Source organism: Arthrobacter sp. TE12231, from assembly GCF_054062895.1.
On record NZ_JBSSFS010000001.1, the window covers coordinates 1710496 to 2630548 of the forward strand.

The 920053-nt window shown below is 66.8% G+C and carries 801 protein-coding genes, 9 tRNA genes, 13 pseudogenes and 1 riboswitch (2 of these 824 running past the window's edge); of the genes and pseudogenes, 386 read left to right on the top strand and 437 right to left on the bottom strand.

Annotated features, from left to right (window positions below):
- The 4 genes in view from ACVWYS_RS07765 to ACVWYS_RS07780 are tightly spaced (each overlapping or abutting the next) and all read left to right on the top strand, a layout consistent with a single transcriptional unit that may run on beyond the window.
- Window positions 1-1180: the 3' portion of a V-type ATP synthase subunit A gene (locus tag ACVWYS_RS07765; protein ID WP_456508925.1), read on the top strand. The gene continues 569 nt to the left of window position 1, outside the view; the window shows 1180 of its 1749 coding nt (coding positions 570-1749); its start codon lies beyond the left edge, outside the window; the stop codon is at window positions 1178-1180.
- Window positions 1177-2622 (top strand): V-type ATP synthase subunit B, encoded by a 1446-nt coding sequence (locus ACVWYS_RS07770; RefSeq protein ID WP_456508926.1) that lies wholly within the window; start codon window positions 1177-1179, stop codon window positions 2620-2622. The genes ACVWYS_RS07765 and ACVWYS_RS07770 overlap by 4 nt, the downstream gene beginning before the upstream one ends.
- Window positions 2619-3275 carry a V-type ATP synthase subunit D gene (locus ACVWYS_RS07775; RefSeq protein ID WP_456508927.1) on the top strand — a complete coding sequence of 219 codons (657 nt, stop codon included), beginning with the start codon at window positions 2619-2621 and terminating at the stop codon, window positions 3273-3275. Before ACVWYS_RS07770 ends, ACVWYS_RS07775 begins: the two co-directional genes overlap by 4 nt.
- Window positions 3272-3706, top strand: coding sequence for a universal stress protein (locus tag ACVWYS_RS07780; protein WP_456508928.1), 435 nt, complete (start codon window positions 3272-3274; stop codon window positions 3704-3706). The genes ACVWYS_RS07775 and ACVWYS_RS07780 overlap by 4 nt, the downstream gene beginning before the upstream one ends.
- Before the next feature lie 60 nt (window positions 3707-3766).
- On the opposite strand, the gene ACVWYS_RS07785 is transcribed toward ACVWYS_RS07780, so the two are convergent.
- From ACVWYS_RS07785 to ACVWYS_RS07795, 3 genes are read right to left on the bottom strand one after another with little or no spacing between them, the layout of a single operon-like run.
- Complete coding sequence (locus ACVWYS_RS07785) at window positions 3767-4867, bottom strand: ABC transporter permease (protein WP_456508929.1); 1101 nt, start codon at window positions 4865-4867, stop codon at window positions 3767-3769.
- Window positions 4868-4880: 13 nt separating this feature from the next.
- Window positions 4881-5990: an ABC transporter permease gene (locus ACVWYS_RS07790; protein WP_456508930.1), complete on the bottom strand. Its 1110-nt coding sequence runs from the start codon at window positions 5988-5990 to the stop codon at window positions 4881-4883.
- Complete coding sequence (locus ACVWYS_RS07795) at window positions 5987-6925, bottom strand: ABC transporter ATP-binding protein (protein ID WP_344367609.1); 939 nt, start codon at window positions 6923-6925, stop codon at window positions 5987-5989. Before ACVWYS_RS07795 ends, ACVWYS_RS07790 begins: the two co-directional genes overlap by 4 nt.
- Window positions 6926-7149: 224 nt before the next feature.
- On the opposite strand from ACVWYS_RS07795, the gene ACVWYS_RS07800 reads away from it, so the two are divergent.
- From ACVWYS_RS07800 to ACVWYS_RS07810, 3 genes are read left to right on the top strand one after another with little or no spacing between them, the layout of a single operon-like run.
- Window positions 7150-8214 (top strand): hypothetical protein, encoded by a 1065-nt coding sequence (locus ACVWYS_RS07800; RefSeq protein ID WP_456508931.1) that lies wholly within the window; start codon window positions 7150-7152, stop codon window positions 8212-8214.
- Between the two features lie 18 nt (window positions 8215-8232).
- Window positions 8233-8772, top strand: coding sequence for a methyltransferase family protein (locus tag ACVWYS_RS07805; RefSeq protein ID WP_456509159.1), 540 nt, complete (start codon window positions 8233-8235; stop codon window positions 8770-8772).
- Window positions 8773-8783: 11 nt separating this feature from the next.
- On the top strand, window positions 8784-9572 hold the full coding sequence (locus ACVWYS_RS07810; RefSeq protein WP_456509578.1) for a GNAT family N-acetyltransferase: 789 nt from the start codon (window positions 8784-8786) through the stop codon (window positions 9570-9572).
- A gap of 26 nt (window positions 9573-9598) precedes the next feature.
- Here the strand turns inward: ACVWYS_RS07810 and ACVWYS_RS07815 are convergent, their stop codons facing one another.
- From ACVWYS_RS07815 to ACVWYS_RS07840, 6 genes and pseudogenes are all read right to left on the bottom strand, one after another.
- Window positions 9599-10213, bottom strand: a complete 615-nt coding sequence (locus ACVWYS_RS07815; protein WP_456508933.1) for a hypothetical protein — start codon at window positions 10211-10213, stop codon at window positions 9599-9601.
- Between the two features lie 31 nt (window positions 10214-10244).
- On the bottom strand, window positions 10245-10736 hold the full coding sequence (locus tag ACVWYS_RS07820) for a hypothetical protein (RefSeq protein WP_456508934.1): 492 nt from the start codon (window positions 10734-10736) through the stop codon (window positions 10245-10247).
- Between the two features lie 438 nt (window positions 10737-11174).
- Window positions 11175-11863, bottom strand: a pseudogene (locus ACVWYS_RS07825) (pyridoxal-phosphate dependent enzyme).
- 92 nt (window positions 11864-11955) lie between these two features.
- Window positions 11956-12297: an Hpt domain-containing protein gene (locus ACVWYS_RS07830; RefSeq protein WP_456508935.1), complete on the bottom strand. Its 342-nt coding sequence runs from the start codon at window positions 12295-12297 to the stop codon at window positions 11956-11958.
- Window positions 12298-12493: 196 nt separating this feature from the next.
- A complete protein-coding gene (locus ACVWYS_RS07835) occupies window positions 12494-13135 on the bottom strand; it encodes a VC0807 family protein (RefSeq protein WP_116767961.1) in 642 nt (213 codons plus the stop codon).
- 589 nt (window positions 13136-13724) lie between these two features.
- Window positions 13725-14765: an NAD-dependent epimerase/dehydratase family protein gene (locus ACVWYS_RS07840; protein ID WP_456508936.1), complete on the bottom strand. Its 1041-nt coding sequence runs from the start codon at window positions 14763-14765 to the stop codon at window positions 13725-13727.
- A gap of 135 nt (window positions 14766-14900) precedes the next feature.
- Between ACVWYS_RS07840 and ACVWYS_RS07845 the strand changes: the two genes are divergently transcribed.
- The 3 genes from ACVWYS_RS07845 to ACVWYS_RS07855 all read left to right on the top strand — a co-directional run bounded on the left by ACVWYS_RS07845 (window position 14901) and on the right by ACVWYS_RS07855 (window position 18732).
- Complete coding sequence (locus ACVWYS_RS07845) at window positions 14901-17615, top strand: LuxR C-terminal-related transcriptional regulator (RefSeq protein WP_456509579.1); 2715 nt, start codon at window positions 14901-14903, stop codon at window positions 17613-17615.
- Between the two features lie 125 nt (window positions 17616-17740).
- Window positions 17741-18430 carry a hypothetical protein gene (locus tag ACVWYS_RS07850; RefSeq protein WP_116767964.1) on the top strand — a complete coding sequence of 230 codons (690 nt, stop codon included), beginning with the start codon at window positions 17741-17743 and terminating at the stop codon, window positions 18428-18430.
- Window positions 18431-18462: 32 nt separating this feature from the next.
- A complete protein-coding gene (locus ACVWYS_RS07855; RefSeq protein ID WP_456508938.1) occupies window positions 18463-18732 on the top strand; it encodes a hypothetical protein in 270 nt (89 codons plus the stop codon).
- On the opposite strand, the gene ACVWYS_RS07860 is transcribed toward ACVWYS_RS07855, so the two are convergent.
- From ACVWYS_RS07860 to ACVWYS_RS07875, 4 genes are all read right to left on the bottom strand, one after another.
- Window positions 18729-19229: a DinB family protein gene (locus ACVWYS_RS07860; RefSeq protein ID WP_456508939.1), complete on the bottom strand. Its 501-nt coding sequence runs from the start codon at window positions 19227-19229 to the stop codon at window positions 18729-18731. The genes ACVWYS_RS07855 and ACVWYS_RS07860 overlap by 4 nt on opposite strands.
- A gap of 76 nt (window positions 19230-19305) precedes the next feature.
- Window positions 19306-19950: an MBL fold metallo-hydrolase gene (locus ACVWYS_RS07865; protein WP_456508940.1), complete on the bottom strand. Its 645-nt coding sequence runs from the start codon at window positions 19948-19950 to the stop codon at window positions 19306-19308.
- The gene (locus tag ACVWYS_RS07870; RefSeq protein WP_456508941.1) at window positions 19947-21032 is read right to left on the bottom strand and encodes an S-(hydroxymethyl)mycothiol dehydrogenase; all 1086 of its coding nucleotides are present in this window, start codon (window positions 21030-21032) and stop codon (window positions 19947-19949) included. Before ACVWYS_RS07870 ends, ACVWYS_RS07865 begins: the two co-directional genes overlap by 4 nt.
- Window positions 21033-21179: 147 nt before the next feature.
- Window positions 21180-21437 (bottom strand): mycoredoxin, encoded by a 258-nt coding sequence (locus ACVWYS_RS07875; RefSeq protein ID WP_091252308.1) that lies wholly within the window; start codon window positions 21435-21437, stop codon window positions 21180-21182.
- Between the two features lie 135 nt (window positions 21438-21572).
- Between ACVWYS_RS07875 and ACVWYS_RS07880 the strand changes: the two genes are divergently transcribed.
- The gene (locus ACVWYS_RS07880) at window positions 21573-22322 is read left to right on the top strand and encodes an SOS response-associated peptidase (protein WP_456508942.1); all 750 of its coding nucleotides are present in this window, start codon (window positions 21573-21575) and stop codon (window positions 22320-22322) included.
- A gap of 16 nt (window positions 22323-22338) precedes the next feature.
- Here ACVWYS_RS07880 and ACVWYS_RS07885 read toward each other — a convergent pair whose 3' ends face one another.
- A complete protein-coding gene (locus tag ACVWYS_RS07885; protein WP_116767969.1) occupies window positions 22339-22761 on the bottom strand; it encodes a VOC family protein in 423 nt (140 codons plus the stop codon).
- A 14-nt stretch (window positions 22762-22775) separates the two neighbouring features.
- Between ACVWYS_RS07885 and ACVWYS_RS07890 the strand changes: the two genes are divergently transcribed.
- Complete coding sequence (locus ACVWYS_RS07890; protein ID WP_091252314.1) at window positions 22776-23102, top strand: chorismate mutase; 327 nt, start codon at window positions 22776-22778, stop codon at window positions 23100-23102.
- Window positions 23103-23131: 29 nt separating this feature from the next.
- On the opposite strand, the gene ACVWYS_RS07895 is transcribed toward ACVWYS_RS07890, so the two are convergent.
- Both ACVWYS_RS07895 and ACVWYS_RS07900 read right to left on the bottom strand, forming a co-directional pair.
- Window positions 23132-23518: a hypothetical protein gene (locus ACVWYS_RS07895; protein WP_091252316.1), complete on the bottom strand. Its 387-nt coding sequence runs from the start codon at window positions 23516-23518 to the stop codon at window positions 23132-23134.
- Window positions 23515-24789: a Vgb family protein gene (locus ACVWYS_RS07900; RefSeq protein WP_456508943.1), complete on the bottom strand. Its 1275-nt coding sequence runs from the start codon at window positions 24787-24789 to the stop codon at window positions 23515-23517. Before ACVWYS_RS07900 ends, ACVWYS_RS07895 begins: the two co-directional genes overlap by 4 nt.
- Before the next feature lie 301 nt (window positions 24790-25090).
- On the opposite strand from ACVWYS_RS07900, the gene ACVWYS_RS07905 reads away from it, so the two are divergent.
- The 6 genes from ACVWYS_RS07905 (at window position 25091) to pdxS (ending at window position 33509) form a co-directional block, all read left to right on the top strand.
- Complete coding sequence (locus tag ACVWYS_RS07905) at window positions 25091-25426, top strand: DUF6504 family protein (RefSeq protein ID WP_456508944.1); 336 nt, start codon at window positions 25091-25093, stop codon at window positions 25424-25426.
- Window positions 25423-28935 (top strand): DNA polymerase III subunit alpha, encoded by a 3513-nt coding sequence (locus ACVWYS_RS07910; protein WP_456508945.1) that lies wholly within the window; start codon window positions 25423-25425, stop codon window positions 28933-28935. The genes ACVWYS_RS07905 and ACVWYS_RS07910 overlap by 4 nt, the downstream gene beginning before the upstream one ends.
- A gap of 158 nt (window positions 28936-29093) precedes the next feature.
- Complete coding sequence (thrS, locus tag ACVWYS_RS07915; RefSeq protein ID WP_116767972.1) at window positions 29094-31103, top strand: threonine--tRNA ligase; 2010 nt, start codon at window positions 29094-29096, stop codon at window positions 31101-31103.
- Window positions 31104-31122: 19 nt separating this feature from the next.
- Window positions 31123-31743 (top strand): HIT family protein, encoded by a 621-nt coding sequence (locus ACVWYS_RS07920; RefSeq protein ID WP_091252325.1) that lies wholly within the window; start codon window positions 31123-31125, stop codon window positions 31741-31743.
- Window positions 31736-32374, top strand: a complete 639-nt coding sequence (gene pgsA, locus ACVWYS_RS07925) for a phosphatidylinositol phosphate synthase (protein WP_456508946.1) — start codon at window positions 31736-31738, stop codon at window positions 32372-32374. The genes ACVWYS_RS07920 and pgsA overlap by 8 nt, the downstream gene beginning before the upstream one ends.
- Window positions 32375-32582: 208 nt before the next feature.
- Window positions 32583-33509 carry a pyridoxal 5'-phosphate synthase lyase subunit PdxS gene (pdxS, locus tag ACVWYS_RS07930; RefSeq protein ID WP_116767974.1) on the top strand — a complete coding sequence of 309 codons (927 nt, stop codon included), beginning with the start codon at window positions 32583-32585 and terminating at the stop codon, window positions 33507-33509.
- Between the two features lie 234 nt (window positions 33510-33743).
- On the opposite strand, the gene ACVWYS_RS07935 is transcribed toward pdxS, so the two are convergent.
- A complete protein-coding gene (locus tag ACVWYS_RS07935) occupies window positions 33744-35756 on the bottom strand; it encodes a M3 family metallopeptidase (RefSeq protein WP_456508947.1) in 2013 nt (670 codons plus the stop codon).
- A 73-nt stretch (window positions 35757-35829) separates the two neighbouring features.
- On the opposite strand from ACVWYS_RS07935, the gene ACVWYS_RS07940 reads away from it, so the two are divergent.
- The 3 genes from ACVWYS_RS07940 (at window position 35830) to ACVWYS_RS07950 (ending at window position 38846) form a co-directional block, all read left to right on the top strand.
- Window positions 35830-37134: a CapA family protein gene (locus ACVWYS_RS07940; RefSeq protein WP_456508948.1), complete on the top strand. Its 1305-nt coding sequence runs from the start codon at window positions 35830-35832 to the stop codon at window positions 37132-37134.
- Window positions 37135-37145: 11 nt separating this feature from the next.
- The gene (locus ACVWYS_RS07945) at window positions 37146-37997 is read left to right on the top strand and encodes an alpha/beta fold hydrolase (RefSeq protein WP_456508949.1); all 852 of its coding nucleotides are present in this window, start codon (window positions 37146-37148) and stop codon (window positions 37995-37997) included.
- Window positions 37998-38066: 69 nt separating this feature from the next.
- Window positions 38067-38846 (top strand): alpha/beta fold hydrolase, encoded by a 780-nt coding sequence (locus tag ACVWYS_RS07950; RefSeq protein ID WP_456509580.1) that lies wholly within the window; start codon window positions 38067-38069, stop codon window positions 38844-38846.
- Window positions 38847-38901: 55 nt separating this feature from the next.
- Here the strand turns inward: ACVWYS_RS07950 and ACVWYS_RS07955 are convergent.
- From ACVWYS_RS07955 to ACVWYS_RS07965, 3 genes and pseudogenes are all read right to left on the bottom strand, one after another.
- Window positions 38902-39389: pseudogene (locus ACVWYS_RS07955) on the bottom strand (GNAT family N-acetyltransferase).
- 19 nt (window positions 39390-39408) lie between these two features.
- A complete protein-coding gene (locus ACVWYS_RS07960) occupies window positions 39409-40203 on the bottom strand; it encodes a type 1 glutamine amidotransferase (RefSeq protein ID WP_456508951.1) in 795 nt (264 codons plus the stop codon).
- A complete protein-coding gene (locus ACVWYS_RS07965; RefSeq protein ID WP_116767978.1) occupies window positions 40200-41489 on the bottom strand; it encodes a Mur ligase family protein in 1290 nt (429 codons plus the stop codon). Before ACVWYS_RS07965 ends, ACVWYS_RS07960 begins: the two co-directional genes overlap by 4 nt.
- A gap of 92 nt (window positions 41490-41581) precedes the next feature.
- Here ACVWYS_RS07965 and pdxT point away from each other — a divergent pair, with 92 nt between their 5' ends.
- From pdxT to ACVWYS_RS08010, 9 genes are all read left to right on the top strand, one after another.
- On the top strand, window positions 41582-42283 hold the full coding sequence (pdxT, locus tag ACVWYS_RS07970) for a pyridoxal 5'-phosphate synthase glutaminase subunit PdxT (protein WP_456508952.1): 702 nt from the start codon (window positions 41582-41584) through the stop codon (window positions 42281-42283).
- Between the two features lie 3 nt (window positions 42284-42286).
- Window positions 42287-43042, top strand: a complete 756-nt coding sequence (locus ACVWYS_RS07975; protein ID WP_091252341.1) for a YebC/PmpR family DNA-binding transcriptional regulator — start codon at window positions 42287-42289, stop codon at window positions 43040-43042.
- 48 nt (window positions 43043-43090) lie between these two features.
- Window positions 43091-43678, top strand: coding sequence for a crossover junction endodeoxyribonuclease RuvC (ruvC, locus tag ACVWYS_RS07980; RefSeq protein ID WP_091252422.1), 588 nt, complete (start codon window positions 43091-43093; stop codon window positions 43676-43678).
- A 99-nt stretch (window positions 43679-43777) separates the two neighbouring features.
- Entirely contained in the window at window positions 43778-44422 is a 645-nt protein-coding gene (gene ruvA / locus ACVWYS_RS07985) for a Holliday junction branch migration protein RuvA (protein ID WP_344367631.1), read from the top strand.
- The gene (gene ruvB, locus ACVWYS_RS07990; RefSeq protein ID WP_344367632.1) at window positions 44415-45539 is read left to right on the top strand and encodes a Holliday junction branch migration DNA helicase RuvB; all 1125 of its coding nucleotides are present in this window, start codon (window positions 44415-44417) and stop codon (window positions 45537-45539) included. The genes ruvA and ruvB overlap by 8 nt, the downstream gene beginning before the upstream one ends.
- Before the next feature lie 212 nt (window positions 45540-45751).
- Window positions 45752-46174, top strand: a complete 423-nt coding sequence (yajC, locus tag ACVWYS_RS07995; RefSeq protein WP_344367633.1) for a preprotein translocase subunit YajC — start codon at window positions 45752-45754, stop codon at window positions 46172-46174.
- A 105-nt stretch (window positions 46175-46279) separates the two neighbouring features.
- Window positions 46280-48055 carry a protein translocase subunit SecD gene (secD, locus tag ACVWYS_RS08000; RefSeq protein WP_116767984.1) on the top strand — a complete coding sequence of 592 codons (1776 nt, stop codon included), beginning with the start codon at window positions 46280-46282 and terminating at the stop codon, window positions 48053-48055.
- The gene (secF, locus tag ACVWYS_RS08005) at window positions 48056-49075 is read left to right on the top strand and encodes a protein translocase subunit SecF (protein WP_456508953.1); all 1020 of its coding nucleotides are present in this window, start codon (window positions 48056-48058) and stop codon (window positions 49073-49075) included.
- A gap of 245 nt (window positions 49076-49320) precedes the next feature.
- The gene (locus ACVWYS_RS08010; protein ID WP_456508954.1) at window positions 49321-51612 is read left to right on the top strand and encodes a RelA/SpoT family protein; all 2292 of its coding nucleotides are present in this window, start codon (window positions 49321-49323) and stop codon (window positions 51610-51612) included.
- 14 nt (window positions 51613-51626) lie between these two features.
- Here ACVWYS_RS08010 and ACVWYS_RS08015 read toward each other — a convergent pair whose 3' ends face one another.
- The 3 genes from ACVWYS_RS08015 to ACVWYS_RS08025 form a co-directional block, all read right to left on the bottom strand.
- Complete coding sequence (locus ACVWYS_RS08015) at window positions 51627-52286, bottom strand: hypothetical protein (RefSeq protein WP_456508955.1); 660 nt, start codon at window positions 52284-52286, stop codon at window positions 51627-51629.
- Between the two features lie 103 nt (window positions 52287-52389).
- Window positions 52390-54015 (bottom strand): DUF349 domain-containing protein, encoded by a 1626-nt coding sequence (locus ACVWYS_RS08020; protein WP_456508956.1) that lies wholly within the window; start codon window positions 54013-54015, stop codon window positions 52390-52392.
- Window positions 54016-54076: 61 nt separating this feature from the next.
- Window positions 54077-54883: a peptidylprolyl isomerase gene (locus ACVWYS_RS08025; protein WP_116767989.1), complete on the bottom strand. Its 807-nt coding sequence runs from the start codon at window positions 54881-54883 to the stop codon at window positions 54077-54079.
- A gap of 264 nt (window positions 54884-55147) precedes the next feature.
- On the opposite strand from ACVWYS_RS08025, the gene hisS reads away from it, so the two are divergent.
- Window positions 55148-56497 (top strand): histidine--tRNA ligase, encoded by a 1350-nt coding sequence (gene hisS / locus ACVWYS_RS08030; RefSeq protein WP_344367639.1) that lies wholly within the window; start codon window positions 55148-55150, stop codon window positions 56495-56497.
- A 6-nt stretch (window positions 56498-56503) separates the two neighbouring features.
- Here the strand turns inward: hisS and ACVWYS_RS08035 are convergent, their stop codons facing one another.
- A complete protein-coding gene (locus ACVWYS_RS08035; RefSeq protein ID WP_456508957.1) occupies window positions 56504-57841 on the bottom strand; it encodes an APC family permease in 1338 nt (445 codons plus the stop codon).
- Between the two features lie 121 nt (window positions 57842-57962).
- On the opposite strand from ACVWYS_RS08035, the gene aspS reads away from it, so the two are divergent.
- Together aspS and ACVWYS_RS08045 are read left to right on the top strand one after the other, a co-directional pair.
- Complete coding sequence (gene aspS / locus ACVWYS_RS08040) at window positions 57963-59747, top strand: aspartate--tRNA ligase (protein WP_344367642.1); 1785 nt, start codon at window positions 57963-57965, stop codon at window positions 59745-59747.
- A 139-nt stretch (window positions 59748-59886) separates the two neighbouring features.
- Window positions 59887-60762: a GNAT family N-acetyltransferase gene (locus tag ACVWYS_RS08045; protein ID WP_456508958.1), complete on the top strand. Its 876-nt coding sequence runs from the start codon at window positions 59887-59889 to the stop codon at window positions 60760-60762.
- A gap of 71 nt (window positions 60763-60833) precedes the next feature.
- Here the strand turns inward: ACVWYS_RS08045 and ACVWYS_RS08050 are convergent, their stop codons facing one another.
- The 6 genes from ACVWYS_RS08050 to ACVWYS_RS08075 all read right to left on the bottom strand — a co-directional run bounded on the left by ACVWYS_RS08050 (window position 60834) and on the right by ACVWYS_RS08075 (window position 66219).
- Window positions 60834-61046 (bottom strand): hypothetical protein, encoded by a 213-nt coding sequence (locus ACVWYS_RS08050; protein WP_456508959.1) that lies wholly within the window; start codon window positions 61044-61046, stop codon window positions 60834-60836.
- Window positions 61047-61085: 39 nt separating this feature from the next.
- Complete coding sequence (locus ACVWYS_RS08055) at window positions 61086-62483, bottom strand: MFS transporter (protein WP_456508960.1); 1398 nt, start codon at window positions 62481-62483, stop codon at window positions 61086-61088.
- A gap of 11 nt (window positions 62484-62494) precedes the next feature.
- Window positions 62495-62824 carry a Dabb family protein gene (locus tag ACVWYS_RS08060; RefSeq protein WP_091252371.1) on the bottom strand — a complete coding sequence of 110 codons (330 nt, stop codon included), beginning with the start codon at window positions 62822-62824 and terminating at the stop codon, window positions 62495-62497.
- Window position 62825: 1 nt separating this feature from the next.
- Entirely contained in the window at window positions 62826-64514 is a 1689-nt protein-coding gene (locus ACVWYS_RS08065) for an FAD-dependent oxidoreductase (protein WP_456508961.1), read from the bottom strand.
- Between the two features lie 37 nt (window positions 64515-64551).
- A complete protein-coding gene (locus ACVWYS_RS08070) occupies window positions 64552-65313 on the bottom strand; it encodes an SDR family NAD(P)-dependent oxidoreductase (protein ID WP_091252424.1) in 762 nt (253 codons plus the stop codon).
- 120 nt (window positions 65314-65433) lie between these two features.
- Window positions 65434-66219 carry an IclR family transcriptional regulator gene (locus ACVWYS_RS08075; RefSeq protein ID WP_344367649.1) on the bottom strand — a complete coding sequence of 262 codons (786 nt, stop codon included), beginning with the start codon at window positions 66217-66219 and terminating at the stop codon, window positions 65434-65436.
- Window positions 66220-66351: 132 nt separating this feature from the next.
- On the opposite strand from ACVWYS_RS08075, the gene ACVWYS_RS08080 reads away from it, so the two are divergent.
- The 6 genes and pseudogenes from ACVWYS_RS08080 (at window position 66352) to ACVWYS_RS08105 (ending at window position 74083) form a co-directional block, all read left to right on the top strand.
- On the top strand, window positions 66352-68079 hold the full coding sequence (locus tag ACVWYS_RS08080) for an FAD-dependent oxidoreductase (protein WP_456508962.1): 1728 nt from the start codon (window positions 66352-66354) through the stop codon (window positions 68077-68079).
- A gap of 21 nt (window positions 68080-68100) precedes the next feature.
- Complete coding sequence (locus tag ACVWYS_RS08085) at window positions 68101-68874, top strand: IclR family transcriptional regulator (protein ID WP_344367651.1); 774 nt, start codon at window positions 68101-68103, stop codon at window positions 68872-68874.
- A 359-nt stretch (window positions 68875-69233) separates the two neighbouring features.
- A pseudogene (locus ACVWYS_RS08090) lies at window positions 69234-70953 on the top strand (DUF222 domain-containing protein).
- A 263-nt stretch (window positions 70954-71216) separates the two neighbouring features.
- The gene (locus tag ACVWYS_RS08095; protein ID WP_344367468.1) at window positions 71217-72497 is read left to right on the top strand and encodes a cytochrome P450; all 1281 of its coding nucleotides are present in this window, start codon (window positions 71217-71219) and stop codon (window positions 72495-72497) included.
- A complete protein-coding gene (locus ACVWYS_RS08100; protein WP_456508964.1) occupies window positions 72490-73743 on the top strand; it encodes an NAD(P)/FAD-dependent oxidoreductase in 1254 nt (417 codons plus the stop codon). Before ACVWYS_RS08095 ends, ACVWYS_RS08100 begins: the two co-directional genes overlap by 8 nt.
- 16 nt (window positions 73744-73759) lie before the next feature.
- Window positions 73760-74083 (top strand): 2Fe-2S iron-sulfur cluster-binding protein, encoded by a 324-nt coding sequence (locus ACVWYS_RS08105; protein ID WP_456508965.1) that lies wholly within the window; start codon window positions 73760-73762, stop codon window positions 74081-74083.
- Between the two features lie 94 nt (window positions 74084-74177).
- On the opposite strand, the gene ACVWYS_RS08110 is transcribed toward ACVWYS_RS08105, so the two are convergent.
- On the bottom strand, window positions 74178-74825 hold the full coding sequence (locus ACVWYS_RS08110; protein ID WP_456508966.1) for an acVLRF1 family peptidyl-tRNA hydrolase: 648 nt from the start codon (window positions 74823-74825) through the stop codon (window positions 74178-74180).
- Window positions 74826-74906: 81 nt separating this feature from the next.
- On the opposite strand from ACVWYS_RS08110, the gene ACVWYS_RS08115 reads away from it, so the two are divergent.
- The 15 genes from ACVWYS_RS08115 (at window position 74907) to nusB (ending at window position 89403) form a co-directional block, all read left to right on the top strand.
- Window positions 74907-76436 carry a replication-associated recombination protein A gene (locus ACVWYS_RS08115; protein ID WP_456508967.1) on the top strand — a complete coding sequence of 510 codons (1530 nt, stop codon included), beginning with the start codon at window positions 74907-74909 and terminating at the stop codon, window positions 76434-76436.
- A 247-nt stretch (window positions 76437-76683) separates the two neighbouring features.
- Window positions 76684-77082, top strand: a complete 399-nt coding sequence (locus ACVWYS_RS08120; protein ID WP_456508968.1) for a cupin — start codon at window positions 76684-76686, stop codon at window positions 77080-77082.
- A gap of 200 nt (window positions 77083-77282) precedes the next feature.
- Window positions 77283-77909, top strand: a complete 627-nt coding sequence (rpsD, locus tag ACVWYS_RS08125; RefSeq protein WP_091251848.1) for a 30S ribosomal protein S4 — start codon at window positions 77283-77285, stop codon at window positions 77907-77909.
- 178 nt (window positions 77910-78087) lie between these two features.
- Window positions 78088-78462: a DUF948 domain-containing protein gene (locus tag ACVWYS_RS08130; protein WP_091251846.1), complete on the top strand. Its 375-nt coding sequence runs from the start codon at window positions 78088-78090 to the stop codon at window positions 78460-78462.
- A gap of 20 nt (window positions 78463-78482) precedes the next feature.
- A complete protein-coding gene (locus ACVWYS_RS08135; protein ID WP_237563479.1) occupies window positions 78483-78749 on the top strand; it encodes a hypothetical protein in 267 nt (88 codons plus the stop codon).
- A gap of 175 nt (window positions 78750-78924) precedes the next feature.
- Entirely contained in the window at window positions 78925-81603 is a 2679-nt protein-coding gene (alaS, locus tag ACVWYS_RS08140) for an alanine--tRNA ligase (RefSeq protein ID WP_456508969.1), read from the top strand.
- A gap of 12 nt (window positions 81604-81615) precedes the next feature.
- Window positions 81616-82200: a Holliday junction resolvase RuvX gene (gene ruvX, locus ACVWYS_RS08145; protein ID WP_116767607.1), complete on the top strand. Its 585-nt coding sequence runs from the start codon at window positions 81616-81618 to the stop codon at window positions 82198-82200.
- On the top strand, window positions 82197-83927 hold the full coding sequence (mltG, locus tag ACVWYS_RS08150) for an endolytic transglycosylase MltG (RefSeq protein WP_456508970.1): 1731 nt from the start codon (window positions 82197-82199) through the stop codon (window positions 83925-83927). The genes ruvX and mltG overlap by 4 nt, the downstream gene beginning before the upstream one ends.
- Window positions 83924-84820, top strand: a complete 897-nt coding sequence (locus ACVWYS_RS08155; protein WP_456508971.1) for a shikimate dehydrogenase — start codon at window positions 83924-83926, stop codon at window positions 84818-84820. The genes mltG and ACVWYS_RS08155 overlap by 4 nt, the downstream gene beginning before the upstream one ends.
- 26 nt (window positions 84821-84846) lie before the next feature.
- Window positions 84847-86046: a chorismate synthase gene (gene aroC, locus ACVWYS_RS08160; protein ID WP_116767611.1), complete on the top strand. Its 1200-nt coding sequence runs from the start codon at window positions 84847-84849 to the stop codon at window positions 86044-86046.
- Between the two features lie 71 nt (window positions 86047-86117).
- Window positions 86118-86666, top strand: a complete 549-nt coding sequence (locus ACVWYS_RS08165) for a shikimate kinase (protein ID WP_425547233.1) — start codon at window positions 86118-86120, stop codon at window positions 86664-86666.
- Complete coding sequence (gene aroB, locus ACVWYS_RS08170) at window positions 86666-87757, top strand: 3-dehydroquinate synthase (protein ID WP_116767613.1); 1092 nt, start codon at window positions 86666-86668, stop codon at window positions 87755-87757. The genes ACVWYS_RS08165 and aroB overlap by 1 nt, the downstream gene beginning before the upstream one ends.
- Complete coding sequence (locus ACVWYS_RS08175) at window positions 87757-88275, top strand: tetratricopeptide repeat protein (protein WP_344367459.1); 519 nt, start codon at window positions 87757-87759, stop codon at window positions 88273-88275. Before aroB ends, ACVWYS_RS08175 begins: the two co-directional genes overlap by 1 nt.
- Before the next feature lie 154 nt (window positions 88276-88429).
- Complete coding sequence (efp, locus tag ACVWYS_RS08180; protein ID WP_056739180.1) at window positions 88430-88993, top strand: elongation factor P; 564 nt, start codon at window positions 88430-88432, stop codon at window positions 88991-88993.
- Window positions 88993-89403, top strand: coding sequence for a transcription antitermination factor NusB (gene nusB, locus ACVWYS_RS08185; RefSeq protein WP_091251831.1), 411 nt, complete (start codon window positions 88993-88995; stop codon window positions 89401-89403). Before efp ends, nusB begins: the two co-directional genes overlap by 1 nt.
- Before the next feature lie 68 nt (window positions 89404-89471).
- Here the strand turns inward: nusB and ACVWYS_RS08190 are convergent, their stop codons facing one another.
- Window positions 89472-90701 carry a PrsW family intramembrane metalloprotease gene (locus ACVWYS_RS08190; RefSeq protein ID WP_456508972.1) on the bottom strand — a complete coding sequence of 410 codons (1230 nt, stop codon included), beginning with the start codon at window positions 90699-90701 and terminating at the stop codon, window positions 89472-89474.
- A 135-nt stretch (window positions 90702-90836) separates the two neighbouring features.
- Here ACVWYS_RS08190 and pyrR point away from each other — a divergent pair, with 135 nt between their 5' ends.
- The 13 genes from pyrR to ACVWYS_RS08255 all read left to right on the top strand — a co-directional run bounded on the left by pyrR (window position 90837) and on the right by ACVWYS_RS08255 (window position 106178).
- Window positions 90837-91451, top strand: coding sequence for a bifunctional pyr operon transcriptional regulator/uracil phosphoribosyltransferase PyrR (gene pyrR, locus ACVWYS_RS08195; RefSeq protein WP_116767617.1), 615 nt, complete (start codon window positions 90837-90839; stop codon window positions 91449-91451).
- Entirely contained in the window at window positions 91448-92455 is a 1008-nt protein-coding gene (locus tag ACVWYS_RS08200) for an aspartate carbamoyltransferase catalytic subunit (RefSeq protein ID WP_344367457.1), read from the top strand. Before pyrR ends, ACVWYS_RS08200 begins: the two co-directional genes overlap by 4 nt.
- Window positions 92455-93825 (top strand): dihydroorotase, encoded by a 1371-nt coding sequence (locus ACVWYS_RS08205; RefSeq protein WP_456508973.1) that lies wholly within the window; start codon window positions 92455-92457, stop codon window positions 93823-93825. Before ACVWYS_RS08200 ends, ACVWYS_RS08205 begins: the two co-directional genes overlap by 1 nt.
- Window positions 93825-94346 carry a PH-like domain-containing protein gene (locus tag ACVWYS_RS08210; RefSeq protein ID WP_456508974.1) on the top strand — a complete coding sequence of 174 codons (522 nt, stop codon included), beginning with the start codon at window positions 93825-93827 and terminating at the stop codon, window positions 94344-94346. Before ACVWYS_RS08205 ends, ACVWYS_RS08210 begins: the two co-directional genes overlap by 1 nt.
- 37 nt (window positions 94347-94383) lie before the next feature.
- Window positions 94384-95622: a glutamine-hydrolyzing carbamoyl-phosphate synthase small subunit gene (gene carA, locus ACVWYS_RS08215; RefSeq protein ID WP_456509160.1), complete on the top strand. Its 1239-nt coding sequence runs from the start codon at window positions 94384-94386 to the stop codon at window positions 95620-95622.
- Entirely contained in the window at window positions 95622-98921 is a 3300-nt protein-coding gene (gene carB, locus ACVWYS_RS08220) for a carbamoyl-phosphate synthase large subunit (RefSeq protein ID WP_344367454.1), read from the top strand. The genes carA and carB overlap by 1 nt, the downstream gene beginning before the upstream one ends.
- Window positions 98914-99780 (top strand): orotidine-5'-phosphate decarboxylase, encoded by an 867-nt coding sequence (gene pyrF, locus ACVWYS_RS08225; RefSeq protein ID WP_456508975.1) that lies wholly within the window; start codon window positions 98914-98916, stop codon window positions 99778-99780. The genes carB and pyrF overlap by 8 nt, the downstream gene beginning before the upstream one ends.
- Before the next feature lie 201 nt (window positions 99781-99981).
- Window positions 99982-100299 carry an integration host factor, actinobacterial type gene (gene mihF / locus ACVWYS_RS08230; RefSeq protein WP_091251818.1) on the top strand — a complete coding sequence of 106 codons (318 nt, stop codon included), beginning with the start codon at window positions 99982-99984 and terminating at the stop codon, window positions 100297-100299.
- Window positions 100300-100340: 41 nt separating this feature from the next.
- The gene (gene gmk, locus ACVWYS_RS08235; RefSeq protein ID WP_456508976.1) at window positions 100341-100910 is read left to right on the top strand and encodes a guanylate kinase; all 570 of its coding nucleotides are present in this window, start codon (window positions 100341-100343) and stop codon (window positions 100908-100910) included.
- A gap of 44 nt (window positions 100911-100954) precedes the next feature.
- Complete coding sequence (gene rpoZ, locus ACVWYS_RS08240; RefSeq protein WP_091251816.1) at window positions 100955-101215, top strand: DNA-directed RNA polymerase subunit omega; 261 nt, start codon at window positions 100955-100957, stop codon at window positions 101213-101215.
- A 26-nt stretch (window positions 101216-101241) separates the two neighbouring features.
- Window positions 101242-102549: a bifunctional phosphopantothenoylcysteine decarboxylase/phosphopantothenate synthase gene (locus ACVWYS_RS08245; RefSeq protein ID WP_456508977.1), complete on the top strand. Its 1308-nt coding sequence runs from the start codon at window positions 101242-101244 to the stop codon at window positions 102547-102549.
- Between the two features lie 78 nt (window positions 102550-102627).
- Window positions 102628-103863 carry a methionine adenosyltransferase gene (gene metK, locus ACVWYS_RS08250; protein WP_116767633.1) on the top strand — a complete coding sequence of 412 codons (1236 nt, stop codon included), beginning with the start codon at window positions 102628-102630 and terminating at the stop codon, window positions 103861-103863.
- Window positions 103864-104012: 149 nt separating this feature from the next.
- Window positions 104013-106178: a primosomal protein N' gene (locus ACVWYS_RS08255; protein WP_456509161.1), complete on the top strand. Its 2166-nt coding sequence runs from the start codon at window positions 104013-104015 to the stop codon at window positions 106176-106178.
- Between the two features lie 14 nt (window positions 106179-106192).
- Here ACVWYS_RS08255 and ACVWYS_RS08260 read toward each other — a convergent pair whose 3' ends face one another.
- From ACVWYS_RS08260 to ACVWYS_RS08275, 4 genes are all read right to left on the bottom strand, one after another.
- Window positions 106193-107278 carry a glycosyltransferase family 4 protein gene (locus ACVWYS_RS08260; protein WP_116767635.1) on the bottom strand — a complete coding sequence of 362 codons (1086 nt, stop codon included), beginning with the start codon at window positions 107276-107278 and terminating at the stop codon, window positions 106193-106195.
- Window positions 107275-108201: an alpha/beta fold hydrolase gene (locus tag ACVWYS_RS08265; protein ID WP_344367448.1), complete on the bottom strand. Its 927-nt coding sequence runs from the start codon at window positions 108199-108201 to the stop codon at window positions 107275-107277. Before ACVWYS_RS08265 ends, ACVWYS_RS08260 begins: the two co-directional genes overlap by 4 nt.
- Before the next feature lie 11 nt (window positions 108202-108212).
- Window positions 108213-109082, bottom strand: a complete 870-nt coding sequence (locus ACVWYS_RS08270) for an aldo/keto reductase (RefSeq protein ID WP_344367447.1) — start codon at window positions 109080-109082, stop codon at window positions 108213-108215.
- A gap of 106 nt (window positions 109083-109188) precedes the next feature.
- The gene (locus ACVWYS_RS08275) at window positions 109189-110151 is read right to left on the bottom strand and encodes a sugar-binding transcriptional regulator (RefSeq protein WP_091251872.1); all 963 of its coding nucleotides are present in this window, start codon (window positions 110149-110151) and stop codon (window positions 109189-109191) included.
- A 124-nt stretch (window positions 110152-110275) separates the two neighbouring features.
- Here ACVWYS_RS08275 and ACVWYS_RS08280 point away from each other — a divergent pair, with 124 nt between their 5' ends.
- The 3 genes from ACVWYS_RS08280 (at window position 110276) to glpK (ending at window position 114523) form a co-directional block, all read left to right on the top strand.
- Window positions 110276-112057: a glycerol-3-phosphate dehydrogenase/oxidase gene (locus ACVWYS_RS08280; RefSeq protein ID WP_425547229.1), complete on the top strand. Its 1782-nt coding sequence runs from the start codon at window positions 110276-110278 to the stop codon at window positions 112055-112057.
- A 156-nt stretch (window positions 112058-112213) separates the two neighbouring features.
- Entirely contained in the window at window positions 112214-112966 is a 753-nt protein-coding gene (locus ACVWYS_RS08285; protein WP_091251809.1) for an MIP/aquaporin family protein, read from the top strand.
- Between the two features lie 42 nt (window positions 112967-113008).
- Entirely contained in the window at window positions 113009-114523 is a 1515-nt protein-coding gene (gene glpK / locus ACVWYS_RS08290) for a glycerol kinase GlpK (protein ID WP_456509581.1), read from the top strand.
- A 99-nt stretch (window positions 114524-114622) separates the two neighbouring features.
- Here the strand turns inward: glpK and ACVWYS_RS08295 are convergent, their stop codons facing one another.
- The 4 genes from ACVWYS_RS08295 to ACVWYS_RS08310 are packed head-to-tail and all read right to left on the bottom strand — an operon-like array spanning window position 114623 to window position 122318.
- A complete protein-coding gene (locus tag ACVWYS_RS08295) occupies window positions 114623-115537 on the bottom strand; it encodes a hypothetical protein (RefSeq protein ID WP_456509582.1) in 915 nt (304 codons plus the stop codon).
- A gap of 31 nt (window positions 115538-115568) precedes the next feature.
- The gene (locus ACVWYS_RS08300; protein ID WP_456509583.1) at window positions 115569-118712 is read right to left on the bottom strand and encodes an efflux RND transporter permease subunit; all 3144 of its coding nucleotides are present in this window, start codon (window positions 118710-118712) and stop codon (window positions 115569-115571) included.
- Window position 118713: 1 nt separating this feature from the next.
- Complete coding sequence (locus ACVWYS_RS08305; protein WP_344367444.1) at window positions 118714-119172, bottom strand: hypothetical protein; 459 nt, start codon at window positions 119170-119172, stop codon at window positions 118714-118716.
- Window positions 119169-122318: an efflux RND transporter permease subunit gene (locus tag ACVWYS_RS08310; protein WP_456509584.1), complete on the bottom strand. Its 3150-nt coding sequence runs from the start codon at window positions 122316-122318 to the stop codon at window positions 119169-119171. The genes ACVWYS_RS08305 and ACVWYS_RS08310 overlap by 4 nt, the downstream gene beginning before the upstream one ends.
- An 893-nt stretch (window positions 122319-123211) precedes the next feature.
- On the opposite strand from ACVWYS_RS08310, the gene leuS reads away from it, so the two are divergent.
- The 3 genes from leuS to ACVWYS_RS08325 all read left to right on the top strand — a co-directional run bounded on the left by leuS (window position 123212) and on the right by ACVWYS_RS08325 (window position 127209).
- Window positions 123212-125743, top strand: a complete 2532-nt coding sequence (gene leuS / locus ACVWYS_RS08315; protein WP_456508981.1) for a leucine--tRNA ligase — start codon at window positions 123212-123214, stop codon at window positions 125741-125743.
- Window positions 125744-125907: 164 nt separating this feature from the next.
- Complete coding sequence (locus ACVWYS_RS08320; RefSeq protein ID WP_456508982.1) at window positions 125908-126930, top strand: DegV family protein; 1023 nt, start codon at window positions 125908-125910, stop codon at window positions 126928-126930.
- A 93-nt stretch (window positions 126931-127023) separates the two neighbouring features.
- The gene (locus ACVWYS_RS08325) at window positions 127024-127209 is read left to right on the top strand and encodes a hypothetical protein (RefSeq protein ID WP_090581036.1); all 186 of its coding nucleotides are present in this window, start codon (window positions 127024-127026) and stop codon (window positions 127207-127209) included.
- On the opposite strand, the gene ACVWYS_RS08330 is transcribed toward ACVWYS_RS08325, so the two are convergent.
- Window positions 127193-127783, bottom strand: a complete 591-nt coding sequence (locus tag ACVWYS_RS08330; RefSeq protein WP_456509585.1) for a hypothetical protein — start codon at window positions 127781-127783, stop codon at window positions 127193-127195. The two genes, ACVWYS_RS08325 and ACVWYS_RS08330, sit on opposite strands and share 17 nt — an antisense overlap.
- Before the next feature lie 581 nt (window positions 127784-128364).
- Here ACVWYS_RS08330 and ACVWYS_RS08335 point away from each other — a divergent pair.
- From ACVWYS_RS08335 to holA, 3 genes are all read left to right on the top strand, one after another.
- Window positions 128365-129303, top strand: a complete 939-nt coding sequence (locus tag ACVWYS_RS08335) for a helix-hairpin-helix domain-containing protein (RefSeq protein WP_456508984.1) — start codon at window positions 128365-128367, stop codon at window positions 129301-129303.
- A gap of 277 nt (window positions 129304-129580) precedes the next feature.
- A complete protein-coding gene (locus ACVWYS_RS08340) occupies window positions 129581-131389 on the top strand; it encodes a ComEC/Rec2 family competence protein (RefSeq protein ID WP_456509586.1) in 1809 nt (602 codons plus the stop codon).
- Entirely contained in the window at window positions 131323-132339 is a 1017-nt protein-coding gene (holA, locus tag ACVWYS_RS08345; protein WP_116767660.1) for a DNA polymerase III subunit delta, read from the top strand. Before ACVWYS_RS08340 ends, holA begins: the two co-directional genes overlap by 67 nt.
- A 142-nt stretch (window positions 132340-132481) precedes the next feature.
- On the opposite strand, the gene rpsT is transcribed toward holA, so the two are convergent.
- Both rpsT and ACVWYS_RS08355 read right to left on the bottom strand, forming a co-directional pair.
- On the bottom strand, window positions 132482-132742 hold the full coding sequence (gene rpsT / locus ACVWYS_RS08350) for a 30S ribosomal protein S20 (RefSeq protein WP_091251700.1): 261 nt from the start codon (window positions 132740-132742) through the stop codon (window positions 132482-132484).
- A gap of 203 nt (window positions 132743-132945) precedes the next feature.
- Window positions 132946-133560, bottom strand: a complete 615-nt coding sequence (locus tag ACVWYS_RS08355) for a type II toxin-antitoxin system PemK/MazF family toxin (RefSeq protein WP_456508986.1) — start codon at window positions 133558-133560, stop codon at window positions 132946-132948.
- Between the two features lie 180 nt (window positions 133561-133740).
- Between ACVWYS_RS08355 and lepA the strand changes: the two genes are divergently transcribed.
- Together lepA and hemW are read left to right on the top strand one after the other, a co-directional pair.
- The gene (lepA, locus tag ACVWYS_RS08360; protein WP_202615892.1) at window positions 133741-135594 is read left to right on the top strand and encodes a translation elongation factor 4; all 1854 of its coding nucleotides are present in this window, start codon (window positions 133741-133743) and stop codon (window positions 135592-135594) included.
- 45 nt (window positions 135595-135639) lie between these two features.
- Entirely contained in the window at window positions 135640-136878 is a 1239-nt protein-coding gene (gene hemW / locus ACVWYS_RS08365) for a radical SAM family heme chaperone HemW (protein WP_344367436.1), read from the top strand.
- A 156-nt stretch (window positions 136879-137034) separates the two neighbouring features.
- On the opposite strand, the gene ACVWYS_RS08370 is transcribed toward hemW, so the two are convergent.
- Both ACVWYS_RS08370 and ACVWYS_RS08375 read right to left on the bottom strand, forming a co-directional pair.
- Window positions 137035-137454, bottom strand: coding sequence for a DUF4870 domain-containing protein (locus ACVWYS_RS08370; protein ID WP_091251696.1), 420 nt, complete (start codon window positions 137452-137454; stop codon window positions 137035-137037).
- 144 nt (window positions 137455-137598) lie between these two features.
- Complete coding sequence (locus ACVWYS_RS08375; protein ID WP_116767668.1) at window positions 137599-138447, bottom strand: DUF3097 domain-containing protein; 849 nt, start codon at window positions 138445-138447, stop codon at window positions 137599-137601.
- 330 nt (window positions 138448-138777) lie between these two features.
- On the opposite strand from ACVWYS_RS08375, the gene hrcA reads away from it, so the two are divergent.
- The 3 genes from hrcA to ACVWYS_RS08390 all read left to right on the top strand — a co-directional run bounded on the left by hrcA (window position 138778) and on the right by ACVWYS_RS08390 (window position 141791).
- Complete coding sequence (hrcA, locus tag ACVWYS_RS08380; RefSeq protein ID WP_116767670.1) at window positions 138778-139791, top strand: heat-inducible transcriptional repressor HrcA; 1014 nt, start codon at window positions 138778-138780, stop codon at window positions 139789-139791.
- 78 nt (window positions 139792-139869) lie between these two features.
- Window positions 139870-141000, top strand: coding sequence for a molecular chaperone DnaJ (gene dnaJ / locus ACVWYS_RS08385; protein ID WP_456508987.1), 1131 nt, complete (start codon window positions 139870-139872; stop codon window positions 140998-141000).
- 2 nt (window positions 141001-141002) lie between these two features.
- Entirely contained in the window at window positions 141003-141791 is a 789-nt protein-coding gene (locus ACVWYS_RS08390; RefSeq protein ID WP_456508988.1) for a 16S rRNA (uracil(1498)-N(3))-methyltransferase, read from the top strand.
- A gap of 40 nt (window positions 141792-141831) precedes the next feature.
- Here the strand turns inward: ACVWYS_RS08390 and ACVWYS_RS08395 are convergent, their stop codons facing one another.
- The gene (locus ACVWYS_RS08395; RefSeq protein WP_116767742.1) at window positions 141832-142782 is read right to left on the bottom strand and encodes a GerMN domain-containing protein; all 951 of its coding nucleotides are present in this window, start codon (window positions 142780-142782) and stop codon (window positions 141832-141834) included.
- Window positions 142783-143352: 570 nt separating this feature from the next.
- Between ACVWYS_RS08395 and ACVWYS_RS08400 the strand changes: the two genes are divergently transcribed.
- The 8 genes from ACVWYS_RS08400 (at window position 143353) to ACVWYS_RS08435 (ending at window position 150097) form a co-directional block, all read left to right on the top strand.
- Entirely contained in the window at window positions 143353-143868 is a 516-nt protein-coding gene (locus ACVWYS_RS08400; protein WP_456508989.1) for a flavin reductase family protein, read from the top strand.
- Between the two features lie 119 nt (window positions 143869-143987).
- Window positions 143988-144149: a hypothetical protein gene (locus ACVWYS_RS08405; protein ID WP_344367432.1), complete on the top strand. Its 162-nt coding sequence runs from the start codon at window positions 143988-143990 to the stop codon at window positions 144147-144149.
- Window positions 144146-144349, top strand: coding sequence for a hypothetical protein (locus ACVWYS_RS08410; RefSeq protein WP_344367431.1), 204 nt, complete (start codon window positions 144146-144148; stop codon window positions 144347-144349). The genes ACVWYS_RS08405 and ACVWYS_RS08410 overlap by 4 nt, the downstream gene beginning before the upstream one ends.
- A 198-nt stretch (window positions 144350-144547) precedes the next feature.
- Window positions 144548-145636 carry a PhoH family protein gene (locus ACVWYS_RS08415; protein ID WP_116767679.1) on the top strand — a complete coding sequence of 363 codons (1089 nt, stop codon included), beginning with the start codon at window positions 144548-144550 and terminating at the stop codon, window positions 145634-145636.
- Window positions 145633-146106 carry an rRNA maturation RNase YbeY gene (gene ybeY, locus ACVWYS_RS08420; protein ID WP_091251681.1) on the top strand — a complete coding sequence of 158 codons (474 nt, stop codon included), beginning with the start codon at window positions 145633-145635 and terminating at the stop codon, window positions 146104-146106. The genes ACVWYS_RS08415 and ybeY overlap by 4 nt, the downstream gene beginning before the upstream one ends.
- Window positions 146103-147434 (top strand): hemolysin family protein, encoded by a 1332-nt coding sequence (locus ACVWYS_RS08425; RefSeq protein ID WP_116767681.1) that lies wholly within the window; start codon window positions 146103-146105, stop codon window positions 147432-147434. The genes ybeY and ACVWYS_RS08425 overlap by 4 nt, the downstream gene beginning before the upstream one ends.
- Complete coding sequence (gene era / locus ACVWYS_RS08430; protein ID WP_116767683.1) at window positions 147418-148377, top strand: GTPase Era; 960 nt, start codon at window positions 147418-147420, stop codon at window positions 148375-148377. Before ACVWYS_RS08425 ends, era begins: the two co-directional genes overlap by 17 nt.
- A gap of 157 nt (window positions 148378-148534) precedes the next feature.
- Window positions 148535-150097: an LCP family protein gene (locus ACVWYS_RS08435; protein WP_116767685.1), complete on the top strand. Its 1563-nt coding sequence runs from the start codon at window positions 148535-148537 to the stop codon at window positions 150095-150097.
- Window positions 150098-150180: 83 nt separating this feature from the next.
- Here ACVWYS_RS08435 and ACVWYS_RS08440 read toward each other — a convergent pair whose 3' ends face one another.
- Window positions 150181-150948 (bottom strand): SDR family NAD(P)-dependent oxidoreductase, encoded by a 768-nt coding sequence (locus tag ACVWYS_RS08440; RefSeq protein WP_456508990.1) that lies wholly within the window; start codon window positions 150946-150948, stop codon window positions 150181-150183.
- Between the two features lie 67 nt (window positions 150949-151015).
- A complete protein-coding gene (locus ACVWYS_RS08445) occupies window positions 151016-152968 on the bottom strand; it encodes a M13 family metallopeptidase (RefSeq protein ID WP_344367428.1) in 1953 nt (650 codons plus the stop codon).
- 253 nt (window positions 152969-153221) lie between these two features.
- On the opposite strand from ACVWYS_RS08445, the gene leuA reads away from it, so the two are divergent.
- The 3 genes from leuA (at window position 153222) to ACVWYS_RS08460 (ending at window position 156713) form a co-directional block, all read left to right on the top strand.
- Window positions 153222-154961, top strand: coding sequence for a 2-isopropylmalate synthase (leuA, locus tag ACVWYS_RS08450; RefSeq protein WP_344367427.1), 1740 nt, complete (start codon window positions 153222-153224; stop codon window positions 154959-154961).
- Between the two features lie 127 nt (window positions 154962-155088).
- Window positions 155089-155841, top strand: a complete 753-nt coding sequence (gene recO, locus ACVWYS_RS08455; protein ID WP_344367426.1) for a DNA repair protein RecO — start codon at window positions 155089-155091, stop codon at window positions 155839-155841.
- A gap of 20 nt (window positions 155842-155861) precedes the next feature.
- A complete protein-coding gene (locus tag ACVWYS_RS08460; RefSeq protein WP_344367425.1) occupies window positions 155862-156713 on the top strand; it encodes an isoprenyl transferase in 852 nt (283 codons plus the stop codon).
- A 3-nt stretch (window positions 156714-156716) separates the two neighbouring features.
- Here the strand turns inward: ACVWYS_RS08460 and ACVWYS_RS08465 are convergent, their stop codons facing one another.
- Together ACVWYS_RS08465 and ACVWYS_RS08470 are read right to left on the bottom strand one after the other, a co-directional pair.
- Complete coding sequence (locus ACVWYS_RS08465; protein ID WP_456508991.1) at window positions 156717-157709, bottom strand: alpha/beta hydrolase; 993 nt, start codon at window positions 157707-157709, stop codon at window positions 156717-156719.
- A 35-nt stretch (window positions 157710-157744) separates the two neighbouring features.
- Complete coding sequence (locus tag ACVWYS_RS08470; RefSeq protein WP_456508992.1) at window positions 157745-159439, bottom strand: FAD-binding dehydrogenase; 1695 nt, start codon at window positions 159437-159439, stop codon at window positions 157745-157747.
- 161 nt (window positions 159440-159600) lie between these two features.
- Here ACVWYS_RS08470 and ACVWYS_RS08475 point away from each other — a divergent pair, with 161 nt between their 5' ends.
- Window positions 159601-160674: a quinone-dependent dihydroorotate dehydrogenase gene (locus ACVWYS_RS08475; RefSeq protein WP_456508993.1), complete on the top strand. Its 1074-nt coding sequence runs from the start codon at window positions 159601-159603 to the stop codon at window positions 160672-160674.
- Window positions 160675-160770: 96 nt separating this feature from the next.
- On the opposite strand, the gene ACVWYS_RS08480 is transcribed toward ACVWYS_RS08475, so the two are convergent.
- Window positions 160771-161370, bottom strand: coding sequence for a DUF3043 domain-containing protein (locus ACVWYS_RS08480; RefSeq protein ID WP_116767703.1), 600 nt, complete (start codon window positions 161368-161370; stop codon window positions 160771-160773).
- 105 nt (window positions 161371-161475) lie between these two features.
- On the opposite strand from ACVWYS_RS08480, the gene ACVWYS_RS08485 reads away from it, so the two are divergent.
- From ACVWYS_RS08485 to ACVWYS_RS08505, 5 genes are all read left to right on the top strand, one after another.
- A complete protein-coding gene (locus tag ACVWYS_RS08485; RefSeq protein WP_202615893.1) occupies window positions 161476-162906 on the top strand; it encodes a dipeptidase in 1431 nt (476 codons plus the stop codon).
- A 159-nt stretch (window positions 162907-163065) separates the two neighbouring features.
- A complete protein-coding gene (locus tag ACVWYS_RS08490; protein WP_091251656.1) occupies window positions 163066-163455 on the top strand; it encodes a HesB/IscA family protein in 390 nt (129 codons plus the stop codon).
- 207 nt (window positions 163456-163662) lie between these two features.
- Window positions 163663-164535 carry an aa3-type cytochrome oxidase subunit II gene (ctaC, locus tag ACVWYS_RS08495; RefSeq protein ID WP_116767707.1) on the top strand — a complete coding sequence of 291 codons (873 nt, stop codon included), beginning with the start codon at window positions 163663-163665 and terminating at the stop codon, window positions 164533-164535.
- Between the two features lie 10 nt (window positions 164536-164545).
- Complete coding sequence (ctaD, locus tag ACVWYS_RS08500) at window positions 164546-166267, top strand: aa3-type cytochrome oxidase subunit I (RefSeq protein WP_116767708.1); 1722 nt, start codon at window positions 164546-164548, stop codon at window positions 166265-166267.
- Complete coding sequence (locus ACVWYS_RS08505; protein ID WP_116767710.1) at window positions 166264-166665, top strand: cytochrome c oxidase subunit 4; 402 nt, start codon at window positions 166264-166266, stop codon at window positions 166663-166665. Before ctaD ends, ACVWYS_RS08505 begins: the two co-directional genes overlap by 4 nt.
- A gap of 88 nt (window positions 166666-166753) precedes the next feature.
- Here the strand turns inward: ACVWYS_RS08505 and ACVWYS_RS08510 are convergent, their stop codons facing one another.
- Window positions 166754-167962, bottom strand: a complete 1209-nt coding sequence (locus ACVWYS_RS08510; RefSeq protein ID WP_456509162.1) for an IS30 family transposase — start codon at window positions 167960-167962, stop codon at window positions 166754-166756.
- Between the two features lie 550 nt (window positions 167963-168512).
- Window positions 168513-168806, bottom strand: a complete 294-nt coding sequence (locus ACVWYS_RS08515; RefSeq protein WP_456508994.1) for an HPr family phosphocarrier protein — start codon at window positions 168804-168806, stop codon at window positions 168513-168515.
- A 247-nt stretch (window positions 168807-169053) separates the two neighbouring features.
- Between ACVWYS_RS08515 and ACVWYS_RS08520 the strand changes: the two genes are divergently transcribed.
- Window positions 169054-169845 carry a GntR family transcriptional regulator gene (locus tag ACVWYS_RS08520; protein ID WP_116767714.1) on the top strand — a complete coding sequence of 264 codons (792 nt, stop codon included), beginning with the start codon at window positions 169054-169056 and terminating at the stop codon, window positions 169843-169845.
- A gap of 78 nt (window positions 169846-169923) precedes the next feature.
- Here ACVWYS_RS08520 and qcrB read toward each other — a convergent pair whose 3' ends face one another.
- The 4 genes from qcrB to ctaE form a co-directional block, all read right to left on the bottom strand.
- A complete protein-coding gene (qcrB, locus tag ACVWYS_RS08525) occupies window positions 169924-171603 on the bottom strand; it encodes a cytochrome bc1 complex cytochrome b subunit (protein ID WP_456508995.1) in 1680 nt (559 codons plus the stop codon).
- Window positions 171581-172654: a cytochrome bc1 complex Rieske iron-sulfur subunit gene (gene qcrA, locus ACVWYS_RS08530; protein ID WP_344367421.1), complete on the bottom strand. Its 1074-nt coding sequence runs from the start codon at window positions 172652-172654 to the stop codon at window positions 171581-171583. Before qcrA ends, qcrB begins: the two co-directional genes overlap by 23 nt.
- A 100-nt stretch (window positions 172655-172754) precedes the next feature.
- A complete protein-coding gene (qcrC, locus tag ACVWYS_RS08535) occupies window positions 172755-173543 on the bottom strand; it encodes a cytochrome bc1 complex diheme cytochrome c subunit (protein ID WP_344367420.1) in 789 nt (262 codons plus the stop codon).
- Window positions 173544-173630: 87 nt separating this feature from the next.
- Complete coding sequence (ctaE, locus tag ACVWYS_RS08540; protein ID WP_202615894.1) at window positions 173631-174269, bottom strand: aa3-type cytochrome oxidase subunit III; 639 nt, start codon at window positions 174267-174269, stop codon at window positions 173631-173633.
- Window positions 174270-174417: 148 nt separating this feature from the next.
- Between ctaE and trpD the strand changes: the two genes are divergently transcribed.
- Window positions 174418-175479 carry an anthranilate phosphoribosyltransferase gene (trpD, locus tag ACVWYS_RS08545; protein ID WP_456508996.1) on the top strand — a complete coding sequence of 354 codons (1062 nt, stop codon included), beginning with the start codon at window positions 174418-174420 and terminating at the stop codon, window positions 175477-175479.
- Window positions 175480-175552: 73 nt separating this feature from the next.
- Here the strand turns inward: trpD and ACVWYS_RS08550 are convergent, their stop codons facing one another.
- Window positions 175553-175834 carry an Lrp/AsnC family transcriptional regulator gene (locus ACVWYS_RS08550; protein WP_091251634.1) on the bottom strand — a complete coding sequence of 94 codons (282 nt, stop codon included), beginning with the start codon at window positions 175832-175834 and terminating at the stop codon, window positions 175553-175555.
- 88 nt (window positions 175835-175922) lie between these two features.
- Window positions 175923-176366, bottom strand: coding sequence for a DUF3054 domain-containing protein (locus ACVWYS_RS08555; RefSeq protein ID WP_456508997.1), 444 nt, complete (start codon window positions 176364-176366; stop codon window positions 175923-175925).
- 145 nt (window positions 176367-176511) lie between these two features.
- On the opposite strand from ACVWYS_RS08555, the gene ACVWYS_RS08560 reads away from it, so the two are divergent.
- Window positions 176512-176667 (top strand): hypothetical protein, encoded by a 156-nt coding sequence (locus tag ACVWYS_RS08560; protein WP_161958273.1) that lies wholly within the window; start codon window positions 176512-176514, stop codon window positions 176665-176667.
- Window positions 176668-176693: 26 nt separating this feature from the next.
- On the opposite strand, the gene ACVWYS_RS08565 is transcribed toward ACVWYS_RS08560, so the two are convergent.
- The gene (locus tag ACVWYS_RS08565) at window positions 176694-178223 is read right to left on the bottom strand and encodes a hypothetical protein (protein ID WP_456508998.1); all 1530 of its coding nucleotides are present in this window, start codon (window positions 178221-178223) and stop codon (window positions 176694-176696) included.
- Window positions 178224-178271: 48 nt separating this feature from the next.
- Entirely contained in the window at window positions 178272-181040 is a 2769-nt protein-coding gene (locus ACVWYS_RS08570) for an MGH1-like glycoside hydrolase domain-containing protein (protein ID WP_456509587.1), read from the bottom strand.
- A 361-nt stretch (window positions 181041-181401) separates the two neighbouring features.
- On the opposite strand from ACVWYS_RS08570, the gene ACVWYS_RS08575 reads away from it, so the two are divergent.
- From ACVWYS_RS08575 to ACVWYS_RS08585, 3 genes are all read left to right on the top strand, one after another.
- A complete protein-coding gene (locus ACVWYS_RS08575) occupies window positions 181402-181788 on the top strand; it encodes an SHOCT domain-containing protein (RefSeq protein ID WP_116768736.1) in 387 nt (128 codons plus the stop codon).
- Window positions 181789-181960: 172 nt separating this feature from the next.
- Window positions 181961-182353, top strand: coding sequence for an SHOCT domain-containing protein (locus ACVWYS_RS08580; RefSeq protein WP_116768737.1), 393 nt, complete (start codon window positions 181961-181963; stop codon window positions 182351-182353).
- 176 nt (window positions 182354-182529) lie between these two features.
- Window positions 182530-184167: an MFS transporter gene (locus ACVWYS_RS08585; protein WP_116768738.1), complete on the top strand. Its 1638-nt coding sequence runs from the start codon at window positions 182530-182532 to the stop codon at window positions 184165-184167.
- 22 nt (window positions 184168-184189) lie between these two features.
- On the opposite strand, the gene ACVWYS_RS08590 is transcribed toward ACVWYS_RS08585, so the two are convergent.
- Window positions 184190-184708, bottom strand: a complete 519-nt coding sequence (locus ACVWYS_RS08590) for a MarR family winged helix-turn-helix transcriptional regulator (protein ID WP_456509163.1) — start codon at window positions 184706-184708, stop codon at window positions 184190-184192.
- 48 nt (window positions 184709-184756) lie between these two features.
- Between ACVWYS_RS08590 and lgt (ACVWYS_RS08595) the strand changes: the two genes are divergently transcribed.
- Together lgt (ACVWYS_RS08595) and ACVWYS_RS08600 are read left to right on the top strand one after the other, a co-directional pair.
- A complete protein-coding gene (gene lgt / locus ACVWYS_RS08595) occupies window positions 184757-185719 on the top strand; it encodes a prolipoprotein diacylglyceryl transferase (protein ID WP_344367415.1) in 963 nt (320 codons plus the stop codon).
- Complete coding sequence (locus ACVWYS_RS08600) at window positions 185709-187817, top strand: transglycosylase domain-containing protein (protein WP_456509588.1); 2109 nt, start codon at window positions 185709-185711, stop codon at window positions 187815-187817. The genes lgt (ACVWYS_RS08595) and ACVWYS_RS08600 overlap by 11 nt, the downstream gene beginning before the upstream one ends.
- Before the next feature lie 74 nt (window positions 187818-187891).
- On the opposite strand, the gene ACVWYS_RS08605 is transcribed toward ACVWYS_RS08600, so the two are convergent.
- Window positions 187892-188476 carry a hypothetical protein gene (locus ACVWYS_RS08605; RefSeq protein WP_456509001.1) on the bottom strand — a complete coding sequence of 195 codons (585 nt, stop codon included), beginning with the start codon at window positions 188474-188476 and terminating at the stop codon, window positions 187892-187894.
- 28 nt (window positions 188477-188504) lie between these two features.
- Window positions 188505-188870, bottom strand: a complete 366-nt coding sequence (gene trxA / locus ACVWYS_RS08610) for a thioredoxin (protein WP_116768741.1) — start codon at window positions 188868-188870, stop codon at window positions 188505-188507.
- A gap of 162 nt (window positions 188871-189032) precedes the next feature.
- On the opposite strand from trxA, the gene ACVWYS_RS08615 reads away from it, so the two are divergent.
- The 4 genes from ACVWYS_RS08615 to ACVWYS_RS08630 all read left to right on the top strand — a co-directional run bounded on the left by ACVWYS_RS08615 (window position 189033) and on the right by ACVWYS_RS08630 (window position 191486).
- Window positions 189033-189335, top strand: coding sequence for a rhodanese-like domain-containing protein (locus tag ACVWYS_RS08615; RefSeq protein ID WP_456509002.1), 303 nt, complete (start codon window positions 189033-189035; stop codon window positions 189333-189335).
- A gap of 157 nt (window positions 189336-189492) precedes the next feature.
- On the top strand, window positions 189493-190101 hold the full coding sequence (locus ACVWYS_RS08620; protein WP_456509003.1) for a rhodanese-like domain-containing protein: 609 nt from the start codon (window positions 189493-189495) through the stop codon (window positions 190099-190101).
- The gene (locus tag ACVWYS_RS08625) at window positions 190098-190862 is read left to right on the top strand and encodes a sulfite exporter TauE/SafE family protein (RefSeq protein ID WP_344367410.1); all 765 of its coding nucleotides are present in this window, start codon (window positions 190098-190100) and stop codon (window positions 190860-190862) included. The genes ACVWYS_RS08620 and ACVWYS_RS08625 overlap by 4 nt, the downstream gene beginning before the upstream one ends.
- A gap of 177 nt (window positions 190863-191039) precedes the next feature.
- Window positions 191040-191486 (top strand): universal stress protein, encoded by a 447-nt coding sequence (locus tag ACVWYS_RS08630; protein ID WP_456509004.1) that lies wholly within the window; start codon window positions 191040-191042, stop codon window positions 191484-191486.
- 49 nt (window positions 191487-191535) lie between these two features.
- Here ACVWYS_RS08630 and ACVWYS_RS08635 read toward each other — a convergent pair.
- From ACVWYS_RS08635 to ACVWYS_RS08655, 5 genes and pseudogenes are all read right to left on the bottom strand, one after another.
- A pseudogene (locus ACVWYS_RS08635) lies at window positions 191536-191703 on the bottom strand (recombinase family protein); the annotation flags it as partial.
- A 119-nt stretch (window positions 191704-191822) separates the two neighbouring features.
- Window positions 191823-192386: a dihydrofolate reductase family protein gene (locus ACVWYS_RS08640; protein ID WP_456509005.1), complete on the bottom strand. Its 564-nt coding sequence runs from the start codon at window positions 192384-192386 to the stop codon at window positions 191823-191825.
- Between the two features lie 182 nt (window positions 192387-192568).
- The gene (locus ACVWYS_RS08645; protein ID WP_456509006.1) at window positions 192569-193006 is read right to left on the bottom strand and encodes a hypothetical protein; all 438 of its coding nucleotides are present in this window, start codon (window positions 193004-193006) and stop codon (window positions 192569-192571) included.
- 250 nt (window positions 193007-193256) lie between these two features.
- A complete protein-coding gene (locus ACVWYS_RS08650; RefSeq protein ID WP_456509007.1) occupies window positions 193257-193685 on the bottom strand; it encodes a YybH family protein in 429 nt (142 codons plus the stop codon).
- A gap of 465 nt (window positions 193686-194150) precedes the next feature.
- On the bottom strand, window positions 194151-195560 hold the full coding sequence (locus ACVWYS_RS08655) for an MBL fold metallo-hydrolase (RefSeq protein ID WP_456509008.1): 1410 nt from the start codon (window positions 195558-195560) through the stop codon (window positions 194151-194153).
- A gap of 193 nt (window positions 195561-195753) precedes the next feature.
- Here ACVWYS_RS08655 and ACVWYS_RS08660 point away from each other — a divergent pair, with 193 nt between their 5' ends.
- Window positions 195754-196011 carry a metal-sensitive transcriptional regulator gene (locus ACVWYS_RS08660; protein WP_116768751.1) on the top strand — a complete coding sequence of 86 codons (258 nt, stop codon included), beginning with the start codon at window positions 195754-195756 and terminating at the stop codon, window positions 196009-196011.
- A 29-nt stretch (window positions 196012-196040) separates the two neighbouring features.
- Window positions 196041-196454, top strand: a complete 414-nt coding sequence (locus ACVWYS_RS08665) for a DUF302 domain-containing protein (protein ID WP_456509009.1) — start codon at window positions 196041-196043, stop codon at window positions 196452-196454.
- Window positions 196455-196518: 64 nt separating this feature from the next.
- Here ACVWYS_RS08665 and ACVWYS_RS08670 read toward each other — a convergent pair whose 3' ends face one another.
- From ACVWYS_RS08670 to ACVWYS_RS08690, 5 genes are all read right to left on the bottom strand, one after another.
- Window positions 196519-196746: a hypothetical protein gene (locus ACVWYS_RS08670; protein ID WP_456509010.1), complete on the bottom strand. Its 228-nt coding sequence runs from the start codon at window positions 196744-196746 to the stop codon at window positions 196519-196521.
- 220 nt (window positions 196747-196966) lie between these two features.
- Window positions 196967-197509: a DinB family protein gene (locus ACVWYS_RS08675; RefSeq protein ID WP_456509011.1), complete on the bottom strand. Its 543-nt coding sequence runs from the start codon at window positions 197507-197509 to the stop codon at window positions 196967-196969.
- A gap of 62 nt (window positions 197510-197571) precedes the next feature.
- Window positions 197572-197742, bottom strand: a complete 171-nt coding sequence (locus ACVWYS_RS08680; RefSeq protein ID WP_344365573.1) for a hypothetical protein — start codon at window positions 197740-197742, stop codon at window positions 197572-197574.
- A gap of 27 nt (window positions 197743-197769) precedes the next feature.
- Entirely contained in the window at window positions 197770-198111 is a 342-nt protein-coding gene (locus ACVWYS_RS08685; protein ID WP_344365571.1) for a YciI family protein, read from the bottom strand.
- A 131-nt stretch (window positions 198112-198242) separates the two neighbouring features.
- The gene (locus ACVWYS_RS08690; protein WP_344365568.1) at window positions 198243-199529 is read right to left on the bottom strand and encodes an MFS transporter; all 1287 of its coding nucleotides are present in this window, start codon (window positions 199527-199529) and stop codon (window positions 198243-198245) included.
- Between the two features lie 172 nt (window positions 199530-199701).
- Between ACVWYS_RS08690 and ACVWYS_RS08695 the strand changes: the two genes are divergently transcribed.
- The gene (locus ACVWYS_RS08695; RefSeq protein ID WP_456509012.1) at window positions 199702-200388 is read left to right on the top strand and encodes an ArsR/SmtB family transcription factor; all 687 of its coding nucleotides are present in this window, start codon (window positions 199702-199704) and stop codon (window positions 200386-200388) included.
- A gap of 196 nt (window positions 200389-200584) precedes the next feature.
- On the opposite strand, the gene ACVWYS_RS08700 is transcribed toward ACVWYS_RS08695, so the two are convergent.
- From ACVWYS_RS08700 to ACVWYS_RS08720, 5 genes are all read right to left on the bottom strand, one after another.
- A complete protein-coding gene (locus ACVWYS_RS08700; RefSeq protein ID WP_456509013.1) occupies window positions 200585-201007 on the bottom strand; it encodes a YybH family protein in 423 nt (140 codons plus the stop codon).
- 102 nt (window positions 201008-201109) lie between these two features.
- On the bottom strand, window positions 201110-202834 hold the full coding sequence (locus ACVWYS_RS08705; RefSeq protein WP_456509014.1) for a DUF222 domain-containing protein: 1725 nt from the start codon (window positions 202832-202834) through the stop codon (window positions 201110-201112).
- Window positions 202835-203351: 517 nt separating this feature from the next.
- Window positions 203352-203618 carry a GlsB/YeaQ/YmgE family stress response membrane protein gene (locus ACVWYS_RS08710; protein WP_091256129.1) on the bottom strand — a complete coding sequence of 89 codons (267 nt, stop codon included), beginning with the start codon at window positions 203616-203618 and terminating at the stop codon, window positions 203352-203354.
- A 569-nt stretch (window positions 203619-204187) separates the two neighbouring features.
- Window positions 204188-204580: a hypothetical protein gene (locus ACVWYS_RS08715; RefSeq protein WP_456509015.1), complete on the bottom strand. Its 393-nt coding sequence runs from the start codon at window positions 204578-204580 to the stop codon at window positions 204188-204190.
- A gap of 188 nt (window positions 204581-204768) precedes the next feature.
- Window positions 204769-205107 carry a hypothetical protein gene (locus ACVWYS_RS08720; protein WP_091256138.1) on the bottom strand — a complete coding sequence of 113 codons (339 nt, stop codon included), beginning with the start codon at window positions 205105-205107 and terminating at the stop codon, window positions 204769-204771.
- 131 nt (window positions 205108-205238) lie between these two features.
- On the opposite strand from ACVWYS_RS08720, the gene ACVWYS_RS08725 reads away from it, so the two are divergent.
- The 4 genes from ACVWYS_RS08725 to ACVWYS_RS08740 all read left to right on the top strand — a co-directional run bounded on the left by ACVWYS_RS08725 (window position 205239) and on the right by ACVWYS_RS08740 (window position 211452).
- On the top strand, window positions 205239-206057 hold the full coding sequence (locus ACVWYS_RS08725; RefSeq protein WP_116765659.1) for a pyruvate, water dikinase regulatory protein: 819 nt from the start codon (window positions 205239-205241) through the stop codon (window positions 206055-206057).
- A gap of 151 nt (window positions 206058-206208) precedes the next feature.
- Window positions 206209-208614: a phosphoenolpyruvate synthase gene (gene ppsA / locus ACVWYS_RS08730; RefSeq protein ID WP_344367654.1), complete on the top strand. Its 2406-nt coding sequence runs from the start codon at window positions 206209-206211 to the stop codon at window positions 208612-208614.
- Between the two features lie 239 nt (window positions 208615-208853).
- Window positions 208854-209156, top strand: coding sequence for a DUF4193 domain-containing protein (locus ACVWYS_RS08735; protein ID WP_116765661.1), 303 nt, complete (start codon window positions 208854-208856; stop codon window positions 209154-209156).
- A gap of 1198 nt (window positions 209157-210354) precedes the next feature.
- On the top strand, window positions 210355-211452 hold the full coding sequence (locus ACVWYS_RS08740; RefSeq protein ID WP_456509016.1) for an ATP-binding protein: 1098 nt from the start codon (window positions 210355-210357) through the stop codon (window positions 211450-211452).
- 69 nt (window positions 211453-211521) lie between these two features.
- Here ACVWYS_RS08740 and ACVWYS_RS08745 read toward each other — a convergent pair whose 3' ends face one another.
- The 3 genes from ACVWYS_RS08745 to ACVWYS_RS08755 all read right to left on the bottom strand — a co-directional run bounded on the left by ACVWYS_RS08745 (window position 211522) and on the right by ACVWYS_RS08755 (window position 214924).
- A complete protein-coding gene (locus tag ACVWYS_RS08745) occupies window positions 211522-213915 on the bottom strand; it encodes an ATP-binding cassette domain-containing protein (protein WP_456509589.1) in 2394 nt (797 codons plus the stop codon).
- 119 nt (window positions 213916-214034) lie between these two features.
- Window positions 214035-214454, bottom strand: coding sequence for a VOC family protein (locus ACVWYS_RS08750; protein ID WP_456509018.1), 420 nt, complete (start codon window positions 214452-214454; stop codon window positions 214035-214037).
- Window positions 214451-214924 carry a helix-turn-helix transcriptional regulator gene (locus ACVWYS_RS08755; protein ID WP_456509164.1) on the bottom strand — a complete coding sequence of 158 codons (474 nt, stop codon included), beginning with the start codon at window positions 214922-214924 and terminating at the stop codon, window positions 214451-214453. The genes ACVWYS_RS08750 and ACVWYS_RS08755 overlap by 4 nt, the downstream gene beginning before the upstream one ends.
- Window positions 214925-215038: 114 nt before the next feature.
- Here ACVWYS_RS08755 and ACVWYS_RS08760 point away from each other — a divergent pair, with 114 nt between their 5' ends.
- From ACVWYS_RS08760 to ACVWYS_RS08780, 5 genes are all read left to right on the top strand, one after another.
- On the top strand, window positions 215039-216289 hold the full coding sequence (locus ACVWYS_RS08760; RefSeq protein WP_344367665.1) for a type III polyketide synthase: 1251 nt from the start codon (window positions 215039-215041) through the stop codon (window positions 216287-216289).
- 98 nt (window positions 216290-216387) lie between these two features.
- Window positions 216388-217065, top strand: coding sequence for a class I SAM-dependent methyltransferase (locus ACVWYS_RS08765; RefSeq protein WP_237563307.1), 678 nt, complete (start codon window positions 216388-216390; stop codon window positions 217063-217065).
- Window positions 217058-218236, top strand: coding sequence for an FAD-dependent oxidoreductase (locus ACVWYS_RS08770; RefSeq protein ID WP_456509019.1), 1179 nt, complete (start codon window positions 217058-217060; stop codon window positions 218234-218236). The genes ACVWYS_RS08765 and ACVWYS_RS08770 overlap by 8 nt, the downstream gene beginning before the upstream one ends.
- A gap of 55 nt (window positions 218237-218291) precedes the next feature.
- A complete protein-coding gene (locus tag ACVWYS_RS08775; protein ID WP_456509020.1) occupies window positions 218292-219314 on the top strand; it encodes a hypothetical protein in 1023 nt (340 codons plus the stop codon).
- Window positions 219315-219323: 9 nt separating this feature from the next.
- Entirely contained in the window at window positions 219324-219995 is a 672-nt protein-coding gene (locus ACVWYS_RS08780; RefSeq protein WP_456509021.1) for a peptide deformylase, read from the top strand.
- Here ACVWYS_RS08780 and ACVWYS_RS08785 read toward each other — a convergent pair.
- Entirely contained in the window at window positions 219992-222061 is a 2070-nt protein-coding gene (locus ACVWYS_RS08785) for a S9 family peptidase (RefSeq protein WP_456509022.1), read from the bottom strand. The two genes, ACVWYS_RS08780 and ACVWYS_RS08785, sit on opposite strands and share 4 nt — an antisense overlap.
- A 217-nt stretch (window positions 222062-222278) precedes the next feature.
- On the opposite strand from ACVWYS_RS08785, the gene ACVWYS_RS08790 reads away from it, so the two are divergent.
- From ACVWYS_RS08790 to ACVWYS_RS08810, 5 genes are all read left to right on the top strand, one after another.
- Window positions 222279-222719, top strand: coding sequence for a VOC family protein (locus tag ACVWYS_RS08790; RefSeq protein ID WP_456509590.1), 441 nt, complete (start codon window positions 222279-222281; stop codon window positions 222717-222719).
- Between the two features lie 137 nt (window positions 222720-222856).
- Window positions 222857-223780 (top strand): putative RNA methyltransferase, encoded by a 924-nt coding sequence (locus ACVWYS_RS08795; protein WP_456509024.1) that lies wholly within the window; start codon window positions 222857-222859, stop codon window positions 223778-223780.
- Window positions 223781-223986: 206 nt separating this feature from the next.
- On the top strand, window positions 223987-224448 hold the full coding sequence (locus ACVWYS_RS08800; RefSeq protein ID WP_456509025.1) for an NfeD family protein: 462 nt from the start codon (window positions 223987-223989) through the stop codon (window positions 224446-224448).
- A gap of 98 nt (window positions 224449-224546) precedes the next feature.
- Entirely contained in the window at window positions 224547-225518 is a 972-nt protein-coding gene (locus tag ACVWYS_RS08805; RefSeq protein ID WP_456509026.1) for an SPFH domain-containing protein, read from the top strand.
- Window positions 225519-225932: 414 nt separating this feature from the next.
- Window positions 225933-226280, top strand: coding sequence for an RNA polymerase-binding protein RbpA (locus tag ACVWYS_RS08810; protein ID WP_026266329.1), 348 nt, complete (start codon window positions 225933-225935; stop codon window positions 226278-226280).
- 111 nt (window positions 226281-226391) lie between these two features.
- Here ACVWYS_RS08810 and ACVWYS_RS08815 read toward each other — a convergent pair whose 3' ends face one another.
- From ACVWYS_RS08815 to ACVWYS_RS08900, 18 genes are all read right to left on the bottom strand, one after another.
- Entirely contained in the window at window positions 226392-227126 is a 735-nt protein-coding gene (locus ACVWYS_RS08815; RefSeq protein WP_091256196.1) for a polyprenol monophosphomannose synthase, read from the bottom strand.
- Window positions 227127-227568: 442 nt separating this feature from the next.
- Window positions 227569-229245 carry an amidohydrolase gene (locus tag ACVWYS_RS08820; protein WP_456509591.1) on the bottom strand — a complete coding sequence of 559 codons (1677 nt, stop codon included), beginning with the start codon at window positions 229243-229245 and terminating at the stop codon, window positions 227569-227571.
- A 105-nt stretch (window positions 229246-229350) separates the two neighbouring features.
- A complete protein-coding gene (locus ACVWYS_RS08825; RefSeq protein WP_456509592.1) occupies window positions 229351-232260 on the bottom strand; it encodes a DEAD/DEAH box helicase in 2910 nt (969 codons plus the stop codon).
- A 24-nt stretch (window positions 232261-232284) separates the two neighbouring features.
- Complete coding sequence (gene tatC, locus ACVWYS_RS08830) at window positions 232285-233079, bottom strand: twin-arginine translocase subunit TatC (RefSeq protein WP_344368079.1); 795 nt, start codon at window positions 233077-233079, stop codon at window positions 232285-232287.
- 48 nt (window positions 233080-233127) lie between these two features.
- Window positions 233128-233397, bottom strand: coding sequence for a Sec-independent protein translocase subunit TatA (gene tatA / locus ACVWYS_RS08835; protein WP_344367679.1), 270 nt, complete (start codon window positions 233395-233397; stop codon window positions 233128-233130).
- A 35-nt stretch (window positions 233398-233432) separates the two neighbouring features.
- Complete coding sequence (locus ACVWYS_RS08840; RefSeq protein WP_456509593.1) at window positions 233433-233789, bottom strand: hypothetical protein; 357 nt, start codon at window positions 233787-233789, stop codon at window positions 233433-233435.
- Window positions 233790-233794: 5 nt separating this feature from the next.
- Window positions 233795-235825, bottom strand: a complete 2031-nt coding sequence (locus tag ACVWYS_RS08845) for a helix-turn-helix transcriptional regulator (RefSeq protein WP_456509594.1) — start codon at window positions 235823-235825, stop codon at window positions 233795-233797.
- 159 nt (window positions 235826-235984) lie between these two features.
- Complete coding sequence (locus ACVWYS_RS08850; protein WP_091254229.1) at window positions 235985-236380, bottom strand: FKBP-type peptidyl-prolyl cis-trans isomerase; 396 nt, start codon at window positions 236378-236380, stop codon at window positions 235985-235987.
- A 40-nt stretch (window positions 236381-236420) separates the two neighbouring features.
- The gene (locus ACVWYS_RS08855) at window positions 236421-237356 is read right to left on the bottom strand and encodes an FKBP-type peptidyl-prolyl cis-trans isomerase (RefSeq protein WP_344367682.1); all 936 of its coding nucleotides are present in this window, start codon (window positions 237354-237356) and stop codon (window positions 236421-236423) included.
- A 111-nt stretch (window positions 237357-237467) separates the two neighbouring features.
- The gene (pafA, locus tag ACVWYS_RS08860) at window positions 237468-238832 is read right to left on the bottom strand and encodes a Pup--protein ligase (RefSeq protein ID WP_456509595.1); all 1365 of its coding nucleotides are present in this window, start codon (window positions 238830-238832) and stop codon (window positions 237468-237470) included.
- A gap of 1 nt (window position 238833) precedes the next feature.
- Window positions 238834-239541 carry a proteasome subunit alpha gene (gene prcA / locus ACVWYS_RS08865; protein ID WP_091254221.1) on the bottom strand — a complete coding sequence of 236 codons (708 nt, stop codon included), beginning with the start codon at window positions 239539-239541 and terminating at the stop codon, window positions 238834-238836.
- Between the two features lies 1 nt (window position 239542).
- Entirely contained in the window at window positions 239543-240376 is an 834-nt protein-coding gene (gene prcB, locus ACVWYS_RS08870) for a proteasome subunit beta (RefSeq protein ID WP_456509596.1), read from the bottom strand.
- 84 nt (window positions 240377-240460) lie between these two features.
- Window positions 240461-240664 carry a ubiquitin-like protein Pup gene (locus tag ACVWYS_RS08875; RefSeq protein ID WP_026266331.1) on the bottom strand — a complete coding sequence of 68 codons (204 nt, stop codon included), beginning with the start codon at window positions 240662-240664 and terminating at the stop codon, window positions 240461-240463.
- Between the two features lie 91 nt (window positions 240665-240755).
- Window positions 240756-242429 carry a depupylase/deamidase Dop gene (dop, locus tag ACVWYS_RS08880; protein ID WP_456509597.1) on the bottom strand — a complete coding sequence of 558 codons (1674 nt, stop codon included), beginning with the start codon at window positions 242427-242429 and terminating at the stop codon, window positions 240756-240758.
- A complete protein-coding gene (arc, locus tag ACVWYS_RS08885; RefSeq protein ID WP_344367684.1) occupies window positions 242426-244237 on the bottom strand; it encodes a proteasome ATPase in 1812 nt (603 codons plus the stop codon). The genes dop and arc overlap by 4 nt, the downstream gene beginning before the upstream one ends.
- Window positions 244238-244321: 84 nt before the next feature.
- Window positions 244322-245401, bottom strand: coding sequence for a tRNA (adenine-N1)-methyltransferase (locus ACVWYS_RS08890; protein WP_344367685.1), 1080 nt, complete (start codon window positions 245399-245401; stop codon window positions 244322-244324).
- 101 nt (window positions 245402-245502) lie between these two features.
- Window positions 245503-246690, bottom strand: coding sequence for a site-2 protease family protein (locus tag ACVWYS_RS08895; RefSeq protein WP_456509598.1), 1188 nt, complete (start codon window positions 246688-246690; stop codon window positions 245503-245505).
- The gene (locus ACVWYS_RS08900) at window positions 246683-247450 is read right to left on the bottom strand and encodes an HAD family hydrolase (RefSeq protein ID WP_456509599.1); all 768 of its coding nucleotides are present in this window, start codon (window positions 247448-247450) and stop codon (window positions 246683-246685) included. Before ACVWYS_RS08900 ends, ACVWYS_RS08895 begins: the two co-directional genes overlap by 8 nt.
- Before the next feature lie 153 nt (window positions 247451-247603).
- Between ACVWYS_RS08900 and ACVWYS_RS08905 the strand changes: the two genes are divergently transcribed.
- Complete coding sequence (locus tag ACVWYS_RS08905; RefSeq protein ID WP_116765682.1) at window positions 247604-248509, top strand: PAC2 family protein; 906 nt, start codon at window positions 247604-247606, stop codon at window positions 248507-248509.
- Between the two features lie 38 nt (window positions 248510-248547).
- Here ACVWYS_RS08905 and mshC read toward each other — a convergent pair whose 3' ends face one another.
- Window positions 248548-249828 carry a cysteine--1-D-myo-inosityl 2-amino-2-deoxy-alpha-D-glucopyranoside ligase gene (mshC, locus tag ACVWYS_RS08910; protein WP_456509600.1) on the bottom strand — a complete coding sequence of 427 codons (1281 nt, stop codon included), beginning with the start codon at window positions 249826-249828 and terminating at the stop codon, window positions 248548-248550.
- A 15-nt stretch (window positions 249829-249843) separates the two neighbouring features.
- Complete coding sequence (locus ACVWYS_RS08915) at window positions 249844-250677, bottom strand: undecaprenyl-diphosphate phosphatase (protein ID WP_456506510.1); 834 nt, start codon at window positions 250675-250677, stop codon at window positions 249844-249846.
- A 52-nt stretch (window positions 250678-250729) separates the two neighbouring features.
- On the opposite strand from ACVWYS_RS08915, the gene ACVWYS_RS08920 reads away from it, so the two are divergent.
- Window positions 250730-251665 carry an aldo/keto reductase gene (locus ACVWYS_RS08920; protein WP_344367690.1) on the top strand — a complete coding sequence of 312 codons (936 nt, stop codon included), beginning with the start codon at window positions 250730-250732 and terminating at the stop codon, window positions 251663-251665.
- A gap of 67 nt (window positions 251666-251732) precedes the next feature.
- On the opposite strand, the gene ACVWYS_RS08925 is transcribed toward ACVWYS_RS08920, so the two are convergent.
- Window positions 251733-252008 (bottom strand): hypothetical protein, encoded by a 276-nt coding sequence (locus ACVWYS_RS08925; RefSeq protein ID WP_091254200.1) that lies wholly within the window; start codon window positions 252006-252008, stop codon window positions 251733-251735.
- A 39-nt stretch (window positions 252009-252047) separates the two neighbouring features.
- On the opposite strand from ACVWYS_RS08925, the gene ACVWYS_RS08930 reads away from it, so the two are divergent.
- Window positions 252048-252281: a DUF5703 family protein gene (locus ACVWYS_RS08930; protein ID WP_018772920.1), complete on the top strand. Its 234-nt coding sequence runs from the start codon at window positions 252048-252050 to the stop codon at window positions 252279-252281.
- Between the two features lie 31 nt (window positions 252282-252312).
- On the opposite strand, the gene ACVWYS_RS08935 is transcribed toward ACVWYS_RS08930, so the two are convergent.
- Window positions 252313-253476, bottom strand: a complete 1164-nt coding sequence (locus tag ACVWYS_RS08935) for an acyl-CoA dehydrogenase family protein (protein ID WP_456509601.1) — start codon at window positions 253474-253476, stop codon at window positions 252313-252315.
- A 14-nt stretch (window positions 253477-253490) separates the two neighbouring features.
- The gene (locus tag ACVWYS_RS08940) at window positions 253491-254807 is read right to left on the bottom strand and encodes a M20/M25/M40 family metallo-hydrolase (RefSeq protein WP_344367692.1); all 1317 of its coding nucleotides are present in this window, start codon (window positions 254805-254807) and stop codon (window positions 253491-253493) included.
- A gap of 164 nt (window positions 254808-254971) precedes the next feature.
- On the opposite strand from ACVWYS_RS08940, the gene ACVWYS_RS08945 reads away from it, so the two are divergent.
- Window positions 254972-255054: transfer RNA gene (locus ACVWYS_RS08945), tRNA-Leu, on the top strand.
- Window positions 255055-255106: 52 nt separating this feature from the next.
- Here ACVWYS_RS08945 and ACVWYS_RS08950 read toward each other — a convergent pair.
- The 4 genes from ACVWYS_RS08950 to ACVWYS_RS08965 form a co-directional block, all read right to left on the bottom strand.
- Window positions 255107-255955 carry a S1 family peptidase gene (locus ACVWYS_RS08950; protein ID WP_456509602.1) on the bottom strand — a complete coding sequence of 283 codons (849 nt, stop codon included), beginning with the start codon at window positions 255953-255955 and terminating at the stop codon, window positions 255107-255109.
- 260 nt (window positions 255956-256215) lie between these two features.
- A complete protein-coding gene (locus tag ACVWYS_RS08955) occupies window positions 256216-256953 on the bottom strand; it encodes a TM2 domain-containing protein (protein WP_456509603.1) in 738 nt (245 codons plus the stop codon).
- A gap of 6 nt (window positions 256954-256959) precedes the next feature.
- A complete protein-coding gene (locus ACVWYS_RS08960; RefSeq protein ID WP_344367695.1) occupies window positions 256960-258072 on the bottom strand; it encodes an AI-2E family transporter in 1113 nt (370 codons plus the stop codon).
- 29 nt (window positions 258073-258101) lie between these two features.
- Window positions 258102-259619 (bottom strand): CYTH and CHAD domain-containing protein, encoded by a 1518-nt coding sequence (locus ACVWYS_RS08965; protein WP_344367696.1) that lies wholly within the window; start codon window positions 259617-259619, stop codon window positions 258102-258104.
- A 240-nt stretch (window positions 259620-259859) separates the two neighbouring features.
- On the opposite strand from ACVWYS_RS08965, the gene ACVWYS_RS08970 reads away from it, so the two are divergent.
- Window positions 259860-260129, top strand: a complete 270-nt coding sequence (locus tag ACVWYS_RS08970; RefSeq protein ID WP_344367698.1) for a hypothetical protein — start codon at window positions 259860-259862, stop codon at window positions 260127-260129.
- Window positions 260130-260266: 137 nt separating this feature from the next.
- On the opposite strand, the gene malQ is transcribed toward ACVWYS_RS08970, so the two are convergent.
- Window positions 260267-262468 carry a 4-alpha-glucanotransferase gene (gene malQ, locus ACVWYS_RS08975; RefSeq protein ID WP_456509604.1) on the bottom strand — a complete coding sequence of 734 codons (2202 nt, stop codon included), beginning with the start codon at window positions 262466-262468 and terminating at the stop codon, window positions 260267-260269.
- Between the two features lie 9 nt (window positions 262469-262477).
- The gene (locus tag ACVWYS_RS08980) at window positions 262478-263035 is read right to left on the bottom strand and encodes a hemerythrin domain-containing protein (protein WP_456506516.1); all 558 of its coding nucleotides are present in this window, start codon (window positions 263033-263035) and stop codon (window positions 262478-262480) included.
- A 230-nt stretch (window positions 263036-263265) separates the two neighbouring features.
- Between ACVWYS_RS08980 and ACVWYS_RS08985 the strand changes: the two genes are divergently transcribed.
- From ACVWYS_RS08985 to ACVWYS_RS08995, 3 genes are all read left to right on the top strand, one after another.
- The gene (locus ACVWYS_RS08985) at window positions 263266-264054 is read left to right on the top strand and encodes a M50 family metallopeptidase (protein WP_456509605.1); all 789 of its coding nucleotides are present in this window, start codon (window positions 263266-263268) and stop codon (window positions 264052-264054) included.
- A 9-nt stretch (window positions 264055-264063) separates the two neighbouring features.
- The gene (locus ACVWYS_RS08990; protein ID WP_456509606.1) at window positions 264064-265131 is read left to right on the top strand and encodes a glutathione S-transferase family protein; all 1068 of its coding nucleotides are present in this window, start codon (window positions 264064-264066) and stop codon (window positions 265129-265131) included.
- 187 nt (window positions 265132-265318) lie between these two features.
- Window positions 265319-266332, top strand: a complete 1014-nt coding sequence (locus tag ACVWYS_RS08995; protein ID WP_456510282.1) for an FUSC family protein — start codon at window positions 265319-265321, stop codon at window positions 266330-266332.
- Between the two features lie 95 nt (window positions 266333-266427).
- Here ACVWYS_RS08995 and ACVWYS_RS09000 read toward each other — a convergent pair whose 3' ends face one another.
- Genes ACVWYS_RS09000 through ACVWYS_RS09010 form a run of 3 tightly spaced genes read right to left on the bottom strand, consistent with a single transcriptional unit; the run spans window position 266428 to window position 270039 of the window.
- Window positions 266428-267342, bottom strand: coding sequence for a MaoC/PaaZ C-terminal domain-containing protein (locus ACVWYS_RS09000; RefSeq protein WP_456509607.1), 915 nt, complete (start codon window positions 267340-267342; stop codon window positions 266428-266430).
- On the bottom strand, window positions 267339-268679 hold the full coding sequence (locus ACVWYS_RS09005; RefSeq protein WP_344367706.1) for a 3-oxoacyl-ACP reductase: 1341 nt from the start codon (window positions 268677-268679) through the stop codon (window positions 267339-267341). Before ACVWYS_RS09005 ends, ACVWYS_RS09000 begins: the two co-directional genes overlap by 4 nt.
- A 10-nt stretch (window positions 268680-268689) precedes the next feature.
- Window positions 268690-270039, bottom strand: coding sequence for an acetyl-CoA C-acetyltransferase (locus ACVWYS_RS09010; protein ID WP_344367707.1), 1350 nt, complete (start codon window positions 270037-270039; stop codon window positions 268690-268692).
- Between the two features lie 67 nt (window positions 270040-270106).
- Between ACVWYS_RS09010 and ACVWYS_RS09015 the strand changes: the two genes are divergently transcribed.
- Window positions 270107-270937 (top strand): TetR family transcriptional regulator, encoded by an 831-nt coding sequence (locus ACVWYS_RS09015; protein WP_456509037.1) that lies wholly within the window; start codon window positions 270107-270109, stop codon window positions 270935-270937.
- An 88-nt stretch (window positions 270938-271025) separates the two neighbouring features.
- The gene (locus ACVWYS_RS09020) at window positions 271026-273149 is read left to right on the top strand and encodes an acyl-CoA dehydrogenase family protein (protein ID WP_456509608.1); all 2124 of its coding nucleotides are present in this window, start codon (window positions 271026-271028) and stop codon (window positions 273147-273149) included.
- A gap of 130 nt (window positions 273150-273279) precedes the next feature.
- Here ACVWYS_RS09020 and glgA read toward each other — a convergent pair whose 3' ends face one another.
- Complete coding sequence (glgA, locus tag ACVWYS_RS09025; protein WP_116765907.1) at window positions 273280-274488, bottom strand: glycogen synthase; 1209 nt, start codon at window positions 274486-274488, stop codon at window positions 273280-273282.
- Between the two features lie 102 nt (window positions 274489-274590).
- Here glgA and glgC point away from each other — a divergent pair, with 102 nt between their 5' ends.
- The 3 genes from glgC to ACVWYS_RS09040 all read left to right on the top strand — a co-directional run bounded on the left by glgC (window position 274591) and on the right by ACVWYS_RS09040 (window position 278175).
- The gene (glgC, locus tag ACVWYS_RS09030; protein WP_425547244.1) at window positions 274591-276009 is read left to right on the top strand and encodes a glucose-1-phosphate adenylyltransferase; all 1419 of its coding nucleotides are present in this window, start codon (window positions 274591-274593) and stop codon (window positions 276007-276009) included.
- Window positions 276010-276065: 56 nt separating this feature from the next.
- Window positions 276066-277574 (top strand): SDR family NAD(P)-dependent oxidoreductase, encoded by a 1509-nt coding sequence (locus ACVWYS_RS09035; RefSeq protein WP_456509609.1) that lies wholly within the window; start codon window positions 276066-276068, stop codon window positions 277572-277574.
- Between the two features lie 133 nt (window positions 277575-277707).
- Window positions 277708-278175 carry a pyridoxamine 5'-phosphate oxidase family protein gene (locus ACVWYS_RS09040; protein WP_116765703.1) on the top strand — a complete coding sequence of 156 codons (468 nt, stop codon included), beginning with the start codon at window positions 277708-277710 and terminating at the stop codon, window positions 278173-278175.
- An 8-nt stretch (window positions 278176-278183) separates the two neighbouring features.
- On the opposite strand, the gene ACVWYS_RS09045 is transcribed toward ACVWYS_RS09040, so the two are convergent.
- Window positions 278184-278630: a universal stress protein gene (locus tag ACVWYS_RS09045; RefSeq protein ID WP_456506522.1), complete on the bottom strand. Its 447-nt coding sequence runs from the start codon at window positions 278628-278630 to the stop codon at window positions 278184-278186.
- Between the two features lie 225 nt (window positions 278631-278855).
- Between ACVWYS_RS09045 and ACVWYS_RS09050 the strand changes: the two genes are divergently transcribed.
- Window positions 278856-279587, top strand: coding sequence for a response regulator (locus ACVWYS_RS09050; RefSeq protein WP_456509610.1), 732 nt, complete (start codon window positions 278856-278858; stop codon window positions 279585-279587).
- 37 nt (window positions 279588-279624) lie between these two features.
- On the opposite strand, the gene ACVWYS_RS09055 is transcribed toward ACVWYS_RS09050, so the two are convergent.
- Entirely contained in the window at window positions 279625-281325 is a 1701-nt protein-coding gene (locus ACVWYS_RS09055; RefSeq protein WP_456509611.1) for a GAF domain-containing protein, read from the bottom strand.
- 167 nt (window positions 281326-281492) lie between these two features.
- Here ACVWYS_RS09055 and ACVWYS_RS09060 point away from each other — a divergent pair, with 167 nt between their 5' ends.
- On the top strand, window positions 281493-281990 hold the full coding sequence (locus tag ACVWYS_RS09060) for a pyridoxamine 5'-phosphate oxidase family protein (protein WP_237563289.1): 498 nt from the start codon (window positions 281493-281495) through the stop codon (window positions 281988-281990).
- A gap of 105 nt (window positions 281991-282095) precedes the next feature.
- Here ACVWYS_RS09060 and ACVWYS_RS09065 read toward each other — a convergent pair whose 3' ends face one another.
- Genes ACVWYS_RS09065 through ACVWYS_RS09075 form a run of 3 tightly spaced genes read right to left on the bottom strand, consistent with a single transcriptional unit; the run spans window position 282096 to window position 285461 of the window.
- Window positions 282096-282947 carry a transglutaminase family protein gene (locus tag ACVWYS_RS09065; protein ID WP_344367716.1) on the bottom strand — a complete coding sequence of 284 codons (852 nt, stop codon included), beginning with the start codon at window positions 282945-282947 and terminating at the stop codon, window positions 282096-282098.
- Window positions 282944-283870, bottom strand: coding sequence for an alpha-E domain-containing protein (locus ACVWYS_RS09070; protein ID WP_091254130.1), 927 nt, complete (start codon window positions 283868-283870; stop codon window positions 282944-282946). The genes ACVWYS_RS09065 and ACVWYS_RS09070 overlap by 4 nt, the downstream gene beginning before the upstream one ends.
- Window positions 283863-285461: a circularly permuted type 2 ATP-grasp protein gene (locus tag ACVWYS_RS09075; protein WP_116765708.1), complete on the bottom strand. Its 1599-nt coding sequence runs from the start codon at window positions 285459-285461 to the stop codon at window positions 283863-283865. Before ACVWYS_RS09075 ends, ACVWYS_RS09070 begins: the two co-directional genes overlap by 8 nt.
- A 130-nt stretch (window positions 285462-285591) precedes the next feature.
- Here ACVWYS_RS09075 and ACVWYS_RS09080 point away from each other — a divergent pair, with 130 nt between their 5' ends.
- Together ACVWYS_RS09080 and pepN are read left to right on the top strand one after the other, a co-directional pair.
- Entirely contained in the window at window positions 285592-286602 is a 1011-nt protein-coding gene (locus ACVWYS_RS09080) for a YeiH family protein (RefSeq protein WP_456506523.1), read from the top strand.
- A gap of 34 nt (window positions 286603-286636) precedes the next feature.
- Entirely contained in the window at window positions 286637-289264 is a 2628-nt protein-coding gene (gene pepN / locus ACVWYS_RS09085; protein ID WP_456506524.1) for an aminopeptidase N, read from the top strand.
- Between the two features lie 58 nt (window positions 289265-289322).
- Here the strand turns inward: pepN and ACVWYS_RS09090 are convergent, their stop codons facing one another.
- From ACVWYS_RS09090 to ACVWYS_RS09110, 5 genes are all read right to left on the bottom strand, one after another.
- Window positions 289323-290423, bottom strand: coding sequence for a lipoate--protein ligase family protein (locus tag ACVWYS_RS09090; protein WP_456506525.1), 1101 nt, complete (start codon window positions 290421-290423; stop codon window positions 289323-289325).
- Between the two features lie 134 nt (window positions 290424-290557).
- On the bottom strand, window positions 290558-290815 hold the full coding sequence (locus tag ACVWYS_RS09095) for a type B 50S ribosomal protein L31 (RefSeq protein WP_090956047.1): 258 nt from the start codon (window positions 290813-290815) through the stop codon (window positions 290558-290560).
- A gap of 134 nt (window positions 290816-290949) precedes the next feature.
- A complete protein-coding gene (locus tag ACVWYS_RS09100; RefSeq protein WP_456506526.1) occupies window positions 290950-291759 on the bottom strand; it encodes a TrmH family RNA methyltransferase in 810 nt (269 codons plus the stop codon).
- 29 nt (window positions 291760-291788) lie between these two features.
- A complete protein-coding gene (locus ACVWYS_RS09105) occupies window positions 291789-292574 on the bottom strand; it encodes a sulfite exporter TauE/SafE family protein (protein WP_116765713.1) in 786 nt (261 codons plus the stop codon).
- A gap of 18 nt (window positions 292575-292592) precedes the next feature.
- Window positions 292593-293378, bottom strand: coding sequence for an ABC transporter ATP-binding protein (locus ACVWYS_RS09110; RefSeq protein WP_116765714.1), 786 nt, complete (start codon window positions 293376-293378; stop codon window positions 292593-292595).
- Between the two features lie 132 nt (window positions 293379-293510).
- Here ACVWYS_RS09110 and serB point away from each other — a divergent pair, with 132 nt between their 5' ends.
- Window positions 293511-294437 carry a phosphoserine phosphatase SerB gene (gene serB / locus ACVWYS_RS09115; RefSeq protein ID WP_456509612.1) on the top strand — a complete coding sequence of 309 codons (927 nt, stop codon included), beginning with the start codon at window positions 293511-293513 and terminating at the stop codon, window positions 294435-294437.
- 98 nt (window positions 294438-294535) lie between these two features.
- On the opposite strand, the gene ACVWYS_RS09120 is transcribed toward serB, so the two are convergent.
- Complete coding sequence (locus tag ACVWYS_RS09120) at window positions 294536-295312, bottom strand: SDR family oxidoreductase (protein WP_091254107.1); 777 nt, start codon at window positions 295310-295312, stop codon at window positions 294536-294538.
- Window positions 295313-295609: 297 nt separating this feature from the next.
- Between ACVWYS_RS09120 and ACVWYS_RS09125 the strand changes: the two genes are divergently transcribed.
- Window positions 295610-295768, top strand: a complete 159-nt coding sequence (locus ACVWYS_RS09125; RefSeq protein WP_456509613.1) for a hypothetical protein — start codon at window positions 295610-295612, stop codon at window positions 295766-295768.
- Window positions 295769-295830: 62 nt separating this feature from the next.
- Here the strand turns inward: ACVWYS_RS09125 and ACVWYS_RS09130 are convergent, their stop codons facing one another.
- Window positions 295831-296250 carry an Hsp20/alpha crystallin family protein gene (locus ACVWYS_RS09130; protein ID WP_456509614.1) on the bottom strand — a complete coding sequence of 140 codons (420 nt, stop codon included), beginning with the start codon at window positions 296248-296250 and terminating at the stop codon, window positions 295831-295833.
- Between the two features lie 239 nt (window positions 296251-296489).
- On the bottom strand, window positions 296490-297215 hold the full coding sequence (gene fabG / locus ACVWYS_RS09135) for a 3-oxoacyl-ACP reductase FabG (RefSeq protein ID WP_116765718.1): 726 nt from the start codon (window positions 297213-297215) through the stop codon (window positions 296490-296492).
- A gap of 150 nt (window positions 297216-297365) precedes the next feature.
- Between fabG and ACVWYS_RS09140 the strand changes: the two genes are divergently transcribed.
- From ACVWYS_RS09140 to ACVWYS_RS09155, 4 genes are read left to right on the top strand one after another with little or no spacing between them, the layout of a single operon-like run.
- Window positions 297366-297824: a DUF3099 domain-containing protein gene (locus ACVWYS_RS09140; protein WP_456509615.1), complete on the top strand. Its 459-nt coding sequence runs from the start codon at window positions 297366-297368 to the stop codon at window positions 297822-297824.
- On the top strand, window positions 297821-298108 hold the full coding sequence (locus ACVWYS_RS09145) for a hypothetical protein (RefSeq protein ID WP_344367728.1): 288 nt from the start codon (window positions 297821-297823) through the stop codon (window positions 298106-298108). Before ACVWYS_RS09140 ends, ACVWYS_RS09145 begins: the two co-directional genes overlap by 4 nt.
- Window positions 298109-298987 carry an SURF1 family cytochrome oxidase biogenesis protein gene (locus tag ACVWYS_RS09150; protein WP_456509616.1) on the top strand — a complete coding sequence of 293 codons (879 nt, stop codon included), beginning with the start codon at window positions 298109-298111 and terminating at the stop codon, window positions 298985-298987.
- A 3-nt stretch (window positions 298988-298990) separates the two neighbouring features.
- Window positions 298991-299467 carry a YbaK/EbsC family protein gene (locus ACVWYS_RS09155; RefSeq protein WP_456509617.1) on the top strand — a complete coding sequence of 159 codons (477 nt, stop codon included), beginning with the start codon at window positions 298991-298993 and terminating at the stop codon, window positions 299465-299467.
- A gap of 4 nt (window positions 299468-299471) precedes the next feature.
- On the opposite strand, the gene ACVWYS_RS09160 is transcribed toward ACVWYS_RS09155, so the two are convergent.
- Complete coding sequence (locus tag ACVWYS_RS09160) at window positions 299472-301070, bottom strand: ABC-F family ATP-binding cassette domain-containing protein (protein ID WP_456506532.1); 1599 nt, start codon at window positions 301068-301070, stop codon at window positions 299472-299474.
- A gap of 328 nt (window positions 301071-301398) precedes the next feature.
- Between ACVWYS_RS09160 and ACVWYS_RS09165 the strand changes: the two genes are divergently transcribed.
- The 3 genes from ACVWYS_RS09165 to ACVWYS_RS09175 are packed head-to-tail and all read left to right on the top strand — an operon-like array spanning window position 301399 to window position 303478.
- The gene (locus ACVWYS_RS09165; protein WP_456509618.1) at window positions 301399-302052 is read left to right on the top strand and encodes a biotin transporter BioY; all 654 of its coding nucleotides are present in this window, start codon (window positions 301399-301401) and stop codon (window positions 302050-302052) included.
- Window positions 302049-302849 (top strand): energy-coupling factor ABC transporter ATP-binding protein, encoded by an 801-nt coding sequence (locus tag ACVWYS_RS09170; RefSeq protein WP_456509619.1) that lies wholly within the window; start codon window positions 302049-302051, stop codon window positions 302847-302849. The genes ACVWYS_RS09165 and ACVWYS_RS09170 overlap by 4 nt, the downstream gene beginning before the upstream one ends.
- Window positions 302846-303478 carry an energy-coupling factor transporter transmembrane component T family protein gene (locus ACVWYS_RS09175; RefSeq protein WP_456509620.1) on the top strand — a complete coding sequence of 211 codons (633 nt, stop codon included), beginning with the start codon at window positions 302846-302848 and terminating at the stop codon, window positions 303476-303478. Before ACVWYS_RS09170 ends, ACVWYS_RS09175 begins: the two co-directional genes overlap by 4 nt.
- Before the next feature lie 543 nt (window positions 303479-304021).
- Here the strand turns inward: ACVWYS_RS09175 and ACVWYS_RS09180 are convergent.
- Together ACVWYS_RS09180 and ACVWYS_RS09185 are read right to left on the bottom strand one after the other, a co-directional pair.
- Window positions 304022-305176: a thiolase family protein gene (locus ACVWYS_RS09180; RefSeq protein ID WP_456509621.1), complete on the bottom strand. Its 1155-nt coding sequence runs from the start codon at window positions 305174-305176 to the stop codon at window positions 304022-304024.
- Between the two features lie 118 nt (window positions 305177-305294).
- Window positions 305295-306707 (bottom strand): class I adenylate-forming enzyme family protein, encoded by a 1413-nt coding sequence (locus ACVWYS_RS09185; RefSeq protein WP_456509622.1) that lies wholly within the window; start codon window positions 306705-306707, stop codon window positions 305295-305297.
- 59 nt (window positions 306708-306766) lie between these two features.
- On the opposite strand from ACVWYS_RS09185, the gene ypfJ reads away from it, so the two are divergent.
- Window positions 306767-307654, top strand: coding sequence for a KPN_02809 family neutral zinc metallopeptidase (ypfJ, locus tag ACVWYS_RS09190; RefSeq protein WP_344367738.1), 888 nt, complete (start codon window positions 306767-306769; stop codon window positions 307652-307654).
- Between the two features lie 31 nt (window positions 307655-307685).
- Here the strand turns inward: ypfJ and ACVWYS_RS09195 are convergent, their stop codons facing one another.
- The 7 genes from ACVWYS_RS09195 to ACVWYS_RS09225 form a co-directional block, all read right to left on the bottom strand.
- On the bottom strand, window positions 307686-308318 hold the full coding sequence (locus ACVWYS_RS09195; protein ID WP_456509623.1) for a hypothetical protein: 633 nt from the start codon (window positions 308316-308318) through the stop codon (window positions 307686-307688).
- Between the two features lie 222 nt (window positions 308319-308540).
- Window positions 308541-308873 carry a metal-sulfur cluster assembly factor gene (locus ACVWYS_RS09200; RefSeq protein WP_018772973.1) on the bottom strand — a complete coding sequence of 111 codons (333 nt, stop codon included), beginning with the start codon at window positions 308871-308873 and terminating at the stop codon, window positions 308541-308543.
- A 13-nt stretch (window positions 308874-308886) separates the two neighbouring features.
- Entirely contained in the window at window positions 308887-309684 is a 798-nt protein-coding gene (gene sufC / locus ACVWYS_RS09205; RefSeq protein WP_091254077.1) for a Fe-S cluster assembly ATPase SufC, read from the bottom strand.
- An 82-nt stretch (window positions 309685-309766) separates the two neighbouring features.
- Window positions 309767-310126, bottom strand: coding sequence for a non-heme iron oxygenase ferredoxin subunit (locus ACVWYS_RS09210; RefSeq protein WP_091254076.1), 360 nt, complete (start codon window positions 310124-310126; stop codon window positions 309767-309769).
- Between the two features lie 26 nt (window positions 310127-310152).
- Entirely contained in the window at window positions 310153-311439 is a 1287-nt protein-coding gene (gene sufD, locus ACVWYS_RS09215) for a Fe-S cluster assembly protein SufD (RefSeq protein WP_116765730.1), read from the bottom strand.
- On the bottom strand, window positions 311439-312902 hold the full coding sequence (gene sufB, locus ACVWYS_RS09220) for a Fe-S cluster assembly protein SufB (RefSeq protein ID WP_116765731.1): 1464 nt from the start codon (window positions 312900-312902) through the stop codon (window positions 311439-311441). The genes sufD and sufB overlap by 1 nt, the downstream gene beginning before the upstream one ends.
- Window positions 312902-313801, bottom strand: a complete 900-nt coding sequence (locus ACVWYS_RS09225; protein ID WP_456509624.1) for a helix-turn-helix transcriptional regulator — start codon at window positions 313799-313801, stop codon at window positions 312902-312904. Before ACVWYS_RS09225 ends, sufB begins: the two co-directional genes overlap by 1 nt.
- A gap of 107 nt (window positions 313802-313908) precedes the next feature.
- On the opposite strand from ACVWYS_RS09225, the gene ACVWYS_RS09230 reads away from it, so the two are divergent.
- From ACVWYS_RS09230 to ACVWYS_RS09250, 5 genes are all read left to right on the top strand, one after another.
- Window positions 313909-314877 (top strand): ABC transporter ATP-binding protein, encoded by a 969-nt coding sequence (locus ACVWYS_RS09230; RefSeq protein WP_344367742.1) that lies wholly within the window; start codon window positions 313909-313911, stop codon window positions 314875-314877.
- Window positions 314878-314975: 98 nt separating this feature from the next.
- On the top strand, window positions 314976-315686 hold the full coding sequence (locus ACVWYS_RS09235) for an ABC transporter permease (RefSeq protein WP_456509038.1): 711 nt from the start codon (window positions 314976-314978) through the stop codon (window positions 315684-315686).
- A 7-nt stretch (window positions 315687-315693) separates the two neighbouring features.
- On the top strand, window positions 315694-316638 hold the full coding sequence (locus ACVWYS_RS09240) for a COX15/CtaA family protein (RefSeq protein WP_456509625.1): 945 nt from the start codon (window positions 315694-315696) through the stop codon (window positions 316636-316638).
- A 223-nt stretch (window positions 316639-316861) separates the two neighbouring features.
- Entirely contained in the window at window positions 316862-317386 is a 525-nt protein-coding gene (locus ACVWYS_RS09245; protein WP_237563291.1) for a hypothetical protein, read from the top strand.
- 281 nt (window positions 317387-317667) lie between these two features.
- The gene (locus ACVWYS_RS09250; RefSeq protein WP_456509626.1) at window positions 317668-318786 is read left to right on the top strand and encodes an acyltransferase family protein; all 1119 of its coding nucleotides are present in this window, start codon (window positions 317668-317670) and stop codon (window positions 318784-318786) included.
- Window positions 318787-318888: 102 nt separating this feature from the next.
- On the opposite strand, the gene ACVWYS_RS09255 is transcribed toward ACVWYS_RS09250, so the two are convergent.
- Window positions 318889-319851: a heme o synthase gene (locus ACVWYS_RS09255; RefSeq protein ID WP_091254060.1), complete on the bottom strand. Its 963-nt coding sequence runs from the start codon at window positions 319849-319851 to the stop codon at window positions 318889-318891.
- A gap of 512 nt (window positions 319852-320363) precedes the next feature.
- Between ACVWYS_RS09255 and tkt the strand changes: the two genes are divergently transcribed.
- The 6 genes from tkt (at window position 320364) to pgl (ending at window position 328628) form a co-directional block, all read left to right on the top strand.
- Window positions 320364-322481 carry a transketolase gene (tkt, locus tag ACVWYS_RS09260; protein WP_456509627.1) on the top strand — a complete coding sequence of 706 codons (2118 nt, stop codon included), beginning with the start codon at window positions 320364-320366 and terminating at the stop codon, window positions 322479-322481.
- 63 nt (window positions 322482-322544) lie between these two features.
- Window positions 322545-323660: a transaldolase gene (gene tal, locus ACVWYS_RS09265; protein WP_091254056.1), complete on the top strand. Its 1116-nt coding sequence runs from the start codon at window positions 322545-322547 to the stop codon at window positions 323658-323660.
- Window positions 323661-323666: 6 nt separating this feature from the next.
- Window positions 323667-325304 (top strand): glucose-6-phosphate isomerase, encoded by a 1638-nt coding sequence (locus ACVWYS_RS09270; RefSeq protein ID WP_456509628.1) that lies wholly within the window; start codon window positions 323667-323669, stop codon window positions 325302-325304.
- A 15-nt stretch (window positions 325305-325319) separates the two neighbouring features.
- On the top strand, window positions 325320-326882 hold the full coding sequence (gene zwf, locus ACVWYS_RS09275) for a glucose-6-phosphate dehydrogenase (protein WP_344367748.1): 1563 nt from the start codon (window positions 325320-325322) through the stop codon (window positions 326880-326882).
- The gene (locus ACVWYS_RS09280) at window positions 326879-327820 is read left to right on the top strand and encodes a glucose-6-phosphate dehydrogenase assembly protein OpcA (protein ID WP_344367749.1); all 942 of its coding nucleotides are present in this window, start codon (window positions 326879-326881) and stop codon (window positions 327818-327820) included. Before zwf ends, ACVWYS_RS09280 begins: the two co-directional genes overlap by 4 nt.
- On the top strand, window positions 327810-328628 hold the full coding sequence (pgl, locus tag ACVWYS_RS09285; protein ID WP_456509629.1) for a 6-phosphogluconolactonase: 819 nt from the start codon (window positions 327810-327812) through the stop codon (window positions 328626-328628). Before ACVWYS_RS09280 ends, pgl begins: the two co-directional genes overlap by 11 nt.
- Here pgl and ACVWYS_RS09290 read toward each other — a convergent pair.
- The 17 genes from ACVWYS_RS09290 to ACVWYS_RS09370 form a co-directional block, all read right to left on the bottom strand.
- Window positions 328581-328976: an RNA polymerase-binding protein RbpA gene (locus ACVWYS_RS09290; protein WP_091247868.1), complete on the bottom strand. Its 396-nt coding sequence runs from the start codon at window positions 328974-328976 to the stop codon at window positions 328581-328583. The genes pgl and ACVWYS_RS09290 overlap by 48 nt on opposite strands.
- Before the next feature lie 114 nt (window positions 328977-329090).
- Complete coding sequence (gene secG / locus ACVWYS_RS09295; RefSeq protein WP_116765741.1) at window positions 329091-329348, bottom strand: preprotein translocase subunit SecG; 258 nt, start codon at window positions 329346-329348, stop codon at window positions 329091-329093.
- A 49-nt stretch (window positions 329349-329397) separates the two neighbouring features.
- Window positions 329398-330213 carry a triose-phosphate isomerase gene (tpiA, locus tag ACVWYS_RS09300; protein WP_344367752.1) on the bottom strand — a complete coding sequence of 272 codons (816 nt, stop codon included), beginning with the start codon at window positions 330211-330213 and terminating at the stop codon, window positions 329398-329400.
- Window positions 330214-330343: 130 nt separating this feature from the next.
- Window positions 330344-331570, bottom strand: a complete 1227-nt coding sequence (locus tag ACVWYS_RS09305; RefSeq protein WP_456506543.1) for a phosphoglycerate kinase — start codon at window positions 331568-331570, stop codon at window positions 330344-330346.
- A gap of 10 nt (window positions 331571-331580) precedes the next feature.
- Window positions 331581-332591: a type I glyceraldehyde-3-phosphate dehydrogenase gene (gap, locus tag ACVWYS_RS09310; protein ID WP_091247878.1), complete on the bottom strand. Its 1011-nt coding sequence runs from the start codon at window positions 332589-332591 to the stop codon at window positions 331581-331583.
- A 265-nt stretch (window positions 332592-332856) separates the two neighbouring features.
- Complete coding sequence (locus ACVWYS_RS09315; protein WP_018772998.1) at window positions 332857-333480, bottom strand: superoxide dismutase; 624 nt, start codon at window positions 333478-333480, stop codon at window positions 332857-332859.
- Between the two features lie 103 nt (window positions 333481-333583).
- The gene (gene whiA / locus ACVWYS_RS09320; RefSeq protein ID WP_091247880.1) at window positions 333584-334564 is read right to left on the bottom strand and encodes a DNA-binding protein WhiA; all 981 of its coding nucleotides are present in this window, start codon (window positions 334562-334564) and stop codon (window positions 333584-333586) included.
- Between the two features lie 10 nt (window positions 334565-334574).
- On the bottom strand, window positions 334575-335594 hold the full coding sequence (locus ACVWYS_RS09325) for a gluconeogenesis factor YvcK family protein (protein ID WP_344367755.1): 1020 nt from the start codon (window positions 335592-335594) through the stop codon (window positions 334575-334577).
- Window positions 335594-336517 (bottom strand): RNase adapter RapZ, encoded by a 924-nt coding sequence (gene rapZ, locus ACVWYS_RS09330; RefSeq protein WP_344367757.1) that lies wholly within the window; start codon window positions 336515-336517, stop codon window positions 335594-335596. Before rapZ ends, ACVWYS_RS09325 begins: the two co-directional genes overlap by 1 nt.
- Before the next feature lie 121 nt (window positions 336518-336638).
- On the bottom strand, window positions 336639-338645 hold the full coding sequence (uvrC, locus tag ACVWYS_RS09335; protein WP_091247886.1) for an excinuclease ABC subunit UvrC: 2007 nt from the start codon (window positions 338643-338645) through the stop codon (window positions 336639-336641).
- A gap of 68 nt (window positions 338646-338713) precedes the next feature.
- Window positions 338714-339382: a lysophospholipid acyltransferase family protein gene (locus ACVWYS_RS09340; protein ID WP_344367758.1), complete on the bottom strand. Its 669-nt coding sequence runs from the start codon at window positions 339380-339382 to the stop codon at window positions 338714-338716.
- On the bottom strand, window positions 339369-340112 hold the full coding sequence (locus tag ACVWYS_RS09345; RefSeq protein WP_456509630.1) for an HAD hydrolase-like protein: 744 nt from the start codon (window positions 340110-340112) through the stop codon (window positions 339369-339371). Before ACVWYS_RS09345 ends, ACVWYS_RS09340 begins: the two co-directional genes overlap by 14 nt.
- 170 nt (window positions 340113-340282) lie before the next feature.
- Window positions 340283-343231 carry an excinuclease ABC subunit UvrA gene (uvrA, locus tag ACVWYS_RS09350; RefSeq protein ID WP_116765749.1) on the bottom strand — a complete coding sequence of 983 codons (2949 nt, stop codon included), beginning with the start codon at window positions 343229-343231 and terminating at the stop codon, window positions 340283-340285.
- 68 nt (window positions 343232-343299) lie between these two features.
- Complete coding sequence (locus tag ACVWYS_RS09355; RefSeq protein WP_344367760.1) at window positions 343300-343692, bottom strand: GntR family transcriptional regulator; 393 nt, start codon at window positions 343690-343692, stop codon at window positions 343300-343302.
- Window positions 343689-345659 carry an ABC transporter ATP-binding protein gene (locus tag ACVWYS_RS09360; RefSeq protein WP_456510283.1) on the bottom strand — a complete coding sequence of 657 codons (1971 nt, stop codon included), beginning with the start codon at window positions 345657-345659 and terminating at the stop codon, window positions 343689-343691. The genes ACVWYS_RS09355 and ACVWYS_RS09360 overlap by 4 nt, the downstream gene beginning before the upstream one ends.
- Before the next feature lie 20 nt (window positions 345660-345679).
- Window positions 345680-347536, bottom strand: a complete 1857-nt coding sequence (locus ACVWYS_RS09365; RefSeq protein WP_456509041.1) for an ABC transporter ATP-binding protein — start codon at window positions 347534-347536, stop codon at window positions 345680-345682.
- Window positions 347537-347671: 135 nt separating this feature from the next.
- Window positions 347672-348451: a trans-aconitate 2-methyltransferase gene (locus ACVWYS_RS09370; RefSeq protein WP_344367762.1), complete on the bottom strand. Its 780-nt coding sequence runs from the start codon at window positions 348449-348451 to the stop codon at window positions 347672-347674.
- A 145-nt stretch (window positions 348452-348596) separates the two neighbouring features.
- Between ACVWYS_RS09370 and ACVWYS_RS09375 the strand changes: the two genes are divergently transcribed.
- From ACVWYS_RS09375 to ACVWYS_RS09385, 3 genes are all read left to right on the top strand, one after another.
- Window positions 348597-351143, top strand: coding sequence for a DEAD/DEAH box helicase (locus ACVWYS_RS09375; RefSeq protein WP_456506548.1), 2547 nt, complete (start codon window positions 348597-348599; stop codon window positions 351141-351143).
- 87 nt (window positions 351144-351230) lie between these two features.
- Window positions 351231-351764: a GNAT family N-acetyltransferase gene (locus ACVWYS_RS09380; RefSeq protein WP_344367764.1), complete on the top strand. Its 534-nt coding sequence runs from the start codon at window positions 351231-351233 to the stop codon at window positions 351762-351764.
- Between the two features lie 19 nt (window positions 351765-351783).
- Window positions 351784-353130: an alpha/beta fold hydrolase gene (locus ACVWYS_RS09385; protein ID WP_456509042.1), complete on the top strand. Its 1347-nt coding sequence runs from the start codon at window positions 351784-351786 to the stop codon at window positions 353128-353130.
- A gap of 95 nt (window positions 353131-353225) precedes the next feature.
- On the opposite strand, the gene ACVWYS_RS09390 is transcribed toward ACVWYS_RS09385, so the two are convergent.
- From ACVWYS_RS09390 to coaE, 4 genes are all read right to left on the bottom strand, one after another.
- Window positions 353226-354581 (bottom strand): MFS transporter, encoded by a 1356-nt coding sequence (locus ACVWYS_RS09390; RefSeq protein WP_456509631.1) that lies wholly within the window; start codon window positions 354579-354581, stop codon window positions 353226-353228.
- 87 nt (window positions 354582-354668) lie between these two features.
- On the bottom strand, window positions 354669-355697 hold the full coding sequence (locus ACVWYS_RS09395) for a TerC family protein (protein WP_116765757.1): 1029 nt from the start codon (window positions 355695-355697) through the stop codon (window positions 354669-354671).
- Between the two features lie 162 nt (window positions 355698-355859).
- Window positions 355860-357941, bottom strand: a complete 2082-nt coding sequence (gene uvrB, locus ACVWYS_RS09400; protein WP_116765758.1) for an excinuclease ABC subunit UvrB — start codon at window positions 357939-357941, stop codon at window positions 355860-355862.
- Between the two features lie 40 nt (window positions 357942-357981).
- Window positions 357982-359235, bottom strand: coding sequence for a dephospho-CoA kinase (coaE, locus tag ACVWYS_RS09405; RefSeq protein ID WP_456509632.1), 1254 nt, complete (start codon window positions 359233-359235; stop codon window positions 357982-357984).
- Window positions 359236-359257: 22 nt separating this feature from the next.
- Here coaE and ACVWYS_RS09410 point away from each other — a divergent pair, with 22 nt between their 5' ends.
- Complete coding sequence (locus ACVWYS_RS09410; RefSeq protein ID WP_456509633.1) at window positions 359258-359959, top strand: IMPACT family protein; 702 nt, start codon at window positions 359258-359260, stop codon at window positions 359957-359959.
- The gene (locus ACVWYS_RS09415) at window positions 359943-360623 is read left to right on the top strand and encodes a GNAT family N-acetyltransferase (RefSeq protein ID WP_456509634.1); all 681 of its coding nucleotides are present in this window, start codon (window positions 359943-359945) and stop codon (window positions 360621-360623) included. Before ACVWYS_RS09410 ends, ACVWYS_RS09415 begins: the two co-directional genes overlap by 17 nt.
- Before the next feature lie 366 nt (window positions 360624-360989).
- Here the strand turns inward: ACVWYS_RS09415 and ACVWYS_RS09420 are convergent, their stop codons facing one another.
- From ACVWYS_RS09420 to polA, 4 genes are all read right to left on the bottom strand, one after another.
- The gene (locus ACVWYS_RS09420; protein WP_456506553.1) at window positions 360990-361421 is read right to left on the bottom strand and encodes a VOC family protein; all 432 of its coding nucleotides are present in this window, start codon (window positions 361419-361421) and stop codon (window positions 360990-360992) included.
- Window positions 361422-362024: 603 nt separating this feature from the next.
- Entirely contained in the window at window positions 362025-363500 is a 1476-nt protein-coding gene (gene rpsA, locus ACVWYS_RS09425) for a 30S ribosomal protein S1 (RefSeq protein WP_091247946.1), read from the bottom strand.
- Between the two features lie 259 nt (window positions 363501-363759).
- Window positions 363760-365046: a GNAT family N-acetyltransferase gene (locus ACVWYS_RS09430; protein ID WP_456506554.1), complete on the bottom strand. Its 1287-nt coding sequence runs from the start codon at window positions 365044-365046 to the stop codon at window positions 363760-363762.
- A gap of 106 nt (window positions 365047-365152) precedes the next feature.
- On the bottom strand, window positions 365153-368059 hold the full coding sequence (polA, locus tag ACVWYS_RS09435) for a DNA polymerase I (RefSeq protein WP_456506555.1): 2907 nt from the start codon (window positions 368057-368059) through the stop codon (window positions 365153-365155).
- Here polA and ACVWYS_RS09440 point away from each other — a divergent pair.
- Window positions 368058-368522, top strand: a complete 465-nt coding sequence (locus ACVWYS_RS09440) for a hotdog fold thioesterase (RefSeq protein WP_344367773.1) — start codon at window positions 368058-368060, stop codon at window positions 368520-368522. The genes polA and ACVWYS_RS09440 overlap by 2 nt on opposite strands.
- 63 nt (window positions 368523-368585) lie before the next feature.
- Here ACVWYS_RS09440 and ACVWYS_RS09445 read toward each other — a convergent pair whose 3' ends face one another.
- From ACVWYS_RS09445 to ACVWYS_RS09475, 7 genes are all read right to left on the bottom strand, one after another.
- Window positions 368586-369134 (bottom strand): dihydrofolate reductase family protein, encoded by a 549-nt coding sequence (locus tag ACVWYS_RS09445; protein WP_456506556.1) that lies wholly within the window; start codon window positions 369132-369134, stop codon window positions 368586-368588.
- A 92-nt stretch (window positions 369135-369226) separates the two neighbouring features.
- Window positions 369227-369448, bottom strand: coding sequence for a hypothetical protein (locus ACVWYS_RS09450; protein WP_344367775.1), 222 nt, complete (start codon window positions 369446-369448; stop codon window positions 369227-369229).
- A complete protein-coding gene (locus ACVWYS_RS09455; RefSeq protein WP_456506557.1) occupies window positions 369445-370650 on the bottom strand; it encodes an anion permease in 1206 nt (401 codons plus the stop codon). Before ACVWYS_RS09455 ends, ACVWYS_RS09450 begins: the two co-directional genes overlap by 4 nt.
- Before the next feature lie 274 nt (window positions 370651-370924).
- Window positions 370925-371611: a hypothetical protein gene (locus tag ACVWYS_RS09460; protein ID WP_344367777.1), complete on the bottom strand. Its 687-nt coding sequence runs from the start codon at window positions 371609-371611 to the stop codon at window positions 370925-370927.
- Between the two features lie 97 nt (window positions 371612-371708).
- Window positions 371709-372578 carry a universal stress protein gene (locus ACVWYS_RS09465; protein ID WP_344367778.1) on the bottom strand — a complete coding sequence of 290 codons (870 nt, stop codon included), beginning with the start codon at window positions 372576-372578 and terminating at the stop codon, window positions 371709-371711.
- 294 nt (window positions 372579-372872) lie between these two features.
- Window positions 372873-374189 carry an erythromycin esterase family protein gene (locus ACVWYS_RS09470; RefSeq protein WP_456506558.1) on the bottom strand — a complete coding sequence of 439 codons (1317 nt, stop codon included), beginning with the start codon at window positions 374187-374189 and terminating at the stop codon, window positions 372873-372875.
- Window positions 374186-375568 (bottom strand): MBL fold metallo-hydrolase, encoded by a 1383-nt coding sequence (locus tag ACVWYS_RS09475; RefSeq protein ID WP_344367782.1) that lies wholly within the window; start codon window positions 375566-375568, stop codon window positions 374186-374188. Before ACVWYS_RS09475 ends, ACVWYS_RS09470 begins: the two co-directional genes overlap by 4 nt.
- 349 nt (window positions 375569-375917) lie before the next feature.
- Here ACVWYS_RS09475 and ACVWYS_RS09480 point away from each other — a divergent pair.
- A pseudogene (locus ACVWYS_RS09480) lies at window positions 375918-377656 on the top strand (long-chain-fatty-acid--CoA ligase).
- 49 nt (window positions 377657-377705) lie between these two features.
- Here ACVWYS_RS09480 and ACVWYS_RS09485 read toward each other — a convergent pair.
- From ACVWYS_RS09485 to ACVWYS_RS09495, 3 genes are all read right to left on the bottom strand, one after another.
- Window positions 377706-378557 carry a hypothetical protein gene (locus ACVWYS_RS09485; RefSeq protein WP_456506559.1) on the bottom strand — a complete coding sequence of 284 codons (852 nt, stop codon included), beginning with the start codon at window positions 378555-378557 and terminating at the stop codon, window positions 377706-377708.
- Window position 378558: 1 nt separating this feature from the next.
- Window positions 378559-380277, bottom strand: a complete 1719-nt coding sequence (locus ACVWYS_RS09490) for a multicopper oxidase family protein (RefSeq protein ID WP_456506560.1) — start codon at window positions 380275-380277, stop codon at window positions 378559-378561.
- A 158-nt stretch (window positions 380278-380435) separates the two neighbouring features.
- On the bottom strand, window positions 380436-385814 hold the full coding sequence (locus ACVWYS_RS09495; protein WP_456509635.1) for a peroxidase family protein: 5379 nt from the start codon (window positions 385812-385814) through the stop codon (window positions 380436-380438).
- A 657-nt stretch (window positions 385815-386471) separates the two neighbouring features.
- On the opposite strand from ACVWYS_RS09495, the gene ACVWYS_RS09500 reads away from it, so the two are divergent.
- Complete coding sequence (locus tag ACVWYS_RS09500; RefSeq protein ID WP_456509636.1) at window positions 386472-388820, top strand: FdhF/YdeP family oxidoreductase; 2349 nt, start codon at window positions 386472-386474, stop codon at window positions 388818-388820.
- Window positions 388821-389091: 271 nt separating this feature from the next.
- Here the strand turns inward: ACVWYS_RS09500 and ACVWYS_RS09505 are convergent, their stop codons facing one another.
- Window positions 389092-389409 (bottom strand): DUF6457 domain-containing protein, encoded by a 318-nt coding sequence (locus tag ACVWYS_RS09505; protein ID WP_116765776.1) that lies wholly within the window; start codon window positions 389407-389409, stop codon window positions 389092-389094.
- A 118-nt stretch (window positions 389410-389527) separates the two neighbouring features.
- On the bottom strand, window positions 389528-390532 hold the full coding sequence (locus ACVWYS_RS09510; RefSeq protein WP_456510284.1) for a LysR family transcriptional regulator: 1005 nt from the start codon (window positions 390530-390532) through the stop codon (window positions 389528-389530).
- A gap of 131 nt (window positions 390533-390663) precedes the next feature.
- On the opposite strand from ACVWYS_RS09510, the gene ACVWYS_RS09515 reads away from it, so the two are divergent.
- Genes ACVWYS_RS09515 through ACVWYS_RS09560 form a run of 10 tightly spaced genes read left to right on the top strand, consistent with a single transcriptional unit; the run spans window position 390664 to window position 401130 of the window.
- Window positions 390664-391542, top strand: a complete 879-nt coding sequence (locus tag ACVWYS_RS09515) for an FAD binding domain-containing protein (protein ID WP_456506563.1) — start codon at window positions 390664-390666, stop codon at window positions 391540-391542.
- 5 nt (window positions 391543-391547) lie between these two features.
- Complete coding sequence (locus ACVWYS_RS09520) at window positions 391548-392120, top strand: (2Fe-2S)-binding protein (RefSeq protein WP_456506564.1); 573 nt, start codon at window positions 391548-391550, stop codon at window positions 392118-392120.
- Complete coding sequence (locus tag ACVWYS_RS09525) at window positions 392117-394510, top strand: aerobic carbon-monoxide dehydrogenase large subunit (protein WP_456506565.1); 2394 nt, start codon at window positions 392117-392119, stop codon at window positions 394508-394510. Before ACVWYS_RS09520 ends, ACVWYS_RS09525 begins: the two co-directional genes overlap by 4 nt.
- Window positions 394510-395517 carry an XdhC family protein gene (locus tag ACVWYS_RS09530; RefSeq protein WP_456506566.1) on the top strand — a complete coding sequence of 336 codons (1008 nt, stop codon included), beginning with the start codon at window positions 394510-394512 and terminating at the stop codon, window positions 395515-395517. Before ACVWYS_RS09525 ends, ACVWYS_RS09530 begins: the two co-directional genes overlap by 1 nt.
- Before the next feature lies 1 nt (window position 395518).
- On the top strand, window positions 395519-396241 hold the full coding sequence (locus tag ACVWYS_RS09535) for a nucleotidyltransferase family protein (RefSeq protein ID WP_456506567.1): 723 nt from the start codon (window positions 395519-395521) through the stop codon (window positions 396239-396241).
- The gene (locus tag ACVWYS_RS09540; protein WP_202615770.1) at window positions 396238-397161 is read left to right on the top strand and encodes an AAA family ATPase; all 924 of its coding nucleotides are present in this window, start codon (window positions 396238-396240) and stop codon (window positions 397159-397161) included. The genes ACVWYS_RS09535 and ACVWYS_RS09540 overlap by 4 nt, the downstream gene beginning before the upstream one ends.
- A 29-nt stretch (window positions 397162-397190) precedes the next feature.
- Window positions 397191-398444, top strand: coding sequence for a vWA domain-containing protein (locus ACVWYS_RS09545; protein ID WP_456506568.1), 1254 nt, complete (start codon window positions 397191-397193; stop codon window positions 398442-398444).
- Complete coding sequence (locus tag ACVWYS_RS09550) at window positions 398435-399223, top strand: SRPBCC family protein (RefSeq protein ID WP_456509637.1); 789 nt, start codon at window positions 398435-398437, stop codon at window positions 399221-399223. The genes ACVWYS_RS09545 and ACVWYS_RS09550 overlap by 10 nt, the downstream gene beginning before the upstream one ends.
- 9 nt (window positions 399224-399232) lie before the next feature.
- Window positions 399233-400360 (top strand): XdhC family protein, encoded by a 1128-nt coding sequence (locus ACVWYS_RS09555; protein WP_456509638.1) that lies wholly within the window; start codon window positions 399233-399235, stop codon window positions 400358-400360.
- Window positions 400357-401130 (top strand): DUF5134 domain-containing protein, encoded by a 774-nt coding sequence (locus ACVWYS_RS09560; RefSeq protein WP_456509639.1) that lies wholly within the window; start codon window positions 400357-400359, stop codon window positions 401128-401130. Before ACVWYS_RS09555 ends, ACVWYS_RS09560 begins: the two co-directional genes overlap by 4 nt.
- 46 nt (window positions 401131-401176) lie before the next feature.
- Here ACVWYS_RS09560 and ACVWYS_RS09565 read toward each other — a convergent pair whose 3' ends face one another.
- The gene (locus tag ACVWYS_RS09565; protein ID WP_456506572.1) at window positions 401177-401725 is read right to left on the bottom strand and encodes an NAD(P)H-dependent oxidoreductase; all 549 of its coding nucleotides are present in this window, start codon (window positions 401723-401725) and stop codon (window positions 401177-401179) included.
- Window positions 401726-402112: 387 nt separating this feature from the next.
- Here ACVWYS_RS09565 and ACVWYS_RS09570 point away from each other — a divergent pair, with 387 nt between their 5' ends.
- Window positions 402113-402733, top strand: coding sequence for an L-threonylcarbamoyladenylate synthase (locus ACVWYS_RS09570; RefSeq protein ID WP_116765787.1), 621 nt, complete (start codon window positions 402113-402115; stop codon window positions 402731-402733).
- Window positions 402734-402793: 60 nt separating this feature from the next.
- On the opposite strand, the gene ACVWYS_RS09575 is transcribed toward ACVWYS_RS09570, so the two are convergent.
- The 3 genes from ACVWYS_RS09575 to ACVWYS_RS09585 form a co-directional block, all read right to left on the bottom strand.
- Window positions 402794-403057, bottom strand: a complete 264-nt coding sequence (locus ACVWYS_RS09575) for a hypothetical protein (protein WP_091248003.1) — start codon at window positions 403055-403057, stop codon at window positions 402794-402796.
- A 186-nt stretch (window positions 403058-403243) separates the two neighbouring features.
- Complete coding sequence (locus tag ACVWYS_RS09580) at window positions 403244-404086, bottom strand: AfsR/SARP family transcriptional regulator (protein ID WP_116765917.1); 843 nt, start codon at window positions 404084-404086, stop codon at window positions 403244-403246.
- A 465-nt stretch (window positions 404087-404551) separates the two neighbouring features.
- The gene (locus ACVWYS_RS09585; RefSeq protein WP_344368089.1) at window positions 404552-405499 is read right to left on the bottom strand and encodes a S1C family serine protease; all 948 of its coding nucleotides are present in this window, start codon (window positions 405497-405499) and stop codon (window positions 404552-404554) included.
- Window positions 405500-405650: 151 nt separating this feature from the next.
- Between ACVWYS_RS09585 and ACVWYS_RS09590 the strand changes: the two genes are divergently transcribed.
- Window positions 405651-406256, top strand: coding sequence for an HtaA domain-containing protein (locus ACVWYS_RS09590; RefSeq protein WP_456509640.1), 606 nt, complete (start codon window positions 405651-405653; stop codon window positions 406254-406256).
- A 37-nt stretch (window positions 406257-406293) separates the two neighbouring features.
- Here the strand turns inward: ACVWYS_RS09590 and ACVWYS_RS09595 are convergent, their stop codons facing one another.
- Complete coding sequence (locus ACVWYS_RS09595) at window positions 406294-407043, bottom strand: ABC transporter permease (protein WP_344367798.1); 750 nt, start codon at window positions 407041-407043, stop codon at window positions 406294-406296.
- 161 nt (window positions 407044-407204) lie between these two features.
- Here ACVWYS_RS09595 and ACVWYS_RS09600 point away from each other — a divergent pair, with 161 nt between their 5' ends.
- Window positions 407205-409118, top strand: coding sequence for an amylosucrase (locus ACVWYS_RS09600; RefSeq protein ID WP_456509641.1), 1914 nt, complete (start codon window positions 407205-407207; stop codon window positions 409116-409118).
- A 268-nt stretch (window positions 409119-409386) separates the two neighbouring features.
- Complete coding sequence (locus ACVWYS_RS09605) at window positions 409387-410880, top strand: sensor histidine kinase (RefSeq protein ID WP_456509642.1); 1494 nt, start codon at window positions 409387-409389, stop codon at window positions 410878-410880.
- On the opposite strand, the gene ACVWYS_RS09610 is transcribed toward ACVWYS_RS09605, so the two are convergent.
- Window positions 410825-411538: a response regulator transcription factor gene (locus ACVWYS_RS09610; RefSeq protein WP_456506576.1), complete on the bottom strand. Its 714-nt coding sequence runs from the start codon at window positions 411536-411538 to the stop codon at window positions 410825-410827. The genes ACVWYS_RS09605 and ACVWYS_RS09610 overlap by 56 nt on opposite strands.
- 114 nt (window positions 411539-411652) lie before the next feature.
- Window positions 411653-411898 (bottom strand): hypothetical protein, encoded by a 246-nt coding sequence (locus ACVWYS_RS09615; RefSeq protein ID WP_116765793.1) that lies wholly within the window; start codon window positions 411896-411898, stop codon window positions 411653-411655.
- 284 nt (window positions 411899-412182) lie between these two features.
- Here ACVWYS_RS09615 and ACVWYS_RS09620 point away from each other — a divergent pair, with 284 nt between their 5' ends.
- Together ACVWYS_RS09620 and ACVWYS_RS09625 are read left to right on the top strand one after the other, a co-directional pair.
- Window positions 412183-412485 carry a DUF4193 domain-containing protein gene (locus tag ACVWYS_RS09620; RefSeq protein ID WP_091248015.1) on the top strand — a complete coding sequence of 101 codons (303 nt, stop codon included), beginning with the start codon at window positions 412183-412185 and terminating at the stop codon, window positions 412483-412485.
- A gap of 169 nt (window positions 412486-412654) precedes the next feature.
- On the top strand, window positions 412655-414973 hold the full coding sequence (locus ACVWYS_RS09625) for a putative bifunctional diguanylate cyclase/phosphodiesterase (protein WP_456509643.1): 2319 nt from the start codon (window positions 412655-412657) through the stop codon (window positions 414971-414973).
- 13 nt (window positions 414974-414986) lie between these two features.
- Here the strand turns inward: ACVWYS_RS09625 and ACVWYS_RS09630 are convergent, their stop codons facing one another.
- Entirely contained in the window at window positions 414987-415934 is a 948-nt protein-coding gene (locus ACVWYS_RS09630; RefSeq protein WP_344367803.1) for a cation diffusion facilitator family transporter, read from the bottom strand.
- Between the two features lie 239 nt (window positions 415935-416173).
- Between ACVWYS_RS09630 and ACVWYS_RS09635 the strand changes: the two genes are divergently transcribed.
- The 3 genes from ACVWYS_RS09635 (at window position 416174) to ACVWYS_RS09645 (ending at window position 418070) form a co-directional block, all read left to right on the top strand.
- Window positions 416174-416572, top strand: a complete 399-nt coding sequence (locus ACVWYS_RS09635; RefSeq protein WP_456509644.1) for a cupredoxin domain-containing protein — start codon at window positions 416174-416176, stop codon at window positions 416570-416572.
- Window positions 416573-416619: 47 nt separating this feature from the next.
- Window positions 416620-417030, top strand: coding sequence for a hypothetical protein (locus ACVWYS_RS09640; protein ID WP_344367805.1), 411 nt, complete (start codon window positions 416620-416622; stop codon window positions 417028-417030).
- A 260-nt stretch (window positions 417031-417290) separates the two neighbouring features.
- On the top strand, window positions 417291-418070 hold the full coding sequence (locus ACVWYS_RS09645; RefSeq protein ID WP_456509645.1) for a CDP-alcohol phosphatidyltransferase family protein: 780 nt from the start codon (window positions 417291-417293) through the stop codon (window positions 418068-418070).
- On the opposite strand, the gene ACVWYS_RS09650 is transcribed toward ACVWYS_RS09645, so the two are convergent.
- Window positions 418035-419582: an FAD-dependent oxidoreductase gene (locus tag ACVWYS_RS09650; RefSeq protein ID WP_456509646.1), complete on the bottom strand. Its 1548-nt coding sequence runs from the start codon at window positions 419580-419582 to the stop codon at window positions 418035-418037. The genes ACVWYS_RS09645 and ACVWYS_RS09650 overlap by 36 nt on opposite strands.
- Before the next feature lie 61 nt (window positions 419583-419643).
- Window positions 419644-421074 (bottom strand): DUF2252 domain-containing protein, encoded by a 1431-nt coding sequence (locus ACVWYS_RS09655; protein ID WP_344367808.1) that lies wholly within the window; start codon window positions 421072-421074, stop codon window positions 419644-419646.
- A gap of 323 nt (window positions 421075-421397) precedes the next feature.
- On the opposite strand from ACVWYS_RS09655, the gene ACVWYS_RS09660 reads away from it, so the two are divergent.
- Complete coding sequence (locus ACVWYS_RS09660; protein ID WP_091248033.1) at window positions 421398-421739, top strand: carboxymuconolactone decarboxylase family protein; 342 nt, start codon at window positions 421398-421400, stop codon at window positions 421737-421739.
- A gap of 189 nt (window positions 421740-421928) precedes the next feature.
- Window positions 421929-422507, top strand: coding sequence for a TMEM175 family protein (locus ACVWYS_RS09665; protein WP_344367809.1), 579 nt, complete (start codon window positions 421929-421931; stop codon window positions 422505-422507).
- A 28-nt stretch (window positions 422508-422535) separates the two neighbouring features.
- Here the strand turns inward: ACVWYS_RS09665 and ACVWYS_RS09670 are convergent, their stop codons facing one another.
- From ACVWYS_RS09670 to ACVWYS_RS09680, 3 genes are all read right to left on the bottom strand, one after another.
- Window positions 422536-422883: a GNAT family N-acetyltransferase gene (locus tag ACVWYS_RS09670; RefSeq protein ID WP_116765801.1), complete on the bottom strand. Its 348-nt coding sequence runs from the start codon at window positions 422881-422883 to the stop codon at window positions 422536-422538.
- A 51-nt stretch (window positions 422884-422934) separates the two neighbouring features.
- Window positions 422935-423960, bottom strand: coding sequence for a pirin family protein (locus tag ACVWYS_RS09675; RefSeq protein WP_456509647.1), 1026 nt, complete (start codon window positions 423958-423960; stop codon window positions 422935-422937).
- Window positions 423961-424095: 135 nt separating this feature from the next.
- Window positions 424096-425379 (bottom strand): cyclopropane-fatty-acyl-phospholipid synthase family protein, encoded by a 1284-nt coding sequence (locus ACVWYS_RS09680; protein WP_344367812.1) that lies wholly within the window; start codon window positions 425377-425379, stop codon window positions 424096-424098.
- A 192-nt stretch (window positions 425380-425571) separates the two neighbouring features.
- Between ACVWYS_RS09680 and ACVWYS_RS09685 the strand changes: the two genes are divergently transcribed.
- Window positions 425572-425919: a hypothetical protein gene (locus ACVWYS_RS09685; RefSeq protein WP_116765804.1), complete on the top strand. Its 348-nt coding sequence runs from the start codon at window positions 425572-425574 to the stop codon at window positions 425917-425919.
- A gap of 146 nt (window positions 425920-426065) precedes the next feature.
- Entirely contained in the window at window positions 426066-426431 is a 366-nt protein-coding gene (locus tag ACVWYS_RS09690) for a hypothetical protein (protein ID WP_133247476.1), read from the top strand.
- On the opposite strand, the gene ACVWYS_RS09695 is transcribed toward ACVWYS_RS09690, so the two are convergent.
- Window positions 426421-426558 (bottom strand): hypothetical protein, encoded by a 138-nt coding sequence (locus ACVWYS_RS09695; protein WP_202615773.1) that lies wholly within the window; start codon window positions 426556-426558, stop codon window positions 426421-426423. The two genes, ACVWYS_RS09690 and ACVWYS_RS09695, sit on opposite strands and share 11 nt — an antisense overlap.
- Window positions 426559-426671: 113 nt before the next feature.
- Window positions 426672-427694, bottom strand: coding sequence for a non-homologous end-joining DNA ligase (gene ligD / locus ACVWYS_RS09700; protein WP_456509648.1), 1023 nt, complete (start codon window positions 427692-427694; stop codon window positions 426672-426674).
- A gap of 59 nt (window positions 427695-427753) precedes the next feature.
- Here ligD and ACVWYS_RS09705 point away from each other — a divergent pair, with 59 nt between their 5' ends.
- On the top strand, window positions 427754-428455 hold the full coding sequence (locus ACVWYS_RS09705; RefSeq protein ID WP_456509649.1) for an alpha/beta hydrolase family protein: 702 nt from the start codon (window positions 427754-427756) through the stop codon (window positions 428453-428455).
- On the opposite strand, the gene ACVWYS_RS09710 is transcribed toward ACVWYS_RS09705, so the two are convergent.
- From ACVWYS_RS09710 to ACVWYS_RS09725, 4 genes are all read right to left on the bottom strand, one after another.
- On the bottom strand, window positions 428452-429675 hold the full coding sequence (locus tag ACVWYS_RS09710; protein ID WP_456509650.1) for a macrolide family glycosyltransferase: 1224 nt from the start codon (window positions 429673-429675) through the stop codon (window positions 428452-428454). The genes ACVWYS_RS09705 and ACVWYS_RS09710 overlap by 4 nt on opposite strands.
- Window positions 429676-429875: 200 nt before the next feature.
- Window positions 429876-432551, bottom strand: coding sequence for an ATP-dependent helicase HrpB (gene hrpB / locus ACVWYS_RS09715; RefSeq protein WP_456509651.1), 2676 nt, complete (start codon window positions 432549-432551; stop codon window positions 429876-429878).
- A gap of 84 nt (window positions 432552-432635) precedes the next feature.
- The gene (locus ACVWYS_RS09720; RefSeq protein ID WP_456509652.1) at window positions 432636-433361 is read right to left on the bottom strand and encodes an anti-sigma factor family protein; all 726 of its coding nucleotides are present in this window, start codon (window positions 433359-433361) and stop codon (window positions 432636-432638) included.
- Window positions 433358-433864 (bottom strand): sigma-70 family RNA polymerase sigma factor, encoded by a 507-nt coding sequence (locus tag ACVWYS_RS09725; RefSeq protein WP_456506591.1) that lies wholly within the window; start codon window positions 433862-433864, stop codon window positions 433358-433360. Before ACVWYS_RS09725 ends, ACVWYS_RS09720 begins: the two co-directional genes overlap by 4 nt.
- Window positions 433865-434624: 760 nt before the next feature.
- On the opposite strand from ACVWYS_RS09725, the gene ACVWYS_RS09730 reads away from it, so the two are divergent.
- Both ACVWYS_RS09730 and ACVWYS_RS09735 read left to right on the top strand, forming a co-directional pair.
- Complete coding sequence (locus ACVWYS_RS09730) at window positions 434625-435062, top strand: hypothetical protein (RefSeq protein ID WP_456509653.1); 438 nt, start codon at window positions 434625-434627, stop codon at window positions 435060-435062.
- A 130-nt stretch (window positions 435063-435192) separates the two neighbouring features.
- Entirely contained in the window at window positions 435193-435459 is a 267-nt protein-coding gene (locus ACVWYS_RS09735; protein ID WP_116765813.1) for a hypothetical protein, read from the top strand.
- A gap of 59 nt (window positions 435460-435518) precedes the next feature.
- Here the strand turns inward: ACVWYS_RS09735 and ACVWYS_RS09740 are convergent, their stop codons facing one another.
- Window positions 435519-435851, bottom strand: coding sequence for a YegP family protein (locus ACVWYS_RS09740; RefSeq protein ID WP_091248071.1), 333 nt, complete (start codon window positions 435849-435851; stop codon window positions 435519-435521).
- 747 nt (window positions 435852-436598) lie between these two features.
- On the opposite strand from ACVWYS_RS09740, the gene ACVWYS_RS09745 reads away from it, so the two are divergent.
- Window positions 436599-437666 carry a quercetin 2,3-dioxygenase gene (locus ACVWYS_RS09745; RefSeq protein ID WP_456509654.1) on the top strand — a complete coding sequence of 356 codons (1068 nt, stop codon included), beginning with the start codon at window positions 436599-436601 and terminating at the stop codon, window positions 437664-437666.
- A 170-nt stretch (window positions 437667-437836) separates the two neighbouring features.
- Here the strand turns inward: ACVWYS_RS09745 and ACVWYS_RS09750 are convergent, their stop codons facing one another.
- The 13 genes from ACVWYS_RS09750 to ACVWYS_RS09810 form a co-directional block, all read right to left on the bottom strand.
- Window positions 437837-439114 carry a DUF3500 domain-containing protein gene (locus ACVWYS_RS09750; protein WP_456509655.1) on the bottom strand — a complete coding sequence of 426 codons (1278 nt, stop codon included), beginning with the start codon at window positions 439112-439114 and terminating at the stop codon, window positions 437837-437839.
- Window positions 439092-440840 (bottom strand): FAD-dependent monooxygenase, encoded by a 1749-nt coding sequence (locus tag ACVWYS_RS09755; RefSeq protein ID WP_456509656.1) that lies wholly within the window; start codon window positions 440838-440840, stop codon window positions 439092-439094. Before ACVWYS_RS09755 ends, ACVWYS_RS09750 begins: the two co-directional genes overlap by 23 nt.
- Window positions 440840-441706, bottom strand: a complete 867-nt coding sequence (locus ACVWYS_RS09760; RefSeq protein WP_116765817.1) for a fumarylacetoacetate hydrolase family protein — start codon at window positions 441704-441706, stop codon at window positions 440840-440842. The genes ACVWYS_RS09755 and ACVWYS_RS09760 overlap by 1 nt, the downstream gene beginning before the upstream one ends.
- Window positions 441707-441835: 129 nt before the next feature.
- Complete coding sequence (locus tag ACVWYS_RS09765) at window positions 441836-442702, bottom strand: alpha/beta hydrolase fold domain-containing protein (protein ID WP_456509657.1); 867 nt, start codon at window positions 442700-442702, stop codon at window positions 441836-441838.
- A 97-nt stretch (window positions 442703-442799) separates the two neighbouring features.
- Window positions 442800-445532 carry an alpha/beta hydrolase fold domain-containing protein gene (locus ACVWYS_RS09770; RefSeq protein WP_456509658.1) on the bottom strand — a complete coding sequence of 911 codons (2733 nt, stop codon included), beginning with the start codon at window positions 445530-445532 and terminating at the stop codon, window positions 442800-442802.
- Window positions 445529-446020 (bottom strand): prolyl oligopeptidase family serine peptidase, encoded by a 492-nt coding sequence (locus tag ACVWYS_RS09775; RefSeq protein WP_456509659.1) that lies wholly within the window; start codon window positions 446018-446020, stop codon window positions 445529-445531. Before ACVWYS_RS09775 ends, ACVWYS_RS09770 begins: the two co-directional genes overlap by 4 nt.
- Window positions 446005-446562, bottom strand: coding sequence for an alpha/beta hydrolase fold domain-containing protein (locus ACVWYS_RS09780; protein WP_456509660.1), 558 nt, complete (start codon window positions 446560-446562; stop codon window positions 446005-446007). The genes ACVWYS_RS09775 and ACVWYS_RS09780 overlap by 16 nt, the downstream gene beginning before the upstream one ends.
- Window positions 446563-446613: 51 nt before the next feature.
- A complete protein-coding gene (locus ACVWYS_RS09785) occupies window positions 446614-449178 on the bottom strand; it encodes a beta-glucosidase (protein ID WP_456509661.1) in 2565 nt (854 codons plus the stop codon).
- 94 nt (window positions 449179-449272) lie between these two features.
- Entirely contained in the window at window positions 449273-451570 is a 2298-nt protein-coding gene (locus ACVWYS_RS09790) for a family 78 glycoside hydrolase catalytic domain (protein ID WP_456509662.1), read from the bottom strand.
- An 85-nt stretch (window positions 451571-451655) separates the two neighbouring features.
- Window positions 451656-452663: an oligopeptide/dipeptide ABC transporter ATP-binding protein gene (locus tag ACVWYS_RS09795; RefSeq protein WP_456506604.1), complete on the bottom strand. Its 1008-nt coding sequence runs from the start codon at window positions 452661-452663 to the stop codon at window positions 451656-451658.
- On the bottom strand, window positions 452660-454786 hold the full coding sequence (locus tag ACVWYS_RS09800; protein WP_456509663.1) for a dipeptide/oligopeptide/nickel ABC transporter permease/ATP-binding protein: 2127 nt from the start codon (window positions 454784-454786) through the stop codon (window positions 452660-452662). Before ACVWYS_RS09800 ends, ACVWYS_RS09795 begins: the two co-directional genes overlap by 4 nt.
- On the bottom strand, window positions 454783-455736 hold the full coding sequence (locus tag ACVWYS_RS09805; RefSeq protein ID WP_456509664.1) for an ABC transporter permease: 954 nt from the start codon (window positions 455734-455736) through the stop codon (window positions 454783-454785). Before ACVWYS_RS09805 ends, ACVWYS_RS09800 begins: the two co-directional genes overlap by 4 nt.
- A 62-nt stretch (window positions 455737-455798) precedes the next feature.
- Window positions 455799-457352, bottom strand: a complete 1554-nt coding sequence (locus ACVWYS_RS09810) for an ABC transporter substrate-binding protein (RefSeq protein WP_456506607.1) — start codon at window positions 457350-457352, stop codon at window positions 455799-455801.
- Between the two features lie 250 nt (window positions 457353-457602).
- Between ACVWYS_RS09810 and ACVWYS_RS09815 the strand changes: the two genes are divergently transcribed.
- The 3 genes from ACVWYS_RS09815 to ACVWYS_RS09825 all read left to right on the top strand — a co-directional run bounded on the left by ACVWYS_RS09815 (window position 457603) and on the right by ACVWYS_RS09825 (window position 460485).
- On the top strand, window positions 457603-458448 hold the full coding sequence (locus ACVWYS_RS09815) for an IclR family transcriptional regulator (protein ID WP_344367842.1): 846 nt from the start codon (window positions 457603-457605) through the stop codon (window positions 458446-458448).
- 95 nt (window positions 458449-458543) lie between these two features.
- Window positions 458544-460112, top strand: coding sequence for a family 43 glycosylhydrolase (locus ACVWYS_RS09820; protein ID WP_456509665.1), 1569 nt, complete (start codon window positions 458544-458546; stop codon window positions 460110-460112).
- A gap of 76 nt (window positions 460113-460188) precedes the next feature.
- Window positions 460189-460485, top strand: a complete 297-nt coding sequence (locus ACVWYS_RS09825) for a hypothetical protein (protein WP_116765829.1) — start codon at window positions 460189-460191, stop codon at window positions 460483-460485.
- Window positions 460486-460529: 44 nt separating this feature from the next.
- Here ACVWYS_RS09825 and ACVWYS_RS09830 read toward each other — a convergent pair whose 3' ends face one another.
- Together ACVWYS_RS09830 and ACVWYS_RS09835 are read right to left on the bottom strand one after the other, a co-directional pair.
- Window positions 460530-460994 (bottom strand): universal stress protein, encoded by a 465-nt coding sequence (locus ACVWYS_RS09830; RefSeq protein WP_116765830.1) that lies wholly within the window; start codon window positions 460992-460994, stop codon window positions 460530-460532.
- Window positions 460995-461246: 252 nt separating this feature from the next.
- Complete coding sequence (locus tag ACVWYS_RS09835) at window positions 461247-463814, bottom strand: helix-turn-helix transcriptional regulator (RefSeq protein WP_133247478.1); 2568 nt, start codon at window positions 463812-463814, stop codon at window positions 461247-461249.
- Window positions 463815-464036: 222 nt separating this feature from the next.
- On the opposite strand from ACVWYS_RS09835, the gene ACVWYS_RS09840 reads away from it, so the two are divergent.
- Both ACVWYS_RS09840 and ACVWYS_RS09845 read left to right on the top strand, forming a co-directional pair.
- The gene (locus ACVWYS_RS09840; protein WP_116765832.1) at window positions 464037-464597 is read left to right on the top strand and encodes a potassium channel family protein; all 561 of its coding nucleotides are present in this window, start codon (window positions 464037-464039) and stop codon (window positions 464595-464597) included.
- Window positions 464598-464924: 327 nt separating this feature from the next.
- Entirely contained in the window at window positions 464925-466478 is a 1554-nt protein-coding gene (locus tag ACVWYS_RS09845) for a hypothetical protein (protein ID WP_116765833.1), read from the top strand.
- Between the two features lie 100 nt (window positions 466479-466578).
- On the opposite strand, the gene ACVWYS_RS09850 is transcribed toward ACVWYS_RS09845, so the two are convergent.
- Window positions 466579-467409 (bottom strand): class II glutamine amidotransferase, encoded by an 831-nt coding sequence (locus ACVWYS_RS09850; RefSeq protein WP_116765834.1) that lies wholly within the window; start codon window positions 467407-467409, stop codon window positions 466579-466581.
- 295 nt (window positions 467410-467704) lie between these two features.
- On the opposite strand from ACVWYS_RS09850, the gene ACVWYS_RS09855 reads away from it, so the two are divergent.
- The 4 genes from ACVWYS_RS09855 (at window position 467705) to ACVWYS_RS09870 (ending at window position 470583) form a co-directional block, all read left to right on the top strand.
- The gene (locus ACVWYS_RS09855; protein WP_116765835.1) at window positions 467705-468136 is read left to right on the top strand and encodes a hypothetical protein; all 432 of its coding nucleotides are present in this window, start codon (window positions 467705-467707) and stop codon (window positions 468134-468136) included.
- A 95-nt stretch (window positions 468137-468231) separates the two neighbouring features.
- A complete protein-coding gene (locus tag ACVWYS_RS09860) occupies window positions 468232-468618 on the top strand; it encodes an SHOCT domain-containing protein (protein ID WP_116765836.1) in 387 nt (128 codons plus the stop codon).
- A 105-nt stretch (window positions 468619-468723) separates the two neighbouring features.
- Window positions 468724-469878 carry an AI-2E family transporter gene (locus tag ACVWYS_RS09865; RefSeq protein ID WP_116765837.1) on the top strand — a complete coding sequence of 385 codons (1155 nt, stop codon included), beginning with the start codon at window positions 468724-468726 and terminating at the stop codon, window positions 469876-469878.
- A 39-nt stretch (window positions 469879-469917) separates the two neighbouring features.
- A complete protein-coding gene (locus tag ACVWYS_RS09870; RefSeq protein ID WP_116765838.1) occupies window positions 469918-470583 on the top strand; it encodes a GAP family protein in 666 nt (221 codons plus the stop codon).
- 21 nt (window positions 470584-470604) lie between these two features.
- On the opposite strand, the gene ACVWYS_RS09875 is transcribed toward ACVWYS_RS09870, so the two are convergent.
- Window positions 470605-472200 (bottom strand): MFS transporter, encoded by a 1596-nt coding sequence (locus ACVWYS_RS09875; protein ID WP_116765839.1) that lies wholly within the window; start codon window positions 472198-472200, stop codon window positions 470605-470607.
- 385 nt (window positions 472201-472585) lie between these two features.
- Between ACVWYS_RS09875 and ACVWYS_RS09880 the strand changes: the two genes are divergently transcribed.
- Complete coding sequence (locus ACVWYS_RS09880; protein WP_456509666.1) at window positions 472586-473239, top strand: LysE family translocator; 654 nt, start codon at window positions 472586-472588, stop codon at window positions 473237-473239.
- Window positions 473240-473419: 180 nt separating this feature from the next.
- Entirely contained in the window at window positions 473420-474160 is a 741-nt protein-coding gene (locus tag ACVWYS_RS09885) for an MBL fold metallo-hydrolase (protein WP_456509667.1), read from the top strand.
- 24 nt (window positions 474161-474184) lie between these two features.
- On the opposite strand, the gene ACVWYS_RS09890 is transcribed toward ACVWYS_RS09885, so the two are convergent.
- From ACVWYS_RS09890 to ribA (ACVWYS_RS09915), 6 genes are all read right to left on the bottom strand, one after another.
- Window positions 474185-474832, bottom strand: coding sequence for a PRC-barrel domain-containing protein (locus ACVWYS_RS09890; protein ID WP_456509668.1), 648 nt, complete (start codon window positions 474830-474832; stop codon window positions 474185-474187).
- A gap of 132 nt (window positions 474833-474964) precedes the next feature.
- Window positions 474965-476164 (bottom strand): SLC13 family permease, encoded by a 1200-nt coding sequence (locus tag ACVWYS_RS09895; protein WP_456509669.1) that lies wholly within the window; start codon window positions 476162-476164, stop codon window positions 474965-474967.
- A 136-nt stretch (window positions 476165-476300) separates the two neighbouring features.
- Window positions 476301-477443, bottom strand: a complete 1143-nt coding sequence (locus ACVWYS_RS09900; protein WP_456509670.1) for a hypothetical protein — start codon at window positions 477441-477443, stop codon at window positions 476301-476303.
- 234 nt (window positions 477444-477677) lie between these two features.
- The gene (locus ACVWYS_RS09905; RefSeq protein WP_456509671.1) at window positions 477678-478535 is read right to left on the bottom strand and encodes an SDR family oxidoreductase; all 858 of its coding nucleotides are present in this window, start codon (window positions 478533-478535) and stop codon (window positions 477678-477680) included.
- A 192-nt stretch (window positions 478536-478727) separates the two neighbouring features.
- Entirely contained in the window at window positions 478728-479525 is a 798-nt protein-coding gene (locus ACVWYS_RS09910; RefSeq protein ID WP_456509672.1) for a dioxygenase family protein, read from the bottom strand.
- Between the two features lie 86 nt (window positions 479526-479611).
- Window positions 479612-481519 carry a GTP cyclohydrolase II RibA gene (ribA, locus tag ACVWYS_RS09915; RefSeq protein WP_456509673.1) on the bottom strand — a complete coding sequence of 636 codons (1908 nt, stop codon included), beginning with the start codon at window positions 481517-481519 and terminating at the stop codon, window positions 479612-479614.
- 229 nt (window positions 481520-481748) lie between these two features.
- Here ribA (ACVWYS_RS09915) and ACVWYS_RS09920 point away from each other — a divergent pair, with 229 nt between their 5' ends.
- A complete protein-coding gene (locus tag ACVWYS_RS09920) occupies window positions 481749-482087 on the top strand; it encodes a YnfA family protein (protein ID WP_344367859.1) in 339 nt (112 codons plus the stop codon).
- A 30-nt stretch (window positions 482088-482117) separates the two neighbouring features.
- On the opposite strand, the gene ACVWYS_RS09925 is transcribed toward ACVWYS_RS09920, so the two are convergent.
- Window positions 482118-483533: an aminotransferase-like domain-containing protein gene (locus ACVWYS_RS09925; protein ID WP_456509674.1), complete on the bottom strand. Its 1416-nt coding sequence runs from the start codon at window positions 483531-483533 to the stop codon at window positions 482118-482120.
- Between ACVWYS_RS09925 and ACVWYS_RS09930 the strand changes: the two genes are divergently transcribed.
- The gene (locus ACVWYS_RS09930) at window positions 483532-484572 is read left to right on the top strand and encodes a DMT family transporter (RefSeq protein ID WP_456506624.1); all 1041 of its coding nucleotides are present in this window, start codon (window positions 483532-483534) and stop codon (window positions 484570-484572) included. The genes ACVWYS_RS09925 and ACVWYS_RS09930 overlap by 2 nt on opposite strands.
- Window positions 484573-484641: 69 nt before the next feature.
- Window positions 484642-485307, top strand: a complete 666-nt coding sequence (locus tag ACVWYS_RS09935; RefSeq protein WP_456509675.1) for an FMN-binding negative transcriptional regulator — start codon at window positions 484642-484644, stop codon at window positions 485305-485307.
- Window positions 485308-485346: 39 nt separating this feature from the next.
- On the opposite strand, the gene ACVWYS_RS09940 is transcribed toward ACVWYS_RS09935, so the two are convergent.
- Window positions 485347-485718 (bottom strand): VOC family protein, encoded by a 372-nt coding sequence (locus ACVWYS_RS09940; protein ID WP_133247480.1) that lies wholly within the window; start codon window positions 485716-485718, stop codon window positions 485347-485349.
- 572 nt (window positions 485719-486290) lie between these two features.
- Between ACVWYS_RS09940 and ACVWYS_RS09945 the strand changes: the two genes are divergently transcribed.
- Window positions 486291-486575, top strand: a complete 285-nt coding sequence (locus tag ACVWYS_RS09945) for a hypothetical protein (RefSeq protein WP_456509676.1) — start codon at window positions 486291-486293, stop codon at window positions 486573-486575.
- Between the two features lie 28 nt (window positions 486576-486603).
- Here the strand turns inward: ACVWYS_RS09945 and ACVWYS_RS09950 are convergent, their stop codons facing one another.
- The 6 genes from ACVWYS_RS09950 to ACVWYS_RS09975 form a co-directional block, all read right to left on the bottom strand.
- Window positions 486604-487269 (bottom strand): GAP family protein, encoded by a 666-nt coding sequence (locus ACVWYS_RS09950; protein ID WP_456509677.1) that lies wholly within the window; start codon window positions 487267-487269, stop codon window positions 486604-486606.
- A 49-nt stretch (window positions 487270-487318) separates the two neighbouring features.
- Entirely contained in the window at window positions 487319-488875 is a 1557-nt protein-coding gene (locus ACVWYS_RS09955; protein WP_456509678.1) for a leucyl aminopeptidase, read from the bottom strand.
- A 2-nt stretch (window positions 488876-488877) separates the two neighbouring features.
- Window positions 488878-490566, bottom strand: a complete 1689-nt coding sequence (locus tag ACVWYS_RS09960; RefSeq protein WP_344367868.1) for an MFS transporter — start codon at window positions 490564-490566, stop codon at window positions 488878-488880.
- A 121-nt stretch (window positions 490567-490687) separates the two neighbouring features.
- A complete protein-coding gene (locus tag ACVWYS_RS09965; RefSeq protein ID WP_456509679.1) occupies window positions 490688-492490 on the bottom strand; it encodes an SLC13 family permease in 1803 nt (600 codons plus the stop codon).
- 145 nt (window positions 492491-492635) lie between these two features.
- Window positions 492636-493838, bottom strand: a complete 1203-nt coding sequence (locus ACVWYS_RS09970) for an alanine racemase (RefSeq protein ID WP_456509680.1) — start codon at window positions 493836-493838, stop codon at window positions 492636-492638.
- A gap of 123 nt (window positions 493839-493961) precedes the next feature.
- Complete coding sequence (locus tag ACVWYS_RS09975; RefSeq protein ID WP_344367872.1) at window positions 493962-494828, bottom strand: MIP/aquaporin family protein; 867 nt, start codon at window positions 494826-494828, stop codon at window positions 493962-493964.
- A gap of 324 nt (window positions 494829-495152) precedes the next feature.
- Here ACVWYS_RS09975 and ACVWYS_RS09980 point away from each other — a divergent pair, with 324 nt between their 5' ends.
- Window positions 495153-495923, top strand: a complete 771-nt coding sequence (locus ACVWYS_RS09980) for a potassium channel family protein (protein ID WP_456509681.1) — start codon at window positions 495153-495155, stop codon at window positions 495921-495923.
- Between the two features lie 90 nt (window positions 495924-496013).
- Here ACVWYS_RS09980 and ACVWYS_RS09985 read toward each other — a convergent pair whose 3' ends face one another.
- Complete coding sequence (locus ACVWYS_RS09985; RefSeq protein WP_344367875.1) at window positions 496014-497543, bottom strand: PucR family transcriptional regulator; 1530 nt, start codon at window positions 497541-497543, stop codon at window positions 496014-496016.
- A 206-nt stretch (window positions 497544-497749) separates the two neighbouring features.
- On the opposite strand from ACVWYS_RS09985, the gene speB reads away from it, so the two are divergent.
- The 4 genes from speB (at window position 497750) to ACVWYS_RS10005 (ending at window position 503315) form a co-directional block, all read left to right on the top strand.
- The gene (speB, locus tag ACVWYS_RS09990) at window positions 497750-498754 is read left to right on the top strand and encodes an agmatinase (protein WP_456509682.1); all 1005 of its coding nucleotides are present in this window, start codon (window positions 497750-497752) and stop codon (window positions 498752-498754) included.
- Between the two features lie 180 nt (window positions 498755-498934).
- Window positions 498935-500407, top strand: coding sequence for a purine-cytosine permease family protein (locus tag ACVWYS_RS09995; RefSeq protein ID WP_344367877.1), 1473 nt, complete (start codon window positions 498935-498937; stop codon window positions 500405-500407).
- A gap of 81 nt (window positions 500408-500488) precedes the next feature.
- Complete coding sequence (locus ACVWYS_RS10000) at window positions 500489-501991, top strand: aldehyde dehydrogenase family protein (RefSeq protein WP_456509683.1); 1503 nt, start codon at window positions 500489-500491, stop codon at window positions 501989-501991.
- 28 nt (window positions 501992-502019) lie between these two features.
- On the top strand, window positions 502020-503315 hold the full coding sequence (locus ACVWYS_RS10005; protein WP_456509684.1) for a D-arabinono-1,4-lactone oxidase: 1296 nt from the start codon (window positions 502020-502022) through the stop codon (window positions 503313-503315).
- Window positions 503316-503402: 87 nt separating this feature from the next.
- Here the strand turns inward: ACVWYS_RS10005 and ACVWYS_RS10010 are convergent, their stop codons facing one another.
- Together ACVWYS_RS10010 and ACVWYS_RS10015 are read right to left on the bottom strand one after the other, a co-directional pair.
- Window positions 503403-504659, bottom strand: a complete 1257-nt coding sequence (locus ACVWYS_RS10010; protein ID WP_456506636.1) for an FAD-dependent oxidoreductase — start codon at window positions 504657-504659, stop codon at window positions 503403-503405.
- Window positions 504652-506004 (bottom strand): MFS transporter, encoded by a 1353-nt coding sequence (locus ACVWYS_RS10015; RefSeq protein WP_456506637.1) that lies wholly within the window; start codon window positions 506002-506004, stop codon window positions 504652-504654. The genes ACVWYS_RS10010 and ACVWYS_RS10015 overlap by 8 nt, the downstream gene beginning before the upstream one ends.
- A 48-nt stretch (window positions 506005-506052) precedes the next feature.
- Between ACVWYS_RS10015 and ACVWYS_RS10020 the strand changes: the two genes are divergently transcribed.
- The 4 genes from ACVWYS_RS10020 to ACVWYS_RS10035 all read left to right on the top strand — a co-directional run bounded on the left by ACVWYS_RS10020 (window position 506053) and on the right by ACVWYS_RS10035 (window position 509775).
- Window positions 506053-506874, top strand: coding sequence for an IclR family transcriptional regulator (locus tag ACVWYS_RS10020; RefSeq protein WP_456506638.1), 822 nt, complete (start codon window positions 506053-506055; stop codon window positions 506872-506874).
- A gap of 164 nt (window positions 506875-507038) precedes the next feature.
- The gene (locus ACVWYS_RS10025; RefSeq protein ID WP_456506639.1) at window positions 507039-508193 is read left to right on the top strand and encodes a cupin domain-containing protein; all 1155 of its coding nucleotides are present in this window, start codon (window positions 507039-507041) and stop codon (window positions 508191-508193) included.
- Window positions 508193-509017, top strand: a complete 825-nt coding sequence (locus ACVWYS_RS10030) for a fumarylacetoacetate hydrolase family protein (protein WP_456506640.1) — start codon at window positions 508193-508195, stop codon at window positions 509015-509017. Before ACVWYS_RS10025 ends, ACVWYS_RS10030 begins: the two co-directional genes overlap by 1 nt.
- Window positions 509017-509775: a maleylpyruvate isomerase family mycothiol-dependent enzyme gene (locus tag ACVWYS_RS10035; protein WP_456506641.1), complete on the top strand. Its 759-nt coding sequence runs from the start codon at window positions 509017-509019 to the stop codon at window positions 509773-509775. Before ACVWYS_RS10030 ends, ACVWYS_RS10035 begins: the two co-directional genes overlap by 1 nt.
- Window positions 509776-510123: 348 nt before the next feature.
- Here the strand turns inward: ACVWYS_RS10035 and ACVWYS_RS10040 are convergent, their stop codons facing one another.
- The 4 genes from ACVWYS_RS10040 to ACVWYS_RS10055 form a co-directional block, all read right to left on the bottom strand.
- Window positions 510124-510255 carry a hypothetical protein gene (locus tag ACVWYS_RS10040; RefSeq protein WP_456506642.1) on the bottom strand — a complete coding sequence of 44 codons (132 nt, stop codon included), beginning with the start codon at window positions 510253-510255 and terminating at the stop codon, window positions 510124-510126.
- 214 nt (window positions 510256-510469) lie between these two features.
- Window positions 510470-511084 carry a TetR/AcrR family transcriptional regulator gene (locus ACVWYS_RS10045; RefSeq protein WP_456509685.1) on the bottom strand — a complete coding sequence of 205 codons (615 nt, stop codon included), beginning with the start codon at window positions 511082-511084 and terminating at the stop codon, window positions 510470-510472.
- Window positions 511085-511247: 163 nt separating this feature from the next.
- On the bottom strand, window positions 511248-511442 hold the full coding sequence (locus ACVWYS_RS10050) for a ferredoxin (protein WP_116765869.1): 195 nt from the start codon (window positions 511440-511442) through the stop codon (window positions 511248-511250).
- Window positions 511439-512611 carry a cytochrome P450 gene (locus ACVWYS_RS10055; RefSeq protein ID WP_456506644.1) on the bottom strand — a complete coding sequence of 391 codons (1173 nt, stop codon included), beginning with the start codon at window positions 512609-512611 and terminating at the stop codon, window positions 511439-511441. Before ACVWYS_RS10055 ends, ACVWYS_RS10050 begins: the two co-directional genes overlap by 4 nt.
- 338 nt (window positions 512612-512949) lie before the next feature.
- On the opposite strand from ACVWYS_RS10055, the gene ACVWYS_RS10060 reads away from it, so the two are divergent.
- The 6 genes from ACVWYS_RS10060 to ACVWYS_RS10085 all read left to right on the top strand — a co-directional run bounded on the left by ACVWYS_RS10060 (window position 512950) and on the right by ACVWYS_RS10085 (window position 519808).
- Window positions 512950-513963, top strand: coding sequence for a phosphotriesterase family protein (locus tag ACVWYS_RS10060; RefSeq protein ID WP_456506645.1), 1014 nt, complete (start codon window positions 512950-512952; stop codon window positions 513961-513963).
- 49 nt (window positions 513964-514012) lie between these two features.
- Complete coding sequence (locus ACVWYS_RS10065; protein ID WP_456506646.1) at window positions 514013-514966, top strand: phosphotriesterase family protein; 954 nt, start codon at window positions 514013-514015, stop codon at window positions 514964-514966.
- Between the two features lie 79 nt (window positions 514967-515045).
- Window positions 515046-516182, top strand: coding sequence for an FAD-dependent monooxygenase (locus ACVWYS_RS10070; RefSeq protein WP_456509686.1), 1137 nt, complete (start codon window positions 515046-515048; stop codon window positions 516180-516182).
- Window positions 516179-517111 (top strand): alpha/beta hydrolase, encoded by a 933-nt coding sequence (locus ACVWYS_RS10075; RefSeq protein ID WP_456506648.1) that lies wholly within the window; start codon window positions 516179-516181, stop codon window positions 517109-517111. The genes ACVWYS_RS10070 and ACVWYS_RS10075 overlap by 4 nt, the downstream gene beginning before the upstream one ends.
- Window positions 517108-518076, top strand: a complete 969-nt coding sequence (locus ACVWYS_RS10080; protein WP_456506649.1) for an MBL fold metallo-hydrolase — start codon at window positions 517108-517110, stop codon at window positions 518074-518076. The genes ACVWYS_RS10075 and ACVWYS_RS10080 overlap by 4 nt, the downstream gene beginning before the upstream one ends.
- Entirely contained in the window at window positions 518069-519808 is a 1740-nt protein-coding gene (locus ACVWYS_RS10085) for a CocE/NonD family hydrolase (protein ID WP_456506650.1), read from the top strand. Before ACVWYS_RS10080 ends, ACVWYS_RS10085 begins: the two co-directional genes overlap by 8 nt.
- Before the next feature lie 27 nt (window positions 519809-519835).
- Here the strand turns inward: ACVWYS_RS10085 and ACVWYS_RS10090 are convergent, their stop codons facing one another.
- Window positions 519836-520423: a TetR/AcrR family transcriptional regulator gene (locus tag ACVWYS_RS10090; RefSeq protein WP_116765877.1), complete on the bottom strand. Its 588-nt coding sequence runs from the start codon at window positions 520421-520423 to the stop codon at window positions 519836-519838.
- 265 nt (window positions 520424-520688) lie between these two features.
- Here ACVWYS_RS10090 and ACVWYS_RS10095 point away from each other — a divergent pair, with 265 nt between their 5' ends.
- The 5 genes from ACVWYS_RS10095 to ACVWYS_RS10115 all read left to right on the top strand — a co-directional run bounded on the left by ACVWYS_RS10095 (window position 520689) and on the right by ACVWYS_RS10115 (window position 527419).
- Window positions 520689-522359: an MFS transporter gene (locus ACVWYS_RS10095; protein ID WP_456509687.1), complete on the top strand. Its 1671-nt coding sequence runs from the start codon at window positions 520689-520691 to the stop codon at window positions 522357-522359.
- 85 nt (window positions 522360-522444) lie between these two features.
- Window positions 522445-523164: a TetR/AcrR family transcriptional regulator gene (locus ACVWYS_RS10100; RefSeq protein WP_456509688.1), complete on the top strand. Its 720-nt coding sequence runs from the start codon at window positions 522445-522447 to the stop codon at window positions 523162-523164.
- A gap of 140 nt (window positions 523165-523304) precedes the next feature.
- Window positions 523305-524561, top strand: a complete 1257-nt coding sequence (locus ACVWYS_RS10105) for an acyl-CoA dehydrogenase family protein (RefSeq protein ID WP_456509689.1) — start codon at window positions 523305-523307, stop codon at window positions 524559-524561.
- A 75-nt stretch (window positions 524562-524636) separates the two neighbouring features.
- Window positions 524637-525833, top strand: a complete 1197-nt coding sequence (locus ACVWYS_RS10110; RefSeq protein WP_456509690.1) for an acetyl-CoA C-acetyltransferase — start codon at window positions 524637-524639, stop codon at window positions 525831-525833.
- Entirely contained in the window at window positions 525830-527419 is a 1590-nt protein-coding gene (locus tag ACVWYS_RS10115; protein ID WP_456509691.1) for a long-chain-fatty-acid--CoA ligase, read from the top strand. The genes ACVWYS_RS10110 and ACVWYS_RS10115 overlap by 4 nt, the downstream gene beginning before the upstream one ends.
- A gap of 156 nt (window positions 527420-527575) precedes the next feature.
- Here the strand turns inward: ACVWYS_RS10115 and ACVWYS_RS10120 are convergent, their stop codons facing one another.
- The 3 genes and pseudogenes from ACVWYS_RS10120 to ACVWYS_RS10130 all read right to left on the bottom strand — a co-directional run.
- Entirely contained in the window at window positions 527576-527878 is a 303-nt protein-coding gene (locus ACVWYS_RS10120; RefSeq protein WP_116765882.1) for a hypothetical protein, read from the bottom strand.
- Window positions 527879-527974: 96 nt separating this feature from the next.
- A complete protein-coding gene (locus ACVWYS_RS10125; protein ID WP_456510285.1) occupies window positions 527975-529249 on the bottom strand; it encodes an MFS transporter in 1275 nt (424 codons plus the stop codon).
- Window positions 529250-529502: 253 nt separating this feature from the next.
- Window positions 529503-529748 (bottom strand): annotated as a pseudogene (locus ACVWYS_RS10130) (3-oxoadipyl-CoA thiolase); the annotation flags it as partial.
- 513 nt (window positions 529749-530261) lie between these two features.
- On the opposite strand from ACVWYS_RS10130, the gene ACVWYS_RS10135 reads away from it, so the two are divergent.
- The 4 genes from ACVWYS_RS10135 to ACVWYS_RS10150 all read left to right on the top strand — a co-directional run bounded on the left by ACVWYS_RS10135 (window position 530262) and on the right by ACVWYS_RS10150 (window position 532636).
- Window positions 530262-530852 carry a TetR/AcrR family transcriptional regulator gene (locus ACVWYS_RS10135; protein WP_456509692.1) on the top strand — a complete coding sequence of 197 codons (591 nt, stop codon included), beginning with the start codon at window positions 530262-530264 and terminating at the stop codon, window positions 530850-530852.
- 210 nt (window positions 530853-531062) lie between these two features.
- Complete coding sequence (locus tag ACVWYS_RS10140) at window positions 531063-531704, top strand: NADPH-dependent F420 reductase (protein WP_456509693.1); 642 nt, start codon at window positions 531063-531065, stop codon at window positions 531702-531704.
- Between the two features lie 240 nt (window positions 531705-531944).
- On the top strand, window positions 531945-532313 hold the full coding sequence (locus ACVWYS_RS10145) for a hypothetical protein (protein WP_456509694.1): 369 nt from the start codon (window positions 531945-531947) through the stop codon (window positions 532311-532313).
- Between the two features lie 116 nt (window positions 532314-532429).
- Window positions 532430-532636, top strand: coding sequence for a hypothetical protein (locus ACVWYS_RS10150; RefSeq protein WP_456509695.1), 207 nt, complete (start codon window positions 532430-532432; stop codon window positions 532634-532636).
- 79 nt (window positions 532637-532715) lie between these two features.
- Here ACVWYS_RS10150 and ACVWYS_RS10155 read toward each other — a convergent pair whose 3' ends face one another.
- The gene (locus tag ACVWYS_RS10155) at window positions 532716-533180 is read right to left on the bottom strand and encodes a phage tail protein (RefSeq protein WP_456509696.1); all 465 of its coding nucleotides are present in this window, start codon (window positions 533178-533180) and stop codon (window positions 532716-532718) included.
- Between the two features lie 149 nt (window positions 533181-533329).
- Between ACVWYS_RS10155 and ACVWYS_RS10160 the strand changes: the two genes are divergently transcribed.
- The 4 genes from ACVWYS_RS10160 to ACVWYS_RS10175 all read left to right on the top strand — a co-directional run bounded on the left by ACVWYS_RS10160 (window position 533330) and on the right by ACVWYS_RS10175 (window position 537358).
- Window positions 533330-534115 carry an isocitrate lyase/PEP mutase family protein gene (locus ACVWYS_RS10160; RefSeq protein WP_456509697.1) on the top strand — a complete coding sequence of 262 codons (786 nt, stop codon included), beginning with the start codon at window positions 533330-533332 and terminating at the stop codon, window positions 534113-534115.
- Between the two features lie 283 nt (window positions 534116-534398).
- Complete coding sequence (locus ACVWYS_RS10165) at window positions 534399-534941, top strand: PadR family transcriptional regulator (protein ID WP_344367916.1); 543 nt, start codon at window positions 534399-534401, stop codon at window positions 534939-534941.
- Window positions 534942-534946: 5 nt separating this feature from the next.
- On the top strand, window positions 534947-536659 hold the full coding sequence (locus tag ACVWYS_RS10170) for an ABC1 kinase family protein (protein ID WP_456509698.1): 1713 nt from the start codon (window positions 534947-534949) through the stop codon (window positions 536657-536659).
- A gap of 114 nt (window positions 536660-536773) precedes the next feature.
- The gene (locus ACVWYS_RS10175; protein ID WP_344367918.1) at window positions 536774-537358 is read left to right on the top strand and encodes an HhH-GPD-type base excision DNA repair protein; all 585 of its coding nucleotides are present in this window, start codon (window positions 536774-536776) and stop codon (window positions 537356-537358) included.
- A 293-nt stretch (window positions 537359-537651) separates the two neighbouring features.
- On the opposite strand, the gene ACVWYS_RS10180 is transcribed toward ACVWYS_RS10175, so the two are convergent.
- The 6 genes and pseudogenes from ACVWYS_RS10180 to ACVWYS_RS10205 form a co-directional block, all read right to left on the bottom strand.
- Complete coding sequence (locus ACVWYS_RS10180; protein WP_116765890.1) at window positions 537652-539031, bottom strand: glutamate decarboxylase; 1380 nt, start codon at window positions 539029-539031, stop codon at window positions 537652-537654.
- A gap of 31 nt (window positions 539032-539062) precedes the next feature.
- Window positions 539063-539764, bottom strand: a complete 702-nt coding sequence (locus ACVWYS_RS10185; RefSeq protein WP_456509699.1) for a hypothetical protein — start codon at window positions 539762-539764, stop codon at window positions 539063-539065.
- Complete coding sequence (locus ACVWYS_RS10190) at window positions 539757-541133, bottom strand: chloride channel protein (RefSeq protein WP_456509700.1); 1377 nt, start codon at window positions 541131-541133, stop codon at window positions 539757-539759. The genes ACVWYS_RS10185 and ACVWYS_RS10190 overlap by 8 nt, the downstream gene beginning before the upstream one ends.
- 363 nt (window positions 541134-541496) lie before the next feature.
- The gene (locus ACVWYS_RS10195; RefSeq protein WP_456509701.1) at window positions 541497-542384 is read right to left on the bottom strand and encodes a response regulator; all 888 of its coding nucleotides are present in this window, start codon (window positions 542382-542384) and stop codon (window positions 541497-541499) included.
- Window positions 542385-542585: 201 nt separating this feature from the next.
- Window positions 542586-542732, bottom strand: a pseudogene (locus ACVWYS_RS10200) (Lsr2 dimerization domain-containing protein); the annotation flags it as partial.
- Window positions 542733-542735: 3 nt separating this feature from the next.
- A complete protein-coding gene (locus ACVWYS_RS10205) occupies window positions 542736-543659 on the bottom strand; it encodes an AraC family transcriptional regulator (protein ID WP_116765894.1) in 924 nt (307 codons plus the stop codon).
- A gap of 271 nt (window positions 543660-543930) precedes the next feature.
- On the opposite strand from ACVWYS_RS10205, the gene ACVWYS_RS10210 reads away from it, so the two are divergent.
- From ACVWYS_RS10210 to ACVWYS_RS10230, 5 genes are read left to right on the top strand one after another with little or no spacing between them, the layout of a single operon-like run.
- The gene (locus tag ACVWYS_RS10210; protein ID WP_456509702.1) at window positions 543931-545277 is read left to right on the top strand and encodes an ABC transporter substrate-binding protein; all 1347 of its coding nucleotides are present in this window, start codon (window positions 543931-543933) and stop codon (window positions 545275-545277) included.
- Window positions 545278-545303: 26 nt separating this feature from the next.
- Window positions 545304-546272: a carbohydrate ABC transporter permease gene (locus tag ACVWYS_RS10215; protein WP_456509703.1), complete on the top strand. Its 969-nt coding sequence runs from the start codon at window positions 545304-545306 to the stop codon at window positions 546270-546272.
- On the top strand, window positions 546269-547186 hold the full coding sequence (locus ACVWYS_RS10220) for a carbohydrate ABC transporter permease (RefSeq protein WP_344367927.1): 918 nt from the start codon (window positions 546269-546271) through the stop codon (window positions 547184-547186). Before ACVWYS_RS10215 ends, ACVWYS_RS10220 begins: the two co-directional genes overlap by 4 nt.
- Before the next feature lie 46 nt (window positions 547187-547232).
- Window positions 547233-548294 (top strand): NAD(P)-dependent alcohol dehydrogenase, encoded by a 1062-nt coding sequence (locus tag ACVWYS_RS10225; RefSeq protein ID WP_456509704.1) that lies wholly within the window; start codon window positions 547233-547235, stop codon window positions 548292-548294.
- Window positions 548295-548353: 59 nt separating this feature from the next.
- On the top strand, window positions 548354-549403 hold the full coding sequence (locus ACVWYS_RS10230; RefSeq protein WP_456509705.1) for a carbohydrate kinase family protein: 1050 nt from the start codon (window positions 548354-548356) through the stop codon (window positions 549401-549403).
- Here ACVWYS_RS10230 and ACVWYS_RS10235 read toward each other — a convergent pair.
- Together ACVWYS_RS10235 and ACVWYS_RS10240 are read right to left on the bottom strand one after the other, a co-directional pair.
- Window positions 549387-550175, bottom strand: coding sequence for an SDR family oxidoreductase (locus ACVWYS_RS10235; RefSeq protein ID WP_456509706.1), 789 nt, complete (start codon window positions 550173-550175; stop codon window positions 549387-549389). The genes ACVWYS_RS10230 and ACVWYS_RS10235 overlap by 17 nt on opposite strands.
- Window positions 550172-551053: a helix-turn-helix transcriptional regulator gene (locus tag ACVWYS_RS10240; protein ID WP_456506673.1), complete on the bottom strand. Its 882-nt coding sequence runs from the start codon at window positions 551051-551053 to the stop codon at window positions 550172-550174. The genes ACVWYS_RS10235 and ACVWYS_RS10240 overlap by 4 nt, the downstream gene beginning before the upstream one ends.
- Before the next feature lie 102 nt (window positions 551054-551155).
- On the opposite strand from ACVWYS_RS10240, the gene ACVWYS_RS10245 reads away from it, so the two are divergent.
- From ACVWYS_RS10245 to ACVWYS_RS10270, 6 genes are all read left to right on the top strand, one after another.
- Entirely contained in the window at window positions 551156-552607 is a 1452-nt protein-coding gene (locus tag ACVWYS_RS10245; protein ID WP_456506674.1) for an MFS transporter, read from the top strand.
- Window positions 552608-552737: 130 nt separating this feature from the next.
- Complete coding sequence (locus ACVWYS_RS10250) at window positions 552738-553619, top strand: aldo/keto reductase (protein WP_456506675.1); 882 nt, start codon at window positions 552738-552740, stop codon at window positions 553617-553619.
- A 20-nt stretch (window positions 553620-553639) separates the two neighbouring features.
- Window positions 553640-554656, top strand: a complete 1017-nt coding sequence (locus ACVWYS_RS10255; protein WP_456506676.1) for an aldo/keto reductase — start codon at window positions 553640-553642, stop codon at window positions 554654-554656.
- A complete protein-coding gene (locus ACVWYS_RS10260; RefSeq protein ID WP_456506677.1) occupies window positions 554653-555048 on the top strand; it encodes a nuclear transport factor 2 family protein in 396 nt (131 codons plus the stop codon). Before ACVWYS_RS10255 ends, ACVWYS_RS10260 begins: the two co-directional genes overlap by 4 nt.
- Window positions 555049-555083: 35 nt before the next feature.
- Entirely contained in the window at window positions 555084-555416 is a 333-nt protein-coding gene (locus ACVWYS_RS10265) for a carboxymuconolactone decarboxylase family protein (protein WP_456506678.1), read from the top strand.
- An 8-nt stretch (window positions 555417-555424) separates the two neighbouring features.
- The gene (locus ACVWYS_RS10270) at window positions 555425-555826 is read left to right on the top strand and encodes a (R)-mandelonitrile lyase (protein ID WP_456506679.1); all 402 of its coding nucleotides are present in this window, start codon (window positions 555425-555427) and stop codon (window positions 555824-555826) included.
- 60 nt (window positions 555827-555886) lie between these two features.
- Here ACVWYS_RS10270 and cls read toward each other — a convergent pair whose 3' ends face one another.
- The 3 genes from cls to ACVWYS_RS10285 form a co-directional block, all read right to left on the bottom strand.
- Window positions 555887-557353, bottom strand: coding sequence for a cardiolipin synthase (gene cls, locus ACVWYS_RS10275; protein WP_344367936.1), 1467 nt, complete (start codon window positions 557351-557353; stop codon window positions 555887-555889).
- 29 nt (window positions 557354-557382) lie between these two features.
- Window positions 557383-557529, bottom strand: a complete 147-nt coding sequence (locus tag ACVWYS_RS10280; protein ID WP_344367937.1) for a hypothetical protein — start codon at window positions 557527-557529, stop codon at window positions 557383-557385.
- A 253-nt stretch (window positions 557530-557782) separates the two neighbouring features.
- Window positions 557783-558670 (bottom strand): helix-turn-helix transcriptional regulator, encoded by an 888-nt coding sequence (locus ACVWYS_RS10285; RefSeq protein WP_456506680.1) that lies wholly within the window; start codon window positions 558668-558670, stop codon window positions 557783-557785.
- Window positions 558671-558959: 289 nt separating this feature from the next.
- On the opposite strand from ACVWYS_RS10285, the gene ACVWYS_RS10290 reads away from it, so the two are divergent.
- On the top strand, window positions 558960-560159 hold the full coding sequence (locus tag ACVWYS_RS10290) for an MFS transporter (RefSeq protein ID WP_456506681.1): 1200 nt from the start codon (window positions 558960-558962) through the stop codon (window positions 560157-560159).
- 162 nt (window positions 560160-560321) lie between these two features.
- On the opposite strand, the gene ACVWYS_RS10295 is transcribed toward ACVWYS_RS10290, so the two are convergent.
- The 4 genes from ACVWYS_RS10295 to ACVWYS_RS10310 all read right to left on the bottom strand — a co-directional run bounded on the left by ACVWYS_RS10295 (window position 560322) and on the right by ACVWYS_RS10310 (window position 562917).
- Window positions 560322-560627 carry a hypothetical protein gene (locus ACVWYS_RS10295; protein WP_456506682.1) on the bottom strand — a complete coding sequence of 102 codons (306 nt, stop codon included), beginning with the start codon at window positions 560625-560627 and terminating at the stop codon, window positions 560322-560324.
- A 219-nt stretch (window positions 560628-560846) separates the two neighbouring features.
- Entirely contained in the window at window positions 560847-561467 is a 621-nt protein-coding gene (locus tag ACVWYS_RS10300; protein WP_456509047.1) for a DUF998 domain-containing protein, read from the bottom strand.
- A 533-nt stretch (window positions 561468-562000) separates the two neighbouring features.
- A complete protein-coding gene (locus ACVWYS_RS10305) occupies window positions 562001-562342 on the bottom strand; it encodes a hypothetical protein (protein WP_456506683.1) in 342 nt (113 codons plus the stop codon).
- A gap of 56 nt (window positions 562343-562398) precedes the next feature.
- Window positions 562399-562917, bottom strand: coding sequence for a DUF1269 domain-containing protein (locus ACVWYS_RS10310; protein WP_456506684.1), 519 nt, complete (start codon window positions 562915-562917; stop codon window positions 562399-562401).
- A 718-nt stretch (window positions 562918-563635) separates the two neighbouring features.
- Between ACVWYS_RS10310 and ACVWYS_RS10315 the strand changes: the two genes are divergently transcribed.
- From ACVWYS_RS10315 to ACVWYS_RS10330, 4 genes are all read left to right on the top strand, one after another.
- Complete coding sequence (locus ACVWYS_RS10315) at window positions 563636-564319, top strand: DedA family protein (RefSeq protein WP_456506685.1); 684 nt, start codon at window positions 563636-563638, stop codon at window positions 564317-564319.
- Between the two features lie 487 nt (window positions 564320-564806).
- On the top strand, window positions 564807-565619 hold the full coding sequence (locus tag ACVWYS_RS10320) for a hydrolase (RefSeq protein ID WP_456506686.1): 813 nt from the start codon (window positions 564807-564809) through the stop codon (window positions 565617-565619).
- A gap of 308 nt (window positions 565620-565927) precedes the next feature.
- A complete protein-coding gene (locus tag ACVWYS_RS10325; protein WP_456506687.1) occupies window positions 565928-567619 on the top strand; it encodes a serine hydrolase in 1692 nt (563 codons plus the stop codon).
- Window positions 567620-567684: 65 nt separating this feature from the next.
- On the top strand, window positions 567685-567810 hold the full coding sequence (locus ACVWYS_RS10330) for a hypothetical protein (RefSeq protein WP_456506688.1): 126 nt from the start codon (window positions 567685-567687) through the stop codon (window positions 567808-567810).
- 88 nt (window positions 567811-567898) lie between these two features.
- On the opposite strand, the gene ACVWYS_RS10335 is transcribed toward ACVWYS_RS10330, so the two are convergent.
- Together ACVWYS_RS10335 and ACVWYS_RS10340 are read right to left on the bottom strand one after the other, a co-directional pair.
- On the bottom strand, window positions 567899-568222 hold the full coding sequence (locus ACVWYS_RS10335; protein ID WP_116767402.1) for a hypothetical protein: 324 nt from the start codon (window positions 568220-568222) through the stop codon (window positions 567899-567901).
- 93 nt (window positions 568223-568315) lie between these two features.
- Complete coding sequence (locus tag ACVWYS_RS10340; protein ID WP_456506689.1) at window positions 568316-569779, bottom strand: protein adenylyltransferase SelO; 1464 nt, start codon at window positions 569777-569779, stop codon at window positions 568316-568318.
- 453 nt (window positions 569780-570232) lie between these two features.
- Here ACVWYS_RS10340 and ACVWYS_RS10345 point away from each other — a divergent pair, with 453 nt between their 5' ends.
- Window positions 570233-570688, top strand: a complete 456-nt coding sequence (locus tag ACVWYS_RS10345; protein ID WP_456506690.1) for a nucleoside deaminase — start codon at window positions 570233-570235, stop codon at window positions 570686-570688.
- A 318-nt stretch (window positions 570689-571006) separates the two neighbouring features.
- On the opposite strand, the gene ACVWYS_RS10350 is transcribed toward ACVWYS_RS10345, so the two are convergent.
- Window positions 571007-571738 carry a lytic transglycosylase domain-containing protein gene (locus ACVWYS_RS10350; protein ID WP_456506691.1) on the bottom strand — a complete coding sequence of 244 codons (732 nt, stop codon included), beginning with the start codon at window positions 571736-571738 and terminating at the stop codon, window positions 571007-571009.
- Window positions 571739-571792: 54 nt separating this feature from the next.
- On the opposite strand from ACVWYS_RS10350, the gene ACVWYS_RS10355 reads away from it, so the two are divergent.
- Window positions 571793-572215, top strand: a complete 423-nt coding sequence (locus ACVWYS_RS10355; protein ID WP_456506692.1) for an FCD domain-containing protein — start codon at window positions 571793-571795, stop codon at window positions 572213-572215.
- 103 nt (window positions 572216-572318) lie between these two features.
- The gene (locus tag ACVWYS_RS10360) at window positions 572319-572678 is read left to right on the top strand and encodes a hypothetical protein (protein WP_456506693.1); all 360 of its coding nucleotides are present in this window, start codon (window positions 572319-572321) and stop codon (window positions 572676-572678) included.
- A gap of 38 nt (window positions 572679-572716) precedes the next feature.
- On the opposite strand, the gene ACVWYS_RS10365 is transcribed toward ACVWYS_RS10360, so the two are convergent.
- Window positions 572717-574045 (bottom strand): aminotransferase class III-fold pyridoxal phosphate-dependent enzyme, encoded by a 1329-nt coding sequence (locus ACVWYS_RS10365; RefSeq protein ID WP_456506694.1) that lies wholly within the window; start codon window positions 574043-574045, stop codon window positions 572717-572719.
- A 125-nt stretch (window positions 574046-574170) separates the two neighbouring features.
- Between ACVWYS_RS10365 and ACVWYS_RS10370 the strand changes: the two genes are divergently transcribed.
- Window positions 574171-575718: a PucR family transcriptional regulator gene (locus ACVWYS_RS10370; RefSeq protein ID WP_344367956.1), complete on the top strand. Its 1548-nt coding sequence runs from the start codon at window positions 574171-574173 to the stop codon at window positions 575716-575718.
- A gap of 36 nt (window positions 575719-575754) precedes the next feature.
- Here the strand turns inward: ACVWYS_RS10370 and ACVWYS_RS10375 are convergent, their stop codons facing one another.
- Both ACVWYS_RS10375 and ACVWYS_RS10380 read right to left on the bottom strand, forming a co-directional pair.
- On the bottom strand, window positions 575755-577260 hold the full coding sequence (locus ACVWYS_RS10375; protein ID WP_456506696.1) for a CoA-acylating methylmalonate-semialdehyde dehydrogenase: 1506 nt from the start codon (window positions 577258-577260) through the stop codon (window positions 575755-575757).
- A gap of 625 nt (window positions 577261-577885) precedes the next feature.
- The gene (locus tag ACVWYS_RS10380) at window positions 577886-578530 is read right to left on the bottom strand and encodes a TetR family transcriptional regulator C-terminal domain-containing protein (protein ID WP_456506697.1); all 645 of its coding nucleotides are present in this window, start codon (window positions 578528-578530) and stop codon (window positions 577886-577888) included.
- Window positions 578531-578641: 111 nt separating this feature from the next.
- Between ACVWYS_RS10380 and ACVWYS_RS10385 the strand changes: the two genes are divergently transcribed.
- The 5 genes from ACVWYS_RS10385 (at window position 578642) to ACVWYS_RS10405 (ending at window position 588027) form a co-directional block, all read left to right on the top strand.
- Complete coding sequence (locus ACVWYS_RS10385) at window positions 578642-580207, top strand: APC family permease (protein ID WP_456506698.1); 1566 nt, start codon at window positions 578642-578644, stop codon at window positions 580205-580207.
- Window positions 580208-581119, top strand: a complete 912-nt coding sequence (locus ACVWYS_RS10390; RefSeq protein ID WP_344367960.1) for a carbon-nitrogen hydrolase family protein — start codon at window positions 580208-580210, stop codon at window positions 581117-581119.
- A 198-nt stretch (window positions 581120-581317) separates the two neighbouring features.
- On the top strand, window positions 581318-582955 hold the full coding sequence (locus ACVWYS_RS10395) for an amidohydrolase (RefSeq protein WP_456506699.1): 1638 nt from the start codon (window positions 581318-581320) through the stop codon (window positions 582953-582955).
- A 323-nt stretch (window positions 582956-583278) separates the two neighbouring features.
- Window positions 583279-586545, top strand: a complete 3267-nt coding sequence (locus tag ACVWYS_RS10400; protein ID WP_456509707.1) for an ATP-binding protein — start codon at window positions 583279-583281, stop codon at window positions 586543-586545.
- Between the two features lie 75 nt (window positions 586546-586620).
- Window positions 586621-588027 carry an FAD-binding oxidoreductase gene (locus tag ACVWYS_RS10405; protein WP_456506701.1) on the top strand — a complete coding sequence of 469 codons (1407 nt, stop codon included), beginning with the start codon at window positions 586621-586623 and terminating at the stop codon, window positions 588025-588027.
- Between the two features lie 284 nt (window positions 588028-588311).
- Here ACVWYS_RS10405 and ppk2 read toward each other — a convergent pair whose 3' ends face one another.
- From ppk2 to ACVWYS_RS10435, 6 genes are all read right to left on the bottom strand, one after another.
- On the bottom strand, window positions 588312-589244 hold the full coding sequence (gene ppk2 / locus ACVWYS_RS10410) for a polyphosphate kinase 2 (protein WP_456506702.1): 933 nt from the start codon (window positions 589242-589244) through the stop codon (window positions 588312-588314).
- 780 nt (window positions 589245-590024) lie between these two features.
- A complete protein-coding gene (locus ACVWYS_RS10415; protein ID WP_456506703.1) occupies window positions 590025-590792 on the bottom strand; it encodes an SCO1664 family protein in 768 nt (255 codons plus the stop codon).
- On the bottom strand, window positions 590792-591349 hold the full coding sequence (locus ACVWYS_RS10420; protein WP_456506704.1) for a DUF3090 domain-containing protein: 558 nt from the start codon (window positions 591347-591349) through the stop codon (window positions 590792-590794). The genes ACVWYS_RS10415 and ACVWYS_RS10420 overlap by 1 nt, the downstream gene beginning before the upstream one ends.
- Before the next feature lie 24 nt (window positions 591350-591373).
- Window positions 591374-592066, bottom strand: a complete 693-nt coding sequence (locus ACVWYS_RS10425; RefSeq protein ID WP_456506705.1) for an MSMEG_4193 family putative phosphomutase — start codon at window positions 592064-592066, stop codon at window positions 591374-591376.
- Between the two features lie 689 nt (window positions 592067-592755).
- On the bottom strand, window positions 592756-592989 hold the full coding sequence (locus ACVWYS_RS10430; RefSeq protein WP_456506706.1) for a hypothetical protein: 234 nt from the start codon (window positions 592987-592989) through the stop codon (window positions 592756-592758).
- 141 nt (window positions 592990-593130) lie between these two features.
- Entirely contained in the window at window positions 593131-593610 is a 480-nt protein-coding gene (locus tag ACVWYS_RS10435) for a hypothetical protein (protein ID WP_456506707.1), read from the bottom strand.
- A gap of 999 nt (window positions 593611-594609) precedes the next feature.
- Between ACVWYS_RS10435 and ACVWYS_RS10440 the strand changes: the two genes are divergently transcribed.
- Window positions 594610-595260: a nucleotidyltransferase domain-containing protein gene (locus ACVWYS_RS10440; RefSeq protein WP_456506708.1), complete on the top strand. Its 651-nt coding sequence runs from the start codon at window positions 594610-594612 to the stop codon at window positions 595258-595260.
- Window positions 595261-595544: 284 nt separating this feature from the next.
- On the opposite strand, the gene ACVWYS_RS10445 is transcribed toward ACVWYS_RS10440, so the two are convergent.
- On the bottom strand, window positions 595545-596450 hold the full coding sequence (locus ACVWYS_RS10445; protein WP_344367976.1) for a LysR family transcriptional regulator: 906 nt from the start codon (window positions 596448-596450) through the stop codon (window positions 595545-595547).
- Window positions 596451-596596: 146 nt separating this feature from the next.
- On the opposite strand from ACVWYS_RS10445, the gene ACVWYS_RS10450 reads away from it, so the two are divergent.
- The 7 genes from ACVWYS_RS10450 to ACVWYS_RS10480 are packed head-to-tail and all read left to right on the top strand — an operon-like array spanning window position 596597 to window position 603215.
- On the top strand, window positions 596597-597625 hold the full coding sequence (locus tag ACVWYS_RS10450; protein ID WP_456506710.1) for an amidohydrolase family protein: 1029 nt from the start codon (window positions 596597-596599) through the stop codon (window positions 597623-597625).
- A gap of 11 nt (window positions 597626-597636) precedes the next feature.
- Window positions 597637-598329 (top strand): 4-carboxy-4-hydroxy-2-oxoadipate aldolase/oxaloacetate decarboxylase, encoded by a 693-nt coding sequence (ligK, locus tag ACVWYS_RS10455; RefSeq protein ID WP_456506711.1) that lies wholly within the window; start codon window positions 597637-597639, stop codon window positions 598327-598329.
- Complete coding sequence (locus tag ACVWYS_RS10460) at window positions 598329-599267, top strand: amidohydrolase family protein (RefSeq protein WP_456506712.1); 939 nt, start codon at window positions 598329-598331, stop codon at window positions 599265-599267. Before ligK ends, ACVWYS_RS10460 begins: the two co-directional genes overlap by 1 nt.
- A gap of 1 nt (window position 599268) precedes the next feature.
- A complete protein-coding gene (locus ACVWYS_RS10465; RefSeq protein ID WP_344367982.1) occupies window positions 599269-600570 on the top strand; it encodes a protocatechuate 4,5-dioxygenase subunit alpha/beta in 1302 nt (433 codons plus the stop codon).
- Between the two features lie 25 nt (window positions 600571-600595).
- A complete protein-coding gene (locus ACVWYS_RS10470) occupies window positions 600596-601549 on the top strand; it encodes a Gfo/Idh/MocA family oxidoreductase (RefSeq protein ID WP_456506713.1) in 954 nt (317 codons plus the stop codon).
- Entirely contained in the window at window positions 601546-602520 is a 975-nt protein-coding gene (locus ACVWYS_RS10475) for an aldo/keto reductase (RefSeq protein WP_344367985.1), read from the top strand. Before ACVWYS_RS10470 ends, ACVWYS_RS10475 begins: the two co-directional genes overlap by 4 nt.
- Window positions 602517-603215 (top strand): substrate-binding domain-containing protein, encoded by a 699-nt coding sequence (locus ACVWYS_RS10480; protein WP_456506714.1) that lies wholly within the window; start codon window positions 602517-602519, stop codon window positions 603213-603215. Before ACVWYS_RS10475 ends, ACVWYS_RS10480 begins: the two co-directional genes overlap by 4 nt.
- A gap of 114 nt (window positions 603216-603329) precedes the next feature.
- Here the strand turns inward: ACVWYS_RS10480 and ACVWYS_RS10485 are convergent, their stop codons facing one another.
- Both ACVWYS_RS10485 and ACVWYS_RS10490 read right to left on the bottom strand, forming a co-directional pair.
- Window positions 603330-604523, bottom strand: a complete 1194-nt coding sequence (locus tag ACVWYS_RS10485; protein WP_456506715.1) for an MFS transporter — start codon at window positions 604521-604523, stop codon at window positions 603330-603332.
- A 212-nt stretch (window positions 604524-604735) separates the two neighbouring features.
- Window positions 604736-605698, bottom strand: coding sequence for an MFS transporter (locus ACVWYS_RS10490; RefSeq protein WP_456506716.1), 963 nt, complete (start codon window positions 605696-605698; stop codon window positions 604736-604738).
- Window positions 605699-605893: 195 nt separating this feature from the next.
- Between ACVWYS_RS10490 and ACVWYS_RS10495 the strand changes: the two genes are divergently transcribed.
- Together ACVWYS_RS10495 and ACVWYS_RS10500 are read left to right on the top strand one after the other, a co-directional pair.
- A complete protein-coding gene (locus ACVWYS_RS10495) occupies window positions 605894-607252 on the top strand; it encodes an MFS transporter (protein WP_456506717.1) in 1359 nt (452 codons plus the stop codon).
- A 71-nt stretch (window positions 607253-607323) separates the two neighbouring features.
- Window positions 607324-608178, top strand: coding sequence for a helix-turn-helix transcriptional regulator (locus ACVWYS_RS10500; protein ID WP_456506718.1), 855 nt, complete (start codon window positions 607324-607326; stop codon window positions 608176-608178).
- A gap of 188 nt (window positions 608179-608366) precedes the next feature.
- Here ACVWYS_RS10500 and ACVWYS_RS10505 read toward each other — a convergent pair whose 3' ends face one another.
- Together ACVWYS_RS10505 and ACVWYS_RS10510 are read right to left on the bottom strand one after the other, a co-directional pair.
- A complete protein-coding gene (locus tag ACVWYS_RS10505) occupies window positions 608367-609164 on the bottom strand; it encodes an IclR family transcriptional regulator domain-containing protein (RefSeq protein WP_456506719.1) in 798 nt (265 codons plus the stop codon).
- Window positions 609165-609287: 123 nt separating this feature from the next.
- On the bottom strand, window positions 609288-610124 hold the full coding sequence (locus ACVWYS_RS10510) for a shikimate dehydrogenase family protein (protein ID WP_456506720.1): 837 nt from the start codon (window positions 610122-610124) through the stop codon (window positions 609288-609290).
- A 175-nt stretch (window positions 610125-610299) separates the two neighbouring features.
- Here ACVWYS_RS10510 and ACVWYS_RS10515 point away from each other — a divergent pair, with 175 nt between their 5' ends.
- The 6 genes from ACVWYS_RS10515 (at window position 610300) to ACVWYS_RS10540 (ending at window position 617328) form a co-directional block, all read left to right on the top strand.
- On the top strand, window positions 610300-611628 hold the full coding sequence (locus ACVWYS_RS10515) for an MFS transporter (RefSeq protein ID WP_456506721.1): 1329 nt from the start codon (window positions 610300-610302) through the stop codon (window positions 611626-611628).
- 42 nt (window positions 611629-611670) lie between these two features.
- On the top strand, window positions 611671-612336 hold the full coding sequence (locus tag ACVWYS_RS10520) for an alkaline phosphatase family protein (protein WP_456509048.1): 666 nt from the start codon (window positions 611671-611673) through the stop codon (window positions 612334-612336).
- 276 nt (window positions 612337-612612) lie between these two features.
- Entirely contained in the window at window positions 612613-613899 is a 1287-nt protein-coding gene (locus ACVWYS_RS10525; RefSeq protein WP_456506722.1) for an APC family permease, read from the top strand.
- 193 nt (window positions 613900-614092) lie between these two features.
- On the top strand, window positions 614093-615535 hold the full coding sequence (locus ACVWYS_RS10530; protein WP_456506723.1) for an APC family permease: 1443 nt from the start codon (window positions 614093-614095) through the stop codon (window positions 615533-615535).
- Window positions 615532-615978 carry a hypothetical protein gene (locus ACVWYS_RS10535; protein ID WP_456506724.1) on the top strand — a complete coding sequence of 149 codons (447 nt, stop codon included), beginning with the start codon at window positions 615532-615534 and terminating at the stop codon, window positions 615976-615978. Before ACVWYS_RS10530 ends, ACVWYS_RS10535 begins: the two co-directional genes overlap by 4 nt.
- 3 nt (window positions 615979-615981) lie before the next feature.
- Complete coding sequence (locus ACVWYS_RS10540; RefSeq protein ID WP_456506725.1) at window positions 615982-617328, top strand: M20/M25/M40 family metallo-hydrolase; 1347 nt, start codon at window positions 615982-615984, stop codon at window positions 617326-617328.
- Between the two features lie 278 nt (window positions 617329-617606).
- Here ACVWYS_RS10540 and ACVWYS_RS10545 read toward each other — a convergent pair whose 3' ends face one another.
- Window positions 617607-618746: an aminopeptidase P family protein gene (locus ACVWYS_RS10545; protein WP_456506726.1), complete on the bottom strand. Its 1140-nt coding sequence runs from the start codon at window positions 618744-618746 to the stop codon at window positions 617607-617609.
- A 347-nt stretch (window positions 618747-619093) separates the two neighbouring features.
- On the opposite strand from ACVWYS_RS10545, the gene ACVWYS_RS10550 reads away from it, so the two are divergent.
- Window positions 619094-620269, top strand: coding sequence for a glutamate--cysteine ligase 2 (locus ACVWYS_RS10550; protein WP_456506727.1), 1176 nt, complete (start codon window positions 619094-619096; stop codon window positions 620267-620269).
- A 104-nt stretch (window positions 620270-620373) separates the two neighbouring features.
- Here the strand turns inward: ACVWYS_RS10550 and ACVWYS_RS10555 are convergent, their stop codons facing one another.
- The 4 genes from ACVWYS_RS10555 to ACVWYS_RS10570 all read right to left on the bottom strand — a co-directional run bounded on the left by ACVWYS_RS10555 (window position 620374) and on the right by ACVWYS_RS10570 (window position 623441).
- Window positions 620374-620538: a hypothetical protein gene (locus ACVWYS_RS10555; protein WP_456509165.1), complete on the bottom strand. Its 165-nt coding sequence runs from the start codon at window positions 620536-620538 to the stop codon at window positions 620374-620376.
- Entirely contained in the window at window positions 620459-620719 is a 261-nt protein-coding gene (locus ACVWYS_RS10560; RefSeq protein ID WP_456506728.1) for a PLDc N-terminal domain-containing protein, read from the bottom strand. The genes ACVWYS_RS10555 and ACVWYS_RS10560 overlap by 80 nt, the downstream gene beginning before the upstream one ends.
- Window positions 620720-620846: 127 nt before the next feature.
- Complete coding sequence (locus ACVWYS_RS10565) at window positions 620847-621293, bottom strand: hypothetical protein (protein WP_456506729.1); 447 nt, start codon at window positions 621291-621293, stop codon at window positions 620847-620849.
- A 1092-nt stretch (window positions 621294-622385) separates the two neighbouring features.
- Window positions 622386-623441: a hypothetical protein gene (locus ACVWYS_RS10570; RefSeq protein ID WP_456506730.1), complete on the bottom strand. Its 1056-nt coding sequence runs from the start codon at window positions 623439-623441 to the stop codon at window positions 622386-622388.
- 301 nt (window positions 623442-623742) lie between these two features.
- On the opposite strand from ACVWYS_RS10570, the gene ACVWYS_RS10575 reads away from it, so the two are divergent.
- Both ACVWYS_RS10575 and ACVWYS_RS10580 read left to right on the top strand, forming a co-directional pair.
- The gene (locus tag ACVWYS_RS10575; protein WP_456506731.1) at window positions 623743-624102 is read left to right on the top strand and encodes a hypothetical protein; all 360 of its coding nucleotides are present in this window, start codon (window positions 623743-623745) and stop codon (window positions 624100-624102) included.
- Window positions 624103-624928: 826 nt separating this feature from the next.
- Complete coding sequence (locus tag ACVWYS_RS10580; protein WP_456506732.1) at window positions 624929-625384, top strand: nucleoside deaminase; 456 nt, start codon at window positions 624929-624931, stop codon at window positions 625382-625384.
- Window positions 625385-625982: 598 nt separating this feature from the next.
- On the opposite strand, the gene ACVWYS_RS10585 is transcribed toward ACVWYS_RS10580, so the two are convergent.
- The 5 genes from ACVWYS_RS10585 to ACVWYS_RS10605 all read right to left on the bottom strand — a co-directional run bounded on the left by ACVWYS_RS10585 (window position 625983) and on the right by ACVWYS_RS10605 (window position 633258).
- Entirely contained in the window at window positions 625983-627182 is a 1200-nt protein-coding gene (locus ACVWYS_RS10585; RefSeq protein ID WP_223987885.1) for an IS110 family RNA-guided transposase, read from the bottom strand.
- A gap of 372 nt (window positions 627183-627554) precedes the next feature.
- Window positions 627555-628841 carry an NAD(P)/FAD-dependent oxidoreductase gene (locus tag ACVWYS_RS10590; protein WP_456509708.1) on the bottom strand — a complete coding sequence of 429 codons (1287 nt, stop codon included), beginning with the start codon at window positions 628839-628841 and terminating at the stop codon, window positions 627555-627557.
- Complete coding sequence (locus ACVWYS_RS10595; protein ID WP_456506734.1) at window positions 628838-630292, bottom strand: FAD-dependent oxidoreductase; 1455 nt, start codon at window positions 630290-630292, stop codon at window positions 628838-628840. The genes ACVWYS_RS10590 and ACVWYS_RS10595 overlap by 4 nt, the downstream gene beginning before the upstream one ends.
- A gap of 18 nt (window positions 630293-630310) precedes the next feature.
- Complete coding sequence (locus ACVWYS_RS10600; RefSeq protein ID WP_456506735.1) at window positions 630311-631726, bottom strand: FGGY family carbohydrate kinase; 1416 nt, start codon at window positions 631724-631726, stop codon at window positions 630311-630313.
- Window positions 631723-633258 carry an amino acid permease gene (locus ACVWYS_RS10605; RefSeq protein WP_456506736.1) on the bottom strand — a complete coding sequence of 512 codons (1536 nt, stop codon included), beginning with the start codon at window positions 633256-633258 and terminating at the stop codon, window positions 631723-631725. The genes ACVWYS_RS10600 and ACVWYS_RS10605 overlap by 4 nt, the downstream gene beginning before the upstream one ends.
- Before the next feature lie 1235 nt (window positions 633259-634493).
- Here ACVWYS_RS10605 and ACVWYS_RS10610 point away from each other — a divergent pair.
- Window positions 634494-635237, top strand: coding sequence for a GntR family transcriptional regulator (locus tag ACVWYS_RS10610; protein ID WP_456506737.1), 744 nt, complete (start codon window positions 634494-634496; stop codon window positions 635235-635237).
- A 1476-nt stretch (window positions 635238-636713) separates the two neighbouring features.
- On the opposite strand, the gene ACVWYS_RS10615 is transcribed toward ACVWYS_RS10610, so the two are convergent.
- The 6 genes from ACVWYS_RS10615 to ACVWYS_RS10640 form a co-directional block, all read right to left on the bottom strand.
- Entirely contained in the window at window positions 636714-638222 is a 1509-nt protein-coding gene (locus ACVWYS_RS10615) for a CoA-acylating methylmalonate-semialdehyde dehydrogenase (RefSeq protein ID WP_456506738.1), read from the bottom strand.
- A 46-nt stretch (window positions 638223-638268) separates the two neighbouring features.
- Window positions 638269-640197: a 3D-(3,5/4)-trihydroxycyclohexane-1,2-dione acylhydrolase (decyclizing) gene (gene iolD, locus ACVWYS_RS10620; protein WP_456506739.1), complete on the bottom strand. Its 1929-nt coding sequence runs from the start codon at window positions 640195-640197 to the stop codon at window positions 638269-638271.
- 39 nt (window positions 640198-640236) lie between these two features.
- Window positions 640237-641238, bottom strand: coding sequence for a Cgl0159 family (beta/alpha)8-fold protein (locus ACVWYS_RS10625; RefSeq protein ID WP_456506740.1), 1002 nt, complete (start codon window positions 641236-641238; stop codon window positions 640237-640239).
- Window positions 641235-642251 carry a 5-dehydro-2-deoxygluconokinase gene (gene iolC / locus ACVWYS_RS10630; RefSeq protein WP_456506741.1) on the bottom strand — a complete coding sequence of 339 codons (1017 nt, stop codon included), beginning with the start codon at window positions 642249-642251 and terminating at the stop codon, window positions 641235-641237. The genes ACVWYS_RS10625 and iolC overlap by 4 nt, the downstream gene beginning before the upstream one ends.
- A gap of 617 nt (window positions 642252-642868) precedes the next feature.
- Complete coding sequence (locus tag ACVWYS_RS10635) at window positions 642869-642985, bottom strand: DUF6984 family protein (protein ID WP_456506742.1); 117 nt, start codon at window positions 642983-642985, stop codon at window positions 642869-642871.
- Window positions 642951-643796: a DeoR/GlpR family DNA-binding transcription regulator gene (locus tag ACVWYS_RS10640; RefSeq protein ID WP_456506743.1), complete on the bottom strand. Its 846-nt coding sequence runs from the start codon at window positions 643794-643796 to the stop codon at window positions 642951-642953. Before ACVWYS_RS10640 ends, ACVWYS_RS10635 begins: the two co-directional genes overlap by 35 nt.
- Before the next feature lie 581 nt (window positions 643797-644377).
- Here ACVWYS_RS10640 and ACVWYS_RS10645 point away from each other — a divergent pair.
- The 13 genes from ACVWYS_RS10645 (at window position 644378) to ACVWYS_RS10705 (ending at window position 656468) form a co-directional block, all read left to right on the top strand.
- A complete protein-coding gene (locus ACVWYS_RS10645) occupies window positions 644378-645574 on the top strand; it encodes a Gfo/Idh/MocA family protein (protein ID WP_456506744.1) in 1197 nt (398 codons plus the stop codon).
- Window positions 645567-646718 (top strand): ABC transporter ATP-binding protein, encoded by a 1152-nt coding sequence (locus tag ACVWYS_RS10650; RefSeq protein ID WP_456506745.1) that lies wholly within the window; start codon window positions 645567-645569, stop codon window positions 646716-646718. Before ACVWYS_RS10645 ends, ACVWYS_RS10650 begins: the two co-directional genes overlap by 8 nt.
- Entirely contained in the window at window positions 646702-647814 is a 1113-nt protein-coding gene (locus ACVWYS_RS10655; RefSeq protein ID WP_456506746.1) for an ABC transporter substrate-binding protein, read from the top strand. The genes ACVWYS_RS10650 and ACVWYS_RS10655 overlap by 17 nt, the downstream gene beginning before the upstream one ends.
- Before the next feature lies 1 nt (window position 647815).
- A complete protein-coding gene (locus ACVWYS_RS10660; RefSeq protein WP_456506747.1) occupies window positions 647816-648748 on the top strand; it encodes an ABC transporter permease in 933 nt (310 codons plus the stop codon).
- The gene (locus ACVWYS_RS10665; RefSeq protein WP_456506748.1) at window positions 648738-649595 is read left to right on the top strand and encodes an ABC transporter permease; all 858 of its coding nucleotides are present in this window, start codon (window positions 648738-648740) and stop codon (window positions 649593-649595) included. The genes ACVWYS_RS10660 and ACVWYS_RS10665 overlap by 11 nt, the downstream gene beginning before the upstream one ends.
- Entirely contained in the window at window positions 649592-650587 is a 996-nt protein-coding gene (locus ACVWYS_RS10670) for a sugar phosphate isomerase/epimerase family protein (RefSeq protein WP_456509709.1), read from the top strand. Before ACVWYS_RS10665 ends, ACVWYS_RS10670 begins: the two co-directional genes overlap by 4 nt.
- Window positions 650588-650614: 27 nt before the next feature.
- Window positions 650615-651736 carry a Gfo/Idh/MocA family protein gene (locus ACVWYS_RS10675; RefSeq protein WP_456506750.1) on the top strand — a complete coding sequence of 374 codons (1122 nt, stop codon included), beginning with the start codon at window positions 650615-650617 and terminating at the stop codon, window positions 651734-651736.
- Between the two features lie 15 nt (window positions 651737-651751).
- Entirely contained in the window at window positions 651752-652684 is a 933-nt protein-coding gene (locus ACVWYS_RS10680; RefSeq protein WP_456506751.1) for a sugar phosphate isomerase/epimerase family protein, read from the top strand.
- The gene (locus ACVWYS_RS10685; RefSeq protein WP_456506752.1) at window positions 652681-653619 is read left to right on the top strand and encodes a Gfo/Idh/MocA family protein; all 939 of its coding nucleotides are present in this window, start codon (window positions 652681-652683) and stop codon (window positions 653617-653619) included. The genes ACVWYS_RS10680 and ACVWYS_RS10685 overlap by 4 nt, the downstream gene beginning before the upstream one ends.
- Window positions 653620-653984: 365 nt before the next feature.
- A complete protein-coding gene (locus tag ACVWYS_RS10690) occupies window positions 653985-654887 on the top strand; it encodes a glycosyltransferase (RefSeq protein ID WP_456506753.1) in 903 nt (300 codons plus the stop codon).
- Window positions 654888-654947: 60 nt separating this feature from the next.
- Complete coding sequence (tatA, locus tag ACVWYS_RS10695) at window positions 654948-655217, top strand: Sec-independent protein translocase subunit TatA (protein ID WP_344367679.1); 270 nt, start codon at window positions 654948-654950, stop codon at window positions 655215-655217.
- A gap of 48 nt (window positions 655218-655265) precedes the next feature.
- Window positions 655266-656060, top strand: coding sequence for a twin-arginine translocase subunit TatC (tatC, locus tag ACVWYS_RS10700; protein WP_456509049.1), 795 nt, complete (start codon window positions 655266-655268; stop codon window positions 656058-656060).
- A 63-nt stretch (window positions 656061-656123) separates the two neighbouring features.
- Window positions 656124-656468, top strand: a complete 345-nt coding sequence (locus ACVWYS_RS10705; protein WP_456506754.1) for a twin-arginine translocase TatA/TatE family subunit — start codon at window positions 656124-656126, stop codon at window positions 656466-656468.
- A 502-nt stretch (window positions 656469-656970) separates the two neighbouring features.
- Here ACVWYS_RS10705 and ACVWYS_RS10710 read toward each other — a convergent pair.
- The 4 genes and pseudogenes from ACVWYS_RS10710 to ACVWYS_RS10725 all read right to left on the bottom strand — a co-directional run bounded on the left by ACVWYS_RS10710 (window position 656971) and on the right by ACVWYS_RS10725 (window position 663209).
- Window positions 656971-657278: pseudogene (locus ACVWYS_RS10710) on the bottom strand (DUF4193 family protein).
- 907 nt (window positions 657279-658185) lie between these two features.
- Window positions 658186-658920: a neutral zinc metallopeptidase gene (locus ACVWYS_RS10715; protein ID WP_456506755.1), complete on the bottom strand. Its 735-nt coding sequence runs from the start codon at window positions 658918-658920 to the stop codon at window positions 658186-658188.
- A gap of 350 nt (window positions 658921-659270) precedes the next feature.
- Window positions 659271-659852 (bottom strand): hypothetical protein, encoded by a 582-nt coding sequence (locus tag ACVWYS_RS10720; protein WP_456506756.1) that lies wholly within the window; start codon window positions 659850-659852, stop codon window positions 659271-659273.
- Window positions 659853-660302: 450 nt separating this feature from the next.
- Window positions 660303-663209, bottom strand: a complete 2907-nt coding sequence (locus tag ACVWYS_RS10725; RefSeq protein ID WP_456509710.1) for an AfsR/SARP family transcriptional regulator — start codon at window positions 663207-663209, stop codon at window positions 660303-660305.
- Between the two features lie 1299 nt (window positions 663210-664508).
- Between ACVWYS_RS10725 and ACVWYS_RS10730 the strand changes: the two genes are divergently transcribed.
- The 6 genes from ACVWYS_RS10730 (at window position 664509) to ACVWYS_RS10755 (ending at window position 668667) form a co-directional block, all read left to right on the top strand.
- Window positions 664509-665222: a DUF4397 domain-containing protein gene (locus ACVWYS_RS10730; RefSeq protein WP_456509711.1), complete on the top strand. Its 714-nt coding sequence runs from the start codon at window positions 664509-664511 to the stop codon at window positions 665220-665222.
- Window positions 665223-665401: 179 nt separating this feature from the next.
- Window positions 665402-665974, top strand: coding sequence for an RNA polymerase sigma factor (locus ACVWYS_RS10735; protein ID WP_456506759.1), 573 nt, complete (start codon window positions 665402-665404; stop codon window positions 665972-665974).
- Window positions 665961-666812 carry an anti-sigma factor gene (locus ACVWYS_RS10740; protein ID WP_456509712.1) on the top strand — a complete coding sequence of 284 codons (852 nt, stop codon included), beginning with the start codon at window positions 665961-665963 and terminating at the stop codon, window positions 666810-666812. The genes ACVWYS_RS10735 and ACVWYS_RS10740 overlap by 14 nt, the downstream gene beginning before the upstream one ends.
- A 345-nt stretch (window positions 666813-667157) precedes the next feature.
- A complete protein-coding gene (locus ACVWYS_RS10745) occupies window positions 667158-667361 on the top strand; it encodes a hypothetical protein (protein WP_456509713.1) in 204 nt (67 codons plus the stop codon).
- 140 nt (window positions 667362-667501) lie between these two features.
- Complete coding sequence (locus tag ACVWYS_RS10750) at window positions 667502-667918, top strand: VOC family protein (protein WP_456506762.1); 417 nt, start codon at window positions 667502-667504, stop codon at window positions 667916-667918.
- Window positions 667919-668160: 242 nt separating this feature from the next.
- Window positions 668161-668667, top strand: a complete 507-nt coding sequence (locus ACVWYS_RS10755; RefSeq protein ID WP_456506763.1) for a hypothetical protein — start codon at window positions 668161-668163, stop codon at window positions 668665-668667.
- Window positions 668668-668853: 186 nt separating this feature from the next.
- Here ACVWYS_RS10755 and ACVWYS_RS10760 read toward each other — a convergent pair whose 3' ends face one another.
- The 4 genes from ACVWYS_RS10760 to ACVWYS_RS10775 all read right to left on the bottom strand — a co-directional run bounded on the left by ACVWYS_RS10760 (window position 668854) and on the right by ACVWYS_RS10775 (window position 671392).
- Window positions 668854-669765 (bottom strand): NmrA family NAD(P)-binding protein, encoded by a 912-nt coding sequence (locus tag ACVWYS_RS10760; RefSeq protein ID WP_456506764.1) that lies wholly within the window; start codon window positions 669763-669765, stop codon window positions 668854-668856.
- A gap of 110 nt (window positions 669766-669875) precedes the next feature.
- Complete coding sequence (locus tag ACVWYS_RS10765) at window positions 669876-670103, bottom strand: helix-turn-helix domain-containing protein (protein ID WP_456506765.1); 228 nt, start codon at window positions 670101-670103, stop codon at window positions 669876-669878.
- 41 nt (window positions 670104-670144) lie between these two features.
- Entirely contained in the window at window positions 670145-670756 is a 612-nt protein-coding gene (locus tag ACVWYS_RS10770) for a recombinase family protein (protein WP_456506766.1), read from the bottom strand.
- A 153-nt stretch (window positions 670757-670909) separates the two neighbouring features.
- On the bottom strand, window positions 670910-671392 hold the full coding sequence (locus ACVWYS_RS10775) for a glycosyltransferase (protein WP_456506767.1): 483 nt from the start codon (window positions 671390-671392) through the stop codon (window positions 670910-670912).
- Between the two features lie 281 nt (window positions 671393-671673).
- Between ACVWYS_RS10775 and ACVWYS_RS10780 the strand changes: the two genes are divergently transcribed.
- From ACVWYS_RS10780 to ACVWYS_RS10800, 5 genes are all read left to right on the top strand, one after another.
- Window positions 671674-671823, top strand: a complete 150-nt coding sequence (locus tag ACVWYS_RS10780) for a hypothetical protein (protein ID WP_456506768.1) — start codon at window positions 671674-671676, stop codon at window positions 671821-671823.
- A 13-nt stretch (window positions 671824-671836) separates the two neighbouring features.
- Entirely contained in the window at window positions 671837-672442 is a 606-nt protein-coding gene (locus ACVWYS_RS10785; protein ID WP_456506769.1) for a DUF1214 domain-containing protein, read from the top strand.
- Window positions 672439-673101 (top strand): DUF1254 domain-containing protein, encoded by a 663-nt coding sequence (locus tag ACVWYS_RS10790; protein ID WP_456506770.1) that lies wholly within the window; start codon window positions 672439-672441, stop codon window positions 673099-673101. Before ACVWYS_RS10785 ends, ACVWYS_RS10790 begins: the two co-directional genes overlap by 4 nt.
- Before the next feature lie 174 nt (window positions 673102-673275).
- Window positions 673276-673509 (top strand): hypothetical protein, encoded by a 234-nt coding sequence (locus ACVWYS_RS10795; protein ID WP_456506771.1) that lies wholly within the window; start codon window positions 673276-673278, stop codon window positions 673507-673509.
- Between the two features lie 464 nt (window positions 673510-673973).
- A complete protein-coding gene (locus ACVWYS_RS10800) occupies window positions 673974-674177 on the top strand; it encodes a cold-shock protein (RefSeq protein WP_055802320.1) in 204 nt (67 codons plus the stop codon).
- A gap of 239 nt (window positions 674178-674416) precedes the next feature.
- Here the strand turns inward: ACVWYS_RS10800 and ACVWYS_RS10805 are convergent, their stop codons facing one another.
- Window positions 674417-674707 carry a restriction endonuclease gene (locus tag ACVWYS_RS10805; protein ID WP_456506772.1) on the bottom strand — a complete coding sequence of 97 codons (291 nt, stop codon included), beginning with the start codon at window positions 674705-674707 and terminating at the stop codon, window positions 674417-674419.
- Window positions 674708-674998: 291 nt separating this feature from the next.
- Here ACVWYS_RS10805 and ACVWYS_RS10810 point away from each other — a divergent pair, with 291 nt between their 5' ends.
- On the top strand, window positions 674999-675562 hold the full coding sequence (locus tag ACVWYS_RS10810) for a DoxX family protein (protein ID WP_456509714.1): 564 nt from the start codon (window positions 674999-675001) through the stop codon (window positions 675560-675562).
- 88 nt (window positions 675563-675650) lie between these two features.
- Here ACVWYS_RS10810 and ACVWYS_RS10815 read toward each other — a convergent pair whose 3' ends face one another.
- From ACVWYS_RS10815 to ACVWYS_RS10835, 5 genes and pseudogenes are all read right to left on the bottom strand, one after another.
- Window positions 675651-676655 carry an LLM class flavin-dependent oxidoreductase gene (locus ACVWYS_RS10815; protein WP_456510286.1) on the bottom strand — a complete coding sequence of 335 codons (1005 nt, stop codon included), beginning with the start codon at window positions 676653-676655 and terminating at the stop codon, window positions 675651-675653.
- Between the two features lie 119 nt (window positions 676656-676774).
- A pseudogene (locus ACVWYS_RS10820) lies at window positions 676775-677302 on the bottom strand (recombinase family protein); the annotation flags it as partial.
- Entirely contained in the window at window positions 677266-678495 is a 1230-nt protein-coding gene (locus tag ACVWYS_RS10825; RefSeq protein WP_456509715.1) for an ISL3 family transposase, read from the bottom strand. The gene ACVWYS_RS10825 and the pseudogene ACVWYS_RS10820, both read right to left, overlap by 37 nt.
- A 383-nt stretch (window positions 678496-678878) precedes the next feature.
- On the bottom strand, window positions 678879-679730 hold the full coding sequence (locus tag ACVWYS_RS10830) for an MBL fold metallo-hydrolase (RefSeq protein WP_091254656.1): 852 nt from the start codon (window positions 679728-679730) through the stop codon (window positions 678879-678881).
- A gap of 256 nt (window positions 679731-679986) precedes the next feature.
- Entirely contained in the window at window positions 679987-680199 is a 213-nt protein-coding gene (locus ACVWYS_RS10835; RefSeq protein ID WP_456506775.1) for a helix-turn-helix domain-containing protein, read from the bottom strand.
- On the opposite strand from ACVWYS_RS10835, the pseudogene ACVWYS_RS10840 reads away from it, so the two are divergent.
- Together ACVWYS_RS10840 and ACVWYS_RS10845 are read left to right on the top strand one after the other, a co-directional pair.
- Window positions 680138-680985 (top strand): annotated as a pseudogene (locus ACVWYS_RS10840) (IS110 family RNA-guided transposase); the annotation flags it as partial. The gene ACVWYS_RS10835 and the pseudogene ACVWYS_RS10840 sit on opposite strands and share 62 nt — an antisense overlap.
- A gap of 154 nt (window positions 680986-681139) precedes the next feature.
- Entirely contained in the window at window positions 681140-681505 is a 366-nt protein-coding gene (locus ACVWYS_RS10845; protein ID WP_456506776.1) for a hypothetical protein, read from the top strand.
- A gap of 253 nt (window positions 681506-681758) precedes the next feature.
- On the opposite strand, the pseudogene ACVWYS_RS10850 reads toward ACVWYS_RS10845, so the two are convergent.
- A pseudogene (locus ACVWYS_RS10850) lies at window positions 681759-682135 on the bottom strand (CoA ester lyase); the annotation flags it as partial.
- Window positions 682136-683015: 880 nt separating this feature from the next.
- Between ACVWYS_RS10850 and ACVWYS_RS10855 the strand changes: the two are divergent.
- From ACVWYS_RS10855 to ACVWYS_RS10865, 3 genes and pseudogenes are all read left to right on the top strand, one after another.
- Window positions 683016-683288: pseudogene (locus tag ACVWYS_RS10855) on the top strand (transposase); the annotation flags it as partial.
- Between the two features lie 244 nt (window positions 683289-683532).
- The gene (locus ACVWYS_RS10860; RefSeq protein WP_456506778.1) at window positions 683533-684498 is read left to right on the top strand and encodes an amidohydrolase family protein; all 966 of its coding nucleotides are present in this window, start codon (window positions 683533-683535) and stop codon (window positions 684496-684498) included.
- Between the two features lie 402 nt (window positions 684499-684900).
- Window positions 684901-685416 (top strand): hypothetical protein, encoded by a 516-nt coding sequence (locus tag ACVWYS_RS10865; protein ID WP_456506779.1) that lies wholly within the window; start codon window positions 684901-684903, stop codon window positions 685414-685416.
- A gap of 745 nt (window positions 685417-686161) precedes the next feature.
- Here ACVWYS_RS10865 and ACVWYS_RS10870 read toward each other — a convergent pair.
- From ACVWYS_RS10870 to ACVWYS_RS10905, 8 genes are read right to left on the bottom strand one after another with little or no spacing between them, the layout of a single operon-like run.
- On the bottom strand, window positions 686162-687778 hold the full coding sequence (locus ACVWYS_RS10870) for an amidohydrolase (protein ID WP_456506780.1): 1617 nt from the start codon (window positions 687776-687778) through the stop codon (window positions 686162-686164).
- A gap of 40 nt (window positions 687779-687818) precedes the next feature.
- Window positions 687819-689192 (bottom strand): aldehyde dehydrogenase family protein, encoded by a 1374-nt coding sequence (locus tag ACVWYS_RS10875; RefSeq protein ID WP_456506781.1) that lies wholly within the window; start codon window positions 689190-689192, stop codon window positions 687819-687821.
- Window positions 689189-690787 carry a thiamine pyrophosphate-binding protein gene (locus tag ACVWYS_RS10880; RefSeq protein WP_456506782.1) on the bottom strand — a complete coding sequence of 533 codons (1599 nt, stop codon included), beginning with the start codon at window positions 690785-690787 and terminating at the stop codon, window positions 689189-689191. Before ACVWYS_RS10880 ends, ACVWYS_RS10875 begins: the two co-directional genes overlap by 4 nt.
- 31 nt (window positions 690788-690818) lie before the next feature.
- Window positions 690819-692492, bottom strand: coding sequence for an amidohydrolase (locus tag ACVWYS_RS10885; RefSeq protein WP_456506783.1), 1674 nt, complete (start codon window positions 692490-692492; stop codon window positions 690819-690821).
- Between the two features lie 55 nt (window positions 692493-692547).
- Window positions 692548-693573, bottom strand: a complete 1026-nt coding sequence (locus tag ACVWYS_RS10890) for a C-terminal binding protein (protein ID WP_456506784.1) — start codon at window positions 693571-693573, stop codon at window positions 692548-692550.
- Window positions 693563-694369 carry an amino acid ABC transporter ATP-binding protein gene (locus tag ACVWYS_RS10895; protein WP_456506785.1) on the bottom strand — a complete coding sequence of 269 codons (807 nt, stop codon included), beginning with the start codon at window positions 694367-694369 and terminating at the stop codon, window positions 693563-693565. Before ACVWYS_RS10895 ends, ACVWYS_RS10890 begins: the two co-directional genes overlap by 11 nt.
- Window positions 694366-695100, bottom strand: a complete 735-nt coding sequence (locus ACVWYS_RS10900) for an amino acid ABC transporter permease (RefSeq protein WP_456506786.1) — start codon at window positions 695098-695100, stop codon at window positions 694366-694368. The genes ACVWYS_RS10895 and ACVWYS_RS10900 overlap by 4 nt, the downstream gene beginning before the upstream one ends.
- 56 nt (window positions 695101-695156) lie before the next feature.
- Window positions 695157-696011, bottom strand: coding sequence for a transporter substrate-binding domain-containing protein (locus ACVWYS_RS10905; RefSeq protein ID WP_456506787.1), 855 nt, complete (start codon window positions 696009-696011; stop codon window positions 695157-695159).
- Window positions 696012-696299: 288 nt separating this feature from the next.
- On the opposite strand from ACVWYS_RS10905, the gene ACVWYS_RS10910 reads away from it, so the two are divergent.
- Complete coding sequence (locus ACVWYS_RS10910) at window positions 696300-697232, top strand: Lrp/AsnC family transcriptional regulator (protein WP_456509051.1); 933 nt, start codon at window positions 696300-696302, stop codon at window positions 697230-697232.
- A 2-nt stretch (window positions 697233-697234) separates the two neighbouring features.
- Here the strand turns inward: ACVWYS_RS10910 and ACVWYS_RS10915 are convergent, their stop codons facing one another.
- The 3 genes from ACVWYS_RS10915 to ACVWYS_RS10925 form a co-directional block, all read right to left on the bottom strand.
- Window positions 697235-697906 carry a nucleoside/nucleotide kinase family protein gene (locus ACVWYS_RS10915; protein ID WP_456506789.1) on the bottom strand — a complete coding sequence of 224 codons (672 nt, stop codon included), beginning with the start codon at window positions 697904-697906 and terminating at the stop codon, window positions 697235-697237.
- A 593-nt stretch (window positions 697907-698499) separates the two neighbouring features.
- Window positions 698500-698973 carry a hypothetical protein gene (locus ACVWYS_RS10920; protein WP_456509716.1) on the bottom strand — a complete coding sequence of 158 codons (474 nt, stop codon included), beginning with the start codon at window positions 698971-698973 and terminating at the stop codon, window positions 698500-698502.
- Between the two features lie 266 nt (window positions 698974-699239).
- Window positions 699240-700013 carry an alpha/beta fold hydrolase gene (locus ACVWYS_RS10925; RefSeq protein WP_456509717.1) on the bottom strand — a complete coding sequence of 258 codons (774 nt, stop codon included), beginning with the start codon at window positions 700011-700013 and terminating at the stop codon, window positions 699240-699242.
- 376 nt (window positions 700014-700389) lie between these two features.
- Here ACVWYS_RS10925 and ACVWYS_RS10930 point away from each other — a divergent pair, with 376 nt between their 5' ends.
- Window positions 700390-700647: a hypothetical protein gene (locus tag ACVWYS_RS10930; RefSeq protein ID WP_456509718.1), complete on the top strand. Its 258-nt coding sequence runs from the start codon at window positions 700390-700392 to the stop codon at window positions 700645-700647.
- A 54-nt stretch (window positions 700648-700701) separates the two neighbouring features.
- On the opposite strand, the gene ACVWYS_RS10935 is transcribed toward ACVWYS_RS10930, so the two are convergent.
- The 3 genes from ACVWYS_RS10935 to ACVWYS_RS10945 form a co-directional block, all read right to left on the bottom strand.
- Window positions 700702-702552: a hypothetical protein gene (locus ACVWYS_RS10935; RefSeq protein ID WP_456509719.1), complete on the bottom strand. Its 1851-nt coding sequence runs from the start codon at window positions 702550-702552 to the stop codon at window positions 700702-700704.
- 98 nt (window positions 702553-702650) lie between these two features.
- On the bottom strand, window positions 702651-703637 hold the full coding sequence (locus ACVWYS_RS10940) for a hypothetical protein (protein WP_456509720.1): 987 nt from the start codon (window positions 703635-703637) through the stop codon (window positions 702651-702653).
- A gap of 89 nt (window positions 703638-703726) precedes the next feature.
- Window positions 703727-703999: a hypothetical protein gene (locus ACVWYS_RS10945; protein WP_018772504.1), complete on the bottom strand. Its 273-nt coding sequence runs from the start codon at window positions 703997-703999 to the stop codon at window positions 703727-703729.
- A gap of 205 nt (window positions 704000-704204) precedes the next feature.
- Between ACVWYS_RS10945 and ACVWYS_RS10950 the strand changes: the two genes are divergently transcribed.
- Entirely contained in the window at window positions 704205-704711 is a 507-nt protein-coding gene (locus ACVWYS_RS10950; protein ID WP_456509721.1) for a hypothetical protein, read from the top strand.
- A gap of 140 nt (window positions 704712-704851) precedes the next feature.
- Window positions 704852-705412 carry a hypothetical protein gene (locus tag ACVWYS_RS10955; protein WP_456509722.1) on the top strand — a complete coding sequence of 187 codons (561 nt, stop codon included), beginning with the start codon at window positions 704852-704854 and terminating at the stop codon, window positions 705410-705412.
- A 681-nt stretch (window positions 705413-706093) separates the two neighbouring features.
- Here the strand turns inward: ACVWYS_RS10955 and ACVWYS_RS10960 are convergent.
- The 3 genes from ACVWYS_RS10960 to ACVWYS_RS10970 form a co-directional block, all read right to left on the bottom strand.
- Entirely contained in the window at window positions 706094-706459 is a 366-nt protein-coding gene (locus ACVWYS_RS10960) for a hypothetical protein (protein WP_456509723.1), read from the bottom strand.
- Complete coding sequence (locus tag ACVWYS_RS10965) at window positions 706456-707049, bottom strand: hypothetical protein (protein ID WP_456509724.1); 594 nt, start codon at window positions 707047-707049, stop codon at window positions 706456-706458. The genes ACVWYS_RS10960 and ACVWYS_RS10965 overlap by 4 nt, the downstream gene beginning before the upstream one ends.
- Before the next feature lie 866 nt (window positions 707050-707915).
- A tRNA-Leu gene (locus ACVWYS_RS10970) sits at window positions 707916-707997 on the bottom strand.
- Between the two features lie 205 nt (window positions 707998-708202).
- Between ACVWYS_RS10970 and ACVWYS_RS10975 the strand changes: the two genes are divergently transcribed.
- Window positions 708203-708808, top strand: a complete 606-nt coding sequence (locus tag ACVWYS_RS10975; RefSeq protein WP_018772478.1) for an ANTAR domain-containing response regulator — start codon at window positions 708203-708205, stop codon at window positions 708806-708808.
- A 121-nt stretch (window positions 708809-708929) separates the two neighbouring features.
- Here the strand turns inward: ACVWYS_RS10975 and pyk are convergent, their stop codons facing one another.
- The 11 genes from pyk to hisI form a co-directional block, all read right to left on the bottom strand.
- On the bottom strand, window positions 708930-710432 hold the full coding sequence (pyk, locus tag ACVWYS_RS10980) for a pyruvate kinase (RefSeq protein ID WP_116767454.1): 1503 nt from the start codon (window positions 710430-710432) through the stop codon (window positions 708930-708932).
- Between the two features lie 83 nt (window positions 710433-710515).
- The gene (locus tag ACVWYS_RS10985) at window positions 710516-711973 is read right to left on the bottom strand and encodes a glutamate synthase subunit beta (protein ID WP_456506952.1); all 1458 of its coding nucleotides are present in this window, start codon (window positions 711971-711973) and stop codon (window positions 710516-710518) included.
- Window positions 711966-716582 (bottom strand): glutamate synthase large subunit, encoded by a 4617-nt coding sequence (gene gltB / locus ACVWYS_RS10990; RefSeq protein ID WP_456509725.1) that lies wholly within the window; start codon window positions 716580-716582, stop codon window positions 711966-711968. Before gltB ends, ACVWYS_RS10985 begins: the two co-directional genes overlap by 8 nt.
- Window positions 716583-716846: 264 nt before the next feature.
- Window positions 716847-718130, bottom strand: coding sequence for a prolipoprotein diacylglyceryl transferase (gene lgt / locus ACVWYS_RS10995; RefSeq protein WP_344368047.1), 1284 nt, complete (start codon window positions 718128-718130; stop codon window positions 716847-716849).
- A 3-nt stretch (window positions 718131-718133) separates the two neighbouring features.
- Window positions 718134-718970, bottom strand: a complete 837-nt coding sequence (gene trpA, locus ACVWYS_RS11000) for a tryptophan synthase subunit alpha (RefSeq protein ID WP_456509726.1) — start codon at window positions 718968-718970, stop codon at window positions 718134-718136.
- The gene (gene trpB / locus ACVWYS_RS11005; RefSeq protein WP_116767459.1) at window positions 718967-720325 is read right to left on the bottom strand and encodes a tryptophan synthase subunit beta; all 1359 of its coding nucleotides are present in this window, start codon (window positions 720323-720325) and stop codon (window positions 718967-718969) included. Before trpB ends, trpA begins: the two co-directional genes overlap by 4 nt.
- Before the next feature lie 124 nt (window positions 720326-720449).
- Window positions 720450-721268, bottom strand: a complete 819-nt coding sequence (gene trpC / locus ACVWYS_RS11010) for an indole-3-glycerol phosphate synthase TrpC (protein WP_456509727.1) — start codon at window positions 721266-721268, stop codon at window positions 720450-720452.
- A 2-nt stretch (window positions 721269-721270) separates the two neighbouring features.
- On the bottom strand, window positions 721271-721558 hold the full coding sequence (locus tag ACVWYS_RS11015) for an HGxxPAAW family protein (protein WP_116767461.1): 288 nt from the start codon (window positions 721556-721558) through the stop codon (window positions 721271-721273).
- A 115-nt stretch (window positions 721559-721673) separates the two neighbouring features.
- Window positions 721674-722330, bottom strand: coding sequence for a Trp biosynthesis-associated membrane protein (locus ACVWYS_RS11020; protein WP_116767462.1), 657 nt, complete (start codon window positions 722328-722330; stop codon window positions 721674-721676).
- Window positions 722330-723931: an anthranilate synthase component I gene (locus tag ACVWYS_RS11025; protein ID WP_116767463.1), complete on the bottom strand. Its 1602-nt coding sequence runs from the start codon at window positions 723929-723931 to the stop codon at window positions 722330-722332. Before ACVWYS_RS11025 ends, ACVWYS_RS11020 begins: the two co-directional genes overlap by 1 nt.
- 128 nt (window positions 723932-724059) lie before the next feature.
- On the bottom strand, window positions 724060-724545 hold the full coding sequence (hisI, locus tag ACVWYS_RS11030; protein WP_116767464.1) for a phosphoribosyl-AMP cyclohydrolase: 486 nt from the start codon (window positions 724543-724545) through the stop codon (window positions 724060-724062).
- 202 nt (window positions 724546-724747) lie between these two features.
- Here hisI and ACVWYS_RS11035 point away from each other — a divergent pair, with 202 nt between their 5' ends.
- Entirely contained in the window at window positions 724748-725392 is a 645-nt protein-coding gene (locus tag ACVWYS_RS11035) for a TIGR03085 family metal-binding protein (protein ID WP_344368053.1), read from the top strand.
- A gap of 435 nt (window positions 725393-725827) precedes the next feature.
- On the opposite strand, the gene hisF is transcribed toward ACVWYS_RS11035, so the two are convergent.
- The 13 genes and pseudogenes from hisF to def all read right to left on the bottom strand — a co-directional run bounded on the left by hisF (window position 725828) and on the right by def (window position 736451).
- Complete coding sequence (gene hisF, locus ACVWYS_RS11040; RefSeq protein WP_456509728.1) at window positions 725828-726604, bottom strand: imidazole glycerol phosphate synthase subunit HisF; 777 nt, start codon at window positions 726602-726604, stop codon at window positions 725828-725830.
- 43 nt (window positions 726605-726647) lie between these two features.
- Entirely contained in the window at window positions 726648-727490 is an 843-nt protein-coding gene (gene hisG, locus ACVWYS_RS11045; RefSeq protein WP_091252891.1) for an ATP phosphoribosyltransferase, read from the bottom strand.
- Between the two features lie 102 nt (window positions 727491-727592).
- Window positions 727593-727856, bottom strand: coding sequence for a phosphoribosyl-ATP diphosphatase (locus ACVWYS_RS11050; RefSeq protein ID WP_018772463.1), 264 nt, complete (start codon window positions 727854-727856; stop codon window positions 727593-727595).
- Window positions 727857-728058: 202 nt separating this feature from the next.
- The gene (gene ribH / locus ACVWYS_RS11055; RefSeq protein WP_090581814.1) at window positions 728059-728544 is read right to left on the bottom strand and encodes a 6,7-dimethyl-8-ribityllumazine synthase; all 486 of its coding nucleotides are present in this window, start codon (window positions 728542-728544) and stop codon (window positions 728059-728061) included.
- A 126-nt stretch (window positions 728545-728670) separates the two neighbouring features.
- Window positions 728671-729321 (bottom strand): GTP cyclohydrolase II, encoded by a 651-nt coding sequence (gene ribA, locus ACVWYS_RS11060; protein ID WP_116767467.1) that lies wholly within the window; start codon window positions 729319-729321, stop codon window positions 728671-728673.
- Between the two features lie 46 nt (window positions 729322-729367).
- The gene (gene ribB, locus ACVWYS_RS11065) at window positions 729368-730129 is read right to left on the bottom strand and encodes a 3,4-dihydroxy-2-butanone-4-phosphate synthase (RefSeq protein ID WP_456509729.1); all 762 of its coding nucleotides are present in this window, start codon (window positions 730127-730129) and stop codon (window positions 729368-729370) included.
- Entirely contained in the window at window positions 730126-730824 is a 699-nt protein-coding gene (locus ACVWYS_RS11070; protein WP_456509730.1) for a riboflavin synthase, read from the bottom strand. Before ACVWYS_RS11070 ends, ribB begins: the two co-directional genes overlap by 4 nt.
- Complete coding sequence (gene ribD, locus ACVWYS_RS11075) at window positions 730824-732014, bottom strand: bifunctional diaminohydroxyphosphoribosylaminopyrimidine deaminase/5-amino-6-(5-phosphoribosylamino)uracil reductase RibD (RefSeq protein WP_456509731.1); 1191 nt, start codon at window positions 732012-732014, stop codon at window positions 730824-730826. The genes ACVWYS_RS11070 and ribD overlap by 1 nt, the downstream gene beginning before the upstream one ends.
- Before the next feature lie 53 nt (window positions 732015-732067).
- Window positions 732068-732199 (bottom strand): annotated as a pseudogene (locus ACVWYS_RS11080) (nicotinamide riboside transporter PnuC); the annotation flags it as partial.
- A gap of 92 nt (window positions 732200-732291) precedes the next feature.
- A riboswitch (FMN riboswitch) is annotated at window positions 732292-732442 on the bottom strand.
- A gap of 130 nt (window positions 732443-732572) precedes the next feature.
- Window positions 732573-733229, bottom strand: coding sequence for a ribulose-phosphate 3-epimerase (rpe, locus tag ACVWYS_RS11085; RefSeq protein WP_116767471.1), 657 nt, complete (start codon window positions 733227-733229; stop codon window positions 732573-732575).
- Between the two features lie 140 nt (window positions 733230-733369).
- Window positions 733370-734965 carry an RsmB/NOP family class I SAM-dependent RNA methyltransferase gene (locus ACVWYS_RS11090; protein WP_456509732.1) on the bottom strand — a complete coding sequence of 532 codons (1596 nt, stop codon included), beginning with the start codon at window positions 734963-734965 and terminating at the stop codon, window positions 733370-733372.
- Complete coding sequence (fmt, locus tag ACVWYS_RS11095) at window positions 734962-735882, bottom strand: methionyl-tRNA formyltransferase (protein ID WP_456509733.1); 921 nt, start codon at window positions 735880-735882, stop codon at window positions 734962-734964. Before fmt ends, ACVWYS_RS11090 begins: the two co-directional genes overlap by 4 nt.
- Window positions 735879-736451, bottom strand: a complete 573-nt coding sequence (gene def / locus ACVWYS_RS11100; protein ID WP_456509734.1) for a peptide deformylase — start codon at window positions 736449-736451, stop codon at window positions 735879-735881. The genes fmt and def overlap by 4 nt, the downstream gene beginning before the upstream one ends.
- Window positions 736452-736981: 530 nt before the next feature.
- On the opposite strand from def, the gene ACVWYS_RS11105 reads away from it, so the two are divergent.
- Entirely contained in the window at window positions 736982-739414 is a 2433-nt protein-coding gene (locus tag ACVWYS_RS11105; RefSeq protein WP_456509735.1) for a DUF222 domain-containing protein, read from the top strand.
- 781 nt (window positions 739415-740195) lie between these two features.
- Here the strand turns inward: ACVWYS_RS11105 and ACVWYS_RS11110 are convergent.
- Together ACVWYS_RS11110 and ACVWYS_RS11115 are read right to left on the bottom strand one after the other, a co-directional pair.
- Window positions 740196-741041: a cytochrome gene (locus tag ACVWYS_RS11110; RefSeq protein ID WP_344365735.1), complete on the bottom strand. Its 846-nt coding sequence runs from the start codon at window positions 741039-741041 to the stop codon at window positions 740196-740198.
- 82 nt (window positions 741042-741123) lie between these two features.
- Window positions 741124-741198: transfer RNA gene (locus ACVWYS_RS11115), tRNA-Val, on the bottom strand.
- Between the two features lie 584 nt (window positions 741199-741782).
- On the opposite strand from ACVWYS_RS11115, the gene ACVWYS_RS11120 reads away from it, so the two are divergent.
- From ACVWYS_RS11120 to ACVWYS_RS11145, 6 genes are all read left to right on the top strand, one after another.
- Window positions 741783-741855: transfer RNA gene (locus ACVWYS_RS11120), tRNA-Gly, on the top strand.
- A gap of 46 nt (window positions 741856-741901) precedes the next feature.
- A tRNA-Cys gene (locus ACVWYS_RS11125) sits at window positions 741902-741972 on the top strand.
- Between the two features lie 39 nt (window positions 741973-742011).
- Window positions 742012-742086, top strand: a tRNA-Val gene (locus ACVWYS_RS11130).
- A 58-nt stretch (window positions 742087-742144) separates the two neighbouring features.
- Window positions 742145-742217, top strand: a tRNA-Gly gene (locus ACVWYS_RS11135).
- A gap of 49 nt (window positions 742218-742266) precedes the next feature.
- A tRNA-Val gene (locus ACVWYS_RS11140) sits at window positions 742267-742341 on the top strand.
- 225 nt (window positions 742342-742566) lie between these two features.
- Entirely contained in the window at window positions 742567-742836 is a 270-nt protein-coding gene (locus tag ACVWYS_RS11145; RefSeq protein ID WP_456509736.1) for an antitoxin, read from the top strand.
- A gap of 289 nt (window positions 742837-743125) precedes the next feature.
- Here ACVWYS_RS11145 and zapE read toward each other — a convergent pair whose 3' ends face one another.
- Window positions 743126-744163 carry a cell division protein ZapE gene (gene zapE, locus ACVWYS_RS11150; protein ID WP_116768161.1) on the bottom strand — a complete coding sequence of 346 codons (1038 nt, stop codon included), beginning with the start codon at window positions 744161-744163 and terminating at the stop codon, window positions 743126-743128.
- A 226-nt stretch (window positions 744164-744389) separates the two neighbouring features.
- On the opposite strand from zapE, the gene ACVWYS_RS11155 reads away from it, so the two are divergent.
- From ACVWYS_RS11155 to ybaK, 3 genes are read left to right on the top strand one after another with little or no spacing between them, the layout of a single operon-like run.
- On the top strand, window positions 744390-745307 hold the full coding sequence (locus tag ACVWYS_RS11155; RefSeq protein WP_456509737.1) for a sulfurtransferase: 918 nt from the start codon (window positions 744390-744392) through the stop codon (window positions 745305-745307).
- 59 nt (window positions 745308-745366) lie between these two features.
- A complete protein-coding gene (locus ACVWYS_RS11160; RefSeq protein ID WP_344365728.1) occupies window positions 745367-745840 on the top strand; it encodes a SufE family protein in 474 nt (157 codons plus the stop codon).
- Window positions 745841-745881: 41 nt separating this feature from the next.
- The gene (ybaK, locus tag ACVWYS_RS11165; protein WP_456509738.1) at window positions 745882-746379 is read left to right on the top strand and encodes a Cys-tRNA(Pro) deacylase; all 498 of its coding nucleotides are present in this window, start codon (window positions 745882-745884) and stop codon (window positions 746377-746379) included.
- 61 nt (window positions 746380-746440) lie between these two features.
- On the opposite strand, the gene ACVWYS_RS11170 is transcribed toward ybaK, so the two are convergent.
- Window positions 746441-747799 (bottom strand): alpha/beta hydrolase family protein, encoded by a 1359-nt coding sequence (locus ACVWYS_RS11170; RefSeq protein ID WP_456509739.1) that lies wholly within the window; start codon window positions 747797-747799, stop codon window positions 746441-746443.
- A gap of 226 nt (window positions 747800-748025) precedes the next feature.
- Here ACVWYS_RS11170 and ACVWYS_RS11175 point away from each other — a divergent pair, with 226 nt between their 5' ends.
- From ACVWYS_RS11175 to ACVWYS_RS11215, 9 genes are all read left to right on the top strand, one after another.
- Window positions 748026-748514, top strand: a complete 489-nt coding sequence (locus tag ACVWYS_RS11175; protein ID WP_116768165.1) for a hypothetical protein — start codon at window positions 748026-748028, stop codon at window positions 748512-748514.
- A 14-nt stretch (window positions 748515-748528) separates the two neighbouring features.
- Window positions 748529-749047 (top strand): peptide-methionine (R)-S-oxide reductase MsrB, encoded by a 519-nt coding sequence (gene msrB / locus ACVWYS_RS11180; RefSeq protein WP_344365719.1) that lies wholly within the window; start codon window positions 748529-748531, stop codon window positions 749045-749047.
- Between the two features lie 208 nt (window positions 749048-749255).
- The gene (locus ACVWYS_RS11185; RefSeq protein WP_456509740.1) at window positions 749256-750665 is read left to right on the top strand and encodes a DUF6421 family protein; all 1410 of its coding nucleotides are present in this window, start codon (window positions 749256-749258) and stop codon (window positions 750663-750665) included.
- Window positions 750662-751444 carry an SDR family NAD(P)-dependent oxidoreductase gene (locus tag ACVWYS_RS11190; protein ID WP_456509741.1) on the top strand — a complete coding sequence of 261 codons (783 nt, stop codon included), beginning with the start codon at window positions 750662-750664 and terminating at the stop codon, window positions 751442-751444. Before ACVWYS_RS11185 ends, ACVWYS_RS11190 begins: the two co-directional genes overlap by 4 nt.
- 91 nt (window positions 751445-751535) lie before the next feature.
- Entirely contained in the window at window positions 751536-752624 is a 1089-nt protein-coding gene (locus ACVWYS_RS11195) for a threonine aldolase family protein (protein ID WP_344365745.1), read from the top strand.
- A gap of 69 nt (window positions 752625-752693) precedes the next feature.
- Entirely contained in the window at window positions 752694-753341 is a 648-nt protein-coding gene (locus ACVWYS_RS11200; protein WP_344365713.1) for a DUF3000 domain-containing protein, read from the top strand.
- A gap of 61 nt (window positions 753342-753402) precedes the next feature.
- Window positions 753403-754761: an HRDC domain-containing protein gene (locus ACVWYS_RS11205; RefSeq protein WP_456509742.1), complete on the top strand. Its 1359-nt coding sequence runs from the start codon at window positions 753403-753405 to the stop codon at window positions 754759-754761.
- A gap of 255 nt (window positions 754762-755016) precedes the next feature.
- On the top strand, window positions 755017-756258 hold the full coding sequence (locus ACVWYS_RS11210; RefSeq protein WP_344365742.1) for a thiolase family protein: 1242 nt from the start codon (window positions 755017-755019) through the stop codon (window positions 756256-756258).
- Window positions 756255-758429, top strand: coding sequence for a 3-hydroxyacyl-CoA dehydrogenase NAD-binding domain-containing protein (locus ACVWYS_RS11215; protein WP_456506969.1), 2175 nt, complete (start codon window positions 756255-756257; stop codon window positions 758427-758429). Before ACVWYS_RS11210 ends, ACVWYS_RS11215 begins: the two co-directional genes overlap by 4 nt.
- A 43-nt stretch (window positions 758430-758472) precedes the next feature.
- Here the strand turns inward: ACVWYS_RS11215 and ACVWYS_RS11220 are convergent, their stop codons facing one another.
- The 12 genes from ACVWYS_RS11220 to ACVWYS_RS11275 all read right to left on the bottom strand — a co-directional run bounded on the left by ACVWYS_RS11220 (window position 758473) and on the right by ACVWYS_RS11275 (window position 774362).
- A complete protein-coding gene (locus tag ACVWYS_RS11220) occupies window positions 758473-759471 on the bottom strand; it encodes a hypothetical protein (protein ID WP_456506970.1) in 999 nt (332 codons plus the stop codon).
- A 54-nt stretch (window positions 759472-759525) separates the two neighbouring features.
- On the bottom strand, window positions 759526-761070 hold the full coding sequence (locus tag ACVWYS_RS11225) for an ABC transporter ATP-binding protein (RefSeq protein ID WP_456506971.1): 1545 nt from the start codon (window positions 761068-761070) through the stop codon (window positions 759526-759528).
- Window positions 761067-761825 (bottom strand): energy-coupling factor transporter transmembrane component T, encoded by a 759-nt coding sequence (locus ACVWYS_RS11230; protein ID WP_456506972.1) that lies wholly within the window; start codon window positions 761823-761825, stop codon window positions 761067-761069. The genes ACVWYS_RS11225 and ACVWYS_RS11230 overlap by 4 nt, the downstream gene beginning before the upstream one ends.
- A gap of 33 nt (window positions 761826-761858) precedes the next feature.
- Window positions 761859-762680 (bottom strand): ECF transporter S component, encoded by an 822-nt coding sequence (locus tag ACVWYS_RS11235; RefSeq protein WP_456506973.1) that lies wholly within the window; start codon window positions 762678-762680, stop codon window positions 761859-761861.
- A 124-nt stretch (window positions 762681-762804) separates the two neighbouring features.
- Window positions 762805-763833 carry a nucleoside hydrolase gene (locus tag ACVWYS_RS11240; protein ID WP_456506974.1) on the bottom strand — a complete coding sequence of 343 codons (1029 nt, stop codon included), beginning with the start codon at window positions 763831-763833 and terminating at the stop codon, window positions 762805-762807.
- A 47-nt stretch (window positions 763834-763880) separates the two neighbouring features.
- Entirely contained in the window at window positions 763881-764858 is a 978-nt protein-coding gene (locus tag ACVWYS_RS11245) for an aldo/keto reductase (protein ID WP_456506975.1), read from the bottom strand.
- A gap of 53 nt (window positions 764859-764911) precedes the next feature.
- Window positions 764912-765130 (bottom strand): helix-hairpin-helix domain-containing protein, encoded by a 219-nt coding sequence (locus tag ACVWYS_RS11250; RefSeq protein ID WP_116768179.1) that lies wholly within the window; start codon window positions 765128-765130, stop codon window positions 764912-764914.
- Window positions 765131-765197: 67 nt separating this feature from the next.
- The gene (locus ACVWYS_RS11255; RefSeq protein WP_116768180.1) at window positions 765198-765755 is read right to left on the bottom strand and encodes a hypothetical protein; all 558 of its coding nucleotides are present in this window, start codon (window positions 765753-765755) and stop codon (window positions 765198-765200) included.
- A gap of 76 nt (window positions 765756-765831) precedes the next feature.
- Window positions 765832-767805 carry a 1-deoxy-D-xylulose-5-phosphate synthase gene (gene dxs / locus ACVWYS_RS11260; protein WP_456506976.1) on the bottom strand — a complete coding sequence of 658 codons (1974 nt, stop codon included), beginning with the start codon at window positions 767803-767805 and terminating at the stop codon, window positions 765832-765834.
- A gap of 162 nt (window positions 767806-767967) precedes the next feature.
- Window positions 767968-770781, bottom strand: coding sequence for an aconitate hydratase (locus tag ACVWYS_RS11265; protein ID WP_116768182.1), 2814 nt, complete (start codon window positions 770779-770781; stop codon window positions 767968-767970).
- A 192-nt stretch (window positions 770782-770973) separates the two neighbouring features.
- Window positions 770974-772389, bottom strand: a complete 1416-nt coding sequence (locus tag ACVWYS_RS11270) for a class I SAM-dependent RNA methyltransferase (RefSeq protein WP_456509743.1) — start codon at window positions 772387-772389, stop codon at window positions 770974-770976.
- Window positions 772386-774362 (bottom strand): APC family permease, encoded by a 1977-nt coding sequence (locus tag ACVWYS_RS11275; protein WP_202615915.1) that lies wholly within the window; start codon window positions 774360-774362, stop codon window positions 772386-772388. Before ACVWYS_RS11275 ends, ACVWYS_RS11270 begins: the two co-directional genes overlap by 4 nt.
- Before the next feature lie 153 nt (window positions 774363-774515).
- On the opposite strand from ACVWYS_RS11275, the gene ACVWYS_RS11280 reads away from it, so the two are divergent.
- Complete coding sequence (locus tag ACVWYS_RS11280) at window positions 774516-775187, top strand: potassium channel family protein (RefSeq protein WP_344365688.1); 672 nt, start codon at window positions 774516-774518, stop codon at window positions 775185-775187.
- Window positions 775188-775931, top strand: a complete 744-nt coding sequence (locus tag ACVWYS_RS11285; RefSeq protein ID WP_456506978.1) for a potassium channel family protein — start codon at window positions 775188-775190, stop codon at window positions 775929-775931.
- Window positions 775932-776040: 109 nt separating this feature from the next.
- Here ACVWYS_RS11285 and ACVWYS_RS11290 read toward each other — a convergent pair whose 3' ends face one another.
- The 5 genes from ACVWYS_RS11290 to dut form a co-directional block, all read right to left on the bottom strand.
- Complete coding sequence (locus ACVWYS_RS11290) at window positions 776041-777030, bottom strand: DDE-type integrase/transposase/recombinase (protein WP_456509744.1); 990 nt, start codon at window positions 777028-777030, stop codon at window positions 776041-776043.
- 371 nt (window positions 777031-777401) lie between these two features.
- Entirely contained in the window at window positions 777402-778256 is an 855-nt protein-coding gene (locus ACVWYS_RS11295) for a DUF3159 domain-containing protein (RefSeq protein WP_456506979.1), read from the bottom strand.
- Window positions 778253-778705: a hypothetical protein gene (locus ACVWYS_RS11300; protein ID WP_116768187.1), complete on the bottom strand. Its 453-nt coding sequence runs from the start codon at window positions 778703-778705 to the stop codon at window positions 778253-778255. Before ACVWYS_RS11300 ends, ACVWYS_RS11295 begins: the two co-directional genes overlap by 4 nt.
- The gene (locus ACVWYS_RS11305; RefSeq protein ID WP_116768188.1) at window positions 778698-779444 is read right to left on the bottom strand and encodes a DUF3710 domain-containing protein; all 747 of its coding nucleotides are present in this window, start codon (window positions 779442-779444) and stop codon (window positions 778698-778700) included. Before ACVWYS_RS11305 ends, ACVWYS_RS11300 begins: the two co-directional genes overlap by 8 nt.
- A 184-nt stretch (window positions 779445-779628) precedes the next feature.
- Entirely contained in the window at window positions 779629-780147 is a 519-nt protein-coding gene (dut, locus tag ACVWYS_RS11310; RefSeq protein ID WP_116768189.1) for a dUTP diphosphatase, read from the bottom strand.
- Window positions 780148-780315: 168 nt separating this feature from the next.
- Between dut and ACVWYS_RS11315 the strand changes: the two genes are divergently transcribed.
- Window positions 780316-780801 (top strand): DUF3093 domain-containing protein, encoded by a 486-nt coding sequence (locus tag ACVWYS_RS11315; RefSeq protein ID WP_456506980.1) that lies wholly within the window; start codon window positions 780316-780318, stop codon window positions 780799-780801.
- 21 nt (window positions 780802-780822) lie between these two features.
- On the opposite strand, the gene ACVWYS_RS11320 is transcribed toward ACVWYS_RS11315, so the two are convergent.
- A complete protein-coding gene (locus ACVWYS_RS11320; protein ID WP_091255680.1) occupies window positions 780823-781122 on the bottom strand; it encodes a DUF4193 domain-containing protein in 300 nt (99 codons plus the stop codon).
- 358 nt (window positions 781123-781480) lie between these two features.
- On the opposite strand from ACVWYS_RS11320, the gene sepH reads away from it, so the two are divergent.
- Complete coding sequence (gene sepH, locus ACVWYS_RS11325) at window positions 781481-782917, top strand: septation protein SepH (RefSeq protein ID WP_456506981.1); 1437 nt, start codon at window positions 781481-781483, stop codon at window positions 782915-782917.
- Window positions 782918-782932: 15 nt separating this feature from the next.
- On the opposite strand, the gene ACVWYS_RS11330 is transcribed toward sepH, so the two are convergent.
- The 3 genes from ACVWYS_RS11330 to ACVWYS_RS11340 all read right to left on the bottom strand — a co-directional run bounded on the left by ACVWYS_RS11330 (window position 782933) and on the right by ACVWYS_RS11340 (window position 787699).
- Window positions 782933-784162 (bottom strand): alkaline phosphatase family protein, encoded by a 1230-nt coding sequence (locus ACVWYS_RS11330; RefSeq protein ID WP_116768192.1) that lies wholly within the window; start codon window positions 784160-784162, stop codon window positions 782933-782935.
- Between the two features lies 1 nt (window position 784163).
- Window positions 784164-784907, bottom strand: a complete 744-nt coding sequence (locus ACVWYS_RS11335) for a DUF5998 family protein (protein ID WP_091255674.1) — start codon at window positions 784905-784907, stop codon at window positions 784164-784166.
- An 80-nt stretch (window positions 784908-784987) separates the two neighbouring features.
- Window positions 784988-787699: a bifunctional acetate--CoA ligase family protein/GNAT family N-acetyltransferase gene (locus ACVWYS_RS11340; protein WP_456506982.1), complete on the bottom strand. Its 2712-nt coding sequence runs from the start codon at window positions 787697-787699 to the stop codon at window positions 784988-784990.
- A gap of 68 nt (window positions 787700-787767) precedes the next feature.
- Here ACVWYS_RS11340 and ACVWYS_RS11345 point away from each other — a divergent pair, with 68 nt between their 5' ends.
- Window positions 787768-790344 (top strand): DNA gyrase/topoisomerase IV subunit A, encoded by a 2577-nt coding sequence (locus ACVWYS_RS11345; protein ID WP_456509745.1) that lies wholly within the window; start codon window positions 787768-787770, stop codon window positions 790342-790344.
- A gap of 286 nt (window positions 790345-790630) precedes the next feature.
- Here the strand turns inward: ACVWYS_RS11345 and ACVWYS_RS11350 are convergent, their stop codons facing one another.
- A complete protein-coding gene (locus tag ACVWYS_RS11350; protein WP_456509746.1) occupies window positions 790631-791014 on the bottom strand; it encodes a VOC family protein in 384 nt (127 codons plus the stop codon).
- A gap of 362 nt (window positions 791015-791376) precedes the next feature.
- The gene (locus tag ACVWYS_RS11355) at window positions 791377-793233 is read right to left on the bottom strand and encodes a DUF222 domain-containing protein (protein ID WP_456509747.1); all 1857 of its coding nucleotides are present in this window, start codon (window positions 793231-793233) and stop codon (window positions 791377-791379) included.
- Between the two features lie 428 nt (window positions 793234-793661).
- On the opposite strand from ACVWYS_RS11355, the gene ACVWYS_RS11360 reads away from it, so the two are divergent.
- Window positions 793662-794180: a DinB family protein gene (locus ACVWYS_RS11360; RefSeq protein WP_456509748.1), complete on the top strand. Its 519-nt coding sequence runs from the start codon at window positions 793662-793664 to the stop codon at window positions 794178-794180.
- Window positions 794181-794323: 143 nt separating this feature from the next.
- Here ACVWYS_RS11360 and ACVWYS_RS11365 read toward each other — a convergent pair whose 3' ends face one another.
- The 4 genes from ACVWYS_RS11365 to ACVWYS_RS11380 form a co-directional block, all read right to left on the bottom strand.
- Window positions 794324-795346 (bottom strand): GNAT family N-acetyltransferase, encoded by a 1023-nt coding sequence (locus tag ACVWYS_RS11365; protein WP_456506986.1) that lies wholly within the window; start codon window positions 795344-795346, stop codon window positions 794324-794326.
- Window positions 795347-795367: 21 nt separating this feature from the next.
- Window positions 795368-799216 carry a thiol reductant ABC exporter subunit CydD gene (gene cydD, locus ACVWYS_RS11370; RefSeq protein ID WP_456506987.1) on the bottom strand — a complete coding sequence of 1283 codons (3849 nt, stop codon included), beginning with the start codon at window positions 799214-799216 and terminating at the stop codon, window positions 795368-795370.
- A gap of 7 nt (window positions 799217-799223) precedes the next feature.
- Complete coding sequence (gene cydB / locus ACVWYS_RS11375) at window positions 799224-800273, bottom strand: cytochrome d ubiquinol oxidase subunit II (protein WP_091256506.1); 1050 nt, start codon at window positions 800271-800273, stop codon at window positions 799224-799226.
- Window positions 800274-800336: 63 nt separating this feature from the next.
- A complete protein-coding gene (locus ACVWYS_RS11380; protein WP_344363411.1) occupies window positions 800337-801938 on the bottom strand; it encodes a cytochrome ubiquinol oxidase subunit I in 1602 nt (533 codons plus the stop codon).
- 412 nt (window positions 801939-802350) lie between these two features.
- Between ACVWYS_RS11380 and ACVWYS_RS11385 the strand changes: the two genes are divergently transcribed.
- The 3 genes from ACVWYS_RS11385 to rox all read left to right on the top strand — a co-directional run bounded on the left by ACVWYS_RS11385 (window position 802351) and on the right by rox (window position 805480).
- On the top strand, window positions 802351-802737 hold the full coding sequence (locus ACVWYS_RS11385; protein ID WP_091256503.1) for a BlaI/MecI/CopY family transcriptional regulator: 387 nt from the start codon (window positions 802351-802353) through the stop codon (window positions 802735-802737).
- Between the two features lie 6 nt (window positions 802738-802743).
- Complete coding sequence (locus tag ACVWYS_RS11390) at window positions 802744-803733, top strand: M56 family metallopeptidase (RefSeq protein WP_456506988.1); 990 nt, start codon at window positions 802744-802746, stop codon at window positions 803731-803733.
- Between the two features lie 286 nt (window positions 803734-804019).
- On the top strand, window positions 804020-805480 hold the full coding sequence (rox, locus tag ACVWYS_RS11395; RefSeq protein WP_456509749.1) for a rifampin monooxygenase: 1461 nt from the start codon (window positions 804020-804022) through the stop codon (window positions 805478-805480).
- Between the two features lie 44 nt (window positions 805481-805524).
- On the opposite strand, the gene ACVWYS_RS11400 is transcribed toward rox, so the two are convergent.
- Complete coding sequence (locus tag ACVWYS_RS11400) at window positions 805525-807633, bottom strand: DNA gyrase/topoisomerase IV subunit B (RefSeq protein WP_116768201.1); 2109 nt, start codon at window positions 807631-807633, stop codon at window positions 805525-805527.
- 251 nt (window positions 807634-807884) lie between these two features.
- Between ACVWYS_RS11400 and ACVWYS_RS11405 the strand changes: the two genes are divergently transcribed.
- A complete protein-coding gene (locus ACVWYS_RS11405) occupies window positions 807885-808106 on the top strand; it encodes a DUF7455 domain-containing protein (protein WP_026266251.1) in 222 nt (73 codons plus the stop codon).
- Between the two features lie 272 nt (window positions 808107-808378).
- Here the strand turns inward: ACVWYS_RS11405 and ACVWYS_RS11410 are convergent, their stop codons facing one another.
- The 4 genes from ACVWYS_RS11410 to ACVWYS_RS11425 all read right to left on the bottom strand — a co-directional run bounded on the left by ACVWYS_RS11410 (window position 808379) and on the right by ACVWYS_RS11425 (window position 813776).
- On the bottom strand, window positions 808379-809722 hold the full coding sequence (locus ACVWYS_RS11410) for an RNA polymerase sigma factor (protein ID WP_116768202.1): 1344 nt from the start codon (window positions 809720-809722) through the stop codon (window positions 808379-808381).
- 265 nt (window positions 809723-809987) lie between these two features.
- Complete coding sequence (locus ACVWYS_RS11415; protein ID WP_456509750.1) at window positions 809988-811367, bottom strand: DUF4192 family protein; 1380 nt, start codon at window positions 811365-811367, stop codon at window positions 809988-809990.
- Between the two features lie 103 nt (window positions 811368-811470).
- Complete coding sequence (locus ACVWYS_RS11420) at window positions 811471-812802, bottom strand: MFS transporter (protein ID WP_456509751.1); 1332 nt, start codon at window positions 812800-812802, stop codon at window positions 811471-811473.
- A 35-nt stretch (window positions 812803-812837) separates the two neighbouring features.
- Window positions 812838-813776 carry a proteasome assembly chaperone family protein gene (locus ACVWYS_RS11425; protein WP_116768205.1) on the bottom strand — a complete coding sequence of 313 codons (939 nt, stop codon included), beginning with the start codon at window positions 813774-813776 and terminating at the stop codon, window positions 812838-812840.
- A 392-nt stretch (window positions 813777-814168) separates the two neighbouring features.
- On the opposite strand from ACVWYS_RS11425, the gene ACVWYS_RS11430 reads away from it, so the two are divergent.
- The 5 genes from ACVWYS_RS11430 to ACVWYS_RS11450 all read left to right on the top strand — a co-directional run bounded on the left by ACVWYS_RS11430 (window position 814169) and on the right by ACVWYS_RS11450 (window position 820360).
- Window positions 814169-815710 carry a leucyl aminopeptidase gene (locus ACVWYS_RS11430; protein WP_456509752.1) on the top strand — a complete coding sequence of 514 codons (1542 nt, stop codon included), beginning with the start codon at window positions 814169-814171 and terminating at the stop codon, window positions 815708-815710.
- Between the two features lie 293 nt (window positions 815711-816003).
- Window positions 816004-817389 carry a dihydrolipoyl dehydrogenase gene (gene lpdA, locus ACVWYS_RS11435; protein WP_456509753.1) on the top strand — a complete coding sequence of 462 codons (1386 nt, stop codon included), beginning with the start codon at window positions 816004-816006 and terminating at the stop codon, window positions 817387-817389.
- Window positions 817390-817516: 127 nt separating this feature from the next.
- Complete coding sequence (gene sucB / locus ACVWYS_RS11440) at window positions 817517-819274, top strand: 2-oxoglutarate dehydrogenase, E2 component, dihydrolipoamide succinyltransferase (RefSeq protein WP_456509754.1); 1758 nt, start codon at window positions 817517-817519, stop codon at window positions 819272-819274.
- Window positions 819275-819373: 99 nt separating this feature from the next.
- A complete protein-coding gene (locus ACVWYS_RS11445) occupies window positions 819374-819724 on the top strand; it encodes a hypothetical protein (protein WP_456509755.1) in 351 nt (116 codons plus the stop codon).
- A 207-nt stretch (window positions 819725-819931) separates the two neighbouring features.
- Window positions 819932-820360, top strand: a complete 429-nt coding sequence (locus ACVWYS_RS11450; RefSeq protein WP_456509756.1) for an OsmC family protein — start codon at window positions 819932-819934, stop codon at window positions 820358-820360.
- Window positions 820361-820442: 82 nt separating this feature from the next.
- On the opposite strand, the gene ACVWYS_RS11455 is transcribed toward ACVWYS_RS11450, so the two are convergent.
- Complete coding sequence (locus ACVWYS_RS11455; RefSeq protein WP_456509757.1) at window positions 820443-823976, bottom strand: S41 family peptidase; 3534 nt, start codon at window positions 823974-823976, stop codon at window positions 820443-820445.
- Between the two features lie 74 nt (window positions 823977-824050).
- Here ACVWYS_RS11455 and ACVWYS_RS11460 point away from each other — a divergent pair, with 74 nt between their 5' ends.
- Window positions 824051-824944 (top strand): TIGR01777 family oxidoreductase, encoded by an 894-nt coding sequence (locus ACVWYS_RS11460; RefSeq protein ID WP_456509758.1) that lies wholly within the window; start codon window positions 824051-824053, stop codon window positions 824942-824944.
- A 67-nt stretch (window positions 824945-825011) separates the two neighbouring features.
- On the opposite strand, the gene ACVWYS_RS11465 is transcribed toward ACVWYS_RS11460, so the two are convergent.
- Entirely contained in the window at window positions 825012-826781 is a 1770-nt protein-coding gene (locus tag ACVWYS_RS11465) for a serine/threonine protein kinase (RefSeq protein WP_456509759.1), read from the bottom strand.
- Between the two features lie 107 nt (window positions 826782-826888).
- Here ACVWYS_RS11465 and lipB point away from each other — a divergent pair, with 107 nt between their 5' ends.
- The 4 genes from lipB (at window position 826889) to ACVWYS_RS11485 (ending at window position 829939) form a co-directional block, all read left to right on the top strand.
- The gene (lipB, locus tag ACVWYS_RS11470; protein WP_344363375.1) at window positions 826889-827557 is read left to right on the top strand and encodes a lipoyl(octanoyl) transferase LipB; all 669 of its coding nucleotides are present in this window, start codon (window positions 826889-826891) and stop codon (window positions 827555-827557) included.
- A complete protein-coding gene (gene lipA, locus ACVWYS_RS11475) occupies window positions 827554-828561 on the top strand; it encodes a lipoyl synthase (protein WP_456509760.1) in 1008 nt (335 codons plus the stop codon). The genes lipB and lipA overlap by 4 nt, the downstream gene beginning before the upstream one ends.
- 91 nt (window positions 828562-828652) lie before the next feature.
- Window positions 828653-829402 carry a DUF4191 domain-containing protein gene (locus tag ACVWYS_RS11480; protein ID WP_091255175.1) on the top strand — a complete coding sequence of 250 codons (750 nt, stop codon included), beginning with the start codon at window positions 828653-828655 and terminating at the stop codon, window positions 829400-829402.
- Window positions 829403-829576: 174 nt separating this feature from the next.
- Window positions 829577-829939, top strand: coding sequence for a DUF3817 domain-containing protein (locus tag ACVWYS_RS11485; RefSeq protein WP_456509761.1), 363 nt, complete (start codon window positions 829577-829579; stop codon window positions 829937-829939).
- 202 nt (window positions 829940-830141) lie between these two features.
- On the opposite strand, the gene ACVWYS_RS11490 is transcribed toward ACVWYS_RS11485, so the two are convergent.
- Window positions 830142-830579: an RDD family protein gene (locus ACVWYS_RS11490; protein ID WP_456509762.1), complete on the bottom strand. Its 438-nt coding sequence runs from the start codon at window positions 830577-830579 to the stop codon at window positions 830142-830144.
- Between the two features lie 283 nt (window positions 830580-830862).
- Here ACVWYS_RS11490 and glnA (ACVWYS_RS11495) point away from each other — a divergent pair, with 283 nt between their 5' ends.
- A complete protein-coding gene (gene glnA / locus ACVWYS_RS11495) occupies window positions 830863-832287 on the top strand; it encodes a type I glutamate--ammonia ligase (RefSeq protein WP_091255168.1) in 1425 nt (474 codons plus the stop codon).
- Window positions 832288-832632: 345 nt separating this feature from the next.
- A complete protein-coding gene (locus ACVWYS_RS11500) occupies window positions 832633-833673 on the top strand; it encodes a sialate O-acetylesterase (RefSeq protein ID WP_456509763.1) in 1041 nt (346 codons plus the stop codon).
- An 82-nt stretch (window positions 833674-833755) separates the two neighbouring features.
- Here the strand turns inward: ACVWYS_RS11500 and ACVWYS_RS11505 are convergent, their stop codons facing one another.
- The 4 genes from ACVWYS_RS11505 to glnA (ACVWYS_RS11520) all read right to left on the bottom strand — a co-directional run bounded on the left by ACVWYS_RS11505 (window position 833756) and on the right by glnA (ACVWYS_RS11520) (window position 839186).
- Complete coding sequence (locus ACVWYS_RS11505; RefSeq protein ID WP_456509764.1) at window positions 833756-834271, bottom strand: GNAT family N-acetyltransferase; 516 nt, start codon at window positions 834269-834271, stop codon at window positions 833756-833758.
- 61 nt (window positions 834272-834332) lie between these two features.
- Entirely contained in the window at window positions 834333-834749 is a 417-nt protein-coding gene (locus ACVWYS_RS11510; RefSeq protein ID WP_456509765.1) for a VOC family protein, read from the bottom strand.
- Between the two features lie 75 nt (window positions 834750-834824).
- Window positions 834825-837836, bottom strand: coding sequence for a bifunctional [glutamine synthetase] adenylyltransferase/[glutamine synthetase]-adenylyl-L-tyrosine phosphorylase (locus ACVWYS_RS11515; RefSeq protein ID WP_456509766.1), 3012 nt, complete (start codon window positions 837834-837836; stop codon window positions 834825-834827).
- A 9-nt stretch (window positions 837837-837845) separates the two neighbouring features.
- Window positions 837846-839186 (bottom strand): type I glutamate--ammonia ligase, encoded by a 1341-nt coding sequence (glnA, locus tag ACVWYS_RS11520; RefSeq protein ID WP_018772372.1) that lies wholly within the window; start codon window positions 839184-839186, stop codon window positions 837846-837848.
- A gap of 263 nt (window positions 839187-839449) precedes the next feature.
- On the opposite strand from glnA (ACVWYS_RS11520), the gene panB reads away from it, so the two are divergent.
- From panB to ACVWYS_RS11535, 3 genes are all read left to right on the top strand, one after another.
- Window positions 839450-840376, top strand: a complete 927-nt coding sequence (gene panB / locus ACVWYS_RS11525; RefSeq protein WP_456509767.1) for a 3-methyl-2-oxobutanoate hydroxymethyltransferase — start codon at window positions 839450-839452, stop codon at window positions 840374-840376.
- Window positions 840377-840546: 170 nt separating this feature from the next.
- Window positions 840547-840936, top strand: a complete 390-nt coding sequence (locus tag ACVWYS_RS11530) for an SHOCT domain-containing protein (RefSeq protein ID WP_344362145.1) — start codon at window positions 840547-840549, stop codon at window positions 840934-840936.
- Between the two features lie 53 nt (window positions 840937-840989).
- Window positions 840990-841748 (top strand): MBL fold metallo-hydrolase, encoded by a 759-nt coding sequence (locus ACVWYS_RS11535; RefSeq protein WP_344362147.1) that lies wholly within the window; start codon window positions 840990-840992, stop codon window positions 841746-841748.
- 92 nt (window positions 841749-841840) lie between these two features.
- Here ACVWYS_RS11535 and ACVWYS_RS11540 read toward each other — a convergent pair whose 3' ends face one another.
- Together ACVWYS_RS11540 and ACVWYS_RS11545 are read right to left on the bottom strand one after the other, a co-directional pair.
- Window positions 841841-843874 (bottom strand): alkaline phosphatase family protein, encoded by a 2034-nt coding sequence (locus ACVWYS_RS11540; RefSeq protein ID WP_456509768.1) that lies wholly within the window; start codon window positions 843872-843874, stop codon window positions 841841-841843.
- A 190-nt stretch (window positions 843875-844064) separates the two neighbouring features.
- Window positions 844065-844229, bottom strand: coding sequence for an SPOR domain-containing protein (locus ACVWYS_RS11545; RefSeq protein WP_116767494.1), 165 nt, complete (start codon window positions 844227-844229; stop codon window positions 844065-844067).
- Between the two features lie 180 nt (window positions 844230-844409).
- Here ACVWYS_RS11545 and map point away from each other — a divergent pair, with 180 nt between their 5' ends.
- Window positions 844410-845288: a type I methionyl aminopeptidase gene (gene map / locus ACVWYS_RS11550; protein WP_456507009.1), complete on the top strand. Its 879-nt coding sequence runs from the start codon at window positions 844410-844412 to the stop codon at window positions 845286-845288.
- Window positions 845289-845382: 94 nt separating this feature from the next.
- A complete protein-coding gene (gene ppgK / locus ACVWYS_RS11555) occupies window positions 845383-846186 on the top strand; it encodes a polyphosphate--glucose phosphotransferase (RefSeq protein WP_116767496.1) in 804 nt (267 codons plus the stop codon).
- A 199-nt stretch (window positions 846187-846385) separates the two neighbouring features.
- Here the strand turns inward: ppgK and nrdR are convergent, their stop codons facing one another.
- The 3 genes from nrdR to ACVWYS_RS11570 all read right to left on the bottom strand — a co-directional run bounded on the left by nrdR (window position 846386) and on the right by ACVWYS_RS11570 (window position 849104).
- On the bottom strand, window positions 846386-846889 hold the full coding sequence (gene nrdR / locus ACVWYS_RS11560; protein WP_091255145.1) for a transcriptional regulator NrdR: 504 nt from the start codon (window positions 846887-846889) through the stop codon (window positions 846386-846388).
- 126 nt (window positions 846890-847015) lie between these two features.
- A complete protein-coding gene (gene hisD / locus ACVWYS_RS11565; protein WP_456509769.1) occupies window positions 847016-848401 on the bottom strand; it encodes a histidinol dehydrogenase in 1386 nt (461 codons plus the stop codon).
- A 121-nt stretch (window positions 848402-848522) separates the two neighbouring features.
- The gene (locus ACVWYS_RS11570) at window positions 848523-849104 is read right to left on the bottom strand and encodes a hypothetical protein (protein WP_456509770.1); all 582 of its coding nucleotides are present in this window, start codon (window positions 849102-849104) and stop codon (window positions 848523-848525) included.
- A 196-nt stretch (window positions 849105-849300) separates the two neighbouring features.
- Between ACVWYS_RS11570 and ACVWYS_RS11575 the strand changes: the two genes are divergently transcribed.
- The 4 genes from ACVWYS_RS11575 (at window position 849301) to ACVWYS_RS11590 (ending at window position 852187) form a co-directional block, all read left to right on the top strand.
- Window positions 849301-849759 carry a flavin reductase family protein gene (locus ACVWYS_RS11575; RefSeq protein ID WP_202615888.1) on the top strand — a complete coding sequence of 153 codons (459 nt, stop codon included), beginning with the start codon at window positions 849301-849303 and terminating at the stop codon, window positions 849757-849759.
- A 126-nt stretch (window positions 849760-849885) separates the two neighbouring features.
- On the top strand, window positions 849886-850602 hold the full coding sequence (locus tag ACVWYS_RS11580; protein WP_456509771.1) for a DUF4397 domain-containing protein: 717 nt from the start codon (window positions 849886-849888) through the stop codon (window positions 850600-850602).
- Between the two features lie 183 nt (window positions 850603-850785).
- Window positions 850786-851358, top strand: coding sequence for an RNA polymerase sigma factor (locus ACVWYS_RS11585; RefSeq protein WP_344362331.1), 573 nt, complete (start codon window positions 850786-850788; stop codon window positions 851356-851358).
- Window positions 851345-852187: a hypothetical protein gene (locus ACVWYS_RS11590; RefSeq protein ID WP_344362163.1), complete on the top strand. Its 843-nt coding sequence runs from the start codon at window positions 851345-851347 to the stop codon at window positions 852185-852187. Before ACVWYS_RS11585 ends, ACVWYS_RS11590 begins: the two co-directional genes overlap by 14 nt.
- 94 nt (window positions 852188-852281) lie before the next feature.
- Here ACVWYS_RS11590 and dnaE read toward each other — a convergent pair whose 3' ends face one another.
- From dnaE to dinB, 23 genes are all read right to left on the bottom strand, one after another.
- On the bottom strand, window positions 852282-855839 hold the full coding sequence (gene dnaE / locus ACVWYS_RS11595; protein WP_116767502.1) for a DNA polymerase III subunit alpha: 3558 nt from the start codon (window positions 855837-855839) through the stop codon (window positions 852282-852284).
- Between the two features lie 54 nt (window positions 855840-855893).
- Complete coding sequence (locus tag ACVWYS_RS11600) at window positions 855894-856868, bottom strand: RluA family pseudouridine synthase (protein WP_272914151.1); 975 nt, start codon at window positions 856866-856868, stop codon at window positions 855894-855896.
- Between the two features lie 7 nt (window positions 856869-856875).
- A complete protein-coding gene (gene lspA / locus ACVWYS_RS11605; protein WP_344362168.1) occupies window positions 856876-857454 on the bottom strand; it encodes a signal peptidase II in 579 nt (192 codons plus the stop codon).
- 182 nt (window positions 857455-857636) lie between these two features.
- Entirely contained in the window at window positions 857637-858332 is a 696-nt protein-coding gene (locus ACVWYS_RS11610; protein WP_456509772.1) for a DivIVA domain-containing protein, read from the bottom strand.
- Between the two features lie 187 nt (window positions 858333-858519).
- Window positions 858520-858807: a YggT family protein gene (locus ACVWYS_RS11615; RefSeq protein ID WP_116767505.1), complete on the bottom strand. Its 288-nt coding sequence runs from the start codon at window positions 858805-858807 to the stop codon at window positions 858520-858522.
- A gap of 137 nt (window positions 858808-858944) precedes the next feature.
- The gene (locus ACVWYS_RS11620) at window positions 858945-859475 is read right to left on the bottom strand and encodes a cell division protein SepF (RefSeq protein ID WP_344362173.1); all 531 of its coding nucleotides are present in this window, start codon (window positions 859473-859475) and stop codon (window positions 858945-858947) included.
- An 87-nt stretch (window positions 859476-859562) separates the two neighbouring features.
- Entirely contained in the window at window positions 859563-860387 is an 825-nt protein-coding gene (locus tag ACVWYS_RS11625; RefSeq protein ID WP_456509773.1) for a YggS family pyridoxal phosphate-dependent enzyme, read from the bottom strand.
- Window positions 860380-861165 carry a polyphenol oxidase family protein gene (locus ACVWYS_RS11630; protein ID WP_456509774.1) on the bottom strand — a complete coding sequence of 262 codons (786 nt, stop codon included), beginning with the start codon at window positions 861163-861165 and terminating at the stop codon, window positions 860380-860382. The genes ACVWYS_RS11625 and ACVWYS_RS11630 overlap by 8 nt, the downstream gene beginning before the upstream one ends.
- A gap of 114 nt (window positions 861166-861279) precedes the next feature.
- A complete protein-coding gene (gene ftsZ, locus ACVWYS_RS11635) occupies window positions 861280-862497 on the bottom strand; it encodes a cell division protein FtsZ (protein WP_091255129.1) in 1218 nt (405 codons plus the stop codon).
- 222 nt (window positions 862498-862719) lie between these two features.
- Window positions 862720-863682, bottom strand: a complete 963-nt coding sequence (locus ACVWYS_RS11640) for a cell division protein FtsQ/DivIB (protein WP_456509775.1) — start codon at window positions 863680-863682, stop codon at window positions 862720-862722.
- Window positions 863675-865075, bottom strand: a complete 1401-nt coding sequence (murC, locus tag ACVWYS_RS11645) for a UDP-N-acetylmuramate--L-alanine ligase (RefSeq protein WP_456507021.1) — start codon at window positions 865073-865075, stop codon at window positions 863675-863677. Before murC ends, ACVWYS_RS11640 begins: the two co-directional genes overlap by 8 nt.
- 4 nt (window positions 865076-865079) lie before the next feature.
- On the bottom strand, window positions 865080-866249 hold the full coding sequence (gene murG, locus ACVWYS_RS11650) for an undecaprenyldiphospho-muramoylpentapeptide beta-N-acetylglucosaminyltransferase (RefSeq protein ID WP_456509776.1): 1170 nt from the start codon (window positions 866247-866249) through the stop codon (window positions 865080-865082).
- A gap of 9 nt (window positions 866250-866258) precedes the next feature.
- Window positions 866259-867779 (bottom strand): putative lipid II flippase FtsW, encoded by a 1521-nt coding sequence (gene ftsW, locus ACVWYS_RS11655; RefSeq protein ID WP_456509777.1) that lies wholly within the window; start codon window positions 867777-867779, stop codon window positions 866259-866261.
- A 2-nt stretch (window positions 867780-867781) separates the two neighbouring features.
- The gene (gene murD, locus ACVWYS_RS11660) at window positions 867782-869383 is read right to left on the bottom strand and encodes a UDP-N-acetylmuramoyl-L-alanine--D-glutamate ligase (protein WP_456509778.1); all 1602 of its coding nucleotides are present in this window, start codon (window positions 869381-869383) and stop codon (window positions 867782-867784) included.
- Window positions 869365-870474: a phospho-N-acetylmuramoyl-pentapeptide-transferase gene (mraY, locus tag ACVWYS_RS11665; RefSeq protein ID WP_116767513.1), complete on the bottom strand. Its 1110-nt coding sequence runs from the start codon at window positions 870472-870474 to the stop codon at window positions 869365-869367. The genes murD and mraY overlap by 19 nt, the downstream gene beginning before the upstream one ends.
- Entirely contained in the window at window positions 870471-872081 is a 1611-nt protein-coding gene (locus ACVWYS_RS11670; RefSeq protein ID WP_456509779.1) for a UDP-N-acetylmuramoyl-tripeptide--D-alanyl-D-alanine ligase, read from the bottom strand. Before ACVWYS_RS11670 ends, mraY begins: the two co-directional genes overlap by 4 nt.
- Window positions 872082-872087: 6 nt before the next feature.
- The gene (locus ACVWYS_RS11675; RefSeq protein WP_456509780.1) at window positions 872088-873773 is read right to left on the bottom strand and encodes a UDP-N-acetylmuramoyl-L-alanyl-D-glutamate--2,6-diaminopimelate ligase; all 1686 of its coding nucleotides are present in this window, start codon (window positions 873771-873773) and stop codon (window positions 872088-872090) included.
- A 132-nt stretch (window positions 873774-873905) separates the two neighbouring features.
- Window positions 873906-875708, bottom strand: coding sequence for a peptidoglycan D,D-transpeptidase FtsI family protein (locus ACVWYS_RS11680; RefSeq protein ID WP_456509781.1), 1803 nt, complete (start codon window positions 875706-875708; stop codon window positions 873906-873908).
- A gap of 41 nt (window positions 875709-875749) precedes the next feature.
- The gene (locus ACVWYS_RS11685; RefSeq protein ID WP_456509782.1) at window positions 875750-876460 is read right to left on the bottom strand and encodes a hypothetical protein; all 711 of its coding nucleotides are present in this window, start codon (window positions 876458-876460) and stop codon (window positions 875750-875752) included.
- Window positions 876457-877455: a 16S rRNA (cytosine(1402)-N(4))-methyltransferase RsmH gene (gene rsmH / locus ACVWYS_RS11690; protein WP_344362203.1), complete on the bottom strand. Its 999-nt coding sequence runs from the start codon at window positions 877453-877455 to the stop codon at window positions 876457-876459. The genes ACVWYS_RS11685 and rsmH overlap by 4 nt, the downstream gene beginning before the upstream one ends.
- A 209-nt stretch (window positions 877456-877664) precedes the next feature.
- Window positions 877665-878093 carry a division/cell wall cluster transcriptional repressor MraZ gene (gene mraZ / locus ACVWYS_RS11695; RefSeq protein ID WP_116767521.1) on the bottom strand — a complete coding sequence of 143 codons (429 nt, stop codon included), beginning with the start codon at window positions 878091-878093 and terminating at the stop codon, window positions 877665-877667.
- A gap of 402 nt (window positions 878094-878495) precedes the next feature.
- Window positions 878496-878861 (bottom strand): DUF3040 domain-containing protein, encoded by a 366-nt coding sequence (locus tag ACVWYS_RS11700; RefSeq protein ID WP_344362208.1) that lies wholly within the window; start codon window positions 878859-878861, stop codon window positions 878496-878498.
- Window positions 878862-879153: 292 nt separating this feature from the next.
- Window positions 879154-880374, bottom strand: a complete 1221-nt coding sequence (gene dinB / locus ACVWYS_RS11705) for a DNA polymerase IV (RefSeq protein ID WP_344362213.1) — start codon at window positions 880372-880374, stop codon at window positions 879154-879156.
- 139 nt (window positions 880375-880513) lie between these two features.
- Here dinB and ACVWYS_RS11710 point away from each other — a divergent pair, with 139 nt between their 5' ends.
- Together ACVWYS_RS11710 and ACVWYS_RS11715 are read left to right on the top strand one after the other, a co-directional pair.
- Window positions 880514-881047 (top strand): hypothetical protein, encoded by a 534-nt coding sequence (locus ACVWYS_RS11710; protein ID WP_344362215.1) that lies wholly within the window; start codon window positions 880514-880516, stop codon window positions 881045-881047.
- Window positions 881044-882138, top strand: coding sequence for a polyprenyl synthetase family protein (locus ACVWYS_RS11715; protein WP_344362218.1), 1095 nt, complete (start codon window positions 881044-881046; stop codon window positions 882136-882138). The genes ACVWYS_RS11710 and ACVWYS_RS11715 overlap by 4 nt, the downstream gene beginning before the upstream one ends.
- A gap of 185 nt (window positions 882139-882323) precedes the next feature.
- Here the strand turns inward: ACVWYS_RS11715 and ACVWYS_RS11720 are convergent, their stop codons facing one another.
- On the bottom strand, window positions 882324-882677 hold the full coding sequence (locus ACVWYS_RS11720; RefSeq protein ID WP_091255100.1) for an Rv2175c family DNA-binding protein: 354 nt from the start codon (window positions 882675-882677) through the stop codon (window positions 882324-882326).
- Window positions 882678-883088: 411 nt separating this feature from the next.
- Here ACVWYS_RS11720 and ACVWYS_RS11725 point away from each other — a divergent pair, with 411 nt between their 5' ends.
- Window positions 883089-884492, top strand: a complete 1404-nt coding sequence (locus ACVWYS_RS11725; protein ID WP_456507026.1) for a LysM peptidoglycan-binding domain-containing protein — start codon at window positions 883089-883091, stop codon at window positions 884490-884492.
- 105 nt (window positions 884493-884597) lie between these two features.
- The gene (locus tag ACVWYS_RS11730) at window positions 884598-886748 is read left to right on the top strand and encodes a protein kinase domain-containing protein (RefSeq protein ID WP_456509783.1); all 2151 of its coding nucleotides are present in this window, start codon (window positions 884598-884600) and stop codon (window positions 886746-886748) included.
- A 124-nt stretch (window positions 886749-886872) separates the two neighbouring features.
- Here the strand turns inward: ACVWYS_RS11730 and ACVWYS_RS11735 are convergent, their stop codons facing one another.
- Together ACVWYS_RS11735 and ACVWYS_RS11740 are read right to left on the bottom strand one after the other, a co-directional pair.
- Window positions 886873-888267 (bottom strand): class II 3-deoxy-7-phosphoheptulonate synthase, encoded by a 1395-nt coding sequence (locus ACVWYS_RS11735; RefSeq protein ID WP_344362334.1) that lies wholly within the window; start codon window positions 888265-888267, stop codon window positions 886873-886875.
- Between the two features lie 84 nt (window positions 888268-888351).
- A complete protein-coding gene (locus ACVWYS_RS11740) occupies window positions 888352-889170 on the bottom strand; it encodes a lysophospholipid acyltransferase family protein (RefSeq protein ID WP_456507028.1) in 819 nt (272 codons plus the stop codon).
- A gap of 113 nt (window positions 889171-889283) precedes the next feature.
- Here ACVWYS_RS11740 and ACVWYS_RS11745 point away from each other — a divergent pair, with 113 nt between their 5' ends.
- The 3 genes from ACVWYS_RS11745 to ACVWYS_RS11755 all read left to right on the top strand — a co-directional run bounded on the left by ACVWYS_RS11745 (window position 889284) and on the right by ACVWYS_RS11755 (window position 891683).
- The gene (locus tag ACVWYS_RS11745; protein WP_344362228.1) at window positions 889284-890084 is read left to right on the top strand and encodes an alpha/beta hydrolase; all 801 of its coding nucleotides are present in this window, start codon (window positions 889284-889286) and stop codon (window positions 890082-890084) included.
- On the top strand, window positions 890081-890884 hold the full coding sequence (locus tag ACVWYS_RS11750) for an alpha/beta hydrolase (protein ID WP_344362230.1): 804 nt from the start codon (window positions 890081-890083) through the stop codon (window positions 890882-890884). The genes ACVWYS_RS11745 and ACVWYS_RS11750 overlap by 4 nt, the downstream gene beginning before the upstream one ends.
- Before the next feature lie 196 nt (window positions 890885-891080).
- Window positions 891081-891683 carry a hypothetical protein gene (locus tag ACVWYS_RS11755; protein ID WP_456509784.1) on the top strand — a complete coding sequence of 201 codons (603 nt, stop codon included), beginning with the start codon at window positions 891081-891083 and terminating at the stop codon, window positions 891681-891683.
- 50 nt (window positions 891684-891733) lie between these two features.
- Here ACVWYS_RS11755 and ACVWYS_RS11760 read toward each other — a convergent pair whose 3' ends face one another.
- Window positions 891734-892825 carry an ROK family glucokinase gene (locus ACVWYS_RS11760; RefSeq protein ID WP_344362235.1) on the bottom strand — a complete coding sequence of 364 codons (1092 nt, stop codon included), beginning with the start codon at window positions 892823-892825 and terminating at the stop codon, window positions 891734-891736.
- 210 nt (window positions 892826-893035) lie between these two features.
- Here ACVWYS_RS11760 and ACVWYS_RS11765 point away from each other — a divergent pair, with 210 nt between their 5' ends.
- On the top strand, window positions 893036-894856 hold the full coding sequence (locus tag ACVWYS_RS11765) for an AMP-dependent synthetase/ligase (protein WP_456509785.1): 1821 nt from the start codon (window positions 893036-893038) through the stop codon (window positions 894854-894856).
- Window positions 894857-894924: 68 nt separating this feature from the next.
- Here ACVWYS_RS11765 and ACVWYS_RS11770 read toward each other — a convergent pair whose 3' ends face one another.
- Window positions 894925-898320 (bottom strand): pyruvate carboxylase, encoded by a 3396-nt coding sequence (locus ACVWYS_RS11770; RefSeq protein WP_344362240.1) that lies wholly within the window; start codon window positions 898318-898320, stop codon window positions 894925-894927.
- Between the two features lie 321 nt (window positions 898321-898641).
- Between ACVWYS_RS11770 and ACVWYS_RS11775 the strand changes: the two genes are divergently transcribed.
- Window positions 898642-899520, top strand: coding sequence for a ParA family protein (locus tag ACVWYS_RS11775; protein WP_344362242.1), 879 nt, complete (start codon window positions 898642-898644; stop codon window positions 899518-899520).
- A 99-nt stretch (window positions 899521-899619) separates the two neighbouring features.
- Here ACVWYS_RS11775 and ACVWYS_RS11780 read toward each other — a convergent pair whose 3' ends face one another.
- From ACVWYS_RS11780 to ACVWYS_RS11855, 16 genes are all read right to left on the bottom strand, one after another.
- A complete protein-coding gene (locus ACVWYS_RS11780; RefSeq protein WP_018772320.1) occupies window positions 899620-900216 on the bottom strand; it encodes a MerR family transcriptional regulator in 597 nt (198 codons plus the stop codon).
- A gap of 351 nt (window positions 900217-900567) precedes the next feature.
- Entirely contained in the window at window positions 900568-901071 is a 504-nt protein-coding gene (locus tag ACVWYS_RS11785) for a bifunctional nuclease family protein (RefSeq protein WP_091255089.1), read from the bottom strand.
- The gene (gene ftsR / locus ACVWYS_RS11790) at window positions 901071-901793 is read right to left on the bottom strand and encodes a transcriptional regulator FtsR (RefSeq protein WP_026266235.1); all 723 of its coding nucleotides are present in this window, start codon (window positions 901791-901793) and stop codon (window positions 901071-901073) included. The genes ACVWYS_RS11785 and ftsR overlap by 1 nt, the downstream gene beginning before the upstream one ends.
- A 17-nt stretch (window positions 901794-901810) precedes the next feature.
- Complete coding sequence (locus ACVWYS_RS11795; RefSeq protein WP_091255088.1) at window positions 901811-902287, bottom strand: FHA domain-containing protein; 477 nt, start codon at window positions 902285-902287, stop codon at window positions 901811-901813.
- Between the two features lie 158 nt (window positions 902288-902445).
- A complete protein-coding gene (gene gcvH / locus ACVWYS_RS11800) occupies window positions 902446-902832 on the bottom strand; it encodes a glycine cleavage system protein GcvH (protein WP_344362250.1) in 387 nt (128 codons plus the stop codon).
- A gap of 158 nt (window positions 902833-902990) precedes the next feature.
- Complete coding sequence (locus tag ACVWYS_RS11805) at window positions 902991-904850, bottom strand: hypothetical protein (RefSeq protein WP_456509786.1); 1860 nt, start codon at window positions 904848-904850, stop codon at window positions 902991-902993.
- Window positions 904851-905105: 255 nt separating this feature from the next.
- A tRNA-Pro gene (locus tag ACVWYS_RS11810) sits at window positions 905106-905182 on the bottom strand.
- Window positions 905183-905330: 148 nt separating this feature from the next.
- Window positions 905331-906881 carry a ribosome biogenesis GTPase Der gene (gene der, locus ACVWYS_RS11815; RefSeq protein ID WP_456509787.1) on the bottom strand — a complete coding sequence of 517 codons (1551 nt, stop codon included), beginning with the start codon at window positions 906879-906881 and terminating at the stop codon, window positions 905331-905333.
- Complete coding sequence (locus ACVWYS_RS11820; protein ID WP_456509060.1) at window positions 906878-907558, bottom strand: lysophospholipid acyltransferase family protein; 681 nt, start codon at window positions 907556-907558, stop codon at window positions 906878-906880. Before ACVWYS_RS11820 ends, der begins: the two co-directional genes overlap by 4 nt.
- Before the next feature lie 73 nt (window positions 907559-907631).
- A complete protein-coding gene (gene cmk, locus ACVWYS_RS11825; RefSeq protein ID WP_456509788.1) occupies window positions 907632-908405 on the bottom strand; it encodes a (d)CMP kinase in 774 nt (257 codons plus the stop codon).
- Window positions 908405-909514, bottom strand: a complete 1110-nt coding sequence (locus ACVWYS_RS11830) for a prephenate dehydrogenase (RefSeq protein ID WP_344362262.1) — start codon at window positions 909512-909514, stop codon at window positions 908405-908407. Before ACVWYS_RS11830 ends, cmk begins: the two co-directional genes overlap by 1 nt.
- Window positions 909515-909516: 2 nt before the next feature.
- Window positions 909517-910782, bottom strand: coding sequence for a pseudouridine synthase (locus tag ACVWYS_RS11835; RefSeq protein ID WP_116767547.1), 1266 nt, complete (start codon window positions 910780-910782; stop codon window positions 909517-909519).
- 117 nt (window positions 910783-910899) lie between these two features.
- Complete coding sequence (gene scpB / locus ACVWYS_RS11840) at window positions 910900-911493, bottom strand: SMC-Scp complex subunit ScpB (protein ID WP_344362267.1); 594 nt, start codon at window positions 911491-911493, stop codon at window positions 910900-910902.
- Window positions 911494-911618: 125 nt separating this feature from the next.
- On the bottom strand, window positions 911619-912533 hold the full coding sequence (locus tag ACVWYS_RS11845) for a segregation and condensation protein A (RefSeq protein WP_456509789.1): 915 nt from the start codon (window positions 912531-912533) through the stop codon (window positions 911619-911621).
- A gap of 8 nt (window positions 912534-912541) precedes the next feature.
- Window positions 912542-913441, bottom strand: coding sequence for a ParA family protein (locus ACVWYS_RS11850; protein ID WP_456509790.1), 900 nt, complete (start codon window positions 913439-913441; stop codon window positions 912542-912544).
- A 323-nt stretch (window positions 913442-913764) separates the two neighbouring features.
- Window positions 913765-915123 (bottom strand): cation:dicarboxylate symporter family transporter, encoded by a 1359-nt coding sequence (locus tag ACVWYS_RS11855; RefSeq protein WP_344362273.1) that lies wholly within the window; start codon window positions 915121-915123, stop codon window positions 913765-913767.
- A gap of 136 nt (window positions 915124-915259) precedes the next feature.
- On the opposite strand from ACVWYS_RS11855, the gene ACVWYS_RS11860 reads away from it, so the two are divergent.
- Window positions 915260-916957: a sensor histidine kinase gene (locus ACVWYS_RS11860; RefSeq protein ID WP_344362276.1), complete on the top strand. Its 1698-nt coding sequence runs from the start codon at window positions 915260-915262 to the stop codon at window positions 916955-916957.
- Complete coding sequence (locus tag ACVWYS_RS11865) at window positions 916954-917688, top strand: response regulator (RefSeq protein ID WP_344362278.1); 735 nt, start codon at window positions 916954-916956, stop codon at window positions 917686-917688. Before ACVWYS_RS11860 ends, ACVWYS_RS11865 begins: the two co-directional genes overlap by 4 nt.
- Before the next feature lie 171 nt (window positions 917689-917859).
- Here ACVWYS_RS11865 and ACVWYS_RS11870 read toward each other — a convergent pair whose 3' ends face one another.
- On the bottom strand, window positions 917860-919758 hold the full coding sequence (locus ACVWYS_RS11870; protein WP_456509791.1) for a propionyl-CoA synthetase: 1899 nt from the start codon (window positions 919756-919758) through the stop codon (window positions 917860-917862).
- Window positions 919759-919947: 189 nt separating this feature from the next.
- On the opposite strand from ACVWYS_RS11870, the gene ACVWYS_RS11875 reads away from it, so the two are divergent.
- Window positions 919948-920053, top strand: the beginning of a protein-coding gene (locus ACVWYS_RS11875; protein WP_456509792.1) for a GntR family transcriptional regulator. 536 nt of this gene lie beyond the right edge of the window; 106 of the gene's 642 nt are visible here — the first part of the coding sequence; the start codon lies at window positions 919948-919950; the stop codon falls past the right edge of the window.

A 920053-nucleotide genomic window follows, 5' to 3' on the forward strand; every position in this document is an offset into this window, starting at 1 on the left:
ACGCTGTCCCGTGCGCCGGCCGCGTCCTTTCCAGTCCAGGGACTCCGGCACGGTGCCACTGCATACCGGCCAGCGGGTCCTGGATCTGATATTTCCGGTGGCGCGCGGGGCCGCGGCAGCGGTGCCGGGCGGCTTCGGTACAGGGAAGACACTGCTGCTGCAGCAAATCGCCAAGTGGAGCGACGCCGACGTGATTGTCTATGTGGGCTGCGGGGAACGGGGAAACGAGATGGCTGATGTCCTTGACGGGCTCTCCCAGCTCGAGGACGGGCGGACCGGCGGGAAGCTGATCGAACGCACCGTCATTATCGCCAACACTTCCAACATGCCGATGATGGCGCGAGAGGCGAGCATCTTCACCGGGATCACGGTCGCCGAGTACTACCGGGACATGGGGTACGACGTCGTCGTAATCGCGGACTCGACCTCCCGGTGGGCCGAAGCTCTGCGTGAATTCGCCAACCGCAACGGCGACCTTCCTGCCGAAGAGGGCTACCCGGCGAATCTTGCATCCGAACTTGCCTCCTTCTACGAGCGGGCCGGCCGCGTGACAACGCTGGGAGGGATGACTGCCTCCGTCACTGTGATCGGGGCCGTTTCGCCGCCCGGCGGCGACATGACGGAACCCGTAACCACGGACTCCCAGCGCTTCGTCCGCTCCCTGTGGACGCTGGACAGGGACCTCGCCTATTCCCGGCATTATCCGGCGGTGAGCTGGACAGGCTCGTTCGCCCGCGACGCGGAAGCACTCGGCAGCTGGCATGCGGCCAACGGGGATCCGGGCTGGGCCGAGCGCCGGGCCCGGGCCGCCGCCCTGCTGGCGGAGTCAGACCGATTGGCCGAACTGGCGGAGATCATCGGGACGTCGTCGCTGCCGGGCCACGAACGGATGGTGCTGCTCGGCGGGCGCCTGCTGCGCGATGGCGTGCTGATGCAGAACGCGCTCAGCGTCAACGATGGTTTCTGTTCGGCGGACAAGGGCGCCGCTCTGCTGGATCTTGTGCTCGACGTCGTTGATTCCTGCCAGAGACTTGTGGAAGGGGGCGTGGCAGCCACCACGATCGAACAAGCCGATCTCGGTCGGGTGCTTCGCGCCCGTGAGGAAACGGGTCCGTCGGACGCGGCAGCTGTCCAAGCCCTCGGCGGCGAGGTGCTCAAGGCATTGGAGGCCCTGCAATGAATGACGCAACAGCCTCGGCATCCGGCGGTGCCGGGTCCGTGCCGTTGTCGGCAGGCTTCGCCGCGCAGATCTCCTACGGAGATGTGCGGGAGCTCCGCGGGCCGCTGCTCATTGCGGGCGCGGTTGACGGCGTTGGCTGGGATGAATTTGCCACCATCGACATGGACGGCGGCGAGCGGCGCCATGGCCTCGTCCTCGAAGTGGACCAGGACCTCGCGACGTTGCAGGTCCTCGAAAGCACCGACGGCATGTCGCTGGGAGGAATCCGGATCCGCTTCGAGGGCCGTCCCCTTCACGTCCAGGTGGGAACGGAGTGGCTCGGCAGAGTTTGCAATGGACGTGGGGAACCGCTCGACGGCGGACCGCCCGTGACGGGCACGGCAAGCCTGCCGGTCAGCGGTTGGCCGCTGAACCCGGTCTACCGGCGGCCCCCGCAGGAACCGGTCCTGACCGGCATCTCGGTCATCGACGCCTTGACCACGCTGGTCAGGGGACAGAAACTCCCCATCTTCTCCGTTCCGGGTCTGCCACACCTGACGCTGGCGACTCAGATCGCGGCACAGGCGACGTCAGGCGGCCACTCATTCCGGGTGGTGTTCGCCGCCATGGGGCTGACGCACGCGGATATCGCGTATGTGCGTGACCGTCTTGAAGAACGCTCCGCCGGGAAGGAGTTGGTGCTCCTGCTCAACGCTGCCGACGATCCCGTCATTGAACGGATCCTCACGCCGCGGATCGCGCTGACGATTGCCGAACAACTCGCCTACACCGAGGGCCACGACGTTCTGGTGATCATGTCGGACATGACCAGTTATGCCGAAGCGGTCCGGGAAGTGTCTGCGGCGCGGCGGGAGATCCCGGCCCGGCGGGGCTACCCCGGTTACCTCTATAGCGATCTCGCCACCCTCTACGAGCGGTGCGGGCGGGTCAAGGACCACGATGGTTCCGTCACCATCGTTCCGGTGCTGACGATGCCGGCCGGCGACATCACCCATCCGGTACCGGACCTGACCGGCTACATCACGGAGGGGCAGATTGTCCTTGCGCCCGACATTGCGGCACGCGGCATATACCCGCCGGTGGACGTCCTGTCCTCGCTGTCCCGCCTCATGCGCAGCGGCGCGGGCAAAGACCGGACCCGCGAGGACCACCTTGACGTGGCCGCCCAGGTTCTTGCTGCCATGGCGCGCGCGCGGCAGGCGGCGGAACTGGCGGAACTAGTGGGTGCGGCGGCGCTGAGCGAAACCGACCGCAGCTACATCCACTACCGGGAATTGGTGGAAACGGGCCTCTTCAACCAGGGGCGCGACGAAATCAGGTCCCTGGACGACACCCTGGGCAGGGCATGGGCGGCGCTGGGTGCGCTGCCGGAACAGGAGCTGACCATGGTTTCGACCGCGCTCCTGGAACGGTATCTTCCCCATCGGGAAGGCCGGCCATGACCAGCACGGGCCGGGCAGGCAAGGTCCGGGTGGAGCGCCGGCTGATGACAGCCCGCCACGGCGCGCGCCTGCTGGACCGGAAGCAGCACATCCTGGCGGACGAGCTGGAACGGTTCCAACTTCGCATGGAACTGAGCCGGGCGGAGTGGGAGGAGTTGGCCAAGGAAGCGGCGCTCTGGCTGCGTCGGGCTGCCGCCCTGGACGGCAGCAGGCGGGTTGAGGCAGCGGCTCCGCTGGAGCCCGCCTGGGTCAGCGTGCCGTGGGGAAGCGCCATGGGTGTGCTGTATCCGGAGGACCCCGAGTGCCGGCTCCCGGCGGCGCCACACGCGGGGGGAAGCTCGGCCTTGTCCTACGCGGCCGCCGTTCATCGCAGGGCTCTCGAGGCCGGGGTGCGCTACGCCGCGGTGCAGCGTGCGGAACTGCTGCTGGCTGCCGAACTCGCGGCGACCCGGACCCGGCAGCGGGCGGTTGAAAACCGCTGGATTCCCAGACTGGAAGACGAACTGCAGAGCATCCGGCGGCAGCTTGACGCGCAGGAACTTGAAGAGAGCCTGCGCCTGCGCTGGGCGGCTGACCGGAACTCAGGAAACACGGGAACCACAGGAAACTCAGCAATCCTGGCGCAGGATCCCGACACGAGGGGGACCCGATGAGCGATGTGATCTTGGTGGCAGTCAATGACTCCCGGGCAGCTTTCCGGGCAGCGGAAGTGGCCGTCGAGTATGCGCGCCGGTTGGGCGCGAGCCTGCGGGTCGTGACGGTCAGGGACCCGGGGGCGCTTGATAGACATCCCGGTGCCATCGACCCAGCCGTCTTGGCCAGACATGCGGATCTGGCAGCCGAGGCCGCGCTCCGCCATGTGGCCGCGCTGGGGGCGGCGGCAGGAGTGCCGGTGTCTCTTAGCCGTCGCTCTGGCCGGGTTGCGGCCGAAATCCTGGCCGAGGCCCGCGAAGCCAAGGCGGCCCTGATCGTAGTGGCGTTGGTGGATCGTCCCGGCAGTGCAACCCGCTACATCGGCAGCCACACCCTGCGTGTTCTGGAGTTCTCCGGCGTTCCTGTGATGGTGGTGCCCCTGGGGGAGTGATCTCGAGTACCGAGGTTCCTGTCCCCGACGTTCGGGACCAAGCCTTCCTCCGGTGCGGCCCTATGAGGCCTCAAGCCGCCGGCGGAGTGACATGATGCCCAAGACCAGGCCGCCTGCGGCCGTCAGCAGCAGCACCGCCATGTCCCTGCCAAGGTTGTCGGTCGACTGGTAGAAGATCGCGGCCTCCAGCGCATCCACCCCATAAAACGTGGGCGTGAAGTGCGCTATGGTCTGAATCCAGCCGGGCAGGAATGCCGCGACGCTGATTCCGCCGCTTAGGAAGAAGAGGTAGATCGCCACGTTGATCCCGGCCGCCGATACCGGGGCAAACCGGCGGAAGGTGGCTCCAAGGGCGGCCCCGACCCCGGCCGCCGCGAGTGCGATCAGCCCGATCACGGCCAGCGCCGGCAGCCAGTACCAGCCCGCCGGCCGCAGGAAGCCCGAGACCGCCGACAGGACCAGCACCAGCGCTGCCACCAGCATGGTGGTCACCCAGCACCCTAGGATCTTCCCGGCGATCAGGGCCCCACGGCCGATCGGTGCAAGCAGCAGCGCCTTGATGGTCAGGTCCTCGAATTCCCGGGCGGTGGCCAGCCCGCCGTTGACGACACCCATGAGCGTCAGCAGCAGCACGAGGATGGGCACCAGTTCGAACTGTACGAGGTCAACGTCATGCGGCCTCAGATCCGACTCGGCGACGCCGACCATGACGGGGTTGTCCGGCTCGCCCGCGTAAAAGCGCGTGATCGCCGTCGGCAGCGATCGCCGGAGGTCGTTGGTGAAGTCCAGGTTCAGATTGTTGATCCGGATCTGTACCGGGTCCGGCCGGTGCATCCGGTAGTCGTCGTCGAAGGAGGCTGGGATGGTGATCACGGCGGCCACCTGAAGGGTATCGAGCAAATGCGCCGCCTCATCCGGAGTTGCGGCTTGGACGCGGAACGCGTCGGAGTCATTGAGGATCGAGACCAGGCGCTGAGCCTGCGGGCCGGTGTCCTCGGCCACCACTGCCACCGGATTGCGGCCGGTTGCCCCCGCCACGACGAAGATGATCAGCAAGAAGGCGATCGGCGGCAGCAGGCTGACCGCGATTGCCGAGGGTGTGCGCACCCACGTCACGATGTCTTTGGCCGCGATGGCAAGGACTGCCCGCAGGGCTCCCATCAGTGCGATCCCATCAGTGCCCCACCCCCCGGCGGCCGAAAACCAATGCGGTGAGCGCCACCGTGAGAAGGGTGAACCCGGCCAGGACCATCGTGTCGACGGTCAGGTCCTGGGTGGCCGTCTGGAAACCGTGGAAGGCGTGCTGGAACGCGGCGATCGCATAGGTGAGCGGGGACACGGCCGCGATGGCTCCGGGAACTTCACCCAGCCAGTTCGCCGGTCCGAACGGACCGCTCAGAAAGAACAGCGGCAGGACGCAGGCGATGGAGAGCGGGATCGCCTGCTGGCGCCGGCGGACCAGCGTCCCGACCAGCACACCGAGGGCAAGAAAGGCTGCGATCATCAAAAGGCCAAACCCGAGTACCTCCAGGGGATGGAGGGGCTGCACCCCGATCACCAGGATGACGACGCCCAGCACCAGAATGGCCGACGCTGCAGTGAGCGCGGCTGCGCCAAGAATTTTTCCGAGCCCGATCGCAAGCCGGCTAACCGGGGCCAGTGCCAGTTCCTTGATGGTTCCCAGTTCGTAGTCCCGCGCGGCGTTGACGCTGCCCTGCAACAGCGCGGCGAGCATCAGCCCGGCCACCACGATGCTGACGGCCAGGTAGGGGATGTAGCCGGTGTCGTGCTCCTGGACGTCGGACTCGACCGCCCTCACGACGACCTGTTCAGGGAACGCGCTGGCGTAGAAGGATGTTATGGACAGCGGCACCGCCCGCCGGATGTCGTTGGTGAAGTCGACGTTGAGGTTGTTGAGCTCGACCGGGATGTCCACCCGTCGTCCAGCGTTGAGCGCGGCATCAAAGTCTTGCGGTACCGTCACGACGGCGACGACGGTTCCCGCGCGGATCTCGCGCTCCGCGTCCGCCGGGGAGGCCGTATGGATGATAAACGACTGAGAGTTGTTCATGGCCTGAACGAATTGCCCGGCCAACGGGCCTTGGGTCTTCATCACCACCGCGATCGGCGCCTGGCCCCCGCTGATGGCGAACAGCAGGAAAAGCAGCAGGAAGTTGATCGGGATGATGATGCCGGCTATCGCGAACAGCGGTTCCCGGAGGGTGAGGCGGATGTCCACCGCCGCGACGGCCCGGACCACACGCAGGTTGTGTCGGAGGCTCATTCCCTGAGCTCCTTGCCTGTCAGGCTCAGGAAGACCTCGTCCAGGCTCGGTTCGCGGCTCTGGATCTCCTCGAGGCTCGTGGATTCGACCACCGCCGTCACCACCTTGCCGGTGACGGCGGCGCCCCCTTCTACAGTGACCTTCAGCCATTCGTCGGCAGCGACAGCGGAAACCACACCGGGCAGGGCACGGACTTTCCGGACGATGTCCTCCGCCGGCACCGGCTGGGTGCGCATTTCCAGGACCGTGTCACCGAAGCTGCGGCGAAGGTTCGACGGCGAGTCCAGCGCCACGAGGCGCCCGCGGTCGATGATGCCCAGCCGGTCACAGAGGACGTTTGCCTCTTCGAGGTAGTTCGTGGTGATGAGCACGGTGGTTCCGCGCTCTTTGAGCTCGAGGATCCGGTCCCAGAGCGCGCGCCGGCTCTGCACATCGACTCCCAGGGCGGGCTCGTCGAAGTAGAGCAACTCGGGCTCGTGGAGCAGTGCCCGGACCAGGGCCAGACGTCGTTTCATGCCGCCGGAGAAGGTGGAGACGCGGCTCTTTCGCCGCTCGTCCAGCTGCGCAAGCTCGAGCAATGACGTGATCCGCTTCTCGAGGCCCTTCCGGGGCACGTCGAAGAGATCGGCGTGAAAGCGGAGGTTGGCTTCCGCCGTGAGCTCCTCGTAGAGGGCGTTCTCTTGCGGCACCGTCCCCAGCGAGCGTCGGATCCTCTGCGGATCCACGAGCATGTCCACGCCAAGGACCGTGACCCCTCCGGAGGTCGGACGGCTCAGGCCGCTGATCATGTTGATGGTGGTTGTCTTGCCGGATCCGTTGGGCCCGAGCAGGCCGAAGATTTCCCCGCGTTCGACCCGCAGACTGAGGTTGTCGATTGCGGTGAAGGAGCCGAATCGTTTGGTGACTTCTGTGAGCTCGATGGCCGTTTCGGTCATGCCCTTACCTCCTTGGGCCACAGGCGCGGTGACCGGCCGGCAGTCTCGTCGGGCGGCCCCACGGCTCCATGATGGGACGGGGCCGATCAAAACACAACCGGTCGCGGTTACGCATCTGGCGTTTGAACCCCGGGAGGTCCACGCTTTAAGGAGTCGGGCTGTAGCCCGACGTCGGGCGGTGCCGGATCGCCGAGGGTGGTCTGCGGAGTGCGAGGAGAACGACCATGGTTGACACGGCATCCCCGGCTCTCAGGACCGGCGTCGGGCGGGACCTGGTCACAGAATTGCTGGGCATCTGGCTCCTCCTGGCGGTCTTCCTGGATGGCTGGGCACACCTCCACGTTCCCGGACTGGAAACGTTCTTCACCCCGTGGCACGCCGCTCTCTATTCCGGCCTCCTTGCCATGGCAGCGTGGACGGCCACCGTGATCTGGAGGAACCGCGAGCCCGGGCAGCCGCTCGCCCGCGCGATACCTGCCGGTTACCGGGGCACGGTGGTTGGAGTTGTCCTTTTCGCCGTCGCCGGCGTTCTGGACCTGGCATGGCATGAAATCCTGGGCATCGAAGTCTCTCTCGATGCGCTGGTAAGCCCCACCCATCTGCTGCTGGGGTTTAGCCTCTTCCTCATTCTCGGTACCGGCGTCCGCAGCGCACGGGCCCGTGGCCGGTCGGGCGCCTTCGAGTGGTCGGCGCCGGCGCTGCTGGCTGTGGCCCTGATGACCGGTTTGGGCGCCTTCTTCCTCATTTACTGCTCGGCCTTTGTCCGGACCGCTCCGGCGGTCCCGTACATCCCGACGCCGATCGGCAGTCCCGGCCACACCCAAGCGGAGATGCCTGCGGCGATCGGCATGGCCAGCTACCTGGTGACCACGGCACTGATCATCGCCCCGTTTCTCTACACCTGGTCGGGAGTCCTGCGGCGACCTCGCGGCATCGCCACCATGCTGGTCGCCGTCGTGGCGTGGCTGCCCCTGGCGATGTCGGGATTCCGCCCGGCAGGTGTCGCCGGAGCGGCAGGTGCCACGCTGGCCGCAGTTGTGGTGGACGTGCTGATCGCCCGAAGGGGCGGCCAATTGACCGGCCGCCGGCTGCCGGCGGTCAGCGCGGTACTGGCGGCTCTGATCTGGACAGGCCAGATGATCGGGATCGCCGTAGTGTCAGGGATTGGATGGCCTGTGTCGATGTGGCTTGGGGCCATTGTGCTGAGTTCGGCAGTGGCTGCCGGTCTGGCCTTCGTCAGCTCCTGGAACACCGGGAGCACGCCAACCCAGGAAGCAACGCACGCTTAGGAGGTTCAAGTGATCAGCATGACGGCATACGGAGAGACGTCGCGGGAGAAGAGGCTCGCAGCCATTGGCACGGCGGTGTTCGCTGTCGCGCCAGCGACGGCGGCCGGGCTCGTTCCGTGGTTGTTGACGCGCTGGAAGGTGAAGCGGCCGGTGCCGGGCGGACTCCCCGCGCAATGCGCCGGCGTCGTGCTCATCGGTGCGGGCGCGGCAGTCATCACAAGTTCGTTTGTCCGGTTCGCCGTCGAGGGACTGGGGACCCCGGCTCCCTTTGCGCCGCCGAAGCATTTGGTGGTCGGCGGCTGGTACCGATACGTGCGCAACCCCATCTACGTCGCCCTCGCCGCCTCGATTACCGGGCAGGGCCTCCTGCTGGGGCAGCCCAAGCTTTTTGCCCTTGCCGCCGTGGATGCCGTCCCCGTGGCCGCATTTGTGGTGTTCCACGAGGAGCCCACGCTGGCACGGACGTTCGGACCTGAATATGAGATCTACCGCGCCAATGTCCCGCGCTGGCTTCCCAGGCTCACTCCCTGGCGGGACGGATCCGCTGTGGCGTTGTAGCGTGGAGGCCAATGACACTTTCGACGCAGCTTCTCATGGCCTATGACCAGCAACTCCGAACAGATGCGGAGACGCCGAGCGCGCTCGCCGTTGAACTACTGGGCCCGTTGCGTCTGGTGACCTTTGCCGGCGGCCGAGGCTTCGTGACCTATCAGGATCTCGGTGGCGCCGCCGCACCCACGATCGCGCGATGGGTGGCCGAGGCACTTGCTTTCTACCGCAGCGATCCAGCCATTGTGCGGGTCGAGTGGAAAACCCGTGGACACGATGATGCGCCCGGACTCCATGACGCGTTGCTCGCCAACGGATTTGAGCCCGATGAAACCGAGTCGATCATGATCGGGCCAGCAAAGGCGTTGACCGCGGACGTGCAACTCCCGCCCGGCGTCAGCCTCCGCCGCGTGAGCGAAGAACAGGACATCCGCGCCATGAGCGCAATGCAGGACGAAGTTTTCGGCGTTTCCGTCTCCAACGGCAACGCCGACGCAATTCTGGCCCGTGCGGCACGCGGCGACGGGATGGAACTCTGGGTGGCCGAACACGAGGGATCGATGGTGAGCGCGGGGCGCCTCGAACCGGTTCCTGGCACGGAATTTGCCGGCATCTGGGGCGGGGCGACACGCGCCGAGTGGCGCGGCCAAGGCATCTACCGGGCCGTTACCGCGGCCCGTGCCCGGGCCGCGCTGGCGAGGGGCAAGACACTCATCCACAGCGATTCAACCGAGTATTCACGCCCTATTCTGGAACGCTACGGTTTGCTCCGGGTGTCAACGACCACCCCGTATCGCTGGCGGCGCTGAAGATCTTGGGGTCCGGCACGGGGCGGTCACCAGAATTTCTGCACACCCGGGGCTGCGTCACGGAGCCGGGCACCTTCGAGGACGATGGAGCACTCCTCTAAGCCGAACTCTCTCCACTGCGCGAGCAGTCGGAGGTCTCCTGCCGGCGGCAACGGCCAGAGCCAGAGCGTGCCTGTGCCGGACAACTCGTCGTCGCCCCCGTTCCCGCCGCCGTTTCTCAGCAGGAGGACCGGGGCCGGCGGCTGCTGGGTGCCGTCGAAGACCCCGTGCGGGTGTGCGCCCGTGCTGGCCTTGGCGCCATCGGGAAAGGCTGCGCCGAACAGGAGCATGGAAGCAGCGCCGGAGCCCCTGCGTGCGCCGGGTCTGCCCCGGAAGAATGCGTCGTTGAGATCCGCCCATTCCTCTTGGGTCTGTTCGCCCCGGCGGATGGTCCAGCACACATCGAACGAACAACCCGTGGAGAAGACATCCACGCTTTTTACAGCCATCACCATCGTCGGGCTCCGGTGCAGAAACTGCCCAACATGGAGCACGGCCGGCAGTTCGGACGGCGGGGCGCCCGCCCAGGCCGGGGGCACATACCGCGTTGCCCGTCCGCGCGGCGGAAGGGGCGGCACCGGGAATTCCTGGAAGAAGGTCATGGGTGATCCTTTCGTTGGCGTGCGCCCCCAGTCACTGCGGCCGGCCCGGGAGCTGGACCGTGATGGGCGGCGTTGTTATGGGACCGCCGCATTCTTCCGAGCCGCCGGTCCTGGTCCATTCCACCGGTGATTGCTGCTGGGCGAGCACCGTGCCGTCCTTGGCGAGCACGCGCGTCGTCACTTCGTGGGGCAATGGGCCGCTGACAGTGAACAACCAGGAATTGAGCGCCGTCCTGGAGGCAACGAAAGGTGCCGGGGACGGCGAAGCGTCACCCGGGAGGCTCGGGCCCGCTGTTTTCGGCGACGCAGCCTGTGCCGGGGCTGCCTCGCGAACGGAGCAGCCCTCCGGAGTGCAGAGCTGAACATCGTTGACGGCGGTGATGTCGCCTTGGAGCCTGACAGTGATGGTGCTGACCCAGCCAACTGCCGGGCAAACGACGTCGGTCATTGCGCAGGCCGACAGTGGCAGGCCGGCAAGCATGAGCACAACGGCAGAGCGAAAGATCCCCCAATTTGACCTCATCGTGCCAGTCTAGACAGACTCCCGGCTGACCGCTCGCCTCCCGCTGCGAGAGTTTCGCCGTCGAAGTCCGCCGGAAGAATTGTCCAGGTCCGCATCGGCGAGATCGCGATGGGGACCGCTGAGACGCCGGGCCGGTTTCGCTGACCGTCCGCCCCCGGTGCTTGAGGAATGCTAAGCCGGCTTGCGTGACAACCGCGCCAACACCTAATCGCCGGAGTCGTCCTCCTGCTTCTTCTTGTCCCGGCCTGAGAAGAGTGCCTCGCACGCGGCCTCCGTCACGGCCTGGAGCAGAGCCCGGATGATCTCCCCAAGAATCCACATGCGGCCACGATAGGGCGAACGGCCTGCTTGGCTAACGAAGCAGGCCTTTCCCGGGAAATACACCGACCGGGCGACGGTCCCACTCGCGTGCATCCGCCCGGTCTTTGCCCGACGCTGTCAGGATGCCGGCGTCGGGATGCGCTCCAGCGTGCACGGATCTGTGTTGGCTCCGCACACGATCACCGCCACGCGTTCGCCGTCCTGGGGCGTGTGGGCCCCGAAGGTGAGCGCAGCGAAGGCCGCGGCCGCGCCGTACTCGGCGGGGATGCGGTACTCGCTCCGACGGCGACGACGATCGTGGCGATGCCGGGCTCATCCTCCAGGATCTCTTCGGCGAGGGTGCCCGCCCCCGCAGCGATCTCGAGCTGGTCGTAGGCATGGCAGAACAGTGCACCGCTGGCTTCCACGCACTCCATTGCAGCCGCATAGGCCTCCGCGTACTCCGCGCCGACCTGGCGGACGGCTGCCCCGTATCCAAGGAGGCGCTCGACCTTGACGCGCGGTGCCGTCTCCGGGACGAACACTGTCGCCGGAACTCCAAGCGCCGCTGCGGCATAGGCATTTGCCAGGCCCGCGTTGCCGCCGGACGCGGCCACCACACCGACGGCGGGGTCAAGTTCCCCTCGCTCCCGGGCGGCGAGAAGACGGTTGAAGGCCCCGCGGGCCTTAAAGACACCGGTGTGCTGCTGAAACTCGCACTTGAACCAGAGCGGGGCGGCGGCGGTGCCTCCGCGGAGCAGGGGCGTGCGCCGCACATAGCCGTTGATGCGCCGCTCGGCCTCGAGCACATCGCTTCGGTTGATCACGGTTTCTTCCTCAAATTGCCTCGCCGATAGGGTCGCTAGAATAACGAGTGCCGCCGGTACGGTTTCAACACTGCCGCCGAGCCGGCCCCGGGTCAGCCGTCAGTGTCCGGAGGCATGTTGGCCAGCACGTCCGTCAAAGCGGGACGGAGGTCTGCCGCGATGCGGGGGAGTGCGTCGGCGTTCGGGATCCGGCCCTCACGGAGTTCCTTCTCGAGGCCTGTGCAGTAGCGCGTCAGCTGCTCTGCTCCAACCATTGCCGAGCTTGTCTTCAGGCTCAGGACGGCATCGAGCGCATGCTCCGGGTCCGCCGTGCCCAGAGCCGTGTGCACCTGCGCCAGGCGGTCCCGGAGCAGGGCGAGGAAATTGGAGGCAAACGTTGCTGCTGCGGTGCGTCCGACGTGATCAACCAGATCCTGGAGTTTCGATTCGTCCACGACCTGTGGCGGGCGTGGATGAACGCCACTGTTTGGCTGCCCAGTCCCGGTAGGCGGTTTGCCCGCAGCGTCCCCCAACGTCATTGCGTTAGCCTAACCTGTGCAGCAGACCCGCCGCTTCACGGTCGTAGTGTGAGCCCCTTCACAATGCAGCCTTCCAATCAACTTACGATGCTTATGAGCCGAGATGGAGCCGTCAGGAAGACCGCGCTGCTTGCCGTCGTTTCAGGTCCCAGGCAGTCCAGGCGATGAGGGCGGCGAAAACGGTCACTGCCAGGGCGGCCGAAACTCCCACCATGACGTCAATAGGCAGCAGATAGACCAGGACGGCCCGCGTGCTGGCTTCAGCAATCAGTCCCGCACCCCAAACGGCGGAAATCTTCAGGTGCCAGCGGCGCACCGCAGGGTTGCGGTGGAATTCCCGGTCCATTTCCCCGGCGCGCTCCGGACTCCAGGTCTTGGCTGCGTCCAAAGTCAGGGGATGTCCCAGGGCAGCCAAAACCAGGAACGAAACACCAAGGCCGCCGGTGATAGCAGAGTCCTTGAGCAGCAGAAACCGCGGGTCACCGGTAAGGAAAGAAAGGCCCAGGCCGAGTCCGAAGACGATGACCATCAGCATCGCAAACGGGTTCAGGGAATGTCCCTTGAACGCGGTCCACAACAGCCGGCAGGCAGCTGCTCCCGTCGCCGCCAGCAGTGCTGCCCAGTCCGTGGCACCGGCCAGGTGCAGGACGTAGTAGGCAGCCAGCGGTGCCCCTACGTCCCAAGCCAGACCGCGGACCAGCGCACGCGTCACCAAACCCGGACGTTCCCGTCCCGAAGCCTGCTCAGCGTTCATCGGGGTGCTCCATCCCTTTTCCGGATGCGGGCTCTTTGAACAGCACACCGGCTACAGCAGTCTTCCGAAGAAGACCGAGGACCATGCAGTCAGCAGCACGATCAGGAGCATGCCGTCCGCTCAACGACCTCCGGCCGTGACGGCATACCAAGCCTGCCCCGAGACCGGGGACCAGGCCCTTCGTTGGCCGAATTCGGTGAAGCGCCGTCACGGGGACCCCGACGAAATCGGCGATCACCGGAGCCGCCGTCTGCAGCTCCCCTCCGCTTATGACCAAGAGCTTCACCGGCCAGCAACGCCATGCTAGGTCCGAGCAGGAAGCGTCGTCAACAGGCCCGCAACCGGGTTGAATCGCCTCGGGATGCTCCTATTTCTGTCGATTCGTGGCTTGGGGTGTCCGGCTGGCTGGACTCCGGCTGGAGGGTGATCGACTGCCGCAGCAGTGAACAGCGCATCCAGCTGCTTGGGAACACCGCCATCTTCTCGCACCGGGTCGCCACGACCGTCCAGACAAGTTCCTCAGGATCCCGCGCAGTAAGTGACGAACGGGAGACCATCGTTTCCGCCCGAAGTCAGGACGGTCGTGTCCTCAGCATGAACAAGCACTTGTTGGCCTGCCCCGGCCGGTGAGGTACGAATCCTCGAGGTCGTAGTCGGTGAAGTTGCTGAAGAACGCGTCCGCGGCGCCGGGCCGGTTGGCAGGCGAGGCAAGGAGCCAGTCAATTTCTGCCGTCACCGTCTCGGCGTAGGTGCCCACAGGCTCGTAACCCAGTGCTGTGGAAGCCTGGGTGTCGAGGACCAGCGGTGGGGTGAAGTTCCAGGGGTGGGCACCCAGTTCGGGATGGTCCCCGGCCTCGAGGAGGATCTCTTCCCACTCGTGGCCGAGGTAGGCCGCGACGGTGCGGGCGATCTCCAGGCTGGTGGGCGCATCGGGATCTGCGCTGTTGAGGATCCGTTGTCCCGGGCGGGCGGCGACTGTTTCGATGAGGGCCGCGGTGTTGACGGCGGCACTCGTATGGTCGCCTCCCGCGCCAGCCGTGGCCAGGAATACTGCGGGGCGGCGGTCGAGGATGCGCTTCACGAACATCCACTCCCGCGGCACGGCTGCGCCTTCGCCATGAACCTTGGATGGGCGGATGACAGTGACGGGATGCCCGGTGTCGAGCAGCACATTTTCGGCGGCGACTTTGTTGGCGCCGTAGCCCTCGCGGGAATCGTAGCCGCCGTTCAGCGGCTTCATGGTGGGCCGGTCTTCCCGGATGGGGTGCGGGAAGCACGGCGGGACGTCCGAGTTGACGTGGTTGCCGGCGTCGTCGGTGTACACGGCTTTGCTGGACAGCATGACCGCAGACCCGACCCCGGAAAGGTGCGGGAGGAGCAGGCGGGCTTCGGCAGCTGTGTAGCAGGCGGCATCAACTAGAAGATCCGCGCCGTTTCCCAGTGCCTGCGCCAGATCGTGTCCGCTGCGCCGGTCCGATGCGAGGAACCGGGCGCCCGCAGCACGAAGAGCGGACGGCATCTTTGACGCGTCCCGGCCCGTGATGCGGACCTGCCACCCGGCCTCCAGCAAGCGGTGCGCGATGGCCCGGCCAAGCACGCCGGTGCCCCCAAGAATGACTGCCTGTTTCATTCGCACCACACTAGTGGGCCACCAGGCGGCCGCAGCGCAGTGACTTCACCCGGATTCGCCGGCGTCTCCCCGGTACGCTGAAGCTATCTGCAGCACACTTCAGCCAGGGTTGTGAACGTTTGGAACGGGGATCCCATGGCACATCCGGTGATTGCCACGAAGCTCTACGTCCCCAGGCCGCGACGTGGACTGGTGGCACGCCCGCGGCTCAGTGAGCTTCTGCGCCGCGGAGCCGAGTCGTCACTGACGTTGGTGTCCGCCCCCGCAGGGTTCGGCAAGACGACTCTCCTTGCCGGGTGGTTGGCTGAGGTATCCGGCGAAGACCATTGCGTGGCGTGGCTCTCGCTCGATCAAGCCGACAGCGAGCCTGCGGTGTTCTGGACTTATGTGGTGACCGCGCTCCAAACGGCGGTGCCCGGCGTCGGCTCTACTGCGCTCGAACTGACGGGGACGTCCCCGTTCCCCACCGAGCGTGTGCTCACTACGGTGCTGAACGAACTGGCCGCCGCCCCGGCCGCTGTCTGGCTGGTGCTGGACGACTACCACTTGGTGGACGGCCACGATGTCGGCGAAGGTATGGCCTTCCTGCTGGAGCACCTTCCGCCCCACGTGAAGGTCGTGATCAGCACGCGCGCCGACCCCTCGCTGCCGCTGTCCCGCTGGCGGGTGCGCGGCGAGCTGGTCGAGATCCGTGCCGCGGAGCTGCGCTTCACGCCGGAGGAGGCCGCCGCCTACCTCAACGGGGCGGCGGGACTGGACCTGGCAGCCGCGGATGTGGCGGCTTTGGAGGAGCGCACGGAGGGGTGGATCGCCGCGCTGCAGCTCGCCGCGCTCTCTCTGCAGGGGCGCGACGACGTCGCCGGTTTCATCGCCCGGTTCGCCGGGAACGACCGGTATGTGGTCGACTACCTTGTCGAGGAGGTGCTGCAGCATCAGCCTGAGCCGGTTCGCGGCTTCCTGCTGCAGTCCGCGGTGCTTGACCGGCTGACGGGGCCGCTCTGTGACGCCGTCACCGGCCGCGACGACGGAAGCCAGATGCTCATGGTCCTGGAGCGGGCGAACCTCTTCCTTGTCCCGCTGGACGAGCGGCGGGAATGGTACCGGTACCACCACCTCTTTGCTGACGTGCTGCGCGCCCGCCTGCTCAGCGAACGGCCTGAGCAGGTTCCCCTGCTGCATCAGCGCGCCAGCCGGTGGTTCGAGGCCAACGATCTGCCAGCTGAGGCGATCAGGCACACAATGGCCGCCGGGGACTTCGACCACGCAGCTCACCTCATGGAACTGGCTGTGCCGACGATCCGGCGCAACCGGCAGGACGCGATGCTGCTCGGCTGGCTGAGGGAACTGCCCGTCGACGCCGTCCGGCGCAGCCCGGTGCTGAGCGTCTTCTCCGGCTTCATGCTCATGGTCTCCGGACACCTCGATCAGGTCGGCCCGCGGCTTGACGACGCGGAACGCGCGCTGGCTGCGGTACCGGCCGGGGAGGTTCCCCCTTGGGCCGATACCGAGGCGCTCCAGTCGTTGCCATCGACCATCGCCGTCTACCGCGCCTCGCTCGCGCAAGCACGGGGCGATGTGGCCGGCACGGTCGAACATGCCCGGCGCGCACTGAATCTGGCCCGCCCGGGCGACCATCTCGGGCGAGGCGCTGCCGCCGGATTCCTAGGTCTCGCCGCGTGGGCAAAGGGCGACGTAGCGGCAGCGCTGGAGACGTTCACGCAGGCCGTGGCCAGCCTCCACGCTGCCGGCAACCTGGTCGACGAGCTCAGCAGTACGGTGGTGCTGGCCGACATGTGGCTCGCGGCCGGCCGGCCGGGCAAGGCACGCCTGCTCTACCGGAGCGCGCTGCAGCGGGCCGAGGCACACGGCGAGTCCGTAGCACGGGCCACCGCCGAGCTGCACGTCGGACTGGCCGAGATCGACTGCCAGGCCGGAGACCTGGGCAGAGCCAGGCGACACCTCGACACCGCCGCAGTATTCGCCGAGCGGGCGCCGGTGACCGAAAGCCGCTATCGGTGGTTCGTGGCGATGGCGCTGATCGCCCGGGCCGAAGGAGCCCCGGAGAAGGCGGTCAATCTCCTGGACCAGGCGGAGACGCTCTACCAGCGGGGGTTCTTCCCCGATGTGCGCCCTATCGCTGCGATGAGGGCCAGGGTCTGGATCGCCCAGGGCAAGATACCGGAGGCCGACGAGTGGGCACGCGAGCGCGGCGTGTCCGCCACGGACCAGGCCAGCTATCTGCGCGAGTCCGACCACCTCACCTTGGTACGTCTGCTCATCGCGCAGCACCGTACAGACCCCGGCGGCATCGCGATCGGCCCGGCAGCCCGCCTATTGGACCGGTTGCTGGAGGCCGCTGGGGCAAGTGGCCGCGCCGGAAGCGCCATGGAGATCCGCATGCTGCAGGCCTTGGCACAGGACGCGCAGGGGCATCGGACGCAGGCCCGCGAGGCTCTCGGCCGGGCATTGGCCGAGGCACCCGAGCCAGGCGACTACGTGCGGCTCTTCCTGGACGAGGGGACCCCGATGATGGAGCTGCTGCGCGACGCCACACGCCACGGCATCGGCGGAGACCACGCCCGCCGCTTGCTCAGCTTGGGTGCGTCCGTCCAGGCGCAGTCCCCCGGCCCGGGGGAGCGCCCGCCGCCGTCGTCCGTTGTCCCTTTGAGCAAGCGGGAGCTGCAAGTGCTCAGGCTCCTCGACAGTGAGCTGAGCGGGCCGCAGATCGCCGTCGAACTGTTCATCTCGCACAACACGCTGCGCACCCACACCAAGCACATCTTCACCAAGCTCGACGTCACGGACCGCAGGGCGGCCGTCCGCCGGGCACGCGAAAGAGGCCTGCTGTAGCCGCGGCGCGCACATCTCACCCTGTCAGTCACATCGCGGGGTGACGCCCGGTCACCCCGTCCGTCCCTACATTTGAGTCATTCCGCGGCGCCCCGCCACGGAAGCCCAGAACCAGGGAGCCGGACATGTCCATCACCACCACCAAACTCACCCGCTGGGCCGGCCTTTGCGCCGTTGCGGCGGGCCTGCTGTTCATCGGCGTCCAGATCAACCACCCGCACCTGGATGCCGCCTTCGTCACCACCACCGAATGGACTGTCCGCCAAAGCCTGAAGGTCCTCATGTCCGTCCTGTCGCTCGTCGGCATCACCGGCATGTACCTGCGCCAGGTGAAGCAGACCGGAGTGCTCGGCCTGATCGGGTACACGGTGTTCGGCGTTGGTTATCTCATCATGATGAGCGTCGAAGTCATTGGTGTAGTGGTCCTTCCGGCCCTCGCCAACAGTGCACCCGGCTACGTCAACGACGTTCTCGCCGCAGCCACCGGCGGGCACCCGGCCGGCGACGTCGGCCTGATGCAGCCCCTCAGCGTGGTGTCTGGCCTCACCTACCTGGCCGGCGGACTCCTCTTCGGCATCGCACTCTTCCGCGCCAACGTCCTGGCCCGCTGGGCTGCGGCGGTCCTCGCCGGCGGCACCGTCGCAACCATCGTGATCCCACTGCTTCCGCAGATCAACGAAAGGCTGTTCGCCGTCCCCACTGGTGTCGCCCTGATCGGCCTCGGATACTCGCTGTGGCGCGATCAGCGCGCCGCAGCCGGCCGCGACCAGCTCAATTTCACCGGGGCGCCGCTCAACCCGGCTGATGTCAAGTGAGCACGCAGGGCGATGGCGGAGGCCGGGTCGCCATGACCCGGCACCCAGAACGGCCGGAGCCCACGGGCTACCGGCTCCGGGTTGACGGACACCTCGACGAGCAGTGGTCCGCCTGGTTCGGCGGCCTGGCCCTGACCCACGAAAGCGACGGCACTACAAGCCTCAGCGGTTTCGTCGCCGACCAGGCGGCCCTGTTTGGGCTGCTCATGAAGGTCCGGGACCTCGGCATCATTCTGGTCTCCGTCGAGGCCATCGGTCCGGCTAGCTCACTGCCCCGCTCCGCCGCGAACTCCCAGCGCTAGCTCCGGGCGGCGAGGATCTGCTCGCGCAGGATGTCCGCGTGACCGCAGTGCTGGGCCAGTTCCCGGAGCATGTGCAGGTAGACCCACCGCAGGGGCAGCGGACCCCGTCGGTTGCCCCGGACGAGGTCGTCAAGATCCAGCGGTGCGGCCGCCCGGCGGGAGTCCGCGCAGGCCCGGCTGTAGGCGTTCTGCAGGCTCGCGATGGTGTCGGCCGCATCGAGGATGAACGATTCGTCCGGGGTGGCCGGGATCCCGATCTCCGCCCGGGTCCGGCAGGTGATGGCCTCGTCAAACCAGACCTTCTCCACGAACGTGGCGTGCTTGACCAGCCCCAGGAGGGTGGTCCGCGAGGGAACCAGCGATGCCCGGGCCTCCTGCTCCGTGAGCCCGTCCAGGCAGTTGTGCAGCGCCGCCCGGTGCTCGTCGAGGAACGCATCGAACTGGCTCCGCAGGTCCGCGGTCAGGGTTGCCGGATCCATGCTGGGAAAAGGGCTCATGGGCCCTCATCCTAGGGCGGGACGGCCCGGTCCGGAAGTGGCGGCCCGGGCCTTTCCAAGGGGCACCGGTGCGGGGTCAGTGCCCGCGGGCGATCCATTCCTCAAGGTGCGGCGCTTCGGCGCCGATCGTCGTCGGATCTCCGTGGCCGGTGCGCACCACCGTGTCCGCCGGGAGCGGCAGGAGCCGGTGGCGGATGGAGTCGATGATGGTGGGGAAGTCGCTGAAGGACCGTCCGGTGGCCCCGGGGCCGCCCTGGAACAGCGTGTCGCCACTGAACACGGTGTGTTCAGAAACAGCGCCCTCGCCCTCGAGCAGGAAGCACACGGATCCGGGCGAATGGCCGGGCGTGTGCAGTGCCGTGAGCCTGGCCCCGGCGACGTCGAAGGTGTCGCCGTCGGCAATCGCGTGGTCCGGCCCGGTGCCGGGGAACACCTGCTCCCACAGCATCCAGTCGTCCCGGTGCAGGTACACGGGCGCGTTCACGAGCGTCCGGACGTCGCCGACGGCGCGGATGTGGTCATCGTGGCCGTGCGTGAGCAGGATCGCGGCGACCTTCCGGCCCGCGACGGCCGCGGCCACGGCAGCGGGATCGTGTGCGGGGTCGATGATGACGCATTCGGTGTCATCGCCGACGATCCACACGTTGTTATCAACGTCCCAGGTCCCGCCGTCGAGCGAGAATGTCCCGGAGGTGACCAGCCGGTCGATCCGGACGCTCACAGCTCCACCACCGAGCGCAGCACCGCGCCGGCGTGCATCTTCCCGAAGGCTTCTTCGATCTGGTCGATCGTGATCCGCTCGGTCACGAAGGCGTCCAGGTCCAGCTTGCCCTGCCGGTAGAGGCTGATGAGCATGGGGAAGTCGCGCGAGGGCAGGCAGTCGCCGTACCATGAGGACTTGAGCGAGCCGCCGCGGCCGAACACGTCCAGCAGCGGGAGCTCCAGGGTCATGTCGGGGCTCGGGACGCCCACCAGCACCACGGTACCGGCGAGGTCACGGGCGTAGAAGGCCTGCTTGTACGTTTCCGGGCGGCCGACGGCGTCAATCACCACATCGGCGCCGAAACCGCCGGTCAGTTCGCGGATTGCTTCCACGGGGTCGACGGCGGAGGAGTCCACCGTGTGGGTGGCGCCGAGTTCCCGGGCGCGCTGAAGCTTCTTGGCGTCGATGTCGACGGCGATCACGGTGGTGGCGCCGGCGAGCGCCGCACCGGCGATGGCCGCCACGCCCACGCCGCCACAGCCGATCACGGCGACCGAATCGCCGCGCTGGACGTTCCCGGTGTTGATCGCGGCGCCGATCCCTGCCATCACGCCGCAACCGAGCAGCCCGACGGCGGCGGGGTCGGCGTCGGGATCCACCTTGGTGCACTGGCCGGCCGCCACGAGGGTCTTCTCGGCGAAGGCGCCGATGCCCAGGGCCGCGCTTAGCTCCGTGCCGTCTTCCAGCGTCATCTTCTGGGTGGCGTTGTGGGTGTTGAAGCAGTACTGGGGCTCACCGCGGCGGCAGGCCCGGCACTCGCCGCACACGGCACGCCAGTTCAGGACCACGCGGTCACCGGGAGCGACCTCGGTGACGTCCGGTCCGACGGCGCTGACAACGCCCGTGGCCTCGTGGCCGAGCAGGAAGGGGAAGTCGTCGTTGATCGCGCCCTGCTTGTAGTGCAGATCGGTGTGGCAGACGCCGCACGTGAGGATGTCCACGAGGGCCTCGCCGGGACCGGGGTCCGGCACCAGGATCGTCTCCAGGGTGACATCGGCATTCTTGGAACGGACTACTGCGCCCTTGACTTTATGGACCATGGCATAAGCTCCTCTGCTCGAATCGCGGGTTACCCGCACAACTTACCCGCAAATCTACCCGCACAGCCTGCCGGGACAACGGGGGACGGCACGGCCCGTGGGGGCCGCGCCGTCGTGATTTGGTGCTGTTTTTGGATAAAGGAAAGGCTAGGCGGCGAGCCGGCTCTTGACCTCGGCCGCGGAGGGGTTGGTCGCGGCGGTGCCGTCCGGGAACAGCACGGTGGGGACGGTGCGGTTGCCTCCGTTGAGCTGCTCCACGAGATCGGCAGTGCCTTCGACTTCCTCGATGTTGATCTCGGTGTACCCGATGCCCTGCGCGTCCAGCTGCTTCTTCAGCCGGGTGCAGTAGCCGCACCACGTGGTCGAAAACATGGTGATGGTGCCGGTTTCGGGGGTGAAATCCACGAAGTTCTCCTCAAGCTAGTGGTTGGGGCCGGCGTGAAGAGCCGGGCGCCCACGGAAGTCGTACGTCACTTCCAATAACCGTACCGCGCAGCACACTATTCCCGCACGACGGTCCGCGGTGGCATGCTGGAGGGCATGTGTGGACGCTACGTGATGGCCCGGGCCGTCGGAGACCTGCTGGCCGAGTTCGACGCTGAACTCGAACACGAGATCGCGGTCCCGCCGTCGTGGAACGTCGCCCCGACCGCGGACGTGCCCATTCTGCTCGAACGGCTCATCGACGGGAACCCGGTGCGGCAGCTGCACCTTGCGCGCTGGGGGCTGGTGCCGTCCTGGGCCAAGGACCCCGGGATCGGCTCGAAGATGATCAACGCCCGCAGCGAGAGCGTGCTGGAGAAGCCCTCGTTCCGGAAGGCCGTGCGGTCCCGGCGCTGCGCCGTCCCCGCGGACGGCTACTACGAATGGAAAGCCGGTGAGGGCCGCAGCAAGCAGCCGTACTACGTGCACCCGAGCGACGGCGGCCCGATGGTGTTCGCCGGACTGTACGAATGGTGGAAGGACCCGTCCAAGGCCGACGGCGATCCGCACCGCTGGCTGCTCTCGACATCGATCCTGACTACCGACTCGCCGCCCGAAGGCTATGCCGGCGGGATGCTGGCGGAACTGACGGCCCTGCACGACCGGGTCCCGCTGCCGATGGACCGGGCGACCATGCAGGCCTGGTTGGACCCGCACGCCGGGGACGCCGCCACCCTGGTGGACCTGGTCCGCTCGGGGGCGCACGATGTCGCCGAGGGCTGGACCATCGACGCCGTCGGCACCGCGGTCGGAAACGTGAAGAATGATTCCGCCGAACTCATCAAGCCGGTGGGCAGCCTGTTCTAGTCACAGCGTCTTCGGGTCACAGTGTCACAGTGCCGCCGTCGTCGACCTCCCAGCCGGGATTGAAGGCGACCTCCCAGCGGTAGCCGTCGGGATCGGCAAAGTACCCGGTGTAGCCGCCCCAGGACTGGGTCTTCGGCGCCGCGACGATCGTGGCTCCCGCGGACTCGGCCTCCGCCATCACCCAGTCAACTTCCGCCGCGCTGCCCAGGTTGTGGCTCAGCGTGATGCAGGGAATGCCGGCTGGCGGATCGGTGGCCGCTTCGGCCTGCATCTGACCCGCGTCCCAGAGCGAGAGGATGAGGCCGTGATTGGCCTGGATAAAGAGGACCTCGCCCCGGACTTCCCGGCGGACGGGCCAGCCCAGGCCATCCACATAGAAACTGCGGGAGGCGTCAACACTGTGGACACCCAGTGAAATTAAATCGACTCGTGGCTGCATCTTTGGATACTGTCATGAACATGTCCACAAATCACGGATACGACAAAGATGCCCAGGCCGACAAGGCACAGCTCGCAGCTGTGCGGGTGGCAGTGGATGAGGTGGATGAGCAGATCGTGGCGCTGATCGGCCGCCGGGAGCGGCTGATCCGGATCGCCGGGACCCTGAAGGCGGACAGCGCGGAGGTTCGGGCGCCGGGCCGCGTGGAGCGCGTGATCGAACACGTCAAGGCCGTCGCGGAGCAGAAAGACATCGATCCCGACATCGTCGAGAAGACCTACCGCGCCATGGTGGAGGCCTTCACCGCGCTCGAACTCGAAGTTTACAAAGCCGGCAGCTGAGGCTTCTGCTTCTTGTCGCGCCAGCGCGCCTAGAGGGCCTCTTCCACGGGCACGTTGGACTGGTAGTCCCGGCCGTCGGCGTCGCTGAACGCCGTCATGAGGTGACCCTTCGGCAGCCCCAGCACCGTGGTGAGCGGGAAATGGCCGGTAATGGTGTTGCCCGAGTGCTCGACGCCCTTGAGGTCGAAATTTTCTTCGGTGCCGTCATGGCTGAAGCAGTAGAAGGATACGGCCTCGCCGTTCATGAACTCGATCCCCATTCTTCGCTGATGGGAATGGTCCGGGGTTGCCGCCACGAGCCCCACTACATAGGCGCCCTGGCCGGGGATATTGCCGTCTATATCAAAAGTCGCCACCAAGGTTGAATCCTTGGCGGCGATGCTTACGTGCTTCAGGAGTGCGTTGTGGGAGCTCATGGCTCAATCCTGCTACCTGCACCTGCGTCCGTCCACCCCTGATCTGTCGGTGGTCTGCGGAGTAGCTCGTTCGCGGCGTGGGGATCGGCGGTGCCGTCCCCGGTCCCATTGACGTGGTCGCGTACGGCTGCCTTCCTGCGGCGTCCCGCGGCCACGATGAATAGCACGATGAATAGGGCGACGGCGATAGCTGCGGCGCCGGCGATGCCAGCCGGAGTGTTCCAGGGGCTTGCCGCCCCGTCGGCGGCTCGGGTCCCGGTCGAAGCCTGCGTCTCTTGGGGCTGGGGGCTGCCGGAGGCCGGTGCGTAGCGGGACACGGAGCCGTTGTTGGCGCCGTTGCCCGGGCTCGCCACGATGATGGTCCCGTCCGGGGCTACCGCGAGGTGGCCGGGGTTGTTCTCCGTTGGGATGGAGGGGCCCGTTGCTGTGGCGCCCGGCGTTATTACGGACAGGGCGGGGCTTAGGGCGCTGGCCACGTAGAGCGTCCCGTCTTGCCCGACGGCTGCCTCCGTGGGTCCGCCCGGGACGTAGATGGTGTAGGCCACGGTGTCGGCGCCTGGTGTGATGACAGCGACGTGATTGGAACTGATGTTGGTGACATAGATTGTCCCGTCCGGTCCGGCGGCGATCCCGTGGGGGTTCTCTGTCTTTCCGGGGGTGGAGCTGACTTGGATGGTCCGTGAGACGGTGTTCGCCCCGGGCGGGATCACCGAGACCGTCCCGCCCTCTTGGTTCGTCACGAACGCGGTGCCGTCCTTCGTCACTGCCACTTCCACCGGGCCGGCGCCGACCGTGACGGTGCGGTCCACCGTCGATGCCCTGGGCGCGATGATCGATACGGTGCGTTCGGCAGGGTTCGGAACGAAGACCGTGCCGTCGGGTCCGGCGGCGATCAGGTGGTTCCCGCGCGACACCGGAATGCTCCGGGCGACAGCCGCCGCTCCGGTAGGGATGACGCCCACCACGTCCTGACCCGTGGCGCTGTCTCGTTGGGCCACGTACAGGGTGCCGTCCGGGGCCAGCGCGATCCCGGAGACATTGTTGCCCGTGCTGATGGTGCGGGCGGGTTGGGGCGCTCCCGGCGGTATCACCCGGATGCCGCCGCCCGCGCCGTAATTTCCCACGTACGCAGTGCCGTCAGGACCAACTACCACCCCGACCGGTGTTCCGCCGACGTCGAGAACCTCCGCGGGGGCCGCCGCGGCCGGTGCCGCTCCCAGAAAAAGGACTGCTCCCACCGCGGCAGCAGTCCTCAGGCTTTGATGCTTCACTTTTTCTACCCCCATAGATGTGCCGTGCACCGCGGCGCTGCAATGCCGGTTCAAGAAGCCTACTCCGCGGTACCAGTGAGCTCTGGCCGACCCAGTCCACTGTGCCATCATGCATCCGGTGCAATGCCGCAAGGAATGGGTTTTGTCGCCACTCCGACGTAGACTGGCTTTATTCGAAGATATGTTCGAATATCGTGAATGCAGTGGCGTGAATGCAGTGGCGTGAATGCAGTGGCGTGAATGCAGTGGCGTGAAAGCGGGGACTGGGCCGGCTCCAGCCCGGACTGGGTCGGGAGGCAACGTGGGCATGTTCAGCGAGTCCGTGGATGTCGCCTGCACGCCCTCCGGGCAGCCCCTGCGGCTCGACTGGGCGGGCCGGCGCTACACGGTCTGCGCGGAACCGGTCCGCTGGTATGAACGCCGCCAGTGGTGGACGGAGGAAAGCCGGGCACCCCTCGGGAGCGGTCCGGGCCTGGTGGACCACGAGATCTGGCGGGTCCAGGTGCGTGCCGACGGGGAGGACGCGGCGGAGCCCACCCTCACCCTTGACCTGAGCCGGCACGTCAGCAGCGGCCGGTGGCGGCTCGTGCGAATCCACGACGCCCTGCAGCCCCACCGGAAGCCCGAAACAGCATGAGCTTCACCCATCTGCACGTCTCCACCGCCTTCAGCGCACACTACGGCGTCTCATGGCCGGAGGAACTGGCCGCGGCCGCAGCCGCCGACGGCGCCACCGCGCTGGCCTGCACCGACCGTGACGGGCTCTACGGAACCGTCAAGCACCTGAAGGCGTGCATGGCCGCCGGGCTGGATGCGATCGTCGGGGTGGACCTCGCGGTCTTTGACGACGACGGCGACCTCCGCACCCAGCTCGGGGGACGCGTCGTCGTGCTGGCGCACGGACACAACAACGGCGCCGGTTACCGGGCGCTGTGCCGGCTGATCTCCGACGCCCATGCCCGTACCACGGGCAAGGCGCAGGGAGCGGTTCCGGTGGCCGTCACCCGGGCCGAACTGGCCTCCCGCACCCTGGACCCGGAAACCCTGCAGCCAGTCCTGACGGTGCTGATCGGTCCGGACTCCGACGTCGGCCGTGCCATGGGCGGCCGGCGGTACCTGCGGCCCCGCACCCTGTTCAAACGCTGGCTGGACGCCATGCCCCCCGGGACGCTGGCGGCGGAGGTCGTTTCCCAGCTCAGCCCGCCCGGGGAACCGCTGAGCACCGCCCACGCGGTGCGCATGCTCAAACTCGCCGCGGAACACGGGGTGCCCGCCGTGCTGAGCAACGCCGTGCGGTATGTCGCCGAGGACGGCGCGGCCACCGCCGACGTGCTGGACTCCGCCCGGACGCTCAAATCCCTGCCCGAGCTCTCCGCCGCCCCGCTGCTGCAGCCCAACGGGCAGGGCTGGCTCAAATCGGCGGCCCGGATGCTCGAACTGGCCAAGGAGATCATCCACGCCGCCGGGTACGGCACGGCGGACCTCAAACGGCTCCTCGCCCAGACCGAGGCGCTTGCGGACCGCTGCCGCATGGACCCCGTGGCCGACATGGGTTGGAAGCAGCCCGTGGTCCCGGAAGCGTCCGTGATCGGGATCGCCGGCGACGCGCTCGCAGAGCTGACCCTGCGCTGTGAGGCCGGCATCGGCCGCCGCTTCCCGGGAATCTCCGGGCAGCGGGAACAGCAGATGCGGACCCGGCTGAAACACGAGCTCCGGATCATCGACTCACTGGGCTTCGCCTCCTACTTCCTGACCGTCGCCGAAGTCTCACGGATGATCCTGGCCATGGGCGTCCGGGCGGCCGCCCGCGGTTCGGGCGCCTCCAGCCTGGTCAACTACCTGATCGACATCAGCCAGGTGAACCCGCTCCAGCACGACCTCATCTTTGAACGCTTCCTCTCCCGTGACCGCGCCACGCTGCCCGACATCGACATCGACGTCGAAAGCGCCGAACGGCACAACGTCTACCGGAAGATCTTTGAGCGCTTCGGAGCCGAACGCGTCACGCTGATGAGCATGCAAAACGGCTACCGCGCTCGCGGTGCCGTGCGGGACGCCGGCCTGGCTCTGGGCATGGACGACGGCGAGGTCGGGGAAATCGCCAAGCAGCTGTGGCGGTTCTCGGCCCGGCACTTCCGCGAAGCCCTCGTGGAGAAACCCGAACTGAAGGAATTCGCCGACCGGGTGGAGCAGCGCGGCTTCAGCGAAAACCAGCAGCTGGACCTGCTGGTGGACCTCACGGAACGGCTGGACCGGCTGCCCCGCCACATCTCCATGCACCCGTGCGGCGTCATCCTCGGCGACGCCACCCTGCTGGACCGCACCCCCGTGCAGCCCAGCGGCCTGGGCCTGCCCATGAGCCAGTTCGACAAGCACGACATGGACCCCATGGGCATGCTCAAACTCGATGTCCTGGGCGTCCGGATGCAGAGCGCCATGGCCTTCGCCGTCCGGGAGGTTATCCGGCTCCACCCCTCCAAGGCCGAGGTAGTGGCCGCCGGCGCACATCAGGCCGGTCCGGACGGGACGGGCCCGGATTACATTGCCGAGGACGGGCACATCGACCTCAACGCGGTCCCGCTCGATGACGAACCGACCTTTGAACTGATCCGCAGCACCCACACCCTGGGCTGTTTCCAGATCGAATCCCCGGGCCAGCGCGAACTGATCGGCAAGATGGCACCCCGGGAATTCAACGATCTCATCATTGACATCTCGCTGTTCCGCCCCGGCCCGATGAAATCCGACATGGTCCGGCCCTTCCTGGAGCACCGGCACGGGTTCGCCCCCGAGGTCTACCCGCACCCCGACCTCAAGCCGGTCCTCAAGGAGACCCACGGGGTCACCGTCTTCCACGAACAAATCCTCAAAACCTTCGACGTCATGACCGGATGCGGGCTGGCGCGCGCCGACGAATTCCGCCGGGCGCTGGGCAACGACGTCCTGGAGGCCAAGGTGGAGGAGTTCTTCCGGAAGGAGGCGCGGGCCCGGAACTACAGCCCGGAGGTGGTGGACAAGGTCTGGGGCACGCTGAAGGCCTTTGGCAGCTTCGGGTTCTGCAAGGCCCACGGAGCCGCCTTCGCCGTGCCCACCTACCAGTCGGCCTGGCTCAAGGCGCACCACCCGGAGGCCTTCCTGGCCGGGCTCTGGGAGCACGACCCCGGCATGTACCCCAAACGCCTGCTCGTGGCCGAGGCGCGCCGGCTGGGCATCCCCATCCTTCCCCTCGACATCAACCGGAGCCAGGCCGAGTACCGGGTGGAACGGGTGGAATCCGGGCCGGACCGGGGCAAGCTGGGCATCCGGCTGAGCCTGAACGGCATCTTCGGGCTCTCCGCCGCCGAGCTGAAGCGGATTGTGGCCGGCCAGCCCTACGATTCCCTGGCGGACCTGCGCGCCCGGTCGCGGCTGAGCAGGCCGAGTATCCAGCGCCTGGCCCAGCTGGGCGCCTTCGACACCCTGCACCGGGCGTCCGGGGGAGCGGCGAACCGCGCGGATCTGGTCCAGCACCTGCAAAAGCTCCAGGCCCGCCCGCACCGGAAGGGCGTGGAGGTCATTGAGGGCCAGCTGGCGTTGCCGCTGGGTGACGTGGAGCTGAAGAACCTCAAGGCGGTGCTGCCCGCGCCCAGCATGGTGGACAACGTGCGGGCGGAACTGGACCTCATGGCCGTGGATGTCAGCGAGCACCTCATGACCAGCCACCGTCCGCTGTTGGGCCGGCTCGGCGTCACCACCGCGGACAAGTTGCTGGGACTGCGCAACGGCACGGAGGTGCTGGTCGCCGGGGTGCGGGTGGCCACCCAGACCCCGCCCATGCGCGGCGGCCGCCGGGTGGTGTTCATCAGCGTCGACGACGGCACGGGCTGCGTGGATTCGGTCTTCTTCCACGAGGCGCAGGAACAGTCCGGGTCCTTGCTGTTCGGGACCCGTTTGCTGCTGATCCGAGGCACCACCCGCCGGACCGGGCCACGGGGGATCAGCATCAGCGCCTCCATGGCCTGGGACCTCAGCCGCCCCGAAACCCTGCCGTTTCCGGTAGCGGCGCCGGGCGCCCCCGCCTATCCCGGGCCGGAGCTGCCCGTTCCCCTGCCCGGCCCCCTGGACGGGATCAGCAGGAACCTCGCCATTACCGGGCTGGGCGGCTGACCGGCCAGCGGCGCCGCCGCAATAGCGCTGCGCCTGCGGCGCCGCCGCACCCGTGGCGCGTTGGTTGGCCTCTGGAGAAACCGATAGCATGGACGAGGCTGGCTGTGGTCCCCGTACGCCACAAGCTACGAAGCCTTAACTTTGAATAGGAGACACCCGTGTCAGATGCCCAGCAGATCACCCTTCTCGTCGACGGCGAAGAGACCAAGGTGACTACCGGGACCACCGGCGCGGAACTCTTCTTTGAGCGCCGCGATGTTGTTGTGGCCCGCGTCAACGGCGAGTTGAAGGACCTGGACCAGCCCCTTCCCGAGCACGCCACGGTCGAGGCCATCACCATTGATTCCCCGGACGGGCTCAACGTCCTGCGCCACTCCACGGCCCACGTCATGGCCCAGGCCGTGCAGCAGCTGCGCCCCGACGCGAAGCTCGGCATCGGCCCCTACATCACTGACGGCTTCTACTTCGACTTCGACGTCGCGGAACCGTTCACCCCGGAGGACCTGAAGGCCCTGGAAAAGATGATGCAGAAGATCATCAACCAGAACCAGAAGTTCGTGCGCCGCGTCGTCACCGAGGACGAGGCCCGCGAGGCGATGAAGGACGAGCCCTACAAGCTTGAGCTCCTGGGCAAGAAGAACGACGCCGCCGACGCCGGCGAGGGCGTCAACGTCGAGGTGGGCGCCGGCGACCTCACCATCTACGACAACGTGGACCGCAAGAGCGGCGACAGCATCTGGTGCGATCTGTGCCGCGGCCCGCACCTGCCGAACACCAAGCTGATCTCCAACGCCTTCGCCCTGACCCGGTCCTCGGCCGCCTACTGGCTGGGCAACCAGAACAACCAGCAGCTGCAGCGCATCTACGGCACCGCCTGGCCCACCAAGGATGCGCTCAAGGCCTACCAGGAGCGCATCGCCGAGGCCGAGCGCCGCGACCACCGCAAACTCGGCGCGGAACTGGACCTGTTCTCCTTCCCGGACGAGCTCGGCTCCGGCCTGCCGGTCTTCCACCCCAAGGGCGGCATCATCCGCAAGGCCATGGAGGACTACTCCCGGCAGCGCCACGTCGACGCCGGCTACGAGTTCGTCTACACCCCCCACATCACCAAGGGCCACCTGTACGAGGTCTCCGGCCACCTGGACTGGTACCGCGAAGGCATGTTCCCGGCCATGCACATCGACGCGGAACTGAACGAGGACGGCACGGTCCGCAAGCCGGGCCAGGACTACTACCTCAAGCCGATGAACTGCCCGATGCACAACCTGATCTTCCGGTCCCGGGGGCGCTCGTACCGCGAACTGCCGCTGCGGCTCTTCGAGTTCGGCTCGGTCTACCGTTACGAGAAGTCCGGCGTGGTCCACGGACTGACCCGCGTTCGGGGCATGACCCAGGACGACGCCCACATCTACTGCACCCGCGAGCAGATGAAGGACGAGCTCACCACCACGCTGAACTTCGTCCTCGGGCTGCTCAAGGACTACGGCCTGGATGACTTCTACCTCGAACTCTCCACCAAGAACCCGGACAAGTTTGTCGGCGACGACGCCACGTGGGAGGAAGCCACCCGCACCCTCGCCGAGGTGGCCGAAGCCTCCGGCCTGGAGCTGGTCCCGGATCCGGGCGGAGCCGCGTTCTACGGCCCCAAGATCTCGGTCCAGGCCAAGGACGCGCTCGGCCGCACCTGGCAGATGTCCACCATCCAGCTGGACTTCAACCTGCCCGAACGCTTCGAGCTCGAGTTCCAGGCCGCCGACGGCACCCGCCAGCGGCCCGTGATGATCCACCGCGCCCTGTTCGGCTCGGTGGAGCGCTTCATGGGCGTGCTGACCGAGCACTACGCCGGAGCCTTCCCGGCCTGGCTGGCTCCCGTGCAGGTGGTGGGCATCCCGGTGGCGGAGGCCTTCAACGACTACATGTTCGACGTCGTCGGTCAGCTCAAGGCAGCCGGCATCCGCGCCGAGGTGGACATTTCCTCGGACCGCTTCCCGAAGAAGATCCGCACGGCCAGCAAGGACAAGATCCCGTTCGTGCTGATCGCCGGCGGAGACGACGCCGAGGCGGGAGCGGTGTCCTTCCGCTTCCGTGACGGCAGCCAGGACAACGGCGTGCCCGTCGCCGAAGCCGTCCAGCGGATCGTCGACGCTGTCCGCAACCGGACCAGCTAGGCAGACGGAAGGGCAGCGCGTGCAGGAATCCACAGGGGCCGGGCCGGAGTATCCGGGCGACCACGCCGTGACGGACGACTTCGGCCTGGCCGGGGTCCCGGACGCTTTCCAGCGTCTGTGGACCCCGCACCGGATGGCGTACATCAAGGGGGGCCAGCACCAGTTCAAGAACGTGGACGACTGCCCGTTCTGTGTCGCGCCCGAGCGGGAGGACGAGGACTCCCTGATCGTGTACCGGGGACGGACCAGCTACGTGGTGCTGAACCTCTTCCCGTACAACCCGGGTCACCTGCTGATATGCCCGTACCGGCACATCCCCGATTACACCGATCTCACGGTCGAGGAAACGGCGGAATTCGCCGAGTTGACCCAGACGGCCATGCGGGTGTTGCGTAAGGTCGCCAACCCCACCGGCTTCAATCTGGGCATGAACCAGGGCGTCACCGGCGGGGCGGGTATCGCCGGCCACCTGCACCAGCATGTGGTGCCGCGCTGGGGCGGGGACGGGAATTTCTTCCCCATCATTGCCCAGACCAAGGCGATCACGCAGACGCTCGGCGAGGTTCGCCAGCAGGTGGCCGACGCCTGGCCGCAGGAAATGCCCGCGGAACAAGAGGCAGCCGGGGAGCAGGATGCTTAACAGGCACGCGCGCGGGTTCTTCACCGCGCTGTTTTCTCCGGTGGCCCGCTGGCTGCTGAAGATCGGCGTCTCCCCGGACGCCGTGACCGTGGTGGGCACGCTGGGTGTGGTGGTCGGCGCGCTCGTGTTCTACCCGCTCGGGCAGCTCTTCTGGGGAACCCTGTTCATCACGGCCTTCATTTTCTCCGACGTCATCGACGGCATCATGGCCCGGATGCAGCACCGCGGCGGCCGGTGGGGCAACTTCCTGGACTCCACCCTGGACCGTGTGGCCGACGGCGCCCTGTTCGCCGGCGTCGCCGTCTGGTTCTTCACGGGAGGCGCCAATCCGCCGATCGCCATTGCCGCCGTCGTCTGCCTCGTGCTGGGCATGGTGGTCTCCTACGCCCGGGCCAAGGCCGAAGCCCTGGGTTTTCACGCCAATGTCGGCATTGCCGAGCGCGCCGAGCGGCTCGTGTCCGTGCTGGTGGTCACGGGACTCACCGGCCTGGGCCTGCCCACCGCGGTGCTTTTCGTGACCCTGTGTCTCCTTGCGACGGCGAGCCTGGTCACCGTGGTCCAGCGCATCATGACCGTCCACCGCCAGTCGTTGGAGGAACCGGACGGCACTGCCTCCGAACGCGCCGCCTGAGCAGGTCATGCGGCGTCCCGGCAGACCCGCGGAATTCCCGGTCCCGCGCGCATTTGCGCTGCTGTAACCAGAATTCTGCCGCGCCCCGGCCGGGGGCTAGTATTAGCTTTACCGGCCAATGGATCCGGTAATCCGGTGTGTGCGAGGCACGTCATGAACGTGCCGTCCGCGCCCCGGCGAGGTCATCTATCTACCCATAGGGGTTTTTGTGTCTACACCTGATGTAAGCAGCGAAGCCGGCGCGTCCGCGAAGAACGTCACGGGCAGCAGCCGCGTCAAGCGCGGCATGGCGGAGATGCTCAAGGGCGGCGTCATCATGGACGTCGTCAACGCCGAGCAGGCCCGCATCGCCGAAGACGCCGGTGCCGTGGCCGTGATGGCGCTGGAACGTGTTCCGGCCGATATCCGTGCCCAGGGCGGCGTGTCCCGCATGTCCGACCCGGACATGATCGACAAGATCATTGCGGCCGTATCCGTGCCGGTCATGGCCAAGGCCCGGATCGGGCACTTCGTCGAGGCACAGGTCCTGCAGTCCCTGGGCGTGGACTACATCGACGAGTCCGAGGTCCTGACCCCGGCCGACTACACCAACCACATCGACAAGTGGAAGTTCACGGTTCCCTTCGTGTGCGGTGCGACCAACCTCGGTGAGGCGCTGCGCCGCATTAACGAGGGTGCGGCGATGATCCGCTCCAAGGGTGAAGCCGGCACCGGGGACGTCTCCAACGCCACGACGCACATGCGCCAGATCCGCGCCGAGATCCTCAAGCTCGCATCCCTGCCCGAGGACGAGCTCTACGTCGCGGCCAAGGAACTGCAGGCCCCGTACGAACTGGTCAAGGAAGTCGCCGCGACCGGCAAGCTCCCGGTGGTCCTGTTCACCGCCGGCGGCATCGCCACCCCGGCCGACGCGGCGATGATGATGCAGCTCGGCGCCGACGGCGTGTTCGTCGGCTCCGGCATCTTCAAGTCCGGCAACCCGGCCCAGCGTGCCGCCGCCGTCGTGAAGGCCACCACCTTCTACGACGACCCGGACGAGATCGCCAAGGCCTCCCGCGGCCTGGGCGAGGCCATGGTCGGCATCAACGTCGACGAGATCCCGCAGCCCCACCGCCTCGCAGAGCGCGGCTGGTAGCGTTCGACTGCTTCTCCACAGACTCGGCGCCGAGGCGCCTCGTCAATGGAGCCTCTGCAGCCTCTCTTATTAAGCCAAGAGAGTCGGGTGCGATTGTCGCCTGAGTAATAACCCCGACGCCGGCCCGTCACCTTTCCAGGTGGCGGGCCGGCGTCGTTCTTTAACCCCATCGGTTGCTCCGCAAACGCCCTTTAGCGCCTCCAAAAGGGCGCCTGTGGAGCAACCGATGAATGGTTAGTCGAGGCCGCGGCGCTTCAGCAGCGGTTCGAGGTCCGCGTCCCGGCCGCGGAAGGCACGGAATGACTCCAGCGGGTCCCGGCTGTTGCCGCGGGAGAGAAGCTCCGCCCGGAAAAAGTTGCCGTTGTCGCGGCTGAGGCCGCCATGTTCCTTGAACCACTCCACGGTGTCGGCGTCCAGGACTTCGCTCCAGATGTAGGAGTAGTAGCCGGCGGCATACCAGCCGCCGGCGAAAATGTGCTGGAAGTAGCCGGTCCGGTAGCGCGGCGGGATCAGGCTGTGCGCGATGCCCGCCGCGGCGAGGGCCTTGGCTTCGAATTCCACGGCATCCTCGGGGATGTCGGAGCCGTCCAGGACATGCCACGCCAGGTCCAGCAGGGCCGCGCCGAGGTATTCCGTGGTGCCGAAGCCCTCGCCCCAGAGCTGCGCGGCGTTGAGTTTGTCCACGGTTTCCTGCGGCAGGGCCTCGCCGGTCGCATGGTGGCGTGCATAGTTGGCCAGGACCTCGGGCCACATGATCCACATTTCGTTGACCTGCGACGGGTATTCCACGAAGTCCCGCGGCACGTTCGTACCGGAGAACCGCGGATAGGTGACGGCGGAGAACAGGCCGTGGAGGGCGTGGCCGAACTCGTGGAACGTGGTGCGGAGCTCGTCCGGCGTCAGCAGAGTGGGCTCGCCGGCCGGCGGCTTGGAGATATTGAGGTTGTTGATCACCACCGGGCGGGTGTTCAACAGTCCGGACTGCTCCACGAGGGAGTTCATCCACGCGCCTCCGCGCTTCGTGTCCCGCGTGTAGTAGTCGCCCAGGAACAGGCCCAGGTCCGTGCCGTCGGAATTCTTGACCTCCCAGACCCGCACGTCCGGGTGATAGCCGGCGAGGTCGTCGCGTTCGTGGAAGGTGACACCGTACAAGGCGTTCGCCGCGAAGAACACGCCATCATTCAGGACCCGGTCCAGTTCGAAGTACGGACGCAGGGCCTGCTCGTCCACGGCGTACCTCTCGCGCTTGACCTTGGCCGAGTAGTACGCCCAGTCCCAGGCCTCGAGCGGGTGTCCGGCGGCCTCGGCCAGCGCCTCGGCCTCCGCGTCGGCATTGCGGACGGCGGCAGGGGCCAGCCGGCTCATCATGTCCTGCACGGCCCGAAAGTCCGGTGCCGTCTGCCGGTCCACCGTCAGCTCGGCGAAGTTGGCGAACCCCAGAAGGCTCGCCTTCTCGGCGCGGAGCCGGACCATGTCCTTGACCAGGTCGAGCACATCGAAGCTGCCGCCGTCGCTGCCGCGGCCGATCGAGGCCTCGTAGAGCCGCCGGCGGACATCCCGGTTCGAAAGGGCGGCCATGGCGGGCTGGTTGCTGGGCTGGATCAGCGTCAGCAGGAACTTGCCCTCGTGCCCGGCGGTCCGCGCGGCCTCGGCGGCGCTGGCGATGTCGTCGTCGGGCAGGCCGGTGAGGTCGGCGGCGTCATCCAGCAGCAGGGCAGCAGACTTCATGCCTTCCTTGACGCGCTGCCCGAACTCGGTGCCCAGCCTGGCAAGCTCGGCGTTGACGGCCTTGAGCCGCTCCTGGCCGGCGTCGTCGAGCTGGATGCCCGAAGCGCGGAACTCCTTGAAGTATTCCTCCACGAGCCGGGCGGACTCCGCGTCCAGGGCGGTCGTGTCCAGCGCCGCGAAGCGTTCGTAGAGCCCACGGTTGAGGTACACCGCATCCTGGTGGGCGGAGAAGAGCGGGGAGAGGCGGGTCTCGAGATCGCGGATGGCATCTGAGGCGTGCGCGGAAACCAGCGTGAAGAACGAGGCGGCCGCCCGTTCCAGGAGCCGACCGGAACGTTCCATGGCCAAGGCGGTGTTCTCGAAAGACGGGGCCGCCGGGTCGGACACGATGGCCTCGATCTCGGCGAGATGCTCGGCCAGTCCGGCCTCAACGGCCTCGGCGTAGTGCGCGTCTTGGATCTGCGCGAAAGGCGGCAGGCCGTAGGGCAGGGTGCTGGGGCTCAGGAGGGGATTGGTCATGAAGCGACTCTTTCATGCAGGACGCGGGTTCTCAACGATCTTTTCAGTGTGTTGTGATTCCGCCCACCGTAGGATGGCCGGCATGGGGAACATCAGTGCCGGTCTGCGCGGCCGGATCGTTGCCGCTGCCTCAGCCGTTGTCTCAGCCGTTGGCCTGGCGGTGTTGTTGGCATCCTGCGGACTCGTCGCCGGACCGGGCGAACCAAGTCCGTCGTCGGCTACCAGCAGTACCGGGGAAGCGGCAGAGGGCGCCGGGCCGCCGTCGGGCACGCCTACGCTGGCGCCGACGCCGACGCCGACGCCTACGCCTACGCCGACGCCGGGGAGGGGTCCCGGCTGTGCGGCCGTCCGCTGCACCTCCGTCCTGGTCACCGGGGACATGCTGGTACACCCCCAGCTCTGGCAGCAGGCCCGAGAGGACGCCCGCGCGTCCGGTGCGGCGGGGCTGGACTTCGGGCCGTTGCTGGAAGGCCAGCGGCGCTACATCGAGCAGAGCGACGTGGCGATCTGCCATCTGGAGACCCCGGTGGCGGGCCCGGACGGACCATTCTCCGGGTATCCCTCCTTCAACGTACCGCCGCAGATTATCCACGCCGTGCGGGGTGTGGGCTATCAGGCGTGCACGACGGCCAGCAACCACACGGTTGACCGCGGCACCGCTGGCCTCGTCCGCACCCTGGACGCCCTCGACGCCGCCGGGCTGCGCCACACGGGCTCATACCGGACCGAGGCGGAGTCGCAGGGAGTGCTGATCCTGCAGACTCCAGCGGCCAAAATCGCCGTCGTCGATGCCACGTACGGCCTCAACGGGCTGCGTGCCGAGCAGTCCTGGCAGGTCGACCTGCTCGATCCGGCCGCAATGATATCCAAGGCGCGCAGGGCCCGGGTATTGGGCGCGGACATCGTGCTAGGGGTCATGCACGCCGGCGATGAGTACTCCAGTGAGCCGAACGCCCAGCAGCGGGAGGTCGCCCATACGCTTGTGGACAGCGGACAGTTCAGCATGATCTACGGTCACCACAGCCATTCGGTGCTGCCGATCGAGAAGTACAAAGGCACGTGGATTGTGTACGGGCTCGGCAACGGCATCACGGAACTCTCGCCGTCGTTCGTGGTTAACAACGAGGGCCTGTTGGTCCGGGTGCAGTTCAGCCAGGACGCGGCGGGGGCCTGGGCTGCCTCGGACCTGGCCTGGGCGCCGTCGGTGGTAGTCCGCGGACCCTACCGCTGGTGTTCGGTGGCTGCCGACGCGCCGCAGGGCCGTTGCGCAGGCACGGCGGCGGACGCCGCCACGCGCCGGCGCACCACGGCAGTGGTGGAGTCGATGGGCGCCGCGGCGGCGGGCGCTCACGAGCTTATTCTTTCCCGGAAGCCCTAAGCTTGGGCGGCATGGAGATGCTCAACGAACGGCGGCGTACCGTCGCGTCGGACGCGGCTGAGCTGGCCGTGTTCGAGTTTGGCCCGGAACCGGGCCCGGACGTGCCCACCCTGCTCCTGGTTCACGGCTACCCGGACGACCACCGGGTCTTCCTCCCGGCCATCCGCGAGCTGGCACCGACGCATCACGTGGTGGCCTACGACACTCGCAACGCCGGGGCCTCCGCCGTTCACGGCCCCGGCGGGGACTATTCACTGACGGCGCTCGTGGACGACGTCTTCGCCGTGCTGGCCGAGTCGGGCGCCGAGGCGGTCCATCTCGTGGGGCACGACTGGGGGTCGATCCAAGGCTGGGCAGCCGTGCAGGACCCCAGGGCGGCCGGCCGGATCAGCCGCTACACGAGCATTTCCGGCCCCGACCTGGGGCACTTCTCCCGCTGGATCCGGCGGCGCGTCCGGAACCCGCGGGCCTGGCCGGAGCTGGCAGGGCAGCTCCTGCGCAGCTGGTATGTCGGGGCGTTCCTCGTCCCGGTCCTGCCGGAGGCCGCGTGGCGGCTGTTCTTGACCCGGCGCTACGAAAGGACGGCCAAGCGCGACGTCGGCAATGATCCCGTCCGGGGCCTGGCCCTGTACCGCAGCAACTTCCGCGGCCCGCGGAAACCGGCCGCCCCGGTCCGGGTGACCGTTCCGGTGCAGGTCGTGGTGCCGCTGAAGGACCCGTTCCTGGCGCCGGGCGTCGTCGAGGGGCTCGAAGCGTGGGTGGACGATGTAACAGTCACCAGGGTGGACGGCGGGCACTGGTGGCCCGCCACCCGGCCGGCCGAGTTCGCGGCACTGTTGCGGCAGCCGGGAGCAACGCCTTAGGGCGGCATGGTGATGGCGGGGTTGGCCGGGGACGAAAGATCACCGCGGAACGGGGTGTTCCGCAACGGGATGGAATACGTGACGTGGGGCCGGGGCGCGAAGTCCCTGCTGTTCGTCCAGGGCGGGCCGGGGAGCTCCGTGCCCCGGGGGCTGTTGGGAACCCTGTTCCGGCGGGAGTTTGATGCCTACCTCAAGGCCGGCTACGCCGTCTGGATCGTCACCCGCCGGCGCAACATGCCGCCGTCGCACACGGTCGCCGACATGGCTGAGGACTACGCGCGGCTGATTGCCGTGGAGTTCGGTGGACGGGTGGACCTGGTGGTGGCCGAATCCTTCGGCGGAATGATCGGGCAGGATCTGGCCGCCTTCCACCCGGAGTCCTTCCGGCACATCGCCTTGGTGGTCACGGGGGCCGAGCTCAGCACGTGGGGCAAGGACGTGGACCACCGGATTGCTGCGGCCGTCACCGGCGGCGATACGGCCGGCGCGGGGACTGCCCTGGCGGAGTACCTCTTCCGCGGTCCGCGCACGCACTGGCTGCGGACGCTGGTAGGACCCGTCGTCGGCAGGCGCGTGATGGGCCGTTCCGGCTGCCCCGCCGCGGACGTGCTGACCGAGGCCCGGGCCGGGCTGGCCTTCGACGCGCGGTCTGTTCTGCCGCTGATCCGGCCGCCTGTCCTGCTGCTCTGCGGCGGCCGGGACGCGTTCTTCCCTCGGTCCGTCATCGAGGAGACCGCGCGTCTGATCCCGGACTGCACCCTCATCGTCTATCAGCGGTGGGGCCATGTCCGGACGGCATCCAGCAGACGGGTGCCCCGGGACGTCCTGGCTTTCGTCCGGGAGTGTTGATAGCAGACCGGGCCGGTGGAGAGCTACGCGAACCAGACCGGCACCGGCCCGAGGGCTACCCGGCGGCGGCCGGCTGTTCGGCGTCGGCGGTGAGGTCGAGGGTCATGAAGACGCTGTGGGGATCGGGCTCGTAGCCGGCGAACGGCGGGCATTCCGCGAAGCCTGCCGGGTATACAGCCGCCGCGCGGGGGCGAAAAACTCGTGGCTGCCCGTCTCCAGGAACAGCCGACGGTACCCGCTGCTCCGGGCCTCCGCCAGGAGATGGCGGAGCAGCGCCGCGGCGACGCCCTGCCCGCGCGCCGGTTCCGCGGTGCGCATCGACTTGATCTCGCCGTCGCCGGTAGCCAGGTGCTTCATTGCCGCGCAGCCAAGAAGCCGTGAGCCCTCCCGCGCCGTCCAGAAGCTGACACCCGGTCCGGCCAAGGCGGCGGGATCGAGGGCGTGGACGCTCTCCGGCGGGGAGGTCGCGTACATGTCGGCCAGGTGCCCGGCCAGAAGCTGCCGGACGTCCTCCCGCTCGGGGGTGTCCCGCTCAATCAGCATGCCGTCGCCTGCGAAGGAATCAGCGTGGCCGGCGTGCGGCGTGTTCACGCGCCAGTACCGCGTAGGAGTCGTCCGGTGTGCCCGGCGTGAAGCTGCCGTACTTGCGTTCGACGGCGGTCCGGATCAGGAAGTCGGCCAGGGCCGGGTTCTTGGGGAGCAGCGAGCCGTGCAGGTAGCTCGCCACGATGTTGCGGTAGCGGGCGCCTTCCTGGCCGTCGGTGCTGTTGTTGCCGGTGCCTTTGGCCGTGGTTCCGAGCGGCTGCACGCCCGGTCCCAGGGTGGTCTGGCCGCTGTGGTTCTCGTAGCCGAGGATGTTGCCGAACTCGGGGGAGGAGACGGTGACGTTGCCGATCAGGCGTTCGTCGGTGCCGTGGGTCTCCACGTCCAGGATGCCGATGCCGGGGATGACGGAGCCCAGCCGGGTCTTGAAGAACTTCCCGAAGAGCTGGTAGAGCCCGCAGATCACGAGCATCGGGGTGCCGTCCTCGGCCAGTTGCTTCAGCGTGGACTCGCGGGAGAGAAGGTCATCCTGGATGACGAGCTGTCCGCTGTCCTGCCCGCCGCCGCCCACAACGAGGTCCACGTCCGCGGGGAACGGGTCGCCGACGTTGTATTCGAGCAGTTCCGGGGTGTAGCCGTGCCAGCGCAGCCGCTGGGCCAGGACCAGGGCGTTGCCCCAGTCGCCGTAGATGTTCATGTCCCGCGGGTAGAGCTGCAGGACCCGGATGGTTCCCTTGCTCGGGGCGGCGGAGTCTTCGGGCGGGAGCTCGTGCCCGAAGGAGAGCTCGTGCGATTCCGGGGACTGGGGGGTCATGAGACCACCTCCACTGTGGTGATCTTGGACAGCTCGCGGCGGATGGCCAGCATGGCCGTATACGTGCAGAAAACCCGTTTCGGCTTGCCCTGGGCGCCGCGGATGAACGCGGCCAGCGCCGGCGCGATCTCCGTGTCGACGGCGCCGATGGCGACGTCGTCATACTGCAGGCGCAGCGCCATGTCGTAGGCGCGGGAGCCCGTGAGCTGGTCCACGCCGCCATCGCGGAGGGTGTCGAACTCGACGTCCCACAGCCAGGACATGTCCCGGCCGTCGGCGTAGTTGTCGTTGATGGCGATCATCGTGGCGTACCCGGCGGCCGGGAAGGATTTCAGGCCGAGCCGGAAGCCGCTGGGGTTCTTGACCAGCACCAGCTCCAGCGGCAGGCCATCGACGACAAGGCTCTCGCCGCGGCCGAACGCCGGCGCCACCTGGGACAGCGCTGTGAGCAGTCCTGCCTGGTCGGTGCCCGTGCCGCGGGCCCCTGAGATCGCCCGGGCCAGGGTCAGCGCGGCGGCGGCGTTGAAGATGTTGTAGACGCCGCGCAGCTTCATCGCCGTGGTGACCGTCCCGCCGTCGTACTCGAAATCGGCGTCATCGACGCCCACGCGGCGCAGCACGACGTCGGCGGCCGGCCGGGCGGGGGCGGCCGGGACCGGGCTCCCCGGGGCCGCACGCATGTCGTCGTCGTTGGGGAAGGTGCTCAGGAGGGAATCGTCCAGCCCGAAGTAGAGCACCTCCGGCCCGTCCAGGGTCGCCGCGATCCGGGCGACGCGGGGGTCTTCCCGGTTCAGGACAACGGTGCCGGTAGTTTTGGCGGCGATGTGCTGGAGGAGCTCGGCGGTCTTGTCGATCTCGCCGAAGCGGTCCAGCTGGTCCCGGAGGACATTGAGCAGGAGGCTGTAGCGCGGCGGGACCTTGTTCACGAAGTGCACCGCGTGCGCCTCGTCCAGTTCCAGGACCGCGACGTCGGCATCCAGCCGGCCGCGCCAGTCCACCTCGCCCAGGAGCGCCGCCGCCACGCCGCGGGTGAAATTGCTGCCGGTGCGGTTCGTGAAGACCTTCAGTCCCTGGCTCTCCAGCAGTTCCACCACCATCTTCGTGGTGGTCGTCTTCCCGTTCGTGCCACTGACGACGGCGACCCCCAGGGGCAGCGTGGACAGTGTCCGTTGCATGAAGCCGGGATCGATTTTTTCGACCACAAGCCCGGGAAGGGCCGAGCCTCCGCCCCTGAGCCGGGAGACCCGGCGGACGAGCTTGCCGAGCGGAACGCTGAAGTAAAGCATGCTCTGTAATATATCCCAGCAGAGGCATGGAACCCGGACGCCGGGGCCCGTTGCATGCGTCCCCGGCAAGCGCGGCACATTATGCTGTGGGGATGACCACCCCCTCTATTTCCCCTGAATCCCGCGCGGGAACAGGGCTCCGGATCGGCGTCCTGGCGCTTCAGGGCGATTTCCGGGAGCACCTGCATGCCGTTGAGGCCGCCGGCGCCTCGGGCGTAGGGGTCCGCCGCCCCGCCGAACTTGACGGCCTGGACGGACTCATCATCCCCGGCGGCGAGTCGACCACGATCGACAAGCTCTCCAGGATCTTCGGACTCCGCGATCCGCTGTGCGAGCGCATCCGGGCCGGCCTGCCCGTCTACGGCTCCTGCGCCGGCATGATCCTGCTCGCGGACGAGATCGCGGACCCCGCGACGGATCTCGCCGGGAACCCGCAGCAGACCTTCGGCGGGCTCGACATCACCGTCCGCCGCAACGCCTTCGGCCGGCAGCGGGAGTCCTTCGAGACGGACCTCGACTTCAAAGGGCTGAAGTTCAGCGCCGACGCCGGCGCCGTGGCTCCGGTCCACGCCGTCTTCATCCGCGGTCCCTGGGTGGAGCGCGTCGGCGAGGGCGTCGAAGTCCTGGCCCAGGTGGAACCCTCCAAAGCCGGCCACCCCGAGTCGTTGGACGGGACGGCTAGAATTGTTGCTGTGCGTTCCGGCCAGCTGCTGGCGACCTCCTTCCACCCGGAAGTGACAGGGGAAAAACGCGTGCACGAACTGTTTATTCGAATGATCAGAGGAGAAGCGTAAAGCATGTCAGGCCACTCCAAATGGGCGACGACCAAGCACAAGAAGGCCATCCTCGATAGCCGTCGGGCCAAGTCCTTCGCCAAGCTGATCAAGAACATCGAAGTCGCCGCGCGCATGGGCGGCCCGGACCTTGCCGGCAACCCGAGCCTGGAACTCGCTGTCACCAAGGCCAAGAAGACCTCGGTGCCTGCTGACAACATCGACCGCGCCATCAAGCGCGGAGCCGGCCTCACCGGCGAGGTCGTCGACTACACCGAGATCATGTACGAGTGCCGCGGCCCGCAGGGTTCCGCACTGCTGATCGAGTGCCTCACGGACAACAAGAACCGCGCCGCCTCCGAGGTCCGCCTCGCCATCTCCCGCAACGGCGGCACGATCGCCGACCCCGGTTCGGTCAGCTACCTCTTCAGCCGCAAGGGCGTCGTCTCGCTGCCGAAGAACGGCCTGAGCGAGGACGACGTCCTGATGGCGGTCCTCGACGCCGGTGCCGAGGAAGTCAAGGACAACGGCGACAGCTTCGAGATCCACTCCGAGCCCACCGACCTGCAGGCCATCCGTGACGCACTCAAGGAAGCGGGAATCGAATACGACACCGACGAGGCCGAGTTTGTGCCCTCGATGCAGGTGCCGCTGGACCTCGACGCCGCCAAGAAGTTCATGAAGCTCGTCGATGCCCTGGAGGAACTCGACGACGTCCAGAACGTCTACAGCAACGCCGACCTCAGCGACGAAGTGCAGGCCGCACTGGAAGCCGAGTGACCCTGTCACGTCGCCGTGATGTTGAGGCCCGGTCTTGACGGCCCCGGCGTGACGCTGCGCGTCTTGGGCGTTGACCCGGGCCTAACCCGCTGCGGGATCGGTGTGGTTGATGTCGAAAAGAACCGGCGCGCCACGATGGTGGCGTTCGGCGTCGTGGGAACCTCGCCCGAGGAGAGCCTGGACCAGCGGCTGCTCGTCATCGCGACCTCGATCGACGAGTGGCTGGACACGTACGAACCGCACGTCCTCGCCGTTGAGCGGGTCTTCTCCCAGCTCAACGTCAGCACCGTCATGGGGGTGGCCCAGGCCTCCGGCGTGGTCATCGCGGCCGCCGCGCGCCGCGGCATCCCGGTGGCGCTGCACACGCCGTCGGAAGTCAAGGCCGCCGTCACGGGAAGCGGTACCTCCAACAAGGACGCCGTCACCAAGCTGGTGACCAAGATCCTCCGGCTGGATGCGCCGCCGCGCCCGGCCGACGCCGCCGACGCCCTCGCCCTGGCCATCACCCACGCCTGGCGTGCCGGGAACGGCACTTCCACCAAGGATGCAGTGACCACGGGGCCGGGCAGCCAGTCCCTCACCCCGGCCCAGCGTGCATGGGCCGACGCCGAGGCAAAAGCGCGCCGTGCGCGCTGAATGTCCGCGCCGCTTGCTACGCTATTCGTAGATATGTTCGGATAACCGGGTCGCCCTTCTTTTTTTGCCCGGTTTCGCTGTAACCCCAGGAGCCCGGCTTTGATCAGTTTTCTTCGCGGAACCGTAGCGCATGTTGGCCTGTCCTCCGCCGTGATCGACCTCAACGGGGCCGGCATGAGCGTCAACGCCACGCCGCAGACCCTCAGCAGCCTCCGGGTGGGGGACGAAGGCAAGCTGTTCACGTCCCTGATCGTGCGCGAGGACTCGCTGACGCTCTTCGGCTTCGCGAGCGACGACGAGCGGGAAGTGTTCGATGTCCTACTCAGCGTCAGCGGCGTCGGACCCCGCCTCGCCTTGGCTGTGCTGGCCGTCCACGAACCCGAAGCCATCCGGGTGGCCGCCCACTCCGGCGACGGCAAGGCCTTCACGAAGGTCCCGGGCATCGGACCCAAGGTGGCCGGCCGGATTGTGCTGGAACTCGCCGGCAAGCTCGTACCGCACGGCACCGCGGGTGCGTCGGTCCCGTCGGTGTCCGCCGAGTCCGTCTGGAAGCCGCAGGTCATCGCGGCGATGACCAGCCTTGGCTGGTCCGAAAAGGATGCCGCCGCCAGCATCGACAAATCCCTCGCCGATTCCCCCGATCTGGCCGCTAACGGCAACGTGGCGGAAATCCTCCGCGCAACCCTGCGGTGGCTGGGCCAGGACGGCGCCCGCGCCGGGAACCGGGTAGGCGCGCGTGGCTGAGCCGTCGATTGTCACCGGGGGAGAGGAGCCGGAAGAGCGCGCCATCGAAGCCGCCCTGCGGCCCAAGAACCTCCACGACTTCGTCGGCCAGCACCGCGTCCGGAAGCAGTTGTCCCTCGTCCTGGAAGCCTCGCGCATGCGCGGCCGCAGCGCGGACCACGTGTTGCTCTCGGGTCCGCCCGGCCTGGGCAAGACGACGCTGTCCATGATCATCGCCGCCGAAATGAACGTACCGCTGCGGATCAGCAGCGGGCCGGCCATCCAGCACGCCGGCGACCTCGCGGCCATCCTGTCCTCGCTCTCCGAGGGCGAAGTCCTGTTCCTGGACGAAATCCACCGCATGTCCCGGCCGGCAGAGGAAATGCTGTACATGGCCATGGAGGACTTCCGCGTCGACATCGTCGTCGGCAAGGGCGCCGGCGCCACCGCGATCCCGCTGGAGCTGCCGCCTTTCACCCTGGTCGGAGCCACCACGCGGGCCGGCCTGCTTCCCGGGCCGCTGCGTGACCGCTTCGGATTCACCGGCCACCTCGAGTTCTACTCCGTTGAGGAGCTGGAACTCGTCCTGCGCCGTTCGGCCGGGCTGCTGGATTTGAAGGTCAACTCGGCAGGATTCAGCGAGATCGCCGGACGGTCCCGGGGCACGCCGCGCATCGCCAACCGGCTCCTGCGGCGGGTCCGGGACTGGGCGCTCGTGCACGGCATCGAACAAATCGATGCCCGGGCGGCGTCCGCGGCCCTGGACATGTACGAGGTGGACAAGCGTGGCCTGGACCGGTTGGACCGTGCTGTCCTGGAAGCCCTCATTACTAAGTTCGGCGGCGGGCCCGTGGGCCTGTCCACCCTCGCGATCGCCGTCGGCGAGGAAACCGAGACCGTGGAAACGGTCGCCGAGCCCTACCTCGTTCGCGAGGGGCTGCTGGGCCGGACCCCGCGGGGCCGCATTGCCCTGGCGCCGGCATGGACCCACTTGGGCTTCGCCGTTCCCGCCGGCGTCTTCGGACAGGACCCGCTGGAATTGTTCCAGACTGACGAGCCGGACGACGGCGCGCAGGGGGAGCCCGGCGCCGACATCGCTGAGGAAACAGCTCCGGAGCGGATCCGAAATAGCCGCTAACACCCTTCCTCCAGCTTTTCCCTTTAGACTGGTATGACGCTCGGCACGTTCGGGTTTTGTTTCCGTGGGCGGAGAGCAGGTAGCCGCCGGCGGTTGGGGGATGGTCTCTCTGCCAGCTTGCTGTGCAGGCCTCTGCCGCGCCGCCCGGAGCAAACGGACGTTGCTGAAAAACAGCTATGCAAGTACAGAACGGAACTTTCCCCTTGGATCCAATGACAATTCTCCTGTTCGTCATGCTCGGCGTGTTCGTCTTTATGATGTTCCGCCGCAACAAGAAGACGCAGCAGCAGCAGGCGGAGCTCCAGTCGAAGTTCGGCCCCGGTGTCGAGGTCATGACGAGCTTCGGACTGTTCGGCCGGATCGTCGACATCAATGAAGCGGAGAACAAGGTCACGCTGGAACTCTCCCCGGGCAACACCGCCACCGTGCACCGCCAGTCCGTCACCAAGATTGTGGAGCCGGTTGTTGCAGCCGAAGAGCCGACGGTTGTTCCGGACGACGCATCCTCGCTGACCCTTGACAAGCCGGACGCTGAGACGCCGGAAAACGCTGCCCCTTTCAACGAGCCGGCCGGCATCGAAACTCCCGAGGAAACCCTGCGCCGCCTCAACGACGAAGGTAAGAAAGACAGCTAGTCTGCCTACCTGAGCTATCCCGCGAAGCAACGGTTGCGGGCATCCGTCGTCGGGGGCCAAGTGCCCGCGCCGGCGGATCCGCCGTAAATAATAGAAAGATCGACAATGGCACGAACTGGCCCCAAAAACTCAGCCATCAGGATGCTGGTCTGGCTCGGCGTAATCATCGCCGCCATGACGGCCGTCCTGGCGGGCGGCACGATTGCCGGCCAGGCCAGCTGGGCTCCCAAGCTCGCCCTGGACCTTGAAGGCGGCACCCAGATGATCCTGGCGCCCAAGGTTGAGGGCGGTTCGGGCATTACCGAAGATCAGCTCAACCAGGCCGTGGCGATCATCCGTCAGCGCGTGGACGGCTCGGGCGTCGCGGAAGCGGAAATCAGCACGCAGTCCGGCCGCAACGTCGTGGTCAGCCTCCCGGGAACTCCTGCCAAGGAAACCCGCGCCCTGATCCAGGCTTCCGCCGACATGAACTTCCGCCCCGTTATCCAGGCTGGCCCCGGCGCAGCGGTCCCCGAGGCATCCCGGACCCCGGACGCGCAGCTGCCCAAGCCGACGGCCGCGCCTGCCAACAGCAGCGACGAGAACTGGGTTACCCCCGAGATCTACAAGCAGTTCGAGGCGCTCGACTGTGACAACCCCTCGCAGGACAAGCAGCAGCGCTCCGACCCGACGAAGCCGCTGGTGACCTGCCAGCCGGCCTCGGCGAAGTCGCCGGCGATCAAGTACATCCTCGGTCCGGTGGAAGTCAAGGGCTCGAACATCAAGTCCTCCTCGTTCCAGCTGCAGCGCGGCGCCCAGGGTGCCGTGACCAACGAATGGGCCGTCAACATCCAGTTCGATGATGAGGGTACCGCCAAGTTCAAGGACGTCACCCAGCGCCTGTACCAGTTCTATGCCGCCGGCGGCGGTGAGTCGGGCTCGGATCCGAAGTCCCAGTTCGCCATCGTCCTGGACGACCAGGTCATCTCCGCCCCGCGTTCCCTGGCTGTCATCACCGATGGCCGCCCGCAGATCACCGGCGGCTTCACGGAGGATTCCGCGAAGGCCCTCTCCGACCAGCTCCGTTTCGGCGCCCTGCCGATCAGCTTCGAAATCCAAAGCGAACAGCAGATCTCCGCAACCCTTGGCGGGGAGCAGCTCCGCATGGGCATGCTCGCCGGCCTTATCGGGCTCCTCCTGGTCGCCGTCTACTCGCTGTTCCAGTACCGGGCCCTGGGCTTCGTGACGCTGGCGTCCCTCGTGATCGCCGGTGTGCTCACATTCCTGGCCATCGCCATCCTGGGCTGGACCGAAAACTACCGGCTTTCGCTCGCCGGCGTCGCCGGTCTGATCGTGGCCATCGGCCAAACGGCCGACTCGTTCATCGTCTACTTCGAACGCATCCGAGATGAGCTCCGCGAAGGCCGCGGCCTGGTCTCGGCAGTGGAGAACGGCTGGAAGCGGGCCAAACGCACCATCCTCGCGTCAAAGGCCGTGAACCTCCTCGCTGCCGTGGTGCTGTTCTTCGTGGCCGTGGGCAACGTCCGCGGCTTCGCCTTCACCCTGGGTCTCACCGCGATCGCCGACCTCATCGTCGTCTTCATGTTCACGCACCCCACCCTGCAGCTTCTGGCCCGGACCAAGTTCTTCGGCGAGGGCCACAGGTTCTCGGGTCTGGATCCAAAGCGCCTGGGCGCTGTGCCGCTCTACCGCGGGGCCGGCCGGATCCGTACTCCGGAAGACAAGCCAGTGGCGGTGGTGCGCGCGAAGAACACGGGTGCAGCCGCAGAGGCCGAGCGCCGGATGACTATCGCAGAACGCCGCCTCGCCGAAAAGCAGGAACAGGCACAACAGGCACAGCTCGCCGGTACCTCCAAGAGCGCGTCCAAGGAGGGCAAGTAAATGGTCAACTTCTCAACGTTCGGCAATGAGCTCTACACGGGCAAACGCTCGTATGACTTCGTCGGCTACCGGAAGATCTGGTTCCTGATTGCCGGGGTCGCCATCGCCCTGTCCATCCTGATTCCGGTTGCCAAGGGCGGCTTCAACCTCGGCATCGAATTCCGTGGCGGCTCCGAGTTCACGGTGTCCAACGTCCAGAACACGGATGCGTCCCGCGGCGAGAAAGCCGTCAAGGACGTCGTGTCGGGGTCCGTGCCACGCGTGGCCAACGTCGCCGGCAACACCATGCGCATCCAGACGGACAAGCTGTCCGATGACGAGACGCTGCAGATCAAGGAAGGCCTGACCAAGGCCTACGGCGTGACAGACAACGAGGTGACGTCGACCTTCGTCGGCCCCACCTGGGGCGCCGACGTCACCAAGCAGGCCCTCATGGGCCTGGCGATCTTCGTCGGCCTCGCCGCCGTCCTGATGGCGCTCTACTTCCGGACCTGGAAGATGTCGCTCTCGGCACTAGCCGGCATGGCTGTCACGTTGTTCGTGACCGCCGGCGTCTACGCGCTCAGCGACTTCGAGGTGACGCCGTCGGCCATCATCGGCTTCCTGACCGTTCTCAGCTACTCGCTGTACGACACCGTGGTGGTGTTCGACAAGATTCGGGAGAACACCTCGGACATGCAGGCCTCCACCCGGAGGACCTTCGCCGAAGAGGTCAACCTGGCCATCAACCAGACCCTGGTCCGCTCCATCAACACCATGGTGGTAGCCATCCTTCCGGTCGCCGCCATCCTCTTCATCGGCGCCGGTCTGCTGGGCGCCGGGACCCTGCGGGACCTGTCCCTGGCGCTGTTCGTGGGCATCCTGGTCGGCACCGCCGCCACGATCTTCATCGCGGCGCCGCTGTACGCCGCGTTGCGGCAGGGCGAACCTGAACTGGTCAAGCAGGCCAAGCGGGTGGAACAGCGGCGCGCGGAAGCGGCCGCCAAGACCGCCACGCAGGAATCCGCCGCCACCGCCTAGGCGGAGGCTCAAGTGCACCACCGGCGGGCCGGAGAACGTCCTTGGGGACGACCTCCGGCCCGCCGCCGTATCCGGGCCGGTTATCGAAGTATCCTGCTGCGGGAATACACTTGAATAATTAACCGGTCGCGAGAGGTGTTCCATTGGAAGAACGTTCGACGCCGGTGCCGGAGGCACCTGCGGGCAAGGGCCAAGGCCAGAGTTCTCAAACTGGCCTTGTGGCTCCCGGACGTCCTGATGTTCCCGTGCCGGTCGATAATTCGGGCGCCCGGCCCACGTTCCCCGGACGGCGTGAACGCACGAGGTCACGCCTTGCCCGACTGACGGGCCGCGGAGCCCCCGCCTACTCTCCGATCCTGGAGCCGTTGCTGCGCACCGTCCGGGCCAACAACCCCAAAGAAGACTTCGACCTGATCCAGCGCGCCTTCGTGGTGGCTGAGCGCTGCCACCGTGGCCAGAAGCGCAAGAGCGGGGACCCGTACATTACGCACCCGGTGGCGGTGGCCACCATCCTCGCCGAGCTCGGCCTCAGCGGCACGACGCTGGCCGCAGCCCTGCTGCACGACACCGTTGAGGACACGTCCTACACGCTGGCCGACCTCAAGGCCGAGTTCGGCCCGGAAGTGGCCATGCTGGTGGACGGCGTGACCAAGCTGGACAAGGTCAGTTTCGGTGAGGCGGCCCAGTCCGAGACCGTCCGCAAGATGGTCGTCGCGATGGCCAAGGACATCCGCGTCCTGATGATCAAACTCGCCGACCGGCTCCACAATGCCCGTACGTGGCGCTTCGTCTCGGCCGAGTCTTCGGCACGCAAGGCCCGCGAAACCCTGGAAATCTTCGCCCCGCTGGCCCACCGGCTCGGCATGAACACCATCAAATGGGAACTGGAGGATCTCTCCTTCGCCGCCCTCTACCCCAAGGTGTACGAGGAAATCGTGCGCATGGTGGGGGACCGGACCCCGGAGCGCGAGAAGAACCTGGCCGTCATCCGCAACCAGATCACCGAGGACCTCCGCGCGGCAAAGATCAAGGCAACGATCACCGGACGGCCCAAGCACTACTACTCGATCTACCAGAAGATGATCGTCCGCGATAAGGACTTCGACGACATCAACGACCTCATGGGCGTGCGTGTGCTGGTCGATTCGGTCCGGGACTGTTACGCGGCCCTGGGCGCGATGCACTCTCGCTGGAACCCCCTCCCCGGGCGGTTCAAGGACTACATTGCGATGCCGAAGTTCAACATGTACCAGTCCCTGCACACTACGGTGATCGGTCCGGGCGGCAAGCCCGTGGAAATCCAGATCCGGACCCACGAGATGCACCGGCGGGCCGAGTACGGTGTGGCCGCCCACTGGAAGTACAAGGACCAGCCGAACCGGACGGCCGCGGGCCCCGGCAGCCCGCGCGACGGCGACATGGGCTGGCTGCGCTCCCTCGTGGACTGGCAGCAGGAAACCTCGGACCCCGGCGAGTTCCTCGACTCCCTGCGCTTTGAGATCAACGCCCGCGAGGTGTTTGTCTTCACCCCCAAGGGTGAGGTCATGGCCCTGCCTGCCGGCTCCACCCCGGTGGACTTTGCCTACGCCGTGCACACCGAAGTTGGTCACCGGACCATTGGCGCACGCGTCAACGGCAAGCTCGTCCCGCTCAACAGCGAACTGAACCATGGCGACTGGGTGGAGATCTTCACCTCCAAGGCGGAGGGCGCCGGGCCCAGCCAGGACTGGCAGCACTTCGTCAAGAGCGCCCGGGCCCGGAACAAGATCCGGCAGTGGTTCAGCAAGGAACGCCGCGAGGAAGCGATTGACCGCGGCAAGGACCTGCTGACCAAGGCGATGCGCAAGCAGAACCTTCCGCTGCAGCGGCTCATGACCCACGATGCCCTGGCGGCAATCGCGGAGGACTTCAAGTACGCGGACATCTCCGGGCTTTACGCCGGCGTGGGCGACGGCCACACGTCCGCGCAGTCCGTCATGGAGCGGCTCGTGGAGAGCCTTGGCGGGAACGAGCACCCGGACGATGACCTTGCCGAGGTCTCCATCCCCACGCAGGTCAGCAAGGCCCGTTTCTCCGACTCCGGTGTTGTTGTCCGCGGCGTGGACGACGTCTGGGTGAAGCTGGCCCGGTGCTGCACGCCGGTCCCGCCGGATCCGATCCTGGGCTTCGTCACGCGCGGCTCCGGAGTCTCGGTTCACCGGACCGACTGCACCAACGTCAGCGGCCTGATGGACCAGCCGGACAGGATCGTGGAAGTGGACTGGGCACCGACCCAATCCAGCGTGTTCCTGGTGGAGATCCAGGTCGAGGCGCTGGACCGCAAGTCGCTGCTCTCCGACGTCACCCGTGTGCTCTCGGAAAACCACGTCAACATTTTGGCGGCGAGCGTCCACACCTCCACGGACCGGGTGGCGATCTCCAAGTTTGCCTTCGAGATGGGCGACCCGAAGTACCTCAGCCACGTGCTCAGTGCCGTCCGTCGGATCGACGGTGTCTTCGACGTGTACCGCACCACCGGCAACCGCCGCCGGAACTAACTCGTTTTAGCCAGCTACTCCGGCTCCGGCACGAGGGCGGCGAGCTTCGCGAGGGCGGCGTTCTTGTGCGGGACGCGCGGGCTGGCCTCGACGGCCAGCCTGAGCAGCCGGAGCCGCACTCCCAGCTCGGGGCTGGCCAGGAGCGCCCGCAGGGCCGGCACAGCGCGCTCCGCCTCCACGTGCAGGGCCACATCCAAAGCCGTGCGCAACGGGCTGGACACCATCAAACCGCCCAGGCTCACGACGTCGAACGGCCCCAGCCGCACTTCATGGAAGGTACAGCCGCGCACGGACCTCAGGCTGGAAATGCGTCGGTTGGCATCGACCAGCAGGGCCAGGCGGTCAGGTTCGTCGGCGCAGCCATAGATCCACGCAGCGGTCATCCGCCCCGCCACCACCCGCTGTCGGATCGCCGGCGCCACGGCCAGGGACGCGGCGCGGGCGCGCAGCTGAGGACTGGCCGGGACGCCGGGCGGCAGGTACCCGCGCTGATACAGCTGCGTCAGCACGCCGTCGGCGGCCATGGCCTGCAGCTCCGGCCAGGAGAACAGGGCGCCGGGGGAGTAAAGCTCGCACTGCTCCCGACCCGGACCCGGACGCGGACCCGGACCCGGACCCGGGCCCGGCACCGGCAAACCCGGACGATCCGCAGGGGCGCGGGGCATGAGTACCATTCCGCCATCGTTCCCGGTTCCCCGGACACAGAACAGGCCCCGTTCCGGTCATGTGGATAAACCGAAACGGGGCCTGGACCTGGTTTCCCGGCGTGCCGGCTGCTTAGGAGAGTTCGCTCGCTGAGCGCTCGAGCTGCTCGAGCCAGGCCTGGCGCGCCTCGAGGGCCTCCTGGGCTGCCTTGATCTTGCGCTCGTCGCCGGCCTTCTCCGCCTTGGCGAGGTCTTCCTTGAGACCGGCAATGGCGGCTTCGAGCTGGGTCAGGGCGCTGTTGGTGCGCGCCTTCGTCTCCGGGTTGGAGCGCTTCCAGTTCTCGTCCTCGGCCTGGCGGACGGCGTCCTCCACCTTCCGCAGGCCGGCTTCGATGCGGCCCATGTCGGCGCGCGGAACCTTGCCGGCTTCTTCCCAGCGGTCACGGATGGACTGCAGCGCTTTCTTGGCAGCGTTGAGGTCCTTGATGGGCAGGAGCGCGTTGGCCTCCACCAGGAGCGCTTCCTTCACCACGAGGTTCGCACCGTATTCCTGGTCGATCTCGTCGTTGGCGGCCTGCCGGTTGGTGAAGAAGACATCCTGGGCGGCGCGGAAGCGGGCCCACAGGGCGTCGTCGTCCTTGCGGCTGGCGCGGGGCGAGGCCTTCCATTCGTCCATCAAGCGGCGGTACTCGCCGGCGGCAAAGCCCCAGTCGGTCGAGGAGGAGAGTGCCTCGGCCTCGGTGATCAGCTTCTCCTTGACGGCCTTGGCAGCCGAGTTGTTGCTGTCCAGTTGGGAGAAATAGGCGCGGCGGTGGCGGTCGAAGACTGTCCGGGCGGCACGGAACCGCTTCCACAGCGCGTCTTCGTTGCTGCGGCCGAGACGGACGCCGCTCTTCTGGGCGATCTTCCAGCTCTCGAACAATTCGTTCATCCGTGCGCTGGAGGTCTTCCACTGGATCTGCGCAGGATCGTGGCCGGCGATTTCCTCGGCCTCGGCCACGATGGCCTCGCGGGCGGCAAGTTCGGCGGCGCGGACGGCGTCGTGTTCTGCTTTCTCGGCCTTCTCGAGCTCGCCGATCTGCGTCACCAGGGCATCCAGCCGGGCCTCAGCGGAGAGGTAGTCGCCGACCATGTTCCGCTCGGCAAGCTGTTCGCGCAGGTGCGTGACGGTCTTCTGCATGTCCGTGGTGGGCGCCTTGGAGCTCACGCGCTGTTCCAGCAGAACAATCTGGGCCACGATGTCCTCGAATTTGCGGGCGAAGTAGCCCAGTGCCTCGTCGGCGCTCACTCCGGGGTACTGGCCGACGGGGTATTCCGTGCCGTCAACGGTCAGGAAGACGTGGCCGTCCCCTTCAACGCGGCCCCAGCGGGCCGCCTCGGCCAGCGAGGCTGCGGAGGAGACTGCCGCGGGTGCGGGAGCCGGTGCGGCTGCGGAGGGCTTGGCTTTGGGCCGGGCAGCGAAGGCTGCCGGGCTCGGCGCGGGCCGCGCCGCCGCCGCCGCCGCTGACGGGGCGGGAGCAGGAGCAGGAGCCTTGGCAACAGGCTCGGCTGCCGTTTCGACTGCCGGGTCCGCCGGAGCGGCCACGGCGGGATCGGCGGCCTCGGCGTTCTCGCCTGCCTCTGCGGTCGATGCCTCGGCTGCCGCTTCCGGTGCCGCGTCTACGGCAGCGCCTGCACCCTCGGCAGTGGTTGCCTCGGCTTCGGTTTCGTTGGCAGCTGCTGTTGCCACTGTTTCGTCGGATTTCTGACTGTCTGTCACCGCTAGAAGTCTTTCGCTTGGAGGGAAATACCGGGACTACGGCCTTCAGGGCCGCATCTGGTTACTTCAGTGTGAACGAGTCTATCGTGACTGGTTCCACAGGTGCGCCGTCCGTGGCGTTATCGCCCGGCTTCAGACCGGCGGCGGCAATCCCGCCGACCACGTCGAGCCCGGAGGTCACCTTGCCCACCACCGTGTAGCCGCCGGCGGCGTCCGCGGGTATGACGGTGTCCTTGTAGACGATGAAGAACTGGGTGCCGTTGCCGTTGGCGTTGCCGCTGGTCCGGGCCACGGCGATGGTTCCGGCCGGGTACTTGTTGTCAGCCGGGGTGTTCTCCAGCGGGCCCCACGTGTAGGAAGGATCGCTGCTGCCGTCGCCGGTCTTGGACCCGCACTGCAGGACACCAAAGGTCTCGCCCGTGGTCAGCCGGTGGCAGCTGAGGCCCTTGTAGAAGTTCTGGTCGGCGAGGGACTTGAAGACGGCCGCGGCCTGCGGGGCCTTCGTGCCGTCAATTTCAACGCCTAGCGTGCCGCGGTTCAGCGCGAGTTCGCCGGTAAAGGTTTTGCCCGCGGCAGTGTCCGGTTTGGGGATGTTGTCCGCATTCGTGGCGGCCGCCGTCGGCGTGGCGGACGCCGAGGGGCTCTGCAGTCCCGCCTGCGCGGCCGCGAACTCTTCCTCGGTGGGGTTCGACGAAAAGACGGTGAGCTGCAGGACCAGGGCCAGGGCGATCGCACCGGTGCCGGCGCTGATGGCCAGAACGTTGTCGCGCTTGCGGCGCTTGTCCTGGTCCCGGCGCAGGCCGCGCCTGGCCTCCATCTGCTGAACGCGCCGCTTCGCCTCGCGTGCGTTGCGTGAACTGGCCGCCAAAGGTCCTCCTGGTTGTAAGGTGCGTGACCGTGACGGGCCGTGGGCGCCGTCGCGGTCACAGCTGCAAGCTGCCGGCAGTCCCGCCGGGCCGCCTCCGTTGGAAGAAGCGGGCGCCGAACGCATAAACTGACTGCCGCACACAGTTTATGCACGACTGGCCGGTCTGCCGCCTATCTTCGTTACGTTTCGACAGAGAATGCCGCGTGACGTCCGCGCCCGGATTCTGCACCAGCACCAGCAGCAACTAGAGGAGAAAATTTCACCATGGCACGCACAGCCTCCCTGTCAGGATTCCCCGAGTGGCTTCCCGAGGAGCGGCTGGTGGAACTCCATGTGCTGGACACCCTGCGCCGGACGTTTGAGCTCCATGGCTTCTCCTCGATCGAGACCCGTGCCGTGGAAACGGTGGGGCAGCTGCTGCGCAAGGGTGAAATCGACAAAGAGGTCTACGGCCTCAGCCGGCTCCAGGACGATGAAGGCGACGCGGCGGCCAAGTCCGACCCGCACGCCCTGGCCCTCCACTTCGACCTCACTGTGCCCTTCGCCCGCTACGTCGTGGAGAACGCCGGCTACCTGGCCTTCCCGTTCCGCCGCTACCAGATCCAGAAGGTCTGGCGCGGCGAGCGTCCCCAGGAGGGTCGGGCCCGCGAGTTCACCCAGGCGGACATCGATGTGGTCGGCGACGGCGAACTGCCGTTCCGCTACGACGTCGAAATAGCGCTCGTCATCGCCGAAGCGCTCAACGCGCTGCCCATCCCCGACTTCCTGCTCCGGATCAACAACCGCAAGCTGGCCGAAGGCTTTTACACCGGAATCGGGCTCACCGACACGGCCGGCGTTCTCCGCAGCATCGACAAGCTTGAGAAGGTCGGGCCCGCGAAAGTGGCTGAGCTGCTCAAAGAGGAACTCGGGGCCACCGACGAACAGGCGCAGGCCGCCCTCAAACTCGCGGGCATCCGTACCATGGACACGTCCTTCGTGGGCCAGGTCCGGGCACTGGGCGTCACCAACGAGCTGCTCGAAGAGGGCCTGAACGAGCTGGAACAGGTTATTGCGGCCGCCGTCCAGCGCGCACCGGGCCGCGTGGTCGCGGACCTTAGCATCGCCCGCGGGCTCGACTACTACACGGGCACCGTGGTGGAAACCGTCCTGGTGGGGCACGAGCAGCTGGGCTCGATCTGCTCCGGCGGACGCTACGACGCCCTGGCCACCAAGGGCAACCGCAAGTTCCCCGGCGTCGGCCTCTCGATCGGCGTGACCCGCCTGGTGTCGCGGATCCTGAGCCAGGACCTCGCCAAGGCCACCCGCTCCGTTCCGACCGCCGTCCTGGTGACCCTCAACAACGACGACAGCTGGGGCGCGGCGCAGGACGTCGCGGCGCAGCTGCGCAGCCGGGGCATCGCCACGGAGGTCGCCGCGAAGGCCGAGAAATTCGGCAAGCAGATCAAGTTCGCGGACCGCCGCGGCATCCCGTTCGTCTGGTTCACCGACGACGACGGCAAGCACCAGGTCAAGGACATCCGCTCGGGCGAGCAGGTTGACGCCGACCCGGCCACGTGGACGCCCGCCGAAGAGGACCTGCACGTCCGCGTGACCGCCGTCGGCGGGAACTAAAGCTACCTAGCGCTGCCGGGGAGTCCTGCGCCACCGCAGGACCAGGAACCGCCCGGCCACCCCGAGGGCCAGCACCGCCGCCATGACCAGCATGGAGGCCGGCGGGAGGGTCACGGCCAGGACGAGGCAGCCGAGGAAACCCAGCACGTTGAGCCAGCGCGGCGCATGCCACGGGCGGCGGCCCAGCGTGAAGGCGGCGGCGTTGGTCACGGCGTAATAAATGAGCACCCCGAAGCTGGAAAACCCGACGACTGTCATCACGTTCGTGCTCAGCAGCAGGACGATGACGACGGCGGCGACCGCCAGTTCTGCGACGAACGGGACGGTGTGGGCGCCGCCCACCCGGGCCAGCCGCGCCGGCAGGTCACGTTCCCGGGCCATTGCCAGGGTGGTCCGGCCCACCCCGGTGATCAGGGCCAGCAACGCGCCAAGACACGCGGCCGCCGCCCCGGCTTGGACGAAGGGAACTCCGGCGCTGAGCTGTGAGACGGCCACCGCGTCAAGCAGCGGTGCCGTTGACTCCGCCAACTGCTGCGGCGGAAGGTGCCACTGCAGCAGTGCGGCCAGGCCGAGGTAGATTACGAAGGCCCCGGCCAGCGCTGCCAGGATGGCGCGCGGGATGGTGCGGGTGGGGTCCTTGACCTCTTCGCCGAGGGTGGCGATGCGGGCGTAGCCGGCGAAGGCGAAGAACATCAGCCCCGCCGCCGGAAGGACGCCCCAGTCGACGCCCGACGGCGTCGGGTAGACCGGGACCGCGGACACCGCGGGGGCGCCGTCCGGGTGCGGACCCAACAGCGACGCCACCGCGACGAAAACAATCGTGGCCAGCACGATGGCCAGCAGGATCCTGGTCAGGAAGGCGGTCCGGGTAATGCCGAGCAGGTTGATTCCGGTAAGGACCACGACGGCGGCGACCGCCAGCGGTGTGGCGTAGGCCGGTGCCACGTAGTGCCCGAACGTGAGCGCCATTGCCGCGCAGGACGCCGTCTTGCCCGTCACGAAGCCCCAGCCCGCAATGAACCCGGGCCATTCGCCAAGCTGCCGGCGACCATACACGTAGGTGCCGCCGCTGGCGGGGTATCTGGCCGCCAGTTGCGCCGAGGCGACGGCGTTGCAGTAGGCAATGACGCCGGCGACGGCCACGGCCAAAGTCAGGAGCGGGCCGGCCAGGGCGGCGGCGGGGGAGAACACCACGAACACCCCGGCCCCCAGCATGGAACCGAGGCCGATCGCCGTGGAATCGACGACGCCGAGCCGGCGCTGCAGCTGTTGCTGCCCGTGGCGCTCCACAGGCTGCTCACCGGGCCCGTCGCCGGGTTGGGTTCCGTGATGCCGGCTCGCCATGGCGGGAGGGTCCTTTCCAACGGGTAAACTCGAACGGGATCGTTCCAGTAGCGATCCTATAGAGCGTCATTCTTTAATATCGCTTTTGATTTTCCCTCTGTCTTCTTCAGAAAGGCGTGCTGTGCTGCGCACACATGACCTCGGATCGCTTCGCTCCGAGCACATTGGACAAACCGTAACCCTCGCCGGCTGGGTCGGCCGGCGTCGTGACCACGGTGGTGTCGCATTCGTTGACCTCCGCGACGCGTCCGGCGTCGCCCAGGTAGTGGTCCGCGAAGAAGAGGTCTTCCACGGCCTGCGCAACGAGTACGTGCTGCAGATCGTCGGCACCGTGTCCCAGCGTCCCGAGGGCAACGAGAACCCGGCGCTTCCGACCGGTGAGATTGAGGTCATGGCCGAGAAGGTCACCATCCTCAACACCTCCGATCCGCTGCCGTTCCAGATCGACGAGCACGTCGAGGTCGGCGAGGAAGCCCGCCTGAAGCACCGCTATCTGGACCTGCGCCGCCCCGGCCCCGCCCGCAACCTGCGCCTGCGGTCGGAGGCCAACCGCGTGGCCCGCGAGCTCCTCCACCAGGACGGCTACGTGGAGATCGAAACCCCCACGCTGACCCGCTCGACGCCGGAAGGCGCCCGCGACTTCGTGGTCCCCGCACGCCTGGCGCCGGGCTCCTGGTACGCGCTGCCGCAGTCCCCTCAGCTGTTCAAGCAGCTCCTGCAGGTGGGCGGCTTCGAAAAGTACTACCAGATCGCCCGCTGCTACCGCGATGAGGACTTCCGCGCGGACCGCCAGCCGGAATTCACCCAGCTGGACATCGAGGCCAGCTTCGTGGACCAGGACGACATCATCCAGCTCGGCGAGAACATCGTCAAAGCTCTGTGGAAGCTGATCGACGTCGAGATCCCGACGCCCATCCAGCGCATCACCTACCACGACGCCATGGCCCGCTATGGCTCGGACAAGCCGGACCTGCGCTTCGGCCAGGAGCTCACCGAGCTGACGGAATTCTTCAAGGACACCAACTTCGGCGTCTTCAAGGCGCCCTATGTGGGTGCCGTCGTCATGCCCGGCGGCGCCTCCCAGGCCCGCCGCGCCCTCGATGCCTGGCAGGAATGGGCCAAGCAGCGCGGCGCCAAGGGCCTGGCGTACGTCCTGTACAAGGAAGACGGCGAACTCGCCGGTCCCGTGGCCAAGAACCTCACTGACACCGAGCGTGCGGGCCTCGCCGACGCCGTTGGCGCCAAGCCCGGTGACTGCATCTTCTTCGCCGCCGGCGAGAAGACCCCGTCCCGTGCCCTCCTGGGCGCGGCCCGCGTGGAGATCGGTCACCGGACCGGCCTGATCAACCCCTCCGACTGGGCCTTCTGCTGGGTCGTGGACGCGCCGATGTTCGAGCCCGCCGCCGCCGCTGTCGCGTCCGGTGACGTCGCCGTCGGAGCCGGCAAATGGACCGCCGTGCACCACGCGTTCACCTCGCCCAAGCCGGAGTTCATGGACACCTTCGACCAGGATCCCGAGTCGGCACTGTCCTACGCCTACGACATCGTCTGCAACGGCAACGAAATCGGCGGCGGCTCGATCCGTATCCACGAGCGCGATGTCCAGGAACGGGTCTTCGAACTCATGGGACTGGATAAGCAGGACGCCCAGACCAAGTTCGGCTTCCTGCTCGAGGGCTTCAAGTTCGGCGCCCCTCCGCACGGCGGCATCGCCTTCGGCTGGGACCGCGTTGTGGCCCTGCTGGCCGGTGTGGAGTCCATCCGCGACGTCATCGCATTCCCGAAGTCCGGCGGCGGCTTCGACCCGCTGACCCAGGCGCCCGCTCCCATCACGGCGCAGCAGCGCAAGGAAGCCGGCGTGGACTTCAAGCCCGAGGCCACGAAGGCCCCCGAGGCGAAGAACTAGCCGTCTAGCATCAGCATCAACAGCAGGGGCTCCCCGGGAAACCGCGGAGCCCCTGCTGTCTGCACAAGTGCCTACTCTCTGCACAGGTGCCTACACTCCGCACAGCTGCCCCTTCATTCGTTCCGGACGGAGAACCTCGATGGATCAGAGCCCGAACCCCGCACCAAAGCCCGCACAGATCGCGCCGGGGAACCCCGCAGGGATTCGCGGTCTGGAGGCGCTGATGGATGCCGCGTGGCCTGCCGCCGAATGCGAGGAGTCCGGCGGGTGGGTGCTGCGGGCCGCGTCCGGCGTGACCCAGCGGGCGAACTCGGTCTGGACGCGGGATCCCGGCGAGGACCCGCACCGGTTGATCGCCAGGATCCGGGAGGCGCGGCTGTGGTACCGGGACCGGCGGCTCCCGCTGATCTTCCAGAGTTTTGACGGCCCGCGCTATGCGGCCCTGAATGCGGTGCTCGACGCCGAAGGGTTCACGCGGCAGTCCGAAACCCTGGTCCTGGTACGTCCGTCCGGGGCGGAGCCTGCCGGCGGCTCTGCGGGCCCGGACCCGGCCGTGGAAATCACCCCTGAACCCACTGCCGACTGGCTGGACCTGTGGTGGAGCGTCGACGGCCGCGGCGGGTCGGCAGAGCTCGCCGTCGCCCGCGGCATCCTCGAAGGTTGCCCGGCCGTCTACGCCCTGGTGCGGGACGACGACGGCGTACCGGCCGCCGTCGCGCGGCTCGCCATGCCCGGGACTGTGCCCGTCGTGGCCGGCCCTGCGCCCGCCGGGCCGGGCTGGGGCGGCCTGTACTGCATGGCGACGCGCCCGGACGCGCGGCGGCGCGGCTATGGCGGCCGGATTGTCCGGGCCCTGCTGCGCGAAGGCGACCCCCGCGGGCTGGAGGGCTACTGGCTGTTGGTGATGGCGTCCAACGCCGGTGCCCGGGACCTGTACGCACAAGCAGGCTTCCGCGAAGCCTGCCGGTACCTCTACCGGCAGGAGCGGCCGAAGCGTCACCTGACCGGCTGCTGAAACGGCGCCTGCGGCACCCGAACGGATCGGGGCGGCAGGCGCCGTCGGGCAGTGCGGAGCCGCAGGCTGCTCTACATGTCTTCCGTGTCATAGTGCAGGCCGAGCCACGGCGAGGCAGTCAGTTCACCGGCGGAGGTCCGAGGCGTTGCCGGTTCCCCGGTGCCTGCGGCGGGGACCAGGCACCCTGCGGATCCGTGCATGCCGGACCCCTGTGGTCCCAGGATCCGGGTCCCGGCCACGTGGATTGGCCAGTGGTGCGGGAACGCGCTGTGACGGCTGGACATGGGGTTCTCCTTCGGGCGGTGGCGCCGGGTGGCGGCGGTTCAGGGAAGCTGCAGGGCCGGCGGGGCCTGCTGTGCGGCGGGATTCTCCCCGGCAAGCATTTCCCGGCGGCGGGCGGTCCCGGCCAGGTAGGGGCCGCCCAGGTCCTCTATGGGGGTCTTGTACGTCTCGCGGGAGAAGTACACGGAGACGGCGGCGATGACCATGCAGACCGTGGCGAAGACTGCCACGGGAACCCACCCGGTGATGCCGGGGGTGAGCAGCATGCCGGCGATCATCGGGGCGAAACCGGCCAGGACCAGGCCCAGCTGGTTGCCCATCGCCATGCCCGTGTAGCGCACCGGGGCGGCGAACTGCTCGGCAAAGAACGAGGGCCAGATGCCGTTGAAGCCGGAGTACAGCACCGTCATGTTGAGGAGAGCTGCCAGGAACACCAGCAGGATATTGCCTGAGGACAGGGCCAGGAAGTACAGGAAGATCGTGATCGAGCAGCCGATCGCGGCGGTCAGCAGCAGCGGGCGTCGGCCGATCCGGTCCGAGAGCCTCGCGGCCAGCGGCATGGCGAACATCGACAAGCCGATGGCGACGGCGTTGACGGTCAGGATGGAGGCCCGGTCAAACCCGGCGGTGGAGGTAGCGTAGGCCAGCCCGAAGACGGTGAAGATGGTCTGCATGACGGACATGATGGACATGCCCATCACGCGGAGCACATCGGGGCCTTGGAACTTCAGCACGTCCTTGACCGGCATCGGGGCGACCTGCCGGTGTTCCTGGGCCTCCTCGAAGACCGGGGTCTCATCCAGGTGGGTCCGCACCCAGTACGCGATGGCCAGGACCACGATGGAGAGCCAGAACGGGATGCGCCAGCCCCAGCTCATCATGGCTTCCTGCGGCATGGACGTGACCGGGATGAAGACGAGGGTGGCGAGCACCATGCCGGAGGCGTAGCCGGTCATCACAAAGCTGGTGAAGAAGCCGCGCCTGCCCTCCGGGGAGTGTTCCAGCGTGAGCGTGGACGCGCCCGCCGATTCAGCCCCGGCGGAGAAACCCTGCGCGAGCCGCCCGGCCACCAGCAGGATCGGGGCCCAGATGCCCACCTGCTCGTAGCTTGGCAGGAAGCCGATGCCGAGCGAGGCCAGGCCCATGATGCCCAGGGTGAGCAACAGGATCTTCTTACGCCCCAGCTTGTCGCCGAAGTGGCCCATGACGAGCCCGCCCACCGGCCGCGCCACGTACGCGACGCCGAAGGTGGCGAAGGCGCCGATCAGGCCGATGGCGGGGTCGGCGGCGGGGAAGAACAGGTGCGGGAACACCAGCGCCGCGGCGGTCCCGTAGATGAAGAAGTCGTAGTACTCCAGGGTGCTGCCCAGGAAGGACGCCAGGGCTGCCTTCCTGGGTGTCTTTCGCGCGGCCAGGCGTGGAGCGGGTGCAGTGTGCATGGGGATCTCCTTTAAGACGACGGCGTCTTAGTGGCAGCCGGCTGGGTATCCCCGAGGTGGAAGTCCACCGAGAGGATTTGCTGGCTGTTGGGGAATGAATAGGCCTTGAGCGGTTCGTGCAGCGGATGCGTGTTGTACACCGCGATGTCCTCGACCTTTTCGAAGTCCGCCACGATGGCGTAGTCGAAGGAGCGCTCTGTGCTGAGCACATCCGGGCCGTGGGTCAGGCTGAGCATGCCGGGGATATTCCCGGTCATCTTGTTGAGTCCGGTGATCCAGGCCTGCTTGTCGGCGGGCGGGAAGTCCGGTTTGAACTTGAAGAGGACGGTGTGGCGGATCATCTCAGGCCTCCACCAGTTCAGAGATTGCGTCAGCGGTGGCCGTGGTGCGGGCCGTCGGGGCGAAGCCGGGGTCCTGGCCGGCAATGGTGCGGCCGGCGAGGTAGCCCATGGTCATGATCGGGCCGAGGGTGGCACCGGCGCCGGGGTAGCCGGCGGCGTAGGCGTTTTCGGTCGTGTTGCCCGCGGCGTAGAGACCCTCGATGGGGCGGTTGTCCACGTCCAGGACGCGGGCGCGGCCGTCCGTGGCGACGCCGCCGTTGGTTCCGAAGGCGCCGTTCACTACCTCCATGGCGTAGAACGGTCCGGTCTCGAGGGGACCCAGGGACGGGTTCGGGTACGGGTTGTCGCCGTCGCCCCAGTATTTGTCGTACGCGCTTTCGCCGCGGCCAAAGTCGGGATCCTCGCCCTTGACGGCGAACTCGTTGAACCGCGCCACAGTCGCCGTCAGATTTCCGGCGGGAACCTTGATCTTTGCCGCGAGCTCCGCCAGCGTCGACGCTTCGATCAGGTAGTCGGGGACTGGCTGACCGGCCCGGTGCGCCAGGATGCCGTAACGCTCCATGTAGGCGTGGTCGACGATCACGTGTGCCGGGGTGTTGAGGGTCTGGTTCCGGGGGGAGTCCCAGGACTGCAGGCTCCGGGCCAGGTCGTTGTAGTTCTGGGATTCGTTGGCGAAGCGGCGGCCGTGGCGGTTGACCATCAAGGATCCGGGGCCCTGGCGCTCGAAGCGGAGCAGGGTGCCGATTGGCTGCCCGTCCCGGGTGTCGCCGGTGACCGACATCGGGGCCCACCAGGCTTCCCTGGTGCCGCGGGTCTGGCCGCCGATCCGCTGCGCCATCCGCAAGCCGTCGCCGGTGTTCGAGGGCGGAGAGCACATCGTGTAGAGCCGCGAGGCGAGCATCGAGTCGGCCAGTGCCTTGTCCCATTCGAAGCCGCCGGTGGCCAGCACCACGCCGTCGTTCGCCTGGAAGACGTCGCCGGTTTCGAGTTCGACGCCGGTCACCCGGCCGCCGTCGGTGAGTAGGCGGTGTCCGCGGGCCTCGGTGACGAGGGCCACGCCGTCGCGGACCAGGCTCGCAAGGAGCATGGATACGAGGGCCTGCCCCTTGGCCACGAAACCGTCGGCCTGGCGCCGGTTCAGTTCGTCCCAGGGAAACTTGGTGAAGGCGCCCCAGTTTTCGTACTCCTGCATGGTGAACGGGGCGCGGCCGTCGGTGCGGACGTGCGGGGTGAGCGCGCCCAGGGCTTCCTTGCTGTTGAAGAGTTCCGGCTCCACGGTGCGGCCCCCCTCGACAGCGCCGGGCAGGTCCTGGCGGTAGTCCGGGAAGTTGTTCAGGAAAATGAAGCGGACGCCGCATTCCGCTTCCACGAAGCGGAGCATCTGGTCCCCGTAGTCCAAGGCGGCGTCCAGGAGTTCCTCCCGTCCGCGGCCGCGGGCCACGGCCCGCACATATCTGGCGGCAGCTTCCTTGGAATCGGTGATGCCGGCTTCGCGGGCGTGGTGGTTGTCGGCCACCCAGAGCATGCCGCCGGAGACGGCCGAGGTGCCGCCCAGCAGGGCGCTCTTTTCCAGCACGACGACGGACTTGCCGGCACGGGCGGCGGTGGCCGCCGCGGTAAGGGCACCGGCGCCGGAGCCGACGACGACGACGTCGTAGCGGTCTGACGCGGTTCCATGGACGAATTTCATGGGTGTTGCCTTTCAGGAAGGGAAGAGTATGCGGCCGTCAGACGGCGGTGTAGCCGCCGTCGATCACGAGCTCGGAACCGGTGGTGAACCGCGATTCGTCCGAGGCCAGGTAGAGCACGCCGTAGGCGATCTCGTCGGGTTCGCCTTGCCGCGGGAGCGGGTTTGAGCCGACGAGCTGCTTGTAATATGCCTCCGGGCCGATGTCGGACTGCTCGGCGGAGCGGCGGCTCATGCGGGTGTTCATGGACCCGGGGTGGATGGAATTGACCCGGATGCCGTGGCTTCCGTAGGCCGCCGCGTCGGATTTGCTCAGCAGCCGGACGGCGCCTTTGGTGGCGTGGTAGAGCGGCACGTTCCGGCCGCCCGTGATGCCGTGGATGGACGAGAAGTTGATGATGCTGCCGGCGCCCTTCTCGATCATGCCGGGGACCACGTGCTTGGTCATCAGCCAGACGCCCTTGACGTTGACGTTGAAGATCGTGTCGAAGTCCGTCAGTGATGCGGTGTGCGAGGCGCCGGCCGGGCCGATGATGCCGGCCGCGTTGACCAGGATGTCCGGGGCGCCAAGTTCGTCCGTCACCCGGCGGATCGCGTCAGCGACGCTGTCCTCGCTGGTGACGTCGACGTCGTACTGGCTGATGTTTTCGTGGGTGGCGGCGGACGGAATGCCCGCAACGTCCAAGCTGGCGACCTTCGCGCCGTGCTCGGCGAGCAGGGCGGCGGTGGCGCTGCCCAAATCTCCGCGGCCGCCGGTGACGACGGCGGTCTTCCCGGCCACGCGGCTCTGTGTGGGGTTCATGTGCTGCTCCTCGTACTCCTGCAGCATCTTCGCTGCGTCTAAGCCAGAGTGGCAGGGGAGTTGTGACGGCAACCACACGATTGCCGATGAACGGCAAAAGTCTGACCGGAAAACCGTGGTTCAGTGACTTTGGCGGAGGGTGCCCTTGAGCTCGCCGCGCCAGCCTAGGGCCCGTGAGATGCCCCGCGCGGCAGCCATCAGCACGGGGACGCGGGCGGCTGCGTTCTCCTCGTTGCGCGGCACCACCACGCTGAGGGCGGCGCGGATGGTGTTCTCGGGGCCGAAGACGGGGACGGCGATGCCGCTGGACTCGGGCACGATCACGCCGGGCATGGCCGCGAAGCCGCGCTGCCTGATCTCGGCCAGGTGGCGGCGCAGCAGGGCGGGATCGGTCAGGGTGGTTTCGGTGTACTTTGTCAGCGGGCGGGCCAGGATGGTGTCCTGGTAGGCGGCGGAGGAGTGGGCAAGGAGGACCAGCCCGGACGACGTCGCGTGGACGGGGAGGCGGCCGGCGATCTTGGTGATGTCCACGATTGTCTTGTCGGAGCCCAGCCGCTCGATGTACAGAACCTCATCCGAATCAAGGATTCCCAGGGTGGTGGAGTGCTGCACCACTGCCTGGACGTCCTCCATGAACGGCAGGGCGGCCTCCCGCAGCCCCAGCATCTTGGATCCGCGGGAGACGAGCTCCCACATCCGGGTCCCGATGTGGATGTCACCGCCGGGCTCGCGTTCGAGGAGCCGTTCGAGCAGCAGATCGTTGACCAGCCGGTAGGTCGTCGTCACCGGAAGCCCGGTCCGGCGCCCCAGTTCCGCGACGCTCATGGAGGTGTGGCCGTCGTCGAACGCGCTTACGATCTTCACAAAGCGTCCGATGATCGACTCGCCCGATGCGGAATTCGCCATTGAACCTCCTCAGGATTCCCGCTCAATGGTAATCGTCCTCGCGGTGATCCGCGTCACCGGCTCTACTGGGGGTCTAGCATTCCAACCCGGCTGCCGCAGCGAAGCGTGCGGCCGACTGAACGGAGCAAAACCATGAGCAAACCCGTCCTCTGTGATGTCCTCGTCATTGGCTCCGGTGTGGCCGGAATGGCCGCAGCGTTGAAAGCCGCCTCGCAAGGACTGAACGTGATCGTGGCCGAGAAGGAACAGTACTTCGGCGGCACGACGGCGATCTCCGCCGGTTGGGCGTGGGTCCCCGGCAACAAGCAGGGCGTGGAGCAGGGGGACACCCGGGAGGAAGCCGAGACCTACCTGAGGAACCTGGCCCCGGAGACGTTCAACGAGGCTGGCGTCCGTGACTTCCTGGACACCGTGCCGGAAGCCATCTCCTTCTTCGAGAACGAGACCGAGGTGAAGTTCACCTACCCGGAGAAGTCGCCGGACTACAAGATGGACCTGCCGGGCGCAAAGCTCTCGGGCCGGGCCATTCTGCCGCAGGATGTTGACGCGCGCGTGCTGGGGGACAAGCGACTCCTCATGCAGCCGTACATGAGTTCCTACACCGTGTTCGGCTACATGCCGCAGGTCGGCCCGGATATCAACGAGTTCTTCCACGTGAACCAGTCGGTCAGTTCGTTCGTGTATGTGGCTAAGAAGCTGCTGCGCACCTGGGCCGACGCCGCCCGCTACAAGCGACCCGTCCTGCGCTCCAACGGCAACGCACTGATGACCCGCATGGTCAAGAGCGCCGATGACCTGGGCGTGCGCCTGTGGAAGTCTTCGCCGGCCCTCTCCCTGACCCGCGACGACGACGGAACCATCACCGGGGCGGTCATCGGCGGTGAGCATGCCGCCACAGTGACGGCGCGGCTCGGCGTCATCCTCGCCGCCGGCGGCTTCTCCGGCAACAAGGAACTGCGGCAGCAGTACTTCCCGCACGACGCCGACGGCGAGGACCACTTCACCCCGACCGTGGGCCACGGCGGTGACGCCGCCACCCTGGCGATCAGCGCCGGCGGCCACATCGACAATTCGGTATTCAGCGTCGGGTCCTGGGCGCCGGTCACGGTATTCAAATACCTCAACGGCAAGCAGCGCCTCTTCCCGCACCTGCGCGCCATCGGACTGCCGGGGCTGATCGCCGTCGACCGCCACGGCAAGCGGTTCGGGAACGAAGCTCTGAGTTACCACGACTTCGGCGGCACCATGATCGAGCACAATAAGGGCCAGGACAAGACGTTCGGGTACGTGATCGGGGATGCGAAGACGATGCACAAATACGGCATCGGTTACGCCAAGCCCTGGCCGATGCCGCGCGGGTACTTCTACAAGACCGGGTACCTGGTCAAGGGCGCCACCTTGGAGGAACTGGCCGGCAAGCTCGGCATCGACGCCGCGGGTCTGAAGGCGACGGTGGCTGACTTCAACCCGGCGGCGGAGCGCGGCGAGGACCCGTACTTTGGCCGGGGTTCCACGCTCTACAACCACTTCCGCGGGGACATGGAGCACAAGCCGAACCCGAACCTGGCCCCGGTGGGCAAGGGACCGTACTATGCCGCCAAGATTCAGATGGGCGACCTCGGCACCTTCGCCGGGATTGGCGTCAACGAACGCTCCGAGGTGGTCACTGACGAGGGGACTGCCATTCCCGGCCTGATCGCCGTCGGTGCGGCAGCGGTCAGCGTCTTCGGCGGCGGCTACCCGGGCTACGGCTCGCACATTGGGCCGGCCCTCGTGTTTGGTTACCGGGCGGGCCGCGACATCGCGAAGTTCTCCGCGGTCCGGGGTGTGGAGCGTGCGGCCACCGTGGAAGCCGGCTAAGGCGCAGGGCCGGAGGCGTCCGTGGCAAACTCACCCACCGGTGAATCGGTCATCAGCCGCGTTGTGCGGCTCATGAGCGCGTTCGACCGCGACCTCCCCACCATGACGCTCTCCGGCCTTGCCCGCCGCGCAGACCTGCCCCTGACCACCACCCACCGGCTCGTGGACGATCTAGTGCTGCACGGCCTGATCGAGCGGCTGGCGGACGGGAACCTGCGTTCGGGGATGCGGATGTGGGAGCTGGCAGCACGGGGATCGCGTGCGCTGAATCTCCGTGAGCTGGCATGGCCCTTCATGGAGGATGTCCAGGCGGCCGTGCACCAGCACACCACGCTGGCGGTGCTGGACCACGGGACCGTGCTCTACGTGGAGCGGCTGTCCTCGCCCCAATCCAGCCTGGACGCCGCCCATATCGCCCAGAGGATGCCGATTCATGCCGCCTCGTCCGGCCTGGTGCTGCTGGCCTTCGCGCCGACTGCCGTCCAGGACGACGTGCTTTCGCGCCCGCTGCCGGCGATGACCGCGGAGACCATTACTGACCCGGCACTCATCCGGAAACACCTGGCCGACATTAGGCATCGCGGCTACGTTGCCCTGCCGGGCATCGGCGTAACGGAGTGGACGGGCATCGCCGTGCCCGTCTTCGGCCCGGGCAACACCGTCGCCGCCGCGCTCAATGCCATCGTTCCGCGGCAGGAAGCCGCCGTGCCCCTCACCGTCCCGGCGCTCCTGACCGCAGCGCACGGGATCTCCCGTGCACTGAAGGCCTCCGGCCCGGTTCCGAGACGGGGCTGAGGGCGTGTCTGTGGACGTGTCCGTGAGCGGCAGTGGGCGGCGGTGGGCGGCGGTCTGCCGGGCCCATGGCTCGTCGTCAGGCTCCGTCCGCAACTTCACGGGTTCCGATGTAGCGCAGGAGCCGTGCAGTGATTGCAGAGGCAATCAGCAGGCACCCCAGCCGGCTGCCCAGGCTTGAGCCCTGATGGACGGGAAGGGCGAGTTCCACGCTTGCCGAACAGGCCTGCAGCAGACCCGGTTGCGGGCACCACGGCGACCACGGCACCGGTCAAAAAGATGTCACGGCAGACCGGGCGTCAGTGCCGGCGTCCCGTCGGAGCAGCATCAAGATTGTCGGTGCCCCTTCATAGACTTGGGGTATGAAAAGCAGGGTGGCGTGGAGCGGGGACAGCGGGGTGGCGGTGGAGGCCGTTGCCGCGTCTGTGGCTGTGCTGGCTGCCTTGCTCGGGTCCGGTGCCGGCGGCCCGGACCGCTCTGATCCGGCCGCCGCCGATGCCCAGCGGGATGCCAATGACTTGCGGGATGCTGATGCCCTCCGGGACGCTGATCCGTTGCGGGATTTGGCGGATGGGTTGTTGGACGGGTTGGCCGAGGTGGCCCGGTTGGAGGCCCGGACGGCGGCGCTGAAGGTTCAGCTGGCCGCCGACTACGCGCGGGCGGTCAGGTTCCTGGCCCCGCCGGCGGGATCCGTGCGGGACCGTGCCGTCCAGGAGATGGCCCTGGTCGCCGAGGTGGCCTGTGTCCTGACCGTGAGCGAACGCACCGCCGGGGCGCTGTTGTCCGAGGCCCGGGCCTTGACGACCGGGCTGCCGCTGACCTGGGCGGCGTTGCGGGCCGGGACGATTTCCTGGCAGCACGCCCGGATCCTTGTCGAGGAAACCAGCGGCCTGGACGGTGCCGGGGCGGCCTCGCTGGAGGGGCACTTCCTGGACCCCGACGCCCCCGGGGCGGCCCGGGGCTGTGCGGCCGGGGAGCTCGTGCCGTCCCGGTTCCGGGCCAAGGCCCGCACTTGGCGCGAACGCCACCACCCGGAGAGCATCGAGGCACGCCACACCGTGAGCGTCGCGGACCGGCGGGTGGAGTTCGTCCCGGACCGGGACGGCATGGCCTGGCTTTCCGCCCGGCTCCCGGCCGAGACCGCGGGCCGGGATCTGGGAACGGACCACCGCCGCCGCCCGCGCCCTGCAGGGCCCGGCCGAGACCCGGACCCTGGCCCAGCTGCGCGCCGACATCGCCGCGACCTGGCTCCTCACCAACGCCACCGGCCCCACCCCAGGGACCACAGCCCGAACAGCCGGCGACGGCACCACCAACGGACTTGCCAGCGGCGGAATGGTTGACTGCGGAACCGGTGGGAGCGGGGGTCTTCCGGTGCCGCGGGCGCAGATCCTGGTCACCGTGCCGGTCCTGTCGCTGCTGGGCCTCACGGACGAACCGGCCGTCCTGGACGGGTACGGTCCGATCCCGCCGTCGATGGCCCGGCGCCTCGTCAGTGGCGGCGCGGGTTCCTTCTACCGGGTCCTGACCGATCCCCGGGACGGGGCGCCGCTGGAAATCGGGCGGAGCAGCTACCGTCTGCCGGCGGCGCAGCGGCACTGGCTCCGGCTCCGGGACGGCAGGTGTCCGTTTCCCGGCTGTAACAACCATTCCCTGGACAACGAGGCGGACCACCTCCTGGCCTGGGCCGACGGCGGCACCACCGGTATCGCCAACCTGGGCCAGCCCTGCCCGAAACACCACCGCCTCAAACACTCCTCCGCCTGGACACCCGTCGGGGCCACCACAACGAGCCCGCCGGGCTGGATTTCACCCTCAAAACGCTACTATCCGAGCGAGCATCAGGACTGGGAACCGCCCCGCTGGCCCGCCCACCTCCCGATCACGGCTACAGACACAGACCCACGGGCGGAGCGAGGCGTGCCCGCGGATCCGGAGCCGGAACTGCCCCCGGATCCCTTCCCCGACTGGCACCACTTCACGGCCGGGCACCCATTCCCCGCCGCAGACACCGACGACCCCGACTGGCCGGCACCCCTCGACGACCCCATCCCCGAATGGGGCCTATACCAATCCGCCTGAACGACCGGTTGCGGGTCAATTTAGTGCGGTAATCGAGCCCGGGGGTGACACACTTCCTGCCACTGACAATCGGCTCCGGTTTCACCGTCACGCTCGCCTGCGCACAAGAGCCGCCGGGCGACTTTCACAACCGATGAACGGAAGCCCTATGGGGCCGACGCGTGGCCGGTGGGCACTCTTGATTGAGACGTGGATCACGTCGACTCGCACGGGGAATTCACCCGCGTGAGTCACCCACGACAGTCACGCATGAAAGAAGGACAATGATGTCTGCCGCCACCACAGAACTAACGCCCGTGGACGAGTCACTCTCCGGGCCGGCCGCACTGCCGCCTTACTCCCATGAGCTCGCCTGGCCGGATGGCATGGCGCCGTTCAAGGTCGTCGACGACGGAACCCAGGGTGACCCGTACGCGCACTACGCATGGATGCGGGACAACGCTCCGGTTCTCCGCGCCGCCTCGCCGGTCTCGGACGTCTGGTTCATCTCCCGCTATGACGATGTCCGCAAGGCCATGCGCGCCCCGAAGGTCTTTTCCTCCCAAGTGGTGGACCCGGTGCCGCTGACCTTCCTGACCCTGTTCGATGCCCCGAACCACACGCGGCTGCGCCAGGTCGTTGCGCAGGCCTTCACTCCAAAGGCGATCGCCCGCTTTGAAGACCGGGTCCGCGAGAACGCCCACAAATATCTGGACCCGATGATCGCAGCCGGCGGCGGCGACGCCGTCGATGACTACGCGATCCCGCTGAGCATGTCCACCATCAGCGCCCTGCTGGATGTCCCGGCGTCGGACTTCGAGAAGATGAAGTTCTGGTCGGATGAGACCTTCAGCTACTTCGGCAGGCTGGCCCGCAATGCGCAGGGCACGGGAACCGACGAACAGAGCACCTTCGAGTTCTTCGCGTACCTGAAGGGCACCATGGAACGGCTCTACCGCGAGGAAAGCGAGTCCGTGGGCGGCCATATCGCCCGGATGTGGAAGGAAGGCCTCCTCAGCGAGAAGGAAGCCAAGGAACTCTGCGCTTTCGTCTTCGTTGCCGGCCATGACACCACCACCATCCTGCTGGCCAACGCCTTCCGGGTCTTCAGCGAGCAACCCGGGCTGCTGGACCGGATCCGGCAGAACCCCGCCGACGCGAACCTCTTCGTCGAGGAACTGGCCCGCTTCCGCGGAACGGTGCAGCGCGCCAGCCGGATCACCACCGAAGACGTCGAGGTTGCCGGCGTGCGCATCCCTGCCGGCGCCATCGTCCGGTTGCTGCCGGCAGCGGCGAACCGCGACAGCGCCAAGTACCCCGACGGCGAGACCTTCAACATCGACCGCAACACCGACGGCCACCTCGGCTTCGGCCACGGTGTGCATAGCTGTCTCGGCGCCCCGCTGGCCAGGCTGGAAACGGTCGTAACGGTGGAACTCCTCGCCGCAAAGCTCGGCTCCCTGACCCTCAACAAAGACAAGCCGATCGAATACGTCCGGGGCAACAACCTGACCAACTCAGGTCCGGAACACCTTTACGTCGAGCTGGAGAAGTTCAATGCTTAGTCAGCAGCCCACTGAGTCCGTCCTGAATCCAATCGTCATCGTCGGCGCCGGCCACTCCGGAGTCGCGGTGGCCGCAGGACTGCGATCCCGCGGCTGGGAGGGGGACATCCTGCTGCTCGAAGCGGAAAAGGAGACGCCCTACGAACGCCCTCCACTGTCCAAGGAACTCCTGAAGGCCGGCGCTCCGGATGAGTCCGCCGTGCTGCGCAAAGAAAAGTTCTACCACGAAAAGCGCATTAACCGGCGGGCAGGGCTCACCGCCGACGCCATCGACCCGGGCGGCAGGACCGTCCAGCTGTCCGACGGCAGCCGCCACGGCTACCACCGCCTCGTCATCGCCACCGGCTCCCGCGCCAGGTCCCTGACAGTCCCCGGGGCGGAACTCCCCGGGGTGCAGGCCCTGCGGACCCGGGACGACGCCCTTGAACTCAAACGCGCCCTCGTCCCCGGCGCCCGGGTCGCTATCATCGGCGCGGGATACATCGGCCTGGAAGTCGCCGCCGCCGCAGCCGCGAAAGGCTGCGACGTCACGGTGCTCGAATTCCAGGACCGCGTGATGAGCCGCGTGACCTCCGAGCCGGTATCCCGCTTCTTTGAGCGGCTCCATGAACAGAACGGTGTCCGGTTCGTCTTCGGCGCCGCGGTGACCGCCGTCGAGGGGTCTGACCGGGCCGAGCGCGTCGTCACCGCCGACGGCGCGGCCTACCCGGCCGACGTCGTCCTCGCCGGAATCGGCGTGGTGCCCAACCAGGAACTTGCCGCCGAGGCCGGCCTCCAGTGCCAGGACGGGATCCTCGTGGACGACGACGGGCGGACCTCGGTCCCCGGCATCTACGCCACGGGCGATGTCACGCGCTTCACCAGCACCATCGACGGCGCCAGCCAGCGCCTCGAATGCGTCCAGAACGCCATGGCGCAGGCCGACAGGGTGGCAGCTGACATCACGGGCCAGGCCCCCGCGGATCCGGAGATCCCTTGGTTCTGGACCGTCCAGCACGGCGTCCGGCTCCAGACGGCCGGCGTCCGGCACCCCGACGACGACGTGATCGTGCGCGGCACCCCGGCGGAGGGCAAGTTCTCGGTGGTCTACCTCCGCGACGGGCGCCTCGCCGCCGTCGACACCATCGCAGGCCTTACCGACTTCCGTCCGGCCAAGAAGCTGATCGCACAGAAAACACGGATTGATCCGCTGCTCGCCGCCGATCCCGGCACCCCACTGACCGACGCCGCGTTCGCAGCGTCCTGAAACCGAAGGAACCACCATGAGCAACAACAAACTCACCGTGATCGACCGCGAGGGCTCCACCCACGACCTGCAGTGGGAGCCGGACCAGACCCTGATGGAGGCCCTCCGGGACAACGACCTCCCGGTCCTGGCATCCTGCGGCGGCACCGCCTCCTGCGCCACCTGCCACGTCTTCCTGGAAAAGGAGGTCTTCGACACCCTTGCCGAGCGCAGCGAGGACGAACTCGAGTTGCTGGTCGATGCCGAGGGCTACCAGGAATGCGGCTCCAGGCTCTCCTGCCAGCTTGACTTCAGCCAGGACCTCAACGGAGTCACCGTCACTCTGGCGCCCGAAGAATAGCCGCGGCGTCCGGCCGCCGGATAGGGACGAGGCCGTCGTTCCATCTGCATATATTGGGGGATGGAACGGCCGCCGGTTCCTACGACGCCGGTTCCTACGACGCCGGATCCGTCACCAGGATCCGCACCGAGCACAGCTCCGCCGCAGCCTTCTTGAGGACCGCGGCACGCGGATCCGGAACGTCCAGGAACGCCAGCCGGGCCACGCCGGCGTAGCGCTTCAGCACAGGCTCGACGAGGACCTGGTCGACTAGCGTCCGGTCGCCGCCCGGCGCCAGGTACTCGATCCGGTGCTCCGCGAAGATCCTCGCGGCGTGCTCGGCCACGGCCTCCACGAGGGCATCAGCCTGGTTGGCGCGCCGCCGGGCGAAGCGCTGCTGGGACCAGCCGCCGGCAGCGGTCCGCGACTGGACGTGGCGGGTGCCGGTCTTGGACGCGACCACGGCGCCGCCGCTGACGACCGCCACCGAATAGCCGCCGCGGCGGACCAGCACGGTGCCAAGGCTGCGGGGCTGCCCGGCCAGGGACGCCAGCCGCGACACCGCGTCGCCGCCGCGCCCGGGCCGGCCATCCACGGGCCACGGCGCCTGCAGCAGCGCCACGGCGCCGTCCGCGGCTCGCACCTGCAGACCGGCGTCGAGCTCTTCCTCCACCAGGGCGCCATGGCTTGAGGCAAAGCGCTCCACCCAGCCGGGCAGCCGGGCAGCGGAAACGAAGGCCACACGGGATTCGGGGCTGGGCATTGGCGGGCTCTTCCGTTGCGGGGATAAGGGGGACGGCTTAGGGGTGGCAGGGCGGACCTGAACTAGAAGTAGCCTATCTATGTGGATGATCTCTTTGGCGCAGGGCGGGACGACGCCGACGGAAGCGACGACGACGGCGGCAACAACGGCGGCGCCGACGATTCCGGCCGCGCCCGCTCCGGTGCCCGCACGGCCGGGGCCGGCTCGCCGCGGAGTCCGCTCGCCGTCCGGATGCGGCCCCGCACCCTGGATGACGTGGTGGGCCAGCAGCACCTGCTCGGCCAGGGCTCCCCGCTGCGCCAGCTCGCCGCCGGCTCCGACGCGACCGGCCCCGCCGGGCCAAGTTCGGTGATCCTCTGGGGTCCCCCCGGCACCGGAAAGACGACGCTTGCGCACGTGATCGCCAAGGGTCCCGGCCGGAAGTTCGTCGAACTCTCCGCCATCACCGCCGGCGTCAAGGACGTCCGCCGCGTGATGGACGAGGCCCTGACCGCGCGCGATCTGTTCAAGACCACCACAGTCCTGTTCCTCGACGAGATCCACCGCTTCAACAAGGCCCAGCAGGACGCGCTGCTACCGGGCGTCGAGAATCGCTGGGTGGTGCTTGTGGCCGCCACCACCGAAAACCCCTCGTTCTCCGTGGTGTCCCCGCTGCTGTCCCGCTCGCTGCTGCTGACGCTCAAGCCGCTGACCGACGCCGACGTCGAGGGCCTCCTCCAGCGGGCCGTCACGGATGTCCGTGGCCTGAATGGCAAAGCCGAGCTCAGCGCCGACGCGCTGGCACACCTTGTCCGGCTCTCCGGCGGGGACGCCCGCCGTGCACTGACGGCGCTCGAGGCCGCCGCCGGCGTCGCCTTCGGGGACGCGGACGACGTTGACGCAACCGACGTTGACGCAACCGACATTGACGCAACCGACATTGACGCAACCGACATTGACACCGCGGACGCCGCCGGCGCTGTTGCGCCGAAGCCCGTGACCATCCAGTTGCGGCACACGGAACGGGCGCTGGATGTTGCCTCGGTTCGCTACGACCGCGCCGGCGACCAGCACTACGACGTCGCCAGCGCGTTCATCAAGTCGATCCGGGGTTCGGACGTCGACGCGTCGCTGCACTACCTCGCCCGGATGCTCGAGGCGGGGGAGGACCCGCGCTTCGTGGCCCGGCGGATCGTGATCTCCGCCGCCGAGGACGTCGGGATGGCAGACCCGACGGCGCTCCAGACCGCCGTCGCGGCGGCCCAGGCCGTCCAGCTGATCGGCATGCCGGAAGGCCGCATCATCCTGGCCGAAGCCGTGGTGCACCTGGCCACCGCGCCGAAGTCCAACGCCGCGTACATGGGCATCAACCAGGCAATCGCCGACGTCCGCGCGGGGCTCGGGAACGGGATCCCCGCCCACCTGCGCGACGCCCACTACCCGGGCTCAAAGCAGCTGGGCCACGGCAAGGGCTACAAATACTCCCACGACGCGCCGCATGGCGTGGCCACCCAGCAGTATCCGCCGGACGATCTCGTGGGCCGCAATTACTATGAACCCACCGCCAACGGGGCTGAACGGGACATCGGCACCCGGCTGGAGCGGCTCCGGAAGATCATCCGCGGCACGTGATCTGTCGCTGACCAGCGGCTGCTCTGGCGCCGCCCTTCAGCGCTGGAATCCGCCGTTGACATAGGGGCCAAGAGGTCTAACGTGGAAATACGCCAGCATTGACCTGCTGACCATCCGTGCGGCGCAGGGGACAGCGCGGCTCACACCGCCGGCAATCGATTACCCGGACCCCCGAACGACGGCCGGCTTCGCTCCATCCAAGGTCTTCCAATGCGAGCGTCCCCGCTCAGTCCCCAGGTAGTGTCCCATGAGCATTAATTTCGTTACAGCCATGGCAGTCAAATCCTTTGATGTGCCCGACCGGAAGCGGTGCCCGGACAAGGCCGAATTCGACCTCTGCACCGTGGACGACTACTCGGTGGCCAAGTTGATCCTCGGCCCGGGCTGGCGGTGGTCGGAGAGCACCAAACCCTACGAGCAGACCGACGCCTGCCAGCACCACCATCTGGGCTTTTGCATTTCCGGTGTGCTGGAGGTCGAAACGGCCGAAGGGCTGCGCTCCACGATCCACGCCAACGACACCTACGCGATCCCGCCGGGTCATGACGAGTGGGTGGTGGGCCCGGATCCGTTCGTGGCCGTGGAATTCCTGGGGGCCGCGTCATTCGGGCGGCGGGGCAGCCGGGGCGTGCACGCCAGGGTCTGACTTCGGTACTGGCTTCGGGCTATGGGCCCCTTCATGGTAGGCTGGTTCGTTGTCTGGCATGGCACGGACGCACAATCCATTGAAAACTTCGGTTTAGTGAGGGTTGCCCTGTGCCCAGTAGCAAAAGGCAGCGGTTGGCCGATGCTCTCCATCGTGGAGGCCAGTAACACTGACACACCGCAGATATTGGAAGGACACTAGTGGCTAACAACACTCGTGCTCGCCGTACCGCACGCCTTTCGCGCGCACTCGGCATCGCTCTGACCCCCAAGGCCGCCAAGTACATGGAGCGCCGCCCGTACGGCCCCGGTGAGCATGGCCGTGCCCGCAAGAAGCAGGACTCCGACTACGCCGTACGTCTGCGCGAAAAGCAGCGTCTGCGCGCCCAGTACGGCATCCGCGAAGCCCAGATGACGCGTGCCTTCGAAGAAGCACGCCGCACCAAGGGCCTGACCGGTGAAAACCTGATCGAACTGCTCGAAATGCGTCTCGACGCCCTCGTGCTGCGTGCCGGCTTCGCCCGCACCATCGCCCAGGCCCGCCAGCTGGTTGTGCACCGCCACATCCTGGTTGACGGCATCCGCGTTGACCGCCCGTCTTTCCGCGTCGGCGAGGGCCAGCTGGTCCACGTCCACAGCCGCAGCGAGACCATGCCTCCGTTCCAGGTTGCAGCAGCCGGCGCTCACCGCGACGTTCTGCCGATGGTTCCGGCCTACCTGGACGTCAAGCTTGACGCCCTGCAGGCCCGCCTGGTGCGCCGCCCCAAGCGTTCCGAGATCCCCGTGACCTGCGAAGAGCAGCTCGTCGTGGAATTCTACGCACGCTAAATAAACGCAACACCTCCAAAGAAGCCCGTGGCAAGCGCCGCGGGCTTCTTTGTATGTAAGGTACTTGGGGGAGTTCCCCGGGAGCCAGCCCTGCTTGCCGGTTCAAACCGCCGGCTGAAACCGTCGGGGCCCGACGCAACGAGCAGGTATCCACTGCAGTTCAAGGAGATGATTGTCTATGTCTGGTGGCGATATTGCCGGCCTGATCGCGGCTGGAGTGTTTTTACTGCTGGTCCTGCTGCTCGCCGTGCCGATCCTGAAACTCGGGGGAGTGTTTGACGAAGTCCGGACCTCCATCCGCTCGATCAGCGACGGAGCCACCCCGCTCATGGACGAAGTCACCGCCACGGTGTCCACCACCAACGAGCAGTTGAAGAAGGTGGACGGCATCGCCTCGAACGTCTCCGACGCTTCCGCCAACATTTCGGCGCTGTCCTCGCTCATGGCCGCCACCGTCGGCTCGCCGCTGATCAAGGTGGCGTCCTTCAGCTACGGCGTCCGCTCCGCGTTCACCGCCCGCAAAAAGCCCGCCACCGGCCGCCGTAGCCGCTAAGCCCACCTGGAGAACCTGACATGAACAGAATCATCTGGATGGGAATCGGCGTCGCGATCGGCGTCATCGCCTTCCGAAAGATCACCGAAGCCCGGTCCGCCGTCGGGCCCGAGGGACTCAACCGGGCCGTCGGGCGTCTGGCCGACGGCCTGTACGACTTCGCCGACGCCGTCCGGGAAGGCATGGGCGAGCGGGAAGCCGAACTCCGCGCCGCGCTCGGCGTGGACACGGCCCTGGCCACGGGCACCGATGGCATCGTTGCCCGCCGGGATGCAGTCCGGCGCTAGTCGGGAGAGAATTAGGAAGTACGGTGCCCGTCACGGGCACGCCGGCACCTCGGCACCTCCTCGAAAGGGTCTTGGAAGATCAGGGCCCGGACCGGGGCCGGACCCCAACTTGTCCCGCGCAGCACAGCCGCGGGCCACACACCGCAGTGAATATTGAAGGGTAAGAAATCAGCTCATGAAGTCGCAGGAGATCACCAAGCGCTGGATCGACTTTTTTGTCAGCAAGGGACACACCGCCGTGCCCTCCGCCTCCCTGGTCTCCAGCGACCCCTCCCTGCTGTTCACGGTGGCGGGCATGGTGCCGTTCATCCCGTACCTGACCGCCCGTGAAGAGGCACCCTACCAGCGGGCCACCAGCGTGCAGAAGTGCATCCGTACCGGCGACATCGAGGAAGTCGGCAAGACCGCCCGCCACGGCACGTTCTTCCAGATGTGCGGCAACTTCTCCTTCGGCGACTACTTCAAGGAAGACGCGATCAAGTTCGCGTGGGAACTGCTCACCACCAGCGTGGCCGACGGCGGCTACGGCCTGCCGCCGGAGCGGCTCTGGGTCACCGTCTACGAAGAAGACGACGAGGCCAAGGAGCTGTGGCTGAAGAACACCGGCGTGCCCGCCGAACGCATCCAGCGGATGGGCAAGGCCGACAACTACTGGTCCACCGGCCAGCCCGGCCCGGCCGGTCCCTGCTCGGAGATCTACTACGACCGGGGCCCCGCGTACGGCGTCGACGGCGGCCCGATCGCTGACGAGACGCGGTACATCGAGATCTGGAACCTCGTCTTCATGCAGTACCAGATCGACAACGTCCGCTCGAAGGTGGACTTCGACATCACCGGCGAGCTGCCCAAGAAGAACATCGACACCGGCCTCGGCATGGAGCGCCTCGCGATGATCCTGCAGGGCGTCGAGAACATGTACGAGACCGACCAGGTCCGTCCCGTGATCGACAAGGCTGCAGCGCTCTCCGGCAAGGAATACACCTCAGCCGAGACGCCGGAGGACCCGCACCACACCGATGACGTGCGCATGCGCGTCGTCGCCGACCACATCCGCTCGGCCCTCATGCTGATCGCCGACGGCGTCACCCCCTCCAACGAGGGCCGCGGCTACGTCCTGCGCCGCCTGATCCGCCGCGCCGTGCGTTCCATGCGCCTGCTCGGCGTCGAAAAGGCATGCCTGCCGGAACTGCTCCCGGCCTCCCGGGATGCCATGAAGGGCGTCTACCCGATCGTGGAGACCGACTTCGATCGCATCAGCAGGATCGCCTACGCCGAAGAGAAGGCGTTCCTGCGCACCATCGCCTCCGGCACGGCGCGGCTCGAGGACGCCGTCAAGGAGTCCAAGTCCGCCGGCCGGCCGCTCTCCGGCGCCGACGCCTTCGCCCTGCACGACACCTACGGGTTCCCGATCGACCTCACCCTCGAGATGGCCGAGGAAGCCGGGCTCAAGGTCGACGAGCCCGAGTTCCGCAAACTCATGCTCGAACAGCGCCAGCGCGCCCAGGCCGACGCGAAAGGCAAGAAGGGCGCCCACGCCGACCTCAGCGCGTTCCAGGAGCTCCTCGCCCAGGGCGAGACCGTCTTCACCGGCTACACCGAACTCCAGGGCGAATCCAAGGTCCGCGGCATCCTGGCCGGCGGCCAGAAGGTCTCGCAGGCCTCCACGGGCGATGAAATCGAACTGGTCCTGGCCGAGACGCCGTTCTACGCCGAGGCCGGCGGCCAGGCCGCCGACACCGGGCTCATCACCGGCGACGGCTTCGTCGTCGAGGTCCTGGACGTCCAGCGCCCCATCAAGGGCCTGAGCGTGCACAAGGCCATTGTCCGCGAAGGCGAAATCGGCTCGGACGCCCTCGTCCAGGCCGCCGTCGACCGGGAACGCCGCCACGCCGCCGAACAGGCCCACACGGGCACGCACATTGTCCACGCGGCCCTGCACCAGATCCTCGGCCCGGAGGCCCTGCAGCGCGGCTCCTTCAACAAGGCCGGCTACCTGCGCTTCGACTTCGCCTGGGGCGAGGGCCTCAGCGCCGCCACCCGGTCCGAGATCGAAGAAGTCTCCAACATCGCCATCCGCAACAACTTCCGGGTGGAAACCAAAGTCATGGGGCTCGCCGAGGCCAAGGCCCTCGGCGCCATGGCGCTGTTCGGCGAGAACTACGGCAACGAGGTCCGGGTCGTGGAGATCGACGGCGCCTGGTCCCGCGAGCTCTGCGGCGGAACCCACGTTGAGAACACCTCGCTGATCGGCAGCCTGTCCCTGCTCGGCGAACAGTCCGTCGGCTCGGGAAACCGCCGTGTGGAAGCCTTCGTGGGCATGGACGCCTTCCGGCACCTCGCCGCCGAGCGCGCCCTTGTCACCGAGCTCACGGAAATGCTGAAGGTCCCCTCCGGGCTCCTCGCGGACCGGATCGCCACCACCCTGACCAAGCTCAAGACCGCCGAAAAGGAACTCGAGCGCCTCCGCAAGGAGCAGCTCACGGCTGCCGCGGCCCAGCTGGTGGGCACTGCCAAAGACGCCGCCGGCATCAAGGTCATTGCGCACGACGCCGGCCAGGTCAGCGGCGCGGATGACCTGCGCGGCCTGGCCCTGGACCTGCGGACCCGCCTCGGCTCCGAGGCCGCGGCCGTCGCCGTCGCCGGCGTCAGCAACGACCGCCCGGTGATCCTCATCGCCACCAACGAAGCGGCCCGGACCGCCGGAGTGAAGGCCGGTGCCCTCGTGCGCCTGGCCGCCGGAGTCCTTGGCGGCGGCGGTGGCGGCAAGGACGACGTCGCCCAGGGCGGCGGCACGGACGCCGCCAAGGTCGGTGCTGCCCTCAGCGCCGTCGTGGATGCCATTACCCGGCGATAAGCGGATCCCTACATGACTGAAGGTGCTGTAGCCGGCGTCTATCCCCGGGGCGTAAAGCTCGGGGTCGACGTCGGCACCGTCCGCGTGGGCGTCGCGGTCTGCGACCGCGACGGAATCCTGGCGACTCCGCTGCGCACGCTGCAGCGGAACGTGAAAAAGAACACTGACGTGCGCATCCTGGCCGGCCTGGCAGAGGAGCTGGACGCGGTGGAGATTTTCGTAGGACTGCCGCGGACCATGAAGGGCGAAGAGCACGCCTCTGCCCGCATGGCCACAGAGTATGCGCGGTTGCTGGCCGGTGCCCTGCAGGACGCCGGATCCGCTATTCCGGTGCGCCTGATCGACGAGCGGCTCAGCACCGTGTCCGCCCACCGTGCCCTGCACGAAGCTGGCATGAGCAGCCGCGATCACCGTACAGTAGTTGATCAGGTTGCGGCGGCAGGTATTCTGCAACATGCGATTGATATGCAAAAGGCCAGGGGAACGGAGGTCGGAAACCGCGTGTACGCGGAGTCTGCGCCGGGGCCGACCGGAGGCGGCGCACAGACCGGCCCGGCAGTACAGACGCACTCTTCAGAACATGGAAGGCTACAGTGAGCCCGGTCAACAGTGATGACTCCTCCGGTGACGCCCTGAGTGGTGCCGGCCGACCGCTGACGCGCAAAGAGATCAGGGCCCGGGAAAAGCTCCTGGCGACGCAGGGACACAGCGTGATCCCGCCTCAGGCTTTTGAGACGGGACAGGACGACCCGACGCCGGATCCCGCGCCGCCGGCCCGGATCCGGCCCCAAGACCCAGAAGCCCCGACGCCGGCGAGCGTCCCGCCGCAGGCCGGCCCCGAACTTCCCGAAACGGCCCCGGAACTCCCCGAATCCGCCCCGACAGTGCACGAGGAAACCGTGCCTGACATCGCTGCCGACGATGTGCCGGCCCGCGAGCACCTCAGCCGCGAAGAGCCCGCCCGCGAAGACTTCACGCAGATCATCCCCATCCGCGATCTGCCCGCCCGCGAGGACGTGGGCCATGACGAGCCCGCCCACGATGACGCCGTCTATGCGGCGGCAGGCCAGCACGGCTACGCTGGCCACCACGATGCGGCTGCCCAGTATGCCGGCCCTCATGACGGCTACGCGCTGCACCCCCACGATGAGGCCCACCATGTTTACGACGACGCCCACGCCCAGGCGCACCCGGAAGCCGGAGACCACAGCGACGCCGGCCACGACCTGATGGCCGGAGCCATCCGCTATGACAAGGTTCCGTCCAAAAAGATCCGCCGCCGGCGCCGCTTCCTGGCCCTGGTGCTGACGCTGACCGTGTTCGTTATTGCCATCGCCGTCGGCGCCCAGTTCCTCAAACCGCTGCTGGGCGCCGACACCGCGGCAGACTACCCCGGACCGGGAACCGGCGACGTCACCGTCACTGTCGAACCCGGCGCCGGGCCAAAGTCCGTGGCCACCGATCTGCAATCGAAGAAGGTCGTGGCCAACGCTGACACGTTCCTCAAGGAGTTCAACGCCGCCGGCGGGTCCCTGAGCCCGGGCACCTTCACGATGCGCCAGGAAATGAAGAACTCCGATGCCGTGGCCATCCTGCTCAACAAGGGCCAGGGCAAGGTGATGTACTTTGCACTCAATGCCGGCTTGCGGATCAGCGAATCCCTCCAGGCCATATCTGAGGGCACCGGGATTTCGGTCCCCGACCTGAAGGCGCTCAGCGACGCGCCCGCGCAGTTCGGCGTCCCGGCCAAGGCCAAGAACCTTGAGGGCTTCCTGGCCCCGGGGGAGTACCGCTTCCCCCTGGGGACCTCCGCCAAGGACATCCTGCAGAAGCTCGTCGGCACCACCCTGGATGAGCTCAAGGCCCAGGGCATCACCGATCCCGCCAAACAGTACGACGTCGTGACGGTCGCCAGCATCGTCCAGGCTGAAGGCGGCCAGGCCGAATACGGCGACGTCGCCGGTGCCATCTATAACCGCCTCAAGCCCAACAACACCGAGACCAACGGACTCATCCAGTCCGATGCCACGGTCACGTACGGTCTGGGCATCCGGAGCTTCCACATCGATGAAGCCCAGAAGGCGGACAAGTCGAACCCGTACAACACCTATGCCAACCCGGGCCTGCCCGCCGGGCCCATCGGCTCTCCCGGCAAGACGGCGATCGACGCCGCCGCCAAGCCCAAGACCAATGACTACCTCTACTGGGTCACCATCAACCTGGACACCAAGGAGACCAAGTTCTCCAAGACACTGGCCGAGCACCTCGGCTACGTGGAGCAGTACAACGCGTGGTGCTCGGCCAACCCGGGACGCTGCGTATGATGCTGCGGGCGGCCGTGCTCGGGCATCCCATCAGCCATTCGAAGTCGCCTGCGCTGCACCGGGCTGCCTACGCCCACCTGGGCGTGGACTTCGCGTACTCCGCCATCGACGTGACGGAGGCCGCGCTGCCGGAATTCATGCGGCAGGTCAGGGATGAAGCGCGAGCGGACGGCGGCTGGCGGGGGCTCTCGGTCACCATGCCGCTGAAGACCGCGATGGTGGCCCAAGTGGACGAGGTCCGGGGCGTGGCACGCGCCCTCGGCGTCGTCAACACCGTCGCCTTCGAATCCGGCGGCGGTAGTGCTGACCATACCCGGCTGGTCGCGTACAACACCGACGTTGCCGGCATCGTCAACGCGCTCCGGCACGCGGGTGCGGCCACGGCGCCCACCGCTGCCGTGCTCGGCGGCGGCGGCACCTCGGCGGCGGCCATTGCCGCGCTCAAAGAACTCGGGGCTGCATCGGCCGATGTCTTCGTGCGGGACGTCAGCCGCGCCGCCGAGGCCCGGGCCGCCTCCGCGGCAGTGAAACTCCCCGTCCGGGTGCTTCCGCTCGCCGGCGCGGCCGCCGCGGTGGCCGCGGCCGACGTCGTCATCTCCACGCTGCCGCCCCGCGCGGCGGACGCGCTGGCCGGCGAACTGGCGGCCGAGCCGCCCCGGCACGCCGAGGCGGGACGCCGCGGCGTGCTCCTGGACGTCGCCTACGATCCCTGGCCCAGCAGGATTGCCGCCGTCTGGCAGGACACGGGCGGGGCCGTGGTCCCCGGCCTTGAAATGCTCATCTACCAGGCAGTGGAGCAGGTGCGGCTCTTCACCGGGCTGGGCGAGGCCATGCCGGCCGGAGTCATAGATGTGATGTGTGACGCAGTCGGGGCGCCCCGACGGGTGTTCTAAGCTCCCGACATGGCAGGATGGAATTTATGTTGCGTTGGTTGACTGCCGGAGAATCCCATGGCCCGGCACTGGTCGGAATAATTGAAGGCGTGCCCGCCGGTGTGGAACTCACCAGCGCCCAGATCAGCGAGGCGCTGGCCCGCCGCCGGCTCGGCTACGGCCGCGGCGCCCGGATGAAATTCGAACAGGACGTCGTCACTATCCTCGGCGGCGTCCGGCACGGCCTGACCCAGGGCGGTCCCGTCGCCATCCAGGTCGGCAACACCGAGTGGCCCAAGTGGGAACAGATCATGTCCTCCGATCCCGTGGCCCCGGAAGTCCTGGCCGACCAGGCCCGGAACGCCCCGCTCACCCGGCCCCGGCCCGGCCACGCCGACTTCACCGGCATGCAGAAATACGGCTTCGACGAGGCCCGCCCGGTCCTGGAGCGTGCCAGCGCCCGCGAGACCGCCACGAGGGTCGCGCTCGGCACGGTCGCCTCCGCCTTCCTTAAGCAGCTCGGGATCGAACTCGTCTCCCACACTGTGTCGATCGCCAGCGTTGCGGTGCCGGAAGGCCGGCCCCTGCCGGTCCCGGCCAACGTGCTGGCCCTTGACGCCGATCCTCTGCGCTGCTTCGACCGCGAGACCTCCGACGCCATGGTGGCCGAAGTCGACGTCGCGCACAAGGAAGGCGAAACCTTGGGCGGTGTCGTCGAGGTGCTCGCCTACGGCCTGCCGCCCGGACTCGGCAGCTACGTCCACTGGGACCGGCGCCTCGACTCGCGCCTGGCCGCGGCCCTCATGGGAATCCAGGCCATCAAGGGCGTCGAGGTCGGCGACGGCTTCCTCACGGCGGCCCGCCGCGGTTCGGCCGCCCACGACGAGATCGTCAAGGACGCGAACGGCAAGATCATCCGCACGTCCAACCGCGCCGGCGGGATCGAGGGCGGCATGAGCATCGGCGACGTCCTGCGCGTCCGCGCCGCCATGAAGCCGATCGCCACCGTGCCCCGCGCGCTCAAGACCGTGGACGTCAGCACGGGAGAAGCCGCCAAGGCCCACCACCAGCGCTCCGACGTCTGTGCCGTTCCGGCCGCCGGCGTGGTGGCCGAGGCCATGGTGGCCCTCGTGCTCGCCGAAGCGGTCGCAGAAAAATTCGGCGGCGACTCCGTTCAGGAGACCGCCCGCAACATCAAGGGTTACCTGGACAACATTCCGGCGTCCCTGGACTCGATCGGCCACTAGTGCCGGCCTGGAACACCGACGGGCGCTCCGCCGCGGCGAAGCCCGCGGCAAAACACCTCGGACCGGTCGTCCTGATCGGTCCGATGGCCGTGGGCAAATCGGCGATCGGACAGCAGCTCGCGCAGCACCTGGGATCCGCCTTCGTGGACACCGACGCCGTGGTGGTGGCCCAGCACGGGACGATCGCCGAGATCTTCGCCAGCCGGGGGGAGCATGCCTTCCGTGAGCTGGAGGCCCGGGCCGTGGCCCATGCTATCGAAGAGGCACAGGGCAGCAACGCCGTGATTTCGCTTGGCGGCGGTGCAGTCCTTGACTCCGGCACGCAGCAGCTCCTGGGCCGCTGTACCGTGGTCTACCTCGAATGCGACGCCGAGACCGTGGCGGAACGCATCGCCAGGAATTCGGGCAGGCCGCTGCTGGCAGGCGACGCCATGGGCCGGTGGCGGACCCTCTTCGCCACCCGGCAGCCGGTCTACGAACGGCTCGCCGACCTGGTCCTGGATGTCCGGAGCGGCAGCGTTCCGGAACTGGCTCACCGGCTGGAAGATGCGCTGGGGGAGTATGCCGCGGCTAAGACCGCTGCCGTGCCCGCCCCGGCGGCGACAAAGGAAGTTGAATAGTGAGTACCGAATCAACCGTCATCAAAGTCACCGGACAGACGCCCGGTGAGAACTACGACGTCGTGGTGGGCCGCGGCCTCCTGGCAAGCCTTCCGGGGCTCCTGGGCGAGCGCGTCAAGCGCGTCCTCGTCATCCACCCCCGCGCGCTCCGGCTCACCGGCGACACCGTCCGGGAAGAGCTGGCCGCCGCAGGTTTCACCGCGCTGACCGCCGAGATCCCGGACGCCGAAGAAGGCAAGCACATCGAAGTGGCGTCCTTCTGCTGGCAGGTGCTGGGGCAGAACGACTTCACCCGGTCCGACGCCGTCGTCGCGGTCGGCGGCGGCGCCGTGACCGACCTCGCCGGCTTCGTCGCCGCAACCTGGCTCCGCGGCGTCAAGGTCATACACATGCCCACGAGCCTGCTGGGCATGGTGGACGCCTCCGTCGGCGGCAAGACCGGCATCAACACCGCCGAGGGCAAGAACCTGGTGGGCGCGTTCCACCCGCCCGCCGGTGTCCTCGCGGACCTCGACACGCTCGAGACCCTGCCGAAGAACGAGATCATCTCCGGCATGGCCGAGGTCATCAAGTGCGGATTCATCGCCGATCCCGCCATCCTTGAACTGATCGAAAAGGACCCGTCCGCGGTCTCCGATCCGCGCTCGGACATCCTGCGGGAACTGATCGAACGCGCCATCACCGTCAAGGCCCGGGTGGTCTCCGCCGATCTGAAGGAAACCGGCCAGCGCGAGATCCTGAACTACGGCCACACCCTGGGCCACGCGATCGAACTCGCCGAACGCTACTCCTGGCGCCACGGCGCCGCCGTCTCCGTGGGCATGATGTTCGCCGCCGAACTCGCCCGCAGCGTCGGACGGCTCAGCGACGCCGACGCCGACAGGCACCGCAGTATCCTGGAAAGCCTCGGGCTTCCCATCACCTACCGCCGCGACCGCTGGCAGGCCCTCCTCGACGGCATGCGGCGGGACAAGAAATCCCGCGGCGACCTGCTGCGGTTCGTGGTCCTTGACGGCATCGGCCGGCCCGGCATCCTCGACGTCCCGGACACGTCGCTGCTGTTCGCCGCCTACCAGGAGATTGCCTCCTGATGATGATGGTCAAGGGCGGCACGAGCGAGTGGCCGGATGCCGGGTTTCCCGGCATCCGGATCAATCCGCAAAGCCTGATGCCCCAGATCGTCAACGAAGACGCCATGGCCGAGGCGTTGGCGGACTCGACCGACCCCGGGGACCTGGTCTTCGTCCGGATCGTTGAAGGGCATGCCGCCGAGGCCGCCGAACTCCTCGCCGAGGCCCGGTACAAGGACCCGGCCTCGCTCCGGCTGCGGATCTTCGAGGCGGATGTGCTCCGCGTTTCGAACCGGTTCGACCGGGCCGTGGAGGTGTTCCGCCAGCTCCTCGCCGAGACCAAGGGCACCCTGGAAGAGGCGGCCGTCCGCCAGCACCTGGGCCGGGCCTACTTCGCCGGCGGCAACGTCGGCGCCGCCGTCGAATCCTTCGCCAAGGCCCTCGATTTGCGGGTGGCCGGCTCGGCCGACGCGGCCCTCATCTACGCCTCCACGGTCGCGCTGCAGCGTGCCCGGGAAGTGCTGGAACAGCAGTCCTGAGCCTCCGTCGGGCAGCTGTCCACGGGAACCGGTAGAATAGAACTTGGATTTTTGACAAACACGCGCTGGCGGCCGCTTGGCATGCCGGCCCGGCATACGACGTCCGGCCGATCGCACCGGCCGACAAGAACCAGATAGAAACTAAGAGGATACAGTGGCAACCACTAACGACATCAAGAACGGAACCGTCCTTAAGCTTGAGGGCCAGCTTTGGAACATCATCGAGTTCCAGCACGTCAAGCCCGGCAAGGGTGGCGCGTTCGTACGCACCAAGATGCGCAACGTGATGTCCGGCAAGGTCGTCGACAAGACCTTCAACGCCGGGCTCAAGATCGAGACCGCCACGGTTGACCGCCGCGATTACCAGTACCTGTACCAGGACGGCGCCGACTTCGTCTTCATGGACACTTCTGACTTCGACCAGCTCACCGTCCCGGCCGCCACCGTCGGCGACGCCACCAACTTCATGCTCGAAAACCAGATGGTCAACATCGCCATCCACGAGGGCAACCCGCTCTACATCGAGCTGCCCCCGAGCGTCGTTCTCGAGATCACCTACACGGAGCCGGGCCTGCAGGGCGACCGCTCCTCGGCCGGCACCAAGCCCGCCACGCTCGAAACCGGCTACGAGATCCAGGTGCCGCTGTTCGTCGAGAACAACACCAAGGTCAAGGTCGATACCCGTGACGGCAGCTACCTCGGCCGGGTCAACGACTAGTGAGTGCCCGCGGTAAGGCCCGGAACCGGGCCCTCGATGTCCTCTTTGAGGCCGAGCAGCGCTCCGCCTCTGCGTTCGACGTACTGAAGTCGCGCCGCGAGCAGACAGACCAGATCGTCAACCCGTACACCCTCGAAATCGTCGAAGGCGTGGTCTCGCACCAGGCCGCCATCGACGAGTTCCTGGAAACCTACTCGCAGGGCTGGACCCTGGAGCGGATGCCCTCGGTGGACCGCATCATCCTGCGGATTGGCACGTGGGAACTGCTCTACAACGACGACGTCCCGGACGGCGTAGCCGTCAGCGAGGCCGTGGCCCTGGCCAAGACGCTCTCGACCGACGAATCGCCGTCGTTCATCAACGGCCTGCTCGGCCGGCTCCAGCAGCTGAAGCCTTCCCTGCTGGCCTAAGCTCCCGTCGCAGCGAAGAACCCCGTCCAGGACCGCCTGGACGGGGTTCTTTCGTTCTCCGGAAAGACTTAGCCGACGACGGCGGCCCGGAGGGCGGCGATTTCGGCCAGCTGGTGCTGCTCGTCGCGCTGGCGGGCCGGCACGTCCCGGCCGCTGAGGATCCGCTGCCGGGTGAAAGCCAGCCGGGTGGCGGCATCGAACAGCGCCTTCATCTGTGCGCCCCGGCCCACGGACTTGGCCCAGCGCAGTGCGGCACGGCGGCCGCTGCCGGTGGCCAGCATGTCCACCTCGGCCGCGGTGAACCAGCCCGCTGCCGCGTATTCCCTGAGCCGCTGCCGGGTGAGCCTGCGCTCCGCCACCCGCAGCAGCACGATGACCAGTGCCGCCAGGAGGAAGATCGGCACCTGCACGAACACGTACTGGGCCAGGAAATCCTGGCCCATGCTGTTCCAGCCGCTGTGCAGCAGCATCGCAGGGACAAGGCCGGCGATAAACGCCAGGGCGGCGAGCCCGTTGTTCCCGCGCCGCGCGGCGAATCCCATGATGATCCCGGTGGTACCCGTGAAGACGGCGTGGGCGAACGGCGACATCACCCCGCGGAGGAAGAAGACCACCGCCAGGTCCGTGCCGGGATCGCTGGATTCGGCGATGGCGCGGCCGAAGTAGAGGATGTTCTCCGTGAACGCGAAGCCTGCCGCAATGGTGAAGGCGAACACCACGCCGTCGACCGGCCCGTCGATGTCCTTCCGGGCGAACAGCAGGAGCAGCAGCAGCCCGAGGGACTTCGCGAATTCCTCGACGACCGGGGCCTGGACGGTCACGGCGAACGTCGTATAGTCCAGCCCTGAGGCGGGCCCGGCCACCAAAGAAAAATAGGGTTGGATCAGCATCGTCACAGCTATGGAGACAAGCGCTCCCCAGGCAAAGGCGAAAAGCAGCAGCGGTTTCGGCTCCGGCTCCCAACGGTCGATGAAGCGCACTGTCAGCAGCACGGTCCCCAGCGGAACCAGCGAGGCCATGAAACCGACCACGAACCCGGAGACTCCGGTGCTGGCCAGAAGGAAGGGCAGCACCAGGAAGAGGCTGGCGAAGGCGAGGAGTCCGCCGGCCAGCACGAGCCCCAGCGCGCCGGCGGTACTCCGGCGGTCCCGGACCGGCGCAGGGCCGGGCGGGAGCGCCGGCTGGAACCGGCCGCCGACGTTGGCCGGGGCTTGCCGGTAATCCTCCGGCCGGATCTGCCCCAACCACGTCGGGTTGGTCCGTTGGCCCAGCCCCGGCTGCGGCTCGTTCGTCGTCATGGCATCGAGCCTATGGCCGTGTGAGGTTAAACGCACTCCGGCGGCGGCAGGGGCAACTCCGGCTGTGGTAATTTGAAAGAGCAAATAATCCTTTTTTAATTCCGTCCCGTGAGGCGGGGAAAGGGGAGACGAGCTTTGACTTCCGTGCCATCAGCACCGGGTCCGGCGAACGTTGTGCTCACCCGGGTTGTCCTCAACCAGGCTGACATTGACCGCGCGCTTACTCGTATCGCCCATGAAATTCTTGAGGCCAACAAGGGCTCCCAGGACCTCGTCCTGCTGGGCATCCCGCGCCGGGGCTACCCCCTCGCCGTGCGCCTCGCCGCCAAGATCGCCGCCGCTGATCCCGCTGTCGACGCCGCCGCGATTGTCGGCCAGCTCGACGTCACGATGTTCCGCGACGACCTCTCGCACCAGCCGACGCGGCCCCCGTACCCCACCCAGCTCCCGCGCACCGGGATCGACAACAAAGTCGTTGTCCTCGTGGACGACGTCCTCTACTCCGGACGGACCATCCGCGCCGCCCTGGACGCCATGATCGACCTCGGCCGGCCCCGGATCGTCCGGCTCGCCGTCCTCATCGACCGAGGCCACCGGGAACTGCCGATCCGCGCCGACCACGTGGGCAAGAACCTCCCCACTTCATCCGCCGAGAAGGTTCGTGTCCGGCTCGAGGAAACCGATTCCGCCGCCGGCGGGGAAAATAGCGGCGCCCCCGTCAACGAAGTGGTCATCGAGGCCACCGCATGAGGCACCTGCTCTCCACTGAGGACCTCAGCCTGGCCAACGCCGTCCGCATCCTCGACACCGCCGAGGAAATGGCGGCCGTGGGGGAGCGCGAGGTCAAGAAGCTGCCCGCGCTGCGCGGCCGCACCGTGGTCAACCTCTTCTTCGAAGACTCCACCCGGACCCGAATTTCCTTCGAGGCCGCCGCCAAACGCCTCTCCGCGGACGTCATCAACTTCGCCGCGAAGGGTTCCTCCGTTTCCAAGGGCGAGTCGCTCAAGGACACGGCCCAGACGCTCGCCGCGATGGGTGCCGACGCCGTCGTCATCCGGCACTGGGCCTCCGGCGCCCCGCACCGGCTCGCCGCGACCGACTGGATCGACGCCGCCGTCATCAACGCCGGCGACGGCACCCACGAACACCCCACCCAGGCCCTGCTGGACGCCTTCACGATGCGCCGGCACTGGTCGCAACTGGCCGGCACGCCGTCCGCAGGGGCGGACCTCAAAGGCATGCGCGTCGCCATCGCCGGCGACGTCCTGCACTCACGGGTGGCCCGCTCCAACGTCTGGCTGCTGCGCACCTTGGGCGCCGAGGTCACGCTCGTCGCGCCGCCCACCTTGCTGCCCATCGGCGTCGAAAAATGGCCCTGCGCGGTCAGCTTCGACCTCGACGAGACCCTGGCGCAGGGCGTGGACGCGATGATGATGCTCCGCGTCCAGGGCGAGCGGATGAACGCGTCCTTCTTCCCGACCACCCGCGAGTACTCGCGCCGGTGGGGGTTCGATGACAACCGGCTGCGCGCCCTCGACACCCTTGGACTCAAGGACACCATCATCATGCACCCCGGTCCCATGAACCGGGGCCTGGAAATTTCCTCGGCCGCGGCGGACTCGCCCCGCTCCACCGTGCTGGCGCAGGTCCGCAACGGCGTCTCCATCCGGATGGCGGCACTGTACCTGCTGCTTTCCGGGGAGACCCGCGAACAAGCAACCTCCACCGCCGCCTACTCCAAGGAGAGCCACTGATGGCCGAACAGCAACAGCATGCAAGCGCCAGCGGCGCCTACCTCATCCGCGGCGCCGCGATCCTGGGCGGAGCAGCCGAGGACCTCCTGATCCGCGACGGCGTCATCGCCGAACGCGGCCAGAACCTCTCAGCCGACGGCGCCACCGTCATCGAGGCCGCCGGCCTCGTCGCACTCCCGGGCATGGTCGACATCCACACCCACCTGCGGGAACCCGGCCGCGAAGACGCCGAAACCGTGGAAACCGGCACCCGCGCCGCCGCACTGGGCGGCTACACTGCCGTGCACGCGATGGCCAACAGCACCCCGGTGGCGGACACCGCCGGCGTCGTCGAACAGGTCCTGACCCTTGGCCGGACCGCCGGCTGGGTGGACGTCCGCCCCGTGGGCGCCGTCACCGTGGGCCTGGCCGGGGAGCAGCTGGCCGAACTCGGCGCCATGGCCGACTCCCGCGCCCGGGTGCGCGTCTTCTCCGACGACGGCATCTGCGTCCACGACCCCGTGCTGATGCGCCGCGCCCTGGAATACGTCAAGGCGTTCGACGGCGTCGTCGCCCAGCACGCGCAGGAACCCCGCCTCACCGCCGGCGCCCAGATGAACGAGGGCGAGGTCTCCGCCGTCCTGGGCCTGACCGGCTGGCCCGCGGTCGCCGAAGAGAGCATCATCGCCCGCGACGTGCTGCTCGCCCAGCACGTCGGGTCCCGCCTGCATGTCTGCCACGTCTCCACGGCCGGCTCGGTGGAGATCATCCGCTGGGCCAAATCCCGCGGCGTGAACGTCACCGCCGAGGTCACCCCGCACCACCTCTGGCTCACCGACGAGCTCGCCCGCAGCTACGACCCCGTCTACAAGGTCAACCCGCCGCTGCGCACCGACGCCGACGTCCAGGCCCTCCGCGCCGCGCTGGCCGACGGCACGATCGACGTCGTCGGCACCGACCACGCCCCGCACCCGAGCGAGCACAAGGAATGCGAGTGGGCCCAGGCGGCCATGGGCATGACCGGCCTCGAAACGGCGCTCTCGGTCGTGCAGCACACCATGATCGAAACCGGGCTCATGGGCTGGGAAGACTTCGCCCGCGTCACCTCCACGGCCCCGGCCGCCATCGGCCGGCTCCAGGACCAGGGCCGACCGCTCGAAGCCGGAGAACCCGCCAACGTCATACTCGTCGACCCGGCTGCGCGCTGGACCGTGGACCCTTCTAAGATGGCAACCATGGGCCGTAACTCTCCGTTCGCGGGCCGGGAACTTCCCGGCCGTGTGGTGGCGACGTTCTTCAAGGGCCACCCCACCGTCCTGCACGGCAAACTCAACACCCCGTACCGGTGGCCGGCGGATGCTGTCGACGCCGCACCGGCGGGCCGGCCCTGATGGACCGGCTGCTCGTCCTCGGCATTGCCACCGCGGTGCTCCTCGTTGCGGCGTTTGTGCTGCTGGCGCTCGGCTGGCGGAACCGCCTGCGCCGCCAGGCCGACGTCGAGCCCCTTCCCGAGGTCCCCGCCGACCTCGGTGCCCCGCTGGCCGCCGCCGACGGCCAGTACGTCGCCTCCACCACCGCCGGGGACTGGCTGGACCGGATCGCGGTCCACCACCTGGGCATCCGCACCAACGCCGACCTCAGCGTGCACCCCGAAGGCGCGCTGTTCGAGCGCGCCGGTGCCGGCCCGGTGTTCATCCCGGCCGGACGACTCACCGGCGTGCGCCTGGAAAGCGGCATGGCCGGAAAGTTCGTGGAAAAGGACGGCCTGCTGGTGCTCAGCTGGATGCTGGGCTCCCGCGAACTGGACACCGGCTTCCGGACCCGGCATGCCGACGACAAAACGACCCTGCTCAACGCGCTGCAAGAATTGATCTCCGCAGCCCCCCAGGCCAACGCCGATAGTGGAAAGTAACGACGTGACGGACCCCAACGAAGTGATTGAGAAAACAGTGACAGAAGCTGCAGAGCCAGCAACCGCTGCCGCGGCAGCATCCACCCCCGCAGTCCTCGTGCTCGAAGACGGCCGGATATTCCGCGGCACCAGCTACGGCGCCACCGGAGCCGCCCTTGGCGAGGCGGTCTTCGCAACCGGAATGACCGGCTACCAGGAGACCATCACGGACCCCTCCTACGCGCGCCAGCTCGTGGTCCAGACCGCGCCGCACATCGGCAACACCGGCGTCAACTCCGACGACGCCGAATCCCGCCGCATCTGGGTGGCCGGTTACATCGTCCGCGACGCCGCCCGCCGGCCCTCCAACTGGCGCTCCGAGCGGTCCCTGGACGACGAGCTCGTCGAGCAGGGGATCGTCGGCATCCAGGGCGTGGACACCCGCGCCATCACCCGCCACCTGCGCGAACACAAGACCATGCGCGCCGGCATCTTCTCCGGAGACGCCGCCCGCGCCACGGACAAGGAACTCGTCGACGCCGTCCTGGCCAGCGCCCCGATGGAAGGCTCACGGCTCGCCGAGGAAGTCAGCGTTGACGCCGCGTACACGGTGGAACCCAAGGACTTCGGCTGGGACGGCGAACCCCGCTTCAGCATTGCCGCGATCGACCTCGGCATCAAGCGGATGACCCCTGTCCGGTTCGCCGAACGCGGCGTCCGGGTGCACGTGCTGCCCGCCACTGCAACCCTCGCCGACGTCCAGGCCGTCAACCCCGACGGCTTCTTCATGTCCAACGGCCCCGGCGACCCCGCCACCGCGGACAACCAGGTCAAACTGCTGCGCTCGGTGCTCGATGAGAAGATCCCGTACTTCGGCATCTGCTTCGGCAACCAGATCCTGGGCCGCGCTCTCGGCTTCGGCACCTACAAGCTGCGCTACGGCCACCGCGGCCTGAACCAGCCGGTCATGGACCGCCGCACCGGCAAGGTGGAAATCACCTCGCAGAACCACGGCTTCGCCGTCGACGCCCCGCTCGACGGCGCCACGCAGGCACCCGAGGAGCGCTACGGCCGCGTCGAGGTCAGCCACGTCAGCCTCAACGACGACGTCGTCGAGGGTCTCTCCTGCCTCGACATCCCCGCGTTCTCGGTGCAGTACCACCCCGAAGCGGCCGCCGGCCCGCACGACGCCGCCTACCTCTTCGACCGCTTCATCGATCTGATGGCGGACGCTTCTGCAAAGACAGAGACAGACACAAAGACTGCCACCGAACCCAAGACTGAGGACAAGAAGTAATGCCCAAGAGAACTGACCTCAAGAGCGTCATGGTCATCGGGTCCGGCCCGATCGTGATCGGCCAGGCGGCCGAATTCGACTACTCCGGCACCCAGGCACTGCGCGTCCTCAAGGAGGAAGGCCTGCGGGTCATCCTCGTCAATTCCAACCCGGCCACCATCATGACGGACCCCGAGTTCGCCGACGCCACCTACGTGGAGCCGATCACCCCCGAGGTGGTCGAGAAGATCATCGCCAAAGAGCGCCCCGACGCGCTCCTGCCCACCCTCGGCGGGCAGACGGCCCTCAACACGGCCATCGCGCTGGACAAGAACGGCGTCCTGGAGAAGTACAACGTCGAGCTGATCGGTGCCAACATCGCCGCGATCGAGCTTGGCGAGGACCGTGAGAAGTTCAAGGGCGTCGTGGAGCGCTGCGGCGCCGAGTCGGCGCGCAGCCACATCATCCACACCATGGACGAGGCACTCGCCGCGGCCGAGGACCTCGGCTACCCGATGGTCGTCCGGCCCTCCTTCACCATGGGCGGCCTCGGCTCCGGCCTGGCCTACGACGAGAACGACCTCCGCCGGATCGTCGGCCAGGGCCTGCAGTACAGCCCCACCAGCGAGGTGCTCCTCGAAGAGAGCATCCTCGGCTGGAAGGAATACGAGCTCGAGATGATGCGGGACAAGAACGACAACGTCGTGGTGGTCTGCTCCATCGAGAACTTCGACCCCGTCGGCGTCCACACCGGTGACTCCATCACGGTCGCTCCCGCCCTGACCCTCACCGACCGCGAATACCAGCGGCTGCGCGATATCTCCATCGCCGTCATCCGCGAAGTCGGCGTCGACACCGGCGGCTGCAACATCCAGTTCGCCGTCGAACCGCACACCGGGCGGGTCGTCGTCATTGAAATGAACCCGCGCGTCTCGCGCTCCTCGGCCCTTGCCTCGAAGGCCACCGGCTTCGCGATCGCCAAGATCGCCACCAAGCTCTCCCTCGGCTACACCCTGGACGAGATCCCCAACGACATCACCCAGAAGACCCCGGCGTCCTTCGAACCGACCCTGGACTACGTCGTCGTGAAGGTTCCGCGCTTCGCGTTCGAGAAGTTCCCGGCAGCCGACCCCACCCTGACCACCACCATGAAGTCGGTGGGCGAAGCCATGGCCATGGGCCGGAACTTCACCGAGGCCCTGCAGAAGGCCCTGCGCTCCCTGGAGCAGAAGGGCTCCCAGCTGGACTTCAGCCACGTCCCGGAATGGGAAGTCGCGGAGCTGATCGAGAAGTCCAAGCGGCCCACCACCGAACGCCTGCACCAGGTCCAGCGCGCCCTCCTCGGCGGCGCCACCGTGGAGCAGCTCTTCGAGGCCACCAAGATCGATCCCTGGTACTTGGACCAGCTCCAGCTGCTCAACGAGATCTCCCGGGAGATCCGCAAGGCCCCCGCACTGACCCACGAGATGCTCCAGCGCGCCAAGCGCCACGGGTTCTCCGACGAACAGATCGGTGCCCTGACGCACAACTCCGAGGCCGTCGTCCGCGGCGTCCGGCAGGCCCTGGGCATCCGCCCGGTCTACAAGACCGTGGACACCTGCGCCGCCGAGTTCGCCGCCTACACCCCGTACCACTACTCGTCCTATGACGAGGAGGACGAGGTGGCGCTGCACGCCAAACCGTCGATCATCATCCTCGGCTCCGGGCCGAACCGGATCGGCCAGGGCATCGAGTTCGACTACTCCTGCGTCCACGCCTCCATGGCGCTGCGCAAGGCCGGCTACGAGACCGTCATGGTCAACTGCAACCCCGAAACTGTCTCCACCGACTACGACGTCTCCACCCGCCTGTACTTCGAACCGCTCACCCTCGAGGACGTCCTCGAGGTCATCGCGGCCGAGGAACGCACCGGCGGCGTCATGGGCGTCTTCGTCCAGCTCGGCGGCCAGACCCCGCTCAAGCTCGCCCAGCAGCTGGCCGACGCCGGCGTGCCGATCCTCGGCACCTCCCCGGAGGCGATCGACCTCGCCGAGCACCGCGGCGCCTTCTCCCAGGTCCTCGACAAGGCGGGGCTCATCTCGCCTAAGAACGGCACCGCCGTGTCCTTCGAGGACGCCAAGAAGATCGCCGACGAGATCGGCTACCCCGTGCTGGTGCGCCCGTCCTACGTCCTGGGCGGCCGCGGCATGGAGATCGTCTACGACGAGCCCAACCTCTCCCGCTACATCGCGAACGCCACCGAGATCACCCCGGAGCACCCGGTGCTGATCGACCGGTTCCTGGAAGACGCCGTCGAAATCGACGTCGACGCCCTGTACGACGGCACGGAGATGTACCTCGGCGGCATCATGGAACACATCGAGGAAGCCGGCATCCACTCCGGCGACTCCGCGTGTGTCCTGCCGCCGATCACGCTCGGGAACAACGTCCTGGAGCGGGTCCGCACCGCCACCCTCGCCATCGCCGAAGGCGTCGGCGTCCGCGGCCTGATCAACATCCAGTTCGCCCTGGCCTCCGACGTCCTCTACGTCCTGGAAGCCAACCCGCGCGCCTCACGCACCGTGCCGTTCGTCTCCAAGGCCACCGGCGTCCAGATGGCGAAGGCCGCGGCCCTGATCGGCACCGGCGTCACCATCAACCAGCTCCGCAGCGCATACAAGATGCTGCCGGAGACCGGCGACGGCTCCACCCTGCCGCTGGAAGCGCCCGTCTCGGTCAAGGAAGCAGTGCTGCCCTTCAGCCGCTTCCGCACCCCCGAGGGCAAGGTGGTGGACTCCCTGCTCGGCCCCGAAATGCGGTCCACGGGCGAGGTCATGGGCATTGACAAGCACTTCGACACGGCCTTCGCCAAGAGCCAGGCCGCCGCGAACAACGCCCTGCCCACCGAGGGCAAGATCTTCGTCTCCGTGGCGAACCGGGACAAGCGCTCGGTGATCATGGGCGTCAAGCGGCTCTCCGACCTCGGCTTCGAGATCGTCTCCACCGGCGGCACGGCGGACGTCCTGCGCCGCAACGGCATCCAGGCCACCCCCGTCCGGAAGGTCGCCGAGGGCTCCAGCGCCGAGGGCGAAGGCACCATCGCGGACCTGATCGTCGCCGGCGAAATCGACATGGTCTTCAACACGCCCTCAGGCGGCGAAGCCCGCAGCGACGGCTACGAACTGCGTGCGGCGGCAACGTCGATCGGCATCCCGTGCATCACCACTGTGGCCGAATTCAACGCCGCGGTCCAGGCCATCGAGGCGCTGCGCACCTACGAATGGTCCGTCACGAGCCTGCAGGAGCACGCCGCCTACCTCAAGGCCCTCCAGGATGCCTGAGGCAGGCACCGCAGCACCGTCCGGCCGGGAGTCCTTCGGCTCCCGGCTGGGGCGGGCCATGGCGGCCCGCGGCCCGCTGTGCGTCGGCATCGATCCGCACCCGGCCCTCCTGCAGCAGTGGGGCCTGACGGACGACGCCGCCGGGCTGGAACGCTTCTCGCTGACCGTTCTGGAGGCCGTGGGCTCGCTCGCTGCCGCGGTCAAGCCGCAAGTGGCCTTATACGAACGTCACGGCTCGGCCGGGATCGCCGTGCTCGAACGCACCCTGGCCGCGGCGGCGGAAGCCTCCGTGCTGACCATCGCGGACGCCAAACGCGGCGACATCGGCTCCACGATGGCCGCCTATGCCGACGCCTGGCTGAAGGACGGCTCTGCGCTGGCCGCGGATTCGGTCACGCTGAGCCCGTACCTGGGTTTCGAGTCGCTCCGGCCCGCCCTGGACCTGGCTGCCGGGACCGGGCGGGGCGTGTTCGTGCTCGCGCTGACCTCCAACCCGGAAGGCGCGTCCGTGCAGCATGTCGGCGGGGTGGACTCCGTTGCGCGGCGGATCACGGAGGCTGCCGCGGCGGAAAACCGGCGCTACGAAGGATCCCTCGGTTCGGTGGGACTCGTGGTCGGAGCCACGGTGGGCTCGGCCCTCACCGAACTCGGTCTCGACCTCGCGGCGGTCCGCGGGCCCATCCTTGCCCCCGGACTGGGCGCGCAGGGGGCCACGGCCGCGGACCTGCGGCGCACCTTCGGTGCGGCGTATCCCCAGGTCCTGGGCACCTCCAGCCGGGACATCCTCGGCGCCGGGCCGTCGGTGACGGCCCTTCAGGACGCCGCGCGGCGTACACTCGAGGAGCTCCTCGCGGCCTGACACCGCCGCCGGGACCGTCCCGGGCCCGGCGCCGCCGGTCCCGGGACGCGGGCTTTCCCCTTCGAGAGCTGTCCCGTCCCGGGGCGGCCACAGTTTTCCATTGATTTCTGCGGTCACCAGACGGTAGGTTCAGGACAGGACTGCGGCATGGGCAACGGTGCCCGTCCGGCTATGCAGTCCGGCCATGCAGGGAGGACTTCAATGAGTTTGAAACCCCTCACTCCGCAGGAGCGTTCCGACGCCCTTCGCAAGGCCGCTGCAGCCAGGGCCACCAGGGCCGCGGCCAAGGAGCGGCTCAAGACGGGGGAGCTGAGCATTGCCGACGTCATCAGTTCCGCCGAAACCGACGACGCCATTGCCCGCATGAGGATCGTCGAGCTGCTGGAGGCCCTCCCCGGGATCGGCCGGGTCCGCGCGGCGGCCATCATGGAGCAGCTCGGCATCGCCCAGTCCAGACGGGTCCGCGGCTTGGGAATCCACCAGCGCCGGGCGCTGGTAGATTTTATTGACGACAAATAGTTCGCTCCGCCGAGCTGCCCCACCACCGCCCAAAGGAATATGTGAGCAAGAAACCGGGACTGACAGTCCTCGCCGGACCGACGGCTGTTGGCAAAGGCACCGTGTCCACCTACATCCGGGACAACTATCCCGGCGTCTGGCTCTCCGTATCGGCCACGACGCGCCCGCCGCGGCCGGGGGAGCAGGACGGCATCCACTACTTCTTCAAGTCGGCCGAGGAATTCGATTCCCTGATCGAAAACGGCGAGCTGCTCGAATGGGCCGTGGTCCACGGCCGCAACCGCTACGGTACGCTGCGCAGCACGGTGGAAGCCGCTATCGAGGAGGGCCGCTCCGTGCTGCTGGAGATCGACCTGCAGGGCGCGCGGCAGGTCAAGGAGGCCGTCCCGGACGCCCAGTTTGTCTTCCTGGCGCCTCCGAGCTGGGACGAAATGGTCCGCCGGCTGGTCGGCCGCGGCACCGAAAGCGCCGAAGAACAGCGGCAGAGGCTGGAAACCGCTAAACTAGAACTTGCCGCTGAACCGGAGTTCGACCACACCGTCATCAATGATGACGTTCGTCGGGCAGCGGACGAGCTTGTTTCACTCATGGGGCTGACCCCGAACCCGTAGCTCAGGCGCCGGGACGTACCGGCCCGTTAGAATTTGGAGAATTCGTGTCCACGAACCTTGAAGGCATCATCAACCCGCCGATCGACGAGCTGCTGAAGGCCGCCGACTCGAAGTACGGACTGGTGATTTTCGGTGCCAAGCGCGCGCGCCAGATCAACGCGTACTACGCCCAGCTGCACGAGGGCCTGTTTGAGTACGTCGGTCCGCTGGTCGACACCAAGCTCAACGAGAAGTCACTCTCGATCGCCCTGCGCGAAATCAACGAAGGCAAGCTCGTTTCCACGCCGATCCAGCCTGCAGAGTAGTTCCGCAGACGCAGACGGAGTCTTACGTGCGCATAGTCCTCGGAGTCGGGGGAGGGATTGCCGCCTATAAGGTGGCGTCGCTCCTCCGGCTTTTTACTGAAGCCGGCCATGACGTCACCGTCATCCCCACGGAGGCGGCCACCCGCTTCGTCGGCGTTGCCACCTGGGAGGCCCTTTCCGGGCACCCGGTGAGCAACAGCGTGTTCGACGCCGTCCACACCGTCAACCATGTCCGGCTCGGCCACGAGGCCGAGCTGATCGTGGTGGCTCCTGCCACGGCCGATCTCCTGGCCCGTGCGGCCACCGGCCAGGCCGATGACCTCCTCACCAACACCCTGCTCATGGCCGGCGACTGCGCCGTGCTCATGGCCCCGGCCATGCACACCGAAATGTGGCAGCACCCGGCCACCCAGGCCAATGTCGAAACCCTGCGCAGCCGCGGCGTCACCGTCCTGGAACCCGCGAGCGGCCGGCTGACCGGCGCCGACTCCGGCCCCGGCCGGCTGCCCGAGCCTGAGGCGATCTTCACCGCGGCCATGGCCCTCGCCGGTGCGGCCGCCGCTCCGGCAGCACCTCCGGCCGCCCCGGACATGGAGCCGCGCACTTCTTCGGATCCGGCCGACGCCGTGCCATCGGCCATCCGGCCCCTGGCCGGGCTCACCGTGACCATCAGTGCCGGCGGCACCCGGGAACCGCTGGACCCCGTGCGGTTCCTCGGCAACCGCTCCTCCGGCAAACAGGGCGTGGCCCTGGCCGCCGCCGCCCTCGATGCCGGCGCCCGGGTCCGCCTGCTGGCCGCCCACATGGAGGTCCCGGCGCCCGCCGGCGTCGAACTCGTCCAGGTGGAGACGGCCCTGGAACTGCGGAAGGCGGCGCTGCACGCGGCCGCGGACTCCGACGTCGTCATCATGGCCGCCGCCGTCGCGGACTTCCGCCCCGCGGACGTCTCCGGAACCAAGATCAAGAAGCGCGACGACGTCGCGGACCCCGTGATCAACCTGGTGCGCAACCCCGACATCCTGCGGGAGCTCGTCGAGGTCCGCGACGCCGCCTCCCGGAACCAGCTGATCGTCGGCTTCGCCGCCGAGACCGGCGACGCCGGCGGTGATGTGCTCGAGTACGCCCTGGCCAAGCTGCACCGGAAGGCCTGTGACCTGCTGGTGGTCAACCAGGTGGGACGGGACAAGGTCTTTGGCGAAGACACGAACTCCGTAGTCATCCTTTCCCGCGCCGGCTCCGAACCCCAAGAGGCGTCGGGTTCCAAATCCGACGTTGCGGCTGCCGTGATCGACCGGGTCAGCGCCGAGCTGAGCCGGGTTGTACCGCCGGCCTAGGCCCGGCGTAACCAAGGTCTCCTTAGCATGGAGACACACGCCGCCGGACGTCCGTTTTCCAACCAGTAAGGTAGTTGAGTGACTTTACCGCTGCACATCCCTGACTTCCACGGGTCTACGCCCGCCGCGCTCCGACTCTTCACGTCCGAGTCCGTGACAGAAGGCCACCCCGACAAAATCTGTGACCAGATCAGCGATGCGATCCTCGACGCCCTCCTCGCCAAGGACCCGGAGTCCCGGGTGGCCGTGGAGACGCTGGCCACCACCGGGCTGGTCCACGTGGCCGGCGAGGTCACCACCGACGCCTACGTCGAGATCCCGCAGATCGTCCGGGAGACCATCCTGGGCATCGGGTACGACTCCTCGGCCAACGGCTTCGACGGCGCCCGGTGCGGCGTCTCGGTCTCCATCGGCCAGCAGTCCAACGACATCGCCGGCGGCGTGTTCAACTCGCTCGAAGCCCGCGAGGGACGCCAGGAGGACGACTACGACCTCCAGGGCGCCGGCGACCAGGGACTCATGTTCGGCTACGCCAGCGACGAGACCCCGTCCTACATGCCCGTGCCGATCTGGCTCGCGCACCGGCTCTCTGAGCGGCTGACCGAGGTCCGCAAGAACGGCGAGCTCGCGTACCTGCGCCCCGACGGCAAGACCCAGGTCACCGTGGGCTACGACGGCGACCGCCCGGTCTCGGTCGAGACCGTCGTCATCTCCAGCCAGCACGCCGAGGGCGCCAGCCTGGACCAGCTCCGTGCCGACCTCGCCGAGCACGTGGTGGATCCGGTCATGGCACTGTCCAACCTGGACACCTCGCGGACGCACAACATCCTGAACCCCGCCGGCGCCTTCGTCATTGGCGGCCCGGTGGGCGACGCCGGCCTGACCGGCCGCAAGATCATCGTCGACACCTACGGCGGCATGGCCCGTCACGGCGGCGGCGCGTTCTCCGGCAAGGATCCGTCGAAGGTGGACCGCTCGGCCGCGTACGCCATGCGCTGGGTCGCCAAGAACGTGGTAGCGGCCGGCCTCGCCAAGCGCGCCGAAATCCAGATCGCGTACGCGATCGGCCAGGCCCGCCCGGTGGGAACCTACGTTGAGACGTTCGGCACCGAAACCGTCGACCCGGCCCGGATCAGCGCCGCGATCGCGGAGATCTTCGACCTCCGCCCGCGCGCCATCATCGACGCCCTGGACCTCAAGCGCCCGATCTACGCCAAGACCGCCGCCCACGGGCACTTCGGCCGCGAAGACCCGGACTTCACGTGGGAGCGGCTGGACCGGGTGGACGAGCTGAAGGCCTTCTTCAACGCCTAAGACCCGAGACCGCACTGGTGATGGAAACGTTATTGCTGCTCCCATAAATGTCAGTGCCTTGTGATCTGCTGTAGCCAGGCCGCCGTCAGGTGGCCTGGCTACCTGCCATTTAGCCGTTGTCGAAACGATCCGGAGGGGAGGTGTGGGCGCTGAGTCCTCAGCCTGCCGGCAGCGCGCCCGGCGAACCCCAGCAGCTGTCCCTGCTCCACGGCTTTCCCGCCTCGGCCGCGCAAGTAACCGGACCCGCGCTGGCCGCCGACCTGCCGGTGGCACGGGTACTGATCGAATCCTCCCTGCCGCATCTGGACCGGCCCTTTGATTACAGCGTGCCCGCCGCCCTCGACGCCGAAGCCCGCCCGGGCGTCCGGGTCAAGGTCAAGTTCAATGGCCAGGAACTGGCGGGATACTTGCTGGACCGCACGGCGACGTCCGACGCCGGGCACCCCCTCGTGCCGTTGTACAAGGTCGTCTCACCCGTCCCGGTCCTGACCCCCGCCGTCGCCGGGCTCGCCGGCCGGATCGCCGCGCGGTACGCCGGAACCGTCAGCGATGTCCTGCGCGTCGCCGTGCCCCCACGCATGGCTAAACTCGAAAAGGAATACGCCCCGGAGGGCCGGCTCGATCCTGAGCTATTCGGTCCTGACCCGTCAGGTCCTGAGCTGTCCGGGTCTGCGACCGGCGTGTCGCTGCCCTCACCCGGCGCGGGCAGCGTCTGGGCCTCCTACCGGAACGGTCCAGCGTTCCTTGCCCACCTCGGCGCAGGGGAGTCGCCCCGGGCCGTGCTGACCGCCCTGCAGGGGTATGGACCCGGCGGCTGGCCTCGGCTGGTTGCCGAAGCCGTGGCCGCGGTCCGGCTCTCCGGCCGCGGGGCCGTCGTGGTGGTTCCCGACTACCGGGACCTGGACCGGGTCGAGTCCGCCCTCCTGGAACTCCTCCCGGCCGGCGACGTCGCCCGGCTCACCGCGGATGACGGCCAGACACCGCGCTACCGCAGTTTCCTGCGCGTGCTCAGCGGTGCCGCCGGGGTAGCCGTGGGAACCCGCTCCGCGGCCTACGCACCGGTGCACAACCTCGGGCTCGTGGTCTGCTGGGACGACGGCGACGACCTCCACATCGAGCAACGCTCCCCGTACGCGCACTCCCGCGAAGTCCTCCTCCTCCGCGCAGGCCAGGAAGGCGCCGCATCCCTGCTCGCGGCCCATTCACGCAGCACCGAAGCCGAGCGGCTGGTCGAATCCGGCTGGGCGCGGCCCGTGGAAGCGGAGCGGACGGTCATCCGGCGGACGGTGCCGCGCGTGCTGAACACGGCCGACAGCTATGAACTCGAGCACGATCCGCTGGCCCGCATCGCCCGCCTGCCGGGCGCGGCCTGGCGCGCCGCCAAGGAGGGACTGGAACGCGGCCCGGTCCTGGTCCAGGTGGCCCGTGCCGGCTACGCACCGTCGCTGGTGTGCGAAACCTGCCGCGAACCGGCGCGCTGCACCGCCTGCAGCGGGCCCCTGGCGGTCGCCGGTCCGAGCGGAAGCACCGCCGTGCCGCAGTGCCGCTGGTGCTCCTCGCCGGCCCCGGCCTGGCGGTGCGGCACGTGCAACGGGGTCCGGCTCCGGCGCGGCGCCACGGGCGCCCTCCGCACGGCAGAGGAACTGGGCCGGGCATTTCCGGGCAAACCGGTCATCACCTCGTCCGGGGACCAGGTCAAGGCCACGGTCCCGGACACGAAGGCCCTCGTGGTGGCCACCGTCGGTGCCGAGCCGGTGGCCCCGGGCGGCTACGCCGCGGCGCTGCTGCTGGACGGCGACTCGCTGCTGCGCCGGGAAAACCTGAGGGCGGGAGAGGACGCTGTCCGCCGCTGGTTCAACGCCGCGGCCCTGGTCCGGCCGGCACCGGAAGGCGGCCTCGTGGTCATTACCGCCGACGACGCCGCCGGGGTCGGTGCCCTGCTGCGCTGGGATCCTGCCGGGTACGCCGGCCGGGAACTGGCGCTGCGGCAGGAACTGCAGCTGCCGCCCGCCGTGCGGGTCGCTTCGATCACCGGGGTCCGGACCGCCGTCGGACATTTCACCGAGGCCGTGCAGCAGCGCCTCGCCGCGCACGGAACCGTCCTCCGGACGGCCGGACCCGCGCCGCTCATGCTGCCGGCCGCCTCCCGCCCGACGCCACGCGATTCCGGCGAAGAGGTCCGGACATTGCTGTTCATCCCCTACGCCCAGGCCGCCGACGTCACGGCCGTGCTGCGGGCCGTCAAGGCCGCCGCCGCGGCAAAGCGCAGCGATGATCCCGTGCAGCTGCGCCTCGACGGAGTTGACGTCCTCTAGTTGCAGTTCCCGGGCTAGCCCTTGTGCCCGTTCCGGAGTGCGACGGCCTCTGCCGCGACGGCCACAAGCCGCCGCGCGGACTCGTCCCAGCTGAAGTCCGCGGCACGCTCCACGGACCGGCGTGACCGGGCCTTCCAGAGGTCAGCGTCCTCGAGCTGGCGGACCGCCTCGGCAAACTCGGCCGGCGAGTCAGGATGCACGTAGCTGACGGCGTCATCGCCGACTTCCCGGAAGATCGGGATGTCGCTGGCGATCACCGGGGTGCCGTGCGACATCGCCTCGACCAGGGGCAGTCCGTAGCCTTCGGCCCGGGAGAGGCTGATCAGGGCCGTGGTGCGCGCCAGGAGGGCCTCATATTCGGCATCGGTCACGCCGTTGTGGAAGACGATGTTTGCACCCGCCGGGGCGAGCGCCTCAAGTTCGGCCCGCCGCTCCGGGGTGATGCGGCTGAGCAGGTGGAGGGTCATCTCCGGCAGTTCCGCCATGCCGCGGATCATGGTTTCGACGTTCTTGTAGGGCATGAACGAACCCATGTAGAGCAGCGTCTTGTCGGCCCCGGCCCCGGGATCCCGCGGCGTGTGGCCGTGCTGCGGGGCGTTGCCCACAATCCTGACCGGCCGCCGGGTGAGCCGGTACTTCGCCATCAGGGCCGCGGTGGTGGAGCTGATGGTGGCCACGATATCCGCCCGGTTCAGCAGGAGCCGCTGGGGCCAGAACGCCTTGTGGTACAGCCGCCACAGGACCCGGACCGGGGCCGGCAGGAACCCCGGAGGCGTGGGGTGCTCGTAGTAGATGAGGTCGTGCAGGGTCAGCACCAGGGCATACTTGCGGCCCCAGCTGCCCATGGTCTGCATGGGGCACACCACCACGTCAGCGCCCAGCTTGTTGACCCGTGCCGCCACGAAGAGCTCGGCCGGGGACAGCGGGCTGTTGATGACGGTGTACGGAACGTCCGGCAGGAGCGCGAGCTGGCGGTGGTCGCTGATCAGCATCGAGACGTCTGCGATCTTGGCGGCCGCAGCGATCAGGCTGGCGCCGTAGCGGCTGATGCCGTCGTGGTGGTCCAGCCGGGTGAAGCGGGCATCGATGAGAATCTTCACGCGGCGTGGTCCTTCAGGAAGAGTCGGATGTAGCGGGCGGCGGGTTCGGGGGTCTCGTAGTGGATCAGGTGCCCGACGCCGGGAATGACTTCCAGCGTCACGTCCGGAAGCCGTGCGGCGAGTTTGTGCTGGTCCGGCAACATGGCGATCTCGTCCTTTTCTCCCGCGATCAGCAGCACGGGCAGCGTCAAGTGGCCGGCCACCTCCGAGACATTGCTGCCGACGGAGGCTTTGAAGGCCTGCAGCAGGCTGTCGCGGTCCGCGAAGGAGGAGAAGTAGGCGCTGTGCTGGGCGTGCACGAACCGGCGGACGTCCTTGTCCCCGGTCTTGGCCATGGTCACGCTCATCACCCGCACGATCGCCTGGCTGCGCAGGAGCGCCAGCCCCAGCCGCCGGGGAAGCCGTGCCGCGGCCTCGTAGTAGAACACCGCAAGCTTGGTCATGACGCCCTTGGGGCCTTCAAGGGCGGGCGCTGCGATGGGGTTGATCAGGATCAGCTCGGATACCGCACCGGGGTTGGCCGCCACGAAGTGGCTGGCGATGATCGACCCGAACGAATGGCCGAGCAGGACCGTGTCCGGGCCCAGTCCCAGCGCCGCCATGAAGCCGCTGAGGAACCGGCCGTAGGCGTCAACGCTGTGCTCGGTGTCCTCGAAGGCCGCCGAACCGCCGAAGCCCGGCAGGTCCGGCATGATCAGGCGCATGTCCGTCAGCTGGTCGGCGATCCGGAGCAGGCCGTGGTGGTCGCCACGGAACCCGTGCACCACCAGGATCGTGCGGGTCCCGGGCGTGACCTGGGCGGGTTCGTAGACCCAATAGGCAATGGAGGCGCCGTCAACCTCGACGGTCGCGGCACGGGTGCGCGCGGCGAGTCCGTTGCTGAGAAGGGGCGTGCGTGAGGACCCGGTGTCCACTTGTTCCATGGGGTCGAATCCTAGGTGACGTTGTCGGGGTGGGAGCCGGTCCGGAAGCCGCGTTCGAGCGCGGCGATCTCCGTCATGTCCAGCGGGGAGAGCTCAAAGTCGAAGACCTCGTGGTTTTCACGGATCCGCCCCGACGAGCTGGCCTTGGGAATGGCAATGTTGCCCAGCTGCAGGTGCCAGCGGAGGATGACCTGCGCCGGCGTGCGGTCGTGTTCGGCGGCGAGGGCCAGGATCACCGGGTCCTTCAGGACCTGGCCGCGGCCCAGCGGGCTCCACGCCTCGGTGCGGATGCCCAGGAGCTCGTGCTTTTCGCGCAGTTCATTTTGCTGCAGCCAGGGATGCAGCTCAATCTGGTTGACAGCCGGGACCACCTCCGCGGTGTCCAGGAGCCGGTCCAGATGCTGCGGCTGGAAGTTGGAGACGCCGATTGCCCGGACTTTGCCCTCCCGGTACAGCGTCTCCATGGCCCGGTACGTTTCCGGGAAGAGGCCCCGCCGGGCGCACGGCCAATGGATCAGGTACAGGTCGATGTATTCCAGGCCGAGGTTGGAAATCGAGGTGTCGAACGCCCGCATCGTCGCGTCGTAGCCGTGGTCGTCATTCCAGACCTTGGTTGTGACGAACAGGTCCTCGCGGGACACGTACGGCGCGGTTTCCCCGGGACCGCCGCCGGTGCCCTCAAATCCGGACAGGGCACCGATGCCGCGGCCCACACCGGTTTCGTTGCCGTACATCGCGGCCGTGTCGAAGTGGCGGTAACCGGCCTCGATCGCCATGGTCACCAGATTGGCGGCGTCGGCCGGAGGGACCTTATAGAGCCCGAATCCCAGCCGGTCGATCATCACGCCGTTATTCAGGGTCAGCCGGGGGGAGATTCTCATGACACTGACTTTACCCACTGGCGCTCCCGAGTGGCGGACCGAAGGTGCCGGCCGCAGCTTCGGGTCGCCGTGCCCCGCACCCGTTCCGTGCCTGCCCCGAACCCGCTCAGGCGGGCCCGTCGAACCGGACCAGCCTGCGGGCGCTGGCCTCGTCCAGGATCAGGTCGGTGGCCAGTCCTGCTGCGAGGGCGCCCCGCAGCCCGTTGATCTTGGAGGCGCCGGACACCACGCAGATGCGCCGCCGCACCTGCCGCAGCTGGGCGAGGTCCGGGCCGGTGGAGCGCTCGTTGAGCGTGATGCCGTCCGAGGACCCGTCGGCGCGGAAGAACACCGTCGCGACGTCGCCCACCACATCGGAATTCGCGAGGACGTCCAGGTCGTCCTCATCGAGGTAGCCGCCGGCATAGACGTGGCTGGGGTAGTCGGCGTCGACCGATCCCACACCAAAGATCGCGATGCTCATCCGGGACTGCAGCTCCAGGATGCGTTGCACACTGCGCTCATTCCACATGGCCGTTTTGGTCGCCGCGTGGTCGAAGAAGGCCGGGACCGGGAACTGTTCAACCCGTGCACCGTAGGCGCTGCCGAACCGGCGCATGATGTCCGAGGCATAGGTGATGCCGGTGGTCTGCATGTTTCCGGCGCCGTTGAGCTGGACGATCACGCTGTCGTGCGTGATCTTGCGGGTCAGGTGCCGGCTCACGGCGCTGAGCGTCGACCCCCAGGCGACGCCGATGATGGCGTTCGAGTCCACCAGGGGCCCGATCGTCCTGGCGGCCTGCATGGCCACACGGTCCAGTGTTTCCGCCTCATTGAGCGTGTCCACCACGGGAACAACGTGCACATCCACCTTGTATTCGGCGCGGATCATGCTCTCAAGCTCAGGTCCGGTGTCCAGCGGGCTGCGGATCTGGATCTGCACCAGTCCCGAATCGCGGGCCGCCGAGAGCAGCCGCGACACCGTGGACCGGGACGTCCGGAGCTCCCGGGCAATCGCGTCCATGGTCAGGTCCTGCAGGTAATACAGCTGGGCCGCGCGGAGGGCGTCGGACTGGCGTGGAGGTGTCATGAAATTTCCCGTCTGCACGTTTGTGCATAGTGCTTGACTCCATTTTCCATTACTCCAAAGAATAGTGTTGAACGGCGCCGCGCCATGGGGCGCGCCGCACAGAACCAAACCCAAGGGAGCAGTTTTGGGACAGAAGGACTCAGCCCGCACACCGGCCAACGATCGCGCCTCCGTGCAGAAGCTGCGGACGCGGCGGCACGCGCAAGTTCTGATCATCGGAGGCGGCATCAACGGGGTGGGCACGTTCCGGGACCTGGCCCTCCAGGGTGTCGACGTCGCGCTTGTGGAGCGCGGCGACTACTGCCAGGGCGCCAGCGGCGCTTCCTCCCACATGATCCACGGCGGCATCCGCTACCTCGAAAACGGAGAGTTCCGCCTCGTGCAGGAGTCCGTCGTCGAACGCAACAGGCTCCTGCGGATCGCACCGCACTACGTCAAGCCGCTGCAGACCACCATCCCCATCTTCAGCACCTTCTCCGGTGTCCTGGCCGCGCCGATGCGCTTCCTGACCCACAAGCAGGGCAAGCACACGGAACGCGGCGCATTCCTGATCAAGCTCGGCCTGAGCATGTATGACTTCTTCTCCCGCGACGGCGGCACGGTGCCCCGCCACCAGTTCCGCGGCCGCAAGCGCGCGCTGGCCGAACTGCCCCGCCTGCACCCGGGGATCAAATACGCGGCCACCTACTTCGACGCCTCGGTCCACAACCCCGAGCGCCTCACCCTCGACGTGCTCCAGGACGGCGAGAAAGCCGGCGGCGCGGACGGCCACCTGGCCCGGGCCAGCAACTACGTTTCGCTCGTCTCCATGGGCGGCAGCACCGGAAGCGCCGCCGGAACCGGTACCGGAACGACCGTTCAGCTGCGCGACGAGCTCAGCGGCGAGGTGTTTGACTTCACCGCCGACGTCATCGTGAACACCACGGGCGCCTGGGTCGACCTGACCAACGAGGCCATGGGGGCGGCGTCGTCCTTCATGGGCGGAACGAAGGGTTCGCACATCGTGCTGGACCACCCGGAGCTGCTGGCGGCTTGCAACGGGCGCGAAATCTTCTTCGAACACACCGACGGCCGGATCGTGCTGATCTACCCGATGGGGGACCGCGTCCTGGTCGGCACCACGGACGTCGACGCCGACATGGCAGAGGACGCCGTCTGCACCGAGGCGGAAATCGACTACTTCTTTGACCTGATCGGCCACGTCTTCCCGGACATCACGGTGGACCGGGGACAAATCGTCTACACGTTCTCCGGAGTGCGGCCGCTTCCCAAGCACGACGCCACCCAGCCGGGCTTCGTCAGCCGGGACTACCGGATCGAACGCCGTGCGGGCGCCGGCGGGGCCGTGCTGAGCCTGGTGGGCGGCAAATGGACCACGTTCCGTGCCCTCGCCGAGCACCTGAGCAACGACGTCCTGGCCGAACTCGGCATGGAACGCAAGCTCTCGACGGCGAAGCTCGCCATCGGCGGCGGCGCGGGCTTCCCGGACAGCGAGGACGGCGTCCAACGCTGGATCAAGGCCCACATGTCCGCCGGCCGCGACGCCGCCCGCGTCACCGGACTCCTGACCCGCTACGGGACCCGCGCCGAAGAGGTCATCCGGTTCCTGGATGATGCCAACGCCGGCGAGGCGGACAGGCTGCTGCACTCCACGCGCGAGCTCAGCACCCGCGAACTGGAGTTCATGGCGGCACACGAGCAGATCGGGCACCTCGTGGACGTCCTCATCCGCCGCACGTCCCTGGCCTTCCGGGGCCTCGTGACCGGCGAACTGCTGAACGAAATTGCCGACATCCTCTCCGGCCCGCTCGGCTGGGATGCGGCACGCCGGGCCACGGAAATCACCCACGCACAGGAGGTGCTTCAGCGGTTCCACGGCGTCCGGGTCCACAGCCTGGTCGCCTGATTCGACTTGCGTGCCCGGGCAGGGAAGCCCGGGTGCAAGCACTGCGCGGTCCGCCCCGGCGGCCGGCGCAGTGGCTGGCCGGCAGCACCAACATGCTGCCGGCCCCACGGCCTCCAAACTCGCGGAGGCCGACAACAGAAGATAGAGGAGTCAAAGATGTCTCTTGGAATAGTTTTCCTGTCCGAAGTATTCGGCACCGCAATGCTGACCCTGCTGGGTTGCGGCGTGGTGGCCAACGTTGCGCTCAAAGGCACCAAGGGCAACAACGGCGGGTTCCTGATGGTCACCTGGGGATGGGGCATTGCCGTCTTCTCCGGTGTCTACGTTGCCGCCCAGTCAGGGGCGCACCTGAACCCTGCGGTGACCTTCGGTCTGCTGCTCAACGGCAAGAAGTTGTACGCTCCCGGCGTTCCAGTCGACTTCGCCTCGACACTGACCTACTTCGGCGGTGAACTGCTCGGTGCCTTCCTGGGTGCCATCGTGATGTGGCTGGCCCACAAGCAGCACTTCGACGTCGAGCCCGAGCCCGCCAGCAAGCTGGCCGTCTTCTCCACCGGCCCGGCGATCCGCTCCAACCAGTGGAACCTGATTACCGAGATCATCGGCACCTTTGTCCTCGTGTTCGTCATCCTGACCTTCGGCGGAACGCCCTCCGGACTCGGCCCGCTGTCGGTGGCACTGCTCGTTGTCGGCATCGGTGTCTCGCTCGGCGGGCCCACGGGCTACGCCATCAACCCCGCACGTGACCTCGGCCCCCGCATCGCCCACGCCCTGCTCCCGATCAAGGGCAAGGGTTCCAGTGACTGGAGCTACTCCTGGATCCCCGTCGTCGGACCCCTCATCGGCGGTGGACTGGCCGGCATCGTAGCCGCAGTCGTGCCGATCATCGCCCCGGTAATCCCTCACTAATCCCCAATTCACCTGCCACGCCAAACAGACAAGGACGTCAATATGAACCAGTACGTAGTCGCCATTGACCAGGGCACCACGAGCACCCGCGCCATCGTGTTCGACCACAGCGGCAGCATTGTCTCCTCGGGCCAGATGGAGCACGAGCAGATCTTCCCGCAGGCCGGCTGGGTGGAGCACAACCCCGCCGAAATCTGGAACAACACCCGCGAGGTGATCGCCTCGGCACTGTCCAAGGCGAACCTGACCCGCCACGACATCGCCGCCGTCGGCATCACCAACCAGCGCGAAACGGCCGTTGTGTGGGACAAGACCACCGGCGAGGCGGTCTACAACGCGATCGTCTGGCAGGACACCCGCACGCAGTCGATCGTCGACGAACTCGCCAAGGACGGCGGACCGGAACGCTTCAAGCAGAAGGTCGGCCTGCCGCTGGCGACCTACTTCTCCGGCACCAAGATCAAGTGGATCCTGGACAATGTCGAAGGCGCCCGGGCCAAGGCCGAGGCCGGCGACCTCGTCTTCGGCAACACCGACTGCTGGGTGCTGTGGAACCTCACCGGCGGGACCGACGGCGGCGTCCACGTCACCGACGTGACCAACGCCTCGCGGACCATGTTCATGGACCTGGAGACGCTGTCCTGGGACCAGGAGATCCTGGACGCGTTCGGCGTCCCGGCCTCCATGATGCCGACCATCAAGTCCTCTTCCGAGGTCTACGGCACGGTGCACACGTCCCAGCTGCTGCGTGAGGTTCCCGTGGCCGGGATCCTGGGCGACCAGCAGGCGGCCACGTTCGGCCAGGCCGCCTTCGACGCCGGTGAAGCCAAGAACACGTACGGCACGGGCTGCTTCCTGATCTTCAACACCGGCGAGGAAATCGTCCACTCGAAGAACGGGCTTTTGACCACGGTTGGTTACAAGCTGGGCGACGCTGCACCGCACTACGCGCTGGAGGGCTCCATTGCCGTCACCGGTTCGCTGATCCAGTGGCTGCGGGACAACCTCGGTATGATCAGCAGCGCCCCGGAGGTCGAGACCCTGGCCGCCTCGGTGGAGGACAACGGCGGCGTCTACATTGTGCCGGCGTTCTCGGGCCTCTTCGCGCCGTACTGGCGTTCGGACGCCCGCGGCGCCATTGTGGGCCTCACCCGCTATGTGAACCGGGCCCATATTGCCCGCGCGGCACTGGAGGCCACGGCTTTCCAGACCCGTGAGGTGCTGGACGCGGTCAACGCCGACTCCGGCGTTCCGCTGACGGAGCTGAAGGTCGACGGCGGCATGGTCGCCAACGATGCCCTCATGCAGTTCCAGGCGGACATCCTCGGGGTGCCGGTCATCCGGCCCAAGGTGGTCGAGACGACGGCGCTGGGCGCAGCCTACGCGGCCGGCCTGGCCGTCGGATTCTGGAAGGACCTGGGCGAGTGCTCGGCCAACTGGGCCGAGGACAAGCGCTGGGAGCCGCAAATGGACCAGTCCGAGCGCGAACGCCAGATGCGCCTCTGGAAGAAGGCCGTCACCAAGTCCATGGACTGGGTTGACGCGGACGTGAAGTAGCACCACGTCCCAACCCGCCAGCCGGTAGTTCCGGCGGACACGGAAGAGCTCCGGCCAGGATTCCCCGGCCGGAGCTCTTTTGTGGCCGGTGACAGGACGTTAGGGCGTCGAGACGACTGCGCGCGGTGTCTTGGCGTAGACGTCCTTGCTGACCGTGTAGCCCCGGCGGTCGATCGCCAGCGCACGCGCGTTGACGCTTGCAAGCTCGGCGCTGGAGAGTTTCTTGATGTCGACCAGATCCAGGAACTCCTGGTCTTCCCCGCCGACAGCTGTCACCTTGATGAGCCCGGTCCCGGCCGAGTAGTACTTGCGCTGGTGGCCGGCGCTGGGCGGATCCAGTGGATTGAACTCATCGATCACCATCACGTCGTCGTAGCACCCTGTAGGGACACAGACGCACAGGTGCTTGTACTTGACGTCGCCGCAGTCCAGGAAGTCCACGGTGGGGGCGTAGGCCTGGACGTAGGCAGGCGTGTTCCGATGCGGCTCGGCCTGCATCGCGACGCCGGCCCGGGCTTTGTCGATGCCGCTGATGAAGGTGCTGGGCGCGCCGGCAAGCTTGCCGTTCTCGTACTCCTCCGGATACTCGCCGAAGAGCCACACCGCCCCCTTCGTCGTCTGGGCGAAGAAGGCGAGCTCGGACTCCACGAGTTCACCGTCGGAGTAGTCGCGGTCCCAAATCGCGATCGTCGTGACGCCGTCGATCACCTTGGTCAGTCCCGTGACGGTGCTGACAACCTTGCGCACGGTGGTCCCGTCCGCGGAGACGACTTTGCCGGTGGTGGTGTACTGCATGCCGGGCTTGAGCGTGAGCCACTGGTTGTTGATCAGCGGCTTTGCCGGGAAGGCGGAACGGTTGAATGACAGCGCCGAACCGGGGCCGCACAGTTCCTGGGAACTGGTGGCCGCCGGCGCGGCGGCAGCCGCAGTTGCCGCCGTCGCCGCCGTCAGCGACCCCACCACCAACAGGAACGCCGTGCCGTACGCGGTGAATCTCTTACCTCGTGGAGTCATCTGTCTGCCCTCTCAGTGTTGGCGGTTGCTGCTATGCGGCGGGTACGGGCTCCGGCTGGCGGGGCTCGCGGTCACGTGCCGGACCCTTCTTGGCGAACCGCAAGTAGAGCGATGGAACGATGAACAGGTTGACCAGTGTCGAGGTCACCAGACCGCCGAGGATCACTACGGCCATCGGGTGCTCGATCTCATGACCCGGCCTGGTACCCATCACCACCAGCGGCACGAGGGCCAGTGCGGTGGCCAGGGTGGTCATCAGGATCGGTGACAACCGCTCGGCGGCACCCCTCAGGACCAGGTCCCGGCCGAACGGCACGCCCTCGAACTGCTCCAGGTGCTGGCAATGGTTGATGAGCAGGATGCCGTTGCGCGCGGCGATGCCCATCACGGTCAGGAACCCGACCAGCGAGCCAAGGGACAGGATTCCGCCGCTCATGTGCGCGGCGATTACCCCGCCCACCAGTGCGACCGGCAGAGTCAGGATGGCGAGCGTGGCCAGCCGCCAGCTGCGGAATGCTGCCTGGAGCAGGAGGAACACCACAATGACGGCACCGATCGCGAAGAGGAGCAGCCGTTGGGAGGCGGCCTGCCGCTCTGCGTATTCGCCCAGGATGTCCGCGCTGTAGCCGGTGGGGAACTCCACCGATTTGAGTTCGGATTCCAGTTTCTCGACGACCCTCGCGAGGTCGCCTTCCTTGACGTTGGCGCTGACGTCCAGCCGCCGGGACCCTTCCGAACGCTCAATGACGTTGGGGGTGGGCTTCACCGAGATCCTGGCGACGTCGGCCACCCGGATCCGCTGTCCGCTCGGGGTGTCCAGGGGGAGGTTTTCGATGCTGGTGACGCTGGTCCGGATTTCGGGAGGACTCCAGACCTGGACGTCGTAGGCTTTGCCGTCGCGGTAGACGTCGCCGACCTCCTCCCCGGAAACCAGGGTGGCCGCGGCACGGCGGACGTCACCGGGCTTGAGCCCGTAGCGGTTGGCGGCGTCCAGGTCCACCTCGACATTGACCTGCGGCACGTTGACCTGCAGGGCAACCTTGGCCCCGAGTGCCCCGTCGATGCCGGCGAGGACCGTCTTGACCTTGTCCGCCTGCTTCTTCAGCGTGTCCAGGTCATCGCCGTAGACGCGGACGACGATCGAGTAGCCCGTGCCGGTCAGCACCTCGCGGACACGTTCCTTGAGGTACGTCTGGACGTCCCGGTGGATGCCGGGATAGCCGTCCACGATCTGCTGGATGGAGGCCAGGGTCTTGTCGTAGTCGACCGAGGGGTCGACGCTGATCCAGTTCTCACCGAAGTTGACGCCCACCACCTCGTCGGCGGCGAATGCCTGACCGATGTGGGACCCGCAGTTGTTGACGCCCGGAACGGTCATCAGCTCCTTGCAGGCCAGTTGGCTCACGCGCACTTCTTCGGCGTTGGAGGTGCCGGGCTGCGTGACCCAGTGCATGAGGAAGTCGCGTTCCTTGAATGACGGCAGCAGCGACTGGCCCAGTAGCGGGGCCGCGATGATGCCCACGACGCCGAACGCTGCCACGGCGAGGTAGCCGGGGAGCGGCCGCCGCACAATGGGCCGGAGTGCGGCGCCGTACCAGCGTTTGAGGACCCGGACCACCGGCGGATCCCGGTCTTCCAGCGTGGCATTGCGCAGGAAGATGTACGCCATGGCCGGCGTGACCGTGAGGGCCACCAGCATGGAGGCCATCACGGCCAGGGTGTAGGAGATGGCCAGGGGCCGGAAGAACGCTCCTGTCAGTCCGTCCAGGAAGAAGATCGGCACAGTGGCTGCGACGATGATCAGCGTGGCGTAGACGATGGGGCCGCGAACCTCCAGGGAGGCATTGACCACCACGCGGGCGGTGCTTTCGGTTCCGCCGCTGGCACGGTGGTGCCGCAACCGCCGGACGATGTTTTCGACGTCGATGATGGCGTCGTCCACCACCACCCCGACGGCGATCACCAGCCCGGCCAGCACCATGGTGTTGATCGTTCCTCCGGTCCAGTAGAGCACCAGGGCGGCGGCTGTCAGGGACAACGGGATGGCCATGACGCTGATCAGCGCGGTCCGCCATTGGAACAGGAAGACGCTCAGCACCAGGACCACCAGGAAACAGCCCAGCAGGAGCGCGAGGCCCAGGTTGCCGAGAGACTCCTCGATGAACGAGGCGGGCCGGAACAACGTGGTGTCGACTGCGATCCCGGTCAGGCCGGGCTGCAGTTCGTGGAGGGCCTCCTCAACCCCTCGCGTGACTTCGAGCGTGTTGCCCCACGGCAGCTTTTCGACAATCAGCATGAGGCCGGGGCCGCCGTTGATCACCGCGTCACCGATCAGCTGCTGGTGGTCTTCCACGACGTTCGCCACGTCGGCGAGCCGCAACGGCGGCAGGCCTTCACGCTCCTCCAGCGCCACCTGGGCAAGGTCCGCCGGGGACGTGATGGGCTGGACGTGCCTGATGCCCATGCTTTGGTTCGGCGTTTCGAGCGCCCCTCCGGTGCCGATCAGGGCGCCGGGGGAGTACTTGAGCAGGCCGGCGTCCAGGGCATCGGACGTGGAGTTCATGACGTTCTCCAGCGTGACGTCGTTGGCAGCCAGTTTGGCCGGATCTACCTGGACCTGCAGCATTTGAAGGCGTTCGCCCCAGATCGCCACATTCGCGACGCCCGGCACCCGGAGCAGGTGCGCCCTGATGTTCCAGTAGGAAATCATGGACATTTCGATCAGGGAGCGGGTTTCGGAGGAGAGCCCGATCTTCATGACGCGGCTGGTGGAGGACAGCGGCTGGAGCATCAGCGGCGGCGCCGCCCAGGTGGGCAGGGTCGGAATGACGGTTGCCATCCGCTCGGACACCAGTTGCCTGGCCGTGAGCAGGTCGGTTCCGGGCTTGAACTCCAGCACAATAGCGGACAGCTGCGACACCGACTTCGACCGCATCTGGTCCAAACCGTCAATGCCGTTGAAGGCCTCCTCCATCGGAACCGTTACCAGTTCCTCAACTTCGGAGGCCGTGAGCCCCAGACACGCCGTCTGGACCTCGACACGGGGCGGCGCGAACTCCGGGAAGACATCCACCGAAGCACTGCTGAGCTGCGCGCCGCCCACGATCATGAGGGCGGCGGCCATCGCAATGATGATCGACCGGAACCTCAGGCTCGCAGCGACAATCCGGCGCATGTCAATGGGCCGTATCGAACTCGGCGCCGAACAGTTCAGCCGCGCCGACGGTCACGACGGCGGTGCCCACCGCGGGCCCCGCCGAAGCGGTGACCACTCCGGACTCCACCTTGGCCACCGTGACCGGTTCCCGCTGGTAGACCCGCGGGGCCGGGTTGGTGTACACCCAGGTCTTGCCGCTGGCGTCGTAGAGCAGGGCCGCATAGGGCAGCAGGACGGCCGTCCCCGTGCCGGCCTTGACGGTATCGGTCGTCAGGTCCAGGCGCTCGATTCCCTTTTCGGTCAAGGTCAGTTTTGCGATGCCGGTCGCGGCATTCTTCTCCACCTTGGCGGGTTCGTTGGCCGAGACGGCGGCGGGCGTTGCCGCCGTCGTCTGGGCGCACGAGGGCAACGCGAAAAGAAGGGCTGCGCAGACGGCGGCCGCCAGGGGCAGGCGCCGCAGGGGCTGTTGGCTGGTCATTTTGCTTCCACCTTTTCCTGCATAACGGGCTGGACAGGAACTTCGGCTTCGTAGACTTCCGCCCACTCTTCGGGGGCGGATCGGGGCCCGAACCAGAGCGCGAGCAGGGGGAGCACGAAGATCCCGATGAGGGTTGTAGTGACGAGTCCGCCGACGATGATCAGGGCCATCGGCCCCAGGAGGGCCCCGCCCACGGCGCCGCCGAAGAGTCCCGGCGGGATGAGGATCGCCACCGTGATCAGGGCGGATTTCAGGATGGGCGACACCCGCTCCCGCGCTGCAGTCAAGACGGCTTCTTCACGGGACTCCTGCGGGGCCGCCCGCCACAGCTCATCTGTACGGGCCGAGAGCAATGCCGCGTTGCGGCCGGCGACGGCCAGCAGCCCCGCAAACGCGGTGAGCGACAGCACGGTGATTGCGTCCCCCGCGATCCACGCCGCGATGGCGGCCCCGGCCAGCGCGGCCGGCAGGGACAGGAAGACGGCGAGGGCCAGCTTCCAGCTCCGCACGGCTGTCTGTAGCAGGAGCAGGATGGCAATGAGGACCGCCGCGCCGATCCACAACACCAGGGAGTCTCCGGCCAGTCGTTCACTGTATTTGGTGGGGATTTCGGCGTGGTATTCCAGCGGGAACTGGATCTGCGAGATCGCCGCGTTGATGTCGCGCTGGATATCCGCCAGCGGCCGCCCGCTGACGTCGGCAACGACGTCGATCCTCCGCGAGGTGTCATCGTGCATGATCACGACTTCGTTTGGTACGAGCCGGACGTCGGCGATCTGGCCCAGCTGGACCTGACCGCCGCTTGGCGTGTCGAGCAACAGTTCGCGGATGCTGGTCAGGTCGTCCCTGACGTCCACCGCGCCGCGCACCACCACTTCAAAGACCTTTTGCTGTTCGAAGAGGTTGCCGACCACAATGCCCTGCATCAGGGCCGCGGCGGCGCGCCGCGCATCGCCGGGTTTGATGCCGACTTTCTGCGCCTCGGCGAGGTTGACTTCGACTTCGACGATGGGCGTCATGGCGCCGGCGTTGATGGTCGGGTTCTGCACGCCGTCAACCGTCTCAAGGGCCTTGCGGACCTCTTCGGCTTTTTCGCGCAGGACCGGCATGTCGGTGCCGTAGACGCGGACGGCGAATCCCGGATCCATGCTGCTGCGCTGTTCACCGATCTTCTGCTGGGAGTAGTTCACGACGTTGTGGGCGATGCCCGGGTAGCCTTGGACGACGTCGCGGACAGCTTTTTCCGTCTCGGTGAAATTGGCGTCCGGTGTGATGGACACCCAGAGTTCCGCGGAGCTGTTACCCACCACCTGGTCGGAGGAAATGGCGCGGCCGATATGTCCGCCGACTCCCGAAACGCCCGGCAGTGCCCGCAGCTCTTCGGACGCCTTCGACGCCACCCTGCGGACTTCGTCGTTGGACGTGCCGGCCATGGAGTCCCACTGCACCAGGAGCGTCCGGTCCGGAATGGTCGGAACGACCGCACGGGTTCCGACCAGCTGGGATGCGGCGGCGAGTCCGAGCAGGCCAACGACGGCGACAGCAACGATGCCGACCGCGGTGAGGGACCGCGCGCCCTGGAGCGCCCGGTCATAGTAGGACTTGGCCCGGACAACAACGGGCAAGTCAGGCCGCGGGGCCGTCTCGCGGGGCAGCAGGAGATACGCCAGGACAGGTGTCACGGACAAGCCCACCAGCATTGAGACGGCAAGCGTCAGCGCCATCGACCAGAACAACGGCTGGAAGAACGCGCCGCCGACTCCCGTAACGAACAGCGTCGGCGCGAGCGCCATGGCCATGACGAGGGACCCGTGGAACAACGGGGTGCGGACGCTGCGGACCAGCTGCACCATGCGGAACCTGATGGTGGCTTCAGTCTCGGTTCCGGTGGCCCGCAGGGGCCGGCGCCGCTGCGCTTGAACATCCTCCACAATGTCTCCCACGATCACGGACACGCCCAGCAGGATGCCGGCGAGGATCGAGATGTTCAGTGTGGCGTCAAGCAGGTAGAGGACCGCCCCGGCCGCCATGACGGTAGTCGTGAGGGCCACAAGGGCGATCACCGCGACGCGCCAGGAACGGAAGAGCAGCCAGAAGAGCAGGATGGCGATTAAGAGGCTCACGAGCAGTGCCACGCCAAGACCGTCCACTGCATCCTGCAGGAACGAGGCGGGCCGGAAGACGGACGTATCCATCTGGATTCCGGACAGCCCCGGCTGCATGTCGTTCAAGGCAGCCTCGATATCCCTGGTGACCTGCAGCGCGCTGGTTCCGGGGAACTTCTCCACCACCAACAGCAGGCCTGCATCCTGTCCGACGACGGCGTCGCCGATCAGCGGCTGGTGGTCCTCCTTTACCTCGGAAATCTCACCCAGGAGCATGGGAGAGCCGGCGTCTTCGACGCTGACCTTGGCGAGGTCGCCGGGCGTCCGGATGGGCAGGACGTGCTGAATGCCCAAGCGTTGGCTTGGCGACTCCACGAACCCGCCCGTGCCGGGCGTTGATGCCTCAAGGAAGCTCAGCGGAGACACCCAGACGGCGTTGCCCGTGGTTTTGATGACCTGCTCGAGTGTGATGCCCTTGTCGCGGAGTTGCGTGGGAGTGACTTCGACCTGGAGCTGCTGTTCGCGCTGACCCCAGATGGACACGTTGGCGACACCGGGAATGCCGATGAGCCGCGGCTTGATCTTCCACCGGGCCAGGACGGACATTTCGATGCCGGAGAGCTGCTGGGAGGTCATCCGGACCATGAGCACGCGGCTGGTTGACGACATCGGCTGCATAATCAGTGGTGGCGCCGAGACGTTGGGGAGCGCGTGGGCCTGGGTCATGCGCTCGGCCACGAGTTGGCGCGCGCGCAGAAGGTCGGTGCCCGGCTCGAACACGAGCTCGATCGAGGACAGGCCGGGGACTGACTTGGACCGGATTTCATCAAGCCAGGCCACCCCGTTGAGTAGGTCGGCTTCCATGGGAGAGGTGATGAGCTGCTCGACCTCGGCGGCGGACAGGCCCAGGGCCTCGGTCTGGATCTCGACGTGCGCGGGCGCGAACTCGGGCATGCTGTCGACGGCGATATGCGGGATGTTCACCACCCCGAAGGCAACGAGTCCCGCGGCCAGGGCGAGGACCAGGATGCGGAACTGCATACTGAAACGGGTAATCCAGCCGAACATGGCTAGGCCTGTTCCAGGGGGCCGCCGCGGTACGGGCGGGCACTGAGGGTTTTTGCTGGTTGCATAGAAGTAGTGCGCAAGTGACTCATGACAGGCTCCTCAACCCGAGACCATGTGCGAATCCCCCCGGCGAGATCCCAATTGCTGACCTATCTCGAATGGTGTTCCCCTTTGAAGTGTTTGGCAAGCAGAAATTGAGAGGCTGCATCGGGGGGATTCACGGGTCTTTCCCAGTTAGGCGGCATATAATGCGTTTTTTTATTGACGACCACCCGGAGGGGCCCGAAAACCGACACTTCCCACCCGGGTGATGCCGACATTTCTGCTTGTTTTTCCTTTGGTCGCTGCCTGAATTTTCGTTTCCACTACTTGCCGGCAGCCATTTTGGGCTCACCGTAGGTACCGCGGGTCCGCAGGTGAGGCATTTATAACAATTTCGGGCACAATCGCCCGCACGGCGGGGGACCGGTCCGTGCGCCCGCGACTCCCGGGCCGCATCGGACTGTCGTTTCAGCGCGAATCAGCCCGAGGGGCTAAAGTGGTCCTATGCGCGCTGTGCTCCTGCTTAGTTAGCCGCCCGGCATCCCGACGAGACCTCGATCCCGAAGAGACCTCGGATTGCCGAGCGGCGGCCCCTCCATGTCGAGGGGCTTTTGTGTGTCCGGGCTCTGTTCCGGACCGCAGGGCAGGCGGTAACGGCAGGAAGCGCCGCGCACGGACAGCAAGGAGCCAGGGCCGGGCAACCGGCTTTGGCGGTGCAGTCTTTAAGACAGTGCAGACTTGAAGGTAAACAGGCCTGGCGGCAGGCAGGCCTGACGGTAGACAGGCTTGAGTTAACAGGCCGTATAGAACAGAAGAGGCCAGCAGTGAGCGTTCAGCCGGAAACACAGACCGGATCACCAGCAGCCGCGGCGGAGGGGCCCGAGGAAGGTGCCTACAGCTTCGCGGCGATGGAAGCCAAATGGCCGCAGGTCTGGGAAGACCTGAAGGTCTTCACGCCGCTCGACGACGGTTCAAAGGAACGCCGCTACGTGCTGGACATGTTCCCGTACCCGTCCGGTGACCTTCACATGGGCCACGCCGAGGCATTCGCGATGGGCGACGTGGTAGCCCGTTACCTGCGCCAGCAGGGCTACGACGTGCTGCACCCGATCGGCTGGGACTCCTTCGGCCTGCCCGCGGAGAATGCCGCCATCAAGCGCAACGCGCACCCCAGCGAGTGGACCTACGCCAACATCGACACCCAGGCGGCGTCCTTCAAGCGTTATGCCATCTCCGCGGACTGGTCCCGCCGGCTGCACACCTCCGACCCCGAGTACTACCGCTGGACGCAGTGGCTGTTCAAACGTTTCTACGAGCGCGGCCTGGCGTACCGCAAGGATTCGCCCGTCAACTGGTGCCCCAAGGACCAGACCGTGCTGGCCAACGAGCAGGTTGTCAATGGCGCCTGTGAGCGGTGCGGCACGCCCGTTACCAAGAAGTCGCTGAACCAGTGGTACTTCAAGATCACCGACTACGCGGACCGGCTGCTCGATGACATGGACGAACTGCGCGGGCATTGGCCCGAGCGCGTCCTCGCCATGCAGAAGAACTGGATCGGCCGCTCCGAGGGCGCCCACGTCAACTTTGTGATCGAGGCCGACGGCGGCAAGGCCGCCAAGGACGTCACGGTCTTCACCACGCGCCCGGACACCCTTTACGGCGCCACGTTCTTCGTCGTCGCCGCCGACGCGCCGCTCGCCGTCGAGCTGGTCACCGACGAGCACGCCGCGGCCCTGGACGCCTACCGCGAACAGGTCAAGGCACTGTCCGAGATCGAGCGCCAGTCCACCGAACGCGAGAAGACCGGAGTGTTTACCGGCCGCTATGCGGTCAACCCGCTCAACGGCGAGAAGCTGCCCGTCTGGGCCGCGGACTACGTCCTGGCCGACTACGGCACGGGCGCCATCATGGCCGTCCCGGCCCATGACCAGCGCGACCTCGACTTCGCCAAAACCTTCGACCTGCCCGTCCGGGCGGTGCTGGACACCGGCGAGGAAGACCCTGCAGTCTCCGGCACGGCAACCGCCGGCGAAGGCACCCTCATCAACTCCGGCGCACTGGACGGGCTGGCGAAGGCCGAAGCCATCCCGGCCGCCATCGCGATCCTGGAGCAGCAGGGCACCGGCGAGAAGTTCGTGAACTTCCGCCTGCGTGACTGGCTGCTCAGCCGGCAGCGGTTCTGGGGCACCCCGATCCCCATCATCCACTGCCCGGCCTGCGGCGAGGTCCCCGTCCCGGATGACCAGCTGCCCGTGACCCTGCCGGCGGACCTGCGCGGCGAGGACCTGTCCCCGAAGGGCACGTCCCCGCTGGCCGCCGCCGAGGCCTGGGTCAACGTCGAGTGCCCCGCGTGCCACGGCCCGGCCAAGCGCGACACGGACACCATGGACACCTTCGTGGACTCGTCCTGGTACTTCCTGCGCTTCGTCTCCCCGGAGTTCACCGAGGGCCCGTTTGACCCCGCCAAGATCAACGACTGGATGCCGGTAGGCCAGTATGTGGGTGGCGTCGAACACGCCATCCTGCACCTGCTCTATGCACGGTTCTTCACCAAGGTCATCCACGACCTCGGCATGATCGACGCCGACGAGCCCTTCCGTGCGCTGCTGAACCAGGGCCAGGTGCTCAACGGCGGCAAGGCCATGAGCAAGTCCCTGGGCAACGGCGTCGACCTCGGCGAACAGCTGGACAAGTATGGCGTGGACGCCGTCCGCCTGACCATGATCTTCGCCTCCCCGCCGGAGGACGACGTCGACTGGGCAGATGTTTCGCCGTCTGGTTCCGCGAAATTCCTGGCCCGCGCCTGGCGGCTCGGCCAGGACGTGACGAGCGAACCCGGCGTCGACTTCGCCACGGGTGATCGTGCCCTGCGCACCGTCACCCACCGCACCATCGCCGACGCACAGGCCCTGCTGGATCACAACAAGTTCAACGTGGTCGTCGCCAAGCTCATGGAACTGGTCAACGCGACCCGCAAAACCATAGATTCAGCCACCGGTGCTGGCGGGGCGGACCCTGCGGTCCGCGAAGCGGTCGAAGCCGTCGCCGTCATCCTGAGCCTGTTTGCGCCGTACACCGCAGAGGACCTGTGGAACGTCCTGGGGCACCCGGCGTCGGTCGCCAACGCGGGATGGCCCACGCACGACGACGCCTTGCTCGTGGAGGACACGGTCATCGCCGTCGTCCAGGTGCAGGGCAAGGTGCGGGACCGTCTTGAGGTTTCCCCGGACATCGCGGAGGACGACCTGCGCGAACTGGCGCTGGCCTCGGAAAACGTTCAGCGGGCCCTCGACGGCCGGGCCCTCCGCACGGTGATCGTGCGGGCGCCTAAACTGGTCAACATCGTCCCGGCCTAGCCGGACGTAGAAGCCAGACGCTCTAGCCTGACACTGGCCGCCGGCAGATGCCGGCGGCCAGTGTCGCCAAGGCCCGTGGTGCCGACGCGGCGGGCACGGACCCCGTGGCCGCAGGTCCAATCCAAACGATCCAGTCCAGGCATCCCGACAGCAGGAGGTCCCCGGTGCCAGAGCGCGAATCAGGCTGGCCGTGGTTGCGCGAGCGGTTCGTCCGGCTCCGGCCGGGCCACCGGGCCGGCGTCGGCCCCGAAGCCGTACCGGGCGCCGTCGTGCAGGTTGCGGTGGTCACGGACTCTGCCGCCGCGCTGCCCGCCGACTGGGTCCGTGAGTTCAGCGCTGACGGCCGGCTCACGGTGGTGCCGATGCCCGTCATGGTGGGCGCCGAAATCTACGGCGAAGGCGAGGACGACATCGCCGAGACGATCGCCGTGGCCCTGGCCAGCGGAAAGCCCGTCAAGACCTCGCGTCCTTCACCCGGCCAGTTTGAACACGCCTACCGGGCGGCCGGCGGGCGTGGCTTCCAGTCCGTGGTTTCGATCCATATTTCCGGTGACCTGTCCGGGACCGCCGACGCAGCACGGCTGGCGGCCGAACGGGTCGGCATCCCGGTGGAGGTCATCGACTCGCGGACCGTCGGCATGGCGCAGGGGATGGGCGTGCAGGGCGCCGTTGTCGCGGCGGCCGAGGGCAGGAACGCGGCCGAAGTGAAGGCCTTCGCGCAGGACCGGCTGGACCGCACCAAAGTGTACTTCTACGTTCCGAGCCTGGAACAGCTGCGCCGCGGCGGCCGGATCGGGGCGGCCGCCTCGCTCTGGGGGACCATGCTCTCCATCAAACCCATCCTTGCCGTTGACGGCGGCCGCATCATTCCGCTGGAAAAAGTCCGGTCCGCGGCGAAGGCCATTGCGCGGCTGGAAGAAATCGTTGCCGCCGATGCCTCCGCCCGCCCGGCCGGGCAGGCACGGCTGGCCGTGCATCACTTCGGCAATCAGGCCCAGGCCGAGGAGCTTGCCAGACGCCTCGCGGCAGCGTTGCCGGCCTGCCCGCCGGCCCAGATCAGCGCCCTCCCCGCTGTCCTGGCTGCCCACGCTGGGCTCGGCGTGCTGGCAGTGATCGTGGGGGAGGGCAGTACCCCCGACACCTGGGAAGCGGGCGCGGGCAGGGCCGCCGCTGAAGCTGGCGACTAACGCCTGCCTCTGCTGCGGACAGAGGACTCTGGCCGGGAAAGTGCGCTGGCGGTAAAGTCACTGCACCGAACCCCAGCGCAACCGGAGGCCGTCATGGCAATGCAGGTGCACCACGTAGCCCAGTTCGATCGCGACGTCGCCGAAGAGGTGACGAAATGGCTGAAATACCTCAAAGGCCAAGTCACCAGTGTCCAGTTCCTCACCACCACCGTTCCGGACCCCAAGGCCGCCGACAAGTGGCGGGTGCAGTACGAGGCTTACATCACCTACCAGCAGTGATTTCCGGCTGGTAGCTGCCCCTCACGGGGTCGGCCGGGGCGTGTGCAGGGAGGTCGGCGGAGACGTCGGCCGCGTCGTCGCTCCTGAGGTTGGTTCCGGCGTCGGATCCGCTGTCGGTTGTGACGTCGGTTGTGTGGTTGGCGCCTGCGTCGGTTGTGGTGTCGGCGGTGTGCTCGGCTGGGACGTTGGTTCCGCAGTCGGTTCCGGTGTCGGTGGCATGGTCGGTACGGTCGGAGGCTGTGTGCTTGGCTGGGACGTCGGCGGGAGTGCCGGTTCCGGGGCCAGCGGCTGTGCGGGCTGTGGAGGCTGTGCGGGTTTCAGCGACGCCGGCAGCGACGCCTGTTGCGAGGCAGAGTGTGCCGGTGGCTGAGATGCCGGGTGCGAGGCCGGCGGCGGGGTGGGCTGAGACGACGGTTGAGGGGCCGGCTGCGAGGTTGGCCCCGGCGTCGGCTGGGGGGCCGGCTGTGCGGTTGGCTGTGGGGTCGGCGTCGGCGTCGGTGGTGAGGCCCGCGGAGGCGTCGGCTGATTCGGCCCGATGGTGTAGTTGGGCTGTGGGGCCGAGCCGTTGACCCAAAGGGCCGCGGTCACCCTTCGGGCGTCGCCCGGCTCCAGCCACCAGAGCACCTGGACATTGCAATGATAGACAATCGTGACGTTCGCGACGGCGCCCTGCGGCGGGACCGAGTGGATGGACGTGGCCGCTGTTTGCGTAGTCCAGATGAAATTCTGGTCGGCAGACATTCCCGCGCTGCCGTCAACCGTCACGTGCGCTATGCCGTACAGGCCGTGCTGCGGGCAGTAACTGCCGTCAACCGCGAAGTTCACGACCTGGGTCGAGGTAGCTTGCGTTGTGTCTGCCGCCGCAGGAGGTGCCAGCACTGCTGCGACGCCAAGAGCCGCAACCGACGCAGGCCCAGACAACCACTTCATTGCACACCAGCTTTCGACGTCTGGCGGACACAGCCAGACGATCAAGATTGCCCCCAGCCGGCAAGGTTTCTCGATGAGGATCCAGACGTTACCACCGGGTCCTGGCGGGCACCAGCGTAGGGAATACTTGCCTGCTGGCGCTCTAATACGTGTTTTACGCAGGTATTTCCACATACGGCCGGTCCGGGATGTCGGTGGCGCTGCGGGTTTCCTAGAGTCGTTCCCATGTCACGCCGGGACCCGGGAGCCGAATCCGCCGCAGGCGCCAGCGTTGCCCGGGAACGCCTGGCAGCGACGCTAGGAAGTTCCGGGGACGCCGGGAACCGCCGTCATGCCCACGGCTCCGAGTACCCGGGCTCAGCGTCGGATGCTGGCAGGGCGGCGGCGCCCTCCCCGGGCTTGCTGGACGTCCAGACGCCCCCGCAAGGTCTCCCCGCAGGCCACTTGGGTGGACTCGCCGGGCACCGGCGGGACGGACGGCCCCCGCTTTCCGCGCGGCTGCGGGCCAGGACAGGTGTGAGGGCTGCGGCTTTGCTGGGTGTCCTGGCCGCGGTGCTGGGCGGCTGTTTCTGGTGGCAGGCGGGCACCGGAGGCCCCCGGATGGCCCCGCTCAGCGAGTCCGCCCCCGCGACGGAGGCGCCACCGGCCCAGTCGGCCGCGGTGGCCAGTGCGCCGCCGGGAGACGATGCCGGCGCTGGGGCAGGAGCGATCACGGTCCATGTCGCCGGTGCCGTGGCCAGACCTGGGGTGGTTCAGTTGCCGGCAGGGAGTCGGCTTTACGAAGCGATCGCGGCTGCGGGCGGGGCTACGGATACCGCGGAGCCGGACCGGCTCAATCTTGCAGCCGTGCTGGAGGACGGGCAGAAGGTCCTCGTGCCGATACGCGGCGAACCCGATCAGGCCGGTGCGTCCGACGGCGGGGGCGCTTCGCCGCCGGGTTCCGGCGCGGCCGGCACGAGCCAAGGCGGCGGCGGAAAGATCAACCTCAACACTGCCGGGCTCGAGGAACTGGGAACCCTCCCGCGCGTCGGGCCGGTCCTGGCACAGCGGATCGTGGACTGGCGGACGCAGCACGGGCGGTTCAAGACCGTGCAGGAACTCGATGCGGTGGACGGCATAGGCCCGAAGTTGCTCGAGGCCCTGCTGCCGTTAGTGAGCGTATGAAATGCCCCGGAATGAAGCTGATGCGCAGCGGCGAGGCGTGGAGACGAACACTGGGCGGGGTCCTGTGCCCGGCGGACGCAACCTCTGGCAGCGGTATGCCGACGCGGCCGTCCGCTCGCCGGCACTCGGGGAAGCCGGCGGCCCGGAGGCCGGCGCCGGGGTTCGAGGGCCCCGGACATCGCTGTTACGGCATCACCGGCTGCAGCCGGATGCCGGGCGCGGGCGCCCGGCGGAACGGCGCCCAAGGGAACGGCAACGGCGGGCGGATCTGCGCCTCGTGCCGCCGGCCCTTCTGGTGTGGGGGACCGCCGTCGCCGGCAACTGGTTGAATCCGGCGGAGCTGGCACTTCTCTGCGGCGGCATGGCGGCGGCCGGGGCAATGCTGCTGGTCGTGGCGGGTTGCTCCCACGTTGGTCACTCCCACGTTGGGCGGCGCACTGTGGGGCGTGCCGGGCCCGGCCGTGAGATCTTGCGGTATGACCCGCGTCATGGGCCGGCGGCCCCGCGCAGCTTCCGCGCCACCCTGGCCGCGGCCTTGTTGTTGTCCGTCGCGGCGGGCGCGCACGCCGCCGTCGAGTCATCCCGGCGGCATGACGGCGCGATTGCTGAGGCCGTGGATGCCCGGGCAGCCGTGGTCGCGGAAGTGGAGGTTGCCGGCGCGCCGCGGCGGCTCAGGACTCCCGGAGCGAGCGGCCTGGCAGACCGCTGGGCGGTCCCCGTGACGCTAAAGGTCGTGACCTTCGACGGCCGAAGGATCGCCGGTGACGCACGGTTCGTCGTCATGGGAGGAACGGCGTGGGAACACGCAGTTCCGGGCCAGCAGCTGCGCACCACCGGAAGAGTGCGCGCCGCTGCGCCGGGGGAGCCCGACGCGGGAATCCTTTCAGCCTCGTCCGCGCCCACGGTGCTGCGCGGCCCCGGGTTCTGGCAGCAAGCTCCCGGCGGGCTGCGCCGGAGTTTCACCGCCGCCGCTGCCCGGTTCGGGGGCGACGCCAGCGGGCTGCTGCCCGGGATGGTCACCGGCGACACCAGTGCCCTGAACGCGGAACTGGAAGACGCCATGAAGACAGTCGGGATGACGCACCTGACCGCCGTCAGCGGCGCGAACTGCAGCCTGATCCTGGGGACGCTGCTGCTCACGGCCCGCACGCTGCGTCTGCCACGCGTGGCCGCCGCAGCGGCCAGCCTCGCCGGGCTCGGGCTGTTCGTCCTCATGGTCGGGCCGGACCCCAGCGTGCTGCGGGCCGCGCTCATGGGCGGCATCGGTCTCGCATCAATAGCGTCTGGCCGGGCAGGGCGTGGACTCAGCCTCCTGTGCGTTGCCGTCATATGCCTGCTGCTGGTACAGCCGGTCCTGGCGACAAGCTTCGGCTTTGTGCTCTCGGTCCTGGCCACGCTGGGAATTGTGATTGCGGGACGCCGCATCATGGACTGGATTCCGGCGCCGGTGCCGCGCTGGGCCGCGGGCGGCGTGGCCGTACCGCTGTCCGCCCAACTCTTCTGCGGTCCCGTGATCGTCTTGCTGCAGCCGCAGTTCGGCGCCTACGCGTTGGCCGCCAACGTGGCTGCCGCAGCGCTCGTGGCGCCCGTAACGCTGCTCGGGACCGCAGCCGCGGTCCTTCTTCCCGTAGTCCCTGCCGCCGCCGAGCTCTTGATGGCCCCGGCTGCCGCCTTGGCCGGCGCAGTGGCGGGGATCGCGCGCTTCTTCGCGGCCCTCCCGGGCGCCACCCTGCCGTGGCCGGAGGGAGGCTTTGGTGCGGCCACCATGGGCATCTTTTCCGCGACTGTGCTCGGCATGGTGTGGCTGGCCCTGCATCCCGCCGCGGTGGTTCGGTCGTCGCTGGCGGCACACGCGTGGACCGTCGCCGTCCTGGCGGGCTGGCCGCCGGCGATGCGGGCCCCGGGGTCCGTCCGACGGTCCGGGCAGACCGCCCGGCAGAGCGAGGGGTACGGCTTGGAGCACCGGTCCGGGCGTGGGACGCTTAGAGTCTGCAAACCAACTTCCGGGAGGAATCACGAGTGGCTGCTGCCCAGACCCCACGGCCCAGGACCTCGGCGACGAAGAGCGCCACCTGGCGCGATGTGACACCTGCGGCTGTCGTCCTGGTGGGCGGGCCGGAGGATTACTTGGGCGCGCGTGCCATGGACCGTATTCGCGGGCAGGTCCGCGAGGCGGCACCCGACGTCGAGGTCACCCGGCTTAACGCCGCGAGCTACTCGGCCGGGTCGCTGGCCATGAACGTCAGCCCGTCACTCTTCGGCGAGCAGAAGCTTATCGAGATCGACGGACTCGAGGCGATGAACGATGCGTTCCTTGCCGATGCCCTGAAGTATGTGGCACAGCCGGAGCCGGATGCCGTCCTGGTGCTCCGTCATGGCGGGGGTGTCCGCGGCAAGAAGCTACTGGATACGATCAAGGCTGGGGGCTGGCCGGTCGTTGACTGCCAGCCCCTCAAGAAAGACGCCGAGAAGATCGCGTTTGTCACGACCGAGTTCAAGGCGGCCTCCCGGCGCATCGAACCCGACGCCGTGCACGCCCTCGTCAACGCGGTTGGCGCGCAGCTCGCGGAACTCGCGGCCGCCTGCAGCCAGCTGATCGCTGACGCCACCACGGCCGTGGATGCCGCCATGGTGGACAGATACTACGGGGGCCGGGTCGAAGCAACGGCCTTCAAGGTCGCCGATGCCGCGATGGCCGGGAACGGCCCTCTCGCCCTCTCCACGCTCCGCCACGCCCTGGACACCGGCGCGGACCCGGTACCGATCGTGGCGGCCCTGGCATCCAAACTGCGCTCCCTGGCAAAGGTGGCCGGCGCGCAGGGCTCGTCCTCGCAGATTGCCAAGCAGTTGGGGATGCAGCCGTGGCTCGTTGAACAGGCACAGCGGGAGGTCCGGCGCTGGACGCCCGAGGGGCTGGTCCGCTCCATCCAGGTCACTGCCGAGGCTGACGCGCAGGTCAAGGGACTGTCCCGCGATCCCGTCTACGCCGTGGAACACGCCGTCACGGTGATTGCGACGTCGGTCCGGAGGTCCTGACGCCCGGGTGCGCGCCGCCGGCACGACTGCGTGAAGCGAAGCGCTACTTGACGCGCATCTAACAACGCCGCGGCTTAACCGGATGTGGCCGGCACCCACAGGGTGCCGGCCACAATCATCAGTTCAGGTGAACTGGAAAACCTTAGAGTGCGTTGACCTTCTTGGAGATCGCGGACTTGCGGTTTGCAGCGTTGTTCTTGTGAAGAACGCCCTTGCTGACAGCCTTGTCCAGCTTACGGCTGGCAGTTACCAGAGCAGCAGACGCGGCATCCTTGTCGGTGGACTCAACGGCGGTGTTGACGGCGCGGATGGCAGTCTTCAGCTCGGACTTGACTGCGTTGTTGCGCAGGCGAGCCTTTTCGTTGGTCAGGATGCGCTTCTTCTGGGACTTGATATTAGCCACGTGTGAACTCTCTTTTTCAATGCGGAAAATGGTCTAGAGGGCTTTCAGATTGGCCATTGACTGAGCGGCGTGGGGATACCTATGGCGACCAACCATCTGTGGCCGTCGACCTGCACGGACACACAGCTGTAAATAATAGCAGAGATGCCGCTGCAGGCACGAGTGCGGCGGCGATCCGGCGGTGCGTCCCGGCGCCAGGCGGGTCAGCTCCAGCCGTAGCGCTTCCGCAGGGCCGAGGCGATGAGGTCGAAGCGGCCCGCGTCCAGGACCGCTCCTTCGCGCCGGATATCCTTCGAGTTGATCTGCAGAACCCGGTCCAGCTTCGCTTCGCTCGGCCGCCATTGGCGGTCCCAGGGTCCCGTGCCGATGTCCACGTAGTCGTCCGCGCGGCGGGCGTCGCCGTCGTGGTCCTTGCTCGTCAGCATCAGGCCCAGCAGGTAGCGGCCGGTGGTGCCGACCAGCAGCACCGGACGGTCCTTGCCCTGGGAGTGGTCCTCTTCATAGGGCACCCAGGTCCACACGATTTCGCCGGGCTCGGGCAGGCCGTTCGGTGCGGGGGCATAGCGGACCGTCGCGCGTCCCCGGAAATCGCCGGGGTAGGTCCCGGTCAGTCCGGCGGCAGGGGCGCCGCCCGTCCGGGTCGAAGCTCCCGTCCGGGACTGCGCCGGCCGCCGCTTCGCAGTCGGCTTCCCGGCCGGTTTGCGTGTCGGCTTTGCGGCGGGTCCGCGGGTGGTGCCCGGCGCGGAGCCGCCAAGTTTGTCTAAGAAGCGCAGTGCGTCGCGGACCGCGGTGCCGATCGAGCGTAAGTTCCAAGCCATGGGGAAACCATACCGGGAGGCTCTGGGCAGAGTCCGCAACGGAATGCAGGGATGCACTGCCACGGGCCCGGACGTGGGAGACTATTGGAACGACAAATGCGCCACGTCGCAGGATGGGGAACCAGCATCCGCGCCGACCCGTGGACAAGCCACCAGAAATGCCAACAGTAAGGACCCTGCGTGTCTCCCATGGCCCGCACCGCCCCGGTGCCCGCCGCAACAGATCCGGCCATCATCCGGAACTTCTGCATCATTGCGCACATTGACCACGGCAAGTCCACACTGGCCGACCGGATGCTCCAGTACACCGGCGTTGTCCAGTCCCGTGACATGAAGGCCCAGTACCTGGACCGCATGGACATTGAGCGCGAACGCGGCATCACCATCAAGTCCCAGGCAGTCCGCATGCCCTGGGAGCTCGACGGCGTCAGCTACGCGCTGAACATGATCGACACTCCCGGCCACGTGGACTTCACCTATGAGGTCTCGCGCTCACTCGCGGCCTGCGAAGGCGCGGTGCTGCTCGTGGACGCGGCCCAGGGCATCGAGGCGCAGACCCTCGCCAACCTCTACCTGGCGATGGAAAACAACCTCACGATCATTCCGGTCCTGAACAAGATCGATCTCCCGGCGGCCCAGCCGGAGAAGTACGCGGCCGAACTCGCCAACCTGATCGGCGGCGACCCCGACGACGTCCTTCGCGTCTCCGGCAAGACCGGCGCCGGCGTGGAAGTCCTGCTGGACAAAATCATTCGCGACCTTCCCGCCCCGGTCGGCGATCCGAACGCCCCGGCACGGGCCATGATCTTCGACTCGGTCTACGACACCTACCGCGGCGTCGTCACCTACGTCCGCGTGGTCGACGGCATGCTGCACCCGCGCGAACGCATCCAGATGATGTCCACCCGCGCCACCCACGAACTCCTGGAAATCGGCGTCAGCTCCCCGGAGCCCACACCGTCCAAGGGCCTCGGCGTCGGCGAAGTGGGTTACCTCATCACCGGCGTGAAGGACGTCCGCCAGTCCAAGGTGGGCGACACCGTCACCAACCTCGCCAAGCCGGCCAGCGAATCCCTGCCCGGCTACGCCGATGCCAAACCGATGGTCTTCTCCGGCCTGTATCCGCTGGACGGCACGGACTATCCGGTGCTCCGTGACGCGCTGGAGAAGCTGATGCTCAACGACGCCGCGCTCGTGTACGAGCCTGAAACGTCCGCCGCGCTGGGCTTCGGATTCCGCGTCGGCTTCCTGGGCCTGCTGCACCTGGAAATCACCCGCGAGCGGCTCGAGCGCGAGTACAACCTGGACCTGATCTCCACCGCCCCGAACGTGGAGTACGAGGTGACGCTGGAGGACAAGAAAGTCGTCCACGTCACCAATCCCAGCGAGTACCCCACCGGCAAGGTCGCTGAAGTCCGCGAACCGATGGTGGCTGCAACGATCCTGGCACCGAACGAGTTCGTCGGCGCCATCATGGAGCTGTGCCAGAGCAGGCGCGGCGTCATGGGCGGCATGGACTACCTTTCCGAGGACCGGGTGGAAATCCGTTACCGCCTGCCGCTGGCCGAAATCGTCTTCGATTTCTTCGACATCCTCAAGTCCAAGACCCGCGGCTACGGCTCGCTGGACTGGAAGGCCGACGGCGACCAGGTCGCAGACCTCGTCAAGGTGGACATCATGCTCCAGGGCGAGCAGGTGGACGCGTTCTCCGCGATCACGCACCGTGACAAGGCATACGCGTACGGCGTGATGATGACCGGCAAGCTGCGCGAACTCATCCCGCGGCAGCAGTTCGAGGTGCCCATCCAGGCCGCCATCGGCTCACGGATCATCGCCCGCGAAAGCATCCGCGCCATCCGCAAGGATGTGCTTGCCAAGTGCTACGGCGGTGACATCACCCGAAAGCGCAAACTGCTGGAGAAGCAGAAGGAAGGCAAGAAGCGCATGAAGATGGTGGGCCGTGTCGAGGTCCCGCAGGAAGCCTTCATCGCCGCCCTCACCACGGACGAGTCCAAGGACAAGGCCAAGAAGTAGCGGTGCTTGCCATGACTGTTGCTGCCGTGCCGGCAGGCCGGGCCTGTGCCTAGCGTCCTTCCCCTCGGCGACCCGGCGCCGTCGGACGGGCTCCTGCCCGCCCAGGCGGCCGACGGCGCTGCTCAGCGCGCCTTCGGGCTCTACGTGCACATCCCGTTCTGCGCGGTGCGCTGCGGGTACTGCGACTTCAACACCTACACCGCGACCGAGCTCGGCGGCGGGGCCTCCCAAGACGCCTACGCCGCCACCGCGATCGCCGAGGTGGACTTCGCCGCCCGCGTCCTGAACAATTCCGGCGTGCCCCAACGCCCGCTCAGCACCGTCTTCTTCGGCGGCGGCACGCCCACGCTCCTGCCGGCGGAGGACCTGGCGCGCATTCTCACGGCTGCGATCGGGGCCTGGGGCCTGCAGCCCGGCGCCGAAGTGACCACGGAAGCCAATCCGGATTCCGTCACCCCGGAATCCCTGCAGCTGCTGGCCGACGCCGGGTTCACCCGCGTCTCCTTCGGCATGCAGTCGGCCGTGCCGCACGTCCTGAAGGTCCTGGACCGCACCCACACGCCCAGCCGGGTGCCCGAGGTGGTGCAGTGGGCACGGCAGGCGGGGCTCGCGGTCAGCCTTGACCTGATCTACGGAACGCCGGGGGAATCCTTGGCTGACTGGCGCTACTCGCTCGAGACCGCCCTGTCCTACGGTCCCGACCACATCAGCGCCTACGCACTGATTGTGGAAGACGGCACCAAACTTGCGGCGCAGATCCGCCGCGGCGAGGTGCCGGAAATCGACGACGACGACCACGCCGCCAAATACGAACTCGCCGACGAACTGATTTCCGCGGCCGGGCTCGCCTGGTACGAGGTCAGCAACTGGTCCCGCACCCCCGAACAGGCCTGCCGGCACAACCTCGCCTACTGGCGGGGGGACGACTGGTGGGGCATCGGCCCCGGGGCGCACTCGCACGTCGGGGGCGTCCGCTGGTGGAACGTCAAACACCCCACCGCCTACGCCAACCGTCTCGGCACCGGCGCGTCGCCGGCCGCCGGGCGGGAAACGCTGGACACCGAGACCCGCAACGTGGAGCGGGTCATGCTCGAGGCCCGCTTGAACTCCGGGCTGGACATCCCGAGCCTCGGCGGCCTGGGGGACACCGGCAGGCACGCGGTCGCCGGGCTGATCGCCGACGGCTTGGTGGACCCCGCCGCCGCCTTCAAGGGGCGGCTGGTCCTCACGCTAAAGGGCCGGCTCCTGGCCGACGCCGTGGTCCGCAGGATCCTGCCGGACTAAGGCGCTGCCCCTCTGGCCGGGGAGCCCGGCCGCGCCCGGGCCGTGGATACACAAAGAGCCGGCCGCTGCCCCTTTGGGGGCAGCGGCCGGCTCATTCTGTTCGGGACCGGAGGTTTGGGGCCGGGCCGGCTTAACGCCGGGTTGCTTGATCCCGGTCTATTTGATCCAGCGCAGGTTGAACTCGTAGCGGTGCGGCTGGCCGCGGTTGACATGGATACCCGCCGCCACCGAGAAACAGGTCACGGCGATCCAGATCACCGTGGCGAGCACGGCAAAGAGGTTGCCCACCACGGGAATGAAGACCAGCAGATTGGCGAGCACGGCCGCGATGGTCGGCGGCAGGGTGAAGTTGAGGGCTTCCTTGGACTCCTGGGCCGTGAACGGGCCACGGTCCTTGAAGATCAAGTAGATCAGCAGCGACGGCACGCAGCCCAGGATGCCGCCGAAGTGCGCCAGCGTGGCCCACTGCCGGTCCTCGCCGGCCGTCAGCGGCAGCGCATTTGCCGGAACGCCATGGTACGGGGGCTGGCCATGGCCGGCCTGGTTGCCCGTGTGTTCGCGTGCGTTATCTGCCACGGTGAAGCCCTTCGGATTGCGGTGATGCGTTGCTGCCTGGGTTGTGCCTGGAATAGCCGGGACCGCGCTGGGAGCGCGGCCGCCGTTTCAAGAATACTTGCTTGGGCGCGTAAATGGAGATCACGGAGCGGCCGCCGCGGCGCGCTACGGCACGGTCAGGAAGTCAATGACCTCTTCGACGCGGCCCAGCAGGGACGCCTCCAGGTCGGCGTAGCTGCGGACCGCGCCGAGGAGCTTCTGCCAGCCGAGGCCGATGTCCTCCTTGGTGGAGTGGGGCCACCCGAACGCCGTCAGGATGCCGGTTTTCCAGTCCACGCCGCGGGGGATCACCGGCCACCGCTCAATCCCCAGGACCGCGGGCCGGATGGCCTGCCACACGTCCACGTAGGGGTGGCCCACAATCAGGACGTTGCCCGCGGCACCCGGCGAAGCCATGACGGCGTCGGCGATCCGCGACTCCTTGGAATCGGGCACCAGGTGGTCAACCAGCACGCCCAGCCGGCGCCCCGGACCCGGGCGGAACTCCGCCACCGCGGCCGCGAGGTCGTCAATGCCGTGCAGCGGCTCGACGACGATTCCCTCCACCCGGAGGTCATCGCCCCAGACCTTCTCCACGAGCTCGGCGTCGTGCTTGCCTTCCACCCAGATCCGGCTGGCCTTGGCCACCTGTGCGCGCTGTCCCGCCACCCGGACCGAGCCCGACGCCGTGCGGCCGGGACCGGCGGCCGGCGCCGCCTTCGGCGCCGGAGGCATCAGCCGGATCGGCTGCCCCTCCAAAAGGAAGCCAAAGCCGAGGCGGAAGGACCGGGACTTGCCCCGCCGGTCCTCCAGCGCCACCACGTGCATGCCGCCGGACTTCTCCACCCGGGTCACGGCGCCCACCCAGCCGGACTGGACCTCCTCGAGGACCATCCCGCGTTCCACCGGGACTTCCGGCAACTGCGTCTTGGCGGGGGCGGACAGGTCCTGGGGCCCCCAGTTCTGGTACGACATCTCTACACGCTTACTTTGCACTCGGAATGTACGGCGGTCGGTGGAACTCTCCGGGGCCCGAAGGGGCCCGAACCGGACCACAGGGGCGCGGCGACGGTAGCGGCTGCCGCGGTTCCCGCGCCGTCGTGACGGATCCCCGTGATCCCGCAGGCAACGCCCGGAGCGAATCCAATGCTAACAACGCGGCGACTCATATTAGACTGGTTAGCACTTAGGCATGTCGAGTGCTAACCCCTGTCCGGTCACGGACCGCCCCCGCACGACGCGGGGACGCGAACCGAACGGTCCTGGGGCGGCACCGGCTGCGGGACCGTCGATTGGAGGTGGAGCGTGAGCGAACCACGCAAACTTGAAGTGCTGCGCGCCATCGTGGAGGACTACGTCCATTCCCGCGAGCCAGTCGGGTCCAAGGCGCTGGTTGAACGGCACCATCTTGGTGTCTCCAGTGCCACGATCCGCAATGACATGGCCGCACTGGAAGACGAAGGCCTCATCACGGCACCGCACACGAGTGCCGGCCGGATTCCGACGGACAAGGGCTACCGGCTCTTCGTCGACCAGATCTCGGCCGTCAAGCCGTTGTCTCCGGCCGAGCGCCGGGCCATCCAGGCGCTGCTGGAAGGATCAGAAGACCTCGACGACGTCCTCGACCGCACCGTGCGGCTCCTGTCCCAGCTGACCAACCAGGTCGCCGTCGTGCAGTACCCGCTGCTCAGCCGCGCCCGTGTGCGGCACATCGAATTCGTGCTGCTGGCGCCCCGGAAGGTCCTGGCGGTCCTGATCGCGGACACCGGAAAGGTGGAGCAGCGCGTGATCGACGTCGGCCAGGAGATTGCCGACGACGCACTGGCGGAGTTGCGCACCCGTTTCCTGGCCAGCCTCTCCGGAACCCCGCTGAGCCTGATGCCGCAACTGCTGCCCGCCGTCGTGGCGAGCGGCCCGCCGGCGCGCCGCGGCGCAGCCCAGGCCCTGGCCCGCGGCCTCGAGGCCCTGGCCACGAGCAGCCGCGAGGAGCGCATGGTCATGGCCGGCACCGCCAACCTGGCCCGCTCCAACGTGGACTTCCCGCTCAGCATCGGCCCCGTGCTGGAGGCCCTCGAGGAGCAGGTGGTCATGTTGCGCCTGCTCAGCGAAATGGCCGAAGACCCGCGCGGTGTCACGGTCAGCATCGGACGGGAGAACCCCTACGACGGCCTCGCCGAGGCCTCGGTGGTGGCCACCGCCTACGGGCCGGACGCCACGGCCAAGGTCGGAGTCCTCGGGCCCACCCGGATGGACTATCCCACCACCATGGCCGCCGTCCGCGCGGTGGCCCGCTACCTTTCGAGGATCCTTGGGCCCTGACCGGCCCGGGACCGAACGCTACTTTTTGCCCGACAGGCAGTGCCCCACAGGCAGAACAACAAGGAAGAGATACACACTTTGAGCAGCCACTATGACGTTCTTGGAGTCTCCCGCGACGCAACGGGGGAGGAAATCAAGAAGGCCTACCGGAAACTGGCCCGGACCCTTCACCCTGACGTGAACCCGGGGGAGGACGCCTCGGACCGGTTCAAGGCGGTCACCCACGCCTACGAGGTCCTTTCCGATCCGCAGAAGCGCCGGGTCTATGACACCACCGGCAATGAGAACGGCACCGACAACGGCTTCGGCGGCGGCAGCTACTCCGGCCAGGGCTTCGCCTTCCAGGACATCTTCGAGACCTTCTTCGGCGCCGGCGGCGGCCAGGGCGGCCCGGCGTCCCGGATCCGCCGCGGCCAGGACGCGCTGATCAGCGTACGGATCGACCTCCGCGACGCTGTGTTCGGCGTCAACAAGAAGCTCGAAGTGGACACGGCCGTCATCTGCCCCACCTGCGAGGGCTCCTGCTGCCGCGAGGGCAGCCACCCGGTCCGCTGCGACATCTGTGGCGGCAGCGGCCAGGTCCAGCGTGCCGTGCGGTCCATCCTCGGCCAGGTCATGACGTCGGCTCCCTGCGGCTCCTGCGAGGGCTTCGGCACCGTCATCAAGGACCCCTGCAACGAGTGCAGCGGCCAGGGCCGGATCCGCAGCCGCCGTTCCCTGACCGTCAAGGTCCCGGCCGGCGTTGCCACCGGCACCCGTATCCAGCTGTCCGGGCAGGGCGAGGCGGGCCCCGCCGGCGGCCCGGCCGGTGACCTGTACGTGGAGATCCGGGTCAACAATGACCCTACCTACGTCCGCGACGGCGACGACCTCCACGCCAGCCTCAACATCCCCATGACGGCTGCCGCGCTCGGCACCGAAATCACCCTGGAGACCTTCGACGGCGAGCAGGAGATCGACGTCAAGGCCGGCACCCAGTCGGGCGAGGTCATCACCCTGCGCGGCCTCGGTGTGACGCACCTGCGCGGCCACGGCCGCGGCGACCTGAAGGTGCACCTGCAGGTTGAAACGCCGGTCAAGCTCGATCACGCCCAGGAAGAACTCCTCCGCCAACTGGCCAAGCACCGCGGCGAACACTTCACCGCGGGAAAGCTTGCCGCCAGCGGCGGCGTCTTCGCCAAACTGCGGGATCGGCTCGGTAACCTGTAGCGGTGAGTAACCCGGTCTTCTTCACCGCCCCAGGCGCCCTGGACCAGCAGGTCCCCGGCTCGGACTTCGTCCTCGAAGGCGCCGAAGCCCGCCACGCCATCACCGTCAAGCGGCTCGCCGTCGGGGAGGCCGTGGATATCGCCGACGGCGCCGGCAAGCGCCTGACCGGCACCGTCGCCGCCGTCGCTCCGGGCGAACTGACCGTCGAGTGCCTGGACCTCCTGGCGGAGCCGCAACCCGCGATCCGGCTGGTTCTGGTCCAGGCCCTCGCCAAGGGCGACCGCGACGAACTCGCGGCCGAAACCGCCACCGAACTGGGCATCGACGCCGTCATTCCCTGGCAGGCCGAGCGGTCCATCGTGCGGTGGAAGGCCGAACGTGCCGCGAAGGCGCATGCAAAGTGGCAGTCGGTGGTGACCGCGGCCGCCAAGCAGGCCCGCCGGGCCTGGATCCCGGAAGTCCGGGCCGCCGTCGACGGTGCCGGGCTGCAGGCGGCCGTGGCAGCCGCGGACCTCGCGGTCATCCTGCACGAAGACGCCGTCCGCCCCCTGCGGCAAGTGCTTGAGGCCTGGCTGGACAGTGCTGCTGAGGGCGAGGCGGCGCCCGGCAGCGACGGGCCCCGTGAAGTACTGCTGATCGTGGGCCCGGAAGGCGGCATCAGCCCGCGGGAGGTCACCCGGCTGTGCGACGCAGGAGCGGTGACAGCCCTGCTGGGCCACCATGTGCTGCGCTCGTCCACGGCAGGACCCGCCGCCACCGTGCTGGCCAGCGACATCCTCGGACGCTGGTAGCCGGCAGCATGACTATTTGCCCGTTACTATTTGCCCGTGACTAGTTGACCGTGAAGCCGCGGGTGTCGGTGAACACTTCCCTGGAGCTGTCCGCCGGGTCCACCTGGGACACGCGGACTTCATAGCGTCCCGGGCCGAGGTTCACGGACAGGGTGAACAGCCCGGACTGCGCGGAATCGGCCGAAGCCGTCGCGTTGCCATTGAGATAGGCGGATTTGGCGTTATCGCCGTCCACCTTGAGGATCTCCCAGCGAAGCTTCCCGCCTTGAACGGTGCTCCGGCCGCTGATCTTGACGGACCCGTCAGCGACGGACATGCCTTCCTGCGGATCAATGATCCACACGGGGGCAACCATCCCGGCACTGCGCGACGTCGGAGCGCCGAGCCGGACGTGGTTGAAGGCGACATAGTCCGTATGCCCGTCGACGAGGACTACCACCTGGACCTGCTGTCCGGAATCGATAAGGCCCGCGCTGGCGGCAGCTGCCGTCGCGGTGTAGACGAGCTGCTGGATGGCGCGCTCGGCCATGGCCGCGTCCACGTTGCTGTTGAAAGCATCCGCCGAGACATCCACCGTGATCACGTTCTTGCCGGAAATCGACGTCGACAGCTTCTTCGGATTCTGCCACGGCGTGAAGAAGTCCGGGTCGAGCGGCTTCTGGGACATCATTACCCGCAGGGCGCGCGTGACCGGGTTGTCCTGATCCGGGACGTCACGGAACTCGCGGTACAGGAACGCGTTGTCGTTGCTCCGCCCGATCCAGTACACCGGGGCCTTGTTGGAGGTCTGCGCGGTCTCCAGCGGAGCGCTGGTGGTGGGGGCGCCCGACGCCGCGTCCGGAATTAGCTCCGATGGGCTGCTGGAATTGGTGATGCCGCCCTGAGGAGTCGCCACGCAGCCGGACAGAAGGAGAGCGGCGGGCAGCACGAGCACCAGCGCGACGCGACGGACACGTCCCGCTGCTGACTGTTGACCCTCACGCTGCCTGATGCTGCTGTCCCTTCGTGTGCCACGCCGCGCCGGGCGGGAATGATCCGTTTTGTCGGCGGCATGGACCGCCGGTGGCTGCCTGTCCTTGGCCTGCCGGGCGCCCGGCCCGGAGCCCTGGAGGACAGCCGAATTCCAGCATGGCACACGGGCCCGGGGCGAAAGCCCGGTTTGGGGGCGCCCGGCGGAACTGCAACGGGAACGATATGAGGCCGATGCGAAGTTGATACATAATGTCGGGAACCATGTCCCGCCGGGCAGCGGCTGCCACGAGAGGTCCGGCCTCGGTGGCGTTGCACTTCAGCAGTGAAGGGACTGCCTCAGCCTATTCCGGTGTTCCGGAATTCGGGCAGCACGTCGGCGTTTCCGGGATAGACCCACCGGGACGATTCCCGGGCGCCCTTCACGAATATTGAGCATGTGAATACCGTATGCCGGCGCTGCGACAGATTCTTTACGTCATGCTTCCGTCCGTGACGCGTTGCGTCGCAGCGCGACTGTGCGTTTCTGCCGGGGTTGGGAAGCGGCGTCCGGGGTGGTTGATTGAGGGCACAGACTTCGAAAGGACCCGCCATGACGGAACATTCTGACCTCAGCCCACGCCGGCTCCGGACCATCCTGGGCCACTTCGCCACCGGCCTGGCCGTGATCACCGCGGCAACGAAGGACGGTCCCGCCGGCTTTACGTGCCAGTCCTTTTCCTCTCTGTCGCTGGAACCTGCCCTCGTGTCCTTCAGTCCTGCGCGGACCTCAAGCACCTGGCCTCTGCTGCGCGAGGCGGGCCGGTTCACCGTGAACATCCTCCCGGCCGAACATCAGCACCTGGCGGCGCAGTTCGCCCGTTCCGGGGCGGACAAATTCGCCGGCGTTTACCACTCGCCGTCGCCGCTGGGGAACCCTGTCCTCGACCACGCGCTGGCCTGGGTGGACTGCGAACTGCGCCAGGAGTACGACGGCGGGGACCACACGATTGTTGTCGCCGCGGTCCGTGCACTGAGCGCCCGCGCCGACGCCGAGCCGCTGCTCTTCTACCGGGGCAGCTATGTTGGCGTCCGATCCCGGGCAGGGGTGCTGGAGAGCGTGGGATGACCATGCTGAGGTCGCCATCGCGCCGCGGGGGTCGCCGCGGAACCCCACTGCCGGACACTTTCGACGCGCGGGGTTTCCCTGAAGACTGGGGCTCCATAAAAGTCGGATCCAGTGTCGAAGTGGTCATCTCGGCTCACCACGCCTACGTGGGTCGCACCGATTCCAAGACGCCCGACTCAGCAGTCGTCCGGGTCGTCAGTGCAGGGTGCCACGGACGCCGGATGTACGGGCATCGCGACGGCATCCGTCTGCTGGGCATCATCCCCGGGGGCACGGCATGAGCGCCGTGTGGATCGCGCTGGCGTGCGGTCTCGGGCTGGCGGCCGGCGGCGTCTGGGCGGCCTGGTCCCTGATGACGGAGGCGCCCGCCCGGCCGGTCCAGGAGGACGCTCCGGAGCCGGATAGCGCCGACCCGTCCTTCCCGCGCACAGGGGCCCACTGGCTTGATGGTTACGTTATCTTCGGGAACACCTACAACTAACGGCGACGTCCTGGTGCGCCTCAGCGGCCCGGCACGCGGGCGGCGCCGGACCCTGACCGGCGTCGGGCGCGCCGCGCTGGCGTAAGATGGAAGGACCCGGTGACCCCGGCCGCGGGCGGTGCGAACCGCCGTCGGCAGGGATCACGGGGACCGACCATATTCATACTGGAGGGGACCAGAGGCCCGCGGGCCAACACCATGACTGAAGCAGCGAACGGCAAGGCCCGGTTCAGCGCCGGAGAGCGCACCGCAGGGGAATTCCCCCACTCCCTACCAGGGTTGCGGACGGAGGTGGTCTTGTTCGACGACTCAGAGCAGATGGTCCAGTCGCTGGGCAGCCATGACGAAGCCCTCCGGTTCATCGAAAACCAGTACCCTGCCGTTGACTTCCATGTCCGGGGGAACGAGCTCGCGATCAGCGGTCCGGCCGCCGACGTGCCGCGCATCATGCGCCTGCTCAACGAGGTGCGCGGGCTGGTGGCCCGGGGCACAGTCATCACCCCTGCCGTCCTGCAGCAGCTTGTGTCCATGCTCCGCAGCCAGTCACTGCAGAACCCCGTGGAAGTGCTGACCACCAACATCCTTTCCACCCGCGGCAAGACCATCAGGGCCAAGACGCTGAACCAGAAGAACTACGTGGACGCGATCGACGCCAACACGGTGATCTTCGGGATCGGGCCGGCCGGTACCGGCAAGACGTACCTGGCGATGGCCAAGGCGGTCCAGGCCCTGCAGCAGAAGGAAGTCAGCCGGATCATCCTGACCCGTCCTGCCGTCGAGGCGGGGGAGCGTCTGGGCTTCCTGCCGGGCACCCTGAGCGACAAGATCGACCCCTACTTGCGGCCGCTGTACGACGCCCTGCACGACATGATGGACCCCGAGTCCATTCCGCGGCTCATGGCCGCCGGCACCATCGAGGTGGCCCCGCTGGCGTACATGCGCGGCCGCACGCTCAACGACGCCTTCATCATCCTCGACGAGGCCCAGAACACCACGCCGGAGCAGATGAAGATGTTCCTGACCCGCCTGGGCTTCGGCTCCAAGATGGTAGTCACCGGCGACATCACCCAGGTGGACCTTCCCTTCGGCACCCGTTCAGGGCTGCGGATCGTCGAGGAAATCCTGCAGGGGATCGAGGACGTCAACTTCTCCGTGCTGGATGCCTCCGACGTCGTCCGGCACCGCCTGGTGGGGGACATCGTCAACGCCTACAGCATCTGGGACGAAGTCCAGAGGAACCGGGTCAAGCATTCCGTTGCCCGGGAGACGCGGGGAGAACACGCATGAGCATTGAGGTCAACAACGAATCCGGCGTGGCGGTCGACGAGTCCGAGCTCGTGGCCCTGTCGCGTTTCATCTTCGAACGCCTCTACATCCACCCGCAGGCGGAACTGTCCATCCTGCTGGTGGACGAACCGGCCATGGAAAAGCTGCACATCGAACTGATGGACGAGCCCGGCTCCACCGATGTCCTCTCGGTGCCGATGGACGAACTGACCCCGGGCACGCCGGACAAGCCGACCCCGCAGGGCATGCTCGGCGATATCGCCATCTGCCCCCAGGTGGCCGAGGTCCAGGCCCGGAACGCCGGCCACTCCACCCAGGACGAGATGCTGCTTCTCACCACGCACGGCATCCTGCACCTGTTGGGTTATGACCACGCCGAGCCGGAGGAAAAGGAAGAGATGTTCGGGCTGCAGCGCGAACTCCTGACCGCGTTCACCGGCAAAGAGGCCCCGTCAGAGACGATTCAGTGACCCCACTGATTCTTGCCGGCATGGCGCTGGTGTTCCTTAGCTTTGCCGCGGTGCTGACCGCTGCCGAGTCCGCCTTCAACTTCCTGCCCCGGCACGACGCCGAACAGGCGGTCCTGAACAGCCGGGGCACGTCGCTGAAGCGGATCCTGGCGCAGCCCGTGGGACACATGCGCGCCCTCCGGTTCTGGCGGATCTGGTTCGAGATGGCCTCCGCCGTCGCCGTGACCGTCCTCCTGCACAGCCTGCTGGACAACGTGTGGCTCGCCGGCCTGGCCGCCACCGGCATCATGGCAGTGATCGGTTTCGTGATCGTCGGCGTCTCTCCCCGGCAGCTTGGCCGGGTGCACTCCGCCGCCCTGGTCCGCTTCAGCGCGCCGCTCGTTCGATTCCTTTATGCCGTGCTCGGCCCGATTCCGGGCTGGCTGGTCAGCCTGGGCAGCGCAGTCGCCCCCGGCGCGCCGGCGGACAACGAGGCCTTCTTCAGCGAAGAGGAATTCCGCGAACTCGTGGACCGCGCCACCGAGTCCGACGTGATCGAGGACAACGAGGCCGAGCTGATCCAGTCGGTCTTCGACTTCGGGGACACCCTGGTCCGTTCCGTCATGGTGCCGCGGACCGACATCCTCACCATCGACTCCGGATCCAGCCTGCACCGCGCAATGTCGCTCTTCCTGCGCTCCGGGTACTCGCGGATCCCGATCATCGGCGAAAACACCGACCAGATCCTGGGCATTGTGTACCTCAAGGACGTCGCCGCTGCGCTGCACAACCTGGGCCCGGCCGAGGAGCCGCCGGTGGTCGACGAACTCGCCCGGGAGGTCCGCTATGTGCCGGATTCGAAGCCGGTCAGCGACCTGTTGCGGGAACTCCAGAAGGAATCGACGCACGTGGCGATCGTCATCGACGAATACGGCGGAACAGCAGGGCTGGTCACGCTCGAGGACCTCATCGAGGAGATCGTCGGTGAGATCGTGGACGAATACGACACCGAAAGCGCCGAGGCCGTGGCACTCGGTGACGGGAGCTACCGGGTTAGCGCCCGCATGAGCATCGATGACCTCGGCGAGCTCTTCGACCTGGAGCTCGACGACGACGAAGTGGACACCGTGGGCGGCCTGCTCGCCAAGGCCCTCGGGCGGGTGCCGATCGTCGGCAGCACCGTCCAGGTCCACGGGCTGTCCCTCCGCGCCGACCGGCTCGAGGGCCGGCGGAACCGCGTCAGCCACATCATTGCGGCCACCGTAGCAAAAGAAGAAACTGACCTTGAAGACCTTCTCGACGAGGCCGCACCAATTCAACAGGGAGTCTCACGTGAGCAAGCAGAATAAGTCCGACGGCGAAGCAGCCCACGGCGGCTACCGCGCCGGTTTCTCGGTGCTGGTAGGGCGCCCCAACGCGGGCAAGTCCACCCTCACCAACGCCCTTGTCGGCCAGAAAGTGGCGATCACCTCGGCCAAGCCGCAGACGACGCGCCACACCATCCGGGGCATCGTTCACCGGGACGACGCCCAGCTGATCCTCGTGGACACCCCGGGCCTGCACCGCCCGCGCACCCTGCTGGGAAAGCGGCTGAACGAACTCGTCGCGGACACCCTCGCCGAGGTCGACGCGATCGGCTTCTGCCTTCCTGCCAACGAAAAGATCGGCCCGGGCGACAAGTTCATCGCCGCCCAGCTGGCCGCCGTCGGCAACAAGCCCATCATCGCAATCGTGACGAAGGCCGATACCGTGGACCGCCAGGCCCTCACTGAGCAGCTGCTCGCCGTCGCCGCCCTGGGCCGCGAGGTCCGCGGCGAGGACGGCTGGAACGACATCGTCCCGGTCTCCGCCACCGACGGCTTCCAGGTCGACACCGTGGCCGACGTCCTGATCAGCCACATGCCGGCCTCGCCGCCGCTGTACCCGGACGGGCACCTGACGGACGAGCCCGAAGCTGTCATGATCGCCGAACTCATCCGGGAAGCTGCCCTTGAGGGCGTTCGCGATGAACTGCCGCACTCCCTGGCCGTCGTGGTCGATGAGATCGTGCCGCGGGAAGGGCGTCCCGAAGACCGGCCGTTCCTCGACGTCCGCGTCAACCTGTACGTGGAACGCCCGTCCCAGAAAGCCATCATCATCGGCAAAGGCGGCGCCCGGCTCCGCGAGGTCGGCACCAACGCGCGCAAGGCGATTGAGGCGCTGCTCGGTGCCCGAATCTATCTCGACCTGCACGTCAAGGTGGCAAAGGACTGGCAGCGCGATCCGAAGCAGCTCGTCAAACTCGGCTTCTGAGCCGTACCTTTAGTAAGGCCTCTAACGGGGCCGGTAGTTGGGCTGTGACCGGGCCGCGGGTTCGCCCCGCCGCTCCCAAGAGCGGGCCCATCGGCATTTTCTCAGTTTCGGACACTAAAATGGGCAAACTCCCCGTTCGTGAAGGAAGGCTCAACAAGTGGCTCGACCCCGTGATAACCGCGCCGACGGATCCGCCCCGCCGGTTCGGTCATCCGCTGCTGCCCGCCACACCGGCGAAACCGCCGTCGGGCCGGCCCGCCACCTCGGCGCCGTCCGGCGGACTCCCACCTGGCTGAAAGTCACCACGGGCGTCCTCGCGGTCCTCCTGGTCGGCGTGATCGCGTTTGGCGCCTACTGGGTGATCCGGCTCCAGGGCAACATCACCAAGGCCCCGCTGAGCGCCGGCAGCGTCAAGTCCGAGAACTCCGTGAACGACTCGACGGACCGGATGCAGATCCTGATCCTCGGCTCGGACACGCGCGACGGGAAGAATGCCCAGTACGGCTCCAGCGCTGATTCCACCGGCTACGGGCACTCGGACGTCATGATGCTCATGGACATCTCCGCGGACAACAAGCGCGTCAACGTCGTCAGTTTCCCGCGCGACCTCCTGGTCGATATCCCCCAGTGCACGGATCCGAAGACCAACAAGGTCTACCCGGCCCAGAAGGGCGTCATGATCAACTCGGCAATGTCCGAGGCCGGGATCGGCTGCGCCGTGGACACCGTCAACAAGCTCACCGGACTCCAGATCGACCACTTCATGATGGCGGACTTCAACGCCGTCAAGGAACTCTCCAACGCCGTCGGCGGTGTGGAGGTGTGCGTCAGTGACGCCGTCTACGACCCCGACTCCAAGCTCCGGCTGCCCAAGGGCACGTCCACCGTGCAGGGGGAGCAGGCGCTGTCCTTCGTCCGCACGCGGCACGCCTTCGGTGACGGCGGTGACCTTGGCCGCATCAAGGCCCAGCAGGGCTTCCTGTCATCCCTCACCCGGAAGATCAAGAGCGACGGCACCCTCACCAACCCGGCACGGATGCTCGGCATCGCGGACGCGATCACCAAGAACCTCACCATCGACGACGGCCTGGCGTCGGTGCCGACGCTGCTGACCGTGGGCAACCGGCTCAAGAACATCGACGTCGGCAAGGTGGCCTTCGTGGCCACGCCCACCGTTCCGGCCGAATCGGACCCCAACCGGCTGCAGCTGGCCGAACCCGCGGCGTCGCAGCTTTTTGCCGCCATGCGCAACGACGTTGACCTGACGGATCCGACCGCGACGCCGAGCGCCGCCCCGGCTGCCAGTGCCACGCCGGCCCCGAGCGCCCCGGCACCGGCCTACGACAAGACGCTGCAGCCGGTCACCGTTGCCAACGGTTCAGGGGTGCCCACGCGGGCCCAGGAGATCATCCAGGCCATCAAGGGCGCGGGCTTCACCAAGGTGGGCCAGCTGACGGCCCGGCCCGTCGCGACCACTGCCGTCTACTACGGTGCGGACTACGCTGACGTGGCCGCCGATGTCGCGGCCCTCCTCGGCGTGGCGCCGGGCCAGGTGCTCCCGGCGGCCGGTGTCGTCGGAGTCCAGGTGTACCTGGGCGCCGATTTCGCCAACGGAACACCGACGGCCGCCGCGACGCCGCAACTCCCCGCGGACATCGTCAACCAGACGGCCGGCGACACCGTCTGCCAGCAGGCGAACCCGGCCCTGATCACCCGCTGATCCTCAGGGGCCGTCCGGTTTCGCTGCGCTGGAAAAGCGTTTCTTGGGACCAGCGTGACTTAGAACAGCGCGACCAGCGTGACTTAGAACAGCGCGACGCCGGTCAGTTCGGCGAGCCTGTCGGTGAGCTTGTCCTGGAAGCCGGGATCCGTGACCTCCGGTGCGGCTGTCCGCTGCCGGCGGTGGTGCCAGTACTTGCCGGAGACCAGGGCGCCGGGGTCGTTGCTGACGGCGAGCCAGCTTTGGGTGTCCTGGCCCAAGGCAAGGTCGTCCGGCGCGCCGGGGCCGCCCATCCTGGTGGGCACCCAGCCGGGGTCCACGGAGTTGCTGAGCACTGCGGGCCAGTGCCGCGCGACAGAAGCCGAGAGCGCGGAAACGCAGAGCTTGCTCTCCGAGTAAGCGGTGCTGGCACTCCAGCGCCGCTCGGTCCAGTCGATGTCCCGGAGATTGCCGTTCGCCCCGAGGTGCATGCCGCTGCTGATGTAGACCAGGCGGCCGGGCCGCTCGATCAGCGCGGTGAGCACGTAGGGCGCGAGCACATTGACCGCCAACGTGAGGGAGTGCCCCTCCGGGGTCGCGACGCGCGTGGGTGAAACGTAGACGCCGGCATTGTGGATGACGGCGTCCATCCGCCCGTGCCCGTTGACCTGCCCGGCGAGGTCCCGGATTTCGGCGGCGCTGCTGAGGTCCCCGATCACGATGCCGGCCGCCTGTGGAGCGAGCTGAGCGAGGGAAGCCGCGCGCTCCCTGGAGCGGGCGTGGAGCAGGACCTCATGGCCTTCGTCTAACAGCGTCCGGGCGCTGGCGAGTCCGAGCCCGTCGGTCGAACCGGTGATGAAAACGCGGGCCATGGGTGGTCCCTTCCGTCGTCTGGTGCTGGTGCCGGTGCTGGTGCCGGTGCAGGGCCGGCGACCGGCATCACCAGATGCTGACGCGCTCCTGCGGCGGCATCCACATGCCGTCCTGCTCGGTGACGCCGAACGCTTCGTGGAAGGCGTCTAGGTTCTTGGCGATCGCATTGGTGCGGAATTCGTTGGGGGAGTGCGGGTCTGTCGCCAGCCGGCGGACGGCTTCCTCCGTCCGGATGACCTGCCGCCACCCCGCGGCCCAGGACGCGAAGAACCGCTGGAACCCCGTCATCCCGTCGAGCACCGGCGGCTCCTGCCCGTCGAGGCTGATCAGGTAGGCCTTGTAGGCGATGGTGAGGCCCCCGAGGTCGCCGATGTTTTCGCCCAGGGTGAGCTTGCCGTTGACGTTATGGCCGGGCGCGGCCGTGGGGGAGAGGGCGTCGAATTGCGCCACCAGCTTGGAGGTCAGGGCCTCGAAGGCGGTGCGGTCGTCCTGGGTCCACCAGTTCCGGAGCAGGCCGCTGCCGTCATACTGCGAGCCCTGGTCATCGAAGCCGTGGCCGATTTCGTGCCCGATCACCGCGCCGATGCCGCCGTAGTTGACGGCGTCGTCGGCGTCGGCGGTGAAGAAGGGAGGCTGCAGTATGGCGGCGGGAAACACGATCTCGTTGAGCAGCGGGTGGTAGTAGGCGTTGACCGTCTGCGGGGTCATGAGCCACTTCTCCCGGTCCACGGGTTTGCCGACCTCGTCAAGGTGACGGTCGACGTCGGCGCTGTGCGCGCGCTCCACGTTCCCCAGCAGATCCGCGGGATCGACCTCGACGGCGGAGTAGTCGATCCACTTGTCCGGGTAGCCGATCTTGGCGCGGAAGGAGTCCAGCTTCTTGAGCGCCTCGAGCTTGGTTTCCTCGCCCATCCACTCCAGCCCCGTGATGGACTCCCGGTACGCCTCGATCAGGTTGGCCACGAGGCCCTGCATACGTGCCTTATTGCCTTCCGGGAAGTGCCGGGCAACGTAGATCTGGCCTACGGCCTCGCCGAGGGCCGCCTCGACTACCGCGACGCCGCGCTTCCAGCGGTCCTTGATCCGCGGCGTCCCGCTCAAGGTCGTGCCGTAGAAGGCGAAGTTCGCGTCCACGAACGCGGAGGACAGGTATGGGGCAGCGGCGCTGACGACGCGCATGGCGAGCCATTCCTGCCACGTGGCCAGCGGTTCGCTGTCCAGCAAGGAGGCGGCGCCGGAGAAGAAGTCGGGAGTGCTCATCACCAGTTCGGTGCGCTTTTCCGGGGCGATGCCGGCCGCGTCGAACCAGTCGGCCAGGAGCGGGAAGAGTTCCGCTGCCTCAGCGGCGGACTTCAGGTTGTACGTCTTCTGCGGATTCCGCAGCGTCACGTTGTCCCAGTGGTGCGAGGCCAGTGCGGTTTCCAGCGCGACGACCCGCCCGCCCGCGCCATCGGGATCGGCAACGCCGGCCAGGGCAAGCATGGCCTCGACGTGCTCCTGGTAGGCCTGGACCATGGCCGCGAACTTCTCTTCGCGGTAGTACGACTCGTCCGGAAGGCCGAGGCCGCCCTGGCCGGTGTAGAGCAGGATCCGGTCCGGGTTGCCGGCGTCCGGCGCGGGGTAGATGTAGAAGAGGCCGCCCACGTCGGCGCGGAACAGCCGTCCGGCCAGCGCCACGAGTTCGGGAACCGACGTCGTGGCGAACACCTCCGCCAGCCGGGCCCGGAGCGGATCCAGGCCCTTCGCCTCGGCCGCGGCCTCGTCCATGAAGCTGTTGTAGAGGTCCCCGATTTTCCGCTCGATGCCGGTGGCCTCTGCGCCGCGGGCGGCCGCCTGCTCGATGATCTCCTTCACGGCAAGCTCCGACGCGTCCCTCAGGGCCGTAAACGTGCCCTCCAGTGGCCGGTCGTCCGGAATGACCGTGCTCGTGAGCCAGCCGCCGTTCACGTACTGGTACAGGTCATCCTGCGGACGGACGCCGGCATCGATGGTGGACAGGTCGATCCCCGAAAGTGGCACGGATGCTCCTTTGAGAGGCAGGCCGGCACCGGAGCTTGTGTCGGTGCACGGTCTGCATAGTGGACGTTGCGGTGGTCTGGCTCCTTCATCTTACGCACCCGTGTTACTGTGAAAAGGTGCGCGCAGAACTGCTTCTCCTTAGCTGCCGCGGCGAGGCCTCAGACGCGATCTAGCGCAAGGCCAACCCTCGCTGCGGAGTTTGTGTTGCCCGGCCACCCTTTCACCAGGAATCACAGAAAAGGCCCCGATAGTAATGCGAAACGCACAGAAGCCCTCAGGAATGCCGGTCCACCGTTACATCCCGTTCCAGGACCAGATCACCGTTGAACTGCCGGACCGCACCTGGCCGGACAAGCTCATCACGAAGGCCCCGCGCTGGTGCGCCGTGGACCTGCGCGACGGCAACCAGGCCCTCATCGATCCCATGAGCCCGGCCCGCAAGCTGAAGATGTTCGACCTGCTGGTCCGGATGGGCTACAAGGAGATCGAGGTCGGCTTCCCCTCGGCGTCGCAGACGGACTTCGACTTCGTCCGGCAGCTGATCGAAGGCAACCACATCCCCGACGACGTCACGATCCAGGTGCTGACCCAGGCCCGTGAACACCTGATCGAGCGGACATACGAGTCCCTGGTCGGCGCGAAGCAGGCCATCGTCCACCTCTACAACTCCACGTCCGTCCTGCAGCGCCGCGTCGTGTTCAACCAGGACGAAGACGGCATCCTGGACATCGCCCTGCAGGGCGCCCGGCTGTGCAAGAAGTACGAGGAAACCCTCGTCGACACCCACATCACCTACGAATACTCGCCCGAATCCTTCACCGGAACCGAGCTGGACTACGCCGTGCGCGTCTGCAACGCGATCGCCGACGTCTTCGAGGCATCGGCGGACCGCCAGGTCATCATCAACCTGCCCGCCACGGTCGAGATGGCCACCCCGAATGTGTACGCCGACTCCATCGAATGGATGAGCCGGAACCTGCACCCGCGCGAAGGCATCATCCTGTCCCTGCACCCGCACAACGACCGCGGCACCGGCGTCGCCGCTGCCGAGCTCGGCTACCTGGCCGGCGCAGACCGGATCGAAGGCTGCCTCTTCGGCAACGGCGAGCGGACCGGCAACGTGGACCTGGTGACCCTGGGGCTGAACATGTTCGTCCAGGGCATCGATCCCATGATCGACTTCTCCAACATCGACGAAATCCGCCGCACGGTGGAGTACTGCAACCAGCTGCCGGTCGCCGAGCGCGTGCCGTACGGCGGGGACCTCGTCTTCACCGCGTTCTCCGGCTCGCACCAGGACGCCATCAAGAAGGGCCTGGAAGCCCTCGAAAAGGACGCCGCCGCCGCCGGCAAGGACGTCGCCGACTACACCTGGCAGGTTCCGTACCTGCCGGTCGACCCGAAGGACCTCGGCCGCAGCTACGAGGCCGTCATCCGCGTCAACTCGCAGTCCGGCAAGGGTGGCGTCGCCTACCTGCTGAAAAACGAGCACAACCTGGACCTGCCTCGCCGCGCCCAGATCGAGTTCTCCGGCGTCATCCAGAAGCAGACCGACACCGTGGGCGGCGAGGTCAGCGGTGCCCAGCTCTGGCAGGTCTTCCAGGACGAATACCTGCCGTCCACGGCCGCCGACACCCAGTGGGGACGCTACGCGCTCGGGGCGATTGGCACCGAAACGGACGAGGCCGGGGCGATGACCCTGACCGCGTCGCTGAAGATCGACGGCGCCCAGGTCCGCCGCACCGGCACCGGCAACGGCCCCATCGCGGCCCTGCTGAGCATCCTGCGCGAGGACGGCGTCGACGTCCGCGTGCTGGACTACAGCGAGCACGCCCTGTCCGAGGGCGGCAGCGCCCTGGCCGCCGCGTATGTCGAATGCGCCGTGGGCGAGCGGGTTCTGTGGGGTGTCGGGATCGACGCGAACACCATTACGGCCTCGCTCAAGGCAGTCATCTCGGCCGTGAACCGGGCCATCCGGGACGCCCGCGCCTGATTCGGCCCTTGACGCAACTGAGGCACAGCGCACTGCGCCGCCGGAACCTTCCGGCGGCGCAGTCTTCTTTGCTCCAACAGGGCGTTGCCCGTGCCGTGTTTCCGCACAGAGAGTGCGAAGATTAACTGTGGTCCAACAATCCTTTGCAGCGCGCGCCTACCGTGATGACGCCGTCGTGCTGCGCACCCACAAGCTGGGCGAGGCGGACCGGATCATCACGTTGCTGACAAAGCACCACGGCCAGGTCCGTGCGGTGGCCAAGGGTGTCCGCCGCACCAGCAGCCGTTTCGGCGCCCGGCTGGAGCCGTTCATGGTGGCCGATCTCCAACTGATTTCCGGCCGCACCCTGGACGTCGTGACGCAGGCCGTGGCCAAGGGCGCCTACGGCGGCAACATCGCCGCCGACTACGGCCGCTACACGGTGGCCGCGGCCATGACCGAGACGGCGGAGAGGCTCACCGACGTCGACGGCGAGGCCGGCACCGCCCAATACAACCTGCTGGTCGGAGCGCTGGCGTCGCTGAGCAGGGGCGACCACGCCCCCGAGCTCATCCTCGACTCGTACCTGCTGCGCGCCCTCGCGACCGGCGGCTGGGCGCCCAGCTTCACCGACTGCGCCAGGTGCGGTGCACCCGGCCCGCACACCGCCTTTTCCGCACCGCTGGGCGGCATGGTCTGCCCCGAGTGCCGGCCGCCGGGTTCCCCGGCGCCGGCCGCGGAGACGGTGCTCCTGCTGGGTGCCCTGCTCACCGGGAACTGGACGACGGCGGATGCCTCGGCGTCCCTTCACCGGCGGGAAGCGGCCGGCCTGGTGGCAAGTTACCTCCAGTGGCACCTGGAGAGAGTCCTGAAATCCCTCAAACATGTGGAGCGAACGTAGAAGTGGCCTTGGGAAGAAGCTTGGGAAGGAACCTGGAGAAGAGCCAGGCAAAGCAGGGTGCGGTCCGGCGCCGGACAGCCCCGGTGGTGGCCCCCTACCCGCACCCGTCCGGGGCAGTTCCGCCCGCCATCCCCGCGGAGTTCATTCCGCGGCACGTCGCGATCGTCATGGACGGCAACGGCCGCTGGGCCAACCAGCGCGGCCTGCCAAGGATCGAGGGCCACAAGGCGGGGGAGCCTGCCCTCCTGGACGTCATGGCCGGCGCGATCGAACTGGGGATCGAGCACGTCAGCGTGTACGCCTTCTCCACCGAGAACTGGCGCCGGTCCCCGGAGGAGGTGCGCTTCCTCATGGGATTCAACAAGGACGTGCTGCGCCGGCAGCGGAACCAGCTCGATGAGTGGGGGGTCCGCATCCGCTGGTCCGGGCGGCGCCCGAAACTGTGGGGCTCGGTGATCCGGGAACTCGAAGAGGCCGAGGACTACACCCGCGGCAACAGCACCTGCACCCTGAACATGTGTGTCAACTACGGCGGACGCGCCGAGATCGCCGATGCCGTCGCCGCGATCGCGGAGGAAGTGGCGCAGGGCCGGCTCAAGCCGGGGGCCATCACCGAACGGACCATCCAGAAGTTCCTGGACGAGCCCGACCTGCCGGATGTTGACCTGTTCCTGCGCAGCTCCGGCGAGCAACGGCTCTCCAACTTCATGCTGTGGCAGTCCGCCTACGCCGAATTCGTGTTCCTGGACACCCTGTGGCCGGACGTGGACCGGCGGACGCTCTGGGACGCCGTCGAGATCTATGCCCAGCGCGACCGGCGGTACGGCGGAGCCGTCGACGCCGCTCCCGCCACAGGCAGCCAAGGCGCCTGAGCCTCAATCAAACACGTAGGCCCTCATCCAGCGGGACAGCCGGGAATAAGCGTCCGCGCGGACCCGCGGCGCCGAGAGGAAGACGTCGTGCAGCGCGCCGTCGATCCGTTCCAGCGTGACGGTGCGGCCCAGGCTCAGGGCGCGCAGGGCGATTGTGTTGACGTCCAGGACCGCGTCGGTGCGGCGCATGGACTCCTTCCAGAACATCCCGTTGGCGCTGGCCGCTGAGATGAGCACGAGGATGGGTACGTCGATGGTCAGGCCGCGGGCCACCTTGGACTGTCCGGAGAGCACGGCGCTGAGCCAGCCGGCACGGACCGGAAAGGCATGGGGCGGACGGTAGGCGTCGTCCAATGCCCATTCGCCCTCCGCCGCGCTGCTGATGCTGCGCCAGTAGAAGGCCCGCTCCGGCAGCCGGATCACCGACTCGGGCCAGAACCGGGCGAAGGGCTCCACCATGGTCCGCGCGGCGCGGCGCAACGCCGGGCTGCCATGGACTTCCAGCCACGGACTGTCCAGGACCAGCTGCGACGCCACTCCCGGATGCCGGTCCGCCCACAGCGCCGCGATCAGCCCGCCGGTGGAATGGCCCATGAGCGCCAGCTGCGGCGCCGCGCCGGCCGGCCGGAGCGAGGCGATGATGCCGATCGCCGCCGTGATCTCGGCATCGTAGTTGTCCAGGTCCGCGACGTAGCCGCCGTGGGTTCCTGGCCGGAGGCTGCGGCCGTGGTTGTGCATGTCCAGGGCGAAGAACTCAAAGCCCTTGCCGGTCCAGAACTCCGCAAGTTCCTCGTTGAAGAAGTAGTCACTCCACCCGTGCAGGAACAGGACCGCCCGCGGCGGCAGCGCGGCTCCTGTCCCGGCTGCGGCGGCGCCTTCCGGGCCGGCGGGCGTGTGACGGACCAGGGTGGCGGTGCGCAGTACGCCGTCGGGGCCGGCCGCCTCGAAGGCACACGCCTGGAAATCGTCCCCCAGGATGTCGGTCTGCCACTGCATCGACATTCCTCCCATGCTTCTGACTGTGCTGCTGACTAGACGGCCAGCGCCGCGGCGCGGCCCGCTGAGCGACCGGAGAAGAGGCATCCGCCCAGGAAGGTCCCCTCGAGCGCGCGGTAGCCGTGGATTCCGCCTCCGCCGAACCCGGCGGCCTCACCGGCCGCGAACAGTCCCGGTACGGGCTGACCGGCGGCGTCCAGCACCCGCGACTGCAGATCCGTGTGGAGGCCGCCAAGGCTCTTGCGCGTCAGGACGGAGAGCCGGACGGCAAGCAGCGGCCCGTGCCGCGGATCCGTGAGCCGGTGCGGTGGCGCCACCCGCATGATCTTGTCCGTGGCGAAGCGGCGGGCGGCCCGGATGGCGGCCAGCTGCGGATCCTTGCCCAACCCGCTCGAAAACTGCCGGTCGCGGGCACGGACCAGGCGCTCCAGTTCCGTGGCATCAATGAGCCCGGCGCCGGTGAGGTCGTTCATCTTTCCGGCCAGCCCGGCGGGAGTCTTGGCCTGCAGGAAGTCGACCCCGCGGTCCAGGAACCGCTGGAGCGGCGTGTCGCTGCCCGGCCGCAGCCGCGAGGCCAGCAGCCGGACGTCCTTGCCCGTGAGATCGGGGTTTTGCTCGGAGCCGGAAAGTGCGAACTCCTTCAGGGCAATCGTCCTGTTAAGGACGAACCACGAATGGGCATGTCCGGTGGACAGAATGTGGCGCAGCGCCCCGAGGGAGTCGAAGCCGGGAAACAGGGGAGGGGGGAGCATCCGCCCCGCCGCATCCAGCCACAGGGCCGAAGGCCCGGGCAGGATCCGGATGCCGTGCCGCGGCCAGACCGGGGAATGGTTATGGATGCCCTCCGGGTAGTGCCACATCCGGTCGCCGTTAATGAGGTTCCCGCCGGCCTGGCTCACGGCCGGCAGAAAGTCTCCGTCCACCGAGGCGGGCACACCGCTCAGCATCGTTTCCGGCGCTCCGCCTCCCGGCCACTGTCTGCGGACCGACTCGTGGTTCCCGCCGATCCCGCCGGTCGTGACCACGACAGCTGCTGCCGCTGCCTCGAAGTTGCCGGCCCGGTGCCTGGAGGATTTTTCGCCCCGCCCCGCAGCGCTGGACTCGAGCAGCTCGCCGCGGACGCCGCTGATCCGGCCCGCAGTCTTGACGAGCCCGGTGGCGCGGTGCCGGAAATGGAAGCTCACGCGTCCGGCGTCAACGCCTTCACGGAGTTTTGCCAGGAAGGGCGCCAGCAGGGCGGGTCCCGTGCCCCAGACGACGTGGAAGCGCGGGACCGTGTTGCCGTGGCCGTCCGGGCCGTAGCCGCCGCGTTCGGCCCACTGCACCAGGGGAAACAGCCCGACGCCCAGCGCGGCGAGCCAGGCGCGCTTTTCCCCGGCCGCGAAGTTCACGTACGCCGCCGCCCACTCCTTCGCCAGCGCATCCTCGGGCCGGTCGAATCCTGCGGACGCGTGCCAGTCGGCGAGGGCCAGCTCTTCACTGTCCCGCACGCCGAGCCGGCGCTGTTCGGGGGAGTTGACCAGGAAGAGGCCGCCAAAGGACCAGTGTGCCTGGCCGCCGACGGATGCCTCCGGCTCCTGATCCAGCAGCGCCACCCGCCGGCCGGCAGCATACGCCTGCGCCGCGGCCACGAGCCCGGCCAGGCCCGCGCCGACCACCACGACATCGGCCTCGATCCCGCGCCCCGGCACCCCACGGCTGCCCGTCCCGACACCATCAATGCTGGTCATGGCTTCATGCTAACGCGCCCCGGGGTTCTTGGGCGCCGCATCCACGGCACGCAGCACCGCAGTTGCAACGGCTGTCATACCGGCTGTCATACCGGCAGTCATAACGGTTGCCCGTAGCGCGCTGGTTTGGTCTGGACGGCCCGAACCGGAAAACTAGAGGCATGCGCGTATATCCCACATTCTTCCGGCTGGCCTTCTCATGGATGGACGCCGAACGCGCCCATAAGATCGGGTTCAAAGCCATCCGGCTCGCCCACAGCTGCGGCGCCGGCCGGGTGCTGCAGAAGTTCACCGCCCCGGCGGCGTCCCTGCAGACCGAGGCGTTTGGCCTGACCTTTCCGTCGCCGTTCGGCCTCGCGGCCGGCTTCGACAAGGAAGGCCACGGCATCGAGGCGCTCACCGAGCTCGGCTTCGGCCACGTGGAAGTCGGCACCATCACCGGCCAGGCCCAGCCCGGCAACCCGGCACCCCGGCTCTTCCGCCTCGTGGAGGACCGGGCCGTCATCAACCGGATGGGGTTCAACAACGACGGCGCCGCGGCGGTGGCTCCGCGTCTGAAGTCCGCCCGGGCCGCCCTGCAGCGGCATTACCCCGGCGTGCGGCCCGTGATCGGGGTCAACATCGGCAAGAGCAAGGTGGTGGGACTAGAGGATGCAGTCTCCGACTATCTGATCAGCGCACGCAGCCTCGCCCCGGCCGCCGACTACCTGGTGGTCAATGTCAGCTCGCCCAACACGCCCGGCCTGCGGCTGCTGCAGGACGTCGAGACCCTGCGCCCGTTGTTGACCGCCGTCGGCGAGGAAGCGGACAAAGCGGCGGGCCGCCACGTTCCGCTCCTGGTCAAGATCGCACCCGACCTCAGCGACGAGGACATCGACGACGTCGCGCGCCTGGCGCTGGACCTGAAGCTGGACGGCATCATCGCGACCAACACCACCATCGCCCGCACCGGACTCTCGGCCAGCCCGGAGAAGGTCGAGGTCTGCGGGGCCGGGGGACTCTCCGGGGCGCCCCTGAAGAAGCGGGCGCTGGAGGTCCTGGCCCGGCTTAAGTCCGTTACGGGCGGCGCACTGACCCTCGTCTCCGTGGGCGGCGTCGAAACCGCCCAGGATGTGCAGGCGCGGCTGGACGCCGGCGCCACCCTCGTCCAGGGCTACACGGCGTTTCTGTACGAAGGCCCGTTCTGGGCCGCCCGCATCAACCGGCTGCTGGCCACGCACCCGAGCCGGCGCTAAGCCGCCGCGGGCCGGGCCACCTGCCCCGCGCGACGAAGCCCCCGGCAGTATTGAACTGCCGGGGGCTTCGTGGTTGGAAATCCTAGGGACAAATGATCAGGCGGGGAACTCTCCGCGGCTGACCTGGGGCTTGGGCAGGCGCAGCCGGCGGAACTGCAGGGAGCGCATCGAGCCGTACCAGACGGTGCCGCGTTCCACCTCGCCGAACTTCTCGCTGAGCCGCTTCTTGAGCTTGCGGGAGAGGATGAAGACATCCACGAAGACGGCCAGGAACATAACCCAGAAGGCGCCCAGGACGTAGATCATCTGCTGGCTGGAAGCCGGCACCAGCAGCGAGATGACGACGAACAGGAGTGCCCCGAACATGAGGTACTCGCCCAGGCTGAAGCGGGCATCGACGTAGTCACGGGTGAAACGCTTCTGCGGACCTTTGTCGCGCACCGGCAGGAACTTCTCGTCACCGCTGTCCATGGCCTGCCGCATCTTGAGCCGCTGTTCCGTGACGGCGGCGCGCTCGGCCGCCTTGGAAGCCTTGCGGTCTTCCGGCACGAGCGGCCGCTTGCGGGCGGCCTCCTGGGCGCTCCGCTTGGGCGTGGGCGCGCCCTTGCCGGTCACGGTGCCCCGGGCTGCCGCCTCGGCCGCCTGCTGGTCAACTACGTTCTGCGCCGCGGGCGCTTCCTTTTTTCGTCCAAACACCCCTAAAGAATACCCCGCAGATCCCGGCGCGAGACCCAGCACACACGCGGTCAGCCACGCCCTCACGCTGTTTGCCGTGATCCAGCACACGGTAGTGTTTTCGCCATGACTTCATCAACTGCGGGGAACCCGCAAACCACCATGGACCACGCCGGCACCATCGATGCCGAGGCCCTCCGCCAGGCCGTGACGGAATCGTTCGATGAAACGATCAGCCGGCTGAAAGACCTTGTCGCCATTCCGGGCATCGCCTGGCCCAGCTTTGACCCGGCCCCGCTGAACCGCAGCGCAGACGCCGTCGCCGGCCTCGTGCGCGCCAGCGGCTTCGAGGACGTCCGGATCCTCCGCTGCGACAAGGAAGACGGAACGCCAGGCGGGCCCGCCGTCGTCGCCCGCCGCCCGGCCGCCGCCGGCAAGCCCACCGTTCTGCTCTACGCCCACCACGACGTCCAGCCCACCGGCGACCTCGCGCTGTGGGAAACCGACCCCTTTACCGCCGTCGAACGCGACGGGCGGCTCTTCGGCCGCGGCGCCGCGGATGACAAAGCGGGCATCCTCGCCCATGTCGCCGCCTACTCCGCCGTGACGCGCGTGCTCGGTGACGAGCTTGGCCTCGGCGTGACATTCTTCTTCGAAGGGGAAGAAGAGGCCGGTTCACCGACGTTCCGGACATTCCTCGAGACCCACCGCGAACTGCTGCGCGCTGACGTGATCGTCGTGGCCGACTCCAGCAACTGGAAGGTCGGCATCCCGGCCCTGACCACGAGCCTGCGCGGCCTGGTGGACGGCACCATCGAAGTCAAGGTGCTCGACCACGCGGTGCATTCGGGCATGTTCGGCGGTCCGGTGCTTGACGCGCCGACCCTGCTGTCCCGTCTGATCGCGACCCTTCACGACGCCGATGGCAGCGTCGCGATCGAGGGCCTCGTGAGCCGTGACGACGTCACCGTGGACCTGACCGAAGAGGAATACCGGGCGGACGCTTCCGTGCTCGACGGCGTCAAGCTCGCCGGGACCGGGAGCATTGCCTCACGCATGTGGACCAAGCCGGCCCTGTCGATCATCGGTTTTGACGCTCCGGCCGTCGACGTCGCCTCCAACACCCTGCTGCCCCGCGCCCGGGCCAAGTTCAGCCTGCGGCTGGCTCCCGGGCAGGATCCGGCAGCCGCCATGGAAGCCGTCCGCAAGCACGTCGAAGCCAATGCGCCGTTCGGCGCGCAGGTGGTGTTCACGCCGGGGGAGAGCGGCAACTCCTTCTTGACGGACACGGCTTCCAAGGCCGCGGGCGTGGCCATGTGGGCCCTCGGCGAAGCCTGGGGCGTACCGGCGGTGGAAATGGGGATCGGCGGGTCCATCCCGTTCATCGCGGACTTGACCGAGCTGTACCCGGACGTGCAGATCCTGGTGACCGGCGTCGAGGATCCGGATTCCCGCGCGCACAGCGCCAATGAATCCCTCCACCTGGGCGACTTCCGGAACGCGATCATCGCCGAGGCGCTGCTGCTGGCGCGCCTCAACGAGGAAGGGGCGCTCTAACCTCCGTTCCCGGGGAACATCCAGCGTGCTGGGACGGTTACGTCAGGAGTTAGAGCTACAGGGCTGATCGACGTAGCATGTAGCTATAGCCCATACCGTTTAAGTAGGGGCGGGCACCGCGCAAGCGGGGCCGCCACCACCGTTGCAAGAAGGTAGGCCATGAGCACTACAACCAATGAAAACAGCGCCGACGCCACGGCCCCCGAGGCCGGCGAGCTGGCCACGCACGAAGTCATGCTGACTGACGTCGCGGCCGGCAAGGTCCGCAGCCTCCTCGAGCAGGAAGGCCGCACTGATCTGCGCCTGCGCGTTGCCGTGCAGCCCGGCGGTTGCTCCGGCCTGATCTACCAGCTCTACTTCGACGAGCGCCTGCTCGACGGAGACGCTGTGCGCGACTACGACGGCGTGGAAGTCGTCGTCGACAAGATGAGCGTTCCCTATCTCAGCGGTGCCAGCATCGACTTCGAGGACACCATCTCGAAGCAGGGCTTCACGATCGACAATCCGAATGCCGGCGGCTCCTGCGCCTGCGGGGATTCTTTCCACTAATTCCTTCCACTAAGGCCGGGCATATTGCCCGGCCTTAGTGCCGCCCGGGCCTCAACGAGCGGGACCCGGAAAAAGGTCCCGACGCACGGCGCGGACATGTGGGCGAAAACTCCCGGGGAGCGGTAAGCTCTACACCGAGTAGTAAAACTTTTCGTTTGCCCTGCCCGTAATTCGCGGGGCAACAGCAACAAGTAGGAAGGGCCGTCTGTGAGTTCGCAGAACCGAACCGGCAGCCGACGCAAACAGATCACTACGATCACTGGCTTGGCACTAGCCGGCGCGTTGGCTTTGACTGGATGTTCACCAGAGGTACAGAGGGGCTGGTTGCCCACCGAACGTGGCACCACCAGTAATACTGACCGCATCATGGACCTCTGGGTCAACTCATGGATTGCCGCGCTGGTCGTCGGCATCATCACTTGGGGCCTGATGATTTGGTGCATCGTTGCTTACCGCCGCCGCAAAGGCACGGTGGGCTTCCCCCGTCAGAACAGCTTCAACCTTCCCCTGGAAGTGTTCTACCTGACGATCCCGCTCTTCATGGTCCTGGTGTTCTTCTACTTCACCGACCGCGACCAGCAGCAGATCGATGACCGCTCCAAGCCGGCCGACGTCGTCGTCGACGTCCGCGGCAAGCAGTGGGCATGGGACTTCAACTACAAGAAGGGCGACGTCATCACCGACGACGTCCACGAAGCCGGCGTCCAGGCCCACCTGACCGGTAACGACGTGGACAAGGAAAAGCTGCCCACCCTTTACCTGCCGGTCAACAAGTCGGTTGACCTCGAACTGAATTCCCGCGATGTCATCCACTCCTTCTGGGTGCCTGCCTTCCTGCAGAAGCGCGACATGATCCCCGGCAAGACCAACTACATCCGGTTCACTCCCACCAAGGAGGGAACCTACGACGGCAAGTGTGCCGAACTTTGTGGCGAGTACCACTCCGAAATGCTGTTCCGCGTGAAGGTTGTCTCCGACTCGGAGTTCCAGGCGCACATGAACCAGTTGCGCCAGGACGGGAACACCGGCCTGCTCGGTGACGAGTACGACCGCAACCCGGTCCCGACCGAAACCAAGTAAGGGGAGCGACGTGGCAACTTACACTCAATCCGCCGGGATCCTCGAGGCTCCCGTAGTACCCAAATCCAAGGGACGCATCGTCGTCAACTGGATCACCTCGACCGACCACAAGACGATCGGGTACATGTACCTGATCGCGTCGTTCATCTTCTTCTGCTTCGGCGGCATCATGGCGCTGCTGATCCGTGCCGAGCTCTTCGAGCCGGGCATGCAGATCCTGCAGACCAAAGAGCAGTACAACCAGCTCTTCACCATGCACGGCACAGTGATGCTCCTGATGTTCGCGACGCCGCTCTTCGCCGGCTTCACCAACGTCATCATGCCCCTGCAGATCGGTGCACCCGACGTCGCGTTCCCGCGACTGAACGCACTGGCCTTCTGGTTCTTCCTCTTCGGTTCCACCATTGCGGTGTCCGGCTTCATCACCCCGCAGGGCGCCGCGTCCTTCGGCTGGTTCGCCTACGCGCCGCTGTCTGACACGACGTTCAGCCCCGGCGTGGGCGGTGACCTCTGGGTCTTCGGCCTGGCGCTCTCCGGCTTCGGCACCATCCTCGGCGCCGTCAACTTCATCACCACGATCATCTGCATGCGTGCCCCCGGCATGACCATGTGGCGCATGCCGATCTTCACCTGGAACGCACTCGTGACGTCCATCCTGGTCCTGATGGCCTTCCCGCCGCTGGCCGCCGCACTGTTTGCGCTCGGTGCCGACCGCCGCTTTGGCGCTCACATCTTCGACCCCGCGAACGGCGGTGCCGTCCTCTGGCAGCACCTGTTCTGGTTCTTCGGCCACCCTGAGGTGTACATCATCGCCCTGCCGTTCTTCGGCATCGTCTCGGAGATCTTCCCGGTCTTCAGCCGCAAGCCGATCTTCGGCTACAAGGGCCTGGTCTACGCGACCATCTCCATCGCCGCACTGTCCGTGACCGTGTGGGCACACCACATGTACGTCACCGGCTCGGTCCTGTTGCCGTTCTTCTCCTTCATGACGATGCTGATCGCCGTTCCGACCGGTGTGAAGTTCTTCAACTGGATCGGCACCATGTGGCGGGGTTCCATCACCTTTGAAACCCCCATGCTGTGGAGCATCGGCTTCCTGGCGACCTTCCTCTTCGGTGGCCTGACCGGCATCATCCTGGCCTCGCCGCCGCTGGACTTCCACGTCTCGGACTCCTACTTCGTCGTGGCGCACTTCCACTACGTGGTCTTCGGTACGGTCGTGTTCGCCATGTTCGCGGGCTTCTACTTCTGGTGGCCCAAGTGGACCGGCAAGATGCTCAACGAGCGTCTCGGCAAGATCCACTTCTGGATGCTGTTCCTGGGCTTCCACGGCACCTTCCTGATCCAGCACTGGCTGGGTGTCGAGGGTATGCCGCGCCGCTACGCCGACTACCTGCCGCAGGACAACTTCACGTGGATGAACCAGTTCTCCACCATCTCCTCGTTCGTCCTGGGCGCCTCGCTGATCCCGTTCTTCTGGAACATCTACATCACCTGGCGCAGCAACGACCGCGTGGAAGTTGATGACCCGTGGGGCTTCGGTGCCTCGCTCGAGTGGGCCACGTCCTGCCCGCCGCCGCGCCACAACTTCACGTCCCTGCCCCGCATCCGCTCCGAACGTCCCGCGCTGGACCTGCACCACCCGGAGCTCTCCCAGAACTACACCGTCGATTCTCCTGCTCCGGCAGCAGCAGCGCTCGGTAACGCCGACCAGAAGGACTCCGGCAAGTGAAAATCGAATCAAGGATCTTTGGCCTCGGCGTCTTCTTCTTTGTCCCGGTGGCGTTCATTTACGGGTACCTGACGAACTGGACCGAATGGGTGGGAGCACTTGCCATCCTGCTGGTCGGTGGCCTTGCCGGCATGATCGGTGCCTACCTCGGCTTCACCGGCCGGCGCGTGGGTATGCGACCCGAGGACCGCAACGACGCCGAAATCCACGAAGGTGCCGGCGAACAGGGCCACTTCAGCCCCTGGAGCTGGTGGCCGCTGGTTCTCGGCATCGCCTGCGCTACCGGATTCCTCGGCATGGCCGTCGGATTCTGGATTGTCTTCATCGCGGGCGGCCTCGCGGTCGTCGCCCTGGTCGGCTGGGTCTACGAGTACAGCCGCGGTGACCACGCTCACTAGCGTCCACACGGACAAATCTCCATAACGCATACGACGGCGGGCCCCACCACAAAGGGCGGTTTCTAGGGGTCGTTGCAACACCTGTTGGTTAGGTGGTTAGTAGTAAATCACGTAGGCGCTCGGCTGGAGTTTTCCAGCCGAGCGTTTTGCGTGGGCGTCCGTTGAGTTCCTGGGCGACGTGTTCGAGGTCTTCGGGTCCGTAGACGGAGAGGTCGGTGCCTTTGGGGAAGTACTGGCGCAGCAGCCCGTTGGTGTTCTCGTTCGAGCCGCGTTGCCAGGGGCTTCCGGGGTCGCAGAAATAGACCTGCATATCGGTGGCGAGGGTGAAGGATTTATGTCCTGCCATTTCCGCGCCCTGGTCCCACGTCAGGGAGCCTCGCAGGTGCTCCGGCAGGGTGGCCATGGTCTTGATGAGTCCGTCACGGACGGTTTCGGCCGTGTGGTCATGTGGCAGGTGGACGAGCATCACGTAACGGGTGGTGCGTTCGACCAGGGTCGCGATCGCTGACTGGTTGTAGGCGCCGGTAATAAGGTCCCCCTCCCAATGGCCTGGCACGGCGCGGTCCTCGATCTCGGGCGGACGCTCGGAGATCATGACCATGGGGTCCACGAACCGGGGAGTGCGTTGTTCCCCGGTGTTGTGCGGTTTGCGACGTGTCCGGCTGCTGCGCAGGGCTGCCTGTATCTCGCGTTTGAGTCCGCCTCTGGCCTGGACGTAGAGGGCTTGGTAGATCGTCTCTGGGCTCACGCGCATCTCCGGGTTGTCGGGGAACTCCTCGACCAGCGTGTGGCTGATCTGCTCCGGTGACCAGCGTAGGAGCAGTTTGTTCTTCACATAGTCACGCAGATCCGACTCTCCCGCGAGTTTGGCGGGTTTGGGCCGCGCCCGCCGGGCAGTGGCCTTCCGGTGCGCCGCGTGGGGCAGGTAGCCCATCCGTTGATCGGTATTCCGGCCCAGCTCGCGGCTGATCGTTGAAGGCGATCGTCCCAGGGTATGGGCAATCGCCCTGATCGATGCACCGGAGGCCGTCAGGTCCCGGATCATCTCCCGCTCCTGGACGCTGAGGTATCGCGGATCGATAGGTTTCTCAAGGGCCGGGATCGATACCGGGGGCCGGGCAGGCGGTTTCCCGGCGGGACGGGCAGAAGCAGTCAAAGAGTCCACGTCTTGGTTGTAGTTCATTCCGCGTCCGGTCGGATAAATGCGTCGCCCGCCGGATTTCCTGACACCCAGATCCCATTCCCGGGCCTGGCCACGGGGAACGTCCAGAGCCTTAGCGGCCTCGCGCCGGCTCAGTCCCGTAGCACGCAGCCGCACGTATTCTTCTCGTCGGCGGTGGCTCACGGGCCGGCTGGCAATGCCCGCCTCGCGTGCCCAGCGGGACGCGGTGTCTACGTTCAGGCCGAGCTCGGTGGCAGCAACAGTGGCGCTCCCTTCCCGCTCGAGAACGGAGAAGAACTCCCTTTTCTGTTCAAGCGTGTACTTGGCTCTGACCGCGGAAGTCAGGCCGGCCTTTCGAACCCACTGATAGCAGGTGTTCCGGTTCAATCCGAGCTCTGCCGCGGCGTCCGTCACACTTCCAAGTCGATCAAAGACCCGGAAGAACTCTTCCCTCTGCTGAACAGTCGATCTCGCATACTTCCGGAACTCCGATGAAGCGTCGCTTAAATGCGGCACGGTCGTTGCAACTCCCAAAATCTATGGGTGTTGCAACGACCGTTAGAACCCAAGAAGGTGGGGCCCGCCGTCGTATGCGTGCTTAAGGCTGGGGAAGTTCAGAGAGCGGTCCGCAGGCGGGGCGGTAATCCGAGTCCGCACCGCGAACCGGGAGCGCCGCCCAGGGGCCTCAGGCGGCGGCCGCCGATTCGAGGAGGATCCTAAGCTCCTCGAGTGCGTTCTCTGCCTGCGCCAGGGTGAAACGGTCCGGGAGGGCGTCCGCCGCGACGGCAAGCTCCACTTCACAGCCACATGCGAAGTCCTCGGTCATGACCTCCAGCAGCGAGCGGGCGTCCACGCCCGGTCTGCCGTCCTTGCTGATGGTCACCGGAAGCCCGGTGGCGGTGACGGCGCGGACAAATACCGCCGCCGGGCGGGCGTGAAGGCCGATGGCGGCCGTGACGATTGCCTTGCGAACTGGCAACGGGACTCCCTTGTGCTGGTGCAGGTTCTGCTCATGATGGTCTGGCGGACGCGCGCATCCGGACGGGGAACCAGTCCGGAGCGACAGGATCAGGTCACCCGGTGCCGGTCCGTATCTTCAAGGGTAGTCGCGGGGGAGCGGACGGGACGAACTGCGACGGCCGGGTGGTCTAGACCTGCCGGGCTGCGGGTTTACCCTTGATACATGACTGTTTTTCCCACGCCGGGACCCGCTGCGAGGCTGCATCATGCCGTCTTCTAACGCGTCCGCGATGGTTGGCGACATTGATCGGCAGAGCGGCATCCCCATTTACGTCCAGCTGCGTGAAATCCTCCGTGCGCACATCGCTGCGGCCTGCCCGCCGGGTTCGGCGCTGCCGTCTGAACGTGACCTCGCCGAGCGGTTCGGACTCGCCCGGATGACCGTCCGCCAGGCCATCGATGCGCTCGTGGGTGAGGAAGTGATTGAACGCGTCGTGGGGCTGGGCACGTTCGTGCGCAAGCCCAAACTCGACCTCCAGGTCAAACTGACCTCGTACAGCGAGGAGATGCAGCGCCGCGGCATGGTCCCGGCGGCCAAGGTCCTGAGCTTCGAGCAGATCGGCGCCAGCGCCTTCCTGGCCCGCGAGCTGCAACTGGAGGAGGGCACGCCTCTGGTCCGGTTCCGGCGGCTGCTGCTGGCCGACAACGAGCCCATGAGCGTGGACGAGAACTTCATCCCGGCCCACCGGGTGCCGGGCCTGCTGGATGAGGCACCGCCCACGTCCCTCTACAACGTGCTGAGCGAACGCTACGGGCTGGTCATGGAATGGGGCGAGGACATGATCGAGGCGACGGCCGCCTCGCCGTCAACGGCCAGGCTCCTGAACGTGGAGGTCGGCACGCCGCTGCTGAAGATCCAGCGCCATGCTTTTGTGGCCCGCGCGATGGTGGACTACTCCGTGTCCTACTACCGGGCCGACCGGTACAAGCTCTGGGTGCCCCTGCAGCGCCCCGGCGTCCGGCCCACTCGTAACTACGCCTCGGGCTACCGCCCGTAGCCACAGCAGCCAGCCAGATGCAGAAAGGCCCGGTCCCAAGGGGGACCGGGCCTTTCTGCTAGTGCTGCTTGGTGCTGCCTAGTGGCTCAGCGTCTTCTGCGAAGCTGCTGCCTCGACGGCCTCGTGGCTGCCGTGGTGGCCGTGTGCGGCTTCCAACTCGGCGGGAGTGACCGGGGCAACCCGGTCCTCGAAGAACCAGCGGGAGAGCTTGGCGCGGCGGTTTTCCTTGCGGTCCACGACGCCGTGTTCGTTCGGCACCGCGGGAAGCGGGGCCGGTGACTCGAAGCCGACCAGCTTGTAGCGCTTGTACTCGTCCAGCGGGGCGTGAACCTCGATGAACTCACCGTGCGGCAGGCGCACGATGCGTCCGGTTTCACGGCCGTGCAGGGCGATCTCACGGTCCTTGCGCTGGAGCGCCAGGGCGACGCGCTTAGTCACGACGAACGCGATCACCGGGCCGACGAAGAACAGTGCGCGCAGCCAGTAGGTCACATCGTTCAGGGCAACGTTGAAGTGCGTGGCGATGAGGTCCGAGCCTGCGGCGGCCCACATCACGCAGTACCAAACGAAGCCGGCCATGCCGATAGCCGTACGGGTAGGAGCGTTGCGGGGACGGTCCAGGACGTGGTGCTCGCGGTTGTCCTTCGTGATCCAGCGTTCGATCCACGGGTAGGTGAACATCACGGTGAACAGGATGCCGGCCGGGACGAGCGCCGGCAGAAGGACGTTGAAGGTGAAGACGTAGCCGAACCACACCTGCTCGACCTTCCAGTCGCCGATCGTGCCCGGCATCAGGCGCAGGGCGCCGTCAACGAAACCGATGTACCAGTCAGGCTGCGTGCCTGCCGACACCGGTGAAGGGTCGTACGGACCGTAGTTCCAGATCGGGTTGATGGTGAAGAACGCCGCCATGAGGGCGACCACACCGAACACGATGAAGAAGAAGCCACCGGCCTTCGCCGCGTAAACCGGACCCAGGGGGTAGCCGACGACGTTGCCGTCGTTACGGCCGGGGCCGGGGTACTGCGTGTGCTTGTGCACAACCACCATGAAGAGGTGCATCACGATCATCAGCAGGATGAGCGCGGGAACCAGGAGGATGTGCAGCATGTAGAGGCGGCTGATGATCATGGTGCCGGGGAACTCGCCGCCGAAGAGGAAGAACGAGGTGTAGGTGCCGATGACCGGAATGGACTTGATGACGCCGTCGATGATGCGCAGGCCGTTGCCGGAGAGCAGGTCATCGGGGAGCGAGTAGCCGGTGAAGCCTGCAGCCATGGACAGGATGAGCAGGACGCCGCCCACCACCCAGTTCAGCTCGCGGGGCTTGCGGAAAGCGCCGGTGAAGAACACGCGGAGCATGTGCACAGACACGGAGGCGACGAACAGAAGTGCGGACCAGTGGTGTACCTGGCGCATGAACAGACCGCCGCGGACATCGAAGGAGATGTTCAGGGAGGAGCTGTACGCCACGGACATTTCAACGTTCTTCAGCGGCGTGTACGAGCCAGCGTAGTGCGTCTCCGCCATGGACGGATCGAAGAAGAACGTCAGAAACGTGCCCGAGAGGAGCAGGATGACGAAGGAGTACAGTGCCACTTCGCCAAACATGAATGACCAGTGGTCAGGGAAGACCTTCCGGCCAAATTCGCGGAGGATTCCGGAGCCGCCAACACGCTGGTCGACGAAGTCGGTGATGCGGCCGCCTGTAGTCTTGGCGACGAAGACAGGGGCATCAGGCGTTGTTGTTGAGGACATGCTGCTCACGCTCCCAGTAGCTCGGTCCGACGGGTTCATGGAAGTCGCTCGTGGCGACCAGGTAGCCCTCGGCGTCGACTGCGATAGGCAGCTGGGGGAGAGGACGGCTGGCCGGGCCAAAGATAACCTTGCACTGCTGGGTGAGGTCAAAGGTTGACTGGTGGCACGGGCACAGCAGGTGGTGGGTCTGCTGCTCGTACAGGGCAACAGGGCAACCAACATGGGTGCAGATCTTGGAGTACGCGACAATCCCGTTGTAGGCCCAGCTTTCACGGCCGGGGGAAGGGTGGAGCTCGTTCGGGTCCAGGCGCATGAGCAGAACGACGGACTTGGCCTTCTCGTTCAGCTTGCCTTCACTCAGTTCGTTCAGCCCTTCCGGGATGACGTGGAAAGCGGAGCCGATGGTGACGTCCGCGGCCTTGATGGGAGTGCCATCGGGGTCGCGGGCAAGGCGCTTCAGCTTGCCATCCGGGGCCGGAGCCCACAGCGTGTGCGCCAGCGCGAAGTCCGGCCGGGGGCCGAGGTCACCGAAGATGGCGAGGGCCGGCAGGGGCGCGAGTGCGACCGCGCCGAGCAGGGTATTGCGGATCAGCGGCCGGCGCTTGATGCCGGTTTCTTCGACAATGTCATCAACGATGCGGACGGCAGCCTGGCGGTCTTCCTCGGTGCGGATCGCGTGGCGCTCTTCCGAGACCTCGTGGTCCGGCATCAGGGCCTTGGCCCAGTGGACGATGCCGGTGCCGATGCCCAGCATCGCGAACGCGGTGCCGATGCCCAGCAAGGCATTCTGGAGTCGGATCGTGGCGATCGAGGAATCGTTCCCCAGATCGATCGCGAAGTACGACACCAGGAATATCAGGGTGCCAACGACCGAGGTGCCAAACAGAAGGGCTACCTGCCGTTCTGCTTTCTTTGCGGCCCTCGGGTCCGTGTCAGCCAGGCGCAAACGGTGCGGGGGAATTCCAGGATCCTGGAACTTCTCCACCTCATTCTGACCAGCCGTAGCTACGGTGCCCGAGTGGTTCGGACTGCCGTCACTATGGTTGCCCATAATTCGCCTCATCCTTCTCTCGTCTCGGCCTATGCCGAGTTAGGTTTCAATTCAAACTGCTGACGGGTCAGCAGAAAATTCTTACAGGTGCAAGGTCCGCTTAGGAGGTGCGGGATGTGAGCCAGATCGTGAACGCGATGATGACGCCCAACCCGGCGATCCAGACAAAGAGACCTTCGGAAACCGGTCCCAAAGCTCCAAGATCTGCGCCACCGGGCGAGCCATTGGATTCAATCTGCTTCAGGTAGGTGATGATGTCGCGCTTCCCCTCGGGGGAGATGTTCGCGTCATTGAATACCGGCATGTTCTGGGGGCCGGTGACCATGGCTTCGTAGATGTGCTGTCCGGAGACACCCGAGAGCGCCGGGGCGAACTTGCCCCGGGTCAGGGCACCGCCGGCGGCGGCGGCGTTGTGGCACATGGCGCAGTTGGTGCGGAAGAGTTCCCCGCCCTTGGCGGCGTCGCCCTTCTCATCGAGCACACCCGCTTCGGGGACGGCCGGGCCGGGGCCCAGCGAGGCAACGTAAGCAGCGAGCTGCTTGGTCTGTTCCTCGTTGAACTGGTTGGGCTTCTTCTGGGCCTGCGGGCCGTTCATCTGCATGGGCATGCGGCCGGTGCCGACCTGGAAGTCAACAGCGGCGGCGCCGACGCCCACAAGCGACGGTCCGGACTGAGAGCCGCTGGCACCCATGCCGTGGCAGGTTGCGCAGTTGGCGGCGAAGAGCTTGCCGCCTTCCTCTACGTCGCTTGCGCTATAGGTGTTGGTGTCGGCCTTGGCCTGGTTGACGGTGGTGGCAACGGCGTACAGCCCACCCGTGACCAAGAGGCCCATCAGCAGCAGCGCAATTGCTGCCAGTGGGTGACGTCGCTTCTGCGAGAGTGCCTTCACGTGGTGGTTCCTTTATTCGATCCTGCGGTGGCTCCTGGAGCCGCTTCTTGAAATTCTGCCTCTTGTAGAAAAAGAGTCAAGTCAGGGCTACTTGAGGACGTAGATGACCAGGAAGAGGCCAATCCAGACGACGTCCACGAAGTGCCAGTAGTACGAGGTGACAATCGCCGAGGTTGCTTCAAAGTGGCCGAACTTCTTCGCGGCGAAGGAGCGGCCCAAGATGAGCAGGAAGGCAATCAGGCCGCCGATGACGTGCAGGCCGTGGAAGCCTGTCGTTATATAGAAGGCGGAACCGTAGGCGTTGGAGGACAGCGAGACGTGCTCGGATACGAGCATGGAGTACTCGGTCGTCTGACCGGCAACGAAGAAGGCACCCATGAGGAACGTGAGGATGAACCATCCGTTCATCCCCCAGCGGGTGAAGCTGAAGACTCCGCCGGTCCGGCGCGGCTGGAGCCGCTCCGCAGCGAAGACGCCCATCTGGCAAGTAAAGGAACTTGCCACAAGGACGATCGTGTTAACGAGCGCAAAGGGGAAGTTGAGCTTGGCTGTCTCTTCAGCCCACATCAGTCCGGAGGTCGAACGGAGTGTGAAGTACATGGCGAAGAGACCGGCGAAGAACATCAACTCACTGGACAGCCACACAACGGTTCCAACAGAAACCATGTTCGGGCGGTTCAGCGTCGGGTGCGCCGGGGTACTGGGGGCATGGGTCGCAGATGTCACATAGACATTATGTCTATAAAAGTCCGTCCTGCCCAACGCAAACCGCCATTTCGGAGGACTTTTTCTACAAAGACGCGAATTCGCGCGGAAAAGTTCCCGGAGGGGTTCACATTGGTCTTTGCGGGGCCGACCTCGATAGCATCGGGAGGTGACTTCTCAGGCATCCGCACAGGCGGCAGGCAACACCTGGCCGCGGCTCATCAACGCACTCATCGGCGGCGCGGACCTCACCGCCGGGAGCACCGAATGGGCCATGAACTCGATCATGTCGGGCGAGGCCACGCCGGTCCAGGTGGCCGGTTTCCTCGTGGCCCTGCGGTCCAAGGGCGAGACCGTTGATGAGGTTGCCGGCCTCGTGGAAGCCATGGTGGCCAACGCCAACCCCATTGACATAGCCGGCGAGAAGCTGGACATCGTCGGCACCGGCGGCGATCAGCAGAACACTGTCAACATCTCGACGATGGCCGCGCTGATCTGTGCCGGCGCCGGCGCGAAGGTGGTCAAGCACGGCAACCGGGCGTCGTCGTCGTCGTCGGGATCTGCCGATGTCCTGGAGGCGCTCGGCGTCCGGCTGGATCTGCCGATTGCCCGCGTGGCGCTCAACGCCGAAGAAGCCGGGATCACCTTCTGCTTCGCCCAGGTGTTCCACCCCTCGATGCGGCATGCCGCCGTCGCCCGCCGGGAACTCGGCGTCCCGACCGCGTTCAACTTCCTGGGCCCGATGATCAACCCGGCACATGTCCAGGCTTCGGCCGTGGGGGTCGCCAATGAACGGATGGCCCCCCTCGTGGCCGGCGTGCTGGCCAAGCGGGGGAGCCGGGGCCTGGTGTTCCGCGGCAATGACGGCCTGGATGAACTGACCACCACCGGCCCGTCCCGGGTGTGGGAGATCCGCAACGGCGAGGTTACGGAAGAGACGTTTGACCCGCGGGAACTCGGTATCCGGCAGGCGACGCTGGAGGAGCTGCGCGGCGGCGACGCTGCGGCCAATGCCGCCGTCGTCCGTGCTGTCCTCGCCGGCGCGCCCGGGCCGGCCCGCGATGCGGCGCTGCTCAATGCCGCCGCCGGCCTCGTGGCGTTCGACCTGGACGCCGCCGGTCCTCTCGCGGAGCGCATGGCGGCTGCGCTGAAGCGGGCCGAGGAGTCCATTGAGTCGGGGGCGGCCTCCGCGGTGTTGGACAGGTGGGTCGCGTTGTCACAGGCTGCCTGAGCCGCAAACGTCAGGGGCGGGGCCGGCAGAATCTGCCGGCCCCGCCCCTGACGTTTGCGCTACTTGGTGCCGGCTACTGTTCGAACCCGAGGGCGAAAGCCGCGTCGAGGTCGTGCTGGGAGTAGGCGCGGAAGGCGATCTGTGTGGTGGTGTGCACCACGCCCGGAACCTTGGAGAGTTTGTCCGCGATGACTTCGGCCAGGTCTTCATGCTTGGCGACCCGGGCAATGGCGATCAGGTCCCATTCGCCGGTCACCGAATAGACCTCGCTGATGCCCGTGATGGCGGAGATTTCCTCAGCGGTCTCCGGAATGCGTGAAGCGTCTGTCTTGATCAGGACGAATGCGGTGACCACGTGTGAGCCTTTCCGGATCGGTTGCGCCGTTTGCGGGCCTGTCGGCGGCCCGTGTGCGGGCCCTGCCATCTTCTGCAAGCCTAGTGCATCAGGCCTGCCGGCGGCGTGAACGCAGCCGCCGCACGCCGGCTGCCACAAGGCGGTAACCCATGAGGAACACCCCGAGGCTCAGCAGGGCCACGATGATGAACGGGAGCACCACCGTCTGCCCGGTGACGGCGCGCAGAATCATGCCGACGCCGACTGTTCCGAGCCAGACGCCGACGCCGGCCGGCCACAGCCGCAGGGGGTCGCGCCACAGCCGGAGGACGAGCCATGCGAGTGCCGCGCCTGCCAGGAACGGCCACGCGGTGGCAAAGACGCCCGTGATGATTTCACCCCGCTGGTGCGCGTCGCGGCCAATCGCCGCGAAGAGCAGAATCAGGAAGGCATCGGCGCAGGCGGCCAGGGCCGCCGTCTGCCCGGGCCGGAGGCCGGGTTTGGCGGCGTCGTGGACTGACGGGCGGGGGGCTTGCGGGCTTCGAGAAGGCATACCTACAAGCGTAGCCTTGCCGCTCCGGCGTCGTGGTGTCCGGCCGGTGGCAGCCTCGCCATGCGCAATCAGGCTTACGACGGCGCATAATGCCCGGACGGCGTGGCCCCCGGGCCCCGTGCCGGTCCGCACATATGATCGTGGCATGAGTACCGACGCCGTCCCGGACGCGATCGTCCCGGTGCAGCTGGACCCACAGCTGGACGGCCAGCTGAGCATCAACGACATCCTGCTCGAACTCGGCGAGGCTCCCGTCGTGCATCCCTCGCCTGACGCCGCCAGCGAACGGCACTTCTTCTAGGGGCGCCGTTGTAGCGGAATTTGCTGTCAGCCGTGGTCAGCGCCTTCCGGCAATGGGTCGAGGCGGAGTGAATGCCATTGCCATGCGTCAAGCCTGACGAACAGCCCGTCGGCCAGATCGTCGCCGGCGCGGTCGAAACGCATGTCCCGGGTCGGGTCGGTCAACTGCCACCGGTGTCCCCGCAGGTCCGGCCACGGCGCGCTCACTCGACCTGTTGCGGGCGCATCGCTCAGATTCACGACGATCAGCCACCGGGTGGCGCCGTTCCAGCTCCAGGCGACGAGGTTTTCGAAGCTGTTGTCGCCCGGCCACCCCGCCCGTTCACACAATTGCCAGTGCCCGGCCCGAAGGGTCGGGTCGGCGACAACCGCCAGGAGCCGGCGGTAGAAGGCCGCCAGCTCGTCGTCGGCCGGCTCGGCAGGGAAACGACCGAGGAACACGGGAAGGCGTACCCGCCGCCCCAACAGCTGGCCGTGGTGAATCAGCCGAGCCCCGGTCTGGGTCAGGGCCGCCACCGCTGCCGCCTGTGTCCGGCCGCCCCCGAACGCAGCCGCGGCCCGTGGCTCGTCGTGATTCTCCACGAACCGGACGAGGGCATTCTGATACGTTGGCTCCGCCAGCAGGTGGAGCCGCACCTCCTCGGCACTGCCGCGGAGAAGACGGTCATACAGGCGCTTGTCGTAGCAGTAGTCGAAGCCCTGCTGCATCAGGGACCACTCAAGATCCCAATAGGCTTCGGCGAGGAACACGAAACCCGGGTGGGATTCGCGGACGGCGGTGATCACTGTGGGCCAGTATTCTGCGCTGGGTGCCGGCCCGACCCGGGCACCCCAAGTGCGGGCGAAAACGTCGTTCATGACCAGCATCGCCATGTCGCAACGTACCCCGTCGCACTGATCGGCGATCGATCTGAGCGTCTCCACTGCCGCCGATCGCAGGGCCGGGTCGAAGGCATTGAGCTGAACGACGTCAGGCCACGCCGGGAAGTAGGGGTCCCGTCCGTTGGCGAGCACCCGGCCGCCCACCTCGATGAAGGACGTCGGATCCCGGTCCCGATCCGCGGTAGTTCCCGATACGAAGAGCTCGGGTGTCCCGGTGGTCCACGGATGATCCGGGGCGACATGGTTGGGCACGAAGTCCAGGATCAAGCGGAGACCTCGCGCGGCGAGCGCCTCTCGGGCGGCGGCAAGCCCGGCGGGGCCACCGAGGCGGTCGTCGGCCACATAGTCCCTGATGCAGTACGGCGACCCGACGACGTCCTCGGCACGCCAATCGGGAAGAGCGGCCTGGAAATCGGACCGCAGGGCTGGATTTGCCAGTGCGATCGCGATTCCGGCGGCGCTGCGACGCCAGACTCCCATCAACCAGACCGAATCGAAGCCCAGGCCGGCAATCTCGTCCCAGTGCCGAGGCGGGACGGAGCCAAGATCGATCGGTTTGTTTTCTTCCACGCTGAGTGATTCGAGCCATGCCCATGTGTTGATCTCGTAGATAAAGGGGTGGGCCACCGGTGGCGTCAGGCCCGGTGGCCGGTCCGGCGCTGGCATCTCGTCCATCACAGCTCCCTCGCCGATCGTGACTCTCCTGAGACGGACAGCCGCCCCTCAGTCTTGTTGGACATGGTTTCGGTGGTGCGTTTCCTGCGGTCCTGTCGTGGTGGTGGGGTCCGCGGTGTCCCCGAACACCAGCCGGTGGCTATGGTGGGGCGGGTCCAGAAGGAGGTCCGCGACCAGCGCGGACCACCCGGTCTGGTGCATGGCGCCGAGTCCGGCCCCGTTGTCGCCGTGGAAGTACTCGTAGAACAGCAGGTTGTCCTTCCACGCGGGATCGTTCTGCAACAGGTCCGCGCCACCATAGACCGGTCGGCGTCCGTCCGGCCCGGGGAGCCAGATGCTCACCAGGCGATCGCTGAGGTCACCGGCAATCTCCCGCAGGGTCAGGTGGTGACCGGAACGGGTGGGGTATTCGACGGTGAAGTCGGGACCGAAGAACTGGTCGTACTGCAGCAGCGCCCGGATGATGAGGTAGTTGACCGGCAGCCACACAGGTCCCCGCCAGTTGGAATTGCCGCCGTACATGGCGGTCCGCGATTCGGCTGGTTCGTACTGGATTGCGGCGGTGGGCAGTCCCGGAACCGTGTAGGGCGTGTTGTGGCGCTTGGAGAGCGATCGCAGGCCGTGGGGAGACAGGAATGCCTCCTCGTCGAACAACGTACCGAACAGCCGGGCGAGCTTGTCCATCGGGAGGACCGACAGCAGCGTCCGCCTGGACTCCCCGGAGCCACGGACCTGCCAATCGAGGATCTCGTGCCGCTCGGTCTGTTCCAACCGTCCGGCGAACCGCTTCCGCAGCCGGCGGTTCCGGTCCGTGTCCTGGGTGGGGAGCGCCACCGCGGGCAGTGCCGGGATCAACCCGACGAGGGTCTGCACCCTGATCGGGAAGCTGTTCCCGGAAGGGTCGGTGAGCCGGTCGTAGAAGAAGCCGTCCTCGGTGTCATAGCAGCCTGAATCCTCCAGTGCGTCCATGATCAGTACGGTCTGTTCCAGGAATTTCACCACCATGTCCTCATAGACGTCGTCGTATTCGGCGAGTTTGGTGGCCAGGGTGAGCATGGCCACGGAGTAGTACGCCATCCATGCGGTGCCGTCGGCCTGGTCCAGCTTGAAGCCGGGGGGCAGGTGGGATCGGTCGATTGGGCTGATGTTGTCCAAACCCAAAAAGCCGCCGCCGAACAGGTTGTTCCCGTCGGGGTCCTGCCGGTTGAGCCACCAGGTGAAATTCAGCAGCAGCTTGTTGAACACCCGTTTCAGGAAGTGCAGGTCGGTGCCTCCGTCGATGACGAACACCCGGATGGCGGCCAGCGCATGGACGGGGGGATTCACATCGTCGAAGTTCCACTCGTAAGAGGGCAACGCACCGTTCGGATGCTGGAACCACTCCCGAAGGAGCACCAACAGCTGGTATTTGGCGAACGCGGGATCCAGGTGCGCCCAGGTGATGGAGTGAAACGCCAGATCCCAGGCCGCGAACCACGGGTACTCCCACGGGTCGGGCATGGCAAGCACGTCGAACGAGTCCAGGTGCCGCCACCCCGTGTTCCGGCCGTTACGATGCCCGGCCGGCGGCGCCGGCTGGGTGGGGTCGCCATCCAACCACCGGTTGACCCGATACGGGTACATTTGCTTGCTCCAGATCAGCCCTGCGCAGGACTGGCGCATCACCTGCATCGGTTCGGCACCGATCTCAGCGGGGGCGATCGCTGTGTAGAACTCGTCCGCGTCCTGCTCCCGGGCTGCCATGACGTCATCGAAGTAGGAGTCGGACCAGCCGGCGGGGGGAGTGGCCTGGTCGGGGAACGGCCGGTGCAGCCTCAGCCGCAGCTCGACCCGACCGCCTCCCGGCACGGTCACCTGATACCACCAGGATGCCTTGGTGCCCCGATGTTGCGGATTTACGGTGTCTGCGCCCGAGACCACGTGGTCGTTGATGCCGTCCTTCGGATAGGCGGTGACCGGAGCCGACCCGAACAGGCGGGCTGTGTTCGTCTCGTTGTCACAGAACAACGCCTGTGGCCGGACGCCGTCCTTGGTGGGAGCGGCATCGAGGCGGTAGCCGGACAGTCGCGGGTGTTCGACCGCAACCCCGTCCCCGTCCAGGAACAACGACGGCGCCTCGCCGCCCGAGACCCGCCACGTGTTGCGGAACCACATGGTGGGCAACACCGAAATCGCTGCTTCCTCGGCTGAATGGTTTTCGAGGGTGATCCGGGCAAGTACCTCGGTCGGTGAGGCCTTTGCGTATGCGACGTCCACGGACCAGTACCGGCCCCCGTCGAAGGCGCCGGTATCCAGCAACTCGAACTCGGGTTCGTCCCGGGAACGACGGGCGTTCTCCTCAACCAGCTGCTGATAGGGAAACTCTCCCTGGGGGTAGTGATACCGCCACCGCAGCCATGCATGGCTGGGCAACGCGTCCGGGTACCACCAGTATTCCTTGACGTCCTCCCCGTGGTTGCCTTGGGGACCGGTCAGCCCGAACATCCGCTCCTTCAGGATAGGATCGGCCCCGTTCCACAGCGCCAACCCCAAGCACAGGTCATGGTGAATGTCGGACAGCCCCGCCATGCCGTCCTCGTTCCATCGGAACGCACGGGACCGGGCATGATCATGCGGAAAATAATCCCACGCGTCACCACCGTCGCTGTAGTCCTCCCGAACCGTGCCCCAGGCCCGCTCCGACAGGTAAGGCCCCCACTCGTACCAGGGATTCGCCTCGAACAGGACATCCTCCGCCGCACCCGTGGCCTCGGCCAGCCGGGCATGCTCAGCGGTGGCAATTCGAGGTGCCGCTGGCGGCGTCGTGTCGTCGGTCATGAGGTCCTCCCAGGAAGTGGTGACGCCCAAATCTCTCAATACATGCCCGGACCGCGGCCCAAGACTTGGTCGCCGTCGACCCTCAATGACGCCATCCACCGCGCCGGGTGTGCCCATTTGGGCTGATGCTATCAGGTGCTATCAGGCGGCGTGCCGCCGTCGTTGCTACGGAACTATAATTCATCGTTCGTTCACCTCGTCGAGTCCGGTCCGACTGGACGAGGACCGACGTCGCCCACTGGAGAGACAATGCGATTCATTGACAATGCGGGCCCCGTGCGTAGGCTTGGGGCGAGCTGAGTCGATCGCCTGAGTCGCCCCGGCTTATGAAGGCATCAAGGTCTCTCGAAAGGCGGAGGCAATGGGTTTTTGGGATGCCATATGGCTCATGTTTTCGTTCGTTATGTTCGCCGCGTACCTGATAGTGCTGTTTCTGGTCATCAAGGACATTTTTTCGGATCGTCTGCGCCCCGGGTGGGTAAAGGCCATGTGGATTCTCGCCGTTCTCCTCTTCCCGCTCCTCGGTTGCCTTGCCTACATGTTGTTCTACGGGCAGCAAATGGCCGTACGGGAATCCGTGCGGCAGGACGCAACCCAGAGAGAGGCCAGTGATGACATGGCTGACTACGTTCGTCGGACCGCCAACAGCAACCCCGCCGAACAGATCGCGGCGGCGAAAAGGCTCCTTGATGAAGGCACGATCACCCGCGACGAATTCCAGATGCTCAAGGCCAGGGCCTTGGGATAAATGTCACTTGGGTAATGCCGGATTTCGAGGCGGTTGCGCTCTCCGTGCATAGAGATGGAGCATGGCGGCCCCACCCCGCTCAATACAGGCCTTATGGTCCTAATGGCGAGTGCCAGGGAAGGCTACTTTGGCCCTTAAGGGAATGCCAGCAGGGCTTCCTCGGAACGAAAGGATGGCTCCCGTGGAGCAATTCTGGAACGTCATCTGGCTATTCTTTTGGGGATTTGCCTTCGTCTCGTACCTGTTTGCACTTTTTGCCGTGATCTCCGATATTTTCCGGGACCGCGACCTCAACGGCTGGCTCAAGGCCGTGTGGATACTATTCCTGGTCTTCGTGCCGTTCCTCACCGTTCTTGTCTACCTGATCGCGCGCGGCCGCAGCATGGCGGAACGCCAGGCCAAGAGTGCACGACAGGCGGAAGCCGAAACGACTGAATACATCCGCTCCGTTGCCACGGCTTCCCCCACCCAGGAAATCGCCAAGGCCAAGGAACTCCTCGACGCCGGCACCCTGACCCAAGGCGAGTTCGATGCGCTCAAGGCGAAAGCGTTGAGCCGGGCCTGACCGGCCGTTTGTGTCCTGCCCTCATGGGCTTCATCGTCGCCCGTGCCGTCAGCGGGCCCGGCGGACCGTTGGTGAGTTGCGCCGCGGGGCCCGGTGCGGGCGGCATGACGTGAGCCAGGCGCACGCCGCGCCCCGCAGCGGCTGCGCACAACACCTCGAGAACTGCGTGTCACCCAATGAAAAAGTGGACCGCCGGCATCATCCTAGGCTGCGCACAATTCGTCATGGTGCTGGACAGCACCGTGATGAACGTTTCGATCTCGACAGTCGTGAATGACCTCAACACGACCGTAGCCGCGATGCAGGCTGCCATCACCTTCTATACGCTGACCATGGCCTCACTGATGCTGCTCGGCGCGAAACTCGGCGACGTCTGGGGGAGGAGGCGCGCCTTCGTCATCGGCTCCATCATCTACGCCTGCGGCTCCCTGCTCACCGCACTCAGCCCCAACATCGTGGTCCTCTTCATCGGGTGGTCCGTGATCGAAGGCGTCGGGGCCGTCCTGGTGATACCTGCCATCGCGGCCCTCATCGCCAACAATTACCAGGACCAGGACAGGGTGACAGGGTTCGCGATCATCGGGGCGACCTCGGGGGCCGCCGTCGCACTGGGCCCCCTCATCGGCGGCTACGTCACAACGTACCTGAGCTGGAGGTATGTGTTCGTTGGGGAAGTCGTGGTGATGGCGGCCGTGGTCGTCCTTTCACGCCTTGTGCCCGACACCAGCCGCCCGCAAAGCATCAAAATTGATGGTGTCAGTGTCCTGCTCTCGGCGGCGGGCCTGACCCTGATCGTTTTCGCCATGCTCCAAAGCAAGACGTGGGGCTGGATTTTGCCAAAGCACTCGCCGGAGATCGGCGGCGTTCCCATCAATCCGCTGGGCCTGTCCCTGGTGCCCTACTTGATATTGGCCGGAGGATTCCTGCTGTGGGCCTTCTTTGCCCGGCAGGAAGCACTCATCCGGCGGGGGCGCCCCCCGCTGGTTCACGTCTCGATGTTGTCAATCAAGCAGCTGCGTTCCGGCTTGTCCGTCCTCGCCGCCCAATACATGATCACGGCGGGCCTGTTCTTCATGATTCCGGTGTATTTGCAGATGACCCTTGGACTCAACGCGCTCGATACCGGCATCAAGATCTTTCCGCTCTCGGTTTCGCTGATTCTGTTCTCGGTTGTTGGCACCCGGCTGACGGCCATCTGGTCCCCGCGCCGCATTGTTCGGCTCGGGCAGCTCATCCTGGTGGCGAGCAGTTTCGTGTTGCTCGGATCGGTGTCCCTGGACCTCCGGAGCGTGCTCTTTGCGGTCGGAATGTTCTTCGCGGGAGCCGCCCTGGGGCTGCTTGCATCCCAGATCGGCAACGTGACGATGTCGAGTGTCGGGGTCGAGCGGTCCAGTGAGATCGGCGGCCTCCAGGGGATCTTCCAGAACCTCGGCTCCTCGCTGGGAACGGCCCTCATCGGATCCGTCCTGATCGCGTCGCTCTCAAGCTCGTTCCTGGGTGCTGTGGACAGCAGCGACCTTCCAAGCAACGTGAAGGATCTCGTTGCGGCCCAAACGCAGGCCGGCGTCAACATTGTGCCCGTGTCCACCGTGGACGACATTGCGACGCAGGCGGGCCTTTCACCTGGCGACGCCGCCACGCTCACTACGCTCTACGCCGACTCGCAGGTGTCCTCGCTCAGGGCATCGATGGTGGCCCTGGTATTCATTGGATCGCTTTCACTGCTGTTCTCGAAGAACATCCCCACCGCACTGGTCCGGCGGAAGCCGACGGAGGAATCGGAGACTGATTCCGCGCCATCGGGCGCTGCGTGAGGGCCGCGTTAGCCTGTAGCACTCATCTGGGCGGGGTCGGCTCTGTTCCCGGGCGGCTGTCCCGGTTCTGCTCGTCGGATTCCAGCAGGGCCGCGAGCGCGGCCAAGGCCGGCACGGCGTCTTCGATGGCTTTCTGATAGGTCGACGGCAAACGCTTTAGGGCATGGCCGAGCCGCCGGTCATTGGCTGCCTGCCACGCGCTTAGCACCTCAGTGCCCTGAGGGGTCAGGCTCAGGCTCACGGACCGGCGATCGCCGGGACGGGCCACGCGTTCAACGAGTCCGGACGCCACCATTTGCTGGACCAGGTTGCTCACCGTGTTGGTTGCCAAGCGCTGACGAGCGGCAAGCCCGCTAACGCCCAGGCCCGGTTCGTCGGCCAGCCGCTGGAGGACCTCGACCTGGGCCATGGGCAGTGATTCCCAAGGAAACTCCTGCCGCACGCTCGAGCGCAGGACGCGGCGCAGACGTGTGATGGCGCCGGTCAATGACCACGCGGCGGTGCCGGCCGTCCCCGTTTCCTGTATCGATACATCGGCCATGTCCACGACGCCAGCCTATCCCGAATATTCCCCCTATAGAATAGTTCTGTGACCGAACTAATTCTTGACAGTGATTCCTTCATTCCTTCACCCACGGTCAGTGCCATTCATCTGGGCCCGCTGACCGTTCACTTCTATGCCCTGTGCATCATGGCCGGCATCGCAGTGGCCGTCTGGTTGGGATCCCGCCGCTGGGCGGACCGCGGCGGCGACGCCGGGCAGGTTCTGGATATCTGCCTGTGGGCGGTGCCTGCAGGAATTGTCGGCGGCCGGATCTACCACGTCGTCACCGATCCGGAGCTGTACTTCGTTCCCGGAGCGAACCCCTGGAATGCGTTCGCCATCTGGGACGGCGGCCTGGGCATCTGGGGCGCGATCGCCTTGGGGTGTTTTGGGGCATGGATCGGCTGCCGCAGGTCGAATGTGTCACTCATTGCATTCCTGGATGCGGTGGCGCCGGGCGTGCTCTTTGCCCAGGCCCTGGGGCGCTGGGGGAACTGGTTCAACAATGAACTCTACGGGGACCCGACCACGCTGCCGTGGAAACTCCAGATCCACCAGATGGACTACGCCACCGGGTCCGCGCTCACCAACGCCTCCGGCGCTCCGGTCGTTCTCGGTTATTTCCAGCCCACATTCCTCTACGAGTCCCTCTGGTGCGTCGCGGTCGGCTTCCTGATCCTCTACCTGGACCGGCGATTCAGCCTCGGAGCCGGAAGCGTTTTCGCTCTCTACGTCGCGGGCTACACGGCCGGGCGGTTTGCCTTTGAGCTGATGCGCTCGGACTACGCCAACCTGATACTGGGGCTCAGGGTGAACACCTGGGTGGCGGCACTGATCTTCCTGGCAGGGGCCGCCGGATTCGTCCTGCTCTTCCGCCGCGGTCGCTCGGTCGCCTTGCCGGATGGAGCCCGCATCGACGCCGGCGTCGACGCCGATGAACAACCGCCGTCGTCCGGCCTGCGGCCGAAACAGGAGAGTGCACCGAGGGAACACGCCGATGCCGAGTAGGGACTCGCGATGGGGGAAGATCCTCTCGTTCGTTATTGCCGGCGCACTTTGCGGCGTCCTGGTCGCGGGGCTCTTCCTCCCGGCGACCGCCGTGGCGGGAACAACTGTCAGCAATTCGATCGGCATGTTTGACCGGCTGCCCGATGACCTGGATATGAGCGCCCCGCCCGCGGCCTCGACGGTGCTGGCCAACGACGGGTCCGTGATTGCCACCTTTTACGCAGAAAACCGTGCGCCCGTGACGCTGGACAAGATGTCCCCGTTCATCCGGGACGGGATCGTCGCCATCGAGGACGCGCGCTTCTACCAGCACGGGGGAATCGACACCACCGGGATCCTGAGGGCGATCGTGGCTACCGCGCAGGGCGGACGCCAGGGCGCCTCGACCATCACGCAGCAGTACGTGAACAACATGATCATCGAATCCCTTGTCCAGCAGGGCAAAGGCGATCAGGTCAAGCTGGGCTACGCCAAGACGATCGGCGACAAGCTGCGGGAGATGAAGCTTGCGATTGCCCTGGAGACGAAATACTCCAAGGGCCAGATCCTGCAGGGCTACCTGAATATCGTCTATTTCGGCAACGGCGCCTACGGCATCGACGCCGCCGCCGAAGAATACTTCAACGTCCCCGCCAGTGCCCTGACCCTGCCCGAGGCCGCGGCCCTGGCCGGCGTCGTGAACAGTCCCGTCTACTACGACCCGCTCACCGAGCCTGACCATGTGGTGGCCCGCCGGAACGAAGTCCTGGACAAGATGCTCCAACAAGGACGTATCACCGCATCGGAACACGACGCCGCCGTGGAAGCGCCGATTGGACTGAACGTCCACCCCAGCAGCCAGGGCTGCTTCGGCGCGGCGACGGCGCCGTACTTCTGCGACTACGTCCAGCGGCTGATCCTCAACGACCCCGCCTTCGGGGCCGATGAAGCGGCCCGCAAGAAGCTCCTCTACCTGGGCGGGCTCACCATCCACACGACACTGGACCCGGCGCTCCAAAAAGTAGCCCAGGAGCAAGTTGACGCCTCCTTGCCCGCCGCGGATCCCCTGCAGCGCGGTTCCTCGCTGGTCAGCGTCCAACCCGGCACCGGCAGGGTTTTGACCATGGCGCAGAACACCGTCTACAACCCTGCCACGGCGCCGGGCAACTATATGGGCAACTTCGCCCTGCCCGAGAAGGACGCCAACGGCCAGCCGCTCGACGGTGCCGGCGGGTTCCAGATCGGTTCCACCATGAAGCCGTTCATTTTCGCGGAATGGCTCAACGCCGGAAAATCGATGGCCACCCAGCTGGATGGATCGGTCCGCGTCTACAGGGCCGGATACCCCTGGAAGAACTCCTGCGGTGTCACCACCGGATCCTACGACCCGGCCCTCGGCCAGACCCCGCTGCCGAACGACGACCCCAATCATTACTACCCGATGAGTGTCCTGCAGGGCCTCTACCAGTCGATCAACACCATCACCTTCCAGTCGGCCGCCCAGCTGGATTTCTGCAACATCCAAAAAATGGCGACGGCGGCAGGAGTCACCAACGGACACACGAACCAGCCCTACGACCTGTCCAGCATCGCCAACCTGATCGGGACCCAGGACGTCGCCCCGCTGACCATGGCCAACGCCTACGCCACGTTCGCCGCCAAGGGAGTGCACTGCGACCCGATCGCCCTGGACTCGGTGACCGGCCCGCATGGACGGAACTACCCTGTGCCCGGCGCGGACTGCCGGCAAGCCATCGACCCCAATGTCGCTGCCGGCGTCACCTACGCCCTGAAGAACGGGCTGACCAGGGGCTCCGGCTACAACATCCCGGTCACCAAGAGCCATGACATTTTCGCCAAAACCGGCACCACCGACGGAAACACCATGACCTGGACCGTCGGTGCCACCTCGGGCATATCCACAGCATCATGGTTCGGAAGCTACCAGGGCATCGGCCCGCGCTGGGTCAACCAGAACATCACCATCAACGGAAAGTACTATGCCGCCGTCGACGGCGCCGATATTGCCGGAGGCCAATGGGGGCACCTCATGGATGCTGCAGCGCAGCAGTTCCCCGCCGCGCCGTTTGCCCTGCCGCCGGCGTCCATGCTGGGGTGATGAAGGCCCCGGCTGCCGGAAAACTGGGCGTCTATCCGTCTGTGATGCCCGATGCCTCAGGCATCGGGGCGGCCCTACGAGCCCGGCTTGGACGGAAAGAGCGGGCGGCAGGTAGAACACACCTCGCCCGCATCCTCGCCGGCAACGGGCGATGCGGCCGTCCGCTCAAGTCCGAGCCGCTCCCGCAAAGCCCAGCCCAACAGGGCAAATGACAGGAGCGCGAAGGCGGGCTGGATCACCCCTGCCAACACTGCAGGTGGCGCGCCGGTGAACAGATGCGCGGCCAGGCTTCCCGCCCCGGTGGACGTGGACAGCACCAGTCCTGTGAGACCGATCAAAGGCCAACGTGCGTCACAGACGGTCGCCTCGGCCCCGACGGGTGCGCTGATGTAACTGCCCACCACCAGTCCGGCCAGGAGCGAACCGGCCCCGCCGATCACAAAAGACCACCACGGGGCACCCACTGCTGTCATCATGCCATTCGTTGAGACCACAACCGCGGCGGCGGCGGCAGCGGCGATGCCCGCGGCGGCCACCCGTGACCGCTGCCAGCCGCGAAGCCGGCGCCAGTCAGCGCCCAGGGACCTGAGCCGTTCGTGGACCCTTCCCTGGGCATCGCCGCCTGCGGTTTCCGGCGCGACCGTATTGTTCGTATCCATGGCTGTGCCTAGCTGTGCTCGGGTTGTCCTACGATGCCGGGACAGCGGCCATTTTTGCCCGGACCGCGTCCATGTCCAGGTCCTTGATGGCGGTGATGAGCTGCTCCAGCCCGGCCGCGTTCATTGCCCCGGGCTGGGAGAAGACGAGGATCCCCTCCCGAAAGGCCATCAGGGTGGGGATGGAGGTGATGCGGGCGGCAGCGGAGAGGCCCGGCTCGGCCTCCGTGTCCACCTTGGCGAAGACGACGTCCTTGTGGTTCTCGGAGGCCTTGCTGAAGGTGGGGGCGAACATCCGGCAAGGTCCGCACCAGGCTGCCCAGAAATCAACCAGCACGATGCCGTTGCCGGTGATGGTGTCGTTGAAGGTCTTTTCGGAAATGTCGATGGTTGCCATGCAGGAATTCTATACCCCGGGGGGTATTACTTCAAGGGCGGCGCCGGTTTGCTTTTATACCCCTGGGGGTATCATTATTGAAGGAGGGAGATGCCCGCCGGGAACCGCAGGGTCCTTAGTTTGTGTGGCACCTCAGCCCCGTCCTACCGAAAGGTCCAGCACATGGAAATCACCCCACAGCAGCTCGCAGAACAGCTCAAGAGCGGCAGCGATGCCCAGATTGTGGATGTGCGAGAACCAGCCGAAATCGCTGAAGGCATGATCCCCGGTGCCAGGCACATTGCCCTTGGCGAACTGGCCGGCCGTCTCAGCGACCTGGACAAGGCCCGTCCCGTCATCGCCGTGTGCCGCAGCGGACGCCGGAGTGCGGCCGCCGCGGACCAGCTGTCAGCCGCGGGCTACACGGCGTACACCGTGCCCGGCGGAATGCTTGATTGGACGGCCGCGGGCTTCCCGACCGCCTGATCACACCAGACTGCCCGGGCGGCATGCCCCCACATGCAGCCCGGGCTTCCATTTGCCCGGACCGTGTCCCTGACATGGCGAACCGGGCGGTGGAGGGCGGCCACCCGCAAGCGCGGGGCCGCCACAAGAAATGCTCCAAGATATACCGAAAGAGATCATGACTTCCTTGAACACGACCAATGCCCTTGATGCAGCCCCCAAATCCATCGATGCCTCGACCCTGAAGGCCTGGGAAGACAACCACGATGATCTGATGATCATCGACGTGCGCAGCGGCGCAGAGTTCGATGCCATGCACATCAATGGCTCCTACCATGTGCCGCTGGCCATGCTCAGCGAACACACCGAAGAGTTCGCGGCCAAGATGGGCACCCGCGTGGTCCTTGTCTGCCAGTCCGGCAACCGGGCCGAGCAGGCCCGCAAGCACCTGGACTCTGTCGGCCTGGCCAGTGCCAGTGTCCTGTCCGGCGGGGTGCCCGCCTATGAAGCGGCCGGCGGTAACGTTGTCCGCGGCCGTGGCGCCTGGGCCTTGGAACGCCAGGTCCGGATGACGGCCGGCTCCCTTGTCCTTGCCGGCGTGCTCGGCAGCAAGTTCATCTCGCCCAAACTCGGCCTGATTGCCGGCGGCATCGGCGCCGGCCTGACGTTCTCCGCGGCCACCAACAGCTGTGCCATGGGTCAGATGCTCTCCAAGATGCCGTGGAACCGCTCTGCGAATGAGCCCACCGCGCACCAGGCCCTGAAGAACCTGGACGCCCGGGCATGATCATCTCCGCGGCGGCCTTCGGGCTGATCGTCGGTGGCCTGCTGGGCCTGGTCGGAGGCGGCGGATCCATCCTCGCCGTGCCCGCCCTGGTCTATGGCGTGGGGCTGCCGCTTGCGGCGGCAATCCCGACGTCGCTGGTCGTCGTCGGCGCTTCCTCCGCCGTCGCGGTGCTGCCCCGGCTGCGGGCCGGCGTCAACTGGCGCCTGGCGCTGATCATCGGCGCGGCAGGAACCGTGACGGCGTACCTTGGCGCGATGGTCAACCGGCTTCTGGACCCGAAGATCCTGTTGCTGGCTTTTGCCGCAATCATGGTCTTCGCCGGCATCCGGATGCTGATGCCGTCCAAATCCTTGGGCGGTGCCTGCGCACTGCCCGGCGGCGGCGTCAACTGGCGCAGCTGCCTGCCCAAGGCAATCGCCACCGGCGCCGTCGTCGGGTTCCTGACCGGTCTGCTGGGCGTCGGCGGCGGCTTCCTGATCGTCCCGGCGCTCACCCTGGTTCTCGGACTCCCGATGGCGTTGACCGTCGGGACCTCCCTGGTGATCATCGTGATCAACTCGGCGGCCGGCTTCGCCGCCCACCTGGGTGATCTGCAGATCGACTGGGCCGTCACGGCAGCCTTTGCCGGGGCCGCAATGGTCGCATCGCTCATGGCGGGGCGGATCGGCACCGGCATCCCGGACAAAGTCCTCAAGCGGGGCTTTGGCATCCTGGTGCTGGTGATCGCCGCCTACGTCGCTATGCAGGCGCTCCTCTCCTGAGAGTGGCTGCCCGTGGATTGAGAAGGGCGCCGGAGGACCTGTCCTCCGGCGCCCTTCTCGTTGCCCGCCACGGCCGCCTCCAACAGTGGCGCCTTGATTCCACGGTGCGACGGGAGGATCGTGGGCCGTGCGGCACGACGCCGTGTGGCGAACACGCAGTTTCCGTAGGGAGGCACGATGGCGGCAGGTACGGTTTTCCGGATTGTCGTCGGGGTCGATGGGTCGGACTCGTCGCTGGCGGCGTTGGATTGGGCCCTTGAGGAAGCCCGGCTGAGAACCGGGGAGGTTCACGTCGTCACTGCATGGCATTACCCCGTCATCGGTGATGCTGCCGGCAGGGCTGAGGACCATGATTCGTTCGGCGACAACGCCCGGCGGGCAAACGCTGGTGCGCTGCGGCGGGCATCCGGTACCGGCCTTGTGGTCCCCGGTGAAGTGACGGAGGGGCATTCCGCCGACGTACTCGCGAAGGCTGCAACCGGGGCCGATCTCCTGGTGGTCGGATCGCATGGCCACGGCGGCTTCGCCGGAGTGCTCCTGGGGTCGGTGTCGAGCCATGCAGTGCACCATGCCCATTGCCCTGTGGTGGTAGTCCGTACCGGCGCGGATACAGTTCAACGCTGAAGTCACTGCCCTTGGTGTCTGCGCCAAGGGTTATGCGATGTCGCCTGCGCTTCTGTTGGCGCGGGTATACGGTTGAGCGCGCCACGGTGAAGAGTTCGGCAGGTTCCGCCGTCGTGTGCACTCCTGCCTGGTCAACGGAGACCAGGTGGGCCTCCTGCTTCGTGGAAAGCTTCGGCTGTTTCCCATGGAGGCGGCCCTTCGCCTTGGCGACCGCCATTTATGTCGCCGATGCGCGGGGCGGGGGCGGTGCGCAGGCGCATTCCGGACTATCTGCAGCCCGTCGACGTGGGCCCGCTGGTGGTGGAGGACTTCCCCGACCGCGCGGAGGAATCGCTCTCAGCGCCTCGTCTCGTACCTGGTCAGGACCACGCCGCCGGGAAACGTCCGCGTCTCCACCAGGTTCAGGTTCACCCAGCTGTCCAGCGAGGTGAAGAACGGAGTGCCGCCGCCCACCAGGACCGGATGGGCGGCCAGCGCGTATTCGTCGATCAGCCCTGCCCTCATGGCCGCCCCGGCGAGCGTTGCGCCGCCGACGCTCATCGGTCCGCCGTCCCCGGCCTTGAGCCGGGTGATCTCGGCGATCGCGTCGCCGGTGACCAGGCGGGTGTTCCAGTCGACCTTGTCGATCGTCGAGGAGAACACCACCTTCGGCGTGTCCCGCCAGTTCCGCGCGAACTCGATCTCCGCCGGGGTCGCGTTGGGCTGTTGGTCGCCGGTCGGCCAGTAGGAGCTCATGGTCTCCCACAGCTTGCGGCCGTACAGCGACAGGCTGCTAGCCCGCTCCTGGTCGAGCCACCACTGGAACAGTTCGTCGCTCGGCCCGCCCCAGCCGATGTCGTCGCCGGCCGCGGCGATGTACCCGTCCAGGGTCAGGTTCATGCCGTAGATCAGTTTTCGCATGGCGCCAGCCTTCCGTCTTGTCGTGGTCGAGGGCGTCATGGAACTCTGTCGTCCCGCATATGATCGGCAGCATCCTGTCCCTCATGGAGCCACCGTAATGCCCAAGATCTGGATGCCATAGCCTTAGCTTGCCTGCAGGTGTTCAGCTTTCGGGCGCCTCGTTCTTGCTGAAAGCTCGAACGCTAACCGGCGGGAATAAGGTCGATCCGGAGTTCTTCCGGTGAGAGGTTGCTGACAGCGACATTGGACGCGACCGTGACGATGAGCTCGTTCCAACCTTCGTGGGCGGGATGGACTACTTCACCATCGGCGTCCCCGATTGAAATTCTGCCGCTAGCTATCATTAGCCTTCCTCGGAACACCTCGCGCCTATCCGTCGAGGGAGGCTCCGGCCGGGTCAGAAGGCGAACGAGCACTTGAGCCTCGGCCCAGTCGAATTCGCCCTCGAACGTGTCGATGTCCTGTGCATGACGGATCAGCGCGACAATGCCATGTTCGTTCGACGAAACAGCTTTCTCGGGGTCCACGTCCGGAATCTGGCTTCCAGACCTGGCATCGGCGATGATGACGATTCCCCAATGAAACGGCCGTCGGATGCAAGTCGTCACGAGTGGCTGCATAGCCAGAAGGCTACCCCCCCGTCTCGCGATGTTCAGTTCAAGGCATGCCGCGCCGCGATTGGTGTCCAAGCGGCAGTTCCGTGGTGACGTGCCCGGTAAGGGATCCCCTTCCGGGACGACGTCGGCCGGCCAGCCTACGGGCGCTTTACCGAGGAGCAGAGTTCACGAGCCCGTAGTGTTCGATCAGCGGAAACGGCTCGTGGAACCTGTGCAGTAGCTCCCGCCATTACTGATACTGCGGGCCATTTGACTACGCAGTCCCGCCCCGGAGTGGTCCGTTATGGTCTGGGCTGCTGATCGGGTCCGCGTGGCGGAGCAGGACACGCCACGTACCGTCTTCCTTTCGGAAGACCGTGGTGACCCGAAGGGTGAACGGACTTGTTTCCGCCCGCCCAGAAACCATGGCCTTCCAGTGTTCGACTTCGTGGATGATGGCTGTGTCAGCCGACACCAGACGGTACAGGCTTTCGAATGACCTGCACTCCCCGCCACGGAAGTGCGCTACTGCGAAATCCGTTCGATCTTCGACATCGGCCCAGCCCTGGACAGCAGGGCCGAACGGGTTTGCGAGCACGACGTCGTTGCCGTGGGAGTACAAACGCTTGAGGTGCTCGGCGTCGCCTCTGGCGAAGGTGTCCAACGCGTCGTGGTACTGGGCGAGGGCGGTGTCGAAGTCCATGGCATGCCTCCTGAAGGGATCCTTGGGAACGCTTAAATTCTAGGCCTGTGGAGCATGGATGAGCCGGCGGGAACTTAGCGGGGGCGAGGATCAAATTGCGGAAGAGAGTGCTGATTCATTTGTCGGTTGGCGTCCGGTAAAGATCGTTCGCAAGACACTCCAGGGCATGTTCAGCGAGCCATGGATCCGATTCGCAGCGATAGGTGGCGCTGTTATTGAAGCGCTAGATGTACGGCACCCGGGGAACCCTCCCACCCGCCTGCACGTGCTCTGGCAGCTCTCCACCGGACCGAAAACCGTCACCGAACTCGCCGAGGCGTCCGGGGCGCCCCGATAGCGCTGACAAGACAACGCCAAGTACCGCGGCGTTTCACATTCGTGGACGGTGACAAAGCGTTGGCGGCGGCCCGGTGTTCCCGGACCGCCGCCAACGCTGTCAATCAATCAGTTCAATTATTGCCTGGATCAGTTGCTGGAAACGGATTCCCGTGCCTGCTGCCAGGCAGCCCAGCCGGCGTAGCTGCCGTCGAGTTCGACGACGTCGTACCCGGCCCGGCGCAGCGCGCTGGCCGCGACGGAGTTGCGGACGCCGCTCTGGCAGTAGCTGACGATGGTGCCTTCAGCGGGGAGCTGGTCCAGGTTCCACATCACGCGGCCGCCGCTGAGCTGGTGGGAGCCGGGGATGTGTCCGGCGGCGTGCTCGGTGCGGTTGCGGACGTCCAGGACCATCGCGGCGTCGAAGCCCTCCAGCTCCTCAGGCTGGATCAGCTGCGGGGTGCTGGCGGGCAGTCCCTCGACGCTGGTGACATAGCCGGCGACCTTGTCGATGCCGACCCGGACCAAGTGGTCCCACATCTGTTGCGCGGCGGCCTGGGTGGGGGCCAGGAGCACGAGGGGGTTGGTGTCGGTTTCAGGGTTGACCACCCAGGCGCCGAAGCTGGCCGTGGACTTCCCGGCCGGGATGTTCAGGGACCGGGCGACGGTGCCTTCGTGGACCTCGGCGTTGGAGCGGGTGTCCACAAACGTCACGGTGTCACCGGCGAGGCCGGCCACGACGTCGGCGGTGGCGAGTTCGGTCAGGGGAGTACGTTCGCCCATGACGGCCGGGCCCTCACGGTTTTCCCGCTTCATCCGGCCGAAGTAGGCGTGGGCGTCGGGCTGGCCGTCGAGGAGTTCGGCGACGAAGCCTTCCTCGTCATTGGCGGCCAAGTAGGGGCCCCACCAGGAGTAGAGCCGTTCGTAGCCGACCGTGGAGGAGGGGATGGCGCCGAGGGCCTTGCCGCATGCGCTGCCGGCGCCGTGGCCGGGGTGGACCTGGACGTGGTCCGGAAGGGTCAGGAACTTATCGCGCAGGCTCGCGAAGAGCTGCCGGGCACCGGCGAAGCGGGTGTCGACGCCGCCGGCGGCCTCGTCCAGCAGGTCCGGTCGTCCGAGGTCACCGGAGAAGACGAAGTCACCGGAGAGCAGGTAGCCGGGGGTGTCGGCGAACGCGCCGTCGGTGATCAGGAAGGACAGGTGCTCCGGGGTGTGGCCCGGGGTGTGCAGAGCCTTGACGGTGATATTGCCAAGGGTGATCGAGTCGTTGTCGTTCAGCCGCTCGGCCTCGAACCCGTACTGCCAGTCGGCGCCGCCCTCGCCGGAAACGTACGCGGTGGCGCCGGTTGCGGCAGCCAGTTCACGGGTGCCGGAGAGGAAGTCTGCGTGAATGTGGGTTTCGGTGACGGCAACAATCTTCATCCCGTTGGCCGTTGCGAGGTTGCGGTAGACGTCGATATCGCGGCGGGGGTCAACGACGACCGCCTCACCCTTTGCCTGGCAGCCGATGAAGTAGCTGGCCTGGGCGAGGTCTTCGTCGTAGATGCGCTCGATAAGCATGATGCTCTCTTTCGTTGGGCGGTGGGGGAGTTTCCGGGAGGAGATCCTCCATCGGTCTACTCACAACGATAATACCCCCGGGGGTATCTTGCAAGCCGTCCGGAACGGGCCGGGCGCTTACTTTCCGTCGCTAGCCGTTATACCCTCCGGGGTATAGAATTGGCAAAGTACCCACCCATCTTTGGAGCCCGCCATGGAACTTGATTCGACAGAACTCACCCCGATCATCAACCGGCTTAAGCGAGCCCAGGGACAGCTCGCCGGCGTTACGCGCATGCTCGAGGAGGGGAAGGACTGCAAGGACATCGTCACCCAGCTCGCCGCTGTCTCGAAGGCTTTGGACCGGGCAGGATTCGCCATCATCGCGAGCGGCCTCGAGCAGTGCCTCATCCGCGGAGATTCGAGCATGGACACCAAGGACCTGGAAAAACTCTTCCTCTCTCTCGCCTGAGACCACCGACTATCCCTGCAGGAGCAGCCATGAGCTATACGCATACCGTTACGGTCCCGCTGGGTTGGGATGAAGCCCTGCAGCGCACCCGGGAAGCCCTGGCCGGACAGGGATTCGGCATACTCTCGGAGATCAACGTCCGCGCCACCTTCGAGGCCAAGCTCGGGGCCGGTGCCGCCGAGGACCTCGGCGACTACATGATCCTGGGCGCCTGCAACCCGGCCCTGGCCAGCAGGGCCCTCACGGCGGAACCGGACATGGGCGCACTGCTGCCCTGCAATGTCGTCGTCCGCCGGGGCAAGGACGCCGCCGAGACAACCATCCAGGCGATCGACCCGCAGACCATGGTCAAGCTCAGTGACAGCCCGGCCGTCCGGGACGTAGCCAACGACGCCGACACCCGGCTCCGCGCCGCCCTTGACACGCTTCGCGGCGCCGCTTAGCGCTGAAATCTTGGCTGTGTGAAATTCAGCCGCCCTGAGTTTCTACCGGCTCAGAGGCGGGATGCTAGCGCGGTGTTGATGGGAGGCGCGCCGCGCAGGCGACGCCGGCGGCGATCTGGGCCGCACTCAGTGTCCGCGTGATGCCGGGATGGTCCGCGAACCAGCGCATGTACGCGCCCCAAGGCTTGGGGCCCAGATCCCACCGCGTTGAGTGCTGGACCGGAAACAACACGCCGAGGACACCGTCGCCGATGGCAAACATGGCTACGGATTCCGCAACGACTACACGCATGAGAAACCTCCGGGAGTGGGGCAGCGGGTGACCCAACGGGCGCCCGGGGTGGCGTCAAACATAAATGCCACGCCATTGATCCTCGCCGCTTGGGTTCTTGGCGCCAAGGGCTTATGGTCCCGGCCGCGCAGGATTCCCACCGGATGCAGACGGCACACTGACGTTCGTGGGGGTTAGCCCCTGCGGGCGGGACTCCCGCTCCCGGGAACTTCGCGCGGCTTCAGGACGCTCCCGGGTCATCCGGAAGCCGAAGAGTCAATTGCCTGGCGTGGAAGTCGAAATGCCACGTGGGGTAGGCATAGACGGCGTTGAGCGTCATCCGCGGCTTGAAGAACGGGTCCCACCTGTCGGGGAACGCCATGGAGCGCATGAGTGATCTGGAACTCTCGTGTTCGAGTCGGCGGCTCAGGGCAGCGATAGTTCTGTGCAGCTTTCTGCCCATCCTTTCCCTGTTGTAGACCAGCGTGGCGGCGCGGGATCCCCAGTAGTTCACGGCGTCGAACGGGCGCGTTCCGGCGTTCAGGACGGCGGCGAATGCCTTGCCCACCGGCGGTGGGAGGCGGCTGACAACGTGCACCAGGGGAAGCAGAACGCGGACAACCATGTAGCCGAAGACCATGTGGAAGAGCAGTTCTTCATTGGTCCACCTCGTGCCGTCGCTCGCGCGGCGAAGATCCGCAGCCGTTGCACCCGCCAGCCAGGCGCGGAGCTCGCGGCGGGCGCGGCCATACCCGGCGAGGATCTCTTCCTTCGATGGCTCCATGCCGTGCCCTTCGCGGTCTCAGGTCCACTATCGGCCGCAGCCTTGTGGCCGGACTGCGTTCATTATGCCCGGGCGCCCAGAGGGTGGAGTTCCTTCGCCTCGCGCTCGGAGGCTACCTCATGGACGGTCAGGGATTCCGCGTCCCTCCCTTCTGCGGCCAGAACCCCACGGAACAGCTTCAATGCCGGGCCGCTGTTCGGGCAGCCCGGGATGGTGCGCAGTTCGAAGTCCATGGCCTAGGCGTCCCTACGGTCCGAGACCTAGCTGGCGGGGTCGTATTGGAATGCGCGCACCTCCTGCGCGCAACGGCAGGAGGCCGCGATCTTCGCGGCCCACTCCAAGGCCGCATCGTACGAGGGCAGCTCCAGCACCGAGTAGCCGCCTTCGAGCTGCGTCGTCTGCGGGTAGGTGCCCTCGCGCACGGTCCCATCGCCGTCGACCATGACGGGCGGGATCCTTTCATCGATGCCGCCGCCGAACACCCAGACCCCGGCGTCCTTCGCCTCCTGAACGACCGCGTGCGCCGCATCCGAAACGGCCTGCAGGTCTTCGTCAGGGAAGACCATGGCGGCACTCGGAAACGAGATCAGATACTTGGTCATCGCGTCCACTCCTTGTTCGCAGCACGGGGGAACGCATTCATCCTCGCCGATGCCATCATGCCGCGCAAGATCTCGGCGGTCCCGTGGATGCCGGTGCCCGCTCACGGAGGCGACTTGATGCCCAGAGCGCCCTAGGTCGTGACGACGTGGTCCGAACCGCGCATGCGCACCGCGACGAGGACCCCGGACAGTGCGGTGAGGGCGCCGACGACGGCGACTGCTGCCGGGATGCCGAAGGCGTCCGCGAGGATGCCGGCCAGGAGGGCGCCGACGGCGAAACCGCCGTCGCGCCAGAGCCGGTAGATGCCCACCGAGCGTGCCCGCCATTCCGGGTGCGCGACGTCGCCGATGGCCGCCAGCAGGGTGGGGTAGACCATGGCGGTTCCCAGGCCCAGGAAGATGGCGGCGGCGAGCCAGATCCCGAAACCGGTTCCGAAGGCGACCATGCCCAGTGCTACGGCCTGGACAAGCATGCCTCCGACGATCAGCCATTTCCGCCCGTATCGGTCCGACATCGCTCCGGTGACGAGTTGCGCGGCTCCCCAGACAGCGGGATAGACGGCGGCGAGGATGCCGATCTTTTCGATGCTCAGCCCCGCTGCGGCGAAAAGGAGCGGGAACAGGCCCCAGGCGAGGCCGTCGTTGAGGTTGTTGACCATGCCGGCCTGGCTGACCGAGGACAGTGACTTGTCCCGGAAGCTGGTGAGGGTAAAGATCTCCCGGTTGCTCAGTTCCCCGTGGGCGCCGGCGTGGGCCGCCGTGTGGCTGGCGGCCTCAAGCCTGGCGTGGCCGCGGGTTTCTTTCACTGCAAACACGGACAGGCCCAGGCCCAGCGCGATGTAGGCGGCGCCGAGCAGGAACGGTCCGGGCCGCAGCCCGTAGCTCGCGGCGATGTAGCCGGTTGCCAGCGCGGTGCCGGCGACGCCGAGGTAACCGGCAGCCTCGTTCAGGCCCATGGCCAGGCCGCGCCGGGACGGGCCGACGAGGTCCATTTTCATCACCACGGTGGTGGACCACGTCAGGCCCTGGCTGATGCCGAGGATCACGTTGGCAGCGACGATCCAGCCCCAGGAAGGTCCGAAGATCAGCAGCAGCGGCACGGGCACGGCGACGAGCCAGCCGGTCACGAGGACGGGCTTTCGGCCGTAGCGGTCCGAGAGGGTTCCTGCGAAGTAGTTGGTGCCGGCCTTGGCGAGCCCGAAGGCCAGGATGTAGGTCAGGGCGGACGTGTATAGGTCCAGGTGGAAGACCCGGTCCGCCAACAGCGGCAGGACGGTGCGTTCCTGGCCGAGGGTGCCGCCGACAAGCGCGTTGACGGCGACCAGGAGCATGAACTGGGCCAGGTTCTGGCGCAGGCCCAGAGTGAGCGGGGGCCGTGCGGCGGTGCCGGTCTCTCCGCTGGTGTCGCGGTTGCTCATTTGGCAGCCGCTAGGTCGGGCAGCCAGGTCGGGGTTGCCGGCGCCTCGTCCAAGAAGGGAATCAACGTCAAGGAGCTCACGACTCGCAGTCCTTCCACGCCGGCTGAAACGGCGGTACGGTGGTATTCCAGATAAACATGGAATAGTATTTATTCCAGTATTACATGGATTTGTGGAGGAGATTGTGGGCGACAGGGTCAAGAAGGCAGAGCTCTTTGCGGAGTTCGCCCGGGTGGGCAAGGCCCTCGGCAATGGCAAGCGGTTGGAGTTGCTGGACTTGCTCACGCAGGGGGAGCGCAGCGTGGAAACCCTGGCCGCGGCCGCCGGACTGGGGCTCAGCACGGCCTCCGCGCACTTGCAGGCCTTGCGCCAGGCCGGACTGGTCACCACCCGGCGGGACGGCAACAGAATCCACTACGACATCGCCGGTCCCGACGTACTTCAGCTCTACAGCCTGCTCCGGTCCGTCGGGCAGGAGCACGTGGCGGACGTCGAGCCCAAGCGCGTCGCCTACCTGGGACTGGAGGGTGCGAGGTCTGAAGAAGGGGAAGTCACCCGCGACGAGCTCCTATCCCGCGCCCGGGCGGGCACCGTGACGGTCCTCGATGTTCGCCCTGTCGAGGAGTATCACTCCGCGCACATCCCCGGAGCCGTGTCCATCCCGCTCGACCAGCTCCACGACAGGCTCGCTGAACTGCCCGAGGACAGGGAGATCGTCGCTTACTGCCGCGGCGCGTACTGCGTCTTGGCGTACGAAGCGGTGGACCTGCTGCGCTCTGCCGGCCGGAGCGCCCAGCGACTCAATGAAGGAATGCTTGAGTGGCGCCTCGGCGGCCTGCCCGTGGAAGCCGCCGCTTAGAAGAGTAGGTGTCCGGGGCTCCGCTAGTGACCACCGCCGGGGCATGCCGTCCAGTAGGTGACGGCGCGGGCGTGCGTCAGCCCCCTGTGTGCCGCTTGCCGCGCGAACGACGTCGTCATCTGCTGAGGTCATGTCGCTCGTGCGCCCAGATTGTTGTCGGATGCTCGGCAACCAAAGTGGAAACGAATGGCGTGAACTATTTCCGCAGGACGGCGTCCGGGGCCTGCGGTGTGGTGATCGGGTCTGCGTGTCGATGCACGAGTGCCCACGTATCGCCTTCGGGGCGATAGACGCTTGTTACCCGCAGATCAAACACCGATATTTGGTCTCCGCCTCCAACCTTCGCCTGCCAGTGTTCTATGTCCAGGAAGCAGGCGAGATTGGAAGTGACGTGTTTGGTGAGCGTTTCAATGGCGGTGACGCGTCCATCTTGGAAACGTGCTGCTGCTGAATCAAGGGCCCCTGATACTCGTTCCCAGCCCACCGCCGGAGGGCCCCAGGGATTAGCAAGGGACACGTCCATGCTGTGGGAGAAAATGTCCTTGGCGGGTTCCGGATCGCCCTTGGCAAACGCATTTACTGCTTGATGAAAGCGGGCGATGACCTCGTCAAGCTGCATTGGGTCCACCTAGCTCATAGTGGTGTCTGGACTAAGCGAAGTTTAGCGGCTCCGTGCCCGCCCGTCACCGGCTGCACGTCAAGCACGGGAGGGCCTTGTCGTTCAGGCGGATTGGTACAGGCCCCATTCCGGGATGGGGTCGTCGAGGGGTGCCGGCCAGCCGGGGTCGTCGGTGTTTGCGGCGGGGAATGGGTGCCCGGCCGTGAAGTGGTGCCAGTCGGGGAAGGGATCCGGAGGCAGTTCCGGCTCGGGATCCGCGGGCACGCCTCGCTCCGCCCGTGGGTCTGTGTCTGTTTTCGTGATCGGGAGGTGGGCGGGCCAGCGGGGCGGTTCCCAGTCCTGATGCTCGCTCGGATAGTAGCGTTTTGAGGGTGAAATCCAGCCCGGCGGGCTCGTTGTGGTGGCCCCGACGGGTGTCCAGGCGGAGGAGTGTTTGAGGCGGTGGTGTTTCGGGCAGGGCTGGCCCAGGTTGGCGATACCGGTGGTGCCCCCGTCGGCCCAGGCCAGGAGGTGGTCCGCCTCGTTGTCCAGGGAATGGTTGTTACAGCCGGGAAACGGACACCTGCCGTCACGGAGCCGGAGCCAGTGCCGCTGCGCCGCCGTCAGACGGTAGCTGCTCCGCCCGATTTCCAGCGGCGCCCCGTCCCGGGGATCGGTCAGGACCCGGTAGAAGGAACCCGCGCCGCCGGCGACGAGGCGGCGGGCCATCGACGGCGGGATCGGACCGTACCCGTCCAGGACGGCCGGTTCGTCCGTGAGGCCCAGCAGCGACAGGACCGGCACGGTGACCAGGACCTGCGCCCGCGGCACCGGAACACCCCCGCCCACACACCCGCCCGTCCCGCCGCCGGCAAGTCCGTTGGTGGTGCCCCCGCCGGCAAGTACGTTGGTGGTGCCGTCGCCTGTTCCGCCGGTGGCGTTGGTGAGGAGCCAGGTCGCGGCGATGTCGGCGCGCAGCTGGGCCAGGGTCCGGGTCTCGGCCGGGCCCTGCAGGGCCCGGGCGGCGGCGGTGGTCCGTTCCCAGATTCCGGCCGCGGTCTCGGCCGGGAGCCGGGCCGAGAGCCAGGCCATGCCGTCCCGGTCCGGGACGAACTCGACCCGCCGGTCCGCGACGCTCACGGTGTGGCGTGCCTCGATGCTCTCCGGATGGTGGCGTTCGCGCCAGGTGCGGGCCTTGGCCCGGAACCGGGACGGCACGAGCTCCCCGGCCGCACAGCCCCGGGCCGCCCCGGGCGCGGCCGGGTCCAGGAAATGCCCCTCCAGCGAGGCCGCCCCGGCAGAATCCAGGCCGCTGGTTTCCTCGACAAGGATCCGGGCGTGCTGCCAGGAAATCGTCCCGGCCCGCAACGCCGCCCAGGTCAGCGGCAGCCCGGTCGTCAACGCCCGGGCCTCGGACAACAGCGCCCCGGCGGTGCGTTCGCTCACGGTCAGGACACACGCCACCTCGGCGACCAGGGCCATCTCCTGGACGGCACGGTCCCGCACGGATCCCGCCGGCGGGGCCAGGAACCTCGCCGCCCGCGCGTAATCGGCGGCCAGCTGAACCTTCAGCGCCGCCGTCCGGGCCTCCAACCGGGCCACCTCGGCCAACCCGTCCAACAACCCATCCGCCAAATCCCGCAACGGATCAGCGTCCCGGAGGGCATCAGCATCCCGCAAGTCATTGGCATCCCGCTGGGCATCGGCGGCGGCCGGATCAGAGCGGTCCGGGCCGCCGGCACCGGACCCGAGCAAGGCAGCCAGCACAGCCACAGACGCCGCAACGGCCTCCGCCGCCGCGTTGGCGTCCGCGCCGCGATCCACACTCGAGGCTGCTCTGCTCTCCACACCCACAGCATCTCAGGACCCTCCGACAAAAATAGCGGCATGGCCTGTCCTCGACGCGGGTGCTGACCCAATAACCAAGAATCGTTTGAGAGCTGGTGTCCGGGCGCTGCGCTTCTCCAACAATCGAGCTGGGCCGGTCCATATCGAACTGCTCGCAATTTCGCCGGCAGTTCGAGGGCCACCAGGCAGGAGAAAAGGAATGTCCCGCCTGGTCGGGTTGGCCAGTGCAGCAAAGAGCAGGTCGGCTGGCGAGGCTTTCGTTCTGACAGGCACAGCACCCTTTTATTTAGGAAAAATCCTACGCGTCAACCGCTGCTGGACGGAAAATCGGATGGAGGCCATGCCGGGACCGGCGCGGCGGGTGCGATTTCCCGGCGGCGGCGCACGCTCACGCGGCATCGGTCCAATAGGAAAGCCTCCGCGCGAGTCAAGGACTCAAGCGCGGAGGCTCCCGACTCTCCAAGCTGGGGGACTGGAGGGTCAACACAATTCTAGCGCCTGGACGGCCTGGCGGCCCCTATGCCCTGCTTCTGCGACCGGCTACTGCGCCGAAGATGAGCAGCACAATGACGGCGCCCAGAATGGAGAGGAGCCAGGTCCGCAGGTCGAAGAAGTTCCCGAGGCCTCCTCCGAAAATCAACGATCCGATCCAGCCGCCGAGGATCGCGCCCACGACGCCCAGCACGAGCGTGACTACCCAGCCGCCTCCCTGCCGGCCGGGAAGCAGTGCCTTGGCGATGGCCCCTGCAATAAGCCCGAGAATGAGAAAAGCGAGAATCCCCATGACTGTACTTCCTTTCCGTGGACTGGCCGTGGAATGCGGCCGTAAGCATGATTCAATCAGCATGCTTAGTAGTTCGCAATACCGGGTGAACGGCGAATGACGAAGTTTTTCGACTCGTCAGTCCGGCTCCGCCCTTCGTGTTCGCCGTTGTTTAGGCGAAAACCTGATTGCGCCACATGGAGGGCCCGCTGGGCCACCTGCTTCATCCGGGCCTTCTACCAGCACAGTCGCGGGCGCCTGTGGTCCACGGGGGAGCGAGGGGAACCCGTGCGAGATTGGCGATTCGATCGGCCGTCGGACGCGTGGCGCAGTTGCCCTGTTCGAGAATAAATCCACTGTCTTCCTGTTTGTAACGACCGCGGCGACACGCGGTCCACAGGCGCTTGGCGTGACGCAGCGCCGCAGTGTTGAGCTTGATTGTCATGCGGGGCCTTCTGAGCCGTATCTTTCCGGGTCCGGGGGTGTACCGGGTCAATGGGTGCTCAATACAGGTGCCCCAGGCGGGAGTCAGCTCTGAACGCGGACGGCGGTGTTCGCCGACCGGGGTAGTCGATGCTCGGGCCGCTGGACTACTTCTGGGTATGTGGGCCGGAATCCTCACCGGGTTTACGGGTGGCATCTACGGTGCCGTCCGCGCCGTAGTCGCCCTCTGAATATCGGCCTATTTCAGATTCTGCCGTGCGGCCGCGAATAGTCCCGGCGTCGCCATAGTCGGCCTCCACATACCGTCCCGATTCCGTGGCTTTGTCGCCCAGGGGCTCGGGCAGGCCGCCCTCGCTGCCGGCCGCGCCGTAATCCCCTTCGGTATATTGGCCTTCCTCGTCCTCCGCGTGGCGGCCGGGTTGCGCGCCGGCTTTGCCATAGTTGCCTTCCACGTAACGGCCCCGCAGGTCTGGCTCTTCGGGCTTCTTCTTCGTTCCCGCTTCATCCGGGGTGTTCTCGAAGCCGCTGTTGTCGGTCATGATCGTGCCTTTCCCGAAGCGAACTTTGCGTCTTCTGCGGCGCAGTTTAAGTTTAGCGAGGGCCGCCTCGGAGTTATAGGGAGCGGTCACCGCGGGGGAGTGGCACTCCACGGCCCTGTGCTGCGGTAGTCGGGCTACGTCGTCAAAGTAAGAAGGCCATTTTCAGCCTGCGTACGCCGGGAAGTGTCCTAGACGGCGTCGGGCCGCTGATCACCCTTGTGGCTCCGCAGGTTCTCCTGCACCTTGCCGAACAAATCCTTGATGGTCGACTCCGTATTAGTGAGCATGTCCGGCTGGACGTAGACCTGTTGGGCGGGAGACAAGCTGTAGTGGGACGGCAGGCCACCCGTGCCGTCCACGCCTTCCAGTGCGATGGTCACGCTGCCTTCCTTGCGCGCAATGGCGCCGATCCGGCCGAAGACCACGGTAAATTCGTCCGGCTGGAAGCTCACGGTCAGCCCGACATGCGCCCGGCTCAGGTCGCTTGCCGCGACGGCCTTCTCGTTCCCGGTTCCTGCATAGCTCATGTCCATCTCCCCGACAGTTGGTGGCATTGGCGACTCGTACGCGAGCAGTCTACGTCTGGACCCAGAGGCCGGAAAGGACCCCGCCGGCTGCCCGATACCGGACCAGGTCCGCTCTGGTGGAGAATGCGTTCATGACCAAAGACGATCTTCGGCCTGTCTACTTCCTTTCGGATAGCACCGGCATCACCGCAGAAACCCTCGGCAACACCCTGCTCACCCAGTTCCCCGCGAATAACTTTGACCGCATCACGGTCCCTTTCATCACGACCGTAGAGCAGGCCAAGACCGTGGTCGGCACGATCGACAGCCTGGCCGTCTCCGGCCTCCAACCGATCGTCTTTTCCACCGCGGTCAGCAGCGACATCCGGCAGGTCCTGGCGACGTGCAACGGGATCATCGTGGACCTGATCGGTACGCATGTCGGACAGCTGGAGCGGGCCCTCGGTTCGCCGGCCAGCGGCGAACCCGGCAGGGCGCATGGCCTGGGCAATGCGGAGCGGTATCAATCCCGGATGGCCGCCGTCGAATACGCCATGGAACACGACGACGGCCAGAGCCTGCGTGCGCTCGAAAAGGCCCAGGTCATCCTGGTGGCCCCGTCACGATGCGGCAAAACGCCCACCACCATGTACCTGGCGCTGCAACACGGCATCTTCGCCGCGAACTTCCCGCTGGTGGATGAAGACTTCCAACGCGAAGGGCTCCCCAAGCCGCTGAGGCCTTTTGTGGAGAAATGTTTCGGTCTCTCCTCCAACCCCCTGCGCCTGAGCCAGATCCGCACGGAACGGCGCCGCGGCTCATCGTACGCTTCGCTGCGGCAGTGCGGGTTCGAGCTGCGCAGCGCCGAGCAGTTATACGTCTCCCATAGGATTCCGTACCTGAATTCAGCCACGGTCTCCGTGGAGGAAATGGCGGCCACCATTCTGCAGCGGATGAACCTCAAGCATTAGGGAAAAGTTTCACAAACCCTGTGTGGCGGACGTCATATGGAAAGAGAGCCTCAGACCTGTCAGTGTGGACAGGACTTGCGCCCATCAACCGGCCATCGCCGCGAGCGGGGCGGTGCACCTGCATGCCATCTTCTGCAAAGGAGCAGTAATTATGACGACAGACATCCTGTGGTTTTCAGAACTCGGACTCAAGGACCTGGACCGGGTGGGCGGAAAGAACGCTTCCCTCGGCGAAATGGTGCAGAACCTGACCTCGGCCGGGGTTCAGGTCCCCGACGGCTTCGCCACGACAGCGGATGCCTACCGCAACTTCCTGGCAGATTCCGGCCTGGACCAGAAGATTGCCGACAGGCTGGTCGGCCTGGACACTGACGATGTGACGGCCCTGGCCTCCGCCGGGCAGGAGATCCGTGCCCTGATGCGCGAGACGCCCTTCCTGCCGGACTTCGAAGCGCAGATCCGGAACGCCTACCAGCAACTGGTGGACAAGCACGGCGGCTCGGAGGACCTGTCCTGGGCAGTCCGTTCCAGCGCCACCGCGGAAGACCTTCCCGATGCCTCCTTCGCCGGGCAGCAGGAAACGTTCCTGAACGTCCGCGGGATCGAGAACATCCTGCTCGCCATCAAGGATGTGTTCGCGTCCCTCTACAACGACCGGGCGATCGCCTACCGCGTGCACCACAAATTCGAGCACGCTGAGGTGGCGCTCTCGGCCGGCATCCAGCGCATGGTGCGCTCCGACGTCGGCGCCTCCGGCGTCATGTTCACTATGGACACGGAGTCCGGGTTCCAGGACGCCGTGTTCGTCACGTCCTCCTACGGTCTCGGCGAGGCCGTCGTTCAAGGCGCGGTCAACCCCGACGAGTTCTACGTCTACAAGCCCGCGCTGCAGGCCGGACGCCCCGCCATCCTCAAACGAGGACTGGGCGAGAAGGCCCTCCAGATGACCTACACCACCAGCCGCGAAATCGGCCGCACCATCGACTTCGTGCCGGTTGAGGCGTCATTGCGGAACCGCTTCAGCCTCAGCGACGCCGACGTCGAACAGCTCGCCCGGCACGCTGTCGCCATCGAAAACCACTACGGCCGCCCGATGGACATCGAATGGGGCAAGGACGGGATCGACGGCGGCCTGTACATCCTGCAGGCCCGCCCGGAGACCGTGCAGTCCCGCCGGGCCTCCGGAAGCCTGAGCCGTTTCCGCCTCAACGGAACCAGCCGGGTGCTGGTCGAGGGCCGTGCCATCGGCCAGCGCATCGGCGCCGGCAGCGTCCGCATCCTCACCGCGATCGACCAGATGGCCGCTTTCAAGACCGGCGATGTCCTCGTCGCCGACATGACCGACCCGGACTGGGAACCGATCATGAAGCGCGCCTCTGCCATCGTGACCAACCGCGGCGGCCGCACGTGCCACGCGGCCATCATCGCCCGGGAACTGGGGATTCCCGCCGTCGTCGGCACCGGGGACGCCACAGAAGCCCTGTCCGACGGCCTCGAAGTGACCGTCTCCTGCGCCGACGGTGAGACCGGTGTTATTTACGAAGGGCTCCTGGACTTCAGCGTCGAGGAAACCGAGATCACCCAGCTGCCCGAGGCTCCCATCAAGGTCATGATGAACGTCGGCACCCCGGAACAGGCGTTCACCTTCGCGCAGCTGCCCAACCACGGAGTGGGACTGGCCCGGCTCGAATTCATCATCAACCGACAGATCGGCATCCACCCGAAGGCGCTGCTTAACCTGGCCGAGCAGCCGGCGGACGTCGCCGCGGAAATCCGCGAGCGGATCGCCGCGTACGACAGCCCGCGCGAGTACTACATCAAGCGCCTGGCCGAAGGCGTGGCCACCATCGCGGCGGCTTTCGCGCCGGAACCCGTGATCGTGCGCATGTCCGACTTCAAGTCCAACGAGTACGCCAACCTGATTGGCGGTCCCGCCTACGAGCCGCACGAAGAGAACCCGATGCTCGGCTTCCGCGGCGCCTCACGGTACCTGGAGCCGTCCTTCCGGGACTGCTTCGACCTCGAGTGCGAGGCCCTGTCCTTTGTCCGCAACGAGATGGGGCTGACCAACGTCAAGCTGATGATCCCGTTCGTGCGGACCCTGGACGAGGCCCGCGGCGTCATTGACCTGCTGGCGGAGAACGGCCTCACGCGCGGTGAGAACGGCCTCGAGGTGATCATGATGTGTGAGATTCCGTCCAACGCGTTGCTCGCCGACGAGTTCCTGGACTACTTCGACGGATTCTCCATCGGTTCCAATGACATGACCCAGCTGGCCCTGGGCCTGGACCGGGATTCCGCGATTGTCTCGGGCGGCTTCGACGAACGCGACCCTGCCGTCAAGAAGCTCCTGAGCATGGCCATCAAGGCCTGCAAGGCGCGCGGCAAATATGTGGGCATCTGCGGCCAGGGTCCCAGTGACCACATGGACTTCGCTGAGTGGCTGGTGGCGGAAGGCATCGATTCCGTCTCCTTGAACCCCGATACCGTGGTGGATACCTGGCTCAGGCTCGCCGGCGGGGCCGTCGAGGCAGGAGTCGGCGCCGAGGCGAACTGACGGCACGACGCCGAGGGAGCGGCAGGCGGCACACCCGCCGGGCAGCACGGTCTATCTATTTCAGACCGTGCTGCTGCGGCCGCACCGACCGCCTGGCGGGACACGCACGACGATGCGCCGTCGGCTCGCGACACATTTCCCGCGGCCGGCCAACCGGTCCTCTCGACTGGGGAACAACGGAGCCGTGATATACGTTGCAGTTCCGTCAGGTAAGAACGTCAGAGAAGAGAATGACCCCAGTGGCAACTGATTACGACGAAGTACGTTCCGACGTCAAGGAATCCCAGGACCGGTCCCTTGAGGCGTTGCAGTCCGCCAACGCACCGGATGCCCGCAGCGTTGCACGTGAGTTGGACGAGGCCGACGCACTGGATGAAGCGATGACTCCGGGCGGCGAGTTTGTCGCCGAGGAGCTGATCGTTCAGGTCATACCCCAGGCGCAGGATGAGTTCACCTGCTATTCCTGCTTCCTGGTCCGTCACCGGTCCCAGCTCGCTCGCGAAAAGGACGGCCACCAATACTGCATTGAGTGCGAGGGATAAGACGGATCACGTCCCGACGCCTGGAAGCAGCCGCAAGGCCGAAATTGGTTAGAGTCTCTACCTCAAGGCCTGCGGGGGACCGGGCCGCTCATGGTGGCGTCGGTAAATGCTGGAGACGGATTGACCGCACTTAGCTTGGCCTATGAATGGTTCGCAGAGGACGTACCGAACAAGACCTGGATCCGCGCCGTTGAGAAATCACAAACCCTTGAATCCCGCAGCGCAACGCACTTTGGGTTTGTCCAGGCCGGGGGAGAGGCCCAGAGCTTCGCCGTAGGGTTGAACCGCCGGTTAAAAGCGGATTCGGACACAAGTGTGTCGCGTTCGGAGGGAAAGAGATCCAGCCCGTCGTTCATGTGCTCCTGACCGCGCTCGAACCAGTCGGCGGCGATTTCTCCCGGCCCGTTGAACACGCTCAGGACACTGCAGGCTTGGGGGAGAACCCCGCGGTGTTCCAGTCAAAGCAGACCTGGACAGGATGCGTTCGGAAAAACACTTCACAGAGCCGTTCCCAGCCGCCGTCCGGGGCCGAACTTAGCCACCCAACACTCCTAGCGCAGAATCAACCGCCGTGAACCCTCCGTCACATTGCAGTTGAGGAATGATCCATGCAACTAATGCAAAATTCATGCCAACCCCCGGGTCAGGAGCACGTCTCACGCAATGCACGGACGGTCACGCTGGTTTTACGCCAACGCTCTAACCCCGATTCCAGTGGGCCCACGAACGCAGTATTCCCGCAGGCCAGAGCAGGGTATTGGGGTCGAGGTGATGCGCGCCGGAAAGGTTTGCGGAGGAGGGGCGATATTGCATCAGGTGCAATAATCACGATTCTACTTTACATAATGTTGATTATCGGCGTTGAGAAATCAGCCGGAAGTGGCTTAGCGGAGCCCGACCCTTTGCGTGTCGGTGCTATCAGAGCTGCGTCTTAGAATTCCGCGCTATAGCTGCATCGCCAAAGTATCGGCGCCTGCCGCGACAATCAGAATCGGCTGGGTTCCGGCGGCTGAGATCGACCTCGGAAACCGGCGAGCGAGCTGGACGTGACGAACAAGCCCGCCCTCGCACCTGGATCCATTCCAGCCAGGTTATGGACGCCCAAACGTCACGTCACGCGATAACTCACAAAACTCACATATGCTCATAGCGTTCAACCAAACTCACAAGACACACAGGAACTCATAGGAGCCCGCCGATGGAAAACCCGTTTCGACCCTCGGCAGGTGCCACACCGCCGGAAATCCTCGGCAGGGCCGGTGTGCTGGATGAGTTCGAGTATGGGCTGCGCCTGGGCTCCGGCGCCCCCGGCCTCCTGACGATCTTCACCGGCGCCCGGGGAATCGGCAAGACCGTGATGATCGGCGCCGCCCACGATGTCGCCCGCGAACACGGCTGGGCCGTGATTTCCGAGACCGCCACCGCAGGTTTCATGGGTCGCATTGGCGAATCCATGCGCCAGCTCGCCGAAGAGCTCGGCACTGGCCCGGTGGTCCGGCGCATCACTGCGGTGGCCGCCGCAGGTTTCAGCATCACTACGCAGCTCCCGCCCGAACGCCAGGTAGCGTGGCGGACCCTGGGCCAGAACCTCCTGACGCTTCTTGACAAGCACGGCACCGGCCTGGTCATCACGGTAGACGAGATTCATGCCGCCGACCGCGGCGAACTGGCCCAGCTGGCCGCCAGTGTCCAGCACTTCACCCAGGACCGTCTCCCCATTGGTTTGGTCTTCGCCGGACTGCCGGCCGCAGTGTCGGACCTGCTCAACGAAGGGGTCGCCACTTTCCTCCGCCGGGCCGACAAGATTGACCTTCACGCTGCCGCCGTGCGGGAAGTGGAAGAGTCGTTCGCCCACACCTTCGCCGAAGCGTCCTTCGAGGTCTCCCCCGCCCTGGTCCGCCGTGCGGCAGAAGCCACGGGAGGGTATCCGTTCCTCATCCAACTGGTCGGATACTTCCTCTGGAGGGAAGCGGAGATCAACCAGGGAACACTCACTCCCGAGTCAGTCGAACGCGGTATCGCGGCGGCACACCGACGCAACGCCCGTACCGTGATCGAAGCCGCGCTCGCCACCGTCTCCCCCAAAGACCTCGACTTCCTGCACGCCATGGCCGAGGACGACGGACCCTCCGTGGCCGGGGACATCGGACGGCGCATCGGAGCCAGGACAAATCTCGTCGCGAACTACCGCTCAAGACTGCTGGCAGCGGGCCTCATTGAAGCCGCCGGCCACGGAAAAGTCGACTTCGCCATCCCCGGCCTGCGCCAACATCTCAGGGCACAAACCAGTGACTAGGCCCTTCGGGGACAGCCCGCGGATGCGGTGCTTGCCGGCTCCGGACAAGCCGGCAAGCCGCCGCCGTGTTCAGGCGCCGACGTAAGCCGCGAGGTGCTGGCCGGTGAGTGTTGAACGTCCGGCGACGAGGTCAGCGGGTGTTCCCTCAAAGACCAGTCTCCCGCCGTCGTGGCCGGCGCCGGGGCCAAGGTCGATGATCCAGTCGGCGTGCGCCATGACCGCCTGGTGATGCTCGATGACGATGACCGATTTGCCCGAATCCACGAGGCGGTCCAAAAGACCAAGCAGCTGCTCGACGTCGGCCAGGTGCAGGCCGGTGGTCGGCTCGTCGAGGACGTAGACGTCGCCCTTTTCGGCCATCTGGGTGGCGAGCTTGAGCCGCTGCCGTTCCCCGCCGGACAGCGTGGTGAGTGGCTGGCCGAGGGTCAGGTAGCCGAGGCCGACGTCGGCGAGCCGGCCCAGGATCTTGTGCGCGGCGGGTGTTTTGGCCTCGCCGTCGTCGAAGAAGTCCAAGGCCTCGGCCACCGACATCGCGAGGACTTCGGCGATGTTCCGGCCGCCCAGCCTGTACTCCAGCACTGACGCCAGGAATCGCTTCCCGTCGCACTCCTCGCAAACGGATTCGACCGTGGCCATGACTCCCAGGTCGGTGTAGATGACGCCGGCGCCGTTGCACGCGGGGCAGGCGCCCTCGGAGTTGGAGCTGAAGAGCGCCGGTTTCACCCCGTTGACCTTCGCGAACGCCTTGCGGATCGGGTCCAGCAGCCCGGTGTACGTCGCCGGGTTGCTCCGCCTTGAGCCGCGGATCGCGCTCTGGTCGACCACCACTACGCCCTCGCGGCCGTCGATTGAGCCGTGGATCAACGAACTCTTCCCGGAGCCTGCGACGCCAGTGACGGCGCAGAGCACCCCGAGCGGAATGTCGACGTCCACATCCTTGAGGTTGTGCATGGACGCGCCGCGGATCTCCAGCGTGCCCGACGACGAACGCACCAAGTCCTTGAGGCTGGCCCGGTCGTCGATGTGACGCCCGGTGATGGTCCCGCTCCCCCGCAGGCCCTCTACCGTGCCCTCGAAGCACACGCTGCCGCCCCCGGTGCCGGCGCCGGGGCCGAGGTCGACGACGTGGTCGGCGATCGCGATCATCTCCGGCTTGTGCTCCACGACGAGCACGGTGTTGCCCTTGTCGCGAAGTTGGAGCAGCAGCCTGTTCATCCGCTCGATGTCATGGGGATGCAGGCCGATCGACGGCTCGTCAAAGACGTAGGTGACGTCGGTCAGCGAGGAGCCAAGATGGCGGATCATCTTGGTCCGCTGTGCCTCTCCCCCGGACAGGGTGCCCGCCGGCCGGTCAAGGGAGAGATAGCCCAGGCCGATCCCCGCGAACGAGTCGAGGATGTGCTGGAGTCCGGCGAGCAGCGGGGCCACGGAGGGTTCGTCAAGGCCGCGGGCCCAGTCGGCGAGGTCGCTGATCTGCATGGCGCAGGCCTCAGCGATGTTCTTCCCCTTGATCTTCGAGGACAACGCCTCCTGGCTGAGCCGGGTGCCGCCGCATGCGGGGCAGGTCGTGAACGTGATCGCCCGTTCCACGAACGCGCGCACGTGCGGCTGCAGCGCGTCGACGTCCTTGGATAGCATCGACTTCTGGATCTTCGGGATCAGCCCCTCGTACGTGAGGTTGATGCCCTCGACCTTGATCTTGGTCGGCTCCTTGTAGAGGAGGTCGTCCAGTTGCTTCTTGGTGAACTTGCTGATCGGCTTGTTCATGTCGAAGAATCCGGAACCGCTGAAAATGCGGCCGTACCAGCCGTCCATGCTGTAACCGGGGATCGTGAGCGCACCTTCACTGAGTGACTTGGTGTCGTCGTACAGCGCCGTGAGGTCGAAGTCGGTCACCGCGCCCATGCCCTCGCAGCGCGGACACATGCCGCCCTGGTACACCACGTCGCGCACCACGTTCCTCTCGACCCTGCCGCCCTTCTCGGTGCTCATCACCCCGCTCGCCTTGCGCGTCGGGACGTTGAAGGAGAACGCGGTTGGCGAACCGACGTGCGGCTGCCCGAGTCGGCTGAAGAGGATCCGGAGCATGGCGTTGGCGTCGGTGGCGGTGCCCACGGTGGAGCGCGGGTTGGCGCCCATCCGTTCCTGGTCGACGATGATCGCCGTCGTCAGGCCTTCCAGGAGGTCGACATCGGGCCGTTGCAGCGTCGGCATGAAGCCCTGCACGAAGGCACTGTAGGTCTCGTTGATCATCCGCTGCGACTCCGCGGCGATCGTGCCGAACACCAGGGAGCTCTTACCCGAGCCGGAGACGCCGGTGAACACCGTCAGGCGGCGCTTCGGGATCTCGATACTGACATCCTTGAGGTTGTTCTCGCGGGCGCCCTGCACACGGATCATGTCGTGGGTATCGGCAATCTGCTGCGCGGGCGCCTCCGTGTCCGTCCCCGTGGCCATGCTCATGGTGTCTCCATCTGTTCTACGGGACCGCCTTCGCGGTCTCTGTCGGCGTCGCTGTGCTCTATCTAACCAGCATCGGGAGGCAGCCACGGTCCTGTTTCATGGGCTGGTCCGCGGAGGGCTCAGCGCGGTTCCTGGATGCGGATCAGGTTGCCCGCGGGATCGCGGAAGGCACAGTCACGAACCCCGTAGGGTTGGTCGGTGGGCTCCTGGACGACCTCGGCGCCTCTGGCCTGCAGCCGCTCGAACGTGCCGTCGACGTCGGTCGTGGCCAGGAGGACCCGTGCGTAGGTGCCCTTGGCCATCATCTCGGCGATGGTGCCGCGCTCGTCGTCGGTGATTCCGGGGTCCGCGGCCGGCGGTTCCAGCACGATTGACGTGCCCGGTTGCCCGGCGGGGCCGACCGTGAGCCAGCGCATCCCGCCGTAGCCGACGTCGTTGCGGACCTCGAAACCGAGGGTGTCGCGGTAGAAGGCCAGCGAGGCGTCCGGATCGGTGTGTGGGAGGAAACTCGAGAGAATGGTGATGTCCATGGCGTTCATGCTAGCTGCGGCTCGTGGGCCCGCGCTTCTCGATTCCTGACCGGTCGGGTGACCTGTTTCGCCACGCAGGACGGCATGCCCGCCGTCGTGCGCGTTGCCTCCCGCCGAAAGACGCTGGGAGGCACCCCGACCAGCTCGGTGAAGCGGCTGCTGAAGGTGCCCAGCGAGGAGCAGCCGACGGCGAAGCAGACCTCAGTGACGCTGAGGTCGCCGCGGCGCAGCAGTGCCATGGCGCGCTCGATCCGGCGCGTCATCAGGTAGCTGTACGGGGACTCACCGTAGGCCAGACGGAACTCGCGGCTGAGGTGTCCGGCGGACATGTGCACGCCGCGGGCAAGGGCCTCGACGTTTAGTGGCTGCGCGTACTCCCTGTCCATCCGGTCGCGGACGCGGCGCAGCCGCGCGAGATCGCGGAGGCGTTGCTCGTCTCGTGGCTGTGGATCACTTTGCTGCGGATCCGGGGCGGGCATGCTGGTCACATCTGTGATCGTGCTACGCTCCGCCGGACTTGTCCAGCGCCGCCGGCGCCCCCGAATCTCCGTCCCATGCATTGTCTTTGACGCCGGGCTCACTGAGAATGAACCATGACGGTCTACCTGAGGTCTTTGGAAACTGCAGTCCCGCCAACCATTCTGGTCCAGCCCGAGGCCAGGGCCGTGTTCGCCGCCCAGCCGGGCCTGACGCGGCTCGGATCCCGGCTCGTCAACACCTGCTTTGACTCCGCAGCCATCGACACCCGGCATACGGCGGTCAAGGAGCTCACCACCGACAGCCGGGCGCAAGATCCGCAATTCTTCGACCCTGCCACGGGCCTGCTGCTCAGCCCGAGCACCAAGGTCCGGAACGACATCTTCGCCACGGAAGCCACCAAGCTCTTCATTGAAGCCGCCCAAAAAGCCCTGGATGCCTGTCCCGGGGTCGATGTGCTGGACGTAACCCACCTGATCACCGTTTCCTGTACCGGATTCTTCAATCCCGGGCCGGACTACAAGATCGTCCGCGCCCTGGGCCTGAACCCGGCCGTTCAGCGGTACCACCTGGGCTTCATGGGCTGCTACGCCGCTTTCCCGGCGCTGCGGGCGGCGAAGTCCTTTTGCGAGGCAGATCCCGAGGCTGTGGTCCTGGTGGTCTGCGCCGAACTGTGCTCGCTCCACGTCCGGACCTCCAACGACCCCGACACCATCATGGGGTCGGCACTGTTTGCCGACGGCGCCGCTGCGGCAGTCGTCACCGCCCGGGATATCCCCGGTGAGCCTGCCCTGCTGCAGTTGGACCACTTCGAAACCGTCCTGACGCCGGTCGGGGAGGAATCCATGGCCTGGAACATCGGCGACGAAGGCTTCGAGATGGTTCTGGGGAACTATGTCCCGCACATCATCGACGACCACATTATCGGCGCCCTCGAACCTCTCCTGTCACGGGACGGCTCGCTGCACGGACTCCGCTACGGCGACATCCAGCACTGGGCCATCCATCCCGGCGGCCGGAGCATCCTGGACAAGGTTCAGTCCCGGCTGGAGCTCAGCGATGAACAACTTGTCCCTGCCCGGGAAACATTGCGAAACTTCGGCAACATGAGCAGTGCCACCGTCCTGTTCGTCATCAAGCACATCCTTGACCTGCCGGCCGCCGGCGAGGACCGGGACGGGAAAGACGTTCCTGCAGTCAATCCGGGTGCGGAACGGATCTGCTCCATGGCCTTCGGCCCGGGCCTGACCGTGGAAACAGCGCTCTTCACCCGACTTCCGGTGCGGCGGGCCGCCGCAGCCGCGGAAACTCCCGACGCCGAGACCGCCGGCGCAGACCCGGCGCGCCCGGTCTCGGTGCGGGCCTGAAAGCGGCCACGCTGAAACCCTCCAACGTGCGGCTATTCACGACGGACCGACTCCGTTCGGTCCTTCTGCGGGACCGCGCGTCCGACGCCGTCGAGGAAATGGACCTGCCCGGCTGCGATCCCGGCCGACTGGAGCGCACCTATGCCCAGTTCGCGCTCGTCAACCGCGCGGTCGCCGGGTGGCGCGGCATCTATCGGCGCCGTGTGCGGCCGCGGCTGACCCCGGACACCCCGATGACCCTGCTGGACATCGGTTGCGGCGGGGGCGATGTTCCGGTCCTGCTGTCGCGTTGGGCCGGCCGGGACGGGCTGCGGCTGGACATCACGGCCATTGACCCGGATCCGCGGGCCAGCCTGTTCGCCACGGACCGGCACGCGTCTGCGGGTATCACCTTCCGCCAGGCGGCCGCCGCCGAGCTTGTCGCAGAAGGCCGCCGCTATGACTTCGTGGTGTCCAACCATGTACTGCACCACCTGGACGGACTGCCGGGATTCCTGGCCGAATCCGCCAGGCTGTCCCGCGGCACGGTGATCCACAACGACATCCGCCGCAGCCCCGCCGCCTACGCGCTCTTCGGTGCAGCCTCTTGGGTGTTCACCGGCTCCTACATCCGGCAGGACGGGCTGACCTCGATCCGGCGAAGCTTCACCGCAGCGGAACTGACCGCCGCCGCTCCCCCGGGCTGGACGGTTGCCCGCCACGCCCCCTTCCGCAACCTCCTTTTGCTGGACACCGCCGACGCCGGCCACCCGGAAGGACCACCCGCCGGTGGCTGATGTGCTGATCATCGGCGGCGGCCCGGTGGGACTTTTCATGGCCGCCCTGCTGCTCCAGGAGGGGGTGGAGGTGCAGGTGCTGGAGCAACGGAGCGCCCCGGAACCCCATTCGCGGGCCATCGGCATCCATCCGCCGGCCCTCGAGGCCCTCTCCCGCGCAGGAGTCGGGGAAACCCTGGTTGCCGAGGGCGTCCAGATCCGCCGCGGCGTCGCCCTGGCCCGCGGAAGGACGCTCGCCACGATGTCTTTCGCCGGAGTCTCGGACCGCTTCCCGTTCGTGCTGTCACTGCCGCAAGGCCGTACTGAGGCGCTGCTGGAACAGCGGGTCAACGAGCTCGACGGCGGCGCTGTGCACCGCACCGTCCGTGTCACCGGGTTGTCTGACGACGGCGTCCGGGTCACGGTGGAAGCCGCATCCCCGGGGGGCGCCCTCCGATACACGGCGCCGCTGGTCATCGCCGCCGACGGCGTGCGATCCACCGTGCGGTCCGTGCAGGGCATCGCCCTGCGCACCAAGGACCATCCGGACAGCTACCTCATGGGCGACTTCGCGGACGGGACCGGCTTTGGTCCCGACGCGGCTTTGTTCCTGGCCGGTGCGGGAATCGTGGAGTCGTTTCCCCTGCCCGGTCGTCTGCGCCGCTGGGTGGTCCGGCTGGGCCCCGGAGACTTCATTGGCCGTGAACTCGCTGCCCGCGACCCGGCCGCCGGCGATCGTGACGGCGATGCCCGGTGGCTGATGCAGTGTGTGCGGGACCGGACGGGATTCGAGATCGATGCCGGGACCAACAGCATGCTCAGCAGCTTTGGTGTCCGCACGCGCCTGGTGCGCCGAATGGCAGCCGGCCGGGTGGTGATGATCGGGGATGCGGCCCACGAGGTGAGCCCCATCGGCGGGCAGGGCATGAACCTGGGCTGGCTGGATGCCGCGGACCTGGCGCCGATCATGACGGCAGCGGCGCGCGGTCACAATGTGGCGGACCGTCTGCGGACTTTTGAACTCGCCCGCCTGAGGGCAGCCGCCAAGGCCGCCCGCCGGGCGGAAATCAACATGGCCCTGGGCCGGCCCCTCGCGGACGGCCTCTTGGCAGCGCGGAATCGGGCCATCGGCGGCGTGGCCGCAGTCCCGGCGGTGAATTCGTTGATCGCGCGCCGGTTCACCATGCATTGAAGCTCCCGTGGCTGCCCGGCCCATGGGTGACCGTGGCGCGGAATAGACTGTGCGCATGGACGGCCTCTCGGTGCCGCGGCGCCGCACAGTGTTCCGCACAGTGTTCCGCATACTGTGCAGCGCAGCGTCCGCCGTGGCCGTACTGGGTGCCGCAGCGTCCTGCAGCACGGGCACCGGTGGCGGGTCCGCCGGCACGCCCTCCGCTCCAACAGCCGTAGCGACAGCCACCTCCGCCGGGCCGGTGACCGTTGAACTCAACCAGTTTCGCGACAACTACAGCAATCAGATCATCGAAATCCAACTCACGAACACCACGGTCGCTCCTCTGACGGTCCTCGGTGCTGAACTGAGCACGCCGCTCTTCGCGGCCCCGATCGCCTGGCCGGCGACCGCCGGCGGTATCGTGCTGCCGCCCGGCCAGATGAAGAGTCTGCCGGCACCGTTATCCGCGCCGGAATGTAACAGCACTGGCGCATCCCGCGGGGTGCCCGGGGACGAAACCGGCGGGACCACCCGAACCACCGGATCAGCGCAGGTGACCCTCCGGCTGGCGCCGCCAGCAGCCGCTGCAACAGACCCGGCCACCGGCCCAACCACGGCTGAAGATCCCTTCGGGGTCCTGGCGCGTAACAACGCTGAGATGTGCCTGACCCGCGAAGCCGCAGCGGTGGCGGCTTTCGCACTGGCTCCGGACCTTGAGGTCGCCGCGGACGGCCGGACCGCCGTCGTGCGTCTGCTCGTTACACCGGCCGCCGCCAAGGCAGGGGGCACCGGCGGAGCGGGCGCCGGTGAGTTGGTGATAGACCGAATTGACGAAACCACCCTGCTGGCCGAGTCCCCGGCTGCTCCGTGGCCGCGGGCGTTCACGGTTCGCGCCGGCGGGGCGGCTGCGGAACTGCGGCTTGGAATCCGGCCAGCCCGCTGCGATCCCCACGCCGTGGCCGAAGACAAAGTGGGCACACTCCTGCCGCTGCGCATCACGGTGGCGGGCCGGGAGGGCGTCCTAAAGATCGCTGCCGGCGACAAACTTCGGGGACAGATCTACGATTTTGTTACAACTGCCTGCGGCCGCCAGTAGTCTGAGGGCATGTCCATTGACGCCAGGCCCACCGACTACAGCGCCGCCCGGATCCAGGAGACCGTCCAGGAGATCCTGAGCGCGGGCATCCTGCCGCCGATCGTCCAGGCCGGGCATCCAGTCCTCCGGCACGTGGCCGCGCCGTTCGAAGGCCAGGTGACCGACGCCGAACTCGGTCACCTCATCGACCTCATGCGCAGCGTGATGCACAAGGCACCGGGCGTTGGCCTGGCAGCACCCCAACTCGGGATCCCCCTGCAGATCGCCGTCCTGGAGGACCAGTTTGCCGTCGATCCCGAGGTGGCTGCCGTCCGCGGACGGGAACCGCTGCCGTTCTTTGCCATGCTGAACCCGCGCTATCAGTCCCTTGGCAGGACGTCCGTGGCGTTCTATGAGGGGTGCCTCTCCGTCGGCGGCCTGCAGGCTGCCGTGCTGCGGCCGGAGTCGGTCCAGCTCGACTTCACAACACCGGACGGCACACAGCTGCAGCGGACTTTCACTGGCTGGCAGGCCCGGATTGTCCAGCACGAAACCGACCACCTGCACGGCATCCTGTACCTCGACCGGGCCGAGCTGCGCTCCATTAGCAACAACGCTGAATACTCCGCCCGCTGGGCCCAGCCGGACATCAGCCGTGCCCGGCAGGAACTCGGTTTCCTGCCGGACCCGGCGGAGGACTAGGGCTGCGGTGCCGGATTCTTCCCGGACGGCAGGTAGCGGGCCCACCACTTGAGGATTTCGTCGAAGCGCTGCTTGCGGTGGTGTGGGGTGCCGGAGCGCGATAGCTCGTGGTTCTCGCCCGGGAAGACCAGGAATCCGGTCTCAACCCCCTGCTGCTTGAGGGCCGTGAAGTAGCGCTGGCCCTGCTCCACGGGGCAGCGGAGGTCATCCTCGCTGTGGATCACCAGCGACGGCGTCCGCACGTTGTGCACTCGCGCCATGGGACTTTGGGCGGCCATCTGCTCCGCCGTACGGCCCGTGTATTCACCGCCGAAGAACCAGCCGATGTCCGAGGACCCGGTGAAGCTCACCGGATCCAGGAAGCCGCGTTCCACGATGGCCGCCCGGAAGCGGTGGTCGTGGCTGATGGTCCAGGCCGTCAGGTAGCCGCCATAGGATCCGCCCATGATGCCGACGTTGGCAGCGTCCAGTTCGTCGAACTTCTCCACGGCCCCGTCCAGGAAAGCCAGAACGTCCTGCATGTCCACGGTGCCCATCCGCTCCTTGATGGACCGCCCGTGGGCCTGCCCGTAGCCGGCCGAGCCCCGCGGGTTGCACATGAGCACGGCGTAGCCGGCCCCGGCATAGACCTGCGCTTCGTCGAACAAGGCCACGCTGAACTGGGCAAACGGGCCGCCGTGAATGGTCAGCAGCACCGGGTGCGGGCCGGGGCCTGCAGGTTTGACGAGCCAGCCATGGACCGGGTAGCCGTCGGTCGAGGGCATCGTGAGTTCCTGCGGCTCGCCGATGTCCGCCACGCTCCGCAGCGGCGCGGAGAAGTCCGTCAGCCGCCGCAGCTGCCCGCCGTCGAGCACGGCAACGTCGCCGGCCGTGGTGGAATCGCTGAAGCTCACCGCCAGGGAGCCTCCGCCGCCGGCGGCGCCGGTGACTACCCGGTTGCCGTCCAGGAGCACGGTGTGGCCGCCGTCGACGAGGAACTCGTGCAGTTCCACGGTTCCCCGCGCGTTGTTCAGCACCAGGGCGCCCGCGGCGCCGCGCAGTTCGATCCGGCTGCCGCCGGACAGGTCAAAGGTCTCCACATCGCTGAGCGCAGTGGCGTGGCCGCCTGTGGCCGGCATGGCAAACAGGGCGGTGTTCCTGGCGACAAAGTCGTGGCCTGAGGGTCCCATGTCCTGGGCCAGGAAGAAGATCCACTGGCCATCGGCGGACTGGCGGACGGCACTGATGCTCTGCCGCCCGGCATCGGCCGGCCGGATGGCCTCCGGCTCCCCTCCGGCGGCGGGGATCGAGTAGATGCCGCTGACGAGGTCGGTGTCGCTCCCTTCGTGGAGGGCCGCGGTGAAGAAGATCGTGCCGCCGTCGGCGCTGAAGCTTGCGCCGTCGTGATCGGCCGCCCCGCTGGTGAGTTGCCGGGCGGCCGGCAGCAGGCTGGCGGCGGGCTCATGCGGATCGGCCGCGGCGCCGAGGGCCTTCAATGCGCGTCCGGCCGGGGCGACCTTCGGTTCAGCGTCAAGCGGCGGCACGTCCACGATGAACAGCTGCAGCGGCTTGTCGGCGGTATAGCCAAGGCCGTTCATCCGGTACTTGAAGTCGGTGATGAGCCGGGCGTCCTCGCTGCCGGCACCGACACCGTCGACGCTGCCGTACCGGCCCTCCTCCGGGGTCCTGGCACTGAAGACGATGCTCCCGGAATCGGGCGACCACGCAAACGAGCTGACACCCAGCGGTGCTGCGGTGAGTTGCTGGGGTTCGCCGCCGGCCGCTTCCACGACGTGGAGCTGCGGCTTCCCGCCCGCGGCCGCCCGCAGGAACGCAAGGGCCCGGCCGTCCGGGGAAAAATCCGGCGCCGTGTCACGGAAACCGCGGGTCAGGCGGCGGGGCCGCCGGTCCGGATCGAGGGGGACCTGACCAGGGTGGTCCGAGCCCAGCGGGACGGTCCACAACTGGCCCACGTAGGTGTCGGCATCGAAGTCCGGGCGGATCACGGACACCACGGCACGTGAGCCGTCCGGATGCACGGCGGGGGTGGAAACGGAATTGAGCAGCGGTAGATGTTCAGATTTCACGCTTGCGAGCCTAACGCGAGGTACGCAGACTGTGAAATACCTCACGCCGGTCCGGTGCGGCGCGGACTGGGGACATGTCGTTTGTCGATTCCCGCCGATACCGACGGCATGTCTTATCCCTTCGATCAGCTCCTATTTCGAGAGTGTTCCTCGCGCTGTGATTTCACCGTAGGCTCGGTCTTGGGCGGCTTGGAACGAACACTTGGAGGCTTTGCTCATGTCGCGCATCATGCGGTTCGACCACGTCGGCGTCACGGTCCAGGACCTCGACAAGGTGACAGCGTTCTTCGTTGGACTCGGTCTCGAGATTGAGGGCCGGACGTTCGTGGAGGGCGAGTTCATCGACACGGTCATAGCGATCCCTGATTCCCGCACAGAGATCGTTATGTTGCGAACGCCTGACGGAGGTACAGGGGTGGAGCTTTCCAGCTTCGTCCGGCCCGGCCCCGAGCCGGGATCGCCCGCCGCCATGGCCAACGAACTCGGGTTGCGCAGTGTCGCCTTCGAGGTCGATGATCTCCAGGCGCACGTCGATCGGCTGGCCGGGGAGGGGTACGGGCTGGTCGGTGGCATCGGCCAGTATGAGGACGTCTGGCGCATGGCCTACGTGCGGGGTCCGGAGGGAATCATCGTGGCCTTGGCTGAGCGGATCAGCTGACACGGCGGTCCCAGCGGCGATGCCTCCGGCCCACCCCCGATCCCCCGAGGCTGATTCCGCAGGAGTGATTCCGCAGGGTTGATTCCGCAGGGGCGATTCCGCGAAGCTCCCCCGGCATCCGCGCTTAGGATGAAGGTATGCCTCCCGCCCCCGACTTCCCCCTGCTGTGCCCGGTGTGCAGGACCAGCCTCCGGTCCAGCGACGCTGGCGCCCCGACCCTGCAGTGCGGCGCCGGCCACAGCTTCGATGCCGCCAAGCAGGGGTACTTCAACTTTCTGGTCGGCAAGGGGACGGTATTTGAGGCGGACAGCGCGGACATGGTCGCGGCCCGCTTCGACTTCCTCTCCGCAGGGCACTATCAGCCGCTGGCCGATGCCGTTGCCGAGGTGTCCTTACCGGCGCTCGCAGCTTCAGCGGGCGGGCGGCCCACGGTGTTGGATGCCGGAACGGGCACAGGCCACTACCTCAGGACACTGCTGGACAGGTTTGACCAGGACAGGGCTGAATCCGAGGGGGCGGACCCCGAGCGCCCTCCGGCGGGTAGTGTTTCGGCTGCGGCCATCGGTCTGGACATTTCCAAGTTCGCGCTGCGCCGCGCCGCCAGGATGAACCCGGAAGCCCTCAACGTGGCCGGGGACGTCTGGCAGCCTCTGCCGGTCCAGGACAACGCCGTCGACGTCGTTACGGTGGTCTTTGCGCCGCGCAACGCGCCGGAGTTCGCCCGGGTGCTCCGGCCCGGCGGCCGCCTCGTGGTGGTCACGCCCCGGCCCGGCCACCTGGCCGAGATCGCCGGACAGACCGGCATGCTGGGGATCGAGCCGGCCAAGGACGAGCGGCTCGCGGCATCCCTGGGCACGCACTTCGCTCCCGTCGGAACCCGGGATCTGGACCTGGCTCTCTCCCTGAGCCCGCGCGACGTCACCAACCTTGCCCTGATGGGTCCGGCGGGACACCATCTGGACCGGAGCGCCCTCGCGGCGCTTGAGGCCGGACTTCCGCCGCGCACCGCCGTCTCGGCCCGATTCCGGATCAGCGTCTTCGAACCGGTTCCCGCGAGCTGACCCGGCGCGGCGGTGCGGCACGCCTGCACCGCGTCCGCACCGCTGAACCCGTCCCCGGGGCGGGGAATCAGCCCGGCACGTAACGACTTGGCCACGTTGTCCACCAATTTTCGGCGCCCGGGTCCAGTCGTTGCCCTTCAGTTTAGGATGGAAAGACAGTTACTGAGGAGCTGTGCTTTCAGCTCCCGGAACTCAAGGGGGAATTGATGTCTGTATGGCTGGTCGAGAACTGGTGGGCGCTGTGGCTCACCCTGTTCCTCCTGTTTGCCGTGGTCGAGATGCTCACCCTGGACCTGTTCTTCATCATGCTCGGCGGAGGTGCCCTCGCCGGATTGGTGGCGGACTTCGCCGGCGCCGATCTGTGGCTGCAGATCATCGCCTTCTGCGTTGTGTCCCTGCTGATGATCGGCTTTGTCCGGCCGGTGGCCCTCAAGCACCTCCACAAGGGCCCGGCGGACCAGCGCAGCAACATCGAAAGACTCATCGGCGAATCCGCCCTCGTCATGGAGGCAGTGAGCGAGACCGGCGGCCTCGTCAAGATTGGCGGGGACGTCTGGAGCGCACGGTCCGAATCCGGGGTGCTCGCGCCAGGCCAGCAGGCCGTGGTCAGCGCCATCGACGGGGCCACGGCGATCGTGGCCCCGCAGCCGGAATCGGCCATCCAATAAAGAGGCGGCAGGACATCCTGCGGCACCGGCAGCGGGCCGCACCGCCGCGGATCTGCCACAGCGACACCAAAATCAAACAACTGGGGAATAGGTGATGTATGGATATCGCAATCGCAATTGTGCTGCTGGTACTGATTGCGTTCGTAATTATTGTGCTGGTCCGGTCGGTCCGGATCATTCCGCAAGCCCGGGCCGGCGTCGTTGAACGGCTGGGCAAATACCAACGCACCCTGAATCCCGGCCTCACCCTGCTCATTCCGTTTGTGGACCGCCTGCTGCCGCTGCTGGACCTCCGCGAGCAGGTGGTTTCCTTCCCGCCGCAGCCCGTCATCACCGAGGACAACCTGGTGGTCTCGATCGACACCGTGGTGTACTTCCAAGTCACCGATGCCCGCGCCGCCACCTATGAGATCGCGAACTACATCCAGGCCGTGGAGCAGCTCACCACCACAACACTGCGCAATGTGGTCGGCGGGCTCAACCTCGAGGAAGCGCTGACATCGCGCGACCAGATCAACGGCCAGCTCCGCGGAGTGCTCGACGAGGCGACGGGACGATGGGGCATCCGCGTCTCCCGGGTGGAGCTCAAAGCCATCGATCCGCCCCACTCGATCCAGGACTCGATGGAGAAGCAGATGCGGGCCGAACGCGACCGCCGCGCCGCCATCCTGACCGCGGAGGGAACCAAACAATCGGCCATCCTCACCGCCGAAGGCCAGCGCCAGTCCTCCATCCTGAAGGCCGAAGGCGACGCCAAGGCGGCGATCCTGCGGGCCGACGGCGAGGCGCAGGCCATCCAGAAGGTCTTCGACGCCATCCATAAGGGCAACCCCGACCCGAAGCTGCTGGCCTACCAGTACCTCCAGACCCTCCCGAAGATCGCCGAGGGCTCGTCGAACAAGCTGTGGATCATTCCCAGCGAGGTCGGCGACGCACTCAAGGGGATCGGGAGCGTCCTGGGTACCGGACCAGCTCCGGCTCCGGCTCCAGCTCCCCCGACGGCGACGTCGTCGGATGCCGAAACGCTGGCCGCGCCCGGCGGGGTCGACACCCCGGGAAGCCAGGCCTAGGCGCCCGGCACCTCCCGGACCGTCGGGCACCGCCCGCATCACGGTTCAAGGGAGCCCCCGCAGGCCCCATGGCCCGGTCATTGAGGCCCGGCCGTGGGGCCCGCCGTTTAAGGCCGGACCAGGCAGGCGGGTACTCCTTACGTGGTCCGCGCTGCCCGGCTACTCGCTTTACCTCGTGTGCACCACTGCCGTATACTTGGGTATTTGTCCGGCCGGTTCAGCCGTCCGGAACAAAAACGCTTCGTACAGCGTTGATTCCAATGACGTGCCAAACAGTTTTTGTCACTGGTGACTGTCATCCGGCCCGGTCAGCGGGCCACTCGCGGTACAGCACAGTGCAACCAGAAGTCCGGCGCCTGACGGTCCCCGGATAACGCAGGGCTGGACCCTGCGAACCGAATAGAGGGAGAAAAGATGAGCGATCGCAGCCTGCGGGGTATGCGCCTTGGCGCACAGAGCATGGAGACCGAATCCGGCGTCGAACCGGCTCCGCGCCAGCGGGTTGAATACCGTTGCGAGGACGGCGAGCAGGTGTTTGTGACGTTCTCCTCGGAAGCCGAAATCCCCCCGGTTTGGGTTTCGAAGACGGGCAAGGAGGCCTTGCTGGTGGACGGCGAACGCCCCGTCAACAGCAACGAAAAGGCAGTGCGCACGCACTGGGACATGCTGCTGGAACGCCGTAGCCTCCCCGAGCTTGAGCAGATCCTCGAAGACCGTCTCACGATCCTGCGCGAACGCCGCGGCGAACGCCGGTCGGCCTAGACGGCCAGCTGATACCACCGGCTAAAAAAGGACAGGGCCCGCATCACTAGTGATGCGGGCCCTGTCCTTTTTCGTGGGCGGTCTGCTTCCGGGACGGTGCCGTCCGGGCCGCTAGGCGTCCTTCTTGCCCCTGAGCTTGTTCCAGCGGGCAGTCAGGCCCCACTTCGTGACGTTGATCATGGCTTCGATGACAATGTTGCCGCTCATCTTCGAGGCCCCGAGTTCACGCTCAACAAAGGTGATGGGGCGTTCCACGATCGTCAGGCCGAGCTTGGCCACGCGCCAGGCCAGGTCCACCTGGAAGCCGTAGCCGACCGAGTCCACCGCATCCAGGTTCAGCTTCTCGAGCGTCGTCCGGCGGAAGGCACGGAAGCCGCCGGTGACGTCCTTGATCTTAACGCCCAGCATGATCCGGGCGTACGTGCTGCCGACCCGGCTGATGGCCTGCCGGTAGAGCGGCCAGTTGACGACGCTGCCGCCGGGAACCCAGCGTGAGCCCATGGCGAGGTCCGCGCCCTGCTCCACGGCCTCGATCAGCTGGGGCAGCTGCTCGGGCTGGTGCGAGCCGTCGGCGTCCATCTCCACGAGGATGTCGTAGCCGGCGTCCAGGCCCCACTTGAAGCCTGCGATGTACGCGGCGCCGAGCCCTGCCTTACCGGCCCGGTGCAGGACGTGGATCTGGCTGTCGTCGGCGGCCATTCGGTCCGCCAGCTGTCCTGTGCCGTCCGGGCTGTTGTCGTCGACAACCAGCACATCGGAGGCAGGCACGGCTGTGCGCAGGCGACCGAGCGTCTTGGGCAACGATTCCAGCTCGTTATAGGTGGGGATGATGGTGAGGACACGCACAGCGAGGCCTTTCCTTGAAGGGAGCGGTCGGTGCGCCGGCAGAGAATCGTCGAAGACTTTCAGGCGCAACTTCCCATTATAGGGAGTCGCACGCGCGTGACGGGCCGCATGGCGGCCCCGGGCAGGTCCACCCGCTTCGGGCCAGTACCGGCAGGCCTGAAAATTTCGGCGCCGGAACCGTTTTCTGCTGCGAAGTAGACCCGCCCCCTCGGGGTGCCCGTGGTCATGACCAGTAAAGCTCCCGCGGGTGCGGCAACCTGGAATGGACCGGGGACTGCGGAGCCTGCGCCGTACGCAACCCTCCGTTGACCCTCAATGCTACGGCGGTGCCCCAATCTGTCAACCGAGCCGTGACCTGCCGTTTTATCCATCGCCCCAGCTCAGGGCAGGGGTCCGCGGGTCAATGTTTCTGGGCCGCCGGCTGTATGCGTCGCCCGTACGGTCAGGCGCCGAGCGCACCGCTGGCATAGAGTTCCTGGCCGTCGCGCACCGTCTGGAGGCAGACGGGGTCCGTGCCCGTATCCAGTGCCGGCAGGAGCGGCGTGCGGGCCCGCGGGTCGGTGCTCCAGGACTGCACCCGGCCGTCGGCAACCTGGACCATGAGTTCCTCGACCTCCCAGACCGCGAAGCTGGCCGGGGCCCCGGGCACCAGCTGCCCGGCCATCGGGTTGCGGTAGCGGGCTGCCCGCCAGCCGGCCCGGGTGTGGCCAAGGAACGCTGCGCGGGCCGAGATCCGCTCCGCCGGGTTGGTGTGCTCCAGGCACGCCCGCACGCTGGACCACGCCCGTAGCGGCGTGACGGGGGTGTCGCTGCCGAAGCAGATCGGCACACCGGCCGCGTAAAGGCTGGCAAAAGCGTTCATGCCCAGCCTGCGGTCGCCGAGGCGCTGCTGGTACAGGCTGTCCCCGCCGCCCCACAGGGCGTCGAAGACCGGCTGGGCGCTGACGGTGACGGAGTAGCGGGCCAGCCGGGTGATTGCCGCAGGATCCGCGAGCTCGACGTGCTCAAAGCGGTGCCCCGCGGCGCGGACGCGCTGTTCGCCCACCTCGGCAGCGGCCAGGTCGAGGGCATCCAGGGCTGCGTCCAGACCGGCGTCACCGATCACGTGGAAGCCGGCCTGAACGCCCAGGAGCGAGCACGCCGCAAGGTGGGCGGCCGCCTCGGCCACGGAGAGGTACTGGCTGCCGCGCTCCCCCGGCGCGTCCGCGTAGTCGGCACGCAGGGACGCGGTCCGTGAGCCGATCGAGCCGTCGATGTTGAGGTCGCCGGCAAGGCCCAGAACCGGGACGCCCAGCCCGTCAAGGATGGACCGGGCGTGGTCCTCGGAGGAGGCCAGCTCGCCCCAATAGGGCAGGATCTCCGGCACCGGATGCGCGGCATCGACCACTGCGCCGGAGGCTCTGTTCCAGCCCGCGGCGACCCGCAGGTCCTCAACCGTCCCGATGTGCGGAGCGGCCATCTCCGCGAGGGCCACGTATCCGTTCGCGGCCGCCTCGGCGAGGGCGCGCCGCTGGTAGCCGCGCAGGGTGTCCGCCGGCAGCTGGCGGGCCACCTGGCGGGCCGCGGTGTGGGCGCCGCGCTTGACCTGGCTGTCGGCGGCGAAGCCGTCGAGCCCTTCCAGCCCCGCCGATGCCGCCAGGGAGCTGGACACGAGGGCCGAGTGGGCATCCACACGGGCCAGGTAGACCTTGCGGCCGCCGGCGGCACGTTCGATTTCCTCCCGGCTGGGCAGCGCGGGGTTGGTCCAGGTGGTCTCGTCCCAGCCGTGGCCCAGCACGGTACCGCCCGCGCTGGAGGCGGAGGCGCTGGAGGCGGAGACGGCGTCGAGCAGTTCAGCAGCGGAGCGCACGCCCGCCAGCTGCAGCGAATCGAGCGCGATACCAGCTTCCGTCAGGTGGACGTGGGAGTCGACGAAACCGGGGGCGAGCAGCGCGCCCTGCAGATCGATCACCTCCATCGAAGAGTCCGCAATGGAGGTGGCAGCCTGTTCGGAACCGACCCAGGCGACGGTATCGCCGTCGACCAGCATCGCGGTCGCGAAAGGGTCGGCCGCCGTGTAGACGGAGCCGTTGCGGTACAGCGTGACTTTGCGGGCTGCGGCAGCCGGCGAATCGGTCATGGGTCGGTAACTCCTTGTAACGGTGGCCGGCGTGGCGCCGGCGGGTTTAAAAGTCTTGGCAGGCCGCGTTAGCGGGCCAGCGAGCGGCCCGGTACGGCCAGCAGCCTAGGCCACTGAGGAATAGGCGACGACGCCGCGTTTGATGAGCTTGATCGCCTCCGCGCAGAGCCGCGCAATCCGGGGGTCGAGGTTCGGGATGTCGGCGAGCTGGTCCAAAAGGTCAATGACCTGTTTGACCCAGCGGACAAAGTCGCCTGCGGCCAGGTCAGTGCCGCTGAGCACGTCCTGGAGGTGCCGGCCCTTGGCCCATTTGAAGATCGGCCAGACCAGCCCGAGTTCGGGCTCACCGGTGAGCGGCAGCTTGTTGGCCTCCTCCACGTCCTCGAGGGCGGACCACTCGCGCACCACGGTATCGACGGCGGATTCCAGCGAGATGCTCGGCATCTTGGGCCGCAAGCCGCGGTCCTCGCGCTTGGCCTGGTAGACGAGCACACTGGCCAGGGCGGCGATCTCGGCGGCGTCGAGGTCATTGAATGCACCCATCCGCAGGGACTGCGAGATCAGCAGGTCCTTTTCGCCGTAAATCCGCCGCAGCCGCTGACCGTCCGGGCTGATGGACAGCACGCCGGTGTCCGAGGTCTCCAGGTAGCCGTAGCTCGTCAGGACGCCGCACACACGGTCGAATGTCTTGGCGATGGTGTTGGTCCGGCCCTGGATCTGACGAATCAGCCCGTCCGTCTCCTGACGGAGCTTCCACCAGCGTTCGGACCAGCGGGCGTGGTCCTCACGTTCGCTGCAGCCGTGGCACGGGTGGGCGCGCAGCTCCCTGCGCAACTCAGCGATCCGTTTCTCCTGGTTGGGCGCGGCCGCAGACCGGCCGAAGTCCTCGTCGCGGCGCGGCGGCGCCGGCGGACGGTGCTCGCGGATGGCGTTGCGCACCGAGGACGCCAGGTCGCGGCGCGACTTGGGGACCTTGGCGTTGAAGGACTTGGGAATCCTGATCCGCGTGATGGGCGACAACGGACCCTCGACGTCCTGCAGGCCGATCCGGCGGAGCTGGTTGTCCAGCGTCATGACGGCAGGGCGGGGCTCCCTGGATTCGTGGTCGGAGCTGAGCACCACCGCGAGGCCCGGCGACTTTCCGGAGGGAACATCCACCACGTCGCCAGGAAGCAAACGGCTCAGGGAGTCCTCCGTGAGCGACTTCACCGCCCGGGAGCTGCTCCTGGACGCCATCTTCTCGGCGTCGGCCAGCGCGCGCCGCAACCGGGCGTACTCGGTGAAGTCGCCCAGGTGGCAGGTCATGGACTTGCTGAACCCCTCGAGGGACTCCTCCCGGCTCCGGACCTGCCGGGCCAGTCCCACCACCGACCGGTCGGCCTGGAACTGCGCAAAGGACGATTCGAGGATTTCCCGGGCGCGCGGCCGGCCGAACTGCGCCAGGAGGTTGATGGACATGTTATAGGTGGGACGGAAGCTTGAGTTCAGCGGGTACGTCCGGCGTGAGGCGAGACCGGCGACGGCGGCCGGATCGGTGCCGGGCTGCCACAGCACCACCGCGTGGCCCTCGACGTCGATGCCCCGGCGGCCGGCACGGCCCGTCAGCTGGGTGTACTCCCCCGCCGTGATGTTGACGTGCGCCTCGCCGTTGAACTTGTCCAGCTTCTCCAGCACGACACAGCGCGCCGGCATGTTGACGCCCAGGGCCAGCGTTTCGGTGGCGAAGACGGCCTTGACCAGGCCGTCGACGAACAGCTTCTCCACGACCTCCTTGAACGTCGGCAGCATGCCGGCATGGTGCGCGGCGAGTCCGCGCAGCAGGCCGTCCCGCCAGCTCCAGAAGCCGAGCACATCGAGATCATCCGAGGGGATGTCCTGGGCAGCTTCGTCAACGCGCTGGGCGATGATCTGCTGCTCGCGCTCATTGGTCAGCCAGAGCCCGGCGGAGACGCACTGCGCCACGGCCGCGTCGCAGCCGGCCCGAGAGAAGATGAACGTGATGGCCGGCAGGAGGTCCTGCCGGTCCAGGCTGGCGATGACCTGGGGCCGGCTGGCCTTCCGGACCGGGCTGCGCTGGCCGCCCTGGGGTTCGTCCCGCTGGCCACGCTGCTGGCGGCGCTGGTTCCGGCCGCCATGGCCGAAGCGGCCGCGGAAATTCATCTGGCTCTCGGCCCGTGCCATGGAGAGCAGCTCCGGGTTGACCTCGAATCCGGCCCGCCCGGGCACCTCTGCCGTCACGGCGGTCGCTGTCACAGCAGTGGCAGCCGCCTCACTGCCAGCGCCCTGACCGGCCGGTGCGATCTCGTCGAAGCTGGTATCGCCGGCAAACAGGTCCACGATCTTCCGGCCCACCATGACGTGCTGCCACAAGGGCACTGGGCGGTGCTCGGAGACGATCACGTCGGTCTGTCCGCGCACGGTATCGAGCCACGCGCCGAACTCCTCGGCGTTGGAGACCGTGGCACTCAGGGAGGCCACCTGAACCTCGCTGGGCAGGTGGATGATGACTTCCTCCCACACGGCGCCGCGGAAGCGGTCGGCCAGGTAGTGGACCTCGTCCATGACGACGAAACCAAGGTCATCCAACGTGTCCGAATCCGCGTAGAGCATGTTGCGGAGCACTTCGGTGGTCATGACCACCACGGGTGCGTCGCCGTTGATGCTCGTATCGCCGGTGAGGAGGCCCACCTGGGCGGCACCGTACTTGGCGGCCAGTTCGGAGTACTTCTGGTTGCTCAGGGCTTTGATGGGCGTGGTGTAGAAAGCCTTGAGCCCGCGCTGGAGGGCCAGGTAGATGGCGAACTCGCCCACGATCGTCTTCCCGGCCCCGGTGGGGGCGGCCACGAGCACGCCGCGGCCGGCCTGCAGGGACAGGCATGCCTCGCGCTGGAACTCATCGAGTTCGAATTCCAGGGAGCGGATGAAACCCCCCAGGTAGGTCTTGGCTTCGGCGGCCCGCTCGACGCTGGCGCGGTAACGTTCGGACGGCGACTCCGGCCCGGGGTGTGACGACATGCTTCCAGCCTAATGCGCGAAGGCCTAGAGATTCTCCAGCTCGGAGCTTGGGGTGGCCTGGTCCGCGGTGGCTTCGGTCTCGGCGGCGCGTTTGACGGCGCGTCGTTCGCGCCGGCGGTCGTTGAGCATGCACAGCCCGATCGCTGCGAAGAACAGGGCCAGCATGGGGACGGCGAGGTAGAACATGCTTGTGGCGTCGGCGCCGGGAGCCGCCATGGCGGCGAAAAGGCAGACCAGGAACACGGTGATCCGCCAGCTTTTGAGAAGTTGCTGGCCCTTGACGATGCCGGCCAGATTCAGTCCGACCAGGACCACCGGCAGGAGGAAGGCGATGCCGAAGGCCAGCAGCAGCCGCAGGACAAAGGTCAGGTAGACCTGGGCGCTGATGAAGTTGGAGCCGCCCGCCGGCGTGAATTCGGTCAGCACGCGCACCGCGTTGGGCAGCACGAGCCAGGCCAGCAGGACACCGCCGACGAACAACGGCACGGCCGCTGCCACGAACGACAGGGCGATGCGGCGTTCCTTCTTGTGCAGCCCGGGCACGATGAAGGCCCAGAGCTGGTAGAGCCAGACGGGGCTGGCGATGATCAGGCCCAGGAACACGGATACCTGGATCATGAGGTCGAACGAGCTCGCGACCCCGTCAAAGTTCAGCGTCGCCTGCCGGCCCTGCTGTTCGTTCAGGTCCCGGATCGGCTTGGTCAGCGCAGCCAGAAACGGCTGGTAGACGAGGAAGCCCGCCACCGTCCCGATGACGACGGCGATTGCCGCCTTGAAGAGCCGGTTGCGCAGCTCTTTCAGGTGGTCAAGGAGCGCCATCTTCCCCTCGGGGTTTGATCGACGGCTCATGGTTACTGCCATGCGGTCTTAGGCGCGGGTCGACGGCGGAACGTCGGTTCCGTCGCCCGTGCGGCTTTCCGGGGCGGCGGCCTGCGGGTGGTTAACAACCCGGCCCTCGACCGGCTCGGAGCCGTCCTTGGCGTCGGAGGTGCCGTCCTTCTTCATTTCCCGGACTTCCGACTTGAAAATGCGCATCGACTGGCCCAGGCTGCGGGCCATGCCCGGCAGCTTCGGTGCAGCGAACAGCACCAATGCCAGAACGATGATGATGATGAGATGCCAGCCTTCAAGCCTCATGTCAAGAGGTCCTTTCGTTTGAATACATCCTACGTCTAACCCAATTCGATGTCGCGCAGCGCCTGGGGCTGCCCGCGGTCCTTCTTGCGCTGGATGCGGCGCAGCCGGCGGGCGTCCTGCCGGGCGAGCTTGGATGCGTCGTAATCATGACGCATCCGGGCAGGCGAGGCAAAAACGGCGCCACCGGGTACCGGTTGAGGGGCCGCGCCGCCCGAGGCGCCGGCGCCATCTTCAGCGGGTGACGGAAGGCGGGAAAACCGGTCCATGGCTTCACCGAGTTCCCTGAGCGCGGTGGTGGCTTGCCGGTACAACCGCACGCCGAGCACGCCATAGAACAACAGCGAAAGCGCGACGAGCGCTATCCAGATCAGGATCCAGGACCACCAAGGCATGCTGATTAGTCTATCGGGAGGTCCGGTAAGTCCTCGTATTGCGTCAGGGCGGCGGCGAGCCACTGCCGCGACGCCTCGGCGAGGGTGGCCGGCTGCAGGATCCGCACCATGCCTCCGTGCTGGGAGACGAACATCGGCAGCCAGTCCGTGCTGCCGAACCGGATCTCGGCCAGCAGGCCGCCATCAGGCAGGTCGGCGGTCCGTTCGGCATAGTAGTCGTCGGCGAGGCCGGTGCCGCGGGGGGCAAGTTGCACCACCACCAACGTGTCGTCGTCGTTCGGTGTGAACAGCTTTACCGGGAAGCTGTCCGCCGGTGTCGCCGTTTCGGCTGCCGGGCGCCCGTTGGGGGTGAGATCCTCAATCCTGTCCAGGCGGAAGTTGCGCAGGCCCCCGGCCAAGTGGCAGTAAGCCTCGAGGTACCACGTGTTGTCGAGCGAATACAGTCGCAGGGGGTCCACGTCGCGTTCGGAGACGCTGTCGCGCTGCGGGGAGAAGTACTTCAAATGAAGCTGCGCGCCGGACCGGATCGCGGCGCGGGCGGTCTCCAAGGTGGCGGAGTTGCCGGGGGCCACCTCGGGGCCGGAGAGCGCGGCCGCTTTGAGCCCCTCCTCCCCCGCCGCGGCCATGAGCTTGAGCGTCACCGATTCGAGCGCGCCGCCTCCGGCGAGCTCGGGCAGGCCGTTGAGCGTCTCCAGGCCCGTCAGGAGCGCGCAGGCCTCGTCCACGGTGAAACGTACCGGGCGGGTCAGGTCCAGGTCCTGGGTGATGAAGACGTGGTCATCGTCCCACTGAATGTCCAGCAGATCGTCGGGGTAGCCTTCCGGCAGGCCCGAGCAGATCAGGATGCGCAGATCGTCCTCGAGGGCCTTGCGGGTGATTCCGAAACGGGCGGCGACCTCGCTGATGTGCAGCCCCTGGTTGTGGACCAGGAAGGGAACCAGTTGCAGCATCCGCTTGAGCTGGTCCTCAGACGTGCGTTTTCGGGGCCGGGCGGCGCGGCCGGCCTCCGGGAAGGCCACCTCCGGGACCGGCGCGGCGGCGAACGCGGCGGCCGCGGCGAGGCGGCGGCGGACGGCGGCGGCGAGTTCGGGCGGCGACACCACGACGGCCCGGGGACCGTAGGAGGCCAGCTCCTCGCCCAGCGTTTCGGCGTCGCGGAAGGACACCGTAAGGCGGTCCCGTCCCGCCGCAGGCTGCTCCCCGGCTTCGAGGGCGGCACCGGCTTCCGGGGCGGTGGGCCCTGACAGGGCGCGTTTGCGCAGGCCGAGCAGCCGTCCTTGGTCGACGTCGACGACGGCGGTCTGCAGCGGCAGCTCGGCCAGGCCCGCCAGTTCGGCGCGGACGTTGAACCCGGCCGGCGGGGTGAAGCTCTCCTTGTCCAGCACTGTCACGGCGGAGGTCAGCCGGGACAGCCGGAAGAACCGCTTGTCCCCACGGTCCCGGTCGTGGCCCACGAGGTACCACTGGCCGAAGCGGCTGCCGAGGCCCCAGGGCTCCACGAGGCGTTCCTGCTCCTTGCCGGTGCTGCCGGCCAGGTAGCTGAAGCTGACCGGGTGCTGGGCGTGCATGGCGGCCACCAGGTCCTCGAACGCCTGGCCGGCAGGTCGGATGCGCGGCTGGACCCCGACGGGGAGTTCGGCGTCGACGAGGCCGCCGGCGGCCTGCAGCTTGCGGACCGCGTCGACGGCGGCGGAGCCGAGCGCGGCGTGCTCCCAGAGCTGCGCCGCGAGGATCAGCACCGTGCACTCTTCGGGGGTGAGGCTGACGTCCGGGAGCCGGTTCGATTCCTTGCCGATCCGGTACCGGGTGGTGGCCGGGTCGTCGGAGCCCCAGCCCTGGTCCGTCACGGCCTCAACATCGAAGCCAAACTGGCGCAGCTCTCCTTTGTCGCGTTCGAACATGCGGCCGAACGCGACATCACTGCTCGTGGTGTCGCGGTAGACCTTTGCGCGCAGCTCGCTGCGGCGCAGGCCGTACTTGGTGTTGAGCAGGGCAATGAGCAGGTTCAGGAGGCGTTCTGTACGTGAGGCGGACACCCCGCAAGGCTACTAAAGCCGATCCCCGAAAAGGACGAAAGCGCGGCAACAGCCGGAAGAACTTTTCCGATTGTTACCGCGCTTGCGCCCCAAGGGGGTGATCAGGTGCCGGTTCAGTCTGCTGATGCAGCCGGCCCTGCTAGTGGTGCTCGGCGTCCCTTAGCGGACGGCGACGAGGTCTACGACGAAGATCAAGGCCTCGTTGGGGCCGATCGCCCCGCCGGCGCCACGCGAACCGTAGGCAAGCTCGGAGGGGATCTCGAGGCGGCGGCGGCCGCCGACCTTCATGCCGAGGAGTCCCTGGTCCCAGCCCTGGATGACCTGGCCGACGCCGACCCGGAAGTCCAGCGGCGCGCCGCGGCCCCAGGAAGCGTCGAATTCTTCACCGGTGGACCAGGCGACGCCCACGTAGTGGGTGGAAACGGTGTCGCCGGCCTTGGCCTCGGCGCCGTCGCCTTCGATCAGGTCCGTGATGACCAGTTCGGTGGGGACGTCTCCTTGGGGGAAGTCGATTTCCGGCTTTTCGCGGTCGAGGTTGCGCTGTCCAAATGACATGGTTGCTCCTTTGGGGGTGACGTGTGGTGAATGCGGTGGATTACTTGACGCCGAGGATGTCGACGACGAAGACGAGGTCGCCCTTGGCGTCGCCTTGGCCCTGATCACCGTAGGCGAGGTCCTTCGGGACCACCAAAAGGACGCGCGAGCCGACCGTCTTGCCGGTCAGGCCCTGGGTCCAGCCCTTGATGACGCCGGTGAGCGGGAAGGTGGCCTTCTGGCCGCGGTCAAAGCTGGAATCGAACACCTTGCCGGTCGCGAGGGCAACGCCCACGTAGTTGACTGTGATGGTGTCGGAATCCTTGACGGCCTGGCCCTTGCCGGTGATGAGGTCCTGGGAGATCAGCGCGGTCGGTGCCGGGACGCCTGCAACGGAGATCTCCGGAACGCCCTTGTCGTTTTCCTTGACGGTCGGCAGTCCGGCCGGCGGGGTGACGGCGTCGCCCTGCGGCTTGTCCAGGACCGGCGGGGCGTCCTTGGCGGAGAGCACCTTGACGATCAGGAGCTGCGTGGGCTTGGCCTCGGTGCCTTCGGCTGCGGCCTGGCCCGGGACGGCCAGGGCAATGTGGGAGCCCACCTTGGCGCCCACGAAAGCGTTGTAGATCACGGGGCTGCTGGTCTTGAGCTCGTCGTTCAGCTCCAGCGGCTCGGGATCGTTCGGGAACGTGTCTTCGAGGGTGGAGCCGTCCGTGCCGTTGAAGGCCACGATCGAGATGTCGGCGATCTGGTTGGCTTTCACCCGGTCGCCGCTGCCCTCGGTAACCACTTTGACAGTGGGTTCCTTGACGTCGAGCGGCTTGGTGAATTCAACACCGGGGGCCTTCTTGTCGCCGTTCTCCGTGAGTTTGACCGAGTCCAGCTTGGCGGTCTCACCCGCGGACTGGCTGGTGGGTTCCGGCGCCGGGGGCGCTTCGCTGCCGCCACAGGCGGTCAGCAGCAGCAGTCCGGGCAGAAGAATTGCAAGTAGTCGGCGCACTTGGAAACTTTCGTCGAGGCAGGGTGGACTCAGTGCCGTTCGGTTTCCCGGGGCAAAGAAAGCGGCGGCCGCAAGGCGGCCCTACCTCAGAATAACGTGCAAAGCTGGGTATCAGCCCATCGAGTCCAGCAGGGCATCGACCCGCTCGTCCACGCTCCGGAACGGATCCTTGCACAGGATGGTCTGGTGGGCGCGGTCGTTGAGCTTCAGATGAACCCAGTCCACGGTGTAGTCACGGCCCAGTTCCTGGGCGCGCCGGACGAAGTCGCCGCGGAGTTTGGCCCGGGTGGTCTGCGGCGGGGCGTCCACCGCGTCCTTAACTGTGGTGTCGTCCACTACCCGGCGGGTGGCCCCGCGGGCCTGGAGCAGGTAGAAGAGGCCACGGCTGCGGGAGATGTCGTGGTAGGTCAGGTCAAGCTGCGCGATCCGGGGGGCGTCGAGCCCCAGGCCGTGCCGTTCGCTGTAGTTGTCCATGAGCTTCTTCTTGATGGCCCAGTCCACTTCGGTGTCGATCGTGCTGGTGTCACCGCTTTCGATCGCATCCAGGGTGCGCTCCCACAGGTCAAGGATGAGCGGCACGTGGGCGTTGTGGACACCGTTTTCGGCCACAAACGCGGTCACCTTGCTCAGGTACTCGCGCTGGATCTCCAAGGCCGTGAGCTGCCGGCCGTTGGCTAGCCGCACCAGGGCCCGGCCGCTGAGGTCGTGTGAGATTTCCCGGATGCTGCGGATCGGGTTCTCCATCCGCATGTCGCGCATGATCACCCCGGCCTCGATCATCCGCAGGATCAGGTCCACCGTGCCGATCTTGAGCAGGGCCGTGGTTTCGGACATGTTGGAGTCGCCCACGATCACGTGCAGGCGCCGGTAGAACTCGGCATCCGCGTGCGGCTCGTCCCGGGTGTTGATGATGGGCCGGGAGCGGGTGGTGGCCGAGGACACGCCCTCCCAGATGTGGTCGGCCCGTTGGGAGAAGGCGAAGGTGGCCCCGTGCGGGGTCTTGAGGATTTTGCCGGCCCCGGCGATCAGCTGGCGCGTCACGAGGAACGGGATCAGGATCTCGGCGAGCCGGGAAAATTCCCCGCGGCGCGGGATGAGGTAGTTTTCGTGGCTGCCGTAGGAGTTTCCGGCCGAGTCGGTGTTGTTCTTGAACAGGTAGACGGTGCCGTTGAAGCCCTCGGCCGCCAGCCGTTCCTGGGCCTCGTCCACGAGGTCACACAGGATCAGTTCCCCGGCGCGGTCGTGCGCGATCAGTTGGGCGAGGTCGTCGCACTCGGCCGTGGCGTACTCGGGGTGGGATCCGACATCCAGGTAGAGGCGCGAGCCGTTGGTCAGGAAGACGTTGGAGGACCGTCCCCAGCTGACCACCTTGCGGAACAGGTAGCGGGCGACTTCCTCCGGCGCGAGCGGCCGGGACTCCGGGCTTGAATAGGAAATTCCGAATTCGGTTTCGATGCCGAATATGCGCTTGTCCATCTCACTTCTCCTCAGCCAGCAGTGCCACGATGTCCGCGTCCTCGAGCCGCCTGAACGCCCGGCGGGTGCCGCGGCCGGTTTCCGAACCGCGGTCCAGTACCGCAACTTCCAGCGCGGACGCCGGCAGGGTGGTTGTTTCCTTGTCCGCGACGAGCCCGGCGAGGGCCAGCCGGATGGCTCCGGCGAAGTCGAGTTCGCCCTGCCAGCCCGCCGCAACAGCCTCGGACACCTTGTCCGCCTGCCCGCCCATCACGATGAAGCCGTGTTCATCGGCGATGGACCCGTCAAATGTCAGCCGGTAGAGGTGGTCCGCCTCCTGGGTCTGGGCGACTTCGGCGACGGCCAGTTCCACCTCGAAGGGTTTCTGCTCGGCCGTGAACACCGCTCCGAGGCTCTGGGCGTAGACGCTGGCCAGGCCGCGGGCCGTGACGTCTTCACGGTCGTAGGAGTAGCCGCGGACGTCGGCGTACCGCACCCCGGCCTGTCGCAGGCTCTCGAACTCGTTGTATTTTCCGACGGCGGCGAACGCGATTTTGTCGTAGATCTCGCCGATCTTGTGCAGTGACGGGGACGGGTTCTCCGCCACGAGGGCAATCCCGTCTTTGCAGCTGATGACCACCACTGAGCGTCCGCGGGCGATGCCCTTCCGTGCGAAGTCCGCACGGTCCTTCATCAGCTGTTCAGGGGATACATAAAACTGTTGCGTCATCTTAGGCCTCCCGCTGGGCGACGGCCCGGGATTCGATGATGCGGCCGGCCACGGCGGCGAGATCGCGGTCCGGGACCCGGACGGCGCCCGTCCGGTTCACCACATAGACAACCGGCCACAGTTGCCGGACCGGGTCGGGGCCGCCGGTGGCGGAGTCGTCGTCGGCGGCGTCGTAGAGTGCCTCGACGGCGACCGCCACGGCATCCTGCTCCGAGAGCCCGGGGCGCCAGAGTTTCTTCAGCGCGCCGCGGGCGAACATCGAGCCGGATCCCACGGCATGGTGTTCCTGTTCCTCGTAGCGGCCGCCCGTGACGTCGTAGGAGAAGAGCCTGCCGAAGCCGGCGGGCCGGTCGAACCCCGCGAACAGGGGGACGACGGCGAGGCCCTGCATCGCCATGGGCAGGTTGCCCCGGACCATGGCGCCGAGCCGGTTCGCCTTGCCGTCCAGGCTCAGGAGCGTGCCTTCGATCTTCTCGTAGTGCTCCAGCTCAACCTGGAACAGCCGGGTGATGTCGAGGGCGATTCCGGCGGTTCCGGCGATGCCCAGTACGGAGTACTGGTCGGCGGGGAAGACTTTCTCGATGTGCCGGCTCGCGATGACGTTGCCCATCGTGGCGCGTCGGTCGCCGGCCATCAGCACTCCCCCGGCGTAGCTCATCGCCACAATCGTGGTGCCGTGCCGGGCCTGGAGGGGTGCTGCGGTCTGGCCGGCGGCGGCCAGCTGGTTGAAAGGCATGTGGCCGAAGGGCATTAAGTCGGGCCGCTCGCGCTGCAGATGCTCAGTGAATGAGGACGTCGCGTTGGCTGCTACGCGGTTGGCTGTTGTTTCCTGCACTGACGCTCCCTCAACGTGGTGGATCAACGACTCTTCCGGCTCTTAGCCCCTCCTGCCGCCCTCATCCGGCGGCCGGCGGCGCTCCTACTGGCCGCCCTTTTGGACGAATGCGCGGACGAACTCCTCGGCATTGGATTCCAGCACGCCGTCGATCTCGTCGAGGAGATCGTCAACGCCCTGGGTGGCTGCCGATGCCTGGGCGTCTGCGGGGGCCGGCGGCGCGGCGGGGACGTCCTCGTCAACCTCGGTGTCCCGCGACTGCGGCTGCTGCTGCTCCTGGCCTGCCATTGTTCTCTCCTTCATGTCCGTCCCTTTTCTCGTAAGGGACTTCCTGTAGCAATAGTGCCACGCGCGGGGCGCCCGCGGGGGCCTTTTGTTCCTAGGAACCGGGGCTGAGTCCCAGCAGCTCGGCCAGGAACGTCCCGGCCTCCCGGTGCCGGGCGAAGAGGCCGCCGGTGAGGGCTTCGGTTCCGCGCAGCGGCTCCCGGGTCGGGACCCGCTGGAGCCGGCCGCGGCCGGGAAGATCGAAGATCACCGAGTCCCAGCTCGCTCCCGCAAGGTCGGCGCCGAAACGGCTGACGCAGCGTCCGCGGAAGTACGCGCGCGTGTCCGACGGCGGTTCGGTCACCGCGCGGCCGATCGCGGCGTCGTCGACGATCCGTTGCATCCGGTCGCGGGCCAGCAGGCGGTAGTAGAGCCCTTTTTCGGGGCGGATGTCTGCCCATTGCAGGTCCACGAGGCCCAGTCGGGCATTGTCCCACTCGAGGCCGTCGCGCTGGCGGTAGCCCTCCAGCAGGGACAGTTTGGCAAGCCATTCCACGGAGGAGGCGGCCGCCGCCCGGTCACCGCCGAGTTCACTCAAGGTGCCGGACCAGCGTTCCAGGACCTCGTGGGTGTGCCCGTCACCGTCCACGGCATCCGCAACGCCGGTGTCCTGAGCGTGTTTGGAGGCGGCCTCGAAATAGATCCATTGCAGGTCCAGGGCGGTGATCCGCCGGCCGTCGCTCAGGCGCAGCATCGCGGTCAGCGAGGTGTCGTGGCTGACCGTCTGCAGGGCCGCGACGGGCTCGTGAACCTCAATCCGGGGCGCCAGGCCGGCCTCGATCAGGCTCAGGACCATCGCGGTGGTGCCGAACTTGAGGAAGTTGGATGCCTGGCTGAGGTTGGCGTCACCGATGATGACGTGGAGCCGGCGGTACTTGTCCGCGGTGGCGTGGGGTTCGTCCCGTGTGTTGATGATGGGCCGGCGGATAGTGGTTTCCAGTCCCACTTCGGTTTCGAAGAAGTCGGCCCGCTGGCTGATCTGGTACCCGGGCCGGGAGCTGTCCTGCCCGAGGCCCACGCGTCCGGCGCCGCAGATGATCTGCCGGGTGACGAAGAACGGGGTGAGCCCGCGAACGATCTCGCCGAACGGCACGGAGCGGGGCATGAGGTAGTTCTCGTGCGAGCCGTAGGAGACGGACTTGTTGTCCGTGTTGTTCTTGTAGAGGTTGACCGGCGGCAGCTCGGGGTCGGCGGCGAGGCGGCGGACGGCGGCCAGCGCCACGAGGTCTCCGGCGGCGTCCCATGTGACGGCGGCGCGCGGGTTGGTGACCTCGGGGCCGGAGTACTCCGGATGGGCGTGGTCGACGTACAACCGTGCCCCGTTGCCCAGCACCATGTTCATCAGCAGCGTGCCGGCCTCGTCCTCGCCGTCGGCCTCCAGCTCCTGACGGCCGTAGGCGAGGGCTATGGCCTCGGCGTCCAGGACCGGAGGCTGGTCGGTGAGCTGTTCGGGGTCCGCGCTGCTGCGCTCCAAGGTCCAGCCGCGGGCGTCGTGCAACGGCTCTTCGTCGGTGTAGTCCCACCGGGTTTCGGCCCCGCCGGCCGCCCGCTGCCGCGTGACCTGGGCGTATGCCTGGATGACGCGGGCAGACATCATGGTGGCGTTGGCGCCGGGGGCCGACGGCGCGTGGATGCCGTACTCGGTCTCCGAGCCCATCACCCGCATCGCACCGCCGACGGGCAGGCCGCCGGCTGTGTCGGCCGGCCGTCCCGGGACACCAGCCGTCACAGGTACTGCCCTGTGCTGGGCATCGTCTCGATGGACTTCCCGGGCTCCTGGCCGGCCTTGCCCTGGACGATGGTGCGGATGTATGTGATGCGCTCACCCTTCTTGCCGGAGATCCGTGCCCAGTCGTCCGGGTTGGTGGTGTTGGGCATGTCCTCGTGCTCACGGAACTCATCCACGACCGCCCGGAGCAGGTGATCGATGCGCAGGCCTTTCTGCCCGATGGTCAGCAGGTCCTTGATGGCGTACTTCTTGGCCCGGTCCACGACGTTCTGCACCACGGCGCCGGAATTGAAGTCCTTGAAGTAGAGCATTTCGGTGTCGCCGTTGGCGTAGGTCACCTCGAGGTATTCGTTGGACTTCTCGGTGGAGTACATCGCCTCGACGGTCCGCTGGACCATGGCGTCCACCGTGGCCTGGACGTCGCCGTTGTGCTCGGCGAGGTCGGACTCGTGGAAGGGCAGGTCCGTGGTGATGTACTTGTTGAAGATGTCGGCGGCGGCCTCGGCGTCGGGACGCTGGATCTTGACCTTGACGTCCAGGCGGCCCGGGCGCAGAATCGCCGGATCGATCATGTCTTCGCGGTTGGAGGCGCCGATCACGATCACGTTGTCCAGCCGTTCGACGCCGTCGATCTCGCTGAGGAGCTGCGGAACGATCGTGGTTTCGACGTCGGAGGAGATGCCGGTGCCGCGGGTGCGGAACAGCGAATCCATTTCGTCGAAGAACACGACCACGGGGCTGCCCTCGGAGGCCTTTTCGCGGGCGCGCGCGAAAATCAGGCGGATGTGCCGCTCCGTCTCGCCGACGTACTTGTCCAGGAGCTCGGGTCCCTTGATGTTCAGGAAGTAGCTCTTCATGTCCGTCTTGCCGGCACGTTCGGCGGCCCGGGCGGCCAGCGAGTTGGCCACGGCTTTGGCGATCAGGGTCTTGCCGCAGCCCGGCGGGCCGTACAGCAGGATTCCCTTGGGGGCCTTGAGTCCGTGCTCGCGGTAGAGGTCGGGGTGCAGGAATGGCAGTTCGACGGCGTCGCGGATCTGTTCGATCTGCGGGCCGAGACCGCCGATGTCCTGGTAGGTGATGTCCGGGACTTCCTCCAGCACGAGGTTTTCGACCTCAGAGCGCGGGATCTTCTCCAGGGCGTAACCGGTGCGGGAATCGATAGAGAGGGCGTCGCCGACCCGGAGCCGCTGGGCGAGCAGGGCCCCGGAGAGCCGGATGACCCGTTCCTCGTCGGCCCGGCCCACCACCAGGGCGCGGTCCGTCCCCAGCATCTCCTTCAGGGTGACCAGGTCCCCGGCGCGCTCGTAGCCGAGCCCGGCGACCACCATCAGGGCCTCGTTCAGGAGGACTTCCTGGCCGACTGCCAGCTGGTTGATGTTCACCAGCGGGCTGATCCCCACGCGCATTTTGCGGCCGGCGTTGAAGATATCGACCGATTCCTCAGTGGCCGCCTGGCCGCTGTTCCCGGCGGTCGGCTGACGCTTCGGGTTCAGCTGAAGGATGGTGCCGAAGCTGTACGGCGGCTGTCCCTCCTGGTCGAGGGCGTTCTTGAGCCGCAGGATCTCCGCCTTGGCGGTCTCCAGCATGCTGACAAGCTTTGAGTTGTTTTGCGTGGCCGCGGCGAGCTGGCGGTCAATGTGCCGGAGCTTGTCCCGGAGGATATTGACCTGCCGCTCGGCGACGGAGAGTTCATTGGCGGCGTACCGCTCCCCCTCACCGGCAGCGGCCCGGGACGCGTCCGCCCGTGCGGCAGCATCCGCTGCGTCCTCGGCCGGTGTGCGGCCCGGGTCAGTGTTCGGAGTCTCCATCGTGCATCAGCCCCTTCCTGCTCTTCTATTAAGACCTTAGCCCTAAGAAGGCGGGTGCCGCTGGAGACATCCGAAATATGCTGCCTAGTTCGTTATCTCCGGGGTGTCCACGACGTTTGTTCCGGCGATTGCGTCACGGGCGGCGCGACGCAGCTTCTTGTCCGAGACAGCCCGTTCGCCGACGGCGCCGGGAGTCCAGGCGTTGACGTCTTCTTCGTTGAAATCGGTCTTGGACGGGCGGCGCTTCACGGAGATTCCCGTGACGCCGTCGGCGAGCCGGCGGGTGACCAGCAGGAAGCCTGTGTGGGCGACCATGCGGTGGTCCGGGCGCACGGCCAGGCCTTCGAGGTGCCAGCCGCGGACCATGGATTCCCACGCGTCGGGCTCGGTGAAGCGGCCGTCGGCGCGGATGGCTTCGGCTGTCCGCGAAAGCTGCGTCACAGTCGCGACATAATTGATCCAGACCCCGCCCGGCGCCAGGACCGTGGCGACGGCGTCGAGGCATTCCCACGGGGCGAGCATGTCCAGAACCACCCGGTCCACGGATCCCGGCTCTTCGGTGCGAACCACTTCTTCCTGGAAGTCTCCGAGGGAGATCTTCCAGGCCGGGTGCGGGCCGCCGAAGATGGTCTCAACGTTGCCGCGGGCAATATCGGCGAATTCCTGGCGGCGCTCGAAGGAGTGCAGGTAGCCGTTGTCCCCTACCGCGCGAAGCAGGGAGATGGACAGGGCGCCCGAGCCGACACCGGCTTCAACGACGCGGGCGCCGGGGAAGATGTCCGCCATCGTGACGATCTGGCCGGCGTCCTTGGGGTATACGACGGCGGCGCCGCGCGGCATCGAGAGCACGAAGTCCGAAAGCAGCGGGCGCAGGGTCTGGTACTGCTGTCCGACGTTGTTCACGACGACGGAGCCGTCGGGCTTGCCGATGATCTCGTCATGGTTCAGGAAGCCGCGGTGGGTGTGGAAGGCTCCGCCGACCTCGAGCGTGATCGTGTTCATGCGTCCGCGCTCGTCCGTGAGTTGCACCCGCTCGCCCTCGCGGAACGGTCCGCGGCGGCGTGCAGCACCGGTCGCGGCAGTACTAGTGCCTGCATCGGCGGTGCCAGTGGCTGCGGCTGTGTTAATGCCTGCGGCGGCGGTGGCGGCAGTATCGCTGCTCATGAAAATGTTCCTCGCTCCTGTAAAGCTGTGTGGCCGCGGACATGCCGGCGGGCACCGGTCCTTGCGCGTGGGGGCCGGAAATTCACGACCGACCAGTAACTCTACCGGTTCTGCCCCTGGTTCTGGGGTTGGGGCCGGTACTTGCCCGTAATGGCGCCGAGGACGGCGGACTGGTGCAGCAGCCCGGTAACGGCGCCATCGCGGTCCACCACCGCGTACTCCTGGCCATCGAGCTGAGCCAGGTACTGGACGAGCTCCTGGCCCTTGGACCATTCAGGAACGTAGGCCCCCGCGCCCAGGGCGTAGGACACTGCCGAAACAGGGGTCGTCGCGGCCAACGGGGCAGGCACCATGGCCGCTGCGCCGGCGTCGACAATGCCCGCCGGACGGCCGTCCCGGTCGCACACCACCACGGCGGGACTGCCGGACGGCGCCCGGTGCAGGACGTCGGCAACCGTGGCGGTGTCTGGAAGGCCGACGGCCGGCTCGGCGAGGGCCGCGGCGTCGACCAAGTACAGCCGGCCCCGCATGCGGGCCTGCTGGATCGACGCCGAAGCGCCCATCCACAGGAAGCTGCCGACGAGGGCCGTGATGAGGGTGAAGGAAATGTCCGGCCGCGCTCCGCTGACCAGGGGCAGGACAATGAACCACAGCGCCAGGGCGATCACGATGATCCGCCCTGCCCAGCCGGCCGCGATGGTTCCCTTGTCCTGGTTTCCGGTGGCCTTCCAGACGGCCGATTCAACCAGGCGCCCGCCGTCCAGCGGAAGACCGGGAAGCACGTTGAAGATGCCGATCAGCAGGTTGGCCCAGACGAAGATGTTGGCCAGGATGTCGGCCACACCGCTCAACTGGCCGTAGGCGAGCAGGAGCCAGCCGGCGCCGGCGAGGAAAAAGTTCGCCGCAGGGCCGGCCATCGCGACCAGGACCGAGCGGCCCGGTGAGGCGGTGAAGCTTTGGAACTGGGTGTGGCCGCCCCAGAGGTTGAGGACAATTTTCTCCGTGGGCCAGTGGAACACCTTCGCGGTCAGCGCGTGGGCGAGTTCGTGCGCGAGCACGGAGATCAGGAGCAGCAGGGCGTACGCGAAGGCCACGAGGAAGGCAGTGATGCCCAGATGCGGGTTGTTGGTCTCGAGGACCGGCCCGTATGCGATCACGGTGAAGGCCGCGATGATGAACCAGGAGTAGGCCAGATATACCGGGATGCCGGCTATGCGGCCCAGCGGGATACCGTCCTTGCGGGAAGCCGCCACCTTGCCGGGCTGCCCTTGGCCCCCGGTGTCAGCCACGGACGGGACTCGCAGTCGTGCGGGCGACGGAGCCGGCGTCGGAGTCGAGCCCGAAGGTGGCATCGGGGAATTCGTGCCGCAGGGCCACCAGCTCTTCAAGGTCCGCCACCGTGCGGCCCTCGAGGGTATTCCAGGTGGCGCGGCGGGGATCATGCGGGAGGGGCACGATGTGCGGGATGGCGACGGTGACGACGCCCGAGGCCACGGCGGCGGCGACGCCCGGGGCGGAATCCTCCAGGGCCACGCAGTGGTGGTGGCTGAGGTCGGGGTCCTGCTGCTGCAGGAGCTCAACGGCCTTGAGGTAGGCCTCCGGGTGGGGCTTTCCCTGCGAGACGGTGTCCCCTGTGACGAGAAAATCGAAGTAGGGGGCGGGGAGGCTGGCAACGATTTCCCGGGCCAGCGGGGCCTCTGACATGGTGACGAGGGCGCAGCGGACGCCGGCGTTGTAGAGCTCGTCAAGCAGTTCGCGGGCCCCGGGCCGCCAGGGAACGGACTTGCGGACCTGGCTGACCACATGGCCCGTGAGGGTGTCAATGATGTCGCGTCGTTCCATCGTTACGCCGGCCTCCTGCAGCAGGCCGGCGGAAAACACCAGGGACTGTCCCACGAGTTGCATGGCCTGGTCATGGGACCACTGTCCGCCGTGCGCTTCAACGAGGGTGCGTTCGGCTTCTATCCAGTAGGGCTCGGTGTCGACAATGGTGCCATCCATGTCCCATAGCGCTGCTTTAAGGAGGGGCCGGGAAGCTGAGGATCGCATGCCTTCCAGTCTACGGGGAAGCCGGATGCGGGGCGCCCGCGCTACGCCTACGGCGAATTTTGGCCGGCGGGCCGCAGTCTCCGTGCAGTTTTTTGCCTCTTCGCGGCGCTTCAATGCCTGCACGGGGAAGCGACTTGGACGTAGGGTGATGGCATGAACAGCTTCGAGGCAGACCCCACCGAACCAGGCGCCGTCTCCGAGCCGGAGCGGCTGCTGCAGCCCGTCCCCGAGGGCCGGCGCATCACGGTCATGCTGGCCGCCTTTGAAGGCTGGAATGACGCAGGGGAGGCCGCCAGCGACGCCCTGCGCTACCTGAACAAACTCTGGGGCGGCAAAAAAGTCGGGTCGATCGACGCCGACGAGTACTACGACTTCCAGTTCACCAGGCCTACGATCCGCCGGACGGCGTCCGGCGAGCGGAAGATCAAGTGGCCGTCCACCCGGATCTTCAAGGCAAGTGTCCCCGACTCGAATGTGGACGTGATCTTCGTCCAGGGCACAGAGCCGTCCTATAAGTGGCGCGCCTACACCGCCGAGTTGCTGGTGCATGCCGAAGCCCTGCACGTGGACTACGTCATTCTGGTCGGTGCCCTGCTGGCCGATGTGCCGCACAGCCGGCCGATTCCGGTCAGCACGTCCACCGACGACAACGCCCTGCGGGAGCGGATGGACTTTGAAGCGTCACAGTACGAGGGCCCGGTGGGAATCGTGGGCGTGCTCGGCGAGGTGGCGCTGCTTGCCGGACTGCCGACCGTCTCGCTCTGGGCGGCCGTGCCGCACTATGTGGCCCAGGCGCCGTCGCCCAAAGCGCAGCTGGCCATCCTGAACCGGATCGAAGAGCTCCTGCAGGTCCCCCTGGACACGCAGGAACTCGTGGAAGAGGCCGACGCGTGGGAGCGCGGCGTGGACGAGCTCGCCACCGAGGATCCCGAGATTGCGGCCTATGTGCGCCAGCTGGAGGAGGCCAAGGACACCGCTGACCTCCCGGAGGCCAGCGGCGAATCTATCGCCCGTGAATTCGAGCGCTACCTCAAGCGCCGCAACAAGGACAAACCCTAACGGCCAGGCCGCGGCTGTCGGCTCCTAGAATCCGGCTCCTAGAGTTCGACGCCGAGCAGGGCGTTCACGGCATCGCCCACCAGTGCGGCGTCCGTGGCTGACGCGGTTCCCGGGGTGGCCAGCGCGGCCTGGGCCCAGGCGTCGATGGCGGCCAGGGCGCCGGGCGCGTTGAGATCGTTGGCGAGCTCGGTCCGCAGCCGGCCGAGGAGGGACGCGGCGGATCCGTGCGGAGCCACCGCGAGGGCTTCGCGCCAGGTGCGGAGCCGGTCCTTGGCCTCGGCGAAACCCTCAGCGGTCCAGGACCAGTCCGTGCGGTAGTGGTGGGCCAGGATCGCCAGGCGGATCGCGGCGGGCTCTTCACCGTCGGCCCGGAGCCGGGACACGAGGACCAGGTTGCCCTTGGACTTGCTCATCTTTTCGCCGTCCAGGCCCACCATGCCGGCGTGGGCGAAGTGGCGTGCCAGCGGCACACCGGCCAGGGAGTACGCGTGGCCGGCACCCATTTCGTGGTGCGGGAAGATGAGGTCCGAGCCGCCGCCTTGGACGGTGAAGGGCTTGGGCAGGTACTGCTGGGCGATCACGGTGCATTCGATGTGCCAGCCGGGCCGCCCCTCCCCCAGTTCACCGCCGGGCCAGCTGGGCTCACCCTCGCGGGCAACCCGCCACAGCAGCGGATCCAGTGCCTGGCGCTTCCCGGCCCGGCCCGGATCGCCGCCGCGTTCGGCGAAGAGTTCGAGCATTTCGGCGTCGGACAGTCCGGACACGGACCCCAGGGTCCAGGCGTCGACGGCGTCGGTCGAATGTTTCCCGGCGGCCTCGACGTCGTAGTAGACGTCCCCGTCGGGCTCCCCGCCGGTGCCGGAAACCCGGTAGGCGAGGCCGTTGCGTAGGAGCCGCTCGATGGCGGGAACGATCAGGGGAACGGCTTCGACGGCGCCGACGTAGTGGTCTGGGGCCAGGACGTTCAGGGCCTCCATGTCAGTCTGGAAGAGCTCGATTTGGCTGGCCGCGAGGTCGCGCCAGTCGACGCCGGTGGCCGTCGCGCGCTCCAGCAGGGGGTCGTCGACGTCGGTCACGTTCTGAACGTACGCCACGTGTTGGCGGCCGTCCCGCCAGGCGCGGTTGAGGAGGTCGAAGGCGACATAGCTGGCCGCGTGGCCCATGTGGGTGGCGTCGTAGGGGGTGATGCCGCAGACGTACATGGACTGCTCACCCGTGGCCTCCAGGGTGACGATGGCGCCTTTGGCGGTGTCGAAGAGGCGCAGGGCAGGCATGCTGCCCGGGAGCTGGGGAACAGGGCGGGAGATCCAGGATTTCACAGCCCAAGCCTAGTGCTAGGCGCTGATGACATTGAAACCGAGCAGCAGGTACAGGGACAGACCCAGGAGGATTCGGTACCAGACGAACAAACGGTAGCCGCGGGTTGAGACGTACTTCAGGAACCAGCCGATGATGACATAGCCCACAGCGAAGGCGATGACGGTGGCCAGGGCCGTTTCCGGGAGGCCGTACGGGCCGGTGATGCCTTCCTTGGAGACGACTTTGTACAGCTGGTAGAGGCCGCTGCCGAAGACAGCGGGGATGGCCAGCAGGAACGAGTAACGGGCCGCCGCTTCACGGGTATAGCCCATCAGGAGGCCGGCGCTGATCGTGCCGCCGGAGCGCGACACGCCCGGGAACAGGGCCAGGGCCTGGGCGAGGCCGTAATAGAGGCCGTGTTTGTAGGTCAGTTGCGTGAGCTCGCGGTCCTGCTTGCCGACCGTGTCGGCCACGGCCAGGACCATGCCGAACAAGATCAGCATGGTCGCGACGCCCCACAGGCTGCGGAGCACCGATTCGATCTGGTCCTGGAAGAGCAGGCCGAGGACGATGATCGGGATGCTGCCCAGGATCACGAGCCAGCCCATGCGCGCATCCGGGTCCTGCCGGGACACTTTGCCGGAGAGTGAACCGGCCCACGCGCGGATGATCCGCAGGATGTCGCGCCAGAAATAGACGATCACCGCCGTCTCGGTGCCCAGCTGCGTGATGGCCGTGAAGGCCGCGCCGGGGTCGGCCGCGTTCGGGAGGAAAGCACCGACAATCCGCAGATGGGCGCTTGAGGAGATCGGGAGGAACTCGGTCAGTCCCTGTACGAGGCCCAGCAGAGCCGCTTGTATCCAGTTCACGTTTATAGACCCTACGTTATGAAGCAGCCCGAATCCCCGTAAGCTTGCTGACATGCAGCAGCGTTATGTCGGCAACAGTGGGTTGCGCGTGTCCGCCCTTTCCCTTGGCACCATGTCCTGGGCCCGGGAAACCGAGGAACAGGATGCCGCCGCCCTGCTGCGGGCCTTCGTCGATGGCGGCGGGACGCTGATCGATACCGCTGCTTCCTACGCCGACGGGCAGGCCGAGGCCATGCTCGGCGGCATGCTGGGCGACGTCGTCGCCCGCTCCGAGGTGGTGATCTCCACGAAAGCCGGCCTGACCACGACGGACGGGCGCCGCAGCGTCGACACGTCCCGCAACGGGATGCTCTCGGGTCTTGACGCGAGCCTGGCGCGGCTGGGAACGGACTATGTGGACCTGTGGTTCGCGCATGCCTGGGACCCCAACGTGCCGCTCGAGGAAACCCTTTCCGCCCTCGACTTCGCGGTACGTTCCGGCAGGGCGCGCTACGTCGGCGTTTCCAACTTCAACGGCTGGCAGACGGCTAAGGCCGCCGCGATCGCGGGCTTTCCCCTGGTCGCCAACCAGTCCGAATATTCTCTCCTGCAGCGCACCGCGGAGATTGAGCTGATTCCGGCGATCGAGGACGCGGGGCTTGGCCTCATGGCCTGGGGTCCGCTGGGACGGGGTGTCCTGAGCGGAAAATACCGGGGTCACATCCCCGCGGACTCCCGGGCCGCCCAGCAGCGGCTCGCCACGTATGTGGAGCCCTATCTCGAGGCGCCGGCGTCCAGCGTGGTCGAGGCGGTCGCGATGGCGGCGAAGGGGCTTGGCCGGACGGCCTTGGACGTGTCGCTGAGCTGGCTCCTGTCCCAGCAGGGGGTGGCCACCGCCGTCGTCGGCGCACGGACCCCGGTGCAGCTCAAGGAGATCCTGGACGCGACACTCGCCCCGCTCCCCCCGGAGATCGCGCAGGCGCTCGAAGACGTCTCCGACCCCGTCTAAGGGCTGACGGGGTGCCCTCTGCTAGCCGTGGGCGCCGGCCCGGGCGGACCGACAACGTTCTACGCGTTTAGTTCTCTGAGTTCTGCAGGATTTCGAGGTCTTCTTCGTCGTCGACGTCCTCGTCGTCCTCGTCCTCTTCGTCGCCGTCGATCACTTCGAGGGGCGTCACTTCGCCGTACGCTTCGTACAGGGCGTCGTCGTAGACTTCAAAGGCATCAGCAACGGCGAAGAACGCCGCTTCGACCGCGGGATCCCCGTCACTCCTGCGGGCGGAGACGGCCGCCAGGTGTTCTTCCAGTGCAGAGGTCAGGGATTGAAGCGCGACACGCGGATCGATGCTCATGACTTCACGTTAGCCGGAAAAAGACGAAAATGGAGAGCAATGAAAGAACATTTTCTGAGCAGCTCGGTCCGGCGGGAACGGGACTATGTCAAGCAGTACGAGTACCTCGTCCTGACGGTCGGTCCTGAGGATTCTCTGCCCGAGGCCCGGCGCCGGCTCGTGGAGCATTCCGAGTACGGCAAATGGGAGCTGGAGCGCAGCCGCCTCTATGTCGGCGGCGGACGCCGCTTCTGGTTGCGCCGCAAGGTCATCCAGGTCCAGCGCACCGTCTAGGACGCCCCGGGCCGCTCCAGGCCGTGTCCAGTCAGGGCGTGTCCAGCGGACCCAGCCAGGCGTTCGCCACGGTGTTGTGCGCTGATTCATCGTCCGACGGGTGGAACATGCCCGCGAGCACGTCCCGGTACAGCCGCTCGAGCTCGGAGCCGCGGAAGTAGCTGGAGCCTCCGGACACCCGGATGGCGAGATCCACCACGGTCCGGGCGGTTTCCGTCGCCCGGACCTTGAGGCCCACGAGCCGGGGGAACCACTGGTTGCCCAGGTCCGCGAGTTCGTCGACGTCGGCTGCCACGCGGGACAGTTGCGGGTAGAGCGCATCCATGGCCATCGCCGCTTCTGCCACCTTCCAGCGGATATCCGGATCCTGGGCGTAACTGCGGCCGCCGTTCTTGAAGGACGTCCGGCGCTTCACGGCCTCCACCCCGAGCGTCAGCGCCCGTTCCCCGATGCCCGCGTACACCGCTGCAAGCAGGGTCTCGAAGCAGGCAAAGATCGCGAAAATCAAGGGATCCGCGTTGGGACCCACCGGAAGCTTCCGGAAGATCCGCTCCGCCGGCACGACGGCACCGTCCAAGACCGTCGTATTGGACTGGCTGGCCCGCATGCCGAGGGTGTCCCAGTCGGGCAGGATCTTGTACCCGGGCGTGTCCCGCGTGATGAATCCGTGGACCAGTTCCCCCGCACCGTCCGCGGCGGAGGCGTCCTTCCCGAAGATCCCCAGCCGGGTCCACGCCGGGGACAGGCTCGTGAAGATCTTGCGGCCGGTGAAGCTGTAGCCGCCGTCGGGCAAGGGGGCGGCCTCGGTGCGGGAATCGAACAGCACGGAGTCGTTCCCGGCCTCCGAATTCCCGAACGCGAAGACCTCCCCCTGTGCAGCGTCCTTGAGGACGAAACCCAGTGAGGAGTCGCCCCGGGCGGCCAGGACGTGCGCGACGCCGGTCCACACCAGGTGCATGTTGACCGCCAGCGCGGTGGCCGGCGCCGCCGTCGCGAGCCGGCGTTGCAGCTGCGCCGCATCGGCCAGACCGAGTCCCAGGCCGCCGTCGGACGCGGGGACGAAGATCTTCAGGTACCCGGCCGCCTTCAGGTCCGCGAGGTCCTCGTGGAAGAAGGCGTTGTCGCGGTCATAGCCGGCGGCGCGGCCGCGGATCCGGTCCAGCAGCGGCCCGGCGAGGATGTCCTCGGGCGTCATGGCGGCGCGTCCGCTCAGTAGTTGGTGAGCAGGGTGTTCAACACCCGCGCACCGAACTTCAGGGAATCAGCCGGGACGCGCTCGTCCACGCCGTGGAACATGCCGGTGAAGTCGAGCTCGTCCGGAAGCATCAGCGGGGCAAAACCGTAACCGGTGATGCCGAGCCGGCTCAGGGACTTGTTGTCCGTTCCGCCGGAGAGCGTGTAGGGCAGGACCTTGGCGCCGGGGTCCTCGGAGTGCAGGGCGTCGATCATTGAATCGACGAGGTTCCCGGCGAACGGCACTTCCAGTGAGACGTCGTTGTGCACGTAGCTGATGTCCACGCCGGTCCCGGCGAGTTCGCGGACGATCTCCAGCACGTGCTCCTCCTGCCCGGGCAGGGTGCGGCAGTCGATGAGGGCCTCGGCGGATTCAGGGATGACGTTGTGCTTGTAGCCGCCCTTGAGCAGCGTGGGGTTGGTGGTGTTCTGCAGCGTGGCGCCGACGAACCGGGCCACGGTACCGAGTTCCTTGAGGATCGTGTCCGGATCGTCCGGATCGAATTCGACGCCCGTGAGTTCGGTCACGCCGTCGAGGAACTGCCGCGTGGTGGGAGTGAGTTCGATCGGCCAGTTGTAGGCACCGATCCGGGAGACAGCGCCGGCGAGCCGCGTCACGGCGTTGTCCGTGTTGATCTGCGAGCCGTGGCCCGCGCGGCCGTGGGCGACGAGGCGGAGCCAGGAGAGGCCCTTCTCGGCCGTCTGGAGCAGATATGTGCGCTGCCCGCCGATGGTCGCGGAGAAGCCGCCGACCTCGGAGATCGCCTCCGTGGCGCCCTCAAAGAGTTCGGGGCGCTTGTCGACGGCGTAGCGGGCCCCGTAGGTGCCGCCGGCTTCCTCGTCGGCGAAGAACGCGAAGATGATGTCGCGCTTGGGCTTGCGGCCCGTACGGGCGAAGTTGCGCAGCACGGACAGGATCATGGCGTCCATGTCCTTCATGTCCACCGCGCCGCGTCCCCAGATCAGGCCGTCTTTGAGTTCGGCGCCGAAGGGGTCCACCGACCACTGCTCGCGGAGGGCCGGCACCACATCCAGGTGGCCGTGGACCACGAGGGCGCTGGCGGAGGGGTCCTCCCCCGCCAGCCGGGTGACCACGCTGGCCCGTCCCGGGGCCGCCTCGAAGATTTCGGCGTCCAGCCCGACTTCGGCCATGAGCCCGGCGGTGTACTCGGCGGCCGCGCGTTCACCGGGGCCGGAGCCGTCGCCGTAGTTGGATGTATCGATCCGGATCAGCTCCTGGCAGATCCTGACGACCTCGTCCTCGGGCCTGATGTCGGTCCGGTTGTCAGTCATAGCGGCTCCTCGTGGCGGGTGGCTCAATTGCTTGCTTCAGCCTACCCACACCACCCCCGCTGACCCCGATTATTTGTTTCCGGAAAAGTCGTGCTAGAGTCTTTCTCGCTGCTTCCGAGAAAAGCAAAACGCTGAAAGGCGAAACGAACTCGGAATTACCACCTGCGCGGGTGGCGGAATGGCAGACGCGCTAGCTTGAGGTGCTAGTCCTCGAAAGGGGGTGGGGGTTCAAGTCCCCCTCCGCGCACAACGGGAAACACCCTGGAATCAAAGGATTCCAGGGTGTTTTTTTGTGCAACTCAGACCCCGCTGTGTGTCGCCCGGATCCAGGATGACTCGTAAGGGATGGACGTCGATAAGTCGAGGTACTTCGCCGCGGGCGGGTCTTCGTAGGCGGAGATGATCCCGACAAGCTTGAGAACGCCGTTTTCCGTCCGCAGCACCGGCCCCCCGCTGTCGCCGTGGTTGGCAGATTTGGCGCGCGAGAAGGTGCAGAAACTCCATTCTCCGGTGATGGACAAACATGACCCCGAGGCGACTACTCTCGTGGACATCGCCGCGAGGCTGGCAGGCAGGCCGAGAGGGCAGCTTTGATGGCTGAGGAACGGGTCTCCGAGGCAGCCGTAGCCGGCCAGCACGACGCTGGTGTTCGCCGGAGGATTCACTGTGGCCAGCGGAATTGGCGCTTCAGCCACGGGATGCGCCAGATGGAGTACGCCGATGTCGTCCCTGAGCAACGACTCGTTGAAGCCCGGGTGGACAATCAGCCCTCCCTGCGAGACCGGGACCGGCACGGTGAATTGCCCGGGGTGAGATCCATAGTGGAACGTGACGTCCGCTGTTCGTGGCGTTCCGCCGTTGTAGTGAAGGCAGTGAGCGGCAGTGACGACCGCATAGGGGCTGATCAAGGCCCCGCTGCAGGTAGCGACGGCACCATCGGGATAGACAAGCTGGATTCTCACGGCCCACGGGTATTTGTTGGGGCTGAGGATGGTTCCGTTATAGATGGCCTGGGCCGGTGGCGCGACCCCAAGGAGGCCAGCGAGGACCAGGACCACGGCCACCAGAGCGGCTCTCCATCGAGGACGCGGACTGTCCGTCGATGGTGCACTGGCCGGAACGTGGTGCTGGAAGCCGATGTCTGGCATGGGGGTTCTCCGTCAAGCAGGTACGGACAATAGTCGGTCGTGACCGGCCTGCCCGGTTTGCGATATGGATGTGTACTGCCCCAGCTACAGGCCATCACTGTGCGCCCGTTGCTTACCCGGAGTCAAGGCAAAAAAGAAAGCCGGCCGGGATCGCCTTCCGATGCCCTTCCCGCCGGTTTGCCTTGTTCCACCCGGACGGAGTACTCAGTGGAAGTGAACATTTTCCGGGCGACCAGGACCGTGTGTTACTCCGTCCTGCCCTACCCGGGTAGACGGTATTCCTGGGCCGTGAGGTGCCAGATGGTGCCGGTGGTGCTGACTATCAGTGTGTACGTTCCCGGGGCCAGGGTGAGGCCGATCGCCCCGGCGCCGGCCTTGGCCAGGGACAGCACCGTGAGCGCCGGCCCTTTCACGGGTTGGAGGTAGGCGACGGCGGGTCCGGTGAAGGTGTACTCGATGTGGAGCTTGCCGGTAACGGTCACGACCGGCCCCGGGGGTTTCGTGCCCGAGGCCTCCGCGACGGTGACCCACTCCTTCGCCGGTGGCGGCGGGGCCGGGTGCAGCAGGGCGTTTACGGCGGTGACGGTGGCGGTGACAGTCCCGGTGACGGGGGCCGCGGTGGCGCAGAACAGCGCACCCGTGAGGGCGCCGACCAGGACAATTGAGGCCGTGCGCAGGCCGCGTCGCAGGGAGTTGGTGCCGACTAAGGGCATTGATGCACCGTCGGCAGCGTATTCTTCGGTGATCCGGAACAGGTCAATGAGCCACCAGATGCCGGCGCCGCCGAGCGTCAACAGCTTCAGGGTGCCGGTGACGGGGCGGTGAAGGTAGAACCGGTCCGCGCCCGTGAAGCCCAAGAACAATGCCAGCAGCCACGCAGTGCGCAGGGAGCGCCGCGGCGGCATGTCACCTTCGAAGAAAAGCCCGTATTGCTCGGCCAGGGGCACATTCCGATTCTGGACCAGCCACGCCGGGATGTCCACGACAGGGCCTTTCATGCCCGCTCACTCAAGGGGCTCTCCGTCCGGCAGCTCGGGCACCGGCATCTCCGGTCCGGGCAGCTGATCTTTTTCGGTCCACGTCTTGAGGACGGTCCAGGCGACGGCGGTGATCGGAACGGCCAGCAGCGCGCCGACGATTCCAGCGAGGATGGTGCCGGCGGCCAGGACGAGCAGGATAGCGAGCCCGTGGATGCTGAGCACCTTGCCCATCAGGACCGGCTGCAGGAAGTGGTGTTCGAGCTGGTTCACCGCGATGACGATGGCGAGGACGATCAGCGCCTGGATGGGACCGTTGGAGACCAGCGCGACGGCGATCGCCAGGGTGCCTGCGACTGTGGCACCGACGATGGGGATGAATCCGCCCATGAAGATGAACACACCCAGCGGGAGGGCCAGCGGAACTCCCATAACGGCGAGGGCGATCCCGACGGTGAGGCCGTCGATTGCGGCGACGATGGCAGTGCCGCGGACGTACCCGCCCAGGACCGCGGTGCTGCGGTCCGCGGCCAGGCGTGCCCTGGCGCGGTGGTCCGCGGGAAGGAAGCCGATGAGAAAGGTCCGGATCTCAAGGCCGTCCTTGAGGAAGAAGAACAAGGTCACGACCATCAGTAACGCGCCGGTGAAGATTTCCCCCACGGTCCGTGCCCCGGTGAGGGCTTCTGCGCCGAAGGTGCTGGACGTGAGGAACACCCGGGCAGAGTCGATGGCTGCGGTGATCTGTCGGTCGGTGACGGGGACCGGCCCGTTATTCAGGAAGGCATGCAGTTGGTCAATCCCCGCAGCGGCGCGGGCCGAGAGCTCTGCCCACTGGTTGTTCACCAGGAAAACGATGCCCGTGATGATGCCTCCGACGACTGCGAGGATGGCCACGAAGGAGGCAACGACGGCGAGGGCGCGCGGCCAGGCATGCCCGGTGAGCCAGCGGACGAGCGGGGAAATCGCTGCAGCCAGGATGACGGCGATCAGGACCGGGATGATGACAAGCGGGATGCGCGTGGCCGCCCAAATGATCGCGTAGGCAAGGGCAGCCACCGCCAGGGCCTGGACGGCGCGGATGCTCGCGCGGCCGAGTCCGTCTGACCAGATGGCCGGCAAGCCGGTGCGGGGTTCGGTCATAGGGCTCTCTCTGCGGTTGGGAACGGTGCCTAGTTCCAGTGGAGAGGCTCCGGCCTGGACTTCCGCCACGCGCGGTAGAAGCTGGCGCGGGCCTCCTCGCCGCGCTGCTGCTCCAGCGCGTGCAGGCGCCCATAGCTGAATGCGTTGCCCCCGCCCGCCGCGGTCTGGGCCGCCAGCAGTCGAAGGGTTTCCCGGGTTACGACGCTGTCCTGGAGGTCCCCGAGGATCTCCTGGATCCCCTCCGCGGTTTGAGCAAGAGACGTTGCCTGCTTGCTGAAAATCGGGGCTGCCGCTTCGGCGGCATAGCGCAAGCGCTTGGCGCATTTCCGGACTTCATGCAGCGCGGCATCCTCCGGCGCCGTTCCCGTCGCGCTGATCGCGGCGCGAACGGCTTTCTTCAACCGTTTGCGTTCAGCCAAGACAAGAAGGCCAATTGTCCGCCGTGCATCCCGGCTTGCAGCGTCCGTGAGGGGCGGTCCGGCAATGAGGGCATCGAGGGAATCGAGGAGGCGGAAGTAGCGGTCGCTGTCCAGCGCCGCTAACCCTGCAGCATGGGCCTGGCGATAGGTGGCGCCAAGGTTCTCCTCGATCTGCTGCGCAACGGGACCCATCAACAGCTCAGCGGGCTCGGCACTCATCAGGTCCTTCAGTCTGGCCCGCATGACTTCGGTGTCCCGCGCCTCACCAACAGCGCCGGCCAGCCACTGGAGCTCTGCCCTTAGGAACCGGGGCGTCGTGGCGTCCATGAGCTTCCGGAACGACGCCAGCGCCGACCGCAACCGGCGCGCCGCCACCCGCAGCTGATGCACGGCATCCGGCTCGTCAGTGCGGACACCCGGATCGTGCTCCTTGAGGGCCTGAACCTGTTGGGCCAGGTACAACAGCAGGACGTCCGACGCCGGCCCGTGCCGGCGCGGGTCGGGCACCGCTGCGGGACTCACAGGTATGTTAGAACCGAGCGCCCTGGCCAGCTTGGACGGCAGGGCGGCCACGGGGACTCCGTCCGCGGCGAGCACATCATCCGCGTCGGCCAGCAGCTGTCTGGTGCCGTCGACGAGTTCAATTTCCCATTCCCGCCACCGCGACCGTTCCGCGGGGGTCAGGAAGGTTTGCGCCTCCACCCGGTCGTCGCTGAACGAGGCCAGGACCGTGCCTTGGGGGGAATACAGGGGAATCGAGTTCCGCCGTGTCTTGAGCCGTGCGACCGGCACCAGCCCGTGACTCCGGGCATGGACCTGCACCAACTGACGCAGACGCTCCGGGACCGGACCCTGATCGCTTCCAAGCGGCTCGGTGATTTCACGGCGCCCCTCCGCGGCGAGCGGGAGCTTCAGGTGCCACCCCGCATCCTGGCCGCCGGTGCGCCGCCGCAGGGTGATTCGCTGAGCGGCCAGTGCCAGTTCTTCGGTGTCGAAATAGACAGCGTCCAGCTCCTCGATGGCGGCCTCGCCCACGCGGCCTACTCCCGGAAGAGCGGCCAGCTGCGGAAGGGCAGCAGATTCCGCCGGGCTGTACTTGTGTTCCACCTCGGTTACGTCGGCGGCCATGATTCATTGTAGGAACGAACACGTGCGTCCGGCCTGTGCCCAAAGGCCCTTATCGCAGGAGAGTGACCGGGAAACCCGGTAAACGAGTCGGGCGGCCATCCTGTGGAGCACGGCCATTCAGAAGGCACGCAGATCCCGGCGGCATGCGGTAAGAAAATAGTCTTGCCCGGCTATGGAGCGGCGAGTAGCCTTCGGCGCAGTGGGCCTGCGGACCGCTGGCCCCCTAGGAGAGGATGCGCCATGCCAACCATAATCGGCCACCACGACATCAAGGACAAGGATCACTGGCTTGCCTCACCCAAACGCGAAGAGGTGTTCGGCCCTCTTGGCGTCACCAACATCCGCACGTTCGTCGACCCGCAGAACCCCAAGCATGTTGCGGTAATGATGGACGTTCCTGACTTGGACGCATTCAAGGCTGCGATGCAAAGCGAAGCAATGGGCGAGGCGATGGCCTACGACGGCGTACTGCCCGAGACCCTGGTCATCCTCGTCGAGGACAAGGCTTAGCTTCACCGGCGACAGCCGGGTGCACTCGGACGTGGCGAAGCTCCGACCAAATAGCGGTTGACCGGAGCTTCGGGACCATTATGGGCACCCGTTCCTGTGTGTAGGCCGGGAAATACCTGACCTACTGGTTGAGCAGATCACTCATCAGTGGCGCAATGGAGTGCACTCCGGACCGTACCCAGGAGGGACAGGAAGCGCTCATTGGCCGGCAGGTCATCGATCAGGACGACGCCCTCGGGCCCGGCCAGCGGGATGCGCCAGTTCGGATACTCGGTGCTGGTGCCCGGCTGGTTCTGGGTCCGCGACTCCCCCACGGCGTCCACGAGCGCCACGCCCAGCAGCGCGGACGGTGCCAGCGCCGTGTAGGCATAGAGCGCCTCGACCGTCGTCCGGACATCCGTGCCGCCTTCCGGCAGCAATCCGCGGGCCCGGACCTGCGCCAGGACGGCCTCCTGCTCGGCCGCTGCCTCGGCGCGTTCCTCATCCACGGGGCGCCCCAACAGCCCCAGCGATTCCCGCAAGGTGACGTGCTCACCGGCGAGGTAGCCCGCCGTAGGGGGAAGATCGTGCGTGTTCACGCTCGTCAGGCATTGCTGGCGGTAGTGTTCCGGCGGGATGGGGCCATTCGCGTCATGTTCGAACCAGAGGATCGAGGTGCCGAGGATCCCCCGTTCGGCCAGATAGTCACGGACCCAGGGTTCGAACACGCCCAGGTCCTCACCGATCACGATCGCCCCGGCGCGTTGAGCCTCCAGCGCGAGGATACCGATGAGGGCTTCGTGGTCGTAATAGACGTAGGTGCCGTTGCCCGGGCCGGCGCCCTCGGGGATCCACCAGAGCCGGAACAAGCCCAGGATGTGGTCCACGCGGATGCCTCCGGCGTGCCGCAGCACAGTCCGGAGCATGTCGCGGTAGGCGGCGTACCCGGATTCGGCGAGCCTGCCCGGATGCCACGGCGGCTGCGACCAGTTCTGGCCCTGCTGGTTGAACATGTCCGGCGGTGCGCCCACGCTCACGCCCCGGGCCAGGACACCGGCCAGGGTCCAGGCGTCGGCGCCGCCAGGTTTCACGCCGACCGCGAGGTCATGGACTATGCCGATCTCCATGCCTGCCTGATGCGCCGAGCGCTGTGCCGCCTCGAGCTGCTGGTCGCAGAGCCACTGGAGCCAGCGGTGGAAATCCATCCGGGCGGCGAGCGTTGAACGCTGCTCGGCACAGTACGGTGAATCCGGGTGTGCCGCCGCCCCGGCCCACTCCGGCGCCGACGGCGGCAGTTGTTCGGCGAGCGCACACCACAGCGCGAAGTCCTCGAGTCCCTGTCCTTGCTCGGCGCAGAAGTCGGCGAACTGCCGGTTGCGGGCTGGTCCCCGGCGGACCGCATAAACGAGTTCCAGGGCGGCCAGCTTCGCCGCGTAGGCGGCGTTGCGGTCCAGGAGGTCCCGGGACTCGTTGGCTGCCTGCAGGCTCGCGGCCAGGCGCGCTACCTCGGCCCGGCCGGGTGCGTCCAGATAACCGTATTCCGGGATTTCCTCGACCCGCAGGTAGAGGGGATTGAAAAAGCGCCGTGTGGTGGGCAGGTACGGGGAGTCTTCCACAGGCGGTACCGGTTCGGCGGCGTGCAGCGGATTGACCAGGACAAAGCCGGCCCCCTGCTCACCTGCGACGACGGCGAGGTCGGTGAGGTCTGCAAAGTCGCCAATCCCCCACGACCGGGCGGACCGCACGGAGTAGAGCTGGGCCGTCAACCCCCAGGAGCGACGTCCGGCGAGCCGGGCCGAGGTCCGGAGCCGGCCGGGCGTCACGATCAGCGGACACTGGGCCAGCGTGCCGTCGGCGTCCGCCCTCAGGGTATGCCAGCCGAGGCCAATGTGGCCGGGGACGGCAAAGGTCGCACGGCCGGTGAGGACGCCGTCGACGTCGACCGGCTGTTCCCAGTTCTCCTGCTGGGCGGCCTCGTGCCTGCTGCCGTCCTCGGCGTCGATCCAGACGCGGACGCGGCTTCCGTGCGGCACGTGGACATCGACGTGGACATCGCGTCCCTCCCCCGGCACCCCCTCCCTGAGTACAACGACCGGCGGGAGGATGCGCCGCCACGGCGCGAGCCGGGACTCCGCCAGCGAGCGTTGCTGCTCCGCAATCCCGTTGGCCGGGACTCCCAAGGCTCCCAGGACGTCCCGGAGCGTGTCCGCGGCCACGGAACGCTCTATGCCGTCCCAGCCCCAGTACGTCGTGCCGACGCCATGGGCCGCGGCAAGTTCGCGCAGGAGCGCGTCTGTGGTGTCGGTGTGCCCGGGAAGCACGGAGTCGTCGGGGTTCTCGTGGTGCGTACGGTCCGCCATGCGCCCACTCTAGACGCTGCCCCCGCGGCCCGCGCCCCCTCCATGGATGTGGGATTCACCTACTAGTTCTTCGAGCCCCTCGACGGCGGCCGCCAGCGACAGGTCCGGGTGCTCCACAAGGAACGGCAGCAGGAGACGGTTCTCCTTCTCCAGGTGCACGGCGAAGAGGCCCCTCAGGGTGCCGGCCGCGACGGCGGCGTCCACGCCACCGGCTCCGCGCAATTGGTCGATCGCTCCAGCTATCGCCTGATGCTCGGCCAGCAGGGCCGCGACGAGGAGCCGGGCCTCCGGCGTGCCTTCCGCTCCCCCGTACAGCGGGCCCTCCTCGGCGACCGCATGCGGGAGGAGGTCGGTTTCGCACCACTCCACGAGGACCTCGTGGGCATCGTGCTCGGCGACGGTCTTGCCCGCCGTCACGGCGTGGATGAGAGCGTCGGTCAGGGCGACGAGGCGCTTGAGCATCGCCGTGTGATGGCTTTCGACCGCCTCGAGGGCACGGACTTCATCGGCCGCGTCCCCGGGCAGCGTGTTCCGCGGCGTTGCGGCCGCGGCGTCCGGATTGTCCATAGTGACTCCTGGCTGGGCAGGATTGATGGTCGGATTCCACCTTACGGACACGGATCTCCGTGCGGACGGGTCTTTCGGCCCGTTCGTCCGCCCCGCCGCGTGTGTAAGGCACGGCCGCACCCGGCCTTGACCCGGATCCGTTTCGACGCCGTCGCAGCGTCCGCGCTAGCCTTGCACCCTATGGTTGACGACGAACGTTACCGGATCCCTCAGCACGCCTCGGGCAGGCTATGACCCGGTTTCTCGTGGCCGGGGAACCGAACCTGGCCCAGACATGGTGGGAGCGGATCGTGGCCGGATTCGGCCACGCCCCCAGCCCGCACGTGACCAGCACCGAGCTCGCCGTGGTGATCCTGCTGGCCGTGGCCGTGTCCCTGCCCCGCCTCACCTGGCGCTACTTTGGACTGCTCGCCACGGTGACCCACGAACTCGGCCATGCCTTTGCCGCCCTCACCACCGGACAGCGGCTCGGCGGTATTCGTCTGGGCCTGGATCACTCCGGCACCACCACGACGTTCAGCAGGAGCCGTGCCTCCGCAGCCTGGTCCACCTTCTGGGGCTACCCCGTGCCCGCGGTCGTTGGCGCCGTGATGGTCTGGTGCGGTTTCAACGGCTGGGGACCTGCGGCGATGTCCGTGGGAACCGTGATCCTCCTGGCGTCCTTCCTGTTCCTCCGCAACGGCACGGGCCTGCTCATCACCGCCGCCGCCGTGCTGGCCGCGGCGCTCCTGGTGCTGTTTGTGCCGCCGGTGTTCAACGGGCACGTCATGATCGTGCTGGGCCTGGCGCTCCTGGTCGCCGCCGTCAGGGACCTCGTTAAACTGGCAAACGTCCATCTCCGGCACCGTGACAGGCTCACGACGTCGGACGCCTATCTGCTGGCCCGGGCCACCTCGGTCCCTGCCGCGGTGTGGATTACCCTCTTCGCGGCCGTGGTGGCCGTCGCCTGGTGGTTTGCGTGGCAGCCGATGGCGCCGGTGTTCACGGCCTTGTTCGGACACGTCATTTCCCCGCCGTAGGCTGGGACCATGAGCCAGACTACCCACACCGACGACCCCGGATTCAGCACCAAAGGCGCGTACGTGACCGGCGGCGCGGAATTCACCCGCGACACCAACTACATCGAGGACCGGATCACCCGGGACGGAGCCCCCGGCCGCAACGGCGAACCCGGCTGGCCCGTCGAGCCTGGGCGTTACCGGCTCATCGCAGCACGTGCCTGCCCGTGGGCCAACCGCACGGTGATCGTGCGCCGGCTCCTGGGCCTGGAGGACGTCATCTCGCTCGGCCAGCCCGGCCCCACCCACGATGCCCGGTCCTGGACCTTTGACCTCGACCCGGACCGCAAGGATCCGGTCCTCGGGATCGAACGCATCCAGGACGCCTACTTCCGCCGCTTCCCCGGCTACCCCCGCGGGATCACGGTCCCGGCGATCGTGGACGTCCCCACCGGGCAGGTCGTGACCAACAACTTCCCCCAGATCACCCTCGACTTCTCCACGGAATGGGCGCAGTACCACCGCCCCGGCGCACCGGAGCTATACCCGGAACATCTGCGGGAAGAAATGGACGCCGTCAACAAGCGCGTCTTCACGGAAGTGAACAACGGCGTCTACCGGTGCGGCTTTGCCGGTTCCCAGGAAGCCTACGACGCCGCCTACGACCGGCTATGGACGGCCCTCGACTGGCTTGAGGAGCGCCTTGGCGGGCAACGGTACCTCGTGGGCGACACCATCACCGAGGCAGACGTCCGGCTCTTCACGACCCTGGCGCGCTTCGACGCCGTGTACCACGGGCACTTCAAGTGCAACCGGCAGAAGCTCAGCGAGATGCCGGTGCTGTGGGCCTACGCCCGTGACCTCTTCCAGACCCCCGGCTTCGGGGACACCACCGACTTCGTGCAGATCAAACAGCACTACTACATCGTCCACGAGGACATCAACCCCACCGGCGTTGTCCCGCGCGGACCGGAGCTGGGCAACTGGCTCTCCGCCCACGGCCGCGAAGCACTGGGCGGCCGGCCGTTCGGCGACGGCACGCCGCCCGGACCGGTGCGCCCCGGAGAAGAGGTCACCCCGGGACGCGGCGCAGCCTGACCGGAAAACACTGTCCTGCCGGGGTTCGTCCATTTGTCGCAGCAACATCTCCAGCCTAGGGTGAGCCGGGATGACTACGACAGACGAGGCAACGCACACCGGAGGCCCCTCCGTGTTCCGGCGGCTCTGGCGGATCGTGGCCGGCAACGTGTCCTCGGCGCTGCTGTGGCCACGGCTGCAGCTGGCCATGAAGGCAGGACTGGCCGCGGGCGTGGCCTTTGCCATCGCCCCGCTAATGCCCGGCTCCGCGGCCGACTACCCCTATTACGCTCCGCTGGGCGCTCTGGTGGCGATGTACGAGAACGTCGCCGGGTCCATGAAGCAGGGAGTGCAGACGCTCGCGGGGCTGGCGATAGGGATTGGACTGGCCTTTGTGCTTTTCATCCTCGGCAGCCCCTCACCGCTGACAGTCGGGATCGTGATGGCCTTTGGTGTTGTCCTGGCCGGACTTCCGAAGATCGGCGCAGGCCGGGACTGGATCCCGACGGCGGCGCTTCTGGTCCTGCTCGTGGGCGGCCACAACCCGGACACGTTCTCCTTCGGGTACCTCTTCCAGATGGGCGTCGGAGTCACGGTGGGCATCATTGTGAACCTGCTGGTCTTCCCGCCCCTGCACTTCCGGGCCGCCGAGCTCAGCATCGCGGAACTTCGCCTGGCACTCGCCCAGCAGCTCCGGGACATGGCGACGGCGCTCAAGGAGAGCTGGCCGCCGGAACACGAGGACTGGTCCAAGCGGTCCGACTCGCTCGAAGCCTCCGCGCGCTCCGTACGGCTGGCCGTGGAGAAGGCGGACGCCAGCCGGCGGGCGAATCCCCGGCGCCGGCTCCACCCTCGTGACATCGAACTGGATTACCGCAACCTGCGGGATCTTGAGCGGGTGACCTTCCACGTCCAGGACGTGACGCAGGTGCTGTCCGATGTCATCTGGGCCAAGGACACACCCTTTGTGGTGCCGGATGAATATACCGAGCCGCTTGCCGACGCCATGTCCGCCGTGGCTGACATCCTGCGCTCGATCGAGGAGGAGAACCCCGAAGAGCAGTCGGAGCGGATTGAAGCGGCCGACTCTGCCGTCAAGGCGCTGACGGGACGGATCGGCGCCGAGGAAACGGCCACCGACGCCCCCAGCGCAGTCGAGTCGATCCTGATGAGCCTGCACCGGATGCTGCGGGTCGTGAAGTCCTCCGCGGCCAGCGACTGACACACGGATACTCCGGCCAAACGCCCGGACCATGACGGCGGCGTCCGTCCCCGTGCGGGGGGCGGGCGCCGCCGTCATTCCTGGCCGGCTACCGGCTAGGACAGCGCCGCGACGGAGCCGCTGAAGTGCCGCCGCCCGGACAACGGGTTCCACGCCACATAGTCGGAGCGCTCCCATGCCCCGCCGCCGGCCTGAACGGTGCTGATGTCCAGCGCCACGCGGGCCGGCAGGAAGACCGGCGCCTCGAAGGCCACCTCCCAGCTGAACGAGTCCCCCTTGACGGCACCGACGTCCGCCAGCGCGCGCGACGCGAGGTACATGCCATGGGCGAGGGACCGGCGCAGCCCCATGGCCTTGGCCGTCAGGACGCTTAGGTGAATGGGATTGAAGTCGCCGGACACGGCCGCGTAGGCGCGCCCGGTGTCGACGCCCAACTGCCAGATCGCCGTCGGATCCGGTGCCGAGAACGGCGGCGGCGTTACCGGCACCGACGGCTTGTCGATCCCGGGCAGGAACACGCCCTTGGCCAGGTAGGTCGAGACCCCGCGCCAGCGGACTTCTTCTTGCCCGGCGGCCCGGACCTCCGCCACGACATCAAGCTGGGTGCCGGCCCTGTGTCCACGCAGGTTGTCCACCCGGGCACGGATGTCCAGAGCCTCGGTGAACAGCACCGGCGCGGACTGCACCACCGTGTTGCTCAGGTGGATCATGCCCAGCAGCGGCAACGGAAAGTCGTCCCGGTTCATCACGCTCATGGCCAGCGGAAACGCCAGCGCATGGATGAACCCGGCGGGCAGGACATCGCTCGCGGTCTCACCGATCAGGTGCTGGTAGGCGGTCAGGTTGGTGACGTCGGCCCGCACGCCGCGGACTTCGTGGGTGTAAGGCGGCAGTTCGGTGCCGCCGTGGGTGCCCAGGACCCGCCGCCGCGCCGCGGTGGCCGCCGCGTTGACGTAGAGCTTGGACAGGGCCGGCATCTCCCCAAGGATGACGGTCTGGGAACTGCTCATGCGCCCACCAAATTCTGCCCGCAGACGCGCAGCACCTCTCCGGAAATCCCGCCGGCGGCGTCGCTGGCAAGGAACGCGATGGCCTCGGCGACGTCCCCCGGCCGACCGCCCTGCTGCAGGGAATTGAGCCGGCGCGCGATTTCGCGGGTGGCGAAGGGGATCCGCGCGGTCATCTCCGTTTCGATGAAGCCGGGAGCGACGGCGTTGATGGACCCGCCGCGCTCGCCGATGAGCGGCACCGTGGCGCGGACCATGCCGATCACGCCGCCCTTGGACGCGGCATAGTTGGTCTGGCCGCGGTTTCCGGCGATCCCGCTTGTGGAGGCCACGGAGACGATCCGCGGCGAGTCGCGGAAGTGCTCCGAGGCCAGGAGGGCGTCATTGATCCGCAACTGCGCGGCGATGTTGACCGCGATGACGGAGTTCCAGCGGCCCGCATCCATATTGGCCAGGAGCTTGTCACGGGTGATTCCGGCGTTGTGGATCACGATGTCCAGCCGGCCGTGGCGTGCCACGGCGTGGTCAATGATCCGCTGGCCGGCGTCGCTGCGGCTGATATCCAGCTGCAGGGCCGTGCCGTGGACCTCGTTGGCCACGGCCGCGAGATGGTCGCCCGCAGCCGGGATGTCGACGAGGATGAGCGTGGCGCCGTCGCGGTACAGGGTGCGGGCGATCGCTGCCCCGATGCCCCGGGCGGCGCCCGTCACCACTGCCACCTTGCCGGCCAGCGGCTTCTCGACGTCATCGGGCAGCTGCCCCGCACCGGAGGTGACGGTCAGGAACTGCCCGTCCACGAACGCCGAGCGGCCGGACAGGAAGAACCGCAACGCCCCCAGCGTCCCGGGGCTGGTGGTGTCGGCGCCGGCGGCGAGCAGGATGCCGTTCCCTGTGGCGCCCGCGCGCAGTTCCTTCGCCAGCGACCGCAAGAGACCGTCCACGCCGTGCCGGGCCGCCGCCGTCGCCGGCTCCACCGCGGAGTCCGCCGTACGGGACACTGTGATGACACGGGCATTCGGGGCCAGGTCGCGCAGCGAGGTGGCCGCCGTGAGGACCGGGTGCTCCAGGTCCTCGGGACGGGCCAACTCGTCCAGCACCAGGATGATGGCGCCGAGCTTCTCCTTCGGGATCGCGTGGCGCCGGACGTCGAGGTTCCAGGCCAGGAGGGCCGCGGCCAGGCTGTCGGCGCCGCTGGTGGAGCCCTGAACCAGGACCGGCCCCTCGATCAGGGGGGCACCGGGCCGGTACCGCCGGAGGGCCACCGGCTGCGGGAGCCCGAGCCGCTTGGCAATGTCCCGGCCGGGTCCGTGGCTGACGAACCGGGTGTATGTGTCGGTCATCGGGTTCCCCTTAGAGTGCTTCGAGAATTGCGACGACGCCCTGGCCGCCGGCGGCGCAGATGGACACAAGCCCGCGCGCCGGGCGGCCGTCGGCCTGACCCTTGGCATGCAGCATCTTCGCCAGCGACGCCACGATCCGGCCGCCCGTGGCAGCGAACGGGTGCCCGGCAGCCAGCGAAGAGCCGTTGACGTTCAGTTTGGACCGGTCAATGCTGCCGAAGGCGCCGTCCAGGCCCAGGCGGGTGCGGCCGAATTCCTCGTCCTCCCACGCGGCAAGGGTGCTCAGCACCGTCCCGGCGAAGGCCTCGTGGATCTCGAAGAAGTCGAAGTCCTCAAGGGTGAGGTTGTGGCGTGCGAGCAGCCGCGGCACCGCGAAGGCCGGTGCCATGAGCAGCCCGTCCTTGCCATGGACAAAGTCCACGGCGGCCGCTTCGCCGTCAACCACGGCGGCGAGCTTGGGGAGGTCGTGGGCATCGGCCCATTCCTCGGAGGCGAGCAGCACGGTGGAGGCGCCGTCCGTCAGCGGGGTGGAATTGCCGGCCGTCATCGTCGCCTCGGCGCCAAGGTTCTTGCCGAAGACCGGCTTGAGCGTCGCCAGTTTCTCCAGGCTCGTGTCGGCCCGCAGATTGGAGTCGCGGCTCAGGCCCCGGTAGGGCGTCAAGAGGTCGTCGAAGAAGCCGGCGTCGTAGGCCGCGGCAAGATTCTTGTGGCTGTTGAAGGCGAGCTCGTCCTGGGCCTCCCGGGTGATCTTCCACTGCGCGGTGGTCAGCGCCTGGTGCTCGCCCATTGACAGCCCGGTGCGCGGCTCCCCCGTGTTCGGGGCATCGGGGGCCAGGTCCTTGGGCCGGAGCCGGCTGAGAACCTGCAGCTTCCGGGATACCGTCTTCGCCCGATTCAGGTCCAGGAGCACCTCGCGGAGCCCTTCGCTGACGGCGATGGGGGCATCCGAGGCCGAGTCGACGCCGCCGGCGATCGCCGACTCGATCTGGCCCAGCTTGATCTTGTTGGCCAGGCCGAGGACTGTCTCCAGGCCGGTGGCGCATGCCTGCTGGAGGTCATACGCGGGGGTCTCGGCGGAGAGGGCCGAGCCGAGGACTGCTTCCCGGGTGAGGTTGAAGTCGCGGGAGTGCTTAAGGACGGCTCCGGCGGCGACTTCCCCGATCCGCTCATCCTGGAGGCCAAAGCGGGCGATGAGTCCGTCCAGGGCGGCGGTGAGCATGTCCTGGTTGGAGGACTTGGTGTAGGCGCCGCCGGTCCGGGCAAACGGTATGCGGTTGCCGCCCACAACCACGGCTTTGCGGAGCTGCGTGGCGGCGGTCGGTTCCTGCGGGCCGGGTACTGACTGTCCGTTGACGGACATGGGCTGTCTCCTTCGATCAAAGCGGTTACCGATACCCAGCGTACCTGATACGCTGGGTATCGTGAACATCCCCCACGCTAGTCCGCCGGACGCCACCACGGCCAGCGGCAAGGCCGCCGCCAGGGGCGCCGGCCCCCGGTCCAGCACCCCGCCAAACACCCCGTCAAGCGGCGCGTCGGGCGCCCCCTCCGGCACCCCCGGTGGGCCGTCCGGCGTCGACGGCCGTTCCTCGCGGTGGCAGTCCCACCGCGAGGAACGGCGGCGGGAGCTCATCAAGTCAGCCCGGAAGGCGGTGCACGCCCTGGGCAGCGACGCTTCCATGGAAGACATCGCCGTAGCCGCGGGAACGTCAAAGTCCGTGTTCTACCGCTATTTTGGTGACAAAGCCGGTCTCCAGCAGGCCGTGGGCGAGGTGGTGCTGGGCCAGATGCAGCGCCGGATCCAGGAGGCCGCCCAGAGCGCCCAGACACCGCGCGAGGGCCTGTTCGCCATGGTCTCGGCCTACCTGCAGATGGCCGAGACCAGCCCGAACGTCTATACGTTCGTGACTCGCCACGGCCACGGCGACGCAGACACGGCGGGTCCGTCCGTCTCCACCGCCGGGGCGCTGAGCCACTTCTTCGCCGCCATCAGCGACATGATCGCCCGGCCCATGCGCAGCCACCTGGGCGGCGGCCAGGACAAGGAAGCCGTGATCGGCTACTGGCCCAACGCCGCGATCGGGCTGGTGCGGAACGCCGGAGAGCAGTGGCTCGCCAGCCCGCCGGGACCCGCCAAGCCGGACCAGGAGGCCATGGCACGGCAGATTACGGACTGGCTCTGCTTCGGGATCGCTCCCGAACTGCAGACGCCGCCCCCGGCGGGGGCGGACCCTGTGCCGGACCGCGGCACCTCCTAGCACCGACACCCGGGCCCCCGGCCTCGCAGCCGAGACCCCGGACCTGAGGCCTTAGCACTGAATTGTCAGAACCAAAGAAGGAATCGACATGACTGAACTCGCCGACCGTACCGCCGGCACCGAGCCCGGACGCAGCACAACACCGGCAGCCGGCCGGCCCGGCGCTCCGGAGCAGCCCGCCGTCGACGTCGCAGCCCTTGGCGAGCAACTGTTGGGCAAATGGGCCGACGTTCGCCGGCACGCCCGCGCGGTGTCCGGCCAGCCGGAACTGCACAAGATCGAAGGCCTGACCCACACCGAACACCGCCGGCGTGCCTTCGGGCAGCTGGAGCACCTCGTGCGCCACGAAGCCGTCCACCGGGCCTTCCCGTCCGCGCTTGGCGGCAACGATGACCATGGCGGCAACATTGCAGGCTTCGAGGAACTGGTCACCGCCGATCCTTCCCTGCAGATCAAGGCCGGCGTGCAGTGGGGCCTCTTCGGTTCCGCCGTCATGCACCTGGGCACCGAGGACCACCACCGCAAGTGGCTGCCGGGCATCATGAGCCTGGCAATTCCCGGCTGTTTTGCCATGACCGAGACCGGGCACGGCTCGGACGTCGCCAGCATCGCCACCACGGCCACCTACGACCCGGCCACCGAGGAATTCGTGATCCACACGCCGTTCCGGGCCGCGTGGAAGGATTACATCGGCAACGCCGCGATCGACGGCCTGGGCGCGGTCGTCTTCGCCCAGCTCCTGACCAAGGGCGTCAACCACGGCGTGCACGCTTTCTACCTGGATCTGCGCGACCCCGACACCAAGGAATTCCTGCCCGGGATCGGCGGCGAGGACGACGGCGTCAAGGGCGGCCTGAACGGCATCGACAACGGCCGGCTCCACTTCGCGAATTTCCGCATCCCGCGCACCAACCTGCTCAACCGCTACGGCGACGTCGATGCCGAGGGCAACTACACCTCCCCCATCGCCAGCCCGGGCCGGCGTTTCTTCACCATGCTCGGCACCCTCGTCCAGGGCAGGGTCTCGCTCGACGGTGCCGCCGTGGCCGCCTCCAAGCTCGCGCTGAAGACCGCCATCCAGTACGCCACCGAGCGCCGGCAGTTCAACGCCTCCTCCCAGACCGACGAGGAGGTCCTGCTGGACTACCAGCGGCACCAGCGCAGGCTCTTCACCCGGCTCGCCACCACTTACGCGGCCAGCTTCGCGCACGAGCAGCTGCTCGAGAAGTTCGACGACGTTTTCTCCGGCCGGCACGACACCGACGAGGACCGGCAGGACCTCGAGACCCTGGCCGCGGCGCTCAAGCCGCTCAGCACCTGGCATGCCCTGGACACGCTGCAGGAATGCCGCGAGGCCTGCGGCGGTGCCGGCTTCCTGATCGAGAACCGCTTCGCGTCGCTCCGCGCGGACCTGGATGTCTATGTGACCTTCGAAGGCGACAACACGGTCCTGCTGCAGCTCGTCGCCAAGCGCCTGCTCGCGGACTACGCCAAGGAGTTCCGCAACGCCAACGTCGGTGTCCTGGCCCGCTACGTCGTGTCCCAGGCGACGGGCACTGCGCTGCACCGCAGCGGCCTGCGCCAGGTGGCCCAGTTCATGGCCGATTCCGGCTCCGTGCAGAAGGCCGCGATCGCCATCCGCGACGAATCAAGCCAGCGCGCCCTCCTGACCGACCGGGTCCAGGCCATGGTTGCGCAGGTCGGCGCGGCGCTCAAGGGGGCCAACAGGCTCCCGCAGCGGCAGGGCGCCGCCCTGTTCAACGCACACCAGCACGAGCTCATCGAAGCCGCACAGGCGCACGCCGAGCTGCTGCAGTGGGAGGCCTTTACCGAAGCCCTCGGCAACGTCACCGACCCCGGTACGCACAAGGTCCTGACCTGGCTGCGTGATCTCTTCGGCCTGTCGCTCATCGAGAAGAACCTGTCCTGGTACCTGATGAACGGCCGGTTGTCGATGCAGCGCGGGCGCACCGTGGGCGAGTACATCAACCGGCTCCTCGTGAAGATCCGGCCGCATGCCGTCGACCTTGTGGACGCGTTCGGCTACGGACCTGAGCATCTCCGCGCGGAAATCTCGACCGGGGCGGAAAGGATCCGGCAGGACGAGGCCCGGGACTACTTCCGGAAGCAGCGGGCCAGCGGCCAGGCGCCCGTGGATGAGAAGATCCTGCTCGCCCGCACCACGCTGCAGTCCAAGGCCGCGCGCGCCTGAGCTTTCAGCGGCACCATCATCCGGCGAAGCCACTAACGCACGACGGCGCCGCTCCCCGTTGAGGGGGCGGCGCCGTCGGGTGTTCAGCAGTCCTTGCCTGAGTCCATATCTCTGTCTGGAGGACTGCTGGTCAGGAGGCCGGGCCCGGAAGGACCGAACGGTAGACCTCCAGCGTGGTCTCTGTGATCGATTCCCAGGAGAAGTGCTCCTCCGCCCGGCGCCGGCCCGCTTCCCCCATGGCCCGGGCCCGGGCGGGATCGGACACCACCTCGGTCAAGGCGGCGGCGAACTCGGTGACAAACTTTTCCGGGTCGAGCGGGGTGCCCGTGCCGTCGGTGACCTGTTCGAGCTCCACGAGCAGCCCGGTCACGCCGTGATCGACAACCTCCGGGATACCGCCGGTGGCGCTGGCCACCACGGCGGCACCGCAGGCCATGGCTTCAAGGTTCACGATGCCCAGCGGCTCGTAGATCGACGGGCAGGCGAACGCCGTGGCGTGGCTGAGGACCTGGATGAGCTCGTTGCGGGGCAGCATCCGTTCCACCACGATCACGCCCGTGCGCTTGCTCTGCAGCTCCTCGATGAGGCGCGCGGTCTCGGCCGCCAGCTCTGGAGTATCGGCTGCGCCGAGGCACAGCACCAGCTGGACATTGGCCGGCAGTTTGGCGGCGGCACGGAGGAGGTAGGGAACGCCCTTTTGCCGGGTGTTGCGGCCGACAAACACGACGCTCGGCAGCGAGGGGTCGATCCCGAGCGCCCGGACCACGTCCTCGCCCTCGTCCCGGTTCCACAAGCTGACGTCAATGCCGTTGTGGACCACCTTGACCTTGGCCGGGTCCACCTCCGGATAGCTGCGCAGGATGTCCTGCCGCATGCCTTCCGAAACGGCGATGATGGCGGCGGCGGCCTCGTAGGCGGTCTTTTCCACCCAGGAAGACACCGCGTAGCCGCCGCCGAGCTGTTCGGCCTTCCACGGGCGCAGCGGTTCCAGGCTGTGGGCGCTGAGCACATGGGGAATGCCGTGGAGCAGGGACGCAATGTGTCCTGCCATGTTGGCGTACCAGGTGTGGGAGTGCACCAGGTCCGCGCCGGCAATGTCCGGAACGATCCTAAGATCCACCCCGAGGGTCTGGATGGCGGCGTTGGCGGAGCCCAGGTCTTCGGGCACGGAGTAGGACGTGACCGTCGCTCCGTGGTACCCGGGCTCGCGGGGCGCGCCGAAGGCACGCACCTGTAGGTCCACACGTTGGGCCAGGACTCTACTGAGCTCGGCCACATGGACTCCGGCGCCGCCGTAGATTTCCGGCGGGAATTCTTTGGTCACAATGTCTATTCGCACATGCACCAAGGTAGTCGTTACGGTGGAACTGATCTAGTGTGAAGACGTTCGGGCATGCCGGACTGTTTTGGGGAGTAACGAAGGCGTTCAGGAGCGATAACCATGCCGCAGCAAAAGAAAGTCTTGGCAATTGTCCTCGCAGGTGGCGAGGGAAACCGGCTCATGCCATTGACGGCGGACCGGGCCAAGCCGGGCGTGCCGTTTGCCGGAAGCTACCGGCTCATTGACTTTGCCCTTTCAAATCTTGTGAATTCGCGTTATTTGCAAATTGTGGTGCTGACGCAATACAAGTCGCACAGCCTGGACCGGCACATTTCTGAAACGTGGCGCTTGTCGACCCAATTAGGCAACTACGTGGCCTCCGTTCCGGCCCAGCAGCGGGTCGGCAAGAGCTGGTTCCTGGGGAGTGCCAACGCCATCTATCAGTCTCTGAACCTGATCCACGACGCCAACCCCGACATCGTCGTCGTGGTGGGCGCAGACCACGTCTACCGCATGGACTTCTCCCAGATGGTGGCGCAGCACGTAGCCAGCGGGGCCAAGGCGACGGTAGCCGCCGTCCGCCAGCCGCTGCACATGGCGGACCAGTTCGGCGTGATCGAAACCGACCCCGAAAATCCGGACAAGATTTCCGCCTTCGTCGAGAAGCCGTCCTCGACGCCCGGCCTCGCGGCCGACCCGAGCCAGTTCCTGGCCTCCATGGGCAATTACGTGTTCAACGCCGATGCCCTCGTCGAAGCCCTGCACGTTGACGCCGAGCGCCTCGACACCAAGCACGACATGGGCGGGGACATCATCCCCTATTTTGTCTCCCAGGGTGAGGCCGGCGTCTACGACTTCACGCTCAACGACATTCCCGGGTCCACCGAACGGGACCGCACCTACTGGCGCGACGTCGGCACCATTGACTCGTTCTACGACGCCCACATGGACCTCATCTCCCCTGTGCCGGTGTTCAACCTCTACAACTCCGAGTGGCCGATCTACACCCGCCAGAGCGTCTCCCCGCCGGCCAAGTTTGTCCGCGGCAAATCCAACACCGTGGGCAGCGCCCTCGATTCCATCGTGGCCAACGGCGTCGTCGTCTCGGGCGGCATCGTGGAGGGCTCAGTGCTCTCCAACGATGTGTACGTCGGCACATCCAGCCGGGTCCTGGATTCGGTGCTCATGGACAAGGTCAATGTCGGCGAGGGTGCTGTGATCAGGCGCGCCATCCTCGACAAGAACGTCAAGGTTCCGGCCGGGGCCGCGATCGGCCTCGACGCCGAACTCGACCGCGCCCGCGGCTTCAAGGTCACGGAGTCCGGCATCACCGTCCTGTCCAAGGGGCAGCTCGTCCCGGAGCCCGGCGACGCAGAACGGGCGCTCTCCGCCGCTAACCTGCGCCTTGTGCCGGATGCCGTCCGCGCTGCCACCGAAAACTGGCCGGAACTGCGGGACTCGGTGGACAGGGTCGCTGAGGCGCAGGCCGCCGCCGTCGGCGTGGACTCCCAGGGCAAACGCTCGACCAAGGCCTACTAAGGCCGGTGCCCTGCCGGAGGTCCGGCAGGGCACCGGTTGCCTGTAAAATTGGGGCAATGAGCTCCCCCGATCTATCCTCCGATCTTTCCGTTGCTGCGTTGACCCCAGCCGAGCCGGCCGCTGCCGAGCTGACCCCGGAGGAGATTCGGGCTTGCCTGAAGGTCCTGAACACCATCCACGCGTACGACGAGGAACACCCGGACTACGTGTCCGTCCGCCGTGCCACCGGGAAGATGTTCAAGGCGGTCAAGCGCCACCGCCGGGTTGCCAAGCGGGATGAGATCGCCGAAGCGGACCGCGCCGTCATCGCCCAGACAGCGACGGCGGCCCCGGACAGGATCGACGACGAGACGCGCGGCAACAAGCTTGCCCCGTCCGCGACCGGCGAAATCGCCGGGCACCTCATCAGGTCTCGCCCGTGTTACATCTGCAAGCAGCACTACACCCAGGTGGACGCCTTTTATCACCAGCTGTGCCCCGGGTGTGCCCTGTTCAGCCACAGCAAGCGCGACGCGCGCACCGACCTGACCGGCCGCAATGCCCTGTTGACCGGTGGCCGGGCGAAGATCGGCATGTACATCGCGCTCCGGCTCCTCCGGGACGGCGCCCACACCACCATCACCACACGCTTCCCGAAGGACGCTGCGCGCCGCTTTGCCGCGATGGAGGACAGTGCTGACTGGCTGCACCGGCTCCGGATCGTGGGCATCGACCTCCGGGATCCGTCCCAGGTGATGGCCCTGACGGACTCCCTGGACGCCGCAGGTCCGCTGGACATCATCATCAACAACGCGGCCCAGACGGTGCGGCGCTCCGGAAACGCCTATAAGCCCCTGGTCGACGCCGAGGACGAGCCGCTGCCCGCGGCCCTTCAGGCCGGCAATGGGGGGCCCGAGCTCGTCACGTTCGGCCACGCGCATGACAAGCACCCGCTGGCACTGGCCAGCACGGTGCTTGAACACCCTGTGCTGGCCGGGGACGCCATCACCTCCCTGGCCCTGTCCACGGGTTCTGCCTCACTGGAGCGCATTTCCTCGGGCACCGCGATCGACGCCGGCGGGTTGGTGCCGGATCTCGCCACGATCAACAGCTGGACCCAGGTGGTGGACGAGGTGGACCCGCTGGAGATGCTCGAAGTGCAGCTGTGCAACGTCACGGCCCCGTTCCTGCTGGTGAGCCGGCTCCGCGGCGCCATGAAGCGCTCCACCGCGCGGCGGAAGTACATCGTCAACGTCAGCGCCATGGAAGGCCAGTTCTCCCGCGCCTACAAGGGCCCCGGGCACCCGCACACGAACATGGCCAAGGCGGCGCTGAACATGATGACGCGCACCAGTGCCCAGGAAATGCTTGACGCCGACGGGATCCTGATGACCGCAGTGGATACCGGCTGGATCACGGACGAGCGCCCGCACTACACCAAGGTCCGTCTCATGGAAGAGGGCTTCCACGCGCCACTGGACCTGGTTGACGGCGCGGCCCGCGTCTATGACCCGATCGTCATGGGCGAGGCCGGCGAAGATCAGTACGGCGTCTTCCTCAAGGACTACAAGCCCAGCCCCTGGTGACGTCCGGAGCTCCCCGGATCCGCCTGGCGGCACGGGGAGCGCGCTGCGGGGTGTGGCCGCCGGGCCTTATGGCCCCTTGACCGGGCCTTATGGCCCTAATGGGACTCCGGGCCTGCCCGTAGGGTGTCTGTCCATGGACTCAACCACGCCCTCGCCCGATTACTCGCTCACCATGGACCAGTGCTGGGTCCTCCTCGATACCGAAGCCGTGGGGCGCGTCGCGCTGATCGTGGACAGCCATCCGGAGATCTTTCCAGTGAACTTTGTGCTTGAACGGCGTGCGATTGTCTTCCGCACCTCCGGCGGCACGAAACTGTGGGGCGCCATCACCTCCAAGCCGGTCGCCTTCGAAATCGACGGCTACGACGCCCACGACGAAGCGGCGTGGAGCGTCATGGCCCGCGGCGAAGCCGAGCTCATTGAGAGCCAGGAGGAGAAGGATGCCGTGGATGCGTTGCTATTGGAGCCCTGGCAGCCTGGCGAGAAGGCCTATTACGTGCGGGTCGCTCCCAAGGCGCTGACCGGACGACGCTTCAAGGTCAACCGGCCCGACCTCTGGACCACGCGCCTTTCGGACCCGCGCCGCTCCACCTTCGAATAGCTCCGGCGTCACGACTCGTTCTCGGGCGAGTGCACGATCAGCACCGGGCAATGCGCATGCGCCACACAGGCGGAGCTGACGGATCCCAGAAGCAGGCCGCCGAAGCCGCCGTGGCCGCGGCGGCCCAGAACCAGCATGTCCGCGGTTTTGCTTTCCTCGATGAGCACGTGGCGCGGATGGCCTTGGACGAGCCGGGTTTCGACGTTGGCGGGAGCGTCCGGGCCGAACGCCTTGGCGACTGCCTCGGCGAGGATCTCCCCCGCCCGGACATCAAAGTCATCGATGCCGACGGCGACGTAGCCGTCGTAGACCGGCGGGTAATCCCAGCAGGCCAGGGCGACCACTGTGGCGGACAGCGGCACGGCAAGGCGCTGCGCCTGCCGGAGAGCCTCCACAGAAGGCTCCGAACCGTCAACGCCCACAATGATGGTCCGGGTGTCGCTGGCTTCGTTCATTGGTGATCCCTCATCGTCGTATCGGCCGGGCACGGATGGCGCCGCTCCCATGATGCCGCCGGGCCCTGTGGGCGCCTAGGGCCAAAAGTCATGCGGCGCCGCCGGCGGGTGGGCATTAGGACCCTTGTCCCGGGACACGGTGTGCAGAAGAATGGCTAAGGCTTGGGGAAGTCAGCGAACTACAGAATCAAACGGTGCAGCAGAAGGCGGCCGGACAGGAGAACCATGATTGCCTGGTCAGATGCAGGTCTCACTGCACCCGATGGCGTGCCGGCGGTTATACGCGTCTTCATCCTTGACGACCACGAGCTGGTCAGGCGAGGGCTGCAGGAACTCCTCGAAGGCGAGGGATTCGTCGTGGTCGGCAGTTCCGGATCCGCGGTCGAGGCAACCCGCCGGATTCCGGCCCTGCATCCGGACGTCTGTGTGCTGGACGCCCGGCTGCCTGACGGGACCGGTATTGAGGTCTGCCGCGACGTGCGCTCTGTTGACCCTTCCCTGAACTGCATCATCCTGACGAGCTTTGACGACGAACAGGCACTGCGCGGCGCCGTGCTGGCAGGCGCCCGGGGCTACGTACTCAAGGAAATCGGCGGCACGGACCTGATCGGGGCCCTGCGGCGGGCGGCCAGCGGGGAATCGCTCTTTGAGGAAGGCGTCGCCGCCGGCGTCGTCGACAGCCTGGTGGATACCGAGGAAGTCGACCCCCGTACCTCGTCCCTCACGCCTCAGGAACGCCGGGTACTGGAACTTGTGGGCGGCGGACTGACCAACCGGCAGATAGCGGCGGAGATGTTCCTGGCGGAAAAGACCGTCAAGAACTACGTTTCCTCGCTGCTGGCCAAGCTTGGATTCGAACGCCGCACTCAGGCAGCCGTCTTCATCGCCAGTCCGGCGGTCCCGGTGGCGTCCGGCGGGAACGCCGGTGACGCGAACCGGCCGCACAGCGTCCGGTAGCACCTGCAGTCCGGGCATACCGCCGAAAACTGGGGCCCTAAAGGGGCACCGACCACTCGAGGCTCGTACCGGCGTCGGGCGTGCTGGTGATGGTGCACTCGCCATCGAGCATCCGCGCCCGGTCCTCGAGGTTTGTCAGGCCTCCGCGTTTTTCCGGATCGGCGAATCCGGTGCCGTTGTCGTTGATCACCACCGTCACCCGGCCCTTGATGACGGCGACTGAGACGGAAATCGTGTCCGCGCCCGAGTGCCGGATCGCGTTGCTGAGGCCCTCGGAGACCACAGCCACCACGTTGTCGGCCTTGTCCGGTGTCACGGCATCCACCGGTCCGGTGATGGTCAGGCGCGGGGCAAAGGGCATGGACTTCGCCGAACTCTTCGTGACCCGGCGGATCCGGCCGCTCAGCAGTTCGGTTTCGCCGCCGCTGCTCTTGAGGGAGTAGATGGTGTCGCGGAGGCTCCGGATGGCCTCGTCGAGTTCGCCTGTGATGTTGCGGATCCGCTCCAGCGCCAATTCTTCCTTGGTGAAGCGGGTGAGGCTCTGCACGCTCAGTCCGGCAGCGAACAGCCGCTGGATGACGAGGTCATGGAGGTCCCTGGCGATCCTGTCACGGTCGGTGAAGACCAGGAGCTCTTCGCGCAGCCGGTGCACTCTGGCCAGTTCCAGGGCCAGGGCCACGTGGGAACCGAAGACGGCTCCCATTTCAATGTCTGTCCTGGCGTAGCGGACCGAATCTTTGTTCTTTGCCAGCAGGAGAAGCCCGTGGTGGGCGCCCTGGGTGCTGAGTGCCACGGCCAGCAGCGGCCCCGTGACGGAGCCGTCGACCTCCCCGACGACGTCGGACGCGTCGTCGAAGAGCACCGGCTCGCCGCCGTCGAGAACTCCTTCCAGAAGTTCGGACTCAAGGTGGAGCGACCGTCCCGAAAAGGACCGTCCGCGTTCACCGGCGACGCCGATCACCACGTAGCTCGGCGAGTCGGCCGCGGGCGCCACCAGCAAGGCGAGGTCTGACGCGGACTCCTGGAGGGCGCGGGCGGCAATCGGGTCAAGGCCGCCCGAGGTGTAGTCCCGGTCGGTGCTCAACATCAGCCCGGAGACGTCCATGCTGGCTTCCAGCCACCGCGCCCTGCGGCGCGCGTCGTCGTAAAGGCGGGCGTTCTCGATGGCGACGCCGGCGGCTGCGGCGAGGGCGACTGCCAGGGCTTCGTCCTCGTCGGTGAAATCGCCGCCGCTTTCCTTCTCCGTGAGGTAGAGGTTTCCGAAGACGACTTCGCGGACGCGGACCGGGACGCCCAGGAAGGAATGCATGGGCGGGTGGTGTGCCGGGAAGCCGTAAGACTCCGGATGTTTTCGTAGATCGTGCATCCGCATTGGCCGGGGATCGGAAATCAGCAGGCCGAGTACGCCGTGGCCGGTCGGCAACGGACCGATCTGCTGTGCAAGCTCTTCGTCGATGCCGACGGTGATGAAGTGGCTCAGGGCGTGGTCATCGCCGATCACCCCCAAGGCGCCGAACCGGGCATGCAGCAACCGGCACGCCGACAGCACTACGCGCTCCAGGACTGCATCCAGACTCAGGTCCTCGGCCACCGCCACAACCGCTTCCAGCAATCCGGCCATGCGTTCCTGAGACTGTTGGAGTTCCTCGGCCCTGGAACCAAAACCCTTCAGCAGCTCCTCGAGACTGGGATTTGGCTCGGAGGCGGTATGGCCATGGCTCTTACCCGTCGAATGCATGTTGTTGCCCCAATCGCTCCGGCGCTCGTCGACGCTGACGACGTGATGCCAGAATACCGTGAACTGAACGGAAGGTCCCGAGTAGTGGGCATTTATTAGCGCTTTGTTCCATGGCTGGGACCTTTTGCCCTAGCCCCTGCTCACCCCTTCGGCGTAAGCTCGCCGGCATGAGTACTGATGCGAACCCGGGCGGCCAGACGTCGAAGGACCAGCCCCACGCCGTGGAAAACCTCGATCATCACGAATGCTGGCGACTCTTGCGCAGCGTCTCGGTGGGTAGGCTGGCGGTCTGGGTGGACGATCATCCCGACATCTTCCCGATCAATTACAAGGTCGATCACGGGACGCTGGTGTTCCGCACCGCAGTGGGCACCAAGCTGCAGGCAGCCACGGGCGACACGCCGGTAGCGGTGGAAGCGGACGGCGTGGACGCGGACACCGGGATCGCCTGGAGCGTCGTGGCCAAAGGCCAGGCCGCGCCGGTGCAGAACCCTGAGGAAGTCATGGACACCGTGGGTCTGTTGCTGTTCCCGTGGCAGGCCGGGAAGAAGGAGCACTTCGTCCGGATCACGCCGGATACCGTCACCGGCCGTCGGTTCAAGGTGGTCCCGCCGATGACCTGGTGGACACCGCTGGACGACGCCACCCGGTCGGGCCTGGAATAATCCTTACCCCCGGTCCCCTACCGCCCCGGTCCCCGGGTTGCGCTATCAGTTATGGCTGTTCTGAGGGCTCAGAGCAGCCATAACTGATAGAGCAACGTTGTGCGGCTAGGCGAGGCGGGTGATCTCCACGCTGACGTTGAGGGCCGATCCGCCGCCGCCGGACAGGATGCCCTTGAGCGGCGGGACGTCGCGGTAGTCGCGGCCCCGGGCCACGGTGACGTGGAAGTCCCCGGCCGGCTTGTGGTTGGTCGGGTCCCAGCTGCGCCATTCGCCGTCCCACCATTCGAGCCACGCGTGGGACTGGCCGGCCACCGTCTCGCCGATGTCCGCCGTCGAACGAGGGTGAAGGTAGCCGGAAACGTAGCGGGCCGGGATCCCGCAACTGCGCAGGGAGCCGATGGCCAGGTGCGCCAGGTCCTGGCAGACGCCCTGCCGCTGGTTCCAGGCCTGCTCGGCGTTAGTGGTGACGCCGGTGGAGCCCTTCATGTACGTCATCTCGCCGCGCATCCAGGCGAAGACCGCCATGGCGGCCTCGTGCGGCGTCTTCCCCTCGACGACGCCCGGAATGATGCCAAGCACTTCGGTGCCCGGACCGGTCAGTTGGGACTGCGGAATCCAGTCGCTGTACTGGTTGAGCGTCTCCGGGGCCGCCAGGACGTCCCACCCGACGATGTCGGCCTCGGCTGCGATCTTCTCCACCCGGTGCACCTCCACGGTGGTGGTGGAGAGGACTTCGAGGTGTTCGTGGGGCATCTGCATGTCGAAGGCCGTCACGCGCGTGCCCCAGTAGTCGCGGTAGCTGCTCAGGGCCGCCTGCGAGGGCGACACCTTCATGGAGGACTCCAGGACCACCTGCTGCGGGTCCGTCAGCGGGGTCATCCGGGCCTCGTTGTAGGACAGGGTGACGCGCTTGTTGTACTTGTACGCCGTCTTGTGGACGATCCTCAGCCGGGTCATGAAACTTCTCCCACCCAGGCCAGTTCGTCTGCCTGATTGAAGTACTTACGGGAAATGGCGTCCGAGGCCTGCGAAACCGCCTTTTGCACGCGCTCCATGTGCTCCGGCAGTTCCGACATCAGGTCGTCGGTGCGGTGGAACTCCAGGAAGGTGCGGGCCTGGCCGACAATGCGGCGGGCGTCGTTGATGAAGCCGACGCGCTGGGCTGAGGGGTCCAGCTTCGCGAGGCACTCGTCGGCGTCGCGCAGGGCGTAGACGATCGACCGCGGGAACAGCCGGTCCAGGAGCAGGAACTCTGCCGCGTGCTGGTCGCCGAAGGCCGCCCGGCGCGTGCGCAGGAAGGATTCGTACGCGCCCGCGCAGCGGAGCATGTTCACCCAGGACATGCCGGCCGAGAGGACATCGCGCGTGGACAGCATGCGGGCCGTCATGTCGGCGCGTTCGAGGGACCGGCCCAGGACCAGGAACAGCCAGCTCTCGTCGTGGCTGACGGTGGTGTCGGCGAGGCCGCTGACCATCGCCGTGCGCTCCAGGACCCAGTTGCAGAACCGGTAGGTGCCCACGACGTCCTTGCGGTGCTGGTTCAGCCCGTAGTAGGTAGTGTTGAGGCTTTCCCAGAGCCCGGAGGAGACGGTCTCCCGGGCACGGCGGGCGTTTTCCCGGGCCGCGCCGAGCGAGCCGGCAATCGACGTCGCACTGTGCTTGTCGTACGCCAGGGCGTTCAACAGCTCGGGGAGGCCGAACTCGTCATTCTGCGGGCGTGCACCCATCACCGCCAGGAGCTCCTGCGCGACGCTGCGCTGTTCTTCCATGGGCAGGTGGTTGAGGCGCTCCAGGTGGACGTCGAGGATCCGGGCTGTGCCGTCGGCCCGTTCCACGTAGCGGCCGATCCAAAACAGTGACTCGGCAATACGGCTAAGCATTCGCGGTTACCTCCTGCGCGTCAGAAATCTGCTGCTGCTGTTGCTGCTCTTTCTGGCTGTCGCGCCAGTTGCTTTCGACCGGCCAGACCGAAACCCGCTCACGGACCGTGATGGTGGGCCGCGGGATGACTTCGACCGGAACCTGCGGGGAATCCGCCAGGACCCAGGTGTCCTTGGAGCCGCCGCCCTGGCTTGAATTGACGATCAGCGAGCCCTCCTTGAGCGCCACCCGGGTCAGGCCGCCGGGAAGCACCCAGACGTCCTCGCCGTCGTTGACCGCGAACGGGCGCAGGTCCACGTGCCGGGGGCCGAACTTGTCGCCGCTGAGCGTGGGCACCGTGGACAGCTGCAGCACCGGCTGCGCGATCCACCCGCGGGGATCGGCGATGACCCGCTTGCGGAGGGCTTCGAGTTCTTCCTTGGAGGCATCCGGGCCGATCACGAGGCCCTTGCCGCCGGAGCCGTCGACCGGCTTGACCACGAGCTCGTCGAGCCGGTCCAGGACGTGTTCCCGGGCTTCCTTCTCTTCGAGCCGGTAGGTGTCCACGTTGGCGATCACGGGCTCTTCGCTGAGGTAGTACCGGATCAGGTCCGGGACATAGCTGTACACGAGCTTGTCATCGGCGACGCCGTTGCCCACCGCGTTGGCGATGGTCACGCCACCGGCGCGGGCCGCGTTGACCAGGCCCGGGCAGCCGAGCATGGAATCGGCCCGGAACTGCAGTGGATCCAGGAACTCGTCGTCGATGCGTTTGTAGATGACATCCACGCGCTGCTCACCGGCGGTGGTGCGCATGTAGACGCGGTTGCCGCGGCAGATGAGGTCGCGGCCCTCGACGAGCTCGACGCCCATGAGGCCGGCAAGGAGGGTGTGCTCGAAGTAGGCGCTGTTGAACACGCCGGGGGTCAGGACCACGACGGTGGGATCGTCGACGCCGGCGGGCGCCGTTTTGCGCAGCGCGGACAGGAGCCGGCGCGGGTATTCCTCGACAGGGCGGATGAGCTGCTGGCCGAAGGCCTCGGGCAGGCCCTTGGCCATGGCGCGGCGGTTCTCGAGGACGTAGCTGACGCCCGAGGGCACCCGCACGTTGTCCTCCAGGACGCGGAAGGTGCCCGCGGCGTCCCTGACGACGTCGATGCCGGAAATGTGGACGCGGACGCCGCCGGCGGGTTCGAAGCCGTGCACCTGGCGGTGGAAGTGGGCGCTCGTGGTGACGAGCTGGCGCGGGATGACGCCGTCGGACACCACGGTCATCTTGTCGTAGACGTCGTTGAGGAAGGCTTCCAAGGCCCGGACCCGCTGCGCGACACCGCGTTCCAGGACGCTCCACTCATCGGCGGGGATCACCCGGGGGACGATGTCCAGGGGGAAGGGGCGCTCCTCGCCGGCGAAGTCGAAGGTGACGCCGCGGTCCAGGAAGGTCCGTGCCATGGAATCGGCGCGGGCGCTCACATCGGCCAATGAAAGTTCACGCAGGGCCCCGGCCACCTGCCCGTAGGACTTCCGGGCCTGCTGGCCGGGGGTAAACATCTCGTCGTAGGCGCCGGTGCGGCCGGCAGCCTCGGAGTAATCCTGGAATAGGTCAGACATGGTGACTAGCCAACCACTTTTTCGTTACGAAATCATTTCGGCGGCCCCCGCACGGCGCGGTCGGCGCACGGGCGCCTGCCCGGGCGGCCGCAGTTACTGCTTTTCCCGCCGCGTACGGCAATGTAGGGGCGTGCCTTCCACCACTCCCGCATCCGCGGCCGCGCCAGGCCTGATCGGCGCCGCAGCGGCCGTTGCCGCCGCCGTCGCTGTCCATCAGCTGCTCCCCGCGCTCCCGGCGATGACCCTGGCCGTGCTTCTCGGGCTCCTGGCCGCCAACCTGCCGGGTGTGGCGGGCTGGACCGCCGGGCCGGCACGTCCCGGGCTGGACTTCGCCGGCAAGCACCTCATGCGCGCCGGAATCGTGGTGCTCGGCCTGAAGGTCAGCCTCGGCGACGTGCTGGGCCTGGGCTGGGCGGCGCTGCTGCTGATTGCGGCCGTGGTGGCGGCGGCTTTCGCGGGCACTTACGGGATCAGCAGGCTCTTCCGGCTTCCTCCGCGCGTATCGCTGCTGGTGGCTACGGGGTTCGCCATCTGCGGGGCGTCCGCGATCGGGGCGATGGCCGCCGTGCGCCGGATCCGGCAGGAGGAAACGGTGCTGCCGGTGGCGCTTGTGACCCTGTGCGGGACGCTGGCGATCGGGGTGCTGCCGCTGCTCGCGCGGCCACTGGGCCTCGGGCCGGAGACCTTCGGGGCGTGGACCGGCGCCTCAGTACACGACGTGGGACAGGTGGTCGCCACCGCCCAGACCGCGGGCACCGCCGCCCTGGCAGTCGCCGTCGTCGTCAAACTCACGCGGGTGATCCTGCTGGCACCGGTGGTGGCCGCCGCGGGTTTCCACCATCGTCTGGGCTCCGAAGCCGACGGCGCCAAGCGCCCGCCGGTGATCCCGCTGTTTGTTCTCGGATTCGTGGCCCTGGCGGCCCTCCGCACCACCGGCTGGCTCTCCCCCGCCGTCCTGGACGCGGCCGCCGCTGTCCAGGACGCGCTGCTGGGCATGGCGCTGTTCGGACTGGGCTCCGCGGTGCGGGTGGGCCAACTCCTCCACACCGGCGCCCGCGCGCTGCTGGCCGCGCTGGCGTCCTGGCTGCTGATCGCCCTGCTCGGGCTGGGCGCCGCGTTCCTGATGTTCCCGCCGACGTGATCCGGCACACAGGCTCCCGTGATTAGATAGCGGGGTGTCGAATCAGAATCTGAGCCGCGACGAAGCCGCGGCCCGCTCCGCCCTCATCACCACGCACAGCTACGACGTCTCCCTGGACGTCCGGCAGGCAGCGGACCCGGGTGTCGCCGGCTACCCGAGCCGCAGCGTCATCACGTTCTCGGCCACCGAACCCGGAGCGTCGACCTTCGTGGACTTCATCGCGGGCAGCGTGCACAGCGTCTTCCTCAACGGCAAGGGCCTGGCCGTGGCCGACGTCGTGGACGGCTCCCGCATCCGGCTCGACAACCTGCAGGCCGAGAACCAGGTCACCATCACCGGGACGGCCCTGTACAGCACCTCAGGCGAGGGCATGCACCGCTTCGTGGATCCCGCCGACGGGCAGTGCTACCTCTACACCCAGTACGAACCCGCTGACGCGCGCCGGGTGTTCGCGAACTTCGAGCAGCCCGACCTGAAGGCCGAGTTCACGTTCCATGTCATGGCCCCGTCGGACTGGCAGGTGTCCTCCAACGGTGCTGAGGTCCTGCGCACCCAGCTAACGTCCGACCCCGCCACGAGCCTCTGGGACTTCGCCCCCACCCAGCCGATGTCGACGTACATCACCACCGTCCTGGCCGGTCCGTACTTCAAGGCCGGGGACACCTGGAGCGGCAGGCTGGCCGACGGCACGGTCCTGGAGGTGCCGCTGGCGCTCTACTGCCGCGCGTCCATGGCCGCGTCCTTCGACGCCGGGGCGCTCTTCAGTCTCACCAAGAACGGGCTGAGCTTCTTCAACGAGCTCTTCGATTTCCCCTACCCGTGGGGCAAATACGAGCAGGCGTTCGTGCCTGAATACAACCTCGGCGCCATGGAGAACCCGGGACTCGTGACCTTCACGGAAAGCTACGTCTTCACCTCCCGGGCCGCCGACTCCCAGTACCAGGCCCGCGCCAATACCCTCCTGCACGAGATGGCACACATGTGGTTCGGCGACCTCGTCACAATGAAGTGGTGGGACGATCTGTGGCTCAAGGAATCCTTCGCGGACTACATGGGCACCTTGGGCGTGGACCGGACCACGGACTGGGACACGGCCTGGGTGAACTTCGCCAACAACCGCAAGGCCTGGGCCTACGTGCAGGACCAGCTCCCCACGACGCACCCGATCGTTGCCGACATCCCGGACCTCGAGGCCGCGAAGCAGAACTTCGACGGCATCACGTACGCCAAGGGCGCCTCTGTCCTGAAGCAGCTTGTCGCGTACGTCGGGTTCGAGGCGTTCATTGCCGGCTCACGCCAGTACTTCAAGGACCACGCCTACGGCAACACCACCCTGGCCGAGCTGCTGACCGCGCTGAGCTCGGCATCCGGCCGGGACCTCGCGGACTGGGCCCGGCAGTGGCTGCAGACCTCCGGCATTTCCACCCTCGCCAGCGAGATCGAGGAGCACGACGGCGTCCTGGGCACCGTGACGGTCCTCCAGGACGCGGAGGACCCGACGACGGGCCGGCAGGAGCCGCGGCCGCACCGGCTGCGGATCGGCCTCTACGACTTTGACGACGCCGGCGCCCTGGTCCGCTCGGACAGCGTCGAGACCGACGTCAGCGGCGACCGGACCGACGTCCCGGCACTGGCGGGTAAACCGCGGCCCGCCCTGCTGCTGGTCAACGACGACGACCTTAGCTACGCCAAGGTCCGGCTGGACCCGCCCTCCGAGACCACGGCGCGCAACTCCCTGGACAAGCTCAGCGATCCCATGGCACGGGCGCTGTGCTGGACGGCGCTGTGGGACTCGGCCCGTGACGCGGTCACGCCGGCCGCCCTCTACGTCGACGCCGTCCAGCGCTTCGGACCCGCCGAAACCGGGATCGGTGTGCTGCTGAATGTCCTGGGCAACGCCGCCACCGCGATCGAACGCTATGTCCCCGCGGCCGGCCGTGCCGCCGTCCGCCACGGCTTCCTGTCCCTCGCTGCGGACGAGCTCCAGCGGGCCGCGCCGGGCTCTGACCAGCAGCTGGCGTGGGCCCGCACGGTCGCCGCGGCCAGCCGCTTCGACAACAGCCGGCTGGACCTGCTCCGCGGCATCCTCGACTGCAGCACGGTCCTTGACGGCCTGTCCGTGGATGCGGAGCTCCGCTGGAACTTCTGGCATGCCCTTGCCGCCAACGGGGAAGCCACCGTTGCCCAGCTGGACGGGGAGCTTGCCCGGGACAACACCGCCGCCGGCAAGTCAGGGCACGCCACGGCCCTCGCGGCCCGCCCCGAGGAAGCCGTCAAGGAGGCCGCTTGGCAGGAAGCCGTGCACGGCACCTCGCTCTCCAACCAGCTGCTGAGCGCCACCATCGCCGGCTTCAACACTGCCCCGGCGCCGCTGCTGCGCGGATTCACTGACCGCTATTTCGACTGCCTGGTGGACGTGTGGGGCGGGCGCAGCATTGAAATCGCGAGCCGGATTGTCCGGGGGCTCTACCCGGCCGGGCAGGACCTGGACGGCAGCACCCCGGACACGCACTCCGTCATTGTCCGGACGGACCACTGGCTCGCCGGGCACCCGGAAGCACCGCGGGCGCTGCGCCGCATCATTATCGAACAGCGCAGCCACCTGCACCGTTCACTCACGGCGCAGGCCCTGGCGGCGAATCCCCGATCGACTGCTCCGTAACTGCCCTTTTGGCGGCTCTATAGGGCCGTTACGGAGCAACCGACGGGGGTGCAGGGGCTCAAGGCACCCGGTGGAGCCACTCCGCGGTGCCGAACTTGGTCTCGACGCGGCGGCCGGCCGCCTCGAGTTCGGCGTCGGTGAGTTCGGACGGCGTGGCGCCATAGCGTTCAGCGAAGACGTCCATCATGGCCGCGACGATCTCGGCGCGGGCCATGCCGGTCTGGCGGCGCAACGGATCCACCCGCTTTTTCGCGCTCCTGGTGCCCTTGTCCGACAGTTTCTCCTGCCCGATGCGCAGGACCTCGACCATCTTGTCGGCGTCGATGTCGTAGCTCATGGTGACGTGGTGCAGCATGCCGCCGTTGGCGAGCCGTTTCTGGGCCGCCCCGCCGATCTTGCCGTGCTCGGTGGCGATGTCATTGAGCGGCACGTAGAAGGCGCTGATGCCGACTTTCTCCAGCGCGGCCATGACCCAGGCGTCCAGGAAACTGTACGAGTCCGCGAAGCTGATGCCGTCCACGAGGGTCTGCGGGAGGTAGAGCGAGTAGGTGATGCAGTTCCCGGCCTCCATGAACATCGCCCCGCCGCCGCTGATCCGGCGGACCACGCTGATGCCGTGCCTGGCCACACCTGCGGGGTGGAGCTCATTGCGGACCGACTGGAAGCTGCCGATCACCACGGAGGGCTCCTCCCAGTCCCAGAACCGCAGGGTGGGATTGCGCCGCCCGGCCCCGACCTCCTCGGTCAGGACCTCATCCAGGGCAACGTTGACGTGGGTGGGCAGGACGGACGGGGCGATGATGTTCCAGTGGTGGTCCGCCCAGCCCGTGGCCTTCGCCAGGGCGCGGCGGACGGTGACCGCGACGGCGTCGGCAGAAAAGCCAAACAGCACGGCGTCTTCGGGCAGGGCCGCCGTCACGGCCGCCGCGATGTCGGCGGCGCCGGTGTCCAGGGCCAGCCCTGTGAGGGCCCGGTTGATCTCCGGCAGCGCCTCGTCCGGCTCCAGGAAAAAGTCACCGCTGAGCGAGACGTTCGTCAGCACGCCGTCCACGACGTCGAAATCGGCGACCACAAGCTTGCCGCCCGGGACCTTGTATTCGCCGTGGTGACGGCCGCCGTCGTCGTGCGCGGAACCGGAAGCATAGGGAAGGGTCGTCATGGCATTAATCCTGCCACGGCAATCCTGCCTGCGGCGCGCCGCCAGCGGCGCGACGCACGGCGGTACGCGAGGGCAACGCAAAAAGCCCGCACCGTTGCCGGTGCGGGCTTCCTACAAGACCTTGGGGAAGAAAGTTACTTCTTGCCGCCGAAGCCCTTGAAGCGAGCGTTGAAGCGCTCGACGCGGCCTGCGGAGTCCATGATGCGCTGCTTGCCCGTGTAGAACGGGTGGGACTCGGAGGAGATTTCGACGTCGATGACCGGGTAGGTGTTGCCGTCTTCCCACTCGATGGTCTTGGAAGAAGACACGGTGGACTTGGTCAGGAACTTGACGCCGGAAGCCAGGTCGTTGAAAACAACAGCTTCGTACTTCGGGTGGGTATCAGACTTCATAATTGGACCTTTGTTCGCACAACTGGATTTTGCCAGCTGCCAGGTATGAATGGGATGGCCGGCGGAAAGCACCGGACGGCCAGCTATCAATCATAGCGGAAAGCGGACGGAGTGACGAACGCCGTTTGCGCACGTCAGCCCTTCGGGCGGAGCTCCCAGAACGCGACCGCCGACGCCGCCGCGACGTTGAGTGAATCGACGCCCGGGCGCATCGGGATCTTCACGGCGAGGTCGACGGCGGCCAGGGTGCCTTCGCTCATGCCCGCCCCCTCCGTGCCCAGCACCAGCGCCAGCCGCTCGGGGCGCCGGGCCGCGAGTTTGTCCAGGTCCACGGCGTCATCCGTGAGCTCCATGGCGGCCACGGTGAAACCCTGCTCCCGGAGCGCGGCCAATCCTCCCGCCCAGTCTTCCAGCCGCGCCCACGGCACCTGGAACACCGTGCCCATGCTGACCCGCACGCTGCGCCGGTACAGCGGATCCCCGCAGCGCGGTGACACCAGGACGGCGTCCACGCCCAGGGCAGCGGCGGAGCGGAAGATCGCCCCCACGTTGGTGTGGTCCACGATGTCTTCCAGCACGGCCACCCGGCGGGCTCCCGCGAGCAGTTCCGCCAGGGGCACCGGGGCAGGCCGGTGCATGGCGGCCATGGCGCCGCGGTGCAGGTGGAAGCCGGTGATTTCCTCCAGGAGCGCGGCCGGGCCGACATAGGCCGGGACGTCCGGGTACTGCGCAAAGACATCCGCCAGGTCCTCGGCCCATTTCTCGGCCAGGAAGAAGGACCGCGGCCGGTGCCCCGCCGCCAGGGCCCGGCGCAGGACGCGGGAAGACTCCGCGATGTACAGGCCCTCGGCGGGTTCGCGGACCTTGCGCAGGTGCACGTCCGTGAGTTGGGTGTAGTCCGAAACCCGCGGGTCGTCGGCGGAGTCAAGATAGTAAAAAGTCACGGGCAGGTCATTTCAGCAGGTTCGTGTAGTTATTTGAAAAGGTTGGCGATCATGAATCCCAGCGCCACCAGGCCCAGGACGAAGATGACCCCGCGCAGGACCACCGGGGAAAGCCTGCGCCCCACCTTGGAGCCAATCACCCCGCCGATCAGGGAGCTCACGGCGATCAGGCCGACCACTCCCCAGCTGATCCGGTCGAAGGCGAACAACAGGTAGGAGCAGGCGGCGACGACGTTCACGCCCAGGACCAGGATGTTCTTCATCGCGTTGGCGTTCTGGATGGTCCCGGTCATGAACACGCCCAGGATGCCGACCAGCAGGATGCCCTGCGCCGCGACGAAGTAGCCGCCATAGACGCCGGCCAGGTACACCAGCACCACCAGCAGCACACCGTGGCGGCGGTCCCGGATCGCGTGCTCGGGATTTTCTTCCCGGTTCTTCACCCACCGCTGGAGCCGCGGCTGGAAGGCCACCATCAGCAGGGCCAGCACGATCAGGACAGGGGCGGCGTAGTAGAAGACCTTCTCGGGCAGGTGCAGCAGCAGGTAGGCGCCGGTCACGGCGCCCAGCAGTGAGGCCGGCAGGAGCCGGAGTAACTGCTTGCCCCGGCCTGTCAGCTCCCTCCGGTAGCCCCAGGCGCCGGCGGCATTGCCGGCCACAAGTCCCATGGCGTTGCTGATGGACGCGGTGACGGGAGGGTAGCCCAGGGCGATCAGCACCGGGAAGGTGACCAGCGTGCCGGAGCCGACGACGCTGTTGATGGTGCCCGCCCACAGCCCGGCGAAGAAAATGAAGACGCTATTGAGGAGCTCCACGCGCGGTCAGCGGCCCCGTCAGCGGCTGGCGGTGGCGGTGTACCGGCCGGCGGTGACGGTGACGTCCAGCGGCAGGCCGAACGTCGCGCTCAGGTTTTCGGCCGTGAGGACCTCGGGCAGCGGGCCGGAAGCCACCACACCGCCGTCGCGCAGGAGCATGGCGTGGGTGAAGCCCGGCGGCACTTCCTCGAGGTGGTGCGTGACCAGGACAATCGCCGGGGCCGACTCATCGCGGGCGAGTTCGCTCAGGCGCCGGACGAGGTCCTCGCGGCCGCCGAGGTCCAGCCCGGCGGCGGGCTCGTCGAGGAGCAGGAGTTCAGGGTCGGTCATGAGGGCTCGGGCGATCTGGACGCGCTTGCGCTCCCCCTCGGAGAGCGAGGCGAAGGGACGGTTGAGCAGCGGGCCCATGCCCCACTCGTTCAGCAGCCCGAAGGCGCGCCGTTCGTCGTCCTTCTCGTAGCCTTCGCGCCAGCGGCCGGTCACGCCGTACGCGGCCGTGACCACGACATTGAGGACCTTTTCTTGTTCCGGGATCTGGCTGGCCAGCGCGGCGGAGGACAGTCCGATCCGGGGCCGGAGTTCAAAGACGTCGACGGCGCCCAGCACTTCCTCCAGGATGCCCGCCGTGCCGGACGTGGGGTGGATCCGCGCCCCTGCCAGCTGAAGAAGAGTGGTCTTGCCGGCGCCGTTGGGTCCCAGGATCACCCAGCGTTCGCCTTCCTTGACCTGCCAGTCGACCTTGTCCAGGAGGGTCTTAGCCCCACGTACAACGCTCACGCCGGCCATTTCAAGAACTTCACTCATAGGAGTAGACACTAGGACAAAAAAGCGGACGACTGATAACCGGCGCCGCGGGCTGCCGTGGGGCGTCACGCGGCGGGGGCCGGTGCGCAACGAATTCGGGCCGTCCGGCGCCCGCTCGCTAGGATTGAAGCCATGAGTTCGAACGTGACCGCAGTCAGCTACGGCCTGAAACTGTCCCTTCCCGACGTCGAGCGCCTGCGGTCGCTTCTCACGGCCGCGGGGCTGAGCGTCGACGCCGAAACCCGCACCGGCGACGGCCGCTTCGAGGTGTATGCGGCGGACTGCGCACTGGATTCCCTCGATGCAGAGCCCGGAAACGCCGAAGCCTCCCTCCGGGCGTCGCTGCTGGAGGGTCCGCGCCGCACGCTGGCGGCCTCAGGCATCGACGGCGTGGACACGGCCCTGGTTCCCGCGGAACTGCGCAACGCGCCTCGCAAGTTCCTGATCATGGACGTGGACTCCACGCTCATTCAGCAGGAAGTGATCGAGCTCCTGGCCGCTTATGCCGGCAAGCGCGAGGAAGTGACCGCGGTGACCGAGGCGGCCATGCGCGGCGAGCTGGACTTCGCCCAGAGCCTGCACGCCCGGGTGGCGGTGCTCGCCGGGCTGCCTGCCGACGTCGTCGAAAAGGTCCGCGCCGAGGTCAAGCTGACCGACGGGGCCGCCGAGCTCGTGGCGGCGTTCCAGGCCGCCGGCCACGCCGTGGCCGTGGTCTCCGGCGGGTTCAACCAGATCCTCCGGCCGATCGCCGAGGACCTGGGCCTGCACTACTGGATTGCCAACGAACTCGAGATCGTCGACGGTGCGCTGAGCGGCAAGGTGATCGGCGACGTCGTCGACCGCGCCGCCAAGGAGAAGTACCTGCGCGAGTGGGCGGCGGCCGAAGGCATCCCCATGGAGCACACGATTGCCGTGGGCGACGGCGCCAACGACCTCGACATGCTCGGCGCCGCAGGAATCGGCATCGCGTTCAATGCGAAGCCGGCCGTCCGTGCGGCCGCAGATGCCGCCGTGAACCTTCCCTACCTCGACGCCGTGCGGTACATCTCGGGGGTCTGACGCTCTTCCGTTGCGTTAACTGCGGGATGGCACGTCACGGCAATGCTTTTGGGGGAAACATTGCCGCGACGTGCCATCCCGGCCGCGGGCCTGAGGTCCTAGTGGGAACCCTTGTCGGCCGACTTGGCTGCGGTTTTATCGAAATAATCGGCGCCGCCGACGTATTCGGTGTGACCGGTCTCGACGTCGGCCGTAGCCATCTTGGCGACCTCGGCGCCGAACTCCTTGACCGAGTACAGCTTGCCGGCCTCGGCACGGCGGGCCTCGATGGCGCCGGGATTGGAGCGGTCAAGCAGGGTGGCCGTGACGGTGCCCTCGATCATGTCACCGGAAACAACCACAAGTGAGATGCCCTTGTCGGCCAGGTCCGGGACGAGTTCGCGCAGGGCGTTCTCGCCCGCGCGCTTGCTGCGCGCGACGGGCTCGTACTCGGGCATCGTGGGCACCGTGTCGATGAAGTGGGCCTGGTGGCTGGTCACGAAGACCACGCGGGAGCCTTCCGGCATGAGGGGCGCAGCAGCGTTGAGCATGTTCACCTGCGCGTCACGGTTCAGCTTCAGGGCGTAGTCCTCTTCCATACCGGTCTCCATGCCGCCGGAGGCATTGAGGACCAGGAGGTCGAGCGAGCCGAAGTTCTCCATGGCGGCGCTGGCCAGGGCCTGGACGCCTTCCTGGGTGGTGAGGTCAGCCCCGACCGCCACCGCGCGGCCGCCGGCGGCCTCGATCTCGGCGACAACCTTGTTGGCGCGCGGCGCCTTCTGACGGTAGTTCACAACCACGGCAGCACCCTCGGCAGCGAGGAACTTGGCGACTTCGGCGCCGATTCCGCGCGACGAACCGGTCACGATCGCAGTCTTATTCTCCAGCAGTCCCATACAAGCTCCTTTGTTCCAAACGTCCAAACACTTTGGGTCTGCAATCCATCATGCCAGCGGTCTTCGCCTTTTCAGTTGTTCAGCCTCCACAAAGAAGCCCAGGCGGCGTAGTTTCCGGGAGCATGGCGTGTCCCCTGTTTCTCCCCTGCACCTCCCCTGCGCGGGACATGCTCTCCGTGTGGGCTCTGGCCTGGACATGTGGCCCATATGTCCAGTGCCGGGGGTCAGGACTGGACATGTCCCCCCGGTTGGGGACGCGGGCGGCCCAGCCGTATCGACGCATCAAGGTTCAAGTCAGTGGTCAGCCCGTCCCCCGGCGTCTGGATGCACCACCTGGAGCGTCGCTCGGAAGATGACCTCGACACCGAGGTCGCGGGCTGTCTCCAGCGGGCCCGCGACGAGGCCCGCTGGCGCCGCGGCGGCACCTGCCGCCAGCCTCATCGCACCGGCCAGTAAAGGGTCAAACCGCAGGATCAGCGAGTGCAGGATCAGCGAGTGCCGTCTCGACCAGTGCCGTATCAGCTGCGGTCGATCCGGATCTTCTTTGTGGTTTCGACGGGCGCCACCTCGGGCGCCGGCGCGCGGACCTCCAGGACGCCGTCCTTGTAGGTGGCCGTGACGTCTTCTTCCTTCGCCCCTGCAGGCAACGCAATGCTTCGTGTGGCCGAGCCGTAACGGAATTCCGAGCGGTAACCGGTCTTGCTCTTTTGCTCGGACTTTTCCTCCCGCTCCACGGAGATGTTCAGCATGCCCTCGCTGACCGAGACGTCGACGTCCGTGTCGGGATCGATGCCGGGCACTTCGGCCCGAACCACCAGGGTGCTGCCCTCCTGGAACTGTTCGATCTTGATGCTGGGCGCCAGCGTCAAGTCGCCGTCAAGGAAGCGGCGGACCGGTTCCAGCATGTCCGAGGGCGTCCATTTGCTCAGATCACTCATGATTTTCCTCCTGCGTCCACGCCCCTGCCGCGGCAGGTCAGGGGCTGTGAGCCCATTACACGCTCCCGGGCCGGCACTGCCAAGGGCAAAAAGGCCCGGCGTCGAGGAGACGGGCGGGCGTCCCGGGGATGGAGTCGCCAGATGGCAGCGGACGACGGCGGATACGGCCGTCGTCCGCTATGGCCGCCGCGCCCGGCACCGCCGGTGCGCGCGAGACGGCCGTGCGCCGCCGTCGGGATCTAGTGGCCCATGCCGAGGCCGCCGTCGACCGGAATGATCGCGCCGGAGATGTAGGACGCCTCGTCGCTGGCGATCCAGCGAACGACGTTGGCGACCTCGGAGGCCTCGGCGAAGCGCCCGGCGGGAACCTTGGTCAGGTAGTCCTTCTGGGTAGCCTCGGGCAGCTCGGCCGTCATGTCGGTGTTGATGAAGCCCGGCGCCACCACGTTCGCGGTGATGCCGCGGCCGCCGAGCTCGCGGGTGAGCGAACGGGCGATGCCCACGAGGCCGGCCTTGGAGGCCGAATAGTTGATCTGGCCCGGCGCGCCGTACATGCCGGAGACCGAGGAGATCAGGACCACGCGGCCCTTGCGAGCCCGGATCATGCCCTTGGACGCGCGCTTGATGACGCGGAAGGCGCCCGTGAGGTTGGTGTCGAGCACGGAGGTGAAGTCGTCTTCGCTCATGCGCATCAGGAGCGTGTCCTTGGTGATGCCGGCGTTGGCAACGAGTACCTCGACGGGGCCGTGGGCGGCTTCGACAGCGGCGAACGCGGCGTCAACCGAGGCTTCGTCCGTGACGTCTGCCTTGACGCCGAGAATGCCCTCGGGCAGGGGCGATTCGCTGCGGAAGGTCACTGCGACCTTGTCGCCGTTGGCCAGGAAGGACTCGGCGATGGCCAGGCCGATCCCCCGGTTTCCGCCGGTGATCAGAACGCTGCGGCCGGTGGTGGGTGTTTCAGACATGCGGGGCTCCGGAATTCTGCGGCAGGGAAGGCCGCGCTGGGGGCTGGATTTTTCCTGCCTCCGATCTTAGCGTCCGGTTCGCATCCGTTTGGGCGGGTCCGCCGATGGTGAGAGAATCGGAGTAAGCCTTGGGAGCGTGATCTAACAGCCGTGACACTCAAAAACCGACCCGGTGTTCCTGTGCCCGGGAGGCCGGACGCCGAGTCCGGCGGCACTGAGGTGCACAGCATTACCGACGCCGCTGCCGCGCACTCGGACGAGATGCGCCAGCGGATGATCAAATACGCGATCGCCATGGGGATCCGCATGGTCTGCCTGATCCTCATTTTCGTCGTGGACGGCTGGTTCAAGCTCCTTCCCGTCCTGGGGGCCGTGTTCCTGCCGTGGGTTGCGGTGGTGATCGCCAACGGCAGCGACAAGGCGGAGATCCACAGCGATTCCCTCTTGGACTATGTGCCGCAGGTCGAGCTGGACGCCCCGGCTTTCACAGACCCGGGCCAGGCGTCCGCCTCGGATGGCGTCGGGGATGACGCCGCCGTGACGCTGCTGCAAGGCGAACTGATCGATGATGAGAACGACGACGACACCCACGGACGGGCAGCTTCATGAACCTCTTTGACCTGGCCGGGAACGGCGGCGGCACCGCCGCGGCCCCCGGCACCGTCTGCTCGCGGAAGGCCTGCCGCACGCCGGCGGAATGGCAGCTCCTGTGGAACAACCCCAAGATCCACACCCCGGAGCGGCGCAAGATCTGGCTGGCGTGCGGTGAACACCGCTCCTGGCTTGAGGACTATCTCCAGACCCGCGGGCTGTGGAAAGAGACACTGGCCCTCGAAGCGACCGCGTCCTTCGACAAGACTGCCCCCCTGGACCCGTCAGGCAGGATCGGCTGAATGTACCGCTTTCTCTTCTCCAGCAAGTGGCTGGGGTACTTGCTGCTCGCCGCGATCTTCGCCGCAGCCTGCGTGGGTCTTGGCCGGTGGCAGATGGACCGCCGCGCCGAGACACTGGCTGAAATCAACCGGGTGGTCTCCAATTACTCCGCCACACCGGTGCCCTTCTCCGCCGTCCGGGACCAGTTCAGCCGGCTCGATCCGGAGCGCGAGTGGACCCAGGTGGAACTCAAGGGCAGCTACGACGCCGCTGGCCAGCGAGTCGTCCGCAACCGGCCGCTGAACGGCCAGCCCGGGTACGAGGTCGTGGTGCCGCTGAGGCTCGAGTCCGGCGAGACTGTGGTGATCGACCGGGGCTGGCTGCCGATCGGGAACAACACGCCGGGCCGGCCCGACTCTGTGCCCGCGCCGCCGCAGGGACCGGTGACGGTGGTTGCCCGCCTCAAGGCCGGCGAACCCGAGCTCCAGCGCGGCGCCCCTGACGGCCAGCTGGCCTCGATCGACCTCCCGACCTATTCCACGCAACTGGGATATCCGCTGCTCAGGGGCGCCTACGGACAACTTGCCTCGGAGTCCCCCTCGGTGCAGGCCATGCCCTTCCCGTTCCCCAAACCGTCCACCGATGAAGGAACCCACCTCTCCTACTCCCTGCAGTGGTTCGCTTTTGGTGTGCTGATGTTCGTCGGATTCGGCTATGCCGCCCGGCAGCAGGCCCGCAACGCCGCGATTGACGCGGAGGACGCGGAAGCTGAGGCCGCCAACGGCGGATTCCTGCACTCCAGCGGCCCGGTGGCCCGGCGTCGTCCTGTCCCCCGCAAGCGGAAGAACGCGACCGCGGAGGAAGAGGAAGATGCGATTCTGGACGCGCAGGGCTACTGAGACGTGGGCGCCTTGATTCCGGAGCCGGTGGCCCGCGTGAAGCGCGCGCTGACCTCACTGGGCGCCGAGGACACCGTCACGGTGTTTGAGTCGAAAGTCCCGACGGCGGCCGCTGCCGCGAACGCCCTGGGCTGCGACGTCGCGGCCATCACGAACAGCCTCGTGTTCGACCTCGACGGCACGCCGTTGCTGATCCTGGCCAGCGGCGCCGCCCGGGTCGATGTCCGCAAGGTCGCCGCACAATTGGGGGCCGGGAAAATCCGGCGGGCCTCCCCCGAATTCGTCCTGGAACACACCGGTCAGGAAGTGGGCGGTGTGGCTCCCGTGGGGCATCCGGAGAAGATCCGGACTCTGTTGGACCAGTCGCTGGCGGCACACCCCGTGCTCTGGGCAGGGGCAGGCGACCACAACTCGATGTTCTCGATCAGCTACGAACAACTCCGCCGGATCACGGGCGCCGTGGAGATGCCCGTCCGTTAGGGGTTTACGCCAGCGTGATCAGGTCCAGGTAGTCTTCGTTCCAGTGGTCCTCGATGCCGTCGGGAAGCAGGACGACGCGCTCCGGGTTGAGCGCCTCGACGGCGCCCTCATCGTGGCTCACCAGCACGACGGCGCCGGTGTAGTTGCGCAGGGCGCCGAGGATTTCGGAGCGGCTGGCGGGGTCCAGGTTGTTGGTGGGCTCGTCGAGGAGCAGCACATTCGCGCTCGATGCCACAATGGTGGCCAGGGCCAGACGGGTCTTTTCGCCGCCGGAGAGGACACCGGCGGGCTTGTCGACGTCATCCCCGGAGAACAGGAATGAGCCCAGGATGCCGCGGACTTCGGAATCGTTCATGTCCGGGGCGGAAGAACGCATGTTCTGCAGGACGGTGCGGTCGACGTCGAGCGTCTCGTGCTCCTGGGCGTAGTAGCCCACCTTCAGGCCGTGGCCGGGGATCACTTCGCCGGTGTCCGGTTTGTCGACGCCGGCGAGCATGCGCAGCAGCGTGGTCTTGCCGGCACCGTTGAGGCCCAGGATGACCACCTTGGAGCCGCGGTCGATCGCGAGGTCGACGTCGGTGAAGATTTCCAGCGAGCCGTAGGACTTGCTCAGGCCGTCCGCGGTCAGCGGGGTCTTGCCGCAGGGCGAGGGGTCCGGGAAGCGCAGGGCTGCCACGCGGTCGTTTTCGCGGACCGCTTCGAGCCCGCCGAGGAGCCGTTCGGCGCGCTTGGCCATGTTCTGCGCCGCGACGGCCTTGGTGGCCTTGGCCCGCATCTTGTTCGCCTGGTCCATGAGGACCTGGGCCTTCTTCTCCGCGTTGGCGCGTTCCCGCTTGCGGGCGCGCTCGTCGGTTTCGCGCTGGGTGAGGTAGCGCTTCCAGTCCATGTTGTAGAAATCGATCTGGGCGCGGTTGGCGTCCAGCAGGAAGACCTTGTTTACCGTCGCCTCGAGCAGTTCGGTGTCGTGGCTGATGACGATCAGGCCGCCCTGGTGGTTCTTGAGGAACTCACGGAGCCAGGAGATGGAATCGGCGTCGAGGTGGTTGGTGGGCTCATCGAGGAGCATGGTCTCGGCGTCCGAGTAGAGGATGCGCGCGAGCTCCACACGGCGTCGCTGCCCGCCGGACAGGGTCTTCAGCGGCTGGTTCAGCAGGCGGTCCGGCAGGGCGAGGTTCGAGCAGATCGCCGCGGCCTCGGCTTCCGCCGCGTAGCCGCCGGCGGCCAGGAATTCGGATTCCAGCCGGTCGTAGCGGTTCATCGCCTTGCGCTGGACTGCTGCGTCCTCGCTGGCCATCTCTTCGTGCGCCACGCGGAGCTTGCCGACGGCGACGTCCAGGCCGCGGACGGACAGGATCCGGTCCCGTGCGAGCTGCTCCATGTCCGGGGTGCGCGGATCCTGCGGCAGGTAGCCGATTTCGCCGCTGCGGGTCACCTTGCCGGCGGCCGGCAGGCCTTCGCCCGCGAGCACCCGCGTCAGTGTGGTCTTGCCTGCACCGTTACGGCCGACCAGGCCGATCTTGTCTCCCTTGTCGATCCGGAAGCTCACCTGGTCCATGAGGAGGCGGGCGCCGGCGCGAAGTTCGAGATCCTGGACGGTAATCAATGCAGCTAAGGCCTTTCACAACAGGGAATGCCGCGGCACATCGGGTGGAGTCTGGGCGGGGCCGGGGCAGGTCGGCCGAGAGCACGGCCTCTACAAGTCTACCGGCCCCGCCCGGGCTCCGTGACATGGGCACCGGCGGCCGCAGCCGGCCGCCCCGCGTGCCGCGGACGGCATTCGTTGGCGGCGCCCTCCAGCATCCGGGCCGCCGCTTAGTGGGGCACCTACAAAAAACCCGGACGGCCGCGGCCGTACAGTCGAAATCACCATTCCGTTGTGCGCCGCATCGCCGCCATGCACCGCACCGCACCGCACCTTCGACAGGAACACCATGACGCAGACCGACCACCCCGCCACAGCCAAGACCGGGCTCTCGCGCCGCCGTAGCCGCTGGAACGCCACCGACCTCGGCCTGATCGCCGTGTTCGCCGCCCTAGTGGCAGGTTCCGCGCTGATCGCCGCCATTCCCGTTGGCGGACTCGGCGTGCCCATCACGCTGCAGACTCTTGCCGTCATGCTCACGGGGCTGGCGCTCGGCCCGGGGCGCGCCTTCGCTGCCCTGGGACTCTACCTGCTGCTGGGATTCGCCGGCCTGCCGATCTTCAGCGGCGGGCGCAGCGGGCTGGGCGTCCTCGCCGGCCCCTCCGCCGGCTACATCATCGGTTTCCTGCTGGCCGCCACGGCGGTGGGCTGGCTGACCGTCGTCGTGCTCGCTCGCACCGCCACCCGGACCGGCAAACTCCGCGCCGCGCTCCTGTTCGCCGCCGCCATGGTGGGCAGCATCGTCTTCATCCACGGCCTGGGCATCCTGGGCATGATGGTCAACGCCAAGCTGGACTTCTCCAAGGCCTTCCTGGCCGACCTCGTGTTTTACCCCGGCGACATCATCAAGAACGTCCTGGCCGTGAGCATTGCCCTGGCCCTGCACAAGGCCTTCCCGGATCTGCTGCTCCGCCGCGTCCGGACGGCAGCCGCCCGCCCGTGAGCACCATAGTCCTGGACCGGGTCTCGGTGCGGGTGTCCGTTGACGGCCGCACCGATCCCAAGACGCTGCTCCAGGAGCTTTCCCTCACATTCACGGAACGGCGCATTGGGATTATCGGGGCGAACGGCTCGGGCAAGTCCACCCTCCTGAGGCTCCTCAACGGGCTCGTTGCACCCAGCGACGGCACGGTGGGAGTCGACGGCGCCGATACCGTCCGCGCCGTGCGGGAGGTCCGCCGCCGTGTGGGCTTTGTCTTCACCGATCCGCTTTCCCAGCTGGTCATGCCCACCGGGCGCGAGGACGTGGAGCTGTCCCTGCGGCGCTCCATCCGCAACACCACGGAGCGCCGCGCCCACGCGGAGACAGTCCTGGACCGGTTCGGGCTCCTGCGCCTCGCGGACCAGAGCATCTACGAACTCTCCGGCGGCGAACGCCAACTCCTGGCCCTGGCCGCCGTCCTGGCCGTCGACCCTGAGGTGCTGGTCCTGGACGAGCCGTCCACGCTATTGGACTTGCGCAACCGCGAATTGCTGCGGCGCACGCTGTCCGGGCTCCGCCAGCAGGTCATCCTGTCCACCCACGACCTCGAGCTCGCCCAGGACATGGACCGGGTCCTTGTGGTGGATGCCGGGAAGGTGGTGTTCGACGGCGGTCCGGCCGAGGCCGTCCGGCACTACCACGCCCTGAGTGCTGCGGGCCTGCCTCCCGAGGGCCTGCCTTCCTTGGGCCTGCCTGGGACCGGTGCCGGGGGCGCCGGGCTGGCCGGGCTTCAGCAGGGCGGGCTGAAGCGGCCGTGAGCGGCCACGGCTTCCTTTTGGCAACCTACTCGCCTGGCACTTCCCTGATCCACCGGGCGCCGCTGGGGCTGAAGTTCCTGCTGGTTGTCGGGTGCGGAATGGTGTCCTTCCTGATCTCCGACTGGGCGGTGTCCGCCGTCGCGCTGGCGCTGCTGTGCGGGCTGTTCCTGCTCAGCGGCGCGGGCCCCGCCCGGCTGTTCCGCGCGGTGCGCCCGGTCCTGCCGGTCCTGCTGGCGATCGGCGTCTTCCAGTGGTGGCAGCTGGGCGCCCCCACCGCCGCGCGGATCGTGCTGAACGTTCTGGTCTGTGTTGTGGCGGCCTCGATCCTCACCGCCACTACCCCGGTGCAGGCGCTCCTCGACGGCGTCGCATCCCTGGCCCGGCCGTTCCGGCGCTTCGGTGCGGACCCTGAGCGCTTCGCCCTGACCATTGCCATCATGCTCCGCAGCATCCCGTTCGTTGCCGAGGCCTACCTGAACGTCCGCGACTCCGCCCGGGCCCGCGGACTCGACCGCAACCCCCGCGCTTTGGTGCTCCCAGTGTTCATCACCACCGTGGCCTTCGCACGGCAGACCGGCGAAGCGCTGGCCGCGCGTGGCCTGGGCGAGCCCGAGGACCCGGAGGACTAGTCCCCTGACGGTTGCCCCGGGGCGCTCTCCCGGACCCCGTTCCACTGGACATGTCCTCCCCGGGCCGCGGGCAATGGACATAGAGCCACAGTGTCCACCCTTCAAACCGAGGAATGGACATGTCCCGCCCGCGGTGCCCGAGCGGCCCACACCCGGAGCCCACACCCGCTGGACATGCCCTCCCCGGGCCGCGGGCAATGGACATAGAGCCACAGTGTCCACCCTTCAAGCCGAGGAATGGGCATGTCCCGCCCGCGGTGCCCGAGCGGCCCACATCCGGAGCCCACACCCGCTGGACATGCCCTCCCCGGGCCGCGGGCAATGGACATAGAGCCATAGTGTCCAGCCTTCAAGCCGAGGAATGGACATGTCCCTTCTCCGGGGCCAGAGCAGGACATGCCACGTTGCCGGGGCCAGAGCAGGGCATGTCCCAGATCCGAAGGATGGACATGTCCTCCGTTGTCCGCAGCCACGGGACATTAGCCCCGCATGTCCACCGGCCGCGGCGAAGAATGGGCATGTCCCCCGGGTGGCCCGGGAGGGTCAGACCAGGCTGCAGTACCCGAGCAGCGCGGCCGTGCCCATGCCGCCGGCGATGCTGATCATGGCCAGGGCGAGCTGGCCGGGCTCCCGGGACCTGCGGGCCTGTGCCAGCAGCCTGGTCACCAGCACCGCGCCCGAAGCTCCGTAGGCGTGCCCGAGAGCCAGGGCGCCGCCGTCGAGGTTCGCGCGCTCCGGATCGATCCCCAGCTGATCAAGGCACGCGAGCGTCTGGGAGGCGAATGCCTCGTTGAATTCCACCAGGCCCAGGTCTGTCGGCGCGAGGCCGCGGGCGGCCAGGAGCCGCCCGGCCGCCGCGGCCGCCCCGATGCCAAGCAGGTGCGGCGCCACCCCGGCAGTCTCGGTTGCCAGCACCAGGAGCCCGTCGGCGGCGCCCAGCCGCCGGGCCCGTTCCACGGACGTAATGATGACAGCGGCCGCGCCGTCCGCGTCGAAGCAGGAGTTCCCGGCCGTGACCGTGCCGCCGGCAGCGAACACGGGCGGGAAGCGGGCCATCAGGGCCGGGCCAAGGGTGGGCCTCGGACCGTCGTCGGTTGCCACGACGGCCCCCGACTGCGCGGCGACCGGCACGAGTTCGCCGTCGAACCGCCCGGCAGCGGAGGCCGCCAGAGCACGGCGGTGGCTGCGGAGCGCGAAGGCATCCTGGCGATCCCGGCTGATGCCGTAGCCGGCGGCAACGTTCTCGGCCGCCACCCCCATGTCCGGGTCGCCGAGGCTGAGCGGGGCGAACTGGGCCCTGCTGTAGTAGTCCGCGCTGCCGTCCTCGTTGCGGTGTGCCCGGAGCGGGGCCGTGCTGATGCTTTCCACGCCGCCGGCGAGGTAGACGCCGCTGCCACCCGCGGCGACGAGCCGGGAGGCCAGCACGATCGCGTCCAGCCCGGAGCCGCACTGCCGGTCCACCGTGACGCCGGGCACCGTGACGGGCAGGCCGGCCTCCAGCGCGGCGAGCCGGGCCACGTTCCCGCCGCCGCCCACGGCGTTGCCGATCACGACGTCGGTGACGGAGTCCGGGGTGAGGCCCGCACCGGCGTCGGAGAGCAGGGTGCGCAGCACCGGGGCCAGGAGCTCGTGGGAGCGCAGTTTCTTCAAAGTGCCGTTGGCCCGGCAGAGCGGCGTCCGCCGTGCGGCGATGATCACCGGCTGCCGGTCCTCCGGCAACAGCCCCGGGAAGGACGGCCCGCCTGAAGCACGCCTGCCGGAAGCCGGGCCGCCTCCCAACGGGCCGTCTTCCAACGGCCGGGGCTCCGTGCTCGGCTCAGCCAAGGCGCCGGATCCGGGGATCGTTCCGGTCCACCCAGTCGAGCAGCAGCTGCCGGCTGATCTTGCCCCGGTCGGTCAGGGGCAGCTCGGCCAGCGCGAAGTATTCGAGAGGGCGCTTGTTGCGTGCCAGCACGTCCTCAATGCCCGCCTTCAGCTGGGTGGCGGTGACCGCCCCGTGCGAGGGCACCACGGCGGCCACCACACGCTGGCCCCGAAGGTCGTCGGCCATGCCGGCAGCAACGGCCGCCGCGACGCCCGGGACGGACGCCAGCGCCATTTCGACTTCGTGCGGGTAGACGTTCGTGCCGGCGGTGATGATCATGTCCGAGCGGCGGCCCAGCATGTGCAGGGTCCCGCCGGAGATATATCCCTGGTCCCCGACGGTGTACCAGCCGTCGAAACACCGCAGGGCGTGGCCGTCGTCGCCCCACAGGTAGCCGTTGCTGACCATGCCGCTGCGGACGCAGATGTTGCCGTCACCGCCGTCCGGGAGTTCGGCCCCCCGGTCGTCCAGGATGCGGATATCGACGCCGGGAAAGGGTTTCCCGATCCCGGTGCCGCCCTGCTCCACGGCCTCGCCCGGGCGCAGGCCGGCGCCCGAAACGAAGCTGAGCTCGGAGGCGCCGTAGTACTCGAAGATGGTGGCGTTGGGTGCCCAGCGCCTCGCTGCTTCCAGCGTCCGGGCGTCCAGCTTGGAGCCGGCGCAGACGATGCTGCGGATGCCGGAGGCGTCGACCCCGCCGGCCAGGCCGCGCTCGCTAAGCAGCCGGAGCATGGCGGGGACCAGGACCAGCCGGGTGATGCCGTCGTGGCTGACGGCCGCGTGGGCGGCGCCGACGTCGAAGTGCTCAAGCGTGTGGAACTCCGCACCGGCGTAGAGGCATTCGGCGAGGGCGTAGAGGTTCAGGCTCGCCGCGAGCGGGCCGGGGGCCAGGGTCCTGTCTTCACGGGTCAGGCCGAAGAATTCAATGGACGCGTCGAACGACTCCTGCCAGGACCGCCGGGAGCGGGTAAACGCCTTAGGCACCGAGGTGGTCCCGGAGGTCAGACCAATCAGGAACGAGGTGACCGGCGACCCGTCAACCAGCTCGGCTCCCAGTCCAGCGCCGGACTCATCCCCCGGAACCGGTGTCCGCGCGATGCGGGCGGTAATCGCGTCCTGCAGCTGCTGCGGCCAGGCCGGGTCCAGCACGGCGCACTGGCGCTGACCGGCGACGGCAGCGGCGAACGCGACGGCGAAGCGGGTTGAGTTGTGTTCGGACAAGACGGTGATGGCTGGCGCCGCGGGGACCCGCGCCGCGGCCTGGTCACGCAGACCGGACCAGCTGAGGTGCGTCCCGGCCACGACGACGGCAGTTTCGTCGGGACGGTCATCGGCCCAGCGCTGGAGTCTGTCGAGAAAAGGCATCGCACCAACTTTACCGTTGCCGGCCGCCGCCGCCCCTTTGTGCGGGATATTGTGACTCCATGAGCTTCAATGACAACGCCCCGCTGGATCCCTCACAGGTCCAGGATCGACGAGGGATGGGCCGCGGCCCCATGATCGGCGGCGGGATCGGCGGTGGCATCATCCTGCTGCTGGCCGCACTGTTCGGCATCAACCCCCAGCTTCTCGAGGGACTGGCCGGCACCACCCAGGACCCCCAGTCGCAGAGTCAGGGCTCTGCGCCCGCCTGCCAGACCGGGGCCGACGCCGACGCCCGCCTCGACTGCAGGATCACGGGCACCGTCAACAGCTTGAACGCCTTCTGGCCGGCCTATCTGGCCCAGTACAACACCAAATACCCGCGTCCCAAGGCCGTGATCTTCACCGGCGGGACCAACACCGGCTGCGGCGCCGCGACCACCGAGGTAGGACCGTTCTACTGCCCCGTCGACACCACGGCGTACTTCGATCCCGGCTTCTTCCAGGAACTCGTGGACCGGTTCGGCTCCTCCGGCGGGCCGCTGGCACAGGAATATGTGGTTGCCCACGAGTTCGGGCACCACGTCCAGAACCTGCTCGGCAACCTCGACCGCGCGCAACAGGATCCGCAGGGTCCCGCTTCCGGGGGTGTCCGGGTGGAGCTCCAGGCCGACTGCTACGCAGGGCTGTGGGCACACTATGCAACTACTCAGCCGGACCCCAAGACCGGCCAGCCGTATCTCGAACCGCTCACGGACAAGGATCTCCAGGATGCCTTGTCGGCCGCCTCGGCCGTGGGTGACGACCGCATCCAGAAAGCCGCCACAGGCCGCGTCTCACCCGAAGCGTGGACCCACGGGTCCAGTGCACAGCGGCAGAAGTGGTTCTACCAGGGCTACACGACCGGGGACATCAACAAGTGCGACACCTTTGCGGTGGCAACACCCTGACCCCTCAGGCTTGACCTCACCGGCCCGGAGCTCACTGGCCCCGCGTTCGCCGGGCCGGGATCTCAACGTAGCTCAGGAATCCGGCGTGGCCCACGTGCCGGTGCTTCGGATGCCATACCGGCCGGTAAAGATGCCCGAAAGGGTCCGTCACCCGGACCGTGTCCAGCTGCTCGTTCCCGGCCAGGAGGCGGTCGACGTCGGCCAGTTCGTTGCGCCGCGTCGACAGCCCGTCGATTTCCAGGCCCCAGAGCCCCAGCTCAGCGTCCGTCCCGCGTTCCAGCTGCAGCGTCTCAAACAGTCCGGCCACGAGCTCGGTCAGCCCGACGGCGTCCGCTCGCTGCAGCCGGTGCTTTTCGGGGTGCACCTCGCGGGCGTCGGCCAGCGCCTGCCGCAGCCAGTGGAATTCCACGGGTCCCAGAGGCGGCCCCAACTTCAGGTGGCGGTTCTGGTCCAGCTCGAGCCGGTAGGAGGTGGCGTTGCGGTCGATGATGCACGGGGCCTCGCCGACATACTCGAGGTCCGCCAGCAGGTCTTCCCTGGAACGGTAGTAGTCGAACTCGCCGCTGTCCTCGACCACGACAAAGTCCCCGGCGGCGCCGGACGGCCCCGCCGCCGCGCCGGCCGCGCCGCCCGTTTCCGGCCACGGTGCTGGTGTGGCATCCATTCCGGTTCGCCTCCTGTTGACACTATGCCCGGTCCGCGGCCAGGGTGCCGCGGCGGACTCGTTGCCTTCATCAGATCACCGACCGGGCCGAAAGGGAACGCGCAGGCTTAAATGACGCCGGCCCCGCCTCAGTGAGGCGGGGCCGGCGTCATCGTAATTAGGGGCCTCCGCCGCCGGGGGCTCCCTGGCCGAGCGAAGCAAGGCTAGGGAAGCGGTGGTGTCCTAGATGTTGAAGCCCAGGGCGCGCATCTGGTCCCGTCCGTCTTCGGTGATCCGTTCCGGGCCCCACGGCGGCATCCAAACCCAGTTGAGGCGCCAGTCGTCGACGATCCCGTCCAGGGCCTTGCCGACCTGCTCTTCGATGACATCGGTGAGCGGGCAGGCGGCCGTGGTGAGAGTCATGTCGATCAGGAGGGCGCCGTCGTCGTCTGAGTACTTCAGGCCGTAGAGCAGGCCCAGATCAACGATGTTGACCCCGAGCTCCGGGTCAATCACATCCTTGAGTGCCTCTTCGACGTCCTCGAGGCCCGTGCGGGCCACATTGAGTTCAGTCATGGTGAAGTCCTAACTAGGCCTGTGCTGCAGCGTCTGCGGCAGCGATCGTGGCTGCTCCGGCGCCCGTGGCGTAGCGGTCGTAGCCTTCTTCTTCAAGGCGGTCGGCGAGCTCCGGGCCGCCCTCTTCGACAACCTGGCCGTCAACGAACACGTGCACGAAGTCCGGCTTGATGTAGCGCAGGATGCGGGTGTAGTGCGTGATGAGCAGGGTGCCCATGTTGCCTTCCGCGTGGGCGCGGTTGACGCCCTCGGAGACAACCTTCAGTGCGTCGACGTCGAGGCCGGAGTCGGTCTCGTCGAGGATCGCGAACTTCGGCTTGAACAGTTCGAGCTGCAGGATCTCGACGCGCTTCTTCTCGCCGCCGGAGAAGCCCTCGTTGACGTTGCGCTGGGTGAAGTCGGCGTCGATGCGCAGCTGCGCCATGGCAGCCTTGACGTCCTTCGTCCAGGTGCGGAGCTTCGGGGCCTCGCCGTCGATGGCGGTCTTGGCAGTGCGCAGGAAGTTCGTCATGCTCACGCCGGGAACCTCGACGGGGTACTGCATGGCCAGGAACAGGCCGGCCCGGGCGCGCTCGTCAACGCTCATCGCGAGGACGTCTTCGCCGTCGAGCGTGATGGTACCCGAGGTGACGTTGTAGCGCGGGTGGCCGGCGATGGTGGACGCCAGGGTGGACTTGCCGGAACCGTTCGGACCCATGATGGCGTGCGTTTCGCCGGTCCGGATGGTCAGGCTGACGCCCTTCAGGATTTCCTTGGTGCCCTGCTCGGTGTCAATGCTGACGTGCAGGTCCTTGATCTCAAGAGTAGACATGTGCCTTGTTCTCCTCTGCACGGTGCCCTCCGGCACTGTGCGTTTTCTTGTCGATAAGTTGTGGTGCGCTAGCTGCCGGAGGCTAGCTGAAGTTCGGGGCCTCGGCACCGTTCAGGACGTTGGTGAAGTCCACATAGACCTCGTCATCCAGGACGGTCACGGCAAAGACGGGGACAGGATCGTAGGCCGGCAGCTGGAGCGGCTCACCGCTGCGCAGGTCGAACTGGGAACCGTGGCCCCAGCACTCGATCTTGCAGCCTTCCACCTCACCTTCGGAAAGGGAGATGTCCGCGTGCGAGCAGGTGTCGCCGATGGCGTGGATCTCGCCCATCGAGTCCTTCACGATGGCAACGGGGTAGTCATCGATCAGGATCCGCAGTGCCTGCTTGACCTGGATCTCGCTGGCGTTGCAGACAAGCTCGCCCTTTGGCTGTTCAGTCATTGATCTTCCCTGTGCTGCTGTGCTGGCTAATGATTCGTTGCCGCGAGTTCGCGCTCGACAGCGTCCGTGAGGCGCTCTTCGATGGCAGGAACCTTGATCTGCTGGATGATCTCGTTCAGGAAGCCGCGGACCACCAGACGGCGGGCCACCTCTTCCGGAATGCCGCGGGCCATCAGGTAGAACAGGTGCTGGTCGTCGAACCGTCCGGTGGCGCTGGCGTGGCCGGCGCCGGCGATCAGTCCGGTCTCGATCTCAAGGTTGGGCACGGAGTCCGCGCGGGCGCCGTCGGTCAGGACCAGGTTGCGGTTGGCCTCGTAGGTGTCGGTGCCTTCTGCCTCCTTGCGGATCAGAACGTCACCAACCCACACGGTGTGCGCATTGCGGCCCTGCAGGGCACCCTTGTACAGGACGTTGGATTTGCAGTTGGGCACGGAGTGGTCCACGAACAGGCGCTGCTCGAGGTGCTGGCCGGCGTCGGCGAAGTACAGGCCGAACAGTTCCACTTCTGCGCCCGGAGCGGTGAAGCGTGCCGACGGCGTGACGCGCACGAGGTCGCCGCCGAGGCTGACGACGATGTGCTTGAACTTGGCGTCCCGGCCGAGCTTGGCCTGCTGGGAGGAGGCATGCACGGCGTCGTCGTTCCATTCCTGGAGCGAGATGACGGTGAGCTGCGCGCCGTCCCCGACGACGATCTCGATGTTTTCCGAGACGACGGCGGTGCCCTGGTGGTCCAGGACTACGACGGCTTTGGAGAACTTTTCGGCGACGATCACGACGTGCTGCGCGGAGGCCTCGGTGCCCTGGCCGGTCAGCAGGACGCTGACCTCGCCGTCGACCTGGACCTCGGCGGGAACCGTGATGACGGTGGCCTCGGTGAAGTTCTCCCAGGCGTTCGCGGACACACGGTCCTCGGGGATGGCGGCAGATCCGATCCGGCGGTCGTCGCGGCCGACGGTTTCCACGGTGACGCTGTCCGGGGCGGTCACGCTCACGGACGGGGCGGCGCCGTTGAGGACCTCGGTGTGCAGGCCGCGGAGGCGCTTGAGCGGGGTGAACCGCCAGTCCTCTTCCATGCCGGTCAGCGGCTTGAAGTCAGCCAGCTTGTAGGAGGTCAGCCGGCCGGCGCGTGAGCTGTCCGGAATGCCGACGCCGCCACCGTGGGAGTGGCGCTTGACGGCTTCGCCGGCCAGCGGCGCCTTGGACTCCGCGGCATTCAGCGGTGAGAGGCTCTCGCCTTCCTCGGTGAAACCGTTGATGAACGGCTGGGCTGACGGCGCGCCGATGCGGGCCTTTTCAGTAGTGATGTCAGTCATTAACCGACCGATCCTTCCATCTGCAGTTCAATCAGGCGGTTCAGCTCAAGGGCGTATTCCATCGGCAGCTCACGGGCAATCGGCTCGATGAAGCCGCGGACGATCATCGCCATGGCCTCGTCTTCGCGCATGCCGCGGGACATCAGGTAGAACAGCTGCTCTTCGCTGACGCGCGAGACCGTGGCCTCGTGGCCCATGGTGACGTCGTCCTCGCGGATGTCGATGTACGGGTAGGTGTCCGAGCGGCTGATGGTGTCCACCAGCAGGGCGTCACAGCGGACCGTGTTGGCCGAGTGCTTGGCGCCTTCGCGGACCTGGACCAGGCCGCGGTAGGCGGCACGGCCGCCGCCACGGGCCACGGACTTGGAGATGATCGAACTCTTGGTGTTCGGCGCGATGTGGACCATCTTGGAGCCGGTGTCCTGGTGCTGGCCTTCGCCGGCGAACGCGATGGACAGGGTCTCGCCCTTGGCGCCCTCGCCCACGAGGTAGACGGCCGGGTACTTCATGGTGACCTTGGAGCCGATGTTGCCATCGATCCACTCCATGGTGGCGCCCTCTTCGCAGATGGCGCGCTTGGTGACCAGGTTGTACACGTTGGTGGACCAGTTCTGGATGGTCGTGTAGCGGACGCGGGCGCCCTTCTTCACAATGATCTCCACGACGGCGGAGTGCAGCGAGTCCGAGGTGTAGATCGGCGCGGTGCAGCCTTCGATGTAGTGGACGTAGGAGTCCTCGTCGGCGATGATCAGGGTGCGCTCGAACTGGCCCATGTTTTCCGTGTTGATCCGGAAGTAGGCCTGCAGCGGAATGTCCACGTGGACGCCCTTGGGCACGTACACGAAGGACCCGCCGGACCAGACGGCCGTGTTGAGCGAGGCGAACTTGTTGTCGCCCACCGGGATGATCGTGCCGAAGTATTCCTGGAAGATCTCCGGGTGCTCGCGCAGGGCGGTGTCGGTGTCCAGGAAGATGACGCCCTGGGCTTCGAGGTCCTCACGGATCTGGTGGTACACCACCTCGGATTCGTACTGGGCCGCAACACCGGAGACCAGGCGGCTGCGCTCGGCTTCCGGGATGCCGAGCTTCTCGTACGTGTTCCGGATGTCCTCGGGAAGGTCTTCCCAGGTGGCGGCCTGCTTCTCGGTGGACCGCACGAAGTACTTGATGTTGTCGAAGTCGATGCCGGAGAGGTCCGCGCCCCAGGTGGGCATGGGCTTGCGGTCGAAGTACTTCAGGCCCTTGAGGCGCAGGTCCAGCATCCATTCCGGCTCGCTCTTCTTAGCCGAGATGTCGCGGACAACGTCTTCGTCGATGCCACGGCGGGCGTTGGCTCCGACGTCGTTCTTGTCGGCCCAGCCGTACTCGTAGGTGCCGATTCCGTGGAGCTCGGGATTCTTTTCCAGAATCTCCGAAATCACAGTAGAGTCAGCAACCTTCTTCTCTGATAGTTGGTCCGTCATCACGGCCTTTCTTGCAGATGGTTGGATACTTCATCCGGGGTACCCGGGGCTGCGGGACTGGAAGCCCCGACGGCGGCCGGACGGCCCGTAGGTATGTGGGTGGTGCAGACGTGCCCGCCGCGCGCGAGGGTCGACAGCCGGCGCACATCGACGCCGACCAGCCGGGAGAACACTTCGGTCTCCACATCGCAGAACACGGGGAACTGGGCCGCCAGGTGCTGGATGGGGCAGTGCCCCTGGCAGAGCTGGACGCTGGACAGGGCGGCCGGAAGCGGCGCCTTGGCTTCAATCGACTGCGCCGAGGCGACGAAACCGTCGCGGCTCAGCGCCTCGGAGAGGGCCCGGGCCCGGGCCGTGATGTCCGGTCCGGCCTGCTCGATCCCGGGCGCGTAGCGGCGTTCCATGTCGGCGAACCGTTCGACGGCAAACTGCCGGACCGCCTCGGGGCCGGCGGCCTCGCCCAGGCGGCGCAACGCCACGGTGGCGATGTCGAGGTAGTCGTTGCCAAGCGTCGACTGGCCCTGGGAGCTCAGGACATAGCGGCGGGCGGGACGTCCCGCGCCGGCACCGGCACGGGCAGCCCGCTTGACCTCAATCACGCCGCTGCGCGAGAGGTGGTCGAGGTGGCGGCGGACGGCGGCAGGGGTGAAGCCCAGGAGGTCGCCGAGTTCGGCGGCGCTGATGGGTCCATGCTCCAGCACGGCGTTGAGGACGCGGTCACGCGTGCGCTCTTCGGCGTCGTGGGTCTGGCTGGCGGCGCCCGCGGGAACCTCATCCGGGACGACGGCCACGTGCGCCCGGTCGGACCCGAGGCGAGCAGCGCCGCGGCCGGACCGGGCACGGGGCGCAGCGGCTCCCGACACAGCGGCTCCAGACACAGAGGGACTCATGGAATACACAACACAATCATGTCGTAATTTACTCCGGCGATCCAGTAAGGCATGGCTTGCCTGCAGTTGGCGCCCGTTCCGGGGGAACGCCGTATTACATCGCGTAGAATGCTGTGGTGCGATCTCCCGAATCCCCCGTTCTGACCATCAGCGGGCTCGTCAAGGATGTTGGTCCACTGCCCACCCTCGACGGCAAGATGCTGCGCGTGGTCAGCGGCCTTTCCCTCGTTGCCGAACGCGGCCAGGTAACAGCCCTGCTCGGCGCCAACGGCGCCGGCAAGACCACCACCATCGAATGCGCCCAGGGGCTGCAGAAGCGGACCTCCGGCACCATCAGCCTGCTCGGCCAGGATCCGGACACTGCCGGCGCCGGCCTCCGTGCGCGCGTCGGTGTCATGCTGCAGGACGGCGGTCTCCCGCCGTCGGCCCGTCCCATCCCGCTGCTGAAGCACATTGCCGGCATGTACCAGGATCCGTGGCCGGTGGATGAGCTCATTGCCCGCCTGGGGATCGAGTCCTTCAGCCGCACCTCAGTGCGGCGCCTGTCCGGCGGCCAGAAGCAGCGCCTTGCCCTTGCGGCGGCGCTGGTCGGCAACCCGGAGGTTCTCTTCCTCGACGAGCCGAGCGCCGGCCTGGATCCGCAGTCCCGCCAGATGGTCTTCGATCTCATCGCCGAGCTGCGTAACAGCGGGATGGGAATCATCCTCACCACCCACCTGATGGACGACGCCCAGCGCCTGGCCGACTACGTCTACATCATCGACGCCGGACGGAACGTCGCTGAAGGCACCGTCGCCCAGCTCCTGCAGCATCAGCTGCCCGCCGGCGACGACGGGCAGCACATCCGCACCCTGCTGTTTGAGACCGAACCGGGCCTGGACTTCACCGGCGTGCTGACCGACGGCGTCGAGGTCACCGAGGCCCGGGCCGGCAGCTACGCCGTGACCGGCGCACTGACCCCGGCGGACCTCGCGGCGATCACCGCGTGGTGGGCCGCCCGCGGGATCATGCCCAGCTCCCTGAGCCTTGAGGCACGCAGCCTCGAGGACGTCTTCCTGGACATCTCCGGAAGGGAGATCCGATGACCCGCGTTTCCGGCGGCGCGCCTCTGGGCAGTGCCCCACTGGGCAGTGCCCCGCTCACAGCACACGGCAGCGCACCCGCTCCGCTGCTGCGCAGGATCATGCTGCAGGGGCGGTACGAAACCATCACCATGCTCCGGAACGGCGAGCAGCTGATCCTCGCGATCGTCCTGCCGCTGCTGGCCATGGTCGGCCTGACCGTGACGCCGCTGCTGGACGGGCTGGGTTCGAGCCGCATCAACGTTGCCGTCCCCGGCATCCTGGCCCTGTGCGCCATGTCCACCGCCTTCACGGGCCAGGGCATCGCCACCGGCTTCGACCGCCGCTACGGCGTGCTGCGCTTTCTTTCCACCACTCCCCTGGGCCGCACCGGACTGATCGCCGGCAAGATCCTGGCCGTCCTGGCCGTCTTGTTCCTGCAGGTGCTCATCGTCTCGGCCGTGGCCCTGGTGTTGGGCTGGCAGCCCAACCCCGCAGGCTGGCTGCCCGGCATGCTCATCCTGGTCCTCGGGGCCGCATGCTTCACCGCGCTGGGGCTGCTGGTCGCCGGGACGGTCCGGCCGGAGGCGACCCTGGCCATCACCAACCTGCTCTGGATTCTGCTCGGGGCCCTGGGCGGGATCGTGATCCCGTCCGAACGGCTCCCTGCGCTCTCGCAGGCTGTGGTGCACTTCCTCCCCTCCGGCTCGCTGGGCCAGGCGCTGAGGGATGCTTTCCTGTACGGCAGCGTCAACGTTGCTGCCGTCTTTGTCCTGCTGCTCTGGACGGCGATCGCCGGCGGCGCGGCAATCCGTTGGTTCAAGTGGAATTGAGAAAACTGTGAGCACGGCGTCACGCACACCCCGGATCGTTTCCGGGTTCACCTCCCGACTGCCCGTCACGGTCGACAACAGGATCAGGCGGCTGGCCGTGTTGTCCCTCATCGGCCAGATCGTCCTGGTGGTGACAGGCGGCGCCGTCCGGCTTACCGCCTCGGGCCTTGGCTGCCCCACCTGGCCGCGCTGTACGGAAGGATCCCTGGCCACCACGCCGGAAATGGGGTTCCACGGAATCATCGAATTCGGCAACCGGCTCCTGACGTTCGCGCTGGCCGCCGTCGCGGTGATGATGCTCGTGTACCTGTGGAACCTCCGCAAGGAACGCCGGGACCTCTTCCTGCTGGCCCTCGGCCTGCTCGCCAGCATCCCGGCCCAGGCCGTCATCGGCGGCATCACCGTCCTCACCCAGCTGAACCCGTGGGTCGTGGGCCTGCACTTCCTGGTATCCATGGCCCTCGTGGTTCTGGCAACCCTTCTGGTGAACCGCGCCTACGGCCGCACGGGCAAGGCCCGGACCGTGCAGCTTCCGGCCCTGCCGGGCGCCGCGCGCCCGGTGATGACCGTCGTCGCGTTCTTCTCCGCCGTGGCCGTTTGCCTGGGCGTGGTGGTGACCGGGGCCGGCCCGCATGCCGGCGACGCCAACGCCCCGCGCAATGACCTCGACTGGGACCTGTTCGCGCACATCCATGCCATGCCGGCGTACCTGGTGACCGCCGGAGCGCTGTTCGGAGTGTTCCTGGTGCTGCGCGGGCGTATCCCGGGGCCGTTCCGTTCCGCGGTGTTCATGCTCCTGGGCGTCACTGTGCTGCAGGCCATCATCGGCTTCACGCAGTACTACAACGGCATCCCGGCGCTGCTCGTGGGCGCACACATGCTGGCGGCGGCCCTGTTGATGAGCGCGGCCACCAACGCCGCGGACCTCGCCCGCTACAGCCCGGTGAAATAGGCGCACCAACACCTCCCCCCAACAAACAACGCGGGGTGACTTGCCGCTCGTTCCGCACCTGGCGGATGGGCCGTAGTTAACCCCGCGTTGCTTGTGTTTGTGGGCTCCGGTCTGGCCTCGGCGGGTTCCCCGGGAGCACTATGAGATGGCATGGATTTGGATCGTTGCGGTCGTGGGCATGTGGTCGTTCACTCCTGTGACGCTTACCGGAAGGCCTTCTCACATGGATCCCATCGAACCGCCCGTGACCCTGTCACCCGCGGCCCGCCAACGCGCGGCGAGCCTTAAAGAGCGGGTCTACATCATCTTTACGAGCCTCGCAGTGGTGCTGGCGCTTCGGAGCCACGCGGACGAGACGTCGCCCGCGGCCGCCGCCGCCACCCTCAGCATCGTGGTCATCGGTTCCCTGCTGGGGATTTTCGTCGCCGATCTCCTGAGCCACCTGACGGTTCATTCGACGCTCCCCACCGGTGAAGAACTGCACCATATGATCGCGGTCAGCGCCGGCGGTCTCGGCGTTCTGGTGACTCCGCTGCTCCTGCTCGCAGCGGCCGGCCTCGGGCTGTGGTCGACGGCCGTGGCGCTCGGCTGGGCGGTCGTTGTTCTCGTTGCCTCACTCATGGTCGTCGGGTACCTCGCGATCCGGCGCCTCGATATCCCGCTCCATCACAAGGCCGCCATCATGTTCGCCGAAGTCGTCTTAAGCCTTCTGGTGATCGGGCTCGAACTCATCGCCCACAACCTCTGAATCCCGGGCTGTTGCGGGCGAACGCACCACCAGACGGACCGTGGTCAGGTTTCGTCCAGCCGCGTCCGGGATAATAGGTAACGGCGCGGTGGCGCCGGAATCACATTCATCAGAAGAGGAACGGCACGGTTTTGCCTTGATTCAGCTGAAATAGAAACCGGCCGGAAAGAGGCTCCGGAGGTTATATGGCGTTACTAGTCGGCGAAAGGGCCGCCACGGCCGCCCTGCAATCTACAGACCAACACGCTACAACCAAACAAACCGCAAGCAGGCAATTCACAGTGCGTCCGCGGCTTGACGGCCTGGACGTCCTTCGCGGCGCTGCCGTTGGCGCAGTCCTGCTCGGACATTCCTGGCCTGGAATATTTCAAGGCGCCGGCATCATCGGTGTCATTGCGTTCTTCGTGCTGAGCGGATACCTGATCACGAACGTGCTGCTCAGGGACGTGGAACGGCATCGAAAGATTCGCTACGGCCGTTTCTATGCACACAGGGCCTTCCGGCTCGTGCCGGCCCTGATCTCCCTCCTGGGCGTGTACGCCGTCGTCGAGCTGGCCACCGACGTCCTCGGGGACCGGTCCAAGGGCATCGTCGGGTACACCGTCCTCGCCGGCCTCGGATACCTCAAAGACCTGCCGCTGCCCTTCGACGTCAGCATGGCCATCGGACCGCTGTGGACGCTGGCGGTGGAGGAACAGTTCTATCTGATCTGGCCCGCGCTGCTGGTGCTCGCCCTGCGGCGCAACCGGCAGGGCCGGCTGATCATCTGGTCGGCCGCCGTCGCCCTGTCCCTGATGACGGCAAGCGTGCTGGCGATGGAGATCATGGCTCCGCAACTTCATTCACTGGTCTACGCGTTGCCCACGACGTGGGGCCTGGGCCTGATCCTAGGGTCGGCCCTGCGCCTCTACCGGATCCGCGTCTTCGGCTGGTTCGCGGGCCGCCGGCTCAGGCTCGCCGCCCTGCTCGGCTCTTCGGCACTCCTGGTCGCGCTGGCGTTCTTCCCGAAAGCCAACGAAACACCGGCCTTCTTCTTCATCGGAGGCCCGCTGGCTATGGCTGCCGCGGCCGTCCTGGTGGCCCTCGCCGCCTCCCGCACCCGTGCGATGCCGACGTGGACGCGCCCGCTGCAGCTGCTGGGCACCGTGTCCTACGCCGCCTATCTCTGGAATTACCTCGTCATTCTCTGGCTCAACGGCGGGTCGACGGCGGATCTGCCGCCGCTCGTGGCGGTGTCGGCCATCGTGGTGACCCTGGTCATCGCGGTCATCAGCTGGCACACGGTCGAGAGGCTCGGGCGGATCGCGCGCCATCGCTTCGACCAGCGGTACCCGGACCAGCGGCCGGCGGCCGGCGTCGTTCCCCCGCCCGGTCCGCGCCAGGAAGTAAGCGCCGACTAGGAGCAGCGCCCTCATGGCACGGCCGCAAAACAGCAGATGCTCCCTCACCAGTGGTGAGGGAGCATCTGCTGTTTTAAGAACAGGTTTAAGAACAGGGAGGACTCAGCCGCCCATGACCGCCGAGCCGATGAACGGGTCCACCGCCAGCGCAATGAAGAGCAGTGTCAGGTAGCTGATGGAGCCGTGAAAGACCTTCATGGCGCCCTTGTTGGAGACGTCGCCGGACTGGGCGCGGTTGTACAGGGCGTGCGACTCGTACAGGAACCACGCGCCGGCCGCGACGGCGGTCACCGTGTACACCCAGCCCGCGCCGCCGGCCGGGATCAGCAGGAGCGAGCATGCCACCATGGCCCACGCGTAAAGCACCACCTGCACCGAGACCACCTTGGCGCCGGCGATGGCGCCCAGCATCGGCACGTTGGCGTTGCGGTAGTCCTCGCCGTACCGCATCGACAGCGGCCAGTAGTGCGGCGGGGTCCAGAGGAAGATCACCATGAAGAGCACGACGGCGGGCCACTCCACCGTGTTGGTGACGGCGGCCCAGGCGATCAGGACAGGGAAGCAGCCCGCGGCGCCGCCCCAGACGATGTTCTGGGCGGTGCGTCGCTTGAGGATCATGGTGTAGATGACCACGTAGAAGACGATGGCGCCGAGGCCCAGCCATGCGGCGAGCGGGTTGGCCCCGAACCAGAGGATGGCGATCGCCGCGGCGCCCAGCAGCCAGGAGAAGATCAGTGCTTCGCGGGGGGTGACCTCGCCGGTGACCAGCGGCCGGTTTTCGGTGCGGTGCATGAGCTTGTCGATGTCGCGGTCGATGTAGCAGTTGAAGGCACCGGCAGAGCCTGCCGCGAAAGCGCCGCCCACGAGCGTCGCCAGAATCAGGCCGATCGAGGGGAATCCGCGCTCGGCGTAGATCATGGTGGGCAAGGTGCTGACGAGCAGGAGCTCGATGACTCGGGGCTTCGTGAGCGCCAGGTAGGCCTTGGCCTTGCGGCCGAAGCCCATTCTTGCCGAGGCCGGGGAGGCGTTCAGCGGCGTATTTGTTGTGCTCACGGTGGCAGTCACTCTGTTCTGTCTGGGCAGTTCTGTCTGGCTGGCAGCCCCGGGTGGATGTCGCAACGCTTTTTGCTGCAGACGGGCTCTGCGCGCAGCGCACGCCCGTGTCCTTGCCCCAGTCGAAGGCCACCACCCATCATACCGTGACGCTGCGCGCACCCGGCCCGCCGCCGGGCCCCAATGATTCGGGCGCGTTAACGCCGGCTCACGGGCGCAATAACGCGCGGTGATTCATATAAGCGAAATCAGGTCCAATTGGTGAGATATACGCTGACCACCAAGTGGAATGGGACTAGGCTGTTCTTAGATCAGCGCACACGGGCACGCACCAACGCAATTGCCGAGTAATTGCCCGGCAATTGCCGAAACCGGCGGCTCTGGATCTGCGTCTGAATGATAGATCAACGTTTCGATGGTGAACGGCTGGTACGTACTGCAGCGGGCACCGAACTGTGCCCGGGGTGGGACCAAGCGTACCGCCGGCCGTCAGCACAGAGAGGGGCCCGGTTTTCGTGCCACATTTGGAAGAGCAAGAACTGTCATGGAGTACCTTGGACCAGCGCGCCGTGGACACTGTCCGGGTGCTGGCCGCGGACGCGGTGGAGAAGGTGGGCAACGGCCACCCCGGGACCGCGATGAGCCTGGCCCCGGCCGCGTACCTTCTCTTCCAGAAGCTGATGCGCCACGACCCGAAGAACCCGGACTGGCTGGGCCGTGACCGGTTCATCCTGTCCCCGGGCCACACTTCCCTGACCCTGTACATCCAGCTGTTCCTTTCCGGCTACGGGCTGGAACTGAAGGACCTGGAAGCCCTGCGCACCTGGGGCTCCCTGACCCCGGGCCACCCGGAATACAAGCACACCGCCGGTGTGGAGATCACCACCGGCCCGCTGGGCCAGGGGCTGGCCTCAGCGGTCGGCTTCGCGTACTCCCAGCGCCGGATGCGCGGCCTGTTCGACGCCGACGCCCCCGCCGGCGAGTCCCCGTTCGACCACACCATCTGGGTCATCGCCTCCGACGGCGACCTCCAGGAAGGCGTCACGTCCGAGGCATCGTCCTTGGCCGGGCACCAGGAACTGGGCAACCTCGTGGTGATCTACGACGAGAACCACATCTCGATCGAGGACGACACCGACATCGCCTTCACCGAAGACGTGCTGGCCCGCTACGAGGCCTACGGCTGGCACACCCAGCGGGTCGATTGGACCCGCACCGGCGAATACGTCGAAGACGTCGCCGAACTCCATGCCGCGCTGCTGGCCGCAAAGGCCGAGACCGGCAAGCCCTCGATCATTTCGCTGCGCACCATCATCGGCTACCCGGCGCCGAAGAAGCAGAACACCGGCAAGATCCACGGCTCGGCCCTGGGCGCCGAGGAAGTCGCGGCCCTGAAGAAGGTCCTGGGCTTCGATCCGGAGCGCGCGTTCCAGGTCGACGATGACGTCCTGGCCCACACCCGCGAGGCGCAGGCCCGCGGCGCCGAGGCCCGCACCGCCTGGCAGAGCAGCTTCGAGGCCTGGCAGTCCGCCAACCCGGAGAACGCCGCCCTGCTTGAGCGCATCGAAGCCAAGAAGCTTCCGGTCGAGCTCGACGCCGCACTGCCGGTCTTCGAAGCCGGCAAGGACGTTTCCACCCGCGCCGCATCCGGGAAGGTCCTGAACGCGATCGGCCCGGTCATGCCCGAACTCTGGGGCGGCTCCGCCGACCTCGCCGAATCGAACAACACCACGATCGAAGGCTCGCCCTCGTTCATCCCGGCCTCACGCTCCACCGGGGCCTGGAAGGGCAACCCGTACGGCCGGGTGCTGCACTTCGGCATCCGCGAGCACGCCGCCGCGTCGATCGTGAACGGGATCAGCCTGCACGGCCGGACCCGGGCGTTCTCGGGAACGTTCCTGATCTTCTCCGACTACCAGCGCCCCGCGATCCGCCTCGGCGCCCTCATGGGCGTGCCGTCCCTGTACGTCTGGACGCACGACTCCATCGGCCTGGGCGAGGACGGCCCCACCCACCAGCCCGTGGAACAGCTGGCCTCCCTCCGGGCGATCCCGGGACTGGACGTCGTCCGCCCCGGCGACGCGAACGAGGTCGCTGCGGCGTGGAAGGTCATGCTGGAGAACCACGAGAACCCGGCCGGCATCGTCCTGACCCGGCAGAACATCCCCACATACGCCCGCGGTGAAGGAGACGCCAGCGGCGACACCTTCGGTTCCACCGCCGGCGTGGCCAGGGGCGGATACGTCCTCGCCGAAGCCTCCAAGGACGGCGCCACGGTCCCGGCCGAGGTCATCCTGATCGGCACCGGCTCCGAAGTCCAGCTCGCCGTGGCCGCCCGTGAGGCCCTGCAGGCCGAGGGCATCGCCGCCCGCGTCGTCTCCATGCCCTGCGTGGAATGGTTCAACAAGCAGGACGCCGCCTACCGCGAAGCCGTCCTGCCGGCCGCCGTCAAGGCGCGCGTCTCCGTCGAAGCAGGACTTGCCCTGGGCTGGAAGGAATTCGTCGGCGACGCCGGCCGCTCCATCAGCCTTGAGCACTTCGGTGCCTCCGCGGACTACAAGCGCCTCTTCCAGGAATTCGGCATTACCGCCGAAGCCGTCACCGCTGCCGCGAAGGACTCGCTCGCCAGCGTCACAAACTGACCCACCCCCATGGTTCCGGGGGACGCTGTGCCCCCGGAACCCATCATTTCCAGGAGTTATGACATGACTACCCCCACCCAGCAGCTCTCCGACGCCGGCGTCTCGATCTGGCTCGACGACCTCTCCCGCGGCCGCCTGCAGACCGGTACCCTGCGCAAGCTCATCGAAGAGAAGAACGTCGTTGGCGTCACCACCAACCCGTCCATCTTCCATGCCGCCATCACCTCCGGCACGGACTACGACGCCGTCATCGCTGCCCAGGCCGCGGCCGGCTCCACCGTTGAAGAGACCGTCTTCGAAATCACCACCACCGACGTCGCCGACGCCTGCGACCTCTTCGCTCCCGTCGCCGCCGCGACCAAGGGCGTCGACGGCCGCGTGTCCATCGAGGTGGACCCCCGCCTTGCCTGGGACACCGCCGGCACCATCGCCGAAGCGAAGCACCTGTACAAGAAGGTCAACAAGGACAACGTCCTGATCAAGATCCCGGCAACCCTCGAGGGCCTCGAAGCCATCACGGCCACCCTGGCCGAGGGCATCAGCGTCAACGTGACCCTGATCTTCTCGCTGGAACGCTACCGCGCCGTCATCAACGCCTTCCAGTCCGGCCTGGAGCAGGCCAAGGGCAACGGCCACGACCTCTCCACGATCCACTCCGTCGCGTCCTTCTTCGTCTCCCGCGTCGACGCCGAGATCGACAAGCGCCTCGATGCCATCGGCACCGACGAAGCCAAGGCACTCAAGGGCAAGGCCGGCCTGGCCAACGCCCGACTGGCCTACCAGGTCTACGAGGAGCTCTTCTCCACCGAACGCTGGGCCCTCCTCGCCGAAGCCGGCGCCCTGCCGCAGCGCCCGCTGTGGGCCTCCACCGGTGTGAAGGACCCGGCCTACCCGGACACCCTGTACGTCACCGAACTCGTCGCACCGGGCGTGGTCAACACCATGCCGGAGAAGACCCTGGACGCCACGTTCGACCACGGCGTGGTGACGGGCGACACCGTCACCCGCGGCTACGACGACGCCAACGCGACGCTGAACTCCCTCGACAACCTGGGGATCTCCTACAACGACGTCGTGGCACTGCTTGAGTCCGAAGGCCTGGACAAGTTCGTGGCCAGCTGGAAGGAACTCCTGGGCGACGTCGAAGGCGCCCTGGCCTCTGCACGGAAGGCTTCCTGACCCACCATGAGCACACTCAGCTACGACGCCACCGGCGCAGCCCGCCAGGCCCACGAACAGCACCTCCCCGCACTGCTGGAGGACCGCATCGCCACCCGGATCTTCGCGAAGGACCATACCCTGTGGGGTCCCGACGCCGAAGCCGAGTCGGCTGTCCGGCTGGGCTGGGTCGAGGCGGCCACCGTCTCCCAGCCCCTGGTCAGCGGGATCCTGGCACTCCGCGACGCACTGAAGGCCGACGGCGTGACGCGCATTGTCCTGTGCGGCATGGGCGGTTCCTCGCTGGCACCTGAAGTCATTGCGGGCACCGCTGGCGTCGAGCTGACCGTGCTGGACAGCACCGACCCCGAACAGGTCAGTGCCGCCCTCGTGGACCGGCTGGCCGAAACCGCCATCGTTGTTTCGTCCAAGTCCGGCTCCACGGTGGAGACCGATTCACAGCGCCGGATCTTCGAACAGGCATTCACCGATGCCGGCATCGACGCGAAGAGCCGCATCATCATCGTCACCGACCCGGGCTCGCCCCTGGACAAGGCCTCCCGTGAGGCCGGCTACCGCGCAGTCTTCAACGCCGACCCCAACGTCGGCGGCCGTTTCTCGGCGCTGACCGCGTTCGGGCTGGTCCCCTGCGGGCTGGCCGGCGTGGACATCCAGGCGTTCCTGGATGAGGCCGAAGAGGCCGCCGAGATCCTCAACGACGACTCGGAAGACAACATCGGCCTCGCCCTCGGCACGGCCCTGGGCGGCACCAGCCCGCTGCGCAACAAGATCGTCATTGCAGAAGACGGGTCCGGGATCGTCGGGTTCGCCGACTGGGCCGAACAGCTCATCGCCGAATCCACGGGCAAGCTGGGCACCGGCGTGCTGCCGGTTGTGGCCGGCCCCGCCTCCCCCGAAGCCACCCTGGGCGCACCGGATGTCCTGGTGGTCCGGCTCGTCTCGGCGGATGCCGACGACGTGCAGCTCGGCGAGAACGAGGTTGCCATTGCCGGGGGGCTGGCGACGCAGATGATGGTGTGGGAATTCGCCACCGCCGTAGCCGGCCGGCTGCTGGGTATCAACCCGTTTGACCAGCCCGACGTCGAGGCCGCCAAGGTGGCCGCACGCGGCCTGCTGGACGCACAGCCGAAGCCGACGCCGGCGAACTTCACCGACGGCGCCATCGAGGTCCGCGGCGGCGACTGGCTGGGAGATGCCTCGACGGCGTCTGCCGCCGTGTCCGCGCTGCTGGCCCAGCTCGCAGAGGACAGCTACCTCAGCGTTCAGGCTTATTTCGACCGGCTCGCCTACGCAGGCTTCGAGGGTGTCCGTGACCAGCTGGCGGCCCTGTGCCGGCGCCCGGTCACGTTCGGCTGGGGCCCCCGCTTCCTGCACTCGACGGGCCAGTTCCACAAGGGCGGACCCGCGATCGGCGTCTTCCTGCAGGTCACGGCCGCGTCCGCCATGGACCTGGCCATCCCGGACCGCCCGTTCACGTTCGGCGAGCTGATCTCGGCGCAGGCCGCTGGGGACGCCCAGGTCCTGTCCGAGCACGGCCGTCCGGTCCTCCGGCTGCACCTGACCGACCGGGCAGCGGGTGTGAAGCAGCTCCAGGAGCTCGTCACGACGCTTGCCGGCCAGGCAGCACCTTCCACCGAAAGCTAAGGCACCCACGCAACTATGCCAGAAACCTACAACGGCGGCAGGACCACGGCCGGCCGGAGGCGCAATCCGCTCCGCGACCCGCGTGATCGCCGTCTGAACCGTATTGCCGGGCCGTCATCGCTGGTCCTCTTCGGGGTGACCGGGGACCTCGCCCGGAAGAAGCTCATGCCGGCCGTGTATGACCTCGCCAACCGCGGGCTGCTGCCACCGAGTTTCGCCCTGGTGGGCTTTGCCCGCCGGGAGTGGGAGAACGAGGACTTCGCCGCTGAGGTCAGGGAGTCCGTCAAGGCGTATGCCCGGACCCCGTTTGATGAAACGGTCTGGAAGCAGCTCTCGGAGGGCATCCGCTTCGTACAGGGCGAGTTCGACGACGACGAGGCGTTCAAGCGGCTCTCGGACACGATTGATGAGCTCGACGAGCAGCGCGGGACGCGCGGCAACCACGCGTTCTACCTGTCGATCCCGCCGAAGGCCTTCGAGCAGGTCTGCCGCCAGCTCTCCAAGCACGGCCTGGCCCAGGCCGAGGGCGACAAATGGCGGCGCGTGGTGATCGAGAAGCCCTTCGGGCATGACCTCGAGTCGGCCCGGCAGCTCAACGACATTGTCGAATCGGTGTTCCCGCCGGATTCCGTGTTCCGGATTGACCACTACCTGGGCAAGGAGACGGTGCAGAACATCTTGGCGCTGCGCTTCGCCAACCAGCTCTTCGAGCCGCTCTGGAACGCCAACTATGTTGACCACGTCCAGATCACCATGGCCGAGGACATCGGCACCGGAGGCCGGGCCGGGTACTACGACGGCGTGGGCGCTGCCCGCGACGTGATCCAGAACCACCTGCTGCAGCTGCTGGCCCTGACGGCCATGGAGGAGCCAATCTCCTTCAACGCCGATGACCTGCGCGCCGAGAAGGAAAAGGTCCTCTCCGCCGTCCGGCTCCCGCACGACCTCTCCACCCACTCGGCCCGCGGGCAGTTCACCGGCGGCTGGCAGGGCGGCGAGGAGGTCCTGGGCTACCTGGAGGAAGAGGGCATCCCGGCCGATTCGAAGACCGAGACGTTCGCCGCGATCCGGGTGGACATCAACACCCGCCGCTGGTCCGGCGTGCCGTTCTACCTGCGCGCCGGCAAACGCCTGGGCCGCCGGGTGACGGAGATCGCCGTCGTGTTCAAGCGCGCCCCGAACCTGCTCTTCACCGACCACGGCGAAGACGACTTCGGCCAGAACGCCGTGGTGATCCGGGTCCAGCCCGACGAGGGCGCCACGATCCGGTTCGGGTCCAAGGTCCCGGGCACCCAGATGGAAGTCCGCGACGTCACCATGGACTTCGGCTACGGCCACTCCTTCACCGAGTCCAGCCCCGAAGCCTACGAACGGCTCATCCTCGACGTGCTCCTGGGCGAACCTCCGCTGTTCCCCCGCCACGCCGAAGTCGAGCTGTCCTGGAAGATCCTGGATCCCTTCGAGGACTACTGGGCGTCCCTGGACGAACAGCCCGAGCCCTACCGGCCCGGCAGCTGGGGTCCCGCCTCAGCCGATGAACTCCTTGCCCGCGACGGACGAACCTGGAGAAGGCCATGATCGTAGACCTCCCCGACACCACCACCTCCAAGATTTCCAAGAAGATCATGTCCCTGCGCGAGCAGGGCGGCGTGATCGCGCTGGGCCGGGTCCTGACCCTCGTGGTTGTCACCCGCTCCGGCCTCGAGGAGGAGGCCATCGAGGCCGCCAACGAGGCCAGCCGGGAACACCCGTGCCGGATCATCGTCCTCGCCGACGCCGGGGCCTCCGCCCCGACCCGGCTGGACGCCCAGATCCGCGTCGGCGGCGACGCCGGGGCCTCCGAGGTCATCCTGCTGCGCGGCTACGGCGAACTCGCCGAGGAAAGCGAATCCCTCGTCGCGGCGCTGCTGCTGCCGGACGCCCCGATCGTGGCCTGGTGGCCGCACGGCGCCCCGCGGAACGCGTGCCAGACCTCGATCGGGGGCATCGCGCACCGCCGGATCACCGACTCTGCCAACGAGGCGGACCCGGTCGCGGCGCTGGAGAACATCCGCCGCACCTACAAGGCCGGCGACACGGACCTGGCCTGGACCCGCCTGACCAACTGGCGGATCCAGCTGGCCGCGGTCCTGGACCAGGTGGACGACTCACCCGTCACGGCCGTCGCCGTCGAAGGTGCCTCGGACTCCCCCAGTACCATCCTGCTCGCGGCCTGGCTCACCCTGGCCCTGGACGCTCCCGTCACGATCGTCGCGGACCCGGCCGGCACCGGGATCCGGCGGGTCCGGCTGACCCGCACCGGCGGCGACGTCCAGCTCTTCCGGCCCGGACTGACCATCGCCGAGCTGACCCAGCCCGGCCAGCCGGCGCAGCGGATCTCCCTGCCCCGCCGCAGCCTCAAGGACTGCCTGGCAGAAGAACTTCGCCGCCTGGACCCCGACGAGGTCTTCGGCGAAGTGATTACTATGGGACTGCCACGTACCAATCTAAGGAGTGTCCGTCCCAGTGAGCGCTGACCCCAGAGTAAGCATCCATCCTGACTCGACCGTCCTGATGGCTGCGATCGCAGCCCGCCTGATCACCAAGCTCGTGGACATCCAGGACCGGCACGGCGAAGCCACGGTGGTGCTTACCGGGGGCACAATGGGCATCGGTTCGCTCAGGGCCGTGGCCGAATCCCCGGCCGCGAAGGCCGTCGACTGGTCCAAGGTGAACTTCTGGTGGGGTGACGAGCGCTTTGTGCCGGCGGATGACGCCGAACGCAACGCCCGCCAGGCCCATGAGGCTCTCCTGTCCCGCATCCCGGTCGATCCGGCGCGGGTCCACGTGCCCGGTTCCACCGATGACTTCGGGAACCCGGAAGAGGCTGCGGCGGATTATGCGCGCCGGCTCGCTGACGCCGCCGCCGCCGAGCACGCTGCGGACATGTCCGATGACCGGCCGGAACACCCGGGCCGGCTTCCGCGCCTGGACATAGTCCTCCTCGGCGTCGGCCCGGACGCGCACGTCGCGTCGCTCTTTCCGGAGCAGGCCGGCATCCGGGAGAAGGAACTGACCGTCGTGGGGGTCCAGAACTCCCCCAAGCCGCCGCCGGGCCGGGTTTCCCTGACCCTGCCGGCCATCAACACGGCGTTGGAGGTGTGGATGGTGGTGGCCGGCGAGGACAAGGCCGGGGCCGTGGGCCTGGCCCTGGCCGGCGCCAATCCCGTGCAGGTTCCCGCGGCCGGGCCGCGGGGCCGCCGGGAGACCTTGTGGCTCATTGACGAGAACGCGGCCTCACGGGTCCCCGAGCAGCTCGTCCGGAAGGGCCCGTCCGGCGCGTAGCCGTTCCAGCGCTCCGGCCAGTACGTCTTCGGCGTCCTGGCTGGAGCGCCGTTCTTTAACGTATTCCAGGTGGGTCTTGAACCCCTCCGTTGGCACGTCGTCCAGGGCGAACTTTGTTTCGTCGCGGGTTGCCGTGCCGCCGCAGCGCCGGCAGTCCCAGACTCCCGGGATCTGCTCCTCGGGGAGTTGGGCGAACACGAGCGCGGTTTCATGGCCTTTGGCGCACCGGTAGGAGACACGAATACGGGGCTGGCGTGCGCCGGCCCCGTTCATTGGCTCGTGGCGGGGTGATGCCCCTTCGGTGGCGCCCACACGGATTCCCTTGAATCCGGAAGCAGAATGCAGCATCGGGAACTCCTGGCTACTCAGCTGGTGGATTGGTGCTTGCCAGCGACAGTGTAGTTCGAAGTTCCCGATGCCGGGAGGGCCTCAAGCCCCTTATGAAGTTCTCGAAAAGACGTGCTAGGAATCGGCGCCTGTGCTGAACCGCATGATCAGGCCGAGGGCGATGATCACGACGCCCCAGGTGACACCGAGGATGACCGTGAACCGGTTGAGGTTCCGCTCCGCGACACCCGAGGAGCTCAGCCCCGAACTCATGCCGCCGCCGAACATGTCCGACAGGCCGCCTCCGCGTCCCTTGTGGAGCAGGATGAGCAACGTCAGCAGGAGGCTGGTGATGCCCAGGAGGACCTGCAGAATGACATGAAGAACGTCCACGACGGCCTTTCAGAAGAATTGGATTGCGGGGGCCAAACCTGTGTCCAGACTAATCCGTCAGCAGGTGACTCTCGAACCTGACAATATTAGCAAACTCCGCAGCGTCCAGGCTGGCACCGCCGACCAGCAAGCCGTCGACGTCGCGCTCCTTCAGGATCGACGCCGCATTGTTCGCCTTGACCGACCCCCCGTAGAGCAGTCGCGTCTTGGCGGCGACGTCGGCACCGAACAGGGTGGCCAACTCGGCACGGATTGCGGCGCACATTTCCTGCGCGTCCTCCGGGCCGGCGACCTCCCCGGTGCCGATGGCCCAGACGGGCTCGTAGGCGACGACGAGTTCGGCGGCCTGTTCCGGGGTGAGGCCCTCGACGCCCGCGCGCAGCTGGGCGAGCGTGTGGTCGACGTGGGTGCCGGCCTGGCGGATCTCGAGTCCTTCACCCACGCACAGGACGGGGGTGATGCCGTGCCGGAAAGCGGCCTTGGTCTTGGCGTTCAGGACGTCATCGGACTCGTTGTGGATGGTGCGGCGTTCGCTGTGGCCGACCAGGACGTAGCTGCAGCCCAGCTTGGCGAGGAACTGTCCGGAGATGTCACCGGTGTAGGCGCCCGAGTCGAACTGGGAGAGGTCCTGGCCGCCGTAGACGACGTCGAGTTCGTCGCCCTGGACGAGGGTCTGGACACCGCGGAGATCTGTGAACGGAGGGAAGACTGCAACCTCCACCCGGCTGTAGTCGTGCTTGGCGTCGGACAGGGTCCACGCGAGCTTCTGCAGGAGGGTGATGCCCTGGACGTGGTCCATGTTCATCTTCCAGTTGCCGGCGATGAAGGGCTTGCGATCGAATTTACCGTTGGTTGACGTGGTCACATGATCTCCAAGAGTGCTGATGGTATGAGCAGCCGGCAGGGTGCCCGGTCCCTTGCGGACGGGCACCCTGCCGGCTGGATTGCCTGGCGGCTGCTGCTTTAGCGGCCAGTGTTTCTAGCGGTCGGTGTTTCTAGCGGTCGAGGACGCTCAGGCCGGGGAGTTCCTTGCCTTCAAGGTACTCCAGGCTTGCGCCGCCGCCGGTGGAAATGTGGCCGAACTGGTCATCGGCGAAGCCGAGGGTCCGGACCGCGGCCGCGGAATCCCCGCCGCCGACCACCGTGAATGCGTCCGTCTCGGTCAGTGCCTGGGCGATGGCGCGGGTACCGCCGGCGAAGGCCGCGAATTCGAACACGCCCATGGGGCCGTTCCAGAACACCGTCTTGGCGCCCTTGATCCGTTCCGCGAAGGCCGCTGCCGAGTCCGGTCCGATGTCCAGGCCGATGCCCTGCACGCCGAAGCTGCTGGACTCGATGGCGTCGGCAGCAACGGTCTCGTGCTCGGCGTCGGCGGCGAACTTGCTGGCCACCACAACATCGGTGGGCACCACGAATTCCGTGCCGGCGTCCGCGGCGCGCTTCAGGTATTCCTGCACGACCGGGATCTGGTCCTCTTCGAGCAGGCTGCCCGCGACCTTGTGGCCCGCGGCGGCAAGGAAGGTGAACAGCATGCCGCCGCCCACCAGGATCGTGTCCGCCTTGCCGATGAGGTTGTCGATCACGGCGAGCTTGTCCGAGACCTTGGAGCCGCCAAGGACGACGACGTAGGGCCGCTGGGTGTCGGTGGTGAGCTTGCGCAGCACCTCGACCTCCGTGCGGACGAGGTCGCCCTGGTAGGACGGCAGCCGGGTGGCGACGTCGTACACGCTGGCGTGCTTGCGGTGCACTGCGCCGAAGGCGTCATCGACGAACGCGCCGTTGTCGCTGGTGAGGGCGACGAGCTCGTCCGCGAAGGCGCCGCGTTCGGCGTCGTCCTTGGAGGTCTCCCGGGCGTCGAAACGCACGTTTTCCAGGACGAGCACTTCGCCGTCCTGGAGGGCGGAGGACAGCTCCTTGGCCGACTCGCCGACCGTGTCGCCGGCAAGGGTGACCTTGAACCCGGCAAGCTCGGCCAGTCGCGTGGCGGCCGGCTTGAGCGAGTACTTGTCTTCGGGGGCGCCCTTGGGGCGGCCCAGGTGTGCTGTGACCAGCACGCGGGCACCGGCGTCCGTGAGCTTCGCCAGCACTGGCAGGGAGGCCTTGATGCGGCCGTCGTCAGTCACTGTAGAGCCGTCGAGCGGCACGTTCAGGTCACTTCTGACCAGAACGTACCGCCCGCGGACACCATCAGCGATCAGTTCGTTGAGGGTGTGGAATGTCATGAGTCTTACCCTAGCCCAGCTTGGACGCAACAAGCTCCGTGAGGTCCACGAGGCGGTTGGAGTAGCCCCACTCGTTGTCATACCAGGACACAACCTTGACCTGGTTGCCGATCACCTTGGTCAGGCCGGAGTCGAAGATGGAGGATGCCGGGTCGCCGACGATGTCCGAGGAGACAATGGGCTCGTCGGTGTAGGTCAGCAGGCCCTTGAGCTCTTCGCTCTCGGAGGCTGCCTTGAGGGCGGCGTTGACTTCCTCGACGGTGGTTTCGCGCGAAACCGTGACGGTCAGGTCCGTGGCCGAGCCGGTGGGGACCGGGACGCGGATGGCGTAACCGTCCAGCTTGCCCTTGAGCTCCGGCAGGACCAGGCCGATTGCCTTGGCCGCACCCGTGGAGGTGGGGACCATGTTGATGGCGGCGGCGCGGGCGCGGCGGAGGTCGTTGTGCGGGCCGTCCTGCAGGTTCTGGTCGGCGGTGTACGCGTGGATGGTCGTCATCAGGCCGCGCTCGATGCCGAAGGCGTCGTTGACAACCTTGGCCAGCGGGCCGAGGCAGTTGGTGGTGCAGGAGGCGTTGGAGATGATGTGGTGCGCAGCGTCGTCGTACAGTCCGTCGTTGACGCCCATCACGATCGTGATGTCCTCGCCGGAGGCGGGGGCGGAGATCAGGACCTTCTTGGCGCCGGCGTCGATGTGCTTCTGCGCGTCGGCGGCCTTCGTGAAGAAGCCGGTGGACTCGATGACGATGTCAACGCCGAGCTCGCCCCAGGGCAGCTTGGCGGGATCGCGCTCGGCGAGGACCTTCACGGTCTTGCCGTCGACGACGATGTTGCCGTCCTTGACCTCGATGGATTCCGCCAGGCGGCCGCCCACGGAGTCGTACTTGAAGAGGTGAGCGAGGGCTTCCGGGCTCGTGAGGTCGTTGACTGCAACGATCTCAAGGTCGGCGCCCTGTGCGAGGGCGGCGCGGAAGTAGTTGCGGCCGATACGGCCAAAGCCGTTGATGCCAATACGGGTCGTCACGTTTTCAGTCTCCTTGGTGCTCTTGCGAGCACGACTAGTTGAGAAGGCGTTCAAGCCAACTAACAGATCCCGCACGCCATTGGGCAGAGATAATTACCAGATCGGAGGACGACCAGCCACGTTGCTGAAGGCTAACCGCCTTCCGTGATCCATCTTACGTTTAACTGGGACTGCCCCCGCAAGTGCGGGGGCAGTCCGTCCACATTTCGGGCCGAACCGGCCGTAATGTGAGCTTTGTTACAAACAGGAGTCGGTCCTGTCACCCTTACAGCGTGATGAGGCCCGTCGCGTTCTTGCGGGCGGCGTCGAAGCGCTTGGCGACGTCGGCCCAGTTCACGATGTTCCAGAACGCCTTGACGTAGTCGGCCTTGACGTTGACGTAGTCCAGGTAGAAGGCGTGCTCCCACATGTCCAGCATCAGCAGCGGAGTGGTGCCGAGCGCGACGTTGCCCTGCTGGTCATAGAGCTGCTCGATGACCAGGTTGCCGCCGATCGGCTCGTAGGCCAGGAAGCCCCAGCCGGAGCCCTGCAGGCCCAGCGCCGCGGCGCTGAACTGGGCACGGAAGGCGTCGAACGAGCCGAAGGCGTCGTCGATGGCCGCCGCGAGCTCGCCTTCGGGCTTGTCGCCGCCGTCCGGGGAGAGGTTCTTCCAGAAGACGGAGTGGTTGATGTGGCCGCCGGTGTGGAACGCGAGGTCCTTGGAGAGGCGGTTGATGTTGGCGAAGTCGCCCTTCTCTCGCGCCTCGGCCAGCTGGGCGAGGGCGTTGTTGGCGCCGGCCACGTAGGCCGCGTGGTGCTTGCTGTGGTGCAGCTCCATGATCTTCGCGGAGATGTGCGGCTCCAGCGCTGCGTAGTCATAGTCGAGCTGAGGCAATACGTACTCGGTCACAAAATCCTCCAATGTCGTGGACGGGTTGTCCGGTTCGGTAACTCTCGGATTGTGCATCCGGATGCCGGGCATCCGGAAATCTGTTCTTGATTCTAAGGTGACGCTAGTCGTCGAGCATTTCCGGCGTCACATTGGCTTCCGTGCCCGGGATGCCGAGGTCCTGGGCCCGCTTGTCCGCCATCGCCAGGAGCCGGCGGATCCGGCCGGCAATGGCGTCCTTGGTCATGACAGGGTCGGCGAGGCGGCCGAGCTCGTCCAGGCTGGCCTGCTTGTGCGCGACCCGCAGCTCCCCGGCGTACTTGAGGTGGTCCGGGACGTCGTCGCCCAGGATTTCCAGGGCACGGTCCACCCGGGCGCCGGCGGCGACGGCGGCCTGGGCGGAGCGGCGCAGGTTCGCGTCATCGAAGTTCGCGAGCCGGTTGGCGGTGGCACGCACTTCCTTGCGCATGCGGCGTTCCTCCCAGACCATGAGCGCGTCGTGGGCGCCCATGCGGGTCAGCAGCGCGGCGATCGTGTCGCCGTCGCGGATCACCACACGGTCCACTCCCCTGACCTCGCGGGCCTTGGCCTGGATGCCGAGCCGGCGGGCGGCGCCGACGAGGGCCAGGGCCGACTCGGGGCCGGGGCACGTGACTTCCATGGAGGAGGAGCGGCCGGGCTCGGTGAGTGAGCCGTGGGCCAGGAAGGCGCCGCGCCAGACGGCCTCGGCGTCCGCGGCCGATCCATTGACCACTACGGAGGGCAGGCCCCGGACGGGCCGCCCGCGGGTGTCCAGGAGACCGGTCTGGCGGGCCAGGGCCTCGCCATCGCGGACCACGCGCACCACGTAGCGGCTGCCGCGGCGCAGGCCGCCGCCAGAGACGACGATGATCTCGCTCTGGTGGCCGTACACTTCGGCGATGGCGGCACGCAGCCGCCGGGCGGTCGATGCGAGGTCGACCTCGGCTTCGATCACAATCCGGCCCGAGATGATGTGCAGCCCGCCGGCGAAGCGGAGCATGGCCGATACCTCGGCTTTGCGGACCGAGGACTTCTTGATATCCAGACGGGAAAGTTCTTCCTTGACTGATGCTGTCAGTGCCATGGCACCTTTCCTAACTATTCCCGAAAATATCGTGGTACGCCGTCGCCAGCCGCAACGGATCGTGGACCGGACGGCGACCAGACGCCCCCACTTTACCCAAGACCACCTCGGCACCGAGCATTCCGGCCGCCTGCTGGAAGTCGGGCAGGTCCTGGACCGACGCCGGATCGGCCAGGACGACATCGACCGTGAACTCCGGCGCGTACTCGCGCAGCACCCGGAGGTGGTCCGCGGCGGTCATGCCGGCGGTCTCCTTGGTGTCGGTGGCGAGGTTCATTGTCAGGCAGCGCCGGGCCGCCGTGTTGCAGAGGGCCTCGCGCATTTCCGGGAGCAGCAGATGCGGCAGGACGGAGGTGTACCAGGAGCCCGGGCCCAGGATCACCCAGTCGGCCAGTTCGATCGCGGTCAGGGCTTCCATGCAGGCGGGGGCGTCCTCCGGCAACAGCCGGACGCGTTCGAGGGACCCCGCGACGGCACACTTGGCCTGCCCCGTCAGGGTCTGCAACGCCGTGGTACCGTCCGGGGCCGTGACCCGGACCTGGCCTTCGATGGTCAGCGGGATGCTGGACATCGGCAGGACTTCGCCGCGTGCGCCGAGGAGGGCGCCGGCCCACTTCAGGCCGGCGACCGTGTCGCCCAGGAGTTCCCAGAGGGTGACGATCAGGAGATTGCCCATGGCGTGCTCGTCGAGGGAGCCGCCGCGGCCCTTGCCGGGGGCAAAGCGGTGCTGCATGACGTCGCGCCAGGTGCGGCCCCAGTCCGTGTCGTCGCACAGCGCGGACAGGGCCATGCGGAGGTCCCCGGGCGGCAGGACGCCGTACTCTTCACGGAGCCGGCCGGAGGATCCGCCGTCGTCCGCGACGGTGACGATCGCGGTGAGTTCGGAGGTGAGAAGCCGCAGGGCGGACAGCGACGCGGAGAGGCCGTGGCCGCCGCCGAGCGCCACTACGGAGGGGCCTTTGTCCTGCTGGCTGGCGAATGCCGCGCTGGCGGGCGGGACGAGGGGCAGCGGGCCGGTCAGCAGCGCCATTATTCGCGGCCCAGGTCCCGGTGCGTGGTGGTCACGGTGACGCGCGGATACTGCGCCAGCCTCCGTGAGAGCTCGACGGCCACCGCGACGGAGCGGTGCTTGCCGCCGGTGCAGCCCACGGCGATCGTGGCGTAGTGCTTGTTCTCACGCCGGTACCCGTCCAGGACCGGTTCCAGGGCCAGGACGTAGCGCTCCACGAAGTCGCTGACGCCCTGCGCTTCCAGCACGTAGTCGCTGACGTCCTTGTCCAGCCCGGTGTGCGGCCGCAGCTGCGGCACCCAATGCGGGTTGGGGATGAAGCGGGCATCGGCCACGAAGTTGGCGTCCACGGGCAACCCGTACTTGAAACCGAAGCTCATGACGTTCAGCCGCAGGGCCACCGGACCGGTCTCGCTGAAGAGCTCGGTGATGGCCGTCGCCAGGCCGTGCACGTTGAGGGAGGACGTATCCAGGACGATGTCGGCCGTGTCCCTCAGCTCACGGACAAGCTCCCGCTCGGCGGCGATGCCGTCGAGGATCCGGCCGCCGCCCTGAAGCGGGTGCGGCCGGCGGCCCTGCTCGAAGCGGCGGACCAGGACGTCGTCGTTAGCATCGAGGAACAGCACGCGGAAGGTTACCCCGGAGGCCTCGAGGGCGCGGAGGGCAGCGCGCATGTCCGCGAACAGGTCCTTGCTCCGGACATCCATCACGACGGCGAGCTTGGACATCGAGTGCGGTGTGCGCGACACCAGCTCCGCGAGCGTGCCGAGCATCTGCGGCGGGAGGTTTTCCACGACGTACCAGCCGTGGTCCTCGAGGGCGTCCGAGGCGGTGCTCCGGCCGGCTCCGGACATGCCGGTCACCACGAGCAGTTCCGCCTCGACGGGTTTGACGGGTGTCATGCCGTCCTCATCCGTCCCGGATCCTGCCGTCGAGTCTGCCATCAGTGAAGCCCCATCTCTGCCTGTGCGTTTGCTGTTGCGGTCAGGTAACGGCGCGGCCGCGGTGATGCCGCGCCCGTGCCGTTTCCCAAGTCTTTACCCTAGCTAAGTTTGTCGGAGCTAGCTAAGTTTCGAGGATTTCGCCGGTGGTCATGTTGATGGCCGGAACGGTGGCGGCTTCCTCGCCGTCGGCCGTGAAGTGCCGGACGATCGCAGCGGCCAGGGACGGGCCGATCCCCTTGGCGCCGGTGAGTTCTTCCTGGGTTGCCGCTTTGATGCCCTTGACGGAACCGAATTCGGCCAGGAGGGCCTTGCGTTTGGACTCGCCCAGTCCGGGCACGCCGTCCAGCGCGGAGACCGTCATGGCCTTGCCTCGCTTTTGCCGGTGGAAGGAGATGGCGAAGCGGTGGGCCTCGTCGCGGATCCGCTGCAGCAGGTACAGGCCGGCGGAGGCGCGCGGCAGAATCACCGGGAAATCGCTGTCCGGCAGCCACACCTCCTCGAGCCGCTTGGCCAGGCCGACAACGTACACGTCCTCGATGCCCAGCTCGGCCAGCGCCCGGGCGGCGGCGTTGACCTGCGGTTTGCCGCCGTCGACGACGACGAGGTTGGGCGGGTAGGCAAATTTACTCCGCGGGGCCGGCGTCGTGGAGTCCGCGACCGCCGCCGCGGTTGCCGCTTCCAGCGCGGCCTGGTGTGCCGGTTTGGCCGCGGCGGCTGCCTGCTCGCGTTTCTCGTCGAGGTAGTGCCGGAACCGTCGGGTCAGGACGTCGTGCATGGCGGCGGTGTCGTCGGTGGCGGCGGCCCCGGTGACGGCGAACTTGCGGTAGTCGGACTTCTTCGGGAGCCCGTCTTCCACCACCACCATGGAGCCGACCACGTTGGTGCCCTGGACGTGGGAAATGTCGAAACATTCGATCCGCAGCAGCGCCACGGGCAGGTCGAGTGCCTCCTGGAGTTCCTGGAGGGCCTGGGAGCGCATGGTGAGGTCGCCGGCGCGCCGGGACTTGTGCAGTTTCAGTGCGTGCTCGGCATTGTCCCGCACGGTGGACATGAGCGCGGCCTTGTCGCCGCGCTGGGGCACCCGGATATCCACGCGGGCCCCGCGCAGGCCGCTGAGCCATTGCGCGAGTTCGGCGGCGTTGCTGGGTTCGGCGGGCACCAGGACCTCCCGGGGCAGCCTGCCCTGGACGCCGGCTTCCTCGCCGTAGACCTGCTGGAGCAGGTGTTCGACCAGCTCCGGGGTGGTGGAGTCCTCGACCTTTTCCACCACCCAGCCGCGTTGGCCGCGGATCCGGCCGCCGCGGACGTGGAAGACCTGGACGGCGGCCTCGAGTTCGTCTTCGTGGAGGGCGAAGACGTCCGCGTCCGTGCCCTCGGCGAGAACGACGGCGTTGCGTTCGAAGACCTTCTTCATCGCCACGATGTCGTCCCGCAGGCGCGCCGCCCGCTCGTAGTCGAGCTCGGCGACCGCGGCGGCCATCTCGCGTTCCAGCCGGTTCACGAAAGGCTTAGCTTCGCCGCCCATGAAGCTGCAGAAGTCCTCGGCCAGGGCACGGTGGTCCTCGGCGGAGATGCGCCCCACGCAGGGCGCGGAGCATTTGTCGATGTAGCCGAGCAGGCAGGGCCGGCCGCTGGCTTCGGCGCGTTTGAGCACGCCGGCGCTGCAGCTGCGCACGGGGAAGACCCGCAGCAGCGTGTCCATGGTGTCCCGGATCGCACCGGCGGTGTAGGGGCCGAAATACCGGGTGCCCTTGCGCCGGTCGCCGCGGAGCACCTGGACGCGCGGGTACTTCTCCCCCATCGTGACGGCCAGGTACGGGTAGCTTTTGTCGTCCCGGAACATCACGTTGAATCGCGGCGTGAATTCCTTGATCCAGGTGTATTCCAACTGCAGCGACTCGAGTTCGCTGCCCACCACGGTCCATTCGACGCTGCTGGCTGTGTGCACCATGGCGTAGGTCTTGGGCATCAGCCCTGCCGGGTTGGCGAAGTAGGAATTCAGCCGGGAACGGAGGTTCTTGGCCTTGCCGACATAGATGACCCGGCCGTGCGGATCACGGAAGCGGTACACGCCCGGATTGGTCGGAATTTCACCTGTCTGGGGTCGGTAACTCGCTGGATCTGCCACAGTTCCAGTCTACTGAGCCTCCGGGGATGCCGCGGCACCGGCCCGGCCGGGAAGCGCGGCTCCTCCCGCTACTCGACCGACTTGCTCTGGTTGTAGCTGGTGGAGCGTTCCTGGCCGCTCAGTTCCGCGATGGCGTCCATGATGCGGTCGGTGACCTGGCGGCGGGCCGGCAGCGAGTGGTCGGGTCCCGTCTTCTCAAAGTACAGCGGCTCGCCCACCTTCATGGTGAAGTGCTGCGGTTTGACCGCTTTGCTGTCCGCCGGCTGCAGGTGTTCCGTGCCGATCAAGCCCACCGGGATCACCGGCGCGCCCGTCGTGAGGGCGAGCCAGCCGACGCCGGTGCGGCCTCGGTACAGGATGCCGTCGCGGGAGCGGGTGCCTTCGGGGTAGATGCCCACGCCGCGGCCGGCGTCGAGGATGTCCAGCAGCGTCTTCAGCGCCTGGACGCTGGCGGCCTGCTCGCCGCGCTCGACGGGGATGGAGCCCACGGCCTCGAAGAAGGACTTCATGGCCTTGCCCTTGACGCCGCCGGTGGTGAAGTACTCGGCCTTCGCGAAGAACGCCACGGGCCGCGGCATGAGGGCCTGGACAATCACGCTGTCCAGGAAGGAGAGGTGGTTGGGGGCCACGATAAACGGGCCTTCCTTGGGCACGTTCTCCAGGCCGATGACCGTCGGACGGCACGTGGACGATATGAGCCCGCGCGTGGTCCAGCGGATTACGTCAAACATTTCCATCGGTGTGCACCTCGTTCAGGGCTGCGGTCCCCGGGCGTTCGGAGAGTCTGGTGATCGTTGCGTGAAGCGCCGTGGTGGTGTGCACGATCTCGACGGCGCCGGCCGCGTGCAGTTCGCCGTCGGGCGCAAAACCCCAGCCTACGCCGATGCAGTCCAGTCCGTTCGCGGCGGCCCCGGCGACGTCCTGCGCACGGTCGCCCACCATCACGGCATGGCTGGCCGTCGCCGGGACGGCGGCAGCCAGGTCCGAGAGCGCGGCGGCGACGATGCCGGCCTTGCCTTCCGGGACGGAGTCCGTTGCCGCGCCTGCCTCGTCGGCGGCCGAGCCGCGAATGCTGTGGAAGAGCCCGGCGATGCCGTGGTGTTCCAGCACGGTGCGGGCCAGACTCTCCGGTTTCTGGGTGGCGACGGCGATGGGCCGCCCGGCGGCGACGAAGCCTTCGAGGAGGTCGCGGATTCCGGGGTACAGCCGGCTCTGCGCGATGCCGGTGGACACGTAGTGCCGGCGATAGATCCGGATGACGTCCGCGAGGAGCGCTGCCGGTACGCCGGCGATTTCCGTGAGGGAATGGCTCAGTTTGGGTCCGACCATCTCGTCCATCCGGGCAGGGCCCGGAACCGGCAGTCCGAGTTCGGTGAGGGCCGCGGCGATTCCGCCCGTGATTCCCCCGGCCGGATCGACAAGAGTGCCGTCGAGGTCGAAGATCACGGGCACTGTTGTATGCGTCACCGGCTTAGTTTCTCACGAGTGCACGGATGCCAGAAATTCGCATACTCCTTCAGGAATACATCAGGGGGTTACGGCAGCCGAATACCTCAGGGGAATACTTGGCCGTGCCGCAGACCGGGAGCGCTCACCAGTGGTGCTCCCGGCCCGCACCCACGGCACGGGGTCCGATCTCAGGCGAGGAGCTCGGCGAGGAACGCCGCCGTGTGGCTTTCACTCGACTTTGCGACCTGCTCCGGGGTACCGGAGGCCACAACCCGGCCGCCGCCCGAACCGCCGTCCGGGCCAAGGTCCACGATCCAGTCGGCGCTCTTGATGACGTCGAGGTTGTGCTCGATGGTGATCACGGTGTTGCCCTTTTCCACGAGGCCCTGCAGCACCATGAGGAGCTTGCGGATGTCCTCGAAGTGCAGGCCCGTGGTGGGCTCGTCCAGGACATAGACGCTGCGGCCGTTGGATCGCTTCTGGAGCTCAGCCGCGAGCTTCACGCGCTGGGCCTCGCCGCCGGAGAGCGTGGTGGCGGGCTGGCCCAGCCGGACGTAGCCCAGGCCGACGTCGACAAGAGTGTTGAGATGCCGCGCGATCGGGGAGAACGCCGCGAAGAACTCGGCGCCTTCCTCGATGGGCATGTTCAGCACGTCCGCGATCGTCTTGCCCTTGTAGTGGACCTCCAGGGTTTCGCGGTTGTACCGGGCGCCGTGGCAGACCTCGCAGGGGACATAGACGTCAGGCAGGAAGTTCATCTCGATCTTCAGGGTGCCGTCGCCGGAGCAGGCCTCGCAGCGGCCGCCCTTGACGTTGAAGGAGAACCGGCCCGGCTGGTAGCCGCGGACTTTCGCCTCCGTGGTCTCGGCGAAGAGCTTCCGGATGTGGTCGAACACGCCGGTATAGGTGGCCGGGTTCGAGCGCGGGGTGCGTCCGATGGGGCTCTGGTCGACGTGCACCACCTTGTCCAGGTGTTCGAGGCCCTGGACGGATTTGTGCCGGCCGGCCACTTGCTTGGCACCGTTGAGCTTGTTGGCGAGCACCTTATAGAGGATCTCGTTGACGAGGGTGGACTTGCCGGAGCCGCTGACGCCCGTGACGGCGGTGAAGAGGCCCAGCGGGAAGGCTGCGTCCACGTTGAGCAGGTTGTTTTCCTTGGCGCCGACGACTTTGAGCTCGCGCTTCTTGTCGTATTTCCGCCGCTTCTTCGGTACCTCGATGGACTTCCGGCCGGAGAGGTAGTCGCCGGTCAGGGACTCCGTGTTCTTCAGCAGGTCCTGGTACGAACCGGAGTGAACCACCATGCCGCCGTGCTCGCCGGCACCGGGTCCGATGTCCACGACCCAGTCGGCTTCGTGGATGGTGTCCTCGTCATGCTCCACCACGATCAGGGTGTTGCCCAGGTCCCGGAGCCGGGTGAGGGTCTCGATCAGGCGGCGGTTGTCCCGCTGGTGCAGGCCGATGGAGGGCTCGTCGAGGACGTAGAGCACGCCCACGAGCCCTGAGCCGATCTGGGTGGCCAGCCGGATGCGCTGGGCTTCACCGCCGGACAGGGTTCCGGAGGGCCGCTCCAGGTTCAGGTATTCGAGTCCGACGTCGAGGAGGAAGGTCAGCCGGGCCTGGATTTCCTTGAGGACCTGGTGGGCGATCTGCGCTTCGCGGCCCGTGAGGACGAGGTTGTCGAGGAAGTGCGCGCATTCGCGCATGGGCAGCGCGGCGACCTCGGCGATGGACTTGCCGTTGATCAGCACCGAAAGGGACGCGGGGTTCAGGCGTGCACCGTTGCAGGCCGGGCACGGGACCTGGCGCATGTACTCCTCGTAGCGGTCGCGCGCCGAGTCGGAATCGGTCTCGCCATGCTTGCGGTGGACGTACTGCACGACCCCCTCAAAGCCGGTGCTGTACTTGCGTTCCCGGCCGAAGCGGTTGCGGTACTGCACCACGACCTTATGGTCCTTGCCGTGCAGCACGGTCTGCCGGACGTCGGCGTCGAGCTTTTCCCACGCCGTCGTCATGGAGAAGCCGAGTTCCTTTGCGAGGCCGCCCAGCAGCCGGTTCCAGTACTCCGTGGTGGCGGTGCCCAGCGACCACGGCGCAATGGCGCCCTCCGACAGCGAGAGCTCCGGGTTGGGGATGATGAGATCCTCATCGACTTCCAGCTTGGTGCCGATGCCGCTGCAGGCGCTACAGGCGCCGAACGGGTTGTTGAACGAGAAGGAGCGCGGCTCGATCTCGTCGATCGCCAGGGGGTGTTCGTTGGGGCAGGCGAGGTGTTCGGAGAACGCCCTGATCCGCTCGGGGTCGTCGGCGTCGAGGTCGACGAATTCGGCCAGGACGCGGCCCTCCGCCAGGCCGAGCGCGGTTTCGACGGAGTCGGTGAGGCGCTGGCTGATGCCTTCCTTGACCACGAGGCGGTCCACGACCACTTCGATGGTGTGCTTGAACTGCTTGCCCAGCTTGGGCGGATCGCTCAGCTGGACGAGCTCGCCGTCGACGCGTGCCCGCGAGTAGCCCTTGGCGGTCAGTTCCTTGAAGAGGTCGACGAATTCGCCCTTGCGGCCGCGGACCACGGGTGCCAGCACCTGGAAGCGCGTGCCGTCCGGGAGTTCGAGCAGCTGGTCAACGATCTGCTGAGGGGTCTGCTTGGCCACGGGCTCGCCGCAGATGGGGCAGTGCGGCCGGCCCACGCGGGCCCACAGCAGGCGCATGTAGTCGTAAATTTCGGTGATGGTGCCCACGGTGGAGCGCGGGTTCTTGCTCGTGGACTTCTGGTCGATCGACACGGCCGGGGAGAGGCCCTCGATGAAGTCGACGTCGGGCTTGTCCACCTGGCCCAGGAACTGCCGGGCGTAGGCGGAGAGAGATTCGACGTAGCGGCGCTGACCTTCGGCGAAGATGGTGTCGAACGCGAGGGAGGACTTGCCGGAGCCGGACAAGCCGGTAAACACGATCATGGCATCGCGGGGCAGGTCCAGGTCCACGTTGCGCAGGTTGTGTTCGCGCGCGCCCTTGACGACGAGGCGCGTCATGTCCGGGCGTTTCAGCTCGGGACGGGACAGGACGGCCTCCCGGGCTGCCAGCGGTTCGACGGCGGACTGGACTTCAACGGCTGGATCTTCAGCTACAGCTTTAGGCACGAATCTAATGCTAATCGAAAACTTCTTCGAAAAACTATTCTGCTCGCCGTGGGGTCCGCCCGGATGTGCTAGTGGCGGTCGTAGGCGGCGGCCAGCAATTGCACGGCCTCGGCGAAGCTCGCGCCCTGCGCTTTGGCGGCCGCCGCGAACTCCGCCGCGGCGGCGGACAGCGAACTCCAGGCGGCATCGCGGGCACAGACGACCGTGCCGTTCCGGCCCCGCGTCACGACGACGCCGGCGGCCTCGAGTTCCTTGTAGGCCCGGGCCACAGTGTGGGGTGCGACGCCCAGTTCGGTGGCGAGGCTCCGCACGGCCGGCAGCCGGGTACCCGGTGCGAGCGTGCCGTTATCGGCGCGTTCAATGACGTACAGCCGGAGCTGTTCGAAGAGCGGGACGGAGCTGGCCGGATTGGTCCGCCAGGCACCGGGGAAACGCTCCCCCGCGGTGTCCGCGGGGCTCACTGTTCCGGCTCCCCGACGGCCTGCACCTGTTCGCGACCGGCGAACTGTGCGTCGTACAAATCCTTGTAGAGCCCGCTCCCGGCCATCAGCTGCTGATGGGTGCCGTGTTCAACGATCCGTCCGTGGTCCATGACGAGAATTAGATCAGCGTCCCGGACCGTGGACAAACGGTGCGCGATCACGAAGCTAGTGTGACCTTGGCGAAGCCGCTCCATGGCATGCCGGATCTGCACCTCGGTTCGGCTGTCAACGGAACTCGTCGCCTCATCCAGCACCAGGATGCTGCGGCCGGCGAGCTGCGCCCGCGCGATCGAGACGAGCTGGCACTGCCCCCGGCTCAGGGTGTCGCCGTCGTTGCCGAGCATAGTGGCGTACCCGGCCGGCAGTGCCCTGACGAACTGGTCCACATGGCTCGCCCGGGCCGCCGCGACGATCTCGGCGTCGGTGGCCCCCGGCCGGCCGTACTCGATGTTCTCGCGGATGCTGCCGGTGAACAGCCACGCATCCTGCAGGACCGTGCCGAAGACGGACCGCAGCTCGTCCCGCGGGATGGTGGCGATGTCGGTCGAGTCCACCAGGATCCGGCCCGAGTCGAGTTCGTAGAAGCGCATCAGGAGGTTCACCACGGTGGTCTTGCCGGCGCCGGTGTGTCCCACGATTGCCACGGTTTGTCCCGGCTCCACCGTGAAGGACAGGTCCTTCACCACGGGGGTGCCGGGGCTGTAGCTGAAGCTGACGTGCTCGAACGTGACGCGGCCCGCGGCCGTGCCCGGCGTCAGCGGAGCGTTGGCTTCCCGCAGGTCCCGGGGTTTGCGTCTGCCGTTGAACTTGTGCCGGCCATTGGTCTTGCGCGGGGTATGGATCTTGGGCGGGCTATGGACCGTGAGCGGGGTGCCGGCGCCGTGAAGCCTGCCGCCGCCGTTGGCCGCAGCGGCCGGCAGGGCGCTGTCCGGCGGGATCTCGGGAGCATCAAGCAGCTCAAAGACACGCTCCGCGGAGGCGAGGCAGGACTGCAGGAGGGTCAGCATTCCGCCGATCTGGCCCATCGGCTGGCTGAAAAGGCGGGAGAACTGGATGAAAGCCTGGATGCCGCCGATCGTCATGGCCCCGGTGGTGACCTGGAGCGCCCCCACGACGGCCACGGCAATGTAGTTGAGATTGGCGACGAACACCATGAGCGGCTGCACTATGCCGGACAGATACTGGGCGCGGGCGCTGGACCGCGTGAGTTTGTCGTTGCAGTCCCGGAAGCTCGCCGCCGACTCCTCCTGCCGGCCGAAGGCCTTGACCACTTCATGCCCCGTGAAGAATTCTTCGAGTTGGGCGTGCAGCGCCCCGGTACTGCTCCATTGTTCCGTGAAGTGCGCCTGGGAATGCTTGGCCACGAACACGGTGATGACCGTCGACACCGGCACCGAGAGGACCGCGATCAGCGCCAGCAGCGGCGAGAGCCAGAGCATCATGGCGAGTGCGGCGGAAAGCATCAGGACGGACATGATCAGCTGGTTGAGGAGCTGGTTGAGCGCCTGGGAGATGTTGTCGACGTCGTTCGTGGCCCTGCTGAGCACCTCGCCGCGGCGCTGCTCCTCGAAATGGCTGGACGGCAGCACATGGAGTTTTTGCTCCACGGAACCGCGGAGCCCGTAGCTGAGCCGCTGCACGGCCGTGGCGGTCAGGGCGCCCTGGATCCAGCTGAAGAGGGACGCCCCGACGTACAGGGCGGACACCGTCAGGAGCCGCCCGGCCAGCGCCTGTTCGTCGAGGGCGCCGCCGAGGAATCCTGCGACCACGACGTCGGTGGCGTCACCCAGGACTTTGGGGGCGGCGACGTTGAGCGTCACGAACGCGCAGGTGGCCGCGATGACACCGGCCATCCGCCACTTCAGGGGCCGCAACAGGCCCAGCAGCCGGGCTGCGGCGCGCCACTTGGAGCGCTCCTTGGCCCCGGCCAGCGCGGCGGACTCCATGCCCGATGCCCGGCCGCGGCTCACAGGGTTTCCTCCAGCACGAGCTGGGACGCGGCGATCTCCCGGTAGCTTGGCGAGGACTCCATGAGTTCGGCGTGTGTGCCCTGCGCGACAAGGCGACCGTCCTCCAGCACGAGGATCAGCCCGGCGTCCACGATCGTTGCCACCCGTTCGGCGACGATCAGCACAGTGGCCCGCTCCAGCAGAGGCTCGATCGCCGCACGGAGCCGGACATCGGTCCCGTAGTCCAAGGCGGAGAAACTGTCATCGAACAGGTAGACCGGCGAATCTTTGAGCAGTGCCCGGGCGATGCACAGGCGCTGGCGTTCGCCGCCGGAGAAGTTGGTGCCGCCCTGGCTGACGGGCGCGTCGAGCCCGAGGGGCAGGGCGCGGACAAAGTCGGCTGCCTGGGCGGACTCGAGTACCTGCCACAAGTCCGGATCGGCGGCGGCCGGTGAACCCAGGCGAAGGTTTTCAGCGACCGTGCCGGAGAAGAGGTAGGAGTGCTGCGGGACGATGGCGATGAGGCCCCGCAGGGCCTCCAGCGGCATGGCCCGCACATTGCGTCCCCCGATGCTGATCTCGCCGCCGGTCGCGTCGAGGAAGCGGGGAATCAGGTTCAGGAGGGTCGTCTTGCCGCTGCCGGTCGCGCCGATGATCGCCGTCGTGGTCCCGGGGGCGGCGGTGAATGTGATGCCGTCGAGCACGGGCTCCTCGGCGCCGGGATAGGCGAAGGACACGTTGCGGAACTCGACGGCGTTTGCGGGGCGGGCAGTATGACGGGCATGCGACGTGCTCACCGGGCGTGCGGCATGTCCGGGCCGGGCCACATCTTCGGGCTGTGCGGCATGTCCGGGCTGTGCCTCATTTTCGGGCTGTGCCTCATTTTCGGGCCGGGCAGGGGCGGCGTGCGCCCCGGCGGGGGCAGCCGGGTCCGCGATGGCCGGTTTCGTGTCCAGCACCTCGCGGATCCGTTCCGCGCACGCCGCGGCCCGCGGGGCGGTCATGAACACGTACATCGCCATCATGATGGCGATCAGGATTTGCAGGATGTAGGCGATGAACGCGGTGAGGGCACCGAGCCGCATTTCGCCGGCGTCGATCCGGTGGCCGCCGAACCACACCACGCATACGGAGGACAGGTTGACCACCAGCATGATCATCGGCATCATCCCGGCCACCAGCAGGGCGGAGCGCAGGTTGTTCCGGGTGAGGTCCTTATTGGCTTCGTCGAAGCGGCGGATTTCGTGGTCCTGCCGGACGAAGCCGCGGATGACGTTGGCGCCGATGATCTGCTCGCGCAGCACCCGGCCGATCCTGTCGAGGAGCCCCTGGCCCTCGCGATACAGCGGAATCAGGCGGCGCACGATCACCGTCATGATCACCGTGAGGATCGGAATCACGGCGACCACGATCCAGGACAGCACGACGTCCTGGTGCACGGCCAGCGCGATGCCGCCGATGAAGATGGCAGGGGCCGCGATCAGCATGGTGAAGACCAGGACTGCGAGGTTCTGGATCTGGGCGACGTCGTTCGTGGCCCGGGTAACGAGGCTGGGCGCACCGAAGACCCCCACCTCCTGGGAGGAAAAGGACTGCACCTTCGCGAAGAGTTCCCCGCGCAGCTGCCCGCCAAGCTCCATGGCGACGACGGCGCCCAGGTAACCGGCCGCGATAGCCGTAGCCACCTGCACGGCGGCGATTCCGGCCATCCAGCCGCCCAGATGGAGGATTTCCCCCGTGTCCCCGCCGATGATGCCGTCGTCGATGATCGCGGCGTTCAGGGTGGGCAGGAGCAGGTTGGCGGTGGTTTGCACGAGCTGGAGCACAACGATGGCCAGCACGCTCCCCTTATGCGCGGACAGTAACCGCGCCATCAGGCTTACTAGCACCGAACCTCCATCACTTGCCCAGGGCTCGGAATAGGAATCAGCCTAACGGCCGCCCCCACGCCGCCACGTCATTGTAAGCCCCATTCCGGAGTGCCTCGTGTCAACCGGCAGACACGCCTCTCACCCGCGCTTTTGCGCCACCGCAAAGGTGCGCCGGAACGGGAAGACGGTCCCGTGCCGGCCCGCCGGATACGCCTCGTCCAGTCGCGCCGAGTACTCGGCCTCAAAGTCCCTGGCCTCGTCTGCCGGAAGGGCGGCCAGGACCGGCCTGAGCCCCGTCCCGCGGACCCACTCCAGGACAGGGTGGGCGCCCGGGAGCAGTTGCAGGTAGGTGGTTTCCCACGCATCGGCGGCGCAACCGGCGTCGAGCATGATGTCGAGGTATTCCGCCGCCTCCCCCACCACGTCGTCGTGGCGCAGGACCCCGGCGAGCCGCCCGGCCCACGCCGGAGACTCGGCCAGCTCCCGCATCAGGGTGTGGGAGGGGGCGTTGAAGTTCCCCGGCACCTGTAGCGCGAACCAGGCCCCCGGTTTGAGGGCATCAAGCCACGCGGGCAACAATTCGCGGTGTCCGGGCACCCACTGCAGGGCGGCGTTGGTGACCACCACATCGGTCTCGCCGGAGGGCAGCCAGTGCCCGATGTCGGCCAGCTCATAGGAGAGGTTGGGGGCCGCGGCCGCATGGTCCCTCGACTTGGCCAACATCTCCGGCGAGGAATCCAGGCCCACCACCTGTGCCCCCGGCCACCGGTCCGCGAGAGTTGCGGTCAGGTTGCCCGGGCCGCAGCCGAGGTCGACGACGTGCCGCGGGGCTTCGGCGTGGATCCGCCCCGTGAGGTCAAAGTACGGTCTGTCCCGGTAATCACCGAACTGCACATACTTTTCGGGATCCCATTTCACGGCTACCTCCAGTCCGCGGCGCTGTTGTCCTACCCGAAGCGTAGCCCCGGCAATGTTGGCCAGCCAAGGAGCCACGCATCCGGCGGGCGCGGCGCACCAGCCCGCCGGTGCCGCCGGCAGCATGCGGGCACTAAGCTGGACAGCAATGAAACTCGTTGATCAGCTCCCCGCCCCGGCCGCCCGAATTTCCGGCAGGACGGCCCTGGACCCGGACGAGCTCTACACCCGGTTTGTCGAGTGGACGGAGACCCGCGGCCTCGCCCTCTACACCGCCCAGGACGAAGCCATCATGGAGCTGGCTGCCGGGTCCAACGTCATCCTGGCCACGCCCACCGGGTCCGGTAAGTCCCTCGTGGCCATTGCCGCGCACTTCCAGGCCATGGCCCGCGGACAGCGCAGCTACTACACCGCCCCGATCAAGGCCCTCGTCTCGGAGAAGTTCTTCGCCCTCTGCGAGATCTTCGGGGCCGAGAACGTCGGCATGATCACCGGTGACTCCGGCGTCAACCAGGACGCGCCCATCATTTGCTGCACCGCCGAAATCCTGGCCAACATTGCCCTGCGCGAGGGTTCGGCGGCTGAACTCGGTGCCGTCATCATGGACGAGTTCCACTTCTACTCCGACCCGCAGCGCGGCTGGGCGTGGCAAGTGCCGCTGCTGGAACTGCCCCAGGCGCAGTTCCTGCTGATGTCGGCGACGCTCGGCGATGTCAGCCGCTTCGAGGAAGGGATCAGCGCCCTGACCGGCCGTCCGACGACGACCGTCAGTTCCGCCGAACGCCCTATTCCGCTGCACTACTACTACGAACAGACTCCGGTCCACGAGACCCTCGAAGAGCTGCTCGCCACCAAGCAGGTCCCGGTCTACGTGGTGCACTTCAGCCAGGTCGAGGCGATCGACCGGGCACAGAACCTGATGAGCATCAACGTCTGTACCCGCGACGAGAAGGACAAGATTGCCGAGCTCATCGCCGGGTTCCGCTTCGCCGCGGGCTTCGGCAAGACCCTCAACCGGCTGGTCCGGCACGGGATCGGCGTCCACCACGCCGGCATGCTGCCCAAATACCGCCGGCTTGTGGAGCAGCTCGCCCAGGCCGGCCTGCTGAAGGTCATCTGCGGCACCGACACCCTCGGGGTGGGCATCAACGTGCCGATCCGCACCGTGCTGCTCACGGCACTGAGCAAGTACGACGGCGTGCGCACCCGGCTGCTGAACTCCCGCGAGTTCCACCAGATCGCCGGGCGGGCCGGACGCGCCGGCTATGACACCGCCGGGACCGTGGTGGTCCAGGCCCCGGAGCACGTGACCGAAAACGTGAAGGCGATGGCCAAGGCCACCGCCAAGTTCGGCGACGACCAGAAGAAGCTGCGCCAGGTGGTCAAGAAGAAGCCCCCGGAAGGCTTTGTATCCTGGGGCGAACCGACCTACAAGCGGCTCGTGGAGTCGGTGCCGGACCCGCTCACGTCCAGTTTCACCGTGACGCACGCGATGCTGATGAACCTCATGGAACGTCCCGGCGACCCGTTCCAGGCCGCCCGGCGCCTGCTCACCGAGAACCACGAGACCCGGTCCTCGCAGCTGCGGCTCATGAAGAAGGCCCTGGGCATCTACCGCGAACTGCTCGCTGCCGGCGTCGTGGAGCGCATCCCGCTTCAGGAGCAGGGGCCGGACGGCCGCACGGTCCGGCTCACGGTCCACCTGCAGGCCAACTTCGCCCTCAACCAGCCACTGTCCCCCTTCGCCCTCGCAGCGCTGGAACTCCTGGACCCGGAGTCGCCGTCGTACGCCCTGGACGTCGTGTCCGTGATCGAGGCGACCTTGGAGAAGCCGCGCCAGATCCTGTCGGCCCAGCAGAAGAAGGCGCGCGGCGAAGCCATCGCGGCGATGAAGGCCGACGGCATCGAGTACGACCAGCGCATGGCGATGCTCGAGGAAGTCACGTACCCGCAGCCGCTCGCCGAGATCCTCGGCGAGGCCTTTGAGGTCTACCGCAAGGCCGCCCCGTGGGTGGGCGACTTTGAACTTGCCCCCAAGTCCGTGGTCCGGGACATGTACGAGCGCGCCATGAACTTCGGCGAATTCGTGCAGTTCTACGGCTTGGCCCGCTCCGAGGGGATCGTGCTGCGCTACCTCGCCGACGGTTTCAAGGCACTCCGGCAGACCGTCCCGCAGGACGCCCTCCGGGAGGACCTGGAGGATCTCATCGCCTGGCTGGGCGAACTGGTCCGGCAGGTTGATTCCAGCCTGCTCGACGAGTGGGAAGAGCTGACCTCCGGCGCCGCGCCCACCCCGCATGACGCTCCCCCGCCCCCGCCGCCGTCGCTGACCTCCAACGTCCGGGCCTTCCGGGTGATGGTGCGCAACGAGATGTTCCGCCGCGTGGAGCTCTTCGCCGATGAAGCCGCCACGGCCCTGGGCGAGCTCGACGCCGGGTCCGGCTGGGACGCGGAACGCTGGGAGGATGCGCTGGATGATTACTTCGACGAACACAACGACATCGGCACCGGCCCGGACGCCCGCGGCCCGGGGCTCCTGATCATCACCGAGGAACCCGGGGTGTGGAAGGTCCGGCAGATCTTCGATGACCCGGCCCGCCACCACGACTGGGGCATCTCCGCCGAGGTGGACCTGGCGGCCTCGGACGAGTCCGGGACCGCCGTCGTCCGCGTCACGGACGTCAACCGCCTCTAGCGGGACTGCGCCCAGTGTCTGGCATGCGGCACGGGCACCCGCGAAGTCCGTCACCCGCCCGGCAGATGCCCCGAGTAAACTCGAACAATGAGTGTAATCCGGCCTGCCGCCCCGCATGACGTCCCTGCCATCCTGCAGATGATCCACGACCTCGCCATCTACGAGAAGGAACCGGACGCCGTCCGGAACACCCCCGAGATGCTCACCGGGGTCCTGTTCGGCGAGAACCCCCGGGTCTTCGCCACCATGGCGGAAAATGCCGACGGCGAGGTCCGCGGTTTCGCCCTCTGGTTCCTGAACTACTCCACGTGGGAAGGCGTCCACGGGATTTACCTGGAGGATCTCTACGTCCGGCCCGAGGCCCGGGGCGAGGGCCATGGCAAGGCACTGCTCCAGCATCTGGCCGCCACCGCCGTCAGCCGCGGGTACGCGCGGGTCGAATGGAGCGTCCTGGACTGGAACGAGCCCTCGATCAACTTTTACAGGAAGCTCGGCGCGGCCCCGATGGACGAATGGTCCACCTTCCGTCTCACCGGCGCCGCGCTGGAAGCTTTCGGCGGCTCCGGCGCGGGCTCGGACGATTTCCGTGCAGGCGTCCGCGAGGAGGCCACCCGTGGCTGATCTTCCGGTGACGGGGCTCATGGGAGCCGCCCTCCTCGAGTCCGGATCCAGCGTCCGGCGCCACGTCCGGGCGCGCCACACCTACCGCGGCATGCGCACCGCGGAACACTACTTCCAGGTACCCCTGGACCACTTCAGCGAGGACGGACGCCGCGGCGAGACCATCACGGTGTTCGCCCGCGAATACGTGTCCACCGAGCACAGCGAGGAAGCGGCGGCCGAGCTTCCCTGGCTGCTCTACCTGCAGGGCGGCCCCGGCGGGCGCGGTAACCGGTTGCCGTCCCTGGGCGGCTGGAGCAAGGCCGCGGCACGGGACTTCCGGATCCTCATGCTGGATCAGCGCGGCACCGGCCTGTCCTCGGCAATCGACCGCAACACGCTGCCCCTGCGCGGCAGCGATGCGGCGCAGGCCCGCTACCTGACGCACTTCCGCGCCGACTCCATCGTCGCCGACGCCGAGGCCATCAGGTCGGCCCTGGGCGCCGCGCCCTGGACCGTCTACGGCCAGAGCTACGGCGGATTCTGCGCCCTCAGCTACCTCTCCTTCGCGCCCGAGGGGCTGCGCGAGGTGCTCGTGACCGGCGGCCTTGCCCCGCTGGGCGGCTCCGCGGACCGCGTGTACCGGGCAACGTTTCAGCGCGTCGCGGCCCGGAACGCCGAGTACTTCAGCTGGTACCCCGAGGACCGTGCCGCCGTCACCCGGATCGCCGGGCATCTGCGGGAGACGGAGGAATTCCTGCCCGACGGCGGCCGCCTCACCGTGGAGCGCTTCCAGATGGTGGGTTCCTTCCTGGGTGGCAATACCCGGGTGGATGCGCTCCACCACCTGCTCGAGGACGCCTTTGTGGCCACACCCGACGGCGACCGCCTCTCGGACGCGTTCCTGGAACAGGTCCGGGGCCTCGTGTCCCGGGCCTCGAACCCCCTGTACGCGCTGATGCACGAATCCATCTACGGCCAGTCCGCGGCTACCGACTGGGCCGCCTGGCGGGTCCTGGCGGAATTCCCCGAATTCCGCCCCGACGCCGCGGAGCCGCTCCTGACCGGTGAAATGGTCTACCCCTGGTATTTCGAGCAGGACCCGGCCCTGCGCCCGCTGCAGGGCGTGGCACGGCTGCTAGCCGAGAAGGACGACTGGGGCCCGCTCTACGATCCGGAGCGGCTGGCCTTCAACACCGTGCCCGTCGCTGCGGCCGTGTACACGGACGACATCTACGTGGACCGCGAGCTCTCCCTGGAAACCGCGGCCGCCGTCCGCGGCCTGCAGGTGTGGGAGTCCGACGAGTTCCATCATGACGGCATCGCGGACGACGGCGAGGCGATCTTCGGTCGCCTGCTGGGGATGGCCCGCTCCGCCCGCCGCTGAGCGGGCACACGGACCCGGCTTCCGCCGCTGCACGGACATCGGGCGTGCGGACATCCGCCGTGTGATCAGCTGCTGTGCGGGAAGGGGTCGGGCTGCTAGGCCGCTGCGGCGGTTGCCCGGCCCCTCGCCGCAGCCGGGACGGCGACGGCCAACACCCCCGCGGCGAGGGCGGCTGCAGCCAGGTTCAGTCCCTGGTAGCCGACGCCGGCCATCACGAGGCCGGAGAAGCCGGCGCCGAGCGCCCCGGCGGCCCCCATGAGGGTGTCTGAGACGCCCTGGACAAGGACGCGGTCCTCGGCGGAGACGCTTTCGGCGAGGAGCGTGGAGGCCGCGATGGTGGCCGCCGACCAGCCCAGGCCGAGCAATACCAGTCCCGCCGTGACCAGGACGGGTTGCTGCTGCCCGAATCCGGCGACGCAGACGGCGAGCAGAATCAGCCCGTGCCCCAGAATGATCACGGGGAGGCGGCCGGTCTTATCGGTGAGCCAGCCCATCACCGGCGAAAGCGCGTACATGCCGGCGATGTGCAGCGAGATCGTGAAACCGATGAGGACCAGGAGGTCCGTGCTGGCGGCATGGACATGTCCGGCCGGCATGTCGGCCATGGGGCCTTCGGCGAGGAGCTGGAGATGCAGCGGGGTCATCGACATCACGGCCACCATGCAGCCGTGCGCGGCCACGATCGCGAACAGGGCCAGGCGTGCCCGCGGTGACTTCCGGACAGCCCGGAGGCCGGCGCGGAGGCCGTGCCGGCGTCGGGCAGCCGTGGTGCCTTTCGCCGCCAGAGGCTCGCCGGCCGCCCTGATCCGGGCCGCGAGCAGCAGCGGATCCGGGCGCAGGCCGATGACCAGCAGCACGGCGGCCAGGGCCAGCCCGGCGGCGGAGAACACGAACGGTCCGGCCAGTGCCGGCAGGCCCAGGGCCTCCCCCACAGCTGCTCCCGGACGGATCAGGTTGGGTCCGGCGACGGCGCCGATCGTCACCGCCCAGACAACGATTGCGAGGGACCGTCCGCGGTGTTCGGCGTCGGCGAGATCGACGGCGGCGAAGCGGGCCTGCAGGTTGGCGGCGGTCCCCAGGCCCAGCATCGCGGCTCCCAGCAGCAGCACCGGGAACACCCCGGACACCGTGGACGCGATGATGAGCAGGGAGCCGGCCATGGCCGACAGCTGGCCGGTCACGAGCGCCGCCCGGCGGCCCCGGCGTCCGGCCAGGCCGGCGAGGGGCAGCGCCGCGACGGCGGCGGCCAGTGTCACCGCTGTGGTGACGGAACCGGCCCAGGCATTGGAGCCGGACAGCTGGACGGCCAGCAGGGAGCCGACGGAGAGACTGGCACCGCTGCCCACGCTGCTCAGGAGCTGGGCAACGCTCAGGACGGAAACGGTGCGGCGCTGGACCCGGTGCAGGTCCAGCGCCGCAGAGTCACGTGCCGCAGGGTAGAAGGTCTTCACGGTCCGAGCATAACGCGTCCGGCACCTGCCGGCGCCTGCCGGAAGGCGCCGGCCGAAGGCCCGCGCCGCGGACCGGTCGCGCCGGAGCTATTCGACGTCGCTCAGGCTCTTGCGGGCGTCCTCTTCGAGCCGGGCGTCCAGCTTGGATTTGGACGCCTTGGAGCTGATCAGGCTCGCGATCACCGCGATGATGATGGTGCCGATGATCACGGCGAGGGAGACGTAGGTGGGGATCTCCGGCGCCCATTCGATGTGCTGGCCGCCGTTGATGAAGGGCAGTTCATTGACGTGCATGGCGTGCAGGACCAGCTTGACGCCGATGAACGCCAGGATGACGGACAAGGCGTGCTTGAGGTAGATGAGCCGGTTCATGAGGCCGCCGAGCAGGAAGTACAGCTGGCGCAGGCCCATGAGGGCGAAGATGTTCGCCGTGAAGACGATGAAGGCGCTCTGGGTGAGGCCGAAGATCGCCGGGATGGAGTCGACCGCGAAGAGCAGGTCCGTCATGCCGATGGTGACAAAGACGATCAGCATGGGGGTGAAGACCTTCTTGCCGTCCACCACCGTGCGGAGCTTGCCGCCGTCGAACTTTTCGGACATCGGCAGGACCCTGCGGATCCGCGCGATCAGCGGGTTTTCCTTGTCTTCCTCGTCCTCGCCCTCGTCCTGGGCCTGCTTCCACGCGGTCCAGAGCAGGAAGGCGCCGAAGATGTAGAAGACCCAGCTGAACTGCTCGATCACGATCGCGCCGAGCATGATGAAAATGCCGCGCAGGATCAGGGCGATGATGATGCCCACCATGAGCACTTCCTGCTGGTACTTACGCGGTACCGAGAAGCGGGCCATGATGATGATGAACACGAACAGGTTGTCGATGCTGAGGCTGTATTCCGTCACCCAGCCGGCGATGAACTGGCCACCGAACTCCGGTCCGGTGAAGGCGAACATGGCGCCGGCGAACACCAGGGCCAGGGCCACGTAGAACGTGACCCACAGTCCGGCTTCTTTCATGGAGGGCTCGTGCGGGCGCTTAAGCACCATCAGCAGGTCAATGGCCAGGATGATGCCGAGAACGACAAACGAGCCGATCTCGAACCACAGGGGAAGGTCGGGCACGGGGAAATACCTTTCGTAGGGTACAGCTCAGCGGTGTAAGTCTCTCCGACCGCCGGCGCGTGATGCCGCCGTGCTGCCCGCTACGCCCGGCACGGCATCGTAGCCGTGCGTGTTGACGATCGTAGCGCTTGGGATACTCCCCTACGTTCGTCCGAGTTTACCCTAGGCGTGCCCCGCCGACTGCATTTGCCGCAGTTCCTTCTTCAGGTCCCCCACCTCGTCGCGGAGCCTCGCCGCGAGCTCGAACTGCAGCTCCCCGGCCGCGGCGTGCATCTGCTCCGTGAGCTGTTCGATCAGCCCGACAAGGTCCTCGGCCGGGGCCGCCGCGAGCCCGTCCGCCCGGATGACCGCGGCGCCCTTGCCCTTGCCGCGGTTCTTGCCTGCCGCCGCCAGCAGTTCGCGGGTGTCCGCGTCTTCCTTGGCCAACTGGTCGGTGATGTCCGCGATCTTCTTCCGGAGCGGCTGGGGGTCGATCCCCTTCTCCGTGTTGTAGGCGACCTGGATGGCGCGCCGGCGGTTGGTCTCGTCGATCGCGTGGGCCATCGAGTCCGTGATCCGGTCCGCGTACATGTGCACCTGGCCGGACACGTTACGTGCGGCGCGGCCGATGGTCTGGATCAGGGAGGTGGACGAGCGCAGGAAGCCCTCCTTGTCCGCGTCCAGGATGCTCACCAGCGAGACCTCTGGGAGGTCGAGGCCTTCACGGAGCAGGTTGATGCCCACTAGGACGTCGAAAACGCCCATCCGCAGTTCCCGCAGGAGCTCCACGCGGCGCAGGGTGTCGACGTCGGAGTGGAGGTACTCCACCTTCACGCCGTGGCCCAGGAGGTAGTCGGTGAGGTCCTCGGCCATCCGTTTGGTCAGCGTGGTCACCAGGACGCGTTCGTTCTTGGCCGTGCGGGTGCGGATCTCGCCCAGCAGGTCATCGATCTGGCCCTTGGTCGGCTTGACGATCACCTCGGGATCGATCAGGCCGGTGGGCCGGATGATCTGCTGCACAAAGCCGTCGGACTTGCCGAGCTCGTACTTGCCCGGAGTGGCGGAGAGGTAGACGGTCTGGCCCACGCGCTCAAGGAACTCATCCCATTTCAGCGGCCGGTTGTCCATCGCCGACGGCAGCCGGAAGCCGTGGTCCACCAGCGTCCGCTTGCGGGACATGTCGCCCTCATACATGGCGCCGATCTGCGGGACGGTGACGTGCGATTCGTCGATCACCAGCAGGAAGTCGTCCGGGAAGTAGTCGATGAGGCAGTGCGGCGCGGTCCCGCCGTCGCGGCCGTCGATGTGCCGGGAGTAGTTTTCGATGCCGTTGCAGAAGCCCATCTGCTGCATCATTTCGAGGTCGTAGGTGGTGCGCATCCGCAGCCGCTGGGCCTCGACGAGCTTGTTCTGGCTTTCCAGGACCTTGAGGCGTTCGGCGAGCTCGTCCTCGATTTTCGTGATGGCCCGGCTCATGCGTTCCGGCCCGGCGACATAGTGCGAGGCAGGGAAGACGTACATCTCGGTCTCATCCCGGATCACCTCGCCGGTCAGCGGGTGCAGCGTGTAGATGTTCTCGATCTCGTCGCCGAAGAACTCGATCCGGATCGCCAGTTCCTCGTACATGGGGATGATTTCCACGGTGTCGCCGCGGACCCGGAACGTGCCGCGGTGGAAGTCCATGTCATTGCGGGTGTACTGCATGGCGACGAACTTCCGCAGCAGGTCGTCGCGGTTCATCTCCGCACCCTTGCGGAGCGTCACCATGCCGGCGATGTACTCTTCCGGGGTGCCGAGGCCGTAGATGCAGGACACCGTGGCGACCACCACGACGTCGCGCCGGGTCAGCAGGGCGTTCGTCGCGGAGTGGCGCAGACGTTCGACTTCCTCATTGACGGAGGAGTCCTTCTCGATGAAGGTGTCCGTCTGCGGCACGTAGGCCTCAGGCTGGTAGTAGTCGTAGTAGGAGACGAAGTACTCGACCGCGTTGTTGGGCAGCAGTTCGCGGAATTCGTTGGCCAGCTGCGCGGCAAGGGTCTTGTTCTGCACCATCACCAGGGTGGGGCGCTGGACCTGCTCGATCAGCCACGCCGTCGTCGCGCTCTTACCGGTACCCGTGGCGCCAAGCAGCACCACGTCCTTCTCGCCGTTGCGGATCCGCTCGGTGAGTTCCGCGATCGCCGCCGGCTGGTCGCCCGCGGGCTGGAAGTCGCTGATGACCTCAAAGGGCGCCACGACACGGTTGATTTCCTGGGCAAGGCTCATGTATCTAATCTACCGCCGGCCCCCGACACGATGTCCTGATTCAGCTTTGGGCAGTAGCGGGACCGGCGTCGTCACCGGCGTCGTCACCGTACGACGGCGGCTGCCAGCCGGTGCGCGACACCCACGCTTCCATCCGGGGCGCGGCGTAGTCGGTGAACCAGCCTTCCTTGTCCGCCGCGTAGCCGGCGGTGGACTTGTCGACGTCGTGCAGCCCGGCCACCCGGATCTTCTCGGCGACATAATCCGCACCGGCCCGGGCGTCGGCGCGGAGCCAGTCACGGAAACACAGGGCGTACCGCCAGCCCGGCGATCCGGCGGCCCGGAGGTGCAGGTTCACGGCCCGGCCGGGATCGGCGTTGCCGTGCAGTCGTTTGCCCCAGTCGGCGGGGTCGGAGTGCGAGGGTTTGGGGTTGTCGGAAATGATGCCGGGCCAGCGCGGGAATCCGGCCTCGGCCAGCAGCGGCGCGATCCTGTCTGCGGCCTCGAGGTCGCGGACGCCCAGCTGCAGGTCGATCACGTCCTTGGCGTCCAGGCCCGGGACGGCAGTGGAGCCGATGTGGTCCAGGGACAGCACGTCCTCCGGCACAGCGGCGCGGAGCCGGTTGATGAGCCGGCCCGCCTGCGCCGCCCAGGACGGATCCGCCGGTGCAAGGACCGGGCCGCCGGTCCGCGGCGCGATCTTTTGCTCCTTGAGGTTCAGTGCGAAGGGCGCCAGCCGCCCTTCCCACAGCGCATCCACCGCGTGCCTCAGTTCGTCGGGGGTGCCCGAGTTGTCCAGCACGACGTCCGCGGCTCCCAGCCGGTCCTCACGGCTTGCCTGCGCGGCCATCCGGGCGTGCGCCTCGTCGACACCCATATTGCGGTGTTCGGCCATGCGCCGGACCCGGACGTCGTCCGGGGCGTCGACCACTACCACGAGGTGGAAGTTCTTCCCCTGTCCGGTTTCCACCAGCAGGGGGATGTCCTGGACTACGACGGCGCCGGCCGGGGCGGCCGCCACCATCGCCGTGGCGCGCTCCCGGACCAGCGGATGGACGATTCCGTTCAGCACGGCCAGGCGTTCCGGATTGCCGAAGACCAGGGAACCCAGCCGGGCCCGGTCCAGCCGGCCATCGGAGGTCAGGATGGCGGCGCTGAACGCCTCGACCACCCGTGCCAGCCCGGGCGTGCCGGGCTCTACGACGTCGCGGGCCAGCGCATCGGCGTCGACAAGCACCGCGCCGAGCTCCCGCAGGCGCGCGGCAACCAGTGACTTCCCCGACGCGATCCCGCCGGTCAACCCGATCTTCAACACCACACAAGACTAAACTGAACCGGTGGAAGATGAGGCGGATTACCCCCAGAGCAGGACTTCCATTTACACCACCCTCGCCGCAGGGTCCCAGTTCCGGCACGAAATCGAGGTCAAGCGGTCCCGCTTCATCACCGTCCTTGCCCGCACGGCGGACGAAGACGCAGCCCGCTTCGTCCTGGCCGGTCTCCGCAAAGAATTCCACGACGCGCGGCACCACTGCTTCGCCTTCGTGCTCGGCCCCGACCGGGACGTCCAGCGTTCCAACGATGACGGCGAACCGTCCGGAACTGCCGGCATCCCGATGCTGGAGGCGCTGCTCAAGCGCGAGACTGCGCCCGGCGTCGCCGACCTCAGCGACGTCGCCGCCGTCGTCGTACGCTATTTCGGCGGTATCCTCCTCGGCGCCGGCGGCCTGGTGCGCGCGTACTCGGATTCGGTGGCCGCGTCGCTGGAACTCGCGCCCCTCGTGCGGCGCCGCCGGCTGCGGATTTGTTCGGTGCGGGTGGGGCACGCCGGGGCCGGGCGGCTAGAGAACGATCTGCGCGCCGCGGGATTTGTCATGGCAGAAACCCGTTACGAGGCGCAGACTACTGTCCTGAGGCTTGCGCTGCCGGACAATCCGGAGGAGTTCGCCCGCGCCGCGGAGCGGGTGGCCGCCATGTCAGCCGGCAGTGCGGCGTTGCTACCCGGAGAGACGGAGTGGATCGATGTCCCCATCAGCTGAGCCGGTACCCGCGGTCGAGCTGCTTGACGTCAGCGAGGCCGTGCTCGAACAGCTCCTGGAGCTCGCCCTCCGGGACGCCGACGCCGACGAGGTCACCCCGCCGCTGGGCGAGAGCGCCGCCTGGAACACCGACCGGATCAGCTGGTTCCGCGAATTCCACCACGCCGCCGCGGCAGGCCTGGACGGCCCCGCGCAGCAGAAGAGCTGGGCCATCAGCTGCGACGGGCAACTCGCCGGTTCCGTCCGGCTGAAGCGTATAGGGCCGGGGCCGGGGTCGGCGGTGAGGACGATGAAGCCGCTGGAGGCTGGTGCTGGCGGGGCTGGTGCTGGCGGGGCTGGTACTGGCGGGGCGATTGAACGCGGCATTCAGGCCGCCGCTTCGCCGGCCGATGCCCCTCGGACAGGCAGTCCTGCTGGTGGCGGGGCGCTGGAAACCGGAATCTGGCTTGGCCGGAGCTTCCGCGGCCGGGGTGTCGGCCGCGAGGCGCTGCGGCTCGTGAAAGCCCTGGCCGTGTCTGCCGGAGCGAGTCATCTGGTGGCCCAGACCACGGCCGGCAACGTGGGTGCCATTGCGTTGCTGAAGTCCGCGGGTGCCGAACTCGTCACTGGTGCAGCCTCAGCGACTGCCACCGTGCAGGTCAAGGGCACGATCCCGCTCCGCTGACCGCGCGGCTCGTCGCACGGGGACGCTTCACCGTTCACCACTGGACATGTCCCCCGCTGGCCGCGAGCAATGCGCGGAATCCCCTCATGCCCGCCCCACGAAGCCAGGACTGGACATGCCCTCCCGCGGCCAACCGGTCCACCACTGGACATGTCCCACGCTGGCCGCGAGCAATGCGCGGAATGCCCTCATGTCCGCCCCACTCGTCCAGGACTGGACATACCCTCCCGCGGCCAACCGGGCAACCACTGGACATATCCTCCGCCGGCCGCGAGCAATGCGCGGAGTGCCCTCATGTCCGCCCCACGAAGCCAAGAGTGGACTTGCGCCTCGCCGGACAGATGGTTTTCCTTGGCCTGAACCGGGCTAGTGGGCGATTTCCCAGATGTGTCCGGCAGGGTCTCGGAAGCTGGCTGTACGAATACCCCACGGCCGGTCCATGGGACCGTTCAGCAGTTCCACGCCGCGGCGGGACAACTCCGCGCACATGCCGTCGACGTCGTCCACTTCAATGGTGAACTGCAGGCGGACGCCGGCCTCAACGTTGGCGACGGTTGCCGGTTGGATGAGTTCGGGGGCTTCGGAGATAGTGAGCAGATTGATCAAAGTGTTCTCGAACTTGAAGACTGCAGAGACGTCGTCCTCAAAGATGAGCGGCAGACGGAAGACTTCTTCGTAGAAACTCCTCGTCGTGGCCAGGTTTTCGACAAACAAGGTGATGGCATGGATGCCCCGTGGCCACGGACCAACTGTCCCGCCTGTGCCCTGCGCTTCAACTGCCTCCGATGGCTCAGCCATGGAACTCCCCCTTATCGTCGGCTGCGAGAATCTCAACCTGCAAAGTGTGGACTCAGGGAAGATCCGCCGTCAAGGATTCCACGGCCAGCCGCACCTCGGGCACGCGCCGGTCCCTCGCCAGCAGGCCAGAACATGTTGCACCTCCCGACCGCTGGGCATGTCCCTCGTTCTGGGCCAGGACTGGGCACAATACCAACATGTCCACTGGTGACGCCCAAAAAATGAGCATGTCCCGAGAGGTGAGTTCCAAGAGTGAGCATGTCCCCACGTGCGAGTCCCAAAAAGGAACATGTCCGGTCCTGGGAGCGGGCACGACGTCGCGGCCACTGGACATGTCCAGCGCTCAGGGCCGGGACTGGACACAATGTCCACATGTCCACTGGTGACACCCAAGAATGAGCATGTCCCCCAGGGGAGGGCTCCAAGAATGAGCATGTCGTGTGGAGCGGGCAGCCGCGGAGCATGTCCGCGCAACGCAAAGGTGGCCGCCCCCAGAGGGACGACCACCTTTGCTGTGCATTCAAACTCCTGCACCGTGACGGTGCAGCTTCAAGCTACAAACTGCCTGGACTCAGGAAGCGGACGCCTGAGAACCGGGGGCAATTAGTTGCCGGTCAGCTTCTCGCGCAGAGCGGCAAGAGCCTCGTCCGAGGCAAGCGTGCCTGCACCGGCTTCGGTTGCAGCCGGCTCAGAGGAGTAGCTGGTGGTGCCGGAGTCGCTCTCGCCGGACGTTGCAGCTGCAGCGTCGTCGGCAGCGTGCTGGGCAACCTGCTTCTTGTGGGCTTCCCAGCGGGTCTGGGCGTCAGCGTACTGCTGCTCCCAGGCGGCGCGCTGCGTCTCGTAGCCTTCAAGCCACTCGTTGGACTCCGGGTCGAAGCCCTCCGGGTACTTGTAGTTGCCCTCTTCGTCGTACTCGGCGGCCATGCCGTAGAGTGCCGGGTCGAATTCGGTGCTGTCGGCGTCGACGCCCTCGTTGGCCTGCTTGAGGGAGAGGGAGATGCGGCGGCGCTCGAGGTCGATGTCGATGACCTTGACGAACAGCTCGTCGCCAACGGAGACAACCTGCTCGGCCAGCTCAACGTGACGCACGGCGAGCTCGGAGATGTGGACCAGGCCTTCGATGCCGTCTTCAACGCGAACGAACGCGCCGAACGGAACCAGCTTGGTGACCTTACCCGGAACAACCTGGCCGAGGGCGTGGGTGCGGGCGAAGGTCTGCCACGGATCTTCCTGCGTAGCCTTGAGCGACAGGGAGACGCGCTCGCGGTCCAGGTCGACCTCGAGAACCTCGACGGTGACTTCCTGGCCAACTTCGACAACCTCGGACGGGTGGTCGATGTGCTTCCAGGACAGCTCGGAAACGTGAACCAGACCGTCTACGCCGCCCAGGTCCACGAAGGCACCGAAGTTGACGATGGAGGAAACGACGCCGGGACGGACCTGGCCCTTTTCCAGCTTGTTGAGGAACGTGGAGCGGACCTCGGACTGGGTCTGCTCGAGCCATGCACGGCGGGACAGGACAACGTTGTTACGGTTCTTGTCCAGCTCGATGATCTTGGCTTCGATCTGCTGACCGATGTACGGAGCGAGGTCGCGCACGCGGCGCATCTCGACGAGGGATGCGGGCAGGAAGCCGCGCAGACCGATGTCGAGGATAAGACCACCCTTGACAACCTCGATGACGGTACCGGTGACAACACCGTCTTCTTCCTTGACCTTCTCGATGTCGCCCCAGGCACGCTCGTACTGAGCACGCTTCTTGGAGAGGATCAGGCGGCCTTCTTTGTCTTCCTTGGTGAGCACCAGGGCTTCGACCTGATCGCCAACGGAGACGACGTCTCCGGGGTCAACGTCGTGCTTGATGGAAAGCTCGCGGGAGGGAATGACACCTTCGGTCTTGTAACCGATGTCGAGCAGAACTTCATCGCGGTCGACCTTGACGACGGTACCTTCGACGAGGTCTCCGTCGTTGAAGTACTTGATGGTGGCGTCGACAGCTGCGAGGAAGTCCTCAGCGGTACCGATGTCGTTAATCGCGACTACGGGGGTACCGGGCTTCTCGGTGGAGGTGATGGTCATGTAGTAGGGGCTCCGTTGTGGATAGTTAGTCGGTCAGGCAAACCGCTCCCCCCGCATTATGGAATGCAGACGAAGAACACGGCATCTCAGCAGGTGATATGCCGGGTCATCCTGATTTTGTGGATTGTAGATGCGCGCACGTAGTACACGCCCGTTTAGTCTAGTCGTTTACGTCAACGCCGGTCAAAGCGCGCGGGGTCCTCCGCACGAACGACGCCGACGGCGGGAACTGCGCGAAGAAGCGCCCCAGGCAGTGCGGCTAGAAGTGCGTGAGGCAGTGCGGTGAGCGTTCGACGGCGAACATGAGCCTCGCGGTCAGGGCCGCTCCGGGCGCGTGCTCGGTTATCCGGCCGGCGGCCGTCAGCGTCACGGGACAGACGGCCCCCAGATAGATGGACCCGAGGTCCGCGACATCCAGCGACAACTCCGGCTCAGCATCCGGAGCGGGCGTCACCGTGGCCACCCCGCCGCTGACTGCCAGGGCGAAGGTGCCGGCGGCAAAGCCGAGGCTGTCCCGGACGGCGAGGACCAGGGTCCCGTCGGCAGAGTAGCGCCGGGCGCCCAGGACCCGCAACGGGTCCAGGATACGCAGCCACAGCATGTCGCGCTGGTCAGAGGACTCGACGCAGCGGGGGTCCTCAAGGGCCCAGGTCAGCGGGTCATCAACCGGCGCGTCCTGCCAGCTGATCCGTTCCACGAGGTCGATGCTGCCCAGGAACTGCCACAGTTCCAGATAGGCGGCGTCGGTCGCCGCCACGAGGTCCACAATCTCCATGGTGTACGGCTTGGCGTCCCACCCGGCGAACTTGTAGGAGACATACCCGTCCACGCTGCCCGCGGCGTCATAGTGCAGGGCACAGCGGATGGCCTCGTCTTCGCTGCCGTCGCGGCCGAGCGTGCCCGAGGACCGCAGCCGGTAGGCCTCCTGCCGCGAGATGGATCCGGGCATGGCGCGTTGAACCCGTGCGAAGACTTCGGGAGCCAGGTCAAGCAGGACCTTCCGGTCGGCGATCTCCACCGACCCCACCGGCTCGTGGCGGAGGCGGAAACGGGGCCCGGTGTCCACCTTGATGCTGCGCTCAAAGGTGGCCACCCCGTAGCCGAACCGACCGTAGATGGACGCCTCCGAGGCGGTGAGCGCCGCCAGCGCGACGCCGTCCGCCTTGGCCGCGGCGAGGTCCTCGGTCATCATCCGCCGGAGCAGCCCCTGCCGGCGATGGGTCCCGCGCACCGTGACGGCGGTGACGAGCTGGGCTTCGAGCTGGCGGCCGTAGCCGATGTTCAGGTCCTTGCGCAGGGTGGCGAACGTCGCCACCGGAACGTCGGCCGACAGCGAGTGGGCCGCGACGCCGTCGGGCTGGTACACGCCGGTCATCTCACGGTTATCCACTCGGTACATGGCCATGATCTTGTCCACAAACTCGTCTTTGCGCGGTTCGTCGTAGAACCCGATCCCGACTCCGCGCAGCCACGCAGTCCCCTGGGCGTAGTCTGCCGAGTCCTTCCCGACCGCCCGGAACCGCCTGAGCTCGTATTTCTCTGCCACGTGCTTCTCCCCCTGAGAATCCTGAATCTCCTGAAAATCCGGCAGCCCCCGGCAGAGCCGGAACGAAAACGTGCCGGAACGACACCCTGCCGGAACCGGTGAACCGTTAGTGCCCCGCCTCGTGCCAGCTGGACCCGATGCCAATCTGGACGTCCAACGGAACGCTGAGATCCGCGGCCGAGCCCATTTGCTCGGTCACGAGCTTCTCAACCGCCTCGCGTTCACCCTTGGCGACTTCGAGGACCAGTTCATCATGGACCTGGAGCAGCATCCGCGATTTCAGGCCCTGGTCCGCCAGCGCGCCGGAGACGCCCAGCATGGCACGTTTGATGATGTCCGCCGCGGACCCTTGGATGGGCGAGTTCAAGGCCACCCGCTCGGCGATTTCCCGCAGCTGCCGGTCCGTGCTGGTCAGGTCCGGCAGGTAGCGGCGGCGGCCCTCGATCGTGGCCGTGTAGCCGTCGATCCGGGCCTGGTCCACCACGCCGCGGAGATAATCCCGAACAGCGCCGAAGCGTTCGAAGTATTCCTTCATCAACGTCCGGGCCTCGTCCACGGAGATTTCCAGCTGCTTGGAAAGCCCGAAGGACGTCAGCCCGTAGGCCAGGCCGTAGGACATGGCCTTGACCTTGGAGCGCATGGCGCTGGTGACCTCGGACGGCGGCACGTGGAAGATGTGCGAACCGACGTACCGGTGCAGGTCCTCACCCTCCTTGTACGCCTGGATGAGGCCGGGATCGCCCGAAAGGTGCGCCATGATCCGCATCTCGATCTGCGAGTAGTCCGCGGACAGGAGGCAGTCATAGCCCTCGGTCACCACGAAGATGCTGCGGACGCGCCGGCCCTCCTCGCTCCGGACCGGGATGTTCTGCAGGTTCGGGTTGTTGGAGGAGATACGGCCGGTGGCGGCCACATTCTGCGCATACGTGGTGTGGATCCGGCCGTCGTCGGCCACGGACTTCTTGAGGCTTTCCACCATTTGACGCAGCTTCGAGGACTCGCGGTGGGCCATCAGCTGGACGAGGAATTCATGGCCGGTTTTCTCCAGTAGCGTCTTGAGCGACGCGGCATCGGTGGTGTACCCGGACTTGATCTTCTTCGTCTTGGGCAGGCCGAGCTCCTCGAACAGCACCGTCTGCAGCTGCTTGGGCGAACCGAGGTTGACCTCGTGGCCGATGGCAGCGAAAGCCTGTTCCTGGGCGTTATCGATCACCTTGGCGAGGTCGGCGAGCTGTTCGTCCATGCGCTCCATGGAGACCGCGATCCCGGTGAGCTCCATCTGCGCCAGGACCCGGCTGACGGGCAGTTCAAGGCTCGTCAGAAGCTCCTGGGCCTTGCGGGTCTTCAGTTCCGTTTCGAAGTGGTGGCTAAGGGCGTGCACGACGGCGGCCTGCTGGACCAGCGCGCCGGCCGCGGCGCCGTCATCCTCGCCGCCGAAGGCGAGTTCCAGCTGGCCAGTCTTGGCAGCCTCGGTGGACACGGTCATCTTGAGGTGGTGCTGGGCGAGTTCGGCGAGTTCGTAACTGCGCCGGTCCGGCTGGATGAGGTAGCCGGAGATCGCGGTGTCGTCCACCACGCCGTCCAGGCCGAGCCCTCGGGAGGTGAAGGCCTTGAGCGCCGGCTTGAACCCGTGGATGACTTTCGGGGCGCCGGGATCCCGGAGCCAGCCGGACAGCACGGCGTCGGCCTCGGCATCCAGGCCGGTGAGCTCGATGTACCCGGCCGCGTCCTTGCGGACCACGGCAAGGGCTGAAGCGTCGTCCACGATCCTGCCGGGCGCGAATTCGACGGCGAGGGCGGACCGGAGCCCCGTCCCGGCGTCGAAGAAAGTCCGCAGCTCCGCAGCGGACGTGAGGGTCGAGAACTCGGGAACCTCGATGCTGTCCGGTTCGCCTTCGACGGGCTCGTTGCCGTAGAGGGCGAAAAGCCGGGTGCGGAGCGTCTTGAATTCGAGGCGGTCGAAAATTTCCTCGATCGCGTCATGGTCCGGGCGCGGTTCCTCCAGCTCGTGGAGGGACACGGGGAGCTCGAGGTCGGTCAGGAGCCGGTTGAGCCGGCGGTTCCGTTTGACCGATTCGACGTGCTCGCGTAGGGCGTCGCCGACCTTCCCGCCGATCGAGTCGAGGTTTTCCAGGATGCCCTCGAGGCCGCCGTACTGGTTGATCCACTTCGCGGCGGTCTTGGGCCCGACGCCGGGGACGCCCGGAAGGTTGTCCGCGGTCTCCCCGACGAGCGCGGCGAGGTCCGAATAGCGCGGCGGCGAGACGAAGTACTTGGCCTCGATTGCTTCGGCGTCCATCCGTGGGATGTTGGTGACGCCCTGCTTCGGGTAGAGGACGAAGACGTTCTCGGTGATGAGCTGGAAGGTGTCCCGGTCGCCGGAGACGAGCAGGACCTCGAAGCCGGCCTCATCGCCCTTGGCGGCGAGGGTGGCGAGGATGTCGTCGGCTTCGAAGCCGGGAATCTTGATGGTCTTGATGCCCCAGGCGGTCATCACTTTTTCAATGAGGTCGATCTGGCCGCTGAACTCGCGGGGGGTCTCGTTGCGCCCGGCCTTGTAGCCGTCGTACTCGGCCTTGCGGAACGTGGTGTCGTCGGAGACGTCAAAAGCCACGGCGACGTGCGTAGGGTTCTGTTCCTTGATGAGGTTGATCAGCATGGACGTGAAGCCGTGGACGGCATTGGTGTGCTGGCCGCTGGAAGTGGCGAAGTTTTCGGCCGGCAGGGCATAGAAAGCGCGGAAGGCCATCGAGTGGCCGTCGAGGACCAGAAGCCGGGGCTGGTCCGTGAGGGGCACCACCGGTGCCTGGGTCGCGGAGACCTCGGTCCCAACGCGTCGCGCCTTCCTGGCGGGCGTTGCGGCTTCGGCGACGGGCGGCTCGGCCACCAGGACAGAGGCTGTGGCTGCGTCCGTGGCAGTGACAGCATCTGCGCCGGCGTCTGTGGAAGGCTCGGTCGCGGGGGAAGGGGCCGGTTTGGTAGTTTCACTCACAGGTGCCAGCCTAGTTCCCATGATGGACAATTTCACGCCGGCCCCCTACGCGGCCGAGCTTGCGGCGGCCGGAGTTCCCGAGGACATGCACGATTGGCTGGGCCAGTACGGCGTCGGCGCCCTCGTGGTGAAGATGGGGATCCACTTCCTTGAAATGAGTCCGGAGCGGACCGTGGCCACCATGCCGGTGGAGGGGAACACCCAGGTGGCCGGGATCCTGCACGGCGGGGCCCACGTGGTCCTGGCCGAGACCTTGGGGTCTTTCGCGGCCGGCCTGCACGCGGGACCGAACCGGCAGGCGCTCGGGATCGAGGTCGGGGCCACGCATCACCGGGCGATCTCCGCTGGAACCGTCACCGGGACGTGCACGGCCATCCACCTCGGCCGGACCCTCACGACCCACGAGATCGTCATCACGGACGAGCACGGCCGCCGGCTCTCCACGGCCCGGATCACGAACCTCCTCCGCGATATCGCAGGGTAGGAGTTCACCGGGGCGCCGGTGGGATGGGCAGGAGGGCCGGGCCGTCGCGCCGGATGGGGCCTGCTAGCTCCTGCCCGGGAAGCGGTAGCGCAACTCCACGATGCCGCGGCCCATGGTCCGGGACGCGGCGAGCTCCAGCGGCGGCGTCGGGCCGGTCATGGGCAGCAGTTGCTTGCCGCCTCCCAGCACTACGGGAATGACCGAGAGAATCAGTTCGTCGAGCAGCCCGGCGTCCGCGAATTGCGCGGCGAGGACTCCCCCGCCGACCACCCAGATGTTCCGGCCGGCGGCCTCATCCTTGAGGTCGTCCACGAACTCGCGGACGGCCCCGCGGACGAACGTCACGTTGGCGCCCTTCGGGGCGGAGTGCTCGTGGTGGGTGAAGACCCAGCAGGGCGTTTCCGGATAGGGCCAGGTACCCGGTTCGTGCTCCAGGAGCCACGCGTACGTCTCACCGCCCATGACGATGCAGCCGACGTCGGCCAGGAACGCGTCGTAGCTGTCCTTGCCGCCCTCAAAACCGTCAAACTGAAGCAGCCACGCCAGGTTGTCGTCATCCGTGGCGATAAAGCCGTCGAGTGAGGACGCCACGAAGTACTGGAAGCTCACCATGGCCCCAGCCTAGCCAATGCGGCGCCGGGTTCCCATCCCCGGGTCGCGCCACCGAGAGAGGGTGCTGCAGCGGCCCGCGTGAGGACGGCGGACTACTTGTGGAAGTAGGGAATGATCAGATAAAGCCCGAAGAGGACGGCGGCGCCGCACAGGGCGAAGCACGTGTAAGCGAGCGGGCGGGTCCACGACGCCGGCTCGTTCCGGACATCCCCCGCGATGGCCGTGAGCCGGACGCCGAGGGAATAGAGGACTACGACTGTGACCGCGGCCACAAGCGTGGCCCCGGCCACGCTGAACAGTTCCAACCACTTCATCGCTGGGCATCCCCGTTCTTGATCGCCTTGGCGGCAGACTTCTTCTTGCGGAACTGCACGGCCTGGCCCATTTCTTCGATCTCGACGGCGTTGTGGTGGCCCACCTGGGATTTCCGCGAATGCACGAACATGTACGCCACGGCGGCGGTGCCGGCGGCGGCCGCGATGATGACTCCGACGACGCCGGTCTGCACGAGCAGAGCCGTGAGGGCGCCCACGATACCGGCCGCCGGGAGCGTGAAGAGCCAGCCGAGGGCAATCCGGCCGGCGGTTCCCCACCGGATGGTGGTGCCGCGGCGTCCCATGCCCGAGCCGATGACGGAGCCGGAGGCCACCTGGGTGGTGGACAGGGCAAAGCCCAGGTGCGACGAGGCCAGAATGGCCGAGGCGGTGCTGGCCTCGGCGGAGAAACCCTGGGCCGGCTTCACTTCGGTGAGGCCCGAGCCCATGGTGCGGATGATCCGCCAGCCGCCGGCGTAGGTGCCGATCGCGATGGCGAGGGCGCAGGCGGTGATAACCCACCACTGCGGTCCGGAGCCGGCAGGCTGCGCGCCGGCCGAGATCAGGACGAGGGTGATGATGCCCATGGTCTTCTGGGCGTCGTTAGTTCCATGGGCCAGTGCCACGAGGCTGGACGTAAAGATCTGGCCGGTCCGGAATCCGCCGCGCTTCTGGGTCAGCTTGTCGCCGGTTTCCGGGTCATGGCGTGACGTCAAGGCATAGGCCAGCCGCGTGCACAGATAGGCCGCGCCGCCTGCGATGATCGGGGCGAAGACCGCGGGAAGGATGACCTTCTGCAGGATCGATTCGAAGTTGATCGAGTGGATGCCGATGCCGGCGATCGCGGCACCGATCAGGCCGCCGAAGAGCGCGTGCGAGGAACTGGACGGCAGTCCCTTCAGCCAGGTGATCATGTTCCAGAGAATGGCGCCCATCAGCCCGGCGAAGATGATGTCCGGCGTGATCGCGACCCCGTCGGAGCCCTCTTTGATGATGCCGCCGGAAACGGTCTTGGCTACTTCCGTGGAGAGGAACGCCCCCACGAGGTTCAGCACCGCCGCCAGGGCGACTGCAGTCCTGGGTTTGATGGCACCGGTCGCGATGGGGGTAGCCATGGCGTTCGCGGTGTCATGAAATCCGTTGGTGAAGTCGAAGAACAGCGCCAGCGATACTACTAGCGCCACCATTACGGTGATTTCCACCTGTTGCCCAATCTGCAGTGTCCACGGTCAGCAGTTCCACTTCCCCGGTGCCGCATGGCCACAAACAATCATCTCATGCCTATCCGGATGAATGCTCGGTGGCCACGAACGCAGCTTGAAACCCTATCGATGGTACGTGGGAAAGACGGCAGCGCAAAACATGCCGGAAGACCCTAAATTCCGCCCTTCCCGGAGGAATCCGGACTTCAGGGCAGCGAGGCGATCCTCGTCACAGAGAGGTGGACCGGGAGCACTGTCCCGTCAGCGGTGCTGCTTAGACGGACCGGCGCGCCTCAGGCGCCGGACCGGCGTCGAGCATTGAGGCAATCTTGTCCTCGAGCGCGGCGAGCGTGGCCTCCGGCAGCACGATGAGCCCGTCGAGTTCACGGCGTGCGCGCCTGTAGGCCGTCTGACGTTCGGCAGGAGTCGCCGCGGCGTCCGAGGCGATCCTCAGGAGCTTCCGGGCAGTCTCGAGACGCTGGCGTTCCGGGCCGGTGAATTTGCTGTCCCTGATCCGCTTGGCTTCGCGTTCCGCGACGTCGAAGGCGATCTCGAAACTGGTGACGGCGGCCCGGTACTCCGCCAAACGGGCCGCAGTCCTGAGCTCACCGGGGGCGGCGGGCCGCAGACCGTCGGCCTCACGCTTGGCCCGCAGGAAAGCCACCGTGAGCGGCTCCCGGACATCGGTCATGACCGGGTAGTCGATCAGCTTCCCGACGTCGAGTTCGTAGTCGAGCCAGCGCCGGTTCACGGCGTCGTGCGCATTCATGAGGGCCAGGACCTGGGCCTGGCTGGCCTGTTCCGCCTGCGCGGCCTGGTTCTTGATTGTGTAGAGCTCCATCCGGCGCCGGTGCCGGCGTTCAGTGGCTTTGGACCAGGACCGGGCCCACCCGCCCATCAGTCCGCTCATGGGAAAGACGAGCCACCAAAAGTGCGAGACGAAATTGTAGAAGGGGTCCACGGCAACATCCTCCCATCCGTCGGCGGCGGCGGAAAGCCCCCTCCGCAGAGGGGGCTTTCCGGCCGGTACTCATCGGGTTGCAAGGACTTGCCGGGCGTCAGTCCCCGTGCTTGACCTTGTGCACCCGCGTGACGATGGTGGGGCACGGAACGTTCAGCAGGACGGCGTGCGCCGTGGAGCCGAGCACCGTGCGGGAGAGCCCGCCGCGGCCGCGGCTTCCGATCACCAGCACCCTGGCGTCCGCGGCGGTGTCCACGAGGGCCTTCGCCGGCTGGGTGTCCGTCTCGAGTCGCTGATGGACCACAAGGTCGGGGTATTTGTCGCCGAGCCCGGCCACCGACTCGGCGAGCACGATCCGGTTCTCTTCGACCATGCTCTCGGCGAGGCCGCTGGACGGTAGCTGCTTCTCGACCCACCGGGCGGGGGTCTTGAACGCGAGGACCACGGTGAGCTCGTCTCCGCCGAGGTCAGCTTCCGCGGCGGCAACTGCGACGGCCTGCAGCGACTCCTCGGAACCGTCCACGCCGACCACGACGCCCTTGGCCCCGGCGCCAGGCTTTGCGGGGATGACCGCCACCGGACAGTCCGAGGCGGCGACGACCTGCAGGGCGCGGTCCGTCACGGGGCCGCCGTCGAGGTGATGTTTTTCATGGCCGCCCACGACGATCATGGCTGCTTCTTTGGAGATATCCCGCAGCACCGATCCCCCGCTGCCGTGGCGGAGCTGGATGTCCACCTCGACGCCAGGGGACTGCTCGCTGGCGCTCGCCTTCGCCTTCTCAAGCAGTTCCATCCCCGATTCGCGGATGAGCTCGTGGTACTGGAAATCAGGGGACATCCAGCGGTCATCGACCGCGTGGAGGGCGATGACCGGAAGCTTGTCCCGGGCCGCCCGCTGAAGGGCCCACGTCAAGGCGGCGTCGCTGCCCGCAGACCCGTTGATACCGACGACGATTGCTTTGCTCATTCTGAATCCTGCTCTTCTCCATCGCGTGATCTGAACCGGCAGCCACACACCGCATTGTCTATAGAGCGCATGATCCCTGCACTGCTTGTTAGCTGCACCGCCAAACATCTGCGTTGGGTGGTGCCTGTAGTGCATGATCGGGCGGCAGTGCCGACAGCCGGCTGGCACCTTCAGTCTCCCGCGCCCGTCATGGGCCGGGTTAGGGCCTTAAGGCCCCGCGCCGCGCTGCGGACCCGCAAGTGGATCTGCAGGTGGACCCGCCAGCGGGCCTGTTGCGCGGCCTAATTGCACGGCCTAGAAACCTGTTGGCTCCGTTTCCAATTCCGGTTCGCGGGGCGGCCCCTCATGGTGCACGGGACGCAGTGCCGCCGTGTGTTCGAGCCAGATGAGAGCGTCGTACCGTTCCCCCATCCGGGTCGGAACGTAGTTCCCCGCCTCCCGCTCCGGGTGGTACACGACGCCGATCGCCCGGTGTCCGAGCCACGTCGAAAGCCACGGCCCGGTCCTGTCGTCACCGAACTCCAGCACGGATGGCACGCCGAGGGCCTGATGCAGGAAGTCCTCGTGGCTGCCCGGGCGTGCTTCCGGCACCGTGAGGATGCGCTCCGGGCGGCCCCATGCGTCGGCGGCGATCACGGAACCCCGGTGCCCGGCGAAACCGACCAGGAGCACGCCCTCGCCCGCGTGGCGTTCCCGTAGCAGTTGCCCGACGTTGACCAGGCCGTCCTGTGCCATGTCGGTGGCCCGCGCATCCCCGACATGCGTGTTGTGCTCCCAGATCAGGCCCTTCGACGCCGGCCCGAGGTGCCGGCTGACGCGGTCGATGGTGTCCGCCATATGGTGGTCGCGGACGTTCCAGGACTGCCGGTCGCCGCGGACCATGATGCGGTAGTAGTGCTCGGCGTTGGCCGCGACCTCGGCGTTCTGGACGGCGTCGAAGGCGTCCTCGTCGTGGGGGCCGGGGCTGAAGACCCGGTTCCTGACCTCGGTCAGGAGGGCCACGACGTCGGCCTCGCAGGACTGCGGGACCAGCCGCGTGCTCCAAGCGTACTGGTGCGGGTCCTCGTGGTGCGGGAGGAAGCATTGCCAGGCGCGCATGGCGGCGGGCACGGCGTCCGGGACGTTTTCCTGCAGCCAGCCGATGATTTCGCGCAGCGAATCCCAGAGCGAGTAGACGTCCAGGCCGTAGAAGCCCACGCGCTTGTCCATGGGGCGCCCCGCGTTCCAGGTGCGCAGCCAGTCCAGGAACGCCGCGATTTCTTCGTTGGCCCACATCCAGGTTGGCCAGCGTTCGAAACCGGCCAGCAGGGCGTGCACTCCCTGATCCTTGCCGTCCTGGCCGCGGACCCACCGGTTGATCCGCCAGCAGTCCGGCCAGTCTCCTTCCACCCCGATCCAGTTGTACCCCTCCTCGGCGATGAGGCGCCTGCTGAGGGTGTCGCGCCAGGTGTAGAACTCGTGGGTGCCATGGGACGCCTCGCCGATGGCGACGAATCGGCAGTCGGCGGCCCGCCGCACCAGGCCGTTGAGGTCCCGGTCGTTTTTCAGCGGCCGGGCGAGATCATGGATCTCCTTCAGCACGGAGGTGCGCGTGACGGCAACCGGATTCATCGCGGATCCTCAATGTCGATCGACTCCAGATGCTCGGGTACCCGGGCCCGCCAGCCGAGTTCGCGCTTGATCCTGATGCGCAGGGCATCGGACGCATCGGGGTCGCCGTGCGTGATGTAGGTCATGCGGGGCTCCTTCGCTGCCGCTTTCATCCACGCGATGATGCCGTCGGCGTCGGCGTGCGCGGACAGGCTTTCCATTTGGATCACTTCGGCCCGGATCTTGACGTCCTCCCCGTAGATGCGCAGCTCCCGTTCGCCGGCGGCCAGGGTGGCCCCCCGCGTGCCTCCTGCCTGGTAGCCACTGAGGATGACGGCGTTTTTCGGGTCCGGGCCGTACGCCGCGACGTGGTGCAGGATCCGGCCGCCGGTCAGCATGCCGCTGGCCGAGATGATGATCATGGGGCCGCCGCGCAGGTTCAGGAGCTTGGACTCGTCCACGGTGCGGGTGACCTTGGCCAGCTTGTACATGTCCACGTATTCCTCGCGCTTGAGCCGGTGTTCCTCGGGGTGGCGCTGGTACATTTCGGAGGCGTCGATGGCCATGGGGCTGTTCAGGTACACCGGGATGCGCGGAATCGCGCCCTTGCGCAGGAGCCGGGACAGGTACAGCATGAGCGTTTCGGCCCGGCCGACGGCGAACGCGGCGAACATGATGACGCCGCCGCGCTTCGCGACGCGGTTGATGATCTCCCCCAGTTGCTTCTCCGGATCCTCCGTGGAGTGTTTCCGGTTGCCGTAGGTTGATTCGGTCACCAGGATCCCCGTTTCGCCGAGCGGGCGCGGCGGGTACATGAAGGGGTCATCGGCGCGGCCCAGGTCTCCGGTGAAGTGCACGGATTGGGAGCCTAGCCGGACGTGGACCTGGGCGGCGCCGAGGATGTGTCCGGCCGGCACGAACGTCAGCTCCATGCCACCGCCGAGGTCAAGGGGATCGTCAAAATCCCGGATTTTGAATCTGTTGAGGGACGCTACGGCGTCGGCGGCCGTGTAGAGCGGGATCGCGGGATCGTGCGCGGTCGATCCCCGCTGTGAGGCATACCTGGCCTCTTCCTCCTGCAGGTGGCCGCTGTCCGGGAGGATGAGTTTGCATAGATCGGTGGTGCCGTCCGTGGCGTAGACCGGGCCGCCGAATCCGTCCCGGACCAGGGCCGGGACGTAGCCGGTGTGGTCCAGGTGCGCATGGGTCAGCACCACGGCGTCGATGGACTGCGGCGGCACCGGGAAGGGCGCCCGGTTGCGCTCGCGACTGCGCTTGTAGCCCTGGAAGAGCCCGCAGTCCACCAGTACGCGCCGGCCGCCGGCGTCGATCAGGTAGCGGGACCCGGTGACGGTGTCGGTGGCACCAAGGAACTTCAGGCTCGGCTGTTGGTGTTTCATGGTGCTCCCGTGGACCTCTACCCGTGGCTCTGTGGACCGCGCAGACTTGTGCACTGTGCAGACCTGTCCACTGCGCAGACCTACAAAAATGCACAAACCTACAAAGATGCGCGGACCTGCCGCTCGCGGTGTACGCCCCAGCTTCCGCCCCGGCCTGCCGGGTGCCAAGGGCCGAAAGTCACCTCACGGCCCGCGCCGCCGCGGCTGTCGCGCAGTCCGGTCCAGTACTCCCGGGCCGGCACTCCCGGACCGGTACTCCCGGACCGGTGCTGCCCGATAGGATTTCCTGACGGGTCCTGCCGGGCCCGACGGCCGGCAACCCGGCGCAGCCCAGTGGCAAGGACACACCATGAGCAGACGATCCGCGGGGCCCGAGCATCCCGACCGCCCCTGGACCCGCCACTACGGCCCCGGTGTTCCTATCGACCTCAAACTCCCCGCGGGGTCCCTGGTCGACCTCATGGACTCCTCCGTTCGGCGTTATGGACGGAAGACAGCGCTGGAATTCTTCGGGGCACGCACCAGCTACCGCGAACTCGGGACCGCCATCAGCAGGGCGGCTGCGGGCCTGAAGAAACTCGGCGTCAGGGCCGGCGACCGGGTGGCGCTGGTCCTGCCGAACTGCCCGCAGCACATCATCGCGTTCCATGCGGCGCTGCGGCTGGGCGCCGTCGTCGTCGAACACAATCCCTTGTATACCGACCGCGAGCTCCGTCATCAGTTCGAGGACCACGGCGCCACCGTCGCCGTGGTCTGGGACAAGGCGGTGGAGAAGGTCCGGCAGCTGCCCGCCGACGTCGGGCTGCAGACCATTGTCTCGGTTGAGCTGATTCCGGCGATGCCACTGCTCCAGCGGATGGCGCTCCGGCTCCCGGTACCCGCTGCCCGCGTGGCCCGGGCCTCACTGGCCGCCGGCAGACACACGCCCTGGCAAGCGGCGGCGCCGGCACACCGGACGGTACTCCCGTGGAAGGAGCTCCTGGCCGCCGGCGAGCTGAAGAAGAAGCATCCGCGTCCGGCCGCCGGCGACTTCGCCGTCATCCAGTACACAAGCGGCACCACGGGCCAGCCCAAGGGCGCCATGCTCACCCATGCCAATCTGCAGGCCAATGCCGCGCAGGGCCGCGCGTGGGTGCCCGGGCTCAAGGACGGCCGGGAGACCGTCTACGCGGTGCTGCCGATGTTCCACGCCTACGGGCTCACGCTGTGCATGACGTTTGCCCTGAGCATCGGCGCGAGGCTGGTGCTGTTCCCCAAGTTCGACGTTGACCTTGTGCTGAAGGCCTACAAGAAATCGCCGGCCACGTTCCTGCCGGCGGTGCCGCCGATCTGCGACCGCATCGCCGCCGCCGCGGCCGAGCGCGGCATTGCGCTGGACAGCATCCGGTTTCCATCTCGGGGGCGATGAACCTGCCCACGGCGACAGTGGAGACGTGGGAGAGGGCAACCGGCGGCTACCTGATTGAGGGCTACGGGTTGACGGAAACCTCGCCCATCGCGCTGGGCAACCCCTTCGGTCCCAGCCGGAAACCGGGAACAGTGGGGGTCCCGTTTCCCCTGACCGACATCCGGGTGGTGGACCCGCGGAACGTCCTGCTGGACCGCGCCCCCGGTGAGGAAGGCGAGCTCCTGGTCCGGGGCCCGCAGGTTTTTGCCGGCTACTGGAACCGCCCGCAGGAGACCGAGGAATCACTCCTGGAAGGCGGCTGGTTCCGCACGGGGGACATTGTCTCGGCGGACAAGGACGGGTTCGTGACGGTCCGGGACCGGATCAAGGAGCTGATCATCACTGGAGGCTTCAATGTCTCCCCCACGGAAGTGGAGGACGTCCTCGCCGAATACCCCGGCATCCTGGAAGTGTGTGTGGTGGGCCTGCCGCGCCCCGGCGGCGGCGAAGACGTGGTCGCCGCCGTCGTCCCCGCCGCAGGACCCGGCGTCGATCCGGAGGCGCTCCTGGCTTTCGCACGCGAGAATCTGACCGCCTACAAGGTGCCGCGCCGGGTTGCCATGGTGGATGAACTGCCGCGCTCGCTGATCGGCAAGGTCCTGCGCCGTGAAATCCGGGACGCGCTCGTGGCCGGCCAGTAGCGTTCTCTTCGCTCCGGCCGGCCACGGGTTCTGTCAGTGCCCGGCCTCCTCAGTGTCCGGAATCGTCGCTTCCTGTGTGGTGGCCGGCCGGGTCGTCCTGTCCTGCGCCATGCGATTGGCCACCATTGTCCTCGGGCGACGGTGCAGGCTCCAGTGCCGGTCCAGGTTCGAGGGACAGGTCTACTCCCTCGCCTGTGTCCGAGCGGGGGGCCAGCGCAACGTTGGCGGGGTCCACGCCGGCGCCGCGGGCCATGCCGTTGCGGACGGATTCCACGAGCGCGTCGCTGAGCAGCGGCCCCGTGTAGCTGACCGTCAGGGCACCGTTGTCCAGGACCGTGGCGTAGTTCCCGAGCGCGTCCGAGAGTATGCCTTCCTCGGCGATGGATTTCGCCAGGGCTGCCGGATCGGCCGCGGCCACCGTGAACCGGAGGTCGTGGACCAGAACCAAGGCGACATGGACATGCTCCACGCCTGGATAGCTTCCCGCAGGGCCGAAAGCCAGCCCAGCCAGCTTCTCGGCGTCGCTGCTGGCGCTTCCCGGCGGCAGCGCCACGATGACCTCCGGCGACATGTGCTCGAGGATCGCCGGTTCGAGCACGTCCGGGGAGATGTCGGACAGGACGACGTCGGCGGCACTCGCCGCCTGCTCAAGCCGGGCCCGGGCTGCGCCGAGGTCCGCGCCCGGGGCCGGATGGACGGCGATGACCGCCCGCCGCCGCACCATCAGCCCGTCGTGGCTCACTGCCGGACGGCCATTGCCGACGTCGGTCCCCGTCTCGAGCGAGACAGCCGCGGCGCTCGCCGCGACCGACGGCGGCGCCGGCGCCGGCGGTCCGCCCGTGCAGGCGCTTAGTGCCAGCACGAGCAGGGCGGCCGCGCCCAGTGCCCCAACGCGGCTCATCTCAGGTTCCCGCGGGCAGTCCGGGCCGGTACACCGGCGGGAATGAGTCGGGGGCCGTGGTGTCCAGGACCGGCGGATCGGACGTGATGGGGTCGTTGGTTCGCAGATCGCCGACGGAGAACTGCACCATCATGTCGTGGTCTTCATGGACCAGGTTGTGGCAGTGGATCATGTAGCGTCCGCCCCCGCCGGTCCCCGTGTCGAATTGCATGAGGGCCGTGATGGACTCGTTCTCGCCGGCGTAGAAGACATCCTTGGGGCCCTTCTCCCAGGCAAACGGCTGGCCGCCGTTGGTGTTTCTCGCGATTATTTTGGCGTCAATGAGGTGGATGTGCACCGGATGGAACCAGCCACCGGACGCATTGATGATGGTCCATTGCTCGATGTCGAAGGGCTGGGGGTTGCCGAACAGCTTGGTGAACCCGGATTTTTCCACATCGGCCCAGGTGACACCGTTGACGGTCCATTGACCGTTGTCCCGGAAGAATTTCAGCTCGCGCTTCGCCTTGGCCATCGCCGGCGTGAGACTCATCGTGGCGATGCCGCCCTTGGCTGCGTTGACGGAACCGCCGTCGTCCAGGGTGGCCGGGATGCCGGAAATGGAGCCCGCTCCCGACCCGGAGTCGGCCACCACCTGGAAGCGCATGATTTTCCCGGTGTTGGCGAAGTCGATGTTGTTCTTGTTGCTGAGGTTTCGCAGTTCGATCAACTGGCCGGTGCGGTATTTGCGGAAGTCGATCAGGACCTCATAGCGCTCGGCCGTCCCCTGCCGCCAGGACTTCACGGCCTGCACGGCGGGAACCATGCCGGCGTCGGTTGCCACCACGTAGATGGGGTCCCCGGTGGAGAGCGTGGGCCGGTAGGACCGCGAAATCGAGGCATCGAGCACGCGGAAGCGGTAGATCCGGGGCTTGACCTTCATCGTGGGCCACGGGACGCCGTTGACCATGATGATGTCCCCCCACAAGCCCTTTTGTCCGTTGTCGTTATATGCGAGGGAGCCGTCGGCGTTGAACATGGCGTCCGAGATCATCAGTGGGACGTCGAACTCCCCCTGGGGTAACTGCGCCCGGTCGTACTTGTCGGAGAGGGGATAGAAGCCTGCGAGCCCGGAATACACGTTCTGGGCGGTGATGTGGTGCTTGTGGTCGTGGTACCACAGGGTCCGTGCCGTCTGGAAGTTGGGGTAGTGGTAGTTCTTGACGTTGCCCGGGACGGTGATGTCGTTGGCGTAGCCGTCGTACTGCGGCAGCGACGCCGAGCCGTGCAGGTGGGTGACGGTATTAAAGGCGCCGGGCTGGAGCAGCCCGAGCGGGGGCAGTCCGTTGCGGATCCGCACCTCGATCCTGGTGCCCTGCCTGGCACGGATGGTGGGCCCGGGAAAGATGCCGTTGTAGCCCGCCACGGTGGTGCTCAGCCCGGGCACGAACTGGGCCTGGCCGAGTTTCTGGGTGAGGGCGTACCGGGCAAAGGGGCGGGACGGGTCGCCGTCGTCGAAACCTGTCGCAAAGGGGACGAGCTCCGGCGGGCGGCGGAAGACCCCCGCATAGGGAACAGGCATGTTCTCCGGTGCAAGAAGGCTGGCAACCGCCGGGGCCGGTGCGGGCGCCGGGGCGGTTGCCCCGTCTGTCGGCGGTATGGTTTCATCGCCTCCTTTGAATCCGGCCAGGCCGAGGGCGCCCACTGCGCCCAGTTTGAAGATCTCTCGTCGTGTAGTCATGGCCCCTCCAAGTGGGCAATCGAACTGAATACCGGGTCGAAGAGTGACTGTCGAGAAGTGCCTTTGGAACCGTGCCTTTCGAACAGTGTCTTTCGAACAAGCGAGGAAGCCGGCCGGCGGACCGTTGCTGGCCGCCAGCCGGCGTTCTCGAACTGCTGTTAGAGTGCTGTGCCCGTAGTGAACGTCCAGATACGGGTGGTCAGCGGGTTACCCGCCAGGTCGCGGACGCCCGTGGTGCCGCCGGTGACGGTGACCCGGTACTGGGTGTTCGCAAGCAGGCTGGTTCCGGGGTTGATCGTCAGCACCCGGGTGGTGGTGTTGAACGAGATCGCCGAGGCGACCTGGGCTCCGGTGGAGACCCGTTCAATCCGGACCTTGCCGGCAACTGCGAAGCCGGTGATGGCCTCGCTGAACGTGGCGGTCACGTTGCTGTTGCGCAGCACCCCCGTGGCTCCCGCAACGGGAGTCGTGGCAGTGATGGTGGGGTTCGGGCCTGTGGTGAACGACCACGTGCTCGTCGCCATCGTGTTGCCCGCGAGGTCACGGATCCCCGAGAGGGTCGCCGTGTACACCCGGTCCGCCGTCAGCGTGACGCTTGGGTTGAGGGTCGCAACCCTGGTGAGCACGTTGTACGACACGACGGCGGGGATCAGCGTGGTGCCGAGCCGCAGCTGGAACGTGGTTCCGCTGACTCCCGTCACCGCTTCGCTGAACGTTGCCGTCATATTCGCCGTCTGGCTCACGGAGAAGGCACCGGATGCCGGTGTCCTGGCCGTGACCGTGGGAGCGATGAATTCAGTCCGTGGTGTCACCGCTGCGGTGCGGGCAGAGAACCCGCCCGTGCCCGCTGCGTTCACGGCTCCGACGTCGAACGTGTACGCCGTCCCGTTGGTCAGGCCCGTCACGACGACGGTTCCGACGTTTCCGGTGACCGCCTGCGTACGTGCCAGGACGGTTCCGGCGAAGGCCCGCACGGTGTAACCCGTGATGGCGGATCCGCCGTTGGATGCCGGTGCGGTCCAGGTCAGGGTCGCCGAGGCGTTCCCGGCCGTGGCCGTCCCGATGGTCGGCGCTCCCGGTACGGTCGCCGTCGTCGGGCTGACCGTGTTGGACAGTGCCGAGAACGGGCTGTCGCCGAGGGCGTTGCTGGCCAGAACCTGGAACCGGTACTGGGACCCGTTCGTCAGACCGGTCACCACCAGGCTGGTGGCGCCTGCCGGGGCGGTGCGCAGGGCGCCGACCTGGATGCCTGCCGGGTCCGTCGTCACGTCGAGCACCTTCACGGAGAAGGAGTCGGCAATGCCTACGGTCGGGGCCGTCCAGCGCGCCGTTGCCTGCCCGGCGCCGGCGGTTGCTGTGCCGATGACCGGAGCGTTGGGCAGAACGGTGTCCGAGAACTGCAGGAACTCGATGTTGCGGATGGTGTCCGTGCCGTCGACGCCGACGTTGTCGACCACCGTGGTGGTCGAGCCCGCCGAGCCCAGTATGCCGTTGCCGCCCGTCGTGGTGACGGTGTAGTTGGCCCGCGGGCCGGAGAAGATCGCGACGTCCCGGTTGCCCGCGGTTTCGAGGGCGGTGGGGGTCACGATCTCGCGGACAGCCACCAGGTTCCCCGGGTTGACGACGCCGGCCGCTACTGCGGCCGCCAGGGTCAGCGGGTTACCCGTCTGGTACTGGCGTTCCATGAGGTCGGTGGTGCCGATCTCGGCTCCTGCGTCGTCCCGCACGCTGATGCGGATCTTGAGGTACCGGTCGCCGTCAAGGACGTCGTTGCCGCCGCGGCCCTCGAGCTTGTCGCTGCCAAGACCTCCGACGATGATGTTGCCATCGCCCCAGACCGGACCGGCCAACGGGCAAACGCCCATGGGTGAGAGTGCGGCCACGGGTGCCAGCGGCGTCGTCGGAGCCGGGAGGATCGCTCCCAGGCCGGCGATCCGGTTGATGCCCGTCTGGTCGAGGACGTCGCAGCCGCTGAAGCCTGCACCACCTACGGTGCTGGGCACTGCATCGTCGCCCCGGATGACGTCATCAAACTTGGAACCGGAGTTGGCTTCCACTTCCTGCCAGCGGTCGCGGTTGACCACGACGGGGAGCGGGACGCCGATCAGGTTGTTGTTGATCTTCATGTCGTCGTCGGCAGCCACGGTGTCGTACTGGTGCGTGGCCCAGTCGAAGCCGGCGGCACCGGCGTAGCGGTCGATGGCGGCATTGCTGGACATGATGTCGTCCCCGCCCTCGGCGTCGTAGTCGTTTTCACCGACCTGGCCGACGAAGATGTCGTTGCCGGGCTTCGCCTGGGCCGGGTCGTCGAAGAACGGTGCGCCGTGATCTCCGATCAGCAGGTCCTGGCCGGAGCCGCCCTGGATCCAGTCGTCGCCGCCGTCGCCAAACGTCGCGTCCGCACCGTCGCCGGACTGAACGAAGTCGTTGCCGGGACCTGCGAAGGTCTCGTTGTCGTTTGCTCCGCCGTTGGTGAAGTCCTGGCCGTCTCCGCCCATGTTGATGTCGTCGCCGATACCGGAGTTGAGGTAATCGTTGCCCGGACCGCCCTTGAGGACGTCAGCGCCGGACAGATCGGTGATCCTGTCGTTGCCGTCGCCGCCAAGTGCGATGTCATCGCCGCCGTTGCCTTCAATGACGTCGTCGCCTGCGTTGCCGAGGAACGTGTCGTTGTCGTTGCCGCCGGTGACGCGGTCAGCGTTGGCCGTGCCGTTGTAGACGGACTGGCCGTTGATGCCGCTGGGATCGACCGTGTTCTTCTCCATGTACTGGATGGTGCCGTCGGGCTTGCGCAGGAGAAGCAGGTTCTCCTTGCACTCGGTGGTTGCGTCGTCCGCGACCGTCGGTCCCGAGGTTGCGTAGCCCGCCGCGGTACCGGCCAGGTTGCCCAGCTGGAACTTGCAGTCGGCGGTGCCGAACGCATCGGCCTTGAGCGAGTGCGCGTTGGTGTTGCGCATGATCATCTCCGCGAAGGAGTTGCTCTCCAACTGCGCCCGGAGGTTCATGCCCGGAGTACGCGCCAGGTAGTACAGGCGGTCGCCGTTCTGAAGGTCCGTCAGCTGGTTCTCGAACACGTAGTTGAACGTGCTTCCCAGGAGGCCGCCGAAGAGGTTGGTCTTCTCCGCCAGGCCGCCGACCCAGAGGTCGACCTTGTTCAGGCCGGTCTCCTGCGTCGCCCACGGTCCGGCACTGTTCATGAAGTCCGTCATGTCAGCTGTTGGAGGAGTGGCCAGGGTGCCCGGATCAACGATCGCCTTGGCCGCTGCCCGCTTGCCTGCCAGCGTGGTTTCGCTGGTGATGGTCGGATAGGTGCCGTAGGCGGCAACAAAGTTGATCAGCGATTCCGGGTGCTTGAGGTTCTGGCCGAAATCCGCCCAGCTCGTGTATGGGGCCAGCTGGCCGTCGCCCGTGGCGTCATGGATCTGGCGCCGCAGTTCATTGAGCGGCGGTACGCCTTCGGAGCGTGCGCGGGTCATGTTGATCGTCGCCAAGTCCAGGGGAAGGCCCAGCAGATTGTTGCGCAGGGTGCCGGTCACGAACTCGTCAAGTTCGTTGCCGACCTGGTCGCTCATGCCCATGACGATGCTGCCGGCGGCCTCTTCCGAGGTCAGGGATCCCGCCGATCCGCCGTTGGTGTACTCGGGCGGGTTCAGGAAGCCATGGAGCAGCGAGATGGAGTTATCGGTGCCGTCCGCATTGGTGCGGGAAATCGTCTCGGTCAGCATGGAGTGGCCAAAGCGGTAGACCGCATGGGCGAACTCCGCCTTGATGGCCGAGTTGATGTCCGTGTGGTAGACGTGGAACGGCTGGACCGCAGGCTGGACCTTGCGGGCGAACTCCTCGAAGACGAGGTGCTGGTATTCCATTTCCGTGACGAACCTGGCCGCCTGGAACAGGCGCTCGCCGTTCCATCCGTTGGCGCCGGCGGCCAGCTTCCACTCGGCCAGCGCGGCAACGCCGGTGGCTGAGGTGTCGTTGGTGAGGGTGTTCTCGATGTCCGCCACGAGGCGGTCATGCTCGGAGTGGAATATCTGGTGGATGGTGGTAAGTCCGATGTTCTCGTTGACGCGGCCGTCACCGGCACAGAAGTGCGCGTTGAGCATTTCGTCGTCGTAGGTCCCTGCGGGCTGGTTCGCAAAGTCTGCCGAGGCCGTGGTGTCGGCGTCCGGGGCGGGCGCGACGGGCGGCGTGGCAGGGTTGTGGTCCGTGTCCTGCGGCGACGGATCGGCGTTGTGCGCGATGTCGGTCAGGAACGGGGTGTCGAAGTACCGAACGTTCGCCGGCACCGGAACGGGATTCGCCGTGTTGCCCTCGACCAGTCCGGTCAGGGTGACGTACTGCGGAAGGCCGCGTGCGGGTCCTGGGATGAACTTTCCGTACGGGTCCGCGGCAATCATCGGGATGTTGGTGACGTCCTTGTCCTGGAGTTTGAGGCCCAGGAAGATCGCCGCCTGGGCCTTCACGTCCGCCCACGTCGCCATGCCGCCGGCGGTGGGGCCGGCGGGACCGCCGAGCAGCTTGCCGGTGGCGACCGGCTTGCCATCGGCGTTGTTGATGTATTCCCGCAGGAACACCTGGTGGGAGGGATGGGACGTGTACGTCTGCGACTGGTCCACGTAGGGCGAGTCGGTGTTGGCCGCTTCCTGCACGTCATCAGCGGTACCCAGGACACCGTCCGGGCCCGGCTGGTTTTGTGCCCGGGTGAGGACCATGAACGCGTTGGGGCCGTTGGCGGCCACCTCATCGCCCGTGCCCGGCTTGCCGTCGGGGCCGACCGTGATCAGCGGGTCGTCTGCCTTGAGCGGAACAAACACCGTTCCGCCGCCCTTGACCGTCTGGTCGACGCCGTGGTCGAAGAACTGCCCGAACAGGGTGAACAGGGAGTTGTACGGCGGGGAGAGTCCGACGTCGGTGGTGACGTTGGGGATGAACAGCGTGTCCCCGGTGGGGACGCAGCCGGCCGGCACACCCGCGACCGGCGGAGCCGCCAAGGGGTCAGGATCGGTGGTGCAGGGGAACAGCCCCGGGTTGCCCTGGGTCCGGACGGGGAAACCGGCAGCGGCCACCGCTGCGGGATTGGTGGAGGTCTGGTCCACAATCAGGTTGCTGACTTGGCGGGGCTGGGAGTCGAACACATTGCCCGACTTTTGCTGGTATGACGACGGACCGGCGGGGCCGAAGCCGGCCGGAACGGAGTCCGCAGCGTTGAACGACGGCGTCGCTAAACGCGGAAATACCTGGTCGGCGGCCCCGTAGGTTTCGCGGCCGGCGAGCAGGTTGTTGCAGGAGCCGTCAACCGTGCGGAGGCCGTATGAGGTGAGGGCGTCGGGAATCTGATTGGGGCCTCGACCGACAAGCGCGCCGCAAGGGCCGGTGGCCGACGTCGTGTTGGCGACGTGCGCCTCGGCGATCTTGATCTGCTTGAGGATGTAGGCGAGGTCGGAGGGGGTGACGGTGAAACCTGCGCCGACGGGTGCCGGGGCGGCGTTGGCGCCAAGCGCCGTGGTGGTGAGTCCGATGAAACTGAGCAGGGTCATCGCTGTCCCTGCGGCTACTGCGCGGGTTGGCCGACTGAAGACACGTCTTTGGCCGTCGACCTTCCTGCATGCGAACAAATTCATTGCACACCTGCCTCTTGGAGTGAGTGATGGTGCAAGAGTGGTGGGTATTTCCTTGGAGAAAACTGGGAGCTGCCCGTGAGGTGCGATGCGGACCGCGGTCCGGGGGTGGCCAGCGTCCCGGGCCACCCGGATCGGGGCCCAGCAGTACGCGGACTGGCGCTTTGGGCTACTCGCTCCGGCTCCGACGGCGGCAGCGCGGCCTACGCACGAGGTACTGCGTGGCAAGGCTGTCAACGGATAACGAGCGGGTAACGGATACCCCTGCAGGACCCGACTTTTGGCCGCCTCCTACTTACAGCCGGCATACGGCGGGCACGCAGGTTGCGCCCAGACAGTGCTGATAGTGAGCCACGGACTGCGGTGGCTGACGTGGCCCCCCCTCCTGCCGGGCACGTGCCGCGACCACCCGGAGGGAACTGCGCCAGTACGTGGTCAGGGCGGCGCGTCCACCCGTGAGGGCACGCCGGATTGCTTGCGGCACTCCGGGCAAGCTGATAGGCCTGACGGTAGGGTGCATAGTGGCACATCGGCTCGCCGTCCCATCCGGGCGGCGGTTGCAGAAGGGAAGTTCACGTGACTCGCAAGACTCCTCAGGTGGAGGAACCGTCCGAGAAAGAGCTCGTTGTCGAGAACGGGCCGAAAAGCTGGGCCGCCGGCGTCCCGGGCGTGTACCACTCCATGAAGCCGGCCATCGAGCAGATGGGGCTCAACCGGACGCGGAAGACCGTTATGGCCATAAACCAGAAGGACGGCTTCGACTGCCCGAGCTGTGCGTGGCCGGACCCGCACCACCGCAAGGCGTTCGAGTTCTGTGAGAACGGGGCCAAGGCCGTCACGTGGGAGGCGACCCCAATCACGATTCCCTCCAGTTTCTGGGCGGAGCACCCGGTCAGCGAGCTGCGCAGCCGGTCCGAGTACTGGCTCGGCATGCAGGGCAGGCTCACGGAGCCGGTCTACAAGCCCGCCGGGGAGGACCATTACAAGCCGGTCAGCTGGGACGAAGCGCTCCGGATTGTCGCCGACAAGCTCAAGGGGCTGGACTCCCCCGACCGCGCGGCGTTCTACACGAGCGGCCGCACGTCGAACGAGGCGGCCTTCCTGTACCAGCTGCTGGTCCGCGGCTACGGCACCAATAACCTGCCGGACTGCTCCAATATGTGCCACGAATCCTCGGGCTGGGCCATGGGCCAGACCATCGGCATCGGCAAGGCGACCGTCAGCTTCGACGACTACGCCAACGCGGACCTGATCATCATCATGGGCCAGAACCCGGGGACCAACCACCCCCGGATGATGACTGAGCTTGAGAACTGCAAGCACAACGGCGGCGAGATCGTGGCCGTCAATCCCCTGCCCGAGGCCGGGCTGCGCCGGTACAAGAACCCGCAGCAGGTCAACGGAGTAATCGGCCACGGCGTCCAGATCGCGGACCAGTTCCTGCAGATCCGGATCGGCGGGGACATGGCGCTGCTGCAGGCCGTGTCCAAGCGCGTGCTCGACGCCGAGGTCAGGAAGCCCGGGACTGTCCTGGACCACGCCTTCCTGGCCGAACACTGCGAGGGACTCGAGGAGCTCAAGGAGCACCTGGCCCGGCTGGATGAGAGCGCTGTGCTGGAGGCCACCGGCCTGCGGAGCGAGGACATCGATGAGCTGGCGGCCCGCTACCTCAAGGCCGAGAAAGTCATCATCACCTGGGCCATGGGCATCACGCAGCAGAAAAAGGGCGTGGCCACCATCAAGGAGATCATCAACCTCCTGCTGCTCCGCGGCAATATCGGCAAGCCCGGCGCCGGTGCGTCCCCCATCCGCGGACACAGCAATGTCCAGGGCGACCGCACCATGGGAATCTGGGAGCAGATGCCGCAGTCCTTCATGGAAGCCCTCGGCAAGGAGTTCGACTTCGAGCCGCCGCGCGAACACGGCACGGACGCCGTCGAGACCATCAACCAGATGCGCGACGGCGAGATCAAGGTCTTCGTCGCCTTGGGCGGCAACCTGGTGGCGGCGATCTCGGACACGAATGCGGCCGAAGCTGCGATGGAAAACACGGAGATGACGGTCCAGATCTCGACGAAGCTGAACCGGTCCCACGCAGTGACCGGCCGCGAGGCGCTGATCCTCCCCACGATGGGCCGGACCGAGATTGACATCCAGGAATCCGGGCCCCAGTTCGTGTCCGTGGAGGACACCGTCTGCGCCGTCCACCCGTCCTGGGGCAGCGTCGAGCCGGTGTCCCATCAGCTGCTGTCCGAGCCGGCCATCCTGAGCCGGCTGGGCAAACTCCTCGTCGGAACCAAGATCAAGGCCGACTGGGACGGCTTTGAAAAGAACTACGACCTCATCCGCGATCACATTTCTCAGGTAGTGGGCGGCTGCGAGGACTACAACCAGCGGATCCGACAGGATGGCGGGTTTGTTCTCGCCAACGGCCCCCGCGACTCGCGCACGTTCCCCACGCCGACCGGCAAAGCCGTGCTGACCGTCAACGACCTTGAGCATGTCCAGCGGCCGGCAGGCACCCTGATCCTGCAGAGCATGCGCTCCCACGACCAGTTCAACACCACCATCTACTCGCACAACGACCGCTACCGGGGCATCAAGAAGGGCCGCCATGTGGTGTTCGTGAACCCGGACGACCTCGCCGAGCTCGGCCTGGCGGACGGACAGTACGTGGATATCCGCGGTGTGTACGAGGACGGCGAAGAACGCGTGGTCCGCAAGTTCCGCGTCGTGTCCTACCCGACGGCCCGCGGCTGCGCGGCCGCGTACTACCCCGAGGCCAACGTGCTCGTGCCGCTGAACCACACGGCCGAGGGCAGCAACACGCCGATCTCCAAGGCGGTCATCGTCCGGCTCGAACCAAGCCTGGACCAGACACCGGACAGCGCGCCACCCGTCTCCGCCGGGGCAGCCCGGCCCTAGGCTCACGCTTCCGCAGGCCGGGGCGCGGGACATGCCCAGCCGCGGCCCCGGCCACTGGACATAACACCACCATGCCCACCCCTGCGCCCCAGCAATGAGCATGTCCTCCGCAGCAATGAGCATGTCCCACTGACCGGATCCGAACACAGCACAGGCCGCGTCCCCTTGAGGGAACGCGGCCTGTCCGCTGACGCCTGAACCTGTAGCCGGCGAGCTGCCTACTTCCTGCGGCCTGCCCGCTGCCGGCGCCGGCGCGAGCGCCGGACCGCTGCTACTGTGCTCGCTTGACCCAGCCTTCCTCGTCCGGACCGCCGGATTCGCCGTGCTCGCAGAGCTCAATGACTTTGTTCGACGCCGCGTGCACAGCTTCCTGCGTGCCCTTCCGGCCTTTGGTGGACGCGGTGCCGGCCGCATAGCCCACCATGAATGCGCTGATGGCATCCGCGTGCGGCCCGACGGCTTTGACGGATTCTTCCGCGACCTCGACGATCTTCTCGTGGTCGACCTCAAGGTCGAGGATCTGCAGGGCCTGGATGAGCCGGCTGCTCCAATGCCGCAGCGAGCTGTCTTCGTCTCGGGACAACGTCATTGCTACTCCTTCTCGCGGGTGAACGGATCGTCTGACCCTCAAGGGTTAGCACCCGCCCCGGCGTTGCGCAACGCGACACAGCGACCGGCACCACAGCCCGGCGCCCCCGCCAGCTGCCTCAACTCCACAACGCGACGTGGAACTTGGGGCCCCGGCGTTCCAGCCCGCGCGAGCCACCGGGAGCCACCATGGCTGCCGTGGCATCGGCAGTGCCGGCAAACCGCTGCAGGGTCCGTGCCATGGTGGTGGCCCGGCCCCGGTCCAGGGTGCTGGCCCACCAGAGGCCGGAGATCGGCGTTCCGGCGACCGGCACACGGACCAGGGAGCCGCTGCGGATTTCGGCCCGGACAATGTGGCCGAGCGCCAGCATCGTTCCTTCACCCGCCCGCACGGCGGCAAGGGCCTCCGTTTCGCTGCTGAGGCAGACGATCTCCGGCACCACTCCCTGGGCAGCCAGCCAGCGGCCTTCTTCGCTCGTCTCTTGGATGCCGGCGGGGCCGGCAAACCACGGCCGGCCTAGGAATTCACTCAGCCGTACGGGTCCGTGCAGCGACGCGAGGGGATGCCCTGCGGCCACCACGAAGACCCGCTGGTACCGCAGGAACGGCACGGAATCGAGCCCGACGTCGGCGGCGTCCTTGGGGTCAGCGCTGTTGTGGGCAGCCCCGTTGCGGACAGGGGGCCTGATACCCAGGGCGATGTCGTAGACGCGTTCCAGCATCAGCGATGCCACATCTTCCGCCTGCTCCACGACCACATCGACGGAGGCTCCCGGAACCCGCCGGGTGAACAGGTCCAGGAGGCGGCCGGCAGCGTGCTCCGCGAACGGCGCCGTGGCCACGATCTTCAGGCGTCCGGTCTCGGTCTGAGCATGCGCGACTTCCCATCGGGCCTTGTCAGCCAGCCCGACGATGTCCTGGGCGTATTCAGCGAGCGCCCGGCCGCCGGGTGTCAGCGCAATACCGCCATGGGCGCGAATGAACAGAGGGTCGTCAAGGTCCTGCCTGAGCGCGGCGAGCGCCGCCGACACGGCCGGTTCGCTGACCCCGAGGTGGGCCGCGGCCGCGTGCAGAGAGCCCAGCTTGGCCACAAGGGCGAACGTGCGCAACTGTCCCAATGTCATCGCCACGGCTTCATAACCTTTCGCTTATGACGATATTGACATCCCACTTAGGCCGGGGCAAGACTGACCTCAATCCGGCGCAAGGCAATCACTGACCCACGCCGCCGGCGGTTCGGAGTGAGGTAGGGACTATGCAGATTCCGGCTCCATTTGACTACGTGCGCGCCACCACCGTGGACAACGCCCTGGAACTTCTCGCCCGCTACGGTCCCGAATCCCGGGTGGTGGCCGGCGGCCATAGCCTCCTGCCGATGATGAAGCTTCGCCTTTCCCGGCCCGAATGGCTGATCGACATCAATGACCTCTACGAGCTGGACTTCATCCTCCGTGACGGCAACATCCTGAGGGTCGGCGCCATGACCCGCCACACCACCTTGCTGGAATCGGACGAGGTCGCGGCACTGTTCCCCATTGTCCGGGACGCTGAATTGGTCATTGCCGACCCCGTCGTGCGCAACCGTGGCACCATCGGCGGTTCGCTCTGCCAGGCCGACCCGGCCGAGGACCTCTCCACCGTGTGTGACGTCCTGGGCGCCGAGGCCGTGATCCGCGGGCCAGGTGGCGAGCGCGTCCTGTCCATGCCGGACTTCCACCGCGGACCGTACCAGACAGCGGTCGGGCAGGATGAGCTGCTCTGCGAACTCAGGTTCCCTATCCGCCCCCGCTCGGGTAGCGCCTACGAGAAGGTCGAGCGCCGGGTGGGCGACTGGGCCGTCGGCGCCGCCGGCGCGGCCGTCGTCCTCGCCGCGGACGGGACCGTTGAGGATGCCGCCGTCGGACTCACTGCGCTGGGCCTTGACCATACGGTGGACGAGGCCGCGGCCGTGCTCCGCGGCAAGCGTCCCGATGAGGACTTGTTCGGCGAGGCCGGCCGGCTGGCTGCCGCAGCGTGCGATCCCGTAGCGGACCAGCGCGGCCCGGTCGATTACAAACGGCATCTCGCCGATGAGCTCACCCGGCGGGTACTGCGGCTGGCCTGTGCCCGCGCCGCCCAGATGCAGGAAGGCTGAAGCCGATGCAGATCAGCATGACCGTTAACGGCAGCGACGTCACGAGCGAGATTGAGCCCCGCGTGCTGCTGGTCCACTACATCCGCGAGGTCCTGGGCCTCACCGGTACGCATTGGGGCTGCGACACCAGCAACTGCGGGACCTGCGTGGTCCTGATGGACGGGCAGCCCGTGAAGTCCTGCACCGTCCTGGCCGCCATGGCCGCGGGCCACGACATCCGCACCGTCGAGGGGCTGGCCGCCGGCGGCACCCTGGACCCCGTGCAGCAAGGCTTCATGGAGGAGCACGGGCTGCAGTGCGGCTTCTGCACCCCGGGGATGATGCTGACGGCCCGGGCACTCCTTGATAAGAATCCGCACCCTGACGACACTGAGATCCGGCAGGCCATTTCCGGGCAGATCTGCCGGTGTACGGGCTACGCGACGATCGTGCGCTCGGTCCAATGGGCCGCCGCCCATCCGGCGGGGCCAGGCCCGGAGGACGCACCGACGGCCGAGGAAGTCCTGGACGGCACAGACACCGCCGTCCCGGATGTCGCGGCAGACACAGCAAACACAGCCACAGAGGTGAAGGCATGACCGTCATCCATGACCGGCCGTCAAACCCGGCCGCCGGCGACGAAGACCGTCCGATCGGCTACGGGCGCATCCAACGCAAGGAAGACCCGCGCTTTGTGCGCGGCAAAGGCCACTACGTTGACGACATCGTGCTGCCGGGAATGCTGCACGGCGCCATCCTGCGGGCCCCGGTGGCGCACGCCCGGCTCGTGTCCATCGACACCACCAATGCCCTGGCGCATCCGAAGGTGGTGGCCGTCATCACGGGCAAGGACCTCCTGGGCCTGAACCTCGCGTGGGCGCCGACGCTCTCCGCGGATGTCCAGGCTGTCCTGGTCACCGACAAAGTCCGGTTCCAGGGGCAGGAGGTCGCGTTCGTCGTGGCCGAGGACCGGTACGCCGCCCGGGACGCGCTCGAACTGATCGAGGTCGAGTACGACGTCCTTCCCCCGCTGGTGGACGCCCGCAAGGCGCTGGACCCGGACGCGCCGGTGATCCGCGACGAAATCGAGGGCCGGACGGACAACCGGATCTTCGACTGGGAGATGGGCGACAAAGCCGAAACCGACGCGGTGTTCGCCAGCGCCGACGTCGTGGTGAGCCAGGAGATGGTGTACCCGCGGGTCCACCCCGCACCGATGGAGACATGCGGCGCCGTCGCCGATTTCGACGCCGTTAGCGGCAAGTTGACGCTCTACGAGACCACCCAGGCCCCGCACGCGCACCGCACCCTGTTCGCGATCGTCGCCGGCATCCCCGAACACAAGATCCGGATCGTCTCCCCCGATATCGGCGGCGGCTTCGGCAACAAGGTCGGGATCTATCCCGGCTACATCCTCGCCGTCGTCGGCTCCATCGTCACCGGCCACCCGGTCAAATGGGTGGAGGACCGCTCCGAGAACCTGATGTCGACCTCGTTCGCGCGGGACTACATCATGCAGGGCGAGATCGCCGCGACCAAGGACGGCAAGATCCTTGGCCTGCGCACCCACGTGCTGGCCGACCACGGCGCGTTCAACGCCACCGCCCAGCCCACCAAGACCCCGGCGGGCTTCTTCTCCATCTTCACCGGCAGCTACGACCTGCAGGCCGCCCACTGCTCCGTCACCGGCGTCTACACCAATAAGGCGCCCGGCGGAGTCGCATACGCCTGTTCGTTCCGCGTCACCGAGGCCGTGTATCTGGTAGAGCGGATGGTGGACATCCTGGCCCGCAAGCTGGAGATGGATCCGGCGGAGCTGCGGCTGAAGAACTTCATCAAGCCGGAGCAGTTCCCCTATGCCAACAAGACCGGCTGGGTGTACGACTCGGGCAACTACGAGGCCGCCATGCGGCTCTCGATGCAGCTCGCCGGGTACGAGGACCTCCGGCGCGAGCAGGCCGCAAAGCGCGAGCGCGGGGAACTGATGGGCATCGGCGTCTCCTTCTTCACCGAAGTCGTGGGAGCCGGCCCCCGCAAGCACTTCGACATCGTGGGCCTCGGCATGGCCGACGGCGCCGAACTCCGCGTCCACCCCACCGGCAAGGCCGTGGTCAGGCTCTCGGTGCAAAGCCAGGGCCAGGGCCACGAGACCACCTTCGCCCAGATCGTGGCCGAGGAACTCGGGATCCCGCCGGAGGACATCGACGTCGTGCACGGGGACACCGACCAGACCCCGTTCGGCCTCGGCACCTACGGCAGCCGTTCGACGCCGGTCAGCGGCGGCGCCGTCGCCCTGGTGGCCCGGAAGGTGCGCGAGAAGGCAAAGCTGATCGCCGGGGCCATGCTGGAGACCCGCCCCGAGGACCTCGAGTGGGAGAAGGGCCGGTGGTTTGTCAAGGGCGACCCCAGCGTTGGCAAGACGATCGCCGAAATCGCCATGGGGGCCCACGGCACCGTGGCCCTGCCCGAGGGCGTAGACGGCAACCTCGACGCCGAAGTCACCTACGACCCGCCCAACCTCACCTTCCCGTTCGGGGCCTACATCTGCGTCGTCGATGTCGACTCCGGCACCGGGCACGTCAAGGTGCGACGCTTCATCGCGGTTGATGACTGCGGCACCCGCATCAACCCGATGATCATCGAAGGCCAGGTCCACGGCGGACTGACCGACGGCGTGGGCATGGCCCTCATGGAGATCATCGAGTTCGACGCCGACGGCAACTGCCTGGGCGGGTCGTTCATGGACTACCTGATCCCCACGGCGATGGAAGTACCGGACTGGGAGACCGGTTTCACCGTCACCCCCTCACCGCATCACCCGATCGGTGCGAAGGGCATCGGCGAGTCTGCCACCGTCGGCTCGCCGCCGGCGATCGTCAACGCCGTCGTGGACGCGCTCGCGCCCTACGGCGTCACGCACATGGACATGCCCTGCACGCCGGCCCGCGTCTGGGCTGCCATGCAGGGCCGGGCAAGGCCGCCGATCTGATGCCCGCCACCGCAGAGTCCCTGGCCGCCAGGGCGGAAGAACTCGCCGGCCGACGCGAGCCGTTCGTCCACGCCCTGGTGGTCCGCGCCCAGCACCCCACGAGTGCCCATGCCGGGGACACGGCCCTCGTGCTGCCCACGGGCGAAATCCTGGGTTTCGTGGGCGGGAACTGCGTCGAGGCGTCGGTGCGCGAGTACAGCCTGCAGGTTCTGGCCTCCCAGGAACCGCTCCTGTTGCGGGTGCTGCCCGGCGAGCCGTCGCGCATGGCGGAGGAGGGCGCCGTCGAGGTCTCAAATCCGTGCCTCAGCGGCGGCGCGATCGAGATCTTCCTCCAGCCGCGGATTCCGGCGCCCCGGGTCCTGGTGGTGGGCACGGCGCCGGTGGCGCAGGCCCTCGCTTCGCTCGGCTCCGGCGTCGGCCTCGACGTCGAACTCACGGACGGCGAATCGGCGGAACCCCGCGGGGATGACGCGGCATTGATTGTCGCCTCGCACGGAAAGGCGGAGGAGGGTGCCCTGGAGACCGCACTGCGCGCCGGAGTCCCCTACGTAGCCCTGGTGGCCAGCGGGACCCGCGGCGCCGCGGTACTGGAATCCCTCGACGTCGACGACGCCCTGCGTGCCCGGGTGTTCACACCCGCCGGGCTGCAGCTCGGCGCCCGGACGCCCGGGGAGATCGCGCTGTCCATTCTTGCCCAGCTGGTCGGGGAGCGGTCCAAGGCCCGGCACGCTGCGGCGCCCATGGCTGACGCCGCGGCGCAGCCCGGGGTCCCGGCGGCGCCCATGGCTGACGCCGCGGCGCAGCCCGGGGTCCCGGCGGCGCCCACCGAGCCGGCGCCCACCGAGTCGGGGCCTGCGAGCGCCGTTGATCCGGTCTGCGGCATGACCGTCCCGGCCGTCGAATCGTCCCTTCACCTGGACTACAACGGGGTCACCGTGTACTTCTGCTCCCCCGGCTGCCGGGCGGCCTTCCGCAAAGATCCGGAGCGCTATGCCCTCGCAACCTGACATGCCCCCGCAACCTGAGCCGCTGAGGGCGGCGGCAAGCCTCGAGCCCAGGACCGCCGGCATCATCCTGGCCGCGGGAGCCTCCCGGCGCCTCGGCCGGCCCAAGCAGCTCCTTCCCTACGGCACGGGCGTCCTGCTCGATGCGGTCCTGGCGACCGCCAGGGCCTGCACTTTCAGCCAGACGGTCCTGGCGCTGGGTGGCGCGGCGGAAGAGGTGCAGCGCACCGTGGACACGAGCGGCTGCGAGGTGGTGCTCAACCCGGACTTCGGCGAAGGGTGCGCGTCCTCGATCGCCACCGCCCTCGCCGCCGTGGACCCGGAGACCGATGCCGTGGTCCTGCTGCTCGGTGACCAGCCCGGCGTCCGGGCCGCCAGTGTCCGGGCCGTACTCGGCGCCCTCCGGCAGGCGGGTTCCGGCGCTGCTCCGGTTGCCGCCAGCGGCGGCCCTGCCGGCCCCGCTGTCTCGGCCATCCCTGCCCGCTCTCCCGTCCCTGCCGGGATCGCGGTCTGCCGCTACGACGACGGCGTGGGCCACCCGATGGCATTTGCCCGTCGCCTGATTCCGGCCCTGGCCGCCCTCCACGGGGACAAAGCGGTCTGGAAGCTCCTCGAACAGCGGGCGGACGACGTCGTCGAGGTCCGCACGCCCGGCCCTGTCCCTCTGGATGTGGACACCGAGGAAGACTACAGGCGGCTCCTTGGCCGGCTGCGGGAGGCTGTATGACGGCGGCGGCGCGGGCCGGCGCGGAGGAAGACGTGCAACGCCGGGTCCCGGATGTCCCGTCACTGATGGCAGCCCTGGACCGCAACAACTACCTGGCCGACGTCGGGCTGGCGACCGCCCTGTTCCTGGCTGTCCGCCTGCCGCAGCCCATCCTGCTGGAAGGCGAGGCCGGAGTCGGGAAGACGGAGGCGGCAAAAGCGCTCGCCGAGCTCCTCGACACCCCGCTGTACCGGCTGCAATGCTACGAGGGAATCGACGCCGGTGAGGCCCTCTATGAGTGGAACCACCAGCGCCAGCTGCTTGGCATCCGGCTGGCCGAGGTCCGGGACGCCTCCGTCACCGAAACAGACCTCTTCGCCCCGGAGTACCTGCTGCGGCGCCCGCTCCTGCAGGCGATCGAACACCCCGGTCCGCGCCCGGCCGTACTGTTGCTGGACGAAATCGACCGCGCCGACGCCGAGTTCGAAGCCTTCACGTTCGAACTGCTCGCCGAGGCCGCCGTCACCATCCCGGAGCTGGGCACTATTCGGGCCACCCATCCGCCGATCGTGATCCTCACGTCCAACCGTACGCGGGACCTTCACGACGCCCTGACCCGGCGCTGCCTCTATCACTGGATCGACTACCCCGGACCGGAGCGGATCGCGGAGATCGTCCGCCGCAGGGTGCCGGCCAGCAGCGGCCCCCTGGCCCTCCAGGCAGCCGCCGTCATTACCCGGCTGCGCACCCTGGACCTGGCCAAGCCGCCCGGCATTTCCGAGGCGATTGACTGGGTCTCGGCCCTGGCAGTGCTCGGCATTGATCGCATCGACGCCACGACGGCGGAACAGACCCTCGGCTCCATCGTCAAGAACCGTGATGACCTCGAACTGGTCGGTGCCCGGGGGGCCGACTGGCTCGTGGCCGGCACGGGCGGGTGAGCGCCTTGGCGGCCGGGACCCCGCAGGATATGCGCGCTGCGCCCCCCACGGTAGAAGCGGCGGCCCTGTCGGCGGCCTTCGTCACCGCCCTGCGCCGGGCCGGGCTCGCGTGCTCACCGGACCGGGCAGTCCGGCTGGCCGAGGCACTCCGCCTGATCCCTCCCGGCGACGCAGAAAAGCTGTATTGGGCGTCCCGGGTGGTGCTGGTGTCAGCCCGCGAGCAGCTGCCGGTCTTCGACGCCGTCTTTTCCGCGGTGTTCCGCGGCGGCTTCGACCCCTCCGGGCATCCCGCCCGCGCCGTGGCTCCGGCCGTGGCTCCGGCCGGGGCCCCTGAGGAGACCCGCACCCGCCCGTCTCCGGCCGAGGGCCGTGCGCCCGGCTACGCGCCTGCTCCCCCGCGCCCGGCGCCGGCGATTGCCTCCGCGGGACCGGACGCCGGCCAAGACGGCAACGCCCCGGAGCGGGATGCCGTGCTGGCTATGGCCTCCCCCGAGGAGCGGCTGCACGAAGCGTCCTTCGCTCAGCTGACGGAGGAGGAAGTCGTGGAGATCAGGCGGCTGGCGTCCCGGCTGCTGCTCGCCACCCCGACGCGCCTGAGCCGCCGCGCCCGGAAGTCCGCCCACAGCAGCGCCCGGCTGGACGTCCGCGCCACGGTCCGTGCGGCCCGGCGCTCGGGCACTGACACCACCCGCTTGTTGTATGCCCGGCGCCGCCCGCAGCGCCGCAAGCTGGTGATGCTGTGCGACGTCTCCGGATCCATGGAACCGTATGCGCGGATTTTCGTCTCGCTGCTGCAGGGGGCCGTGGCAGGTGCCGGCGCCGAGGCCTTCGTGTTTTCCACCCGGCTGACACGCCTGACCCGGCAACTGGCGCTCCGCGATCCCGACGAGGCCCTGGCCCGGGCCGCCACGGCCGCCCCGGACTGGGCCGGCGGAACGCGGATCGCCGACAGCATCCGGCACTTCGTCGACGAGCACGGCCGCCGCGGCCTGGCCCGCGGCGCGGTGGTGGTGATCTTCTCGGACGGCTGGGCGCAGGAGGACCCCGAACAGGTCGCGGCCCAGATGGCGCGGCTGCGGCGCCTGGCGTACCGGATCATCTGGGTCAATCCACGCAAGGCAGCGCCGCAGTACCAGCCGCTGGTGGGCGGAATGGCCGCGGCCCTGCCGTACTGCGACGAATTCGTCAGCGGACACAGCTACACGGCGCTGGCAGAGGTGGCGGCCGCAATCCGCGGCGACGGCCAGGCATCACTCAAGGGAAGAGGGAACTCATGCAGATAGACAGCACTTTCTCGGTGGTCGCCCCGATCGACACGGTGTGGGACACGCTGATGGACTTTGAACGGGTGGCCGGGTGCCTTCCCGGGGCCAGAATCCTGAACAAGCTCTCCGACGACGCCTACCAGGTGGGCATGAGCGTCAAGCTCGGCCCCGTCTCAATGCAGTACAAAGGCCTGCTGAACGTCATCGAACGCAACGCGGCCGACCACCGTGCCGTGCTCGGCGGCAAGGCACAGGAGACCCGCGGACAGGGCACCGCCGAGGCGACCGTGACCCTGACGCTCACACAAGAAGGGGATGCCACACGAGGGGCCGTCAGCGCGGACCTGACGCTGTCCGGCAAGGCCGCCGCCATGGGCAAGGGCGTCATCGGCAGCGTCACGGAGCAGATGATGGCCCTCTTCGCGAACAACCTGCAGACGATGCTGGCCGAGGGGGCGCCCCCTGTCCCGGAACAGGGCCCGGAGGCGTCGTCTGCCCCGGCGCCCGCAGCGCAGGCCGTCCCCGAGCCGGTCCCGGCGTCGGCTGCGGTTTCTGCCCCCCTTGCAGGCACGACGGCGGGTGCTCCAACTGCGGCGGCGCCGGCCATGGCGGGCGCCCCCACCGGTGCCGCGCCGGCCGGCAGCCTGGATGCGTTGAGCCTGGCCAAGGGAATCGCGGCCGATCAGCTTTCCAGCCCGGTGAAAGTCCTCGGCGTCGTCGCCGTGGTGGCGTGCATTGCTTACTGGGCCGGGCGGCGGTCTGCGTTCCGGATGCTCCGCCTGTGCGGCAGGCTCTGAGGAGGGCCGATGCGCGATGTCCTGGCGGCCATGTTGCCCGACTGGCTGAGCGGCGCCACCTCGGGCCTGGCCACCGTCGTGAGCACGTTCAAGTCAGCACCCAGGCTCCCGGGGGCGGCGATGCTGGTAACGGCCGGCGGCGACGCCGTGGGCTCCGTCTCCGGCGGCTGCGTCGAGGGGGCCGTCTACGAGCTGGCCAGCCAGGTGAAGGACGACGGCGAGCCTGCCCTGGTGCGCTACGGGATCAGCGACGACGATGCCTACGCGGTGGGCCTGACCTGCGGCGGGATCATCGACATCTTTGTCGAACCTGTTTCCCGGCACCGCTTCCCCGAACTCAACGAAGTGGCACAGGACATCGCCGCCGGGCGCCGGGTAGGGGTCGCCACGGTCATCGAACACCCCGATGCCACGCGGGTGGGACGGCACCTGATCGTCCGGCCGGGAGGGTGTGAAGGTGATCTGGGTTCGGAGCGAACCAACCACGCCGTGGGCGACGACACCCAGGGCCTCCTCGCCGCCGGGCGCACAGGCATCCTGAACTACGGCGTCGACGGCGAACGGCTGGACACCGGTATGCGTGTCTTCTTCGCCAGCTATGCTCCACCGCCTCGCATGATCGTCTTTGGCGCGATCGACTTCGCCGCCGCGCTGGCCCGCCTGGGCGCCTTCCTGGGCTACCGGGTGACGGTGTGCGATGCCCGGCCGGTCTTTGCCACGCCGGCGAGATTTCCCGACGCCGCCGAGGTGGTCAATGCGTGGCCGCACCGCTATCTGAGCGACCAGTTCGCCCAAGGCCTGCTGGATGCCAGGACCGTGCTGTGCGTCCTCACCCACGACCCAAAGTTCGACATCCCCGTCCTTGAGGTGGCCCTGCGCAGCAGCCCCGTGGCGTTTATCGGCGCCATGGGCTCCCGCCGCACTCATGAGGACAGGTTGGCACGGCTGCGGGAGGCGGGACTGGGCGACGACGAGCTATCCAGGCTCCACAGCCCGGTGGGCCTTGATCTGGGCGCCCGCACGCCCGAGGAAACGGCCGTGTCCATTGCCGCGGAGTTCATCGCCCTGCAGTGGAACGGCAGCGGGGAGCCATTGCGGCATCTTGGCGAACGGATTCATCACGACGAGCAGTCGTGACCGCCGACGTGACTGCGGACGAGGCCGTGCGCTGGACAATGGCGGTACTTCTCCTGGCGGCAACGCTGTACTCGGCCTGCCGGGCCGTGGCCGCTTCCGGAGCGGCAGGTCGGGTCGGGTTGGCGCTGCATTCCCTCATGATGGCGGCGATGGCGCTGATGTTCCTGCCGCGCGGGCAGTGGCCCCTCCTGCCGCAGGTTCTCCTATTTGTTCTGGGCTCCTGGTGGTTCGTAGTGCAGGCCGTCTCGTACCGGACGCCCCCACGGGACGGCCCGCCGGTCCGTGGCCGGGCCGTTGCCGGCAAGCACGTTGGTGACCGGCCAGTTGCTGGCCGGGCGAAGCCCCTCTACGATGCTGCGGCCATGGCCGCGATGGCCTTCATGCTGGCCGCCGGCGACCTCGGGGCCGTCCCTCAGTCCGAAGCGGGCCCGCCGGCACCGTTTCCCGTGGCCCCGGCACACCACGGCGCTGCGGCGGCCGGGCCGCTGACGGCACGGCTCCCCGGGTGGGGCGATCAGCTATCCCTGGTGCCGGCTGTGACTTTTGGCTTGGCCGTATTCTTTGGGCTCGCCACCGTGGCGTGGACCTTTCGGCTGCTCCTCCAGCTCTGGCCGCGAACCGGTGGCACGTCCGTGGCCGCGGCCCTGTGCAGCCGCGGCGGCGCGCTGCGGGGTGCTCGTTGTCCCCGGTTCCGGAACGTCGCCGACACGGCCGTGGAAATCGTGGCCGCCGGGGCGCTTGCGCTCATGCTCGCCGCCTTGGCCGCCTGAGGGGCGGCCCGCACCTCGCCGCTGTATGGCTTGGGCCTGTGGCTGGTCAGCGACCGGTGGCTGCCGCCACTGGAGCCAGTAGTTCGCGGTACCGGTCAGCGTGCCGCTGAAGCTCATCGGCATCCACGCGGGGCGCTGAGTGCAGGATGAGCGGCTGGGCCATGTCCAGTCCGCAGAGGTGCGCAGTGGCGTCAAGAGGGCGCAGGAGCTCATCCATCGTGAAGCGGTTGTGCCCTGCCGGAGCATAGGACGCTTCCGGGCCGCCGGTCGAAAGCACCAGCTGGAGCCGCTTTCCGCGGAGGGCGTCGCCTCCTGCCCCGTAGGCGAAGCCGTACGTGAGCACCTGATCCATCCACTCCTTCAGAACCCCGGGCACGGAGTACCAGTGCCACGGGAATTGCCAGACGATGGTGTCGTGCCCGCGCAGCAGGTCCTGCTCGCGGACAGCATCGATCCGGCGGTCCGGGTATGTGGCACAAAGATCATGGACGGTCACGTTGTCCATGTCCATGATGGCTCTGGTGAGGTGCGCGGTGATCCGCGAGCTTTCAAGGTCAGGGTGGGCAACAAGGACGAGCGTGCGCTGGGGCGTCATGGAAATTTTCTTCTACTTTCAGGTCTTGCCGGAGACCAGACATCACTCGCGCCGGGTCCTTCGAAGCTGATTCCGGTCCCGATGGTAGACAGAACTGTCTAGGGGGCGATGAGAACTTATCAGACAGCCCTGTCTACGGACAAACTCCACCCGCCCCGGTAAGCACGACGGCAGACCCACCGAAGCGCTGCCCCGGCCGGCGGAAAGCCTCCCGCAGACGTAGCACCGGTTTCCGCTACGACAAGGGGCAGCCGCTACGCGGATCCACGCAGCGGGCGCCCGAAATCGGTGCGGAAAACCGAAACTTCACGACGGCGGGGGCGGCCGGACACGCGTATCGGACCGTTGCGTCAGCACCCAGGCCGCCGTCGGGCGTAAGCTCGACCCATGGCGAGATACTTCGATGTGCACCCCGACAACCCCCAGGCGCGCTCCATCAGCCAGGCGGTGGAAATCCTGCGCTCCGGCGGCCTGATCGCCTATCCCACCGATTCCTGCTATGCCCTGGGCGCCCAACTGGGTAACCGGGAAGCCCTGGACCGGATCAGGAACATCCGCCACCTCGATAACAAACACCACTTCACCTTGGTCTGCAAGGACTTCGCGCAGTTGGGCCAGTTTGTCCAGATCGACAACGACGTCTTCCGCAGTATCAAGGCCGTCACGCCAGGCAGCTACACGTTCATCCTCCCCGCCACCCGGGAGGTCCCCAAACGCCTGTTGCACCCGAAGAAGAAGACGGTCGGCGTGCGCATCCCCGACCACCCCGTGGTCCAGGCACTGCTGGCCGAGCTCGGCGAGCCGCTGCTGTCCAGCACGCTGCTGCTCCCGGATGAGGACGAGCCGCTGACGCAGGGGTGGGAGATTAAGGAGCGGCTGGATCACGTCGTAGACGCCGTGATCGATTCCGGCGACTGCGGGGCCGAGCCGACCACGGTCATCGACTTCTCAAGTGGTGTCGCCGAAGTCGTCCGCCGCGGCATGGGCGACGCTTCCCGCTTCGAGTAGGGAGCGGCGCCGGCCGCGCTACCGCTGTACGGTCGGGGCCGTGTTGCCGGGGAGTGCCGGCTAGGCGGATTCCGCCTCGCGTGCCTGCCGGTTCCGCAGCCAACGGCGGACGAGATCGACGGCGGCGACGAGCCCCGCGAGGGGCGACAGTACCGCTGCGGCGTAGACGAACAGCAGCCAGGTCAGGGTGGTCACCGGAGACTGGCGGGTACTTAGGAGGGACAGTCCGCCGAAAAGGCCAAGGACCCAGAACAGGATGACCCCGGACAGCACTGCCGCAGCGGGGAAGTACTCGTTCGTGACGACGTTCTTCAAGGTTTCCATGGGCCCTCCTCACACCCGGCGGTCGGACTGCCCGCCAGGGACCTTCCCAGTATGACGCCCGGCACGGCCGGATTTCTCGAGAATCACGGCCACGTGACCAAGCTAACGCCCCGCCCCGGTTGCGGCGGCCGCGGGTGCGCAAAATATGGCGCGTCCGGGCGCCCCGGGGCGTCCCTCGTCAAGGAGTTAGACCGCGGCCCGGACGCGCTGGAGAAAGGAATCGAGCACCCGTCCGGCGTTCTCATGCATGCGCCGCGACTCCGCCGGCGGCAGTTGCCGGCCCTTGGGCCCGTTCAGCCGCTCGCCCAGAAAAAGCAGGGCCGCCAGTACCTCCGAGAGCTCGGAGTTGCTTTCGGCGCGCTGCCGCAGGAGCCTCAGATGAGCCTCCTGCAACGCAGGGCCCGGCGCGCAGCCGAGGTCGCGGTCGAAGAGGCGGCGGCAGCGGTCGTACGCCGCGAGTCCTTCGGCGGGCAGGCCGGCCTGCTCATAGGACGTCACCAGCACCGTCCAGGCCCGTTCGTTGAGCGGCTCGGCACGGATGGCCGCCTGGACCAGGTTCACGGCGTCGTCCGGCTTGTCCAGCGAGGCGGCCGTTTCTGCGGCAAAGATTTGCAGCGCGACTTTTTCTGCCGCATGGCGGCTGCGCGCCTCCTCTGCCCAATCGGAGGCAAGTTCGAACCCCAGCAGGGGCTCGGCACAAATGTCGAGGGCCTCGAGCAGCAGCGGATACGCCTCGTCAGGAGGCAGCTCTCCGGCGTCGCGGACCAGTCCACGGAACCGGAACAGGTCCAGATCCACCAGTGTGGGATCCAGGACGTAGCCGCTGTTGGCGGTGCGGAGCGGACCGGTCTTGGTCTGGCCGGGCTGGATGGCACGCCGTATGCCGCTGATGTAGCTCTCCAGTGTGGCCACGGAACCGTCGCTGGCTGCCGCGCCCCAGAGAAGATCGATCAGGCGGGTTTTAGACACGGGCGTTCCGAGGTTCAGGAGGAGGATTTCCAGTATGTGGCGGGGCTTGCAGCCCCCCATGTCGGCGGCCGTGAGCGCTACGCCGTCACGGCGTACTTCGAATGATCCGAACAATCGGACCGAAATGGAGGGTGTTGGTCCCGTTAGGCTTTCCACGATGCTCTCCGATTTCCCCAGATAAAACGAACTCAATCGTCTGCGAAGAGCCGGATCAACATCGAGACCAGGCCGTACTGAGACTCTGTTCCCTCCGGCTTTCCAATGTCACCGTGACACGCCTGGCTGGGCGCAACAAGGCATGCCGCTACCCGATCTTTCGGCCGAAGAAAGACGCGTACAGGCATCAGTACCGCCAAGTAAGGCCGCGCGATGGCAGGCAGGTGTTTCCGGCGCAAAACAAGTAATTCCGCGGGCCTCCGTCGAACGCAGGCAAGTAGTTCGCGGGACGCCTCAGTGGGGCAGAATTTCGGCTCGAGCCGGCTCATTCCGTCGTGAAATGCCACCCGATCAGGGCAGCATTATTCCCTATTGGTTCTCGGTCATCTCGGCGGGTACGGCAACCACACGCAGCTCAGTGCCGTCGCGAAGCACCGCAAGATCCAGCGGCTCGCCGATTGCCTCGGCAAAGAGCAGTTTCTGTAGGCTCTCAGCGTTGGACACAGACACCTGGCCGACCTTCAGGAGGATGTCGCCGGCGCGGAGTCCGGCGCGTTCGGCGGGCGAGCCGGGAAGGACTTCCACCACGAGCAAACCCTGTCTGCGGCCTGTCCGGACGACGGCGCTTGGCTGCAGCTGGACCGGCGTGTTCACCAGGCCAAGATAGGCCCGGCGGACACGGCCGTCCTTGAGCAGCGACGCGATGATCCGACGGGACGTGGCGTTGATGGGAACAGCCAGGCCCAGGCCTACTCCGGCGACGGCCGTGTTGATTCCGACGATCCGCCCGCGGGCGTCGGCCAGCGCCCCTCCGGAGCTGCCGGGGTTGAGGGCCGCATCGGTCTGGATGACGTCCTCGATTACGCGCCGGTTCCGTCCGGACCAGACGGGGATGGACCGGCCAAGCCCGCTGACCACCCCGGCCGTGACCGACCCCGAAAGTCCGAGCGGATTGCCCACGGCGATCACGAGTTGCCCGACCCGGAGCGATTCGGCGTCGCCCATGTCGGCCGGCGCCGCCGTGGGCGCCCGGCCGTGGACCACGGCGAGATCGGATAGCGGGTCGGCACCGACCACCTCGACGGCGGTGCTCGTGCCGTCGGCAAAGACTGCGTGTCCGGATGCGGCGCCGCCCACCACATGGGCGTTGGTGAGAAGGTACCCGTCCGAGGTGAACAGGACGGCGGAACCGGCGCCGCCCGTGCGCCTGCCGGCGCGCCCGGTGCCGGTCATTTCGAGCGCTGCGACAAGCGGCGTGACGGCCGCGGCGACGCGGATGACCGTTGCGGAATAGGAATCCAGCGGGTCCGCGGACATCTCGGATCCGAACGCCCCGGGTCCGGACGCTTCAGGTCCGGGCACCCTGCTCACGGCTGCGGCCATCGTGCACCTCCTGCTCACCGGTACTCATCCAAGTCAACCACCGCGGCCCGGGGAGTAGTCCTGAGGTGGCTACGCCGTCAGAGAAATGCGGCGAATCCGGGCCCGTTGGCGGTGCAACAGTTCAGCCGGGCGCCGATCCACGGCTAGGCTCGGACGTAGATCCGCCCGACAGCCCAGGAGAACCTACGTGATACCAGCGTCCGCTTCCCCCGCTTCGCTGCCCTTGCCGGGTCTGACCTGGGGCATCAAGCGCAGCTTTATGGATTACATCTCGGGGCTCCCTGACGGAGCCGTTTCCGCGGCGGACGGCGCCACCGTGACCGCGTCCGGAGAGTTCTGTTTCGCACCGGACGGCGCCGAGTACGATCCCGCCAGCGGCACGGGTGTGCTGCGGTTCCGCGGCGACGTCCGCGTCGCCGGCCACCACGGGATGATGTTTGTCCGGCTGCTGGATCCCTGGGTCGAATTCGCGGCCGGGCACGGGGTCCTTTCCATCAGCACCGGCGACGGCGGCGGGCAGGAGCGCACCGATGTCGGTACCCTGCGCACCGCTGCGCCCCGCAACATGGAGGGATTTCTGGTCTGGGAGCGCGTCGACGTCGCCATCTCCCAGTCGGGCTCGGAACTGTTCGACGGCCAGTACGCCGACGGCCAGGCCATGGACCCGCTGGTCATCCGGGTGCCGGCCTAACCACAACGCCCCTGCGCGGGCTTCAGCGGGGCATGCTTCAGCGGGGCCGGGCGGGCCGCACCCTCACAGGCGCAAGGACACGGATGAGGGCGACGGCGGTAATGGACCCTGCGGCCATGATCGAGGCGAGCACGACGATCTGGAAGCGGCCCGCTTCCAAGGGTGACAGTCCCCCGAAGATCGCGCCGACGAAAGCCCCCGGGAGCGTGACCAGGCCGGTCGTCTTCGTCTGGTCGGTCGATGGGATGAGTGCCGAATAGACCGCACGCCGGGCCAGTTCCAGCGTCGATTGGCGCCGCGTCGCGCCCAACGCCAGCCAGGCTTCGACTTCATCCCAGCGCTCGTTCACTGCCTCGGCGAAATGCCGGCCCGCCAGTGTGGCAATCGTCATCGCGTTGCCGATCACGATCCCTCCGATGGCCAGGGCATACCGGGGCGTGAAGGCGATCGCGCCCGTGCCGAAATCGATTGCCAGGGTCACCAGGATGCCGGCGGCCATCGCGCCGCCGACGACGCCCAGCCGGCTCCAGGACCAGCCGAGGCGCCGTGCGGCCGTCACCGCTGCCACCGTAAACATCACGAGAAGCGCAGCGCCGACCCACACGGGACTGGTGATGATTCCACCGAGTATCAGGCTGATGACGGCCAGCTGAGCGGCTCCACGGAGGATGGCCAGCGCGGGCGCGGCGCTGTGCGGGATCCGGGCAGCCGCCAGCAGCCCGACAGTGACCACCATCAGGAGCCCGACGCACAGCAACGTCGGCAGGAGGGCGGCGGGCTCGGTCATCTGGCCAGCCTATAGACCCAGCCCGTGGCGGCCACCTCCGCAGGGGTCGCACGAGCGTGCCGAAACACGGCCCCTGTGTTTGGGCACCGGTCCGTCCGTCTGCAAGGATGTGACATGTCGTGGCGCCGCCGAGGGCCGCAGTTCGTCGAAGGAGACCCTCCATGGTTGAACCGGCCGTTTTGGATCACGAGGCGCGCCAGCATGTGCTCAGCGTCCTGGCCTCGGACCCGGGAGTCGCCTGGGAGGACCCGGACCGGGCCGTCTTCGAAGAACGCTTCGACCGCCATTTCCCGGTACTGCTCCGGCTCTTCCAGGATCTCTACGGCGCACGGCCCGATTGGCTGGACCAGCTCACGGAGCTCGTGCTGCAGTCCGCCCGGTCGTGGGCCGGGAGGCCGGCCGATCTCAAGGCCCTCGACGCTGAACGAGAGCACAACAGCGGCTGGTTCCAGGCCAACACCATGCTCGGCGGCGTCTGCTATGTCGACCGGTACGCCGAGGACCTGGAGGGCGTCCGCGCCCGGATCCCCTACTTCAAGGAACTCGGCCTCACCTATCTGCACCTCATGCCGCTGTTCCAGGCACCCGAACCGCATTCCGACGGCGGCTACGCCGTCTCCAGTTACCGGCAGGTCAACCGCAAGCTGGGCACCATGCAGCAGCTGCGCGACCTCGCCGCCGAGCTGCGGGCCAACGGCATCAGCCTGGTGGTCGATTTCATCTTCAACCACACCTCCGACGAACACGAATGGGCCCGGAAAGCGGCCGAAGGTGAGGCGGGGTACAGCGACTTCTACTGGATCTACCCGGACCGGACAATGCCGGACGCGTTTGAGCAGAACGTGCGCGAAATCTTCCCGGACGACCACCCCGGATCTTTCATTGAAATGCCGGACGGGCGCTGGGTCTGGGCCACTTTCCACACGTTCCAATGGGATCTGAACTACGCCAACCCGGCCGTCTTCCGGGCCATGGCCGGTGAGATGCTCTTCCTGGCCAACCAGGGCGTGGATATACTCCGGATGGACGCCGTCGCCTTCATTTGGAAGCAGCTCGGCACGCCCTGCGAGAACCTGCCGGAAGCCCACACGCTGCTTCAGGCGTTCAATGCCGTGTGCCGGCTGGCCGCGCCGTCATTGCTGTTCAAATCCGAGGCGATCGTCCACCCCGATGAGGTGGCACGGTACATCGACCCCGCCGAGTGCCAACTCTCCTACAATCCCCTCCAGATGGCGCTGATCTGGGAGTCACTGGCCACCCGCGACGTGTCGCTGCTTTCGCAGGCTCTGGACCGGCGGCACAACCTCCCGGCCGGCACGTCCTGGGTGAACTATGTCCGCAGCCACGACGACATCGGCTGGACGTTCGCGGATGAAGACGCAGCTGAACTCGGCATCAACGGCTTCGACCACCGGCGCTTCCTCAATGCCTTCTACGTCAACCGCTTTCCCGGAAGCTTCGCCCGCGGTGTGCCGTTCCAGGACAACCCCCGCACCGGCGACTGCCGGATTTCCGGCACGACGGCGTCCCTGTGCGGGCTTGAGGACGGAACAGTGGCTGCGGTCGAGCGGATCCTGCTGGCCCATTCGGTAGCTTTCAGCACCGGCGGGATCCCGCTGCTCTATCTCGGCGACGAGGTCGGCCAGCTCAATGACTACCAGTATGACCTCGAGGCAGGGCATGGAGCGGACAGCCGGTGGGTGCACCGGCCGCACTACCCGGCTGCGGACTACGCGCTGCGCGCGGACCCGGAAACTCCGGCCGGGGCGGTCTACGCGGGGCTGCGCCGGATGGTTTCCGCGCGGTCCGCGACGCCGGAACTCGCCGGCACCCGGCTGATCGGGTTCGCCACGAACAATCCGGGCGTCCTGGGGTACCAGCGCCCCGGAGCCGAAACACTGATTCTGGTGCTGGCCAACTTCAGCGACGGGCCGCAGGAGGTGTCAGCGGTGACGCTGTCCGGCTTCACGGGGGACGCCGTCGACGTCCTGACCGGCGCCAAGGTGCGCATCGACACCGGAATCGTCCTGGACCCGCGGCAATTTGTCTGGCTCCGCGTGGCTGCCAGGTCGTGAGGTCCGCGCCCGCCACACATCGCTTCGCGGGTGCGACCGGTCCGGCGGGCCGCCGGCGGCGGCGCTCGTAGAAGAAACCTGGCCGGCCGCACGCTGGTTGAGGAGAGCATGCGGCCGGAATCTATGGAGGTGGCTGGTGTCCCGGGTCCTGTTCTTACTGTCCCCCATGCTGCTGAGAAGAAGCTGAGAGCGGCGCCTTGCGCGGCAATGTGGCCGGATCGCTTGTCCCCTGGTTGTCCGGAGCCGCACGGTGCCGCATTCTTGGACCATGGCACCGAGCAAGCAGGCCCCGCGCGGCACCTCCGGACCGGACGCGAGCCGTCGGGGCGCGACACGCTGGGGCGTACGAAAGCGATCGACGGCGGCCGCCGTCGGCGTTGTGGCCTTGGCACTTTTGCTCGGCGGCCTCGTCCTGCTGGTGTTGCTAAACACATCCCTGAGCAGGGCCACCGAGGCCACAGCACGGCAGAAGGCGATGGACGTGATCGCCGAAATGGCGGATCAAGACATCGAGGACGCCAGGACCTATATCGTGGGTACCTCACATGCGGGCCAGTTCGTCCAGTTGCTTGACGCTGCCGGGATCGTCGTGGCCGCCTCGGACCCCGTGGTCGCCAGCATCCCGCTGTCTGCCCAGCGGCCCGGACCGGGCCAGATCATGATCCAGGACGTCCCGGGCCTGCCCCGCATTGACGACAACGACAACTACCATATCGTCACCGTCGGGGCGGGTTCCGGTTCCGAGAAGTACGCGGTGGTCGTGGCCCAGGCGTCACAGATTCAGGCGGACACGATCTCGACGGTGGCGTGGTTCATGCTGGGAGCCACGCCGGTGCTGCTGCTCACCGTGGCAGCATCCGTGTGGCTGCTGGTGGGTCGCTCCCTTCGCCAGGTGGAACGGATCCGGGGTCAGGTGGCGCGTATCAATGCAGGGCGGCTGGACGGGCGCGTCGATGTGCCGCCGACCAACGATGAAGTCCGGGCCCTGGCATTGACCATGAACTCGATGCTGGACCGGCTGGAAGCTTCGGACACTGAACAGCGCCGGTTTGTCTCGGACGCCAGCCACGAACTGCGCAGCCCGTTGGCCACGCTCAAAGCGGGAATCGAGATCGCGGCGGCAGACCCCACCGGGGCGATGTGGCTGCACATGAAAGATGTCCTCGCCGAAGAGACGAACCGCATGAGCTTCCTCGTGGAGGACCTGCTGACGCTGGCTAAAGCAAGTGACGGCGGCCTGAAAGTGGAACAAAAGGACGTGGACCTTGACGACGTCGTGGACCAGGAGATCCGCCGGCTGCGATCGACCAGCCGCCACCAGGTTTCAGTGGACCTCGTCCCGGCACGGATCCGCGGCGACGGCCGCCGGCTGGCCCAGGTGCTGCGGAACGTCTTGGACAACGCCGATCGCCATGCCCTGTCCCGGATCGCCGTGGACCTGCACACCACCGGAGACCGGGCGGTCATCACGGTAGAGAACGACGGCGACCCCATTCCCGAGGCTGACCGGGACCGGATCTTCGAACGCTTTGTCCGGCTCGACGGCAGCCGCTCCCGGGACGGCGGGGGCAGCGGGCTGGGATTGGCCATCGCGGCGGAGATTGTGGCCGCCCATCACGGGACCATCCGTCCCGCCGACGCACCGCCGGGGCTCTGCCGTTTTGAGATTGCCCTTCCCAGCCCGGAACCTGCCGGGGAGTCAGCCCTCAGTCTCCGCGACTCCGGATGGCAGGAGACGACTCAGGGGTCGGGTCGGCTTTGAGCAGATAGCCCATGCCGCGCACGGTGGCCAGTGTGTGGAGATCGAAGGGGGCATCGATCTTGCGCCGGAGGTAGCTGACGTAGACCTCCACAACGTTGTCCGCGCCCTCGAACGCCGGGTCCCAGACGTTTTGCAGGATCTCCACCTTGGAGACGATCTGGCCGTGCCGTCGCATCAGGTACTGGAGGAGCCCGTACTCCCTGGCCGTGAGGCTGATGACGGTTTCCCCTCGGCGGACGCTGCGGTTAACAGGATCAAGCGTCAGCGTGCCCACCGTCATGACGACGGGCCGGGCCGGCGCTCCGCGGCGGATCAGCGCCCTGATCCGGGCCACCAGAACCAGGAAGCTGAATGGCTTCGTGAGATAGTCGTCCGCTCCCAGGTCAAAGGCATCGGTCTGGTCGTATTCGCCATCCTTGGCCGTGAGCATCAGGACGGGAGCCCAGACTTTGCGCTGCCGCAGTTCTTTGAGGACGTCATAGCCGTTCATCCGCGGCAGCATGAGGTCCAGGAGGATCGCATCGTACGGATTCTCGAGCGCTGCCAGGAGTCCGGAGACGCCGTCATGGGCGACGTCGACGACGAACCCTTCGTTCTTCAGCCCGCGGCGGACCGTTTCCGCAAGTGCGCGCTCATCCTCAACCATCAGAATCCGCAATCCAGGACCCCTCTCTTTGAGAGAAGTATGGACCTTCGCGGGCTGGTCTGGGTGGAGAATCCTGCGTGTCCCGGCGCACGGCCTGGGCACGCGCGCGATACGAGCCGTCGCCCGCTAAGCCGGCCGGGCCGGCCCGAACAGCCATCCTGACACGTCGCTGCGCAGAATCACGTGCGGGCCTCCGGTGGAACTGACGCTCCCGTTGGGGACGTAGTAGCCGCGCCCGGCCCCGGGACCGCCTGCCGCGCGATCGAGGGCATCGGTAAGGCGTCGGGTCAGGTGCCCGTTGGGACCGAGGGACCGCAATTCGTCGAGTTCGTCCGGCGTGAGCCGTCCAAGCACTGCAGCGATGTCGGCCATGGTAAATCCCTCCCGGCGGATGAAGCGGATGGTGCCCGTGCTGGATGGTCCCTAAGGATTCAGGCTAGGGCACGCAAATGAACGGCACATGACGCCAGTGTGACCAGTAGCGAACGAAGTGGAAGGGCCGCGGGGCAGGCTGCTTCCGCCGGGTGTCACGAGCGTCACTGCCGCGACTCCCCCTGTCCCCAGCATTCACCCGGTGTAATGCTGTACCGTTCAATCCCGGAGATCCGTCAGAGGCTCCCGATCACACACCCAGCAACGGAAATGAGTACCACCAGGTGGCAACCGATTATGACGAAGTACGCTCCGACGTTGCGGAATCTCGTAACGCTTCCCTCGAGGCTCTCCGTTCGGCGAACGCGCCCGATGCGCGGAGCGTCGTCCGCGAGCTCGACGAGGCCGATACCTCCGAGGGCGTAGAGCTCCCAGGTGCGGACTTGTCCGGCGAGGAGCTGACCGTCACGGTCATCCCGCAGAAAGAGGATGAGTTCACCTGCTATTCCTGTTTCCTCGTCCGGCACCGGTCCCAGCTCGCCAAGGAGAAGGACGGGCACGCGTACTGCGCGGACTGCCTCAGCTAACCCCCGGCGAGACGGCGCGTGACCGTGACGGTCGTCCTCCCACTGCACTTCTGTCACACGCTTCACAATAGTGTCAGGAAGCAGCCGGACATGACCCGTCGGGGCGCCTTCGGCTACGCTCCTGATTGACGATGCGGCGAGTGCCGGCACGTGGCCGGAGGCTGACCCCATGAGTGACTCCAACAGCAAGTTGGCGGACCCAACTGTTGCGTCGCCGTCGAACGCCGCTGCCACCACGCCGGGGCCTTCCGGCGGCGCTGCCGTGGCCGCCGCGGGACGCACCGGCCGTCGAAGGCGCCGCCGTCGGCCTGCCCGCACCGGGAGCCTGAAGCGCGAATGGTCCCGGGCGTTCATGCTGATGCTGCTGGCCCTGCTCGCCGGGGCCGCGGCAACCGTGGTGGGCGTGCGTGTTGTCACGGATCAGATCCAGCGGGCCGCCGCCCAGCACCGCGTCGAGTCCGAAGCGATCGCCGAGTTGCGGACCGATCTTGACGCCCACGAACAAGCCGGCCTGCAACTGTTGTCCTCGGCGCCCGTAGATACCTCGGCCTTCCTGCAGCAGCAAGAGGATATCTCCGCCCGGTTCGATGCGGCCTCGGTGATGCTGCCGGACGAACACGGCATGCGGTCCACACTCCGCGAGGCTCGCGCTTCGTGGCAGGAGGGACTGTCGGCGCACGGTCTCTGGGGCAGCCAGGTGTCCGTCCTGCACGGCAACCACGTGGCTGAGGTCCCGGCATTCGCCGCCTCCGGGACCACGGCGCGCGCGCTGCTGGCCGACATCCGTCGCGCCTCCCTGGACGCGCTCGACGACGGCGTCGCCTATGGCGCCCAGCTCCAGCAGATGGTGGTGGCCGGCCGGACGGCTCTCTTTGCGCTGGCCGCCGTCGGCGTGTTCTACTTCCGACGCCGGATGACCAAATACCTGATGCGCCCCATCGAGGGGTTGTACCAGGGGGTCCTGAAGCTGCAGGCCGGCGACTACAGCCACAGGATCACCGTTGTCCGCAATGACGAGCTGGGCCAGTTGGCGGAGGCCTTCAATTCCATGGCCGCCACGGTGCACGACAGCCACTTGGAACTGACTTTCCGGGCCACGCATGATCCCCTCACGGGGCTGGCCAACCGGGCGGTCGTCACCGAACGCCTCGCTGCCGCGTTTGGCCCGGACGTCAACAATGCGGACTCCAAGAATGCGGACGCCCGGAACGTTCACACCGACAATGCACGCACCGGGCATGGGGGCCGGCACGAGGGCCTGTTGATCATCGACGTCGACGACTTCAAGGATGTCAACGACTCACTCGGCCATGAAGGCGGCGACGCGCTGCTCATTCAGCTCGCCCAACGGTTGCGGAGCTGCGTCCGCGGCCATGACCTCGTCGCCCGGCTGGGCGGCGATGAATTCGCGATCGTCGTCCTGGACGACGCCGGCACGGCCACGGACGACGTCGCCGGACGGATCCAGGATGCCCTGCGGGAGCCGTTCTCGATCGACGAGGTCAGGCTCAAGGTAACTGTCAGCATGGGAGCCGCGCAGCGTACCGCCGCAACAGCGGATCCGGCCGAGCTGATGCGGCAGGCAGACTTCGCCATGTACATGGCCAAGCATGGCGGCAAGGGCCGCTACCAGCTCTTCGATGCACGGGGCTACGACGAAATGACCTACCGCGCCGCCCTCCGGGCCGATCTCGCCACTGCCGTGCAGGCCGGGCAGCTGCGCCTCGATTACCAGCCGGTGGTTGATCTCCGGACCGGCGGGATTGTCGGTGTGGAGGCCCTGGTCCGCTGGGAACACCCGACCCTCGGCCGGCTGTCCCCTGCGGACTTTATCCCCCTGGCGGAGGAAACCGGTGAGATCGGCCCCATCGGCTCCTGGGTGCTCGACACGGCCACCCGGCATGTCGCCGGCTGGCGCCGCTCCCCGGGCACTCCCGCAGACATCTGGGTCTCGGTGAACCTCTCCACGCTGCAGTTGTCCAGCGACAGGAACCTCGCGGCCCTCGAGCGGATCCTGTCCCAGCCCGCCGCCCAGGCCGACAAGGTCATCCTCGAGGTCACCGAATCCGCCCTGGCCACGAGCGCCGATGGCGGGGTGGGCGCCCTCAACCGGCTCAAGAGCTTCGGCGTGCGCATCGCCATCGACGACTTCGGAACCGGGTTCTCGTCGCTGAGCACCCTGGCGGTCCTGCCGGCGGACATCCTCAAGATCGACCGTTCATTCCTCTCCGGACTGCCCGGGGACGCTCCGGCGGCGGCGATGCTTGAGGGCATTCTGGAAGTGGCCCGGAAGCTGAACCTGGCCGTCATCGCCGAAGGCATCGAAGACACCGGGCAGCTCGGTCTCCTGCGCTCGCTCGGCTGCGACATGGGACAGGGCTTCCTCTTGGCCAGTCCCAGCCCGTCCCCTGTGCTTGAGGCACTGCTGACCTCGGGGTCGCCCCTGCAGCCACCGGCCGGCGCGGCAGCATCGGCGGCAGATTTCTAGCGCAGCCCTATCCTTAACCGGCGGGAAAGACCAGCGACGGTTCGTCCGCGGTAGCGAGTGTCAGAACCGCTTCCTCGACTGTTTCGTGGTCCTCGAGTTCGCGTTCAACCCGGCGCAGGGCCACGGCAACATCGTGTTCCCGCTGGTCCCCCTGCATGTCCACTGCCGCCACAACGTAGAGCTTACGCGGGCCAACGAACTCGAGGTGCAGGTAGGTGATGCGCTCGATCTCCGGGTGTGCAAGGAGCCGCCGGGCCATGCTGTCCTCAATATCGCTGGTCACTGCCTGGCCCACGAGGAAGCGCCGGTTGCGGTCGATGAGCACGACGGCGACTGCCGCCAGCAGGATGCCCACCAGAATGGACCCCACGGCATCCGGCACCGCAGACCCGGTGACCTGGTGCAGGAACATCCCGGCGAAGGCGATGAGCAGGCCGACCAGCGCGGCCGAGTCCTCGGCAAAGACGGCACGCAGGGTGGGATCGGAGCTCTTCAGGACCTGTTCCAGGGTATTCCGGTCCAGCTCGCGCGCGGCCTTCCGGCTCTGCCGGAACGCCTGGGTGAAGGACACGCCCTCGAGGACAAAGGCGACCGCCAGGACCGCATAGGCGATCGCGTAGTCGCCGGCCGGCTCCGGTGTGAAGAGCTGCTGGATGCCGTGCATCACCGACACGACGGCCCCGGCCGTAAACAGGCCGAAAGCGGCGATCATGGACCACACGTAGGCCTCACGGCCGTAGCCCATGGGGTGAGACCTGTCCCTCTTCCTTGCGGCCTTCCGTTCTGCGATGAGCAGGAAGACCTGGTTGCCGGTGTCGGCCCAGGAGTGGGCTGCCTCGGCGGTCATGGACGCTGAACCGGAGATGAGCGCGGCCGCGGTCTTGGCTGCCGCAACAAGGATGTTCACGGCAAAGGCAATGAGCACCGTCAACGAAACCGGCCCGGACTTCTTACGCTTCACGCGATCGTGCCTCCTGCGGCGGTTGGAATGCATGCAGTCCCTACGCTATCCCGCCGGCCGGACCCCGGGCAGCATGCCGCGGAGCAGCACGCCGCGGGCGGTGGCGCCCCGGGCACTCCGGCGGCGGTGGCCCGGGTCCATTCGGCAACAATTCATCCGGGCAGGTTCCATTCAGGCCCGGCAGGCGCACAATGAATTCCATACGTAGATTCGCTCATTTCCATTCGGGGTGGTGCGCCATGAAGGCTGGCCGGAAGCTGTCGTCGCTGTGGGTGGTTCTGATCCTGGTCGGAACCGGCGGGTGCGCGGGCGGAGGCGGCATGCCGGCAACGACGTCGGCGCCCGCTTCCGGTTCCAGCTCCGGAGCCAGTCCGACGGCGGCCACCGCCGCCGGCACCATCACGATCAAGGACTTCGCCTTCGGCGACCCGCTCACCGTGGCGCCCGGCGCGACGGTCGCCATCACCAATATGGATACCGCTGCGCACACTGTCACGGCCGACGAGGGCGCAGCGTTCGATACGGAGATCAAAGGCGGCGGCGGCACCGCCACCTTCACCGCTCCGACGAAGCCCGGGTCCTACCCCTATCACTGCACTTTCCATCCGGGCATGCACGGGGTGTTGATCGTCAAATGAGCGCCCAAAGCCACCCCGGGCAGTCTGTGGGCGTCCACCGAACCGGCATGACGTTGCGTATCCTCACGGCCGGTGCCTTGTTCATCGACGCCGGCGTCCACATCCATCTGGCCCCGGGCTACCAGGCGGGAAACTCCGCGGGGATCGGCCAGGGCAACCTCTTCCTGCTGGAATCGGCCGCGGCCGTCCTGGCCGGGCTGTTCGTCCTGCTGCGCGGCAGCCGGGCCGCCTACGCCGTCGCGTTCGTCGTTTCGCTCAGTGCCTTCATCGCCGTGGTCCTGTACCGCTACGTGGACATTCCTGCCTTTGGTCCCTTCCCGGCTATGTACGATCCCGTCTGGTTTTTTGAGAAAACGGTGAGTGCGGTGGCCGAAGCCGCCGGAGCCGTCCTGGCTGCCGTCGGCTTCGCCCGGGCCGGGCGCCGGACACCCCGGCGGCCTGCCCGGTCCTCCGCCTGAACAGCGCGGGAGTAGGCGGCCGGACGTTCAGGGTTCGACACAGAGGCACGGAATCGAGGTCGAGCGAGGGGCCGGGAGCGGGCCGACCAATGCCGCCCGCGCGGGGCAACCGGAGAGCCGCCCCCGCAATTGCTAGCATGTGGGCGGGGTGGTTCAGTCTGAAATCATGTGAACAGGACGCGGCACACAAGGGCACGAAGCGCGAGGGAACAACGTCTCACCATGAGCGGCAGCCAGCAGGCACCAGCGCCCGCCGGGCCGTGGCCGATGCCGCAGTTGCAGTCGCAGCCTATCTGGTCGCCGGGATCTGGCTTGGCACCGTGCTCGTGGCTGAGCCTGCTTTCTGGTGGCTGGCGCTGGTGGCCGGTGCCGCGGTGATCGTGCGGGCCGCCGGCTCTGTCCTGCGCCGCGTGCCGCGGTTTTCGACCCCCGCGGACCGGGTCACCCTCGGCCGGGCCGCCGTCGTGGCCTGCTGTGCCGCGGTGACGGCGTGGGACCTGTTCACAGGACCCGGGGCCCACGGACTGATCGTCGTGCTGGGGACGGCAGCGTTCCTGCTTGATGCCGCGGACGGACACGTGGCCCGCCTGACAGGGTCCGCGACGGCCGAGGGCGCGCGGCTGGATTCGGACACCGACGCCGTGCTGGTTCTGGTGTTGTCGTGCGCGGCGGCGGGATCGTTTGGCCCGTGGCCGTTGGGCATCGGCCTGATGTACTACGTTTTCCTTGCCGCAGGATGGTTCCGGCCGTCCCTGAAGATCCCGCTGCCGTCCAGCACCCTTCGCAAGGTGATCGGGGCCATCCAACCCGCGGCGCTGCTTTTCGCCCTGCTGCCCGGCGTCCCTGTGTGGCTGGGCAGCGTGGCGCTGGGCGCGGCACTGGGGCTGCTGGTGTATTCGTTCGGTCGGGACCTCGTGGGGCTTGAACGGCTCCGCCGCGCGGACACTGCCCGCGCGAACCCTGCCGCGGCCGCTGAACGGCGGCCGGCCCGGACGGCCGAGGAATCAGCCGGGAACGGGTCCAGCCGGACGGGATGGTGAAGGCCGCGCCGCGAGGTTCTCGGTCGCCGGTCCCTGGATAACCGTGCCGTCGGTCGCAAACCGGGAGCCGTGGCAGGGACAGTCCCACGTCGTGTCCTCGGCGTTGAACTCCACGGTGCAGCCCAGGTGCGTGCAGATGGCTGAGACGGCATGGAGCTTTCCGGATTCGGCGGCATAGACAGCAATCGCCCCGCCGTCGACGTCGACAACGGTCCCTTCGCCCGGGTGCAGCCCGGCGACGCCGGTCTGTCCCCTGGGTTCCGGATTCCCGGGGTCCGCCAGCAAAACTCCTGCCCCGCCGGCCGGCCCGGCGGTCCCTGGAGGGCTGGCCAGAGCCGTCCGGTTGCTGTCGAACACCGCCGCCCAGGGGTTGTGACGGCCGGAGAGCGTGTCTGCCAGGATCAGTGCTCCGGCAGTGCCGTTGGTCAGGCCCCATTTGCGCAGCCCCGTGATCACATGAAGGTGACCGGCGTCCGGGGACATGCGTCCCACGTAGGGCAACCCGTCGACCGGCATGGAATCCTGCGTGGACCATCGAAAACTGACGTCTCCGGTGCCGAGGCGGTCACGGGAGAACGCTTCCAGGCGGCGGTACCGGGTGGGGGTGTCGCCAGGTTCGGCGGCACGGTGCCCCTCGCCGCCGGTGAGGACAAAAGACGCGCCGCCGACGTCGATCGCCAGGATAGAGCGCATCGGTTCGTCGACGCTGATGAAGGTCCCGTTCAAACGCTCCGGCGCCGCCGGGGCGGCAACGACGTAGGACCGGTGCAGGTAGCAGCGACCGGCAAACAGTCCGGCGTCGCCGATCGGAACATTGGTCGCAACGATGACCTCCCGAGCCCGGACTGTTCCCCGCGCGGTCTCGACGACGCCCGGCGCACCATCGCGCAGCGACGTGACGCGCGAGTCCTCGAAGACGTGGCTCCCGCCTCCCTCGACGGCGCGGGCGAGGCCTTGAAGGTACTTCACCGCGTGAAGCTGCGCCTGGTGATCGAACCGGACCCCGCCCCGGACAGCGAACGGCAGCGGCACCTCGGGGGTGAAGACCGAAGGAAGGCCCAGCCGTGCTGCCAGTTCGGCTTCGTCGCGGACGCGGGTGAGGGCGTCGTCGGATTCCGCGTAGGTGTAGTTGGACACCCTGCGGAAATCGCAGTCGATGCCTTCCTCCGCCACCACCCGCGCGATGTGTTCGATCGCGGCTTGGTTGGCCTGCCCGTAGGCGCGCGCGACATCCGGGCCGTGCCGGTCCGTGAGCTCGGTGTAGACCAGGCGGTGCAGCGAGGTGACCTTGCCGGTAGTGTGCCCTGTGACTCCGGTGCCGATGCGCGAGGCCTCGAGGACGGCGACGGTGTGCCCGGCCCCTTTGAGGGCCAGCGCCACAGTAAGGCCGGCGATCCCTGCCCCGACCACCGCCACGTCGGCATCCAGTTCCATGGTCAGGGACGGATAGCTGGTGGCACCGGCCGTGGCGACCCAGAGAGACACCTGTTGGCCTGCGGGTCGTTCACTCACGGCGCCGCCTTCCGGGGAGCATGATCTTGCCGTCCCGTTACTCGGACGACGCCCGCTCGGCCTAAAGGCCCTCGATCGATTCCAAACGGCCGGAATGTACGGCGTCGGCGAAGGCCTGGTAGTCCTGGTCGTTCTGGTCGGCGTATCGCTCGGAGAAGTCGGTGATCGAGACATCGAACTTGTCGCTCTTGCCGAGGTACGCGGCGATCGCGATCGGGTCCCCGGACCGGGCGTGTGCGCGCGCCAGCGTCCAGCCGCATACGTTGGCATAGAGCGTCATGCCCAGCGGTTTCATCGCTTCCACAACGGCCGAGCCCTTCATGTCGCGCAGTTGGCGCCAGTACAGGTACCGGTCTTCCTGTGCGCCCCGGGTCCACCCCAGGAAGATGTCGCTTGCGGCCTGCATCATCCGCTGCCCCTGCACCACACGCTCACCCGGCTGCTTGAACTTGCTCTTCGGCAAGTGGTCCTCGAGCACCGACCGCGTGGCCTCCTTGACTTGCAGGAACAACGGATCCTGCTGATCGCGGCCCTGGAGCAGGGCGATGAACGCCCGGGTGCCGACGCTGCCGACGCCCACGACCTTGCGGGCGACGTCGATGACTTCAAAGCGCTCCAGCAGGTGACGCCGGTCGTCCTGCAGCGAGGCCCGGTAGGACCGCAGCTGCTCACGGATCACGTGCTGAAGTTCATCGGCCGACACGCCGAGCGACTCACCGAGCTCCCGTGCGGGGATGACGATCGGCGGCTGGCTGACGATGCGATACTGCCCGTCCACGAGTTCGCCGAGCTTGGACAGTGCCTGCAGGCTGTCGCGGGTGCGCGCCTTCGCGACATTCGCCCGCGCCGTTTTCTCCATGCCCTGGGCCGCCTTCTTGAGGGCCTTCCCCTTCTGAGTGGCCACGGCCATGTCAATGGTTTCCAACAGTTGTTCCTCGGACAGGCGTGCGTACCAGATATCCAGGGTGCCCATCTGCGCGAATTGGGCCATCGCTTCCCGGTAGGCCCGAACGGCGGTGAGGGTCACGTCGTGCGTCTCCTCCTTGGTGAAGGCGTTGTTCCGCGCCGCGATGGTGAAACTCGCGGCCATGCGCTTGACGTCGTACTCAAACGGCCCGGGCAGCGTCTCATCAAAGTCATTCAGGTCAAACAGCAGTGTCCGCTCCGGGGAGGCGAACACGCCAAAGTTGGACAGGTGGGCGTCCCCGCACAGCTGGGAAACCAGGCCCGCGCGCGGGGTGTCCTTCAGGTCGGCGGCCATGATCTTGGCCGCACCGCGGTAGAACGTGAACGGCGAGACGAGCATCCGGCCGTGCCGCACCGGCACGAGGTCCTGTTCGCGGGTGAGGTTCTGTTCCTCCAGGAGCGCGACCGGGTCCGGTCGGTCCGGAGCAGGTGTCCAGCCCGTGTGGCTGGAGACGGGCGTGTCTTTACGGTACCCCTTGCCGTTCGCAGCACGTTCCTCGACGCTCCGGTGCTTGACTTTGGCCATGGTCGGCGACCTCCCTTTGACGTCAGGAACCGCCACCGGCACTGGTTGCCGGGGCAAGTTCCTCCTGAGCGCACAAACGCGCCTCGGCTCAGGTTAATGCGATTCTGGCCCCGAAACGGCCCCTCGTCAACGCGCTGCCGAAGGTTCCGGTAGCGCATCCACAAAGCGCCGTCTGCTCCGGACCGGGTGGCGGACGGTCGCCTCATGCCCTTCGGGTGATGTCCTCCCCCGATGTCGCGCGTTAGGTTGATATCGAGTCGCAGCGGCCCGCACTGGCCGCGCCAATCGGCACTCAACCATTGCAACCAGATGGAGGCATCACCATGGCCGAAGAAGAAACCCCCGTCCTCAGCACCCTCGCCGATATCACCGCCGTATCGCTCGAACGCTCCACACTCGATCCGCGGGAGTTGATGCTGGCCCGGATCGCGGCCCTAGCGGCAGTCGACGCTCCGGCGGCTTCGTATCTGCTCAATGCCGGTACCGCTATGGAAGTCGGCATCACCCTGGAGGACGTCCAAGGCGTCCTGATTGCCGTCGCCCCCATCGTCGGGACGCCCCGCATTGTGGCGGCCTCCGGAAACCTCGCCAGTGCACTGGGCTTCGCCCTCGAAATGGCCGAGGCCGAACTCGAAGCAGAACTCGCGGAAGAACCCGAGGGCTAGGGTCACGTCGCAGGCGCCGTAGGGCTCAGCGCCGGGCGGCTGCTCGCGGAGCGTGGCCGGCGCTGGCCGGTTCCCGGTAGACTCCTCGCAGAAATGCGGACGCGCGGTCCCGGTGCCTGCGAAGCAGGGGTCACGACGTCGGCAGTCCCTCGCTGCATCGGCCACGATGCCCCGATCGAAGGCGGCCCCGTGAACAAGAACCGACTGGAGGCCTTCAGCGACGGCGTGCTTGCCATCGTGATCACCATCATGGTCCTGGAGCTGCACGTCCCGGCTGAACCCACGTGGCCGGCCCTGCTCCACGAGCTTCCTACGTTTCTCAGCTACGTGCTGAGCTTCGTGTATGTCGGAATCTATTGGAACAACCACCACCACATGCTGCATCTGGCCGGCAGGATCAACGGTGGCGTTCTCTGGGCCAACCTGCACCTGCTGTTCTGGCTGTCCCTCTTCCCTTTCACCACGCGCTGGATAAATGACGCGGGCCTGGCCCAGGTGCCCGTCCTGGTTTACGGGCTGAACCTGCTGCTCGCGGCGATTGCGTACTACATCCTGAAGCTGGCCCTGATCCGTCAGCAGGGCCGGGGCGGCGCGCTGGAGGAGGCCATGGGGCGGGACTGGAAGGGCAAGGGTTCTCCGGCCCTGTACATCGCGGGGATGGCCCTGACCTTTGTGAACCCGATCCTGGGGATCGCCACCTACGCGGCGGTCGCCGCACTCTGGCTCATCCCGGACCGGCGGGTGGAGCGGTTCCTCGCGCATGCGTGAGCGCCAGGCACCTTGGCGTTCGCCGGGGTCACTGCCGGACGCGTTGGGCCAGCGCGGCGCTCAGGAATTCCAGATGCGCCGGAGTGGGGGCCACCACGTTGGCCGAATAGCCGGGGTGCTTTCCAAGGTACTTCTTGATGAACGGACACACCGGAACGATCACGAGGCCCGCGGCGATGGTCTCGTCGAGTGCCTGCGCGGCCAGCGTCCCGGCCAGCCCCTGGCCACCGTATTCTTCGCTGATCACCGTGTGATAGAAAATGCGCTGATCCGCCCCGACGTCATCCACATAGGCCGCCTGGCCGATCACGGCGCCGGCATCGAGTATTTCGAAGCGGCTGCGCTCGGCGTTGTTCCTCATGGTGATCGCGGCCAATATGGTCTCCTTCGTTGGGGGGCAGCGGTTGGTCTTGCCGGCGAGCACGAGTCAGCCGCGCGGCCGGATGCGGGCATTCGGCAGGGCCGGGGCCGGGAGCGGCGCCGGCTCTCCCGGCGGGAATGAACCGAACCGCAACTCCGTGTCTCCCCCGCCGGAACCGTCTCCGGTGTCGGTATGGGCGCCGTCCTCCGCAGCGGACCCGGCACCGATCTCGGCCTGCCACTGGGTCCTGTAGTCGACAATCTCTTCGTGGCTGCGCCCGACGAAGTTCCACCACATGACAATCTTTTCGCCCAGCGGTGCTCCGCCGATCAGGAGGACGCGGGCTCCGTCGCTGCCCGCTGTCAGCGTCAGGGTCCCGTGACCGACCGGCAGGTATGCGAGGTTGTCTTTCGGGACGGGGTGCCCGTCCAGGCTGAAGCTGCCCGTGTCCAGTAGAAGGCCGTGTTCAAAGGAAGCATCCGTGTCGAGGGTCAGTTCCGCGCCCGCTTCGAGCACCAGCTCCGCACCGAGGAGGGGCGTGTGAGTGGTGACAGGCGAGACGGACCCGCCGAGCGAACCCAAGAAGACACGAAGTGTCCAGCCAGTTCCGCTAACGGGTTCCGGGCGATAGTGCTCGAACGTGGGGGCCATGTGGCGGGCCGAGTCCGGCAGCGCCACCCACAGCTGCGCGCCGTGCAGGACGGTTGTGTCCGGGGTGGAAAATTCAGAGTGGCTGATGCCGCGGCCGGCGGTCATGAGGTTCACTTCACCCGGCCGCACGGCTGCGTGGAAGCCGGCAGAGTCCCGGTGTTCAATCTCCCCGGTGAAAAGCCAGCTGACGGTCTGCAGCCCGGTGTGCGGGTGGCGCGGGACCTTCATGCCGCCGGAGTCACCTACCCGGTCCGGACCGTAGTGGTCCAGGAAGCACCAGGCACCGATGAGGCTCCGCTGGCGCTGCGGGAGAGTGCGCCGGACGTCCATGGCACGCGGGCCGCCCAGCGGGACCTGCCGCGGAACCAGCAGTTCGACGCCGGCGCAGTTCGCGTCCGTTTCGCAGAGAATTTCCTGGGGCGCCACTTCGGTATTGCTCATGATGTCAGCCTAGCCTTGCGCGGGCTGCGGGTCAGCCACCGGGACGCCGCCGCGTCCCGGCCGTGGCCGGACTGTGGCCGGACTGTGGCCGGGCGTCGTCGCTGCGCCGCCTCGTGAGTTCGCCGCGACGTGGCATCAGATCCACGCCGTGCGGCGCAACGGCGGTTCCTCGCCGCCCGGGCGCTGGACCAGGACCTGGTTCACGCCCGTGATGCCCGCCTCGAAGCCGAGGGCACTCGCTGCCATGTAGAGCCGCCACACCCGCGCACGTCCCACGCCTGCGAGTCGGACTGCCTCATCCCAGTGCTCCTCAAGGTTCCGCACCCAGGCCCGGAGCGTCAGGGCGTAGTGCCGCCGCAGGGCCTCGACGTCAAGCACCTCCAGGCCCGCGGTTTCAAGTGCCGCGACCATGTCGGTGAGGCTGAGCATCTCGCCGTCCGGGAAGACGTAGCGGGGAATGAAGGAGTCGGGGTCCGGCGCGGTCGCTCCGGCGTTCCAGGAGATCGCGTGGTTGAGCAATCTGCCTCCCGGACGGAGCAGATCCTGCAGCCGGGAAGCGTAATGCCCGATCTGCTCGCGTCCCACGTGCTCCGACATGCCGATGGAGCTGATCGCGTCGTACGGACCGTCGTCGACGTCGCGGTAGTCCTGGACACGAATGTCCACCCGGTCCGTCAGGCCGGCGTCCGCCGCCCGTTTGCGGGCCAGGGCTGCCTGTTCGACCGAAAGCGTTACCCCGACGACGTCGACCCCATAATGTTGCGCCGCGTGCAGCGCGAAGCTGCCCCAGCCGCACCCCACATCCAGCACGCGCATGCCGGGCTTGAGACCCAACTTGCGGCAGACCAGGTCGAGTTTAGCGGCCTGGGCTGCGTCAAGCCCGGTCTCCTTCGATTCCCAGACCGCACAGGAGTAGGCCATGGACGGTCCCAGGACGAGCGCGTAGAAGTCGTTCCCGACGTCGTAATGGTGGGAGATGGCCGCGGCGTCACGGCCCTTGGAATGACGCCGGCCGTACCGGCCCACGCGGGCTTCCTCCGGGGGCGGCGCCGGGTTCGGTCCCAGTGCGCCGAGCCGGACGGCAGTCCTGATCAGCGCGTAGACTTCGGCGGGAGTCGGCGGCCGGAACGGTCCTGGCTCGGCAAATTTCCCGGCCGAGCTGAGGGCCGCGAAGGCCGCGAAGATATCACCGGGTGCGTCGATTTCGCCGGCCACGTAGGCGCGGCTGAGTCCTAGCTGCCCGGGTGACCAGAGCATCCGGCGCAGTGCCCGCCGGGAGCGGAAGACAACAACCGGAGCGTCCTCCGGGCCCGCTTCCGTGCCGTCCCAGGCCCGCAGCCTTAGGGGAATCCCGTCGGTGCCAAGGACGATTGCCAATGCGTCGGCGAGCCGTGATGCCGCAGTGGTGGATTTTTTCATGTCCAGTGCCTCGATTCCGGTGCCTCGATGTCCACGGTTGGGCAGTGCCCCCGCCTGCTCCAATCTAAGGGCAAGCCACGGCCCGGAACCAGAGCTAGGGCCCGATTACTTCCCGCCGCGTTGCGTCCCGCCGCAGGTGGCGGGGCCGGGCGGCTATGGCGCTCCACGCGGCCGTTGCCTATCGTGTGTCCTATGTCTGAGTCCTTTTCGTCCCTCGTGGACGCGTTCAAGAATGTGGGAGTGTCCAGGGCGTACGGCCCCGCCGCGACTGTCGCCGGGGAAGAGCTCATCCCCGTAGCACTGGTGTCGTTCGGCTTCGGCGGCGGCAGCGCCCCGGAAGACGGCCAGCCCGGGAGCGGCGGAAGTGGCGGCGGCGGTGGGGGTTTTGTGCTCCCGCTGGGCGTTTATGCCAAGGGTCCCTCCGGCCGCGTGATGTTCCGTCCCAACACCGTGGTGGCGCTTGTAGCGCTGGCTCCGCTCGTATGCGCCGTCGGCGTTACGATCCGTGGCATTCTTCGGACTGTCCGCCCCCGCGGTTAGCGCCGTGGCCTGACGAGTGCGTCTCCCGGCGGCCGGCCCAAGGATTCCCCAAGCAGGGCACGGCATCGTGTGCTTTGTGGCAGCCCGGGTCCCGGGTAGCTCCATGAACGTGCCTGTGTACGTGCGTCGGATGGAAATGGTCGGCGATGAAGCATCTCAGAACTGCGTGTGCGGCATCCATGGGCGGGGTGCTTCTACTGGCAGGCTGCGCCGCCCCCGCGGCCGCACCGGGACCAACGACCACAGTCACGGCTACTCCCCCGCCGACGGTGGTGATCTTCGATCCGCAGACCAGCGGCAAGATCCTGGCGGAGAGGATCACGGCCCGAGCCAAGCCCAAGGATCCCGGGGTTACGATCTCCGCGGTGGAATGCAAGAACTTCCCGGACATCAAGGTGAACACGCATACGGACTGCCAGATGGTGGTCAACGGGGTCAAGCGCGGATACCGGGCCACGTTTACCGAGCGTGACGGTCACTACGAGATCAAGGCGCAGGACCTCACGTGGTAGGCGGCGTGGAGTAGGACATGGCGGGGTCCTGGTCGTCGTCGGACTCGACCCATGCCGCGAAATCCTTCAGCGACATGAAGCAGTAATAGTCGCAATACCGCAGGTTCTTTTTCTCCGACTTGCTCATGCCGGTAATTCGCTACGGCGGCCGGACCGGATGGGATGGCCACGGAGGCGGCCCCGATTCCGGAGTCAACGCGGTCGCGCTGAGAGAAACCAATCCATAGGACCGCCGCTGCGTCAGCCCTTGGTGCGCGCCCGGCTGGGCTGCACCCGTGGCGGCTCCCCGGGCATCTTCGGAAAGTCCGGCGGGAACGGCAGTTCGCCCAGCCCTGCCGCGACGTCCCGCTCCCACCACTCCAGGAGGAGGTCGACGGCGCCCGCGCTCGAATGCATGTCGGCCCACGGATCACCGGCCATCTTGAGCCGTTCCGGCACGGTGACGATGGTGAGGGTTTTCGGATCAGCGTCGTCGAGTTCCTCCCAGCGGATCGGACATGACACCGTCGCCTGCGGGAGTGCCCGCGGACTATAAGCTCCAGCCATGGTGCGGTCGCGGTTGGCCTGGTTGAAGTCCACGAAAATGCGGGCGCCGCGTTCTTCCTTCCACCACGCGGTGGTGACCTGCTCCGGCATGCGCCGCTCAAGTTCGCGCGCTGCCGCGATAACTGCATGGCGCACGTCCAGGAACTCCCGGGTGGGTTCGATCGGGGCAAAGACGTGAATCCCCCGGCTTCCCGAGGTCTTGATAAACGCGTCAAGCCCGGCCTCGGCCAGCACCCGCCGCAGCTCCCGTGCGACCGGCACAGCCTCGGCGAACCCGGTACCGGGCTGCGGGTCGAGATCGATCCGGAGCTCGTCCGGATCGTCCGGATTGTCGGCCCGGGAGGCCCAGGGGTGGAACACGACCGTATTCATCTGCACCGCCCATACAGCGGCGGCGATTTCGTCGATGACCAGTTGGGGATGCGAACGCCCGCTGGGATAGACGACGTCGACCGAACGGATAAATTCCGGGGCGCCCTTGGGCGGGTTCTTGGAGAAGAACTGTTCGCCGTCCACCGTGTCCTTGAACCGTTGGAGCGTCACCGGCCGGCCGCCGTTAGCCGCCAGGAAGGCGTCCCCGACGTCGACCAGGTAGCGGGCCAGGTCCAGTTTGGTGAGTCCCGGCCCGGGCCAGAGGACCCTGCCCGGGCTCGACACCCTCATCTCCCGGTCGCCGTGCGGACCGCTGACAGTAAGGTGGGCTTCTTCCCTGGCCATGGGGACAACGTACCAACGTGACGTGGGCAATTGAAGAGCGAACCCGGCATGATGGACGCATGAGCACCCCGGAGTCCCCGATTACCATCGACGTCGGCGATGCCGCCGTCTCGGGCGTCTTCGCGGACCCCGACGGCGCTTTCGCAACCCTCGTTGTTGCCCACGGTGCCGGGGCGGGAATGGACCACCCTTTCCTGGTGGGCTTCACCCGTGCCCTGAACGCACTGGGCGTCGCCACCCTGCGGTTCAACTTCCCCTACCGCGAGGCCGGCAAGAAGTTCCCGGACCGGCCGCCGACGGCAATCGCGGCCTGGCGGGCGGCCATGGACGCCGCCGCGTCCCGCTCCGGCGGCCGGCCGCTGTGGGCCGCCGGAAAGTCGTTCGGCGGCCGGATGGCCTCCATGGCGGTGGCGGAAGGCATGCCCGCGGCGGGTCTGGTGTACCTGGGCTATCCGCTGCACCCGCCCGGGAAGCCGGAGAAAATCCGCGACGAACACCTCTACGGGCTGACGCTGCCCATGCTTTTCCTGCAGGGCACCCGCGACACGTTCGCCACCCCGGAACTGCTGGAGGCCGTGGCAACGAGGATCGGCCCGTCCGCCACCGTGGAGTGGTACGAGGGTGGCGATCACTCGTTTGCCGTCGCCGGGGCGAAGCGCAGCGCCGACGAGGCGGGGGCGTCGCTGGCGTCCGCGGTGGCTGGGTTCCTCAAGACGCACGGCACGGTGCACGGCGGTCATCCCGTGCTCCCGCTCCCCTAACCGACGGTCCCGAACCGGCCCGCTCCATGCCGCACGTGCGCTTCGATGGCGTCGGCGGCGGCCGCGGCACCTCCCGCGCTGCGGACGATTTCGCTCATGGCGGCCACCTTCCGCCGGATCTGCGCATCGGCACGGAGCGCGTCGACCCCGTCGCGGAGCGCCTCCTGCGTGACGTCCTCCGCCGCCAACTGCCGGCCGAGACCCAGTTCTTCAAGCCGGCGGGCGGTGGCTGCCTGTTCCGGTTGCTGCGGGACGGCCAGCATGGGGACCGCAAAGTACAGCGCCTCCATGGTCGAATTCATGCCGGCGTGGGTGATGAAGGCCTCAGCCTCGCGGAGCACCTGCACTTGCGGGAAGAACGGCCGGAACCGGACGTTGGGCGGAACGGTCCCGAGCTCGGCCGGGCTGGTCTGTTCCCCGATGGCCATGGCGACGTCCCAGTCTGTGCCGGCGAAGGCGTCCACGCACATCCGGAAGAAGTCGGGCCGGCGGTTCAGCGGGGTGGTCCCCAGCGAAATGAACAGCAACGGGCCGGTTCCCTCGCGGACCCAGTCGCCGTCATTGTCCCGGCCGCCGATGCTCGGTCCGACAAACCGGAATCGGTCATCGAAGGTCTCGCCCATGGGCTGGAACTCGCGGGGTAGGAACACGATGTTGAACGGCGCCGGCGGACCGTCGAACATCCGCGGCGTCCGCACGCCCTGTTCGGCCGCGAACTCCGCCACCAGCCGGCCCATGGCCATCCCCACTTTCGCCATCTCATCGGCGCCCCCCGGGGGTGGGGTGGGCATCAGCGACCGGAGCGAGAAGTGCTCGTTCGTGGCGTAGGTGGGCATCAGGGCAATGGCCGGGGCCCCGATCTTTTCTGCCGCCATGCTGCCGCTGAGCGTCATCGCGTCGAAGCAGACGGCGTCGGGCGGGTCCTGCCTGAGGCGGTCCACCAGGGCGGGGAAGCTGGACCGGAGGTCCTCGAACACACGGTTCATGATGGGCAGCATCAGGTGTGCCTGCGCGCGCTGCCCGGGCCCCAGTGCAGGAAAGGATGCCAGCCAGCTGCCGCCGGAAGCGTGGAAGTCCGCGCCGGCGTTGCGGATTCGCTGTTCGAAGTCGGGCGACGTGAAGTACGTGACCCGGTGCCCGCGGCGGACAAGCTCCGCCACCAGCGGCAGGGTCGGGTTCACGTGTCCGTGGGCGGGAATGGAGACGAACGCAAAATGCATGGCCATCACTCTTCATCGCTTGCCGGGATCACTTTATTGACCACTTGAGCGGCGTCCCGCGTGCCTGGCAGTCCGCCGGCGTCGTCCTCCTTCATCATGCCCCTGTTGCCCCTGCCGCGCGAGTGCCGGGCGGCGCCAGTGGCCGCGGGGCGAGGGCCGCGGCCCGGCGCCAGGTCCCGGCTCCTGTGTCAGCCCAGGCGTCAGTTTCGGGGCTTGGTCCGGGCTGTCGCGGGCGCCGTCCACGGGTCTTCGGGCCAGGGATGCTTGGGATAGCGGCCGCACATTTCCGCCCGGACCTGGGCGTAGGGTCCGGACCAGAACGATGCGAGGTCGTCCGTCACGGCCAAGGGTCGCCGTGCCGGGGAGAGCAAATGGAACAGCACCGGCACGCGCCCGTCTGCCAACCGTGGCGTCTCGGCCCAGCCAAAGCACTCCTGCAGCTTGACGGCGACGACAGGCCGGCCCGTGGTGTCGTCCTCGTCCGGGTAGTCGATCCGGATCCGGGATCCGCTGGGGACCGCCAGGGACTCCGGCACCAATTCACCCAGCCGGGCCGCCTCGGGCCACGGCAGAAGCCTGCTCAGCGGTCCGGCGAGGTCGATGCCGCCGGTGGACGCCCCGCCGGCCAAAGCCTCGAGTTCCGGGGCCAGCCACTCGTCAAGCCGGGCCAGCAGCGCCGGTTCGGAAACGTCCGGCCAGGGCCCGCCCAACTCCCGGTGAAGGAGGGCAAGACGGCGGCGCAGCGCCTCTGCCGCCGTCGACCATCCGATGGTCGCCAGCCCCTCGCTCGCCAGGGCACGGGCCACGGCCGCGCGGCCTTCCGCCGCAGAAGCCCGGACCGGGGTGGATGCAAGCACGATCGCGCCCAGGCGGCGTTCCCGGCGGGCCGAGACCCTGCCCTGGCTAAAGGTCGCCTCCACCGTTTCGCTCAGGAGGTGGCGGGCGGCGGCCTCCGCGGTGTCCGCCGTCAGCGGCGCAGCAGAGCGGATGACGGCGCCGGTGCCGGCGGCATCCCGCCCTTGTGCGCGCGATACTTCGGCCACACCGAGCCACTCATGCCCGGACAGCGGGCTGCCGGCCGGCAACCCGGCCCGGGTTCCGGACGTGAGCAGGTAGCGCTCCGGCCCGTCGCCCGGAACGCGGCGCGCCACACGGTCCGGGAAAGCCAGCGCGACGACGAAGCCGATCGCCTCCGCGGCGCCCACCGTCACGGCAGGCACGACGCCGGATGACTCCTGGTGCGCGATCCCCTCCATCCGCCGGACGTCCTCCGCCCAGCGCCGGGAGCCGGGGTCCCGTCCGGACCGCAGCGCGGCCACAAGGCGCGTGAGGTCTGCGCCCGGGGCGCGCTGGTCCCCCGAGACCAGGGCCACGGCCTCGGCCGCGGTGCGGTGGCCCACCGTCGGGGCGCCGTCCAGCAGCGCACGGGCCAGCCGGGGGTCCGTGGGGACCCGGGCCAGGAGCTTGCCCAGCTCGGTTGCGTGGCCGTCCGGCGTCACGGCGCCGAGTTCGCGCAGCACTTCAACGGCCTCGTCCATCGCGGCCCGGGGCGGCGCGTCAGGCAGGGCCAGTCCAAGGCCGCCTCGGGCTCCCCAACATGCCAGGAGCAGTGCGGCACCGGTCAGGTCTGCTGCCGCAATCTCCGGAGTCTGGTGGGCCGGTGCGGCGCCAAAGGCTTTCTGGTCGTAACAACGGATCACGGTGCCCGGGCCCTGGCGTGCGGCACGGCCGGCGCGCTGTTCCGCGGACGCCCGGGAGCAGGACACCGTCACGAGGCCGGACATCCCGCGGCTGGAATCACGCCGGGGCTCGCGCGACAGCCCGGAGTCGACGACCAGCCGGACACCCGGGACCGTGAGGGAGGACTCGGCGAGTGCCGTGGAAACGATGATCCGGGCGGTCCCGCCGGGCTCGCGGCCGGAGACGGCCCGGTCCTGCTCTGCCGGGGCGGCCTGGCCGTGGAGTTCCAGGACCTCCGCGCGGCTCCGGCCCCTCAGCCGGGCAGCAATGTAGGAGACCTCCCACGCTCCCGGGACGAACACCAAGGCATCAATGTCCCGTCCGGCAGCCAGCGCCGCGGCGTGCCCCGCCGCTGCCGTGTCGGCCACATGGTCCAGGAAAGCCCGGGTCACGCCCCGCTCGTCCAGCCGCGGCGCCGCCGCCGGGGCCCATTGGACGTCGAGGGGGAACAACGCGGAGGGGCAGTCCACCACGGGCGCCGGACCGCCGTCGTCGTTTCCCGTCGCGGCGTCACCGATCAGTTCCGCGAAACGGGGCGCGTCAAGGGTCGCCGACATGGCGACGAGCGTGAGGTCGCCGCGCAGCTGGCGGACTTCAGCGAGCATGCCGACGAGGAGGTCGGTCTCGAGCCCGCGTTCGTGGACCTCGTCGAGGATCACGGCATCGATGCCCTCAAGTCCGGCGTCAGCGAGGAGCCGGCGCAGCAGAATGCCCGGGGTGACGAACTCGATGACCGTGCCGGGACCGGTCTGGCGTTCGCCGCGGACGGTGTAACCCACACGGTCACCGAGCCGGGTGCCGTCGAGGGAGGCCAGGCGCCGTGCGGCCGAACGGACGGCGACGCGGCGCGGCTGGGTGACGACAATCCTCGGACGCCCGCCCCGGCCTCTTTTCCCGTCGGCCGCGATGTTGGCGAGCAGCGGCGGGACGAGCGTCGTCTTGCCCGTGCCTGGAGGGGCCTGCACAACGGCGGAGGCCCCGGCACCCCCGCCTTGGAGCGCCGAAGCGAGATCCCCCAGCGATTCGGCAAAGGTCAGTCCCGCCCCGATGAAGCCGAGGTCAAAGAGGCCGGTGGAGCGGGCCGGGTCCAGTGGCGGGGTCGCGGAAGCCACTCCTCCATTCTCGCCGCTATTCATCCCCGCCCGCGCCGGTTGATCCTCCCGCCGCCTGCATGCGCGTGCGGGAGTCCTTTCCGTCACCCGGCCGGGCCTGCCCCGAAGTCACAAGCTCGCGCTGAGGAGTGTCAGCCCGCTGGAGACGGCGCGGATTTCGACGCGGCGGATGTCGGCGACCCGGACAGCGGTGGTAGCCGTCGGCGTGGCCGGTGTCCCTGGCGTTGCCGTCCAGGTGGCCACCTGCGTGATAACACCCCTGGCGTCGACAACCACCAATCCGTACTCCTCCCGGGCGCGGGGACCGCCGGGTCCCGCCTGCGAGGCGACGTCCGCCGGGGAAGGCGTGTACGTGCACTCCCAGTCGATCCGCGTTCCCCACGGCTGTCCGGTGAGGGTTCCCTTCGCAACCAGCGTGCTCTCGGCTACGGGGGTGAAGTTGAGGGCTGTTGCCGATGCCGCCTGCGTCTGCACAGCCGGCGGCGCCGGAGCGGTAACCGCAACTGTGACCGCCCCCGACGCGGCAGCGGCGCCCAGCACTAGTCCGGCAACGGCAAGTCGCGCGCGACGGCGCCCTTGCTGCGTCCTTTTCGCCAGCGCGGGGAGGAATCCCTGAGCCGGCTTTTCGCCGTCGGTCTGTCCGAGGGCTTGTGCCTCTTCGGGTGACAGAGCAGCCAGAAGCGACGGCAGTGCGGTGAGTTCGGCCACGGCGGCCCGGCATCCCGCGCAACCGGACAGGTGTTCCTCGAACTCATGACGCTCCGAGGGCACCAAGGATCCCAGCACATACGCGGCATCCCAGCTGCGGTACTCATCAATGCCACTGTGGTTCATCGAGTCACGCCTCCCTCCTGCAGCGCCAGCCGCAACGCCTTTAATGCGTAATGCAACCGCGACTTCACGGTTCCCTCCGCCAGTTGGAGGCTTTGCGCGATTTCGGCTGTTGTCTCGCGTCGATAGTAGGAGTGGATGATGACGGCCCGGTGCTCGGGGGACAGTCCGGCCAGGGCATCCGCCACGAGCCACCCATCCAGGATCCTGTCGACCTTGTCCGCTTCTGGAATGTCCGGAAGCTGGTCGGTTCGGGCTTCGTGGCGTCTGCGGGCGCTGCGCCGGTCATCGATGACAAGATTTCGGGCGACCGTGTAGAGCCACGCCCGCACCGCCGCCTCCGGGCGTTGCAGGATCGCCGGGTGTTGCCAGGCGCGTATCAGCGTCTCCTGCACGACGTCGTCGGCCAGCGTGCTGTCGCTGGTCATTCGCATGACGAATCGCCACAGCGCCGGGCCGTACGCCTCGTGCAGCGTACGCAGCAACTCGGCCTCCTGATCGGACATTTCGGCCTCCTGGCATGTACTACGACGCCGGCGCGCTAACGGTTCACCGGCCCCGATTTTGCCTGAAAATCCGGGCCGCGTTGAACCCCCGGGCTGCCGGGCCCGTTCTAGGGACAGCCCGGCTGAACACGGCCGGCCTTCCCCCAGGAGTGCACCATGAAGTTTTCCCGCCCGGCGTATGCCGCCGCCGCGCTGGGCATGACCCTGTCGCTCGGCGCCTGCTTCGCCGGACACACGGCATCGCCGGCACCCGCCCCCGCCCCCGCCACGGTCGCACCAGTGCCTGCGACCGGGAGCGCATCACCACTGCCCAGGGACCCTGCAAGCCTTGATCCCGCTCCACCTCCGGCCGTTGCACCGGCCGCCCCGGCCCCGGTGGTCCCGCCGCCGGCTCCAGTACTCCCTCCACCGGCCCCGGCGGTCCGGCCGCCCGCACCCGCGCCGCGACGCGTCGTTCCGCCAGCTGCCCCGGCCCCGCGGCCCATGGTTCCGCCGCCCGCCCGGACACCCGGCGGGAACGACCATGATGCCGATAACAACGGAGGACCGGACGACGGTGACGGCAATCGGTAGCACCAATGATCCGCTTCGCCCGCGCCCAAGGACGCGATTCCTTGCCGGGCTGCTGGGGGCGACGGCGGTGATGGTCGCCAGCGGTTGCAGTTCCGCGCCTGGCAACGGGATGCCGGCTGCAACTCCGTCCGGCACAACGCCGTTCGCCTGGTTCCGCGCCGGACCGGCACCGGAAGGGTGGCAGTCCATGGAACTCCCGGACGCAACCGCAGTCCTGTCCATCCCGCCCGATGCAACACCGACACCGGGCGACCCCGGCAGCGTATCGGCAACGGTCACCGGGACTAACGGCGAGCTCAGGATCTATCTCAACGCCACGCCGCAACAGGGCGACGAGTCACAGTCCAACTGGCCCGATTTTCGCCTCGCCCATCTCACAGGCGAGAACGCCGCATCCGCAGACCGGGTATCGTACCGTTCCGGAATGCCGTTCCGGGGCGGCCTCGGGTCATGCGTCGAGGACACGTACGTCACACGCGTTGGTGCGCACAGGTACCGGGAAATAGCCTGCCTTGTTGCAGGATCCCGGGGCAGCAGTGTTGTGGTGGCTGCCGCACCTGCTGCTTCCTGGGACCTCTACAGCCCCGTGCTGGAGCAGGCTGTGAACGCCTATGTCTCCGAGTAGGCACGCGTCCGCCGGGGTGCGGCCCCGCTCACCGGATGGCCCCCTCAACGGACGATGAGCGGCACTTGGTTGGATTAGGCAGCGCGAACACGCGAGACTGGAACATCTCGAACGCGAAAGTGGGCACCACATGATCAATCTCAAGCAGGACGCTGAGGGCTTCATCCGCATGAACCGGCATTTCCCCGAAACGGCGCTCATCAGCATCACGTTCAATGACGGCTCAGAGCAGGTCTACTCCGGGCGCCGGCTCAACGGCATCTACGACGAGGCCCTGGCCGTCTACCGCGCACAGAACCACTTGGACGCCAAGGGATACTCGCGCGCACCGAAAAGGACGGTGCACCCCGCGAACAAGATCGAGTTTGTTCCGGTCCATGCCGGAATGGCCCCGTAGCGGCAGACTCCCGCGTGCGGGCAGTCCCCCGGGGGCCGCGACTGCTCCGGCCGCCCGTGTCAGACGACGCCGATAGCGCCCCCGTGCGCCGGCCGTCGAAGGGCCCTGGCGCGGATACGGAGGTCGTTATCGTGCACCCGCCTGTCCACACCCGGCACCGTCGTGGAGGCCGGCCTGGGCCGCGGTGCTGCCGGAACGTCGGGCGCGCCGGACGGGCACAAGTCACTGATCAGCCCCATGCCGGCGTACTCCCGCACTGCGGTGATGCCGGCGACGGCGGCGGGTTTGTCCACAAAGGCCGTGGAGACGGCAAGCACTGCGCCGTCCGGGCCTCTGAGCCGGAACCTGAAGCAGGCATCGACGTCAACAAATAGTTCAAATGTGCCTGCCATGATGATCCTCCCGATTGGCGGGCTCCCCTTCCGGACATCGTTGCCACAGAGCGGATGGGAAAGCTTCGCTGCTGCCCGCTGGTTTGGTCCTTCTGGCTGAACAGGTAACGTCAGCCCGTTTTAAAAGTCTCGCTGCAGCCTTGGAACGCTCACAAGGTCGGGTACGTAAATCCTAGGTAAATAGGAGTCAACCGCGCCGCGCGGCCTCCGGCGCAGGGCCGGCGGAATGCCCCTAGAGTGGCGGCCAATGGTCACGGCAGTAGGCCACACGGGTGGCCACCGCCGACGCTGGCGGGATCACCCGGTCCCAGGACGGGACGACGTCGTCATTCCCTCCTGACGGCTCCGTTGCCGCTGCGCGGCTCGCGTCGCCGGAAAACCCGGCCATGGCTAGATCGTTGGACAACGTACCCCCCGGTTTCTTGGCTGGAGGCGCACCGGCTCGCATTACGGACCGCCATGCGCCTCACGTCACCCTATCGGCGGGGACAGACGCCGAAACAGGGACTTATGACCGTATCCGGGAACGCAACCGACGCCTAGGCCACAGGACTGGACAGCTTCAGCCGGACACAAAACCGCCTCAAATCCGGCGTCGAATCATCCCAAGTCCCTCCCCGGAGGTCCGGCCGCGCGGCGGACGACATCGGAAGTGTTTCATCCATTGGAATTGGATGTCGTTCCATCAGGGAATCCGAGGCAGTGTTGTGGACAGACCGCGGTCCACTGACAGGAAAGAAGGAAGCGATGTCCCTCAGCGTTGAGGAAATGAACAAGCAGCTCCCGGCGGCCAATGTGCTGCCAGGGGAAGCCGTGCCGTATTACATGGCCTCCGGCGAGGGCGCCCGCTATGAGATCAACGGCCAGCTCGTCACAGTCATCGCCCGCGCGGCGGACACCGGCGGGATCTTCAGCGCCGCCTACATTTCCGGTGGCGTGGGCGCCGAATCGCCCTTTGTGAGCCACGCGGTGGAGCACAAGACCCTGTATGTCTTTGACGGAATCCTGCACGTCTGGCTGCCCGGCGAAAGCCGCATCCTGACGCCCGGGGACTCCGTGGTGATCCCGCCGGGAACGCCGCACGCGTACCGGATGGCCAGCCACTACACCCGGTTCCTGAACTGGATGACCCCCGGCGGTGCAGAGGCATACTACGAACGCGTCGGCACGCCCATTGATTCGCACGTCCCACCGGTCACGGCCGGCCGCAGGCTCAGCCTGCGCGAGTGTGCCGAGGTGGGCGCCGAATTCGGCATCACGTTCCCCGACGTCGAGCGGGTGGCACCGTCCTTCCGGCAGGACGCCGGACTCCCGGCCGCCCAGAGCCCCTACTTCCTCAGCGCCGGAGAAGGCGAGCGCATGGTGAGTTACCAGACCATGTTCACGTACCTGTCCCGGCCGGCGAATACAGGATCGAACTACTTTGCCGTCCACACCAAGGGCGCCAAGTCTCCGTATATTCCGCTGCATTTCCACGAACAGCACACGGAAAACTTCCTTTGCACCGAGGGCCGGATGTGGATCTACGCCAACGGTCGCGAGGTCCTGCTCACCAAGGGCGATTTCCTCCACGCTCCCGCGGGAACCATCCACTCCTTCGCGTTCGATTCCCACAACACCCAGATGGTCGGGTTCCTCACCCCGTCGGTCTTCAACGGCTTCTTCGAGTACTTCAACAAGCCCACCGAGGACTACATGTACACCGAGGGCGGCGAACCCTACATGGACATGGAGGGCTTCGGACGGGCCCAGGCCGAGATGGACCTGACCGTGGTGGGTCCCCCGCCCCAGCGCCGCGCAGCGCTGGACATCTGACCGCCGGAGATCACAACGTACGACGGCGGCGGGATGCGGTTCACGCTGCGGAGCGTAAACGGCAAGGCCCGGACTTCCTAAGGAAGTCCGGGCCTTGCCGTATCTGGCGGACTGGCCGCACGAGCCTGGTTGTCAGCCAGCCGGCGGCCGTGCCGGAACGTACATTTCCGTCAGCGGGGGCGCGATGTTTCCGGCACAGCCGCCCGGTCCGCGACCCGGAGCGCCTGGCCGACCAATGCGCGTCCGTAGTCGTTGCCGTTCGGCGTCCGCATGACGGTGTGCATGTGGAACGGAGCCGGGGTGTCGTTGCTGAGGAAGACTCCTGTGTGGTGGTCCAGTTCCATGATCAGCACGGGGCTTTGCAGGCGGAAGTAGAAGGCGTCCTCCGCCTCCCAGCCGCCGATCCAGCAGAACCATGTCTCGTCCCAGTGGGCCGCGATCTCCCGCCGGCGGGCCATCCGCGGCCCGTCCGGGAGGAGCGCGATGAAGTCTTCCACGAGCTCGTCCAGGATCGTGCGGGCCGCGGCCGGCATCGCGCTAACCGGGATTCCCTCGTAGGGGATCACGCGGTTGTCCTGGAAGCAACCGGCCAGGTGCCGTTCGTCCCCGGGGTGCAGGCGGCCCTCGGGCATGGCCGGGTCCTGCATGTGTGCGAAGACTGTGGCTTTGTCCCGCAGGGGCCGTGGCAGGGACGCCGTGAGCCGCCGCGCCAGGGCGATCCGCTCCTTGAAGACCTTCACGCCCCGGTGCGGGCCGGCGTCGATGCTGTCCGGTTCCGCGCCAAGGAACACTGGCGAGACCACCAGCTGGGTCCCTGCCACAAGAACGTTGAGCGCCACGTGGTGGCCGAAGAGCTGCCAGCCCCACGGCGCCGTCTCCGACGGTTCCCCGTACAGGGCGAAGTTGTAGCTGTACTCGTTCATGAGCCCCGGCAGCTCCACGAGCTCGCCGAGGAACCCGTTGATCCGCATGAGGTTCCGCACGAGCTCGAGCCCTGCCGGGCTGAGGCTCACTTGCAGGACCGCCAGGATCAGCTCGCGCACGTCCAGGTCCAGCTCGTCCAGCCGCAGTCCCGTGTCGTGCTGCATGAACTCCGGGTTGGCCCAGCTTTGCCATTCGTGGGCGTCCACGTCATAACAAAGCTGACCGGCCTGGTCCGGCGTGAGGGTCTCCAGCAGCTTCCTCGCCGCCGCCACCATCGCGGCCAAGGGCGCTTCCTCCCTCGCCGCCGCAGGCTTGAGCGGGTACAGCCCGGGACGGACGACGCCGTCGCTGGTCACCCCCGTGAACGGCTGCGGATAGAGGATCTCCCAGCCCCGGATCATGGGCCCGGCGAAGGAGTCGGTCTTCGCCGCCTCGGCATAGCCGCGGGCATCAAGGCCCCGGATCTGCGCCACCCGCGGGTGGTCGGGCGGGTAGAGATAGTCACGGAAGGACGGCTCGGACACGCGAACTCCTGTCTGGGTCTTGGGAAGGTGTTGCCAGCGGCCAGCCCGCGGCCACGCCAATGGCTGCGGCGGCCCCTGCCGGGTCGGTCCCCCGCCAGGCGATGTGCTGGTCCGGCCGGACCAGCACCGCGTCGGCCTGCCAGTGCGTGGACATGGCGGTCCCGAGCTGGTCGGGGCCGACGGCGACGACGGCCAGTGGAATGCCGCGCACCGCGGCGGCAGGCAGGACTGCTGCGTAGGCCTGCCCGGCCGTGCGGCCGCCCAGGCTTTCGCGGTCCACGAGGAGGGTGAAGCCCGGATCCAGCAGGTCATACAGCGATGTCGTCGCATCGAGCCAGGCATGCGGGAGCAGCGCTCCCGGACTCGCGGAGGGGACATAGGCGACGGGGTCCTCGGCGGGGACCGGCAGGCCGTCCGGAACCACCAACGGCGAGGAGCCGTAGCCGTAGCCCAGTACCAGTCCGAGCGAGTCGAACTCACTTTGCTTGACGGCCAGCGCGTTCCTGGCCGCGTGCCGGGCCGCTGCGCCCTCCGCACCTTCCAGGCCCAGGGCCGGGTCCGCGAAGTGGTACGCGAGCGCCTGCCCGTTGGCCGCGGCGTCCCGGATGGTCCGGGCCGCCACGGGACGCCGCTCCAGCTCGTAGCTGCCCGGGAGGGCGGGGCCGGCCCACCCGTCGAGGACGGCGGCGATCTTCCAGGCCAGGTTGGCGGCGTCGCCGATGCACGTGTTGAAGCCGTGGCCGCCCCACGGCGGGTTCAGGTGCGCCGCATCGCCGACCAGGAACACACCGTCGTGCCCGTACCCCGGGGCGAGCAGCATGCGCGCGGTCCACGGATCGGTGGCGATGATCTCGACGTCGACGTCGGTCCCCACGAGGGAGCGGACCAGGCTTCCGGCGTCGGAGGATGCGCTGCCGTCAACGCCCTGGATGATCGCCCACCAGGTGCTCCCGAGGTCCAGTCGTCCCACCATGCCCGACACGTCCGGGCCCAGGACCCAGTACTGGACCGCCGGATCGAGCGCGATCGCGGCGGCGAGGTTCTCGGAGCGGAACAGGACACTGATGTTGGAGAGCTCGGCGGAACCGCCGTCCAGGCGGATGTTCAGGCGTCGGCGCACGGTGGAGGAACCGCCGTCGGCCGCGGCGACGAAGCTGCAGTCGATGGCCCTGCGCCGCCCCGTCGCGTCGGACACCGCCACGCGCGAGCCGAAACGCCGCGGGCCGAAATTCCGGGTTCCGTTGCCCCGGTTGATGTCGATGTCCTCAACGCTCAGGCCGGTCAGCAGCGTGATGAGTGGGGATTCGGCGACCGCTTCCCGGAGCACGGCTTCCATGACGGGCTGCGGGACCTGCTGGCCGCATTCCGGCTGGGGGCCGTAGCGGCCCGGGGCCAGCTGGAACGCCTGGCGGAACCGGGTAATTTCGTGACCGGTGAGGGCCGAGCAGAAGATGACGTCCTGGGCGTACCCGACGGGCAGCGGGGCGGCATTGCGGAGTTTGTCTGCCAGCCCGAGCCGGCGCAGGTGGGTCATGGTCCGTGCGTTGGTGGTCTTGGCCCGCGGCCTGTCGGGGTCGATGCCGATCCGCGGCTCGATCACGACACTTGCGATGCCACGGTGCGCCAGGTCCAACGCGAGGAACAGCCCACTGGGTCCCCCGCCGGCGATCAGCACAGGCGTCTGCTCCGGCAGGTCAGCCAGGGCCGCGTTGTCGACGGCGGTCATCAGGCCCGTGCCCGCAGTGAGGGGCCGCCCACGGGCGTAGTCAGCGTTCCCAGCGTGTCGATCTCGACCTCAACGGTGTCGCCGGGCTGCAGGAGCCACGGCGGGGTGCGTACGTAGCCCACGCCCTCCGGGGTCCCGGTGGCGATGACGTCTCCGGGATGCAGGGTGAACGTCTGGCTGATCAGCGCGATGATGGCCGGCACGGAAAAGATCATGTCCCGGGTGTTGCCGTTTTGGACTTCTGCGCCGTTCACCCGGGTCCGGACCTGGAGGCCCTCGCGGAGGTCTCCGGCCTCGTCACGGCTGACCAGCGGTCCGAGGGGCCCGCTGAAGTCGCCGTTCTTGCCCAGAGTCCACTGCGAAGTGAGCTTCTGGGCACGGCGCGCGGTGAGGTCATTGAACGTGGAGTAGCCGAAGACGGCCTCCGCGGCCGTGGCCTCGTCGGCGCATTCCACCCGGTGGCCGACGTAGGCGGCCACCTCACCTTCCCAGTCCAGTCCGGCTTCGCCCGAGGGGACGGGGACCGGTACGTTTCCAACCGAAAGAGACGCCGTCCAGCGCCCGAACAGCGTGGGGTAGGGAGGAAGTTCCTGGTCTTTGTAGCTGCCTTCCGCGGCGTGGGCCTTGTAGTTCAGGCCGACACAGATCACCCTGGCTGAGGCCGGCACCAGCGGGACCTCGGTGACGTTGCCGCGCTCAAGCGAGCCGCCGGACCCCAGCGCACCAGCAGTTAAGGAGAGCGCTTTTTCCTGCCAGCCGGCGGCATCCGCCCAGAAGTCCTGAACGGTAGCCAGCGGAAAGACCCGCGAATCCGCCAGGGCAGCGACCCATGCCGCGCCGTCGTGGGTTATGCCTATGTACTGCATGTGGAGGGCCTTTCGGGTTCCGCCCGGACGGGCGCGGTGATGGAAATGGTGACTTGTAAAAATCGGCACGGCAAAGCTGCGCGGGTCGGGCCGAAGCCTGCACAGCGCGGCGACGCGGGGACAGTGGTGTCAGGGAACGTGCGACTGGCGGAGGAAGAAGTCCACCGTGGCGTCCATGGCTTTCTCCGCGGCCGCCTGGCTGTTATCGGTCAGGATCCACATGTGGTCCGCGTCCTCGATCAGGAGGAGTTCGACGTCGGCGCCGGCGGCTTCCAGCGCCGCCGCGAGGGATGTGGACTGGGCCGCGGGCACGAAGCGGTCTGCGGTCCCGTGGACCAGGAGGAACGGCGGCGCCGCCGGTGACGCGTAGCTCACGGGGCTTGCGGCCGCGGCTTTGCCGGGAGCCTCGGCCAGGACCGCACCGATGAGCAGTTCCTCGCGGGACCCGGGGTCGTCGGCGCGGGCGACAGCGTTGGGCAGGCTTTGTTCGCCCATCCGGGGCAGGTCCGAGGGAGCGTACCAGGCGGCCACGGCTGCGACCTCGCCGGGAGTGTCGCCGTCGGCGCCTGCTGGGGCGTCTCCGGGGGCGAGTCCCACGAGGCTCGCCAGATGTCCGCCCGCGGAGTCGCCCCAGGCGTAGATCCGGCCCGGATCCACGCTGTAGTCCTGCGCATGGTCCCGGAGCCAGTGCACGGCGGCCTTTGCGTCTTCCAGCTGCGCCGGGAACTGTGCGGTCGTGCTGAGCCGGTAGTCGGCCGAGACCACGACAAACCCCGCATCCGTGAGCCGCCGGAACGGGCTGAAGCCGAAGCCGTCCAGCACCGCGCCGAGCGAGGACCGTTCCCCCGCCCGCCAGCCGCCGCCGTGGAAGTGCACGATGGCCGGGAAGCCTTTCCCGGTGTGTTCTGCGGAGGGCAGATAGACGTCCAGCAGCAAAGGTGCGGAGGCTTCGGGGAAGGCGAACTCGATCCCCTTCAGGACCTGTTGTACTGTCATCTTCGGCTCCTTCTGCTGCTTGCCGGCGTTTCTCGATGTTCCGGCGTCTTCACCAAGGGTGTCTGATGCCCGTCTGCCCCGGCGCCAGGCATTTCAATCATTGGAACGGCTTTGCCTGTATGAGTGCCGTCGCCAGGAACGCGAGGCCGTCCTGCACGATCCGGAGCCCCGCGGAGTGGTTCAGGTACCCATGGATGGCTCCTGCCTCGAGGCGGAAATCGACGTCCGTTCCGGCCTGCCGGAGACCGGCCGCGAACGCTTCGGCCGAGTAGCGCAGGTCGTCGTATTCGCAGGCGATGATCGCCGCGGGCGGCAACCCGGAGGGGTCCGCGTTCCCGGGCATGGCATAGGACGACGCCATGGCGACGGGTCCGCCGATGTAGTTCTCCACCAACGCGCGGCAGTCATCCGGCGTGAACCGCAGGAGCCGCGGGAGCCCCTCGAGCACGTCCGCGGTGCCGTCGGCTCCGGCCATGCCACCGGGCGCGGGCAGTTCGGCGTGCAGGAACGGGTACGCGAGGAGCAGCCGGGCCGGCATCGGCAGTCCGGCGTCTTTGAGGTAGAGCGCGGCGCCCACGGCGAGGTTGCCGCCGGCACTGGCGCCGCCCAGGCACACCCGGCCGGCGTCCGCGCCGAGTTCTGCGGCGTGCTCCACGGTCCAGAGCCAGGCGGTGAGGACGTCCTCGTGCGGTACGGGGAAGTGCACGCCGTTGCGGGCAAGCCGGTAGTCCACCGAGATCACCGCGCCGCCGCTCCGGGCGGCGACTTCCCTGGCCAGCTGGTCGGCTTCGCGCATGTCGAGCCCGCCGCCGGCAAATCCGCCGCCGTGCATCCAGACGAGTGCTGGAGCGTCGGCATGGCCCGGGGCGCCCCCGTAGATCCTGAGCGGGACGGGCCCGTGGGGTCCGCGGGCCTCGGCTTCCCGGACGCGGACGTCGGGCGCCTCATAGGGCAGGCTGCCGGCGCTGAAAGCCTCGAGCCGGTCCGTGCCGCCGGGTTGGGCCAGGAGCTCGGTGAACGAACCCGCGCCGGCCAGGTGATGGAGCGCGCCGGCGGCGTCTCCGAAGGCGGCGTCTCCCGCGGCCGGCAGGGCCAGTCCGTGGCCGTAGCGGAAGACGGGGTCTTCGGTATCGAACGGCATGTCCTCCCGCGAGGCCTCCACGGCGGCCATGGACCGCGGGAGGTCAAAGGGCAGCCGGCCCTCCGGCACGGCACGCCCGGTGATGATGTCCGCGAGTGCGTCGGCGTCGGATCCGTAGTTGGCCAGCAGGGCCGCGGCGTGTTCGGCGAGTTCGGGCAGGACGGCGGGCCGTTCGAGGTTGATGTCGATCACCGTGGGGACGGCCTGGCAGATGGCGGTGACACGCTCGATCTCCTCCGGTGCGAAGGCCAGGTTGCCGCAGTGGAAGAAGGATTCGAAGCCCTCGCCTCGCACTTCGAACGGGGTGCGCAGCCGGAGAATCGCGAGGTCCGCGGCCTCCGGCGTCGGGACGGCGATGAAGCCCGGCCCCAGGTCCCCGGCCGTGAGGCCTTCGAGGTAGACCCTCGCCCCTGCGGTCAGCGGCAGGGTCGGGACGCCGTCGACGTCCTTGTTGGTGAGGAGTGTGTAGGATCGGCGCTGCATGGCCCGCCCGGCCGCCCGGAATTGCGGGGTTCCCACCGAGGTGTCGGCGGCGGCCGCGTCCACCAGGGGATTCTCGAACAGCCCCAGGAGGAATTTCTCCTCCAGCAGCTTGCGGACGGAGACGTCCAGCCGGTCCTCGCTGAGCTTCCCTGCCCGGACAGCGCCGGTCATGAGTTCAACGCAGCTTTCGCCGCCGATCTGGTCCACACCGGCGTCCAGCGCCTTAAGCAGCCGCTCCTCGGGGGTCAAATGTTCCACGCCCCATGCCCGGGCCGGGAAGACCCTGCCGAAAATGTCCCCGTCGGTCAGGATGCCCCAGTCCGAGCACACGATGCCGCCGAAGCCGAGCTCTTCCCGCAGGAGTTCCGTGAGGATGCGCTTGTTGAAGGCGAAGCCCACTTCCTCGTATTCGGTCCCGACCGGCATGCCGTAGTAGGGCATGACCTGGCGCGTGCCGGCGTCGACGGCTGCCCGGAAGGGCAGCAGGTGGTAGTCGAAGTTGCCGCCGGGATAGACCTGTTCGCGGCCGTAGCTGAAGTGCGGGTCCTCCCCATTGAGCTGGGGGCCGCCCCCGGGGAAGTGCTTGGTCATGGTGGACACGGACTCCGTCCCGAACGTCTCGCCTTGGAAGCCGCGGACGTAGGCGCCCACCAGGTCCGCGGCGAGCTCGGCGCTCTCGCCGAACGTGGCGGCACCGCGGGACCAGCGCGGTTCGGTGAAGACGTCAACCTGGGGGTGCAGCGCGGCCCGGATGCCGACCGCGCGGTACTCCTGCCGGGCGACATCGGCAAACTCCTCCACGGCGTCGGGGTCCCCGACGGCAGCGAAGCCGAGCGCTTCGGGCCACTGGGAGAACGGGCCGGCCAGGGCCCCGGTGCCCGGGTTGTCCGTGTAGGCGTGGCGCGGGTCGGTGGAGAGTGTGACCGGGATGCCCCAGCCGGTTTCGGCGGCGATCCGTTGGATGCTGTTGTGCCATTCGGCGAGTTCCCGGGCCTGGGTAGCGGCGCCAATGATGTTGAAGTGGTTGATCCGGCGCTCGCGGATCAACTCCTCGGCCGGGCCTGTGCCGAGTGCGAACGGGAGCGCGCCGTGGAACATCAGGCCCGCCTTGTCCTCGAGCGAGAGCCGGGACAGGAGGTCCTGGACGCGTTGCCCGACGGGCAGTGCGGCGTCCTGGTAGGGGTAGCGGGTGGTGGCGGGGGTCATGGCTGGCTCAATTCGTTGGAGAGGAAAGTGACGGCGGCGTCCAGGATGCTGTCGATCCGGTCTTCCGCGCCGAAGAAGCAGTGGTCTGCGCCGTCGACGACGACGACCTCGTTGCGGACGCCCGCGGCGTCAAGCGCCTGCGAGAGGATCACGCTCTGGGACAAGGGCACGAGAGCGTCGCTGTCGCCGTGGATCAGCAGGAACGGCGGCGCGTCTGCGCTGACGTGGCCCAGCGGGCTGGCGGCCTCCAGCAGCTCCGGGTCGCCGGAGCCGCCAACGAGCATGGGCCCCGGTTCCAGGCTCATCCCGGCCGGTACGGCGGCAACCATGGGGCCGGCAAGGAGGCCGTCCGGGAGCTGTATCGGGGGCATGAGGGGCAGCGAAGATACCCCATAGAAGTCCACGACGGCGGAGACCGCGCTGGAGGGCCCCTGCGCCCCGATCCCGCCTTCGAGGTCTTCCCGGCCGCCGGTCAGGCCCAGCAGCACGCCGCCAGGTGGCCGCCCGCCGATTCGCCCCAGGCGCCAATCCGGTCCGGATCGATCCCCAACTCCCGGGCATGTGCGCGGAGGTAGCGCACCGCCGCTTTCAGGTCATGCAACTGGGCCGGGAAGGCTGCTTCGAGGGCCAACCGGTAGTCGACGGTCGCACAGGCGATCCCTGCCGCGTTGAGCCGGGAGAAGACCGAATTCACGGGGAACGTGGGCGGCAGCTCACGCCGGTCGCCCAGTTGGAAGGCGCCCCCGTGAACCCAGAGCACCAGCGGCACCGGACTCTTAGCCTTGCCCCCGTGCCGGCCGGTCCGCGGAAGCCAGATGTCCATGGTCAGCGGACGGAACCCGATAGTCCTGACGTAGCTGACTTCCCGGTGCACGTCGGAGATCGCGGACACTTGGACGGCCGTGCCCGGGCCATCGAAGGCAGGGAAGGCGGGACCCGCGGCTCCGGCCCGCGGTGCCGCTCCGGCCGGGGGTGCCGGAGCGTCGGGGCTTCCTGCCATTTCGCTTGCTGTGGTTTCAGTAGTGGTCATGCTGCGCTCCTGATGAGGTCGGGGTGGTTCACGGCTGCAAACCGTGTTCAGTTATGGGCGGGGACGGTCACTGGCGGGAACGGGCGCTGCCGGGCTAGTGGATGCTGCGAGGGTGACGGACACGGCGAGGGGTCCGGACAGCGCGGCCGGCGCGGCCCCGGCGTGTTCGGCCGGCGCGATCCTGAAGGTGGTCGCCTCGTCGCACCAGCCGCGTCCGGCGTTCCAGTGCTGGAAGGTCCGCCCGGGCAGCGTCACCGTGATCTCCCGGCGTTCCCCGGCCGGGATGTGGGCCGTCGCGAAGCCGGCCAGCCAGAAGTCAGGGCGTTCCACGGCCGATTCCGGGGCGTCGGCGTAGATCTGGGCCAGATATTTTCCGGCGCGGAACCCGGCGTTGCAGATGGTCAGCACGGCCTGGAGGTCGTCCCCGGGCGCCGGTGCCCCGAGCAGCCTGAACCCGTCCACCGCGAACGTGGTGTAGCCGAGGCCGTGGCCCAGCCAGTACGCCGGGGCGGCAGGTTGCCCGGTTTGACTGGCGTGCGTGGCTTGTCGGGCCCAGCCGCGGTATCCGACGTGGAGCCCCTCCGTGTACTCGAGCTGACCGTGCCGCGGGCGGGTGTCCCGGACCGGAGCGTCAGCCAGCGCGGCCGGCCAGGTGGTCGGCAGGTGCCCGCCGGGTTCGGTGTCGCCGAACAGCACGTCGGCCAGGGCGTTGCCGAATTCCATGCCCGGGAACCAGACCAGCAGAACGGCAGCGGCGTCGTTGCGCCAGGGCATTTCGACGGGGGCACCGGCGTTGACCACCACCACCGTGCGCGGGTTGGCCGCGATGACGGCGCGGACCAGGTCATCCTGCCGGCCCGGCAGCGCAAGGGATGTCCGGTCGAAGCCCTCGCTTTCGACGGCGCCGGAGGTCCCTACCATGACGACGGCGACGTCCGCGGCACCTGCTGCGGCAGCGGCCTTGGCAATCTCGAGGTCGGCCGGCCCGCGGGGTTCGTCGACGGCCAGCCCCACGCGGAACAGGGTGGCATCCGGATGCCAGGTGTAACGCAGCGTGAGCCGCACCGGCTCCCCCGCCGCCAGTTCGACGTCGGCGGCTTCCTCCGGCGCGCCGATCAGCACGGCCTCGATGTCCGCATAGCGGTGGCGCGAATCCGCGGCCGCCACGCTCTCCCCGTTGACCTCCAGGGTGGCGTGCCCAATAGCTTTGAAACCCAGCTTCCAAAGGCCGGAAACCTGCGGGGTGAAAATTGTTTCGATGTCGACGGCGGTGGCGCCGTCAGGGATGGCCCCGGCGCCCCGGGTGAGGGTGGTGCGGGGACCGTATTCCTCCGCGAGGGTGCCGGCGGCTCCCCGCCAGGTTAGCCGGACGCGCCGTTGCCCCGAGCCCGGCGCGCGGCCCGGCGCCTGGCCCGGCGCGTGACATTCGGCGTCGCGGGGTTCGCGAAGGCCGTCGGAGAGCCAGGCACCCTGGACCGTGGTGAGCTGAGCGCCGTCGCCGAGCCGGGCACGCAGGCCGGCGGCGGGCGCTACCGTGTAGGACGGGAACACCGATGCGCTGCCGCCGCCCTGGGTCCGGGGGTCCATGGCCGCCGGGCCGATTACGGCGAGGGACGTGATGTCCCGGGGTGCGAGCGGGAGGATGCGGTCGTGGTTTTCCAGGAGCACGAATCCTGCCGCCGCGGCCTCGCGTGCGACGGCGGCTCCGGTTTCAGGTCCGGCCTTGGGTTCGGCCGGTTCCTGCCGGCGGCCCTCCTCCACGCGCCGGCCCAACGTGAGCAGCCGGCGCACTTTCCCGTCGATCACGGCCTCGGGGACCAGCCCGGACGCGTTGGCTTTCACCAGCGGGTCGCCCCACAGTTCTTCCGGACCAGGCATGGCGAGGTCCGTGGCGGACAGGGCCGAGTCCACGGTGGAGTACACCGCATGCCAGTCGGACACCACGGCGCCGTCGAATCCCCACTCGGTCTTGAGCGGGTTCTCTGTGAGGGGATTTTCGGTCATGGGCTTGCCGTTGACGCCGTTGTAGGCCGCCATGATCATCCACGGCCGGGCCTGTTTGACCACCCGTTCAAACGGTGCGAGGTACACCTCATGCAGGGTCCGTTCGTCGATCAGGTTGTTGACGGTCATCCGTTCGGTCTCCGCCTCGTTGGCGACGAAGTGCTTGGGGCACGCACCAATGCCCTGGCCCTGGATTCCGTCGACATACGCGGCTGCCAGTTCACCGGTGAGGAGCGGGTCCTCGGACAGGCATTCGAAGTTCCGGCCGGCCAAAGGGGATCGGTGCAGGTTCATGGTGGGTCCGAGCACCACGTCCACCTCCTGCCGCCGTGCCTCGGCGGCCAGCAGCCTGCCCACCCGGGCCATCAGCCGTCGGTCCCAGGAGGACGCCAGGCATGTGGCGGACGGCAGGTTCACCGCGCCGGCGGCCTCGTTGTCGCGGTGGCCCCGGACCCCCACGGGTCCGTCGGACACGGTGATCTTCGGCAGGCCGAGGCGCGGCTCGGCCTGGGTGAACCACAGCCCGGAGCCGTTCAGGAGCCGGATCTTCTCAGCCACCGGAAGGGTGCGGATCGCATCGTCGACGTCGGCGTCAAAGCTCGTGGAGGTCATTCTTTAGTGCTCCTGATCGTGGGGTGTCTTCAATTGCCAGCCTGTTTTCCCGCCGGCGGGGTGGATAGCGGACTTACGAAACGACGGCCGCTGCCTACACCGCGGCGGACGTCAGTCGGTGCGCGCCGGCACCCACGGTGCGGGAGTCCTGTCCCGGCAGCCGGATCTCCGCCTCCACTCCGTCAGGGATCATCGCGTCGAGTTCCAGCGCGCCGTCCGCCGACGTCCGCCACTCGACAGCGATGGTGCCGTGCGGGCTGCGGAGGCTGGTCTTGGCCCAGTCGATGCCGCCTCCCGGCACGGGCGCGATCAGCACCTTGGAGTAGCCGGGGGCCAGGGGCCGGATACCGCCCACGTACTTGTGCAGCCAATCGGCGATGGCACCGAGTGCGTAGTGGTTGAAGCTCGTCATCTCGCCGGGGTTGATGGTGCCGTCCGGCAGCATGGAATCCCACCGCTCCCAGACGGTGGTGGCTCCCATGGTCACCGGGTACAGCCACGACGGGCACTCCTGTTCCAGCAGGAGCCCGTAGGCCTCCTCGATGTGTCCGGTATCGGCCAGGGCGCCGGTGATAAACGGGGTTCCGGCGAAGCCAGTCGAGACGCGGTACTGGTTGTTCCGCACCAGTTCGGCGAGGCGGGTGCCGGCAAAGTCCCGCTGCTGGCTGGTCTGCAGTACGTCGAAGGCGATGGCCAGGGCATAGACGGTGGTGCAGTCGCTACGGATGGTGCCGTCGGCGGCAACGTAGTGGGTGTTGAAGGCCGCTTTGACCCGTTCGGCGAGGCGGCCGAACGCGGCGGCGTCGGCGTCGTGCCCCAAGAGCGCAGCCGTAGCCGCCGTGATGGACGCCGTGCGGTAAAGGCATGCGGTGGCGACGACGCCGGTGTCCGCCTTCGCGGCCCACGGCTGGTCCGGCGCGGCGTCCGGGTCCAGCCAGTCGCCGAACTGGAAGCCTTCATCCCAGAGTCCGGCGGGCGATAGCAGGCCTTCCACCCGGCGTGTGTGAGAAGCCATCGAGCCATACTGGTCCTTGAGCACGGTGTCGTCGCCATAGGCCTCCCACAGCGCCCAGGGCACCCACACGGACGCATCGCTCCAGATGGCCGAGGATTCCGGTGCCGGGAATTCCGGTGGCTGGGGGCAGTACTTCAGCGCGTCCGGCACTGTGATGGGAACGAGCCCGCCGGCGGCTTTTTGTTCTGCGGCCAGGTCCAGCAGCCAGTCCTGCAGGAATCCCTTGACGTCGTAGAGGAAGGCGGCCGTCGGGGCGAATACGGCGATATCCCCGGTCCAGCCGAGCCGTTCGTCGCGCTGCGGGCAGTCGGTGGGAAGGTCCAGGAAGTTTCCCTTCAGGCCCCAGACGATGTTGTGGTGCAGCTGGTTCACCAGCGGGTTGGAGCACTCGAAACGGCCGGTGCGTTCAAGCGCGGAGTGCACCGCCACGGCCTCAAGGGATGCCGCGGTCAGATCGCCGGGCCAGCCGGTGACCTCCGCGTAGCGGAACCCGTGGAAGGTCCTGCTCGGTTCGAAGAAGTCCTGGCCGCCGGAGAGGATGAAGGTGTCGGTGGCCGCGGCCGAGCGCAACGGCCGGGTCCCCAGCTCGCCGTCTTCCAGTACTTCGGCGTGACGCACTGTGATGGTGGTGCCGGCCTCGCCCTGGACGGTGAAGCGCAGCCAGCCCACCAGGTTCTGGCCAAAGTCCACCAGTGTCTTGCCGCCCGGTGAGGTGAAGATCTCCACCGGTTTGAGGACCTCGTTGCGCACCACCGGCGGCCCGACGGGGTCTGCCAGGCGGTCGGCGTCGAACTCCAGCTCGTGGACCCCGACCCAGGTGCCTGCCCGCGCGCTGGCCGGCGCAGCGGCGCCGGTGTCGAACCCCGGCCGGGCCCAGCCCTCCGGTTGCCGCCGAGCGTCAATGGCCTGTCCGTCGTAGAGGTCGTTGGCCGTGGTCCCGGACGGCCCCGACTGCCAGGACGGGTCCGAGGCAATCGTCTGGACGTGGCCGTCGGCGAATTCGATGTCCAACTGACCGAAGAACCCAAGCTCATCGCCGTACAGACCCGATTTGCCGTACCAGGCCAGGCGGCCGCGGTACCAGCCATTGCCAAGCGCAACGCCGATCACCGTGTCGGGTTCCACGAGCGCGGTGACGTCGTAGCTGCGGTAGCGCTGGCGCCATTCATAGGAGCTCCAGCCGGGGCTGAGAACGTCATCGCCGACCGGGACGCCATTGATCTGTGCCTCGTAGATTCCGAAGGCCGTTGCCCGCACCTGCGCGTTCACCACGGGGCCGTGGCCCTCGTCGAGCCGGAATTCCTTGCGCAGGAGGGGTGCGCCGTCGAAGTCTTGATCGGCGGCGATCATCGTGGCGGACCAGGGTGCCGGGGTCATGTGGTGTCTTCCGTTCTTGTGCTGGTTTTCGTGGGAGGGGCTGAGGGGTGACGCGGGTGGCGCGGCCTCAGGATTCGGGGGCGGCTCAGGCGTAGTGGCAGGCGACGGCGGACGCGCCCACCGTCCGCAGGACGGGGCGTTCGGTGCGGCACAGGTCCGTTGCCAGCGGGCACCGCTGGCTGAAGGGGCAGCCGCCGGACGCGGCGGCCGCGGCTGCCGCGGTCCGGACACCGAGCGCTTCCCGTTTTTGCCGTCGTTCGGCCTGTTCTGCCGGGCGGGGCACGGGCGAGGCCGCCACCAGCGCCTGGGTGAAGGGGTGGTGGGGGGACTCCGTGACGGCGGCAGCGGGCCCGCTTTCCATGACCTGGCCGCGGTAGAGAACCACGACGCGCTGGGCGAGGAACTGGACCACGGAGATATCGTGCGCGATGAAGAGGTAGCTCAGTCCCCGTTCGTCCCGGAGGTCGGCAAGGAGGTTCAGCACTTGGGCCTGGGTTGAGAGGTCTAGCGCGCTGACCGCTTCGTCGCACACTACGAGCCTCGGTTCGCAGATCAGTGCCCGGGCGACGGCGATCCGCTGCCGCTGGCCGCCGGAAAACTGACCGGGATAGCGGTCCACGGCCTCGCGGGGAAGTCCCACCCGCACCAGCATGTCCTCGGCGCGCTGCCGCGCTTCCCCGGCTGCCACGCCACGGATCCGCAGCGGCTCGGCAAGCGACGCGCCGATGGTCTGCCGGGGGTTGAGCGAGGAGTTCGGGTCCTGGAACACGGCCCTCAGCTCCCCGCCAAGTTCGCGGCGCCGTGCGGCGCTGGCGTGGGTGACGTCTGTTCCGTTGTACCGGATCGAACCCCCGCTGCACTTCTCCAGCCCCAGAATGGCCTTGCCGATCGTGGACTTGCCGGAGCCTGACTCCCCCACCAGGCCCACGGTTTCCCCGGGCCGGATGCTGAAGCTCACGCCGTCCACCGCCGCCGGCGCGGCGGCCGCCTTCCGGCCCCGGCCGTAACGGACCACCAGGTCTTCCACGTCCAGGAGCGGCTGACCGGGAGCCGGTACCGTTTCGTCCTGCCGTGCTGCCGTTTCGACGCTCATGCCTTATCCCTCTCAACATTGTCCCTCGAACGCATGTCCCCCGACGGAATGTCCCGCGAACGAACGTCCAGTACGCGGTGGCCGGGTACATCGGTGGCCACCCATTCCAGGCCCTCGACGGCCAGTTCATCGGCCTTGACGCAGCGCACCACGCCGTCGTCGGAGCCGGAGGGCACCAGCGGAACCGGCGCCACGCAGGCTGATCCGGCAAACTGGCACCGCGCCATGAACCGGCAGCCGCCCGGCCAGTCCTTGGGCTGCGGGACCTGGCCGTTGATGGTGGCGAGGCGTTCGGGCATGTCCGCGGCGGTGTTGGCGTGCGGGTCGGCGGCCAGCAGCGCCAGGGTGTACGGGTGGCGCGGGTTGTCGAGGATGTCGGCGGTCCGGCCGCTTTCCACCACCTGGCCTGCGTACATGACCGCAACGGTGTCACAGATGTCCGCGACCACGCCGAGGTCGTGGGTCACCATCACCACGGACATGCCGGTGTCTTTGACCAGGGTCCGCAGCAGCGAGAGGATCTCCGCCTGCACGGTCACGTCAAGGGCGGTGGTGGGTTCGTCCGCCACGAGCAGCCTGGGCCGCCCGGCCAGGGCCAGGGCGATGGCCACGCGCTGCGCCATGCCCCCGGAGATCTGGTGCGGGTAGGTCGTGAGGATGCGTGCGGCGTCCACGATGCCCACCTTTTCGAGCAGGCCCAGGGCTTCGGCCCGGGCTTCGGCTTTCCCGATGCCGCGCAGGCGCCGGACGGTGGAGACGAGCTGGTAGCCCACTGTGAACATGGGGTCCAGTGCCCGCATGGGCTCCTGGGAGATCAGCGCGATGTCCCGCCCCCGGACACCCTCCATCACGCCTTCCGGGGCGCCGGCAAGATTCCGGCCGTCCCACAGGATCTGGCCGCCGGTGACGGCTACGCCCGAGGGCAGCAGGCCGAGCAGGGACAACGCCGTCATCGTCTTGCCGCAGCCCGATTCGCCCACGAGTCCCAGCACGGTCCCCTGCCCGACGTCGAAGGAGACGTCCGTGACCAGCGGCGTGCCGCCGTCGACCCCTACCGAGAGTCCGCGGACGCTCAGGCGGCCTGAAGGAGACGGAACAGCCGGGGCTTCCGGTGCCGCGACGGCGGACGCAGCGGCCCGGCGTCGGCGCTCCGCGGCCGACGGCAGGTGCGAGGCGGATGCATTCGGCGATTTGCCCAGGGCGTTGCCGATCGCGTTGGCCGCGAGGACCGTCAGGGCCAGGACCGCGCCGGTGGGGACCATGAGCCACGGGGCGTCGTAGACGTGCTGGGATGCGCCCTGGATCATGCCGCCCCAGCTGGGCTGCGGGATGGGCGGACCAAACCCGATGAAGGCCAGGCCGGCCTGGATGAGCATGCCCACCGCGAAGATGAGGGCGGACTGGACCACGATCGTGTTGCTCAGGCCCGGCAGCACGTGGCGCATACTGATGCCGAGGGCGCTGACACCGTCCACTTTGGCGGCGTCGACATAGAGCTGGGACTGCAGGGCGGTGGCCTGTCCCAGCATCACGCGGTAGATGCCTGCCGAGATGAGGACGCCCAGGATCGCCATGATGACGGGAATGTTCGTACCCACAGCTCCGATGACCGCAAGGATGATGACCGTTCCGGGCAGGGACATCATGATTTCGGTGGCACGGCTGATCACTCCCTCCGTCCGCACTCCCGCGGCGGCCACCATCGCCAGGATGGTCCCGAGCCCGACGCCGACAATCACCGTGATGAGCGATGTTCCCAAGGTGCCGGCGGCCGCGGCGAAAATGCGGCTGAGCAGGTCCCGTCCGAGTTCGTCGGTGCCCAGCCAGTGGGCGGCCGTGGGACCGGACAGGACGGCGGTGAAATCCTGGTCTTCAGTCTTGTACGGCAGCCACCACGGGGCGGTGAGGGAGGCAACCACGAGAGCGACCAGCCAGGTGATGCCTGCCACGGCACCGGGCGAGGCAACCAACCGGCGGGCGGACAAGCGGCGTGAAAACAGGCCGGCGAACGCGGTCCTGGGACGGCGCCCGGGCCGAGCTCCGGCGGTGGTGTCGGTGACTGCGTTTGTAGCTGTATCTTCCGCGTCTGCGGCGACGGGAGCGGGGGCAACGGAGGGGATCATGAGGCACGCAACTTCGGATCGAGAAACTTGGTGGCGAGTTCCAGCACCAGGTTCACGGCCACCACCACAACGGTGGCGACCACCACCACACCCTGAACTGACGGGGCATCGTGGGTGCTGACGGAGGTCTGGACTGCCTGGCCGAGGCCCGGCATGGCGAACAACTGCTCGGCGATCACGGAACCGCCGAACAGTCCGATGAACTGCAGGGCGATACCGGCCACAATCGGCAGGCTGGCGTAGCGCAGGGCGTGGACGTACAGGATTTTCCACGCGGGAGTGGCCGTTGCCCGGAGGGTCCGGATGTGTTCCTGCTGCAGGGCCTCCAGCATGGATGCCCTGGTCTGGCGGGCGATGAAAGCCGCACCGCCCACGGCGAGCGTGATCACCGGCAGGGCCAGGGACAGGGCCCAGTCCTGAGGTGAAACCTCGAAGGGGACGTAACCGGTGGCCGGAAAGACCGAGGACTGAACGGCGAAGAGGTACACAAAGATGATGCCGATCCAGAAGGCTGGCAGCGCCACGGCCAGGCCGCAGACGGCGCCGACGATCCGGTCGACCATCCCGCCGCGCACGGCGGCCGTCACGCCGAGGGCGATTCCGAGCACAGCGCTCAGGAGCGTGGCTCCGGCGGCCAGGACCGCCGTCACCGGCAGCCTGTTGGCGAGGTCGGCGCTCACGGACCGGCCGTCGATCAGGGACACTCCGAAGTCTCCCTGGGCTGCGCTGCCAAGCCACCGAAAGAACTGGGCCGGAAGCGGATCGGACCAGCCGAGCTTCTCGTTGACCTGACTAATGGCCTCCTGGGACGCGCCGGCGCCGAGGGACACGGCTCCCGGGCTGCCCGGCATTGCATGCACCAGCAGGAACGCCAGGACCGCAACCAGCAGCACGGTGGCCAGCGCCATCAGCAGGCGCTTTGCGACGTAAATCGCCATGATGACCTCCATCGGTCGGGGCCCGCCGGACGGCCTTCGCCTGCAAGGTGAAGGCCGTCCGGCAGGGTGGGTGATCAGTTGGTCGGTGCGTAAGACGAGAGCAGCGGGTAGGCGTTCGTGCCGGCGAACTCGACCTGCTTGATCTTCTTGGTGTTGTAGCCCTGGTTGGTGAGGGCCTCATAGAGCGGGATCATCCAGCCGGATTCCACGAGCCGGGTGTTCAGCTTGGTCAGCGCAGCCTTTTGCGCGGCGTCGTCCTTCGCAGCGGCAGCCTCACCGGTGGCGGCGCTGAGCTGGTCGTCCGTGGCCTTCTGGACGTTGGTGAAACCGCTCAGGATCGCGCCGTACATCAGGCCCACCGGGTTGTCCCAGCTCAGCGGCGCGTAGCCCAGCGGAGTGGTGGCGACGGCGGCAAACGCCTCGTCGGTGGACGTCGCCATCTTGACCTGCATGGTGATGCCGACGGCGGCAAGATCCTTCTGGACGGCCTGGAGGTCGGTCTGCGTGGTGGCGCTCGCAACGATGGTGAATTCGAAGCCGTTGGCGTAGCCCGCCTCGGCCAGCAGGCTCTTGGCCTTGGCGGGGTCGTACGCGAACTGCGTGTTCAGCGCCGCCGTGAAGCCGGCCGAATCCTTGGGCAGCGCGTTCCACGCCGCGATGTCGCCCTTGTGCAGGGCATCGACGAGGGCCTGCCGGTTGATGGCGTATTGGAATGCCTGGCGGACCTTTTCGCTCGCGAAGGCCGGCGACGTCTTGCCGGTCTTATCGAAGGAGATCATGGTGTTCACCGTGCCGCCGATCTGGGAGACACCCACGCCCTTGGACTTGGCGAAGTCAACAGTCGGTGAGGTCAGCTGGGCGACATCCACCTGGCCGGAGACCAGGGCATTGGCGCGGGCCTGCGGATCCTGGATGACGCTGAAAACGATCTTGCTGTAGGGGTATTTCGCGGCGTCGGCGCTCTTGTCGTTCTTCTGCAGGACGTATTTGTTGCCCTTCACGGTGGAGGCGTCCAGGGTGTACGGGCCGGAGCCGTCCGGCTTGGCGGCGAGGCTTGCCGTGTCAGCGGCCCCGGACTTGCCGACGATCATGCCCAGGGTGGAGGCCAGGTTCTTCTCGAAGCCCGGCTGCGCCTTGGCGAACGTCAGGGACACCTGGGTGGGGCTGACGACGTCCACGGACGTGACTTCCTGGGCGCCGCCCTTGGCGATGGCCGAGTACGCCGAGAGCGCGGGATCCGTGCGGCGGTCGAAGTTGGCCTTCACCAGCGCGGCGTCCAGTGTGGACCCGTCCGTAAACGTCACGCCCTGCTTGAGCGTCAGGGTCAGTACGGTGTTGTCGGCGCTGTAGCTGAAGCCGGTTGCCAGCCCCGGACCAACAGAGCCGTCCGCTTGGAGGGTCATGAGGTTGTCGTAAAGGCCTTCAAAGAACTGCCGCTGGGCGTCGGAGACCCGCAACGGGTCGAAACCGAAGGACGCGCTGTCACTCTCGACGCCGATCGTCAGGGTGCTCTTGTCCACGGCGGAGGCCGCCTGGCCGGTGCCGCCGCAGGCAGTCACGGAGCTGAGCAGCAGGACACCGGCCAGAACGGCCGCGCTCCGTCGGGCGGTGGGGTTCAGAAGTTTCATGTAGTGCGCCTTCGCATTCTCTCTAAAACAACGGGATAGTCGACATCTGGTGTGGGGGCCCGGCGTAGTGCGGACCCGCCCAACGTTGGCGGTCCGGCGGCTGTGCCTCCGGGCCGTTCCGTCAGATGTGCTCGGGTGGACCGGCTCCATCAAGAGTCGTCGGCAGAAGCAAGGCCGTCACATGTGAATTTCATTGGTTGAAACACTATTGTGGTGAGCGTCACTGGCGACGAAGAAGGAACGATGACGAATGACGGCACCCGCGGACAGGTTAACGACCGCTGAAAAACCCGCCGCTGCGCGCGGCAAGCGCCCCAAGCAGGGCGAGCCGGTGATCGACCGGGCCCTCAGCCTGCTCGCTGTCTTCACGGACCGCCGTCGGGCGCTGACCTTGTCCGAGCTGGCGCGCTACGCCGACATGCCCGCCCCCACGGCGCTGCGCCTCATCGCCCGCCTGGTCGCCTGGGGCGCTTTGGAACGGCTCGATGACGGCCGCTACGTCGTGGGCGTCCGGCTGTGGGAAATAGCGTCCCTCTCCCCCAGGGGCCATGGCATCCGCGAAATCGCGCTGCCCTACCTGGAGGACCTCTTTTCCGTGACCCGGCATCATGTGCTGCTGGCCGTGCGGGACAGGAACGAGGCCGTCCTGATCGAGCGGCTCTCCTCCAAGCAGGCCACGGAAGTGGCCTACCGGGTGGGCGGCCGGCTCCCCCTCCGCTCCACCGCCGTCGGTCTGGTGTTGATGGCCGGCGCGGACGCCGCATTTCAGGAAAAGATCCTGAAGGAGCCGGCAGAGACCGAACCGGGCGTCGCCGCCATGCCGGAAGGCCAGCTGCGCCGCACCCTCTCCGACGTCCACCGGACCGGCATTGCCATGATCCGCCGCTCCGCGCCGTCGCTGACCGTTTCCGTGGCCGCCCCCGTCTTTGATGCCCAGGGCGCCGTGGTGGCCGCCCTGTCCATCGTGGTTCCGGACGGGACCACCCCGCCAAATGTCCTGGCTCCGGCCGTGATGGCCACCGCCCGGGCGGTATCTCGAAACCTTGGATTCCGGACGGCCCTGGCCGACGACGTCCGCACCTTGTCCGAGGGCTGAACCGACATCCCCGGCCTTCCAACCATTGGAAGTGCCGGTGCGGCGCACGCCAGGCGGTCCCTAGCGTAGGGACTCCCGGCGCTAGGAATCCGGGCATGAGATATACAGCGACGGACGGAGCAGCGGTGGTTGGCAGTGAAGTCGGGACGGGCCAGCCGAGGACCTCCTCGGGTGCCGCCGCCCCAGTCATTCCCGGATTCTTTCCGGATCCGACGATCTGCCGCGTGGGTGGGGAGTACTTCCTGGCCACCTCAAGCTTCGAATATTTTCCAGGGGCACCCATCTTCCACAGCCGGGATCTCGTCACGTGGGACCAGATCGGCAATATCCTCACACGTCGGAGCCAGTTCGCCGCCGGCGACGGGCGCGCTTCCGGTGGAATTTTCGGATGCACCCTCCGGCATCACAACAACAAATTCTGGTTCGTGACCACCAACATGAGCGATTTCGGCGGCGGCCATCTTTTGATGCACGCCGAAAGTGCGGCCGGCCCGTGGAGCGACCCCGTCCAGATCACGGGGACGTTGGGCATCGACCCTGACATCGCGTGGGACAGCGCCGACAACTGCTACCTTACCTGGGTAGGCTTCGGTCCCGGCGAGAACGAGTCCGGCATTGTCCAGGCCCTGCTGGATCCCCAAACCGGCCGGCTCCTGGAACGCCCCAGAAAGCTCTGGCAGGGAACCGGCCTTGCCTATCCGGAAGGTCCCCACCTGTATCAGGCGGGCGGCTGGTGGTACCTGGTCCTGGCCGAAGGCGGCACGGAACGCGGCCATGCCGTCTCCGTCAGCCGGAGCAAGGCAGCGGGCGGCCCCTTCGAACCTCATCCGGACAATCCGGTCTTCAGCCACCGCAGCACCGCAGCCACAGTCCAGAACGTGGGCCACGCCGACCTCGTCGAGACAGTCGACGGCGCCTGGGCGGCAGTCTATCTGGGCGTGCGCCCGCGCGGCAGCGTTCCGGGATACCACGTCCTGGGCCGCGAAACGTTCGTCTCCGGCATCGTATGGGAGCAAGGCTGGCCGCGTTTCGATGAGGACCGCTATCAGGTTCCCGCCGGCGACACCTCGTTCTCCGATGACTTCTCCGGCGACCTTCCCCACATGCGCTGGATTGCACCCGGAACAGACCTCGCCTCGTTCACCGCCAAACGTGCCGCCGGCGTGCACATCACAGGCGGCGGCACCGTCACAGCGACGTCGCCCCTCATGGCAACAAGGGTGCGCGACTTTGAGTGGAGCGGGCGGGCCACGGTGCATCCCTCTCCGGGGGCGGTGGTGAGGCTCGTGCTCAGGGTGGACGATTCCCACTGGTTTGCCGTCGAGGCCGGCCGGCGCCGGGTGCGGGCGGTGGCGCGGATCGGGCCACTGCATCAGGAGATGGGCATCGCGGAATGGGATCCGTCCGCGGGTCCCCTGCAGCTGGAGATTTCCTGCAACGACGCGCCGTGTGCCGGGCAGCCGGGTAAGAACACCGGCCCCGATGAAGTCTCCCTCGGTTTCCGGCAGGGTGGACGCTCGAGCACCCTTGCCCGGCTGGACGGCCGGTACTTGTCCAGCGAGGTCGCCGGAGGTTTCACCGGGCGTGTCATCGGACTGTCGGTCACTGGAGGCAGCGCCGTCATCGAACAGTTCGACTACACGGCGAGACGTTCGATGCTTTGAAAGATGCCTTGACATGGCTGGTGGCGAAGTCTACGACTGGCCTTATCGAGTCCCACCCACCAGCCTAGGAGTAGCTATGGAAACCGCGCCCTACGGAGTCGTGCACTTTTTCCCGGGAGGCACCAAGGAGCAGTACGAGGCGTCGATTGCCGCCGTCCATCCCGGGGCGGGGCTCCTGCCGGAAGGCCAGATCTTCCACGCCGGCGGTTCGTCCGCGGGCGGCTGGACGATCATGGCAGTCCATGAATCGAAGGAGAGCTGGGAGAAATTCCGGGACACGATCCTCATGCCCCGGATGCAGGCGGGCATCGAGGGCGGCTTCGCCTCGCCGCCCGAAGAGACTGTCATCGATCTCTACAAGGTCTTGCCCTAGCACCAAGCAGCGCGGGCTCCCCAGGCGCGGCCTTTCCTCTCCGGTCAACGGGCCTGTGCAGCGGCTTTCGGGCGAACCACCAGGACCGGGCACGGGCAGTGGTTCGCCACCTGGGAGGAGACCGAACCGATGTGCAGGCCCGCGAAACCACCGTGGCCGCGGGCGCCAATCACCACGAGATCGGCTTCCTGCGCCGCCGCCAGTATCGCCGACGCGGCGGAGTCGTTCTGGACGGTCCGCGTCACCACGTTTACGGCGTCCGCGGCCTGCGCGGCCGCCGCGCTGATCGCCTCAGCCTGCTGCTGCGGAGATTCCTCGGCCACGATTTCCCCTGCCGCTGTTTCCAGCAGTGCCGGATACCACGACATCGGTGCTTTATCCCAGACTGTCACTATGCGCAGTTCCGCATCACGGAACCGGCACTCTTCAATGGCCCATTCCAGGGCGGCGTGTGATTGTTTCGAGCCGTCAAACCCGACCACAATCACAAAGCGGTCTACATTTGTCATGATTCCAGACTTTCACCGCCGGTTAACGGCGCCTAGAGCCCTCTGGCCCGTCTCGTCAGAGAACTGCTTTCCTTTTGATCTGCTCGCCCAGTGACGGCGGACTATTCAGTGACGTAGGCCCGAAACGCGAACTGCGCTGCAGCGTCGGCCCGACATTCTCTGACAGCTACAACAAGTGTCAAACCCTCACCCACTCGCAGCCTCATCCAGCCCGGGTGAAATTCCTGACGACCGGACCGCCGGCCCTGGGGTTCAGACGATGCCGCGCTTGGCGGCCGTCTTCAGCGCATCGCGCCGGCTTCCGGCACCGAGTTTGCGGTAGATTGACCGTTCGTGGGTCTTGACCGTGTTGACCGAAATGTACAGCGCATCGGCAATTTCCGCGGCGGTCATGATGGAACGCATATAGGCAAGAACTTCGCGTTCGCGCTCGGTCAGGTTCCAGTAAGACTGTGTCCGAAGGCGCGTCTCACCCTGTGCGTCGCGTGCCATCAGCGCTGCAATGAAGGACTCATGGGCCGTACCCCAGACAGCGTGTTGCACGAGCAGATCGGCGAGTTCCTCCCGCCGCTCGGCGAATGGCCGCAGGACTGATTCGGGCTCTGCCCGGCGGACTGCATGTTCAAGCCGCTCGTGGGCGGCCGCGGTATCACCCGTCCTGTGGGCCAGGAGCGCCTCGGTCAGGCTTAGGCGCGTGTCGATGTATGAGTTCCCTCGACGATCAGCCAATGACTCTGCACAGTTCTGGGCTGCGGTGAACTCCGTTCCGCGACGCAGCAATTCCGCCAGCAAGGTGTCAGCCAATGCCCCGTGCCCTCCGGCGCCCAGGGGTTGAACCATCTCCAATGCACCGGCCAGGTCGCCCTGGGCTTCGGCAGCCTTCGCCACGGCGACGGAGTACAGGGCATTCCACGACACCGCGTACAGTCCACGTCCGTGAAAGGACTCCAGCGCCGCGCTGGAGTCGGCAAGTCGCGTCAGATCGCCGGTGGCACACTCAACCAGAACCCGATAGATGGCACTGAGCCGTCCGGACGGGTGGAGCTCGCTGCCCAATCGCTGGGCTTTCACAAGACACGTCCGCGCAGCTTTCAGCTCGTCATTCCAATAGCACGCGATGCCGCGTGCCAGCCACGCCGGCGCTATCCGTTCGTGCGAACTCCAGCCCAGCGCGTCTGCCCGCCCTAGCGCCGTTGTTGCCAGTTTCTCGGCGCTCATCAGGTCACCGGCTGCTGCGAACGCCAACGCGAGGTCCGCCTGGGCCCCGATTTCTATCGCGTCGAGCTGCTCCGCGCTGCTGGCACCTCCGGCCGTTTGGAGCAAGGCGATAGCGAATTCGCCGCTGCGGTGCAGCCGGAACTCGGCCTGGGCCAGTAAGAAGAGTCCCGTCGGGCCGGCGGCCGAACGTCCACCGCCCGGAATGTCTTTGGCCGGCCGGCCACCATCCGCCAGGGTGGCGCGCAGATCCGGTCGTCCGCCGTCGGGCAACGGCTCAAAAAGGGCACGGCAACTGTCCAGCCGCCGCCGTCGAATTGCATCCAGGACGTAGGTCCTGGACAGGGCCCGTTGGGCGAGTTCAGATGCGGCGGTGGCGTCGCCGGAGAGGGCACGGCAGACCGATCTGATCATCAGGATTTCGGGATCCTCGCTCCACGGAGTCGGGAGTTCACGGCATAGCCGTTCGAGGGTTTGGGCGTCATTTCCCAGCACGAACTCGAGCCAGTGCGCGCCTAGCGACATGACCGCCTGCCGGGGAGCGCGCCCTTGCAGCGCCTGGGCCACGCACTCGACGACGTCGGCGTCCTGGTAGTGCCGCGCCGCCACGCGGTGCAGGCGCTCGGCAAGGAGGGGGTCCCGCCGCTCCAGTAGTCGGCGGCACTGCGCCGCGAAGAGGGCGTGCCAGCGGTACGCCGATTCGCCGCCGGGGTAATCATGCTCCTCGATGAAGAGACCGTTGCGGAGGCATTCTTCAAGCAGAACGCCGCCGTGGGGACGGCCGTAGAGTTCGACGGCGAGGCGTCGGTCCAACCAGTCGCACGTGGTGGCCCTCAGGATGAATTCGGCCACGGGCGCTTCAAGCTGGTCGAGGATCTCTTCCGCGACATAATCGGCGAGGGGTATGTGCGTGGGCGTGGCGGCCGGCGGGCTGAGCGCCACGTTGCGGGACTGCGCCAAAGAGACAAGGCTGGCGTGGACGGCGACCGGCCAGCCGGCAGTCGCTTTCCAGAGCGATCCGGCGTCAAACGGCGCATCTTGTCCTAGGGAACGCGCAAACTGGGCAACTTCCTCCCGCGTGAAGGCAAGTTCGGCGGCGCGCAGTTCACCGAGGCCCTCTCCATATCGGAATCTTTCCAGCTGGATGGCGGTATGGCCCCGCCCCGAGAGGACCAGCCGCAATGAGGGGGGTGCCGACGCGGCAAGAACCCCGACAATTCCGTTCGCCAGGCCCGGCCCGGCCAAGTGGACGTCGTCGATCACCAGGACGATCGGCTCAGTGAGGTGCTCGAGGGCTCCGAGGAGAAGATCGTAGGAGGCGGTCCGGTCATGGGCCTGGCCCAGGTCAAGAGCCAGCAGGGCGTCGTTGCCAGGCAATGGCATCTTGCTGGCCGCCGATTGGATCGCTCCGACGACGCCGTGAAACAGCCGTGCGGGCTCGGTATCGAACCGGTCGAGCGACAGCCAGGCGCACGGCAGATCGCAGTTGCGGACCCAGTCGCCCAGGAACGTCGATTTGCCATAGCCGGCTGGGGCTGCGACGAGAGTCAGGCGGTGAGAATCGGCGGCCGCGGACAACGCGTTTTCCAGACGTGGACGCTCCAAGGCTCCGAGACCGCGCAGAGGCGGTCGGATTTTGAACTGCGGGCCAGGCACCCATCCCGCATTTTGCATGTCTCCCACGTTTCACATGCTAGGCGGGCCCAAATGGGCCCCAACAGGGCGCAAAGACCCCTTGTGGGTTTCCCCGGGGGCGCGGCTTTAGGCCGATCAGCACCGCCCAAGTGCGGCCCGGCACGTATTGTGCGGGCGGGGGTATCATCAGTCATGGCGTCGAAGCACGGCGGCCAGACGGACCCGGTTTTCCTCCACGACCTCGATAAGGCCAGTCGGAGGAAGGTGATTATTTCCGCGGTAGCGCGTCTGGTCGCATTTACGGTAGTGGTCCTCACGCTCTACTTTGTTTTTCCTGTCAGCGGCTTCAACGACGATAATCCCGCGGCCGCGTGGATTCGGCTTGCTGCAATCGTGGTGGTCTTTTTGGCGACGCTGATCCTCCAATTGCGGATGATCCTCACCGCACATATCCCCCAGGTCCGGGCGGCCGTGGCCGTTGTCGAATCCGTTCTGATGTTCCTGTGCCTCTTCGCGTTGCTCTACACGTCCATGTCGACAACTGACCCTTTGTCCTTTAGCGAACCCCTAAATAGAACTGACGCCCTGTACTTCACCACTTCCACGTTTGCCACCGTCGGGTTCGGCGACATTACTCCGACGACTGAACTGGCGCGGGCGGTGGTATCGGTGCAAATGATTGCTGATCTGGGCGCTCTGCTATTAATCGCGAAAGTCGCCTTCTTCGCGGCCGGCCGACGCTTGGGCCGCTGACTTATTTTCGCCGGCGTCATCACCCTGAAGGGATGATGCCGGGACGTCGGGCTGACATTCTGCAGGACATACGCGCGGGATCTGATGCAGCAGCCGGCGCCCTGCCGTTGTGGCTACGCCTGGTCCGGCTCGCCGGTCACCATGACGATCCACCGGCCGCCCGGCAACTAAAGGCGGCCAACCTCCGTACGGAGTGACAGATCACCCTGTGTGGGTGGGGATGGGCCAGCGCGCGGAGCGGACAATCAAAATTGTCACGAGTGCCCAACCGTGACCGGCTGTGACAACGGGCCGGCGCGACGAGTTGCTATAGAGGCGGAGCCCGTCATGTCCCTCCACGATCAGTCCCCGAGCCCCAGCAGCCCGGAACAGGAAGAAATACTGCGGCTCCGGGCGGAGGTCGCCCGGTTGCAGCGCGAGCGGGACGACGCCAGGACGGCTCCCCCCAAGCCTTCCCGAACGCATCCTGGGCTGGCCCGACGGATCGTGGCCATAGTACTGGTGGTCCTTACTGCCGTGTTCGCCATCGGCGCGGTACCGGCCCTTTACCTGCGCAGCGAAGTCCTCGATACCGATCACTATGTGGCCACCGTGGCACCGTTAGCCTCGGACCCCGCGATCCAGGCAGAGATCGCCGACAAGGTAACCCAACAGATCACCGACGCGGTGGACATCCAGGCCATCACCCGGGATGCCCTGAACGAACTCAGCAAGACGGCGCCGCGTGTGGCCGCGGTGGTCACCGGGCTGGCTCCGGTGATTGCGGAGCAGACCAAGAACCTCATCCATACCGCCGTCTCCAAGTTCGTGGCCACTCCGCAGTTTCAGGATCTTTGGATTCAGGTGAACCGGGTGGCGCATCAGAGTCTGGTGAACCTGGCCACGGGGAACACAGGCGGCACCGTCAGCATTGACCAGAACGGGACGGTGACGATTTCCACCAAGGAGATCATTGCCCGGGTCAAGACCCTCCTGGTCCAGCAGGGGGTCGGCATCGCCGAGCGGATACCGGAGGTTGACGCGCAGATCGCACTGTTCCAGTCGCCTGAACTGGTCCGGGCCACCACGGCGATCAGGACGCTGGATCAGACGGCCCCCATACTGGCGTGGCTGACGGTCATCAGCGCCGTGGGTGCAATCGCGGTGGCCCCGCGCGGCCGGAGGCGCAGCACTACCAGCGGCGTCGGTTTGGCCGTCGCCGTGGCCATGGCGTTGCTGGCGCTGGGACTTGTTATCGGGCGGAGCATCCTGCTGAACTCAATTCCGCCGGACACCGTCTCCCCGGCGGCGGCTCAAAGCCTGGTCGAAACACTCCTGGTGCCTCTGCGGACCAGTGTTCGTTTGGTCTTCGCCGTGGGGCTCCTGATTGCATTGGCAGCCTTCCTGACCGGCCACTCGCGGCCCGCGGAGTTTGTCCGGCACGGTCTGGCGACCGCGGGAGACTACATCAACGGGAAAGTCGGCGCCGACCAGGTCAGGCCTTGGCAGCTCTGGCTGGCTCGTTACCGGCGGATCCTGGACTCGGTCATCATCGGAACAGCGGTGCTGGTGCTGATCTTCTGGCAGGACCCGACGGCGGCTGTCGCCATCTGGACGGCGGTATTTGCCGTCCTGGCCGTTCTGTTGGTTGAGCTGCTGTGCCGCCCCGCAGTTGCTCCGGGCGCCGAAGCGGTCGTCGGAACGGGCGCCGCATCCGTCGGCTTCGGTGCCGGAGCCGCGCCCGCCCCTCAGCCCGTCAGTGGATCAGGTGCCGAAACCACTAGCTCCGGTGCCGAGCCAGCACCCGGCCCCGCCAGTGGATCGGTGACTGCGGGCGGTCCCCCGGAAAAGTTGAATCCCACCCTTCCGATCCCCAGGAAGACTGACTCACCCGAGGACTGACGTCTGGTGAGGAACGTACGCGTGACGGGTGCGCGGCCCTCCGTGGCCCGGTGGGGCCAACCGCTTGCTGATCCTGGCAGGGGGCAGGCAGGGGGCCGACTCAGGCGGCTGCGGGCGAGAACGGGAGCAGGTCTTCCCCGCCGCCGTGGACCACGACGCACGTTGACTCCGGGACTTCCCGCCACGCTCCGACCAAATCCCCCAGCGGCTCGGAGACCACCAGGCGCGCGTCGTCGGCGAGTGCGTGGAGCATCGGGTTGTCCGGGTACTGGGTGCGGAGCGTCGAGACGTCGGTGCTGTGGAACAGCGACCGGGACCGGCCTTCGCTCGAGTAGCGGAAGGCCCACGTGGTGTCGCCGTTGGTAGTTGCCACAGTCATCTGAATCGGGTGCTCAATGCCGTGGCGCCGGCCGACGTCTTCAATGAGCCCCACCGCGGCAGCGACGGCCGAAGGCGGGTCCTTCTCGAGGCCGAAGGTGAGCGCCAGGAAGAAGAACAGCTCCGAGTCCGTGGCTCCCTCGATCTGCGGAAAGAGCGAGGGCTCGACGGCAATGGCGAGGTCTCGTTTCACGGCCGGAAAGTCCTTGAGGAGCCCGTTGTGCATCCACAGCCAGCGGCCGTGGCGGAACGGATGGCAGTTCGTCTGCTGGACCGCCGAGCCGGTGGAGGCCCGGATGTGCGCGAAGACCCGGCCTGCTGATGCCTGGGCGGACAGTTCGCGAAGGTTGCGGTCGTGCCAGGCCGGCTCTGTACTGTGAAACAACCCGGGATACGGCTCTGAGCCGTACCAGCCGACGCCGAAGCCGTCCCCGTTGGTGGTTTCGACTCCCATGCGTGCGTGTTTGCTCTGCATCACGAGCGAGTTGGTGGGTTTGTACAGAAGCTCCTCAAGCCTCACTGGTGAACCCGAATAGGCTAGCCAACGGCACATGGCATCCTCCCTCTGGTGTGGACAGCAGTCCATCACGGGACCACGGCCGGCACATCATCACCCTGGGGTGATTCGGCGTCGCAGGCTTGGCCGCCACAAGCGGAGGGCTCTGCGTAACACGCCAGCCGGGACCTCCGAACGTAGGGAAGTTCCGACGACGCAGGCGGCCTCAGGATCACCCCCGGCGGGTGAGGCGCCTACGCTGCCCGAAGCCAACACTGGTGATACCTGCCAGTGCTTGCGCTGACAGGCGCGAGTCTATGGAGAGTGGAACCTACGGAGAGAGGGGCCTCCAATGTCGAGACCACCATCAGTCGCCGCGCGAATCATCGTCCTCGCGGCAGTCCTCGGCTTGCTCGCCGGCTGCAGCACCACCAGCCCCAGCACTACCCCGACGCCAACCGTTTCACCGGTGTGCGCCGCCTCCGCGGCCTACTCCACAGCCCTGACGAACTTCAAGGACACGCTCAAGAGAGGCTCCACGCTGGACCAGATCCGGTCGGCGCGGGACGAGGTCGTAAAGACTTTCGACGATCTGGTCACGGCCGCCGGGGACGTTGCCAAGGACCGGGTGGATGCCGTCAAAGCTGCTGAAGACAAATTTGCTTCCGCAGTGAAGGCCGTTCCCGATAGCGCCACCCTGAATCAGGCCGTGAACTCGCTCCGGGATGAGGCTGCCAACGTGCAGGCGGCGGTCAGCGATCTCACGAATGAGGTCAAATGCTAGGCCCGGCCGGCAGGGTTATCTGCGCTCACGTCTATATCCCCCACCCACGGCCGCGTTCCCGCCAACGCCGCACCAATTGAAAGCAGGGAAGCCAAATGAACTTCTTCGAGAACTTTTGGAGTATTTTCTGGTGGTTGTTCTGCGTATATGCGATTTTCGCTTTCCTGTGGGCGCTGTTTATGGTGATCGGCGACCTCTTCCGTGACCACGAGCTCAGTGGCTGGTGGAAGGCCGTATGGATCGTCTTCCTTGCCTTCGTACCGTTCCTGTCCCTGCTGGTGTACATGATTGCGCGCGGCAAGGGAATGACGGAGCGTTCAATGGCACAGGCCCGCAAGAGCCAGGAGGCAACTGATGCGTATATACGCCAGGTCGCCGCAGCGAGCCCGAGTGAGGAGATCGCCAAAGCCAAGGCGCTCATGGACGCGGGAACCATCAGTGCGGCCGAGTTCGAGCGGATCAAGAGCAAAGTAGTCGCCTGACGCAGAGGGGGGATCCCTATCTGACGGGGAGCAAGCCGCAATGAACTCACTACTCATCACGCCCCCTCGCCTAAACTAGGCCCAGGCTGAACCAAGGAGGGCTCAATGGAGCCGGCATCATCGGAATCCGACCCACGTCCAGCCCTCCCCCGCACCGTCACCATATTGCTCGCCCTGGCTGGCGCGGCTGTGGTGGCGTTCGGCCTTGGCGCGATGAGGGGAATCGTCACCCCGGTATTTTTTGCGTTCGTGCTCACTTTGTGTGTTCATCCCATTCGCCGCTGGATGCAGGCTCGGGGAATTTCCCGGGGCATAGCCACGGGAACCACGATTGCCGCCGTCTTCGGGTTGCTGATCGCTTTCGCCGCAATCCTCATTGCCTCCCTCGCCCAGTTCTCCGCGCTCCTGCCGCAATACGCTCCCCAGGTGGCCCAGCTCGGCGCTTCCCTCGCCGCGACGCTGGAGTCTGTAGGTTTCGGACCGGAGCAAGTCCAGGAAGTCCTCAACGGGTTCACTCCGGGCCGCATCATCGGGTTCCTAGGCGGCCTACTGGGGAACATAGCGAGCCTGGTGGGCAGCCTCGTGATCATCCTGACGATGCTCATTCTCATGGCGGTCGACGGCTCGCGCGTACCCGCCATCCTGACCCATTTGACCTACCACCGGCCGGCAGTGGTCTCCGCCTTCATCGGTTTCGGAACCGGCGTGCGCCGCTATATGGTCGCCACTACGGTCCTCGGGATCGCCCAGGGCCTGTTCAACTGGCTGGTCCTGGTCATCCTGCAGGTCCCCGGAGCCCTGCTCTGGGGTCTGCTGTCTTTCATCTGCAGCTTCATCCCCAACATTGGCTACTTCATCGCGATCGTCCCGCCGCTGTTCTTTGGGTTCCTCACCGGTGGCTGGCCGACCGTTGTGGCCATCATCATCATCTATGGCGGGATCAACAGTGTGATCCAGTCCATCATTCAGCCGAAGTACGTGGGCAACGCAGTGTCGCTGAGCGAGACCCTGACCTTTGTTTCAGTCCTTTTCTGGGCCGTGGTCCTGGGTCCTGTCGGCGCCATCCTCGCCGTCCCTCTGACCCTCTTTGCTCGCGCCATCCTGCTCGATTCGGACCCGTCCATCTCATGGTGGCGGCCATTGACGGGCGACAAGAAAGACGTGGCACTGCTGCTTAAACAGGAAGACGAGGCGATCCGTGCCCGGCGTGGACGGCCGCGGCCAGGCCGCCCTGACGCCGGCAACGCACCGAAGGCATGACGTGCCGTCAGGGTGTCTCCCGGGGCAGGTGACAGCCACATGTTGAGCACCCTCACCAGCCTGGTGCTCTTCGCCATCGCGGGAGCGATGAGCACTGTGCCCATAAGCGTCACGATCATGATTCTGCTATCCCCGGATCCCCGCCGAGGAGCCCTGCCGTTCCTGATCGGCAGCCTCTCAGGATCAGTCGTGGTGGTGGGACTTTCAGCTGTCGGGCTGCAACTATGGCCCGGCAGGCCCCGCCTGAACCAGGACGAATGGCTGGCTCAGGTTGGCTTTGTGATCGGCGCCGTTCTGCTTGGCTACTCCGTGTACCTCTTCGCGAGCAAGAGCAACCGGGACAACGCCATGCTGGGCAAGATGAAGTCGAGGTTCCACTCCGCCCGGCCCTGGGAATTCGTCGTCCTGGGCCTGGGCATGAACCTGCGGCCCAAGGCACTCCTGCTCGCCGTCACGGCCGGCGCCCTGATCGGCGTGCGGGAGCTGCCTACCCTGCAGGGAAGCGTGCTCATCCTCGCCTACGCCGTTGTGACCCAGTCAGCCGTCGTCGTTCCAGTCGTGGTTTGGCTGCAGTCCCCGGAGCGTGCGCAAGTACCTCTCACCGCCCTCTACGACTGGCTGCAGCGCAACGGCCGCAGGATTGCAGCCATCGCAACGCTAGTGATTGGGCTGCTCATCGTCGGCTACAGCCTTTCGTTGCTCTGACTTCTGCTGCCGCCCAGACCCTCAGTCCAGGATCGCGCCTTCGCCGGTGCCGGAGGGCTTGGGATCGGGAAGCCGCATCATGCGGAAGGAAATGACGAAGCCCGCGACACTGGCGAAGATCGGAATGAGCAGCCCGATCTGCAGGGCGATGGGCCTGGCCTCCGTGTTGATGCGGATGATTTCGGCCTGGATCTCCGCCGGCTGGCCGACGAGGAGCCCCGCGAGCTGGGTGTTGCTGAGGACCTGAGCGTCCTCTTCCAGCGCCTGCGCAACCTGTTGCTGCTCCGCGGGCGGCAGTACCGTGCTCGAGGTCGCCAGGCCCGTGAAGACGGACGCGAGCGATGCCAGCATGATGGCGCCGGCAAACGCGAGTCCGAACGACAGCCCAAACGATCCGGCCGCTGAATTCACGCCCGCGGCCTCGCTGACGCGCTCGTCCGAGATTGGAGACAGGGTGTAATTGTTCAGCTGCGACACCAACAAGCCGAGTCCGCAACCGGCAATGATGAGGGGGATCAGGAGCCACCAGCCGGAGTCCGCACGCGGCACGACTGGCAGGATTGCGAGCAGCCCAGCCAGAAGGAGAATGAAGCCCCACCGGATAATGCCTGCCGGGCGCCGCTTCCCTGACCGCTTTCCGGCGAGCATTGCTATGCCGAACATGCTGAGCGAGAGCGGTGCAATGGACAGACCGGCCTGCATCGCGTTGTATTCGAGCACCATCTGCAGATAGATCGGCAACACGATCATGGTGCCACCGAGGGCGATCTGCTGGAGCATTTGCTGCGTGGCGCCGAGCCGGAAAGCTTTCGACCGGAAGAGCCCCGGGTCCAGCAGCATCGGTTTGTTGCGCCGTTCGCGCCGCAGGAGCCAATAGAACAGCCCGGCCAGTCCGGCCGCACCGACGATCAGGAGCGCGCCAACAGCTTCGCCGCCCTCCTGCCAGACCAGGATTCCAAGGACAACGCCACCCATACCGACGACGGAAAGGATCGATCCAACGACGTCGACCTCCCGGGGTCCCGTATACGGGACATCTTTAACGAGCCTAATTCCGGACAAGACGACGGCAATGATCACCGCTTCCAAGAGGAAGGCGACACGCCAGGAGAGAAATGTCGTGATAAACCCGCCGAGCAATGGTCCGACGGCGGCGGCGATCGCCGCCGAGGCGCCCACAAGAGCGTAGACCCGCTTCCGGGCCTCGCCGTCGAAGTTGCCGTGGATGAGCGACTGCATGGCGGGGAGCAGGAGCGAAGCGCCAAGGCCGCCGACCAACGCCCAGAAAATGATGATCGCGGTGATGCTCTGGGCCAGCGTCATCGCCACCGCGCCAACCGCGTAACCGCACAGACCCAAGACGTAGGCCCGCTTGCGTCCGATGAGGTCGCCCACTTTGCCGCCGATCAGGATGAAGGCTGCGGACACCAGCGCTTCGAGGGCGATGGCCGCTTGCAGGTCGCTGACCGTGCTGTTGATGTCCTTGACCACTGCGGAGATCGAGACGTTCATGATCGACGTGTCAACGACCAGCACGAACATGGCCATCGCCAGCAGTAAGGCCAGCCGCTGGTTGAACTGCACCGGCTGGGCCACGGCGTCGTTGGGAGAACTCATCGCGGGCCGCACCCCCGGCTCGCCGCGTCCGGGGTCATTTCACAACCGGACATGTTGCCTCCTTTGACGATGACGGTGCTGGCGCACCCGTCGTCATGGTCCTGCCGGAACGTGTCCTGCCAGCGGCCATCGTAGTGGGATGTCTATGCCAACCTAGCTTTTCGCCTGCGTGCCGGAATCATGCCTTGGGGGTGAGGTGTGCGCCCTCGGGGTCCGGAGTCGTCAGGCAAGCACGTCAGTCACACCGGGATGGCCTAAGGTGTAAGACTGCCCGGGCTTTGTTTGCCGGACAGATCTTCCCGCCCCATTGAACAATCCGAGCACCGAACTATCCAACTTCTGAAATCCCACTACTGGACAACCCGACGCCAGGAGGCAACCCACGATGGTCGAACAGTTAACGGCCTTTGTCTTGACCTGTCTCGTCGTCGTACTGGTCCCCGGTCCCGACTTTGCGCTGGTCCTCCGGAACGCGGCCTGCGGCCCTCGCTCGGCAACAGCGGCCGCCGGCGGAATCATGGTTGGCAACACAATTCTTGCCTTGCTGGCAGTTCTCGGTATCACGGCGCTCCTGGGAGCCTCAGAGATTCTTGGGACCGGGATCAAGATCGCCGGGGCCGCGTACCTGCTCTATCTGGGAGCCCGGGCGCTCGCGGAGGCGTTTGCCAGCAACATGAGCCCACCCATCCGGCCCGGCCAGCCGGCGGCACCGCGGGCCGGCCGCCGGTTTGGCGGGAGTTCGCCGTTCGTACAGGGCATGGTGAGCAACCTGCTCAACCCGAAAGTCGCCGTCTTCTATTTGTCGCTGTTCCCGCAATTCAATTTCGCCCCGCTGCCGTCCCTCGCCCAGCACACCGTGATGGCGGGTATTTTCCTGCTGATCGCCCTGGCCTGGTACGTACTTCTCCTCAGCGGGCTGAAGAAAGTGACTGCATTCCTGGCCCGGCCCCGGACCAAGCGGATCATCGTCGCGGGTTCGGGCGCGGTCCTCGTGGGGGTTGGCGGCACAATACTGACAAAGACGCTGGCCTCCGCCTAGCCCGACCGCCCACATGCACGGGCGCGTCTACGCGCCCCCGCACGGGCACGGGCACAGGCACGGACCCAGGCACAGGCACAGGTCACGGTCACCGGGTCACCCGAAACGGGTGATGGCCGGCGCTTCGGCGGTATGCCACGATGAACGCCCATGGTCCTTCGGAGGGGATGGCGAAATCCTTTGACCCACAAACCAGCCGAGCGGGCCATCGTGGCCGCTCACCAGAAGCTTTCCGAGACGCTGCCGTTCGCGGACGCATCCGATACCGACGACGCGGCACGCGGTTTCATCGCGGCTCTGAGTCCCGCAGTGGTCCACGCTGCCGACGGGAGGCTGGTGTGGGACAACGACAAATATTCGTTCCTTAGCGGGGCGGCCCCCACCACCGTGAATCCGAGCCTCTGGCGGCAGTCGGGGCTGGTTGCGAAGCAGGGCCTCTTTGAGGTGGTGGAGGGAATCTACCAGGTCCGCGGCCTCGACCTCTCGAATATCACCTTTGTGGAAGGTGACACCGGGGTCATTGTGATCGATCCACTCATCTCAACCGAGACGGCGGCGGCGGCGCTCAAGCTCTACCGGTCGAACCGGGGTGAGAGGGCTGTTGTCGCCGTCATCTACACACACAGCCACGTCGACCACTTCGGCGGCGTCTTCGGCGTTGCCACCCAGGAAGATGCCGACGCCGGGGGCATCGCGGTGATCGCCCCGGAGGGCTTTGTGGAGCACGCTGTCTCGGAGAACGTCTATGCCGGCACGGCTGCCGACGTCGAGATCCGGCTCACGAAGAACAGGCTGCTGGCCCTGCTCGGCCGGGACACCACTTCGGAGGGCATCAGCCTGAGTGGCAGCAGCGCCGTCCTGCCGGCACTGCTGGGGGCACTGGACTCCGGAGACCCGGCGTTCAACATCGTTACCCCATAGCTGGGCAGCTCCGCACAACCGCGCTTATCGCACCGGAGCCTGTTCCTGCGGGGGCGGGGGGCCGGGCGGGGGCGGTGGCGGTGGCCCGTGACGCGGCATGGGGTGCGGAGGCACATGCTTTCGCAGATGAGGCGGTGGTGGCTGGTGCGCCAGCCCACCATGAGGCGGTGGCGGGGCGCCTTGCGGCAAAGGCTGCGGGGGAAGCTGCCCCGCGTGCCTCGCCCCGGCGGCATCGGTCACTCCTTCGTCGGCCGCGGAGTCGGCCGTCGATTGTGCCGCCGCGGTCTCCCCGGTTGACGGCGGGGAAACGCCCGGGCTTGTTCCGACGGCGGATCCCTCGCCAGCGGTGTCGGCCACCAGCCCGTAGTAGCGGTAGAGCTCCTGTTCCTGGGTCTCCGTGATGATGCCGCGGTCGCTGTCGATGCGCGGGCCGTTCTTGATCGTGTCCTTGGCGAAGGCAACCCTGATCACGGATTCCTCGAGACTGGCCCCGGAAAGCGGGGCGAAGGACTCGGACATGCCGAACAAACCGGTCCGCACGGTGACGAACGCCGGATCACCGGAATCGCCGCTGGTGAAGATCTGTTCGACGGAGCCGATTTTCTCCCCGTTGGCGTCCACCACGATGCCTCCGTTGAGGACGATGTTGTCGATGTCCTGCAGGCTGAGCATGGAGGCACCTCCGTTGTCGTTAGCGCAGGCCCGGGATACCGTGGCGGCCGCACTTCATTCTTGCCGGTTTGGTCCGATCCGGTAAGTGCAGATCCGGTACCTGACCGGTGCCTGGTCCAAGCACCGGCCGGTTCACGGCTGGACTGCGGCCAGTGCCAAGGCTGCGGCGACTACTGTCAGGGGTGCGACGATCAGACCGAAGATGGCGTAGCCCTTCCACGTGATGAGGACATTCATCCGCACCAGCCGCTCGTGCCAGAGCAGGGTGGCCAGCGACGCCCACGGGGTGATGAGCGGGCCGGCATTGACTCCGATCAGCAACGCCGCCATTCGCTGCGGCGTCTCCGCCAGTGGCTCGGCCAGCAGGTAGGCAGGCAAATTGTTCAGCAGATTGGAACCGACCGCACCCGTCGCGGCCAGCCGAAGCAAGTCCGGTGTCCCTTGGCCTTGCCCGGCCAGTTGACTCAGCAACGCGGGAGCGCCCAGATGCCGGATGGTTTCCATCACTAGGAAGAGGCCGGAGGCGAACAGGAGCAGAGACCAGGGAACCAAAGAGACTTTGAGCACCCGCGGCCGCCGGAGCGCGAACACGACTGCCAGTACGACGGCGACAGCCAGCGCCGGGATCCAGACCGGGACTCCTGACACGAGCGCTGGCAGGAGCAGTGCCAGCACGAGTGCGCTGACGCCGAGCAGAACCCGGTCGGTCGCTGCGGCCCCGGATCCTCCGCCGGCGGGCTGATCAGGCCTGATCCGCCCGACCCGTATCCTCGAATAGCGCTTGCGTAGGTCGCGGCGGAAGACGATGCCGACGAATACCAGCGGCACGACGATGGCGGCAACGGATGGGGCCCACATCAGGGCAGCGAAGGCGGCGGGACTGGTCCCGCCCAGGCTGTGCTGGGCTAAGAGGTTCGTCAGATTTGAAATAGGCAACAGCAGGCTGGCCGTGTTTGCCAGCCACACAGTCGTCAGCGCGAAAGGCAGCGCCGGCAGGCCTGCCTGCCGGGTCACGCTGACTACCACCGGCGTCAGAAGCACCGCTGTTGTGTCCAAGGACAGGAAGATGGTGCTCAGCGTCGCGAATGCGGCCAGGAACAGCCACAGGATAATGCTGCGCCCGCGGCCCCAGCGCCGGAGCCTGCGGGCGGTCCTGAGGAAGACGCCGGCCTCGCTGGCCAGCTCCGTCACGATAGTCATGGCGACGACGAAAAGCAGGACTGGAGCCACCCGGTCGATGAGGGCGGCCACGTCGGCCAAAGGCAGCGCCCCGGCGACAATCGCCACGGCACCGGCCACAAGCAATACGGCTCCAACGATCGCCAGGCGCATGAACGGAGTCTAATCCCCCTGACCGCCGGCCTTCAGGGAGTCTCTCCCCCGCCGTCTGCGACGGATTGGATGGCCGCGGCATCTTCTGGCGGTTGCCGCGTGAACAAGGGCCGGCCGCAGGACCGCCCGGCTGCACTCACGGTTCGGCCGCCGTCCCGTCCGTTGCGTTCGAAACAGGCTGGCCTGATCCGGAGCGTTGTATCTGCGGCCCGGCCGGCCGGTCGGCCTCGAACAGGTCCGCGCCGAGCCGGTCGGCGTCAACGGCGGCAAGGTTGCGGATCAGGACGATGAGCCACGAGAAGATCAACAATCCGGCGATGAGCTCCACCGCGGTCAGGTTGTAATAGCCGACCGGGAACCACAGCACCGCGGCGACAATGATGGCTGCCAGGAACACCCACCCGAGCGCCACGAAGGCGGGCGAGATGGAGGGAATGAGGGCCCGGATGCGGACAATGAGCGACGCGAACACCACCACCATGCCGGAGGCAACCAGGGTGTGGATCCCGAAGCGCTCATCGACCGGGAACACTCCCACGCCGGCGAGGAACACGCCGATCAGGACGATGCCGCCTTCGAGCAGTCTTACCCGGTGAAGTGCGGCCGGGGTGTTGGCGCTCGCAGCGAGCGTCGCCGTCGAATATCCCGCCAGGGTGGTGACCACGACACCGCCGACGATCAAGGTGAAGTTGAACGTCACCCCGGAGACGTCCGAGCTCATGCCGAGGGCGCTGAGGTGCTTCTGCCACCAGAGGGGGTCCGCTGCCGTCAGCATGCTCGTGAGGACACCAGTGACGAGGAAACCGGCGAGGAGTGCGGCGAGCCGGTAGGCGGTCATGCCGAGCGCGGACAGGTACGCGACGTAGGCGCTGATGGCCCCCGCACCGCCGACCAGGACGGCGGCCGCCACCGGGTAGAGGACCGCGCCGATAAACGCTTGCTGGAAGATCCAAAAGAGCGCCAGCCAGCCGAGCAGGAACATACACGCGTGGGCCAGCGCGAGGGCGCCGACGTCGATCGCACTACGCGTCCGGCCACCGCGGAACTGCGGTGACACCGGCGTCGGGCGTTGCAGACAACCGGCCACCACCGCCGCGGCACCAAGAACCGCCGTGCCGATCGCCGCAATGTCACCGGCCGATCCTCGTCCCGACAACGCCACAGGTTCCCGCCCGACGAGCAGAAGTGCGACGCCGCCGAGGACTACGAAGCCCACGCTGCCGACGAAGAGCGCGCGTGCCTCGGACGTGACGGCGGCATGCTTGTTCCGGACTAACATCGCTCACTTCGATTCGCTGGCGTTGCGGCTGGTACTGGCCCGCCGGCACAGGCCACCCGTTCCGCTCCAGGAAAAGGCCTTGGGCCGAGTCCCAAATTCGAATCCGATTCCGGAACTTTGGGTCCCGGGCGGTCCTCCGCCGGCGATAACCCAACGCTATGTCCGGCCCGGCCGCGGGCCCTCACCCGGAACGGATGAAACCGTCGATGATGACGCCCGGCGCGACCGCAGCCTCTAGCTTGCGGTGGCGGACGTCAGCGCCTCCAGCAGCGGCGTCGTGGGCCGTCCGATCAGCCCGGAGAGCTCGCCCGTGACGGTGGCCAGAAGACCAGCTTTGGTGTCCGTGTCCAGGGCGGCGAGGAATCCTGCGGTCCCTTGGTCGAGCCCGGCAGCAGTCAGGACCTGGATCAGCTCGGGAGCGGACACGGGCTGGTACACGACGTCCCGTCCGGCGATCCCGGCGATCGCCGTCGCCAGTTCCTTGAAGTCCCACGCGTAATCGCCGGAGAGCTCGTAGGTGCGGCCCTCGTGCCCGGCGGAGGTGAGCACCGCCGCGGCGGCGGCCGCGTAGTCCGCCCGTGCGGCGCTGGCCACCCTGCCGTCACCGGCAGCGGCGACGACGGCGCCCGTCTGCCGGGCCGTGGCCACGGTCTGGGCGTAGTTTTCGGAGTACCAGCCGTTGCGCAGGAGCGTGAACTCTAGTCCCGATGCGCGGATGAGTTCCTCGGTTGCCTTGTGCTCGGGCGCCAGGATCAGCTCTGTGGTGTCCGCGGCCAGGACGGACGTATAGGCGATGAAACGGACACCTGCCGCTTTGGCCGCGCTGACCACGTTGGCGTGCTGTGCCACCCGTGCGCCTACCTCGCTGCCGGAGACCAGCAGGAGCTTCTCAACGCCGGCGAGAGCGGCCTCGAGCGCGGCAGGATCGGAATAGTCCGCCACGCGCACCTGGACGCCCCGGGACGCCAGATCACCAGCTTTCGCGGCGTCGCGGACCACCGCCACGAGGGAACCCGGCTCCTGGGTGCTGAGCAGGTCCTCGAGGATCAATCGGCCCAGCTGTCCTGTGGCACCCGTTACTGCAATCGTCATGTTGCGCTCCTGGAATCTGAGGTGAAGTTCATGTCAAGTCGTTGCCGTGCCGGCGAACCGGCACCGGGGATCACAACCGGTGCCCGGCTCCGGGCATTCCGGTGTTACGTTGTGCGACGCCCTCCATCGTTCGGCTGTCTGCGCGCCGGTGCAGGCGCCGGCCCGCGTCTCGTACCGTGTTGTACCAGACGCCTATGTCAGGGTCCACGAGCGCTTGGACAGCCCAAACCAGAACCCGTCGATCGCCGTCTTCGCCCGGATGTCTCCCGAGCCGTATGCGGCCCCGAGGGCAACGTAGAGCGGAGCCCAGTGCTCGCTCCGGGGGTGCGCCTCGCGGGCGGCCGGCGCCTTGTTCAGGAAATCGAGGATGGAGTCGACGTCGCCGCGGGCCATGGCTTCCTCGGCCCAGTGGTCGAATTCGCTGGATGCTGCCGGCGGGGCGGTGTCCGGGCCGCCGGCGGGATTGAACCAGCGCAGGTTGTGTGTGGTGAAACCGGATCCGACGATCAGCGTGCCCCGGTCACGCAGAGGCCCAAGCGACATGCCGAGTTCGAACAGTCCCTGCGGATCCAGCGTCGGCATGGACATCTGCACCACCGGCACGTCTGCTGCGGGGTACATCTCCTTCAGCGGAACGTAGGCGCCGTGGTCCAGGCCGCGGCTTTCATCGCGCTCCACGTGGTGGCCGTGGGCGGCGACGAGCTTCTCCACTTCGGCTGCCAACTCAGGTGCCTGCGGGGCGTCATACGCCACGTCGTAGTACTTCTGGGGGAAGCCCCAGAAATCGTAGACCAGGCCAGGATCGCGCCCGGTGGCGCTGAGCGTCACCGGCGCATTCTCCCAGTGCGCAGAGACCATGAGAATGTCCTTGGGCTTGCCAAAGGTGCCGGACCAGTCGTTGAGTTGGCGGGTCCATGTGGAGTCGTCGGCCAGAGGTGGCGCACCGTGGCTGAGGAAGAGAACCGGAGGGCGGTCAGTGGTCTGAGTCATGGCATTACTGTACCCTGTTTTTATTGAAGCTTCAAGCTTCTTGCGGCCCCCGGTCCGGTCCCCGTCCGGCGCCCGGCGGGCTCCGGTCAGAACGTGGGTACGGTGAACCCGAGGCCCAGGAGGCCGCGGCCGGCCTGCTCGAGCACCGGGTCCCTGGTGAGCGCCGCGTGGTTCAGCAGGACGTTGACGTCGCGCTGGATCCGCTGGAGCGGGTGCGATAGCCGGTGGACACTCCCGCCGGACCCCGTCATGACCAGGCGGACCGCTTCGGCCGAGGCCTCACCGCTCAGCGCGAGGGACAGCCGGTAGTCAGCGCGCTCCCGGTCAGTCATTGTTGAGGGCCTGCGCGCATGGGAGGCCGAGACCACCCGGACAGCTTCCTGCCAATGCAGCCGTGCCGCGGCAACCAGGCCGTAGGCCTGCGCATAGCGGACCTGCGCGAGCGGCGAGTCGGCCTGCCGCGTCTCCACTGTGTGCTTGACCTTGCGCACCATCAACAGCTCCCGGAACAGTTCGACCGCGTACTCGGCTGACCCCAAGGCGGCGGCAGGGGCCACCATATTCAGCAGCGCGCCCATGGGTGTGTGGACCAGCGGATCCTGATGGAGTTCGCTGCCCGGATTGGCCTCGGCTGCCAGGAGTTCCCAGTCCAGCGCCCGATGCTCCGGGACGAACAGGTCCCGGGCCAGGATGTCGTTGCTCCCGGTTCCCCTCAGCCCGGCCGTGTGCCACACATCGAGAACCTCGACGCCGGCCAGGGGCACCAGGCATTGCAGGCGCACCCCGCCGTGCTGCGCCGCGAGCAGCGCCCACTCGGAGTGCATCACCCCGGAGGCGAAGGTCCACCGGCCCGAGAGGGAGTAGCCTCCCGGTACCTTCTCCGCCACCCCGGCCGGTGCGCCGGTGGCGGCTGCCAACGGTGCCGGACCGTTCGCGAAGACTTCGTCCTGCGCTTCCCGGGGCCAGCGTGCGAGCATCCAGACATGCTCGACCAGGTGGCCCACGCTCCATGCCGTGGAGGCGCACCCCCTCGCAAGCCGGCGCACGACCTCGACGTAGGTCTCCAGTCCCATGCCGAATCCCCCGGCAGCCTTGGGGGACAGCATGTGGAAGATTTCAGCTGACCGGAGCTCCGCCATGGTGGAGTCGGGTACACGGCGAAGCCGCTCTGTTTCCGCGGCCCGCTCGCGCAGGCCGGTAATGAGTCCCTGAGCGCGGGCCAGCATCTCATCGTGGGTGGGGACGACGACGGGCACCGCGGCAGCGGGCCGGGCGGCAGTCCCGGCGAGGATGCCGCTGCGCGGCTCATCACGGCCGGGGCCGGGCGGGAGCCGGAGCGTGTGGGAGGTGTGGTCGCGCTTGGCGGTCAGGTACCGGAGGTTGGCCGGGGACACGTGGACGCCCGTGGCGATCTGCGCGGAAACGTCGACGCCGAGGGCGCCCAGCTGGGCCGCCTTGTCCGGGTTGTTGCTGAGCAGGCGCACCGTCCCGGCGCCCAGGGCGCCGAGCATCTGCGCCGCAGCCGTGTAGTCCCGCTCGTCCTCGCCGTGCCCCAGGGCGAGGTTGGCCTCGTAGGTGTCCAGGCCGCCGTCCTGCAGGGCATAGGCATCGAGCTTGGAATACAGGCCGATGCCGCGGCCTTCCTGACGGAGGTAGAGCAGGAACCCGCCGGCGGCTGCGATCCGCTCCACAGCCTCCCGCAACTGCGGACCGCAGTCACACCGCTGGCTCCCGAACACATCCCCGGTGAGGCATTCACTGTGCAGCCGCACCAGGGGTCCCGAGCCCCCGCGCGCCGCTTCCAGCAGCGCCTGCTCCCAGTCGCCCAGGGCGAGGAGCAGGTGCTCCTTTCCGTCGGTGAGTCCGCTGAAGGTCAGCACCTCGGCGTCGGCGGTGAACCCGTCCGCGAACCGCAGCGGCACGGAAACCCGGCGGCGCACGGCGGCCGCTGGAGCGGGTGCAGCGTGTTCGATGGTCTCTGACACAAGGGTCATCTCAGGTCCTCAGGCATTCGGCAGGAAGGTGCAGACGTTGCGCCGGAGCGGGACCGACCGGCCATACGACATTGCGGTCCGCGGCATTCCCGGCAGAACTTTACTTGAAACTTAAAGTTATAGGGAGGCGCGGCCGGCGATGCAAGCCATGACCCCGTGTGACGGGTCCGGCGGAAGCCTCGGCGCGTGCCCGCACGGATGACGCGGCGGCGGGTGCCATCATGATGGCGTGACTATCGCAAGAACCATCGTGCTCTTCATCCTGGCCGCGGCAGCCGAAATCGGCGGGGCGTGGCTCGTCTGGCAGTCCGTCCGCGAAGGCCGGGACTGGTGGTGGGCCGGTCTGGGTGTCGTGGCGCTGGGCATCTACGGCTTCGTGGCCACGCTGCAGCCCGACGCGCACTTCGGGCGCATCCTCGCGGCGTACGGCGGCGTGTTTGTGGCAGGCTCTCTGGCCTGGGGCATGATCTTCGACGGGTTCCGGCCGGACCGGTGGGACATCCTGGGTTCGGCGGTCTGCCTGCTCGGGGTCGCCGTCATCATGTTCGCGCCCCGCGACGCGGGCTAAAGCGGACCGCCGCTCCTCCGCCAGCCCGCCCTACCGGCCGGTTGTGTGCTCGAGTACCTGGCCGAGGATGCGCGTGCCTTCCCGGAAGGCGCCCGGATTGGGGCCGGCGAAGTTGAGCCGGATGAACGGTCCGGCCGGTTCGGCCGGGAACCACTCGGTCCCGGCGGCGATGATGACCCCGGCGGCCTCGCAGTCACGGACGAGCTGATCGACGTCGGTCCCGTCGGGCAGGCGGGCCCACAGGTTCAGCCCGCCCTTGGGCACGTGCTCAACGTGGGCCAGCGGGGCATGCTCCCGCAGGCTGCCGAGCAGCAGATCCCGGCGGTCCTGGAGCTGGTGGCGCAGGCCGCGCAGGTGGGTCTGCCACGCCGGGTGCGTCACGACGTCGAGGGCGGCCGCCTGGAGCACGCCGCTGACGTACATCGATTCGGCACCCCGGTCGGCCAGAATGCGGTCGCGCGCGGGTCCGCGGGCGATCACCGCAGCGACGCGGATGCCCGGGGACACGCTCTTGGTCAGCGAGCGCAGGTAGACGACATGGCCGGAATCGTCCCGGGCGGCCAGGGGTGAGGCATCGGTGGTGATGCCGAAATCATGTGCCCAGTCGTCCTCGACGAGGAACGCGCCGTGGGCGCGCACTGCCTCCAGCACCTGCTCACCCACGCGCGTGGCCCATTGCGCACCGGTGGGATTGGCATAGTTCGGCTGCGCATAGAACAGCCGTGCACCGGTCTCGGCAAAGGCGCGGGCCAACTCCTCCGGGTCGGGGCCCTCGGGACCGCTCGGCACGGGAACAACCCGGACGCCGGCCTGCGTTGCGGCCAGGATGGCTCCCCAGTACGTCGGGGATTCCACCAGCAGCGGCTGTCCCCTGCCGACCAGCGCCCGGAACACGGAACTGAGCCCGCTCTGGCTGCCGGGGAGCACGATCACATCGCTGGGCGTCGGCGGCGTAACACCGGCCGGCGTTGAGGCCCGGAGTTCGTGTGCGAACCAGGACTGCAGTTCGGGCAGGCCCGCGGCGGGCGGCCGGGACAAGGCGGCGTCTCCCCGGGCTGCCCGGGTCAGTGCCGCCCGCACCAGTCGCTCGGGCAGGAGTTCACGGTCCGGGTCGCCGGAGTGGAAGGCGATGACATCGTTCGGCGCGCTGCGCATCGCTGTGGAGACGGGGCGGAGCGGAGCCTGGGGTGAGCCCAGTGCGGCTGTCTGCCAGCCGTAGTCCGCAGGCCGGGCCGTCCGGACGGCCCGCACGAAGGTTCCGACGCCCGGGCGGCTCTCTATCAGCCCCTGTGCGGCAAGCGTGCGGAGCACCTTCTGCACGGTGACCGGGCTGGCCTGGTACTCGGCGACCAGGGACCGCGTCGAGGGCAGCCTGGCGCCGGGCGCGGCACCGGCAATCCACTCCCGGAGGCGTGCCGTGATTCTTGAGGTGCTATCGTTGGACATGAGAGATAAGAGTAGCGCTACTGCACTATTTGAACAACCGTTATCGTCCCGGCCGGCCACAGGACTGTGGTGGGGATTGCTCGGCGTCGCCGCCTTCTCCTTCACAGTTCCGTTCACCCGCGTGGCCGTAGCGGGGCTGTCGCCGTTGTTCATCGGATCGGGGCGGGCCGTCGTCGCGGCCGTTCTCGCCGGGTGCGCCCTCGCGTTGACCCGCCAGCGGGCGCCCCGCGGTTTCCAGTGGGCGCGCGTTGCCGTGGTCGCCGGCGGCGTGGTTGCGGGCTTCCCGCTGCTGACCTCCTTCGCCCTCACCTCGGTTCCCGCCAGCCACGGCGCGGTCGTTATCGCGCTACTCCCCGCGGCGACCGCAACGATGGCAGTGCTTCGCGGCCACGAACGCCCGCCCGTCATCTTCTGGGTCATCACCGGCGTCGGGGCGGTTGCGGCCATCGTCTTCGCCTCCGCTCAATCCGGCGGCATCGGGCAGCTGCATCTGGCGGACCTGCTTCTTTTTGGCGCCGTGGCGTGCGCGGCAATCGGCTACGCCGAAGGCGGCAAGCTGGCCCGCGAACTCGGGGCCTGGCAGACAGTGTCCTGGGCGCTCGTGCTCGCCTCTCCGCTCATGGTGTGCCTGGCGGCGCTCTCCATCGCCGGGCAACCACCCGCCGGCACCCCCGCGCAGTGGGCGGCCTTCGCCTACCTTGGGATCGTGAGCATGTTCCTTGGCTTCTTCGCCTGGTACCACGGCCTGGCCATCGGCCCCATGGCGCAGGTCAGCCAGATCCAATTGGTCCAGCCGGTGTTGAGCATTTGCTGGGCCGGGATCATACTGGGCGAGAACCTGAGCTGGACCACCATCATCGGCGGCGCCGCGGTGATACTTTGCGCCGGCTTGGCAGTCCGTTCCCGGCCCGGTACCCCGAGGGTGAAAGGGAGTACCAGTATGCATGCGACAACAGGTGCGCCGGCTTCGGCAACAGCAACCGCGACGGCGGCACGAAGACAGGCCCCTGACCGGCAGCCGTCTCCCCCGGCCCCTTGAGCGCACCCCGCATGCCCCGCCCCGCGTCCGATCCCCGACCCCAGGCCCCCGATCCGAAGGGAAACCCCCGTGTACATCCCCGCACATTTTGCCGCCAGCTCCGATTCAGTCCAGCACCTGCTCACCCGGGCGGCCGCGGCCAACCTGATCACTTCCACGGCGAACGGCATGCTCGCCACGCTTTTGCCCTTTGTCTATGACCCGGCGGCCGGTGAGCATGGTGCGCTGCACGGACACCTCGCCCGGAACAACACCCAATGGTCCGAACCCGCCCTCGGCGAATCGCTCGTCATCATCCAGGGGGCGGACGCCTACATCTCACCGTCGTGGTACGCGTCCAAGGCAGAGCACGGGCGCGTCGTTCCCACGTGGAACTACTCCACGGCCCACGTCTACGGCACCCTGGTCATCCACGATGATCCGGCCTGGCTTGCCCGCCACGTCAGGCGGCTGAGCGACCACAACGAAGCCCGCTCAGAGCGGCCCTGGACCGTGGACGACGCGCCCGAGCGCTACATTGCCGGGCAGCTGCGCGCGATCGTCGGCGTCGAGCTGCTCATCACCCGGATCGAGGCGAAGCACAAGCTCAGCCAGAACCGGCCCGACGCCGATATTGACGGCGTCGTCGCGGGGCTGCGGGCACGCGGTGACATGCGAAGCGCCGCGGACGTCGCAGCGGCCCGCGAGGCCCGCGATCAGGCCCGGTGCCCGCATTCGGATGGATCCCCGGCCTGATCCGGGACCGGGCGGGAGGTGCTGCCTGCCGCCCTGGTTCTACCCCTGGCGAAGCCCGAGGGTGTTGCCGTCAGGATCATGGAACCACGCAGCCCTCGCGGGGCCGAGCTGGGCGATGTGGCCCGTCGTCACCAGGGGGCCTTCGGTGTAGTCCAGGAATTCCACGCCCTTCGCGCTCAGGTCCTGGACCAAGGCCTCGATATCTTGCACCTCGAAATGGGCCAGGGTGTGCTCCGTCGTGACGGGCGGGCGCTTGAAGATCGAGATCTCGCTGGCGGCTCCGCAACGGAACCGGACTCCGGCAGGGGTCTCCCACAAGAATGTCAGGCCGAGGATATCGCCGTAGAACGACTTGGCCCTCTCCAGGTCCGTGACCGGAATCGTGGCTACAACCATCGTGGCAGTGATCATCAGAACCTCCTCGTCGGACCCGTCCAATCGGCGCGACCGTTCTGTCACGCCGCGCGCCTGAAGCGGCGAATGGGTCCTGGTGCTTATCTACGGATCGTCCCACCGTTCACGGGCGACGGGACAGGGCCTTCGTACCCGCCGCACCCGGGCGGCGCCGTCGTGGATGCGTCTGCCTACCCTGCGAAACCGGCCCCGTGTCTTCCACGCACCGTTTTCGCCATGTTTTCGGACGGCCGCCATGCAATATGTCCGGCGCTGCCCGGATCCGCGTAGCGACGGACCTTTTCGTCGTCATGTGTCCGTTTCCGTAGCGGATCCGCCAGCGACGGCGCGTGAGCGGCCCTGTCTACACAGCTCACGCCTTCCGTGTCGCCTGCCGGCGCCCTCCCCGGATCCTGCCTGCCGGGCGCCCGGCAAGTATTTCCCCCTTGTGCATCCAGGCCGCCTGGTCCTTACTGGTGGGAGGGGAACAGGCCAGCGCTCACCAGGACCGCCAATCATGAAGGTGCGTCTCCCTGTTAAAGGGCGTGAGCGGCAGGCACTCCGACTCTCACGTATCTAGGAGGATGGACATGTTCGCTCGCGTCAGCACCTATCAGCCAGGCCCTGACAGCTCGGGGGCACTCACAGAGGACACCGTCAACCGGGTGCTGGCATTGCCGGGGTGCCTTGGCATCTATTACCTGTTGGGGAAGGACAACAAGTCGCTGTCCATCACGCTGTGGGAGGACGAGGAAGCCCTCGCCGGCAGCGCGGAAGCTGCGGCTAGAATCCGTTCGGAGACCAGCGCCGAGCAACACATGCAGATCCTTGGCGTCGAGGAATTTGACGTGCTCACACGGCACCTCAAGGATTGACCGGCGGTGCGGGCAGCTGCGGGACCGCCTAAATGCCCGCGAGGCCTTTGCCGATCATCACGACGCCAATAATGGCGAGCACGGCCGCGATGATGATGTTGTAGTAGCGAACCAGCCATGTCCGGACCGGTTCCAGCACTCCGCGCACGCGGGCACCGAGGAAAAGATACGCCACCACCGGGACCACGACGGTGATCGTGGCGATCGCCGTGTAGATGAGCACGGCTGCGGCAAGCACGCCGGGCGGGAGCGTGGAGCTTCCGATCACGACACCTGCCGCGAGGCCGAAGATCAGTTCCTTCGGATTGATCACGGTCACCAGGAAGCCGGTCCTCAGAGCCTTCGCGGGCGGCATGTCGTCCAAGGCTTGCATCCACCCGGGGGTCTTCGGTTCGGCGGACCCCCGGGGCCGTGAGCGGACCTTGGTCAGGGCCAGGAAGAGCAGCGCCACCCCGAACACGAGGCGGATGACGGCGCCGATTCGTGACCCGCCGGATCCTTGTGTGACGAGTTCGGACAGGGCGGCCACTGCAATCACCGTCGCGAGGACCCCGAGCACCCGGCCCACGGCAAAGCCGATGCTCCTGCCCCGACCGTTCGGGGACAGGACCATCAGGAGCACCGCGATCAGCGGGAGCGGACTGGCCGCAAGGCCGATGGCTTGCGGCATCAGCTCCGCGACCAGCTCAAGCACACTTCTCCGTCTGGCTACTGCGGGCGCGGAACACGGTAACCGTCTCCCGCTACTCGGCTGAAGGTTGAGCTGAAGCCGCAGCAGACGCGGCCCGAACCGGAGTAAAGCTGCGGGCGAGCTCGATCAGGGTGCGGGTGCCGAAGCCGGTGGCGCCTTTCGAACGCCACACGTCGTCGGTATCCGACTGCATAGTGCCCGCGATGTCCAGGTGGGCCCAGGGTGTGTCTCCCGCGAACTCGGCGAGGAAGAGCGCGGCGGTGGTGGCCCCTGCGTACTTTCCGCCGAGGTTGGAAATGTCCGCGATGTCCGAATCAAGCTGCTTGCGGTACTGGGGCTCCAGCGGCAGTTGCCAGACCTGCTCATCGGTGCGGGCGGCAGCATCCCGCAGCCTGTCCACCAGCAGTTGATCATTGCCGAAGAGCGCGGCAGTCAATTGCCCGAGCGCCATCAAGGAGGCTCCGGTGAGCGTGGCGATGTCCACGATGGCGTCCGCGCCCTCCTCCACGGCCAATGTCAGTGCGTCGCACATGACCAGTCTGCCCTCCGCGTCGGTGTTCTTGACCTCTATGGTGGTGCCGTTGCGGGCGGTGAGGACATCGCCGAGTTTGTAGGCCGAGCCGGACGGCATGTTGTCGGTGCACATCAGGAAGCCGGTGACCTTGGCGGAGGCCCCGAGCTCGCGCAGCGCGGTGAATGTCGCGAGCACGGCGGCGGCACCGCCCATGTCCATCTTCATGAGCAGGTGCATGGGGTCGCTGGGTTTCAGGCTCACCCCGCCGGAGTCATACATGATGCCCTTGCCGACCATTCCCAGGTGCCCGGTGGATTCGCCGTCGGGCATGAAGGTGAGCTTGAGCATGCGCGGCTCCTGGGCGCTGCCGGCATTGACACCAAGCAGTCCGCCGCAGCCGAGGTCGATCAGCTGCTGTTTGTCGAACTCCTCCACTACGAACCCGAACCGTGACCCCAGGTCCTTGGCAATCGCGCCGAGATCCGCCGCCGTGAGGTGGCTGGGCGGGGCGTTGCACAGATCGCGGGCGATGTTGGCGGCCCGCGCGGTGACGCGCCCTGTCGCCAGACCCCCGGCGGCCGCGGCCATGGAGATCCCGGGGGCGCGCAGCTGCAGCAGCGCCAGCGGAACGTTCTTGGGCTTGCTCTGCAGCACATCGAAGCGGTAACGGCCCAGCAGCGCCCCCTCGGTCAATGCCTGGCCTAGGCTTGCAGCGTCCATCCCTGCGACGGCCGGAAGATCGAGGCCGATCCGGGCGTGGCGTGCGGTGGCGCGCAGCAGTACGGCGACGGCGTTGCGCAGCCTCGCGGCATCCAGGCCCCCGGATGCGCCGCCGCCCACTGCCACCAAAAGGGTGGACCCCGAGGCAGCCGGCAGCAGGAGCGTGGTCCCGGCAGCGGCGGTGAAGCCGGCACGCGCCAGTGCCTCTCGGTCCAGTCCGAGAACGGCGGGAACCTCGCCGTCGGTGGTCACCACGACGCCCAGCGCGTCGAGTTCGCCGAACTCTGCCACCCATTCAATAGTGGCCTCGTCCCGTTCCAACGACGGGATGGCGGTGAAGCTCTCGGGGATCAGTTTGTACGGTTCGCGGGTCATGTTCATGCCCTTCCCTCTGTGGCGGTATCCGTGGATCCCAGCTCCAGGGCGTCGGGATCATCCGGTTCGAGCTGTTCGGGCAGGTCCCCGCGCATCCTGCCGGGCATGGCCCCGGCGGGGACGATTGCCAGCAGTGCGAGACCTGCGAGTCCCAGGAGCGAGTACTGCAGGGCACGAAGCCGTGCCTCGGCATTAACTTCGACGGCGGCGGCAAGTTCCGCTGGACCGCTTGCCCGGTCGCCGATGGCGGCTACGAGTTGTTCATTGGTCATGAAGTTGGCGTCGTTGATGTTCACTTTGGAGATCAACTCATCGGAGACCTGAGGGTGCGCCGCCGCTCCACTGGCGATCAGCGAGGCGAGCATGCCGACGGCAAACGCGCTGGCCACAGCAATGCCAACGCTGCCGGAGAGGTTGTGCACCAGGCCGCGCCAGGCGCCGACGTCGCCGGCCAATGGCTTGGGCACCGCGCTGAGCAGCGTGTTGAAGACCAGGGCCACGATCGCGCCCTGGCCAAGGCCCAGCAGGATCAGGCCGAGGACCACAATGACCTGTCCCCAGTCGTTGCGGATGGTGAAGGCAATCAGTGTCAGGGCGCCGGCGACGACGACGAAGCCCGCCTGCGCGATGGTCCGGGGCGGAAACTTGGCGTAGAGGAAGGCCACGAAAGTGCTGGCCAGGAAGATCGACAGGGTGTACGGAATGATCGAGAACGACGTTTCGATGCTTGAGAGGCCCTGGACCATCTGCATGTAGAGCGGAATCAGGAAGTTCGCCGCGGTGCCCACAAACAACATGAGGCCCATGCACGCGGTCACCGCCAACTCAGAGCTTGACGCGAGTACCCGCAGGTCGAAGATGCGCGAGCGCTTTGCGTCCTGGCGCTTGCGGATCCACCGGAAGAACAGCTCGCCGGCGATCAGGCCCAGCAGAATCAGTAGCGGCGCCGGGGAGAGGCCCGCGATCTGGAAGGGTGCCTGATCGGTGGCGAACCACACACCCCAACTCGACAACCCGCTGAAGCCGAAACTGAGCAGGATGATGGCAACCGCGGCCATGATGGCGCCGGTCCAGTCAATCTTCAGATTGGGCTGCGCGGGAACGCTCTTGAGCCTGAAACTCAACAGCAGGTTCACCGCGCCAAGGACCACCATCAGTCCAAACGAATAGCGCCAGCCGATGGTGGTGGCAAACCAGCCGGCGATCAACAGGGCCAGGACACCTGCGGCCGGGATGGCCGCGGCGAGCAGGCCGATGGCTTTCGCCTGCTGCTCGTCGTGATAGTTGGTGGCAATGAAGACGGTCAAGGCGGGGGCGATCAGTGCAATCACAGCACCGGAGGACGCCTGGGCGATGAACAGCATGGCGGGGCTCAGGCTGAGTGCGACACACGCCATCGCGGCGGCATGAATGCCGACCGCAATCTGGAAGACTTTGCGGGTGCCGAAACGGGCGCCCACCTTTGCCCCCAGGAGGATGAAGGCAGCCATCGAGAACGTACCGGCGGTAATTGCCGTGCCCACCGAGGTGGCCGGTGTATCGAGGTCGGTTGTGATACCCTGCATCGAAACGGTCAGCGCGTTCACTGCGAATGAGGCCTGGATTTGTGTCAGCACCACCACGATCAGTGGCAACCAGGAAGCCGTTCTTGCGGCAGCGGATGTCGACGCCGACGGGATAGTTTGGGACATTCCGTGCTCCTTAGTGGGGATCAGTTGTGAGGAACTGCCTCAGGATCATCTGGATGAAGCCGGGCCCGCAGTTCCGGGACCCCTCCGGTTCCTGCCACGTCGTGGGGGATGTTGCCGTGTGTTAGAGAACATGGGCGGGCCAGAACACGGGGACCAACAGAATCGCGACTGCTGCATAGAGCGCCATGACCGCCAAACCAAACTTCCAGTAGTCGCCGAACCGGTATCCGGCGGGCTGCATGATCATCATGTTGGCCGGTGTGGATACGGGGGTCAAGAGTGCGGCCGACGAGGCGACCGCGACGCACATGAGGACCGTGATGGGGTTGAGCGCAGCCTCGGCCGCAACTGACAACGAAATCGGAATGATGATCAACGCCGTGGCGGTATTGCTGATCAGCTGCCCGAGGACCGCCGTGACCACGAAAATGCCCGCCAGAAGCAACAGGGGGCCGGAACCTCCGATGACGGCGACCATGCCGTCGGCGATCATGCTCGCGGCACCTGTCTTGGTGATGGCTGAAGACAGCGGGATCATGGCCCCTACAAGGATCAGGGTCTGCCACGCCATCGAACGGTGCGCCTGAGCGGGTGTGACCACTTTGAGCACCACCATGGCCATGGCGGCCAACAGCGCGGCAACGGGGGCCGGAACAATGCTCGTGGACAGCATGATGACCATCGCGGCCAGGACGATCAGGGCGGGAACGGCCCCCGGCCCCAACGGGACAGTCTGTCGACGGATCGCATCAGGAGAATCCACCAGCATCACATCGTGGTCCACCGTATGTTTGTCCAGCGCGGACCAGGCTCCCTGGAGCAGCATCATGTCACCTGCAGCGACAGTGGCGCGTTCCCGGGACAGCTGGTCCCCCGGACGCTGATGAGCAAGGACCACCAATGCACCGCTGGCAGTGATCATGCCGGGGTACACGACGGTGCCAACCAGATTTGACCGGGGCGCGACCACCACTTCGGCCACGCCGTAAGATCGGCTGATCAGCCCGCACGTGGCGCCGTCGGTTTGTTCCAACGCATGCGCGGTGGCAAATTCGTTGATGAGCTGCTGATCACCGCGCACGATGATTTGGTCCCCGGCCGAAAGTTCGTCCGCGCGCACCGGTTTGCCGCTAGGGCGTTGCACGCTGATCAGGTGCAGCCCTGCGGGGTGCTCCGCGAGGGGGTCAGCCGTGGGGAGGCCGATGAGGGCCGAATCCGGCGGGATCCGGAGCCTGGTCAGCTGGTCATCGCCCAGATAGTGCTGCAGGAGCGTGTCCCCGTGGGAACTCAGGTCCTTAGGCAGCGCATCAGGGCTGCGATCCGGCAGCAGTTTGGGCCCGAGCCAGACGGCCAGCCCCATGGTACCCACGAGCAGGGGAAGGCCCACGAGCCCGAACTCAAAGAACCCGATGCCGTGACCGGTTGATTCCATGGCGGCATTGAGGATCAGGATGTTGACCGGCGAACCGGTGAGCACCAGCAAGGACCCGGCATGGGCGGCGAAGGCCATCGGCATCAGTAGCTGCGCCGGGCGGCGGCCCAGCCGTACGGCAAGGACCACTACCATCGGCAGCAGCGCGGCGACCGCCCCGTTGACGCTAATGAACGCCGTCAACACGGCGGTGATGCCCATCATGAGCAGGACGAGCCGAACCCGGCTCGTTCCTGCGAACCGGACGAGCAGACCCCCGAGCCATGTGGTGATTCCCGCGGCGTCAATGGCTTCAGCCACCACGAACAGCGCAGCGATCAGCACAACCGTTGCGCTGCCGAAGCCGGAGAATGCTTCCTCCATGCTGATCACACCGGTTCCCAGCAGGGCCAGGGCCACACCGAGGGCAACAATCTCGACCGGCAACCGGTTCCAGACGAACGCCGCTACAGCGACGACAAGGACAAGAACGGTGATCGCAATGTCCGTCATGAGGGACACGCTAAACCAAAACCCCTATTCCAGATATACCCCCGCCTCGCGGCTCACCTCGGGCACAGGGGTTCCGCAACGGATCAACGCCCTCCCGTATCGAGGGCGCTTTCGTGCGTGAGCGCCGCAGCCAGGACCGCCGCAGTCAGGAGTGCGGCGCCAGCGAGGATCGGCGGAAGTCGGTGCTCCACACGTCGAGGCCCTGCCCGTCCCCGTCCGTGACGACGTATTCGGGCCAGCGATCAAACGCCGAGCAGGGATGGGATATCCCGAAATCCACGGTATCCGTGACCTCCAGACCCGTCGCGCCGGTAAGGACTGCGTGGTGGTCGAAGAGATTTCGCACCGCTGCGGTTGCGCCGGTCTTCGTCGCACCGTCAGCCGTTCGGGCCGACAAAAAGCTCGGCAGCCCGGCGTCGTACGGAAGATCCCGTTTGCCCGCGCCGACGACGGCGATCCCCTCTTCCGGGGTGGACAGGACGACGGCGCGAACCGAAAGCGCGGGAATGAGACCAGGCACGGGGCTGACGGCGGCGTACGTGCCGTGATCGTGGGTCACATAGCACCCTGATCGGAGAATTGTCCTGGTTCCAGGCACCTCGCCGAGGTCAGGAAGGAACGCGATGACGCGGTCCGGAAACGCGGAACCGCCCATGGAGTAGATGGGCGTGGCGGTCTCAAAGTACGTCGCGGCTTCCAGATAGGTGTCCTTTACCAGTTGGCAGTGCCGGTCAACCGCCGTGACCGTATCCTCGGCCCTGCTGTTGGGCACGACGCCTTCGTAGCCGGCGACGCCGACCAGCTTCAGGCCCGGCGTGGCACGGACCAGCCCGGCCAGGCGCAGGGCCTCGCCCACGCCGCGGACTCCGGTGCGTCCGCCGGGAGTTCCCACGTCGATCAGCACCTCAAGGGCGACCGTCGCGCCGTCGAACGCCGCCGCCGCTGCTTTGACCCCAGCCGCCGAGTCGACGAAACAACGGATTTCCCGGGCCGGATCCTCCTCCAGCCACGTTCGGACACGCAGTAGTCCGAAGGTGTCGACGATCTCGTTGGCGACGAGAACGCGGACATGTCCCCAATCCAGTGCCGAAGCGACCTGGTCCACGGTGGCGACGGTTACGCCGACCGCGCCGGCGGCCACCTGCCGTTCGATGATCGGTGCCGACATCGTTGTCTTGACATGCGGGGCCAGCTCCACACCCCTCTCGCGACACCACTCGGCCATGACCCGGATATTGCTGTCGAGGGCCTCGCTGTTGAGCCGCAGCTGCGGATACGCCGGGGTAGCGGCTAATTTGGCCGCGAAGTCTCCATCGGCTCCGGCCGGACTCTTGATCAGCTTGCTCACGCTACTCCCCTGTCGTTCGCTCCAAAAAGCGGCTTTTCCCTCCGACAATCTACTGGAGCATCACGGGCAGTGCGTCATGGCAGGGCAAAACCGGGAGCGGAGGGAAAATGCCCCCACCGACCGTTAAGGTTTCTCCTCTTTGGCGGTCTCGGTGAAGAGGGCTCCCTGCGCGGCCCCGGAACCCGACTTCCCGCCGCCCGCGCCACGCAAAATGAAGGCGATACCGACGGCGGCCGCTGCGCCGGCCAGTGGCCCGGCGACGTACACCCAGTAGTCGGCGAAATTGCCGCTTGCGAGATCGGGCCCGAACGTTCGTGCCGGATTCATCGATGTGCCGGAAATGGGACTGCCCCACAGTCCGGCCACCGCGATGTACGCGCCCACTGCAAACGCCCCGAGCAATCCGATGTTCTGAGCCCCGGAGGCGGTTCCCAGAATGACGCTGACCAGCACCAACGTGAGCAGTGTCTCCATCCAGAACGCGGCGCCCGCCGAATACCCTCCCGCCGGATAGTTCGAACCGTAAGTGGCGGAGACACCGATCACGGCCTGCAGCAGCAGGCAGGCAAGCGTCGCGCCGATGAGCTGAACGACGATGTAGCCCGGCACCCGGCGCCACGGGAAGTCACCGCGGAGCGCGAACGCGAAGCTGACCGCAGGATTCAGATGCGCGCCGGAGATTTTGCCCATGAACAGGATGATCCCCATCACCATCAGGCCGGGGGCCACCACGGCCGCCGTGCGGCTGATGACACCGGGGAAGGCCTGGCTCATCATTCCACCCCCGGCCGCGACAATGACGAGGAGAAATGTGCCGTAAAACTCCGAGAACAGCCGCCGCCATTCCTGGCGCGGATCATTAAAATCCTGGATTCGCAGCAGGATGTTCTGCTCGACAACTCCCAGCTCGCTGGCAAGGTTGTGATTGTGCGCCTCGTCTTGACGCGCGCCCGCGCGTCCGATTCCGTCTTTGCCCTGATTTTCCGCCATGGCGTGTCGCCTCCGCCGGTTATGGAATCGTGCCGTGCCAATCTGATTGCCAATCTGTTGGCACAGAGCGGGGCGGCACCTGAGAAGCCAAATGTACCGCTGCCGGAGCCGGTTGTCAGCGTTGCGCAGATGGCCCTCCAGGAGTTGTCGGCCGGCCAATGAAGCGAGATCCATCCGTCACGCGCCACGGCCGGTAAGGGTGCAGTCGATTCGGGGAAAGGACGGGGCTGGCGCCCGCTAACACTCGAAAGGCGCGAACATCCGAAAGAACAGGGGCGGCAATTTCGTAAGGACATCCGGGGAACAAAGTCCTACGATTCAGCCATGACGCTTCAGACGTGGCAGAAGTATTCCGAGTGGCCCCTCGTCGGTGCGGCCTTTCTTTTCCTGGCGGCCTACTCCATCCTGGTCATTGTCGAACCGCCGGCCCCCTACGCCACCCTTCTGACACTGGTCATCTGGTCAACGTGGGCTGCCTTCGGCGTCGATTACATTGTGAAATTGGTGCTGGCGCCCCACCGGGGCCGATGGTTCATCCGCCACCCTATGGACCTGCTCATGGTGGTGCTTCCGGTAGCGCGGCCTTTGCGGCTCCTGCGTCCCTTCACCTTGCGTAAAGTCATGGACCGGGCCCCGGGCACCGCCATCCGAACGCGCGTCATGGCCTATGTCATTGCCTCGGCCGTCCTTCTGATCTACACCGTTGCCCTGAGCGTCCTCAGTTTCGAAAAGGGCGCTCCGAACGCGAATATCACCACGATGGGCGACGCCTTGTGGTGGGCGGTGGTCACCATCACAACGATCGGATACGGCGATTATTACCCCGTAACCGTTCCCGGCCGATGGGCTGCGGCCGCGCTGATGGTCGGCGGGTTTGCAGTCCTGAGCATGGTCACGGCAGCCGTGTCCTCCTGGCTGGTTGAAAGTGTGACCGCCGCAACCGCTTCACGGACGAAAGCCGACCAAGTCTCCGGCAACGACGAGCTTGCCCGCCTCACTGCCCAGGTCAATAGGCTCAATGACCAGCTGGCCCGGAGCCTGGGCGAAACCAACAGTGACCACGGCGACGGCACACCAGGCAAAGGACCGGGGTAACGGCAGGGTGCCAACGCCTCATCGGCCGTCCACATCACGACCGTCTCCCTGCCGTCTCCTGGCGCGGCATCCGGTCGGTGCCGTTGCGTTTCAGAAGCCGGCCGGCCTCTTCTGCCGCGGATTGCCTTGGAGGTCCATGGCTTCGTGGATCTGCAGGGCAAACCACAATTGCGCCAGCGTGGAGGTTTCGGTCATATCAAGGCCTGTCAGCTCACTGATCTTCCGGATGCGATAAATGATGGTCTGGCGATGCGCGAACAGGGCAGCCGCGGTTTTCTGCCAGGACCGTTGCGTGTCAAGAAAGGTCTTCAGCGTGACGATGAGGTCCCCATTTTCTCCCTGTTCATACTGGAAAATGGGTCCGAGGAGCCGCTGTACCAGTGCGTTGCCTTCCTCAAAGCTGGTGAGTCCCAGCCAGGAGGGTCCCTCGGCATAGCGGACCAGCCGCTCGCCGGTGCTTGATGCGGTCCCAAGCGCCCACATCGATTCCTGAAGGGCCCTCTGCGCACCGGCGGCCGCGGAAGGCCGGCTGATCCCGATCTTCACATTCAAGGGAACGACGTGCCGCAGGAGATCGTCGGTGCAGTCTGAGGCGACAGCCAGATGCAACGTATTGAACCTGCGCTGGCAGGCCGTCGGATAGCCGTGTCGCCATAAATCGACGTGAATCCCCGCCAGGGCCTCACCGTCGTCGCTGGACATGGAGATGATGAGGAATTCCCGTGAAGTAATCCCGAATTCAGGCAGCCGGCTTTCAATCTCGGCTATGCCCAGGCGTCCGTCAAAGGCCTGCACAAGGAACTCGGCACCCAGCCGGCGCTGGTTCTCGAGCGACAGAACCGTCCGCGATAGCTCCAGCCCAAGGACTGTGGCGGCATGAAGCAGCACCACCGCATCCGGGAGCGGCTCGGATTTCGGCAGCACCACCAGAAGCGCATTGGCGTGCGTCGGAATATCCATCATCAGAAGGTGACGGTCCCCCACGCGGTGCCACTGGAACTTCTTGCTGGCCACCGGTGACTTGCTCGTCAGCGGTTCAAGGTCACGCCTGAGCTCCGGCGGCAACGACCGGCCTCCGGGATGCCAGGCATGCAGGCACCGTCGATCAACCACGAAGAGGCTCGCGTCGAGTTCGGCTTCGATGCCGGCGATCAAGCTTAGCCAGTTGTCGTCAGAGGGCCCCGCCAGCCGAAGGAGGTCATAGATACGAGCCGTCTGACGCAGTTTTCGGGACTCCTCAAGCAACGAAGCCTCAGCGACCGAACGTGCGATGGCGATGAACGGAAGCGGGTAAGGGATGCTGATGACCGGCAACGGCAGGTGGTCGCAGACTTCGAAGAACTCGGGAAGCAGTTTAGGGGCATGCATCTGCTCGCCGATCGCCAGGGCACTCGCGCCGGCGTTGACCAGTGCCTCGGCAAGCTCAACCTGCCCCGCGGGATCCGCCGGGATGGAGAGCCCGTTGGTCATCATGAGCTCGCCGCCGGTGACCCATTCCCACAGCCGCGGGAGGTCGGATGTGTGGGCCCACGTGACCCTGTTGCCCAGACCGGCGGACCCCGCCAGAAGGCTCAGGCCCAACTGGGGTTCGGCCAGCAGTTCGGCCACGGTGATCGCCATGCGCGGTTCCTGTTCATGAGTGCGGAGGCCGCCCCCAAGCCGCTTATACACATGTATAAACCCCTCTGTTATTTGTAGTCAATCTGCGCATATACGCCGTGACGCAGATCACTAATAGTGGAGGTAGCAGCAACCGCGCAGATGCCCGGCACGGAGAAGAAATCTGCGGGGCTGCCGGAAACCAAAGCAACCGGAGGATCCCTGTCATGACCGCACACAAGCCAATCGGCCCCGTCGACGCAACGAAAGTCCCCCGCTACGCGGGCCTGGGCACCTTCGCCCGGCTTCCTCAGATCGACCGTGTCCCGGACTACGACATTGCGATTGTCGGTGTCCCGTTCGACGGCGGCACCTCCTACCGCCCGGGCGCCCGCTTCGGTCCGGCTGCCGTCCGCGAAGCGTCGCGGCTCCTGCGCCCCGGCTACCACCCGGAGCTCGACGTCGAGCCCGTGTACGAAGCCCAGGTTGTAGACGCCGGCGACATCGCCTGCACCCCGTATGACATCGCCCGCGCAGTCCGCGAGATCGAAGAGCAGGCCCTCCCGCTCCTCGGCGACGCCGGCTCCGGCAAGAGGCTCATCTCAATCGGCGGCGACCACACCATCGCGCTCCCGATGCTGCGGGCCCTGAACAAGGTCCACGGCCCGGTGGCCCTGCTCCACTTCGATGCACACCTGGACACGTGGGACACCTATTTCGAGCAGCCGGTCACGCACGGAACCATCTTCCGCCGGGCCTTCGAAGAAGGCCTGCTCGTCGAGGACAGGTCGATGCACGTGGGCATCCGCGGCCCGGTTTACGACCGCAACGATTTCCTTCGCGACCACGAGTTCGGCTTCCAGATCATCCGCTGCTCGGACCTGGACGTCATCGGGGTTCCGGCCGCGATCCAGCGCGTCAAGGAGCGGCTGGGCGACACCCCGGTCTACGTCTCCATCGACATCGATGTTCTGGACCCGGCCTACGCCCCGGGCACCGGCACCCCGGAAATGGGCGGGCTCCACTCCCGCGAGCTGCTGGCGCTGCTCCGCGGATTGAACGGCATCAACATCGTGGGCGCCGACGTCGTCGAGGTCGCTCCGGCCTATGACCACGCAGACATCACCACAGTCGCCGCGGCGACCCTCGTCTTCGACCTCCTGGCGTTGATGGTGAACCGCAGCAAGGCCACCGCCAACGTCGCCCAACAGCTGGAATCGGCCACCGTTTGAGCCGCAACTGCCGGTCAGTCGCGGCTGATTTGTACATATGTATGAAGAGGTTTACGGCAACTGTTCAATCGCCGGATTCTCACTGTGACAAAAGTCACGAATGATTGATACAACAGATCCCGTGCTCGACGAAGTGCCGGGACAGAACAAAGAGGTTCCCATGTACTCCTGGAATGCATCATGAACGCTCGACCCACTCACGCAGTCGCGGCCGAAGTGCCCCGGCTCGAGGACAAGACCATTCAACCCATCCCCGCCCACGAACGCCACGGAAAAGCCCGGGACCTTTTCACCATCTGGTTCGGTTCCAACATCATGATCATGACCATCGTGACCGGGGGCCTCGCGACGACGGTGTTCGGGCTCAGCTTTGTACCCGCCATCGTCGGCATTATCATCGGGAACCTCGTTGGTGGCATCTTCATGGCCCTGCATTCGGCCCAAGGCCCGCAACTGGGCGTGGCGCAGATGATTCAGACCCGCGGCCAGTTCGGTTCGTACGGGGCGCTGCTCATCGTGGTCATCGTGGTGATCATGTACGTAGGGTTTTTTGCGGCGAACCTCGTCTTTGGCGGCGAAGCACTGGCCGCAGTCAGCCCGGGCATCAGTGTTGACGGAGGCATCATTGTCATTGGCGTCGTGAGCGTCGTCGCCACCATCTTTGGCTACCGGCTCATCCACGCCTATGCACGCTTCTTGAGCATCGTGGCGGGTCTGGCGCTGGTGCTGGCCTTCGTCTGGATCCTGGCCGTCCACGGATTGCCGTCCAGCTTCCTGAACCAGGGAAACTTCAACTGGGTGGGCTTCATGGCCACCATCTCCGTCTCCGCCCTGTGGCAGCTCGCCTACGCTCCCTACGTCTCGGACTACTCCCGCTACATGCCTCAGGGCACCGGCTCGGCCCCGGCGTTCTGGGCCTCCTACTCAGGCTGCGTCCTGGGAACACTCTTCCCGATGGTCTTGGGTGCCTTGGTGGGAACGCTCGCCCTGGCACTGGTCAACGATGGCAGCAGCGTCGAAATAGTGGGCAGCCTGGGAGCCCTGCTCGGGCCATGGACCATGGTGGTCATCGGAATCTTCTGCCTCGGCGTTGCGGCGTCGAACGCCATGAATCTCTACTGCGGGGTCCTCTGCACCCTCACCATTGGCCAGACGTTCAGGCCAACCTGGTTGCCCCACGCCAAGACCCGGACCATTGCGGCGATCCTCATCTTCACCTTCGCCCTCCTGATCTCGCTGTTCGCACGCGACAATTTCATCTTCTTCTACACGAACTTCCTCTCCTTCCTGATGTACGTCCTGGTTCCGTGGACGGCCATCAACCTGGTCGACTATTACCTTCTGCGGCACGGCGACTACAGGGTAGAGGACTTCTTCAAGCGTGACGGTGGAGTGTACGGAAGGTTCAACTGGATTGCGATCGGAGCCTATCTTGCCGGCGCGTTGATCCAGGTTCCGTTCTCGGCAACAGCGATGTTCACGGGGCCGGTCGCCGCAGCGATGAACGGCGTGGACCTCTCCTGGATTGTTGGCCTGGTGGTCGTTGCACCCCTGTACTACTTTGCGGCACGCGTGTTCCGGAAGACGCCGGATGCCGTCCCCTTTCAGTCGCCCGCATTCGCAACAGACCTGGTTGAGGCGCCGCAGACGTAACGTCCACCCCGGGCATCTGCGGCCCGCACTCACACAAACTCCCGGCGCCGAGATCGGCGCAGAAAACAAAGGCCAATTATCATGACACTCACAGACATCAAGCAGTTCACAGTCCGACGCTCTTCCTCCGAGCAAAGCTGCGCCGGCGTTTTGCCGCCCGCGGGACACTTCATCGGTGGAACGTTTGTCCCCGGTTCCTCGACTCAGCTCATCGACGTCGTAGACCCCACCACGGAGCAGGTCATCACGTCAGTACAGGCCGGCACGGCTGCGGATGTGGACGTTGCGGTCGAGGCGGCCGTGGCGGCCCAGAAGTCCTGGGGCGCCACGACGCCGAAGGAACGGTCCGAGGTGCTCTCGCTGATCGCCAACATCATTGAAGACAACCGTGAAGCATTCGAACTCATCGAATCCGCCAATACCGGTAAACCGCGAACCGTCGCGGAGGACGATGTCTCCAGCACCATCGACACCTTCCGATTCATGGCCGGAGCTTCCCGCACGCTGACGTCTATGGCGGGCGGCGATTACGCCACCGGACACACCTCAGTCATCCTCAGGGAACCCGTCGGCGTCGTCGGCGTCATCACCCCTTGGAACTACCCGCTGCTGATGGCTGCGTGGAAGATCGCGCCCATCCTGGCCGCCGGAAACAGCATCGTCCTCAAGCCCTCCGAACAGACTCCCCTCTCGACACTGAAGCTGGCGGAACTTGTGGCTGGACGCATCCCCGATGGAATCCTCAACGTCGTGACGGGACAAGGCCGGACTGTTGGGCAGCGACTTGCCGAACACCCTGATATCGCCCTCATTGCGTTGACGGGGAGCGTCGTCAGCGGACAGGCGGTGGCGGAGACCGCGGGCAAGTCCGTTAAGCGCGTCCACCTCGAACTCGGCGGCAAGGCCCCTGTTGTGGTCTTCCCCGACGCCGACCTCCGCGCCGCCGCCGCCGGCGTGCGAAACGCCGGCTTCTGGAATGCCGGCCAGGACTGCGGCGCCGCCTGCCGCGTGCTGGTCCACGAATCCGTGGCTGAGGAGTTCACCGAGCACCTGGTGCGCGAAGTCGGCACGCTCGTCGTCGGCGCCCCGGGCGCCGGGGACGACGTGGAAATCGGTCCCATGATTTCGCGCCCGCACTTCGAACGCGTGAAGGAATCACTTGCCGAGGCAAAGGATGCGGGTCTTCAGGTGGCCATCGGCGGCTCGGCACTGGAAGGTCCCGGCTACTTCATTGAACCCACAGTGATCAGCAACGTGCCGGCCGGGGCCCATATCGCTACCCACGAAATCTTTGGCCCCGTCGTCACCATCGAGTCCTTCAGCACCACTGACGAGGCCATTACCCGGGCCAACGAGAGCCCCTACGGCCTTTCTGCCTCGGTGTGGACGCGGGATTCGAGCCTGTCGCTGAGCATTCCGAAGCAACTCGATTTCGGCACCGTCTGGGTCAATTCACACCTGGTGTTGGCCTGCGAGGTTCCGTGGGGCGGATTCAAAGGATCCGGCTACGGCCGCGACCTCTCACTCTATGCCCTGGACGATTACTCCCGGACCAAGCACGTCATGATCAACCACAGCGCGTGAGCGTTGATACCAGCATCGGAGCTCAGCAATGACCACCACGAATCATTCCCAGGCCGCGTCGTCGGCACGCGCGGCGACCCCGTCCGCTCCCTTCGGGACGGACGTCACGTGGACTAACTGGGGCGGAAACCAGAGCGCCACACCGGCCTTCACGGTCCGGCCCCGGAATGAACAAGAAGCGCTCGACGCCGTCCGGTTCGCCATCCGCGAGGGCCTGCCCGTCCGCGCGGTCGGCTCAGGACATTCATCCTCTCCCCTGGTTCAGACCGGCGGCGTCCTGATGGACATGTCCGCACTCTCGGCCATCACCGGAACCGACCGCGGGCGGCGCCGCGCCAGGGCCCTGGCCGGCACCACCATCAACGCCTTTGGCGATCCGCTGTGGGAACAGGGGCTGGCACTGGGCAACCAGGGCGACATCGACAAGCAGCAGATCGCCGGCGCACTCGCGACCAGCACCCACGGCTCCGGAAAGAACCTGGGCAGTTTCTCGTCCGCCTTGCGCTGGGTCAGGCTGATCAACGGCTACGGCGAAATCGTCGAAATCGGTGAAGGGCAACTCCGCGAACTCAGGGCCGCCCAGGTCGCTTTGGGCACGCTCGGAGTCTTCCTGGAGGTCGAACTGGCGGTCGAGGACCGCTATTACCTGCAGGAGGAGATTACGTATCCCACGTGGGCGGAGACCGCGGCAACCTGGCAGGCCGACATCGACGCGAACAGGCACTACTCGTTCCTGTGGTGCCCGGACGACGATTCATGTGAGCTCCTGGACCTCCCCGGTTCACCGGACCAGAACATGGCGAACCGCAGCTACACGAAGCGGTACAACATCGCGCAGATCCAGGACGACCGTGAAATTTCCCGCACGGAGGGTGCCCGGCTGGACCGGTCGTACCGCATCTACCCGGGCGGGTTCACCACACAGTTCCATGAACTCGAGTACTTCGTTCCCAGCCGGCACGGCCTGGAGGCCGTCGAAGCTGTCCAGGACCTGATCCGCACCAAGCATCCGGACCAGAAGTACCCCGTTGAGGTCCGCTGGGTGAAGGCCGACCAAGGGTACATGTCCCAGTTCCAAGGACGCGACACCACCGTCATTACCCTGACCACTCAACCTGGAACTGACTACTGGCCTTTCTTCCGGGATGCAGATGCGCTGCTGCAGGAATTCGAGCCGCGTGCCCACTGGGGCAAGATCCATTTCATGACGAGGAGCCGCTTGGAGCGTCTCTACCCGGAGCTCGACACCTTCATCCAGATACGCCGGGAGTTCGACCCCCGCGGAATGTTCCTCAACGACCACACCCGCGCCCTCGTAGGCTAAATCCACAAGCAGTTCACGCGCGCGCACAGCCAAAAGCACGAGGTGCGGACAAGGTCCGCACCTCGCGCTCTTGACCTGGCTTAAACGTCAGGCGGAAATCCGCTCCGTCAGGCTGGAGCTGGCCTCACGGACGGCCGGGACGCCGTCGCCGTCCTGGCCGTACAGCCAGTCGTTGTACTGGAAGTCGTTGTCCTTCCGGCTCTTGAAGAGCAGGTTGCGCAGTGTCCGGGCCAGTCCGGACACGTGCCAGGATTCGCCCCAGACGCGGGCGGTGCGCTGGACCCGGGCCGTGCGGCCGGCGCGGATGTCATTGAACTCCTTGATCGCGCCGTCCCAGGCGTCCGGGTTGACGCCTTCCGCGGTGAAGACGGTGCCGTTGGTGGCATCCTGCAGCACGGCGGCGTCTTCGAGCGCCTGGCAGGCGCCCTGGGCGAGGTACTGGAGCATCGGGTGCGCGGCGTCGCCCATCAGCACCATTCGGCCGGCGACCCAGTTTTCGATCGGATCGCGGTCGTACATGGGCCAGCGGATGCCGGTGGCCAGGTTCTTGAGCGCTTCCTGAACGGCCGGGACACAATCCTTGTACGCGGCCTCCAGCTCGTCCACACCGCCGTACTGCTCTTCGCCTCGTTCAAACGAGGCGGACTTGAAAACGGCCACGGTGTTCAGCAGCTCGCCCTTGCGCAGCGGGTACTGCACAAGGTGGCAGTCGGGTCCGAGGTAGACGATGACGTCTTCGAGGTCGGCCTTGGGCGTGTTTTCGGTGATCGGGACGGTGCCGCGGTACGCGACGTAGGCCGAGGGGACGGGCTCATCGTTGGCCACGAGCGGACGCAGGGTGGACTTGAGTCCGTCGGCGCCGATCACGACGTCGGCCTCGTAGTCCACGCCCGCTGCGGTGTGGGCCACGCCGCGGCCGTTGACGGTTTCAACGCTCTCGACCATGACGTCGTTGACGAGCTTGACGCCCGCCGCCTCGCAGCCTTCGAGCAGGACCCGGTGCAGGTCGCTGCGGTGGATCACGACGTACGGCGCGCCGTAGCGTTCCTCGAATTCCCCGCCGAGGGTCTGGCGGGTGAGCTCCTCGCCGGTGACGGCGTCGCGGAAGACCAGGTGTTTGGGCTGGACGCCGATTTCAAGCGCCTTTTCCAGCAGGCCCCAGCGGCGCAGGACGCGGGAGGCGTTCGGGGCCATCTGCAGCCCTGCGCCGACCTCGCCAAACTCAGGGGCCCGCTCCACGAGAGTGACGTTGGCGCCGTTTTCACGCAGCGCGAGGGCTCCGGCCAGTCCGGCCATTCCCCCTCCGATGACGAGGACATCGGTGGACGTGGCGTGCTCAGACATTGCTTGCTCCTGTTGATGTGAGTGAGGGTGAGGTTGAGAGTTTGGACTTGAGTTTGAGGCCGACGGCGGCCAGCAGTACCGCGGCGATGGCGGCTGCACCGGCGAAGGCGAGGAAATTGGAATTGACGCCCAGCCCGGCGGCCAGCAGGAGGCCACCGATCTGGGGTGCGGCGACGGCGCCGATACGGCCCGTCCCCAGCGCCCAGCCCAGCGCGGTTCCGCGCAGGTGTCCGGGATAGTGGCTCGCGACGGCGGCGATGATGAGGCACTGCGTGCCGTGGGTGCCGACGCCGGCGAGGACCAGCATGAAGTAGACGACGCCGACGGGCGGCCCGCTCACAAGAACCACGAGGGCTCCGGCAGCGACGGCGGCCGCGGCGATCGCCGTCGGGATCGGACCGAAGCGGGTGCCCGCCCAGGCCGTGATGACCGAGCCGGCCACGGCACCCAGGTTGAGGGCGAGTGCGAAGGTCAGGGCGGAGCCCAGGTTGTAGCCGGCCAGCTGCATGAGGTTGGGCAGCCAGGTGCCGAGGCCGTACCAGGCGAACAGGGTGGCGATCGTTGCCAGGGCGAACAGCACACTCACCCCCAGGTACGGGGCGCGGAGCAGGGAGGAGAAGCCGGACGGCTCGTTGACCGCATGCCCCTTCCCGGCTGCCTTGCGGACGGCCCTGCCTGCGGCGCCGGCCGGTGTCAGGGTCTCCGGAAGGTATTTCACTCCGAGCGGCACCACAACCATCAGGGCGACCACGGCGACCAGGAACATGGACTCCCAGCCGAACGCGGGGATCAGCTGGATGCCGACGAGGGCGGCGATGGATCCGCCAATCGGGACACCGGACATCATCAGGGTGGCGACGGTGGAGCGCCATTTGGGCGTGACGAGTTCGGCCACGAGCGCATTGGCCGAGGGCACCAGCCCGCCGAGTCCGATGCCGGCGAGGAGCCGTAGGACGCCGAAGACCGGGGCACTAGGCGCGAACGCGCAGAGGATCGTGAAGATCGAAAAAACGATGGCACAGCCCAGGATGGTCCGGCGGCGGCCCCACGAGTCGGCCATGCGTCCGGCGAAGATCGCCCCGATCATCATGCCGACGAAGGCCATGGAGCCGATCGTTCCGGCGGTGGCCTTATTCAGGCCCCAGCCGGTCTCAGAAATCAGTGAGGACTGGACGGTGCCGTAGACGATGAGGTCGTAGCCGTCGAAGACCACCAGGAGCCAGCAGACGAGGACGGCCGCTGCCGAGCCTTTGGAGAACCGTGATGCAGGCCCATCAGCGGTAACGGGGCCGGGAAGACCCGGTGTCGGCCGCTCCGGCGCTGCAGCGGAAGGTGTGTGATTCATCCCACTACTGTCATAGAGATTGCAGGCGAACAACAATACAATTCTGATGTGCAGAACAACCCGCCAGCCAAGTCCACCCGCAAGCCCGTCCAAAAGCGGCCGACCTATTCCATCGAGGCGGTGGACAATGCGCTGCAACTCCTGCAGCTGCTCCGCGACGGCGGCGCGCTGCGGCTCAAGGACGCCGCCGCCGAGCTCGGCGTAGCCCCCTCCACCGCGCACCGGCTCCTGGCGATGCTGGTCTACCGGGGCTTTGCCGTGCAGGATGAAAACCGCCGCTATGTTCCCGGGGCGGCGATGGGGGTCGGTCCGGCGGGCCTGAGCTGGACCAGGCTGCTGCGCTCGCTCGCCCAGCCGCACATGGAGCTGCTCTCTGCGCAACTGAACGAGACCGTCAACCTTATGGTGCGGGTGGGCACCAAAGTGCGCTTCCTGGCCACGGTGGAAGGGAACAACGTGTTGCGGGTTGGTGACCGGCAGGGGACGGTCATGCCCGCCAACAAGACGTCGGGCGGCAAGGCCATGCTCGCCGAACTGGAACCCCACATGATCGACCAACTCTTTCGCAGCAACAATGCCGAGATTGGCGGGGACACCATTCCCGCCGCGGAGTACCCGGCGTTCCTGCGCGAGCTTGAGTCCATCCGCAGCAACGGCTTCGCGGCCAATTTCGAGGGGACGGAGGAGGGGGTGAGCGCCCTCGGCATTGCCCTGCACAACCGGCACGGGCACGTCGTCGGCGCACTCAGCGTCGCCACTCCCTCGACCCGCTTCCGCCGGGTCTTCGACGCCGGACTCGTCCCCGCGCTGCGGGAAACCTGCCGGCAGCTGGAAATCGACATCGCGGCTAATCCGGCCGAGCCGGACTGAGTGCGCGCCGAGTGCGCGGCAGGGCACACAGCGGGGTACCCCGCCGGGCACCCGGGGCAACAATCCATAAATTCTGACTGGCAGAATATGTTGGGGGTCACACCTCCACATCCGTAGAGTCGAACTACGCCAAAGAACTGTTCTGACCTACCGAGGAGGCCCACGTGTCCATCAGCGCCGAGAACACGACTCATGAATCAGTGGCCGCGGGGCATACTGCTCCGGAGCCGACGCCCGAAGAAGCCGCCCAGCTCAAGGAGCTCTACCGGGATTTTGACCGGGAGAACCTGATCCCGCTGTGGACCGAGATCGCGGACCTGATGCCGATGGTGCCGACCCCCAAGGCGGTGGCCCACGTCTGGCGGTGGAGCGATCTGTACCCGCTGGCCGCCCGCGCCGGCGATCTGGTCCCGGTGGGCCGCGGCGGGGAACGCCGGGCGATCGCCCTGGCGAACCCCGGTCTGGCCGGTACGCCGTACGCGACCCCCACGCTGTGGGCGGCCATCCAGTACCTCGGTGCCCGCGAGACCGCCCCCGAACACCGCCACTCACAGAACGCGTTCCGCTTCGTCGTCGAGGGCGAGGGCGTGTGGACGGTCGTGAACGGGGACCCGGTGCGGATGTCCCGCGGGGACTTCCTGTTGACCCCGGGCTGGAACTTCCACGGCCACCACAACGACACCGATGAGCCGATGGCCTGGATCGACGGCCTGGACATCCCATTCGTGCACTACGCCGATGCCGGGTTCTTCGAGTTCGGCACCGAGCGTGTCACCGACGAGGCCACGCCGGACATCTCCCGCTCCGAACGCCTCTGGGCCCACCCTGGCCTGCGCCCGCTCTCCGGACTGGATGACACCACGAGCTCCCCCATCGCGGCGTACCGCTGGGAATACACGGACCGGGCCCTGACCGAGCAGCTCCTCCTCGAGGACGAGGGCCACCCGGCCACCGTGTCCCAGGGCCACGCCGCCGTCCGCTACACCAACCCCACCACCGGCGGGGACGTCATGCCGACCATCCGGGCCGAATTCCACCGGCTCCGCGCCGGCGCCACCACCGAAACCGTCCGCGAGGTCGGCTCCAGCGTCTGGCAGGTCTTCGAAGGGACCGGCTCCGTGGTCCTCAACGGCGAAACCAGGACCCTGGCCAAGGGCGACCTCTTCGTCGTCCCGTCCTGGGCACAATGGTCCCTTCGGGCGGACCTGCAAGCCGAAACTGACTCTCAAACGGAGTTTGACCTGTTCCGTTTCAGCGACGCCCCCATTTTCGAACGGCTGAACTTCAACCGCACCTACATCGAAGGACGCACCAAGTAATGAGACTCCTCACCCTCCGCACTGAAAACGGTACCAAGGCTGTACGCCAGGACGGCGACACCCTGACCGAGATCGACGGCTTCACCGACGTCGGAGAACTCCTCCGCACCCCGGACTGGGAAGCCACCGCGAAGGCAGCGGCCGGCGCCACGCACCCGCTCGAGGGAGCGGACCTCGACGCCGTCGTCCCCTCCCCCGGCAAGATCATCTGCGTGGGCCACAACTACCGCAACCACATCAAGGAAATGGGCCGGGAAGTCCCCGAATTCCCCACCCTGTTCGCCAAGTACCAGGAATCCCTGATCGGGCCCAACGATGACCTGGCCCTCCCTCAGGAATCCGACGCCGTCGACTGGGAAGCCGAACTCGCCGTCGTGATCGGCAAAAAGGGGCGCCGGATCAGCGAAGCCGACGCCCCGGCCCACATCGCCGGCTACGCCGTCCTGAACGACGTGTCCATGCGCGACTACCAGTTCCGCACCATCCAGTGGCTGCAGGGCAAGACCTGGGAAAAGTCCACCCCGTTCGGACCGGCCCTGGTCACCAAGGACGAGTTCACCGCCGGCCCGCTGATGACCTCCGCGGTCGACGGCGACATCCAGCAGCAGACCCCGACGGGCGACCTCGTCTTCACCCCCGAATACCTGGTGTCCTACATCTCCACGATCATCACGCTGAACCCGGGCGACGTCATCGCCACCGGCACCCCCGGCGGCGTCGGCCACGCCCAGGACCCCAAGCGCTACCTGCAGGAAGGCCAGCTCCTGGTCACCACCATCGAGGGACTGGGACAGCTGAAGAACCGCGTCATCAAGGAAGCCTGATGGTTGCCCGCCACGACCAGACGACGGACCCGGAGCTGCTCGCGGCCCTGCTGCAGGCACGCCGCGGCACGGCGTTCTTCGCCCGCAAGCTCAACGAGCTCTCCGATACGGAGCTCGACGGCGATTCCCTGCTGCCGGGCTGGACCCGCCGCCACATCACCGCGCACATCGGCTACAACGCCCGGGCCATCGCCCGGCTCATCGAGTGGGCGGCCACCGGCGTCGAGACCCCGATGTATGCCTCCACGGACGTCCGGGACCACGAGATCGACTTCGGCTCCACGCTGAGTCCGATCGCGCTGCGGCACCTGTTCGACCACTCGGCCGTGCACCTGAACGTCGAATGGCGGGACCTGCCCGAGGACGCGTGGCACCACAAAGTTCGGACCATCCAGGGCCGCGAAGTGCCCGCCACGGAAACGGTCTGGATGCGCAGCCGCGAAGTCTGGATGCACGCCGTGGACCTGGACAACGGCGCCGCCTTCCACGACATCCCGGCGCCCGTCCTGGAACGGCTCCTGAAGGACATCACCGGCGCCTGGACGACCCGCGGCACCGACAAAGACCTCGTCGTCAAGGTCACGGACCGCGACCTCACCTTCGGGGACGCGACGTCGGACTCCCCCACGGTGGTCTCCGGACCGCTCGCCGCCGTCGTCGAATGGGCCGCCGGCCGCGGCAACAGCGGCGTCACCGCCGCCGGGCCGGGCGCTGCAGCCACCACCGGGACGGTTCCCCCCGCCCCGAAGTGGATCTGAGAGCCGGCTAAACAATCCTAAAGCGGGAGGCCCCTCGGCGAGGGGCCTCCCGCTTTCGTGCGCGCTTGCCTCCGTCCGGGGGCACTTTCAGGGCAATGTTCGACGCCGGCGCCCTGGTTGACGGCGTGTCCGCGCCAAAGTGCCCCCGGACCGCCGCGGCAGCGACGCCGGCCCGGGTTAGCCCAGGTGGACGATCGACCCGCAGCGGCAGCAGCGGGTGCCGGACTTTACGTTCGACGGCGAAGAACAGCACCGGAAGCAGGAGGCCGGCGGCGGCACCGACCCCGGTGTTGGAGCCGAAGATCGCGAACGCCGTGCCGCGGTCCTTTCGGCCCGGAAAGTCGACGGTCAGGAGGGCAAGGGCCGCAGGGGCCGGCAGCGCAGCGAATACCCCTGCAGGGCACGGGCGCCGATGAGTTCCCGCGCCTGCTGCGCGATGCCGCCGATCAGGGACGCCCCGGCAAAGCCGACGGCCGCCACGATGAACGTCCGCTTGCGGCCCCAGAAGACCGCGATTCGTCCGCCAAGAAGCAGGAAGGCACCAAGGGGGCAGGGCGCAGGCCGTGACCACCCAGGAACGCGTCGAGTCGCTGATGCCCATCCCGATCTGGAGCCGCGGCACTGCCAGGTTCACGATCGTGCCATCGAGAACCACCATGTACTGCGCGCGAGCCAGGAACACCAGCGCCCAGGTTCAGCCTTCGTCGCAGAGCAGGTGGTACCAGTTATCGGCAAGCACCTCGAGCGCGTGTTCGCGGTTTGGTTCAAACTTGCGTCGGGTCCAGAGCGTGGCGACGTAGTCGAGTGAGGTGAAGGCCAGAGTGCCGCGAATGTGGTGCGTCTCCTCCGAGAAGCGCCCTGCGAGCTTCATTCCGCGGACGAGGTCGGAGATGACCTCCTCATGCCATCCCTCGACCAAGGCGCGCACGTCGCGATCGACGGCGGCGGCCTCCTCGAGCACATCGAGGTATGGGCGGAAGACCGGCCAGAGCGCTGCCCGCGACTCCAGCCATGCCAGGATGCCCGGCAGCTCGCCTGCCCGCACCACGTCGACGAGGTCGGCCGCGGTAGAGCCGCTCCCCGGGCCGTCCGCACGGTCGAGCACCGCGTTGACGCGCACCATGAAGTCCCTCATCAGATCGCTGCGTGAAGGGTAGTGCGTGTAGAAAGTCACCCGGGTGGTGCCGGCCGCCGCGGCGATCTCATCGATAGTGGTCGCGGCGTACCCCTTGTCGGTGAAAAGCTCGAGAGCCCGCTCCACGATCACGTCGCGGGTGAGCTTTTTCTGGGCTTCTCGCAACGTCGACATGGATCAATCCTAACTTTGTTGTGCGGCGTCAGGCCCGGGCGGGCGACGCCGGTCCCGGGGCGGCAGGACCGGCGTCAGCCCGCCGTCGAAGCCGGCAGAGCGCAGTGACTCGCCGCCGTGAGCCCGGCGATGCCGTTGCCGACGACGCCGGGCCCGCGCCCCGTTATGCAGCCTCCAGCCGGAGCGCGGCGACCGGGCAGACCCTCACGGCCGCCTTCGCGGCGTCGAGGTCGGCCCCGTCAACCTCCGGGGCATCGATGACCAGCTGGCCGTCATCGTCGAGGTGCATCAGCCGGGGCGCGGCTTCCTCGCAGAGGCCGTGCCCCTCGCATCGTGGCCGGTCGAGTTCGATCCTCACGATGCCACCACCTTGACGACCTGAAGCTTCTCGAAACTCCGCGTGATGTTGCTCGGCACCCGGATCCCGTCCGCGATGGACAGTGACTTCACCTGACGGGCAAGAGCGTCAATGATCGCGTGGGCCTCGAGCTTGGCCAGGCCTTGGCCGGCACAGCCGTGCGGTCCGTAGCCGAAGGAGAGGTGGTCCACCGGGTTGCGCCTGATGTCGAAGGTGTCGGGGTTTTCGTAGTGCCGCGGGTCCCGGTTGCCGGCGCCGAAGAGGATGCCCAGTTGAGCGCCCGCAGGAACGGTGGCTCCGTCGATCTCAACCTCGCGGGTGGTTGTGCGGCCCCAGATGTGCACGGGGGCCCAATAGCGCAGCACTTCCGCGAAGGCTGCAGGCACCAGGTCCAGGTTCTCGCGGACAAGCTCAAGCTGTTCCGGGTGGCGGCCGAACAGGGCGATGATGTTTCCGATCGAGGCGATCGTTGTATCGACGCCTGCCCCGAGGTACTGGTGGATGATGTGCCCGGCGGAGCCTTCGGGGATGTCGCCACGCGTTTCAGCGTCGAAGATCCCGCGGCCGATCGAGCCGGGGGCGAGGTCGCCGGCGGTAACTGACGAGCACCAGCCGTAAAGTTCGCCGGCGATCGGGAAGCTCTCCTGGGTGCGCTGGTTCATCGGCCCGATGACCTGCATCGCGGCCTGCCCCCAGCGCATCATGTTGTCCTTGACGTGTCCGCTGAAGCCGATGAGGTCGGCGACGATCTCAAGCGGGAAAGCTCGCGCAAGGGAGTCGATGGCTTCAAAGCTTCCGCCGGCGACGAGGTCGGCGACGAGCTTGTCCGCCTTCTCGTCGATGATGATCTTCAGGCCGCGCAGTGCGCGGGGCGTGAGGTTCTCAGAGAGCGTCGCGCGCAGCTGGGTGTGCAAGGGCGGGTCTGAGGCAAGCGAGGTGCCTTGCAGCGCCTCGTTGACCATCGGGTTGAAGCCAAGGGTGGTGGACGAGAACGTCGCCGGATCGCCGAGTACGTCGCGGATGATGTCGTAGCGCGTCAGAGCGTAAAGGTCGTTCTTGGGCAGGTGGACGACGCCGGCCTGCTCGCGCAGCGCGGCGTACGTGGGGTAGGGGTCGACCAGGACGTCGTCGTCCCAGATATCGATGCCGGATTCTGCGGGTGCAGTCACAGTATTCTCCTTGCGGATGGGGGGTGGGCCGAGGGTGTGAGGCCCGTCAGCCTGGACGATAGCTGCGGCGCATTCCCCGGTGCTCTACCGGGCTCCTGCCAAGGCCGGAGGCGGATGTGGCGCTCCACACATCTTTACGCCAAGGTTTACATGATGTCAATACAGTTTACGAGTCGTCGGTTTCACGAACGCCCCGAAGCTCCGGGTATACGTTGCGTTTATTTACTTGACATACTGTAAAGAAAGATGTGACGCTAGATACACCGCATCGGAGCGATGGTCTGGCCAGGCCCGGCGGCACCCCTGCATTCAGCACCCGAACTTCAAGGGAGAAGCAAGTGATTCACCCCACCTCCGTCGACACCGGCGACGCGTTCGCCGGCACCGTCGATCGAGCCACCGTCCATACGGTCCTTGGCCCCGTCCCCGCTCATGAACTGGGTGTGGTCGCGGTCCACGAGGCCCTGCTGTCGGTGCTCCCGGGTGCGCAGTACGCCCCGGACATCACGATGGACCGGGCGGAGATCTTCGAGGCACTGGCCGCGAAGCTCAAGGACTTCCGCGAGCACGGCGGGCAGACGATCGTCGACAGCACCGGCATGTTCCACGGCCGCGACCTGAGGCTTTACGAGGCCCTGTCCCGCTCCACCGGCGTCCACATCGTCGCCTCCACGGGCCTGGGCCCGGAGGAAGAACTCGGCGGATACTTCCTGACCCCGCAGACCAACCCGCCCACCCCCTGGCCGGCCGAAAAGTTCGGCGACCTCTTCGGCAGGGAGGTCACTGAGGGGATGGTGGTACCCCGGGTCGAGCGCCGCGCCGCCGCCGGCATTGTGGCCACCATCGCCGACCGCGCCGGCATGACCCCGACCGAGGAGAGCCTGTTCCGCGGCTCCGCCCGCGCCGCCAGGAACACCGGCATCCCGGTCTCGATTCGGTTCGGCGCCGATGCCCTGCACGATCTGGACATCGTGCTGGACGAGCAGATCGGGGCCGACCGGGTGCTCGTCGGCGACCTGGACCGCAAGGAGGCCGCCGGCTCCGCCATCAAGGTGGCCGGCCGCGGAGCCTTCGTCGGCATCGACCACGTGGGCCTGAACGACCACGCGGACTACCTAACCGACCACGATCGCGCCGAGCTGGTGTTCGAGCTCGTCAAGGCCGGCCATGCCGACAAGATCATCCTTTCGGGCAACTCGATCGGCGTGGCCAAGGGGCTGCCGGAGTACAACCTGCCTTACAGCCACGTCCTGTCCACGTTCGTGCCCTACCTCAAGACCCACGGCCTGAGCGACGAAGACGCCCGGCGCATCCTCGTGGACAACCCGCGCAACCTGCTGACCGTGCGCTAAGCACGCGTCGGCCCTCCCACAACAAGCTTTCGACCCCTGAGGTGAACGAATGACCAAGGTCAACACCGTGCTGGGAACCATCCCGGCCGAAGAACTGGAAATCGTGGCGGTCCACGAACACATCGGCTACGGCATGCCCGGGTCCGAGCTGGACACCATGTGGTGGAAGTCGCCCGAGCAGGCCTACGAGGAAACCGTGCCGAAACTGCGGAAATTCCGCGAATACGGCGGCGGTACCTTTGTCGACGCCACCGGTATCTGCAACGGGCGCGACGTCGACTACTACAAATCCCTGTCCCGGAAGACGGGCGTGCATATCGTGGCCTGCACCGGCTTCGTCGGCGGCGACACCGCCCTGCCTCACTTCTCCCGCGCCACCGTGGACTACCTGGCGAAAGTGTTCATCCACGAGATCACCGTCGGCATCGGCAACACGGGCGCCAAGGCCGGCGTCATCAAGGTCGGTGTGAGCCGCGGCGGACGAATGACGGACCTCGACAAGCGCATCTACCGGGCCGCGGCCCGTGCCGCCGTCGTGACCGGCGCGCCGATCCTGACCCATCTGGCCATCGACCCCGAGCCGGCGGTGACCATCTTCAACGAAGAGGGCCTGTCCCTCGACCGCGTGCTCTTCGGCCACGCCGACGACGGCCTGAACGCTCCGATCACCCCGCACGACTGGATCTACGAGCAGGGCGGCCGGATCGGCTTCGATACGTTCGGGTACGACCTCGAGCTGCCGGATCCGCCGTTTTGGGGCCGCAAGCGCGACGAACGCATGGAGCACTTCGTCAAGCTCGTCAACAAGGGCTATGCGGACAAGCTCCTCGTCTCGGCAGACGCCAACTGCAGCCCCCTGGGCTGGCCTGGCGTGAAGGGCCACACCATCAACTACATCTTCGAGGACATGATCCCGGACATGCGGGCGGCCGGCATCGACGACGCCACGCTCAAACTCCTGCTCGAGGACAACCCGGCCGACTTCCTGTCGCTGCACGCCTGACCCCGGACAGACCACCACAACTTACCCGTTCCACCAGACACGGCCCGGGCCAAGAAAGAGCCAAGAAAGAGATGAAACCATGAAGGCTGAAGACATCAAGAACCTCAAGATCGCCATCGTCGGCGCGGGCTACGGCGGCGCTGCGGTGGCCAAGGCCCTGAGCCTGCTCGGTGCAGACGTCAAGGTCTACGAGCAGGCTCCCCAGATGGGAGAGGTCGGCGCCGGCATTGGCCTGCGTCCGGCCACCATGGCCCGGTTCCGCCAGTGGGGAATCTTTGACGCGATCGCCAAGGTGAGCTCGGCGAGCGACTACTTTGAGATCCTCACGGCCACCGGTGAGCCGATCATGAAGGACACCTGGCCCGAGTTCGGCGATGAGAAGCAGACGTACCTCATCCACCGCCGCGACTTCATCGAGGCCCTTCTCGGCGTGCTTCCCGAGGGCATGGTGCAGCTCGGCCACCGGCTGGAGACCATCGAGGACAAGGGCGACCGCTCTGTCCTGACCTTTGCCAACGGGGAGACCGTGGAGGCCGACCTGGTGGTGGGTGCCGACGGCATCAAGTCCGCGGTGCGCGAGCAGCTCTTCAGCGACAAGGGCCCCGTGTTCTCCGGCGAACACGCCTACCGCGTGGTCATCTCCGCCGACAACGCCCACGGGATGGCCGTCGACGACAACCTGCGGATGTACATGGGCAGGGGCACCAAGGTTTACCTCCTGCCGCTGCGCCACCGCAACCAGATGTCCTTCGACATCACCGCCCTGAATCCGGACGGCACCTGGGCACCCACGATCACGAAGGAAGAACTCCTGAAAACTGTGGAAGGTTTCGACGAGCGGATCGTGGGCATCGCCCGCGACCTCGACATGGACACCGTCAACATCCGCGCCGTCTACGACATCGACCCAGTCGACTCCTGGCACACCGACTCCGTCGTCCTCATGGGCGATGCGGCGCACTCCATGCTGCACCACCAGGGCCAGGGTGCGAACTCGGCGATCGAGGATGCCGGAGCACTGGCCGACGCCCTCGCGCAGGCCGACTCCGTCAAGGGAGGCGCTGGCCCTGTTCCAGGCGACCCGCAAGCCGGTGACGGACGAGCTGCAGCGCATCTCGCGTCAGGGGTGGTCCGAGGAAGAAGTCAACGACGTCTTCCCTGGTCAGAAGCCCGCGTCCCAGAAGCCCGCGGCTCAGGCACAGGTCTGATGCCATGACGATTCATCCCAAAATTGCCAAGATCCTCAGCACCCTGCCGGCGCCCGATGGTTCGCCGCTGAATCCGCAGGCCATGCGGGCCGGCGAGGCCGCGCAGGTTCCCGCACTCGAGGACCGCCTTCGGCTGTACTGCGTCGAGGACGCCACGGCAGTGGCGCCCTCGGGCGACGTGCCGGTGCGGATCTACACACCGGTGGAGGCTGACGCCTACGGACTGCTGGTGTACTTCCACGGCGGAGCGTTCTTCCTGGGCAGCCTGGACACCCATGACCACGTGGCGCGGGCACTCGCCAAGGAAACCGGCCACAAGGTCATCTCGGTCGGCTACCGGCTGGCCCCCGAAGCATCTTTCCCGGCCGGCCTCGACGACTGCTACGGCGTGGTCCGCTGGGCCGCCGCGCGGGGCCACAGCCTGGGCTGGGACGGGATGAACCTCGCCATCGCGGGCGACAGCTCGGGCGGCAACTTCGTGGCCGCCGTCGCCGCGCAGGCCCACGACGACGGGTTCTCCGCGATCACGCACCAGGTGCTGTTCTACCCCTCCCTGGACCTGGACTTCGACGTCGACCGCTATGCGTCGCTGCGGGAGAATGCGGAGGGGTACGGACTGGAGACGGCGGGCCTGCTGCCGTTCAACTCGTTCTACCTCGGGAACGGGGCGGATCCGGCGGACCCCCTCGTCTCCCCCATCAAACGCGAGGACCTCGCCGGCCTGCCTGCTGCCCTCGTCATCACGGCAGAGCACGATCCCCTGCGGGACGAGGGCGAACTCTACGGGCGGCGCCTGAAAGAGGCCGGCGTCGGCGCAACAGTCAGCCGCTACGCGGGGGCCAACCACGGTTTCGTCCAGAACTTCTCCTGGATCCCGGAGTTCTACCGGGCATTCGAGGAGACAGGTGAATTCCTGAACGCGAGGGCCGGGCGATGACGAAGTCAGTCGCTGTTCATCCCATGGTCTCCCCATGGGGCCGGTTCGGTCTCTACAGCTTCTACATCGACGCCCCGGAGCCCGCCATCATCGACACGGGGATCGCGTCCTCGCCCGCCGAGGGCATGGTGCCGGCCTTGGAGGCGATCGGCCGCCGGATCGAGGACGTCCGCTGGATTCTGCTGACCCACGGACACATCGACCACATCGGCGGCGCGTACGCCCTGTGGGAGCTCACCGGCCGGCGCGCGCAGGTGGTGATTCACGAGGCCGACGCACCGTTGTTGCGCTCGCGCCGGGCCCACGTGGACGAATACCTGTCCGGACGGGGGCAGTATCTGAACGACCCCGACGGCGAGGCGAAACTTACCGAGGCCACGAACGCGGTCATCTCCGGCGAGATGGAGCCGACGATGGTGGTGCGCGGCGGTGAGACCATCTCCCTTGGCGGTGACGTCAGCGTCTCGGTCCACTCGATTCCGGGCCACACTCCCGGGTCGGTGGCCTATGTCATCGACGGACAAAACGACGTGTTCGTCGGCGACTCCGTACAGGTCCACGGTGCGGCCAACGGATTCCCCGGATTCGTGGACCCGGCCGGCTACCGCTCAAGCCTGCAGTACCTCAGCGATGAGATCCGTCCGCGCCACCTCTACCTGGGGCACCCGTATCGCCGCGCGGACGGCACACCCTACGGCGTGGAGCTCGACGCCGGGCGGGCCCGGGAGGCGCTTCAAGGGAGCCTGGAGATCGAGGCCCGCGTCAATAATGCGGCCTGCGGCTGCCTGGCTGCCGGACTGCAGGATACGGACTCGCCGTACTCACCCTTCGCCCGCGTAGCCGAGGACCTTGGTTACGCCGGGGACCCCACCCTGGAGCCGTCCCCGTTCTTCACGACGCTCCACGGCTACCGCACGGCGTCGGACCATTTGACCGAAGATGAGGAGACAAGCACTCATGGATGACTTCCAGTTACTGAACGCCGGCGGGGGGAAGATTGCCGTTCGCAAAGACCTCCGGGTCCCGATGCGCGACGGCGTCGAGCTCGCCGCGGACGCCTACCAGGGCACCGACGACAAGCCTCGTCCGGCGCTGGTGGCACTGAGCCCGTACGGCAAGGAACTGCAGGCGTTGGCCCTCACTACGCCGCCACAGCGGCGCCCCAGCCCGATGTGGGACGGCTGCATCGAGGCCGGCGACATTGCCCGCATCGTCAAGGAGGACTACGTCCACGTCATCGGTGACCTGCGCGGCTCCGGCCACTCCGGCGGTGAGCACATCGGCAACTACAACGCCGGCGGCGTCTCGCTCGGCCAGGACGCCTACGACTTCATCGAGTGGGTCGCGGAGCAGCCGTGGTGCGACGGCAACGTCGGCATGGTGGGCATCTCCTACTTCGGCTCCATGCAGGTGCTCGCTGCCGCCGAGCGCCCGCCGCACCTCAAGGCGATCTTCGTCTCCGGCGGCCACTACGACTTCTACGAGACCACCTACCACGGTGGCATCATGTGGTTCATGCCCCGCGCCGCCCGCGAGGGCCGCGGCGGCGATTCCGGCTGGGCGTTCACCGACAACGTCAAGTCCCGCATGATCGAGAAGCACTCCCCCGAGGAGCTGAAGAAGCTCGTCCAGAAGCGCCTGCAGGACCCGGACGTCGCCGCCTGGCCGAACCTGGTCCACGTCCTGAACTACCCGAAGAACCACGAAGCCTGGTTCGACATCGTCATGAACGAGCTGGACGGGGACTGGTATGAGGAGCGCAACCCGATCACGCTGGCCCCGAACATCGACATCCCGGTGTGGCTGCAGCTGGACCAGGGCCGCGGCTGGACCCTGGACGGCACCATCGAGCTTTTCAACGAGTTGAAGGGCCCGAAGAAGCTCGACATCGGTCCCTACCCGCCGATGCAGTCGCGCCCGTTCATCGAGGAACACGACAAGATGTTCCGGTGGTACGACTACTGGATCAAGGGCATCGACAACCGCGTCATGGACGAGCCCGCCGTGAGTGTCTTCGTGGAGGGCTCCCGCGAGGTGGTGACCGCGGACCAGTGGCCGCCGAAGGACATCGAATACACGTCCCTGTATTTGCGCCCGCGCCACAAGCTGTCCAGGGAGCCGGAGCCGATGGGGACGGAGTACGCGGCCCCGGACGGTTTCTACCAGGCGCCGCTGACGGTGACGGACAAGGTGGAGATCCTGAGCTGGAGCACGGAGCCGTTCGAGGCGGACACGGAGCTGATCGGCACCGGCGCCGCGCACATCTTCGCGGAGATCGACCAGCCGGACACCAACTTCATCCTGCGCCTGTGGGACTACGCCCCCAACGGCAAACGCCAGCTGATCACCAGCGGTTACCTCAAGGCCTCGCACCGCGAGCTCGACGGTCGGACCACCGAGGGCAACCCGTACCACCCGCACACCCGCTCCGTTCCCGTGGAACCGGGAACGGTCGAGGAGTATGTGCTGCGCCTCTACCCATTCGCGAACACGTTCAAACCCGGCCACAAGCTGACGGTGGAACTCTCGAACGGCGAGCCCCTGGCCGACGAGCACAATTCGCTGCTGCCGCCGGATGCCTTCCACCTGCCGGTGGGCCGGCCCGTGACCCATAAGATCTACCGCGACGCCGCCCACCAGTCCAGGCTGGTGCTGCCGTTCACCACGGGCAAGGCGGCGGGGCACCGGGCGAACTGACTCTAACGGTCATCTGGTGCTTCCTGCTCACTCAGCCAGCAGGAAGCACCAGTTCTGGACCATCAGCTCCAGCGAAGTATCGCGGTCCACCGTCCAGCCGAGCCGCATCCAGCGCCGGGAAAAGAACTCCAGTTCCCCGAAGGCCAGCGCGCACCGCACCCGGCGGCTGATCGGGTCAAACCGCCCGGCCCGGTCAAGGCCCGCCTGCATGTCATCGATCGCCGAGTCGAACCACTGATCAAGAGCCGTTTGGATATCGGGTTCGCTGGCCGCCGCCTGATGCGCCGCCACCACGTAAGGGCGGATCTCCGCCCACTGGTCGAATTTGCGCGCAAGCCAGGTCCGGATCAGCTCACGGTCCCCGGATTCCACCACTGAATGCAGCGGCGGGACATCCGCCTCGGTCAGCATCTGATTGGAGCGCTCGACCAGCGACCGCATGAGCTGGCCCTTGGACGGAAAATGCGAGTAAAAGGTGGCCCTGGTGGTGCCTACGGCAGCGGCGATGTCATCCACCGTGGTGGCGGCGTACCCCTTCTCCTCAAAAAGCTCCAGCCCCTTCTCGAGCAAGAGCCGGCGGGTCATCTGCTTCTGAGCTTCTCGAATGCTTGCCACTCCCCCAGACTAATGCAAGGTTCACCATGTAATTTGACTTGACACTTTGTATAGTCAATGGCTATGTTGTTACCGACATCACATTCGGGTGCCATCGCGACCACGCGAAGAGAGGACAACGTGCCGTGCTTCAGGACCTTGATTCCGGCGGCACCGCCCCCGCCATCGTGACCCGGCGCCGCCTCCCCGACCACTGACCGCCGTCGGACGCCTCGTTCTTCACCCCGCTCCACCCGATTGCTCGTATCAGACAAAGGAGTTTTCCATGAGCACTGATCCCAGAACCGTTCCACCCCAGACCTACCCGCCGCAGCAGGCACCGCCTGCGGCGCAGTCCCCTGCCGAAGCTGCCACCGATGCCGCCCGGTTGGCGCTTCCGCGGCTGCGGGTAAAAGGCACGCTGGCAACGGCCGCCGTCGCCGTGATGGTCGCGCAAATCGCCAACGCGCTTCCCGGCTCGCTCAACGGCGAGTTCCAGACGACCTTCAACGCCGTTGGGTCCCAGTTGACCCTGATCGCGGCAGCGTTCATGATTCCCGTCGTCGTGTTCGAGCTGACCTTTGGCCTGTTGGGCGACAAGCTCGGCCACAAGAAGCTTGTCATGGGCGGCTCCCTGCTCATGGCGATCGGCTCACTGGTCTGCACCCTGGCTCCGACCGTTGAGGCGATGTGGATCGGTTCGGCCCTGAACGGCCTCGGCGCGGGAGCCATCTTCCCCGCCTCCCTCGCCCTCGTTGCCGCCGTCACTCACGATGCGCGGGCGCGAGCCAGGGGAATTGCCATGTGGGCGGGATTCCTGTCCGTCGGTGCGGCGCTGTCGCCGCTGCTCGGCGGCACCTTGGCCAGCTTCGGCTCCTGGCGGGGCGCCTACGGCACGGTTGCCGTCCTTAGCGTACTGACCGTGATCCTGGCGCTGCTGGTCGCGGCAGAGCACAAGGCGGCCCAAGGCCGCAAGCCGGACTGGTGGGGCCAGATCACCTTTGCCCTCGGCCTGATCCTTGTCCTCTTCGGCCTCGTCAAGGGCCCCGAAGACGGCTGGGGCGCCCCTCACGTCATCTTCTCGTTCGTCGCCGGCATCGCTCTGCTGCTCGCGTTCGTCCTCATTGAGACGCGCGTCGAATCGCCGCTGCTGGATCTGCGGCTGTTCCGCAACCGCGGCTTCACCATTTCCTCGATCGTCGCCGTCGTCGGGATGTTCGCGTTCCTCGGAAGCCTCTTCTCGCTGAGTATGTGGCTCGGCCCGGTCCAGCACCAGAACCCCATGAACATCGGCCTGCTGTTCATCCTGCTGCAGGGCCCGACGTTCGTGCTGGTTCCGCTGATCTCCCGCCTGCTCACCCGCGTCGCGGGCCGCTGGATGCTCACCGCGGGCTTCCTCCTGATGGCCGCCGGCGCGCTGATGGCCTCCGGCCTGGACGTCACGAACATGTCCATGACCCCGTTCATCGCCCCGGCCCTGCTGCTCGGCGTCGGCTTCGCCCTGACCCTAAGCCCGATGACCGCGATCGCCCTGAACACTGTCCCCCTGCACCTGGCCGGCATGGCCAGCGCCACCACCAACCTGCTCCGCGACCTCGGCTTCGCCCTCGGCCCGGTGCTGGCCGGCGCCGTGGCCCTGAGCACCGCCGGCGCCAGCCTGGGCGCCTCGCTGCAGACCTCCACGCTCCCCGCCGACCAGGCCGGTCCGGCCAACGCGATCTTCCAGGCCGGGGGCCCGATCGCGCTCAACAGCCTGCCGCCGGGAGCACCCGGCTCCGCAGCCCACGAGCTCGCCCTGCAGTCCCTGGGCAACGGCTTCTCCGATGCCTTCATCGTCTGCGCCGTCGCGGCGGCCGCCGCGGCCCTGCTCACCCTCATCGGCCTGCACGGCGTCCGCGACACCCACCCCGCCGCCGAGGCCTTCGTGGACCCCCTGGTGGAATCCACCCAGCCCTGAACCGTTTGAGCCTTTGCACCGGTCGGGTGGCCGCGCTGACGTCGCCCGTCGGGACGGGCCCCGTAGTTATGCTAAATTTCGGCGCATGATCTCGCACCCGCCAAGCCACGATACCGACGGACCTACAGCCGCCGCCATCGGGCTGTTGGCGTCGAAAGGCTACGACGCAACGTCCGTTGACGAACTTGCGGACGCCGCGGGCATGAGCCGCAGCACCTTCTTCCGGAAGTTCGGATCAAAGGAGGACGTTGTTTTTGCGGACCACGAGCGGATCCTAGGGCAGGTGACCGAACGACTGGCGGAATCGATGCAGGAACCGCTCGCAGCGATCGAGGACGCGGCGCTGCTGGTCTTCAACCACCACGTACGGAACCCGGAAACGTCACGAGCCCGGTATGAGCTGATGCAGACCGTGCCGGCCCTACGGGACCGGGAGCTGGTCACCTCCCACCGGTACGAGAGGGCGTTCCTGCTGCACCTGCTGGATAAGATCCCCGACGGCGAGCACCGTGAATACAAAGCTGTTGCCTTCGCCGCAGCCGCGGTCGCCGTGCACAACGCCTTCCTCCGGCGATGGCTCCGCACAACAGCAACTGCCCCGGAAACCGCAGCGGCAGACCGGGAGAGATCAACTGCGCTTGCGAACGAACTCCGGGCTCTCTCCGGGATCTTCCGGCCGGCGTTGTACGGCCCGCCAGCGCCGGTTCCGGCATCCCAGGCGTCCCCCGCCGTTGTAGTCACCGTGCTGACGGCGGGCGCAGACAACGACGCGATCGTGCAGGCGGTCCGCGACGCCCTGTCCTGACGCACTGTCCCGACGTTGACACGCACCGGCTGACACTGAGTTCCTTGACGTGGAACTGCGTTTCAATGCATCCTTAGTCGACGTGGTGTGAGCCACGGCACGTGGGCGCCCAGGCCCGACGCGAGACAGAGGACGAACAGATGACGACGACGTCACCCGCTACCGGGTTCACCGCCGCAGAGCCGGCGGGCCAATTTCCCGTCGGCACCATAGAACCGGACTATGTCCTGACCGAGGCACTGGGCACCGACCCCGCGGCCGTATTCGCCGATATCAGCGGCGCCGATCGCGGCTACTGGGAACGCGCCCGCCACTTCGTCCAGGACGAGGTCCTTCCCGCCATTGACGGCTACTGGGAGCGTGCCGATTACCCGACGCACCTGGTCAGCCGCCTCGGCGAACTGGACCTGCTGCGCGACGGAGTTCAGGTGGACGGGTTCGCGCCGATGAGCAGGACTGCGGCCGGGCTGGTGACCATGGAAATCAGCCGCGGCGACGGCTCCGTGGCAACCATGATCGCGGTGCAGGGCGGTCTTGCCCTGCGGTCCATCGCGGAGTGCGGGTCGGCCGAGCAGAAGAAGCGATGGCTTCCGGGGATCGCCGGCGGCAAGGAATTCGCCGCGTTCGCGCTGACGGAACCCACCCACGGCTCGGACGCCGTGGGCCTGGAATCCACGGCCACCAGGACGGCGGGCGGGTTCCTTCTCAACGGCGAGAAGAAATGGATCGGCAACGGCTCCGTCGGCGGAGTGAGCGTCGTTTGGGCCCGCGGCGACGACGGCCAGGTTCACGGCTATCTGGTCCCGCAGGACTCCCCCGGATACACCGCCACAACAATCGAAGGCAAGCTCGCCTTGCGGGCCATCTGGCAGGCCCACATCCGGCTGGAAAACGTCTTTGTCCCCCACGAGAACGTGCTGCCGGGGGCACGGTCCTTCAAAGACACGGCACGGGTCCTGCTGGCCACACGGCTGGGCGTCGCGTGGTCCGCCGTCGGGCATGCCACCGCATGCTACGAAACCGCGGTCCAATACGCCAAGCAGCGTCAGCAGTTCGGCCGGCCACTGGCCGCCTCCCAGATCGTGCAGGAACGGCTGGCCCGGATGCTCAGCGAACTGGCCACGATGCAGCTGATGGTGGTTCAGATGAGCCGCCTCGACGAAGAAGGGGCACTCACGCCCGAACAGGCATCACTTGCCAAATACACGTGCACGCGCACCGCCCGGTCCATAGCCTCCAATGCCCGGGATCTCCTCGGCGGCAACGGCATCCTGCTGGCAAACCGCGTCGCCCGGCACCTCGCCGACATCGAGGCCATCCACACCTACGAAGGCACCGAAACGATGCAGGCCCTCATCATCGCGCGCGGGATCACCGGCATCTCCGCCTTCGCCTAACCCACCGGCCTTGAGCCGCCTGCCTTGGCCACTTGCCTGGCCCACACTGTGCCTGTCACCCCGAAAGGACTTTTCTTGAACCAAAATGCCCACATCCCTGTCATCCTGGGCGGCGCCCGGACCCCCTTCGGCCGCTTCCGCGGCGGCCTCACGGCTTTCTCCTCAAGCGAGCTGGGTGCTCACGCCATCCGCGCCGCGCTGGACCGCACCGGCGTCGCCCCCGAGCAGATCGACGCCGTCATCGTCGGCCAGGTGATCCAGGCCGGAGCAGGCCAGGGCCCCGCACGCCAGGCCAGCCTGGCCGCAGGGATCGGCTGGGATGTGCCCACCGTGACGGTGAACAAGCTGTGCCTCTCCGGGCTGACAGCCGTGATCGACGCGGCTCGAATGATCCGCGCCGGTGAGGCAGACTTCATCGTTGCTGCCGGTCAGGAATCCATGACGAACGCACCCCACCTGGTGCCCGGTCTCCGGGCCGGCGTCGTCATCGGGGACGCTCCTATGCTCGACTCGCTAAACCGCGACGGGCTGCAGGATCCGGTGAGCGGCTTGCTGATGGGCGAGGCCACCGACGCCGGAAACGCCGAGCGCGGCATCACCCGGGCCGAGCAGGACGCTGTCGCAGCCCGGTCCCATCAGCGGGCCGAAGCGGCGCGCGCCGCCGGCCTATACGCCGACGAGATCGCCCCGATCGACGTCCCCCAGCGCAAAGGGCCAGCACTGACGCTCCGGCACGATGAGGGTATCCGCCCCGAGACCACCGCCGAATCCCTGGCGCAACTCCGTCCGGCCTTTTCGAAAGCCGCAACGGCAACCATCACCGCAGGATCCTCGTCGCCGCTCTCCGACGGCGCCGCGGCCCTGGTGATCGCGAGCAAGGCGGCAGCCGAAGCTGCAGGGCTCGAGTGGATCGCGGAAATCGGTGCCCACGGCCAGACAGCGGGACCGGACGGATCCCTGCACTCCCAGCCCGCCCGCGCAATAGAACGCGCCCTCAAGAGCGAGGGCCTGACGGCACAGGAACTTGATCTGTTCGAGATCAACGAGGCCTTCGCGTCCGTGCTCCTCCAATCCGCCAAGGACCTCGGCATCGAGCCGGACGCTGTCAACGCCGAGGGAGGCGCCATCGCTCTCGGGCACCCGGTGGGGGCCTCGGGCGCGCGCCTGGTCCTGCATCAGGCGCTAGCCCTAAAGCGCCGCGGCGGAGGCATCGGCGTCGTCGCCCTCTGCGGCGGCGGCGGCCAGGGCGACGCCCTGATCCTCAAGGCATGACCATCACAACGAAGAAGCAGGCCATGAAAACCACCAACCACGACGACGGCTTTGGAACCATCTCCATCGCAGCCATCCTGGCCGAATCCGCACGCAGGACGCCAGACAGCATCGCCCTGATCGTCGGCGAGGACGAGACCAGCTACGCCAGCCTCTGGCGTGAGACCCGCGCCTACGCCGGGGCGCTGCGCGCCCGGGGCATCGGCCCCGGAGACGCCGTCGCCGTCTTGATCCCCAACGTCCCGGACTTCGCCCGGGTGTATTACGCAATCCTGGCCCTGGGCGCCGTCGTCGTTCCGGTGCACGCGCTGCTCAAAGCACGCGAAATCGAATACGTGCTCCAGGACAGCGGCGCCAGGATGTTGATCTGTGCCGCATCCCTGCTGACGGAAGGTGCTGCGGGCGCCGCCACCACCGGAACCGACCTCCTGACCGTGATGGCGCCCGACGACGACGGCCTGCCGCGGCTCGAGGACGAGGCCGCCGCGTCCCGGCCAATCGACAGCTACGTCCCGTGCCGGCCCTCCGACACCGCCACGATCCTCTACACCTCCGGCACCACCGGCAAGCCAAAGGGCGCCCTCGGCACGCATTTCGCCCTGGTGGAACAGACCAGTGTCCTGCTGACCAGCGTCATGGACTTCAAGCCCGGCGACGTCCTCTTCGGCGGACTGCCGCTGTTCCACACGTTCGGCCAGACCGTCGTTCTCAACACGGGACTGCGCGCGGGCGCCACTGTGGTCATGATGCCCCGCTTCAGCGGCGATGGCGCCCTGAACCTGATGGCACGGCACAAGGTGAACATTTTCGTCGGTGTGCCGACCATGTATGTGGCGCTCCTTGAAGCGGCCAAGACGGTCGACGTCCGTCCGGCCGCCCTGCGCTACGGCATCTCCGGCGGTGCATCCCTCCCGCTGGCAGTCATGGACAAGTTCCGCGACGTCTTCGGCGTGGAGATCCACGAAGGCTACGGACTGACCGAGACGTCTCCCGTCGCCGCATTCAACCACGTCGGCACAGCGCCCCGGCCCGGCACCATCGGCGTCCCGATTTGGGGCGTCGACATCGAAATTGCCCGCGCCGAAACGGTCGAAAGCATCGAACTGCTGCCCTGCGGCGAGCTTGGCGAGCTCGTCATCCGCGGACACCTCCTGATGAAGGGCTACCTCAACCGGCCGGAGGCCACCGCCGAGGCGATCGTCGACGGCTGGTTCCGCACCGGGGACCTTGGCACGAAGGACGACGACGGCTACCTGAGAATCGTTGACCGCAAGAAGGACATGATCATCCGCAATGGCTACAACGTGTACCCCCGCGAGGTAGAGGAAATCCTCCTCACCCACCCGGAAGTCGTCAGCGCCGCCGTCTACGGAATTCCGCACGACGTCCACGGCCAGGAAATTGCCGCCGCGATCGTGCTCGACGCCGGAGCCACGGCCACCGAGGCAGACCTGATGGAATTCGCGAGCGCCCAACTCGCCGCTTACAAGTATCCCCGCGTCGTCAGGCTGCTCGAGGAGCTCCCCCTCGGGCCCAGCGGAAAGATCCTCAAACGGAACCTGGCCGCCGAGTCCGTCGGCACCTAGAAGGCTCGACCGGAGCGGTCACGTCGCAGCGCGTGATCGTTGCACAAGATCTTTGCGCGGGATGTCTGTACAGGGCCATGGCCGCATCCGGGCCGAGCCGGCAGCACTAATTCATCCAAGCCGGCGATTGCCGGGCCAACAGCTGAGCTTCCAGGCTCAGCGGGCCACCACGTTCTCGATCGAGACCGTTTCGATGATTCTGGTCGATGGCTCGCCGACCAGCGCCGGTGCCGTCACACCTGTTTTCCACGTGTCGTTCTGCAGCCGGGCCAGGAATTCGACGGCGGCCTCCTGCGTGTCGAAATCCATCTGCAGCATCACGTAATCCTGCTGGCCGAGCGGACGCGATATCCGGTATGACCGCACCCCGGACGCGAAGCGGTCCAGCGGATCACTGTCAAAAGCCCTCCTCCACATGTCGAAGTCCCGGACCTGGTGTTCGATCTGCAGAGTAATCACGCGGGCTCTCCTGTCGACGGCGCTACACGCCCAACTGTAGGCCCGGAAGGCCCCGCCGGGTAAGGCTTCCGGTGGAAGTGATATTGAGGAGGGGCGCTACGCCGGCTGCGGTCCTGCGGTCGACCTGCGGGTCGGGGCATTGGCCGCATCGGCGTCGTGATGCTGCCGACGGCTCGCCAGCAGGAAGGGCACAGCGATCAACTCAATCGCGCCTCCGATCGCGAGCGAGGCCGGGTAGCCGTACACGTCAGCTGCCCGGCCGAGCAGGGGCTGCACCACCACGCCACCGCTGGAGCCCATGAGCGAGTCGAAGCTAAGCACTGTTGCGCGTTGTTTCGAGGCGATCATGTCGTTGAGGTACGCCTGCCGCACCGGAATGCCGGCCGAGGAAATCAGGGCCCACAGCGCCAGGAGCACCAAAGCGGCCCAGAACACGCGGGTGAACCCCAGCGCGGCCAGGATCATGGCGTCCAGGATGCTGCTCAGAATCAACACCGTCGTGCGCTTTCCCACGAGACGCCGGACGCGGGGCGCCATCCAGCCGCCGAGCACCTGTGCTCCGGCCACGATTGCTGCCGCAAGGCCCGCCACCGAATACGCGTGAGGGTCCCCGAACAGCTCAAGCAGGTACGGCTGCAGGGCATAAAACACGTAGATTCCGACGCCGGCGCTGAAGGGTGCGGCCAGCATCACGTAGCGTACGGGCGGATTTTTCAGGCCGTTCTCGATCGAGGCCGACAGTACGGCACGGGTCGCCTTAACCGGATGGGTGGAGCGTTCGGGGGTGAATCCGACGTCGCGCATGAGCCCAAAGGCGACGACGAACATGGCCAACAGCACGCCGACGCGAAGCAGAAACGGTACTCCCAGATTAGTGGCCTGTGCGATCACGCCGCCGGCCACCGAGCCGACGAGCATCGCGACGCCGGAGACCATCTGCCCCCGCCCGAGCACCGCCTCCATCCCGCCTTCATACCCGGAGAATCGCAAGGCGTCGACGAGCCAGGCCTCGACCGCACCGGAGAAGAAAGTGAAGCCCAGGCCGAGCAGGACCGACACCACGGCCCACGACCAGAACGGGGCGGACAACTGCCACAGCAGGTAGTAAAGGTACGTGGATCCGGCCAGGGTCACGGTGCCCAGCAGAAACGACACTCGGCGCCCCCAGCCGTCGGCAACCACCCCGGTGGGCACCTCGAACAGCACCATGCCGGCCGTGAAAAAGGCGTTCGCGGCAAACGCCTCGAAATTGCTGAGCCCGGCATCCAACAGGAAGAGGGTGTTGATCCCCCAAATGAACGAGGCCGCAAGGGTATTGCCCAGCGTCAACGTGAGAAAGATGCGCTGGATCTTTCGGGCGGCGGCGGTCATCCCGTCGCCGCCCCCGCCAGGGCGAACGGGAAGCACGAGGCCATTCTCGTCCCCCGCGCCGGTGCGCGCCAGATGGCCCGTCACGCCACGGGCACCTGGCGGCGCAACCGGCGCCGGACAGCCTCATCCCGGAGAACCGCACCGCGGGCATGGCTGCGTTCGCCCTAGGCCGGCGGGTTATGCCGGCGGGTTATGCCGATGCGGCGGTGGTGACGTTGTCGAGGACGACGGCTAGGCCCAGGCCGACGCCGGTGCAGGCCAGGGACTGCGCGGCGAACGCCTCGTTCAGTTCCACGGCGCCGACCTGGTCCCAGCTGATCCCGGCCTTCGCGAGGGCCTTGTTCGCGGCCTCGACCGGGGCGTAGCCGAAGAACTGGGGATCGTTCGCGTACGCGCCGCGCCCCGCGATCCGGGCCAGCGGGTCCATCCCCAGCAGCCCTGCGGCCCTCTCGGATCCCAGCCACGCCTCGGAAGCGCCATCCGAGAGCGGGGACGCCGATTCTTCCTCAGCGGCTCCCCCATGGACAAGGGTTTCGGAAAGCGGCCCGTCACCACCCTGCTTCCCGCTTTCGCGGCCCAACCGGGAAGTCACCCCGAGTAGCCTCAGCGCCCCCGCGTCGCGCGTCTGGCGCTCCGGCGCGCCCGACTTCCCGTCGCCGCCCGGCTCAGCCGCGCATGGAGTATCAAAAGGCGGGGCACGGCGAAGTAGACGGCAATGGGAACCACCACAAGCGTGAGCGTAAAAGCGCGCAGAACCGGAGGCCAGTCCGGCGCCACGCCGGCCAACACGCTCATCCCCAGCGCGGCCAGCGGAAAGATGGCCGCCCAGGTGATGACCGCCCTTACATGGACGGATGCCACACCGACGGGTCGGTGATGATGCGCCTCCGCTTCGTCAGCCGCGAGTGCTCTGCCCTCGTGTTCCACTCAGTCTCCAAACGTCGGGTTGGAATTGATGCTACGGAGCGGCACTACGCAAAAGCAAACGAACGGTTGGAGTTAGGATTTTCCCATGGCCTGGGACACTGACGCGACGCAGAAGAAAATCCTCAATGCCGCAATCTCCGAGTTTTCAGATCGGGGGTTCTCCGGTGCGCGCATCCTCCAGATTTCGCGGAACTCGGGGTGCAACCGCGAGCGCATCTATTTCTACTTTGGCGGCAAGGCCCAGCTCTTTGAAGCGGCACTCACCCGCCAGCTTGCCACCGCACTGGACGATCTTCCGATCGTCGGCTCCGGGCCCGGGGCTGTTGCCGATTTCGCGGGACGGTATTTTGATTTTTCCAGGAGCCACCCCGGCCTCGCCCGGCTCACCTTCTGGGAGGGCCTTGAGCAGGGGCATCCCGTAGCGGCCGAGGCCCGCACCCTCCGCTCAGCGAACAAGGTCACCGAGCTCCGACATGCCCTTCCGGCATTGAGCGAAGCGGCGGCGGAAGACCTGCTCCTGACAATCGTCACGCTATGCCACGCCTGGGTCTCGAGCCCCAACGTCGCCCTCGTGATCACCGGAACGCCGGACGAGGAACGCAGGCGCGCCTACGTTGTGCGAACCAGCGAACTGCTCGCTCACGACGCCCTTGGCGCGGCACCTAAGCGCACATAGCCGCAAGGCCCCCGCCCTTCGGCGGCCGGCGGCGCTTCATACCAACATTCTGCGGCATGGCACTCCATCGGAACAGATTCTCATTGCAAAATTACTTGACGCTTCAAGTTTCGCGGCGTACATTTAGTTGCAGCTTCAATGATTACTCCTCCAAGAGAACAGAACCTGATGAAGACCCTCCTGGCCCGCATACTCGGAAAGAAGACTCCCATGACGAACCTCACCATCATCGGCAACGGCAACATGGCCCGTGGCATCGCAACCCGTGCCCTCGCTGGCGGCCTGACCGTCGAAATCCTCGGACAGGACGCCACCAAGGCCAAGGAACTGGCCGCCGAGCTTGGGACCGGCGTCACCTTCGGCACCACCGCCGACTCCCCGCAGGGCGGCATCGTGGTCCTGGCCGTCCCCTTCGACGCCGCCAAGTCCGTAGTCAGCACCTACGGCGAGGCCCTGACCGGCAAGACCATCGTGGACATCACCAACCCGGTGAACTTCCAGACCTTCGATTCCCTGGTCGTTGAACCCGGCACCTCCGCCGCCGAAGAAATCGCACAACTTGCCCCCGCCGGCGCCCACGTCGTAAAGGCATTCAACACCACCTTCGCCGGCACCCTCGTCGCCGGCGAATCCGGCGGACAGCCGCTGGACGTCTTCATCGCCGGCGACAACGCGGACGCCAACGCAGCGGTCAGCAGCTTCGTCAGCGCCGGCGGCATGCGCCCCCTGGTCGTCGGCCCGCTCAAGCGCTCCCGCGAACTCGAAGGCTTCCAGTTCGTCCTCATGACCATGCAGGCCAACCCGGAGTTCGCCGACTTCAACTGGGACACCGGACTTCAAGTCACCAAGTAACCCGGACAGCGATAGACGTCAAAAACCAAAAGCAAGAGGACGACGGCGGGCAGCTTCCGCCGTCGTCCTCTTGCGTATGACGTGATGACGGCTGCGCCCGGGACTGAGCGGGCTCGGTGATCGTTCGATGAACATTGGGCGTCCGCCCGCTTCAGGCCCTCGGGCGCGACATAAGCTGATGCGGAAGCCTTCGCGCCGCGAGGTGACCGGAGGGCGAAGCACCAACAGTGGAGAGCTGTGATGTCGTTCGAACATGCGGGGCGTAGACCGAAAGCGGAGATAACCCACGCTCTCGTCGCCGGAGGCGCCGCCAATGAGACCGTCCCCGGGATCTATGAGTCGGCACGCCGCGCCGCCGCGGACCGTATGGAACGTATCCTGGGACGGGCCAGCAAGCGACTACTAAAGCGCTCCGTGCCGACCAGCCTCGCCGCCGTCACGAGCGGCACCGACTGGACCACGTGGCATTTCGTCGCCCTGTCCCTCGGCTGGCCCCTTGAAAACGAGACGACGGCACTGCCTTCCTCAGCGTCGACGGCCGCATCTGCTTCTACCGCCGGTCCACAACCTTCGGCGGCGACGAATTCCTCACCTCTGACACCGTCCTGAGCACGTTCGAAGGCGGCAGCGCCATCAAGAAACTGGTCAACCCCAAAGCTCTGGTCCCGGAGTCCGGCCGCGTGATCTCCCTGCCGGCCCGCAAACCGGGCAAAGAGCCGGCCTGGATGACCGCTCCGCAGCGCCTCGTCGAGTTCACCGGCAACCGTGCCGTAGCGCGCTGGCCCCGGACCGCGCTCGACAACCTGGTGAATGTCGACTTTGACCGCAAAGGCAGGGTCTGGATCACCTACCCCCGCTGGGACAGCCACCAGAGCATCTCCCTAAAGGAATGGATCACTTTGAGTACGGCCAAACTCATTAGCCTTAAGTAACCCTGACCGTCATCCCTGGCACCGCGAACGAGCAGTGCGATTCCGGCCGAAGCCCCACCGGGCGCGCAACGTCAACCGGTCAGTACTCGCCCTTGATCACGAAGAAGGAGCCGCGGATAACGCCTGCCAGCTTCGACTTCTGGCGAGCGAACTTGAAGCGTGTCGCCAGTTCCTCCGGAATCTCCATGCCTTCGGCAAGCTTGAATCCGACCGCTCGCTTCCCGCCGCCCTCGATGCTGTACATGACGTTGATGGACAGCCCCGACTCGTAGAACACGTAAGCCATCCGCAAACCGTCCACTTCGAAGGCGGCCGCTTCGAGCGGGCGTGAGCCGATGACGATGTCGCGCTCCTCCTTGAGGATGCGGCTCACCCTCTCGACCACCTCCGGAAGCTCGGTCGCAGGGCTAACAGTGAAGACGTGATCGTACTTGTTCCGGTAGTAGCGGCCCTCGTTGGCGCGCAACCCGGCGAGCGCCTCGGCAACGGGAGACGATTCCAGGCCGACAGTGGAAACGTTCTCAAAGTCAACGACGTACGGCATGCGGCCTCCTGGTCAGATGTGATGGGACCAACGATAACGTGACGACGTGCTGCGCGGGCGTCCGAAACGTCGATCCCTTGCGGCGCCCGGCCGCGTTTGTACACTGAGCAGGGACTCACCTATTCGGTTGGCAGGGGATGGGAATGAAAATGGCCACTTTTCGGGAACTCCACCACACGACGGCACCGCTCCTGCTGCCCAATGCGTGGGACGTCGGATCAGCCTTGGCATTTGCGACAGCGGGATTCACCGCCGTCGGCACCACCAGTTTTGGCATTGCGGCAAGTGCCGGCCTGCCGGACGGAGGCCGGTCCAGCAAAGCCGCAACCACCGCACTGATGGCGCAGCTGTGCCGCCTGCCTGTACACGTCACGGCGGACATCGAGGACGGCTACTCCGATGACCCCGCCGAGGTTGCGGAACTTGTGGCCCAACTGGCTACCCTTGGCGTGGCCGGGGTCAACCTGGAGGACAGCACGGCCGGGCATCTTGTCGATCCAGCAGCCTTTGCCAACAAGGTTGCCGCCGTCAAGCGGCGCAGCCCGGCTGTGTTCGTCAACGCGCGGGTGGACAACATATGGTTCGGCGAACAGGCCACTGTGGATGCCGTCCTGCTCCGGGCGGGTGTCTATGCCGACGCCGGGGCGGACGGGATCTTTGTCCCGGGACTTGTGGTGCCGGAGGACATCCAGATAGTCACCGCCGGCATCGGGCTGCCGGTCAACGTGCTGGCCCATCCCTCGCTGACTGTTGCCGAGCTGGGTGATCTGGGGGTTCGGCGGGTGAGTTCCGGTTCCCTGCCGTACCGCGCGGCAGTTGACGCGGCGGTAAACGTGGTCAGCGCCCTGCGCGACGGCAAGCAGGCGCCGGCCGCCACTCCATACTGGGAGATGCAATCGCGTCTCGTGTCCTTCAGCCAGCGCCTCACGGGCTGACCGCCGCCATCGGGCACCGGCCACCCACCTAGCCGCAGCCCGAACCCGCACCGGAGGTCATCACGGACCGGCGTAGAAAGTCCGACGGCCAGGGTGGGCACATTTTGCGCACGCCCTCTGTGCCACCGCGGCCAGGGTCGAGCTCCGGCACAGGCGCCGTCCAACTACCGCGCTCGATGTTGGGGCAATCCGGCCTCCCTCCCCCGGCTTCTCGCGCTGCTGGTTATCGCGTATATCGGAATGTATCGTTGAGTATCGTTCGGGATTCACTAAGGAGAGCAGTATGCGTAATTCATACTCGGCTGGCGGATTTGGCGGTCCCAACATCGACGGCATGTGGCAGGCCGTCGAAGAGCTGCGTTCAAGATTTGAGAAGCGCTCGGGCACCCGCGCGGGGCGAGGCGAGGTGCGGTCCGCGGTGCTGGCCCTGCTGGCGGAGCGGCCGATGCACGGCTATCAGATCATCCGTGAAATCGAGGAGCGGAGCAATGGCAGCTGGAAGCCGAGCGCCGGCTCCGTCTACCCCACGCTGCAACTGCTGGCCGATGAGGGGTTGATCCGTGCCGAAGAGTCCAACGGTCGCAAGATTTACTCGTTGACCGAAGCAGGCCGGGAGGATGTAGCCCATGCCGATGCGTCAGCACCATGGGAGTCAACAGGCCCGGCATCTGGCACCGGATTCGCGGCCCTGCCGAAGGCCGGCGTCGAGCTCGCCCAGGCCGCATCTCAGGTGGGTCGCACCGGCTCTCCGGAGCAGGTGCAGCAGGCCGTGGCGGTGCTGCACGAGGCACGTCGCCGCCTGTATTCGATCCTCGCCCAGGACTGACGGGGGTGACGTCGGTTCGTCGGGAACGAGCAGATCCGGTCCCCGGCGCCGGAGACACCCGTGCCCGTTACCGTCGCATCCTGCGCTTCGCAGCGTGGCATCTCGCCCTGACCTGGTGGTTTGAGCTGTTCCTCCCCCGCATCGGGCTAGGCCGAGTTGCCGAGCGCACCCGGGCGAAGAGGATGCGGAGCTTCGCGCAGCACTTCCACGTGCTCGCGGTAAATCTGGGCGGCCTGATGATCAAGGTCGGTCAGTTCCTGTCGTCCAGGCTCGACGTACTTCCGCCCGAGATCACCAAGGAGCTTGAGGGACTGCAGGACGAGGTGCCCCCTGTCCCGTTCCCCGCGATCCGTGCACTTGCCGAGGCCGAGCTGGGTGTGGCCCTGAACCAGGTTTTCGCCTCGGTCGAGGAGACCCCAATCGCCGCCGCATCGCTCGGGCAGGCGCACCTGGCACGGCTCCTTCCCGCCAATGCCGCCGACGCGGGGCTCGACAGGGTGGTGTTGAAGGTGCAGCGCCCGGGCATCGACGCGATTGTCGACGTCGACCTGGCGGCACTGCGCAAAGTGGGCAGCTGGCTCAGCCACGTGCGACTGGTGTCCGATCGGGCCGACATGGCCGCCCTGGTCGAGGAGTTTGCGCAAACCAGTCTTGAGGAGATCGACTACCTGCATGAGGCAGCGAATGCAGAGCGCTTCGCGGCTGATTTCGCCGACGACGACCGCGTGGATGTACCCGACGTGGCATGGGAGTGGAGCACCCGCCGCGTGCTCATCCTCGAAGATGTCACGGCGATCAAGATCACGGACTCGGAGGCACTTCTTGCGGCGGGCATCGATCCGGCGCAGGTTGCCCCGGTCTTCGCGTCGGTCATGTTCGACCAGATGTTCACCAACGGCTTCTTCCATGCAGATCCGCACCCCGGAAACATCTTTGTCACTCCGGTTACCGGTTCATCCGCAGGGCGCCCCTGGAAGCTGACGTTCATCGACTTCGGCATGATGGGCGAGGTTCCACCCAGCACTCGCAGCGGCCTGCGGAAACTTCTGATCGCGGCCGCCTCGCGTGACGGCAAGGGCCTCGTGAGCGCAATCAGCGACGTGGGAGTGCTGGTGCCATCGGCCGACAAAGCCGAGCTTGAGCGGGCGATGACGCACCTGTTCGCCCGGTTTGGTGGGATGGGCTTCGCCGAACTTCGCGAGGTGGACCAGCGGGAGTTCCTTGAATTTGCGGTGGAGTTCGGCGACCTGGTTCGCTCGCTGCCGTTCCAGTTGCCGGAGAATTTCCTGCTCATCATCCGGGCGATGTCACTGACCTCGGGTGTGTGCAGCTCGCTGGACGCCCGGTTCAATCTGTGGGACGCGGTGGAACCCTATGCGGCGCAGTTGCTGCGCGACGAGCGTGGCAACATCGTGCAGGACGTGGCTCAGCAGGCGCTCGACGCCGCCGGGGTCGCCCTGCGTCTGCCGAAACGCCTGGATGGGCTTGTCAGCCGCATCGAAGACGGCGCAGTATCCGTGGCTAATCCGCGTCTCGAGCGGCAAATGGCACGGCTGGACCGCACGGCGCAGCGAGCGGCATCGGCGCTGATATTCGGCGCCCTGCTCATCGCCGGTTCCGTGGTCCGCGCGGACGACACGGTGCTCGGCAGCGTGCTAATGATCGTGTCAGTCGTTCCGCTGCTGCACGGGCTATGGCTAGGGCGCCGCGGCCTCTGAGTGAACTGGCGAGCCGGGACCGGGCAATTCGTCGTCGGCCACCGGCGGTTCCCGGTCCTCATCAATCCCCGTAGGTGCCATGACGCAGCTCGGAGCAGGTGGGAGGATGGGCGCATGGAACTGCACATCACTGGCGACCCCGCCGCCGACCAACTGCTCAGCAATGACCCGTTCGCACTCCTCATCGGCATGCTGCTTGACCAGCAGGTGACCATGGAGTCTGCGTTTGCCGGACCCGAAAAGATCCGGACGCGCATCGGGTCCATGGCCCCGGCCGCAATCGCCGAATATGACCCCGCAGGCTTCGTTGAGATCTTCAAGGAGCGTCCGTCCATCCACCGCTTCCCTAGCTCCATGGCCAGCCGCGTCCAGGACCTCGCCGCGACCGTGCAGCACGATTGGAATGGGGACGCAACTGCCATCTGGAACCAGGACAGCCCTGATGGCCAGGAAGTGCTTCGCAGGTTGAAGGGATTGCCCGGCTTCGGAGAGCAAAAGGCAAAGATCTTCCTCGCACTACTCGGCAAGCAGTGCGGACTCCAGGCACAAGGCTGGCGTGAGGCTGCGGACCCCTATGGCCAGGAGAGCACATATCTTTCTGTCGCAGACATCGTGGACCCCGAGTCGCTGATAAAAGTGCGCGCCAGCAAGCAGGCTGCCAAGGCCGCTATTAAAGCCGCGAAGGCATCCGAGCGCTGATCAGCCTCCGCCTCCGTTGACCCGAAGGCCGCGCCGCACGCGATCGGCCGGGACGTCAGGCGTGCTAGTAGACTCAGACCGGCTCTCCAGTTCCCCCCAGCTTGGAGAGCCGGGAGCCTCCGCGCTTGAGTCCTGGATTCGCGCGGAGGCTTCCTCATACGTCCGGCAACACCGCGGCGCAGCCAAGAGGGACTTCGTCGATCAGGCCGTGCCGCATGAAGGTGGAAGCCAAAGTAACGCCGCTGAGGACCTCTCCCCGCCGGTCAGGCCCGGGGTGTCACCGTTGCCTTGGGTCAATGACCGGGTCCGATGATGATCTTGTTTCGTTCGGATTCGTGCGCGCCGCCCTTCTTCGCCAGCGTGGAGCACGCCTCTTCGATGTCGCGGGCGAGCGTGTCGACGTGCTCGCGGCTCAACGTTTCCTTGACCAGGGCGCGCATGATCGTCACGTCTTGGGCGTTCGGCGGCAGTGTGTAGGCCGGCACCATCCAGCCGCGCTCGGCCGAGAGTTGCCAGGCAATGTCGAACTCGTCGTACCCGGGGTCGGAGGCGAGCCGGAACGCCACCAGGGGAAGTTGCTCCTCGGCGGCGCCGATGATCTCGAACCGGCCCATGGCGTCCAGCTTCTCAGCCAGGACGCGGGCGTTGGTCTGCATGTTCTGCATGATGTACGTGTAACCGGCGCGGCCATAGCGCACGAAGTTGTAGTACTGGGCGAGAACCATCGACGAGCCGGTGGAGAAGTTCAAGGTGAAGGTCGAGTCGGTCTTGCCGAGGTAGTTCTCCTCGAAGACGAGATCCTTGGCGAGGTCCGCTTTCTCCCGGAAGATCAGCCAGCCGATGCCGGGATAGACCAGGCCGAACTTGTGCCCGGAGACATTGATCGAGCGGACCTGCTCGAGCCGGAAGTCCCACTCCGAGTCGGGGTAGAGGAAGGGCCAGACGAACCCCCCGCTGGCCGCGTCCACGTGCAACGGCACATCAAGGCCGCGCTCATTCTTGATCTGCACCAGCAGGTCGTTGATGCCGACGATGTCGTCTTTGTGACCGGTGAACGTCGTCCCCAGCACGGCTGCGACGCCGATGGTGTTCTCATCGACATGGGCCTGCACGTCGTCGGGGCCGATCGTGTATTTCCCCGGCTGCAGTGGCACGATCCGCGGCTCAACGTCGAAGTAGCGGCAGAACTTCTCCCACACGACGTGCACGTCGCCGCCGAACACCAGGTTCGGGCTCGACGTCGACGCGCCGGCGGCCTCGCGGCGCTTGCGCCAGTTCCACTTCAGGGACAGACCGCCGAGCATGATCGCCTCGGACGATCCCTGGGTTCGGGCTCCCGTCGTCTCGCCGGGTGCGTGGAAGAGGTCTGCGAGCATCCGGATACAGCGTTGCTCGATCTCGGCCGTGCGGGGGTACTCGGCGTGGTCGATGAAATTGCGGTGCAGGTTCGCTGCAATGATCTCCTGGGCCTGTGGCTCCATCCATGTCGTCACGAAGGTCGCCAGATTCCGGGCGGGATCACCCTCCAGCGCCAAGTCCTCCGACACCAACCGCAAAGCGTCCTGAGCAGGAATGCCGGTCTCCGGGAACTCCCGGCTCGGAACCTCCTGGGTGATAAATCGGTTGCCGAACAGCGCCACGTCGGCATCCGCCGGCTGGGAATTTACTGACATCACTTCTCCTTCAGAAACTGTTGAAAGGGGGCTACGGATGAGTTCCCCGGTCCGTTTGAACCGAGACGTCGGTGGATTCCGGACCCAGCATGAGAATCGCACCGGTGAGGAAGCACAGGGCTCCCACGAGTGTGCCGAGATTGGACAGTTCGGCGTTCCAGACGTCGCCGCTCGACGGTATGACGAAGGCCGCGACCGCCGAGATGCCGAACGCAACCGAACCGGCCACGTTGATGACGGCGATCTTCCATGTCCGGGGCCTGGGCCGGCCGGCAACGACGGCGCGACCGGCATCCAGCAATGCCACACCGCTTGCAACGAGGAAGGCGACTGATCCCAGAGCGTCGGGTCGCCACACCCGCTGCTCGGCCAGCGCCGCGCTGAGATTGTCCCGCACTGCGTTTCCCGTACTCCAGTTGAACCACAGTGTGCCGGCAAGTTGAACCGCGGCAGCGAGCCAGACGAGATTCCGCGGCGCCCAGACCCAAGGCGAGTGGCGCGCAGTGGCACGCACGGCCGGAAGCGCGTCAGCGGCTTCGCGGTACTGCAGGAATGCCGCAGAGGTGAAGAACAGCGAACCGACGAAGAATGTGGCGGCACACCAGCGCAATCCCACGGCCTCGGAGTATGACGGCACCGCCCCCAAAGCGAACAGACTCGAGCCAATGATGAACAACCATGCGATCCACCGGTCCCGTATGGTCGAACGGCGCGCGCTCGAGATCTCAGTCATGGTCGACCCCAGAGGAAGCCCGATGTTGGACGCTGCCTGGATCGTCAGGCGCCGCGGGCGCCCTGGGGCCCGGGACCGGGAGCACATTGATGATCACGAAGGACACCGCCACAGCCACCACCACCTGGGGTGTTACGGCCACACCGTCCACTCCCAGCAGCAGCGTGGCCAGCAGCGTCGACGTCAACGGCAGTCGCAGCATAGCTGCACACATGGCTCCTATGCCCATGCCGATCGCTGCCGCGAGATTCATTCCGGGCAACCCACTCGCAGCAATACCGAGCGCCGCACCGATGAACATCGACGGGAACACCGGCCCACCACGAAATGCGCTCAGCGAGAGCCCATAGACCAGGGTCTTACAGGAGATCAGCAGGACCAGCACAGCAAGCGGGTAGTCTGCGGCGTCTGCGACCAGCTCCGGAAGTGCGTCCTGCCCCGAGAACAACACCTGCGTGAAGCTGTGCGCGGAGATCAGCTGGTACGCCATCGCGGTAAGACCGATCAGCAAGCCCAGCGCAGACGTCACCAACACCCGGTTCAGATGCACGACCGGACGAAGCGACAACGCGACCCAGCGGATCAACCATCCCAACAGCGCGCCGGCCGCGCCCATGATCACCGCCCAGCCCATCGTCGCCAACGTCGGCGGCACCGCAGGCGGCACCGCGGGCAGCGCCAGCGAGAAGCTGCCCAACCCGGTCCACCCGTCCAAGCCGACGAACACCAGCGCCCCCACACCAGATGCGATCAGCCCGGGCAGGGCCACCAGACTCAGCGTCATTCCCCCGATCCCGGCAGCCTCCATGATCAGGAATGCACCGAGCACGGGCGAGCCGAGCAGTGTACTGATCGCTGCGAAGCTGCCAGCCGACGCCATGATCGTCAGGGCCATCGGCGGAGCGTCCTTCTTCACGAGGTGCACCGCCAACGCCCCGAGGCCGCCACCGATCGCGATCAGCGGCCCCTCGGGCCCGAGCACGGCACCCAGGCTGAGCGTAGTCAGTGCCGCGAGAACGATGCCCACGAGTTCCCGACTGCTGGGCGGACCGCCGCCTGTCTTGAATCCGAACGCGGGTGAGTGGCCCCCGGTTCCGGGCAGATACCGGATGGTCAACGCCGTCAACAGCCCACACAGCACCAACCACGGAACCGGCCACCACGCAGGAGCAGGACCCCCGAGGACTTGACTCGGCAGCCCGACGAAGACGAACCGCTGGACCGCCGCGACCAGAGCGAGAAAACCGTAGGCAATGACCGAGATGGGAACGCCCAAGACCGCTGCCAGCACGAGCGCAGCGATGTATGGCCTGGAACGAATCACGACGGTCGGATCGATACTGGGCGGCGACGCGGCAGGCTCGCTCATTCCGGGCAACCCGGTGCGACTGTGACGATTCGGGTCAACCCGAATCTCCATCGTCCGCCCGAAAGACGGCCCCCAGCAAACGGAGGCGCCGATAGGACCTGGAGAACGGGTGCGGTGCGCCCGTGGTACCAGTTGAGCATCCCTGCTCCTTCCGCTGGCCCTCCGCTCGACGGCGGGAGCGTTCAGTGAGGTCGCACAAGCGATAGAGACTGGTCAATCACGTGTTCTTCACGCTAACGCTTCCGGTGGGGGCAGTCGTCACCCAACGCGGGTGAAAGAGAACGGGTCATCCACCAATGGCTACTCCGGGAGCCGGTTTTCCTGCTTGCCCGGACCCGGGAACGCCGTTCGCGCCCCTGGCTCCTACGTGCGGCTTGGTTGAGGGTGGATGACCCTCCGTACGGCCCCGGTCGCGGCAAGGGCATCGGCAAGCCGGAGGGCATCCCCTGCCCGCACGCCGTCTGTGGGCGGCACGGTGGGGGCCTCGCTGGTGCAGTTCAGCAGCGCGGCCGTGACTTCGGCGACCAGATCCGGGAACCGGCTGAACCGGTAGCCGCCGTCGGCGGGGTCTTCGACGTGGCCCAGGGCTCTGGTGACGAGCACGGCGGCCTGGGTCCTGCGTGCCATGCCGAGTTTCATCAGGATGGTCGAGACCATGTTCTTCACGGTCTTTTCTGCCAGGAACATCTCCTGGCTGATCTGGCGGTTACTCAGCCCTTTCGCCAGGCCGATGGCGGCAGTCATCTCCCGCTTTGAGAGTCTCTGGAGTCTCTCGTCCTTCCCTTGCGGCCCGAGCAGGGAGAACGGGGCCACGAGCGCCGGATGGAACCGGGCGCTGTACGCGGTATGCCCGGCCAGGGCCCGGCGGATGAGCCTGAGTTGTTCGCTGCTGTCGTCCTGCTTGGACAGGCACCCCCGAGCGCCCGCCAGAATGGATTCGATCAGCACGGCTTCGTCGGTGTCCGCGGTCATCAGCACGCAGCGGATGCCCGGGTCGGCCGCGGTGATGGCCCGGCACACGTCGGCACCGGAACCGTCGGGAAGATCATCGTCAAGAATGACCAGCTCCGGGCGAAGGGCAGGGATCCGCCGGACTGCTTCGCGGGCGGATCCTGATTCCCCGGCGACGCTCAGGCCATCGGACTCGATCAGTTGACGCAGGCCCCGCCTCACGACCTCATGGTCGTCCAGCAGATACACGCCTCGGCCAGCAAAGCTGTTGTGCGGGTGGTTTTCCGGGTCAGCCATCATTGCTGTTCCGTTCTTTCGCCTTTGAGACCCCAGAGGCGTTATTAGTGAATCCCTGACGCCGGCCCCACTGATGCGAAGACGAACCCGGATCCCCATCCGGCCCCCTGCCGGCGCGCACCCATGCGCGCAGGTCCTTTCTCCCCACGCTAGACCTAATACCCGCTTAGTCCTAACAGCCTCCGGGCAACAGCGCAGTTCGGCCGCGTTCCCGGCCGACAGGTCTATTCCGTAGTCGGTGCCCTCGGTTGAGAACCGCACGGTTTCCTCGGCATCCTCCCCAGAAAGATCATCGATCAGCTGGACATTGACGTCGCCGGCGGCTAAGTCGCAGCTTGGAATGGCGCGCAGTGGTCAGCTTTGGACTCGCTGCCGGTACTGCCGCGGAGTTTCCCCTGCGTCGTTGAGAAAGTGCCGGTTGAAATTGGACAGATTCGAGAAGCCGACTTCGTAACAGATCTCGGAGATCGCTTTTTCGCTCCGCTCCAGCAGGCGCCGTGCGTGGGCCAGTCGAAGTTTCCGGACCAGGTCACTGAAGTTCTGGCCTGTGGCACGTTTGAAGTACTTCGAGAATGTCGGCTCCGGCATCCCCACCATGGCTGCGGCCTCCGACATCTTGACGCTGCCGGCGTGGTTGCTGAATACGTACTCGAGAACCATGTCCACCACGGCCGCGGCCTGGCCGTCCAGCTGCGGCCTGAACCATTCGTCGGCAAGGTAGCGCCGTTCCTCCTGGGGCGCCCGCGCCAGAATTGTAAATAGCTCCAAGAGGTGGCGGAGCCGATCCAAGCCGGTGGACGCACCGATCGCCTCGATGGACGCTGCGGCCGACGCGGCTGAGCGGCCCAGGAACTCGACGCCGCGTGCGGACTGTTCCAGCAGGGGCTTGAGTTCGGCCAGTTCTGGGACCAGGGCAGCGGTCTGCTCGACCCATTTTCCGTCAAACTGGATGACGGCGTCCCGCTTCTCCAGGACTTCGCCGGGCTCAAGGTCGCTGACCCAATCATGCGGCAGCCCCGACCCCACGAGAGACACCTGGCCGGCCTCGAAGGTGCCGATGTGGTCTCCGACGATGAATTTTCCGGTGCCCTTGCGGATGAGGTGGATCTCGTACTCGGGATGATAATTCCAGCGCGCCACAGGGCTGGGGTAGTCGTGCTCATGCCACCGGACCGAGTGGTTAGGGTCGGGCGGGATAACCTCCCGGTTGGCGTGCATTCCCAGCAGCCGTTCGGCCAGCCTGGCAGTTGCTCCGTCGGGAGGCTCCGCGGCAGTCATTGCAATTCTCCGTTTGGTGAGTGGTTATGAAATCTGGACGGCACCTAAGCGCCGTCCCCTAGGTTAGCGGCTTCTTGGAAGAAGAGCGGCGAAAATTAGTATCAGAAATTGGCAACCAGGACGCTAGTTGTGTCATACCCCACAGGCCTAATCTTGAGGAACAGCAGCACGGCAACCGGCCTCGAGCCGGTCGCCCGTCTTCGGCCCCGCACCCCGACGCAGCAGTCGGAATGGGCAGCATCGCACCCCCTGAAGAACAAAGGAGTCCTTAATGCGCGCAAAAATACGCGTCGCCACGTTGGCGGCAGGCGCCCTGTGCGTGGCACTCAGCGCCTCGGCCTGCGCAGGCGCCGGTGGCGGCAATTCCGCCGGCGACCCCAACAGCATCAATGTCCTGATGGTGAACAACCCCCAAATGGAGGACCTGCAGCGGCTCACCGCGGACAACTTCACCAAAGAAACCGGCATCAGGGTCAACTACACCGTCCTGCCGGAAAACGACGTCCGCGCCAAAATCAGCCAGGAATTCTCGAGCCAGGCCGGCCAGTACGACATTGCCTCACTGTCCAACTACGAAATCCCCTTCTATTCCGCCAACGGCTGGCTGGCACCGCTGGACAACGTGGCCAAGGATGCCGAGTTCAACCAGGCGGACATCCTGCCGGCCTACACCGCCTCCCTGACCGGCAAGGACGGCAAGCTCTATGGTGAACCGTTTTACGGTGAGTCTTCCTTCCTGATGTACCGGAAAGACATCTTCGACGCCAAGGGCCTAACGATGCCGGAGAAACCGACGTGGGACGAGGTCGCAGCCCTCGCCGCCAAGGTCGACGGGGCAGCGCCAGGGATGAAGGGCATCTGCCTGCGCGGCGAGCCCGGCTGGGGCCAGGTCTTCGCACCCCTGACCACCGTGGTGAACACGTTCGGCGGGACCTGGTTCGACAAGGACTGGAACGCAAAGGTCAACGCTCCCGAGTTCACCGCGGCGGTCGATTTCTACACCAAGCTGGTCCGCGACCACGGCGAAGCAGGGGCCGCCCAGGCCGGGTTCACCGAGTGCCTGAACAACATGAGCCAGGGCAAGACCGCGATGTGGTACGACGCCACCTCGGCGGCCGGGGCTCTGGAAGCGGATGCCTCCCCTGTGAAGGGCAAGATCGGATACGCCCAGGCCCCGGTGAAGGAGACTAAGTCCTCGGGCTGGCTGTGGACCTGGTCCTGGGCCATGCAGGCGGCTTCCAAGAAGCAGGACGCTGCCGGGAAGTTCATTGCCTGGGCCAGTTCCAAGAAGTACGAGGAACTGGTCGCTGCCAAGCTCGGCTGGGCCAAGGTCCCGTCCGGCAAGCGCATCTCCACCTACGAGAACGCCGACTTCCAGCAGGCAGCGCCATTCTTCAAAGCCGAACGCTTTGCCATTGAAAACGCCGATCCGAAAAACCCCGGCGTCCAGCCGCGGCCGGCTGTCGGCATCCAATTTGTCGGTATCCCCGAGTTCGCCGCCTTAGGCACCAGAGTGTCCCAAGGTGTCAGCTCTGCCATCGCCGGCCAGGGCTCCGTGGCCGATGCCGTGGCCAAGGGCCAGGAAGCCGCACAAAAAGTCGGCGACAAGTACAAGTAGCAACAACCGAACCGCAGGAGAACATCATGACTACCGCAACGGCGCGCGTCTCCCGGCACGGGAGCAGCACAGCCAAACCTTCCAAGAACGCCAGGGCGCGGAAACGCGCCGTGGCCTGGGCACGGCGTGCACCGCTGCTGCCGGCACTGATCTTCCTCATCATCGTCACCCAGCTTCCGTTCGTGGTGACCCTGATCATTTCGTTCATGAACTGGAACAGCCTGAGCCCGGACAAGACCGGGTTCGCCGGCATTGAGAACTACATCCAGGTCCTCACCGATCCCTACATGCTGCAGGCGATCGTCACCACCATTGTCGAGACCGTCTCGGTTGTCCTGGCCAGCCTGGTCCTCGGCCTTGGCCTGGCCCTGCTCCTGGACAAGAAGTTCATTGGCCGCGGCCTGGCCCGAACCCTGCTGATCGCACCGTTCCTCATAGTTCCGGTTGCCGCGGCGCTCATCTGGAAGCATGCCATCCTCAACCCCGTCTACGGCCTGATCAACGGCGCCCTCACCTGGATTTGGTCGCTCTTTGGCAGCGACGCCCCGCCCCAGCCGGACCTGTTGTCCCAGGCGCCCCTAATGGCCATCATCGTCTCGCTGGTCTGGCAGTGGACTCCGTTCATGATGCTCATCCTCCTCGCCGGCCTTCAGTCCCGTCCGATGGACACCGTCGAAGCCGCCCAGATGGACGGCGCAAGCCCCTGGGACATCTTCCGCCACCTCACGCTGCCGCACCTGCGGCAGTACCTGGAACTCGGCGGACTGCTCGGGGCCATCTACATCGTGCAGAATTTCGACGCTACCTTCGTCATCACCTCCGGCGGCCTGGGCACGGCCAACCTGCCCTACGCCATCTATGAGACGTTCTACTACGCCAACGAATACGGGCTGGCGTCCGCCGCCGGCGTCGTGGTGGTCATCGGCACCATCATCGTGGCAACCTTCGCACTCCGCACCGTATTCTCGCTCTTCAAGAAAGAGGCAGCACGATGAGCACGCTCACCCCGGCCGAACCCCGGGCATCAGTCCCCGCCCCGCCCGCCCGCACTACCGGTTCCCGACGCCGGGGCAAGTCACGCATGGACCCCACGCGCAACAACACGGCCGCCGGCATCGCCGCCTGGCTGCTGGCCCTGCTGTTCGCGGTACCGGTCCTGTGGATGATCCTGACCTCGTTCCACTCGGAAACGGACGCCGCGACGAACCCGCCCTCCATCGCCGCCGACCTTAACCTGGACGCCTACAAGGAATTCTTCGGGGCAACTTCCGGCGTCAGCCCGTGGCCGTCGCTGATCAACTCCGCCACCGCCTCGATCTTCTCCACCGTCCTCGTCCTGTTGCTGGCCATCCCGGCCGCCTACGCCCTGTCCATCCGGCCGGTGAAGAAGTGGACCGACGTCATGTTCTTCTTCCTCTCCACCAAGATGATGCCCGTCGTCGCGGCCGTCCTGCCGCTCTACCTTTTCGCCAAAACCGCCGGGGCGCTGGACAACATCTGGTTCCTGGGCCTGATGTACACGTCGATGAACCTGCCCATCGCCGTGTGGATGATGCGCTCCTTCCTCGACGAAGTGCCCGTCGAAATGCTCGAGGCCTCCCAGATCGACGGCGCGGGCCTGTTGCTGACGCTCCGGAAGGTCGTCGCCCCCGTCGCGATGCCCGGCATCGCCGCCACCGCGCTGATCTGCTTCATCTTCAGCTGGAACGAACTCCTCCTCGCCCGGGTCCTCACCGGCGTCGTGGCCGGCACCGCCCCGGTCTTCCTCACCGGCTTCGTCTCAGGACAAGGACTGTTCCTCGCCAAGGTCTGCGCCGCCGCCGTCGTGATCTCCCTGCCCGTACTCTTCGCCGGTTTTGCCGCCCAGGACAAACTCGTCCAGGGACTCTCCCTCGGCGCCGTCAAATAGCGCCGTCAAGTAACCGGCCCCCTTCGACTCTCAAAGGAATACTTCAATGACAACGTCAACCGCACGGTCCCGCGCCTCCGGGCATTCTGAAGTACCGGCCACCATGCGCGCCGCCGTCCTCAAACGCCAGGGCGACATGGCCATGGAAACCCTGCCCGTCCCGAAGCTGGAAGCGGACCAGGTCCTGGTGAAGGTCGCCGCCGTCGGCGTCTGCGGCAGCGACGTCCACTACTACGAGCACGGCCGGATCGGCGACTACGTCGTGGACCACCCGCTGATCCTCGGCCACGAGCTCTCCGGCCGGATCGCCGCCGTCGGAAGCGATGTTGACCCGGGCCGCATCGGCCAGAGGGTCGCCGTCGAACCGCAGCGGCCCTGCCGGAAATGCAGGCAGTGCAAAGCAGGACGGTACAACCTGTGTCCCGACATCGAGTTCTATGCCACCCCGCCGGTCGACGGGGCCTTCACCGAATACGTGACCATCCAGGGCGACTTCGCCTACGAGATCCCGGACAGCGTCAGCGACGAGGCAGCCGCCCTCATCGAACCGCTCTCCGTCGGCCTCTGGGCCTGCGAACGCGCCGGTATCAAGCCCGGCAGCCGCGTCCTGATCGCCGGCGCCGGGCCCATCGGCATCATCGCCGCCCAGGCCGCCCGCACCTACGGCGCCGCCGAAATCTACATCAGCGACATCGCCGAAGACCGCTTGGCCTTCGCCCTGAAACACGGCGCCACACACGCCCTCAACGCCAGGACCGACAGCGTCGAAGGGCTCGACGTCGATGCCTTCATCGACGCCTCCGGCGCCCCGCAGGCCGTCCGCTCGGGCATCAAAGCCGTGGGCCCCGCCGGCAGGGTCATCCTGGTCGGGCTCGGAGCCGACGACGTCGAACTCCCCGTCTCCTACATCCAGAACCACGAAATCTGGCTCTCCGGCGTCTTCCGCTACACCAACACCTGGCCCCTTGCCATCCAGCTCATCGCCGACGGCAAGGTGGACCTGGACATCCTGGTCACCGGCAAGTTCACCCTCGCCGAATCCGAAGAAGCCCTGAAGGCGGGAAAGCAGACCGGCCAGCTCAAAGCCGTCGTCTACCCGGGCCGCTAGGCTCCGCGGCTCCGGGACATCAGCAACCACTCTCAGCACCAACCTGCAAGGAAGCAGACATGCCACCACCCGAGAACGGTCCCCAGCCAGACCTCTCTGACAACGTCCCCCTGGTCACCGTCATCGGCGAATCACTCGTCGACATCATCGATGACCCGCGCCGAGGAACCACCGCGCCCGAAACCCACCCCGGAGGCAGCCCCCTGAACGTTGCAGTCGGCTGCGCCCGCCTGGACCTCCGAACCAGCCTCATCACGCACTTCGCCGAAGACCGCCATGGGCGGATGATCGCCGAGCATCTGGACGGCAACCGCGTCCGGGCCATCGTCGGCGGTTCCCTGCCGACATCAACCGCGCTGGCATCCCTGGACGCCACCGGAGCCGCGCAATATTCGTTCTCCGTCACTTGGGATATAAACGCGGCCTCCATCCCGGCCCTGGCTGCAGTGGAGAGCTCACTCCATGTCCACACCGGCTCCATCGCGACGGCGCTCCCCCCGGGCGGCACGTCGGTACGGGGACTGATCGAGGCGGCCCGGCCCCACGCCACCATCAGCTTCGACCCCAACTGCCGGCCCGCCATCAGCCCCGAAACGGCTGCCGCCCGCCAACGGGCAGAAGACTTCGTTGCCGTCGCCGACATCGTCAAAGCCAGCGACGAAGACCTCCGCTGGCTCTACCCCGGCAGGACCCAGGACGAATCGATGGCAGCGTGGCTGGAGCTCGGACCATCGTTGGTGGCACTGACCCGTGGCGCCCAGGGCCCGGTGATCCTCACCCGGCGCTGCCGTGTGGAGATGCCGGGAGAGTCCGTCACCGTGACCGACACCGTCGGGGCAGGGGACTCCTTCATGGCCGCACTGATCTCCGGACTCGCGCAAATGGACTTACTCGGAGCCGCATCCAGATCACGCATGCAAGACCTTGGCCCGGACGAACTGCTCGCCTTGGCCGCATACGCGAACAGAGCCGCTGCGATCACTTGCTCCCGGCCGGGAGCAAATCCACCCACCTCCGGAGAATTGGGATCGATGACCGGATTCTTTGCTGCATCGGCAAACTTTGGCCGTCATGCGGAGTCGAAGCCCCGATTTAGTCCCCGGCTTTGAGGCTTCCTGCTGTGACGGTGGCGAGGTCGTCTCGGAACATTTCGGGCTCGTTGGCGACAGGGAGGTCCACGATGTCTTCGGCTGCGTCGAGAGATTCGACTGAGTCTGGTGTCAGGGAGGTGAAGACGGCGGTGAGGTCGTCTTGTTCGGGTCCGTGGTCGGCGACGAGTTCGAGAGTCTTGTGGTCGGCGGCATCAATATCAAGACTGTCGATGAGGACGCGGGCGATCTGCTCCCTGGCGATAACGCCGTCGGAGGGTGAGCCGGACTGTCGCCTGTCGCCCTGGAGCATGACGACCTTCCGCTGGTCGGGTTGATTGTAGTCAAACCAGCCGGGGCGCACGATCGTGTACGGGTTACCGCTGCCGCGGATGAGGCGCTCACTGCGCAGCTTCCACTGGGCGTAGGCGACGCCTGGTCGTGTTATCCCGATGGCGGTCATGAGCGCGATGCGTGGCCGGCGGCCGCCCAAGGCTTTCAGGACGTTGGCGACGCCGGCGTAGTCGTTATCCCGCACGTCGCGTTCGCTGGTCGTGGATCCGTGGGTGAACACGATTGCGTCGACTCCGTCGACGGCCGGCCCGAGGGTTTCGGGACGAGTCAGATCCCCGATCACCAGGTCCACACTTTCGGGGAGTAGGCGGGCGGCGCGGGTCTGGTCGCGCACGAGCGCCCGGACCGCGTAACCCTGTCGCAGCGCCTCGGCCACTGTGTGGCGGCCGATGCTGCCGGTGGCGCCAACGATGAGCACGGTGGAGGGACGGTCGATCACTTCTTCTCCTTGACGGGGATCTGCGGGGTGGGCTGCTGGGTCGCGGCCCAACTGGCGAGGACTTTCAGAGCGTCTTCGGAGGGTGTCCCGGGATCTGCTGTGTACACGTTGATGCGCAGTCCCGGGTCTGCGGGCAGCTCAAGTGCTTCAAAGCTCAAGTCCAAGTCGCCAACGATCGGGTGGTGGAGCCGCTTCCGGCCGGCGCGGTGGTACTTCACATCGTGACGGGCCCACCGGGTGCGGAACTCCTCGCTGCGGGTTGAGAGTTCACCGATCAGATCCGTGAGGTCCTTGTCGTACGGGTTTTTCCCGGCCGTGGAGCGCAGGACTGCGACGACGTCGTCCGCTGCTCGTTCCCAATCAGCGAAGAACTCCCGCGCTTTCGGATTCAGGAAGGTGAAGCGTGCGCTGTTCGGCGGAGTGGGCCCCTCTGCCATCATGTCCAGATAAAGGGCACGCCCCAGTTCGTTGGAGGCGAGGACATCCCCTCGGTCGTTGCGGACCCAGGCCGGCGCCGTCGTGATCGCATCGATGACGCGCTGCACGCTCGGCCGCACCGTCTGGGGGCTGCGCTTGCGCCGCACCCGGGGGGAGGCGGTCGCGGCGCGGGCAAGGTCAAAAAGGTGGGCCGTTTCGGCGTCGTCGAGCTTCAGGGCACGCCCGAGGGCTTCAAGGACACCGTCCGAGGCGCCCGAGAGGTTTCCCCGCTCAAGGCGTATGTAGTAATCGATGCTCATTCCGGCGAGCATGGCGACTTCCTCGCGGCGCAGGCCGGCAACGCGCCGGTTGCCGCCATAGGCCGGCAGGCCGGCCTCCTCGGGCGTGATCCTTGCACGGCGGGAGGTCAGGAATTTCCGCACGTCGTCGCTGTGTGTCATGGCATCCACGCTACGCGCGGTCGATGGGACGAGGGAGGGACTGGCATTACCCGGAACGACAGTGACTCCCGGCCCGTAAGGAATCAAGGTTGCATTGAAAGCATGAAACCTGCACCCGCAACCGCTCCGCACCCGGCGGCGATCCTAGCGATCATCCTCGTCAGCTACTTTATGATCCTGCTGGACAACTCGGTCATCTTCACCGCGCTGCCGAGCCTGCAGGCCGATCTGCGGCTGACGACCAGCGAGCTTTCCTGGGTTCAGGATGCGTACACGCTGGTCTTCGGCGGCCTGCTCCTCCTTGGCGCCCGTGCAGGCGATCTGCTCGGACGGCGGCGTGTCTTCGTCTTCGGGCTGGTGGTGTTCTCGATCGCGTCCCTGCTGATCGGCGTCGCCCCGGCGGGGTGGTGGGCGATCGCCGGCCGCGCCGTCCAGGGTATCGGAGCCGCGATCGTCGCGCCCGCATCACTGTCCCTACTCACCGCGAGCTTCCCGGAGGGCCGTGAACGCACCCGTGCCGTCGCCTTGTACGGTGCTACCGCGGGGATCGGCGCAAGCCTGGGGCTGGTCATCGGCGGCGCGCTGGCCCACTGGATCTCCTGGCGCGCCGGGTTCTTCGTCAACGTACCCATTGGCGCCGCGATGATCGCGCTCGCGCCGCGGTTCATCCCGGAAACAGGCCGCGCCCGCGGCCGCTTCGACGTGCTCGGGGCGCTCAGCGCCACACTGGGCGTCGGAGCTCTCGTGTTCGGCATCATCAACACCACCGACGCCGGCTGGACCTCACCGGTCACAATCACGGCCGTCAGTACCGGCGTCGTGCTCCTGGTCGTGTTCGTGCTGATCGAGCGCAGGGCGGCCCAGCCGATCATGCCCTTGCGGCTGTTCGCGAGCCGCCGCCGCACCGGCGCCTACCTGGCACGTTTCCTGTATCTGGGCGCAATGATCGGGTTCTTCTTCTTCACCACCCAGTTCCTGCAGGAAGTGCTCGGCTTCGACCCGCTGCGGGCCGGCATCGGATTCCTACCCATGACGGCGGTCAACTTCGCCGTCGCGATGAGCATCCCCCGGCTCGTAGGCCGGATGCCGGGCTCGGTCCCGCTCCTGACCGGGATCCTGCTCACGTTGACCGGGATGTTCTGGCTCAGCCGAGCCGGAGTCGACTCCGCATACCTGACAGGGGTGGCTCTGCCGATGATCCTCATCGGGGCCGGTCAGGGCCTCGCTTTTGCTCCACTGACCTCGTTCGGCATCACCGGCGCCCCCGCGTCCGACGCCGGCGCCGCATCCGGCCTGGTGAACACCTTCCACCAGGTCGGCACCTGCCTCGGGCTTGGTATCGCGGTCGCTGCCGCAGCCACCGTCCCGACCCCGGGCTCTGCCGTAGCCCACCTGGCCGCGCAGGTCAGCGTTGCGCTGACCACGGGCAGCGTCCTACTGTTCCTTGCCCTGGGTGTCACCGCCACCCTCATCCTGCCAGCAGACTTGGCTGCCCGCCGCACCAGGGCACCCCGGATAGCCGTGCCCGTACCGGAGGCCGAGCGCGTCCGCTGAGCTGGCCGGCCGGCAAGCCCAGGGCAACACCAACGAGCGGCACCCCTCGCGGTGCCGCCTCCCGCTCGATGGAGGTAATGATGTGCCCTCCCACAACTCCCCACCTCTGAATACCGTGAAAGGCATGGACATGAAACTTACTCTCAACAACGGCATTACGATGCCCGCCCTCGGTCTGGGCGTCTTCCAAAGCGCCCCCGAGAAGACCACGGCCGCCGTCGAGGCCGCGCTTGCTGCCGGCTACCGGCATATCGATACCGCCGCCGCGTACGGCAACGAGCGGGAGGTCGGTGAGGGCATCCGCAACTCGGGCCTGGACCGTTCAGAGGTGTTCATCGAGACCAAAGTCTGGGTCAGCGACTACGGCTACGCCGAGACGCTGCATGCTTGGGACAAGGCGACGGGCAAGCTCGGCGTTGACTACTTGGACCTGCTCATCCTGCACCAGCCCGCCCCGGACCGGTTCGAGAAAACCATTGCCGCGTACAAAGCACTTGAGCGCCTGCTCGCTGACGGGCGCGTGCGGGCCATCGGCGTCAGCAACTTCATGCCGCACCACCTCGAGCAGCTGCTGGCCACCACCGAGATCGTCCCGGCCGTGAACCAGATCGAACTGCACCCGTACTTCACCCAGCCGGACGTCCAGGCAGCCGACACCGAACACGGGATCCTCACCCAGGCATGGTCACCGATCGGCGGCATCACCTTCTACCCGGGATGGGGCGAGGACCGCAGGAACGTGATGGAAGACCCGACGATCACCAGCATCGGACAAACGCACGGCAAGAGCCCAGCCCAGGTCATGCTCCGCTGGCACTTGCAGCAGGGCCGTTCAGCCATCCCGAAGTCGACCAACCCCGCACGCATCGCCGAGAACTTCGACGTCTTCGACTTTGAACTCAGTGCCGACGAACTCGCCGCCGTCGACGCGCTCGATACGGGCGTGCGCAACGGACCGGACCCCGACGAGGCCCGCGAAGAGCGCTTCGCCATGGTCATCCCCGAAGCCTGAGACAGAGAGTAGACACCACCATGGAATATCGCCCACTTGGCCGCACCGGCGTGCAGGTCAGTCCCTTATGCCTCGGAGCGATGATGTTCGGCCCCTGGGGCAACGACGACCGTACGGACGCCATCCGGATTATCCACCGCGCCCTCGACTCCGGCATCAACTTCATTGACACCGCCGACGTCTACTCAGGCGGGGCATCCGAGGAGATCGTTGGGCAGGCTCTCGAGAGACGCCGCGACGACGTGTTCCTCGCGACGAAGTTCTTCATGCCCATGAGCGAGGACCCCAACCAGCGCGGCGGATCCCGCCGCTGGGTCATCCGCGAGGTCGAAAACTCCCTCCGTCGTCTGAACACCGACTACCTCGACCTGTACCAGGTCCACCGGCCCAGCCCCGACACGGATGTCGAGGAAACCCTCGGCGCCCTTACCGACCTCGTCCGTCAGGGGAAGGTTCGTTACATCGGCTCCTCGTCGTACTCCGGATCCCAGATCGTGGAAGCCCAGTGGGCGTCGCGTACACGGAACCTGGAGCGGTTCGTCACCGAGCAGCCGCCGTACTCGATCCTGGTCCGCGGCATCGAAGAGGACATCCTGCCGACGGTGCAGCGCCACGGCATGGGTACCCTCACCTACAGCCCGCTCAGCGGCGGGTGGCTCTCCGGGCGCTGGCGGAAAGACTCGGCGTCCGCACCCGCCTCTTCCGCACGTCCGAATGCCCGGTTCGACATGACAAGCCCGGCCAACCAGCGCAAACTCGACATCGTCGAAGATCTCGCCCACCTGGCCGAACAGGCCGGTTTGACCCTCATTGAGCTCGCCATAGCCTTCGTGATCAACCACCCCGGCGTCACGGCAGCGATCGTCGGACCGCGCACCCTGGAACAGCTCGAGTCCTACCTGCCCGCCGCCGACATCACTCTGTCCAGCGACGTTTTGGACCGCATCGACGAACTCGTCGCCCCCGGCGTGACTGTCAACCCTGACGACAACAGCTACGGTACCCACGAACTCACGGCGCAGGCGCGGCGACGGTGACAGGCGTGACCGCCGCGGCGGTAGAAGCGCTCCATGGCACCCTGTGCGAGGCGATGGTGGGCGGTGACGTGGCGGAGCTGGACAGCATCCTCGCCGACGACTTCACGCTTACCCACATGACCGGATACGTGCAGTCGAAGGCGGAATGGCTTGGTGCCATCGATACCGGCCAGATGCGGTACCACCGGATGGAAATAGTCGAGGCCGCCATCAGAACGGAAGGGACCACGCCCGGTTTGACCGCCCGCACACTCACCGACGCCACGATCTGGGGATCCAGGTCCACCTGGCGCCTGACGCTGCGTTCCTGGTTCGAACCCCACGGAGACGACTGGGTCATAGCACGCACCGTCGCATCCACCTGGTATTTCCCACGCAGCCCGTCCATTTGACGCACGAAAGATTCCAAACCGAAAGAAGGATCATCATGACTAACCAACCCAAGCAGCTCGGTGGCGGCCGAAAGATGTTCGGCGACTTCGCGCCAAAGCTTGCCGCGCTCACTGACGACGTCCTCTTCGAAGACGTCTGGAACCGGCCTGAACTCTCCGCACGGGACCGCAGCCTCATCACCGTGGCCGTGCTCACCGCTGGCGGAAACACCGCCCAGCTGGGCTTCCACCTCGGCCGCGCCATCGAGAACGGTGTGACCCAAGAGGAGCTCATCGAAGCCATCACCCACGTCACGCTCTACGCGGGCTGGCCCCAGGGCATGTCTGCCATGGGCGTCGCCAAACAGCTCTTCACAGACAACAAGTAAGGAACATCATGAACATCGAACCCTTTGTGCCCACCACGAAAAACCCGGCGGCCCAGTTCGCTGGCGACGTCTGGCTCGACCCAATCGCGCTCCCCCACGAGTCTGACCAGACGATGGTCGTCGCGACCGTCCGCTTCGCGCCCGGAGCACGCACAGCCTGGCACTCCCACCAGCACGGTCAATATCTGCGCGTCACCCAAGGTGTAGGCCGTTTCGGTACCCGAGACGGAAAGATCATCGAAGTCCATCCCGGCCAGACGCTCTACACCCCGCCCGGCGAGGAGCATTGGCACGCCGCCGCCCCGGGCTGCTTCATGGAACACATTGCCATGATCCAAAACGGCGAAGACCCGTCCAAGACCACCACTTGGCGCGAGCACATAACAGACGACGAGTACAACGGCCGCTAACCGCGGCTTTCCCCCCAAGGGCTTCGGTGTTTCAGCGCCGTCGGGTCTGGACCAATTTCCCTATTGGAGGGACGCCGTCAGGCGCGCCAGGTTGTCGAATACTTTTTGGGCTATGGGCCGCCGGATCCAGTCCTCGAGCTGCAGCTCACGGCTTTCCACGCGGTACCCGTCTTCGATCCGGCGAATTGCGTCCACAAAACCGCGGCCGTGCACAAGGACGGAAACTTCCATGTTGAGGCTGAAAGAACGGACATCCATGTTGCTGGACCCAATCACCGCAACCTCCTCATCGATGGTGAAGTGCTTAGAGTGCAGTACCTTTGGCGCCCGGTAAAGGTAAATCCTGACGCCGGCGCGGAGCAGTGCCTCGTAGTAGGAACGCTGCGCGTGATAGACCATGCTCTGGTCTCCGACCTCGGAAACAAAGAGCTCGACGCTTAGCCCCCGCGCGGCTGCCGTGACAATAGCCATCAGGATGGATTCGTCCGGGACAAAGTATGGACTGGTGATGCTGACGCGACGCTCAGCTTTGTGGATTAGCGTCGCGTAGAGCTTCAAATTGTTGTCGTTGTCGAAGCTGGGACCACTGGGCAGGACCTGTGCGTCAACGAGCGCGGAACGTTGGCTGACTCCTAGGGGGCTTGAATCCAGTGGCAGTATCACACCCGTTTCGCTGTACCAGTCCGTTGCGAAGACCGCATCCAGCTCCCGGACCACAGGTCCCTCGACGCGCATCATCAGCTCATGCCACTGGAGCCCGCGCTTCAGGTTACCCTTCGTGTCGTAGCTCGCGTCGATGACGTTCTGGGACCCAGTGAATCCCACGCGGCCATCGACGACGAAGATCTTCCGGTGATTGCGCAGGTCCGGCCTCTGCCATTCGCCGCGCCACGGCCGCACCGGCAGCATGGGGCGATATTCCGCCCCTATCTTCTGGAGGAAGTCCAAGGTTTCTTTCCGGCCGGGGAACTTTAGGCCAGCCAGATGATCGGACAGAACCCGCACGTCAACGCCGCGTGATCTTGCTCGGGCCAACGCTTGAAAATACGGCGCCGTCGTTGCGTCCAACACCAGGATGTAAAACTCCACGTGCACATAACTGGTGGCCGAATCGATCTCAGCGATCATGGCATCGAAAGTGCCGTTGTAGTCGCCCAACAGGGTCGCACTGTTGCCCGCGACCATAGGGAGCGCCCCAAGGTTGCTGTTCAACACTACCGCCGAATGGAGCCACTCCGGCCAGTCAAGGCCGCGGCTGATCAGTGGGCTGCCTTCAGTCCGCGCCAGGACCAGAGCGTTGACTTCGCGCTGTTTGTCCCGGCGCGCCTTGGGCAGTTTCGAGTAACCGACAAAGAAATACGCGACTGCACCCAGGATCGGTATGAAAATTATGGCGAGCACCCAGGCAATAGCCGAGGACGGACGGCGATTCATCGACACGAGGACAGCTGCGACGGTCACGAGCAATATGTGGGCCGCAAGCAGGAGCAACGCAAATGTTTCAGCGTCCTGGAAGAATCCGCGCACGGCTGCCTACTTCGATGCCGCGAAGGCCGTCAAACCAGCACCCGGCTTTTGATTCTTTCAAACTGATCGCGAAAAAGGTCACCGATGATCGCAAAAACACCAAACAGGTAGGCAAAGAAAACGGACGCAGCGAAGAACCGCCAGAAAATATCCCACGAGTTTTCCCAGAAACTCATTTGTGTTACCTGCTCTCAAAGACGCGGTCTCGTTTCCGGGACGGCCTGTCCCTCAGCCCTACCCGTGGAGGGTATGACTATTGTTGGCGCTAAGCCCGGCATGGACCTCACCCGCTGCGGGTGAAATCCCGGAAATGTTTGGAGCGAATTCCGGAAACGAGTTCATGAGCGTCTGGCCGAAGGGCTGCTCACAAATAGCTCGAGAAGGGAAAATCCCGTACGCTTTCAGGAGCCAGAGCCGGTGAAACTTTTGTCAGCTCGTGGTTCGGTGCCTTTCAGTGGGTGTGTGCTCGCTCGCTCCCCAGCTTGCGAGGAGGCGGAGACGTTCCGCTGAAGGGGAGCCTGGCTCTGCGGTGTAAACCATAAGCACGAGGCCTGGCTCGGCGGTGATCGCGAGTTCCTCGTACGCGAGGGTAAGTTCCCCGGCCACGGGGTGATGGAAGCGTTTTGTTCCGGAGCCATGGGTGCGTACGTTGTGCGCGCCCCATAGTGCACGGAAGGTCTCGCTTCGTGTCGAGAGCTCTCCGACAAGGTCCTGCATTGTGCGGTCGTGAGGGTCCCGGCCCGCTTCGGCACGCATGATGCCCACGCACATCTCGCCAAACTGCTCCCAGTCGGGGTAGAAGTCGCGCGAAGCCGGGTCCAGGAACTGAAACCTCGCGAGGTTCGGGGTGCGGCCACTGTCTCCGATCACCGGCGAGTAGAAGGCGCGCCCCAAGGCGTTTGTCGCGAGCAGGTTCTGGTACGGGTCGCGGACGAATGCGACACCCTCGGTGATCGCTTCCAGCGCCCACTGCAGGCTCAAGCGGGCCCCGGCTTGGGCGGTGGCGCGTTTGCGGAGCCTCCCGGAGGTCGGGATGCCATCTGCCGCCCGGGCCAGGTCGAACAAGTGCGCCCGCTCGGTGTCATCGAGACGAAGGGCGCGGGCGACGGATTCGAGCACGGACGCGGACGCGCCCGCGATGGAACCGCGCTCGAGCTTCGCGTAGTACTCCACGCTGACGTCGGCGAGTAACGCGACTTCGCTGCGCCTCAGCCCGGCCACCCGACGATTCGACCCCGCGGCAATGCCGGCGTCTTCCGGTGTGAGTCGTGCGCGCCGCGACATCAGGAACTCTCGCACTTCAGCCCGGTTATCCATGGTTCAAGGGTAAATCGGCAGGGAGGAACGAGGGGTTCCCTCTCGGTACACCCCTCAACAGAGACTCCCCCGCGCACGGAAAGAAAGTTGGACTGGTTGGACCCGATGAACAGGAGAGCAAATTATGCGTGGTGTTGTCATGTACGGCGCCGTCGGACTCTCGGCGATCCTCGCCGCCAAGCAGCTCGGCGCCAAGGGGTCTATCCCACGGCCCGTGGGATAGACCTCCCGCCGCGTCCGATCTCCAAGCCCGATCCCCGGCATCACCGCCCCGCACGAAAGGAGCCACATGACAACCGTCCCCACACGAACACCTGCACCAGAAGTCAGGGCACAGCAAAAGCTGCCTTTGCTCGCCCTCGTCGTCCTGGCCGCAATGGGATTCATCCTCGTCGCTACCGAAACCATGCCAGCCGGCCTGCTCCCCGTCATCGCAGCAGGCCTCCACACAAGCGAAGGAACTGTCGGTCTGCTCGTCAGCGCCTACGCTCTCGGGACGGTCCTCGCCACCATTCCCGCGATCACCCTCACCCGCGGCATGCGACGAAAGCCTCTGCTGCTCGCGAGTATCGCCGGACTCGTGATGGCCAACACGCTCACCACGTTCTCTCCTGAGGCGACACTGTCTCTCGTCTCACGATTCCTCGCCGGCGCGTTCTCGGGAACCATTTGGGGAATGCTCGCTGCCTACGGCCGCCGCATCAGCCCGCCCCAAAACGCCGGGCTGTCCCTGGCCATCGTTTCCATGGGCGCTCCCCTCGGGTTCGCTTTCGGCACCCCCCTCGGCGCCTGGATCGGAAGGACCTTCGACTGGCGATGGTCCTTCGGCGCGCTCTCCGTCCTCGCACTCGTCGTCGGCGCACTGATCATCGCATTCGTCCCTGATGCCCCCGGGCAACCGGCCACGTTGCGGCTTCCCCTGGGGCGCGTGTTCCGGATCCCCGGAGTAGCCCTCATCCTCACCGTCATCGTCGTCTGGATGCTCGCCCACAGCACCATCTACACCTACATTGCCCCCTACCTCCGCGCCACAGAAACCGGCCTCTCCGCCGACCTCGTCCTACTGATCTACGGCATCGCATCGGTCATCGGCGTGGCCATCACCGGAGCGCTGCTGGACCGCTGCCCCCGGCCCCTCCTGCACCTGAGCGTCACCGCGTTCGTCGCATCCGGAGTCATCCTGCTCATCGGACACACATCGGCCCTGGCCATTGTGATCGCCGCCGCCCTCTGGGGCGTCGCCTTCGGCGGCGCGTCAGCCCAGCTGCAGGGCCCGCTGACCACCGCAGGAGGCGAAAACGCCGACGTCGCCAACGCGTTCCTCCCGGTCGCCTTCAACATAGCAATCTTCGGCGCCGGCATCCTCGGCGCACTCCTCCTGACGCCATTCGACGGGCTGGCGCTACCGGTAGTCATGATCGCCCTCGGGATCGCAGCCCTCCTGCTCACCCTGTATGGCCGCCGGTCGGCATTCCTCCGCCGCCTCTGAGCAAATCCAGTTCCTGCAATGAGGGCAGGCACGGATGGGGACTCTGCAAATAGCGCACAAGCGGGCACCACGGGCCACGACGCACTCAACCTACTCGCCAGCTGAGCCACCACAGTACGCAGCGAAACACGGCTCAAGACGACCGACTCAGCCCCTCAGCGGTCAGCCCGCGCCCTGGCCCTCGCGGGCCACCTCTTCCAGAATCCTGGCCGTCGGCGCTGCCGTCATCAGCTGCCCTATCACCTCGGGTTTGTCCCACACCTGGCTGCGCAACGTTTCCAGAAAGACGGTCGCGGCGTCCTTGGTATCGAAGTCGAGGAGCACGGCCACGCTGTTCTGGTCCTCCGTGTCCCGGAAAACCCGGATAGACCGGGCGCCCGAGGCGGCGCGGCCTGCGGGATCGGTGTCGAAGACTTTCTTCCATGCCTCGTAGTCCCGGACCGGATAGCTAATCTGCAGGGTGAACATCGTCGTTCCTTTCCCTCGGGCTGTGTCAGGACCACGATAGGCCGTCCCGCGTCATCCCGGTAGGGCCGGAGGGCGGCCCTGCTCCCCTGCGGCGCGGCCTCGAAACCTTCGGCCCTCGCTAGACCAAACCCTTCGGGCCGGCCGTGGCAGGTCCGACCGGCCCGGTGTAAACGGGGCCGCGAGGCCACAGTGTGCTCCGCCGCGTCCTCGAGCCCAGGCCTACGCCCTCGTTGATGGGCTGTGTTGCGGGAGGGGGCAGAGGTGGCGCAGCCGGAATGCGACCGCGAAGATCCAAGCCATAAACGTGACCAGAATGGCCCGTTGCACGAGCCCTTTCCAGTCGAAGAGTCCGCTACCGGGCTGCTGGCTAATCTTGAGCAGAACGATCCCGAGAGTAAGGACCACGCCGCTGAGAAGTGTCCACCCCGCCAGGGGGCGCCAGGCCGGGTCCCTGCGGAAGCGCCGGTAGAAAACGAAGCAACTGAACGGCGCGAACGTGAAGACGATGGCGCCGAAGATACCGTGCACCATGCCATGCGGACTGGTTTGGCCGAACATCGCCGACGGGTCGGTGACGAACGGCCCCGAGGCAATCAGGCTGACGCCGATCCCCTGCACAAGAAACGGCCCGGCCCGGGAAACCGCGCCGGCGCTGAAATAAGCGGCCAGACCGCGGCCGAACATCAACACCAAGGCGCCCGTCAGCACGAAGTTGAGGACCTGGACCCACCCATAGGGGCCAAGAGCCAGCTCGCTGACGAACATACCCGTCCAGGAGTAGCCGGGGTACAGCCACCCGTAAACGGTGAAGACGGATACAAACAGAACGGCGCCCGCCATGCCCGCCACGGCCCCCACCCGGACGCGCCGTGGTGCGGCCGCCGACAAGCCGGGGACAGGGCTCGGGATCACAAGGTGGAGCCTAGTACGATCCGGGGGTCATACGACACGGCACCGGGAAGCAATTTGGTCTTTACGCTGATGGTGACATGAGCGTTCACGGCTTCGGGTTCGCGCGTCTCTCGTGGCCGCGAAGATCGTCCAATACGACCGAAGCCACCGCGGACCAGGCCACACCAACTTCCGAACTGGAGAATCTCTAGGCCTGCGCGGACGTCAGAACATAGTTCGGCCCGTTCCGTAAGCACGCACGCACCCCGTCCTTTCTCCATCTCCCCGCCAGGATCTCGGGTGTCTTGCACAACCAGCAAGACACGGCGCCAGCACCAAAATGAATCGTCCCGCAACAAGGTCAACGCCGAGCGCGCTCCCAAGACGTGTCAGGGCCGGTCACCTTGTGCATCGCGACGTTCGGTCGGACCCGTGTCCCGTCATCGCCCTGCGGTGTGTGGCATCGTCGGCGTGGAGGAGTCCTAACTTGAAACGAGGTTGCTCACGGCGAGTGCGATGAACACTGCGACGAGCAGCAGCGGCGTCAGCACGAAAGACATCACCGCCCACCACGAAACTTGGTGGGCCGATGCCGAACCGCCGACGGCGACCGAGGTGAGGATGTCCGACGGGAACACCCAAGAGCAGGAAACCGAGCCGGAACGAGTCCTCCGGTTGGACCTCTTCAAGCCTGCCCATCCATTTAGGGGCGCGGACGGCGTTGGTGTCTCGTCCTTACGCACCGCTGCGGCCAGCAGGAGGACCAGGACGATGATGTCGAGGATGGATTTCGACGTTCCCCGGTTCGATGCTCCGGCGCCCACGCGGTAGGCGATCGTCGATATTGAGCGGCCCGCTCAGGGGCGGTTGCGTCGGCCGATCAGGACGAAGCGGCTTCGATGATCTTCTCGTCGCCCTCGTTCACGGCCTTGACCACGGCGTCGTAGTCACCAGTTTCGATGGCTTTGCTGACCTTCTTGGTGGCCTTGTCGACCGCCTTGTCGACGCGGTCGAGGTAGAGGTCGTCGACGACGGCAACGATCGCCGAGGAGCCCGGAGGCAGCCACTCCTCCGCGTCGACGCCGATGGACTTCTCCTCGTGACGCTTCGCGATGGCCCCCACACCTGCGCCGATCCCAGCACCGATCACGCCGGACAGCAGAAGCGGCGGAGCGAACAGTCCGACCACCAGCCCGCCGATGGCGCCGGCCTTGGTGCCGCCGGCGACCAGTCCGCCCCCATGCTCCTTGACCTCGGTCTTGCCCGAGGCGTCACGCGACAGTACGACCGCAGCCGCCACAGCCGCGTCGTCCATGCTCTTGATCGCCTTGAAATCGTCCGCCGCCGAGCCCGTGTCGGCGTACGACGAAACGAACAAGATGTAGTTGTGCTCTGCCATGGTGTGCCCTCCATTTGGTTCTGGCCGGCGTAACGGCCACCCCGCTTCCTACTGGATGCTGTCTCCGGACGGTCTTAGACAGAACCGCCCCAGCTGCAAGAGGCCTGTCGCGCCCGGACCGGCGCCGTACGCACATCGGTCGTCGGGTAGGTCCAACTCTTGCCCCGGCAGGCTCGCACCGGCAGGGCCCTAAGTCACTGGTTCAGCGAAGAACCCTCTGGCAGGCATCAGGGCCGCAATGCCTTGGCTCATGGTCGGACTTGAGGCCGGCGCAGGAATACCCGGCCCGGTTTTATCCGGCGAACCGGGCTGCCTGCCAGGTGGGCACCTGACCTGGCCGCGGCGCGCTTTTCAATGGAAGCGGTGTCCCGCAAAGCGCCGAACAGCATGTGCGGGGATCATCGGATGTCTCACGCACACAGCTGAGCGCTGCGGCGGCGCGGACGGCCTACTCGCCGAGCTCACTGGCTCCCGAAATGCCTCATTGACGCGTTGATCCTTCTAAATCTGTTGCACGGTGAGGTCAGGGGGCGCTGTGCCGCCGCGGGCCGTGCCGTGCCGTGCCGTGACCGCAGCGTGGTCTTGACGCGGCGCGGCCACAAGCGTATACAAGGGCCATCTCGGTGTCGTCGCGGGGGTTATGACCGTGGAACAAACTCGGGCGGCGCGGGGACCGTCATTATGAACCGTGGCGGAGCAGCGAAGTGAGGTGTGAGCGATGACCGGATTAGCCGCCCTCCGCTTCGTGGCGCTCGGCTCGGCAGGCTTCGTCGCCGCGGAAGCAGGGACTGCGGACGAATGGGCGTACTACTTCGGCGTCTTCGTGATTGTGCTGGCCCAGTGCGCCGGTGTACCGCTTCCCGCCGTGGCCGTACTGCTTGGGGCCTACGCCTCGGCGCGCCACGGAGATCTGAACCTTGCTGCCGTTATCGCGGTCGGCAGCCTGGGCGCCATGCTCGGCAGCACTATTGGCTACATACTTGGGCGGGTGGGAGGCCGTCCGTTGATGCTGCGACTCGCACGGCGCTTCCACGCCGACGAAAATCGCATCGTCCAGCTGGAGTCGTTCTTCGATCGGCACGGCGGAACAGCCTTGTTCTTCGGCCGCTGGGTCATTGTCGTCCGGCTCTGGGGTGCCATTGCCGCGGGGGCTGCCAAGATGCCGTGGCCCAAGTTCCTGCTGTGGAACATCACGGGGTCCATTGCGTGGGTCGCGAGCCTCAGCGTTCTCGCCTATCTGGCCGGGGCGCTGGCCCATGCCATCGGTGACGCTCTCGACATCGGCGGCTGGGTGCTGGTCCCCATCGTCGTGCTTGGCCTGGTGATCGTCTGGCGCCGGCGCAGACGCCGGAAGCTCAAGTCAGCGCAGGCGTCAGGGGACGGCGTGCCCGACGCCGAATGAAGCCGGGGCCTAGCTGCCCCGCGCGGGATCAACCTCGGCCCCTACGCTTGAACGTCCGCCCAGGTACTCCCGGTTAGGCGGCTGTTCCTGTCGCCGCATTCGCCGTGCGGTACGAGGATCCAAGTAGGCACTCGGGTTCCTCCGCGCAGGGTGGAAGGGGCAATGCCCACACTCTAAAGCAAAAACCCCTCTGACGAGGTGTGCTGTGCCCGAGGTGGGACTCGGACTGCATTTCCTCCCCTGCAAACACTGGACTCCCCCGGAAACACGCGGAATCCGGTCCGATCCAACTCCCGTGCGACCACGTCCGGAGCTCAAAGTGTGTACGTTGTACACACTTCCCCGCCCACAACCTGGATGAGACGGAATAAGGTCCTGAGCTCTCTTCCTAGGAGACTTTCGCGTGCCATAGTCTGGGCACGCCAGCCTGCGGCCGAAGGTGAAAAGGGCGGAAAGCAGGACAGAAGACGCGTAGAAGGGACCAACCATGCTGCTCTGTGCAACCTGCGGCGTCGAACGCGACGAACCTACCCCGGAGGTCTGCCCGATTTGCGCCGATGAGCGGCAGTACGTGCCCGAGGACGGCCAAAAATGGCTCACGCTGGACGGTCTGGCGCAGGAGGGCCAGCAGACAGTGTTGAAGGAGAACGAGCCGGGACTGACCGGGATCACGACGGAGCCCAAAGTCGGGATCGGCCAGACCGCCCAGCTTGTGGTGACACACGAGGGTTCGCTGCTGTGGGATCCGGTCGGATATGTCGATGACAGCGCTGTGCAGGCAGTCCTCGAGCGGGGCCCGGTCCTGGCGATCGCCGCTAGCCATCCACACATGTTTGGTGTGCAGGTCGAATGGTCGCATCGGCTCGGTGGCGTCCCTGTACTTGTGGCCGACGCAGACCGGGGATGGCTGGGACGCGATGATCCGGTCATCGAATGCTGGTCCGGCAGTCAAGCAATCGCCGAAGGGTTGACACTGCACCAGACCGGCGGACACTTCCCGGGCAGCGCGGTGGTGAACTGGGCCGCAGGGGCTGGCGGCAGAGGAGTTCTGCTGACCGGTGACAGCGTGTATCCGAATCCGGACCGTCGCTCCATCGCCTTCATGCGCAGCTACCCGAATCATTTGCCGCTATCCGGCGCGGTGGCGTTGCGGCTCGCCGCGCAGTTGGGAGAGCTCAAGTTCGACCGGATCTACGGCAACTTCAACAATGTAATCGCCTCCGGCGCAAAGGCCATTCTGCACGATTCAGCCCAACGGCACGCTGCTTGGGCGCGAGGAGACTTCGACCATATGACCTGAACCGCCGTCTGCACGAGGGCTTGGAGCGCCTGCCCCTGACCGTCGTGGCGGTTGCGGACGGCTGAGATGTGCTGCCTCGGATCCTTTATTGGAAGTGCTTAAGGAAGCCGCCGACGATGTCTGTCCCGGTGATCTAGGAGGAGTCGTCGCTGGCCAGGAAACAGTGTGGTGGTGGCGATCTTCTCGGACTTGGCGGCCCGGCCGCCCCGCGGATCCATCAGCCGAAATACTCGTCTCGAACGTCGGCTTGGGTCCATCATGGGGAGAAGGCGTCAGCTCGGCGTTCCAGACGCGTTGGGGGTATGTCCATGAACCACAGGAATTCATTCGTGCTGCCGATCAGCTCGGTGCCAGCTGACCGCCGCTCGCTGTTGAAGGCAGTCGGCGTCGGAGCTGCGGGCATGGCAGGGATGCCGCTGCTGGCCGCCTGCACCGACCAAAGAGCCAGTCAATCTGGCGCCTCCGGCACGCCGTCGGCCTCGCTCCTGCCGGCACCGGAACCACAGGTCAAACCGCTCCTGGACCAACAGAAGGTCAATGACGCCGTTGCCAAGCTTGACGGGATAGTCCAGGGGGCAATGGAGAGCACCGGAGTCCCCGGAATCGCGGTGGCAGTGGTCTACCGGGACCAGGTGCTGTACGCCAAGGGCTTCGGCGTGCGGGAGTCGGGCAAGCCCGAGACAGTCGACGCGGACACGGTCTTTCAACTGGCCTCGGTGTCCAAACCACTGGCTTCCACGGTGGCGGCCGTAGCCGTGGGCCGCAAGGCCATCTCCTGGACGGACCCGGTGATCATGCACAGTCCGGGGTTCGCCCTCAAAGACCCTTTCGTTACGGCAAACGCCACGATGGCGGACCTCTTGTCCCATCAAAGCGGCTTGCGGACGGGAGCAGGTGATCTGCTGGAAGACCTCGCATTCGACCAGTCCTACATTCTCAGCCACCTCAACCAGCAACCGCTCGACACATTCAGGTCAAGCTACAACTACAGCAACTTCGGCTACACCTCCGGCGCCAAGGCCGCTGCCGATGCCATGAATATGCCATGGGCAGACCTCGCCGAAGACGTGTTGTTCAAGCCCCTTGGCATGACCTCCACCAGCTACCGCCATGCGGACTACCGAAAAGCGTCTAACAGGGCTCTCATCCATGTGCCCGCCGGCAACAAGACCTGGGTCGCCAAATACAGCCGGGACGCCGACGCCGAAGCACCCGCCGGCGGCGCCAGCTCCTCCGTGAATGACCTGGCCCGCTGGATCCGCCTGCAGCTCGCCAACGGCAGATTTGAAGGCAAGGACGTTGTGGACCCTGACGAGCTTGGCGTCACGCATGTCCCGCACGCAGTGTCGGGCCTTCCCGCGGCACCGGCCGCCCGCACCCGCTTCTACGGCCTCGGCTGGAACGTCTCCTACGACGATTTCGCCCGGCTCCAACTCGGGCACTCAGGAGCCTTCAACCTCGGTGCCGCGACCGCCGTCTCCATGCTGCCGGGCGAGCAGCTGGGCATCGTGGCCCTGACGAACGGCCGTCCGCAGGGCATTCCGGAAGCCATCTGCGCCGCATTCCTGGACACCGCCCAGAACGGCGCCGCGACAGTTGACTGGTTCGGATTCACCGCGGGCGTCTTCCAGAAGATCGACGAGGCGGACAAGCCAAAAGTCGACTACTCCCAGGCGCCCGCACAGGCCAAACCGGCGCGGGGCAGCGACTTCTACATAGGCAGCTATGCGAACCCCTACTACGGCCCGCTCAGCGTCGCGGTGGAGAACGGCGGGTTGTTCATGGAGCTCGGCCCCGCTGGCAGCACCACCAGGTTCCCCCTCAACCACTTCGACGGCGATACCTTCAGCTTTGAATCCATCGGGGAGAACGCCAACGGCCTCGCAGGGGCAATCTTCGCCTCTGCCGCAGGTGCGGCGCCCGGTGCCGGCGGCACGGCGTCGAGCGTGAGGCTCGACTTCTACGATCCGACCGGACTGGGCACCTTCACCCGTGGCTGATTCCGGCCTCCGGGAACGTCTTCCGTAGGCTTCCAAGGCACACATTGCCCGGAGCCAAGGTACCAATGCCGATCAACAAACGCTCGCCCAAGGACGACGAGTCTGCCGGGTTCAGGACTCTCGCAGACGTGGCGATCAACCGGATCCCGCAGCGGACCGGGATTTGCCGTGCCCGCCAGCCGGAATCGTGAACGCGGACAGATCCCAGGAGGGCGTGGTCTCTAGGTTCACCCGGCGGTCCCCGGCACACCGTTACTGATCCTGGATACGGTTACAGGGCTACGTGTTGAGGTCCCAGTGGACACGGATTGCCTCTGCAATCGGTCCGGCCGTGACTTCGACTCGCAGAGCAACGGGCGCGGTCCCTGTCTCTTCGATAACCGCGTCGTGGTAAACGCGGCCGCATGAGGGACACAGGGTGTAGATATCCTCGTCCTCAGGCCATGCAGCCAGCCCCGCGGGCACGGGAGTGTTTGCGTCGTTGTGAACGGGAATGCCTTGTGAGTTGGCCTGAATCAATCCTTGGTTACTGACGGTATTGCCGCATACGCAGGTGATGGTGGTGACGTCATGATCGATGACCTCAGCGAATTCGGTGTCCATGATGAGCTCCCCGGTGTTGGAAGAAAGCGTTCTGTCGTAGATTGTGCCTGCGGACCCAGCTGCAGGGGTCGTGCCGCATCCTGCTTCAGCGGTTCAGGTTCCGCAGAACGTCCGGTAAGGGCCGAAGCTTTCCGGGGCGGCGTCGGCGTAGTGTTCGAGACCGGGCCGTTCGTCGAAGGGTGAGGCTACTGCGTCTATCAACCGTTCCAACGGACCCGTATTCCCGCCGGTAGCGGCAGCCAGGGCCTCCTCCACCAGGTGGTTCCGCGGGATGTAGACGGGGTTGACCCGGTCCATGGCGTCTGCGTCCGGAGCGAAGGCACGCCAGCGCCTCGCCCAGGCATCGAACCCTGCCGGGTTCAGAAGCTGGCCGCGTGCAGGTTCGGCCTGGCCGCGGGCGGCTTGGCCGAGATGCCGGAAAAACGTTGTGTAGTCCGCCCTGGACTCCTGAACCAGAGCCACCAGTTCGTCCACAAGAGGCGAGGTCACCTCATCGTCGAGCCCTTCACGGAACCCCAGCTTGGCCTTCATTCCTGCCGACCAGGCTTCACTGTACTGCCGGCGGAACCCCCTAAGTGCTTCCATCGCGAGCTCCACCGCCTGCTCCTGGTCATCGTGGAGCAGAGGCAGGAGAGACTCTGCGAGCCGGGCAAGGTTCCACTCCGCCACCACCGGCTGATTGCGGTAGGCATACCGTCCGGTCTCGTCGATCGAACTATAGACGGCGGCGGGGTCGAAGCCTTCCATGAAGGCACACGGCCCGAAGTCGAGTGTTTCGCCCGAGATCGTCATGTTGTCGGTGTTCATGACCCCGTGAACGAACCCTACGAGCATCCACCGGGCCACCAGTGAAGCCTGGGCTGATATGACCGCCTGGAATAGTGCGAGATAACGGTTCTCGGCGTCCGCGGCGACCCGGTAATGACGGGTTAGCGCGTATTCGGCGAGGCGGCGAAGGAGTCCTACGTCGCCCGTGGCCCGGGCGTACTGGAAGCTCCCCACACGCAGGTGGCTGCTGGCAACCCGGGTAAGAACGGCGCCTGGCAGGAGCGTCTCGCGCTGCACCGAACGCCCCGTCGCGACGACGGCGAGGGATCGCGTGGTGGGGATGTTCAGCGCGTGCATTGACTCGCTCACGATGTATTCGCGCAGCATAGGACCGACCACTGCCTGGCCGTCGCCGTTTCGCGCAAACGGCGTGCGTCCTGATCCCTTGAGATGGATGTCGCGGAGCTGCCCGTCCGCGTGCCCGATCTCGCCGAGCAGCAGTGCGCGCCCGTCGCCGAGACGGGGTGCGTACCAGCCAAACTGGTGGCCGGCGTAGGCCTGTGCCACCGGGCTGGACTCCCCAGGGATGGCGTTGCCGATCAGCAGACGCAGACCCTCAGGGCTCCTGAGAAAGGCCGGATCGAGACCTAGTTCGGTGGCGAGGTGCTCGTTGAGTACCAGAAGGTGCGGGTCGGGAGCCTCCTGCGCGCGCCAAGGAATGGCCATCTCCTTGAACTCCCGGGCGAAGCGGCCATCAAATGTGACGGTTGAATGCGCGATGTCACTCATCTATTAAGGATACGGGCGACACTGTCAGCAATGTCGCCTGGCCGGATCCGCTCGCCGCCGCAAGGCGATCCACTGCAGCGCTCAAGGTCAGCTGCCGCAACACTGCCAATCGGTGTAGACAGCACAGCTGCCCTGGTTCTCAATCGTGCCGCGAACAGTCCTGACACACTACATGCGGACGTCCCGCCAGATTCTTCGAAAAGGCATGTTACACAGACTGCATAGGCGCATGAACTCGTGTCAGCAGAAGTAGGCAACGCGAGGGTCGCGGATGAGCCACGGAATCACACGGACACGGGTGTGGACCTTGGACACCCCCTCTTGGCCGGACAAACGTCCGCCGCCCGCTCCCCCCAGCAGGCGGAGGGTCCACTAGCTGCTGTGGTTGAACCTCGATGCCACGCTACGAGCGCCCACCGACAATTAGAACGCACGCCAATTTAGACTGCACCCATGAACGAAACTCACAGAACCAACACAGACCCGGCTTTCGAAGCTGCCTACGAAGCCGCACAAAAGAGTCTCCGAGAGGGCGGCATCCCGATCGGCGCTGCCTTGGCCCGCGGCGGGGAAGTGATTGCCAGCGGCCACAACGAGCGTGTCCAGCATGGTGATCCAATCGCCCACGGCGAGATGTCTGCGCTGCGGGCTGCCGGACGCCAGAAGAGCTACCGGGACACTACCCTGTACACCACTCTGGCACCGTGTGCGATGTGTACCGGGACCATCATCCAGTTCAAGATTCCGCGCGTGGTGGTGGGCGAGGCCGAGACGTTCCCCGGCGAATTCGATCTTCTGCGCTCACGTGGCGTCGAAGTAGTCGTATTGAACGATGCCCGATGCGTCGAGATGATGCGCGCCTTCCAGGACGAACACCCTGAGCTGTGGGCGGAGGACATCGCCGAGTAATCAGCAGCAGAAAGGAACAACGGTGAAAGGGGTCGCGACCGTGCCAAAGCCATCGTGTGCCGCGACATCATGCGCCTGTCGCCTGGCGGTCCAATATCCACCCAGCCCCGTTGGCGCTCACCGACCTCGTACGACGCCGGGAATCCTCGACGACGGCGACCGGCGCCTTCGCTTCAGACCAGTTGCGCCCGGCCGCCCGTACGATGACGCGCCAGAGGAATCTGGGTGTCGAAGACAGGGCCAAACTCGCCAGCCGCTTGAAACACCTGGATTCGCCGCCCCCTGGCATTCACCGCCATGGGCCTTCAGCCCGTGAACTCATTCGGCGGTGCCCGTCTTCGCGGCGTATGCAGTGGCTTGGGCCCGCACCCGGCGAATGTAGGAATCGGACTGGTTGTAGGAGTAGATGGCGTCCGTCCACCCTTGCGCGGTTGTGAGGTCACGTCCGTGGGCGCACAGATAGGTCGCCGCGCTGAGGGCGGCGTCGTCAATATTGAACGGGTCGGCTTTTCCGTCCCCGTTCCCGTCCCGCCCTACAAGATGCCAGGTGGAGGGAATGAACTGCATGGGTCCGACGGCGTGGTCCCAGCGGGCGTCGCCGTCCAGGGCGCCCGCATCCGTGTCGGCGATGGCGGCGAATCCGGCGCCATTGAGGCTCGGGCCCACAATTGGGCCGCTCGCCTGCCCTGCGGTATTAAGGCTGCCGCCGCCGTAGGTTCCGTGCGCGGATTCGACGAAGCCGACAGCTGCCACGGTGTTCCAACCGATCCCGCACATCGGAGCGGAATCGTTGGCCGTGGCTGCCGCAGCAACGTAGGCCCGGAGCGCGCGGGCAGGGATCCCGGTCTGCGCGGCAGCCCGGATGAGCCACTGGGCATCCGGGCTCCGGGTTACGTTCACGGCGGTGGTGATGCCGGTGGAGAACACTTCGAGTTTCGCCCCCGCGCGCGGCGGTGGAGACAGGGCGCCGCGGACGTCTGCGCCGGGCTGCCGAGTTGCCCAGAACGAGAACGCGGTGATGACGCAAACCGCGAACAGGCTGAAAACCATAAGGCGTTTTAGACGGAGCACGGACTAATCAAACCATCCAAGCTCCGTGACTGGTTGACGAAACGGTTCTCATCGGAACAAGGAGGCCGTCGGGTCGGTCGCGGGTGCTTTGGCCGGCCACGCGGACCTGGCACCGAACGCTCCATAGGCGCCACGGCGTCCCACCGTTCCGCCACGTCGTCGGCCATTCCCCGGCGGCATTCGCACATTGCTTTCCACCGCAGCTTCTGGGAAGCGTCGGAGAATGCTTTGCTGCTTCGCCTGTGGCCGGTCACTGAAGCGCACTTGACGATTGCCCTGGCCCAGGACAAGGCCACGCGTGCGGATACGGTCCGCGCACATGAAGTGCATGAACAACTCGTCGCCACCTTGCGGACCGGCGATATGGCGGCCATGGAAGCGGCCTTCACGACGCACACCATGGACAGCGCCGAGGAACTGATTGCGCTGCTGAGCGGAGATGGCAAAACAGTATGAGGATATTGGTCATCGGAGCGAGCGGGCTTCCGGGAACGGCCGCTGCCAGCGCGCTGGAAGGGCGCCACGAGGTTCTCCCGGCCCCAGGTCCGGAGAAGTCGAGGTGGATCTGGCAAGTTCAGCGTCCATCGCGGATATGTTCGACCGCGTCGGCAAGGTGGACGCCGTCGTAGCATGCACGGGGATCCTCGAATCATTTGTGATGGCCACGGCTGCCGAGCTTCCCCGCGGTCTGCGCATCAACGCTGTGAGTCCCTCGGTCCTGGAGGAAGCAACCGGTTACCACAGCTACTTTCCCGGTTTCGCGCGGATCCCGGCGGAAGAAGTAGGCCAGGCCTACGTCAAGTCCGTTGACGGAATCCAGACAGGCCGCGTATTTTCGCTCGGCCAAGCGCACCGCGGCTCTTCGCAACTGACCGTCCCGGCCCGAAAGCAACCCCGACGCCGGCCGGTCGCCACTTAAGGCGATCGGCCGGCGTTGCACTTTCTCGGTTTGTGGGGCTAGTTCACTGCGGAGAGTGCTTCGTCGTAGATGTCCAGGGCCCTCCGGACTTCCTCGGGTGTGACGACTGCCGGCGGGACGACGTGGATGCGGTTGTCGGCGATGAAGGGCAAGAGCCCGCGGTTCAGGAGTTCAGCTTTGATGCGCCCCATGAAGGCGGGGGTGACGGGCTGGCGGGTCTGCTGGTCCTGGACGAGCTCGAGGGCCCAGAAGACGCCGCGTCCGCGGACTTCTCCGATGACCGGATGGCGGGCGGCGAGGGCGGCCAGGCCTGGCGTGAGGTGGTCGCGGCCGATGTGTGCGGCGTTTTCCACGATGTTGTCCTCTTCGAAGGCATCGATGGAGGCGACGATGGAGGCGGCCGCGAGGGGGTGGCCGGAGTAGGTCAGTCCTCCGGGGAACACCCGCTCATCGAACGTGGCAGATATGTCTTCGGAGATGATGACACCGCCGACGGGGACGTAGCCTGAATTGACGCCCTTGGCGAAGGTGATCAGGTCCGGCTTGACGTTGTAGGCGTCCAGGGCGAACCAGTCGCCGGTGCGGCCGAACCCTGCCATCACTTCGTCGAGGATCAGCATGATGCCGTGCTGGTCGCAGAGGGCGCGGACGCCTTCCAGGTACCCGGGCGGCGGGAGTAGGATGCCGGCGGTGCCGGGAACGGTTTCCAGGAGCACTGCCGCCACGGACTGCGGTCCCTCGAGTTCAATCGTCCGGCGCAGGTGCTGCAGCGCGCGCTCGGACTCCTGTTGCGGCGTCTCCGCCCAGAACTCAGAGCGGTACAGGTAGGGTCCGAAGACGTGGACGTGGCCGCGGGAGTATTCGTTGGGGATCCTCCGCCAGTCGCCGGTGGCCACGATCGCCGTTCCCGTGTTGCCGTGGTAGGACCGGTACCGGGAGATCACCTTGTCCCGTCCGGTGTGCAGGCGTGCCATGCGGATGGCGTTCTCGTTGGCGTCGGCGCCGCCGTTGGTGAAGAAGATCTTGTTCATGCCTGCCGGCGCGTGGGCCAGGATCCGCTCAGCGGCCAGCCCGCGGGTGTGGTTGGCGTGGGCCGGGGCAACGGTAACCAGGGCGTCGGCCTGCTCCTTGATCGCCTCGATCACGCGGGGGTGCTGGTGCCCGATGTTCGTGTTGACCAGCTGGCTGGAGAAATCCAGGTAGGTCCGGCCGTCATGGTCCCAGACAGTGCTCCCCGAACCGCCGGCAATGACCATCGGATTCAGGGCTTTTTGTGCCGACCACGAGTGGAAGACATTCGCCCGGTCCAGGGCGATCACGTCCGAGTTGGTGATAGGTGCGGCTAGAGCGGTCCGGCTGTGGGCCATGATGGTTCCTCTCGGGGACGGTGTAGTGCGTTCCCCTTCATAGTCCGCCGCAACATCCAGTCATGTCCTTGTACATTTGTATACTCGTGGCTATGAGTTTCGACGATCCGGCAGGGGTGGCCTAAGTGCTGCCCACCATTACCGCCCTGCTGCACACCCGGGCCCTGAATCTGCGGCTCGTGGTCCCCGACCCGGCCAGTCCGGCATTGGACGCGCCTGTGTCCTGGGTGCACAGTTCGGATCTGGATGACCCGACGCCGTTTCTAGACCCGGGACAGTTGCTGCTGACCGACGGGACGCAGTTCCCGTTCAGCGAAGCGGCCGCCGACGCATACGGCAGCTACGTCAGGCGCCTGGTGGACCACGGAATCTGTGGCCTGGGCTTTGCCACCCAGGTGATCCATGGAGTGCTTCCGGAAGGACTGGTAGCGGCCTGCCGCGAGCAGGGCCTGCCTCTGCTGGAGGTGCCGGACCGCACGCCGTTCATTGCCGTTATCCGCACCGTGGCGGACTGGCTGGCCAAGGAGCAGAACGCCAGGTCCGAGTGGTCACTCCAGGCGCAGCGGGCCATCGCCCGGGCGGCCCTGCGCCCGGACGGGCTGCGGTCGATACTTGCCGAGCTGGAGCGGCAGCTTCATTGCTGGGTTGCCCTGTTTGATGCAGCGGGAAACCACCTCCTGATGCCCAACAGCCGCCCGGTGCCGTCGGATCTGATGCCGGCGGTCCGGGAAGCCGTACTGCGCGCACTGGAGCAGGGCAACAGGTCCGTGGCCCAGCTGACGGTGGAAGACCAGCAGGTCACCCTGCAGACCCTCGGCCGGCGGCACAGTCTCAGGGGGGTCCTGGCCCTGGGCGCCATCGAGCCGCTGGATCCGGCCCGCACAGACATCATCAACAGTGTGATCGCCTTGGCCAGCCTCGCGCTGGAGCAGGCGCGGACACTGGACACGGCGCGCAGGCACCTGCGCTCGGGCGTGTTTGAGCAGATGCTCTCCGGAAACACCGAGGTGGCCGCGCGGACGGCACGGCAGGTGTGGGGAAAGCTGCCCGGCGAACCGGTCATCGTGACGGTGGCCCAGCCGCCGCGGCAGGGACAAAACCTGCTCGAGGCCCTCGAACTGCTTTCCGATGACCACCGCGGCGCGGTCTTCTACGCACAGCGGGGCGAAAAGGTCGTCGTGCTTGCCAATCCGGTGCACCAACAGAAGGTGGAGGCGGTCCTGGGAAGATATGGCGCCAGGGCCGGGACGTCGGCAGAGACTGCCTTTGATGGCCTGCTGCGGGGCGTGAAGGAAGGCGAGAAGGCCCTGGCCAGGGCGACCGAGTTGTCACGGGCGGTGGTCACCTTCGCGGATATTGCCGGTGGCGGCATGCTTGGGCTGCTCCCGCGGGAGGAAGCTGAATCGGTGGCACGCCGGCTCGTGGATCCACTGGTGAAGCACGACGACGTGGAACAGTCACAGCTGCTGCCGACAGTTGCTGCGTGGCTGGCCAATAACTGTGTCTGGGACCGTACCGCGCGCCAGTTGGGCGTGCACCGGCACACGTTGCGGAACAGGGTTGCGGCTGCGGGCAGCATCCTGGGTCTGAACCTGGACGGGCTGCGGGACCGGCTGGAACTGTTCACGGCGCTCCAGTTCCTGGAGATAGACGAGGGGCACCCGGAGCGCTGAACGCGCCGCGTGCCCCTCAGTCGGTGACGCCGGGACTCAGTTCTGGGGGAAGCCCAGGTTGATTCCGCCGTGGCTGGGGTCGAGCCAGCGGGACGTGATCGCTTTTTCCTGGGTGAAGAACTGGAAGCCCTGGATGCCGTAGGCTTTGGCGCTTCCAAAGATGGAGGCCTTGAACCCTCCGAAGGAGTAGTAGGCCACCGGGACGGGGATGGGCACGTTAATGCCCACCATGCCCACCTGGACTTCATTCTGGAAGCGGCGGGCCGCGCCGCCGTCGTTGGTGAAGATAGCTGTTCCGTTGCCGAATGCGCCGGAGTTGATCAGTTCCAGGCCCTCTTCGTAGGAGCTGACGCGGACCACGGACAGGACCGGCCCGAAGATCTCCTCCTGGTAGACGCGCGAGGTCACCGGCACGTCGTCGATCAGCGTCGGGCCGAGCCAGAAGCCGTTCTCGTCGCCGTCGACCTTGATGTTCCGGCCGTCCACCACGACTTTGGCGCCGTCGGTCTCGGCAAGGTCTATGTAGGAGGCGACCTTGTCCCGGTGCTGCCGGGTGACCAGGGGGCCCATGTCGCAGTTCCTGCGTCCGTCACCGATCTTGAGCGCGGCCATGCGGGAGGTGATCTTTTCGATCAGCTGGTCCGCCACCGGTTCCACGGCGACAATCACGCTGATGGCCATGCACCGCTCCCCCGCCGAGCCGAATCCTGCGTTGATGGCCGCGTCGGCGGTGAGCTCGAGATCGGCATCCGGGAGAACGAGCATGTGGTTCTTGGCGCCGCCCAAGGCTTGGACGCGCTTTCCGTGGCGGGCCGCGGATTCGTAGATGTACCGGGCGATGGGGGTGGAACCGACGAAGGAGATCGCCTTGACGTCCGGGTGCTCCAGCAGTCCGTCCACGGCTTCCTTATCGCCGTGCAGGACGTTGAAGACACCCTCCGGAAGGCCGGCTTCGGTGAAGAGCGCAGCGAGCCAGTTGGCAGCGGACGGGTCTTTCTCGCTGGGCTTCAGGACAACAGTGTTGCCTGCCGCGATAGCGATGGGGAAGAACCAGAGCGGCACCATGGCCGGGAAGTTGAACGGGCTGATGATGCCCACGACGCCCAGCGGTGACTTGGTGGAGTAGACATCTACGCCGCTGGAGACGTTCTCGGAGTGCTCGCCCTTGATCAGGTGCGGGAAGCCGGTGGCCAGCTCGACGACTTCCAGGCCGCGGGTGATTTCGCCGAGGGCGTCGGAAACCACTTTGCCGTGCTCCGAGGTGATGATCCCGGCCAGTTCGCCCTTTCGCTCATTGAGCAGCTCCCGGAACCGGAAGATGATCTGCTGGCGCCTGGTGATGGACAGGTCCCGCCATGCGGGGAATGCCTTGTGGGCCGAGGAGATTGCCGCCTCGATGTCCGCGGCGGAGCCGAGCCCGACCAGCTTTGACTCCTTGCCGAGGGCAGGATCAAACACCGGGGCCGTGCGGTCACCCGACGAGGGCATCTCCTGGCCGCCGACAAAGTGCGGGACAACCTGCAGTTCGTTGCTATCAGACACAGTCTTCTCTTTCTACGGTGCGGAGGCGATGGAAATCATCTGTTGCCACCGTAAGCGCACGCCCGCGCAGGAAGTGCTATACAAATGTCCATCACGGAGAACACCGCTTACCAAAGGTCCAAGCACCGACCGGTCCGCCGCCGCCTTAGCGTAGGGCCCGGTCTTCCGGGGGATCGAATCAGGCGCCCTATGCGAATGGACGTAGTCGTATCCAATCCCCGCGTCCCTTGACCTGCTCTGAACGGCCGTGGGCGCGCCAGCCGCCGCCGTCGAGGATGCGCCAGTTCACGTTCGGCACTCGTGCGCCTGTCGTGGTCCCAGACCGGTCCTCGCTGTTCCGCAAACGCTAGGTGGAGTCTTATTGGCGGGACCGAACCCGCACCTGGTTGGCGATCGCCGCTGAGCGAGCTGGTGGTGAACGGTTCAGCCCCGACAATCCCATTGGCAGGGCGCGAACGGCACCTCCAACAAATTCCGGCCCGATCACCCGCATTGGCATTAGATGCATCCTTGGACGGGGCGCTGGATGCATGGAAGCCCGTGGCCGCGACTGAAGGGGCCTTCGTCTCATTCACCAGAGATGGGACGATGTTCGACTGCTATTGTCGGCGACCCGATCCGGCCGCTATTGGCCGGGATGGGAGAAGGTGAGGCTTCCGATGTGGTCGAGGAGCGTGTCGCGGTCGAGGCCCAGAAGGGCCGAGGCGAGACTGGCGACCAGATCAAGCACGTCCTCGCTGCTGGCGGTGCCGGCCAGTACATCCATGACCAGGCCGTCTTCCTGGGCCACCAAAGTCCGCGCAATCTTCGCAGGTTCCAGGACCGGAAAGAACTCACCGGCCTGCATGCCATCGGCAATGATTCGTTCATACGTAGCTTGCTGGGTACGGGTGAGTTCCGCTTGTATCCGTCGGTGTTCCAGGTCCCGGAGCGAATGGGTCCAGTATTCGTAGAGTATCCGGGACGCGTCGTCGTCCAGTCCCGCAGTGGTGCCTGCGCTGATGACGGCGGCGAGCCTGACGGTGGGACTCATGGCGGGGTCCGCTGCCTCCGCCAGACGCGCGAGGAACCGGTCGGATGAGGCCTGGACGGCCGCAGCGGTGATCTCCGCAAGGCTTCCGTAGTAGTACAGAACCGCGTTGGCGGCCATGCCCGCCTCCGCCGCAATCGCCCGCAGTGTCGCAGCCTCCGCGCCGTCCCGGGCCGCAACGGCCTGTGCTGCTGCCGCAATTTCCCTGCGGCGCACTTCCCTCTTGCTGAGATCTGCCATTGCCATTCCTCCCCCTGGCCCGATGCCTATTGACAACGAGTCTAGACCCGTATTGAATGGCATTCAAATTTGAATGTGATTCAAATAACTTTGATTCGATAAGGAGTCTCCGTGTCACATCCCCTTCCACCCCCCGCCGCTCCGCCCGCCACCCCTCCGGCAGCCACCCTTCCGGCCATCGCTGCGAGCAAGGGACTGAAGGCCGGCTCGATCGGCATCGGCCCCACCGTGGCGCTGGGTCTAGCCGCCGTGGCCCCCGCGTACAGCCTGGCCGTCACCCTGGGCTTCGTTGTCCTGGCGGTCGGGTCGAGCACTCCCGCCGCATTCCTTCTGGGCTTCGTGCCCATCCTTTTCACGGCCTTCGCATTCCGGGACCTCAATCGGGAAATGCCTGACTGCGGCGGGGTTTTCGTATGGATCTCACGGGTCTTCGGCCCGTGGTCGGGCTGGTTCTTCGGAGGCTGGGTCCCCCAGATTGCCACCTTCATCTCCAGCGCGGCCCTGGCACAGGTTGCCACGACGTATCTTCTGACCTTTCTGGGGCTTGGCTGGGCCGCCTCGCAACCGGTCATCGTCACGGCCATCGCGTGCGGGCTGATCGCCATGAGCGGCGTCGTGGCGGCGCGGGGTATCGAACTCTCCGCTTGGCTTCAATACGCGCTCATTGCCTTGCAACTGCTTGCCCTGGGCGGTTTCTGCATTGGCGCCTTTACCGCCATGGCCGCCGGCACCGCGGCGGCGGGCGCCGAGCGGCCACGGCTGGACTGGTTCAACCCCTTTGCCTCCGGAGATCTCTCCGGCCTGGTCCACGGCGTCATCCTGTGCCTGTTCATCTACTGGGGCTGGGACGCGCTGATAGCGGTCAATGAGGAAACAACCGACCGCAAGGGAACACCCGGGCGGGCCGTGGTCATCACGACGGTGATCCTGCTGTTCTTCTACGTCGTGACCGCGACGGCAGCCGTCGGATTTGCCGGAACCGCCGGCATCACGGATCCCGCAACCGTCTCGGACGTCCTGTCCGTGCTCGGCCCCCAAGCCACCGGCGGCCTCTTCGGGCAGGTCATCATCCTCGCCGTGGGCACCTCGGCATTGGCGGCGCTGATGACCGTCGCGATCAGCAACCCCCGGTCCTGGCTCAGCATGGGCACGTACGGCGCACTGCCCGCCGCCACCACGAAGATGCATCCCTCCAGGGGGACACCCACCACGTCAATCATCTGGTGGGCGCTCCTCAGCATTGCCGTTACGGTCGTCCTGACAGCGATCAGCGCCGACTTCATCGGCCTGGCCATTCTCTCCGTCGGCCTGATGATCGCCGCCTACTACGCCGCGACGGCGCTGGCCTGCGTGGTGTACTTCGCTCCCCAGATGCGCACCTCCGCCTCCGCCCTTGTGGTCAAGGGCATCCTCCCGGGCATGGGCGCCCTCCTGATGACTGGAGCCTTTGCGTACACCGCCGTCGACATGCTGTCCCCCGACTACGCCGGCCTCTCCTGGCTCGGCATCGGAAGCGTGTTCTGGATCGGCATCGGCGCCCTCGCCCTCGGCGTCCTGGTCATCGCCATCATCCGGCCCGGTCTCCGGCCGTACTTTGCCGGACAAACCATCCCCCGCGGAACCTTCTCCACCCGACACGAACTGCCATCCATCCTGAGCAGCGAAACCGAGGCATAAATGCGCGTCCTGTCCATTGCAGCAATCCAGACCAAACCCGTACCCTACGACGTCGAAGCAACCTGGCAACGCTTCGCCGCCCAGGCCGAAACGGCCAAGGACCTTGGCCCCGAGGTCGACATCATCGTCGCCCCCGAACTTCTGCTCGCAGCGCCCGGAGAATTCCTGGTCCCGGACCCTGAGGCCGAAACCCGGTCCGCCGGGCCCATCCCCAGCGCGCTCACCGACCGGATCGCGGACCTGGCCCGCCGTCTGGGGGTCTGGCTCGTGCCCGGATCCCTGCTGGAAACCGACGGCGGGAACACCTACAACACGGCAATCGCCGTTTCCCCCGACGGCGAGATCGTGGCCCGGTACCGGAAGCTCTTTCCCTGGCGCCCCTTCGAAACAACGACGCCGGGCGACTCGTTCGTGACCTTCGACATCCCCGGCCGGGGACGCGTAGGCCTCGCCATCTGCTTCGATGGAAGCTTTCCCGAGGTCGCCCGGCAACTGGCATGGCTCGGAGCCGAGGTCATCATCCAGCCCACCCTCACCACAACCCGGGACAGGGCGATGGAAATCGTGATGTCACAGGCCAACGCCTTCGCAAACCAGATCTACGTCGTGAACGTCAACGGCGCCGACCCGTCAGCCGTCGGGGAGAGCGTGATTGTGGACCCGGAGGGCACCATCATGCAGCAGGCCAGAGGAGGCGAGGAAATCCTCTTCGGCGTCCTGGACCTCGACCGGGTCACACAGGTCCGCCGCTACGGAACCCACGGCATCAATCGGCCATGGGCTCAGCTCCACGACCAGGAAGGAATCCTGCGCTACCCGATGTACGGCGGCGCACATTTCCAGCCCCCGGCGTGGAGCACCCCGGACCCGGACGGTTCACGCGTGAACCAGCTCAGCCCCTCAACGGCCTGACCGCTTTTCCACGGCCGCGCCCCACCACCACAACGAGTGCGTACCTCCGGTCCCGGAGGTACGCACTCGTTGCCAGAAACGACCATCGCCGGCACGATCTCATCCGCACCCGCCAGCTGTCGGTCGCTGTGAAGCGGTGTGACCCTTGCCGCCAACGTTTTAGGCGCGTGCGCAACATTCAAGATCAGGGGAAGTCTGATGCCCAATAACCTCAAATCCGCGGACACTGTCATCGTTAATGCCAGGGTTTACACCCTCGATGCACGACAACCATCTGTTAGCACAATCGTCATCGCGAACGGCAGGATCCTCGCCTCTGGCGGCAACCACCTTCTTGGTGAGCACCGGGGTCCACGAACACGAGTGCACGATGCCAAGGGCCAAACCATCACGCCGGGACTCATCGACGGGCACATCCACCCCATCCAGGGTTCGGAAATCACGGTCGGTGTCGATTTCGGCCCAGTGTCAACGTTTGCCGGTTTCCTCGCCGTCCTGCGCACCGAAGCACTTCGAGTGCTTTCGGAGGATTCGAAGGGGTGGGTCCGCGGATGGAACCTTGATTACGGCGTCTTTGAAGGCAGACGAATATCCGCTGACCTGATTGAGGAGTCGGTCTACGGCCTCCCGACGTACATTCTGCTCTTTGACCTTCACACCGCACTGGCGAGCAAAGAAGCTCTGGGACTGAGTGGCATCACGGGAGGTCGCCGGTTTTGCGACAACTCAGAGATAGTTGTTGACGACGCCGGGAACCCCACCGGGGAACTGCGGGAAGCCACCGCCTACGACTTGGTTGGAGCCGTCGCGCCGGCTCTTTCTGCAGCGCAGGCCGTTGAGAGGGCACGGGAGCTGATCTCCTGCTTGTCGAGAACCGGCATTACCTCAGGAACGATCATGGATGGTGACCTTGCTTCGCTCGATTTCATCGACGAGATCGATAGCACCGGATCGGGGCTGCCGGTCAGGCTGGTTTCCGCACTCGAGCATCGGCCCGGCCTGACTGCTGAAGAAGCCCGGCCCTACGTCCTGTCAAGGGATCGACGGGGTCGCCGTTGGCGCGGCGGGCTCGTAAAACTCTTCCTGGATGGTGTTATCGATACGGGAACCGGCTGGCTCTATGAACCGGACACGTTGGGCGGCGGACTGAGATCATTCTGGCCCGATCCGGCTGAGTATGCGGCAACCGTCAAACAATATGGCGACGCAGGATTTCAGATCGCGACGCACGCTATCGGTGATCGTGCCATTGGTGCTGCGATCGACGCATACGTCTCGGCCGGCGTGAGGTCCCGGCGGGGAGCCCCGCACCGGATTGAGCATCTGGAGTGCCTTGCGGACAGGGACCTCGCACGCCTGTCCACGGCAGGAATCACCGCATCGATGCAGCCCCTGCACATGCAATGGCGAAAGCCGGACGGATCGGACTCATGGTCCAGCCGTCTGGGGACCGAGCGATCGAAACGGGCCTGGAGGATCCGTGACGTCATAGATTCAGGTGCTCCCGTCGCGTTGGGCTCGGATTGGCCGGTGGCTCAATACGACGCACGCATCGGCATGGCATGGGCCCGCCTGCGTCGCATCCCGGGCCAGACCGATGCGCCTGTCTTTGAGTCTTCACAAAGGTTGACGGCGCTCGAAGCGCTCAAGGGCTTCTCGGTCTGGGCCGCCGAGGCCCAAGGAGACTATGACCAGGGAACCATCCGGCCCGGGAACAAGGCCGATCTCGCGATATGGGCCGACGATCCCCTTCTGGTTTCCGCCGACGACCTCATTGACCTCCCGATCGAATCGACCTGGGTGGATGGAGAAAGTGTCTTCAGCCGCCAAGAATAGGCCGACGCCACCGCCCTATGGTGCCGCCAACAACCACAGACGGACTCTCTTTCCGCGCTCCATCCCAGCCCGACACCCACAGGCGTTCACCCCTGACCTGACAGGACGCGCTGCGAACCAATCCCTAACCTGCGCGGTTCCCACGCTGTCTCATCACAGTCGACCCAAACTGCTGAATCGAGCCGGATGGGGGCGATTTGCTGCTGTGGTTCTGGTGGTTTGCTTGCTGGTGATGGGCCGCTCACAGAGTGCGCCAAGGCAGCGATCGTGTGGGAAATTACTTTGTTCGACAACGCCGGTTGGCGAGCGGATACTGAAGAACCATGAAGCCTACCCAATGCGGGTTGCGCATCCAGCTTCTCGGCTCGTTCATCGTGTACGTCAACGGGAACGCCGTCGAGAACAGCCACTGGCGGCTGCAGAAGGCAAAGGCCGTAGTGGCGATGCTGGCGTTGGCGCGTGGTCAGCGTGGCCGTCGCGAGCAGGTACTGGACCACCTGTGGCCTGACATGGAGCCGGTGGCCGCCGCACGGAATCTGCATCAGACCCTGTACGTCGCTCGCCGTACGCTCGCTGGCGCTGGAGCAGGCCGCGACGGGCTGCTCGCCATCCGCGGTGAAGTGGTCGTGCTGGATGACACGGGCCCGGTCGACGTCGATGCCCTGCAGTTCGAGCGTTCGGCCGTGGCAGCGTTGGCTGACGGTGTCGAGGCAAGCCTACGCGATGCCGCCGACTTGTACCGTGGTGATCTTTTACCGGATCTGCCGGATGCGGATTGGCTGACGACACGCCGCGATGAGCTCCGGGAAATCCATCGCGAAGTACTGGTGAAACTGGCGTCCACGGTGGCGCAGCGCGCACCGGAGGAAGCGCTGGTCATTCTCACCCATGTGCTCGAATCCGATCCCGTCCACGAGGCAGCCGTGCGCGCGCAGATGGTGGTGCTGGCTCGAATGGGCCGGCGGTCGGAAGCATTGGCACGATATGAGCGGCTGGTCGACGAACTCCTCGACGCGTTCGGGACCGACCCGGACCCCCGGACGACGGCGCTGTTTCGCGAGTTGTTGACCGGCTCGCCGCCCGAGGAGCGCCTCCACCAGCCCGCCGGCGAGACCGGCAAAGACCATGCCATCGGATACCTGCCGTCCCCGTTGACAAGCTTCATCGGGCGCGAGCGTGAACTCGTCGACGTCCAGCGGCTGATGAGCCATGCCCGTCTGCTCACCCTCACCGGGGCTGGCGGCAGCGGCAAGACCAGACTGGCATTGGAGGCCGCGAAGGCAGTTCGTCGTCAGTACGCGGACGGAGTCTGGTTAGTCGACCTCGCGGCCGTTGGCGAGTCGCTGCTAGTGGCCGATGCCGTCGCCGAGGTCCTCGGGTTGGATTCCGGCGCGGCACCAAGCCGCGTGCAAGCGCTGGTCGACCAACTGCGGCGACGCTCGCTGCTCCTCGTGCTGGACAACTGCGAACACCTGCTCGCGGCCAGTGCGCAACTCGTCGTCGCACTACTTGATGGATCCCCGGGGGTTAAAGTGCTGGCCACCAGCCGGGAGCCACTCCATGCCGACGGGGAGTACACCTACCGGGTGCCGTCGTTGGCCGTCCCCTCGCCCCAGCGGACCGACGCTCTCGACCTGGACGTGCTGGGCCGTCTGCCCTCTGTCCGGCTTTTCGTTGAGCGGGCAGCGCAGGTCCGGCCGGGTTTCGCGCTCGATGCCGACAACGCGCAGGGGGTGACAGAGTTGTGCCGACGGCTCGACGGGATGCCGCTGGCCCTGGAATTGGCCGCGGCCAGAACCGCCGTACTCGAACCCGCCGAGATCGTCCAGGGATTGGGCGATGCTTTGTCCATGCTCGGCGGGGGAACCAGCGGCGTCACGCGGCACCAGACGCTGCGCGGCACCTTGGAATGGAGCCACGAACTGCTCACCAAACCGGAGCAGGTTCTGCTGCGCCGGCTCTCAGTGTTCGCGGGAGGTTTCACCCTCGACGCTGTGGTGTCAGTCTGCGCTGACGCGCCCCTCCAGCAGATCGAAATGCTCGACCTTTTGGCCAAGCTGGTGGACAAATCTTTGGTGATCACCGAAAGGAGGGGCGCCGGGACCCGATACCGGCAGTTGGAGACCGTCCGCCAGTTTGGCCACGAGAATCTCGATCATGCAGGTGAGGCGGTTCAACTGGCGGCTGCGCATTGCGCCTATTTCCTTGCCGTCGCCGAATCCCACAATCCCGAACAGGCCACCGGGGTGGTCATCGAACAGCCGAAGTTGCTCGACCGCGAGCACGATAACCTGCGCGCTGCGCTGCGCTGGTCGTGCGCCCGCGAGCCCGAGACCGCGCTCCGGCTCGCCGCCAGCCTATGGCGGTTCTGGTTCGTCCGCGGTCACGCGGTCGAGGGAGCACGGTGGGTCGAGCGTGCTTTGGCGGTGGCTCCCGACCCGACCCGGCCGCGCGCGGCCGCTTTGATCGGCCTGACCGGGCTGGACAGCCGGCAGGGCCGCAGCGATCGGCATCGGGCGCTCGGCGCGGAGGCCCTGGCAATCATGCGGGAGATCGGCAACCCCGACGAGGTGACGATGGCCCGGCTCATTGAGACCTCGCTCGCCTGGAGCACTTTCGACTTGGACGAGGCCGAACAGCTGGCAGCCGACGTCCACACCGAGGCAGCCGAGTGCGGCAGACCCGAACATGCCGCTGCCAGCAGTTGGCTGCTCGGCCAATGCGCGTTGTCCCGGGAGGACGGACCACTCGCCGCCCGTCACCTAAACACCTGCCTGAGCGAACTCGCACAGTCTGAGACCAGCACTCCACCCTTCCTGCCGGTGATCACGCCCAGCCTGCAACTGGTACCCATCGCCGGACGGTTGGTCCCCTGCCTCGAGGAGACCCTACTGTTGGGCCGGCGGGTTGGCGTCATCCAAGCCAAAGGCTACGTGCTGTCCGCTATCGGCTACGCGGCCAGGCTTTCGAGAGACACGCAGTCTGCGATATCCGTCATCACGGATGCAGCCGAACATTTCGCCGAGTTAGGAGATGACCTGGCTAGGGCGCAAACACTTCACCAACTTGGCTGCATTCTGCGCGACTGTGGCGACCACAGCAAGGCCGATGAGGCCCTGTCCTTGGCGCGGGAGCTTCGGCTCGGCCTGGGCGACCGGCGCGGCGAGCTGCTGACGGAGATTAATATCGCCCTGCTCCGCGCCATGGGTGGTGATATCGACCGTGGCCTGACAGACGCTCGGCGTTGCCTTTCAGGGTTCGAGTCCGCGGGAGATCAGGTGGGGATGGGCGCCACGCTGACCATTCTCGGTGCCGCCGAACTGATCTCCGGGGAGGTCCGGGCGGCGCGGGAAATGTACAGGCAAGCAGCGGAAAGACTCGACCCGTGGCGGCGGCACGCTGGCTGGCAGCGATTGATGGTGGCAGAGCTATCCAATGAACTCGGCGATCCGCATCGGGCGGCCCGCGAAATTGACAGAGCTGGAGCGATTTTCGACCGAACGAGATGCCTCATCGCCGGTCAGCGGCTCGCCGCACTGCGTAGGCGGGGCTCGGATGATGATGTTGAGACGGTGTTGAGTTCTCGTTGAGGACGGTTCACTAGCGTTATTCCTGGATCTGGCAAATGGGTCTGACAAACAAACAGCAATCAGGAGGAACGCATCGTGACAACGACGCAGACTGGGCCGACCCGCATCGGCGAGGCCACCATCGCCGAGTTCGCCGCCGGCCTGCGCGGCAAGGTCGTCCGGCCAGGGGACGCGGACTACGACCGCGAACGCAGCATCTGGAACGGGGCGCACGACCGCCGCCCGACGCTCATCGCACGCTGTGCGGGTGTGGCAGATGTGATCCGCACGGTCGATCTCGCGCGCAGCGAGGGGTTGCCGTTGTCGGTTCGCGGCGGTGGCCATTCGATCCCCGGGTTTTCCACCGTCGACGACGGTATCGTGCTGGACCTTTCGCTGATGAAGGGGGTCCAGGTAGACCCTGCCCGCCGCCGCGTGGCGGCACAGGCAGGGTGTACCTGGAAAGACGTGGATGCAGAGACACAGCAATTCGGGCTTGCGGTGACCGGTGGCCTGGTGTCCTCGACCGGCATCGCCGGCTTCACCACCGGCGGCGGCATCGGCTGGCTCGTGCGCAAGCACGGGCTGGCCAGCGACAACATGGTCGGCGCCGACGTCGTCACCGCTGACGGGCAGTTTATTCACGCCAGTGCCGACGAGCACCCCGATTTGTTCTGGGGACTGCGCGGCGGCGGCGGCAATTTCGGGGTGGTGACGTCCTTCGACTATCAGTTGCACGAAGTGGGGCCCATCGTCCTTTCCGGCCTGGTTTTCTACCCCGCAGAAGAGGCGGAGCAGGTGTTGCGCGGCTATCGGGCAGCCTGCGCGGCGGCCCCCGATGAGCTGACCACCCTGGTCAACCTGACCACGGCGCCGCCGGTCCCGTTCCTGCCAGAATCGGTGCACGGCAAGCCAGTCATCGCTGTGGGAGGTTGCTGGTCCGGCGATCTCGATGCCGGCGAGGCCGCCACCGCGCCCTTCCGGTCATTGGGCACGGTCATCGCCGATGTGTTCGGGGCCAACCCGTACGCGGGGTGGCAACAGGCGCTCGATCCGCTGTACCCGCGGGGCGTGCACAACTATTTCCGCTCGGCATTTCTTCGCGCCGCCGACGACGCGTCCGTGCGCGTGCTGTTGGACTCGTTTGCCGCATTTCCCAACGCCATGACGGAGATTCACCTGCACCACCTTGGCGGCGCGGTCGGCCGGGTTCCGGCCGAAGCAACGGCCTTCGCACTCCGCGACCAGGAATTCGTCATCAATGTTATTGCGCGCACGCCGACGGCGGAAGGTTTCGCGGATGTCGTCGAATGGGCCCGGGGCGTGACGTCCGCGCTCGGTCCGGATGTGGCGGCCTACGTGAATTTCACAGGTGAAGCGAATACGGCGCTCGTCCGGGCGTCGTACCCGGCGGACACATACCGGCGGCTCGTGGAACTAAAGAACGAATACGACCCCACCAATCTATTCCGGTTGAACCAGAACATCGCCCCCACGGTGTGACAGCACTGCCTGCGTGAGAAGTGGATGATCGACCGAGGATCGGGAAGCAACCTGACAGCCCGCGCCCCTAACCTGAAGTTGCGTGAGTTGAGGCAGGAAGATCCCCGGGTTTCCGGGGATCTTCCTGCCGGTCTCGTGGGAAGCAGGCAAGGAGCGAGCCACAAGGCAGCAACGGCAGGAAACTCACTCCGGTCTGGACAACGTGCGCGCCGCCCGATCGCTATGCGGGCGATGTTTGGGAGCCTCGCAAACGCTATGCGGGTTCCCGCGAATAGCTGGCCGGCTCAGTCGCCGACGGCCTCGCGGCCGCGTCGCACGATGAGCGGGTCGGCGTCGTGGACTACCGAGGTGTCTTTGCCGTCGTAGTCGAACTGGTTGAGGAAGAAGCGCATGGCGTTGATCCGCCCCCGCTTCTTGTCGTTGGACTTGATCGTGATCCACGGAGCATGGTCCGTGTCGGTGCGCAGGAACGTCTCCTGCTTGGCCGCCGTGTACTCTTCCCACCGGTCCAGAGAAGCCAGGTCCATCGGCGAGAGCTTCCAGCGCCGCACGGGATCGATCTGCCGGATCGCGAAGCGGGTGCGCTGCTCATGCCGGGTCACCGAGAACCAGAACTTGGTCAGGTGAATGCCGGAGTCCACCAGCATCCTCTCGAAGAGAGGTGCCTGAACCATAAACGTCGCGTACTCCTCTTCCGAGCAGAAGGCCATGACCCGTTCGACATTCGCCCGGTTGTACCAGGAGCGGTCAAACATCACGATCTCCCCGGCCGAGGGCAGGTGCTGGATGTAGCGCTGGAAATACCACTGGCCCTGTTCACGGTCGGAGGGTTTGGCCAGCGCCACCGCCCGGGCCGAGCGGGGATTCAAGTGCTCGGTGAAGCGCTTGATCGTTCCGCCCTTGCCGGCCGCATCCCGGCCCTCGAAGACGATCACATGCCGGTGCTCCTGGTCCTGGCCCCAGTACTGGAATTTCAGCAGCTCAACCTGCAGCCGGTATTTCTCCAGCTCGTAGTCCTCACGGGACATCCGTTCCTCGTATGGGTAGCCCTCCCGCCACGTCTCCACGGCCGAACCGCCGGGATCGATCAGTTCCGGGTCCTCGCCCTGTCCGCCGCGCACCGAGTAACCGAGCTCAACGAGATGGTCTATGGCGTGGCGCAGATTGTCCCTGACCCACGATTGGTCCCCTGGTGTCCACTGCGCGGCCTGCGACATCCGGCTCTCCTTCCGGCCTCGACCAACCGTGACGGCATTCTAACAGGGCGACCCGTCGAGCCGAAGGACACCGCCGGAACACCTTGCCTTCGGTTTCCGCAGAGAACACCGCGTGATGCCGACGACTTGTCCGCGGAGGCAACCCGCACGGCAAACGGGCACGCCGTTCCGGGCACCGTGTCCGGAAGGGATGCCAGCGAGGGCCGGCGCCTCCGGCGCCCCTGGAAGCCATGGCGAGGCAGATCGTCTGGTAGCCGCCGGGGTCGCGGTCCACGGTTCAGCGATCAGCTTCATCCCGTCAAACATCGGGTCGGCGTCAATCAAACTCGAAGAACGCCGACAGCATGTCGACCCTTTCCGAGGCTCGGGCCGTCCGACGCCGGGAATGACCGACGACGGCGACCGGCGCCCTGACTTCCGGTCAATCGCGCCCGCCCATCACCATTGATGCCCACGGCTGGGGATGCGCCAGAGCATTCCCATGGCCGATTCGGCCATGACCGTCAAGAACAAGACGCAACAACCCGATCCGCGGGCCAGGGTGCGCACAATGTACACACCCTAATTTCGCCATCCCAACTCCCCTCCACCGGACTCCCGGTGACAGTTGATGTCACTCCCGTCGCCCAAACCTTCGGAACAGAGGGTTGCCGGCCGGGGGCCTGGCTCTTGGGAAGTTCGCCAGCCGAGCTCGCGCTCAGGAATGATGAGCTCCGTCGCTACCTTAAGCTCCATGCCATCAACGTGACACAGCCTGCGAAGCCTGTAGCCGTAATTCCCTTAGAACAGCGGCCATGGCACCGCCGACATCTCACCGCTCGGAGCCGGAAACCGCCCTGTCAAGCGCAACCGGGCGCAGCGCGCGGTGAGCGATGCAATTTCTTCGGCGCTGAGCAAGTCCGCCAGGTCTCGGCCCAGCCCACCGTGCAGTCCTTCGCTGACACGATCTATGCCGTCGCGTTCCTCGGCGGTCAGAGTGTCTCCCAGCCATCCCCACAGCACCGTGCGCAGCTTGTGGTCACGGTGAAAGGTGAGCCCATGGTCCACGCCGTACCGGTGTCCGTCCGTCATGGCAAGAATGTGGTCGCCTTTGCGGTCGGCGTTGTTGACGACCAGGTCGAACACCGCCATGCGTCGGAGCGCTGGCGAGTCTTCGTGAACGAGGGTGACCATCCGTCCGTTCTCATCCCGTCCCTCGAGAACCTGTTTCCAGCCCGTCTCGGGCACGTGGTCCGTCGCGACCAGGTCCACAGCATTCTGGGCCGGGTCCTGCTCCTGCCAGAGCTGCACCATTCCTTCACCCATCGGACCATCGCGCAGCCAGGTGTGCGGCACGACGTCCCAGCCGAAGACCTGCGAGACCAGGTAGGCGGCCACCTCCCGGTAAGCCAGACTGCCATCGGGAAAATCCCACAGCGGACTTTCGCCTGCTATCGGCTTATAGACGACCACCACGTCGCCGATGCTGCCCAGAAATGTCGCGTTTGAAGCCGTCGTGATGCGGCCGGTGAGCGTCAGAGCGGCGGTCACTAGGTCCGGCGCTGGCATCAGACCTCGGGAAGGGTGCAGATGTGCCCGTCGGCGTCTATGGGGTAACCGCACAGCGGGCACGTCGGACGCCCGGCGCCCACGATCTCAAGGGTGCGCTTGGCGAATGCGCGGGCGGTCCCGACCGGCATTCGCACCAGCAGCATTTCTTCGGGCTCGTTAGCGCCGTCCTCATCGAGCGATTCGTCATCAGCATCAGCATCGACATCGGTGATGGGGTAGGCCTCTATAACGACCTGGGCCGTGGTTGGGTCCCAACCCAAGCTAATGGCGCCGGTGCGAAACCGCTCCTGAACGGCCTCGAGTTGGTCATTGTCGACAAGTTCAATGGGCGTACTCGAGGGAACGCTGAAGGGGTTGCCCTCGACGGTGATGAGCTGATCGAGAATGTCGTCGATTTTCTCCGCGAGCAGAGCCGACTGCTGCTTCTCCAAGGCGATACTCACGATCTGCGTCCCTGCGCGCACCTGCAGGTAGAACGTGCGCGCCCCCGGAAGGCCAATGGTGCCAACGACGACCCGATCAGGCCAGGAAAACTCGTGAACGCGTGTAGGCATGTCAGTATTTTAGGCACATGAGGTTCATGGCGCCTTTTGTCCCGCGCCGCCGCCCACCGGCGCATCGCCGGAGTGGATGCCGTTAGAGAGCCACGACAAATCACCCGCGTCGGTGTTTGTCGCGTAGACGCTCGGTCGACTAGCGCCGTAGCGCACGATCGACACGGAGGCGGGGCCCACGTTAATACGCTGGAACAGGTCAAGGTGCATACCGAGCGCGTCGGCGAGGATTGACTTGATGATGTCACCGTGACTCACCGCCACCCACACGGCCCCTGGCCCGTACTCGGCTTCGAAGGCTGCATCGTGGCGTCGAATCGCTGCCACCGACCGAGCCTGCATCGCGGCCATGGATTCGCCGCCGGGAAAGACGACGGCGGACGGTTGCGACTGCACGACCGGCCACAAATCCTCGGTCGCGAGATCACTGAGCCTGCGGCCCTGCCAGTGGCCGTAATCGCACTCGGTGAGATCGAGATCGACCGGCGCGTACGGCGTGCCAGCCTGGCGATCGAGGATGAGCCGGGCGGTCTGCTGACAACGCTCAAGAGGGCTCGACACCACCCCGACCACTGGCACGGCCGCGAGCCGGTCTCCGGTCAGAGCCGCCTGGTCCCGCCCGATCTGGTCCAGGCTGACGCCGACGGCCCGACCGGCCAGCAGTCCAGTGGCATTGGCTGTGGTGCGGCCGTGCCGCACGAGAATAACTGTCGCCATCCACCCACCCTAACCACCCGCTCGACGACGGTGTGAACCGTACCTGGTCGCGCGCCGAACATGCAGACGGCGATGAGGGCGAAAATAATGGCTGCGGCGGTGGGTTAAGAGGTGGGAAGACCATAGCAGCAAGGCCTACCAATTCCTACAACCCGCCCTCGAAGCCAGCCCGCCAACCGACTGGCCAGGCTCACCGGCCTCATGATCAGCTCCGGATCAAGCCATTCCTCCTGCACGTACCGTCATCCCAAGGCCGCACCGTCAGGGGGAAATGGCTGTGCCGGCTGCCGGTTCGGCTGAGGTTGGAAGAATCCGCCGTCTAACCGGGGCGGCGAAGCGGGGAGCCTTGTCCGGCGCGGGTCCTTTAAGGGCGGAAGGGCCGGCTCATCGCTGACGCATACAGAAGAGCCCCCAACCGTCCGGGGATGATCCCGGATAGTTGGGGGCTTTCGTTGGTTCCTCAGGGAAGGTGCGAGGGGAACCGGCCCACCCCCAATAAATAGTTACCTCGGGCCACTTCCTAATCGCCACGCTAGCCATGTCCGACGGCCACGGCAACTGGTAGGGCGGTCCAGTCCCGCCGCCGTGGCAACGTAATTCCAAAGTCGTCTGCACGAAATGTCCAGAGTCGTCTGCACGGCCACTACAGGTCCCTATCGGGAACCCTCAGCAGAACTCAGCAGAACATTTCAGTCGGCAGTCGGCTCCTCGTCGTTAGCGACAGCCTCGATCCAATCCACCGCCTCGTCGGAAAGCTGGGGACCGACTGCTGATTCGCCAGCCCACCACTCAGAATCGGTCGTGCCGCCCGTAACTGCCATGATGTCGGCGATTACATTCGGCGGCAGCGGTTCGCCGTTGTGCTCAATGAGCCAGTCGCGTGATTCCGCATCGACCAGAGGCCACCACTCGAAGATGTTCATCAACGCAGTATTGCACCGACGAAATCGTGCGCACACAGTCCGCAGTGGGAGTAACTCCGGCGGAGGCACCGGTCAACGAGCGCGGCCAACCCCGATAGCGACGCCCCAGGGGTCTACCGTTGGGGATCGTGCAACGGGCGGTCAGGCCGGGTTAGCTGCAGAATTCGAGGCAAGGACGTCTTTGTGGATTGCCCAACGGCCGATGGCTGCCGCTGCGCCAACAGTGGCCCATGGGATCAGCAGCCAGGGTTGCCAGCCGAAGCCCAAGACGCTTCCCAGCAGCCAGAACACGAGGGTGGGCACCGCGAAAAAGGCCCCGATGTGGATCCACTGATTCCGGACCGGTCCCAAAAGATAGGCCAACACCCAGGCCAATGGCGCCGCAACCACCAAAGAACCTCCGAAGCCATACAAAATCACCATGCCCAAAAAGCCCCACACGTGGCCGGCGTCAGCGCCGTCCCGCGCGGCGGGTACGCCATAGCCTCCCGCAACCAGGAGCAGTAGCACGCCCACCCAGAGCGAGGTGGCGATGAGCCAGCCCTTGATGAACGCGTACGCATCCAGGACCACCCTGTGTGACCGAACTGCCTGCGGCTGCGCCGCATCCCCCAATGCCATGGGCTTAGCCTACCGATGCGCAAAAGCTTCCCGCCCGTGCCGAGCGTGCGGCCGTCCGATAATGGATCCTGTTACGGCAACCCTTTTCGTGTAAGTCTTTGCCGTAGTCCCGAGGAAGTAGGGTCAAGGCTGGAGGCTAGGCTCGTCAGCCGCAGTACTACATGGAGATCTGCTGGACCGCGCTCGGTATGAACCCCAGAGTGTTGATCAATGCCAGTGTGGCTATGCCATACCCAATGGCCAGGGCAGCAAAGGCTAGCCCGCGGCCTCGTTCGCCTCTCAGTGGGATCTGATTGAGGGCAACGTGTCCTGCCCCCACTGCAAATACAGCGAGAACCGCGACGCCAAATACCCAGAATCCTGATGCAGCGATGGCGGCGAAAATGATGGCCGCAACGGCCAGTTTGTTCAGTCGAGCAGTTGACGTGCGAGCCGGCACTATAGGCGTACTCATTTCGGTTCCCCCAACCTCGTTAGTACCAGCGAGTTTAGCTGGCCCCGCCCGCAGACAGAACGGATCCGAAGCGTTCCGTTTCGGGAACCTGCTGCGGGATGGACACGTCCGGCTCTCCTTCGAGCTCGCGCAGTTCGAAGGCCGAGCACATGGGTGGCCCAGGGGAACTCACCCTAGATCCCAGTGAGGAACTGACTGCAGCCGTCGAAGTACTCCGAGACTTGCTGTCCGCCCGAAAATTGTGAGCCTCCGGGCGTAGTCGCCACTACTGGGGCAGACTCTCATGGGGCGGCTACTCCCGACCCGTCTTTACCCGTGCATGCCAGTTAGTGCAGGCCGTCATTGGATTAGGGACCTCCGATGTACGCCCCAACCGCGCACGGGGGTGTCCTCGAAGAATGTCATCAGCCGACTCCCTTGATCTGCTCTGATCACTCACATTCACCCCGGATCTCCCCGCGGTCGTCGGCGTTATGCGCACTCCTGCGGTCTCGATCCCATTACCACCTCGACAAACCGCCGCCGTCGGCGGGTAGCCTTGGTTCATGGCCTCATCCGCACCCACCCTCGCGACGCGCTGGGATCCGCTGACCCCGCGCGCCGCTGCCGAGCTGCTCGGTCTGTCATCGGCGCGCTGGTGGCTCTCCGGCGGGGTGGCACTCGACCACTGGCTCGGCACGAGCACTCGCGAGCACCACAATACCGATGTCAGCACGACGGCTGCCGACCTGCCCCGGCTGGTGCACGACATTCCGGCGCCGTTTAGCGCTTGGGTTCCGTCAGGCGACGGCGTGATCCCCTGGGCAAAGGCCGATATGGATGCCGATCTGCAGCCGGTCCGTATCCACGACGACGCGACGGGCGCATGGGTACTGCAGATCGACGTCGAGGACGGCACGGATCGCGTCTGGGTCTACCGCCGAGATCCGCGACTGCAGCTGCCGTGGGATCGTGCCGTGATCGACGTCGACGGGATCCCGACCGGGGCGCCCGAGGTGCAGCTGGTCTGGAAGGCGCTGCGTCCCCGCCCGGAGGACGACGCCGACAAGGATGCGGTGCTACCGGAGCTCTCAGACGAAGCCCGCGCCTGGTGGGAGCACGCGATTCTGACGATCCACCCGCACTCGTCGTGGTCGATCCACGTGCGTAGCCCGTTCGCTCCGGGTAAGGCCAGCTGGAACAGGACGAAACGCTAGCCTCCCGCTTGAGCCCGCCGGCGATGGGAGCCCTGACTTACCCTGCCTATGCAGTGTCGATGAGGTGGCCTAGGACCCAGCCGATTCACAAGAGCGAGTCGTGGCATCCTCCTCCCAGGTCATGCTGCCCGTGCCGTGGATAACAGCCGCCTTCATTAAAAGAACCTCACAATCTCTAGGTCGACTGGCGACGCCGGGTCGCACGGTCCCCACAGACCTCTTCAGTCGCGCCGACGCAGCATGAAGGGCCCGTCCGATCTTGAGACGACCGCAGACAGTAGCCACTACGACCTGTATTCATCCGCCGCAACCGCATCAAGCACCAGCGAGCGGAACCATCGCTGCGCCTGGGAGAGGCTGGCCTCGCGCCGCGTGTACAACTCCACCGGCGTGCTCTGCCCGGACCAGGGCAGCTCGGCGATGCGAAGGCGGGGGAACCAGCCACAGAACACCCCCGCTACATGTCGAGGCAGCAGGACGACCAGATCCGTCGCCTCGAGTACGGCGGGCACGGTGCCGTATTCCTCCATGGTCAGCACGACCTGGGACATCAGGTCGTGTTCGGTCAGCGTCTGCACGGGATACACGTGCCCGCCCCGGGCGGAGACCCGCACAAAGCGCCGCCCCGCGAACATGTCAGGCCCTGTCGCGGGCAGCGGATGCGCCCCGGACGACAGCGCCACGTATTCGACCGAACGCACGTGCGTCCGCCACAGCCGCGGCGTGGTGATCCGCGACACTGTCAGTGCCAGATCGACGGTTCCGCGGATCAGACCGCCCTCGACCTCGTCCGAATCGAGACGTTCCACCTGAAGCCGCGGATCGGCGCCGACCCGGCTGAGGGCGGTCATGATCGGCGGGAGGAAGGTCTGCTCGCCGATCGAGGTGAGTCCGAGGACGAGTTCGCCGCTGAATCCGGTCGGCTCGAACACCTCCGATCCGATGACGGTCGCGTCTATCTGTGCCAGGGCGTTGTGCAGGGGCCCAAATAGTTGCGTCGCCTTCGCGGTCGGCACCATGTCGTTCCCCTCCCGACGGAAGAGCTCGTCGCCGAACCGTTCCCTGAGCCGCTTCAGGGAGTAGCTGACCGTGGGCTGTGTTACGTGCAGCCGGCCGGCGGCGGCCGTGACGCTGCGCAGCTCGTACAGCGTGACGAATGTCCGGATCAGGTTCAGGTCGGTGAACGTCATCTCATAGATCCCATCTATGGCTCTGTCTTTGCATATCTATTGGATCACAGTGGCCCACATCCCCTAAAGTCAGTTTTAGGCAGCACCGATTCAACAACGTGCAGCTGCTCTCGCACCGCTTACACTCAGTGACAAGGACGACACGCGTGATTATCGACATCCACGGCCACTACACCACAGCTCCAGCGCAGCTCGGAGCCTGGCGTGACCTGCAGATCGCTTTTACTGAAGGACGCGCGGACGCTCCTGATCCCGAGACCCTGCGCATCAGCGATGACGACATCCGTGAGACCATCGAGGCCAACCAGCTCAAGCTCATGAACGAGCGCGGCAGCGACGTCACCGTATTCAGCCCTCGTGCCTCGTTCATGGCGCACCACATCGGAGACCTCGCCGTGAGCGAGACCTGGGCCCGGATCTGCAACGACCTGTGCGCCCGCGTCAGCGAGCTCTACCCCGAACGCTTCCTGATGGGGGCGATGCTCCCCCAGTCCCCCGGTGCGGATCCCGCGACGAGCGTTGCCGAGCTTACTCGCGCCGTCGAGGAACTCGGCGCCGTCACCGTGAACCTCAACCCCGACCCGTCCGGCGGCAACTGGACGTCCCCGCCGCTGACCGATCGCTCGTGGTACCCGATATACGAGAAACTCGTCGAGTACGAGATCCCGGCCATGGTGCACGTCAGCACGTCGTGCAACCCGGCCTTCCACACGACCGGAGCGCACTACCTCAACGCCGACACCACCGCGTTCATGCAACTGCTCCAGGGCGACCTCTTCCGCGACTTCCCCGAGCTTAAGCTGGTAATCCCCCACGGCGGCGGCGCCGTTCCCTACCACTGGGGGCGCTTCCGCGGACTCGCAATGGCGCTGGGCAAGCCTGAACTCGAGGAGCACCTGCTGGACAACGTGTTCTTCGACACCTGCGTGTACCACCAGCCGGGCATCGACCTTCTCACCAACGTCGTCCCGACCGAGAACATCCTCTTCGCGAGCGAAATGATCGGCGCCGTGCGCGACATCGACCCGCGCAGCGGACACTACTTCGACGACACCAAGCGGTACGTCGACGCCACCACGAACCTGAACGACGCGCAGCGCGCGCAGGTGTTCGAAGCCAACGCCCGCCGTGTCTACCCACGGCTTGACCGCGCCCTCACTGCGCGCGGACTCTGAAAGGACCATCCATGCGACTGAACAACCTCGGCATCGTCCGCACCAACATCGAACGGCCGGATCCCACGGACGTCGAACGGCTTTCGCAGTTCGGCGTCGCCACCATCCACGAGGCGATGGGTCGAGTCGGGCTCCTGCGTCCCTACATCAGGCCGGCCTACACCGGGGCCAAGCTCTGTGGTCCGGCAGTGACCGTGCTGCTGCAGCCCGGTGACAACTGGATGTTCCACGTCGCGGCCGAGCAGGTGCAGGAGGGCGATGTGATCGTCGCCGGCTGCACCACCGAAAGCGAGGACGGCTTCTTCGGCGAGCTGCTCGCCACCTCGCTGACCGCCCGCGGCTGCAAGGGCCTGGTGATCGACGGCGGTGTCCGCGACGTCGCCGATCTGGAGAAGATGGACTTCCCGGTGTTCTCCCGCGCTGTCAACGCCAAGGGCACGGTCAAAGCCACCCTCGGATCGGTGAACATCCCCGTAGTGGTCGCGAACGCCGTGGTGAACCCGGGCGATGTGGTCGTGGCCGACGTCGACGGCGTCGTGGTTGTCCCGCGCGAGCTGGTCGGAGCGGTGGCAGACGCCAGCCAGAAGCGCGAGGATAACGAGGAAGCCAAACGCGTAAAGTTCCGCGAGGGCGTCTTGGGCCTGGACATCTACGGCATGCGCGAGCCTCTCGCCAAGGCCGGCCTGGAATACGTGGAGAACTGATGATGACACACGGCGACACCACCGGAGATTTCGAGAAGTCGGAGGGCTGGCTCGACTGGTACGACGGGCCGAGCACCCCGACGTTCCGGCTCCCAGAGGGCTCTGTAGACGCCCACTGCCACGTGTTTGGGCCGGGCGGACAGTTCCCCTACGCACCTCAGCGCAAGTACACCCCGTGCGACGCCTCGGCGGACCAGCTGTTCGCCTTGCGAGACCATCTGGGCTTCGACCGCAACGTCATCGTGCAAGCGACATGCCACGGTTCCGACAACCGAGCCCTGGTCGACGCATTGCAGCGCAGCGCAGGTCGCGCCCGCGGCGTTGCGACCGTCCGCCGTGACGTGACCGACGAGCAACTCGCCGAGCTGCATGAGGCCGGGGTACGGGGCGTGCGGTTCAACTTCGTCAAACGCCTGGTCGACCGCGTGCCCACCGACTCGCTCGAGGAGATCGTGGCGAAGATCGCGCCACTCGGATGGCACGTTGTGATCTACTTCGAGGCCGAGGACCTGCCCGAGCTGTACGACTTCTTCTCGTCGATCCCGACCGACGTGGTCGTCGATCACATGGGACGGCCCGACGTGACCAAGGACCCGGACGGTCCCGAGTTCGAGCTGTTCCTGCGGTTCATGCGTGAGAACACCAACGTGTGGACCAAGGTCTCCTGCCCCGAGCGTCTGTCCGTCACCGGACCTCGCGCTCTCGACGGCGAGCAGCACGCCTACCGCGACGTCGTGCCGTTCGCCCGCCGCGTGGTCGAGGAGTTCCCCGACCGCGTCCTCTGGGGAACCGACTGGCCGCACCCCAACCTCAAGGACCACATGCCCGACGACGGGCTGCTGGTCGACTACATCCCACAGATCGCGACGACGCCCGAGCTCCAGCAGAAGCTGCTCGTGGACAATCCGCGCCGCCTCTACTGGCCCGAAGGAGCATGACATGGCACTCGACAAGCCGTACAAGGACGTTCCCGGCACGATCATCTTCGACGCGGAGATGGCCCGCAAGGGATACCACCTCAACCAGTTCTCGATGTCGCTGATGAAGCCCGAGAACCGCAAGCGCTACCTGGCCGACCGCGAGGCGTACCTCGATGAGTGGCCCCTTTCGCCCAAGCAGCGCCAGGCTGTGCTGGACATGGACCTCAACGCCATGATGGCCGAGGGCGGCAACATCTACTTCCTGAGCAAGATCGGCGCCACGCACGGCCTGAGCTTCCAGCAGATGGCCGGCTCCATGACTGGCATGTCCGAGGCCGCCTACCGCGACATGATGATCGGCGGCGGACGCCGCCCCGAGGGCAACCGCCTTAAGGACCTCGACGGCTGGGCCCCGCCGGCGCCGCGCGAGAAGTCCGAGACCATGCGCGAGAACGCCCCGGCGAAGTACATGTCGGCGCTGTTCACCTCGCATGTCCCGGCGATCGGTGCCGCGATGGACCTCGGCAAAACCGAGGAGCCGTACTGGAAGAAGGTGTTCTCCGGGTACGAGTGGACCCGCAGGTGGGCCAAGGAGAATACGCCCGACGTCGTCATCCTCGTCTACAACGACCACGCCACGGCCTTCGACTCGTCGATCATCCCCACCTTCGTGCTCGGCACCGGGGCAGAGTACCCGGTCGCGGACGAGGGCTACGGCCCCCGCCCTGTGCCCGACGTGAAGGGCTACCCGGAGTTCGCCGCGCACATCGCGCAGTCGGTCATCCAGGACGACTTCGACCTCACCCTCGTCAACGAGATGGTCGTGGACCACGGGCTCACCGTGCCGCTCTCGCTCGTCTTCGGCGACGTCGAGGAGTGGCCATGCAAGGTCATCCCGCTGGCCGTCAACGTGGTGCAGTATCCGGTGCCTTCCGGCCGCCGCTGCTACGAGCTCGGGCGTGCGCTCCGCCGTGCGCTCGACAAGTGGGACGGCCCGGAGCTCAACGTACAGATCTGGGGCACCGGCGGCATGAGCCACCAGCTCCAGGGTCCGCGTGCCGGCCTCATCAACGAGGAGTGGGACAACGCGTTCCTCGACCACCTCATCGCCGACCCGCTGGGCCTGACCGAGTGGGATCACATGGAGTACGTCGATGAGGCGGGCTCCGAGGGCATCGAGCTCGTCGACTGGCTGATCGCGCGCGGCGCGATGGACGACCAGTTCGGCGGCGAGGCGCCTTCTGTTGACCACCGGTTCTACCACGTGCCGGCGTCGAACACCGCCGTCGGCCACCTTGTTCTCACGAACCCGACCGACTGACCGCATCCGCAACATAGGAGCCCCCATGACTGACAAGATCCGTGTGGCCGTCGTCGGCGCCGCAGGCGCCTTCGGCATGAAACATCTCGACGGCCTGATGAACATCCCCGATGCCGAGGTGACCGTCGTCAGCGGCACGCGGCTCGAACCGACCCAGGCAGTCGCCGCGAAATACGGCGTCGCCAACGCCGTCGTCGGGCTCGACGCCGTGCTCGAGCGCGACGACGTCGATGCGGTGATCCTCGCGACGCCCACAGGTCTGCACGCCTCGCAGACGCAGGAGGTCCTCAAGGCCGGCAAGCACGTGCAGGTCGAGATCCCGCTCGCCGACTCGCTCGCCGACGCCGAGGCGACGCTCGCCGCGGCCGAAGCTTCCGACCGCGTCGCCATGGTGGGCCACACGCGGCGGTTCAACCCCTCGCACCAGCTCGTGCACAACCGGATCGCCGAGGGCTCGTTCAACGTGCAGCAGATGGACGTGCAGACGTACTTCTTCCGCCGCACCAACACGAACGCGAAGGGCGAGGCCCGGTCCTGGACCGACCACCTTCTGTGGCACCACGCTGCGCACACCGTCGACTTGTTCGCCTACCAGGCCGGCAAGATCGTGCAGGCGAACGCGATCCAGGGCCCGATCCACCCCGAACTCGGCATCGCGATGGACATGTCCATCCAGCTCAAGAGCGAGTCGGGCGCGATCTGTACGCTGTCGCTGTCGTTCAACAACAACGGGCCGTTCGGCACGTTCTTCCGCTACATCGGCGACACCGAGACCTACATCGCGCGCTACGACGAGCTCTACAACGGCCGTGAGGAGTCGATCGACGTGTCGCACGTCGCTGTCAGCATGAACGGTATCGAGCTGCAGGATCGTGAGTTCATCTCGGCAATCCGCGAGGGACGCGAGCCGAACTCGTCGCTTCGCCAGGTGATCGACTGCTACCGCGTGCTCGGCTCGCTTGAGAAGCAGCTGGCGTGAGGCTGCCCTCCACCGGGCTCGGCTGCATGTCGCTGAGCCACGCGTACGGCGTCCCCCCGTCGCGTGACGAGGGGCTGGCGATGCTGCGCGCGGCTCTTGATGAAGGCATCGGGATGCTCGACACGGCGACGCTTTACGGCGGCGGCCGCAACGAGGAACTTGTCGGTGCCGCGATCGCGGGGCGCCGTGACGAGGTGTTCCTGGCGAGCAAATGCGGGATGGCGTCCGTCGACGGCGTGAAAGTCATCGATGGACGCCCCGATACGCTGCGCGCACAGGTCGATGCTTCGCTGAGCCGGCTCGGTGTCGACTACATCGACCTGTACTACCTGCACCGGTGGGACAAGAAGGTGCCGATCGGCGACAGCGTCGGCGCGCTGGCCGAGATGGTCGCCGCGGGCAAGATCGGCGCAATCGGCCTGTCCGAGGTGTCGGTGGCGCGGCTGCGCGAGGCGCAGGCAATCGCCCCTATTGCGGCCGTGCAGAACGAGTACTCGCTGTGGAGTCGCAATGCCGAGCTTGGCATGCTCGACGCCACTCGCGAGGACGGCGTGACTCTGGTTGCGTTTTCGCCGGTCGCACGTGGCTTCCTCGCGGATGCGATCAAGGACCCGGGCGAGATGGCCCCGAACGACATCCGCCGCAGCATGCCGCGCTTCCAGCCCGAGCACTGGGGTGCGAATGCGGCACTGCTGGAATCCTGGCGGGAGCTGGCCGCGGAGGCCGGTTGCACGCCCGCACAGCTCGCACTGGCCTGGCTGCTCTCCCGCGGCGATCACGTTCTGCCGATCCCGGGAACAACGAGCATCGCGCACCTGCGTGAGAACATGGCGGCGGCCGGCATCTCTGTCGACGGCGCGCTGCTGGCGCGGGCCGGCGGGCTGATTGGCACGGCCACGATCTCTGGCGCGCGCTATGCACCGGCATCTGCCGCCGAAGTCGACGCCGAGACCTTCGAGGATGCCGCATGAAGGCGATCTCGTCGATGGCCACCCGCCACGTTCTCGCCGACCTCGCTGAAGCTGCCGCCGCGGCCGGGCTACCGCTTCTACAGATCGAATCCGTCGGCGGAGTGGACGCCGCCCGGCGGGTTGCCGGCGGCGAGCCGTTCGACCTTGTGTTCCTCGCCGTGGACGCTCTCCAACGCCTCGCTGCCGAGCGGCACGTCGATCCGGCCTCCATCACCCCGGTCGTCCTGTCGGAGGTAGCCGTAGGCGTGCCCACACGCAGCCCCGATGCAGCCAAACGTCCCGAAGGCACGGCCTTTGCTAATGCCGATGAGCTTCGCAGCGCCCTGCGCACGGCATCCCGCATCGGCTATTCCACCGGTCCGAGCGGAACCGAACTGTTGTTAATGATCGACCAATGGGGCATGACCGATGAGGTCCGCGACCGGCTGGTGCAGGCCCGTCCAGGCGTGCCCGTGGCGCGCCTGCTCGCCGAGGGCGAGGTCGATCTCGGCCTGCAGCAGCTCAGCGAGTTGGTCGGGCAGCCCGGCGTGCGCATCCTCGGCGTCCTCCCCGCCGACTGCGCGATCAGCACGGTCTTCGCGGGTGCTGTCGCGACATCCTCCAGCGACGCGGCGGGCGCGGCGGAGCTGTTGGCCTTCTTCCGCTCCGACCTCGCGGCGTCTATCAAGTCTTTGCATAGTTTTGGCGCGCCCTGAGGTCTCGCTGTGACGGATTGGCTGTCATGACCGCCCTGGAACTCCTCAGCGATAACCACGACCCCGCGTCCTCGGCCGCGAGGATGTGGTCATCTGTCCCGTCAGAACGGCAGTTCACTCTGTTTCTTGGCTGGTCGTTTGTGCCGATATCGGGTGTTCCGCGTTGTCACGCCTTCTGCTTGAAGAAGCGACCCAGAGGATTAGCGCGATGGCTGTCGCGACAGCCCCGCCGATCATGATCGCTGTCCATCCTCCGAGCTGCCAGAGAGCGGTCGCGAGCGTCGAACCGGCGGCCCCGCCGATGAAGTTGCTCACCACATACGCCGTATTGAGACGGCTGCGTGCCCCATGGTCGACGGCAAGAACACGGGCCTGAGTCAAGGTCGAGACCGCCCGCACCGCAATGTCCAAAAGGATGATCACTGCGAGCAGCACGATGATGGATGTGGCCCCGATCCAGGCGAGGAAAAAGCACACCAGGGTCAGCGCCAGAGCTGCGCTGATGGCGGGCGTGGACAAGCCTCGATCGTGCAGGCGCCCGGATCGTTGTGCCGCGACGGCGCCGGCGATTCCCGCAAGCCCGACCAGGCCGATCGTGGTGACGGAGTACGAGAACGGTGGGGATGCGAGCAGAAACGTCAACGCCGTCCAGAAGAGCGTGAGCACGCCGAAGGCAGTTCCGGCGACGAACAGTGACATGCGAACGGAGGGGTGTCGTTTGATCACGCCGAAGGTGGAGCCGAGCAGGGCGGCGTAACCCAGCTTGGCCCGTGGATCCATCGGTGGAATGGTCCGTCGCAGGAGGACCGCCAAGACAAGGGCCAGGGCGGCAGCTACGGCGTACGGCGCCCGCCACCCGAACGCTTCGGCGAGAAGGCCACTGATCGTGCGCGAAGCAAGAACTCCGATCATCAGCCCCGAGGCGACGGTTCCGATCACGTGACCGCGCTGCCCGGGCCCGGCAAGGTCACCGGCAAGAGGCGTCAGCAGGGGCCCGGACACTGTTGTGAAGCCAACCAGGACCAGTGCGAAGAGCAACACCTCAAAGGTCGGAGCTACCGCAGCGGCAGTAAGGGCGGCGGCGCAAAGGAGCATCATCAGCGGCAGGAGACGTCGACGGTCCACGACATCACCTAACGGAACGATCAGGAAGGTGCCGACGGCGTAACCGACCTGCGCGGTCGTCACCAGCAGCCCGGCGGCCCCAAGCGAGGTTCCGAACGACGACGCTATCTCCTCAAGCAGCGGCTGTGCCCAGTACAGGTTCGCCACGGCTGCTCCACCTGCGACCGCAAAGAGCAGGATCATGGCCCGGTTGATTCGTGCCGGCGCCGGTGCAGTTATTGACTCCAAGGGTTGTCCTTCTGGTCGGTGTTGGCTGGAAAGCGTCCGCCATGATTCCTGCCGGAATCGTGGACGGACTTACAGGCTGGCTTCGGCGTCCTGTTGGGACGTTGCCCGGGTACGGGCCAGGACCAGGAGCGTCAGCAAACCGAGGACTGCCATGATGATCGCGATGGTCAGCGGGCCCAGGACGCCCAGAGTCGATTCGAGCGCCGACGCGCCAAACCAGGTGCCGATTGCCGTTCCACCGTTAAACGCAGACACGGAAACTGCGGCAGCCATTGTTGGCGCACCGTGGGCAAAGAGGACGGCGAGGCCGGTTCCGACCGGTGGTATGCCCATACCGGCCATGCCCAGCAGGAACATGAGAAGACGACGAAGATCAAGGGCACTGCCCAGGTCGGCATTCCTGCACGGTCGGTGGCCAGCGGGGAAAGATAGCTGAAGGCTGTCATGTAGCCGCCGGTGGCAAGAACGGTCGCGATGACAAGAATGGCCATCCGGCCGGTCATGATCGCCCTTACTTCGGCACGCACGGATGGCACGTGGGAGCGGGTGTCTGCGGGCGTGAACCGCGCAATAACGGGAGCTGCGAGGAGAGACAGGATCGCCAGGGCCCAGAATGTCCCTCGCCAGCCAAGGAGCTGGCCGGCGAAGGATCCGAGCGGGACGCCGGCAACGGTGGCAAGGCCGACGCCACTCATCATGACACCCAGGGCACGGGAGCTGTTGGCCGGGCCGGCCGCCTGCGTGGCGACGACAGCGGCCACGGACCAGAATGACCCTGCCGCCAGGGCAGTGATGACACGCGCGAGGAGAACGATCCCGAAGTCGCTTCCCAGCGCCGCCATGACGTGTCCGGCCGCGAAGACCACCAGCGCGAAAACGAGCGTGGCGCGCCGCGGCAGGCGCAGAGTCGCCAGAGCCATGACAGGGGAACCAACGATCATTCCGACCGCGAAGGCCGTGATCAGGAGCCCGACCCGGGCAAGACCGACACCCAGATCGGCCGCGATCTCCTGGAGAAGTCCCGCGACGATGTACTCGGTAGTGATCAAGAATGTACCCAACGCAAGCAGCGGAACGACGAACGGGAGCCGTTGCCGTGTCGGCACTGCCGGAGTAGTGGATGTCGTCATACGCGCAAAGCTTCTTTCGGTGGAGTGGAGGCCGGAACCGATAGGTTCCGGCCCTTTGACGATCCCGTACCTGCCCTGCGCGGAGAAGGCCCTGTTGAGACATGGTCTGGCAGGTCCTGTTTCGTCTCTTCCGTTCCTCGTAACGTCAGCAAGGCGGCCCATTCGAGAACGCCGACCCCTTGAGAAGGAACGTCTTTGAACACCACCACACTCACTCCAGCGGGAGTCCGTCATTCAAGGGCAGCGCTGCTCGCCGCCGTCACCGGATTTTTCGTCATCACGCTCGATGCTGTGGTGGTCAACGTTGCTCTGCGCCAAATCAGCCTCGACCTCGGGGCGACGATCACCGGTTTGCAGTGGATCGTTGACGGATACACGTTGTTGTTCGCCTCGTGCTTGTTATCGGCCGGAGCGTTTTCTGACCGGGTCGGGGCCAGGCGTGCATGCGCAATCGGCATGACCGCGTTCGTGGTCACCTCGCTGGGATGCGGACTCGCGCCCACAGTCACTGTGCTGCTCGGGGCAAGGATCCTGCAGGGAACTGCGGCGGCAGTGATGCTTCCCGCGTCGATGGCGTTGATCGGCGAAGCCTTCCCCGACCCCATCAAGCGTGCACGCGCCGTCGGGATGTGGGCCATGGGAGGAGCGCTGGCGTCAATCTCCGGACCCGTGCTGGGCGGTCTGCTTTCGCTCGTCGACTGGCGGTTGATCTTCTTTATCAACCTTCCAGTCGGGGCGGGGGCATTGCTGCTGCTGCGGCGCGTTCCACGGTCGCCGCAACTGTCCGTCCCTGTCGACTGGGCCGGACAGGTCACCGCGATCACCGCCATGGGGGCCCTCACCTACGGTGCCATCGAAGCCGGAGCGGCCGGCATCACGGCACCGCCAACGATCGTTGCGTTTGGCTTGTTCGTCCTTGCAGGTGCAGACTTCGTCGTTTCGCAGCGCCGCGGAGCGCACCCCATGGTGCCGCTGCCGCTGCTGGGTAACCGCACGATGGCCGTGTCCATCGGGATTGGCTTCTCCTACATGGTGGGCTACTTTGGCCTGCCGTTTGTCATGAGCCTCTACTTGCAGCAGGAACGCAGCCTCTCACCGGTGGAAACCGGAGCGGTCTTCGTTCCCATGATGCTCGCCGGTGCGGTCCTCACGCCTTTCATCGCCAGGCTCTCGGAACGACTCGGCGCACGCACACTCATCGCCGGCGGAATGACGTTCATGGCCGCAGGACTCACCCTTATCGCCCTCCTGCCGGCGGCCATACCGGTCTGGGTAGTGGCCACTGTGATGATCCTTGTGGGTCTCGCGGGGCCCCTGGTCATCCCGACCATCACCGCCGTCCTGCTGAACAACTTCGATCCACAGCGTGCGGGTACCGTGAGCGGCATCTTCAACACCAGCCGTCAGATTGGCGGGGCATTGGCGGTCGCGGTGTTCGGCTCCCTGCTCGCCCGCTCGACCACCTTCCTTCAAGGCTTCTCCACCAGCCTGCTGATAGCGGCCGGTCTCGCCCTGGCAATGGCACCCCTCGCCACCCGTTTGCCGCGGCGATGAACGCACCTGAGCGTTGGGGGGACCTGACAGGTCCTGTCAGCACCCAAGGCTGCTCGCCTACCCTTGGAGATATGGATTCCCGGTCCGAGATCAGCAGCTTTCTCACGTCCCGCCGCGCCAAACTCACCCCCGAGCAGGCAGGTGTCCCGCTCTACAGCGGAGCCCGCCGCGTCCCCGGCCTGCGACGCGAAGAAGTAGCGCACCTCGCCGGCGTCAGCGTCGACTACTACGCCCGTCTCGAACGCGGCAAAATCTCCGGTGCGTCCCGCGAAGTCATCGAAGCAATAGCCCGCGCCCTGCAGCTCGACGAAGACGAACGCGACCACCTGCTCGACCTCACCCGGATCACCCAACGGCGCGCGCCGCGACGGAAACCCTCCAACCGCAGCACCGTCAGGCCAGGTATCCAGAGTGTCCTGGACTCCATCGATGCCCCCGCCTTCGTGCAGAACGCCCGACTTGACCGCCTCGCCTCCAACAGAATCGGCCGGGCACTCTACTCACTGCCTGACGACGGATCCCGCGACCGCTTCAACTACGCGCACTACCTGTTCCTGGACTCACGAGCCCAACGGTTCCACCGCGACTTCGACACCGCCAAACACAACGTCGTCGCGCTCCTGCACGCCGCAACGGCCAAGGACCCCTACGACAAGGAACTGATCGAGATCATCGGCACCCTCTCGACCCAAAGCGATGATTTCCGCTCGCTCTGGGCCTCCCACGACGTCTTCCGCTACCGGTCCGGAGGAAAAATGCTCACCCACTCGGCCGTCGGCGACCTCGAATTCGGCTACGAATCATTCGAACTCTCCACAGACCCAGGCCTGGTCATGCTCGTCTACACCGTCGAACCCGGATCCGCGACCGCCGACGCCATGCGAATACTCGCCAGCTGGACCGCACCCACCGTCCACTCCCACTGAACCGGTCGCCCTGTGGGTCAGGAAACTGGAAAGGCTCAAGCAGGACCTACCGAGGCGCCGGCTGCAGCTCGTCCGTGAACCGGGGCCGCCAGCACTGGGGCTTCGGCTTGGCAGGCGTCACTTGCGAGCGTGCGACGAGTCCAGATCGCTGTTCCGCAGCAAGGTCGCCTCGGTCCACCAGGTCCGCACTATCGTTGCCCTGCAGCCTTGGACAATCCTGCCCGCCGGCCGCCGAAGTCGTTGCCGATCTGCCGCGCGGCGTCCTGCAGGAGCGGAACGACCGTTTTCTCGATGGCTTCCGCGGGGGCCCGGTGCGTCTGCAAGGAGACGTTGATGGCCGCGACGACGTCGTTGCCGCGCCACACGGGCACGGCCACGCCGCGCAGGCCCTCCTCCAGTTCCTGTGACACCATCGACCAGCCCTTGACGCGGGCCGAGTCTATTTCTGCCCGGAGCTGGTCGACGCTTCCGATGGAACGCTCGGTGAAGCGCTGCAGATGGACCGAGTCGAAGTAGGCCTGCAGTTCCGGTTCGGATAGCGCCGCCAGGAGGACGCGCCCCATCGACGTCGCCCAAGCTGGGAACCGAGTGCCCACACTGATGGAGACGCTGAGCAGCCGCGGAGAGGGCACGCAAGCCACGTAGACGACGTCGGTGCCGTCCAGGATGCACAGCGAGGTTGTTTCGTTGAGCCGCGCTGCCAGGGACTTCAGGTGCGGCTCCGCCACCCTGGGAAGCGTCAGGTTCGCCAGGAATGACTGGCCGATGTCCAGCGAGCGTGGCGTCAGCTCGAACTGCGGGCCGTCGGCGCGGAGGTAGCCCAGATCCGTCAGGGTCAGCAGGAACCGCCGCGCGGAGGCCCGGGTCATGTCCGCCTTGACGGCGACCTGGGAAACGGTCAGCCGCGGAGAGGCCGCGGTAAAGGCGAGCAGGACGTCGAAGGCCTTTTCCACCGACTTCACAAAATACGCCGGTTGCTCCTCCATGGACTCCCTGTCTTCTTGAACCTGCACTAGGGCCCGCAGATACCGAAAGGCTGCAGGCTTTTACGATCATATAAGGCCCCGGACAACGACGGCGGCGCGTGCGTCCCGGCGTCGGGCTGTATGTCAGCTCTTCGTCCGGATGGCGGCGAGCGTGCGCTGTATCAGGGCATCCGCCTGCGGCGCCAGGTCCAGGAGCGGAATCATCGCGGCCGCCTGGGCTCGGAGGTGGTCCCAGCCGTCGGCACAGCACAGTCCTTGGTCCCTCGCGGCGGCTATTGTGCCGGTCACGTGTCCGGCGTAGACGAAGTCGTAGACGAACGCGTCCCCGGCCAGCCGGCCCCCGCCCCAGACAGGCGCGTCGTCGCTTCCTTTGCCAACCGGCGTCGCGTTGACGATCAGCGAGGCCCGGGACGCCTGTTCCTGCGCCTCCGCCCACGAGGCCGCCTCCGCGTCCATGCCCAGGCTCGCGCCGAGCGCAAGCAGCTGCCGCGCGGCCCCCGGGTCCCGGTCGGAGATCGTGACCCGCCCGGCCAGCCCCTTGAGCGCCACAAGCGCTGCCCGGGCCGCGCCGCCGGCCCCCAGCATGACCGCATGCCGCTGGTGCCGGCCACCGAGCAGTTCAGCGACGGCGGCAACGTCGGTGTTGTACGCGGCCAGCCTCCGCCCGTCCCGGATGAGCAAGTTGGAGGCGCCGCCCAGCCGGACCGCTTCGGTCGCAACGTCGGCGGCCTGCGCGGCCCACTTCTTGTGGGGCATCGTGACATTGGCGGCGACGACGTCGGATTCCAGGAGCCGGGCGCGGACCCCGGCCATGGGCACGTCGCGAGGCACATCCCAGGCCTCATAGGCCCAGCTACTGCCGAGTTGTTCGAGGACGGGATTCCACAGCCCCGGCGACATGGCCTGCGAGGCTTCCGAGCCGATGAGGAACAGCCGGGAGGCCGGTGTCTGGTTGTCCATGGTGCCGCCTTTCAGGGAGGGGAAGCCGCCGGGCGAAGCAATCAATCGTTGTGAGGCACCTCACGCTGCGGTATGCTATTCCATAATCGCATACCGCACAGATGCGCGGTATGCGCACACACTAAAAATCTCCCATCTCCAAATCCCCGTCTTTCAGTGCGGAAGGACCAGCACCATGACCAAACTCGCAACCATCCCCACGGTCGTCGAGGAGGAGCGTAAGCTCAAGCGAGCCAAGAAGGCGGCCCTGGCCGCGTTTCTGGGCGGCGCCCTCGAGTACTACGACTTCTTCATCTATGCCACCGCGGCATCGCTGATCTTCTCCAAGATCTTCTTCCCGCCCGGCGACCCCACGGCCGCCCTGCTGGCATCCTTCGCGACCTTCGGCGTCGCCTACGTGGCACGGCCCTTCGGCGCGGTGCTCTTCGGCCACCTCGGCGACAAAATCGGCCGCAAGTCCACACTGGTCCTGACCCTGGTCATGATGGGCGCTGCAACCTTCCTCATCGGCATGCTGCCCGACTTCAGCACCGCCGGATACTGGGCACCGGCCCTGCTGGTGCTGCTGCGCCTCATGCAGGGCCTCTCCGCCGGCGCCGAAACCGCCGGAGCCTCCGCCCTGACCATGGAAGAGGCCCCCACCGGCCGCCGCGGCTTCTTCGCGAGCTTCGCGATGAGCGGCATCTCCTTCGGCATCGTGCTGGCCTCGCTGGCGTTCCTGCCGGTTGCCGCCATGAGCGAAGCCGACCGCCTCGCCTGGGGCTGGCGCATCCCGTTCTGGCTCTCCATCTTCGTCCTGATCGTCGCGTTCCTCGTCCGCCGCACGCTGGAAGAACCTGAGGTCTTCGAAGAAAAGCACGACCACGGCGAACTCGTGAAGCTGCCCTTCGCCAAGATGTTCAAGACGCACCCGGCGCAGTTCTTCCAGGTCGCCCTCATGTCCTTCCAAGTGGTTACCAACACCTTCATGCAGTCCTTCGGCCTGGCCTACGCAGTGTCCGTCGGGGTGAGTGCATCGACCATGCTGACGGTCAGCATCCTCGGCAACGTGATCGCAATCGTCACGCAGCCGCTCGCGGCCCGCCTCTCCGACCGGTTCGGACGCCGCATTGTCTTCATCACCGGCGTCATCGGGTCCGGGCTGATGATCTTCGTCTACTTCTCCGTGATCTCCACCGGCAACATCCCCATGATCTTCGTGGCCAGCACGCTGATCACCGCAGGCACCTACGCCGCCTCGAACGCCGTCTACCCGGCCTGGTTCTCCGAGCTGTTCAACGTCAAGGTCCGTTACTCCGGCATGGCGATCGGCCTGCAGATCGGCATCCTCTGCGCCGGCTTCACCCCGCTGCTCGGCACCGCGCTGGTCGGTGGGGACAAAGCCAACTGGGGCCCGGCCGCCTGGATCGTCGCCGCCTCCTCACTCCTGGCCGTCGCCGGCGCCGCATGGGCCCGCGAAACCAGCAAGACCCCGCTGCGCGAACTCGGCAACCCCGTCAACTGATCGTCCAACTGGGCTGCGAAAGCCTCCAACACGGGGGGACGACTGCGGGAGAAGAGGAGCTCCAGCGATCGTTCTACCGGCAAGACCTGGAAGGGCTACATGGAGGACATGGGCGCTCCCTGCCAGCATCCCGAACTCGATTCCAGGGACGATCGCCAGAGAGCCAAAGTCGGCGACCAGTACGCAACGCGCCACAACCCGTTCGTGTACTTTGAGGAAATCACGTCCTCCCCGGACTGCCAGAAAAACGTCGTGGACTACACCCATTTCGCTAATGATCTGAAGTCCCCGGACACGACACCGAACCTTTCCTACATCACACCCAACCTGTGCAATGACGGGCACGACAGCCCCTGCGTCGACGGCAGGCCGGGCGGCCTCGAAAGTGCCGACAGCTGGCTGCAGCAGCAGATTCCGGGCATCCTGGACTCACCGGCCTTCAAACAGGACGGGGTGCTGGTCATTACCTTCGACGAAGCCGACAGCAAGACCTCCGGTCCGTCGGGAGTCCCCGGAGGCACGGCTGGCGGGCGGGTCGGCGCGCTGGTGATCTCGCCGTTCACCAAAGGGGGAACAACATCGGACAGGATGTACAACCACTACAGCCTGCTCGCCAGCATCGAGGACATCTTTTCAGTACCCCGGCTCGGATACGCGGGGGCGGCCGGCCAGAACAGCTTCGGCCCGGACGTCTTCAACGCCCGGTAGCCGCCGGTGCCGCCGGGTTTCCCAGCCTTGCCGTTCCCGGTCGTGGGTCCTTGGCTAACATCACCTCGTGCCGCTGGCGCCCGGAGTTGCTCCCTCGCCCCGGGGTCAGAGGCTAGCTGACCTCTCACCCGCGCGTCGGACTATTTGAGGAGCTTGGCGGGACATGTTGCCCTCCGGTGCCGCATCCAGGCCGTTGACCGGTTCCGCAGACCGGAGGCACAGTGGTAGCCTCCAGGCGGGGCCGTTCGCGAGGGCCCAACGACGGGGAGGGCCACCATGTCGACCAGGGTTCCGAAGAAGCAGATGACCGTCATTCAAGCGGCCTTCATCGGCGTGGGTTCGATGGTGGGCGCGGGAATCTTCGCCCTCTTAGGAGCAGCGGGCGCCGTCGCCGGCTCGGCCGTGTGGGTGTCCTTTCTGGTCGCCGGAGCCATCGCAGGTCTTCAGGGGTACTCGTTTGCAAAGCTTGGCGCCACCTATCCTTCCGGTGGGGGCATGCTCGCCTACCTGGCCCGAGGGTTCGGAGAAGGCCACGTCACCGGGATCGTTTCATGGCTGTTCTATGTGACCGGAGCGATCGTCGGAGCAATGGTGGCGTCGTCCTTCGGCGGCTATGCCAGTGCAGTGCTGACCAATCGTGACCCAGGCTGGGCCAAGGTGTTCGCCGTCGCGCTCATCGCGGTCATGACTTTCCTGAACGCCGTCGGGTCCACGGCGGTGGCAAAAGTCCAGTCCGTGATCGTGAAGGTGGTGCTGGGCATCCTGTCCGTGTTCGCGATCGTCACGATCGTTAACTGGAACCCGACGCTCCTCGACCCAGCGGGCTACCCAGGCGTTCGCGAGATCGTCGCGAGCGTGGCGTTGACGTTCTTCGCCTTCCTCGGGTTCGGTGTCATCACCTTCACCGCGAAGGATCTGCCTGACCCGTCGCGTCAACTGCCCCGCGCCATGTATCTGGCGCTGGCGATCGCCACCACGGTGTACGTAGCCGTCTCCCTGGGCGTCTTCGGGACGCTGACCGCCGACCAGGTCGTCGCCTACGGCGCCACGGCGCTGGCCGAGGCCGCCAAGCCCACGCTCGGCCAGTTCGGCTACGTACTGATGGTCATCACGGCCCTGCTCTCTACTTCCGGGGCGGTGAACGCCAGCCTCTACCCCTCTGTGGGGATGACCCGGCATCTGGCCTCGGTGGGCCAGTTCCCACCGGTTTTCGGCCGCTCCCTGGGCCGCCGGCAAGTACCGGTCGGGCTGCTGGTCATGGCCGGCCTCGCGGCAGTAATGGTGCTGCTGTTCAACCTGAACAGCATCGCATCGCTCGGAAGTGCGGTAGCACTGCTCATTTTCTCCGCCGTCACCCTGGCCCACTTCAAGGTGTACCGGGAGACCGGTGCCCTGCTTTTCATGCTCATCATCGCCCTGATCGCGACCCTGGGAACGTTCGTCGTATTTTGCACCACCACGCTCGTCAACGAACCCGCCACCGCCGCCGCGCTGGCGGTTATCCTCGCCCTGGCCCTGATCACCGACCTGCTCTGGAAACGCACCCGAAACCGCGCAAATTAGCACCCCGCAGACCTGACGCATAGGGGAGTTAGGGACTGTTCCCTGCTAATTTCTAAGTCCATGCTGTAGGCACCGAGAACTTTGTGTGATAAGGGGGCAGTGGCATGTTCAAACCGTCGACTACTCGCCCCAGGCGGTATAGCTCCGCCTGGCCCGTGGCACAGACCACGGGGCGCCCCGGGATGTGGCTCCCGTGAGCGAACAGGCACTGACCCGGCCGAAGGCGCCCCCTGCCGTGTGGATCTCCTGGGTGGCCCTGGCGCTGATGACCACCAGTTCGGTCGCCAGTCTCCGAGCGGCCCCGACCATGGCCGTCTACGGCCTCGCTTCAGTCTTCCTCTACGTGGTTCCCGCGATCGTCTTCCTGCTGCCCACCTCCCTCGTGTCCGCCGAGCTGGCCTCCGGATGGAAGGGCGGCATCTACAACTGGGTATCGTCCGGAATCTCCAAACCAATGGGCTTCCTGGCGGTGTGGTGCCAGTTCGCAATGACGATTTTCTACTATCCGACCCTGCTGGGATTCGTCGCGAGCACGCTCGCCTACGTCTTCAACCCGGCACTGGCCAGCAACGGCGTGTGGACAGCCTTGGTGATCGTGGTGTTCTACTGGGCCGGCGTGTATGTCTCCTCTCGCGGCACGAAGGGCGTGGCAGGCCTGGCCAGCGGTGGCCTGATCATCGGCACCCTGATCCCGGGCGCCCTGCTCGTCATCCTGGGTGTGGTCTTCCTCGGCCAGGGCAATCCGTCCGCCGCTCCGATGACCGCGGCAAACTTCTTCCCCGAGTGGGCCGGACTGGCCAGCCTCGTGCTGATCGTGAACAACTTCCTGTCCTACAGCGGCATGGAGATGAATGCGGTGCACGTGTCCTCCCTGAAGAACCCGTCCAAGGAGTACCCGAAGTCGATGTTCCTGGCCATGGGACTCGTACTGCTCATCTTCATCCTGCCGGCGCTAGCGATCAGCTGGATCGTCCCGGCCGATGAGCTCTCCCTCACCGCGGGTGTCATGCAGGCCTTCGACGCGGTGCTGGCGTCCTTCAACATGCAAGGTCTCACGCCGATCCTGGGCATCATGCTCGTCGCGGCCTCCCTCGGCGGCATGCTGACCTGGCTGGCCGGTCCGTCCAAGGGCCTGCTGCTGATCTCGCGTGAGGAAGGCTACCTCCCGCCGTTCCTGCAAAAGCTGAACAAGAACGGCATCCAGCAGAACCTCCTGGTCATCCAGGGGCTCGTCACCACCGTGATCGCTCTCGGATATGCGCTGATCCCGGACGTCTCGAGCACGTACTGGATCTTCTCGGTGATCACCACGCAGGTCTACCTGATCATGTACCTGCTCATGTTCGTGGCCGCCGTCCGGCTCCGCCGCAACGACCCTGAGCACCCGCGTGGCTTCCGAGCGCCGATGCTGCTGACGCTGTGCGGCGTAGGATTCGCAGCCTCCCTGGCCGCGCTGCTTGTCGGGTTCGTCCCGCCGTCGCAATTCGGCAACGGGGATCCGCTTGTCTATTTCCTGATCGTCGGCGGCGGCGCACTGGGGCTCGGCCTGCTCGTGCCGTTCCTCTTCTATAGGTTCCGCAAGCCCTCCTGGAAGCTGCCCGACCAACAAACGCAGACGGAGGTGCCGAAGTCATGAGCACGCAGACTGAGTCCTCGACCAAGCGCAGCCGCTCGGTCATTTACATCGTTGCCATGACCTTGCTCGTGGTGTTCGCCGTTGTCGCACTGCTGAACTTCAGGCAGGCGAGGGAGACGCAACAGTCCCTGACGAAGGCCGACCAGCTGATCGCGACGATCGAATCGGCCGGTGGGACGGCCCCCTCGCGCGAACAGATAGCCCGTGTACTCGGCGACGACGGCGGCGCGGTCTGCGCGAACCCGAACAATGCGCTGAGCCGGGCCACCTTCCTGAGCCAGCTGACGAACGGGGCCACCGGGCCAGGCAACAGGCCCGTGATCGCGAACGCCCGCATCGCCATCGGCGAGGTCGCGATTATCAAGGTCTACTGCCCGGACCAGCTCGCTGAGTTCCAGCAGTTCATCAATGCCCTCAAGACGTACCGCACGGGTGGTGCGTGAGCCGTGGACCTCCGAGACCGCATCACCGAACTAATGCGACCGGCACGGGAGGAGTTGGCCGAGTTCGTCGCCATCCGGTCTGTGGCGGACCCGCGGCAGTTCCCCGTCGAGGAGTGTGCCAGGGCCGCTCAGTGGGTGCTCGAAAAATTCGCTGAGCTCGGATTTTCCGATGCCCATCTCGAGCGGACGCCGGACGGCTCCGACGCAGTCGTCGGCTCAAGACCGGGCCCCGATCCGGAGGCGCCCACCGTGCTCCTCTACGCGCACTACGACGTGCAGCCACCCCTCGATGATGCCGCGTGGCGCACCCCGCCCTTCGAACTCACCGAAGTGGGCGGCCGCTGGTACGGCCGCGGCGCCGCCGACTGCAAGGGCAACATCCTCGCCCACCTTCTCGCACTCAGGGCGCTCGGCGACGACGTACTGGTGAATCTGAAGCTCGTTGTCGAGGGATCGGAGGAACAGGGCACCGGCGGGCTCGAGGCATTCGTGGCGAGCCGCCCCGGGCTGCTCAGAGCCGATACCATCCTGGTCTGCGACACCGGCAACGCCGCCGTGGGACACCCTGCGGCCACAGTGACCCTCCGCGGCATGGTCAACGTCGTGGTGAGCGTGGAGGCGATGACATCCGAACTCCACTCAGGCATGTTCGGCGGCGCAGCGCCCGATGCCCTCGCCGCTCTGATCTCGATGCTGGCATCGCTGCGCGACACGCGAGGCAACACCACTGTCACCGGGTTGGACAACGTCCAGACCTGGACGGGCGCACCTTACCCGCCCGAGCAGTTCCGTTCCGACGCCGGGGTGCTCGAGGGCGTCACGTTGCTAGGCAGTGGCACCGTTTCCGACATGCTCTGGGCGCGTCCGGCCGTCACCGTGCTAGGCATTGATTGCCCGCCGGTGACGGGGTCGACCGCGGCGATCGTACCGCGGGCCGCCGCCCGATTGAACCTGCGCGTCCCGCCCGGCATGGCAGCCGCTGACGCCCACACAGCGCTGGTCGACCACCTCAAGGCCACCGCCCCCTGGGGAGTCCACGTCGCCGTGGACCTGGAGGCCATCGGGTCACCCTTCAAGGCGGCAGTTGGCGGGCCGGCGTTTAATGCCATGAGTGCCGCAATGGCCGAGGCATACGGGCAGCCGATGACCACCCTGGGCCAGGGCGGATCAATCCCCCTCTGCAATGTCTTCGCCGACACCTACCCGGACGCGGAAATCATCCTGCTGGGCGTCGAAGAACCGCTCGCACTCATCCACGCACCCAACGAGAGCGTCGATCCGGGCGAAATCAGCGCCCTGGCCGAGTCCCTGGCCCTCTTCCTCCAGCACTACACCACCCTGTCCGGCTAGCCGCCCCCGCCCGTACCGGTGGACGACCACCACCGCGTTGATGAGGTTCGCATAAACCAGTCACGCTCTGTGACTGGGGCAACGGCCGCGGTTCGGCCGTGGCCGCTAAGCCGGACTACCTGCTTGCCTGCATCGGCCAAATCGCGCCTGCCGGCGGCATCGGTGGGTCGCATGGGTTCTGCCCAGCGCTCGGCCTGGCCAATGCGAGATCGCTCCTGAGGACTCTCAGGAGCGATCTCGTTCCGGGTCCACGTCAGTGTGTGGAGCACGTCGGCTGACTAGTGGACTATTCTCATTTCGTGCGAGGTCTGGTTGAGTCGCCGTCCGCCGTCAGGAACGACCGTCACAATGTCCTCGATCCTTACGCCGAACCTGCCCGGCAGGTAGATTCCGGGTTCGATCGAGAAGCACATGCCGGGGTGGAGGATCTGGGTTTCGCCCTCGACCATGTACGGCGGCTCATGGGTCGTCAATCCGATTCCGTGCCCGACCCGGTGAATAAAGTAGTCGCCGTAGCCGGCTTCAGCGATCACCGCCCGGGACACTCGATCGATCTCCTGACACTCGACTCCTGGCCGCACGGCCTCGAACCCGGCCTGCTGTGCGTGTTTGACAACGTCGTGAACCTCGCGCTCCTCGGCGGTGGGTTCGCCGACGTGCACAGTCCGCGTCGTGTCTGATCCATAGCCGTGCTTGAGGCCGCCGAAGTCAAGCACCACCATGTCACCGTCCTCGATGATCCGCGGGCCGATCTCGTGGTGAGGGTTGGCGCCGTTCGGACCCGAACCGACGACGGTGAAGTCCACCTGCGAATGACCGAATTGGCGAAGCAGGTCCGCGAGATCAGAGCCGACGTCAGCCTCGCTGCGCCCAGCGAACCGCACTGTGACGATCTCCTCGTACGCCTGGTCTGCGGCCGCGCCAGCCGCCGCCAGCCGCTCGATCTCGTCGTCATCCTTGATCGCCCGAAGCATCGGCAGGGCGGACGTCATCGAGACGTAGGACGACTTGGGCAGTCGGTCCTGCAGGCCGAGGAGGTGCATGGCCCAGGCCGAGTCAGAGACGGCATAACGTCCGGTGCCAGCCATCAGCGCCGCAGATTCCGTGTAGGGGTCGCTCCCGTCTGTCCAGTCGGTGATCCTCAGCATCGAGGCGCCGGCGGCTGCTTCCGCGTCGGGCCTCTCGAGCCTCGGAACGATCATGGCGGGCTCCGCGTCGACGGGGACCACGAGCATGGTGATGCGTTCGGTGATGGCCACGGGCGCATACCCCGTGAGGTACAGCAAGTCCGGTCCAGGAGTGACCAGGATGCCGTCGAGCCCGGCATCCTGGGCGGCGTGAGCTGCTCGCCGCAACCGCTCGGCGAAGTCACCGGCGGTGAACGGAGCCGGCTCGGAAAAGCTGCGATGATCACTCATGGTTCGCATTGTCGTGCGCGGAGCATCACCGGTCAACCCATCGCGCCTACGACCGCTGCCAGTGCGGAGGGACGAGCCTCCGGTAATCCCGCATCACTGCCCCGACATTCCGTTACGCGTCCCGTTGCCCGCAAGGTGGGGCCCGTTGGGGCACTTGCGTCTGGATGACCGTCTTACAACAGGCTTTTCCTTCCGGCAGGCTCTTGTCGGGGATATTCTGGGGAAATCAGCAGCGCGAGCGAGCCGGTGGTCATGGCTCGTGGAGGAGGCTGTATAGCGTCATTGGCAGCCGCCCTGCCGCAGCAGGGCTGGAGGCCTTCCTGTTAGGAGCTGCCTTGAATTCTTCAATGACGAGACCACCCAACCGTTCTGGCGGCGGGGCTCAGAGGACGTTCGGCGTCGAGGAGGAATTCCTGCTCGTCGATGCCACGACGGGGCAGCCCGTACCCGCCGCGGAAGCGTGCTTGGCCAAGGCCCCACAGCACCCCGGAACGAGTGGCGGCCCATTCTTGGCTTTGGAGGTCCAGCAAGAGCAGCTCGAGGCCGTTGGCCCTGTCTGTTCCACGCTCCAGGAAGTAATTGCGGGGATCCGAGAGGGCCGGCGGCTTGCCGACGAGGCGGCCCGCTCGGTGGGCGCACGAGCGGCCGCCGTGGCCACCAGTCCCGTCCCGGCCAGTCCTACCCTCGTACCGCAGCCCCGTTTCCTGAACATGGCAACCCGGTTCGGGTTGACGCTTCGGGAGCAACTCACCTGCGGCTTCCATATTCATGTCGGTATCACCGACGGTGAGGAAGGGGTGGCAGTCCTGGACCGAATCCGGGTCTGGTTGCCCGTGCTGCTGGCGCTGAGCGCGAACTCCCCTTTCTGGCAGGGCGCCGACACCGGATACGCAAGCTTCCGCTACCAGGTGTGGAACCGCTGGCCGACCGCCGGGCCCAGCGAAAGGTTCGGATCAGAACGGGAATACCACCGGTACGTGCAATCCCTGCTGACAACGGGCGTACTCCTCGACGAGGGCATGGTGTACTTCGACGCGCGCCTCTCCCGGAATCACCCGACGGTGGAGGTGCGCATTGCCGACGTCTGCATGGAGGCCTCACACGCGGCCGCCATTGCCGCGATCGTGCGGGCACTCGTTGAACGGGCCGCCCAGGAATGGCGCGCCGGGATTTCTGCGCCCCCGCTATCCGCCGGGCAACTGCGCCTGGCGGCGTGGAAGGCAAGTCAATCAGGAGTCGACGACACCCTCCTGCACCCCCTGCTGAACGCTCCATGCCCGGCCGCCGAAGTGGTCCAGGTCCTCCTCTCCCATATCCGGCCAGCCCTGGCCGACAGCGGGGACGAGGAGCAAGTGACCTCGGAAGTGGCCCGGATCCTGACCACCGGCACGGGCGCACGCCGGCAGCGCGAGATCATGATGAGCACCCAGAGCCTGCCCGCCGTGGTGCTCGAGGCCATCGGACACACCCACGGGACCGCCCCGGCACCTCGTCGCCGGTCCCGGCGCCTGCAAACTAGCTGACTGACCCGACAGGCCACGAAAGGACAGCCACTACAGCGTCGGCCGAGGAGTGCTGCATCTCTGCTGCCTCGCGGCGCCGGTCGATGGCGCTCTCAGACCAGGGCTTAGGTCTTGATCCTTTCAAACTCGTCAGCGCTGATGGTTCCGGAGTCCCGAACAGCCGTGGCTTCGGAGATCTCCTCGCTGGGACTAGCTGCCGCGACACTGCGGATGTAGGCATTCGAGGACTCCCGGTTGGCCCGCGCCCGTTCCATGGACCGCTCCGCCATGCCCTTTCCGCGGGCAATCAAAATACACCAGCACGCCCAACAAGGGCACGAAGACCAGGAAGAGGATCCAGAGGGCCTTCGACCAGCCGCTCAGCTTGTCGTCGCGGAAGAGATCGCCGATGACTGCGAACAACGCCCAGAGGAAGGCGATCAGGGCATACAGGCAGAAAAACCACCACAAGAGGGTCCCAAAAGTCTTCCAAGAAATTCATGTCAGCTTCGCTGCTTTCGATGGGAGCGGTGTTGTACGGGGATGCATCCTGGACCGTGCCGAAGCTGGGCGCAGGTCCCCCGGAGGAGCCTGGGCATCAGCATTTGGTCGCCGTCTGGAGGTCACTGATGGCGGCCTGGACGTTAGCTTCATCGTCCCGCAGGGATGCTGCTGCCTGGGTCAGCGAGGCGTCATCCGGGACGGCTCTGACGGCTGCGTCGAACTTGTTTTCGGCCGGTTTGACGGCGTCCATCTCGTCCTTGGCTACCTCCTGGCTGGCCTTGACCAGGTCGTCGTAGGTCTTCGCGACCTGTTCCCTTGCCGATTTGATCTGTTCTATCGTGGCGCCCGGCTTTAGTGTCTGTTTGAAATTTGTCAGGGACCCGGCGAAGGCGCTGGCAGCAGCGCAGGCCTGCGAAACGTTCTTCTCCGCTCTGGCGCTGCTGACGCTGGTGCCGGGGCTGGACGTGCTGCAGCTCGTGAGCAGTGCGATGGCTGCCGCGGCTACGATCGCTCCTGCAAGGACCGTGTGTGGTCTGGACACTGGAGGCTCCTTTTCGAAATGGATTGCGGCAGGCGGGCCTGCCATGCGCGAGTCCGACTTTTGTCTGCCCGCACCGTGTGTCTGGACCTCATCCGGGGAAGGTGATCCGTAGTGGCGGTACAGGAATCCCACGGCGCCCGCGTCATGAAATAGCCCCGCGTCTGGGCGTCCCCGAGGACCGGATCAATGGTCACCTCGGCGCGACGGGAACGGTCGGGAGTCAACAAAGCGGGGCGGCTACCGGGCCGGGGGCACCCTGGTCGTCACCAAACTCGATCCGTTCGCCCGGCCCCTGTCCGGTGCTCGAAATCATCATCGAGGACATGACGAGAGTTTCCCAAGGGTTCCGGCCGCCAACAGCGATGACCATGAGGGTTTGATCCCAAGTCCAAGCAAGTCATGCAGTTTCAGGCGCTCCCGGCCATGAAGGAGTGAACAGCAACACCGCTGTCCCAGGCCAAGAGAAGGAGCCGCCAGAGCGCAACTGCCGCCTACAAAAATGGGCCCCGCAGGGGCCATAAAAGGAGATTTGTACACACTCAGCGGCCCACAAGCCCCTGAACAGGGAAAAAACGTGCCCGAGGTGGGACTCGAACTGCATTCCCTCCCCCGCAAACACTGGGCTCCCCCGGAAACATGCGGAATCCGACCCGATCCGGCCGACATACGACCCGATCCGAAGCCCAGGGTGTGCACAATGTGCACACCCTCTTTCTGGCCCACTTCGGCGCCCCAACCGGGCTGCCGAAACGGCCGTCCGTGCGGAACAGTTTTGACTGGCGATTTCATTCCGGCAGTAAGAGTCGACCTCCGGAATACGACCGGCCCCGAATAAGCACAGCACGAGGGGGCGTGTATCTTACCGATCACACCAAGGGCTGCGTCGGATCGTTTCAACCGGCTCTCGCTCACCTCCAGTTGACGTCGCAACCGTGGGATCTCGGCCTGCTCCGGGGACAGCTTCCCGATGCCTTCCCCGGGATTCTCTGCCAGGACCAGTCCAGTTCAAGGCCGCGGACCGGATAACCCCCGAACCTCCTTGCACCCTGGTTCCAGTCCTATGTCAGCCCACCCGCGCGCTTCATATGGCCTCTAGTCCTCCATCCGCCACGTAATGAGCTTCAACGTCCCGTTGCCGGCGCGCACCGCAGTCGTGATGTTGTTTCCACTGGGAACTGCCAAAGCGACTTCGCTGACAGCACCCGCCTTGTCATCGCTGTCCCCAGTTCTTTGGATAATTCCGCTGTTCGGATCGACATCCCAACTGATCAGTTTCAAGGAGCCGTTGCCGGCGCGCACCGCCGTCACGTATCGCGCGTCGCCTAAACGCGAGATGCAGATGCAGGTTGCGGGGCCGGCATGGTTGTCGCTGTCGTGGAGCCGCTGGATCTGCGTACCGTCCGGTGACAGCGACCAGCTGATGAGCTTCAGCGAGCCGTTGCCAGCCCGGACCGCCGTGGCCAGCCCCGCCATGGCGATTTCACTCACCTCACCGGCTTGGTCACCGCTGTCGCCCAGGCGGGAAATATTCTTGCCGTCTTCGGAAAAGCCCCAGCTGATGAGTTTGAGCTTGCCATTACCGGCCCGAACGGCGGTGAGCACAACATTCGGCAACGGCACCGAGACCGCGATGAGGCTTACTGCGCCCGCCTGGTCATCGCTGTCGCCCAGACGCGTGATCGTTCCCGTGGCGTTGTCGAGAGCCCAGCTGATGAGTTTCAGAGAGCCATTGCCCGCCCGAACCGCCGTCACCAGGTCCGCTGCTGTCTTCGGCGGCCCCGGCACGATGGTGACAATGCTGGCTGCCCCAGCTTTGCCATGAGTGTCTTTGAGACGAGAGATGGGGCCCGAACCGATCCCGTCATCCCAAGAAATGAGAAGCAGATCTCCGCTGCCGTCGCGGACGGCGGTGACGGTAAGGTTCCGATTTCTTGCGACGGCAATCGCGCTTACCTCGCCTGCCTGATCGTCGCTGTCCGAGTTCCGAGTAACAGCGCCCGGGCCGCCAGTGCTCCAATTGATCAGTTTCAGATTGCCCGACCCCGTTCTTACCGCCGTCAGCGAATAAAACCCGAGCTGCTCAACCGCTATATCAGTAGCGGCACCAGCCAATGCTCCGCTGTCGCCCACCCGCGTGAAATTTGTCATGATTCAAACCCTCCCCAAATGGCCCAAACCGGAGGCGCGAGTCCGATGCTCGCCAGCGCCTGCGCCAGTCCGCCGGCGGCGGAATTCTCCCGACTGTAGGCCAATTACCCGACATGGTTCGCCTGATCAGGCGCGCTGTCAAGGAGCCAACGATATCCCCGAGCTTCGTCTGGGCTGCGGCTAACCCAAATGTGGTCGCGTCACATCTTCCTGACCCCAGCTACGCGCATCTCCGGCCGCGAAACCAAATGAAATTCTCCCAAATCGATCGTAGACTTGGGCGTACTTGAGGGAGGTTCCGATGGACACGGGTGATCGTCTTAACGATTCTCTGCTGGACGTGATTGAGCTCCAAAATTTTCTGCATGACTTCATCCGTGCGTTGACGGTTCGCCGACTCAAGCCTGGCGAAGATGTCAGCCATGTTGTCGAAGAACTGGGTCTGACAGCGCCAACGGGCTGGCAGCGAGAGCCCATTACGTGGGTCGGTGGTACTGAAGATTTTGGAACCAACGAGGATCACAAGGGGCAGACTCTGGTGCTCGTGCAACCTGGCCATCCCGAGGCGGTAGGACTGACCATCGGATGCATCCGCGTTCATGGACGGCGGTATTGCATTGAATGCGGTTGGCTGTACTGTCGGATCGTTATCAGGTTCTAGGGAGAAGAGTTCGCGGTAGCCAGATGGAACCGCATCCTGGCAGCGTCTCTGGCGGAGGAAATGCCGGGGCCGCCATCCCACACCTCACTGCTGCCGGCCAGCCTGCCGAGAAGCATCGCGGCGTCCCGAAACCGGCCCGCAGACCACTCTCCACCCGGAGTTTCGGGGATGTCCTCCATCCAGATGGCGGTGCATTGGCCGTCCAGTTCGTCGATTCGGTAGACGTCGGATAGCCGGCCGCCGGCTGGCATGGCCTCCGCCAGGCCAGAGGCATGAACATCGACTTCGGTGCGCAGCGGATAGTAGCGGACCAAGTCGTCTCTGACGTTCGGAGGAACCTGCCTGATGCCGCTCCACAGCAACGGGGATTGAACCAGCTGAACGACGGTGCTGAATGCTGCGACCCGGGCGGGGGCCGCCGGCGCCGTCTCGGGTCCGTGCTGTGCCTTCGACCCGCCAGAGGCCGCCAGTGTTCATGCTGAACATCGGCGAACTTTGTGGCGCTGGCTGACTGCAACTCCGCTGCCGGGTCCTGCAGGGCGGCTGCTGCTATGCCCTCCAGCTTGCCGGCATCCACGGAGGCGGGACCGAGGACTGAGTCTGTGAGTTAGGGTACGCAGGCCGGTAGCGGAGTGGCTAGCCGCATTTGATCATCCCCTATGGTGAGCGGGCAGGTTCGGATTGTCACCAGACGTGGGACGCGGGGCCGGCAGGTGCCTGATGCCACGGACAGTGTTCCCGTTGGTCGGACCCCGGTCACATAGCCTCGATGTCACGCCGTCGATGGCCAACAACATATCTTCCACGTGCGATTTAGACTGCACCCATGTCAGAAACTGAACGAACCATCACAGACCCGGTCTTCGAGGCCGCCTACGAGGCAGCACAAAAGAGCCTCCGAGAGGGCGGCATCCCGATCGGCGCTGCCCTGGCCCGCGGCGGGGAAGTGATTGCCAGTGGCCACAACGAGCGTGTCCAGCATGGAGATCCAATCGCCCACGGCGAGATGTCTGCGCTGCGGGCTGCCGGACGCCAGAAGAGCTACCGGGACACGACCCTCTACACCACCCTGGCACCGTGTGCGATGTGTACCGGGACCATCATCCAGTTCAAGATTCCGCGCGTGGTGGTGGGCGAAGCCGAGACATTCCCCGGCGAATTCGAACTTCTCCGCGCACGCGGCGTCGAAGTAGTCGTGTTGAACGATGCCCGATGCGTCGAGATGATGCGCACCTTCCAGGATGAACTCCCTGAACTATGGGCCGAGGACATCGCCGAGTAGTCCACACCAAAAAGAGCACCGGTGAAACAGATCAGACACGGCCAAAGCTATTGCGTGCCGCGAATTCATTCGCTTGAGGCCCGGCGGCTGCACCGCAGTTCCCGGCTTAGGGGAGATTACTGCAGATAACGGAACACCGTCCACGTCACTGCCACCGCGGCACAATCAGCTTGATGCTTGGCAGCGAAAGTGGCGGGCCTCTTGTCGGACGGCGACCGGAAGAACGCTGGACCGCCGCAGCCCAGACAGACCAAGTCGGTCCTCCTTGCCTGGCGTCGGGCGGCATCAAGTCTGCTGAACTCACTTGCCTTCCAGTCTCGTCCGTCTACTTTGCACCTTGCCCACTTCATGTTTCCTCAGCTTCACTCAGCCCATGGTCACCTGGATAACGCGGTGGGTCGCCGGAAATTTGCCAGCTCAAGGCATGCAGCCATCAGCCGCATCTACGTCGCAGAGGTGAGGCTCTTCTGATTCATACATCAGGTGCCCTACGGAATGGAATTCCGGTCAGCCGCAGCACGAGGCGCCCTCTGCCGCGGGAGACAGAAGGTCCCTTATCGGCGTTTGAAATCCCGGGGGGGTGTCCCTATGCTTTTGGTCAAGCGGCCTGGGGAGCTTTTTCCTCGTAGAGTGTCCCGTTTCGGAGCATCGCGTGGATGACGTCGCAGCGGCGCCGGGCGAGGCAGATGATGGCGGCGTTGTGCTTCTTTCCTTGGGCGCGTTTCCGGTCGTAGTAGGCCTTGGAGAGCGGGTCATGGCACGAGGCGATCCAGGCGGATCGGAAGAGCGCGTTCTTGAGTTGTTTGTTGCCGGAGCGGGCCGGGAATTCGCCGCGGATGGAGGTGCCGGACCGGCGGGTGACGGGCGCGATGCCGGCGTAGGCGGCGAGGTGCCCGGCGGTTTTGAAGCTGCTTGCGTCGCCGATGGTCAGGAGTATCGTCGCTGCGGTCTTGATGCCGACTCCCGGCATGGACATCAAGACCCGGGAAAGAGGGAAGTCGTCCAGGAGTTTCTCGACTTCGTCGGCGACGATGGCGCGCTGGTGTTTGAGTTCCTTGATCTGGGCGGCGACGCGCGGGATGACGAGTTCGACGGCTTCGGTTCCGGCGACGGTTACCGTCTGCTCTCCGAGCGCGGTGAAGATTGCATCTACAAGCTGGACGGGGTCTTTCCGGCTGTGGTGGCGGGCCCAGCGCAGCACGTTGGTGCGGCCTGCGGCGCGCAGGCCCGTGGGACCGGCGTATTTGATCAGCAGGTCCAGGACGAGGGGACGGGTCAGGACCGTGCCGGGGAAGGCACGTTCCAGGGCCGGGAAGATCTGCAGCAGCAGGGACCGCAGCCGGTTGATGGCGCGGGTGCATTCGTGGGTCAGATCGGCGTCGAACCCGGAGAGGACTTTCAGTGCGGAGAGGACTTCGCTGTCCCGGTCCACGGCCCGCAGCGTGTGAGGCATCGCCCGGGCTGTCTCGGCAATGATGAATGCGTCCCGGGCATCTGTTTTCGAATTACCGGGATGCAGATCCGCCGCTTTGCGCATGGCCAGCCCGGGCAGGTAAGCGACTTCGCAGCCGCAATCCCTGGCCACCGCCACGGGCAGGGCACCGATGGTGTTGGGCTGGTCCACGACCATCAGCACGTTCCCATGCTGCTGCAGCGTCGTGAAAAGCTCCCGCAGCCGGGCTTCGTCCTGCGGCAGCGGCTTATCAAAAAGGCGTTCGCCGGCGCGGCTCAGCGCGGTGGCGTGGTGTTCGCTCTTGCCGACATCAAGTCCGCAGTAAACGTCGAATCCCTGATCCATACTGGCGCTCCTTCGCACCACTCTATGGCCGCAGTCACGACACCCGCTGCCGGCACCCACGTTACGAAGAGACCTGAACCCGTTGGTCCGGCCTTGTCCCTATCAGCGGTCAACAAGTGCCTCCGGACCCGGCGACAACACCCCCCGGATCATCAGTGACAGGGCAGGAAAGTCATACCGGGTCCAGCGACCATGTCCCCGGCGGTCGGGAACCCAATAAATGTAACGGGTGGTCCAAAAGGGGTCAAAAAGCCCCTGTCCGTTTCCATCTAAGTTGACGCATGGCCAGCGTAAGGACCGGTGGTGCCGCCCGTGTTCGGGTGGAGTCCCGGGGCAGTCCTTGGGACTCGGACGGGTGTGGTTGGGATTGGTTTAGTTGACGAGGCCGATGGTTACGGGTCCGGCTTCCCAGTTGATGTGTTGGAGGATGCTGGATGGGACTCGGAAGACACGCCCGGGCGCTGCGGGCCACCACAGGCGTTTGCGGGCAATGACCCGGTCGTTTTGGCGCAGCACGACCGTGGGGAACGGAACATATGTGTCGGTCCAGAGCAGTAGCCGGCCTCGCGGTGGAGCGGGGTCGTCCTGGCGGAGGATGGCCGGGGCGACCCATCGGAACGGGGCTTCGGTTTTGAGGCTGATCGCGGTGCCGGAGGGACGGCTTCCGCCAAGGTGGGCGAGCACGTGGTCGGCCACGGCGGCGCCGTCGAGCGCTGCGACGTCGGCGGTGTCGACCGGGTGGAGGGCGTTGCCGATGGCGAAGATGCCCGGTTTGTTGGTGCGCAGCGCGGCATCGACGACGGGCGCCTTGCTGGTGGTATCGATGTCGATTCCTGCGGCGCGGGCCAGTTCGTTGTCCGGGATCCAGTCGCCGGTGAGGATGACGGTGTCACAGGCAACGGTCCGTCGTTGGCCGGTGTCGATGTTCTCGATTTCGACCGCTTGGACTTGGGGTTTGCCGATGATGCGGGTGACCCGGGTGCGTGTGGAGACTCTGGTGTTGAAGAAGAACTTTCCGGGGCCGCTGAACAGGCGGTAGGCGTCCGGTTTCGGGTATTCGGTGGTCATCAGCACCGTCTTGCACTTGACGTGGTGAAGCGTCATCGCCGCGGACCAGCTGACCAGTTCCGCGCCGACGATGACGGCGCGTTTTCCGACGGTGCCGTGTTTGAGATGGACGGTGTTTTGCAGCTGTCCGGTGGTGTAGACGCCTTGGCCCCGGTCTCCGGGGATCAGCCGGGCGGTTCGCGGCCGTTCCCTGGCTCCGGTGGCGAGAACGACGACGTCGGCGTCGACCCGGACGCGCCCTTCGGGCATGGTGACGTTGACCGACCGGTCGCCGGCCCAGTCTGTGACCGTGGCGTTGGTGAGGATTCGCGCACCTGCTTTGAGGGCCCGGTCGCGCAGGATCCCGGCATACTTCGGGCCGCCCATGAACGTTCCCATGTCGCGGATGCCGTATCCGGGGTGGTCACTGTGCCGGGGTATCCCTCCGGCTGTGCTCTCGCGTTCGAGGACCAGGACCTCGCCTGGCACCCGGGGTGCCAGTTCTGCGGCGGCGCGCAGGCCTGAGGGACCCGCGCCGATGATGAGGACAGTGGGGGTGAGAACGGTCGGGGTGACGACTGGCGGGGTCAGGGTGTTTCCGTTCGTTGTCATTTTGCGGTCCCCAGGGTGGAAAGGCGTGTGGCGGCGGTGTTTGCCGGGGTGAGGCTTTTACCTCGGGTCTCAAGGAGTTCGGCGACTTCGGCGCCGCAGAAGAAGCCCTGGCAGCGGCCGTTCTGGGCGCGGGTCCTGCGCCGGAGCCCGTCGAGGGTCCGCGGCGGGATGGGTGAGGTGAAGGTGTCGCGGATTTCGCCGGCGGTGACGCGTTCGCAGAAGCACACGATCTTGCCGTAGGCGGGGTCCTTCGCGATCCGTGCGGCGTCCTGGTAGGGGCGCAGGAACGCTTCTCCGATGTTGGGCATGTGCGGCGCTTCCGGTACGTCAACGCGTTCGACGAGCTTGATGGCTCCGGAATTTTTCAGCAGCCCGTCGACGTATTCGGCCACGGCGATCCCCGAGGTCAGGCCGGTGGAGCGGATACCTCCGACGAGCACGTACTGCTGTTCGGTGTCGACCTCGATGAGGTAGTCGGGGTAGTCACTGGCCGCGCGCAGCCCGGCGTACGTGGCTGTGACTTCCTCCTCGAGGAGTCGGGGCATGATCTTCTCGCCCTTGCCGCGCAGGAAGGAAAATCCGCTTTCGGAGGTTCCGGTGTCGGTGCGGTCGGTGAGGTCTTCCGCGGTGGGTCCAAGCATGACGTTCCCGTAGATGGTCGGGCTGACGAGCACGCCCTTGCCGAGCGCGGTCGGGACGGGAAGGACAATCTTGTCCACGAGCGGGCGTGCCTGCTTGTCGTAGACGAGCAGCTCGCCGCGGCGGGGCGTGATGTGGAACCTGTCGTAGCCGAACAGCTGGTCGATGGTGTCCCCGCCCAGTCCGGCGGCGTTGATCACCCAGTGGGCGCTGACACGGTCGATGCTGGTGTTTAGATGGGTGATGCGGTTGGCCGTGTCGGTCTCTATGCCGGAGACCCGGCGTCCCAGCAGGAGCTCGGTCCCGCGCTGCACGGCGTCGGTGGCCAGGGCGAGGTTGGTTGTCCAGGTGCAGATGATCGACTCATCGGGGACGCTGAGCCCGGCAAGGGCGCCTTTGCCGAGGTGGGGCAGGAGCCGGTAGACCTCGGCCGCGTCGATGATTTCGGTTTTGTCGTAGCCGTTATCTTCGGCCTTGTCCTTTAGCCCCGGCAGGGCGTTGACCTGTTCCTGATCCCAGGCGACCAGGATAGCGCCGGTGTGTTCCACCGGGATACCGGTGGCTTTCGCGTACTCGGAGAGGAGGTGGTAGCCCTCCCGGACCATGCGGGATTCAAGGGTTCCGGGCTTGGCGTCGAAGCCGGTGTGGAGGATGGCGGTGTTGGCCTTGCTGGTGCCGTCTCCGACATCGTCGCGCGCGTCCACGAGGGCGATGCTGAGCTGGTAGCCGGCGAGTTTCCGTGCGATGGCGGAGCCGACGATCCCGGCGCCGATCACTGCTACGTCGTAAGTCCTGGTCTGGGTATTACACATATCCTTGTTTCTCCTTGTTCACCGGGTTGCTTGGACGGCGGAGGTCCACCGGGTCCGGAACTCGGCTGCCTGGCCTCCCGACCATTTCGGTTCATAAACTGTGTTTGGCTTCCAGGGGACGATAGCGTCCTGCAGCGTCCGTGATGGTTCCAGCGCCATTCTGGCCAATGCCGCTGCTCCCAGGGGCGTGGCGTGTTGGGACGGGTAGACGTCGATTTCGATCTGCATGAGATCGGCGACGGCCTGCATGAGCACCCGGCTCTGTGTCAGGCCTCCGTCGACCCGCAGCCGCTGCAGGGGCCGGCCGGTGTCGGTGGCTATGAGGGTTCCGAGTTCGGCTACCTGGGCGGCGATGCCTTGAAGGACGGCGAGAACCACGTGTGCCGGTCCGGTGGACAGGCTCATTCCCGTCAGCGAGGCCTTGGCCTCCGGCCGCCACCAGGGAGCTGCCAGACCGGCGAACGCGGGAACGCTGAGGACTCCGCCTGAATCTGCCGCTGCGACGACGTCCAGTTCGGCGGCGTGCTTGATGAAGCCCATGTCCTGGAGCCAGCGGACCGCCGAGGCTGCGGTGTAGACCTGTCCGTCGAAGCAGTAGGTCGGTTGGCCCCGGACGGTCCATGCCACCGAAGCTGCGAGCCCGGCCGTGGAGCGTACGGCGCTGCTGCCGGTGTTGGCCAGCAGGAAGGCCCCGGTGCCGAATGTGCACTTGGCTTCTCCGGGCTGCAGGCAGTCCTCGGCCAGCAGTGCTGCTTGCTGGTCCACGATGAGTCCGCCGACCGCCATCATCCCGCCGAACGCGGTGGTGGATCCGGCGATGGCGTCCGATGGGATAATGCGGGGAAGGCGCTCATCTCCCAGTCCAAAGCGCTCCAGGAGCTCGCGGTCCCATTCGGTACTGTCCAAGTCGGTCGTCAGGGACCGGCTCGCGGTTGAGACGTCCGTGACGAACTCGCCGGTCAGCTGGTGGACCAGCCAGCTGTCCGATGTGGTGACAACGCCTTCCCGAGTGACGTTCCTGCGGATCCAGGCCTGCTTCGGTGCCGAGAAGTAGGGGTCAAGGACCAACCCTGTGCGTTTGGCGAAGTCCTCTTTGAAGCCGGCGAGCGAGGCGCAGATGGCCTCGGCCCGGCGGTCCTGCCAGACGATCATGTTGGACAGGGGCTTTCCCGTGTCCGGGTCCCAGGCCAGGACGGTCTCGCCCTGGTTGGCGATGGTGACAATGTCGACCAGGGCACCGGACCGTGCAACTGCGGCCCGGCCGGTGGCCAGGACGGAGTCCAACAGCTCCTGCGGGTCTTGTTCCACTCCGCTGCCGTCCAGATAGTGCGGGCGGACCGGCTGTTCCGCCAGGCCCAGGATTTTCCCGTCGGCGGCGACGACGACGGCTTTGGTCCCGGATGTTCCCTGGTCGATGGCAAGGACGGTGGTCACCTCCGGTGGTTCCTTTCCTTGTGGCGGACATTCGTGTCCAGTTCCGCATCGATGGAGTGCAGGCCGGGCATGGCCAGCCCGGAGGGTCCCCCTCGCTTGATGAGGAGGAACGCGAGGTAGACCGCGCCGATGGCCACCATGATCGCCACGTACACCCATGAGCTGATAAAGGATGCGTCCCGGAAGATCATCAGTATGAAGACCAGCCACGCGGAGGCGACGATGATCACCGGAACCTCGAACCTGCCCAGGCTGAAGCCTTGGCTGGCGGGCAAGTGCTTTCGCTTGACGATGTAGAGCAGGACGGTCGCTGCATAAATGACCGCCGGCAGCAGGGTTGCGGCACCAAACAGGCTGAACAGGGCGTCGGGCCGAAGGGCGAAGACCCCGAGAATGAGTTGGGCGAGTACGAACATCAGCCCGGTCGCCGCGGCAGGGGTTCCAAACCGCGGTGACACGTAGTGCCAGAGCGCGTAACCCGGGAAGCGCCGGTCCCGTGACATGGCCCAAACCAGGCGGACACCGGTCATCAGGATCACCATGCCGCAGGCAAAGATTGACACGACGACCATAACGAGCAGCGCGGTCCCGACGACCGGCCCGAGCACCCGGTCGATGACGTCAGCCACCGGAGTGCCGGATGCGGCCAGCGCCACCGGGTCACCGGCGAGAAGCGTAATGGCCAGGAGAAACAGGAATCCCAGGATGCCCGAGGCCAGAACCGCCTGCCACATGGCACGGGGCACAACCCGTGCCGGATCCTTCGTTTCTTCGGCCAGGTTCGCAGCGGACTCAAAACCGACGATCGTGAAGCCGCCCAGCAGCGTGCCCATCATCCACGGGCCGACATGCAGCAGGCTTCCCACACCAAAATAGTTTTCCGACGGGATCGCACCGGTGGAAAAGAGATTCCCGAAGTTCAGTTCCTTGGCCACGGCCCCGACAACGATCAGCAGGACAACCAGCAGGATCATGCCGATCAGCTCGGCCGAGACGGCAAAGTTGTTGACCCGTTCGGTCCAGCGGGTAGAGAAGGCAACCAGTAAGGCCTGTAGCACCAGCACAATACTTGTGATCACCCAGGCATTGGCCGGTGTGCCTCCATAGCCGAGGAGCGCGGGCAAGACGGTGGAAGCGATCGTGTAGTCGACGGCGACGACCACGACGGCGAGGAAGGTGAAGGAGATCCAGCCCATGATCCATCCCAGCACGGGGTTGGCGAGGCGGGACATCCACTGGTAGGAGTACCCGGTCACGGGGATGCGGGCTGCCAGCGAACCGAAGATCAACGCCACGGCGAGCTGCCCCACCACGACAATGGGCCAGGTCCAAATGCCCGCGGGGCCGGAACTGTTCAGCACCGCGCCGTAGGTGGTGAAGATGCCCGTGGCGATCGACACGAAGGCAAAGGCCACCGCAAAGGAGGCGAAGCGGCCCGTGCCGCGTTTCATTTCCTGCTCGTAGCCGAACTCGAGGACGGCTATGTCATCGGCCGCCCCGGCCGGAGTTCCCGGCACTGAGTTGTGTGTCATGGGGACGAATCTCCTTCGATGTATTCCCCTGGAAAGGACTAAGACTGCGGGTCGCCGTGCTGGCGGGAGCCCTCAGTGCAAGCCGCGATGATCATCTGGCGCCTGAAGGTGCACTGTTCCTCGTAGATAGGAATGACGCAACTTGTGGAATTACGAGGATTTATTAGTAAAAGCATGGACTTGTGGGCGCGCGAAGTCAAGGGGTTTCTGTGCCCGTCATCACATCGTCGATCGTGCGGGCGAGTCCAGCCACCCGCCGCAGGAAGATTCAGGGGGCGCTTCGCGGGGCACCGCCACACGGAAGGTGGTTGGAATGTTGTGTTTTTTTGTGCAATCTCGGTATGATCTGAAGCGCAGGGTTGGCAGCTTCTCGATGAGAGGCCGTCAAAGCCGTAGGTTTACTCAGGTGTGCCAGCCATAGATTTGCCAGCCGTTAGGGTGTGGAGACCATAAACCGTCCGATGAAGCAGCCGGCCGCAGTGCGGCGCCGCAGGATTGTCGAGCTTGTCGGCCGGGGCGAATGTCTCCGGCCGGCCGAGATTGCCGCGCGGATGAACGTTCGCGGACAGCGGGACCCGGTGATGCCGTAGGGGCAGTACGTCCAAAGATGAGGCACGCCTGCGGTCGTGCTTGGTATCACGGGTGCCAACAGTCCAGGTCCCGTCGAATTCCCGCCACTGGATGGAGGAATTCGGGCCTGACTTGTGTGGTGAACCAGTGAACAGCTGAGCCACGGGAGGATCGCGCACGATGACGTTGGCCCCGCGCGGGGAAACCATCCTTTGTTCATCACAGGACACATCGGAAACAAATCACCCCCGGCCTACGTCAGACCCGCGGGTTCGTTGCTCCCATTCGGGGCGGCGCGCAAGTGCAGCGAAACTGGCCGGCATCAAATCTGGGAACCCTGCGCTTCGGGACTCGTGAAGGCCGTGGCCCCGCCTGCCGGGCTTTGCCGAGGCGAAAAACACAGCTAACGGAGCCGATGCAAGGGATCCGATGAATGCGCTGCCTCTCCCTGAGGCCTTCACGGACGACGAAGTGGCAGCTGGCCACACGTACGAGATAAGAGACGTCCCCGACGAAAGACGAAATTCACCTCAAAGCGGAGTCGCCGTCTTAGCTCCCGCTGTTCAAGAGTCGCGGGAATTCCTTGCTATATCGATCGGCATCCGCGTCAAAGGCGAGGTGCGTGTCGATCGAGCTCAAACCGACCAATATAGGAGGAGATGCCGGTGGCATCCTCGTTGAACATTGTCATTGATAAAGCATCGCCTGTCCCCCTTTACCATCAAGTGGCTCAGAGCATAGAGGCCGCGATCCGCGCTGGCGCGCTTCCGGGAGGGTCACGGCTGGACAGCGAAATGGATCTGGCCACCAGGCTGAACCTCTCCCGCCCGACGTTGCATAAAGCCATTGAGGAACTGGTCCAGTCCGGACTCGTGGTTCGAAAGCGGGGGGTAGGAGCCCAGGTGATCGCCACCCAGGCTACTCCCGCCCGCGGGATTTTGAGTCACTTTGACGACATGCACCGCCTCGGGAACGATCCGACGTCGGAGGTGCTGCGTTTTTCGCATCTGGAAGCAGACAGCGCGACCCGGGAATCGTTGAATCTTCCTGTCAACGCACGCGTCTACCACTTCATGCGACTGCGCAAGGTTGGGGGCCGGCCTCAGGCCCTGATGGAGAACTGGGTCCGGGACGATATCGTGAACCTGGACGAAGTCAGCCTTGGGTCCCGGGGCCTGTACCAGATTCTCCGTTCATCGGGAGTCGACATCCGCGTGGTCAACCAACGAATAGGCGCTACGGTCGCGGATGACTACCAGGCAAACGTTCTGCAGGCCGACGCGGGCTCAGCACTCGTGACCATGGAACGCACCGCAATAGACGAATCCGGACGCAGATTAGAAATCGGTCGCCATGCCTACGTGGCCGATTCATACGCATTCACAATGACCTTGGTTCACGGTCAGTGACTGCGCCGGCGCCGGCCGTTCCTGTCGGTCCGTCCCTTATCGAAAAAAGGCCTGCCGCCGGGTGGAGTCGGTAATTCGCGGAGCCGCTTTTGAACGAGCAGCCAGCCGAAAGCGAAGAGGTCATGGATTCCGCAGCTAATTCGTCCCACACCATGCTGTGAGCAAATTGGTACAATTGGCAAAACCTTTATGCGCCCAGAATTCGTCTGACAGCATTCACCGCAGGAATATCGGCCGGCGGCCTCTGCGCGCACGAGGGCAGCTATGCGTTGCCGACCCAGTTCTAGCCGGTACATCAGCGCCCATTCGGCGTTCGGTGCGCGCCGGACCGCCGGTCCATGATGGCCCCATCCTGCCATGGCCCTCCCCAAAGATGGACGGCCTGCGCAGATCCATCGACGCTGCCTATGGGCGCCCGTTGGCGCGGCCGGCCTCCGCCGTGTCTGCGTGCCCGAACTTCTATGGCGTACGCAACATCGCCGCAGCAGAGGAACAGCACGCCCGTGAGATCCGGGAGCGCGCTTTGAGGCTCAGCGCACTACTGCCCGGGCCCAGCTGGCGCAGACGGCCCCGAGGACTGGTAGGACAAGGCCACTCCCGAAATGATCGAACGAGCACACGAGACAGCCACCGTATGGAATGCCTACGATCGCGAAGCCGTAAAATCCCGGCTCTGGCAGACAAGCCCCAGGGCACCACACCTGGGCCGCCGTTGCCCAGAAACCGTCGCTGGCCAAGACCTCGAAAACGGCCCGGCAGGCAAGTAGAGGCACGACGCTGATATTTAGGCCTGGTTGTCAAGAGGCGTAGTTGAGCGGCTCCTGGCTTTTGGTTCCAGGTGTTACCGCGCACGTTATTTGACGACGGGTCGGTCACGTCGTCTGACGATGGAGCCCTCTTCTTCGGTCCTTCGCGTCACAGGGTTTGACGATCGAGACGTGAGCAACGAGCGCGTCAGCATAAGGATGAGATACCCTCCTTCGTGCAGGGCGGCGAGCCGTGTGCTCGTGGGCCGCCTGAGGGTTTTCCAGCCCGTGGTGCGCCCCGGCGCGCCACGGCCTGCGTGGTCAGCGCCGTGAACGCGCGGCCAGGGGCTCCTGGCTAGCCCCAATACCGTTCAGTTAAGAGCTTGGATCTGGATGTGTGGGCTGTGCTCCGGTTGTGGCCATTGGCTGTGGCGGGTGCATTTGGCTGCCCATTTGAGGACTTTGCGTTTGACGACGCGGGGGTTGGAGCGTTTGCGGCGGGCCGGATTCAGCTACCTGGGCGACTTCGTGGTCCTTGTCAACGGCGAACGCGGCAGAGTCAACGCGATCCATGGCTTGATTTCACCCATAGAACGCTCAGTCTGACAATGCAGTCGAAGAACGGCTCGCCAGCACGATCACCACCTCGACCGACACACAGTGAGCGGCCCCCAGAACCAAAGAGCCAGGAGCCGCTCAACTACGTTTTCGTGGTAACCGAACCTACATATCAGTTGGAGGGGAAGTTGTAGGAGGCGCCGGAGGCGTGATGCGTTTCGGGCCAGCGGGAGGTGACCACCTTGCCGCGGGTGTAGAAGGAGACGCCTTCGGGGCCGTAGATGTGCTTGTCACCGAAGAGGGATGCCTTCCAGCCGCCGAAGGAGTGGTAGGCGACCGGCACGGGCAGGGGGACGTTGATGCCGATCATGCCGACGTCCACGGAGCGCTGGAACTTGCGGGCGCTGGCGCCGGAGGAGGTGAAGATCGCGGTGCCGTTGCCGTACGGGTTGGCGTTGATCAGGGCGATGCCGGCGTCGAGGTCCTCGACGCGGACCACAACCAGGACGGGCCCGAAGATTTCCTCGGTGTAGGCGGTCATCCCGGCCGTGACGTGGTCCAGGACGGTGGGGCCGACCCAGAAGCCGTCCTCGTGGCCGGGGACGACGAGGTCGCGGCCGTCGACCACCATGGCGGCGCCGGCGGTTTCGGCTTCGGTGACGATCCGGACGATGCGTTCCTTGGAGGCGGGGGTGATGACCGGGCCCATTTCGGCGTCGGGCACGGTGCCGTTGTTGACCTTGATGTCCAGGGCGCGTTCCTGGACCTTCTTGACCAGCAGGTCGGCGGCGTCGCCGACGGCGACGGCAACCGAGATGGCCATGCAGCGTTCGCCGGCGGAGCCGAAGGCGGCGGCGGCGAGGTGGTCGGCGGCGTTGTCGAGGTCGGCGTCGGGCAGGATGATCGCGTGGTTCTTCGCCCCGCCGAGGGCCTGGACGCGCTTGCCGTGCTTGGTGGCGGTCTCGTGGACGTACTTCGCGATCGGGGTGGAGCCGACGAAGGAGATGCCGTCCACGTCCGGGTGGGTCAGGAGGCCGTCGACCGTTTCCTTGTCGCCGTGCAGGACCTGGAAGACGCCGTCGGGCAGGCCGGCCTGCTTCCACAGCTTGGCCAGGAGCATGGAGGCGGAGGGGTCGCGTTCGGAGGGCTTGAGGATGAAGGCGTTGCCGGTGGCGATCGCCATCGGGGCCATCCACAGCGGCACCATGACCGGGAAGTTGAACGGGGTGATCCCGGCAACGACACCGAGGGGCTCGCGGAAGGAGAAGACGTCGATGCCGGTGGAGACCTGGTCCGAGTAGTCGCCCTTGAGCAGCTGCGGGATGCCGCAGGCAAACTCGATGACCTCCAGGCCGCGGCCGATCTCACCCTTGGCGTCGGAGAGGACCTTGCCGTGCTCGGCGGTGATCAGCTCGGCGAGCTCGTCGATGTGGGAGGCGACAAGTTCGCGGAACTTGAACAGCACCGCGGTGCGCTTGGCCAGGGAGATATCGCCCCAGGTGTCCGCAGCCTTGCGGGCCGCGGCGACCGTGGCGTCCAGGTCCGCCCGGTTGGCCAGCCGCAGCTCCGCGGAGACCGCGCCGGTCGCGGGGTTGTAGACGGGCTGGGTGCGGGTGCCCTCGCCGGAGGTTTCGGCGCCGTTGATGAAGTGGCTGATGGTGGTGACGGTCGTCGTTGACATGGTGATGGACTTCCTTGGTCTGTGGCTGTTCGTGGTGGTGAGGGGGTCAGCCGAGCAGCTTGCGCTGGCGGCTCTTGTGGTCGACGTAGGTCTGGAAGGCCTGCTTCGTGGATTCGAGTTCGGAGACCTGGGAGACCGGAACGTCCCACCACGACTCGGAGCTGGGGGCATCCAGCAGCGGGTCGGATTCGACGTGGATGACGATCGGGCCGCCGTTTTCCGGGGCGGCCTTGGCGTCGCGGATGGCCTGCTCAAGCTCGGCGATGACCTTCTCGCCGGGTTCGATCCGGATCACCTTCACGCCGAGGGACTCGGCGTTCAGGGCCAGGTCCACCGGCAGCCGCTCGCCGTCGTCGAAGCTGTGGTGTTCCTCATCCAGGGCCCGGTACTGGGTGCCGAAGCGCTGCGAGCCGAGGGACTCGGAGAGCGAGCCGATCGAGGCGTAGCCGTGGTTCTGGATCAGGACCACGATCAGCTTGATCCGTTCGGCGACGGCGGTGACGAGTTCGGTGTGCATCATCAGGTAGGAGCCGTCCCCCACCATCACGACGACGTCGCGCTGCGCCCCGCCCTTCGCGGCTTCGGCCAGGGCGGCACGCTTGACGCCGAGGCCGCCGGGGATTTCGTAGCCCATGCAGGAGTAGGCGTATTCGACGTGGTAGCCGAACGGGTCCCGCACGCGCCACATCTTGTGCAGGTCTCCGGGCAGGGACCCGGCGGCGCAGATGACGACGTCCGCCGCGTCCATGGCGCGGCTCGTGGCGCCGATGATCTCGTTCTGCGCGGGCAGCGGGGTGAAGCGGGTGTCGAAGGCCGCATCGACGGTGGCGTTCCAGCGGGTCTTCTCGTTCGCGATCTGCTGTTCGAGGTCCGCGCCGATCCGGTAGCCGCCGAGGGCCTGGTTCAGCTTCACCAGGGCCTTGCGGGCGTCCGCGACGATCGGCAGGGAGGTGCCGTGTTTGTAGGCGTCGATGGCGGCGACATTGATGTTGATGAACTTCACGTCCGGGTTCTGGAACGCGGTCCGGGACGCGGTGGTGAAGTCCTCGTAGCGGGTGCCGATGCCGATGATGAGGTCCGCTTCGGCGGCGATGGCGTTGGCCGCCGTCGTGCCGGTGGAGCCGATCGCGCCGAGGGAGAACTTGTGGTCCCAAGGCAGGACGCCGACGCCGGCCTGGGTGTTGCCCACCGGGATGCCGGTAAGTTCGACGAATTTGGCGAGTTCCTCGTTGGCGTAGGCGTAGAGGACGCCGCCGCCGGCGATGATCAGGGGGCGCTTGGCGGCGCGGATCGCGTCGGCGGCGCGGCGGACGTCCTCGTCGTCGGCGTCGGGGCGGCGGATCCGCCATTCGCGTTCGGCGAGAAATTCCTCGGGCACGTCGAAGGCCTCGGCCTGGACGTCCTGGGGCAGCGAGATGGTGACCGCACCGGTCTCGGCCGGGTCGGTCAGGACACGCAGGCCGTGGTGGAACGCCGAAAACAGCTGCTCGGGCCGGGAGACCCGGTCGAAGAACTTGGACAGCGGCCGGAAGGCGTCGTTGACGGTGATGTCGTAGGCGTAGGGCTGCTCAAGCTGCTGCAGCACAGGGTCGGCGGCACGGGTGGCGAAGGTGTCACTCGGCAGCAGCAGGACCGGCAGCCGGTTGGTGGTGGCCAGCGCCGCGCCGGTGAGCAGGTTTGAGGAACCCGGGCCGATCGAGGTGCTGATCGCGAACGTCTGGCGGCGCCGGGTGTGCCGGGCGTAGCCGACAGCCTGGTGTGCCTGGGCCTGTTCGTTGCGGCCCTGGTAGTACGGCATGATCGTCGGATCGAGCTGCTGGTACTGCTTGAGGGCCTGGCCGACGCCGGCAACGTTGCCGTGGCCGAAGATGCCGAACGTGCCCGGAATCAGGCGTTCCCGGAAGTCCCGGCCGCCGATCGAATCGACGGTGTACTGCTTGGACAGGTATTCCACGACAGCCTGGGCGACTGTCATTCTGCGTGTTCCTGAGGCAGTTCTCATTCCCATGGGAAGTTACTCCGATGCTTTCAGGGGGATGCGGTCCGACCAGGTCGGCCCAGCAATCCCAGCGTGCTCTGCGGCTGCGGGCACGGACGCTTTGTTGTTTAGCAGCGAGGCGGCGGTTGCCACGGCGCCGGCGACGTCGCCGTCGTGCGGGTAGAGCAGGGTCCGGCCGACCGTGAGGCCCTGGACACCCGGCAGGGCCAGGGCCGCCTGCCAGCTGGCGAAAACGTCCTCCTGGCTGCCCTCGGGGTCTCCGCCCAGGAGCACGGTGGGCATGGTGGTAGACGCCATGACACGTTCCATCTCAGCCACCACGGGGAGCTTCATCCAGGTGTAGGCGCTGGTCGCGCCGAGGCCTTCGGCAATGCCGACGGACTTGATCACAGCGTTGGTGGAGAGGTCGTTGCGGACCTTGCCGTTCTCCCAGACGGACAGGAACGGCTCCACCATGGCGATCAGCTTGCGCTCGGCCAGGGAATCGATCGCCCTCGCCGTTGCCTCGAGCGTGGCCACGGTGTCCGGATCACCGAGGCAGATGCGCGTCAGCATCTTGCCGCCGTCGGCGCCGAGGGCCTCGAGGGCGGCCGCGGTGTGGCCGGTGAAGCGGTCATCGAACTCGCCGACAAAGCCGGCAAGACCACCGCGGTTCATCGAACCGAAGAGCAGTTTGCCCTCGAGCGAGCCGAGCAGGAGGAGGTCGTCCATGATGTCCGGCGAGGCCAGGACACCGTCCACGTCCGGGTTTGCCAGCGCAATCTGCAGGCGGTCCAGCAGCTGGCGGCGGTCGGCCATGGCCACCGGATCGCTGCCGACCGCGAGGGCCCCGCGGGCGGGGTGGTCGGCGGCGACGATGAAGTTCTGCTTGCCGGCCTTGACGCCGGGGTGGCGGCGCCGGGCCTTCGCGGCGCGGGCGATCGCGTCCGGGTCTTCGAGCCGGATGATGCTCAGGTGCTCGTAACGGCGGGGATCATCGTTTACACCGGCAACGCCGGGAATCGTGTTCAGGCTCAACGCACTGCTCCTTCAAGAGTGGATGCTGCAAGAGTGGAAGCACCGGGGATGGTGCGGCCGCGTTCGGCGAGCAGGCCCGTGACTTCCTCCGGCGTCGGCATTGCGTCGGCGCAGGACAGGCGGGAGGCGACCAGGGCGCCGGCGGCGTTGGCGAAGTCGAGCACCTGGGCCAGCGGCCAGCCGGAGAGCAGACCGTGGCAGAATGCCCCGCCGAAGGAGTCGCCGGCGCCGAGGCCGTTGACGGTTTCCACCGGCACCGGGGCGGAGACGATGCGTTCGGTGCGGGTCTTGGCCATGACGCCTTCCGGTCCAAGCTTCACGACCGCGATTTCGACGCCGGCGGCGAGCAGCCGGTCGGCCTGTTCGTCCGGGGTGCCCTCGCCGACGGCAACGGCGCATTCCTTGTCGTTGCCGATTGCCACGGTGACGTGCGGCAGGATCTTGCCGACCTGTTCCCGGGCTTCCTCCTCGGAGGCCCAGAACATCGGCCGGTAGTCGAGGTCAAGGATGGTGAACTGGCCTGGCTTCAGCCCGGTGCGTGGACGTGCCTCGTGGGCCTTGATGTGGGCGGTGCGGCTGGGCTCCTGGCAGAGGCCGGTGACGGTGGACCAGAAGATTCCAGCGTCCCTGATGGCGTCCAGGTCCAGTTCCTCGGCCCTGATCTGCAGGTCCGGCGCCGTGGGGAACCGGCCGTAGAAGTAGAGCGGGAAGTCTTCCGGCGGCTTGATCGCGCAGAACGTGACCGCAGTGGGCCACTCCTTGACCGCGGTGACGTAGGAATCGTCCACGTTGAACTTGCGCAGCTCGCGGTGCAGGTACTTGCCGAAGGCATCGTCGCCGGTGCGGCTGATGACGCCGGTGCGGCGGCCATGGCGGGCAGCGGCGACCGCTACGTTGGACGGGGATCCGCCAAGGTACTTTCCGAAGGACGTGACATCCTCCAGATCCACCCCGATGTCGTTCGGGTAGATATCAACGCTGATTCGCCCGATCGTGAGCAGTTCGTGGGTCACGGTGATCGTGGACCTTTCTGGTGTGAACTCGGTACCTTTTCGCAGCCTGAGCTTCGGTGCTTAGGGGCCCGCGTGAGCCGGGCCACATCCACTTTCCGTCATAAGTCATGTCCTGTCAAACGTTTGTCAGGACATAGTGCAAATCTGAAGTGTCGCGACCGGAAGGTCGACTCGAGCCTCAACCGCCGCCATGTGGGCAATGACGTCAAGGCGCGCCGCCGCGCCGGCGGGGAATTTCGATAAACTCACCGGTGGTGCCGGGGAGGCGTGCCATCCGATTTCATGAACCGGCGCGATGGATTTGTAAGAATGTCAGAATAAATCTTGACTCGTCGGGTTGCCTCGACTAAGGACCGGAGGGTGGATCCCCAGAATGCCCGCCGGCACGAGGGCCTTGACCTCCTGAGGCCGACCGACTCAAACCTCCGGCGCTCGAGCATGTCAGGGACTACTACGACCGCCACACCATGGGAGTCATCCTTTTCGGCATCCCCCGGCATCGAAAAACGCCTCCCCCGCTACCCCAGCGCTGCAGCCGCATCGGCTTTGCCCACCACTACCGGACTCTCAGCACCGATGAACCCACCCTCGTCCTGACTAACCGCTGGCAGTCGTCTTTATCGAGAGATGCCGACCAAGACAGGGAATCCGTCTTCGTCTTTGAACCAGCTTTCTGACCGGGCACGGCCGAACTTCCCGTCAGGTTTTGTGGTTTCGAACTGCAGGCTCCCCATCCCCCCGCCAACTCGCACGTGCTTTGGACTCGGGTTGGAGCACTTCGATTCCGGCCTCCCGGAGCGCCTCAATGTCTGTACGGCTGGTTTTGCTGTCGGTGATGATGCCCGACAGCTTGTCCAGCCCGCATACGTGGCGAAAGGCGGTGCGGCCGAGTTTTTCGCCGACTGCGAGGGCATAGGCTTTCGCCGACTGTTGAATCATCAGCTGCTTGATCGGTACGTCTTCGCTCGCATAGTCGGTGAACCCGGCAGCCACATCAACGCCGCCGGCGCCCAGGAAGGCCCAGTTCGCGTTGAAGCTTCGCACCTGGGCCAGAACTTCGGGCCCGTAGGTCGTCATTTCGCCTGTGCGGACCCTTCCGCCCAGTACGTAGAGTTCAATACCTGGCCGGCCTCCCAGGATCGAGCCGACGGAGAGGCTGTTCGTAACGACGATCCCGTGAAAGGTTCCGGGCAGCGCCATCGCAACGGTCTCGACAGTTGTTCCGACGTCGAGAAAGATCGTGTCCGTATCCGAAATCATGGATGCGACAACGGCTGCGATTTCTTCCTTCTCCGCCCGGTTCTCCGTGGAGCGGATTGCGCGGTCCGGTTCCGTGTCGACCAACCGCACGGGGGCCATTGCGCCTCCATGGATCCGCTTGAGCTCGCCGGAACGTTCCAATGCCATGAGGTCACGCCGGACCGTTTCCCCGGACACGGACATCTGCGCGGCAATGTCGGCCGGCCGGAGATATTCGCCCTGGCCAACAAGCTCGACAATCCTGCGGCGCCGCACGGCGGCCGGCTGCTTCATCGGACGGATCATGGTCTCCACACCCTAACGGCTGGCAAATCTATGGCTGGCACACCTGAGTAAATCCACGGCTTTGACGGCCTCTCAGCGAGAAGCTGCCAACCCTGCGCTTCAGATCATACCTAGATTGCACAAAACAACTCAACATTCCAACCACCTTCCGTGCGGTGGTGGCCCGCGAAGCACCCCTTGGATCTTCAAGCAGGGAGGGGCGGCGGGAGTCTGGACTCGCCCGCACGATCGACGATGTGATGACAGCCACAGAAACCCCTTGACTTCGCGCGCCCACAAGTCCATGCTTTTACTAACAAATCCTCGTAATTCCACAAATTGCGTCATTCCGATCTACGAGGAACAGTGCACGTTCAGGCGCCAGATCTCAGCTCCGGGTACCGGGAATGTTCGGTACAACGGGGTGCTGACGGACCTGCGCCGGGACGGCCCAATCCAAAAAATGCGGTTGTCAGCATGTCTTGACAAATCGCGAAACGATGTCCAGAGTTGGTCGACATACGGATCACTGGAGGCGAAACCAGGCTGAGTAGCCGGTTATTCGCGTCAGGCTCCCTGCCCCTTATTCAATGGAGAATTGCGTGCAAAAAACAACGCTTGAGCGGCTTCGTGTGCCCCGGCCCGGGGACAGGAATGAAGTTGCAAAGACGTACTACCCGCCCGAGCTTCGGGCCGCCATCGTAGGGACCGGCGGCATTGCCCGGATCCATGGCCAGCGGATCCACGACTTGGGATCTCAAGTGGTCGGGGTTTGCGGCCGGGACTTTTCAAAGGCTCAGGCTCTTGCCGCCGATCTGCAGCCCGCCGGTCGGGGGGCCGGCGTCCGCGGAGGGGACGGCATTGCCTCGTTCGATGATCTGGGCCGGATGCTTGATGAGACCAGGCCGGATGTTCTTCACGTTTGCTCACCGCATGGTTTCCATGCCGGTCATGCGCTCGAAGCCATCAAACGGGGCATCCATGTCATCTGCGAAAAACCACTGGCCACCACCGTTGACGATGCACAACGTCTGGTGGAGGCGAGCGACGCCGCAGGAATACACGCAGCCGTGTGTTTGATCCAGCGTTCCTATCCGATGGTTGCCGAGCTGCGCGCCCGAATTCTTTCCGGAGAGATCGGGAAGGTACAGGCAGTGCGTGGGGCGTTCCTGTCCTGGGACTCTAACCACGACAACTGGGGATGGGGATTCGACCCGGCGATTGCCGGCACTTCCTACGCAACAGCAGACCTGGGTGTCCACTGGCTGGATCTTGTCGAGTACGTGACAGGCTCGCAAATCAGCCAGGTGGAGGCGCGGTTTTCGACCCTGCGGCCCAAACGCTTCAAGGACGGGGTTGAAATCGACGTCGAAGCCGAAGACTACGTCAGGGTGTTCCTTCAGCTTTCGGACGGCACCCCCGGATCCGCAGTCTTCTCGGGCGTATGCGCCGGGGAACCTAACGCTTGCTCCATCGACGTGGACGGAGTGGATGGCGGCTTCCACTGGCAGGCCGACGACCCCAACGTACTTCGGCATCGGCGTTCTGATGCCTCGGTCCTGACGATTACCCGGGATCCCGAGCAGCTCTCTGTCGACGCCGGACGAATCGCGTTCACTCCTGCAGGGCACGCAGAGGGATTTGGTGACGCGTTTAGAAACCTCATCCGTGACGTGTATTCGGCCATTGGAGGCAGCGGCGTGGCCTACCCGACCTTCGCCGACGGCCAACGGCTGGTTTCGCTGGTCCACGCAATTCAAGAAAGCGCTCAAACCCGGAAGGCGATCGACATTGACTAATCTCCTCGTAGAAGACAGCCCGGCCAGCTCCCGGCCAATAATCGGCGGGACGGCAAAAAATGCCATTGAGTTAAGGGGAATCCGGAAGAGTTACGGGGACGAAGTCGCTCTCCATGAACTTGACCTGGACATCGTTGATGGCGAATTCTTCTGCCTGCTGGGCCCGTCCGGGTGCGGCAAGACCACCACCTTGAACATCATCGGCGGTTTTGTCGGAGCCACGGCAGGGGTGGTCAGCGTTGCAGGGGTGAACGTGACCAAACTTCCGCCCAACCGCAGACCGATTAACACCGTGTTCCAGTCCTACGCACTTTTCCCTCACTTGAATGTCATAGAAAACGTTGCGTTTGGAATGCGGATGGCGAAGGTGTCAAAACCCGAGCGTCTCAAGAGGGCGCAAGAGGCCCTGGATCTGGTCGGCCTTGGCACCTTCTCCGACCGCGCCGTCACCAAGCTTTCCGGCGGACAGGCCCAGCGCGTGGCTGTTGCCAGAGCCCTTGTCAACAAACCCAAAGTTCTGCTCCTGGACGAGCCGCTTGGCGCGCTGGATCTCAAGCTCCGGAAACGGCTTCAGACCGAGCTCTCCATCATCCAGCGCCAGGTCGGGACAACCTTCGTGTTCGTGACTCACGACCAGGAGGAGGCAATGGGTCTCGCGGACCGCATCGCGATCCTGAACGGCGGGCGGATCGAGCAGATCGGGACGCCAGAGGAAATTTACCGGAGGCCCTGCAGCCGCTATGTTGCAGAGTTCATCGGCGAATCCAACATCCTGGCCGGCCGGAAGGAAGGCGGGGTATTCCATCTTGAAAACGGTGCACCAGTGCCCATTTCGGCCAATGCACCCGAAGACACGACGTCGATTGTGATCCGCCCCGAATCCCTCAGGATAGCCGCGAACGGCTTCATCGACGCCGAGATCGTTTCCCGCGCATACCTCGGATCAACCACGCGGATCGTGATGCGGCTTTCCGGCAGTGAACAACTTGTCGTGTCATCGCTCAGTGACCATGCGCTCGAGGACCATGACGGAACCGGGCTCGAGATTGGCCAGACGGTGAAGCTCGCATGGTCTACCAAGGCCGCCCACCCACTCGTAGAACAGCTTGAGAAGAAGGAAAACCACAATGGCAAGTCTGCATAACACCAAATTTGACCGCCGCACGCTGCTCCTCGGGTCTTTGGCTTTGGGCGCGAGTTCCTTCGTGATGACGGGATGTGCCTCCGGTGCCAGTGACTCAGGTGCAGCCGGAGGAAAGGTTAACTGGCTGACCTGGTCAGACCACTTTTCAAATGACCAGCTGCAGAAGGTCGCCGCTTCCTCCAAAATCACGGGCGGACCCAAACTGTTCTCGGACAACGCCGATGCCCTCCTGCAGATCAAACAGACCGGCAGCCAGTTCGACATTGTCTCCGGCGACGCACTGTGGGTGAAGAAGTACAGGGAAGAAGGCCTCATCGATCCGTTCCAGATGGACGAGATCCCAGTGAGCAAGGAGTTGTACTCGGCAGCCCGGGACTTCTCCTTCCTCAAAGACCCTCAAGGCTACCTGGGATACCCCTTCTCCTGGTCGAGTGTCCAGATCTATTTCAACCCCAAACTGGTCAAAACTCCCCCCACCTCGTGGGAGTCGCTCACTGACCCCGCGTACAAGGGCCTGATCGTTGCCGAAAACATTCCGACCGACCTGCTTGCCATTGGCGGAATTGCCACCGGCTCCAAGGATCCGTATGCGCTTAAGGGCGATGGCCTCACGAAGGCTTCAGACTTCCTCAAGGCCCTGAAACCCAACGTGCTCAAGCTGGCGAGCCAGAACAACGAAATTATCTCGATGCTCGCCAGCGGTGAGGCCGCGATCGGAATCTCAAACCTGGGAACGGATCTCCGCGTCAAGTCCGCCGGCGGCCCGCAGATTGAGGCGGCCTACCCGACGGAAGGCACGATTGGTTTCATCGACGCCGAGATGATCACGTCCAAGGGCGCCAACCAGAAGCTGGTACGGCCCTTCCTGAACGCCATGGAGACATCCGAGTACATCGTTGAAAACTTCAAGACCAACGGCCGGCCACTGTTCAACGAGAAAGCCGCCAACATCCTGCTCAACGATCCGAAGACCGCCCAGGACGCCAAGCGCCTCTTCATGGGGAACCCCGAGAAAGCCCTCGCCATGACGCTCAAGGGACCGGCTGAAAACCAGCAGTCCTACACGGAGGCCTTCAACCAGATCTTTGGCGCCTAAGATGGCGACCCTTGAGACCGCCACCAGGGTCCCGGACGCCGGACCAGGACCGGCCAACCCCCGCTCGCGAGTCGCCCGGCGCGAACGCAAGAACTGGCGGCAATACGTCGGGTTTACCCCTGCCGCCGTCGTCTTCGGCGTCTTCTTTATCGCGCCACTCTGCCTGATTGTTGTCTACTCGTTCTGGCAAACCAAGGACTACACCCTGGTGCCAGGCTTCACCACGAAGAACTACGAAGCAATCGCCACAACGGACACGTACATCAAGACACTGGGCAAGACGATCCTGATGGCGTTCCTCGCCACCGCAACCACGCTGGCGATCGCGTTCCCGTTCTGCTACTGGCTGGTCAGGTACGTTCCGCCGCGGCTGCAGAGAGTCCTGTTCCTTCTCGTCATCTTGCCGTTCTGGACCAGTTACCTGCTGAGGGTCTACGCATGGGTCGCGATTCTTGGCGACAACGGCGCTATCAACGTTCTCTTGAAGAACCTGGGGCTCGTCGACGAACCGGTGCGACTCTTCTTGTACGACACCCCGGGCGTCTTCATCGTCCTTGTCTACCTGTATTTTCCCTTTGCCGCCCTCACTCTGTACTCCTCGCTCGACCGCTTCGACTGGCGCCTGCTCCGGGCCGGCGTTGATCTGGGCGCTTCGCCCATGCGAAGCCTTATGACAATCCTGCTCCCCCAGATGAAACTGGCCATGGTCACAGCCGGAATCTTCGTCTTCATCCCCATCCTGGGAGAGTATGTCGCACCGTCGATCGTCGGCGGGACCAACGGAGTGCTCATGGGGAACCTCATTGCCAACTTCTTCGCGGGATATCTGCTACCGCTCGGATCGGCCGCCAGCGTATTGATTGCACTGGTGATTCTCACCCTCCTTGTCCTCTTCCGCCGAGGACTCGACACTAAGGATCTCTATGGCTCATGACATGGAAGTCGTAAACCCCCGCGCCGGGCTCTTTCGAGTCATCCTCACGGCCTACGGGGTCCTGATCTACCTGTTTCTCTTCGCTCCCATCGCCGTGATGATTCTGCTTTCGTTCAACAAATCGAAAGTGGTCGGCTTTCCGATGACAGGGCTTACCCTGGACTGGTATGCGTCGCTCACACAAAACCTGATCATTCAGGACGCGCTCGGGAAGTCCCTCGCCGTAGGAGTCGCGGTCACGGTACTCGCGACGGTCATCGGCACCGCTGCAGCGTTCCCGCTGGTGCGTGCCCAGATCAAGTACCGCAGCGCAGTCCGGGTCTTCATCACCTTGCCCATCATGATTCCCGGGCTCCTCATCGGCGTCGCGATCCTCGTGCTTTCGACGAATATCCTGCATCTGCAGCCGTCGTTGCCGATCGCAGTGATCGGTCAGACAGTCCTGGCAACACCGTTTGTCATCCTCGTGGTGTCCTCGCGGCTGGAGAGCCTGGACCGAAACTTCGAGCGCGCGGCATCGGACCTGGGCGCAGGGCCGGTGCAACGATTCAGCTTTGTTGTCCTGCCCCTGGTCTACCCGGGGATCGTGGCCGCGGCCCTCATGGCCTTCACGCTGTCGCTGGATGAGTTCGTTGTCACCAATTTCATCATCGGCAGCGATCAGACGCTTCCGATCTATATCTACAGTCAGCTCAAATTCGGGATTACCCCGGAAGTTAACGCTTTGGCCTCTCTCATGCTCCTGGGAACGATCGCTCTGGTCGTTGTCACAGCGCTGGGTTTGCGCCTGATCAAAATGTTGACCGCAAAGAGCAGGCAAGAAGAACAAACAGGAGTGCCTGCATGAAAAAGTCTTGCGAAATTTCAGTCGTCCTGGAGGCATTCGCCGACACCCCGCTGGAAGAGGTGCTTTCCTGGCTGAGCCGGGAGGTTCCCGAAGTAACCGCTGTCGAGGTCGGGGCCGGCGGGTACGCGCCGCACCCGCACTGCGCTCCGGAGGAGCTGCTCGGCAGCGACTCGAGCCGACGGCAGTGGCTCTCCACACTGGCACGGCACGACATCAGCCTGGATGCGCTCAACGTGTGGGGCAACCCCCTGCACCCTGACCCCGAAATCTCCCGCGCCCACGACCATGCACTACGACGGGCCATCCGTCTTGCCGGGCCCCTCGGTACGAACACGATCGTGGCAATGTCCGGATGTCCAGGCGCCACTGCAGCTGACGTGTCTGCTTCTTTCGGTGCCGGCGGCTGGCTCCCGTATCTGGAGGGCGTCCACGACCGGCAGTGGGAGGACCGGGTCGCACCGTACTGGTCCGAAATCGCCGACTTCGCCAAGAGGGAGAACCCCGACGTCAACCTGTGCATCGAGCTGCACCCTGGAACGACGGTGTACAACGTGGAGACGTTCGAAAAATTCACGGCCCTTGGATCGAACCTCTACGCGAACCTGGACCCTAGTCATTTCTTCTGGATGGGCATGGACGCGAACAAGGTTGTCGAGCGGATCCTGCCCAGGATTGGCCACGTCCATGCCAAGGACACCTCATTCAACGAGGAAGCGCTTGCCCTGAACGGGCTGCTCGACCACCGGTGGCCGGCCAGCCCGGCGGACATGCCATGGAACTTTTCGGTACCGGGTCGCGGCCACGACGAAGCCTGGTGGCGCGGGCTCATCGCCCAGTTCGCTGACTCTCCCGTCGGAAGCATTTCCATCGAACATGAGGACCCCTTCGTGGACGCCAAGACAGGCGTCAAGGAAGCCGCAGGGCTGATACACCGCGCCCTCAGTGCCACCTGGCCAAACGCGTCTCCCCAATTTGCAAACCTCACCCCCTAACTACTTCATCTCAAGGAGAACCAAATCATGACTCGTCGACTCAAAGTTGGTGTCGTCGGTGCCGGCCTCATCGCCCAAGTGATGCACCTCAACTACCTCAGAGAGCTATCTGACCGGTACGAAATTGCCGCGCTGTGCGACATCTCGGCGGAAAACGCCAAGAACAATGCCGAGAGGTACAACATTCCGAAGACCTTCTCCGACTGGCGCGAAATGCTCCAGGAACCGATTGATGCGGTCCTCATCCTAACGTCGGGAAGCCACGCTCCCATCGCCATCGCCGCGGCGAAAGCGGGCAAGCATGTCCTGGTCGAGAAGCCCATGTGCTTCTCGGTCGAAGAAGGCCTGGAAATGCAGGCGGCCGCCCAGGAAGCCGGCACCGTGCTCATGGTCGCCTATCCCAAACGGTACGATCCGGCCTATGAACGCTTCCGGGACTTGGCCATCGACACGGTGGATCCTCGTCTTCTCCGGGTGACGACCTTCGAATCACCCTTCCTGCCCTACGTCCAGCACTACTCCCTGGCGCCGGTGTCCCCCATTCCCGCCGAGGCAATTGCCCTGTGGAAGGCCCAGACCCAGGAGAGCATCACCCGGGCCATCGGGGATGCCGACCCGTTCCTGCGCGAGAGCTACCACGCGGTCCTCTTGGACACCCTGGTGCATGAACTGAACACCATTCGCGGCGTATTGGGCGAACCCACGAGCCTGGAATATGTCGACCTGACGGCCGGAAGCCTCACCGTCGTGCTCAAATTCGAGGACCTTACCGCGGCGATCCACTGGCTTGACCTCCCGGGAATCACCCGTTACGAGATGGAGTTCGCGCTCTACGGGCCGGAATCCCGCACTACGCTGAGCTTCCCGTCACCCTTCCTGCGCAGCGCGCCGGCAACCGTCGAGATCATTGACGGCGAAGTCGGCACGGCGAAATCCCGAAACATCAGCGAGACCGTGTCGTACGAAAGCTCATTCAAGCTGGAGCTCCAAGCCTTCCACGATTGCGTCGTCGAGGGCACCGAACCGCTCACGAACGCTCAGGATGCACTCCACGACCTGGCTCTTTGCCAGTCCATCATTCGATACATCCAGCAGGGAGAGTCCATTGCGTACCCCAGCTCGATTGACGCACCCGCGTTCGTTAACTAATCAAGGATTCTGATCATGCAGAGCAATAACACCGGCATCGTGGTGGCCAACGCCCCCATCAGCTACGGAGCATTTGAAGTCACAGTCGGGATCGATCCGAATGTCCCCGACGGGGCTGCCATCCTCGAGGCGGTCAGCTCGGCGGGGTACGCCGGAATCGATCTCGGTCCTGTCGGCTATTTGGGTGATGGGGCGGAGCTAGGCAAAGGCCTCGCCGCGCACGGTCTTGGTCTGACCGGCGCCTACCTTGAGTTGCCGTTCTCAGACGCCTCCGAGCTGGACGCGATGATGCCCGAACTCGATGCCATGCTGGACACCTTCGATGCTATTTCCGAATTCCAACGGGGCTTGCCGCCGAAACCGACCATCGCCGATGCAGGTGCGGAACACCGCCGGAACGCTCCTGGCTCCGGTCAGAGGAACCCCACGAGCGGCTACAGCCCGGAGCAATGGGACGCCTTCGCCGTCGGGCTTGCCCGTGTGGTTGAACATTGCCGCAAGCGCGGCTACGAGCCGACGTTCCATCACGAGACCGGTACATATGTCGAGTCGCCGGAGGAGATCGCCAAGGTACTGGAAATCTCGGACATCGGATTGTGCCTGGACTCCGGACATTTCCTCATCGGCGGCGGCGACCCCGTGGAATATCTCCGCACCTGGGCCGACCGAATCAATCATGTGCATCTGAAGAGCGCGAGTATCGCCCGGTTCAATGAAGTCGTTGCGGAGAGCCTGCCTACGACAGCAATTTGGGAACGGGAAGTGTTCCCTGTGCTGGGCGAAGGCGACCTTGACTGCGATGCATTTATTTCCACACTGAAAGACATCGGGTACTCGGGCTGGCTGGTTGTTGAGCAGGACATCCTGCCCCAGACTGCGGAGCGCTTCGAGCGCGCCATCGCGGACCAACAGGCCAACAGGACCTTCCTTGCGGAGCGTGGACTGTGAGCCCGCGCTTTCGCCTCGGACTCATTGGTGGCGGCCGGATGGGACGCACCCATCTGCGGGCCCTGAAGAATTCAGCCCTCGTGGAGTGCGTTGCCGTTGCGGAGCCCTTCGAACCGTCCGCACGGGAACTGAGATCAATGGGCCTGGCGGTATACCCGACCGTGGACGAGATGCTCGCTGCCGGCGGCCTTGACGGTGTCATTATCGCCGCACCCACCGATCAGCATGTCGAGCTGGCCACCCAGGTCATTGAAGCCGGCGTCTCCGTCCTCTGTGAGAAGCCCTTCGGTATCTCCGCCGAGGACGCGCGGAAGGCTGCCGCGCTGGCCGCTGAACGCGGCGTCGCTCTGCAGATCGCGTATTGGCGTCGCTTCATCCCCGAACTGGTTGCGCTCCGCCAGGATATCGCGTCCGGGAAGCTGGGGAACATCCATCTTGTCGTGTGCTCGCAGTGGGATGAAGCGCCGCCGCCCGCAAGTTTCCGGAACCACAGCGGTGGCATCTACATCGACATGGGTGTTCACGAGATCAATCAGATGCTCTGGCTCCTTGACCAGAATGTGTGCGACGCGACTGCCGTGGCGGGGCCCGCCACGGAAGACCCGGACGCGGCCAACGATGTCGACAGCGCACAGGCGCTCATCTCCCTCTCGGAGGGGGCCACCGCAATCGTCTCCCTTGGACGCTTCTACCCCGGCGGTGACGTCGTCACCGCGGAAGTATTCGGCTCGAACGGGCACTCCCGCATAGAGGTCGTATCGCCCGAGAGCGGTGAAGCCCCGCAACTGGAGGCGCTGCGCCTCCAAGCTGAAGCCTTCGCCCGGCACGCCGCGGGCGGGCCGTCGGAAGGAACCACGGCTATGGAAGCTGCGACAGTACTCGATATTGCCCAGCGGCTGACCGACTCAGCCAAGATCGCCGTCCTCACACATTAATCACGTGCCAACGGAAACGGATGAGGAGGTATGAAACTCAACACCCACCAATAATTTCAGGCAGACCGAGCCGGAAATTGGGTTAGAAACGACGCACCGAGTCAGCGGCACGGGTTGCTCACCCCAGGGAGCAACCCGTGCCGCCTCAGAACCAAACCACGATCCGGGACGGTTCAACCTGACCGTTCCTCCGCGGTTACGCGAGCGTAGGAGGTCACCCCCGGGCACCGGTGCGTAGTGCCTGACTGGGCTGTATTACCGTGGGCTGTCGTCACGAGACTAATGCCAACGGCCACCTGTTTTCGCGTCACACGGCCCTCCGCCGGAGGGAAGACCACTGACGTTAGTGCTGAAAGGACCCCGCGATGACCCCCTCGGTTGCAGTCGCTGCCGTGACGTTGGACCGCCCCCGGGAGCTGGCAGTCCTGCTGGATGCCATCAACAACCAGACCGCTGCGGTCCGCTCCATTTGCCTCGTCGACAGCGGCACCGTGCCCTCCAAGGATGTCGCCGACCGGCACGCCAACGTGGACTACGTCCGGTCCGAGGCCAACCTCGGCGGCGCCGGCGGTTTTTCGCTGGCCATCCTCAAGGCCGTGGCCAGCGGGGCTGACTGGATCTGGATGATGGACGACGACGCCGAGCCCGCCGACCCGGAATGCCTCGCCACGCTGCTCCGCGAAGCGCAGGACCGGGACCTGGACGCCGTGGTCCCGCTCGTGGTGGCCCCCGGCCACCCGGACCGGCTGTCCTTCTTCTTCCGCCTCAACGGCAAGGTCACGCACGAGCGCGCCGAGGTGGAAAAGGCCGGGTTCCTGCCCGGGGACGGGCACTTCTTCAACGGCGCCCTGATCCGTTCCGATGTCTTCTTCAAGGTGGGCCTGCCGGACATGCGCCTGTTCATCCGCGGCGACGAGGTGGACTTCACGCTCAGGCTTCGGAAGGCCGGGATCCGCTTCGGCACGGTCACCACCGCGGCCATCACCCACCCGCACGCGTTTTCCGAAACCAAGCACGTCTTTGGCGCACGGTGGCACGTGATCGTTCCGGACTCCGCCTTCAAGCGCTACTTCTACTACCGGAACCGCGGCTACATGATCCGCCGCCATTTCCGGGTCAAGTCCTTCATCGCTGATGTAGGCGGCTACCTCGGCTACTTCCTGCGCAGCGGCGACGTCCGCGGCCTCGCCGACTGGTTCCGCGCCTTTTCCACCGGGCTCCGCGGCAAGGGCTTCGGCCCGCTCGAGGATCCCGGCCCTCCCGGGTGAGTGGGCGGGCGTGGGAGACGGCAAGACATAGACATTATTCAAACGAAAGGACCTCTTGACATGAGGCTTGAAGGCTGGCATCTCATCATCATCATCGTTCTGGCATTGGTGCTGTTCGCTGCACCGAAGCTGCCGGGCATGGCCCGCAGCCTGGGCCAGTCGATGCGCATTTTCAAGTCGGAAGTCCGGGAAATGAAGAAGGACGGCACCTCCGACGCCAAGGACGGCTCCGAGCCGGTCGAGGGCCGGGTTGTTAACCACCCGCAGGCCGCCGCCCCGGAAAGCCGCACGGGCGACGGAACCGACGTTCCGCCGTCGACCCGCGCCTAAGACCGCATGGCAGTAACCATGAGCCGTCGATCAAACCCCGAGGGGAAGATGGCGCTCCTTGACCACCTGAAAGAGCTGCGCAACCGGCTCTTCAGGGCGGCAATCGCCGTCGTCATCGGGACGGTGGCGGGCTTCCTCGTCTACCAGCCGTTTCTGGCTGCGCTGACCAAGCCGATCCGAGACCTGAACGAACAGCAGGGCCGGCAGGCGACGCTGAACTTTGACGGGGTCGCGAGCTCGTTCGACCTCATGATCCAGGTATCCGTGTTCCTGGGCCTGATCATCGCCAGCCCCGTCTGGCTCTACCAGCTCTGGGCCTTCATCGTGCCCGGGCTGCACAAGAAGGAACGCCGCATCGCCCTGTCGTTCGTGGCAGCGGCCGTGCCGTTGTTCGTCGGCGGCGTCCTGCTGGCCTGGCTCGTGCTGCCCAACGCGGTGCGCGTGCTGACCGAATTCACGCCGGCGGGCGGCTCCAACTTCATCAGCGCCCAGGTCTACCTGACCTTTGTCCTGCGGCTGCTGCTGGCCTTCGGCATCGCCTTCCTCCTGCCGGTGGTCCTGGTCGGGCTGAACCTGGCCGGCATCGTCAAGGGCCAGCAACTTCTCAAAAGCTGGCGGATCACCGTGTTCCTGGTCTGCCTCTTCGCCGCCATGGCGGCTCCCGGCGCCGACGCCACGAGCATGTTCTACCTCGCCGTCCCCATGCTGGCCCTGTTCTTCGCAGCGATCGGGCTGTGCATGCTCAACGACCGCCGGCGCGAACGACGCGCCGTCAAACGCGCCGCCGAGACCGAAGCCACCGCGGACCAGGCCACACCAAGTTCCGAGCTGGAGAATCTCTAGGCTTCGTTATGAATCCCCACCGGAGCCCGCGCAGTGCCGGTTCCCCGACTCAAAGGATTGGATATGTTTGGGATTGGCGCTGAGAAATTCGTTGTTCTCCTCATCATTGCTGCTTTGGTCCTTGGACCGACCAAGCTGCCGGAGTACGCGGCGAAGCTTGGCCACCTCGTGCGGGAGGTACGACGAATGGCATCCGGCGCCCGGGAACGGCTGAACGAGGAACTCGGTCCCGACTTCCAGGACCTGGACTGGGGGCAGATGGACCCCCGACAGTACGATCCGCGCCGGATCATCCGCGAGGCACTGACCGACGACATCCCGCCAGCGCCATCCGACACTCCCGCCACCGGACCGGCAACTGCAGCACCTCCTGCGGCCCTCCCGACCGAACATCTCCCGGCAGGCTAAGAGGATGGCCTTCGACCCCGAAGCGACCTGACTCGCGGTCCCGCCGCACGGCTCGTGGCGGCTAAACCCGGTGCTTCTTGCCGTCTGCATTGAGATACTGGTAGGGGTTTCGCGAATGATAACGTTCGCGGGCCAAGGCCGCCGTCAGTCCCCTCACGCCGGCCCGGTCCTGCAAGCGCTTTCGTCGGGTCGTGGATGCTTGCGCAGACCGCGGATGGTGAACTCGGCTTTGCCGTGGCCAATACGCCTTGGCTTTTCGCCGGCACCCGCGCCGGCCAGCACCTCCGCGGGCGACCCTCTCCGAGCGACCAGCTTCGTCGGGCACCAATGGCAATGGAGCGCTGGTTCGAACCATTCAGCGAGGAAAGGCGCGTCGCCTGATACGCCCACTCATCGGTTCGCCCTTGGCCTGAGGCTCTATTGAAGGTCAGCCAATAGCGAGAGCGTGGACTGGGTCGCCGATAAGGCTGTTGTTGGTCGGATGCCGTGAAGGAGAAGCGTCTTAGTCTTCGCATTCGATGCAGTACGAGTGGCCGTTCCTTTCGCGGGAAGTGGGGACCCGTGCCGGACCAGGAAACAGGAATGGCAGATGAACTCGTCCTTGGCCTGGGAATGACCTGAACGATGAGTTCCTCGGCGACAAACTCTCCCAAACGTCATGGTTTCATCCAGCCCGTCGGTCCCGTCGAGCTCCCGGACGACGCGGCGGGCATCCGGGGCGTTTGTCGACCGCAGGGCCTCCAGAGAACGGTCCAATCCTTTGACATCGGAACAGGTCCATCCGTGAACCCTCGGGGGGTCCCGGGCCAGCGGGAGCCAATGCCAAATTTCGGCATTGGTCACTACCCTTGTCAGGTTGAAGTACACCCCAAGCTGACGTCAGGCTGTGGTCAGAGCTCGTCAGATTTGGCTCGGTTTCGTTCTTTTCTGACACAGCCGCATAGAACTCCGAGGTCCAAACCTGACACCGGACGCGGCCCTGCCACCCGCACCCTCAATAAAGCGGATATAAGTGTGGACAATGTCCACACCCTCTTTGGCTGGACAAACACAGGTACGGGGCTTCTCGAACGGTCCCCCGAGCCCTCACCTTGAAGCCATGCGTCGACATCGCTGTGGTCATGTCGTCCCTGCTCCCCCGGCCCATGAATAGGTGTAGGCCACCCCGGGCCCACCCAACGAGAACCGGAACGAGGAAACGCCAGAACCCACTTCCCAGCAGGCGGAATGCCCACCAGCCAGGGACTTGAACCCGCCACCCCACACACCTGAACAGGCCATCGCGGCGGCCAGACCACAGCCCGCGAACCAGCCGTCAGCGACGCGACCACAAGCTTTGTCAACACGTCAAAGCAAAACCCCTTCTGACGAGGGGGAATGCGTGCCCGAGGTGGGACTCGAACCGGGTTCCAGCCCTTGCAAACACTGGGAACTCGAGAAAACATCACCGAACCGGCCCGACCCGACCGGTCTGCGACTCGATACGAAGACTAAGGTGTTGACAGTGTCAACACCTTCTAACTGCCTCGTCGGAAGGTGGGACCGTCTGCTGATTCGCCAGCCCACATTCCTGGACCTCACGGCCCTTTCTACAAATGCAATATGCGATAGCACAGAAATCCGGACTTCCCCAACGCCACGGCGGTCGCCCGCAGGACCGTGCAGAACTGGCGGGCAGCCTGTCAGGCTGCCCGCCAGTTCGAACTCCAACCGCCCCCTACTTCCAGTAGGTCGCTATGCAAGTGAGCGGGTCGCCTGAGTTCGTTTGACCCTCTATCCCGTTGTACCCGGCCAGCAGTGCCTCCTTCCTTTGCTCCGGCGTTCCATGAGGATCGTTGCTGGCGACGGTGTCGCCGATGGATTCGAGCGCGGCCACTGCTTCGTCGTAGTCTCCTGGCTGCAGGAGCCCGTCGTAGTAGGTGGAGGCCATCCAGACACCGGCGAAGCAGTCAGCGATCAGCTCCTTGTTGACGTTGCCGTGCGCAAGGACCGGAAATTGGGCGTCCGGGTGCGCCGCGTTGTTTTCCAGATAGATCGCATTCTGGACGTGGTGACCGAACTCGTGGGCAGTGATGATCGCGGCGGCGAAATCGCCCAATTCTTTGCTGTTGTTCTGAAAAATGTCGCCGACCCACATCTTCTGGAATGTCGATACCGGCAAGACGAGCGACCCGTCGCTTCTGCCATCAGCGTCGGCCGCGCAATAGAAGGCATTGTTGTAATCTGCCGGAATCGGGTTCGCATCACACTTTGTGGTCACCGTGGTTCCGGGTTCGACTTTCTCGATGGTGATCCATGGCTCGGGGAGCTGTTGCGATACGAACCAGTTCGACCATTTTTTGTCTAGATCCCTAATGATGAAATCGAGGTACTCCTCGACTGTGTAGCCGAATTCGTCCGTGGGCGACACCTTGATCTGAGGCGGTGCTGCCCCGGCCGGCGCCTGGTCCATTGGACTCCCAACCGAGGAACCCTGTGACTGCACAGGCGATCCCTGGGGTGCACTGGACTGGATCTGTGGAGCGGATGGTTGGACAGACTGGCCCCTGAAATCCGGGGTTTGGCTTGGTGAGGGACTGGCCGAGGACACTTCCGGCGGTGCCGACACTTCGGCCGTTGACGCCGACCCTGGGCGGGATGCCGCCGCCGTTCCGCATCCTGTCGCCCATAGGCCGAGCACTGTGATCAGGACGACGCATGAGAACTTATTCTGGGTGTGATTCATGATCTTCTCCTTGCAGTGTATGGAATGATGCCGCTTGTTCAAGGAGAGCCGAGTGACTCCCCGGGACGAATGGGGACCTATAGCCCCGGTGATCTCAGATAGACGTAGCCGCCGCTGGCGTTGCAGGATGCCGTAAACCGTCCGACGCAGGTGTAGTCACCCGCAGTGTTGAAGACCATCACTCTCGATCCGAAGTCGGCCGTCTCGCCGGGATTCGTCCAGCCGATTCCTATGGAGACCAGGTAGTAGCCCGCCGAGCTGAGCCGGAAGTCCGTGTCGGTGAGGTAGCCGCCGTTTTGCCCTGCCTCAAGAACCCGGGTCACGCTCTTGGTGGCGACCTGAACCCAGGACGATCCGTTCCAGCGGGACAAGACGGTGACGGCGTTCAGGCGCTGCTGCCCTGTGGTGGCAGAGGACCTGTAGACATATGGTGCGGGGACGAAGATTTCAGGGTTGTAGCACGGGTAAAGGGTGCTGGCACAGGCGTTGTAATGCAGGGCTTGCACCTTGGGCATATAGACGCTGCCGGGCCGGGAACCTGTGGTCGATTCTGTGTATGCAGATGCCGGTGTCGCCGGAAGGCTGAGGGCGAAGGCAGTCCCGATCAGCGCGAGTGTTGTCAGGAAGGCGCGGTATTGGTTGCGGATGCTGCTGTTCATGGAAATCAGCTGCTTTCATTCGGAGGAGCGATGGTTCGATGGGGACCAATCTCCTCCGGGGCGCTTACTGACCGCTTACCAATCGCTTATCCGGAGCCAAATGGCAGCCTGCGAAGCCAGGTGCCTACCTCCCTGCCTGCGCGCGGCCCGCGTAGTCGCGCTGCTCAGAGTCGAGCGCCAGCGGCTGGCGAGAATTGCACGGTCCTAATGCGCGGCTCTAGGGTAGTGGCGCGTGCAGCCACCTGCAGGAGTCCCGAGGGATCCGTTGCTGGCGCTTTGCGCCCGCGGCGACAGATCTTCCTTGGTCTTCCGCGTCCACGCGACAGTTCTTCCGTGGACAAGGAACCTTGGACCTTTCGATTTGGGCCCGAATGCCCGTGTGTCCAGCGCGAAGCCCTTAGTCCACCGGATGAAGATCGTTGATGCTGTCTCTGGGAAAGAAGGCCCAGTTCAGGATTTCGGCTGTCCTTGGCGAAGAAGGCTGTCGATGATCTGGCTCAGCCGGGAGGCGTTAATGGTTTCCAGCCAGTCAGAGGGGGCCTCGGCGCGGGTCGCCTCCAGCAACCGGTCCACAGCGGTGTTCACGTATGCATCAAGCATTCCGCGGATCGCGGGAGCGCGCCGGCTGACTTCCCGGGCGATCAGTGCGGCTTCTGCAGAGTTTCCCAACTCCAGGATGGACAGGCCGCTTAGCGTCATAAGCTCGATGAAAAATCCGGGACGGTTAAGGCCGATCGGCTCTGTGAGAATCGAGTGAACCGAGCGCAAGGCGTCCCTGGGTGCGCCCGAGGCCAACGAGAGCCACGCCTTGTTGATCGACACCTCTATCCGTGGAATCACCAAGCTCTTACGTTGTGCCAAAATCAACGCGTCATCGAGTAGCGGGCCTGCCAGTTCCAGGGCCCCCTGAACCAGATAGAGGTATCCCAGCGCTGATTTCTTGTAGAAGTCGTTCCAGGAATAGTCAGGAAACGCTCCCTGGTCCACGCTCCTCTGCAGTTCTTGTGCGGCGTTCTTCCAATGGCCGAGACTGGCAAATATCGCAGCACGGGATGTCGCACGGTAGTCCGGTCCGCCGGTAATTCTGTAGGAATCTGTCCAGGCAAGGGCTGCTTTGAGATTGCCTTCCAGACGCATTCGCGTCTCCTGGGTATCGACCCAGGCGTTAAACCAGTAATCGCTGAAGCCGGATGCTTCTGGCTCTATGTCATTCGAAAGTTGATCGAGAAGGCGGCCGTCCGAACCCTCCTGCATGAGCAGGGAAGACAGCCATGACAGCTTGAGCAGGGTCCTTTGCAGGGCCGTTCCGCCCGACAGGCCGAGAGCGCCACGGACCGCGTTCTCCACCTCCGCATGCCTGCTCTTGATTCCCCATCCGTACAGTACAGCTGCGCCATATTCCATCACCAGGGAAGTGTCATTGGCAAAGCTCCATTCGAGTGCCGGGGACAGATTTGAGTCCTCAGCTTCTATCATTTCCGTGTATGCGTCCGACCAGGGTCCCCGGCCCTGGTGCACCCGTGTCAAGGCCGACAAATAGTATTCTGAGCGTGCACGATGCACCTCCCATCCGGGGGCCGGTAAACGTCCCGATTCTCGGGCATACAGTTTGACCGGTTGCAGAAGACGGAACTTTATGATTCCTGGGTAGGGCACTCTCATGACCAAAGACAGATCCAGCAATTCGCTGAGGATGGACCGGCTAAGAAGACTAGGCGCGGCTGCATCTATGACCGCGTGTGCTGCCGGCTCAGAAAATTCGCCTTGGATTGTTGCAAGGGCAGCCAGAGCTGCTCTGCAGTTTGAGCTGCACTGATCGATGCTCCAGTTGATGACATTGGCTGCGCTGAGGTGCCGTTGATTCTGGAGTTCGGTCAAGCCAGGATCCTGCGACTGGAGATATTCGGGTAGTTGGCCCAACACCTCTGCGACTGAATTCCATCGCAGCGCCCCGGCAATGAGCTCGAGGAAAAGAGGAACACCGTCGATCGCGCGGGCCAGTGGAATGAGATCTAGCGGCGCCAGGTTCTGGTCCGCTTCGGGTCCCACCAGCGACAACAGCAACTGGACTCCCGGGCTGTCCAGGGTTCCCACGTCCAGGGGGCCGACCTCTATGATCCGTTCGCCAGGCACACGGATCGGCGATCGGGACGTTATCAAGACACTTACCGACGTGCGTGCAAGGAGCGACGAGACCATGGATCTGACATGAACCAGAACATGCTCGGCATTGTCCAAGACGAGCAGGGCTTCTGAACCTTCCAGAGCTGATAGCAAATCAGCGGGTTCGAAGCCGACGGCCTGGGCAGCTGCCCTCTGTGTCTCGTCTGCGTTTGTGGCCGGTACGAGATCGACGAACACCACGGGACGGAGAGCCGACCGCGCCGCTTCCCTTGCAACAGCTATGGCGAGTCTGGTTTTCCCTATTCCTCCCGGTCCTACCAGCGTAACGACCCGGTTGCCGTCTTCGATAACTTGTGCCGTTGAGCGCACTTCGGCCTGACGACCGATCAAGGGTCTGGAAGGGAACGGGAGATCCACCTTAGGGGAAGAAACGGGGGTCGGCGCTATATCCAAAGAGTGGGCACCGGGCCTATTCGTCCCATTCAGGATTTGGAGGAAGGCCTCTTCCACCTCCCGAGACGGGCTGACCCCGAGCTCGTCGGCGAGAGCCTGACGCAAGGAATCATATGAGCGCAGTGCATCCGGCCCACGCCCTGCCGATACTTGGGCTTCCATTAGCAATGCGTAGGCTGCCTCATTCAGGGGCTCGCGTGAAATCTCGTCCCTCAGTACGGCTGTTGCCTCCATAGGCTGACCAAGCCTTAGTGAGGACTGTGCTTGAACGATGGCTACCGCGCTTCTGACTTCCTTGGCACGTTGCTTCGCCGCGACGGCGGCGGATGATTGGAGACCCGCCAAGGGCTCCCCCACGAACAATTGCGCGGACTTCTCAGAGAGGTCATAGGCAGATCCGAATCTGCCTTCGTCGAGATGAACAAGCGCCTGCTTCAACAGTTGCCCGGCCTCCACGATGTCGATTCTGAGAACCGCAGCACTCAGTCTGTAACCGTATCGGTTCCCGAGGAGCAGCCCGCTTCCCAGCCCCCGCCGGAGACGGGATACGGCCACTTGAATGGCATTGCGTGCAGTCTCGGGCGGGATATCCCACACCGCGTCTATGAGCGTTTCTGTCGCGACGAGACGGCCCTCGGCAAGCGCCAGAAACGCAAGGACGGAAGCCGACGTACCCGTCGGAGTAAAGGACGGCGACTCATCGGTGATAACTGAGATTTCGCCCAGTAAACGGACCAACATCATGAACCTTTCCGGCGCCGCCCGCATGCCGGCGGACACTGGGCGATCAAGACCTGAGCGTTGCCTCAAGCTCCGACAGCAGAAATCTACCGTCTCCCAATGTCATTGCACAGGATGGACCGGCTCCGGACCCGTTCGAACCGTAGGAAACCCACCCCGCCTGCCAGCACCATACGCCAAAAGAGCACTTGTTCCACCGCCGGCAGACACCAATCCGGTCTAGGATCACCACCCAGGCGTGACCCGCAGACCGAGCTCCAACGAAACGGCCAGAGGCGATAGCAGGAGCACCTCCGTACGGATGACAACTGAAATCATCCACGCACGCGCTCTTGCAGGCAGGATATGGGCCACCGTTCCCGGACAAGGACCTGATCAAGAGATCCTCACCGCTGCTGGCCAGTGTCACAGCTAGCGGCACCAAGTTTCGGATCTGTCGGTTGATGTACTAACCACTCCTATTGCGGGCTTCACCTGGCGCGGATGGGGCGCTGCCCTCGATCCTTATGATGGCCCGCGCAGCATCGGGAGGGAATAGCGGCTATGTCAGACTTTAGGGCGCCCGTCCCGGCACTTATGCCAGGGCATGGTGCCGCCGCGGCCGATGACACCGTTGGATGCCTCCCCCCAGATCATTACGATGCGCGGGTCCCGCCCCGCCAGCCCGCTATCAACCCCGAAGAACGCAGCGCCACCATTACGCCCAGCCCCGAACCTTGAAAGCCTCCGGGAACATGCAAAGCACACCCCTGCAGAAACGGGCCAGGCTCGTCGACACGCATAGCGGCTAATCCTCCATCGTGGATGGCGATTCGGCCAGCACTGCGGGTGCCCGCCGCAGGTCCTGGTAGACCGTTTCCCGGCTCAGTCCGTAGTCGCGGCGAGCTGGGATTTCGGGGTGCCGGCCTGCTCGGGTGAGGCCAAGGAAAAACGCAGGTCAGACGCATACTTTTGTGCCGTGGCACAGCAGCCCGCATAGGGGCACGCCACAGCGTCATTCTCGCTCGGAATGACGATTCGCAACCCCAGAGACTGGCTCCATCGTCCATTGACGATGGAGCCAGTCTGGCGTCTGCGCCGTCGGACACGGGTATCCCGTAAAGCCGTGCACAGTCAGCATGCCCTTGATGAACCAGCCCGGCTGCGCCGTGGTCCGCGGAGCCACAGCCCTCCGCCCGGAATCCGAATCCGAATCCGAATCCGAATCCGAATCCGCCGAGAGGCTAAGCCAGGGCCAAAGAAAACTTTGGTAAGGGTGCATCCGGGCAGGGCCTTTGGCCGGTAGTAAGGGTGTAAGTACAACCACCGCCCCATGTGGGCCTCGATGAGGAGTTGGAAATGCGTAAAACACTTTCTGCAGCCGCCGGAGCAATGACGCTGCTGGCAGCACTGTCGCTGGCCGCCCCGGCCCAGGCCGGCACCTGGCACCACCGCGACGATGGAACAGCAAAACTGTCCGTCCTCCACGGCGTTCCGGGCCTTACCGTCGACGTCTGGGTCGACGGCAAGCTCACCCTGGATAACTTCACACCGGGCACATTGGCCGGGCCGTTGAACGTCCCGGACGGAGACCACAAGATTGCGATCACCGGTGCCGACGCCACCAGCGCCGACAACCCCGTGATAGGCCCGGTCACAGTGGACCTCGAAGCGGGCCGGGACTACACGGCGGTCGCTCATCTGGCCGCTGACGGGACCCCCACGGCCACGTTGTTCACCAATGACACCTCCGCCAGCCCGGATGGAAAGGGCAAGCTGACCGTCCGGCACGTCGCTGCGGCCCCCGCCGTCGATGTCCTGGCCGGCGGGACAGTAGTCATTGAAGGACTCACCAACCCGCATCAGAAGACCCTCACCCTCAAGGCCGGAACCGTCTCTGCCTCGGTCGCAGCAGAGGGAACCACAGCTCCGCTGATCGGCCCCGCGGACGTCAAGGTCACCGAGGGGAAGAACACCATCGTCTACGCCTGGGGAAGCCTCGCGGACAACCTCGACGTCGCCGTACAGGTCGTGGACTCCTCATCGCACGGACACGAAGGCCACCACGAGTAGCCCTCCGCAGCTCCTGCAGCCCAGCCCGTTCTGCCGGTGGGGACGCGTTGTCCGCGTCCCCACCGGCCCGCGCACCGTGACCACCCGGACGGCTGACGCCGTCCGGCCATGGCGGAGTCCCCCGCCGGAGCGGCATAATGTGGTTCAACAAGGCCCGTTGCCGCTCAAAGGAGCACCTGATGGAGGCTGCCGCCGCGCATGATTGGGACCCCGGTCTCGATCAGGCGTTTGCCGGCGGCCACGAACGCATCCTTGCCGAGGTCTACCGACGGTTTAGTCCGCTGGTTTACACGCTGGCGCTGAGATCCCTGGGAGAGCGTGCCGCTGCCGACGACGTCACCCAGGAGGTTTTCATTAGGGCCTGGAAATCACGGACCAGCTTTCGCCCCGAGGCGGCGCGGCTGCCGGCGTGGCTGATCGGGATTGCCCGCAACGCAGTCTCCGACGCTTTGTCCGCCCGCTCCCGCCAGCGCCATCTCGAACAAGCGGCCATTCACCTGGTGGTTGCCCCCGTTTCCCGCCCAGATGCTGGGGACGTCGAAGAGGTCGCCGACCGCCTGACGTTGGACGAAGAACTGGAGCACTTAGGGGATCCACAGCAGACAATAATGCGGCTGGCGTTCTACGAAGACCTGACCCACGACCAGATCTCATCGCGGCTGAACCTGCCGCTCGGGACCGTCAAAAGCCACATCCGGCGCAGCCTCACCCGCTTACGCACCCGCCTGGAGGTGGAACATGGAACACCTTGACGCCGAACTTCTCAGTCTGCTGGCCCTTGGCGAGCCCCTGGGCACAGACAACGACGCAGACCACCTCGCCAACTGCCCCCAGTGCGGCGAAACCCTCCGAAACCTGCGGCACACCGTGCACATAGCCACCCTCGACCCCACGGACATCGAACTCGAGAAACCCGGCAGCCAGAACTGGACCGCCATCCATCAAGCCCTCGGGCTCTCCCCGGACCTCGCGACGGACCCCCTAACCCGGCGAAGCGACTGGCCTCCCGTGGCATCAGGGACGCCGGCCACCGGTCCTGCTGCAGCGGACACACCGCAGCAGCGCGGCACCGAACCACAGGCGCCGATTCCACTGCGGCGCGGCGCCAAAAAGCGGCATGCCCGTCCCGGTCTCTGGATTACCGCGGTTGCCGCCGGAATCGTTCTCGGCACGGCCGCCGGATGGACCGCCGCCGGAGTCCTCGAACACACCGGCACGCCTGCCCCCGCACCCACCCAGTCGGGTCCCGCCGCCATCATCCTCGCCCAAACATCCCTGACTCCACTGCCCGCGCACACCGGCAGCGGTGACGCCCAGGTGGAGCAACTCCCCGATGGAACCCGGCACCTGATCATCCGGCTCTCCAACGACCACATTTCCGGGTTCCGGGGGGTGTGGGTCGGCTCTGCCGACCTATCCAAGATGGTCAGTCTGGGCGTCCTCGCCAATGAATCCGGCGTCTTTACCATCCCTGCCGGCGTCGACTTGGCCCAATACCCCATCGTCGACATCTCCGACCAGCCGTACAACGGGAACCCGGCCCACTCCGCCGACAGCATCGCCCGCGGAACACTCAACCCTAAAACCTGACCTCCAATACCCTTGGGAACTGAACTACCGGGAGTATTGCCGATGCTGGTTTCAAACCGGCGCCAACCATAATCTGGCCTCATTGAATCTTCGGAGAGGATTTCCGTGCGCGAGCCACTGCTGGTTCTGTCCGGCGCCTCGCTTGTCGCACTGGCCCTGGCATTGGGGTTCATAGCCGGTCGTTCCCCTTTGCAGCGAAACCGCGACGGCGGCCACCGGCAGAGCAGGCAGCTAACTCGCGCAGGGTGCGTATTCCTGGCTACCGGTGGCCTATACGTCGTCTTGGTGCCCGGGGTAGGGATCGATTCAGCCGGAACAGGAATCAGTCTGGACCTTGGGCTCGGGATGCTACTCCTGGCGGGAAACTGGTTCATCTTCCGCCAGGAGGTAGTCCGCTACCAGGTGAGGGTGGCAGCGGCCCTCTACAACGTCCAAATCCCCGCGGACCCGGCGCTGGTCAGGACCGCCCAATCCGTCGGCGCGTGGCTCCGCGGCGTACTCTTCTTCACCGGACTCTTCCTCCTACTCCTCCTGCTGATCTTTCGTTAAAGCGCAGCACTCCGATGTAAATCTCAGAGAACAAGGGAACTCTGAACCGTCGTGCCGGGCCCCTGTTGCGGGCCGGTGGCGCACTGCTAGCATGGGCCGGTGGTGACGTAATCGCCCACCCGGAGCCAAGGAGAATCCCGATGACGACCCGACTCAATCCCTATCTGAGTTTCCGCAACAATGCCCGCGAAGCCATGGAGTTTTACAAGGACGTCTTCGGCGGCGAGCTGACCATCAGCACCTTTGCCGACTTTCAGGCGAGCCAGGATCCTGCCGAAGAGAATCTGGTGATGCATGCACAGCTGGAATCGCCCTCGGGGCTGACACTGATGGGGTCGGACACGCCCGCCCGCATGGAGTTCCAGCCCGGCAACACCTACAGCGTTTCCCTCAGCGGTGATGACGACGCCGAACTCCGCGGCTACTGGGAGAAGCTCGCCGACGGCGGCGCCGTCTCCATGCCACTCGAAACCGCGCCCTGGGGCGACACCTTCGGCATGTGCAACGACAAATTCGGTGTGGCATGGCTGGTCAACATCGCCGGCGCCAAGGACTAGCACCCGACCTTCTGCATCTCTTGTGACCGCTGGACATTACGCCCACCGGTGACAGCCGCCGCGTTCAGTCGCGGTCTTGAAAACGTCGAAACACCCCGTTTCTTGGACGCAGTCCGTCGTACGGAGTCCCCCACGGCCCGGGTCCAGAGTCGGATGCGGATGCGGATGCGGATGCCATGATCATGTCGACCGTCCACGTGGACCGGTAGCCGGGCCCCGGGCATCGGCGGTAGGTTGTCGCCATGGGACAGAATTCCTCAGACCATCGGGATGTGCTCACTGATCGGCTCCTGGGTATCGCGGAGTTCAGCCACGCGCATTGGTTTTTCGGCAATCTCTACGAGGCCATCGTCAAAGTCCCGCACCGGGTCGCGGCCGCCGAAGCCAGCCGTGAACTCCCCCGGTCCCCCTTCGGCGCCGGAAGCCCGGGCCGGTACTACGCCCCGATCGCCCCGGTCATCGCCCCTGCCGCCATCGCCGCCCTCGTGGCCGGCTGGAAGCACGCCGACAGCAGGCCCTGGCTGATAGTGGCCGCCGCCAGCTCCACAACCGGTGCGGCCGCGACCGCGTACCTGCTCCGGAACATCAACCCCAAGCTGTTCTTCAGCCCACAACCACTCAGCGAAAGCCTCCGCCAGCCCCTGCTGCAACGCTGGTACAGGGTCCACGCGCTCAGACTCACCGCCAGCGCCACGGCCCTGGCTGCCATTCATCAGGCACGAACCATCCGCCTCAAAAACCACGCCTGACACCCTGTTTCCAAGCGGGGGCACGAGACGCGCGGGTGCCCTTTGCGGATCCTTTAACGTTCAGGACCGCTCGGGTGTACTCGCTGCACCGACTCGGGCATGGAAGTAACAAACACCGGGTGGCGGACGCAGGGTGCGAGTTGGGTGGCTGCGGGCCAAGCTGAGTAGCTTTCGCCGTCCTCAGCCCTAGGTCGCGCCGTGCTTTATGTGCGCCTCAAGGACGTCACGGACGCTCGTCCAAGCCTGCGGCCCGTAGCGGTCGTTGTTCACGTGATGCAGTTCAGCCTCGCCACTGAACATACTGACGAAGTACTGCATACCCTGCCAGGCAGGGAAGGCCGCTTCCTCGTCCTTTGATACGCGACGCCCGATCCGGGCCATGCCGGACAACATTCCCGTGGTGCCTGCCCACTGGGTGGTGAACGCAGCGCCAGTGAGCTCAGTCATGATCCGCGCGATGCCTCGGGCTGTTACGCGGTCCCCGGCCACCTCGACGACGCGTGGCGCGGCGTCGTCCAGTGCCACGTGCGCGACGGTGCGGGCGACGTCGTCCTTGGTGGTGAAGTCCAGCAGCTGGTCCGGCGAGGACCAGTAGAGGATCTTGTGCCGCCTGAACAGGATCATCGGAGCCTGTCCGGTCAGCATGTCCGCGAAGGCTCCGTTGAGCACGGACGTGGCGTGGAGCGGCTTGGCATCGAGGTCGGCGGCGAACTCCCTGCGCAGCTCGAAGTTGCGGTTGCTGCCCGGGGTGACCCGGCGATAATCAGCCGAGTAGTCGGACGGGATGAAGCGTGTCACACCGGCCTCAACGGCCGCAGCTAGCAGCGCCTGCTGGACGTCGAGGATGACGGAGCGCCCGCCGCTGACTGCGGACACAACGATGTCGGCTCCCGAGAGGGCGTCGACGAGGCCGACGTGGTCCGTATAGGCGGCCTCGCGAATCTCAACGCGGTCCCGCTCCCCGTACATCGCCTGGGCGGTTCCGCCGCCCGGGCGGGTCAGAACACGAACGAAGGCTTCGGGGTCGGCGGCGAGCAGCTCTCGGACGATCCGGTGGCCGAGGTCACCAGTGGCTCCGGCGACGAGGACAGTGGTCATAATGAGGTGCTCTTCTCTGTGTGAGTGGCGTCGCGGGAGTTTGGTACGACATCGACGGACTGAGAGGTGGGGTGCAGTCAACGGCCGCTCCGTGCCGGCAACGACACCGACTATGACTCGGGCTGTGGATGGTTAGGCGTTCGTACCCGGAGCGTCCCGGTGCGAACTCCGCTGCCGCCCGTCGCGTTCACTCCTCCGTCGCGTTTGTGGGCTGCGTGCCAGCGCTGCAGCGTCCGCAGTCCGATGCCTTCGTCTGCGGAGAGAGTCGTCAGCGGCACGCCCTCTTCGATATGCCGGCGCAGGATCTGCCAGCGCACCAACGCTGTCTGATCAGGCATGGAGGCAGTGTCACCGGTGAGGGTGCCGCTGCCTCCGGCCGTCATCGGACTGTTTTCTGTGCCGCTGTTGAACGCCGCCGCGTCGCAACAGGGCCCGGTTCGCGCCGGAGCGCCCGGTAGACGGTGGTCCGGCTGACGCCGAGGACCTCGCCGATTTTCTCGACCGTCATGTCCTTCTGCTCATACATCCGGCGGGCGGTCCGGAGCTTGTCCTTCGTCAGCAAAGGGGGCCGACCACCAACGCGCCCGCGCGCCCGCGCAGTCTGAAGGCCTGCGTTGGTCCGCTCACGGATCAGATCCCGCTCGAATTCGGCAAGTGCCGCGAACACGTGAAAGACGAGACGTCCGCCTGAGGAGGTAGTGTCGATTGCCTCCTGCACGGACCGGAACCCAACCCCCCGATCCTGAAGATCGGCCAGCTGGTCGATCAGATGCCGGATGGACCTGCCGAGCCGGTCCAGTCTCCACACAACCAGCGTGTCCCCGGGACGGAGCTGATCCAGAACCTTCGTTAGTTCAGGCCGGGACTCCAGAGACCCGGAAGCCGTGTCGGTGAAGATCCGGTAGCAGCCGGCAGCCTTCAAGGCGTCCTGCTGCAGGGCCGCGTCCTGATCGCCGGTCGATACCCGGGCATAGCCCAACAGATGTCCCATGCGCCCAAATGTACCAATACCCGTCAACAAGCAGAAGAACCGGCACATAGAAACCGGCACTTAGTTTCGCTACAAAGATCGAGGGATCATTGAATCTCTTTGATGAGTTTGCTCATTTGTAGCAGATACGGTCGTTTTTGGAACGCGCTACATCTACTTAGCAGCGGCCCGCAGCGCTGTCGCGAGGGGCGCGGTTCCGTCTTCCGTTGCGAGCGTGGCTGCCAGCTGGCGTGCTCGTGCGGCGCAGGCCGGCGTCGTGGCGGCCTGCATGATGGCGTCGGACAGCCGTTCGGTGGTGAGTTCCTTGTAGGGGACCTGTTGCGGGCCCGCGCCGAGGGACGTGATCCGTGCGGCCCAGAACGGTTGGTCCGTATATATCGGCACGCAGACCGTCCGCACTCCGGCGCGCAGCCCCGCCGCGGCGGTTCCTGCTCCGGCGTGGTGGACGACCGCGGCCGTCTGCGGGAACAACCATTCGTGCGGAACAGCACCGATGCTGATGGCATCGGGCCCGGCGACACCCTGTACGCCCTGCAGTACCGCGCGAACCCCGGCACGGCGCGCGGCGTCGAGCATGAATTCTGCGTCCAGGGCCGCACTGCTACCAAAGCCGATGAACACCGGGGGGCGGTCCATCCGCGAGGTATTCGACCAGCTCCGCAGGTGGCTGCCAGCCCGGCTCACCTTCCGACCACCAGTAGCCGGTCATGGTGAGCCCGGATCGCCAGTCCGCCGGACGCGGGAATACGGTGGGGCTGATGCCGTGGAGAACGGGAAGGACGCCATGAAAGTGGCGGGGCCGTTGAGGGACCGGCTAGCGGGCGCGGGTCGCATTGTTGCTGGAGGCCCTAACAACGCGTGCGTAGCGCTGGCCCTTTGGTCTCTCATGCGATGGGAATCAGGCTAGGTTTTCACTCATGGATGTTAAAGCGCCGAAGCCGTGGTTCCGACCAAACAAGTCCAACGCGGGCTGGCATCCCAGTTCGTTGCAGGGCGGGCTGACCACTGGCGTCATCGTCGCCGCGGTGGTCACCGTTGTCGTGCTGTTCAGAACTGGGGTGCTGTGATGCGGATGTCATCGTGAGCGGCTTCCTTGCCTGGGTCGCGGGTTCCGGCATAGTCCAGGGTCTGATCATGGGCCTAACCTTCGCGTACCTCACCACAGTCCTGGTCTTGAACGCCGTGGCGAAGACGGAGACGAAGACCGTCAATGGCTGGAGCGCGATTCGCAAAGCTGGCCGTCCAGGCAACGGACTACTGGTTCGTGCGGCCTTGCAGAAGGCGCTCCCGGTTGTCAGCGTGTTTGAAGAGGCCGCCTACTGGACAGCGACCAGTGATGACGCGGGGAAGCGTCTCAGTGGGGAACATGCGTATCGCCTTCATTTCTCGGCAGGTCAGCTTCCACCGCATGATGCCTTCTGGTCGCTAACCGCGACGGACACCGTCGGCTATATGGTCAACGCCCCAACCGGGCGGGCAAGCGTGAACGACCACTCTGGTCTCGTGACGAACGCCGACGGCTCAGTCGACATTCTGCTCCAACCGAATCAGCCATCCGGCACAGCGCAGAACTGGGTAGCGACACCGCCCGGCCGGTTCAAGCTCATGCTCCGCGTCTATCTACCCGGAGCGGCCATCCTAGACGGCTGGTACGAGGCTCCGCCGGTCGTACAGGTGCAGTCATGAATCGCCTGATCCTGAAACACGCCACTCCGGCGACCATCGCCATCCTGGCAATCTTCGCGTGGGTCACCTACAGGCGAATCGCGGCCGGCGGTTTGGGCTCGATCACTCTGCTGGCAGCGACAACTGTGGCCATCTGGGTGATCGGGACAATCGTCTTCATCTACTTCTGGCCGCGGATCACAGTGGGCGGCTTCAAACGAATATTTGTCCGGCGCGGGCTGGGTGGCGGACCGATCCCTGTGAACACGATCTGTGCCGTGCCAGAGAGCCCGTCTCAGTCCGCTTTGTCCGGCAGTGTCATCGCGACCGGCACCGACGACGTCCTGTACTTTGGCGGCTGGTTGGATGTCACCGCCGGACCACAAGTGCTGCACGTGCCCGAGATGGAACAACGCTATTACAGCGTGCAGTTCACCGACCCGACCAGCGGCGCCAACTTTGCCTACGTGGGCAAACGCACCACTGGAACCGCTAACGGCGACTTCCTCCTCTGCGAACCCAAATGGCACGGGGATACGCCACACGGCATGACCCGGATCGACGTGCCCCACAACTCCGCCCTGCTGATCGGTCGGGTCTTCGTCGCCAACGAAGATGACCGCCACACGGCCTACGAACTCGCGAAGCTGATCCAGCTCACGCCAGCAAAAACAGCGTGAGCCTTCGCGAAAACCGATCCCCACGGCTCCGAACTCGCCACCCACAAGGCACCCGTTGAGGGATCCCTAGGGCGTCGTTAGCGGGGGAAGCTGCGCTCGTTAGCCGGTACCTTCACCGTAGTTCGGCCCGCTGGGAATGTGTACGCACGACTTCGTCGATGCAATACTGCGTTCATGAACATCCAAGAGTGGTGGCCTCTGGTCGATGCGGAAACACGCGACTGGCTCCTTGAGCACAACGGGGAGCCGCTGCCACCGAATGTAATCGCAGGCATCATGGCGGTTACGGGCGGCACGACCGATTCTGAGTGGTGGGCTGGCGAACCAGCAGACGGTCCCCGGCTTTCCGACGAGGCTGTGGATTGGATCGAGGCTGTCGCCAACGACGAGGAACTGACTGCCGGCTGAAATTTCCTACCGCGTCCCGCTGAGGGTTCCCCTTGCGGGCAGGCAGACTCCTTCTGCTAATCCGACTCGGCGTCTCGAAACCTCGGTGTCTCGAAACCCATGCCATGCAAGACGACCGGTGCGTGCATAACCGCCATTCTGAGCTGTGGCCCGTGACCTGGGCATGTCCCGCGCGACCCTGCACCGCCGGATCGGAGAGCCGGATGCCCGGCAACGGATCACCTCTCAGACCCGCTGAGGCAGACCGGCAGCAGTGCACTGCCTATGGCCCCCGCACTGGCCGGTTCACCCGACCGGGCTTGCGGGGCACTCCACATCCCGAAGTCCCAGGAGCGCAGGTCAACCAGATTGCCGACACCAACTGTTGCCCCTGCAAACGATCGCACATAGGCTCGTCCATGTGAGTGGCGGGGACGGTATTCCGAGAAGCGGAACCGCCCAGCGACCCGTGAAGGAAATCAAGCATGGCAACAGGTACTGTCAAGTGGTTCAACTCCGAAAAGGGCTTCGGCTTCATTGCCCCTGACGACGGAAGCGCTGACGTGTTCGCACACTATTCGGCAATCGCATCCAGCGGTTACCGCTCGCTCGACGAGAACCAGAAGGTTCAGTTCGACATCACTCAGGGCCCCAAGGGCCCCCAGGCTGAGAACATCCAGCCGCTCTAACAGTCCCCGAGAGACTGGTCAGCCGATGCGGCCGGCCAGTCTCTTGCTCTGCCCGGGAGCCAGAGTAAACATCTGGCACGATGACGTTAATCCGGGCAGCAGGTCGCCGATCAAGTCGAGGACCCACCTGTCACTTCAAGAATTAGTGTGCCGGGAACGCGAGTTTTTGGCCTATTTTGATTCCACCAAATACCGGGCGTCGAATCGGGCCTTCGGCTATCCTCTCCTCCAGGCCACACCTAGCGCCCGGGAACGATGGCAGGGAGGCCGCCGGCAAGAGCGCGCTGAGCGGCCTCGGTCCGGGCTTGCAGTGTGCTGCGCTCGAAGTCGTAGACAAAGAGGGCCGCGCCTGCCCGGTCGGCGAACTCAATCGACGCCTCCGTGTGTCCGGTCCTCGCGAAGAACAGCGCCTGCTTGCCCTCGATGTGCGCCACCCCGACGACGGCCCGGATCATGGCAGGCGGGATGCCTGAGGCGTGGTGTTTGACTTCCGCCGGGGCCCGGATGCCCATCGCGTCAACCTTGCCCACCGCCCGGGTCGCCTCAACCTGGCCACGCCTTAGAACACTGCAGGACCTCGATCCCGCCTTCGAACTCAACGACTAGGGGAACACCACCGCCGGGCGCGCCAAACCCGCTCAGGAGCTGTCATGTTGCTGCACGACTTCTTGCAGTACCGGTGACTCCTGTTGACGCCTGCGGCGGGAGAAGAGTCTTCCTGAACGTTCCTTCCCGTGACCGGTTCGTCCCGCCGACGTAGAATCGTGCTGGACAAGGAGCGCCGGGCGGCGCAGCGCCACGGCCAATCCAAGGAGGACCCTATGCGCCATGCCACAACCAGCCCTGAGGCTGCCGCCGCCGCACAAACCCTGTTCCGGGTCGCCCTCGGAGGCGTGCTCATCGCTCACGGATCCCAGAAACTCTTCGGGTGGTTCGGCGGAGGAGGCATCGAAGGGACCAGCAAGGGCATGCACGCCATGGGCTTTCGCCCAGCAAAACCCAGTGCCATCCTCGCAGGCGTGGGTGAAGCAGGAGCCGGTGTTGCCCTGGCCCTGGGGCTGGCCACTCCCGTCGCCGGCGCCGCCGCTGCCACCACGATGGGCGTCGCGGCCAGCGTCCATGCCCCTAACGGCTTCTTCGCGACAGAGGGCGGCCTTGAGTACCCCGCGGTGCTGGGCTTGGCGGCAGCATCGTTCACCATCGGAGGGCCCGGACCCTTCTCCCTGGACTCGCTGACCGGCCACGTCCTGGACCGGCCCTGGATGCGGGCAGCTGCCTTAGCCGTGATACCGGCAGCCATCGGCATCCAGATCTACCGACGGCGTAAAGCCTTGGCCGACGACACGGTGGCACCGGATTCCGGATCGCCGGTGGAAGAAGGCTAAACCTATCCCGACACGCCTCAGGCGCCCATGCATTGGCCAACCAAGCCCCTAATTCAGCAGTCTCCTAGGGGGAATCTGCCATGCGGGGTCAGCGCCAGCCGAGCTGCGGCGCCACATACTTCAGGATCGACTCGATGACGTGGGCGTTGTAGTCGACACCGAGCTGGTTGGGGCCCGTGAGCAGTAGGGTATCTGCGCTGGCGATCGCCTCGTCCTCCGCCAGCTTCGCCGCCAGCTCATCCGGGGCGCCGGCGTAGGAGCGGCCAAAGACCGCGCGCGTTTTCTCGTCGATGTTGCCCACCTGGTCGGAGCTGTGGCGGTCGCGGCCGAAATATTGCCAGTCGCACTCGTCCGTCAGTGCGAAGATGCTGCGGCTGACCGAGACGCGCGGCTCCCGCTCGTGCCCCGACTCCTTCCAGGCCTGCCGGTAGAGCTCGATCTGCTCGGCCTGCTGGACGTGGAAGGGCTTGCCGCTCTCGTCATCCTTGAGCGTGGAGCTCTGCAGGTTCATGCCGAGCTTCGCCGCCCAGATAGCCGTGGCGTTCGAACCGGAACCCCACCAGATGCGCTCGCGCAGGCCCTCCGAGTACGGCTCCACGCGCAGCAGTCCCGGAGGGTTCGGGAACATCGGGCGGGGGCTCGGCGCCGCGAAGCCCTCGCCAGTGAGTACCTCGAGCAGACGTTCAGTATGCCTGCGGCCCATATCGGCGTCCGACTCGCCCTCGCCGGGGGCGAAGCCGAAGTGACGCCACCCGTCGACGACCTGCTCGGGTGAACCCCTACTGATGCCCAGCTGCGGCCGTCCGCCCGAGATCAGGTCGGCCGCGCCGGCGTCGTCCGCCATGTAGAGCGGGTTCTCGTAGCGCATGTCGATCACGCCGGTACCGATCTCAATGCCGCTTGTCCGTGCCCCGATCGCAGCGAGCAGCGGAAACGGGGAGGCGTATTGCTGCGCGAAGTGGTGGACACGGAAGTAAGCGCCATCCGCCCCCAACTCCTCGGCCGCGACCGCGAGGTCGATCCCCTCCAACAGCGCATCCGACGCGTTGCGCGTGCCGGACTCCGGGTGGTCAGTCCAATGGCCGAAGGACAGCAGCAAAAAAGAAAAAGAGCTTCTACAGCCCGAGCGCAGCGAGGTCCGAGGGCCTAACTCGGGCGCTACCTGGGTGAGGATGGAAATGAAGGCCTCCGTCACCCGCCGTTCAGGAGCACCTATGTTGTGGTGCTCTCGCGTGCAGCGATGGCTTGCTGGTGGCGGTAGAGCGTTGCGCGGCTCCAGCCGACGAGGCGGGCGGCGTCTTCGGCGGTGCGTCCCTTCGCGCGGGCGTCATGGGCGATCGCCAGTTTGTCCGCGATGACGTTCGGGTCGGACACCGGCCGGCCGAAGCGTGTGCCGTTCTGCCTCGCGGCTGCAATGCCGGCGGTGACCCGCTCTACGATCAGCTCGAGCTCATACTCGGCAAGGGTGGCGAGCATATTCAGCATCATGCGCCCGGTCCAGGTTGCCGGGTCAATGCCGTCGGCGATCGAGCGAACATGGATCCCGCGGTCGCGCAGCACGGTCACGGTCACGGTGTTGAGCACGTCGATCAGTGACCTGCCCAACCGGTCGACCCGCCACACCACGACGGTGTCGCCATCCTCGGCGTACTCGAGGAGCTTTTTCATCCCGGGACGCTCGATCGCGGTCTTGGTTCCCGGGGTCACGTCGGCGAAGACGTCGCGTTTCTGCACGCCGGCGATCGCCCGGTGGTGAAGTAGGCCAGGAACGCGTCCTTCCATCGGCGCAGGGTGCGGCCAAGGCGGGCGATCTCGGGGATCGGGCAGGTGGGGAACGTGTCTACAACGCGTTGCGCGATTCGTCGTCCGTCGGCCAGGTTCTTCTGGTGGTAGGCGGAGCGGAACAGCTGGCCGCACTGCCACGCGACGAACACTTCGTCGTGCGCGGGGTCGGCCTCGACCGCGGCGTGCAGGCGGGCGCTTTGCTTGTCGGTGAGGTTCTCTTCCCCGGCACGGAGGATGGTCTGGATCCCGTAGAGCGGGTCGCCCTTGCGTCCCCGATGCCCGAGCGTGTCCTGCTGCACCCGGCGGCGGACTTCGTCGACCGCTGCGGTGCCGAGCTTGACCACGTGGAATGCGTCGAGCACCGCGACAGCGTCCTGCAGCTTGTCGTCGATCGCGGTCTTGTAGCCAGCGAACGGGTCCAACGCGGCGATCTTGACGCCCTCCCGGAACGCGTCGCCACGCTCGTCGAGCCAGACCTTATAGACGGCCCCGGACCGGCCGGGCACGAGATCCAGCAGCCTGGCCCGCGTTCTCCCCTTCGCGTCGCGGGTGAGGTCGACCATCCCGGTCAGCTCCTTCGGGCCCCGCTTTCGCGAGTCGACGTGATGCCAGACATGCTCGTCCACCCCGAGTGTCGTGACGTTCTCGAACCGAGACTCGTCGGCGGCGAGCCGCACCAGCTCGGGTTCGATCGCACGCCACACCGTCTTCCACGACGTGCCCAGCTGCCGGGCCAGACCGTGCACGGTCGCGTGTTGGCGACGCAACTGACCGACCGCCCACGCGGTTGTGCGCTGCGTGATCGAACCCCGCGCAGCGACCATCGATGGGAGCTGCTCCACGAACGTCTTCTCGCTGCACGCATCGTCGGTGCACCGCCAGACCCGTTGCCGCCACACGATCCGCACCCGCGTCACGCTGGGCACGTCGTGCAGGACCCGTCGGCGTCGTCCGCGGCCCACGGCGATCACGCCGCACGCCGGGCATCCGGTCGGGGCGGCCGGGCTGGATACCGTCACGACTAGCACGTCCTCACGGCGGTCGACATGCTCGACATGAACACCATCGAGACCAACAAGCAGGTCACAACGGGAACACGGGGCGGTGGCAGAGCGCGCGTCAGCGCACCCCGAAGTAAGGTGAAGCACGTCGAGGTCCTCGGTCGGAATCAGGGAGTTAGCACTACTGATCCTCGGGGACCTCGACCCCTACCCGCCCAGCATCAACCCGGCGAGCCCCACACGCCACCGAATGTCCGAAGAGCCATCAATGGCCTCGTCTACATCCCGTACGCCGACGACTCTCAATGGCGGGAAGTGTGGCGCCGCGAGCTCAAGCAGGCCGGATTCGCTACAGACTGATTGAGTCGCCGACACGGCCTCGCCATGTGGCCGGCATTCGGCTCGGCGGTGATGAGCTCCTTTTCCATGTCAAGCAGCGTTGACCCAGTCGATCACGTCACCGTGCGGGTGTCGATGCCTTGATCGTGGCTGCGCGGGCGACGGGCGACCGCAGATCAGTGGTATCCGCGTCACATCGCGGCGGGTCGCGGGACTGGGACCGATTCCCCCAGGCCGGCGTAGAGGTAGCGGTCGCCGAACGCCTCGCTCAGTGTCAGGAAGGCAGGTTCACCCGTGCAGTGTCCCGGGGCGATGGTCTGCACGTGCCAATTGTCGCGAAGTGCGTGCGCGACGCGACGCACCTCGGGCTCGTCGGCGAGGACTAGATGGAGGCCGCCGACGATGCAGTAGACACGGTCGTCGATCGCGGCAGCGGCCTCCAGGATCCGCTCGATCCCCGGGTGGGAGCATCCCACCACGAGCACTAGTCCCTGCGATGTCGACAGCGCGAGGGTGATCTCGCGCAGCTCACGCGTTCCCGGCACCTCCGAGACGACGGGGATCAGCCACGCGTTGCTCCCTAATGGGGTCAATTCCTCGACCCAGCTGAATCGTGCGCCGGGCCACGGCGTGCCGTGGTGGATGACGTCGGGAGGTTCGCCGTCGTAGTACTGCATGGACCTTGGCAGCGACGGACGGCGCGGGTAAAAGTGGCCGGGCAGGCGCGAGCCGAACACGCCGTACAACTCGGCCGGGGCGTAGACAGGGACGTCGGGGTTTATGTGTAGGAGGTGACCGAGCCCGGAGGTGTGGTCGCCGTGCCGATGCGAGACCACAACAAGGTCGATCGCGCGCAGGTCAACACCGAGGGCGTCGGCGTTGGCGGCAAGCGTCGACGAGTCGTTTCCGGTGTCGAAAAGGATCCGACGCCCCTCGAACTCGACGAGTGCGGCGAATCCCCAGTCCTTGATCAGGCCGGGTCGGTTCCCGAACGCGTCGTGGAGGACCGTGATCCGGTTGGTCGTGCCGTCCCAACGCTCCATTCCCTAACCTGACCACACCACACGGCGTACGTCCAGCGGGGCGGAGGGGTGCCGTGCCCGCGGATCCATGGGACCTCGTTCGTCAGGGCTGGCTAGCGACCGGGTCCTCGGGAGCCACCGATGACCCCTACCGGATGTCCGAAGCGCCCGTAATACACGAACCTCTGATCCCCCTATGCCCGGCCCACAAAAGCCCGGTCAACGTGCCCTAAGCGCTACAGTCCAGGGCGTCTATCAACCCTAGAAGCCAGACCGCTTAGAGAAAGTATCGGTACACAGTGGCGCGGGAGACTCCGAGCATCTTGCCGATGTCAGAGGCGCTGATGCCTTTGCCCTTGAGCGCCTTGGCCCGGGCAGCGGCAGCGTCGTCTATTTTGCGGGGCCTCCCACCGTGGCGGTTGTTGGCTGCGGCCGCTACGAGCCCGGCCCTGGTGCGTTCGATCATCGTGTCGCGCGCCGAGCTGACCATGCTCTGCGGCTTCTACGACGACCTGGCCAAACAGGCCACCGCAACGTCGAACCGGATCCGCGGCCTGCTCACCCAGATCCACCTGGCACTGGAGCGTGTCCTTGGCCCGCGACTGGACCACCCGGCAGTGTTGGATCTGCTGCGGACCCGGCCGACCCCCGAAGCCTTGCGCCACGCGGGCCGGCGCCGGATCGAGACCCGGCTGACAAAGCTTGCACCCCGGATGGGTAAGCGCCTTGGCGGGGAGATCATCGAAGCCCTGGACCAGCAAACAGTCACCGTCGTGGGGACCAACGCGGCCACGATCGTGCTGCCCCAGCTGGCCCGGATGCTCGCCGACATCCGCGAGTCCCGGAGACCGTCTTCACCCAGGTCGAAGCCCTCGTGGAGGCCCACCCTGTTCACCCGGTCCTGACGTCTCTGCCGGCGGTCGGCGTCAGGACCGCAGCACGGATCCTCACCGAGATCGTCGGCAAAGACTTCGGCTCCGCAGGCCACCTGGCGTCCTACGCAGGCCTGGCACCGGTGACCTGGCGATCAGGGTCCTCCATCCGCGGTGACCACCCATCCCGGAAAGGAAACAAGATTCTCAAGCGCGCCCTGTTCCTCTCCGCATTCGCCGCCTTGAAGGATCCTCTGTCGAGGGCCTACTACGACCGGAAACGAACCGAGGGCAAACGCCACAACCAGGCCCTCATCGCACTCGCCCGCCGCCGATGCGACACCCTCTACGTCATGCTCAGAGACGGCACCTTCTGCGAACCACGACAACCCTCAGCCGCTTGACGAAAACCATAGAGGCACCCCCCGCCGTCACGGTGTTCGCCAGCAAAGCTGTCCTCCGCACCATCACCATCCAGCTGTACTAGGCCGCGGAACCTGTTCTGCCCGGCAGACCGGCATCGACCGGGAAGGTCATGAACGCCGGCGTCTCATACGGATGGGATTTTCCTGCCTGAACCAGATCGCCTACGCGCTTTCCATTCCCGTCGTGGAGGACGTCGACCCGGACGCGGAGACCGAGCTGACGTTTGCCGAATTCAACGAGGCCGTGGATATGCTCCGGTCGGTCGGGTACCCGGTGGAACATTCGGCGGAACAGGCGTGGCCGCACTTCCGGGGGTGGAGGCTTAACTATGAGGCAGTTGCCTACCGACTGGCCTACTTCATCGACGCACCCCCGGCACTTTGGAGTGGAACCCGGAGGCTGGTGACGGCCCAGATTCCGCCCAAGCGGCCAGCCAACCGGGTGGCATCGGAAGCCCAACCCGAGGACCCCCAGCTCGACATCCGCGGCCCCGAATAGACACGCCCATGCCCATAGCGCCGGAGTGCTGGGGCAGAGGACCAAGTTTCCATCCGACAACTGTTATCTTCATCCGAGATACCTTCAGAGGCTGGTGCAGGCCGGGTCACTGCGATGCTATCGACCTGTGAACGGAGTCAGGACTGGGCCCTCATGGCGTACAGAAGCAATGGATGTCACCGAGGCGAGGGAACAGCCCGTGTATCACCACATTTTCTTCAGCGTTTCCTGTGTGACGACAAGTTGCCGGTCATTCCCTTTTAGGCGGCGTCCTCGTGCCGGCCGTGGCCGTCGATGGGGCCGGGTAGGTTGCCGACGCGGCTGGCTACCACCAGCTTGGCGCGGGTAGCCCATGGCTTCCGGGGTGGCCGCCATGCCAGTGTCGCGGCGGAAGTCACCCGAGCCAAAGGCAAGGCGGACGGCAACCTGGGCCTTCGCGTCGTTGGCTTCCTCAATGCCAGTGGCGGCTCGACGAGGAGGATGACCGGGGGTCGTGCCGTCGATCCGGTCACAGTTCTCCGTGGCCTGGTGGCCGATTCGGTCGTTGCCAGCATGACGCCCCATAGACCCGGGGGTACCGCGGAGCCCGGTGAGGGCGTCGACCCAGAAAGGGCTGGTGGCGTCGAGGATAGGTCTGTCTAACTCCGATGCGGCGGATTATTCTGCGGTTGCTGCCGTTTATTCCTGTGCTGTCCCAACTTTCAAAGCCCGCCCGGCGTTCATCCCTGCCCGAAGGAACAATTCCCGTAATGCGGTCTCCACTCCCAGGGCAGTCGCGGCGATATCTTCCAGAGCCTGGTGGATGCACGTCACGGCGGCGGCATCGGCCGGGGCCGTGCTCGCGCCGGAGTGGGCTGCCCGCAACGACGCATACCGGGCGACCTTTCTTTTCAGGTCCCTGGCGAGATCCTCGATCTCTGCCAGCAGCTGGTCCCGCCAAACGCCAGAATCCTGCACGCTGCTTCTAAGACCAGTGGCAGATGGCGGCCGGTTCAGACCCGGTCTTTGCCGTCTTCCCAGGAACCCGGCCAGCTCGGCGGCGAGCTCCTCGAGACCCAGGGCCGACGTCGACGGCGGCCACGCCCGGCCGGCATCAGGTTGCTGGCCCCGCTGCTCCGCATCCGGTTGACTGTGTCCGAGGCGCGGAACATCTGTGATGGGCCCGGACCGCTGGTACGGATGGGTGGACGCTTGACCGATCGTGGGGTTGCCTCGCATCACGGGCCTCCTGGAAAGTGCTCTGACAGGATGGCGCCACCAGGATCCGGGGCAACACACCTATTCTGTCTGGCAGCGAATCAGGACGGTAGGCGCCAAAGAACGGGGCCATGGCGCTCACAGGCCGCGGAAGAATGGACAACAAGTGCCATCCGGTCCAGTTCAGGCGGCCACAATCGGGAGGCACATTGACTGACAGCACAGGTTCAATGGCGGAGGGACTGGATGCCGTCCTGTGCGCCGGATTCCTTGGGTCGTTGAAGATCAAGGTACTTGCCGGTCGTCGTTCCGCATCGCGCCCGTCACCCGCCGGTCCGGCACCTCCATCCGCGGCGAATTCCCTGCCCGCTCCGGCAACAAACAACTCAAAAATGCGCTCTTCAGATCCTCCTGGATAGCCTCCTGCCACGACCCGCTCTCCAATGCCTACTACGACGGGAAACGCGCCTAAGGAAAGAAACACAACGCCGCCATCATCTGCCTCGCCCGCCGGCGCTGCGACGTCATCCACGCGATGCTCAAAAACGGCACCCTCTACCAAGAAAAGGCACTCCAGGCCGCTTGACCAAAAGCATAGGGACACCCCCGGACGCACGCTGACCGCGGAGCACCAGCAGGGCGACTAAGTGAACGGCCCCCAGCGCCCGCGGCGGTTGGTGCACACGATTGTGAAGAGCGCCCACTGACGGTCTGGCTGAGTCCCTGGCACGGTCCGGTGGTCTGCTCATGGGTCGGATTTGGGAGTAGATTGTTCACATCCGCTGAGGGTCCCGCGTATCAGCGAAACGAGCACGTGGACAAGGATCCGGATGGCCCGTCCGTACCGCATTGACACTCACCAGCACATCGTTCCGCCTGGGTATGCGCGCTGGATGCATCAAAAGGGTATCCGCCCCGGTGGCATTGGCCTGCCGTCGTGGTCCGAGCGCTCAGCGTTAAAGTTCATGGACAGGCACGACGTGCAGACCGCCATCTTGTCCCTGTCCACGCCCGGCGTGTACTTCGGGGACGCTGCGGAGGCACGGCGGCGGGCCCGGGAGATCAATGAATACAGTGCAGAGGTGGTCGCGGCCCGGCCTGAGCGGTTCGGGTTCTTCGCGACGCTCACGCTGCCGGACGTACAAGGCGCCCTGGCGGAGGCCCAGTACGCCCTGGACACCCTGCGCGCGGACGGGATCGTGTTGCTGGCCAACAACGCCGGGCGCTATCTGGGCGATCCTGGCTTTGAGCCTCTGCTGGAGTTCCTGCACCACCGCCGGGCCGTAGTGTTCATCCACCCCGCTGAACTGCCGGCCCCGGCGGTGCCGGGCATACCCGCCTTTGCCGCAGATTTCATGCTCGACACCACCCGCACTGCTATCAGCCTGATCCTGTCCGGTGCGATGGAAAAGTTCTCGGGAATCAAGTTCATCCTCGCCCACGCGGGCGGCTTCGTGCCTTACATCGCCCACAGGATCCTGCTGACGATGCTCAACGATAAGGACCTGGCCCTCAGCGCGCTGGCCGCGCTGGGAGATAAGAAGCAGTCCGTCTTGCGGCGATTTTATTACGACGTGGCCCTGTCCGCCAGCCCGGCGGCGCTGCCCAGCCTGCTCGAGGTAGCTGACCCGGGCCGCATCACGTACGGAACTGACTTCCCGTTCGCACCCTCTGCGGCGATCGATTTCCTGAATATGGAATATGAGAATTATCCGTTGGATCCCTCCCTGCGCGCGGCGATAGACCGCGGCAATTCCGAGGCGCTGTTTCCCCGGCTGAGGCCTGATCAGGATTAATTCATATTGTGCGCGTTGCGCTCCCTGGCCAGGGGTTCCAGTGGAGATGTTCCTGCCTCTATGGCTCGCCGCCGCATTTCGCAGCGAGGACCCTCGAATGGATCGACGTCAAATAGGGCACTGCCTACGTCGGGAGCGGTCCACACGAGGCATATGTAGGCGTTGTAACGCCCGAGGGCCGGTCGCCCTACCTGCGCTGATATGCCGACAAGGAGTGGAACAACCATCTGCTCTCGTTGACCCACTTTTAGAGTCCGGCAGCCGATCGTTCGGCCAAGGCTCAGAAAATCTGCTTCACATACCCTCGGCGATCATGCTGTAGAGGGCAAGCAACAAGCCCGACGCCGCATATTGCCGCTCCCGTAGGATCGGCACGACAAGGTCCACCTACGAAAGGAACACATGATCTTCCCAGGCGGCAGCATCGATCAGTACGCGGTTCCGGCGAGGGATTTGAACGAATCCTTCATCGGGGCCCACTTCGGCCTCACCAAGGGTGCCGAGGTCATCTACGGAAAGATCGGTGCGATCCGGATCTTCGAGACGCACGTTCTGTTGACGCTGGCCGGCGTCACCACCGATGACCTTCGCTTGGATGCGAACCAGGAAGTCATCTTCTCCCACGGACAGCACCGGAACCAGTTAGCGCGACGAGCGCCCATGACCGAATCCACCGATGCTGAGGTCGCGCGCAAACTCAGCACAATTCCAGTTCGTGTGTCTCGCCAAATGACCCCCGTCGAGTATCAGTTTCGCGTGAGCGAGATTCTCAGGCTTTCAGACATTGATGCAGTGGCCGACGAAACGGGCGGCGTGTATTACGGAGGCGAGGGCGTTGAGCTGGAAGATCAGCCTTTACTTGCGGCCATTCGCGTACTCATTGGGAGGCGATTCGGCATCCCGGATGCTCTCATGTAAACGAGCCAGGCCGGAGTCCCGCATACGGGTCCCTCGGATCCAGTATCGCGTTTCTGAAGCTGTGGGACGGTTGACTTTCGGGAGGATCTGTTCGTTCGTCTTGGGCCAGACGAAGGGGTGGCATCGGTCGTTCCAGCCGGTGATGAATGTCGGATCTTGGCATTGAGGTCAACTCAACCTGAAGGCCCTCGTAGTCCCACTGCCAAGGAACAGGGACACTCTTTGCGGGCACTCCCCCATCGCGCGGCAGACAACGAAACAAGGTCAATGACGCTACCCGATCCGACTCGTACTCATCAGCGACACTGTTGGTCGGCGCGAGGAAGACACCGTGCAGGGAGCCGCCCGTGCCGGCAGATACAGTCGGTAAACACGACCGAGCGGAAATGGGGAACCGCGTTTGAATGGTCATAAGTCCTTACTCTCGTTGCAGGCGAAGTCCGATTCCGCAAGCTCTAGTAACAGTCACTCTCGCCTCCAGACTCTGTAGGTTTGAAATTCCGTGGGCACGATACCGCTGCATCGGCCGGTGGACGAGGGCGTCGCGCCCGGCGGTAGCGCTCACATTGTGCGCCGCCCTGCGGCATCCCCGACATCGTGGGGCCTGTCCTCGGCTCTCTTCCTTTAAGGGTTCCCGCGATGCATTTGGTAGTGTTTGGCAGCTCTGAATATTTGCGAACTACTAAGACTCCCTTCTCGAATGGGGCACTCCCCATGCCAGGATCCGGATTTCAGGCGCGGAACACTAGCTGCCGACCGCGGTGTTCCACCCTTCCTCGGAAACGGGGATCCACCAGTCACGGGCATCGCCCTCACCGATGTATTGGGGCCAGCGGAAGTCCGTGGGCGCACTGAATCCGGCGGGCAGGAGCGGTGCCAGGGATCCGCGCCGGATCTTCTCGGATTCGAATTCGGTTTTCGCCGCGGCAAGGATATCCGGTTGGGTCACCAGGTCCAGCACCATGCCTGCGATCATCTTGCCGGTGGCCGTGATGGTGGGGTCGATGGTTTCGGGGATGCCGCCCATGGCCGTCATGGCCCAGCCGGGGTACGCGGTGCCCTTTCCATCCGGGGCCAGCGTGGGCCGGGCCGTGTAGAAGCGGATGGTGGGTGCGTACCAGGTCATCTCCACGTAGTCGTCGCTGGTCCAGTTCTGCTGGGTTGCCGGGATGTGGCGCCGCAGCTCCGCCTCGGCGTCCTGCGGGTTGATGAGCTTGGCGGTTGCCGGGTGGAAAGGATCTTCCATGGGTTCCACCCCGCACGAGGCCTGGATTTCGCGCCCGATTTCACGCGCCCGTTCGTCCAGGACGGGTGCCCCAACGGCGGCGATGTTCTCCCACGCCACCTGCGCCACGGTGTGGTTGGCAATGCCGGGCCGGTTCCGTGCCACCCAGCGCGAGCTGACCGTGCAGTGCGAGGCGGCGGCGGCGAGTTCGGCGTTGCGGTCCAGCACGGCCAGCACCGAGTCAGCTTCTGCCAGGCTCGGGCAGCGCCAGGAGTATTGGATCTGGGCCAGGCCTGCCGGCTGGTTGTCGGCCGTGGCCTGTCCGGCGGTGAGAATCGCCTCGGACAGCGACCAGCCGCCGGCCTGCGGCAGCATGGAATCCTGGGTGGTCTTGGTCAGCGAGAACATCGTGAAGAGTGCTGCGTCGGCGCCCGGAGCCCGGGCAGCGGAGTGCGAGGACGGGATGGGGCTGTCACCGTAGGTGTTGTTCCAGCCCTCGGGGTTGTCGCACGTGAAGGTGTAGATCTTGCTGTAGTACGAGCCGCAGTGGGTGTCCCAGCGCGCGGTATTGCACAGGGGCATCATGTAGAACGGGTGGTAGGAAATGATGGCGTCGAGGTTGTCGTAATAGCCGCGCAGGCCGTGGACCACCTTGGATCCCTGAACCTTCTCGGCCGGCTCTCCCGTGTACACCAGGGTGCCCGGAATGCTGTGGCGTTTCATGGCGTCCTTCGCCGCGAGGAAACCGGCCAGGGTTGAGATACCCAAGGCGGAATGGGGATCCGTGTGGCCTGGCGCGAACCGGGACATCCCCGTGCGGGGCTCACGCTTGGTGGACGCCGCCTGGCAGTTGCCCGGGATCGCGTCGTATTCGGCGTAGCCAAGAATCCGGGCGCCCGGACCTGCCGGGCTGGTCCATTCGGCGTAGAAGGCCGTGGGCATGCCGCCGCTGCCTTCCTCCACCGTGAAGCCGTGCTCGCGCAGGGTCTTCACGTACCAGGCGCAGGACTCGTACTCCCGCCAGGCAGGCTCGGCAAGCTCCCAGATGTTCGTGTGCCAAGCGGAGAGCTGTTCCTTCTGCTCCTCAACCCACTCCCACGCGGTGGACTTCGGCCCGGCATTCTTGATGTCGTTCATTGCGTTCCTTCCTCAATGTTCAAAGATTCCTGCGTCTGCTTCAGCGGACCAGCAGTTTCCGGTTCACGAATTCGTCCATGCCAAGCGGCCCCAGTTCGCGGCCGACGCCGCTGTTCTTGACCCCTCCAAAGGGCAGCGCAGCCGAGGAGGGCGCCAGCCGGTTCACGCTGACCATCCCGACGTCCAGCCGCTCGGCCATACGGGCGGCCCGCTCGGGATCCTGCGTGAAGACCGCGGCTCCCAGCCCGTACGGTGAATCGTTGGCAAGGCGAACGGCGTCGTCCTCGTCTTCGGCCCGGTAGACAACGGCCACCGGGCCGAAGAGCTCCTCGCGGTGGGCGCGCGTGCCCGGGCGGATGTCTGTCAGGAGTGCCGGCGTCACGAAGGCCGTCCCGCTCAGCCTGCCGCCCCTGTGTAGTTTGGCCCCGGAGGCGACTGCGGCATTAATCTGGGCGATCAGGTTCCGGGCCGCTGTTGTGGAGGACATGGGGGCCAGAGTGGTGCCGGGGTCCAAAGGATCCCCCGGAACGAAATCCGCAAGTTTCGTGCGCAGCCCGGCGACGAAGTCCTCGTACAGGGGAGCGGCCACAATGAAACGCTTGGGCGAGGTGCAGGCCTGACCGGCGTTTTCCATCCGCGCCGCGGCGGCAAGGTCAACCACGGAGTCTAGGTCCTCGCTGTCCATCACAATGAAGGCGTCCGAGCCGCCCAGCTCCAGGACGTGCTTCTTGAGTCCGGCCCCGGCCAGGGCGCCCACTGCAGCGCCGGCCCGTTCGCTACCGGTGAGCGAGACCCCTTGGATGCGGGGATCGGACACCATTACGGCTGTCTGTTCCCCGCCGGCCAGTACGGTGCGGTACGCACCTGCGGGCAGGCCGGCGTCGAGCAGCAGCTCTTCTAGCGCGAGGGCCGAACGCGGGCAGGCCGGCGCCGGTTTGATCAGCAGCGTATTGCCGAGCATGAGGTTCGGCGCCGCGAAGCGGGCGATCTGATAGTACGGGTAGTTCCACGGCATGATGCCAAGGATCGGCCCCAGGGGTCGTCGCTGCAGTACCGCGTCGGCAAAGTCCAGCGTCTCGTCCGCCAGAAATCCCGGCCCGTGCCCGGCGTAGTAAGCGAAGATCTCGGCGCAGAACTCCACTTCGGCGGCGGCTTCGCGCAGCAGCTTGCCCATTTCCTCGGTGGCAAGCCGGGCAAGCGTCTCCTTCCTTTCAAGCAGCAGCCCGGCCGCCCTCCCCAGCACCGCAGCCCGCTGTTCCGCCGTCGTCTGGCCCCAGCCGGCAAAGGCGCGGCGCGCCGATTCGACGGCGTCATCAACCTCCGCTGCTGCGGCCTCCGCGTACTCCGCAAGGACCTCTCCCGTGGCCGGATTGAGCACGCGGAACGCGGTGCCGGCCGTGGCTGTGGCGCTCACTGGATGCTCATGTGGATGAGGCTGGGGCCCTTCACGGCAAGTGCCTTGGTGACGGTCTCTGCCAGGTCGTCGAGGGACTCGACATTAAAGGCCGTGAGGCCGAAGCCTTCGGCCAGGCGGATCCAGTTCGGCTGCGTCAGGTTCACGCCGACAGGAGGCAGATCGCGGTCCTCCATGTTCTGGCGGATTTCGCCGTAGCCGCCGTTGTTGATGCAGATGATGGGCAGGTCCACGCGTTGTTCGACGGCGGTGATGAATTCCTGGACGGCGAACATGAGTGCACCGTCGCCGATCAGGCCGACCACGGGGCGGTCCGGTGCGGCCACCTTGGCGCCGATCGCGGCTGGGAGCCCGTAGCCCAGTGTGGCGTAGGCCGGCGTGTACAGGAGCTGGTGCGGCTGCTGCATGGGGAAGAAGGATGTGGTGCCGAAGTAGGTGATCTGCGAGGAATCGCCGGCGATGACGGTATCCGGGGGCAGTGCGCCGGCGAGGATCTCGTTGATCCTGGCCAGCACGGGCGCCATGGAGCGGGCTTCGGCCTGCAACTCGGCGCGCAGGGGGGCCAGGTCCGGCGTCGCTGCCGGCTCGTGACCGGCGAGTGCCGTGAGCAGCTGGGGCACTACGGCGGCCGAGTTGCCCAGGAGTTCCAGCTCGGGGCTGAGGTTGCAGTGCAGCTGGACGGGGTCGATGTCGATCCGGATGCAGCGACCCTGCGGGAGGATCTTTCCGCCCCACATTTCTGACTCGCCGAGCTTGCTGCCGACGATCAGCAACGCATCGGAGGCGTTGCAGAGGTCCTGGGCCGCGGTGAGCCGGATCTCCGAGCCGAGGGACAGCGGGTGTACTTCCGGGATGGCGGCTTTGCCGTTGATGGTGGTGATCACCGGGGCCTGCAGGAGCTCTGCGAGCTGGAGCAGGGCGGCGCCGGTTCCCAGGGATCCGCCGCCGGCCAGAATTACGGGGTTGGACGCGTTCCGGAGTATTTCCGCTGCGGCCGCGACGGCGTCGTCGGGAGCTTTCTGCGGGGCGCCGAGCGGCCGTGCCTCCAGGACGGCGGGCGGGACGTCTGAGGCGGACTCCAGCAGGTCCAGCGGGATCTCGATGTGGACAGGGCGCGGTCGCCCGTGGGCGAAGGACGCGAAGGCCTCGTGGATCAGTTCCACGGCCTCGGTGCCGTTGGAAACGCGGGTGCTGCGCCCGATCAGTGCCCGGACGGCGCCGGTGGGGTCCTTGGTTTCGTGCAGGAGTCCGATGTCTGAGAATTCGCTGCCGCGCGGTGCGCCCGGGGACAGGATGATCATGGGCCGGGATTCGCAGTACGAGGTGGCGGCGGCTGACATGGCGTTCAGTAGTCCCGGTCCGGATGTGGTGATCACGACGCCGGGAAGCCCCTTGAGCTGGCTCCAGCCGTCGGAGCCGTATCCGGCTCCCTGCTCGTGGCGGGTGGTGACCGGGCGGATGCCGAGCGGTTTGAGGTGCCGGTAGAACTCGAGGTTGTGCGTGCCGGGGATACCGAAGATTGCGTCGATCCCGTAGTTCCGCAGGGTGGTCATGACGGCGAGGCCGACGTTGTTGGTGGGGATGGTGCTGGTCACGGCTGGGTCCTTTGATTGTGCGGGCGGGCGGCTAGCGCTTGTAGACTCGGGTACCGTCCACCCAGGTCTCCACGACGTCGATGCTGCTGATTCGGTCTGCAGGCGCCGCCAGCGGGTCCTCGGCGAGGATCACGAAGTCAGCGAGCTTTTGCGGTTCCAGGGAACCCAGGTCCTTTTCACGTCCCATGGCCCGTGCGCCGTTGATGGTGTGGGCCCGGAGCGCGGCGGGGGCGTCGATCTTCAGTCCGTCCGAGCCGAGCTGCACGCCGGAGCGGGTCTTGCGGGTCACGGCGGTCTGGATGGCCTCGAGGGGGCGGGGGTCGGCTACGGGGGCGTCTGAGCTCATGGTGACGGGAAGTGCCGCGGCGACGAATTCGCCCAAGGGGTTGAAGCGCTCCCCCGGGCTGCCGATCGCGTCGAGGACACCCGGGCCCCAGTTGAAGTAGTGCTGGGGCTGGTTGACCGGCAGGATGCCGAGGCGGGCCATTTCGGTGATCTGTTCGGGTGTGGGCAGGCCGCAGTGCTCGATCCGGTGGCGATGGTCTGTCCGTGGCGCGGCGGCAGTGGCTTCCTTCACGGCATCGATCACGAGCTGGATGGCCGTGGGCGACTGTGCGTGGGTGGCCGTCTGCAGCCCGGCGCTGTGGGCCCTGACCACCAGTGAACGGTATTCCGCGGGCTCGTGGTAGAGCGAACCGGTGCGGCACGGGTCGTCACGGTAGCCCTCCGGGAAGTACGCCGTCCAGCCGCCCAGGGTTCCGTCCGCGTAGAGCTTGATGCCGGCGAAGGACAGGAGCGAATCGCCGAAGCGGTCCACGAGGCCCAGCTGCAGGACTTCATCCAGGAGGCTGGAAAGGAAGTAGGCGTTGATGCGGGTCACCAGTTCCCCGCGCTCCACCAGGTCCAGGTAGGCAGCGAATTCGCGCTTGGTGACCTGGGCGTCGCCGATCATGGTGACGCCGTGGCTGAGGAACTCGCGTTGGGCGTGGAGGAGCTGACCGCGGTGCTGTTCCCTGCTGTCCGCGAGGTGGAAATTGGGGCCATGGTGGCCGAGCTTCACTCCGTCCTCGCCGGTGAGAATGTCGCAGGCGGCGTCGGAGAGCTCACCGGTCAGGTTTCCCTCTGAGTCGCGGAAGAACGTGCCGCCCGGCGGGTTGGGGGTGGCGGAGTCAATCCCGGATTTGTCCAGGACAAACGAGTTCACGACGCCGCCATGGCCGCTGGCGTTCATGACGTAGACCTCGCGGGTGGTGGAGACCGTGTCCAGTTCCTGCCGGCTCGGGTGGCGCTGCTCGGCCAGGTTGCGGTGCTCATACCCGTAGCCCCGGATCGGGCCGTCGCCGGGATTCTCCGCCGCGGCCCGTGCCAGGCGTTCGAGCATGGTGGGGATGTCCGGCGCGGCAACAGGCCCGCAGTCCACCCAGGACAGCAGCTGCCCGTACATCAGCGGGTGGGCATGCGGGTCCACGAACCCCGGAACCAGGGTCCGGCCCTGGAGGTCCACAACCTCCGGGACCGAGGTGCTCAGTTCGCGGGCCGCAGTGCGGCATTCCTCGGGCGTCCCGACGGCGGCGATGCGGTTGCCGATCACCAGCATCGCCTCTGCGACGGAATCCTCGGCGTCGACCGTACGGATGGGGCCGCCAAAGAACAGGGTTGCCGGCGGTGCGGCGGCGGACGTTTCATGGGATGTCGGCAATGACATGGGAGTGACCTTTACGTGTAGGAGTAGTGCGGTGCCGCGGCGAGCCAGCCGGCCCTTAGCCGGCGGGTTCCAGTTCGAACAGCGGGGTGTCCGGGGCACCGGTGCGGGCACGGGTGATGACGTTCTGGGCCTGGATCCTGATGTACTCGGCCAGGGTATGGTCCGAGAGGAAACCGATGTGCGGTGTTACGAGGATCCGGGGGTGACCCATGAGCGGGTGGTCGGCCGGTGCAGGCTCGACGTCGAGCACGTCCAGGGCCGCCGCACGGATGTGTCCTGAGTCGACGGCTGCGCGGAGGGCACTGTTGTCGATCAATTGACCCCGGCTCACGTTCACCAAATAGCTGCCCGGCCGCATGGCCGCGAGGCTTTCTGTGTTGATGAGGTGCCGGGTTTCCTCCGTGAGCGGCATGTGCAGGGACACGACGGCGGACTCCGCCAGCACTTCGTCCAGACTTGTCCGGCGGATGCCTGCCTTGGCCAGCATGTCCCGGGTGGCCGGGGTGTCCGGGAGGTAGGGGTCGTAGCCGATGACTTCGCCGAAGACGCCGGAAGCCAGCTCCCCGAAACGGCTGCCGATCCTGCCGAGGCCGATCAGTCCGAGCCGCTCCTGGCTGAGCCGGAACACCGTGGTTTCCGGCCGTCCGTTCCAGTCGCCTTCGGCCACCCGGCCCTGGAAAAACGGGATCTCGCGGGTGACCGCCAGGGCAAGGGCCAGCGCATGGGAGGCGACTTCCTCGGTGGCGACGCCGGGAAGGTTGCTGACCCAGATGCCGCGCTCCTTGGCGGCGTCCAGGTCGATGTTGTCGAAGCCCATGGAAACCAGGGCGATGATCTTCAAACCCGGGATGGCGTCCATAACCTCCGCCGTCACGGGGGCGTAGCCGACCAGCAGGGCTTCGGCGTCCCTGGCCTGTTCCATGATGGCGGAAGGGTCCTGGCTGCCGAGATACCGGACGTCGTAGCCGTTCGCCTCCAACAGGGCGACGCCGGCGGAATAGTCGATGTCTTCCATGTCCGTGTAGACGGCCACGGGCCGGACGGGCAGCCGCGCGTCGGTGAAGATGGCGTTAGTGGACATGGCTGAGGAACTTTCTGGTGCGCTGGTGCTGGGGGTTGTCGAAGAATTCGTCCGGCGAGGCCTGCTCCACGATCACGCCGCTGTCGAACAAGGTGACCTGGTCCGCGACCCGGCGGGCGAAACGGACCTCATGGGTGACCACGATCATGGTCATGCCATCGTTGGCCAGGCCTTCCATGACGTCGAGGACCTCGCCCACCAGCTCCGGGTCCAGGGCCGACGTCGGCTCGTCAAAGAGCAGCACGGACGGGTTCATGACCAGGGCGCGGGCGATGGCCACGCGCTGTTGCTGGCCGCCCGAGAGCTCCGAGGGGTAGTGCCCGGCGCGGTGGGACAAACCCACCCGTTCGAGCATGGCCATGGCGCGTTCCTCAGCCTCTTTGTGGGGGACGCTCTGGACCGAGGTCAGTCCGAGCATCACGTTCCGGCAGGCGCTGAGGTGGGGAAAGAGGTTGAATTTCTGGAACACCATGCCGATGTCCCGCCGTTCCTTGGCGAGCTCCCGCTCTGGCAGCGGAACGGTGGTGGCGCCGCGCTCCCGGACGCCGAGGCGGCGGCCGCGAAGAAGGATCTCACCGTCGTTGGCCGGTTCCAGCAGTGCCATGAGGCGCAACATTGTGGACTTTCCCGAGCCCGAGGGGCCGAGGACGGCCTTCACCTGGCCCTGGTGGATGTCGAATTCAACGCCGCGGAGAACGTGCTGGTCCTGGTAGCTCTTGTGCAGGTTTCGCACTTGCAGCACGGGGTCTGCAGGTGTCCACACCGGGGCCTCCGTAGGCTGTGGCATCTGGGTCATGCGTGAACTCCTTGGCCGATCGGTTCCAGCGTGGATGGCTTCTTGGATTTTGAGCGCGAGGTCCATAGGAATTTCTTCTCAACGTAGTTCTGGAGCAATGTCAGCAGGCTCACGATGATCAGGTAGTAGATGATGGCGGCCGCGTAGTACTCGGCGTAGCGGAAGGTGATGTTGACCCCTACCTGAGCGGTGGTCAGCAGTTCCTGCAGGGAGATGACGGAGGCCAGGGAGGAGAATTTCACCAGGCCGATGAACTCGTTGCCCGTCGGCGGAAGCGCGATGCGGATGGCCTGCGGCAACACGACCTTGAGCATGACCTTCGCCGGCGACATCCCCAGGGCACGACCGGCCAGGTTCTGTCCTTCGTCGACGCTCAGCAGCGCGGAGCGGATGATTTCCGCCATGAAGGCGGCTTCCACGATACCCAGACCGATGAACGCGGCAATGAACGGGGTGAACCATTCCTGGCGCAACACAGGGAACAGCTGCGGCAACGCGTTCCAGATGATGAGCAGGACAAGCAGCGCCGGGATGGCGCGGAAGAACCATGTGTACAACCCCGCCGCACCCTGAGCGATGCGGCTAGTCGAGGTACGACCCAGTGCCACGGCAAACCCGACGGCGGTGGCCAGGACCAGCGCCAGCACGGCAACGGCCACCGACAGGAAGGCACCGTAGAGGTAGCTCGGGTTCACGAGCTGTTGGACGAAGATACCGACATCGAATTCCATCGGACTCTCCTTTCGGGTGGGGCCGGGACCACGGCACCGTGGTCCCGGCGCGATAACTAGTGAACGTCGACGATGGCCGGGTCGAGCTTGTTGTCCTTCGCGATCTGGGCCAGCGTGCCGTCCTTGTGGAGGGCTTTCAGGGCCTCGGCGAGAACCGGGGAGATCGGATCGTTCTTGCGGGTGAAGACCCCGAACGTGGTGTCCGTTTCAAAAACATCCGGCGCGACGGCCAGCTTGCCCTCGTTTTGGGCCGCCATATAGGAAGCGGCGACATTGGTCTCGATGAGGGCATCTGATTTGCCGTTCATGACGGCGAGCACGGTTTCCGCCGTCTTCGGGTATTCGGTGAGCTTCGGCTCGTCCTTGCCGGCTGCCTTGCATTCCTCTTTCAGCTTGCCGATCCGTGCCGCGTTGGATGATGCGGTCTGCGCAGCGACGCTACGGCCACAGAGGTCCAGCGGCTGTTTGAACTGCCCTGCCAGGGCCGGCCCGGCAAGAATCGATGGTCCGGCGTTCATGACCGGAGCGGCGTCGGCCACTGCCAGACGGGCCTCGCTCATGTACAGGCCACCGAAAATGGCGTCGCAGCGGCGGGACTGGAGCCCCGGCATCAGCCCGTCAAAAGTGGTTACCGCGAACTTGGCCTCAAGCCCCCAGTGCTTGGCAAGCGCCCTGGCCGCGTCGGCGTCGAATCCGACGATGTTGCCGCTTGAACCGTTTGCGTAGTACTCCAAAGGCGCGTACTCGGGGTCGATGCAGAGCGTGAGCTTGCCACTCGTCGCCAGCCCCTTCGGGGCCTCGGCAGCAGCCGGGGCCTTCCCTTCGGAACTCGTGGACGCGGCAGCGGAACAGCCACTCAATAGCAGGGCCAGGGCGGCCGCAGCCATGGCGGCCTTCGTGAACTTAGGCATGTGCAGATCTCCAATGAACATCTGATTCGCGAACGGGCGCGAAAAGCGGGCGGAGCCGATGTGGCGGTGGTCACGATACTAACCAAGTTCCATCCAATTGCAAACGAATCCGTCGTCAAATTGCTTCAAAACACGGTATTTGCATGATTATGACCGGAAGATCAGTCAAATCCACTGCCTAGAGGGACTTTCGTGGGACAATTGATTCGACGCAAGACTACCTGCGCCAAGCTGCCCCGGGTGCGCCGCAACCGCGCCCATCAACAAGAGGCGTTTATTGTGAAGACCATGCATGATCTGGACAATCGGCTGATCCGACTACTGCAGGCCGACGGCCGCGCGTCATTCAGCGACCTGTCCAAGCAGCTGGGCGTGACCCGCTCAGTGGCGACAGCCAAGGTCAACGAACTCATATCCTCGGGCGAGCTGCGCATCGTCGCCGCCGTCCACCCGCGACTACTCGGACTGACCGCTGTCGCGCACGTCTCTATCCAACTCCACGGCTCCGCCCAGCCGGCCCTGGACAAGTTGAGCCAGATGGACGGCGCCGTCTTCGCTTCGCTGACCACCGGCAAGTACGGCATCATCGCCGAGCTGCGCCTGCCGACCGTGGAACGGCTCTACGAGGACGTGGAGACCATCCGCCTCTCCGAAGGCGTCGCCGCCGTGGACGTCCTCATGTACAAAGAGGTCGTCCGCAGCCTCTTCCTCGGTAAGGAGCCGCCGGATCCGGGGCTGGAACTGGACGATGCGGACTTGCTGATCCTGGGCGAGCTTCAGCTCGATGGCCGGCTGGGCTTCGAGGCGCTCGGGGAACGCATCGGACTCTCCGCCAGTGCCGCAAGGAACCGGGTCATGCGCCTCCTGGACGCGCGCGTGATGCAGATCGGGCCAATCCGCAGCCGCTCAGGTTCCTCGCGTGCTATGGCCTTTGGATTTGGCATCTCGACGTCTTCTGGGACCCAGGAAGCCATCGATTTCTTCTCCGCCACCCCCGGCGTGGAATTCATTGCCAGCTGCTTCGGACGGCATGACCTGGTGGCTACCGTTGGCGTGAGCTCTCTGGACGAAATGTATGAAATCTTGGACCACGTGCGCGCCATGGTCTCCGTGGCCAGCGTCGAGTCCTGGCTGCACCTGAGGATTGTCCAGGAGCGATACGCCAAGCCCCTGGACAAGATGCTGGAAACACGAACCCAAGCCGAAAGCGGGGCCGCTTGATTCTAGACGGTCGCGGGTGTGTGCTCGATGACGAGTGTGCTCCGCTGGCTTCCTGCTGCTACCAGGCGGGCGTTGCGTTCGTCGTTGCCGGTTGCGCGCCATTCGGCGATAGCGGCGTCCTTGTTGAACCTCAGGTGCCGGGCGGTGAGCCGGCGCACCCGTTCGTCCTGTTCGAGCTCGACGAACCAGGTTTCATCCAAGAGGGCTGCGACCTCGTTCCAGGGGGCCTCGTCAAAAAGCAGGTAGTTGCCCTCGGTGATGATCAGGCGTGTTTCCGGCGGGACGGGGATGGCCCCGGCGATCGCGTCGTTGACTTCGCGGCGGAACACCGGTGCGAAGATTTCCCGCGAGGTCTCCGAGCGCAACTGACGGAGCAACGCGACGTACCCGACACCGTCGAAGGTGTCCGGAGCGCCCTTGCGGTGCTCCAGCCCGCGGGACTCGAGCAGCGACTGCGCCAGGTGATATCCGTCCATGGGGACCAGGGCTACCTGCCGGGGATGGTTGGTGAGCAGGTGCTCCAGCAGCCATTCGGAGATCGTGGATTTTCCGGCACCAGGCGGCCCGGCTATTCCGAGCAGGCTCCGTCTTCGCCACTGGAGCAGCGCTTCAGCCCGGGCGAGGAGCTGCTGCCGGCCGGATTCGTCCCAGCGCAGGTGTAGAGGGGTGTTCATCGCCTCTTCTTTCCGGCTCGTGCCTGAACCGGGGCAGGAAGGTCACCGGTGTTCTACGGGATCACGTTACATCGGCGTGGACGATGTCCACACAACCGTTGACGGACCAACGCCCGCCCACCTCTCTCCGGCCAACAAGAGGAGCGAATCGAGGACCAGAAAAATCTCCCAGAAACTCCCCGCAGGTCATGTCATCACCACAACTCCGGGAGATGAACAGGTACAAGGCCAACCACGCCCGACCTATACAGCAAGAAAGGACGCGCGAGTGGCCCCAAGCCACAGCAAGTCATGCAGTTCCAAGCCCTCCCGGCCATGAAGGAGTACGCAGCAACACCACTGTCCAAGCCAAGGGAAGGAGCCGCCAAACCGCAACGGCCACCAACAGAAATGGGCCCCCGCAGGAGCCCATAAAAGGAAATTTGTACACGCTCAGCGGCCCACAAGCCCCTGAACAGGGAAAACACGTGCCCGAGGTGGGACTCGAACTGCATTCCCGGCCCTGCAAACACTGAGAACCCACGGAAACATACGGAATCCGGGCCAGTCCCACAGTTGTAGGACCCAATCCGACGCCCAAGGTGTTGACACTGTCAACACCTTCGCCTTTGCCCATTTCTTGCGCCAAAGAATGCCACTGCCCCCGCTCCGGAGCAACGGGGGCGCGGCGAAGACGCCCTGCAGGGTGCCGAGACGGATCCCGCCCCAGCGGTCGGCGACGATGGTGGTCTGCAGCCGCGGCCGGCACCGGCGAGCATGCCGGCGGCAATGACCAGGGGCACCGGTCCTGGCAGGAGCGCGAGCAGAAGGACGTCCCTGGTGGCGGTTCCGCTGATGATGACGATGCGTGCCGTGGCGGGGATGGCGGCGATGGGCAACCGGCCGCCGACCTGTCCGGCGCCGACGAGTCCGAGGCCGAGCGCGGCCACGGTGTGGTCGGCGCCTTTCTCCATGAGCAGCGGGATGATGGTCAGCGTCACGGCGTAGAGACCGAGGGTGAGCAGCGCCATGAGCGCCTGCAGGCCCAGGAGTTCGGTGCTGCGCCGGGTGGACTTCACGGCCGTCATCTTGCCGGTCTCCTTGGATCCGTGCACACCGTGCCGCCACGTCCGGTTCAGGCATCGGGCGTGCAGCGGCGCGGTGGCGCCCGTGCTCGGCCGGCTTACGGGGCGATGCGTCGCTTCTTTACGGACGCCCGTTGCGAAACGCCGTGGAGCGACCTGGTGCATGTGACTGTTAACTTCGACCTACGACGCCCGGTCGCTGGTTTGGCGCCGCGCCGCGTGGCCCACCGACACGCGGGGCTCACGCGACGGACCGGCCCAATGTTGCCTCAGGCGTCCGGGGACTGCGCTTCGGCCCGCTTCCACAGGGCGAGCAACGACGCGGCAAGCCGGTCCGGCTCGACCCGGTGCGGCGGATCGAAGTGATGCCGCTCTGCAAAGACCTCCAGCCGGAAATCCGGAAAGACCTCGGCCAGTCGCTGCGCGATTTCACCATAGTCATGCGGGTTGCTGAGCGCGCCCAGGGCGAAGTAGACAGGACGCGTATAGGCCGCCAGGGCGGAGCGGTTCAAATCGTAGGTTTCAAAGGTGTCCAGGAACGCGGCGATCCCGGCAGGTCGTTTCGTCATCCAGGGTGCCGGATCACCGCCGGGAGGGGGCGGCACGTCCACCCCGTCCCTGAGTCCGAGCCGCATGAAGCCCGCCATGAATTCGTCCGGGGGTAGCGTCCGCAGCTGTCGGTATCGTTCCCAGACCCGTCGGTGTTCCGGGCTCCAGTCCCAGCTTCCGGCCCAGGCCGGCTCCAACAGGGCCAGGCTCTGAACACGTTCGGGATATCTGGCCGTAAAGGCCAGGGCGGCGGCGCCGCCGCCGGAGTAGCCTGCAAAGTGGAAGGCGTCCCAGCCTTTCTCATCGGCAAACCGGGTCACGCCGTCGATCTCGGTATCCAGGGTGTAACCGGTGGGCGGTTGGGGCCCCGCATACACCTCCAGATCCTTGGCGACCGCATCGACACCGGGACCTAGAGAGGCTAGCAGGGCACCGTAGGCAAGCTCCGCCGGGAGCACGCTGCCGGGAAGGAGGAGTACGCGGGTAGGCTCCATGGGACCAGATCCTAGTCCCCGCCGCGGCTACCAACAACGGGGCCGGCTAACGGAATTGGCCGTCATGACGGCAGGGAGCCGCCATAGCCCTAAGGTGGCACATCTCAGTCCCGTTCGATCGTCCGGCCGATCATGTCTCGCGGTGCGTTCCCAATCGGAACCTGGTCGTGGCTGGTGCTTGGCGGCAGTTCTTCCAGATGATGGGTGACCGGAACGGAGTCCATCCGCGGGTGGGTGTAAGCGAGAGCGTCGATGCTTTCCAAAACTGTTACCGGGCGGCGAATCCGACCCGGCCGCCCGGTTCGCGATCTCCCTGGACCGGCTCGGCTATGCCAAGGACAACCACCTCCTCGGCACCGACCTGGTCCGCACCTTCGTGCGCCGGAACCCGCCGGCCACCTTGGACGGCCAGCTCAAGGACGACCTCGCGCAGCTGCGCCGCGGCATCCGGGCCCTCACAGGCCGGGACCAGGTCCTCGGCGGGCGCTACGGGGAACTCACCGTGGCAGTGCGGGATGCCGGAGGTTCGGTGTTCGACTGGGTGGATGACACTGAGGCGCGCGCAACGGTGGAACAGATCGGCGGAGCAGACCGCGATCTGGCAAGCAGGATCGTAGCCCGGGCGGCAGCCTGAGCGGCTCATCCCTGCTCTGGAGGGGCGCCGTTACCGCAGGCCGGCGGCCCTCAATTAGCGGGCGAATAGGACCCCACTGCCCGTGGTCACGGTCGTGTACCCGTACCGGGTGCCCGTGACCTGCACAGAAATCTTCTTGTCCCGATCAGCAGTCCGGACTTTGTAGGTCGAAGCGGTCGCCCCGGAGATCGGGCTCCCGTTGCGCAGCCATCGGTACGTGAATTTGGTTCCGTGCGTCCAGAGCCCCGGCTTCGCCGTCACGATCCTTCCCGCCTTGGCTGTGCCGGCGATCGTGGGCGTCGAGGCCCTCAGGGTGGCGGGCCCTATATTCTGCGCGGCCTTGATGGTCTGGGTCTTCAAGGTCCGGCCCTCCAGCGTGGAAGTGACCTTGACGGAGATATTCGTTGCGAAGTCCGCATGCTTCAGTTGGTACCCGGCGTTGGTGGCGCCGTTGATCGGGACGCCGTTACGCAACCACTGGTAGGACTGGGCGAGTCCCGGACGAGAATCGGCCCAGACGCCGAATCCGACGTAGAGAATTCCCCCCACCCTCAACGTTCCTCGGCTAATAGCCGGTGGCACCTTTTGGGTCGGTTCAGGAAGCGTCACGGGCTTCGGAGCGGTGACCCTGACCCGGGCGGTGGCGTAGCCGGGTGCTGAGGCGGTCACGAGGACGGTGACCGTGGTATCGACGTCGTTCGCGTCGGGGCTGTAGGTCGAGCCGGTGCCGGACACTTTTCCGTCCGGGGACAGCCAGTTATAGGTGACGGTCAGGGTTTCGGACGGCGCGGACCAAGTGCCGGGCGTCACGGACATGGCCCGCCCGATCAGAGCTTCGCCGGTCAGGACGGGCTTGGCGACGTTCGTCAACTGCTTCAGCTCGACTCCTGCGGCCGCCGGTACTGCCACCGCGTTGGAGTAGGCGTCGTATTTATCGGTGTCAGTGAACAGGACCAGGGTGTGGCCCTGGTCCTCGGCCGTGATGGTGTAGGTCCGGCCGGTCGCGTCGGGAACCGCGACACCGTCTCGCAGCCACTGGTAGGCATGCGGGTACCGGTTCGGGCCCAGGATGCTGTCATGCCAAGGTACATCGTCGGTGCCGGTCAGGACTTCCCCGAGGCCGGTTCCGCCGGTGACCACGGCGCCGGGAGTCGCCGGGGAGAATGAGCCGGATCCGGCGTGTCCGATGACGGTGACCGGATCGTAGCCGGCGGCGTAGGCGTTGACCCGGACGCTGAGCGACCCCGTCGGTCCCCAGCCTGTGCGGTCGAACGTTCGGCCGGTGGCACCCGGGATGGGCTCGCCGTCGCGCAGCCACTGGTAGTTGAACTGGACGTCCCGGGCAAGACCCCAGTCGATCCATCTGCCCGTGCGGGCAACCATGACGGGGCTCGGCAGGGCCGGGTACGTGGTCGCGGGCTCGACCCTGAAAGTGACGGCCGGCTGGAGTGACTTGATGGGGCCGGAGGCATTCGAAACAGGCACGCCCTTGAGGGACCACATGGTTGACGTCGCGTAGCCGGGCGCCGTCGCGGTGGTCGTGACCCGGACGTACTTGCCGGCGTCCGCCCTTGTGAGCGTGTACGTGGCCCCCGTGGCACCGAGGATGGGAACATCGTTGCGGACCCATTGGTGTGTAAGTGTTGCGTCAGCCGGTTGCCAGGCGCCGTCGAAGACGGTGAGCGTGTTGCCGACCAGCAGCGCGCCGGCGGCGACCGGGCGGGGACCGGTCGCCGCCTCATTGATCAACACCGGGTAGGCGGAGCCGTCCGCTGCGGTGCAGTATTTGACCCAGTCAACCACCGGGCCGCACACCCCGGTATCGGCCTGCGCAGGAACGGCCAGCCCGGCCAGCAACAGGGCGAATGCCCCGCCCGCGGCGAGGCGGACAGTCTTCTTGTTCAATTCTTCCCCCAGTCTTCGGACCGGTCCCCCGGCCCCGCAGATGATCGTAATGTCTGGCAGCCCCCTTCGGACGCTGCCGTTGAACGGCGCGGCCCGGGTCAGCTGGCGGGATACTCGCTGCTGGTCGTGGTGATGGTCTTGTAGCCGGCCTTGGAACCGGTGACGCTGACGGTGAGCTTGGTGCCCCTGTCGGCGGTCCGGACCTTGTAGGTCGAATACCAGGCGCCTGAGATCGGGACGCCGTTGCGCAGCCAGCGGTATTTGAAGGACGTGCCCCAGGTCCACGTGCCCCGCTTCACGGTCAGGACATTTCCGGCTTTGACGGTGCCGACGATCGTCGGCGTGGACGAAGTCAGAGTCCCGGCAGCCACCTTCGCCGAAGAGAAGGCCCCCTGGGTCTTCAGGATCCTGTCATTCAGCGTCGAGGTGACCCAGATGTCGATCTTCCTGCCCAAGTCGGCAGCCACAGGCGTGTAGTGGCGGCCAGTGGCCCCGGGGATCGTCACGCCGTCGCGCATCCATAGGTAGGATTCGCGCACCACGTTCATTTCATTACGTGCCCAGAGGCCGGGGACGACGGTCAGGGCTTTCCCCACGGTCGGCGTCCCTTGGATGTAAGGCGGCCTGGTCTGGGCCGGGTCACGCAAGGTCACGGGCTTGGGTGCCGTGACCCGCACCTCGGCGGTGTCGTAACCCGGTGCTGTGGCCGTCACGAGGACTGTGACGGTCGCGCCGACGTCGGACACGCCGGGCGTGAACCTCGGGCCGCTGGCCAGCACCTTCCCGTCCGGGGAAAACCAGCTGTAGGTGAACGTCAGCGGGTCGGACGGTTCCGACCAGGTGCCGGCCGTCACCTTCATCACAGAGCCGGTGATGAAGGTCCCGGTAACGACCGGCTCGGTGTCGTTCGTCAGCGGCTTCAGCTCCGCGTCCGCGGCCGCAGGCCCGGCCAGCGCCGTGGGGTAGGTCGTGACGGGCGGGGCAGGTTGGGATATTTCATCGGCATGGGCCGGGACAGCGAGGCCGGCCATCAAGAGCGCGGCGAATGCTCCGGCGATGCCGAGGCGGACGGCAGGTGTTTTCAATTGTTCCCCCAAGTTTTCGAGCCGGTCCCCGGCTGCCCCATAGCAGATCGTAGTGCCTGGCGTGGCGATTGTCGCCGTGTTACCGCTGGTCAGGGCTCCGGGACGACATCGTAGTAGGTCACCCGCCACAGATCGGCGGCCAAGGCCGCCGGGGTCCAGGAGAGCTGGTGCACGGCACCGCGCCCGGTGACGGCGGTGACCCGCCAGAGGCCGGTGTCGCACAGCACGGCGATGATCCGCTCATCGCGGGCGTTGAGATACTGCAGGACGGTGCCAGGCCTGTCTGGAAGCTGGTCGGCCGACCAGCCGGCGTCCGGTTCCAGAAAGGTCCTGTCTTGGAGGGCTTGGGTTATGGTGCTCACTTCTTCACTTTCGGTCCCGGCTTGGTCGGGGCTGTGTGGCTGGGGCTGGGCTGCTGCGGGGCGTTGTCGTCGCGGTGCTGCGGGCTGACGGCCGCAAATAGGCGCGCTTACTCATGAGGCCCTAAAGCACGACCGCCCGAAGCCCCGTCGCCCATCCCGGCGGCGACGCTTCGCCACGCCCTGACCGGGCCGCACACAGGCCGGTATGGCCTTCAACCTTGCAGATCACCCCCGCGACGCCGCCGGCCGGTTCATCACGGCAACACACGCCGCGCCCGCCGTCGCCCTTGGCCTGACCGAGGAGCAAGTCCATGCCCGCCGCCTGGACGGCGCCCGCTACGTCCTCGAGGAATACGCCGACCTGGAAATCCCCAACCACTCCCCCGCCCGGCAGGACACCGTTCGACTGGATGAGCTCGGCGACCCGGCCCTGGCCCTGGGGAACTGCTGGGCCGCCACGAACGAACTGATCGAGGCAGCCGGGGCCGCCGGGGTCGACGTCGACCGGGTGGACGAGATCACGATCTCCCGCCGGCGCTTGGGCGGCCGGCATGTCGCCATCCTCGCCGCAGATCAGGACGGAATGTTCGTCATCGACTACACCGCCCGGCAGTTCCATCCCGACCTGCCGTACCCGCTCGTCGCCGGCGTCGAGGACTGGCGGGCCGCCATCACGAAGGCGTCCGGCACCGCCTGGGCCTTGGACGACTGAAACCGCAGTATTGGCCAAGCTTCAGCCCAGCATCACCGGATCCGGTTGAGCGGTGCCGTGCTTCCACTTTAGGCTGACGGCAGCCGGTCCCACCGGGCCCCGGACCACGGCCCGGACCCCACAACATTGGAGCATGACGCATGATTGCAGAGAAGCTGGGCGCTGTCGCCCTGACCGCCGCCCTCCTCACCGGGGCTGGCGCCGGCGTCGCCAACGCGGCCCCGAACAAGGCCGAACACGCGGTCAGCGCGAAGGCTTCCGCCAAGGCCACCGAGGCGAAGACCAGAGCGGAGCTGAAGAAGCAGGCATCCGCCGCGAAGCTCGCCGCCGTCAAGGCCAAGGTCGAAGCCCAGAAGACGGCCTCGGCAGCGAAGCGGGCCACCGAAACCGCCAAGCGTGCCGCGGAGAAGGCTGCCGAGCAGGCCAAGAAGACCGCCAAGAAGGCCACCCAGGCCGAGAAGCGTGCCGCGGAAGCCGCCAAGCGTGCCGCCGAGAAGGCAGTCGACCAGGCCAAGGCCGCACAGGAAGCCGCCGACGAAGCGGCCAAGGAAGCCGCCGAAGCCGCCGCGGAAGCGGCCGCCAAGGCTGATGAAGCCGCGGCTGAGACCCCCGTCGTGACCCCGGCCCCCGAAACTCCCGCGCCCGCGCCGACCGACCCGGCCACCCCGACGGCGCCGGTGGAGGACCCCGCGGCCGTCTGATCCGCCCCACGACAACACCCCCATCCGGCCCCGCGCCCCCGGGGACTGGCTGGGGGTGTTGTCGTGTCCCGGCGTTTTCGCCGCGGCGCCGCACACTGCAAGGTCAACAGCGTCCGGGCCCGCCCGGGCACCCGCCAAAAAAGACCCAGCATGAGCCCGAAGCAAGAGCACCGCGGAGCCGGACCCAGCGGCGGCCAGTTCCTCAGTGTCGCCCACACCGCGTCGCCCGCGACGCTGCCGCCGGCCGGCCGCGACCGGTTCCCGCACCCGGACACCGCCTACCCGCACCCGATGGAACAGTGGCCCGAGGGCGTCGAGGATCCGCACAGCATCGAACTGGGTGTCGTCGAACAGCAGGCCGCCTACACCAGCGACCCGGCCGTTTCCGACTACACGGCATTTCCTGGTGTGACGATCACGATGGCCAACGGCGCCACCATGGTGCTGGCGAAGCTGAACGACGGCGAATTCCCCGAAACCGAAGCCCGCTTCGACGGCGACTGGGATAGCTACACGGGCGGCGACAAGTTCAGGGCCGACGGGATCCTCGGCACCGCGTCCGAAACCCTCATCCAGGCCCGGTGCTCCGGCACGGGATCCGTTACCCCAAAGACACCCGGTGGACGAAGGAACACCGGCTGTGGCTGCACCGCCAGCACTTTGACGAACCGGCCCTGCAGTTCACCTACCAGGCCGATGTCGAGCAGGCAGAGCTGCTCGCCGCGCACCTGGCCGGTCGAGCTCCTCCTCGTCCGGGCACGGCTGGTTATCGAACGGGCAGCTTCGCGAGAAGATCGGGCTCCCCGGACCGCCGACTGCCTCCACACACATAGTGCAGAGCGTCGTGGCTTCCTGCAAGATCACCGGCTCGGCCTCCTGATGCCCGCAGAAGGTCTTTCGCCAGTCCAGGTCCCGGCAGCAAACCATGTGCGCCAGCTCGTCCGGGTCCTGGCCAAGTGTGTACCGGGCCTCCCATGCCGGGATATGGACGAGCTCCAGTGCGCCGCCGTCCTCAAGCGTCGAAGGCGCCGTGGTTTTCGCCGTCATGGCCCGCTCCTTTCTGGCGACCGGATGGTTCCGCTGAAATGCTTGACCGTGGTCTTCAGGCGTTCCAGGGCCGTCAGGTCCTCGTCGGTGGGGTCGGTCCGGTCGATCGACAGCGTCTGCACTAGGTGGCCCAGGTCAGCCCGCGTGATGATGCACCTGGTGGCGTCCACGACCAGCGTCCCCTTCAGCCCGGGCGCTTCCAGGTGCGTCAGCGGCACGCTCCAGGACCCTTCAGCCTCCGCGATCGGCCAGTCTGCATCCGGCTGCCAGTCATCGCCGGCACGGCCCAGGAACGTCGAATGGCGGGGCAGCACCAGCGACCAGGGCGGCCGACGCGGCGGATTCGTCATGGCCGGCCCGTCCCCGGCAGATCCGTCGGCCTGGACAACCCTCGATCCGTACGGGGTGAGCTGGAAGGCCGCGCCCCCGTCTATCGCGATGTCCCAGCAGCCGTCCCCGAAATACCGGAACTCGCCGCGCTCCCCCTCCGGCCCTGACGAGATGCGGAAGCCAGTGACGAAGCTGCCGGCCAGGAAAACCGGATCGGCGGCGGCCAGGAGGCCAATGATCTGCCGGTGGTTCGGGACCATAGCTCTCCCCCAGGCATCGGATACTGCCGGGTCGAACCGCGGCGTTGTCCGCCAACTTAGCACGCGCAGGGCCGTTGCGGTGCGGCCCACCGGGGTAATCCTCGTATCAGGCCGGGTCCGGGGAGCCGCCGGGCCGGCGCCGCGGGCACCGCCGCCCTGGCCGGCCCGGCACGAAACCGGAGCATGGACCTCCACCCCTCGTTCAAAGCCCCGAGCGCGGCGAGAAGGACCAGACCGAAGGCCGGCGCGGCGGTTGCGTTGCGGGCCCGTTCGATTACTCCCCGGCCGACGAAGCCGCCGCCACGGGAGGTCGCGTCATGGGCCGTCCCGGCGACAATCGTGTCCGCACAGTGGTGTCGGGCGGCGGCTGGAAACCGGCAATACAAAGGGCAGCGACCGTAACTGCCATGCCGCCGCAAAGACCGTTGCCGGCGTCGCCAATCGATACGTTACCGACTGACGGCATTTTGCACGGCGTCCGCCAAATTGCGGACATAAGTGTTGACAGTGTCAACACCCGCTTTGGCAGGACAAACGAAGCGCCGACAGCTCGCCGGACATCCCGAAAAAGCCTTTCAGGAAATTCCGCACTACTGCCCGTTTCGTCATGTCGTCCCCGCTCCCCCGGCCCATGAATAGGTGCAGGCCACCCCGGGCCCACCCGACCAATCCGGAACGAGGAATCGAATAACCCCACCTCAGCAGGCGGAAGACCCACCAGCCAAGGCCCTGAACCCGCCACCCACACAACTTCACGGGCCACCGCGGCAGCCAGGCCACAGCCCGCGCATCAAGCGTCAGAGGGACGCCCCACCAGCTTTGTACACACGTTAAAGCAAAAACCCCCTCTGACGAGGGGGCTTGCGTGCCCAAGGTGGGACTCGAACCCACACACCTTTCGATACCGCATTTTGAGTGCGGCGCGTCTGCCAATTCCGCCACTCGGGCGCGGAGTACACCAGTGTAACAATCACTCAACCACAGTGCTGTGAGCAACGCGATCGCTTCCAGTGCGCGAAATTACTCTACATGCAGATAGGCTGAATTCCAGAATCGCGCCAGTGACGCCGCATCGAACCAAACCGGTCCAAGTACATCGGCGGACGAAACCTATGATGGTGTAGTTCCCGCCGTACCTTTCCAAGGAGTTCCCGTGTCAGAACAGACGGAGTCAACACCCACTTCCCAGCCGGCGCGCCGCGTAGTTGTCGCCGAGGATGAGACTCTCATCCGCCTGGACATCATCGAGATCCTGCGCGGTGAAGGCTACGACGTCGTCGGCGAGGCAGACAACGGCGAAAAGGCCGTGCAGCTTGCCGAGGAGCTCAAGCCCGACCTCGTCCTGATGGACGTCAAGATGCCTGTCATGGACGGCATCTCGGCCGCAGAGAAGATCGTCAAGGCCCGGATCGCCCCCGTGGTTCTGCTCACCGCGTTCAGCCAGAAGGAACTTGTGGAGCGGGCCCGTGACGCCGGCGCCATGGCCTACGTGGTCAAGCCGTTCACCCCGGCGGACCTCATCCCGGCGCTGGAGATCGCGCTCTCCCGCCACGAGGAGATCAAGGCCCTCGAAAGCGAAGTCACCGACCTGCAGGAGCAGTTCGCCACCCGCAAGCTCGTGGAGCGCGCCAAGAGCCTCCTGACCACCAAGATGGGCCTGACGGAGCCTGAAGCCTTCCGCTGGATCCAGAAGACCTCGATGGACCGCCGCCTGAGCATGCGCGAGGTCGCCGAAACCATCATCAACCAGGTCAACTAGCCGCACCCCGGCCGCACAACCGCGGCCGCAAGCAACTCAGCAACTCAGCAACAAAAAGGGAGGATCCCCGCCAACCGGCGGAGATCCTCCCTTTTGTGTTCAAGCGTTCACGCGTTCAGGACTAGCCCTGGCCGCGGTTCTTCTTCTTCTTTTCCGGCCAGGGGCCGAGCTTGTCCTTGGTCACGGCGGCTGCACCGTGGCTGCCGGCGTCGGCGAGGTCGCCCACCTTGTGGACCTTCAGCAGGTTCGTGGAACCGGCCTTTCCGGGAGGCGAACCGGCGGCGATAACCACCATGTCGCCGTCCTCCACCAAGCCCAGTTCCAGAAGGCTGCGGTCAACCTGGGCGGTCATCTCGTCGGTGTGGCCCACCATCGGGACCAGGACCGGCTGGATGCCCCAGGTCAGCGCGAGCTGGTTCCAGACGTGCTCCACCGGAGTGAAGGCGAAGACCGGCCGGATCGGCCGCAGCCGGGAGAGGCGGCGGGCGGAGTCACCGGACTGGGTGAAGGTACAGATGTACTTCGCTTCCAGCTGGTCGGCGATCTCGACGGCGGCACGGGTGATGGCGCCGCCGCGGGTCCTGGGCTTGGTACCCAGCGGGGGGACGCGCTCCAGGCCGTGGACCTCGGTGGATTCGATGATCCGGGCCATGACCTTAACGGTCTCGATCGGGTACTTGCCCACGCTGGTCTCGCCGGAGAGCATCACCGCGTCGGCGCCGTCGAGCACTGCGTTGGCGCAGTCGGAGGCCTCGGCGCGGGTCGGGCGCGGGTTGTCGATCATGGACTCGAGGACCTGGGTGGCCACGATGACGGGCTTGGCCCAGCGGCGGGCCAGTTCGACGGCGCGCTTCTGGACGATCGGCACTTCCTCCAGCGGAAGCTCCACACCGAGGTCGCCACGGGCCACCATGATGGCGTCGAAGGCGTCGATGATCTCGGGCAGCTGCTCCACGGCCTGCGGCTTCTCGATCTTGGCGATGACCGGCACGCGGCGGCCTTCCTCGTCCATGATCTCGTGGACCCGGACGATGTCCGAGGCATCGCGAACGAAGGACAGGGCGACCATGTCCACGCCGCGGCGCATCGCCCAGCGCAGATCGTCCTCGTCCTTTTCGCTCAGCGCCGGCACGTTGACGGCCACGCCGGGCAGGTTGATGCCCTTGTTGTTCGAAACCCAGCCGCCGACAACCACCTGGGCAACGACCTTGACGGCGTCGACCTCGATGGCGCGCAGGGCAACCTTGCCGTCGTCGATCAGCAGGGCATCGCCCGGCTGGACGTCCTCGGTGAGGCTCTTGAGCGTCGTGGAGCAGATGTCCTTGGTGCCCGGAACGTCCTCGGTGGTGATCGTGAACGTGTCACCGACCTCCAGGAGGTGCGGTCCGTCCACGAAGCGGCCCAGGCGGATCTTCGGGCCCTGCAGGTCGGCCATGATGCCCACGGCCTTGCCAAGCTGCCCGGCAGCCTTGCGGACGTTCTCGTAGGTGTTGTCGTGCACGGAGTAATCACCGTGGCTCATGTTCATGCGTGCCACGTCGACGCCGGCTTCCAGCACGGCAAGCGTGTTCTCGAAGCTTGCGATTGCCGGTCCGAACGTGGCCACGATTTTAGCGCGTCTCATATACCTACCCTAGTGGTCTGTTGCATGGATGAAGTTGAAGCGAGTGTGAATCCCTGATGACCGAAATCCAGTGACCGGAAGGGCTACAGGACGGCCATCGCCCGGTCGGTCGGTGCCACCGGGGCCGGCAGGATGGTGCTGCCCATCAGGAACTTGTCCACCGCGGCGGCGCAGGCGCGCCCCTCGGCGATGGCCCAGACGATGAGCGACTGCCCGCGGCCGGCGTCCCCGGCAACGAAGATGCCCTCGGTGTTGGTCATGTAGTAGCCGTCGCGGGCCACGTTGCCGCGGCCGTCGAAGTCGGCGCTGACCTGCTCGGTGATCCCGGCCGGCTCGGCTCCCGTGAAGCCGAGGGACAGGAAGACGAGGTCCGCCGGAATGATCCGCTCGGTGCCGGCCTTCGGGAGGCGCTTGCCGTCGACGAATTCGGTCTCTGCGACCTTGACGCCCGTGAGCTTGCCGTTTTCTCCGACGAACTCGACGGTGGAGGCGAGGTAGGTGCGTTCGCCGCCTTCCTCGTGCGCGCTGGCGACCTCGAACAGGGTGGGGAACGTCGGCCACGGCTGGTGGCCGGCACGCTCGAGGGGCGGCTGCTTGCCGATGGCCAGGGTGGTCACGGAGGCGGCCTGGTGCCGGTGCGCGGTGCCGAGGCAGTCCGCGCCGGTGTCGCCGCCGCCCAGGATCACCACGTGTTTGCCGGCGGCGTTGATCTGGTTCTCGACGGTCTCCCCCGCCACCACCCGGTTGGCCGGGACAAGGTAGTCCATGGCGAAGTGCACGCCCTCGAGCTCGCGGCCCGGGATCGGCAGGTCACGCGGGACGGTGGCGCCGGTGGCGACCACGACGGCGTCGTAACGGCGGCGCAGCTGCTCCCACGTGACGTCGGTGCCGACGGCCACGCCGGTGCGGAACCGGGTGCCCTCGGCCTTCATCTGCTCCAGGCGGCGGTCCACCTGCTCTTTTTCCATCTTGAAGTCGGGGATGCCGTAGCGCAGGAGCCCGCCGATCTTGTCGTCGCGCTCGTACACAGCAACGGTGTGGCCCACGCGGGTCAGCTGCTGCGCGACGGCGAGTCCGGCCGGGCCGGAGCCGACGACGGCGACCGTCTTGCCGGTCAGTCGGGCCGGCGGCAGCGGGTTGACCCAGCCGTTCTCGAAGGCCTGGTCCACGATCGATACCTCGACCTGCTTGATGGTCACCGCGGGCTGGTTGATGCCCAGCACGCACGACGCCTCGCAGGGGGCCGGGCAGAGCCGGCCGGTGAACTCGGGGAAGTTGTTGGTGGCGTGCAGCCGTTCCATCGCTTCCTCGCCCTTGTCCCGCCAGATGAGGTCGTTCCATTCCGGGATGAGGTTGCCCAGAGGGCAGCCCTGGTGGCAGAACGGCACGCCGCAGTCCATGCAGCGGCCGGCCTGGGCCTTCAGGACGCCCTTCTCCTGGGCTTCATAGACCTCTTTCCAGTCCATGATGCGGACCGGAACGGGACGGCGCGGCTGGGTTTCACGCTGACGTACTTTCAGAAATCCGCGTGGATCAGCCACCGGTCACCTCCAGGATTCGAGACCAAACTTCTTCGCCGTCGGGGTCAAGGCCCTCTTCGATGGCGTCAAGACGGGTTTGCAGGACGGCCGCGTAGTCGCGCGGCAGCACCTTGGTAATGCGGGCTGCGGTGTCGTCGAAGTTCTCGAGGAGCCGGGCCGCGTTGAGCGATTCGGTTTCCTCGACGTGCTTGACCAGCAGTCCATGGACAATGTCACGGTCCTCGGCGTCGAGCTCACGCAGCTGCAGCTCGCCGGACTCGAGGGCCTGCTTGTTGACGCGTTCGGTCTGCAGGTCCAGCACGTAGGCCGTACCGCCGGACATGCCGGCGCCGAAGTTGCGCCCGGTGCGGCCGATGATCAGCGTCTGGCCCCCGGTCATGTATTCGCAGCCGTGGTCGCCGATTCCTTCGACCACCGCGGTGGCGCCGGAGTTGCGGACCAGGAAGCGTTCGCCCACCTGGCCGCGCAGGAACATCTCGCCGCTCGTGGCGCCGTAGCCGATCACGTTGCCCGCGATCACGTTGCGTTCGGCCGGGAACACGTTGGTGCGGTCCGGCCGGACGATGATGCGGCCGCCGGAAAGACCCTTGCCGACGTAGTCGTTCGAGTCGCCGAACATGCGCAGCGTAATGCCGGCCGGCAGGAAGGCCCCGAGGGACTGGCCGGCGGTGCCGTTGAGCGTGATGTCAATGGTGTCGGTCGCCAGCACGTCGGTGCTGAACGTCTTCGTGACCACGTGGCCGAGCATGGTGCCGACCGAGCGGTCTGTGTTGATGACGTTCACCGAGATCTTCACCGGGGTGCGGTCGCTGAGGGCTTCGGCCGCCATGGCGATCAGGCGCTGGTCGAAGTGCTTGTCGAGCTCGTGGTTCTGTCCGGTGAGGTTCCGCAGCGGGGCGTCGTCGTCGAACTCGAGGCCGTGCAGGATCGGATCCAGGTCCAGCCCTTCGGCCTTCCAGTGGTTGATCGCGTCGCGGGAGTCGAGCATCTCGGCGTGGCCGATCGCCTCCTCGATGCTGCGGAAACCGAGCTCCGCGAGAATTTCACGGACCTCTTCGGCGAGGAATTCGAAGAAGTTCACCACGAATTCCGGCTTGCCGCTGAACCGCGAGCGGAGCTCGGGGTTCTGGGTCGCGACGCCCACCGGGCAGGTGTCCAGGTGGCAGACGCGCATCATGATGCAGCCGGAGACCACCAGCGGGGCGGTGGCAAAGCCGAACTCCTCGCCGCCAAGCAGCGCGGCGATCACGACGTCGCGGCCGGTCTTGAGCTGGCCGTCCACCTGCACCACCACGCGGTCGCGCAGGCCGTTGAGCATGAGCGTCTGCTGTGTCTCGGCCAGGCCGAGTTCCCACGGGACGCCGGCGTGCTTGAGCGAGTTCAGCGGCGAGGCGCCGGTACCGCCGTCGTGTCCGGATACGAGCACGACGTCGGCCTTCGCCTTGGTGACGCCGGCCGCCACGGTGCCGATCCCGACCTCGGAGACGAGCTTGACGTGCACGCGGGCCGAGGGGTTGGCGCGCTTGGCATCGTAGATCAGCTGCGCGAGGTCCTCGATCGAGTAGATGTCGTGGTGCGGGGGCGGCGAGATGAGGCCGACGCCGGGCGTCGAGTGCCGCGTCCGGGCCACCCAGGGGTAGACCTTCTGCGCCATCAGCTGGCCGCCTTCGCCGGGCTTGGCACCCTGCGCCATCTTGATCTGGATGTCGTCCGCGTTGGACAGGTACAGGCTCGTGACGCCAAAGCGGCCGGAGGCGATCTGCTTGACAGCGGAACGGCGGGTGGGATCGAGCAGGCGGTCCACGTCCTCGCCGCCCTCACCGGTGTTGGACTTGCCGCCCAGCCGGTTCATGGCGATCGCGAGGGTCTCGTGGGCTTCCTGGGAGATGGAGCCGTAGCTCATGGCACCGGTGGAGAACCGCTTGACGATGCTGGAGACGGGCTCCACTTCCTCAAGCGGCACCGCGGGACGCAGGCCGGCCTTGAACTTCAGCAGGCCGCGGAGGGTCATGAGGTTCTCGGACTGGTCGTCCACGCCGCGGGTGTAGGCCTTGAAGATGTCGTAGCGGCGTTCACGCGTGGCGTGCTGCAGCCGGAAGACGGTCTCCGGGTTGAACAGGTGGGGTTCGCCGTCGCGGCGCCACTGGTATTCGCCGCCGCCGAGCAGCGGCTGGTGCGGCAGTTCGATCCCGTTCTCGGGGTAGGCCATCCGGTGGCGTGCCAGGACTTCGGCGGCGACGACATCGAGGCCCACGCCGCCGAGCTGGGAATGCGTGCCGGAGAAGTACTCGTCCACCAGATCCTGGCCGAGGCCGAGCGCCTCGAAGGTCTGGGCACCGGTGTAGGAGGCCACAGTGGAGATGCCCATCTTGGACATGATCTTCAGGACGCCCTTGCCGAGGCCCTTGATCAGGTTGTACACGCCGTCCTGCGGGGTGACGCCGACGACGTCACCGGAGGCGATGAGCTGTTCCACGGATTCCATGGCCAGGTAGGGGTTCACGGCCGAGGCGCCGTAGCCGATGAGCACGGCGACGTGGTGCGTCTCGCGGACGTCTCCGGCCTCCACCACGAGGGCGGTCTTGGTGCGGTTGGCGCTGCGCAGCAGGTGGTGGTGCACGGCGCTGACAAGCAGCAGCGACGGGATCGGCGCCCACTGGGCGTTCGAGTCGCGGTCCGAGAGCACTACGTACTGGACGCCGCGGTTGATCGCGCCGGAGACCTGCTCGCAGATTTCGGTGAGGCGGGCGCGGAGGGCGTGCTCGCCGCCTTCGGGGCGGTAGAGTCCGCGGACCTTCATGGCGACCTTGTCGCCGTCGGCGCTCTCGATGTTCGCGATCTTGGCGAGCTGGTCATTGTTGATCACGGGGAACGGCAGCGAGACCTGCGGCTGCCGGACCTGCTTGGTGTCCAGCAGGTTGCCGTTCGGGCCGATCGCGCACGTCAGGGACGTGACGAGCTCTTCACGGATGGCATCCAGCGGCGGGTTGGTGACCTGCGCGAAGGACTGTACGAAGTAGTCGAAGAGCAGCCGCGGGCGCTTGGACAGCACGGCCACGGGGGTGTCGGAGCCCATGGCACCCAGCGGTTCGGCGCCGGTGCGCGCCATCGGTCCGAGCAGGATCTTCAGTTCCTCGGTGGTGTAGCCGAAGGTCCGCTGGCGGATGTTGACCGACGCGGCCGTGTGGACAACGTGCTCGCGCTCGGGGAGGTTCTTGAGGTCGATCAGGTTGTCCTTGAGCCATTCGGCCCAGGGGTTCGCCGCGGCGACCTCGGCCTTGACCTCGGCGTCGTCAATGATCCGTCCGGCCCCGGTGTCCACCAGGAACATCTTGCCCGGCGAGACGCGGCCCTTCTTGACCACCTTGGAGGGTTCGACGTCGATCACGCCGACTTCGGAGGCGAAGACGATGAGCCCGTCTTCGGTGATCCAGTACCGGCCCGGGCGCAGCCCGTTGCGGTCCAGCGTGGCGCCGACCAGGTTGCCGTCCGTGAAGGAAACAGCAGCGGGCCCGTCCCACGGCTCCATGAGCATGGAGTGGTACTCGTAGAAGGCGCGGCGCGCCGGATCCATGGTGGCGTGGTTCTCCCACGCCTCCGGGATCATCATCATGATCGAGTGGGTGATGGGCCGGCCGGAAAGCCAGAGCAGCTCCGCAACCTCGTCAAACGAGGCGGAGTCCGAGGCGCCGGGGGTGCAGATCGGGAACAGCTCTTCGGGCGAGTCGCCCAGCAGCGGGCTGGCGAGCTGCGACTGCCGCGCCCGCATCCAGTTGCGGTTGCCCTTGACGGTGTTGATCTCGCCGTTGTGCGCGATCGTGCGGAACGGCTGGGCCAGCGGCCAGGACGGGAACGTGTTGGTGGAGAAGCGCGAGTGGACGATCGCGAGCTTGGTCTTGAAGCGCTTATCCGAAAGGTCCGGGTAGAACGGTTCCAGCTGCGCGGTGGTGAGCATGCCCTTGTAGACGATCGTCCGCGAGGACAGCGACGGGAAGTACACGCCGAACTTGTTCTGGGCGCGCTTTCGGATCCGCCAGGCGCGGGAATCGAGCTCATTGCGTTCGAGGGTTTCCCCGGTGCTGGAGGCGAAGAACGGCTGGGAGAAGTGCGGCATGCAGGCGCGGGCCATTGCCCCGACGAGGTCCGCCACAATCGGGACTTCGCGCCAGCCCAGGACCGTCAGGCCCTCATCGGCGGCGAGGCTTTCGATTCCGGCCCGGGCGGCGTCTGATTCGCGCTGCTCGGCCGGCAGGAAGGCGGTTCCCACCACGTACTGGCCGGGGGCGGGAAGCTCGAAGTCGGTGACTGCGCGAAAGAATTCGTCCGGGACCTGCATGAGGAGGCCGGCGCCGTCGCCGGTGCCCTCATCGGCGCCCACGGCGCCGCGGTGCTCAAGGTTGCGCAGTGCGGTCAGGGCCGCGTCGACGATGTCGTAGCCCGGCTCACCGCGCAGCGTGGCGATGATGGCCAGGCCGCAGGCGTCCTTCTCGTTCTCCGGGTTGTAGAGCCCGGCCGCGGCCGGCATCGACGCAAAACGGGCGAAGGGTGACGTTGCGGCCGTCGACTGGTCCGGATCGGACCAGCTGGGGCTGTGAAGAGTTTGGGTCATTGGAGACGTCCTTCCTCCTGATCGTGCGTATGGGAGGGACAACATTGGCCCCACTCGGCACGCCGGTGTGATGGGCGCAACAGAGTGTTTTTCTAACTGGAATTGTAGGCCAGCCCGGCCTTCTGTAGTAACAGTTACGCAGGTACTGGCCAGGGCTTGCGTGGACAGCGCCTATCTGCTGTCCAAAACATTCCCTCTTGCCACGACGCTGTGGTGTCGGGTCCTGCGAGCGGTGGCTCCGCAACCCGAGTTGCCGGTGCCGAGTTACTTGGTGCCCTCGGCCTCCGGCGCGGTTTCGGTTGCCTGGCGGCCGGATACTCCGGCTGCCGGATCTCCGGTGGCGGGCTTGGTGCCGCCGGTGGAGTCCTTGCTCGCGCCAGCATCTTCGTCCGCAGGTGCGGAGACAGACGCGGGTGCGGGACCTGGTCCGCTTTGGTTATCTCGGAGATTACCACGGGATTCACTATCTGAGACAAGTGTGTCCGCATGGCGGATGGATGTTGCGCCGGCGGGAACAGCGTCAGCAGTGCCTTTATCGGCAGTGGCGGCAGCACCGGTTTCGACGGCGGAGACCGCCGCGGGAACCGCTTCGGCGTCAGGCTTCCCGGCCGTCCCGGCGGTTTCGACGTCGGCGGTTTCGGCTGCCGGTTCCCGGCCCGGGAGGAACGGGGTGTCCGGACCTGAGGGCTTGCGCAGCCCGAGGAGGATGAAGGCGATCAGGGCACCGATGAGAACAAAGATGCTGGTCCAGACGTTGAGCCGGGTGGTAATGCCGAACAGGCTGATCTGCTCGGCGTCGTCGATCCGCATGGCTTCGATCCACACCCGGCCCAGGGTGTAGTAGACGGCGTAGAGGCAGAAGAGACGGCCGCGGCGGAAGTTGAACTTCCGGTCCAGGGCCAGCAGGATCACGACGCCGGCCAGGTTCCACAGGGACTCGTAGAGGAACGTTGGGTGGAAGAGTGTGTCGGCGGGCATACCGGCCGGAAAATTAGGGCTGTTGGGGTCGATCTGGAGCCCCCACGGCAGCGTGGTGGGGCCGCCGAAGAGCTCCTGGTTGAAGTAGTTCCCCCACCGGCCAATTGCCTGGGCCAGCAGCAGCCCGGGGGCCGCGGCGTCCATGAAGGCGCTCAGCTTCACCCCGGCCCGCCGGCACCCGATCCAGGCGCCCACCGCGCCGAGGACGACGGCGCCCCAGATGCCCAGGCCGCCGCGCTGGATCTGCGGAATCAGGGAGAGGTCTCCGGTGCCGTTGAAGCCGGGGCCGAAGTAGGCATCCGGTGAGGAGAACACGTGGTAGAGCCGTCCGCCGATGATGCCGAACGGAATGGCCCAGATGGCGATGTCCCACACGCTGCCCTCGGGCGCGCCGCGGCGCGCCCAGCGGACGGAGGTGAGCCAGAGGCCCGCAACGATGCCGGCGAGGATGCAGAGGGCGTAGGCGTGGATGCGCAGTGACCCCCACGGCAGCGGGATGTCGAATCCGGACCAGCTAGGGCTCGGAATGCTCGCGGGAATCATCGCCGCCGCGTGGAGGACTGACTGCATTGCTTACGCTTCTTCCTTGGTAAGGCCAGTGCTGAGGTCTTTCGTCAAGGCGGCTACCGCATCCACGCCGCCGTCCCGGATGGCCGCGACGAGGGCGGTGCCCACGATCACGCCGTCGGCGTACTCGGCGATCTCGCGGACGTGGTCCGCATTGGAGACGCCCAGGCCCACGCAGACGCGTTCGGCGCCCGCGGCGTGCGCGGCGGCCACAACGTCCTTGGCCGCGGAGCTGACCGAGGTCCGGGCGCCGGTGACGCCCATGATGGAGACGGCGTACACGAAGCCGCGGCTGGCCTCGACGGTCCGCTTCATGCGTTCCGGAGAGGACGAGGGCGCCACGAGGAACACGCGGTCCAGTCCGTACTTGTCCGAGGCCGCCATCCATTCGGAGGCTTCGTCGGGGATCAGGTCCGGAGTGATGAGTCCGGCTCCCCCGGCCTCGGCAAGGCTGCGGGAAAACTCGTCCACGCCCATCCGGACCACGGGGTTCCAGTAGGTCATGACCAGGACGGCGGCGTCAGTCTTGCTCGTGATGCCGCGGACGACGTCGAAGACCTGCCGGACGTGGAAGCCCTTCGCGAGGGCCTCCGTGGTGGCCGCCTGGATGACCTGGCCGTCCATGACCGGATCCGAGTACGGGATGCCGATTTCGATGAGGTCGGCGCCGTTCTCGGCCAGGGCGATGCCGGCGGCAATGCTGTCTTCGACGCTAGGGTAGCCGGCCGGCAGGTAGCCGATCAGAGCTGCCCGGCCTTGGGCCCGAGCGCGGTCAATGGCGGCCGCCGACTTGCTGGCGTGCTGTGCGGCGGCCTGGTTGGCGCCGTCGTGGATGGTGCTCACAGCTGCTCCCCCTCTTTGGCGATTTCGGCTTCGGGTGAGTCCTTGTCCAGCAGGTCGAACCATTCCGCGGCGGTGGCCACGTCCTTGTCGCCGCGGCCGGAGAGGTTGACGATCACGATCTTGTCTGTTGCTTTGCCCTCGGGGCCGGCCTCGGCCGCGAGCCGCTGGCCCACCTTGATGGCGCCGGCGAGGGCGTGCGCGGACTCGATGGCGGGGATGATGCCCTCGGTGCGGCAGAGGAGCCGGAAGGCCTCCATGGCTTCGCTGTCCGTGATGGGCTCGTAGCTTACCCGCCCGATGTCGGCCAGGTAGGAGTGCTCGGGGCCGACCCCGGGGTAGTCCAGGCCCGCCGAGATGGAGTGCGATTCGATGGTCTGGCCGTCGTCGTCCTGCATGAGGTAGGACCGTGCGCCGTGCAGCACGCCCGGCTTGCCGAGGGTGATGGTGGCTGCGTGGCGTCCGGTTTCGACGCCCTCGCCCCCGGCTTCGAAGCCGTAGATCTTGACCGAGGGGTCATCGAGGAAGCCGTGGAAGATGCCGATGGCATTGGAGCCGCCGCCGATGCAGGCACAGACGGCGTCCGGAAGCCGGCCCGTCTGGTCCAGGATCTGGGCCCGGGCTTCCTCACCGATGACTTCGTGGAAGTAGCGGACCATCGCCGGGAACGGGTGCGCGCCGGCGGCGGTCCCCAGCAGGTAGTGGGTGGTGCCCACGTTCGCGACCCAGTCGCGCAGGGCCTCGTTGATGGCGTCCTTGAGGGTCTGGGAGCCGTTGGTCACCGGAATGACCGTCGCGCCGAGGAGTTCCATCCGGGCCACGTTGAGGGACTGCCTGCGGCAGTCCTCGGCGCCCATGTAGACAACGCATTCCAAGCCCAGCAGGGCGGCCGCGGTGGCGCTCGCCACGCCGTGCTGCCCGGCGCCGGTTTCGGCGATGACGCGGGTCTTGCCCATCCGCTTAGCCAGCAGCGCCTGGCCCAGGACGTTGTTGATCTTGTGCGAGCCCGTGTGGTTGAGGTCTTCGCGCTTGAGGAAAATCCGGACTCCGCCGGCGTGCTCGGCGAAGCGCTTGGCCTCGGTCAGCAGTGAGGGCCGGCCCGAGTAGTTCTTGTTCAGGTCCGCGATCTGGGCGGTGAACTCAGGATCGGCCTTGGCCTTCTCGAAGGTGTCCTCGAGTTCGTCCAGGGCTGCGATGAGCGACTCCGGCATCCATCGGCCGCCGTAGTTCCCGAAGTAGGGTCCCGGGGCGTGCCGCAGGGACGGTTCGCCCTGCGTGGGATGTTCCTGGGGGCGGTCGCCCTGCAGGAACGCGTCCACGGCACTTTCGTCTGAGCCGGTTGCTGGCGCATCGACCATCAGTCTCACCATCCTGTTCCACTGCTAGCTTCGGGGATCTGCACATGAGATCCGCTCGTTGTCCGGGCAACTGCGGGCCCGGAACCGCTCGCGGCCCGGACGCAAACGCCCGGACCGGCCTGCCTCAGGCGCGGGCGGCGATTGCCGTTGCGCCGGCGGCCATGAATTCTGCGATCCGTTCGCGGGGGGTCGTGTCGCTGACCAGCGCCTCGCCCACCAGGACCGCGTTGGCGCCGCGGGCTGCGTAGTGGCTGACGTCCTGGACATCGCGCACCCCGGACTCGGCGATCACGAGCGCACCGGCGGGAATCCCGCCGGCCAGCTCCGCGAAGACGGAACGGTCGACGTCGAGCGTCTTGAGGTTGCGCACGTTGACGCCGATGATCCGGGCCTCGGCGGCCACGGCGCGCTCGATTTCCTCAGCCGTGTGGGTCTCCACCAACACGTTCATGCCGAGTTCGCGGCTGAGGGCCGTAAACTCGCGCAGCTGGGCGTCCGAGAGCGAGGCCACGATCAGCAGGATCAGGTCGGCGCCGTGGGCACGGGCTTCCCAGATCTGGTACTCGTCGAGCATGAAGTCCTTGCGCAGCAGCGGAATGTCCACGGCCGCCCGGACGGCGTCGAGGTCGGCCAGCGAGCCGCCGAAGCGGCGTTCCTCGGTCAGGACGCTGATGACGGCGGCCCCGCCGTCTGCGTATTGCGCGGCGAGGGCAGCGGGATCGGCAATTTCCGCGAGCCGGCCCTTGGACGGGCTCCGGCGCTTGACCTCGGCAATCACTTTGAGCTGGTCCCGCGGGCTTGAGTTCCCGCCCAGGGCTGCCCAGGCATCGCGGGCAGGTGGCGCCGCTGCGGCGCGCTCCTTCAGTTCCGCGAGCGTGACGAGGCGCTGGCGCGTCTCCATATCCTCCCTGACACCGGCATTGATGTCGTCGAGAACGCTCACGCTCAGTGGCCGGAGTTCTTCAGCTTGCTGCCGCCGACGCCGTAGCCGGCCTTGCGCATGACCCAGCCGGCCAGCAGGCCGATCACCATGACGACGGCGCCGGCAATAAAGACGGGCGTGTTGGCGATGACGAAGGCGATGGACGCAATGAGGGCGCCGATCAGCATCACGATCACGCAGGTCCACGCGGCCGGGCTGTTGCCGTGCCCCGGCGCTTCGCTGTGATCGACGTCGTCGTAGACGCCCTTCGAAGCAGCGGACGTGGATGCGGAAACAGTGGCTTTGCTCATTGAAATCTCCTCAGGATGAATACTGCTTACATTCTGCCATTTTTTGGCTGTGTGTTTTGGCCGCCTTGCTGGTCGCGTTACTGGCGGCGCTGCTGGGCGCGCCCGCGGCATCGGCTCAGGTGGGGTCGTCACCTCGGGACAACCGGTCCCAGCTGTCAATCTCGTCCGCGGGCGCTGCGGCGGTAGTACCACCAACTGCGGTCCCGCCGTCGGCGCGCGTGGCGGCTGCCGCGTCATATTTGGTGCGGCTCTTCCAGTACCGGCCGGCCGGCACGATCGCGAGGGCGCAGATCCCCAGCAGGGACCCGGCGACGACGGCCAGGACGGGGAAGACGGTGACGTCCACCTGGACGTTACTGCCGCTGATTCCGGTGGCGGCCGCGATGGATCCCTGGGCCGCGGCCAGCGGGTCCGCCAGGACGACGGCAGCCGCGGCGACGATGCCCGCGGCGGCCAGGACGATGATGACCGTGATGACCCAGCGCGCCACGCGCCCGGCGATGGAGGCCGCGAGACCCCCGGCGAGGGCAACGAGGGCCAGGGCCGTGACGGTCGTGGCGGCCTTGCTGCCCTGGACCTGCAGGCCGTTCTGGCTGGCCACGGCGCCGCCGAGCTGGGCGGGATCGAGGTGCACCGTCAGCCAGGTCTGCGTGGTGGTCCCGAAGACGGCCAGCGCCAGGGCGGCGATCACCAGGACAAGGGTGGACTTGCGGGCCCAGCGAGGAACGGCCGGCCTTGCGGTGGTCTTGACGATGGCTCCCGGCTCCCCCATCAGTTGTCCGCCCCGGCGTCGGTCACAGACGCGGCGTCGGTCACAGCAGCGGCGTCGGGCACCTGGTCGGCGGTGATGTTGTGCAGCGAACCGGCGGTGTGGACGGCGCGCAGCGGCGCGGCGGCCTTGTTGACGGTTTCCTGGGCCTCGGTGGGGTTCACCGAATCGGCAACGATCCCGCCACCGGCCTGGACGTACGCGCGGCCTTCCCGGAGCAGGGCCGAACGGATCGCGATCGCCATGTCCATGTCGCCGGCGAAGTCCAGGTACCCCACCACGCCGCCGTAGATTCCGCGCCGGTGCGGTTCGAGCTCGTCCAGGAGGCGCAGTGCCCGCGGCTTCGGGGCCCCGGAGAGGGTGCCTGCCGGGAACGTGGCCTTGAGGACGTCGTAGGCCTTGGCCTCCGGAGCCAGCTTGCCGACCACCGTGGACACGAGGTGCATGATGTGGCTGAAGCGTTCCACTTCCATGAACTGCGTGACATCGACCGATCCTGCAACGCAGACCTTGGAGAGGTCATTGCGGGACAGGTCGACCAGCATCAGGTGCTCGGCACGCTCTTTCTGGTCCGCCAGCAGTTCTTCGGCCAGCGCCTTGTCCGCTTCCACCGTTTTGCCCCGCGGGCGTGATCCGGCGATCGGGTGGGTGATGACCTCGTCCCCGGTCACGGTGACGAGGGCCTCCGGCGAGGAGCCGACGATCGTGTACTCGCGGCCCGCGGCATCTTCGAAGCTGAAGAGGTACATGTACGGGCTGGGATTGGTGTTCCGCAGGACCCGGTACACATCGAGGGGGTCCGCGCCGCATTCCATTTCGAAGCGGCGCGAGATCACCACCTGGAAGACCTCCCCGTCCACGATCGCCTCCTTGCCGCGGTCCAGGGCGGCGAGGTAGTCGGCCTCGTCCCAGCGTTCCTGCACGCTCGAGGCAAAGTCGAGCGCGGCGGTTTCCAGGACGGAGACGGGCTGCTTGACGGGGCTGCTGATCTTTTCCAGCAAGGCCTTTACGCGGGCGACGGCGTCATGCCAGGCGTCGTCGACGCGCTCGGAGCTGTTGTCGAAGTTGATGGCGTTGGCGATCAGCAGGACTGTGCCGTCCATGTTGTCGTGGACCGCCATGTCCGTGACGAGGTTGAGGGCCAGCTCCGGCAGTTCGAGGTCGTCCTCCGGAGGGCTGGTCAGTTTCTCCCAGTGCCGGACGGTTTCCCAGCCCAGGAATCCGACCAGGCCGGAGGTGAACGGCGGGAGGCCGTCGAAACGGTCGGTGCGGAGCGCCGCCACCGTGTCGCGGATGGCGTCCACGGGGTTGCCGTCCAGCGGCACGCCGACCGGGGGCTCGCCGAGCCAGTACGCCTGGCCGTCCTTGGTGGTCAGGGTGGCGCGGGAGCGGGAGCCGATGAAGGAGTAGCGGGACCAGGATCCGCCGACCGCCGCCGATTCCATCAGGAACGTTCCGGGCTGGCCGTGGGCGAGCTTGCGGTAGAGCCCGATGGGAGTTTCGGCGTCAGCGAGCACCTTGAGCCGGACGGGGATGACGCGGCTGTGGCCTGCGAGTTCACGGAACTCTTCAAGGCCAGGGCTGATGATTCCAAGGTCCTGCATGGCTGTGCTTTCCGCCTGTTCTTTAGTGGGACCCGTAGCGGATCCGGTCGTGGGATCCTGCCGGTGGTCCGGTCAGTGAAGCTGTGGGGGTGCCGGAGTGCTGTGCCGGGTTTCCGCGCCGGGGGCGCTTAGCCGCCATGGCCGACGACGGCGTCGATCTCGCGGCCATCGAAGCAGGTCCGGGTTCCGGTGTGGCAGGCCGCGCCCACCTGGTCGACCCGCACCAGCAGGGCATCGCCGTCGCAGTCCATCGCGAGCGACTTGACCCATTGGACGTGCCCGGAGGTGTCGCCCTTGCGCCAATACTCCTGGCGGGACCGTGAATAGAAAGTCACACGGCCGCTCGTCATGGTGCGGTGCAACGCCTCGTCGTCCATCCAGCCCAGCATGAGCACCTCGTGGGTGTCGAACTGCTGGACGATCGCGGCCACCAGGCCGGCGCTGTCGCGCTTCAGGGCGTCCGCCAGTCCGGCCGGCAGGGGGCTGGCCGCGGAATCCGGGGCCGACGGCGCTGCATTGGATGCGGCGTCGCCGGATACGACGGCGTCGGTGTCGACGGCGTCGCCGGGGACAGCGTTGGCGGGGCTGGTGGCGGGGGCGGGCTGCTCAGACATCAGATCAAGTCTAGTGCCTCCGGGCAGGCCGCTGGCCTGCGGGTCCACGCCGTCGCTTAACACTCCCGCCTAACACTTGGCCGCTCTTCGACGCGCCTTCCGCGTTCCCCCGCCGCTCCCCCACCGGATGAAGCCGTCACGCACCCCTGCGGCGGCGATTCCTGTGCCCACGCGCGGCCGTCTCGTGCTAGTTTCACAAGTGATGCATTTCGTCGAACCGTCCCGAGAAGTCCTGGCCGAAACCCTGCTGGCAGCCGGCCCTGATGCCGCCACGCTCTGCACGGGGTGGCTCACCCGCGACCTTGCCGCGCACCTATACCTGCGCGAGCGGAAAATCGCCGTCGGACTTGGCCTGCTGATCAAACGCCTTTCCAAGGCCTCGGACCAGGCCACGGCCGAACTCGCCGGCACGCTGAAGACCCCCGAGGACTACGCCAAATTGGTCAACGCCTTCCGGGCCGGTCCCCCGGCGCTGTCGCCGCTGCGGATCAAGGCACTGGACGAGAGCTCCAACCTGATCGAATACTTTGTGCACACCGAAGACGTGCGCCGCGCCGTGGACCGCTGGGCACCGCGGGCCCTGGACGAGGCCTACTCGGACGCTCTGTGGGACGAACTCGTCAAGCGGGCGGCCATCCTGTACCGCGGCGTGGACCTGGGCATTGTGCTGGTGAGCCCTTCCGGCCCGCGGCACGTGGCCAAGCGAGCCCCCGTGTCGGTGGCCATCGTCGGCGAGCCCGGGGAACTCCTCATGCACGCCCACGGCCGCACACGCCACGCCCTCGTGACCTTCGAAGGCCAGCCGGATGCTGTCGCGCTCCTGCAGTCCGCCGAAGTCGGCCTCTAACTCCCCCACAACAAAGCAACGCGGGGGTCACCTACCGCCCATATTCCCCTCCGGGATGGGCGACAAGCGACCCCGCGTTGTTGTAAGCGGGCGGTGGGCCGACGCCCGCAGGGTTCCCTGTCCGTGGAGCCGCTCCGGCGAGGGCCCCAGCCCGAGCTTGCGAGGGCAGGGAGCCGGTGTGGACTTGCGAGGATAGGGGGCGGGTGGTGGGCCCACGCCCGCAGGGTTCCCTGTCCGTGGAGCCGCTCCGGCGAGGGCCCCAGCCCGAGCTTGCGAGGGCAGGGAGCCGGTGTGGACTTGCGAGGATAGGGGGCGGGTGGTGGGCCCACGCCCGCAGGGTCCCTGTCCGTGGAGCCGCTCCGGCGAGGGCCCCAGCCCGAGCTTGCGAGGGCAGGGAGCCGGTGTGGACTTGCGAGGATAGGGGGCGGGTGGGGACTAGCGGACCTCGAAGCCTGCCTGCCGGATCGCGGCCTTGACCTGGGCGATCATGTCGAGGGGCCCGAAGTGGAAGACCGACGCCGCGAGAACGGCGTCGGCGCCCGCTGCCACGGCCGGCGGGAAGTGCTCGGGTTTGCCGGCGCCGCCGGAGGCGATGAGCGGCACCTTGACCCCCGCACGGGCGAGCCGGATCAATTCCAGGTCAAAGCCGTCCTTGGTGCCGTCGGCGTCGATCGAGTTGAGCAGGATCTCCCCAACGCCGCGGTCGGCAGCTTCCCGGGCCCACCCGATGGCGTCGATCCCGGTCCCCTGGCGTCCGCCGTGGGTGGTGACTTCGAAGCCGGACGGGGTGGGCTTCGAACCCGGGCGGGTGCGCCGGGCGTCGAGGGAAAGCACCAGGACCTGGGACCCAAAGTGCCGGGTGATCTCGTCGATCACGTCCGGCCGGGCCACGGCGGCAGTGTTGATGGCGGCTTTGTCCGCGCCGCAGCGCAGGAGCTTGTCCACCTCGGCCACGCCGCGGACACCGCCGCCGACCGTGAGCGGGATGAAAACTTCCTCGGCGGTGCGGCGGACGACGTCGAACGTGGTCTCCCGGTTGCCGGACGACGCCGTGACGTCAAGGAAGGTCAGCTCGTCGGCGCCGCTGTTGTCGTAGCGGTGCGCCAGTTCCACCGGGTCACCGGCGTCGCGGAGCCCTTCAAAGTTGATGCCTTTGACCACGCGGCCGGCATCGACGTCGAGGCACGGGATGACGCGCACGGCAACAGTCATGACTTCTCCTGATGTTTGCTGGAGGGACTCGGCAGGTGGGCGCTCAGATGCGGCAGGCGTGGATGCTGCTGACCAGGATGGCGCGGGCGCCGAGGTCGTAGAGCTCGTCCATGATCCGGTTGGTTTCCCGCTTGGGCACCATCGAGCGGACGGCCACCCAGTCCGAATCGCGCAGCGGCGAGACGGTCGGCGACTCCAGGCCCGGGGTGAGTCCGGCGGCCTGCTCTACGAGCTCCTTACGGATGTCGTAGTCCATCAGCACGTACTGCCGGGCCACGAGCACGCCCTGAAGCCGGCGGATCAGTACCTCGGTGGCCGGGTTCTGCTCGCCCTTGCGGCCGATCAGCACCGACTCGGAGTTCAGGATCGGCTCGCCGAAAATCTCCATGCCGGCGGCCTTGAGCGTGGTGCCGGTCTCGACGACGTCGGCAATTGCGTCCGCGACGCCGAGGCGTACGGAGGATTCTACGGCGCCGTCGAGGCGGACCACCTTCGCTTTGATGCCGCGCTCGGCCAGGTAGCCGCGCAGCAGACCGTCATAGCTCGTGGCGAGGCGCTTGCCCTCGAGCTGTTCGATGGTGGTGAAGTCGCCCACGGGGCCGGCGAAGCGGAAGGTGGACGCGGCGAAGCCCAGCGGCAGCAGTTCCTCGGCCTCGACCTCGGCGTCGAGCAGCAGGTCACGGCCGGTGATGCCGACGTCGAGTGTTCCCTGGCCCACGTACACGGCGATGTCGCGCGGACGCAGGAAGAAGAACTCAATGTCGTTGTCCGGGTCCACCATGACCAGTTCGCGGGTGTCGCGGCGCTGGCGGTAGCCAGCCTCGGCAAGCATGGCGGAGGCGGCTTCGGACAGGGATCCCTTGTTCGGGACGGCAACTCTAAGCATGGGAAAGTCTCTCTTGGGTGTGGAAGGTCTCTGTTGGGCACGTCGGCCACGCGGTGCGCGGGTTCCGCCGGATGAGTCCTGGCGTTTTCCGTGCGGGCGCGGCTACAGATGCTTGTAGACGTCTTCCAGGGTGAGTCCTTTGGCGAGCATCAGAACCTGCAGGTGGTACAGCAGCTGCGAAATTTCCTCAGCGGCGGCTTCATCGGATTCATACTCGGCAGCCATCCAGACCTCGGCTGCTTCCTCCACGACCTTCTTGCCGATGCCATGGACTCCGGAATCCAGTTCGGCGACGGTGCGGGAGCCTTCCGGGCGGACGGCTGCCTTTTCACTCAGTTCTGCGAACAGCGACTCGAAATTCTTCACGCCCCCAAGCCTACTTGCTCCCGGCGCGGGAACGCCTGCCGGGCCCTTGCATGACGAACGGGATGTGAGGCATTGCACACCATGTCAATCACAGGCGGGGCGGCCGGCGGGCTGCCGGCCGCCCCGCCTGGAGCTGCAGTTGTGCGGGCTCCGGTTGTCCGGGGCGAATTGTCTGGAGCGAATTGTCTGGGTGAAGCGGTACTTAGCCGAACTGCTTGAGGGTCACTGCCGTGGCCAGGGCGGCGGTGACGGCCTCGTGCCCCTTGTCCTCGGTGGAACCCGGCAGGCCGGCCCGGTCGATGCCCTGCTGTTCGGTATCGCACGTCAGCACGCCGAAGCCCACGGGGACGCCGGTGCGGACGCTGACCTCGGTCAGGCCCAGGGTGGCTGCCTCGCAGACATATTCGAAGTGCGGCGTCCCGCCACGGATGACGACGCCGAGCGCCACGACGGCGTCGAAGTGCGGTGCCAGCCGGGCAGCCGCGACGGGGAGCTCAAACGTGCCCGGCACCCGCAGGACGGTCGGCTCGCTGATGCCGGCGTCCTTCGCGGCACGCAGGGCGCCGTCAAGGAGCCCGTCCATGATCTGGGTGTGCCAGCTCGCGGCCACGATGGCCAGTTTGAGCCGCGAGGTTTCCTCCGGCTTGAACGTGCTGAGGTCGATCTGGGGGGCGCCGTGGCCACTCATGGGAATTCCTTGCTGTTGAGTCTGGTGGTTGGTCCGCCGCCAGTCCGCCCTGCCGGGCAGCTTAGGCTGCCGGGCACGGCGGGCTGGCGGGTGAAGCGGGGCGGAACGGCCCGGAGGGCCGCCGGGTCAGTCCTGGTCGTGCTCGAATCCGGCCGGAGCCGGTTCAACGTCCAGAACCAGGCGGTGGTCCATCCGGTCCTTTTTCGTCTGCAGGTAGCGGATGTTCTGTTCCCTGGAAGGAACCTCAGTGGGGACCATCTCCACCACCGTGACGCCTGCCTGGGCGAGCCGGTCCTGTTTGTCCGGGTTGTTGCTCAGGAGCCGGATCTCGTGGAGGCCCATATCGGCGAGGATCTGGGCCGCCGCCTTGTAGCAGCGCGCATCGACGGGCAACCCGAGCTGCTCGTTGGCCTCCACAGTGTCGAATCCGGCCTCCTGCAGGGCATAGGCCTTCATCTTGTTCGCCAAGCCGATTCCGCGTCCCTCCTGGCCGCGCAGGTAGAGCAGCGTACCGCCGAACTCGTTGATCATCTCGAGGGCATAGGCCAGCTGTTCGCCGCAGTCGCACCGGTAGGAGCCGAACACGTCTCCGGTGAGGCACTCCGAATGCAAGCGGACCAGCGGGGCCATCCCGTCCACAGGTTGCATCGGTGAACTGACCGCCAGGTGCTCGGCTCCAGTGGCCAGATCGGTCCAGGCCTGGGCCACGAAATCGCCAAATGCGGTGGGCAGTTGGACGATGGGTCCTGCGCTGACCGGATGCGGCTGACCTGCCATGGCCGTTTCTTCTCGTGTCTTAGAAGTCGTCACTGTTTCTCCTCCATCAGACGGGATCCGCTGCGTAGCTGTCGTGCTGCCCTGCTTCGAGGTAGGCCACCAGATCCGCAATCGAAATCAGGGGGCAGCCATGCTCAATGGCGAAGCCGCGTAGTCCGTCCAGCCGCATCATTTCTCCGTTGTCATACACCAGCTCTGCAATCACTCCCACGGGTTCCAGTCCCGCCAGCCGGCACAGGTCCACGGCCGCTTCGGTGTGGCCGGGACGTTCCCGCACTCCCCCCTTAACGGCGCGGAGGGGAAAAACATGCCCGGGACGCGTCAGGGATTTCGGCTGGCTTTGCGGGTCGGCCAGGATCCGGGCTGTCAAGGCGCGGTCCGTGGCAGAAATTCCGGTGCTGACTCCGACGGCGGCATCACAGGACACGGTGTAGGCGGTGCCCTTGGCGTCTTCGTTAACGGCCACCATCGGCGGCAGCGCGAGGGCGTCGGCCCGGTCGGCGGCCAGCGGTACGCAGATCACGCCAGAGCTGTAGCGGACCGTCCAGCCCATCAGTGCCGGCGTCGCGTGCTGGGCGGCGAAAATGATATCGCCTTCGTTCTCGCGGTCCTCGTTATCCACTACGAGGACGGGACGCCCGGCGGCCATGGCGGCAATGGCGTCCCCGATCGGGTCGAGGCCCGTCCTGCCTGAGTCTGCAACGGGGTCTGCAGCCGGGTGTGCGGCTGAGTCCGCCGCGGCGCCTTCCGCGACGGGGCGGAGTTCTTCAGCCAGGATATGGCCTGCTTGGTCCTTGACGCGGCTCATTTCGCTGCCCCGTCCGTGAGTGCTGCTTCTTGGGCTGCTTCTTCGGCGGGCGCCGCGGACGCCCGGTGCGCTGCGGGCGACGTTCCGCTGGCAAAGGACAGGAGGCGTTCGGTGTATTTCGCCAGCACGTCAACTTCAAGGTTCACCCGGCCGCCGAGGGGCTTGCTGCCCAGGCCGGTCTCCGTGAGGGTCGTGGGGATCAGCCCGACTTCAAACCAGGGCGCCGGATCGTTCGCGGGGCTCACGGCAGTGACCGTGAGGGAGACGCCGTCGACGGCGATGGAGCCCTTTTCGGCGATATACCGTGCCAGTCCGGCCGGCACACCGAACCGGAGCCGGTCCCAGTTGCCAAGGCCCTCGCGTTCCAGAAGCTGCCCGACGCCGTCGACATGCCCCTGGACGACGTGACCGTCCAGCCGTCCCCCGGCCGGGACGCAGCGCTCCAGGTTGACGGGATCGCCGGCAGTGAGTTCACCGATGGTGCTACGGTTGAGAGTTTCGCCCATGACGTCGACGCTGAAGTCTTTGCCGTCGATTTGCGTGGCCGTGAGGCAGACGCCGTTGACCGCGATGGAACCACCCAGGGCGAGGCCGTCCGTGGTGCCGGGCGCGTGGAGCCGAACGGTGGCGCTGACGTCGCCGTTGCGCTCAACGGAAAGCACCTTTCCCTGCTCGGCGATAATTCCGGTAAACATCAATTGCCTCCTGCGGCGGTGTCCGCGCCATTGCGGTGCGGGGTTGTATCGGATGAAGTAGAGGTGGCGGCCGGGCTCTCCACGCCGGGCGCGCTGGCGGGGCCCGCCGGGCGAAGATGCAGCCGGAGGTCGCGGCCGAGCATCTGGACGGCGCCCCCGGACGCGGAGTCCCATTCCCACTGTTGGGCATCGGCCAGGGTGGTGATGCCCAGGTCGTCGAGCGCGGGCGTTCCGGAGCCGAGCAGCGTCGGCGCCAGGTAGACGATGAGTTCATCGACCAGACCGGCGGTGAGGAATGCGCTCAGGATCCGGGAACCGCCTTCCACCATGAGGTGCCGGACGCCGCTCTGGAACAGCTGGTCCAGAGCCTCGCGCGGATCACGGGTCGCCAGGTGCAGGACGTTGCCGTCCGCGCCGTGGATGGCCGCGTCCTCGGGTATGCCTCGGTAGCCCATCACGGTGCGCAGCGGCTGCTTGCCGGACTCCTCGCCGTCAGAATTCCGGGCCGTGAGCCGGGGGTTGTCGACCAGCACCGTCTGCGTGCCGACCAGGATGGCGTCAATCCGGCCCCGGAGCGCATGGTTGTCGGCGAGGGACTCCGGGCTGGAGATCCACTGGCTGGTGCCGTCGCCGGCAGCAATGCGGCTGTCGAGGGTCTGTGCGATATGCAGCGTGACGAAGGGCCGTTTGGCGGCGACGGCGTCGAACCAGCGCCGGTTTAAATCCAGCGCGGCGTCGGCCGCCAGCCCGGACCGGACGCGGACACCCGCGGCGCGGAGCGTCACGGCGCCGCCGGCGGCCGGGTCATGGGGGTCATCGATGGCGTAGATGACGTCGGTGATGCCGGCGTTGATGATCGCCTGGGCGCAGGGGCCGGTGCGTCCGCAGTGGTTGCACGGTTCCAGGGTCACCACCATCGAAGCACCGCGGAGATCCAAACCCGCCGCCTGCGCCTGGGCAATCGCGTCAGCTTCGGCGTGGGCAGTCCCTGCCCCGCGGTGGTACCCGGTGACGAGGGGCGACCCGTCCGTTCCGAGGACGACGGCGCCCACGAGCGGGTTGGCGCCCCGCGGACCCTGCGCCGCGGCAGCGAGGGCAGCTTGCATGGCCGCACGTTCCGCGGCGCTGAAGGGGGCTCCGGCGTCGGGCTCGCCCAAAGGAGCTGCGGTGGCCAGGTGACTGCCGCTCATGCCATCACCCCTACGTCGGGGACGGCCACAGTGGAGACGGTCATCTTAGAGGCTGCCCATACCCGGCGGCGCATGCCGCCGAGGGCCGGGGCCAGCCCAGAGATGTTGCCAGGCACTTCACAAAGAATCAGGACAGATCCGATTACCGGGACCTGTGCTTGGAAGAGCCATCGCAGAAAGTTCATGTGTGTCGTTCCTTCCCTCTAGAACCGCGATGGCTCCGGGGGTATACGACAGCACAATTATGCGGCGCCGTCTGGGCGCCGCAGTAACAGCTGTACGTGCTTCTCTCATCCAGACTTTAACTGTCGGTATCGGAATTTCACCGATTCAACCGTCTGCCGGCACCTTTCCGAAGAGAGGCACTGGCGCGCGGGTCGCGGACTATCACCGCCGGTTCGGACTTACACCGACCCCGGAGCACGTATGTGTGTTGTTATTCTGACACAACCCGGGCTAGTCTCCGGCTATTCCCGGCCGCGTACATTACGGTCCGAGTAATCTTTACGGCAGTCCGGCCCCGTACCGCCCCGCGCCGCTGCCCGGCCCGGGCCGTCCTCAGCGGCTGCCGGCAACCCTGAGCCGTTCGATTGCGTCCGCGGGGTCAGTTGCGCCGTACACGGCCGAGCCGGCCACGAAGACGTCTGCTCCGGCCTCGGCGGCCCGGAAAATCGTGTCCGCGGTGATGCCGCCGTCCACCTGCAAAGCCACCTTGAGGCCCGAGCGGTCGATCGCGGCCCGGGCACGCCGGATTTTCGGCAGGGTCAGGTCCAGGAACTCCTGGCCGCCGAAGCCAGGCTCCACGGTCATGATCAGCAGCATGTCGAGTTCGCCGAGCATGTCCAGGAACGGTTCGACGCCGGTCCCCGGCCGGAGCGCAAGCCCTGCCTTGGACCCGCGTGCCCGCAGTTCGCGCGCCAGCTTGATAGGGGCAATCGAGGCCTCGGCGTGGAACGTCACGGACGCCACGCCGGCGTCGGCGTAGGCAGGGGCCCAGCGGTCGGCGTGCTCGATCATCAGGTGCGCGTCCAGCGGGATGGGGCTGATTTCCTGCAACCGCTGCACCACGGGCAGGCCCAGCGAGAGGTTGGGCACGAAGTGGTTGTCCATGACATCGACGTGCACGGCATCCGCGTTGCTGATCCGGCTCAGCTCCGCCTCGAGGTTGGCGAAGTCGGCGGACAGGATACTCGGGTTGATGCAGCACTTGGTCATGCGGGATTCCTTGTCGGTCTATCGGTCTGATGGAAAGTCGCTGTGCGGACATGCCGTTCTGCTGAAAATCGGTCCTGCCAAAATTCAGTCCAACGGGCATGTCCTGCGGAACGGGGCTATGGGCAAGTATCGCCCGGCGTTCAGGCTTTCTTGTGGATGAGGGCCAGGAACATGGCGTCTGTGTGGTGCACGTGGGGCCAGAGCTGGGCGGTGAGCTCGTTCCCGGCCTCAAGGTGGCCGGTGAGGCTGACGCTGTCCAGCGCGGCGCCGGCGTCGATGAGTTCGAGGTCCTCCCGCTTACGCAGGGCGTCACTGACGACGGCGGTCGTCTCCGCCGGGTGCGGCGAACACGTCACGTACGCCACCACGCCGCCGGGCTTGACGGCGTCGATAGCGGAGTTGAGCAGCTGGCGCTGCAGCGGGCCCAAGTCCACGAGGTCCTTGGGCGTGCGCCGCCATCGCGACTCCGGGCGGCGGCGCAGGGCCCCCAGACCGGTGCACGGGACGTCGACGAGGACCCGGTCGAAGGACTCCGGCTGCTCGGTGCCGAGGTCCCGGCCATCTCCGGTCCTGACCTCCCAGGCGTCCCGAGGCACAGCGGACAGGGCCTGGCGGACCAGTTTGGCCCGGTGCGGAGCAAATTCGTTGGCCAGCAGGTGGGCACCCCGCTGCCGCGCGAGGGCACCGAGAAGGGCAGCCTTGCCGCCGGGGCCGGCGCACAGATCGAGCCAGCGCTCCCCCGCGCCTTCGCTACCCTGCGCGGCTTCCGCGCCGAGATCGACAGCGGCCATGGCGCGGGCCACGAGCTGCGAACCGACGTCCTGGACGCGGGTACTGCCGTCACGAACCGAGGCGAGCCGGCCGAGGTCACCACCGCTGGACAGCGCGGATCCCTCCACGAGCTCGCCCGGAGTGGCCCCGCCTTCCAGGGCCTCGTCCAGGCTGCCGACGCCGGGCAGCGCCACGAGGTTCACCACGGGCGCGGCGTTGTCGGCTTCGAGAAGCTCATCGATCTCAGTGGCCGGCCGGCCGTGGGCCACGAGCGATTGGCGCAGTGCGCGCACGATCCACTCCGGGTGGGCGTAGCGGATGGACGCGATCGTGGTGGGATCGGTCTCGGTACTGAGGAGCAGGTCGAGCCATTCTTCGAGCGTGCGGGCCGAGACCTTGCGCAGCACCGCATTGATCAGGGCCGACGGGCCGGCCCCGATCACGGCGCGGGCCAGCCCCACGGTCTGGTCCAGGGCGGCGTGGGCGGGCACCCGCATCGCGAGCAGCTGGTGCGCGCCAATCCGCAGGGCATCCAGGATTGCCGGGTCCAACTGGTCCAGCGGCCGGTCGACGCAGCGCGCCAGGATGGCGTCGTATGTACCCTGGCCGCGGAGAGCGCCGTAGCTGAGCTCGGTGGCAAAACCGGCGTCGCGCTTATCCAGTCCGTGGTGCCGGATCCGGGCGGGCAGCACGAGGTTCGCGTAGGCGTCCTCGGCTTCCACGGCACGGAGCACTTCGAAGGCTACTAGCCGGGCCGGGTCGGCCCGGCGGGTGCGCTGCGAGGGAGCACTCTCGGTGAAGCCGCGCTGCGGGCCGCGGTTGCGTTCCCGGCCTTGGGCGTTCCGCCGGCTGCCGCCGCGGGCACCACCCTGGCCGCCTGGCTGGGAGCCGGACTGGCCGCCGCCCTGGCCGCCGGGCTGGTGGCCCCTGCCGCGGCCGCTGCCGCTGGTTCCGGACTCGCTCATTCGAATACCACGCTTTCAAGTGTTGCCTGTCCGCGCGCCCAATCAGCGGCGGCCATCATTTTCTTGCCCGCAGGCTGGATCCGGGTCAATTCCACCGGGTGCGAGCCCGTGCCCACCACGACGCGTTTGCCGTCCATGGCCAGCTGTCCGGGCGGGAGCGCGGAAGCTTCCGGCGCGGGCAGCACCGGCTCGAGCTTGATCCGCTGGCCCTCCAGCATGGTCCAGGCGCCGGGCTCGGGCGTCACCCCGCGGGCCCTCCTCCCGATCGCCAACGCAGGCTGCCGCCAGTCAAGCCGGCCATCCTCGAGGCTGAGTTTGGGGGCCAGGCTGACCTCGCCCTGCTGCGGCAGCGCGACGGATTTGCCGGCGTCGATGGCGGACAGGGTCTGGGCCAGCAGGATCGCGCCACTACGGGACAGCCGTTCGAGCAGGGCGCCGGCGGTATCGCCGGGGTGCACCGTTTCGGTGAGCGTGCCGAACACGGGTCCGGTGTCCAGCCCCTCCTCAAGACGGAAGGTGACTGCGCCCGTGACGTCGTCCCCTGCAATGACAGCGCGCTGCACAGGGGCGGCTCCACGCCAGGCCGGCAGCAGGGAAAAGTGCAGGTTCACCCAGCCGTGGCGCGGAACTTCCAGGGCCGCACGGGGAATCAGGCCGCCGTACGCAACAATGGCCGCGACGTCGGGCGCAACGGCGGCAATGCGGGCAGTGACCTCGGCGTCCACCTTGGCGGCGTGGATGATCTCGATCCCGAGCTCGGCGGCCCGGGCTGCCACGGGTGACGGCGTCAGTATCCGTTTGCGGCCCAGCGGGGCGTCCGGGCGCGTGAGGACGGCGACGACGTCGAACCCGGCCTCGATCAGGGCGTCCAGGGACGGGACCGCGACAGCCGGGGTCCCCGCGAAAAGAACCCTCACGGGGTGATTCCGAAGCTGGACCCGCCAAAGCTCGTCCCGACCGTCTTCGCGCGCTTCGTTGTTGTCTGTTCGGTAATGGCGTCGTAGTTGGCATTGCGGATGGCGCGCAGGGCGGCCTTGCGGTCGTCGCCCTCGAGCCGATCCGTATAGAGGATGCCGTCCAGGTGGTCGGTCTCATGCTGGAAGCAGCGCGCCAGCATGCCTTCGCCCTCCACAGTGACGGGATTGCCGTGGAGGTCCACGCCGGTCACGCGGGTATGCCGGTGCCGCCGAACGGGGAAGCCGAGGCCCGGGATGGACAGGCACCCTTCGACCTGGTCCGGCTGGAAGTCCTCGCTGTTTTCCAGCACGGGGTTGATGATGTGACCCTCAACGCCACCGATCCGGTACGTGAAGACGCGCTGGCTCACGCCGACCTGGGGGGCGGCCAGGCCTGCGCCCTCCACGTCCTCCATGGTTTCGGTCATGTCAGCGACCAGCTTTGCCAGTTCAGGCCCGAATTCCGTCACGGGATCGGCGACTGTGCGCAACACAGGATCGCCGATGATGCGGATATTCAAAATGGCCATGTGCAGTCTTTCCTCACGGTGGGCAGCTAGGGATCCAGTCCAGTTTAGTTGCACTCCGTAGAGTCCTGGACTTCAGCCGGATAGGCGTCCGGGGAGTCGAGTGCGGGGATCCGCGTGCGCCGGGCTGGTGGAACGCCGGCGTTCGGTTCGCGGGGACCGGGCCGCCGGACCACACGGCGTGTCCGCAGGGCCTGTCCGCAGCGGTCGCGGCGCCGGCCCGCACGGCCGGGCTGCAGTGTTCGCCGCGCCGGACGGCCGGGCTGTGGGGCCGGCCTGTAGGGTCCGCACGGTTCGCAGCGCACGCCTATAAGGCTCGCAGCGCCGGACCTCTCGCTTCATTTGGGGCGTCAAATGAGATCAGCATGTGTCTTCACGTTTGGGGCCCGACGGTAGACGGAAAACGGCCTCAGGGGCGACCGCCGTCCCCTGAAAGCGGCCGCAGGACGTAGCTCCGAAAATCTGAAACCGCCCTCAGTTCATCACTCCTGCTTCGCGCTAAGAATGTCAGACCCCCGGAGGAGACTGGTGTCATGGAAGCCGCCAGGGATTTCATTCCGCTCGGGGACGACGGGCAGGGCACGGATCGGTGCACCGGTCGCGCTGCAGGCTGCGGCGCGGATCCCGGCACGGACCGCGGCGCATGTGCCGGTTCGGGTCCGGCCGGGCGGTCGGGTGTGGATGTTGCCCTGGCCGCGTTGGAGGCTGTGGGGTCGACGGCGCTTCAGGATGCGGCGTCGTGGGATTTCCGGGCCGCGGCGGACTTCGCCGGGCGGGTGGAGAAGCTCTCGCGCCGGGCGGAGTTTTTGCAGCTGGTGGCGGCCGGTGCGGTGGACCGGACCCGGAAGCAGTCCGCCGCGGCAGCCGGGGCGGGGGCGAGGACGGCGGCGGGGGCGGGCACGTCGTGGACGACGGGCTGGCGCGACGACGCCCCCGGCACCGCGGCCGCCGGCACCGCGGCCGCCGGTGGCGCACCGTCCGGCGCGGTGAGTGGTGCTGTGGCCGATGACGGGATCGACGGCGGAATCGACGGCGGAATCAACGGTGGGATCGACGGTGGGATCGACGGTGTGCCCGGTTCCGCAGCTTCGCCCGACGCCCTCACGGGCGTGACAGCGCCCGGTGCTGCGGCTTCGCCCGATGCGCTGTCCGGGGAGGGTGTGCCGTCGGATGCGGCCGGTGACGCGGCGGTGGTCGATGACGGGTATCGGAACACGGCGGAGTTCCTCCGGGCGCGGCTGCGGATCAGCGCGCCGGAGGCTAAACGCAGGCTCTCCCTGGCCTGGAATCTGTTGCCCCGCCGGGGACTCACCGGCCAGCCCGTCCCGGCCGTGCACGCGGAGCTCGGTGCGGCGGTCGCGTCCGGGGAGGTCGCGTCGCGGGCCGCGACGATCATCACTGCGGCGCTGGAGAAGGTCCGGCACGTCTGTGACGTCGGGGCGTTGGCGCGGATGGAGCAGGCCCTGACGCGCACGGCCGCGGAGAACGACGCGGACTTCCTGGCCCGGGTGGCCCGGGGCTGGGCGGATGCGCTGGATCAGGACGGTGCCGAGCCCTCCGAGGAGCTGCTGCGCCAGCTGCAGGGCGCCTTCATCCGGCGCCGGCGCCACGGCCTGCACCATCTTGAGATTTTCGCGACCACCGAACAGTTCGAGTACCTCCTCACCGTCATGAACACCGGCACCAACCCCCGCACCACAAACACACACGCCGCCGGGCCCACGAAAGCCGCCGCCTCTGAGGTATCGGCCGCCGGCGCCGCTTCTGAGGGCCCCACGGCCGGCGCTGAGGACTCCGCCACTGGTGCCGCCGCTGATGGCTGGGCCGCCGGAGCCGGGGCCCATGATGGCTCCGCCACCGGTACGGCCGCTGATCGATGGGCCTCCGGTGCAGAGACGGCCGCCGGTCACGGCTGGGCGGTTGATGCCACCTCCGGTGCCGCCGCTTCTGCTGACTGGGGCGCCGAGCCCGCCGGAGCTTCCTTCGCCGTGGGGTGGGCTCCCAGCCTGTCCGACGGTCAAGGCTGGGTCGTCGGCACTCCCGCCGGCGAGCGTTCGACCCTCGGACCCGTCGACGCGGCCGGTGACGGCAGTGAGTGGCCGGTCACGGGTGCCGGGGCCGGCGTGTGGGCCTGTGATGCCCGGGCCGGCGGTGTGTCGACTCTTGCGGATGCCCAGGCTGCCTCCCCGGCCCCGGCTCAGGCTCCCGCCGTGGGGAATCATGCCGTTCCGGACGACGCCCCCGCAGCAGCGGGGCAGCCGGTGTGCGAGGAGGATCCGGGGGCAGCCGGGCTGGATCCCCGGTCCCGGGCCCAGCGGCTGCTGGACGGCCTGGTCGGTGCCTGCGGGATCGCCCTCGCCACCGGGGGCCTGCCCGCCGCGGGCGGGCTCCGGCCCCAGGTCATGGTCACCATCGACTACCGGGACCTGCTGACCCGGCTCGGCACCACCCCCGACGCCCAGACTGGCCCGGCAGAAGGTCAGGAAACGGCCGGTGGGGCGTTCCGGCCCGCGGGGGCGGTGCGGGAAACGGGTGCGCTGCTGTTCACCGGACCCGTCACCGCCTCCACGGTAAGGAAGATCGCCTGCGACGCCGACATCATCCCCGTCCTGCTCGGGGGTGAGGGACGGATCCTGGACATCGGCCGCGCGTCCCGGATCTTCCCGCCCCACCTCCGCAAAGCCCTCATCGCCCGGGACCTCGGCTGCGCCTTTCCCGGCTGCACCATCCCCGCGCCCTGGTGCGAAGCGCACCACATCACCTACTGGTCCCGCGGCGGGACCACGGGCACGGACAACGGAACCCTGCTCTGTTCCCATCACCACCACCTGATCCACAAAGAAGCGTGGACCATCCGGGTCCGGACCGGGGTCCCCTGGTTCATCCCGCCACCCCACATCGACCCCGGCCAAAAACCCCGCCGCAACCACTACTTCACACCCGCCCGACCCGCCCAGGCCGCATAACCGCAACCCGGACAGAGACGGCCTCATCGCGGCGATAATGCCAGCCGTGTCATCACGGACCCGGCAATCACGGCGTGATTCGGGCAGCGACGGCGTTATACAGGCCAACGTGCCACCACGTGATCGCACACCAAGGGGTAACGACAGCACGGCTGCCGTCCGCGGTGGCCACGGCTTCTTGGCACTGCCGCACGACGGCGAGCAGGATCAGTCACGGCGTTACCCGGGCCGAGTTACGACCACGTAATCGCAGACCAGGCGGTCGCGGTAGCCGGGCAGCGAAGGCGGCTCCCGGTTACGGCCGTCTGACGGACGCCCGCGCGGCATCCCGGGCAGTTGGCCAGGTTCCACTACGGCAGTCTGGGGCATTGGCTGCATCACCCGGGCCAAGGTGCGCGCGGTGAAATCGCAAGCCCTGATGACAACGGCATCCCGCCCGGCGGTTAGGTTTCGGCATCCCGACAAAACATCAACAACACGTCATCGCAGCTATTCGACAGCAAACCGGGATGCGACTGCGGTTTCCCAGCCAAGAGGGCGCCGGAACGACGCCAGCGCGCGGGAGACTTCCGCAAATGCCATCTTTGCCACGCAAGGCAACATGTCATGCGACCCCGCGCCCCAGCGGGCAAATTACCGGCGGTGGCAGTTGCTGGCGCTGTGCTGGAGCCGGGGCAGTGACACGGCGGCGAGCCATGAGCTACTTCTGCATGGGGGTGCCCCGACAGGAAGAGTTAGCCCGAGAGAGCTCGGGCTCAGGCTCCGGCTCAGCAGCGCCGGCTCAGCGCTTCACGGGAGGCGCGAGCGGGAGCAGTGCCGCCCCGGCAGTGGCCGTGTCGGCAGACATTTCCCAGACGCGGCGCAGAGCGCAGAATTTCCACCAGTGGTGTTTCAGGACGTCGGGATTGGCCCGCTGCGGACGGACTTCCGTCTCGCCTACTGCCACAGCCAGGAGGATCGGCGATTCGCCGTGCTGCCATGCTTCCCACTCCCCCGCCACGGGATCCACGAGGCTTTCTTCCGCCTTCATACCGGCGACGAGCTGCATCACGACCTTGTCATCGAGCGGTTTGACGGTGCCGTCCCGGCTGGTGCCCTTGGTCTTGTAATCGATGAGACAGGTCCGGCCGTTGATCTTCGCCACGAGGTCCAGGGTGCCGGCATAGCCGACCGTCTTGTTCCACACCGTAATCTCTGGGGCGATGGGTTCAACCTGGAAGAGCTCCCACCATTCATCGAATCGCGCAGCGAAGGCTTCCTCACCATTGGCGGCGAGGGCTTCGCGGGTTTCCTTCATCTGGTGCGGCCGGCCGAGCGCGCGCAGCGCAACCTGCTCACAGTAGTTGTGGACCCGGTCGCCGCGCTTGGCGGCCTCGTCCCGGTAGCTCTCCGCTGCCTTGGCTGCCCGGCTGACTGCCTGCCGCAGCTTGCCTGGGCTCCCCAGAATGCCGGGAAGTTCGGGATCCTGGGCAAGGCTGTTGGCCCCCATGTAGCCGAACCAGCCATCGAGTCCATGGGGCTGTTGGCCAATCACCGTAGTGATTGACGGGACGGAGAATTGTGCCGATGTGGAGCGTGCGTACATCCGGCCATAGTCAGTGGCGTGGGCGAGGAGTGGAGCAGTCATGTAAAGACTCTTTCACGGGGGTCGGACAACGATGAAAAGCAAAATGGCCCGCCCCGCATGTCAGCGGAACGGACCATTTCGTTGGTGGGCGATACTGGGTTCGAACCAGTGACCTCTTCGGTGTGAACGAAGCGCGCTACCACTGCGCCAATCGCCCCAACGACATTGAATGCTAGCCCACCCGGCCGGATTTTAGAAATCGGCGCCGATGACGACCCCTCGACCGGGGTCACGCCCGTCGTTACCAAGGGTCGGCCACTACGCCAGACCACTGCCCGCGCGAGCAGCACCTCACCCGGCTCCCAGCAACGCGTCCCCAGCACAGGCGAGCCTTTACTCCCCGACTGCAGCGTCGCCTTACCAGCCCGGGCCCCGGACGCCGGGTCCCCCTGCACCCTGAAACTCCGCACGCCGGGTCCCCCTAGACCCTGGGACCCACACCCGGATTCCAGGCACGGAGTCCCCCACGAGCACGCAGCCGCCCACCCAATTCCCAACCCGGAGACTCCAAGCCCAAGCCCGAGCCCAAACGGTGGACCGCCTTCCATCGCCGCCACGGCATGCCTGCGAAGCTAATTACAGCCCTGTAATTCGTAAAATTCCCTAGAAATCAAGGAAGTAGGGCCATTGAGTCGGGGCCATCGGGCCTCGATTTGTAGATTCCCAGAACCTCCTATAGAGTTCTTACTCGTTGGAACGCGAGGAAATGCCGAATGCGGCAAGGAAATGCACCCCAATAATGCGGACGTAGCTCAGCTGGTAGAGCACCACCTTGCCAAGGTGGATGTCGCGAGTTCGAATCTCGTCGTCCGCTCGCAGGACACTGTCACGGCAAAGGTTCTTCGGAATCCTGCTTACACGGTGGGTTGGCCGAGAGGCGAGGCAGCGGCCTGCAAAGCCGTATACACGGGTTCGAATCCCGTACCCACCTCGGTGAAAACCATGGTTTCCGGTTTAGGCCGGATGAAATGGGCGATTGGCGCAGCGGTAGCGCGCTTCCCTGACACGGAAGAGGTCACTGGTTCGATCCCAGTATCGCCCACCAAAGCAAGGTAACTTGCTTGATGCAGTACCACCGGCCAAGCCGGCATGGACTTCATATTGCGGACGTAGCTCAGCTGGTAGAGCACCACCTTGCCAAGGTGGATGTCGCGAGTTCGAATCTCGTCGTCCGCTCTCTTGTGTAAATGATTGACACAAATCCACTCCGGATTCTTCCGGTTGCGGGCGATTGGCGCAGCGGTAGCGCGCTTCCCTGACACGGAAGAGGTCACTGGTTCGATCCCAGTATCGCCCACCATCAAGCAGCTCCCCTGGAGCTGCTTTTTTCGTGCCCTTGTGCGTCCTGGATGTTAGCTGGATTATCGGTATCGGGCGTTGATCTGGGCGGGCCCTGCCGGACCGGGCCACAAGGCCCTTGACAGGAGTTCCCCGAGAACGGGCTGACTCTTGGCATGACCCCTACGGGCCGTTAGTATCGGAAGCCGGAGGAGCGATCTGGCTCCGCGACCGAAGGGAGGTGCCCGTGGGTTTACTTGACGATCTGAAGGGCAAGGCTCAGCACGTCATTGGTGGCAACGAACAGGCCATCAAGGACGGCATCGAAAAGGCCGGCGATTTCGTCGACACGAAGACCGACGGCAAGTACGCCGACAAGGTCGATGCAGTGCAGAAGGGTGCTTCCGACTTCGTGGATCAAGCAGATGACAGGCCGACCACGGCCCCTGTCGTCGAGCGGCCCCTCGTCGCGGATGAGCCTCCTGTAGCCGGGGAAACCCGGCAGCAGGGCCTCTGACCCAGGTACGTCAGCGAGGTGTCGGTCCCGCCGAGAGGCGGCGCCGGCACCTTCGGCGTTTAACGACGCCGAACGAAGCAACGCGGGGATCTTCGAGCCCATCCGGAAGCTCAGGATGGGCTCGAAGTGACTCCGCGTTGCTTTGCGTGGAGGGGTTCGCCTTGGCGGGGTTTCGACGTCGGAGTGTCACCACGTCGCCGCGTTCCGGCTGCGGACGGTTCAGACTCGAGACGATACCGGCCCAGGCGGGTCCACGCCTACGCCTGTCCTCGACTAAGCCGATTGGGGGCTAAGACGGTTCGTGGTTCTGGCCCTCACGGGCAAGCGCGGTAAGCCGGGAAACGGCGCGGAAGTACTTCTTCATGTACCCGCCGGTCATCATTTCCTCGGTGAAGAGCTTGTCGAACGGCACGCCGCTGGCCAGGATGGGCACGTCCTTGTCGTACAGCCGGTCTGCCAACACCACGAACCGCAGTGCCACGGCTTGCTCGGTGATCGTGTGCACGTTCTTCCACACGACGCCTTCGATCCCGTCCAGCAACTGGCGGTAGCGGCTCGGGTGCACGCCGGCCAGATGGTTGATCAGGGTGCTGAACTCGTCGCGGGCCACGGTCTTGCCGTCGAATTCGGCCTGCATGTGGTGGGTCAGGTCATCATTGCGCAGCGGAGCGGGCGCTGCCGGCAGGCCGCGGTGGCGGAAGTCCTCGCCGTCAATCCTTACGACGTCGAACTGGTCTGCGAGCACCTGGATTTCGCGCTGGAAGTCGACGGCGGCAAAGCGTCCGTCGCCGAGTGAACCCGGTAGGGTGTTCGACGTCGCGGCGAGCTTGACGCCCGCGTCGGCGAGTTCGCGCATGAGCCGGGACATCAGCACGGTGTCGCCCGGATCGTCGAGCTCAAACTCATCGATGCACACGAGCTTGTAGTGACTCAGGGCCTCCACGGTCTTGCGGAACGACAGCGCGCCGACGAGGTTGGTGTACTCGACGAAGGTGCCAAAGGCCTTGGGGCCGGGGGCGGCGTGCCACAGCGATGCCAGCAGGTGGGTCTTGCCGACGCCGAATCCGCCGTCGAGGTAGATCCCCGCCCGGGAGGTGTCCTTCTTGCCGAAGAGCCGCTTGAACAGGCCATCGCCGTCGCGCGCGCCCACACCAGCGGCGAAGTGCTGAAGGGCGTGGACCGCGTGCGCCTGGCTGGGCTGGGCGGGGTCGGGACGGTAGCTCGAAAACGACACCTCACCAAACCGCGGCGAAGGATAGAACCCATTGAGGAGTTCGTCCACGGAAACTGCCGGCGTGCGGGCGGCGAGCTGTTCGATGTGTACCAAGGTGGTCCGTTCTGCTGGTCTCTTGTCCCCAGCAAGAATACCGGCAAGGGAAGGCCGCCCCGTGTGCGCGGATGCGAACGGGCGGCCGGCGTGAGCAAGACCACATTTCCCCGTGTGAACCCGGTGGAGCATTCCCGCGGGGCCGTGACTAGTGTTGTAACAGGCTGGCGCCGCGCACTCTTTTCCGCGCCCGGCCTCCTGACCGTTTCAGTGAAAGGCCATCACCATGTCCTACCCCGTTGAGCAGAACGAAAAGTTCGCCGCGTACGCACACCCCGAGCGCCTGGTATCCACCGACTGGCTCGCCGCTGCAATTGATGCCGGCGCGCTCGACGGCGGCAAGCTCGTGGTGGTCGAGTCGGACGAGGACGTGCTGCTGTACGAAACCGGCCACATCCCCGGCGCCGTCAAGATCGACTGGCACACGGATCTCAACGACGAGGTCACGCGCGACTACATTGACGGTGAAGCCTTCGCCGCCCTGGCCGCGGCCAAGGGAATTTCCCGGGACAGCACCGTAGTCATCTACGGCGACAAGTCCAACTGGTGGGCCGCATACGCCCTGTGGGTCTTTACCCTGTTCGGCCACGAGGACGTCCGGCTCCTGGACGGGGGCCGCGACAAGTGGATCACCGAGGGCCGTGCCCTCACCACCGAAACCACGGTTCCGGCTCCGGGGACCTACCCCGTGGTGGAACGCAACGATGCCCCGATCCGCGCCTTCAAGGAGGACGTCCTTGCCCACTTCGGCAAGCCGCTGATCGATGTCCGCTCCGCTGAGGAATACACCGGCCAGCGCACCCACATGCCGGCCTACCCGGAGGAAGGCGCCCTGCGCGGCGGGCACATCCCCACCGCGGCCTCCATCCCCTGGGCCCGCGCAGCCGCCGAGGACGGCACCTACCGCGACCGCAGCGAGCTCGAGGCCCTGTACCTGGGCGAGGCCGGGCTCAAGGAAGGCGACGACGTCGTGGCGTACTGCCGGATTGGCGAGCGGTCCAGCCACACCTGGTTTGCGCTGAAGTACCTGCTGGGCTTCGACACCGTACGCAACTACGACGGCTCCTGGACCGAATGGGGCAACGCCGTGCGCGTCCCGATCGTCAAGGGCGCCGAACGCGGCACGGTCCCGGCCGGTCGCTAGGTTCGGCGCCGGCGGTTGCGACCGGGACACAATTGCCGCTCGTGCGTAAGCTGGGAGTGATGAATACTTCTGCCCTCCCCGCCGCACTGGCGGAAATTGTTGACGACTTCCAGGCCTTGACTGAACCCGAGCGGCTTCAACTGCTCCTTGAGTTCTCGCAGGGACTACCGGAGCTTCCGGAGCGGCTCCAGGACCACCCGGAACTGCTCGAGCAGGTGGTGGAGTGCCAGACGCCGCTCTTCCTCACCATTGAGACAGAACCGGCCGACGGCGGCGCGCCGGAGCGCGTCCGGCTCTACTTCAAGGCGCCCAAGGAAGCCCCCACTACCCGCGGTTTCGCCGGCGTGCTCCATGAAGGACTCGACGGCCTCAGCGCTGCGGAAATCCTGGCCGTCCCGGACGATATGCCCGAACAGCTCGGCCTCACCCGGGCCATCACTCCCCTGCGGATGCGCGGAATGACCGCCATGCTGGGCCGGATCAAGCGCAAAGTCGCCGCCTCCGGATCCCAGCACGCGCCGGCGCAGTCCTGACCTGCGGCGCTTAGACAATCAGCTAAGGACAATCAGTCGGTATGGCCCGAAAACAGGCATCCCAGGGAACTCCGGCCACCGCGGCACTCGCGGCCGCCGGGGTTCCCTTTGTCGTGCACCCCTACGCGCATGATCCTGCCGTAGCGAGCTATGGCCTTGAGGCCGCGGAGATGTTGGGCATCGACCCCGCCCGGGTCTTCAAGACCCTGATGGTCGACGTCGACGGCCGGCTCGCCGTCGGCGTCGTGCCCGTGAGCGGAAATCTGGACCTCAAGGCGATGGCTGCGGCCTTGGGCGGCAAGAAGGCCGCAATGGCGGACCCCGCCGCCGCGCAGCGACGTACCGGCTACGTGCTCGGCGGCATTTCGCCACTGGGGCAACGCCAGTCCTCCCCCACCGTGGTGGATGACAGTGCCCTGGCGCTGGCGACCATCCTGGTCTCGGGCGGCCGGCGCGGCCTGGACATCGAACTGGATCCGGCCGAGCTCATTCGGCTTACGGCCGCCCGCACCGCGAGGATCGGCACCCGGCACGACTGACTCTCCCGGCGATCGCGCGGCACATCACGGCAGTGTTGGCGTGAATCACCGCCGCCATCTGTCAGCCCGGTGTGGACTGCCCGGCCGCCGGCTCCTGGTCCCCGGGATTGACACGGGGCGCCAGCTGCTGCCGGAGCCAGGCCATGACCTGCCGCTCCCAGCGCTCCGGATCCACATTCCATTCTTTGGTGTGCCGAGCGGTGTTGAAGGACTCGAACGTGACCATCTCGGGATTCTTCTCAGCCAGCTCGGCGGAGGGCCCATACGGGACGTATTCGTCGTCAACGCTGTGCACAATGAGGGTCGGCGTCCGCAGTTCCACGGCCCGCGACACCCAGTCCATCGCCTTGAGGTCCACCGGGGCGGCCAGCCCGGTCAGCCGCCGGCCCAGAGGGTGGCTGAGCATCAGTTGCCCGTACCGCCCCACCGACGACGGGATCCGGTTCAGCTCCGCATGGTGGGCCAGCACGTTGACCCAGTTGATCACGGGGGCGTCCAAGACCATCGCCCGGATCAGCTGCCGATGCCGCGAGAGGTCGGCCGTCTGGAGGCAGATCGCGCCGCCCATCGACCAGCCGAACAGGACGACCTCGCGGGCGCCCTGCTCCAAGGCAAAGTCAATGGCGGCTTCGACGTCGCGCCATTCAGTGGAGCCCAGCCCGTAGCGCCCGTCGCTGGCTGACGGAGCCAGGCCGTCGTTGCGGTAGGAGATCAGCAGACTGGGCATGCCCAGGTCCCGAGCAGTCCGGACGGCCCTCAGGCCCTCCTGCCGTGAGGCGCCGCGCCCGTGCACCATGATCGCCCAGACGTCCGACACCGTGTCTTCCGACTCCGGTACGGCGCGCACCAGCCATGCCGGCGCGGTTCCGCCCTCGACGTCGATCAGCACGTCGTCCGCCGAAAGTCCGATGGCGGCCGGATCCGGATAGGCCGCCCCGCTCCACCAGCCGCGGCGGGCGGTGGAAATGTCTCCACTGTAGACGGTCTCGACTTCCCGCAGCACGGTGCGTTCGGCCGGCGAGTAGGAGAGGATCCGGCCGATCCGCGCGTGGCCCCGGCCGCCGTCGAAGAAGAACCCGTACACCCCGTCCACCGTGGCGTCCGGGGTTGCGGCCAGGATGACCTGCAGCCCGCGGCCCTCCCGGATCACGGCCAGCACTTCCTGGTCCGCGTCGCGGAACCTGGCAGGGGTGATGACACGGCGGGCGAAATACAGCGCGAGGGCGGATGATCCGGCGGCGAGTACGCCCGCAGCGGCGCTGCCTCCGATGATCCCCCCGACCGCCCACTTGGCGCTTCCGGACGGCCCGGCAGCGGCGGATGGAGCAGGGACCGTTGCGGAGGCTGCGGCAACAGTGGTTGCCGCTCCGCGTGTGGCGGTCCGGGAGAGATCCGGCGGGAGGCGCAAGGAGGATGCCATGGCACCATTCTGACTGAACTGTCCGACAACTACGGCATTATGGCCCTTCACGAAGAAGGGGGTTGCTCCCGCAGCACCGCGCAGGCAGTTCCCCGCCAGCGGGGACACGGCGGAGCGGACACACGGGCCGGGCCGACACGCGACGGAGACACGCCAGCGGGACACGGCATGATGCGCGCCGGGACGGAACCATGCACGGCGACACGAGCGCGACTAGGCTGGGGTCATGAGTGATCCAATCGTCATTTTGACAGAAGAGCCCCTCGGTGCGGATGACCGCGTCAACATCGAAACCCTGATTGCGGGCGGCGATGCGCCCCTGCTGATCCTGGTCCCGGCCAATACCGAGCGGCACCTGATGGTGGATTTCCTGGAAAACCTTTCCATGCTCGAAGTTTCCAAAGCCTTCCGCGAACTGACGGCGCATTCCGACCCCGCCGAGGAGCGGGCCGAAGCCGCCGACACCCTGGCAGCGTCCCTTGCTGCTTTGGCCGGCCTCGGCGGCGGAGTCTCGGGCGAAATCGTCGAGGGCAAGGCCGTGGATGGCCTGGTCGCCAAGGTCAAGGAACTCAGCGCCGGGCAGGCCGTGGTGATCACCCGCCCGCACGCTGTCGCCGACACCTTCCACACCGACTGGGCCACCAAGGCACAGGACAAGCTGGGCCTGCCCGTCCTGCATCTGTACGCCGGTTCGGGATTTATCGGGGACTCCTAAGCGTTATTGAGGCTATGAGCATCTTCAAGAACAGGCCCAAACCCATGACCCTGGCAGTGCCCTCCGCCGAGCCCGACGCCGGCACCGCCACCACGCCGCTCGAACACAACCAGGTCGAACACAACCCGGTCGAAAAGACGGATGCCCAGTGGCGCGAGGAACTGACCCCTGAGGAGTACCGGGTGCTGCGCCAGGCCGGCACCGAACGGCCCTACACCGGCGAATACTGGGACACCCACACCCGGGGCGTGTATCAGTGCCGGGCGTGCGGCACCGAGCTCTTCACGAGCAATGAGAAGTTCGACTCGCACTGCGGCTGGCCGTCCTTCTGGGCGCCGCTTGCCGACGGCACAGTCCGCTATATCCACGACCGCACCATGGGCATGGACCGGGTGGAAGTCCGCTGCGCCACGTGCGATTCCCACCTGGGCCACGTGTTCGACGGCGAGGGTTACGGCACCCCCACGGACCAGCGGTACTGCATCAACTCCGTTTCGCTGAAGCTAGTACCCGCGGACGACGCCGGGAAGTAAGCCCGCCTGCCGGGCCCGCCGGTGCCGAAACGCCGCCGACGGGCCCCGCAGCCCTCCCTCTTCTTCCGCTGGAACAGTCTTTCGGAATCACTTGCCACAGTCTTTCTTATGCTCGAGGCAATTTTGCATTAGAGCTGCTGTTTGCTTGCTACGCTCGATTTAGATCCAGCGACACGCACCACAGCTACTAGAAAGGCGACCGTCGACGATGACCACGACCGCTCTTACCGCCCCCGCCCAGATCACGGCCAGCAACCAGGAATGGCTGCGGCTCAAGGCTGCCGCCACCGCGCTGCAGGCCCTTCAGATCCAGGACGGATCCGTCCCGGAACCCACGGCCCACGAAGCCGCGGCCGGGTACGTCGCAACCATCACCGCAGCGATTTCGGCCCTGGCGCCGTCCTTCCCGCACGACGCCCGCTACCTTGAACTGCTCGTCACCGACTTCGGCCGCTGGGCCGATGGCGGCTTTGGCGTGCCGGACTTCCTGGATTCCCTGCAGGCCTTCCAGCCGCAGCAGCACCGCGTCAACGGGCTCCAGCACCTCGTCGTGTTCCCGATGTACACCCAGAACGGCAGCAGCAACCGCCTGGTCGAGGCCGTGCTGATCGAGGTCATCTGGCCCGAGTTCATCGGCGGCCTGGAACAGGGCGAATACTCCAACAAGCTCTTCGTCCCGATCCGCTTCCTCGACTTCACCCCGGGCTACAACACCAACTCCGCCGTGCTCTTCCCCGAGACCGTCGCCGTCCGCGAGACCCCCACCTTCACGTGGGGCGCGATCTTCGCCGACCGCGAGGCTGCCCGCTTCCGCCGCGTCCTGCGCGCTGCTGCGGACATCACCTCGCTGCAGCTTCCCGACGACGCGGCAGCACTGCTGGAGGATCAGAAGCTGACGCAGGAAACGTTCGTCATGTGGGACCTGATCCATGACCGCACCCACATGCGCGGCGACCTGCCCTTCGACCCGTTCATGATCAAGCAGCGCATGCCGTTCTTCCTCTACTCGCTCGAGGAACTGCGCTGTGACCTCACCGCCTTCCGCGAGTCGGTCAAGATCGAGAAGGACGAGGACGCCGACCCTGAGGCACGCCGTCACGCCAAGCTCGTCCAGTACGCCGTGATCTTCGACCGCATCTTCCGCTTCGCGATCACCGGAACCCGCGTCCGCAACTACGACGGACTCGGCGGCCAGTTGCTCTTCGCGTGGATGCACCAGCACCACGTCCTGCACTGGACCGACAGCAAGCTCAGCATCGACTGGGACGAAGTTGCCGACGTCGTGGTTGAACTCGGCGCCCGCATCGAGGAACTGTACTGGCGCTCGATCGACCGTCCGAAGATGGCCCACTGGCTCGCCGCCTACGAACTCATCTCCGGCACGGTCACGCCCAACCCGGCGTCGGTCTGGGCCAAGGGTCCGGACGCCCTCCCGCTGGCCGGCCCGCCGCGCGGCCTCACGGACCAGGTCCTGGACGACGAGTTCCCGCTCTCCATGTTCTACGAGGCCCTCGAGAAGAAGATGCGGCCGGTCATTGAATCCACCGCCGGCATCACGGGGTCTTCTGACACCGGAGAAACCAGCGGCAGCGGCGCCGAGGCCCTGAACGCCGGATGAGTGCCGGACGCACTTTGAACGTGCTGGTCACGGGGGGCAGCGGGCCGTCGGGAATCGCGACGGCCCGCGCCCTGCGCGACGCGGGCCATGCGGTCTTCACCGTCGGCTCGGACGCCGCCCGGATCGAGGCCGCCGCTGCCGACGCCGGCAGCGGCGTCACGCCGCTTGTCTGCGACCTCGCCAGCCTGTCTGACGTCCGCGCCTTGCGGTCGAGCGTCGCGGGCCTGGCAGGAAGCGTCGACGGCGTCATCCACCTCGTGGGCGGCTGGCGCGGCGCGAAAGGCATCACGGACCAGAGCGATGAGGACTGGGACTTCCTGGAACGCAACGCCGTCACCACGCTGCGGAACGTCAGCCGTGTCTTCTTCGATGACCTCGCGGCCTCGGACACCGGGCGCTTCGCCATGGTGTCCTCAACGGCCGTGAGCGCCCCGACGGCCGGCGGCGCCAGCTACGCCGCGGCCAAGGCTGCAGCCGAAGCCTGGACGCTGGCGGTCGCGGACGGCTTTCGACGGGCCCGGCCCGCGGCCGACGGCACAGGAAGCACCGAGCCAACCGGCCCAGTGCAGCACGCCACCGGCCAAGACAAAACGGGACTAAGCAGCGCCGCCGTCATCTTCGTGGTGAAGGCCCTCGTTGACCCTGCGATGCGGGCCAAGGCCCCCGAGCGCAAATTCCCCGGTTTCACGGACGTCGCAGACCTGGCGGCTGCCGCCGTCGGGCTCTTCAGCACTCCCGCCGGGGAACTGAACGGCCAGCGGTTGCTGCTCAGCCACTGAACTCCCCCCGGACTTAGCGCCGTCTCCGGACTTAGCGACCGGACTTAGCCCTTGCGGGCCGACCTCTTAGACTGAAAGCGTGAGCAAAGCGATGACCAGCACAGTTGAAACTGCCCCTGCCAGCACTGCGGTGCGGCTCCATGATCCCTCCGTCCGCGGCTTCGCCTCGGACAACTACTCCGGCGTGCACCCGGAGGTCCTCGCGGCCCTGGCTGCCGCCAATGAAGGCCATCAGGTCTCCTACGGCGAGGACGAGTACACCGCCCGCCTGCAGAAGCTGATGGAAGACCACTTCGGCGACGGCATCGAGTGCTTCCCCGTTTTCAACGGCACCGGCGCCAACGTCCTGTCCCTGCAGTCGCTGCTGCCGCGCTGGGGTGCCGTAATCTGCGCCTCCACCGCCCACATCAACATGGACGAGAACGGCGCACCGGAGCGGATCGGCGGCATCAAGCTCCTGCAGGTCCCCACCACCGACGGCAAGCTCACGCCTGCCCTGATCGACCAGGAAGCCTGGGGCTGGGGCGATGAGCACCGCGCCCAGCCCCTGGCCGTCTCCATCACCCAGACCACCGAACTCGGCACGTGCTACACCCCGGAGGAGGTCCGGGCCATCGCGGAGCATGTCCACTCAAAGGGCATGAAACTGCACATGGACGGCGCCCGGCTGGCCAACGCCGCCGCGCACCTCGGCGTTCCGCTGCGGGCCTTCACCCGCGATGCCGGCGTGGACATCCTCTCCTTCGGCGGCACCAAGAACGGCCTGCTGTTTGGTGAGGTCGTCATCGCGCTGAACCCGGATGCCGCCCACGGCCTGATCTACCTGCGCAAGATGAACATGCAGCTGGCCTCGAAGATGCGCTTCATGTCAGCGCAGTTCATTGCCCTGCTCGAGGGGGATCTGTGGCTGCGGTCGGCCTCGCACGCCAACGCCATGGCCACCCGGCTGCGCGCCGGCGTCGAGTCGATCCCCGGCGTCACGCTGAGCCAGAAGACCGAGTCCAACGGCGTCTTCGCCATCCTGCCTGCCGGTGTCGCAGACCGGCTGCGTACGTCCTTCCGCTTCTACGACTGGAATGAGGCGGCCCGTGAGGTCCGCTGGATGTGCTCCTTCGACACCACCGAGGAAGACGTTGATTCGTTCATTGCGGCCATCAAGCGCGAACTCGCAGCTGCCTGAGCCCTGCACTGCTTCCCGTGTCCGGCGGCGAGCCTGCCGGGCAGGGGCGCAGCCGTTGCATAATCTTCCATGGTGAGCTCCCTCGATCAGGTTCCGGCAGATTTCCTCTTCGCCTTGGGGACCCTTCGACAGGCTCGGTGCCGCAGCGAACTTCACCTGGATGAAATTCCGGCGCCGTCGCGGCTGGCACCGTTCGCCGTCGCCTTGGGCGCAGAAGTGATCGGCCCGGGCGAATCCGCCGGCGGTGCGGTCCACGGCCCGGCCGCTGCGGCTTTGGCGCGTGCGTCCGGCAGCGACGACGTCGAACTCGCCACCGGCCGCTTCATCCTGCTCCACGATCCCGATGGCTCGGCCGTGTGGGACGGGGAGTTCCGGATCGTCACCTACATCCGCGCCCAGCTGGAACCTGAGATGGGCAACGACGAACTGCTGGGATCGGTGGCGTGGACCTGGCTGGTCGAGGCGCTGGACAACCACCAGGCGCCCTACCGCTCCGCCGGCGGCACGGCCACCAGGGTGCTCTCAGAGAGCTTTGGAACGTTGTCGGACCGGCCGGATTCGATCGACATCGAACTCCGGGCTTCCTGGACCCCCGCCACCCCGGACATCACCTCGCACCTGGAGGCGTGGTCGGACATGGTCTGCACCTTCGCCGGGCTGCCGCCCCTGCCCGAGGGTGTCACCCCCCTTCCCCGGCGCCCCCGCGGACACGCGTGAGGCGTTTATTCGGCCACGGTCACGGCCTTATACGCCATGTTGTCGGTAAACTGTAGAGACCATGACCCCTCAAAATCCGGAAATCAGCACGGCCGGCGCCGTTCACAATACGACAGAGGCCACTGACACCACAGCCCACATCACGGTGGAAGGCTTCGACAGCCTGGTCCCTGAAGTGATCGACCTCGACGCCCCCCGTGACGGCGTGCCTCTGGTCATCGAAACCCAGTCCGGACTCGAACGCTGCGCCGCGGCCCTCGCCGCCGGCCACGGGCCCGCGGGCGTGGATGCGGAACGGGCCTCGGGCTTCCGCTACGGCCAGCGCGCCTTCCTCGTCCAGATCCGGCGCGAAGGCTCCGGGACCTGGTTGATCGATCCCGAACCGTTCGGGGACTTGAGCATTATCAATGACGCCCTGCGCGGCGTCGAATGGATCCTGCACGCCGCCAGCCAGGACCTCCCCTGCCTGTCCGAACTCGGCATGTGGCCGGACAAGCTATTTGACACCGAGCTCGCCGCGCGGCTGGCCGGACTGCCCCGGGTGGGCCTCGCCGCCGTGATCGAACAGCTCCTGGGCTTCGGTCTGGCCAAGGAACACTCCGCCGCCGACTGGTCCACCCGACCGCTGCCGGAACCTTGGCTGCGCTATGCCGCCCTCGACGTCGAAGTACTCACCGAGCTGCGCGAGGAACTCATCGAACTCCTCGTCGCGGACGGCAAGCTGGAGTATGCCGAACAGGAATTCGCCGCCATCCTTGAGGCCGGACAGGCCCCGCCGCGCGTTGACCCGTGGCGCAAGACCTCCGGGCTGCACCAGATCCGGGACCGCCGCCAGCTGGCCGCGGTCAGGGAGCTGTGGCTGGAGCGCGATTCCCTGGCCCAGAAGCGCGACGTCGCCCCCGGCCGGCTGATCCCCGACTCCGCCCTCGTCGCCGCCGCCAAGGCCATGCCCACCACGGTCCCGCAGCTCCTTGGCACCAAGGGGTTCCATGGCCGCGCCGCTCAGCGCGAGGCGCCCCGCTGGCTGCGCTGCATCGCCACCGCCAGGGCCCTGGAAGACCTTCCCCCGCTGCACCTGCCCACCAACGCTCCCCCGCCGCCGCGCGTCTGGGCGGACAGGGACCCTGAGGCCGCCGCGCGGCTTGCCACGGCCCGCCCCAAGCTTCAGGGCAGGGCCGAGGAACTGAATCTGCCCGTGGAAAACCTCCTGACGCCTGACTACCTCCGCCGGGTCGCATGGCGTCCGCCGGCCGAACTCAGCGAGGAAGGCGTGGCCGAGGAGCTCGCGAACCTCGGAGCACGCCAGTGGCAGATCGAAATCACCGCTCCGCTCATCACCGAGGCCTTCCTGCACCCCGAGCCGCTGCCCGCCAAGGAGCCGAAAGCCGCCGCGGAGGTGCCATCCGGTTCCGCCGGATAGTCCACCCCTCACGGTAGACCTCGAACGCGGCTCCCCCGCCTCCTTGCCAGCTATGTTACTGGCGAGTAACATGATGCATGATGTCGCCCGGATTCCTCCTGCCTGCGGCAAGGCCTGCACCAGGCCTTGCCGCAGGCGCGGATCCGGCACCCATGTCTCAATGAGGAGCACCACGTGAGCCCAGCCAGCACGAGCGGAACAACCAGCAGCGGGAAAACCAACAGCGCGAGTCCCCGCACCGTGGGTCCCCGCGCCATTCGCGAGGTCGTCTTCGTCGACGGCGTCCGCACCCCCTTCGGCCGCGCGGGCGAAAAAGGCATTTATGCCGGAACCCGCGCCGATGACCTCGTGGTTAAGTGCATCCGCGAACTGATGCGCCGCAACCCCTCGCTTCCGGCGGAACGGATCGACGAAGTCGCGATCGCCGCCACCACCCAGACGGGCGACCAGGGCCTGACCATCGGCCGCACCGCCGCCCTGCTCGCCGGGCTCCCGCGGACCGTGCCCGGCTTCGCGATCGACCGCATGTGCGCCGGCGCCATGACCGCCGTGACCACGACGGCAAGCGGAATCGGCTTCGGCGCGTACGACGTCGTCATTGCCGGCGGCGTGGAACACATGGGCAACCACCCGATGGGCGCCGGCGCCGACCCCAACCCGCGCTTCATGTCGGAGCGGCTCGTTGACCCGGCGGCCCTGAACATGGGCAACACGGCCGAGAACCTGCACGACCGCTTCCCGGCCATCACGAAGGAACGCACCGACGCCTACGCCGTCGCTTCCCAGGACAAGCTGGCCGCTGCCTACGCCAAGGACCAGATCCAGCCCGACCTCGTGCCGGTGGCCACGATGAAGCCGGGCCAGGGCTGGACGGTGAACACGGTGGATGAGCCGCCGCGCCCGGGCACGACGGTGGAGGACCTCGCCGCGCTGCGGACCCCGTTCCGTGCCCACGGCCGGGTCACGGCCGGCAATGCCGCCGGACTCAACGACGGCGCCACCGCCGCCCTGCTGGCCTCCGCGGACGCCGCGGAGGAACTCGGCCTGCCGGTCAGGATGCGCCTGGTGTCCTACGCCTTCGCCGGCGTCGAACCCGAGGTCATGGGCATCGGCCCGGTCCCGGCCACCGAGAAGGCACTGAAGAACGCCGGCCTCGGCATCGGGGACATCGGCCTCTTCGAGATCAACGAGGCTTTCGCCGTCCAGGTCCTCAGTTTCCTGGACCACTTCGGGATCGCCGACGACGACCCCCGCGTCAACCGCTACGGCGGCGCGATCGCCGTGGGACACCCGCTGGCGTCCTCCGGGGTCCGGCTGATGAACCAGCTGGCCCGGCAGTTCGAAGAAGACCCCACGGTCCGGTACGGCATGACCACCATGTGCATTGGCCTCGGCATGGGCGCCACCGTCATCTGGGAGAACCCGCACCACCCGGATTACGGCACGGAATACACAATCTCCGAATCCGCCACCACCACGACTGGAGCCACAGCATGAGCGCCGCTGATTTCCGCAAGCTTGCCGATCTCTTCCCGAACGAGACGGTCACACACTCCTACGTCCAGGACATCGAGCTCCCCGCCGCAGGCGGGAAGACAAATGATGGCAAGAGCCCCGGCACCTTTGCGCTCATCACGCTGGACAATGGCCTGGACCACTCCAAACCCACCACGCTCGGGCCCAACACCCTCGTGGAACTCGGGACGGTCCTGGAGGGGCTGAAGGAGCGCGCTGCCCGCGGCGAGATTGCCGGCGTGGGCGTTACAGGCAAGCCGTACTTCCTGGTGGCGGGCGCGGACCTGTCCACGGTCAAGTCGGTCAGCGGGCGTGAACAGGGCCTCTGGATGGCCCAGCTGGGCCACGACGTCTACGCCACCCTGGCCAATCTCGGCGTCCCGAGCTTCGCGTTCATCAACGGCCTGGCCCTGGGCGGCGGCCTGGAGATCGCGCTGCAGTCCACTTACCGGACCGTTTCCACGGGCGCCGGCGCGCTGGCGCTGCCGGAAGCCTTCATCGGGCTGATTCCGGGCTGGGGCGGGGTGTATATCCTGCCGCGGCTGATCGGGCCGGAGAACGCGCTCAAGGTCATGATCGAAAACCCGCTGAGCAACAACCGCACGCTCACCGGCCCGCAGGCCTTTGAGCTCGGCGTGGCGGACGCCATGTTCGAGCCCGCGGACTTCATTGAGCAGTCCGTCGCCTGGGCCGCGAAGGTCATTGCCGGCGCCGTGGCGCCGGAGCGGGCCAACGCCGTCGACCCCGCCGCTCCGGAGGTCGCAGCGCGCTGGGCGGCCGCCGTCGCGAAGGGCCGGGCCTTTGTCGAGGCCAAGACGTCCAATGCCTCCCCCGCGCCGGCCAAGGTCCTCGATGTCATGGAAGCCAACCGGACCCTGACGCAGGCGCAGTCCGCCGAACTCGAGTGCGACACCCTCGCGGACCTCATGCAGACCCCCGAGTTCCGCTCGACCGTCTACGCGTTCCTGGACCTCGTGCAGCGGCGCGCGAAGCGCCCTGCCGGCGCCCCGGACCGCAAGCTGGCCCGCCCGGTGGGCAAGGTGGGCGTCGTGGGCGCCGGCCTGATGGCAAGCCAGCTCGCCCTGCTCTTCGCCCGCCAGCTCAAGGTGCCGGTGGTGATGACGGACATCGACCAGGCCCGGGTGGACAAGGGGGTTGGCTACGTGCACGCCGAGGTGGACAAGCTGCTGACCAAGAAGCGGATCAGCCCCGACGCCGCGAACCGCACCAAGGCGCTGGTCACCGGCTCGGTGTCCAAGGAAGCCTTCGCGGACGCCGACTTCGTGATCGAGGCTGTCTTCGAGGAACTCAACGTCAAGAAGCAGGTCTTCAAGGAGGTCGAGGCGATCGTGTCGCCCGAGTGCATCCTTGCGACCAACACCTCGTCGCTGTCCGTCACGGCAATGGCCGCGGACCTCGAACACCCGGAGCGGCTCGTCGGGTTCCACTTCTTCAACCCCGTGGCAGTGATGCCGCTGCTGGAAATTGTCCGCGCACCGAAGACCGACGACGCAGTGCTGGCCACCGCCTTCGAGCTCGCCAAGGGGCTGAAGAAGTCCGCCGTTCTCGTCAAGGATGCCGCCGCATTCGTGGTCAACCGCGTTCTGCTGCGCCTCATGGGCGAAGTAACCGCCGCCTTCGACGAGGGCACCCCGGCGGAGGTCGCAGACAACGCGCTGCGGCCGATGGGCCTGCCGATGACTCCCTTTGTGCTTGGCGCCATGGTGGGCCTGCCGGTGGCCCAGCACGTCCAGGAGTCGCTGCACGCGGCCTTCGGGGACCGGTTCCGGGTTTCGGCGAACTTGCAGGCGCTGATCGACAACGGCGTGAAGTCCATCTGGGCTCCGGGTGCGGACGGCAAGCCAGTCATCCCGGCCGAGACCCTCGCGCTGATGTCCTTCGGCAGCAGCCCGTCCACCGCGGAGGAAGTCCTGCGCCGCACGCAAGACGCCCTTGCGGAGGAAATCGGGCTCATGCTCGAGGAGGGTGTCGTGGCCGGTCCGGAGGACATCGATCTCTGCATGATCCTTGGCGCAGGCTGGCCGATGTTCCTGGGTGGCATCACCCCGTATTTGGACCGGGTGGGCGCCTCGGAGCGAGTCAACGGCAAGAAGTTCCTGGCCCCGGGCGTAGCCTCCGAGCCCGCCGCCTGACCGGCCCCCAAGGGCGCGCAGAGCCGCCGCCGCTGTCCGCAGCCTACCCGGGTGCGGGCGGTGGCGGCGCCGCATCAAGGCCTCCTGTGCCGGCCGGAACAGCCACCGCGACGCGGTGGAAGTGTCGACCGGCAGAGGGCAGCCAGACAAGGACCGCAGGAACGAGGCCGGCGATGAGCGGCAGACCCTGGGTGGAGACCGTCAGGAGGATCCCTGACAGCAGGCCTCCCGGGGCGGCCGGACTCTGGGCGGATAAGGACGCAAAGCCGGCGATCGTGGCCAGTACGACAAGGGCGAGGCCCGCCAGCGGAATAAGGGTCACGATGGGCCGAACGAACGGTCTTCCACTCCGGACCGCCCCGGCACAGGCGAGGTCTGCAGCCGCCACCGAGGCAAGCGTCAGCCAAAGCACCAGCGCCGGAGTCGTGTTTCCGCCTGAACCAATACTTCCCGCAAGGAGGACCAGCCCCAGCACCGCCTGCAGCGCGGCAACAACGCCGGCGACGACCAGGATCCAGACCGATGCCACCACGGTTGGCGGCACGCGGTAGGGCGGGGGCTCCGAACCGGCTGATGTTTCCAGCGTCTGCGCAGCGCAGCGCGTGAAATAGGCGTTGGCCGGCGGCAGCCACATGAGTACCGTGGCCACGACCGCAACCACACCCATCGCACCGATGGGAGACAGCAGAACGTCCCCCCATGGCACTTCGCCGGCTGAGGGACCGCCGCGGACGAAGAAGAGCGCCGGAAGGATCACCGGATACGCCGACAGGACGACGCGTGCCAGCCGCCGGCCCCGTCTCAGGAGCAGGGCGAACACAGCACCGGCCACAAACGCTGCGGCACTGGCAACGTTGAGCGCCAGGGCCGGTAGGTACGTCGCCGGGGCGACCATCCCGCCGAAGGCCAGGATCATGAGCAACCCCATCAGTGTCCAGAGCGTTCCTACTGCCCCGATCACCAGCCATATACCGGACGAAATCGTCAGGACGGCCGGCACTGCGGCACTCGTGGCCGGGGCGGCGTCCGGTGTGGTGGTCATGGCCCAATGCTCGGCTACTGGCCGACCGCCCGGTAGGGTCACAAGCCCCGCCCGTCAGAGCTCCCGCAGGCTCCCGCCGTCGAGTTCAAGGATCCGGTGCGCGGTGGCGCGAGCGTAGGAGAGGTCGTGGGTGACCATTACGACGGCGGTCCCCCGCGCCGCCGCGGCGTCGACGGCTCTGCCGAGCCGTTCGAGTCCGTGCCGGTCCAGCCCCACGGTGGGCTCGTCCAGGGCCAGCACTGCCGGTTCGCGGGCCAGGACCGTGGCCAGGGCGAGCAGCCGCTGCTGTGAGGCGGACAGTTCGGCCGGGTGGACCGCCCCGGCAGTGGCGGAAAGCCCGACGGCGTCCAGCGCCGCCCGTGCCCTGCCCTCGGCTTCAGCCTTGCCGAAGAGCTGCCGGAGGCCGAAGGCGGCTTCCCGCAGGACAGTCCGTTCGAAGAGCTGGTCCCGGGGGTGCTGGAACAGCAGGCCTACCGAGGCCGCGACAGTTCCGACCGGCACGCCGGCAATGCTGCGCCCGCAGACCAGCACCTCCCCCTCCGAAGGCCGTAACAGACCATTGAACTGCCGCAATAGCGTCGACTTGCCGGCTCCGTTGGGACCGGTCACGGCGATGATCTCGCCTTGGTGAACGGCGAGGTCCACGTCCCGCAGGACCCGTTGCCGGGGACCGGTCCCGCGCCGCCGCTGGTCCTGGCCGTAGCCGAACCCGACGCCGCATAGTTCAAGGCATGGTTCGAGCGCTGCCGACCGGGGTCCAGGTACGGCGGGAGACGCCGGGCCCGGACCGGGGACTGCGCCGGCGTCAGGGCGGTGAGTTCCGGGCACAAGCACCCCGGCGTGTTCCAGCTCGGCCGAGCCGATCAGCTGTGCCGGCGCCCCCGCGGCGGTGACTGTCCCGGCGTCGAGGACGGTCCAGTGCGTGGCTTCGCGGGCAAGCCGGTCGGCAGACTGGCTCAGCAGGACGACGCCGGTCCCGGCCATACAGAGGCTGCGTACCAAGTCCTCGATCCGGGCGGCTCCGGCCGCGTCCAGCGATCCCAGCGGCTCGTCAAGAATGAGCATGTCCGGTTCGGTGATGACGGCGCAGCCCACGGCGAGCCTGCGCAGCTCGCCGCCGGAGAGGGTGGCCGGGTCGCGGTCCGGTAGCCCGGACAGGCCGGTCCGCGCGGCAGTGCGCTCGACTGCGCGGAGCATGTCCTCCCGTGGCGTCGCGCGGAGTTCCAGGCCGAAGGCCAGCTCCTCGGCGACTGTGGCGCGCACCGTGGAAAGCATCGAGGCGGCGTCCTGCGGGACAAAGGCCACGCGGCGGGACCATTCGGCCGGGTTGATCCGCGGGTCGCCGGGCGCGCCTGCGAACTCCAGTCGGGTGCCGTCGAGCTCGAGGCTGCCGCGGAACTCCCCCGCCTGGCCGGCACGCAGCCAGGCTGCCAGCAGTTTTCCGAGCGTGGACTTTCCGCTCCCGGAGCCGCCCAGGACGGCGGTCAGGGAGCCGGGCGTGACTGAAAGAGTTACATCGCGCAGCGCCGGCTGGCTCTCGCCATGAAACGTGAAGGCATCAATCCGCGCCCGGAGAGCCGTGCGGGTGGCCGCCGTCACGACGGGCCTCCGGCAGGCCAGGAGACAACGAGCCGCGCAGCGACGGCTGCGGCAGCGAGCACGAATGCTGCGGCCCGGAAGAGCCGCTGGGCAGGCGGGTCGGCGACGTCGCGGTATCTGGTGCGGGGTCCCGGGCTGCCGAACCCGCGGGCCTCGAGCGCCTGGGCGCGGCTGCCGGCGTCGTCCATTAGGGCCAGAACCAGCGGAATCATCTGCAGGCGCAGCGCGCCGGCGCGCGACCACAGGCCGCCGCGGATCACCATCCCGCGCGTTTCCTGGGCCTGCCGGATCCGGTCCAGGCGGCCCGCGACGGCAGGCAGGAGGGTCAGGGTGGAGGCCAGGACGAACCCGAACTGCGGCGGGATCCGGCGGGCCGAGAGGGCCGAGACGAGGTCCGGAACGCTCACCGTGAAGGAAAAGAGGAGGAACACCAGGACGCAGGCGGCGGTCCGGGTTCCGAGCTCCAGCGCAAATCGCAGGCCCTCGGCGGTGACCCGTGCCGGTCCCCACGCAGCGAGGACAGTATGGCCTTCGGGGAAGAAGAGCCCGTGCAGCACCAGCAAGGACAGGAACAGGGGCACCAGGATCACCGCCGCGGCGGACAGGACCCGCCCCGCGACTCCACGGCGCACCGCGACGACCGCGGAGGCGAGTCCGACGGCGACGGACAACGGCCAGCTGGCTGCCGCCGTCGTGATGACGGCAGTACAGGCCGCCGCAGTCAGCGCGGTGAAGGGGTGAAGGCGCAGGGTCATAGGATCAGGGCCGCAGTGTCACAGCGTCATTGTTCAGGCGTCGGGCGCCGACGGGGCTTTGCCGGCGAGTACGCGGAAGCGCCGGACGAAGGGGAACTGGAACGTGGTGCGGCGGGGCAGGGCGTAGGCCAGCAGCGCCGCGATGGTGAAGACGATCGCTTTGTCCATGGGGTCCGAAATCAGGGCCTGCTTGGTGATGGCGGCCAGGAGGGTGTCCCCCATGGCGCGGAAGGCGCTGACGATCGCACCGGTGCCGAGGCCGGACGTGCCGCCAAAGACGAAGGCTGCGATCGGGGCGGAGACGACGCCCGCGAGGATGCCGGTGATGAAGCCGGCCACGGGTGCGAGGTAGAAGCGGCGGAACAGGCCGACGCGGGCAGCCATGCCGGCGAGGAAGCCGATGAGGGCGGCGCCGCCGGCGAACGGCAGGACCGTGGGGTTGAAGAAGGACCAGACGATGCTGCTCAGCGCACCCGTGGCGGCGCCGGCGGCCGGGCCGGCGAGGACCCCGATCAGCACGGTGCCGATCGCGTCGATGTAGAACGGCAGGCCGGTGCTGCCCATGAGCTGTCCGAGGACCACGTTCAGGACAAGTGCCACGGGGATGAGGACCAGAGTGGAAGTGGGAAGGACCGGCAGGACGGCGACAATCAGCAGCACAGCGCCGAGCAGGAAGCCCCCGAGGGCCACGAGGGCCGAGAAACTTGCCGGGCCGTTGGCAATGTCAGCGGGCTGGGTCAGCACCAGGAAGACGTAGGTGGCGGCGATGGATGCGGCGCCGGCGATTTCGAGCAGGCGGCGACCGCGGCCGGCCGCCTGTCCAGGGTCCGTGACCGTAAGAGCTGGCTGTGACATGGGAGGTGTTCCTTTGGGTGGGTGCGACAACATCCGCCTCATGTCACCTCGGCGCAGCTACCATCCTAGCGATCCGCGGACCCGCACGGGAACCCACTGGCCGCCCCGCCTCAGGCGGAACGCCTCAGGTGCCCGGCGACCGCGCACCCACGGCGCGTCCAAGGGCACCAATTGAGGAAATCAGTTCGTCGAAGCAGCGCTCGGGGTGGTTATCGGACACAATCCTGGCGTTGGGCGGCAGCCCCCAGAGCCCGCGGAAGTCTGCCACCGTGGTGCCGATCAGCAGCGGAGAGTCCGATTCGACGTCGACCGTGGCCGGGCGGGTGGTGAACGGTGTGCGTCCCGCGGCAACGCACGCCGCGAAGGCGTCGTGCACGTGCGCCACATAGCCTTGGTCGTAGAGCCGGTGGAATTCGAAGTAGAAGCGCAGGGCGTCGGACAGACAGGCGACGAGCGGGTTCCCGGACCGGCTGCGCAGGCCCCCGGGCTGCTCCGGGAGGACCAGTTCAGGCTCCGGCGCGCCCGCGGCCTCGCTCAAGCGCCGCAAGTGCTCCGGTTGCATCTCGATCCGCTCGGTGGTCTCCAGCGCACAGACGATCGGCAGCTTGTCCTCGGGCAGCCCGCGGTAGGCGGCGAACACTTCCTTAGCGGCGTGCGGGTCCACCGAGGTGTTCCATTCGGCCGTCGGGGTGGTGTTGCCCTGGTAGTAGTAGCTGCCGCCCATGATGACGAGCCCCTTCAGCAGCAGAGGGAGCTCCGGTTCGCGGCGCAGGGCGAGAGCAAAGTTGGTCAGCGGGCCGGTGATCAGTCCGGTGATCTCCCCCGGATGTGCCCGCACCTCCTCCACCCAGACGTCGACGGCGTGCCGCGCCGAGATGTGTTGGACCGGCGCCGGCAGCTCGGCGTAGCCGATTCCCTGCGGCCCGTGGGTCTCCTCGGTGGTGACCAGCGGGATTTCCAGCGGAACTTCGGCGCCGATGGCCACCTCGATGCCTTGGCGGCCGCACAACTCCAGCAGGGCCAGGTTGTTCAACGCCACCTGCCGCGCCCCGACGTTCCCGGCGGTGCAGGTGATGGCTTGGATCCGGACGTCGGGCCGGGACAGCAGATAGACCAGTGCCAGCGCGTCGTCGATCCCGGTGTCGACGTCCATGAGGATCGATTGGGTATTCAGCGCCGGATCGCTCGAGGCTTGATTGGTCAGAACAGTGCCACCTTGGGCGTGCGCGGGAAGATGTCGTCCAGCTCGGCGAGCTCGGCAGGGCTGGGCTTCCAGGCCACGGCCGCGGCGTTCTGGCGCACCTGCTCCGGCGTAGTGGCACCGGCGATGACGCTGCTGACGGACGGCTGGGCAGCCAGCCAGGAGAACGCCACCTGGACCTCGGTGAGACCGCGGGCGGCAGCGAAGTCGCCGAAGGCACCCAGCTGTTCCCAGTCGGCGTCGTTCACCAGGTTGGTGCGGGTGTGGCTGAGCCGGGAGCCCTCGGGAGCGCGGCCGGCGGAGTACTTGCCGGTGAGCAGGCCATTGGCGAGGGGAAAATACGGCAGGACGCCCAGGCCGTAGGCCTCGGCGGCGGGGGTCACCTCAAGCTCCGCACGGCGGTCCAGCAGGTTGTAGTGGTTCTGGCTGGAGATAAAGCGCACTCCCCCGCGGGCGCGGGCCACGAACTCGGCCTCGGCGATCTGCCAACCAGCCCGGTTGGAGTGCCCGATGTAGCGGACCTTGCCGCTGGTCACGAGGTCCTCGAGGGCTGAGAGCGTCTCATCGATGGGCGTCAGCGGGTCCGGGGTGTGGAACTGGTAGAGGTCGATCCAGTCCGTGCCGAGCCGGCGCAGCGAGGCTTCCGCGGCCTTGATGATGTAGCGGCGGGATCCGCGGGCGCCGAAGTCCTCGCCGTTGGCGCCGCGCATGTCCATGCCGAATTTCGTGCCGATCACGGCGTCGTCCCGGCGTGAGCCAAGGGCCCTGCCCAGCATTGTCTCGCTGAGTCCGGGTTCCCGGCCGTAGGTGTCCGCGACGTCGAAGAAGGTGATCCCGGCGTCCAGGGCGGCATGCACGACGGCGTCCGTGCCCTCCTGCGATTCCGTCACGGTCCCGGGCCGGCCCAGGTTGTTGCAGCCAAGTCCCACGACCGAGACGGATAGTCCGGAATTTCCCACACGGCGGTATTCAGTCATGGATTTACCCTATAACGGCCGGTCGGGCGTCCCGTCCAACGCCGCCGTCACGGCTATCCCGCGGGCAGTTCCAGGCCGTGCTCGTCCATGGCGTCCTGGAGCTGCGCGAGGGTGCGCGGGCAGACGCCCGGCATCCCGGCAAGCCGGCGACGGCCAAGCTCCACGAGATGCTCGAGGGTTTCCACCCCCGCGTGCGCGAGCGACTTGCGCGCCGGCGCCGCCAGTCCCGCGGGGAGCGGTGTGCTGCCTGGTTGAGAGGATTTTCGCGTCATTGCGTTGCCTTTCAGTCGGTTGCCCCCAAACTGATGCGAGCCGTGCAGGGCTCCTTGCCGGTGTTGGCTAGAGCGTGAAGCTGCTGGCCGGTTTCGGTGAGTGTTTGAGCTTGAAGGTCTCCTCGCCAAACGGCGCGGCCCCAATGCTCAGCTTGGTGAAGTCCAGGTCCTCGCCCCGGATGCAGACCTTGATGGCGTTGACCGTCTTGTTGACGTCCGGGGTGAGGCAGAAGATGTTGAGCCGGCCATCTGAAAACTCGCTCCGGTCCACGATCCCCAGGCCCCGCCAGGCCAGATGGCTGATGAGGGCATCCTTGGCTTTCTCCTCGAGGTACTTGTCGCGGCTGGTCCCCTCCTTGGTCTTCAGGGCGTACTGGGCCACCACCCAGAACTGTTCTTCGTCCGGAATTTCGGCGTAGCCGTCCTCGGCGCATTGCACCGCGAAGGCGTCCATGAGGCGCTCGGCAACTTCGGCGTCTTCGACGTCGGTCTCGTCGGTTTTGCTTTGGTGACCGACGACGCCGTGGTTCATCACGAACTGGCTGTAGTCCTCGTCAAACCAGGCCTCCCTGAACTGCAGGGTGCCCTCTTCGTCGCGTTTGTAAACCCGGATAATTCCACTCATATGCCAGTTCCTTCCTGGGCCGCACGGCGCCGCCAAGGGTGGGGCCGTACGGGGTCGTGCTCAACAGACGTGCTGGCTACAGCAGCGGCAGGCTGCCGGTGCTGGGGTGTTCGTGCCCGGGCAAGGGACGCGCGAACGGCACCTTGGTGCCCAGGACCTGGGCGACGACGTCGTGCGTGATCTGCTGGGCGGTCAGCCCGACGCGTTCGAGGACCTGTTTGCGGGTGCCGTGATCGAGGAATTCGACCGGGAGGCCGACCTCGTTGAGGGCGGTATCCACTCCGGCGGCGCGCATCTCCTGGCGGATCCGCGAGCCGACGCCGCCGGCGCGCACACCGTCCTCGATGCAGATGACCAGGCGGTGGTTCGCGGCGAGGTCGATGATGGACCGCCGGACCGGGAGGACCCAGCGGGGATCCACCACCGTGGAGCTGATCCCCTGGGCGCCGAGCCGGTTGGAGACGTCCAGCGCGAGTTCGGACATGGCGCCGACGCTCACGATCAGGACGTCGTTCTCCGTGGAGCCTGCGGGGCGGCGGGCGAGCACATCGACGCCGTCGCCCAGGCGTTCGAGCGCCTCGACCTCGGCGCCGACGCTGCCCTTGGAGTAGCGGATCACGCTGGGGGCGTCTTCGATGGCCACGGCCTCGCGCAGTTCCTCCCGCAGCCGTGTGGCGTCGCGCGGTGCGGCGAGGTGGAGGCCGGGGACGATCTGGACCATGGCCATGTCCCACATGCCATGGTGGCTCGCGCCGTCGGGCCCGGTGACCCCGGCCCGGTCCAGGACGATCGTGACGCCTGCCTTGTGCAGGGCCACGTCCATCAGCAGCTGGTCGAAGGCACGGTTCAGGAACGTTGCGTAGACGGCGACCACCGGGTGCAGTCCCCCGAACGCCATTCCGGCCGCCGAGGTGAGGGCGTGCTGCTCGGCGATGCCGACATCGAACACGCGGTCCGGGTGCCGGGCGGCGAACTTGTGCAGCCCGACCGGGATCAGCATGGCCCCGGTGATGCCGACGATGTCCTTGCGCTCGTCGGCAATGTCGGCGATCTCATCGGCGAACACGGCCGTCCAGGACTTGGCGCCACCGGCCTCGGCGGGGGCGCCGGTCTCCGGGTCGATGATCCCGACCGCATGGAACTGGTCCGCTTCATGGGCGCGGGCCGGAGCGTAACCGTGGCCTTTTTCCGTCATGGCGTGCACGATCACGGGCCCGGCATAGTTCTTCGCCGTGGAGAGGGCGTTTTCCATGGCCTGGAGGTTGTGGCCGTCCACCGGGCCGATGTACTTCATGCCGAGGTCCTCGAACATGCCCTGCGGAGCCCACCAGTCCTTGAGGCCCTTCTTCATGGCGTGCAGGCTCTTGTAGGTGAACTGTCCCGCGGGGCCGCCGTTCTGCAGCCTGCGCTTCCACCATTCGAGCGTGCCTTCATAGGCGGGGGCGGCGCGGAGGGAATCGATGGTGGGACGCAGGGATGCAAGGTAGTCGGCGAACCCGCCGACGGTCGGGGCGTAGGAGCGTCCGTTGTCGTTGACCACAATGACGACGCGGCGCTTCTTGTCCGCCGCGATGTTGTTGAGGGCCTCCCAGGCCATGCCGCCGGTCAGGGCACCGTCGCCCACCACCGCGACGACGAAGCGGTCGCCGTCGCCGGTCAGTTGCCGGGCGCGGGAGATGCCGTCGGCCCAGGACAGTGACGAGGACGCGTGCGAGCTTTCCACGATGTCGTGCTCGGATTCTCCGCGGTCCGGGTAGCCCGAGAGGCCGCCCTGCTGGCGGAGGGTGCTGAAGTCCTGGCGGCCGGTGAGGAGTTTGTGGACGTAGGACTGGTGACCGGTGTCAAAGACAATGCTGTCGCGGGGGGAATCGAAGATCCGGTGTACCGCGATGGTGAGCTCGACGACGCCGAGGTTCGGGCCCAGGTGCCCTCCCGTCTGGGAGACGTTGCCGATCAGGAAATCCCTGACCTCGGCTGCCAGCTGATCCAGCTGCGCCCCGGACAACTTACTCAGGTCCTGCGGATTCCGGATGGTGTCCAAGATTCCCAACGGCCCCTCCTTCGGGTGGTAGACATGCCTTTTAACTCTAACGCCTCCGGGGAACGCCCGCTGCCGGACCGGCGCAGGAACACCGAAGGAACGCAGAAGCCCCGGCCGGTCAATGACCGGCCGGGGCCGCTACTGCTGTGTCTCCCGGCGGGAGGACCTCCGCTAGTTCGCGGAGATCTGGCGCAGCACGTACTGCAGGATGCCGCCGTTGCGGTAGTAGTCCGCTTCGCCCGGGGTGTCGATGCGCAGGACCGCGTCGAAGGACGTGACGGAACCGTCCTCGGCCGTGGCGGTGACCTTGAGTGTCTTCGGCGTGGTGCCTTCGTTCAGGGCGGTGACGCCCTCAACAGCGTAGGTTTCCGTGCCGGTCAGGCCCAGGCTGGCGGCGTTCTGGCCGGCCGGGTACTGCAGCGGCAGGACGCCCATGCCGATCAGGTTGGAGCGGTGGATGCGCTCGTAGCTCTCGGCAACAACAGCCTTGACGCCCAGCAGTGCCGTGCCCTTGGCTGCCCAGTCGCGGGACGAGCCGGAGCCGTACTCCTTGCCGGCCAGGACCACCAGCGGGGTGCCCGCGGCCTGGTAGTTCTGCGCGGCGTCGTAGACGTAGGCCTGCGGGCCGTCGGCCTGGGTGAAGTCGCGGGTGAAACCGCCCTCGACGCCGTCCAGGAGCTGGTTCTTGATGCGGATGTTCGCGAACGTGCCGCGGATCATGACCTCGTGGTTGCCACGGCGTGAGCCGTAGGAGTTGAAGTCCTTGCGCTCCACACCGTTGGCCAGCAGGTACTGTCCGGCCGGGGTGTCCGACTTGAAGGAACCGGCCGGTGAGATGTGGTCCGTGGTGACGGAATCGCCGAGCTTAAGCAGCACGCGCGCACCGGTGATGTCCTGGACCGGCTCCGGCTGGGCCTTCATGCCCTCGAAGTACGGGGGCTTCCGGACATACGTGGACTTCTCGTCCCAGGCGAAGGTGTCACCGGCCGGGGTGTCGAGTGCCTTCCAGCGGTCGTCGCCTTCGAAGACGCCCTCGTAGCCGCGGGCAAACATTTCCTTATCGATCGAGGAATCAATGACCTGCTGGACCTCGACCGGGTTCGGCCAGATGTCCTTCAGGAAGACATCGTTGCCGGCCTCGTCCTGGCCCAGGGCATCGTTGTCGAAGTCGAAGTCCATGGAACCGGCCAGGGCGTAGGCGATGACCAGCGGCGGGGAAGCCAGGTAGTTCATCTTCACGTCCGGGTTGATCCGGCCTTCGAAGTTGCGGTTACCGGAGAGCACAGCCGTGACCGAGAGGTCGTTGGCCTGGATGGCCTCGGAGATCTCGGCGTCCAGCGGACCGGAGTTGCCGATGCACGTCGCGCAGCCGTAGCCGACGATGTAGAAGCCGAGCTTCTCCAGGTACGGGGTCAGGCCCGACTTGTTGTAGTAGTCCGTGACAACCTTGGAACCGGGGGCGACCGAAGTCTTGACCCACGGCTTGGAGGTCAGGCCCTTGTCGACGGCGTTGCGGGCCAGCAGTGCGGCGGCCAGCATCACAGACGGGTTGGACGTGTTGGTGCAGGACGTGATCGAGGCGATCGAGACTGCACCATGGTCCAGTTCGAACTCGCGGCCGTCGGCGGTGGTGACGCTGACCTTGTTGGACGGGCGTCCGTTGGACTTCGGGCCGTGGGCGTGCGGGGCCTGGTCCGTGACGTGGCTTGCCGAGCCCGTGAAGGACGGCGAGTCGGACGCCGGGAAGCTCTCGTCGATTGCTTCGTCGACGCTTCCGCCAGCGAGGTCTTCCTTCACGTAGTTGCGCAGGTCCTCGCGGAACTGAGCCTTGGACTCGGTGAGGATGATGCGGTCCTGCGGGCGCTTCGGGCCGGAGATCGACGGAACAACCGTGGACAGGTCCAGCTCGAGGTACTCGGAGAATTTGATCTCCTTGGAAGGATCGTGCCAGAGGCCCTGTTCCTTCGCGTAGGACTCGACGAGGGCGACGTTCTCTTCGGACCGGCCGGTGAGGCGCAGGTAGTCGAGGGTGACATCGTCGATCGGGAACATCGCGGCGGTGGAGCCGAACTCGGGGCTCATGTTGCCGATGGTGGCGCGGTTGGCCAGCGGCACAGCCGCGACGCCTTCGCCGTAGAACTCCACGAACTTGCCCACCACGCCGTGCTGGCGCAGCTGCTCGGTGATGGTGAGGACGACGTCGGTGGCGGTGGCGCCGGCCGGGATGGAGCCGGTCAGCTTGAAGCCCACGACGCGCGGGATGAGCATGGAGACGGGCTGGCCGAGCATGGCAGCCTCGGCCTCGATGCCGCCAACGCCCCAGCCCAGCACGCCCAGGCCGTTGACCATGGTCGTGTGCGAGTCGGTGCCGACGCAGGTGTCCGGGTACGCCCGGACCACGCCGTCAACTTCACGGGTCATGACGGTGCGGGCCAGGTATTCGATGTTGACCTGGTGCACGATGCCGGTGCCGGGGGGGACAACCTTGAAGTCATCAAATGCCGTCTGGCCCCAGCGCAGGAACTGGTAGCGCTCACCGTTGCGCTGGTATTCAATCTCCATGTTGCGCTCCAGTGCGCCGGAGTTGCCGAAGGCGTCAATCTGGACGGAGTGGTCAATGACCATTTCCGCCGGTGCCAGCGGGTTGACCCTCTTCGGGTCACCGCCGAGCTCCTTGACAGCCTCACGCATGGTGGCGAGGTCAACGACGCAGGGCACGCCGGTGAAGTCTTGCATGATCACGCGCGCCGGCGTGAACTGAATTTCGGTGTCGGGCTCGGCGCTGGGGTCCCAGCCTGCCAGTGCACGGACGTGGTCGGCCGTGATGTTGGCACCGTCCTCGGTCCTCAACAGGTTTTCTAGCAATACCTTGAGGCTGAACGGAAGGTTTTCTGCACCTTCGACGGAGTTCAACCGGAAAATTTCGTATTCGGTTCCGGCTACATTAAGTTTGCCTTTTGAACCGAAGCTGTCCACAATGCTCATCGCAGGACTCCTCTCGCAACAGTTTCATCTTTGTCGCGCCGCTGAACCCTTGCTAGTTAGGTCTGCCTAACTAATACAGGCATCAGTACATGGTTGTAGGCGATGCAGGTACGGAACGCAGGGAACAGCCGTCTCACTAACAGCAGGTGTGATGGAGCGCGACGACGGACTACTACGCCCATCCTAGTAGCATCACGGTTGGGGAGTCAGTAACGCCACAGTCTCCATGTGGTGGGTGTGCGGGTAGAGGTCGAAGGCGCGCAGCGCCGCCATCCCCCAGCCGCCCTGCCGGAAATAGCCGAGGTCGCGGGCGAACGACGCCGGATCGCAGGACACATACGCGATGGCCCGGGGACCGGCGTCGATCAGCTGTTTGACCACCGCTTTGCCGGCCCCGGCACGCGGCGGATCCAGGATCAGGGCGTCAAAGTTGCGGGGTTTCTGCCGCAGCACCCGCTCCACGCGGCCCTGGACAATTTCCACCTGGGCGGCGTCGTGCAGGTTCTTGCGCGCATCGCGGCTGGTTCCCGGCGCCCCCTCCACCGACAGTACGGAGCCCGTCACGCCCACGGCATCGGCCAGGGGCGCCGTGAACAGCCCGGCCCCGGCGTAGAGGTCAGCCACCACGGAGCCAGGCGCGAGGTAACCGCCGTCGTGCAGGAAGCCGGTGACGGCCCCGACGAGCGTGTCCGGGCCGTCCCGGTGGATCTGCCAGAAGCCGTCGCCCGTGACCCGGTAGTCGTGGCCGGCCGCAGATTCCTGAACATAGGTGCGGCCGCGCAGTTGCAGGACCTCGCCGGTGGTCGGGTGCAAACTGGCCACCGAGACGTCGTCGGGCAGCTGCGCCAGGATGCTGCTGAGCCGCTTGGACCTGGTCCCCGGTGCGGGCACCAGCAGCACGAGCGGCCGGGAGCCGTTCGCCGGGGCGGCGACCTCGACGCGGTCGATACCCTGCAGGTCGATATCCCAGAGCTGGAGTGCGTTGATGGCATCCACGGCCAGCGGCATCTCCCGTACGGGCAGGATGGCGTCGGAGCGGTGGGCGTGCATGCCGAGCTTGCCTGCGGGGGTCACGGCGAAGGCGGCACGTGTCCGCCAGCCCAGGCCGGCCACGGCGGCATCGCCGTCCCCTGTGTCAGGTCCCGTGCGCTCCGCTGCGCCTTCCGCGGTGTGGCCCCCGGCGGCAGTGCCGACGGCTTCGACGGTGATCTGCCCTGAGGGCGAAAGGTCGACGCCGGCCAGCCGCTTAAGCTGTTCGGCCAAAACCTCGGCCTTGAGACTGCGCTGGCGTGCCAGGGAGATGTGGCCAAGTTCGGCACCGCCGACCGGCGGATGACGGTGAGACCATGAACGGCCGGAGTCGGCAAGGTCCCAGAAATGCGGTACGCGGTCCGGCGACGGTTCCAGGACCTCCACCACATCGGCACGCCAGAATTTGGCGGACGGGCCGTCATCGGTGAGCCGGACGCGGACTTTCTCGCCGGGAATGCCGTGGCGGACGAACACGACGCGGCCCTCATGCCGGGCCACGCAGTGCCCGCCGTGGGCGACAGGCCCGACGTCGACGACGAGCTCGGTGTGGGTGTGCGTCCGGGCGTCCTGGGTCATTGGATGTCCTGCAGTTTCTTGGCTTCTTCGGATGACTTCAGCTGCCACGGCACACTGGCCACCATGACACCGGGCTCGAAGTGCAGCCGAGTCTTGATGCGGAGGGCGGTCTGGTTATGGACCAGCTGCTCCCACCATTTGCCGACCACGTACTCCGGGATGTAGACCACGATCAGGTCGCGCGGCGAATCGCGGCGCATGTTCTTGATGTACTCCATGATCGGAGTCACGGTTTCGCGGAACGGGCTGGCAAGCACCGTCAGGGGCACCGGGATTTCGAGTTTCTCCCAGTCGGCGACAGTCGCCTCGGTCTCCTCCGGGCTGATGTCCACGGTGATGGCGTCCAGCCGCGACGGGCGGGAGGCCCGGGCGTAGGCGAGGGCGCGCAGCACGGGTTTGCGGACGTGGGAGACGAGCAGCACTGCGTGCACACGGGTGGGCAGGGCGCGCGGCGAGGAGTCCTCGTCCACGGCGAGTTCCTTGGCCACGTTGTCGTAGTGCGCCCGGATGCTCCACATGATCAGGAACAGCACGAACATGGCGAGCAGCGCGATCCAGGCGCCCTGCGTGAACTTGGTGATGAGGACGATCACCAGAACCAGGCCGGTCATGCCGAAGCCCACTGTATTGATGGTGCGGGACTTGATGATGCGCAGCCGGACGGCGGAGTCCTTGGACAGTTTCAGTTCCCGGCCCCAGTGCCGGATCATGCCCAGCTGGCTCATCGTGAAGGAGATGAAGACGCCCACGATGTAGAGCTGGATGAGCTTTGTGACGTCGGCGTTGAACGCGATGATCAGTACCAGGGCACCCGCCGCCAAGGCCAGAACGCCGTTGCTGAAGGCCAGCCGGTCGCCGCGGGTGCGCAGCTGGCGCGGCAGGTAGCCGTCCTGGGCAAGGATGGAGCCGAGCACCGGGAAGCCGTTGAACGCCGTGTTGGAGGCGAACACGAGGATGACGCCGGTGGCGGCCACCACGATGTAGAACGGGATGGAACCCGCGCCGAAAACGGTCTGCGCAATCTGGCTGATGGCCGGATTCTGGATGTACCCCTCCTCCAGGGGCTTGCCGTTCAGGAGGAATTCCGTGGCCGGATCCTGCACGATGTGCACCTTGGTGGCGTTGGCCAGGTAGATGATGCCGGCGAGCATGGCGGAGGCAATGACGCCGAGCAGCAGCAGTGTGGTGGCCGCGTTCTTGCTCTTGGGCTTCTTGAAGTTGGGCACGCCGTTGCTGATGGCCTCGACGCCGGTCAGGGCCGCGGCGCCGGAAGAGAAGGCGCGCAGCAGTAGGAACGCGCCGGCCAGCCCGACGAGACCCTGATCGAATTCCGGTTGCGGCACGATCGTGAAGGCCGCCGACGGCGCCTGGCCCAGCTGTCCGGTCACGGCCTGGAAGATGCCGACGGCGGTCATGCCAAGGATGGAGGCCATGAAGATGTAGGTCGGTACGGCAAAGACGCTGCCGGCTTCCCGGATGCCGCGAAGGTTCACGAGGGCCAGGATCACGACGCCGATGGTGGCAATTGCGGCCTGCTGGCCATGCAGGGAGGGAACCGCGGTGGTCAGGTAGGTCGCGGCCGATGACATGGAGACGGCCACGGTCAGCACGTAGTCAACCAGCAGCGCGGCGGCCACGGTGAGGCCCGCATACTTGCCCAGGTTCACGTTGGCGATCTCGTAGTCGCCGCCGCCGGAGGGATAGGCGTGGACGTTTTGGCGGTAGGAGGCCACGACGGTCAGGAGCACCACCATGACGGCGAGGCCCACCCACGGCGAGATAGCGACGGCACTCACGCCGGCCAGGGCCAGGGTCAGGAGGATTTCATCCGGCGCGTAGGCCACGGAAGACAGTGCGTCCGAGGCGAAAATGGGTAGCGCGATCCGCTTCGGCAAGAGCGTGTGGGCCAGACGGTCGTTCCGGAAGGGCTTGCCTACCAGCACCCGCTTCACGGCATTGAAAATTGTCAGCACCACACAAAGCTAGTCTGATTCGGACGCGATGTCATGACGGCGAAGTCGGCGTGCGCAATGATCCGCCCGGAGGCCCGCGGCCTTGGCCTTCGTGCGTCCCGTGGCCGGTAGAGTTTTACGCAGTATCAGACGCAGAACCAAGAGGAGGCCCATGTGGCGCACTTCGTGATCATGGGTTGTGGCCGTGTCGGGGCAACCCTGGCACACACGCTCGAGGAAGCCGGCCATTCAGTGGCCATTATCGACCAAGACGACCGTGCCTTCCGCCGGCTCCGTGCGGGCTTCACCGGCCGTAAGGTCACGGGGGTCGGATTCGACCGCGAGACCCTCAAGCGGGCCGGCGTCGAGGAAGCCTACGCATTCGCGGCGGTCTCCAGCGGCGACAACTCCAACATCCTCGCCACCCGGGTAGCCCGCGAGACCTTCCACGTTCCCCACGTCGTGGCCAGGATTTACGATCCGGGCCGCGCCGAAATCTACCAGCGCCTCGGAATCCCCACGGTGGCCGCGGTCCGTTGGAGCGCCGACCAGGTGCTGCGCCGCATCCTGCCGGAACAGCACGTCGCCGGCGATTTCCGCGAGCCCTCGGGCCGCCTGGTCCTCGCCGAGGTGGACCTCAACCCCGGCTGGATCGGTCACCCGCTCGCGTCGATCGAGAAAGCGGCCGGCATCCGGGTCGCGTATCTGACCCGGTTCGGCGAGGGGACCCTGCCCGCCGCCGGCATGTCCTACCAGGACGGCGACACCGTCCACGCCATGCTGAACGTGGACCGCAGCTCCGAGGTCGGCCATATTCTCGCCAAGTCCCCCGCCAAGGAGTCCTAAGTGAAAGTCGTCATCGTCGGTGCCGGAAGCGTCGGATCCTCGATCGCCCGTGAACTGCTGGCCCACAAGCACGAAATCCTGCTGATCGATGAGAAACCGGAGGTCATCGGCCGCAGCGGACTGCGCGGCGCTCACTGGCTTGTCGGTGACGCCTGCGAGCTGAGCACGCTGCAGGACGCCAAACTCGAGGACGCCGACGTCGTGGTTTCCGCCACCGGTGACGACAAGGTCAACCTTGTAGTCTCACTGCTGGCCAAGACGGAATTCGGCGTGGGGCGGACCGTCGGCCGGGTCAACAACCCGAAGAACGACTGGATGTTCGATGACTCCTGGGGCGTCGACGTGGCGGTTAACACCCCGCAGCTCATGACCGCACTGGTGGAGGAAGCGGTGGAGATCGGCGACCTGGTCCGGCTGCTGACGCTCCAGACCGGGGTGTCCTCGCTGGTGGAGTTCACGGTCCCGCATGATTCCCACGTGATCGGCCTGACCGTGGGCGATGTCCAGTGGCCCGAGGACTCCACCTTAGTGGCGATCCTGCGCGACCAGGCACCCCTCACGCCCAGCCGCGACGACGTGATCGACGGCGGCGACGAGTTGTTCTTCGTGACTACTATCGCGGCCGAGGACGACCTCCGCGCCCTGCTGGCACCCGAGTCCCCGCTCGATGATCAGCACCCGGTGACCTCGGACCAGCACGGCCACGTGACCCAGCCGGCCGGAGACGACGGCTTCGACGGCTGACTGGCTTTAAACCGCAGTTGCGCTATCAGTTGTGGCTGTTCTCAGGACTGTGATGTCTCATCACATCGTTGACACTTCATGTCTCAACTGATCGTGGACAGTTCGTGTCTCAGGACTTCGTGGACGGTTGCTCGGCCGGGCCGCTGAGGCCGATGTAGACGGTTCCTTTGACCGGGCGCGGGTGGCTGATGATTTCCGTTCCCCGGGCGTCGAAGAACATGATGGTTGCGTCGTCGTAGAGGACGTGGACCTGTTGGCCTGCGTGGCTCGTACCGATGTAGAAGTGCATCCCGATGACCGTGACTTCGCCCTGACGCCCTACCTTCCGTTGCACGCTCTGGCGCGGGGTGGGTTTGCGGGTCTCGGGCGTCGGGGGTTCGGGCGGCAGGGCTGTCGCGGTGGCGTTCCAGGCCTCGGCCGGGGTTGTGCCGGGTGGCAGCGCCTGATGCTCCCTTTCGGTGTTGTAGTACGTGTCGAAGACATCGACACGGGCCTGCAGTTCCTCGATGGTCGCGGCTTGGGCATGGCGGTTCAGGTAGGTGTGCAGGGTTCGGTGGAAGCGTTCGTTCTTGCCCTGGGTGGTGGGTTTGTAGGGTTTGCCGGTGATCGGCTCGACGCCGAGGGTTTTGAGGTATTCCACCAGGGCGCCGGTGCGGCCCCTCCGGGTGGGATTGAACGCTGCCCCGTTGTCCGACAGGAACTTTTGGGGCACTCCGTGGCGATCGATAGCTACTCGCACCACCTGGATGGCCGCCTCGGATGTCTCTGCGTCTGCGACCAAAGATGCCAGTGCCAGGCGGGAATGATCATCGATGAGCTGGAAAATGGCCACCTTGGTTCCGCCGGCCAGCAGCCACTGCGTGGAGTCGATCTGCCAGCATCCGTTGGGTTCCGGATAGACGAATCTTTGGTAGGCGCTGCGCGGTTTCTTCCTCGGTTCCGGGACCACAGCCCCGGCCCGGGTGAAGATCCGGGCCAGGGTGGCACGTGATGGCGGCTGGACCCCTTGGCGCCGCAGTTTGGCAGCGACGCTCAGCGGTCCATGATCAAAGCCGAGCCTCTTGAGGGACTCCCGCGTCGAGAGAGCTAGCTCCGCCAATGAGTTGTCGATCCTAGCCGGGCTGGTAGTTGGCCTGGTCGAGGCCGTTTCCAGGGCCTTGATCGGACCCACGGCTGCAGCCGCGGCCCGGATCTTGTAAAACCAGGCCCGGGACACCTTATGACGTCGGCAGAACTGTGTGACCGCACCCCTCTCAGCGTCGTCAGGCCATGTCGCCACCAAGTGCCGGATCTTGATATCGGGCTGCATTTTGCTCATGATCCGAGCAAAACCGGCCCGAGTGTCCACGATGTCCTGAGACACACTGTCCACGATGTCCTGAGACAGAAATGTCCATTAAGTCATGAGACTCAACAGCTGTTCTCAGGACTGGGAACAGCCACAACTGATAGCTCAAGCGGTTGGTCGAGCTATTTTGTTTCGGCTTCTGCGTCTGTTTCGGCCAATACCGGCGCGGGCCGGGTCAGCAGCCAGGCAATCCAGACGCCGAGGATGTAGAGCGGGGCACCCATGAGCAGCCGGGTGGTGGCGAGGGCGGCGAGGCCTTCTTCCCCCATGAAGTAAAGCGGAACCTGCACCACGAGCCGCAGGACCAGCACGGAAACAATCACCCACGTGCCGATCCCGTAGGCCTTTACCCGCTTCGGATCTTTACGCCAGTCCAGGCCCTCGTTGCGGATGAAGCCGAAGAGCAGGCCGGCGATCGGCCAGCGCACGGCGACGGAGATGGACATCGCGAGGATGTAGCCCATGTTGGTGAAGAACCCCAGGACGTAGAAGTTCTCCGCCTTTCCCGTCGAGGTGGCGAGCCAGGCGGAAAGCCCGACGCCTATGAACCCCGCCAGTGCCTGCGTCAGAGGCTTGCGCTGGACGAGCCTGGCCACGGTAAAGGCGGCGGCCACCGCCACGGAAGCGATGACGGCCAGCGACAGGTTCTCGCGGTCTATGGTGAAGGCGATCAGGAAGACGAGGCCCGGCAGGATGCTCTCCGCGATGCCCTGGATGCCGCCGGCGCTCTTAAGCACGTCAATATTGCCGTTGCTCGACCGGTGCAGGCCGGCCTTTGCCGCATAGTCGCCGGCAAGCTGGGCCACGGTCGGCTGCGAAGCAACGGGCTGGGACGCGACGGGCTGTGAGACTGTCGGCTGGGACGCGACGGGGCGGGAAATGTCCTGGTCGGTGCCGGCGGCTTCCCGTGGCTCCCGCGGGTCCAATTCCCTGTCTTCCCGCCGGGGGGCCCGCTCGGGGTGTTCGGGCAAGGTCATTGCTCCTCCTGGCGGGACAGTATTTCGTAGCGCGGATTGAAGATGGTGGGCAGTCCGTCACGGATGGTGACCATGCCCTCGAGCCGGAGTTCTGTGCCGGCGTCGACACCGGGAATCCGTCGGCGCCCCAGCCATACGACGCGCAGCCGGTCCTTGGGGCCCGCGGGCCGCTGGCGCTGCGCGCCGGGACGCACGCGGTGGGTGGACACGGTGGCAGGCAGGCTGCCGGCCGCTTCTGCACCGGCGCCGCCCTTCGCGCCGGCTCCCAGGAAGCGGGAGACCGGGGCTGGCGCGTCGTGATCAATCACGATGGCGGTGAAGGCGGCCACCTGGTTGGCCGGCACGTACGTGACGGACTCGATGAAGCCGTGGCATAGCACCCGTCCGCGGTCCGGCAGGTCCCGGACCGGCACGGCGGCGGTAGCTTTCTTGCCGGCGGCTTCAGCCAATCTGGGTTATCTCCGGTCCGCGTTCGGGCTGTTCGAATTCGGGGGCCGCGTGCGGGGAGGGCGCGGCCGCCGTGTCCTTGGGAAGGCGGAGCTGCAGCAAGTCGCGCGGCGGCATGGGGTTCTCGCCGCGGACGACGACAATCTGCCGGAAGAGCCCTTCCAGCCCGGCCGCGGAGTCGCGGTCCAGTGCCGCCTCGCCGCCGAAGACGCCGCGGAGAAACCAACGCGGGCCGTCGACGCCGATGAAGCGAGCCACGCGGTAGCCCTGGCTGCCGTCCGCGCCGCCTGCAGGGAGCTTGGCCACGAGCTCGGTGCCGAAGCTGCCCTCGATCTCTTCGACCTGGCCGCCCTGGCTGCCGACCGACTGGCCGATCTGTTCACGAATTTCGTCCCACAGGCCCTCTGAACGGGGGGCAGCGAAAGCCTGAAGCTGAAGGCTCGACCCCTCCAGGTCCATCGTGACGGCTACGACCCGCTGGGTGGCCTCTTCAACTTCCAGGCGGAGCTGGAGTCCCTCGCGGGGGGTGATCAGGAGCGCACCAAGGTCCACGTAGCCGTCCTGGCCCTCGATTTCCGAGACGTCGAAGGGACCCGTAGAGGCCCGGCCCGCGGTCTTGGCTGCGTTGCCGGCAGGCTTCGTGCCGTCCACAGTCGCAGTGCCGTCAACAACAGCCTCCTGGTCCGTATCGGGCCCTGTCAGCTGTTCCTGCTTGGCTTTCTTGCCACGCCCAAAAACCATGGGGTTGTCTCCTTAGTTGTGATCCTGTGCCGCCGCGCGGCGCCATCCTGGCGCCTGCCTGCGTGGCCGTCCGCTACCCGGCAGCCGCCTGCTCAATTTTCCCTGCACCGCTGATCTTGTTGCAGCGCCGTGTGCGGCACTGCAGAATCCCGGATGACCCTCATGGCCAGGCCGGAACCTGTATTCAGGCCGGTCCGCCGAAACCGCCGGTGGAGCCGAAGCCGCCTCCGCCCCGGACCGAGCCGTCCAGTTCCTCGACGGGGAGGAACCGTGCATACTCCACGCGTTGAATGACCATTTGTGCAATTCTATCGCCGCGCCGCAGCTCGATCGCCTCGTCCCGGTCCGTATTGAGCAGTGTCACCGCGATTTCTCCGCGGTAGCCGGCGTCGACCGTGCCGGGGGCGTTCACAACGGTCAGACCGTGCTTTGTGGCGAGGCCGGACCGGGGGTGGATGAGCGCAACGAAGCCGTCAGGGAGGGCAATGGAAACCCCGGTTGGAACCAGGCGGCGCTCCCCCGGCGCAAGGACCACGTCCTCGCGGGCGCGAAGGTCGGCGCCGGCGTCGCCCGGGTGCGCGTACGACGGCGGTTCGAGCCCGTCGTCGAGCATCTTCAGCTGTACCGTCAAGGTGGGCGTTCCATACTCTGCATCGCGGGCCATTGGTGCGGCCCCGGCGACGGCGGTGTTTTCTTCAGTCACAGTCCCTCACTCTAACGCCAGCAACGAGTATCGTCCTAGCCGCCTGCGCGCCCGCGGGCTGCCAACCGGCCGCGCGTGCGGGCCGCCGGGTAGGAGCGGGGCTGGCATGGACTTCGAGCCGGGTGAAGCCGAGATGAAATAGCCCGCGAAAGATGGAAAGCTGGGCATATGCCCGAATCCAGCGCAGCTGCGCCTGCCCCCAAGAGTGCCCCGAGCGACTCCACTGTCCTGTACGCCGAGAAGCTCTGGCCGAACTTCTGGATCTGGCTTGTGTCGGCGGGGCTCTCCAGCGCCGGAATCCTCATGCTGGCGCCCATCAGCATCTGGGCCGGCATCACCGCAGCCATTGTGCTCTTCGTCGTCATCTCTGTACTTCTGGTGCTCTCCACGCCGTCGATCACCGTCACGAAGACCACCCTGAAGGTGGGCCGGGCCACGATCGAACGCGGGTTCCTGGGAAAGGCGACGGCGTTCCGGGGCAAGGAGGCGACGGCGGAACGCGGCACACGCCTTAACGGCCTGGCGTTCCTATGTATCCGCGGCTGGGTGGATCCGGTGGTCCGGATCGAGATCGAGGACCCCTCGGACCGCACCCCTTACTGGCTCACATCCACCCGCCACCCAGAGCAGCTGCTTGCCACACTCAATTCCTGACTTGCACCCGTTGCCGGGAGCCTAGCCCTCGCAGTCCTTGCAGTACTTGAGGCCGTCCTTTTCTCGGGCAATCTGCGAACGGTGGCGGACGAGGAAGCAGGAGGCACAGGTGAATTCGTCTGCCTGGGCGGGCAGGACCCGGACCAGCAGTTCCTCCCCGGACAAGTCAGCGCCGGGAAGTTCGTAGCCTTCGGCGAGGTCGGACTCGTCTTCATCCACCACAGCGGAAGGCTTCTCCGTACGCCGCACCTTCAGAGCCTCAATGGAATCCTCACTGAGGTCTTCTTCGGTCTTGCGCGGCGCATCGTAATCAGTCGCCATTATTTGTTGCTCACACTCCGCATTCGTTCGATTCGATCGATGTGACCATTTTGCTCAATTTGATCAAATGGTTCGCCAGTCCCGGCAGCCCTGCCGGGCTTGTGGCCTCGGGCTCCCGGAGCGGTTCTCCGATGTCAACGCCGGACATGCGGTTTTTGTGCCCGGTGTCGGTCATTTTTGCTTAAGCTCCTGCCGAACACCAGAGCCCGCTGCTCCCTTCCTGCCGTTATCTTCCGCAGACCGGCCAAAACCGCCGGAAAGTCGCGGAAAATCACGGCGCGCCAGCCGTCCTAACCCGAAATGCGTCCCGCTGGTGGCAGAGTTTCGATTGTTAGTAATGCCAGGGTGGAGGATTTGTATGCAGGATCTACGGCTTGTAGGCGTCCACGACGACGGAGAGCATCTCCTGTTGAGTGGCACCGGCGGCGAGATGTTCCAGCTGCCGATCGATGAAGCACTTCGGGCGGCAGCCAGCCGGACGGCGGCCAAGGCCGCTTCCAGCGCGGCCGCGGCACCCATTGCCATGTCTCCGCGGGATATCCAGACCAGGATCCGGAACGGAGCCACCGCCACCGAAGTGGCGGAACTGTCCGGCATTCCGCTGGAAAAGGTTCAGCGCTATGAAGGGCCGGTCCTCGCCGAGCGCGAGTACATCGCCGAACAGGCGCGCAAGGTTGAGGTGGCCTCCCCGGCCCCGGGCCACGACATCTACCGGTCCGTATTCGGGGACAATCCGGCTTCGCTCAGCGACATGGTCGAGCACCGTCTGAAGGCCTACGGCGTCGAACCCTCAAGTCTGGAATGGGACTCGTGGCGGCGTCCCGACGGCAGCTGGAACGTGGTGGCCCGCTTCGAGCCGAAGCCCGGCGGCCCGGCCGGGATCGGCGAGGAACCGCCGGCCATGTGGACCTTCCACCCCGCCCGGAAATCGCTGCACAACGCGAACCGCTGGGCCCAGCAGCTGAGCGAACTCGAGCCTCTCGAAGGCCCCGTTCCGACGCGCCGGCTTACCGCCGTTTCCGACCGGCCCTTTGACTTTGAAACCGATGCCGAGGCCGCAGCCCGGACGGCGACAGGCCAGCACAGCATCATCCATCAGATGCTGCTTCAGCAGGACCGGATCCACCAGGAACAGGACGCCGACGGGCTGCTGGACATGTTGCGTTCCCGCCGGGGTCACCGTATCGGGGTGGACGAGGACGCCGACGACGCCCTCGCCATGCTCCTGACCAATGGGGTCCCCGCGGCCCATCCCCGGCCCGCCGAGGTGCCCGAAATAGCCGAACTGGCGGAGCTGTCCGAGGCGTCTGAGATTTCGCAGGATGTTGAACCGGAGTCCGTCCCCGCGGCCGTTGAGTCTGACGACGTCAATCCGGATATCAGCGACCCCGGGCAGCCAGCAACTCCTTCGGCAGAGGCGGCCGCCCCGGTCGAGACCGATGCCTTCACGCGCCGCCGCGACGGCCGGCCGTCGATGCTCTCGCGTCTGACCCTGGCACCGCGCATCCCCGAAGAGGACGACGTCCTGAAGCTGCACGACGGCGTCAGCACTGAGACGCGGGAAGTTACCATTGCGGCCTCGCAACTTCGCCCGGCGGCCAAGAACCCGACTGCAAGCCCTGGACTGGACGAACTGATCGGCGGCGGAAGCTCGCGCCGGCAGCACCGCGAGTCCCAGGGCGCCACCCGGAACGACGCCGGTACGGACCAGCCGGAGCGCCAGCCGGCCAAGCCGAAAAGATCGAGTGTTCCCAGCTGGGATGAAATCGTCTTTGGGACCCGCAACGACCAGTAGGACAACCGCTGTGCTTTAGCGGCGGGGCGCTTTCTTACCGTCGGCCTTGAAGCACAGCAGCGGAACTTCCCGTTCGGCCTTGGTAAGGGACCCGTGCTGGCCTACGACTTCCAGGGCCGTGGGCCGGACCCGGCGCGTATCGTAGAGCGCCAGCGAATCCCGGGCCGCGATCATGACGTGCCCGATTCGCAGGGCTGCTTCCGCGCGCACGTCACCGAACAATCCGCCTGCGATCGCTTCCTCACGGGTGAAGGCCCAGATTCTGTCCCCGAAGCGGGACCGCCAGCTTTCCAGCAGGCGTGCACGGGCGACGTCGTCCGTTCCGTCCTCAAGGTACAGGTGAACCATCCGCGGCTCGCCGGCGGTGTGCCGCACTCCGGCGATGAGCGCCGGATCCGCGGAATAGTCGATCCGCTGCGACTCCGGGACATCGACCATGCCGTGGTCCGCCGTAAGCAGAACGGTGGTTCCGGGCGGCAAAGTGGCGTTGAGCCGGCGCACGGTGGCATCGAGCTCTTCGAGCTGGTGTTCCCACTGGGGTGACTGGCAGCCGTAGCGGTGCCCGGCCTTGTCCAGTTCGTTGACGTAGAAGTACATCAGCGAGGGCCCGGCGCCGGCCATAGCCTCGGCCGCCGCGCCGGTGCGGGCGTGTGAGGTGATGCCGGTGACGAATCGTCCGCCGCGGAGCGCAGCCTGGGTCATGGCCGAGGTGCTGAACTGCGGGAGGCTGACCGTCGTGACGTCGACGTGGTCGGCAGCCCTTTCAAATACGGTGGGGAACGGCTGCCAGGTCTGGGGGTCGACGCCGGCGTCCCAGTTGCCGAGCATGTTCACTACCCGGTCTTGGTCGGGGTCGAGGACGTCGTAGCCGACCATGCCGTGCTGGCCGGCCGGGAGCCCGGTGCCAAAGCTGGCAAGGGACGCCGCGGTGGTGGACGGGAACGCCGAGTCCAGTGACACCGGGACGCTGCCCTGCCCGGCCTGAAGGACCGAGCGCAAGAACGGCGTGTGCGCGGTCTTTTGCTTCAGCAGGTTGCGTCCCAGACCGTCGGCCAGCACCACACAGACCCGTTGGGCCGGCGGCAGGTGCAATTTGTTCTCGAAACCCGGGACCCCCAGGCTGGCCGCGGCACTTGTCAGGACCTCGGCGATCGAGCGGTGACCAAATGCTGGGGCCGGCGGGAGCGGGGAGGACCCGGCGGCGGCCGTCACCGGGGCAGCCTCTGGCTCACGGACGTGAGCCATGTCAGCGCTGGTGGCCGCGGCTGAGGCGGTTTCCGAACACACCCATCCGCGGTCGGGGCGGCAGACCGGGCCCGGTGTGCGGGACCGGTGCCGCGGAGCCGGTGTTGACGGCACGTAGGGCGCGCGCGAAGAGCTTGGCATCCTGCACGGCCTGCAGGCCGTCGGCCTCGGCGCTGATCCGCAGGACGATGTCCTCCTGCGCGATGGTGCCGCTGTAGCCGTGATCGGCCTCGCACTGCGGGTCCCCGCAGCTGGCCGGCCCCATGTCCAGGCGCTGGCCGCCGGACCAGGCAATGGACAGCGTCAGCTCACGGACCGGGTCAGAGGGCTTGTAGTCCTGCGGCTGGGCGTAGACGTAGCTGAGGACCACCGAGCGGATCTGCGTCACCGGGACGGACTCGGTGGAGACCTGGGCGACGGTCTGCTCGCCGGCTTCGTCAAGCTGCTGGTCGTCAACATGGGTGATGACCAGCATGTCCTCCGTCAACACCAGGACTGTGATGTGGCGGCGGACCTCGGCACGGTCGAAGTGCGTCTCGAGGTGCACCAGGTGTGCCACGCAATCGCGGCCGTCCAGGGCATCGGCGACAACGTCCGCCACGAGGCGCGGGTAGAACCCGGCCTGCTGGAGGGACCCTTCCAGGCTCTGGCCCTGCGCGCTGTGGTCATGGAGGCCATGGTGGTGCGCGGTCTGGCGTCCGGGGGCAGTCGCCAGGGGTTTGGGTGTTGGAGGCTGGGAGCTCATGGTCTCCATTTTCACAGATCGGCTGGGGACTTGCTAACTGCGCGGTCCGGAACAGGGGCTTCGGGGATGGGGGCGGGGGCCTAACTGCGCATTGCGCGGCGCGCGGTGTCCGTCCGCTGGGCGGCGTTGGCGATCCTGACGTCGGCAGCCAGGATGGACGCGCCGTCGGGCCCGGCGAGGACGGGGTTGAAGTGCACCAGCGCGACCTCCGGATGGTTGTCCTTGAGCCGTGTAAGCCGGGCGGCAAGATCCTCCAGCGCCGCAACGTCGACGGCCGGAAGGCCCTGGTACCCGAACAGTTTCCTCGAGGCCCGGGGCGCCCGGACGAAGTCGTGGACGTCGGAGCCGGAAAGCGGCGGCACACGGTGGGCCCAGTCGTCGAGCAGGTTCACGGCGTCGCCGGCCAGGCCGAAGGAGATCACCGGCCCCAGCAACGGATCCTCGATGGCACGGAAGGTGCAGGCCTGCCCCACCGGCACCATCGTCTGCACTTCCAGGGACGGCGAGCCGTACCGTTCCAGCGATTTCCGCATCTCCAGCACGTTGCGCCGCATCGAATCGGCGTCATGGATGTCCAGCCGCACGCCTCCAAGGTCCAGCCGGTGCCGCAGGGCCGGATCCGTGGTCTTCAGCACCACCGGCCAGCCGAGACGCTCGGCCGCCGCCACGGCCTCCTCCACCGTTTCGAACCCGACAGACGGGACCACCCGGATGCCGTAGTGGCCCAGCAGCCGCGCGGCCGTGTCCTGGTCCAGCCGGACCAGCTGCTCCCCGCCCACGTTGTGCAGCAGCTGTTCCAGCTCTTCGCGGGCGGCGTCCGGGTGGCAGCCTTCGGGTTCCACGAACAGGCCTTGGTCCCGGTCCAGCCACTGGGCATAGCGCACGACGGCGGCCAGTGCCGCCACCGCCGTGCCGGGGTTGGAGTAGCAGGGTACCGGCGGAGTGAGCAGAGCCTGCTGTGGCTGCTCCGGCTCGGCCCCGACCATGCCCTCCACGTAAATGGAAGGATCAAGGATTCCGCTAAACGCGGCAACCACGGGCTTGCCGGCAGCCGCGGAACATTCCGCCAGCACGCCGGCGATTTTTTCGACAGTGAGGCCGCGCGCCGGAAGCAGCGCCACCACCACAGCGTGCACCGAGTCCGACGTCAGCGTTTCCTGCAGGCTCCGCCGCAGGGCCGGCAGGGCGCGGGACATGCCGGCGTCGAGGTCGACGTCGGCGACGATCCGGTCCACGCCGAGACCCTGCCCGGCGGCGCTGTCCGCCACCACCTTGCCGAGGGCACGCGAATTGCTGAAGACGGCGATGCCGGGGCCCTTGGGCAGCGGCTGGCTGGACACGATCTGGGCGACGTCCATGAGTTCTTCGATGGTCTCGACCCGGATCACGCCGGCCTGCCGCATCATGGCGTCCAGGGCTTCAGGGGGCGCCTGCGTGGTGCGGACGGCGTGCCCGGGCGGCAAGTTCAGGCCCATGGCGTCGGACTTGGCCACAATAACGGGCTTGATCCGGGCCAGGCGTCGCGCCAGCCGGGAAAACTTGCGCGGGTTGCCGATCGATTCCAGATACAGCCCCACCGCCGTGGTGTCGGCGTCGTCCTCCCAGTACTGCATCAGGTCGTTGCCGGAGACGTCGGCGCGGTTGCCGGCGGAGAGGAAGGTCGAGATGCCCACCCTGCGGCGGCTGGAGGCGGCGTAAAGGGCTACGCCGATGGCGGCCGACTGGCTGAAGAGCCCCAGGCCGCCGCGGCGGGCCAGCGTGGGCGCCATAGAGGCGTTGAGGGACACGGCCGGGTTGGTATTGACGATGCCCAGCGAGGCTGGCCCGATCACGCGCATGCCGTTGGCGCGGGCCTGCCGCACGAGTTCGCGCTGGCGGGCCAGTCCGCGTTCGCCGTCGTCCGCGTACCCGGCGGTGGCGACCACGATTCCCTTCACGCCGGCGGCGCCGCATTCCTCGACGACCTTGGGGACTTCGTCATACGGGACCGCGATGACGGCGAGCTTGACCGGACCCGGGACCTCAGAGAGCCGGGCGAAGGAGAGCATGCCGGCCAGTTCCAGGGCCTCCGGGTTGATGGCATACACCGGGCCGTGGAACCCGCCTTCGATGATGTGCTCAAGCAACTGGTAGCCCACGGTTCCCCATTTGCGGCTCGCCCCGATCACGGCCACGGAGGACGGGGCCAGCAGTTCCTGGATGCTGCGGGCCTCGGCGCGGTGCTCGCGGGATTCCATCACGGCCCGGGATTTGTCCGTGGGATCGATGTTGAACTCGAGGCTGACCACGCCGTCGTCAAAGTGCCGTTTGACGTCATAGCCGGCGTCGGAGAACACCATGAGCATCTTGCGGTTTTCCGGGAGCACTTCGGCGCTGAACTTGCGGATCCCGTTTTCGCGGGCGGCGGCCGCGAGGTGTTCCAGCAGGATCGAGCCGATCCCGCGGCCCTGGTGGGCGTCGGCGATGTTGAAGGCGACCTCGGCCTCTTCCGGGTCGTTGAGCCGGTCGTAACGGCCGATGCCCAGGATCTCGCCGCCGATGGTGATCACCAGGGCAACCCGGTCCTTATAGTCCACCTCGGTGAAGCGCTTGAGTTCCTTGCCGGTCAGCCGGGACTTGAAGGCGAAGAAGCGCATATAGATGGACTTCTGGGACTGGCCCACGTGGAAGGCCTGGACCGCGTCCGCATCGGAGGGGTGGATGGGGCGCAAATGTGCTGTGCCGCCGTCGCGCAGGACAACATCGGCTTCCCAATATTCCGGATATACGCCGTCCGAGGGCTGATCCACCATAGGCTTAGCCTAGTCATAAACTTACGCAGTACCCGTTCAGCACCCCCTCAGAAGGACCCACCAGCCCCATGGCACGCCGCCAAACCACGCCCCCGGCAGGGGACGCCAGCCAAGATTCCGCAGGAACATTCGTAGAGAACATCGTCGATATTGATGTCACGTCCGAGATGGAAGGCTCGTTCCTCGAATACGCCTATTCGGTGATCTACTCGCGGGCCCTCCCGGACGCCCGCGACGGCTTGAAGCCCGTGCAGCGCCGCATCCTGTACATGATGAGCGACATGGGGCTGCGCCCGGACCGGGGCCACGTCAAGAGCGCCCGCGTCGTGGGCGAGGTCATGGGCAAGCTGCACCCCCACGGCGACGCGGCGATCTACGACGCCATGGTCCGCATGGCGCAGGACTTCTCCCTGCGGCTGCCGCTGATCGACGGACATGGCAACTTCGGCTCGCTCGACGACGGGCCGGCCGCGCCCCGCTACACGGAGGCCCGGCTGGCGGCTGCGGCTCTGACCCTCACGGACCACCTCGACGAGGACGTCGTCGATTTCGTTCCGAACTACGACAACCAGCTGACCCAGCCGGACGTACTCCCGGCCGCGTTCCCCAACCTGCTGGTCAACGGCGCCACGGGCATCGCCGTCGGCATGGCCACGAACATGGCCCCGCACAACCTCGTGGAGGTCATCGCCGCCGCGCGGCACCTGATCGAAAACCCGGACGCCACGCTCGAGGACATCATGAAGTTCGTCCCCGGCCCGGACCTGCCCACGGGCGGCCGGATCGTTGGCCTGGACGGCATCCGCGACGCCTACGCCACGGGCCGAGGCTCCTTCAAGACCCGAGCCAAGGTGGAGATCGAGCAACTCTCGGCCCGCCGCACCGGCCTGGTGGTCACGGAACTGCCCTACATGGTGGGGCCGGAGAAGGTGATCGAGAAGATCAAGGACGCCGTCAACGGCAAGAAGCTCACCGGCATCAGCGACATCGTGGACCTCACGGATCGCAAGCACGGCCTGCGCCTGGTCATTGAGCTCAAGAACGGCTTCAATCCCAATGCGGTACTCCAGCAGCTCTACCGCTACACCCCGATGGAAGACTCCTTCGGCATCAACAACGTCACGCTCGTGGACGGGCAGCCCCAGACCCTCGGGCTGCTGCAGCTGCTCTCGGTCTATGTGGACCACCGGATCAACGTTGTACGCCGCCGCACGGCCTTCCGGCTGGGCAAGAAGAAGGACCGCCTGCACCTGGTCGAGGGCCTCCTGATCGCGATCGTTGACATTGACGAGGTCATCCAGATCATCCGGTCCTCCGACGAGGTTGCCGCGGCCCGGACCCGGCTGATGTCCATCTACGACCTCACCGAGATCCAGGCCAACTACATCCTGGAACTGCGGCTGCGGCAGCTGACCAAGTACTCGCGGATCGAACTGGAGAAGGAGCAGGAGGAGCTCCGCCGGGAAATCGCCGAGCTCGAGGCCATCCTGGGCTCCCCCGCGCTGCTGCGTGGCCTCGTCTCAGACGAACTCGGCGAGATCGCGGAGAAGTACGGCACCCCGCGGCGGACAGTGCTGCTGGAATCCGAGGCCGTCTCCCCCACCGTCGCGGCCGCCGCGGGCGCCGTCACCGGGGCCAAGGGCAAGGCGGCGCCGCTGGCGCTCGAGATCGCGGACGATCCCTGCTGGGCCATCCTCACGGCGTCCGGTCAGATCGCGCGCACTTCCAACCAGGAAAGCCTGGCCGAGGCAGGCCCCCGGACCCGGCATGACGTTTTCTCCTCCGTGGTCAAGACATCAGCCCGCGGCGAGATCGCGGCCGTGACGTCGCAGGGACGCATGCTGCGCCTTCAGGTCATGGACATGCCCGTGCTACCGCCGACGTCGGGCACTCCGAACATGGCTGGCGGCGTGCCGGCCAAGGACTTCATCACCCTCCTCAAGGGCGAGTCGCTTGTGGCTTTCGTTCCCCTGGACCAAATCCTCGCAATCGGAACCGCCCAGGGCGTAGTCAAGCGGGTGCAGCCGGACTATCCGCTGATTCGCGAGGACTGGGAAGTGATCGCGCTCAAGGACAAGGACACCGTGGTGGGTGTTACGTCCGCGGGGTCCGACGACGACGATCTCGTCTTCATCACGCGCCAGGCCCAACTGCTGCGCTTCAGTGCTTCCGCGGTCCGCCCGCAGGGCCGGACCGCAGGCGGCATGGCCGGAATCAAGCTGGCCGCCGGGGACCGGGTTCTGTTCTTCGGGACCGCCAACGCCGCCGACGCCGCCGCCGTAGTCGTGACCATCGCTGGGACCGAAGGGGCCCTTCCGGGCACCGCCCCCGGGGCTGCCAAGGTCACCGCGCTGGCCGAATACCCGGCCAAGGGCCGGGCCACGGCCGGAGTGCGGGCCCACCGCTTCCTCAAGGGCGAGGACACGCTGCTCCTCGGCTGGGCCGGCCACGGTCCCGCCAAGGCTTCCTCTTCGGCGGGCGTGGCGCGCTCCCTCCCGGGCGAGCACGGCCGCCGCGACGGTTCCGGGCTCCCCCTGTCCCAGGCTATCGACGCCATTGGCCCCAGCATGGCGTGGTCCGAGGAACCGGAGGCCGGGGCCGCGCATGCGGCCTCCGCCGGGACGCCGGCCGGGACGGACGCGTAGCCGTCTTGGTTCGCAGGATGCGCGCAGTTTCCGAGGGCCGTGGTTTCGTAGGCCGCATGTCAGCAGTCCGGGACAGATGTGTAGCCGTCTGACCACACAAAGCCCGGTCGGGCCGCGTTTTCGCGGCCCGACCGGGCTTTGTGCTCGCTCCCTGCAATCGGGCTTTACGTTCGATCCATAAGCTCGGGCGCCGTCGCCGGACCCGGCGTGAAGGATTGACCTGAAGGATCGGCGTCCGGCAATCTTTCTTTCCGCAGGCGCCATTCCAGGTTCCGTGGAGTAGGGGCTACGCCATGTGGTTGAGGCTCAAGATGTTGCCCTCGGTGTCCAGGAACCATGCGGCCGAACTCCCGTCGGGAGTGGTGGCAATTCCGTCCTCGGTTTTCAGGCCCGGGAAGTCGTATTCCTCGAAGACGATTCCGTTGGCCCGGAGTTCCGCAACGGCCGCCGGCAGGTCGTCGACCGTCCAGCCGATCTGCGTGTTCTTGGCGGTGCCGGCGTTAGGCGTTTGGTACAGGAGGAACCGGGTTCCGCCGCCGCACGTGTACTGCAGGTTGTCTTCGGCATCCGGGTTGTCGGGTTCGAGCCCGAGCTTGTCGCGGTAGAAACCCCGTGCACGGGCGATATCCGCCGCCGGTAGCACAGCGCCGACTTGCTGATCCTTGAGCATGGCTATTCTCTTTCCAGGCCCGCCCCCCGGAAGGAATCTTACTCCTCCGGGCGCCGCGCGTACCCGTGAAACTGAAGCAGGATTCCGGTGACCGTCAGCGTCTCGCCGCGTCCGCCACGCGCGCCCCGAGGGCCGGTTCATTAAACTGCTCGAGCCGCCGTCATGCGGCCGTGGTGAGGATCCCTGGCCACCGGGCGGGACTCGGTTGTGCGGGCGTCATGAGGAGCCGCCGTCGCCAACCGGGTCGCCGTCATGGGGCCGTGGCCACCGCGAACGGCAGCGGGCGCTGGCGTCATTGCCGGGTCCGTGATTACACGGCTGGCATCATCGCCGCGATCAGGCCGCCACTCTCCGGGCAGCGGTCATGCTGCCCGGGCGGGTCGGGCGGGTGTGAAGTAGTGGTTGCGGCGGGGTTTTTGGCCGGGGTCGATGTGGGGTGGCGGGATGAACCAGGGAATCCCGGTCCGGATCCGGATGGTCCACGCTTCCTTGTGGATCAGGTGGTGGTGATGGGAGCACAGCAGGGCCCCGTTCTCCGTGCCCGTGGTCCCGCCGCGGGACCAGTAGGTGATGTGGTGGGCTTCGCACCAGGGCGCGGGGATGGTGCAGCCGGGGAAGGCGCAGCCGAGGTCGCGGGCGATGAGGGCTTTGCGGAGGTGGGGCGGGAAGAGCCGGGACGCCCGGCCGATGTCCAGGATCCGTCCCTCACCCCCGAGCAGGACGGGGATGATGTCCGCGTCGCAGGCGATCTTCCGGATGGTGGAGGCGGTCACGGGTCCGGTGAACAGCAGCGCACCCGTTTCCCGCACCGCCCCCGCGGGCCGGAACGCCGCACCGGCCGTTTCCTGGGCTTCTGCCGGGCCAGCTTGGCCGTCGGTGGTGGTGCCGAGCCGGGCCAGCAGGTCCCGGTAATCCATGGTGACCATGACCTGGGGGCGGAGCCCGCCGGCGGCGGGCAGTCCCCCGGTGGCGAGGGCGATCCCGCAGGCACCGACCAGGCCGTCCAGCAGCCGCTGGGCCCGGGACCGATGATCCAGCCCCGCCGCCCCCGGATCCTCCTCGCACACCCGCTGCCCCGATACGGCGGGGGCGTCATCCAGAACGGCATGAGTCACCGGGGCCGGAGCCGGGGCCGGGGTCTGGGCATCCGCGTGAGCCGACACGCCGCCGGCCCTGGCGTCACAGGCCACGTCGCCAGCGTGTGTGCCGACGCCCCAGCCGTCACTGGCCGGCTCATTGGCGGCCAACCCCACCGCGAAAGCGGCGCCGGCGGGCTCGGCGGCCCAGCCAGCAGAAGCAGTGCCACCGCCGGTGGCATCAACCGTCCAGCCGTGACCGGCGACCGTCCCGGCACCCGCCGCCCAGCCATCAGAGGCGGCGACACCGGTGGCGGAGTCCTCAGCGCCAGCCGTGGGGCCCTCAGAAGCGGCGGCGGTGGCCGATCCCTCAGAGGCGGCGGCTTTCGTGGTCCCGGCGGCGGCGGTGTCCGTGGTGGCGGTGCGGGGGTTGGTGCCGGTGTTCATGGCGGTGAGGAGGTATTCGAACTGTTCGGTGGTCGCGAAGATCTCAAGATGGTGCAGGCCGTGGCGCGGGCGCCGGATGAAGGCGCCCTGCAGCTGGCGCAGCAGCTCCTCGGAGGGCTCGGCACCGTCCTGATCCAGCGCATCCGCCCAGCCCCGGGCGACCCGGGCCAGGAAGTCCGCGTCGTTTTCCGCGGCCGTGCGGGTCAGGGCGTGCTCCATCCGGGCCAGGGCCCCGGCGTCACAGGCGTGCCGGACCTTCTCCAGCGCCGCCGTGATGATCGTCGCGGCCCCGGATGCGACCTGCCCGGACGCGACCGCCGCACCGAGTTCCGCGTGCACGGCCGGGACGGGCTGGCCGGTGAGTCCCCGGCGGGGCAGCAGGCCCCCGGCCAGGGACAGCCGGCGCTTAGCCTCCGGGGCACCGATCCGCAGCCGCGCCCGCAGGAACTCCGCCGTGCTCCGGTACCCGTCATCCACCACCGCCGCGTCACCGGCCGCATCCCACGGCACACCCTCCCCGGTCAGCGCATCGGGCGAAGCCGCAGAACCGGGCGACGCCTCAGCCGCCGCGGTTCCGAGGGCGTCGTCGCGCCAGCCCGTCGTCCACGACGAGCCGGCCCCCGCCCCGGCTGCCGGGGAGGCCTGCGTCCGGGTCCGGTCCACCGCACCGGCCGCCACCAGCTGTAAAAACTCCACCCGGCGCGAGAGCTCCTCCACACCCCCGGCGAAGTCCGCCGCGGTCCGGAAATCCCATAATGCCGCATCCTGAACCGCCGTCGAACCCACAGCCTCCAACGCGGCCAGGGCAACATCCACACCCGACCGCCGGGCCAGGTCTAAACCTTGACATGAGTCGCGGCCCGTGCCGGGATCCGCGCCGCAGCCCGCAGCGCGACCGGTGCACCGATCCGTGCCCTGCCCGTCGTCCCCGAACCCAATGAAACCCCTGGCGGCTTCCATGACACCACTCTCCTCCGGGGGTCTGACATTCTTAGCGCGAACCCAAATTCCAACTCCACGAGTGGATCGCGATTCTTCCGAGCTTTGCCCCGGAGGCTGCAAGGCTTCGGGATGCCGCACGTGATAGGGATGCCCGACGGCACAAATGCACTTACACTGCTGGAATGCCTATCATCCCGGATACCAAGGACTGGACTTGGGTCCTGTCGCGGCCCTGCCCCGAGTGCGGTTTCGATGCCTCCGTTGCGACCCCGGCCACCGTGCCCGGGATCATCACCACCATGCTCCCGCGGTGGCGCGCCGCCCTCCGCCGGCCGGACGCGGCGGAGCGGCCCGATGAGGCCACCTGGTCCGTTCTCGAGTACGGCTGCCACGTCCGGGACGTCTTCACACTCTTCGATCACCGTTTGGCGCTCATGCTGGGCGAGGACGACGCCCGGTTCGATGACTGGGACCAGGACCGGACAGCCATCGAACAGGACTACGCCAACGCCGATCCTGCCGAAGTTGGCGCCGAACTGACCACCGAGGGCGAACAGATTGCTGCGTCCTTCGCCCGCGTCACGGAGGAGGACTGGGACCGCAAGGGGACCCGGAGCAACGGCTCAGTATTCACGGTCCTGACCTTTGCGCAGTACTTCCTGCACGACGTCGTGCATCACCTCCACGATGTGGACGGTTAGCCCCTCGACGGTTAGCGCGTGGACTGCAGGCTGCCGGCCCGGTAGCCTGCAGCCCGGTAGCCTGCAGTCCTTCATCCCCCGGTCCGCTAGCTAGCGGCCCCAAGTGCAGTCCCCCGAGCAGACGCCCCCTAACCCACAGCCGACTACAGATCCTTGTCCCACGCCATGCTGCGGTTGACTGCCGAATAGCCCATCTTGATGTACAGCGCGAGGGCTCCGGTGGGGTTTTCTGAATCGACGTCCAAGGAGGCCACGTCCATTCCGGCGGCGGCAAATCGGCGCATGGCATCCGCCAGGAGGACCTGCGCGATGCCACGGCCGCGGAAATCCCGCCGCACTCCCAGCAGCTCTGTGTACCCCTCGCGGTAGCCACGGGCCAAGGCGCCCTCGGCGTCGTAGGTGGCCAACTGGTAGCCCGCCACCGTTCCCGTGGAACGCTCAAGCACGACGCCGCTGAGGTCCGGCCGGGCCTGCGGATCGTTCACCACAAAACCCCATCCCTCTTCGTCCCGGGGCTCGCTGCCCCAGTGGTCCCGAAATGCGTCATTGTGCGCCAGCCGCACGGGCTCGTGGAGCGCTGGCCCGAAGGTCACGAGCTCCAGTCCGGGGTCTAGGACACCATCGGGCAACGCCTGGTTCAGTGGCCGGTGCATCTCGTTGTAGTAGCGGACAATGCTGTAGCCGGAGCCCGCGAACAAAGCCGCCTGGTGTTGATGTTTCTCCTCCATGTAGAGCCGCAGCCTCGGATGCGGCTCCACCGCTCCGGCCTCCGCCACGCCGCCTGCCGCTGCAGCATCCTCCACGAAGCGCTCCCTGGTCCGCTGTTCCATCCAGCCCAACAGCCCGGTGCCGATTCCACTCCCCTGCCACGCAGGATCCACGCAACCGGACCCTGTCGCCTTATCCCCGTCGCGGTTCTTGGTGACCCTGGCGTACGCCCGGGCAATGCCTTGCGGATCGAACCCGAGGATGGTGTTCGCCGCCACCGGGTTGTTCTTCGACTCCAGGATCTGCTCCAGATCGGCGCGGCGCTCGAACCAGACGGGCTGCTCCACGGCGGCGGTCCGGGCGATCAGTCCGGCCCACTCATCGAGGTCCTGCTGTTCTGCCGCCCGCCAAACCAGCCGGGAATCCAGCGGGTGCAGGGTATCGCCTTGTCGGTTCATGGCAACAGGCTAACGGGCACCCTACCCCCGCGCCAGCACCGCCGCCGCAGCCGGATTCGTGCCAAGGGCAGCCGCGGCGTCGAGGTCCAGACAGATATCAGCGACGTCGATATCGTCCGGGTTGTGCGTTACGAGGACCACCGTGCGGTCCTTCAGGCCGTCCCGCAACTCGGCCAGCATGAGCCGTCCGGCCTCCGCGTCGAGGTGCGCCGTCGGTTCATCGAGCAGGATGACATCGGCCCCGGTCATGAGCGTCCGTGCGACGGCCAGGCGCTGGCGCTCCCCGCCGCTGAGGAACGCCCCGCCCGGTCCGATCCGGGTGTCCAGGCCGTCCTCAAGCCGGGCCAGCACCGGGCCGAGCCCCACGGCGTCGAGCGCAGCCCGCATCTGCTCGTCACTTCCGGCTGGCGCTCCGCCGCCGGCGGCCGCGGCGCCTCCTGAGGGCGCGGCGGCTTCCCGGCCCCGCGCGGCATCTCGGGCCCGCGCGGCATCTCCAGACGTGTTGCCGCGGCCGGACTCTGTCTCCACAGCCGCCCCTGGCCGCGCCAACAGAAGGTTGCCTCGGATGGTGGAGTCGAACAGATGGGCCTCCTGCGGGCACCAGGCCGCGCGGCCGGTCAAAAACAGGTGGCCACTGGTTGCCGGGAGGAAACCCAGGGCCACAGCGAGCAGCGTGGACTTGCCTGATCCGGATGCGCCAGTGACGGCAAGCCAGCGTCCCGGGCCGGCCGCGGCCGTGAGCCCGGTAAAGACGTTGCCGCCGCCAGGCCACCCGGCGGCGAGGTCAACCAGCTCGATCCCGGGCTCCCCGTCGGGCCGTGCCGCCCTAGGAACCAGCCCGCCGTCGGCGACTTCGCCGCCTTCCGGTCCGCTGTCAGCCCCCGCGTCCAGGACTCCTGCGTTGCTGATGCGCCGCAACACGGCGCGCAGCGCCGGGAACTGCCGCACGCCCGTTGTGATGGCCGCGTAGGGGTCCACCAAAGCGAGTTGCACGAGCACGACGACGGCGACCGTCGCCGGTTCGACCGCGCCGCTAAGAGCCAGCGGGGCGGCCAGTACGGCGCTGGCCAACGCTGCGCCGGCACAGGCCAGGACGGTCAGCGACTGGCCGAGGCCTTCCGCCCAGGCCGACCGCTGCGAGGCCGCTGTCGCCGACCGGTCGGCCCTGCTGATGGCACCCAGCACGGGAGCGGTCACTCCGTTGGCGTGAAGTTCTGCGCGGGCGTCCAGGGCGGCGGCGACGTCTCGGAGCACGCCGGAGCGGAGCTGCTGTTCGGTGCCGGCGGACATGCGGTCGGCCGCCAATGCAAGGGCGGGGGCCACGATAATGCTCAGCAGCGCCGCTGCGGCCACGGCCGGAAGCGCCGCCGGGAGCAGGAAGCCGATGCCGACCACTGCGGTCACGGCGACAGCGACAGCGGTGACGGGCGGCAGGACGACGCGGGGAAGGAGATCACGGAGGGTATCGACGTCGTCCACCACCGTGCCCAGGACGTTGCCGCCCTGCAGAAGCCGGCGCAAGGACAGGGCGCGGCGGCTCAGCGATTCCCAAAGCCGGCCCCGGAGCCTGGTTAGGGCGGCGAAGACGGCATCGTGCAGGAGCAGCCGTTCGGCGTACCGCAGGCCCGCCCGGCCGACTCCGAAGAACCGCACGCCGACGATCGCCGTCAGCAGGTAGAGAATGGGTGGCTGTTCGCTGGCACGGATGATCAGCCAGCCGGACAGGCCGGCGAGGGCGACGGCGAAGAGGGCCGCCAGCGTGCCCACGGCTCCGGCGGCGGCAAACCGGCCCGCCACCGGTGCCAGCAGCCGGCCCAGCCGGGCCACGACCGAGCCGGCGTGCGGGGCTGACTCGGCTGATGGGGCGGCCGGCGTCCCGGGCGCCGCTCCGGTCCGCATCGGGTCCGGTTCAGCGACGGGGGCCCGTCCGACGCTAGTTGCTGCGGCCGGCACGGTCCTCCGGTCCGGCACAGTCGCCGCAGTCGACGCCGATACCGCAACAGGCGCTGCCGCCGCAGCACGGACGGTCGACGGCGGCACGATTGCTGCAGCGTGCACGTCCGTGTCTCCCCCCGCGGATGCCGTCAGCGCCACGCGGTCCGTATGCTCAATGCCGCGGTGTCCTCCGCCGTGTGGAGCAACCGCGACGAGCCTGTCGGCCAGCTCCCGGGTCTGCCGGTCGTGCGCGACGAGCAGCACGGTGACCCGTCCCCGGAGCCCGGCGAGGGCCCCGGTAACCACTGTGGCGGAACTCCGGTCCAGGTGGGCGGTCGGCTCGTCCAGGAGTAGTACGGTGGCGCCGGCTTCGATCCGCGCCAGCCCGCGCGCCAGCGCCACCCGCCGCAGCTCCCCCGGGCTCAACTCGGCCGGGTGTTTGGCCGCCAGATGCTCCGCGGCCACGGCGGCAAGGCACCGCAGTGCCGCCGCATCGCCCTCCGACCCAGCCGGAGGATTGGCAGAAGTACCCGCCGGAGTCCTCACGGACATTCTGGCCGTAGCAGCACTGCCCGGAGTGCCGGCCGCGGCGGCGTCGGGTCCGTAGGCGGGAATGCCGAGGTACAGGCGGACCTCGTCCAGTACGGTGGGTGCCACCATGACAGGGTGCTGTGGCACCCAGGCGACCTCCGCCGTCGTGAATCCTCCGATGTGCCCCGACACGACGGTGCTTGCGCCCGTCCCGACAGTACCCGCGAGGACACCGAGCACCGTACTCTTTCCGGCGCCGCTGGGCCCGTCAAGGGCCGTGATACGGCCGGCATCTGCGGTGAGGCTCAGCGGCCCGACGGCGGCTTCCGTGCGTCCGCCGAAACGGACCGTCAGCCCGTCCACGGCGACGGCAGGCGGCCCTCCGGCCGGGACGCCAGCCGCGGTCAGGTCAGCGGACTGTCCCTCAGCTCCTGCGGCGGCTCCAGCGGCCGGAGTCGGCATCAGCGGCGAGGCTCCCGGATCCGCGAGGACCGCGGTGGTTTCGGCGAGCGCGGCCCGGCCTTCGTCGCTCGCGTGGTGTGCAGTGCCGAGTTCCCGGAGCGGCAGGTAGCAGTCGGGGGCCAGGATGAGCGCCAGCAGTCCGGCCTCCAGCGCCATGTCGCCGTGCACCAGTCGGACGCCGATAAACACGGCAACCACTGCCACGGAAATCGTCGCGATGAGCTCCAAGGCCAGGGCGGAGAGGAAGGCCGTACGCAAAGTCCCCATGGTCCGGGAACGGTATTCCTCGGACATATCCTCGAGTGCCTTGCGCTGGGCCGTGGCCCGGCCCAGGCCAACCAGGACGGGCAGGCCCTTGGCGAGTTCGAGCATGTGGCCGGAGAGCCGGGCCAGCGCCGACTGGGCTTCCCGGACCCGGTCCTCGGTGTACCGTCCAATCAGCACCATAAACAGGGGCACCAACGGCACCGTCAACACGATCACCACTGCGCTGATCCAATCGGCGAACAGGATGCGCGCCCCCAGCAGCAGCGGGATGGCCGCGCAGTTCACCAGCGCGGGCAGAAACTGGGTGTAGTAGTTGTCCAGGGCATCCAGCCCCCGGGTGGCGAGGACAGCGAGGCCGCCGTCGGCCGGGCCCGCCGACCGTGTCCCGCTCCTCAGCGCCCGCTCCAGAAGTTGCGAGCGGAGCTCCTCCTTCACCCCCAGCGCCGCCCGGCGCGAGGCCACCGACTGGGCCCACACGGTCAGTGAGCGCAGCACGGCTCCGGCCACCCCGAGGACGAGCTGGTCGGCCCAGGCCGGATCATGCGCCGCGAGACCGGCGAGCATCGATGCGACAGCCTGCGCCATCAGCACGAGCGATAGGGCCTTCAGTGCGGCCAGCAGGCCCAGCAGGTAGAGCGCGGAACGGGTTGCGGGGCCGGCGGGGAACGGTTTCATCAGGCAGCTAGTCCTTCGGTGCGAGCGCTTTGGCGGCAATCGCGGGCAGGAAGCTGTGGGCCTCGGGGATGTGTGCGGCGCTTACCCGGCGCCGGAACACCCAGTACGTCCAGGCCTGGTATGCCAGGACGAGTGGCAGCCCGATGCAGGCCACGATGCTCATCAGGCCCAGGGTGTAGTCCGAGGACGAGGCGTTGGTGACTGTCAGGTTGAATGCGGGATCCAGGGTGGACGGCATCACCACGGGGAACGCGGCACCGAAGATGGATGCGCTGCCGAGCAGGAGGAACGCCCCGAGCGACATGAAGGCACGGCCCTCGGCACCCTTGCGGGCGAAGTTCCAGGCGAGTACTGCTGCCACGACGGCTGCGACGACGGCGGCCATGGTCCAGGCCTCGCCGCTGAGCAGCTGCAGGCTCACGGCCCAGCCGGCGATGGGCAGCAGCAGTACGGGCAGGAGCCGGACGAACCACGCCCGCGCCCGGTGACGGACCTCGCCGTCGGTCTTCAGCGCCAGGAACCCGAGCCCGTGCAGGAGGGAGAACCCGACGACGGCGAGACCGCCAAGCACGGCATAACCGCTGAACCAGGCGAACGGTCCGCCCACGCGGTCGCCGTTGGCATCAATCGGCAGCCCAGTGGTGGTCAGCGCCAGCGCGGCGCCGACACCGAAGGCCGCGACGAAGGAACCGGCCGAGATGGCCCAGTCCCAGCGGGCGCGCCACTTCGGGTTGTCCACCTTGCCGCGGTATTCGAAGGCGACCGCACGGAAGATGAGCGCCACGAGGACCAGCAGGAGCGGCAGGTACAGCGCGGAGAACAGCGAGGCGTACCACAGCGGGAAGGCCGCGAAGGTGGCACCCCCGGCGGTCAGGAGCCAGACCTCGTTGCCGTCCCAGACCGGGCCGATCGTATTGATCAGGACGCGGCGCTCAGTGTTGTTCCGGGCGAAACCCTTCATCAGCATGCCGACGCCGAGGTCGAAGCCCTCGAGAAAGAGATAGCCCGTCCACAGCACCGCGATGGCAATGAACCAGATGGTGGGTAGCAGTTCCATGCTGAGAATCCTCTGCGCTTCTTCGTGTGGGGTTGCTGAATAGGTGGGTTGCTGAGCGGGCGCTTAGTAGGCGAACGCCAGGACGTCGTCGCCCTCGGGCGTGCCCGGTGTGCCGCCCGGGGGCGTGCCGCCCTCCGACTCGTCCGCCGGGGCGTGTGCGAGTTCCGGCATAGCCGCGGCCACACCGCCGCGGATGTATTTGACCAGGAGCTTGACCTCGACCACCAGCAGCACGGCATAGATGGTGGTCAGCACGACGAGGGAGGTCAGGATCTCGCCGGCGGACACACCCGGTGAGACAGCGGCGGCGGTGAACATGAAGACCTGATCGATGCCGCTGGGGTCAGGGTTCGGGGCGACGACGAACGGCTGGCGGCCCATCTCGGTGAAGATCCAGCCAGCGGCATTGGCGCCGAATGGTGCGAGGATGCCGAACACCGCCAGGCGCATGAGGCCCCGGGAGGCCGGCACGGTTCCCTTGCGGGTGGCCCAGAGGGCCACGAGGGCCGCGAGGGCGGCGATGCCACCAAAGCCGATCATCATGCGGAAGCCCCAGTAGGTGACTTCCATGACCGGAACGTACTGGATGGGCTGGCCCGCGCGGTCCCCGTAGATGGGGTTGTCCGGCAGGGTGGTGCCGTACTTGGCCTTGTACTCGTCCAGCAGGCTGTTGACGCCCTTGACCTCGGTGCTGAAGTCGCCCTTGGCCAGGAAGGACAGGATGCCGGGAACCTCGATCACAGCGACGATGTCGTTGCAGTTCTTGGAACCGAGGTTGCCGACGCTGAGGACCGAGAACCCGGTGCCGTCGTGGCAGGCTGCCTCGGCGGCGGCCATCTTCATGGGCTGCTGTTCGAACATGAGCTTGCCCTGCAGATCCCCGGTGACAGCGGTGCCCGCAAAGGAAATCATGGCGACGACGGCTCCGATGCGCAGCGAGCGGATCCACACAGTGTGGTCGTTGCGGTCCCGTCCGGGGATTCCGGGGGCTTCGCCGGGAATCACTTTGCCGTCGGTCCCGATGGTGTCGATCCCGTCGTGGCGGCGGCGCCACAGGTGGTACCAGGCGATGCCGAGGAGGAAGGCTCCGGCGACGGCGAGGGCACCGAAGAGGGTGTGGGGCACGGCAACAAGGGCGGTGTTGTTCGTGAAGACGGCCCAGGCATCGGTCATGACGGGCCGGCCATTGACCATTTGTACGCCGACCGGGTGCTGCATCCAGCTGTTGGCCACGATGATGAAGTACGCCGAGAAGACAGAACCGATCACGGCGATCCAGAGGCAGGCCAGGTGGAGGCCGGGCTTGAGTTGCTTCCAGCCGAAGATCCACAGGCCCAGGAATGTCGACTCGACGAAGAAGGCCAAGAGCGCTTCCATGGCCAGCGGGGCGCCGAACACGTCGCCGACAAAGCGGCTGTACTCGCTCCAGGCCATGCCGAACTGGAATTCCTGCACGATTCCCGTGGCGACGCCCATGATGAAGTTGATCAGGAAGAGCTTGCCCCAGAACTTGGTCATGCGGAGATACTCCGGCTTGCCGGTGCGGTACCAGAGCGTCTGGATCACAGCCACCACCAGGCCAAGGCCGATCGTGAGCGGCACCATCATGAAGTGGTAGACCGTGGTGATTCCGAATTGCCAGCGTGCGATTTCCAAGGCGTCCAAGGCAGTCCCTACTTTAGCTAGGCTCGAGCAACTTCTACACTCTGTAGAAGTGATACTTCTACAGAGTGTAGAACACATCGGCACTTCGTCGTAAACCAGACTCCCACGGGGCGTCATGGCCCGCAATGGGCCGGACAGCCCCCGCTCCGGCGGCGGGCCCGGCACCCTCGGTCCGCCGTTGGGGGCCGCCACCGGCGGCCGACATCCGAGGCCGCAAGCCGCCGTTGGACCGCCGCCGTCGGTGCTGCCGGGCGCGCCACCCGACACGCCGGACGGCCGTGTTCTACTTCATGTAGAAAGAATGTGCAAAACACGGTAAATTTATAACAACGTATTCACATACACCGCCCCGGCAGGCACCAGCTTTTCCCCAGCACGACGCCGGTGCGGCAGGCATAGAAGGATGTACGGAATGGCAAGTCTCGGTGAACTGGAACGGGCAGTGATGGACCTGCTCTGGGCAGGTCAAGAAGCTGCGACAGCCAATACCCTGCGGGATCTCCTCGCGCAGAGCACCCACCCCCAGGACGGCACCGCCGGCCACGAGGGCAAGGACCTAGCGGTCACCACGGTGCTGACCGTGCTCTCCCGCCTCGAGCGGAAGGGCCTCGTGGAGCGCGAACGCGGCACCCGACCGCACCGCTACCAGGCCGTTTCCAGCCGCGCGGACCACACCGCGGAACTCATGCACGAGGTCCTCGGCTCGGCCCCGGACCGCGAGGCCGTCCTGGCCCGGTTCATTGGTTCCGTCACGGACAACGAGGCAGAAACCCTGCGCAAGCTGCTGGGCCGCAGCTAGCGCCCGATGTTCTGGACCTCATATTTTCTGGCGGTCCTGGCGATAGCACTGGCCTGGCCGGTGCCTATCCTCCTCTCGCGTGCCCAGTGGCCGGCACGCTCCCCCTTCACGGCGATGCTGCTGTGGCAGGCGATCGCCCTTGCCGGTGGCCTGTCCATGATCGGCGCGATGCTCGTCTACGGGCTTGAGCCGGTCGGGGACAACCTGCTTTCCGGCCTGCGCGCACTGGCGGGGATGGTGTTCAACAATGCCCCCACCACGGATCTGGGCTTCTGGCACATCTTTGCGCTCTCCGCCGCGGCCCTGCTGACGGCGCATCTCGTTTTCACGCTGCTGCTGACCTACTACAAGATCCAGCGCCAGCGCCGGCGCCACCGGGAACTGCTGGACCTGCTCGCCTCGCCGTCCGCCGACGGGCCGCGAACGGTGGTCCTCAACGTGGACTCCCCCGTGGCCTACTGCCTGCCCGGCGGCGCACGCTCCGTGACTGTTCTCTCCGACGGGCTCATGGCCGCGCTGGAACCCGCTGAGCTCCGTGCGGTCCTGATCCATGAGAACGCGCATTTGAGCCAGCGCCACCATCTCCTGCTGTGGGCCTTCGCCGCGTGGCGCCAGGCCCTGCCGTGGCTCCCCACCACTCGGCTGGCCCAGGATTCGGTCAACTCCCTGATCGAAATGCTGGCCGACGACGTCGCCCTCAAGACCGAGAGCAAAGCCACTCTCATCAAGGCAATCGCGATCGTGGCCAGCGGCTCCCCGACGGCCCCGGCGACGCGCCTGGCATTCGGCGAACCCGGCCTGCCCGACGCCGACCCAAGCCAGCCCGGCGCCACCGGGGGCACCGGCTCGGCAGGCACGACGGCGTCCCGCGTCAGCCGCCTGCTCTCGCCCCAGCCCCCGCTTCCGGATGCCCTGCGCGCGGCCGTCCTGGCAGCCTGCGTACTGCTGCTGGCCCTGCCGACGGCTCTGTTATTGGTCCCCGGCCTGCTCGGCTGAAGCTCTGTCATTTTCGGAAGGCGTCTGCACGGAAGGCGTCGTGGCAGGCATGCGGGCGATGAGCAGCGTCCTCGCAACACCGCTCCCGCACATGCGAAGGGCAAGGAGAATTAATCTCCTTGCCCTTTTCAGGTTATAGCTCGCCAGGGGACTTGCCGCAAGGCCCCTGCCAACGGCCAGAATAGTGAGTCGCGGCCAAAATACCCGAGGAAATGGGGACTGCTCCGGGCGATTCCGCGATTCGGGGCCGCAGGCCGGAAGGTGATTTCTTGGATTGGGGTTTCACATGTTCGACGTGATCATTAGCGGCGGCGGGCCGACGGGGATGATGCTGGCCAGCGAGTTGCGGCTGTACGACGTGGACGTGCTCGTGCTGGAGAAGGACGCGGAGCCGAGCGAGACTGTCCGCTCGCTTGGCCTGCACCCGCGCAGCATTGAGATCATGGACCAACGCGGGCTGCTGGACCGTTTCCTCGCACACGGGCAGCAGTATCCCGGCGGCGTAGGCCGCTTCGCCGCGATCGATAAACCCCGGCCGGCGAATTTGGACACCGCACACGGCTACGTCCTCGGCATCCCCCAGCCGGTCACCGATCGCCTGCTGGCCGAGCGCGCCGTCGAGCTCGGTGCGCAGATCCGCCGCGGCTCCGAGGTGACGGGTGTAGAGCAGGACGGGGACGGGGTGAGCGTCGGGCTCGCCGACGGCACACGGCTGCGCTCCCGATGGCTGGTCGGCTGCGACGGGGGACGCAGCCTGGTGCGCAGGCTGCTCGGCGTTGGCTTCCCCGGCGAGCCCGCCAACACGGAGTGGCTCCTCGGCGAGGTCGAGGTGACCGCGCCGCCGGACGAGCTGGCTGAAGTGGCGGACGAGGTGCGCAAGACCCACAAGGGGTTCGGCATCGGCCCCGCCGGAAACGGCCTGTACCGCGCCGTCGTACCCGCGGCGACCGTGGCCGAGGATCGCTCGGTCCCGCCGACCCTGGCGGAGTTCCGGACGCAGCTGCGGGCGTACGCGGGCACCGACTTCGGCGTCCACTCACCACGCTCGCTATCCCGTTTCAGCGACGCCACCCGGCTTGCCGAACGATACCGAGTGGACCGGGTACTTCTCGCCGGCGACGCGGCGCACGTCCACCCGCCGCTGGGAGGGCAGGGTTTGAACCTCGGCATCCAGGACGCCTTCAACCTCGGCTGGAAGCTCGCCGCCGAGGTCAACGGGTGGGCACCGGGCGGGCTGCTGGACACCTATTACGCCGAGCGTCACCCGGTCGCCGAGGACGTGCTCACCATCACCCGCGCCCAGAGCGAACTGCTCTCCCCCGAGCCGGGCCCGCAGGCCGTGCGCCGGCTGCTGACTGCGCTGATGGACTTTGAGGACGTCCGCCGTTTCCTGGCGGAGAAGGTCACCGCGATCGGGGTCCGCTACGACTTCGGCGAAGGACCTGAGCTTCTCGGCAGGCGACTGCGCGACATCCCTCTGTCGCGGGGCCGCCTCTACGAGCTCACCCGCGAAGGCCGCGGGCTCCTGCTGGACCAGACCGGCGAACTCTCCGTGGCGGGATGGCAGGATCGGATCGACCACGTCGTGGACGTCAGCGGTGAACTGGACGCGCCCGCGGTCCTGCTCCGGCCAGACGGCCACGTCGCATGGATCGGCGATGACCAAAAAGACCTGCTCCACCACCTGCCGACATGGTTCGGAGCCGCCTCCGCGGACGTCGGAGGCGTTCACGATCGCCATGGCTGACGTGATGATCGACGACGAACGGGGTTTTTGTGTCCCGGGTCCGGTCAGGCGTCGATGCGCTCCCGGTCCAGGCTTGCGGCGCCGGCAATGATGAAGTCCTTGCGCGGTGCCACGTCGGAGCCCATGAGGAGGTCGAAGACTTCTTCGGCCTGCTTGGCGTTGTCGATTCCGACCTTGCGGAGCGTCCGGTGGCGCGGATCCATGGTGGTTTCTGCCAGCTGCTCGGCGTCCATCTCGCCCAGGCCCTTGTAGCGCTGGATCGGCTCCTTGTAGCGCTTGCCCTCCTTGGCGAGCCTCGCCAGCAGGACGTGGAGCTCGGCCTCGGAGTAGGTGTAGATCATCTCGTTGGCCTTCTGGCCGGCGTTGATGACCTCCACCCGGTGCAGCGGCGGGACGGCGGCAAAGACGCGGCCCTCATCGATCATGGGCCGCATGTAGCGGAAGAAGAGCGTCAGCAGCAGCGTCCGGATGTGGGCGCCGTCGACGTCGGCGTCGGTCATGAGGATCACCTTGCCGTACCGGGCCGCACTGATGTCGAACGTCCGGCCCGAGCCTGCGCCCACCACCTGGATCAGGGCCGCGCACTCGGCGTTGGAGAGCATGTCCCCGACGGACGCCTTCTGGACGTTGAGGATCTTGCCGCGGATCGGCAGGAGGGCCTGGAAATCTGAGGACCTTGCCAGTTTGGCAGTGCCGAGCGCGGAGTCACCCTCGACGATGAACAGTTCGGACCGCGCGACGTCGTCCGTGCGGCAGTCGGCAAGCTTGGTCGGCATGGAGGAGGTTTCCAGTGCATTCTTGCGGCGCTGGGTTTCCTTGTGGACGCGCGCCGAGATGCGGGACTTCATCTCGCTGACGACCTTTTCCAGCAGCAGCGCCGACTGGGCTTTGTCGTTGCGGTTTGAGGAGGTCAGCCGTGCGGTGATCTCCTGCTCCACCACCTTGGCCACGATGGCCCGCACGGCCGACGTGCCCAGGATTTCCTTGGTCTGGCCCTCGAACTGCGGCTCGGCCAGCCGGACGGTCAGGACTGCCGTCAGGCCGGCGAAGATGTCGTCCTTTTCGATCTTGTCGTTGCCTGCTTTGAGTTTGCGGGCATTGGTCTCGATCGCCTTGCGGAAGGTCTTCAGCAGTGCCTGCTCGAAGCCGGACTGGTGGGTGCCGCCCTTCGGCGTGGAGATGATGTTGACGAAGGTGCGGACCGTGCTGTCGTAGCCGATCCCCCAGCGCAGGGCGACGTCGACTTCGCAGTCGCGCTCCACCTCCGCGAGCTGGCTGTGCCCCCGCTCGTCGAGGACGGGCACTGTTTCCTTGAATTTGCCGGCGCCGTGCAGGCGCCAGATGTCGGTGATGGCCGGGTCAGCGGCGAGGAAGTCGACAAACTCGGCGATGCCGCCGTCGTGGTGGAAGACTTCCTCATGCGGGCCCGCTTCGCCCGGGGTGCCGGCAAGCCTGCGTTCGTCCCGGACCGTGAGCTTCAGCCCGGGGACCAGGAACGAGGTCTGGCGGGCACGCGCGGCGAGGTCCTCGTAGGAGAATTTGGCGTCGGGCGTGAAGATCTGCCGGTCGGCCCAGTAACGGATCCGCGTTCCCGTCATTCCGCGCTTGGCCTTGCCGACGACGTCGAGCACGGAGCCGTCCACGAACGGTTCGAAGACCGAGGCCGGATCCGGCTTAGTGCCCGGGTCCTTGAAGCGGCCCGGCTCGCCGCGGCGGAAGGACATCTTGTAGATCTTGCCGCCACGGTCCACCTCGACGTCGAGGCGTGCCGACAGGGCGTTGACGACGGAGGCGCCCACGCCGTGCAGGCCGCCCGAAGCCGTGTAGGAACCGCCGCCGAACTTTCCGCCGGCGTGCAGTTTGGTGAAAACCACTTCGACGCCGGTCAGCCCGGTTTTCGGTTCGACGTCCACGGGGATGCCGCGGCCGTCGTCGTGAATCTCCACCGAGTTGTCCGCGTGCAGGATGATCTTGATGTCGTGGCCGAAGCCGGCGAGGGCCTCGTCGACGGAGTTGTCGATGATCTCCCAGAGGCAGTGCATGAGTCCGCGGGAATCCGTGGAGCCGATGTACATGCCCGGGCGCTTGCGGACGGCCTCAAGGCCCTCCAGCACGGAAAGGTGCCGGGCGGTGTAATCAGAACTGGGTGCCACGGGTCGTGAACTCCTTACAAGACGGGGACGGCCCCTGCAGCGTGCGCAGGCCGGCTGTCACAGTGTTTAGCGCTCTTCCTAGGTTAGTCGGAGTCAGGGTCCTCGCCGATCTGCCACTCCCCGGAAGGACCGTGCGGGGCTTCCCCGTTACTGAGACGTGATACGCGGACAGCGAAAGTGGGCCATCCCGGCGATGGTTTGGCCACGAATACTGGTTATATAGATATACCGATCTACTAAGGAGGCCGAACATGACAACAGCAGTTGCGGACCGCACACTGACCGCCGCAGACCGGTGCGATCGTTGCGGAGCACAGGCATATGTCCGGGTTGTTCTCGGAGCCTCCGGCGGTGAGCTTCTTTTCTGCGGCCACCACGCACGCGCCGTAGAGCCGACACTCAAGCCGCTCAGCTCAGACTGGCACGACGAGACAGACCGCCTTCACCAGAAGGCCCCGGTTCCGGTCGACTAGATCCCCGGTTTCCGGCTCGGCGCCTGGCCGGGTCTTCAGCGACCTGAGATTACTGAACTCTGGGACTACTGAACAACTAGTGAACAAGGACCTCTCCGATTCGGAGGGGTCCTCGTTCGTTAAACGCGAGTTAGTGCGAAGGGACCCCTGATCCTGCAAAACCACTCAGGCAAGACACCAACGCGGGGTCACATCCGGCCCGCCAGGCGGCGGGCGGGATGTGACCCCGCGTTGGTGTGGACTGCTCCCAGCCTGCGGCTGGTGTGCGGCCGTTAGTCCAGGTAGTCGCGCAGGACCTGTGAGCGCGACGGGTGCCGCAGCTTGGACATGGTCTTGGATTCGATCTGGCGGATGCGCTCGCGCGTCACACCGTAGACCTTGCCGATTTCGTCTAAAGTCTTCGGCTGTCCGTCGGTGAGGCCGAAGCGCATGGCGACCACACCGGCTTCGCGCTCTGACAACGTGTCCAGCACCGAGTGCAGCTGTTCCTGCAGCAGGGTGAAGCTCACGGCATCCGCGGGAACCACGGCTTCGGAGTCCTCGATGAGGTCACCGAATTCGGAGTCGCCGTCCTCGCCAAGCGGAGTGTGCAGGGAGATGGGCTCGCGGCCGTATTTCTGGACCTCAACGACCTTTTCCGGGGTCATGTCCAGTTCGAGGGCCAGCTCCTCCGGCGTGGGTTCGCGGCCGAGGTCCTGCAGCATCTGGCGCTGGACGCGGGCCAGCTTGTTGATGACTTCCACCATGTGCACCGGGATGCGGATGGTGCGGGCCTGGTCGGCCATGGCGCGGGTGATCGCCTGGCGGATCCACCACGTGGCGTAGGTGGAGAACTTGAAGCCCTTCGTGTAGTCGAACTTCTCGACCGCACGGATCAGGCCCAGGTTGCCTTCCTGGATCAGGTCCAGGAACAGCATGCCGCGGCCGGTGTAGCGCTTGGCCAGCGAGACCACGAGGCGGAGGTTGGCTTCCAGCAGGTGGTTCTTGGCACGCTTGCCGTCGTGGATGACGAATTCAAGCTCACGCTTGAGCTTCGGATCCATCGTGCCGTCGTCGGCGGCGATCTTTTCCTCGGCGAAGAGGCCGGCCTCGATCCGCAGGGCCAGGTCCACTTCCTGCTCAGCGTTCAGCAGGGCGACCTTGCCGATCTGCTTCAGGTAGTCCTTGACGGGGTCGGCGGTGGCGCCGGCGGACATGACCTGCTGCACCGGGGCGTCGTCGTCATCGGCATCGGAGTAGACGAAGCCGGAGCCGGTGGCCGCTGCGGCCTTGCCGGGAGCCTCTTCGCCTTCTACCTCGTCGCCGAGTTCGGCAGCATCGGGCGTGATGTCGTCGAGGTCCTCTTCGACGTCGACGTCATCGTCGTCGCCGTGCTCACTGGCTGATTTGCCGGCGGCCTCTGCCGCGGCTTTGGCGCCGGGCTTGGGCCCGCGCTTCTTGGGCTCAGGCTTGGCGACTCCGGTTACGGTGTCGCCGCCCTCGGCGGAAGCGGCGTCTTTGACAGCCTTGTTGGCTGCACGCGTGGCGGCGCGCTTGGCGTTGGTCGCCGCCTTCTTCTCGTCGGGGGACATTTCGGCCTGGTCGGCGGGTTCCTTCTTCGCGGAAGACGGGGTCACTGAAAACCTTTCTAGCTGCGGTCTGCGGATCGCCATACGGGCAACACCACTATGACCCTGTCAAGTCCGTGTTCAACATCAGATGCAACCACGACCAGCAGAGCCACTAAGTAGAACTGCTGGGGCGGCCGGAATGTTCCCTGTTTCCAAGGTTCATTGCGGGCACTTGATACACGGACCCAACCGGGTCTCGGCAACTATTGTCTCACGGTTTTCTCCGGAGGTGCCTTTCGGGGCGGCGGGTCCACAATATTGCGGCGACTCCTCACGCCGCGTCCGGCGCAAACTTCTGCCATGCTGCCTCCCGTCTGGCTGCCCAGCCGCAAAGGGTGCCGCGCCGGCCAAGTTCTGCCAGCAGTTCCGCCAATCTGTATCCCGGATAGTCCTGCAGTGCCTGCCGATACAGGGCGTCGGCGTAGGAACCCCGTCCGCGGCACCATTCAATCCAGCCCCTTGCCGTCACGGCGGCTGCGGTCGACTCACCGCCGCCGAGACTTCCCAGCAGTTGCAGGACCCGCTCAAGCCCGACCATCAGGGCCCAGTCCGGGACCGACGGGGCCAGCCCGAGCAGGACCTCCCCGTAGCCGGGAAGCGTGTCGGCGCCCGGGCCGGCATCCGGGACTGGGCCAGCGTCGGCGCCACCGGCCGGCTGGCCGTCGGAAGGCGTCGGTCCTGGAATGGGACTGGGCGTTGGTCCTGGCCCTGGAGAAGAGTTGGTTCCGGGCCGGAAGGCTGATCCGGCTTCCGGGTCGAACATGCCGAAGTCTTCAGCGCCGCGTTCGGCCGCCGGCCGGCCGGCCGCCGCCATCACGAGCACTGCGTCCCGCCATGACGGGATGCAAAGGCTGGCCCGTAGGTAGCCGGTCAGTTCCGGTGTCAGGTCGGGCGACTGCGCGGCCGCCTGCATCACCATCGTCCAGACATCAAGCACCTGGGCGAATTGGGCCCGGTCCCGCCGTCGCGAGGAGAATTGCGCAGCCCAGCCGAACTCGGCCGTACGGACCGCAGGGTCCACGGGCCGCGGCGCCGGCTTGGTGTCCTGCGCTCCGGGGGCCTCGCCTACACTGCTGCCGCGGAAAACCATCTCGGCATTGAGTTTGCTGTTCGTGATCTGCTCGATCGGCCGGCCGGGCGGCACACAGCAGTCCGGATCGCTGCAGTAGGCGTTGCGCCAGAACTCCGCGCCAATTACCCACGCGTCCCTCACGGGCATTCCGGCCGCCTCCAGGGCAAGTTCGAGTTCTTTGAGCAGGACCGCCAACCCAAGGCGGCCGTCGTCGCTGTTGGTATCCGTATCAGTGAAGAAGGCCAGCAGCGAACCATCGGCGGCGTCGTCCGCCTGCAAGTAGGACACGACATTTCGCGCAAAGCCGGCCAGCGCGTCGCTCCGGCCTGAGCCGGAACGCCGTCTGGACCCGGCGCCAGCGCGTCCCGGGGCCGCGGTATTGCCCCCTCCTCCGCCGCTGCGGCCGCCGACGACGCCACCGCCGAGCGTGGGGAGGTCGACCCGCAAGGTGGCTCCGAGCCGTTTGCCTTCCATGGTCATGGCCACGAGGCTGTTCTCGGGCCAGTAGCCCAGGGAGTGAGGGATGAAGCCAAGGATGTCTTCAGGGCCGGAAATTCTCAAATGATCGGGAGCTGTCATAAGCCAAGCTTCGCGACGGCCGGATCGCTGCGGGAGTCCCGTTCTGCGCTATGTGGATAACTTCAGGGCGTTGCGCCGGGCAGCCAACACACCAAACCGCTACTCAGGGCGTGCGGCGGCGCTCCGCGACGAGCTTGCGCTGCTTGGCGAGGGATTTCAGCAGCGGCGGAACCGTGACCCCTCGGGCCGCCATCTGGCGCCGGACCTTCCGCCGGGTAACGATGGTGGCGCAGGCTCCCCCGGCCAGCAGGAGGAACTGGACGCTGAGGGCGACGCGGAAGGGATCCAGGCCGTAGAGCTCGCCCCGGGAGAAACCGCTGGCGTAAAGGACGTCGAGGACCAGCCCAATGAGGTAGATGGACACCAGGGCGGCGATGAAGCCGCCCACGTTGACAATTCCGGTGGCGGTCCCGAGCCGGTGCGCCGGGTTGAAGGTCCGGGCGAAGTCGAAGCCGATCATCGAACCGGGCCCGCCGACGGCCAGCGTCACCACAAGGACAGCCAGGAGCCAGAGCGGAGATCGTCCCGGCAGCAGCAGGACGGCCGCCCATGCCGCAGCGGTGCAGCCGGAAATCAGGAGCACCATCGTGGAACGGCGCAGCGGATGTCGGGCAACGAACCTGCCCATGAGGGGGCCGGCGGCAATGGCGGCGGCCACGTAGAGGGACATGAGGCCGGAGACGGTTCCCCGGTCCAGCCCCTGGGCGGAAATCAGGAAGGGGTAGCCCCAGGTCATGGCAAACACCGTGCCGCTGAACTGGACGGTGAAGTGGCTCCACAGCCCCAGCCGGGTCCCGGGCTGCCGCCAGGCGTGCCCCAGCGAAATTCCGGTGGCGCGCAGGCCCTGGGACGGCGGCGGGGCCGGGTGCCCGGGCGGGAGGTCCTGAAGCAACAGCAGGACCAGCACGACGGCGATGCCGGACATCCCGGCGAGCGTCAGGAAGGCAGGCGTCCACCCCGCGGAGTGCAGGATCATGGCGAACGGCACCACGCTGAACAGCTGGCCCAGCTGTCCGGACATGCCCGTCAGCTGCGTCAGTAGCGGCACGCGCCCCGGCGCAAACCAGAGCGGAATAAGCCGGATGACGGAGATGAACGTCATGGCGTCGCCGGCACCCACCAGGACACGTCCCAGAACACCGCCGGGGATGTTGTCGGCAAACGCGAGCTGCAGCTGGCCGAGCCCCATCAGGATGCCGCCGCCTGCCAGCATGGCGCGGGAGCCGTACCGATCCACGAGGATGCCCACCGGAATCTGCAGCGCGGCGTAGACCAGGAGCTGCAGCACAGTGAAGAAGGAAATTTCGGCCGCGCTGGCATGGAAGCGTTCCGTGGCCTCCAGGCCGACCACCCCGAACGAGGTGCGCTGGCTGACCGCCACGAGATACGCAAAGATCCCGATGATCCAAATCAGCCAGGCGCGGGGGGAGGTCACTCCCCTATTATGCCCGGCTTGTTGATAAATAGTATTTATTCGCCGGGTTCTTTACGGGCCAAGTACGCCTCGACGGCGGCCCCCAGGGCATCGGCGTTGGGGATTTGGTCGTTCTCGTCGGCCAGCAGCGACCGCCGGACAGTCCCCTCGGCCTTTTCGTCATACCGGGACTCCAGCCGGGAGACCACCTGCTGGACCTCTTCGGACGCCTCAATCTGCTCGGCGATCTGCCGGCCCACCTCACGTCCGGCCTCGCGCAGACGGTCCGTCGGCAGCATGAGGGAGGTGGCCGCGCCCAGGTACTCGAGTCCGGCAACGGCGGCCGTGGGGTATTCGGCTTCGGCCAGGTAATGCGGCACATGGATGACATAGCCGGCGATGTTCCGGCCGGCCTCCGTCAGACGCAGCTCCAGGATGTGGCCCACGGCGGCAGGAACCTCCACGGTGGGCTTCCACACGGAGATTCCCTCGATCAGTTCCGGCCGGTTGCCGTGCACGGTCACACCGACCGGCCGGGTGTGGGGCACGGGCATCGGGATCGAATGGATCCAGGCGACGAGGTTGACGTCGAGTTCCTCGACGATGCCGACGACGGCGCGTGCGAAGCGCTCCCATTGCAGGTCCGGCTCGAACCCGGCAAGGAACAGGAAGGGGCTGCCCAGCCCGTCGACCAGGCGGTAGAGCGCCAGGCTCGGGGCCTGGTAATCCTGCAGGTGGTCCTCGACGAAGCTAACTTGCGGACGCCGGGACCGGTAGTCGATCAGCTGGTCGGCGTCGAACTGGGCGATCATCTCGGAATCGAGCGTGTCCAACAGCTCGGCGGTGATCTGCCGGACCACGTGGCCGGCGTCAGCGAAGCCGGTGAACCCCATGACGAGGTTGAGTCCGTGCAGTTCGGGGCTGGAGAACAGCGCGTCATCACGGATATAGAGCGACTGGGGGTCCAGCAGAGAGCCGGAAATCCGTTCAATCACGGCGTGTTCCTTTCACGATGGCGGCGGCAGGAGTTGCGGGTCGCGGTCCGTCGTCCGGACAGCCACGCAGGTTCCGGACGATCAGGCAGAGCCCGCGGAATCATGCAGAACCCGACGGCCAGTCCACAGGGCACTCACCGCACGGCAGCGCCGCTAACAGTACAACGCCCCGGCGTCCGGGCTAATTCCTGCCCCGGGTGTGCTCCAGCTCTCATTCGATTGAAAGTCCGGACTCGGGAGAGACTACGATCGGAACTGGCCCTAGGGCTTGCTTGCAGACACCGGGTTGCGTCCCAGAACGACGGCGGCCCGGGATCCGCGGCAGGGCGCCGAACATGCAGTTCCTGCCGAATATCACCGAGAAACATCACAGAGAATTGAGGACTGTCCTCGTGGTCAAGAATAGTGAAGTCAAACTTAGTGCAGTCGCAGGGGACCTAAAGAAGTCCCCCAGCGATGCCCTCGTCATCGGCGTCGGGCAGGGTCCGGACGGCCCGGTATTGCTCGACAATCCGCTGACGGCCAAGGCCGCTGAGGCCCTGGCGGAATCACTGAGCGTTCTTGGCATCACCGGCGCGGCCGACCAGGCCCACCGCCTGCCCGGCCTGCCCGAGGCGGGGGCCACCATTCTGCTGCTCGCCGGCGTCGGCAAGCTGCCCGCGAACAAGGGTTCAGCGAAGCAGCCGCTCAGCGAGGAGGCGCTGCGCCGCGCCGCCGGCTCGGCGGTCCGCCAGCTGGCCGGCGTCACCACCGTCACCCTGGCACTTCCGACGACGACCCTCGCCGAGGTCGCCGCCGTCGCCGAGGGCGCGGCAATGGGCGCCTACTCCTACACGGAGTTCCGGTCCTCCCAGAACGGGCTCAAGGACCCGGTGAAGAACGTCGCCATCCTGACCGACTTCGCCGCGGACAAGGCACTGCAGCCGGTCCTGGACCGGGCGTCCCTGATCGGCACGGCCGTGAACGCGACCCGCACCCTGGTCAACCAGCCGCCGAGCCACCTCTACCCCGAGTCCTTCGCCGACGCCGCCAAGGAGCTGTCCAAGGGCTTGCCCGTCAAGGTGACCGTCTGGGACGAGAAGCGCCTCGAGAAGGAGGGCTTCGGCGGCATCCTCGGTGTCGGCAAGGGCTCCACCCGCCAGCCGCGCCTCGTGAAGGTGGAGTACGCCCCGGCCAAGGCCACGGCCAAGATCGCCCTCGTGGGCAAGGGCATCACCTTTGACACCGGGGGCATTTCCATCAAGCCTGCCCTCGGCATGGGTGACATGAAGAGCGACATGGCCGGGGCCGCCGTCGTCCTTAACACCGTGCTGGCCATCGCAGGCCTCGGCCTGCCGGTCAAGGCGACCGCCTGGCTGTGCATTGCGGAAAACATGCCCTCCGGCGCTGCCCAGCGTCCCGCCGACGTCCTCACGATGTTCGGCGGCAAGACCGTCGAGGTCCTGAACACCGACGCCGAGGGCCGCCTGGTCATGGCCGACGGCATCGTTGCAGCGAGCCAGGAGTTCCCGGACGCGATCATTGACGTCGCCACCCTTACCGGCGCGCAGCTGATCGCCCTGGGAGACCGCACCGCCGGCGTCATGGGCTCCGGCTCCGTCACCGGCGCCATCAAGGCCGCCGCGGACCGTGCGGGCGAGCTCGTCTGGCCCATGCCGCTGCCCGAAGAACTGCGCCCCAGCCTCGACTCGCAGGTCGCGGACATCGCCAACATCGGCGAACGCCACGGCGGCATGATGACCGCTGCCGTGTTCCTGCGCGAATTCGTCGGCAAGGGCAAGGACGGCGAACAGATCCCCTGGGCCCACATCGACATCGCCGGACCGTCGTTCAATAACGGCAGCCCCTACGGTTACAACCACAAGCAGGGCACCGGCTGCACCGTCCGCACTCTGGTGGCGTACGTCGAAGACCTGCTGAAGGCTTCCGCCTAACAGCACCGTCCAACAGCACCGCCTGACACCACGGCGGTCCGCACCCACGCCGCTCTGTGGCCGGGGCCCTGATGCCTCGGCCACAAAGCCGCGTGACACTGGACACAAGCGCTCCACAAACACCGCGACAAGGTGGAGCATGTATAAGTGGTTCGCTAAGGTGAACGACGATAGACCCCAAGAAGTAGTCACAAATGAAAGGGAACGGGCCTGCTGGCATAATCACGGCAGGCAAGTTTCAAGACCAGATGATGCGTACTCTCGCGTCATCGTTCACGCGAGGGAGCGTTTTAGTGGCCGATCAGGCAACTGCGCAAGAATTCGACATCCTGGTACTCGGCGGCGGCAGCGGCGGCTACGCCACCGCTCTGCGTGCCGTCCAGCTTGGCCTCACCGTCGGCCTCATCGAAAAGGCCAAACTCGGCGGCACCTGCCTGCACAACGGCTGCATCCCGACCAAGGCGCTCCTGCACTCCGCGGAGCTGGCAGACCACGCCCGTGACTCCTCAAAGTACGGCGTGAACGTGACCCTCGACAGCATCGACATCACGGCCGTCAACGCCTACAAGGACGGCATCATTGCCGGCAAGTTCAAGGGCCTGCAGGGACTGATCAAGTCCAAGAAGGGCATCACCGTCATCGAGGGTGAGGGCAAGCTCCAGGGCGCCGACACCATCGTCGTGAACGGCACCGCCTACAAGGGCAAGAACATCGTCCTCGCCACCGGCTCCTACTCCCGCACCCTGCCGGGCCTGGAAATCGGCGGCAAGGTCATCACGTCCGACGAAGCCCTCACCATGGATTACATCCCCCAGAGCGCGATCATCCTGGGCGGCGGCGTGATCGGCGTCGAGTTCGCTTCCGTCTGGAAGTCCTTCGGCGTCGACGTCACCATCGTCGAAGGCCTGCCCTCCCTCGTCCCGAACGAGGACGCCGCCATCGTCAAGAACTTTGAGCGCGCCTTCAAGAAGCGCGGCATCAAGTTCTCCACCGGCGTGTTCTTCCAGGGCGTGGAGCAGAACGCCGAGGGCGTCAAGGTCACCCTCGTCGACGGCAAGACCTTCGAGGCCGATCTCCTGCTCGTGGCCGTGGGCCGCGGCCCCGTCACGGCCAACCTCGGCTACGAAGAGGCCGGCGTCACCATCGACCGCGGCTTCGTCATCACCAACGAGCGCCTGCACACCGGTGTTGGCAACATCTACGCCGTCGGCGACATCGTCCCGGGCGTCCAGTTGGCCCACCGCGGCTACCAGCAGGGCATCTTCGTCGCCGAAGAAATCGCCGGCCTGAAGCCGGTGGTCGTCGAAGACGTCAACATCCCCAAAGTCACCTACGCCGAGCCCGAAATCGCGACGGTCGGCTACACCGAGGCAGCCGCCAAGGCCAAGTTCGGTGACGACCAGGTCGAAACCCAGGAATACAACCTCGCCGGCAACGGCAAGAGCTCCATCCTGGGCACTAGCGGCATCGTGAAGCTGGTCCGCCAGAAGGACGGCCCCGTCGTCGGCGTCCACATGATCGGCTCCCGCATGGGCGAGCAGATCGGCGAGGCCCAGCTGATCGTGAACTGGGAAGCCTACCCCGAGGACGTGGCCCAGCTGGTCCACGCCCACCCGACCCAGAACGAATCCCTGGGCGAGGCGCACCTGGCGCTGGCGGGCAAACCCCTCCACGGCTAGGCATCTCCGCCCGCACCATCGCAAGAACTCCGTGCTTAGTGCGCCCGGCCCAAAATGCCGGGTGCACTAAGCTCGAACAAGGCAGCAATCATCCGCACTAAAGATCAATAAGGAGAACGGGGACGACATGTCTGAATCCGTTAACTTGCCCGCCCTCGGTGAGAGCGTCACCGAAGGAACCGTCACCCGCTGGCTCAAGCAGGTCGGTGACCGGGTAGAGGTGGACGAGCCGCTGCTCGAGGTTTCCACCGACAAAGTAGACACCGAAATCCCCTCTCCGATTGCCGGCGTGATTGAGGAAATCCTCGTCGCCGAAGACGAGACCGCAGAAGTCGGCGCCCCGCTGGTCCGCATCGGCTCCGGCGACGCCGCCCCGGCCGCCGCAGAAGCTCCGGCCGCAGCCCCCGCCGAAGAGGCCCCCGCAGCATCCCCGTCGGCCGCGGAAGCTCCGGCCCCCGAGGCCGAGGCGCCTGCCGCTGCCGCCGCTGCCCCGGTTTCTGCTCCCGCCGGTGAAGGACACGACGTCACGCTTCCGGCCCTGGGCGAGAGCGTCACCGAAGGCACCGTCACCCGCTGGCTGAAGAGCGTCGGCGACACCGTGGAGGTCGACGAGCCGCTACTCGAGGTTTCCACCGACAAGGTTGACACCGAAATCCCGTCCCCCGTCGCCGGAACCCTCCTGGAAATCCGCGTCAACGAGGACGAAACCGCCGAGGTCGGCTCCGTCCTGGCCGTCATCGGTTCCGGCGCAGCAGCCCCCGCCGCACCGGCTCCCGCAGCCGCCCCGGCTCCGGCAGCCGCTCCCGCAGCCGCCCCGGCTCCGGCAGCAGCCCCGGCTCCGGCAGCCACTCCCGCAGCAGCTCCGGCTCCCGCAGCCGCTCCCGCACCGGCCGCGGCGCCCGCCGCTGCAGCTCCCGCCGCTCCGGCTAAGGCAGAAGCTGCCGCGCCGGCAGAGTCCGGCTATGTCACTCCCCTCGTCCGCAAGCTGGCCAACCAGCAAGGCGTCGACATCGCGTCCCTGACCGGCACCGGCGTCGGCGGCCGCATCCGCAAGCAGGATGTGCTGGCCGCCGCCGAGGCGAAGGCCGCACCGGCAGCCCCCGCTGCAGCGGGAGCTGCTGCCGCAGCCCCGTCTGCCGCTCCGGCCGCCGCAGTGTCCTCCCTGCGCGGCACCGTGCAGAAGGCCCCGCGCATCCGCCAGGTCATCGCCCGCCGCATGCGCGAGTCCCTGGACATCTCGACCCAGCTGACGCAGGTCCACGAGGTTGACATGACCAAGGTAGCCAAGCTGCGCGCCAAGGCCAAGAACTCCTTCCAGGCCCAGAACGGCTCCAAGCTGACCTTCCTGCCCTTCATCGCCAAGGCTGTCGCCGAGGCCCTGAAGCAGCACCCGAAGATCAACGCCTCCTACGACGAGGACAAGCAGGAGATCACCTACCACAACGCCGAACACCTGGCGATTGCGGTGGACACCGACAAGGGCCTGCTGGTGCCGGTTATCGCCGACGCCGGCAACCTGAACCTCGCCGGCCTGGCCGGCAAGATCGCCGACGTCGCGGACCGCACCCGCAACGGCAAGATCGGCCCGGACGAGCTCTCCGGCGGAACCTTCAGCATCACCAACATCGGTTCCGTGGGCGCTCTCTTCGACACCCCGATCATCAACCAGCCGCAGGTCGCCATCCTGGGCACCGGCGCGATCGTCAAGCGCGCCGTGGTGGTCTCGGACGAGAACGGCGATGACTCGCTGGCCATCCGCTCCATGATGTACCTCTCCCTGACGTACGACCACCGCCTGGTGGACGGCGCGGATGCAGGACGCTTCCTGCAGACGCTGAAGGCACGCCTCGAAGAAGGCGCGTTCGAAGCGGACCTGGGCCTCTGACGAGCAACAGCCCGCCTGAAACACGGTGAACCGGGGGCACCTTCCATGACGGAAGGTGCCCTCCGTCGTTTGCCGACAGATTGTCGCTAAGCTGGTGCCATGGACATTATTAAATACATTCTGATCTTCCTGCACGTCTTGGGCGCCGCCGCGATCGTCGGCGGCTGGTTCGCCACCTTCAAGAAGCCCACCGTCCTGCCGGTTCAGCTGTACGGCGCTATTGCCCAGCTGGTCACGGGGCTGGCGCTCGTAGGGATCCTGGGGGCCACCCACGAACCGGTCAACTACTTCAAGATCACCGTCAAATTGGTGATCGCCATCGTTGTGCTGGTGGCCGCCATCATCGGGTACCGGAAGGCTGCTTCCGGGGCTGAGGTCCCCAAGGGTCTGGCGCACGCCGTCGGCGGCATGGCGCTGATCAACATTGCCGTCGCCACGCTCTGGAACTAGCAGTCCCCAACGTCAACGACGGCGACGGCGCCGCACCCCTAGACAGGGGTGCGGCGCCGCCGTCGTTAAGCAGTACCCGCCAGACCCGGTCATAATCCACTGACAGCGGAACCCCCGTGCGCAGGCGGCCCCGAATCCCTAGGATGGACACGGATGATCCGGCGGCTGGCCGGATCTGTGGGATGACAACGATCTTGAGGAGTGGACATGGCAGCAACACGCACCGCGCACACTGTATGGAATGGCGACCTGATGACGGGCGCCGGCAACACGACGCTGGACAGCTCCGGACTGGGTAACTTCGATGTCAGCTGGAAGGCGCGCGCCGAGGCATCCGAGGGCAAGACCAGCCCCGAAGAGCTCATCGCGGCGGCCCACTCGGCCTGCTTCTCCATGGCGTTCAGCCTCGCTGTCGCCCAGGCCGGCCACACGCCCGAGCAAGTCAACACCAAGGCGGATGTCACCTTCGTGCCCGGCACCGGCATCACGGACAGCCACCTGACCGTGAGCGCGCGGATCCCGGGGATCACGGAGGACGAATTCCAGCGCATTGCTGAGGAAGCCAAGGTGGGCTGCCCCGTCTCGGCCGCCCTCACCGGCATCAAGATCACCCTGGATGCGACCCTGGCCTCCTAGTTCTTCACGCAGCAAAGCGAAGGCCCCCGCCACCCTGGATTTTCCAGGGCAGCGGGGGCCTTTGGCGTTTAGCCGCGGTGGACTAGCTGCCCTGCCGGCGTGCAGGCAACGGGGCGGGCCGGACACGGCGGTAGCCCTCGCGCAGCGGGGGACGGTCCGTGGGCAGTTCCTGGATCATTTCCTTCAACGCCCCGATGCCGTATTCCAGCTGCGGGTCAGTGCCGGCGGCGTAGGCGTGCGGCGGGAAGGTCACTTCGATGTCCGGGGTGACGCCGAAGTTCTCCACGCCCCAGCCGACGCCGCCGGCGAACCAGGTGGCGTAGCGCGGCTGGGTCACGCCCGTGCCGTCGGCCAGCGCGAAGCGGTTGTCGATTCCGACGACGCCGCCCCACGTGCGGGTGCCAATGACGGGTCCGATCCCCCGCAGCTTGGAGACCTGGGTGATGATGTCGCCGTCGGACCCGGCGAACTCGTCCGTCAGGATGATGACCGGTCCGCGCGGTGCGTGGTGCGGGTAGGTCCGCGGTTTTTCCCCGCGCGGCATGCTCCAGCCGGTGACCTTGCGTCCGATGAGTTCGGCCACGAGCTGGGAGGTGTGGCCGCCGCGGTTGCGGCGGACATCGACGATCAGCCCGTCGAGGGCGGTTTCGGTGTCGAGGTCGCGATGCAGCTGGGCCCAGCCATTGGCCATCATGTCCGGGATGTGGAGGTAGCCGAACGTTCCGTTGGAGGCTTCGCGGACGGTCCGCCGGTTGCCGGCGACCCATTCCTGGTACCGCAGGCGTTCCTCGTCCTTGACCGGGACCACGGCCACGCGGCGCTGACCGCCCGCGGCTTCGCCGTGGCCGGCACCGTTGCGCAGGGTGAGTTCGACGGCGCGGCCGGCCGCGCCGACGAGCTGCATGGCCGGGGTCAGCGATTCGGTAAGTACGACGCCGTCGATCGCCAGCAGGACGTCGCCGGGCTTGACGTCGGCGCCGGGCCGGGTCAGCGGAGAAGTAGCGAGCGGATCCGAGGACTCCCCCGCCAGGATGCGGGTGATTTCCCAGCCCTCGCCGGTGAACTCAAGGTCCGCACCGAGCCGGCCCTGGGGGCTACTGCCGTTCTCGGCGACAGCCATCGGGCGGACATAGGCGTGGGACGTGCCCAGTTCGCCGTGCAGCTCCCACAACAGATCCACGAGGTCATCGTGCGAGCCGAGACGCTCCACCACGGGACGGTAGCGGGCGTGGATGGATTCCCAATCCTGGCCGGCCATGTCTTCGGTCCAGAAGAAGTCGCGCTGGAGCCGCCATGCCTCGTCGAAGGCCTGGCCCCACACGCTGAGCGGGTCCATCTGCACGCGGATGCGCCCGAGGTCCACCTTGACGAGCTGGCCGGATTCCTCGTCGGCCTTGGCGCCCGCGGGAGTGACCCGGATCTGTTTGTCCTGGATGAACACGATCTTTTCCCCGTCGCCGGAGATCCGGTAGCTGTCCAGTGCCTCCACGATGGTGGAGGTGCGTCGCTTGGCGAGGTCGTAGCGGACCAGGCTGGGTGCGGCGCCCTTGTCCTCAAGGCTGGCCCGGCCTTCGCCCGTGGTGCCGGAGAGTTCATTGTCCAGCCAGAGCAGGGCGCCGGAAGCGGCGGTCAGTGTGGAGTAGTTGCCTTGCGGCACGGGGACACCGATGACGCGGTGGGCCAGGCCTTCGGCGTCGACCCGCACGGCCGACACCTGTTTCGCTGCGGGCGACGCCGCGGGTCCGGCACCGGTCACCGCGCCACCGTCCGCGTCTGCGTCCGTGTCTGCATCAATCTGCAGGTCGACGCTCGGGCCGAACGGGGACGGGGTGTCCGCGGCGAGGGCCACAAGGTAGGGCTTGATCGGGCTCGGGAAGGACAGATCGAAGGAGTGTCCGTCGTAGACCGGATCGAAGCTGCGGTTGGAAAGGAAGGCGAGGTATTTGCCGTCCGGGGTGAACGACGGCGATTCGTCGCGGAACCTGCCGTCGGTGACGTCAATGATCGCAGTCTGCGTGCCGCCGTCGGTCCTGGCGATCCGGAGCCGGCTGCGGGAACCGAAGGACGTGACCGGCTCGGACCAGCCGAGCCAGGCGGAGTCCGGGGACCAGGTGAATCCTTCGATGCTGCCCTCCCCGATGCTGCTGAGCAGGGACATGGTGCGCGTGCGCGTATCGGCAAGGTAGATGTCACCGAAGGCGGTGCCTACGGCGAGCCAGCGCCCGTCGGGGCTGGCTTCGATGGCGCTGGCCCGGCTGGGCTTGGGGAAGTCGATCCGCGTGAGACCGCCGGATGTCGGCGTCTCGGTCCCGGCGGTGCCAGATGTGCCGGTGAAGGATGCGTGAGTCGCGGCGGCCGCGGCGGGGCTGGACACAGAGCCGCCTGCCACCGCTGGCGTGGTTCCCGTGCCCGTCAGCGCGGCCGCGGACACCGGCTTCGGCAGCGGGATGCCGGACCCGGATTCTTCAGACTGGACTGACTGAAGAGGCTGCGGCGCCTTCGGGGCCGCAGCGAGTCCGCCGGGCAGGGGGGCCGCAATGGACTTGAGGTACAAGGCCTCGACGCCGTCGTGGTCGGCGACATAGGCGATCCGGCCCTCGCCGAAGGGCCGGGGAAGCCGTGCCCGGACGCCCGGGGTGGCCTCAAGGACGCGGGAGGGGCCGTCCTTGTGCCGCAGCCAGTGGAGGGTTCCGTGGGATTCGACGGCGCTGGAGGCGCCGGTGCGGTCCGGAATGACGTCGCCGAGGTGCCGTGAGGGCTTCAGCGGGGCGGGACGGCGGGCTTGCGAGGCGGAGCCCAGCGAAATGTCGAGTTTGACCGCCTCCGCGTCCAGGCTCGGCAGCAGCCAGAGTTCCCCGGCAGATTCGAAAATGACGCGTTCGCCGTCGGTGGAGGCGTGGCGCACGTAGAAGTCCTCGTGGTCCGTATGGCGCCGCAGGTCACTGCCGTTGGGCAGTACTGAATAGAGGTTTCCGTAGCCCTCGTGGTCGGACAGGAAGACGATCCGGCCCTTGACCCACAGGGGGTCTGTGAGATTGCCGTCCAGCCCGGCGGCGAGCCGCTCGAATTCGCCGTTTCCGTCGGCGTCGATCCACAGCTTGCCCGCGGCGCCGCCACGGTAGCGCTTCCACCATGCCGGCTCACGCGACAACACGCTGGCGAGCACCACGGGACGTTCGTCGCCGACGACGGGGCCGAAAGCCACCGATTCCACCGGGCCGAACGGAAGTTCATCCGCCCAGCCGCCTGCGACGGGGAGGCTGTAGGCATGGGTGTGGCGGCTGTCGGACTGGCGGAACGCGCTGGTGACCAGGACGTCGCCGTCGGGCGTGAAGCCCTTGACCCGGGTGGAGCTGTGGCCGAAGTAACTCAGCTGGCGGTAGCCGCCGCCGTCGACGTCGGCAATGACGACTTCCGGGGCAGTCCCCTGGACGACAGTCCACACCAGACGCTTGCCGTCGGGGCTGAAACGGGGGTTGCGGGCCGGCAATTGCAGGGAGGAGACGCGCCAGGCACGGCCCCCGCCCACGGGTGCAATCCAGACGTCGTCCTCGGCCACGAAGGTGACCAGATCGCCGTGGAGATGCGGGAAACGGAAGTAACTCGAGGGGGTCATCGTTCGATCATAGCTACAACGGCCCGTACGGCCCGGAAGGTTTCGCCGCCGTGCCGGGCGTGGTGAGATGGATCATGCGAATCCTTGTTGCCGGAGCCTCCGGGCTGATCGGAACCGCCCTTTCCAACGCACTGCGCAGCGAAGGGCACGACGTCGTCGCCCTGGTCAGGCGTCCCCCCGCCTCGCCGGCCGAGTTCCGATGGGATCCGGCCGCCGGCCGGATCGATGACACCGCGTTGAAGGGCGCGGACGCGGTGGTCAACCTCTCCGGCGCCGGTATAGGCGACCGGCCCTGGACGCGGGCACGGATTGAGGAGCTTCGCAGCTCCCGGTTGGGCGCGACGCAAACTTTGACGACGGCGATGGCCCGGCAGGACATGCCTCCGGCAGTCTTCCTCAGCCAGTCGGCATCCGGCTACTACGGCAACGCAGGGTCCGTGGTGCTGCGCGAGACCGCGCCTGCCGGCACGGGCACGCTCGCGCGGATCTGCGTCGACTGGGAGGCCGCGGCACATGAGGCTCCCCCGGGCATCCGCGTGGTCACGCCCCGAACCGGCGTCGTCCTCAGCCGCTCCGGGGGCGCGCTGGGCCGGCTCATGCCGCTGCTGCGCCTCGGCGTCGGTGGCCCGCTCGGCAACGGCAGGCAGTACTGGCCGTGGGTGACCTTGCCGGACGTGGCGGGCGCCCTGTCCTTCCTGCTCAGATCCCCGGTGTCCGGGCCGGTGAACGTCAGCGCCCCCGAAACCGCCGATGTGAACTCCCTGATCTCGCAACTGGCGGAGGCGCTGCACCGCCCTGCGGTGCTGCGGGTTCCCGCGCCGGTGCTGCGGCTGGTGATGGGCCAGCTGGCCGAGGAATTGCTGCTGGCGAGCCAGCGGCTGGAACCGGCTGTCCTGGCCGGGAACGGCTTCGAATGGCAGCACCCCTCACTCGCCAAGGCCACGGCGTGGGTGGCCGGCCGGGACTGACCTCAACCCTGCTGGCCGGACACGGCTCATCGGACGGAGCTAACCGGAGGCAGCAGGCCTCCTCCGGTTAGCCGGCGTCAGGATCCCCGGGGAGGATCTCGGTAATCCGCCAGCGTCCGTCGACCGGCACGAGGACAAGCTCAAGCTGTTGTGCGGCGGCCGGGGGAACCTGTCCCACCACGTTCCCGCCGCCGTCAAGCTCCTTGTACCCGGAGGACTCCGTCGTGATTGCCACCACGGCCCGGTCGGGGCTGCTGTCCGCGGCGGTTTCGACCCTGGTCAAGGCGGTCGAGAATCCGGCCAGGACATGGCCGGCCCCGCTGAGCTGGGTCCTGATCCGTGCATCGGCAGCGGCGGCGGCCGACGCCGGGGCGTTGACGGCGTCGAGCAGGCCGAAATCCCCGGACGTGAACGCGAGCGAGCGGAGCCGGGCGAGACCGCGGACGGCCTCCGCGGGGTCCGCCGAGGCCAGCAGCGCCTCCAGATCCGGGCGTACAGCGCTTTCCCCGCCGCCGGCCGTCGGTGTCTCGTCTGCCGGGCCGGGCGACGGCTCAGCCGCCGTCCCTGCAGCGCCGGTGGGTTCCGCCGGCACCGGCGAGCCGGGGCCCGCACCGTCGTCGGCCCCGAGCGCGGAAAATAGTCCGGCGACGGCGTCGCGTGCCGGCGCACCGCCGGCCAGCAGCCACGTGCCGGCCAGCAGAACGAGAGCCACGAGACTGAGGGAAACCGCCCGTCGTGCGGGGGTCCTTCGGAAGCCTCGGTGGGCTCCGGCCGCCCCGGTGGCGCCCGGGCGCCGCCACGGACCGGGCGTTCCAGAGCGGGACCGCCATGACTGTTCCGGTGCTGAACCGGGCTGCTTCCTGCGCAGGAAGCCCCCGGCGGGTGCCAACCCGCGCCCGTGCCGCCGGAGCTTCCCCGGCCGGCGCCTGCGCGGCCCGGGCTGCACATCCCGGCGGGTGAGCAATTGTGGGATGACCGTCGGATGGACGGTGACAGAGAGGTCCACGGGCTCTGCCGTGCTGCTGCGGTAGACCGCGGCGGCCAGGTCTGCGGCCGAGGGACGCTGCCTCCGGTCCTCGTTCAGTCCGGCCTCGAGGGCTGCCACCAACGCGGCCGGAACCTCAGGGACGAGGAGGCGGAGGGGCGGCCGCTGCGCACCGGGCTCTGGAGCCCGTCCGGTTAGGCAGTACCAGCCCAGGGCCGCGAGCGAGTAAACGTCCCGTTCCGGCTGAAGGCCGGCCCGCACCGCGTCCGCCGGGGCCGGATCACGGAATCCATCGGTGCCGACTTCCACGGTCAAGGTGGCGTCGGCCACCATTCGTGCGACCCCCAGATCGGCGAGCAGGGGTTTGCCGGAGGCGGTGAACAGCACGTTGCCGGGGGCCACATCGCCATGGGTGAACCCTTGGCCGTGAAGGTACGCCAGGGCCTGAGCGATCGGCGTCAGGACTGTCACCGTCTCGCCGGACCCCAGGCGTCCCCGGCCCGCGACGAGCGCCGCCAGCGAGCCGCCGGGAGCGTAGTCGAGCGCCAGCCCGAGGCCGCCCTCGCCCGCCTCATGGGGCCGCCGTAGGCGAACCACTGCGTGGGCGCGGACCAGGTGGTCATGCTCCAGTGCGGACAGGATACGGACTTCACGCCGGATCGCCGCTTCCGTCTCCGCGTCCTCCGCCGCGGTGCCGGCGCCGGTGTCAAAGCATTTGAGGGCGAAGTCGCGGCGGGTGGACTGTTCGGTCACGAGCCAGACCGTGGCGCTGCCGCCGACGCCCAGGCAACGGCCGACGTCGTAGCCTCTCACTATGGGGGCCGGACTTCCGGCCATTGCGGAATCTTCCATACCCAAGGAATAGCCGATCCGGCGGAATGCCGCAGAAGTTATCCACAGGCATGAGAGCTTAAGCACACAATCGGGAACGACGCCCGGCGGGGTCTAAGCTTGATGCCATGACTCTTGAGTTCAACCAGCTGGGTCTCGCCCCGGACTTCATCGATTACACCCGCGGCTGGGAGATCCAGCGCGAACTGCACGAAAAAGTCCTCGCCGGCACCGCTCCCAGCACCGTACTGCTGCTCGAACACTCGGCCGTTTATACCGCCGGCAAGCGCACCGAAGACCATGAACGGCCCTTTGACGGAACTCCCGTTGTGGCGGTGGACCGCGGCGGCAAGCTTACTTGGCATGGCCCGGGCCAGCTGGTGGGCTACCCGATCATCAAGCTTAAGAACAAGGCCGGCATCCGCGACTACGTGGAGCGCTTGGAAGCGGTGATCATTGCAGTCCTGGCGGACTACGGCATCGAGGCCGTTCGCATCAAGGGCCGCGCCGGTGTCTGGATCGAGCAGGACGCGAAGGGCCCGGACCGCAAAATCGCAGCCATCGGCATCCGCGTCTCCGAGGGCGTCACCATGCACGGCTTCGCGATCAACTGCAACAACGATCTCGCGCCCTACGGCCAGATCATCGCCTGTGGCATCACCGACGCCGGAGTCACCACGATCGCCCAGGAAACCGGCAGGGACGTCACCCCGGCCGACCTCGTGTCGCGGATCATCGAAGAACTGCGCAACAATGAAGAAGCCCTAGTTGCAACCCCAGAAGGAGCTCTACTGTGACACTGGCACCAGAAGGCCGGAAGATGCTGCGCATTGAGCAGCGCAATGCGGCCACACCGGTGGAGCGTAAGCCGGAATGGATCAAGGCCAAGGTCCAGATGGGCCCCGAGTTCGTCCAGCTCAAGAACCTCGTCAAGAAGGAAGGCCTCCACACGGTGTGTGAAGAGGCCGGCTGCCCCAACATCTTCGAATGCTGGGAAGACAAGGAAGCCACCTTCCTGATCGGCGGCTCCGAATGCACGCGCCGCTGCGACTTCTGCCAGATCGACACCGGCAAGCCCTCCCCGGTGGACGTCTTCGAGCCCACCAAGGTGGCCCGCTCGGTGCAGTCCATGGCCCTGCGCTATGCCACCGTGACCGGGGTGGCCCGCGATGACCTCGCCGACGAGGGCGTCTGGCTCTACGCCGAGACGGTCCGCAAGATCCACGAGCTGAACCCGGGCACCGGCGTCGAACTGCTGATCCCGGACTTCTCCGGCAAGCCCGAGCACATCGAGGCGATCTGCGACTCCAAGCCCGAGGTCTTCGCCCACAACGTCGAAACCGTGCCGCGGATCTTCAAGCGGATCCGTCCCGCGTTCCGCTACGAGCGGTCCCTGGACGTCATCACCCAGGGCCGGAAGCTGGGCATGGTGACCAAGTCCAACCTGATCCTGGGCATGGGCGAGACCCGCGACGAGATTTCCGAGGCCCTGCGGGACCTGCACGAGGCCGGCTGTGACCTCATCACGATCACCCAGTACCTGCGCCCGTCCGAACGGCACCTGCCGGTGGACCGCTGGGTCAAGCCGCAGGAATTCGTGGACCTGCAGCAGGAAGCGGACGAGATCGGCTTCCTGGGCGTCATGTCCGGACCCCTGGTGCGCTCCTCGTACCGCGCCGGCCGGCTCTGGGCCACCGCGATGCGCAAGAAGGGCTGGGAAATCCCGGCCCAACTCGCCCACATCGAAAGCTCCGGCAGCACCCGCCAGGAAGCCAGCTCGTTGCTCGCGGCGCATTCCTGAATCCTGTTCCAGAACCCTTCCACTTAGGGGCCGGCACCGGATGATTCCGGCGTCCGGCCCTTAGCCATGAATCACGTAGAATTAAGGCACTATGGCGAATTCCCCTGACTCCAGCAGCTCCAGCCCGGCTTCCGATGCTCCGAAGCGCGGTCTTTTCTCCCGCAAGCCCAAGGAAGCAAAGGCCAAGAAGCCGAGCCGGCTGAAGCAGATCGGCGAGGTCTTCCAGATGACGCGCCGCCACGATCCCATGGTTCCGTGGCTCATGCTGCTGGCGTTCCTGGGCGTTGTCGCCGCCAGCCTCCTGGTCGGCTTCCTGCTCGATAACTGGATCACCGGCCTGATCATCGGCATCGCGCTGGGCGCCATTGCCGCAACCTTGATCCTGTCCCGCCGCGCCGAGCGCGCCGCGTTCGCGCAGATCGAGGGCCAGCCGGGCGCCTCAGGTGCCGCGCTGGGCACGCTCAAGCGCGGCTGGATCACCGAGGATCAGCCCGTTGCTGTCAACCCCCGCACGCAGGACGCCGTCTTCCGCGCCATCGGCCGTCCCGGCGTCGTGCTTGTCAGCGAAGGTCCCAGCAACCGGGTCAAGCCGCTGGTCGACGCCGAACGCAAGCGGCTCTCACGCATCCTGCCCAACGTCACAATCCACGTGATCGAAAGTGGCCGCGGCGAGGGCCAGGTGCCGCTCAGCCAGCTCGCCAAGAAGATGAACAAGCTCAAGGGCGAACTGACAAAGACCGAGGTCAGTGCCGTGTCCAAGCGTATTTCCTCGCTCGGCGGTCGCCTCCCCATCCCGAAGGGCATCGATCCCTACAAGGCCCGCCCGACCCGCGGACGCTAGGCCCTGCCCGCAGCCTCATAGGCAGCACTGCACGCCGGCTGTACAGGATCGCCCCGGTTCGCGCCCCCTTCAGGCCGCCAGCCGGGGCTTTTCCATGACCGCCCGACGGCGACCGGCCACGACGCCCGCACCACGACCGTCAGCACCAAGAACTTCAGGAACCAGGAGACCCGCATGAAACTTCCATCGACCGCCGCCATGATCCGCGTTTTCCGGGGGCTGGCGGTTGCCGAAGCGTTCAGCTGGGCCGCACTGCTGACGGGCATGGTCCTCAAGTGGGTGACGCGGACGACGGAACTGGGCGTGGAGGTTGCCGGTCCGATCCACGGCGCGTTCTTCATCGGCTATGCCATCGCGGTGTTGAGTCTGTGGGCGATGCTTCGCTGGCCGTTCAAGGTTGCCGTGCTCGCGGGCGTCTCCGCCGTCTTCCCCTTCGCGACGGTCTGGTTTGAACGCTGGGCCGGGCGCCGCGGCCACCTGGGGGTGCAGGTCGGCGAGGCTGCGCGGACGCCGGCCCAGGAGACGGCGGGCGTCTAGTTCCGCCCGGGACCTCGGGTTCTGTGCGCCCTGGCAACATCGCTGCGCTCATCTGACGCATATGACCGCTATCCGGGGACGTTTGACGGCCACTCGTGGAGAACCGCAGCCAAGAGGTGGCGGCCGACCGGCCATACGTCGCAAACGACGAGGGAACGCCCCGCACTGACAGCCTGGGACCGCCGTCGGACGCGGGCAGGAGCTACATCCGGACGAGCACGGTATTCATGGCTTTGTCGTGCAGTCCGCGCTGGTCCGGGTCGAAGATGACGGCCGGAATGACGAGGCACAGCAGAAGCGCGCGCACCAAGGCCGCGAGCGGGCCCGCCGGGCCGCCGCCCAAGCGCAGCACGTGGATGCTTACGATCCGGTGGCCGATGCTGTAGCCGAGGGTGCCGACGAGGAGGATCTGTTCGACGGCAAACACGGCCAGCGTGGCCCAGGAGTCGCCAGCGAAGGCGAAATTGCTGATCAGCAGCGCGATGCCCCAGTCGATGCAGATCGCCAAAATGCGGCGGCCCGCGCGGGCGATCGAGCCTGGCCCGGCCTCGGGCAGTCCAAGCCGTTCCCCCGGGTACTTGGAGATGCCGGATGTGTCCGGCCCGCTGAGCCATGAACCGATGTCTTTGCGATCTACCACCGTCCAAGCTTATCGGGTCAAGGCCGTCCACAGTGCGGGCGGCCCTGTGTCACACTGTGGAACTGGATAGGTCACACTGTGGACCGGCGACTAGCGTTTACCTGTCAGGGCGTTCTGTAACCTCCCCGAAACAATACGGACACTGCGGGGAAACCCCATGTCCTTAGGGTGGTAACAGTTGCTAGTGGTTCAGAAGCGGGGATGCTTTTTTGCCTTCCCGCTGTTGGACTGCCCTGGACCAATGTGCCTGACGGCCAGATCTTTCATATGCGTAAGGAGCATAATGTTCAAGACTGCGGACGAAGTCCTCAAGTTCATCAAAGACGAAGACATCAAATTCGTCGACATCCGCTTCACCGATCTTCCTGGCGTTCAGCAGCACTTCAACGTGCCCGCCAAGAGCGTTGATGCCGACTTCTTCGTCAATGGCCAGCTCTTCGACGGGTCTTCGATCCGCGGCTTCCAGGGCATCGCCGAGTCTGACATGCAGCTCATCCCGGACGTGACCACGGCATTCCTCGACACGTTCCGCATGGAAAAGACCCTTGCGCTGAACTTCTCGATCGTGAACCCCCGCACTGGCGATCCGTACCACCGCGACCCCCGCGGCGTGGCCGAGAAGGCCGAAGCCTACCTCGCCTCCACCGGCATCGCCGACACCGCCTTTTTCGCCCCCGAGGCCGAGTTCTTCGTCTTCGACAACGTCCAGTACCAGTCCTCCCCGCAGGGCAGCTTCTACAAGATCGACTCCGAGGAAGCCCACTGGAACACCGGCCGTGAGGAAGAGGGCGGCAACCTCGGCTACAAGACCCCGGTCAAGGGCGGCTACTTCCCCGTCTCCCCCACCGACAAGCAGGCCGACCTCCGCGACGCCATGTGTGTTGCGCTGGACGAGGCCGGCCTTGAGGTCGAGCGCAGCCACCACGAGGTCGGTTCCGCCGGCCAGGCTGAAATCAACTACAAGTTCACCACCCTGACCCACGCGGCTGATGACCTGCAGAAGTTCAAGTACGTCATCAAGAACACCGCCGACGCCTGGGGCAAGTCCGTGACCTTCATGCCCAAGCCGGTCTTCGGTGACAACGGCTCGGGCATGCACTGCCACCAGTCGCTGTGGACCGGCGGCGAGCCGCTCTTCTACGACGAGAAGGGCTACGCCGGCCTGTCCGACACCGCCCGCTGGTACATCGGTGGCCTGCTGAAGCACTCCTCCGCAGTGCTCGCCTTCACCAACCCGACGGTTAACTCCTACCGCCGCCTGGTCAAGGGCTTCGAAGCCCCGGTCAACATGGTCTACTCGCAGGGCAACCGCTCCGCCGGTATCCGCATCCCGATCACGGGCTCCAACCCGAAGGCCAAGCGCATCGAGTTCCGCGCTCCGGACCCCTCCTCCAACCCGTACCTGGCATTCGCTGCCCAGCTGATGGCCGGCATTGACGGCATCCGCAACCGGATCGAACCCCCGGCTCCGATCGACAAAGACCTCTACGAGCTCCCCGCCGAAGAAGCCAAGGACATCCCCAAGGCTCCGGGCACCCTCGAGGAAGCCCTGGAGGCACTGGCCGAGGACAACGAGTTCCTGCAGGCCGGCGGCGTCTTCACCCAGGACCTGATCGACACCTGGATCGAGTACAAGTATGAGAACGAGATCCGTCCGCTCTCGCTGCGCCCGAACCCGTACGAGTTCGAGCTCTACTACGGCGTCTAGCCAGATCACAGGGCTAGACAGCGTTTAGCCCGCAAGGGGTCCGCAAGACCCTGGACACATCAAAGGCCGGCACCAGGTTCACCACCTGGGGCCGGCCTTTTGTTGCGTGAGTTCTGCGGCGGTCCACAGTCGGCGTTGCCGGGAGGTTCAAGGAAAGCCGAAGGTTCTTGGGCCACAATGGCCTTCCCGGCTGGCCCGGGTCGCGTCGCTGTTGCCGAACGGTGGCTAGTTGTCGGTGCTGGCCGTCCCTGCCTAGCGTGGGAAGTGAGATCCGTGAAAAGACTTACAACCTGGATTCAAGGACTACTAGTCGGCCTCACAGTTTCTGCCCTTATGCTCGCGGGCGTGACGCCTGCGCAGGCAGCGACCAAGGTCACCGTCCTGGATGTGTTCTTAGCTGTCGGGCAGTCAAACATGTCCGGCCGCGGCCTCCCCAGCGGCACCACAGATGATCCGGCGGACCCGAGGATATTCCAGTACGGCGCGAAGCTACGCACATTCCGGAATGCCACTATCCCCTTGGACATGCTCGACGTCGCCAAAGGCATATCCCCCGCAACGACCTTTGCCCGCGGGTACGTGAAGAACCAGCCCGCCAACGTCGGAGTTCTCATCATCCCCGCGGCGCGCGGCGCCACTGCGTTTACCAACAGCGTGGGAACCCCGACCTGGAATGTAGGCACCGCCTCCGCCCCGGAATTCGACCTCCCCGCGCTGGCAGTTACACAGACCCGCGAAGGGATCGCGGCGGCCGTGGCGGCGGGCTACACCGTGAAGCTCAAGGGCATCCTCTGGCACCAAGGCGAAGGCAATTGGTGGATGTCGACCTCGGCATACAGTGCGAAGCTTGACGAGCTCATAGGGTACTTCCGATCCCAACTGGCCGCCCCTCAACTGCCCTTTGTGGTGGGGGGCCTGGCGCCGGAGGGAATCGCGGCCCAACCGGGTTTAGCCAACGTTGACAAGTCACACAAGGGAACCCCCTCACGAGTCGCTTACACCGCGTTCGCACCGTCCATGGCCGGGGGTGTGAACGACGGTGACGCGTTCCATTTCTCCCGGACCGGCGACGAGTTCCTGGGGAGAACGTACCTCACCGCCTTTTGGCGGGCAGCCAAAATCACCTACGGCCCGGTACCGATCATCACCGGTACCGCGAAGGTGGGTTCCACCCTCACCGCCGTGCCCGGCGCTTGGGCCGTGTCCCCGGTTACCCTGAGCTACCAGTGGTACCACTCCGGGACTGCGGTCGTTGGCGCCACGGCTGCCACCTATGTGGTCCCCTCCGGCGATCTGGGACGGACCATCACCGTCAAGGTCACCGGCTCCAAGACCGGCTACACCACGACCTCCAGGACCTCCGCCGGCACCAAGGTGGCGCAGTAGCATCGTGCGGGGTGCGCACTCCCCAAATCAGCGCTTTCGATCAACTGACGCACCCGGCGTACCGGTCAAGGTGCGCTTCCGGTCAGAACGCCCGGTACATGATGCGTTGCGGGCCGGCGTCGCCGCCGTCGTAGCGGCCGCGGTCCTCGAAGCCGGCCTTGCGGTAGGCGGCGAGGCCGCCGGGGTTCCCCTCGTTGACGGAGAGCACGACGCCGGCCTGGCCGGTTCCGAGGCCGGCCGTCAGTTTGGCTGCCTCCCGCACGGCGGCCTCGGCGGCGAGCGTGCCGATGCCTTTGCCCTGCTGTTGCCGGCCAATCAGGAAGCCCCGCAGGAGCCAGACAGAGTCGTCGTCGGGCCAGCCCGCCAGGGTCGCGGCGCCCCGCTGGAGCGTGAGCACGCCCACGGCCGTTCCGTTGACGTCCACGGCGAACGGGTACCGGGACTCTTCTTCCAGCGCAATCAGCATCATCCGCAACGGGTCGCCAACAAATTTTCGCTGGCCTTCGCCGAGTTCCAGCAGCGCGATCTCCCCCAGTTTGACGGCCCGGGCGTCGTCATCGAGGTTCTTGATGGGCAGCAGCCACACGTGTTCAGCCATGTAGCCAGCGTACCCATGCCGGCAGCGCCTGCCGCCGCGAGCGGCTTGCGGCTGAAGTCAGCTACAGTGCGGCGTCCTTCGGCGGGCCGGCCGGATCCATCCAGAAGACCTCCCAGAGGTGGCCGTCCGGGTCCTGGAAGCTGTGCGTGTACATGAAGCCGTAGTCCTGGGCCTCCTCTGATGCCTTGCCTCCGGAGGTCAGCGCCGTCCGGATGACCGCATCCACGGCCTCACGGCTCTCCAAGGAGAAGGACATGATGACCTCGGCGGCGTCCGCCGTGAGGGCCACCGACTTGGAGGTGAAGGTCTTGAAGTAGGACTCGACGAGCAACATCACGTACGCGCCGTCGTTGACGATCATGCAGGTGGCGTTCTCATCGGTGAAGTCCGGGTTGAAGGAGAAACCCAGTGCGGTGAAGAACTCAACGGTCGTATCGAGATTCCGGACGGGGAGGTTCACAAACAGTTGCCTGGCCATCCGCCCAAGGTAGCACCGGGCGGCGGCATGTGTCAGTACGGCGTGTGTCAGTGACCGGCAGGCCGCCGATCGGCGCTACTGACCGTAGAAGACTCTTTCGAAAACCGACCGTGCACGCCGGCTCAGCCGCAGGTAATCCTCTTCGAGCTCCGCGGCGTTGCCTTGCCCATAGCCGCACCACCGTGCCACGGCCTCGAGGTCGCGGCGGGAGGAGGGCAGCAGGTCCGAGGTCCGGCCGGTCCAGATGACATTGGCCGAACGGATCCGACTCGCCAGCCGCCACGCCCGGAGCAAAATCACGACGTCGCCGGCGTCGATCAGGTCCAGGGCCGCGGCCGCTTCGAGGGCCTCCACGGTGGAGGTGGTTCGCAGTTCCGGGTGTGTGCCGGCGTGCCGAAGCTGGAGCAGCTGGGCCAGCCATTCGACGTCGCTCAGGCCGCCGCGGCCCAGCTTCAGGTGCCGGGCCGGGTCGGCGCCGCGCGGCAGGCGCTCCGCCTCGACCCTGGCCTTGACCCGCCGGACCTCCCGCACGTCCTGGTCCGACAACGACTCCGGGTAGCGGATCGGATCGATCAGGGCGATGAAGTCCTCCGCCAGGGCGTCGTCGCCGGCCATCGGGCGCGCCCGCAGCAGCGCCTGGGCCTCCCAGACGAGAGACCACCGGCGGTAGTACTCGGCATAGGACTCCAGGGACCGCACCATGGGCCCGCTCTTGCCCTCCGGGCGCAGGTCCGCGTCGACGGACAGCACGCGTTCGGCCAAGATCGCCGGTTTGAGCGGCTGGGTCAGCAAGCTTGAGAGCTTGCCCACGATCTGCGAGGCCTGCGCCTGCGCTTCCTCTTCCGGGACGCCGGGCAATCCCCGGTGTACGTACATGACGTCGGCGTCTGAGCCGTAGCCGATCTCCCGGCCCCCTTGCCGGCCCATCGCCACCACCAGCACGTGCGTCTTAAGCGGTTCCTCGGCAGTGATGATCGTCTCCGCCACGCGCAGCGCCCCCAGGACGGCTGCCCGGTCGGTGTCGGCGAGGGCTTCGCCCACCTGGTCCTGATCCAGCAGTCCGGCACTGTCCGCGATGGCGATGCGGAGGATTTCGCGGCGCCGGATCAGCCGGATCAGCCGCATGGCGCTCTCCGGGTCCGCGTGCCGGGACATCTTCGAGGCGATCTCGAGCCACTGGGATTCGAAGCTAAGCGGGACAAGCTCTTTGTCGGTACCGAGCCACGCCACAGACTCCGGCGAGACCTCCAGCAGGTCCGCGATCAACCGGGAGTTGGCGAGCACATGGCAGAGCCGCTCTGCCGCCGCCGTCGAATCGCGGAGCATGCCCAGGTACCAGTGCGTCGTGCCGAGCGCCTCGCTGACGCGCCGGAAGGCGAGCAGACCGCCGTCGGGATCCACGCCGTCGGCGAGCCAGTCCAGCAGGATCGGCAGCAGTTGGCGCTGGAGCGCCGCGCGGCGGCTGACCCCGGCGGTGAGGGCCTCGATGTGCCGCATGGCGCCGCGGGGATCGAGGTAGCCCAGGGCCGCGAGCCGGCCTTGGGCGGCTTCCGGAGTGAGGCGGGCCTCTTCGCTGCTCAGCGTCGCAACCGTGTTGAGCAGGGGGCGGTAGAAGATGCGTTCGTGGAGTTCGCGGACGGAGCGCTTGGTCTTTCGCCACGCGCCTACGAGGGCGTCCGGTTTGGGCCGCTCGGTGGAGAACGGACCCAACACGGCCTTGGCAAGGGAGCGCAGCGACGCTTCATTGACCGGCATGAGGTGTGTCCGGCGCAGCTGGAAGAGCTGGATCCGGTGCTCGAGGAGCCGCAAGTAGCGGTAGTCGCGGTCGAATTCCGCGGCGTCCGAGCGGCCGATGTACCCGCCGGCGGACAGGGCGGCGATGGCGGACGTGGTGTCCCGGCAGCGCAACGATTCATCGGACTTGCCGTGCACAAGCTGCAGAAGCTGCACCGTGAATTCAACGTCGCGCAATCCCCCGCGGCCCAGCTTGATCTGCCGCTGTTCTTCATCGGCCGGGATGTGCTCGGTGACGCGGCGGCGCATGGCACGGACGGATTCGACAAAGCCTTCCCGGCCGGCCGAGGACCAGATCAACGGCGTCACGGCGGCCTCATAGCGTGCCCCCAGCGCGGCGTCGCCGGCGATGGTCCGGGCCTTCAGCAGGGCCTGGAATTCCCAGCTCTCGGCCCAGCGCGCATAGTAGCTCTCGTGCGAGGCCAGGGTCCGGACCAGTGGGCCGGACTTGCCCTCTGGCCGCAGGTTCGCGTCCACTTCCCACAGCCCTGGTTCGCGGCTCGTGGACATGATCGCCCGCGAAATACCCGAGGCGAGGGCCGTGCCGATCATGGTTGCCCGGACGTCCTCCAAAGTGCCGGAATCGATCACGTAGATGACGTCGACGTCGGAAATGTAGTTCAGTTCGCGGGCGCCGCACTTGCCCATGCCGATCACGGCAAGCCCGACGTCGGCGACCTCCTTGGCGTCGAACTTCTCCGCCGCCTCGGCCCGGGACACGGCGAGGGCCGCCTCCAGGGCGGCGCCGGCAAGGTCCGCCAGTTCCGCACCGGCGGCCGGCATGAAATCGAGGGGATCGGCCGCGCACAGGTCCTTGATGGCGAGTTCCACGAGCCCGCGCCGATATGCCGTCCGCAGGGCGGCGTAGGCTTCCTGCCCGCTGAGGGCCGCCACCGGCCGGGCAGACTTCGGATCCGCCCGCACTGACTGCAGCAGCCGGGCCCGGAGGGCTGCCGGGTCCGCGGCCAGCGGTTCCGGGCTGACACGGGCGGCGAAGGCGTCAAGATGCTCGGGGTGGCGGATGAGGAATTCGCCCAGCGCCTCGGAGGCACCCAGCACCCGGTACAGCGGTTCGCTGGCTTCCGGATCCGCGACGGCGAGCTTGCGCAGCTGCGGGTGCTTCTCGATCAGCCGGACCAGGGACTGCAGGGCCGTGTCCGGGTTAGCCGCCAGCTGCAGCCCGGCAAAGAGGGCGTCCTGGTCGAGCCCCTCCAGTTCCCGGGCTGCCAGGAACCGTTCCCCCTTGTCGAGATCACTGAAGCCGGCGGCTATGAGGCGTCGTGCCAGGCTCACCGGGGCCGCCTACAGAATGCCGAGATTGCGCTGCAGCTCGTAGGGCGTGACCTGGAGGCGGTAGTCCTGCCATTCCGCACGCTTGTTGCGCAGGAAGTGCTCGAAGACCTGCTCGCCGAGGATCTGCGGCATGAGTTCGGAGTCTTCCATGGTCCGGATGGCGTCGTGCAGGCTCGCCGGCAGCGGATCGTGCCCCATGGCGCGGCGCTCGGCCGAGCTCAGCGACCAGATGTCGTCCTCCGCCGCGGCGGGGAGCTGGTAGCCCTCTTCGATGCCCTTGAGGCCGGCGCCGAGGAGCACGGCATAGGCCAGGTAGGGGTTGGCGGCGGAGTCGATGCCACGGTATTCGATCCGCGCGGACTGGCCCTTGCCGGGCTTGTACAACGGGACACGGACCAGCGCGGAGCGGTTGTTGTGGCCCCAGCTCAGGTAACTCGGCGCCTCACCCCCGCCCCACAGCCGCTTGTAGGAGTTCACGAACTGGTTGGTGACGGCCGTGAATTCGGGCGCGTGCTTGAGGATGCCGGCAATGAACTGGCGCGCGGTCTCGGAGAGCTGGAACTCGGAACCGGCCTCGTAAAAGGCGTTGGTGTCGCCTTCGAAGAGCGAGAAGTGCGTATGCATGCCAGAGCCCGGGTGGGCCGTGAAAGGCTTGGGCATGAAGGTGGCATAGGTGCCCTGCTGCAACGCAACTTCCTTGATTACCGTCCGGAACGTCATGATGTTGTCCGCGGTCTGCAGGGCGTCCGCGTAGCGGAGGTCGATCTCGTTCTGGCCCGGGCCGGCCTCGTGATGGCTGAATTCCACCGAGATGCCCACGGATTCGAGCATGGTCACGGCGGTCCGGCGGAAGTCCTGCGCGACGCCGCCCGGGACGTGGTCGAAGTACCCGCCCTCATCCACCGGGACGGGAGAACCATCGGGGCCCGGTTCCTGGGACTTGAGCAGGTAGAACTCAATTTCGGGGTGGGTGTAGCAGGTGAAGCCCATGTCCGCGGCTTTGGCGAGGGTGCGCTTGAGGACGTTGCGCGGATCCGCGGCGGAGGGCTCGCCGTCGGGCGTCAGGATGTCGCAGAACATCCGCGAGGTCGCCTCCGTCTCACCGCGCCAGGGCAGGATCTGGAACGTGGCCGGATCAGGCTGGGCGAGCATGTCCGATTCAAAGACGCGGGCCAGGCCCTCGATCGAGGACCCGTCAAAGCCGAGTCCTTCTTCGAAGGCGCCTTCCACCTCGGCCGGGGCAAGAGCCACGGACTTGAGCGATCCCACGACGTCGGTAAACCACAGACGCACAAACCGCACATCGCGCTCTTCGATCGTCCGCAGGACAAACTCTTGCTGGCGGTCCATACTGGCCTCTTTCCGGTTCTTCCATCCGTGCCCCAGGCCCGCCTTTCATGGGCCCCGCGGCTGCTCACGGTTCACTTTACTAAGCATTGGCACCGATTGCTGAAGCCGGCCCTCCGCGTAACACACCGTTAACACAAAGTCGGAGAATTTCGCGCCGCCTGGCGGGAGTGCGCAGTCGCCACGGCGGCCCGTGTGACGTGATTCACCGGCGTCGGCCGGTTGCCCGGTAGCTGTGGTGCCCGGTATCGCATTACGCTCGTGGCATGGCCACCAGCAACAGCTCCGATTCCAGCACGCCCGCAGAACTTCCCGCCCCTTACGGCAGCGGCCCGACGGCGGCTTCCGCGGGCGCCGCGGCCAGCGTTGCCGGGGCACCGGAGGTTTCCCGGAAGCCGGTGGCACGGATCCGCATCCACCATCTGCACCAGGCCAAGGCCAAGGGTGAGCATTTCGCCATGCTCACCGCCTATGACCAGTACACCGCGGAGATCTTTGACCAGGCGGGCATCGAGGTCCTGCTGGTGGGCGATTCGGCGTCCAACAACGTCTTCGGCAACGAGACCAGCCTGCCCGTGACGGTGGACGAGCTCCTGCCGCTGTGCCGGGCCGTGGCCCGCTCCGCGCGGCGCGCCCTGGTGGTCGCGGACCTGCCCTTCGGCAGCTACGAGGTCTCCGCCCAGCAGGCCGTCGCCACCGGCGTGCGGTTCCTTAAGGAAGGCCTGGCCCATGCCGTCAAGATTGAAGGCGGAAAGTTCTACGCCGACACCGTCCGCGCCATGGTCCAGGCAGGGATCCCGGTCATGGCCCATATCGGTTTCACCCCGCAGAGCGAGCACGCCCTCGGCGGCTACCGGGTCCAGGGCCGCGGCGATGACGCCGCACGCCTGATCGAGGACGCCGTCGCGCTGGCCGACGCCGGCGCGTTCTGCGTGCTCATGGAAATGGTCCCCGCCGCCACGGCGGCCGCCGTCGACGCCGCCGTCGACGTCCCCACCGTCGGCATCGGCGCCGGCAACGCCACCACCGGGCAGGTCCTGGTCTGGCAGGACATGGCGGGCCTGCGCGGCGGAAAGATGGCGAAATTCGTCAAGCAGTACGCCGACCTTCGGACCTCGCTCACCAACGCCGCCAAGGCCTACGGCGACGACGTGCGCTCCGGCCACTTTCCCGGCCCCGAGCACTCCTTCTAGGCGGCTGCAGCCGACACCTCATCCTTCGCAGGTGATGTGTCGCGTCTCCACTCCGGGCAGGCTGACCATTGAGGTCTGCATCAGACCTCAGTGGATGTTCCGCCGTTCCGGCCGTAGTCGTGCCGGAAGAGCTGCGTCAGGCTCCGGCGGACACGATGGGAGGAGTATCGATGGGCACCACTAGCTTCTGGGACATCTTGGTGTGGAGTTTCTGGTTCTTCATCTGGGTCGCCGCACTGACGGTCTATTTCCGTTGCTTGTTTGACATGTTCAGCGACCACACGCTCAGTGGCTGGGCCAAGGCCGGCTGGGCGATCTTGATGATCTTCTTGCCCTGGCTCGGCGCCTTCATCTACCTGATCGCCAGGGGGCGCAGCATGGCGGAGCGGCAGATGGCGCGAATGGCCGAGCAACAAGCTGCCCAGCAGGAGTACATCAAGCAGGCCGCAGGCACAACATCCACCCCGGCCGCCCAGATCGCAGATGCCAAGGCGCTGTTCGATTCCGGTGCCATCAACCAGACCGAGTTTGACTCCCTCAAGGCAAAGGCTCTGGCCTGAGGCGACCAGACCTCGCCTGACAACGCACTACGCCCGGGTGGGGGCCGATCCGTGTGAGAATCACCTGGCTGGGTCACTCCTCGGTGGTTCTGGATCTCGACGGGGTTCGGGTCCTGACGGATCCGTTGCTCCGCCCTCATGCCGGGTTGTTACGACGCCTGGCACCGCGGCCGGACCCGGTGTCGTGGAGCCACCCGGACGTGGTGCTGGTCTCGCACCTGCACCACGACCACGCCGAGTTGGGCTCCCTCCGCATGCTGCGCGGAGCAACGTTGATGAGCGCCCCGGCGAATGTCGCCTGGTTGCGTCGCCGGAGGCTGCCGGACACGGCCCCCTTGGGGGACGGCTGGACCCCGGTAGGCGCCGGTGTCGAGATTCGCCAGGTCCCCGCCGAGCACCGCAGCCGTCCCATGCCGCATCGTCCCAACGACGCCAACGGCCAGCTGGTTCGAGGGCCGTCCGGCAGCGTCTGGATAGCCGGTGACACTGGGCTGTATCCGGAGATGGCCGCGATGTCCGCCATGGCGGGCGGGACGATCGACGTCGCCCTGGTGCCGGTCTGGGGGTGGGGACCGAGGCTCTCGGCGGGACACCTGTCTCCGGAGACTGCCGCCCGGGCCGTCGCTATGAGCGGCGCGAGATTCGCCGTGCCGGTGCACTGGGGAACGCTGCACCCTCCGTTGATCGCACACTTTGCCCGGAACTGGCTCGAACAGCCCGGGCTCCGGTTTGCGGCCGCCGTGGCGGAGCAGGCTCCCGACTGCACAGCGGTGGTCCTCGCCCCCGGCGAGTCCTGGGTAGAGCCTGTGTGAGCCGAGGACCCGAAACTGCGCCCCCCAACGGGGCGTCCTCAGCGATGCGGCATGTTGCCACTCACCCAGTCCAGGTGCCTAATTCCAGTCGCTTAACCGCGGGACGCCGTCGTGGCACGCTGCCCACAGGACTCGAGCATCGCCACCAGCAACCGATGGAGTTCATCGGCACCTTCTATCCGCTCCGGCAGCGTCGCCATGAGATCGGCCGGGCCGAGCAGCACGGCCCGGTCCTGCCAACCGCCGAGGCCCCCGTGGGATCCGACGAGTCCTTCGAACGCCGCGACGTCGTCGGTCACGGGGCTGATCGTGCTGTTGACGTAGAGATCCGGTGCCTCGGGATGCTTCAACGCCCGTCGGAGCACCAGCGCCGCGTGCGGCCCGAAGGGGGCCAGCGGGTCGGTGCCGTGCACTGCGCCGCTGGCCAGGTTGAGGCGTCCGCCGCTACCGATCGCCCATGCCCGGCCGTCTTCATCGACGCCGGCGACGAACCCGACGCCGGGATGGCCCGCCAGGCCCGGGACTAGGGCCGGCCACCGACTCTCGAGGGCCTCGAGAGTCCATCGCCGGTCGCCCCGGACGTAAACCAAGCCCAGATTCCCCGAGCCCAGCACCACAACCGGCTCCTCGGCGGCGTCGCCGGGCGCCGAAGTCTGCTGTGCCTTGGTTAGAACCTCGTCGGCACGGCCGGCGAGCTTCCCGGTCATCCCCCGGGCCGAGATGTCGCCGGCGATGGAGTCCGCGCGCCCCAGCCCTTCGACCGAAGCGTCCACGTTCTGGACGTGGGCGTGGATGAGGTCTGCACACAGGTCACCGAGCGTCTGGCCATACCGGTCGGCGAACGGGGTGCCCTGGGACTGGCCATGGTCCGAGAGCACGATCAGCCGGTAGCGGCGGGGAGCGGACCCGGCCAGCTGAGCCAACGATCCCAGCGTGCGGTCCAAGCCATCCAGGGCGGCAAGCGATTCGGGCCGGAACATGCCTGCGTGGTGCGCGATCTCGTCGTAGTCGACGTAGTCGACATAGATGCTCCTCGTGCCTCTCCGCAACTCCTCTGCCACCAACGCCGTGTTCAGGTCACGCAACAGACTGTTAGTGACCGCCCGCAGCAGGGCGAAGGTCCAGTCCCGATGCACTCGCGGGTCAAGGTCCCGCTTGACCTGTCGTCGGGCCTGCCAACGCTCCTTAAGAATCTCCCCGACCGTTCGTGTGAAGCTGCGCATAAACCCGCTCGGCGAGGTGAAAAACCAGGCGAACGCCCGGCGGGTCTGGGCGGAGCCGCGCCCGACCCCTACCCGGCTCATCGTCAATAGCGATCGGGGCGCGTCCCCGGTGAACAGGTTCGAAATGGAGACGCCGTCGTCGTAGAGCAGGCCCTTGCCGGTGCTGTGCCTCTCCTCGATCACCCGGGCGTCTGCCGGGCGGTTGGCCACCAGGACCCGGTTAAGCTCACGGTCGTACCACCGGAAGGCCGGGATCCCGTCCACGGTGCCGTGCAGAATGCCCAGCTGGCTGGCCGGCGTGGTGCACGGCAGCTGGGGCGTCCATTCGCGGAGCTGGTAATCCCCCGTCGCCAGCCAGCGCCGGATATTGGGCACCGCCCCGGACTGGACCGCCCATTGCAGCACCGGGAAGGGAACACCGTCGAGTTGGACGAACAAGATGCCGTCAACCTCCGGATCGGGCACGCTTTCCTGCCGGCGTGCCCTGCCGGCCAACGAGCTGATCAGGCCGTCATCTGTACCGGCTGTAGTAGCCCACGAGATGATCGTGCCCACGGCCGCGCTGATCCAGGTTGCCGCCAGGGCGGTCCATGCGGTCGACTCGATGCCGGGAACCAGTCGGATGGCGACGTACATGATCAGGGCCTGGCCGACCAGCGCGGTAAGCAGCACCGCCAGCCAGCCCACCCGGGCGGAGATCTCCACCAAGGCCGGGCGGAGGACGAGGCCGACGATGCCGGCCACTGCTGCGACGGCGGCATAGGCCCACCAACTGCTTGCAGAGAACCCCGGCAGCAGCGCGCCGGTGACGATCAAGGCTACAGTCGAACCGCCCCAGGCAACGGCCAGCCTCGCCAGGTCGGCGATTCGGACGCCGCGGGTGCGGGTATCGCGCGTCGGCATTGTCCCAGTATGGCCGGACGGACCTGTCCGGCACTCACCCTCACGGGGTGAGAATGACGGTGAGAAGGATCAGTCCGCCAGCCGCGGCGTCCGCTCAGCGATTGCCACGGGACGCTCTCGGCGATTCAACGCGACGCGACGCGGCTGCGGAGACGGCAGGGCACGGCTGCCGCGCACCCGCCGGGACGGGCTAGTCGTCCTCGCCCTTGTCCCACGCCTCGTTGCGCGCCTTGACCTTTTCGAGCGCGTGTTCGGCTTCCTCGCGGGTCTTGTACGGTCCGATCAGCTGGCTCCAGTCGGACATCGCGTCTTCCTCGATCTCGTGAGTATTGACGTTGTACCAGTATTCGGGCATTGGTGCTCCTTCGTGCCCCGGATAGTCCCTGGGCTCTAGTCCCGGTAGAAGCTCCGGAAGATAGCCCGGCGTCGTTCAGTTTGTTCTCCGGGCTCCATATTTTTCCGACTGTGTTCTACGGTCTCTGTTTTTCTGGGCTGTGTTTTACGGGCTTCGCCCGACGGCTTATATGATCAATCTATGCCTTCTCTAGCCTCAACTGCACCCATCGGCACGCTTGTCCCGGGGACAGTGAGCCCGCAACTTCCAGTACCGCCGTCCATCCCGCGTCCGGAGTATGTGGGCAAACCGGCTCCTGCAAAGTTCACGGGATCCGAGGTCAAGTCGCAGGAGACCATCGAGAAGATCCGGATCGCCGCCAAAATCGCGGCACAGGCCATCGTGGAGGTCGGCAAACACATCGCCCCCGGCGTCACCACCGACCAGCTCGACCGGGTGGGCCACGAGTTCCTCCTGGACCACAAGGCGTATCCCTCCACCCTCGGCTACCGGGGCTTTCCGAAGTCACTATGCTCCTCGCTCAATGAGGTCATCTGCCACGGGATCCCCGACAGCACGGTGGTCCAGGACGGCGACATCCTGAATATCGACATCACGGCGTTCATCGGCGGTGTGCACGGCGACACCAACTACACCTTCGTGGTCGGCGATGTCGACGAGGAATCCCGCCTCCTCGTCGAGCGCACCCAGGAATCGCTGAACCGCGCTATCCGGGCAGTAGCCCCGGGACGCGAAATCAACGTGATCGGCCGGACCATCGAGTCCTACGCAAAACGCTTCGGCTACGGCGTGGTCCGCGACTTCACCGGACACGGCGTCGGCGAGGCTTTCCACACGGGGCTGATCATTCCGCACTACGATGCCGCCCCCGCATACAACACCGTCATGGAAACGGGTATGGTGTTCACGATCGAGCCGATGCTGACCCTGGGCACCGTTGACTGGGACATGTGGGCCGACGACTGGACTGTTGTGACCCGCGACCACAAGCGCACCGCACAGTTCGAGCACACCCTGCTCGTCACGGAGTCCGGCGCCGAGATCCTCACATTGCCCTGACCCTGCTCCACACGGCACTTCCCGGAAGATCCACATCTTCACCCGCCGGCCCTGGCCGGTCCCCTAGCCCGCCCCTGCCACGAACGGAATGATATTGGCCAAGAAGGACGAGAAGTCGAAGAAGAACGCCCCCCTGATCGGCATTGACATCGGCGGGACCGGTATCAAGGGCGGGATCGTGGACCTGAAGAAGGGCAAACTGATCGGCGACCGCGTGCGCTTCCCCACGCCGCAGCCCTCCACCCCCGAGTCCGTGGCCGAAGTCGTCGCGCAGGTCGTCGCGGAGCTCACCGCCCGTCCCGACGCGCCCGACGCCAGCAGCCCCGTGGGCGTCACCTTCCCGGGCATCATCCAGCACGGTGTGGTTCACTCGGCCGCGAATGTGGACAAGTCGTGGCTGGAGGCCGACATCGACGCCATGCTCACGGCGCGTCTCGGGCGCCCCGTCGAGGTCATCAACGACGCCGACGCCGCCGGCCTCGCCGAGGCCCGCTTCGGTGCCGGCGAAGGGGTCGCCGGCACCGTGCTGGTGATCACTCTGGGCACCGGCATCGGTTCGGCCTTCATCTTCGACGGCAAGCTGGTTCCCAACGCCGAACTCGGTCACCTGGAGATCGACGGCTTTGACGCCGAGACCAAGGCATCCGCCGTGGCCCGTGAGCGTGACGGCCTCAGCTGGGAACAGTACAGCGTACTGCTGCAGCGCTACTTCTCCCACGTAGAGTTCCTGTTCTCCCCCGAGCTCTTCATCGTCGGCGGCGGCATCTCCAAGCGTGCCGACGAGTATCTGCCGCACATGAAGCTGCGCACGCCGATCGTCCCGGCCGAGTTGAAGAACGACGCGGGCATCGTGGGCGCAGCCATCGAGATTGCGCTGAAGCACAAGCTCGCGAAGTAGCACATCGCCGGATAGCCAAAATGAGCTATCACTCCGGGTCGTTCTGAACGCTGGGAACGACCCGTAGTGATAGCTCATTTTTGGTGGAGCCGGTGGTGGCTGCGGCTTCCCCTCCGCTGCCACCACCGGAGTCTATGGCGGGTTCTAGGACCTGGTGAGGGGGACGCCACCACCGGGCCAAGAATTTACGACGACAAATTTACGACGGCGCTTGGAGCGGGCTCTTCTTCGGGTTCTTGCCGTCCCTGCCCTTGGACTCGGCCTCATGGCGAAGCAGGGAAATCGCGGCTTCGAAATCCTCCAGCGATTCGAAGGCCTGGTAGACGCTGGCGAACCGCAGGTAGGCAACCTCGTCGAGGCGCTGCAGCGGTTCCAGGATTGCCAGCCCGACTTCGTGGGCTTCGATTTCGGCGGCGCCGGAGCCGCGGATTGCCTCCTCGACCTCCTGCGCCAGCATGGCGAGGTCGTCTTCGGTGACCGGACGGCCCTGACAGGCTTTGCGGACGCCGTTGATGACCTTGCTGCGGCTGAAGGGCTCGCCGACACCGGAGCGTTTGATGACGGTAAGGCTGGTGGTTTCCACCGTGGTGAAGCGGCGGCCGCATTCGGGGCACTGCCGGCGGCGACGGATGGCTGAGCCGTCGTCGGCGATCCGGCTGTCCACCACGCGCGAATCAGGGTTACGGCAGAACGGGCAATACATGTCGGTTCCTCCCCGGTCGCAAGCCTGAACGGAGCACAGCGCCGTGTGCCCCCGCGATCAGTTTACGACTAGATATAGCTGAATAACAAGCCTGTAATTACTACATGTAGTGGTCTGGGCGGGTGGTTACCGGGCGGCGAAGCGCGCCGTGACTGCCTCGCCGTGGGCCGGCAGGTCTTCCGCGCCGGAGAGGCTGACGATGTGCCCGCTGACCTGCTCCAGCGCGGAGCGGGAGTAGTTGATCACCTGGATGGCCCGCAGGAAGGTGGTTACGTTCAGGCCGGAGGAGAACGCCGCCGTGCCGCTGGTCGGCAGCACGTGGTTGGATCCCGCGCAGTAGTCCCCAAGGCTGACGGGGCTGTAGTCCCCCACGAAGATCGCCCCGGCGCTGCGGATCCGGGCCGCCACGCGGGCGGCATCCGCGGTCATGATTTCGAGGTGTTCCGCGGCGTACGCGTCGCAGGCGGCAATGCCCTGCTCCAGGTCCTCCACCAGGACGACGCCGGACTGTGGGCCGGAGAGGGCCTCGAGGACGCGGCTGGAGTGCTTGGTGGCAGCGGCCTGGCGTTCGAGTTCCACGCGGACTTCGGCCGCAAGGGCCTCGGAGTCGGTGAACAGGACCGATGCCGCCTTGGGGTCGTGTTCGGCCTGACTGATGAGGTCCGCCGCCACGAGGGCCGGACTGGCGGTCGAGTCGGCGAGGATCGCGATCTCGGTGGTGCCGGCCTCGGAATCGATCCCCACGACCCCCTTCACCAGCCGTTTGGCGGTGGCCACGAAAATGTTGCCCGGACCGGTCACGACGTCCACGGGATCGATCCCGGGAAGGTCACCGGCGTCGGAGGCCCCGGCGGGGATGCCATAGGCGAAGGTGGCGATGGCCTGCGCCCCGCCGATCGCGTAGACCTCCTCGATGCCCAGCAGGCAGGCGGCCGCCAGGATCGTGGGGTGCGGGAGGCCGCCGAAGTTCTTTTGCGGCGGCGAGGCCAGCGCAATGGATTCGACGCCCGCTGCCAGGGCCGGGACGACGTTCATGATCACCGAAGACGGGTAGACCGCCAGTCCGCCGGGGACATAGAGCCCCACGCGCGCCACCGGCACCCAGTTCTGGCTGACGACGGCGCCTTCTCCGAGTTCGACGTCGACGTTCGCCGGGCGCTGGGCATCCGCGAAGCTGCGGGCCCGCCGGATGGACTCCTCGAGTGCCGATCGCACAGCGCGGTCCAAACCTTCCAAAGCCGCGCGCAGCGCCTCGGCCGGGACACGGGGGTGGGCCTGTTCGACGCCGTCGAAGGACAGTGCCAGTTCCCGCAGTGCGGCGAAGCCCCGCGTGCGGACGGCGGAGATGATGTCCTGGACCTTGTCCTCGGCATCTGCCATGGTGCCGGACTGTGCCCGCGGTACGGCAGCGCGCAGCCCGGCGAGGGACAGGTGCTGGCCGCGCACGTCCACCGTGCGGAAGTTGAGGGCGGCGGGAATCGGGGTCACAGGGCTGTCAGGAGTTAGGCTCACCCGATCATTTTACGTGCCCCGCCGGGGCACTCCGACGCTGTGACGCGGCCCGGGCGCGCGGCCGCCGGCCTGAAGCCTGGCCGGGCGCCAGCCGCCGGGCACCAGGCGCCAGGCGTGGGGTTTAGGAGCGGGCTTTGCCGCCGGAGCCCGGAAAGAGGCTGTTCAGGAAGATGGCCAGGGCGATCGCCGCCGGCCAGATGGCGAGGACCGCGTAGGAGCGCAGGGAAAAGGCGACGCTGGCGCTGGCCGAGGTATCGGCCGGGGCTCCCCACCACTGGGCGCTGAGCAAACCGGTTCCCCACGCGAGGAACGAGCCGGCAGCGCCGGCCAGGACCACCAGGATTACGGCGCCGGGCGCCGGCTGTGCATGTTTGGAGCCTGCGACGAACGACCCGGCAATGCAGCCGGCGAGCAGGCACAGCCCTGCCAGCACGAGGTCCCGGGGCAGCCAGGTTGCCGTATTGGTGCCGGCGGCAAGGTCCGGGTTCCGGGTCAGCAGGTTCAGTCCCGACGGCGCCAGAAGCCACCAAAGCAGCCCCACCGGAATGCCGGCCGCGGCGATGACCGCCGCTTTCCGCCACGGGGTTCCGGCGTGTCCGGGCTGCTGCACGGCTTTCATCTCGGCGGGCAAGGGCAGGGGCCGGTCCGGGTGCGCGGGCTCCCCGGTGTGCTGAACGGGGCCGTCTACTGCGGGCTGTGTCATGCAACAAACGGTAACAAGGATTCCCCGGCCCGGCACATGACGCCGCGTGGCAGCACATGACGACGGGGGTAAACAAATCTCCCACTTGATCGGAGGCGGAATACGCTGGCAGTAGGAACCATGACACATACGTGCAGCAGGGAGTTGGATCGCAGTGGCCACAGATGACGGAATCTTCGAGGGGACATTCAAGGAAATGTTCCGCCGGCACGCGGCCGGCGTGGCGATTATCACCGCCAACTACAACGGCGTCCCCTTCGGATTCACCGCGACCTCCGTGGCTTCCTTGTCTGCCAAGCCGCCGCGCTTCACGTTCAACATGGCCAGGACGTCAAGTTCGTGGCCGGCCGTGGCGAACACGAGCTACATCGGGGTCCACATGCTCGGGCTGGAGAACCAGGAGCTCGCAGACCGCTTCGCCCGGGCCGGCAACCGGTTCGACGGGGACCACTGGGAGCTAGGACCCCACGAAGTGCCCGTGCTGAAGGGCGTCACCGGCTGGTTGATCGGGCAGGTCCAGATGCGGTTGTCGTTCGAGAACAACGCCGTGGTGGTGGTCGAAGTGGTGGAGGGTCAGGTCGGCGAAGACGGCGCTCCCCTGCTTTATCACTCCGGGGCCTACAGCCAGCCGGTTCCGCTCGACTACGAGATCTGACAGAGGCCGCGGCGGGCCACGGCACATTAAAACTTCCCTGGTGGTGCATCCGGATACGGCCTTTGGCCGGTAGTAAGGGTGTAAGCACAACCACCGCCCTATGTGGGCCTCGATGAGGAGTTGGAAATGCGCAAGACACTTTCTGCAGCCACCGGAGCAATGACGCTACTGGCAGCACTGTCGCTGGCCGCCCCGGCCCAGGCCGCGACCTGGCACCACCGCGACGATGGAACAGCAAAACTGTCCGTCCTCCACGGCGTTCCGGGCCTTACCGTCGACGTCTGGGTCGACGGCAAGCTCACCCTGGATAACTTCACACCGGGCACATTGGCCGGGCCGTTGAACGTCCCGGACGGAGACCACAAGATTGCGATCACCGGTGCCGACGCCACCAGCGCCGACAACCCCGTGATAGGCCCGGTCACAGTGGACCTCGAAGCAGGTCGGGACTATACAGCGGTCGCTCATCTGGCCGCTGACGGGACCCCCACGGCCACCCTTTTCACCAATGACACCTCCACCAGCCCGGATGGAAAGGGCAAGCTGACCGTCCGGCACGTCGCTGCGGCCCCCGCCGTCGATGTCCTGGCCGGTGGGACCGCGGTCATTGAGGGACTTACCAACCGGCATCAAAAGATCCTCACCCTCAAGGCCGGAAACGTCTCCGCGTCGGTCGCAGCAGAGGGAACCACTGACCCGCTGATCGGCCCCGCCGACGTCAAGGTCACCGAGGGAAAAAACACCATCGTCTACGCCTGGGGAAGCCTCGCGGACAACAACCTTGGGGTCGCCGTACAGGTAGTGGACTCCTCATCGCGTGGACACAAAGGCCACCACGAGTAAGCCATCCGTAGCTCGAGCAGACGTCCTGTTCTGTCGACCGGTGGGGTCACATCGACCGTGGCCCCACCGGCACGCGCACCGTGACATCCCGGAGAGCTGACCCCGTTCGACCATGGCGGAGTCCCCCGCCGGAGCGGCATAATGTGGTTCAACAAGGCCCATTGCCGCTCAAAGGAGCACCTGATGGAGGCTGCCGCATCGCATGATTGGGACGCCCATCTCGATCACGCATTTGCCGGCGGCGACGAACGCGTCCTCGCGGAGGCGTACCGACGGTTTAGTCCGCTGGTCTACACGCTGGCGCTGAGATCCCTGGGAGAGCGTGCCGCTGCCGACGACGTCACCCAGGAGGTTTTCATTAGGGCCTGGAAATCACGGACCACTTTTCGCCCCGAGGCGGCGCGGCTGCCGGCGTGGCTGATCGGGATTGCCCGCAACGCAGTCTCCGACGCTTTGTCCGCCCGCTCCCGCCAGCGCCATCTCGAACAAGCGGCCATTCTCCTGGCAGTTGCCCCCGTTTCCCGCCCAGATGCTGGGGACGTCGAAGAGGTCGCCGACCGCCTGACGTTGGACGAAGAACTGGAGCACTTAGGGGATCCACAGCAGACAATAATGCGGCTGGCGTTCTATGAAGATCTGACTCACGACCAGATTTCGTCCCGTCTTAACCTGCCGCTCGGGACCGTCAAAAGCCACATCCGGCGCAGCCTCACCCGCTTACGCACCCGCCTGGAGGTGGAACATGGAACACCTTGACGCCGAACTTCTCAGTCTGCTGGCCCTTGGCGAGTCCCTCGGCACAGACACCGACGCCGACCACCTCGCCAGCTGCCCCGTGTGCAGCGAAACCCTCCGAGGCCTGCAACATGCGGTGCACATTGCCACCCTCGACACCGCAGGCATCGAACTCGAGAAACCCGGCAGCCAGAACTGGGCCGCCATCCATCAGGCCCTCGGCCTGTCGCCGACCCTCGCGACGGATCCCCTGACCCAGCCCAGCGCTGGGCCCCCTGTCCCACCGACGAAGCCAGCCAGGGCGCAAGCGCCCCTGAACCACGGCAGCGGCACAGAGTCGGCACCGACACTACTGCGGCCCAGCGCCAAAGACAGGCACGCCCGTCCCGGTCTCTGGATTACCGCGGTTGCCGCCGGAATCGTTCTCGGCACGGCCGCCGGATGGACCGCCGCCGGAGTTCTCGGACACAACGGCACTACTGCGCCCACCTCCACCCAGTCGGGTCCGACATCGACAGTCGTCGCCCAAACGTCCCTGACTCCACTGCCCGCGCACACCGGGAGCGGAGATGCCCTGGTGGAGCAACTCCCCGATGGAACCCGGCACCTGATCATCCGACTCTCCAACGACCACATCACCGGATTCCGGGGAGTGTGGGTCGGCTCTGCCGACCTATCCAAGATGGTCAGCCTGGGTGTCCTCGACAATGAATCCGGCACCTTCACCATCCCCGCCGGCGTCGACCTTGCCCAATACCCCATCGTCGACGTGTCCAACCAGCCCTACAACGGGAACCCGGCCCATTCCGCCGACAGCATCGCCCGGGGAACCCTCAACCCTCAAAACTGATCCTCGGATACCATGCGTGAACCCTGAGGTGGCGAGCGGCCCCAGGGTGTCCTGGACCTCTCAGCCTTGCCTAGTGGCTACCCGCACCTGCATTTCAGTTATCCAGGCACGTCGGGCCGAGCAGCACCTTAAGGTCGCCAAACAGGGACGGACTTGGGTTCACGCGCAGGTGCACCGGCAGGCCCATGACCTCCACCCGGGTGTCACCTTGCAGGTGCAGCCGGACCTCGGAGTTTCCGCGGTGGGTGCGCAGGACGTCGCCAAGTTCGGTGACGACGGCCTCGGTGGCCTTGTGCGTGGCCATGGTGATCACCACCGGCCCGTTCTGGCTGTCGCTGAGGTCCGGCACGGACAGTTCCATGCAGTTCAAGGTGACGGCGCCGTCGTCGCGCCGTTGCAGGCGGCCCTTGACCACCACGATCAGGTCCTCCGCCAGCACCGAGGCGATGGGGCCGTAGACCTGGCCGAAGAACATGACCTCCATGGAACCGGCGAGGTCCTCGATTTCGGCGCGGGCGTAGGCGTTGCCGCTGGCCTTGGCGATCCGGCGGCTGAGCGAGGTGATCATGCCTGCGATGGTCACGATCGCGCCGTCCTGCGGGCCGTCTTCGGCGATGATCGAGGTGATCGACCGGTCCGCGTGCTGGCTCAGGAGCCCTTCGAGCCCCTGCAGCGGGTGGTCGGAGACATACAGGCCGAGCATGTCCCGTTCGAAGGCCAGTTTGTCCTTTTTCTCCCATTCGGGAAGATCGGGGATTTCCGTGCTGAGTGAGGCCTCCGGCTCCTGGTCCTCAAAACCGGCGAAGAGGTCGAACTGGCCGATCGCCTCGTTGCGCTTGAGGGTGATGACGGAGTCGATCGCTTCTTCGTGGATCATGGCCAGGGCGCGGCGATGGTGGCCCAGCGAGTCGAAGGCACCTGCTTTGATCAGGGATTCAATGGTGCGCTTGTTGCAGACCACCGCGGGGACCTTCATGAGGTAGTCCTTGAAGGACGTATACGCGCCTTCCTTCTCGCGCGCCGCCACCATGGCCTCGACGGCGTTCACGCCGACGTTGCGGATGGCGCCCATGCCGAAGCGGATGTCGTTGCCGACCGGGGTGAAGTTGAGCGCCGACTCGTTGACGTCCGGCGGTAGCACGGTGATGCCCATGCGGCGGCATTCGTTGAGGTAGATCGCCGACTTGTCCTTGTCGTCGCCCACGGACGTGAGCAGGGCGGCCATGTACTCCGGCGCGTAGTGCGCCTTCAGGTACGCGGTCCAGTACGAAATGACGCCGTAGGCGGCCGAGTGCGCCTTGTTGAAGGCGTAGTCGGAGAACGGAAGCAGGATGTCCCAGAGGGTCTTGACCGCGGCCATGGAATAGCCGTTGTCCTGCATGCCCTGGGAGAAACCGGCGAACTGCTTGTCCAGCTCGGATTTCTTCTTCTTGCCCATGGCGCGGCGCAGGATGTCGGCTTGGCCGAGGGTGTAGCCGGCGAGCTTTTGCGCCACGGCCATGACCTGCTCCTGGTACACGATCAGGCCGTACGTGCCGCCGAGGATTTCGGAGAGCGGCTCCTCGAGCTCCGGGTGGATCGGAATGACTTCCTGGATCTTGTTTTTGCGCAACGCGTAGTCGGTGTGCGCGTTCGCGCCCATGGGACCGGGCCGGTAGAGGGCCAGCACCGCGGAGATGTCTTCGAAGTTGTCAGGCTTCATCAGTTTGAGCAGGGACCGCATGGGTCCGCCGTCGAGCTGGAAGACGCCCAGCGTGTCGCCTCGGGCCAGCAGTTCGTAGGACTCCGTGTCGTCCAATGCCAGGGTTTCGAGGTCGAGATCGATGCCCCGGTTCATCTTGATGTTTTCCAGGGCGTCGGAAATGATCGTCAGGTTCCGCAGGCCCAGGAAGTCCATCTTGATCAGGCCGAGGCCTTCAGACGTCGGATAGTCGAACTGGGTGATGACCTGGCCGTCCTGGAAGCGGCGCATGATCGGAATCACGTCGATGATGGGGTCCGAGGACATGATGACACCGGCGGCGTGCACGCCCCATTGCCGCTTCAGTCCCTCAATGCCCAGTGCCGTCTCGAAAACCTTGGCGGCTTCGGGGTCGGTGCTGATCAGCTGCCGGAAGTCGCCGGCTTCGCTGTAACGCTTGGCCTCGGGGTTCTGAATGTCGGCCAGCGGAATGTCTTTGGCCATCACAGCCGGGGGCAGTGCCTTGGTCAGCTGCTCGCCCATGCTGAACGGGTAGCCCAGCACGCGCGAGGAGTCCTTGAGGGCCTGCTTGGTCTTGATGGTGCCGTAGGTGACGATCATCGCCACGCGTTCGTCGCCGTATTTCCGCGTGACGTAGTCGATCACTTCGGAACGGCGCCGGTCATCGAAGTCGACGTCGAAGTCAGGCATGGAAACGCGGTCAGGGTTCAGGAAGCGTTCGAAGATCAGGCCATGGTGCAGCGGATCGAGGTCGGTGATGCGCATGGCATACGCCACCATGGAACCGGCGCCGGAGCCACGTCCGGGACCCACCCGGATGCCGTTGTTCTTGGCCCAGTTGATGAAGTCAGCCACCACGAGGAAGTAGCCCGGGAAGCCCATGGAAGTGATGACTTCCAGCTCATAGTCGGCCTGCTTGCGGACCTTGTCCGGGATGCCCTGGGGATAGCGGTACTGCAGTCCCTTGTCGACTTCCTTGACCAGCCAGGACGTTTCGTCCTCGCCCTCGGGGCAGGGGAAGCGTGGCATGTAGTTGGCGCCGGTATTGAACGACACTTCGCAGCGCTCGGCGATCAGAAGCGTGTTGTCGCACGCCTCCGGGTGGTCGCGGAACAGCTCCCGCATTTCCTGCGGGGACTTCAGGTAGTAGCCGCTGCCGGAGAAGGCAAAGCGGGAACCGCCGTTGTCATAGGTCGGCTCCAGGAGCGTGGAACCGGACTGGATCGCCAGCAGGGCCTCGTGCGCCTTCGCGTCGTGCTCGTGCGTGTAGTGGAGGTCGTTCGTGGCCACGAGCGGCAGGTTCAGTTCCTTGGCCAGGCGCAGCAGATCGCCAGTGACCCGCCGCTCGATGTCCAGGCCGTGGTCCATGAGCTCGCAGAAGTAGTTCTCAGCGCCGAAGATGTCGCGGAACTCGGCCGCGGCCTCCACGGCTTCCCGGTACTGCCCCAGCCGGAGCCTCGTCTGGACTTCGCCGGACGGGCAGCCGGTGGTGGCGATCAGGCCTTCGGAGTACGTGTTCAGCAGTTCCCGGTCCAGCCGCGGCCACTTGCCGAAAACCGAGTCCAGGGAAGCGATCGAGGAGGCCCGGAAGAGGTTCCGCATGCCCACGTTGTTGTAGCTGAGCAGGGTCATGTGCGTGTACGAGCCGCCGCCGGAAATGTCGTCCTTGCGCTGGTGCTCCTCGCCCCACCGCACGCGGCTCTTGTCCGTGCGGGCGGTCCCGGGAGTCACATACGCCTCGACGCCGATAATCGGCCTGATGCCCTTGTCCGTTGCCCGCTTCCAGAAGTCGAAGGCGCCGAACAGGTAGCCGTGGTCCGTCGTGGCGAGGGCCGGCATGCCGAGCCGCTCGGTTTCGTCGAACAGTTCACCGAGCCGGGCGGCGCCGTCCAGCATCGAGTACTCGGTGTGGTTGTGGAGATGGACAAACGAGTCGTTGCTGGAAGTCACCGCACCATTCTAGTGCCGTGCCGCGGCAGCGGCGTGCAGCCGCGACGGCGGGGCTCAGGCCTGCCCGGATTCCAGGACCTCGAGGGCATACTTCAGATCCTGCGGGTACTCGCTGGTCACGGTGACCCGCTCCCCCGTCCGCGGGTGATCGAAGGACAGTGACCGGGCGTGCAGCCATTGTCGGGTCAACCCCAGGGTGGCGGCCAGCCGCGGGTCCGCGCCGTAGGTGAGGTCACCGGCGCAGGGGTGGCGCAGCGCGGAGAAGTGCACCCGGATCTGATGGGTGCGGCCCGTTTCGAGGTGCACCTCCACGAGCGAGGCCTTCCCGAAGGCTTCCAGGACCTCGTAGTGGGTAACGGAGTCACGGCCGTCCTCAATCACGGCGAACCGCCAGTCGTGGCCCGGGTGGCGGCCGATGGGGGCGTCAATGGTGCCCGCCAGCGGGTCCGGCAGGCCCTGGACGACGGCGTGGTACACCTTGTCCACGGTTCGTTCTTTGAAGGCCCGTTTGAGGACGGTGTACGCGTTTTCGGTCTTGGCCACCACCATGACGCCGGAGGTGCCGACGTCGAGCCGGTGGACGATCCCGGCGCGTTCGGGGGCGCCCGACGTCGAAATCCGGTAGCCGAGTCCGGCGAGGCCTCCCACCACCGTGGGACCGACCCAACCGGGCGACGGGTGGGCTGCCACGCCGACCGGTTTGTCAATGACAACGAACTCGTCATCGTCCAGCAGGATCTTTAGGCCGTCCACTACTTCCTCCACGATTTCCAGGGGGTCCCGGCGGTCCGGCACCACGACGTCGAGCACGGTGCCGGCGGTGAGCTTGAGGGATTTCCCGACCCTCTTGGCGTTGCTGCTGACATGGCCTTCGGCGATGAGGACAGCAGCCTGGGAGCGGGAGATGTCCATCATTTTGGACAAGCCGGCGTCCACCCGGGCGCCTGCGAGGTCCTCCGGGACGGTGAATTGCCGGTGCCCTGCAGGTGCAGAACCGGACTCCCCGGCCGGGTCCTCGGGGTTAGACATCTCGGGGTCAGACATCCTTGGCCACCGCTTCCTTCGTGTGGCGCGAACCGTCCAGCGAGATCCCGCGCAGCGTGAGCAGGCAGATGATCACGACGGCGGAAACGACGGCGGAGTCGGCGATGTTGAAGATCGCGAAGTTCGGCAGCTGGATGAAGTCCACCACATGGCCCATCGCGAAAGACGGCTCGCGGAAAAGCCGGTCCGTCAGGTTGCCGAGTGCACCGCCGAGCAGCAGCCCGAGCGCCAGCGCCCACCAAAGCGAGCCAAGCTTACGAAGCTGCATCAGGATCGCGACGGACACCGCCGCCATGATGATCGTGAACACCCAGGTGACGTTTTCGCCGATCGAGAACGCCGCCCCGGAGTTGCGGATGTAGAACCAGTGCAGCAGCGGCGGAAACACGGGGATCCGCTCGCCCTCTGTCATGGTGGTGGTGACCCAGAGCTTGGTCAGCTGGTCAAACACGTACGCGAACACCGCGAAGGAAGCGAACAGGACAAACAGCTTCGCCCGGCGCCGCCGGGTAGGCACGGGCTGTACGGCCGCGGCAGGCTGTGTGGCGTCTGGTGATGGTGCGTCAGTCATAGGGCTTTCGTTCGGGAGCCAGTACGGAGACCGGGGTGTGGTGCCCGGCACGCCGGCACCGGAACCGGTGGCGGCACCGTGCGGGAATGAACCGTGCAGGAATGAAACAGTGCGGGAAAAAGGAAAAGCCGGCGGCCGAGGAGTCCCCAGCCACCGACTTTCAGAATACTTGGCTTTTTGCCTTAGTTGGCTTCGCCAACCTCAGCGGCGGCAACAGAGCCGCGGGCATCGAGGTCACGCAGCTGGCCTTCGATGTAGGCCTTCAGGCGTGAGCGGTAGTCGCGCTCGAAGCCGCGTAGCTGCTCGACCTTGCGTTCCAGCACGGAGCGCTGCTGCTCGAGGGCACCAAGGATCTTGCGGGACTTTTCCTGAGCATCGTTGACGAGGCTGCTGGCCTCGATCTGTGCTTCAGCGATGATCTTGTCCCGCTGCTGCTCGCCGTCGGCGATGTGCTTGTCGTGCATCTGCTGTGCCATGGCGAGCAGGCCGGCGGCTGACTCGGAAGCCGGGGTGACCGCGGTGCGGGCCGGTTCGACTGCCTGGGCGGCCTTGGCGGCCTGCTCGGCTTCCTTCTTCTTGGCGGCTTCAGCGGCCGCCTTTGCCTTGGCCTCAGCCTCAGCCTTGGCGGCGTCTTCCTTTTCGGCCTTGACGGGCGCCGGGACCTTTTCCACCACAGGGGCGGCGGCTGCGGAGCTGGCAGGCGTGCCGGCGCCGAGTTCGGCGAGCTTCTTACGGAGCTCGTCGTTCTCCTGGTTCAGGCGCCGGAGTTCGACGACGATCTCGTCCAGGAAGTCATCTACCTCGTCCTGGTCGTAGCCTTCGCGGAACTTGGTCGGCTGAAAGCGCTTGTTGACAACGTCTTCTGGCGTCAAAGCCATCTGGTCACCTCGTTGGTCTAGTTAGTCAGTAGGCCTTCCGGCCGTCAAAACTACGGTACCTAAATATGGTCTGGTTCCTCTAATTCAACACCGCAGTGTCAAACCGGAGTTTCTAGCAGTTCGGGCCTTGGCCCGGGTCAGTCGCCTGCGTGGCCGCGGCGGCTGCTTATGCTGCGGTCGGCCGGGCCTACACCAGGCTCTTCACGATCCCCATTGCCAGGCTCACGACAACGAACAGCAGCAGGAACCCGATGTCGAGCGAAACACCGCCCAGCCGGAGCGGCGGGATGAGCCGGCGAAGGAGCCCGAGGGGCTTGTCAGTGACCGAATACACGGCATGGGCAGCGACGAGCGCCACACCGCGCGGCCGCCAGTTCCGGGCAAACATCTGTACCCAGTCGTAAACCAGGCGGATGATCAGGGCCACGAAGAAAAGCAACAGTGCGATATAGACGAGCCCGAAAACAATTCCCATGAGCTAACTCATATCTCCATGTTCATTCCGGATACCGCAGTGTCCTAAGGAAAGTACCGCTTCTATTTCAACACGAATAATTCCGCACGGATGCCAGGCGGGTGTCCCCGCCTGGCATCCGTGCGGAATTATCGTCTCTAGCTTTGGTTGAAGAAACTGGCCTGCGTCTCGCTGACCTTCTTGTCATCGCCAATGACTTCGATGTACGACGGCGAGAGCAGGAAGACCTTGTTCGTCACCCGTTCGATGCTGCCGCGCAGACCGAAAACAAGGCCGGCGGAGAAGTCCACGAGGCGCTTGGCATCGGCCTCGCCCATGTCGGTGACATTCATGATGACGGGGATGCCGTCGCGGAAGCTTTCGCCGATGAGCTTGGCGTCGTTGTAAGACCGCGGATGGATCGTGGTGATCTGCCGGAGGCCGGTGGTCTCTTCGCGGCTCGATGCCGCACGCTTGATGGGTGTCACAGGTGCGCGATATTCCTCTTCAGCGGCGTAGGGCTCTTCCCGGGGGACCTCGCGGACGGGCGCGGGCGCACGTCGTTCCTCGCGGTCCTGCTCCATGGATTCGTCCTCATCCTTGTGCGGTGTGGGGTGCTCAGACTCGTAGTGTTCTTCGCCGTCGGCGAGCCCAAGATAGATCATTGTCTTGCGCAGAGCGCCAGCCATGCTCGACTCCTAATCTTGTCCGTAAGCGGGCCGCTTAATGACTAGACAGCCTTGGAATCCCCGCCGATACCTTCCAATACGTCGAACTTACCGCAGGCCCGGACGCGGACCGAGAATATCGGAGCCAATGCGCAGGTGTGTCGCCCCGAACCGGATCGCCTGCTCGAGGTCCTGGCTCATGCCGGCGGAAATTCCGGCGGCCTCCGGAAATTGTTCTCTCAGCCGCCCGGAAATGCCGGCCAGTTTCTCGAAGGCGGCGGCCGGGTCCGCACCGAGCGGGGCCACGGCCATGACGCCCGCGAGCCGGAGTCCAGCGGCTCCGGCCAGTTGTTCGGCCAGTGCGGGAACGTCTTCGGGGGCTGCGCCGCCGCGGTGCACGCCGGCGTCGTCCTCAAGACTGACCTGGATGAAACAATCCAGGGGCGGCCGCCCTGTGCGATCGCTTTCGACCGCCATCGCTTTGGCCAGGGCCGTGGCGAGGCCGGCCCGGTCCACGGAGTGCACGGCCCCGGCGTATCTCACCACGGACTTGGCCTTGTTGCTTTGGAGCTGGCCGATGAAGTGCCAGTTCAGGCTGAGGTCTTCCAGTTGCGCTGCCTTCCCGGCGGCTTCCTGGTCCCGGTTTTCCCCGACGTCGGTGACCCCCAGCGACGCGAGCCGCCGGACGTCCTGCGCCGGGTGGAACTTGGTGACGACAATCAGACGGGGCGGCGTCGACTGCCGGCCCGCGGCCGCAACGGCGGCGTCGATCCTGCGGCGGACGGCAGAGAGGTTTGCCTCAAGCTGAACCAGCCGGGGACCTTCCAGCGCGTCCTCACGGTTCTCCCCCGGCCGCTCCCCCGATATTTCCCCCGGTACTTCCCCCGGAGGACCAGCCAGCCCTGTGGGACGGCCCTCAACCGGCTCAGTCATGGCCCTGTGCTCTCTTTCCGTGTGTCGTGTCCGTCCACACCAGCCCGGCGAAGCGGCCGGTGCGGGGGTCTCGGCGGTAGGAAAACAGGTTCCCGTCCTCGAGGGTGCAGCCCCCGGAGTATTCCACCGCGACATCCGCCGCCTCCAGCTGGCTCCGGACGCCTGCCGGCAGGTCCAAGCCCGGCGTGCCGGTGGAGGTGGTGCACCACGTGGCGGGGACGGCCGCGGCAACCTCGGAGCGCAGACCGTCGGGGACCTCGTAGCAGCGGCCGCAGACGGACGGGCCGATCCAGGCGCTGATACTGTCCGCGCCGAGCTCACGCAGGCGTGCGACGGCGGCCGGCACCACTCCGGCGGCCACACCGGGGCGCCCGGCGTGGACTACCCCGAGGACGGGGGCGCCGGCCGGACCGTCGCCGACCAGTACCACCGGCACGCAGTCCGCCACCATGACCGCCAGCGGCTCGGTCAGGGAGACCATCGCGTCGGCGGTGGGGGCGGCCGGTTTGTCCGCTGCGGTGTCCGATCTGCTGTCCGCTGCCGCCGGGCGGGCATCGCCCGTCGCGGTGCCGCCGCTGATGGTGGCGACGTCAGCGCCGTGGACCTGGTTCATGTACCGGAAGACGCGCCCGCCGAGTCCCGCGGCCGCTTCGAGCTCCTTGCGCCGGCGGCGGACCGCGCGGGGGTCGTCACCAACGTGAAGTGCCAGGTTCCCGGCTCGGGCGTCGGTGAAGGCCACCCAGACGCCGGGCCGGACTTCAGCCTGCCAGGAAAACAATCACACCACCGCCGTCAACGTGTCCGGAATTCTTGCGTTCATACGTTCCACCGTAACCCGGCGAAAAGCAGCATGGCACCGCCGGACGGCAGTGCCATGCTGAAGGCGAACGATTTACTTGAGGAAGTCGGGGACATCCAGGTCATCGGAGTGGCGGCCGGACAGGTCCGGCTCTACGACGGCCGGGAGGTCGACGTCGAAGCCTGAGTCGGCCGGTACCGCGGAGGGACGCTGCTGGCCCCAGCCGCCGTAGCCGGAAGCGCCCACGGTGGCGTGCAGCGGCTGGACCTGGGCGGAGGCGGGTGCCTGCGCCGGAGCCGGGGCCGCGGACGTGGGTCGCTGCGGCGCGGCCGGCAGGGACTGGTCCATGGACGGCGAGGTGGCCTTGACGTCGTCGAAGCCGGCGGCGATGACGGTGACGCGTGCCTCGTCGCCGAGGGCGTCATCGATCACGGCGCCGAAGATGATGTTGGCCTCGGGGTGGGCGACTTCCTGGACCAGACGTGCTGCTTCGTTGATTTCGAAGAGGCCGAGGTCCGAGCCGCCCTGGATGGACAGCAGGACGCCGTGCGCACCGTCGATCGATGCTTCGAGCAGCGGGGAGGCGATAGCGAGCTCCGCGGCCTTGACGGCCCGGTCTTCGCCGCGGGCCGAACCGATGCCCATGAGCGCGGAACCGGCGCCCTGCATGACGGACTTAACGTCCGCGAAGTCGAGGTTGATCAGGCCCGGGGTGGTGATGAGGTCGGTGATGCCCTGGACACCGGAGAGCAGGACCTGATCGGCGGAGCGGAACGCGTCCAGGACGGAGACGTTGCGGTCGCTGATGGAGAGCAGACGGTCGTTCGGGATCACGATCAGGGTGTCGACTTCGTCGCGCAGGGCGTCGATCCCGGCTTCGGCGGAGCCGGCCCGGCGGCGGCCTTCGAACGTGAAGGGACGCGTCACGACGCCGATGGTCAGGGCGCCCAGGGAACGGGCAATCCGGGCTACGACGGGCGCGCCGCCGGTGCCGGTGCCGCCGCCCTCGCCGGCGGTGACGAAGACCATGTCTGCGCCCCGGATGACCTCTTCGATTTCATCGGCGTGGTCCTCCGCGGCCTGCCGGCCCACTTCAGGGTTCGCGCCAGCACCGAGTCCACGGGTCAGTTCACGCCCGACGTCGAGTTTGACGTCGGCATCGCTCATCAACAATGCCTGGGCATCGGTGTTGATGGCGATGAATTCGACGCCGCGAAGACCGACCTCGATCATGCGGTTGACTGCGTTCACGCCACCGCCGCCGATGCCGACGACCTTGATGACGGCCAAGTAATTCTGCGGAGCTGCCACGTTACGTGTCCCTTGTTCGTGTACTAATGCGAAAACTGATCGAGCGGTGCTTGAAGCTTTGAACCTTAACCTTCGAGTTGAAGGTTATAGTTATGTCAAGTAACTCATGTCTGTGACGGTATTTCCTATGCCGGGGACATTCAATAACCGGGGCCGCGTGTCGCGGTAATACCGGGCAAATAGCCCCTGTATGTAGTCCTGCCGGGTGGAAGCGATGGCTGGCTATCGCGTGACGGGGTGCCGGGGGACGCTGACATCGTAGACCTTCACGGGGTTCGCCGGGTCTGCCGGGACCTTCAGGAGGGCTGCAAGGACCCGTGCCTTCAGCTCCTTCTCCCCCGCGTTGCCCCAGACGATCGTCTGCCCGTCGACGAGTCTGAGCTCGACCGCGTCGGCGGAGGGGGCGGAGGCGTTGGAGAGCCGTGCGAGCACATCCGCCGGCAGCGCTCCCAGGACGGCGGTGATGGCCTGGAACAGGTCCTTGGGCAGGGTGCCGCTGCCGCCGTCGATCACCGGGAGCGAAACCGAGGTGGGATCTTTGGTGGTGCTGAGTTGGACGCCGTCCACGTCCACCAGCTGGAAGGTGTCGCCCTGCTTGACCAGGGCCACCGGAATGCGCTCGGTGACGTGCACCTGCAGGGTGGAGGGCGGCAAGGCCTTCACGCTGACGTCCTTGATCTGGACCAGCGGCTGCAGGAGTGCGACGACGTCGTCCTCGCTGATCTGCGGCAGTGGCTTGCCCTGGAGCGGCGCCAGGGCGGTCTGGACCTGATCCGCGCCCAACAGCCTGGTGCCCTCGACGGTGACCGTCCGCAGGGCAAGCACGGGCGAATAGATGGCGGCCGCGACGATCCCGGCGATGAGCACGGCGATGATGCCAATGGTGCTGAGCAGGATGCGTTTGCGCCGTTTGCCCTTGGGTTCCGGGAAGGACAGCACCTTGCCTGCGCCGATGTCCGGCATGCCCTGCGGGCCCTGGGGGGACTGTGGGTTCTGAGGATTCCGGGAATTCTGGGGGGTCTGCGGCTTCGGCGCGTATCCGCCCGCCGTGTCGCCGGCGCTCTTGGACGCCGAAATGACGTCCGTGCCGGCCCCGCCGGACGGCGGCCGGGAACCGGGTCCGGAGGCATTCGGCCCGGAGGCATTGGTCCCGCCCCGGTAGGTGGGGCGCCGCGTGCTAGCCACCGGCGGCCTCGACCGTCAGGGCATCGACGATCTGCGGCCCGTAGGCCGTGACGTCGCCCGCGCCGGCCGTGAGCACGATGTCCCCCGGCGCGGCGGCCGCCAGCACCGCCTGCACTGCTTCCGCGCCGGGACCGACGAGGCTGCCGCCGGAGCCCAGGTGTTCGGCGATCAGCCCGCTGGTGACGCCGGGAATGGGATCTTCCCGGGCCGGGTAGATGTCCAGGACCAAGGCCGTGTCCGCCGTGTTGAGCGCCTCGGCGAATTCACGGGCGAATTCGCGGGTCCGGGAAAACAAGTGGGGCTGGAAGAGCACGTGGACTTTGTGCTGCCCGGCCACGGAGCGTGCGGCGGACAAGGCGGCGCGGACTTCCGTCGGGTGATGGGCGTAGTCGTCGTAGACGCGAATGCCGCGTCCCTCCCCTTTGAACTCGAAGCGACGCGAGGCGCCGGAAAAGTGCGCGAGTGCCCCGGCAGCGGTTTCCGGTGCGACGCCGAGTTCGATCGCGACCGCGAACGCTGCGGCGGCGTTGAGCGCATTGTGCCTGCCCGGAACTTGGAGTTCGACGTCGAAGGTGCCCGCCGCCGTCGTAATTCCGATCCGCCCCGGTCCGGTGTCGTGCAGCCGGACAGCGGCGTCCGCCCGCGTCCCGTACAGGACCACACGGGTGTTGCCGCGGGCCGCGGTGCGTTCGGCGAGGGCCCTGGCGCCGGGATCATCCGCGCAGGCCACCAGCACGCCGTCAGCGGGGAGCAGGGCCGTGAAGCTGTCGAAGGAGGCATAGACGGCGTCCGCGGTGCCGTAGAAGTCCAGGTGGTCCGGCTCGACGTTGGTCACCACGGCGATCGCCGGGCGGTAGTTCAGGAAGGAGCCGTCCGACTCGTCCGCCTCGGCCACGAAGATCCCGGAGGCGCCGTTTGCCGCGTTGACGCCGAGGGCCGGGACGTTCGCGCCAATGGCGAAGGACGGGTCGAGTCCCGCACCCTGCAGCAGCACGGTGATCATGGAGGTCGTGGTGGACTTTCCGTGGGTTCCGGCGACCGCAACCACGGTGTCGTCCGCCATGGTGGCGGCCAGGGCCTCGGAGCGGTGCAGCACGGGGAGCCCGGCGGCTCGGGCGGCGACGAGTTCGGGGTTGTCGGGCCGGATCGCGGAGCCGGCCACCACTGTCTGGGCGTCGCCAAGGTTGCCGGGCGCGTAGCCGACGGCGATCCGGGCACCGGCGGCTGCGAGGTCGGTCATGACCGGGAGCGCCTTCGCGTCGGAGCCGCTCACCGGGATTCGGCGGGCCACCATGATGCGGGCGACGGCGGACATGCCGACGCCGCCGATGCCGATAAAGTGCACGCGGCCGAGCGATGCCAGGGAAGGCGTGCCGTGTTGGGGCTGGGTCATAGCTTTACCGCTTCCTGCTGTGCTGGTTCATGCCGTGCTGGTTCTTGCTGTGCTGGCTCTTGCTGTGCTGGTTCGACGTCGCGACCTCGAGGACGAGATCGGCCATGCGCCGGTCCGCATCCCGTATGCCGAGGCTTTCGGAGCTGGCGGCCATCCCGGCCAGCCTGTCCTTGTCCAGCAGCAGGGGGATGATGTTGTCGCGGATCCAGTCGGCGGAGAATGCTTTGTCGTCCACGATCAAGGCGCCTCCGGCGGCGACGAGGCCCGCGGCGTTCAGTGCCTGCTCGCCGTTGCCGATGGGCAAGGGGACGAAGACGGCGGGAACTCCCACGGCGGCGACCTCGCTTACCGTGGCGGCGCCGGCCCGGGCCAGCAGCAGGTCCGCCGCCGCGTACACGGTTTCCATGCCGTCCACGTATTCGACCTGCCGGTAGCCGGCGGCCTCGAGCGGTTTGCCGTCGGCGTCGTGCACGGACTTGCCGTGGCCGGTGATGTGCAGGGTCTGCACGCCGGCCTCGGCGAGGGCCCCGACCGCCGCGGTGAGGGACCGGTTGATGCTCTGGGCGCCCGAGGAGCCGCCCGTGACGATCAGCGTCGGTTTGTCCGGGTCCAGTCCGAGCGCCTGCCGCGCCCCGGCCCGCGCAGCAGCGCGGTCCAGGCCCGAGATCTCCGGACGCATCGGCATGCCCACGTGGCGGGCGCGGCCGAGTTTGGTCGCGGCGAAGGCAACCGCCACGTGGCCTCCAAGGCGGGCGCCGACCCGGTTCGCCAGGCCGGGGCGGGTGTTCGCCTCATGGACCACGATCGGGATCTTCCGGCGCCGGGCCGCGAGGTACATCGGCGTGCACACGTAGCCGCCGACGCCTACCAGGACGTTGGCCCCCGCCTCGTCCAGGATGGTGCCCGCCTGCTTCACGGCGCCGGCCATCCGGCCGGGAAGCCGGAGCAGGTCCACGGAGGGCCTGCGCGGGAGCGGGACCCGGCTGATCGTGACCAGATCCAGCCCGGCTGCCGGGACCAGCCGCGCTTCCATCCCGCCGGGGGTGCCGACGGCCAGGAGCTGCACTCCCGGCCGGGACTGGCGGAGGGCGCCGGCGATGGCCAGCAGCGGGCTGATGTGACCGGCGGTTCCGCCGCCGGCAAGGACCACGGACAAAGGCGACTCGGTGTTCATGAAGGGCTGTTACGCTTTCGTGCGGTTCTTGGGGGCGGGTGTCTTGGGGGCCGGGTTCTTGGGAGAAGGGTTCCGGGGTGCACTCCGCGCCGGGCTCCTGGTGCTGTTCGGCTTGGCGTTCGCGGGTGATTTTCCGGCGGCCTTCGCGGCCGGACGCGCGGCGCCCTGGCTGGATGCCTTGGTGGCCGCCCGGGCAGCGCGGGCGCGCCGCACCGAATTTGCGAAGGCGGCCGGGCCGAACCTGAGCATCTTCTTGGGCTGCATGCCCGGGTCCATCTGGGCCCGGGCCAGGGACAGGACGACGCCGATGGCGCACAGCGACATCAGCAGGGCCGAGCCGCCGTAGGAGATGAACGGCAACGGGACGCCGATCACCGGCGCCAGCCCCGTGACCACGGCCATGTTGACGCTCGCCTGGCCGAGGAGCCAGACCATGATCGCGCCGGCCAGGACGCGGTGGAAAATATCGTGCTGTGCGACGACCACGCGGTAGATGGCGGTGCCGAGGATGGCGAAGAGGACCAGGACGACGAGTGTCCCGACCAGTCCGAGTTCCTCGCCGATGATCGCGAAGATGAAGTCGTTGTGGGCTTCGGGAATCCAGCTGTACTTCTGCCGGCTCTGGCCGAGTCCGACGCCGAACCAGCCGCCGGAGGCAAGCCCGTACAGTCCGTTGGTCGACTGGTAGTTCAAGTCCGAGCCGTCGGCGCAGGTCTGGCCGGTCCATGACAGGATGCGGCACATGCGGTTCGGGTTGGTGACGGCAAGGATCGTCGTGAAAACGGCCAGCGCCGCACCGGCAATCGCGAAGAGGTAGAGCCGGACGCCGGCGAAGAACAGCGCGGCCGCCACGATGATCATGACGATCATCGCCGTGCCGAGGTCGTTTCCGGCGAGGATGAGCCCCAGGACTACCGCAGCCCCCGGAACCGCGACGGGAATGAGCGCATGGCGCCACTCGTGGAGGAGCTTGGCTTTGCGGTCCAGCACCGTGGCCATCCAGAGCGCCAGCGCGAGTTTGGCTGCTTCGGAGGGCTGGAAGGTGAACGGGCCGACGTCGATCCAGTTCTGGTTGCCCAGGGCGCTGCGGCCTACCAGGAGGACCAGGCCCAGCAGGGCAACGGCCAGGAACATGGCCGGCCACGCGAAGCGCCTGAGCCAGACGACGTTGACGCGCGAGAGGACAAACATCGCAAAGACGCCGAACGCGGCGAATCCGCCCTGCTTGAGCGCGGCGGAGTAGGGTGACTCCCCCGCCGCGATGGCTTCGACGCTGGAGGCGGAGAGGACCATCATGATGCCGATCGCCGTCAGGGCCAGGGTGGAGCCGAGGATCAGGTAGTACGTGGATCCGTTGCGGGACTTGCCGTTGCCTTCCAGCGCGGACCAGAATCGGCGGTACCAGGCCCGCACCCTCGCTGCGGGAGTGACGGCGTGCACCGGGAGGGTGCCGGTGCCGGCGGACTTGCCGCTGGTGGCCCCGCCCGCGGCGGGCCGGGCCGCCGTCGTACGTGTGGGCGTGCTGACCATTGTTACTCCTCGCTGGTCTGAGCCTGCCCTTCCACGAGCTCGCGGACAGCTTCGATGAAGGCATCGCCACGGTGAGCATAGGAAGAGAACTGATCCATGGAGGCAGCCGCCGGGGCCAGCAGCACAGTGTCACCGGAGGCGGCCAGCTGCGCCGCCGAGGCAACGGCCTGGGCCATCACAGTCTCGCTGAAAATCGGCGAAGGGCCTGCGTCGGCTTTGGCCGTTCCGGCAGTCTGCACGTCTTCAGTCTCACCCTTCGTCGGCCCGATCACGGGGACATCCGGCGCGTGTCGCTTCAGGGCGGACTGCAGATCGCTGGAGTCCGCACCGATCAGGACCACGGCTTTGAGCCGGTTGGCGTGCTCCTGGATCAGGGAGTCGTAGTTCACGCCCTTGGAAAGGCCTCCCGCGATCCACACCACGTTGTGGAATGCGGACAGCGACGCGGCGGCGGCGTGCGGGTTGGTGGCCTTGGAGTCATTGATCCAGAGCACACCCTCGTGGCGGGCCACGAGCTGGATCCGGTGGTCTCCGGGGAGGTAGTTCAGCAGGCCCTTGCGGACCACCTGCGGCTCCACCCCGTAGGCGCGAACCAGGGCTGCCGCCGCCAGCGCGTTGGCCACCATGTGGCGCGGAGCCACCGGGCCGAGGTCGGCGGTGGAAGCAAGTTCGGCTGCGCTGTCCTTGCGTTCGGCGATGAACGCACGGTCCACCAGGAGCCCCTCGACGACGCCGAGCATGCTGACGGCCGGCGTCAGCGTGGTGAAGCCCACGGCCCGGCAGCCCTCCACAACATCGGCGTCCTCGACCATGCGTTCGGTCTCGATCTGCTCGGCGTTGTAGATGCAGGCCTTCTGCGTGTTCTCGTAGACCTTGGCTTTGTCCGCCAGGTAGGAGGCGTAGGAACCGTGCCAGTCCACGTGGTCTTCGGCGACGTTGAGGCACACGCTGGCCACCGGCGACACGGAGTGGCTCCAGTGCAGCTGGAAGCTGGAGAGTTCGACAGCAAAGACGTCGTAGTCCACGGGGTCGCGGAGCGCGTCCAGGATGGGGGTCCCGACGTTGCCGACGGCGATCGCCTTGAGCCCGGCAGCCTGGAGCATGGACTCGGTCAGGCCGACCGTCGTCGTCTTGCCGTTGGTGCCGGTGATGGTCAGCCAGTCGGCCGTCTTGCGGCCCTTGCGTTCGCGGAGCCGCCAGGCGAGTTCGACGTCGCCCCACACCGGGATGTGGGCGCGCGCCGCGGCGGCGAGCAGGGCCTGGTCCGGGCGCCAGCCTGGCGAGGTGACCACCAGGTCCGGCTTCTGCCCGTCGATCTTCGGAACGGACTCCACTGCCTCCTCGCCCAGCAGGACGTCGGCCGCGCCGACAATCCGCAGGGTGTCAGCCTGTGCCAGCGCCTTGGGGCTCGTGGCGGCGTCAACCACCACCACCCGGGCGCCGAGCTCGATCAGGGTGTCGGCGGCGGCGAAGCCGGAGACGCCAATCCCGGTGACCACGACGCGCAGGCCGGCCCAGTCGGAGTCCCAGGTGGTGAGCTCCTGCAGCCGGGGTGAAGTGGTGAGCGGGACGGGGATAGGACTGGTCACAGGAGCACCACCCATTCAGCGTAGAAGATGCCAAGGCCGGCGGCGACGAACAGGCCGCACAGGATCCAGAACCGGACCACCACGGTGACTTCGGCCCAGCCCTTGAGTTCGAAGTGGTGCTGCAGCGGCGCCATCTTGAAGAAGCGTTTGCCCTTGGTGAGTTTGAAGTAGCCCACCTGGATGATGACCGAGAGGGTGATGAGGACGAAGAGCCCGCCGATGAAGGCCAGCAGCAGCTCGGTCCGGGACAGGATGGCGAAGGCTGCCACGGCGCCGCCGATGGCCAAGGATCCGGTGTCGCCCATGAAGATCTTCGCCGGGGAGGTGTTCCACCAGAGGAATCCGACCATTGCCGCGCTGAGGATGGCTGCCAGCAGGGCCAGATCCATTGGGTCTCGGACCGAGTAGCAGCCGCCGCCGGCCTGCCGCGGGGAGCCGCAGGCCTGGTTGCTCTGCCAGATGCCCATGAGCGTGTATGCCCCGAACACCATCACAGAGGCGCCGGCGGCCAGGCCGTCGAGGCCGTCGGTGAGGTTCACGCCGTTGGTCGCAGCGGTGACGATCAGGTTGGACCACAGGACGAAGAGGATGGCGCCGAGCACGGTTCCGGCGAAGGCCAGGTTGAGCCACGGGATGTCGCGCACCAGCGAGATCTGGGTGGAAGCCGGCGTCAGGCCGGCGGCATTCGGGAAGTTCAGCGCCAGGATGGCAAAAATAATGCCGACCGCCGCCTGGAGGATCAGCTTGGCCTTGGCATTCAGCCCGAGGCTGCGCTGCTTGGTGATCTTGATGAAGTCATCCAGGAACCCGACCAAGCCCATGCCCACCATGAGGAACAGCAGCAGCAGCCCGGAAGCGCTCGGCCCCGGGGAGTGCGGGTTCATCATCCACATGACCAGGTGCGTCAGCCCGTAGCTGACGAGGACCGCCAGGACCACGACGGCGCCGCCCATGGTGGGCGTGCCGCGCTTGGTGTGGTGCGAGGTGGGTCCGTCGTCCCGGATGAATTGTCCGTAGCCCTTGCGGACCAGGAACCGGATAAACAGCGGGGTGCCCGCGAACGCGAGGAGCAGCGCCATTCCAGCGCCCATCAGCAGTGCAATCACAGCTGTGCCCTCCCTTCGGTGGCGGTTGCGGCAGGTCCCTCAGCAGGTCGCTCGGGAGAGGTCTTGGGGGCTTGTGGAGGTAATGCTATCCGATCCCCCAGGTGGCGCAGCCCGATGCCGTTCGAGGACTTGAACAGGACCAGGTCACCCGGTTGGAGCTCGGCCTGGAGAAGGTCGTAGGCCTCGTCCACTGTCTCGGCGAAAACGCATTCATCGCCCCAGGAGCCTTCGTTGACGGCAGAGACATAGAGCGAGCGGGCCTCCCGGCCCACCACCACGAGACGGGAGATGTTGAGCCGCACCACCTGGGTGCCGACCGTCATGTGCTCGCGGATGGAGTCCGGGCCAAGCTCCAGCATGGCGCCGAGGACCGCCCAGGTGCGGCGGCCGCGGCCCAGTTCGGCCAGCGTCCGCAGCGCCGCGCGCATGGACTCCGGGTTCGCGTTGTAGGCGTCGTTGATGACGGTCACGCCGTCGGGGCGCTCCGTGCGTTCCATCCGCCACCGGCTGGCGGCAGTCTGGGCGCTGAGTGAGGCGGCGATCTGCGCGCCGGGAATGCCGGCGGCGTGCGCCGCGGCCGCGGCCGCGAGGAGGTTGGCGATGTGATGGGCACCAATCAGCTTGGCGCTGACGTGGTACCGGGTGATCCCCTGCCCTGTTGTGCCCTGCTGTACTGGTTCCTGCTCTGCTGTTCCTTGCGGGGCGCTCTCGCCGGGCAGGTAGAGCGCAAACTCTGGGTGGCCTTCGGCATTCAGTTCGATGCCCTCGGCCCTGACCACATCGGATGGGGCCACGTCCGGCTGGCTGCCGTTGTCCTGGCCTATGTCGGCCGGGCGGGAAGTGTAGCCGAGCACACGGGCCCGGGTCCGGGCGGCCATCGCGGCGACGCGGGCGTCGTCGAGGTTCAGCACGGCTGTGCCTTCGGCAGGGAGCGCCTCCACGAGTTCGCCCTTGGCGACGGCGATGTTGTCGATGCCGCCGAATTCTCCGGCGTGCGCGGAGCCGACGCCGAGGACCACACCGATCTCCGGCCGGACCATGTCCGCGAGGTACCGGATGTGGCCGATGCCCGTGGCGCCCATCTCGATGACGAGGTAGCGGGTGCCGAAATCGGCCTTGAAAACGGTCAGGGGCACGCCCACTTCGCCGTTGTAGGACCCCTGCGGCGCAACGGTGGCGCCGTCGGCATCCGACGCGGCGAAGATGCCTGCCAGCAGGTCCTTCGTGGTGGTTTTGCCGGCCGATCCCGTGATGCCAATCACGGTGAACGCGGCACCGGCGGCCGCGCGGTGGGCGCGGATCCGGCGGACGGATTCAGCGGCCAGGGCGCCCATCGCAAGGACAGCGTCCTCGACGACGACTGCCGGGTACATTGCCCCGGCGGCGTCGGCGACCTCGCGCTCCACGAGCGCAAGGACGGCGCCCCTGTCAAAGGCGGCGCCGACAAAGTCGTGCCCGTCGGCGCTCTCCCCGGGCTTGGCCACATAGAGGGAACCCGCCGTGGCCTCGCGGGAGTCGGTCACCACGGAGGCGGGGGTAAGGCCCGGTTCCGCGGCCAGCCGGCCGTTGGTTATGTCGGCGATTTCCGCCGCTGTAAGTGCAATCATCTCGGTTTAGGACTCTATCCGGTGGTCTTCAAGAACGGTGAATCCCCGTGCTGTCAAGGCGTTCCGGAGCTCCACCCGGTCATCCAGGGCCAGGTTGACGCCCTTGACCTCTTGCCAGACCTCGTGGCCCCGGCCGGCGACGAGGATGGTGTCGCCGGCTCCGGCGAGCTCCACGGCCTTCAGGATGGCGGCGTCGCGCGGGAAAACCTCCAGGACGGTGCAGTCCAGGCCTTCGCCGTCCTTGGCCGCCAGGGCGCCGGCGAGGACGTCCTGGCGGATGGCCGCCGCGTCCTCGTCGTGGGGGTCGTCGTCGCTGACAATCACGGTGTCGGCCAGCCGGGCCGCGATGGCCCCCATGGCGGGCCGCTTGCTTTGGTCGCGCTGCCCGGTGGCGCCGAAGACGATGATCACTTTGGACCCGGGTTCCGGGGAGCGGACGGCCTCAAGGGCGCGTTCCAGGGCGTCGGGGTTGTGGGCGAAGTCCACCACGGCTGCCGGGGCCGTGGACACGAGCTGCATCCGGCCGGGCACGGCCACCGTGAAGGGATCGCCGGCGTCGAGGGCGGCCTGCACGGCGGCGGGCTCGTGGCCGCCCGCGAGCACCATGACGGTGGCCAGGGCTGCGTTGGCGACGTTGAATATTCCCGGCAGGCCGGTGTGGACGCGCAGCTCGGCGCCGTCGCGGTGGCGGAGGATGAAGTCGGAGCCGAGTCCCCGCGGCGTGGTCCGGACCACGGTCCAATCGGCGGTCCAGCCGGTGTCCGCGGGACCGCTGGCAGTACCGCCGGTCGTGCCGCCGGTCGGGGCAGTGCTGGTGGCGAGGGTCGTCACGGGGATGCCTGCGGCGGCAGCAAGCCTGCGGCCCCAGTCATCGTCCACGGTCACGACGGCGGCGCGGGCGCGTTCCGGGGTGAACAGCTGGGCCTTGGTCTGGAAGTACTCCTCCATGGTTCCGTGCAGGTCCAGATGGTCCTGGGTGAGGTTGGTGAACCCGGCGACGTCGAAGACCACGGCGTCCACGCGGTGGAAGGAGATCGCGTGCGAGGACACTTCCATGGACGCGGCATCGAGCCCGCGCTCACGCATCAGGGCGAGCAGGGCGTGCACATCCGTGGATTCCGGGGTGGTGAGCAGGCTCGGGATCGGCTCGCCGCCAGCCAGGATCTCGATCGTCCCGATCAGTCCGGTCCGCTTGCCCAGTGCCCGCAGGAGGGCATTGATGAAGTACGTCGTGGTGGTCTTGCCGTTTGTGCCCGTCACCCCGAAGAGGGCCGGAGCGCCGGCGCCGTCGGGCCGGCTCCGGTAGATCAGCGCCGACAGCCGGCCGACCACGTTGCGCGGCTCGGCAACGAGCAGCACGGGAACGGGGATGTCGTTGGAGAGCGCCAGCAGGCGCGCCCCGGCGTCGTCCGTCAGCACCGCCACGGCACCGGCGTCGACGGCGTCGGCCACAAAGTCGGCGCCGTGCCGCGTGGCGCCTGGCAGGGCCACGTACAGGTCGCCGGGGCGGACCGCCCGGGAGTTCAGGGAGATCCCGGTGACCGGGACGGCGCTGGATGCCCCGGGAACGACGACGCCGATCGACTCACCGATGGCTGCCAGCGGCACTGCGGCAACAGCAGCGGGCCGGAAGCCCGGGGTGGCGTCGTGGCCGGACGGCGCGGAAGCGTCGGGGGCGGTGAGCTCAGACAAGTGGATCTCCGTTGTGGTGCTAGTGGATCGGGCGCTTTTGGATCGGGCGCTGCGCACGGAGACAAACTCCGGCCCGCAGGCACTGGGGTGTGGCGCCGGACGGGGACGTCCGGGTGCCGGGTGGAACAGGGGCTACTTGGCGTACTGCGGCAGCCGGGCGGGTTCGCCGGTGGAGGGCTGGACGTTGAACGTGCGCAGCGTCTGGCTCATCACCGAACGGAACACCGGTCCGTTGGTGATTCCGTAGATGCTTCCCTTGGGCCGTTGCAGGACCACCTCCACAATAAACCGCGGATCGTCCATGGGCGCCATTCCGATGATGGAGGCGGTGAAGCCGCAAAAGCCCGATTTGCCGTCGTCGCAGGGCGATTCAGACGTACCCGTTTTGGCGCCCACCCGGTACCCGTCGATGGCGGCTTCCTTGATCTCGCCTTCGGTCACGGCGCTTTCCAGGATGTCGCGGACCTGCTTTGCGGTGTCCTTCGAGACGACCTGCTGCGGGTCCTTGGCAGGGACTTTTTCTTCGGTCCCGTCCGGGTCGATGTAGCTGTCGATCAGCCTCGGCTGGAGCATCACGCCGTCGTTGGCGATGCTTTGATAGGCCCGGACGGTCTGGAGGGTGGATTGGGCGACGCCCTGGCCGAAGAGGACGGTGTACTCCTGGCGGCCGTCCCACTGGTCGGCCGGGGTCAGGATGCCCTTGGACTCCGCCGGCAGGCCGATGTCCGGCGCCTCGCCGATGCCGAACTTCCGCAGCCAGTCATAGCGCTGGTCCTTGCTCAGGCGCTGGCCCACCATGACGGTGCCGGTATTCATGGAATATCCCACGATTCCTGCCAGTGTGCGTTGCTCGGTGCCGTGCTCGAACGCGTCGCTGAAGGTTTGCCCGTCCACGGTGTAGGTCGGCGGAATCGTGAAGGTATCCAGCGGGCTGGACTTGCCTTCCTGTATCACGGCCGCGGCGGTGATCATCTTCTCCACGGAACCGGGCTCGTACGCGGCGGTGACGGCCCGGACGCCGCGGTCCTGGGGACCGACCTTGCCGGGGTCGTTGGGATCCGGGGCGTCGGTGTCCGCCATGGCAATGATGTTGCCGGTCTTGACGTCGGAGACAACGATGACGCCCCACTCGGCGCCGAGTTTGTCCTTCTGGCTTTGGATCGCCTGCTGGGAGAAGTACTGCAGGTCCGAGTTCAGCGTTAGCTTGATGTCCTTGCCGTTGACCGCGGGCGTCAACTGGTCCACGCCGACGGGGATACGCAGGCCGTCCGCCCCTATTTCGAAGACGCGCTTGCCGGGCGCGCCTTTGAGGATGTCGTCCTGGGTCTGCTCGAGCCCGGCCTGTCCGGTGGTGCCGTCCTGGAGAAACCCGACGATCCCGCCGGCCACGGAGCCGTTGGGGTAGACCCGCTTGCTGGTGCCTTCGGTGACAATGCCGGGAATCTGCAGCTTCGATATCTTGTCTTCGACATCGGGTTTCAAGTCCTTGGCCACGATGTAGTAGCGCTTGGTGCCGGTGAGGGCATCGCGCAGGGCATCGCGGTCCATGCCGAGCACGGACGCGAGTTCGGAGATGCCCTGATCCCGGGTGACTGTAACGAGTTCGTCCTTGCCGTTGACCGTTTGGAGCCGGCGGAAGGAATCGGTCTTGGTGTTGACGGTCTGGTCCACCACGATGTTGTAGCGGATGACGCTACTGGCCAGGACTGTGCCGGACGAATCGAGGATGCTGCCGCGCTCGGCGGGCAGCTCAACGGAGGTGAGCCGGTTATTGAGGGCAGCCTCTGCCATGCCCCCGACGTCCAGCCCCTGGACCATGAACAGCTTCCCGCCGACCACCAGCAGCAGCGTCAGCATGATGCCGAGTCCCACGCGGAGCCGCCGGGTGGCGTTTGGGGCTTTCGCCTTGCTTGCCTTGCCGGAGTTCTGCGCCACGTTGAATCCTTGCTGCTTGCCTTGCTGGTGGTCAGTGAACGTTACTGTCCGGGAACCTTCTGCGCGGGGGCCGGAACCGAACCTCCGTGGAGTTCCGCGGCCGGAGCTGTTGCGGCGGGTGCGGTCGCCCCGGCCGCCGGTGCCTGAGCTGTGCCAGCCGGGACTCCGTCCGTCGTTTTGGTGTCGGCCGGGACTCCGTCCGTCGTTTTGGTGTCGGCCGGTTTGCGCTGGGCGAGCGGTTCCTTGTCCGAGACCGGCGGAACGACCGTGAGCTGCCCGGCGACAGCCGGCGCGGCGATGACGGCGCCGGTGGCATCGCCTTTGACGGCCGGCTTGGCCTTGCCGGTGACGCTGAGGGTAGAGAGGTCGATCTGGCCCTTCGCAAGGGAAGCAACCATGCCCAGCTCGGTGGCTTTGGCCGCGAGGTTTTGCGGGGCGTCGAAGTTCTGCACCTGCTGCGTCAGGTCCTGGTTCTGCTTCGTTAGGGTGGTCTGCTCACTGCGGAGCTGGACCAGCTGGTACTGGGCGGAGGAGACGGAGATGTTCAGGACCAGCACGGCCATGAGGGCGATCGCCAGGAAGCCGAAGCAGAGGACCACGAACGGCGCGCGGCGCTTGCGGGGTGAGGAACGGACCACCGACAGCGGAGTGCGCGACTTCCGGGTCTGGTCTTGGCCGGGTCGGAGGCCCGGCAGGGCGCGGGCGGTGGCGCCCTGGGCAACGGGGTAGCTGTTGACGGCGGCGTTGCTCATGCTGCTCTCCTGGCTTTGATGCGTTCGACGGCGCGCAACCGGGCGGAAGCTGCGCGTGGGTTTTCAGCGATTTCAGCGGGGGTGGGCACCTCGGTGCCCTTCGTGAGGGTCTTTAGTTCGGCTTTGTGCTCTTCGAGCTCAACCGGGAAGCCAAGCGGGGCAGAGGACTTCGAACCGGATTGGAAGAACCCCTTGACGATCTTGTCCTCCAGCGAGTGGTAGGACATGACGACGACCCGGCCACCCAGGGCGATGGCGTTGATGGCGGCCGGGATGGCGCGCTCCAGGACATCCAGTTCCTCGTTGACCTCGATCCGGAGCGCCTGGAAGGTGCGCTTTGCGGGGTGGCCTCCGGTCTTGGCTGCACCGGAAGGCACCACGGACCGGATCTGCTCGACGAGTTCACCGGTGGTGGTGAAGGGCTTCTCGGCGCGTGCGGCCACGATCCTGTTCGCGATGCGGCCGGCAAACTTTTCTTCGCCCCATTTCCGGATGATCCGGACGAGGTCTTCTTCGCTGTAGTTGTTGACGACGTCAGCGGCGGTCTGGCCGCGGCTGGTGTCCATCCGCATGTCCAGGGGTGCGTCGAACGAGTAGGCGAAACCCCGCTCCCGCTCGTCCAGTTGCAGGGAAGAGACGCCCAGGTCCATGAGCACGCCGTGGACCTCGTCGAAGCCCAGATCCTCAAGGACGTCAGGGATTTCGTCGTAGACGGCGTGAACGAGGTCGGTCCGGTCCGCGAAGGGCGCCAAGCGCTCCCCCGCCAAGGCCAGGGCTTCCTCGTCACGGTCAATGCCGATCAGGTGGAGGTCCGGGAAGCGCTGCAGGAGGGCCTCGGAGTGGCCGCCCATGCCAAGAGTCGCATCGATGACCACAGGGGTCTCGCCGCGGCTCCGGGCAGCTTCGATGCCGGGGGCCAACAAATTGATGCACCGGTCCTTGAGGACCGGCACATGGCGTTCGGACGTAGGCTTCGCCTGGTCGGGATCAGTCATACCTTCGTCCTTTCGTTGACCTTCTTGGTTGCGCGTTGCTGGTTGCTCGTTGCCAATTGCGGCTCTTACGCAACGTTCCTTGGTCCAGATCCCCATCCGCGCCTACCCTGCGCCGGCCTGGCTCCGGGGAAGTGAGCCAGGACAACAACCGGATGGGCGGCTGGAGATCTCGATCAAGGAACGTTGTGAACTGTAGGTCTATTGGGGGTTCAGAGAATCCCCGGGATGGCGTCGTCGGTTTCCGAGAAGGCGGTTTCCTTTTCGGCCAGGTACTCACTCCATGCCTGGGCGTCCCAGATCTCCGCACGGGATCCTGCGCCGATGACGGCGAGTTCCCGGCCAAGACCTGCATACTCCCGGAGCGCCGGCGGAATCGTCACGCGCCCCTGCTTGTCAGGTACCTCGTCCGAGGCTCCAGAGAGGAAAACACGGATGTAGTCACGTGCCTGCTTGGAGGAAATTGGAGCCTCCCGCATCTGCTCGTGAACCCGGCCGAATTCCGCCTCACTGAAGACGTAGATGCAACGTTCCTGGCCCCTTGTGAGAACCAGCCCGCCGGCAAGTTCCTCACGGAACTTCGCGGGGAGGATAATTCGACCTTTTTCGTCCAGACGTGGCGAATGTGTGCCGAGAAACACGGCCCACCGCCTGTCTGTTCTAGGAAGCCCAACGTCCCCTGTGCTGCCACTACCCTCTTACGTCCTCCACATTACTCCACATCGCTCCACAGTCAACGACACGCCCGGGATGTTTACGCAAATATGCGGATGTTTATCCCCTTTCTTCCCAGCATTTGCAGGGAAACAAGATTGGTGGGTGAAAGTGGAGGGATTTTGCTTGGAGTACCTCAGGCGGCGTTGGAGATTAAGGCCACAGGCCTGGCTCCGGCCCGAAACAATTCCGGGGAGCCCGTTTTGCATCCCGGCCACAGGGAAATTGCCGCTTTAAATGGCGAAAGACCCGCCGAAGCGGGTCTTTCGCCGTCCGCCCGCAGACCGGTGGCGGAAAGTGGAGGGCTTACGCAGCCCTCACGGAGCAGTTCAGGATTCCCCCCGGTGCCGTTCGTCCCAGCGCTGTTCGAGATTGCTCATGAACGAACTCCTGGGTTTGCCCTGCTTACCGGCGCCCCTGCCCTTGCCAACACCCGTACTGCGCATCGTGGCGTAGTACACACCGGCGCCCATGACCACAAACCCCACTACGCCGACGAGGATGATTTGCGTCCAGACTCCCGTCAGCAACAACAGGACGCCCGCGAGAGTCGCGAGCACTCCGATGACGAGGTGACGGGTGGACCAAGAGCGGCCGGAGACTGATCCCATCGAACTGGCGAATTTGGGATCGTCCTCATTCAGCTGCTTCTCAAGTTGCTCAAGCAACTTCTGTTCGTGCTCCGAGAGCGGCATCACGACCTCCTCAAGTCTGCCAACGTCGGGACTTGACGTGGCCATTGCCCTAAACCCCTAACGCCCGGGATTCCGAAGTGGTTCCCGTTCACCGCCATTGGTGAAAGGGGCGACTCAAAAGTCCCGTGCCGGCCTCAGGCGGCGAGGTCGTCACCCCAACGATCGATCCAGTCGTCCTAAACCCTAGGTATTAATAAGGATAGATTGTTGCGGCCCGTTCTGAAAGACAGTCTTAAGGCCCTGTCTGCGCTCTCAAGGCCATGGGCGTTGGTGCCGCGACGGGCCGGATGGCTCATTCGGTCGAGCCCCCGGGATCAAGGAGCCGCGCGGGTAGAACCGACTTATTCCCGAATTTGCGGGTGACCGCGTCGAGGGCTTGTTCGGCGGCGCGCCAGTTGTCGTCGCGGCGGTCCAGGCTGAGCTGGAGGGGCGCGTGGGCGGCCTCTTCCAGCTGTTCCGCCCGGATGCCGATGAGCCGGACTGTCATGGGCCGCTCGCCTACCGATTGCAGGAGCTGCACCGCCACGGCGTAGAGCAGCTGGGCGCTGTCGATCGGGGTGTTCACGGTGCGGCTGCGGGTAATGGTGGAAAAATCCGCGTAGCGCAGCTTCAGGGCCACGGTGCGGGCGTGCATGCCGGCGCCACGGAGGCGTTCCGCCGTCCGGTGCGAAAGCCGCAGCAGTTCGCGGTGGAGCAGGACGTCGTCGGCGGTGTCCGTGACGAACGTCTCTTCAGCCCCGATGCTCTTTTCCAGCCGGACCGGTGTCACGGGCCGAGGATCGATGCCCCAGGAGAGCCGGTAAACGTGCTCCCCCGAGGCTCCCAGCAGTTTCCGCAGCGTGGGCAGGGGTGCCGCCGCGACGTCGGCCACGGTCCGGATACCCTTCCGGGCAAGGACCTCGACGGTCTTGCCGCCGACTCCCCAGAGCGCACTGACCGGAAGGCTGTGCAGGTACGGGACGGTGTCTTCGGGCCTGATCAGCAGCAGCCCGTCCGGTTTGCAGCGGGTGGACGCGATTTTGGCCACAAACTTGCTGGCGGCGATGCCCACCGAGGCCGTGATTCCCAATTCCCGGGACACACGGGCGCGGATCAGTTCGCCGATCTCCCGCGGCGGGCCGAGACGACGGATGGCTCCCCCGACGTCCAGGAACGCCTCGTCCACGCTGAGCGGCTCCACGAGGTCGGTGATGGAACCGAAGATGGCCATGATCTGGCCGGACACCTCGTAGTAGAGCTTGTGGCGGGGCTCGATGATGACCGCCGAGGGGCACATGCGTGCCGCAACCGCCATGGGCATCGCTGACCTGACGCCGAACGCCCGGGCTTCATAGGAGGCGGAGAGCACCACGGACCGGTCCGCCGGATAGCCGACAATCACGGGCTTTCCCTTCAGCCCGGGACGGCTGCGCAGCTCCACCGAGACGAAGAATGCGTCCATGTCAACGTGCAGGATGCTGGTGCGCCGGAGGTCGCGCAGTGATTCGTCGCTAAGACGCGCCTGGGGCTGCATATTGGCGTGCACAGTTGGCTGCACTCCGCCCCTTGCTCCCTGGTGTTTGTCTGCGTCCGGCCCCACGTCTTCAATCCTATGCCCGGGGACTGACTAAACTGGAGGCTGATTCCGCGTCGACACCAGGAGGAAAGTCCCTGTGAAGGTATTTGGACAGCGCAAACGTGCCACGGCGGCCATCGCGGCGGCGGGCACGTTACTGGCCTTGGCCGCATGCACGCCGGCCAGCACCGGGACTCCGGCGGCGTCGTCGACGTCAACGTCGAGCTCTGCGGCATCGCCGCAATCCTCCACTACGGCTCCGCCCAGCCCCTCCGCGGAGCCTGGCACCTCAGCCACCGTCGGCGCGCTGGTTCCCGGCTTCCCGCAGACGCTCCTGCCGCTCATGCCCGCAGCCAAGGTGGTGTCCAGCAGCTTCGACAAGACCACCGTGCCGGCCACCGTGGCACTCGTCGGAAGCATTACGGCGCCGGCCGCCGACGTCTTGGCCTTCTACACCAAGGGGCTGGAGGCGCAGGGCTTCAAGGCCGTTCCCGGTGAAACCGTGGGCACGCTGCCTTCCAAGGACTTCCTTCGCGGCGACAACGAGACCGTGAACATCTCCGTCATGGAAACCGGTGGCGTGTCCACGTTCACCATTGGCGCGAACGTCGCTGCCGAGTCCGTCAAGTGACCCTCGCCGAACAGCTGCGACTCGAGCAGACGGCCTTCGTGGCCGCCGTCGCCGGCAAGCTCACGGATTTCCTGACCAGCCGCCAGGCGGTCATGTCCTCGATCTCGCAGGACATCGATCCGCTCATGGGCTCGATCTCCAACCTGGTCACCGGCGGCAAGCGCCTCCGGGCCCTCATGTGTTATTGGGGTTGGCGCGGCGCCGGCGGGGAGGCCGGCGCGGCCGAGGTGGTGACGGCGGGCTCGGCCCTGGAATTGTTCCAGGCCGCGGCCCTGATCCACGATGACATCATTGACCGCTCCGATACCCGGCGTGGCGGCCCCAGCGTCCACCGCCGATTCAGCGAACTGCACGAGACCCAGGGCTGGGCGCTGGACAGTGAGCGGTTCGGCCATGCCGCCGCCATCCTGACCGGCGATCTCTGCCTGTCCTTCAGCGAGGAATCGTTCACGGAAATCGGACACCGCGCCGCGTCCGGTAGCCCCGCGCGGCTGATCTTCAACCTCATGCGCGCCGAAGTGATGGCCGGGCAGTATCTGGACATCCTCGAAGAGGTCGCCGGGCCGCGGCGGGACCGCGCCGGTGCGGTCAGCCGGGCCCAGTCCATCATTCGGTTCAAGTCGGCCAAGTACTCCACGGAGCACCCGCTCGCGCTGGGGGGCGCCCTTGCCGGTGCCGGCGACGAGCTGCTGCGCGGCTATTCCGCTTTTGCCCTGCCGCTCGGCGAAGCGTTCCAGTTGCGCGACGACGTCCTTGGCGTCTTCGGCGACCCTGTCACCACCGGCAAACCTGCCGGTGACGATCTGCGCGAGGGCAAGCGCACGGTCCTGGTCGCGTTCGCCCTGGACCAGGCCTCGCCGGCCGAATCAGAGTTCATCGATGCCAAGCTCGGCAACCCCGAGCTCAGCGATGCCGACATTGCGGAGATCCGGCGGATCATCGTGGACTGCGGTGCGCTCCAGGCCACGGAAGTACTCATTGAGGAGTTCGGGAAGGCGGCCTTTGCCGCCCTGGACCTCCTGCCGCTGGAGGAGCTGCCCAAGACGGCGCTCCGCAAGCTGGCGGAAGCCACGGTCAGCCGCGCCGCCTGACCCGGGCCCGGGAAGACGCGAAACGGGCCGTGCACAGCGACATGCGCTGTACACGGCCCGCAAACGCCAAAACACGACGTGTTAAATACGCGTTAATTACATGTTAAACAGGACTGGCAGTGATGAAGACGACCGGACCTCGTTGAGGATGCCGGTGCGATCACTTCATGACTGCCAGGGTGCTCCTACCAGGCCAGGGACTGTGCCCGGCGGCGGATTTCTGTCTTGCGGCCTTCACGGAGGGCATCGATCGGCCGGCCCCGCAGGGATTCGTCCGGAGTGAAGAGCCAGCTGATCAGTTCCTCGTCCGAGTATCCGGCGTCCGAGAGGACAACAATGGTGCCCTTCAGGCTCTCCACTGCGTGGCCGTCCTGGATGAAAGCCGCCGGTACGGACCGGATGCGCCGGTCGCCGATTCTCACGGCCGCCAGCGCACGCTCGTCCAGAAGTGCATGGACCTTGGTAATAGATACGTTCAGAAGCTGTGCGACATCGGGCAGGGGCAGCCATTCGCCCACGAGGCTTTCTACATTACTCACGGATAAAGATTGCCACGGCGGGGGGCCCGCCGCCTAGTCGGGGTCCGGGTAAATGCCAGCCCGTCATAGCCAACCGGCCACGCCGGGAATGCTGCTCCGCTCCACCCGAAGGCCCGCCGGGACTCTCCGGAACTCCGCCGGACTGCCCGGGCGCTCCCGCAGCACCAACAGGATCCGTATAAGGGACTGACAAGGGGCTCCCCTGGGTGTCCGACGCAACTGCGTGCGGAGGCCGACGTGCCGACACGGCGAAAATCGCTTTGCGGAATATCAAACAGTTCTTGTGCTAATTGCCAATTCATGAGACATTCACATAGATCACATTTGTAACAGAAATAACTTTTGTCACACTGGTAACACCAGTTGTACCGGCCTGACCGCAGCGTTGCCGCTGAGAAGAGGATCTTTCCAATGACAACCTCACGTGCGCCACAGCACCACCCGAGGCCCAGCCTGCCGCTGATCGCGGCGACGACGGCGGCGCTTCCCGCCGTCGTGCTTTCCTCCCTGGCGATCGCCCAGCCTGCGGCTGCCGAACCCCGTGCGCGTGCGGTCCCGGCAACCCTCGCGGCCGCCATGCGTGCACAGGCGAAAGCTGAGGTGGCCACGTCCCTCAAGGCGGCAGTGATTCCCGCCGCTTCCGTGCCGGTCACGCTGCCCAGCGCCCTGCGGCCGGCGCAGTCGGCGGTTCCCGCCCAGTACACGATCGCCCGCGGCGACACCATCAGCGCCGTTGCCGGCCGCTACGGCCTGGACACCTACGCCGTGCTCAAGCTGAACAATCTGCAGGCCAACACCATCATTTACCCCGGGCAGAAGATCAAGCTCACGGGGTCCACGGCAGCCACACCGACCGCTTCAAAGCCGGCCGCTTCCGCCTCAGTGACGTCGGCCCAGGCCAGCGTCTACGTCGTGAAGTCCGGCGACACCCTGAGCGCCATCGCCGCCCGCCACGGCGTTGGGCTGTCCGAGGTCTTCAAGTGGAACGGGCTCGGTATGGGCTCCGTCATCTATCCCGGCCAGAAGGTCAAGGTTGGCGGCGGTTCCAGCACGCAGGCGCCGTCCGCTCCCGCGGCACCGGCCCCGGCAGCCCCGTCGAAGCCCGCAACGGCGCCGGCCAGCTCCGGTTCCTACACCATCAAGTCCGGCGACACCCTCTCCGGCATCGCGGCTCGCAACGGCGTCCGGCTCTCCGACGTCCTGTCCGCCAACCGGCTGACGATGTCGAGCATTATCTACCCGGGCCAGAAGCTTGTCATCCCGGGCGCGTCCACCCTCTCCCCGGCCTCGACGACGCCTGCCGCGACCCAGCCTGCCGCAACGACGCCGCTCGTGCCCAGCACGTTCCTCGGGTTCACCTACCCGGCTGCGGTGGTCAGCTCGGCCAACCAGAACAAGGCGCTGCTCAACGCTTCCCCCGTCCCCACCCGCGAACAGATGAAGTCGATCGTGGCGGACACGGCACGGCGTATGGGCGTCGACGCCAGCCTGGCCCTCGCCTTTGCGTACCAGGAATCAGGCTTCAACCAGCGCGCAGTGTCCCCGGCCAACGCGATCGGCACCATGCAGGTCATCCCGTCCTCGGGCGAGTGGGCCTCGGAGCTGGTGGGCCGCAAGCTGAACCTGCTGGATCCGTACGACAACGCCACGGCAGGCGTTGCGATCATCCGTCAGCTGGTGCGCACCAGCTCTGATCTGGACAATGCGATCGCCGGTTACTACCAGGGCCAGTACTCGGTCAGCCAGAACGGCATGTACGAGGACACCAAGGCCTATGTCGCCGCCATCAACGCCAACCGGACGCTGTTCAGCTAAATACAGGGTTCCGCTAAATACAGGCTCCCGCACGGCGGACCTCTTCGCTACGGGCCCGGATCGCATGTTGGTCCGGGCCCGTTTCTGTCCACCGACTAGGATTGTATGGTGCAGGAATACGTGTCGGACGCTCTCGTCGGGAACCTGGTGGACAATCGCTACCGGGTTCAATCCAAGCTTGCCCGCGGCGGGATGTCCACCGTGTACCTCGCCACGGACCAGCGCCTCGAGCGCGATGTCGCCCTGAAGGTGCTCCATCCCCACCTGGCCGACGATCCGCAGTTCCTGGATCGGCTGGGACGCGAAGCCAAAGCCGCAGCCCGGCTCTCCCATCCCCACGTGGTGGGCGTCCTGGACCAGGGCGAAGACGGCCCCCTTGCCTACCTCGTCATGGAGTACATCAAGGGCCACACCCTGCGGGACGTCCTCAACGAGAAGGGCGCCCTCTCACCGCGGCTGGCCCTGGCGCTGATCGACCCTGTGGTCGAGGGGCTGGGCGCGGCGCACGCCGCCGGCATGATCCACCGCGACATCAAGCCGGAAAACGTCCTGATCGCCGACGACGGGCGGATCAAGCTCGGCGACTTCGGCCTGGCACGCGCCATTTCGACGTCCACCAGCACCGGCGCCTTGATCGGGACTGTCGCCTACCTCTCCCCCGAGCTCGTGCTGGGCAAGCAGGCGGACGCCCGCAGCGATATCTACTCCGTCGGGATCATGCTCTACGAAATGGTCACCGGCCGGCAGCCGTTCGACGGCGAGGTGCCCATCCAGGTCGCCTACCAGCACGTCAATTCCACCGTGGAGGCACCGTCCGTTCAGGTGCCGGGGCTGGCCGCAGAGATCGACGAACTCGTCCAGTGGTGCACGGACCGGGACCCGGACAAGCGCCCCGTCGACGGGAACGCGCTGTTGTCCGAACTCCGGCACATCAGGACCAACCTCAGCGACGCCGAACTCGACCTCCAACCGCCGGCGGCCGTCCACCGCCCGCTGCCGGCCGTCGCCGCCCCGCCGAGCCGCCCGCCAGCCGGTGCCGTACCGGCGTCGGCCGTGCAGGACACTGCCTACGTGAGGCCCCCCAACGACATGCCCACCGAGGTGTACGGCGGCCTCCAGCAGCCCACGGAGATGATCTCCCGCGGCGGCAACCCGACCACCGTGATGACGAACGGACCGAGGCGTCCCGCCTACGGGCCGTTGTCCACCCCGGAAGACGGGGCTTATCAGGGCGCCGCAGGGTACGACGAACCCGGCGACGTCGGCACCGCCACCAGCAAGCGCGCCCAGCGCAAACTGGACCGGGACGAGGAAAAGGCGCGCCAGCGCGCCGCGGCCACGCCCACCAAGACCCTGCATGAGGGAAACCGACGACGCCGCGGGCTGGTCTGGATTGTCCTCCTTGTGGTCGCGGCGCTCCTCGCCGCCGTCGCTGGCTGGTTCTTCGGCATGGGCCCCGGCTCGCCCGGAACGATTCCCCCGGTGGCCAACAAAACTGTGGCGGAGGCCCAGGACCTGCTCCGCACGGCCGGGTTCCAATCCACCGTCAAGGACGTGTTCGATGACAACGTCTCGCCGGGCCTGGTGGTCGGCTCCGAGCCCAAGGCAGGCGAGGTCATCCGGAAATTCCAGCCAGTGTCCCTTGCCGTGTCCAAGGGCCCGGAGCTGTTCCCGCTGCCGGACCTCACGGGGAAGACCCTGGACGACGCCAAGACCGCCCTCAACGGCGCCGAAATGGCCTTGGGTCCGATCACCGAGACGTTCGATGAGACGGCGCCGGCCGGGACTGTCCTGGCCCAGGCGCCGCGCAGCGGCAATCCCGTGAGGCACGGGACTCCGGTGAGCCTGACGGTCTCCAAGGGACCGCAGCCCATTCCGGTTCCGGATGTCCGCGGCCAGGAGCAGGGTGCCGCTGTGAAGGCCCTTGAAGCCGCCGGGCTGAAAGCCGTCGTGGCCCCGGATCCGGTCAATGACCGGACCGTCCCGAAGGGGGCGGTGGTGGCCCAGGACCCTGCCTCCGGCAACCTGACCAAGGGCGGATCCGTGACGCTGACGATTTCCAAGGGACCGAAGCTCGTCCAGGTACCGAGCTTCATCGGGAAGCAGGCCTCGGACGCCCAGAAAGCCCTAGAGGACCTCGGCTTCAAAGTCCAGATCGACAACATCCTGGGCGGATTCTTCGGAACGGTCCGCGCCCAGGATCCGGTGAACACAGCCGTCCCCGAAGGCTCGGTCATCACGCTCACCGTGGTCTGACCCGATTCGGCAGCCCCCTCGGAGCAGCACCCACACACAAAAGCTCCGCCCGGCTGGACCAGCCGTGCGGAGCTTTTGTGTCAGGACTTCAGTTCTTTGTCAGGACTTCAGACAGTGCAGCGGGTCAGCGCTTGGACAGCGCACCGGCCACGAGGAACGCCATTTCGAGCGACTGCATGTGGTTCAGGCGCGGATCGCAGACCGATTCGTAGCGGTCCAGGAAGGCTTCCTGGTCGATCGGGTCGGCCCCGCCAAGGCATTCGGCGACGTCGTCGCCCGTCATCTCCACGTGCAGGCCGCCGGGAACGGTGCCGAGCGCGTGGTGGACCTCGAAGAATCCGCGGACTTCGTCGATGACGTCGTCGAAATTGCGGGTCTTGTAGCCGTTGGGCGAGGTGACCGTGTTGCCGTGCATGGGGTCGGTGACCCACAGGACCTGTGCGCCGGAGGCGGTGACGCGCTCGACGATCGGCGGCAGTTTCTCGCGGATGTTGCCGGCGCCCATGCGGGTGATGAAGGTGAGCCGGCCGGGCTCCCGCTCCGGGTCCAGCTTGTCGATCAGGCGCAGGGCATCGTCGCCGGTGGTCGACGGGCCGAGCTTCACGCCGATGGGGTTGCGGACGCGGGAGAGGAAGTCGACGTGCGCGTGGTCCAGTTCGCGGGTGCGCTCCCCGATCCACAGGAAGTGCGCCGAGGTGTCGTAGGGCAGCCCGGTGCGCGAATCGATGCGGGTCAGGGCGCGCTCGTAGTCCAGCAGGAGGGCCTCGTGGCTCGCGTAGAACTCCACGCGCTTGAGTGCCTCGAAGTCGGCGCCGCAGGAGGCCATGAACTTGATGGCACGGTCGATGTCCCGGGCCAGCGACTCGTAACGGGCGTGCGCCGGATTTTCGGTGAAGCCCTTGTTCCACTGGTGCACCAGGCGCAGGTCCGCGAAGCCGCCCTGCGTGAACGCACGGATCAGGTTCAGGGTGGAGGCGGAGGTGTGGTAGGCCTTGAGCATCCGGCTGGCATCATGCGCGCGGGACTCAGGGGTGAAGTCGTAGCCGTTGACGATGTCGCCACGGTAGGCCGGCAGGGTGACGCCGTCGCGTGTTTCGTCGTTGGAGGAGCGGGGCTTGGCGAACTGGCCCGCCATGCGGCCCATCTTGATGACCGGCATGGCCGCACCGTACGTGAGGACAACGGCCATCTGGAGGATGGTCCGGACGCGGGCACTGATCTTGTCCGCCGTCGCCGCTTCGAAGGTCTCGGCGCAGTCGCCGCCCTGGAGCAGGAACGCCTTGCCCTGCGCGGCGGCAGCGAGGCGTTCGCGAAGGATGTCCACTTCGCCCGCGAACACGAGGGGCGGGAGGACGGAAAGTTCCTTGACGGACGCTTCGAAGACAGCCGGGTCCGACCACGTGGGCTGTTGCGAGGCCGGGAGTTCCCGCCAGTTGTCCAGTCCGGGATAGTTGGCGGCTCCGCTCTGGGCGGTGCTGGTCAGCGGGGAAACTGGTTTCTCAGATAGCTCGGTCACTATCTAAGGATAGTTGTCCCGTGGCTGTTCGGCGGTCCCGCCTGTCATTGACAGCCCGGTTTCCGTCATATGGCAACCGGAGGGGATTCAGGAACCCCCGGGAACCTCCGGACCGTCCTCGCCTGCCACCGTCGGCTCGACGTCGTCAGGGGATGATTCCTGCACTGATTCCGAGGCTGCCGCCTGGCCCTTGCCTGGCGCTGGGTCCGGGACCACGTCGTGCGCTTTGCCCGCCATACGGAGTTTCACGACGGCGGCGTACTCGTCCACGTATTCCTGGCCGGACAGCCGCATGAGTTCATACATGATCTCGTCGGTCACCGAGCGCTGGATCAGCCGGTCATCTTCCATCCCGTAGTAGCGGCTGAAGTCGAGCGGTTCGCCGAAGATCATGCCGATACGGCGGATGTTGGGCACGCGCTTGCCGATCGGCTGGACTTTGTCTGTTCCGATCATCGCCACCGGAATTACCGGGACCCGGGCTTGCAGCGCGAGGCGGGCAACGCCCACTTTGCCGCGGTACAGCCGCGCGTCGGGGCTCCGCGTCCCCTCGGGATAGATGCCCAGGAGCGAGCCGTTCTTGAGCACGTCCATGCCGGCATCCAGGGACTGCGCGGATGCGACGCCCCCGGACCGGTCCATAGGGAGCTGGTTGGTGAGCCGGAAGAAGGCCGCGGTGAGCCTGCCCTTGATCCCGGTGCCGGTGAAGTATTCGGATTTCGCGAGGAACACTACCGGCCGCGGCACCATGACCGGCATGAAGATGGAGTCGGAGAACGAGAGGTGGTTCGAGGCCAGAATCGCGGCGCCCTCGGCCGGGACGTTGTCGAGGCCCTTGACCCAGGGCCGGAACAGCAGCTTCAACACCGGTCCCAGGACAAACGTCTTCATGAACCAATAAAACACTCGGTAACCTCTCCGGAAGGCGTCTGGCGGGCCTCCCGAATCCGGTTCGGCCAGGACTTCAATGGACACCTTACTCTAGTGAGTTTTGTCGCCAAGGGTGACACGATGGGCTCATGAGCGAAAGCAGCACGTCCACGGCGCCAGCCGCTTTCAGCTACCCCGGCCACGGCCCCAACGCCCGGATCGGCGTGGCCATCTGCCATGGGTTCACCGGAAGCCCCCTCAGCGTCCTGCCTTGGGCCCGGCACCTCGCCGCCCAGGGGTTCGCGGTCTCGGTCCCGCTGCTGCCCGGCCACGGCACCCACTGGCGGGACCTCGCCCGGAAGGGCTGGCAGGACTGGTACACGAGCTTCGAAACCGCCTACCTCGACCTGGCCGCCCGAACCAGTGACTGCTACGTCGCCGGGCTGTCCATGGGCGGCACCATCGCCCTGCGCACGGCGGCCCGCCACAGCGTCGCCGGTGTGGCGGCGGTGAACCCCGGCCTGAGCTTCTACGACCGCAGGGTCAGGATTGTCGGACTGCTCAAGTACTTCCAGCGGACCACGACGCCGATCCAGGAGGAGAATCCCACGGCATCCACCACCGACGACGGCGACTACTCCCTGACGCCGCTGGCGGCGGTCCACCAACTCCGCCGGCTTTTCTCCGCGACGTTCCGGGACCTGCCGTCCGTCCAGGCACCGACCTTAGTCTTCAAGTCCGACACCGACGCCGTCGTCCCGCCCTCGTCCTTGGAACTGCTGCGCAGGCGCCTGGGGTCCCGGGACCTGAGGGTCGTCCGCCTCCCGCACAGCGGGCATGTTGCGACCCTGGACGCCGATGCGCCGCTAATCTTTGAAGAATCAGTCCGATTCTTTCTTCTGCACGCCCGTTCCACCACGCCGCCCACCGCCCCCTCGGAGACCCCATGAGCATCCTCCCGGACCACTCGCCGTTCAGCAGCCCGTTCACTGGAGCCGGCCCCCGGACCGGCGTCGTGGTGTCCCACGGCTTCACCGGCAGCCCGCACAGCGTGCGGGAGTGGGCGCTGTCCTTGGCAGGTGCCGGATTCGCAGTCCGGATGCCGCTGCTGCCGGGGCACGGAACGAGCTGGCAGGAGCTGGCCCGGACCCGCTGGCAGGACTGGCACGCGGCCCTGGACGCCGCCTACCTTGAGCTGGCGGAGGAATGCGACGTCGTGGTCGTGGCGGGACTGTCCATGGGTGGCGCGCTGGCGCTGCGGATTGCCGCCACACGCCCCGTGGCAGGAGTTGTAGCAGTCAATCCCGGCCTGGTCATCGATGACCCGCGAGCCCCGCTGGCCGGCGTCTTGAAATACGTCCTCAAGAGCACCCCCGCAATCGCCAACGACATCCTCAAACCGGACACCGATGAAGGCGCGTACCCGCGGACGCCGGTGGCCGCCGCGCACGAGCTCAACAAGATGTTCAAGGACACCGTGCGACTGCTGCCGCGCATCACCGCTCCCGTCCGGGTTTACCGTTCCACGGTGGACCATGTGGTGTCCGAATCCAGCATGGCAGCCCTGCGCCATGGACTGACCAACGCCCAGCTTGAGGTTATCCGGCTGGAAAACAGCTACCACGTGGCCACCATGGACAACGACGCGCCCGAGATCTTCCGTGGCACGGCCGAGTTCGTGCGGTCCGTGACACCCCCGGCCGGTCCGGACGCCGCCCGCGCCAGCCGGAAGGACACGGCCAATGACTAAACCGGACCCCAGTATGCCGGACCCGGAGACCCCGGACCCCGAGACCCCTGCTCCGGACCCTGCAGACCCCGGTTCCCCCGGCGGTCGAGCTTCGAAGGAAAGCGGTGCATCGGGTTCAAGTGGTGCAGTGGGCGAACGTGACCCCGCGGGCGCCCATTCCGCCGGTCCCCTGCCGCCGCACGGGTCCGATGCCCATGTGTCCCAGCCCCCAGAGTCGCCGGACTCCCTCGCCGCAGGCGCACTGTCCGCCGACGACGACGCCGTGTGGCTGGACCTCGTCGCCCGGCTTGAAGGGGTCGGGGAAGGCGCGCCCGAGAGCCTCGGAGGCGACACGCATGACGGCGGCGGACCGTCCTCCGGCGGAACGGACGGCACCGGCGGCAGCCCCGGCACCGGGGCCAGGACATTCCGTGATTTTGACCCGCTGGGCCTCGCCGGCACCGCGCCGATCGAGCTCTCCGCCGCGGAACGGCTCGCGCCTGCCCCCGGCCAGCCGACGGGCGGCATCGAGGTGCCGGAGGCCGCGTCCGGCCCCCGCGACTATGAGCCCGAGGACGACGACGGCGCGTTTGTCCCCGAGGAGCCGCCCAGCCTGGCCGGGTCTGATCCGATGACGGTCCTGGCGTGGCTTGGCGCCGTGGGCGGCCCGATTGCGCTCGTGCTCTCGGCGATGTTCTGGCGTTCGGCCCCGATGCTGGCGATCCTTGGCATGGTGGTCGCGTTCGCGGCCTCGGTGGTGTTCCTGATCATGAAGCTGCCGGGCGAAAAGGATGAACATGACGACGGGGCGCGCGTCTAGCCTGCGCGGTCAGTTATTGCGAGTGCCTTCACGCCGGTGCCTTCACTGCGTTAGGTGTGCATCCGGCTGCTGACCCTGGAGAGGTCCGCGGCGCCGATGAGGCCGGCGTTGGGTCCGAGGGCCGCGAGGTCGATCTCCGCGGCGGGTCGGAAACCGCGGCCCGTGAGGTTCCGTGCGAAGGCCTTCCGGGCTGGGCCGACGAGGAGCTCACCGGCGTCGCACAGTCCGCCGCCGATCACGAATTTTCCGGGATCCAGGGCCGCGGCAAGGTTTGCCAGGCCCAGGCCCAGCCACTCCCCGACGTCCTCGATGAGTTCGCGCGACGTCGGATCGCCGGCCTTGGCCAGCTCCGTGACGATCGCGCCCGTGATGCGTGAGACGTCCCCGTCCACGGCCTTGAGCAACTCCTGGGCAACTGGTGAATTCGCGGCGGCCAGCTCCCTTGCCTCGCGGCCCAGCGCATTGCCTGAGGCGTATTGCTCCCAGCAGCCCCGGTTGCCGCACTCGCAGCGGTGGCCGCCCGGCATGATGATCTGGTGGCCGAACTCCCCCGCCACACCGAACCGGCCGCGTTCGAGCCGCCCGTCCATCACCATGGCACCGCCGATCCCGGTGCCCAGGGTGATGCAGACCAGCCGGTTCTGCCCCTGACCGGCGCCGAAGCGCCATTCCGCCCAGGCGGCGGCGTCGGCGTCGTTGGTCAGCAGGACGGGACGCCGCAGCAGCCGCTGCAGGTTGTCTCGCAGTGGTTCGTTGCGCCAGGCCAGGTGCGGACTGAAGAGAACCGTCGCGCCGTCCAGGTCCATCCAGCCGGCGGCGCCGATTCCGACCGACCAGATCCGGTGCCCGGCGCCGAGTTCTTCGACAAGTTCGACAATGACCTGTTCCACCGCGCGCGGGTCGTTGCCCGGGGTGGAGCGTTTCGCCTGGCTGAGGATCCGGCCCTCGGCATCGACGACGCCGGCAGCAACCTTGGTGCCTCCGATGTCGACGCCGATTGCCAGGCCCTTGCGGCCCAGCCGCAGCTGCGAACGGAAGTCGTGGGTGGCCGCAGTGGCCGCCGCTCCGGCCAGGGCCTTGCTGCGCCAGGAGGCGGTCCGGCGGCGCAGGCCGGGCTGCCGGCCGGGTGTTGGTGTCTGCATGATTCCCCATTCTATTCGCCGGCGCCGGCGCAGCCTCGGAGGCCGGGCGCCCCACCCCGGCTCCGGTCTCCCCGACGCTCCTGACTGGCGGAATGACGGGCCCGACCGTAAAGTTACTCGCCAGTAGGTGTCGCAGAACACACCTTCGCGGGACCGCATACTAGGCTTAGGCCTACCCGTTGCGGGCCTATGGATACCAAAGGAGCTGTCGTGCGAGAAATCATTGTCCCGCCCCTGGTGAACGTCGATCCGGACACCAACGTCACCGAACTCGTGGTACGCCAGGCGGCCAAGGCCTCGAACCCTGCGCTGTTCTCGCGGCTCGACGCAGCGGGCCAGTGGCAGGATGTCCGCGCCACGGATTTCTTGGCCGACGTCTCAGCCCTCGCCAAGGGCCTCATGGCCAGCGGCGTGGCTGCCGGCGACCGGGTGGGCATCATGTCCCGCACCCGCTACGAATGGGCCCTGATCGACTTCGCCATCTGGTTCGCCGGCGCCGTCTCCGTCCCGATCTACGAGACCTCTTCCCCCTCACAGGTGGCCTGGAACCTCGGCGACTCCGGTGCCGTGGCCGCTTTCGGCGAATCCGCGCACCACGAAGACATCATCCGGCAGGCGGCCACCTCCGAAGGCCTTGCCGCCCTGCAGCACGTCTGGCAGCTCGAGGGCGACGGCCTGGACGAGGTCCGTGCCGCCGGTACCGGGATCAGCGACGCCGAGCTCGAGGAGCGGCGCCGCCAGGCGTCCCTGAACGACGTCGCCACGATCATCTACACCTCCGGCACCACGGGCCGGCCCAAAGGCTGCGAGCTGACCCACGGCAACTTCGTGGAACTGTCCGAGAACGCCCTGGCCACGTCGCTGGGCACGATCGTCCACGAGCAGGCCAGGACCATCATGTTCCTGCCACTGGCCCACGTCTTCGCCCGCTTCATCTCCGTGCTCGCGGTTGCCGCGGGCGTCACGGTGGCGCACACACCGGACATCAAGAACCTGCTGCCGGACCTGCAGAGCTACAAGCCGACCTTCATCCTCGCCGTCCCGCGCGTCTTCGAAAAGGTCTACAACTCAGCCCTGACCAAGGCCGAGGACGGCGGCAAGGGCGCCATCTTCCACCGCGCCGCGGACACCGCGATCGAATACTCCCGGGCCCGGCAGGCCGGCAAGGTGGGCCTTGTCCTCAAGCTCAAGCACTCCTTGTTCGACAAGCTCGTGTATGCCAAGCTCCGGAACGCCATGGGCGGCCAGGTCTCGCATGCGGTGTCCGGCGGCGGCCCGCTCGGCGAACGCCTGGGCCACTTCTTCCAGGGCATCGGCCTGCAGATCCTGGAAGGCTACGGGCTGACCGAAACCACCGCGCCGGTCACCGTGAACACCCCGGACCTGATCAAGATCGGCACCGTGGGTGCTCCTATTCCGGGGAACGCCGTCAGGATCGCGGACGACGGCGAGATCCTCGCCAAGGGCGTGTGCGTCATGCGCGGCTACTACAAGCGCGATGACCTGTCCGCCGACGCTTTCCACGACGGCTGGTTCCGCACCGGGGACATCGGCCAGTTGGATGAGCAGGGATTCCTGACCATCACGGGGCGCAAGAAGGAAATCATCGTCACGGCTGGCGGCAAGAACGTGGTCCCGGCCCTGCTAGAGGACCAGATCCGGGCAGACGCCCTGGTCTCCCAGGTGCTGGTGGTGGGCGACAACCGCCCGTTCATCGGCGCCTTGGTCACGCTCGATGAGGAAGCCCTCCCCGGCTGGCTGGGGCGCCACGGACTCCCGGCGTCGACCTCGCTCGCTGACGCGGCCGAGAACCCGGCCGTCAAGGCCGCGGTCCAGGAACTCATCAACCACGCCAACCAGTCGGTGTCCCAGGCCGAGGCGATCAAGTCCTTCCGGATCGTGCCGGCCGACTTCACCGAAGCCTCCGGCCATCTGACCCCCTCCATGAAGGTCAAGCGGGCCCAGGTGCTCAAGGACTTCGAGACCGTGATCGAGGAAATGTACAACGCCAAGCGCCCCACCCTCGCCTAGGCAGCTCCCGCGCCACAAAAACGAAGGGTCCTTCCAGCTCCTGCCGGAAGGACCCTTCGTTGTTACCGCTATTCGACGACGAGCAGCAGGTCGCCGCCCTGGACCTGCTCCACCGCGCCGACGGCGAGGCGCGAGACGGTGCCGCCCACCGGCGTCGTGATGGAGGCTTCCATCTTCATGGCCTCGATGGTGGCAACGGTGTCGCCGGCTTTGACAGTGTCGCCGGCCTTGACGGTCAGCGTGACGGCGCCGGCGAACGGCGCAGCCACCTGGCCAGGCTGCGTGGTGTCGGCGCGTTCGGCGGCCTTGACGTTGCTCACCACGGAACGGTCGCGGACCACGACGGGCCGGGACTGGCCGTTGAGCGTGCACATGACGGTGCGCATGCCCTTTTCGTCGGGCTCGGAGACGGCCTCAAGGGAGGCGATCAGCCGGACGCCCTTCTCGAGCTCGATTTCGTGTTCCGCACCGCGCTGCAGCCCGAAGAGGTAGTCGCGGGTATCCAGCACCGAAAGGTTGCCGTAGGACTCAACACTCTTCAGGTAGTCCTTGGTGGGACCGGCGAAGAGCAGGCGGTTGAGCGTGCGCTGTCGGGTCTTGGAGTCGCCCTGCAGCGCAGCGCTATCCTCGGCGCTGAGCTCGACGTCGCGGACCTTCACGGTGCGCCCCTGCAGGGCCTTCGTGCGGAAGGGCTCCGGCCAGCCGCCGGGCGGGTCGCCGAGTTCGCCGGAGAGGAAGCCGATCACGGAATCCGGGACATCGTACTTCTGCGGGTTCTCGTTGAAGTCCGCGGGATCGGCGTTTAGGCCCACGAGGTGCAGGGCGAGGTCGCCCACCACCTTGGAGGACGGCGTCACCTTGACCAGGCGGCCCAGGATGCGGTCCGCCGCGGTGTACATGTCCTCGATCGCCTCGAAACGCTCGCCAAGGCCCAGTGCCATCGCCTGCTGGCGCAGGTTGGACAACTGCCCGCCGGGGATCTCGTGCTGGTAGACCCGGCCGGTGGGGCCCGGCAGGCCGGATTCGAACGGTGCGTAGACCCGGCGGACGGCTTCCCAGTACGGCTCCAGGGCGCACACGTTCGCCAGGCTCAGGCCGGTGTCGCGCGGCGTGTGGGCCAGTGCGGCGACGAGGGCGGAGGCCGAGGGCTGGCTGGTGGTGCCGGCAAGCGAGGCCGATGCCACGTCCACGGCGTCGACGCCGGCGTCCACGGCCGCGAGCAGCGTGGCCAGCTGGCCGCCTGCGGTGTCGTGGGTGTGCAGGTGAACCGGGAGGTCGAACCGTTCCCGCAAGGCCGTCACAAGGCGCGCCGCGGCGGCAGGGCGAAGAAGCCCGGCCATGTCCTTGATCGCGAGGATGTGTGCCCCGGCGTCGACGATTTTCTGCGCCAGCTCCAGGTAGTAGTCCAGGGTGTAGAGGGTCTCCTCCGGGTCCAGCATGTCCGCGGTGTAGCAGAGGGCGACCTCGGCGACGGCGGTGCCGGTCTCGCGGACGGCGCGGATTGCCGGGGCCATCTGGTTGACGTCGTTGAGGGCGTCGAAGATCCGGAAGATGTCGATGCCCGTGGCGGCGGCCTCGTTGACGAACGCCACCGTGACCTCCTCCGGGTAGGGCGTGTAGCCCACGGTGTTGCGACCGCGGAGCAGCATCTGCAGGCAGAGGTTCGGCAGTGCCTTGCGCAGGGCGGCGAGCCGGTCCCACGGGTCTTCGCCGAGGAAGCGCAGGGCGACGTCGTAGGTCGCACCGCCCCAGGCCTCGACCGACAACAGCTCCGGGAGCAGTTTGGACACGGCCGGTCCGGCCGCGACGAGGTCGCGGGTGCGCACCCGGGTGGCGAGCAGGGACTGGTGCGCGTCGCGGAAGGTGGTGTCCGTGACGGCAACGGCGTCCTGGGCGCGCAGGGACCTGGCGAAGCCTTCCGGGCCCAGCTCCAGGAGCCGCTGGCGAGACCCCGGCCGGGCTGCGGCGTCACTGAGGGCCGGAAGCTTGTCGGCCGGATTCGTGTGGACCGTCAGTTCGCCGTTGGGCTTGTTGACCGTGACGTCCGCGAGCCAGGTCAGCAGCTTGGTGCCGCGGTCTGCGGAGACCCGCGCCTTCAGCAGCTGGGGCCTTTCGTCGATGAACGAGGTGGCCACATCCCCGGCGACGAAGTCGGGATCGTCCAGGACGGCCTGCAGGAAGGAGATGTTGGTGGACACGCCGCGGATGCGGAATTCGGCAAGGGCGCGGCGGGCGCGGGCGACGGCGGCAGGGTAGTCGCGGCCACGGCAGGTCAGCTTGACCAGCATGGAGTCGAAGTGCGGGCTGATCTCGGCGCCCGAGTAGACGGTGCCGCCGTCGAGCCGGACACCGGCACCGCCGGCAGAACGGTAGCCGGTGATCTTGCCGACGTCGGGCCGGAAACCGTTGGCCGGGTCCTCGGTGGTGATGCGGCACTGCAGCGCCGCGCCCTTGAGCTGGACGGTGTCCTGTGAGAGGCCCAGGTCCGCGAGGGTCTCGCCGGCGGCGATGCGCAGTTGTGCCTGAACGAGGTCGACGTCGGTGACCTCCTCCGTGACCGTGTGCTCGACCTGGATGCGCGGGTTCATTTCGATGAACACGTGCTGGCCGGCGCGCTCCCCGACTGTGTCGACGAGGAATTCGACCGTGCCGGCGTTGACATAGTTCAGTGCCTTCGCGAACTTCACGGCGTCGCGGTACAGCGCCTGCCGGATCCCTTCGTCGAGGTTCGGGGCCGGCGCGATCTCAACGACCTTCTGGTGGCGGCGCTGGATGGAACAGTCGCGCTCGAAGAGGTGCATGATGTTGCCCTCGGCATCGGCCAGGATCTGGACCTCGATGTGGCGGGGGCGCAGGACGGCCTGCTCCAGAAACATGGTGGGGTCGCCGAACGCGGCATCGGCTTCGCGCATGGCGGCCTGCAGGGCCTCCGGGAGAGCGTCGCGGGTGTCGACGCGGCGCATGCCGCGCCCGCCACCGCCGGCGACGGCCTTGGCGAAGATCGGGAAGCCGATTTCATCCGCGGCGGCGATCAGTTCGTCCAGGTCTTTCGAGGGCTGGCTCGACTTGAGCACGGGGACACCGGCCTTGCGGGCGGCCTCGAGGGCGGCCACCTTGTTGCCTGCAAGTTCCAGGACTTCCGCCGGCGGCCCGACGAACGTGATGCCGGCCTCCTTGGCGGCCCGGGCCAGGCGCGGGTTCTCGGAGAGGAAGCCGTAGCCGGGGTAAATGGCGTCCGCACCGGACTCCTTGGCTACGCGCACCACCTCGTCAACGTCAAGGTACGCCCGGACCGGGTGCCCCTCCTCGCCGATCAGATACGCCTCGTCGGCCTTCTGGCGGTGAATCGAGTTACGGTCCTCGTTGGGAAACACGGCGACAGTCTTGGCACCCAGCTCGTAGCCCGCGCGGAAAGCGCGAATCGCGATTTCCCCGCGGTTGGCCACCAGAATCTTAGAAAACATACTTCTCCTGCTTCATCGCGGGCGTATCGGTAAGTGCTCACAGTGTCTAAGACCCGTGCGGGCAAACACAAATCATTGTGGCCACCGTCACAGCATTATCCGTCACGGACGCGGCGTTGGGCAGGGCCTGCGGCTTTTCGCTTGTCTCCCGCCCCGGCCGGTTTGCGGGGTTCTGCGTCCTCGTCGCCGGATGAAACGGGTTTCGTCGGAGCATCAACATATGATGAGTGGGTGCGTGGCGCATGCACGCCCCGGCTCCGGAGAACGCGGGAGCCGGCACCACCCCGTCTCGGCAACCGGCGTTAGGTATTGGTTTTTCAAGTGCAAGTAGTGAGCATCAGCAGCCTCAAAGGCGGTGTCGGCAAGACATCCGTGACCACCGGACTGGCGTCGGCGGCATTGGCCGCAGGCATCCCGACCCTCGTCGTCGACCTTGACCCGCACGCTGACGCCAGCACGGCCTTGGGCGTCAGCCCGGACGATCAGCTCGATATCGGCAGGATGCTGCGCTCTCCGCGGCGCGCGCGCCTGGCGGACAACGTGGTTCCCAGCGGCTGGGTGGAACATGCCAGAATCAACGGCAGTTCCACCGGCGCCCTGCAGGCCGGCGCTGCACGGTCCGCCTCCTCACCCTCCGTTCTGGATGTCGCTGTGGGCTCGGCCTACACCGGTATATACGACCGGCCCGACCTCGGCCGCCGCGACCTCCGCAGGCTCTCCGCTGTTCTGGCCGGCGCCGAGAACTATGAGCTCATCCTGGTGGACTGCCCGCCGTCGCTGAACGGCCTCACCCGGATGGCGTGGTCAGCGAGCGACAAGGTGACCCTGGTGGCCGAACCCGGGCTCTTTTCTGTGGCCGGCACGGAGCGCACCATGCGCGCCATCCAACTGTTCCGGCAGGAATTCGCTCCCAAGCTGTCCCCCGCCGGCATCGTGGCCAACCGGGTGCGCAGCGGCTCGGCCGAGCACGCCTTCCGGCTATCGGAGATGGAGTCCATGTTCGGCGAGCTGCTGCTGACTCCGCACATCCCGGAGCAGGCCAACTGGCAGCAGATCCAGGGCGCCGCCCACTCGATCCACCACTGGCCCGGGGACTCGGCCAAGAACGCGGCGGGACTCTTCGATACCCTGTTGCAGAACCTCCTGCACCCCAATGGCCTGGCCACCGCTGGCTCCGTCCGCGACCGCAGCCAGCGCTGAACACGGCGACGACGCTCCCGAACAAAGAACCACAGCAGACAGAACCGAGGCCGCCTTCCCACAAGGGAAGGCGGCCTCAGACTGTTCTGTAAGAGTTCGCTAGCCGATCTTACGCGCCGCGCGGCGCTTGCTCAGTTCGTCGTCGGGAAAGGATTGGTCCGCGGCGTGTTCGCTGGGAAGGGCAGCGAGGCTGCCTTCAACCTCGCGCCAAACACGGCCGACGGCGATGCCGAACACCCCCTGGCCGCCCTGGACAAGATCAATCACTTCGTCGGCCGAAGTGCACTCGTAGACACTTGCGCCGTCGCTCATGAGCGTGATTTGTGCAAGGTCCTCGACACCGCGTTCACGGAGGTGCTCGACGGCGGTGCGGATCTGTTGCAGTGAGACGCCGGTGTCCAGAAGCCGCTTGACGACCTTGAGGACCAGAATGTCGCGGAAGCCGTAGAGTCGCTGCGAACCGGAGCCGGCCGCGCCGCGGACGGCGGGCTCAACAAGTCCCGTGCGTGCCCAGTAGTCGAGCTGGCGGTAGGTGATGCCGGCCGCCTTGCAGGCGGTGGGGCCGCGGTAGCCCGCGTCTTCGTCCAGAACGGGAAGATCCTCGGTGAACAGCAGGCCTTGGGCACCGCTGGCGGGCACAGCAACGCCAGCCGTCGCGGCCTGTTTGAGCTCGCCTGCTTCGCCTTTCGGACTCACGTGGATCCTCCTTGTCGTGAGTTCCCCTGAGTAAGTTGCATCGGCAGCAATGTATGTGAATAGCTGCATGACACAGGATGATGATTCCATCCGTGTAATTCAGCCGGGGCTGCACTTTCCAGTGTGACTTGCGCGGCTACCGTATGCAATGGGAACTTGTACCTCCGACGTTAGGCCTGCCAGGGCCCAAGGTCAAAGACGTTAGGGGTATTCCGCGGGCGTGTCGAAAGTTTCATTCTCGGCTTTAACCTTTAGCGTCTTTCCATCGGCCCCAGACGTCTCAAAAACCCCATCCGTCACAGGCGTTTCAGCAGTCTCAGCCGCCTCACTGGCCCCTGCTGCGGCGGGCGTTCAGCCGCCGAAGTCTTCGGGTTCGACGTCGTCGAGGAATTCGCGGAAGCGCCGCAGTTCCCCTTCCTCATCCACGGCGGGACCGGGATGCGTGTCCTCGCCCTCGTCGTGTTCGGTGATCCGGACGCCGGCCTCGTCCATGACGGCGTCGGCGCACCAGATCCGGCACTTGGCGCGCAGGGCCAGGGCCAACGCATCCGAGGCGCGGGAGCTCACGGTGGTTCCGTTCTCGAACTGCAGCTGTCCGTAGAAGATGTTGTCCTCCACCGCCACGATGTTGACGCTGACGATGGTGTGTCCCAAGGCTTCGACGACGTCCACCAGGAGGTCGTGGGTCATCGGCCGGGGCGGGACAACCCCCTGCTGGGCCAGGGCGATGGCACTGGCCTCCGGGGTCCCGATCCAGATCGGCACGTGGCGCTCACCATGGATTTCCTTGAGCAGGACAAGCGGCTGGTTGGACGGCAGCTCAATCCGCACGCCCACAATCTCCACCTCAATCATCAGATGTCCATCCTTGAGATGCGGTCGTGGACCAGCGCCTGGTGCAGTGACAGGCAGAGGTCGCTGATTTCCCGGGCTGCCTCGGCGGCCCGGGCGTGGGAGGCTGCGTCTTTGCGCGAGGTCAGGGTGGCCACTGCGCGTTCCACCAGCCCGAATTCACGGTCGGCGGCCGCCTGGAAGGGGCGGAGGTGCCGGGGCTCCAGGCCGTGGCTTTCCAGCTGGACGCAGGCCCGCGCCACTTGCAGGGCGTGCTCGTCGAACTTGCCGTTGACGTGCCCGATCAGCCCGTAGCTCAGGAGCGATTCCAGGAGCGGGACGCTCGCCCCGGATTCGGCCCGGAGCTGTTCCTCGCTGAGCCTGCGGGCACGGCTCTGGAGCTCGCTGGCGAGTTCTTCGGAGACGATCCGCGGGGAGAGCGTGACGCCGGCCGGCAGGTTCTCCGGCCGTTCGCCGCGGTCGATCGCGTCCAGGTAGTCCTTGATGACCTTCAGCGGCAGGTACTGGTCGCGCTGAAGCGACAGGACGAAACGCAGCCGTTCGACGTCGTTCTCGGAGTACTGCCGGTAGCCGGCAGGCGTCCGCTGCGGGTTGATGAGCCCCTTTTCCTCAAGGAACCGGATTTTTGACGCCGTCATGCTGGGGAAGTCGTCGCTCAGCTGAGCCAGGACTTCCCCGATGTTCAGAACCTGGGGTCCGCGCCGATCCGCATGTGCCGTGGCCACAGGCAGCTACCCCGGAATCAGACGTTGCCTGCTGCGCGGGCAGGGCTCAGATAGAAGGTGAGGCGGAACTTTCCGATCTGGACCTCGTTGCCGGACTTCAGTTCCACGGCGTCGACGCGGTCGTGGTTCACGTAGGTGCCGTTGAGGCTACCGGTGTCCACTACCTCAAAGCTGCGCGCCGTGCGGCGGAACTCAACGTGCCTGCGGGACACGGTGACGTCGTCGAGGAAGATGTCGGCGTCCGGGTGGCGGCCCGCCGTCGTGACGTCGGAGTCCAGCAGGAAGCGCGCTCCGGCGTTGGGGCCGCTGTGGGCCACGAGCAGGGCCGATCCGAAGGGCAGGGCTTCGACCGCGGCCCGCTCCTCTGCGGAGAGCTTCGGGGTGAAGGTGGGTTCGTCGCGCACTGGAGTGAGGTTGATCGACGTGGTCTCCGAAGCTTTCACTCCACCCGTGCCGTAACCGTCACCGGTGTCGTTCCGTTCGTGCCCAAACATTGAGTCCTCCTCATTCGTTGCAGGTGTCCCCCCTGCAAACAACGCATGCCGTCCGGGAAAGCCTCGCAGTCCCGGTAATCAGCCTTTCGGCGGGGCGGGGCTGTGTCTTGTCATCCCAACAACACTCCCCCGCGACCCGGCCCGAACGACCTATGTCTTTAGCCTACCTGCTGTTCATACTCGGATGCACTGAGCAGCGACTCAATCGCGTCGGCCTCCGCGAGCTTGATTTCGATCAGCCAGCCCTCTCCGTAGGGATCGGAGTTGATGAGGGCGGAATCGGTGTCCAGGGACTCGTTCCGGGCCACGACCTCACCCGTCACCGGGGCGTAGATGTCACTGACGCTCTTGGTGGATTCGACCTCGCCGACGACGTCGTTGGCCTTGATGGTTGTCCCGACTTCGGGCATCTGGGCGTACACGACATCCCCGAGGGCGTCCTGGGCAAAATCGGTGATGCCCACGCGCACAACCCCGTCGGCGTTGGGGGCCGAAACCCATTCGTGTTCTGCGGTGTAGGACAGTTCTTCGGGAATGATGCTCATGACGGGCCTTTCGTCGGGTCAATCACCTGTGGCGGCGGCAGCAGTTTGTTCTATCCGCCGCTGAAAGTATAGGCCGATCCGGAAGTGTCCGGGCAACAGAAAACCCCGCCGTTACCAGTCATGTCCGGGAACGGCGGGGCAACTGTTTGTACGCGCTTCTAGGGGAGGAAGTACCCCGCGAGGTCGGCGATGAGCTGGGCGGATCCGGAGGACCGGTTGAACAGTGACACTTTGCCGTCCGGGCCGAGCGCCACCGAGACCAGGTTCGGTACCGTCTGTCCGGCGGAGAAGTTCAGGTTGGACGCATTCGGCAGCCCGGAGCCGTTCGGGTAGGCGGTGATGAAGCCGAAGGACGTGGGCGAGGTGACGGTGAGGTTGAACACTGCTGCCAGGGCACCGGTGGTGACGCCGTTGGCGCCTGCGACCTGAACGGATACCGCTGTATTGGCTGCGACGGGTGCGGTGTTCCGGGTGTCCAGGATCCGGGTGAGGCCGGCCGCTTTGAAGGCGCCGGTCGCGGTCGGTGTGCCGGGCAGGTAGTAGCCGGCGACGTCGGCGATCAGCTGGGACGTGCCCGAGGAACTGTTGAACAGCGTCACCTTGCCGTCGGACCCGACCGGGACCGTGACCAGGTTCGGGACCGTCTGACCGGCGGAAAAGTTCAGGTTGGACGCATTGGGCCGGGCCGCACCGGACGCGTACGCGGTCACGAAGCCCAGGGACTTCGCCTGGGTCACCGTCAGGTTGAACACCACGGCCGCGACCGAGGCGGGGATTCCGTTGGCCCCCGCGACCTGGAACGACACCGCGGAATTCGCGCCGACCGCCGAGGAGTTCCGGGTGTCCAGGAGCCGGGCCGGCGAGAGGCTCTTGAAGGAACCGCCCGTCGCCGGCGTTCCGGTGACGTAATAGCCCGTCACGTCAGCGATCAGCTGGGAGGACCCGGAGGAACTGTTGAACAGGGCGACCTTGCCGTCGGCCCCGACCGGGACGGTCACCAGATTCGGTACCGTCTGGCCGGCAGAGAAGTTCAGGTTGGACGCGTTCGGACGGGCGGCGCCCGAGGCGTAGGCCGTGATGAAGCCGACGGACCGGGGCTGGGTCACCGTCAGGTTGAACACCACCGCCGAGACCTTCGCCGGGATCCCGTTGACCCCCGCGACCTGGAACGACACCGCGGAATTCGCACCCACAGCCGAACTGTTCCGGGTATCAAGGACCCGGGTCGGGGAGACCGGGGTGTACGTCCCCGGAAGCTGCGGGATGGTCGCACCCGCTGTGCCTGCCTTGATCACCACATCATCGATGTAGCTGTCGCCGGACTGCTCCAGGTGCTCGGCGCCCAGCTGTATCCGGGTGACCGTATTAAAGCCCGTGGCGACAGTCTTGCTTGAATAGAGCGGCAGGTCATCAAACCACGCCTCCACAGTGGAGGACCCCCCGTTGGCCACCACGTGCATGACCAGGTGGTGCCACGTGCCAAGCTGCACGTTGGGCGACAGCGTCTGGTAGGAGAACACTCCGGCCTGGGTGGGCGACGTTACCCGCAGCACCAGGTCGCCGTTGTCGTTGCTGCGGAACACATCCAGCATTCTGGTGCTGCCATTGAAGAACCTGAAATAGGGGACATCGTTGCCCGCCAGACCGGCCCGTGTGATGTTGAACCAGCCGTCCGTGTAGACCTCATCGCTGCCGGACGGCAGCGGGGCCGAGAAATTGGCCAGGGAAGTCGGATCGGTGGTCACGTGCAGGTACGCCGAACAGAGTCCGGAGTGGTGCTGGGCGGAGGAGACGTCCGCCGTGCCGGTCCCGCCTGTGACGGGTGTGCCGAACCCTTCGGCGGTGATGCTGCCGGACTCGAAGTTGGCGGCCACCACGGTCTTTCCCGGGTACTGGTTGGTGGGCGCCGGCGTCCCGGGCTGACAGGTAACCGCGGAAGCTGGACTCGCGCCAACGACCAGTCCCAGAACCAAGACATTCAGCGCGGCCATCACGCCGGCCCGCAACAGTGTGTTCATTCGTCTACCCGCCCAGCCGAGGTATTCATGTCGGGTGAAAGACCCGATCCTTCGTCTGCAGTTGCCGGCGGCCCGGGATGCGGCCTGACCGCCGCCCCGATGGCGCTGTTCCTGCGATGCTGAGTGCAGGTTACCGAGCCTCACCTTTGGGAAAACTTGCCTGAATACGGACTGGACACGGGCTGGACACGGAACTACTCCGGGAAACAGAAAACCCCGCCATTCCTTTGTCAGGAATGGCGGGGTTCTTTCTGTTGGTCGGGCTGACAGGATTTGAACCTGCGACCCCTTGACCCCCAGTCAAGTGCGCTACCAAGCTGCGCTACAGCCCGCTGGTTCCACCGTTCTCCGCCCGGAAGGCGTCCTGGTTTATCTCCAGGATTTCTTCCAAGCAGTCCGGCCGAACCACCTCCAAAAGCTTACACGATCCCGGAGGGTGCCCGTGACAATTTCGCGCTGTCACGGCAAGGTGTGTCGGAATTAACGTTTCTTGCCACGCTTTTCGCGAACACGCATGTTGACTTCGATCGGCGTGCCCTCGAAACCGAAGGTTTCGCGGAGCCGTCGGGTGATGAAGCGGCGGTATCCGGGATCCAGGAATCCGGTGGTGAAGAGCACGAACTTCGGCGGCCGGCTGGAAGCCTGCGTGCCGAACAGGATGCGGGGCTGCTTGCCGCCGCGGACCGGGTGCGGGTGTGCTGCCACGAGTTCGCCGAGGAACGCGTTGAGGCGACCGGTGGGGATGCGCTTGTCCCAGCTTTCCAGTGCGGTGTCCAGGGCCGGGACCAGCCGGTCCTTGTGCCAGCCGGTCTTGGCGGAGATGTTGACGCGCGGGGCCCAGGCCACGTGCGCGAGGTCCTGGTCGATTTCGCGTTCGAGGTACCGGCGGCGCTCATCGTCGAGGAGGTCCCACTTGTTGAAGGCGAGCACCAGGGCGCGGCCGGATTCGATGGCGAGCTGCAGGATGCGCACGTCCTGCTCGCTGAGCACCTCATCCACGGCCAGGAGCACGACGGCGACCTCGGCCTTTTCAAGCGCGCTCTGCGTCCGCAGGGAGGCGTAGAAGTCGGCACCCTGGGCCATGTGCTGGCGCCGCCGGATGCCGGCGGTGTCCACGAACCGCCACGTGCGTCCGCCGAGTTCGATGAACTCATCGACCGGGTCGCGGGTGGTGCCGGCGGTGTTATCCACCACCACACGCTCGGAACCGGCGAGCTTGTTCAGCAGGGAAGACTTGCCGACGTTCGGGCGGCCGATGAGGGCGACGCGGCGGGGTCCGCCGGAGCGCTCAAGGCCTTCGATCGTGGAGAACTCCGGGAGGGTGTCCATGACGTGGTCCAGGAGGTCGGCCACGCCGCGGCCGTGCAGGGCCGAGACAGGGTACGGTTCGCCGAAGCCCAAGCCCCAGAGGGTTGCGGAGTCGGCTTCCTGCGCGAAGTCGTCGACCTTGTTGGCCACCATGATGACCGGCTTCTTCGACTTGCGCAGCATCTTCATGACGCCTTCGTCGGTGGCGGTTGCGCCCACGGCGGAGTCGACGACGAACAGGACGGCGTCCGCGAGTTCCACAGCCATCTCGGCCTGCTCTGCCACGCGGGCGTGGATGCCGCGGGCGTCGTGTTCCCATCCGCCGGTGTCCACCACGGTGAAGTTGCGGCCGTTCCAGTGCGCCGAGTACATGACGCGGTCGCGGGTGACGCCGGGGGTGTCCTCGACGACCGCCTCGCGGCGGCCCAGGATCCTGTTGACCAGGGTGGACTTGCCGACGTTGGGCCGGCCGATGATGGCCAGGACAGGATCGAGCTTGACCGGACCGTCAAAGTCCTCGTCGTCGAAGTGGCCGCTCAGCAGGGCGGCATCGTCCTCGTCCAGCTCGTAGTCGTCCAGGCCGGCCCGCAGGGAGGCGGCGCGGAGCTCCGCCTCCTCGTCGTCCAGGGCGGCGAGGTGCTCAGCCACCTGGTCGGTGCCGGTGGGCGTGTATTCGTCTTCGCCGGCGCCGAAATTGCCGGAGGTTTGAGTCGTATCGCTCATTGCACTTTCCTTAGGTGGTGATCTGCCGGCGTCCCGGCTACTGCTTCATGACGTTGGTGCGGGGATTCCGCGTGGGGCAAGGGCTGCCCGGTTCTTTGGATCGAGTCCTGGACATGGCGGGCCAGCGCGGCCCGGATTTCGGTTCCCGCCCTGTCCATTGAAACACGCCCGGTCTCACCGGGCCTGCGGCTGACGTTGATGGCCCCGCCGAAGCTGACGTGCAGCCGGCGGCGGGGTGCGGGAACGCTGTCCAAGTGTTCGCCGCCAATCCTTGTGCCCAGGATGGACACGGGCACAACGGTGGCGCCGGAGTTGAGCGCCAGCCAGGCGACGCCGTTGTTGATCGCGGCCGCCGCACCGCTCCCCCGCGTGCCTTCGGGCAGAATCCCGACGCACCGTCCGGCGTCGAGCAGGCTCCGGGCCGCGGTCAACGCCGCACGGCCGCCGCGGCGGTCGACGGGCAGTTGGCCCGACGCCGTGAGCACCCGGCCGAGGAACCCGGTGAACATCTCCTGCTTGACGAGGATGTGCATGGCCCGGGGCGACGCGCCGAACATGACGGGCCCGTCGAGGAAGCTGATGTGGTTGCCGGCGAAAATCACAGGTCCGGTGGCCGGGACGTTGGACCGGCCCGTCACCGAGGTGCGGTAGACGATGTGGTCCAGGAGCCAGCCCACGGGCCGACTCCACGCCGTCGTCCAACGGCCGGGCAGGGAGGCCTGCAGTGTCGCCGGCGTTCCGGTGCGCCCGTCAGTCACCGTGGGCGGCCCTGTGCTGGACGCTGTTTGGCTGGACGCCGCCTGGCTTGACGGCCGGGTGGTTGATGACGGTGTCCACGATGTCGAGGGCGGCCTGAACCGTCTCGTCAAAGTCCAGGTCCGAGGAATCCAGGGTGACGACGCCGTCGGCGGCCGTGGTGAAGTTCACCACGGTGGAATCCTTGGCGTCGCGGCGGGTGACCTGGGCCGCCAGCTGCTCGGCATTCTGGCTCCCGCCCAGCTGGATGCCGCGGCGGCGCAGCCGCGCTTCTTCGCTGGCGGTGAGCAGCATCCGCACCTCGGCTCCGGGCGCGACGACGGTGGTGATGTCCCGGCCCTCCACCACCATGCGGCGGTGGTGCTTTTCGATCAGTTCGCGCTGCCGGCGGATGAGTTCCGTGCGCGCGCCCAGGGTGGTGGCGACGGCGCTGACAGCGGCGGAAATGGCGGGCTCGCGGATGGCGAGCGTGACGTCGTCACCGCCGACGCGGACATATTCTTCCTGGGGGCTCGTGCTGACCTCCAGCGGCAGGGCCTTGGACGCGGCCTCCACCGCGGCGCGGTCCTCCAGGTCCATGCCGTTCTGCAGGCAGAACCATGTCAGGGCGCGGTACATCGCACCGGTGTCGAGGTAGGCCAGCTTGAGCCGTCGGGCCACCTCTTTGCTGACGCTGGACTTGCCGGAGCCGGAGGGTCCGTCGATGGCGACCACAAGGCTTTTTCCGGGGCGGACCACGGTCACTGTTTCGATGAGTTCCTGGGTCATTACTGGAGTACCCGCCATCCACGGTCGTTAAGGGCTTCTATCAGGAGGTCGTGCTTGTTCGGCAGGACGGAAATTTCCACCATGCCCACGTTTTGTCCCGAGGAGTGGTCGAGACGCAGGTCCTCGACGTTGACGCCGATCTCGCCGATCTCCGTCAGAAGCTTCGCGATCTGGCCCGGCGTGTCGTCCACCAGGACCGTCAGCCACGAGTAGGCCTGCGGGGGTCCGCCGTGCTTGCCCGGAATCCGAGCCTGGCCGGCGTTGCCTTCGCTGATCAGCTGGGCAAGGTCCAGCCGGGCACCGGGGGCGGTCGGTGCCTCCAGCGTGGCGATCAGCCGGTTGAGGTCCTCGCGGACCCCGTGCAGGATCGCAACCACCTTGTCCGCGTTCGCACCCAGGATCTGGACCCAGAGCGTGGGATCGCTCGCGGCGATCCGGGTGACGTCCCGCAGGCCGTTTCCGGCCAGAGACAGCGCGTGCAGGGGGGTGCCCTGCAGTCGGCTGGCCACGAGCGAGGACATCACTTGCGGCAGGTGGGACACCAGCGCCACGGCTTCGTCGTGTTCGTCGGCGGCGAATTCGGACACGACGGCGCCAAGGTCGACGGCCAGCGCACGCGCCACCTGCAGGGACTCCGGCAGCGTTTCTTCCGCCGGGCACACAACCCACGGCATGGATGTGAACAACTCGCCGCGGGCTGCGACGGGGCCGGATTTCTCGCGGCCGGCCATCGGGTGGGTACCCACGTAGCGGCCCAGGTCGGCTCCGCGACCGCGGAGGTCGGCCAGGATGCCTGCCTTCACACTCGCGATGTCCACCACGACGGCGTCCGGGTAGTCCTGCAGCGCTTTGGCCACGACGTCGGCCGTGACGTCCGGCGGCGCAGCCACCACGACGAGCTCCGGCTGTTCCCCGTCAAGGCGCGCCAACGGCAGGCCGGCGCCGATGTCGACGGCGACGGCCTGGTTGGTGGGCGAGGGGTCCGAGAGGAACACGGCAACGCCGCGCCCCCGCAGCCCCAGCCCGATGCTGGTGCCCAGGAGCCCGGCGCCCAGAACGACCACCGGACCGTTGAGGTGTCCGCGGCCGTGCATGCGAAAGGCGGACATGCCTACAGCCCCACAGATGCCAGTAGGTGGCCGACTTCCTGCTTGCCGAGGTTGCGAATGCTGCCCTGGCGCTGGTCGCCCAGCCCGATGGGACCAACCTTGACGCGGACCAGGCGCAGCACGGGGAAGCCGACAGCGTCGAACATGCGCCGGACGATGCGGTTCTTGCCCGAGTGCAGCACGACCTCAATCAGCACGTGGCCCGGAGTCGAGTCCACGAGCTTGAAGGAATCCACCGAGGCGATGCCGTCTTCGAGCTCGACGCCCGCTTTGAGTTCGGCGCCAATGCCCTGCGGGAACGGACCGCGGACCTGCACAAGGTAGGTCTTGGGCACTTCGTAGGAGGGGTGCGTCAGGCGGTTGGCGAGTTCGCCGTCGTTCGTCAGGAGCAGCAGCCCTTCGGTGGCGACGTCGAGACGGCCCACGTGGAAGAGGCGTTCGCCATGGTGGTTGCGCACGAAGTCGCTGACGCACGGGCGGCCGTCCGGGTCCTCCATGGTGGAGACAACGCCCTTGGGCTTGTTGAAGACCATGTAGACCATGTTCTCGTCCAGCTGGATTCGCAGGCCGTCGACGTGGATCACGGCGGTCTTCGGGTCAACGCGCATGCCGAGCTCGGTGACGACGTGGCCGTCGACCTCGACGCGGCCTTCGGCGATCATTTCCTCGCAGACACGCCGCGAGGCGACGCCGGCGGAGGCCATGACCTTCTGCAGGCGGATGCCGTCGGCGTCGTGCAGCTCAGACTGAGGCACCTCGCGGCGCGGTCCGCGGTTACGGGCGGGCTTACGCACCGGTCCGAGGTTCTGGCCGAAACGTTCGCTGCCGAAGGCGCGGGGGCCGGCAGCCCTGGCGGCGCCGGTGCGCGGCTTGGGCTTGAGCGCACCGGGAGTGCCGGGCTCCTTGCCGAAACCGGGCTTCCTGGCTCCGGGCTTGCGGGCCGCGCCCGTGCCGGTCGGACCTTTCGACTTCCAGTCACCGGAGGCCGGCCGGGACGCCGGGGCGCCGGGAGCCTGCAGGTCCGGATCGATGAAGGCCTCTTCGCGAGGCTTGGGGTGCTTGAAGGGGCGGTCGCCGCCACCCTTGGAGAAGTCACGGCCCCCCTTGCCGCCGGCTGCGCGCGGGGCGCCGCCCTGGACCGGGCCGCGGCCGGTGCCGCCCTGGCCGGTCTTGCCTTGACCGGCGCTGCTGCGTCCGGCACTGCTTTGTCCGGCGCTGTTGCGTCCCGAACTGTTACGTGGTGAACCCTGGCGTCCCGCCTGTGTCATGACCCGTCCTTACGTTGGTGGCCTGCGGCCGCTGTCTCCCGACAACACCCGCCGGCCGGGCAAATTGTTCTGCCCGGTGGATACTCGTGTGCAGGCGTTTGCCTGCACTGATACTGCTTACATTCTTCCTGCGTCGTAAAACTCCTCGATGCCTTCCAAGCCTGGAAGGTGGGGGGAAAGCTGCGGCAATTCAGCCGTCGAGCCGATTCCCATCCGCTCAAGGAAATACGATGTCGTCCGGTACAGGATGGCTCCGGACTCGGGATCGGTTCCCGAATCCTCGATCAGCCCACGCTGCGTCAGCGTCCGCACGACAGAGTCAACATTGACTCCTCGAATTGCAGACACCCGCGCCCTTGAAACGGGCTGGCGGTAAGCGATGACGGCGAGCGTTTCGAGCGCCGCCTGCGTCAGCCTGGCTGTTTGGCCCTCCAGCACGAACCCGCCCACGATCTCGGCGAACTCCGCACGGGAATAGATCCGCCAGCCTCCGGCGATATTCCGCAATTCAAAACCCCGGGGGGCGGCATTGTTGCCGTCAGTATTGCCAGTGTTGCTACTGGTCTGGCTGGCGACGTCCGCATCCGGGGCATTAACAGTATAGCCGTTATACTCCCGCTGCAGTTCAGCCAGCAGGGAGTCGACGACGTCGACCGTCAGGTTCAGTCCGGCCGCCAGGGCCGTGGGGGTGGCCGGCTCGTCGATCACCATCAGGACAGCTTCGAGGGCCGCGCGGGCGCCGCCGGGCAGGCTGGCGAGGTCGGGTCCCGTGTCCGGCCCTGCGTCCGGTCCGGCGTCTTCGGCTTCGCCCCGCGGCGCCTCAGGGAGTCGTTCGTTCACGGCTGGTCCTCATATTCTTCACTCAGATTTTCGCTGCTCCACCCGTGGGAATCGGCCGTCCAGTGCACGGTCAGGTCCCCGAGCGGCAGCAGCTGGTCAAAGCCCACTGCGCGGTCGCGGAACAGCTCCAGCAGCGCCAGGAAGCGCGCCACCACCACCAGGGTGGATTCGGCGTCGGCGATCAGCGCCCGGAACGTCAGCGGCGTGCCCAGCCGCAGCCTGTTTCCCAGCAGCTCGGCCTGTTCCTTGACGCTCACGGGCGTGCCGTGCAGGTGCGCCAGGCCCACTTCAGTGGGGGCCGCTTCCTTGGGCTTGAGGGCGGCTTCGGCCAAACCGGCGAACTGCTCCGGGGTGTGCCGCCAAAGCAGTTCCGGCAACAGGGCCGCGAAGTGCCCCTCCAGGGCGACCTGCCGGGGGAAGCGCCGGGCTTCGAGCTCGAGGGTCGAGCCGATCATGCCGGCCACCTGCTTGAAGGCCTTGTACTGCAGCAGCCGCGCGAACAGGAGGTCGCGGGCCTCCAGCAGGGCGATGTCCTCCTCGTCCTCGACCTCGCCCGCGGGCAGCAGCCGGGCCGCCTTGAGGTCCAGGAGGGTGGCCGCAATCACCAGGAATTCGCTGGCCTCATCGAGGGCCCACTCCTCCCCCAGCCGCTGCAGGCCCCTGATGTACTTGATGAATTCGTCAGTGACGGTGGACAGCGCCACCTCGGTGATGTCCAGCTGATGCTTGGAGATCAGGCCGAGCAGGAGGTCGAAGGGGCCTGTAAAGTTAGCGAGGCGCACTTCGAATCCGGGCTTCTTCCCGGCGGGGCCGTCCGGGACCTCGGCAACTTCCGGAACCGCAGCAACTGCCGGATCCGCGGGTTCCACGGGCATGTCGAGCTCCGCCGGCGGAGAGAAGGCGCCTGCCATGTTCCTGGCTAGGGCGCGCCGCCGCGCGAAATCAACTCTTTGGCCAGGCGGCGGTAGGCGTCTGCACCGACGTGGTTGCCCGCGTAGGTAGTGATGGGTTCGGCCGCCACCGTGGCGTCGGCAAACTTGATGGAGCGCTTGATGACGGTTTCGAAGACCTTGTCGCCGAAGGCCTCGACGAGGCGGGCGATCACCTCGCGTCCGTGCAGGGTCCGGGCGTCGTACATCGTGGCGAGGACGCCATCCACCTGCAGGCGCGGGTTGAGCCGGTCCTGGACTTTGTCGATGGTTTCCACGAGCAGCGCGACGGCGCGCAGGGCAAAAAATTCGCAGATCAGCGGAATAATGACGCCGTGGGCGGCGGTGAGCGCGTTGACGGTCAGGAGCCCGAGCGAGGGCTGGCAGTCGATCAGGACGACGTCGTAGTCGTCCTCCACCTTCTTCAGTGCACGGTCCAGGACCTGCTCGCGGGCGACCTCGTTGACCAGCTGCACTTCGGCGGCGGAGAGGTCGATGTTGGCCGGCAGCAGATCCACGTTCTCCACGCCGGTCTTCTGGATGGCGTCGCGGATGTCCACCTTGCGGTCCATCAGCACGTTGTAGACGGTGAGGTCGAGCTCGTGCGGGTTGGTGCCCAGGCCTGCGGACAGGGCACCCTGCGGATCGAAGTCCACCAGGAGCACGCGGCGGCCGTATTCGGCCAGGGCGGCGGCGAGGTTGATGGTGGACGTGGTTTTACCCACTCCGCCCTTCTGGTTCACCATGGCGATAACCCGCGCAGGGCCGTGGGAGGACAGCGGCGCGGGCTCCGGAAAGTCGCGTTGGGGGCGCCCGGTGGGGCCCATGACGGCGTCGTCCAGATCGAGTTCGGTGCCTTCCAGAGTTGCTGAACCCTGTTCGCTGCTCACGTATCTATCCACACTTTCGATGACGGTGATTGTCGTGCTCGGTATTGCTCGCCAAGCTCCCGGACTAGGCTCCGGAGCCGAGCGTGTTTCCTCCCAAGGTTACAGCGCCCGACACGGTATTCGGCGGACCTTGACAACCACCGTCATCTGAGCCTTGACCTTCCGGTAGAAGTCGAAGGTTACTGCCGGAAATGGAATGGCAGCGTCGAGCGGGACGCCGGGCCGCCGCGGCGGGACCCCTGGTCCGCAGCGGCAAAGAACCTGCCCGGACGCTGGTGGGCGTCCGGGCAGTATTCCGTGATTGGCGGGTCAGGCGTACCCGGCTACGCGTAGGCCGGGGCGGTCGGGACCGGCTCGGCCTGCGGCTCCGGGGCCGGGCCGTGGCCGGCGATCATGGTCTCTTCGTCGAACGGCTCGGCACCGGCAAGCACGCGGTCCACCCGGCCGCCGTCGATCTCCTTGACCCAGGTGCCGATCAGCACGGTGGCCACAGCGTTGCCGGTGAAGTTGGTCAGTGCCCGGGCCTCGGACATGAAGCGGTCGATGCCCACGATCATGCCCACGCCGCCCAGCAGCTGCGGGGCATGTGCCTGCAGTCCGGCGGCCAGGGTGGCGAGACCGGCACCGGTGACACCGGCGGCACCCTTCGAGGCGATGATCATGAAGATCAGCAGCGAAATCTGGGCGCCCAGGTCCAGGGGCGTGCCCATGGCGTTGGCGACGAAGAGCGATGCCATGGTCAGGTAGATGGCCGTGCCGTCCAGGTTGAAGGAGTAGCCGGTGGGAACCGTCACGCCCACGACCGGCTTGGACACACCGAGGTGTTCCATCTTCGCGATCAGGCGGGGCAGCGCAGCTTCGGAGGATGAGGTGGAGAAAATCAGCAGGTACTCACGGGCGAGGTATTTCATGAGCCGGAAGATGTTGACGCCTGCGACCACCTTGAGCAGGCCACCGAGGATCACCACGATGAACAGTGCGCAGGTGATGTAGAAGGCGGCCATGAGCGTGAACATGCTGAAGATGGCCTGCACGCCGGTGGCACCGACGACGGAGGCGATCGCACCGAAGGCGCCGACCGGGGCCAGCCACATGATCATGATGAGGATGCGGAACACCAGGGCCTGTCCGTAGCCGACGGCTTTGAGGATCGGGGCTCCCTGCGGGCCCATCTTCTGCAGGGCGAAGCCCACCAGGATCGCGGCGAGGAGGGTCGGCAGGACGGGGATGTCCCCCGGGATGATGCCTAGCAGGAAGTCGACGGTGCTGTCGACGGCCGCCTTCTTGTTCGGATCGTAGGGGGCGAGGTTGAGGCCCGCGCCCGGATGGATCAGGTTACCGACGACCAGGCCGATGGCCAGGGCGAAGGTGGACATCACCATGAAGTAGATGAGGGCCAAGCCGCCGACCTTGCCGACGGTGGCGGCCTTGGCGATCGAGCCGATACCCAGGACGATGGTGCAGAAGATCACCGGGCCGATCATCATCTTGATGAGTTTGATGAAACCGTCACCCAGCGGCTTGAGGGATTTGGCGGCCTCGGGGAACAGCAGCCCGACGACGGCACCTGCGATCACGGCGACGATGACTGCAATGTACAGGTAGTGGGACTTATCGAGCCCTTTGCGCTTCTTGGCCGGCGTTGCCGCCGGTGCTACTGACTCTCCTCGTTGAGAGGCCATGGTGTTCTCCTTGGATAGGCTGGACTTTCGCGCGGTCCCGGCTGTGGTCCTCGCGGCCGTTCGTGTGTGTAACCCATCATTGATGACGGGGTGACGCACATCACCCTTGCGTTCATATTGGTCATGGAAGGTGTTGATGATCCACCGCTGGAGCATCGCGCGGAGGCTGTTTGTGGCCCAACTGCTGTTCATCGTGGCGCTGACGGCGATCGTGGGAACGGCCACCTTCGTCGACGCCCGCGATCATGCCTACGACGAGGCCGGACGCCGGATGGAAGGCATTGCCACCGCGGTGGCGGACGCTCCCTTCGTCGTGCAGGCGGCGAGCGCCGCCGACCCGTCCGCCCTGCTCCAGCCGTATGCCTTGAAGGTCACGAACGATGCCGACGCGGATTTCATCACGATCATGGCGCCGGACCGGACCCGGTGGACGCATCCCCGGGACGAGGAACTGGGCAAGCCCTATATCGGGTCGATCGATGAGGCCCTCAGCGGACGGGTGTTCACGGAGGTCGTGGCCGGCACCCTCGGCCCGTCGGTGCGCACCATCGCCCCGGTCAAGGATGCCGACGGCAAGGTCCGGGCGCTCGTGGCCGCGGGTGTGACCGTCCGGACGGTGGATGTGGCGGTCTCCAGCAGGCTGCCGGCGCTGCTGGCCATTGCCCTGGCGCTGCTGGTGGTCGGTTCTGTGGCGTCGTGGCTCCTGGGGCGTTACCTGCGCCGGGTGACCCGCGGCTGGGGTCCCGAGGAATTGGGCCAGCTCTTCGCCTACTACGAATCGGTGCTGCATTCGGTGCGTGAGGGCGTGATCCTGATCGATCCCAAGGGCAAAGTGGTGATGTACAACGACCAGGCCGCCGAGCTGCTGGGGCTGCCTAAGCAGTCTTCCGACGGCCATCCCGCTGCCGGCACCGCAGGACGCGGGCGCCAGGCGGCGCCGTCCCTCTCGGATATGCCGCTTGCAGCCAGCCTCAAGGAACTCTTCGAATCGGGACGGACCGCCCACGATGAGATCCACCTGACCGGGTCCCGGGTCCTGGTGGTAAACCAGGGGCCGGCGGTTGGCCCTGCATCGGCCGCGGGCCGCCAGCGGAGAGCGGCTGCCGGCGCCCCCGTCCACGGCGCCCACGTCTACGGGACGGTGGCAACCATCCGGGACCGGACCGAAATTGAATCCCTCGGCAGCGAACTGGAAACGATGCGTACGCTCTCGGACGCGCTGCGCGCCCAGACCCACGAGCACGCCAACCGGCTCCACACGATCGTCTCCCTGATGGAACTGGGGCGGGCCCCCGAGGCCCTCGACTTCGCCACGAAGGACCTGGAACTGAGCCAGCGCCTGACCGATGACCTGGTGGGTTCCATCGAGGAACCGGTACTCGGCGCCCTGATCATGGGCAAGGCAGCCGAAGCGCACGAACGCGGCGTCGAACTGACCCTCAACACCAGCGGATCCACGGCCGTGACGGGGCTCGCCGTGCAGGACCTCGTGGCCATCCTGGGGAACCTGCTGGACAACGCGATCGACGCCGCGGCCGAGGCACCGCCTCCCAGGCTCGTGGAGCTGTCCGTCGTGACCACCGGGGCCGCCCTCGAGATCACGGTGGAGGACAGCGGACCGGGAATTGACCCCGCGGCCGTGGACGACGTCTTCCGGCACGGCTTCAGCACAAAGACGCCGGGACCCTTCGGGCGGGGCCTGGGCCTGGCCCTGGTCCGCCAGGCCGTGCATCGACTGGGCGGTACCATGACAATCACCAGCCCCGCCGGAGCTCTATTCCGCGTCACGCTGCCGGTTACAACACCGCCGGTCACAACAGAGGAACAGCCATGAGCGACATCCGGGTGCTCGTCGTCGAAGACGAGCCCATCGCCGCCGCGGCGCACGCCGCCTACATCGAGCGGATTGACGGTTTCACCTTGGCCGGCACCGCGCCCGACGGGCAGTCCGCCCTGCGCCTGCTCACGGACTTCGCGGCGGCGGGCAACCCGGTGGAACTGGTGCTGCTGGACATGAACCTCCCGGACCTGCACGGGCTGGACATCGCACGCCGCATGCGGGCGGCCGGACTCTTCGCGGACATCATCGCCATCACCGCCGTGCGGGAATTGAACATCGTCCGCAGCGCGGTGGCCACGGGCGTGGTCCAGTACCTGATCAAGCCCTTCACCTACGCCACGTTCGCGGACAAACTCGCCAGCTACCGGCTGTTCCGGGAACAGCTCGCCGGCCCCCGGACGGGAAAGCCCGGGGCCGGCGCCTCCCAAAGTGATGTGGACCAGGCATTTGCGAGCCTGCGGGCCCCTTCCGAAGTGTCGCTGCCCAAGGGCTTGTCCGTCTCCACGCTGGAATCCGTCAAGGACTTCATCGAGCGGCAGTCCGGGGCGGTGTCAGCCAGCGAGGTCATGGCGGCGCTCGGCATGTCCAGAGTCACCGCGCGGCGCTACCTCGAGTACCTTGCCGACGCCGGCACGGTTTCCCGCGCCGCACGCTACGGCACTCCCGGCCGCCCGGAGAACGAATACCGCTGGAACCGGCCGCCGTCGTCAGCCGCGCGGCCATAACCAGCACTGCCCCGCGGCCACTCCCGCACCGGGCGTCACGCAGCGCAGAGTTTCAGGATGGCTATTTCGGCACGACGGCGGATTCCCGCCGTCGTGCCTTGGGAACGGCCTGCGGAGGAGCCCAAAGACCTGCCCTGCGTGACGCGGGACTGGGGCCGCGGGCCTTTGCCACTACTCCGAAGCGGCGGGGCGCAGGGTGCCCAGCAGCCGGTCAATCACGCCGGCGTCCTCGATCGTGGACGGCACCACGTACTCGTCGCCGTCGGCGATCTGGCGCATGGTCTTGCGCAGGATCTTTCCCGAGCGGGTCTTGGGCAGGGCCTCCACCACGGTGACGTGCTTGAAGTCGGCCACGGCGCCGATGTCCCGCCGGACCAGGGCGATGAGGTCCTTGACCAGAATCTCTTCCGGGATGTCCACCCCGGATTTGAGCACCACGTAGCCGCTGGGCCGCTGGCCCTTGAGCGGGTCGGCGAGGCCGATCACGGCGCATTCCGCGACGGCGGGGTGCTGGCCGATCACCTGTTCCATGGCGCCGGTGGAGAGCCGGTGTCCGGCGACGTTGATGATGTCATCGGTGCGGCCCATGACAAAGAGATAGCCGTCTTCGTCCCGGTAGCCGGAGTCGCCCGTGGCGTAGTAGCCCTCGAATGCCTGGAGGTAGGAGGAAATGTAGCGTTCGTCGTTGCGCCAGAGCGTCGTCAGGGTGCCCGGCGGGAGCGGCAACTCCAGGACGATGTTTCCTTCCGTGCCGGCCTCGACGTCCTCGCCCCCGCCGTCGACGACGTTGAGCCTGAAGCCGGGCATCGGGACGCTGGGCGATCCTGCCTTGATCGGCAGCCCGTCCAGGCCGCGCGGGTTGGCACAGATGGCCCAGCCCGTCTCGGTCTGCCACCAATGGTCCACCACGGGGACGCCGAGGACCCGGGAGGCCCAGTGGAAGGTGTCGGTGTCCAGCCTCTCGCCGGCGGCGAAGAGCGTGCGCAGGCTGGAGATGTCGTAGTTCTTGAGCAGCTGCGCCTCGGGGTCGGCCTTCCGGATGGCCCGCAGAGCGGTGGGCGCGGTGAACAGCACGTTGACCTTGTGGTCCTGGATCACCCGCCAGAATGCGCCGGCGTCGGGGGTTCCCACCGGTTTTCCCTCGTACAGCACCGTGGTGGCGCCGGCCAGGAGCGGCCCGTACACGATGTAGGAGTGCCCCACCACCCAGCCGACGTCCGAAGCCGTCCACATGACGTCGCCCGGTGCGACGTCGTAGATGTTCGCCATGGTCCAGCTCAGGGCCACGGCATGGCCGCCGTTGTCCCGCACCACGCCCTTCGGCGCGCCCGTGGTGCCCGAGGTGTAGAGGATGTAGAGGGGATCAGACGCCTTCACATCGACAGGCGCGGCGGGCTCGGCCGAAGCCATCTCGGTGTCCCAGTCGAGCCACCCGGGGTGGTCGGCCACCGACGCGGCGAAGCCATCCCTGGCCTTGACCAGCACCGGGGTGTCCGGGGCGCCGGCGATGCCGAGGGCCTCCGCGACGGCGGGCAGGTATTCAATCCGGCGCGAGGGTTCGATACCGCCCGACGCCGTCACCACGGCCGCGGGGGCGGCGTCCCGGATGCGGGCGGCGAGCTCTTTCGGGGCAAAGCCGCCGAACACCACGGAGTGCACGGCGCCGAGCCGGGCCGTGGCCAGCATCGCGATGGCGGCCTCGGGGATCATCGGCATGTAGATCACCACACGGTCGCCCTTGCCGACTCCGCTGCGACGTAGGACACCGGCGAACCGGGCCACAAGCTCCGTCAGTTCGGCATAGCTGAAGCGTTTCTGCGTGCCTAGCATGGCGGAGTCGTAGATCAGGGCGTCCTGTGCGCCCCTGCCCTCCGCCACGTGCCGGTCGAGCGCGTTGTAGGACGTGTTCAGGACGCCATCAGGAAACCAGTCGTAGAGCGGCGCCCTGCTGGCATCGAGGGCCTGTTGGGGCCGGGTGGACCAGGAGATCCCCCGGGCAGCGTCCAGCCAGAACTCTGCGGGCTGTTCGAGGCTACGTTTGTAGGCGTCCCGGTAGCTCTTGGTGACCATGAGATACATCCTGTCCACGACGGTGTGATGCAGCCCATGGTAAACCGTGGCGGACGGCCACCACAAGGCTTATGTATACAAGAACGACCGATTTCTGCGCTTTATCCGCCGACTACTGGGCAAAGTGCCCTTGCGTGTATACACTGGTTTGTGGCCACCCCCAAAGGGCCCAGCAGCGAAGGAGGCAGGATGCGAGCCAGCGATAGGGCTTACGCGGCATTGCGCGACGACATCATCGAATGGCGCCTCCTGCCCGGCACAGTCCTCGCGGAGGTGGAACAGTCGGAGCGTCTCG

Excerpts from the sequence above, each read along its gene's own strand:
- ACVWYS_RS09995 (WP_344367877.1), top strand. The coding sequence starts at position 498,935 with ATGAACGCTCGACCCACTCACGCAGTCGCGGCCGAAGTGCCCCGGCTC.
- ACVWYS_RS11360 (WP_456509748.1), top strand. The coding sequence starts at position 793,662 with ATGCCTATCATCCCGGATACCAAGGACTGGACTTGGGTCCTGTCGCGG.
- ACVWYS_RS08810 (WP_026266329.1), top strand. The coding sequence starts at position 225,933 with ATGAGCGATCGCAGCCTGCGGGGTATGCGCCTTGGCGCACAGAGCATG.
- ACVWYS_RS07835 (WP_116767961.1), bottom strand. The coding sequence starts at position 13,135 with ATGAACGCTGAGCAGGCTTCGGGACGGGAACGTCCGGGTTTGGTGACG.
- ACVWYS_RS10575 (WP_456506731.1), top strand. The coding sequence starts at position 623,743 with ATGGACACGGGTGATCGTCTTAACGATTCTCTGCTGGACGTGATTGAG.
- ACVWYS_RS10950 (WP_456509721.1), top strand. The coding sequence starts at position 704,205 with ATGGCCTTCAACCTTGCAGATCACCCCCGCGACGCCGCCGGCCGGTTC.
- pgsA (WP_456508946.1), top strand. The coding sequence starts at position 31,736 with ATGCTTAACAGGCACGCGCGCGGGTTCTTCACCGCGCTGTTTTCTCCG.
- ACVWYS_RS08485 (WP_202615893.1), top strand. The coding sequence starts at position 161,476 with ATGACTTCATCAACTGCGGGGAACCCGCAAACCACCATGGACCACGCC.
- tatC (WP_456509049.1), top strand. The coding sequence starts at position 655,266 with ATGGCGCTCCTTGACCACCTGAAAGAGCTGCGCAACCGGCTCTTCAGG.
- ACVWYS_RS11700 (WP_344362208.1), bottom strand. The coding sequence starts at position 878,861 with ATGCCGCTCTCGGAGCACGAACAGAAGTTGCTTGAGCAACTTGAGAAG.
- ACVWYS_RS08585 (WP_116768738.1), top strand. The coding sequence starts at position 182,530 with ATGAAAAAGTGGACCGCCGGCATCATCCTAGGCTGCGCACAATTCGTC.
- ACVWYS_RS08355 (WP_456508986.1), bottom strand. The coding sequence starts at position 133,560 with ATGGCTTGGAACTTACGCTCGATCGGCACCGCGGTCCGCGACGCACTG.
- ACVWYS_RS08790 (WP_456509590.1), top strand. The coding sequence starts at position 222,279 with ATGTCGCGCATCATGCGGTTCGACCACGTCGGCGTCACGGTCCAGGAC.
- ACVWYS_RS08270 (WP_344367447.1), bottom strand. The coding sequence starts at position 109,082 with ATGAGAATCTCCCCCCGGCTGACCCTGAATAACGGCGTGATGATCGAC.
- ACVWYS_RS10350 (WP_456506691.1), bottom strand. The coding sequence starts at position 571,738 with ATGGTTTTCAGCCTGTTCGCGGTTTGCGTCATCACCGCGTTCTCGTTC.
- ACVWYS_RS09925 (WP_456509674.1), bottom strand. The coding sequence starts at position 483,533 with ATGTCCAACGATAGCACCTCAAGAATCACGGCACGCCTCCGGGAGTGG.
- ACVWYS_RS08190 (WP_456508972.1), bottom strand. The coding sequence starts at position 90,701 with ATGACGACGAACGAGCCGCAGCCGGGGCTGGGCCAACGGACCAACCCG.
- ppk2 (WP_456506702.1), bottom strand. The coding sequence starts at position 589,244 with ATGTCGCAGGCCGCGCAGTGGACACCAGGGGACCAATCGTGGGTCAGG.
- ACVWYS_RS08570 (WP_456509587.1), bottom strand. The coding sequence starts at position 181,040 with ATGACCGACGACACGACGCCGCCAGCGGCACCTCGAATTGCCACCGCT.
- ACVWYS_RS07910 (WP_456508945.1), top strand. The coding sequence starts at position 25,423 with ATGAGCTTCACCCATCTGCACGTCTCCACCGCCTTCAGCGCACACTAC.
- ACVWYS_RS11615 (WP_116767505.1), bottom strand. The coding sequence starts at position 858,807 with ATGGGAATTGTTTTCGGGCTCGTCTATATCGCACTGTTGCTTTTCTTC.
- ACVWYS_RS07870 (WP_456508941.1), bottom strand. The coding sequence starts at position 21,032 with ATGGTCCATAAAGTCAAGGGCGCAGTAGTCCGTTCCAAGAATGCCGAT.
- ACVWYS_RS11205 (WP_456509742.1), top strand. The coding sequence starts at position 753,403 with ATGACCCCTCAAAATCCGGAAATCAGCACGGCCGGCGCCGTTCACAAT.
- ACVWYS_RS11160 (WP_344365728.1), top strand. The coding sequence starts at position 745,367 with ATGAATACTTCTGCCCTCCCCGCCGCACTGGCGGAAATTGTTGACGAC.
- ACVWYS_RS09060 (WP_237563289.1), top strand. The coding sequence starts at position 281,493 with ATGAGTACTGATGCGAACCCGGGCGGCCAGACGTCGAAGGACCAGCCC.
- ACVWYS_RS09360 (WP_456510283.1), bottom strand. The coding sequence starts at position 345,659 with ATGGAGTCCGCCGCGCTGGCCGGGGCCAAGGAGCGCTCCAAGTGGCGC.
- msrB (WP_344365719.1), top strand. The coding sequence starts at position 748,529 with ATGAGCATCTTCAAGAACAGGCCCAAACCCATGACCCTGGCAGTGCCC.
- ACVWYS_RS10320 (WP_456506686.1), top strand. The coding sequence starts at position 564,807 with ATGCTGCTCTGTGCAACCTGCGGCGTCGAACGCGACGAACCTACCCCG.
- ACVWYS_RS10000 (WP_456509683.1), top strand. The coding sequence starts at position 500,489 with ATGACACTCACAGACATCAAGCAGTTCACAGTCCGACGCTCTTCCTCC.
- ACVWYS_RS10895 (WP_456506785.1), bottom strand. The coding sequence starts at position 694,369 with ATGACCCAGATGCCACAGCCTACGGAGGCCCCGGTGTGGACACCTGCA.
- glpK (WP_456509581.1), top strand. The coding sequence starts at position 113,009 with ATGAACCAGTACGTAGTCGCCATTGACCAGGGCACCACGAGCACCCGC.
- ACVWYS_RS11245 (WP_456506975.1), bottom strand. The coding sequence starts at position 764,858 with ATGACTGAATACCGCCGTGTGGGAAATTCCGGACTATCCGTCTCGGTC.
- ACVWYS_RS09440 (WP_344367773.1), top strand. The coding sequence starts at position 368,058 with ATGATGGACAATTTCACGCCGGCCCCCTACGCGGCCGAGCTTGCGGCG.
- ftsW (WP_456509777.1), bottom strand. The coding sequence starts at position 867,779 with ATGGTCAGCACGCCCACACGTACGACGGCGGCCCGGCCCGCCGCGGGC.
- ACVWYS_RS08560 (WP_161958273.1), top strand. The coding sequence starts at position 176,512 with ATGAGTACCGACGCCGTCCCGGACGCGATCGTCCCGGTGCAGCTGGAC.
- nrdR (WP_091255145.1), bottom strand. The coding sequence starts at position 846,889 with ATGTATTGCCCGTTCTGCCGTAACCCTGATTCGCGCGTGGTGGACAGC.
- ACVWYS_RS10635 (WP_456506742.1), bottom strand. The coding sequence starts at position 642,985 with ATGGGGAGCCTGCAGTTCGAAACCACAAAACCTGACGGGAAGTTCGGC.
- ACVWYS_RS11845 (WP_456509789.1), bottom strand. The coding sequence starts at position 912,533 with ATGGCAGGCGCCTTCTCTCCGCCGGCGGAGCTCGACATGCCCGTGGAA.
- ACVWYS_RS10270 (WP_456506679.1), top strand. The coding sequence starts at position 555,425 with ATGAACATCGAACCCTTTGTGCCCACCACGAAAAACCCGGCGGCCCAG.
- ACVWYS_RS10655 (WP_456506746.1), top strand. The coding sequence starts at position 646,702 with ATGGCAAGTCTGCATAACACCAAATTTGACCGCCGCACGCTGCTCCTC.
- ACVWYS_RS10740 (WP_456509712.1), top strand. The coding sequence starts at position 665,961 with ATGGAACACCTTGACGCCGAACTTCTCAGTCTGCTGGCCCTTGGCGAG.
- ACVWYS_RS11265 (WP_116768182.1), bottom strand. The coding sequence starts at position 770,781 with ATGAGCATTGTGGACAGCTTCGGTTCAAAAGGCAAACTTAATGTAGCC.
- ACVWYS_RS09375 (WP_456506548.1), top strand. The coding sequence starts at position 348,597 with ATGAAACTCGTTGATCAGCTCCCCGCCCCGGCCGCCCGAATTTCCGGC.
- ACVWYS_RS08130 (WP_091251846.1), top strand. The coding sequence starts at position 78,088 with ATGTCTGGTGGCGATATTGCCGGCCTGATCGCGGCTGGAGTGTTTTTA.
- ACVWYS_RS09445 (WP_456506556.1), bottom strand. The coding sequence starts at position 369,134 with ATGGTGAGCTTCCAGTACTTCGTGGCGTCCTCACTCGACGGCTTTATC.
- ACVWYS_RS09895 (WP_456509669.1), bottom strand. The coding sequence starts at position 476,164 with ATGCGCCTGGCGATCGTTGGAGCCGTATTGCTTGTGGCCGGTGCCGTG.
- ACVWYS_RS11670 (WP_456509779.1), bottom strand. The coding sequence starts at position 872,081 with ATGATTGCACTTACAGCGGCGGAAATCGCCGACATAACCAACGGCCGG.
- ACVWYS_RS10140 (WP_456509693.1), top strand. The coding sequence starts at position 531,063 with ATGACGAACCTCACCATCATCGGCAACGGCAACATGGCCCGTGGCATC.
- ACVWYS_RS10065 (WP_456506646.1), top strand. The coding sequence starts at position 514,013 with ATGACCAAGGTCAACACCGTGCTGGGAACCATCCCGGCCGAAGAACTG.
- ACVWYS_RS11230 (WP_456506972.1), bottom strand. The coding sequence starts at position 761,825 with ATGACCCTGCGCCTTCACCCCTTCACCGCGCTGACTGCGGCGGCCTGT.
- ACVWYS_RS08325 (WP_090581036.1), top strand. The coding sequence starts at position 127,024 with ATGGCAATGCAGGTGCACCACGTAGCCCAGTTCGATCGCGACGTCGCC.
- ACVWYS_RS10675 (WP_456506750.1), top strand. The coding sequence starts at position 650,615 with ATGACTCGTCGACTCAAAGTTGGTGTCGTCGGTGCCGGCCTCATCGCC.
- ACVWYS_RS11350 (WP_456509746.1), bottom strand. The coding sequence starts at position 791,014 with ATGCTCAAGGATCAGCAAGTCGGCGCTGTGCTACCGGCGGCGGATATC.
- ACVWYS_RS09565 (WP_456506572.1), bottom strand. The coding sequence starts at position 401,725 with ATGACGCCCCAGCGCACGCTCGTCCTTGTTGCCCACCCTGACCTTGAA.
- ACVWYS_RS08960 (WP_344367695.1), bottom strand. The coding sequence starts at position 258,072 with ATGACCGAACCCCGCACCGGCTTGCCGGCCATCTGGTCAGACGGACTC.
- ACVWYS_RS09855 (WP_116765835.1), top strand. The coding sequence starts at position 467,705 with ATGTCGAGACCACCATCAGTCGCCGCGCGAATCATCGTCCTCGCGGCA.
- ACVWYS_RS09785 (WP_456509661.1), bottom strand. The coding sequence starts at position 449,178 with ATGACCTCCACGAGCTTTGACGCCGACGTCGACGATGCGATCCGCACC.
- ACVWYS_RS09570 (WP_116765787.1), top strand. The coding sequence starts at position 402,113 with ATGGCGAGATACTTCGATGTGCACCCCGACAACCCCCAGGCGCGCTCC.
- ACVWYS_RS08925 (WP_091254200.1), bottom strand. The coding sequence starts at position 252,008 with ATGAGCATCGATCCGCGTGTCGCGCTTCAATCCCTGACCTCTGCACTG.
- ACVWYS_RS11330 (WP_116768192.1), bottom strand. The coding sequence starts at position 784,162 with ATGGCTCACGTCCGTGAGCCAGAGGCTGCCCCGGTGACGGCCGCCGCC.
- ACVWYS_RS10435 (WP_456506707.1), bottom strand. The coding sequence starts at position 593,610 with ATGGCATTGGGGGATGCGGCGCAGCCGCAGGCAGTTCGGTCACACAGG.
- ACVWYS_RS08175 (WP_344367459.1), top strand. The coding sequence starts at position 87,757 with ATGATGATGGTCAAGGGCGGCACGAGCGAGTGGCCGGATGCCGGGTTT.
- ribA (WP_456509673.1), bottom strand. The coding sequence starts at position 481,519 with ATGACCCTTGTGTCAGAGACCATCGAACACGCTGCACCCGCTCCAGCG.
- ACVWYS_RS11215 (WP_456506969.1), top strand. The coding sequence starts at position 756,255 with ATGAGCGCCGCTGATTTCCGCAAGCTTGCCGATCTCTTCCCGAACGAG.
- ACVWYS_RS09340 (WP_344367758.1), bottom strand. The coding sequence starts at position 339,382 with ATGGAAATGTTTGACGTAATCCGCTGGACCACGCGCGGGCTCATATCG.
- murD (WP_456509778.1), bottom strand. The coding sequence starts at position 869,383 with ATGGGTGGTGCTCCTGTGACCAGTCCTATCCCCGTCCCGCTCACCACT.
- ACVWYS_RS09090 (WP_456506525.1), bottom strand. The coding sequence starts at position 290,423 with ATGACGACCCTTCCCTATGCTTCCGGTTCCGCGCACGACGACGGCGGC.
- ACVWYS_RS09880 (WP_456509666.1), top strand. The coding sequence starts at position 472,586 with ATGGTCGAACAGTTAACGGCCTTTGTCTTGACCTGTCTCGTCGTCGTA.
- ACVWYS_RS08995 (WP_456510282.1), top strand. The coding sequence starts at position 265,319 with ATGAAGGCAGGACTGGCCGCGGGCGTGGCCTTTGCCATCGCCCCGCTA.
- ACVWYS_RS09945 (WP_456509676.1), top strand. The coding sequence starts at position 486,291 with ATGTTCGCTCGCGTCAGCACCTATCAGCCAGGCCCTGACAGCTCGGGG.
- ACVWYS_RS10510 (WP_456506720.1), bottom strand. The coding sequence starts at position 610,124 with ATGGACAACCAGACACCGGCCTCCCGGCTGTTCCTCATCGGCTCGGAA.
- sufD (WP_116765730.1), bottom strand. The coding sequence starts at position 311,439 with ATGACTGACATCACTACTGAAAAGGCCCGCATCGGCGCGCCGTCAGCC.
- ACVWYS_RS10795 (WP_456506771.1), top strand. The coding sequence starts at position 673,276 with ATGAACATCCAAGAGTGGTGGCCTCTGGTCGATGCGGAAACACGCGAC.
- rapZ (WP_344367757.1), bottom strand. The coding sequence starts at position 336,517 with ATGGCAGACTCGACGGCAGGATCCGGGACGGATGAGGACGGCATGACA.
- ACVWYS_RS09520 (WP_456506564.1), top strand. The coding sequence starts at position 391,548 with ATGCAGATCAGCATGACCGTTAACGGCAGCGACGTCACGAGCGAGATT.
- ACVWYS_RS08335 (WP_456508984.1), top strand. The coding sequence starts at position 128,365 with ATGTCACGCCGGGACCCGGGAGCCGAATCCGCCGCAGGCGCCAGCGTT.
- ACVWYS_RS09010 (WP_344367707.1), bottom strand. The coding sequence starts at position 270,039 with ATGTCCGTCAACGGACAGTCAGTACCCGGCCCGCAGGAACCGACCGCC.
- ACVWYS_RS10720 (WP_456506756.1), bottom strand. The coding sequence starts at position 659,852 with ATGAACAGCAGCATCCGCAACCAATACCGCGCCTTCCTGACAACACTC.
- ACVWYS_RS10105 (WP_456509689.1), top strand. The coding sequence starts at position 523,305 with ATGACGACGACGTCACCCGCTACCGGGTTCACCGCCGCAGAGCCGGCG.
- ACVWYS_RS08285 (WP_091251809.1), top strand. The coding sequence starts at position 112,214 with ATGTCTCTTGGAATAGTTTTCCTGTCCGAAGTATTCGGCACCGCAATG.
- ACVWYS_RS11415 (WP_456509750.1), bottom strand. The coding sequence starts at position 811,367 with ATGACAGCTCCCGATCATTTGAGAATTTCCGGCCCTGAAGACATCCTT.
- ACVWYS_RS10680 (WP_456506751.1), top strand. The coding sequence starts at position 651,752 with ATGCAGAGCAATAACACCGGCATCGTGGTGGCCAACGCCCCCATCAGC.
- ACVWYS_RS07880 (WP_456508942.1), top strand. The coding sequence starts at position 21,573 with ATGTGTGGACGCTACGTGATGGCCCGGGCCGTCGGAGACCTGCTGGCC.
- ACVWYS_RS09615 (WP_116765793.1), bottom strand. The coding sequence starts at position 411,898 with ATGGCCGACATCGCTGCAGTGCTTGGACGGCTCACGCCGGACGAACTC.
- ACVWYS_RS08400 (WP_456508989.1), top strand. The coding sequence starts at position 143,353 with ATGACGGAACATTCTGACCTCAGCCCACGCCGGCTCCGGACCATCCTG.
- ACVWYS_RS09980 (WP_456509681.1), top strand. The coding sequence starts at position 495,153 with ATGACGCTTCAGACGTGGCAGAAGTATTCCGAGTGGCCCCTCGTCGGT.
- ACVWYS_RS09050 (WP_456509610.1), top strand. The coding sequence starts at position 278,856 with ATGATTGCCTGGTCAGATGCAGGTCTCACTGCACCCGATGGCGTGCCG.
- ACVWYS_RS10265 (WP_456506678.1), top strand. The coding sequence starts at position 555,084 with ATGACTAACCAACCCAAGCAGCTCGGTGGCGGCCGAAAGATGTTCGGC.
- ACVWYS_RS08930 (WP_018772920.1), top strand. The coding sequence starts at position 252,048 with ATGAAAGAACATTTTCTGAGCAGCTCGGTCCGGCGGGAACGGGACTAT.
- ACVWYS_RS07960 (WP_456508951.1), bottom strand. The coding sequence starts at position 40,203 with ATGACCCCCCAGTCCCCGGAATCGCACGAGCTCTCCTTCGGGCACGAG.
- ACVWYS_RS08640 (WP_456509005.1), bottom strand. The coding sequence starts at position 192,386 with ATGCGAAAACTGATCTACGGCATGAACCTGACCCTGGACGGGTACATC.
- ACVWYS_RS11590 (WP_344362163.1), top strand. The coding sequence starts at position 851,345 with ATGGAACACCTTGACGCCGAACTTCTCAGTCTGCTGGCCCTTGGCGAG.
- ACVWYS_RS08755 (WP_456509164.1), bottom strand. The coding sequence starts at position 214,924 with ATGCCCGCCCCGGATCCGCAGCAAAGTGATCCACAGCCACGAGACGAG.
- ACVWYS_RS09770 (WP_456509658.1), bottom strand. The coding sequence starts at position 445,532 with ATGACCCCCGCCACCACCCGCTACCCCTACCAGGACGCCGCACTGCCC.
- ACVWYS_RS08415 (WP_116767679.1), top strand. The coding sequence starts at position 144,548 with ATGACTGAAGCAGCGAACGGCAAGGCCCGGTTCAGCGCCGGAGAGCGC.
- ruvX (WP_116767607.1), top strand. The coding sequence starts at position 81,616 with ATGACTGAAGGTGCTGTAGCCGGCGTCTATCCCCGGGGCGTAAAGCTC.
- ACVWYS_RS07840 (WP_456508936.1), bottom strand. The coding sequence starts at position 14,765 with ATGAAACAGGCAGTCATTCTTGGGGGCACCGGCGTGCTTGGCCGGGCC.
- ACVWYS_RS10425 (WP_456506705.1), bottom strand. The coding sequence starts at position 592,066 with ATGGCGACAGTTATTCTCGTGCGGCACGGCCGCACCACAGCCAATGCC.
- pafA (WP_456509595.1), bottom strand. The coding sequence starts at position 238,832 with ATGGACAAGCGCATATTCGGCATCGAAACCGAATTCGGAATTTCCTAT.
- ACVWYS_RS09280 (WP_344367749.1), top strand. The coding sequence starts at position 326,879 with ATGATCGTAGACCTCCCCGACACCACCACCTCCAAGATTTCCAAGAAG.
- ACVWYS_RS11255 (WP_116768180.1), bottom strand. The coding sequence starts at position 765,755 with ATGAGTGGAATTATCCGGGTTTACAAACGCGACGAAGAGGGCACCCTG.
- ACVWYS_RS10670 (WP_456509709.1), top strand. The coding sequence starts at position 649,592 with ATGAAAAAGTCTTGCGAAATTTCAGTCGTCCTGGAGGCATTCGCCGAC.
- ACVWYS_RS08310 (WP_456509584.1), bottom strand. The coding sequence starts at position 122,318 with ATGCAGTTCCGCATCCTGGTCCTCGCCCTGGCCGCGGGACTCGTTGCC.
- speB (WP_456509682.1), top strand. The coding sequence starts at position 497,750 with ATGACCGCACACAAGCCAATCGGCCCCGTCGACGCAACGAAAGTCCCC.
- ACVWYS_RS08200 (WP_344367457.1), top strand. The coding sequence starts at position 91,448 with ATGAGGCACCTGCTCTCCACTGAGGACCTCAGCCTGGCCAACGCCGTC.
- ACVWYS_RS11250 (WP_116768179.1), bottom strand. The coding sequence starts at position 765,130 with ATGACGCGAAAATCCTCTCAACCAGGCAGCACACCGCTCCCCGCGGGA.
- ACVWYS_RS08605 (WP_456509001.1), bottom strand. The coding sequence starts at position 188,476 with ATGGATACGAACAATACGGTCGCGCCGGAAACCGCAGGCGGCGATGCC.
- ACVWYS_RS08205 (WP_456508973.1), top strand. The coding sequence starts at position 92,455 with ATGGCCGAACAGCAACAGCATGCAAGCGCCAGCGGCGCCTACCTCATC.
- ACVWYS_RS09755 (WP_456509656.1), bottom strand. The coding sequence starts at position 440,840 with ATGACCGCCGTCGACAACGCGGCCCTGGCTGACCTGCCGGAGCAGACG.
- ACVWYS_RS08980 (WP_456506516.1), bottom strand. The coding sequence starts at position 263,035 with ATGGACAATCCGGACGCCGCGGCCGCAACGCCGCGGAACACGCTGCCC.
- ACVWYS_RS08920 (WP_344367690.1), top strand. The coding sequence starts at position 250,730 with ATGCAGCAGCGTTATGTCGGCAACAGTGGGTTGCGCGTGTCCGCCCTT.
- ACVWYS_RS08970 (WP_344367698.1), top strand. The coding sequence starts at position 259,860 with ATGCCAACCATAATCGGCCACCACGACATCAAGGACAAGGATCACTGG.
- ligK (WP_456506711.1), top strand. The coding sequence starts at position 597,637 with ATGCGACTGAACAACCTCGGCATCGTCCGCACCAACATCGAACGGCCG.
- ACVWYS_RS08670 (WP_456509010.1), bottom strand. The coding sequence starts at position 196,746 with ATGCGTGTAGTCGTTGCGGAATCCGTAGCCATGTTTGCCATCGGCGAC.
- ACVWYS_RS08765 (WP_237563307.1), top strand. The coding sequence starts at position 216,388 with ATGGACCTGCCCGGCTGCGATCCCGGCCGACTGGAGCGCACCTATGCC.
- iolD (WP_456506739.1), bottom strand. The coding sequence starts at position 640,197 with ATGACAGTCGCCCAGGCTGTCGTGGAATACCTGTCCAAGCAGTACACC.
- ACVWYS_RS08105 (WP_456508965.1), top strand. The coding sequence starts at position 73,760 with ATGAGCAACAACAAACTCACCGTGATCGACCGCGAGGGCTCCACCCAC.
- ACVWYS_RS09820 (WP_456509665.1), top strand. The coding sequence starts at position 458,544 with ATGAGATATACAGCGACGGACGGAGCAGCGGTGGTTGGCAGTGAAGTC.
- ACVWYS_RS11730 (WP_456509783.1), top strand. The coding sequence starts at position 884,598 with ATGGTGCAGGAATACGTGTCGGACGCTCTCGTCGGGAACCTGGTGGAC.
- ACVWYS_RS10870 (WP_456506780.1), bottom strand. The coding sequence starts at position 687,778 with ATGAACGACATCAAGAATGCCGGGCCGAAGTCCACCGCGTGGGAGTGG.
- rpsA (WP_091247946.1), bottom strand. The coding sequence starts at position 363,500 with ATGACCATCACCTCCACCGAGAAGCCCGGTACCCCCGTAGTCGCGATT.
- ACVWYS_RS08050 (WP_456508959.1), bottom strand. The coding sequence starts at position 61,046 with ATGTCCAGCCGTCACAGCGCGTTCCCGCACCACTGGCCAATCCACGTG.
- ACVWYS_RS10605 (WP_456506736.1), bottom strand. The coding sequence starts at position 633,258 with ATGACACACAACTCAGTGCCGGGAACTCCGGCCGGGGCGGCCGATGAC.
- ACVWYS_RS11190 (WP_456509741.1), top strand. The coding sequence starts at position 750,662 with ATGAGTGCCGGACGCACTTTGAACGTGCTGGTCACGGGGGGCAGCGGG.
- ACVWYS_RS08780 (WP_456509021.1), top strand. The coding sequence starts at position 219,324 with ATGTCCATTGACGCCAGGCCCACCGACTACAGCGCCGCCCGGATCCAG.
- ACVWYS_RS10215 (WP_456509703.1), top strand. The coding sequence starts at position 545,304 with ATGACTACCGCAACGGCGCGCGTCTCCCGGCACGGGAGCAGCACAGCC.
- ACVWYS_RS10395 (WP_456506699.1), top strand. The coding sequence starts at position 581,318 with ATGCCCAATAACCTCAAATCCGCGGACACTGTCATCGTTAATGCCAGG.
- ACVWYS_RS08955 (WP_456509603.1), bottom strand. The coding sequence starts at position 256,953 with ATGAAAGGCCCTGTCGTGGACATCCCGGCGTGGCTGGTCCAGAATCGG.
- tatA (WP_344367679.1), top strand. The coding sequence starts at position 654,948 with ATGAGGCTTGAAGGCTGGCATCTCATCATCATCATCGTTCTGGCATTG.
- ACVWYS_RS09720 (WP_456509652.1), bottom strand. The coding sequence starts at position 433,361 with ATGAACCACAGTGGCATTGATGAGTACCGCAGCTGGGATGCCGCGTAT.
- ACVWYS_RS10010 (WP_456506636.1), bottom strand. The coding sequence starts at position 504,659 with ATGTCTGAGCACGCCACGTCCACCGATGTCCTCGTCATCGGAGGGGGA.
- ACVWYS_RS10535 (WP_456506724.1), top strand. The coding sequence starts at position 615,532 with ATGAGCACGCAGACTGAGTCCTCGACCAAGCGCAGCCGCTCGGTCATT.
- ACVWYS_RS09505 (WP_116765776.1), bottom strand. The coding sequence starts at position 389,409 with ATGACGTTGTCCCGAGACGAAGACAGCTCGCTGCGGCATTGGAGCAGC.
- hisS (WP_344367639.1), top strand. The coding sequence starts at position 55,148 with ATGGCACGCACAGCCTCCCTGTCAGGATTCCCCGAGTGGCTTCCCGAG.
- ACVWYS_RS07890 (WP_091252314.1), top strand. The coding sequence starts at position 22,776 with ATGAACATGTCCACAAATCACGGATACGACAAAGATGCCCAGGCCGAC.
- ACVWYS_RS10415 (WP_456506703.1), bottom strand. The coding sequence starts at position 590,792 with ATGCCAGCGCCGGACCTAGTGACCGCCGCTCTGACGCTCACCGGCCGC.
- lipB (WP_344363375.1), top strand. The coding sequence starts at position 826,889 with ATGACTCTTGAGTTCAACCAGCTGGGTCTCGCCCCGGACTTCATCGAT.
- ACVWYS_RS10590 (WP_456509708.1), bottom strand. The coding sequence starts at position 628,841 with ATGACAACGAACGGAAACACCCTGACCCCGCCAGTCGTCACCCCGACC.
- tatA (WP_344367679.1), bottom strand. The coding sequence starts at position 233,397 with ATGAGGCTTGAAGGCTGGCATCTCATCATCATCATCGTTCTGGCATTG.
- ACVWYS_RS08600 (WP_456509588.1), top strand. The coding sequence starts at position 185,709 with ATGCCGAGTAGGGACTCGCGATGGGGGAAGATCCTCTCGTTCGTTATT.
- ACVWYS_RS09580 (WP_116765917.1), bottom strand. The coding sequence starts at position 404,086 with ATGGGGGGCTGCAAGCCCCGCCACATACTGGAAATCCTCCTCCTGAAC.
- ybaK (WP_456509738.1), top strand. The coding sequence starts at position 745,882 with ATGGCCCGAAAACAGGCATCCCAGGGAACTCCGGCCACCGCGGCACTC.
- ACVWYS_RS08625 (WP_344367410.1), top strand. The coding sequence starts at position 190,098 with ATGATCATCTCCGCGGCGGCCTTCGGGCTGATCGTCGGTGGCCTGCTG.
- ACVWYS_RS09165 (WP_456509618.1), top strand. The coding sequence starts at position 301,399 with ATGACGCAGACCGACCACCCCGCCACAGCCAAGACCGGGCTCTCGCGC.
- panB (WP_456509767.1), top strand. The coding sequence starts at position 839,450 with ATGGCCACCAGCAACAGCTCCGATTCCAGCACGCCCGCAGAACTTCCC.
- ACVWYS_RS10115 (WP_456509691.1), top strand. The coding sequence starts at position 525,830 with ATGACCATCACAACGAAGAAGCAGGCCATGAAAACCACCAACCACGAC.
- ACVWYS_RS11855 (WP_344362273.1), bottom strand. The coding sequence starts at position 915,123 with ATGGCCTCTCAACGAGGAGAGTCAGTAGCACCGGCGGCAACGCCGGCC.
- ACVWYS_RS08590 (WP_456509163.1), bottom strand. The coding sequence starts at position 184,708 with ATGGCCGATGTATCGATACAGGAAACGGGGACGGCCGGCACCGCCGCG.
- ACVWYS_RS10775 (WP_456506767.1), bottom strand. The coding sequence starts at position 671,392 with ATGGACCGCCCCCCGGTGTTCATCGGCTTTGGTAGCAGTGCGGCCCTG.
- ACVWYS_RS10240 (WP_456506673.1), bottom strand. The coding sequence starts at position 551,053 with ATGACACACAGCGACGACGTGCGGAAATTCCTGACCTCCCGCCGTGCA.
- ACVWYS_RS10485 (WP_456506715.1), bottom strand. The coding sequence starts at position 604,523 with ATGATCCTGCTCTTTGCGGTCGCAGGTGGAGCAGCCGTGGCGAACCTG.
- ACVWYS_RS10005 (WP_456509684.1), top strand. The coding sequence starts at position 502,020 with ATGACCACCACGAATCATTCCCAGGCCGCGTCGTCGGCACGCGCGGCG.
- ACVWYS_RS08795 (WP_456509024.1), top strand. The coding sequence starts at position 222,857 with ATGCCTCCCGCCCCCGACTTCCCCCTGCTGTGCCCGGTGTGCAGGACC.
- ACVWYS_RS11170 (WP_456509739.1), bottom strand. The coding sequence starts at position 747,799 with ATGGCATCCTCCTTGCGCCTCCCGCCGGATCTCTCCCGGACCGCCACA.
- ACVWYS_RS11625 (WP_456509773.1), bottom strand. The coding sequence starts at position 860,387 with ATGACTGAGCCGGTTGAGGGCCGTCCCACAGGGCTGGCTGGTCCTCCG.
- ACVWYS_RS09900 (WP_456509670.1), bottom strand. The coding sequence starts at position 477,443 with ATGTTAGTCCGGAACAAGCATGCCGCCGTCACGTCCGAGGCACGCGCG.
- ACVWYS_RS10365 (WP_456506694.1), bottom strand. The coding sequence starts at position 574,045 with ATGGCCCACAGCCGGACCGCTCTAGCCGCACCTATCACCAACTCGGAC.
- ACVWYS_RS10955 (WP_456509722.1), top strand. The coding sequence starts at position 704,852 with ATGATTGCAGAGAAGCTGGGCGCTGTCGCCCTGACCGCCGCCCTCCTC.
- ACVWYS_RS10585 (WP_223987885.1), bottom strand. The coding sequence starts at position 627,182 with ATGGATCAGGGATTCGACGTTTACTGCGGACTTGATGTCGGCAAGAGC.
- dinB (WP_344362213.1), bottom strand. The coding sequence starts at position 880,374 with ATGCAGCCCCAGGCGCGTCTTAGCGACGAATCACTGCGCGACCTCCGG.
- ACVWYS_RS10100 (WP_456509688.1), top strand. The coding sequence starts at position 522,445 with ATGATCTCGCACCCGCCAAGCCACGATACCGACGGACCTACAGCCGCC.
- ACVWYS_RS10285 (WP_456506680.1), bottom strand. The coding sequence starts at position 558,670 with ATGGATAACCGGGCTGAAGTGCGAGAGTTCCTGATGTCGCGGCGCGCA.
- ACVWYS_RS11545 (WP_116767494.1), bottom strand. The coding sequence starts at position 844,229 with ATGCCCGAATACTGGTACAACGTCAATACTCACGAGATCGAGGAAGAC.
- ACVWYS_RS09680 (WP_344367812.1), bottom strand. The coding sequence starts at position 425,379 with ATGAAAAAATCCACCACTGCGGCATCACGGCTCGCCGACGCATTGGCA.
- ACVWYS_RS09325 (WP_344367755.1), bottom strand. The coding sequence starts at position 335,594 with ATGGCGCTGCTGACCGGCCCGCTGCCCCTCGTCCCGCCCGCCAGCGCG.
- ACVWYS_RS10045 (WP_456509685.1), bottom strand. The coding sequence starts at position 511,084 with ATGTCGACGTTGCGAGAAGCCCAGAAAAAGCTCACCCGCGACGTGATC.
- ACVWYS_RS10330 (WP_456506688.1), top strand. The coding sequence starts at position 567,685 with ATGCCGATCAACAAACGCTCGCCCAAGGACGACGAGTCTGCCGGGTTC.
- ACVWYS_RS07800 (WP_456508931.1), top strand. The coding sequence starts at position 7,150 with ATGGTTGACACGGCATCCCCGGCTCTCAGGACCGGCGTCGGGCGGGAC.
- ACVWYS_RS10920 (WP_456509716.1), bottom strand. The coding sequence starts at position 698,973 with ATGACGGCCGTGAAGTCCACCCGGCGCAGCACCGAACTCCTGGGCCTG.
- ACVWYS_RS08015 (WP_456508955.1), bottom strand. The coding sequence starts at position 52,286 with ATGGTACTCATGCCCCGCGCCCCTGCGGATCGTCCGGGTTTGCCGGTG.
- ACVWYS_RS11195 (WP_344365745.1), top strand. The coding sequence starts at position 751,536 with ATGACCAGCACAGTTGAAACTGCCCCTGCCAGCACTGCGGTGCGGCTC.
- ACVWYS_RS09415 (WP_456509634.1), top strand. The coding sequence starts at position 359,943 with ATGTCCCCATCAGCTGAGCCGGTACCCGCGGTCGAGCTGCTTGACGTC.
- ACVWYS_RS09380 (WP_344367764.1), top strand. The coding sequence starts at position 351,231 with ATGAGTGTAATCCGGCCTGCCGCCCCGCATGACGTCCCTGCCATCCTG.
- ACVWYS_RS11240 (WP_456506974.1), bottom strand. The coding sequence starts at position 763,833 with ATGGACGTCGACACCGGGATCGACGACGCGCTGGCACTGGTCTATCTG.
- ACVWYS_RS09145 (WP_344367728.1), top strand. The coding sequence starts at position 297,821 with ATGAACCTCTTTGACCTGGCCGGGAACGGCGGCGGCACCGCCGCGGCC.
- ACVWYS_RS09575 (WP_091248003.1), bottom strand. The coding sequence starts at position 403,057 with ATGGAAACCTTGAAGAACGTCGTCACGAACGAGTACTTCCCCGCTGCG.
- ACVWYS_RS10915 (WP_456506789.1), bottom strand. The coding sequence starts at position 697,906 with ATGAACACCCCTCTACACCTGCGCTGGGACGAATCCGGCCGGCAGCAG.
- ACVWYS_RS11270 (WP_456509743.1), bottom strand. The coding sequence starts at position 772,389 with ATGACCCAGGACGCCCGGACGCACACCCACACCGAGCTCGTCGTCGAC.
- ACVWYS_RS10080 (WP_456506649.1), top strand. The coding sequence starts at position 517,108 with ATGACGAAGTCAGTCGCTGTTCATCCCATGGTCTCCCCATGGGGCCGG.
- ACVWYS_RS08950 (WP_456509602.1), bottom strand. The coding sequence starts at position 255,955 with ATGCCAGACATCGGCTTCCAGCACCACGTTCCGGCCAGTGCACCATCG.
- ACVWYS_RS11185 (WP_456509740.1), top strand. The coding sequence starts at position 749,256 with ATGACCACGACCGCTCTTACCGCCCCCGCCCAGATCACGGCCAGCAAC.
- ACVWYS_RS08685 (WP_344365571.1), bottom strand. The coding sequence starts at position 198,111 with ATGACCAAGTATCTGATCTCGTTTCCGAGTGCCGCCATGGTCTTCCCT.
- carB (WP_344367454.1), top strand. The coding sequence starts at position 95,622 with ATGCCCAAGAGAACTGACCTCAAGAGCGTCATGGTCATCGGGTCCGGC.
- ACVWYS_RS11455 (WP_456509757.1), bottom strand. The coding sequence starts at position 823,976 with ATGACCCCCTCGAGTTACTTCCGTTTCCCGCATCTCCACGGCGATCTG.
- ACVWYS_RS09975 (WP_344367872.1), bottom strand. The coding sequence starts at position 494,828 with ATGGCGGAAAATCAGGGCAAAGACGGAATCGGACGCGCGGGCGCGCGT.
- ACVWYS_RS11865 (WP_344362278.1), top strand. The coding sequence starts at position 916,954 with ATGAGCGACATCCGGGTGCTCGTCGTCGAAGACGAGCCCATCGCCGCC.
- ribA (WP_116767467.1), bottom strand. The coding sequence starts at position 729,321 with ATGGCAGGTCAGCCGCATCCGGTCAGCGCAGGACCCATCGTCCAACTG.
- ACVWYS_RS09825 (WP_116765829.1), top strand. The coding sequence starts at position 460,189 with ATGGAAACCGCGCCCTACGGAGTCGTGCACTTTTTCCCGGGAGGCACC.
- ACVWYS_RS09530 (WP_456506566.1), top strand. The coding sequence starts at position 394,510 with ATGCCCGCCACCGCAGAGTCCCTGGCCGCCAGGGCGGAAGAACTCGCC.
- serB (WP_456509612.1), top strand. The coding sequence starts at position 293,511 with ATGAGTTCGAACGTGACCGCAGTCAGCTACGGCCTGAAACTGTCCCTT.
- ACVWYS_RS09890 (WP_456509668.1), bottom strand. The coding sequence starts at position 474,832 with ATGCTCAGCCTGCAGGACATCGACAACATCGTCCTCAACGGAGGCATC.
- ACVWYS_RS11220 (WP_456506970.1), bottom strand. The coding sequence starts at position 759,471 with ATGACCACCACACCGGACGCCGCCCCGGCCACGAGTGCCGCAGTGCCG.
- ACVWYS_RS09625 (WP_456509643.1), top strand. The coding sequence starts at position 412,655 with ATGAGTGACTCCAACAGCAAGTTGGCGGACCCAACTGTTGCGTCGCCG.
- ybeY (WP_091251681.1), top strand. The coding sequence starts at position 145,633 with ATGAGCATTGAGGTCAACAACGAATCCGGCGTGGCGGTCGACGAGTCC.
- ACVWYS_RS10765 (WP_456506765.1), bottom strand. The coding sequence starts at position 670,103 with ATGCCTGATCAGACAGCGTTGGTGCGCTGGCAGATCCTGCGCCGGCAT.
- ACVWYS_RS07820 (WP_456508934.1), bottom strand. The coding sequence starts at position 10,736 with ATGAGGTCAAATTGGGGGATCTTTCGCTCTGCCGTTGTGCTCATGCTT.
- ACVWYS_RS09675 (WP_456509647.1), bottom strand. The coding sequence starts at position 423,960 with ATGAGCAATACCGAAGTGGCGCCCCAGGAAATTCTCTGCGAAACGGAC.
- ACVWYS_RS08750 (WP_456509018.1), bottom strand. The coding sequence starts at position 214,454 with ATGAACGCCATGGACATCACCATTCTCTCGAGTTTCCTCCCACACACC.
- ACVWYS_RS09865 (WP_116765837.1), top strand. The coding sequence starts at position 468,724 with ATGGAGCCGGCATCATCGGAATCCGACCCACGTCCAGCCCTCCCCCGC.
- ACVWYS_RS08630 (WP_456509004.1), top strand. The coding sequence starts at position 191,040 with ATGGCGGCAGGTACGGTTTTCCGGATTGTCGTCGGGGTCGATGGGTCG.
- ACVWYS_RS08875 (WP_026266331.1), bottom strand. The coding sequence starts at position 240,664 with ATGGCAGGCCAGGAGCAGCAGCAGCCGCAGTCGCGGGACACCGAGGTT.
- alaS (WP_456508969.1), top strand. The coding sequence starts at position 78,925 with ATGAAGTCGCAGGAGATCACCAAGCGCTGGATCGACTTTTTTGTCAGC.
- def (WP_456509734.1), bottom strand. The coding sequence starts at position 736,451 with ATGGCCATTTTGAATATCCGCATCATCGGCGATCCTGTGTTGCGCACA.
- ACVWYS_RS10340 (WP_456506689.1), bottom strand. The coding sequence starts at position 569,779 with ATGAGTGACATCGCGCATTCAACCGTCACATTTGATGGCCGCTTCGCC.
- ACVWYS_RS09065 (WP_344367716.1), bottom strand. The coding sequence starts at position 282,947 with ATGACCCGGCTGAGGATCGTCCACAAGACGGCGTACAAGTACAACAAG.
- ACVWYS_RS09420 (WP_456506553.1), bottom strand. The coding sequence starts at position 361,421 with ATGGCTGAGCCATCGGAGGCAGTTGAAGCGCAGGGCACAGGCGGGACA.
- pyrF (WP_456508975.1), top strand. The coding sequence starts at position 98,914 with ATGCCTGAGGCAGGCACCGCAGCACCGTCCGGCCGGGAGTCCTTCGGC.
- ACVWYS_RS09110 (WP_116765714.1), bottom strand. The coding sequence starts at position 293,378 with ATGAGTGAAGTTCTTGAAATGGCCGGCGTGAGCGTTGTACGTGGGGCT.
- ACVWYS_RS10505 (WP_456506719.1), bottom strand. The coding sequence starts at position 609,164 with ATGGAGGAGCAACCGGCGTATTTTGTGAAGTCGGTGGAAAAGGCCTTC.
- lspA (WP_344362168.1), bottom strand. The coding sequence starts at position 857,454 with ATGACTGACGCACCATCACCAGACGCCACACAGCCTGCCGCGGCCGTA.
- ACVWYS_RS08840 (WP_456509593.1), bottom strand. The coding sequence starts at position 233,789 with ATGCCTTGGTGGTCCTGGATCCTGATCTGGATAGCGCTCGTCGCGCTT.
- ACVWYS_RS10900 (WP_456506786.1), bottom strand. The coding sequence starts at position 695,100 with ATGGAATTCGATGTCGGTATCTTCGTCCAACAGCTCGTGAACCCGAGC.
- ACVWYS_RS11830 (WP_344362262.1), bottom strand. The coding sequence starts at position 909,514 with ATGTCCGCCTTTCGCATGCACGGCCGCGGACACCTCAACGGTCCGGTG.
- ACVWYS_RS08065 (WP_456508961.1), bottom strand. The coding sequence starts at position 64,514 with ATGAAATTCGTCCATGGAACCGCGTCAGACCGCTACGACGTCGTCGTC.
- ACVWYS_RS09660 (WP_091248033.1), top strand. The coding sequence starts at position 421,398 with ATGGCCGAAGAAGAAACCCCCGTCCTCAGCACCCTCGCCGATATCACC.
- ACVWYS_RS07935 (WP_456508947.1), bottom strand. The coding sequence starts at position 35,756 with ATGACCAATCCCCTCCTGAGCCCCAGCACCCTGCCCTACGGCCTGCCG.
- ACVWYS_RS07945 (WP_456508949.1), top strand. The coding sequence starts at position 37,146 with ATGGAGATGCTCAACGAACGGCGGCGTACCGTCGCGTCGGACGCGGCT.
- ACVWYS_RS09040 (WP_116765703.1), top strand. The coding sequence starts at position 277,708 with ATGGACTCAACCACGCCCTCGCCCGATTACTCGCTCACCATGGACCAG.
- ACVWYS_RS09850 (WP_116765834.1), bottom strand. The coding sequence starts at position 467,409 with ATGTGCCGTTGGCTAGCCTATTCGGGTTCACCAGTGAGGCTTGAGGAG.
- ypfJ (WP_344367738.1), top strand. The coding sequence starts at position 306,767 with ATGAGCTTCAATGACAACGCCCCGCTGGATCCCTCACAGGTCCAGGAT.
- ACVWYS_RS09305 (WP_456506543.1), bottom strand. The coding sequence starts at position 331,570 with ATGACATTCCACACCCTCAACGAACTGATCGCTGATGGTGTCCGCGGG.
- ACVWYS_RS11390 (WP_456506988.1), top strand. The coding sequence starts at position 802,744 with ATGTTCTGGACCTCATATTTTCTGGCGGTCCTGGCGATAGCACTGGCC.
- ACVWYS_RS09905 (WP_456509671.1), bottom strand. The coding sequence starts at position 478,535 with ATGACGATTGCAGTAACGGGTGCCACAGGACAGCTGGGCCGATTGATC.
- ACVWYS_RS09930 (WP_456506624.1), top strand. The coding sequence starts at position 483,532 with ATGAGAGATAAGAGTAGCGCTACTGCACTATTTGAACAACCGTTATCG.
- ACVWYS_RS09955 (WP_456509678.1), bottom strand. The coding sequence starts at position 488,875 with ATGACCCGCGAACCGTACAAACTGATCCCCGAGAGCTTCACCGCCATC.
- ACVWYS_RS10210 (WP_456509702.1), top strand. The coding sequence starts at position 543,931 with ATGCGCGCAAAAATACGCGTCGCCACGTTGGCGGCAGGCGCCCTGTGC.
- ACVWYS_RS09515 (WP_456506563.1), top strand. The coding sequence starts at position 390,664 with ATGCAGATTCCGGCTCCATTTGACTACGTGCGCGCCACCACCGTGGAC.
- ACVWYS_RS10205 (WP_116765894.1), bottom strand. The coding sequence starts at position 543,659 with ATGACTGCCGCGGAGCCTCCCGACGGAGCAACTGCCAGGCTGGCCGAA.
- ACVWYS_RS11295 (WP_456506979.1), bottom strand. The coding sequence starts at position 778,256 with ATGACCTTGCCCGAACACCCCGAGCGGGCCCCCCGGCGGGAAGACAGG.
- ACVWYS_RS10470 (WP_456506713.1), top strand. The coding sequence starts at position 600,596 with ATGACTGACAAGATCCGTGTGGCCGTCGTCGGCGCCGCAGGCGCCTTC.
- ACVWYS_RS10250 (WP_456506675.1), top strand. The coding sequence starts at position 552,738 with ATGAAACTTACTCTCAACAACGGCATTACGATGCCCGCCCTCGGTCTG.
- ACVWYS_RS09870 (WP_116765838.1), top strand. The coding sequence starts at position 469,918 with ATGTTGAGCACCCTCACCAGCCTGGTGCTCTTCGCCATCGCGGGAGCG.
- ACVWYS_RS10515 (WP_456506721.1), top strand. The coding sequence starts at position 610,300 with ATGACCAAACTCGCAACCATCCCCACGGTCGTCGAGGAGGAGCGTAAG.
- ACVWYS_RS11090 (WP_456509732.1), bottom strand. The coding sequence starts at position 734,965 with ATGAGCGAGTCCGGAACCAGCGGCAGCGGCCGCGGCAGGGGCCACCAG.
- ACVWYS_RS09550 (WP_456509637.1), top strand. The coding sequence starts at position 398,435 with ATGCAGATAGACAGCACTTTCTCGGTGGTCGCCCCGATCGACACGGTG.
- ACVWYS_RS09490 (WP_456506560.1), bottom strand. The coding sequence starts at position 380,277 with ATGACTACACGACGAGAGATCTTCAAACTGGGCGCAGTGGGCGCCCTC.
- ACVWYS_RS09095 (WP_090956047.1), bottom strand. The coding sequence starts at position 290,815 with ATGAAGTCTGATACCCACCCGAAGTACGAAGCTGTTGTTTTCAACGAC.
- ACVWYS_RS09960 (WP_344367868.1), bottom strand. The coding sequence starts at position 490,566 with ATGTCCCAAACTATCCCGTCGGCGTCGACATCCGCTGCCGCAAGAACG.
- ACVWYS_RS11025 (WP_116767463.1), bottom strand. The coding sequence starts at position 723,931 with ATGCAGGACCTTGGAATCATCAGCCCTGGCCTTGAAGAGTTCCGTGAA.
- ACVWYS_RS10780 (WP_456506768.1), top strand. The coding sequence starts at position 671,674 with ATGGATGTTAAAGCGCCGAAGCCGTGGTTCCGACCAAACAAGTCCAAC.
- yajC (WP_344367633.1), top strand. The coding sequence starts at position 45,752 with ATGACAATTCTCCTGTTCGTCATGCTCGGCGTGTTCGTCTTTATGATG.
- ACVWYS_RS11760 (WP_344362235.1), bottom strand. The coding sequence starts at position 892,825 with ATGCAGACACCAACACCCGGCCGGCAGCCCGGCCTGCGCCGCCGGACC.
- ACVWYS_RS08800 (WP_456509025.1), top strand. The coding sequence starts at position 223,987 with ATGTCTGTATGGCTGGTCGAGAACTGGTGGGCGCTGTGGCTCACCCTG.
- ACVWYS_RS08580 (WP_116768737.1), top strand. The coding sequence starts at position 181,961 with ATGGCTCCCGTGGAGCAATTCTGGAACGTCATCTGGCTATTCTTTTGG.
- ACVWYS_RS10400 (WP_456509707.1), top strand. The coding sequence starts at position 583,279 with ATGAAGCCTACCCAATGCGGGTTGCGCATCCAGCTTCTCGGCTCGTTC.
- lgt (WP_344368047.1), bottom strand. The coding sequence starts at position 718,130 with ATGCAGTCAGTCCTCCACGCGGCGGCGATGATTCCCGCGAGCATTCCG.
- ACVWYS_RS11035 (WP_344368053.1), top strand. The coding sequence starts at position 724,748 with ATGCATTTCGTCGAACCGTCCCGAGAAGTCCTGGCCGAAACCCTGCTG.
- ACVWYS_RS11340 (WP_456506982.1), bottom strand. The coding sequence starts at position 787,699 with ATGGTGGATCAGCCCTCGGACGGCGTATATCCGGAATATTGGGAAGCC.
- ACVWYS_RS09130 (WP_456509614.1), bottom strand. The coding sequence starts at position 296,250 with ATGAGTGATCTGAGCAAATGGACGCCCTCGGACATGCTGGAACCGGTC.
- ACVWYS_RS10730 (WP_456509711.1), top strand. The coding sequence starts at position 664,509 with ATGCGTAAAACACTTTCTGCAGCCGCCGGAGCAATGACGCTGCTGGCA.
- ACVWYS_RS08805 (WP_456509026.1), top strand. The coding sequence starts at position 224,547 with ATGGATATCGCAATCGCAATTGTGCTGCTGGTACTGATTGCGTTCGTA.
- ACVWYS_RS08120 (WP_456508968.1), top strand. The coding sequence starts at position 76,684 with ATGAGCATTAATTTCGTTACAGCCATGGCAGTCAAATCCTTTGATGTG.
- ACVWYS_RS09730 (WP_456509653.1), top strand. The coding sequence starts at position 434,625 with ATGGAACTCCCGGACGCAACCGCAGTCCTGTCCATCCCGCCCGATGCA.
- ACVWYS_RS10570 (WP_456506730.1), bottom strand. The coding sequence starts at position 623,441 with ATGACAAATTTCACGCGGGTGGGCGACAGCGGAGCATTGGCTGGTGCC.
- ACVWYS_RS10750 (WP_456506762.1), top strand. The coding sequence starts at position 667,502 with ATGACGACCCGACTCAATCCCTATCTGAGTTTCCGCAACAATGCCCGC.
- ACVWYS_RS07805 (WP_456509159.1), top strand. The coding sequence starts at position 8,233 with ATGACGGCATACGGAGAGACGTCGCGGGAGAAGAGGCTCGCAGCCATT.
- ACVWYS_RS09840 (WP_116765832.1), top strand. The coding sequence starts at position 464,037 with ATGGCGTCGAAGCACGGCGGCCAGACGGACCCGGTTTTCCTCCACGAC.
- polA (WP_456506555.1), bottom strand. The coding sequence starts at position 368,059 with ATGGGAACTAGGCTGGCACCTGTGAGTGAAACTACCAAACCGGCCCCT.
- ACVWYS_RS11805 (WP_456509786.1), bottom strand. The coding sequence starts at position 904,850 with ATGAACACACTGTTGCGGGCCGGCGTGATGGCCGCGCTGAATGTCTTG.
- ACVWYS_RS09465 (WP_344367778.1), bottom strand. The coding sequence starts at position 372,578 with ATGAGCAAAGCAATCGTCGTCGGTATCAACGGGTCTGCGGGCAGCGAC.
- ACVWYS_RS09685 (WP_116765804.1), top strand. The coding sequence starts at position 425,572 with ATGTCTGAGTCCTTTTCGTCCCTCGTGGACGCGTTCAAGAATGTGGGA.
- ACVWYS_RS10335 (WP_116767402.1), bottom strand. The coding sequence starts at position 568,222 with ATGGACACCGAATTCGCTGAGGTCATCGATCATGACGTCACCACCATC.
- ACVWYS_RS10075 (WP_456506648.1), top strand. The coding sequence starts at position 516,179 with ATGACGATTCATCCCAAAATTGCCAAGATCCTCAGCACCCTGCCGGCG.
- ACVWYS_RS09475 (WP_344367782.1), bottom strand. The coding sequence starts at position 375,568 with ATGAAACACCAACAGCCGAGCCTGAAGTTCCTTGGTGCCACCGACACC.
- ACVWYS_RS10910 (WP_456509051.1), top strand. The coding sequence starts at position 696,300 with ATGCATGATCTGGACAATCGGCTGATCCGACTACTGCAGGCCGACGGC.
- ACVWYS_RS10770 (WP_456506766.1), bottom strand. The coding sequence starts at position 670,756 with ATGGGACATCTGTTGGGCTATGCCCGGGTATCGACCGGCGATCAGGAC.
- ACVWYS_RS08655 (WP_456509008.1), bottom strand. The coding sequence starts at position 195,560 with ATGCTTATCGAGCGCATCTACGACGAAGACCTCGCCCAGGCCAGCTAC.
- ACVWYS_RS11510 (WP_456509765.1), bottom strand. The coding sequence starts at position 834,749 with ATGGCCAGGCAACTGTTTGTGAACCTCCCCGTCCGGAATCTCGATACG.
- ACVWYS_RS09075 (WP_116765708.1), bottom strand. The coding sequence starts at position 285,461 with ATGTCTGACCTATTCCAGGATTACTCCGAGGCTGCCGGCCGCACCGGC.
- ACVWYS_RS09210 (WP_091254076.1), bottom strand. The coding sequence starts at position 310,126 with ATGACTGAACAGCCAAAGGGCGAGCTTGTCTGCAACGCCAGCGAGATC.
- ACVWYS_RS09705 (WP_456509649.1), top strand. The coding sequence starts at position 427,754 with ATGAGCACCCCGGAGTCCCCGATTACCATCGACGTCGGCGATGCCGCC.
- ACVWYS_RS11600 (WP_272914151.1), bottom strand. The coding sequence starts at position 856,868 with ATGTCTAACCCCGAGGACCCGGCCGGGGAGTCCGGTTCTGCACCTGCA.
- ACVWYS_RS10525 (WP_456506722.1), top strand. The coding sequence starts at position 612,613 with ATGTCGACCAGGGTTCCGAAGAAGCAGATGACCGTCATTCAAGCGGCC.
- ACVWYS_RS09810 (WP_456506607.1), bottom strand. The coding sequence starts at position 457,352 with ATGAAACTTCTGAACCCCACCGCCCGACGGAGCGCGGCCGTTCTGGCC.
- ACVWYS_RS09860 (WP_116765836.1), top strand. The coding sequence starts at position 468,232 with ATGAACTTCTTCGAGAACTTTTGGAGTATTTTCTGGTGGTTGTTCTGC.
- ACVWYS_RS08680 (WP_344365573.1), bottom strand. The coding sequence starts at position 197,742 with ATGGACTTCGAACTGCGCACCATCCCGGGCTGCCCGAACAGCGGCCCG.
- ACVWYS_RS09470 (WP_456506558.1), bottom strand. The coding sequence starts at position 374,189 with ATGAATCCGGTTGCCGTCACGCGCACCTCCGTGCTGAAGGAGATCCAT.
- ACVWYS_RS09875 (WP_116765839.1), bottom strand. The coding sequence starts at position 472,200 with ATGAGTTCTCCCAACGACGCCGTGGCCCAGCCGGTGCAGTTCAACCAG.
- ACVWYS_RS08745 (WP_456509589.1), bottom strand. The coding sequence starts at position 213,915 with ATGAGCATGGCCACGGGGACGGACACGGAGGCGCCCGCGCAGCAGATT.
- ACVWYS_RS10445 (WP_344367976.1), bottom strand. The coding sequence starts at position 596,450 with ATGACGTTCACCGACCTGAACCTGATCCGGACATTCGTCACGCTGTAC.
- murG (WP_456509776.1), bottom strand. The coding sequence starts at position 866,249 with ATGAACACCGAGTCGCCTTTGTCCGTGGTCCTTGCCGGCGGCGGAACC.
- ACVWYS_RS08045 (WP_456508958.1), top strand. The coding sequence starts at position 59,887 with ATGGATCAGAGCCCGAACCCCGCACCAAAGCCCGCACAGATCGCGCCG.
- ACVWYS_RS10160 (WP_456509697.1), top strand. The coding sequence starts at position 533,330 with ATGGCCACTTTTCGGGAACTCCACCACACGACGGCACCGCTCCTGCTG.
- ACVWYS_RS08660 (WP_116768751.1), top strand. The coding sequence starts at position 195,754 with ATGGAACTTGATTCGACAGAACTCACCCCGATCATCAACCGGCTTAAG.
- ACVWYS_RS09485 (WP_456506559.1), bottom strand. The coding sequence starts at position 378,557 with ATGAGCCGCGTTGGGGCACTGGGCGCGGCCGCCCTGCTCGTGCTGGCA.
- ACVWYS_RS09635 (WP_456509644.1), top strand. The coding sequence starts at position 416,174 with ATGAAGGCTGGCCGGAAGCTGTCGTCGCTGTGGGTGGTTCTGATCCTG.
- ACVWYS_RS08490 (WP_091251656.1), top strand. The coding sequence starts at position 163,066 with ATGAGCACTACAACCAATGAAAACAGCGCCGACGCCACGGCCCCCGAG.
- ACVWYS_RS08615 (WP_456509002.1), top strand. The coding sequence starts at position 189,033 with ATGGAAATCACCCCACAGCAGCTCGCAGAACAGCTCAAGAGCGGCAGC.
- map (WP_456507009.1), top strand. The coding sequence starts at position 844,410 with ATGCCTTCTCTAGCCTCAACTGCACCCATCGGCACGCTTGTCCCGGGG.
- ACVWYS_RS08470 (WP_456508992.1), bottom strand. The coding sequence starts at position 159,439 with ATGACCAGCATTGATGGTGTCGGGACGGGCAGCCGTGGGGTGCCGGGG.
- ACVWYS_RS10865 (WP_456506779.1), top strand. The coding sequence starts at position 684,901 with ATGATCTTCCCAGGCGGCAGCATCGATCAGTACGCGGTTCCGGCGAGG.
- ACVWYS_RS09695 (WP_202615773.1), bottom strand. The coding sequence starts at position 426,558 with ATGAGCAAGTCGGAGAAAAAGAACCTGCGGTATTGCGACTATTACTGC.
- ACVWYS_RS07940 (WP_456508948.1), top strand. The coding sequence starts at position 35,830 with ATGGCCGGCATGGGGAACATCAGTGCCGGTCTGCGCGGCCGGATCGTT.
- ACVWYS_RS09845 (WP_116765833.1), top strand. The coding sequence starts at position 464,925 with ATGTCCCTCCACGATCAGTCCCCGAGCCCCAGCAGCCCGGAACAGGAA.
- ACVWYS_RS08035 (WP_456508957.1), bottom strand. The coding sequence starts at position 57,841 with ATGGCGAGCCGGCATCACGGAACCCAACCCGGCGACGGGCCCGGTGAG.
- ACVWYS_RS10015 (WP_456506637.1), bottom strand. The coding sequence starts at position 506,004 with ATGAATCACACACCTTCCGCTGCAGCGCCGGAGCGGCCGACACCGGGT.
- tatC (WP_344368079.1), bottom strand. The coding sequence starts at position 233,079 with ATGGCGCTCCTTGACCACCTGAAAGAGCTGCGCAACCGGCTCTTCAAG.
- ACVWYS_RS08645 (WP_456509006.1), bottom strand. The coding sequence starts at position 193,006 with ATGCAGCCACTCGTGACGACTTGCATCCGACGGCCGTTTCATTGGGGA.
- hrpB (WP_456509651.1), bottom strand. The coding sequence starts at position 432,551 with ATGAATAGCGGCGAGAATGGAGGAGTGGCTTCCGCGACCCCGCCACTG.
- ACVWYS_RS10420 (WP_456506704.1), bottom strand. The coding sequence starts at position 591,349 with ATGCCTACACGCGTTCACGAGTTTTCCTGGCCTGATCGGGTCGTCGTT.
- ACVWYS_RS10225 (WP_456509704.1), top strand. The coding sequence starts at position 547,233 with ATGACAACGTCAACCGCACGGTCCCGCGCCTCCGGGCATTCTGAAGTA.
- ACVWYS_RS10480 (WP_456506714.1), top strand. The coding sequence starts at position 602,517 with ATGAAGGCGATCTCGTCGATGGCCACCCGCCACGTTCTCGCCGACCTC.
- ACVWYS_RS08080 (WP_456508962.1), top strand. The coding sequence starts at position 66,352 with ATGAGCAAACCCGTCCTCTGTGATGTCCTCGTCATTGGCTCCGGTGTG.
- ACVWYS_RS10760 (WP_456506764.1), bottom strand. The coding sequence starts at position 669,765 with ATGACCACTGTCCTCGTCGCCGGAGCCACTGGTGACCTCGGCCACCGG.
- ACVWYS_RS11795 (WP_091255088.1), bottom strand. The coding sequence starts at position 902,287 with ATGTTTGGGCACGAACGGAACGACACCGGTGACGGTTACGGCACGGGT.
- ACVWYS_RS07965 (WP_116767978.1), bottom strand. The coding sequence starts at position 41,489 with ATGCTTTACTTCAGCGTTCCGCTCGGCAAGCTCGTCCGCCGGGTCTCC.
- ACVWYS_RS10845 (WP_456506776.1), top strand. The coding sequence starts at position 681,140 with ATGGGATTTTCCTGCCTGAACCAGATCGCCTACGCGCTTTCCATTCCC.
- trxA (WP_116768741.1), bottom strand. The coding sequence starts at position 188,870 with ATGGCAACCATCGACATTTCCGAAAAGACCTTCAACGACACCATCACC.
- ACVWYS_RS10860 (WP_456506778.1), top strand. The coding sequence starts at position 683,533 with ATGGCCCGTCCGTACCGCATTGACACTCACCAGCACATCGTTCCGCCT.
- ACVWYS_RS10500 (WP_456506718.1), top strand. The coding sequence starts at position 607,324 with ATGGATTCCCGGTCCGAGATCAGCAGCTTTCTCACGTCCCGCCGCGCC.
- ACVWYS_RS08075 (WP_344367649.1), bottom strand. The coding sequence starts at position 66,219 with ATGGCGAATTCCGCATCGGGCGAGTCGATCATCGGACGCTTTGTGAAG.
- rox (WP_456509749.1), top strand. The coding sequence starts at position 804,020 with ATGTTCGACGTGATCATTAGCGGCGGCGGGCCGACGGGGATGATGCTG.
- ACVWYS_RS10835 (WP_456506775.1), bottom strand. The coding sequence starts at position 680,199 with ATGGTCAGCTCGGCGCGCGACACGATGATCGAACGCACCAGGGCCGGG.
- ACVWYS_RS10810 (WP_456509714.1), top strand. The coding sequence starts at position 674,999 with ATGCGCCATGCCACAACCAGCCCTGAGGCTGCCGCCGCCGCACAAACC.
- ACVWYS_RS10640 (WP_456506743.1), bottom strand. The coding sequence starts at position 643,796 with ATGATCCGTCCGATGAAGCAGCCGGCCGCCGTGCGGCGCCGCAGGATT.
- ACVWYS_RS09940 (WP_133247480.1), bottom strand. The coding sequence starts at position 485,718 with ATGATCACTGCCACGATGGTTGTAGCCACGATTCCGGTCACGGACCTG.
- ACVWYS_RS08295 (WP_456509582.1), bottom strand. The coding sequence starts at position 115,537 with ATGACTCCACGAGGTAAGAGATTCACCGCGTACGGCACGGCGTTCCTG.
- ACVWYS_RS09020 (WP_456509608.1), top strand. The coding sequence starts at position 271,026 with ATGACTGAACTCGCCGACCGTACCGCCGGCACCGAGCCCGGACGCAGC.
- ACVWYS_RS10165 (WP_344367916.1), top strand. The coding sequence starts at position 534,399 with ATGCGTAATTCATACTCGGCTGGCGGATTTGGCGGTCCCAACATCGAC.
- ACVWYS_RS11480 (WP_091255175.1), top strand. The coding sequence starts at position 828,653 with ATGGCGAATTCCCCTGACTCCAGCAGCTCCAGCCCGGCTTCCGATGCT.
- ACVWYS_RS09120 (WP_091254107.1), bottom strand. The coding sequence starts at position 295,312 with ATGGGACTGCTGGAGAATAAGACTGCGATCGTGACCGGTTCGTCGCGC.
- ACVWYS_RS11725 (WP_456507026.1), top strand. The coding sequence starts at position 883,089 with ATGACAACCTCACGTGCGCCACAGCACCACCCGAGGCCCAGCCTGCCG.
- ACVWYS_RS10690 (WP_456506753.1), top strand. The coding sequence starts at position 653,985 with ATGACCCCCTCGGTTGCAGTCGCTGCCGTGACGTTGGACCGCCCCCGG.
- ACVWYS_RS10095 (WP_456509687.1), top strand. The coding sequence starts at position 520,689 with ATGAGCACTGATCCCAGAACCGTTCCACCCCAGACCTACCCGCCGCAG.
- secF (WP_456508953.1), top strand. The coding sequence starts at position 48,056 with ATGGTCAACTTCTCAACGTTCGGCAATGAGCTCTACACGGGCAAACGC.
- ACVWYS_RS08820 (WP_456509591.1), bottom strand. The coding sequence starts at position 229,245 with ATGACCGATTCGCCGGCTGCCGCAGCCCGCAAAGTCACGCTGTACCGC.
- scpB (WP_344362267.1), bottom strand. The coding sequence starts at position 911,493 with ATGGTGATCGACGAGCCGGCCACCCCCACGGCCCTGGCGGCCGGACTG.
- ACVWYS_RS09385 (WP_456509042.1), top strand. The coding sequence starts at position 351,784 with ATGGGAGCCGCCCTCCTCGAGTCCGGATCCAGCGTCCGGCGCCACGTC.
- ACVWYS_RS08155 (WP_456508971.1), top strand. The coding sequence starts at position 83,924 with ATGATGCTGCGGGCGGCCGTGCTCGGGCATCCCATCAGCCATTCGAAG.
- ACVWYS_RS07785 (WP_456508929.1), bottom strand. The coding sequence starts at position 4,867 with ATGGGAGCCCTGCGGGCAGTCCTTGCCATCGCGGCCAAAGACATCGTG.
- ACVWYS_RS09605 (WP_456509642.1), top strand. The coding sequence starts at position 409,387 with ATGGCACCGAGCAAGCAGGCCCCGCGCGGCACCTCCGGACCGGACGCG.
- sepH (WP_456506981.1), top strand. The coding sequence starts at position 781,481 with ATGCAGGATCTACGGCTTGTAGGCGTCCACGACGACGGAGAGCATCTC.
- ACVWYS_RS10960 (WP_456509723.1), bottom strand. The coding sequence starts at position 706,459 with ATGACGGCGAAAACCACGGCGCCTTCGACGCTTGAGGACGGCGGCGCA.
- ACVWYS_RS10715 (WP_456506755.1), bottom strand. The coding sequence starts at position 658,920 with ATGGACCAGGCGCCGGCCGGGGCAGCACCGCCTCAGATCAAGGTGTCG.
- pdxT (WP_456508952.1), top strand. The coding sequence starts at position 41,582 with ATGACCACCCCCTCTATTTCCCCTGAATCCCGCGCGGGAACAGGGCTC.
- ACVWYS_RS11870 (WP_456509791.1), bottom strand. The coding sequence starts at position 919,758 with ATGGTCACCAAGAGCTACCGGGACGCCTACAAACGTAGCCTCGAACAG.
- cydD (WP_456506987.1), bottom strand. The coding sequence starts at position 799,216 with ATGAAACCGTTCCCCGCCGGCCCCGCAACCCGTTCCGCGCTCTACCTG.
- ACVWYS_RS08890 (WP_344367685.1), bottom strand. The coding sequence starts at position 245,401 with ATGAGCAGCGATACTGCCGCCACCGCCGCCGCAGGCATTAACACAGCC.
- ACVWYS_RS08055 (WP_456508960.1), bottom strand. The coding sequence starts at position 62,483 with ATGCACACTGCACCCGCTCCACGCCTGGCCGCGCGAAAGACACCCAGG.
- ACVWYS_RS10325 (WP_456506687.1), top strand. The coding sequence starts at position 565,928 with ATGAACCACAGGAATTCATTCGTGCTGCCGATCAGCTCGGTGCCAGCT.
- murC (WP_456507021.1), bottom strand. The coding sequence starts at position 865,075 with ATGACCCAGCCCCAACACGGCACGCCTTCCCTGGCATCGCTCGGCCGC.
- ACVWYS_RS08740 (WP_456509016.1), top strand. The coding sequence starts at position 210,355 with ATGGAAAACCCGTTTCGACCCTCGGCAGGTGCCACACCGCCGGAAATC.
- ACVWYS_RS10255 (WP_456506676.1), top strand. The coding sequence starts at position 553,640 with ATGGAATATCGCCCACTTGGCCGCACCGGCGTGCAGGTCAGTCCCTTA.
- ACVWYS_RS09450 (WP_344367775.1), bottom strand. The coding sequence starts at position 369,448 with ATGAAGTGGTTGGAACTGTTCAGCGTGGCCGGGGCCACGCTTGTGGCC.
- ACVWYS_RS10300 (WP_456509047.1), bottom strand. The coding sequence starts at position 561,467 with ATGGCGGGCGCCGTTCTGTTTGTATCCGTCTTCACCGTTTACGGGTGG.
- ACVWYS_RS08990 (WP_456509606.1), top strand. The coding sequence starts at position 264,064 with ATGAGCCAGACTACCCACACCGACGACCCCGGATTCAGCACCAAAGGC.
- cydB (WP_091256506.1), bottom strand. The coding sequence starts at position 800,273 with ATGGAACTGCTACCCACCATCTGGTTCATTGCCATCGCGGTGCTGTGG.
- der (WP_456509787.1), bottom strand. The coding sequence starts at position 906,881 with ATGAGCGATACGACTCAAACCTCCGGCAATTTCGGCGCCGGCGAAGAC.
- ACVWYS_RS08725 (WP_116765659.1), top strand. The coding sequence starts at position 205,239 with ATGACCAAAGACGATCTTCGGCCTGTCTACTTCCTTTCGGATAGCACC.
- ACVWYS_RS09195 (WP_456509623.1), bottom strand. The coding sequence starts at position 308,318 with ATGGATGCCACACCAGCACCGTGGCCGGAAACGGGCGGCGCGGCCGGC.
- ACVWYS_RS09540 (WP_202615770.1), top strand. The coding sequence starts at position 396,238 with ATGACGGCGGCGGCGCGGGCCGGCGCGGAGGAAGACGTGCAACGCCGG.
- ACVWYS_RS08720 (WP_091256138.1), bottom strand. The coding sequence starts at position 205,107 with ATGAGCTATGCAGGAACCGGGAACGAGAAGGCCGTCGCGGCAAGCGAC.
- ACVWYS_RS10615 (WP_456506738.1), bottom strand. The coding sequence starts at position 638,222 with ATGTCAACGACGACCGTCACCACCATCAGCCACTTCATCAACGGCGCC.
- ACVWYS_RS10545 (WP_456506726.1), bottom strand. The coding sequence starts at position 618,746 with ATGAGTGATCATCGCAGCTTTTCCGAGCCGGCTCCGTTCACCGCCGGT.
- ACVWYS_RS10380 (WP_456506697.1), bottom strand. The coding sequence starts at position 578,530 with ATGGCAGATCTCAGCAAGAGGGAAGTGCGCCGCAGGGAAATTGCGGCA.
- ACVWYS_RS10085 (WP_456506650.1), top strand. The coding sequence starts at position 518,069 with ATGGATGACTTCCAGTTACTGAACGCCGGCGGGGGGAAGATTGCCGTT.
- ACVWYS_RS11110 (WP_344365735.1), bottom strand. The coding sequence starts at position 741,041 with ATGACTGCTCCACTCCTCGCCCACGCCACTGACTATGGCCGGATGTAC.
- ACVWYS_RS10290 (WP_456506681.1), top strand. The coding sequence starts at position 558,960 with ATGACAACCGTCCCCACACGAACACCTGCACCAGAAGTCAGGGCACAG.
- ACVWYS_RS10145 (WP_456509694.1), top strand. The coding sequence starts at position 531,945 with ATGTCGTTCGAACATGCGGGGCGTAGACCGAAAGCGGAGATAACCCAC.
- ACVWYS_RS08410 (WP_344367431.1), top strand. The coding sequence starts at position 144,146 with ATGAGCGCCGTGTGGATCGCGCTGGCGTGCGGTCTCGGGCTGGCGGCC.
- ACVWYS_RS08475 (WP_456508993.1), top strand. The coding sequence starts at position 159,601 with ATGCGCGTATATCCCACATTCTTCCGGCTGGCCTTCTCATGGATGGAC.
- ACVWYS_RS11235 (WP_456506973.1), bottom strand. The coding sequence starts at position 762,680 with ATGTCACAGCCAGCTCTTACGGTCACGGACCCTGGACAGGCGGCCGGC.
- gltB (WP_456509725.1), bottom strand. The coding sequence starts at position 716,582 with ATGACCCAAACTCTTCACAGCCCCAGCTGGTCCGATCCGGACCAGTCG.
- ACVWYS_RS09000 (WP_456509607.1), bottom strand. The coding sequence starts at position 267,342 with ATGAGCAGTTCCCAGACCGTCATCCTTGGGGAGATGCCGGCCCTGTCC.
- ACVWYS_RS09800 (WP_456509663.1), bottom strand. The coding sequence starts at position 454,786 with ATGATCCCCTCCGTTGCCCCCGCTCCCGTCGCCGCAGACGCGGAAGAT.
- ACVWYS_RS10735 (WP_456506759.1), top strand. The coding sequence starts at position 665,402 with ATGGAGGCTGCCGCCGCGCATGATTGGGACCCCGGTCTCGATCAGGCG.
- ACVWYS_RS07850 (WP_116767964.1), top strand. The coding sequence starts at position 17,741 with ATGTCCATCACCACCACCAAACTCACCCGCTGGGCCGGCCTTTGCGCC.
- zwf (WP_344367748.1), top strand. The coding sequence starts at position 325,320 with ATGCCAGAAACCTACAACGGCGGCAGGACCACGGCCGGCCGGAGGCGC.
- ACVWYS_RS10030 (WP_456506640.1), top strand. The coding sequence starts at position 508,193 with ATGAGACTCCTCACCCTCCGCACTGAAAACGGTACCAAGGCTGTACGC.
- ACVWYS_RS08520 (WP_116767714.1), top strand. The coding sequence starts at position 169,054 with ATGCCGTCTTCTAACGCGTCCGCGATGGTTGGCGACATTGATCGGCAG.
- ribB (WP_456509729.1), bottom strand. The coding sequence starts at position 730,129 with ATGAGCCGCGTCAAGGACCAAGCAGGCCATATCCTGGCTGAAGAACTC.
- ACVWYS_RS08440 (WP_456508990.1), bottom strand. The coding sequence starts at position 150,948 with ATGGCCCGCGTTTTCATCACCGGTTCGACCGACGGGCTCGGACTCGCC.
- ACVWYS_RS11405 (WP_026266251.1), top strand. The coding sequence starts at position 807,885 with ATGACAACAGCAGTTGCGGACCGCACACTGACCGCCGCAGACCGGTGC.
- ACVWYS_RS10345 (WP_456506690.1), top strand. The coding sequence starts at position 570,233 with ATGAACGAAACTCACAGAACCAACACAGACCCGGCTTTCGAAGCTGCC.
- sufC (WP_091254077.1), bottom strand. The coding sequence starts at position 309,684 with ATGTCTACTCTTGAGATCAAGGACCTGCACGTCAGCATTGACACCGAG.
- ACVWYS_RS08825 (WP_456509592.1), bottom strand. The coding sequence starts at position 232,260 with ATGTCGTCACACCCCGGGCCGGAGTCGCCGTCCGAACGTTACCGCGCC.
- ACVWYS_RS09985 (WP_344367875.1), bottom strand. The coding sequence starts at position 497,543 with ATGGCGATCACCGTGGCCGAACTGCTGGCCGAACCCCAGTTGGGCCTG.
- ACVWYS_RS09545 (WP_456506568.1), top strand. The coding sequence starts at position 397,191 with ATGCGCGCTGCGCCCCCCACGGTAGAAGCGGCGGCCCTGTCGGCGGCC.
- ACVWYS_RS10310 (WP_456506684.1), bottom strand. The coding sequence starts at position 562,917 with ATGGCAGAGCACAACTACATCTTGTTCGTTTCGTCGTACGCCGACACG.
- ACVWYS_RS08665 (WP_456509009.1), top strand. The coding sequence starts at position 196,041 with ATGAGCTATACGCATACCGTTACGGTCCCGCTGGGTTGGGATGAAGCC.
- ACVWYS_RS09815 (WP_344367842.1), top strand. The coding sequence starts at position 457,603 with ATGACGGCACCCGCGGACAGGTTAACGACCGCTGAAAAACCCGCCGCT.
- ACVWYS_RS10905 (WP_456506787.1), bottom strand. The coding sequence starts at position 696,011 with ATGCCTAAGTTCACGAAGGCCGCCATGGCTGCGGCCGCCCTGGCCCTG.
- ACVWYS_RS07780 (WP_456508928.1), top strand. The coding sequence starts at position 3,272 with ATGAGCGATGTGATCTTGGTGGCAGTCAATGACTCCCGGGCAGCTTTC.
- ACVWYS_RS09690 (WP_133247476.1), top strand. The coding sequence starts at position 426,066 with ATGAAGCATCTCAGAACTGCGTGTGCGGCATCCATGGGCGGGGTGCTT.
- ACVWYS_RS09270 (WP_456509628.1), top strand. The coding sequence starts at position 323,667 with ATGAGCACACTCAGCTACGACGCCACCGGCGCAGCCCGCCAGGCCCAC.
- ACVWYS_RS08265 (WP_344367448.1), bottom strand. The coding sequence starts at position 108,201 with ATGGAACAAGTGGACACCGGGTCCTCACGCACGCCCCTTCTCAGCAAC.
- malQ (WP_456509604.1), bottom strand. The coding sequence starts at position 262,468 with ATGGCGGACCGTACGCACCACGAGAACCCCGACGACTCCGTGCTTCCC.
- ACVWYS_RS09600 (WP_456509641.1), top strand. The coding sequence starts at position 407,205 with ATGGTTGAACCGGCCGTTTTGGATCACGAGGCGCGCCAGCATGTGCTC.
- ACVWYS_RS09965 (WP_456509679.1), bottom strand. The coding sequence starts at position 492,490 with ATGACGGACATTGCGATCACCGTTCTTGTCCTTGTCGTCGCTGTAGCG.
- ACVWYS_RS10195 (WP_456509701.1), bottom strand. The coding sequence starts at position 542,384 with ATGATGGCTGACCCGGAAAACCACCCGCACAACAGCTTTGCTGGCCGA.
- ACVWYS_RS09535 (WP_456506567.1), top strand. The coding sequence starts at position 395,519 with ATGCCCCCGCAACCTGAGCCGCTGAGGGCGGCGGCAAGCCTCGAGCCC.
- prcA (WP_091254221.1), bottom strand. The coding sequence starts at position 239,541 with ATGACGCAACAGTTTTATGTATCCCCTGAACAGCTGATGAAGGACCGT.
- ACVWYS_RS10150 (WP_456509695.1), top strand. The coding sequence starts at position 532,430 with ATGACCGCTCCGCAGCGCCTCGTCGAGTTCACCGGCAACCGTGCCGTA.
- ACVWYS_RS11610 (WP_456509772.1), bottom strand. The coding sequence starts at position 858,332 with ATGGCTTTGACGCCAGAAGACGTTGTCAACAAGCGCTTTCAGCCGACC.
- ACVWYS_RS09245 (WP_237563291.1), top strand. The coding sequence starts at position 316,862 with ATGGATCCCATCGAACCGCCCGTGACCCTGTCACCCGCGGCCCGCCAA.
- ACVWYS_RS11750 (WP_344362230.1), top strand. The coding sequence starts at position 890,081 with ATGAGCATCCTCCCGGACCACTCGCCGTTCAGCAGCCCGTTCACTGGA.
- rpe (WP_116767471.1), bottom strand. The coding sequence starts at position 733,229 with ATGACCAAGTGCTGCATCAACCCGAGTATCCTGTCCGCCGACTTCGCC.
- ACVWYS_RS09150 (WP_456509616.1), top strand. The coding sequence starts at position 298,109 with ATGTACCGCTTTCTCTTCTCCAGCAAGTGGCTGGGGTACTTGCTGCTC.
- ACVWYS_RS10280 (WP_344367937.1), bottom strand. The coding sequence starts at position 557,529 with ATGAGTTTCTGGGAAAACTCGTGGGATATTTTCTGGCGGTTCTTCGCT.
- ACVWYS_RS08620 (WP_456509003.1), top strand. The coding sequence starts at position 189,493 with ATGACTTCCTTGAACACGACCAATGCCCTTGATGCAGCCCCCAAATCC.
- ACVWYS_RS10070 (WP_456509686.1), top strand. The coding sequence starts at position 515,046 with ATGAAGGCTGAAGACATCAAGAACCTCAAGATCGCCATCGTCGGCGCG.
- ACVWYS_RS11585 (WP_344362331.1), top strand. The coding sequence starts at position 850,786 with ATGGAGGCTGCCGCATCGCATGATTGGGACGCCCATCTCGATCACGCA.
- hisG (WP_091252891.1), bottom strand. The coding sequence starts at position 727,490 with ATGCTTAGAGTTGCCGTCCCGAACAAGGGATCCCTGTCCGAAGCCGCC.
- ACVWYS_RS08275 (WP_091251872.1), bottom strand. The coding sequence starts at position 110,151 with ATGACACCTCCACGCCAGTCCGACGCCCTCCGCGCGGCCCAGCTGTAT.
- ACVWYS_RS08690 (WP_344365568.1), bottom strand. The coding sequence starts at position 199,529 with ATGAGCAACCGCGACACCAGCGGAGAGACCGGCACCGCCGCACGGCCC.
- ACVWYS_RS09640 (WP_344367805.1), top strand. The coding sequence starts at position 416,620 with ATGACGTTGCGTATCCTCACGGCCGGTGCCTTGTTCATCGACGCCGGC.
- ACVWYS_RS08575 (WP_116768736.1), top strand. The coding sequence starts at position 181,402 with ATGGGTTTTTGGGATGCCATATGGCTCATGTTTTCGTTCGTTATGTTC.
- ACVWYS_RS07770 (WP_456508926.1), top strand. The coding sequence starts at position 1,177 with ATGAATGACGCAACAGCCTCGGCATCCGGCGGTGCCGGGTCCGTGCCG.
- ACVWYS_RS10460 (WP_456506712.1), top strand. The coding sequence starts at position 598,329 with ATGATGACACACGGCGACACCACCGGAGATTTCGAGAAGTCGGAGGGC.
- ribD (WP_456509731.1), bottom strand. The coding sequence starts at position 732,014 with ATGAGCGGCAGTCACCTGGCCACCGCAGCTCCTTTGGGCGAGCCCGAC.
- ACVWYS_RS10745 (WP_456509713.1), top strand. The coding sequence starts at position 667,158 with ATGCTACTCCTGGCGGGAAACTGGTTCATCTTCCGCCAGGAGGTAGTC.
- ACVWYS_RS11175 (WP_116768165.1), top strand. The coding sequence starts at position 748,026 with ATGAGTGATCCAATCGTCATTTTGACAGAAGAGCCCCTCGGTGCGGAT.
- ACVWYS_RS10490 (WP_456506716.1), bottom strand. The coding sequence starts at position 605,698 with ATGACGACATCCACTACTCCGGCAGTGCCGACACGGCAACGGCTCCCG.
- uvrB (WP_116765758.1), bottom strand. The coding sequence starts at position 357,941 with ATGAGCCTTGCCCAGGAAATCAACCGTGTCGTGGCGCCCTTTGAGGTC.
- ACVWYS_RS08210 (WP_456508974.1), top strand. The coding sequence starts at position 93,825 with ATGGACCGGCTGCTCGTCCTCGGCATTGCCACCGCGGTGCTCCTCGTT.
- ACVWYS_RS07855 (WP_456508938.1), top strand. The coding sequence starts at position 18,463 with ATGACCCGGCACCCAGAACGGCCGGAGCCCACGGGCTACCGGCTCCGG.
- ACVWYS_RS09830 (WP_116765830.1), bottom strand. The coding sequence starts at position 460,994 with ATGACAAATGTAGACCGCTTTGTGATTGTGGTCGGGTTTGACGGCTCG.
- ACVWYS_RS10465 (WP_344367982.1), top strand. The coding sequence starts at position 599,269 with ATGGCACTCGACAAGCCGTACAAGGACGTTCCCGGCACGATCATCTTC.
- ACVWYS_RS11575 (WP_202615888.1), top strand. The coding sequence starts at position 849,301 with ATGTTCCGCCGGCACGCGGCCGGCGTGGCGATTATCACCGCCAACTAC.
- ACVWYS_RS08985 (WP_456509605.1), top strand. The coding sequence starts at position 263,266 with ATGACCCGGTTTCTCGTGGCCGGGGAACCGAACCTGGCCCAGACATGG.
- ACVWYS_RS09740 (WP_091248071.1), bottom strand. The coding sequence starts at position 435,851 with ATGGCAGGCACATTTGAACTATTTGTTGACGTCGATGCCTGCTTCAGG.
- ACVWYS_RS07795 (WP_344367609.1), bottom strand. The coding sequence starts at position 6,925 with ATGACCGAAACGGCCATCGAGCTCACAGAAGTCACCAAACGATTCGGC.
- fabG (WP_116765718.1), bottom strand. The coding sequence starts at position 297,215 with ATGTCTGAAACACCCACCACCGGCCGCAGCGTTCTGATCACCGGCGGA.
- ACVWYS_RS11505 (WP_456509764.1), bottom strand. The coding sequence starts at position 834,271 with ATGGCTGAACACGTGTGGCTGCTGCCCATCAAGAACCTCGATGACGAC.
- ACVWYS_RS11620 (WP_344362173.1), bottom strand. The coding sequence starts at position 859,475 with ATGGCTGGCGCTCTGCGCAAGACAATGATCTATCTTGGGCTCGCCGAC.
- ACVWYS_RS11315 (WP_456506980.1), top strand. The coding sequence starts at position 780,316 with ATGCCCGAATCCAGCGCAGCTGCGCCTGCCCCCAAGAGTGCCCCGAGC.
- ACVWYS_RS07815 (WP_456508933.1), bottom strand. The coding sequence starts at position 10,213 with ATGACCTTCTTCCAGGAATTCCCGGTGCCGCCCCTTCCGCCGCGCGGA.
- ACVWYS_RS10705 (WP_456506754.1), top strand. The coding sequence starts at position 656,124 with ATGTTTGGGATTGGCGCTGAGAAATTCGTTGTTCTCCTCATCATTGCT.
- trpB (WP_116767459.1), bottom strand. The coding sequence starts at position 720,325 with ATGGTCGATGCGCCAGCAACCGGCTCAGACGAAAGTGCCGTGGACGCG.
- ACVWYS_RS07950 (WP_456509580.1), top strand. The coding sequence starts at position 38,067 with ATGGAATACGTGACGTGGGGCCGGGGCGCGAAGTCCCTGCTGTTCGTC.
- ACVWYS_RS10660 (WP_456506747.1), top strand. The coding sequence starts at position 647,816 with ATGGCGACCCTTGAGACCGCCACCAGGGTCCCGGACGCCGGACCAGGA.
- ACVWYS_RS09765 (WP_456509657.1), bottom strand. The coding sequence starts at position 442,702 with ATGACAGTACAACAGGTCCTGAAGGGGATCGAGTTCGCCTTCCCCGAA.
- leuA (WP_344367427.1), top strand. The coding sequence starts at position 153,222 with ATGCGAAACGCACAGAAGCCCTCAGGAATGCCGGTCCACCGTTACATC.
- ACVWYS_RS09585 (WP_344368089.1), bottom strand. The coding sequence starts at position 405,499 with ATGTCCGCGGACCCGCTGGATTCCTATTCCGCAACGGTCATCCGCGTC.
- ACVWYS_RS08100 (WP_456508964.1), top strand. The coding sequence starts at position 72,490 with ATGCTTAGTCAGCAGCCCACTGAGTCCGTCCTGAATCCAATCGTCATC.
- ACVWYS_RS11105 (WP_456509735.1), top strand. The coding sequence starts at position 736,982 with ATGGAAGCCGCCAGGGATTTCATTCCGCTCGGGGACGACGGGCAGGGC.
- ACVWYS_RS11465 (WP_456509759.1), bottom strand. The coding sequence starts at position 826,781 with ATGGAAGATTCCGCAATGGCCGGAAGTCCGGCCCCCATAGTGAGAGGC.
- ACVWYS_RS10550 (WP_456506727.1), top strand. The coding sequence starts at position 619,094 with ATGACGAGACCACCCAACCGTTCTGGCGGCGGGGCTCAGAGGACGTTC.
- ACVWYS_RS09725 (WP_456506591.1), bottom strand. The coding sequence starts at position 433,864 with ATGTCCGATCAGGAGGCCGAGTTGCTGCGTACGCTGCACGAGGCGTAC.
- ACVWYS_RS08095 (WP_344367468.1), top strand. The coding sequence starts at position 71,217 with ATGATGTCTGCCGCCACCACAGAACTAACGCCCGTGGACGAGTCACTC.
- ACVWYS_RS10315 (WP_456506685.1), top strand. The coding sequence starts at position 563,636 with ATGACCGGATTAGCCGCCCTCCGCTTCGTGGCGCTCGGCTCGGCAGGC.
- gcvH (WP_344362250.1), bottom strand. The coding sequence starts at position 902,832 with ATGAGCATCATTCCCGAAGAACTGTCCTACACCGCAGAACACGAATGG.
- ACVWYS_RS09805 (WP_456509664.1), bottom strand. The coding sequence starts at position 455,736 with ATGGAGGTCATCATGGCGATTTACGTCGCAAAGCGCCTGCTGATGGCG.
- ACVWYS_RS10430 (WP_456506706.1), bottom strand. The coding sequence starts at position 592,989 with ATGAACATCTTCGAGTGGTGGCCTCTGGTCGATGCGGAATCACGCGAC.
- ACVWYS_RS11155 (WP_456509737.1), top strand. The coding sequence starts at position 744,390 with ATGTCCTACCCCGTTGAGCAGAACGAAAAGTTCGCCGCGTACGCACAC.
- ACVWYS_RS11385 (WP_091256503.1), top strand. The coding sequence starts at position 802,351 with ATGGCAAGTCTCGGTGAACTGGAACGGGCAGTGATGGACCTGCTCTGG.
- sucB (WP_456509754.1), top strand. The coding sequence starts at position 817,517 with ATGTCTGAATCCGTTAACTTGCCCGCCCTCGGTGAGAGCGTCACCGAA.
- ACVWYS_RS11570 (WP_456509770.1), bottom strand. The coding sequence starts at position 849,104 with ATGACACAGCCCGCAGTAGACGGCCCCGTTCAGCACACCGGGGAGCCC.
- ACVWYS_RS11070 (WP_456509730.1), bottom strand. The coding sequence starts at position 730,824 with ATGTTTACCGGAATTATCGCCGAGCAGGGAAAGGTGCTTTCCGTTGAG.
- ppsA (WP_344367654.1), top strand. The coding sequence starts at position 206,209 with ATGACGACAGACATCCTGTGGTTTTCAGAACTCGGACTCAAGGACCTG.
- ACVWYS_RS08110 (WP_456508966.1), bottom strand. The coding sequence starts at position 74,825 with ATGCCCAGCCCCGAATCCCGTGTGGCCTTCGTTTCCGCTGCCCGGCTG.
- ACVWYS_RS09365 (WP_456509041.1), bottom strand. The coding sequence starts at position 347,536 with ATGGCGCGGTTACTGTCCGCGCATAAGGGGAGCGTGCTGGCCATCGTT.
- ACVWYS_RS09070 (WP_091254130.1), bottom strand. The coding sequence starts at position 283,870 with ATGCTTAGCCGTATTGCCGAGTCACTGTTTTGGATCGGCCGCTACGTG.
- ACVWYS_RS09235 (WP_456509038.1), top strand. The coding sequence starts at position 314,976 with ATGCTGCAGGGGCGGTACGAAACCATCACCATGCTCCGGAACGGCGAG.
- ACVWYS_RS08700 (WP_456509013.1), bottom strand. The coding sequence starts at position 201,007 with ATGCAGCTTGACGAGGTCATCGCCCGCTTTCATCAAGCAGTAAATGCG.
- ACVWYS_RS10800 (WP_055802320.1), top strand. The coding sequence starts at position 673,974 with ATGGCAACAGGTACTGTCAAGTGGTTCAACTCCGAAAAGGGCTTCGGC.
- cmk (WP_456509788.1), bottom strand. The coding sequence starts at position 908,405 with ATGACCCAGGAACTCATCGAAACAGTGACCGTGGTCCGCCCCGGAAAA.
- qcrA (WP_344367421.1), bottom strand. The coding sequence starts at position 172,654 with ATGGGCAACCATAGTGACGGCAGTCCGAACCACTCGGGCACCGTAGCT.
- ACVWYS_RS09655 (WP_344367808.1), bottom strand. The coding sequence starts at position 421,074 with ATGGCCAAAGTCAAGCACCGGAGCGTCGAGGAACGTGCTGCGAACGGC.
- ACVWYS_RS10925 (WP_456509717.1), bottom strand. The coding sequence starts at position 700,013 with ATGGAGCCTACCCGCGTACTCCTCCTTCCCGGCAGCGTGCTCCCGGCG.
- ACVWYS_RS11770 (WP_344362240.1), bottom strand. The coding sequence starts at position 898,320 with ATGTTTTCTAAGATTCTGGTGGCCAACCGCGGGGAAATCGCGATTCGC.
- ACVWYS_RS11540 (WP_456509768.1), bottom strand. The coding sequence starts at position 843,874 with ATGCCGACGCGCGATACCCGCACCCGCGGCGTCCGAATCGCCGACCTG.
- hisI (WP_116767464.1), bottom strand. The coding sequence starts at position 724,545 with ATGTCTGAGCAGCCCGCCCCCGCCACCAGCCCCGCCAACGCTGTCCCC.
- glgC (WP_425547244.1), top strand. The coding sequence starts at position 274,591 with ATGCCGCAGCAAAAGAAAGTCTTGGCAATTGTCCTCGCAGGTGGCGAG.
- ACVWYS_RS11365 (WP_456506986.1), bottom strand. The coding sequence starts at position 795,346 with ATGAACCGACAAGGCGATACCCTGCACCCGCTGGATTCCCGGCTGGTT.
- ACVWYS_RS09510 (WP_456510284.1), bottom strand. The coding sequence starts at position 390,532 with ATGACATTGGGACAGTTGCGCACGTTCGCCCTTGTGGCCAAGCTGGGC.
- ACVWYS_RS11200 (WP_344365713.1), top strand. The coding sequence starts at position 752,694 with ATGGTGAGCTCCCTCGATCAGGTTCCGGCAGATTTCCTCTTCGCCTTG.
- secD (WP_116767984.1), top strand. The coding sequence starts at position 46,280 with ATGGCACGAACTGGCCCCAAAAACTCAGCCATCAGGATGCTGGTCTGG.
- ACVWYS_RS11020 (WP_116767462.1), bottom strand. The coding sequence starts at position 722,330 with ATGGGGGAGCCGGGAGCCATCGTCAAGACCACCGCAAGGCCGGCCGTT.
- ACVWYS_RS10175 (WP_344367918.1), top strand. The coding sequence starts at position 536,774 with ATGGAACTGCACATCACTGGCGACCCCGCCGCCGACCAACTGCTCAGC.
- ACVWYS_RS10790 (WP_456506770.1), top strand. The coding sequence starts at position 672,439 with ATGAATCGCCTGATCCTGAAACACGCCACTCCGGCGACCATCGCCATC.
- sufB (WP_116765731.1), bottom strand. The coding sequence starts at position 312,902 with ATGACGGACCAACTATCAGAGAAGAAGGTTGCTGACTCTACTGTGATT.
- ACVWYS_RS07775 (WP_456508927.1), top strand. The coding sequence starts at position 2,619 with ATGACCAGCACGGGCCGGGCAGGCAAGGTCCGGGTGGAGCGCCGGCTG.
- ACVWYS_RS09045 (WP_456506522.1), bottom strand. The coding sequence starts at position 278,630 with ATGAACGAAGCCAGCGACACCCGGACCATCATTGTGGGCGTTGACGGT.
- ACVWYS_RS11015 (WP_116767461.1), bottom strand. The coding sequence starts at position 721,558 with ATGAGCAAAGCCACTGTTTCCGCATCCACGTCCGCTGCTTCGAAGGGC.
- ACVWYS_RS09710 (WP_456509650.1), bottom strand. The coding sequence starts at position 429,675 with ATGCATTTTGCGTTCGTCTCCATTCCCGCCCACGGACACGTGAACCCG.
- ACVWYS_RS09495 (WP_456509635.1), bottom strand. The coding sequence starts at position 385,814 with ATGACCCTGCTCAGTTTCATCGGACTCACCACCACGGCGCTTGGCGCC.
- ACVWYS_RS10440 (WP_456506708.1), top strand. The coding sequence starts at position 594,610 with ATGGCCTCATCCGCACCCACCCTCGCGACGCGCTGGGATCCGCTGACC.
- glnA (WP_018772372.1), bottom strand. The coding sequence starts at position 839,186 with ATGGACCGCCAGCAAGAGTTTGTCCTGCGGACGATCGAAGAGCGCGAT.
- ACVWYS_RS11685 (WP_456509782.1), bottom strand. The coding sequence starts at position 876,460 with ATGAGCAACGCCGCCGTCAACAGCTACCCCGTTGCCCAGGGCGCCACC.
- ACVWYS_RS11460 (WP_456509758.1), top strand. The coding sequence starts at position 824,051 with ATGCGAATCCTTGTTGCCGGAGCCTCCGGGCTGATCGGAACCGCCCTT.
- ACVWYS_RS10245 (WP_456506674.1), top strand. The coding sequence starts at position 551,156 with ATGAAACCTGCACCCGCAACCGCTCCGCACCCGGCGGCGATCCTAGCG.
- ACVWYS_RS10155 (WP_456509696.1), bottom strand. The coding sequence starts at position 533,180 with ATGCCGTACGTCGTTGACTTTGAGAACGTTTCCACTGTCGGCCTGGAA.
- ACVWYS_RS09185 (WP_456509622.1), bottom strand. The coding sequence starts at position 306,707 with ATGCCTTTTCTCGACAGACTCCAGCGCTGGGCCGATGACCGTCCCGAC.
- glnA (WP_091255168.1), top strand. The coding sequence starts at position 830,863 with ATGTTCAAGACTGCGGACGAAGTCCTCAAGTTCATCAAAGACGAAGAC.
- ACVWYS_RS10965 (WP_456509724.1), bottom strand. The coding sequence starts at position 707,049 with ATGGTCCCGAACCACCGGCAGATCATTGGCCTCCTGGCCGCCGCCGAT.
- ACVWYS_RS10595 (WP_456506734.1), bottom strand. The coding sequence starts at position 630,292 with ATGTGTAATACCCAGACCAGGACTTACGACGTAGCAGTGATCGGCGCC.
- ACVWYS_RS08555 (WP_456508997.1), bottom strand. The coding sequence starts at position 176,366 with ATGCCTTCTCGAAGCCCGCAAGCCCCCCGCCCGTCAGTCCACGACGCC.
- mihF (WP_091251818.1), top strand. The coding sequence starts at position 99,982 with ATGAGTTTGAAACCCCTCACTCCGCAGGAGCGTTCCGACGCCCTTCGC.
- ACVWYS_RS10220 (WP_344367927.1), top strand. The coding sequence starts at position 546,269 with ATGAGCACGCTCACCCCGGCCGAACCCCGGGCATCAGTCCCCGCCCCG.
- ACVWYS_RS07810 (WP_456509578.1), top strand. The coding sequence starts at position 8,784 with ATGACACTTTCGACGCAGCTTCTCATGGCCTATGACCAGCAACTCCGA.
- ACVWYS_RS08305 (WP_344367444.1), bottom strand. The coding sequence starts at position 119,172 with ATGACCAGCCAACAGCCCCTGCGGCGCCTGCCCCTGGCGGCCGCCGTC.
- ACVWYS_RS09760 (WP_116765817.1), bottom strand. The coding sequence starts at position 441,706 with ATGCAGTACATAGGCATAACCCACGACGGCGCGGCATGGGTCGCTGCC.
- ACVWYS_RS07885 (WP_116767969.1), bottom strand. The coding sequence starts at position 22,761 with ATGCAGCCACGAGTCGATTTAATTTCACTGGGTGTCCACAGTGTTGAC.
- ACVWYS_RS08070 (WP_091252424.1), bottom strand. The coding sequence starts at position 65,313 with ATGAACCCCACACAGAGCCGCGTGGCCGGGAAGACCGCCGTCGTCACC.
- qcrB (WP_456508995.1), bottom strand. The coding sequence starts at position 171,603 with ATGTCCTCAACAACAACGCCTGATGCCCCTGTCTTCGTCGCCAAGACT.
- ACVWYS_RS09745 (WP_456509654.1), top strand. The coding sequence starts at position 436,599 with ATGTCCCTCAGCGTTGAGGAAATGAACAAGCAGCTCCCGGCGGCCAAT.
- ACVWYS_RS08775 (WP_456509020.1), top strand. The coding sequence starts at position 218,292 with ATGGACGGCCTCTCGGTGCCGCGGCGCCGCACAGTGTTCCGCACAGTG.
- ACVWYS_RS10665 (WP_456506748.1), top strand. The coding sequence starts at position 648,738 with ATGGCTCATGACATGGAAGTCGTAAACCCCCGCGCCGGGCTCTTTCGA.
- ACVWYS_RS10555 (WP_456509165.1), bottom strand. The coding sequence starts at position 620,538 with ATGGCGGAGCGGTCCATGGAACGGGCGCGGGCCAACCGGGAGTCCTCG.
- ACVWYS_RS10885 (WP_456506783.1), bottom strand. The coding sequence starts at position 692,492 with ATGTCATTGCCGACATCCCATGAAACGTCCGCCGCCGCACCGCCGGCA.
- ligD (WP_456509648.1), bottom strand. The coding sequence starts at position 427,694 with ATGGCCAGGGAAGAAGCCCACCTTACTGTCAGCGGTCCGCACGGCGAC.
- rsmH (WP_344362203.1), bottom strand. The coding sequence starts at position 877,455 with ATGACTGATCCCGACCAGGCGAAGCCTACGTCCGAACGCCATGTGCCG.
- ACVWYS_RS10190 (WP_456509700.1), bottom strand. The coding sequence starts at position 541,133 with ATGAGCGAGCCTGCCGCGTCGCCGCCCAGTATCGATCCGACCGTCGTG.
- ACVWYS_RS11335 (WP_091255674.1), bottom strand. The coding sequence starts at position 784,907 with ATGAGCTCCCAGCCTCCAACACCCAAACCCCTGGCGACTGCCCCCGGA.
- ACVWYS_RS08135 (WP_237563479.1), top strand. The coding sequence starts at position 78,483 with ATGAACAGAATCATCTGGATGGGAATCGGCGTCGCGATCGGCGTCATC.
- ACVWYS_RS09555 (WP_456509638.1), top strand. The coding sequence starts at position 399,233 with ATGCGCGATGTCCTGGCGGCCATGTTGCCCGACTGGCTGAGCGGCGCC.
- ribH (WP_090581814.1), bottom strand. The coding sequence starts at position 728,544 with ATGAGTGGCCACGGCGCCCCCCAGATCGACCTCAGCACGTTCAAGCCG.
- ACVWYS_RS07790 (WP_456508930.1), bottom strand. The coding sequence starts at position 5,990 with ATGAGCCTCCGACACAACCTGCGTGTGGTCCGGGCCGTCGCGGCGGTG.
- ACVWYS_RS09790 (WP_456509662.1), bottom strand. The coding sequence starts at position 451,570 with ATGACCCCGGCACCCTGGTCCGCCACGATGATCGCCGCCGATCAAGAC.
- ACVWYS_RS08565 (WP_456508998.1), bottom strand. The coding sequence starts at position 178,223 with ATGGACGAGATGCCAGCGCCGGACCGGCCACCGGGCCTGACGCCACCG.
- ACVWYS_RS10125 (WP_456510285.1), bottom strand. The coding sequence starts at position 529,249 with ATGACCGCCGCCGCCCGAAAGATCCAGCGCATCTTTCTCACGTTGACG.
- ACVWYS_RS11580 (WP_456509771.1), top strand. The coding sequence starts at position 849,886 with ATGCGCAAGACACTTTCTGCAGCCACCGGAGCAATGACGCTACTGGCA.
- ACVWYS_RS08300 (WP_456509583.1), bottom strand. The coding sequence starts at position 118,712 with ATGCGCCGGATTGTCGCTGCGAGCCTGAGGTTCCGGTCGATCATCATT.
- ACVWYS_RS09735 (WP_116765813.1), top strand. The coding sequence starts at position 435,193 with ATGATCAATCTCAAGCAGGACGCTGAGGGCTTCATCCGCATGAACCGG.
- ACVWYS_RS09290 (WP_091247868.1), bottom strand. The coding sequence starts at position 328,976 with ATGCTGCATTCTGCTTCCGGATTCAAGGGAATCCGTGTGGGCGCCACC.
- ACVWYS_RS11320 (WP_091255680.1), bottom strand. The coding sequence starts at position 781,122 with ATGGCGACTGATTACGATGCGCCGCGCAAGACCGAAGAAGACCTCAGT.
- pyk (WP_116767454.1), bottom strand. The coding sequence starts at position 710,432 with ATGAGACGCGCTAAAATCGTGGCCACGTTCGGACCGGCAATCGCAAGC.
- ACVWYS_RS09590 (WP_456509640.1), top strand. The coding sequence starts at position 405,651 with ATGCGGCGAATCCGGGCCCGTTGGCGGTGCAACAGTTCAGCCGGGCGC.
- ACVWYS_RS08650 (WP_456509007.1), bottom strand. The coding sequence starts at position 193,685 with ATGGACTTCGACACCGCCCTCGCCCAGTACCACGACGCGTTGGACACC.
- whiA (WP_091247880.1), bottom strand. The coding sequence starts at position 334,564 with ATGGCACTGACAGCATCAGTCAAGGAAGAACTTTCCCGTCTGGATATC.
- ACVWYS_RS09780 (WP_456509660.1), bottom strand. The coding sequence starts at position 446,562 with ATGACCACTACTGAAACCACAGCAAGCGAAATGGCAGGAAGCCCCGAC.
- ACVWYS_RS09200 (WP_018772973.1), bottom strand. The coding sequence starts at position 308,873 with ATGACTGAACTCAATGTGGCCCGCACGGGCCTCGAGGACGTCGAAGAG.
- ACVWYS_RS10035 (WP_456506641.1), top strand. The coding sequence starts at position 509,017 with ATGGTTGCCCGCCACGACCAGACGACGGACCCGGAGCTGCTCGCGGCC.
- ACVWYS_RS08675 (WP_456509011.1), bottom strand. The coding sequence starts at position 197,509 with ATGGAGCCATCGAAGGAAGAGATCCTCGCCGGGTATGGCCGCGCCCGC.
- ACVWYS_RS10295 (WP_456506682.1), bottom strand. The coding sequence starts at position 560,627 with ATGTTCACCCTGCAGATTAGCTATCCGGTCCGGGACTACGAGGCATGG.
- ACVWYS_RS10830 (WP_091254656.1), bottom strand. The coding sequence starts at position 679,730 with ATGGAGCGTTGGGACGGCACGACCAACCGGATCACGGTCCTCCACGAC.
- ACVWYS_RS08715 (WP_456509015.1), bottom strand. The coding sequence starts at position 204,580 with ATGACCGACAACAGCGGCTTCGAGAACACCCCGGATGAAGCGGGAACG.
- ACVWYS_RS08900 (WP_456509599.1), bottom strand. The coding sequence starts at position 247,450 with ATGCGATCCTCAGCTTCCCGGCCCCTCCTTAAAGCAGCGCTATGGGAC.
- ACVWYS_RS11345 (WP_456509745.1), top strand. The coding sequence starts at position 787,768 with ATGGCACGCCGCCAAACCACGCCCCCGGCAGGGGACGCCAGCCAAGAT.
- arc (WP_344367684.1), bottom strand. The coding sequence starts at position 244,237 with ATGGAGACTCCGAACACTGACCCGGGCCGCACACCGGCCGAGGACGCA.
- ACVWYS_RS08465 (WP_456508991.1), bottom strand. The coding sequence starts at position 157,709 with ATGCAGTGGCAGACCGACATCCTGGGGGACGATTTCCAGGCGTGTGCC.
- ACVWYS_RS11305 (WP_116768188.1), bottom strand. The coding sequence starts at position 779,444 with ATGGTTTTTGGGCGTGGCAAGAAAGCCAAGCAGGAACAGCTGACAGGG.
- aroC (WP_116767611.1), top strand. The coding sequence starts at position 84,847 with ATGTTGCGTTGGTTGACTGCCGGAGAATCCCATGGCCCGGCACTGGTC.
- ACVWYS_RS10580 (WP_456506732.1), top strand. The coding sequence starts at position 624,929 with ATGTCAGAAACTGAACGAACCATCACAGACCCGGTCTTCGAGGCCGCC.
- ACVWYS_RS09525 (WP_456506565.1), top strand. The coding sequence starts at position 392,117 with ATGACCGTCATCCATGACCGGCCGTCAAACCCGGCCGCCGGCGACGAA.
- ACVWYS_RS09595 (WP_344367798.1), bottom strand. The coding sequence starts at position 407,043 with ATGACCGAGCCCGCCGCCCTCCTGCCGACGTTGCTGTGCGTCGGGCTC.
- ACVWYS_RS09055 (WP_456509611.1), bottom strand. The coding sequence starts at position 281,325 with ATGCATTCGACGGGTAAGAGCCATGGCCATACCGCCTCCGAGCCAAAT.
- ACVWYS_RS11530 (WP_344362145.1), top strand. The coding sequence starts at position 840,547 with ATGGGCACCACTAGCTTCTGGGACATCTTGGTGTGGAGTTTCTGGTTC.
- ACVWYS_RS10135 (WP_456509692.1), top strand. The coding sequence starts at position 530,262 with ATGGCCTGGGACACTGACGCGACGCAGAAGAAAATCCTCAATGCCGCA.
- ACVWYS_RS11835 (WP_116767547.1), bottom strand. The coding sequence starts at position 910,782 with ATGACACAGGCGGGACGCCAGGGTTCACCACGTAACAGTTCGGGACGC.
- ACVWYS_RS10180 (WP_116765890.1), bottom strand. The coding sequence starts at position 539,031 with ATGTCAGTAAATTCCCAGCCGGCGGATGCCGACGTGGCGCTGTTCGGC.
- hisF (WP_456509728.1), bottom strand. The coding sequence starts at position 726,604 with ATGACTGTTGCCGTGCGCGTCATCCCGTGCCTCGACGTCGATGCCGGC.
- ACVWYS_RS07860 (WP_456508939.1), bottom strand. The coding sequence starts at position 19,229 with ATGAGCCCTTTTCCCAGCATGGATCCGGCAACCCTGACCGCGGACCTG.
- ACVWYS_RS08060 (WP_091252371.1), bottom strand. The coding sequence starts at position 62,824 with ATGATCCGCCACACCGTCCTCTTCAAGTTCAAACCGGACTTCCCGCCC.
- ACVWYS_RS11860 (WP_344362276.1), top strand. The coding sequence starts at position 915,260 with ATGATCCACCGCTGGAGCATCGCGCGGAGGCTGTTTGTGGCCCAACTG.
- ACVWYS_RS11785 (WP_091255089.1), bottom strand. The coding sequence starts at position 901,071 with ATGATTGAGGTGGAGATTGTGGGCGTGCGGATTGAGCTGCCGTCCAAC.
- ACVWYS_RS10230 (WP_456509705.1), top strand. The coding sequence starts at position 548,354 with ATGCCACCACCCGAGAACGGTCCCCAGCCAGACCTCTCTGACAACGTC.
- ACVWYS_RS07845 (WP_456509579.1), top strand. The coding sequence starts at position 14,901 with ATGGCACATCCGGTGATTGCCACGAAGCTCTACGTCCCCAGGCCGCGA.
- ACVWYS_RS08710 (WP_091256129.1), bottom strand. The coding sequence starts at position 203,618 with ATGGGGATTCTCGCTTTTCTCATTCTCGGGCTTATTGCAGGGGCCATC.
- ACVWYS_RS09035 (WP_456509609.1), top strand. The coding sequence starts at position 276,066 with ATGAGCTCCCCCGATCTATCCTCCGATCTTTCCGTTGCTGCGTTGACC.
- ACVWYS_RS11445 (WP_456509755.1), top strand. The coding sequence starts at position 819,374 with ATGGACATTATTAAATACATTCTGATCTTCCTGCACGTCTTGGGCGCC.
- ACVWYS_RS08760 (WP_344367665.1), top strand. The coding sequence starts at position 215,039 with ATGACGGTCTACCTGAGGTCTTTGGAAACTGCAGTCCCGCCAACCATT.
- ACVWYS_RS08375 (WP_116767668.1), bottom strand. The coding sequence starts at position 138,447 with ATGTCGTACCAGAACTGGGGGCCCCAGGACCTGTCCGCCCCCGCCAAG.
- ACVWYS_RS08935 (WP_456509601.1), bottom strand. The coding sequence starts at position 253,476 with ATGACGCCCGAGGACATCCTCGCCGGGCCGCTGCTGGACCGGATCCGC.
- ACVWYS_RS11745 (WP_344362228.1), top strand. The coding sequence starts at position 889,284 with ATGAGCGAAAGCAGCACGTCCACGGCGCCAGCCGCTTTCAGCTACCCC.
- ACVWYS_RS07975 (WP_091252341.1), top strand. The coding sequence starts at position 42,287 with ATGTCAGGCCACTCCAAATGGGCGACGACCAAGCACAAGAAGGCCATC.
- ACVWYS_RS10890 (WP_456506784.1), bottom strand. The coding sequence starts at position 693,573 with ATGTCCACTAACGCCATCTTCACCGACGCGCGGCTGCCCGTCCGGCCC.
- ACVWYS_RS10185 (WP_456509699.1), bottom strand. The coding sequence starts at position 539,764 with ATGACTGAGATCTCGAGCGCGCGCCGTTCGACCATACGGGACCGGTGG.
- ACVWYS_RS10755 (WP_456506763.1), top strand. The coding sequence starts at position 668,161 with ATGGGACAGAATTCCTCAGACCATCGGGATGTGCTCACTGATCGGCTC.
- ACVWYS_RS08850 (WP_091254229.1), bottom strand. The coding sequence starts at position 236,380 with ATGTCATTTGGACAGCGCAACCTCGACCGCGAAAAGCCGGAAATCGAC.
- ACVWYS_RS07895 (WP_091252316.1), bottom strand. The coding sequence starts at position 23,518 with ATGAGCTCCCACAACGCACTCCTGAAGCACGTAAGCATCGCCGCCAAG.
- ACVWYS_RS11450 (WP_456509756.1), top strand. The coding sequence starts at position 819,932 with ATGGCAGCAACACGCACCGCGCACACTGTATGGAATGGCGACCTGATG.
- ACVWYS_RS10390 (WP_344367960.1), top strand. The coding sequence starts at position 580,208 with ATGCGCGTCCTGTCCATTGCAGCAATCCAGACCAAACCCGTACCCTAC.
- ACVWYS_RS08965 (WP_344367696.1), bottom strand. The coding sequence starts at position 259,619 with ATGGCCGCCGACGTAACCGAGGTGGAACACAAGTACAGCCCGGCGGAA.
- ACVWYS_RS08905 (WP_116765682.1), top strand. The coding sequence starts at position 247,604 with ATGAACAGCTTCGAGGCAGACCCCACCGAACCAGGCGCCGTCTCCGAG.
- ACVWYS_RS11485 (WP_456509761.1), top strand. The coding sequence starts at position 829,577 with ATGAAACTTCCATCGACCGCCGCCATGATCCGCGTTTTCCGGGGGCTG.
- tal (WP_091254056.1), top strand. The coding sequence starts at position 322,545 with ATGACTACCCCCACCCAGCAGCTCTCCGACGCCGGCGTCTCGATCTGG.
- ACVWYS_RS09795 (WP_456506604.1), bottom strand. The coding sequence starts at position 452,663 with ATGAGCGTCGAAACGGCAGCACGGCAGGACGAAACGGTACCGGCTCCC.
- ACVWYS_RS09910 (WP_456509672.1), bottom strand. The coding sequence starts at position 479,525 with ATGACTCAGACCACTGACCGCCCTCCGGTTCTCTTCCTCAGCCACGGT.
- ACVWYS_RS08940 (WP_344367692.1), bottom strand. The coding sequence starts at position 254,807 with ATGACTGACAACCGGACCGACATCAGGCCCGAGGACGAGGTCGTCAGG.
- ACVWYS_RS09005 (WP_344367706.1), bottom strand. The coding sequence starts at position 268,679 with ATGACCGACACATACACCCGGTTCGTCAGCCACGGACCCGGCCGGGAC.